Annotated in this window: 714 protein-coding genes, 6 tRNA genes, 3 rRNA genes, 1 other RNA gene, 17 pseudogenes, 1 CRISPR repeat array and 1 riboswitch (2 of these 743 cut by a window edge); of the genes and pseudogenes, 401 read left to right on the top strand and 340 right to left on the bottom strand. The window is 40.7% G+C overall.

What is annotated here, in order from left to right; translation table 11 throughout:
* The 4 genes from RS893_RS09775 to RS893_RS09760 form a co-directional block, all read left to right on the top strand.
* Nucleotides 1-248: the 3' portion of a DICT sensory domain-containing protein gene (locus tag RS893_RS09775; RefSeq protein WP_315791004.1), read on the top strand. The gene continues 1,768 nt to the left of window position 1, outside the view; the window shows 248 of its 2,016 coding nt (coding positions 1,769-2,016); its start codon lies off the left edge, out of view; it ends in the stop codon at nt 246-248.
* Between the two features lie 145 nt (nt 249-393).
* Entirely contained in the window at nt 394-825 is a 432-nt protein-coding gene (locus tag RS893_RS09770; protein WP_315791003.1) for a photosystem I reaction center subunit II, read from the top strand.
* A 387-nt stretch (nt 826-1,212) separates the two neighbouring features.
* Nucleotides 1,213-2,733 (top strand): anthranilate synthase component I, encoded by a 1,521-nt coding sequence (gene trpE / locus RS893_RS09765; RefSeq protein WP_315791002.1) that lies wholly within the window; start codon nt 1,213-1,215, stop codon nt 2,731-2,733.
* 514 nt (nt 2,734-3,247) lie between these two features.
* Nucleotides 3,248-4,237 carry a hypothetical protein gene (locus RS893_RS09760; RefSeq protein ID WP_315791001.1) on the top strand — a complete coding sequence of 330 codons (990 nt, stop codon included), beginning with the start codon at nt 3,248-3,250 and terminating at the stop codon, nt 4,235-4,237.
* A 283-nt stretch (nt 4,238-4,520) separates the two neighbouring features.
* On the opposite strand, the gene RS893_RS09755 is transcribed toward RS893_RS09760, so the two are convergent.
* A complete protein-coding gene (locus RS893_RS09755; protein WP_315791000.1) occupies nt 4,521-5,942 on the bottom strand; it encodes an NADP-dependent isocitrate dehydrogenase in 1,422 nt (473 codons plus the stop codon).
* A 549-nt stretch (nt 5,943-6,491) separates the two neighbouring features.
* Complete coding sequence (locus RS893_RS09750) at nt 6,492-7,703, bottom strand: RNA-guided endonuclease TnpB family protein (RefSeq protein WP_315790999.1); 1,212 nt, start codon at nt 7,701-7,703, stop codon at nt 6,492-6,494.
* Nucleotides 7,704-8,136: 433 nt separating this feature from the next.
* On the opposite strand from RS893_RS09750, the gene RS893_RS09745 reads away from it, so the two are divergent.
* The 3 genes from RS893_RS09745 (at nt 8,137) to RS893_RS09735 (ending at nt 10,730) form a co-directional block, all read left to right on the top strand.
* Complete coding sequence (locus RS893_RS09745) at nt 8,137-8,850, top strand: GUN4 domain-containing protein (protein WP_315790998.1); 714 nt, start codon at nt 8,137-8,139, stop codon at nt 8,848-8,850.
* Nucleotides 8,851-8,880: 30 nt separating this feature from the next.
* Complete coding sequence (locus RS893_RS09740) at nt 8,881-9,525, top strand: Uma2 family endonuclease (RefSeq protein ID WP_315790997.1); 645 nt, start codon at nt 8,881-8,883, stop codon at nt 9,523-9,525.
* A gap of 86 nt (nt 9,526-9,611) precedes the next feature.
* Nucleotides 9,612-10,730 carry an ABC transporter ATP-binding protein gene (locus RS893_RS09735; protein WP_315790996.1) on the top strand — a complete coding sequence of 373 codons (1,119 nt, stop codon included), beginning with the start codon at nt 9,612-9,614 and terminating at the stop codon, nt 10,728-10,730.
* A gap of 63 nt (nt 10,731-10,793) precedes the next feature.
* On the opposite strand, the gene RS893_RS09730 is transcribed toward RS893_RS09735, so the two are convergent.
* A complete protein-coding gene (locus RS893_RS09730) occupies nt 10,794-11,015 on the bottom strand; it encodes a hypothetical protein (protein ID WP_315790995.1) in 222 nt (73 codons plus the stop codon).
* 182 nt (nt 11,016-11,197) lie between these two features.
* Between RS893_RS09730 and RS893_RS09725 the strand changes: the two genes are divergently transcribed.
* Together RS893_RS09725 and RS893_RS09720 are read left to right on the top strand one after the other, a co-directional pair.
* On the top strand, nt 11,198-11,416 hold the full coding sequence (locus RS893_RS09725) for a helix-turn-helix domain-containing protein (RefSeq protein ID WP_016866965.1): 219 nt from the start codon (nt 11,198-11,200) through the stop codon (nt 11,414-11,416).
* Between the two features lie 375 nt (nt 11,417-11,791).
* Entirely contained in the window at nt 11,792-11,938 is a 147-nt protein-coding gene (locus RS893_RS09720; protein WP_315790994.1) for a hypothetical protein, read from the top strand.
* 113 nt (nt 11,939-12,051) lie between these two features.
* Here the strand turns inward: RS893_RS09720 and RS893_RS09715 are convergent, their stop codons facing one another.
* From RS893_RS09715 to RS893_RS09685, 7 genes are all read right to left on the bottom strand, one after another.
* Nucleotides 12,052-12,702, bottom strand: a complete 651-nt coding sequence (locus RS893_RS09715; RefSeq protein ID WP_315790993.1) for an energy-coupling factor transporter transmembrane component T — start codon at nt 12,700-12,702, stop codon at nt 12,052-12,054.
* Complete coding sequence (locus RS893_RS09710; RefSeq protein ID WP_315790992.1) at nt 12,695-13,618, bottom strand: energy-coupling factor ABC transporter permease; 924 nt, start codon at nt 13,616-13,618, stop codon at nt 12,695-12,697. The genes RS893_RS09715 and RS893_RS09710 overlap by 8 nt, the downstream gene beginning before the upstream one ends.
* 451 nt (nt 13,619-14,069) lie before the next feature.
* The gene (locus RS893_RS09705) at nt 14,070-14,903 is read right to left on the bottom strand and encodes an ABC transporter ATP-binding protein (protein WP_315790991.1); all 834 of its coding nucleotides are present in this window, start codon (nt 14,901-14,903) and stop codon (nt 14,070-14,072) included.
* On the bottom strand, nt 14,878-15,690 hold the full coding sequence (gene cbiQ, locus RS893_RS09700; RefSeq protein WP_315790990.1) for a cobalt ECF transporter T component CbiQ: 813 nt from the start codon (nt 15,688-15,690) through the stop codon (nt 14,878-14,880). Before cbiQ ends, RS893_RS09705 begins: the two co-directional genes overlap by 26 nt.
* Nucleotides 15,674-16,003, bottom strand: a complete 330-nt coding sequence (locus RS893_RS09695) for an energy-coupling factor ABC transporter substrate-binding protein (RefSeq protein ID WP_315790989.1) — start codon at nt 16,001-16,003, stop codon at nt 15,674-15,676. Before RS893_RS09695 ends, cbiQ begins: the two co-directional genes overlap by 17 nt.
* Nucleotides 16,004-16,146: 143 nt before the next feature.
* On the bottom strand, nt 16,147-17,055 hold the full coding sequence (locus RS893_RS09690; protein ID WP_315790988.1) for a cation diffusion facilitator family transporter: 909 nt from the start codon (nt 17,053-17,055) through the stop codon (nt 16,147-16,149).
* Between the two features lie 208 nt (nt 17,056-17,263).
* Nucleotides 17,264-18,040 carry an energy-coupling factor ABC transporter permease gene (locus tag RS893_RS09685; RefSeq protein ID WP_315790987.1) on the bottom strand — a complete coding sequence of 259 codons (777 nt, stop codon included), beginning with the start codon at nt 18,038-18,040 and terminating at the stop codon, nt 17,264-17,266.
* A 386-nt stretch (nt 18,041-18,426) separates the two neighbouring features.
* Between RS893_RS09685 and RS893_RS09680 the strand changes: the two genes are divergently transcribed.
* From RS893_RS09680 to RS893_RS09660, 5 genes are all read left to right on the top strand, one after another.
* Nucleotides 18,427-19,452 (top strand): multicopper oxidase domain-containing protein, encoded by a 1,026-nt coding sequence (locus RS893_RS09680; protein ID WP_315790986.1) that lies wholly within the window; start codon nt 18,427-18,429, stop codon nt 19,450-19,452.
* Between the two features lie 417 nt (nt 19,453-19,869).
* Nucleotides 19,870-20,913 carry a ComEA family DNA-binding protein gene (locus RS893_RS09675; RefSeq protein ID WP_315790985.1) on the top strand — a complete coding sequence of 348 codons (1,044 nt, stop codon included), beginning with the start codon at nt 19,870-19,872 and terminating at the stop codon, nt 20,911-20,913.
* A gap of 207 nt (nt 20,914-21,120) precedes the next feature.
* Nucleotides 21,121-21,555: a ferritin-like domain-containing protein gene (locus tag RS893_RS09670; RefSeq protein ID WP_315790984.1), complete on the top strand. Its 435-nt coding sequence runs from the start codon at nt 21,121-21,123 to the stop codon at nt 21,553-21,555.
* Nucleotides 21,556-21,649: 94 nt separating this feature from the next.
* Nucleotides 21,650-22,618, top strand: coding sequence for an FTR1 family protein (locus RS893_RS09665; protein ID WP_315790983.1), 969 nt, complete (start codon nt 21,650-21,652; stop codon nt 22,616-22,618).
* 118 nt (nt 22,619-22,736) lie between these two features.
* Nucleotides 22,737-23,543: an MOSC domain-containing protein gene (locus tag RS893_RS09660; protein WP_315790982.1), complete on the top strand. Its 807-nt coding sequence runs from the start codon at nt 22,737-22,739 to the stop codon at nt 23,541-23,543.
* On the opposite strand, the gene RS893_RS09655 is transcribed toward RS893_RS09660, so the two are convergent.
* From RS893_RS09655 to RS893_RS09620, 8 genes are all read right to left on the bottom strand, one after another.
* Nucleotides 23,544-24,005 carry a DUF1772 domain-containing protein gene (locus RS893_RS09655; protein ID WP_315790981.1) on the bottom strand — a complete coding sequence of 154 codons (462 nt, stop codon included), beginning with the start codon at nt 24,003-24,005 and terminating at the stop codon, nt 23,544-23,546. It lies immediately after the preceding gene.
* Between the two features lie 143 nt (nt 24,006-24,148).
* The gene (locus tag RS893_RS09650) at nt 24,149-24,508 is read right to left on the bottom strand and encodes a hypothetical protein (RefSeq protein ID WP_315790980.1); all 360 of its coding nucleotides are present in this window, start codon (nt 24,506-24,508) and stop codon (nt 24,149-24,151) included.
* Nucleotides 24,508-24,918, bottom strand: coding sequence for a hypothetical protein (locus RS893_RS09645; RefSeq protein WP_315790979.1), 411 nt, complete (start codon nt 24,916-24,918; stop codon nt 24,508-24,510). The genes RS893_RS09650 and RS893_RS09645 overlap by 1 nt, the downstream gene beginning before the upstream one ends.
* Nucleotides 24,905-26,050 (bottom strand): hypothetical protein, encoded by a 1,146-nt coding sequence (locus tag RS893_RS09640; protein WP_315790978.1) that lies wholly within the window; start codon nt 26,048-26,050, stop codon nt 24,905-24,907. Before RS893_RS09640 ends, RS893_RS09645 begins: the two co-directional genes overlap by 14 nt.
* Nucleotides 26,051-26,060: 10 nt before the next feature.
* Nucleotides 26,061-26,705, bottom strand: coding sequence for a hypothetical protein (locus RS893_RS09635; protein WP_315790977.1), 645 nt, complete (start codon nt 26,703-26,705; stop codon nt 26,061-26,063).
* 192 nt (nt 26,706-26,897) lie between these two features.
* Nucleotides 26,898-27,290 (bottom strand): hypothetical protein, encoded by a 393-nt coding sequence (locus RS893_RS09630; protein ID WP_315790976.1) that lies wholly within the window; start codon nt 27,288-27,290, stop codon nt 26,898-26,900.
* A gap of 381 nt (nt 27,291-27,671) precedes the next feature.
* On the bottom strand, nt 27,672-27,911 hold the full coding sequence (locus RS893_RS09625) for a hypothetical protein (protein ID WP_315790975.1): 240 nt from the start codon (nt 27,909-27,911) through the stop codon (nt 27,672-27,674).
* A 364-nt stretch (nt 27,912-28,275) separates the two neighbouring features.
* Nucleotides 28,276-28,542 carry a hypothetical protein gene (locus tag RS893_RS09620; protein WP_315790974.1) on the bottom strand — a complete coding sequence of 89 codons (267 nt, stop codon included), beginning with the start codon at nt 28,540-28,542 and terminating at the stop codon, nt 28,276-28,278.
* A gap of 620 nt (nt 28,543-29,162) precedes the next feature.
* Between RS893_RS09620 and RS893_RS09615 the strand changes: the two genes are divergently transcribed.
* The 7 genes from RS893_RS09615 (at nt 29,163) to RS893_RS09585 (ending at nt 38,196) form a co-directional block, all read left to right on the top strand.
* Nucleotides 29,163-30,212 carry a transporter substrate-binding domain-containing protein gene (locus RS893_RS09615; RefSeq protein WP_315790973.1) on the top strand — a complete coding sequence of 350 codons (1,050 nt, stop codon included), beginning with the start codon at nt 29,163-29,165 and terminating at the stop codon, nt 30,210-30,212.
* Between the two features lie 6 nt (nt 30,213-30,218).
* Nucleotides 30,219-30,917, top strand: a complete 699-nt coding sequence (locus RS893_RS09610; RefSeq protein WP_315790972.1) for an iron-containing redox enzyme family protein — start codon at nt 30,219-30,221, stop codon at nt 30,915-30,917.
* 33 nt (nt 30,918-30,950) lie between these two features.
* Entirely contained in the window at nt 30,951-31,823 is an 873-nt protein-coding gene (locus RS893_RS09605) for a substrate-binding periplasmic protein (protein WP_315790971.1), read from the top strand.
* Nucleotides 31,824-31,829: 6 nt separating this feature from the next.
* Nucleotides 31,830-32,504 (top strand): amino acid ABC transporter permease, encoded by a 675-nt coding sequence (locus tag RS893_RS09600; protein WP_315790970.1) that lies wholly within the window; start codon nt 31,830-31,832, stop codon nt 32,502-32,504.
* A gap of 15 nt (nt 32,505-32,519) precedes the next feature.
* Nucleotides 32,520-33,194 carry an ATP-binding cassette domain-containing protein gene (locus RS893_RS09595; RefSeq protein WP_315790969.1) on the top strand — a complete coding sequence of 225 codons (675 nt, stop codon included), beginning with the start codon at nt 32,520-32,522 and terminating at the stop codon, nt 33,192-33,194.
* A 908-nt stretch (nt 33,195-34,102) separates the two neighbouring features.
* Nucleotides 34,103-35,203 (top strand): hypothetical protein, encoded by a 1,101-nt coding sequence (locus tag RS893_RS09590; protein WP_315790968.1) that lies wholly within the window; start codon nt 34,103-34,105, stop codon nt 35,201-35,203.
* Between the two features lie 104 nt (nt 35,204-35,307).
* Complete coding sequence (locus tag RS893_RS09585) at nt 35,308-38,196, top strand: NACHT domain-containing protein (RefSeq protein WP_315790967.1); 2,889 nt, start codon at nt 35,308-35,310, stop codon at nt 38,194-38,196.
* A 50-nt stretch (nt 38,197-38,246) separates the two neighbouring features.
* On the opposite strand, the gene RS893_RS09580 is transcribed toward RS893_RS09585, so the two are convergent.
* The 4 genes from RS893_RS09580 to RS893_RS09565 form a co-directional block, all read right to left on the bottom strand.
* Complete coding sequence (locus RS893_RS09580; RefSeq protein ID WP_315790966.1) at nt 38,247-39,059, bottom strand: ABC transporter ATP-binding protein; 813 nt, start codon at nt 39,057-39,059, stop codon at nt 38,247-38,249.
* 163 nt (nt 39,060-39,222) lie between these two features.
* Nucleotides 39,223-39,914 (bottom strand): IS1 family transposase gene (locus RS893_RS09575; RefSeq protein ID WP_315784082.1). Its coding sequence is split into 2 segments (ribosomal slippage): nt 39,223-39,590 and nt 39,590-39,914, totalling 693 coding nucleotides; the frame shifts between segments, so codons are not numbered across the junction.
* 97 nt (nt 39,915-40,011) lie between these two features.
* Nucleotides 40,012-41,052, bottom strand: a complete 1,041-nt coding sequence (locus RS893_RS09570; protein ID WP_315790965.1) for an iron ABC transporter permease — start codon at nt 41,050-41,052, stop codon at nt 40,012-40,014.
* Entirely contained in the window at nt 41,049-42,080 is a 1,032-nt protein-coding gene (locus RS893_RS09565) for an iron ABC transporter permease (protein WP_315790964.1), read from the bottom strand. The genes RS893_RS09570 and RS893_RS09565 overlap by 4 nt, the downstream gene beginning before the upstream one ends.
* Nucleotides 42,081-42,545: 465 nt before the next feature.
* Here RS893_RS09565 and RS893_RS09560 point away from each other — a divergent pair, with 465 nt between their 5' ends.
* On the top strand, nt 42,546-44,651 hold the full coding sequence (locus tag RS893_RS09560) for an acylase (RefSeq protein ID WP_315790963.1): 2,106 nt from the start codon (nt 42,546-42,548) through the stop codon (nt 44,649-44,651).
* Between the two features lie 94 nt (nt 44,652-44,745).
* On the opposite strand, the gene acpP is transcribed toward RS893_RS09560, so the two are convergent.
* Nucleotides 44,746-45,294 (bottom strand): acyl carrier protein, encoded by a 549-nt coding sequence (gene acpP / locus RS893_RS09555; protein WP_315790962.1) that lies wholly within the window; start codon nt 45,292-45,294, stop codon nt 44,746-44,748.
* A 661-nt stretch (nt 45,295-45,955) separates the two neighbouring features.
* Between acpP and RS893_RS09550 the strand changes: the two genes are divergently transcribed.
* Nucleotides 45,956-48,655, top strand: a complete 2,700-nt coding sequence (locus RS893_RS09550) for a TonB-dependent siderophore receptor (RefSeq protein WP_315790961.1) — start codon at nt 45,956-45,958, stop codon at nt 48,653-48,655.
* Nucleotides 48,656-48,685: 30 nt separating this feature from the next.
* The gene (locus tag RS893_RS09545; protein WP_315790960.1) at nt 48,686-49,675 is read left to right on the top strand and encodes an iron-siderophore ABC transporter substrate-binding protein; all 990 of its coding nucleotides are present in this window, start codon (nt 48,686-48,688) and stop codon (nt 49,673-49,675) included.
* A 159-nt stretch (nt 49,676-49,834) separates the two neighbouring features.
* Here the strand turns inward: RS893_RS09545 and RS893_RS09540 are convergent, their stop codons facing one another.
* Entirely contained in the window at nt 49,835-51,640 is a 1,806-nt protein-coding gene (locus tag RS893_RS09540) for an ABC transporter ATP-binding protein (RefSeq protein ID WP_315790959.1), read from the bottom strand.
* A gap of 477 nt (nt 51,641-52,117) precedes the next feature.
* On the opposite strand from RS893_RS09540, the gene RS893_RS09535 reads away from it, so the two are divergent.
* A complete protein-coding gene (locus tag RS893_RS09535; protein WP_315790958.1) occupies nt 52,118-53,152 on the top strand; it encodes a sucrase ferredoxin in 1,035 nt (344 codons plus the stop codon).
* 194 nt (nt 53,153-53,346) lie between these two features.
* Here RS893_RS09535 and RS893_RS09530 read toward each other — a convergent pair whose 3' ends face one another.
* The 5 genes from RS893_RS09530 to RS893_RS09510 form a co-directional block, all read right to left on the bottom strand.
* Nucleotides 53,347-54,222 (bottom strand): oxidoreductase, encoded by an 876-nt coding sequence (locus RS893_RS09530; RefSeq protein WP_315790957.1) that lies wholly within the window; start codon nt 54,220-54,222, stop codon nt 53,347-53,349.
* Between the two features lie 45 nt (nt 54,223-54,267).
* Nucleotides 54,268-54,492: an MbtH family protein gene (locus RS893_RS09525; protein ID WP_315790956.1), complete on the bottom strand. Its 225-nt coding sequence runs from the start codon at nt 54,490-54,492 to the stop codon at nt 54,268-54,270.
* Nucleotides 54,493-54,655: 163 nt separating this feature from the next.
* Complete coding sequence (locus tag RS893_RS09520; protein WP_315790955.1) at nt 54,656-56,032, bottom strand: MATE family efflux transporter; 1,377 nt, start codon at nt 56,030-56,032, stop codon at nt 54,656-54,658.
* Nucleotides 56,033-56,041: 9 nt separating this feature from the next.
* Nucleotides 56,042-57,043, bottom strand: coding sequence for a sucrase ferredoxin (locus tag RS893_RS09515; protein ID WP_315790954.1), 1,002 nt, complete (start codon nt 57,041-57,043; stop codon nt 56,042-56,044).
* A gap of 196 nt (nt 57,044-57,239) precedes the next feature.
* Complete coding sequence (locus RS893_RS09510; protein WP_315790953.1) at nt 57,240-58,130, bottom strand: SDR family oxidoreductase; 891 nt, start codon at nt 58,128-58,130, stop codon at nt 57,240-57,242.
* 144 nt (nt 58,131-58,274) lie between these two features.
* Here RS893_RS09510 and RS893_RS09505 point away from each other — a divergent pair.
* Nucleotides 58,275-58,966 (top strand): IS1 family transposase gene (locus RS893_RS09505; protein WP_315784082.1). Its coding sequence is split into 2 segments (ribosomal slippage): nt 58,275-58,599 and nt 58,599-58,966, totalling 693 coding nucleotides; the frame shifts between segments, so codons are not numbered across the junction.
* 148 nt (nt 58,967-59,114) lie between these two features.
* On the opposite strand, the gene RS893_RS09500 is transcribed toward RS893_RS09505, so the two are convergent.
* The 21 genes and pseudogenes from RS893_RS09500 to RS893_RS09390 all read right to left on the bottom strand — a co-directional run bounded on the left by RS893_RS09500 (nt 59,115) and on the right by RS893_RS09390 (nt 118,742).
* Nucleotides 59,115-60,494, bottom strand: a complete 1,380-nt coding sequence (locus RS893_RS09500) for a cytochrome P450 (RefSeq protein ID WP_315790952.1) — start codon at nt 60,492-60,494, stop codon at nt 59,115-59,117.
* A 338-nt stretch (nt 60,495-60,832) separates the two neighbouring features.
* The gene (locus RS893_RS09495) at nt 60,833-64,942 is read right to left on the bottom strand and encodes an amino acid adenylation domain-containing protein (RefSeq protein ID WP_315790951.1); all 4,110 of its coding nucleotides are present in this window, start codon (nt 64,940-64,942) and stop codon (nt 60,833-60,835) included.
* Nucleotides 64,943-65,190: 248 nt separating this feature from the next.
* Entirely contained in the window at nt 65,191-65,958 is a 768-nt protein-coding gene (locus RS893_RS09490; RefSeq protein ID WP_315790950.1) for a class I SAM-dependent methyltransferase, read from the bottom strand.
* A gap of 138 nt (nt 65,959-66,096) precedes the next feature.
* A pseudogene (locus RS893_RS09485) lies at nt 66,097-70,695 on the bottom strand (beta-ketoacyl synthase N-terminal-like domain-containing protein).
* Nucleotides 70,688-75,350: pseudogene (locus RS893_RS09475) on the bottom strand (SDR family NAD(P)-dependent oxidoreductase). Before RS893_RS09475 ends, RS893_RS09485 begins: the two co-directional pseudogenes overlap by 8 nt.
* A 343-nt stretch (nt 75,351-75,693) precedes the next feature.
* Nucleotides 75,694-77,169 carry an SDR family NAD(P)-dependent oxidoreductase gene (locus RS893_RS30505; protein WP_315790947.1) on the bottom strand — a complete coding sequence of 492 codons (1,476 nt, stop codon included), beginning with the start codon at nt 77,167-77,169 and terminating at the stop codon, nt 75,694-75,696.
* A gap of 31 nt (nt 77,170-77,200) precedes the next feature.
* Entirely contained in the window at nt 77,201-77,578 is a 378-nt protein-coding gene (locus RS893_RS30500; protein ID WP_425475843.1) for a KR prefix domain-containing protein, read from the bottom strand.
* A complete protein-coding gene (locus tag RS893_RS30495) occupies nt 77,467-78,132 on the bottom strand; it encodes a hypothetical protein (protein ID WP_315790945.1) in 666 nt (221 codons plus the stop codon). The genes RS893_RS30500 and RS893_RS30495 overlap by 112 nt, the downstream gene beginning before the upstream one ends.
* Nucleotides 78,126-78,329 (bottom strand): hypothetical protein, encoded by a 204-nt coding sequence (locus tag RS893_RS30490; RefSeq protein WP_315790944.1) that lies wholly within the window; start codon nt 78,327-78,329, stop codon nt 78,126-78,128. The genes RS893_RS30495 and RS893_RS30490 overlap by 7 nt, the downstream gene beginning before the upstream one ends.
* Nucleotides 78,314-80,380, bottom strand: coding sequence for a type I polyketide synthase (locus RS893_RS30485; protein ID WP_315790943.1), 2,067 nt, complete (start codon nt 80,378-80,380; stop codon nt 78,314-78,316). The genes RS893_RS30490 and RS893_RS30485 overlap by 16 nt, the downstream gene beginning before the upstream one ends.
* A 193-nt stretch (nt 80,381-80,573) precedes the next feature.
* Nucleotides 80,574-82,268 (bottom strand): pyridoxal-dependent aspartate 1-decarboxylase PanP, encoded by a 1,695-nt coding sequence (gene panP, locus RS893_RS09445; protein WP_315790942.1) that lies wholly within the window; start codon nt 82,266-82,268, stop codon nt 80,574-80,576.
* A gap of 212 nt (nt 82,269-82,480) precedes the next feature.
* Nucleotides 82,481-85,840, bottom strand: a complete 3,360-nt coding sequence (locus RS893_RS09440) for an amino acid adenylation domain-containing protein (RefSeq protein WP_315790941.1) — start codon at nt 85,838-85,840, stop codon at nt 82,481-82,483.
* A 181-nt stretch (nt 85,841-86,021) separates the two neighbouring features.
* Nucleotides 86,022-87,077 carry an LLM class flavin-dependent oxidoreductase gene (locus tag RS893_RS09435; protein ID WP_315790940.1) on the bottom strand — a complete coding sequence of 352 codons (1,056 nt, stop codon included), beginning with the start codon at nt 87,075-87,077 and terminating at the stop codon, nt 86,022-86,024.
* A gap of 379 nt (nt 87,078-87,456) precedes the next feature.
* Entirely contained in the window at nt 87,457-92,160 is a 4,704-nt protein-coding gene (locus RS893_RS09430; protein WP_315790939.1) for a polyketide synthase, read from the bottom strand.
* A gap of 2 nt (nt 92,161-92,162) precedes the next feature.
* The gene (locus RS893_RS09425) at nt 92,163-98,780 is read right to left on the bottom strand and encodes an amino acid adenylation domain-containing protein (protein ID WP_425475842.1); all 6,618 of its coding nucleotides are present in this window, start codon (nt 98,778-98,780) and stop codon (nt 92,163-92,165) included.
* A pseudogene (locus RS893_RS30480) lies at nt 98,749-103,520 on the bottom strand (amino acid adenylation domain-containing protein). The gene RS893_RS09425 and the pseudogene RS893_RS30480 overlap by 32 nt, the downstream one beginning before the upstream one ends.
* A 6-nt stretch (nt 103,521-103,526) precedes the next feature.
* The gene (locus RS893_RS09410) at nt 103,527-104,612 is read right to left on the bottom strand and encodes an LLM class flavin-dependent oxidoreductase (protein ID WP_315790935.1); all 1,086 of its coding nucleotides are present in this window, start codon (nt 104,610-104,612) and stop codon (nt 103,527-103,529) included.
* Nucleotides 104,613-104,950: 338 nt separating this feature from the next.
* Complete coding sequence (locus RS893_RS09405; RefSeq protein WP_315790934.1) at nt 104,951-109,588, bottom strand: type I polyketide synthase; 4,638 nt, start codon at nt 109,586-109,588, stop codon at nt 104,951-104,953.
* A 146-nt stretch (nt 109,589-109,734) separates the two neighbouring features.
* Nucleotides 109,735-115,242, bottom strand: coding sequence for a non-ribosomal peptide synthetase (locus RS893_RS09400; protein ID WP_315790933.1), 5,508 nt, complete (start codon nt 115,240-115,242; stop codon nt 109,735-109,737).
* A 1,293-nt stretch (nt 115,243-116,535) separates the two neighbouring features.
* A complete protein-coding gene (locus RS893_RS09395; protein WP_315790932.1) occupies nt 116,536-118,116 on the bottom strand; it encodes a hypothetical protein in 1,581 nt (526 codons plus the stop codon).
* A gap of 215 nt (nt 118,117-118,331) precedes the next feature.
* Complete coding sequence (locus tag RS893_RS09390; RefSeq protein ID WP_315791920.1) at nt 118,332-118,742, bottom strand: hypothetical protein; 411 nt, start codon at nt 118,740-118,742, stop codon at nt 118,332-118,334.
* Between the two features lie 547 nt (nt 118,743-119,289).
* Here RS893_RS09390 and RS893_RS09385 point away from each other — a divergent pair.
* A complete protein-coding gene (locus tag RS893_RS09385) occupies nt 119,290-121,116 on the top strand; it encodes a DUF5942 domain-containing protein (RefSeq protein ID WP_315790931.1) in 1,827 nt (608 codons plus the stop codon).
* Between the two features lie 155 nt (nt 121,117-121,271).
* On the top strand, nt 121,272-121,499 hold the full coding sequence (locus RS893_RS09380; protein WP_315790930.1) for a hypothetical protein: 228 nt from the start codon (nt 121,272-121,274) through the stop codon (nt 121,497-121,499).
* Here RS893_RS09380 and RS893_RS09375 read toward each other — a convergent pair.
* The gene (locus RS893_RS09375; protein WP_062247742.1) at nt 121,474-121,803 is read right to left on the bottom strand and encodes a hypothetical protein; all 330 of its coding nucleotides are present in this window, start codon (nt 121,801-121,803) and stop codon (nt 121,474-121,476) included. The genes RS893_RS09380 and RS893_RS09375 overlap by 26 nt on opposite strands.
* A gap of 295 nt (nt 121,804-122,098) precedes the next feature.
* Entirely contained in the window at nt 122,099-123,061 is a 963-nt protein-coding gene (gene cysK, locus RS893_RS09370) for a cysteine synthase A (RefSeq protein ID WP_315790929.1), read from the bottom strand.
* 190 nt (nt 123,062-123,251) lie between these two features.
* Between cysK and RS893_RS09365 the strand changes: the two genes are divergently transcribed.
* Nucleotides 123,252-124,802: a metallophosphoesterase gene (locus RS893_RS09365; RefSeq protein WP_315790928.1), complete on the top strand. Its 1,551-nt coding sequence runs from the start codon at nt 123,252-123,254 to the stop codon at nt 124,800-124,802.
* Between the two features lie 91 nt (nt 124,803-124,893).
* Here RS893_RS09365 and RS893_RS09360 read toward each other — a convergent pair whose 3' ends face one another.
* From RS893_RS09360 to RS893_RS09350, 3 genes are all read right to left on the bottom strand, one after another.
* Entirely contained in the window at nt 124,894-125,307 is a 414-nt protein-coding gene (locus tag RS893_RS09360; protein ID WP_315790927.1) for a hypothetical protein, read from the bottom strand.
* Between the two features lie 769 nt (nt 125,308-126,076).
* Nucleotides 126,077-126,508, bottom strand: a complete 432-nt coding sequence (locus RS893_RS09355) for a CAAD domain-containing protein (RefSeq protein WP_315790926.1) — start codon at nt 126,506-126,508, stop codon at nt 126,077-126,079.
* Between the two features lie 231 nt (nt 126,509-126,739).
* Nucleotides 126,740-127,876 (bottom strand): cob(I)yrinic acid a,c-diamide adenosyltransferase, encoded by a 1,137-nt coding sequence (locus RS893_RS09350; protein WP_315790925.1) that lies wholly within the window; start codon nt 127,874-127,876, stop codon nt 126,740-126,742.
* Between the two features lie 453 nt (nt 127,877-128,329).
* On the opposite strand from RS893_RS09350, the gene fraC reads away from it, so the two are divergent.
* The 3 genes from fraC (at nt 128,330) to RS893_RS09335 (ending at nt 130,893) form a co-directional block, all read left to right on the top strand.
* Nucleotides 128,330-128,866, top strand: a complete 537-nt coding sequence (gene fraC, locus RS893_RS09345; RefSeq protein ID WP_315790924.1) for a filament integrity protein FraC — start codon at nt 128,330-128,332, stop codon at nt 128,864-128,866.
* An 84-nt stretch (nt 128,867-128,950) separates the two neighbouring features.
* Nucleotides 128,951-129,964: a septal junction protein FraD gene (gene fraD / locus RS893_RS09340; protein WP_315790923.1), complete on the top strand. Its 1,014-nt coding sequence runs from the start codon at nt 128,951-128,953 to the stop codon at nt 129,962-129,964.
* A gap of 149 nt (nt 129,965-130,113) precedes the next feature.
* Nucleotides 130,114-130,893 carry an ABC transporter permease gene (locus tag RS893_RS09335; protein ID WP_315790922.1) on the top strand — a complete coding sequence of 260 codons (780 nt, stop codon included), beginning with the start codon at nt 130,114-130,116 and terminating at the stop codon, nt 130,891-130,893.
* Between the two features lie 106 nt (nt 130,894-130,999).
* On the opposite strand, the gene RS893_RS09330 is transcribed toward RS893_RS09335, so the two are convergent.
* The 3 genes from RS893_RS09330 to ureG form a co-directional block, all read right to left on the bottom strand.
* On the bottom strand, nt 131,000-131,620 hold the full coding sequence (locus tag RS893_RS09330; protein WP_315790921.1) for a pentapeptide repeat-containing protein: 621 nt from the start codon (nt 131,618-131,620) through the stop codon (nt 131,000-131,002).
* A gap of 390 nt (nt 131,621-132,010) precedes the next feature.
* Nucleotides 132,011-132,244 carry a hypothetical protein gene (locus tag RS893_RS09325; protein WP_315790920.1) on the bottom strand — a complete coding sequence of 78 codons (234 nt, stop codon included), beginning with the start codon at nt 132,242-132,244 and terminating at the stop codon, nt 132,011-132,013.
* Between the two features lie 147 nt (nt 132,245-132,391).
* A complete protein-coding gene (gene ureG, locus RS893_RS09320) occupies nt 132,392-132,988 on the bottom strand; it encodes an urease accessory protein UreG (RefSeq protein ID WP_315790919.1) in 597 nt (198 codons plus the stop codon).
* Nucleotides 132,989-133,165: 177 nt separating this feature from the next.
* On the opposite strand from ureG, the gene RS893_RS09315 reads away from it, so the two are divergent.
* The 5 genes from RS893_RS09315 (at nt 133,166) to RS893_RS09295 (ending at nt 137,984) form a co-directional block, all read left to right on the top strand.
* On the top strand, nt 133,166-133,978 hold the full coding sequence (locus RS893_RS09315) for an inositol monophosphatase family protein (RefSeq protein ID WP_315790918.1): 813 nt from the start codon (nt 133,166-133,168) through the stop codon (nt 133,976-133,978).
* A 475-nt stretch (nt 133,979-134,453) separates the two neighbouring features.
* Nucleotides 134,454-135,410 (top strand): DnaJ domain-containing protein, encoded by a 957-nt coding sequence (locus RS893_RS09310; RefSeq protein WP_315790917.1) that lies wholly within the window; start codon nt 134,454-134,456, stop codon nt 135,408-135,410.
* Nucleotides 135,411-135,630: 220 nt separating this feature from the next.
* Nucleotides 135,631-136,842: an ATP phosphoribosyltransferase regulatory subunit gene (locus tag RS893_RS09305; protein WP_315790916.1), complete on the top strand. Its 1,212-nt coding sequence runs from the start codon at nt 135,631-135,633 to the stop codon at nt 136,840-136,842.
* A 131-nt stretch (nt 136,843-136,973) separates the two neighbouring features.
* Nucleotides 136,974-137,582, top strand: coding sequence for a hypothetical protein (locus RS893_RS09300; RefSeq protein ID WP_315790915.1), 609 nt, complete (start codon nt 136,974-136,976; stop codon nt 137,580-137,582).
* Nucleotides 137,583-137,588: 6 nt separating this feature from the next.
* On the top strand, nt 137,589-137,984 hold the full coding sequence (locus tag RS893_RS09295) for a hypothetical protein (RefSeq protein WP_315790914.1): 396 nt from the start codon (nt 137,589-137,591) through the stop codon (nt 137,982-137,984).
* A gap of 57 nt (nt 137,985-138,041) precedes the next feature.
* On the opposite strand, the gene RS893_RS09290 is transcribed toward RS893_RS09295, so the two are convergent.
* Together RS893_RS09290 and RS893_RS09285 are read right to left on the bottom strand one after the other, a co-directional pair.
* Entirely contained in the window at nt 138,042-139,256 is a 1,215-nt protein-coding gene (locus tag RS893_RS09290; protein WP_315790913.1) for a sulfite exporter TauE/SafE family protein, read from the bottom strand.
* Between the two features lie 359 nt (nt 139,257-139,615).
* Complete coding sequence (locus RS893_RS09285; RefSeq protein ID WP_315790912.1) at nt 139,616-140,158, bottom strand: COP23 domain-containing protein; 543 nt, start codon at nt 140,156-140,158, stop codon at nt 139,616-139,618.
* Nucleotides 140,159-140,582: 424 nt separating this feature from the next.
* On the opposite strand from RS893_RS09285, the gene RS893_RS09280 reads away from it, so the two are divergent.
* The 13 genes from RS893_RS09280 (at nt 140,583) to RS893_RS09220 (ending at nt 152,579) form a co-directional block, all read left to right on the top strand.
* On the top strand, nt 140,583-140,798 hold the full coding sequence (locus tag RS893_RS09280; RefSeq protein ID WP_315790911.1) for a DUF2945 domain-containing protein: 216 nt from the start codon (nt 140,583-140,585) through the stop codon (nt 140,796-140,798).
* Between the two features lie 10 nt (nt 140,799-140,808).
* A complete protein-coding gene (locus tag RS893_RS09275) occupies nt 140,809-141,117 on the top strand; it encodes a DUF3140 domain-containing protein (RefSeq protein ID WP_315790910.1) in 309 nt (102 codons plus the stop codon).
* 609 nt (nt 141,118-141,726) lie between these two features.
* Nucleotides 141,727-142,569 carry a YaaW family protein gene (locus RS893_RS09270; RefSeq protein WP_315790909.1) on the top strand — a complete coding sequence of 281 codons (843 nt, stop codon included), beginning with the start codon at nt 141,727-141,729 and terminating at the stop codon, nt 142,567-142,569.
* 99 nt (nt 142,570-142,668) lie between these two features.
* Nucleotides 142,669-144,048: an O-antigen ligase family protein gene (locus tag RS893_RS09265; RefSeq protein ID WP_315790908.1), complete on the top strand. Its 1,380-nt coding sequence runs from the start codon at nt 142,669-142,671 to the stop codon at nt 144,046-144,048.
* A 492-nt stretch (nt 144,049-144,540) separates the two neighbouring features.
* Nucleotides 144,541-146,238, top strand: a complete 1,698-nt coding sequence (locus tag RS893_RS09260; protein ID WP_315790907.1) for a TM0106 family RecB-like putative nuclease — start codon at nt 144,541-144,543, stop codon at nt 146,236-146,238.
* 44 nt (nt 146,239-146,282) lie between these two features.
* Nucleotides 146,283-147,470, top strand: coding sequence for an esterase-like activity of phytase family protein (locus RS893_RS09255; RefSeq protein WP_315790906.1), 1,188 nt, complete (start codon nt 146,283-146,285; stop codon nt 147,468-147,470).
* A 743-nt stretch (nt 147,471-148,213) separates the two neighbouring features.
* Nucleotides 148,214-148,549 carry a cation:proton antiporter subunit C gene (locus RS893_RS09250; RefSeq protein ID WP_315790905.1) on the top strand — a complete coding sequence of 112 codons (336 nt, stop codon included), beginning with the start codon at nt 148,214-148,216 and terminating at the stop codon, nt 148,547-148,549.
* On the top strand, nt 148,546-149,973 hold the full coding sequence (locus RS893_RS09245) for a cation:proton antiporter (protein ID WP_315790904.1): 1,428 nt from the start codon (nt 148,546-148,548) through the stop codon (nt 149,971-149,973). The genes RS893_RS09250 and RS893_RS09245 overlap by 4 nt, the downstream gene beginning before the upstream one ends.
* A gap of 361 nt (nt 149,974-150,334) precedes the next feature.
* On the top strand, nt 150,335-150,727 hold the full coding sequence (locus RS893_RS09240; protein ID WP_315790903.1) for a Na+/H+ antiporter subunit E: 393 nt from the start codon (nt 150,335-150,337) through the stop codon (nt 150,725-150,727).
* Nucleotides 150,724-150,993: a hypothetical protein gene (locus tag RS893_RS09235; protein WP_315790902.1), complete on the top strand. Its 270-nt coding sequence runs from the start codon at nt 150,724-150,726 to the stop codon at nt 150,991-150,993. Before RS893_RS09240 ends, RS893_RS09235 begins: the two co-directional genes overlap by 4 nt.
* A gap of 71 nt (nt 150,994-151,064) precedes the next feature.
* On the top strand, nt 151,065-151,343 hold the full coding sequence (locus RS893_RS09230) for a monovalent cation/H(+) antiporter subunit G (protein ID WP_315790901.1): 279 nt from the start codon (nt 151,065-151,067) through the stop codon (nt 151,341-151,343).
* On the top strand, nt 151,336-151,920 hold the full coding sequence (locus tag RS893_RS09225) for a DUF4040 domain-containing protein (protein WP_315790900.1): 585 nt from the start codon (nt 151,336-151,338) through the stop codon (nt 151,918-151,920). The genes RS893_RS09230 and RS893_RS09225 overlap by 8 nt, the downstream gene beginning before the upstream one ends.
* On the top strand, nt 151,920-152,579 hold the full coding sequence (locus tag RS893_RS09220; RefSeq protein WP_315790899.1) for a Na(+)/H(+) antiporter subunit B: 660 nt from the start codon (nt 151,920-151,922) through the stop codon (nt 152,577-152,579). The genes RS893_RS09225 and RS893_RS09220 overlap by 1 nt, the downstream gene beginning before the upstream one ends.
* 62 nt (nt 152,580-152,641) lie before the next feature.
* Here the strand turns inward: RS893_RS09220 and RS893_RS09215 are convergent, their stop codons facing one another.
* The 3 genes from RS893_RS09215 to RS893_RS09205 all read right to left on the bottom strand — a co-directional run bounded on the left by RS893_RS09215 (nt 152,642) and on the right by RS893_RS09205 (nt 155,876).
* Nucleotides 152,642-153,316, bottom strand: a complete 675-nt coding sequence (locus tag RS893_RS09215; protein ID WP_315790898.1) for a response regulator transcription factor — start codon at nt 153,314-153,316, stop codon at nt 152,642-152,644.
* A gap of 261 nt (nt 153,317-153,577) precedes the next feature.
* Nucleotides 153,578-154,996, bottom strand: coding sequence for a sensor histidine kinase (locus tag RS893_RS09210; RefSeq protein ID WP_315790897.1), 1,419 nt, complete (start codon nt 154,994-154,996; stop codon nt 153,578-153,580).
* A 352-nt stretch (nt 154,997-155,348) separates the two neighbouring features.
* Complete coding sequence (locus tag RS893_RS09205; RefSeq protein WP_315790896.1) at nt 155,349-155,876, bottom strand: DM13 domain-containing protein; 528 nt, start codon at nt 155,874-155,876, stop codon at nt 155,349-155,351.
* A gap of 790 nt (nt 155,877-156,666) precedes the next feature.
* On the opposite strand from RS893_RS09205, the gene RS893_RS09200 reads away from it, so the two are divergent.
* The 3 genes from RS893_RS09200 to RS893_RS09190 all read left to right on the top strand — a co-directional run bounded on the left by RS893_RS09200 (nt 156,667) and on the right by RS893_RS09190 (nt 160,907).
* Nucleotides 156,667-158,361: a serine/threonine-protein kinase gene (locus RS893_RS09200; protein ID WP_315790895.1), complete on the top strand. Its 1,695-nt coding sequence runs from the start codon at nt 156,667-156,669 to the stop codon at nt 158,359-158,361.
* A gap of 389 nt (nt 158,362-158,750) precedes the next feature.
* Nucleotides 158,751-159,299: a COP23 domain-containing protein gene (locus tag RS893_RS09195; RefSeq protein WP_315790894.1), complete on the top strand. Its 549-nt coding sequence runs from the start codon at nt 158,751-158,753 to the stop codon at nt 159,297-159,299.
* A gap of 3 nt (nt 159,300-159,302) precedes the next feature.
* A complete protein-coding gene (locus tag RS893_RS09190; RefSeq protein ID WP_315790893.1) occupies nt 159,303-160,907 on the top strand; it encodes a tetratricopeptide repeat-containing S1 family peptidase in 1,605 nt (534 codons plus the stop codon).
* A gap of 202 nt (nt 160,908-161,109) precedes the next feature.
* Here the strand turns inward: RS893_RS09190 and RS893_RS09185 are convergent, their stop codons facing one another.
* From RS893_RS09185 to RS893_RS09165, 5 genes are all read right to left on the bottom strand, one after another.
* Nucleotides 161,110-161,430: a type II toxin-antitoxin system RelE/ParE family toxin gene (locus RS893_RS09185; protein ID WP_315790892.1), complete on the bottom strand. Its 321-nt coding sequence runs from the start codon at nt 161,428-161,430 to the stop codon at nt 161,110-161,112.
* Nucleotides 161,430-161,684, bottom strand: a complete 255-nt coding sequence (locus tag RS893_RS09180; protein ID WP_315790891.1) for a ribbon-helix-helix domain-containing protein — start codon at nt 161,682-161,684, stop codon at nt 161,430-161,432. The genes RS893_RS09185 and RS893_RS09180 overlap by 1 nt, the downstream gene beginning before the upstream one ends.
* Before the next feature lie 253 nt (nt 161,685-161,937).
* Complete coding sequence (gene aac(6') / locus RS893_RS09175) at nt 161,938-162,390, bottom strand: aminoglycoside 6'-N-acetyltransferase (protein WP_315790890.1); 453 nt, start codon at nt 162,388-162,390, stop codon at nt 161,938-161,940.
* Nucleotides 162,391-162,946: 556 nt separating this feature from the next.
* Nucleotides 162,947-163,234, bottom strand: a complete 288-nt coding sequence (locus RS893_RS09170) for a hypothetical protein (RefSeq protein WP_315790889.1) — start codon at nt 163,232-163,234, stop codon at nt 162,947-162,949.
* A gap of 71 nt (nt 163,235-163,305) precedes the next feature.
* Entirely contained in the window at nt 163,306-165,114 is a 1,809-nt protein-coding gene (locus tag RS893_RS09165; RefSeq protein WP_315790888.1) for a S8 family peptidase, read from the bottom strand.
* 683 nt (nt 165,115-165,797) lie between these two features.
* Between RS893_RS09165 and RS893_RS09160 the strand changes: the two genes are divergently transcribed.
* Together RS893_RS09160 and RS893_RS09155 are read left to right on the top strand one after the other, a co-directional pair.
* The gene (locus RS893_RS09160; protein ID WP_315790887.1) at nt 165,798-166,706 is read left to right on the top strand and encodes a hypothetical protein; all 909 of its coding nucleotides are present in this window, start codon (nt 165,798-165,800) and stop codon (nt 166,704-166,706) included.
* A gap of 145 nt (nt 166,707-166,851) precedes the next feature.
* On the top strand, nt 166,852-168,774 hold the full coding sequence (locus RS893_RS09155; protein ID WP_315790886.1) for an Hsp70 family protein: 1,923 nt from the start codon (nt 166,852-166,854) through the stop codon (nt 168,772-168,774).
* A gap of 355 nt (nt 168,775-169,129) precedes the next feature.
* On the opposite strand, the gene lepA is transcribed toward RS893_RS09155, so the two are convergent.
* Nucleotides 169,130-170,941: a translation elongation factor 4 gene (gene lepA / locus RS893_RS09150; protein ID WP_315790885.1), complete on the bottom strand. Its 1,812-nt coding sequence runs from the start codon at nt 170,939-170,941 to the stop codon at nt 169,130-169,132.
* 481 nt (nt 170,942-171,422) lie between these two features.
* On the opposite strand from lepA, the gene RS893_RS09145 reads away from it, so the two are divergent.
* The 5 genes from RS893_RS09145 (at nt 171,423) to RS893_RS09125 (ending at nt 177,264) form a co-directional block, all read left to right on the top strand.
* Nucleotides 171,423-171,659 (top strand): hypothetical protein, encoded by a 237-nt coding sequence (locus RS893_RS09145; RefSeq protein WP_315790884.1) that lies wholly within the window; start codon nt 171,423-171,425, stop codon nt 171,657-171,659.
* Nucleotides 171,660-171,847: 188 nt separating this feature from the next.
* Nucleotides 171,848-173,596 carry an ATP-binding protein gene (locus RS893_RS09140; protein ID WP_315791919.1) on the top strand — a complete coding sequence of 583 codons (1,749 nt, stop codon included), beginning with the start codon at nt 171,848-171,850 and terminating at the stop codon, nt 173,594-173,596.
* A 102-nt stretch (nt 173,597-173,698) separates the two neighbouring features.
* Nucleotides 173,699-174,337, top strand: coding sequence for a DUF3386 domain-containing protein (locus tag RS893_RS09135; RefSeq protein WP_315790883.1), 639 nt, complete (start codon nt 173,699-173,701; stop codon nt 174,335-174,337).
* Between the two features lie 270 nt (nt 174,338-174,607).
* Complete coding sequence (locus tag RS893_RS09130) at nt 174,608-174,838, top strand: NifU family protein (protein WP_315790882.1); 231 nt, start codon at nt 174,608-174,610, stop codon at nt 174,836-174,838.
* Between the two features lie 194 nt (nt 174,839-175,032).
* On the top strand, nt 175,033-177,264 hold the full coding sequence (locus tag RS893_RS09125) for a glycoside hydrolase (RefSeq protein ID WP_315790881.1): 2,232 nt from the start codon (nt 175,033-175,035) through the stop codon (nt 177,262-177,264).
* Nucleotides 177,265-177,545: 281 nt separating this feature from the next.
* Here the strand turns inward: RS893_RS09125 and RS893_RS09120 are convergent, their stop codons facing one another.
* Nucleotides 177,546-178,997, bottom strand: coding sequence for a DUF5009 domain-containing protein (locus RS893_RS09120; protein ID WP_315790880.1), 1,452 nt, complete (start codon nt 178,995-178,997; stop codon nt 177,546-177,548).
* Nucleotides 178,998-179,024: 27 nt separating this feature from the next.
* Entirely contained in the window at nt 179,025-179,960 is a 936-nt protein-coding gene (locus RS893_RS09115; protein ID WP_315790879.1) for a polysaccharide deacetylase family protein, read from the bottom strand.
* A gap of 279 nt (nt 179,961-180,239) precedes the next feature.
* On the opposite strand from RS893_RS09115, the gene mrdA reads away from it, so the two are divergent.
* The 5 genes from mrdA to RS893_RS09090 all read left to right on the top strand — a co-directional run bounded on the left by mrdA (nt 180,240) and on the right by RS893_RS09090 (nt 184,720).
* Complete coding sequence (gene mrdA / locus RS893_RS09110; protein WP_315790878.1) at nt 180,240-182,060, top strand: penicillin-binding protein 2; 1,821 nt, start codon at nt 180,240-180,242, stop codon at nt 182,058-182,060.
* 280 nt (nt 182,061-182,340) lie between these two features.
* Nucleotides 182,341-182,892: a 1,2-dihydroxy-3-keto-5-methylthiopentene dioxygenase gene (locus RS893_RS09105; protein WP_315790877.1), complete on the top strand. Its 552-nt coding sequence runs from the start codon at nt 182,341-182,343 to the stop codon at nt 182,890-182,892.
* A gap of 3 nt (nt 182,893-182,895) precedes the next feature.
* Nucleotides 182,896-183,531, top strand: a complete 636-nt coding sequence (locus RS893_RS09100) for an HAD-IB family phosphatase (protein WP_315790876.1) — start codon at nt 182,896-182,898, stop codon at nt 183,529-183,531.
* Nucleotides 183,532-183,535: 4 nt separating this feature from the next.
* On the top strand, nt 183,536-184,168 hold the full coding sequence (gene mtnB / locus RS893_RS09095; RefSeq protein ID WP_315790875.1) for a methylthioribulose 1-phosphate dehydratase: 633 nt from the start codon (nt 183,536-183,538) through the stop codon (nt 184,166-184,168).
* Between the two features lie 255 nt (nt 184,169-184,423).
* The gene (locus RS893_RS09090; RefSeq protein ID WP_315790874.1) at nt 184,424-184,720 is read left to right on the top strand and encodes a putative quinol monooxygenase; all 297 of its coding nucleotides are present in this window, start codon (nt 184,424-184,426) and stop codon (nt 184,718-184,720) included.
* Between the two features lie 47 nt (nt 184,721-184,767).
* On the opposite strand, the gene RS893_RS09085 is transcribed toward RS893_RS09090, so the two are convergent.
* From RS893_RS09085 to RS893_RS09065, 5 genes are all read right to left on the bottom strand, one after another.
* Complete coding sequence (locus RS893_RS09085) at nt 184,768-186,114, bottom strand: TldD/PmbA family protein (protein ID WP_315790873.1); 1,347 nt, start codon at nt 186,112-186,114, stop codon at nt 184,768-184,770.
* 130 nt (nt 186,115-186,244) lie between these two features.
* Nucleotides 186,245-187,687, bottom strand: coding sequence for a TldD/PmbA family protein (locus RS893_RS09080; RefSeq protein WP_315790872.1), 1,443 nt, complete (start codon nt 187,685-187,687; stop codon nt 186,245-186,247).
* Nucleotides 187,688-187,985: 298 nt separating this feature from the next.
* Nucleotides 187,986-189,650, bottom strand: a complete 1,665-nt coding sequence (gene pgm, locus RS893_RS09075; RefSeq protein WP_315790871.1) for a phosphoglucomutase (alpha-D-glucose-1,6-bisphosphate-dependent) — start codon at nt 189,648-189,650, stop codon at nt 187,986-187,988.
* A 238-nt stretch (nt 189,651-189,888) separates the two neighbouring features.
* Complete coding sequence (locus RS893_RS09070; RefSeq protein ID WP_315790870.1) at nt 189,889-190,782, bottom strand: polyphosphate kinase 2 family protein; 894 nt, start codon at nt 190,780-190,782, stop codon at nt 189,889-189,891.
* A 169-nt stretch (nt 190,783-190,951) separates the two neighbouring features.
* Nucleotides 190,952-193,393: a phosphoketolase family protein gene (locus tag RS893_RS09065; protein ID WP_315790869.1), complete on the bottom strand. Its 2,442-nt coding sequence runs from the start codon at nt 193,391-193,393 to the stop codon at nt 190,952-190,954.
* 886 nt (nt 193,394-194,279) lie between these two features.
* Between RS893_RS09065 and menH the strand changes: the two genes are divergently transcribed.
* Nucleotides 194,280-195,095, top strand: coding sequence for a 2-succinyl-6-hydroxy-2,4-cyclohexadiene-1-carboxylate synthase (menH, locus tag RS893_RS09060; RefSeq protein ID WP_315790868.1), 816 nt, complete (start codon nt 194,280-194,282; stop codon nt 195,093-195,095).
* Nucleotides 195,096-195,120: 25 nt separating this feature from the next.
* Here the strand turns inward: menH and RS893_RS09055 are convergent, their stop codons facing one another.
* Together RS893_RS09055 and RS893_RS09050 are read right to left on the bottom strand one after the other, a co-directional pair.
* Nucleotides 195,121-195,816: a glycoside hydrolase family 24 protein gene (locus tag RS893_RS09055; protein ID WP_315790867.1), complete on the bottom strand. Its 696-nt coding sequence runs from the start codon at nt 195,814-195,816 to the stop codon at nt 195,121-195,123.
* Between the two features lie 65 nt (nt 195,817-195,881).
* The gene (locus RS893_RS09050; protein WP_315790866.1) at nt 195,882-196,541 is read right to left on the bottom strand and encodes an NAD(P)H-binding protein; all 660 of its coding nucleotides are present in this window, start codon (nt 196,539-196,541) and stop codon (nt 195,882-195,884) included.
* 177 nt (nt 196,542-196,718) lie between these two features.
* Between RS893_RS09050 and RS893_RS09045 the strand changes: the two genes are divergently transcribed.
* Nucleotides 196,719-197,426, top strand: coding sequence for a DUF1997 domain-containing protein (locus tag RS893_RS09045; RefSeq protein ID WP_315790865.1), 708 nt, complete (start codon nt 196,719-196,721; stop codon nt 197,424-197,426).
* Nucleotides 197,427-197,498: 72 nt separating this feature from the next.
* On the opposite strand, the gene RS893_RS09040 is transcribed toward RS893_RS09045, so the two are convergent.
* Nucleotides 197,499-197,969, bottom strand: coding sequence for a DUF4079 domain-containing protein (locus tag RS893_RS09040; RefSeq protein ID WP_315790864.1), 471 nt, complete (start codon nt 197,967-197,969; stop codon nt 197,499-197,501).
* 278 nt (nt 197,970-198,247) lie between these two features.
* Here RS893_RS09040 and RS893_RS09035 point away from each other — a divergent pair, with 278 nt between their 5' ends.
* Nucleotides 198,248-199,525, top strand: coding sequence for an ankyrin repeat domain-containing protein (locus tag RS893_RS09035; RefSeq protein ID WP_315790863.1), 1,278 nt, complete (start codon nt 198,248-198,250; stop codon nt 199,523-199,525).
* A 192-nt stretch (nt 199,526-199,717) separates the two neighbouring features.
* On the top strand, nt 199,718-200,155 hold the full coding sequence (locus RS893_RS09030) for a cobalamin biosynthesis protein (protein ID WP_315790862.1): 438 nt from the start codon (nt 199,718-199,720) through the stop codon (nt 200,153-200,155).
* A gap of 231 nt (nt 200,156-200,386) precedes the next feature.
* Here the strand turns inward: RS893_RS09030 and RS893_RS09025 are convergent, their stop codons facing one another.
* The 9 genes from RS893_RS09025 to RS893_RS08985 form a co-directional block, all read right to left on the bottom strand.
* Nucleotides 200,387-200,752 (bottom strand): phage holin family protein, encoded by a 366-nt coding sequence (locus tag RS893_RS09025; RefSeq protein WP_315790861.1) that lies wholly within the window; start codon nt 200,750-200,752, stop codon nt 200,387-200,389.
* Between the two features lie 388 nt (nt 200,753-201,140).
* On the bottom strand, nt 201,141-201,398 hold the full coding sequence (locus tag RS893_RS09020) for a hypothetical protein (protein WP_315790860.1): 258 nt from the start codon (nt 201,396-201,398) through the stop codon (nt 201,141-201,143).
* Nucleotides 201,399-201,535: 137 nt separating this feature from the next.
* Entirely contained in the window at nt 201,536-202,510 is a 975-nt protein-coding gene (locus RS893_RS09015; protein ID WP_315790859.1) for a peptidoglycan-binding protein, read from the bottom strand.
* 196 nt (nt 202,511-202,706) lie between these two features.
* The gene (locus tag RS893_RS09010) at nt 202,707-204,008 is read right to left on the bottom strand and encodes a pitrilysin family protein (RefSeq protein ID WP_315790858.1); all 1,302 of its coding nucleotides are present in this window, start codon (nt 204,006-204,008) and stop codon (nt 202,707-202,709) included.
* A gap of 86 nt (nt 204,009-204,094) precedes the next feature.
* The gene (locus RS893_RS09005) at nt 204,095-205,339 is read right to left on the bottom strand and encodes a pitrilysin family protein (RefSeq protein ID WP_315790857.1); all 1,245 of its coding nucleotides are present in this window, start codon (nt 205,337-205,339) and stop codon (nt 204,095-204,097) included.
* 550 nt (nt 205,340-205,889) lie between these two features.
* A non-coding RNA gene (ssrS, locus tag RS893_RS09000) (6S RNA) lies at nt 205,890-206,074 on the bottom strand.
* Between the two features lie 61 nt (nt 206,075-206,135).
* Nucleotides 206,136-207,347, bottom strand: a complete 1,212-nt coding sequence (locus tag RS893_RS08995; RefSeq protein ID WP_315790856.1) for a 5-(carboxyamino)imidazole ribonucleotide synthase — start codon at nt 207,345-207,347, stop codon at nt 206,136-206,138.
* Between the two features lie 151 nt (nt 207,348-207,498).
* A complete protein-coding gene (locus RS893_RS08990; RefSeq protein WP_315790855.1) occupies nt 207,499-208,665 on the bottom strand; it encodes a pyridoxal phosphate-dependent aminotransferase in 1,167 nt (388 codons plus the stop codon).
* A gap of 169 nt (nt 208,666-208,834) precedes the next feature.
* Nucleotides 208,835-209,917, bottom strand: a complete 1,083-nt coding sequence (locus tag RS893_RS08985; RefSeq protein WP_315790854.1) for a class I fructose-bisphosphate aldolase — start codon at nt 209,915-209,917, stop codon at nt 208,835-208,837.
* Between the two features lie 1,242 nt (nt 209,918-211,159).
* Here RS893_RS08985 and RS893_RS08980 point away from each other — a divergent pair.
* Nucleotides 211,160-214,117 (top strand): methyl-accepting chemotaxis protein, encoded by a 2,958-nt coding sequence (locus RS893_RS08980; protein ID WP_315790853.1) that lies wholly within the window; start codon nt 211,160-211,162, stop codon nt 214,115-214,117.
* A 300-nt stretch (nt 214,118-214,417) separates the two neighbouring features.
* On the opposite strand, the gene RS893_RS08975 is transcribed toward RS893_RS08980, so the two are convergent.
* Complete coding sequence (locus RS893_RS08975; RefSeq protein WP_315790852.1) at nt 214,418-215,740, bottom strand: dihydroorotase; 1,323 nt, start codon at nt 215,738-215,740, stop codon at nt 214,418-214,420.
* A 436-nt stretch (nt 215,741-216,176) separates the two neighbouring features.
* On the opposite strand from RS893_RS08975, the gene lepB reads away from it, so the two are divergent.
* The 3 genes and pseudogenes from lepB (at nt 216,177) to RS893_RS08960 (ending at nt 219,281) form a co-directional block, all read left to right on the top strand.
* Nucleotides 216,177-216,821 carry a signal peptidase I gene (gene lepB, locus RS893_RS08970; protein WP_315790851.1) on the top strand — a complete coding sequence of 215 codons (645 nt, stop codon included), beginning with the start codon at nt 216,177-216,179 and terminating at the stop codon, nt 216,819-216,821.
* Between the two features lie 219 nt (nt 216,822-217,040).
* Nucleotides 217,041-217,826 (top strand): MOSC domain-containing protein, encoded by a 786-nt coding sequence (locus tag RS893_RS08965; RefSeq protein ID WP_315790850.1) that lies wholly within the window; start codon nt 217,041-217,043, stop codon nt 217,824-217,826.
* 666 nt (nt 217,827-218,492) lie between these two features.
* Nucleotides 218,493-219,281, top strand: a pseudogene (locus RS893_RS08960) (response regulator).
* 9 nt (nt 219,282-219,290) lie between these two features.
* Here RS893_RS08960 and RS893_RS08955 read toward each other — a convergent pair.
* Nucleotides 219,291-219,982, bottom strand: a protein-coding gene (locus RS893_RS08955; RefSeq protein WP_315784082.1) for an IS1 family transposase whose coding sequence is annotated in 2 segments (ribosomal slippage) — nt 219,291-219,658 and nt 219,658-219,982 — 693 coding nt in all. Because the reading frame shifts where the segments join, the coding sequence is not laid out codon by codon here.
* Between the two features lie 165 nt (nt 219,983-220,147).
* On the opposite strand from RS893_RS08955, the gene RS893_RS08950 reads away from it, so the two are divergent.
* From RS893_RS08950 to RS893_RS08935, 4 genes are all read left to right on the top strand, one after another.
* Nucleotides 220,148-221,251, top strand: a complete 1,104-nt coding sequence (locus RS893_RS08950; protein WP_315790849.1) for a diguanylate cyclase domain-containing protein — start codon at nt 220,148-220,150, stop codon at nt 221,249-221,251.
* Between the two features lie 171 nt (nt 221,252-221,422).
* Nucleotides 221,423-222,742, top strand: coding sequence for a hybrid sensor histidine kinase/response regulator (locus RS893_RS08945; RefSeq protein ID WP_315791918.1), 1,320 nt, complete (start codon nt 221,423-221,425; stop codon nt 222,740-222,742).
* Between the two features lie 45 nt (nt 222,743-222,787).
* Nucleotides 222,788-223,939, top strand: a complete 1,152-nt coding sequence (ldpA, locus tag RS893_RS08940) for a circadian clock protein LdpA (protein ID WP_315790848.1) — start codon at nt 222,788-222,790, stop codon at nt 223,937-223,939.
* A gap of 70 nt (nt 223,940-224,009) precedes the next feature.
* A complete protein-coding gene (locus tag RS893_RS08935; protein WP_315790847.1) occupies nt 224,010-225,743 on the top strand; it encodes a R3H domain-containing nucleic acid-binding protein in 1,734 nt (577 codons plus the stop codon).
* A 137-nt stretch (nt 225,744-225,880) separates the two neighbouring features.
* Here the strand turns inward: RS893_RS08935 and RS893_RS08930 are convergent, their stop codons facing one another.
* The 16 genes from RS893_RS08930 to RS893_RS08855 form a co-directional block, all read right to left on the bottom strand.
* Nucleotides 225,881-226,369, bottom strand: coding sequence for a DUF1269 domain-containing protein (locus RS893_RS08930; RefSeq protein ID WP_315790846.1), 489 nt, complete (start codon nt 226,367-226,369; stop codon nt 225,881-225,883).
* Nucleotides 226,370-226,675: 306 nt separating this feature from the next.
* Nucleotides 226,676-228,103, bottom strand: a complete 1,428-nt coding sequence (gene pyk / locus RS893_RS08925) for a pyruvate kinase (protein WP_315790845.1) — start codon at nt 228,101-228,103, stop codon at nt 226,676-226,678.
* 85 nt (nt 228,104-228,188) lie between these two features.
* Nucleotides 228,189-228,560: a cyclic nucleotide-binding domain-containing protein gene (locus RS893_RS08920; RefSeq protein WP_315790844.1), complete on the bottom strand. Its 372-nt coding sequence runs from the start codon at nt 228,558-228,560 to the stop codon at nt 228,189-228,191.
* A 153-nt stretch (nt 228,561-228,713) separates the two neighbouring features.
* Nucleotides 228,714-231,245: a glycogen/starch/alpha-glucan phosphorylase gene (locus RS893_RS08915; protein WP_315790843.1), complete on the bottom strand. Its 2,532-nt coding sequence runs from the start codon at nt 231,243-231,245 to the stop codon at nt 228,714-228,716.
* Nucleotides 231,246-231,673: 428 nt separating this feature from the next.
* Nucleotides 231,674-233,158 carry a DHA2 family efflux MFS transporter permease subunit gene (locus RS893_RS08910; RefSeq protein WP_315790842.1) on the bottom strand — a complete coding sequence of 495 codons (1,485 nt, stop codon included), beginning with the start codon at nt 233,156-233,158 and terminating at the stop codon, nt 231,674-231,676.
* A gap of 151 nt (nt 233,159-233,309) precedes the next feature.
* Nucleotides 233,310-236,270 (bottom strand): methyl-accepting chemotaxis protein, encoded by a 2,961-nt coding sequence (locus RS893_RS08905; RefSeq protein ID WP_315790841.1) that lies wholly within the window; start codon nt 236,268-236,270, stop codon nt 233,310-233,312.
* 544 nt (nt 236,271-236,814) lie between these two features.
* Nucleotides 236,815-239,877 carry a hybrid sensor histidine kinase/response regulator gene (locus tag RS893_RS08900; RefSeq protein ID WP_315790840.1) on the bottom strand — a complete coding sequence of 1,021 codons (3,063 nt, stop codon included), beginning with the start codon at nt 239,875-239,877 and terminating at the stop codon, nt 236,815-236,817.
* 120 nt (nt 239,878-239,997) lie between these two features.
* Entirely contained in the window at nt 239,998-242,865 is a 2,868-nt protein-coding gene (locus tag RS893_RS08895) for a methyl-accepting chemotaxis protein (RefSeq protein WP_315790839.1), read from the bottom strand.
* Between the two features lie 62 nt (nt 242,866-242,927).
* Nucleotides 242,928-243,425 (bottom strand): chemotaxis protein CheW, encoded by a 498-nt coding sequence (locus tag RS893_RS08890; protein WP_315790838.1) that lies wholly within the window; start codon nt 243,423-243,425, stop codon nt 242,928-242,930.
* Between the two features lie 5 nt (nt 243,426-243,430).
* A complete protein-coding gene (locus RS893_RS08885; protein ID WP_315790837.1) occupies nt 243,431-243,808 on the bottom strand; it encodes a response regulator in 378 nt (125 codons plus the stop codon).
* A gap of 199 nt (nt 243,809-244,007) precedes the next feature.
* Nucleotides 244,008-245,084 (bottom strand): response regulator, encoded by a 1,077-nt coding sequence (locus RS893_RS08880; protein WP_315790836.1) that lies wholly within the window; start codon nt 245,082-245,084, stop codon nt 244,008-244,010.
* A 956-nt stretch (nt 245,085-246,040) separates the two neighbouring features.
* Complete coding sequence (locus RS893_RS08875) at nt 246,041-247,486, bottom strand: amino acid permease (RefSeq protein WP_315790835.1); 1,446 nt, start codon at nt 247,484-247,486, stop codon at nt 246,041-246,043.
* A 687-nt stretch (nt 247,487-248,173) separates the two neighbouring features.
* A complete protein-coding gene (locus RS893_RS08870; RefSeq protein WP_315790834.1) occupies nt 248,174-248,944 on the bottom strand; it encodes an HAD family hydrolase in 771 nt (256 codons plus the stop codon).
* Between the two features lie 30 nt (nt 248,945-248,974).
* Nucleotides 248,975-250,471: an ethanolamine permease gene (gene eat, locus RS893_RS08865; protein ID WP_315790833.1), complete on the bottom strand. Its 1,497-nt coding sequence runs from the start codon at nt 250,469-250,471 to the stop codon at nt 248,975-248,977.
* 57 nt (nt 250,472-250,528) lie between these two features.
* Nucleotides 250,529-251,947 (bottom strand): aspartate aminotransferase family protein, encoded by a 1,419-nt coding sequence (locus tag RS893_RS08860; protein ID WP_315790832.1) that lies wholly within the window; start codon nt 251,945-251,947, stop codon nt 250,529-250,531.
* Between the two features lie 773 nt (nt 251,948-252,720).
* Complete coding sequence (locus RS893_RS08855; RefSeq protein WP_315790831.1) at nt 252,721-253,059, bottom strand: metalloregulator ArsR/SmtB family transcription factor; 339 nt, start codon at nt 253,057-253,059, stop codon at nt 252,721-252,723.
* Between the two features lie 137 nt (nt 253,060-253,196).
* Between RS893_RS08855 and RS893_RS08850 the strand changes: the two genes are divergently transcribed.
* Nucleotides 253,197-253,370 (top strand): metallothionein, encoded by a 174-nt coding sequence (locus tag RS893_RS08850; protein WP_315790830.1) that lies wholly within the window; start codon nt 253,197-253,199, stop codon nt 253,368-253,370.
* Between the two features lie 711 nt (nt 253,371-254,081).
* Entirely contained in the window at nt 254,082-254,492 is a 411-nt protein-coding gene (locus RS893_RS08845; protein WP_315790829.1) for a MerC domain-containing protein, read from the top strand.
* 184 nt (nt 254,493-254,676) lie between these two features.
* Here RS893_RS08845 and RS893_RS08840 read toward each other — a convergent pair.
* Both RS893_RS08840 and alr read right to left on the bottom strand, forming a co-directional pair.
* Nucleotides 254,677-254,758, bottom strand: a tRNA-Leu gene (locus RS893_RS08840).
* Nucleotides 254,759-255,000: 242 nt separating this feature from the next.
* A CRISPR array of direct repeats spans nt 255,001-255,403; the repeat unit is 36 nt; unit sequence CTCCCCACTCGCTGGGGAAACTAATTGAATGGAAAC.
* A 9-nt stretch (nt 255,404-255,412) separates the two neighbouring features.
* Entirely contained in the window at nt 255,413-256,597 is a 1,185-nt protein-coding gene (gene alr, locus RS893_RS08835) for an alanine racemase (protein ID WP_315790828.1), read from the bottom strand.
* 345 nt (nt 256,598-256,942) lie between these two features.
* Between alr and RS893_RS08830 the strand changes: the two genes are divergently transcribed.
* The 9 genes from RS893_RS08830 to RS893_RS08790 all read left to right on the top strand — a co-directional run bounded on the left by RS893_RS08830 (nt 256,943) and on the right by RS893_RS08790 (nt 265,173).
* Nucleotides 256,943-257,440 carry an HNH endonuclease gene (locus RS893_RS08830; protein WP_102205311.1) on the top strand — a complete coding sequence of 166 codons (498 nt, stop codon included), beginning with the start codon at nt 256,943-256,945 and terminating at the stop codon, nt 257,438-257,440.
* Nucleotides 257,441-257,860: 420 nt separating this feature from the next.
* Entirely contained in the window at nt 257,861-259,159 is a 1,299-nt protein-coding gene (locus tag RS893_RS08825) for a bifunctional oligoribonuclease/PAP phosphatase NrnA (RefSeq protein WP_315790827.1), read from the top strand.
* A gap of 84 nt (nt 259,160-259,243) precedes the next feature.
* Nucleotides 259,244-259,738 carry a phosphohistidine phosphatase SixA gene (sixA, locus tag RS893_RS08820; RefSeq protein ID WP_315791917.1) on the top strand — a complete coding sequence of 165 codons (495 nt, stop codon included), beginning with the start codon at nt 259,244-259,246 and terminating at the stop codon, nt 259,736-259,738.
* Nucleotides 259,739-259,850: 112 nt separating this feature from the next.
* Nucleotides 259,851-260,987: a citrate synthase gene (locus tag RS893_RS08815; protein ID WP_315790826.1), complete on the top strand. Its 1,137-nt coding sequence runs from the start codon at nt 259,851-259,853 to the stop codon at nt 260,985-260,987.
* Nucleotides 260,988-261,341: 354 nt separating this feature from the next.
* Nucleotides 261,342-262,460: an NADH-quinone oxidoreductase subunit NuoH gene (gene nuoH / locus RS893_RS08810; RefSeq protein ID WP_315790825.1), complete on the top strand. Its 1,119-nt coding sequence runs from the start codon at nt 261,342-261,344 to the stop codon at nt 262,458-262,460.
* 99 nt (nt 262,461-262,559) lie between these two features.
* Nucleotides 262,560-263,141: an NAD(P)H-quinone oxidoreductase subunit I gene (gene ndhI, locus RS893_RS08805; protein ID WP_315790824.1), complete on the top strand. Its 582-nt coding sequence runs from the start codon at nt 262,560-262,562 to the stop codon at nt 263,139-263,141.
* A gap of 99 nt (nt 263,142-263,240) precedes the next feature.
* Nucleotides 263,241-263,849, top strand: coding sequence for an NADH-quinone oxidoreductase subunit J (locus RS893_RS08800; RefSeq protein WP_315790823.1), 609 nt, complete (start codon nt 263,241-263,243; stop codon nt 263,847-263,849).
* A gap of 90 nt (nt 263,850-263,939) precedes the next feature.
* The gene (gene nuoK, locus RS893_RS08795; protein ID WP_009457064.1) at nt 263,940-264,245 is read left to right on the top strand and encodes an NADH-quinone oxidoreductase subunit NuoK; all 306 of its coding nucleotides are present in this window, start codon (nt 263,940-263,942) and stop codon (nt 264,243-264,245) included.
* Nucleotides 264,246-264,249: 4 nt separating this feature from the next.
* Entirely contained in the window at nt 264,250-265,173 is a 924-nt protein-coding gene (locus RS893_RS08790; RefSeq protein ID WP_102148923.1) for an NAD(+) kinase, read from the top strand.
* A 141-nt stretch (nt 265,174-265,314) separates the two neighbouring features.
* Here the strand turns inward: RS893_RS08790 and RS893_RS08785 are convergent, their stop codons facing one another.
* Nucleotides 265,315-265,701, bottom strand: coding sequence for a RidA family protein (locus tag RS893_RS08785; RefSeq protein ID WP_315790822.1), 387 nt, complete (start codon nt 265,699-265,701; stop codon nt 265,315-265,317).
* A 161-nt stretch (nt 265,702-265,862) separates the two neighbouring features.
* Here RS893_RS08785 and RS893_RS08780 point away from each other — a divergent pair, with 161 nt between their 5' ends.
* The 3 genes from RS893_RS08780 (at nt 265,863) to RS893_RS08770 (ending at nt 270,598) form a co-directional block, all read left to right on the top strand.
* A complete protein-coding gene (locus RS893_RS08780; RefSeq protein ID WP_315790821.1) occupies nt 265,863-267,428 on the top strand; it encodes a glycosyltransferase family 39 protein in 1,566 nt (521 codons plus the stop codon).
* Between the two features lie 375 nt (nt 267,429-267,803).
* Nucleotides 267,804-268,250, top strand: coding sequence for a DM13 domain-containing protein (locus tag RS893_RS08775; protein ID WP_315790820.1), 447 nt, complete (start codon nt 267,804-267,806; stop codon nt 268,248-268,250).
* A 365-nt stretch (nt 268,251-268,615) separates the two neighbouring features.
* Entirely contained in the window at nt 268,616-270,598 is a 1,983-nt protein-coding gene (locus RS893_RS08770; protein ID WP_315791916.1) for an amylo-alpha-1,6-glucosidase, read from the top strand.
* Between the two features lie 127 nt (nt 270,599-270,725).
* Here RS893_RS08770 and RS893_RS08765 read toward each other — a convergent pair whose 3' ends face one another.
* The 6 genes from RS893_RS08765 to bchL form a co-directional block, all read right to left on the bottom strand.
* Nucleotides 270,726-270,926 (bottom strand): hypothetical protein, encoded by a 201-nt coding sequence (locus tag RS893_RS08765; RefSeq protein ID WP_315790819.1) that lies wholly within the window; start codon nt 270,924-270,926, stop codon nt 270,726-270,728.
* Between the two features lie 249 nt (nt 270,927-271,175).
* The gene (locus RS893_RS08760) at nt 271,176-272,555 is read right to left on the bottom strand and encodes an HlyD family efflux transporter periplasmic adaptor subunit (protein WP_315790818.1); all 1,380 of its coding nucleotides are present in this window, start codon (nt 272,553-272,555) and stop codon (nt 271,176-271,178) included.
* 24 nt (nt 272,556-272,579) lie between these two features.
* The gene (locus tag RS893_RS08755) at nt 272,580-274,730 is read right to left on the bottom strand and encodes a peptidase domain-containing ABC transporter (RefSeq protein WP_315790817.1); all 2,151 of its coding nucleotides are present in this window, start codon (nt 274,728-274,730) and stop codon (nt 272,580-272,582) included.
* Nucleotides 274,731-275,303: 573 nt separating this feature from the next.
* Nucleotides 275,304-276,704 carry a ferredoxin:protochlorophyllide reductase (ATP-dependent) subunit N gene (locus tag RS893_RS08750; protein ID WP_315790816.1) on the bottom strand — a complete coding sequence of 467 codons (1,401 nt, stop codon included), beginning with the start codon at nt 276,702-276,704 and terminating at the stop codon, nt 275,304-275,306.
* 118 nt (nt 276,705-276,822) lie between these two features.
* Nucleotides 276,823-277,629 carry a DUF5331 domain-containing protein gene (locus RS893_RS08745; RefSeq protein ID WP_315790815.1) on the bottom strand — a complete coding sequence of 269 codons (807 nt, stop codon included), beginning with the start codon at nt 277,627-277,629 and terminating at the stop codon, nt 276,823-276,825.
* A gap of 25 nt (nt 277,630-277,654) precedes the next feature.
* The gene (gene bchL / locus RS893_RS08740; protein ID WP_016867078.1) at nt 277,655-278,521 is read right to left on the bottom strand and encodes a ferredoxin:protochlorophyllide reductase (ATP-dependent) iron-sulfur ATP-binding protein; all 867 of its coding nucleotides are present in this window, start codon (nt 278,519-278,521) and stop codon (nt 277,655-277,657) included.
* Between the two features lie 560 nt (nt 278,522-279,081).
* Between bchL and RS893_RS08735 the strand changes: the two genes are divergently transcribed.
* A complete protein-coding gene (locus RS893_RS08735) occupies nt 279,082-279,222 on the top strand; it encodes a hypothetical protein (protein ID WP_315790814.1) in 141 nt (46 codons plus the stop codon).
* A 134-nt stretch (nt 279,223-279,356) separates the two neighbouring features.
* Nucleotides 279,357-279,770 (top strand): hypothetical protein, encoded by a 414-nt coding sequence (locus RS893_RS08730; RefSeq protein WP_315790813.1) that lies wholly within the window; start codon nt 279,357-279,359, stop codon nt 279,768-279,770.
* Here the strand turns inward: RS893_RS08730 and RS893_RS08725 are convergent.
* From RS893_RS08725 to RS893_RS08710, 4 genes are all read right to left on the bottom strand, one after another.
* Entirely contained in the window at nt 279,767-280,540 is a 774-nt protein-coding gene (locus tag RS893_RS08725) for a class II glutamine amidotransferase (RefSeq protein ID WP_315790812.1), read from the bottom strand. The two genes, RS893_RS08730 and RS893_RS08725, sit on opposite strands and share 4 nt — an antisense overlap.
* Nucleotides 280,541-280,823: 283 nt before the next feature.
* Nucleotides 280,824-282,230: an NAD(P)(+) transhydrogenase (Re/Si-specific) subunit beta gene (locus tag RS893_RS08720; protein ID WP_315790811.1), complete on the bottom strand. Its 1,407-nt coding sequence runs from the start codon at nt 282,228-282,230 to the stop codon at nt 280,824-280,826.
* Between the two features lie 96 nt (nt 282,231-282,326).
* Entirely contained in the window at nt 282,327-282,614 is a 288-nt protein-coding gene (locus tag RS893_RS08715) for an NAD(P) transhydrogenase subunit alpha (protein ID WP_315790810.1), read from the bottom strand.
* Between the two features lie 140 nt (nt 282,615-282,754).
* A complete protein-coding gene (locus tag RS893_RS08710) occupies nt 282,755-283,918 on the bottom strand; it encodes a Re/Si-specific NAD(P)(+) transhydrogenase subunit alpha (protein ID WP_315790809.1) in 1,164 nt (387 codons plus the stop codon).
* Nucleotides 283,919-284,682: 764 nt separating this feature from the next.
* Here RS893_RS08710 and RS893_RS08705 point away from each other — a divergent pair.
* From RS893_RS08705 to RS893_RS08690, 4 genes are all read left to right on the top strand, one after another.
* Complete coding sequence (locus tag RS893_RS08705; RefSeq protein ID WP_315790808.1) at nt 284,683-285,198, top strand: DUF2808 domain-containing protein; 516 nt, start codon at nt 284,683-284,685, stop codon at nt 285,196-285,198.
* A 180-nt stretch (nt 285,199-285,378) separates the two neighbouring features.
* The gene (gene rpmH, locus RS893_RS08700; RefSeq protein ID WP_071588852.1) at nt 285,379-285,513 is read left to right on the top strand and encodes a 50S ribosomal protein L34; all 135 of its coding nucleotides are present in this window, start codon (nt 285,379-285,381) and stop codon (nt 285,511-285,513) included.
* A gap of 24 nt (nt 285,514-285,537) precedes the next feature.
* Nucleotides 285,538-285,957 carry a ribonuclease P protein component gene (gene rnpA, locus RS893_RS08695; RefSeq protein ID WP_315790807.1) on the top strand — a complete coding sequence of 140 codons (420 nt, stop codon included), beginning with the start codon at nt 285,538-285,540 and terminating at the stop codon, nt 285,955-285,957.
* Nucleotides 285,944-286,336: a PH domain-containing protein gene (locus tag RS893_RS08690; RefSeq protein ID WP_016867950.1), complete on the top strand. Its 393-nt coding sequence runs from the start codon at nt 285,944-285,946 to the stop codon at nt 286,334-286,336. Before rnpA ends, RS893_RS08690 begins: the two co-directional genes overlap by 14 nt.
* On the opposite strand, the gene RS893_RS08685 is transcribed toward RS893_RS08690, so the two are convergent.
* Nucleotides 286,314-286,559, bottom strand: a complete 246-nt coding sequence (locus RS893_RS08685; RefSeq protein WP_315790806.1) for a hypothetical protein — start codon at nt 286,557-286,559, stop codon at nt 286,314-286,316. The genes RS893_RS08690 and RS893_RS08685 overlap by 23 nt on opposite strands.
* 64 nt (nt 286,560-286,623) lie before the next feature.
* Between RS893_RS08685 and yidC the strand changes: the two genes are divergently transcribed.
* The 6 genes from yidC to RS893_RS08655 all read left to right on the top strand — a co-directional run bounded on the left by yidC (nt 286,624) and on the right by RS893_RS08655 (nt 291,981).
* The gene (yidC, locus tag RS893_RS08680; protein WP_315790805.1) at nt 286,624-287,850 is read left to right on the top strand and encodes a membrane protein insertase YidC; all 1,227 of its coding nucleotides are present in this window, start codon (nt 286,624-286,626) and stop codon (nt 287,848-287,850) included.
* Nucleotides 287,850-288,368 carry a protein jag gene (locus tag RS893_RS08675; RefSeq protein ID WP_315790804.1) on the top strand — a complete coding sequence of 173 codons (519 nt, stop codon included), beginning with the start codon at nt 287,850-287,852 and terminating at the stop codon, nt 288,366-288,368. Before yidC ends, RS893_RS08675 begins: the two co-directional genes overlap by 1 nt.
* A gap of 167 nt (nt 288,369-288,535) precedes the next feature.
* Nucleotides 288,536-289,042 (top strand): YceD family protein, encoded by a 507-nt coding sequence (locus tag RS893_RS08670; protein ID WP_315790803.1) that lies wholly within the window; start codon nt 288,536-288,538, stop codon nt 289,040-289,042.
* 436 nt (nt 289,043-289,478) lie between these two features.
* Entirely contained in the window at nt 289,479-290,993 is a 1,515-nt protein-coding gene (locus RS893_RS08665) for an AAA family ATPase (RefSeq protein ID WP_315790801.1), read from the top strand.
* A gap of 112 nt (nt 290,994-291,105) precedes the next feature.
* Nucleotides 291,106-291,597 (top strand): SH3 domain-containing protein, encoded by a 492-nt coding sequence (locus tag RS893_RS08660; RefSeq protein ID WP_315790799.1) that lies wholly within the window; start codon nt 291,106-291,108, stop codon nt 291,595-291,597.
* A 207-nt stretch (nt 291,598-291,804) separates the two neighbouring features.
* The gene (locus RS893_RS08655; RefSeq protein ID WP_315790797.1) at nt 291,805-291,981 is read left to right on the top strand and encodes a hypothetical protein; all 177 of its coding nucleotides are present in this window, start codon (nt 291,805-291,807) and stop codon (nt 291,979-291,981) included.
* Nucleotides 291,982-292,108: 127 nt separating this feature from the next.
* Here the strand turns inward: RS893_RS08655 and RS893_RS08650 are convergent, their stop codons facing one another.
* Together RS893_RS08650 and petN are read right to left on the bottom strand one after the other, a co-directional pair.
* Nucleotides 292,109-292,270: a hypothetical protein gene (locus RS893_RS08650; RefSeq protein WP_016867943.1), complete on the bottom strand. Its 162-nt coding sequence runs from the start codon at nt 292,268-292,270 to the stop codon at nt 292,109-292,111.
* A gap of 7 nt (nt 292,271-292,277) precedes the next feature.
* Nucleotides 292,278-292,367: a cytochrome b6-f complex subunit PetN gene (gene petN / locus RS893_RS08645; RefSeq protein WP_012408302.1), complete on the bottom strand. Its 90-nt coding sequence runs from the start codon at nt 292,365-292,367 to the stop codon at nt 292,278-292,280.
* Nucleotides 292,368-292,569: 202 nt separating this feature from the next.
* On the opposite strand from petN, the gene RS893_RS08640 reads away from it, so the two are divergent.
* From RS893_RS08640 to RS893_RS08630, 3 genes are all read left to right on the top strand, one after another.
* A complete protein-coding gene (locus RS893_RS08640) occupies nt 292,570-293,046 on the top strand; it encodes a hypothetical protein (protein WP_315790794.1) in 477 nt (158 codons plus the stop codon).
* 255 nt (nt 293,047-293,301) lie between these two features.
* Nucleotides 293,302-293,841 carry a 3'-5' exonuclease gene (locus RS893_RS08635; RefSeq protein WP_315790792.1) on the top strand — a complete coding sequence of 180 codons (540 nt, stop codon included), beginning with the start codon at nt 293,302-293,304 and terminating at the stop codon, nt 293,839-293,841.
* Between the two features lie 167 nt (nt 293,842-294,008).
* Nucleotides 294,009-294,368, top strand: coding sequence for a phospholipid-binding protein (locus RS893_RS08630; RefSeq protein WP_315790791.1), 360 nt, complete (start codon nt 294,009-294,011; stop codon nt 294,366-294,368).
* 73 nt (nt 294,369-294,441) lie between these two features.
* Here the strand turns inward: RS893_RS08630 and RS893_RS08625 are convergent, their stop codons facing one another.
* The 10 genes and pseudogenes from RS893_RS08625 to RS893_RS08575 form a co-directional block, all read right to left on the bottom strand.
* The gene (locus tag RS893_RS08625; RefSeq protein WP_315790789.1) at nt 294,442-295,401 is read right to left on the bottom strand and encodes an alpha/beta fold hydrolase; all 960 of its coding nucleotides are present in this window, start codon (nt 295,399-295,401) and stop codon (nt 294,442-294,444) included.
* Between the two features lie 78 nt (nt 295,402-295,479).
* A complete protein-coding gene (locus RS893_RS08620; protein WP_315790788.1) occupies nt 295,480-296,358 on the bottom strand; it encodes a rhodanese-related sulfurtransferase in 879 nt (292 codons plus the stop codon).
* 316 nt (nt 296,359-296,674) lie between these two features.
* Nucleotides 296,675-297,316, bottom strand: a complete 642-nt coding sequence (locus tag RS893_RS08615) for a DUF938 domain-containing protein (protein ID WP_315790787.1) — start codon at nt 297,314-297,316, stop codon at nt 296,675-296,677.
* Between the two features lie 22 nt (nt 297,317-297,338).
* On the bottom strand, nt 297,339-299,030 hold the full coding sequence (locus RS893_RS08610) for a sensor histidine kinase (RefSeq protein ID WP_315790785.1): 1,692 nt from the start codon (nt 299,028-299,030) through the stop codon (nt 297,339-297,341).
* Between the two features lie 261 nt (nt 299,031-299,291).
* Entirely contained in the window at nt 299,292-300,791 is a 1,500-nt protein-coding gene (locus RS893_RS08605; RefSeq protein WP_315790784.1) for a sensor histidine kinase, read from the bottom strand.
* Nucleotides 300,792-300,907: 116 nt separating this feature from the next.
* Entirely contained in the window at nt 300,908-301,363 is a 456-nt protein-coding gene (locus tag RS893_RS08600) for a response regulator (RefSeq protein ID WP_315790783.1), read from the bottom strand.
* Nucleotides 301,364-301,616: 253 nt separating this feature from the next.
* Nucleotides 301,617-302,315: a Crp/Fnr family transcriptional regulator gene (locus tag RS893_RS08595; RefSeq protein WP_315790782.1), complete on the bottom strand. Its 699-nt coding sequence runs from the start codon at nt 302,313-302,315 to the stop codon at nt 301,617-301,619.
* A gap of 141 nt (nt 302,316-302,456) precedes the next feature.
* Complete coding sequence (locus tag RS893_RS08590) at nt 302,457-303,170, bottom strand: Crp/Fnr family transcriptional regulator (RefSeq protein ID WP_315790781.1); 714 nt, start codon at nt 303,168-303,170, stop codon at nt 302,457-302,459.
* 199 nt (nt 303,171-303,369) lie between these two features.
* Nucleotides 303,370-305,174 (bottom strand): annotated as a pseudogene (locus RS893_RS08580) (ATP-binding protein).
* A gap of 375 nt (nt 305,175-305,549) precedes the next feature.
* Complete coding sequence (locus tag RS893_RS08575; RefSeq protein WP_315790778.1) at nt 305,550-307,541, bottom strand: AarF/ABC1/UbiB kinase family protein; 1,992 nt, start codon at nt 307,539-307,541, stop codon at nt 305,550-305,552.
* 450 nt (nt 307,542-307,991) lie between these two features.
* Here RS893_RS08575 and recN point away from each other — a divergent pair, with 450 nt between their 5' ends.
* Nucleotides 307,992-309,737, top strand: a complete 1,746-nt coding sequence (gene recN / locus RS893_RS08570; protein WP_315790776.1) for a DNA repair protein RecN — start codon at nt 307,992-307,994, stop codon at nt 309,735-309,737.
* Nucleotides 309,738-310,705: 968 nt separating this feature from the next.
* Here recN and RS893_RS08565 read toward each other — a convergent pair.
* Nucleotides 310,706-311,986: a dicarboxylate/amino acid:cation symporter gene (locus tag RS893_RS08565; RefSeq protein WP_315790775.1), complete on the bottom strand. Its 1,281-nt coding sequence runs from the start codon at nt 311,984-311,986 to the stop codon at nt 310,706-310,708.
* A gap of 222 nt (nt 311,987-312,208) precedes the next feature.
* Here RS893_RS08565 and RS893_RS08560 point away from each other — a divergent pair, with 222 nt between their 5' ends.
* From RS893_RS08560 to RS893_RS08540, 5 genes are all read left to right on the top strand, one after another.
* A complete protein-coding gene (locus tag RS893_RS08560) occupies nt 312,209-314,842 on the top strand; it encodes a DNA polymerase III subunit alpha (RefSeq protein ID WP_315790774.1) in 2,634 nt (877 codons plus the stop codon).
* Between the two features lie 143 nt (nt 314,843-314,985).
* Nucleotides 314,986-315,723, top strand: a complete 738-nt coding sequence (locus RS893_RS08555; protein ID WP_315790773.1) for a phycocyanobilin:ferredoxin oxidoreductase — start codon at nt 314,986-314,988, stop codon at nt 315,721-315,723.
* Between the two features lie 796 nt (nt 315,724-316,519).
* Nucleotides 316,520-317,812, top strand: coding sequence for an HlyD family efflux transporter periplasmic adaptor subunit (locus RS893_RS08550; RefSeq protein WP_315790772.1), 1,293 nt, complete (start codon nt 316,520-316,522; stop codon nt 317,810-317,812).
* 94 nt (nt 317,813-317,906) lie between these two features.
* Nucleotides 317,907-319,064, top strand: a complete 1,158-nt coding sequence (gene devC / locus RS893_RS08545) for an ABC transporter permease DevC (protein ID WP_315790771.1) — start codon at nt 317,907-317,909, stop codon at nt 319,062-319,064.
* 138 nt (nt 319,065-319,202) lie between these two features.
* Nucleotides 319,203-319,919: a DevA family ABC transporter ATP-binding protein gene (locus RS893_RS08540; RefSeq protein ID WP_315790770.1), complete on the top strand. Its 717-nt coding sequence runs from the start codon at nt 319,203-319,205 to the stop codon at nt 319,917-319,919.
* A 70-nt stretch (nt 319,920-319,989) separates the two neighbouring features.
* Here RS893_RS08540 and RS893_RS08535 read toward each other — a convergent pair whose 3' ends face one another.
* Nucleotides 319,990-321,120: an ATP-binding protein gene (locus tag RS893_RS08535; RefSeq protein WP_315790768.1), complete on the bottom strand. Its 1,131-nt coding sequence runs from the start codon at nt 321,118-321,120 to the stop codon at nt 319,990-319,992.
* Between the two features lie 198 nt (nt 321,121-321,318).
* Here RS893_RS08535 and RS893_RS08530 point away from each other — a divergent pair, with 198 nt between their 5' ends.
* Genes RS893_RS08530 through RS893_RS08520 form a run of 3 tightly spaced genes read left to right on the top strand, consistent with a single transcriptional unit; the run spans nt 321,319 to nt 323,987 of the window.
* On the top strand, nt 321,319-321,825 hold the full coding sequence (locus RS893_RS08530; RefSeq protein WP_315785251.1) for a helix-turn-helix domain-containing protein: 507 nt from the start codon (nt 321,319-321,321) through the stop codon (nt 321,823-321,825).
* The gene (locus RS893_RS08525) at nt 321,816-322,391 is read left to right on the top strand and encodes an IS630 family transposase (protein WP_315785248.1); all 576 of its coding nucleotides are present in this window, start codon (nt 321,816-321,818) and stop codon (nt 322,389-322,391) included. Before RS893_RS08530 ends, RS893_RS08525 begins: the two co-directional genes overlap by 10 nt.
* A 15-nt stretch (nt 322,392-322,406) precedes the next feature.
* The gene (locus RS893_RS08520; RefSeq protein WP_315790767.1) at nt 322,407-323,987 is read left to right on the top strand and encodes a B12-binding domain-containing radical SAM protein; all 1,581 of its coding nucleotides are present in this window, start codon (nt 322,407-322,409) and stop codon (nt 323,985-323,987) included.
* A gap of 280 nt (nt 323,988-324,267) precedes the next feature.
* Here RS893_RS08520 and RS893_RS08515 read toward each other — a convergent pair.
* The 10 genes and pseudogenes from RS893_RS08515 to treS all read right to left on the bottom strand — a co-directional run.
* Nucleotides 324,268-324,354: pseudogene (locus tag RS893_RS08515) on the bottom strand (transposase); the annotation flags it as partial.
* A 201-nt stretch (nt 324,355-324,555) separates the two neighbouring features.
* Nucleotides 324,556-324,936 carry a nitrogen fixation protein NifX gene (gene nifX, locus RS893_RS08510; RefSeq protein WP_315790765.1) on the bottom strand — a complete coding sequence of 127 codons (381 nt, stop codon included), beginning with the start codon at nt 324,934-324,936 and terminating at the stop codon, nt 324,556-324,558.
* Between the two features lie 390 nt (nt 324,937-325,326).
* A complete protein-coding gene (locus RS893_RS08505) occupies nt 325,327-325,830 on the bottom strand; it encodes a phosphate-starvation-inducible PsiE family protein (RefSeq protein ID WP_315790763.1) in 504 nt (167 codons plus the stop codon).
* 326 nt (nt 325,831-326,156) lie between these two features.
* Nucleotides 326,157-328,976, bottom strand: coding sequence for a malto-oligosyltrehalose synthase (gene treY / locus RS893_RS08500; protein WP_315790761.1), 2,820 nt, complete (start codon nt 328,974-328,976; stop codon nt 326,157-326,159).
* 148 nt (nt 328,977-329,124) lie between these two features.
* Complete coding sequence (treZ, locus tag RS893_RS08495) at nt 329,125-330,954, bottom strand: malto-oligosyltrehalose trehalohydrolase (protein ID WP_315790760.1); 1,830 nt, start codon at nt 330,952-330,954, stop codon at nt 329,125-329,127.
* A 146-nt stretch (nt 330,955-331,100) separates the two neighbouring features.
* On the bottom strand, nt 331,101-333,251 hold the full coding sequence (glgX, locus tag RS893_RS08490) for a glycogen debranching protein GlgX (protein ID WP_315790759.1): 2,151 nt from the start codon (nt 333,249-333,251) through the stop codon (nt 331,101-331,103).
* A 382-nt stretch (nt 333,252-333,633) separates the two neighbouring features.
* On the bottom strand, nt 333,634-334,422 hold the full coding sequence (locus RS893_RS08485) for a hypothetical protein (RefSeq protein WP_315790758.1): 789 nt from the start codon (nt 334,420-334,422) through the stop codon (nt 333,634-333,636).
* Nucleotides 334,423-334,449: 27 nt separating this feature from the next.
* Nucleotides 334,450-335,367, bottom strand: coding sequence for a CHAT domain-containing protein (locus tag RS893_RS08480; protein WP_315790757.1), 918 nt, complete (start codon nt 335,365-335,367; stop codon nt 334,450-334,452).
* 724 nt (nt 335,368-336,091) lie between these two features.
* Nucleotides 336,092-336,379, bottom strand: a complete 288-nt coding sequence (locus RS893_RS08475) for a hypothetical protein (protein WP_315790756.1) — start codon at nt 336,377-336,379, stop codon at nt 336,092-336,094.
* 197 nt (nt 336,380-336,576) lie between these two features.
* Nucleotides 336,577-339,951: a maltose alpha-D-glucosyltransferase gene (gene treS, locus RS893_RS08470; RefSeq protein WP_315790755.1), complete on the bottom strand. Its 3,375-nt coding sequence runs from the start codon at nt 339,949-339,951 to the stop codon at nt 336,577-336,579.
* 111 nt (nt 339,952-340,062) lie between these two features.
* Between treS and malQ the strand changes: the two genes are divergently transcribed.
* The 3 genes from malQ to RS893_RS08455 all read left to right on the top strand — a co-directional run bounded on the left by malQ (nt 340,063) and on the right by RS893_RS08455 (nt 342,515).
* A complete protein-coding gene (gene malQ / locus RS893_RS08465; protein ID WP_315790754.1) occupies nt 340,063-341,583 on the top strand; it encodes a 4-alpha-glucanotransferase in 1,521 nt (506 codons plus the stop codon).
* Nucleotides 341,584-341,748: 165 nt separating this feature from the next.
* Nucleotides 341,749-342,174 (top strand): putative toxin-antitoxin system toxin component, PIN family, encoded by a 426-nt coding sequence (locus RS893_RS08460; RefSeq protein WP_315790752.1) that lies wholly within the window; start codon nt 341,749-341,751, stop codon nt 342,172-342,174.
* A gap of 11 nt (nt 342,175-342,185) precedes the next feature.
* The gene (locus tag RS893_RS08455) at nt 342,186-342,515 is read left to right on the top strand and encodes a toxin-antitoxin system HicB family antitoxin (protein WP_315790751.1); all 330 of its coding nucleotides are present in this window, start codon (nt 342,186-342,188) and stop codon (nt 342,513-342,515) included.
* Nucleotides 342,516-343,118: 603 nt separating this feature from the next.
* Here the strand turns inward: RS893_RS08455 and RS893_RS08450 are convergent.
* The 3 genes from RS893_RS08450 to tnpA all read right to left on the bottom strand — a co-directional run bounded on the left by RS893_RS08450 (nt 343,119) and on the right by tnpA (nt 345,550).
* Entirely contained in the window at nt 343,119-344,261 is a 1,143-nt protein-coding gene (locus RS893_RS08450; protein ID WP_315790749.1) for an SUMF1/EgtB/PvdO family nonheme iron enzyme, read from the bottom strand.
* 17 nt (nt 344,262-344,278) lie between these two features.
* The gene (locus RS893_RS08445) at nt 344,279-345,076 is read right to left on the bottom strand and encodes a caspase family protein (RefSeq protein WP_315790748.1); all 798 of its coding nucleotides are present in this window, start codon (nt 345,074-345,076) and stop codon (nt 344,279-344,281) included.
* A gap of 72 nt (nt 345,077-345,148) precedes the next feature.
* Nucleotides 345,149-345,550 (bottom strand): IS200/IS605 family transposase, encoded by a 402-nt coding sequence (gene tnpA / locus RS893_RS08440; protein ID WP_315787365.1) that lies wholly within the window; start codon nt 345,548-345,550, stop codon nt 345,149-345,151.
* 46 nt (nt 345,551-345,596) lie between these two features.
* Between tnpA and RS893_RS08435 the strand changes: the two genes are divergently transcribed.
* From RS893_RS08435 to RS893_RS08425, 3 genes are all read left to right on the top strand, one after another.
* Complete coding sequence (locus tag RS893_RS08435; RefSeq protein ID WP_315787367.1) at nt 345,597-346,721, top strand: transposase; 1,125 nt, start codon at nt 345,597-345,599, stop codon at nt 346,719-346,721.
* Between the two features lie 349 nt (nt 346,722-347,070).
* Nucleotides 347,071-347,406: a hypothetical protein gene (locus RS893_RS08430; RefSeq protein WP_315790746.1), complete on the top strand. Its 336-nt coding sequence runs from the start codon at nt 347,071-347,073 to the stop codon at nt 347,404-347,406.
* Between the two features lie 68 nt (nt 347,407-347,474).
* Nucleotides 347,475-347,654 carry an addiction module protein gene (locus RS893_RS08425; RefSeq protein ID WP_315790745.1) on the top strand — a complete coding sequence of 60 codons (180 nt, stop codon included), beginning with the start codon at nt 347,475-347,477 and terminating at the stop codon, nt 347,652-347,654.
* A gap of 396 nt (nt 347,655-348,050) precedes the next feature.
* Here RS893_RS08425 and RS893_RS08420 read toward each other — a convergent pair whose 3' ends face one another.
* Together RS893_RS08420 and RS893_RS08415 are read right to left on the bottom strand one after the other, a co-directional pair.
* Nucleotides 348,051-348,449, bottom strand: coding sequence for a DUF2141 domain-containing protein (locus RS893_RS08420; RefSeq protein ID WP_315790744.1), 399 nt, complete (start codon nt 348,447-348,449; stop codon nt 348,051-348,053).
* Between the two features lie 86 nt (nt 348,450-348,535).
* A pseudogene (locus RS893_RS08415) lies at nt 348,536-349,365 on the bottom strand (DUF6920 family protein).
* Between the two features lie 145 nt (nt 349,366-349,510).
* On the opposite strand from RS893_RS08415, the gene RS893_RS08410 reads away from it, so the two are divergent.
* The 13 genes and pseudogenes from RS893_RS08410 (at nt 349,511) to RS893_RS30240 (ending at nt 366,085) form a co-directional block, all read left to right on the top strand.
* Entirely contained in the window at nt 349,511-351,130 is a 1,620-nt protein-coding gene (locus RS893_RS08410; RefSeq protein ID WP_315790742.1) for a mechanosensitive ion channel family protein, read from the top strand.
* A gap of 197 nt (nt 351,131-351,327) precedes the next feature.
* Nucleotides 351,328-353,907 carry a CHAT domain-containing protein gene (locus RS893_RS08405; RefSeq protein WP_315790741.1) on the top strand — a complete coding sequence of 860 codons (2,580 nt, stop codon included), beginning with the start codon at nt 351,328-351,330 and terminating at the stop codon, nt 353,905-353,907.
* A gap of 406 nt (nt 353,908-354,313) precedes the next feature.
* On the top strand, nt 354,314-355,282 hold the full coding sequence (locus RS893_RS08400) for a DUF1822 family protein (protein ID WP_315790740.1): 969 nt from the start codon (nt 354,314-354,316) through the stop codon (nt 355,280-355,282).
* A gap of 133 nt (nt 355,283-355,415) precedes the next feature.
* Nucleotides 355,416-357,749 carry a CHASE2 domain-containing protein gene (locus tag RS893_RS08395; RefSeq protein WP_315790738.1) on the top strand — a complete coding sequence of 778 codons (2,334 nt, stop codon included), beginning with the start codon at nt 355,416-355,418 and terminating at the stop codon, nt 357,747-357,749.
* A gap of 202 nt (nt 357,750-357,951) precedes the next feature.
* Nucleotides 357,952-358,749 (top strand): DUF928 domain-containing protein, encoded by a 798-nt coding sequence (locus RS893_RS08390; protein WP_315790737.1) that lies wholly within the window; start codon nt 357,952-357,954, stop codon nt 358,747-358,749.
* Nucleotides 358,750-358,894: 145 nt separating this feature from the next.
* Nucleotides 358,895-359,632 (top strand): alpha/beta hydrolase, encoded by a 738-nt coding sequence (locus tag RS893_RS08385; protein ID WP_315790735.1) that lies wholly within the window; start codon nt 358,895-358,897, stop codon nt 359,630-359,632.
* Nucleotides 359,633-359,793: 161 nt separating this feature from the next.
* A pseudogene (locus tag RS893_RS08380) lies at nt 359,794-359,880 on the top strand (transposase); the annotation flags it as partial.
* 375 nt (nt 359,881-360,255) lie between these two features.
* Nucleotides 360,256-361,746, top strand: a 16S ribosomal RNA gene (locus RS893_RS08375).
* A gap of 165 nt (nt 361,747-361,911) precedes the next feature.
* Nucleotides 361,912-361,985: transfer RNA gene (locus tag RS893_RS08370), tRNA-Ile, on the top strand.
* Nucleotides 361,986-362,068: 83 nt separating this feature from the next.
* A tRNA-Ala gene (locus tag RS893_RS08365) sits at nt 362,069-362,141 on the top strand.
* A 219-nt stretch (nt 362,142-362,360) separates the two neighbouring features.
* A 23S ribosomal RNA gene (locus tag RS893_RS08360) occupies nt 362,361-365,184 on the top strand.
* A gap of 121 nt (nt 365,185-365,305) precedes the next feature.
* Nucleotides 365,306-365,423, top strand: a 5S ribosomal RNA gene (rrf, locus tag RS893_RS08355).
* The 16S, 23S and 5S rRNA genes sit together here with 2 tRNA genes alongside, the layout of an rRNA operon.
* Nucleotides 365,424-365,839: 416 nt before the next feature.
* Complete coding sequence (locus tag RS893_RS30240) at nt 365,840-366,085, top strand: N-6 DNA methylase (RefSeq protein WP_396336435.1); 246 nt, start codon at nt 365,840-365,842, stop codon at nt 366,083-366,085.
* 32 nt (nt 366,086-366,117) lie between these two features.
* On the opposite strand, the gene RS893_RS08350 is transcribed toward RS893_RS30240, so the two are convergent.
* The 4 genes from RS893_RS08350 to acnB all read right to left on the bottom strand — a co-directional run bounded on the left by RS893_RS08350 (nt 366,118) and on the right by acnB (nt 370,351).
* Nucleotides 366,118-366,327 (bottom strand): type II toxin-antitoxin system HicB family antitoxin, encoded by a 210-nt coding sequence (locus RS893_RS08350; protein ID WP_315790734.1) that lies wholly within the window; start codon nt 366,325-366,327, stop codon nt 366,118-366,120.
* Nucleotides 366,328-366,399: 72 nt separating this feature from the next.
* Nucleotides 366,400-366,975 (bottom strand): IS630 family transposase, encoded by a 576-nt coding sequence (locus RS893_RS08345; RefSeq protein WP_315785248.1) that lies wholly within the window; start codon nt 366,973-366,975, stop codon nt 366,400-366,402.
* Nucleotides 366,966-367,472, bottom strand: a complete 507-nt coding sequence (locus RS893_RS08340) for a helix-turn-helix domain-containing protein (RefSeq protein ID WP_315785251.1) — start codon at nt 367,470-367,472, stop codon at nt 366,966-366,968. The genes RS893_RS08345 and RS893_RS08340 overlap by 10 nt, the downstream gene beginning before the upstream one ends.
* A 209-nt stretch (nt 367,473-367,681) precedes the next feature.
* Complete coding sequence (gene acnB, locus RS893_RS08335; RefSeq protein ID WP_315790733.1) at nt 367,682-370,351, bottom strand: bifunctional aconitate hydratase 2/2-methylisocitrate dehydratase; 2,670 nt, start codon at nt 370,349-370,351, stop codon at nt 367,682-367,684.
* A gap of 295 nt (nt 370,352-370,646) precedes the next feature.
* Here acnB and RS893_RS08330 point away from each other — a divergent pair, with 295 nt between their 5' ends.
* From RS893_RS08330 to RS893_RS08295, 8 genes and pseudogenes are all read left to right on the top strand, one after another.
* Complete coding sequence (locus RS893_RS08330; protein WP_315790732.1) at nt 370,647-370,961, top strand: 2Fe-2S iron-sulfur cluster-binding protein; 315 nt, start codon at nt 370,647-370,649, stop codon at nt 370,959-370,961.
* 107 nt (nt 370,962-371,068) lie between these two features.
* The gene (locus RS893_RS08325) at nt 371,069-371,251 is read left to right on the top strand and encodes a hypothetical protein (RefSeq protein ID WP_315791915.1); all 183 of its coding nucleotides are present in this window, start codon (nt 371,069-371,071) and stop codon (nt 371,249-371,251) included.
* Nucleotides 371,252-371,309: 58 nt separating this feature from the next.
* Nucleotides 371,310-372,371 (top strand): DUF3326 domain-containing protein, encoded by a 1,062-nt coding sequence (locus tag RS893_RS08320; protein WP_315790731.1) that lies wholly within the window; start codon nt 371,310-371,312, stop codon nt 372,369-372,371.
* Between the two features lie 127 nt (nt 372,372-372,498).
* Nucleotides 372,499-373,080: a CPBP family intramembrane glutamic endopeptidase gene (locus RS893_RS08315; protein ID WP_315790729.1), complete on the top strand. Its 582-nt coding sequence runs from the start codon at nt 372,499-372,501 to the stop codon at nt 373,078-373,080.
* A 269-nt stretch (nt 373,081-373,349) separates the two neighbouring features.
* Nucleotides 373,350-373,554, top strand: a pseudogene (locus RS893_RS08310) (IS4 family transposase); the annotation flags it as partial.
* A 179-nt stretch (nt 373,555-373,733) separates the two neighbouring features.
* Nucleotides 373,734-374,297, top strand: coding sequence for an HdeD family acid-resistance protein (locus RS893_RS08305; protein WP_315790728.1), 564 nt, complete (start codon nt 373,734-373,736; stop codon nt 374,295-374,297).
* Nucleotides 374,298-374,546: 249 nt separating this feature from the next.
* Nucleotides 374,547-374,912 carry a VOC family protein gene (locus RS893_RS08300; protein ID WP_315790727.1) on the top strand — a complete coding sequence of 122 codons (366 nt, stop codon included), beginning with the start codon at nt 374,547-374,549 and terminating at the stop codon, nt 374,910-374,912.
* Between the two features lie 380 nt (nt 374,913-375,292).
* Nucleotides 375,293-375,439 (top strand): CHAT domain-containing protein, encoded by a 147-nt coding sequence (locus tag RS893_RS08295; protein WP_315790726.1) that lies wholly within the window; start codon nt 375,293-375,295, stop codon nt 375,437-375,439.
* Between the two features lie 94 nt (nt 375,440-375,533).
* Here RS893_RS08295 and purN read toward each other — a convergent pair whose 3' ends face one another.
* Nucleotides 375,534-376,196 carry a phosphoribosylglycinamide formyltransferase gene (gene purN / locus RS893_RS08290; RefSeq protein ID WP_315790725.1) on the bottom strand — a complete coding sequence of 221 codons (663 nt, stop codon included), beginning with the start codon at nt 376,194-376,196 and terminating at the stop codon, nt 375,534-375,536.
* Nucleotides 376,197-376,216: 20 nt separating this feature from the next.
* Here purN and RS893_RS08285 point away from each other — a divergent pair, with 20 nt between their 5' ends.
* Nucleotides 376,217-377,110, top strand: a complete 894-nt coding sequence (locus RS893_RS08285) for a sugar ABC transporter permease (protein WP_315790724.1) — start codon at nt 376,217-376,219, stop codon at nt 377,108-377,110.
* A gap of 50 nt (nt 377,111-377,160) precedes the next feature.
* Here RS893_RS08285 and RS893_RS30235 read toward each other — a convergent pair.
* Both RS893_RS30235 and RS893_RS08275 read right to left on the bottom strand, forming a co-directional pair.
* Nucleotides 377,161-377,390, bottom strand: a pseudogene (locus tag RS893_RS30235) (hypothetical protein); the annotation flags it as partial.
* Between the two features lie 341 nt (nt 377,391-377,731).
* Nucleotides 377,732-378,130 (bottom strand): DUF5684 domain-containing protein, encoded by a 399-nt coding sequence (locus RS893_RS08275; protein WP_315790721.1) that lies wholly within the window; start codon nt 378,128-378,130, stop codon nt 377,732-377,734.
* 281 nt (nt 378,131-378,411) lie between these two features.
* Between RS893_RS08275 and RS893_RS08270 the strand changes: the two genes are divergently transcribed.
* The 4 genes from RS893_RS08270 to RS893_RS08255 all read left to right on the top strand — a co-directional run bounded on the left by RS893_RS08270 (nt 378,412) and on the right by RS893_RS08255 (nt 383,818).
* Entirely contained in the window at nt 378,412-379,386 is a 975-nt protein-coding gene (locus tag RS893_RS08270) for an acetamidase/formamidase family protein (protein WP_315790720.1), read from the top strand.
* Between the two features lie 161 nt (nt 379,387-379,547).
* Nucleotides 379,548-379,919 carry a TSUP family transporter gene (locus RS893_RS08265; protein WP_315790719.1) on the top strand — a complete coding sequence of 124 codons (372 nt, stop codon included), beginning with the start codon at nt 379,548-379,550 and terminating at the stop codon, nt 379,917-379,919.
* A gap of 589 nt (nt 379,920-380,508) precedes the next feature.
* The gene (locus RS893_RS08260; RefSeq protein WP_315790718.1) at nt 380,509-381,651 is read left to right on the top strand and encodes a BMP family ABC transporter substrate-binding protein; all 1,143 of its coding nucleotides are present in this window, start codon (nt 380,509-380,511) and stop codon (nt 381,649-381,651) included.
* 46 nt (nt 381,652-381,697) lie between these two features.
* On the top strand, nt 381,698-383,818 hold the full coding sequence (locus RS893_RS08255) for a tetratricopeptide repeat protein (protein ID WP_315790717.1): 2,121 nt from the start codon (nt 381,698-381,700) through the stop codon (nt 383,816-383,818).
* Nucleotides 383,819-383,944: 126 nt separating this feature from the next.
* Here the strand turns inward: RS893_RS08255 and RS893_RS08250 are convergent, their stop codons facing one another.
* Both RS893_RS08250 and RS893_RS08245 read right to left on the bottom strand, forming a co-directional pair.
* Nucleotides 383,945-384,379, bottom strand: coding sequence for a DUF2752 domain-containing protein (locus tag RS893_RS08250; protein WP_315791914.1), 435 nt, complete (start codon nt 384,377-384,379; stop codon nt 383,945-383,947).
* A 62-nt stretch (nt 384,380-384,441) separates the two neighbouring features.
* Nucleotides 384,442-384,696, bottom strand: a complete 255-nt coding sequence (locus tag RS893_RS08245) for a CD225/dispanin family protein (RefSeq protein ID WP_315790716.1) — start codon at nt 384,694-384,696, stop codon at nt 384,442-384,444.
* 139 nt (nt 384,697-384,835) lie between these two features.
* Between RS893_RS08245 and RS893_RS08240 the strand changes: the two genes are divergently transcribed.
* The 8 genes from RS893_RS08240 (at nt 384,836) to RS893_RS08205 (ending at nt 393,855) form a co-directional block, all read left to right on the top strand.
* On the top strand, nt 384,836-385,795 hold the full coding sequence (locus RS893_RS08240) for an ATP-binding cassette domain-containing protein (protein WP_315790715.1): 960 nt from the start codon (nt 384,836-384,838) through the stop codon (nt 385,793-385,795).
* Nucleotides 385,752-386,477, top strand: coding sequence for an ATP-binding cassette domain-containing protein (locus RS893_RS08235; RefSeq protein WP_315790714.1), 726 nt, complete (start codon nt 385,752-385,754; stop codon nt 386,475-386,477). The genes RS893_RS08240 and RS893_RS08235 overlap by 44 nt, the downstream gene beginning before the upstream one ends.
* Complete coding sequence (locus tag RS893_RS08230; protein WP_315790713.1) at nt 386,470-387,531, top strand: ABC transporter permease; 1,062 nt, start codon at nt 386,470-386,472, stop codon at nt 387,529-387,531. The genes RS893_RS08235 and RS893_RS08230 overlap by 8 nt, the downstream gene beginning before the upstream one ends.
* A gap of 132 nt (nt 387,532-387,663) precedes the next feature.
* Complete coding sequence (locus RS893_RS08225; RefSeq protein WP_315790712.1) at nt 387,664-388,578, top strand: ABC transporter permease; 915 nt, start codon at nt 387,664-387,666, stop codon at nt 388,576-388,578.
* A gap of 136 nt (nt 388,579-388,714) precedes the next feature.
* The gene (locus tag RS893_RS08220) at nt 388,715-389,572 is read left to right on the top strand and encodes a polysaccharide deacetylase family protein (protein ID WP_315790711.1); all 858 of its coding nucleotides are present in this window, start codon (nt 388,715-388,717) and stop codon (nt 389,570-389,572) included.
* Nucleotides 389,573-389,638: 66 nt separating this feature from the next.
* Complete coding sequence (locus RS893_RS08215; RefSeq protein WP_315790709.1) at nt 389,639-390,211, top strand: ureidoglycolate lyase; 573 nt, start codon at nt 389,639-389,641, stop codon at nt 390,209-390,211.
* A gap of 117 nt (nt 390,212-390,328) precedes the next feature.
* Complete coding sequence (locus tag RS893_RS08210) at nt 390,329-391,144, top strand: FAD binding domain-containing protein (protein WP_315790708.1); 816 nt, start codon at nt 390,329-390,331, stop codon at nt 391,142-391,144.
* Between the two features lie 86 nt (nt 391,145-391,230).
* Nucleotides 391,231-393,855, top strand: coding sequence for a molybdopterin-dependent oxidoreductase (locus tag RS893_RS08205; RefSeq protein WP_315790707.1), 2,625 nt, complete (start codon nt 391,231-391,233; stop codon nt 393,853-393,855).
* On the opposite strand, the gene RS893_RS08200 is transcribed toward RS893_RS08205, so the two are convergent.
* The gene (locus tag RS893_RS08200; protein ID WP_315790706.1) at nt 393,852-394,280 is read right to left on the bottom strand and encodes a peptidylprolyl isomerase; all 429 of its coding nucleotides are present in this window, start codon (nt 394,278-394,280) and stop codon (nt 393,852-393,854) included. The genes RS893_RS08205 and RS893_RS08200 overlap by 4 nt on opposite strands.
* 183 nt (nt 394,281-394,463) lie before the next feature.
* A complete protein-coding gene (locus tag RS893_RS08195) occupies nt 394,464-395,774 on the bottom strand; it encodes a dihydrolipoamide acetyltransferase family protein (protein ID WP_315790705.1) in 1,311 nt (436 codons plus the stop codon).
* 240 nt (nt 395,775-396,014) lie between these two features.
* On the opposite strand from RS893_RS08195, the gene RS893_RS08190 reads away from it, so the two are divergent.
* Nucleotides 396,015-396,536, top strand: coding sequence for a hypothetical protein (locus RS893_RS08190; RefSeq protein ID WP_315790704.1), 522 nt, complete (start codon nt 396,015-396,017; stop codon nt 396,534-396,536).
* Between the two features lie 235 nt (nt 396,537-396,771).
* On the opposite strand, the gene RS893_RS08185 is transcribed toward RS893_RS08190, so the two are convergent.
* Nucleotides 396,772-397,221 (bottom strand): YlqD family protein, encoded by a 450-nt coding sequence (locus tag RS893_RS08185; RefSeq protein WP_016869321.1) that lies wholly within the window; start codon nt 397,219-397,221, stop codon nt 396,772-396,774.
* A 36-nt stretch (nt 397,222-397,257) separates the two neighbouring features.
* Nucleotides 397,258-399,237, bottom strand: coding sequence for a long-chain fatty acid--CoA ligase (locus tag RS893_RS08180; protein ID WP_315790703.1), 1,980 nt, complete (start codon nt 399,235-399,237; stop codon nt 397,258-397,260).
* Nucleotides 399,238-400,394: 1,157 nt separating this feature from the next.
* On the opposite strand from RS893_RS08180, the gene RS893_RS08175 reads away from it, so the two are divergent.
* On the top strand, nt 400,395-400,562 hold the full coding sequence (locus RS893_RS08175; protein WP_315790701.1) for a hypothetical protein: 168 nt from the start codon (nt 400,395-400,397) through the stop codon (nt 400,560-400,562).
* A 259-nt stretch (nt 400,563-400,821) separates the two neighbouring features.
* On the opposite strand, the gene recQ is transcribed toward RS893_RS08175, so the two are convergent.
* Entirely contained in the window at nt 400,822-402,981 is a 2,160-nt protein-coding gene (gene recQ / locus RS893_RS08170; protein ID WP_315790700.1) for a DNA helicase RecQ, read from the bottom strand.
* A 407-nt stretch (nt 402,982-403,388) separates the two neighbouring features.
* Between recQ and RS893_RS08165 the strand changes: the two genes are divergently transcribed.
* The 3 genes from RS893_RS08165 to RS893_RS08155 all read left to right on the top strand — a co-directional run bounded on the left by RS893_RS08165 (nt 403,389) and on the right by RS893_RS08155 (nt 408,601).
* Nucleotides 403,389-403,505 carry a photosystem II reaction center protein I gene (locus RS893_RS08165; RefSeq protein ID WP_009458972.1) on the top strand — a complete coding sequence of 39 codons (117 nt, stop codon included), beginning with the start codon at nt 403,389-403,391 and terminating at the stop codon, nt 403,503-403,505.
* A gap of 165 nt (nt 403,506-403,670) precedes the next feature.
* Nucleotides 403,671-406,148 (top strand): DUF3769 domain-containing protein, encoded by a 2,478-nt coding sequence (locus RS893_RS08160; protein ID WP_315790699.1) that lies wholly within the window; start codon nt 403,671-403,673, stop codon nt 406,146-406,148.
* Between the two features lie 560 nt (nt 406,149-406,708).
* On the top strand, nt 406,709-408,601 hold the full coding sequence (locus RS893_RS08155) for a protein kinase domain-containing protein (RefSeq protein WP_315790698.1): 1,893 nt from the start codon (nt 406,709-406,711) through the stop codon (nt 408,599-408,601).
* Between the two features lie 523 nt (nt 408,602-409,124).
* On the opposite strand, the gene RS893_RS08150 is transcribed toward RS893_RS08155, so the two are convergent.
* The 3 genes from RS893_RS08150 to RS893_RS08140 form a co-directional block, all read right to left on the bottom strand.
* Nucleotides 409,125-409,700: an IS630 family transposase gene (locus RS893_RS08150; RefSeq protein ID WP_315785248.1), complete on the bottom strand. Its 576-nt coding sequence runs from the start codon at nt 409,698-409,700 to the stop codon at nt 409,125-409,127.
* Nucleotides 409,691-410,197, bottom strand: a complete 507-nt coding sequence (locus RS893_RS08145) for a helix-turn-helix domain-containing protein (RefSeq protein ID WP_315785251.1) — start codon at nt 410,195-410,197, stop codon at nt 409,691-409,693. Before RS893_RS08145 ends, RS893_RS08150 begins: the two co-directional genes overlap by 10 nt.
* A 530-nt stretch (nt 410,198-410,727) precedes the next feature.
* A complete protein-coding gene (locus tag RS893_RS08140) occupies nt 410,728-410,928 on the bottom strand; it encodes a hypothetical protein (RefSeq protein WP_315790697.1) in 201 nt (66 codons plus the stop codon).
* Nucleotides 410,929-411,061: 133 nt separating this feature from the next.
* Here RS893_RS08140 and RS893_RS08135 point away from each other — a divergent pair, with 133 nt between their 5' ends.
* From RS893_RS08135 to RS893_RS08105, 7 genes are all read left to right on the top strand, one after another.
* Nucleotides 411,062-411,442, top strand: coding sequence for a hypothetical protein (locus RS893_RS08135; protein ID WP_315790696.1), 381 nt, complete (start codon nt 411,062-411,064; stop codon nt 411,440-411,442).
* 157 nt (nt 411,443-411,599) lie between these two features.
* Nucleotides 411,600-412,613 carry a tryptophan--tRNA ligase gene (gene trpS / locus RS893_RS08130; protein WP_315790694.1) on the top strand — a complete coding sequence of 338 codons (1,014 nt, stop codon included), beginning with the start codon at nt 411,600-411,602 and terminating at the stop codon, nt 412,611-412,613.
* A gap of 61 nt (nt 412,614-412,674) precedes the next feature.
* Entirely contained in the window at nt 412,675-413,604 is a 930-nt protein-coding gene (locus RS893_RS08125) for a methylenetetrahydrofolate reductase (RefSeq protein ID WP_315790693.1), read from the top strand.
* A 192-nt stretch (nt 413,605-413,796) separates the two neighbouring features.
* Nucleotides 413,797-414,519, top strand: coding sequence for a Uma2 family endonuclease (locus tag RS893_RS08120; protein ID WP_315790692.1), 723 nt, complete (start codon nt 413,797-413,799; stop codon nt 414,517-414,519).
* 91 nt (nt 414,520-414,610) lie between these two features.
* Nucleotides 414,611-414,865 carry a FitA-like ribbon-helix-helix domain-containing protein gene (locus RS893_RS08115; protein WP_315790691.1) on the top strand — a complete coding sequence of 85 codons (255 nt, stop codon included), beginning with the start codon at nt 414,611-414,613 and terminating at the stop codon, nt 414,863-414,865.
* Nucleotides 414,862-415,290, top strand: coding sequence for a type II toxin-antitoxin system VapC family toxin (locus RS893_RS08110; RefSeq protein ID WP_315790690.1), 429 nt, complete (start codon nt 414,862-414,864; stop codon nt 415,288-415,290). The genes RS893_RS08115 and RS893_RS08110 overlap by 4 nt, the downstream gene beginning before the upstream one ends.
* A gap of 430 nt (nt 415,291-415,720) precedes the next feature.
* Complete coding sequence (locus RS893_RS08105) at nt 415,721-416,425, top strand: hypothetical protein (protein ID WP_315790689.1); 705 nt, start codon at nt 415,721-415,723, stop codon at nt 416,423-416,425.
* A 158-nt stretch (nt 416,426-416,583) separates the two neighbouring features.
* Here the strand turns inward: RS893_RS08105 and RS893_RS08100 are convergent, their stop codons facing one another.
* The 3 genes from RS893_RS08100 to RS893_RS08090 all read right to left on the bottom strand — a co-directional run bounded on the left by RS893_RS08100 (nt 416,584) and on the right by RS893_RS08090 (nt 419,739).
* Entirely contained in the window at nt 416,584-417,789 is a 1,206-nt protein-coding gene (locus RS893_RS08100; RefSeq protein ID WP_315790688.1) for a DUF4336 domain-containing protein, read from the bottom strand.
* Nucleotides 417,790-417,850: 61 nt separating this feature from the next.
* Nucleotides 417,851-418,477: a hypothetical protein gene (locus RS893_RS08095; RefSeq protein WP_315791913.1), complete on the bottom strand. Its 627-nt coding sequence runs from the start codon at nt 418,475-418,477 to the stop codon at nt 417,851-417,853.
* Nucleotides 418,478-418,788: 311 nt separating this feature from the next.
* Nucleotides 418,789-419,739, bottom strand: a complete 951-nt coding sequence (locus RS893_RS08090; protein ID WP_315790687.1) for a class I SAM-dependent methyltransferase — start codon at nt 419,737-419,739, stop codon at nt 418,789-418,791.
* 104 nt (nt 419,740-419,843) lie between these two features.
* On the opposite strand from RS893_RS08090, the gene RS893_RS08085 reads away from it, so the two are divergent.
* Nucleotides 419,844-421,103, top strand: a complete 1,260-nt coding sequence (locus tag RS893_RS08085) for a hypothetical protein (protein ID WP_315790686.1) — start codon at nt 419,844-419,846, stop codon at nt 421,101-421,103.
* 126 nt (nt 421,104-421,229) lie between these two features.
* On the opposite strand, the gene RS893_RS08080 is transcribed toward RS893_RS08085, so the two are convergent.
* The 4 genes from RS893_RS08080 to RS893_RS08065 form a co-directional block, all read right to left on the bottom strand.
* Nucleotides 421,230-421,925: a DevA family ABC transporter ATP-binding protein gene (locus RS893_RS08080; protein ID WP_315790685.1), complete on the bottom strand. Its 696-nt coding sequence runs from the start codon at nt 421,923-421,925 to the stop codon at nt 421,230-421,232.
* Nucleotides 421,926-421,953: 28 nt separating this feature from the next.
* Nucleotides 421,954-423,126, bottom strand: a complete 1,173-nt coding sequence (devC, locus tag RS893_RS08075) for an ABC transporter permease DevC (protein ID WP_315790684.1) — start codon at nt 423,124-423,126, stop codon at nt 421,954-421,956.
* Between the two features lie 92 nt (nt 423,127-423,218).
* A complete protein-coding gene (locus RS893_RS08070) occupies nt 423,219-424,427 on the bottom strand; it encodes an ABC exporter membrane fusion protein (protein ID WP_315790683.1) in 1,209 nt (402 codons plus the stop codon).
* 326 nt (nt 424,428-424,753) lie between these two features.
* Nucleotides 424,754-425,068, bottom strand: coding sequence for a hypothetical protein (locus tag RS893_RS08065; RefSeq protein ID WP_009459346.1), 315 nt, complete (start codon nt 425,066-425,068; stop codon nt 424,754-424,756).
* 830 nt (nt 425,069-425,898) lie between these two features.
* Here RS893_RS08065 and RS893_RS08060 point away from each other — a divergent pair.
* The 21 genes from RS893_RS08060 (at nt 425,899) to RS893_RS07960 (ending at nt 461,748) form a co-directional block, all read left to right on the top strand.
* A complete protein-coding gene (locus tag RS893_RS08060) occupies nt 425,899-426,147 on the top strand; it encodes a hypothetical protein (RefSeq protein WP_315791912.1) in 249 nt (82 codons plus the stop codon).
* A 400-nt stretch (nt 426,148-426,547) separates the two neighbouring features.
* Entirely contained in the window at nt 426,548-433,720 is a 7,173-nt protein-coding gene (locus RS893_RS08055; RefSeq protein ID WP_315790680.1) for an SDR family NAD(P)-dependent oxidoreductase, read from the top strand.
* Nucleotides 433,721-433,820: 100 nt separating this feature from the next.
* Nucleotides 433,821-437,042 carry a type I polyketide synthase gene (locus RS893_RS08050; RefSeq protein ID WP_315790679.1) on the top strand — a complete coding sequence of 1,074 codons (3,222 nt, stop codon included), beginning with the start codon at nt 433,821-433,823 and terminating at the stop codon, nt 437,040-437,042.
* A gap of 193 nt (nt 437,043-437,235) precedes the next feature.
* Nucleotides 437,236-438,888 (top strand): PfaD family polyunsaturated fatty acid/polyketide biosynthesis protein, encoded by a 1,653-nt coding sequence (locus RS893_RS08045; protein ID WP_315790678.1) that lies wholly within the window; start codon nt 437,236-437,238, stop codon nt 438,886-438,888.
* 55 nt (nt 438,889-438,943) lie between these two features.
* Complete coding sequence (locus RS893_RS08040; protein WP_315790677.1) at nt 438,944-439,861, top strand: hypothetical protein; 918 nt, start codon at nt 438,944-438,946, stop codon at nt 439,859-439,861.
* Between the two features lie 74 nt (nt 439,862-439,935).
* Nucleotides 439,936-441,084, top strand: a complete 1,149-nt coding sequence (locus RS893_RS08035) for a beta-ketoacyl-ACP synthase III (RefSeq protein WP_315790676.1) — start codon at nt 439,936-439,938, stop codon at nt 441,082-441,084.
* A gap of 119 nt (nt 441,085-441,203) precedes the next feature.
* Nucleotides 441,204-443,018 (top strand): SBBP repeat-containing protein, encoded by a 1,815-nt coding sequence (locus RS893_RS08030; RefSeq protein WP_315790675.1) that lies wholly within the window; start codon nt 441,204-441,206, stop codon nt 443,016-443,018.
* 65 nt (nt 443,019-443,083) lie between these two features.
* Nucleotides 443,084-444,316 carry a hypothetical protein gene (locus RS893_RS08025; RefSeq protein ID WP_315790674.1) on the top strand — a complete coding sequence of 411 codons (1,233 nt, stop codon included), beginning with the start codon at nt 443,084-443,086 and terminating at the stop codon, nt 444,314-444,316.
* Nucleotides 444,317-444,571: 255 nt separating this feature from the next.
* On the top strand, nt 444,572-445,960 hold the full coding sequence (locus RS893_RS08020) for an NAD(P)/FAD-dependent oxidoreductase (protein WP_315790673.1): 1,389 nt from the start codon (nt 444,572-444,574) through the stop codon (nt 445,958-445,960).
* Between the two features lie 93 nt (nt 445,961-446,053).
* A complete protein-coding gene (locus RS893_RS08015; protein ID WP_315790672.1) occupies nt 446,054-446,359 on the top strand; it encodes an acyl carrier protein in 306 nt (101 codons plus the stop codon).
* A gap of 94 nt (nt 446,360-446,453) precedes the next feature.
* On the top strand, nt 446,454-448,325 hold the full coding sequence (locus tag RS893_RS08010; RefSeq protein ID WP_315790671.1) for a hypothetical protein: 1,872 nt from the start codon (nt 446,454-446,456) through the stop codon (nt 448,323-448,325).
* A gap of 47 nt (nt 448,326-448,372) precedes the next feature.
* Nucleotides 448,373-449,779: a phthiocerol/phthiodiolone dimycocerosyl transferase family protein gene (locus RS893_RS08005; protein ID WP_315790670.1), complete on the top strand. Its 1,407-nt coding sequence runs from the start codon at nt 448,373-448,375 to the stop codon at nt 449,777-449,779.
* Between the two features lie 90 nt (nt 449,780-449,869).
* Nucleotides 449,870-451,318 carry a phthiocerol/phthiodiolone dimycocerosyl transferase family protein gene (locus tag RS893_RS08000; protein WP_315790668.1) on the top strand — a complete coding sequence of 483 codons (1,449 nt, stop codon included), beginning with the start codon at nt 449,870-449,872 and terminating at the stop codon, nt 451,316-451,318.
* Between the two features lie 67 nt (nt 451,319-451,385).
* Entirely contained in the window at nt 451,386-452,390 is a 1,005-nt protein-coding gene (locus RS893_RS07995; RefSeq protein WP_315790667.1) for an NAD-dependent epimerase/dehydratase family protein, read from the top strand.
* Nucleotides 452,391-452,425: 35 nt separating this feature from the next.
* Nucleotides 452,426-452,899 (top strand): DUF2141 domain-containing protein, encoded by a 474-nt coding sequence (locus tag RS893_RS07990; protein ID WP_315790666.1) that lies wholly within the window; start codon nt 452,426-452,428, stop codon nt 452,897-452,899.
* Nucleotides 452,900-454,142: 1,243 nt separating this feature from the next.
* Nucleotides 454,143-454,991, top strand: a complete 849-nt coding sequence (locus tag RS893_RS07985) for an SDR family NAD(P)-dependent oxidoreductase (RefSeq protein WP_315790665.1) — start codon at nt 454,143-454,145, stop codon at nt 454,989-454,991.
* Between the two features lie 116 nt (nt 454,992-455,107).
* Nucleotides 455,108-455,884: a hypothetical protein gene (locus RS893_RS07980; RefSeq protein ID WP_315790663.1), complete on the top strand. Its 777-nt coding sequence runs from the start codon at nt 455,108-455,110 to the stop codon at nt 455,882-455,884.
* Complete coding sequence (locus RS893_RS07975; protein ID WP_315790662.1) at nt 455,881-457,140, top strand: glycosyltransferase family 2 protein; 1,260 nt, start codon at nt 455,881-455,883, stop codon at nt 457,138-457,140. Before RS893_RS07980 ends, RS893_RS07975 begins: the two co-directional genes overlap by 4 nt.
* A gap of 95 nt (nt 457,141-457,235) precedes the next feature.
* Nucleotides 457,236-458,888: a cyclic peptide export ABC transporter gene (locus tag RS893_RS07970; RefSeq protein WP_315790661.1), complete on the top strand. Its 1,653-nt coding sequence runs from the start codon at nt 457,236-457,238 to the stop codon at nt 458,886-458,888.
* 9 nt (nt 458,889-458,897) lie between these two features.
* A complete protein-coding gene (locus RS893_RS07965) occupies nt 458,898-460,268 on the top strand; it encodes a hypothetical protein (RefSeq protein WP_315790660.1) in 1,371 nt (456 codons plus the stop codon).
* Nucleotides 460,269-460,488: 220 nt separating this feature from the next.
* Nucleotides 460,489-461,748 (top strand): glycosyltransferase family 2 protein, encoded by a 1,260-nt coding sequence (locus RS893_RS07960; protein ID WP_315790659.1) that lies wholly within the window; start codon nt 460,489-460,491, stop codon nt 461,746-461,748.
* A 443-nt stretch (nt 461,749-462,191) separates the two neighbouring features.
* Here RS893_RS07960 and RS893_RS07955 read toward each other — a convergent pair whose 3' ends face one another.
* Nucleotides 462,192-462,788 (bottom strand): neutral zinc metallopeptidase, encoded by a 597-nt coding sequence (locus RS893_RS07955; RefSeq protein WP_315790658.1) that lies wholly within the window; start codon nt 462,786-462,788, stop codon nt 462,192-462,194.
* A 418-nt stretch (nt 462,789-463,206) separates the two neighbouring features.
* Here RS893_RS07955 and RS893_RS07950 point away from each other — a divergent pair, with 418 nt between their 5' ends.
* On the top strand, nt 463,207-463,605 hold the full coding sequence (locus RS893_RS07950; protein ID WP_315790657.1) for a hypothetical protein: 399 nt from the start codon (nt 463,207-463,209) through the stop codon (nt 463,603-463,605).
* 250 nt (nt 463,606-463,855) lie between these two features.
* On the opposite strand, the gene RS893_RS07945 is transcribed toward RS893_RS07950, so the two are convergent.
* Complete coding sequence (locus RS893_RS07945) at nt 463,856-464,323, bottom strand: hypothetical protein (RefSeq protein WP_315790655.1); 468 nt, start codon at nt 464,321-464,323, stop codon at nt 463,856-463,858.
* Nucleotides 464,324-464,511: 188 nt separating this feature from the next.
* Here RS893_RS07945 and recR point away from each other — a divergent pair, with 188 nt between their 5' ends.
* Nucleotides 464,512-465,069: a recombination mediator RecR gene (recR, locus tag RS893_RS07940; protein WP_016870206.1), complete on the top strand. Its 558-nt coding sequence runs from the start codon at nt 464,512-464,514 to the stop codon at nt 465,067-465,069.
* A 52-nt stretch (nt 465,070-465,121) separates the two neighbouring features.
* Here the strand turns inward: recR and RS893_RS07935 are convergent, their stop codons facing one another.
* From RS893_RS07935 to RS893_RS07915, 5 genes are all read right to left on the bottom strand, one after another.
* Nucleotides 465,122-466,270, bottom strand: coding sequence for a glycosyltransferase family 4 protein (locus RS893_RS07935; RefSeq protein ID WP_315790654.1), 1,149 nt, complete (start codon nt 466,268-466,270; stop codon nt 465,122-465,124).
* A 318-nt stretch (nt 466,271-466,588) separates the two neighbouring features.
* Entirely contained in the window at nt 466,589-468,184 is a 1,596-nt protein-coding gene (locus RS893_RS07930) for an MFS transporter (RefSeq protein ID WP_315791911.1), read from the bottom strand.
* Complete coding sequence (gene recO / locus RS893_RS07925) at nt 468,171-469,130, bottom strand: DNA repair protein RecO (protein WP_315790653.1); 960 nt, start codon at nt 469,128-469,130, stop codon at nt 468,171-468,173. Before recO ends, RS893_RS07930 begins: the two co-directional genes overlap by 14 nt.
* 114 nt (nt 469,131-469,244) lie before the next feature.
* On the bottom strand, nt 469,245-469,934 hold the full coding sequence (deoC, locus tag RS893_RS07920; RefSeq protein ID WP_315790652.1) for a deoxyribose-phosphate aldolase: 690 nt from the start codon (nt 469,932-469,934) through the stop codon (nt 469,245-469,247).
* 166 nt (nt 469,935-470,100) lie between these two features.
* On the bottom strand, nt 470,101-471,222 hold the full coding sequence (locus tag RS893_RS07915; protein WP_315791910.1) for a DNA cytosine methyltransferase: 1,122 nt from the start codon (nt 471,220-471,222) through the stop codon (nt 470,101-470,103).
* Nucleotides 471,223-471,285: 63 nt separating this feature from the next.
* Between RS893_RS07915 and RS893_RS07910 the strand changes: the two genes are divergently transcribed.
* The 4 genes from RS893_RS07910 to RS893_RS07895 all read left to right on the top strand — a co-directional run bounded on the left by RS893_RS07910 (nt 471,286) and on the right by RS893_RS07895 (nt 472,411).
* Nucleotides 471,286-471,420: a hypothetical protein gene (locus RS893_RS07910; RefSeq protein ID WP_315790651.1), complete on the top strand. Its 135-nt coding sequence runs from the start codon at nt 471,286-471,288 to the stop codon at nt 471,418-471,420.
* A gap of 3 nt (nt 471,421-471,423) precedes the next feature.
* Nucleotides 471,424-471,648 carry a DUF1016 N-terminal domain-containing protein gene (locus RS893_RS07905; protein ID WP_315791909.1) on the top strand — a complete coding sequence of 75 codons (225 nt, stop codon included), beginning with the start codon at nt 471,424-471,426 and terminating at the stop codon, nt 471,646-471,648.
* 137 nt (nt 471,649-471,785) lie between these two features.
* Nucleotides 471,786-471,998 (top strand): hypothetical protein, encoded by a 213-nt coding sequence (locus RS893_RS07900; protein ID WP_315790650.1) that lies wholly within the window; start codon nt 471,786-471,788, stop codon nt 471,996-471,998.
* A gap of 164 nt (nt 471,999-472,162) precedes the next feature.
* The gene (locus RS893_RS07895) at nt 472,163-472,411 is read left to right on the top strand and encodes a hypothetical protein (protein ID WP_315790649.1); all 249 of its coding nucleotides are present in this window, start codon (nt 472,163-472,165) and stop codon (nt 472,409-472,411) included.
* Nucleotides 472,412-472,436: 25 nt separating this feature from the next.
* On the opposite strand, the gene RS893_RS07890 is transcribed toward RS893_RS07895, so the two are convergent.
* Entirely contained in the window at nt 472,437-473,900 is a 1,464-nt protein-coding gene (locus tag RS893_RS07890) for a YcjF family protein (protein WP_315790648.1), read from the bottom strand.
* A 213-nt stretch (nt 473,901-474,113) separates the two neighbouring features.
* Nucleotides 474,114-475,463: a cytochrome P450 gene (locus tag RS893_RS07885; RefSeq protein WP_315790647.1), complete on the bottom strand. Its 1,350-nt coding sequence runs from the start codon at nt 475,461-475,463 to the stop codon at nt 474,114-474,116.
* Between the two features lie 231 nt (nt 475,464-475,694).
* Between RS893_RS07885 and RS893_RS07880 the strand changes: the two genes are divergently transcribed.
* The 3 genes from RS893_RS07880 to RS893_RS07870 all read left to right on the top strand — a co-directional run bounded on the left by RS893_RS07880 (nt 475,695) and on the right by RS893_RS07870 (nt 477,957).
* Complete coding sequence (locus RS893_RS07880) at nt 475,695-476,327, top strand: ParA family protein (RefSeq protein ID WP_315790646.1); 633 nt, start codon at nt 475,695-475,697, stop codon at nt 476,325-476,327.
* A gap of 5 nt (nt 476,328-476,332) precedes the next feature.
* Entirely contained in the window at nt 476,333-476,965 is a 633-nt protein-coding gene (locus RS893_RS07875) for a hypothetical protein (RefSeq protein ID WP_315790645.1), read from the top strand.
* A gap of 80 nt (nt 476,966-477,045) precedes the next feature.
* Entirely contained in the window at nt 477,046-477,957 is a 912-nt protein-coding gene (locus tag RS893_RS07870; RefSeq protein WP_315790644.1) for a branched-chain amino acid transaminase, read from the top strand.
* Nucleotides 477,958-478,143: 186 nt separating this feature from the next.
* Here the strand turns inward: RS893_RS07870 and RS893_RS07865 are convergent, their stop codons facing one another.
* The 7 genes from RS893_RS07865 to RS893_RS07835 form a co-directional block, all read right to left on the bottom strand.
* A complete protein-coding gene (locus tag RS893_RS07865) occupies nt 478,144-479,052 on the bottom strand; it encodes an alpha/beta hydrolase (RefSeq protein WP_315790643.1) in 909 nt (302 codons plus the stop codon).
* A 153-nt stretch (nt 479,053-479,205) separates the two neighbouring features.
* Entirely contained in the window at nt 479,206-480,912 is a 1,707-nt protein-coding gene (locus tag RS893_RS07860; protein WP_315790642.1) for a DUF3352 domain-containing protein, read from the bottom strand.
* Nucleotides 480,913-481,622: 710 nt separating this feature from the next.
* Complete coding sequence (locus tag RS893_RS07855; RefSeq protein WP_315790641.1) at nt 481,623-482,318, bottom strand: class I SAM-dependent methyltransferase; 696 nt, start codon at nt 482,316-482,318, stop codon at nt 481,623-481,625.
* Nucleotides 482,319-482,361: 43 nt separating this feature from the next.
* The gene (locus tag RS893_RS07850) at nt 482,362-483,015 is read right to left on the bottom strand and encodes a chorismate lyase (protein ID WP_315790640.1); all 654 of its coding nucleotides are present in this window, start codon (nt 483,013-483,015) and stop codon (nt 482,362-482,364) included.
* A 192-nt stretch (nt 483,016-483,207) separates the two neighbouring features.
* Nucleotides 483,208-484,068 (bottom strand): nuclease, encoded by an 861-nt coding sequence (locus RS893_RS07845; protein ID WP_315790638.1) that lies wholly within the window; start codon nt 484,066-484,068, stop codon nt 483,208-483,210.
* 220 nt (nt 484,069-484,288) lie between these two features.
* Nucleotides 484,289-484,361, bottom strand: a tRNA-Arg gene (locus RS893_RS07840).
* Between the two features lie 72 nt (nt 484,362-484,433).
* Complete coding sequence (locus tag RS893_RS07835; protein WP_315790637.1) at nt 484,434-484,739, bottom strand: small RNA NsiR4-regulated ssr1528 family protein; 306 nt, start codon at nt 484,737-484,739, stop codon at nt 484,434-484,436.
* 318 nt (nt 484,740-485,057) lie between these two features.
* On the opposite strand from RS893_RS07835, the gene RS893_RS07830 reads away from it, so the two are divergent.
* Entirely contained in the window at nt 485,058-485,438 is a 381-nt protein-coding gene (locus RS893_RS07830; protein WP_315791908.1) for a hypothetical protein, read from the top strand.
* A gap of 67 nt (nt 485,439-485,505) precedes the next feature.
* Here the strand turns inward: RS893_RS07830 and RS893_RS07825 are convergent, their stop codons facing one another.
* From RS893_RS07825 to RS893_RS07805, 5 genes are all read right to left on the bottom strand, one after another.
* A complete protein-coding gene (locus RS893_RS07825; protein ID WP_315790636.1) occupies nt 485,506-485,757 on the bottom strand; it encodes a hypothetical protein in 252 nt (83 codons plus the stop codon).
* A 192-nt stretch (nt 485,758-485,949) separates the two neighbouring features.
* Nucleotides 485,950-486,525 (bottom strand): IS630 family transposase, encoded by a 576-nt coding sequence (locus tag RS893_RS07820; protein WP_315785248.1) that lies wholly within the window; start codon nt 486,523-486,525, stop codon nt 485,950-485,952.
* Nucleotides 486,516-487,022, bottom strand: a complete 507-nt coding sequence (locus RS893_RS07815; protein WP_315785251.1) for a helix-turn-helix domain-containing protein — start codon at nt 487,020-487,022, stop codon at nt 486,516-486,518. Before RS893_RS07815 ends, RS893_RS07820 begins: the two co-directional genes overlap by 10 nt.
* Nucleotides 487,023-487,169: 147 nt before the next feature.
* Nucleotides 487,170-490,277, bottom strand: a complete 3,108-nt coding sequence (locus RS893_RS07810) for a phosphoenolpyruvate carboxylase (RefSeq protein WP_315790635.1) — start codon at nt 490,275-490,277, stop codon at nt 487,170-487,172.
* A gap of 109 nt (nt 490,278-490,386) precedes the next feature.
* The gene (locus RS893_RS07805; protein WP_315790634.1) at nt 490,387-490,617 is read right to left on the bottom strand and encodes a hypothetical protein; all 231 of its coding nucleotides are present in this window, start codon (nt 490,615-490,617) and stop codon (nt 490,387-490,389) included.
* A 301-nt stretch (nt 490,618-490,918) separates the two neighbouring features.
* Between RS893_RS07805 and RS893_RS07800 the strand changes: the two genes are divergently transcribed.
* The 17 genes from RS893_RS07800 (at nt 490,919) to RS893_RS07720 (ending at nt 512,946) form a co-directional block, all read left to right on the top strand.
* Entirely contained in the window at nt 490,919-493,885 is a 2,967-nt protein-coding gene (locus RS893_RS07800; RefSeq protein WP_315790633.1) for a DUF1574 family protein, read from the top strand.
* Between the two features lie 74 nt (nt 493,886-493,959).
* Nucleotides 493,960-495,459: an MBOAT family protein gene (locus RS893_RS07795; RefSeq protein WP_315790632.1), complete on the top strand. Its 1,500-nt coding sequence runs from the start codon at nt 493,960-493,962 to the stop codon at nt 495,457-495,459.
* A 304-nt stretch (nt 495,460-495,763) separates the two neighbouring features.
* Complete coding sequence (gene psbA / locus RS893_RS07790; RefSeq protein WP_315790631.1) at nt 495,764-496,846, top strand: photosystem II q(b) protein; 1,083 nt, start codon at nt 495,764-495,766, stop codon at nt 496,844-496,846.
* 1,677 nt (nt 496,847-498,523) lie between these two features.
* A complete protein-coding gene (gene psbA / locus RS893_RS07785) occupies nt 498,524-499,606 on the top strand; it encodes a photosystem II q(b) protein (protein ID WP_315790630.1) in 1,083 nt (360 codons plus the stop codon).
* A gap of 247 nt (nt 499,607-499,853) precedes the next feature.
* Entirely contained in the window at nt 499,854-500,453 is a 600-nt protein-coding gene (locus RS893_RS07780) for a COP23 domain-containing protein (RefSeq protein ID WP_315790629.1), read from the top strand.
* A 13-nt stretch (nt 500,454-500,466) separates the two neighbouring features.
* Nucleotides 500,467-501,252, top strand: a complete 786-nt coding sequence (locus RS893_RS07775) for a serine protease (protein ID WP_315790628.1) — start codon at nt 500,467-500,469, stop codon at nt 501,250-501,252.
* Entirely contained in the window at nt 501,249-502,571 is a 1,323-nt protein-coding gene (locus tag RS893_RS07770; protein ID WP_315790627.1) for a tetratricopeptide repeat-containing serine protease family protein, read from the top strand. The genes RS893_RS07775 and RS893_RS07770 overlap by 4 nt, the downstream gene beginning before the upstream one ends.
* 341 nt (nt 502,572-502,912) lie before the next feature.
* Nucleotides 502,913-505,084: a tetratricopeptide repeat protein gene (locus tag RS893_RS07765; RefSeq protein WP_315790626.1), complete on the top strand. Its 2,172-nt coding sequence runs from the start codon at nt 502,913-502,915 to the stop codon at nt 505,082-505,084.
* 87 nt (nt 505,085-505,171) lie between these two features.
* Nucleotides 505,172-506,098 (top strand): SPL family radical SAM protein, encoded by a 927-nt coding sequence (locus RS893_RS07760; protein WP_315790624.1) that lies wholly within the window; start codon nt 505,172-505,174, stop codon nt 506,096-506,098.
* The gene (locus tag RS893_RS07755; protein ID WP_315790623.1) at nt 506,091-507,410 is read left to right on the top strand and encodes a photosystem II assembly protein; all 1,320 of its coding nucleotides are present in this window, start codon (nt 506,091-506,093) and stop codon (nt 507,408-507,410) included. Before RS893_RS07760 ends, RS893_RS07755 begins: the two co-directional genes overlap by 8 nt.
* 15 nt (nt 507,411-507,425) lie before the next feature.
* The gene (locus tag RS893_RS07750; RefSeq protein ID WP_315790622.1) at nt 507,426-508,292 is read left to right on the top strand and encodes an urease accessory protein UreD; all 867 of its coding nucleotides are present in this window, start codon (nt 507,426-507,428) and stop codon (nt 508,290-508,292) included.
* A gap of 111 nt (nt 508,293-508,403) precedes the next feature.
* Entirely contained in the window at nt 508,404-508,706 is a 303-nt protein-coding gene (gene ureA / locus RS893_RS07745) for an urease subunit gamma (protein WP_315790621.1), read from the top strand.
* A gap of 34 nt (nt 508,707-508,740) precedes the next feature.
* Complete coding sequence (locus RS893_RS07740) at nt 508,741-509,046, top strand: urease subunit beta (RefSeq protein ID WP_315791907.1); 306 nt, start codon at nt 508,741-508,743, stop codon at nt 509,044-509,046.
* 183 nt (nt 509,047-509,229) lie between these two features.
* On the top strand, nt 509,230-510,972 hold the full coding sequence (gene ureC / locus RS893_RS07735) for an urease subunit alpha (protein WP_315790620.1): 1,743 nt from the start codon (nt 509,230-509,232) through the stop codon (nt 510,970-510,972).
* Nucleotides 510,973-511,386: 414 nt separating this feature from the next.
* Nucleotides 511,387-511,614 (top strand): hypothetical protein, encoded by a 228-nt coding sequence (locus RS893_RS07730; protein WP_315790619.1) that lies wholly within the window; start codon nt 511,387-511,389, stop codon nt 511,612-511,614.
* Nucleotides 511,615-511,621: 7 nt separating this feature from the next.
* Nucleotides 511,622-511,810: a hypothetical protein gene (locus RS893_RS07725; RefSeq protein ID WP_315790617.1), complete on the top strand. Its 189-nt coding sequence runs from the start codon at nt 511,622-511,624 to the stop codon at nt 511,808-511,810.
* 71 nt (nt 511,811-511,881) lie between these two features.
* Nucleotides 511,882-512,946, top strand: a complete 1,065-nt coding sequence (locus RS893_RS07720; RefSeq protein ID WP_315790616.1) for an HNH endonuclease signature motif containing protein — start codon at nt 511,882-511,884, stop codon at nt 512,944-512,946.
* Between the two features lie 30 nt (nt 512,947-512,976).
* On the opposite strand, the gene RS893_RS07715 is transcribed toward RS893_RS07720, so the two are convergent.
* The gene (locus tag RS893_RS07715; protein WP_315790615.1) at nt 512,977-514,119 is read right to left on the bottom strand and encodes a histidine decarboxylase; all 1,143 of its coding nucleotides are present in this window, start codon (nt 514,117-514,119) and stop codon (nt 512,977-512,979) included.
* A 759-nt stretch (nt 514,120-514,878) separates the two neighbouring features.
* On the opposite strand from RS893_RS07715, the gene RS893_RS07710 reads away from it, so the two are divergent.
* The 9 genes and pseudogenes from RS893_RS07710 (at nt 514,879) to RS893_RS07670 (ending at nt 524,811) form a co-directional block, all read left to right on the top strand.
* Complete coding sequence (locus tag RS893_RS07710; protein ID WP_315790614.1) at nt 514,879-515,799, top strand: alpha/beta fold hydrolase; 921 nt, start codon at nt 514,879-514,881, stop codon at nt 515,797-515,799.
* 394 nt (nt 515,800-516,193) lie between these two features.
* Nucleotides 516,194-517,634 (top strand): annotated as a pseudogene (locus tag RS893_RS30475) (AAA-like domain-containing protein); the annotation flags it as partial.
* Nucleotides 517,635-517,642: 8 nt separating this feature from the next.
* Nucleotides 517,643-518,299 (top strand): tetratricopeptide repeat protein, encoded by a 657-nt coding sequence (locus RS893_RS30470; RefSeq protein ID WP_425475841.1) that lies wholly within the window; start codon nt 517,643-517,645, stop codon nt 518,297-518,299.
* A 157-nt stretch (nt 518,300-518,456) separates the two neighbouring features.
* Nucleotides 518,457-519,014 (top strand): tetratricopeptide repeat protein, encoded by a 558-nt coding sequence (locus RS893_RS07695; protein ID WP_315790611.1) that lies wholly within the window; start codon nt 518,457-518,459, stop codon nt 519,012-519,014.
* A gap of 129 nt (nt 519,015-519,143) precedes the next feature.
* The gene (locus RS893_RS07690; protein ID WP_315790610.1) at nt 519,144-519,686 is read left to right on the top strand and encodes a DUF2267 domain-containing protein; all 543 of its coding nucleotides are present in this window, start codon (nt 519,144-519,146) and stop codon (nt 519,684-519,686) included.
* Nucleotides 519,687-519,906: 220 nt separating this feature from the next.
* On the top strand, nt 519,907-522,837 hold the full coding sequence (uvrA, locus tag RS893_RS07685; protein WP_315790609.1) for an excinuclease ABC subunit UvrA: 2,931 nt from the start codon (nt 519,907-519,909) through the stop codon (nt 522,835-522,837).
* 606 nt (nt 522,838-523,443) lie between these two features.
* Nucleotides 523,444-523,827, top strand: coding sequence for a hypothetical protein (locus RS893_RS07680; protein WP_315790608.1), 384 nt, complete (start codon nt 523,444-523,446; stop codon nt 523,825-523,827).
* A gap of 335 nt (nt 523,828-524,162) precedes the next feature.
* Complete coding sequence (locus tag RS893_RS07675; RefSeq protein WP_315791906.1) at nt 524,163-524,426, top strand: AbrB/MazE/SpoVT family DNA-binding domain-containing protein; 264 nt, start codon at nt 524,163-524,165, stop codon at nt 524,424-524,426.
* Nucleotides 524,413-524,811 (top strand): type II toxin-antitoxin system VapC family toxin, encoded by a 399-nt coding sequence (locus RS893_RS07670; RefSeq protein ID WP_315790607.1) that lies wholly within the window; start codon nt 524,413-524,415, stop codon nt 524,809-524,811. The genes RS893_RS07675 and RS893_RS07670 overlap by 14 nt, the downstream gene beginning before the upstream one ends.
* Before the next feature lie 236 nt (nt 524,812-525,047).
* Here the strand turns inward: RS893_RS07670 and RS893_RS07665 are convergent, their stop codons facing one another.
* Entirely contained in the window at nt 525,048-525,248 is a 201-nt protein-coding gene (locus RS893_RS07665) for a hypothetical protein (RefSeq protein WP_315790606.1), read from the bottom strand.
* A 365-nt stretch (nt 525,249-525,613) separates the two neighbouring features.
* On the opposite strand from RS893_RS07665, the gene RS893_RS07660 reads away from it, so the two are divergent.
* From RS893_RS07660 to RS893_RS07640, 5 genes are all read left to right on the top strand, one after another.
* Nucleotides 525,614-526,531, top strand: a complete 918-nt coding sequence (locus RS893_RS07660; RefSeq protein WP_315790605.1) for a histone deacetylase — start codon at nt 525,614-525,616, stop codon at nt 526,529-526,531.
* A gap of 162 nt (nt 526,532-526,693) precedes the next feature.
* Nucleotides 526,694-527,827, top strand: a complete 1,134-nt coding sequence (gshA, locus tag RS893_RS07655; protein WP_315790604.1) for a glutamate--cysteine ligase — start codon at nt 526,694-526,696, stop codon at nt 527,825-527,827.
* 578 nt (nt 527,828-528,405) lie between these two features.
* Complete coding sequence (locus RS893_RS07650) at nt 528,406-528,867, top strand: tRNA (cytidine(34)-2'-O)-methyltransferase (protein WP_315790603.1); 462 nt, start codon at nt 528,406-528,408, stop codon at nt 528,865-528,867.
* Nucleotides 528,868-529,618: 751 nt separating this feature from the next.
* Entirely contained in the window at nt 529,619-531,931 is a 2,313-nt protein-coding gene (locus tag RS893_RS07645; RefSeq protein ID WP_315790602.1) for a peptidoglycan DD-metalloendopeptidase family protein, read from the top strand.
* Nucleotides 531,932-532,183: 252 nt separating this feature from the next.
* Nucleotides 532,184-532,257 (top strand) — tRNA-Met (locus tag RS893_RS07640).
* Nucleotides 532,258-532,279: 22 nt separating this feature from the next.
* On the opposite strand, the gene RS893_RS07635 is transcribed toward RS893_RS07640, so the two are convergent.
* On the bottom strand, nt 532,280-534,409 hold the full coding sequence (locus tag RS893_RS07635; RefSeq protein ID WP_315790601.1) for an amylo-alpha-1,6-glucosidase: 2,130 nt from the start codon (nt 534,407-534,409) through the stop codon (nt 532,280-532,282).
* A gap of 261 nt (nt 534,410-534,670) precedes the next feature.
* Here RS893_RS07635 and RS893_RS07630 point away from each other — a divergent pair, with 261 nt between their 5' ends.
* The gene (locus RS893_RS07630; RefSeq protein ID WP_315790600.1) at nt 534,671-535,270 is read left to right on the top strand and encodes a peroxiredoxin; all 600 of its coding nucleotides are present in this window, start codon (nt 534,671-534,673) and stop codon (nt 535,268-535,270) included.
* 191 nt (nt 535,271-535,461) lie between these two features.
* On the opposite strand, the pseudogene RS893_RS07625 reads toward RS893_RS07630, so the two are convergent.
* From RS893_RS07625 to RS893_RS07615, 4 genes and pseudogenes are all read right to left on the bottom strand, one after another.
* Nucleotides 535,462-535,641: pseudogene (locus RS893_RS07625) on the bottom strand (IS701 family transposase); the annotation flags it as partial.
* Between the two features lie 25 nt (nt 535,642-535,666).
* Nucleotides 535,667-535,786: a hypothetical protein gene (locus RS893_RS30465; protein WP_425475837.1), complete on the bottom strand. Its 120-nt coding sequence runs from the start codon at nt 535,784-535,786 to the stop codon at nt 535,667-535,669.
* 565 nt (nt 535,787-536,351) lie between these two features.
* Nucleotides 536,352-537,833 (bottom strand): leucyl aminopeptidase, encoded by a 1,482-nt coding sequence (locus RS893_RS07620; RefSeq protein ID WP_315790599.1) that lies wholly within the window; start codon nt 537,831-537,833, stop codon nt 536,352-536,354.
* 592 nt (nt 537,834-538,425) lie between these two features.
* Entirely contained in the window at nt 538,426-539,628 is a 1,203-nt protein-coding gene (locus RS893_RS07615; RefSeq protein ID WP_315790598.1) for an EcsC family protein, read from the bottom strand.
* A gap of 294 nt (nt 539,629-539,922) precedes the next feature.
* A riboswitch (guanidine-I (ykkC/yxkD leader) is annotated at nt 539,923-540,033 on the top strand.
* Between the two features lie 80 nt (nt 540,034-540,113).
* On the opposite strand from RS893_RS07615, the gene speB reads away from it, so the two are divergent.
* From speB to trxA (RS893_RS07575), 8 genes are all read left to right on the top strand, one after another.
* Nucleotides 540,114-541,307, top strand: a complete 1,194-nt coding sequence (gene speB, locus RS893_RS07610) for an agmatinase (RefSeq protein ID WP_315790597.1) — start codon at nt 540,114-540,116, stop codon at nt 541,305-541,307.
* Nucleotides 541,308-541,522: 215 nt separating this feature from the next.
* The gene (gene hypA / locus RS893_RS07605) at nt 541,523-541,885 is read left to right on the top strand and encodes a hydrogenase maturation nickel metallochaperone HypA (RefSeq protein WP_315790596.1); all 363 of its coding nucleotides are present in this window, start codon (nt 541,523-541,525) and stop codon (nt 541,883-541,885) included.
* A complete protein-coding gene (gene hypB / locus RS893_RS07600; RefSeq protein ID WP_315790595.1) occupies nt 541,869-542,558 on the top strand; it encodes a hydrogenase nickel incorporation protein HypB in 690 nt (229 codons plus the stop codon). The genes hypA and hypB overlap by 17 nt, the downstream gene beginning before the upstream one ends.
* 482 nt (nt 542,559-543,040) lie before the next feature.
* Entirely contained in the window at nt 543,041-544,603 is a 1,563-nt protein-coding gene (locus tag RS893_RS07595) for a phosphate ABC transporter substrate-binding/OmpA family protein (protein ID WP_315790594.1), read from the top strand.
* Nucleotides 544,604-544,625: 22 nt separating this feature from the next.
* Nucleotides 544,626-545,666 carry an ABC transporter substrate-binding protein gene (locus RS893_RS07590; protein WP_315790593.1) on the top strand — a complete coding sequence of 347 codons (1,041 nt, stop codon included), beginning with the start codon at nt 544,626-544,628 and terminating at the stop codon, nt 545,664-545,666.
* Nucleotides 545,663-546,520 carry an ABC transporter permease gene (locus RS893_RS07585; RefSeq protein WP_315790592.1) on the top strand — a complete coding sequence of 286 codons (858 nt, stop codon included), beginning with the start codon at nt 545,663-545,665 and terminating at the stop codon, nt 546,518-546,520. The genes RS893_RS07590 and RS893_RS07585 overlap by 4 nt, the downstream gene beginning before the upstream one ends.
* A gap of 13 nt (nt 546,521-546,533) precedes the next feature.
* Entirely contained in the window at nt 546,534-547,343 is an 810-nt protein-coding gene (locus RS893_RS07580) for an ABC transporter ATP-binding protein (protein ID WP_315790591.1), read from the top strand.
* 273 nt (nt 547,344-547,616) lie between these two features.
* Nucleotides 547,617-547,934, top strand: coding sequence for a thioredoxin (gene trxA, locus RS893_RS07575; RefSeq protein WP_009459765.1), 318 nt, complete (start codon nt 547,617-547,619; stop codon nt 547,932-547,934).
* A 171-nt stretch (nt 547,935-548,105) separates the two neighbouring features.
* On the opposite strand, the gene murB is transcribed toward trxA (RS893_RS07575), so the two are convergent.
* Together murB and murC are read right to left on the bottom strand one after the other, a co-directional pair.
* Nucleotides 548,106-549,101 carry a UDP-N-acetylmuramate dehydrogenase gene (gene murB, locus RS893_RS07570; protein WP_315790590.1) on the bottom strand — a complete coding sequence of 332 codons (996 nt, stop codon included), beginning with the start codon at nt 549,099-549,101 and terminating at the stop codon, nt 548,106-548,108.
* A 124-nt stretch (nt 549,102-549,225) separates the two neighbouring features.
* Entirely contained in the window at nt 549,226-550,689 is a 1,464-nt protein-coding gene (gene murC, locus RS893_RS07565; protein ID WP_315790589.1) for a UDP-N-acetylmuramate--L-alanine ligase, read from the bottom strand.
* A 339-nt stretch (nt 550,690-551,028) separates the two neighbouring features.
* On the opposite strand from murC, the gene nadD reads away from it, so the two are divergent.
* Nucleotides 551,029-551,643: a nicotinate (nicotinamide) nucleotide adenylyltransferase gene (gene nadD / locus RS893_RS07560; RefSeq protein ID WP_315790588.1), complete on the top strand. Its 615-nt coding sequence runs from the start codon at nt 551,029-551,031 to the stop codon at nt 551,641-551,643.
* A 278-nt stretch (nt 551,644-551,921) separates the two neighbouring features.
* Nucleotides 551,922-552,935: a type I glyceraldehyde-3-phosphate dehydrogenase gene (locus RS893_RS07555; RefSeq protein ID WP_315790587.1), complete on the top strand. Its 1,014-nt coding sequence runs from the start codon at nt 551,922-551,924 to the stop codon at nt 552,933-552,935.
* A gap of 43 nt (nt 552,936-552,978) precedes the next feature.
* Here the strand turns inward: RS893_RS07555 and thiL are convergent, their stop codons facing one another.
* Nucleotides 552,979-554,034, bottom strand: a complete 1,056-nt coding sequence (thiL, locus tag RS893_RS07550) for a thiamine-phosphate kinase (RefSeq protein ID WP_315790586.1) — start codon at nt 554,032-554,034, stop codon at nt 552,979-552,981.
* A 197-nt stretch (nt 554,035-554,231) separates the two neighbouring features.
* Between thiL and RS893_RS07545 the strand changes: the two genes are divergently transcribed.
* The 3 genes from RS893_RS07545 to RS893_RS07535 all read left to right on the top strand — a co-directional run bounded on the left by RS893_RS07545 (nt 554,232) and on the right by RS893_RS07535 (nt 558,170).
* Nucleotides 554,232-554,639, top strand: coding sequence for a hypothetical protein (locus RS893_RS07545; RefSeq protein WP_315790585.1), 408 nt, complete (start codon nt 554,232-554,234; stop codon nt 554,637-554,639).
* 97 nt (nt 554,640-554,736) lie between these two features.
* A complete protein-coding gene (locus RS893_RS07540) occupies nt 554,737-556,998 on the top strand; it encodes a DEAD/DEAH box helicase (protein ID WP_315790584.1) in 2,262 nt (753 codons plus the stop codon).
* Nucleotides 556,999-557,612: 614 nt separating this feature from the next.
* Entirely contained in the window at nt 557,613-558,170 is a 558-nt protein-coding gene (locus tag RS893_RS07535) for a GNAT family protein (RefSeq protein ID WP_315790583.1), read from the top strand.
* 70 nt (nt 558,171-558,240) lie between these two features.
* Here the strand turns inward: RS893_RS07535 and RS893_RS07530 are convergent, their stop codons facing one another.
* Complete coding sequence (locus RS893_RS07530) at nt 558,241-558,696, bottom strand: orange carotenoid protein N-terminal domain-containing protein (RefSeq protein ID WP_315790582.1); 456 nt, start codon at nt 558,694-558,696, stop codon at nt 558,241-558,243.
* A 175-nt stretch (nt 558,697-558,871) separates the two neighbouring features.
* Between RS893_RS07530 and RS893_RS07525 the strand changes: the two genes are divergently transcribed.
* From RS893_RS07525 to RS893_RS07510, 4 genes and pseudogenes are all read left to right on the top strand, one after another.
* A complete protein-coding gene (locus RS893_RS07525; protein WP_315790581.1) occupies nt 558,872-559,024 on the top strand; it encodes a hypothetical protein in 153 nt (50 codons plus the stop codon).
* Nucleotides 559,025-559,038: 14 nt separating this feature from the next.
* Nucleotides 559,039-559,221: pseudogene (locus RS893_RS07520) on the top strand (GMC oxidoreductase); the annotation flags it as partial.
* Nucleotides 559,222-559,296: 75 nt separating this feature from the next.
* A complete protein-coding gene (locus RS893_RS07515; protein WP_315790580.1) occupies nt 559,297-560,169 on the top strand; it encodes a methyltransferase in 873 nt (290 codons plus the stop codon).
* A complete protein-coding gene (locus tag RS893_RS07510; RefSeq protein WP_315790579.1) occupies nt 560,114-560,341 on the top strand; it encodes a methyltransferase in 228 nt (75 codons plus the stop codon). Before RS893_RS07515 ends, RS893_RS07510 begins: the two co-directional genes overlap by 56 nt.
* Nucleotides 560,342-560,451: 110 nt before the next feature.
* On the opposite strand, the gene RS893_RS07505 is transcribed toward RS893_RS07510, so the two are convergent.
* Nucleotides 560,452-561,000, bottom strand: a complete 549-nt coding sequence (locus tag RS893_RS07505; protein ID WP_315790578.1) for a hypothetical protein — start codon at nt 560,998-561,000, stop codon at nt 560,452-560,454.
* A 180-nt stretch (nt 561,001-561,180) separates the two neighbouring features.
* Between RS893_RS07505 and gloA the strand changes: the two genes are divergently transcribed.
* From gloA to RS893_RS07400, 21 genes are all read left to right on the top strand, one after another.
* On the top strand, nt 561,181-561,612 hold the full coding sequence (gloA, locus tag RS893_RS07500) for a lactoylglutathione lyase (RefSeq protein ID WP_315790577.1): 432 nt from the start codon (nt 561,181-561,183) through the stop codon (nt 561,610-561,612).
* Nucleotides 561,613-561,640: 28 nt separating this feature from the next.
* Nucleotides 561,641-563,359, top strand: a complete 1,719-nt coding sequence (locus tag RS893_RS07495; protein ID WP_315790576.1) for an iron uptake porin — start codon at nt 561,641-561,643, stop codon at nt 563,357-563,359.
* A gap of 260 nt (nt 563,360-563,619) precedes the next feature.
* Nucleotides 563,620-566,292 (top strand): ATP-dependent chaperone ClpB, encoded by a 2,673-nt coding sequence (gene clpB / locus RS893_RS07490; protein ID WP_315790575.1) that lies wholly within the window; start codon nt 563,620-563,622, stop codon nt 566,290-566,292.
* Nucleotides 566,293-566,650: 358 nt separating this feature from the next.
* Complete coding sequence (locus RS893_RS07485) at nt 566,651-567,289, top strand: methyltransferase domain-containing protein (protein ID WP_315790574.1); 639 nt, start codon at nt 566,651-566,653, stop codon at nt 567,287-567,289.
* 393 nt (nt 567,290-567,682) lie between these two features.
* Nucleotides 567,683-569,671, top strand: a complete 1,989-nt coding sequence (htpG, locus tag RS893_RS07480) for a molecular chaperone HtpG (RefSeq protein WP_315790572.1) — start codon at nt 567,683-567,685, stop codon at nt 569,669-569,671.
* Between the two features lie 141 nt (nt 569,672-569,812).
* Nucleotides 569,813-570,049 carry a 50S ribosomal protein L28 gene (gene rpmB, locus RS893_RS07475; protein ID WP_009459782.1) on the top strand — a complete coding sequence of 79 codons (237 nt, stop codon included), beginning with the start codon at nt 569,813-569,815 and terminating at the stop codon, nt 570,047-570,049.
* Nucleotides 570,050-570,690: 641 nt separating this feature from the next.
* Nucleotides 570,691-575,763: a hormogonium polysaccharide biosynthesis protein HpsA gene (gene hpsA / locus RS893_RS07470; protein WP_315790571.1), complete on the top strand. Its 5,073-nt coding sequence runs from the start codon at nt 570,691-570,693 to the stop codon at nt 575,761-575,763.
* 202 nt (nt 575,764-575,965) lie between these two features.
* Nucleotides 575,966-576,694, top strand: coding sequence for a hormogonium polysaccharide secretion pseudopilin HpsB (hpsB, locus tag RS893_RS07465; RefSeq protein WP_315790570.1), 729 nt, complete (start codon nt 575,966-575,968; stop codon nt 576,692-576,694).
* A gap of 44 nt (nt 576,695-576,738) precedes the next feature.
* Nucleotides 576,739-577,716 carry a hormogonium polysaccharide secretion pseudopilin HpsC gene (hpsC, locus tag RS893_RS07460; RefSeq protein ID WP_315790569.1) on the top strand — a complete coding sequence of 326 codons (978 nt, stop codon included), beginning with the start codon at nt 576,739-576,741 and terminating at the stop codon, nt 577,714-577,716.
* Nucleotides 577,717-577,754: 38 nt separating this feature from the next.
* Nucleotides 577,755-578,456, top strand: a complete 702-nt coding sequence (locus tag RS893_RS07455; RefSeq protein ID WP_315790568.1) for a type II secretion system protein — start codon at nt 577,755-577,757, stop codon at nt 578,454-578,456.
* Between the two features lie 117 nt (nt 578,457-578,573).
* A complete protein-coding gene (gene hpsE / locus RS893_RS07450; protein WP_315790566.1) occupies nt 578,574-579,545 on the top strand; it encodes a hormogonium polysaccharide biosynthesis glycosyltransferase HpsE in 972 nt (323 codons plus the stop codon).
* Nucleotides 579,527-580,468 (top strand): hormogonium polysaccharide biosynthesis glycosyltransferase HpsE, encoded by a 942-nt coding sequence (hpsE, locus tag RS893_RS07445; protein WP_315790565.1) that lies wholly within the window; start codon nt 579,527-579,529, stop codon nt 580,466-580,468. The genes hpsE (RS893_RS07450) and hpsE (RS893_RS07445) overlap by 19 nt, the downstream gene beginning before the upstream one ends.
* Before the next feature lie 45 nt (nt 580,469-580,513).
* The gene (locus RS893_RS07440; RefSeq protein WP_315790564.1) at nt 580,514-581,458 is read left to right on the top strand and encodes a glycosyltransferase; all 945 of its coding nucleotides are present in this window, start codon (nt 580,514-580,516) and stop codon (nt 581,456-581,458) included.
* A gap of 85 nt (nt 581,459-581,543) precedes the next feature.
* Entirely contained in the window at nt 581,544-582,080 is a 537-nt protein-coding gene (locus tag RS893_RS07435) for a type II secretion system protein (RefSeq protein ID WP_315790563.1), read from the top strand.
* Between the two features lie 32 nt (nt 582,081-582,112).
* Entirely contained in the window at nt 582,113-582,748 is a 636-nt protein-coding gene (locus RS893_RS07430) for a TIGR04282 family arsenosugar biosynthesis glycosyltransferase (protein ID WP_315790562.1), read from the top strand.
* Nucleotides 582,749-583,187: 439 nt separating this feature from the next.
* Complete coding sequence (hpsJ-B, locus tag RS893_RS07425; protein ID WP_315790560.1) at nt 583,188-584,027, top strand: hormogonium polysaccharide biosynthesis protein HpsJ; 840 nt, start codon at nt 583,188-583,190, stop codon at nt 584,025-584,027.
* 256 nt (nt 584,028-584,283) lie between these two features.
* Complete coding sequence (locus RS893_RS07420) at nt 584,284-585,138, top strand: glycosyltransferase family 2 protein (RefSeq protein WP_315790559.1); 855 nt, start codon at nt 584,284-584,286, stop codon at nt 585,136-585,138.
* A 776-nt stretch (nt 585,139-585,914) separates the two neighbouring features.
* Nucleotides 585,915-586,688 (top strand): DUF502 domain-containing protein, encoded by a 774-nt coding sequence (locus tag RS893_RS07415; RefSeq protein WP_315790558.1) that lies wholly within the window; start codon nt 585,915-585,917, stop codon nt 586,686-586,688.
* Nucleotides 586,689-586,790: 102 nt separating this feature from the next.
* Complete coding sequence (gene nusB, locus RS893_RS07410; protein WP_315790557.1) at nt 586,791-587,423, top strand: transcription antitermination factor NusB; 633 nt, start codon at nt 586,791-586,793, stop codon at nt 587,421-587,423.
* A gap of 243 nt (nt 587,424-587,666) precedes the next feature.
* On the top strand, nt 587,667-589,265 hold the full coding sequence (gene ftsY / locus RS893_RS07405; RefSeq protein WP_315790556.1) for a signal recognition particle-docking protein FtsY: 1,599 nt from the start codon (nt 587,667-587,669) through the stop codon (nt 589,263-589,265).
* A gap of 970 nt (nt 589,266-590,235) precedes the next feature.
* Nucleotides 590,236-591,633, top strand: a complete 1,398-nt coding sequence (locus tag RS893_RS07400) for a PP2C family protein-serine/threonine phosphatase (RefSeq protein ID WP_315791905.1) — start codon at nt 590,236-590,238, stop codon at nt 591,631-591,633.
* 59 nt (nt 591,634-591,692) lie between these two features.
* Here the strand turns inward: RS893_RS07400 and RS893_RS07395 are convergent, their stop codons facing one another.
* Nucleotides 591,693-592,727 carry a DUF2278 family protein gene (locus tag RS893_RS07395; protein ID WP_315790555.1) on the bottom strand — a complete coding sequence of 345 codons (1,035 nt, stop codon included), beginning with the start codon at nt 592,725-592,727 and terminating at the stop codon, nt 591,693-591,695.
* 554 nt (nt 592,728-593,281) lie between these two features.
* Between RS893_RS07395 and glgP (RS893_RS07390) the strand changes: the two genes are divergently transcribed.
* Complete coding sequence (gene glgP / locus RS893_RS07390) at nt 593,282-595,939, top strand: alpha-glucan family phosphorylase (protein WP_315790554.1); 2,658 nt, start codon at nt 593,282-593,284, stop codon at nt 595,937-595,939.
* A gap of 138 nt (nt 595,940-596,077) precedes the next feature.
* On the opposite strand, the gene RS893_RS07385 is transcribed toward glgP (RS893_RS07390), so the two are convergent.
* Together RS893_RS07385 and RS893_RS07380 are read right to left on the bottom strand one after the other, a co-directional pair.
* On the bottom strand, nt 596,078-596,881 hold the full coding sequence (locus RS893_RS07385; RefSeq protein ID WP_315790553.1) for a DUF429 domain-containing protein: 804 nt from the start codon (nt 596,879-596,881) through the stop codon (nt 596,078-596,080).
* A 392-nt stretch (nt 596,882-597,273) separates the two neighbouring features.
* Nucleotides 597,274-597,453 carry a four helix bundle protein gene (locus RS893_RS07380; RefSeq protein ID WP_396336454.1) on the bottom strand — a complete coding sequence of 60 codons (180 nt, stop codon included), beginning with the start codon at nt 597,451-597,453 and terminating at the stop codon, nt 597,274-597,276.
* A gap of 112 nt (nt 597,454-597,565) precedes the next feature.
* On the opposite strand from RS893_RS07380, the gene RS893_RS07375 reads away from it, so the two are divergent.
* The 3 genes from RS893_RS07375 (at nt 597,566) to rpsN (ending at nt 599,985) form a co-directional block, all read left to right on the top strand.
* Complete coding sequence (locus RS893_RS07375) at nt 597,566-598,510, top strand: NAD(P)-dependent alcohol dehydrogenase (protein WP_315790552.1); 945 nt, start codon at nt 597,566-597,568, stop codon at nt 598,508-598,510.
* A 282-nt stretch (nt 598,511-598,792) separates the two neighbouring features.
* Complete coding sequence (gene thiD, locus RS893_RS07370) at nt 598,793-599,623, top strand: bifunctional hydroxymethylpyrimidine kinase/phosphomethylpyrimidine kinase (protein ID WP_315790551.1); 831 nt, start codon at nt 598,793-598,795, stop codon at nt 599,621-599,623.
* Nucleotides 599,624-599,682: 59 nt separating this feature from the next.
* Nucleotides 599,683-599,985: a 30S ribosomal protein S14 gene (gene rpsN, locus RS893_RS07365; protein WP_315790550.1), complete on the top strand. Its 303-nt coding sequence runs from the start codon at nt 599,683-599,685 to the stop codon at nt 599,983-599,985.
* Between the two features lie 84 nt (nt 599,986-600,069).
* Here the strand turns inward: rpsN and RS893_RS07360 are convergent, their stop codons facing one another.
* On the bottom strand, nt 600,070-600,399 hold the full coding sequence (locus tag RS893_RS07360; protein WP_315790549.1) for a hypothetical protein: 330 nt from the start codon (nt 600,397-600,399) through the stop codon (nt 600,070-600,072).
* Nucleotides 600,400-600,517: 118 nt separating this feature from the next.
* Here RS893_RS07360 and aat point away from each other — a divergent pair, with 118 nt between their 5' ends.
* Nucleotides 600,518-601,093 carry a leucyl/phenylalanyl-tRNA--protein transferase gene (gene aat, locus RS893_RS07355; RefSeq protein WP_315790548.1) on the top strand — a complete coding sequence of 192 codons (576 nt, stop codon included), beginning with the start codon at nt 600,518-600,520 and terminating at the stop codon, nt 601,091-601,093.
* A gap of 464 nt (nt 601,094-601,557) precedes the next feature.
* Nucleotides 601,558-602,493, top strand: a complete 936-nt coding sequence (locus RS893_RS07350; protein ID WP_315790547.1) for a hypothetical protein — start codon at nt 601,558-601,560, stop codon at nt 602,491-602,493.
* 1 nt (nt 602,494) lies between these two features.
* Here the strand turns inward: RS893_RS07350 and RS893_RS07345 are convergent, their stop codons facing one another.
* Together RS893_RS07345 and RS893_RS07340 are read right to left on the bottom strand one after the other, a co-directional pair.
* The gene (locus RS893_RS07345; RefSeq protein WP_315790546.1) at nt 602,495-603,307 is read right to left on the bottom strand and encodes a DUF3598 family protein; all 813 of its coding nucleotides are present in this window, start codon (nt 603,305-603,307) and stop codon (nt 602,495-602,497) included.
* Between the two features lie 228 nt (nt 603,308-603,535).
* Nucleotides 603,536-604,438 (bottom strand): ABC transporter permease, encoded by a 903-nt coding sequence (locus tag RS893_RS07340; RefSeq protein WP_315790545.1) that lies wholly within the window; start codon nt 604,436-604,438, stop codon nt 603,536-603,538.
* 225 nt (nt 604,439-604,663) lie between these two features.
* On the opposite strand from RS893_RS07340, the gene def reads away from it, so the two are divergent.
* The 7 genes from def (at nt 604,664) to RS893_RS07305 (ending at nt 611,770) form a co-directional block, all read left to right on the top strand.
* Nucleotides 604,664-605,227, top strand: coding sequence for a peptide deformylase (gene def / locus RS893_RS07335; RefSeq protein WP_315790544.1), 564 nt, complete (start codon nt 604,664-604,666; stop codon nt 605,225-605,227).
* Between the two features lie 21 nt (nt 605,228-605,248).
* A complete protein-coding gene (locus tag RS893_RS07330) occupies nt 605,249-605,449 on the top strand; it encodes a hypothetical protein (protein ID WP_315791904.1) in 201 nt (66 codons plus the stop codon).
* A 740-nt stretch (nt 605,450-606,189) separates the two neighbouring features.
* A complete protein-coding gene (locus RS893_RS07325) occupies nt 606,190-607,926 on the top strand; it encodes a S8 family peptidase (protein ID WP_315790542.1) in 1,737 nt (578 codons plus the stop codon).
* Between the two features lie 347 nt (nt 607,927-608,273).
* The gene (locus RS893_RS07320; protein WP_315790541.1) at nt 608,274-608,585 is read left to right on the top strand and encodes a hypothetical protein; all 312 of its coding nucleotides are present in this window, start codon (nt 608,274-608,276) and stop codon (nt 608,583-608,585) included.
* A gap of 165 nt (nt 608,586-608,750) precedes the next feature.
* On the top strand, nt 608,751-610,040 hold the full coding sequence (locus tag RS893_RS07315) for a glucose-1-phosphate adenylyltransferase (RefSeq protein ID WP_315790540.1): 1,290 nt from the start codon (nt 608,751-608,753) through the stop codon (nt 610,038-610,040).
* 91 nt (nt 610,041-610,131) lie between these two features.
* Nucleotides 610,132-610,644 (top strand): AAA family ATPase, encoded by a 513-nt coding sequence (locus tag RS893_RS07310; RefSeq protein ID WP_315790539.1) that lies wholly within the window; start codon nt 610,132-610,134, stop codon nt 610,642-610,644.
* Nucleotides 610,645-610,765: 121 nt separating this feature from the next.
* Nucleotides 610,766-611,770: a DnaJ C-terminal domain-containing protein gene (locus tag RS893_RS07305; protein WP_315790538.1), complete on the top strand. Its 1,005-nt coding sequence runs from the start codon at nt 610,766-610,768 to the stop codon at nt 611,768-611,770.
* Between the two features lie 77 nt (nt 611,771-611,847).
* Here the strand turns inward: RS893_RS07305 and RS893_RS07300 are convergent, their stop codons facing one another.
* Together RS893_RS07300 and RS893_RS07295 are read right to left on the bottom strand one after the other, a co-directional pair.
* Complete coding sequence (locus tag RS893_RS07300) at nt 611,848-612,528, bottom strand: glutathione S-transferase family protein (RefSeq protein ID WP_315790537.1); 681 nt, start codon at nt 612,526-612,528, stop codon at nt 611,848-611,850.
* A 120-nt stretch (nt 612,529-612,648) separates the two neighbouring features.
* The gene (locus RS893_RS07295) at nt 612,649-613,203 is read right to left on the bottom strand and encodes a peroxiredoxin family protein (RefSeq protein WP_315790536.1); all 555 of its coding nucleotides are present in this window, start codon (nt 613,201-613,203) and stop codon (nt 612,649-612,651) included.
* A 16-nt stretch (nt 613,204-613,219) separates the two neighbouring features.
* Between RS893_RS07295 and RS893_RS07290 the strand changes: the two are divergent.
* Nucleotides 613,220-613,918, top strand: a pseudogene (locus RS893_RS07290) (transposase); the annotation flags it as partial.
* Between the two features lie 74 nt (nt 613,919-613,992).
* On the opposite strand, the gene RS893_RS07285 reads toward RS893_RS07290, so the two are convergent.
* From RS893_RS07285 to RS893_RS07275, 3 genes are all read right to left on the bottom strand, one after another.
* Complete coding sequence (locus tag RS893_RS07285) at nt 613,993-615,066, bottom strand: LOG family protein (RefSeq protein WP_315790535.1); 1,074 nt, start codon at nt 615,064-615,066, stop codon at nt 613,993-613,995.
* A 612-nt stretch (nt 615,067-615,678) separates the two neighbouring features.
* Nucleotides 615,679-616,026 carry a thioredoxin gene (gene trxA, locus RS893_RS07280; RefSeq protein ID WP_256678112.1) on the bottom strand — a complete coding sequence of 116 codons (348 nt, stop codon included), beginning with the start codon at nt 616,024-616,026 and terminating at the stop codon, nt 615,679-615,681.
* A 429-nt stretch (nt 616,027-616,455) separates the two neighbouring features.
* A complete protein-coding gene (locus RS893_RS07275) occupies nt 616,456-617,619 on the bottom strand; it encodes a GuaB3 family IMP dehydrogenase-related protein (RefSeq protein ID WP_315790534.1) in 1,164 nt (387 codons plus the stop codon).
* A gap of 768 nt (nt 617,620-618,387) precedes the next feature.
* On the opposite strand from RS893_RS07275, the gene RS893_RS07270 reads away from it, so the two are divergent.
* The 3 genes and pseudogenes from RS893_RS07270 (at nt 618,388) to RS893_RS07260 (ending at nt 624,026) form a co-directional block, all read left to right on the top strand.
* A complete protein-coding gene (locus RS893_RS07270; protein ID WP_315790533.1) occupies nt 618,388-620,898 on the top strand; it encodes an endonuclease MutS2 in 2,511 nt (836 codons plus the stop codon).
* A gap of 866 nt (nt 620,899-621,764) precedes the next feature.
* Nucleotides 621,765-622,370, top strand: a complete 606-nt coding sequence (locus RS893_RS07265; RefSeq protein ID WP_009456761.1) for a DUF3038 domain-containing protein — start codon at nt 621,765-621,767, stop codon at nt 622,368-622,370.
* A 25-nt stretch (nt 622,371-622,395) separates the two neighbouring features.
* Nucleotides 622,396-624,026: pseudogene (locus RS893_RS07260) on the top strand (DUF4335 domain-containing protein).
* A 215-nt stretch (nt 624,027-624,241) separates the two neighbouring features.
* Here the strand turns inward: RS893_RS07260 and RS893_RS07255 are convergent.
* The 5 genes from RS893_RS07255 to RS893_RS07235 all read right to left on the bottom strand — a co-directional run bounded on the left by RS893_RS07255 (nt 624,242) and on the right by RS893_RS07235 (nt 627,368).
* Nucleotides 624,242-625,276, bottom strand: a complete 1,035-nt coding sequence (locus tag RS893_RS07255) for a glycosyltransferase family 2 protein (protein WP_315790531.1) — start codon at nt 625,274-625,276, stop codon at nt 624,242-624,244.
* Between the two features lie 542 nt (nt 625,277-625,818).
* Nucleotides 625,819-625,962 carry a hypothetical protein gene (locus tag RS893_RS07250; RefSeq protein ID WP_315790530.1) on the bottom strand — a complete coding sequence of 48 codons (144 nt, stop codon included), beginning with the start codon at nt 625,960-625,962 and terminating at the stop codon, nt 625,819-625,821.
* 304 nt (nt 625,963-626,266) lie between these two features.
* Nucleotides 626,267-626,728 (bottom strand): ferredoxin, encoded by a 462-nt coding sequence (locus tag RS893_RS07245; RefSeq protein WP_315790529.1) that lies wholly within the window; start codon nt 626,726-626,728, stop codon nt 626,267-626,269.
* Entirely contained in the window at nt 626,729-627,115 is a 387-nt protein-coding gene (locus RS893_RS07240; protein ID WP_315790528.1) for a DUF1257 domain-containing protein, read from the bottom strand.
* A 43-nt stretch (nt 627,116-627,158) separates the two neighbouring features.
* Complete coding sequence (locus tag RS893_RS07235; RefSeq protein ID WP_315790527.1) at nt 627,159-627,368, bottom strand: DUF2997 domain-containing protein; 210 nt, start codon at nt 627,366-627,368, stop codon at nt 627,159-627,161.
* Nucleotides 627,369-628,014: 646 nt separating this feature from the next.
* Between RS893_RS07235 and bioU the strand changes: the two genes are divergently transcribed.
* A complete protein-coding gene (gene bioU / locus RS893_RS07230; RefSeq protein WP_315790526.1) occupies nt 628,015-629,037 on the top strand; it encodes a (S)-8-amino-7-oxononanoate synthase BioU in 1,023 nt (340 codons plus the stop codon).
* A gap of 228 nt (nt 629,038-629,265) precedes the next feature.
* On the opposite strand, the gene RS893_RS07225 is transcribed toward bioU, so the two are convergent.
* A complete protein-coding gene (locus RS893_RS07225) occupies nt 629,266-629,694 on the bottom strand; it encodes an EH signature domain-containing protein (protein WP_315791903.1) in 429 nt (142 codons plus the stop codon).
* A gap of 310 nt (nt 629,695-630,004) precedes the next feature.
* On the opposite strand from RS893_RS07225, the gene RS893_RS07220 reads away from it, so the two are divergent.
* Nucleotides 630,005-630,193 (top strand): hypothetical protein, encoded by a 189-nt coding sequence (locus RS893_RS07220; RefSeq protein ID WP_315790525.1) that lies wholly within the window; start codon nt 630,005-630,007, stop codon nt 630,191-630,193.
* A 35-nt stretch (nt 630,194-630,228) separates the two neighbouring features.
* The gene (locus RS893_RS07215; protein ID WP_315791902.1) at nt 630,229-630,429 is read left to right on the top strand and encodes a type II toxin-antitoxin system RelE/ParE family toxin; all 201 of its coding nucleotides are present in this window, start codon (nt 630,229-630,231) and stop codon (nt 630,427-630,429) included.
* A 294-nt stretch (nt 630,430-630,723) separates the two neighbouring features.
* On the opposite strand, the gene RS893_RS07210 is transcribed toward RS893_RS07215, so the two are convergent.
* The 4 genes from RS893_RS07210 to RS893_RS07195 form a co-directional block, all read right to left on the bottom strand.
* Complete coding sequence (locus RS893_RS07210; RefSeq protein WP_315790524.1) at nt 630,724-631,272, bottom strand: hypothetical protein; 549 nt, start codon at nt 631,270-631,272, stop codon at nt 630,724-630,726.
* 94 nt (nt 631,273-631,366) lie between these two features.
* Nucleotides 631,367-632,587, bottom strand: coding sequence for a type II secretion system F family protein (locus RS893_RS07205; RefSeq protein ID WP_315790522.1), 1,221 nt, complete (start codon nt 632,585-632,587; stop codon nt 631,367-631,369).
* 117 nt (nt 632,588-632,704) lie between these two features.
* Nucleotides 632,705-633,832, bottom strand: coding sequence for a type IV pilus twitching motility protein PilT (locus RS893_RS07200; protein WP_315791901.1), 1,128 nt, complete (start codon nt 633,830-633,832; stop codon nt 632,705-632,707).
* Between the two features lie 112 nt (nt 633,833-633,944).
* Nucleotides 633,945-635,957 carry a GspE/PulE family protein gene (locus RS893_RS07195; RefSeq protein ID WP_315790520.1) on the bottom strand — a complete coding sequence of 671 codons (2,013 nt, stop codon included), beginning with the start codon at nt 635,955-635,957 and terminating at the stop codon, nt 633,945-633,947.
* 717 nt (nt 635,958-636,674) lie between these two features.
* Here RS893_RS07195 and grpE point away from each other — a divergent pair.
* From grpE to rsgA, 5 genes are all read left to right on the top strand, one after another.
* Nucleotides 636,675-637,415 carry a nucleotide exchange factor GrpE gene (grpE, locus tag RS893_RS07190; protein ID WP_315791900.1) on the top strand — a complete coding sequence of 247 codons (741 nt, stop codon included), beginning with the start codon at nt 636,675-636,677 and terminating at the stop codon, nt 637,413-637,415.
* A gap of 312 nt (nt 637,416-637,727) precedes the next feature.
* Complete coding sequence (gene dnaK / locus RS893_RS07185) at nt 637,728-639,689, top strand: molecular chaperone DnaK (RefSeq protein WP_315790519.1); 1,962 nt, start codon at nt 637,728-637,730, stop codon at nt 639,687-639,689.
* Between the two features lie 731 nt (nt 639,690-640,420).
* Nucleotides 640,421-641,551, top strand: a complete 1,131-nt coding sequence (gene dnaJ, locus RS893_RS07180) for a molecular chaperone DnaJ (protein WP_315790518.1) — start codon at nt 640,421-640,423, stop codon at nt 641,549-641,551.
* A complete protein-coding gene (locus tag RS893_RS07175; protein ID WP_315790517.1) occupies nt 641,548-641,805 on the top strand; it encodes a sulfurtransferase TusA family protein in 258 nt (85 codons plus the stop codon). The genes dnaJ and RS893_RS07175 overlap by 4 nt, the downstream gene beginning before the upstream one ends.
* Nucleotides 641,802-642,929: a small ribosomal subunit biogenesis GTPase RsgA gene (gene rsgA / locus RS893_RS07170; RefSeq protein WP_315790516.1), complete on the top strand. Its 1,128-nt coding sequence runs from the start codon at nt 641,802-641,804 to the stop codon at nt 642,927-642,929. The genes RS893_RS07175 and rsgA overlap by 4 nt, the downstream gene beginning before the upstream one ends.
* Nucleotides 642,930-643,132: 203 nt before the next feature.
* Here rsgA and RS893_RS07165 read toward each other — a convergent pair whose 3' ends face one another.
* Entirely contained in the window at nt 643,133-643,831 is a 699-nt protein-coding gene (locus tag RS893_RS07165; protein ID WP_315790515.1) for a hypothetical protein, read from the bottom strand.
* A gap of 183 nt (nt 643,832-644,014) precedes the next feature.
* Between RS893_RS07165 and RS893_RS07160 the strand changes: the two genes are divergently transcribed.
* A complete protein-coding gene (locus RS893_RS07160; protein WP_315790514.1) occupies nt 644,015-645,604 on the top strand; it encodes a glycoside hydrolase family 57 protein in 1,590 nt (529 codons plus the stop codon).
* Nucleotides 645,605-646,101: 497 nt separating this feature from the next.
* Entirely contained in the window at nt 646,102-646,611 is a 510-nt protein-coding gene (locus RS893_RS07155) for a pyridoxamine 5'-phosphate oxidase family protein (protein ID WP_315791899.1), read from the top strand.
* Between the two features lie 194 nt (nt 646,612-646,805).
* Here the strand turns inward: RS893_RS07155 and RS893_RS07150 are convergent, their stop codons facing one another.
* From RS893_RS07150 to RS893_RS07135, 4 genes are all read right to left on the bottom strand, one after another.
* On the bottom strand, nt 646,806-647,051 hold the full coding sequence (locus RS893_RS07150; protein WP_315790513.1) for a hypothetical protein: 246 nt from the start codon (nt 647,049-647,051) through the stop codon (nt 646,806-646,808).
* Nucleotides 647,052-647,056: 5 nt separating this feature from the next.
* Nucleotides 647,057-647,938, bottom strand: coding sequence for a hypothetical protein (locus RS893_RS07145; protein WP_315790512.1), 882 nt, complete (start codon nt 647,936-647,938; stop codon nt 647,057-647,059).
* 102 nt (nt 647,939-648,040) lie between these two features.
* Nucleotides 648,041-648,817: an RNA polymerase sigma factor SigF gene (locus tag RS893_RS07140; protein WP_315790511.1), complete on the bottom strand. Its 777-nt coding sequence runs from the start codon at nt 648,815-648,817 to the stop codon at nt 648,041-648,043.
* Between the two features lie 617 nt (nt 648,818-649,434).
* Nucleotides 649,435-650,268: a photosystem II manganese-stabilizing polypeptide gene (locus RS893_RS07135; protein WP_315790510.1), complete on the bottom strand. Its 834-nt coding sequence runs from the start codon at nt 650,266-650,268 to the stop codon at nt 649,435-649,437.
* Between the two features lie 697 nt (nt 650,269-650,965).
* Here RS893_RS07135 and RS893_RS07130 point away from each other — a divergent pair.
* Nucleotides 650,966-651,298, top strand: coding sequence for a hypothetical protein (locus tag RS893_RS07130; RefSeq protein WP_315790509.1), 333 nt, complete (start codon nt 650,966-650,968; stop codon nt 651,296-651,298).
* A 218-nt stretch (nt 651,299-651,516) separates the two neighbouring features.
* On the opposite strand, the gene RS893_RS07125 is transcribed toward RS893_RS07130, so the two are convergent.
* Together RS893_RS07125 and RS893_RS07120 are read right to left on the bottom strand one after the other, a co-directional pair.
* Nucleotides 651,517-656,562 (bottom strand): hypothetical protein, encoded by a 5,046-nt coding sequence (locus RS893_RS07125; protein ID WP_315790508.1) that lies wholly within the window; start codon nt 656,560-656,562, stop codon nt 651,517-651,519.
* Nucleotides 656,563-656,751: 189 nt separating this feature from the next.
* The gene (locus tag RS893_RS07120; RefSeq protein ID WP_315790507.1) at nt 656,752-658,098 is read right to left on the bottom strand and encodes an ATP-binding protein; all 1,347 of its coding nucleotides are present in this window, start codon (nt 658,096-658,098) and stop codon (nt 656,752-656,754) included.
* A 1,284-nt stretch (nt 658,099-659,382) separates the two neighbouring features.
* Between RS893_RS07120 and RS893_RS07115 the strand changes: the two genes are divergently transcribed.
* Together RS893_RS07115 and ftsZ are read left to right on the top strand one after the other, a co-directional pair.
* Complete coding sequence (locus RS893_RS07115) at nt 659,383-660,246, top strand: cell division protein FtsQ/DivIB (protein ID WP_315790506.1); 864 nt, start codon at nt 659,383-659,385, stop codon at nt 660,244-660,246.
* A 1,143-nt stretch (nt 660,247-661,389) separates the two neighbouring features.
* Nucleotides 661,390-662,682 (top strand): cell division protein FtsZ, encoded by a 1,293-nt coding sequence (ftsZ, locus tag RS893_RS07110; protein ID WP_315790505.1) that lies wholly within the window; start codon nt 661,390-661,392, stop codon nt 662,680-662,682.
* 570 nt (nt 662,683-663,252) lie between these two features.
* Here the strand turns inward: ftsZ and gshB are convergent.
* The 3 genes from gshB to hflX form a co-directional block, all read right to left on the bottom strand.
* Nucleotides 663,253-664,221 carry a glutathione synthase gene (gene gshB, locus RS893_RS07105; protein WP_315791898.1) on the bottom strand — a complete coding sequence of 323 codons (969 nt, stop codon included), beginning with the start codon at nt 664,219-664,221 and terminating at the stop codon, nt 663,253-663,255.
* Between the two features lie 114 nt (nt 664,222-664,335).
* Complete coding sequence (gene grxC, locus RS893_RS07100; RefSeq protein WP_315790504.1) at nt 664,336-664,608, bottom strand: glutaredoxin 3; 273 nt, start codon at nt 664,606-664,608, stop codon at nt 664,336-664,338.
* Between the two features lie 1,389 nt (nt 664,609-665,997).
* The gene (gene hflX / locus RS893_RS07095; protein ID WP_315791897.1) at nt 665,998-667,740 is read right to left on the bottom strand and encodes a GTPase HflX; all 1,743 of its coding nucleotides are present in this window, start codon (nt 667,738-667,740) and stop codon (nt 665,998-666,000) included.
* A 229-nt stretch (nt 667,741-667,969) separates the two neighbouring features.
* Here hflX and RS893_RS07090 point away from each other — a divergent pair, with 229 nt between their 5' ends.
* Both RS893_RS07090 and RS893_RS07085 read left to right on the top strand, forming a co-directional pair.
* The gene (locus tag RS893_RS07090; RefSeq protein ID WP_315790503.1) at nt 667,970-668,671 is read left to right on the top strand and encodes a Uma2 family endonuclease; all 702 of its coding nucleotides are present in this window, start codon (nt 667,970-667,972) and stop codon (nt 668,669-668,671) included.
* Between the two features lie 42 nt (nt 668,672-668,713).
* A pseudogene (locus RS893_RS07085) lies at nt 668,714-669,300 on the top strand (Uma2 family endonuclease).
* A 434-nt stretch (nt 669,301-669,734) separates the two neighbouring features.
* Here the strand turns inward: RS893_RS07085 and RS893_RS07080 are convergent.
* The 3 genes from RS893_RS07080 to purS all read right to left on the bottom strand — a co-directional run bounded on the left by RS893_RS07080 (nt 669,735) and on the right by purS (nt 671,122).
* On the bottom strand, nt 669,735-669,938 hold the full coding sequence (locus tag RS893_RS07080) for a hypothetical protein (protein ID WP_315791896.1): 204 nt from the start codon (nt 669,936-669,938) through the stop codon (nt 669,735-669,737).
* 96 nt (nt 669,939-670,034) lie between these two features.
* Complete coding sequence (gene purQ / locus RS893_RS07075) at nt 670,035-670,715, bottom strand: phosphoribosylformylglycinamidine synthase subunit PurQ (protein ID WP_315790502.1); 681 nt, start codon at nt 670,713-670,715, stop codon at nt 670,035-670,037.
* Between the two features lie 128 nt (nt 670,716-670,843).
* A complete protein-coding gene (purS, locus tag RS893_RS07070) occupies nt 670,844-671,122 on the bottom strand; it encodes a phosphoribosylformylglycinamidine synthase subunit PurS (RefSeq protein ID WP_315790501.1) in 279 nt (92 codons plus the stop codon).
* A gap of 143 nt (nt 671,123-671,265) precedes the next feature.
* Between purS and RS893_RS07065 the strand changes: the two genes are divergently transcribed.
* Nucleotides 671,266-671,664 carry a Fur family transcriptional regulator gene (locus tag RS893_RS07065; RefSeq protein WP_315790500.1) on the top strand — a complete coding sequence of 133 codons (399 nt, stop codon included), beginning with the start codon at nt 671,266-671,268 and terminating at the stop codon, nt 671,662-671,664.
* A 54-nt stretch (nt 671,665-671,718) separates the two neighbouring features.
* Here RS893_RS07065 and RS893_RS07060 read toward each other — a convergent pair whose 3' ends face one another.
* Nucleotides 671,719-672,726 carry an SPFH domain-containing protein gene (locus tag RS893_RS07060; RefSeq protein ID WP_315790499.1) on the bottom strand — a complete coding sequence of 336 codons (1,008 nt, stop codon included), beginning with the start codon at nt 672,724-672,726 and terminating at the stop codon, nt 671,719-671,721.
* 116 nt (nt 672,727-672,842) lie between these two features.
* On the bottom strand, nt 672,843-673,301 hold the full coding sequence (locus RS893_RS07055) for an NfeD family protein (protein ID WP_315790498.1): 459 nt from the start codon (nt 673,299-673,301) through the stop codon (nt 672,843-672,845).
* A gap of 196 nt (nt 673,302-673,497) precedes the next feature.
* Here RS893_RS07055 and RS893_RS07050 point away from each other — a divergent pair, with 196 nt between their 5' ends.
* Nucleotides 673,498-675,438 carry a protein phosphatase 2C domain-containing protein gene (locus RS893_RS07050; protein WP_315790497.1) on the top strand — a complete coding sequence of 647 codons (1,941 nt, stop codon included), beginning with the start codon at nt 673,498-673,500 and terminating at the stop codon, nt 675,436-675,438.
* 412 nt (nt 675,439-675,850) lie between these two features.
* Nucleotides 675,851-676,123 carry a ferredoxin-thioredoxin reductase variable chain gene (locus tag RS893_RS07045; protein ID WP_102181528.1) on the top strand — a complete coding sequence of 91 codons (273 nt, stop codon included), beginning with the start codon at nt 675,851-675,853 and terminating at the stop codon, nt 676,121-676,123.
* 6 nt (nt 676,124-676,129) lie between these two features.
* Here the strand turns inward: RS893_RS07045 and RS893_RS07040 are convergent, their stop codons facing one another.
* The 7 genes from RS893_RS07040 to RS893_RS07010 all read right to left on the bottom strand — a co-directional run bounded on the left by RS893_RS07040 (nt 676,130) and on the right by RS893_RS07010 (nt 683,009).
* The gene (locus RS893_RS07040; RefSeq protein ID WP_315790496.1) at nt 676,130-676,354 is read right to left on the bottom strand and encodes a hypothetical protein; all 225 of its coding nucleotides are present in this window, start codon (nt 676,352-676,354) and stop codon (nt 676,130-676,132) included.
* A gap of 191 nt (nt 676,355-676,545) precedes the next feature.
* The gene (locus RS893_RS07035) at nt 676,546-677,811 is read right to left on the bottom strand and encodes a S41 family peptidase (RefSeq protein ID WP_315790495.1); all 1,266 of its coding nucleotides are present in this window, start codon (nt 677,809-677,811) and stop codon (nt 676,546-676,548) included.
* Nucleotides 677,812-678,029: 218 nt separating this feature from the next.
* A complete protein-coding gene (locus RS893_RS07030) occupies nt 678,030-678,824 on the bottom strand; it encodes a YdcF family protein (RefSeq protein ID WP_315790494.1) in 795 nt (264 codons plus the stop codon).
* A gap of 94 nt (nt 678,825-678,918) precedes the next feature.
* Nucleotides 678,919-679,434 (bottom strand): hypothetical protein, encoded by a 516-nt coding sequence (locus RS893_RS07025; protein WP_315790493.1) that lies wholly within the window; start codon nt 679,432-679,434, stop codon nt 678,919-678,921.
* Nucleotides 679,435-679,590: 156 nt separating this feature from the next.
* Nucleotides 679,591-681,129: an AAA family ATPase gene (locus RS893_RS07020; protein ID WP_315790492.1), complete on the bottom strand. Its 1,539-nt coding sequence runs from the start codon at nt 681,127-681,129 to the stop codon at nt 679,591-679,593.
* Between the two features lie 93 nt (nt 681,130-681,222).
* Nucleotides 681,223-681,522, bottom strand: a complete 300-nt coding sequence (gene rplY, locus RS893_RS07015; protein WP_315790491.1) for a 50S ribosomal protein L25 — start codon at nt 681,520-681,522, stop codon at nt 681,223-681,225.
* 143 nt (nt 681,523-681,665) lie between these two features.
* Nucleotides 681,666-683,009 (bottom strand): adenylosuccinate synthase, encoded by a 1,344-nt coding sequence (locus RS893_RS07010; RefSeq protein ID WP_315790490.1) that lies wholly within the window; start codon nt 683,007-683,009, stop codon nt 681,666-681,668.
* Between the two features lie 258 nt (nt 683,010-683,267).
* Between RS893_RS07010 and RS893_RS07005 the strand changes: the two genes are divergently transcribed.
* Nucleotides 683,268-683,959, top strand: a protein-coding gene (locus RS893_RS07005) for an IS1 family transposase (protein WP_315784082.1) whose coding sequence is annotated in 2 segments (ribosomal slippage) — nt 683,268-683,592 and nt 683,592-683,959 — 693 coding nt in all. Because the reading frame shifts where the segments join, the coding sequence is not laid out codon by codon here.
* A 557-nt stretch (nt 683,960-684,516) separates the two neighbouring features.
* Nucleotides 684,517-685,560 (top strand): adenosine deaminase, encoded by a 1,044-nt coding sequence (locus tag RS893_RS07000; protein ID WP_315790489.1) that lies wholly within the window; start codon nt 684,517-684,519, stop codon nt 685,558-685,560.
* Nucleotides 685,561-685,664: 104 nt separating this feature from the next.
* Here RS893_RS07000 and RS893_RS06995 read toward each other — a convergent pair whose 3' ends face one another.
* Nucleotides 685,665-685,985 carry a rhodanese-like domain-containing protein gene (locus tag RS893_RS06995; RefSeq protein WP_315790488.1) on the bottom strand — a complete coding sequence of 107 codons (321 nt, stop codon included), beginning with the start codon at nt 685,983-685,985 and terminating at the stop codon, nt 685,665-685,667.
* A 231-nt stretch (nt 685,986-686,216) separates the two neighbouring features.
* Here RS893_RS06995 and mutL point away from each other — a divergent pair, with 231 nt between their 5' ends.
* Nucleotides 686,217-687,947: a DNA mismatch repair endonuclease MutL gene (gene mutL / locus RS893_RS06990; protein ID WP_315790487.1), complete on the top strand. Its 1,731-nt coding sequence runs from the start codon at nt 686,217-686,219 to the stop codon at nt 687,945-687,947.
* A gap of 725 nt (nt 687,948-688,672) precedes the next feature.
* Here the strand turns inward: mutL and RS893_RS06985 are convergent.
* Together RS893_RS06985 and RS893_RS06980 are read right to left on the bottom strand one after the other, a co-directional pair.
* Nucleotides 688,673-689,689, bottom strand: a complete 1,017-nt coding sequence (locus tag RS893_RS06985) for a glycosyltransferase family 2 protein (protein WP_315790486.1) — start codon at nt 689,687-689,689, stop codon at nt 688,673-688,675.
* On the bottom strand, nt 689,686-690,411 hold the full coding sequence (locus RS893_RS06980; RefSeq protein WP_315790485.1) for a C40 family peptidase: 726 nt from the start codon (nt 690,409-690,411) through the stop codon (nt 689,686-689,688). The genes RS893_RS06985 and RS893_RS06980 overlap by 4 nt, the downstream gene beginning before the upstream one ends.
* A 15-nt stretch (nt 690,412-690,426) precedes the next feature.
* Between RS893_RS06980 and RS893_RS06975 the strand changes: the two genes are divergently transcribed.
* The 3 genes from RS893_RS06975 to RS893_RS06965 all read left to right on the top strand — a co-directional run bounded on the left by RS893_RS06975 (nt 690,427) and on the right by RS893_RS06965 (nt 695,029).
* Complete coding sequence (locus tag RS893_RS06975) at nt 690,427-691,368, top strand: serine hydrolase (RefSeq protein ID WP_315790484.1); 942 nt, start codon at nt 690,427-690,429, stop codon at nt 691,366-691,368.
* 278 nt (nt 691,369-691,646) lie between these two features.
* The gene (locus RS893_RS06970) at nt 691,647-693,683 is read left to right on the top strand and encodes an ATP-binding protein (protein WP_315790483.1); all 2,037 of its coding nucleotides are present in this window, start codon (nt 691,647-691,649) and stop codon (nt 693,681-693,683) included.
* A 560-nt stretch (nt 693,684-694,243) separates the two neighbouring features.
* On the top strand, nt 694,244-695,029 hold the full coding sequence (locus tag RS893_RS06965) for a hypothetical protein (protein WP_315790482.1): 786 nt from the start codon (nt 694,244-694,246) through the stop codon (nt 695,027-695,029).
* Between the two features lie 131 nt (nt 695,030-695,160).
* On the opposite strand, the gene RS893_RS06960 is transcribed toward RS893_RS06965, so the two are convergent.
* The 5 genes from RS893_RS06960 to RS893_RS06940 form a co-directional block, all read right to left on the bottom strand.
* Nucleotides 695,161-696,489: an ABC transporter substrate-binding protein gene (locus RS893_RS06960; protein WP_315790481.1), complete on the bottom strand. Its 1,329-nt coding sequence runs from the start codon at nt 696,487-696,489 to the stop codon at nt 695,161-695,163.
* Between the two features lie 212 nt (nt 696,490-696,701).
* Nucleotides 696,702-696,793 (bottom strand) — tRNA-Ser (locus RS893_RS06955).
* Nucleotides 696,794-696,991: 198 nt separating this feature from the next.
* The gene (crtB, locus tag RS893_RS06950; protein WP_016864969.1) at nt 696,992-697,924 is read right to left on the bottom strand and encodes a 15-cis-phytoene synthase CrtB; all 933 of its coding nucleotides are present in this window, start codon (nt 697,922-697,924) and stop codon (nt 696,992-696,994) included.
* On the bottom strand, nt 697,908-699,347 hold the full coding sequence (gene pds, locus RS893_RS06945; protein WP_315790480.1) for a 15-cis-phytoene desaturase: 1,440 nt from the start codon (nt 699,345-699,347) through the stop codon (nt 697,908-697,910). Before pds ends, crtB begins: the two co-directional genes overlap by 17 nt.
* 188 nt (nt 699,348-699,535) lie before the next feature.
* The gene (locus RS893_RS06940) at nt 699,536-700,456 is read right to left on the bottom strand and encodes a PhzF family phenazine biosynthesis protein (protein WP_315791895.1); all 921 of its coding nucleotides are present in this window, start codon (nt 700,454-700,456) and stop codon (nt 699,536-699,538) included.
* Between the two features lie 333 nt (nt 700,457-700,789).
* Between RS893_RS06940 and RS893_RS06935 the strand changes: the two genes are divergently transcribed.
* The 4 genes from RS893_RS06935 (at nt 700,790) to RS893_RS06920 (ending at nt 705,368) form a co-directional block, all read left to right on the top strand.
* Entirely contained in the window at nt 700,790-702,028 is a 1,239-nt protein-coding gene (locus RS893_RS06935; RefSeq protein ID WP_315790479.1) for a septal ring lytic transglycosylase RlpA family protein, read from the top strand.
* A gap of 104 nt (nt 702,029-702,132) precedes the next feature.
* A complete protein-coding gene (gene nagZ, locus RS893_RS06930) occupies nt 702,133-703,221 on the top strand; it encodes a beta-N-acetylhexosaminidase (protein ID WP_315790478.1) in 1,089 nt (362 codons plus the stop codon).
* 797 nt (nt 703,222-704,018) lie between these two features.
* The gene (locus tag RS893_RS06925; protein ID WP_315790477.1) at nt 704,019-704,336 is read left to right on the top strand and encodes a multidrug efflux SMR transporter; all 318 of its coding nucleotides are present in this window, start codon (nt 704,019-704,021) and stop codon (nt 704,334-704,336) included.
* A 192-nt stretch (nt 704,337-704,528) separates the two neighbouring features.
* Entirely contained in the window at nt 704,529-705,368 is an 840-nt protein-coding gene (locus RS893_RS06920; protein WP_315790476.1) for a class I SAM-dependent methyltransferase, read from the top strand.
* A 20-nt stretch (nt 705,369-705,388) separates the two neighbouring features.
* Here RS893_RS06920 and RS893_RS06915 read toward each other — a convergent pair whose 3' ends face one another.
* Together RS893_RS06915 and rpe are read right to left on the bottom strand one after the other, a co-directional pair.
* Nucleotides 705,389-708,658 carry a PAS domain S-box protein gene (locus RS893_RS06915; RefSeq protein ID WP_315790475.1) on the bottom strand — a complete coding sequence of 1,090 codons (3,270 nt, stop codon included), beginning with the start codon at nt 708,656-708,658 and terminating at the stop codon, nt 705,389-705,391.
* A gap of 218 nt (nt 708,659-708,876) precedes the next feature.
* Nucleotides 708,877-709,584, bottom strand: a complete 708-nt coding sequence (rpe, locus tag RS893_RS06910; protein ID WP_315790474.1) for a ribulose-phosphate 3-epimerase — start codon at nt 709,582-709,584, stop codon at nt 708,877-708,879.
* A 175-nt stretch (nt 709,585-709,759) separates the two neighbouring features.
* Here rpe and RS893_RS06905 point away from each other — a divergent pair, with 175 nt between their 5' ends.
* Together RS893_RS06905 and RS893_RS06900 are read left to right on the top strand one after the other, a co-directional pair.
* Nucleotides 709,760-711,349: a S8 family serine peptidase gene (locus tag RS893_RS06905; protein ID WP_315790473.1), complete on the top strand. Its 1,590-nt coding sequence runs from the start codon at nt 709,760-709,762 to the stop codon at nt 711,347-711,349.
* A 684-nt stretch (nt 711,350-712,033) separates the two neighbouring features.
* Nucleotides 712,034-713,347, top strand: coding sequence for a serpin family protein (locus RS893_RS06900; RefSeq protein WP_315790472.1), 1,314 nt, complete (start codon nt 712,034-712,036; stop codon nt 713,345-713,347).
* 40 nt (nt 713,348-713,387) lie between these two features.
* Here the strand turns inward: RS893_RS06900 and RS893_RS06895 are convergent, their stop codons facing one another.
* Entirely contained in the window at nt 713,388-714,596 is a 1,209-nt protein-coding gene (locus RS893_RS06895; RefSeq protein ID WP_315791894.1) for an AI-2E family transporter, read from the bottom strand.
* A gap of 335 nt (nt 714,597-714,931) precedes the next feature.
* Between RS893_RS06895 and RS893_RS06890 the strand changes: the two genes are divergently transcribed.
* Both RS893_RS06890 and RS893_RS06885 read left to right on the top strand, forming a co-directional pair.
* Entirely contained in the window at nt 714,932-715,306 is a 375-nt protein-coding gene (locus tag RS893_RS06890) for a hypothetical protein (protein ID WP_315791893.1), read from the top strand.
* A 320-nt stretch (nt 715,307-715,626) separates the two neighbouring features.
* Nucleotides 715,627-717,045 carry an LCP family protein gene (locus tag RS893_RS06885; RefSeq protein ID WP_315790471.1) on the top strand — a complete coding sequence of 473 codons (1,419 nt, stop codon included), beginning with the start codon at nt 715,627-715,629 and terminating at the stop codon, nt 717,043-717,045.
* A gap of 156 nt (nt 717,046-717,201) precedes the next feature.
* Here RS893_RS06885 and RS893_RS06880 read toward each other — a convergent pair whose 3' ends face one another.
* A complete protein-coding gene (locus RS893_RS06880; protein WP_315790470.1) occupies nt 717,202-718,125 on the bottom strand; it encodes an alpha/beta fold hydrolase in 924 nt (307 codons plus the stop codon).
* A gap of 638 nt (nt 718,126-718,763) precedes the next feature.
* Here RS893_RS06880 and RS893_RS06875 point away from each other — a divergent pair.
* The 4 genes from RS893_RS06875 to RS893_RS06860 all read left to right on the top strand — a co-directional run bounded on the left by RS893_RS06875 (nt 718,764) and on the right by RS893_RS06860 (nt 722,577).
* The gene (locus RS893_RS06875; RefSeq protein ID WP_315790469.1) at nt 718,764-719,318 is read left to right on the top strand and encodes a thioredoxin family protein; all 555 of its coding nucleotides are present in this window, start codon (nt 718,764-718,766) and stop codon (nt 719,316-719,318) included.
* A gap of 168 nt (nt 719,319-719,486) precedes the next feature.
* Nucleotides 719,487-720,215: a UMP kinase gene (gene pyrH / locus RS893_RS06870; protein WP_009458387.1), complete on the top strand. Its 729-nt coding sequence runs from the start codon at nt 719,487-719,489 to the stop codon at nt 720,213-720,215.
* A complete protein-coding gene (gene frr / locus RS893_RS06865; protein ID WP_315790468.1) occupies nt 720,202-720,750 on the top strand; it encodes a ribosome recycling factor in 549 nt (182 codons plus the stop codon). Before pyrH ends, frr begins: the two co-directional genes overlap by 14 nt.
* Before the next feature lie 708 nt (nt 720,751-721,458).
* On the top strand, nt 721,459-722,577 hold the full coding sequence (locus RS893_RS06860; protein WP_315790467.1) for a geranylgeranyl reductase family protein: 1,119 nt from the start codon (nt 721,459-721,461) through the stop codon (nt 722,575-722,577).
* Nucleotides 722,578-722,735: 158 nt separating this feature from the next.
* Here RS893_RS06860 and RS893_RS06855 read toward each other — a convergent pair whose 3' ends face one another.
* Together RS893_RS06855 and RS893_RS06850 are read right to left on the bottom strand one after the other, a co-directional pair.
* Nucleotides 722,736-723,866, bottom strand: a complete 1,131-nt coding sequence (locus RS893_RS06855) for an aldo/keto reductase (RefSeq protein WP_315790466.1) — start codon at nt 723,864-723,866, stop codon at nt 722,736-722,738.
* A 123-nt stretch (nt 723,867-723,989) separates the two neighbouring features.
* Nucleotides 723,990-724,487 carry a bifunctional nuclease family protein gene (locus tag RS893_RS06850; protein WP_315790465.1) on the bottom strand — a complete coding sequence of 166 codons (498 nt, stop codon included), beginning with the start codon at nt 724,485-724,487 and terminating at the stop codon, nt 723,990-723,992.
* Between the two features lie 339 nt (nt 724,488-724,826).
* On the opposite strand from RS893_RS06850, the gene RS893_RS06845 reads away from it, so the two are divergent.
* Nucleotides 724,827-725,486 carry a riboflavin synthase gene (locus RS893_RS06845; RefSeq protein ID WP_315790464.1) on the top strand — a complete coding sequence of 220 codons (660 nt, stop codon included), beginning with the start codon at nt 724,827-724,829 and terminating at the stop codon, nt 725,484-725,486.
* A gap of 149 nt (nt 725,487-725,635) precedes the next feature.
* On the opposite strand, the gene RS893_RS06840 is transcribed toward RS893_RS06845, so the two are convergent.
* Together RS893_RS06840 and RS893_RS06835 are read right to left on the bottom strand one after the other, a co-directional pair.
* Complete coding sequence (locus RS893_RS06840; protein ID WP_315790463.1) at nt 725,636-727,225, bottom strand: peptidoglycan DD-metalloendopeptidase family protein; 1,590 nt, start codon at nt 727,223-727,225, stop codon at nt 725,636-725,638.
* Nucleotides 727,226-727,531: 306 nt separating this feature from the next.
* The gene (locus RS893_RS06835; RefSeq protein WP_315790462.1) at nt 727,532-728,347 is read right to left on the bottom strand and encodes a biotin--[acetyl-CoA-carboxylase] ligase; all 816 of its coding nucleotides are present in this window, start codon (nt 728,345-728,347) and stop codon (nt 727,532-727,534) included.
* 76 nt (nt 728,348-728,423) lie between these two features.
* Between RS893_RS06835 and pgeF the strand changes: the two genes are divergently transcribed.
* Nucleotides 728,424-729,257: a peptidoglycan editing factor PgeF gene (gene pgeF, locus RS893_RS06830; protein ID WP_315790461.1), complete on the top strand. Its 834-nt coding sequence runs from the start codon at nt 728,424-728,426 to the stop codon at nt 729,255-729,257.
* Between the two features lie 156 nt (nt 729,258-729,413).
* On the opposite strand, the gene RS893_RS06825 is transcribed toward pgeF, so the two are convergent.
* The 3 genes from RS893_RS06825 to RS893_RS06815 form a co-directional block, all read right to left on the bottom strand.
* Nucleotides 729,414-730,328, bottom strand: a complete 915-nt coding sequence (locus RS893_RS06825; RefSeq protein WP_315790460.1) for an AraC family transcriptional regulator — start codon at nt 730,326-730,328, stop codon at nt 729,414-729,416.
* Between the two features lie 187 nt (nt 730,329-730,515).
* A complete protein-coding gene (locus RS893_RS06820; protein WP_315790459.1) occupies nt 730,516-731,130 on the bottom strand; it encodes a Crp/Fnr family transcriptional regulator in 615 nt (204 codons plus the stop codon).
* A gap of 131 nt (nt 731,131-731,261) precedes the next feature.
* Entirely contained in the window at nt 731,262-731,690 is a 429-nt protein-coding gene (locus RS893_RS06815; RefSeq protein WP_315790458.1) for a MarR family transcriptional regulator, read from the bottom strand.
* Nucleotides 731,691-731,775: 85 nt separating this feature from the next.
* Here RS893_RS06815 and RS893_RS06810 point away from each other — a divergent pair, with 85 nt between their 5' ends.
* The 3 genes from RS893_RS06810 to RS893_RS06800 all read left to right on the top strand — a co-directional run bounded on the left by RS893_RS06810 (nt 731,776) and on the right by RS893_RS06800 (nt 734,057).
* Nucleotides 731,776-731,901, top strand: a complete 126-nt coding sequence (locus RS893_RS06810) for a hypothetical protein (RefSeq protein ID WP_315790457.1) — start codon at nt 731,776-731,778, stop codon at nt 731,899-731,901.
* 9 nt (nt 731,902-731,910) lie between these two features.
* Nucleotides 731,911-733,017 (top strand): alkene reductase, encoded by a 1,107-nt coding sequence (locus RS893_RS06805; protein WP_315790456.1) that lies wholly within the window; start codon nt 731,911-731,913, stop codon nt 733,015-733,017.
* 326 nt (nt 733,018-733,343) lie between these two features.
* On the top strand, nt 733,344-734,057 hold the full coding sequence (locus RS893_RS06800; protein WP_315790455.1) for a rubrerythrin family protein: 714 nt from the start codon (nt 733,344-733,346) through the stop codon (nt 734,055-734,057).
* 125 nt (nt 734,058-734,182) lie between these two features.
* Here RS893_RS06800 and RS893_RS06795 read toward each other — a convergent pair whose 3' ends face one another.
* A complete protein-coding gene (locus RS893_RS06795) occupies nt 734,183-735,625 on the bottom strand; it encodes a sensor histidine kinase (RefSeq protein WP_315790454.1) in 1,443 nt (480 codons plus the stop codon).
* A gap of 565 nt (nt 735,626-736,190) precedes the next feature.
* Between RS893_RS06795 and RS893_RS06790 the strand changes: the two genes are divergently transcribed.
* The 11 genes from RS893_RS06790 (at nt 736,191) to RS893_RS06740 (ending at nt 752,512) form a co-directional block, all read left to right on the top strand.
* Nucleotides 736,191-738,224 carry an ELWxxDGT repeat protein gene (locus RS893_RS06790; protein ID WP_315790453.1) on the top strand — a complete coding sequence of 678 codons (2,034 nt, stop codon included), beginning with the start codon at nt 736,191-736,193 and terminating at the stop codon, nt 738,222-738,224.
* Between the two features lie 207 nt (nt 738,225-738,431).
* Nucleotides 738,432-739,031: a hypothetical protein gene (locus tag RS893_RS06785; RefSeq protein WP_315790452.1), complete on the top strand. Its 600-nt coding sequence runs from the start codon at nt 738,432-738,434 to the stop codon at nt 739,029-739,031.
* A gap of 135 nt (nt 739,032-739,166) precedes the next feature.
* Nucleotides 739,167-739,733 (top strand): hypothetical protein, encoded by a 567-nt coding sequence (locus tag RS893_RS06780; RefSeq protein WP_315790451.1) that lies wholly within the window; start codon nt 739,167-739,169, stop codon nt 739,731-739,733.
* A 53-nt stretch (nt 739,734-739,786) separates the two neighbouring features.
* Nucleotides 739,787-740,707: a fimbrial biogenesis chaperone gene (locus RS893_RS06775; RefSeq protein WP_315790450.1), complete on the top strand. Its 921-nt coding sequence runs from the start codon at nt 739,787-739,789 to the stop codon at nt 740,705-740,707.
* A gap of 224 nt (nt 740,708-740,931) precedes the next feature.
* Nucleotides 740,932-744,006, top strand: a complete 3,075-nt coding sequence (locus RS893_RS06770) for a carboxypeptidase regulatory-like domain-containing protein (protein WP_315790449.1) — start codon at nt 740,932-740,934, stop codon at nt 744,004-744,006.
* Nucleotides 744,007-744,321: 315 nt separating this feature from the next.
* Nucleotides 744,322-746,154, top strand: a complete 1,833-nt coding sequence (locus RS893_RS06765; RefSeq protein WP_315790448.1) for a protein kinase domain-containing protein — start codon at nt 744,322-744,324, stop codon at nt 746,152-746,154.
* Between the two features lie 56 nt (nt 746,155-746,210).
* A complete protein-coding gene (locus RS893_RS06760) occupies nt 746,211-747,725 on the top strand; it encodes a serine hydrolase (RefSeq protein ID WP_315790447.1) in 1,515 nt (504 codons plus the stop codon).
* A 71-nt stretch (nt 747,726-747,796) separates the two neighbouring features.
* Entirely contained in the window at nt 747,797-747,958 is a 162-nt protein-coding gene (locus RS893_RS06755; protein ID WP_315790446.1) for a hypothetical protein, read from the top strand.
* Nucleotides 747,959-748,033: 75 nt separating this feature from the next.
* Nucleotides 748,034-748,357 carry a GNAT family protein gene (locus RS893_RS06750; RefSeq protein ID WP_315790445.1) on the top strand — a complete coding sequence of 108 codons (324 nt, stop codon included), beginning with the start codon at nt 748,034-748,036 and terminating at the stop codon, nt 748,355-748,357.
* A gap of 412 nt (nt 748,358-748,769) precedes the next feature.
* A complete protein-coding gene (locus tag RS893_RS06745; protein WP_315790444.1) occupies nt 748,770-750,413 on the top strand; it encodes a hypothetical protein in 1,644 nt (547 codons plus the stop codon).
* A gap of 323 nt (nt 750,414-750,736) precedes the next feature.
* Nucleotides 750,737-752,512 carry a protein kinase domain-containing protein gene (locus RS893_RS06740; protein ID WP_315790443.1) on the top strand — a complete coding sequence of 592 codons (1,776 nt, stop codon included), beginning with the start codon at nt 750,737-750,739 and terminating at the stop codon, nt 752,510-752,512.
* Nucleotides 752,513-752,804: 292 nt separating this feature from the next.
* Here the strand turns inward: RS893_RS06740 and psbC are convergent, their stop codons facing one another.
* Nucleotides 752,805-754,190 carry a photosystem II reaction center protein CP43 gene (gene psbC, locus RS893_RS06735; protein WP_315790442.1) on the bottom strand — a complete coding sequence of 462 codons (1,386 nt, stop codon included), beginning with the start codon at nt 754,188-754,190 and terminating at the stop codon, nt 752,805-752,807.
* On the bottom strand, nt 754,174-755,229 hold the full coding sequence (psbD, locus tag RS893_RS06730) for a photosystem II D2 protein (photosystem q(a) protein) (protein WP_009458955.1): 1,056 nt from the start codon (nt 755,227-755,229) through the stop codon (nt 754,174-754,176). The genes psbC and psbD overlap by 17 nt, the downstream gene beginning before the upstream one ends.
* Nucleotides 755,230-755,625: 396 nt before the next feature.
* Here psbD and RS893_RS06725 point away from each other — a divergent pair, with 396 nt between their 5' ends.
* From RS893_RS06725 to RS893_RS06690, 8 genes are all read left to right on the top strand, one after another.
* Nucleotides 755,626-756,195, top strand: coding sequence for a photosystem I assembly protein Ycf4 (locus RS893_RS06725; protein ID WP_315790441.1), 570 nt, complete (start codon nt 755,626-755,628; stop codon nt 756,193-756,195).
* A 195-nt stretch (nt 756,196-756,390) separates the two neighbouring features.
* On the top strand, nt 756,391-757,209 hold the full coding sequence (locus RS893_RS06720) for a peptidylprolyl isomerase (RefSeq protein ID WP_315790440.1): 819 nt from the start codon (nt 756,391-756,393) through the stop codon (nt 757,207-757,209).
* A gap of 72 nt (nt 757,210-757,281) precedes the next feature.
* On the top strand, nt 757,282-758,505 hold the full coding sequence (locus RS893_RS06715; protein WP_315790439.1) for a beta-ketoacyl-ACP synthase: 1,224 nt from the start codon (nt 757,282-757,284) through the stop codon (nt 758,503-758,505).
* Between the two features lie 192 nt (nt 758,506-758,697).
* Entirely contained in the window at nt 758,698-760,140 is a 1,443-nt protein-coding gene (locus tag RS893_RS06710; protein WP_315790438.1) for a folate/biopterin family MFS transporter, read from the top strand.
* A 167-nt stretch (nt 760,141-760,307) separates the two neighbouring features.
* A complete protein-coding gene (locus tag RS893_RS06705) occupies nt 760,308-761,813 on the top strand; it encodes a carotenoid oxygenase family protein (protein WP_315790437.1) in 1,506 nt (501 codons plus the stop codon).
* Nucleotides 761,814-762,125: 312 nt separating this feature from the next.
* Nucleotides 762,126-763,415: a Glu/Leu/Phe/Val dehydrogenase gene (locus tag RS893_RS06700; RefSeq protein ID WP_315790436.1), complete on the top strand. Its 1,290-nt coding sequence runs from the start codon at nt 762,126-762,128 to the stop codon at nt 763,413-763,415.
* Nucleotides 763,416-763,781: 366 nt separating this feature from the next.
* Nucleotides 763,782-764,444 (top strand): hypothetical protein, encoded by a 663-nt coding sequence (locus RS893_RS06695; RefSeq protein WP_315790435.1) that lies wholly within the window; start codon nt 763,782-763,784, stop codon nt 764,442-764,444.
* Between the two features lie 7 nt (nt 764,445-764,451).
* Nucleotides 764,452-765,798: a four-carbon acid sugar kinase family protein gene (locus RS893_RS06690; protein WP_315790434.1), complete on the top strand. Its 1,347-nt coding sequence runs from the start codon at nt 764,452-764,454 to the stop codon at nt 765,796-765,798.
* Between the two features lie 144 nt (nt 765,799-765,942).
* Here RS893_RS06690 and RS893_RS06685 read toward each other — a convergent pair whose 3' ends face one another.
* Nucleotides 765,943-767,271, bottom strand: a complete 1,329-nt coding sequence (locus RS893_RS06685; RefSeq protein ID WP_315790433.1) for a S8 family peptidase — start codon at nt 767,269-767,271, stop codon at nt 765,943-765,945.
* A 632-nt stretch (nt 767,272-767,903) separates the two neighbouring features.
* On the opposite strand from RS893_RS06685, the gene minC reads away from it, so the two are divergent.
* The 5 genes from minC to RS893_RS30230 all read left to right on the top strand — a co-directional run bounded on the left by minC (nt 767,904) and on the right by RS893_RS30230 (nt 770,729).
* The gene (gene minC / locus RS893_RS06680; protein ID WP_315790432.1) at nt 767,904-768,980 is read left to right on the top strand and encodes a septum site-determining protein MinC; all 1,077 of its coding nucleotides are present in this window, start codon (nt 767,904-767,906) and stop codon (nt 768,978-768,980) included.
* A gap of 49 nt (nt 768,981-769,029) precedes the next feature.
* Nucleotides 769,030-769,836: a septum site-determining protein MinD gene (minD, locus tag RS893_RS06675; protein WP_016869490.1), complete on the top strand. Its 807-nt coding sequence runs from the start codon at nt 769,030-769,032 to the stop codon at nt 769,834-769,836.
* 32 nt (nt 769,837-769,868) lie between these two features.
* Entirely contained in the window at nt 769,869-770,198 is a 330-nt protein-coding gene (gene minE / locus RS893_RS06670) for a cell division topological specificity factor MinE (protein WP_315791892.1), read from the top strand.
* A gap of 235 nt (nt 770,199-770,433) precedes the next feature.
* On the top strand, nt 770,434-770,610 hold the full coding sequence (locus tag RS893_RS06665) for a hypothetical protein (protein ID WP_315790431.1): 177 nt from the start codon (nt 770,434-770,436) through the stop codon (nt 770,608-770,610).
* Nucleotides 770,610-770,729, top strand: coding sequence for a type II toxin-antitoxin system RelE/ParE family toxin (locus RS893_RS30230; protein WP_396336434.1), 120 nt, complete (start codon nt 770,610-770,612; stop codon nt 770,727-770,729). Before RS893_RS06665 ends, RS893_RS30230 begins: the two co-directional genes overlap by 1 nt.
* Before the next feature lie 479 nt (nt 770,730-771,208).
* Here the strand turns inward: RS893_RS30230 and RS893_RS06660 are convergent, their stop codons facing one another.
* A complete protein-coding gene (locus RS893_RS06660; RefSeq protein WP_315790430.1) occupies nt 771,209-772,021 on the bottom strand; it encodes a hypothetical protein in 813 nt (270 codons plus the stop codon).
* 643 nt (nt 772,022-772,664) lie between these two features.
* Between RS893_RS06660 and ltrA the strand changes: the two genes are divergently transcribed.
* A complete protein-coding gene (gene ltrA / locus RS893_RS06655) occupies nt 772,665-773,999 on the top strand; it encodes a group II intron reverse transcriptase/maturase (RefSeq protein ID WP_315784868.1) in 1,335 nt (444 codons plus the stop codon).
* Between the two features lie 210 nt (nt 774,000-774,209).
* On the opposite strand, the gene RS893_RS06650 is transcribed toward ltrA, so the two are convergent.
* The gene (locus tag RS893_RS06650; RefSeq protein ID WP_315790429.1) at nt 774,210-774,713 is read right to left on the bottom strand and encodes a DUF1772 domain-containing protein; all 504 of its coding nucleotides are present in this window, start codon (nt 774,711-774,713) and stop codon (nt 774,210-774,212) included.
* Between the two features lie 55 nt (nt 774,714-774,768).
* A complete protein-coding gene (locus tag RS893_RS06645; protein WP_315790428.1) occupies nt 774,769-775,401 on the bottom strand; it encodes an SDR family oxidoreductase in 633 nt (210 codons plus the stop codon).
* 164 nt (nt 775,402-775,565) lie between these two features.
* Between RS893_RS06645 and RS893_RS06640 the strand changes: the two genes are divergently transcribed.
* The gene (locus RS893_RS06640; RefSeq protein ID WP_315790427.1) at nt 775,566-776,438 is read left to right on the top strand and encodes an AraC family transcriptional regulator; all 873 of its coding nucleotides are present in this window, start codon (nt 775,566-775,568) and stop codon (nt 776,436-776,438) included.
* A gap of 390 nt (nt 776,439-776,828) precedes the next feature.
* Here the strand turns inward: RS893_RS06640 and RS893_RS06635 are convergent, their stop codons facing one another.
* The 3 genes from RS893_RS06635 to RS893_RS06625 all read right to left on the bottom strand — a co-directional run bounded on the left by RS893_RS06635 (nt 776,829) and on the right by RS893_RS06625 (nt 779,808).
* A complete protein-coding gene (locus RS893_RS06635; protein ID WP_315790426.1) occupies nt 776,829-778,280 on the bottom strand; it encodes a protein adenylyltransferase SelO in 1,452 nt (483 codons plus the stop codon).
* A gap of 207 nt (nt 778,281-778,487) precedes the next feature.
* Nucleotides 778,488-779,057 (bottom strand): ribosomal protein S5-alanine N-acetyltransferase, encoded by a 570-nt coding sequence (gene rimJ, locus RS893_RS06630; RefSeq protein ID WP_315790425.1) that lies wholly within the window; start codon nt 779,055-779,057, stop codon nt 778,488-778,490.
* A 10-nt stretch (nt 779,058-779,067) separates the two neighbouring features.
* Nucleotides 779,068-779,808 (bottom strand): pentapeptide repeat-containing protein, encoded by a 741-nt coding sequence (locus RS893_RS06625; RefSeq protein ID WP_315790424.1) that lies wholly within the window; start codon nt 779,806-779,808, stop codon nt 779,068-779,070.
* Nucleotides 779,809-780,146: 338 nt separating this feature from the next.
* Here RS893_RS06625 and bioB point away from each other — a divergent pair, with 338 nt between their 5' ends.
* Nucleotides 780,147-781,139 (top strand): biotin synthase BioB, encoded by a 993-nt coding sequence (gene bioB / locus RS893_RS06620; protein ID WP_315790423.1) that lies wholly within the window; start codon nt 780,147-780,149, stop codon nt 781,137-781,139.
* A gap of 171 nt (nt 781,140-781,310) precedes the next feature.
* Here bioB and RS893_RS06615 read toward each other — a convergent pair whose 3' ends face one another.
* Nucleotides 781,311-781,406 carry a cytochrome b6-f complex subunit PetL gene (locus RS893_RS06615; protein WP_315791891.1) on the bottom strand — a complete coding sequence of 32 codons (96 nt, stop codon included), beginning with the start codon at nt 781,404-781,406 and terminating at the stop codon, nt 781,311-781,313.
* 438 nt (nt 781,407-781,844) lie between these two features.
* On the opposite strand from RS893_RS06615, the gene RS893_RS06610 reads away from it, so the two are divergent.
* Both RS893_RS06610 and aroB read left to right on the top strand, forming a co-directional pair.
* Nucleotides 781,845-782,378 carry a superoxide dismutase family protein gene (locus tag RS893_RS06610; RefSeq protein ID WP_315790422.1) on the top strand — a complete coding sequence of 178 codons (534 nt, stop codon included), beginning with the start codon at nt 781,845-781,847 and terminating at the stop codon, nt 782,376-782,378.
* 100 nt (nt 782,379-782,478) lie between these two features.
* On the top strand, nt 782,479-783,570 hold the full coding sequence (gene aroB / locus RS893_RS06605; protein ID WP_315790421.1) for a 3-dehydroquinate synthase: 1,092 nt from the start codon (nt 782,479-782,481) through the stop codon (nt 783,568-783,570).
* A gap of 640 nt (nt 783,571-784,210) precedes the next feature.
* Here aroB and RS893_RS06600 read toward each other — a convergent pair.
* A complete protein-coding gene (locus RS893_RS06600; RefSeq protein WP_315791890.1) occupies nt 784,211-784,816 on the bottom strand; it encodes an exopolysaccharide biosynthesis protein in 606 nt (201 codons plus the stop codon).
* Nucleotides 784,817-785,173: 357 nt separating this feature from the next.
* Nucleotides 785,174-786,046: a lipid kinase gene (locus tag RS893_RS06595; protein ID WP_315790420.1), complete on the bottom strand. Its 873-nt coding sequence runs from the start codon at nt 786,044-786,046 to the stop codon at nt 785,174-785,176.
* A 90-nt stretch (nt 786,047-786,136) separates the two neighbouring features.
* Here RS893_RS06595 and RS893_RS06590 point away from each other — a divergent pair, with 90 nt between their 5' ends.
* From RS893_RS06590 to RS893_RS06565, 6 genes are all read left to right on the top strand, one after another.
* Complete coding sequence (locus RS893_RS06590) at nt 786,137-786,841, top strand: TIGR02117 family protein (RefSeq protein ID WP_315790419.1); 705 nt, start codon at nt 786,137-786,139, stop codon at nt 786,839-786,841.
* A 521-nt stretch (nt 786,842-787,362) separates the two neighbouring features.
* Nucleotides 787,363-787,536 carry a hypothetical protein gene (locus RS893_RS06585; protein ID WP_315790418.1) on the top strand — a complete coding sequence of 58 codons (174 nt, stop codon included), beginning with the start codon at nt 787,363-787,365 and terminating at the stop codon, nt 787,534-787,536.
* 358 nt (nt 787,537-787,894) lie between these two features.
* Complete coding sequence (locus RS893_RS06580; protein WP_315790417.1) at nt 787,895-788,560, top strand: phosphoribosyltransferase; 666 nt, start codon at nt 787,895-787,897, stop codon at nt 788,558-788,560.
* Nucleotides 788,561-788,663: 103 nt separating this feature from the next.
* Nucleotides 788,664-790,010 carry an erythromycin esterase family protein gene (locus tag RS893_RS06575; RefSeq protein ID WP_315791889.1) on the top strand — a complete coding sequence of 449 codons (1,347 nt, stop codon included), beginning with the start codon at nt 788,664-788,666 and terminating at the stop codon, nt 790,008-790,010.
* A 15-nt stretch (nt 790,011-790,025) separates the two neighbouring features.
* Nucleotides 790,026-790,484 carry a YbhB/YbcL family Raf kinase inhibitor-like protein gene (locus tag RS893_RS06570; protein WP_315790416.1) on the top strand — a complete coding sequence of 153 codons (459 nt, stop codon included), beginning with the start codon at nt 790,026-790,028 and terminating at the stop codon, nt 790,482-790,484.
* A gap of 133 nt (nt 790,485-790,617) precedes the next feature.
* Nucleotides 790,618-792,519 carry a transketolase gene (locus tag RS893_RS06565; RefSeq protein ID WP_315790415.1) on the top strand — a complete coding sequence of 634 codons (1,902 nt, stop codon included), beginning with the start codon at nt 790,618-790,620 and terminating at the stop codon, nt 792,517-792,519.
* A gap of 108 nt (nt 792,520-792,627) precedes the next feature.
* On the opposite strand, the gene RS893_RS06560 is transcribed toward RS893_RS06565, so the two are convergent.
* Nucleotides 792,628-793,203, bottom strand: a complete 576-nt coding sequence (locus RS893_RS06560; protein ID WP_315785248.1) for an IS630 family transposase — start codon at nt 793,201-793,203, stop codon at nt 792,628-792,630.
* Nucleotides 793,194-793,700, bottom strand: coding sequence for a helix-turn-helix domain-containing protein (locus RS893_RS06555; RefSeq protein ID WP_315785251.1), 507 nt, complete (start codon nt 793,698-793,700; stop codon nt 793,194-793,196). Before RS893_RS06555 ends, RS893_RS06560 begins: the two co-directional genes overlap by 10 nt.
* Before the next feature lie 404 nt (nt 793,701-794,104).
* Between RS893_RS06555 and RS893_RS06550 the strand changes: the two genes are divergently transcribed.
* Nucleotides 794,105-794,656 (top strand): DUF421 domain-containing protein, encoded by a 552-nt coding sequence (locus RS893_RS06550; protein WP_315790414.1) that lies wholly within the window; start codon nt 794,105-794,107, stop codon nt 794,654-794,656.
* 89 nt (nt 794,657-794,745) lie between these two features.
* Here the strand turns inward: RS893_RS06550 and RS893_RS06545 are convergent, their stop codons facing one another.
* On the bottom strand, nt 794,746-795,585 hold the full coding sequence (locus RS893_RS06545; RefSeq protein WP_315790413.1) for a M56 family metallopeptidase: 840 nt from the start codon (nt 795,583-795,585) through the stop codon (nt 794,746-794,748).
* The gene (locus RS893_RS06540) at nt 795,585-796,004 is read right to left on the bottom strand and encodes a BlaI/MecI/CopY family transcriptional regulator (protein ID WP_315790412.1); all 420 of its coding nucleotides are present in this window, start codon (nt 796,002-796,004) and stop codon (nt 795,585-795,587) included. Before RS893_RS06540 ends, RS893_RS06545 begins: the two co-directional genes overlap by 1 nt.
* 367 nt (nt 796,005-796,371) lie before the next feature.
* Between RS893_RS06540 and RS893_RS06535 the strand changes: the two genes are divergently transcribed.
* Nucleotides 796,372-797,106, top strand: a complete 735-nt coding sequence (locus RS893_RS06535; protein ID WP_315791888.1) for a 2-phosphosulfolactate phosphatase family protein — start codon at nt 796,372-796,374, stop codon at nt 797,104-797,106.
* Nucleotides 797,107-797,314: 208 nt separating this feature from the next.
* Here RS893_RS06535 and RS893_RS06530 read toward each other — a convergent pair whose 3' ends face one another.
* From RS893_RS06530 to rd, 3 genes are all read right to left on the bottom strand, one after another.
* Nucleotides 797,315-797,740 carry a hypothetical protein gene (locus RS893_RS06530; RefSeq protein WP_315790411.1) on the bottom strand — a complete coding sequence of 142 codons (426 nt, stop codon included), beginning with the start codon at nt 797,738-797,740 and terminating at the stop codon, nt 797,315-797,317.
* 622 nt (nt 797,741-798,362) lie between these two features.
* Entirely contained in the window at nt 798,363-799,619 is a 1,257-nt protein-coding gene (locus RS893_RS06525; RefSeq protein ID WP_315790410.1) for an NAD(P)/FAD-dependent oxidoreductase, read from the bottom strand.
* Between the two features lie 231 nt (nt 799,620-799,850).
* The gene (gene rd / locus RS893_RS06520) at nt 799,851-800,012 is read right to left on the bottom strand and encodes a rubredoxin (protein ID WP_315790409.1); all 162 of its coding nucleotides are present in this window, start codon (nt 800,010-800,012) and stop codon (nt 799,851-799,853) included.
* A gap of 325 nt (nt 800,013-800,337) precedes the next feature.
* Between rd and RS893_RS06515 the strand changes: the two genes are divergently transcribed.
* Together RS893_RS06515 and RS893_RS06510 are read left to right on the top strand one after the other, a co-directional pair.
* Nucleotides 800,338-800,580 carry a helix-turn-helix transcriptional regulator gene (locus RS893_RS06515; protein ID WP_315790408.1) on the top strand — a complete coding sequence of 81 codons (243 nt, stop codon included), beginning with the start codon at nt 800,338-800,340 and terminating at the stop codon, nt 800,578-800,580.
* Nucleotides 800,581-800,598: 18 nt separating this feature from the next.
* Entirely contained in the window at nt 800,599-803,244 is a 2,646-nt protein-coding gene (locus RS893_RS06510; protein WP_315790407.1) for an EAL domain-containing protein, read from the top strand.
* A 98-nt stretch (nt 803,245-803,342) separates the two neighbouring features.
* On the opposite strand, the gene RS893_RS06505 is transcribed toward RS893_RS06510, so the two are convergent.
* The 7 genes from RS893_RS06505 to RS893_RS06475 all read right to left on the bottom strand — a co-directional run bounded on the left by RS893_RS06505 (nt 803,343) and on the right by RS893_RS06475 (nt 810,678).
* Nucleotides 803,343-805,127, bottom strand: coding sequence for a M61 family metallopeptidase (locus tag RS893_RS06505; protein ID WP_315790406.1), 1,785 nt, complete (start codon nt 805,125-805,127; stop codon nt 803,343-803,345).
* Nucleotides 805,128-805,237: 110 nt separating this feature from the next.
* Entirely contained in the window at nt 805,238-805,921 is a 684-nt protein-coding gene (locus RS893_RS06500; protein ID WP_315790405.1) for a Crp/Fnr family transcriptional regulator, read from the bottom strand.
* Between the two features lie 401 nt (nt 805,922-806,322).
* Nucleotides 806,323-807,516 (bottom strand): pilus assembly protein PilB, encoded by a 1,194-nt coding sequence (locus tag RS893_RS06495; RefSeq protein ID WP_315790404.1) that lies wholly within the window; start codon nt 807,514-807,516, stop codon nt 806,323-806,325.
* Between the two features lie 99 nt (nt 807,517-807,615).
* Complete coding sequence (locus tag RS893_RS06490) at nt 807,616-807,744, bottom strand: hypothetical protein (protein ID WP_315790403.1); 129 nt, start codon at nt 807,742-807,744, stop codon at nt 807,616-807,618.
* 55 nt (nt 807,745-807,799) lie between these two features.
* Complete coding sequence (locus RS893_RS06485; protein WP_315790402.1) at nt 807,800-808,984, bottom strand: HetZ-related protein 2; 1,185 nt, start codon at nt 808,982-808,984, stop codon at nt 807,800-807,802.
* 882 nt (nt 808,985-809,866) lie between these two features.
* Nucleotides 809,867-810,217, bottom strand: a complete 351-nt coding sequence (locus tag RS893_RS06480) for a carbon dioxide-concentrating mechanism protein CcmK (protein WP_062247423.1) — start codon at nt 810,215-810,217, stop codon at nt 809,867-809,869.
* Between the two features lie 143 nt (nt 810,218-810,360).
* A complete protein-coding gene (locus tag RS893_RS06475; RefSeq protein ID WP_315790401.1) occupies nt 810,361-810,678 on the bottom strand; it encodes a carbon dioxide-concentrating mechanism protein CcmK in 318 nt (105 codons plus the stop codon).
* Between the two features lie 466 nt (nt 810,679-811,144).
* On the opposite strand from RS893_RS06475, the gene ccsB reads away from it, so the two are divergent.
* The 3 genes from ccsB (at nt 811,145) to tilS (ending at nt 813,943) form a co-directional block, all read left to right on the top strand.
* On the top strand, nt 811,145-812,212 hold the full coding sequence (gene ccsB, locus RS893_RS06470; RefSeq protein WP_315790400.1) for a c-type cytochrome biogenesis protein CcsB: 1,068 nt from the start codon (nt 811,145-811,147) through the stop codon (nt 812,210-812,212).
* A 205-nt stretch (nt 812,213-812,417) separates the two neighbouring features.
* The gene (locus tag RS893_RS06465) at nt 812,418-812,756 is read left to right on the top strand and encodes a KGK domain-containing protein (RefSeq protein ID WP_315790399.1); all 339 of its coding nucleotides are present in this window, start codon (nt 812,418-812,420) and stop codon (nt 812,754-812,756) included.
* A 134-nt stretch (nt 812,757-812,890) separates the two neighbouring features.
* On the top strand, nt 812,891-813,943 hold the full coding sequence (gene tilS / locus RS893_RS06460; RefSeq protein WP_315790398.1) for a tRNA lysidine(34) synthetase TilS: 1,053 nt from the start codon (nt 812,891-812,893) through the stop codon (nt 813,941-813,943).
* Nucleotides 813,944-814,245: 302 nt separating this feature from the next.
* Here the strand turns inward: tilS and hmpF are convergent, their stop codons facing one another.
* Nucleotides 814,246-816,000: a pilus motility taxis protein HmpF gene (hmpF, locus tag RS893_RS06455; protein ID WP_315790397.1), complete on the bottom strand. Its 1,755-nt coding sequence runs from the start codon at nt 815,998-816,000 to the stop codon at nt 814,246-814,248.
* A 413-nt stretch (nt 816,001-816,413) separates the two neighbouring features.
* On the opposite strand from hmpF, the gene RS893_RS06450 reads away from it, so the two are divergent.
* From RS893_RS06450 to RS893_RS06430, 5 genes are all read left to right on the top strand, one after another.
* Nucleotides 816,414-817,628, top strand: coding sequence for a response regulator (locus tag RS893_RS06450; protein ID WP_315790396.1), 1,215 nt, complete (start codon nt 816,414-816,416; stop codon nt 817,626-817,628).
* A 165-nt stretch (nt 817,629-817,793) separates the two neighbouring features.
* Nucleotides 817,794-818,159: a response regulator transcription factor gene (locus RS893_RS06445; RefSeq protein WP_315790395.1), complete on the top strand. Its 366-nt coding sequence runs from the start codon at nt 817,794-817,796 to the stop codon at nt 818,157-818,159.
* Nucleotides 818,160-818,172: 13 nt separating this feature from the next.
* The gene (locus RS893_RS06440) at nt 818,173-818,703 is read left to right on the top strand and encodes a chemotaxis protein CheW (RefSeq protein ID WP_315790394.1); all 531 of its coding nucleotides are present in this window, start codon (nt 818,173-818,175) and stop codon (nt 818,701-818,703) included.
* Nucleotides 818,704-818,719: 16 nt separating this feature from the next.
* The gene (locus RS893_RS06435) at nt 818,720-821,626 is read left to right on the top strand and encodes a methyl-accepting chemotaxis protein (protein WP_315790393.1); all 2,907 of its coding nucleotides are present in this window, start codon (nt 818,720-818,722) and stop codon (nt 821,624-821,626) included.
* A gap of 108 nt (nt 821,627-821,734) precedes the next feature.
* Nucleotides 821,735-826,744 (top strand): hybrid sensor histidine kinase/response regulator, encoded by a 5,010-nt coding sequence (locus RS893_RS06430; protein WP_315790392.1) that lies wholly within the window; start codon nt 821,735-821,737, stop codon nt 826,742-826,744.
* Between the two features lie 186 nt (nt 826,745-826,930).
* On the opposite strand, the gene RS893_RS06425 is transcribed toward RS893_RS06430, so the two are convergent.
* From RS893_RS06425 to RS893_RS06405, 5 genes and pseudogenes are all read right to left on the bottom strand, one after another.
* The gene (locus tag RS893_RS06425; protein ID WP_315790391.1) at nt 826,931-827,515 is read right to left on the bottom strand and encodes a hypothetical protein; all 585 of its coding nucleotides are present in this window, start codon (nt 827,513-827,515) and stop codon (nt 826,931-826,933) included.
* Between the two features lie 108 nt (nt 827,516-827,623).
* Nucleotides 827,624-828,472 (bottom strand): AraC family transcriptional regulator, encoded by an 849-nt coding sequence (locus RS893_RS06420; protein WP_315790390.1) that lies wholly within the window; start codon nt 828,470-828,472, stop codon nt 827,624-827,626.
* Nucleotides 828,473-828,502: 30 nt separating this feature from the next.
* A pseudogene (locus RS893_RS06415) lies at nt 828,503-828,628 on the bottom strand (Uma2 family endonuclease); the annotation flags it as partial.
* A 179-nt stretch (nt 828,629-828,807) separates the two neighbouring features.
* Nucleotides 828,808-830,199, bottom strand: a complete 1,392-nt coding sequence (locus tag RS893_RS06410) for a UDP-glucose/GDP-mannose dehydrogenase family protein (protein ID WP_315790389.1) — start codon at nt 830,197-830,199, stop codon at nt 828,808-828,810.
* 105 nt (nt 830,200-830,304) lie between these two features.
* Complete coding sequence (locus RS893_RS06405; RefSeq protein WP_315791887.1) at nt 830,305-831,240, bottom strand: UDP-glucuronic acid decarboxylase family protein; 936 nt, start codon at nt 831,238-831,240, stop codon at nt 830,305-830,307.
* A gap of 589 nt (nt 831,241-831,829) precedes the next feature.
* Between RS893_RS06405 and RS893_RS06400 the strand changes: the two genes are divergently transcribed.
* The 3 genes from RS893_RS06400 to RS893_RS06390 all read left to right on the top strand — a co-directional run bounded on the left by RS893_RS06400 (nt 831,830) and on the right by RS893_RS06390 (nt 835,778).
* On the top strand, nt 831,830-834,502 hold the full coding sequence (locus tag RS893_RS06400; RefSeq protein WP_315790388.1) for a filamentous hemagglutinin N-terminal domain-containing protein: 2,673 nt from the start codon (nt 831,830-831,832) through the stop codon (nt 834,500-834,502).
* A gap of 203 nt (nt 834,503-834,705) precedes the next feature.
* On the top strand, nt 834,706-835,212 hold the full coding sequence (locus RS893_RS06395; protein WP_315785251.1) for a helix-turn-helix domain-containing protein: 507 nt from the start codon (nt 834,706-834,708) through the stop codon (nt 835,210-835,212).
* A complete protein-coding gene (locus RS893_RS06390; protein WP_315785248.1) occupies nt 835,203-835,778 on the top strand; it encodes an IS630 family transposase in 576 nt (191 codons plus the stop codon). The genes RS893_RS06395 and RS893_RS06390 overlap by 10 nt, the downstream gene beginning before the upstream one ends.
* Before the next feature lie 68 nt (nt 835,779-835,846).
* On the opposite strand, the gene RS893_RS06385 is transcribed toward RS893_RS06390, so the two are convergent.
* The 6 genes from RS893_RS06385 to RS893_RS06360 all read right to left on the bottom strand — a co-directional run bounded on the left by RS893_RS06385 (nt 835,847) and on the right by RS893_RS06360 (nt 842,441).
* Nucleotides 835,847-837,985 carry a cation:proton antiporter gene (locus RS893_RS06385; RefSeq protein ID WP_315790387.1) on the bottom strand — a complete coding sequence of 713 codons (2,139 nt, stop codon included), beginning with the start codon at nt 837,983-837,985 and terminating at the stop codon, nt 835,847-835,849.
* Nucleotides 837,986-838,175: 190 nt separating this feature from the next.
* Nucleotides 838,176-838,832 carry an HAS-barrel domain-containing protein gene (locus RS893_RS06380; protein WP_315791886.1) on the bottom strand — a complete coding sequence of 219 codons (657 nt, stop codon included), beginning with the start codon at nt 838,830-838,832 and terminating at the stop codon, nt 838,176-838,178.
* Between the two features lie 86 nt (nt 838,833-838,918).
* Nucleotides 838,919-839,116, bottom strand: a complete 198-nt coding sequence (locus tag RS893_RS06375) for an NAD(P)H dehydrogenase subunit NdhS (RefSeq protein WP_009458130.1) — start codon at nt 839,114-839,116, stop codon at nt 838,919-838,921.
* A 128-nt stretch (nt 839,117-839,244) separates the two neighbouring features.
* Nucleotides 839,245-840,558, bottom strand: a complete 1,314-nt coding sequence (gene rodA, locus RS893_RS06370) for a rod shape-determining protein RodA (RefSeq protein ID WP_315790386.1) — start codon at nt 840,556-840,558, stop codon at nt 839,245-839,247.
* Nucleotides 840,559-840,675: 117 nt separating this feature from the next.
* On the bottom strand, nt 840,676-841,746 hold the full coding sequence (locus tag RS893_RS06365) for an Mrp/NBP35 family ATP-binding protein (protein WP_315790385.1): 1,071 nt from the start codon (nt 841,744-841,746) through the stop codon (nt 840,676-840,678).
* A 170-nt stretch (nt 841,747-841,916) separates the two neighbouring features.
* Nucleotides 841,917-842,441, bottom strand: a complete 525-nt coding sequence (locus RS893_RS06360) for an SRPBCC family protein (protein WP_315790384.1) — start codon at nt 842,439-842,441, stop codon at nt 841,917-841,919.
* Nucleotides 842,442-843,296: 855 nt separating this feature from the next.
* Here RS893_RS06360 and hemF point away from each other — a divergent pair.
* Both hemF and RS893_RS06350 read left to right on the top strand, forming a co-directional pair.
* Nucleotides 843,297-844,343: an oxygen-dependent coproporphyrinogen oxidase gene (gene hemF, locus RS893_RS06355; RefSeq protein ID WP_315790383.1), complete on the top strand. Its 1,047-nt coding sequence runs from the start codon at nt 843,297-843,299 to the stop codon at nt 844,341-844,343.
* 209 nt (nt 844,344-844,552) lie between these two features.
* Nucleotides 844,553-844,921 carry an STAS domain-containing protein gene (locus RS893_RS06350; RefSeq protein WP_315790382.1) on the top strand — a complete coding sequence of 123 codons (369 nt, stop codon included), beginning with the start codon at nt 844,553-844,555 and terminating at the stop codon, nt 844,919-844,921.
* A gap of 59 nt (nt 844,922-844,980) precedes the next feature.
* On the opposite strand, the gene RS893_RS06345 is transcribed toward RS893_RS06350, so the two are convergent.
* Complete coding sequence (locus RS893_RS06345) at nt 844,981-845,577, bottom strand: chromophore lyase CpcT/CpeT (protein WP_315790381.1); 597 nt, start codon at nt 845,575-845,577, stop codon at nt 844,981-844,983.
* Between the two features lie 308 nt (nt 845,578-845,885).
* Here RS893_RS06345 and psb29 point away from each other — a divergent pair, with 308 nt between their 5' ends.
* Nucleotides 845,886-846,593 (top strand): photosystem II biogenesis protein Psp29, encoded by a 708-nt coding sequence (psb29, locus tag RS893_RS06340; protein WP_315790380.1) that lies wholly within the window; start codon nt 845,886-845,888, stop codon nt 846,591-846,593.
* Nucleotides 846,594-846,694: 101 nt separating this feature from the next.
* On the opposite strand, the gene RS893_RS06335 is transcribed toward psb29, so the two are convergent.
* The 3 genes from RS893_RS06335 to RS893_RS06325 form a co-directional block, all read right to left on the bottom strand.
* Nucleotides 846,695-847,066 carry a phage holin family protein gene (locus RS893_RS06335; RefSeq protein ID WP_315790379.1) on the bottom strand — a complete coding sequence of 124 codons (372 nt, stop codon included), beginning with the start codon at nt 847,064-847,066 and terminating at the stop codon, nt 846,695-846,697.
* A gap of 313 nt (nt 847,067-847,379) precedes the next feature.
* Nucleotides 847,380-848,042, bottom strand: coding sequence for an ExbD/TolR family protein (locus tag RS893_RS06330; RefSeq protein WP_315790378.1), 663 nt, complete (start codon nt 848,040-848,042; stop codon nt 847,380-847,382).
* 125 nt (nt 848,043-848,167) lie between these two features.
* Nucleotides 848,168-848,941 (bottom strand): MotA/TolQ/ExbB proton channel family protein, encoded by a 774-nt coding sequence (locus tag RS893_RS06325; protein ID WP_315790377.1) that lies wholly within the window; start codon nt 848,939-848,941, stop codon nt 848,168-848,170.
* Between the two features lie 219 nt (nt 848,942-849,160).
* Here RS893_RS06325 and RS893_RS06320 point away from each other — a divergent pair, with 219 nt between their 5' ends.
* The 5 genes from RS893_RS06320 (at nt 849,161) to RS893_RS06300 (ending at nt 854,134) form a co-directional block, all read left to right on the top strand.
* Entirely contained in the window at nt 849,161-850,543 is a 1,383-nt protein-coding gene (locus RS893_RS06320) for a serine/threonine-protein kinase (RefSeq protein WP_315790376.1), read from the top strand.
* A 167-nt stretch (nt 850,544-850,710) separates the two neighbouring features.
* Nucleotides 850,711-852,081 (top strand): DUF2330 domain-containing protein, encoded by a 1,371-nt coding sequence (locus tag RS893_RS06315; protein ID WP_315790375.1) that lies wholly within the window; start codon nt 850,711-850,713, stop codon nt 852,079-852,081.
* 19 nt (nt 852,082-852,100) lie between these two features.
* Complete coding sequence (locus tag RS893_RS06310; protein WP_315790374.1) at nt 852,101-852,373, top strand: hypothetical protein; 273 nt, start codon at nt 852,101-852,103, stop codon at nt 852,371-852,373.
* Nucleotides 852,340-852,975, top strand: a complete 636-nt coding sequence (locus RS893_RS06305; RefSeq protein WP_315790373.1) for a sigma-70 family RNA polymerase sigma factor — start codon at nt 852,340-852,342, stop codon at nt 852,973-852,975. Before RS893_RS06310 ends, RS893_RS06305 begins: the two co-directional genes overlap by 34 nt.
* A 343-nt stretch (nt 852,976-853,318) precedes the next feature.
* On the top strand, nt 853,319-854,134 hold the full coding sequence (locus tag RS893_RS06300) for an ion transporter (protein ID WP_315790372.1): 816 nt from the start codon (nt 853,319-853,321) through the stop codon (nt 854,132-854,134).
* Between the two features lie 293 nt (nt 854,135-854,427).
* On the opposite strand, the gene RS893_RS06295 is transcribed toward RS893_RS06300, so the two are convergent.
* The 3 genes from RS893_RS06295 to RS893_RS06285 form a co-directional block, all read right to left on the bottom strand.
* The gene (locus tag RS893_RS06295) at nt 854,428-857,592 is read right to left on the bottom strand and encodes a lamin tail domain-containing protein (protein WP_315790371.1); all 3,165 of its coding nucleotides are present in this window, start codon (nt 857,590-857,592) and stop codon (nt 854,428-854,430) included.
* 202 nt (nt 857,593-857,794) lie between these two features.
* Nucleotides 857,795-858,184, bottom strand: coding sequence for a 6-carboxytetrahydropterin synthase (locus RS893_RS06290; RefSeq protein WP_315790370.1), 390 nt, complete (start codon nt 858,182-858,184; stop codon nt 857,795-857,797).
* A 372-nt stretch (nt 858,185-858,556) separates the two neighbouring features.
* A complete protein-coding gene (locus tag RS893_RS06285; RefSeq protein WP_315790369.1) occupies nt 858,557-859,285 on the bottom strand; it encodes an AIM24 family protein in 729 nt (242 codons plus the stop codon).
* Between the two features lie 518 nt (nt 859,286-859,803).
* On the opposite strand from RS893_RS06285, the gene RS893_RS06280 reads away from it, so the two are divergent.
* The 3 genes from RS893_RS06280 to RS893_RS06270 all read left to right on the top strand — a co-directional run bounded on the left by RS893_RS06280 (nt 859,804) and on the right by RS893_RS06270 (nt 862,690).
* Nucleotides 859,804-860,325 carry a hypothetical protein gene (locus RS893_RS06280; RefSeq protein ID WP_315790368.1) on the top strand — a complete coding sequence of 174 codons (522 nt, stop codon included), beginning with the start codon at nt 859,804-859,806 and terminating at the stop codon, nt 860,323-860,325.
* Between the two features lie 118 nt (nt 860,326-860,443).
* Nucleotides 860,444-861,295 carry an FAD-binding domain-containing protein gene (locus tag RS893_RS06275; protein WP_315790367.1) on the top strand — a complete coding sequence of 284 codons (852 nt, stop codon included), beginning with the start codon at nt 860,444-860,446 and terminating at the stop codon, nt 861,293-861,295.
* Between the two features lie 489 nt (nt 861,296-861,784).
* The gene (locus tag RS893_RS06270) at nt 861,785-862,690 is read left to right on the top strand and encodes a phytanoyl-CoA dioxygenase family protein (RefSeq protein WP_315790366.1); all 906 of its coding nucleotides are present in this window, start codon (nt 861,785-861,787) and stop codon (nt 862,688-862,690) included.
* A 159-nt stretch (nt 862,691-862,849) separates the two neighbouring features.
* On the opposite strand, the gene RS893_RS06265 is transcribed toward RS893_RS06270, so the two are convergent.
* The 3 genes from RS893_RS06265 to selD all read right to left on the bottom strand — a co-directional run bounded on the left by RS893_RS06265 (nt 862,850) and on the right by selD (nt 868,237).
* On the bottom strand, nt 862,850-864,088 hold the full coding sequence (locus tag RS893_RS06265; RefSeq protein ID WP_315790365.1) for a DUF4912 domain-containing protein: 1,239 nt from the start codon (nt 864,086-864,088) through the stop codon (nt 862,850-862,852).
* Nucleotides 864,089-864,789: 701 nt separating this feature from the next.
* Nucleotides 864,790-865,722 (bottom strand): AEC family transporter, encoded by a 933-nt coding sequence (locus tag RS893_RS06260; protein ID WP_315790364.1) that lies wholly within the window; start codon nt 865,720-865,722, stop codon nt 864,790-864,792.
* A 115-nt stretch (nt 865,723-865,837) separates the two neighbouring features.
* Complete coding sequence (selD, locus tag RS893_RS06255; RefSeq protein WP_315790363.1) at nt 865,838-868,237, bottom strand: selenide, water dikinase SelD; 2,400 nt, start codon at nt 868,235-868,237, stop codon at nt 865,838-865,840.
* A gap of 436 nt (nt 868,238-868,673) precedes the next feature.
* Between selD and RS893_RS06250 the strand changes: the two genes are divergently transcribed.
* A complete protein-coding gene (locus RS893_RS06250; protein WP_315790362.1) occupies nt 868,674-870,107 on the top strand; it encodes a pentapeptide repeat-containing protein in 1,434 nt (477 codons plus the stop codon).
* Between the two features lie 727 nt (nt 870,108-870,834).
* The gene (locus RS893_RS06245; RefSeq protein WP_315790361.1) at nt 870,835-872,796 is read left to right on the top strand and encodes a right-handed parallel beta-helix repeat-containing protein; all 1,962 of its coding nucleotides are present in this window, start codon (nt 870,835-870,837) and stop codon (nt 872,794-872,796) included.
* A 360-nt stretch (nt 872,797-873,156) separates the two neighbouring features.
* Here RS893_RS06245 and RS893_RS06240 read toward each other — a convergent pair whose 3' ends face one another.
* The gene (locus tag RS893_RS06240) at nt 873,157-873,909 is read right to left on the bottom strand and encodes a thioesterase II family protein (RefSeq protein ID WP_315790360.1); all 753 of its coding nucleotides are present in this window, start codon (nt 873,907-873,909) and stop codon (nt 873,157-873,159) included.
* Between the two features lie 87 nt (nt 873,910-873,996).
* Nucleotides 873,997-874,143, bottom strand: a complete 147-nt coding sequence (locus RS893_RS06235) for a hypothetical protein (protein WP_315790359.1) — start codon at nt 874,141-874,143, stop codon at nt 873,997-873,999.
* A gap of 56 nt (nt 874,144-874,199) precedes the next feature.
* Here RS893_RS06235 and RS893_RS06230 point away from each other — a divergent pair, with 56 nt between their 5' ends.
* Nucleotides 874,200-877,715, top strand: coding sequence for an NB-ARC domain-containing protein (locus RS893_RS06230; protein ID WP_315790358.1), 3,516 nt, complete (start codon nt 874,200-874,202; stop codon nt 877,713-877,715).
* A gap of 88 nt (nt 877,716-877,803) precedes the next feature.
* Here RS893_RS06230 and RS893_RS06225 read toward each other — a convergent pair whose 3' ends face one another.
* Together RS893_RS06225 and RS893_RS06220 are read right to left on the bottom strand one after the other, a co-directional pair.
* Nucleotides 877,804-878,103 (bottom strand): hypothetical protein, encoded by a 300-nt coding sequence (locus RS893_RS06225; RefSeq protein ID WP_315790357.1) that lies wholly within the window; start codon nt 878,101-878,103, stop codon nt 877,804-877,806.
* An 82-nt stretch (nt 878,104-878,185) separates the two neighbouring features.
* The gene (locus RS893_RS06220) at nt 878,186-879,058 is read right to left on the bottom strand and encodes a hypothetical protein (protein ID WP_315790356.1); all 873 of its coding nucleotides are present in this window, start codon (nt 879,056-879,058) and stop codon (nt 878,186-878,188) included.
* Nucleotides 879,059-880,424: 1,366 nt separating this feature from the next.
* Here RS893_RS06220 and RS893_RS06215 point away from each other — a divergent pair.
* Nucleotides 880,425-880,610 carry a CopG family transcriptional regulator gene (locus RS893_RS06215; protein WP_315790355.1) on the top strand — a complete coding sequence of 62 codons (186 nt, stop codon included), beginning with the start codon at nt 880,425-880,427 and terminating at the stop codon, nt 880,608-880,610.
* A gap of 325 nt (nt 880,611-880,935) precedes the next feature.
* On the opposite strand, the gene RS893_RS06210 is transcribed toward RS893_RS06215, so the two are convergent.
* Both RS893_RS06210 and RS893_RS06205 read right to left on the bottom strand, forming a co-directional pair.
* Nucleotides 880,936-881,094, bottom strand: coding sequence for a CopG family transcriptional regulator (locus RS893_RS06210; protein ID WP_315790354.1), 159 nt, complete (start codon nt 881,092-881,094; stop codon nt 880,936-880,938).
* A 663-nt stretch (nt 881,095-881,757) separates the two neighbouring features.
* Complete coding sequence (locus RS893_RS06205; RefSeq protein ID WP_425475836.1) at nt 881,758-882,531, bottom strand: LuxR C-terminal-related transcriptional regulator; 774 nt, start codon at nt 882,529-882,531, stop codon at nt 881,758-881,760.
* 22 nt (nt 882,532-882,553) lie between these two features.
* Between RS893_RS06205 and RS893_RS06200 the strand changes: the two genes are divergently transcribed.
* Nucleotides 882,554-883,249: a DJ-1/PfpI family protein gene (locus RS893_RS06200; RefSeq protein ID WP_315790353.1), complete on the top strand. Its 696-nt coding sequence runs from the start codon at nt 882,554-882,556 to the stop codon at nt 883,247-883,249.
* Between the two features lie 122 nt (nt 883,250-883,371).
* Here RS893_RS06200 and RS893_RS06195 read toward each other — a convergent pair whose 3' ends face one another.
* Both RS893_RS06195 and RS893_RS06190 read right to left on the bottom strand, forming a co-directional pair.
* Complete coding sequence (locus RS893_RS06195) at nt 883,372-884,643, bottom strand: glycosyltransferase family 4 protein (protein ID WP_315790352.1); 1,272 nt, start codon at nt 884,641-884,643, stop codon at nt 883,372-883,374.
* Nucleotides 884,644-885,473: 830 nt separating this feature from the next.
* On the bottom strand, nt 885,474-886,499 hold the full coding sequence (locus tag RS893_RS06190; RefSeq protein WP_315790351.1) for an anti-sigma factor antagonist: 1,026 nt from the start codon (nt 886,497-886,499) through the stop codon (nt 885,474-885,476).
* Nucleotides 886,500-886,804: 305 nt separating this feature from the next.
* Here RS893_RS06190 and RS893_RS06185 point away from each other — a divergent pair, with 305 nt between their 5' ends.
* Together RS893_RS06185 and RS893_RS06180 are read left to right on the top strand one after the other, a co-directional pair.
* The gene (locus tag RS893_RS06185) at nt 886,805-887,602 is read left to right on the top strand and encodes a 7-carboxy-7-deazaguanine synthase QueE (protein ID WP_315790350.1); all 798 of its coding nucleotides are present in this window, start codon (nt 886,805-886,807) and stop codon (nt 887,600-887,602) included.
* A 189-nt stretch (nt 887,603-887,791) separates the two neighbouring features.
* Entirely contained in the window at nt 887,792-889,321 is a 1,530-nt protein-coding gene (locus RS893_RS06180; RefSeq protein WP_315790349.1) for an esterase-like activity of phytase family protein, read from the top strand.
* A gap of 115 nt (nt 889,322-889,436) precedes the next feature.
* Here RS893_RS06180 and RS893_RS06175 read toward each other — a convergent pair whose 3' ends face one another.
* From RS893_RS06175 to RS893_RS06165, 3 genes are all read right to left on the bottom strand, one after another.
* Nucleotides 889,437-890,084, bottom strand: a complete 648-nt coding sequence (locus tag RS893_RS06175) for a DUF3318 domain-containing protein (protein WP_009460181.1) — start codon at nt 890,082-890,084, stop codon at nt 889,437-889,439.
* Between the two features lie 76 nt (nt 890,085-890,160).
* A complete protein-coding gene (locus RS893_RS06170; RefSeq protein ID WP_315790348.1) occupies nt 890,161-890,718 on the bottom strand; it encodes a hypothetical protein in 558 nt (185 codons plus the stop codon).
* A 285-nt stretch (nt 890,719-891,003) separates the two neighbouring features.
* The gene (locus RS893_RS06165; RefSeq protein WP_315790347.1) at nt 891,004-892,179 is read right to left on the bottom strand and encodes a hypothetical protein; all 1,176 of its coding nucleotides are present in this window, start codon (nt 892,177-892,179) and stop codon (nt 891,004-891,006) included.
* Between the two features lie 157 nt (nt 892,180-892,336).
* On the opposite strand from RS893_RS06165, the gene fghA reads away from it, so the two are divergent.
* The 4 genes from fghA (at nt 892,337) to RS893_RS06145 (ending at nt 897,998) form a co-directional block, all read left to right on the top strand.
* Complete coding sequence (gene fghA / locus RS893_RS06160; protein WP_315790346.1) at nt 892,337-893,179, top strand: S-formylglutathione hydrolase; 843 nt, start codon at nt 892,337-892,339, stop codon at nt 893,177-893,179.
* 998 nt (nt 893,180-894,177) lie between these two features.
* On the top strand, nt 894,178-896,391 hold the full coding sequence (gene glgP, locus RS893_RS06155) for an alpha-glucan family phosphorylase (RefSeq protein WP_315790345.1): 2,214 nt from the start codon (nt 894,178-894,180) through the stop codon (nt 896,389-896,391).
* An 88-nt stretch (nt 896,392-896,479) separates the two neighbouring features.
* Nucleotides 896,480-897,274, top strand: a complete 795-nt coding sequence (locus RS893_RS06150) for a Tab2/Atab2 family RNA-binding protein (protein ID WP_315790344.1) — start codon at nt 896,480-896,482, stop codon at nt 897,272-897,274.
* Between the two features lie 307 nt (nt 897,275-897,581).
* Nucleotides 897,582-897,998 (top strand): hypothetical protein, encoded by a 417-nt coding sequence (locus tag RS893_RS06145; RefSeq protein ID WP_315790343.1) that lies wholly within the window; start codon nt 897,582-897,584, stop codon nt 897,996-897,998.
* A gap of 137 nt (nt 897,999-898,135) precedes the next feature.
* Here the strand turns inward: RS893_RS06145 and RS893_RS06140 are convergent, their stop codons facing one another.
* On the bottom strand, nt 898,136-898,618 hold the full coding sequence (locus RS893_RS06140; RefSeq protein WP_315790342.1) for an MgtC/SapB family protein: 483 nt from the start codon (nt 898,616-898,618) through the stop codon (nt 898,136-898,138).
* Nucleotides 898,619-899,262: 644 nt separating this feature from the next.
* On the opposite strand from RS893_RS06140, the gene RS893_RS06135 reads away from it, so the two are divergent.
* Nucleotides 899,263-901,779, top strand: a complete 2,517-nt coding sequence (locus RS893_RS06135) for a putative PEP-binding protein (protein ID WP_315790341.1) — start codon at nt 899,263-899,265, stop codon at nt 901,777-901,779.
* A gap of 138 nt (nt 901,780-901,917) precedes the next feature.
* Here the strand turns inward: RS893_RS06135 and RS893_RS06130 are convergent, their stop codons facing one another.
* The 11 genes from RS893_RS06130 to RS893_RS06080 all read right to left on the bottom strand — a co-directional run bounded on the left by RS893_RS06130 (nt 901,918) and on the right by RS893_RS06080 (nt 921,354).
* Entirely contained in the window at nt 901,918-902,742 is an 825-nt protein-coding gene (locus tag RS893_RS06130) for a hypothetical protein (RefSeq protein ID WP_315790340.1), read from the bottom strand.
* A 51-nt stretch (nt 902,743-902,793) separates the two neighbouring features.
* Complete coding sequence (locus tag RS893_RS06125) at nt 902,794-903,963, bottom strand: hypothetical protein (protein WP_315790339.1); 1,170 nt, start codon at nt 903,961-903,963, stop codon at nt 902,794-902,796.
* Nucleotides 903,964-904,174: 211 nt separating this feature from the next.
* Nucleotides 904,175-904,846, bottom strand: a complete 672-nt coding sequence (locus tag RS893_RS06120) for a DUF1361 domain-containing protein (protein ID WP_315790338.1) — start codon at nt 904,844-904,846, stop codon at nt 904,175-904,177.
* A 331-nt stretch (nt 904,847-905,177) separates the two neighbouring features.
* Nucleotides 905,178-906,302 (bottom strand): hypothetical protein, encoded by a 1,125-nt coding sequence (locus tag RS893_RS06115; protein ID WP_315790337.1) that lies wholly within the window; start codon nt 906,300-906,302, stop codon nt 905,178-905,180.
* A gap of 133 nt (nt 906,303-906,435) precedes the next feature.
* Nucleotides 906,436-908,313, bottom strand: a complete 1,878-nt coding sequence (locus RS893_RS06110; RefSeq protein ID WP_315790336.1) for an iron uptake porin — start codon at nt 908,311-908,313, stop codon at nt 906,436-906,438.
* Nucleotides 908,314-908,520: 207 nt separating this feature from the next.
* Nucleotides 908,521-910,836 carry an NACHT domain-containing NTPase gene (locus RS893_RS06105; protein WP_315790335.1) on the bottom strand — a complete coding sequence of 772 codons (2,316 nt, stop codon included), beginning with the start codon at nt 910,834-910,836 and terminating at the stop codon, nt 908,521-908,523.
* Nucleotides 910,837-911,341: 505 nt separating this feature from the next.
* Nucleotides 911,342-912,541 carry an EAL domain-containing response regulator gene (locus tag RS893_RS06100; protein WP_315790334.1) on the bottom strand — a complete coding sequence of 400 codons (1,200 nt, stop codon included), beginning with the start codon at nt 912,539-912,541 and terminating at the stop codon, nt 911,342-911,344.
* 73 nt (nt 912,542-912,614) lie between these two features.
* Complete coding sequence (locus RS893_RS06095) at nt 912,615-915,740, bottom strand: PAS domain S-box protein (RefSeq protein WP_315790333.1); 3,126 nt, start codon at nt 915,738-915,740, stop codon at nt 912,615-912,617.
* 440 nt (nt 915,741-916,180) lie between these two features.
* Nucleotides 916,181-918,886 (bottom strand): family 10 glycosylhydrolase, encoded by a 2,706-nt coding sequence (locus RS893_RS06090; protein WP_315790332.1) that lies wholly within the window; start codon nt 918,884-918,886, stop codon nt 916,181-916,183.
* An 84-nt stretch (nt 918,887-918,970) separates the two neighbouring features.
* Nucleotides 918,971-920,296 (bottom strand): TIGR03279 family radical SAM protein, encoded by a 1,326-nt coding sequence (locus RS893_RS06085; protein ID WP_315790331.1) that lies wholly within the window; start codon nt 920,294-920,296, stop codon nt 918,971-918,973.
* Nucleotides 920,297-920,394: 98 nt separating this feature from the next.
* A complete protein-coding gene (locus tag RS893_RS06080) occupies nt 920,395-921,354 on the bottom strand; it encodes an undecaprenyl-diphosphate phosphatase (protein ID WP_315790330.1) in 960 nt (319 codons plus the stop codon).
* Nucleotides 921,355-922,147: 793 nt separating this feature from the next.
* On the opposite strand from RS893_RS06080, the gene RS893_RS06075 reads away from it, so the two are divergent.
* Nucleotides 922,148-922,746, top strand: partial view of a DUF3120 domain-containing protein gene (locus tag RS893_RS06075; protein ID WP_315791884.1) — the 5' portion only. 49 nt of this gene lie beyond the right edge of the window; 599 of the gene's 648 nt are visible here — the first part of the coding sequence; its start codon is at nt 922,148-922,150; its stop codon lies beyond the right edge, outside the window.

Here is a 922,746-nt window from a genome sequence, read left to right as displayed (position 1 = left end):
CAGGGCGAGGTATAGAACCTAATCGTTTAGAAGTAGTTTTTGACCGTTTTTATCAAGAAGAGGGAGCTCTCAGACGCAGTACAGGTGGTACTGGTTTGGGCTTAGCCATATGTCGTCAAATCGTCAATGGCTGGGGTGGTGAAATTTGGGCAGAATCACAGGGTAAAAACCAGGGTAGTCAGTTTCATTTCACCATACCCATTATTGAGGGAAGTCAGGAAAAAAGACCATCAAGACTCAAGGGTTAGTAGTTTATTGTTGATTGCTCTTTACTACTATCCACTAACCACTAACCACTATCCACTAACCACCAACTGTTACAGTTCCTTACACAATCGCAATATGTCCCCATCAGCGGTGTTACGATGCCGTAAAAACGTTGAGAGACGCTTTATGGCAGAAACACTTTCTGGACAAACTCCGATCTTTGGCGGCAGCACTGGTGGCTTGCTCAAAAAAGCAGAAGTCGAAGAGAAATACGCTATCACTTGGACTAGCCCAAAACAGCAAGTTTTTGAAATGCCTACTGGTGGCTCTGCTATTATGCGGCAAGGACAAAACTTGCTATATTTAGCTCGTAAAGAGCAAGGTATCGCTCTAGGTGGTCAACTTCGGAAATTTAAAATCACAGATTACAAAATTTACCGGATTTATCCCAACGGCGAAACAGTTTACATTCATCCAGCTGATGGTGTCTTCCCTGAGAAGGTTAACCAAGGCCGCGAGAAAGTAAGGTACAACGATCGCAGAATCGGTCAAAATCCCAGTCCTTCTAAAGTCAAATTCAGCGGCACAGCTACCTACGACGCTCCTAATTCACAATAAATTAGGGAAATATCGCAATTTCGTTAGTTTTGCTGGTAATTGTTAATGGGTGATGGGTAATTGGTTTTTTCATTACCGATTACCGATTACCCATTACCAGCCTACATGACAATATTAAGTATTCAAACGGACACAATATTATTTGTTTTTGAGAATAATTAAGAATTAATAAATAAAGTAGTATAAGTTCTGAAGTATAAAATATAAAACCTATCGTCCCCTACAGTTAGCCGCTTGTAGGGTTAATGTTATTTTCTAGCTTAGCTTCAGTGTTAAATTCCCAAATTTAAGTACCATTACAAAATTAACTACACATAATCGCGATGAAAACAGGGCATAATCACACCCTGTTCCCCATTCCCTGTTCCCTTTATTTGATTATTTATTATGATTTTTCCTGATTTTTCTCAGTTCTCCGAACTAGCTAAAAATGGTAACTTTGTCCCGGTGTATCAAGAATGGGTTGCAGACCTAGATACACCAGTTTCTGCTTGGTATAAAGTGTGTGCTGGGCAACCTTATAGTTTTTTGCTGGAATCGGTAGAAGGTGGAGAAAAAATCGGGCGTTATAGTTTATTGGGTTGCGATCCGTTATGGATTTTAGAGGCAAGAGGCGATCAGACTACTCAAATGCACCGTGATGGTTCTCAGGTTCTATTTACAGGTGATCCATTTGCAGCTTTAGCCACATGTTTGGAACCTTTTTATCCAGTAAAATTACCCCAGCTACCACCAGGAATTGGTGGTCTATTTGGGTTTTGGGGTTATGAATTAATTAATTGGATCGAACCACGTGTACCAATTCATATACAAGATGACCGTAATCTTCCTGATGGGGTTTGGATGCAGGTAGATCATCTGTTAATTTTTGACCAAGTCAAGCGGAAAATTTGGGCTGTGGCTTACGCGGATTTGCGTACTCCAAATATGGATTTACAGACAGCTTATGAAAAGGCTTGTTGTCGTGTTACTCAAATGGTCAACAAGTTATCTCTGCCCTTATCAGCGCAAAATACTTTACTGGAATGGAAACCCCCTGCAAGTAAGAGAGTAGGAGAAGTAGGAGTAGAGGAGTATAAGAGTAATTTTACTCGTGAGGAATTTTGTAGCAGCGTTAAAAAGGCAAAAGAGTACATCAAAGCCGGCGATATCTTCCAAGTTGTAATTTCCCAGCGCTTATCGACACAATACACTGGTGATCCTTTTGCTTTGTATCGTTCCCTGCGTCAAATTAATCCTTCTCCTTACATGGCTTTTTTCAACTTCCAGGATTGGCAGATTATTGGTTCGAGTCCCGAAGTGATGGTAAAAGCCGAACGTGATCCACAAGGGGATTTACTAGCTACAGTGCGCCCCATTGCTGGTACTCGCCCACGGGGTAAAACAACCCAAGAAGATATAGTCCTAGCAGATGATTTACTCAAAGACCCCAAAGAAATAGCTGAACACGTCATGCTTGTTGACTTGGGGCGTAATGATTTAGGGCGCGTGTGCCAAAGCGGTACGGTGAAAGTTGACGAGTTAATGGTAATTGAACGCTACTCCCATGTTATGCACATTGTCAGCAATGTGGTGGGTAAATTAGCACCTGGTAAGACAGCGTGGGATTTACTCAAAGCTTGCTTTCCCGCCGGAACAGTTAGCGGCGCACCCAAAATTCGCGCAATGGAGATCATCAATGAATTAGAACCTAGTCGGCGCGGTGTATATTCAGGTGTTTATGGATACTATGATTTTGAAGGGCAATTAAATTCTGCGATCGCTATTCGGACAATGGTTGTACGTCATAATACAGTTTACGTTCAAGCAGGCGCGGGTTTGGTAGCTGATTCAGAGCCAGAAAAAGAGTACGAAGAGACTTTAAATAAAGCTAGAGGATTGTTAGAAGCAATACGATGTTTGCGCTAAACTGAACCATGCGGAAGAAGAACAAAAGGTTGTATAAATTTTCATAAATTTTACTTCCGCAGTGCGATCATTATCATATCCTTTATAAGGATGTTCGTTAAAATAACACTAAAGTAATAGCCTTTAACATCTACCATCTTTTATTTTTAATTTGTTTATACTCCACAATCAAAACCAAAAAATACTTTTAGACTGTGGATAACAAAGTTGATTGTAATTAATGATATTTGCTCAGTTAGACGATTTCGGTTTCATCAAGTCATTGATACCAATAGTAATTTAGTACATTAAGTACATTAAGTACTTAATTAGAAGAATTTTATGTCTAGTGATTTTTGAGAATTAGTATTAGATAATACCTGCAAAAAGAATGCAACACATGAATAATAAAGTTCATGAAAGTGCGTCCATAAGTTTTTATTGGATGCGCTAAATTTTAGCAAACACCGTAAAAACACTTTGTTCAAATTTCATATGACAAAAAATTTTGCAAACACCAAGATACTAATAAATTATGAAGTTAAAAATTAGACGCCGACAATTTGGCAAGTTGGTACTTGCAAGTGCTGCAACTACAGCAATTATCAACCTTGCAGATAAAAGTTTTGCTCAGAATTCAAATACAGTAGTATACGGAGCAAAATTGACCGATAAAGACAAAAATAAAGCAAAAGATCAAGAGTCCACAGATGTAGCTAATACTACTCCGGCAATAAATGTGACAGCATTAGATGTGGTCACTCTTCAACAAGTATCCTCTACAGAGGTTCCGTCTACAACTGTTGACAATCCAAATACAGCTACTGAGAGCGTTAAAAAGGCATTATATACTGAACCGACTGAGCGAATAACTGGTTTTACTAGCCTATCCGATGGCAGTTTTGTTTTTGTAGTTGTTGGCAGTTCGCAGAAGGGTAACTATACTAAATTGCTAATTACAGATAGCAAAAAGCTTGATAAGAAGCCTAAATCAAAAAAAATATCAGGATTCAAAAAGACCAACAACACAATAGAAGCTGTTGTGGGAACCAAAGATGACAAACTTATTTGCATAGTCAGTGAAACTGGGGGTACACCTCCTTTTAAATTCGCGCTTATTGATCCACAAAATGGCAAAGTATCTTATGAATCTGATTTAGCTTTACCAGAACTTTTCCCAAGTCGGCGATATAGTAATTTAGCTCAATCGCCGATTGATGGAAAATATTATCTTACGACTATGAATTCAGAAGGCATAACACAATTGGCACAGCTAGATGTGGATAATAAATCGATAATTACTGGTAAAGGTAAAATAATTGAATTGTCACCATTGACTTTTGACAATCAGACCCTAGCAAACGATTTATTCAGTCTCGCTTTCTCTTTGTTAGGCGATCTGTATGCAGTTGGTAAACTCAAATCTGAGCAAACTAGATATCTATTTAATGTGGATCTCAAAAATGCAAAGATGAAAAGGTTGACAGAATTTTCAGTTGAGAAAATTACCTTCCCTCGTTCCTAGCAAAAAAGTAACTTCACACTCAATACCTAATAATTAAATCCCCCATGTTGATAACTTGTCATTAACCACATTTTTCAATCGCCCGCTTGGTTACTATCCCGCCTTAGCAAGAACAGGGGTGCCGAAGGCGGGGTGAGGTAAAAGGGAATTGTAAGTAATCATGCGAACTTGATATTAGGCTATAAGTCCAGACGAGAGTGCAAACTTCGACTATTACAACAATGTGGGTAATGACAAGATGTCTATAATGGGGGAATGTCAAATAGCTTACTGAAGCAGAGATTTAGCTAAAGTACTTAATAATCGCTTCAGCAAACTCAGAACACTTCAAAGGTTCTACAGGTGGTTCCATTAACCGTGCTAAGTCGTAGGTAACTTGACGCTTAGCGATCGCATCTCCAATACCTTTTTTGATCAAGTCTGCGGCTTCTTGCCATCCTAAATACTCCAGCATCATCACACCAGACAAAATCACCGAACCAGGATTGATGCGATCTAAACCTGCGTGTTTGGGTGCAGTACCGTGGGTAGCTTCAAAAATCGCACATTCATCGCCAATATTTGCCCCTGGGCCCATTCCTAGTCCACCGACAATGGCTGCTGCTGCATCAGACAAATAATCGCCATTCAAATTCATTGTCGCCAGAATCGAATATTCGTCCGGTCGAGTTTGAATTTGTTGGAAAATACTGTCAGCGATGCGGTCATTAACCATCACCTTGTCTTGCCATTTACCATTGCCGTGAGTCTCCCAAATTGAGTTAAGAACTGTTTCCACTTCCTTGACAATTTGGGCTTGTTTCTCTGTGGTCAAGGCATCAAATCCAGGATCAACCATCCGGGCGTTTTCTTGGGCAGTGATGTTGGGATTTTTCTCTTTGTTGCTTAAAATCCAAGATTCTCGTTCTGTGATACACTGCTGTCGAAACTCGCTAGTAGCCAGTTCGTAACCCCAATCACGGAAAGCGCCTTCGGTGTATTTCATGATATTGCCCTTATGCACCAAAGTCACCATTTGTTTATGTTTGGGTAGTTGCAGGGCGTGTTTGATGGCGCGTCGTACCAAGCGCTGTGAACCAGTTTTACTGATTGGTTTAATGCCAATACCAGAGTCGAGGGGAATTTGTTTTTTACCGTGTTCTGGTGTGGCAGGGATGAGTTCTGTGTTGAGATACTTAATTAAGCGATCGCCTATTTCGCTACCTTGTCGCCACTCAATCCCCAAATAAATATCTTCGGTATTTTCCCGATAAACAATCACATCGAGTTTTTCTGGATTTTTGTGGGGAGAAGGCGTACCTGCGTAGTACCGACAAGGACGCACGCAAGCATACAAGTCAAAAATTTGCCGTAAAGCAACATTGAGTGAACGAATTCCACCGCCGACAGGAGTGGTCAATGGCCCTTTAATTGCCACACCATATTCTTGGATTGCTGTTAGAGTATCTTGGGGTAAATACTGATATGTGCCGTATAATTGACAAGCTTCATCACCAGCATATACCTTAAACCAGCTAATTTTCCGTATGCCTTTGTATGCTACATCTACAGCAGCATCAAAGACTTTTTGAGCAGCAGGCCAGATATCTATACCAGTACCATCGCCACGAATGAAGGGGATAATCGGATTGTCAGGAACAGTTGGTTCACCATTGTTGAAAGTAATTTTTTCTCCGGTTGAGGGGGGAGTAATTTTTTCGTACATTCACACACTCCTGATTGTGACGCAGCGACAACAGCTGCCATAGTTGGTTGGTGGTTGATAGTTGATCGTTGTTTGTTGCTAGATTATTATTCCAAAGAACAAACAACAAACAGCAATAGCGGATTTTGCTGTACTTTGTTATTGCTTAAGCTAGTAGGCAGAGTTTTCCCCTCTCCAGAAGAGTTTAACGGACTTGGGGGACTGGAGACTAAGAACTGGAGGGAAGACAAGAAATTTTAGATTTTGGATTTTGGATTTTAGATTGAAATCCAATCCGTCTTGAAAAGATTTTATTGCTGGAAGCCACTACTTGCACTAAGCCGATCAGCGTCAATGCGTCTACAAAACCTTTCGCAAAATCCAAAATTCTTTCCAATAGCCGATTCCCGATCTCTTATCCTCTCCTTTCGATGCTATCTTATCGCCTCGAAGCGCAATTGGTATACTCTGAGAATATACAGCAAAAAGCCAGCAATTGAAGAATAAAACAGAGATTACTAGCAGTTTGACTGAGTTAGAGTTTGTAATGGTGAACTACTCAGGGTTACGCTACGCTAAACCCTGAGCTTCCGTACTCACAGGCGAGTGCCGCAACTTGGACTTTCGCCCTAATTTTGGTCTTACCTCCCCTCCTACAGCAGAGACGGCTGAACCTTCCGCCTTTAGCATTCTGATACCCTCTGCTCTAATGTTTATCGCTGCGTTTCCATCCCTATCGTGATGAGTGCCACAGTGAGGACAAATCCACTCCCTTACGTCCAATGGCATTTCGCTGACCTGATAGAAACAATTAGAACAAAGTTTGGAACTAGGGAACCATCTATCAATCTCTACCAACTTTCCACCTTTGCGTTCTAGTTTATAGGCTAAAAAGTTGGTGAATGTTCCCCACCCAACATCAGATACTGCTTTCGCCAAATTATGGTTACGAACCATGGCCTTGACATTAAGATTTTCTACTATGACAGCTTGGCTATCGCTGACTAACTTATAACTAAGTTTATGCAAAAAATCTTGCCTAGAATTACTAACCCGTTCGTACACTTTGGCAACTAGTTTTCTATATTTATTCCTTGAATTACTCCCTTTTTGTTTACGCGCTAACTTCTGTTGTTTGCGTTTCAAATTCTTCTCATGTTTGGCAAGATGTTTAGGGTTGTCGTATTTAGAAACCTTCTCACCATCAGTGACGACAGCAAAGTGTTTCAACCCTAAGTCAACACCATAAATCTTTCCTTCTGTTTCAGTAGAGTGTTCCCCTTGTGTTTCAGTCAAAATAGATGCCAAGTATTTACCTGACGGAGTTTTGCTAATAGTAACAGTCTTTATCTTCCCCTCAATTGGTCTATGTATTTTGGCTTTTACTAATCCAATATTGCCCGGAAGTTTAATACTACCATCTACAATTTTGACGTTTTGAGGATATTGAATTGACTGTTTGCCATGCTTAGATTTGAATTTAGGAAACCCTGCACGTTTCTCAAAAAAGCTTTTATAGGCAGTAGTTAAGTTGAGTGTTGTAGCTTGCAAAACTTGGCTATAACAATCAGCTAACCATTCTGTATCTTTTTCTTTTTTGAGCTTTGGTAGAAGTGCGTTGAGAGCTACTTGTCCAAGTCCTTTTCCTGTTTCTTTGTAAGTCTCAATTGACTTATTGAGAGCATAATTCCACCACCAGCGAGAACACCCAAATGTCTGTGCTAATAGTATTTGTTGCTCTTTCGATGGATATAAACGAACTTGAACGACTTTGTGTAGCACTCAAATCGAACCTACTTGATTTGCTAATTTTACTACAAAATATATTTCTCAGTAAAGCATGAAGATAAAATATTTGGCAACTCCTCAACCACCCCACTCACAAATCAACCACAGGTTGATATAGTTTGGAGGTGGTTTCGTCGTTACCCTGCTTTCATCCCCAGGTGTAGTTTACGGAACCTGGGGACTTCTCGCAGAAAGAGTTAAAATTCCACGGTCAAGCTGTAGGCAGAACCAAAACGAAATATTTTGCACAGAGCTGATCAAATCGTTAGGTAATACAGCGACTAACATATCGAATGATAATACAGATATATAATGAGTAGGCTTTGGGAGCAATTTCCTGTAAACTACTCTACGCTACTAATGCTTTCCCATCCACAAAATTTTATAGCTAACACTTGTCCACCAATCGCATTTTCTGAGTAATGGCATGACAGACCCAATGATTGTATCAGGCACATCTTCTGACATTGAATCCTTACGGGGCCAGTTAATTGCTGGGTCTTTGCAAGTCCAACAACAAACGATCCCGCAGCTAGCTAACCTGGGTAACAACGGATTTGATGTCCTGATGGAATTTTTAATGGAACGTCGTGACACTCCCGCAACTTGGGTTGATGGTAAAGCTTATCAAGTGCTGTATAACTCTGATTCGCCTCAAATTAAAGAATTTCTCCAAACCCATTTTCCTCAGGGAATTGTACCTTTAAAATCAGACTGCGGCATTGATTACAGTTCCTTACAACATCTGTTGGCAACCCAAGATTTCCAGGCTGCTGACCGCATGACTCTGCAAAAATTGTGTGAAATTGCGGGTGCAGAGGCGATTAAACGGAAGTGGCTTTATTTTACCGAAGTAGAAAATTTTCCAGTTACAGATTTACAAACAATTAACAAGTTGTGGTTAGTCCACTCCGAAGGGAAATTTGGTTATTCGGTACAGCGAGAAATTTGGTTGGGTTTGGGGAAAAATTGGGATAATCTTTGGGTAAAAATTGGTTGGAAAAAAGGTAATAACTGGACACGTTATCCTCAAGAATTTACTTGGGATTTAAGCGCCCCTAAAGGTCATTTACCCCTTTCTAATCAACTGCGAGGAGTGCGAGTGATTGCATCTATATTTGCTCATCCGGCTTGGAGTTAGATTGACTCTCGCAATAGGAGGACACTTGTCATGGTAACAACAGCACCACTGGCAGAAACCAGAACTTTACTAGAAAATATCAGCTGGCAAACATTTAAAGCCATACTAGCCGACATGGGCGACGAACGAAATACCAGGCTAGCTTATGACAATAGAATATTAGAAATCATGACTCCATTGATGCCACACGAAAACTCAAACCGCCTCATAGAAAGATTTGTGATTGTGTTGTGTGAGGAATTAGGTTTAGAAGTAAAAAGTGTTGGTTCATTGACCTTGACACGGGATGATGTAGAACGAGGAGGAGAACCTGATAGCAGCTACTACATCCAACACGAGTTTTTAGTTAGAGACAAAGAAAACATAGACTTAGCAATTGATCCATCACCAGACTTAGTGCTAGAAGTTGAATACTCTAAACCAAAAGTAGACAAAACAAAAATTTACGCGGCTATTGGTGTACCCGAGTTTTGGCGGTTCAACGGCAGTGTGTTGCGAGTTTACATACTCAATGAGGGTCAGTACTCAGAAGTTCAATATAGCCCCACATTTGCTCCCATACCCGTCAAAGAAATTCCCCAGTTTCTGCAAAAAACTAGGAAAGACGGAGAAAATGCTACTACTAAGGCTTTCCGTACCTGGGTCAAACAGCTAATTGCTGATTCAAGACAATAGGCGATCGCAAAGTTTTTGGTTTTTCACGTTAAAATGCGATCGCACCTCGCCAGATTCATTTAAGAATTCAATTCCACAACCGAACAATGGCTAGCGTTAGTCTCGAAAGCATTAAGCGTAAATTTAATAATGTCACTGCCATAGAAGATATTACCTTTAATATCCCCGATGGGGAATTTTGGGTTTTGGTAGGACCTTCGGGTTGTGGTAAGTCTACGATTTTACGAACGATTGCTGGTTTGGAAACTGCCACGTCTGGCAAACTTTACATTGGGGATAAGCTGATGAACAATGTCCCTGCCAGACAACGAGATGTGGCGATGGTGTTCCAGAATTATGCCTTGTACCCGCACATGACGGTGGCAGAAAATATTGCCTTTGGGTTACGGATGCGCAAAGTTGATCCGAAGATTGTGCAAGAAAGAGTGATGACGGTGGCGCGATCGCTGGCGTTGGAACACTTGTTGGAACGTAAACCCAAACAACTTTCCGGGGGACAGCAGCAACGGGTAGCATTAGGAAGAGCGATCGCCCGTCAACCACAGGTATTTTTATTAGATGAACCTTTATCAAATTTAGATGCCCAATTACGAGATGATACGCGGGCGGAGTTAAAACAGTTACATCAAAATTTGGGTATTACTACGGTCTATGTGACTCACGATCAAGTTGAGGCGATGACTTTAGCTGATCAGATTGTGGTGCTGAATCGGGGCAGAATTCAGCAAATTGGTGAACCGCAAGAAATTTATGCCAAACCTGCTAATCGGATGGTGGCAACTTTTGTGGGTAGTCCACCGATGAATATTTTACCTACTAAGTATGTGGCTGGGGGTTTTGATGTAGATGGGCAGGTGTTACCTGTGAGTAGGGAAATGCAGGGGAAGTTGCATCTGCGGGAAGGACAGGGGTTTGATTTGGGTGTGAGACCGGAGAGTATTAGTATTAATGAACCGCGAAGACGCGAAGGACGCGAAGAAGAGTTGGCAGAGTTGGTAGTGGAGGTGAAGGTGGTGGAACCTCTGGGAAGGGAAACTTTGATTCGTGCTGTTTTACCTGGTTCGGGGGTGCTGGTGAATGTGCAGGCGGGTGCAGATGTGCATCCTCGTCCAGGCGATCGCTTGATGTTAGATATTGATTTGAGTAAGTTATTTGTGTTTGATACTGCTACGGGCGATCGCTTATATCCCCCTGTGGCTGATTGATTTGATATAAGTAAATCGGAAAGGGTGTACGTTTGTACGCCCTTTGAATAAATTTAATAGGAATCAGGTTTTTGTAGAATTTAGATAATTGTGCCAGGTTTGGGCTATTGCTTTGGCATCTTTACCAACAAAAGTTTCTTTGTCGCCGTTACTCCAAGTAATGAAACAGGCAGGTTGTTCGTTGGAGATGTTTTGATAAACTGGGCGAACATGAATTTGACGAGCGTATGCTAAATTTAACCAGCCTCTAGTTGATGTTTGGCAAAGGAGTAGGTTTTGTGGCATGATCTAAGTCTCCAGAATATTGTCATAAATATTGTGGGTAGAGAAGCGGTTTGACTTTCGAGTGTGGAACCGCTTTCTCTATGTTTATAATAAACAGCTTTCTAGCTAGCTGTCAACTATATTCTATATAATTATTGGTAGCTAGTTATAAAAATAATATGGTGTAGAGTAGAGTGAAAATTATGGATGTAAAATGTAAGTTACGAGATTATATGGATAATCAGGATTTAACTCAGCAAGAAGTTGCAGCACGAACTGGGTTGAGTCCAACAATTATCGGTAGGTTATACCATAATCGCTTCAGTCGCTTGGATAATCAAACGGTAATTAAGATTTGCAAGTTATTTAATGTGTCGCTAGGCGATATGTTTTATATCGACGAAGAGGATCATCAGGAGTAGCAAACCTTCATTCAGCTTGGATGCGATCGCCCACGGAATATGCTGTTGGGTGAAGTGGTGCGATCGCACTTTTGAATTTTTATCCTGATGGATTTGAGGCAATTAATCTAAACTAGAATAACCGTGTTAATTTGGCAAAGAGAATTATAGTGCCTAATCTTCCTGTTAGTGAGGCTCAACATCAGCTACAGCAACTCATCGAGCAAGTTGTCGAATCTCTATAAATATTGCAAGAAAACCCTTTTCAAAATCCTCCACCATATGAAAAGTTATACCAATTTGAAAAAAGAATATGACAAATAGACCATATTGTAGAGACGCGATTTATCGCGTCTTGAACTGACGCGATTTATCGCGTCTTGAACTAAGGATGTGTTGCAATCATTAATTGAATTGGTATTAGTTGGTGATTTATCGGGTGCTTACTCGCGACGGATAAATATTCAGCACAGCTTGGTGTATGAAGTTGTTGAATCTAAGAAAACAGTTAAAGTTATCCGGATGTGGACAGATTATGAGTAGGTTTGAGAATAACTAAAGATAAAACAGTCCAGTAGGGTGCGTTATGACGAAGCGCAACGCACCGAGATAAATGGGTGCGTTACTACTTAACTGTTCCCCGTTCCCTGTTCCCTTTACAAATAAGAAGCTACGGTTAAACTAATAGCGATCGCACAAGCAGCTAATACAATCATTCGCTCTTTTGTTGTTAATGTTGAATCTACAGGTAGTTCTCCTGTATAACCACGAACTACCATTGCTGCATAAACTCGTTCTGCTCTTTCTAAACTGCGGAGATACAAACTCCCAATCATCGCTGCACTAGCGTAACGTAACCATCCGCCAGGGCCATTAATACCCCGTAATTGAGCAGCACGCTGCATTCTGTGTACTTCTGCCAATAATATTTCTAGGTATTGTCCAGCCAATAGTAAACTTTGCTTCAAACCACCCGGAACAGGCAAAGCCTTAAGAGCAATACCAAAACTGTGTGGTGGTAAGGTTAACAAAAAACTATTCATGGTGAGTAAGCAAACAAGAGAACGAACCAACAGAAAACTGGCTCGTTCCCATCCCAAAGGTAAAGCCACCAAGGACAGAAATATTAATTCTGTACCTAACAAGCCTGTCAGCTGAGGCAGAGGTACGCGTAACAAGACAGTCCAAATCAAGGCAATTGCAGCATATGCAGCTAGCCAGTACCAAGCTTCATACTTTAAAAAAGCTGCCCCGATCACAACTACCAGAGATAGCTGTAAGCGTAAGGGTAATGATAGTTTAAGCATTCTTTGGTTTCACTACTTGTGCAATGCCAAAGGCAACAGCAAAGCAAACAATCGAACCAACAATTCCGGCGATACTTGTACCGATGGGGCCCAATCCTTCTATGCTATAGTCGGCTAAAGGTGTTGGTACTGCTACTCTGACCTGTTCAGCGAGGTTAATAAAGCCTAAGTTTTCCGCAACTCTTTCCAAACCATCTGGCCATGCAGAGGCTACTAAGGAAAGTAAACCAGAAATCAAAAGAATACTCACTACTGGTACTACCCACCCTTGTAACTGACGTTGTTCTCCGGGTAACAAATCTGGTCGAACTGTGGCTAGGTAAGCTAACACACCTCCAGTAATCAAACCCTCGCCAATGCCAATCAAAATATGTACACCAGTCATGGCTGGTAAAACTATTCCCAGAGGTGCTGTTCCCGAAATAGCTAACTCAATCGCACAGGTGATCGCAGCCACAACTACACTCACAGCAGCAGCGATTCCAGCGGCTAATGGTAAGCGACTTCTGTAACCTCCAAACAATCGCTGTAGGGTTTGGGTTAAACTCCAGCCTACCCAGACTCCTACTACTGCCATGTTAAAAATATTCGCTCCTAAGGCTGTGATTCCTCCATCAGCAAACAACACAGCTTGAATAATTAAAACCGTAGCGATGCATATCGTACCAGCCCAAGGATTACCCAGAATGATTGCTGCTAAAGTTCCCCCTAATAAGTGACCACTTGTACCGCCTGCAACTGGAAAATTAATCATTTGGGCAGCAAAAATAAAGGCGGTAGTTAAACCCAAAATAGGTGCATGTTTAATCCCAAAAGCATCTCGCGATCGCGTCAATGCAATACCTAGTGCAGCCACACTCACCACACCAGTAGCAGCAGCTACTGGTGGAGAAATAAAACCATCAGGAATATGCATTAGGTATCTCCCGTTTGTGTTTTTATTTGCACAGAGTAATTTTTATAACTACGACATGAAACTAATTCATAAAAAAACAAAATTTATTCCTCTTGTGCAATGCCCTCACGGGGGATTTCATATTCTGACTTCAGGGTTATTGACACCGAAGTTTGTATAAAATGATTTACTTAGACTTTTGATTGTTAAAACTTGTAAGTGAACAACATACAAAATAAATAAATTTTGTTGCGTTACGATTTGTTGTTTAACACATATCAATTTTTATATTTTAATAAGTATAATAAAGTTAAGAAATTTAAAAAAACAAAAAATTAAAATAAATAACTTTTCACTTTAAATATCAATAATAAAATACATAGCAATCCTAAACAAGTTGTGAAATTGAGAAAACAAAATCTTCCAGATCCTCGACTTCTTTAAGAAATCGAGGATCTTTTTTCAGATATTTCTAAAAATAAAGAAATTTATTTAATACTCGCTGTTGTAATTGCTCTAAAATAGTTTTATCTTTAGTAACTTCATCAACAGCACGTAACATTTCACAAATTAAGGGTACTCCTAGCTGTAATTCCTCAAGAATGTCACGTTGAGTAAATACATCCTTGGGTTTTCCTTCCAGCACCAACTGTCCCCTATCCATCACAAATATCCAATCTGCCCAACGATAAACTAAATCAAGGTCATGGGTTGCCATGACTATTGTTGTGCCAGACGTATGGATATTTTGTAAAGTCGTCATCAACTTACGAGTATGCAGTCTATCTAGATAAGCTGTTGGTTCATCTAATAATAACAATTTTGGTTTTAACACCATCACATCTGCGATAGACACTCGCTTTTTTTGACCCAAACTTAAATGATGTACAGGTCTTTGAGCAAGTTCTATTAAATCAAATTCAATTAATGCTTGCTCGACTCGCTGTTGAATTTCAATCTCTGGTAAACCTAAATTACACAATCCATAAGAAATATCTTCTTCCACCGTAGAAGCCACTAGTTGTTGTTCTGGATCTTGGAAAACCACGCCAACTTTTTGGCGCAATTGTACTAAAGATTTACGGTCATATTGTAGTGATTTACTTTGCCAGATAATTCTTCCTTGATCTGGTTTGTATAAACCATTCGCTAATAAAAACAGTGTAGTTTTTCCACAACCATTTTGACCAATTAATGCACACTTTTTTTGAGCAGGAATTTTTAAACTGAGATTATTAATAGCCGCTTGTTTAGCTCCTGAATAGGTGTAATGTAATTGTTCAAATTCTAGTAACCATTCCTGCATTTTGCCCCCATTCTAATGCTATTAATAAAGCACAGCCAAAAATAGCCTCTATTATATATCGCTTTGATTGATGATAGCGATGGGGATGCCAAACCCGCAATTCTCCATTAAAACCCCTTGATTCTAAACTCAAGGAAACTTGACGATAGTTGTCTATTGTACGTTTGAGTAGTTGTCCAATTAGTAGTGCTAGACTTTTCATCCCAGTAGCAAAAGTCCGGTATCCTCCCCTAGCTTGCTGAGCAACCCATAATTCAGAAGCTGTGTCTAACAGTACAAAAATAAAGCGATACATCAGTAATAAAATTTCAGTAATTATTACTGGACAGCCAATACGTCTTAAAGTTTGCAAGAGTGCAGTAAAAGGAATAGTCAGAATGATGAAATACAAACAACAAAGAGAAGCTAAAGCTCGTGTTAAAATTGTCAAACTCTGTACAGCACCGTGATGGCTAACGTATAAGTAATAATTTCCAAAAAGAAATCCTACAATTGAGTCATGTTCTACTAAATTTAAATGAGATACCTCAATACCATTGATAACTAAGGCTGGCAAACTAGTCAACCAAAAAAAAGTGGCGACGTAAATCAATTTCAAATATGTTTTACCAGGAATACCTGCATAAATTACTGTCCAAATACTCATCCAAAGAGCGATCATAATTTGTATAAACGGATGACCAAAGGCAGCAATGATTAGTAGGATACTAGCAAATAGCAGTTTTTGTTCTGGTGGCAACCAACACAAACGATTAGTATAAGCCAAGGTGTCAATCTGAATTTTCATTACGATGATTTTGCTGTTCTGAGCGTCCTTTATAAAGTCCAATTACATAACCAATTACGCCAGCACCCGCAGCCGCTTGTACTGCAAATAAGAGGCTTTGCACTTCAGAACTGGATATTTGAATTAGTGAATTAAACCAAGGTTCATATTTAGGTTGTATTTCTTTAATTGCTTCTTGAGCTTTGCCATCCGCTCCACCAAACTCTGCATCTTTAAGTACCATCAATGGTGTTGCTGATAATGCTACTACTGCTAATAGTAATAACCAATTATTCCATTTAGGTTTTTGGATTTTTGACTTTGGATTATTCATCAGTTAATAGTCAATACTTTACGTGTAAGTGTCTAGTAGTCCAGCAAATCAATTTTACTTAGTTTGTAGTAAGCAATTTAGTACTTAATAGAGTGATAAATCACTCACTACGAACTCATTATTAGCTTTACAAAGTACTAGTACTAATCACAACAATTCTTCTGAGCGCAGGGTAAGAGAAAATTACCAGTTTCAATCTGAATTGTAGTGTGTTCAATACCAAACTTGTCGTGTAAATCCATTGCGATTCGAGATAAAAAAGCATCACCAGGATTACCAGTAAGCATAACTAAGTGTGCTGTCAGTGCGGACTCGGTGGTACTCATAGCCCAAATATGTAAATCATGGACAGCAACCACGCCAGGAAGTTCTGCTAAGTAAGTACGCACTGCTAACAAATCTATTCCTTGAGGAACAGCATCAAGTACTAAATCTAGTGACTGAATCAACAACTTCCAAGTGCTAACTAAAATGACCACAACAATAATTAAGCTGATCACAGGATCGAACCATAGCCAGTTAGTTACTATAATGGCGACACCAGCTAAAACCACACCTAAAGATACTAAGGCATCAGCTACCATGTGCAGAAATGCTGCTTTAATGTTTAAATCTTGCTCTTTTCCAGAAATAAACATCCAAGCTGTAATGCCATTAATTACAATTCCGACAAGGGCTACAGTAATGATTGTGCTTCCAGTTACTGGCGTGGGGTTGCTCAAACGTTGAATTGCTTCTAAGGCGATCGCTCCCATAGCGACTAATAACAAACAAGCGTTGAGAAAAGCAGCCAATATCGAAGAACGACGTAATCCATAAGTGTAGCGCTTCGTTGGGCGACGACGAGCCAACCAACTAGCGCCCCAAGCAAGTACTAAACCTAGTACATCGCTGAGATTGTGACCAGCATCAGCAGTTAAAGCTAAGGAGTTGGTCAGAAAACCAAATACTGCTTCAACAATCACAAATCCCGTATTCAGGATAATGCCGATGACAAAGGCACGGTTGTAATTAGGTTGATGGTGATGACCGTGATGGTGATGGATGGACATAGCTAGCTATGGCGGTAAAAAACTTCTAGATTAGCTAAAAATATATGAACAGTTGTTCATGTATTTTGTTGGCATCCTAACCCATCGTTGTGGTGGATTACAAGTAGTTGAGTTACAACAAATTGGCACGCGGGAGTCTTGTTTCCAGATTTTGGAATAGCCAAGTAATCAATGGTTTTAATCCAAAATCTAAAATCCAAAATTGGTATTACTCATCTTGCTTAATTAGCTGCAACATTTCTAGTTCTTGACGACCATAGTTAGCCAGCCAGTTCCACACTAGTACTGTTAATAATCCTTCACTAATTGCTAAAGGAACTTGTGTAATGGCAAAGATGCTTGCAAATTTGATCAAGGAAGCCATGAACCCGCCTACGGGTGCGGGAAATGCCAAAGCTAATTGGATAGAGGTGACAATATAAGTCACTAAATCTGCGATCGCGGCGGCGAGAAAGATCGCTAACCTTTGTTTACCTGTTGGTATCACCAAGCGATAAATCCAGTAGGCAACAAACGGCCCTGTGATCGCCATTGAAAATGCATTCGCCCCCAATGTAGTTATACCACCGTGAGCCAAGAGCAATGCTTGAAACAGTAGTACTAGACTACCTAGCACAGACATCGCTAAAGGCCCGAATAATATTGCTCCTAATCCTGTACCTGTGGGATGAGAACAACTACCTGTCACTGATGGCATTTTTAAAGCTGATAACACAAATGTAAATGCTCCCGCCAATGCTAAAAGTAATTTTAATTGCGGGTTTGCTTGAGTAATGTGTGATATTCGCCGTACCCCCAACACAAAAAATGGCAAAGCTACTATCCACCAAAAAACAGCCCATTTTACAGGTAAAAAACCTTCCATGATGTGCATGGCATAGGCTGGTGCAGCTGCACTTACGACTATATAAAAGCTAAAAATCCCCAGCAAAATGGGTAATATACGTTTCAGTTTAAGAATTATTCTCAAAATCAGCCATTCCATAAATTATGTATAACGACTTAGTTTATATTGGCAGTTTTTAATCTTCAAGCTAATTATATAATGATTATCATTCTCTTAAATTAAAAAATAAAAAACAGATTGCGTTTTATACAATCTTACCTATGGCAGATGCATTTATAAATAAATAAAAACTTAAACATTTACTACAAACCTCACAAGAACAGCCCCTCTCCTTAGCAAGGAGAGGGGTGCCCGATAGGCGGGGTGAGGTAAAAGTGTATTGTATCCAGTTGAAAATCGCTATACTTGCGATTTGAAAGCCACTCAAAGATTATTGACAATAATTTTTATTTCCTATATTAATAGAAGGTAATTGCAAAAAATTTGCAGTTTATTTTTTGCTGCAAATGATTCGTGATAGTATCATGCCTAACTACTTTGCTCTCAATCAAGAGAAATTGTTGAATCGTCGCCAACTGTTGAAACTAGGATTAGCCAGTGCAGGCATCGCAGGAGCAGCTGTGGTATGGGATAAATTAGCAGCACAAAAGCAGTTGGTAAGAGTGCCACCGTTGGAGACAAAGGAAAACACTAACAGTACTGTCAACCCGATACAAGTATTGCGAAACTTTGATTATGGAACATTAAAACGAGAAAATGGACGGACAATTCGGGAATTTCGTCTAACTGCTGGGACTTCCGTGATTCAACTTAATAGTGCTGTATCTTACAACATTTGGGACTTAAATGGTGGCATTCCTGGGCCGACACTGAGAGCAAAACAAGGCGATCGCGTGCGGATATTGTTCTTGAATAAAGCTGGACATTCCCACTCTTTACATTTTCATGGTATCCACCCAGCAGAAATGGACGGCGTTCGCCCAGTCAGTAACGGTAGCGCCACAATTTACGAGTTTGACGCTGAACCTTTTGGTGTTCATCTCTATCACTGTCATATTGAACCTGTGACCCGACATATTGCCAAAGGTTTATATGGCATGTTTATCATCGATCCACCCCAGCCTCGCCCAGCTGCGGATGAGATTGTATTAGTAATGGCAGGGTATGACGTCAATGACGATAACCACAACGAATATTATGCCTTTAATGGTTTACCCCATTACTACATGGATAACCCTATCCGCATTTATCAAAATCAGTTGATTCGATTGTACGTCCTCAACATTATTGAGTTTGACCCCGCAGTAACGTTTCACTTGCACGCTAACTTTTTTGATGTTTATCCGACTGGAATGACTCTCACTCCTAGCCAAAAAAGCGATGTCATCACAATGGGTATAGCAGAAAGGCATATCTTAGAATTTGCTTTTCGCTACCCAGGTAAGTATATGTTTCACCCGCACCAAGATGCGATCGCAGAAAACGGGTGTATGGGATTATTTGAAGTCGTCGCTAACAAAGACTCGCAAAATCCAACGAAAAAAACTTAGATTTACAGTATTTACTCAGTAATCAACAAATATAAGCTGACATGCCTAGCAGCTAAATTAACAACATCTTTAGCTGTTAACTAATAGCTATTGATAATAAGTCCTAATTCTATAGCAGTTAAATTGAAACTAATTATTAAATTTCCATTGAGCTAATGATGAAGTAGTTGATAAATACTATCACTAGATGCAAGAATAACTTAGCAAAATCTAAGACAAGATGTCAAATATAACCGTGACAATTTGCTATTACCCACTGCTGATATAGCTTAAAACTCTTTGAGGTACTTGCTTTTAAATCAGTGAACATTACCAGCCCCAGTTATTAGGCATATGGTGGGGGACTTATACCCAGTAATAAAGCTGATAACTGATCACTGATGACTGATAACTGTATAAAAATCCCCAGGAGCAAAGATGAAAAAATTCCGTTATTTGTGTTTGGCTGTCGCTGCTTGTGCGATTGTGACTTTGAGTTCTTGTAATGATAGTGGCACTTCAACCACGGAAAATTCACCCGCAGCTAGTAGTCCCAACTCTGTTGCACAAACAACTGAGGCAGTAAGCCATAGCGGTCATGGTAGCAAAAAACAAATTAACATCAATACAGCTATTTTGTCTGAATTAGATAAATTTGAAGCGCAGCTAGGTGTACCAGCATTATCGAATAAAATTCAGGCAAATCGTCCCTATGCTAGTCCTGAGGAATTAGTCAGTAAGAAGGTAATTACCCAAGAACAGTTTGACAAAATCAAGGATCAAGTAACTGTTCAAGAAGTGGTTTTGACTGGGGAAGCCAAAGATGTCGATTATATGACCAAGTTAGGATTGATGAAAGGACATCTGATTGTAGCGCAAGAACTATTAGACCAGAATCAACCGAAACAGGCAGAACCTCATATTGGTCATCCAGTAGAAGAAATTTATGTTGATGTGGAAGACCAATTAAATGAGCGCAAAGTCAAAGAATTTAAGACAACTTTGGTAAGTTTGCAAGATTTGGTGAAATCTAACCCCAAAGACGGCAAAGTCAAGACTAACTTTACTACTTCTATGCAGTCGGTGGATGAAGCGATCGCAGCCTTACCAGAAAGCCAGCGTACCCAACCATCATTTGTCCTCCAGGTAATTAACGGCCTGTTGGATGCTGCTAACTCAGAATATGGTGCAGCTGTCGCCGACGGTAAAATCACCGCAGCCATTGAATACCAGGATTCCCGTGGCTTTGTACTCTACGCTGACGAGTTGTATCAAGGTATATCCAGCCAGATGGCTAAAAATTATCCGGAAGCAGACAAAGCAATTCGGGCGAGTATGGCGCAACTGAAAAAAACTTGGCCAACAGTGATTCCACCAGCCAAGCCAGTCAATACTCCTGAGGAAGTCACCAAACAAGTCAAAGCGATAGAATTAGAATCTCAAAAAGTGATTGACACTTCCAAAACTCAAGCCCAGCGATAATTTAAGCTTGTAGTCAGCGCTGTCTTCGCTCAACAAGGACTAAAGCCCTGACTATAAACACAATCATACATAGGGTTAGATTACCCTTGACTTTTTGTTCCAAAGTAGGAGTTTAAAATTTAGTGAGAAATGAATCAAAAGTTAGATACTTTCTAACTTATAGCTCATCACTGAAAACTTCTGGCTAATAGCAAAAACTAACAACTAATGCAAGAACTTGACCAAAAAAAGACAATTGACCTGCTCAACAGCATTATGGAGTTTGAATTGGCAGGAGTTGTGCGTTACACTCACTACTCTTTGATGGTAACTGGCCCTAATCGCATTCCGATTGTAACTTTTTTTAAGGCCCAGGCAAGCGAATCTTTACTTCACGCTCAACAAGTAGGAGAAATTCTTACAGGTTTAGATGGACATCCTAGCCTGAAAATTGCACCAATTGAAGAAAGTTACAAGCATTCTGTTAAACATATTTTGGAAGAAAGCTTGGCACACGAAAAAAAAGCACTAGATTTGTATAAAACTTTGCTTGGTGTTGTCAGCGATGCCAGTATTTATCTTGAAGAATTTGCCCGAACTATGATCGGTCAGGAAGAGATGCATAATCTTGAACTGAAGAAAATGTTACGCGATTTTAGTTAGTAGTCACAAGTCATTGGTCATTAGTCATTAGTCAATAGCTAATAACTAATGACTAATGACTAATGACAAATAACAAATTGACAAAGGACAACTGATGAACTTTAGTACTGCTTTACCTACTTTTGTAATTACACTCCGAGAAGGAGTAGAAGCAGCCTTAGTAGTTGGTATTGTCTTGGCTTTATTAAAAAAAGCTAAACAATCCCGGCTTAATCCTTGGGTATATGCTGGCGTCGGTGTTGGTATTGCCTTAAGTGCGCTGATTGGTGTGCTGTTTAGTTGGGTAATACAAGTACTGGGAGCAATTAATCCCCAGTACACATCTGTAGTTGAACCATTGATGGAAGCTGTATTTAGTGTACTGGCCATTTTCATGCTCAGCTGGATGCTGATCTGGATGACCAAACAAGCTAAATTTATGAAAGCTCAAGTAGAAGGAGCGGTGACAGATGCTTTAAAAGATAATACTAATGCTGGCTGGGGTGTTTTTAGTTTAATTTTGATTGCCGTTGTCCGCGAAGGGTTTGAAACAGTTCTCTTCATCGCAGCTAATTTTCAACAGGGATTAATTCCTGCCCTTGGGGCTATTGGCGGGATTGCAGTTGCAGCAGCAATTGGTGTGCTTTTATTTAAATGGGGAGTTAAAATCAATATCCGCCAATTTTTCCAGGTCATGGGTGTTTTATTGGTATTAATTGTTGGTGGATTAGTAATTTCTGCATTACATAATTTTGACGAAGCTGCCGCTAATTATGCCCTCAGTAATCGTGCTTCTGAAAGCCTTTGTTTTTACTACGAAAGGTTTACCAAAATTCATTCTTGTATACTAGGGCCTATGGTTTGGAATACAGCCAATATATTACCTGAAGAAAAATTCCCCGGTATTGTATTTAAGGCCTTATTTGGATACAGAGAACATCTTTATGTGGTGCAGGCAGTAGGGTATGTTGTATTTTTATTGACTGTTGGTGGTTTATATTTCCGTAGTATCATGGGCGGTTCTGCTCAAGATCGCAAAAATATTTCAGCAGGACAAAAACCGATTAGTTCTGCTAAGGAATAGGGATCGGGGATCGGGGATCGGGTATAAGAATAAAGACAAGGGAGAAGGGGAAGACAAGGGAGAAATTCTTCCTTGTCCTCCCTATCCCCAGTCCCTGATCCCTGATCCCCGATCTCCAATGACTAAAATATCCATTCAGCAATTATTGATTTATCCTGTCAAAGGATTAAGTAGTTACAAGTGCGATCGCGTCTGTCTCAAAGTTGGACATGGTATTCCAGGTGATCGCGCTTTTGCTTTGATGTATAAGCAAGACGCTATAGATAGAAACTCAACAATAGTACCTTGGATGAAGAAGCAAAACTTCATCATGCAAAATGACTGGCCAGGACTTGCAGCTTTGAATTGTTTCTATAATCCAGAAACTAGCATTTTCACAGTCAAGCGCAAAGGTGTAGAGTTATTAGTTGCTAATACTACAACTGGCAAAGGAAGGGATTTAATATCAGCTTTTTTTACTGGCTACCTAGCAGGAATTTACCCTAGTCAAGCAGCCAGACACCCTAAGCGCGCACCTCTACAGCTAGTTGGAGAATTTGACAAAACTCGCTATCCCGACCGGGAAGCGGTACATATTTCCCTTGTCAGTCAAGCAACCATTAACCATTTAAGTCAATTAGCCGGACAACCAATAGACGTACGGCGCTTCCGCCCGAATCTTGTTGTAGAAGGTGTCCCTGCTTGGGCAGAATTTGACTGGGTGGGGCAAGAAATACAACTGGGAACAGCCCGAATTGTTGTGACAGCCAGAATAAATCGCTGCTTAAATATAGATGTTCATCCTGAAACTGGAGAACGAGATATTAGATTACTGTCTCTTTTACAAGAGCAATTTCAGCATACCCAGACTGGTGTTTTAGCGCAGGTAATTAGTAGTGGTAGTGTGGCAATAGGCGAGGAGTTGATTTTTGATAGTCAGTCGTAATTAGCCCAACTCAGCTTGATGAAATTGAGAGTTCTCTCGAGAAGGCTTTGTCGGAGTTTCAAGAAGTACAGACAGTAGTAGCGCACTGAATCCGAGTAGTTGAAGAATGAAACGGGTTGCGTGTGAGTATTCCCATTGGTAGCGTAGCTGCATCCAATTAGCTGGGAAAGACTCAGGCGTTGAACTACGAAAAACAACATTTACAGGTTCGGTGAACACAAAGAAGACCACAGGAAAGGCTAACAGCCAAAAGATTGTTGCCGCTAGTGTTAACTGGAAGGCTGGTCGGCGCTTACGAACGAGGAACGACAGTACCATTAGTGCAAGGACTGCCCCTGGTTCGATAAATGCACCAGGCCCGGGGGGGCCAAACAGTCGATATAGAGAATTCTGGATCGTTACGTAGAGCGATCCATCGTAACTCATCTTAGCTGGCAACTCCAATGTGTGGCAGAATGCCATTCCCATGCTGAGTGCGGTGAGGATAAGGGTGATGAAGCGCCATGTTTTCATAACTTGCCCACCTGGAAAAACAGCAGGATAAAGTAGCTTTTTTCATTAGAGCAACATGAAGTTTTAAATTCTACTACCTCCGGTAGAAGTAATTAATCTTCTCTAGGTGAAGAAAACGGTAACATGGTAACGCCTTGGACAGTTTCGGCAGATTGGGAAATCATCTCTGGACGTACACCCAAAAATAAATTATCTAGAGTAGCCTGGGCGGAAATATCTCTACTTGCTTCGAGGATGGCGTAATTGTTTCTTGCCACCCATCGAACTTGTATTACTGAATAGGCAGAAATTACACCCAGAAGTGAACAAGCAGACCTAACCAAAGGTTGATTGTTGTATACACCTAGAATATAGATACCACAGCCTACAATTAATCCAGCTATGGCTGCTCTGGCGGAGTGGTGATAGTCATCCAGCCATTTTTGTTGTTGAGCAAGATAAATTTGAGACATTAGCGAACTCCTAAACCAATTCCAATAAAAATCAAAATCCAACGGTATACTAAAGACCAACGAATACTAGCTTGTGATGCTGTGTTGAGTACGTAGATACTGAGGAAAAACAAAATAATTAAGACAACACCTATGATGACGATGACACCTGGAAACTGAATTAATAGCTTACCTACTGAACCAATGAAGGTACTTGCAGCTAGCCACAAAATTAAATCGGCTAAAACATCGGGTACTCTAGCAGGAACACCAATTTGATTGAGGAGATGCCAGTGAAAATCAGCGTGTGGATGAGTTGTATGACCTTGAATATCTAATTGCTGAATTTTTCTGCCTCCAAATTCTGTTGGCAATTCCACATTTACTTGTGGTTTATTCGGATTTGGCAGTTGTTTATCATTGTTGTTCATCGCTATCTACCTCCCTAATGTTTCTAGAAAATGTCTGATTGCCGTTAGGTGTGTTTTCCTGGCTGGAGAATTCCTTGAAACTTTCCCATTTTTTGGGATGGCTATTGAGCCATTTGCGAAAACGCCTCTTAACAGTTACTTCCCAGCGTTCGTGTTCTAGTCGCGCGCGTTTTCTGAGGTCTTTGGCTATGCGTTGTTGTTCTTTTAAGTCTTGGGTAAGTGCTTTTAACAACACTTTGACAACTTCTGTTTGGCGTTGAGAATCAATTTTTCCTTGTTTGGCTTGTTGCCAGGTTAATTCTAACTGTCGAGTTCTGACGTTGGTGAGTTCTTGTTCAAGGCGAATTTCGTTCAAGGCTGTTCCCCAAGCCAAACCAATATTGATCATGGCTGCAATTCCTGTACCTAAAAACGCTGTCATCTGGATGAGTAATTGTTTTTGTAATTTGTGCGGTAGCATCTCGATAAATCCTGGTGCAGCAAATGCTACTTCCAACACCACGATCGCTAAACTCAGCCAGACTGCACTATCGCCTGAGGTTAGACGTGACCAAAAGGGAATGGGATTAGCGTGGTTGGGATCGTCGAAAAAATTGCGTTTTGGTTCATAGCTACGGGTAGCTTTTACCCAACGAATTACCATTAACTTTGCACCTGCGGTTAGGCAAATTGCCCCCAGCAAAGCCAAGTAAAATAAGGGCATTTTTTTAGAAGATAATTTACTCAAGTCCAGTTGGAGTAATATTTCTGCAATGCCTACAAACAGCATCAAAGACAAACCAATCGTGAGTAGCCATTCCCAATAATTAACTTGGAGTGTGCGATCGCGTTGGCTAAAATCTGCTTCTTCAGTATCCAAAACTTGGAGTTCCGCTAGTTTGGCTGCTAGTTGATTTCTCTGTAAACGTAAATTATCAAGAGTAATCTCTGCTTGACGTGCTTGTGCTGCTGCGGGAGCCACACTCGCAAACCACTGCGCCAACAGTTGCGGTTCTTTGGTTTCTAGAAATTTTGCTAAGGGGAGAGTATGACGATTTTCAAATAAACTCTCTACCTCCCACATTCCCCAACGCCAAGGAATTTGGGGAGTGTCGAAATACATCCAGTCAAACAAACAATTCCAAAATCCCATTTTTTAACTCCTAAAACTGCATCAGTTCTTCCCACTCTTGCTGGTTTGTACCTGCAAATTGCACATTTTTTCTGATGGGTGCAAAAGCTTTGGACATTGGTAGACGGTTTTCTTTTGCCAGTCCGATGATAAAAAGATGAGCTTTGTTAGAGTCTGTTTGAGTTAGTTTTTCGCAAATCTGACGAATAGCTGCTAAAGAAGCAGGATCAGCTGTTCCCTGGGTCACGATATACCCATAAATTGGTCGCGTTGGATTTTGCTCCACTTCATCTTTGAAGCGTTGCATAGCTTGAATCAAAGCTTGATCAGATGATGGTTGAGTATTTAAATACTCAATTAATTCTTGCAATTGACGACGACTAGCTGTTTGAGAATAAAGGTTTTCGACTTTATCTCCAGCGAAAATATCAATTGATGTTAATTGATTATTTGTTTGTCGCGCCGCCAAATCTAGAAAACTTTGAACAAGGTCTGTCATTTCCGGGGAATTCGTTTGCAAGGCAATGTAAATTTTGGGTTGGTAGCTGAGTGAATGCTGTTGATTAGCAAACACTGTGGTTTGATAGGAATTGCTGTTGAATTCGATGTGTTTACTAATAGTAAATATGATGGCGATCGCTAACAACATTATGGCGAATGGATTGTTATTTTTCATGACAATATCCTGATGGAATGTATTTAAACCAAAAAAGCCGGGAAGTATTTTTACACCTCTCCAGCTTGCTAAACTTCTCGTTTATCCAAAAGCCTTATATATTTATATTTATAGATATTCAATTGAGTAACCCTGCTTAAGTATCTTTCCTCTCAAATTGCAGAGTTATTTTCATATTTTAAATGCAACTATTTAGGAATTATGACGAGACCACCACCAAGCAATCCAAACTTCTCTGGATTGGTAGTAAATTTTTTGAAGATTTTCTATTTCTGTTTTTTTCAAGTAATAGCGCTGTCGGATATGTCCACTCGTCTCTACGATGATTTCATAGTTGCCTTTTTTGCAGCTAATTGTGAACTCCCCATGTTGGGTTTCACAAAGCATTTCGATTACACGTAAGTTGATATGGGAAAAAACTGGAGGTAAGTCATAGCAGTATTGTGTGAGAAAACTGTCTTGTCTGACTGGCTGTGGTCTTGCGAAAAAAGGCGAATCTTCAATAGCTATATTTTCAATACACAAATTTGTTCTGAGAATATTTGAACTATTGAAAAATTCATGAGAGTTTGAGGGAAATATCATATGGGTCTCCGACAGGCTTAATATTGCTACTGACTTGTAGCAGAGACATGATGTGATAGCTGACAAGTATCTCAACCTGTCACATCACTAAAACATAACTCCACAGTCACTCTCACAACCAAAGAATTTTCCTATATGTACATCATGCTACAACAATCTATGAAGACAGTCAAGTAATTATGTCTTAAGTATGTCCTATTTAGACTGGACATCCAAATTGCTTTAAGCTTGAAACTACTGCTAGACAAAGGGTGGGCTTAGCAATCACTTTGTGGAGTTGGCATTACTGAATCAAGGGTTTTATCAGTCTGCATAATACAGTTCCATTTTGCTGTTATCTAGGCAGACACACTGCATGGAGAACAAAATCTGCGTAGATAATTAACGAGCAGACTCATAGATAATAGCGATCGCAAACAAACAGAAGATAAAAACTGCAATGCGGAAAAAAAATTCCCACACACTTGGGTGTAAAAGCATCTGGACAATTGTGGAAACTCCAAAAACTTTAGATATGACATATGCGATCGCAAAACCAAGCAGAGTTAGCAGAAAAAACTTCAGACCCTTACAAGCCCACTTAAACAGGAAATTATGCTCATCAGTTAAATTGGTTTTCATGGTTTTGCCCTTTTTGAAGTATTGCAACAATTCGCAAAAATTCCGCACTTACAGAACATCCTGAATAACGGTTGCTCCTACAGTAGCTAGCTCGTACTAAAGAATCTCCACTAAAATTGCATCTGGTCAATTCCCAAAATCTTTTGTCAAGAATAAAAAATTTGAGTTTTCTACTGTATTTCATAGATATTTCTTCACAAAGTTTATGGGTTAAATGAAAAAGCACTGGCTGAAGCTATGGCTAACCACAGTTTCAGTCAGTGCGATTAATCAGCTATCTGACTTTGAATTGTGCTGTTTTGTTATTTTCTGGTACTCCGGTATCTTCCAACCGAGTAGTTGTGTCCAGATCTAAATCAGAAAATCAGGAACTTTTTTCTTCCCTATCGAATAAATTCTTCATCCGATGAATCAAATCATCGAATTCTGCCAAACTCAATGTATAACGTTTATCTAAACCACCCTTTAATATAAGGGCTAGTCGTTCACCATTCTTGTTTGGTCTTGCCAATTCAACACAAAGTTCGATGGTTCCATAACGACCATTGTGCCTAATGGTCGTTAATCGAGTAGCCAAATCTGAGATAAATATCTCAGGTTGGGGTGGTTCTGACGACGATGAGAATGGCATATGCGCTCCGTCAAGGATGAATAACTCTTCTCGTTGTTTCTTGTTCCGTTGTTATGAAAACTCCCAAACTCGAAAGAGTCAAAAGCTTTGAATGGAGTAAAGCCCTTTGTCCGCTCATATTTTGCACCATTCTCAATCAGCTCTAAAAAACCGAGTTTCTAAACGCAAAAATAAAGATTGCAAGTAAAGTTATTTGCAATTAACCCAGCTTTCAGCCCAGGTGCAAGATGCGAGGATGCAAAGATGACAAGTATCTCACTTATAGGAGAAGCAATTATCATCTGCTTATCCAAAACATCTTTCTACAATCAGGTTCTGGAACTAGCTACACAGCAGTATGGCAGAACATGTAAGCTTGTAGGAACGAAAAATTTACTTGTTGAGAGTTTCACAAATAGACAGAAATATTTTTATTTAATTTGTGTTTATTATTTCTTATTTTGTTTTATATGTCAACTATACTTTGTCAATATAAGACTGTCTTAAATGGTTTTAATTATACTGTCTTAAAACGACATTTGGTACTATAAGAATATGATCGTATATTGGTCATAAAGTGTAAAATTTTTAGGACATAATGTCGTTATTACTCGATGATATCAAGGGAGTGAATAAATTCTGTGGCACGTTCAAAACGCAGTCGCTCCGAGGACACTTCGTCTCAATCTATATTTGTAAAGGTTGTTGAAAAATATCTTGTTGAGGCGGGCTGGACAAAGCAGCAGTTGATGGCAGAAATAAAAGTTGGGGAAACTCAATTCTACCGATGGGCCCGAGGCGATAACGTTCCGAAAAAAGCGATCGTCAGCCGTATTGCTGTGATTTTAGCGCGTCGGCTTGATGAAATTCGCCAACAGCTACCCCACGACCCCTTTCCAGCTTCTGATGAAATTGATGGGATATTGAATGAGCTTTTGGAAGCTGCTGGCTACAGAGCTTTTGTTAGAGGCAAAGGAGCGGACTCTAGTTGGTACGAAATCGCAAAAAAGGAAGCCTGGACACTTGGATATACTAGTGTTCCCAAATGGTCGGAACCTCCAAACAAAGATGGAGCTAAACCTACTGGTTTAGTCATTGAATATGCAGAGCGTATTGGGCGGTTGTTGGGAATTCATACCAATTGGAAATATCTAGACTATGATCAAATGCCTCTTGCAATTCAAGAGCGCCAGGTTGACGGCATCGCACCATTTATACTGGTTCTTCCAGGGCGTTTTTTTAGTTTTCGTTTCTCCGAGCGGTGTAGCGAAGATAGTTTTAGGCTTGCTGCGCTCATTTCTCCTGATCATGCTGGGAGTGCAACTTGCCTTGAAGACTTGCCTTCTAAATCTATCCAACTCCTTTACCTCGAAGGAGAACTTGCTGAGTGGGGGGTTGCTGTCTTAGATTCCTATGAGAAAAAGTCATTTGAAGATGACAAACAAGCAATTAGCTATTTACTAGCAACTGCAAAGCAAGATAAGGATATAATTCCTGTATTTTTGGTTGACAGTGTCACTGGTCATTTTCTGGCTAGTGAAAACAAGCTCAAGATAATGAATGTTGAAACCATAGATTTGGAAACCTATTCAGCTTTCGCCTTTCACCCTGACGAAGAGAAGTTAATAACAGCAGTAAACTCTGCTATTAAGCTGACTCCTCGAATTATCAAAAGCGTAGCAGAGAAATGACGAAGAATGATTGAAACAACGAACAAATTAACTGAATTAGTCAAAGTAATTATCGCCGAAGAGGAAGCAATTCTTGATCAGCTAGATGTAGAGCTTCGGCTTTGTAAAGCAACAGCTAATGCTGAGGGATTGAAACAGTTTGCTGAAGTATTTTACTTCATCCGATATGACTTTCCTCGGCTTAACTTTGTTGTAGGTGAACGGTGTGGGACAAATGAGTTCTTATGGGCAGGACTAGCAAAAAATTTAATAGAGGAGTTGGGTGGAAAAAATGGTCCAAGTCATAATCAACTATATCGAGATTTCCTATCATCTGTAGGAACAAAAAGCGAAGAATTACTCAAAGAGCCTCTATTTGCACAACAGTTCAATGCTAACTGGGAAAATTTTTGTAGAACAGCATCTTTAGAAGAAGCTCTTTGTGCTATTGCAGTTTACGAGATTTTTGATCAACCCGACTATCAACTCTTCTTGCGGGTTATGCAAGAAGCTGGTGTACCAGAGTATGGTCTTCGTTTCTTTCGGGTTCACGCCGCCGCAGAACATTTTGAAATGTTTGAAGATGTTGTGGCTTGGTTGCAGGAGCAAGAGGGAGGTAAAGAAGCATTTGCTAAAGGAAAAGATTTTGTTGTCCAAACTCAAAGGAAAATGTGGAACGGACTAATGGAATGCTTGGAAAAGCAATGCCTAACTTGCCCTGTTTAGAAAAATTCTCTAGTATTTCTGTGAAGGAGTGAAATGGGCACTAAAAGAGGCAAGATTCAGTTACTTTTGCTCAGTACTATGCTGATGCTAGTACTCTTATTTAATCTGTCTTCGTGTACAAAAAACTCTGCATCACAAAATGTTGCAAACAATGCAGGAACACTAGGACAAATTATTGCTAACAGTAAACTCAAGGTCGGTTATCTTGTTTTTCCACCAGCAATCACAAAGAATCAATCAACTGGTGAGTTAGCTGGCCATCATGTTGACACAATTAATGAAATTGCCCGCCTCAATAATTGGAAGATCGAATTTGTGGAAACAGACTGGGCAAACTTTGCTGTAGGGCTGGACTCTCGTCGTTTTGATGTTTCGATAGTACCGACTTTTGTTACTGTTCCCAGAGCATTATCAGTTTACTTTACAAAGCCCCTTTTCTATGCAGGAAACAGTGCGATCGCCCGTATTAATGAAACTCGCTTCACAAGCCTGGAAAGCATCGACCAACCTGGGGTTACTGTTGCAGTTACTCAAGGTGAAGCTGGTGATGAGTATGCAAAGGCAAATTTTAAGAAAGCGAAAATTACCAGATTTTCTGGAGGGGATCAATCCCTTGCATTTCAAGCAGTGATTGCTGGACGTGCTGATATTGCTCTTGGTGATGCTTATGCAACATCCCAGTTTGCACAGGCAAATTCCAAGCAAGTCAAAGATTTATTCGCTGCATCTCCCTATAACCTAACTCCAGTTTCATGGGCTGTCCGTCGAGGAGAAGATCAGCTTTTAAACTTTTTAAACAGCAGTTTGGAAGCTTTTGACTATCAAGGTCGTCTTCGTGAATGGGAACAAAAAGCAGGTGCAAACTGGCTCCATCTCAAGAAGATTTGGGAATTTACCAAAGAGTAACACACAATGGATTGGAACCTCTCTATAGTCTGGAATAATTTATTACCCCTTTGCTTTGCATTACTAACAACAATTTGGCTTAGTATTGCCAGCATTGCATTGGGAACTTTAATAGGCATATTAGTAGGGGTTCTCTCCATTACATCTGTTCCTTTCATCGCATGGATAGCCAAAATATTTATTGAGCTTTTTCTTGCACTACCAGTTCTTGTGCTGCTTGTATGGCTGTATTACAGCCTACCATCAATAATTCCTGGCTTAGTCATAGAGGGACAAACTTGTGCTGTTATAGGATTGGGATTAAGCCTCTCAGCTTTCGTGGCGGAAATCATTCGGGGAGGGATAAATTCAGTTCCTGCTGGAGAGATTGAAGTAGCTTACTGTACAGGAATGACACGTTTTCAAGCAATTCGCTATATTCTGATTCCTCAAGTTCTCCGCAGGTCTTGGTTACCTCTGATGGGACAGTACATCACAACTTATAAATTCTCTACTTTGGCATCAGTTATTGCTGTTCCTGAAATCTTACACACTGCAAATTCAATTATTGCGCAAACTTATCGCCCTCTAGAAATTTATTCTGTAGTAGCAATGATGTTTATTGTTACTATTATTCCTTTAAATATTTTTTTGAGAAGAGTACAACGGATAAAAGAATTAGGTGGAATAGAAAAAATATAAATTCTAGTTAGTATAATGTTCAGCTTATTTTTGAGTATTGAGAATTTAGAAAAGAGATTTAATCACACTGTCATTTTAGATGAGGTCAACTTCTCCCTTGAAAGAGGAGAGAGTTTAATCATTCAGGGAAAGAGTGGCTGTGGAAAAACAACACTTTTACGTTGCATTGCTTTGCTTGAGGAAATTGACAGAGGACGAATCATTTTCGATGAAAAGGTTGTTTCTAAGCCTGGATATGTTGATCGTAGTACTAACCGATTGGAAATCAGCATGGTATTCCAGCAGTTATATCTCTGGTCTCACATGACTGTACTGGAAAATGTTTCATTGCCTCTGTGGCTTCGTAATGGTAAAAATAGAAGACTTGCAGATGAAGTTGCCAAAGACCAGTTAGCTCAACTTGGAATTGACAACAAAGCGTATGATTACCCAAACCAATTATCAGGAGGGCAAAGACAAAGAGTTGCACTTGCCCGTGCTTTAGTACATTCTCCTCAACTTCTTCTTTTAGATGAAATCACTGCCAATTTAGATCCTGAAACCGCTCATAAGGTAATAGGAATAATCGAAAATATTATCGCATCAGGCACATCAGTAATACTGGTTACACATTCTATTTTCACTTCAACAATTTGGTCATACGCTTTGCGCTTTGACGGTAATGCATGGAGACAAGAGAAGTTGCGTTAATGATTTCTTCAATTGGACTTTTACTGCCTGCAAAACAGCGTAGGAGTGCTTTTAGCAAAGAAACAAAAATGTACGTTAAGCAAAGTTTCTCAAAAACTATAGTTGGTTTTTTAGCTTTAGCGTACAAATCTGTTTAGGAGTATACAGAATGTAGATGAAATTGTATACCCCTTAAAATCACACTTTCTGCTATTGCAAGACGCTGCTCTCAAAGAAATATAAACAGCAAAGTTCTGTTTCTGCATTCTTATGCTATAACCAAAATTGGACATTTAAGATTTTATGTCTAAAAAATGTCCACTTTTGTTCGGACAAAGAAAATTAAAGTATTTTCACCTAAGTATTTATCTATGTTGATGAAATCTTAATACAATGTATTGTGTGTCCAACACTAATTGGATAATATTGGACAAGTAATTGAAAAGCCCGCATAAATATAAGCTTTCAATTACAATAAACTGTCTTTATCGCACGGAAAAATCAGATGAAAAAACGTATCAAAAGAAACACAAATGGACAGTATACAGGCTCACTTCTTGGCTAAACTGTGATTTAAATATCTGAGTATATTCCATCTGAGGAAAAATACTTAGTAATGAAAATCACGACCAGTCCAACGAGGTCTGCTTGCACTCACAAACCTTTTTTCTCTCTTGAGCAAGCAAGGGTTATTTCTCATCTCAAAATTTTGCACTCAGTTCAGAGTTAATATAATTCGCACTCACACAGGAAAGTTGAGATTATATGGCCGTGGTAATAAAAGCGCTAAGTGCAAGGTCTGGACTTTTGAAATAACTCTACTTATCAAGAGAGAAAACCAATAAAAGCTTTATTTTGCAGCCTAATTCCTGTGGTTGCTAGTTTTTGGTGATTATAATTAACTGTCTTACCAACTGGAGCGCTGCAATATGGAAGAGAAAATAGCGATTCGCCCACACAAGTATCTTCAGTTTGGTTCTACTCAAGAATGCAACTTTTACCTTGTAACTGAAGTTGATTTGGTTAATGCCTTTGCTATTGAACAGGAGAATTCTTATAAATCTTATCAAATTCTCACTTACGCTGGCGGTAGTTTAACAGAGGTCATTCAGCAAACGCAAGAACCTGCCCATATTTTAGTTATTTGTCCAGAACACTACATTTGTGCAGTAGAGTCAGAGCAACTTGGTTTGCGTAAACTGGCAATTATGGCAGTTAATTCTACCCCTACTTCTTGGGCAGCGATCGCACATTTTCTCAGTGTCATAGAAGCAACTGACTCAGAAGCTCAAGGGGCATTTGCCAACCATTTTTTTGATACTGTTGAGCAAGCAGAGTATTTGCATATTATCGATGAACGCTATCAAACTTCAGCTAAATTTTTCCACTTGGCTGATGAATACGAGTGGTTTGAGCAAGGTGGATTTTTAGATTGGGGTCAACAGCAAATAGTTCCATCCGGGGAACTGAGTGTTTTACCATTAACTCATGGCAAATTTAGTCCTGAATGCAGACTAGAAATTAATGGGGAGTTGGCATTTTGGGGTTATCCAATTCTGCATTCTGGTAAAGACTTTTCTAGGCGAACAGAACAAGCTTACATTTACGAACAGCTATCAACCCTGAAAGAACATGCTGTAATCGCCACAGTTGAGAATGGTGCGATCGCCAAATTACAGGCTACTCATCCATCAGTAGAAGCAGCCAAATCAGCACTAGAACATCTATTTACTATAGATCCTCACTATCAATTTATTTGGGAGGTGGGATTTGGGATTAACACCGCACTGAAATTGTGGCCAGGTAACAATGCAATGAACGAAGTGTACGGCGCTGAGTATGGAGTTATTCATTGGGGATTTGGGTTAACAACCTGTACAAGATATCACCTAGATATTATCTGTCCCAATTCCCAAGTTCTTAGTCATACTGGCGAATTCCTAATTGGAGGTAATTTCGGGGATACCACCAATCATAAACAAGAAATGGTCCGGAGCAGTGCGATCGCTTGTCCATGCATAAGTTACTAATAACATCCATTTGATTTTTTCTTATTAAAATAAAACAACCTTAAGGATAACTAACATAAAAGAAAGTTACCTAAAAGGAACTTGTATCTACCCAATTTTGAATTATGAAAGGTAGTGACATTCTTAAAATTCGCGAGCAACTGGGACTCACCCAACAGCAACTCGCCGATCAACTTGGTGTTGCAATGAAAACAGTAAGTCGATGGGAAAAAGGAGAAACAAAGAGAATTCCAGAGGTTGCTCAACAAAAGCTTTTGAATTTATCAGAAAGAGGAAAAGCATTAATTTACACAAAAGAGGCTAAGCTCTTTCTACAACTCCAAAGAATTAGTCGCGGAAGTATATCTCCTTGGTTATTATTGCCTCATATAGCCACCACATCCATATCAGCAAAAGACGCTTTTGTGGATCGGGGAGTAAAAATTTTGAGTGATACTAACTCATTAAGTATAGATAATGTCAAGCTAGCAGACTTACCACAGTTAGCCCAAAAAGGCCCTATCGTTTTATTAGGAGTTGCTGGTAGTGGCAAAACCTTTTTAATTAGATGGATTGTTGATGCTCAAGGATTTAATGCAGAACGTGACGAGACATATCAACTTGGCACAAAAATCCCAATTATATTTCCACTGATTCAATATAACGAACCACCAGCCAAAGAAACAGTTAAGCGCTTCGGACATCCAGTTTTAGCGGCCATAGCAGATTACCATAACTACTTTGGTACAGGCTTAAATGATGAACTGTTTCTAGAAGCTTGTAAAAGAGGTGAAGTACTTTTTTTGTTAGATGCATTAGATGAAATTCCTAATGAAGTACGTCGCGACCAAGCACTCAGAGATATAGAAACTCTCATACTCCAATACGAACAGTGCGCCTTTATCCTCACAAGTCGTCCAGACAAATATCGTAATCCCAAAGATTCATTACTCAAGCAAATTAAAAATAAAATAGTTTGTCAACTTAGTCCTCTTACTCGTGATGAACAAAAAGAGCTAGTTCAAAGATTATATCTTTCCCTAGCACAAGGAACAGAAGCAGACAAAAAAGGCACAGAAACAGAACAAAAATCTTTGGAAGCTAATATCAAGCAATGTATTCGATTTATTGAAAATTTTCATCATCAAGAATTAAAAAAGGGAGATTTTTTACGTAATCCCTTACATCTTGTACTTGCTGCCTTACTAATTCTAGAAGGATACATGCCGGGTACAACTGATGTCCACCTTGAGCATCAAAGCCTAGAACTCAACATAATTAGATGGCCCGAGGCTAGAAGTATCGGACAATCTTTACAAAATTCCGTTTATTTCCCAGGTACTGATATTTCTAAAAATCAAATTTGGTCAAAATTGAGTAAATGGGCTTTAGAAATAATTGAAAAAGAGCGACCAATCGACACAGCAGAAATTGAGGCATGGGTACTCAATATGCCTGTAGAACCCGAAGGTGAAACTTCTGAAATGCGTGCTAAACGTATTACGAGTTTAATGTTAGAACGCTTACCTTTTATTATGCGATTAGATGGCAAGGATAAGTTTACTATTAATGAACCCCATCTCACTCATTTATCTGCTCACAGATTAACAGAACTGCGTAACCGTTCTTCCTTAGCATACTGGCTTTTTAATGGTAGTAACTATAAAGTTTGGAAAAGAGTAGAAGTTTGGAAAAGAGCAATTCTGATTACTTCGATTATCCATCGTCAACCAGAATTAGTAAATCAAGACTTAAAAGATTTTGTCGAAGAATATTCACCAGATGAACTGGATAGAATGTTTGATACCGCCGAATCTATGAGTTTAATTATCAAAGATTTGCTTAGAAGACCGGGGGTTTTAGACTGGGAAACGCGTAAAGAATTTTATCGGTTTTTAATGGATATATTCATGAGAACCGATTACGATGAAACAGCCAAATTCTTTTTCCGAATTTTTCAATTTTTTCAGACACCATTTGAAGATGATGGTGGAGAAAGTGGAGAAGAAAAACTGAATCGAAAATTACTGAAAGATGTATGTAAGGAATTGACGGAATCTCCCCAAGGGGAATTTAGCCATGATAAAACCTGGCGAGCCTACGCATTGCAGTATGCCATTGGAGAGTGTTCCGGTGAAGAAACTGAACGTAAGCTGTTGCAATTACTAGAAACTTTAGAAAGAGAGAGTGCAAGCTTAAAAAATAAAAATGAAGAATGGAAACAATATGAGGTATATAAACGGAGAACAATTTTTGCATTTTTACTTCTGCAATTACATTCCTCTCAGAAATTGCCTAAGCATCATTTGAGTATGCAAACAATCTCGACACTAATCAATATTTTGGAAAATAAAGATAAGTATGAGGTAGGTGTCGTTGGTCGAGCCTGTGATGTTCTAGATAAAGTTAAAGAAGAAGAACATTTAGACGCAAAATTAATAAGTAAACTGAGAGACTTATTTAGCGATATCATAGATAGCTCAATTTCCTCATTAAAAAAAATCAGGGAATTGGAATTAGCATTGAATAAGAGAACTTTGACTCTCACACCTATCAAATTGGTAAATCAAGTCGCCCAAGAGTTGGCAGAACAAAAAGTAAAAGTCTACACAAGTGACACAGTCAAATACCTAAAAAATTTCTTTAAGGAAGTAAAGAATTATTATGAAGAAGAAAATGGTGGTAAAGATATAGAACTTTCCAAAATATTATTGAATAGTGCCATAGACCGGAAAATGCCAGCATTATTACGGGCTGTAGCATTTCTTTATCTGGCAGAATTACCGACAGATATTGAAGAGAAAATTCCGAATCTGCTTCCAGATTTAGAAAATGCTTTTAAAGAAAATCCTAGACCAGAAGAAGATAATTTATCTGTGGGAGCTGTGCAAATTTATGACTATAATCAAGCTTGTCTTAACAGGCATTATGCCCGTCGTAGCCAGGAAAGTGATAGCAGTGATATTTTAAATCTCAGGGAATTTGAGAGAATTAGCTATGCAAAGATAGATTAGCCTGTGAAATTTGTTTGATATTCCCCCACCAAGCTGTGGTGGGAGATTTTTCAAGAAGATTTTGATTGTAATTTCCTTGCTCCCTTACGTCCTATCGGCACACACATCGGTGTTCCCACCACTGGATCATTAACAACACGACACTCTAACCCAAAAACTTCTAATATCATCTCCTCAGTCATTACCAGTTTTGGTTCCCCAGCCGTAAAAATCCGACCATCTTTGACAGCAACCAAATAATCAGCATAACGACACGCATGATTTAAATCGTGCAGCACCATAACAATAGTCCGTCCTTGAGTTTGGTGCAACTCATATAACAAATCCAATACTTCTATTTGGTGCGCCAAATCTAGAAAAGTAGTCGGTTCATCTAAAAGTAAAATATCTGTATCTTGGGCTAATGCCATCGCAATCCAAGCTCGTTGTCTTTGTCCACCAGACAAAGTGTCCAGTTCGCGATCTGCCAAATCTAGTAAATTTGTAATCTCTAGCGCCTGTTGTACAATCTTTTCATCTTTTGCTGACCACTGCTGCAACCAACTTTGATAAGGATAACGCCCTTGTGCTACCAAATTTCTTACTGTTAACCCTTCTGGTGCAACTGGCCCTTGGGGTAAAATACCTAACTGCTGCGCTACTTCCTTTGTGGAAAGCTTAAAAACAGACTCTCCATCAAGATATACTGTGCCGCCACGGGGTTTGAGGAGTCTGGCTAAACCTCTTAACAAAGTTGATTTACCACAACCATTCGCACCAACTAAAGCAGTAATTTGTCCACTTGGAATTACCAAATTCAAATCACGGATAATCGGCACACCATCGTAAGCTAAAGACAGGCTTTTGGTTGATAGTCCTTTCATAAGTGAAACCATTATGAATTATGAATTGATTTGATCAGCGAACACAGATGCACACCGATAAACACAGATAAGTTATCCGTGTTCATCTGTGTTCATCGGTGTTCGATTTTAAAAACAGGATTGTTGCCATAGTTTTAATGGCGTTGCTGAATAAAGGTATGTTTTAGGCAGGTAAGGGAACAGAACGATATTTGAGGTAGTGCAATAACAATCGAACAGAGTATCTCAGCATTTCCTCGGTTTTGGAATAACATAAAGTTTTACGATGAAGACGAGCCAAATAATGTCTAAGCCTTGTGTTTTCATTTTCGACTCGTGTCATGTAGGTCTTACTCACAATTTGGTCACCATCAGGAACAAAACAAGGGTAAACAGGGTATCCATCTGTGACGTAAAAATAACTCTGCCAACACTGGACAATGTTCCATAACTGTTGGAAAGTAGTCGAACTACGATCACCTAAAACCCAAGCAAGAATACCTTGAGTAAAGTGATTTACCGCCGTCCACAACCAGATTTTATTTTTTTTGAACCAATAAATGTTTCTAATTCATCTAGTTCTCCCACCTGCGGAATTTCCTTTGAATTTGGTGTATCCGCCAATTGTGTACCCACTCGTTTAACCCAATGAATAATGGTAGTATGATGAACGTTTTTCACCCTTTCAATTCCACGAAATCCCATACCATTGACGTACATTTTTAGGCATTCTTGTTTGATTTCATCCGAGTAGCCCCTGGGTGGTTTATAGACATCAATGAATTGACGACCACAATCACAGCAAATGTGATTCTGTTTACCTCTTTTCTTTCCATTCTTACGGTTATGACAAGATCCACAGCGTGGACATTCCATGATTAATTGACCTCAATTCATACCGCTATTATGCAACGCCGTTTTAATTCACATCAGGCGTGAATTATGAATTATGAATTAATTTCTCCTTAGTCCCTTATTTTTTACGATTACGAATTAACAAATACAGAAAATAAGGAGCGCCAACCGCAGCAGTCACCACCCCACAAGGTATTTCGATGGGTGCAAACAGTGTTCGTCCCAGGAAGTCTGCTATCACAACAATCATTCCTCCTAACAGCGCTGAGGTAGGAATCAAACCTTGATGGTTTGCACCCACCAACTGTCTTCCTATATGGGGTGCGATTAAACCAACAAAACCAATATTTCCAGCGGTAGCAACTGCTGCACCTGCTAAGGCTGCACCTACTAGCACTAGTAAACCACGTTCCCATTCCACGCGAGTACCTAGACCTTTGGCGACCTCATCTCCCAAGTTCAAAGCGTTCAAATGCCTTGCTAGGATCAACGCCATTGGAAGGAAAACAATTAACCAAGGTAAGAAGGAAAATACTTGTTCCCAGGTACGTCCGTAGACACTGCCAGCTAACCATACCAAAGCATCACTGACGTTATGAATATCCCCAAAGGTAATCAACAAGCTAATAAAAGCATTTGCGATCGCAGACAAGCCAATACCCATCAAAATTAATAGAATCGGGGAACTGCCTTTGTTCCAAGCTAGCGAGTAAATTAAAACACTCATCAATAAAGCACCTATCAAGGCTGCCAATGGTAAAGTATAAATTGGCGCTACATCAAACAGTACAATTACTGTAACAGCCGCGAGACTCGCTCCGGCATTGACGCCAATAATAGCAGGATCTGCCAGAGGATTACGTGTTAAACCTTGGAAAATAGTGCCAGAGATGGCCAGTGCCACTCCCACCATCAAAGCCACAAGAGTACGGAATAGACGCAGGTTATAAATCACGAAGGCATAGTCTGGATTTCCCGTATCTATACCCAATAAAGTTTTGATGATATCCAAGGGTGAGATTGGATATTCACCCCTGCTCAAATTCATCACCGTCGCCACTGTAGTGATTAATCCCAGAAATAGCAGCACCAGTGGTACGCGTCGGTCGATACGGAAGGATATCGCCTGGGAACGGATAACTAGCCAATCAACCTTCATTTTTTCACCTTAGACTTAGCCAGATACACAAAAAAGGGAGCGCCAATCAGTGCTGTCATTACACCTACAGGTAACTCCTGGGGTTTGAGCAACAGGCGCGCAGCAATGTCTGCAACCAAGAGTAAAATCGCACCTAAAACGGCACAATAAGGTAAAATCCAACGATAATCGGCTTTAATGTAAAATTTCACTATGTGGGGAACAACTAAGCCAACAAAACCGATGGGCCCGGCAAGAGCAACGGAACTGCCTGCTAGTAAAACTACGCTAATGGCAGTAATCATTTTGACCCAAGCTGTCTTTTGACCTAAGCCTTTAGCTACATCTTCACCCAGACTCATAGTAGTAATTTGCCTACCAAGGGCAAAAGCAACTACTAATCCAACCATGACAAAAGGTAGTGCTTGCAAGAGTATATTGGTATCGCGTCCAGCCAGTGAACCAGCTAACCAAAATCTAATTTCTTGTAAAGTTCGTTGACTGACGATCAGAACCGAAGTAGTGAGAGAAGAAATTAGAGCCGTGAGTGCTGCACCTGCGACTGTGAGATTCAGTGGGGTAGCTCCTCCCCGTCCCAGAGAACCCAGAAAGTAGACTAACGTTGCTGTGACTCCTGCACCCAAAAAGGCCACAATCGTTAAAACACTCAAGCTGGAACTGCCAAAAACAAAAATTGTTGCCACTACAGCCAGTGCTGCTCCTGACTCTATACCTAAAATCCCTGGATCAGCTAAAGGGTTGCGTGTCAAACCTTGCATTAATCCTCCCGATACTGCCAAGGCTGAACCTACAAGGATAGCGATGATCACTCGCGGTAATCTCACTGTCTGGATGACTAAGTGTTCATAGGAACCATCAAAGGCGATAAAAGATGCCAAAATCTTGTCCAGAGGAATGTCTGCTGCACCTAGCGTGACACTGTAAGCCAAGCAAATTAGCAGGATACACAGTCCCAGAACCAGACCAAGTAAGGCTGGCATTTGTGGCTTTTTCAATCCTCTTGGTGACACTATGGTCGCTTTAGTCATTATCTTGCTGTTACTTGAAAACTTTACATTCTCTGGGCTATTTGTTTTGTAATTTTCACTCTCAATATTTAACAGTTTTTAAAGTACTAATTTGATAATCTTTCTTGATAAATTTATATATACATTACATTATTATGTAGATTATGTAGCCATTTCCTTTCTAATTTTCCAGGAACAAAGGATACTATTCCAGTTTCCTGCAAATCCTGATATAATTTCTCAACAAGTGGCGTTGTGTTAGCTCAACGAAAATCTGCTTGGTCATTGGTCAAATGACAGTCATAGAAATAATACACTTCTTGCAGAAGTCAGGGGAAAGGGTTAAAGGGATTGAAATATCCTTTCCCCTTTAACATGCACCCCAACTCTTGCAAAATTATCTTTTGCAGGAGGTCTAAAAGTTATACGCACAATTTACTTAGCAGTTTCAGTCACCAGGCGTTACACCTGCACATGGTGGTGGTAATGAGGATTGAGTTTTTATCCAGGGTTTACACAAGAGTATCAAGACGCGTTTTACCCTTGATACTCGGTTTGATACTTATTTTGTTTGTAGGCAGCCAGACTACTGCTGTACCAGTCAAATCTACAGAAATATTATGGGATACCTATGGTGTACCGCACATCTACGGTAAAGATGACCGGAGTGCTTTTTACGCCTTCGGTTGGGCACAAATGCAAAGTCATGGAGACCTGCTTTTACGTCTCTACGGTCAAGCACGGGGACGTGCAGCCGAATACTGGGGAGAGGAATATCTAGACTCAGACCGATGGGTGTTGACTACAGGAATACCAGAACGCGCTCGTAATTGGTACAGGGCACAGAATCCTACTTTTCGTAGTTATCTTGATGCTTTTGCTGCTGGGATCAATACCTATGCTTCCCAACACGGTAACTTGATTAATGATGAAGTTGAGGTGGTGCTACCAGTCAGACCAGAAGATGTCATGGCTCACCTGCATCGGGTACTCCATTTCACTTTTGTAGTCAATCCAGAACAAGTAATAGGCCTAAGCAAACAAAAATTACAAGCAGGGTCTAATGGTTGGGCGATCACAGCAAGTCATTCTGCTAGTGGGAACGCAATGCTCTTAGCCAACCCACACCTACCCTGGTCAGATTTATTCCTGTGGTATGAAGCTCAAATCACCGCACCTGGAATCGATGCTTACGGAGCAACACTTGTGGGTGTTCCTGTATTGGCGATCGCATTTAACGACAACTTAGGTTGGACTCACACCGTTAACACCCACGATGGCTGGGATGTTTATCAACTGACATTGGCAGGTAACGGTTATCGCTTTGATGGCAAAGTTCGCAACTTCCTTTCCAAAACCCTCTCCTTGAAGGTGAAGCAGAAAAATGGTTCTTTGCAAGAACAACCATTAGTAGTGAAAACTTCTGTCCACGGGCCCGTCGTCCTTGAGAAAGATAATAAAGCCTTTGCCCTGAGAGTTGTTGGTCTTGACCAACCAGGAGTCCTCCAGCAGTGGTGGGACATGGCACGTTCCCAAAACCTCAACGAGTTTGAAAAGGTACTCAAGCGATTGCAATTACCAATGTTTACGGTAATCTACGCCGATAGAAAAGGGCATATTATGCACCTATTCAACGGTCAAGTTCCAATGCGATCAAGTGGTGATTTTGACTACTGGGAAGGCATTATTCCAGGCAATACATCTAAAACCTTGTGGACAAAAATACATCCATATCAGGATTTACCGCGCATAGTTGACCCCAAGAGCGGTTGGTTACAAAATACCAATGACCCACCTTGGACAACCACATTTCCAACCGCCATCAAAGCAGATAATTACCCACCTTACATGGCGCCTCGTTTCATGGATTTTCGCTCCCAGCGTTCTGTAAGAATGTTGGATGAGGATGACAAAATCTCTTTTGATGAAATGATTGCATACAAGCATTCTACCCGCATGGAACTGGCTGATCGGCTTTTGGATGATTTAATCCCAGCTGCCCGCAAATATGGTCAGGACATAGGACGGCAAGCAGCTAGTGTTCTAGAAGCCTGGGATCGGCAAGCCAATACAGATAGTCGGGGAGCGGTATTATTTGCTCTTTGGGTAGAAAAGATGGACTGGGAGCAGGTATTTAGTAAACCTTGGAGTGAAAACTCCCCACGCACCACCCCTGATGGCTTAGCTAATCCGAAAAGTGCAGTTGCAACACTCGAAGCAGTAGCAGCACAGGTAGAAAAGACTTATGGGGCGCTGGATGTACCTTGGGGGGATGTTTTTCGGGTAAGGGTGGGTGATGTCGATTTACCTGCCAATGGTGGAGATGGTGATTTGGGAATTTTCCGTGTACTCAACTTTGCTCCTAGTGAAAACGGTCGGTTCCAAGCTGTTGCAGGTGATTCCTATGTTGCTGCTATTGAATTTTCTAATCCTGTACGAGCAATGGCACTCACTAGTTACGGCAATGCATCGCAACCAAGTTCATCTCATGTGGGTAAGCAATTACAGATGTTTGCTAAAAAACAATTGCATCCAGTTTGGCGTCAGCGTCGGGAAATATTAGCTCATTTGCAGGAGCGGCAGGTCTTCTAAACTACTCTTGTTGAGGTGTTAGTGTTGAAATGAGTTTTTCTTGGTGTCTTAGTGATGAAAATACTATCTTTTTCACCACCAAGACACTAAGAGTTTAAGAAGCTAAGTTTTGACAAATATAATTTACAAGTTTTTCTACAGTTGAAATTTCTTGAGCAACTTCATGATTAATTTGAATATTGAAAGCTTTTTCTAGAAAAATAAACATTTCTATCATATCTAGAGAATCTGCACCTAAATTATCAATAAATTTTGATGCTAGGCTGATTTGTTTAGGTTCTATGCCTAGCTGCTCTGCAATAATTATTTGTAAGTTTTCAAAAATTTTGCAATTGTTAAGTTGGCTGTGGTGAATTGCTGCTTCAATTGCTATCATTAGTTCGATTATTTCTTTTAATATCAGAACAAGACGCTGATATTGCTGAATTTCATTGTTAGAAAGAGAGCAACCGATACGTTCTTGAAGCCATTTTTGACAAATCTGATAACCTCCTAGATGAAAGTTCCAGATTTGAGGCGGTACGTCTTCAAAGTATTGTGTTTGGTTGATCCACACAAACCCTTTATTTGCGCTTTGCTCTGGGGATGTGTAGCGGACTGTTTGAACCAAATTTTCCCCAACAATAGGATAACTGATGAGCATTGGGACTAATAAACATTGAGGTATTTTTCGGAATGAGGGGGTAAGTTACAAAATCTTCTGTTCACCCAGTTTGTACGAGATTTGGGTGCGATCGCCCAACAGTTTTCTCATCAAAATTTTTGTTCACCCTGGTGTACACAGTTCACGGAGGATAATTATTGCAATTTAGTTTCAATATACTCTTACCACAATAATGCAAACTTTTATCTTTAAAATTATTTTTATTTTCATAAATGTTTCTCAAAAATCTTACGTTTATAAAGTCAGTATATTAGCTATATAAAATCAGCCTTAAGATAGATGCTAGTAGTGAAGGTAACTGAAGATTGCTTTTGCAGCCCAGTAATGGCAGTATAAAGTTTGTACAAATATATCTAAATGACCTTAAAGTTAATTAAATTAAGGCGCTTTACAACTAATTCCTCTTGTATGGTATTTAATTGTAATATTTAATACTCATTCTTCCTCCTTAGAGGCAAATAAGCTTTTAGTTGAGAAATAATGTATCTTCCATAACCAAAAATTGTTAATATATACGGTTTATTCTTAAATATCGCTAATGCTAATAAATGCTAATAAGTAAATTATTAGTATTTATTAGCATTTAGACCACAATTGCAAATTGAGTTTTTTCAGTGTTTTAGCTAGGTGTGAGGAATAAATGAAGCTACAGCTATTGATTCAAAGTCTATTAATTACAGGTTCCTCCTTTGCTTTATTGTTAATAACTCCTGTTTTCAGCAAGGAAGTACAAGTTCTAGATGTCAAGACAGAGGATACCCAATCTGACAAAAAAGCGAATCTTCAAGCATCCAATGCGCTAATCAAAAAGATACCCCACCTAAGTGAAATAGACTTTGTGCCTAAGACTATCCAAAGGCTAGTGCAGTCACCTGTAACAGAAGTCATCGAAGTGAGGGGAGTTCAAGTTAATACCACGGAAAAAGGTCTGGATGTAATTCTCCAGACTTCCAAAGGAGAGCAACTACAAGTATCGGGAAGGAATGAGGGCAACGCCTATATTGCTGACATACCAAACGCACAACTACGCTTACCTGATGGCAACACATTTCGTCAAGAAAAACCTCTTGCCGGAATTGCTGAGGTAACTGTGACTAATCAGGATGCGAATACTATTCGGGTTACAGTCAGGGGTGAAACGGGTGCGCCAACAATCGAGTTGTTTGATAGTGATAATGGTTTGATTTTTGAAGTTGCTGCGCCTGCGGTTACGCCTGCACCTTCCGCGCCACAACCACAGCAGCAACCGCAAACGCCACCAACTCCTCCACCAACACAGCCAGAAAGTCAAACACAACCAGAGCAACCATCAGCAGAAACTGATGAACCGATTGAACTGGTGGTGACGGGTGAGCAAGACGGATACAACGTTCCGAGTGCCACTACTGGGACTAGAACTGATACTCCGATCCGAGACACTCCCTTTTCAATTCAAGTTGTTCCTCAGGAAGTACTTGAAGATCAACAAGTGCAGCGACTCAATGAAGCTCTCAGGAATATTTCAGGTGTGACACAAGGTGTATCTACTCGCTCTCCCTTTGATTACTACACAATACGTGGTTTTGGTGGTTTTGGTACTAACAACATCATTATTGACGGTTTGCGTGACAGGTATAGCAGTGGTGGTACAAGCCTTGGTAACGTTGAGCAAGTAGAAGTCCTCAAAGGACCAGCAGGAGCTTTGTTTGGTCAGGGTACACCAGGAGGAACGATTAACGTTACTACGAAAAGACCTCTGAGTACTCCTGCCTATAATGTAGAGTTAGGCTTGGGAAATTTCAATACATACATTGGCAGTATTGATTTAACAGGCCCTCTTGATGAAAACAAAAATATTCTCTACCGCTTTAATGCCTACGGGTTTAGTTCGGAAACCTTTGTTGATTTCTTTGATATCACGCGCTATTCTTTTGCTCCTGCTTTGTCCTTTCGTTTGAGCGAGAATACTAACTTAACGGTAGAAGGAAGCTATTCCGTTGTTGAGCAGAAAAACGATCGCGGTTTACCAGCCAGAGGAACTGTCCTACCCAATCCCAACGGTGATATTCCAATTGAGCGCTTTCTTGGTGAGCCTTCTGTCGATTTTGTTGGGCAAAACATCGGGCGGATTGGTTATCAGTTTGAGCATAATTTTAATGATAACTGGCAACTTCGCAACTCATTTCGAGCCACGTTTTACCGTCAGCCTCAAAACACTTTTCTTCCTCTAGAACTGCAAGAGGATGGTCGCACTCTGGAACGTTTACAAAACCAGTTAGATGAACAAGACGGCACTAGTTACATTCTAGACACCAATGTCGTTGGTAATTTTAAGACAGGAAGTATTGCCCATAAGCTATTATTTGGTGTTGATCTATACCGAGATACCTATAACTCTTCTGGGGTAGATTTAGAAATTACACCAATCGACATCTTCAACCCTGTATACGGTCGTGATCAAGTGGGTGCGAGAATTCCTGACACGGCTTCTTCTTTTGAAGAAACCAATCAAGCTTTAGGCATCTATATTCAAGACCAAATTACTCTATTAGATAACCTGAAAATTTTGTTGGGTGGACGTTTCGATCTGATCAATCAAAGGAGCGAGTTTGTAGATAGTTTTGGTGATTCATTTCCTTCTTTCCAACAAGATGAAGCCTTTAGCCCTAGATTTGGGATCGTGTATCAACCCATTCCCGAAATTTCACTCTATGCAAGTTATACTCGCTCATTTCAACAAGTTGTGGGAACAACTTTTGATCGAAGATTATTTAAGCCAGAGCGTGGCACTCAGTGGGAAGTGGGTGTGAAAACGGATTTAACTGATAGGCTTTCTGCAACCCTAGCATACTACAATATCACTCGTTCTAATGTTCTAGCTGATGATCCAGATAATCCTGGTTTTTCCGTGCAAACAGGTGAACAAAACAGTCAAGGTGTGGAATTGGATATTGCTGGAGAAATACTTCCTGGATGGAAAATTATTGCCTCCGCAGCATATACTGATGCCAAGGTTACAGAAGATGCCGATTTTTCAGGTAATAAACTCAATAACGTCCCGGAATTTGGTGCTAGCTTGTGGACTACTTATGAAATTCAGAGGGGAGATTTGCAGGGATTGGGATTTGGTTTTGGGCTGTTTTATGTTGGAGAACGTGAGGGGGATATAGCTAACACATTTTCCTTGCCAAGCTATGTAAGGACGGATGCCGCTATTTTTTATCAGGAAGACAACTTCCGTGCTTCTATTAATATCAAGAACCTGTTTAACATTGAGTATTTTGAAAGTGCCCGCAATGACCTAGAAGTATTTCCAGGCGATCCATTAACTGTGGTTGGTTCTGTCTCCTGGAGATTTTAGCACTGTCTGTTGAATGCTGCTTTGGCCATAATGAAAAATCAACTGCATCTTTGTATTCAACCATTGTTCCTCATCGCTCTGTTCTTTCTCTGGGTTACAGCTTGCGACACTCAGATTATGCAAAAAACTGATATCTCCAAGGCACAGTTAGGTATTTCTGAGTGCCGAGTCATTCAGCATGAACTAGGAGAAACTTGCGTTCCTCTTCAACCCCAGCGTGTGATTGTTACAGATGAAGGAGCCTTAGATGCAGTGCTAGGACTAGGTTTGCAGCCAATAGCAGCAGCAGAATCAAATCTTGCAGGTAGTAGAGGACAGCAGTTTGCAGGGAAGAAGATAGAAGAGATAATTTCTATCGGCAAGTCAGCCCAGGTGAATATAGAAAGGATGGTACAGTTGCATCCAGATTTGATTCTGGGATTTTACTTGACTGCTGACAACTACAAGCTATTTTCCCAAATAGCTCCCACAGTGAAACTGGAAGCAAAATACCTCAAAGATGGTTGGAAAGATTCTTTGCGGGAAGTCGGCGAAATACTAGGCAAAACTGAACAGGCTGATGATGCGCTTGCACAGTACCAACAACGGGTGAGACAACTCCAAAAACTGATAAAAGAAAAACTGGGAACAATGGAGGTTTCGGCAAGCCGATTTTATGCAGGCTTGCATAATCCACAGTTTGATACTATATTCTCATTTTCCGGATGGATTTTAAAGGAGGTGGGGCTTTCTGCACCCAGGCATCAACTTCAGGCTACCACCAGTCCAGAAACATATTCTGTATTGATCAGCTTAGAACGTGTAGACTTATTGGATGCAGATGTTTTATTTGCAATGTTAGATCCTGGTGCTGAAGAAAACTTCAAAAAATATCAGAAAAGCCAGCTGTGGCAATTACTCAAAGTAGCCAAAAACAATCAGGTGTACACAGTTGATTCTGGTTATTGGTATGGAGGCAATATTCTAGCAGCGAATGCTATTCTTGATGACTTATACAGATATCTACTGGGAGGATCATGAAAAACCTCACCCCCTTCCCCCTCTCCTTAGTAAGGAGAGGGTAGCGTAGCCGGGGTGAGGTTACTTTCAAGACAGCTATTCATGAACGTTGTTACACAACCAAAGATGAAAATTATTACCCCATCTGCCCTCTGCCATCTGCCCTCTGCCTTTCTTCGCTCATCTTAACCCTGACTGCACGCGCCAGAGACTAGCATAAATACCGTTTTTCTCTAGCAATTGTTCATGGGTTCCTGATTCTACTAATTGTCCGTATTCCATGACATAGATGCAATCGGCATTGCGGATAGTGGAAAGACGATGAGCGATCGCGATCGTCGTTCGATTAATAGTAATATGGTCTAAGGAACGCTGAATTGCGGCTTCAGTTTCATTATCGACTGCTGATGTGGCTTCATCTAAAAGTAAAATCGGGGGATCTTTGACAATTGCCCTCGCGATCGCAATTCGCTGGCGTTGTCCCCCAGATAATTTTTGCCCTCGTTCCCCAACAATCGTCTCATAACCTTGGGGCAGTCGCATAATAAATTCATGGGCTTCAGCAACTTTAGCTGCCATAATTATTGATTCATCTGTGGCATCAAAAGTACCGTAGGCAATATTCTCTGCAACTGTGCCATGAAATAAAAATACATCCTGACTTACCAAGCCGATACTGCGGCGCAAATCGCGTAAATCCAACTTTTGGATATCAATGCCATCAACAGTAATTGTTCCGGCAGAAACTTCATAAAATCGCAGCAGTAGTTTTACTAAAGTGCTTTTACCAGAACCTGTAGAACCAACAATCGCAATAGTTTTTCCGGCTGGAATGTGTAAGGATAGATTTTGAATTACTGGATGTCTATCGTGATAAGCAAAAGTGACTTCCTTGTACTCAATTTCCCCACGTACTTTATGAATAGGTAACGGTATATTACCTGTAGAAATTTTGATGGGAGTATCCAACAAATCCATCACGCGATTTGTAGAAGCCATTGCCCTTTGATATTCGTCAAATATTCTTCCGATTGTTACTAATGGCCACAACAAGTGTTGAACTAAAACGAGTAAAATACTGTAATTACCTACAGAGATTTTTCCCGAAAATGCCGCCATTCCCCCCAACAGCAACAAGGAGGTGAACCCTACTAAAACGAGTATTCTAATCAAAGGAATAAATGCAGCAGAAAGTTGAATTGCTTTAGAGTTACTATGCCTGTAGGCTTCACTTTCTGCGGCTAAACGTTTACTTTCATAATCCTCAGCAGTAAAACTTTTAATTGTAGTAATACCACTGATATTATTCGCCAAGCGTGAGTTGAGAAATCCGACTTTTTCCCGCACATCAGCATAGCGAGATGTCAGCTGATTTTGATAGACAAATGAACCCCAAAGAATAAATGGCATGGGTAACATTGCCACTAATGCTATATTGGTAGGTAAGATAAAAAACGCACCACCAATCAAAACTATGAATGAGGTGATCAGTTGAATAATTTCATTTGCTACCTCATTTAAAAAATCTTCGAGTTGGTTGATATCATCGCTGAGAATCGACATCAAACCACCTGTGCTACGCTCTTCAAAATAAGCTAATTCTAATTCTTGTAAATGATTGTAAGCATCTATACGCAAATCATGCTGAATATTTTGCGCTAAATTTCGCCAACGCTTATCATAAGCATACTCAAAAACTGATTCAAATATCCAAACAATTACAGTGATCAATGAAAGCAGCAAAAATTGCCAAAAAATATCTTTGACACCCAATAATGAAATGATAGAATCTTGCTGCTTGACCACTACATCCACCGCAATACCAATTAAAACTGGTGGTGCTAAGTCTAACAATTTATTGATAATAGAAAATGCTGTTGCTTGCCAAATTTGTTGGCGATAATTATGCCCATAGTTTAGCAAGCGTTGCAGAGGATGGTTTGAATCTCTACGCCTGTTTGATACCTGACGAGATTTTGATGTCATTGCTACAGTTGTTTATGATTGCGTAAAACTGATAAGTAAGTATGGTGACTCGAAAAATCTTGGCTTTCCTTTGGTGTGATCTCTGCGATTTCTGTGGTTCAAAAGTAATTTATCTAACCGCACTAGGCACAGAGAACACAAAGTTAAAAGAGTAAAAAGGCATTTTTGACCAACATTTTTATACACCTTGAAACGGTTAATGATATGACTAAAATAATTGACATATGAGATAGTTTATTATACTCTGATTAATGCTAATAAATCTCAATAAATTCTTATCTTACTAAAAACAACTTATCAATTTATCGAAAAGAACTTTAACAGGGAATAGGCAGCGGAAAATCCCCTAAATTATCTCATTCTCCGTTCCCTGTTTCAAGCTTTAAACCCACAGCTAAAGTTTCTTTCTGTTCACAGTTCCCTATCCCGCAGGTGTTTGTATTATTAATTACTCAACTGCTTGTTGACAGGTAAATTATGACAATTGACCAAACCCTTAGCAATTGCCGTTTCTGCTCCGTGATTTCCCAGACTAACGGTGAAGATCCCATAGGTTCTGCGGGGACATTTGAACACTATCTAATTCTAGAGACAGCACAACCCTGGTCAGCAAAAATATGGCTACAACCTGAACCAATATCCCAAGAAGTTCTCGATGCTTTGCATATTGTTTGGGAACGTGGCCGACCGCTTACCATTGCTCCAGACCGTGAGTACTCTCATCCTAGTTACACGCGTGTACTGTACTATCGCCGACCAGCAAAGCTATTTGCAGAGTTTGAGAAGCACGAGTTTATCGTACCCCATTCTTTGTTTAGCTCATTAATATTGGCTTTACTGAAACACCCAGACAGACTGCCATCTTTTGAAGAGTATCGGCAACATACTAACCACATCCGGGAATTATTGATTTGTACCCATGCGAATATTGATGTTGCTTGTGCCAGATTTGGCTATCCCATTTATCAAAAGCTACGTTCCGAGTATGCCAACGCTTCTGGTGGAAAACTGCGTGTCTGGCGATGCAGCCATTTTGGAGGTCATCAGTTTGCTCCCACCCTCATAGACATGCCACAAGGAACCTACTGGGGTCATTTGCAGCTAGAAATATTGGATACCCTTGTGCAGCGCAATGGTTCCCTCACAAAACTATACCCTTTTTACCGGGGTTGGGGTGGCTTATCCCAGTTTGAGCAAATTGCAGAGCGGGAGATATGGATGCAAGAAGGTTGGGACTGGATTAATTACCATAAAATGGGGCAAGTATTGGCAATGGATGAAGTTAATCAGGAATGGGCTAAAGTTCGTATTGATTTCACAACCAATGATAGAACTACAAGCAGCGCCTATGAAGCAATGATAGAACTAAGCGGTCATGTTATGACCGCTTTTGATTCAGGAGATAACGAACCGTTAGAGAAAGTCAAGCAGTATCGTGTTAGTCGCTTAGTAAAAGTAGCAGCGATCAATGATTCTCCTGCCGAAACGCTACGTCAACGAGGATTAAATTAACAGCAAACTCACGATCCATCTGTGTGTATTGGTGTGCATCTGTGTTCGTTCCATAAAACATAATCTTTATGATCACGAAAATCCATCAGTCTACATCGGTGTTCATCCGTGTTCATCGGTGTTCGTTCCATAAAACATCATCTTCATGCTCACGAAAATCCATCAATGTGCAACCGTGTTCTTTCGATAGGATTTTACTTTACCGAGGATGTCAAAGCTTCTTCAAACGCAGTATTGACAGCAACTTCCCTCCAAGCATCTAGTTCTGCTTTGATAAACTCCAGTGCGCCATCAATAAGATCGACTGCATCTGCTCCCAATGCCAATCTTATTGGTGGATTATCGCTATCAACTACTTGAATCATTGCCAGTGCTGCTTTCTTCGGATCACCAAGTTTATCGCGATCGGCATTCTGCAACTGCTGACGTATATCACCAATTGATGCCTTATAGTCCTCAATGTGAGTGTCAGTTACGACAATAGAACGCGTGATAAAATCTGTACGGAATGCACCAGGTTCAACTATTGTGACTTTGATACCGAAGGGTGCAACTTCATTAGCTAATGCTCCAGAAATTCCTTCTAGTGCAAGTTTGCTACTAGAGTAAAATCCATTGGTAGCACTAGCTGCAAAACAAAGCATTGATGAAATATTGAGGATGTGTCCACTGCGTTGCTGTCGCATCTGAGGTAGTACAGCTCGGAGCGTTTCTAAAACACCAAAAAAGTTTGCTTCAAACAGATGGCGAACCGCCTCATCGCTAACTTCTTCTATTGTCCCCACAGTTGAAGATCCAGCATTGTTGACGAGTACATCAATGCGTCCAAAATTAGCAATTGCTTGTGTTACGGCTTCTCGCACCTGTTCGGGTTTCGTTACATCAAGTCGCACTGCTAATGCACAACCTGGATACTTTGCTGCTAAATCTTCTACCTGTTGTGGGTTCCGTGCTGTGAGTACCACTCTTTCACCTTGATCAAGCAATGTTTCTGCTAACGCTCGACCCAAACCCCTTGAGCTACCAGTGATAAACCATACCCGTGCCTGAGAAACAGACGAGGCTACCATGAGTAAATCTCCATTTCTAAGAAGCTTCTTGAAATTGACCAAGTACTAAATGTTACGTCCGTTTTCCGCCATCTTTTGCCGGAGACTGAGCGGTCTCATGTCAGTCCAGACTTCTTTGATGTAATCCAGACATTCTTGTTTGGAACCACTTTTACCAACATTTGTCCAACCAAGGGGATTGTCGCGATCACTTGGCCAAATGGAATACTGTTCTTCGTGATTGACAACAACTTTATAAATTGTCGTGTCTTCTTTGTCGTCTTGGTACATAATTTTTCTCCTGTTATCGCTAAAGTGCAATTACAAATCCTAAGACCTGTACAAGCTTTCACGCTTCTACTGGTTCCAAGTATCCCTTACCTTCTAAAGTCGCTAGGTCAATATCTGCAATGCATCGAACTTTGACGTAGTTCAAACTCTTGCCATTCAAAAGTTATAAACTTAATTTTTCGTTTGTTATTTGACTGAAACTTCTAAATTCTAAACATATCAATATCAAAGCAATTATTCCAACTAAAAACTCTGTCAAGAATATGCCATAGTATATACCAATTAAACCTAATATTTTTGACAGAATGAGTACAAATGGCAAAAATAAAAGTAGACTCCTTAATAAAATTACTGTGACGACAATCTTACCTTTACCTATAGATTGAAAGAGAGTGTTACCAAAAATTGCTAAAGGCCAAATTGGTATTAATAGGCTGAGAATTCTAAAATTGAATATATCATTTTTTGTAAAAATCACATCTGGCAAAAGTAACCCTAGAAATGTTTTTGGTGATAATTGTAAAGGCAGCCAAATTAATATTAATAAAATAACACCCATTGCAGCAAAAGTTAAGTATGCTTTCTTGAGGCGATGATAATTTTTAGCTCCATAATTTATACCAATTATCGGTTGCAAGGCTTGTGCAATTCCGTACAAGGGAATGAGGAAAAATGAAGTTAATCTGACTGTGGCTCCGAAAAAGGCAATATCGTTATTTGTTCCGTAATGAGAAATTGATTGATAAACCACAAAATTTTGAATAAACCCCATGATTGGAAAAAGTAGCGATGATATTCCTACGGAAAATATTGCAGGTAGTAAATCTATTGCTATAGCTAACTTTTTGAGATTAATCGGGGTAGAACTTTTACCAGAAAGAAAATAAGTGAAGTTGAAAATACTATAAAAAACCATCGCCATAACTGTAGCGATCGCGATTCCTTCAATACCCCAATGAAAGACAGTAATAAATATAGAATTTAAGCTGATGTTAATCAGGACAAAAATCAACTCAAATCCAGTCGCTAGTCTAATTTTGCCTTCTGCTTTAATAATCTCGCTAGAAGATAACGCTAGGATATAAAAGATTGAACCTAGTATATAAATTTTAAAATATTCTGTGCCAGCAGCAGCAACTTCACCACTTCCTCCCATGAATACAATAAATTCTTTACCAAAGCTATACCCAATAATTGTAATCAAAAAGGAGATAATAATACCCATTAGCGTCAAGTTGCCAAACAATTTGGATTGAGTTTTGATATCTCCAGCACCAATAGCTCGACTGAGAACAGAAGCAGACCCTACTCCAATTAAAAGAGCAAATCCATCTACTATACCTGTGAGCGGTAGTGCTAGTGAAATACCTGCCAGGGCATTTGTACCAATAAATTGACCTGCAAATAAAGCATCAAAAAAAGTGTTTAAGCTCAGCATCAATATTCCCAGAACACTAGGAATCGATAACTTGAACATCAGCTTAAATATATTGCCTTGGAGGATTTCGTTTGTGACTTGAGATTGTTTTTGTAGAGTCATTTTTGCTGTTTACTCAACCTTGACTAAACCGCTAACACGATATTGCTTCACTGCTTCTAACTGCATCTGTTTGGCTGAGTTGAATGCACTCATGACCTCACCACAAGCTTCTACTCTGGCTTCATAAGCACCTGATACACTACCATCAGGAGCAGCGTAATCAATACGTACTTCTGCCCAATCAGCATCTCCTGTCGCCAGCACTTTGCCAGCTTTCAAGTAATCCAGCCAAGTCCAACCTAACTGCATCCAAATTTCGCGTTCAGCTATTTGCCCAAGTTTGGTTAAACCTGTCCATCCTCGGTAATACTGACGTAAATTTGCAACTGAATCATTTCGCTTTACTAGTAAATCCAGGACTTCTGGTTCTAAATGTCCCCATACATGCCCTTGGGGTAAATCAACTAGGGTAGGGGCAAACTGATGACCACCAAAGTGATTCGTTTGCCATACCCTTAACTTTCCATTGGAAGCAGGTGCATATTCCTGGCGTAATCGACGATATATGGGAGTCCCAAATCTTCCGCAAGCAAGGTCTACTTGAGCATGGGTGCAAACCATAAGTTCGCGAATGTGACCAGTTTGTTGCTGATACTGGTGAAACTTTGATACATCGTTGGGTTGTTGTATTAACTGCTTGAGGATCGCCGTTACTAAATTAGTTGCTTCCTCTTGTGGGACAACAAACTCTTGCTTCTCAAACTGAGAAAACATTTCAGCAGGGCGGTAGTAGTACAACACGCGGGTGAAGCCAGGATGAGAGTACTCGCGTTCGCAAGCAATCAACATTGGTTTGACCTGAACCCCATGTTTGACTATTAACTCTTGGAACAAAACTACTAAGGGTTGTATTCTTGGGTCTTCCTGAAAAAGGTTTTGTGACCAAGGTTGGGGAAATTCCATAATTAGCCAATGGTCGCAAGTAGTTGCTGTACCAATTGGGTCTTCTCCATTAGCTTTAGAAATTTGTGAGCAAAAACGACAGTCTGTGGTGAGGAGTTGAGTTTGCATGTTTATTATGGTTGCACGAAGTAGGGATGAGGAATGAACCGCCATGACGCCAAGAAAGTTTTCTAGTAGGGAGAGTAATTGGAGAAGGTAGGAGGCAATAAATACAAAACGAAGTAACTCTGATTTACATTCTGCGTTCCTTTGCGTCAACCTCTGCGAACCTTTGCGTTTAAAAATAAACGCTCCCTAAATGCCGTTAATCCAATCCCAATGCTTTTCGCAGATTATCAAAATAAAAGGTATCGTAAAAATATTGATAAGGTAGTAATCTTTTATACGATGCTTTTAGTTTGAGTTGCCAAGGAGATTCTGCGACGAAATATTGTCTTTTCGGTTTGGGAGTTTCTAGGGCTTCTAAAATGACATCTGTCACTTTTTCAACTGATAAACCTGTGTTGCGATTTCCCTCTACTGCTCGTTGCATATATATTCTGTAATTTTTACCATATATAGCTTTAGCTTCGGGTGACATATTTGTTAATGTTTTCTGATAGCCTGCCTCTACTTTGTCAGCCTGTTCTGGGGTGACTATTGCCCCTGGTAAGATAGAAAGAACCTCAACGCCGCTAGAACGTAATTCCATTCGCAATGAATCTGTGATAGCTTCCAGTGCAAATTTGGAAGCAGATAAGAGTCCTCTATAGGGTAGAGCCAATCTGCCGCAAATCGCACTGATGTTGATGATTCGGCCTTTGGCTTTGCGGATCATGGGCAAGAATGCTTGTGTGACTGCGATTTGACCGATAACATTGACTTCAAATTGCCATCTTGCGTCATCTATTGCTACACATTCTAATGGCCCATCTACTGCTGCAACTGCGTTATTAATTAGTCCGATGAGTCCTTCGTCGCCAACCGCCAGTGAGACAAATTGTGAAGCGGATTTAATTTGATCTGCTTTTGTGATATCCATGATGATTGGTGTTAAATCACCAGATGCAGCTTGTTTTAGCGATTCAGCATCTTTTTCTGTACGAACTCCAGCGAAGACGCGGTAGCCTTGTTCACTAAGCTTGAGTGCGGTTGCTCGACCGAGACCTGTGGATGTTCCTGTAATTACTACAGCGCCTTTTTTACTTTGAACCATATTCGTTACCTTGATGATGAATGGATATTTAACTTGGAAAGGACAAATTTAGAAATATGACATTTGGGATATCGAATCCGTTGGCATCGGAATAATATATTTTTGGCGTTGCATAATAGCGGTATGAATTGAGGTCAATTAATCATGGAATGTCCACGCTGTGGATCTTGTCATAACCGTAAGAATGGAAAGAAAAGAGGTAAACAGAATCACATTTGCTGTGATTGTGGTCGTCAATTCATTGATGTCTATAAACCACCCAGGGGCTACTCGGATGAAATCAAACAAGAATGCCTAAAAATGTACGTCAATGGTATGGGATTTCGTGGAATTGAAAGGGTGAAAAACGTTCATCATACTACCATTATTCATTGGGTTAAACGAGTGGGTACACAATTGGCGGATACACCAAATTCAAAGGAAATTCCGCAGGTGGGAGAACTAGATGAATTAGAAACATTTATTGGTTCAAAAAAAATAAAATCTGGTTGTGGACGGCGGTAAATCACTTTACTCAAGGTATTCTTGCTTGGGTTTTAGGTGATCGTAGTTCGACTACTTTCCAACAGTTATGGAACATTGTCCAGTGTTGGCAGAGTTATTTTTACGTCACAGATGGATACCCTGTTTACCCTTGTTTTGTTCCTGATGGTGACCAAATTGTGAGTAAGACCTACATGACACGAGTCGAAAATGAAAACACAAGGCTTAGACATTATTTGGCTCGTCTTCATCGTAAAACTTTATGTTATTCCAAAACCGAGGAAATGCTGAGATACTCTGTTCGATTGTTATTGCACTACCTCAAATATCGTTCTGTTCCCTTACCTGCCTAAAACATACCTTTATTCAGCAACGCCATATTTTTTAACGCAGAGTAACGCAAAGGTAAGTGCGGAGGAGCGCAAAGTTTTTGGACTCAGATGTTGAGTAATTCCGACGTAAGCGAAAACTATGTCAACTGAATAAAAACCAACTCTAGAGCTACACTGAACCAACAACAAATGGTTTTGATTGTCCTTGGTGTTGACGCCGACCATGCACGACCATCTTGACTCCACTAGCAGGGTAACAAATCAAATTTCCATACTTGGGTCGTTCTGGTTGTTTACTCACCAGTGCTAATTGATAGCGTGAAAGAATCGTTGCCAAGACAAGTTTCATTTCAAATAGGGCAAAAGTTGCTCCGATACAAACACGGGAACCGCCGCCAAAGGGAAGAAATTCGTAGGGAGAGAATTGTTGGTTTAGAAAACGCTCTGGTTGAAATTGCTTAGGGCATGGGTATAATTTTTCTTGTTGATGGGTTAAATAAATATTGCCAATTAGCACTGTACCTGGACTCAACTCATAGCCCATCACCTCAACTGGTGACTCTACCAATCTTGGAAATGTAAATAATTGAGTCGGGTAAATTCTTAAAGCTTCGTAGCAGACAGCATTGAGGTAGGGTAGCTCAATAATGCTCATGGGATCTTTTGATTCACCAAGGCTATCGAGTTCCCGCAGTAGTTGATCGCAAACTTGGGGCAGTCGATGAATCCAGTATAATGACCAAGCGATCGCAGTAGCAGAAGCATCCTGAGCAGCAAATACGGGCGACAGTAGCAAGTCGCGTACTTCTTCATCGCTCATGGCTGCGCCTGTTTCATCACGGGCAAATATGAGATCACTGAGAATGCTTGTGCGTGAAGGATCTGCTTGCTGACGACGCTTTTTAACTTCTGCATCCAGTAAATCAAAAAGTTCTTGCCGCAGGTGCAGCATGTATCCCCTTGGACTCCACTGACCTAAATCCCGTCGCCCCAAGGGAAGTTTTGTGAAAAACTCATATAAAGGAGATTGGGGATATCTGACTATAGAAATAAATAAATTTTTTATCTTATTGTAAAGCTCTCCCTCCTCTAAACCTAAAACAACTTCTATGGCTACCCGCAGAGTAATATCTTCTATGGTACGGTAGGCAACAAACGGTTTCGCGATCGCCTGCTGATTCATGATTTTGTCTGTCAGTTCACAGATACGTCGCCCGTAGGCTTGCATCCTAGCACCGTGAAAAGCAGGCATTAAGAGTTTGCGCCGATGTTTGTGGCGCAAGCCATCCAATTGAAGTATTCCTTGCTGACCTGTCATTAAAGCAAAATCTTGATTCAACACACCCCTAGCTGCGATCTCTTTGGTGTTAGTGAAAATCTGCTTTATTCCTAAAGAATTACTGACATAGACTACTGGTGTAGAATCAGACATGATCGTGACAATATCACCATAGCGTCTGTAAATATCATCCATATAGCCAAAGGGGTTAGCCTCGAATTGCAGATTCAGCAGCCAACTGGGGGTTTTTGGTCCTGGGGGCAGTTTCATCGGTGTAGTTTGAAAATGGGTGTGGGGGTGGTTTGGGTGTAGGGGTGTAGGAGGAGTTAAATTTTCATGCTCTCGTTGTGGGCGAGCCTCCTTACGGAGGAGCTACGCTAACGCCCATAGACATATAGCTTGAAAAAAAATTGGAGATCAACCTAACAACAAACTCATAATCTATCAGTGTTCATCGCCTTGCACGGTGTTCGTTGAATTCATCTCCTCATTGTGGGCGCGATCGCCCGTAGGCATCTGTCTTGAAAATGGGTGTGAGGGTGTAGGGGTGTAGGAGGAGTCATATTTTCATATTTGGTTGTCTACAAACCTTCATGAACGTCTTATTGTTAATGAGTAATATTAGACAAAGCATGATCAATGCAAATTCTTAACTGTTTGGCTAATTCCTGAATATGAGGTTCAACGAACATCGAGAAATGATCCCCTGGAACTTCAATCACCTGTATAGGTTGGCGAGAATATTTACCCCAACCTAGCCAAGGATCATTAGTATTAAATTCTGCACTTTCAAAGTCATGCACAATTTCCTCGTTAGCTCGAAATAAAGTCAACGAGTGAGGATAAACCTGCGGAACATAATCTCGCATGGCTTGAACATGAGATTTGAAAAGCTTGTAATAGCCAAGGAAATCCTTAATCTCTGTGTCGCTAAAAATGAAGTTTGCTTTTTTATTTACTAAATGAAGTTGCTCATTCAGTGGTAAACCTCGAAGTTCCTCAAAAGCAACTGAAAAGTCTATATTATTGTTTGTTTTGATCGATTCAGCCATGCGGAGTAAGAATTTTGCATCGTCATCCTCCCCAGGTTTCACCGCAGTTTTTGGTAATATAGCGTCGATTACAACTAGCAAACCTACTGTTTGACCCTGCCTTTGCAATTGTTGTGCCATTTCAAAGGCAAGCACACCACCGTAACAAAAGCCTCCTAAAAGATAAGGGCCATGGGGTTGTACCTGACGAATTTCTCCGAGGTAGCGAGTTGCTGTCTCCTCTACTGAAATAATTTCAGGTTCGTCTTGGTCAGGGTTATCTTCCAAGGCATAAAATGGATAGTCCTCACCAAGTCTTCTGGACAAATTAAAGTAGTTACGAATACCTCCACCAGCGCCATGCATACAGAAGAAAGGAATCTTGTCACCAGAAGACTGGATTGCTACTAAGTGAGAACCGGAGTTCTCATAGAATGGCTGATTAACAATTACAGCTAGTTTTTCAATTGTGGGATTTTCAAAAAGAGTAGACAGGGGAAGATTGTGACCAAATTGATCATAAATTTGAGCCATTAGTCGCACAGCTAAAAATGAGTGACCACCCAAATCAAAGAAGTTATCTGTGGCTCCAATCGGACTAGTATTCAGGAGATTTTCCCAAATTTTCACCAAAGTCAATTCCGTAAAATTCCGAGGAGCAACAAAGGATGCGATCGCCTGAGGTCGGATAACATCGTCTGTAGGAAGGGCTAGCTTGTCTACTTTGCCATTCGGTGTTAACGGTATTGCATCCAAAATGACAAAGGCAGACGGAATCATATAATTGGGCAACTTTTCTTGTAAATAGTTGCTCAGTTGTGGTATGTCAATATCTTGCTTGGTAACTACATAAGCTATGAAACGCTGATCTTTTGGATTATGATCCTGGGCGATGACAACAGACTCCCGCACAGATGGATGTTTGGCGATCGCTGCTTCAATTTCTCCTAATTCAACCCGGAAACCTCGAATTTTTACCTGGCGATCGCGACGACCAAAATACTCAAGATTGCCATCGTTGAGATAACGTACCAAGTCCCCAGTTTTATAAAGTTTGGTTCCTGGGACAAAGGGGTTATCAATAAATCTTTCTTGAGTTAACTCCGGACAATGCAGATAGCCTTTTGCCAATCCATCACCACCAATATAGAGTTCACCCACAACTCCTACAGGAGTTGGTTGCAAACGGCTACTCAACACATAGACGAGAGTATTGTCAATGGGACGACCGATGGGAATCGTGGTTAGTTGATCTGGTAACAAACTCAGATCACAGTAAGTGACGTTGGCAGAAACTTCCGATGAGCCGTAAAGGTTGATCAGTTTTGCTTCAGGCAGCAATTCTCGGAAAGTTTCGGCTAAGTTAACAGACAACGCCTCTCCACTTGTGATCCAGAGTTTGAGATGCGATAAATTCTTAGTGAGATGGCTGTAAGTATCTAATAGTAAGCGTAGCAGTGAAGGGACAAGTACAATACGCGTAACTTTATGGTATGCCAGAGTTTCTATAAACAGTTGTGGGTCTTTGACAATTGCATCCGGGATAATTACAGTCGGAATTCCCCGGAGTAAGGGAGCAAAAATCTCCCACACTGAGTCTACAAAGCTTATAGCTGTTTTCTGACAACAAACCTCCTCTTGTGTAAAAGGATAGGTTTTCCATAACCAGTACAAGCCATTCACTGTACCGCGATGAGTTCCCAGCACACCTTTAGGAGTTCCAGTAGAGCCAGAAGTGTAGATAATATAGGCGAGATGATCACCTGAAGAAATGCTAACTGGGTTCTCCTGACTCTCTTGGTTAATAATTTCCCATTCATTGTCTAGGTAGATGAGCCTCACCTGTTCTTGGTCAAAAGTCATTTGTCTAAAGCCATTAGCCAATGACGAATGACTAATTACCAATGACGCTTGAGAATCAGAGAGCATAAAGCTCAAACGCTCGATAGGATAACTTGGATCAAGGGGAATGTATGCACCGCCAGCTTTGAGGATAGCTAAAATTCCCACAACCATTTCTAGGTCATCTAGACAAATGGCAACGAGCGTTTCTTTTGTGACACCTTGTTTGCGTAAATAATGAGCAAGCTGATTGACCTGCTGATTGAGTTGCTCATAGGTAAGCTGTTCTGACTGATTAATTATGGCTAAGGCATTAGGCGATCGCTCAACTTGCTGCTCAAACAATTCATGGAGAGACCTATCTCGGGGATAATCTGCACTAGTTTGATTCCACTCAAATAAAAGTTGCTCTCGCTCTTTGGCAGTCAGTAGTGATAATTGTGAAATGCGCTGCTGTTGGTCGGCAACAATACTTTCTAATAAAGCTTGAAAATGGTTGATGAATCGAGTTATCGTTGCTGAATCAAATAGGTCTGTATTGTACTCCAAAAATCCCGTCAATACCTCTTGAGATTCGGACATCGACAGAAAAATATCCAACTGTGCTGTACCGCTATCGAACTCCAAACTACGCAAGGTTAACCCAGAAACTTCCTGGATCGACATTGGCGTATTTTGCAGGACAAACATGACTTCATACAGTGGATTCCGGCTTAAATCTCGCTCCGGTTGCAATTCCTCTACCAACTTCTCGAAAGGTAAATCTTGATGTGTATAAGCATTGAGAGTCACCTCACGCACGCGATGGAGAAATTCGCGGAAGCTGGGATCGCCACTGAGATTATTACGCAACACCAACGTATTAACAAACAAACCCAACATCCCTTCTAGTTCCGCTCGGTTTCGGTTGGCAATGGGAGAACCAACTAAAATGTCCTCTTGGTCTGTGTAATGGTAGAGCAGTGTATTAAATGCTGCCAGCAGAGTCATGAATAAAGTCACATCTTCTTGCTGGCTCAATTGATTCAGTGCATCTGTCAGGGTTTTGGATAACGTAAAGTACTGCTTAGCACCAGTAAAAGTACTAACAGCAGGACGTGGACGATCTGTAGGTAACTGTAGTACGGGTAATTCACCACTCAGTTGTTGCTTCCAGTAATTGAGTTGAGTTTGAAGCAACTCACCTTGTAAGCGATCGCGTTGCCAAACAGCGAAGTCTGCATACTGGATGGGGAGTTCGCTTAAGGGTGAAGGCTGGCTTGTAGAGAAAGCTACATAAAGAGTTGCCAATTCTTGCATAAACACACCAACAGACCATCCATCCGTAATAATGTGATGCATAGTCAAAAGGAAAACGTGTTCTTCTTCACCCAAACGCAATAAAGTTGCTCTGACAAGAGGCCCCTTAGCTAAATTAAAAGGTTTTTTTGCTTCCTGTGCTGCAAATTTTTTAATCTCTCCTTCCCAATTTTCACCAGACAAATGCTCCAGGTTGATGATGGGTAACTCCCAAATTAATTCCGATGCAATTTGCTGAACAGGCTGTTCATTTACAAGCACAAAATTTGTACGCCAAACTTCATGACGCCTGAGAATTTCATTCAGACTTTGCTGGAGTGCCGTAATATTAAGTAGTCCTTTTAAATGAAATGCACTAGGAATATTATAGAAAGAACTTCCGTGATAAAGCTGGTCAATAAACCATAGCCTTTGTTGGCAGAAAGACAAAGGAATGTTATTAGAATTGTTACGTTTAGGGATAGTATCAGCCCGAAATTTGCCTCCCTTCCATTTTTCCAGAAGAGCTTTTTTGGCAGGTGATAAATTAGAAGATTTTTTATTCATGTTAATAGTTAGTATTTATTAATAGCTATTTTGAATTTATTCGATACATTACAAAATAGATAAAAAATGAACACCGATGCACACAGATGAACACAGATAGATATTCAAAGGGAACATTAGCGATATCAATTAATGACTATTAACCTCAACTAGTCCAAATAATCACTACCGAACTGACGCAAAATACCTCCCTAACTCTTATCCTCTGTGTCCTCTGTGCCTCTGCGGTTTTATTCTTTCATGACTCGTTATTGCGTCAAAGAATTTTTCTGACAAACAAAACAAGCCATTCCAGCTTCCTCACTACCCCCAAAATCTTTAATATTGTAGTGAGCTAACTCTGTAAATCCCACCTTTTCTAAAGCAGATTGAACTTCCGCTAAAAAGTAATCCTTCCTTAACCAAGTCGTATCAGAACGCTTCCAAATACCTTCTACCAACTCAAAACCTGTAACCTTTATTTCCCACATCCTTTCTGCCGGTTTATAATCAAATAATTCAATAAAAGCACATTCATCATTAACATAGACATGATTGAAACTTTTTTCTTGAGCAATCTCATGCAACCAATCTGTTATTGGTATCGTGAATACAAATAAACCATCATCTCGCAGCGCAGCATAGACATTTTGAAAAACAGTTGTCAATTCTTCAATACTTAAAATGAAGAGTAAAACATCTTTGGAAAAAACCGCATCGAAGGTTTGTGGTAACTTAAAATCACGTATATCACCAAGGATAAATTCACTCTCAGGAGCGTTTGTTCGAGCATAACGCAACAGCGCCTCAGAAGCATCAATTCCAGTCATTTCATATCCCCTGATCTGAAGCTGATGTACTAACTGAGCGCTACCACAACCAAGATCGAGAATACGCCCTCCCTCAGGAATATGTGGTAAAAGTATTTGCTCTAAAGCAGGAATAATAGCTTCTACGACAACTTCATCTGGACTCTTAAATTCATTTTGCAACCGGGCAATAGAATCATAATTTGGAGGATTTGTAACCAAAAGCATAAACTGAATCTCCTATTTCTCACTACAAAAATAAAAATTCATCAAAATACTCCGCGTTCCTCTGCGCTTACTCCGCGCCCCTCTGCGTTTAAAAAAAAATACATTTTACACAACCCTTTACCCCAATGATGCCAATTCTCAATCAACACCCCCGTGGTTCGCCAAAAGAATTTCTACCTCTTCCTCAGATAACTCTTCAATTTTTTCCATCAAAAGCTGCTCAATCATTTCTGCCTGCTTGATAGGTATCATTGCTTGTAGTAAAAGGTCACGCAATGGTAACTCTACTGGAAATTTTGCTCGCAATCGAGAAACCAATTGAGTAGCAATCAGAGAATCTCCTCCCAACTCGTAGAAATTGTCGTAAATCCCAACTTGTGTAATCCCGAGAACTTCTTGCCAAATTTCGGTAATTTGTTTTTCTAACTCGTTAGTTGGAGCAATATAAGAATTACTCAGATTAGGTCGCGAATAGCGCGAGAAAGGCACTCCTTGACTAGAAGATTTTGGTTCTAAGTCCAGTTTAAATGTATGTTCCCATCTGGCTTTTAAATCTATCGTAGAAACAACAACTTGAGTTCCTTCTCCTAAAGAAAATACCCGTTTAAATACTTCTACGCTTTCAGTCTCATTGATCGCTAATTCCACCCCAGATGCCTGTCCAAGTGTTTTTTGTTCTTGGATTGCATTCAGTTGTAACTTATCCCAATTAATGGAAATCCAAGGAAAAGAATTTGTTTGATTATGTCTTTGGGTAAAAGAATCAGTTAACTGATTAACTCCTGAATATAAACCTAACCCAAATCCTCCCAAAATGGAAGATAAAGAAGAAAGAATGATACAAAAATCTAAATTTTTATTTTGTAAAACTTGTTCTAAGACAACATACTTACGAAGTTGATAATCAAGCAACTGTTCTAATTCGGTTTTACCAATTTCTGGTATCGAGCAATTTACATTTTCGCGCGTTATTCCAGTTGAATAAATCACCCCTTGAATTTCACCAATATTCTCAGGTGAAAGGCTGTGGTACATTTGTTGAGAATTAGTTGTATCTGCACGTATCACTAAAACTTTTGCACCTAATTCCTCTAATGCTTGCAATTTCCTAATTTTGCCACTGACTTCATCTTCTTGAGTGTGAGTTTCTAGCCATTGTGAGTACTCATCCTTTTCTGGAAAAGTAGAATCCTCGATAAATATGAGTTTTGCTTGGAGAGTTTTTGCTAGATATTTTGCTATCACAACTCCAAGACTATCCAATCCACCAGGAAACAGGTAAACACCGTCTTTTTTCAGTGAGGTGTTTTCTTCAACTGCTGATAGGTGTACTGGTTCAAATACTTGTACCCAACGGTAGTTGTGGCGATAAGCAACAACTGTATCAGATGATAAAGCCGAGAATTCACTTGTGATTTGGTCTAATATGTTACTGTGAAAATCTCGACTGTCTGTTAAAACAAAATCTATATTCCGGCAGATAATATTAGGATACTCTTGAGGAATAACCTTACACAACCCTAACACCGTTGCTTTTTCTGGATCGAGAGTTTCATTACCATTAACCTCTTGAATTTGGTTGGATACAACCCAAATTTGCAAACGCTCAGTAATTTTTTGTTTATCAAGGGTTTGTATTAAAAAGAGCAAACTTTTGAATTCTAAAAACTCACCTAATTTAGGAGTATCCAAGCTACTGATGCTCCATAAATAGGCAATATTCTGTGGAGTTTCATTTAGGGCTATTAGTTCTGTCAGCAGAGTATCATAATCATGATATTTGTAGGGATTAATTTTATAAATACCTTCGCTTAGTTTGGTGAACTTTTCTCCCACCTTCACCGTAGTAACATTTTTTCCTTGATTTTTTAATCTGTTAGCTAACTCGCAGCCCAATCCACATTCATCAATAAATAAAAGCCATTTCTCATTTCCTGATTTCCTACAAGATTGAGGTAACAATGAACGTTTCCATGAAGGAATGTAAAACCAGTCGGCAATATCTTGTTTTGTCTCTAATGTTACAGAGTTGCCAGTTGAAGAAGGTAGTGGCGATTTAGCACCAATCCAGTATCTTTGGCGTTCAAAGGGGTAGGTGGGTAAAGGTAAGCGATGACGTTGCTGATGGCTATTAAATTCCGACCAATCGATTTCGACTCCAAACAACCACAACCGACCTAATGTCTGTAACAACCAAGCAACATCTGATTGTTGTTGTTGGGGATGATGTAGGGAAGTTAAAACCAAATGTTTTTGTTTTTGATTGCCGTTAAGATGTTGGGTTGTGAGTGTGCTGAGGGTTCGTCCTGGTCCTACTTCTAGGAAAATGCCGTCATGTTGCTGTAATAGGTGAGATACACCGGAAGAAAATCTCACTGTTTGTCGCAGATGCTGACCCCAATACTCAGGATTTGTCGCTTCATGAGGATAATCCAAGTGCCTGTGAGGTTGGAAATCAAAGGAATCTGGGGAGGCTGAAGTTGGACGTTTCTCAGCAACTGCACAAACTCCCCAACATTGGTTGCATCAAATGAGAATGAAATGCATGAGATGTGTGCAAAACCCGAGATTCGATGTTTTGAGAAGCTAGTTGTTTTTGTAGTTCGCTGATAGCATCCGTTGTTCCTGAAACTACACAAGAGCAGGGACTGTTAATTGCTGCTAATGATAGACCGTCGTCTAACAGAGGCTGCACTTGTTTTTCCCCAACCCCAATTGCTAGCATACTGCCAGTTGGTAGTTGTTGCATGCATGAGTTTACCCCTTGCTGCGACTACTGCCAAGGCATCTTCTGTTGAGAACACCCCAGCAATTGTTGCTGCTACATACTCCCCGATACTGTGACCAATCATTGCCGTAGGTAGCACACCCCAAGACATCCACAACTGGGCGAGGGCGTATTCTATGACAAATAATGCACTCTGTGTGATTGCTGTTTGTTGTAGTTGTTGTGATGCTTGTTCGCTGTTGAGCAGTTGGATAAAGTATATTGCGGATATCTACTCCCAGGTGGGGTTTGAGTATCTGACTGCAATCATCTACATGCTGGCGAAATGTTGGTTCTACTTCGTAAAGTTGGCGCCCCATATTTACATATTGGCTTCCTTGACCTGAGAACATGAACACGACTGGACATTGACCGGGTTTATGCTGGTGAGTGAAAACACGTTGCGGATCTTGGTCTGTTAGGACTTTGAGTGCGTCTTCAAGGGAGTGGCAAACTACTATGCGGCGATAATCGAAACTTCGCCGACCCACTTGCAGCGTGTAAGCCACATCAGCTAAATTCAACTGAGGGTGGTGCTGGAGATGAGAAGCCAAAGTAGCTGTAGCAGTTTGCAAAGCGGTTTCGGTTTTAGCTGAAAGCACCAACAATTGCCAAGGACGAGAGTGTAGAGACGTGCCATGGCACGTCTCTACAACTGGTGCTTCTTCCAAAATCACATGGGCATTAGTCCCTCCAATACCAAAAGAACTGACGCCAGCGCGGCGAGGAATCCCATCAGTTTTCCATTCTGATAACGTAGTATTGACGTAAAAGGGACTGTTAGCGAAGTCTATTTCAGGATTTGGTTGTTCAAAATGTAAACTGGGTGGAATCATCTTGTGTTTGAGTGCCATGACTGTTTTGATTAAACTAGTCACACCAGCAGCTATATTCAGATGTCCCACATTAGTCTTTACCGAACCAATGGCACAAAATCCCTTCTGACTGGTGCGGGCTGCAAACACCTTCTTGAGGGCACTAATTTCGATCGGATCTCCTAAGGCTGTACCGGTTCCGTGAGTTTCGATGTAAGTAATTGTCTCTGGATTAAACCCAGCGATCGCAACAGCATCAGCGATGGCTAAGGCTTGACCACCTACACTAGGAGCGGTGTAACCTACCTTAGCAGCACCATCGTTATTAATAGCTGAACCTTTGATGACTGCGTGAATGCGATCGCCATCTGCCAAAGCATCTTCTAGTCTTTTGAGTACAACAATGCCTACCCCGTCGGCGAAAACAGTCCCCTGTGCTTTAGCATCAAAGGCGCGACAGTGACCATCGGGAGAAGTCATTCCCCCTTCTTGATAGAAATAACCTTCTTGTTGTAGAGACTGGATTGAAACACCACCTGCCAAAGCCATATCGCACTCATAGTTCATCAATCCTTGGCAGGCTGAGTGAACAGCTACCAATGACGTAGAACAAGCGGTGCTAATGTTGATACTTGGCCCTCTCAGGTTTAATTTGTATGAAATTCGTGTAGCTGCAAAATCTTGAACATTACTAAAGAAAATCGAAGAACCGATTGATTTACTCAGTTCGGGATTGGCACTGAGTTTATTCAGCATATAGATACTCAGGTTAGTCCCCACGTAAACACCAGTTAAACCTGGGTCTGCACCAGGGTCATAACCAGCATTTTCCAACGCTTCCCAGGCACACTCCAGCAAAATCCGGTGTTGGGGATCCATAATTTCGGCTTCTCTGGGCGAGAAATCGAAGAAAGCAGCGTCAAACATTTCAATGTCTGACAGACGGGCATCAGCTTTGACATAATGAGGGTCACGCAGCAATGCTGAGTTTATGCCTGCAAGCTCTAATTCTTCATCACTCCAAAAAGAAATAGACTCTTTGCCATTGCATAGATTCTGCCAAAATTCATCAACACTTTTGGCTCCTGGAAAACGACCAACCATACCGATTACGGCTATGCCTTTGACGGAATTGTGGATTTGTTGATTATCCATCTGCCTTCCTCCTTTGTTTCATTAATTGCCTTTTTTCTTGCATAGCCTCTTCTTTTTTCTTGGCACGTTCATCAGCTTGCTGAAATGTTGGCTGTTCAACCTGTTTTTCGCCGAGATATTCTGCCAAAGCACTGATAGTCGAATATTCAAATAGATCAGCGATTGATAAATTTTTGTTTAGCGTTTTCAGAAGTTTGCTGCGAACCTGAATTATTAATAGCGAATCTCCACCTAATTCAAAGAAATTATCATAGAGACCTACATCTTTGATCCCCAGAACCTCTTGCCATATATTGGCAATTGTTTGTTCAATTTCATTTGTGAGAGGAACGTAGGGATTTTGTAAATCGGGTCTGGGATGAAGTGATAATAAATTTGTTTGTTGTGGGAAAGATTTCAGATCAATCCATTGGTCAATCCTAGCTTGCAGTTCTCCAGTAGAGACAACTACATGATTGAATTGACTATAGTTCAAAATTCTTTGCAAAGCTTCTAGACCTTCTTGGGCATTGAATGCGAATTCACTCACACTTGCGCCTAAAGATGTACTTTGTTGATTTTCTGTTTCAAGTTGCCAACTATCCCAGCTGACGCTAATCCATGAAACGGGATGGTTTTGATTATATTGGTGTACAAAAGTGTCCATGAAATTATTTGCTGCTGAGTAGGCAACAAATCCTAATCCTCCTAAAACAGATGATAAGGAAGACAGCAATAAACAAAAGTCAAGTTGTGTATGCTTTAATACTTTCTCTAAAACAATAAGTCCGTATACTTTTGCTTGGAATTGCTGTTCACAATCTGTTTTAGTTATCTTGTCAATGGCTGCAAAAGACTTGCCGCCAACGATTCCAGCAGCATGGAAAACCCCATTGAGTAGACCAAAAGTGGAATGTGCAGAAGCGATCGCCTGCTGCATTTGTTGTAAATCAGTCACATCAGCACCGAGAACCAAAATCTCCGCACCCAACTGTTGAAGTTGTTGGAGTTTACGAATCTTGCAGCTAATGACATCATTGAAGTCGTGACTCAGTAACCATTCAGACCACTCCTGTTGGTTAGGAAAAGCTCTTCGTCCAATCAGCACCAGTTTCGCTTTGTAATTTTGTGCCAAATACTCAGCCAAAACAAGTCCAATACCTCCAAGTCCACCTGTAATCAGATAGACTCCCCCTTGTTTCAATCGTGGCGTATTACTCTTAGCCTGCTCAAGGCGCACCTATAAGCTCAAAACATTGAACCCAGCGATTGCCACCTCGGTAAGCAATCACTTTCTCACAACTAGAAATACTCAATTCCCCAAGCAAACTTTCTACAAGTTTTTGTTCTTGCCAACTTCCATTTTCAGGAACAAAAACATCAATACTGCGACAGGTGATATTTGCATACTCTTGAGGAATAACTTTAATTGCCCCAAGTAAAGTTGCTTTCTCTGGAGAAACTAACTCAGTCGGTGTTACTGGCTGCAAGTGATTAGAAATAACAGTAATAGAAAAATCATCATTCGTTTGTTGTCTTGCGAAAGCTTTCGCCAGAAATAGTAAACTATAAAATCCCCTTGTTAGAGCTTGTTCAACTTTTTCAAATTCTAATTGTTGTTGACAACAAGGTGTGATACTCCACAAATGAACAATCTTATTTGGTAACTTTTGTTGTTTGAAAAGTTCTTGAATTAAAGCATCATAATCATCAGGTTGTTGAGGATTGAGGGTATATTCAAACTCGTTTAACTTTGTCAAGTTATGTCCAACTTTGACAGTAATCACATCTTGATTTTGTTGTTGGAGTTGTTTTTTGAGTTTGTTACCCAAGCCACAATCATCAACAAACAGCAAAACACAAGATTTTGGCGTTGTTTGTTGTTGGACTTCAATTTGTACTGGTAGTAAAGATGGTTTCCAGAAAGGTATGTAGAACCACTGCGAAATGTCTGATTTTTTGCCAAGTGCAGGGGTAGGATGGTAGTGATGCTGTTGTTGTTGTTTTTCTGGTTCAATCCAGTATCTTTGGCGTTCAAAGGGGTAGGTGGGTAAAGGTAAGCGATGACGTTGCTGATGGCTATTAAATTCCGACCAATCGATTTCGACTCCAAACAACCACAACCGACCTAATGTCTGTAACAACCAAGCAACATCTGATTGTTGTTGTTGGGGATGATGTAGGGAAGTTAAAACCAAATGTTTTTGTTTTTGATTACCGTTAAGATGTTGGGTTGTGAGTGTGCTGAGGGTTCGTCCTGGTCCTACTTCTAGGAAAATGCCGTCATGTTGCTGTAATAGGTGAGATACACCGGAAGAAAATCTCACTGTTTGTCGCAGATGCTGACCCCAATACTCAGGATTTGTCGCTTCATGAGGATTAATCCAAGTGCCTGTGAGGTTGGAAATCAAAGGAATCTGGGGAGGCTGAAGTTGGACGTTTCTCAGCAACTGCACAAACTCCCCCAACATTGGTTGCATCAAATGAGAATGAAATGCATGAGATGTGTGCAAAACCCGAGATTCGATGTTTTGAGAAGCTAGTTGTTTTTGTAGTTCGCTGATAGCATCCGTTGTTCCTGAAACTACACAAGAGCAGGGACTGTTAATTGCTGCTAATGATAGACCGTCGTCTAACAGAGGCTGCACTTGTTTTTCCCCAACCCCAATTGCTAGCATACTGCCAGTTGGTAGTTGCTGCATGAGTTTACCCCTTGCTGCGACTACTGCCAAGGCATCTTCTGTTGAGAACACCCCAGCAATTGTTGCTGCTACATACTCCCCGATACTGTGACCAATCATTGCCGTAGGTAGCACACCCCAAGACATCCACAACTGGGCGAGGGCGTATTCTATGACAAATAATGCACTCTGTGTGATTGCTGTTTGTTGTAGTTGTTGTGATGCTTGTTCGCTTTGTTGAGCAGTTGGATAAAGTATATTGCGGATATCTACTCCCAGGTGGGGTTTGAGTATCTGACTGCAATCATCTACATGCTGGCGAAATGTTGGTTCTACTTCGTAAAGTTGGCGCCCCATATTTACATATTGGCTTCCTTGACCTGAGAACATGAATATGATCGGTTGTTCTCTTTGTTCTTGGTATGCAGTTAAAACCCGTTTCTCCTCCAGTGTTTCCAAGGCGGTTACAGCATCTTCAACATTCTGGCAAACCAACATCCGGCGATAGTTAAAAGCCCTGCGACCAACCTGAAGAGTGTATGCTACATTGGCTAGATTTGTATCTGGATGCTGTTTTAAGTACGTAACCAGATTCGCAGTTGCACTTTCAAGTGCCGAACTAGTTTTGGCTGACAATAATAGCAATTGCCAAGGTCGAGATTCTTCACAATGTTTTATTTCCGGGGCTTCTTCAAGGATGATGTGAGCATTAGTTCCACCAAAGCCTAAGGAACTAACGCCAGCCCGGCGTGGAGTACGGTTAGTTTTCCAATCGGTAAGTTTAGTATTGACGTAAAAGGGGCTATTAGCAAAATCAATCTGAGGATTGGGAGTCTCAAAATTTAAACTAGGGGGTATTTGTTTGTGCTTTAATGCTAAGATGGTCTTGATAAGACTTGCTATACCAGCTGCTGTATCTAAATGTCCAATATTTGGTTTTACCGAAGCGATCGCACAGAAGCCATTTTTCTGTGTAAAGGTACGAAAAGCCTTGGTAAGCGCAGCGATTTCCACAGGATCGCCAGTAGGTGTTCCAGTTCCGTGAGTTTCTATGTATGAGATATCATCAGCTTCCACGCCAGCATTGGCTAAAGCTTCTACAATCACCTCTGCCTGACCATCTACACTTGGTGCTGTATAGCTGACTTTTAAAGAACCGTCGTTGTTGATAGCTGAACCTTTGATCACTGCATGAATACAGTCACCATCAGTAACAGCATCTTTAAATCTTTTTAAAACGACAATTCCGAGACCACTACCAAAAATTGTGCCTTGTGCTTTAGCATCAAAAGCGCGGCAGTGACCATCAGGAGATAAAATTCCGTCTTCTTGATAGAGATAGCCTGACTTTTGTGGCACACTGATGGCAACTCCACCTGCCAAAGCCATATCACACTCTTCATCCAGCAAACTTTTACAGGCTAAGTGTACAGCTACTAATGATGTTGAGCAGTAAGTTTGGACACCTACACTTGGGCCAGTAAGATTTAATTTATATGAGATATTCGTAGTGAGAAAATCCTTATTAAGAGCATATGTATTGGCAAGATCATTCAAATTAGAATTGTTATAAATATTATTAAAAAAGTAAGTATTAGTGCTTGTACCAGCATAAACCCCTATCAAACCTTCATACTTTTCAGGGTCATAACCAGCATTTTCAAGAGCCTCCCAAGCACATTCCATGAAGAAACGGTGTTGGGGATCAATCACTTCAGCTTCCCTGGGACTAAAGCCAAAGAATCTAGCATCAAAAAACTCTATATCTTCTAGTACAGGTGCTGCTTTCACATAATTTGGGTCGTTGAAAACAGTATCTTCAACATTTAAAGATACCAAATCTTGCTCTGAAAAAAAAGAAATAGATTCGATTCCATTCTGAAGATTATGCCAAAAATCATTGATATTCTTCGCACCTGGAAATCGACCAGCCATTCCTACTATGGCTATGTCTAAATCTGATGCTTGTTCCAGTATTTTATAAGTACTTATCATTTTCTCTTTCAAAGTAACTAGAAATCAATCATTGTTACAACCTGGGGGAGTATCCCAAATGTTTTTATTTTTAAACGCTGAGGAGCGCAGAGGTTAACGCAAAGGAACGCAGAGTGTTAATCAGAGCTACTTCGTTTTGTGTTTTGAAAACTTTGGGATTTTCCTAACCTGGATTTATCAGTGTAGAGCGTCAAATATCTCCTAAACCTCTTGACTTTGCGTTCTTTGCGTCCTTCGCGGTTCGTTTTTCATAATTTTCTGTAAGTCCTATTTAATATCAAAATAAAATTCCTTTTCATCCCAATCAAATTGGCTTAAATAAAACTTTGCAATTTACATAAGACTAACTCTCGTCTAGCATTTTTTGCATTTTCATCTGTCTTCTTCTTTGTCCTCGCAGCAATCGTTGTTCAAAATTCGTTTTTTCATCTTCTTCCGGAATCAAAATTTTTGCCATAGAACTGACAGTTGGGCATTCATAAAGCTTAGCAATAGGAACATTTAAATCAAACGCCTTATTTACTTGAGAAATAACTTGAATGCCTATGAGAGAATCACCACCCAGTTCAAAGAAATTATCATGAATTCCTATGCGCTCAATTCCGAGAATTTTTTGCCAAATGTCAGCAAGCTTTTGCTCAATGTCATTTCTAGGTGCAACAAAATCATTACTTAATTCGGGTCGTGGATGTGTTGCGTGTGATTTATTGATTGTCTCTAAAACTTCCGAGATGAGTATTTTTTGATCAGAATTGTGCTGCTGAAATAAATTCAGGAAATCAGAGGGAGATACCACAACTTGAGGTATTGTACTTTCTAAAATACGTGTCAAAGCATCTATACCTTCTTGGGGCAATATTCCTTGTTTGAGATTTTCTGCACGCAATTCTTGGAGTTGTTTGGACAATGCTGTGTCTACCGCCATCCCAACTTCTTGCCAAGTATCCCAGTTGATACTTGTAATGAATGTGTGAGATTTTGTGATATTGCAGTGAGCAAAAGCGTCAAGAAAAGCATTAGCCGCACAATAATCTACTTGTCCAAATCCCCCGAGAATTGAATTAATTGATGAGGTTAAGATAAAGAAATCTAGTTGAGTATCTTTGAGGACAGCATCAAGAACCAGTGTACCCTTTAGTTTAGGAGCTAATATACTTTCCGCTTCTTCCCGGGTTTTTCGCTGAATTACGCTGCCTCCTGGAACTCCAGCAGCATGGAAAACCCCATTGAGTAGACCAAAAGTGGAATGTGCAGAAGTGATCGCCTGCTGCATTTGTTGTAAATCAGTCACATCAGCACCGAGAACCAAAATCTCCGCACCCAACTGTTGAAGTTGTTGGAGTTTACGAATCTTGCAGCTAATGACATCATTGAAGTCGTGACTCAGTAACCATTCAGACCACTCCTGTTGGTTAGGAAAAGCTCTTCGTCCAATCAGCACCAGTTTCGCTTTGTAATTTTGTGCCAAATACTCAGCCAAAACAAGTCCAATACCTCCAAGTCCACCTGTAATCAGATAGACTCCCCCTTGTTTCAATCGTGGCGTATTACTCTTAGCCTGCTCAAGGCGCACCGGCTCAAAACATTGAACCCAGCGATTGCCACCTCGGTAAGCAATCACTTTCTCACAACTAGAAATACTCAATTCCCCAAGCAAACTTTCTACAAGTTTTTGTTCTTGCCAACTTCCATTTTCAGGAACAAAAACATCAATACTGCGACAGGTGATATTTGCATACTCTTGAGGAATAACTTTAATTGCCCCAAGTAAAGTTGCTTTCTCTGGAGAAACTAACTCAGTCGGTGTTACTGGCTGCAAGTGATTAGAAATAACAGTAATAGAAAAATCATCATTCGTTTGTTGTCTGTCTTGCGAAAGCTTTCGCCAGAAATAGTAAACTATAAAATCCCCTTGTTAGAGCTTGTTCAACTTTTTCAAATTCTAATTGTTGTTGACAACAAGGTGTGATACTCCACAAATGAACAATCTTATTTGGTAACTTTTGTTGTTTGAAAAGTTCTTGAATTAAAGCATCATAATCATCAGGTTGTTGAGGATTGAGGGTATATTCAAACTCGTTTAACTTTGTCAAGTTATGTCCAACTTTGACAGTAATCACATCTTGATTTTGTTGTTGGAGTTGTTTTTTGAGTTTGTTACCCAAGCCATAATCATCAACAAACAGCAAAACACAAGATTTTGGCGTTGTTTGTTGTTGGACTTCAATTTGTACTGGTAGTAAAGATGGTTTCCAGAAAGGTATGTAGAACCACTGCGAAATGTCTGATTTTTGCCAAGTGCAGGGGTAGGATGGTAGTGATGCTGTTGTTGTTGTTTTTCTGGTTCAATCCAGTATCTTTGGCGTTCAAAGGGGTAGGTGGGTAAAGGTAAGCGATGACGTTGCTGATGGCTATTAAATTCCGACCAATCGATTTCGACTCCAAACAACCACAACCGACCTAATGTCTGTAACAACCAAGCAACATCTGATTGTTGTTGTTGGGGATGATGTAGGGAAGTTAAAACCAAATGTTTTTGTTTTTGATTACCGTTAAGATGTTGGGTTGTGAGTGTGCTGAGGGTTCGTCCTGGTCCTACTTCTAGGAAAATGCCGTCATGTTGCTGTAATAGGTGAGATACACCGGAAGAAAATCTCACTGTTTGTCGCAGATGCTGACCCCAATACTCAGGATTTGTCGCTTCATGAGGATTAATCCAAGTGCCTGTGAGGTTGGAAATCAAAGGAATCTGGGGAGGCTGAAGTTGGACGTTTCTCAGCAACTGCACAAACTCCCCAACATTGGTTGCATCAAATGAGAATGAAATGCATGAGATGTGTGCAAAACCCGAGATTCGATGTTTTGAGAAGCTAGTTGTTTTTGTAGTTCGCTGATAGCATCCGTTGTTCCTGAAACTACACAAGAGCAGGGACTGTTAATTGCTGCTAATGATAGACCGTCGTCTAACAGAGGCTGCACTTGTTTTCCCCAACCCCAATTGCTAGCATACTGCCAGTTGGTAGTTGCTGCATGAGTTTACCCCTTGCTGCGACTACTGCCAAGGCATCTTCTGTTGAGAACACCCCAGCAATTGTTGCTGCTACATACTCCCCGATACTGTGACCAATCATTGCCGTAGGTAGCACACCCCAAGACATCCACAACTGGGCGAGGGCGTATTCTATGACAAATAATGCACTCTGTGTGATTGCTGTTTGTTGTAGTTGTTGTGATGCTTGTTCGCTTTGTTGAGCAGTTGGATAAAGTATATTGCGGATATCTACTCCCAGGTGGGGTTTGAGTATCTGACTGCAATCATCTACATGCTGGCGAAATGTTGGTTCTACTTCGTAAAGTTGGCGCCCCATATTTACATATTGGCTTCCTTGACCTGAGAACATGAACACGACTGGACATTGACCGGGTTTATGCTGGTGAGTGAAAACACGTTGCGGATCTTGGTCTGTTAGGACTTTGAGTGCGTCTTCAAGGGAGTGGCAAACTACTATGCGGCGATAATCGAAACTTCGCCGACCCACTTGCAGCGTGTAAGCCACATCAGCTAAATTCAACTGAGGGTGGTGCTGGAGATGAGAAGCCAAAGTAGCTGTAGCAGTTTGCAAAGCGGTTTCGGTTTTAGCTGAAAGCACCAGCAATTGCCAAGGGCGAGATTGTAGAGACGCGAGATCTCGCGTCTCTACAACTGGCGCTTCTTCCAGGACAACGTGGGCATTAGTTCCCCCTACTCCAAAAGAACTGACGCCAGCGCGGCGAGGTATACCGTTTGTTTTCCATTCGGTAAGTTTAGTATTGACGTAAAAGGGACTGTTGGCAAAATCTATCTGGGGGTTGGGCTGTTGAAAGTGTAAGCTAGGGGGTATTTGTTTATTTTTAAGGGCTTGAACAGTTTTAATTAAACCAGTTACACCGGCAGCTGTATTCAAATGTCCCACATTGGTTTTAACCGAACCAATAGCACAGAAGCCTTTTTTGTCACTACTGCGACGAAAAGCCTGTGTAAGAGCTGCAATTTCAATCGGATCTCCTAAAGGAGTTCCAGTTCCATGAGTTTCAATATAGCTGATGGTCTCGGGTTCCACTCCAGCTAAAGCAAGTGCTTCCAAAATTACTTCTCTTTGACCATCTACACTGGGGGCTGTGTAACCAACCTTTAAGGAACCGTCGTTATTGATAGCTGAACCTTTGATGACTGCATGAATATAGTCACCATCAGCAAGGGCATCTGCTAATCGCTTCAATACTACAATGCCCAAACCATCGCCAAAAACAGTTCCCTGAGCATTAGCATCAAAAGCTCGACAGTGTCCGTCAGGAGAATTAATTCCTCCTTCTTGATAGAGATAGCCAGCTTTTTGCGGTATTTGTATCGAAACACCGCCGGCTAAGGCGATATCACTTTCGCCATTCAGCAAACTCTGGCACGCTAAGTGGACTGCAACCAATGATGTGGAACAAGTAGTTTGAACATTAACGCTGGGCCCAGTGAGGTTTAACTTATAAGAAGTTTGGGTTGGTAAGTGGTCTTTATCATTACCAATAAAAGTTTGGAAATCATCTACTAACTGTGTTAAGTCTCGGTTGGGGTAGAGGTTCGTAAAAAAGTAACTACTGAAAGCAACACCAGCATAAAGACCGATGCGACCAGTGTAAGTTTCCGAGTTGTAGCCAGCATTTTCTAAAGCTTCCCAAGCAGATTCTAAAAACAGGCGGTGTTGTGGGTCTGTGATTTCGGCTTCTCTGGGAGTAAAGCCAAAGAATGAAGCGTCAAATAAGTCTATATCTTCCAGTACACTGCCTGCTTTGACATAATTGGGATCACGTAGCACAGCTAAGTCTATCCCCGCAGATACCAGTTCCTCATCTGTGAAACGAGTAGTTGATTCTACAGCATCTCGGAGATTTTGCCAAAATTTATCAATATTGTTCGCCCCAGGAAAACGACCTACCATGCCAATGATGACTATTTCATCACGATCGTCGAAGCTGTTTAATTCATTGAAATTATTCATAGCAAAAAATCCCCACCGATTCTGATTCACAGCAACTACGCTACGTTCTCAGCAGCTTCTAGAGAATTTGATATTGATTCATATCTTGCACCAACTTTTCGTCCCGCCAAGAAATAAATTTCTTGGCTGATAGCGAAAGTCAGATAAATCTGACTAGGAAAGTCTTTGAGTCCGTTTAAACGGACTTATGCTATTAGACTCGGAATTTATTCCGAGGCGGGATATAGGGTAGGTGCAAGATGTAAGTTGATAAATCTGAAGCAATCTGAATCTGATCATTTAAAACTGCGTCAATATCATCTTGAGTAGTAAGTGGATTGGCAAGCACTGCACGCAGTGCAGTAATAGAAATTTTTTCTCCAAAGCAGGTAATTGTTTTCGTTGTCCGTGAAATAAAAGTACGACCAGCTTGACGCTGAATTTTCTGAAGGCGTTGATTAAATTGATTAATTTGTTGATTGTCTGTTTCCGTCAATTGGTTTTTGGCAGCAAGTCCTCTGAATCGCTCCGGAATGTAGCGATAAACAAGGAGATTCATCTCTGGTTCTGCCAGTAACTCAAACTCAGGCATGGCACAGATATGCGCAGCCATATACTGTGTCTTGCGGATTCCTTCATCAATCAAAAATTCATATCCCTTCAGCCCAATCAGATTTAGTCCAGCATGTAAAAATAATGCCATACCAGGTCGAGAGCCTTCCAGAGCGCGTTTCCCTAAATCGAAGGAACCCTTACGCATAGTGTAACTAGCACTCTTTTCAATTGATGCAGCCAGCTGTGGTTCGCGCAGAAAAAGCATACCAATCCCCATTGGCAGATACAGTTGTTTGTGTCCATCAATGGTTACGGAATCAGACCGTTCAATACCAGCAAGTTTGTGTCGATGTTGTTCAGAAAAGATAAGTGGTCCACCCCAAGCTGCATCTACATGAAAATGAACATTGGCTGCTTGAGCAATATCCGCGATCGCTACAAGTGGATCAACATTACCAGAATCCGTAGTCCCAGCAACACCCACGATCGCAATAATATGCAAGTTCTGAGCGCGACAGTCTGCAACAGCTTGGCGCAACGCTTGTAAGTCAACCTCATTATTGCAATTAGTGGGGACTTTAATCAATCCATGTGTACCAATGCCTAATAAGTCTGCTGCTTTATCAAAAGAATAATGCATCAAATCAGAACCTATTACTACTGCTCCTTTGTAGCCGTAGTAATCTAAAGCCGCAGCTAAACCTTCCTTTTCTACACCAGCAAAACCATCTTTTGGACCCAAAGAAGCATTACGGGCACACCACAGCGCGATGATATTTGCTGCTGTACCTCCAGAAACCAAAATACCCAATGTACTCTGGCTATTTTGAATATGCTGAGTATAGAAATCATCAGAAAAATTATAAATTAGTCGATGCATCATCGCCAAAGCCTGACGTTCGTAAGGACTTAAGACTTTAGCGGTTTCCATTTTGACGACATTTTGGTTCATTGCTGTCATCAGCTTTGCCAATGGTCGCACAAAATAGGGAAGAGCAGAGGTCATATGACCAATAAATCGTGGCGAAGATGTGTGTATAGAATGAGCAACAACATTATTAGCTAAATATTCAACATAGCTATCAAAATTATAAGGTTCAACAGGTACCTTACTATCAGTAAACTTAGACACTAACGCATTCAAATCAACATCAGTATTAGTATTAATCTCACCTAAAAAATCATCAACTAAAGTATTAACTTGCAGATCCATCTCACTTTCTACAGATACCGAGTGACTGGATGGCGTAAATAACTGCGTAACTTTTTCGGCAATCGTATACTGCAATGTTTGTTCAGTCTCAGCTACGTAATTTTGTTTTGTCATTTCTTGTTGACGCTTACTTAATGTCATTTGATACTCCAGAATAATTGTTGAGTAACTCTATTAAGACTTACGCATCCTTCGCGTTCTTCGTGTCTACTCCTACGGGAAGCCGCTTCGCATCTAACGTGGTTCATTCTTTTCCCCATCAAAGTTGACTTACCCAATCACTAGCTTGTTAGCAATTCTTGCGTAAATCCTGTCTATCAATGCTCAATTTGTGTGCCTAATAGAGACTGAACTCATGTTGTTTTTCTATAATTTTGTCTGACTTCTCTACGACGCTTAATTGAAGCTGTTCTAACTTCATTACGGTAAGAATCTTTTATCAAAGCCGCTGCTTCATTTTGCTCCTGATTCAAATATTTAGCTAAAGAGCTAATCGTTGGATATTGAAACATTTCCACCAAAGATAAATCTCGCGGCAATATTTTTTGCAACTTACTATGAACCTGAACTAAGAGTAATGATTGACCACCCAATTCAAAGAAATTGTCATAAATACCCACTTCATTCACATGCAGTACTTCTTGCCAAATATTAGCAATAGTTTGCTCTAGATCATTTTGGGGTGGTTGATAAGTCGTTTCCAACTCCGGTCGTGTTTGGTCAGGTGCTGGTAGCGCCCTCCTATCTACCTTACCGTTAGGTGTCAACGGCAGTGCCTCTAGCGTCACAAAAGCTGTTGGAACCATATAGTTCGGCAACTTCGACTTCAAAAAATGGCGCAGTTCAGGAATTGTCTGTGTCTGGTTTGGCTGTAGGACTACATAGGCAACTAAACGTTGAGAATCGGGTTGATCCTCCCGGCTCAAAACTATACTGGTTTCAACCCCTGGATATTGGTTTAAGAACGCTTCAATTTCTCCCAGTTCAATGCGAAAACCACGAAGTTTGACTTGATTATCAATCCGCCCTAAAAACTCCATGCTGGAGTCCGATCGCAACCGAACTAAGTCGCCTGTCTTGTAAAGACGTCCTCCTGCCTCTTTGTGGAAGGGGTTGGGAATAAATTTCTCGGCTGTGAGTTCTGGTCGGTTGAGATAACCACGAGCTACCCCAGCACCGCCGATATATAATTCACCTGGAACACCTATGGGAACAAGACGTTGGTGTTGGTCGAGGACATAAAATTGCGTGTTGGCAATCGGGCGACCAGTAGAGACAATGCTATCTGTTTGTTCTGTCTTGTTTTCTACAATTTGCACAGCCGACCAAATAGTGGTTTCTGTGGGGCCGTATAAGTTCCACACTTGCTTGCTACGTTCAAGTAACTGACTGGCAAGAGAGCGATCAAGCGCTTCCCCTCCGCAGAGAATCTTCAATTGCTTACTACCTTGCCACCCAGCACCCAGCAGTAACCGCCAAGTGGCTGGTGTGGCTTGCATGACATTTGCTTGGTGCAAATCTAGTTGTTTTGACAATTGAACGCCATCGCTAGCAACTTCACGGCTAACTACAATCAAACGAGCGCCGACAATCAGTGGTAGATATAGTTCCAGTGCCGCAATGTCAAAAGATAGGGTAGTGACAGATAAGAGAATATCGTCTTGAGTCAATCCCGGAGTTTGGCGCATTGTACTTAAGAAATTAACCACAGCGCCGTGGGGAATTTGTACTCCTTTTGGTCGACCTGTAGAACCGGAAGTATAAATTACATAGGCTAAGTTTTCAGTGCTGGCTTTATTTATAGGATTATCAATACTCTGTTTGCTAATTTTCTCCCAGTCGGCATCTAGGCATACTACCTTGGCTTGATGTTCTGGCAATTGCCCTGCTAACTCAACAGAAGTCAGCAGTACTGATACTTGGGCATCTTCTAACATCAAAGCTAAGCGCTGTTGCGGATAAGCTGGGTCTATTGGCACATAAGCCCCACCCGCTTTTAGAATTGCCAATAATCCAACCAACATTTCTACGGAACGCGGCAAGCAAATTCCTACCAGTACCTCTGGTTTGACTCCCAGCTTTTGCAAATAGTGCGCTAGTTGATTGGCTCTTTGATTTAATTGAGTATAGGTTAATTGTTCGTCTTGAAAAACTACTGCTACAGCGTCAGGTGTACGTTCCACCTGGGCTGCAAATAACTGATGGATACACTGGTTTGGATACTCAGCCTCAGTATCATTCCACTCGACTAATAGCTGCTGTTGTTCAGCTTCGCTTAATAGTGGTAACGCCTCTAGTCGCTGTTCTGGATTGGCAACTATGCCAGAGAGTAAAGTTTGAAAGTGCTGTACCATCCTAGTGATGGTACTGTCATTGAATAAGTCAGTGCTGTATTCTACTAGTCCTATTATCCCTTGTTCTGTATCCGAGAGGTTAAAACGCAGTTCAAATTTTGCAGTCCCGTTATCAAATGCTAAAGGACTGACAGTCAGACCCGAAAGTTCTGGTGGTTCCACCTGTGCCAGCTGTAAATCAAACTTGACTTGAAACAGTGGCGTCATCTGGCTGAGAGTTCGCTCCGGATTCAACTGTTCCACCAGCTTTTCAAAGGGTAAATCTTGGTGGGCATATGCTCCCTGCATCACTTCACGTACCCGATGGAGTAATTCACGAAAGCTGGGGTTGCCGGACAAGCTAGTACGCAATACTAAAGTGTTGATCAAAAACCCAATTAATCCTTCGGTTTCAACCCGATTGCGATTAGCAATATCAGTACCAACGATGATGTCATCCTGATGAGTGTACTTGCAAAGCAAAATGTTGAAAGCTGTTAATAGTAACGTAAACAGCGTTACCCCTTCCTTTTTACTCAAATCCTTCAGAGCATCCGATAGAGGTTTAGATAATACTAACGACTGTTGCCAACCTTGATAAGTCGGAACAACTGGCCGGGGTTGATCGCTTGGCAATTTTAACACTGGCAAGTTACCTTGAAGCTGCTTTTGCCAATAAGTTAGCTGCTGTTCTAACACCTGTCCCTGTAACCACTGGCGTTGCCAAATTGCCCAGTCTGCGTACTGAATTGGCAGTTCGGGAAGGGGTGAAGGCTTGCCATTGACAAAAGCCTCATAAAGTGCTTTCATTTCCCGGACGAATATTCCCATTGACCAGCGATCGCAGATGATGTGATGTACTGTCAACAGCAATATATGTTCTGCTGCGCCTAATCTCAGAAGGGTCAACCGCAGCAATGATTTCGTTAAGTCAAAGGGTTGCTGTGCCTCCTTGACTACTAGCTGCTGCACCTCCTCCTCCGGCTTAGAGACTTCTGTCAGATCCATGATCGGCAAAGTTAAGGGCTGAGGCGGAGTAATAACCTGGATCGGTTCCCCAGAAGCATTGGTAGTAAAAGTTGTGCGTAAGGTTTCATGACGTCTGACAATTTCAGTGAAGGTTTGTTCTAGCACTGCTACGTTTAGTTGACCCTGAATACGTAAGGCACTAAAAACGTTATAAGCACTGTTGTCAGGATCCAATTGCTGGATAAACCATAGCCTTTGCTGAGCAAAAGATAAAGGCAAAGAATCAGAATCTTTTCTTTGAGAAATTCTGGAGATTTTTACAGAACTCAAGCCTTTTTGCTTCAGTCGCTTTTCAAATAATGCCCGCTGATCTGGAGATAGATCTGCTATTTGTTGATACAAATCTCTCATTAATTAATACCTGAGTTAATTTATATTTAAATATTTGTAGTTGGGTGATGTACAGGGGAAAAAACGAACACAGATGTAGACGCGCTCATAGGCTTCCCGCAGGGTACACAGATGAACACCGATAAAGCAGTGCTTTATCCAAGAGAGAAGGGCTATACGTTAATTTATTAGTTGAGTAAACTTACTTTTTCTTTTTTGAATTACAAATATCTTTTAACTCTTTGAGATAAGATAAACTCGTCATCACGGCATCAAAATCTGAGTAAAAATCAATGAGACATGCCACTTCATCAACACCAGCTTGCTTTAAGAGTTCTATCATTCGCATACAGGTAATTTTTGAACCAATTAAAGTCCTCCCTTTCAGCCAGCCTTCGTAAGCAAAGCGCAAAAGACTGTTTATATCCGCTTCGGTGAATGTTGCCAAATTCACGTTGACGCCGGAATTTTTCGCTAGATTCTCAAGCAAGTCAATGTGGGTTTTGAGGTAATTGTAAAAAGGTTCCCTAACTTGTTCTTTGACGATATCGAAGTCTTCTCCCACAAAAGTATGCAACATCATTGCTACTTTTTTAGCTAGAGGATCATGACCATGTTTTGCCAAAGATTCGCGATAGAGTGATATTTGAGTTGCCACCTCTTCTAGAGTCCCTCCCAAAAGAGAAGTTAGTATGTTAGCCCCGATCTTGCCTGCTTCAATAAATGTTGCTGGAGATTGACAAACAATCCAAAGTGAGAACTTGGGCTGCACTGGTTTGGGAAAAGTTCTCAGCTTGAAACTTCTTCCCGTAACATCTTGGAACTCTACTTGTTCACCTTGCCACAGCCTTTGTACAGTCTCGATTCCACGCCACATAGCTTCTCTGCGATTGGCATGACTTTCAGTAGACAGTACAAAATCATCTACCGTCCAACCAGAGGCAAAAGCGATCGCTACTCTACCTTGAGACAAATTATCAACCACAGACCAATCTTCAGCAATCCGTGCTGGATTATGAAGTGGCATCACAACACTTCCAGCCCGTAACTGAATCTGTTCAGTTACCATCGCTAGGGCTGTACTAGTTAAAGATGGATTGGGATAAAGCCCTCCAAACGGATGAAAATGTCGTTCCGGAGTCCAAACCGCAGAAAAACCATGTTTATCTGCAAATTTAGCAGATTCTATTAATAAATTATACTTGTTTGTTTGATTTGTTGAACCATCACCGGAAAAATAAAATAAACCGAATTCCATTCTCTAACTCCTGATGTTTTGATGTGAGGGATTATTAGGTTGAAAATGGGTGTGGGGGTGGTTTGGGTGTAGGGGTGTAGGAAGATGAATATTTTCATGCACTCTTTGTGGATTTTCTCGTGATTGACTACCTTGAAAATAGAAATTGGGGAGTAACTTAACAGCAAACCCATAATCCATCTGTGTCCATCTGTGTGCATCGGTGTTCGTTAATTTTTCATCACCTCCTTGAGGGCAATTGCCCACGGAAAATCTACCTTGAAAAAAGAATTTGAATACAGTAAAAGATAAAAAACGAACACAGATGAACACAGATGAACACAGATGCGCACCGATGAAGTCACATGTAATTGATGGTGCTAATTATTAATTTCTTTGATTAGCTAGACGAAAAATCTTTAACCATTTCTGCTTGAACTTCTTCCGCTGATAGATTCTTGACCTCTTGTAATAAAGCAACCATTTCTTCTAATTCTTCCTGTTGAGGTTGCTGTTGAGCAATAACAGCAGCAAGTCCAGCAACAGTGGATGCCTCAAGCAAAATACTGTTAAGCGGTAAATCTACTTGAAAAGTTTCTCGCAGACGAGAAGTAACCTGAACAGCTAGTAAAGAGTGTCCTCCTAATTCAAAAAAGTTGTCATTCACGCCTACTAGAGAAACTCCAAGAATCTCTTGCCAAATGTTGGCAATGGTTTGCTCAATCTTATTTGTGGGAGCTACATAAACAGTTTGTAAATTCGGTCTTGAGTGCTGTGAAAAAGAATCTGCCTGCTGTGAGTCTTGAGAATTGCTTGCAGTTTCTATAGGTTTTAGCTTCAGTGATTGATTAATTCTTGCTTGTAAATCCCCTGTGGAAACAACAACCTGATTTGCCGCACCCATAAACAAAATGCGTTGAAAAGCTTCCCAAACCTCCTGCGGTGTCATGAATAATTCTGTTGCAGTTGATCCCAACGCCACATATTCTTCTTTTTCTAAATCAGAGAGAAAAGCTTGGCGATTCACACTAAACCAAGGAACAGAGTTTTGCTGTTTTTTTTGATGAACAAATGCGTCCATAAATAGGTAAGCTGCTGCATAGGCAACTAGTCCTAATCCTCCCAATATTGATGATAGTGAAGATTGTAAAAGATAGAAATCAAGCTTTTTCCCTTGTAAAAATTTTTCTAATACAATAAGTCCATGTACTTTTGAGTGAAATTCCTGCTCACATTCAGTTTTACCTATTTCATGAATAGATAAAGTTGACTTTTCATTACCACTGATTTCTGGTACATAAAACACTCCATGAATTTGACCAAAACGCTCATAAGTTATGGTCATAGCCTCTTGCATTTGTTCTTTATTGGCAACATCAGCTTTGATGATCAGAACATCTCCGCTTAATTCTTCTAAAGCCTGGATTCTTCTAATTTGATCACTGATATGATTGTGTTGATCATGAGTTGCTAGCCATTGTCCCCACTCATTTCTTGTTGGCAACTCTGAATTTTCGATTAAGATGAGTTTGGCGTGTACTGTTTGAGCTAAATATTCTGCAAACACTAAACCCAAACCTTTGACCGGATCACCGACGATGAGGTAAATTCCCCCTTCTCTTAACCGTGTTTTTTCTGGAACTACTTCGTTCAATTGAATTGGTTCAAAGGTTTGCACCCAACGATGACCATTACGGTAAGCAACAACTAAATCAGATGGTTGTTGAGTTAGTTCAGCTATGAGTTGGTCTATAAGTTGCTTTTCCAGAAAAGTCTCCGATTCAGGGATGACGATATCAATACTGCGACAGGTGATATGTGGATATTCTTGGGCGATCGCTTTACATGGGCCTAGCACTGTCGCTTTTTCTGGCTGCAACTGTTCTTGACCTACCACCTCGTGCATGTTGTTGGTTACGGCTGTTATTTGCACCGGAGTAGTTAAATTGTGTTTGGTCAATTGCTGTGCTAGGAATAGCAGACTGTAGAAAACTAGATCCTGAGACTTGGAAAAGTCCTCGATTCCTAATTGTGTCTGTGCGTGTAAAGTTTTACCCAGTGATGTAGTATTTGCTGTGACACCCCAGAAATGAGCAATATTTTGTGGAGTTTTACCTAGTTCGCGAAGAGTTTGCAGTAAGGTAGTATAATCATCCCGTTGCTGAGGATTGATTGTGTAGATGCAATCACTAAGATTTGTGAACTCTTCTCCTATTGTGACTATAATTACATCCTGACCTGCTTGTTCCAGTCGTTTGGCGATTTGTGAACCCACTCCACATGGATCGACAAAGACCAACCAGCAGGACTTTTGCTGAGTTAACCCTTCTGTTTTCCAGGGTTCAAGCAACATTACTCGTTTCCAAGCAGGAATGTAGAACCAGTCAGCCATATTCGGTTTTCTGGTTAGTTTGATTTGAGGATGGTTAGAGTTGTCTACTTTTTGGGCTTCAATCCAGTAACGCTGGCGCTCAAAGGGATATGTTGGTAAGGGTATCCGTTGACGCGACTGCTGAGCATGAAATTTATACCAATCTACCTGCACACCCGCTAGCCAGAGTTGACCTACGGTGGTCAGCAAAAATGCTGAATCTGATTTTTGGTATTTTGGATGGCGGAGTGTTGCCAAAACCGTAGGTTCATCCGCCTTACTTTGTCTGGCAAAGGTACTTAATGTCATCCCCGGCCCAACTTCCAGCAGAATTCGTTCTGGCTGTGTCATTAACTCAGCCATTCCCTGGGCAAAGCGGACTGTTTGTCGTAGATGTTTAGCCCAGTAGGTTGGGTCAGTTGCCTCTTTTGCGGTAATCCAAGTACCAGTTAAGTTAGAAATAAAAGAAATTTGAGGAGGGTTTAGTTTAATTTTTTCTACCTGGTTTGTGAACGATTCCAAGATAGAATCCATCATTGGGGAATGAAATGCGTGGGAGGTATGCAGGCAACGACACTCCACACCTTGGTCAGTGAGACGACTTTGCAAATGAGCGATCGCTTCCTCAGAACCAGAAACAACACACAAATTAGGTGCGTTACTGGCAGCGAGAGAAACCTCTTTACCAAGCCAGGGTCGCAGATCGTCTTCTGGAAGATGAACAGAAAGCATTGCACCTGTTGGCAGTTGCTGCATCAGTTGTCCACGCACAGCAACCAATGTCAAAGCATCTTCTAAGGAAAACACACCTGCTAAACAAGCTGCGACATACTCGCCAATGCTATGACCAATCATGGCTTCCGAGTGGATGCCCCACGCCATCCATAACTGGCTGAGGGCATACTCAATCACAAATAAGGCTGGCTGGGTAATATGAGTCTGTTGTAGTTGGCCTGTAGCTGCCTCAATCTGTTCTTCACTGGGATAGAGGACATGGCGCAAATCTATACCTAAGTGAGGCTTGAGCAGTTCACAGCAGCGATTTACCTCTTCGCGAAATATAGATTCAGTTTGGTAAAGTTCCCGACCCATGTTGACATACTGCGCCCCTTGCCCAGGAAACATAAATACAACAGGTCGATTATGGAGTTCTTTTAAGTAAGTCGAACCTTGCTCTTGGTTGGCAAACTCCAATTTTTTGACTGCATCCTCAAGGTTCTGACATACTACCATGAAGCGATGCTCAAATGCTTGCCGACCTACTTGCAGAGTATAGGCAACATCAGCCAAGTTTAAATCACGATGTTGTTGAAGGTAGGCTGCTAAGTTTGCTGTTGCAGTTTCCAGTGCCGTTCTGGTTTTAGCAGAGAGTAATAACAGATGCCAAGGTCGAGAAGGACTAGAAGCTTTGACAACAGGCGCTTCTTCTAGAATTACATGGGCATTAGTTCCCCCAATCCCAAAAGAACTAACCCCTGCACGACGGGGTGTGCCGTTTGTCTGCCACTGGGAAAGCGTGGTATTTACATAGAAGGGACTGTTGTCAAAATCAATCTCGGGATTGGGCTGCTGAAAGTGTAAACTGGGTGGTATTTGTCTATGTTTGAGGGCGAGGACAGTTTTAATTAGTCCTGCAACACCAGCTGTGATATCTGAGTGTCCAATATTTGTCTTGACCGAACCGACAGCGCAGAAACCTTTCTTGTCAGTACTTGCACGAAACACTTGTGTGAGTGCAGAAATTTCAATCGGATCTCCAAGGGATGTTCCAGTGCCGTGGGCCTCGATGTAGGTAATTGTCTCGGGATCAACCTCAGCCATAACTTGGGCTGCCCTAATTACTTTTGCTTGTCCATCTATACGTGGTGCAGTGTAGCTAACTTTGAAAGCTCCATCATTATTAATAGCAGAGCCTTTGATCACAGCATAAATACAATCGCCGTCAGCGATCGCATCTTCTAATCGCTTTAAAACAACTATACCCACACCATTACTAAAAACAGTTCCCTGCGCTTTAGCATCAAAGGCACGACAGCGACCGTCGGGAGACACAATTCCCCCTTCTTGATAAAGATATCCTTCTTTTTGCGGCACATCGATCGCCACACCACCAGCCAAAGCCATATCACATTCACCACCCAACAGACCTCGGCAGGCTAAGTGTACTGCAACTAATGAAGTTGAGCAGGCAGTTTGAATACCTACAGCCGGCCCTTCAAGGTCTAATTTGTAAGATACCCGTGTAGCCAAAAAATCTTTGTCATTGCCAAAGAAAAGTTGGTTACGATCTATAGAATTTCTAATATTTTGATTGGAATAAATATTTAGTACATAGTTGTTTGAGCCTGCGCCAGCATAAACTCCGATCAAACCTGAGTAAATTTTTGAATTGTAGCCGGCATTTTCCATAGCCTCCCAGGCACACTCTAAAAACAGACGATGTTGCGGATCAATAATCTCTGCTTCTCTGGGATTAAACCCAAAGAATTCAGCATCAAATAATTCTATGTCCTCTAGTACAGCCCCAGCTTTCACATAATTGGGATCGTTGAGTAGGTCAGGGTCTATGCCGCCAGCGAGCAACTCTTCATTAGTGAAAGCAGTAATAGACTCTACGCCATTTCGCAGATTTTGCCAAAATTCTTCAATATTTTTAGCACCTGGAAAACGACCCGCCATGCCAATGATGGCTATTTCTAAACCATTCCGACTAAATTCTACTGTATAACTCATTTTTATTGATTTCTCTTACTAATTGTCAAAAATTGCTTAATTCGTGCTTTGCCTTTTTCTAACTGTTCCGAGGGATCGCCAGTTTCCGGCAAAGATACTTGTTCGTTTTGCTCCTGACTTAAATATTTAGCCAAAGAGCTAATAGTCGGATATCTAAACAGTTCTAAGATCGATAAACTTTGCTGAAATCTTTTTTGCAACTGGTTATGAATCTGTAACAAGAGTAATGAATGACCACCCAGTTCAAAGAAATTGTCATGAATACCCACTTCATTCACATGCAGTGCTTCTTGCCAAATATCAGCAATTATTTTTTCTACCTCAGTTTGGGGTGGTTGATAAGTCGCTGCCAACTCCGGACGTGTTTGGTCGGGTGCTGGCAACGAATGGCGGTCTACCTTACCATTCGGCAGCAGTGGTATAGCTTCCAGAATCACAAAAGCTGATGGCAACATATAGTCAGGCAGTTTCTCTTTCAGGAAATGATGCAGTTCACTGACCATAATCGTCTGCTCCTTTTGAGCAACTACATACGCCACCAGTTGCTTATGATTTGGTCTATCTTCCCTAGCTACAACTACAGCATCCTCCACTCCCGAATGTTGAACTAGCGCCGCTTCAATTTCTCCTACTTCAATCCGGAAACCACGAATTTTTACCTGATTATCTATCCGTCCAAGAAATTCTAGATTTCCATCAGCTAAATAACGAGCTAAATCCCCAGTTTTGTATAGCCGTGTTCCTACTTCAGGAAAACCCAAAGAAAATTCTTGGCTTTCTTGGCGTCTACCCTTCGGGAACCCGCTTCGCGTGTATGGCGGTTCATTCTCCATCCCCATTTTATGCGACGCCGAAAAAATATTTGGTATAAACCGCTCCACCGTCATCTCAGGTCGGTTGAAATAACCCCTTGCCAATCCGACTCCACCGATATAGACCTCACCCGGTACACCAATAGGCACAGGTTTGAGGTTTCTATCCAGCACATATACTTGGGTATTAGCTATGGGACGACCAATCACAATCCGCGCCGGAACTGCATCTTGTGGACTTATACTGTAGCAAGTAACGTCAGCAGATACTTCCGACGAACCGTAAAGGTTTAAAAGAGTACTTTCCGGCAGCGTCTGGCGAAACTTTTGTAATAAGTTATGAGAAAGTGCTTCCCCACTTGTTACCCAAAGCTGCAACTGAGGCAGCCGCTGCTGTAAGTGAGTGTGAGTATCCAAGAGTACACGTAGCAACGAGGGGACAACAACCAGTCGTGTAATCTTGTTGCTAGCCAGAGTTTCTATGAACTGTTGCGGAGCCTTAACAACACTATCTGGTATAATTACTATCCGCACTCCTTGGAGTAGGGGCCCAAAAATTTCCCAAATCGAATCCACAAAATTTAAGGATGTCTTTTGACAACACACCTCCCCCGATTTAAAAGGATAGTTCTGCCACATCCAAGCAAAACGGTTGACAGCGCCTTGATGCAGACCTAAAACTCCCTTGGGTTTACCTGTAGAGCCAGAAGTATAGATGACATAAGCCAGACTGTTGGCACTAGAACTATTGACGGGGTTGTCTTGGCTCTCCTGAGCAATACTACTGCGATCGCTGTCCAGACAAACCACCCGTGCCTGATGTGCTGGAAGTTTCTCCAGCAAATGTTGTTGAGTCAGTAGCAGTGACACTTGGGCATCTTCCAACATCAAAGCTAAGCGCTGTTGCGGATAAGCTGGGTCTATTGGTACATAAGCCCCACCCGCTTTTAGAATTGCCAATAATCCAACCAACATTTCTACGGAACGCGGCAAGCAAATTCCTACCAGTACCTCTGGTTTGACTCCCAGCTTTTGCAAATAGTGCGCTAGTTGATTGGCTCTTTGATTTAATTGAGTATAGGTTAATTGTTCGTCTTGAAAAACTACTGCTACAGCGTCAGGTGTACGTTCCACCTGGGCTGCAAATAACTGATGGATACACTGTTGAGGATACTCAGCCTCAGTATCATTCCACTCGACTAATAGCTGCTGTTGTTCAGCTTCGCTTAATAGTGGTAAATCCTCAAGCCGTTGTTCTGGATTGGCAACTATCCCAGAAAGTAATCTCTGGTAATACTCTGCCAGCCGTTGTATAGTTTGCGGCTCGAATAAGTCAGTGTTATACTCCACACTGCCAATCATGCCGGAGGCTGTTTCTGCCATGTACAGTGTCAAATCAAACTTGGCAGTGCCACTATCACTTTCTAGGGTACTCAAGGTCAAACCCGGTAATTCTATCTCTAAACTGTGGGCATTCTGAAGCACAAACATCACTTGAAATAGAGGTGTGTGACTTAAGTTGCGCTGGGGCTGCAATTTTTCTACTAATTTTTCAAAGGGCACATCTTGGTGGGCATAAGCTCCTAAAGCGACTTCCCGCAGCCGACGTAGCAACTCTCGAAAGCTAGGATTGCCAGAAAAATCGGTTCGCAGCACTAGGGTATTGACAAAAAAACCAATTAACCCTTCTATCTCCCTGTGGTTACGATTGGCAATGGGAGAACCAATCACAATATCATTGTTTCCGGTGTAGCGATACAGCAGCGTCTTGAAAGCTGCCAGCAAGGTCATGAATAATGTACTTCCTTCTTGCTGACTCAAATTTTTCAATGCAACAGTTTGCTCTGGAGATAGCCGGAAAGAATAGGTAGCACCTCGGAAAGACTGAACAGCAGGTCGTGGGTGATCAGTAGGTAACTCTAGAACAGCTGGCGCACCATCTAACTGCTGACGCCAGTAAGCAAGCTGGGATTCGAGTACTTCTCCTGTGAGCCACTGCTTCTGCCAAGCGGCAAAGTCTATGTACTGAATTGGTAATTCAGGTAACGGTGAAGGTTGCCCATTAGAAAAAGCTTTATAAAGTGTTGCTAATTCATGCACTAGTACGCTTGTTGACCAACCGTCAGAAACGATGTGGTGCATGGTCAACAGGATCACATATTCCTGTTCACCAAGCCGCAGTAATTTCACTCGCAACAGAGTATCAGTCTCCAGGTTAAAGGGCTGTTGCGCCTCTGCAAGTGCTAGTTGTTTGACTTTGGTTTCTCGTTGATTAGCAGGCAATTCCGCCAGATCAATGACTGTTAATAGCTGCGATGTTACCGATGAAATAAATGCTACAGGTTGCCCTTCGATGGTCTTAAAATTAGTTCGCAGGGTTTCGTGACGGCGTAGAATTTCATGAAAACTCTGCTCTAGGGCTGCTAGATTTAACTGCCCCTGTAAATGTACGGCGTCGATAATGTTGTAAAAAGGACTATCTGGCTCTAACTGAGCCAGGAACCAGAGTCGTTGTTGGGCAAAGGACAGGGGTAAATCTGCTGTCCGGGAAATAGGCTTAATAGGCGGTATTTCTAATCCTAAGTCTGCTTTGGTAGCTTTTTCGATTTCCTTGGCTAGCCCCGCGACTGTTGGCTGGTTAAACAAGCAACGCAAGGGTAGTTCCACTTTAAATACTTGCCGCAGTTGCGAAATAACACGAGTAGCCAGCAGGGAATGTCCCCCCAACTCAAAGAAGTTGTCGTGAATGCTTACTTTTTTAATGCCAAGCACTTCTGCCCAGATTCCAGCGAGCATTTCTTCAACTGGTGTGGAAGGAGCTACTATATTAGACTCAGATATTAGTTGTGTAGGGTCTGGTGTTGGTAGCGCCCGGCGGTCTATCTTGCCATTGGGCGTCAAAGGTAGCGCTTCTAGGATGACAAAAGCTGTTGGCAGCATGTAGTTTGGTAGTTTTGCCTCCAAAAAGCGGCGCAGTTCGGCAATTGTCAGTGTCTGGTCTGGGTGGAGAGTTATATATGCTACTAAAGTTTTATTTGCAGTGTCATCCTCCCGAACAGTAACCACACTCGCAGATATGGCTGGGTGTTGGCTGATGACTGCTTCAATTTCTCCCAGTTCAATGCGGAAACCCCGAATTTTTACCTGGTGATCAATGCGACCTATGTACTCTATATCTCCACTAGGCAAATAACGAGCTAAGTCTCCAGTCTTGTATAAACGCACTCCCGATTCGTTGCTGTAGGGATGGGGAATGAATTTTTCACAATTCAAATCAGGACGATGCAAATAACCTCTAGCTAGGCTAGCACCACCGATGTATAGTTCTCCAGGAACTCCAATCGGTACTGGCTGCAAGTTAGAGTCGAAAATATACAACTCGGTGTTAGCAAATGGGTGTCCTATTGATACTAATTGATCATTAACTAACTCCTGAGTTGTGGTTTCAAACCAGGAACTGTCAATTGTGGCTTCGGTCAAACCGAAAGAGTTAATTAAGCGGGTGTGGGAACCGCAAAAGTTCTGAAATTTTTGATATTCTTTTGTGTACCAAACATCAGAACCACAAATCAGCAACCGCATAAAGTCAAGTTGCTGTTGACTCTCCTCCAAGTACTGCATCAAGTTTCGCAAAACTGCTGGTACAAATTCGGCACAGTCAACTTTTTCTTCGATCATCAGGTTGTATAGGTCTTGGGGAGACAGTAGTAGGTCGCGGGGACATAAAACCAGTTTGCCACCCGAACAAACAGCACGAATTAAATCTCCAGAAAAAACATCAAAGGAGAAACTTGCCATTTGCAGGTGACAGGTTACATCTGTGCGTAGGTGGTAAGTTTCTTCCCAAGCAAAATAAGCATTGACGAGGCTGCTGTGCTGAATTGCCACACCTTTTGCTCGACCTGTAGAACCTGATGTATAAATTACGTAGGCTAGGTTTTCTGGTTTAGTCCCACTGATGGGATTGTTCTGAGTTTGTTGTGATTTAACAGGAATATTACTGAAATAATTAGTATCAATAAGTATAACTTTAGCTGTGTGTGGTGGGAGTTCGGCAACTAGCTGTGCCTGGGTCAGCAGTACCAAAGGCTGGGCATCTTCCAACATCAAAGCTAACCTTTGTGGTGGATAGGATGGATCTAGGGGGATATATGCCCCGCCTGCTTTGAGAATTGCCAGAATAGCAATTACCATTAAGAGCGATCGCTCAACACAAACCCCCACTAATACCTCTGGCCCCACTCCCAACTTTTGCAATTCATGGGCCAGTTGGTTGGCACGGCAGTTGAGTTCCCGATAAGTTAATTGCTGGTCTGCAAAAACTACGGCTACAGCATCAGGTGTACGTTCCACCTGGGCTTCAAACAACTGATGGATGCATAGGTCTTGGGGATAGTCACTCTTAGTGTTATTCAACTCCACCAGTAGCTGATGTTTTTCAGCTGCTGTTAAAAGTGATACTTCTTTCAGACGCTGTTGGGGATTGGCAATCATTGCATTGAGCAAAGTTGCCAGATGTCCTAGCATACGCTCGATAGTGGCAGCAGCAAAGCGCTCACCTTCATTGTAGGCAATGGTAAGCAACAGCTCTCTACCCGGGATCACACTTAGCGTTAGGGGATAGTTAGTCTGTTCAATGCTACGAAAATTCTTAATTGCTAGGTCTAAACCTGGTTCTGATAAGGAAATATCTACGGGGTAGTTCTCAAAAACGAGAATACTCTCAAACAGAGGCAGACCTCTGTTAATTTCACTCCAACCCTGAATTTCTACGAGTGGACTATATTCGTACTGCCGTGTCTCAACTTGTTGAACTTGAACCTGCTTTAGCCAAGGTAAGAGGAAAGCTTCGGGATCAACTTTGACTCGGAATGGCAGTGTGTTGATAAATAACCCCACCATTGATTCGGCTTTGGGCAGCGCCGCCGGACGACCTGAGACTGTTACCCCAAATAATACGTCTACTTCCCCACTATAGCGGTTCAGGAGTAAAGCCCAAGCTCCCTGCACAAGAGTGTTAAGTGTTAGCTGGTGTTGTTGTGCTAGTGATTGGAGGGCGGCTGTTGTTGATGCTGGTAGCCGCAGTTGTTGTTCTTTGTGGTTACCAGTAGATGTTTGCTGATTATTTTGGTTTTCCCATATCTTTGTAGGAGCAGTAAAACCTTTGAGGGTCTGTCGCCAAAATGTTTCAGCCTCGAAAAGATTTTGCTGCTGTAACCAGACGATGTAATCCCGGTAAGGACGTGGAGATGGGAGGGAGAGAGTTTGACCTTGACTGAAAGTTTTGTAAAAGGCCAGAACTTCTTGGAAAATTAAAGGAACAGACCAACCATCTAACAGCAGGTGATGGCTGCTCCAAATAAAATGATAAGAATGGTCGGTATGTTGAATCAGCACCAAACGCATCAGAGGTGCAATTGTCAGATTAAAGCCTTGGCAGCGATCGCTTGACAAAAAAGCCTCAATTTGTCCCTGCTGTGCAACTGAAGACACATGCCGCCAGTCGTGATGCACAAAAGGTAGTGTTACTTGACGATGCACGACTTGCACAGGTTCTTTTAAGCCTTCCCACAGGAAACAGGTGCGCAAAATTGGGTGTCGATTTACGACCTGCTGCCAAGCACGATTGAAGGCTGCAATCTTGAGATTGCCTTCTATGGTGCAGCTAAATTGGTCAAAATATACTCCTGATTTGGGATCTGCTAGACAGTGGAAGAGGATGCCCTGTTGCATGGGCGAGAGGGGATAAAAATCTGCAATATTTTTCATGCCCATATCACATTCCTCTAATGACTGCGGTAATTGCATCCAGATCGGCTTGATTCCATTGACTTTGCTGAAATTCAGCACAATCGGAAGGAGTAAAGCCACCTGCATCGGGAGATTGACAGTGAGTAATTAGCGATCGCAATGCATCTATATAACCAACAGCCAATTTTTCCACTGTTGCACTTTGATATATCTCTTGACTAAAACTCCATTCCAAGCGCAATTGACCTGCACTCACCAGTCCATTAATTTCTAAAAGGTATGGCAGGGTTTCCTGTGGACTGTAGACGCGACCACTTGATTCTGGTGCGAACTGAAATAGAGAGGATGAGGACAAACTCTGGTCAAACTGACCCAGATAGTTGAAAGCCACCTCAGCTTGAGGTAATGCTTGCAGTACTTGGGCGGCTTCATCACCTCTGAGGTAGTGCCATATCCCATAGCCCATGCCCTGATTGGGAATGCGCCGCAGTTGTTCTTTAACTGCTTTTAAAGCTTCCCCAGGATGACTATCTGGACTTACTTTCAACAGTACCGGAAAAACGGAAGTAAACCAACCCACAGTCCGGGATAAATCTATCGATTCTGAAAACGCTTCCCGGCCATGGGCTTCTAAATCTACCAACAAACAATCTATCCCCTGCCATCGGGCAAAGGTCTGTGCCAAAGCTGTCAGTAACACATCATTGATTTGAGTGTTGTAGGCTTGGGGAACCTCTTGTAAGAAAGCTTGAGTTTCTTCTTGACTCAAAGCTACAGAGACAATTTGAGCTTTAGCCATTGTATTCTCTCCCCCTGGAAAGTCCACGGTTAGGGAAGCAATGGGTTGTTGCAGTTCTTGTTGCCAGTAATTGAGTTCTTGCTTGAATGCGTCTGCTTGGGCATAGGCTTGTAGTTGTTCAGCCCACTGTCTAAAGGAAGTCGTTTTAGAAGCCAGCTGAATCCTTTGCCTACAACAGATTTGCTCATAACTCCTCTGCAAATCTTCCAATAGGATACGCCACGATACCCCATCAACCGCTAAGTGATGGATCACAATCAGTAGGCGCTGTTGATTGCAGCCGAGGTGAAATAAGGCGACCCGAAGCAATGGCCCCTGAGATAAATTGAGGCTGGCTTGGAATTCGTTGGCAGCGTCTGCAATTGCTTGTTTTTGTTGAGTTTCCGGCAGAGACGAAAAATCTCGCTGTACCAACGGAACTACGCCATCAACATCAGCATTCACCTGCTGCCAACCAGATTCCCCCTTGACAAAACGCAAGCGAAGTGCATCGTGGTGCTGGAGTAATGCTTGCACTGCTTTCTCTAAGCAAGTAATATCCAGTGGTTGCTTAGGTGCGAGCAGAACTGCTTGATTATAGTGGTGAGGAAAAAGGAGATTTTGGCCAAAGAACCAGTGCTGAATTGGCGTCAAAGGTACTGTTCCGGTGACAATTCCTTGTTCGGCGGCAATGATGGTCTCAGTTGTACTGACTACTGCTACTAATTCCGCGATCGTCTGGTATTGAAAAATCTGCTTTGGTGTTAATTGTAGTCCGGCTTCTCGAGCTTTAGAAACGACCTGAAGACTGAGGATGGAGTCTCCACCTAATTCAAAAAAGTTGTCGTTGATACCTACCTTTTCCCTACCTAGTACCTGCGCCCAAATCGCAGCTAACTGTTTTTCGACTGTGGTTTCAGGAGCAATGAAAGCTGAGTCTATTTCTGGAGTTTGCTGTTCTGGTGCTGGTAGTGCTTGCAGATTTACCTTACCGTTGGGGGTTAAAGGCATGACTTCCAGGAATACGAAGGCAGCAGGAATCATGTATTCTGGTAACTTTTCTTTCACAAAGTAACGCAGGTCATGGCTGAGTGCTGAGTGATGAATATTACTATTATCTAAATCTTGTGCTTCTTGCTTGGGAACTATATAAGCTACTAAGCGTTTATTTCCCGCTTTTTCTTCTCGTGCTAAAACCACCACTTCTCGCACGGCCGGATGTTGACTCAGCACCGACTCAATTTCTCCTAACTCGATGCGGAATCCCCGACTTTCACTTGATTGTCAATCCGCCCCAGGAATTCGATGTTACCGTCTTGCCGATAGCGTACCAAATCCCCAGTTTTGTACAATCGAGTTCCTGAACCATTGCTGAAGGGGTGGGGAATGAATTTATCGGCGGTCAAATCTGGACGGTTGAGGTATCCCCTAGCAATACCAACACCACTAATGTATAGTTCACCAACAACACCAACAGGAACTGGTTGCAAATATTTATCTAATACATAGGTTTGAGCATTGGGAATCGGGCGTCCAATCGGTATCTTGAGTGACGGGTTGTCTGTGGGTGCTAACGGTAATTTGTATGTCGTTGCGACAACAGTTGCCTCTGTGGGGCCGTATGTATTGATCAGTTCTTGGCGATCGCCTAGACAATTTCGCCAAATTTCTACTTGTTTTCCCTGCGCTTGCTCTCCGCCAATAATTACTAGCCGGAGTGAGTCAGGCAGCCGTAAATCTGCTGTGGCGATGTCAGACATGAGTTGTTGCCAGTAGGCAGTCGGCAAATCTAACACCGTCAGCTTTAAATCCTGGCACTTTTGCAGAAATGTCTGCCCATCACTGAGCATTTCATCAGTACGTAGAACCAAAGTTCCACCACACGTCAGGCAGGGATAAATTTCTTCTGCTGCTGCATCAAAACTAATCGAGGCAAACTGAAGCACACGATCGCACTCTGTCAGTCCATATTCAATAACAGCAGCTTCAGTAAAATTAACTAAAGATTTATGTGTAATTAATACACTTTTGGGTGTGCCTGTAGAACCAGAAGTGTAAATCACATAAGCTAAATTTTCGCATCCAGTATTACTAAAGGGATTGCTCTGGCTCTCCTGCGAGATGGCTTGCCAGTCTGTATCCAAACAGACAACACATGCTTGATGCTCAGGCAGTTCTTTGATTAATTTTTCCTGAGTTAGAAGTACAAGCGCTTGGGAATTCGCCAAGATGTAGGCTACACGTTCCTGGGGATAGTTTGGGTCTATGGGCACATAAGCGCCACCGGCTTTTAAGATGGCTAAGATTGCGATCGCCATCTCTAAGGAACGCTCAACACAAATCCCCACTGGCACTTCTGGTTGCACTCCCAACTTTTGCAAATAATGGGCCAGTTGGTTGGCTTTCTCGTTGAGTTCTCGGTAAGTCAACTGCTGATCTGCAAACACCACCGCCACTGCATTTGGTGTTCTTTCCACCTGGGCTTCAAACAGTTGATGAATGCACTGGTCTTTGGCATAGTCTGTTGTTGTTTGATTCCAATCTACAAGTAGCTGATTTTCCTCAAACTTAGTCAGTAAAGGTAATTTTGAGATATTCTCATCGGGGTGAGAAACAATCCCTGCCAGCAAAGTTTGCCAATGCCCAATCATGCGGTTAATGGTGTCTGCCCCAAACAAGTCGGTGTTGTACTCTAAGGCTCCCATTAGTCCCAGCTTTGTATCTTCTAAGAACAAAGTCAAGTCAAACTCAGCAAATCCACTGTCTACAATAGAGGGAGTCAATTTCAAACCAGGCAATTCTAGGGCTTGCAGTGGCGCATCCTGGAAAACGAACATCGTCTGGAACAGAGGGTTATGACTCAATGTCCGTTCTGGTTGCAGTTCCTTCACCAGTTGCTCAAACGGTAAGTCTTGATGGGCATAAGCTGCCAAGGTGGTTTCCCGTACCCGTGCTAATAGTTCTCGAAAACTAGGGTTGTTAGAAAGATTAGTTCGCAAAACCAAAGTGTTAATAAAACAACCTAGTAAATTTTCGGTTTCAATTTGGTTGCGATTGGCAATGGGAGTACCAACTACCAGGTCTGTTTGTCCTGTGTAGCGATAGAGCAAAGTCTTAAATGCCGCAAGTAACACCATGAACAAAGTCACGCCTTCCTTTTGACTTAAGGACTTCAGTGCCTCTGTCAGTGATTGAGGAAGGATGAGAGTTTGGCGCGCACCTCGCAAGCTTTGAACGGCGGGACGTGGATTGTCTGTTGGTAAGGCAAGAACTGGAGGTAAGTTTTCTAGTTTTTGCTGCCAATAAATTAATTGAGGCTTGTACGTTTGGTCATCCAAAGATTGCCGCTGCCAAAGAGCGAAATCTGCATACTGGATAGGCAATTCTGGCAAAGCTGGGGCAGTGCCATCACAAAAGGATTGGTAAAGTGTTCCTAATTCTCGATAAAAGACTCGCCACGACCAACCATCAGAGATGATATGGTGCATGGTTAGGAGCATTAAATGTTCTTGCTCTTTTAGCCGAATGAGCGTACCTCGTAATAAAGGGCCTTGACTAAGATCGAAGGGTTGAGTTGATTTTTCAGTGACTATTTGTTTGATTAATTCTGCTTGTTCAGTCTCTGAACGCTCTTGCAGGTCTATGATTGGTAGTGTGACTGTTAGTGCCGGGGCAATAACTTGAATTAGTTGAGCATCTACAGTTTGAAAAGTGGTGCGCAGTATTTCATGCCGTTTAATGATTTCGTTAAGACTTTGCTCTAAAACAATACTTTTAAGATTACCTGTAATCCGAAACAGATTAGATTCATTATATAAGGGAATATCTGGTTGTAATTGGTAAAGAAACCACAACCTTTCCTGAATTAAAGATAAGGATAAGACATCAGAAGCTTTTCTCTTAGGGATTGATGTCGATGTGATATTTTTTAAATTTAATTCTTTCTGTTTTAGACGCAGTTCAAACAGCGTTCTTTGTTCTGGAGAAAGTGCCGCAATTCTTTTTGCAAAATCATTCATAATGAATCACCCAAAAAAGCTGAGTGCTGAGTAATGTCCCACAGTCTTTTTCACTTGATACTCTTCTGTTATTTTTTGCAACTTATATAAGCTTGTCATCACAGAATCAAAATCCAAGCCAAAATCAATCAAACACGCAATTTCATCAACACCAATTGAATGCATATATTCAATAGTTTCACGACAGGTTGCGATCGTTCCTATCATGACTCGTCCTTGAAAATAGCGTTCAAAAGCAAATGATAAAAGGCTATTACGATCTTCTTCCGTAAAAGATTTTATATCTACCTGAAAATTAATTGTTTTGGCTAAGTTTTCAACTAGTCCAAAATGAGTTTTTAAATAATTGCAAAAAGGCTCCTTGACTTTCTGCTTTACTGATTGAGTATCTTCCCCAATAAAAGTATGCATCATCAGCGCTACTTTTCCACTCTTGGGATCATGACCGTGTTGCATCAAAGAATCACGGTAAAGAGATATTTGTTGTCCTAAATCCTCTGGAGTGGCATATAGCAAAGAAGTTAAAACATTAGCCCCAATTTTTCCAGCACCAATAAATGTATTATCTGCTTGACAAGTAATCCAAATCGGTAATTTTGATTGTATGGGACGCGGGAACGTTTTGATATTGACAACATTTCCAGTCCCTCCTTTAAATCCAATTGATTCACCTTGCCAAAGTTTTTGGACTGTCTCAATACCCCGCCACATTATTTCTTTACGAGCTGCATAATTTTCTGGAACTAATAAAAAATCATCAGCGTGCCAACCCGGTGCAAAAGAAAGACTGACTCTACCCTTAGAAAGATTATCAACTACACCCCACTCTTCAGCAACTCGGACGGGATGTTGTAACGGCATGACAATACTACCAGATCGTAGCTGAATTTTTTCAGTTACCATTGCCAACGCAGCACTAATTACCGATGGATTAGGATAGAGTCCTCCAAAGGGGTGAAAATGCCGCTCAGGAGTCCAGATTGCTGCAAAATTATGTTGATCAGCAAACTTGGCTGTTTCAAGTAAGAGATGATATTTATCTACTTGGGTTGTTGACCCATCACCAGAAAAATATAGTAAGCTGAATTCCATTTTGAGTTATTTACAATTGTCTTGAAAATAAGGCAGAAGGCAGAGAGCAGATGGCAGAAGGGGTAAGAATTTTTATAGCAAGGTTTGTGCCATAACCTAGTGTAATTAGCTGTTTTGACAATAGCGATCGCAGATCAAATTAGGAGCAAACCCATAAACCATCTGTGTTCATCTGTGTTCGTTATATTCTTCATCTCCTCGTTGTTGGCAATTGCCTGTGAGAGTCTAGTGATTTGTTGCATTAGTTCTGAGGGATTAAAATTAAACCGCCAAAGCACCAAGTACGCCAAGAGAAGAGAGAAATAGGGTAATTCATTAAACTATGTAACTTATCAAAATTAATGACACAAACCACTAGCTTGTGATTCTTGAGCAAGTTGTTGTTTAATTTCATCCAGTGAAAGATTTTCTACCTCTGCTAATAGCTGTTCTATCTCCTTCAATTCTTCTGCCTTTGGTTGTTTTTCTGCTATGACAATAGCTAGTTCAGCTACAGTGGGGGCTTCAAATAAAAGAGTACGCAGGGGTAGGTCTACTTGAAATGTTTCACGTAAGCGAGAAATTGTTTGTACAGCTAGTAAAGAGTGTCCGCCTAATTCAAAGAAGTTGTCATAAATTCCTACTTTGTCAATACCTATCAGTTCTTCCCAAATATTGGCAATACTTTCCTCAATTTCGTTACGGGGAGCAACATAAGTAGTTTCTTGGAGAGTTCGTGCATGTCTTGTGCCAGATAAGTGAGTATAATTCTCTGATTGAGAGTTAAGAAAACTTGATGCAAGAAATTGATTAAATTGGTCAATGACTAATTGTAATTCTTGTGTGGAAACTAAAATTTGAGGAAGTGGATTTGCCAAAATCCACTCAAATGCTTCTACTGCTTCTACTGGCAACAGTGCATTTTTGAGAGTTTCAGAGCGCCATTTCTTAAGTTCTTCAGGAACGACGGTATTGACTGCCATTCCCACTTCTTGCCATGCATCCCAGTTGATTGCTAATGTCAGTTTACCATTTTTGGATGTATTAAAATGAGCAAATTGATCTAAAAATGCATTGGCTGCACAATAATCTACCTGTCCAAATCCTCCATAAATTGAACTAAGAGAAGAACAAAGTACCAAGAAATCTAAATTGATGTCTTTGAGGACTTCATTTAACACTAATGTTCCCTGCAATTTGGGAGCAAAAACACTGTTTACAATCTCTGAAGTTTTCAGTTGAACTATACCACTGCCTGCAACTCCAGCTGCATGAATGACGCCATTAATTTCGCCAAATTTTTCTAGAGATTGAGAAACTGCACTTTGCATTTGTTCATAATTAGTGACATCGGCAGACAATATTAAAACTTCAGCCCCCAGTGTCTCTAATTCCTGCAATTTTTGAATTTTGTGGCTAGTAGGATCAGATGTATCATGAGTCGCTAGCCATTGTTGCCAATGCTCTTTTGCTGGTAATTGAGAACGTCCAACAAGGATAAGTTTAGCTTGTACTGTTTGGGCAAGATACTTGCCAAGTTCTATGCCTATACCCCCTGTACCACCAGTGATTAAATATACTCCTTTTTGCCGTAATCGTGTTTTGCTGCTGGTAGGTTTTTCTAAAGTTATCGGTTCAAATACTTGTACCCAACGATGATGATTGCGGTAGACGATAACAGTTTCGTTGGATTCTGCTGTAATTTCTGCGACCAATTCTTGTACAAGATGGTCAATGCTGGAAGTCAGTAATACTACATCAATTTGACGGCATTTTATACTTGGATACTCTTGGGGTATGACTTTACAAGGTCCCAAAATAGTAGCTTTTGCAGGCAATAATTCCTCATTACCAGTGACATCATATAAATGATTACTTACAACTAAAAGTTGAATTTTTGAGTTACTAATATTTTGCTGTCCTAAAGCTTGCGCTAGGTAAATTAAACTCCAGAAACTATGATTTTGAACTGTTTCTAGTGACTGATGGGTTAAATGAGTGAGACTCCACAAATGAATGATTGTTTCTGGTATTTTACCTTGTTGGTGAATAGCTTGGAGTAAAGTGTGATAGTCATCTTGTTGGGCAGGATTGATTGTGTAAGTGTTATGATTAACTTGGCTAAATTCCGCACCTGCTAGGACTGCGATCGCATCTTGTCCTGTTTGTTGCAAATGTTGAACAATTTGCGAACCTATGGTGCATTCATCAACAAAAACTAGATAACAAGTAGACTTTTTCTCTCCAGTTTTGACTAGAGGAATTTGTTTCCATGAAGGAATATAAAACCAGTCAGCTATATTGGATTTTTTACCAAGTTTATTTTCTGCTTGTGCAAATTTTTCTACTGTTAATTGGGGTTCAATCCAGTAACGTTGACGCTCAAAGGGGTAAGTTGGTAATGGTACGCGCTGACGTTGTTCGTGAGCATAAAAACCAGACCAATTGATCGATACTCCCGCCAACCAGAGTCTACCCAAGACGTTGAGTATAAAAGCCACATCCGATTGTTTGTCCTGGGGGTGGCGTAAGCTTGGTAAAACCACCTGTCCTGCTGCTTGGTGGGAATGCTGTTTGGTGAGTGTACACAAAGTACGTCCTGGTCCTACTTCTAGGAGAATCCGATTTGGTTGTTGCAGTAATTCAGATATTCCCGCACTAAAGCGAACAGGAGAGCGTAAATGTTTTGCCCAATAGTTGGGATCTGTGGCTGCTTCTGGGGTGATCCAAGTTCCTGTGACATTGGAGATGAAAGGTATCTGGGGAGGATTGAGTTTTACCTTTTTAACTTCAGCAATGAATGGTTCCAAGATCGGTTCCATCATCTGGGAATGGAAGGCGTGGGAAGTATGCAGGCGGCGACATTCTACGCCTTTGGCTTGCAATTGTGCTGCAAAAGTGTTGATGGCGTCATGACTTCCCGAAACTACACACAAATGGAGAGCGTTGCTAGCAGCTAAAGATAACTCTTGATTAAGTAGGGTTTTGACTTCCTCTTCTGGGAGTGCAACAGAGAGCATTGCACCTGTTGGTAGTTGCTGCATCAGTTGTCCCCGCATCGCCACCAGAGTTAAAGCTTCTTCCAAGGACATCACACCAGCAAGGCAAGCCGCGACATATTCGCCGATACTATGGCCAATCATGGCGCTGGGAGAAATCCCCCAGGACATCCACAACTGAGCCAGCGCATACTCAATTACAAACAATGCGCTTTGAGCGATACTGGTTTGTTTGAGTTTTTCTGCTGCTTGCACCTGATTTTCATCGGGATAGAATAGTGATCGCAAATCAACCCCTAAGAAAGGTTTGAGCATCAAGCAGCAATGATCCAGATGTTCACGGTATATCACCTCAGTCTGGTAAAGTTCTTTACCCATTTCCACATACTGAACGCCTTGTCCCGGGAACATGAAGGCGATGGGACGTTCTAGCGGTTCTTGGAAGTGGGTTAAAACTCTTTGTACATCGTGCCTATTTAATGTATTGACAGCATCTGCAATATCCTGGCATACCAACATGCGACGATAGTCAAATTCCCTGCGTCCCACTTGCAAGGTATAAGCCACATTTGCCAAGTTTTCTTCCGGATGTTCACTCAGATGGTGAGTGAGATTTTGAGTCGCATTTTCCAGGGCAGATTCTGTTTTGGCAGAAACTAGTAACAACTGCCAAGGACGAGAGTGTAGAGACGTGCCACCTCTCGTCTCTACAACTGGTGCTTCTTCCAGAATTACATGGGCATTAGTGCCACCAATTCCTAAGGAACTGACACCTGCACGGCGGGGAGTTTTTTCAGCTTGCCATTGTGTGGGTTTTGTATTGATATAAAAAGGACTATTGGCAAAATCAATCTCAGGATTGGGCTGCTGAAAGTTCAGGCTAGGTGGTATCAATTTATGCTGGAGAGCCAGGGCGGTTTTGATGACCCCTGCTACTCCGGCAGCAGCATCTAAATGACCGATATTCGTTTTGACAGAACCTATGGCACAGAAGCCTTTTTTGTCAGTATAGTCGCGAAAAACATTGCTCAGGGCATTGATTTCAATGGGATCACCCAAATTAGTGCCTGTGCCGTGTGCCTCAATATAGCTGATGCTTTCCGGTTCCACTCCCGCCAAAGCCAGCGCTTCTGCTATGACTTCTGCTTGACCGTTGACGCTGGGTGCGGTGTAACCAATTTTACCAGAGCCATCGTTGTTGATCGCAGCTGCTTTAATTACTGCATATATGTGATCCCCATCTGCGATCGCATCTGCAAGACGCTTTAAAACTACCACTCCTACACCATTGCCAATAATTGTTCCCTGTGCTTTGGCATCAAAGGCACGACAGTGCCCATCTGGCGATAAAATTCCTCCTTCTTGATATAAATAACCTGTTTTTTGTGGCACTCTAATTGAAACTCCACCTGCCAATGTCATATCGCATTGGTAGTTTAATAAGCTTTGGCAAGCCAGAGTTATTGCTACTAGGGAAGTAGAACAAGCTGTTTGAATTGTGACACTCGGACCAGATAAATTTAATTTATAAGAAACACGAGTAGTCAGAAAATCTTTATCGTTACCAATCAACTTTTGAAAACTATTCGCTGACCCGATTTGGTCACGATTTATATTAAATGATAAATAGTTATTTAAACTAGCACCTGCATAAACACCAATCCGACTTTCACACCTCATAGAATCATAGCCAGCGTTTTCTAGTGCTTCCCATGCACATTCTAAAAACAGACGGTGTTGTGGATCGGTGATTTCAGCTTCTTTAGGATTAAAACCAAAAAAAGCAGCATCAAATAAATCTATATCTTCTAAGATTGCACCTGCTTTCACATAATTAGAGTTATTTAATAATCCAGGTTCGATTCCAGCAGCGATTAACTCTTCATCTGTAAACAGAGAAATTGATTCTACTCCTGAGTGCAAATTTTGCCAAAATTTTTCAATATTTTTGGCTCCAGGGAAGCGTCCTGATATACCAATAATTACAATTCCTTCCATTGTCTTTCCTGCTTTGTTCAAATATGAACGAATTATCTGCTACCTTGAAATTGTTCTGCTAAGAAAAATCTTCAAACCAGGGAAAAAGCGAACACAGATGCACACGGATAAAGCTGTATTTCATCCAAATGAGAAGTGCTATATTTTCACTGATTACGAGTCTTTTTATTTTGTTTTATCCAGAGATTTTTTCGTTGATTTAGCACTTCCATTTGTTTTTGAGCGCGATCGTGCATTGACCTAAAAGCAGGTACATCCTCTGGCTGCTGGCTTAAATATTGGGCCAAGGAATTTATCGTTGGATGTTGAAACATGGCTACAACTGACAAATTCCGCTGAAAAATAGCTTGCAGTTTATTAGTAACCTGAACCATCAATAATGAATTACCGCCAAGGTCAAAGAAGTTATCGTTGACGCCTACCTTTTCTAGATGCAGTACTGTTTGCCAAACTTTAGCTATTTCTTGTTCTATCTGGGACTGGGGAGGTTGATATGTAGATGCTAACTCGGGACGCAAGCTATCAGGAGCAGGTAAGGCGTGGCGATCTACTTTGCCGTTAGGTGTGAGTGGTAATGCATCTAAGATCACAAAAGCAGAGGGAACCATATATTCAGGTAGCTTTTCTCGGAGGCGATCGCGTAATTGATCAATAGAAGGTGCATGATCTTGATTGGGAACCACATAGGCAACTAAACGGCGTTCACTGAGTCTATCCTCTGTGGCGATCACAACTACCTCCCGTACCTGTGGGTGTTGTCCCAGCACTGCTTCAATTTCTCCTAGTTCGATGCGGAAGCCGCGAATTTTCACTTGGTGGTCAATTCTTCCCAGAAATTCGATGTTCCCATCAGGACGGTAACGTGCTAAATCCCCTGTCTTGTAAAGGCGATTAAATTTTAGATTTTGAGATTTTGCGGAAAGTCTGAGCGGAGGTCTCCTTTGATCAGAACTTTCCAAGACGGATTTTGGATTACTAAATTGCGTGCGATCGCAATCTTCTGGATTTTTACTACAATCCCCCAGTTGAGAATCTAGAATCGGTAATTCAAAATGGGTCAAGGGGTTGGGAATGAACTTTTCTTCTGTCAATTCAGGTCTATTTAGATAGCCTCGTGCCAATCCCACACCACCAATATGCAACTCACCCGGAACTCCGATAGGGACAGGTTGAAGATTTCTATCTAATATATATATCTGGGTATTGGCAATCGGTCGACCGATAAGAACTATTTTTTCGTTGCTACCCCGTTGACAGTGCCAGGCTGTGACATCAATGGCGGCTTCGGTGGGTCCATAAAGATTGTATAATTCTGCATCTAAATACTCAAAGAAGCGTTCTTGTAGATCAAAAGCTAAAGCTTCTCCACTACAAATGACACGTTTGAGACTCTGACAGTTCTCTAATCCTGGTGCTTCTAAGAATACTTGCAGCATTGAGGGAACAAAATGCAGTGTGGTAATTTGTTCCTGAGCAATCAGTTCGACTAGATAGCTAGCATCTTTGTGACCTTCGGGTTTGGCTAAAACTAGGATTGCGCCTGTCAACAAAGGCCAGAAGAATTCCCAGACAGAGACATCAAAGCTAAAAGGTGTTTTCTGTAAAACTCTATCTGCTGGTGTTAATTGATAAGCATCTTGCATCCACAACAAACGATTGCATAAACCCAGATGAGTATTCATTACCCCTTTGGGTATGCCTGTAGAACCAGAGGTATAGATGACATAGGCGAGATTTTCTGGTTTAACTTCACCCACTAGATTCTCTTGGTTGTGAGCAGCAAAAGTTTCACTGTCTGTGTCTAGGCATATAACTTGCGCTTGGTGTGGCGGTAGTTTTTTAACTAAATGTTGTTGAGTGAGTAACACTTTTACACCAGCATCTGCCAACATCAATGCCAAACGCTCTTGAGGATAGGCGGGATCTAGAGGTAAATAAGCACCACCCGCTTTGAGGATGGCTAAGATACCAATCACCATTAAGAGCGATCGCTCCATGCAAATACCAACGACCACATCTGGTTTCACACCCAATTGTTGCAAGCTATGAGCAATTTGATTGGCTCTTTGATTTAATTCTCGGTAGGTGAATGTTTCTTTGTTAAAGACAACAGCGATCGCATCGGGTGTTCGTTCTACCTGCTCCTCAAACAAATGATGAACGCACAGATTTTGCGGATACTCTGTTTTGGTATCATTCCAGTCAACTAAAAGTTGTTGTTTTTCAGGTGCTGTGAGTAAAGGTAAATCTGCAATGCACTGATCGGGATTGTTGACAATCCCTGTGAGCAATGTCTGGAAATGCCCTAGCAGCCGATGAATGGTATCGGCATTAAACAAATCAGTGTTGTATTCAGCTGTTACCACCAATCCATGATCTGTGTCTGCCACAAATAGAGTCAGGTCGAACTTTGCTGTGCCGTTTTCGCCTTCCTGACAAGTTATGGATATATCTGATAACTTGGGACTCGGTATTGGCACATTCTGGAGAACAAACATGACTTGGAAGAGGGGATTGTAGCTGAGGTCTCTATCTAGGTGTAGTTCCTCGACTAACTTCTCAAAAGGCAAGTCTTGATGAATATAAGCTTCTAAGGCAGTTGATTTTACCCGGGAGAGCAATTCTCTAAAACTGGGTTGGTTGGCTAGGTCTGTACGTAGCACCAAAACATTGACAAAATATCCAATTAATGCTTTTACCTCTGTTTGGTTACGATTGGCGATCGGAGAACCTACCAAAATATCAGTCTGCCCTGTATAGCGATAAAGTAAGACTTTGAAAGCCGCAAGCATTGTCATAAACAAGGTCGCGCCTTCGCTATGACTTAGTTTTTTCAGTTCTGCTGTCAGGGTTGGGGACAGAACTAGTTTTGCTTGAGCGCCTTGGAAGGTTTGGATAGGCGATCGCGGACGGTCTGTAGGTAGATTCAAGACAGGCAGTTTACCACCCAGCTGCTGTTTCCAATAGGTCAACAGGGTTTGGATGCGATCGCTTTGCAACCATTGCCTCTGCCAATAGGCAAAATCTGTATACTGAATAGGCAGTTCCGGCAGTGGTGAGGGTTCTCCACGAGAGAATGCTGCATACAGTGCTGCCAATTCTTGAATGAGAATTCCGATTGACCAGCCATCGGCAATGATGTGGTGGAGGGTGAGGAGCAATGTGTACTCTTGTTGGTCTAAGCGCAGTAGTTTGGCACGCAAAAGTGGTTGACTGGATAAGTCGAATGGTTGCTGAGCAAATTCGCTGGCTAAACGTTGTACTTGTTCAGCGCGTTGGTTGGGTATAACTTGCTGTAAATCCTCTGTGAGCAAGGTTAATCTCCTAGCTGACTGAATCACTTGCAGAGGTTGCCCATCCACCACCACAAAGTTTGTTCGCAAAACTTCGTGACGTCTGATGATTTCATTTAAGCTTTGGGCGACTACCGCCTCGTTAACTTCACCTTGGCAGTTAATCAATATGGGAATGTTATATGCAGGCGAATCAGGTACAAACTGATGGATAAACCATAATCCCTGCTGAGAGAAAGATAAAGGGTGAACAGATGTAGTTTTCTGAACTTGAGTAACAGATATAGATGGGATGGAAGTTGTTGTTGCTAATTGAGTAAGTATCTTAGTGGAGAGCGATCGCGTACTCAACCCTTCAAAGAAGTCTGCTACGGATACAGTGACTTCTAGGTCAGCCTCAATCTGGTTTTTTAACTCAAATACTCTCAAAGAATCGAGTCCCAAGCTGCTTAATGGCTGTTGCGGGTGAATTTCCTTCAGTGCGGCACCAAGGGCGCGTGCTACTTGTTCTCTGAGATAAGATTCTAAAAGTGGCTGAGACTCTTCTGGAGTCAGCGCTAAGAGAGTTTGTCGTTGTAAGCGGTTTTCTTTACCTAAATAAGCAGTATTTTCACTGATACTACTGCCGACCACATCCAGTTCGCCTGCGAGAAAAGCTGCTTTGGTGGCACGACGTTGAATTTTGCCACTGGAAGTTTTAGGAATAGTACCTGGTTTAATCAAAACTACTGCATGAACTTGTACTTCATGTTCTTCGGTCACTGCTTGACGAATAGCAGTGGTGACTTCATTGATATCCGGTTTGGCGCGAAATTCCAATTCTTGCACGACGACCAGATGTTCTTCATCATCAACCTCAACTGAAAAAGCAGCTGTACTACTTGATCGCAATAATGGATGGCTGCGTTCTGCGGTTAACTCAATATCTTGGGGATAGAAGTTGCGACCTCGAATGATGATTAAATCTTTTGCTCTGCCAGTGATGAAGAGTTCTCCATTGTCCAAAAAGCCTAAATCCCCAGTCCGCAAAAACGGCCCTTCTCCTGTATCTGTGAGGTAGGCACGGAAGGTTTGCTCTGTTTCCTCTTGCCGACGCCAATAACCCTGACCAATACTTAGTCCTGATACCCAAATTTCTCCCACTTGATTTGGTGAAGAGCGTGTTAATGTTTCAGGATTGGCAATTACAATTTGTTGTTGAGGAATAGTTTGACCGCAACTGACAAAGGTTTGGATATCTTTATCTTGTATCTGAACGCTAACTTCAATGACCTGATTGTTTGCAAGTGCAGATTTCTGGACCGTTTTCACAATCGGTAAGGCTGTCTTGCTGCCACCAGAAACCATCAGGGTTGCTTCAGCCATGCCGTAACAAGGGTAGAAGGCTTCCCGACGAAATCCACACTCTGAGAAGGTGAGCGCAAATCGCTCTAGAGTATCCTGCCGCACAGGTTCAGCACCATTAAACGCTACACTCCAACTGCTGAGATCAAGACAAGAGCGTTGTTCTGGGGTAATCTTTTGAATACAATATTCGTAGGCAAAGTTAGGAGCGCCACTCGTTGTCCCTTGATATCTAGAAATAGCTTGCAACCAGCGCAAAGGTCGTTGCAAAAAAGATGCTGGCGACATCAAGATGCAACTAAAACCGCCATACAAAGGTTGCAAAATACCACCAATCAGTCCCATGTCATGGTATAGGGGTAGCCAGGAGACAAATTTACTGTTGGGTGAATGTCTCATGAATTGATAAGTGGCGGCGGCGTTGTGCAGCAGGTTGCCATGACTGAGCATAACTCCCTTGGGGATGCCTGTAGAACCTGAGGTGTATTGGAGAAAGGCTATGGTATCCGCATTGATATCAGGTTGTTGCCAAGAATCTTCCAGACCCTGTGCTAGGTTGTCGGTAACGAGCCAGCGTATATTTTCCAGGTGTGTTTGCTGTGCAAGTATGGATTGTAATGTAGGGAGCATCGCTGTTGTAGTGAGAGCGATGCTAGCCTGTGCATCTGTGCTGATAGCCTGGATTCTGGGTGCTTTGCGTTTATTCTGAGGCGGATAAGCTGGAACCGCTACAACCCCAGCGTAGAGACAACCAAAAAAAGCACTTAAGTAATCTAGTCCTGGCGGATAGAGTAGTAAGGCACGTTCCCCTTTTAAGTTCAAAGCTTGGAGTTGAGATGCGATCGCTCGACTGCGCTGATCCAATTCATGGTAAGTCAGCGTCGATTCTTGAGTTTCTCCGTCTTCAAGGAAAGTAAATGCTGTCTGGTGTGGTTGTGTGATACTGCGATCGCGCAGCAAATCAACAACTGTTGCACAGTGATGGGGAACTTGTAAGCCATTCAAAACTGGGATCATTTTCCGCCTTAGGCATTGAGATGCACACGAACAATAGCTGAATATGTTTTGCCTGCGGCACATTTAACTCTAGGTGAGTCAAAGTACTGGCTTCATACTTCTAAAGTTGTCGCTAAATAATGTCCAAAATCGATCAAGTGCTTGTACAGTCAAGTTTTTAACTATTCAAATTCAAAATGTTTGAAATGCTTGCTGTGACTGGCTTTTCTCGATAATGTTATTGATTTGTCGACAACTCTTTTTATTTAATTGCAATTGATACTCCTTAAAGTTTTGAGTGGGACAGAAAACTGTATGGATAAGTTCAAAACCATAACATACTCTGAAAGTTCCAAAAATAGGGTTTTTCGCCACAACTTCAGGAGAACTCTATTGGGAAAACTTTGAACAGACCTTAGTGTTGCCTCATGAAAGACTCCGCGTTATTGCTTGGCCAATAATACAACTTTTCTTCCACTAAGTTGAGATTTATTTTCAATAGTTCCTATTTACTCTATTAGGAATTTGTTGCATTTGGCAATATGCTAATTATAGGCAATACTTATAAAAATAGTTTTTTTATTTAGTTTATGAAATTAAACCTGATTTTATTACTTTGGGGAGATGTTAAATTCTATTGTGCAGAAAATCTTATCCCGCCCAGAAATAAATTTCCGGGCTAATAGCTTAAATCCACTTAAGTGGACTAAAATATGCAGTGTTAATCCGGTAGTGGAGTGTAATTTAGTTAACAGGAATAGCCCTTGCAAGGTGGATAAAAATTCTTAAAACTAAATTCCTCTATCATCTTTGACCTCTGTGTTCTCTGTGCCTCTGTGGTTAAATAAATTACTTCTAACCTGCTCCAAACGCAGAGTTAGCAGAGACATGACTTATGCAAGAATTAACAAAAAGCGCAGCAGCTTAAGGCAGGGTACCGCCAAGACGCCAAGAGCGCAAAGGAAGAGGAAAAGAAGAGAAATAGAAAGGTTGATTTAGCCAGCTTGCGTTGACTTGCCAAACTACTAGTAAGAGGGATCACACTAGTTATGGACGAATTTGTCTTTCTCAAGGTGCAGACGAAAATCTTTTAGTCCACTTCTGTTGACTTTGGCTATTAGCCCAGAAATTTATTTCTGGGCGGGTTATGCTAGGAACGAAATAGCTCTGTGAAGTTGTGAAGCTTTTTACCAAGTTTTTAAGGTCTTCAACCCACTTGGAGTGGATTTTGGTTTAACCCCAAATTTACTTGAGGACGGTATGTTGGGCTAATAATATCTATCAAACTCAAGTTAAATCAGATTACATAGTATTTTATAGTTGCTTGGCGATCGCTGCTAAAGGATTTGGCTGTTGATTTTGTGGTTTTGTGTGTGGTACTACTGTTAAGTAGGGATTCAAGTTGCTTTCATCTATCCAGCCAGAATAGTATTTTACACTAGTAGATTTTGGTGAAATTTCCAGTAATTCCAAATCACCACGAATAGCATTTGCACTTCTTTTATTACCAGTAGGATCAAAGTTAACGCCAATACCTGTCGGACCACCACCACTATAATTTAGAGCTACTTCATCAAAACCTCGGACAAAGCGTTCTCCATTCCAATGCCATTCAAAACCAGGCCAATATACAAGTGGTTTTTCTGGTGGTAAAAATCGCCCAAAGTCATATCGACTAGCACCTTGATCTAGCTTGACTGTAAAGCCTTGTGTTGTCCTGACTTCATAACGACCTTTGCGAGTTTGAAAATCTCTGGGACTCCACCAAAGTACTTCAATTGTTTCATTATCCTGATTAGGAGATAGAGTGAAAGCTGGCGTTTGACTCAATAATTCACTGTAAATTGGTAAACCAGATTTTGGCAATTGAGCCATTGCTGCAAATCGCCAACAAGACCAACTTTGAGGATTGTCAACTGCTTGTAAATTAATTTGACAAACACCGTTACCCGTACCAACCCAAAGCTGATTATTTTCCAATCTCAACTTGTCTGGGATTGCTCCTACCAAAGGACTATTATAAACATTGTAGGAAGTTAAAGAACCGGAATTGAGATTTTGAGGATTAGGACGATAAGCAACTAAACCTTTAGCAGCAAGATAAGGATTACCTTCACCACTAATTTTTGTACCCATCCAAAACGTTGGGTCGTCAGGATTTCCTGTGACAACTAAATCAGTAATTTGATGCGATCGCAATTCTTCGGGTTTAATAAAGGTAAACTTATTTGTTTGTGGTTCGTAACCCACAATTGTCGCAATGCCATCATTACCTTCACCTTGTTCAAAGGCAACTGACCACCAAATCCGGTTTCCATAAATCACAGCAGCAGTAATTCGTGGTAAACCTAGTTGTGTGCCTATACTTGTATTTGTCTGTTGTTGCAATTGTTTGAGAGTATATAAAGTTTGACGCTGGGGCTGTTTACTCTTAGGAGTAATTAATTCAAAAAAGACTCTATCTTTATTTGGATCTGGTACTGTTGGTGTTAATGGTTCTCTGAGAACTCGATATCGATAAGTTTCACCTTGAAATTGAATAGTTTGGAAATCTTGAGAATACTCTGAATAATTTTGTGGCTTTAGATTCTCAGGTAAAGTTCCTGACTGCACTGTCCAGCTATTATTACCTCGACAAAACACAAAATCTTGATTACGAGTTTGAAATTTCACAGTATCAGCATCAGCAATAACATTACGAATATGAAAATCAAATCGCTCATAAAAATCTGCCTGTTCTCCTGGTACACTTAAAGACAAAACCGCAGACTTAGGACAGTTTTTGACTTCACCTTTTACAGCCTGAGCATTATTATCAATTGGAGCAGTACAAGCACTAACTATAAATAAAATACCTGTAATTTTAAGAAAAGTTTTAATATCTAGAAAATTCATATTTTAATATTTATTTTTCCAAAAATATCAAGCAAATGCATCGACTAATTCGCAGTCTTACATAAATTCCATGACTCTATATCTATTCAATTAGTTCCGACTTGATTAGTTATTGCTCGCTTAAAGGTCAGATCCCCGACTTCTTCTGCGAAGTTGGAGATCTTTTGTTCACGAATGATTTATAAATGCTATATTCACTGTTAACTGTTGACTGTTTACTGATTTAATTGACTTTGCAAATATTTACCCCATTCTGCTGCTAAAGGAATTTCTGTAAAGGGAACTCGCACAGAATTAGCAGTAGGAAATACAAATTCCAACTCAATAGTCCGACCTTTTTCTGGAGGTATATTTTTATCTACAGCTTTTTCATCCACCAAAAGGTGTATTTCTTGAACATTATCTAAAGAAAATGTTTCTAACTTAATCGGGCCTTGAGGTGTTGGTTTACCCCAAGTAATAGAGTTACCTTTTTTTCCTAGTACCGCATAAATATCGTACTTTGCCTTATCAAATTGCTCTGCCCAAGTTCGATAGGCTTCAATTTTTTGATATTCTTGAGAACCTTGCCAAGCTAACCAGAAAAACGCTGCTAACAGAGGTAGCCATAAAAGACCATGTTCCATGATGAATTTTAACTCTAAAGTCAGGAAGAAAGAACTTTTGAAGAAAAAGGTTAAAGAAACAAGGTAAAGGAAAATAGCTTCCATTCCCCTTTAACCTTTACCCCTTACCCTATCTTAAATGGAGCATTCTTGACTCCCGGTACAACGAAGTTTACTGGGAGATGAATTGCGACCAACATAAAATTGACTGAGGCGAATCACTGCTTTAGCCTGCAAGTGATCACACGCTCGATCGTCACAGCGTCTAGAATTTTTTTACCTGGTTCTCTACTTTCAGCAAGGAACTTGAGGGCAGAAGGAATTAGAAAACTGTCAACAAATACTGTGGGACACTACAGAATTTCAAGCTTGTAGAGAGACTGTAAGACTCATTGGTACTCGTACCAAAAAGCAGGTCTCGGTAAAGCAAGAATCTCCCGCCGAGCGCGTAAGCTTGGCAGTGAGAGTGCAATTTTCTAATATGTAGCTATGATGCAAAATACAGCCACTGGGGGACTGTATAAGTTATGGTAATGAGCATACTGGCAAAAAGCGGTGATGACTTGATATGAGAAGGGTTTTATTTTTGTGCCTGTTTGTCATCGGGCTTAGTGCTGCGATATTTGGTTTCCTGAATTTGCAGGGACTAGCAGCAAAAGGCGAATTTGAGACGATTGTGCTGGATTTTCGGGAAAATATTTCCAAAGAAGAATTGCAAAGCGATTTGCAAGCGATCGCTCAACAGTACAATGTCACACCCCGATTAGATAATAAATTCTCCGCCAAGGATAATGTCTATATTATCGAAGGTGATAAAAAGCGACTTAAAGAACTGCGAAAGTCGAAAATAGCCTCAGCGACGGAATTTATTGAGCCTAACTATATTTATAGAATTCCCATATTGGATGAAGACAGAGTTCCAGATGAGCGCTTCACACCTAGTGCTAACGAACCTAACGACCCAATGTATAGCAAGCAATGGCATTTGCATAACATTGGTGTTGTCGGTGCATGGAAGGAAACTAAAGGTAGTGGCATCACAGTAGCAGTAATTGATACTGGTGTTACCCAGGTGCGTGACTTAGCAGAAACGAAGTTTGTCAAAGGCTACGACTTTGTTAACGACACAGAAGAAGCCAAAGACGACAACGGACACGGGACTCACGTTGCTGGTACGATCGCTCAAGCTACCAATAACAATTATGGCGTAGCGGGAGTTGCCTACGAGGCTAATATTATGCCTTTAAAAGTACTCAGCAGCTATGGTGGCGGTACTGTTGCTGACATTGCCGAAGCAATTAAGTTTGCTGCTGATAATGGTGCAAACGTCATAAATATGAGCTTGGGTGGTGGTGGTGAAAGCCATCTGATGAAAGATGCGATCGAATACGCCCATAAAAAAGGTGTAGTGATAGTGGCGGCGGCAGGGAACGAAAACGAAAATTCTGCCGCCTATCCAGCCCGTTATCCCCATGTCATTGGCGTTTCTGCCTTAGGCCCAGATGGCGAAAAAGCCCCCTATTCTAACTTTGGTGCTGGGGTAGATATTTCTGCTCCTGGCGGTAGTGATGCGGGTAAAGTTTTGCAACAAACTATTGACCCCGAAACTGGTGAAGGTGTGTTTCTTGGTTTGCAAGGCACAAGCATGGCTTCTCCCCACGTTGCAGGTGTAGCTGCACTTATTGAAGCGGCTGGTGTGCAAGAACCAGATGAAGTTTTGCAAGTCCTCAAGGAATCAGCCAGAGCCATAGAGGAAGATAGCTTAAACTACTATGGTGCGGGACAACTCAATGCTGAAGCCGCAGTCCAACGTGCCGTACGTGGACAAATCAGTTTTCAAGACTTTTTCCGTTGGTTGCGGGATAATGGCTATCTCAACCCTGGTTTTTGGATTGATGGCGGTGCAGTAGCATTATTACCCAAAATTTTGATGGTATTGGGTTCTTATTTGTTAGCTTGGTTTTTACGGGTTTATTTCCCGTTTACCTGGAGTTGGAGTTTATTGAGTGGTTTAGTGGCTGGTAGTTCTGGATTGTTTTTCCTCAAAACAATCTACATTTTTGACTTACCACAGTGGCCTTTCCGCCTATTGGGTAGTTCTATACCAGAACTCGGTAATACACTGCAAGGAACCAGCGCCTTAAACCCCATTTTTGCTAGCGTACTTATTCCCCTTGTGTTAGTAGTACTACTGCTAGGACATCTCCAATGGAAATGGTTTGCGATCGGTTCATCCTTGGGTGTCGCCGCCTGCTTAGGGGTAAGTGCAGTATTAGATCCCGCCGTTTGGGGTTTGGGAAGTGGTATGTTAGCCCGTAGCTTCCTAATAGTTAATGCCCTACTTTGTTTTGGTTTAGCTCGTTTAGCCGTGAAAAACGAGGAACAATCAGCCTAAAATTCAGAGGGACTAGGGAGATAAGGGAGACAAACTGGACAAGGAGGACAAGGAGGACAAGAAGGACGAGGAAGTAATTTTTCTCCCCATCACCCTATCACCCTACCTCCCGAGTTCCCGATCACTCTACTTTAAATTCAGGAGCTTTACTGAAAATGAGCATTACAGTCACAGGAACTGTCGAACGCCGTGATATAGGTACTGGCGCTTGGGCATTAGTAAGTAATGATGGTACTACTTACGAAATTCTCAGAGGTGCTGATAAAAGCTTACTCAAAGCCGGACAAAAAGCCAAAGTCACAGGCGAAGTGCGTGAAGATGTCATGACGATCGCGATGATTGGCCCTGTTTTAGAAGTCAAATCTTTTGATCTGCTGAAGTAGAACCTAAAACTGCTTGCAGACGACTTCTAAATTCACCTTTGGGATGACCACCTTTTACCTCGCCTACAATCTGAAATTCTCCTTCTGGAGAATCACAAATAATGTAGGTAGGCCATCCCATCTGCGACTTATCTGGATACTGCGTCAATAAAATCTGACGATATTTACGGTAAGTAGCCGTATCCTGCATTTTGACATCAATAAATTCTAAACCTAGTTCCTCTGCCACTTTCTTGTCATAAAACGACATTTTGTGGCAAATACCGCAGTCTTCACTAGAAAATTTAATTACAGCTAGAGGCATGTGGCTGTGTAATTACTTGACTCAGATTAAAAATTATCACATTGATATAATAATTTACAGAAAAAGTAATAAATTGTAGCCAAAATAGTGCAGCGATGACAAAGATCATGTTTTGAGAAATCGTAGACGCGCTCATAGGCTTAAGGCAGGGTACACCGATAAACACAAATGCACACCGATAGACACAGATAAATTATCCCTTGGCAGCCTAGTAGTGATTGGAAAAGAGGTGATTCCAATGCTACAACAGGGGGGAACCCGCGCAGCAATGCACTGGCTCCCCAATTAGTCAAGTTTACACTTTCTGCAACCATTCAGTTTCTTGTGGTTCTTGGAAAAGTGATGTACTCAAGTAGCGTTCACCAAAACTAGGTTGAATCATCACAATTAATTTGCCTTCGTTTTCTGGACGCTTTGCAACTTGAATCGCTGCATACAAAGCTGCACCAGCAGAAATTCCTGATAATAAGCCTTCTTCTCTGGCTAAACGACGACCATAGGAAATTGACTGCTCATCTGTAACTTGAATGACTTCATCCACTAAGTCTGAACGGTAGATGTCTGGAACAAAGCCAGCACCGATACCTTGAATTTTATGTGGTCCGGGTAGACCTCCTGCTAGTACAGGACTACTAGCTGGTTCCACAGCGATCGCTTGAAAAGTTGGTTTACGTTGTTTGATTACTTCTGCTACACCCGTAATTGTTCCACCAGTGCCAACTCCCGCCACCAAAATATCTACCTGTCCTTCTGTATCTTCCCATATTTCTTCGGCTGTGGTTTCGCGATGCACTTTGGGATTGGCTGGATTACGAAACTGCTGTAACATACAGGCATTAGGTGTTTGTGCTACTATTTGTTCAGCCCGAACGATCGCACCCCGCATTCCTTCTAATCCTGGTGTTAATACCAGTTTTGCGCCATAAGCTCTAAGCATCGCTTGTCTTTCTTTGCTCATGGTTTCCGGCATTGTCAAAATCAAATCATAGCCTTTGGCAGCTGCTACCATCGCTAAAGCAATGCCTGTATTTCCAGAAGTTGGCTCAACTAAAATATTTTGTCCAGGTTTGATCCAGCCAGCAGCTTCCGCAGCCTCTACCATACTCACCCCAATCCTATCTTTCACAGATGCGGCTGGATTCATACTTTCTAATTTCACCACAATCTGAGCTACTGCTCCCGCACTTTGAGGAATTCTGTTTAAGCGAACTAAAGGAGTTCTGCCTACCAATTCTGTTATATTGTCGGCAATCCGCATCTGTGTTTTCCTTGTTGGCTAAAAAATACATCTAAAAAAGTCTGTATTCAATATACTACTGTTTGTCGGTAGGCTTTTAGAATTTTGTAAATGAACCAAAATAAATAAGTCGATGTGGAGTGTTAGTGGTTAATAGTTTAGTAGATAGTTGTTTCAAGCAACTAATGCTAATGACTAATAACTCTTGACTATGAAATTTGTATCTGAACCAGCGATCGCTGATAAAATTCGTAAGATGAACCAACGGGTAAAGTGGCAAGACCCGTTAGTGGTGCAACGTCACATAGATCAAACTCGGCTAATGCTAGATGACGGTCGGGACGAAGAACCGGAATTTTCATTCTTAGTGATGGGTGACAGTGGTTCCGGGTCACACTATACACATAATCCTCAACGACAAGTTGCAGAATTAATGCTCCCCCATCGTCAGGACTGCCGTTTTGTGCTGCATACAGGCGATGTGATTTATTTAGTAGGGTCAAGCGAGTATTACCAAAAGAATTTCATTGAACCTTATCGTGAGTTTATCTGTGGAGGTGAACAACCCCAGCGTATTGCTTATGACCAAATGGTTTTTCAGTTGCCGATCCTACCTGTGCCGGGAAATCATGATTACTACGATTTGTCGCTTGTGTTTGGAGTGCTATCTCTAGCTACACTTCCTGTACGCAAATTTTTCATCTCCAAACTGGATTTTGATGTTGGTTGGCACGGTTCCAGACAAGGTGATGCCTATGCAAAAGCTTTCCTAGACTATTTAAAAGCTTTCATACTACCGCCAGACCTTGCTCGTCATTTAGATACACACTACACAGCCAAGACTGAAACTGGTCGATGTCTGCGTTATGAGCCAGGAAGCTTTACTCGTCTGCCCAATCGTTACTACACCTTCCGCTATGGTGGCATAGATTTCTTTGCTTTAGATTCTAATACATTCAACGATCCGCCTCCACTACCAGCAACAAAACAAGGAGAAGTTGACCGCCAGATTTTGCAAAAGCGCCGTGTCGAGATGGAAGAACAGAAGCAGGAAATTATGGAAACTTTGACCCAATTAGATACTAATGAACCTGCTGAAGCTGAACAATTGGATGATTTGCGGGTGAAATTGGCACAAATTGAAGAAATTGTTGTTGATATCGACAAGCAACTTGCTGCTGACCACAAAATGGTAGTAGATACTGAACAACTAGATTGGTTGAAGCAGCGCCTGATAGAATCCTGGCATACTAAAGAAGTACGTGGTAGAGTTATTTATTTTCACCATCCTCCTTACGTCACTGAAGCAACAAAATGGAATCAGGCACAAACTATGGCTGTGCGTGATCGCCTGCGTGATGTACTGGATGGAGTAGCAGCAGAGTTAGGTTCTCTGGCTGAGGATCGTCCCTTAGTAGATTTGGTTTTGAATGGTCACGCTCACTGTTTAGAATACCTACAAACAATGGATACAGGTCACGCTGATCGCAATATTAACTGGATTGTCTGCGGTGGTAGTGGTTACAGTTTGCGGCGTCAACGGACTGAAGGAACAGATTTATTAGAAGACCAAAAATTAGTAGCGCGATCGCATTTATTTGTAGGCCGCACAGGACAAGGTTCTCAAAAACGCCGACCGTATTCGTGTTTGCGTATTGATGTTAAAGACGGTTGTCCTCCCAAGTTTATTATTCGTCCTTTGGTAGTCGAACGTTACCAACGTCAATGGCGCGATCGCGAAGTTCAACCATTTACTATTTGAGTACAACAAAAAGCGATGAGTGAGAAAATTCTCACTCATCGCGACGTGCCTTCTGAAAAATTAAATCCCCAGCTTAGCAACACCAATAAAACTAGACCACACCAGGGCCTCTACCTCGTTCGTCGCCCTCCATTGTTAATTCGCCTTGCTTATCTTCGTTAATTTCTGTTAATTCTTCTACGCGATGTGCTGTATCTTCTTGTGCTTCTTGACGCGCATCGCCTGGTACTTCGTAGTACATTTCTGGTTCAACGGCGTAGTTGTTTAACAAACCTTCTTTGTCTACAGTGTAGCCATCTGTGGTACGTATGCTTTCACCAGGATGAGTTTGATCATCAGTGGTAGCACTGGCTTCTTTTTGTTCTGTAGGTTTTGTTTTAAATAAATCTCCTTCTCTTTCTTTACGTGCTGCGGTTTCAGCAGGGACAATATGTGGATCATATTTATTTTCGCGAACGCGATCAGATGTATCTGCTCCTTTGTTATAAGCTTCATTATTAGTCATAATTTATGTGCCCCTTACAATTAATGCATTTTAATCATTCAATCCAAGGACTATATTAGTTTTTTAATAAAGCCAGCCTAACTATCTAAAGAAGTGTTTAGAATATACAAATAAAGATTTTTATCTGTCTAAGGATATATATATTTAACAAATTCCGATTTTTAGGAATAGGTAATTGGTAATGTAAGATGTTACCTGCATAGTTACAATTATAGTGCAAATATAAAGTGGTTATTATAACTTGATTATGATAGACATCTTGTACAAATATTTTTAACCTCACTATAACCCTCCAATATTAAAAATCCTTATCTTCCCCTTCATAGGGGTATTGATACCAAGTGTGTTTAAAAACCTCACCCCCTGCCCCTTATCCCAAGAGGGGACCCCCCATTCCCTCTCAGTAATACCAATTCGCCAAAAGAATGCGACAGATAGGGCATCTTGTAGACGCGATGAATCGCGTCTTTATCCAAGGATGTGTTGCAATCATTAATTGAATTGGTATAAGGAGAGGGGTGGCGTAGCCGTGGTGAGGTAATATCTATGAATGCAACTTGGTACGAAGGGGATTAGAGAAGGGAATTAAATAACTAAAAACATAAGCCAGGGAATTTATATCCTGGCTTATCTTCACAAAATGGAACATATTTTTTTGGTAAGTATGCAGGCATAAATAAAACTTGTTTGTAAACAAAATGAAGAATTTATTTATAGCCTACTATTTGTAATGATGCAAATTTAAATTGATTTGCATCAAACTAGGTAATTAACCCAAAAATTGCTTTTTTACTGAATCAATTTCTGTTACTAATTCTTGTCGTGTGGAATCTTTAAGAAGATAGCGAAAGACGAACCAGATGGTGTAACTAATTCCCACTAACTCTAACACTGGTTGTGCTAGCGGAATATCGTTGATTGCATCTAGTACTGCCAGAATTACCTTAACTGACACAACTGCTGCCAACAGCCAAGCCAGGTTAATCAACAGTGGCTTGTATGCTTGAAAAAACTTGTTAAAGTTTTGGGAAATTTCCTGCCAAAAGCTTGTTAATTCTCTGGTAATGAGCTGCCATTGACTTTCAGATTCCTGAGCTGGAGGTAACTTTGCTAAGTTTTGAGAATCTGAACCTTCAATTGCTGCCACAGCTTCTGTTGAGGGAACATCATTGTATTGTTTTTGCTGCACTTCGGTTTCCATAGGATTAGTGTAATAGTTTCTCTGAGATGGATAATTATGAACGCAGTATTTCCTAAATCTAATTTGTGCAGTTTCATCTTAAGTTTTCATCGAACTTTTGACATAGTTGTTTTTTCTTCCATGAGAAGGAAGAATCATTAGCTATTAATCAAGAGTCCATTGTCAAATGTCAATTGTTCAGAGTTAATAGTTTTTTAACGATTGACTATTGACCATTGACCATTAACTACATTAAAAATCTACTCCCCGCTTAAGTTCCACGCCTTGATTCGCATAGTGTTTATGGCAGTAAACTTCAGAGTGAATGCTAGCTAGGTCGAAATAAGCTGGTTGGTTTTGGCAGCGACCAGTGATGATAATTTCAGTATGACGAGGTTTGCGGAGTAAAGCTTGCACAATTGGTTCTACAGGCAGCAATTCTAAGTCAACAGTGGGGTTAAGCTCATCAAGGATGATGGTTTTGTAAAGTCCAGAAGCGATCGCAGTTTTGGCAATTTCCCAACCTCGTTCTGCTTCCACATAGTCTAACTCCTGCCGAGAATTACGCCAAACGATCGCATCTCGACCACAGCGTTGATGATCTATCACATGTGGATACGACTGTTGTAAAGCTGCTAATGCTGCATCTTCAGTGTAGCCAGTACCACCTTTAAGCCACTGCATAATTAATACACGAGTAGATCCTGGATGATTAATACCTCGACCTATAGCTTGCAGTGCTTTACCCAAAGCACTAGTAGATTTACCTTTACCAGCACCTGTATAAATTTCAATACCTTCAATTAAGAGTGCAGTTGCAGTTGGGTGGTGATGAGGTTTCATTTCTGAGTGCAAATCGGCAATATCTAGCAACTTTTGTGGTGCAGCACGACCAGTTGCAATAATTTCTAACTCTTCTGGTTTAGATGTGAGTGTGTGTACCACTTCATCCACCGACAATAAACCTAAATCCAAGACAGGATTAATTTCATCTAAAACAACAACTGAATACAAACCAGAAGCGATCGCGCCTTTTGCTACATCCCAACCCCGTGCAGCTTCAGACCTATCAAAGGCAGTAATTTCATTTGGCCCAAAAAACTCTGCTCTACCAGTGCGAACTTGATCAATTAAATGAGGAAATCCTCGTTGCAAAGCTGCGATCGCGCCATCTTCATCATAGTCTCGTTCTGGCCCTTTTAAAAACCGCAGCAGCAAGACGCGGTTAGAATTACTCGGTGTATTGATCCCCAAGCCAATTGAGCGCAAAACGACTCCTAAAGCTGCTTGGGATTTGCCTTTGCCTGCACCATCATAAACGTGAATTTGCCCTGTCACCCTTTGTTGACGCACTTGTGCTGTGCGAATTCCAATGCCGTTCCTTGTCATCTCACTAAAAGCTGTAAGTGGCAGTTTTTTATCTTACCCAAGGTCTTGCGTAAGAAGGTAGGGGAAAATTTACTAGCTTAACTGTATTGAGAATTCCTATTTAATTTGCAAAAAAACTCCGTACACCCCTCACACTCCCCACACTTCCCACCTCTGACCTCCCAAAGTGTTACGCTAGACCGCAACTTAGTATCATCATTTGACTAGGTTGCGGCTATACTTTCTTAAGTCATTCAACAAAGGGTATAAGAGAATGAGCAAATAAAGGAATGAGGGAGAAAATAGGATGTCTAAAATTCTTCCTTTACCTTTAATAAAAGATAAAGATATGAACCGACTACTAGCGGTGATTGCCACTAGCAACAAAGAAATACAATTTTTCTCCTATACCCTTACACCCTTATACCCCCATATCTCTATAACCATAGTTAAATTTAGTAACGAACTAGACTTATGCTTGATTTTCCTTTAATTCCTAAAGTCCTGCCCCTTGGTGCAATTTTGTTTAGTTTTTTATTTTTACTGATATCTATTCCCTTGGAAGCCTATATTTTAAATTCAATTCTCAAATTTGATAAAAAAACTTCTAGTTTTTATGCCATTTGTATGAATTTATTTTCCAACGTTATCGGTTGGGTAATATTCTTTTTGATAGAACCATTTCTTTCTATTAGATTAAGATCTGGGTTAATAAATTTAATATTCTTTAATCAAATACTACCTAATCTCATAAATTTGATGATTTTGACTGCTTTTATTATTTTTTTTGGAACTTTTTTAGTGAAATCATTAATATTAAGAGTTGCATTAATTTCATTGACTGATTTTTGGAAACAAGAACCTGAGTCTACTCCTCAAAAATTCTATTCTCGTCGTGATTTTAAAAGAAAATTACAATCAAAAAATATTTTTACTAGTGTACTAATAGCTAATGCACTCAGTTACACTGCTGTTGTGTTAGTTTTATTTTTGATTTTCAGAATTGTATGAAGTTAGTGATGATTTTTTTGAGTTTTGTACTAAACTAATGACCAAAACTAATAAAAATATGACTAGGAATACCAAGGTTGCAATATGGAACTAATTAGAGATTTATTTGCTTTATTTGGGTTTATTGGAGAAATTTACGACAATATAAAAGATTTTTTTATTCCCAAAAGGGCTTTTGCTTGGCAAACATTAGTATATTTAAGTATTTTTTCTTGGTTGATGTCCTCCCTATCTACAGGTTTTGTCAAATCTGCGATCGCCTTTTGTGGCTGGGCATTATTGATAGCAGGGACTGCTTGGTATACAACTGAAAATCCTGTACTTATTCCTGGTACGAATATGCCTATTGGGGCGCTAGTAACTGGATTTTTAGTGAGTGCTTTTGCTTTTAGGGAACCAGGACAAGAAATTACAGCCAGAACAATTGTTTTCTGGCCAACAATTTCAGCACTCATCACAGCGATTCCAGAATTTTTTGAGGGAACAGGGACGGAGTTCAGTACTCAGGTTCCTAAGATAGAAGACCGCCAAAAAATTATTATTCTGGTTGGCAGTTGTATGGTAATTAGTTGTTGGCTACAACTTGGATTTGTAGTAAATAAATGGTTACAAGAATTCCCTAGTTTACAGACAGACAACTTTAGGCGGTCTTTTGTGGTGAGAACAGAACCACAAATTAGTAAAACTCCCAGAAATGGTGTTTTAATTTTGAATAAACTTGAGCCAATCGTGAAAGAGCAAATAGCTAACAGACCTTGGTCAGAAGTAGAACAGTGGTTAAAGACTGCAAATAACAGAGTCAATAGTTTAGGTAGGGAAGTAATAGACGCAAGCTTACGTGAATTTGATGAAAAGTCTTTATGGCGAACGGAAGCGCGTATATCTAGCCTTGATCAAAAAAATCCTGACATATATAAATTGGATTTACTGAGTATCTGGAGTGGGCCTAGTTCCACTGGAAATGAGTATTACTTGAGAAAGTCTTGTCGGGTAGAACCGATTAACGCTTCTAGAAGACCAGGGGAAGTCTTGAGAGTTGCAGATATTGAATGCGGTCGCAGTAGCAATAGGATTATGGGTTCACCACCTGCACTGTGAGGAGTGTGTAGACGCGTAGCGGCTTAAGGCAGGGTGGAGTGTAAGGAGTAGTGAACAAACAACTACCAACAACTAACCACTAACCATTGACCATTAATCAATAACTAACTACAAATGACTAATGACAAATAACTAATGACTAAAAAGCGATGAATTTTGGCAGACTTTACGTAATTGCAACAAATGTATTTCGAGAAGTGGTGCGCGATCGCATCTTATTTATGATTGGCTTTTATATCATCATCCTTGCCACTGCTATCTACTTTCTCCCTGAATTTGCTGCTGCTACAGAAGACAAAATGTTTCTAGATTTTTCTCTGGCGGCGATGAATCTTCTTGGTTTGATTGTAGCAGTATTTGTTGGTACAGGATTAATTAATAAGGAAATTGAGAAACGTACTGTTTTAGTGTTAATTGCTAAACCTATCAGTCGTGCTGAGTTGATCGTTGGTAAATATTTGGGCTTGTTGTCATTGCTAGCAGTTCTGATTACTGCTATGACAGTGATCATTCTTGTGTTTTTGCAATTAGGCAAAGTTCCTTATTCAATAGCTAGTATTCTAATTTCTGCATTTTTTCTATTTTTGCAGTTGTCTTTAATAACGGCTGTAGCTATTACTTTGGGTGTGTTTACTAGTTCACTGTTAGCAACTGTTTTGACCTTTGCTGTGTATTTAATGGGTAATATAACTCAAGACATACTACAACTTGGTCGTCTTGGTCGTAAACATGGAATTGAAACTTTGACTCAAGCTTTGTATCTTATATTGCCAGATTTATCTAGATTAGATGTGAAAAATGATGCTATTTATGGTCTGGCTGCATTACCTAATTTAAGTACACTCATTAGTAATGTTGGTTATGGCTTATTGTACAGCTTGATGTTGTTAGCGATCGCTATCCTCATTTTTTCACAACGGGAGTTTTAGGATCAGGGATTAGGGACGGAAATCAGGAATTGGGAAATAAATTAGGGAGAAATTCTCCCTTGTGTTCCTACTCCTCTACGTCCCCCTTGTCCCCGTTCCCTTTCCCTTATCTCCTAAGATCTACTCGAATTGTACCGTCAGGCATAATTGTTTCATAAAATTTTGCATTCTTAAAATTGGCATTTTCTAGATTAGCTTCGCTGAAGTTTGCAGCCATGAGATTAGCCCATTTTAGATCTGCACTTGTTAAGTTAGCTTGATTAAAATTAGCTTCTACTAAAACAGATCCACATAACTTTGCTTCAGTAAGATTTGCTCTGACTAAATTAGCTTCAACCAGCGACGCTTCAATTATTTGGGCTGCACTTAAGTCAGCTTCCCTTAAATCAGCATTACATAGAGAAGCAGCCCACAATTTACTACCATTTAGTTGTACTCGACACAAACAAGCTTTACACAAATTTGCTTGGGTTAAATCAGCTTGACTTAAATTAGCATCACAGAAATTTACTTGTTGTAAATTTGCTTCTCTAAGATTTGCACCAATAAGTATCGCCCCACTCAAATTTGCGCTACGTAAATCTGCTCCTCTAAAATTTATTCTACTTAAATCAATTCCTCTAAGATCAATGCCACTTAAGTCACATCCACTAAAGTCTCTACCTTCAACATTTCTCTCTATGATTTGACTTAAAACTTTCTCTTGCTTGTCAGCATGGTTTTGCATGTGATTTATTCCTTAATGTGCCTAGATGTAGTAGTAGGGGCAAAGCATTTACTGATAATTTTTTTAGAAAAAATTGTCATCTCAATACTTCGCTCGTAAATTGGCTCAGAGTTTTACTGGTAATTAATGATCAAAGTAACTCCGAATTCCGAACTATAAATTCCAAATTGAAGTGGCTTCATACTCCATTCGGAACGAGTGTTAAATTTTGCCCTGATGATATATGTATCTTGAGATTACACCCCAAAAGCTTATAAATTAGGTAGCAAATCTAGAAAAAATAGGAAAAAATTTTTTATCGGTTGTGAAAGCCATAATAGTACGTTCTCAATGTAAATTTTTTGTTAAATTACCCTGATAAAAATCAGGAAATTTTCATAAAAGAGAACTTTATACTGCCAGCGCGATCGCTATTCTGGCTATCCCCTTATGGCATTCGCATTGGTAATGGTTTCTAATTAGAATATTCTGCAAGATGATTCCAGTAGCAAGATAACCGACAAAAACAAAAATTAGAGCAGCAATTACTAGCAATATTGCACCAAATAACCGCCAGTTACGATTTGTTTTCAGATACAGCGTTGGTGCTGCACAAACTCCACCTAACCTCGTTAAAACTAACATTATTAAAAAAGGTGCGAGTAATGGCAACTTTACTTGAAGTTTATCTGGTACAGATTGAGGTAGGGAGGTGGGGAGTGTGGGGTGTATTTCAGTTATCAGTTATCAAATTCTATTACTCCCTGTTAACTGTTAACTGATTCCTAAGCACTAACAAATATTTTTAGTCACGAATTCAATTACATCTGCTAAACCTGTTTTTGTTTTTAAATTTGTAAAAATAAAGGGTTTATCACCGCGCATTTTTTTGGCATCCCTTTCCATTACACTTAAATCTGCACCAACATAGGGAGCTAAATCAGTTTTATTAATTACCAACAAATCAGATTTAGTAATGCCAGGACCACCTTTGCGAGGAATTTTATCACCAGCAGCAACATCGATAACGTAAATTGTTAAATCTACTAATTCGGGGCTAAAAGTAGCAGCTAAATTATCGCCGCCACTTTCTAAAAAAACTAAATCCAAATCAGAAAAACGCGCTTCTAACTGTTCAACTGCTGCTAAATTCATGGAAGCATCTTCCCGGATAGCAGTGTGAGGACAACCGCCAGTCTCTACACCGATAATGCGATCGCCACTTAAAGCTTGAGAACGTACCAAAAACTGTGCATCTTCCTGTGTATAAATATCATTAGTCACCACCGCAATGTGGTATTGATCACGCATCGCTTTACACAAAGCATCGACTAAAGCAGTTTTTCCCGATCCTACAGGCCCGGCAACTCCGACTCGAAAAGCATTCATAATTTTGTTAGTGGTTAGTGGGTACAGACGCGAGGAACATCGCCTCTGTACATTAGTTGTTAGTTGTTAGTAGTAGGAACACATAGCTGTGTACCCATACAGTAGTTAGTAGTTTTGACCCTTGACTGTTGACTATTGACCCTTGACTATTGACAATGGACCCTTGACTGTTGACCAATGACTAATCTACAAATTTTTCTAGATGTTGCCACAGAAGCGGCGCTAGCTGCTGGTGCAGTTTTGCAAGGTTACTTGGGAAAGGTAGAAGACGCAATTACCGAAAAAGGACGACCTGGCGACTTAGTTACTGTCGCGGATAAAGCTTCAGAAGAAGTCATTTTACAAGTTTTGGGTCGTCACTTTGCTGATCATGCCATTCTTACAGAAGAATCTGGGAAACTGGGAAATCAAGAAAATAAGTTTCTTTGGACGATTGATCCTTTAGATGGTACAACAAACTTCGCTCATCAATACCCGTTTTTTGCTGTTTCTATCGGGTTACTAATCAATGGTGTTCCGCAAGTAGGTGTTATTTATGACCCTTTTCATGACGAACTATTTCGTGCAGCCCAAAATTTGGGTGCAACTCGTAACCGCCGTCCAATCAAAGTTTCAGACACTTCTGAATTAGGTAAAAGTCTACTGGTGACGGGATTTGCTTATGATCGCCGTGAAACTTCTGATAACAATTACGCAGAATTTTGTCACTTCACTCACCTTACCCAAGGAGTACGACGTAGTGGATCTGCATCCCTTGATTTAGCTTATGTAGCCTGTGGACGTCTTGATGGTTACTGGGAACGGGGTCTTTCTCCTTGGGATATTGCAGCAGGGATTATTATAGTGCGTGAAGCTGGCGGAAAAGTCACTGCTTATGATCGCACTCCGATAAAAATTGAGTCAGGTAGAATTTTGGCGACAAATGGATATATTCACGAAATTCTTAGTCAGGAACTCCAGCAAGTTCCACCTTGGTCTGCTTGGAAGTAAATAGGCAATTGGGGTAATGGGGAACTCACCGGTCCCCTGGAGGGGATTAGGGGCAATGGGGAGGTGGGGAAGGCGGGGAGTGTGTAGACGCGCCCTGCGTGGCTTAAGGTAAGGGTGGAGTATGAGGAGTAATAAACTACTAACCACTAACTACTAATGTACAGAGGCGATGTTCCTCGCGTCTCTACCCACTAACCACTAACTACCAACCAATAACCAACATTAGTTCCTAGCCGAGATTTGGGAATTGCGCGATCGCTGACAATGACCCTGGTATCTTTGAACAGATTCAACAGCGCAGCTTCGATCCATTCTTTACAATCAAACCCGTGGGTAAAAGTACAGGTATGAGTATGTTCTTTGTGTCATTAGTCGAGATGTATATAAAGGAGTAAGGAAAAAAACTCTTGCAGGTAAGCTTAGTACTGAAGATAAACTAGTAAGAATCACATATCTTTTGGTATAAAACTGCTCTATGTCTTTTAAAATAGATCGTGGATTGTTTAGATATGATTTCATAGACTACCACGCAATTTTAGGTGTACCAATCAATACAGATACTAAAGATATCCGCAAACGTTATCTGAAAATAGCCCGCCGCCTGCACCCGGATAGTTCTGCTATGTCTAGTAAAATGGAAAAACAGCTAGCAAGCGAGTTGTTGTCAAAGTTAGTTAACCCTGCTTACGAGAAATTATCTCAAGAAAAAAATTATACAGAATACGTTATAGTTCTGTCGCAGATGGGCAAGCGTTTATTCCAAGAATCTGCTTCGGTGGAACTAACTACTGATGTTGCAAAACAATTAGTAAGTATATCTAATGTAGAACAAGCCTATAAAGTTGCGATCGCCAAAATTGCAGCAACTCAATATGATTCTTTGCAGCAATCAATTGAAGTCATTGCTCAAATCAGTGAATTGAATTTAGTTTACCTCATGCGGAGTGCTGGCAAAGCAGTCTCAACGCCACCGCCGCCTGCTAAATCCATCGTTAACTCCAGTACACTAAAGCCAAATACAGCAGCTGCACCTCCACCCCCACCAGCACCAGCCAAAGAAGATTCAGCAGCAGAACAGTATCTGCGTCGCGCTCAAACTTTAATTGACAAAAACCAATTTGCCCAAGCCAAGGTAGAGTTGCAAGATGCTCTGAAGCTAGAGCCTAAAAATAGTCGCTGTCATAGTCTGATTGCACTGGTATATGTGAAACAGAATCAGCTGAAAATGGCAAAAATTCACTTCGATAACGCCCTAAAATTAGACCCTAAAGATCAAGTAGCGTTGACATGGAAACCAAAAATAGAAAAGGCTTTAGGGCTACAACCTAGTAACTCTAAAGCGACCTCATCTCCTAACGCTGCAAGTAAGCAACCAGATAAGTCGGGAGGTGGCGGTTTGTTTGGAGGTTTGTTTGGTGGGAAGAAAAAATGACAGCGACTTGCGCGATTGTGCGATCGCATGATAAGGGCAGCTTACCCATAACCTTCGCTTTGAGACGATACACCAGCTGAGCCTGACACGCTACTCGGAAATTTTCCACCAGCAGCAAGGTGCTGGAGACGAATATTTCTAGCCGCGTTCAAATCAGATAATATTATCCGATATACGAGGAGATGTTGCAGCAAAACGGGACTAATATAACGGAGGGTTCATGGTGTATCAACCACCAGCGGGAGCTAGGGATCTATTGCCCCTTGATGTAGCTCAGAAATGCTGGATAGAAAACAGGCTACAGCAGGTATTTCACCGCTGGGGATACCACAGAATTATCACCTCAACGTTAGAGCGGATAGATACGCTGATGGCGGGGGGTGCTATTCAACGTTCAACTGTAATTCAATTGCAAAATGTTGAAGACGAAGAATTGGGGCTGCGTCCAGAACTGACAGCCTCAATCGCTCGTACGGCTGTCACTCGTATGGCAGGAGTTACCTATCCCCAGCGTCTATACTACAATACCAATGTTTTCCAACGCACTTCGGATTATCGGCGCAATCAACCGCAGGAATTTTATCAAGCTGGGGTAGAGTTATTAGGTGGTGGTGGCTTAGTGGCTGATATAGAGGTATTGCTGTTAGTAGCAGATTGTTTGCAAGCACTCTCGATTAACCACTGGCATTTAATTTTGGGCGAAGCAGGAGTTACCCAATCGCTGTTGCAGGCATTTCCTGCTAACTTACGCAACCAAGTCCGCAATGCGATCGCCCATCTTGACAGAGTTGCGATCGACAATTTACCCCTAACTGAAGAATTACGTTCCCGTGCCAGAATAATCATGGATTTGCGGGGCAACAGTGCTGATGTTTTACAAAAAGTAAGTAGCCTGGATTTAGATGTTCCCCAACAAGAGGCGGTGAATAACCTGAAATCCTTGGTTGAATTACTAGAAAATCAGGCAAATTTCCCATTAATTCTAGATTTGAGCCTGATTCAAACCTTCGACTACTATACTGGCATTTCTTTTGAAGTAGTTAGTAATACCGAAGCCGGAGCAAGAGTATTAGGGCGTGGTGGCCGTTATGACCAGCTTTTAGGACAGTATCACCCCCAAGGCGAGAATATTCCGGGTATTGGTTTTGCGTTATTTATTGAAGATTTATATCAGGCTCTTTCTTTTTCTCAGCAACTACCGCAAACTACACCGCCTACTCACTGTTTAGTTGTAGCAGAAAACCATCATGCCTATGGTGCTGCTTTTGCCTACGCCCAAAAACTCCGTAACTCTACTCATCTAGTGCGAGTAGAAATGGATTTGGGAGGACGAGACGCCGAAGCAATTCGCCAATATGCACGCGATCGCTCTATTGCTCAGATCGCTTGGGTGAAAGCTGATGGCTCAACAAAAATAGAGTCAAATAATTAGAACTCTTGCAAGAGTTTGAGTAAAGGGTAAAGGGAAAGTTTTTCCGAAACTTTGCCCTTCAGCAGTGAATCTATAATTACAACCAAATATTTAATGGTAATGCAAATTTAAGGGTTTAATTCAATAACACTATGACTGGCCAGAATCAATCGTCTGCTCGTTTTCGCTCCGCTACAGAGTTTCCTAAGACTATTGAAAGCCTTAGTCACTCACAGGCAGATCAATTGTACAAAGAAATGCGAGATTGTCTTATTTTCACAAATCGCAGTCGCTCACAACTACTCCGTAGAAATGAAGAACATAAACAATCTACCTTGCGCTTAAAAGCAGACGTAGAACGTCTACAAGTTATGATTAGCCAACTCAAACTAGAAAAAGAACAGCTTGCTTCTAATAATCGACAGATTGTGACAGACCTAGAGCGTGAAATCGCTTCGATGGCTGGACATTTAGACCAACTTTCAACAGCGTTTGATTCTGTCTCAGATGTTGATAATTCAGAAAAAGTTTACTGGAGTTATTTATCTGTTCCTAGTCGATTCTTCAAGTTCCTACAAGCAATCAAAGCAATTGTACTATGGTGGCGTGAGGATAAAGGTGAGGAAACAGAACCACTGAAAGTTACAAATGTCTCCCAATCCTATCTTCCTGGTAACGTTGATGCAGATGAGGAGTACAAAGAAAAACCACAAATGCATACAGATCCTGCTTCACAAGGACGCTCTCTTTTAGATAAGTAAAAACTTATGGGTAAAAAACGAATCACTCAATTACTAGAGGATCTAAAAGAAAATCAGCTTCATGAGCTGCACAATTCCGCAGCCATCTACACAGTTGCACAGGTTGCTGTTAATGAACTGCAACAGCAGAGCTTACAGATTGACGAACCGCCTCTTGCAGCTTTACCTTCTACACCAAAGATAATTGATAAAGCCCAGTTACTTAAACAGTATGGTTCTTACCGTGCTTGTCGTAAAGTAGCTAAAGAGCGAGGAATTAAATTTTCTCGCACTCCCAGTTGGGAACAGTTAGCAGCAGCATTGAGCTATGCAGAGGCTTTTCAACAAATCATCAAAACTTATGTTGAAACATATCCTAATTCAAAACTGGAAGGTACTACATTTGAGTTAAATTTTCAATAGTTGGGGTCTTTTGTTTACTTTCTCTAAAAAAATCAAGCGATCGCATCCATAATTTTGTCATTCAACACGGTTTGATTTACTAACAGATACATAAAACTTTTCTAAGGATAATATTGACCAAAAAAATTTGGTTCTTATTAGCAATACCCCCAGAGTAATTATTCCCAAGAGTATTGTCGTTAATTTATTTCCCAAATAATGGGAACCAATCATCACAGTATGCATAGCACTCAACAGTAAGGCTGGTATAGCCAGTAAATGAATCTGTCGCCAGCGCTTACCTAAAGACTTTTGCAACGAATCAAAACTCGTTACAGCAGCAGGAGTCATCAATACCAACGCCATAGCACCCGCAGTCATACCCAACTGAAAATCAGGTGGTAAGAACCAAAAAGCATCAAGATTCCATTGCAACGAGTGTTCCATCATGTGGACAGCGTGGACAACGGCAAGTACAAAAGCACCTACCCCTAAAGCACGACGATAACGTAAAGGTGCTGCCCACAAGTAACTTATCGGACGAGCAACAAGTGCTAGCATTAACAAGATCAGTGCCGCATGTCCGGTATAATCTGCCATAGTGTCCCCAGTCCGCAGCAGTGTCAGCACACCAATGGTGAGAGTTACCCAACCACCCAAACGAAACAATTGACTGCGTCTGTCTTTACTCAATACAGATGTAAACACACCTACACCCAACATCATCGGCAAAGTTCCCAAACCAAAAGCCAGCATTGTTGCTGCACCCATCCACAAATTACCAGTTTCCGCAGCTTTAATTTGGGCAACATACAAGAAACCACAGGGCATAAAACCCCAAGTCATGCCTAAAGCTGCTGGTGTCCACCAACTGTTTTGTGAGGAAAGTTTGACCATTGCGCTACTCAAGCGGTTGTGCAAACTTCCCTGTAATAAAGGATGTAACACTGGGATTCGCGGCAAGAAGTCGGGTTTGATGTGTCCTAACCCAAACCAAATCAACATAATACCAGTGATAATTGCTATCCACTGCCGTAATTGGCTACCAACTCCTGCGATTTGACCACTAGCAAGTAATACAGAACCCAGTACCCCAATCCCTGCACCAACTAGGGTATAACTCAGCATTCGTCCCAAATTTAGCAGAGTGTGAAATTTGATTTGCTGCCGCCAGTTACCAGCTTCTTGTTGATGAGACAAAGAAAAAGCCACAGCCAAAGGGCCACACATCCCTAAGCAATGTCCAAAACTTCCCAAGAACCCTAAGGTTACGAGCAGCCACAAATCTAACATGCTAAAGCTGATTTTGTTCCATAGGGAACTTTAAGCTAAATATTCACCTCCTGTCAAAAGACGAACTGTCAAACTCTGATGTGTGTTAATAAGTAGTCGTGCAAAATAAATTATCTATTTAGGCAAGGGAACTCTTAACAGGGAAAGAATATAGCGATTTTAGTCGGATACATAACCAAACATGAAAATTCTTATCCCTTATGCCCTCTGCCATCTGCCCTCTGCCTTATTTTCAAGCTAGTATCATAAATTCTAAGGCGCACTGTGAACCCAACATAAAAGGCTTTACCTCTGGGAAGCCCAGATAGCAAAGCCTTTATCACCACATTCATTACTGTAACCTAAGAACAGGTATAAACTTATGGTTCAGGCTTAACACTGTTGAGATACGTATCAAAATCAACATAAATTTGGGTATTATCACTATTTTGATTAAGTATTCTCCCCGCCGCTAAACCATTACGATCTAACAGCCTTTCCACAGCCTGTTTAGCATTAGTACCACGCTTGAGAGTAAATAATAGATTACTGTTATTGCAAATATCATATGTGGTGGCAGCAGCACATACAACAGGTTGTTTATTCAACGTACCAGAAATAATGGTTTTGAGAGTACCGTTATCATAGCTTCTTTGAAATCTATCCGATACTTCTCTACAGCGTTGTACAGGAGATAACTTAGAGGAGAAGTAATTGTTCGGAACCCAGCGAATCATTGGTATTTTCCTTCCATTGTTAGTCTTGGCAAATGTCGTCGGATAACCTTTGCTAACAGCACAAAAGAAGGTTGTACCACTGGCATAACTAGGCTGATAGGTAATTGCAGCTGTGGTAGATGCTGTCAGCAAAGCAATACCAGAAACTCTCGCAACTTTTGTCAATACGGAACTACTACTGCTCATAAAAAGTGCGTGAATAATTAAAAAGCGTAAATCCCACTGTTGTGGGGATATAAACAGCTACAACTTTTATTTGTAGCATTTCGGAATCATACTCAGATATATCAGTAAAAATAACATTATTTAAATGTGAAAATAGTTAAATATATTTATGCTGATTTTTATTTCATGAACAAGTAGCGAATTATACTTGTATTTTGTTGATTGCGATCGCGCCATCAACTTCATACCTTATAAACTGATGCCTTACAGTTGACAAATCCTCTGTAAATGCGATCGCTTACAGCAAACATACAAGACATTAGCCGAGAATATTTTATTGATTGCAATCTATATTGTTTCTTATTTTTCTATCAATAGACTGATTAATTGCTTTATATTTCTCAACATAATTAGTAAAAGTAAAAAATTAATAAGGGCATAATCTATGACTGAAGAATTTAAAAGAGGAGATAAAGTAAAGTGGAATACATCTCAAGGTGAAACTACTGGTGAAATTAAAAAGAAACTCACCTCATCCACAGAAATCAAAGGACATCACGTAGCAGCTTCTCAAGAGAATCCAGAATACTTAGTTGAAAGTGATAAAACAGGCAAACAAGCTGCTCATAAACCAGATGCCCTTGAGAAAATAAAGGAATAATGATAGTTTTATGACTAAAGATACAAAATCAATAATTGATGAGTTTCATAGCTCAGTAAATATGACAGTCAAAGAACTCCAATCTTGGCTGCAAACAGACGAATCTCAATCTGTTGGTCAAAAAGATGGAGACTCAGAGTCCATAGGACATAAATCAGGGAAAAAAATTGTTAAATTTTTAGAAAATAAAAAAGATAAATATAATGATGACGACATTTCGCATATGAAAAAAGTCATCAGTTACATCCATCGTCACTTAGCACAAAAACCCAATGGAGATGTGGAAAATACACATTGGCGTTACTCATTAATGAATTAGGGACATGATCCTTTAAAAGGTGAGAATAATTAGTGCCTGGTTACTCCTCATCACAACTAACAAACACCAGCCTCAAAACTATATTTATCCAAACCAGTGAGACGCTTCACAACCTAGTTGAACTGTTTCACATAAATGACGACTGATCCAATCAGATTTTTCTTGCATGATTGAATAAATACCTTGGTGAATCAAACTCTCTAAGTGTATTTGATATTCCAACAAACTACAAGGTAACTTGTAGTTTAGCCATTTAAGTAATATGGGTATGGGGTTGTAAGGGTATAGGAGGAGTTAAATTTTTATACCTTTGTTGTGGACAATTGCCCGTGGGGGTCTTGTACCAGATTACGAACCTCAAAAGCAGTCGCACTAGCAGTACACTACCCGCTACCCATGAATACAGACAAGTCAAATTCTCTTCCCTTATGCCCTCTGCCCTCTGCCTTATTTCTAAGTTAAGAGAGTAAGTCTAAATAGCCTCTAAATCAGCTTCTATGCATTGTGCAAGCTATTTTCGAGTACGATGTGCCTAATAATAAACAAATGACTGCCGAAAGCTAATAGTAGAATAAGGTACAGGATAAAGCTGCATGGGAGGCAGGGAAATTGGATGAACTGAGGGCGGCACTCGAACTTGCAACCGAAGATGAATTGCAAGACTTAACGGCAATTCTGTTTAGCCGTAAGTTCAATCCCCTAGATTATGTTCAGACACCTGAACCGATAGAAATACAAAGCCAAGGTCGTGAAGCTTGGCTAGACGCACTAGAGGAACGCTTTCGTTTTTTGGCAGCCGATGGTGTAACGGTATTGCGAGGACGTACAAACCAGGTAACATATCGGCAAGCGCTACTCCAGGTATGTAAGCATTTAAAAATTCCTTATTCTCATGATTTATCAACTATTGATTTAGAAGCAGAAGTGTTTTTACATCTGCTGGGGCGGGTGTGGAAAAAATTGCCGGAAAAAGAAAAACAAAAACTAACTGCACAAGTGCAGCGTCAGTTGGCAAAATCACAACTGAATGAACCGCTACCACTTTCGTTGCAGCGTGACCCCTTAGGGTTACTTTTAAAAGGAGGTAGCGCTTTAGCTGTCACCTCTGTGATCCAGCCATTGTTGCTGAAGCAAATTGCCCGTCAATTTGCGATACATTTTGCTACCTATCAAGTCACCAAACAAGCCGCACTTGAAGGTGGAGCTGCTGCTACAATGCAGTTTCAAAACTATGTCACTTTGCAGATGGCACGACGGGGTATGGCTGTAAGTGCAGCTCGTTATGGTGCTGTTAGGAGTGTATTTGCATTTTTAGGGCCGATGATGTGGGCTTGGTTTTTTGCGGATTTAGGATGGAGAACGATCGCTGTTAACTATGGTCGAATAATTCCAACTATCTTTGCTTTAGCTCAAATTCGGCTCACTCGTGCAGAATGTTGGGAAATAGCTTGACGAAATAGTCATTGGTCATTAGTTATTGGTCATTAGTTATTGATTATTGGAATATAAGAAACAACTGACAATAAACAATAGACAAATGACACATAACAGATGACTAATGACAAAGAACAAATGACCAAGTATAGATTACCTTTTTTACGTCATCCTGACCCTAAACTCCAATTTTTGTGGAATTCCGCCCAAGTAGGATTGCTAATCTTTCCATTAGTTCCATTGTGGGGAAGCGTGGTTTTGGGCATAGTATTGTTAGGAACATGGCTCATAAAATACCGCAGTATTATTCGTCAACCTCATAATTTAGGATTCACGCTTTTAAGTATATTACTCGTCATTAGTACTGTCTTTGCCTTTGATCAAAAGGAGGCAATTCTTGGTCTATCGAATTTCTTGCCATTCATTTTATTTTTTGCAGCTTTTAGTGTTTTAATTCAAACACCACAACAACTGCGACAGCTATCTTGGATTTTAGTGAGTACTTCTGTAGTGGTAGTCGTCATTGGCTTAGGACAATTGTTTTTTGGTTGGACTACACCACGATACTGGGAAAATATTTTTGGTTGGGCGATCGCATCAGGAGGAAACCCACCTGGTCGTATGGCTTCTACCTTCATGTACGCTAACACTTTGGCTGGTTACCTAGTAATAGTTTTTGTGCTGGGATTGGGTTTATGGTTAGAAGAGTATCAAAACTCAAAACTCAAAACTCAAAACACAAGATTCATTAATTATTCTCCCTTGCGTTTTTTTTCTCCCACTCTCTCACTACTTTTGCTTACCTTAATAGTAATTTTTGATTTTGTGGGATTAATTTTAACCAACTCACGCAATGCATGGGCGATCGCTATTTTTGCCTGTTTAATTTATGCACTTTATCAAGGTTGGCACTTTTTGGTAGCTGGTGTCACTGCCATAGCCACAACTATACTTTTAGCTGCTTTTGCTCCTCGACCGATCGCTGAATTATTTCGCAAATTAGTACCTGCTTACTTTTGGGCGCGGTTAAATGACCAAATGTATCCAGATAGACCAGTTGGTCTCCTCCGCAAAACTCAGTGGCAATTTGCCTGGACATTGACTCAGCAACGTCCTTGGACTGGTTGGGGTTTACGCAACTTTACCCAACTTTACCAAGCAAAAATGCATATTTGGTTGGGCCATCCCCACAACTTTTTTTTAATGCTATCTGCTGAAACTGGATTGCCCGCAACTTTTTTATTTTGCACTTTACTGGGCTGGATATTTATAGCAGGTATGCAACTGTTGCTAAATTCAAAAATTCTCAAAACCGAAGACAAATTAATATTTTTTAGTTATCAAGTAGTATTTGGAGTTTGGGTGTTATTTAATACAGCTGATGTTACTCTTTTTGATTTGCGACTAAATACGCTTTCGTGGTTAATAATCGCTGCTATTTCTGGCGTAGTTTATCGCTCTAGTCAGTACGATAAATTCATCGCCAAGCATATTTAGCGTAGTGAAAAACCTATTCTCGGCATTATCTACCTAAATCAATAGAAAGAAAACTTAAGTGAATACACAGGTGGCAATTAAATATTGAGTTAATAAAATTACTAATATCACGTCTGTGACTGTGAGTGTGGCTAATCACACATTAGTCACTGTTGCTGATTGTTGGGAAGGTGTAGGTACACCCTTTGCGGGTGTAATCCTGCAAGACGGGCATCTTTTGAAAGATGCCCTTTTCTATATTCAATAATTGATGAATAAAAATATTACATCTAATTGAGAATTTAAGAGAATGTCTAGAAATTTGTTGCTAATAGACTATTAGAACTGTAGTATTTTAGAATAAAATAAGGCTATACAAAAATTAACGCTATTTGGTAGTCTGCTAAAGTTAAATAATACAAAAGTGTAATACCAGGAGTAGAACAATCAAAACTGGTAGCTTCAGTCCCAAAACCCCAAGCTTCTCAGCCTTTGGGAGTTACAATATATTAAATGTTGATTAATGCTGAACTACTACTGCAATACCATCGCTGTAAGCGCCGACCTTATCTAGATATCCACGGTGACTTCAGGGAAACAGATGGTGCAAATGACTTGCTCCTAAAGTTGCAGCGAGACAAAATTGCATACCAAAAGACAATCCTCGCACAGTGGAACTCTTGCCAACCTAATTATCCCCAAGGAGACTGGTACAGAGGGAAAACTGCAACTGTGGAACTAATGCAGCAGGGCGTAGAGTGTATTTATCATGGTGTGCTGTTAACTCAGTACTCTGATATCCAGTTGCACTCATATGGGGTAACAAATACAGAAAATATTACAGAAGCAGAAAATTTATCAGCAACATCCCCTGTATCTTCATGTCTTCGTTTCCCTGCGTCTTCTTCCCTCGTTTCTGCTAATTTAGAAACATATACTCTCTTAAGTCGTCCAGATTTACTCATAAAAAAACCGGGACAATCTTGCTTTGGAGATTGGATGTATGTTCCGGTGAATATTGAACTAGGAAAACGTCCCAAGCTGGAGTATCAAACTGTAGCAGCATTTCATGCTCAAGTTTTGGCGGTGGTGCAGCAAGCAGAACCAGAAACGCCTTGGCTAATTTTACGTGGCAAAGAGACCAGATATCCAGTAGATTTGATGAAAGCGATGCCACAAATGCATCGGATGCTGTGGGAGTTAATTCAAACTCTGGAAAGACAACAAGCACCAGAAGTATTTATTAGTCGGCAAAAATGCAACCTTTGCCATTGGTATAGTAGTTGTTATGCGATCGCTCAATTTCAAAAACACCTCTCTTTACTACCAGGTATCACACCTGTTCGCTACACTCAGCTACAAGCACTAAATATCACCACATTAGAATCTTTAGCACAAACAAATCCTACATTCCTGGAAAATCTACCTGGTTTTGATAGCGAAGTCGCTTGTAAAATTGTCGTTCAAGCTCAAGCCGTATTAGAAAATCGTCCACTCATCCTACCTTGCCAAGACGAAATTTTCACATCAAGCGAAGATGATGTAACTACAAATGGAACTATGGTAGTCAGTGGTATTTACCCAAAACTGAATACACTGCTACTTTCTCCACAGCAAATAAATCATCTGAGTGTTAATAATTTGCCTCCAGACATATCATTTACAGCGCCGATTGAGTTTTATTTTGACATTGAAGCCCAACCAGATCTGAATTTGGATTACTTATTGGGGGTTTTGCTTGTTGACAGACAAACCAATACAGAACAGTTTTATTCTTTTTTAGCAGAAAAGCCAGAAGACGAAGAATTAATCTGGCAGCAATTTTTGAATTTAGTGTGGCAGTATCCTGATGCGCCAATTTATCATTTTTGCGTGTACGAATCTGATACGGTCAAACGACTGGCTAAACTTTACCGTACTCCCCACGCTGTTGTCCAGCCTATATTGAATCGGTTTGTAGATGTATATGAAAAATTAACTCAAAGTGTAGCATTGCCAGTAGAAAGTTACGCCTTAAAAGCGATCGCACGTTGGTTGGGGTTTGAGTGGCGCAATCCAGAAGCAAGTGGCGCTAAGTGTATATACTGGTATGATCAGTGGTTAAGAACAGGCGATCGCACCTTACTAGAAAAAATTCAATCTTACAACGAAGATGACTGCCGCGCTACACGCAGTGTCAAAGACTGGTTTGTCAACTTTTTGGTGAACTGAGCATGATATCGTGTTGTTGACTTTTATGTTAACAACGCTTACCCATGCACTTATTCAGAAAAATTCTGAAATTTACCCAAATTATTTTATTTTTTTTGCCAATTTTTGTTATCAGTTTATTCTTTAGTAATTTCAGCTCATCTGCTGTTGAAATTGCAGATATAAAATTTATTGGTTCTGCTACTTTACCCAAAGGTTTTTTATTTCAAAAAACAGAAGTAGGAGGATTATCTGGCATCACCTATAATGCCAAAAATGATCTGTATTATGCTATATCTGATGACCGTAGCAATAAAGCGCCTGCTCGTTTTTACACTTTCAAGATAGATCTGAGCAAAGGTTCACTTCAAGACAGTGGCGTTACTACTGTTGCTGTCACTCCACTAGTCAATGAAACTGGTAAAACATTTGCTGCTGGTAGTATTGATGCAGAAGGAATAGCCTTAACTAGCAAGTCAACAGTATTCATTTCTTCTGAAGGTGATGCGAATCAATTCATAAATCCTTTTATCAAAGAGTTCTCTTTGTCTTCCGGTCAAGCGTTAACAACACTATCCATACCAAAGAAATTTTTACCAGATAAAAATGGAAAACAAGGTATCCGTAACAACTTAGCTTTTGAAAGTCTCACCATTACACCCAACGAGAACAATTTATTTACAGTCACTGAGAATGCTCTCATTCAAGATGGTTCAGAAGCGAAGCCAAATACTAGTAGTCCATGTCGAATTTTGCAATATAATCTATTTACTAATCAACCAGAAAAAGAATTTCTTTATCTTACTGAACCGATAGCACCATTTTTTAATATATCTCGCAAATTTGCTAGCGGCATACCTGATTTAATTGCTATTGACAATCAAGGACATTTTCTGAGTTTAGAACGGTCTTTTACTGGCTTGGGATTTTATATTGCACTGTTTCAAGTTTCTTTGACAGGAGCTTCGGATATTCATAATGTTGAAAGTATTTTGACATTAGATACCAAAAATATCAAACCAGTCCAGAAAAAGCTACTTTTTGATTTAAGAAAGCTTGATGTATTTTTAGATAATATCGAAGGTTTAACTCTTGGCCCCAAATTACCAAATGGACAGCGCTCATTAATCCTTGTCAGCGACAATAATTTTAATTCTCTGCAACGTACCCAATTTTTAGCTTTTGAACTCAAGATAGAGTCACCACTAATTCGGTTATTACGTCGTCTGAGAAATCTTAATTTCCAACGCTAACATAACATAACTGATGCCTGTTTTATTTGTAAATGGCTATTTGCCACGTATTACATAGCTATTTTCGTTTGGATAGATGCAATACGCTTGAACCCCACCCCCAACCCCTAAGCGCAAGCGCTTAGGGGAACAAAAGCGCAGCTTTAGTGGGGTTTCGATTGTACTTCACACAACTGAGAACTGCTATAGTTCCAGAAACGAGTCATACCGTTTTGCTATAAATCGATCTGATGGGGCGACAAGGAAGAAGATTTCGATCAAGAATTTTATGAAATGGTATCAAGACTTGATTGGTAAGCTATTTTATATTTAACTGACTTAATATATAGATTTTTATCAATGCATTTCTATTGAAAATTTAGATGGAACTTTGCCAATAAGAGGTACAAAGTTAAGCGAAAATACTTATTAGAAGTGGCTTTTGCATCAGACTCAACAAGGAGTAGCGTCAATTGAAACACGCATTTGTATTAGCAATACCAAAATGCTTGGAGTCATGGTGTGGTCGGGTTGACGAAATTTCTAGTTGGCAAACCCAGGATCAAGTGTTCTGTCCATATCAAAAGAAGGTGTTGGGAGAAAGTCAACGAACAGACCACAGTTCCAAAAAACCTTATCTAGATAAAATCGTACAACTATAGCCAACAGACTTGTTAATTCTTAAGGAATTATCAAAGTCCTATAGAAATAGTTTATTTTTCCCCATAACATTACGGTCAACCCTTATCCAACAGGCAATTCCCGTGTTAGAAGCATGTATATTTGCAACAATATTGTGCGGATTTTTCGGCATCATCTTTAAAAAAAATCTTGTTATGAAGATCATCTCTATGGATGTCATGAGTACGGGGGTTATTGCCTATTACGTGCTGATAGCATCACGAGATGGCTTGTTCACACCTATTTTTTCAGACGTCAAAAATGTCGCTTACTCCGATCCGGTTCCCCAGGCGGTCATCTTAACGGCGATTGTGATCGGCTTTTCGATTCAAGCCTTAATGCTGGTCGGTGTCATGAAGTTGGCACGGGATAATCCCACATTAGAAAGCAACGAAATCGAGAAGAATAATACGCCATGAGTACCTTTACAATCGCCTGGATTGGACTGCCGTTTTTTATGGGGTTCATTATTTATCTACTCCCCACACTGGATCGCTACCTCGCACTGGGCATAGCCCTTGTTTCAGGCGGATATGCCTTGCAGCTATTTGCTGATCGCTCACCACTGACACTGCAATTACTGGATAATTTCGGCGTCACATTAGTGATCGATCAATTGAGTGGCTACTTCATATTGACAAATGCCTTGGTAACGGTGGCGGTCATTCTCTACTGTTGGCACAGCGATAAGACAGCTTTTTTTTATGCCCAGACAATCATTTTGCACGGCAGCATCAATGCCGCGTTTGTCTGTGCGGATTTTATGAGTTTATATGTGGCGTTAGAGGTGAGCGGGATTGCCGCGTTTCTCTTGATAGCCTATCCTCGCAGCGATCGCTCAATTTGGGTGGCTTTACGCTATCTGTTTATCAGCAACGTGGCAATGCTGTTTTATCTAGTTGGTGCCGTGCTGGCATATAAAGCAAATCATTCGTTTAGTTTTGCCAGTTTGCGCGGCGCACCTCCCGAAGCCCTTGCTCTAATTTTTTTGGGACTGTTGGTCAAGGGAGGAATCTTTGTCTCGGGATTGTGGCTACCCTTAACCCATTCCGAAGCGGAAACACCCGTGTCGGCCATGCTGTCGGGAATTGTGGTCAAAGCTGGTGTCTATCCGTTGGTGCGTTGTGCGCTGATGGTAGATGAGGTTGATCCGATAGTCAGGTTCTTTGGAGTTGGAACGGCGCTGCTGGGAGTGTTCTATGCCGTCTTTGAAAAAGATACCAAGCGGATGTTGGCGTTTCACACGGTTTCGCAGTTGGGCTTTATCCTTGCTGCACCGAAAGTCGGTGGCTTTTATGCGCTGACACACGGGCTGGTCAAATCGGCGCTTTTTCTGACCGCCGGAGCTTTACCTAGTCGCAACTTCAAGGAGTTGCAACAGAAGCCGATTCATACTGGGGTCTGGATTGCCTTAGTCATTGCCAGTTTCTCGATCTCAGGCTTTCCCATGTTGTCTGGCTTTGGGGCCAAGATTTTGACAACAAAGAATTTACTTCCTTGGCAAGCGATCGCTATGAACGTTGCGGCCCTGGGAACAGCAATATCATTTGCCAAATTCATCTTTCTACCGCGTGGCGGACAAGGGGAAGTACAACCCGGTTTCTGGCCAGCAGTTGTTCTATTGATTGGTGGTCTGTTTGTGGCCAATGTCGTGTATTTCGAGGCGTATACCGTCGCGAATATCATCAAACCTCTTGCGATTATCGGCGTTGGCTGGGTGGCATATTTTTTGATTTTTCAACGGTCAGTACTCAAGCTACCGCGTGTACTTGAGCAATTCGAGCATCTGATCGGGATGATGAGTTTGATGTTGATCCTGTTGTTCTGGATGGTGTTTGCTTGACACTCCCACAGGGCTAAAGCCGATGGGATTCTTTAACAGGCTAACCTCTAGGGCGGCATCAATTGCCCCTACTCCCTCCGGCAGTGCATAAACTTACCATTGGGTCTACTTTTGTATGCTTGTTGCTTCACTCACTCAATTGTTTTTACTTGTAGGGGCTGGAACTAGAGTGCATTGCACTGATTCAACCGTTTCAGTTAAAAACCTTTTAACTAGAACGTCCCGCTACGGGGAATTTCACCCACTTAATTAAGGTCATTGTGGCTACTTCTGTTATATCATTGACGGCACGCAACTGTGCCGAGTCGTGTTTTCTCCAATACCTGAAGGATATAGGTTTCAACACCACCCGTGAGATTTTATGATTGGGTATTTGAATCTGATATTGCGATTGATCATCTGGTTTCTGCTCACCGCTAATCTGAGTGTGGCAAATATCATTATTGGCGTCAGTATCGCACTCCTATTGCCGGGGGGTCCCAAAGCCCCAGGAAGATTGAAGGATTGGCTACGGGCATTGGGTGAGGTGATCGTGGCAATTCCACAGGCCTACATAGAGGCTTTTGAAATCATCCTTCGTCCCCATACCCAAGAAGATGTCACTCTAGAACGAGTAAAACTAGGACGGACGCCCGGGCTCATATTTTTGGATATATTTCTGATCACTTTTACGCCAAAGACTGTTGTCTTGAAATACCACGAAGATGGCTGGTATGAAGTACACCGAGTTCGACGGAGGAAGAAAAAAGCATGAATAATCTGAACTTGGTACTGATTGCAATGATTCTGGCTTTGCTCATCCCCTTCTATGAGGCATGGAAGGATGATAATGTCTGGCAGAAGATGTTGGCATTTTCCAGTATCGCGACTAAGACCTCAGTCATGATTTTGGTAGTATCTGTCTTGCGCGATGATTGGATGATCGGTGTTGTCGGGGTAATTATCTTGAGTGTGGGGAATGCCGCATTAATGCTGCTAGCACATGTAATTAAAAGAATGAATGATGTACCAAATGAGTGAGATAAGTACTTAAGCAGAATTAATTACACACATGATTTTCTTGTTCCCTGTTAAATTTTATCCAGCTACTTATGATCAACCTGTTTAGCTATATCTGCATCGGGGTCGGAATCGTCTTCTGGTTTTGGGGAACCTCTCACCTGCTCGGCAAGCGATCAGTATTATTCAAGCTGCATAGTCTTTCAGTGGCGGATACCCTGGGATCAATGAGCATTATCTTTGGGTTGCTTCTGAAGATACCCAGTGAATGGCCGTTACTTATTCTCGCCATTATCTCTTTGGCAATCTGGAATACGATGCTGGGGTATGTGTTGGCATACTGTTCTAGTAGCGGAGGTCGCAATGACTGATAGTTATATCTACATCATTATCGCCCTGCTGCCTTTGGCTGCATCTATGCTGGTACTTCAGGTCAATCCATACCATGCCTTAGTCATCCGTGGCATCCTGGGAGCAGTGGCGGCATTGGTATATGCAGTTTTGGGAGCGCCGGATGTTGCTTTGACTGAAGCATTGGTGGGTACTATGCTCGCGATTACTCTCTACGCGATAACGGTGCGTTCCTCATTGGTAATGCGTCTAGGCGTGATTAGAGACGAGTCAGCAGAGGCAGATGAAGATCACCATTTTGGGCAACTGATGGATGAGTTACGAAAAATTTTTGGCAAACGCCATATGCGCCTTGAATTAGTAACCTACACAAATACGCAGGCTTTGCACCGAGCGCTGCTGGAAAAAGAAGTCCATGCGACTTGTAGTCAAGCAGAATACAGCGATCAAAAAGGTGCAGTACCTGGGGATGAACAGAGATCATATCACACCGCAACCAGGGTTCAACGCATCTATGACATCATACAAAACGAAATTTCATTACCAGGGACAACCCTAACCTATGTAATTACACCAGAGTTAGAGGAGAAGCATTGATGAAATGGGTATATATTGTCGCGGGGATAGCACTGTACGTAAAAATGCTCGTCATTCCCAACCCAGCACCGGACTTGTCGATCTCTATTGTTGAGTCGGTTGTAAGAGATAGTGGAGTACCAAATGCAGTTTCAGGTATCATTTTTAGGAATCGTCTGTACGACACTATTTTTGAAGTAGTGGTATTTACAATTGCGATCTTGGGTGCCAGTTTTCTGTTGGCGAATGAAAGACCGTCCTGTACGATTTATCAGTTCACAGATCAACCATCAATTGTACTGGCACGCCTGGGAGCGACAATTGCCGCGTTGGTGGGTATCGAACTGGCAATTCGGGGACATTTGAGTCCTGGTGGTGGTTTTGCGGCCGGGGTAGCGGGGGGAACAGCGATCGGGTTAGTGGCGATTACTTCATCATCGCAGTGGATGCAGGCGATCTACAAGCGCTGGCACGCTGCTACATGGGAGAAGGTTTCGATTCTAATTTTCATTGTACTAGCGGTGATAACTTTGGCTGGATTAGAATTACCGCACGGAGAATTGGGCGCCCTTGTTAGTGGCGGGGCTATCCCCATACTTAATATTCTGGTGGCAGTAAAAGTCGCCTTGGGATCATGGGCGGTTATTTTGGTTTTTATTCGTTATCGAGGATTGTTGTGAAATTTGCCATCCGTGGGTACATGATGAACTCAACTGCGATCGCTCTTCAGCAATGTACGATTTTACTCCCGCAATGCATAACCCACACCGCGCACTGTATGAATTAAACGCTTCTCGTTATTTTCCTCCAACTTGAGCCGTAGATAACGAATATAAACCTCAATAATATTAGAATCACCCATAAAGTCGTAACCCCAAACTTTTTCTAAAATTTGATCTCTAGTAAAAACTTGACGGGGATATGAAAGGAGATATTCTAGTAAGTCAAATTCTTTTGCTGTTAATTCAATTGCTCGTTTACCTCGAAGTACTTCACGAGTGCGCCGATTTAAACTTAAGTCTGCAAACTGCAACAAGTCTTCATCTGTTTCTTGGCTGCGGCGGAGATGGGCGCGGATTCTGGCTAGCAGTTCTTCAATACTGAAAGGCTTAACTACATAATCATCGGCTCCTGCATCTAATCCTGCTACGCGATCGCTGACTTCATCTTTTGCTGTCAACAAAATTACTGGTATTGTAATGCCTGTTGCTCGCAGACGGCGACAAATTTCTAAACCAGACAGTCCTGGTAACATCCAATCTAGAACTGCTAAATCAGGCGATGACTCTCGTGCTAAAGTTAGCCCAGTGATGCCATCATGGGCTATACTCACTTTGTAGCCTTCGCTACTCAGTTCTAATTCAATAAATCGCGCTAGTTTGACTTCATCTTCAACCAAAAGGATATGTGCTGTCATCTGATTTTAGATTTTAGATTTTGGATTAACCCCACAGCTATCTCTGGAGGCTTGTACTCTGTCCAGAATTATTGGTCATCTGATTTTAGATTTTGGATTTTGTTGCTTGATCTCCACAAATAAATGTAATTTTGTCCAACCACTTATATCATGTCCGACTAATTACTTATGATATAAAGCTTGGGCATTGGACATTGTAAATTCATCAGTATCTTAATTACCAATTACCAATTACTTTGTATCCCTGTCTGCTGCGACTAACTATATAGGTAAAGTGATTGTAAAAGTACTTCCTTCTCCTAATTTTGATTGTACGCTCACACTACCCCCCATACCCTCTACAAGTGTTTTGACAATCGATAAACCCAAACCACAACCCCCACTTGCATGAGACCGAGATTCATCTACACGATAAAATCTCTCAAAAATACGGGCTTGGTGTTGTAAAGGAATGCCATAACCCTTGTCGTAAACTTGAATAATAGCTTTGTCCTGAATTTGATTCAACTTCAAAGTTATAGGTGTACCAGCTTCAGAATACTTCACAGCATTATCAATTAAATTCAGTAATACTTGTTTGAGACGACTGTAATCTGCTTTTACTTCAATTGGATATTTGATTGAGTCGATTGTAATTACGCGATCGCTATATTTGTCTGCCATCATCACGGCTTCTTCAACTAAGTCATTCAGAACATAAGATTTCATCTGAAACTGCAAATACCCACTATCTGCTCGTGCTAAATCAAGTAAATCCTGTAGCAGACGAATGGTACGTTCAGCTTCCGATGCAGCAGTTTCTAAAGCTTCTTGTTGAGTTGGAGTTAAGTTATTTTGTCTTCGCAAGACGCTTTGCAAATAACCATGTACAATCGTTAAAGGTGTACGTAACTCATGAGAAACATTACTTACAAATTCTCGCTCTTGCTCCCATGATTGGGAAAGGCGTGATAATAGCATAGTTAAAGTTTGAGCTAATTCTTTGACTTCGCTTGGTGCATTATCAAGATATAACTGTGCTTTGCCTAAATCTTCTGCGGAAATGACAGCAGTCATTTGACTTAGCTGACGCAGAGGTTGCAGGGAATGCTTAATATAAAGTGCGATCGCAATTATTAGTACAATAATTGCCAAAATACTAGTAATACTTAAACTTTGTACCATTACCACAAACATTGTTTGTTCGCGAGTAATATCCTTAACTACAAATAACTCACCTAGTAACTTACCCTGCACTTCTACAGACCCACCACATAAAACAAAGTAACTTTGATTAACTTTGTAAACTTGTGATTGAATTGACATATTAGTTAAAGACATCAACTCATCTACCATAAAATTAGGCAATAAATCTAATGTGGTAGATTTTACCAGTATTTTATTATCAGGGCTTTTTAACCATAAGAATGTATTAGTATCCGCCAGATTATTAATAGCCTTTTGCAAACCGATTTCAGGTTGCATCATTTCACTATAAATTTGCACATCTTGTGGGAAACGCTTAGCTATTTGTTCTATATTATTTTTATGACTATCAATTAAAATTTGCTGCATTTTCCAACTAGTCCATGTAGCGAGGCTACCTAATACCAAAGCTGAAAATGTAGTAATGCCAATCGTTAGGCGTAAATGTAATGAAAATGGGTCTATAATTGTCCAAATTTTTTTGATTTGCTTCACTGTTTTGATTAGATTTTAAGTGTCAAGTAAGACTTTAATAATCAACTAAGACTATTAAATATAACTTTACTGTTAACTGCTACATTTTTTAGTTATAGTTGATTTGAATTGTTATCACTTTTTATTAATGAATGAAAATGCCTAAATACAGTATTTTTTAGATTCATGAAATTAATAAAACTCTTAAACAAATGCTATCTGCAAGTTAAAAAAACCTAGATTCGTATCAATTTATTCCTAAACAATTACATTGATACTACATATTATTCGCATTCTCTAAGTGAGATTAGGAAGCCTCACACGTAGTTTTAGGAAGTGTGAGGTACTTCACTAAGTTGTTAGTTAATCTTGACTAATTTAAATTGGCAGTACCAAAAGTAGCATTAAACTTGCGGCACCAGATAGCGACAGATTTATAGTCTACTAAATTGATATTGCTAGGAATGGAATATATTTGAGTGCCACTATATTTTTGTAAGGGAGCAATGATAATGTAGTCTCCTTCTTTTAAAGGATAGGATGGTGATTTAGTTGAATTAAGTACGTTATCTAAACGATGTAAAATTACTACTAAATCTGGCCCTGATTCAGATGTCTTAAACGACTGATCAAGTTCTAGAAACAATTTACCGTCTTTGTTTGTAATACGGACTGTTCCTTGAGTAGTATGTTCTCCAGAAATAAAGGTACCTGACTTGGTAACAGTTGACTGTTGAGATTGTGCTAATTGAACTAGGGACTCCGCCTGAGTTGAAGACATAGGAACAGATGTATTTACAGCCATAAGACTTTTATTAGACTGATTGTTTTTTATTTCTCGAACACAGCTAACTATAGCAACAGAAGACAAACTCAATATTAATAAATGTTTTAATTTCATAAGTCAAATACCTCAATGCATTAATTAGATATACTGCTTTCAGTTTGAACTTTAAAATAATTATGACTTGAATAATTAGTCTAAAAATTATGGCTATATAAGAGTTAATAGCTATAAAACTGATATTTTGTTTAAAAACTTCTTATAAATTTCTCAGCAAAATTTAAATTTTCAGTCTCTGAGGAAGTTAGCTGTTATCTGTCTTGAAAGCCAGAAGACAGATGGCAGCTATGTGTAAAAGAAACTTTCCAAACTTTATTGTGAACTCTGCTATGGAATTGCACTAGCAGCCACACGTTAGGTGACACAGGTTACGTATAGGAGACTCACCAACCCCTAAAACTACTTATTTCTTGCCTTCTGCATTCCGCAGTCTACCCAAAGTTGGTAGAAGAGATGATAAAACTCTAGCTAAATTCCCGTGAGAACTCAAAATTTTCGCTCTTCCTGTTGTAGCAATCGGCGTAGAGTTTGAAAAGGGAAACACATAGACAAGCAACTACTAACCACTAAAAAATCAGTGTAACTACTTATTTAATTCCGAATATTCTTAACTAATCCTTCAGTTTCAGTGTAATTTCTCATACTTGTCAATTCATAAATATGTTAAACCAGTTTAACAGGCGTTTACATATTTTTACTGGGATGAATTTGTCAAACTTTTATAATCACTTGCATTGATTTTAATAGTAAATAAATAAGGTTTAAAAATGTTGATTCTTTTTGACCATAAAATTATATATTAAATTGGTTTTTCCAATATTAATAATACTAGAAAATAATTTATTTTATGTTGCAACAAAAAATTCATCATCAAGTTACACAAAAAACAGAATTAGATGCTTATATTGGTAAATTTCTCAATAATCGTTATCTGATTAGAGATTTAATTGGCAAAGGTGGAATGGGTAGAGTCTACCTAGCAGAAGATGTTGCAAAAGGAGGTATGGCAGTTGCAGTTAAGATTTTGTCAATGAATTTAGCTAATCAACAACTTTCTCAACGCTTTGCTAGAGAAATTTTTATTGGCGCTCAATTAGGACGCAAAAGTACACATATCGTTCGAGTATTGAGTTATGGTGTCACTGAGGACAAAATTCCTTATTATGTCATGGAGTATCTACAAGGAAAAAATCTTAAACAAATTCTGAAGAATGAGACTTTTAAAATACCAAATTTCTTAGAAATTTGTCATCAAATTTGTTTGGGTTTACAGTGCGCTCATCAGGGTGTTAGTATTAAAGGAGAAATTTTCCCAGTTATTCACCGAGATATTAAACCAGAAAATATCTTTCTTATCGAAGATGATAGTAAGGATAAAATTGTCAAAATTTTAGATTTTGGTATTGCCAAATTTTTAACTGAGCGTGCTGGAATTACACTAGCTGAGTCTTTTATTGGCAGTTTACCTTATTGTTCTCCAGAACATATGGAAGGACGTAAACTCTTAGATGTGCGTTCAGATATTTACAGTTTAGGAGTGTTGATGTTTGAAATGCTAACAGGCAAACATCCATTCCAAATTAAAAGCAATTCTTTTGGTGAGTGGTATCAAGCTCATCGCTTTGAAATGCCCCCTATATTTGAAGATATAGCACCTCAGATATCTATACCCAAAGAGCTAAAAAAATTAGTGATGAGTTGCTTAGCTAAAGAAGTAAGCGATCGCCCTCAAAATATTAGTCAGATATTAGTAGTATTAGAACAGTTAGAGCGTAAATATAATAATCTGATCATTGAGAACAATAAAAATGTTCAAAGTCAAGAACTAGTACATTTAATACCTATTACCTCATTATCAGAAAAATTTTGTTTACAGAAAACTTGGCCGAAAAACCAACCAATAGCTCCAATTTGTTTTTCACATTTATTGCCTACACAACAAGGAAGCGTACCTACTTTTTGGGCGATGTTATCTAAAAAAGAAATAAATAAATTTATGGATAAAAATAATTATACAGAATTTATTTTTCAAAAAAATATATATCCTATTGTTTTGTGGATAACGGTTTTATCAGATGCTCAAGTTCAACTGACACGCTGGTTATCTTGCTTTTTAGATTTAAAAGATACTAAAGGACAAAAACTAGTACAAAGTTTAGCAAATACTGGCTACTACCATTTACTCTTTTTCGCATTGGAAGAGCCGACAGCTTGTGTTAATGTCATCACCTTAACTCTGAGTGTATCTCAGCGTCAGCAACTATTATATTGGTTGAATTCTAGTCAAAAACTAAATACAATATCTTCTCTTAATGAAAGTAAAACAATCTTGAAAACAGAATACGAAAAAATTAAACCTGATATTTTGCAAAAGATTGTAAGCAAGCAAAAAAAAGTGAATTTTAGCATTAAATATTGGTTAGTTAATTTATTTGATAATATCTTAAGCTTATTTTTACAATATTCTTTTATGGAAGAAGGTAGAAGTACGAAAAAAGGCACAACTAAAAGACAATTAGCGAGAGATTCAAATTCTAACTAATCGTAAGCGATCGCCTTCCTGTAGGATGTAGCGCTTGTCCTAGAGTAGGGTAAACCAGGCTTATCTTAATTGATAACTTGCACCAGTATAAAATACTGCTAAGGATTAAAATCCAAAAGCTAATAGAACGAACTTATCTTTAGATGACTCAATAAAAAGATTAGTCTACTTTAGTAAACTTCAGCTATTAGCCCCAAATTTATTTGAGGGCGGGATGTTGTGCAGCCTTGATATTACTGTAAAATGTGAGCCTAAGGCTTTATTTTCATATAGACACACTAATTTTACTACTATATCTAAGGCATAATCTGAAATGCTGCCATTTGAGGTTGTAGCTTATTGTATTCCTGCAAAAGTGTGGTTTACCCTATTTTACTTAGTTTGCATTTATGAAACTGGAGATATCTGATCAACCTTTGACATGGAATGTAAGGGTTTTCGGTATAGCTGCACTGACTACATTTGCGACAACAGCTATCCTCAATCAACCAAGCTACGCTGGAGACACAACTTTTTACTGTGGTCAAAGCAATGGTGTACCGACAACATTTGTTCGTACCCAAAATGGCAAGAGGCTACCAGTGATTCGTTGGGTTTCCCAGTATTTTAGTAGTAAAGGTTTAACACCTCAGCAACGCTGTCAGCAGGTATCTGACAGATTTCAAAGAAGTTATGATAACGGTACGCTGAGATATATCAAAGCAGGTACTCTCAACAAACAGCCTGTTGTGTGTGCCGTTATTCAAAAAAATGCTGCTTGTACAGATACGACTTTATTATTCACTCTCAAACCAGGTAGTAATCCTGACGCTACTTTACGCCAAATAATGGATCGCCGTGCCTTGGCTGCTGGAAACACCACAAATCAAAGTGGGGGCGACACAAGCAACGATCCAGTGAATATTGATGTGGAAGCGTATCTGTATTTCGGAAAATAAATCATGAAATTTTATTACAAAATAGCACCAGCGCTAATTGGAGTCACAATTGCTCTTGTGCAAACGCAAGTGGCTGTAGCGCTATCATCAACTGAAGTTAATAAAATTGCCAAACAAATCACCGTATTAATTGAAAGTAAAAAGCCAAAGTACGGTTCTGGAGTAATTCTTAAAAAAGAGGGTAATACATATACCGTCCTCACAGCTGCTCATGTGGTAGATGTCAAAGATAATTATGAAATTACTACCCCTGATGGCAAAAGTTATGCAGTTAACTACAACAGTGTAAAGCTACTGCCAAATGATGTAGACCTAGCCATAGTCCAGTTTACTAGCCCTCAAAATTACACTGTGGCAAAAATTGGCAACTCTGATGCTAGCACAGAAGGGACAATTGCTTATGTCGCTGGATTTCCTGCACCGACTTATGCGATTAATCAGTCAATTTATACTTTCAGTGATGGGAAAATTACTGCTAATGCCTCAAAACCATTACGTGATGGGTATGCGTTAGTTTATAGCAATGATACGTTAGATGGGATGAGCGGTGGTGCAGTATTGAATGAAAAGGGTGAACTAATCGGAGTTCACGGTAGAGCAGATTTAGATACTAAAGCAATCAAAACAGGTTTTAATTTAGGCATTCCCATTAATACCTTTTTGCGACTGTCAGCAAAAGCTGGGATTGATGTGGGAGTCCCTGTTCCTAATGCTCCTGTTGCTACAGCACCCAAAGCTGATGATTTCTTGATTCAGGCTAGGGATAAGTATAACAAGGGAGATTATAAAGGGGCGATCGCTGATCTCAACCAAGCCATCAAAATTAATCCCAAATATGCCCAAGCCTACATTGGACGGGGTATAGCCCGCAACCTATTGAGAGACAATCAAGGAGCAATTGCTGATTTCAACACTGCCATCAAAATTAATCCTAACGATGCCTATGCCTATGGCAGTCGGGGTAATGCCCGTCGCCAATTGGGAGACTTGCAAGGGGCTATAGCTGATTTCAACACTGCCATCAAAATTAATCCCAACTTAGTTGATGTCTACGGCTTGCGGGGTTCCACCCGTAGTAAATTGGGAGATAAGCAAGGTGCGATCGCTGACTACAACTTAGCTCTCAAAATTAATCCTAACTATGCTTTAGCCTATTATAGTCGGGGTATAGCCCGCTTTGATTTAGGAGACAAGCAAGGTGCGATCGCTGACTACAACTTAGCCCTCAAAATTGATCCTAACTATGCTGATGCCTACAACAACCGGGGTATAGCCCGCAGTGATTTAGGAGACAAGCAAGGAGCAATTGCTGATTTTAACTCTGCTCTCAAAATTAATCCTAACGATGCCTATGCCTATTATAGTCGGGGTAATGCCCCTGTCCAATTGGGAGACAATCAAGGAGCGATCGCTGATTTTAACTCTGCTCTCAAAATTAATCCCAACTTAGCCATAGCCTATAGCACTCGGGGTATAGCCCGTGTTCAATTGGGAGACAAGCAAGGTGGAATTGCGGATTTACAGAAAGCGGCTGATCTTTTTCGACAACAAGGAAACACACAATGGTACCAAAAAACGCTGGAGGTGATTAGATACTATCAGCAGTAAACAGGTGAAAAATGAGGAAGTAGAGAGATTAGCTTTCACATAAAAAGTAGGTTCAAGTTTGCAACGAGAAACTCCAACTTCAGAACTTGAAACTCGACGAAAAACAAGATCCCCGACTTTTTGAAAAAGTCGAGGATCTGTTATTTTTGGGATGGAATTTGTAATCGCTATTCATATCCATAAAAAAGCGATCGCCTACACACTACAGTTCTTGTTCCAAAATTCTCTCAATATCTCTTCCAGCATAGAGAACTCGCAAAATTTGGATGTTTTCGTCTTGTTGAAAGTAAAAAATTAGATACTTTTTGAAATCCTTAACAGCCCACTTACGCAAGCCTTGTAAACGAGGGTTCTGCACTTTATACAATCTACCCATTCCAGGCATTCTTGCTAACTCTGCAAAAGTTTCTCTAACAGCATCAAAAAAATGGAGTGCAGCATCAGGGTTTTCTTGGGCAATGTAAGCAAAATGCTCATCTATATCTAAACTTGCTTTGGGTGTGATGATTATCCACTTTGTCATTATTGTCCCTGACGCAGCTTATTCATCAGGTGTGTACGTTTTTGTTCCCACCATTCATCAGTAACTTCTATTGCTTCTCCACTCTCAAGTCCTTCGATTAAAAGTTCCTCTGTATATTCTTGAGCCTTGCGTTGTTGATCTTGATTGATTAACTCTATAAGGTATTCACTGATTGAACCATAGCCACCTTTTGTAACTTGTTCCTCAACAAAGGTTTTCATTGAGTCAGACAAGAAAATATTTATATTGGTCATAAGCAAGCCAAAATTCAAAATAGTTCGGTGGGGACGCTCCCGTTTAATCTTGATTCATATTCTAATTCTTTCTATGAAGAGGATCGCAATAGAATAGACAGATCAGAAGATATGGCGATCGCTATTCACATACATAAAAAAGCGATCGCATCCTTGCAAATAAAATCTATACTGTTACCAGGTCAAAATATGAGTTGCACCTTTGGCTTTGATGGTAGCAACAAGGTAAAGATCATCATTTGCAATAGGAGTATCACTCAGAAGAAGGTATTTGCTTGATAAAGGTTACAATTCGTTCCACTTCTTGAAACCCTACTTTTGTATGAAACTCGTAACTTGCTTTATTTTCCAGTAAAGCATCTGAAGCAAGTTCCCCACATCCATGTTCCAGTGCCCACTTTTGGGCATACTGGATTAAGGATTTACCCACACCTTGTTTTCGATATTCATCTTTCACATAAATCCCTTCCACATATGCAACAGGACTCTGAGTAGCACCAGGAACATACTCATAGCGCAAAGAAAGATTCATAAATCCCATCGCTGTTCCATCATCAGTTCTGATGAGAAATCCATCTTCACGAGGAGATTGGAGAATATTTGTCAGACTTGCCTGCATTTGTTCGACTGATTCAGTTGACCATAATTGTAAAGCTAGATCTAGCCACTCATTAAAGTTATCCTGGGTAACTTTGACAATTTTCACGTCTGTTCCACAAAAACCTCAGTCCATCTTCAGTCTACCTTCGTTGGTGAATTTTTCTAAGGCTTTTAGGCCGCGATCGCCCCACCAAGTGCAAGAAAATTTAATCACAAGTTAAACTTTTAATGTTATTTTTTTAAACGAAAGCACGGTCCAAACCCAAGATATCCAAGGTAGCCCCTCAAAGCCATTTTGCAAAAGTTATTTTTTTAAACGAACACCGATGCACACGGATGTAGACGCCCGTAAGGGCGGCTTCCCACAGGGTACACAGATAAATTCTTTTTTTGACCAATACGAAAAGCGCCTGCGTACCTTCGCGTTCCTTTTGCGTCCCTGGTGCGTTTAAAACCTTACTTAGCAATCAGTTGCGATCGCAAATCACATTACAATTCCAAAATTTTAAAGTTAAAAGGATGAGCATATAGCCCACCCTTTTGTAAAAAAATGTAAAACTTTATATGAAAACAGATAAGGAACCATGAATTCACAATAGACGTCATAAAAACAGGTGCTTTCAGTTTGAATGCTCTTCTACACAAAACTAGCCGAACTGAAACTAGATTGTTGCATGTAAACGTCTGGGCATACCTAAAGATATAACGCGTGGGTCTGCTTCTAATCTATGTAAATCTGTTTCTGTGACTGTTGCCGTGAATAGCTTAGGTGATATTTGGGCGCGGAGGTTAACAAAATTTGGTATATAACCATCCTCAGCCACTTTTACTGTGACTGCGATTGGCTCGTCGGGACTTTCATTTTGTCGCACCCAGTCTACTGTATTCGGTTCTATTTTTTTAAGTTTGTTGCCTGAGCATTTAATCAAGCGTAAGTGCTTTTTATTCATTTCCTGAAAACCAAATCGTCCATTATAACATTACAGGAAAATTTAGTTAAAATATGCCTGGAATCATAATATCATAGCCGAGTAAACTTGTCTTGTACAGCTGACACAGCTGCATTCAGGTTGATCGCTCCATAGCCATAACGTTCCGGTTGGCTATGTATAAGAAAATTCTTTTGGGTACTTGCTGCCAAAAGCTCACAAATCTCCTCAATGGTGAGTGACTGGTTGTGAGCAAGGGCTTCAGCAAACATTAAGGCGATCGCCCCACTCACCACAGGAGCAGCCATACTAGTACCAGACATACGTATAACTTGAGTAGCTGTGCGTGAGGCAGCAGCCCAGACGTGATGACCAGGGGCAATCAAATCTGGTTTTTGCCGTCCATCGCGTGTGGGGCCGGAACTGGAAAAGAATGATAGGGGCTTATTGGTTTTAGTGTTATCGTAGGAACCAACCACGATACTTTTATATCCACAGGCGATGGTGTTGAGGGTGTGGGTATTATCGTGGGGAGGAACAAAACAAGTTTGACTTTGATCTTCACGCTCAATCCAAGCATGAAATTTCCCATTGATGACATGAACTCCGTGGAGGCGTAGCGTCCAAATCCCACCTGGTAAATCAGGTTCCATAAATACACAAATAACGTTATCTCTGTTATTGGGATCACAGTGGCGGTTAGTGAAGAAGATAATGGTGTTGTCTTCACTGTCTACTACTTCTCCATTTTCTCCCAAATCCACCCGACCCAGACTACTACCATCGGGAGCAATAATTTCTAGTTGAAAGCGATCACCTCCATCGTACCATATTTCTATTTCTTTTTGTCTAGGATTTCTGTGAGGGATTTGCCACTGGAGATCAAAGTGATGATTAGGCAACACAATTCCAGATGCATGAATGCCTGTATCGTAGCTATTACCAGCAGCAATTACTATAGCTCGGTTTGGCTTTTCGGAAACTAAAGCATCAATACCCTGTTCAACTAAAGTTGTCCCGTCATGAGGCCCACCATACAGCCCCAGACTAATGTTAATTACACAAGGGCGATCGCCAGCAATATTAAAGATATATGTCATTGCTTCCAACAGGGCCACCGTATCGCCAAAACACTTTTCTACGGCTTTTTCACCATTTTCAATCAGAGGAGTATATTCATTTTGAGATAGTTGAACAAACACGATATCTGCGGCGGGGGCTACACCCGAAAAACCACTCCCTTGTCCGTTACCAACGGCAATATCCATAACGTGAGTGCCGTGGGCCCTTTCTTCTAGTTCGTATTCTAAGACAGCATAAGGATCACTTGCGCCAAGTGCTTGATTGATCTCATCCCGCCTATATTCTTGACCATATCCATAGGGACTTTTAGGATTAGGATGACCATCTTGGTTCCAAAAAGCTAGTAATCTGGTAGAACCATCAGGATTACGAAAATTTTTGTGAGCAAAGTCACAACCGACATCAATAATACCAACTACAACACCACTTCCCTGTTCTTCTAGAGAATTTTGAGAATAAAGGTCTTGGATAGCGGCAGTTGCTGGAGAATTAATATTTATAGTTGATTTTAGTGCTTGTGCTGGTTTCAAGCTAACCACACACTTGGACTGCTTTATATGCTCAATTCGAGAAACTGGAATTCTACCTGTGACAATTCGCTCACCATTGGGCGTACTACCCAAGTTAGCACCCGGATAGACTTCGTTCATAGATAGCCATTCCTTGAAATTATTTACCTTAGCAATAACTGCAACCTCTTCCTTTTCAGTTGATGTAGTAGCAGCTATGGTTATTCCTCGGCTTTTGCGTTCAAGTAGTCTTTGTAGCCGAGGGTCGATGTCAGTAAATATATCTGTTGATTCAAATTGCAATTGCATGGAAGAAAATTTTTAGCTGAAAACAATAGTTTGGGTCTGTAATTACATTTACAGGCTCTTTCCAATGTATTTCAGAAAAAAATCAAATGGAATATACCTATTTTAGATTTTGGATTTTGGATTTTGGATTATTAGATATAATCGAACTGCTTTAAATTAGAGAAGGGAGTATTAACTAAAAAACAGGCGGAGGGAGAAAAATCTTCTTCCTGGCAGAGTTTTTTGGATGTGATTTTACGTTTAATTATATCTACTGGAAATGAAAGAAGGGGATGTGGTAAAGAGAATAGTTGGTAGGGTGTGTTACGGTACGAGATGAAAAAAAGATAGCGAAAAAAATTTTTTACTGTAACGCACTGTTCATTGTGGTGCGTTGCGCTGCGCTCTAACGTACCTTAAAAAGTAAAGATTTACTAATGTGGATTAGGGCTGTGGCAAAATTTATATTTTACAATATCGACCACCGATGAACACCGATGTAGACGCGCCCATCGGCTTCCCGTACTGCGAAGCAGAACCCGAAAGGTAGGGTACACGGATAGTTACAGATGGATTTTCCGTTGGTGGCAATAGTGGTATTTGGTGATTATTAGTCTTCTTACCTATTATTTATTATCAGCAAGAGTAGATTTAGATTAGACATTAATTTTTCAAGTTAGGCAATTATCACTTTTGTATTAGTAATGAAAAAACTATTTACACTTTTTAGTGAAGAACGTAACCAACTCCAGGAAGAGATTGACAAGGCAATCAGTGTTGAACAAGTAGTGAAGTTGGTGCAAAACAGAATTGATCATCTAGAAAGAATTTATATAAGTGAGCTAAATGTGGCTCAGGTACGTTTAGCTTCCTTTTTTTTAGATGCATTGCGCCAATCAATTGCTACTCTCGCTGCACCTCAGGTTTCTCAAATGAGTCTCTTAGAAGCAAAGCCAATCACTAACCAAATTACAAATTTGTCTGCGAACAGGTTAATTCTGAAACTGCTCAAGGCACTTCTTTATATAGGTATTTTAGGTTGGTTGTTCTATTTAACTGAAACTACCCCTGGTGCATGGATGGCTATCTTACTAGCTTCTGTGCTGATCGGACTAGAGGTGGTGTTGCAACTTGACAAAAATAAACAGGAAAATAATTCAAATTTTGCTGAGTTAAGAGAATTACCCCAAGCAACCCTAAAATTTGATAGCAAGATTCTTCTAGATAATCTTGGGGATGCTCTCAACACGATAGACTTAGCAGTCGCTAGAGTTGAAGAAGGGAATAAACCTTTTGATGATCGCGCTATAGAAGAACTGCCAGAACTATTAAATTTTCTGCAAAGACTAATAGGCGCGTCATTTCTTGATAAACCCCAAATGATGCTGGAGTTAGCAAAAATTTTGCCCCAGATTTTAATGGAACAAGGAATTCGTACGCAAATTTACCAACCAAGTAATCCCTCGAGCGATCGCGCTTTTTTTGATTTCGAGCCAAGTATTGATCCTGACACCAAAGATTACGTCACTATCACTCCTGCTTTATTGAAAGGCGATCGCTTGCTCAGACGGGGACGGGTAATTGAACCAGCGTATTCTCAGGCTAGAGAATAAAAGGGTCGGGAGATGGGGAACTCACCGGTCTCCACTTCCCTAAGGGAGTGGGAATTAGGGGCAATGGGGAGAGAGTTTGATGCTTTTCCTAATAATTATTAAGGATATAAATTGTAAGCGTAACAGCTGAAAAGATAGTAAGAATATGGAAATTTTAGAAACAATTGGTTTTGATTTGGGACATGGTGAAACAGCTGTAGCAAAAGCTGTAGTGGAGAGTATCGAACCTCCCCAGATGCTGGAAATTAATAATAAGAAAAACCAAATAACGGCTCTTGGTTGGCATCCTCAATTAGGTTATCTTGTCGGAGAACAAGCGTTAATTCAAGCCGGTGTAACTCAGCTGCAAATATCTTTTAAGCAAAAACCAAATCACGATCTAGATTATAGAAAAACAATTAGCACTTTTGTTGCAACCTACTATCGTCTTTTGCAAGAAAGCAAACAAATCGAAGGCGGAACAACAAGCTACTTTTACGTTGGTTGTCCCTCAGGATGGTCACTAGGCGAACGGGAAGAATATCAAAAGCTACTACAAACTGCTGGTATTCCCCAATTAAGTGTTGTACCTGAATCACGGGCTGCTTTTATGCAAGCCAAGGAAGCCGGAAAACTGGAGTATGAAAAGCTGAAATCATCAGTACTAATTGTTGATATTGGTTCTTCAACTACCGATTTTACTCTCGTTAAAAGCTTACATGAAATTCCAGTAGATTTTGGTAGCAATGCTTTAGGAGCATCTTTAATTGATCATGCTATTTTTGAACGTACTCTCGCTCAACATGATCAAAAAGCGTTACTCGAAAAAGTATTTAATGAATATCCCCATCATCAAGCTCGTTGTGAACTTGCCTGCCGCAAAGCTAAAGAAAATTATTTTTCTAACGAACAGTTATACAGTGATTCTCAATCTTTTGCCCGGGGTTTCGAGTCGATTAACGAACAGATTTATTTTATTCCCCAAGTTAACAAATTGGTGATGGAGGAAATCTTGAACCAACCCTTAACCGAACTAGGACAAAAAAGTTGGATGCAAGCATTTCGCGCCGCCGTCAGTGAGGCAAAACAAAAGCTGAATCAACAAAATATTGTGCCGAAACTTTTACTTATGACTGGCGGTGCATCGCGGATGAAGTTTACACATCAAATTTGCCAGGAAATTTTTCCCGAACCAGAAACACTCCTGCGTCCCGACCCGGAACCAGAACGGTGTATTGCGCTGGGTTTAGCGCGAGTCGGACGATGGGATTTACGGGCAAATGCCTTCAAACAAGAAGTCAATAAACTATTTGAATCACAAAAGCTCAAAGATTTAATTGCAAGACAGATCCCGGAATTAGTCGGATTATTGATCAAGCCACTGGCAGATAATTTGATTGAAAGCGCTGTGAGAACAGGTATCAAAGATTGGCAAAAGAATCAAACCCGGACTTTAGCTGATTTGGAAACATCTATGAAAGAGCGAGCACAACAGTGGCTGAAAAGCGATCGCGCTCAACAAATAATAAATAATCAATGCATCAGTTGGTTTAATAATCAAATTCAACCAGACTTAGCCGCAGAAACCGACCCGATTTGTCGTCAGTTTCACATACCCAGAAGTAGTTTAAGGTTTGAGGAAGGCATCGATCCAGCTTTTGTCAACCCAGAGTTACGCATTGGTGATGCTATCCTTGCTGACACAGTAGCATTTATCGTCAATGTGGTAATTGGTGGAGGTACTCTCGCCAGTATCATTACTCTCATCCTCACCGGACACTTTACCTGGCCAATTGCCTTAGTATATGGCGCTTCAGTGATGGCAGCAGGCATGGAACTAAACCGCCAGGGTGTCAAAGAAGCAATCAAGACAAATGTCGATGTCCCTAGTTGGCTACGTCCTAGTTTTTTAAATGACAAGAAAATCGACGATATATGCAAGCAAATTAAGCCTGAGGTAGAGAAAGTGCTGCAAGAACAACTAACAGCAAATCAAGAAGCTTTTGCTCAATTAATTGCCAAAGTGGAGCAAGGGTTGCAAAAAGCTCTTTCCACAAAGGTTCAAGAGGCAATCATTCTCATTCAATAAGGGAACGGGGAACGAGGAACAGTATAATTACCACTGTTGCCACCTACGAAAAATCCATCTGTGTCATCTGGAGGACACTGCGTTGCGGGGGTTCCCCCCGTTGTAGCACGTGTTCGTTGTTTATCGGTGTGCATCGGTGTTCGATTTCTCAAAAATAATGCTTTTTGTGCCTCGCGTCCTTAGTCAATTCACAATTAGATTGTGTATTTTTGATTTTTCAAGTTAGACTCTCATGGGCAATTGCCCACGACCAGGGGATGAAAAATAAAACGAACACAGATGAACACCGATGCACACAGATGGATTATGGGTTTGCTGTTTAAGTTAATCCCCCATCACTATTTCCAAGCCAGGATTACTGCTGATCCAAGCGCAGCACTGCCATAAAAGCTTCTTGCGGAACATCAACAGTACCTACAGCTTTCATCCGCTTTTTACCCTTGGCTTGCTTCTGCAACAGTTTTTTCTTGCGACTGATGTCACCACCGTAACACTTGGCAAGTACATCTTTTCGTAAGGCGGGAATGTGTTCGCTGGCGATAATCTTGCTACCAATAGCGGCTTGAATTGGCACTTTGAACTGATGGCGAGGAATGAGTTCTTTTAACTTCTCAGCCATTGAACGCCCAACACCATAGGCTTTATCGCGGTGGACAATCATTGCTAAAGAATCAACTGGTTCGCCGTTAATCATGATATCTAGCTTCACCAAAGGATTCTCGCGGTAGCCGATCAAGTGATATTCCATACTGGCATAACCACGCGATCGCGATTTCATTTGATCAAAAAAGTCAGTGACGACTTCTGCCAAGGGTAATTCGTAAGTCAGTGTAGTACGTCCTTGGGTGAGATATTTCATATCTTTGAACACACCACGTCGGTTTTGTGATAATTCCATCAGAGTACCGACATAAGTCTCTGGTGTAATCATTTCTACCTGGACGTAAGGTTCTTCTATTTTTTCCCGTTCGTTGGGAGGAGGTAAGTGACTGGGATTATCGATGTAGATTACTTCGCCTTTGTTAGTGGTAACACGGTAAACTACTGAAGGGGCAGTAATAATTAAATCTAGGTTGTATTCCCGTTCCAAGCGTTCTTGCACAATTTCCATGTGCAGCAATCCCAAGAAACCACAACGGAAACCAAAACCCATCGCGCTAGAAGTTTCTGGTTCATAATGCAGCGCTGCATCATTAAGTTTGAGCTTTTCCAACGCTTCCCGCAAGTCTTCAAATTGATCGGCATCAATCGGGAACATGCCACAGAACACCATTGGATTTGCTTCTTTGTAACCAGATAAAGGTTCAGCAGCCTTGGCATTAGTCAGGGTGATAGTGTCGCCGACGCGGGCATCAGCAACGGCTTTAATGGCTGCTGCTAAGTAACCTACTTCTCCAGCGTGTAAGTCTGTAACTTGCTTTTGGTTGGGAGAAAGTACACCCAATTCGTCAATTTCATATTCCTTGCCAGACGCCATTAGATAAATGCGATCGCCTTTCTTCAAAGTCCCATCCATGACGCGGAAATATACAATCACACCTCGGTAGCTATCATAGTAGCTATCAAAAATCAATGCTCTTAAAGGTTGATTGACTGTATTTCGTGGTGGTGGAACACGCTCTACAATCGCTTCTAAAATTTCATCAACACCAATTCCCTCTTTGGCAGAAGCGAGAATTGCACCACTGCAATCCAAGCCAATAATTTCTTCAATTTCTCCAATGACTCTATCTGGTTCTGCTCCCGGTAAGTCAATTTTGTTCAACACTGGAATAATTTCCAAGTTGTGTTCTAGTGCCAAATAAACATTGGCGAGAGTTTGTGCTTCTACACCTTGGGAAGCGTCTACTACCAACAATGCGCCTTCGCAAGCTGCCAGACTCCGAGATACTTCATAAGAGAAATCCACATGACCAGGAGTATCAATTAAATTAAGTACGTACTGCTGACTATCTTTTGCTGTGTAGTTCATCCGGGCTGCTTGCAGCTTGATTGTAATGCCGCGCTCCCGTTCCAGATCCATATTGTCAAGGAACTGTTCTTTCATGAGGCGATTGTCCACCGTGCCAGTAACTTGTAGCAAGCGGTCAGCAAGGGTAGATTTGCCGTGGTCAATGTGAGCAATAATACAAAAATTCCGAATACGAGCTGCGGGAACGTCAGTCATAATACTTTTTTGCTTTAGCAGCAATCAAGGTTAAACAGAAATATACTTAACGTATTTTAATGGTTTCTTAGCTCATACGGTGTAATTGGAGGGGAAAGGTTAGGGGGAGGTGGGGGGAAGTGTGAGGAGTGTGGGGAGTGTGGGGAGTGTGGAAGGGAGACAAGGAGGAAATGCTTAACAACCAACAATCAACTACTAACCAATGTACAGACGTGATTAATCGCGTCTCTACTAACTACTAACCACCAACCAACCACTAACTACTAACTACTACCCACTAACTCTTGACTCTTGACTCTTGACTCTTGACAAAATATAAAGGTCTATCTATGGCATCTAGTATTGATCGGTTGGGAGCGTACAATAAACATCTAGAACTGCAAAATGCAGACAAAAGAAGCTGATTGCAGGTGACAATTGCTTAGAGTCGAAAACAAGCTTATCACAAAGCCTTTGATAAACGAATTGAGAGTTAGCAACTATGAATATGAAAGATAAAATTACGGAAGCGGAAGAATCTCCAACTGATAAGGTAGAAATTGCAATTCGTCTAGACTCGGAGTTGGTTGAGCAAATTCGACATTTAACCAATGACCCCAGTAAAGTAATTGAAGTGGCAATTCGTCAGTGGTTGCGAGGTGAAGTTCCCAGAGATGATGAACTTACACGCACTCCTAGACGTATGCCAGTACCACCACGAGGCGAATGGAATGATTAGTAACTACATAAAGATAAAAAATTAAGTGTTAAGGGAGAGTGAAGAAGTGTAGATTTTCTGATGTTGTCTGTCCTTAGCCGAAAATTTACTTATCAAAAGTGCTAAAGCTGTAAAAATTTATGCCAAGCTATAAGCAGCTTCAGCCAAAAATATTTTTGGGTTGCCACTTGTCTTATCCAACTCGAGTCATGAGTATTGCTGCTAATTCCCAACAGCCAAACTTTGTGTCTGAACATCTGGAAACTATTGCCAGTAACACTAATGGCTCATCAGCCACTTTAGGAGCCGAGTTGGTGTATATGCAAGACGGGATAGGGCGCTTTCTTTCCTTTCATTGGCAACACTGCCAAAGGTTTGGTATTGATCCTCAGCAAGTTGTTGATGCTAATGTCGATGCGGTTTTTGCCCCAGTAGATAAGGTTGCTTACTTAGAAAGATTGCAACGAATACTTACAACTTTAGTGCCAGAGAAGTGTCAATACTGGTTTCGCTATCAAGAGCATTTGATAGAGTTGGAGTTAATTATTAGTCCAATTTTGCCGACATTGGGTAATCCTGCGATCGCTGTTTTAGTGATCGGACGCCTACTACAAGCCACTGTCAGCGAAACAGAACTGGAAGCGATCGCACAAAGCGCCACAGAATTGGAATTAGCGTTACGTTCACAGCAACATCAACAATTGGTAACACAAATTACCAGAAATATCCGGCGTACTCTAGACTTGGATGTAATTTGGCAACAAACAGTTGACAGTTTAGGAGAACTGCTACAGCTGAAGCGTTCGATTATCTGTCCATACCAACCATTAAATAACAAGCTCAAGGTCATAGCAGAGTATCGTCAACCAGCGTTAAGTTCTGTATTGGGATTAGAAGTGGATATTGCTTCTGAGCCAGCATTTGCTAGAGCTTTGACTACCTTAGAACCAATTTTAGAAGAAAACCCCAAACATCCGCTATTTGGGCAAGAAACAATGTTGGTAGTCGCAACCTGCTATCAAGATCAGCCCAACGGATTAATTGCTGTAACTCTATGCGATAAATGTTATGGTGTGACAGCCGCAGAACTGGAACTAGCAAAAGAAGTGGCAGATCAGCTAGGGACTGCGATCGCTCATGCGACTTTGTATAGAGAACTAGAAGCTGCACGCCAACAAGCAGAAGAAGCATCTCGCCTCAAAAGTGAGTTTCTCGCTAACGTTTCCCACGAAATTAGAACGCCGCTTAACGGGATGATCGGCTTTTTAAAATTAATTTTGGATGGAATGGCTGACGATCCAGAGGAACAAAAGCAGTTTATTTTGGAGGCCCATAAATCATCACTACATTTACTGGATGTCATTAGTGACATCTTAGACTTTGCCAAAATCGAAGCAGACAAAATGGAACTGGAACTTGTACCAGTCAGTATTGCAGAATTATTCAGCGATGTAGGCAACTTTATGCGCCTGCAAGCCGAACAAAAAAACCTGAGTTTTCAAATGCATTTGCCAGAGACATCGGATGATATTCTTGTTTACGGTGACTACCAACGTCTCAAGCAAGTAATGCTAAATTTAGTCGGCAACGCTATTAAATTTACTCATGAAGGTGGTGTGACTGTCAACGCCGATGTAGTTCGCAAAACAGTAATATTTCAAGACCGAGAATTTCCCGGTATGGTAAAAGTACGTGTAGCAGATACTGGTATTGGCGTTTCTCTAGATCAACAAGACAAACTGTTTCAGCTATTTTCACAAGTAGATGGTTCCCGCACTCGTCAATATGGTGGTACAGGTTTAGGACTAGTCATATCTCAAAAACTTGTAGAGGCGATGGGTGGAGAAGTACATTTTTATAGTTTGGGTGAAGGGCTTGGCTCTACAGTAACCTTCAATGTACCACTGTATCAGCAACCAGTAATGGTTTCACCAAGTGAAGGTAATACACAAGAATAGTCAATTGTCTATCGTCAATAGTTACCAGTTAAAACAATTGACAATTGACTCTGGACGTCACAAAGCGGATTAAACTGAGAAAAGTGAAGTCAATGTGGTGGTATGACAACTCCAGACACAGCCCGCGAGTTATTCCAAACTGCTTACGAAAGCCGTTACACTTGGGACAAAAACTTTCCTGGTTACAGTGCAGATGTACAAGTGGTGCAGGGTGCGGAGATTTACACAGGTCAGGTTCGCATTAACCACGACATGAATATAGAAGTTACAGGAGTCAGTGACCAGCAAGTTGCAGAAGGTATTTACACTCAATTACAAGATATGGTCACTCACCGTCAACATACTTCTTTTGAGGAGTCGCATGGCAATCATGAATTTATTCTCGGTGAAATAGACAACACTGATGCAGTGGAAATTTTGGTCAAGGGTGAATCAATGGATTCTAATTACAAAATCCGGGACAAGCAAGTTTGTCAGGTAAATCGAACAATGGGTCGTATGACTTTTGTAATTGATACTTATAAAAGCTTGGATACAGGGGAAGGCTATATTCCCATTTCCTATGAGGCTACTTTCCGCAACACCCAAACCAACAAAGTCAATAGTGTTCTCAAGTTTGAAGATACCTATGAGAAAATAGGCAACTACTACATCATGACCAAGCAAATTGTGCAAGAGTATGTAGATGAAAAAAATACTACTAATACTGAGTTCAATTACTCAAATATTGTTCTTGGTTAGTAGTTGATTGTTGGTTGTTAGTGGTTAGTAGAAACGCGAGGAACATCGCGTCTGTACATTAGTAGTTAGTAGTTAGTGGTTGATGGTTGGTGGTTGTTAGTAGTTAGATAATTAGTAGTTAGTGATTAATGATTTACTACTCCTCACACTCCCCACACCTCCTCATCCCCCCATCTTCCCCACACTCCCCACCTCCCCACCTTTCTTGTACTAGGATGTAGTTAACAAATATAGAAATAAATATTTCTGATCAAAAGAGGTCTGAGAAAAATGGAACTGACAACTGACAACGTAGAAACTGTTTTGGATGAAATGCGCCCTTATCTGATGTCTGATGGTGGTAACGTAGAACTTGTAGAACTTGATGGTCCCATTGTTAAACTGCGGTTACAAGGCGCTTGCGGTTCTTGCCCAAGTTCTACAATGACCTTGAGAATGGGTATTGAACGTCGTCTCAAGGAAATGATTCCCGAAATTGCAGAAGTTGAGCAAGTAATTTAGGAATGGGTAGTGGAGAAAGGGGATAGAGGATAGGGGACAAGGGAGACAAGGAGGACAAGGAGGACAAGAAATTTTGGATTTTGGATTTGCGATGCGTGGATTTCAATCTAAAATTCTTTCTGATTCCCGATACCTGATCCCTGATCCCCAATTCCCAATGCCCGATTCTCAACCCCCAATCCCCAAATAAGCCTATGTCTCATCCCCTTTACATCGCTTTTATCTGGCATCAACATCAGCCGCTGTATAAATCTCGCAGCGGCGTTTCGCTTTCTTTGTCCCAGCATTATCGCTTGCCTTGGGTACGTCTACACGGTACTAAGGATTACCTAGATTTAGTACTGCTTTTAGAGAAATATCCTAAGTTACACCAAGCCGTCAATTTAGTACCATCGCTGATCTTACAGTTAGAAGATTATATAGCTGGTACAGCTTTTGATCCTTATTTAGAAGTTAGTCTCACGCCCACAGAACAACTCACTCAGCAACAGCGAGAATTTATCATCCAACACTTTTTTGATGCCAATCATCATACGATGATTGACCCTCATCCCCGCTATAGTGAGTTATATAGCCAAAAGCAAGAAAGAGGACAAGCTTGGTGTTTAGAAAATTGGCAGGCACAAGATTATAGCGATTTATTGGCTTGGCACAATTTGGCTTGGATTGATCCTTTGTTTTGGGATGACCCAGAAATTGCTGCGTGGTTAAAACAAGGTCGAAATTTTACTTTAGGCGATCGCCAACGTATTTATTCCAAACAACGAGACATTATTAGCCGCATCATCCCCCAACACCGGAAAATGCAAGAAACAGGGCAGATTGAGGTACTAACTTCGCCCTACACTCACCCGATTTTGCCCTTACTTGCTGATACTGATTCCGGCAGAGTAGCTGTACCAAATATGGCTTTGCCCCAGTATCGATTTCAGTGGCCAGAAGATATTCCCCGACATCTGCAAAAAGCTTGGAATTTATATATAGATAGATTTGGGCAAGAACCCCGTGGTTTATGGCCCTCGGAACAGTCAGTGAGTCCAGCAATTTTGCCGTATATTCTCAAGCAAGGATTTAAGTGGATTTGCTCAGATGAAGCTGTCTTGGGATGGACGTTGCGGTACTTTTTCCACCGGGACGGGGCAGGAAATGTGCAACAACCAGAGTTATTGTATCGACCATACCGTTTAGAAACTCCTGCGGGTGATTTGGCAATTGTCTTTCGTGACCATAGATTATCAGATTTAATTGGCTTTACCTATGGTTCTATGCCACCGAAACAAGCAGCAGCCGACTTGGTGGGACACCTACAAGCGATCGCGAGAATGCAAAGACAACACCAAAGCGAACAACCTTGGTTAGTCACTATCGCTTTGGATGGCGAAAATTGCTGGGAATTTTATTCTCAAGATGGCAAACCCTTTTTAGAAGCTTTGTATGCAACCCTAGAACGAGAACCACATCTTAAACTCGTTACCGTCTCAGAATTCCTCGAACAGTATCCACCAACAGCAACTATTCCCGGAAAACAACTACATAGTGGTTCCTGGGTAGATGGTAGTTTTACCACTTGGATTGGCGATCCTGCCAAGAATCGTGCCTGGGACTACTTAACACAGGCACGTGCCACCTTAGCAAATCATCCAGAAGCAACCGAAGAAAACAACCCAGCAGTTTGGGAAGCATTGTACGCAGCAGAAGGTTCTGACTGGTTTTGGTGGTTTGGTGAAGGGCATTCTTCCAACCAAGATGCAATTTTCGATCAATTATTTCGCGAACATCTATGTGGTATTTATAAAGCTTTAAATGAACCCATACCTCCCTACCTACGTCAACCTGTAGAAGTTCATGCTGCACGCACAGATCATCGTCCAGAAAGCTTTATTCATCCCAGCATAGACGGTCAAGGAGATGAACAAGACTGGGATAAAGCTGGACGTATCGAAATAGGTGGCGCAAGGGGAACAATGCACAACAGCAGCGTCATCCAACGCCTGTGGTATGGGGTAGATCACTTGAATTTTTATCTCAGGGTGGACTTCAAAGCAGGTAGTCAGCCAGGACAGGGTTTGCCATTTGAGTTGAATTTGCTGTGGTTTTATCCTGACCAGACAATGCATAATAGCCCTGTTCCCTTAGCAGAAGTGCCAGATATCGCACCAGTCAATTACCTGTTTCATCATCATTTAGAAATCAATTTGCTAACGCAATCGGTTCAATTTCGGGAAGCAGGGGAACATTATCAGTGGCATCCCCGTACCAGTCGGGCGCAAGTTGCTTTAGACCGTTGTTTGGAAATTGCAGTACCGTGGGCTGATTTACAAGTTCCACCAGACTATACCCTGCACTTAATTCTAGCGTTTGCAGATGAAGGACGTTTTTGCAATTATCTGCCGGAGAATGGTTTGATTTCGATTGCAGTGCCTTAATATTTGTTCGTTATTGGTGGTTGGTGGTTGGTCGTTAATTGAAAAGGAGGTTTGCGCCCACAACGAGGGAATGAAAACTCGACCACCAATGCACACCGATAAAAAAGACAGCCAGCCCAGGCAAAAATCATCTGTGTTCATCTGTGTACCCTTCGGGAAGCCACTTGCGCGTCTACGATAATCATTATCTCTGCCACTTCGCCACAAGCTTTTTGAAAACTTAACCACCGATACACACAGATACACACAGATGGATCATGAGTTTGCTGCTAAGTTAATCTTTACGTCCGCCAAAATAATTTTAACTTAGTACACAAACTCACAAAAATAGCAATTATGAGAGTATAAACAACTCCTTTAAGAAATCCTGTTAAAGGAGTATGAGTATAAGGTAAAATTAACGCTTCAAGATGAGTTAATTTCAAAATAGGCCAAACAAGATTGCCAAAAGCCACATAACCCATCATAGGATTCTGACCGTTAGCAATCAGTAGCTGCAAACATTGACGTTGCTTCAAAATATCTATAATTACAGTAAAAATAATTAATAAAAAGAATGCGATCGCAGTAGTTACAAAAAAATAACTAAATGTAGCAGGGTCTTTTTTAATGCCATTTTCAAAGGGTTCAAATAGTAAACCAAGTATCAACAAATAAACTCCCCATTGGTAAAAATATTTAATTAATCTTTCTTGTTTACTAGTCAAATTAATAAATAAAAACCAGCCAATCAAACAAAGTACTACACACACTAAACTTGTTTGCCATAATAATCTAGCTTGCAAACCAATTAGTAAGGTTATACAAATAGCTAACATCAAAAAAGTAATACTGTAAAAACGTAAACTCCACCATTTTGATTGATTTACTACTTCTTGTTGATCTGATAAATAAATTCCTAATGAATCTACAATTAAATCACCAGCAATAGTTCCAGGAATCACAATCAATAAATACTTCAAATAATCAAACTGAAAAATCCAAGGAATAGGCGATGCTTGCCAAAACACTGCAATCCAACTTCCTTGAACAGTTGCAGATAGTCGTAAAGCAATTAAAAAACCTAACAACCCAAAACGTAACAGCCAATTATTCTTGGTAAATAACCAAGCTAATGAGCCAAAAATAGCCATATTTGTCAGAACAATCAGAATAATATCACTTCTCAAAACTGAAAAACCATTTCCCTCTGGATAGTTAATTACACAAACAAGAATACTAGCAGCTACCCAAGCAATAGGGGTAATCAAAATAGCATATTGTCTGATTTTTTGGTTTTTAGGCCACCTCACGAAAACTAAAAAAAGTATCAAAAAACCCAGTAAAGCTATCCACCAAGTTTGTGTAGTTGGAGTTTTATTAATTGTTAAAGGTCTAATATGTTGTAGGAAAATTGCAAATATTCCTAGTAATAATCCTCGCCTGAAAATATAAAAAATTATTTGTGTTTTTGTTAATCCTTTAGCTAAACGGTTTAATATAGATAAAGGAATAGCAGATCCCATAGAAAATAAGAAAATGGGAAATACAATATCTACCCAAGTTAATCCCGGCAGATTAGGATTAAAAATATGATTTGGTGGTGGCTCCTGAGCATGGTACATCCAAGCTGGTAAAATTTCATAACTAATAGTACCTGATAAAATCATTGCCAAAATTGCAAATCCACGTAGTGCATCCAATGCATAGTAACGTTTTAAACTAGTATTATTAATACTATTATTTGGCTGCATATCAATTAAATATAATATTAAACATATTTATTCTTCAGGTTTAATTTTTTCTTGACTAACTTTTTTATCTAAAAGTTTGAGTAATTTTTCATCGAATGTCGTATCAAATTTTTCTATTAAATTTTTGACTGATTCTTGCCGATTAACTGTTAAACGGGGTATTTCATACTGATTTTTTAAAAAAGTTCTATTCAAAAGCTTATTATTGTACAAATAACCTGACAAATAATATTTAGATACATATTTTTTAACTCGTTGATTATAAGCACCATAAGGATATGCAAAATGTGAAGCTACTTTTTGTTGCGGATCTAAATTATGTGTACATTTTCTTAATTGATTCTGGGATTCTAAGATTTCCTTAATCAAGTTTTTATTACTTAGCCTTGTTAAATTTTTATGATTTAAACCATGAGATTGAATATCAAAAAAACCTTGTTGTAAGCCTTCTCTTAATTCCTGACAGCTTAGATTAGGGGAATTAATACTACCTTTCTTAGATAAAGCACCTGGATTGATAAATAAAACTACTTTTACTTTCTTGTCATACTTTTTTTCTAATCTTTTTAATATAGGTAGTAAATTTGTGTATACTGTTTTATAGCCATCATCAAAAGAAATCATAATAGGCTTTTTTTTCACAAATAAATCTGAATTTCGATGATTTTGATTTGATAGAATCTCATATAAATCTTGTGAACTTAGAAACCAATAATCGTTGGTCAGTAAGTATTCTAAAAATTTTTCTAAATCTTTTTGGGGATAATCCATCCTACCTTGTTCAAGTTGAGTAACAAAATTTTTATTGTTAATTACACCATGAAACCCCAAAATCGGGATGACAGTAGCAGTATCCTGAAAAATTAAAAGAAACAAAACAATAACAAAACTGACAGCCAAACTCAGAGGTAAATTTTTACTTTTTGGAGGATTCACAACTGGATGAGTTTTGCTGTAAGTCATTTTAGAGTTTTCAGGAATTCGTAAAAAATACGGATAACACTAAAGTCTGGGAAACGAGGATTTTCTGCCAGATTTGTCAAAAGTGGCAAAAGAACCTTATTTTTTTGTTAAAAAACGAATTATTATAGTCTATTGACTTCAATACTGAATCATCATTTGGTTTATTCTATACCAGGAAAAAATACCAAATCTACCTACTCAATTTATTTTCTTTCAATACGGGTAGTAATAGAGCGTAATCGTATACAGATCAAGTGAGTCGTAATCAAAGTTAATAGTATGTCCTTATTACAATCTCCTCTAGCCAGTAATAATAAACAATCACGAACCGTTGGACGGGGTGTACAGTCTATATTTTTGATTGTGTTTACCCTGTTAATGACAAACGGTATTCTAGCGCGGTTGATATATTTGCAAATTGTTCAAGGCCCTACTCACCGAGAAAGGGCCGAGTCTAATCGAATTCGGCTTTTACATAAACAACCAGAAAGGGGTAATATTTTTGACCGTGATGGCAAACTTTTAGCTACTACTCGCTATCCTCATTCTGTATATTTATGGCCGATGGCTCACAAGAACAAGGATTCGTGGTCGAAAGTAGGGCCACGTTTATCCCAAATTCTTAATATTCCTTTAGACGAGATAGAAAAGAAACTCGAAGAAGCTAAGAAAGAACCTAACTATTCTGGATTAGTGCGGATCAAACGCGACTTAAGTTTAGATGAAATCACCGCTCTCAAAGAGTATGAAACCGAACTGGAAAATGTCGAAATACATACAGACGCAGTTCGTTATTATCCACATGGTAAAGAATTTGCTCATGTACTAGGATATACTCGGGAATTGACATCAGAACAGTTGCAGCAAAAAAGAAACGAAGGCTACCGTCTTAGAGATGTGATTGGTCAGATGGGAGTCGAGAAGGCTTATGAGGACTTACTTCGGGGTGAATGGGGTGGCCAGCAATTGGAAGTAGATGGTAGCGGACGTCCATTACGGATTTTGGGACAAAAACAAGCAAAAGCTGGTGCGGATCTGCGATTAACCCTAGATGCAGATTTGCAATTGGCAGCAGCAAAAGCTTTAGGCGATCGCAATGGAACTATCATCGCCATGAATCCCCACAACGGCGCCATCTTAGCAATGGTGTCTCACCCCACCTTTGACCCCAATGTTTTCTCCAAGCCAAAAGCTTCTCAAAAAGAATTGGAAGAAATTTTGTTGGGTGCCAACCATCCTTTACTCAATCGTGCTTTGAGAGCCTATCCCCCAGCAAGTACATTTAAAATTGTCACTACTACCGCCGGGTTAGAGTCGGGTGAATTTTCTCCTGATACAATACTGCCAACCTATGGTTCTCTAAATTTTGGCGGTACTCGCTTTAATGAGTGGAACCATGCTGGATTTGGACCAGTAGGATTTGCACGAGCGATCGCTATGAGTAGCGATACCTTTTTCTATCAAGTTGGTGCCAGAGTTGGTGGTCCTACTTTAATTGAATGGACGCGCAAGTATGGATTTGGTCAAAAAACCGGGTTTGAATTTACCTCAGAAGAATCAAAAGGTTTTGTTCCTGATGAAGCATGGAAACAGAAAACCTGGAAAATGCCTTGGACTGTAGGTGACTCTGTAAATATGTCCATTGGTCAAGGAGCGCTACTTGCCACTCCTTTGCAAGTTGGTGTAATGTTTGCTGTACCTGCTAATGGTGGTTACAGAGTTCAACCCCATTTACTCGAAGACAATAAGCAAGCCAAATCTTGGCGTGAGCCAGTCAATATGAAACCCTCCACAGTCCAAGTTCTGCGGGATGGACTGCGAAAGGTAGTAAGTGAAGGTACGGGTAAAGCGCTAAATGTGCCGACTCTTCCTCCTGTCGCTGGTAAAACAGGAACCGCCGAAGCTTGGCAACGTTACGGTGTCAAAGCCAATCATGCATGGTTTGGTGGTTATGCTCCCGCCGACAAACCAGAAATTTTGGTTGTAGCATTTGCAGAACATTCCGGTGGTGGCGGTGGTAGCGTTGCTGGGCCAATGGCGTTACAAGTGATGGAAAATTATTTTCACAAGAAATATCCAGGTAAATACAATAAACCTTAGGGTAATAACTGAGGAAATAATCGTCCTTAGTACAATATTTCATGGTTCGTAGCGAATTCTCTGTGTCTGTGGTGTATCACTACGCGCGGATTTAAAGTCGCTATGATTTCGCCCAAAGCTATGTTTTGAAAGGCGAACACCGATACACACAGATGCACACAGATAGATTGTCTGTTTGTGGCTAGATGGTGATTGCTAATAATGATTTAGTCATAATTAATAGCAATATCCTTGTAAATCGCTAGAATTACCGTATAATATCTCATGCAGGAGGTGGACTATGGCGATATTACAACTAGAAGACGGCAAAGTATATACTGACCTAACAGATATTTCCCGCGAACTAGCATCCCTCAACATTCAACTCAATTATTGGCCTGTAGGAGAAGGTTCCCAATTACACGAGTTACTGGCAAAAGATAGCCTCAACGAAGATGAAAAAGAACAAGTGTTAGTAGCTTTGGATCAGTATTTTGAGCAGTTGCAACAAACAGCAGGCTATCAATCGCGTGATTTAATTGTTCTTCATCCAGCAACTCCCAACTTGGACGGATTGCTGACAAAGTTTGACAAAATTCATACTCATGCAGATGATGAAGTACGCTACGTTGTTGCTGGAGAAGGCATTTTTGGCTTTGTGCGTCCTGATGGCACTCAGGTAGAATTAACAGTGCAACCACAAGAGTATATCAATGTGCCTGCTGGGACTGAACACTGGTTTTATCTCACACCAGAGCGACGAGTAAAAGCAGTACGTTATTTTACCAATACAGAAGGCTGGTTTCCTGAATATACGGGTACACCAATTCACAGGCGTCAGGCTGTTGCTTAAAAAATGAAACGGATCATTTTTTGCGACTTTGACGGTACTATTACGGTATCAGAAACCTTTGTGGCTGTGCTGAAGCGTTTCGCGCCTCAGCTTTCTGCCCAACTGATACCAGAAATGTATGCACAGCGACTGACATTACGCGCAGGAGTCAGGCAGATTTTGGAGTCAATTCCATCTGCTTGCTATCCGGAAATTTTAGAATTTACCCGTAAAGAGCCAATTCGTCCGGGGTTTACAGAACTATTGGATTTTTTAGAAGCAGAGAAAGTACCTTTGGTAGTAGTTTCTGGGGGACTGCGGGGAATGGTGGAAGTTGTGTTAGGCAAACTAGTGCCACGCATTCATGCTATTCACGCTGTTGATGTTGATACCAAAGGTGAGTATTTGCACCCTAATTCCGAGTTTGAAGGTGGGACAGAATTAGTTGCGAAAGTGCAAGTAATGGAAAAGTATCCAGCAGATGAGAAAATAGCTATTGGAGATTCGCTGACTGATTTAAATATGGCATTAGCTACACCGATAGTATTTGCTCGCGATCGCCTAGCGTATTATCTCGCAGAAAATCAAAAACCTTACATTCCCTGGCAAGATTTTTTAGAAGTGCGCGAATATCTAGCACAATTGTGGAATTCTGTCTAGTATAATGAACAGCCCAACCCTAACCGACGTCCGTCTTGAGTTAATCACTGCTGCCCGTCACTTTTACCAACAGGGTTGGATGGTAGGAACAGCAGGTAATCTCTCAGCACGTTTATCTGATGGTAGCTTCTGGATTACAGCTAGTGGGAAGTCGAAAGGAGAATTAGCAATTGATGACTTTGTGCGAATTTATCCTGATGGTAGGGTAGAACAACCCACAAAAGACTCCAAGCCTAGTGCTGAAACTGCCATTCACCAGGTTGTTTATCACCTTTTTCCAGAAGCTACAAGTTGCTATCATATCCACTCGGTGGAAGCAAATCTGGTTTCACGGTTTGTAAATGGGGATGCTTTACCCTTACCACCACTAGAAATGCTCAAAGGACTTGGGGTATGGCAAGAAAACCCTGATTGCGTGATGCCTATATTTGCTAATCATTTACAGGTTCAGCAGATTGCAACTGAGATCAAAGCCAGATTTAGCAACACTCCCTCACAATTGCCAGCCCTACTCATACGCGATCACGGTGTCACAGTTTGGGCCTCTTCCTGCACAGAAGCTCGTAACTACATTGAGCTAGTAGAATATATCTTCCGTTATATGGTTGCAGCACGGGGAGTTTTGGGGGGGGTGTGAGGAGGTAGGGAGATGGGGACCGGTGAGTCCCCCATAAGCGACTGCGTTCGCGTAGACGCGCTTTACTCGGCTTCTGTAAAGTAAGGGTTTCCCGGCATAAAGAAAGAGGCGTAAGAAAGAGGCGTCACCTGCCGTGCGCCCTGCGCGGCTTAAGGTAAGGGTGGGGTATGAGGGGTGTAGAAATAACCATTGACTACTAACTACTAACAACCAACAATCAACAACCAACAACCACTGACTATTGACTCTTGACCAATGACTAATACAATTCGTGTAATTGCCCGTGTAAATGCTTTGCCAGAAAAAATTGAAGATATCAAAGCAGTCTTATTAGAAATAATTGAACCTACTCGCCAGGAGAATGGTTGTATAAAGTATGAATTGCTGCAAAATCAGTCTGAACCCACAGAATTTACCTTTGTAGAAGAATGGACTTCTCATGACGCTTTAGACGCTCATCTTGCTTCAGCACATATTCAAACAGCAGCAGCTAAATTGCAAGACTTGGTTGCTAATGAAATAGATATCCGTCGCTACAGTCTGTTAGCCTGACTTTTTGAAGTTGAGCAACAGGAGGAATTTGTTTGATAAATGGTCTCTTACAATGTATAAGTAAAATCTTCCACCAACATGCCAGGAACCATACTACCTCCAAGTTGCCGACCTTCATAAGTCCCGACTTCAGGGATAAATTCTTGAAAATTGGTAAAATCGAGTAAATTTTCACCCCAAAAGCGATAAAGACTATCGTCAAACCGCAAATTATCTATTGGTGCGATAATCTCACCATTTTCTACCCAAAAACAAGCATAGCGGGTCATACCTGTAATTCTACCTGTAGGGCGATCGCTCCAATTTAAGTAATGCAAGTTTGATACATATAATCCTGTATCCAAACTGGGTAGAGTTCGGTCAAATTCTAAATTACCCGGACTGATTTCTGGCGCACGTAAAGATTCATAACTATTAGCACCGTTAGCAGTTTTTTGATATTCCTTAGCAGTACGAGAATTTATCAAAGTATTTACTAAAATTCCTTGAGTAATGATTTGTAATTCTAGCGCTGCCATTTCTCCCCATTCATTAAAACGGGGTACTGTTCCTCGTTGAAAGTTTTCTCTGAGATTAAACTTAGAAGAAAGTTGTTTTTCTCCACGCGAAAGAGCAGCTAAAGCACTATTTCCCTGTTGTAAATCAGCTTCGCTTGTACCACCCCAAGAAAGCATCATTAATAAATCAGCGACTGCGGCTGGTGCAAAATAAGTTCTATATTTCCCCCGTGGTAATTGCTTGATTGGACGAGCCAGTAATTCTAGTTGCTTTTTTGCTTCTTGGATTTTGTGGATATAAGCTTGTTGATGCCAATCACTACCTGCAAATATACCTTTAACAGCTTGTCCTTTAGAGTTAAATATAGAATAATCTAAGGTAAAAGAATCAGTAGCAAACCAGTGTTTTTGACCACAAGAATCGGCATAAGCATTAACAACAGTTCCCCCAGCATAAAAGCCAGTGAAATCTAATTCTGCCACTGATTCTAAAACTTCCGGAACTACTGCTTCTTCAACTAATAAATTACCAGTGTGAATTTCGCGACTAGTATTAGTTCCTGATGGCAATACTAAATAAGGATCTAAAGGTAGCAAGGGAAGTTCTTCACGTAGTTCTTGCAAAGCTTTATATGTTACTTGCCAATCTATTTCCCAATTGCCAGTAAAAGGAATTTGACGAAAACTACTGCGCTGGTCTTGCATTAAAGTGAGGTCAATCCAGCCATCAGCAACTATACCTGTTTGTCTGACTTTGGCATGATTGAAACGAGTAAATTGACTACGTTCACTATTTAATTTGACAGTGAATTCTTCAGTTGCTGCTTTTTTAAGCAAGAGAGTATTAATCAGTTGGTTAAAGCTGACTTCTAAAGTAGATAATTCCTCGTGTTTCATCTAAATTCCTAATTTAAAAAGGGGAGTGGGGGAGCTACTTTTGTGATGGGGTGGTGGGGAAGTGGGGTGGTGGGGAGAGTTTGATTCTACATTCTCCCCATCTCCGGTTCTCCCCATCTCCCCATCTTCTTCAAGCGCCACCACCGAATACTTCGACGTTAGCAAATTGACAAACGGGTGAACCATGTCCTACCCAAATAGCTTGATTTGGTTCTCCTTTACCACAGTACGGAGTACCGTACATTTCCCAAGTTGAGGAGTTTCCGACTTTAGTTAAGCTGTGCCAAAATTCCGGAGTTGTAGCTCGATAGTTAGGATTACGCAAGGTTTTAGTTAACTTACCGTTCTCAATTAATTTAGCGTACTCACAACCAAATTGAAATTTATAACGGCGATCGTCGATTGACCAAGATCGATTAGATTCCATGTAAACGCCGTGTTCTATGTCAGCAATAATTTCTTCAAAAGAAGCTTCACCTGGTTCTAAATTTAAGTTTGCCATCCGGTCAATGGCAGGTCGGTTCCAAGAACAAGCACGCGCACAGGCTACTCCCGGGACACCTGCTCTTTTTTGACTTTCCAAACTACCTAAACCCCGCAATAGCACACCTTCTTTGATTAAATACTCTCGTGTTGCTACAGCACCAGTGTCATCGTAACCATAACTAGCTGATTCACCGGAAACAGTGGGATCAAAGGTGATATTCATCAAGGGAGAACCATACACCAAAACCCCAAAATCACTTTTGTTCACAAAGCTACCGCCAGCGTAGTTGCGCTCATCTCCTAAAATTCTGTCTAGTTCGAGGGGATGTCCCACACTTTCATGAATTTGTAACATCATTTGGTCTGGGGCTAATACCAAATTAGTACGTGTGGTGGGACATTCTTCTGCTGTTAACAGTTCTACTGCTTCTTCCCCTATTCGCTGTACCCTTTGCCAGAGATTTTCTGGTTGGAGTAATTCCATACCACCTTGGAAATAGTTTGCTTCCCAACCATTGTTAGTGCGCTGCTGCACGATCGCTCCATCTTGGGCGATCGCTCCGTAATGGGTACTGAGAAACAAAAATTTTTGATATACTTCTGAGCCATTACTGCTGACAAACCATGTTTCTCTTTCGCCAGTGTTAGCGCCAGCCGTAGTTTTCACAATTTGCTCAGAAACTTTTAGTGATTGGCAGATCCGGACTAGTAAATCGTTGATTTCTCCAGCACTAAGACTATTTAATGGTTCAACAAAAGGTGAAACGTATTCACCAACCACTTTCGGACGTTCACTTGTGACTTGAAAAGGATGTACCCACCACTGCTTAGCTGTTAGTGCTTGTTGATACGCTTTTTTCGCAGTGTTTTGTAGACTCATCAGTTGGAGAGAATTAGTAGCTGCATAGCCGATACAGCCATCAACCATGACTTCTAGCATGGCGCCTGTGGTGACAGATTTACCGTTGCGTTGGGGTAAGCCATCACGGACAGCATGATGAGCAGAGGTGTCTTTAACTACTCGGATACCGAGCCAATCAGCAGGAAGATTGATGTTAGCGATCGCTTTTGTGAGTTCAGACCACATTGAGGAAATAAAGAGTCAAAAGTAAAAAGTAAAACCAATTCTCCAAAAGGAGGCTACATATGTAGATGCTAGGTTAGCACGCCTGTGCTAATTTCCAAACATTATTTGTGTGTAGTAGAATTTTTGCGAATTGGTATAAGACCTTTAAAAACTATGAAGCATTTTTATTTAATTATATAGTTGATTATGAAATATTTACAGCAGCGATCGCTACATCATAAAACCACAATAATTGCCGCCCTAATTTGATTCTAGAGCGGCAACTAGTTTTGATTGCAATCTTCTAAAGGTGCAACAACTAAACGACATTAGCAACAATTTGTGTTGCTTCTTGCAAAATCTCCTCTAGATGAGCTTCGCTCTTAAAGCTTTCAGCATAAACCTTGCATACATTCTCTGTACCAGAGGGACGAGCAGCAAACCAGCCATTTTCAGTCGTGACCTTCAATCCACCAATTGGCGCATTGTTACCAGGAGCGTTGGTTAATTTGGCAGTAATGGGATCGCCAGCAAGAGTAGATGCTTTCACATCTTCCGGTGCGAGTTTGCCTAGACGCGCTTTTTGTTCTGGTGAAGCGGGAGAATCGATCCGCTTGTAGAATGGTTTGCCCAGTTTCGCAGTTAAGTCTTGATAGTGCAAGCCAGGGTCTTTACCTGTACGCGCCGTAATTTCTGCTGCTAATAAGTCTAATATTATACCATCTTTATCGGTTGTCCAGACAGTTCCATCCTGACGCAAGAAAGAAGCACCAGCACTTTCTTCACCGCCAAAGCCAAAGGAACCATCAAGCAAACCGTCTACAAACCACTTAAAGCCGACAGGTACTTCACATACCCGCCGCCTGATGTCTGTACCAACTCGGTCAATCATGCTACTACTGACCAAAGTTTTGCCGATCGCACTTGTTGCCGACCAGCCACTACGATTAGTAAATAAATACCAAATTGCTACAGACAGGAAGTGGTTGGGGTTCATTAAGCCGACGCTGGGGGTGACGATTCCGTGGCGATCAGAGTCTGTGTCATTGCCAAAGGCGATATCGTAGTCATTCTTAATCTTGACTAAGCTGGCCATAGCGTACGGTGATGAACAGTCCATGCGGATCTTGCCGTCCCAATCTACGCTCATGAAGCGGAAAGTCGGATCAACAGTGTTGTTAACTACGGTGATATTTAAACCATAGCGTTCAGCGATCGGCTGCCAGTAGGCAATATTCGAGCCACCTAAGGGATCAACGCCAATACGGATACCAGAGGATTTGATGACCTCAATGTCGATAATGTTTTCTAAATCGTTGACATAGGGAGTAATAAAGTCAAAATAGTGAGTCGTGGCTGCCTTGATAGCAGATTCATAGGGAATGCGCTTCACATCCCGGTTTTGATTTGCCATTAACTCATTGGCGCGAGTTTGAATCCATTTAGTAATCTCTGGCTCCGCCGGGCCACCAGAAGGTGGGTTATATTTAAAACCACCATCACTGGGTGGGTTATGGGATGGGGTAATAATGATCCCATCTGCTAATCCACTAGTTCTACCTTTGTTATAGCAAAGAATGGCATGAGATACTGCTGGTGTAGGCGTGTATTGTGCGTAACCTTCGCCCGCAGCAATGTGAACTTCTATATTATTAGCTGCTAGCACTTCTAACGCAGACTTTTGGGCAGGAGCCGAGAGTGCATGTGTATCCATACCCATGTACAGCGGCCCATTAATACCCTGACTTTGGCGATACTCCACAACCGCCTGAGATACGGCTAAAATATGGTCTTCATTGAATGTACCATTGACAGAAGAACCACGATGACCTGATGTACCAAAACTAACGCGTTGTAGTGGATTATCAGGATCAGGATGAACCGTGTAGTACTGATCCAAAAGCTGTTCGACATTAATCAAAATATCGGCTGGAGCAGGTTTGCCAGCCAAGGGATTGATTTGTTCTGCTGCTGTTGTCTGCATTGGCGCTCGACCTATGCTGCTATGGTTTGGCTACGTCCAGAATACCGTGAAATGACTTCTTACAGAAGTTTGGACAATGGAAAAGGTTAAAAGGGAAAGGGTAGAGGAGAATAAAATCCCCTGATACCATTTCACAATATTGATTGATACAAATCCTCTTGTTTGTCTTCCTTGTCCTCCTCGTCTTTTAGTCGCCAAATCTATCGGACTTATAGTGAAATGGTATTCACCCTTCCCTTTAGCCTTCCTCTGTTTCGAGGATTTCCTTTGCTTTTAACAATTGTGCATAATGTTCTTCACTAACTTTGGGATATGCCAAGTTCAGGGATTTTAATTTTTGGTAGATAAAGTAGCCTACAGCAATGCGGGTAAACCATTTATGATCTGCTGGGATAATATGCCAAGGCGCCCATTCTGTACTGGTATGATTGAAGACATCTTCGTATGCCTGCATGTATTCATCCCAAAATTGCCGTTCTTTGACATCACTGCTGGAAAATTTCCAATTCTTTTCCGGCAGATCAATTCGCTTTAAAAAGCGCTTTTTTTGTTCCTCTTTTGAGAGGTTGAGAAAAAATTTCAGCACGATAATGCCGTTATTAACGAGATATTTTTCAAAGTTATTTATCTCTTCAAATCGTTGCTGCCAAATGTGTTTGTCTTTTGTTTGAGGAGGCAATTTTTGCTTAGCAAGGAGTTCGGGATGTACACGCACCACTAGCACTTCTTCGTAGTAAGAACGATTGAAGATCCCGATACGTCCTCTTTCTGGTAAAGCTTTGAATGAGCGCCACAAATAGTCGTGATCTAATTCCTCTGCGGAGGGAGCTTTAAAACTAAATACTTGGCAACCTTGAGGATTGATCCCCGACATGACATGTTTGATTGTGCCATCCTTACCAGCAGCATCTAAAGCCTGAAGAATGATCAGCAAAGCATAGGTATCTTGGGCATAAAGTATATCCTGATACTTCGCTAACTCCTTGACCCCGATTTGTAATAACTCTTGGGCTTCACTTTTTTGAAAATTGCCCGTATAGTCTGGATCAAAGTCTTTCATCTTGATCTTTGCTCCAGATGGAACAATCATAGCTTTAGGATTCAAGCGAGTCAGAAAGTCTGCGTAAGTCATAACTTTATACCAAGGAGTTGAGAAAAGGGGAAAGGGGGAAGGGAAAAAATATATTTACTCACTCTTCACCCTTCAGCCTACTCTAAGAGAAGCCTATGAGCGCACGGCAGATGCTTTATGCCGGGAAACCCGTCCACCGCACTGCCTCGTCTACACCCTTCATCCTTCACTAGTAAGGCCACTTCCAATTCACAATTTCGGGCTTATCAGTACCATGTTCGTAGGCGTAGTTACGGCAGGAAATTTGCTCATCCTTGAGCATTTCTTTAACGTGAGCGCCTGCTACTTGGAGTTTTGGAACCCGATCAATCACATCGATCGCTATACTGAAACGATCAATCTGATTTTGGATCGCCAGCTCTAATGGTGTGTTGATATTACCTTTTTCTTTGTAACCACGTACATGCATGTTGTTGTGGTTATGACGGCGGTAAGCTAGGCGATGAATCAACCAAGGATAGCCGTGGAAGTTGAAAATAACTGGCTTATCGAGGGTGAAGAGACTGTCAAAATCGCGATCGCTCAAACCGTGAGGATGTTCTGTATTCGGTTGTAACTTGAACAAGTCAATGACGTTCACAAACCGGATTTTCAACTCAGGGAAATTTTCTCTCAATAACACTGATGCAGCTAATGCCTCTAGAGTGGTAATGTCACCTGCACAGGCTAGCACTACATCTGGTTCTGCACCAGCATCTGTACTTGCCCATTCCCAGATATCAATGCCCTTAGTGCAATTGCGGACGGCAGCTTCCATGTCATGGTACTGCAAGTGCATTTGCTTGTCACATACAATCACATTAATATAGTCCTGACTCCGCAAACAGTGGTCAGCAACAGACAACAGTGAGTTGACATCGGGGGGAAGATACACACGCACCACGTCTGCACTCTTGTTGACAATCAAATCTAAAAAGCCTGGATCTTGATGAGTGAAGCCGTTATGATCTTGCCGCCACACCGTAGAGGTAATCAAGATGTTGAGTGAAGAAATTTCTTTGCGCCAACTAACGTGTTTGCTAATTTCCAGCCATTTGGCGTGTTGGTTCACCATCGAATCAATCACGTGGACAAAGGCTTCATAGGTAGAGAAGAAGCCGTGACGACCGGTGAGTAAGTAGCCTTCCAGCCAGCCTTCCAAGGTGTGTTCACTCAAAATTTCCATGACACGACCGTCGGGTGACAGTTCACCACCGTCAGCATCTTCTGGTAAATATCCGGCAATCCAAAACTTCTTACTGCCTTCGTAAACAGCATTCAGCTTATTGGAGGTAGTCTCGTCGGGGCCAAACACGCGGAAATTAGACATGTTGCACTTGATAACATCGCGCAAGAAAACGCCCAGAGGCTTATTATTTTCAACTTCAATTGTTCCAGGCTTTTCCAGTTCAACGCCATACTTGCGGAAGTCAGGTAGCTTCAGTCCCCGACGCAGCACACCACCATTCGCGTAGGGAGTCGAACCCAAACGTTTTGAGCCAGTAGGCGCTACTTCCTTAATTTCAGGGAATAACGTACCATTTTCATCAAACAATTCTTCAGGCTTGTAGCTGCGCATCCATTCTTCTAGCATTCTGACATGCTCTGGATTGGAATGCATTGCCCCCATTGGCACTTGATGAGCGCGCCAGAAACCTTCGACTTTGTGTCCATCGACTTCTTGAGGCCCTGTCCAACCCTTGGGAGTACGCATGACAATCATCGGCCAGCGAGGACGCTTAGGAATGCCACTACTACGAGCTTCTTGTTGAATTTTATGAATTTCTGAGATGCAATGATCTAAAGTTGCGGCCATGGCCTGATGCATACTTTCGGGATCAGAGCCTTCTACAAAGTAGGGAGTGTAGCCATAACCCTGAAACAAGTCTTCTAGCTCTTCATGGCTGATACGAGCCAAAATCGTAGGGTTGTTAATTTTGTAACCATTCAGGTGCAAAATAGGTAACACTGCACCGTCACGAATGGGATTGATGAATTTATTAGAATGCCAGGAGGTTGCCAAAGGCCCTGTTTCAGCTTCTCCGTCCCCAGCCAGTGCTACAACAATCAAGTTGGGGTTATCAAATGCTGCACCATAAGCATGGGATATGCTGTAACCTAGTTCACCTCCTTCATGAATCGAGCCAGGAGTTTCAGGGGTGCAGTGGCTACCAATCCCACCAGGGAAAGAGAACTGCTTGAAAAAGCGCTTCATTCCCTCTTCGTCTTCGCTACAGTCGGAAAAGTATTGGGAATAACTGCCTTCTAGATAACAAGGGCCAAGGAATCCAGGCGCACCATGACCAGGACCTACGATGTATAACATGTCCTGGTCAAATTTCTTGATCGCACGGTTGAGGTGAGTATAAAGAAAACTGATCCCCGGACTAGAACCCCAATGTCCTAATAAACGATGCTTGATATTCTCAGGTTTGAGAGGTTCTTTTAGCAGTGGGTTATCCCGCAGATAAATCATACCAATAGCCAAGTAGTTAGCAGCACGCCAGAAAGCGTGCATCTTGCGGAGTTCATCAGAGCTAAGGGGTGCGCCGTCAACTGTTGACCGTGCTTTGCCATAACAGCTAATAGAGCTAATTTCTTCTGCGGTTGGTTTTGAGGGTGTTGCTACCATTTTGCACCTTTGTAATTTAATTTGGAATAACTGCGGAAGTCGCTACTCTACAAAAAGCCACTTTGTGTCTATGTGTCTAGGAAATTTGAAATGCAGAATTAAATCTGTAGCATTGCAATTAAGAATGCTTTTGTAGTGATTGCACTCTTAGGAAGGATTTCTTAACTATCGCTGGGTAGAAATTAAAATAGAACAGACTATGTATGATATCTAATTAAATAGGTAGATAAACCTCAATCAAATGCTTTTGTTAATGACTTGTTAACTATTTTAGGTCAACAGTAGCAAATGAGCCGCTTAAGCAAATTTTTGTGGAAAATTCAAAATTTCAACTTTGAAAAAAAACTAAGTTATGTAGATTTTACCTAAAATCTTTTAGATTTAAACATAAATTTTCTCTTCCTGCTACAGGACTTGCTGGGGATTGTCTTAATTATTCTGTCTTCATTATTCTATAGTAGTCTGATTTGCTTTACGAACTTTTCTTAGAGGCAGGCAGTAGGCAAAGAGTGCAATAAGCAATAGAAAAAGAAGCGTAAGCAGGGAGGTAGATAAGTAGGTATTTTTTTCAAAATCAAATATGAGTCTTATAGTTAAATTAATTGTTTACTATCAAGATTCTTTATATAAAGTTTTCTTAACCAATTTTTCATGAAAATTTTATATTCTCAAGTAATTTGGAATTGACAAAAATTTAAAAAATATAATTTTTTCTTTAAATTTAACTAAGTAGATTGGTACAATTTAAGGCTAGCTCGTGAAGGTTGTTATTTGTCAAAAATCATTATTTATTGGGTAGGGGTATTGTTTACAATATCGTGTTTTGTTGTTGGTAATTGCCAAGGAAGACTGTTTTAAACGTATTACCGATTGCCCATACTTAATTATGACAATTGCAAATTATCAATTATTTTATGCTTTCGATGGCGATCGCAATCAACCTGTTATCCTTTTTTTACATGGATTTATGGGTAATAGCCATGAATTTGATGAAGCGATACAATTGCTAAAACATGATTTTTATTGCTTGAAAGTAGACTTACCAGGGCATGGAAATACAAAAGTTTTGGGAAGTGAAGATTGCTATACAATGGCATATACTGCCCAAGGTTTAATAGAGTTATTAGATAATTTAAAAATTAATCAATGCTTTTTAGTGGGTTATTCTATGGGAGGGAGATTAGCATTATATCTCACTTTATACTTTCCCCAAAGATTCCCAAAAGTTATTCTAGAATCTGCTTCTCCTGGCTTAGCAACAGGTGTAGAACGTCAAGAAAGAATTCAGCGAGATCAACAAATTGCCAGAAAACTAGAAAGAAGCATTGAAAAAAATGATTTTATTGCTTTTTTAATAAATTGGTATAATCAGCTGATTTTTGGCAATATCAAAAATCATCCACAGTTTCAGAATTTGATAGAAATTAGAACACAAAACAACCCTATAGAGTTAGCTAAATCTCTGCGATTCATGGGTACTGGCTGCCAACCTTCTCTGTGGGAAAAACTTAAAGATAATCAAAATGATTTACTTTTATTAGCTGGTGAAAATGACGAAAAATTTATAGATATAAATAAACAGATGGCTAAATTATGTCAATATTGCCAGCTAAAAATACTTAATTATGCTGGGCATAATATTCATTTTGAAAATCCAAATGTATTTGTAGAAAATATCAAGTTGTTTCTATTAGATGCTTAATATTTCACCTTTCATCCTTTCCCCTTCACCCTTTCCTCACCGTCTTTAACTCTTCTTGTAACATCTTTTGATAAATCTTGGGTAAAAGGGGACTTACAGAATTAGTTTCAATACCATATCCTAAACTTGTCCATGTGGGAGATAGTCGCCGCAAAACTTCATCTAATTTACCCTGACGTAGTAGTTGGGAAATATTGACTCCCCAAACTTGAGAATCACTCAACCAACTATGCACCACTGTGTCTTGATATTCTGGTTCAAAACTATAATTCACCCAAAACATAAGTCGCATGGGTTTTGGATGATATTTGGATGCAATTTTAAACCAAGTTGTGTTGATTATTTGGTATCTGCCGGCTGCTGTTGAACAGTTACCCTTATTGGGGCCAACGATAATTGTGACACACTTTTCTGGATGACGACTGAGGTCACTGACGTGTTCTCCACCATACAAAAGCGAGTAAGGACGATTACCGCTAGCCTCACTGGCTGAAATCGTTCGCATCAAGGCGCGGATATAGGGATCACCACCTTTCATCACTAAGGGCGGTTGTCTAGTATTGAATACTGGATCAGGACGCGATCGCAAATTATCGATAATATACCACTGGAATAAATACACAAATACTAACAAAGCAGCCAGTGGGCCGATGAATTTTTCAACGCCTTTAAGTTCCAAGCCTTTCAGAGTTCGACTCCTTAAAAATTGGTCATTGGTCATTGGTTATTGATCTTACAAATGACAAATAACAAATGACAAATGACAAATAACTATTAATTTTTGTGTCAGACAACACTTGCAAATAACTCGCTAAAGCTTTTCGCCGCAGCTTCTGGTTTGGCTACGATCTCTACAATTTTATTCCTAGCTGCGGGCTCAAACAGGGCTTCTACACAAACTTGAGCAACTTTTTGTCGTGGAATGCTACCTTCAAACAAGGTATCCGCATTTTGCATGACTATAGAATCAGTGTTATCTTCATTTTTCAGACCACCTGGTCTGACAATTGTATAAGTCAGACCACTTTTTTGCAGATATTCTTCAGCTTGTTTTTTCCAGACTAAAATTAGCCAAAATAAATTGAGGGGATGGAAAAATTGGGAAGTAGCTAAAGAAGAAACAATGACAAAATGCTCTATCCCCTTAGCTTTAGCAGCATCGACTAAATTTTTAGTCCCTTCATAATCTACTTTATAAGGACCTGTAGGATCAAAGCTGGGTTTTGCTCCTGTTGCACACAAAACGACTGTACTATCTCCCAAAGCAGCAGCTAGATTTTGTCGATCTAACACATCACCCTGTACTAATTCAACTTGATTAGGCAAAATACTCCTAGCTTTTTCGATATCACGCACCAAGGCGCGAACGGGAATATTTCGCACCGTCAGTTCTTGTACGATGCGACGACCTGTTTCTCCTGTTGCTCCTGCTACAAAAGCTTTCATTTTCTACGTTATCCTGGGAAACTAGTATGTCTTTTTTCTGTCTCTATTGTAGAGATTCGATGAAATTTTATAATTTATTTTTAAGTTTTCGGTCAAAATGTAGATCTAGTACGAAACCTTGCACTCAATCGGGGAAATATTAATTTAGACAATTAGAAAAAAATATACAAATATCTTATGTTTTCTAAAAATAAAGAATATCAGTCTATAGAAGCATTTGAGTCCTTGGAATCAACAGAGGTTGTTTTGTCTATAGCATCACCGATCACAGAAACTGAAGCAGTATCTCCAGAAAAATCTGTAGGGACTACCACGACATTTTATGGTCGTTATCAAGACAGTATGGAAATGTATGCCTCTGCTGACACGATTGCTGAATATTTAAATAATCATAGTAGTTGGTTTTCCCGGTGTGCTGAGCCGATGAAAGTAGAACCACTGGGGGAAAATGGTTATGCTTTGGTAATAGGTCGCTTTGGATCTTTTGGTTATGAAGTAGAACCAAAAGTTGGTTTAGAATTGCTTCCTCCTGAAGATCGTATTTACCGCATCCGTACCATCCCGGTTCCCAATTACCAAGCACCTGGTTATGAAGTAAACTATAATTCTTCGCTACAGCTAATCGAAATTCAACAATCCCAACTTCCTACTAATTCTATGAAAATTACAAGAGTAGAGTGGGAATTGGATTTAAAAGTCTACATTAACTTCCCCAGATTTATTCAGCGACTACCTAAAGCTTTAGTGCAATCTACAGGCGATCGCTTACTTAATCAAATTGTCCGCCAAGTTTCCCGTCGTTTAACCCGCAAAGTCCAAGAAGATTTTCATCAGTCTTTGGGCATAGAATTACCAGTAAATGTCAAGAAAAATAAACAATATTGATAGTTATTGGTCATTTGTCCTTTGTCATTTGTAATTTCTAATGACCAATGACTAATGACCAATGACTATTGACTAAGCATTAGTCAGAATTTTTTGCACAATTTGCATACCTGTGATAGCTTGCCAAGTGAACAGACCCAAAAGGGTAAAGTTCAGCAAAATATGAGTGACACGGGCCCAATTTGCGCCTTTTTGCATATAGGGAGATAAAGCAGCAGAAAAGGCAATAATACCAGTCATACCCAGCCCTGCTAACAGGTGTGGTCCTACGAACAACTTACCATTATTAATGTAGGTTACAGCCATCCCACTAATAGAGCCTGCCACCATAAATGCCAGTAAAATAGATCCAATTTGGTAATGTCTAACGTTATATCTGCCTTTAATCAGTTCTTTCTTTTGTTCACCTTGGGCATTTCTTGTGCGCTGCACTTGTAGCCCCAAGTAAGCAGCATATACTGATATCAGCAATAATGCCCACATCATGATCGGGTGAAAGAATTGCAACCAATATTTTACCGATGGTGATAGTTCCAGATTCATTGCCTTAGCCCCTATTCTTAAATCTTCATAAAAATTAGCATAACCTTAAATTGGGGAATGGGGAGATGGGGAGGTGGGGAGATGGGGAGATGGGGAGATGGGGAGATGGGGAGATGGGGAGGTGGGGGGAGTAGAGAAATAATTATTAACTACTAACCATTAACGATTGACAATCAACAATTAACAATCGACAACCAACAACCAACAATGGACAATTGACCATTGACTCTTGACACTTGACGATGGACTATTGACTAATGACCAATGACTAATAACTAATGACTAATGACGCTTCATTATTAAAGGCTGTTAAAACTGGTGATATTAAGCAAGTGCAAGCGCTACTGGCTGCGGGTGCAATTCCTGATGTCACAGATCGCGAAGGGACCACGGCGTTGATGTTTGCTGCTAATTTTGGCTATACGGAAATTGCGCGATCGCTTTTGAATGCTGGGGCGAATGTTAATTTACGCAGAAGACGCTACGGTTTAACAGCTTTGATGTTGGCTGCGAGTGCTAAGAGTATTGACATTGTGCGACTTTTGGTATCCAGAGGTGCAGATGTCAATGCCACTAATGAAGATGGTAGTACGGCCTTAATGGCAGCAGCACTTAAAGGCCATGCTGAGGTGGTACAAGTTTTACTGGCTGCTGGTGCAGACGTGAATGTCAAAGATAAAGATGATGATACTGCTTTGAAATTAGCACTCAAGCAAGGACACGTTGCTGTTGTGCAAGCAATTTTATCAGTCAGTGCAGATATTAATACCCAGGACGAAGAAGGCGAAACCCCGTTGATGCTGGCGGCAGACTTAGGACATTTACCAATTGTACAAGTATTATTGGCGGCGGGGGCAGATGTGAAACTGCAAAATCGCGATCGCGGTACAGCACTATCAGCAGCAGTGGCAGCTGGACATTGTGCGGTTACAGCCTGTTTACTGGATGCAGGCGCTGATATTAATTATCAAGATCAAGATGGTGAAACTGCCCTCCATCTTGCGGTTGTCGAAGCTTATACCGATGTAGTCGAATTATTACTTAGTCGTGGTGCGAATGTCCATATCAGAAACAACCTGGGTGACACACCTTTGCTTGTAGCAGCATTACAGGGACATAGCCAGATTGTAGAAATGCTACTGCGGCATGGGGCAGATGTGAATGTCAGAAACTTTGGTGAAGTGCCTTTGACACTGGCAGTTACCCAGGGACACACTCAAACAGTGCAGGTGTTGTTAGAGTTTGGTGCTAATGCCAATATCTTAGCAGATGATGGCAAAACACCGTTGATCAAAGCAGCAGAACGCGATCGCACCAGCGTCATCCAGCAGCTATTAGCCAAGGGTGCAAATGTGAATTTTCAAGACTCAGCCGGGGCAACAGCTTTAATGTGGGCAACTTCACGGGGCTATACAGAAGCTGTGCAACTATTACTACAAGCAGGTGCAGATGTGAATTTAAAAAATCAAGGCGGCTATACAGCTTTGATGCTAGCAGAGTTTAATGGTTATCAAGATGTAGCACAGTTGTTGCGGGCAGTTGGGGCGGTGGAGTAAATAGAAGACAGAAGGATTCTACGTTTAATTATGTCTAGTGAATTTGTGCCTTGGTGAGTCCACTTGCCGTCTAATACAATTTTGGATTTTGGATTGGGAAACTCTTTGTGCATAAGAGTTATGTCAGTCTATCTATCGCATTCTTTTTTCAAATTGGTATAAGAAGATATTCTCACGTTAGGACATCTAAAATTGCTGTTAGAAGAATTTTCTCTCTATTCAAAAAATTTGTGGGTGGGAGTTGGTTGTCAGAAAGAAACTTCACAAGAGTTGATAGAAGCAGCAATTATCCATGTATTTAGAGAACATCAACTTTCCCAAAATGCGATCGCAGGTATTGCTACTATTGATACTAAAGCTGATGAAGCTGGCTTAGTAGAACTTTGTCGGAAACAAAATTGGCTGTTAAAAACCTTCCCTGCTGAAGTTCTCCGCACAGTTTACGTTCCCAATCCTTCCCAATTGATTTATAAACATATAGCAACTCCTAGTGTTGCTGAAGCTGCTGCTTTATGTGCAGCTGAGTGTAAAAGTCTGTTAGTTTCCAAACAAATTTTTCGTTCTGTAATCCAAGATCAAAAGGGTACGGTAACGGTAGCTATAGCCCAAGTGGAAGAGAGGAAGGTGTGAGGGGTGTGGAGAGTGTAGGGAGATGGGGAACTCACCGGCCCTGGCCCTTGGAGGGATTAGGGGCAGTGGGGAGTGTGTACGCGCCCTGCGCGGCTTAAGGTAAGGGTGGGGTGTGAGGGGTAGATAATAATCAACCACTAACTAATGACCAATGACAAATGACAAATGACCAATAACTATCACTAACTAATGACCAATGACAAATGACAAATGATAAATGACCAATAACTATTATTCAACTACTCTCAAAAAATAATTGATTACACTAGAAACTATTGATAATACAACTGAACCTAACAAAGCTGCGATCGGTCCTTCAATCACAAAACCATAACTGGGAGTGAGAAAACTTGCTAACCATAAAGCAAATGCATTGATAACAAAGGCAAATAAACCAAAGGTCAGTAAGGTGATCGGAAAGGCTAATATTCTCAATATTGGACGAATAAAAGCATTGACAATCCCAATGAATATAGCAGCAATCAAGGCTGTAACAAAACTATCTACCTCAAAGCCAATATCAAAATATTGAAGAATATTAGCTGTTATTAGCAATGCAACTGCTGTACCAAGCCAAGTTAATAGAAAGTTTTTCATAACCTGTTTAATTGTGATTTGTCTCTTCCCTTGAGAATTTTCCTAAAATCATATGTAGTAAGCGGCTCTATAGCAATCCTACATGATTTGTGACAATTGCAAGCGTTAGACCCAGACTTCTCTAAGAAGTCTGAGATCTTGTCTTTTACGAATGTTTTAGTAATGCTCTAGTTGCTTTAAAATTAGATGATAAACGCTAAAGCATTGACTACGAATAATATTGCTATTTTTGAGCGACCAAAATTTAATTTTTATCTAAATACTGGTAACTAATTATGTCTATAACTTGACACAGTTCTCTAACTTCTTAGAGGGAATTAAATAACTAAAAAAAAGAGTCTATTTTCCACGATAGACTCTTTTTACCTAACTCAGAAGAGTGATGTTATTATCCTGCCGTACGACCAATAATTCCCATTTGGCGATCAACAACATTCTCATCTTGATTGTCGTTGAAAGGTTCAGGAATTGCGACATCAGCATTATCAGATTCGTGACTAGAATCATTTAAATCTGGTTGTTGCAAGTTAGGAGTTTCAATTTCATCTGCACGAGAAGTATCTGAGTCTGCATCTACTTGAATTTCTCCACTGCCATGAGTTGAAGATCCTGGTGTATTTGGGTCATAATATTGCTCAGGATTCATTTTGCCTCCAATTATAAGTACGAACAGCAAATCAACAATTGCTTTTACCTAGAAAAGATTTGCAGGTTTTTTACAATTGTCGAAATTTAATTGGGGCTTTTACATCAATCTTGAGTGATAAACTAGGGTTATAAAAATTAACGTCGCCGCAGCAAAACTTCCCAAGTGTCGCCACCCACGACACCATCAGGTTCAATATCATAGCGTCTTTGCAAAGCTTTAACTGCTGCTTCAGTTTCTTTGCCAAAATCGCCATCCACAGCACTTTCAAGATAGCCGAGTTTTCGCAGTCTTATTTGTAATCTTCTGACTTCAATATTACTCATGCCTGGGCGTAAGATGGGGTATCCTTTGGAAGTGTATTGCACACCAGCAATCTTCTCAAAACGTGGAGTTGACTGAGTGCGTTTAGTTGATTGGGAACGGCTATTTTGTTGAGTGGGTTTAGTTGATTGGGAACGGGTGTTTTGCTGGGAACGAGTAGATGATGATTGAGTCACAGTTTTCTTCTGGGAATTAGTAGATGTAGTTTGTTTAGGTGGTGTGGCAGGTTTTGGTTCGGGAGTGGTAGTAAGTACTGTAGAATTATTCGCACTCTGAGTTGTAGTTGTTGTGGAGTTGTTGAGAATTTGAGTTGGAACCGGAAAGTTACTGGCTGAGTTGGTGACAGAAGTGACAGAAGCGGTGGACGATGCGATCGCTTCACCAGGAAAAAGTCTTTGCCAAGTAACAGCATCAACAATACCATTGGGATTTAAGCCAGCAGCTTGTTGAAATTGAGAAACTGCTTTGGCTGTTGCTTGGTTATAATTTCCGTCTACTGTACCTGTGTAGTAGCCTAAAAGTTTCAGTGCGGCTTGTAGTTCCGATACAGGCTGTCCTTGACTACCTAGTTGCAAGTTAGGACGATTGATGCTGACTTGGGCGATTTGGGCAATTTCTAGTGGTGCTGCAACTGCTGGTACAACAGAGGAGGCAAACAGCACTGGTGCAGAGGAAAATAGCAGTAATCTGCTTCCTATTAACAATTTATGCCCCTGCTTCTGTTTAGGTAAGCAGCATTTTACAAACTGGTTTAGCGAACTTAAGTAGCCAAAGAATCTGGCTGTCATGGAACTCTGCCCTCGGTAAAGTTCATGGTAATACTCTATAAGGCAAAAGGTGATAAAATGCAAGAGCAAAAACTATGATATTTGCTACTAAATAACTGCATCTTTGCTAGTTATCAGTTATCAGTTTCGTCAATAGGTATAAGCCCCTAACGACTTAATTGCTGTAACACCACACCATTTGCCTGATAACTGTACCCTACGGGAAGCCGCTTGCGCGTCTACACTTTTTACTGTTCACTGATTTAATTGCTTCTTCTTGACCAACTAAAGATACGTAAGGTTTCTGTAAATACCGAGAAGCTACTGTCATCGCATCATCAGCGTTAACATTGGCTATCAGTTCCTGAAATTTTTGATCAAATTCAATTCCTAGTCCCAAAATTTCGTACCAGCCATATATTTGGGCTAGTTGTCCATTAGTTTGCTTACCTAAAGCGTATTGCCCTAAAATTTTATTTTTTGCTGCTTGTAATGCTACATCTGTAAGTGGACTGGTATACAGTAGATCTACTTCTGTTTGTAGTCCAGACAGGGCAATTTGAGTATTTTCGGGAGCCGTACCCATGTACACTACAAATGTGGCAGGAAAAAGTCGTGTGGGGTAGAAGGCAGATACTTCGTAAGCTAAGCCCCGCTTTTCTCGTAGTTCCACAAATAACCGACTGGAAAGTCCATTGCCCAAGTATGTAGATAATAACTTCAAAGCAGCGTAGTCAGGAGAATTGACGGCGGTAGCCATGTAACCCAACATGACGATTGATTGTTGGGTTTGTTGGGGTATAATTACGCATTCTGGCTGGACGGTGAGGTTTGGTAAATTTAATATGGGCAATGACGTAGCAGGTGGTTGCCAATCACCAAATACTTTTTCTACTACTGCAACAGCATCATCTAGGGTGATGCGACCGGCAATACTAATTACCAGATTATCTGGACGAAAATAAGTCTGGTGAAACTGTACTAAATCTGCACGAGTGATGCGACTCATGGTTGATTCATTCCCCAATGCTGACATAGCATAGGGATGATCTTGGTACATTACCTGTCGTAGTTGATCAAAAGCGACAGTGAAGGGATGTTCTTTTTGAGAACGAATATCTTGCAGGGCGATGCGTCGTTCTAATTCTACTTCTACTTCTGGAAAAGTAGGCGATCGCAGTATCTTTGCTGCTAGTGTCAAGATATCAACAAAATCTGCCGTGACTGTCTTCAAAGACAGCTGAAAATAATCAGCAGCAGTATCTGCACTTAAATTAGCCCCTATAGACTCCACTTGTTCAGCGATTTGCAAGCTGGAGAGTCCCTCACATCCTTTTGTTAATACCGCAGACAGCAAATGTGCCAATCCTGCTTTTTCCCGGTTTTCATAACAACTACCAGCACGAATAAAAATCCGCGCTGCAATTATATCTGCTGTGGGATTTTCTGTCAGGAGTAATACAATACCATTATCTAAGACTGTACGGTGAATGTGAGATTTTTTTAGGGAAGTGGTCATTTCTGGGTGGTTGGTGGTTGGTGGTTGGTGGTTGGTGGTTGGTTGTTAGTGGTTGTTCCAAACAACTAACAACTAACAACTAACACCTAACAAGGTTTTAATACAGTAACTGCGTAATGATTTGGTGAAAGATGCTCTTGTGCTAATTTTTGCAGTTGTTGGGCATCATAGGACTGGATTTTTTCTGGATATGTCATCGCTAATTCTACTTTGGTGATAGTGTTGTAATATCCATACAATCCTGCTAGTTGATTAGGCGTTTCTGTGGAGAATGCAAAATCATTGCATAACAGGCGTTGACAGCGAGTTAGTTCCTGGGGTGAAATACCATTGGTTATTAAATCTTCTAGGTGTAGGCGAATTAAGGACTCAACACGTTCCAGGTTTCCTGGTTCTAACCAAGCAGTAATCGTAAATAAACTTGCATCTTTTTGCAGGGAGAAATTACTGCATATACCCTGCACTAATTGTTGTTCTTCCCGTAAGTCCCGGACTAAGCGTGATGTCCGCCCTTCTGCTAGTAAAACTGAGAGTAAATCCAAACCGTAAGCGCTGCGGAGTTGTTCGACTCCTGGCCCAGTCCACGCCATCAACAATCGGGCTTGTTCTAAGCGGGGTAACTCTAACTGTTGACGGCGAATTCCGGCGATGATTGGTTTTGCTACTTCCTCTGTCGGTGGACACTCACAACAGCGATCGCCAAAGCTGTTAAACTCACGACTAACTAATTCTAGAGCTACTTCCTGGTTGATTCCCCCAACTATTACCACCGTGATATTTTCGGGTTGGTAATAAGTGCGGTGAAAGCAGCGCATGTCCTCTGGTGAGTGTTGCATCAGTTCTCGTTCTGTACCCAACACCGAACGTCCGTAGGGATGGTGCTGATAAATACTCTGAAGTAATGCTTGAAATCCTATCCAATCAGGATCATCTTGGCAAGAGCGAATCTCTTCTAACACTACATCTCGTTCGCGGCTAAATTCATCTTCAGGGATCGCCGCATTCTGTAATAGTTCTGCTAAGTAGGGAAGAGTCTCTTCAATGAAAGCAACAGCCGTGGTAATAGAGTAATGGGCATAATCATAACTAGTAACCGCGTTAGCTACCCCACCCCTGTTTTCTATTTTTTGATCAAATACTCCTGGTGGCAGGTTTGCAGTTCCTTTAAATATCATGTGTTCTAGAAAGTGAGCCATACCAAACCAAGGGCTTGGTTCAAGTCTAGTACCTGCACGCACCCAAACATCCGCCACAACTACAGGAGTGTCGGGAATTTCTTGATGGATAAAGGTTAAACCATTATCTAGTGTGAAGACCGAGGTTGGAAACACGGTATTTATGAGTTTTTGTAACAATATGAAGTTTTGAGAGATTTAATCACAATTTATCGCAATCTTGCAATCCTAACTCTTGTGTGAACACAATTTAGAATCAATTGATACATATTTTTGAAATGGCAAAAGGAACAAAATATATTTTTGACCTTTGCTACAGGGTGACAGTACCCTAAATTTATTTATGAAAAGGGTAAAAAATTTTTTACTCTCCCTTGAAGCTGCCCTGCGGATGTCTACGAGACTCCCAGAATGAAGAAAGCATCCTTGTTTGAAACCCCTAAAATTAATTTATGGAGTTTCCCTTCTGCCTTCTCATACATTTTCTATCTTCCCGTTTCCTCTTCCTGACCAGAATCCCTTGCCCTTAATTTTGCTTAACTACTTAAGATCGCAATCCTATCTGATTTGTGAAAGTTGTTCACAAATGATTTAGTAATGCTATATTGATTTCTATGATTTTGTAAAATTAAAATCCTTAGACTTTTTAGATTCTTAACTATATTAAAAGCTCCTTAGTCTAAATAGACTTAAGGAGCCTTGATTTTTATTCACCGCAACGCCGTTTTACCTAAGTTTTTGACCTGGAGAAAACCAGGTGGGTACCATGTTTCTCGTTTAAAGTTTCCGGGTACAAGCCCGGTCTACTGCCACGAAAAATGCTTGGTTCCCTTACTTTTACAAGTCATAGATCACAAAACTTGTTGGCAGTCACCAACGTCGCAGTGGTATGAGTTGATTATAGCTTTTAAAAATGATTTTGTGTATGCCCAATGAGATTTTTTTTGCCGATTTAATTGGCGTACCAAATATTTTCTATAGTGCGGGCGATCGCCATCGCTTCATTCGGATTTTGATCATTTAACAAAACGGTGACATGTCCTAATTTTCGCCCTGGACGAGATTCTGTTTTACCGTACCAATGGATGTAACTTTGGGGAATTTGTTTTATTTGTTGACGTTTAGTAATATAGTCGTTTGTTGATATTTCGTAGCCCAACAAATTTATCATAATAGCACATGGGCAAGTTAAATTAGGATTGCCCAAAGGCAAACCAGAAACAGCCCTTAAGTGCTGCTCAAACTGGGAAGTTTCACAGGCATCAACAGAGAAATGTCCAGAATTGTGAGTGCGCGGTGCTATCTCGTTTACTAGCACTTTGTCATCAGCACTAAGAAATAATTCAATCCCAAAAACTCCCACTGCTTTAAGGCTATTAAGAAGTGTATGGGAAATATTCTCAATCTCTTTTTGGAGATGAGATGAAATCTGCGCTGGTGCAATCACTCGCCGACATACTTGTTCTTCTTGTTGAGTTTCTACAATTGGGTAAATTACTACTTTCTCATCCACAGAACGTGCTGCAATTACTGCTAGTTCTCGTTCAAAAGGGATAAATTCTTCTAATAAAAAAGCTAGATTATTTGCAGATTCTAATTTTTGCTGGAGAGTTTGGATATCTTTGATAATAAAAGTACCCTGACCATCATAACCGTGACGACGAGCTTTTAAAACTATTGGAAACTTTAATTGACTTTGAAGTGAAAAATTATGAAGATTTTCGTTTTGTATTCCTAACTCTTGACTTTCAATAGCTAACTGTTTATTTTCTGTTAGCGCATCTTCTCTCCAGATTCCTTTAATATCAGAAAAATGAGGAACTGGTAAACCTAAATCTCGTAGATAACAGCGTTGATGATATTTGTCTAGAAGGGGAGCTAATGCTTCAAGGGGTGGACGAAAACAAATACCTTGCTCTGCTAAAATAGATAAAGCTTCGATATCAACAAACTCGTTTTCAAAAGTAATGATATCGCATTGAGTAGCTAAAATTTTTGTGGCTGCGGCATCTTTGACTGGGGCAAAAATAGTGTCATGAGCGATCGCAACAGCAGGATCATTAGGGTTGGGGGTTTGTACGATCAATTCCAAGCCTAATTTATTTGCTGCACCGCCCATCATCCAGGCGAGTTGTCCGCCACCAATTACACCAATACGCGCCATCTTACCCCAAACAATTACGAAGGTTGACACCCCTGTCTTAGCATCATAGCGCGATAATCAGTTATCAGTGATCAGTGATCAGTAAAGACAAGATCCCCGACTTCTGGTGAAAAGTCGGGGATCTTGGGCTATCTTGTTTTTCGTTTCTTGACTAAATTCGCGACTTGACAAACTTCTCTAACCTATCCATCCCCTTTTCAATTGTTGCCATATCTGTAGCATAGGAGAGGCGAATGTTGTCATCTGCACCAAAAGCAATCCCAGGAATAACTGCTACTTGTTCCTCTTCTAGTAAAGCATCACAAAATTGCAGAGATTTCAGTCCGGTTTTGCTGATATCAGGAAACAGATAAAATGCACCGTCTGGTTTGGGACAACTCAAGCCAGGGATGGCGTTGAGCCGTTCTAGCATTACCTGGCGGCGTTTAGCAAAAGCTTGGCGCATTTGTTCTACACAGTCTTGGGAACTTTCCAAAGCTGCGATCGCCCCATACTGGGCAAAGGTGCATATATTTGAAGTACTATGGCTTTGGATAGTACTTGTGGCTTTGATAACATCTATTGGCCCTGCCAAATAACCAATACGCCATCCCGTCATTGAGTATCCTTTGGCAAAACCATTGCTGACAATCGTACGAGCAAATATTTCTTCTCCTAAGGAACCAATACAGAGGTGGGTTGCACCATCATAGAGAATTTTTTCGTAAATCTCGTCGGAGACAACAAAGATATCTGCTTCAACTACCACTTGCCCTAAGGCTTTGATTTCCTCTGGCGTGTACACCATACCCGTAGGATTAGATGGCGAGTTGAGGATAAATAACTTGGTCTTGGGTGTGATAGATTTTCGTAATTGCTCTGGCGTAATTTTATATCCTGTAGTGGCATCTGTAGGAACAATTACGGAAACACCACCCGCTAAAGTTACCATTTCGGGGTAGCTTAACCAATAGGGAGCGGGGATAATCACCTCATCACCTGGTTCGATCGCTGCTAGCATCAAATTGAACAAAGAATGCTTACCGCCATTGGTGACGATGACATTTTCTGCTTTATAATCAAGACCATTATCATTTTGCAGCTTGCGGGCGATCGCTTCTCTTAATTTTGGTTCTCCAGCAGCAGGCCCATACTTAGTTTTACCTTCATCCAACGCTTTTTCGGCAGCAGCTTTAATATGTGCAGGGGTATCAAAATCCGGTTCCCCAGCGCTAAAACTACAAACATCTACACCTTCGCCCTTCATTGCTTTTGCTTTCGCTGCGATCGCTAAAGTTATAGAAGGCGTTACTTGACTTACTCTTCCTGCCAGCTTCATCGTCACTCAGCCAATTCTCACCTCTTCCAGAATATCCCAGAATAAAGGGATCGGGGAAAGGGGAAAGGCGACAAGGGGGACAAAGGTATAAAGAGTATTGTTACTCCTCACACTCCCAGACGCGATGAATCGCGTCTCTACATTACTCCCCACACTCCCCACCTCCCGATCAAGCAATTGTCACTGCTTCGGATAAATAAACATCTTGGATGGCGTGGAATAATTGCACACCCTCTTCAAAGGGACGTTGGAATGTTTTGCGTCCAGAAATTAAGCCTGTACCGCCAGCGCGTTTGTTAATGACTGCGGTGCGAATTGCTTCTGCAAAGTCGTTTTTACCTGATGCACCACCAGAATTAATTAAGCCTGCACGTCCACAATAACAATTCAAGACTTGGTAACGAGTTAAATCTATGGGGTGGTCTGTTGTCAAATCTGTATAAACCCTTTTGTCGGTTTTACCGTAACTTTTACCTGTTGCTTGGGCTACTGCTGCGTAACCATTATTATTTTCTGGGAGCTTTTGTTTTATGATGTCAGCTTCTATGGTGACGCCTAAATGATTCGCTTGTCCTGTCAAGTCAGCAGCTAGGTGATAGTCTTGATCTTGTTTAAAAGCACTATTACGTAGATAACACCAGAGAATTGTCACCATTCCCAATTCATGGGCGCGTTTAAAAGCAACGCTTACTTCCTGAATTTGTCTAGTAGAGTTTTCTGAACCAAAATAAATTGTCGCACCTACTGCCACAGCACCCAAATTCCAAGCTTGTTCGACAGAAGCGAACATAATCTGGTCAAATTGATTAGGATAAGTCAGGAGTTCGTTGTGGTTGAGTTTGACAATAAAAGGAATTTTGTGAGCATATTTGCGTGAAACTGCACCCAACACTCCTAAAGTTGTAGCTACAGCATTACAACCAGCTGCGATCGCTAGTCTGATAATATTTTCTGGATCAAAGTAAATCGGATTGGGTGCAAACGACGCACCTGCTGAGTGTTCAATTCCTTGGTCTACTGGCAAGATAGAAAGATACCCAGTATAAGCAAGTCTACCGGTAGAGTACAGTGTTTGCAGATTACGCAATACTTGAGGATTGCGATCGCTATTTACCCATACTCGATCTACAAAGTCAGGACCTGGTAAATGCAATAAATCCTTAGCAACTTTGGCTTTATAAGTCAATAGGTCTTCTGCTTCCTCACCTAGTAAAGACTCAATGGAATAGGGCGTTGCTAGTGTTGTAGTCATAGCCTTTCCTGCAATAATTTATAAACTGTTGCGAGTATTTAGCAACACTCAATACTATGATGATGCTAACAAAGCTTTGTCATATCCACTTTTAGATACAAAAACTTGAACCGAAGCGGTCTAAAGGTCGTTTACAAGCCTCATTGTTAAAAGTAGATAAACTGATAACTTGCACTATTTTCAAAACACATCAATAAGTAATGTCTGCATTGTGACATCTGTATTATCAGCGGAATCTTCTGGAAGGACATCAAGATAGAGTAAAAGCCGTTAGTTTTAGTCCCAATGTTAAAATCTCAAAAAAATTTGCTATCCCGGTATTATATATGGGAAAAATTATTTTTTGTTTATCAACTCTTTAAAGATAGATAAAATAAAACTTTAGATTTTCTCATCATTTTTTCTAATTGAAAATGGTTCAAATTACAGTATTTATACTTATTAAAATAAAATAATTTATAAGCATCTAATGTGTTGTTCAGACAAGCAGAATCAGTTAAATTGACTAGATTTTGTAGTGTTAAGTAATCAATCATTTAAATGGTTAATAGCTTGATATTAGTATATTTTTTAGTTTAAAAAATTTAGGATTATCAAAAGTTATAAACATAAAATTTTTCAATAGCGTAAATAAACATAATGTTGTCTTAGTAACTTGCGTAAAACAGCAATATAGCCTAAGATGATAGACTGAATATCAGGCTTAAATCTATCTGTAACTCAAGCAAAAATTTAGAAGCTATAACTGTTAAGAAATAACTCAATAGGGTGTAATCTTAGTAACTATTACTTGCTGCAAATTCACCAACTTTTTTAGGATTGGTTTAAATGTAAGTAATTAGATAGAATTAATTACACAGATTATTTTCCTATTTCACATCTTGCAAGAGTTGTAATAGTCAGGACAGAAAACCTTCAAACCTTTGTTACCAGTTTTCAACCAGGTAACAAGAACAAGAGCCTCTAGCTCTTTTTGAATGGTGTAAGAGATTAGCTATCCCCTATCTCTACGAACGAATTTAATTTTGTCTAACTACTTAGTAGACCAATTAAACATTGATAATTTGGGATTTTGTATCTTAAAAATTAACAGTTTTGAAGTTAATTTACAGAATTTTGCTTAAAAAATAAATTTACCTGGGTGCGCTCGTTCGTTTCTATCAATTATTAGTTTTTAACTAAAACTAATTCGATTTTTCATTGCTCATTAATGTAAACGAGTACTTGCATCTAGAATTAATCATGAATAGATTAAATAACAAGCATACTAAACATGGTAGATATGCTTCAAAAGAACTATCATTAACTAATACTAATAATGATGGCAAACTGCACATAAATCCCCAAGATAAAACCAACTTTACTACATCTAAAAAAGTAAAAAAAATTATGTGGCAATGGTTTTCTAATCTTTCCATCAGCCGCAAACAACTAATAGCTTTAATTGCTTCTGAACTGCTATCTATACTAGGAATAAGTTGTGTAGCAAGATACTTGATTAGCAAGAATTTACAGACTTTATTATTAGAACAAGCAAAATCAGAAGTAGCCGTGACAAACATGGCTTATAATGTCAAAGTCAATCAAATGGGCTTTGGCTTTCGTGGACAATCAGATAATCTGGCAATTATTCAAGCTGCTCTTGCTCATAATACAGGTCAAACACTCAGATCTGATTTAAAGTCAAAAGTCAAGCAAATTCTTGCCAATGAAATTAAAGCCAGAAAAATAGAGTATGCCACACTTGTTGGTAAAAATTTGCAGATTATAGTCAATGCGAATGCTGAGCGTCAAGGGGAAATATTTAATCCTGACAACTTGGTGAGTGAGGTTTTGGAGAATCCTCGGCAAATAAAAGCCAATAGAATTGTCAGTTGGTCAGAATTGAGTAAAGAATCTCCTCCTTTACCAAATGGTGTTAATCAAGAAGATGCTCTAATTCGTTATACGGTAACACCTGTGAAAGACCCAAACACAAAAGTAGTTATCGGTGCATTAGTTTCTGGTGATATTGTCAATGGTAAAGATGCAATTGTTAGGGCAACATTAGAAGCAACTGGGGGAGGCTACAGTGCTGTTTATCTACGCAAACAGACAGGAGAATTTACTATAGCAACAGCCTTAGAACAAGATAAATCTCAGAATAACAATCAAGGCATACCTAATGTAGCATTACCCGCAGAAGGTAAATCTTTACTGGAAGCAGCAACCCTAACTCCAGGAAAAACAGTAACCGGGCGTCTAAGGATAGATCATCAAACTTATACAATGGCAGCAAAAGCTGTACCTAATAAAATTATAGAAACAAATAATGTTACAGAATCTGTGTATGGCGAAAAATCAGTCGCAATTTTAGTGCGGGGAACTCCAGAAACTGCTCTCAATCAATTATTAGAACAGAGTTTTTGGGTAGAAATTGTTGTTGTAATTGTCGCGTTAGCAATTTCCTTAATTTGGACACTGATTATTAGAAAAACAATTATTACACCTATCAAAAAGTTAGAGCAAACAGTTCAAAAACTGGCTATGGGCGATCGCTCCGCCCGTGCGGAGATTTTTGCTCATGATGAAATAGGGAAATTAGCCGCTAATTTTAACATCATGGCGGACAAGTTTACAGGGCAAATTCTCGACAAAGAAGATGAAGCAAAGCTAGCAGAAACAATCAATCACATTACTTCTAGGGTTCGTGGTTCACTCAATACCGCAGAAATCCTGAATGCAGCAGTAACAACTATGCGAGAAGTGATCAAAGCAGACCGAGTCATAGTCTATCGCTTTGATGAAAACTGGGCGGGTAAAATTGTTGCTGAGTGCGTTGGTGAAGAATGGCCTAGTGCTTTAGATGCAGAAATTGCAGACCCCTGTTTTGCTCGCGGCTATGTTGATAAGTATCAAAAAGGCCGTGTGCAAGCGCTAGAAAATATTTACGAAGCAGATTTAACTCAATGCCACATTGCTCAATTAGAAGCCTTTGCAGTCAAGGCAAATTTAGTCGCACCGATTTTGCTCAACAACAACCTATATGGCTTACTAATCGCTCATCAGTGTTCTAACCCGCGTAAATGGCAAGAATCAGAGATCGATTTGTTTAAGCAGGTAGCAATCCCCGTTGGTTATGCCCTAGAGCAGGCATTTATGCTCAGTCAGGTAGAAAAAGCGCGTTCGAGTGCAGAAATGATGGCTATTGAGCAGAATCAACAAAAACAAGCATTACAACAGCAAATCATCCAACTGCTGCAAGACATCGAAGGCGCAGCAAAAGGTGATTTAACTGTACATGCGAAAATTCAAGAGGGGGAAATTGGTACTGTTGCTAACTTTTTCAACTCTATAGTTGAGAATCTCCAAGAAATTGTGACCAAAGTGAAAACATCTGCAACTGCTGTCAATGCAGCCTTAGGTGAAAACGAACATGCAATTAGCCAACTTAGCGACGAAGCAATCAAACAAGCTGTTGAAATTAATCTCATCCTCAAAAGTATCGAACGCATGACACTCTCTATTGCAGATGTGGCAAAGAACGCTCAAAAGGCTGCTGAAATTGCTCACACAGCCTCTCGTACTGCTACTGAAGGTGAAACAGCAGTAGATGTGACAGTAGAAAAAATCTTTAACTTACGCTCAACCATTGATGATACAGCCAAGAAAGTCAGGCGCTTAGGGGAATCTTCGCAACAAATTTCTCGAATCATTTCCTTGATAGACGAAATTGCTGTGCAAACCAACTTGTTAGCAGTCAATGCTGGGCTAGAAGCCGCCAAGGCTGGTGAAAGTAGCAGAGGTTTTGTAGTGGTTGCTAACGAAGTCGGTGAACTGGCAGCACGTTGTTCTGATGCTACTCAAGAAATCAAGCGGATTGTTGAGAATATTCAACGAGAAACCAACGAAGTTGTCAAAGCAATGGAACAAGGAACTGCCGAGGTAGTTGAAGGTTCTCGCATTGTGGAAAATGCTAAAACTTCTCTTAATCAAATTCTGAGTGTTACCTATCAAATAGATGAGTTAGTACAATCAATTTCCCAAGCAACAGTTTCTCAAGTAGAAACATCACAAGCAGTAACTAAATTAGTTACAGAAATTTCCCAAGTGTCAGATATTACTAGTAACTCCTCTCGCAAAATTTCTCAGTCACTGCAAGAAACTGTAGCAATTTCCCAAGAATTGCAAGCAGCAGTGGCGAAATTTAAAGTTAGTTAGTGTCAATTGTCAATGGTTAGTAGTTAGTACAGACGCGATGTTCCTCGCGTCTGTACATTAGTAGTTAGTGGTGAGTCAGCGACTCTTACGCAGGGGGTCTCCCCCATGAACGACTGACGAACCCAAAGGGTTAGTGGTTATTTCCCACTCCTCATACTCCTCATACTCTCCCCATCTCCCTACTGCCCCTAATCCCCACTACCTTGGGGCAGTGGGGGCCGGTGAGTTCCCCACCCCTCACACTCCTCACACCCTTACACCCCTATTCCTTGCCAATGGACTTTATGCCAGTTGCGTAAATCATGCAAATGTTAAGGCTTGTCCCCGTACTTGTGTATGTAGTTTGCCTTTTTCATAAACCAACTCACCACCGACAATAGTGTAAGCAGGCCATCCGGTGAGATCCCAACCTTCAAAAGGACTCCAACCACATTTACTTAAGATTTCTGCGCGTAAAACTGGGCGATAGTTTTGCAAATCTACAAGTACCAAATCGGCATCATAACCAGGTGCGATCGCTCCTTTGTTGGGAATACCATAAGCTTTGGCTACAGCAGTAGACATCCAATTGACAACTTGGGCAATACTGCATCGCCCTTGGGCTGTGGCTGTTAACATTAAAGGTAAAGAAGTTTCTACCCCTGGCATTCCAGAGGGACTATTTGGGTAAGGTTGCGCTTTTTCTTCTAAGGTGTGGGGTGCGTGATCGGTAGCAATAAAATCAATCACGCCATCGTGCAAAGCTTGCCAGAGAACTTCGTTATCGTGGGGCGATCGCAAAGGTGGATTCATCTGGGCTAATGTGCCAATTTTTTCATAGGCACTAGTATTCAACAATAAATGTTGTGGTGTGACTTCTGCTGTCACCCAACTTGGTTTGTGTTGACGTAGTAACTCTGCTTCCTCAGCCGTAGACATGTGTAAAATATGCAAACGACGCTGATATTTTTCTGACAGTTTTAATGCCAGCTGCGTTGCTAAAAGTGCCGCCTGATTATCTTGGATTTGAGAATGCACAGCGACGTCATGAATGCCAGCAAATTCTTGGCGTCTCTGGTTGATTCTGGCTTGATCTTCGGCGTGGACGGCAATTAAGCGTTTTCCTTTTGCAAATATCGCCTCCAAAACCTCTTGTTGATTGACAAGCAACTGACCATGCATCGACCCCATAAAAATTTTGATCCCTGGAGTAGGATTTGCCAACAGCAAGTCCGGCAGAATTTCTGCTGTTGCGCCAATAAAAAAGCCATAGTTAACTAGGCATTTATTCTGGGCGCGTTGCAATTTATCATCAAGTGTCTGCTGGGTAGTTGTCAGGGGACGTGTATTTGGCATTTCCAAAAAAGAGGTGACTCCGCCTTTAGCACATGCACAAGTTGCAGTAAACAAATCCTCTTTGTGTTCCAATCCTGGTTCACGAAAATGTACCTGTGGATCAATGACTCCTGGCAACAAAGTTAACCCTTCTGCGTCAATTTCTCTGATCGGTGTTTGGTCTGTGGATATTTCTGGTGCAACTTCGACAATGAAGCGATCGCGCGTCAGCACATCCCCAATCATGAATTCTCCATCAGGTAGAATTATCCGAGCGCGCCGAATTAGTAAACTAGTGGAAGATGACATGGATGTTCAACTGTTAAAGCAAGAGCAATTTTTAACTAAGCTTTCTTTAGGAGCTGGGTGTAGGTGAGTAAGGGTGTAAGGAAAAACCATAAAATCATGAACAAAAAAATTATACGGACTTTACCTATACCCTTACACTCCTATACTCTTATACCCCTAATGAGCAAGCACTTTCTCTTTAGGTTAAACTGAATGAGACTGTTAGCCGTTAATTTTTGTTACCGATCACACACAAGTTTATTTTTTAATCATGAATAAATAATTCATTTATGAACTACCTAAACTCCTGAGTTTCTACTCCCCTTTCTATTTCAAGGTTGTCAACAGGACAACGTAATTCAAAAGACTTACTTAGTACGGTTAAGATTAACAGATATAACATCCTTTCAGCGGACAAAATAGAAATTGTATTTTGGGCCATTAGTCAATTAATTTCATGCAAAATCAAGTGTCTGATAACAACAACTCGACTCAAAAGCCTGACAGTTCCTGGATAGCAGAACTAGGTAGAACAATAGTATTAAGTATCGTATTAGCATTAGGTATTCGTACCTTTGTGGCCGAAGCCCGTTGGATTCCATCCGGATCAATGGAACCAACCCTACATGGTTCGCCTAATCAATGGGAAGCAGATAAAATTATTGTTGATAAGTTAAGTTATAAATTTTCTAATCCCCAAAGAGGAGATATTGTAGTATTTTCACCTACAAAAGAGCTACAACAAGAACAATACCAAGATGCTTTTATCAAGCGTATTATTGGTTTGCCGGGAGAAACAGTAGCACTGAAAAACGGTAAGGTATATATTAACAACCAGCCTCTTCCAGAAAAAACGTATCTTTCTTCTTCGCAGCAGACAATAGTCAACGTTTGTACTTCTGGACCGCAACCGCCTTTTCTTGCTAAACCAGTCACTATACCTCCCGATTCTTATTTGGTATTAGGTGACAACCGTAACAGCAGTTATGATAGTCGCTGCTGGGGTGTCGTTCCTAGAGAAAATATTATTGGTCGTGCCGTAATTCGTTTTTGGCCCCTAAATCATATTGGTGGTATTGATAAATCGCCATTGTATCCGTAGATGGGGAGATGGGGAACTCACCAGCCCCCACTCCCTTGGGGAGTGAGGATTAGGGACAATGGGGAGAGTATGAGGAGTATGAGGAGTGGGAAATAACCACTAACATGAGGGAGACCCCCTGCGTAAGAGTCGCTGACTCACCACTAACTACTAATGTACAGACGCGATGTTCCTCGCGTCTCTAACCACTAACCACTAACCAATGACAATTGACAAATCATGCCATATGTTGCCAAGATTTTAATCTACCCGATTAAATCACTAGATGGCGTGGAAGTGAAAACGACAAAAGTCCTATCTAGTGGTGCTATACAGTATGACCGTGAGTTTGCTATTGTTGACAAACTTAACAAGTTTGTTAATGGTAAGCGTCATGCCAAAGTTCATCTGTTGCGATCGCAATACAACTTAGAAGATAGAACTGTCTTGTTAAAAATCTCAGAAACTAACTGCCAACAAGTTTTTCATCTCGATCATGAATGGCAAGCACTGGAAGATTGGTTAAGTAATTTTTTTGGATTTGCCGTTAAACTACAGCAAAATTCTGTGATGGGTTTTCCTGATGATACTGTCTCACCAGGGCCAACCATCATTAGTACAGCAACCTTAACAGAAGTAGCTTCCTGGTTTGCTGGTATTAGTGTAGATGAAATGCGTCGTCGTATACGTGCCAACATTGAGATTGACGGTGTACCAGCATTTTGGGAAGATAGACTATTTAGCGAACAAAGTGACATTGTTTCCTTTCGAGTCGGAGATGTACATCTGTTAGGGATAAATCCCTGTCAGCGTTGTGTAGTACTAACACGAGATTCTCTGAGTGGGGAAGCTTATAAAAATTTTCAGAAAGTATTTGTCGCAAAGCGACAACAAACATTACCAGCTTGGGTAGCTTCATCCTGGTTTAATCACTTTTACAGGTTAAGTGTAAATACGCGATTATCACCTTCTTCAGTAGAAAAGAATTTCAAAATTGGTGATGAAGTAGAAATATTGGAAAAATAAAAATAGCGTAATTGATAATTGGTAATGGGGAAAAATAGCAGTCGCTAATTACCAAATCTATCTATACGTGTATGCATCGGTGTTCGTTTACCTATATCTTGCACCAACTTTGCAGTTCACCAAGAAACAAATTTCTTAGCTAATATCAAGTTCGCATGATTACTTACAATTCCCTTTTACCTCACCCCGCCTTCGGCACCCCTGTTCTTAGCAAGGAGAGGGAATGGGGGTGGGATTTTTTATTCTAAGTGATTAACCGAACTTGATATAAGAACTAAAGTCAGACAAATCTGATTCAAACAATATTTGAGTCCGTTTCAACGGATTGATGCTATTAGCTAAAGAATTTATACTCAGACCGGAATATTGTGCTAATTGAGAATCATGCAAGATATATCTTTTTAAATATGAATATTAAAAAAAGTGAATGATTTTTACCTTTTCTCTACAAAATATGCCCAAACACTAATACGTATAATCTAAGTAAACTGAAGTTTTATAACTAAGCTTTATTGAGAGGTAAGATAAAAATCAACAATAATCAGTGCATTCGGGTGATTTCCAGCACTAACTCACTCATTACGAAAAGATATGCGAAGAATGTCTACGTATTTACAGTGTAGTTAAATCATAAAATAAAGGTTGCGATCACAGAGCAAGTGCAGGATGAATTACGAACGGTTACAATCCGGTAAAAAAGATATTTTCATCATAGATGACACGCCAGACAACTTGTGGATTTTATCTTGGCTCCTCACTAAAGAAGGATACAGTGTTCGTAAGGCTTTAAACTGGCAAATGGCACTTACTGCTTGCCAAACTTTATCACCGGATTTGATTTTACTTGACATCATGATGCCGGAAGTTGATGGTTATGAAATCTGTCGGCGTTTGAAAGCTTGTCAACAAATAGCAGATATTCCTGTAATTTTTATTAGTGCCTTAGATGATGTTTTCGATAAGATGAAAGCTTTTCAGGTAGGTGGAGTTGATTATATTACAAAACCTTTTGAATTTGAAGAAGTTTTAGTGCGTGTAGAAAACCAACTAGTATTGAGAACAGCGCGGTTAGAAATATAAAAACTCAACACCGAACTAAAAAACAGGGTACAAAAACGCACTTGGGAACTTAAAAAGACTCTGCATAAACTTCAGCAAGAAATGAATCAACGCCAGCATTTACTGAATAAATTGTTAGAAATAGTGCTTCACCATTCTCTGACTGGTCTACCGAACCGAGTTTTATTTCTCAAGAGTTATCTACATAATTTTCCTGTAAATTCTCTCAAAATTGATAAATCTTTTGTTCAAATTATACAGGAAAATCAACAAAATTTGGGGTTAGTCCCAGCAATGATTGGCATTGCTCATTCAATGGAAATGACAGTGATAGCTGAAGGTATTGAAACCCAATATCAATTAGCTCAACTAAAAAAATTAGGCGTTGCTGAATAAAGGTATGTTTTAGGCAGGTAAGGGAACAGAACGATATTTGAGGTAGTGCAATAACAATCGAACAGAGTATCTCAGCATTTCCTCGGTTTTGGAATAACATAAAGTTTTACGATGAAGACGAGCCAAATAATGTCTAAGCCTTGTGTTTTCATTTTCGACTCGTGTCATGTAGGTCTTACTCACAATTTGGTCACCATCAGGAACAAAACAAGGGTAAACAGGGTATCCATCTGTGACGTAAAAATAACTCTGCCAACACTGGACAATGTTCCATAACTGTTGGAAAGTAGTCGAACTACGATCACCTAAAACCCAAGCAAGAATACCTTGAGTAAAGTGATTTACCGCCGTCCACAACCAGATTTTATTTTTTTTGAACCAATAAATGTTTCTAATTCATCTAGTTCTCCCACCTGCGGAATTTCCTTTGAATTTGGTGTATCCGCCAATTGTGTACCCACTCGTTTAACCCAATGAATAATGGTAGTATGATGAACGTTTTTCACCCTTTCAATTCCACGAAATCCCATACCATTGACGTACATTTTTAGGCATTCTTGTTTGATTTCATCCGAGTAGCCCCTGGGTGGTTTATAGACATCAATGAATTGACGACCACAATCACAGCAAATGTGATTCTGTTTACCTCTTTTCTTTCCATTCTTACGGTTATGACAAGATCCACAGCGTGGACATTCCATGATTAATTGACCTCAATTCATACCGCTATTATGCAACGCCAAAAATTAAAATGTGATTTCGCTCAAGGGCATTTATTTTCTACTGCTATAGACTTAGAATCAGTTCTGAATTTAATTGCTGCTGCACCTCAATGGTAAATACCAAACCTCCTTGAAGAAATAATCATGAGTCAAGAGTCAGTATCTGCCACTAAAGGCAACATTCTCATCGTTGACGATCAGCTAGATAATCTGCGCGTGTTATCTACTATTCTTATGGAAGAGGGTTATCAGGTTCGTAAAGCTTTAAATGGACAAATGGCTTTAATTGCCTGTCAAACATTAGCACCTGATTTAATTTTACTAGATATTAACATGCCCGATATCAACGGTTACGAGGTTTGTCAACGCTTAAAAGCTAACTCGCAAACCTGTAGCATTCCTATAATTTTTATCAGTGTCTTAGATGATGTTACCGATAAAGTTAAAGGTATTAAAATGGGCGGCGCAGACTACATTACTAAACCATTCCAGATTGAAGAAGTAGTAGTGCGTGTACAAAATCAACTAACAATTCAGCGCTTACAACTGCAACTTCAAGAAATAAACCAAAAACTTTTAAAGCAAAATTCACTACTGCAATTAGAAATTGAAAAACGCACTCAGGCAGAAATCGCTTTGCAAGAAGTGAATGAAAAATTACAAGAGTTAGCTTTGCTTGACAGTTTAACAGAAGTTGCTAACCGTCGTTACCTAGATGATTACTTACAACGAGAATGGCAACGTTCAGCACGAGAGCAAATCCCTCTAGCATTGATGTTATGCGACATCGACTATTTTAAGGCATACAATGATACCTATGGACATATAGCTGGTGATGCTACCTTAAAACGAGTAGCTAAAGTAATTAAAAATGCTGCTAGGCGTCCAGCAGATTTAGTGGCAAGATATGGAGGAGAAGAATTTGCCGTAGTTTTGCCTAACACAAATTTTTTGGGATCGGTACAGGTAGCTGAAAATATTCAATTGCAGTTACAAGAATTGAAAATAGCCCATACTATGTCTGTTGTAAGTGAATATCTAACTTTAAGTATTGGTATGACTGTTTGTGTACCAAATCATCAATATTCACCTAGTAACCTAATTGCTACTACTGATAAAGCACTTTATCAGGCTAAACAACAGGGGCGTGATAATTACTATACTTATATTTTTTTTTCTTGTAGCTGTTTCTTGGCAGAAAATTCTGATGAGTCAAAAATTTTATGCACTGAATTGGGTAATAGGTAGTAAATAATTGGTAATCGATATAAATTAATTATTTTTGTTATCAAGATATATTTTTTTAAACTAAATTTATAAGTAGACCTCATAACTGCGTACACTAAAACGTAGGAAACATATTATCATATCTTGCACCTAGCCTTACTTTGTGCCTATTTAATTATTTACACTCCCACAATGCATTTGATTCCAGAAAGAGATTACAAAGCAAATATTTTGGTAGTTGATGATACTCCTGATAATTTGCGTCTTTTGTCAGCAATGCTGACTTCACAAGGCTATGAAGTGCGTAAAGCCTTGAGTGGCAAAATGGCACTTACTGCTTGTCAAATGGTTTTACCAGATGTGATTTTATTAGATATTAATATGCCAGAAATGGATGGCTATGAAGTTTGTAGACAATTAAAAGCTAATGACCAAACTCGCTCAATTCCAGTTATTTTCATTAGCGCTCTCGATGATGTTTTAGACAAAGTTCAAGCCTTTGATGTTGGTGGTGTAGATTATATTACTAAACCTTTTCATGGGGTAGAAGTTGTATTGCGAATAGAAAATCAACTTAATTTATGCTTATTACAAAATAAATTGCAAGAAAAAAATACCCTACTGCAAAAAGCTCTTGATGACTTGAAAGCTTCTCAAGTTCAAATGATTCAACGAGAAAAAATGGCAGCTTTAGGACAGTTAGTAGCAGGCATAGCTCATGAAGTTAATAACCCTATCAGTTTTATTTATGGTAATCTCGAATATGCTGGTCAATACGTATTAGACTTGGTAAATCTCATTGAAGCCTATCAGCAGGAATATCCAAATCCCACACCAAGAATTCAAGAAATAGTTAAGCAAATAGACTTGAATTTTTTGATCAATGATCAACAGAATCTCATGGGTGCAATGTTTAGAGGAGCAGAACGCATCCGTTCCATTGTTGAGGCGCTACAAAATTTCTCTCGACTTGATGAAGCGCAAATGAAGCGAGTAGATGTTCATGAAGGTATAGATAGTACTTTGGTGATGTTGCAACATCGACTCAAAGAAACCACAAATCGCCCCGCAATTGAAGTAGTAAAGGAGTATGGTAATTTACCTTTGGTGACTTGTTACGTCAGTGAACTCAATCAAGTGTTTATGCATCTATTAAATAATGCGATTGATGCTTTAGAAGAGCATTATGAGCAACAAAATAGCAATTACCGATTACCAATTACCAATTACCAATTACCTAGCATTCACATTCGCACGATGCTAACAACCCCAGATACTGTAAAGATTTGTATTGCTGACAATGGCCCTGGTGTGTGTGAATCCGTGCTTTCGCGAATATTTGATCCATTTTTCACTACAAAGCCACCAGGCAAAGGTAGTGGACTAGGATTGGCGATTAGTTACCAGATTATCGTGCAGAAACATCAAGGAAAACTCACTTGTGTCTCACCGCCCGGCACAGGAGCGGAATTTATCGTTGAAATTCCTCTCAAACAAACCGAATTAAATTAGGCAAATGCCTACAACATTTTTCTGTCACATAGCATAATAGATAATGTGACTGATCACCTCAACCCTTTACAATCTCTCAAAGAAGGTCACTGGTTCAAGCTCATTTGCGGAGCCAGCTTTCAACACCTGCCTGCGGTCAGAAGTTTAACATTGGCCTATACACTGGCCGGTGCTGACTGTATAGATGTGGCTGCCGATCTAGCTGTAATTGCCGCAGTTCGAGAGGCCATACAAGTTGCAGTTGAACTTGCCCAGGATGCACAAGCGCGAGGCTTTGGCAAAAAAGGTAAGTTGCCGTTTTTGATGGTTAGTCTCAACGATGGCGAAGATCCGCATTTTCGCAAAGCAAAATTTAATTCTACAGAGTGTCCTTCCAACTGCCACAGACCATGTGAAAAAATTTGTCCAGCACAGGCAATAAAGTTTAGCAATAAACCAGAGCTGTTTTCAGGAGTTATATCCCAAAAGTGCTACGGTTGTGGTCGTTGCATTCCTATATGCCCGTATGAAAAAATTTATACAAGTTCTTACGTGATTAAACCGGAGGCGATCGCACCGTTAATATTATCAACTGGGGTGGATGCCATAGAAATTCATACACAAATAGGACGTTTGACAGAATTTCAGCGATTGTGGCAAGCAATTTCACCCTGGGTTGAGCAATTGCAGTTAGTAGCGATTAGTTGTCCAGATGGAGAGGGTATGATTGATTACTTACATACCCTGTATGATGCGATCGCAACCCATAAAATAACCTTGATTTGGCAAACTGACGGAAGGCCGATGAGTGGTGATATTGGTGATGGCACCACCACAGCCGCAGTCAAATTAGGGCAAAAAGTCTTGGCAGCAAACCTACCGGGATACGTGCAGTTAGCAGGCGGCACTAACAGTCACACCGTTGCCAAGTTAAAGGCGATGGGATTGTTGAGGAATGGGGGACAAGGAGGACAAGGAGGACAAGGAAGAATTTCTCCCGTGTCTCCCATGTCTCCCCCCTCCCCACCTATTTCCGGAGTCGCCTATGGCAGCTACGCCCGTGTATTGCTGTCACCAATTCTAGAAGAGTTAGAAGCAAGGGAGGTGAATGACACCAGTGTCAAAACAACTGTCCGCCTAGAAGATGAACCAGAATTGCTCTGGCAAGCTGTTGGACTTGCCCATTCTCTTGTTTCCCAGCTCAAGTCACAGCAGTAGGGGTTACGGGGTAAAGTCTCGTGTCCATACAAGCACATTCGCTATCTCTAAAAACGTCACCATAATAAGCATGACGATTACAGACGATCTCCAAAAATTGTTAGATATTTTGCCCCAAGACCTGCGGCAAATATTAGAGAAGCATCCCCAACGAGATAGTTTAGTGGAAGTGGTTTTAGATCTGGGCCGTCGCCCAGAGGCCCGCTTTCCTCATCAAGCCGAGTATCTGAGTGAAATACCCGTCACTCAGAATGTCATTGATGATTGCATCCAGCGAGTGGGGAACTTTGGCGGAGATAATCGAGCAGGAATAGAGCAAACTTTGCACAGAATCAGTGCCATCCGGAATCGCAACGGTAAGATTATTGGCTTAACTTGCCGTGTCGGTCGAGCGGTGTTTGGAACCATCGGTATGATTCGCGATTTAGTGGAAACAGGTAAATCGATTCTGATGCTGGGACGCCCGGGTGTAGGTAAAACCACTGCCTTACGGGAAATTGCTCGTGTTTTGGCGGATGAGTTGAACAAACGCGTGGTGATTATTGATACTTCTAATGAAATAGCTGGTGATGGCGATGTTCCCCATCCAGCAATTGGTAAAGCCAGGCGGATGCAAGTTGCTCATCCGGAATTACAACATCAAGTGATGATTGAGGCTGTGGAAAACCATATGCCAGAAGTGATCGTCATTGATGAAATTGGCACTGCACTGGAAGCCTTAGCAGCTCGCACCATTGCCGAGCGGGGTGTACAGTTAGTAGGTACTGCCCACGGAAACCAAATTGAAAACTTAATCAAAAACCCCACCCTTTCGGATTTGGTTGGTGGTATCCAAGCTGTGACATTAGGAGATGATGAAGCCAGACGCAGAGGCAGTCAAAAAACTGTGTTGGAACGCAAAGCGCCTCCCACTTTCGAGATTGCCGTAGAAATGCTGGAAAGGCAACGTTGGGTAGTCCATGAAAGTGTGGCTGATACGGTAGATAGTCTGCTCAGAGGGCATCAGCCTAGTCCACAGGTGAGAACCGTTGATGAAAGTGGCAAAGTCAAGATTACACGCCAGTTAACACCTTTGAACGGTCGCTCCCAAACTCTCGCCAAAGAAGAGTCATTTGTACCAGCACGACAGTCAAATGGCTGGCGATCATCTGGGCAAATGCAAGCATTACCACCAGTTAGCACAGAACCAGCAAAGCTGAGTAGACACAATGAATTTGATCGGTTACTGGATGAATCTTTTAATTACTTTGGTGACTTTGATGAAGCTGATAGCAAACTGGCAGGGCCTAATGGTGAAGATTTGCCGCTACACATTTATCCCTATGGTGTGAGCCGTGGTCAATTAGAACAAGTAGTAGAGGTGTTGAGTTTACCAGTGGTCTTGACAAAAGACATCGATAGTGCTGATGCGATTTTGGCACTGCGATCGCACGTTAAAAACCACGCCAAATTACGGCAAATGGCTAAAGCCCGGCAAGTGCCAATTCATATGATTAAATCTAGTACCATACCGCAAATAACCCGTGGCTTACGGCGATTACTCAACATCGATGATCCGGAGGTGACTGATGATCGCGAACTGCAATTATTTCTCCACAGCGCCAGTGACGACGAAATTGACGCCCTAGAAGAAGCTAGATTAGCAGTCGAAAATATCGTCATTCCCAAAGGACAACCAGTGGAATTATTACCCCGTTCTCCTCAAGTGCGGAAAATGCAGCATGAGTTGGTAGAACACTACCGCTTAAAGTCCCATAGCTTTGGAGAAGAACCAAATCGGCGTCTGCGGATTTACCCTGCGTAAATTTTAAAGAGTTGCGAGGGGCCAGATCCCCGACTTTTTCAAAAAGTCGGGGATCTGGCAGCCTATCAAAAATTAATGTGACAAACCACTAGCCTTCCACCCTTCAAGGAGATGGGCTTCCTACCAACTTTCGGTGATTATGAATGAGCAAAGGCTTCTTTAAGTTTGTCTTCTCGCTCTTTGGGCAGGTTAGTAGCAATAATCTTGAAATCCTCGTTTTTGAGAGCTTCGGCAATTCGGTCAACTACCTCATTGGAAGTGAGTAAGAACAGTGCTGAAGTTCCTTCCGTAACTTCATCACGGACTTTCTTAATGAAGCTATCATCAATACCAACATCTGCAAAAGAGGCTGTCAAAGCACCAATTGCCGCACCAATTGCCATCCCGAGAATCGGGATAAAGAAAAGGATACCAAACAGCAGCCCCCAGAAAGCACCATCTAGCGCACCTAATCCAGACAAGTTATGTAGCTGGCGGGTTTTAGGCTTTTTTGCACCTTTTGGCCAAGAAACAATTGCCGCGTCTTGGATATCTAGCAAATGCTGTTGCTGTAGTTCAGACAGTTTACTTTCTAGTCTCTCTGCACCATCGGCTGTGGGGAATTCTAATACAGTAAGATGTGCCATTAGTAATCTCCTGAATTTAATGAAATTCAACTACTAACTAGGCATTGTGTCTAAGAAACGCTGAGCTGCGCGAATGGGATTGGCCCATCGCGACAACCGATATAGATAAGCATCAATAAAGTATGCTGATTCTGATTCATGTTTTTGTATTCCTGCTGATAGGGAGGTGGGGAACTCACCGATCCCTACTCCCCCAAGGGAGTGGGGATTAGGGGCAGTGGGGAGATGGGGGGAGTGGGGGACTAAAGAAGATATATAATGCCTTTTCTTCTCATACTTCTCACTCTCCTCATACTTCTCACACCCTTACACCTCGGTAATCGTGTGAATCTTCAAGAAATTCGTCCCCCGGGGACGCATAGTTGGAACACCTCCCAAAATCAAGATTTTGTCGCCTGGGGTAACCCAACTACGCTGTAGCAGAATTGTCTGGACTTGTGTAGTCAATTCCTCAAACGTTTCAACTTCATTTTCTAAGAGAACTGGTCGAATTCCCCAAACTAAGTTCAAGCGGTGGTAAGTTGTGGAATTGGGTGTGAGGGCAACAATGGGTACTTTTGGGCGTTCGCCAGCAGCTAGTTGGGCTGTATAGCCAGTGCTAGTGAACGTAGCAATGCAGCGTAGGGGCATGACATTGACAATGGTGTTGAGAGCCTCACTTAAAGCATGGGTTTCATCAGTTTTTGCTGGCGGATTGTTGAGGAACTCTAAATCTGGTTCGATATCGGTAGCAATACGCACAAGCATTTCTATGGCTTGCACAGGAAACTCACCAACGGCTGATTCTCCTGAGAGCATGACTGCATCAGTACCATCAATGATGGCGTTAGCCACATCACTGGCTTCGGCACGAGTTGGACGGGGGTTATGAGTCATACTTTCTAGCATTTGCGTGGCAGTAATTACCGGAATGCCTTTGCGGTTGCACAGTCGAATGATCCGTTTTTGGATGAGTGGGACTTTCTCTGGACTCATTTCTACACCCAAGTCACCACGAGCCACCATTACTGCATCGCACTCTTTTATAATTGCTTCTAAGTTATGGATAGCTTGGGGTTTTTCGAGCTTGGCAATAACAGGTTTATTAGCTGCTCCTTTTTGTGCCAGTAATTCTTTTAAGGTGTGCATATCTTCAGGGCGACGCACAAAACTTAAACAGATGTAATCAACTCCCTGAGATAGACCAAAATCTAAATCTTGTAAGTCTTTTTCTGTTAGAGAAGGCAACTGTAAATTGAGATGGGGAAAATTTACTCCTTTACGACTTTTGAGAACACCGCCCCGAGTAATTCGACATCGGACAGCATCTACCTTGATCTGTTCTACCTTTAGTTCTAATAGACCATCATCCAAAAGAACTTGATTGCCTGGTTGGGCATCTTCTGCAAGCAGAGGATAGTCAATCGGAATTGTATCAGGTTGATTTGAGAAGTTAGTTACTGGTACTAGGGTGATTAATTCTCCTTCTATTAAAGCTATCGCACCCTCGGGTAATTGACCAACTCGAATTTTTGGACCTTGCAAGTCTTGCAGCAGAGTTACCGGAATATCTAGTTCTTTTTCGAGCGATCGCAATAATTTTATTGTTTTAGCGTGGTCATCGTAGCTGCCGTGAGAAAAATTCAAGCGAGCCACATTCATTCCAGCTTGAATCATTTTTGTCAGCACTTCCCGTGAATTGCTGGCTGGGCCAATGGTAGCAACGACTTTTGTATGGCGAGTTAGTGGTTGCATAAGTTTCAGTTACCAGTTATCAGTTACCAGTTATCAGGTTTAGTTGTTCACTGATTGCTGATAACTGAATGGCTCGGAAAAAGTATCAAATAGAACGCTTGAGAGTACGCAAACGCTCTGAGTAACTTCGCATTACAAGTAGTGCAAACATGGGTGTTTCTTGCACGGCGAACAGGAAACCGCTCCGGTCTAGGATAGCTAATTCGGAGTCTGTTTTCGCAATTGCTGTCGATGCTCTGGTTTGTTCTGGCACAACTAATGCTCCCATACCAAATACATCTCCCGCATGAATAGTTTCCACCACTTTGCCCTCGACGTATAACTCTACTTCTCCAGTCAAAATGCCATACATGCAATCCCCAACTTCACCATCTGTAAAGATAGTTTGACCACTGGCAAATTTCTTGATTGTTGGTTGTTTTTGAAATATTTTTACAGTTTCTGCTGGTTCAAGCATGACAATGGATTTTAACTACATCACATTTCAAAGTACTACAGTAGATGGTATTTTTGTTGTCTTTGCTGGCGTAAAGTGTGAGAAAGCACTTTTGTTTGATTTTGTATAAATTTTTATTAAACCTTCTGCCTTCAGTATAGCTGCCTTTGTGCGTCAAACCTTTAAACCAGCTTTAGACTGAACATACTCTTCTAATTCAATGGTCAATGGTTGTGTTTGCCAAATGTCCTGGCAATACTCCTGAATGGAACGATCTGAGGAAAATTTGCCGATCCGTGCTACATTCAAAATTGACATCCGAGTCCAATTGTCTTGGTTGCAATAAGCTTGACTGACCTGCTCCTGACAATCGATGTAAGATTGGTAGTCAGCAAGTAGCATAAATGGATCTTGGTAGAGTAAAGAGTCGAGCAGGGGACGAAATAAACCCGTATCGCCACCAGAGAACATTCCTGAAGCTATTAAGTCTATTACTTCTTTGAGTTGGCGGTTGGAATTATAGTAATTCCAAGGATTGTAGCCTTGGGCTTTGAGCGCGTATACTTCTTCAGTTCGTAGTCCAAATAAGAAGAAATTTTCTTCTCCTACTTCTTCACGAATTTCGATATTGGCACCATCAAGAGTACCAATAGTTAAGGCCCCATTCATAGAAAACTTCATGTTACCAGTACCAGAAGCTTCTAAGCCAGCAGTAGAAATTTGCTCTGATAAATCAGCAGCCGGGTATACTCTTTGACCCAAAGTCACATTGTAGTCTGGTAAAAAGACAACTTTTATGCGATCGCGCACCCAAGGATCAGCGTTAACAGCCTCGGCTACGGAGTTAATCAATTTAATGATCAGCTTAGCCATGTAGTAGCCTGGTGCAGCTTTACCACCAAAAATGAATGTACGCGGTGTAACCTCAATATCAGGATTGTGCTTGATGCGGTTATACAATGTAATAATATGCAGCACATTCAAATGTTGACGCTTATACTCGTGGATGCGCTTGACTTGAATATCAAACAGTGACTCTGGATTAACAACAATACCAGTTTTCTTTTGAATATATTTTGCTAAATGCCGCTTGGTTTCTAACTTAATTTGCTGCCATTGTTGACGGAAATTACTATTTTCAACAAAGCTTTCTAACTGTCTGAGGTCTTCAAGGTGCTTGATCCAGTTGTCACCAATTTTACTAGAAATTAAACTAGTCAAGCCAGGATTGCTTAAAACTATCCAACGCCGTGGTGTAACTCCGTTGGTTTTATTGCTAAATTTCTCTGGCCACAATTGATAAAAATCTCGCAGCACAGTCTGCTTCAGCAATTCAGTATGTAACGCTGCTACACCATTGATCGCATGACTACCCACACACGCTAGGTTAGCCATCCGCACATATCTATCACCTGTTTCATCAATCAATGATAATCTAGCGATTTTACCCTGGTCATAGGAGTCTTGTAACCGCACCTGATCAAGAAAGCGGCGGTTGATTTCGTAGATAATCTCCAGATGACGAGGTAACAATTTACCAAACAGGTTAACAGACCACTTTTCCAAAGCTTCTGGTAGCAGAGTGTGATTAGTATAACCAAAGGTTTTTTGGGTAATATCCCAGGCTTGCTCCCAACCAAATTGATGTTCATCCAACAACAACCGCATCAGTTCCGCTACGCCAATGGCAGGATGAGTATCATTGAGTTGGACAGCAAAGTTTTCGTGGAAGGTTGCCAAACTCTTGCCATGACGATCTAGATGAATGCGAATCATATTCTGGAGAGAACAAGAAACAAAGAAATATTGCTGTTCTAAACGCAGTTGTTTGCCTTGAGCTTGTTCATCGTTGGGATAGAGAACTTTGGAAATGTTTTCAGAGATGACCTTTTTATTAACTGCACCGTAGTAATCACCGACATTGAATGACTGAAAGTCAAAAGATTCAGGTGCTTCTGCTTTCCACAAGCGGAGGATATTAGTAGTATTGACTTTATAGCCTAGTATGGGTGTGTCGTAGGCGATACCTTTGACTACTTGGTCAGGAATCCAGCGTACTCGGTAATTACCATGTTGATCAGTGTAAGGTTCTGTGTAACCACCCAACTTAACTTCATAGGCTACTTCTGGACGGGGAATTTCCCAAGGATTACCCCACTGTAGCCATTTATCTGTAATTTCTACTTGCCAACCATCACGGATTTCTTGGTCAAAAATGCCAAATTCGTAACGAATGCCATAACCAATTGCTGGAATTTCCAAAGAGGCGAGAGAATCCATATAGCAAGCAGCAAGCCGACCTAAACCACCATTACCCAAACCAGGTTCTTCTTCCTGTTCAATTAATTCTTCGATATTCAATCCTGATTCTGCAACTGCTTTACGTACTTGTTCGTAAATATTCAGGTTGATCAGGTTATTTTCCAGCTGCGGTCCCATGAGAAACTCTGCTGATAGATAGCAAACAACCTTGACATCATTTTTCACATATGACCTTGTTGTGCTAATCCAGCGTTTGAGTAAGCGATCGCGCACTGTATAAGCCAGCGCCATGTAAAAATCATTTTTTGTGGCAATCTCAGGATACTTACCCTGAATATAAAAGAGATTATCTGCCATCGCCCGCCGTAAGGTTTCAATGCTCAGACCAGTGCGATCGTCTTCTATTTGTAAAGTTGCTATTGTACTGGGTTCGAGTGTAGTCATAACCTACCATTAGTAAGTGATTGTACAGATATACCATTCACGTCTGTACATTGGTTAGTAGTTAGTGGATGCTTTTCGGAACTACCACAATCGACTCCAGTCAAGCAGTAAGCTGTTTGAGTGTGGCGTCAAAATATACTTTTAAGCCCATGTTTATAAAAGCTTTAAAAAGCAGCACCACACTAAGAGAACTAGCCCAAGTTTATGTGCATAAATTAAGGTTATATTCTGAATGTTAATGGACGGTAATGTTTTATGGAAAGCTTGGTTAACTACAAATGGTATGGCTTGGAGATACGTCTAATTTTTCAGTTTTTGCAGCTAGTTGCAATGGTAGATAGGCTAGTTAAGATAACCAGTTAAGCCAGTTAGCTAGGATTTTAAACGCAAAGGAACGCAGAGTAAGCGCGGAGGTACGCAGGGTTTTTCTAAGAAATTAATGCTTCAGGATTATTACTAGGTAAATTTGGTGTTTTTTGAAAAAATATATTGACAATAAGCATAATTCCCTGCAAGATTGCCAAAATCATAAAAGTCCTGTGCATGGCAAAGACTAATGCTGGAAGTGGCATAGATGCAAGTGGTGTGGTCAGAGGTAGGTTAATACTACTGAGAGCTAATGTAGTAAATAAAGCTGATCCGAAGGGAATTCCTAGAGTTTGACCCAGTAGAGATGATTCGTTTAACAAACCCGAAACAACACCGATTTTGTTTTGAGGAGTAATACGCATGGTTGCTACATTATTGGGCGATCGCCACATCGCTAGACCTGCACCCATGACTATATCTGTGAGTACATAACCCAAGGGTGTTAACTGGGTACTAAAGGTGCTAGCTAGCATACAGCCAAATGCTAACAACATTAGACCTATCAGAATTAAATGACTACTACCAAACCTATCAACTAAACGCCTTGATATGTGTGCAATTATGGCGTTACTGATCGGCAAGGTGATCATTAACATTCCCACCTGATCAGTTGGATAATGTAAAACTAGTTCTAGGAAAAATGGGTAGATCAGCAACCGAGATGCCATGACTATGTAAACGACAACCATAGTCAAGAGATTGATACTAAGGATGCGATGACGAAACAAAGACAAGTCAATTATCGGTTGTCTGACCCGAGATTCAACCAAAACAAAAACAATTAAACCAATGATGGTGGTAATCAGTAAAATGAGAGCGATCGCACTATTAAAGCCCTGTTTTTGCCCTTCACTCATCGCTAAGGCAAAGTTCACCATCACCAGCACCAGCAGAATTGTTCCTAATGTATCAAAGTTTGCTTGATGACTACGGCTTTTTGGAGAAGGCGGAACACACCAAGTGAATAACAAAATGGCTATCATCCCTATAGGAAGATTAATTAGGAAAATTGCTCGCCAATCACTAAGCGTAACCAGTGAACCACCAATCGCCGGGGCCAAAACAGAACCAACAGAAAGTGTCATTACTGCAAGACTGAGGGCTAAGCCATATTGTGGGCTATGAGCAAACAACTCAGTGATCATTACCATCCCTAATCCCACAATTAGCACAGCACCGCATCCTTGCAAAACTCGAAAGCCAATCAGCCAAATAATTCCTGGTGCTAATCCACATAGTAATGAACTGATAGTACACAGGATTAACCCAGCTTGGAATAACTTCCGCCTGCCAAGCATATCACCTAAACGCATGGTGCTGAAAATCAGAGTAGTAAAAACAACAAGATAACTGATAATCACCCATTGAGAAACAGCCAGGTCAGTATCAAAAGCTTTTGTGATCGTAGGTAGGGCAATATTGACTGTAGAACTATCCAGCGTAAACATTATCAAGCCCAATATTATACTCAATAAAGCTAGCCAGATTTGAGACGGCGATCGCTCAGAATCAGAAGAATTTTGGGGTACTGGTTCGCTGTTCAATGGTATTGCCACTAATAAGATTGAAAGTTCTCATCATTCCATTTTCTCTTGGATCATTGCTCTCAACATACTCCTGAGGGGGATGAAGAATGTAGACGCGCGCTTAGGGTTAATGAAAATCAAATCGTCCCTATTGCCTATTTTCAACAATTTAATTCACCTTCAAAGTACTTACTGTTTCCTGTAGTTGTTGGCAAATTCTCGTCGTTTTTTGTAGAGACTCAGAAACTTGCACAGATGATGCACTAGTTGATTTTGAAGTAGTAGCAACTTGTTTCATCAATTCGCTGACTGTTTGCGATGTTTGGACTCCGTAGACTGTGGCGGTGGAAATTGACTGCACTAAAGCATCTATTTGTCGTGAAACATCTAAGATTTGATTCAGACTATGTTTGGCATCTTCAACTATCTGCGTTCCCTTAGCAACGTGAGTCACTCCTTCTTGCATCGCTGCTACTACTTCGTTGGTTTCCTGTTGAATATTTTCAACAATTTCTGCTACTTCTTTGGTTGCTTGCGCTGAACGCGCAGCTAGTTCGCTAACTTCTTCGGCTACCACAAGAAAACCTTGACTTTCTTCACCCATGCGCGCTGCTTCAATACCTGCATTAATAGCTAATAAGTTGGTTTGCATGGAAATATCATTAATTAATGCTACAACACGCGAAATCTCTTGGGTAGATTGCCCCAAACGTTTGACTTTCTTGGCTGTTTTACCTACGATTTCCCGTAAATTCAAGATGTTTTCCACTGTTGTATCCATCGCTTCTCCTGTTTTGGTGGCGGTGTTAGCGGCGGTGTTAACAACTTGTGCAGCTTGCTGGGCGCTAGACGCTACTGCTTGCATCGCCACAGTCATTTGAGCAACTGCATCTAAAATGCGGTTAATTTCGGTAGTTTGTGTCAGTGCTTGTTGTGTAAGATGGCGAATTTTTGTTTCGTTGCTACCAATCACCTCATCTAATTGCATTATTGACGCTTTGACTTTGATGATAATATCCCGTAGACTTTCAACAATGGAGTTGAAAAAGTCGGCAACTGTCCCTATTTCACATTCATTCACATCAACACGTACCGTCAAGTCACCTCGAACTACACCTTCAACATCTTCAAGTAATTCTAATAGTTGCTTTTGTAGGGCTTGTTTGTGTTGCTGTACTTCCCAAGAAGCTATCTGTGTAGTTTGATGACTTTGTTCGATTTGTTGGATTAGTTCTGCTTGTTCTAGAGCATAACCAATTTGAATAGCAACTTGTTTAAATAAATTAATTTCCCTATCTTGCCAATGGCGTTCATGGGAACACTGATGAGCCACCAAAATACCATATAATTTTCTATTAATAAAAACAGGTGTAAGTAGATATGCTTTGACTGCTTGGGATTCTAGTTGTTGGAGATATGATTGACTCAAATTATATTCGTAGATATTATGGACTGTTTTCACAGAACCTATTTCTAACTCATCAGAATACTCTTCTCCAAAATAGGGAATAGAAATATTTTCTTTTAAAACTTTTGACCAAGAATCAGCAACTGATTCAGCAATGATATTACCTTGCCAATGTCCATTCAAACTATAAAAAAGTACGCGATCGCTTTGCAGAGCATCTCGTATATCTGATACTGCTGTGTTGAGGATTTTATCACCACTAAGTACCTCTCGAATATGGGTAGTGATTTGCTGGAGTTGCTGTGTGAATTTTGTATCGTTTTTTTGACTACGCAACTCTTGTGTGATGGTATCTGCCATTTGATTGAAACTGACAGCTAGTTGACCAATTTCATCATCAGCGAAAACTTGAGCGCGAATATGGCGATCGCCTGCGGTAAATTTTTGAGTTGTTTGCTGCAAATCGTAAACTGGTTTGGTAATGGAACGTCTTAAGATTAATGCCCAAATACCAATTAAAGCGAAAGTTACAACAACTAATACCGTTTGTAGTAACCAGCTTTGTGTTAATAAGTTATTGAGAGATGTCTCAGGAGTTCCCCGTACTAAAATAGCTAATGGCTGCGCTTCATTAACAACTTTAGTCCTATTACCTTCTCCCAAAATTGTATTAGGTAAAACCTTAGCCGCCATAATATAAGTTTTATTACCTAAAACCACATGTTTAGTTACTATTGTTCCTAGATTAACCGCAACTGCTTCAGATAATAAAGATCTACTTTCTAGAGGTAATTCTATTTGGGGTTTGATGTGATTTAAATTATTTGTTTCTTCTTGTAGTTGGGAACTTAAAAGGGTAAATTCTCCCTTGGATTGCTGTAGATAAAACCCATGATAACCTGCTGGAAATGCTTGTAGAGTTTCTTTAGCGATCGCATCTTGTTTGTTCACGATATCACCAATCACTAAAGCACCGATAATTGCTTTGGTTTTAGGGTCTTTTATCGGCGTGATTAAATAGCGAATCAAAGTATCTTTTTTACCATATTTATTTGATAGAAAGGGAGATTCTCGACTTAGTTCTGACCTACTAATCATTCTAGTAGCTTTGATGACTTGAGAATTTTTTAAAGCCTCTTTTACTAAGTTACTAGGATTAAATGTTTCTCCTCGACGATTAGCATTGGCATTAGCAATAATTTTTAAATCTTTACCAACTAAAGTCGCATACTCTAAATTGAGAGCCTGAGATTTGTTTTTTAAAATTTGTTTAATTACCATTTGCCATTTCTGCTCAAAGCTTTCACCAGAATTATACAGATTCAGTGCTGTAATTAAAGCTGCATTTTCTGATTGGCTTCGTAAGCCAAAACTCATTTGATGAAATTTATTATCATAATTAAACTCACTAATTGCTAACTCTGATTTAGTTTGTTCAATTAATTGAGTTCGCAAACTTTGATTAATAAATAATTTTGTACTTACAGCTATACCTAAAATCGAAATAAGCTCACAGCTAATTAAAGCAATTAAATGTTTACGATTAAGAGTAAGATTATAAAACCATTTCAACAAAGATTTATAATTTTGCAGAGAATTGGTAATATTTAACTTGCTTGATTTTGAAATTCTAGAACTATCAATCATTAGCTGAGATGGAGATAGAGGAAATGATGAATTGCGATTTTTACTTTTGTTAGTAGTATTAAATGGATAACGCATAAGTAATTTTTCTGGATCCATAACTCAAATCAATCATTAGTAGACACAGTTAAACATAAAACTTTTAGATGGACTCCCCTGTTTGCTTACAGCATGACTGTCTATTCTGCTTTCTACTGATCAACTTAAGAGAATAATCCAGACAAAAGCTTTGGGTGTTTAGATACTAGTAATGCTTAGCTTTGAGTATAAGTTATATCATTTTTTAGATTTTAGGCAATAGACAAAAACCCCATTAAATCCTCTGTTTACAGAAAATTTGTGATGTTACTACTGGTAGTAAAGCAGACACAATATTATAACAATATGTTGTAAATATTAATTAGAGCGGTATTATACAAAAGACCTCTTGCACAAATATTTTTACCCCACCTAACCCTCAAATATGAAAAGTTTTTCCTTGCCTTTCCCCCAAAATAAGGGGAATTGAGAGGGTTGTGAGAATTTATGCAAGAGGTCTAATGTAAAAATGTAGATTTTAAAGTTTTTTTCTAGCTATCAGTCAGTTCTAAGATGAAATTATATTAACTCGCACTAACTGAACTTAGTTTTTATTTGCTCCTGCCAAAGGAAAAATAATTTCTTCGAGTGTTCTCAATAATTCTTGCTCATTGTAAGGTTTAGAGAAGTAAGCTCTCGCACCTAATTGCATTGCTAATTGTCGATGCTTGTCGCTACTACGAGAGGTGAGCATAGCAACTGGTATATTTTTAAATTCATTGTTTGATTTGACCCGACCTAAAAATCCATATCCATCAATGCGTGGCATTTCAATATCACAAATTACAGCCTGAACTTTTAAGCCACTTTGCAATTTTTCTAAAGCATCTTGACCGTCTTTAGCTTGTTCTACTAAATATCCTCCTTTTTCCAAAGTTAAGGCCAAAAAGCGCCGGACATTAATAGAATCATCAACAATTAAGATTGTTCCTTTTTGGTCTTTTGATGAGTCTAGAGTTTTTTCCTCAGATGGTGCGAGGAACACAGTTTTTAACCTTGCTGATGATAGTTGATTAGTTCTAGGTGTACGGTCATTAGCAGCAATCCAATACAGTAACTCGTTGACATTGACTAATGCCACAACTCGACCATCACCAAGAATTGTACAGTTGCTAAAGCCAGAAGGTAGAGAAATATTTCCTTCGACACGGCGGATAGCGACTTCTTGTTCGCCCCAGCAACGGTCGATTTGGATAGCGATTGGTTGATTGTTACCTTCGATAATTAATACACTAGCAGCATTAATTGCTGGAGGTGTTTCCAGGTTGGGGTTGTCATAGCGATAGCAATTAAATTCTAAGTAGCGACTGAGGCGAATCAACGGTAGCATGGTTCCTTGCCAGTTGATAACTTCACTACCTGCCATTGGGAAAACATGCTCATTTTGCAGGAGGAATATTTCCGAGACTGCATCTGTGGGGAATGCCAATAGCATACGGTTGCTTTCCACTAGCAACACACGAGCTACAGAAAGAGTAAATGGCACTAATAAAGTAAAAGTAGTTCCCACTCCAGGTACAGTATCGACCTTAACATCGCCCCGTACATGTTTAAGATTACTGCGAACTACATCCATACCTACACCGCGACCAGATAAAGTTGTGACTTGCTCGCTAGTACTGAAACCTGGCTCAAATATCAGGGAAAGTAGTTCTTCATCGGTGGCTTGGGCTAATAGAGCTGCATCTAAACCCATAGCTAAGGCACGGGCGCGAATTTTGTCCAAGGAAATGCCGCGGCCATCATCTTTAATAGTTATTATGGTGCGATTACCTTGATGAGTGGCTTTAATTTCGATTGTGCCTTGTTCTGGTTTACCACAGGCGCGCCGTGTGGCAGCATCTTCGATGCCATGATCAAAAGCATTTCGCATCAGGTGCATTAATGGCTCATTTAAAGCCTCGAGGATACTGCGTTCAATTAGGGTGCTAGCGCCTTCTATTTTTAACTGAACATTTTTGCCAAACTCTACGGATAAGTCGCGCAAAGCTCGGGGAAAGCGATCAACAACATCGGATAGAGGGCGCATCCTGACTTGAGTGAGCTTTCTCTGTAACTGTTTTGAGGTTTTGTTGAGCTTCCTAGCGATTTGATCTGTGTCGTCCACACTGAGTTGGATGTCAGCAGTGACTTCTTGCACCTGCACGATTGTTTCCATGACTTCTTGTGACAGCAGGTTTAAGTCGTTGTAACGATCCATTTCTAAAGCGTCAAACTTGCTTTCTATGTCTTGTGTCTGGTAAGCATAGTCAAATGCAAGCTGCTCGCCACTTCCCCCTAGCAATGGCAAAGATGATATTTCTGCTGAGATCACAGCTTGAGTCGCAATTCGGTCATAGGCTGTCCGGAGTTCTTGATTTTCTCGTTCCAAACTTTGAACGCGTTGGCTAAGATTGCGAATGAGTTTACGTAGTCTTTCTAGCTGTAAGTTTAGCCCGTTGCGTTGGATAATTAATTCTCCGAATAAGTCGTTTATTTGCTCGAGCTGTTTACTAGGAACTCGGACAGTATTTTCTTGAATTTCGCGGTCTTTGTTGGCAGCGATCGCTTCCCGTTTGGGTTCAACAAATTTGTAATCTGTTACCGGAATTTCTTTGGCAGTTACCCCAGTAGGCTCACCTAGCTCATCACCAACAGAGTTGCCCTCGTCAGCAAAGGCTGCTTCTAAGGCTTCAAAGTCTGCGGCGATGATTTCTTCATCTAGCCAAGTTTCTGCGGTAATTTCTGCTTGCAGAATCTCATCATCTTCTGCTGTGCTTGCTGTTTGTTGAAACTCTGAAGTTAATTCTTGTGTTGTAGATGGCTGGGTTGATAGTTGGATGAAAGTTTGTTCTAGATCAAGTTCTGTTGGTAAGCTATCTAGTTGATTTGTCAATACTAAGGCTTGCGATCGCCGCCATGCTGTTAAGGAGGCACGAGCAATTTCTTCAATTTCGTCTGGTTGTGCAGTATCTAATTGGTGAGCTATTGATTCACACAACTGGGTAAAAGCTTCTAGCTGGAGCATTTCGCCCAAGCCACCTAACTCTGCTGCCATAATGGCAACTTCTTCTTTCAAACAAGGTTGTTGATGATCTGCCAAGACAGATTCTAAGCGTTGTAAGCATCCTTCTACCTCAGTTTCAAAGAGTAAGGGTATAATATTTTGCCCATCCTCTTCCGGGGAGAGGATGGTTGTAGCGTCCTCTGGAGTCGGTTCACCCAAAAGCTGATGCAGTTCGTCAAAAACTGGGTAACAAAAAGTACTTAACCACTGCTCGTCTACAGTATTTCCTTCTGAGTGCAATTCGACTATCTGCCGCAGCCAATCAACTCCAGATAATAATAAACTTTGTAGTTCTGTATCAATTTCTAAAGAATTTTTTCGTGTTTTTAATACTTTAAAAGAATCTTCTAAACGGTGCGCTAGATCGGAAAGCGAGCGAAATCCCATCATACCTGCACCACCTTTGATGGAATGGGCAGCGCGGAGGGCTGCATTGATTTTGTCTGGAGCTATGCGGTGATTTGTCTCAATTTCTAATAATATTCCCTCCACTGTATTCAGATAATCTGTTGCTTCCTCCAGAAACTGCATCTGAATTTCTAATTCTTTGTCCTGTGACATAGTTGTTGTCCTTGGTCAAGAGTCAAGAGTCATTTATCATTAGTCATTTGTCATTAGTCATTTGTCATTAGTCATTTGTCACAGGCAAACAACCAAGGACAAATGACTAATGACCAATAATTAATTGACCTTGAACGTACCCACAGTTTCTTGTAAGTTTTGAGAAATCTTCACAGTCTGTTGCAGAGATTCAGAGACTTGTAAGGAAGAGTCACTGGTGCGTTTGGAAATAATCGCGATTTGTTTCATCAATTCGCTGACTATTTGTGATGTTTCAACTCCAGAAGCTGTGGTAGTAGAAATTGACTGTACTAGACCGTCAATTTGGCGTGACACTTCCAAAATTTGACTGAGACTACCTTTTGCTTCTTCAACAATGCGCGTGCCTTCCACTACCTGAGCAGTTCCTATTTCCATCGCTTGCACTACTTCGCTAGTTTCTCGTTGGATGTTCTCAACGATTTGTTCAATTTCTTTGGTGGCGGCTGCTGATCGCGCTGCGAGTTCTCCTACTTCTTCAGCAACGACGGCAAATCCTTGTCCTTCTTCACCTGCTCTTGCTGCTTCAATACCAGCGTTGATTGCCAGTAAGTTGGTTTGCATGGAAATCTGATTAATCAATGCCACGACGCGGGAAATCTGTTGTGTAGATTCTCCTAAACGCTTGACTTTTTTGGCAGTTTCGCCTACGGTTTCCCGGAGGTGGAGAATATTTTGCACTGTCATATCCATTGCTTGACCACTTTTAGCAGCAGTGGTTGAAGCATTTTGAGCAACGATCGCAGCTTGCTGGGCGCTGTCTGCTACGGCTTGAATAGATGCTGTCATTTGATCAACTGCATTCAGGGTGTGGTCAATCTCAGCAGCCTGGGCCAAAGCTTCTTCTGCAAGTTGGTGAATGGCGCCGGAGTTAGTGCCAATTGCCTGGTTTACTTGGCTAGCAGCAACTTTGACTTGGGTGACGATATCCCGCAAGCTTTCAACGATGGAGTTGAAAAAGTCAGCAACAGTACCTATCTCACCAGCAGTCACATCAGCACGTACTGTTAAGTCGCCACTAGCTGCACCTTCGACATTGCTGAGTAGTTCCAACAGCTGCATTTGTAGAGCTTCTTTTTGTTGCCGTTCATCTATGGTAGATTTTTCGGCAATTACCTTGGCTGTTTCTAGTTCTTGTAGCAACTTGGCTTGCTCTAGTGCGTAACCGACTTGAGTTGCTATCTGTTTAAACAAATCAATTTCTGTTTGTTGCCAAATCCGTGGACTGTCGCAATGATGAGCAATCAATAAGGCCACTAGTTCTTCTTGATGAACGATTGGTGCGATCAAATTTGCTTGGACTGCAAATCTTTCCAGCATTTTGATGTAGCAATCAGCGTTAGTGAGATTGGGGTCTTGATAAATATTTGTAATTGCCCGTACTCGCCCATCTTTGTAAGCATTGACATGACGTTCCCGAAAACAAGGATCATCTATTTGCACTCCTAACATTTTCGGGAAACTGCTACTGACTGCCTCGGCGACGACATCGCCATCCCATGTATCGGTATGAAATTTATAAACTATTACCCTATCTGTTTTCAGTGCTTGCCGAACTTCTCTAACTGTTGTTTTGTAAATGTCGTCTTCTTGAAGGCTTCTGCGTAGTCGCAAGGTAATATCTGCAAGTAATTTCGCCCGTTCTGCATCTTGCTCTTGTTCTTTAAGTGAAGTTTCTAGTTGTGCTGCCATTTGGTTAATGTTGGCAACTAAAACTCCGAGTTCGTCTTCTCCTTGGAAATACAGACGGGTGTTGAGTTCGCCCCGTCCCAGTTTTTCTACTGTTGCTGTTGCTTCCAAAATTGGTTCTGTGGCTCGTTTGGCTATCCAAGCAGCGATCGCTGCGACCATAATTACTGTTAGTCCTGTACCAATGGTGAAAGTCAATAATAATTCTCTTTGAAATGCAAATGCATTTGATGTATTGGTTGCCAGCAGTATGTCCCATTTCAAATCTGGCAAACCTGCTAATGGTTTGAGACCTACGAAGCTTAACAACTGCCAGCGATCGCCATGAACTGGATCTAATCCAATTACAGTACTTTCTTTAGAGCTTTGTAGTTTTTGGTATACGGCAGGATAATCTGTTTTAATGTTGCTATTTAAGTGTTCCGGTTCTGTCGTTATGAAAATTTTTCCAGATTTATCGAGGAAAAGATATTCCTCAATCACTCTTGTTCTTCCCACAACTTTTGTATAATCTTTTGCCAAATCTTCTAGAAGTTTCACAGGTGTACGTGCTACAGCTATAGCAATCGTATTACCTGTGCCATTTTCTTTTACAGGTGCGGCAATATAAATACTAAACTTATTTGTAGCTGGTGATATTTCTGGTTGACTGATATAAGGGCGATCGCTTTGTTGTACCGTCTGAAAAAAAGTGCGATCTTTGACGTTAGCAGCAGATTGTCCTTGGGATTTGACAATCAAATTACCGTTTAAATCGTAGATGGCAATGTTTTCATAAATTTTGCTTCCATCTACAATTCTAGTCTCAATGATTTTATCTAGTATTGCTTGTTTTTCTGGAGAGGGAGTGTTGACCCTTGTTTGGGAATTTATCAGTATTGGCAGATTAGATATGAACTGAATATCGCCATACCGTTCAACCATGAAACGGTTAACTTTGTCTGCCAAATCTTCGGCTTGAGATTGTTGCAGTCGGGAAATTTGGTTTTGAACAGAGTTTTTGGTAATTTGATAGGCTAGTACTCCGATCCCCAATACTGGTAGTGTACCAATAGCGATCGCCAGTACTGTTGCTTTTGTACCCAAACTCAAGCGTTTAAAACTAGCAAAGATACGATTCAAGGGAGATATTTTCTCTGTTTGATCGTTATTGGGCAAATCAGGGAACTTTACTACACTATCCGTAAGTTTTTGAGGAGGAAGCATTGATTTTCGATTTTCAATATCACTATTACTAGCCGCGTCCGTTTTATTAAACATAAAATAGTATCCCAGAATAGGTGGAGAATAACCCTAAACAAAGTGTCTTGTAGTAATACACCCTAGTTACCATGCAAAATAGAAGATTGGACAATAGCCTGTGCATCTAATACCAGCAATACTTCCTTCTGTTGCACAACGCACCCACGCAGATACGGAACTAAACTAGAGGCGACTTGTCCAACAGGAGAGCGAATTTCATCGGGCAGAAATTTAGTTGTACCTTTGATCTCTTGTACAACTAAGCCGAGAAGCAGTGATTCCACCCGAATAATAATGATGTTGAACTGACGGAATCTATGGTCTAAAGATTCTAAATTGAACATCCTTGGCAGATCAACTACCCAAACTATGTGACTCCGCCAATTCATCAACCCAAGTATGCAGGAGGGCATGTTTGGCATAGAGGTGACGGTTTCCACAGGTACAACAATTGCCTCTTGTGTGTACCTCATTGGTAAAACTGCTGGGGCTTGTTTGTTGAGTTGAAACCTGAGATAGCCGTCTCCCTGGTTCTGATCAATTGATTTTGCAGCCAGTGTAATTTTTGAATTATTCATCTGATTCAAATCGCCACTGATTTAATTGCACGCAAAAGCTGTTCGCGGGTGTAAGGTTTGGTTAAATAAGCATCAGCACCTTGTCTCATTGCCCACAATCTATCTATTTCTTGATTTTTGGAACTGCAAATTACAATTGGCACTTTTTGAGTAGCAGGATTTTTTTTGAGAGAACGGCACAACTCAAATCCACTCATTCCTGGCATTACTACATCTGTGACGATGACATCTGGTTGTTGTGAAATAGCTTGTTCTAAAGCTTCTTTTGCACCAGCTGTCTTAATTACGTTGTAGCCACTTTCTCTGAGGTAGTGGCTCATTAGTTCCAATTCACTGGGAGAATCTTCAACTATTAAAATAGTCCCAAGCAAAGTTAGACTCACTCCTATATCTCCTAAACAGTCTTTCAATTTTAGATTTTAGATTTTGGATTTTGGAGCCACTGCGGTGGACGTGTTAAGAGGCGTAAAGCACCTGGCGTCACGTGGCTTGATTTTAGATTGGTTCCACAGATATGGAGACTTGTACCATTAGAGAACTATTCAGTCAAATTTTTACTACATTCTTTGCAATTACATACAGTTAATCGAGATGTTTAAACACCATTTTTAATAGATCTGATTGTGTAAATGGCTTAGTTAAATAGCCTGATGACCTTACCATTTTTGCCTTGGCTCGGTCTATAAATCCTGTTCTGCCAGTCACCATGATTATAGGTGTATTTTTAAAAGCTGAATGCCTACGCAACAAAGAACATAGTTCGTAACCGTCTAGATTTGGCATTTCTACATCTAGTAAAATTAGATCAGGTTTGCTGCGGAGAATTTGCATTAAAGCTTTCACCGGATCGTTAATCATTACAACTGAAAAGGTATTCTCATCCAAAAAATTCCTGATAGAATTTAAAACTGTTGGACTATCATCAATACAAGCTACTGTGTATAAGCTCCTGTTCGCTGGTTGTAAAGGAATCTGGCTATGCAGAATACTATCTGAAGTTTCAAAATTATGATTGTTTTTTGTTACTTGTTGCTCAGGTTGAGCTTGAGGTTGCACCCTCCTTTGAGATGGTGTTTTCAGCAAAGTTTGGGAATTTTCTTCAGTATTAACTGTTGAATATTGCTCTTGCTTATTTCGTAACTGCTTTTGACAGTGTTCTACTAATAATCGTAAATCTAATCGACAAAACTTTGGTAGTTCATCTAAAGGAGTTTCACGATAAAACTCATAGCTACCTTGTTTTAATGTCAAGAATGACTCCAGCACTTCTTTGGCTAATTCATCTATCAAAATAGCTGCTTGCGGAGGAGTAATATAGTCTTGATTTACTAGCCAGCAAATAGCTTGATAATCTGCGTATGGCATTGATTGATTGTCGTTCTTAGCGTCAAACATCAATCGCATTTGCACACGATTTGCACTCAATAGATTCGGAATTTGTTGGCTTAAACGCCGCAATTGATGATCCAACCGCTCAAACAATTTATCGGCAGAGGAAGCGTAGGTCAGTTTTCCTTCTTCTAAATAAATTGTCCAAGAATTTGTGTCAGTATATACTCGTAAGCAGCCCGTAGCACGTCTACTAGTTAATTGTGCTAATAGAGACAGGGGATGTAGTTTCTGAAAAAATCTGTAGCTACTTATAGGACTTGTACTCATTTTGATTCTACTTGTTGCTCAATTAGATGGGTCTAAGCTATATTTATCAGAGGCTTTGGACAATAAAATTGCATAAAACTTAATTTTTTGTATTAAAAAATACAAACTTAGTCGAGTCTGTTTGTAACTAAATTTAAAGTAAATAGGTTGATATTTTGGTAATAAAATCACCGTCAAGTTATAAGTAAGAGTTATTTTACTTACTTATACTGAGATTAACAAACATTCTCCGGCAAAAAGCAAAAAAAATGTGAAGACTAGATTAAACGATTTGCCCTTTAGTAAATATTATGTAATTGCAACTGTCACATTAGTGCTGAAATTACAAACCCAGACTTACTCTTTTCAGTGCTGCTACTCAAGCATCATCTCCTCAATGAATTTTATACCATTAGTTACATATACTTAATTAAATCTATTCCCAGTAATATTTTTTAGCTCCTGTTTTTTATGATTCTGGCCCCAGTTTAGTTAGTTTACGCTATATATTAGTGTTAATTTTTATGGGTTTTAAAGTATTATTTAATACATTTTTCCAAAAGCCTAATCTTTTAATAAGTAGTTAGACAAAACTAAAGTTCCAGGTAGAGGCAAGGGAACAAGGTACAGCATAGAGAATGTGTAATTAATTTTGTAATGGTACTGAAAAGGCGATCGCCTAAATTATTTTCAATTTCTCTAGGTAGGAATAAGAGAAATGATTCTGTGTATTCAATACAACTATATATTCAGTAATTCACTGATCTCCTAAGCTCGACTTTATGTCGATCAAAGAATATAAAGTTTTTTATTTGGCAAAAGTTTTACTCTGTGATTCCTGATGGTGACATCCAAACAGAAAAAGCCAATCATACCGATAAAGCTTTTAACTTTTGTATCGTGTTTTCGCCAAACAGACAAAGTCGAGCTAGGAATTTTTTAGCATGTTTACGCTCTGAAGCAATGGGCGCCAATTTTTACTTTTTTAAAGCTGCTGCTTCTTCTGGTGCCTGAGCCACTAATCGATTTCTACTAAAGAAAAAGTAAAGAGTTGCTAAAATTATGACAGTTATAACACCCCAAATACCAACCTGGTAAGTAGGTACAGATAAACAGGCTATTAAGGCAAAAATAGCCAGAGTAGTCCCAATAAGTGCTCCTGGAATACCCAATGGACTTTCGTATGGTCTTTTGAGTTCAGCGCGACTAAACTTGAGCTTGATGTAACTGAGCATGACCAGAATATAAGATATCAATGCTGCAAGAACAGACATATTCAAAATTACTGCGTCTACAGCATCGCTTCCTGCATCAACTAAAATTACACAAACAAATCCTATAACTGTACCTAAAATTAATGCTCGGTAAGGGGTATTATTTTTGGTGACAGAAATCCAGCGCGGTATGTAGCCCGTTCGGGAAAGAGCAAAGAGAATGCGCCCATAACTATAGATCAGGGTTAATAAGCTAACTCCCAAACCTAGAGACAGGGCGATCGCTGTAATTGTGTTATTGGTCGCACCCTTGCCAAAATAAGCCTCCAATCCTTCTGACAACGGTACACTTGATTGACCAATTGCAACAGCACCATCCCCAATCCCCGAGTTTAGCACTAGAGTCAAAATTGAAAGGACTACCAGCGTAAACATTGCTGTTATTAACCCTGTAGGCATATTCTTGGGTACGTCCTGGGTTTCTTCACTGGCTACAGGCAATACCTCGATTGCTAAGTAGAACCAGATAGCATAAGGAATTGCCGCAAAAACACCCAACCAGCCTTTAGGTAGCCATGTTGCTGATTGTCCTGGATCAGCAGGAACATTAAAGAGTAGTTCTGGCTTGAAAACACCTGCTGCTAGCATACTCACATAAAATATACCTAAGACCATGATTGCTACCAGAGTTAGCCAAAAACTTACATACAGACTCAGTTCCATACCCTGGATACAAATCCTTACAAAAATAGCGTAAAGAATTAGCCAAATCAAATAACTTGGTAGAGGGAAAAAGTGGTCAATCAAAGGCTTGAGGTAATTGCTCATACTGTAGATTATTGCAGCAGTCGCAAATACATACTCAATAGTGACAGCAACACCGCAAATATAACCCCAAAACGGGCCAAAGGCATTACGAGTAAAAGAGTAAAAACCACCTGCATGAGGTAGTGCTACTGATAATTCTGCCAGACTATAAACCATGCATATATACATAATCGCCATCAAAAAAGTGGCGATTGCCAAACCCCAAAAACCACCTGCAATTAGACCATAGTTCCAACCATAGAAGTCACCTGAAATAACAGCGCCTACACCTAAACCCCATAAAAATAAGGAACCAACACCAACTTTGAGTTGCCGTCGCCTAAGATAATTTTCGGAAACAATTTCGTAATTAACAATACTTTGAAGCTTTTTTCTAGACATATCCAAAATTCTCAACAGTACTGAGATTCAGTTGCAGTACGAGGTATCTTTAGTATTAGGTAATACAGTCGATAGACCTTTTGCATGAATCCTAAAAATCTCCTTAATCCCCCCGTGAACGAGGGTAAGATTTGGTTTCCTCCCCGTGAACGCTTATGGTTAGGGTGGGGTAAACAATATTTGTGCAACAGGTCTAATAAACTCCATAGTCTTTAATTCAGCATTTTTTTAAGTTTGTCTATAAATTGACAACTTAACTCAAAAACTTTTTCTTGAATGCCATACTAAACATGCTCTATCATCTCACTTAGAGACTAGAGAATGACTAAATATTTATACAAGAGCTTTTTGTTTTCTTTTTAGGGAGTAAACTAAAAAAAAGAGCGGATTTTGAATTATAATAATCCGTTCTTATGATTAATAGCTCTGGTAGAATTCTCCTGATTTGGGGGCAGTTGAATTTTTTGAGAAAAAATCCCCAAAAATGATGAAAAAATCGCTTTCATTCATGCATACGCTTTTTTGGGATGACTCCCTTGTTTATATGCATGTTTACATGATTATAAAATACTTTATTAACTCCTGTGACGATAGCTACAAGATTATTTTCGGACTGTAGCTGTAATACCGAAGCGAAAAGATTTACAGGAATCAATTGCTAAAAATAGTATGGATATTTGCTGTTTTTTATGAGATTTTTTGCTTGCTCAATATCAGTGTATGTTGCTGAGTTACAACTTCAATCTCATTCAAATGATTAATCAGGACATCCGCACCGATTAAATTCTCAAATTGCCGAATCCAACTGATCCCAATACAACCTGCTGCTTTGGCATTCAGCGCCATCTGCATATCGCCCATAGAATCTCCCACCATGAGGGTAGAACCTGGTTCTACTTCTAGAGACTGGCAAGCCTGTAAAAATAAGATTGGATCTGGTTTGCTAGGGCCTTCATCCACTCCTATTTGTACTTGAATATAATCACTCAACTGATGATGTTTGACAAAAGCATAGACTTCATCTGTTCTGGCGGCGGAGAGGATGCCTAGTTTTATCCCTGCTTTTGTAAGGTTCTTTAGTACTTCCAGGCTACCAACAAACATTGGAGAAGGTATATTGCCAACATGTTTCTCTGCTGACTTAAATGCTTGCCGTGCGATCGCTAAAGACTCAATCCACCGACATCCAGTTTGAGCAATATACGCTGCTGTGGCGATCGCTGTTTCGGCACTACTACCAACAGCTATTAATCCCGCAGGATCTAAACTATCTCCATTAATGCCAAAAGCCATTAACAGAGGTTGTTCAAGTCCTGAAAATTGCATGTCCACAATTTTTGCTACCCTTTGTCCCACCTGACGCAAATACTCTTTTGAATCTTCTAGAGTACCGTCTTTGTCAAAGATAATTGCCTGGATATTGGAAAAGATTAAATTTTGACATTTAATATCTACCATAAATCTAAAATATCTAAATAAAAAGAAAGTTTACGAGCGCTCTATTTCTCGCAGTGCTTTCACCAGTAGAGCGTCTTCCTCTTCTGGCGCTCTGGCAACTAGCTTTTTACGTGAGTAGAGCAAGAAATATAAAATCATGACACCCAGGAAAATTGTCACTCCCCATACTCCTGGCCTGTATCCTGGATCTGAGAAGCAAGCAAACAGAGCGACAATCGATAATACACCGCCTATGATCGCACCTCCAATTCCTAGAGGACTTTGATAGGGACGAGGTAAATCTGGGTGGGTGAGTTTCAATTTGATGTAGCTGCTCATAACCATGACATAGGAAATTACTGCGCCAAACACTGTCATGTTGAGTAGCATCGCTCCGATCATCTTGCCTGCAAACTGAATTGTTGCGGTACAGACAAGTCCGACAAAAGCTCCCAAAATTATCGCCAGTGCTGGGGTGTGAGTCTTACTGGTAATGGAAATCCAGCGCGGTATATATCCAGCTCGAGATAAAGAAAAAAGTACTCTTCCATAAGAATAAATAGCAGTATGAAAACTCGCTATTAAACCTGTGAGTGCTAGCAAGATTAATGTTGCAGCTACCTTACCTTCGCCGAAGATAGCTTTAATTCCATCTGCAAAAGGAGCAGCAGATAGACCGATTTTTGCTGCACCGCCTCTGACTCCGGTATTTAGCACCAAAACAAATAAAGAGAGAATCAGGAGGGTAGTCATGCTCCAAATTAAGGCCTTAGGAATATCTTGTGCGGTATCATGAGTTTCTTCGGCAGCCATTGGCAAGTGTTCGATCGCTAAATAAAACCACATAGCATAGGGCAAAGCCTGAAACACACCAATCCATCCTTTGGGAAGCAAACTTGAATTCCCTGGTTCTGGGGGAATATTTAACAGTAGTTCACGCTGAAATTGACCGGAAAATATGGCAGCGATGAAGAAAATGATCAGCACTGCTGCGGCGATCGCAGTGATCACTAATCCTGCTTTGAGCGTTAGTCCTGTACCCCGAATATTGATATACACAAAAATTGTGTAAAATAGTACCCACCAAATAGGAACAGGCACGTTAGGAAATAATGTATTCAGATAGGCACCAATAAAAAAGACAACAACAGCAGGAGCCAACACGTATTCAATCATGATTGTCACACCGCAAATAAAACCGCCCAATCGACCAAAGGCTTTGCGAGTGAACGAAAAAAACCCTCCTGCGTGAGGTAGTGCTGCGGATAATTCGGCAATGCTATAAACCATGCAGATATACATCACCGACATCAGGTATGTGGCAATCGCTAATCCTCCAAAACCACCTGCTTCTAAACCAAAATTCCAGCCAGAGAAATCACCAGAAATCACACCTCCAACTCCCAAAGCCCATAGCAACAACCAATTTGCACTGCGGCGTAGTTGTCGCTGTTGAAAATATTCATCATCTACATTTTCATCATTAAAAATGCCTTTAGACTTGGGAGAGTTAGACCTAATCAAATCTTTCTTCCTGTTATCTTTCATCACCCTGATCACCAAAGAAATTACTCAATTATCTCTGCCTATTTAGTCTCAATTGGTTCAAATCAGTGCGATTTCAGAATAGGAAACAGGAATAAGTAAACCTTCTTGACGTAGTTCTGTGACGCTATCTTTTACAGCTTGAATAATATAATTGATATCTTCTTCTGTATGAGCTGTAGATAAGTAGCTAGATGATCCTACAATGTGAATTCCCCTGTGTATCAAATGATAACGGAATAATTCCATGCTCATATTGGCTGTTACATCTACTGTCGAGGTAATATTATTTAAGTAATAAACAAAGAACGCTGAACCAAAACTATCTAGCCTAATAGGTACTTCATTTTTTTCTAAATAACTATTTAAGGCTTGGACAAATTGCGAGGTGCGTTGGTTTAAATGTGCCTGAAGGGTAGAACCTTGTGTTTTAAGATGTTTAAGGACAGCTCGCGCAGCAGCCATAGCTAATGGATGCTTGCAAAAAGTGCCAGCAACAAATGTAGTTTTTGCGCTTGGGTAGGAATCATCTCCATAATTCCACATACCACCATCAACCGCATCCATACAACAAGCTTTGCCAGCAATCACTCCGATCGGCATACCACCACCAATGATTTTTCCATAGGTGGCTATATCAGCTTCAACATCAAAATATGCCTGTGCGCCACCTGGATGAATGCGGAAGCCAGTAGTCATTTCATCAAAGATTAAGGGTATTCCCGATTCTTTTGTTAATAGCCTTAATTTTTGTAGAAAGGTTTTTAGTTGTAAGCCGAATCTCGCAGCGTGTACAGGTACAACTAGAACAGCTGCTAACTCTTGCTTATGAGCTTTGATTACTTCTAGTGATTGAGGATTCCCATAATCCAAAACCAAAACATCTTTCATAATGCTTTGCGGAATTCCAGGAGCAGTTGGCACTACACTTAAATTTCCATCTATCATTTGTGCTTTTACTAGCACTCCATCAAAATGACCATGATAGGAACTTGAAAATATTACAATTTTCTCGCGACCTGTGACTGTTCGTGCTAGGCGAATTGCTGTCATCACAGCTTCTGTACCTGTATTAATAAAGGTGACTCGCTCCATTCCAGTTAGTTCACAAATTAACTCAGCCACCTCACCAGCTAATTCTGATTGCAAACCAAGTTGGATACCTCTTTCTATTTGCTTGGTTAATGCTTCTTTGATGAAAGGCGGATTATGACCAAAAAGATTTATTCCTAACCCCATCCTGACATCTATATATTCATTGTTATCAATATCCCATAGCTTGGAACCCAAAGAGTGCTTGCCAACAATGGGATAATATATTTCCTTGAGTGGCAAATAAAATTTTTCAAATTTACCAGCAGATTGAGTATCAGCTAGAACTGAACGATAATTCTGTCTGAGCAATTTTGATGTTTTTGTCCGCTTGGTATAGCGTGCAATAAAATTTTCTAGATGCTTTTCAAGGACAGAATTAAACATAATTCAACACTCCTATTCATTTCACAGTAATTACAAGCTGTCAAGCTGTAGCTCAAGACAGACTTACAAGCAGCACTTTAGACCTTATCTCCTTTGAGCCAGAGAAAGTGCCTAACGAATATATAGATAATTAACTAAAAATGCAAATATGCTTTCTTGTGGTAACCACAAGGTTCTTAAATCTTAGTGAAATTTATTCAAAAGAAAATTAATAATATCAATAAAAAACTTTTAAGAACTATCTTAGTCAAGATAAAACCAGCTAATACAATAACTCAAGTCCTGCTAAGTACCTATTTTCGTAGCGGATATAGGTAGGTAAATATTTAAATGTAGAGCATAAATATTAGCAAAATTTCTGTTTAAAGGGAATAAACACATCACAAATTTACCCTAATTTCACTGCTGCAAAAATATTAAAATAATTATATTTTTTCTCAAAAGAGTAATTCTACTTAAAAATCATGTAAATTTTCTTTTGTATTTAAAGTATAGAATTAATACCAATTCCAAAATAGTTTGACGAAAGAAATAGTCTATAAAGCTTACATATTAAGCTTTTCAATAATTAAGAATATAAAATTTTAAGTGGTATAAAAACTGATTATCTTACTAAAAATAAAGCACTTCCGCTTTGATTGATAAGTAATATTTTTTACTAAATTAATAGCAATTATATTTAACTTATGAAAATCTCATATGGCTGTATTAATCACCCTAAAACTATAAAATCATTTATTTTCATAAGTTTTTCAAAAATCATAGATATGACTTTAATCGTAACTGTTGCATTTATTTACACCTAAAGCCACATCAGCCAGTAATTCATCTGCTAGATCAAGCAGCTTGGCTATGCGATCATCACTGAGTTGGTAGTATACAAAACGCCCTTGCTGTTGACGAATAACCAAATCACAACAGCGCAAGCATCCAAGGTGATTCGATACATTAGATTGGCTGAGTCCCGTAGCCTCAACAATTTCGTTAACAGTCAACGACCCAGAACGCAATGCATTCAGGATAGACATACGCGAGTGATCAGAAAACCCCCGAAATAGTTTGACTTTTAGATCACTTACTTGAGTTTTAGTAATTTTAGTTTTAGCAATCATTAAAATGTCCCAAAAAGCTTTATTATTAATACATATCAGTTATTACTGATATGTAATTGTGATTGAGCAAAGTATAGTGCGATCGCTAGCTTTGCCAATTACTTAATAATCTCATGAAAAAAGGAGAAGCTAAGGCTATGACAACCGTAAGCCAAGTAAAATGCGCCTGTGGTTCTTGCCTGTGTGTCGTTTCTATAGAGGATGCCATTATGAAAGATGGCAAACCTTATTGCTGTGAAGCTTGTGCAAACAGCCATCAAAGTGGTGAAGTTTGTACTCAATGTCAATCTGTGTGCGGCTGTGCATCATAAAATAGCCCTGTAGCCCACATAGTTGAAAAACCCCTCTTAGTCTCAGGAAATAAGGTAAAGGGTGTCTACAACGGAGGAAGACTAGATAAATTCATTCTCTCCCTTTACTAAAGGCAAGGATTAAGGTGGGGTTTTTGAGTATTTATGTTCAGAGATGCTGATGTGATTGAATCACATTACAAAAATTACGAAAGGGAAAAACTCGATAGTGGGGAGATAGAGAAAACAATAGTATTTTATTGTTAAACAGAATACACAAAAATCTTAACATTGATTTTACTCCGATAGAATGATATTATTCGTAACACTAGTTTTTATTTCAGTATGGCTGTAAATATTACAAAACAATATGTAAATACTACTGTTACTTTGGAGTAACAAAGATTGTATGAGTTTTTTAGCATCTCTTGTTCATATCAATTTAGTTACATTGAAGTCATAGTAGTTATTAGCAGGCTATACGGTTAACTATTTTCTTCAACATAGATTGTCCAAACCTTTATAGATGAGTTAAAACGAAGTATTAAAAACAACAATAATAAAATAGAGAAACTACAAAAAGAATTGACTTTGGCTGTCAAAAAACTTTTAAAATTAGTTGGTTTTATGAGAGTATTCTTATAAGAATATGCATATTGCTCGAAATGCTAAATTTTAGCTAATTTTGTCAATTGATTAATAGAAAATAATCAGCATAAAGGAGTACCACAGGTGCATAGCAGAAGAATGCAGATGGTCATGGACAGGGCTGCGATCGCACTTTCCACCGCGTGTGCCATTCATTGTCTACTTTTACCGATTTTGCTCGTCGCCCTTCCTGCACTAGCAACTACCTCTATTGGTCGCGAAAGTTTTCACCGTCTTCTGCTGTGGTTTGCCTTTCCTGTCAGTGTGTTGGCTCTGACACAAGGATGTCGTCGCCATAAAGACCGAATAGTACTCATAGCTGGTGTGTTGGGATTGGTGCTTATTACCACAACCACATTTATTGGTGAGAGTTTTCTAAATGAAAATAGTGAGCGTCTTGCTATGGTTGTAGGAGCAACAGCCTTATCTTTTGGGCATTTTCGTAACTATAGATTATGCAATAAAAATAATTGCAAAAATAATTGCAAATTCTAGTTTTGAGCTACATCTAGGTAATACTCTAGTGAGTGGTAATTAAAAACAAGCTAGGATTTTGCATTTCCTAGCTCTATGGTTTTTCATCAATTTCTTTGTGGGTGTTGTGGGTGTAATCTTTACCGTCTTCCCACAGATGAAACTACAAAAAAATATTGCACTTTATATTGATTATTTATTAAAGTGCGGATGAAAGGACTTGAACCTTCACGCCTCACGGCACTAGAACCTAAATCTAGCGCGTCTGCCAATTCCGCCACATCCGCATCAGTTTCTTATCATAGCATAAAAGTTGTCTATAGCAATATTTGTAACGAATAAAAGCAAGTACCGAAGTTCAGCCCAAATTCCGCAAATGCCTATTGTTGTGTTGTGAACTTCGGTTCTTTATGTGATAAGGGTTTTAGCCTTTTTGGTTGGAGGAATTGAGATGTTTTTGTCTATAAAATATCTGAACTTCGGAAATCGGCTCTGGAAATCTTACCGGGTAACAGTTTAAAATGGGACTCTCCCCACTCGCTGGGGAAACTAATTGAATGGAAACTTTCCAATTCGAGAGGTATTCGGAAATCACTGACGGCTCCCCACTCGCTGGGGAAACTAATTGAATGGAAACATCGACCTGCCGGCGCAGCAGAAGCAGCTGCTGATCTCCCCACTCGCTGGGGAAACTAATTGAATGGAAACCCAAATAAAATCTGTTTTGGGATTGGGAGGTATGTTCTCCCCACTCGCTGGGGAAACTAATTGAATGGAAACTGATTGGCTGCTTTTCATCTTCTTTTTTGATTTTGTCGCTCCCCACTCGCAGGGAAAACTAATTGAATGGAAACGTGAATGCTTTTTCGTTTTTCATGGTAGGGTTGATCTCCATACTCCCCACTCGCTGGGGAAACTAATTGAATGGAAACAATGGAAACCTAAATCACACCAACACGAGGCAATCGATGCTTAAATCCGCAGAGAATTTCCCAAGAAATAGTGTTTAATTGATTTGCCCAATCATCAGCAGAAATTTGTTGTTTGCCATCTTCACCTAGTAGCGTGACTACTTCACCTTCTTGTATATCTGGTAGGGCGCTAATATCTACCATCAGTTGATCCATTGTAATTGCACCGATCTGTTGTACTCGTTGACCACGAATTAATACCTGCATTTTGTTGGAAAGATTGCGTGGGACACCATCGGCATAACCAATGCCAACAATCGCAATTCGCATTTCTTGCTTAGCAATAAATTGATAACTGTAACTCACACCAGTCCCAGCAGCAATAGTTTTAACTTGGGTGACTCTGGCCCTGACTTGCAAAACAGGTTTCAGGTTAATTTGCGATCGCAAATGCATAGCTGGGTAAAGTCCATAAATGACTAAACCTGCACGCACCAGATCGTAGTGTAATGCTTTGTCGCTCAGGGTGGCGGCTGAGTTTGCCAAGTGCAAGCAAGGTGGTTTTATTCCTAATGTTTGAAGTTGAGCGATCGCTTCTTGAAAGCGTTGGTGTTGTAGTTGCATGACAGTCTGGTCAGGACTATCTGCGGTTGCTAGGTGCGAATAAATACTAGCTATTTTTAAGTGCGGTAAACTCTGCACTAGCTGAACAAACTTGCTGGCTTCTTGCCAGTTGGTTCCTAAGCGGGACATCCCTGTATCTAATTTGATATGCACAGGTATGGCACAAGTATAGTTATTCGCTTCTAAGATATTAGAGAATACTAGTGCTTGTTTGGGACTGCATAGTGTTGGCTGAAGTTGCCAATGAGTGATCGCATGAATTTGTTCTGGTGTGTGAGTCGCACCTAGTATCAAAATTGGAGCTTTTACCCCAGCTTCCCGTAATTGAATTCCTTCTGGAACAGTGGCAACACCAAGCCAACTTGCTCCCGATTCTAAGGCAGTTTGGGCAACTGTGACTGCTCCGTGTCCGTAAGCATCAGCTTTCACAACTGCCATTAGCTGGGTACGTGGTGATAAGAACTGACGTAGTTGTTGGACGTTGTGCGACAAAGCTGCTAAATCAATTTCCACCCAAGCACGCTGCGAAAACCAAGCATAAGTATCGCATAGCCCAGCTGCAACACTCTGAGATGGCTCATGACTTAACATTCTGTTCACTCCTATCACACCACTGTTTTGCTTTCAGCTTATATATTTATTCAAGTTGCTAAAAGCTATTCTAGAATAATCACAGAAGTTTACCGCTCATCCTGTCAATGGCACAAGAGCTAATAGTAGGATGTAGTTGAATTAAAGCTGGTAAGGTAGGCATCAATAAAATTAACAACTAGCCCACTATTGAATACTATTGGCGCGAGCGCAAAAATTAAGTCCTAAAAATCTAACTTTTCTCCCCATTTTGGCAATAAATTCAGTAGTATAATTTCTTTTCATCACCAAAGCAGAGTATATTTGTGTTAATATATGTAAAACTAATACCTTGAACAATCATCAATGGGGAAGGTTTTAGTACTCAATGCCTCTTATGAACCGCTCAACATCACGAGCTGGCGCCGTGCGGCGGTTTTGCTAATCAAGGGTAAGGCAGAGCGGGTAGAACACAATGGCAAGTTTCTTTACTCCGATTTTCCGCTTCCAACCGTGATTCGATTGCGCCACTATGTGCGGGTTCCCTATAAAGAGATTCCTCTCACACGCCGAAATATATTGCACCGGGATGGTCATACTTGCCAATACTGTGGTTACACAGGAGATGAGTTGACTTTAGACCATGTGATACCGCGATCACGTGGAGGAGGAGATTCTTGGGAAAACATTGTTACAGCTTGCGTCCGCTGCAATGTTAAAAAGGGTTGTCGCACCCCCCATGAAGCACATATGCTTCTACGCCACCCACCTCGAAGACCTTACAGCAGTTTGTACTTTGAGGTTACAAAACACCTAAAAACTGGAACACACAAGGAGTGGCAAAAGTATGTCATAGGGCTTTAACATTTACCTTTGTTGGATATGATTCGGTAAAAGTTTTTTTGTAGCTTTTGCTGTTTACCAAGTGTGGACTAGGTTGGTTTTGCGGCTTGTTGTTGACTACACCGCCCTTTACAGGCTGGTTCAGGGCTTTGTAAAGTTTTGTTGCCGTTTTTGACCAACCTTGCAATCATAACACATTTTGGTATGATTGCAAGTAGTAAAAATTTTTATTTCCTAAAAGTATAGTAAATACAACAAATTTATCAATTAAGCATCCTTCGGTTATCAGCCAAAAAAGTGTAGAAAAAATAGACCCATATATACATTCTCAAGTTCATTGATTTTTGCGAAGATCAATATGGTGTGGCTAAATCAGTAATTTTCTGATTGTAGTTTTTATCCTTGAACTTATCTCACGCCACACAAAGTAAACTATTTCCTATGCAGTTTCATTCTTCCCTTACTCAGTTTGAGAGATTGCCATTGACGACAGATCCGACTTCAGAACCGAATCCGGATGAGGCAGAAATAGACAAAGAGCCTTTAGATGTTCCTCAGCTCAGGCAGTCTAACGGAACAGTAGCATCAACTGAAGGAGTCAATTCTCTAGGTCAGCGCGTTAATTCTGTGACGCTACACAAATCAGAAGAATTGCGTCAAGTAATGCTTGCCCACCGTCATGAGCGTCAGTTGGTAATTTTACAAGACTTTCCAGATCCAGATGCTCTTTCTTCTGCTTGGGCTTACCAGTTGATTGCTGAACAATACGACATTAAATGTGAGATTGTCTATGCTGGCACTCTCAGCCATCAAGAAAATATTGCCTTAGTCAAGTTAACTGGTTTACCAGCCATCCGGTGTTCAGTACCAACCTTGAAAAGCAAGGATTTGTCTTCTTACCAAGGTTATACCTTAATTGATAACCAAGGTACTACTTCTGGATTAGTGCCAGTAGTGCAACAAGCAGGAATTCCCCTGATGGCAGTAATTGACCATCACAATTTGCAAGGAGATCTCAAGTCAGAATTTGTTGATATTCGTCCTGCTGTTAGAGCTACAGCAACAATTTTTACCCAGTACTTACAGGCAGGATTGCTGCCCTTAGATAACAGCATCAACCAGCATGTTAAATGTGCTACTGCTCTGATGCATGGATTGCGTTCAGATACAAATCTGCTCATGCAAGCCAAAGAAGAAGATTTTGTGGCAGCAGGTTATCTGAGCAAATTTTACGATGCCCAGTTACTTAGCGCTGTATTGCAAGCTAACCGTTCTAAACGGGTGATGGATGTGATTGAGCGATCGCTCAAAAACCGTATCGTCCAAAATAACTTTTCCATTGCCGGAGTCGGCTATTTGCGCTACGACGACAGAGACGCCATACCTCAAGCAGCAGATTTTCTCGTCACTGAAGAAAACGTCCACACTGCCGTAGTTTACGGTATTGTTCACGATGAAGACGAAGAATTAGAAGTAGTTGTAGGCTCCTTGAGAACCACTAAACTTACTCTAGACCCTGATGAGTTTATCAAAGAAGCCTTTGGACAAGATAGCAGTGGTCGATTTTTTGGCGGTGGACGCACCAGCGCAGGTGGTTTTGAAATTCCTATGGGTTTCTTATCAGGCAGTAACGAAAATTCCGCTTATGCGAAAATGAAATGGGAAGTTTTCGATACTCAAATTAAGCAAAAACTGCTGAGATTAGTTAACCCCAAAGATAACCCGATTCAACCAGAATAGTCATTGGTCATTGGTCATGAGTCATTGGTTTTTTGTACAAAACAAGTGACAAATGACAAATGACAAATGACAAAGGACAAAATTGTGGAACTGTATTTAATTCGTCATGGTATTGCAGAAGTAGCAACCGACGACATCAAAGACGAACAAAGACGCCTAACAAAAGAGGGGCGGCAAAAAACAGAAAAAGTTGCCCAGCGTTTGAAAAAGTTGGATTTGGACTTTGATTTTATAGCTACTAGTCCCTTAGTGAGAGCTAAACAAACAGCAGGTATCCTCACTGCTGCTGGACTGAGTTCGCAACTAGAAGAATGTACTCATCTAGCTCCCGATGGTAATATTTACGATTGGGTAGTAAACTGGTTAGAGCCAAAGAATCTTGCACCAGATACTAGACTGGCTTTGGTTGGACACGAACCCTGTTTGAGCCGTTGGGCAGAAATTATCGTCTGGGGAGAAGCGAAGGAACGTTTGGTGCTGAAAAAAGCGGGTATGATCGGGGTAAAGGTACCAGAAACAGGCTCTCCTTTGGGTCGCGGTCAGATGTTTTGGTTGACACCACCCAAATACTTGCTCTAACAGTTTTTCCATAGTTCCGTAAAGAATTTGTGCGATCGGGATTACTGTTATGGCGACAAGAATTTCTGGTAAGTTAGCCTGGACAAATCTTTAAAAATCAGATGGTGTTGCCATGATGGTGTGCGAATATAGGCCTGGTTTGGAAGGCATTCCTGCTGCCCAATCAAGTATTAGCTTTGTTGATGGGCAAAAGGGATTACTTGAATATCGTGGCATCCGGATTGAGGAACTAGCGGAAAAAAGCACATTTCTGGAAACTGCTTATCTTTTGATCTGGGGTGAGTTACCAACAGCAGAAGAACTAGCAGCGTTTGAGGATGAAGTTCGCCATCATCGGCGGATCAAATACCGTATTCGCGACATGATGAAATCCTTTCCAGAAAGCGGTCACCCTATGGATGCCCTACAAGCCTCTGCTGCTGCTTTAGGCTTGTTTTATGCACGTCGTGATTTGGATAATCCGGTTTACATCCGGGATGCAGTAGTTCGTTTGCTAGCAACTATTCCCACAATGATAGCAGCGTTTCAGTTGATGCGAAAAGGAAACGACCCAGTACGTCCTAATGATGATTTGGACTACGCTGCTAACTTTTTGTATATGCTCAACGAAAAAGCACCAGATCCACTAGCGGCGAGAATTTTTGATGTTTGCTTGATATTACATGCAGAGCATACAATGAATGCTTCTACCTTTAGTGCTAGGGTAACAGCTTCTACTCTGACAGATCCCTATGCAGTAGTGGCTAGTGCTGTGGGAACCTTAGGAGGACCGTTACATGGCGGTGCTAATGAAGAAGTAATTCAGATGCTAGAGGAAATTGGCTCTGTGGAGAATGTGCGTCCTTATATAGAGGACAGGCTGCAACAAAAAGCCAAAATAATGGGTTTTGGACACCGCGTCTACAAAGTTAAAGATCCACGCGCGACGATTTTGCAAAACTTAGCAGAACAGTTATTTGCTAAATTTGGTAACGATAAATTCTATGACATAGCCCAAGAAATGGAACGGGTGGTGGAGGAAAAATTAGGTCATAAAGGAATTTATCCTAATGTTGACTTTTATTCCGGGTTAGTGTATAGGAAGTTGGGTATTCCTACAGATTTGTTTACACCGATATTTGCGATCGCTCGCGTTGCAGGTTGGTTAGCACACTGGAAAGAACAACTCGCCGAAAACCGCATATTCCGCCCGACCCAGGTTTATGACGGTCGGCACGATATTCCTTACACAGCCATTGATGAGCGATAGAAATGAAGGATAGAGGAAGGAGAGACAAAGAGGACAAGGCAGACAAGGAGGACAAAGAGGAAAAGGGAAATTGGTGACTATTTTATTCTCCTCACTTCCCACCTCCCCATCTCCCCTAATCCCCACCTCCCTACTCCCCTTCCCCGATCTCCTCAATTCTTACCATAAGTAGAAACTCTAGATCCGGCTGATCAAGGTAAAACCCATCCAAGGATATACTAGGCATGGAGATTGCAAAAAATCTTAAATTTTTGCCTGGTTTAGGCAACGATTATTGATGGGTAAATTTACAGTTATTAACAAGAGTAGATAGTTGTAAACAACCATGAATTGGTGACTTGAAGAGCAACAAACATGAATTCAGGAATTGATCTGCAAGGAACTTTTATTCAATCCCTCACGGAATTGGGAGTCCCAGGAGACTTAGCCAAAGCAATTTGGATGCCACTGCCAATGATTTTAATGATTATTGGTGCGACAGTGGGCGTACTGACCTGCGTTTGGCTTGAGCGGAAGATTTCAGCAGCAGCACAGCAACGGATTGGCCCTGAATACATTGGCCCTTTGGGTCTGCTGGCCCCTGTAGCGGATGGTCTGAAGCTGGTCTTCAAAGAAGATATAGTGCCAGCTAAATCTGACAGAGTACTATTTACCCTTGGCCCCATCATTGTGATTTTGCCTGTATTCCTGTCCTATCTGATTGTGCCATTTGGACAGAATATACTTATTACTGATGTCGGGATGGGGGTCTTTTTGTGGATTGCTTTGTCCAGCGTTCAGCCGATTGGTTTGTTGATGGCTGGTTATGCATCCAATAACAAATACTCTCTTTTGGGTGGACTGCGCGCAGCAGCACAATCAATTAGCTACGAAATTCCTTTGGCGCTAGCAGTACTAGCGATCGCGATGATGTCCAACAGCCTCAGCACCATTGATATCGTTAACCAACAATCTGGCTACGGTATCTTAGGATGGAACATTTGGCGACAGCCAGTCGGCTTCATCATCTTTTGGATAGCAGCCCTCGCTGAATGCGAACGTCTGCCTTTTGACTTACCGGAGGCAGAAGAAGAACTAGTAGCAGGTTATCAGACAGAGTACTCTGGGATGAAATTTGCTTTGTTCTACCTGAGTTCTTACGTCAATCTCGTACTCTCAGCACTCCTAGTATCAGTTTTATACCTGGGTGGTTGGGATTTTCCCATTCCTATTAGTACATTAGCTAGTTGGTTTGGAGTTAGTGAAGCCAATCCGGTGTTGCAAGTTGTTACTGCCTCCTTGGGCATCACTATGACCCTACTTAAAGCCTACTTCCTAGTCTTTCTAGCCATCCTATTACGTTGGACTGTACCCCGTGTTCGCATTGACCAACTACTAGACTTAGGATGGAAGTTTTTATTACCAGTCGGTTTAGTAAATTTACTATTAACCGCCGCTCTGAAACTGGCTTTTCCCGTTGCCTTCGGAGGATAGTCGTTAGTCATTAGTCATTGATCATTAGTTAATTAACCAATGACCAATGACTTTTGACAAATGACAAACAACAAATGACTAAAGAGGTAGACACTAACAATGCTAAAGTTCCTCAAACAAGTTGGTGATTACGCCAAAGAAGCAGTACAAGCCGGGCGTTACATTGGTCAGGGACTTGCTGTTACCTTTGACCATATGCAGCGACGTCCAGTCACCGTACAGTATCCTTACGAAAAATTAGTTCCCAGCGAAAGGTTTCGCGGTAGGATTCACTTTGAGTTCGATAAGTGTATCTCCTGTGAGGTCTGTGTGCGGGTTTGTCCTATTAACTTACCTGTAGTAGATTGGGAGTTTGACAAAACCAGCAAAAAGAAAAAGCTCAAGCACTACAGTATTGACTTTGGTGTTTGTATCTTTTGTGGTAACTGTGTGGAATATTGTCCAACAAACTGTCTCTCTATGACAGAAGAGTACGAACTTTCCACCTATGATCGCCACGAGTTGAACTACGATAACGTAGCAATGGGTCGTCTTCCCTATAAGGTCACAAATGACCCAATGGTCACTCCACTACGTGAATTAGTTTACCTGCCTAAGGGAGTTATGGATCCCCACGATCTACCAGCTGATGCACCTCGTGCAGGTTCCCGCCCTGAAGAACTTGTACAGCAAGAAAAGTAAATATTTAGTCATTTGTCCTTAGTCCTTTGTAAATACCATTGACAAATGACAAATGACAAATGAAAAATGACCATTGACTATTGACAAAGGACAAAAAAAGTGAATCTAGCGGAAGGAGTACAGGTTGTTTCATTTGGCATACTAGCTGTCATGATGATTGGGGCAGCGCTGGGTGTAGTGCTGTTCTCTAACGTTGTCTATTCAGCATTTATGCTCGGTGGTGTGTTTGTCAGTATAGCTGGGTTGTACTTATTGCTAAATGCTGATTTTGTAGCAGCAGCGCAATTGTTAATTTATGTTGGCGCGGTGAACGTGCTGATTTTATTTGCCATTATGTTGGTGAATAAGCGGCAGAATTTTGTTCCCTTTCCTACAGCTTGGGTGCGTAAAGCTCTAACGGCTGTGGTGAGTCTGGGATTATTTGCGCTGTTAAGTACGATGGTGTTAGCAACGCCTTGGTCGTATTCTACTGCTACTCCTGTAGGCAACCCTATAGTTGTTATTGGTCAGCATTTCTTTAGTGACTTTTTACTACCGTTTGAAGTCGCTTCGATTCTGCTATTGATGGCAATGGTAGGCGCAATTATTTTGGCACGTCGCGAGTATCTACCAGAACAAGTCGTTTCCTCTGATTTGCCACAAACAGTTTTGACATTGCCAGAACGCCCTAGAGAATTGGTATCAGCTGGCAGCGATAAGGAACAGTAAACAGTTACCAGAAAAACAATGATTAATAACTGATAACTGATAACTGAACAACTAACAACTCAAAAACAGTAGTAGAAGTTACGAAGATTTATGCAACTCCAGTACTTTTTGTTACTAGCAGCAGCTTTGTTTTGTATTGGCATCTATGGTTTGATTACCAGTCGCAATGCTGTGCGAGTGTTAATGTCAATTGAATTGCTGCTGAATGCTGTGAATTTAAACTTGATGGCTTTTTCTAACTTCCTAGACTCAACAGCGATTAAGGGTCAGGTTTTTACTGTGTTTGTCATCACTGTAGCGGCAGCAGAAGCAGCAGTAGGTCTAGCGATCGTACTGGCAATCTATCGCAACCGTGATACTGTCGATATGGAGCAGTTTAATCTCCTCAAATGGTAAAGTTGTGGACCTTAAAAAGGTAATTATTGCTTATAAAGCAAGAGATGCCCAAAGTAAGCGTTGGGCAGAAATTTGTGCGAAGCAACTTGAAAATCATCAATGCCAGGTATTAGTGGGACCAAGCGGGCCTAAGGATAATCCTTACCCAGTATTTTTGGCTTCAGCTGGACAACCAATTGACCTGGCATTGATACTCGGTGGTGATGGTACTGTGTTAACCGGTGCTAGACACCTAGCCTCAGCTGGTGTACCCATTTTAGGAGTAAACGTGGGTGGTCACTTGGGGTTTTTAACTGAGTCTGTGGAAGAATTTCAAGATACGGAAAAAGTTTGGGAACGGCTGTTGGAGGATCGTTATGCTATCCAACGGCGTATGATGGTGCAAGCAGCAGTGTATGAAGGTCATGGTAGCAACTTGGAACCTGTGAGTGAACGCTACTTGGCTTTAAATGAAATGTGTGTCAAGCCTGCTTCTGCCGATCGCATGATTACCTCTATTCTGGAGATGGAAATTGACGGCGAAGTAGTCGATCAGTACGTTGGCGATGGATTAATAGTTGCCACGCCTACAGGGTCTACTGGGTATACTGTTTCAGCCACAGGTCCCATTGTCCATGATGGCATGGAAGCTATTACCATTACTCCTATTTGCCCAATGAGCCTTTCTAATCGCCCCATCGTTTTACCCCCTGGTTCTGTTGTCAGCATTTGGCCATTGGGTGATTACGATTTGAGTACAAAGCTATGGATGGATGGGGTATTAGCTACTTCGATTTGGCCCGGACATCGCGTTGATGTACGCATGGCTGAGTGTCGTGCCAAATTTATTATTCTCCGGGAAAACAACTCCTATTACCAAACACTGCGAGAAAAGTTATTGTGGGCAGGGACAAGAGTTCGCTACAGCAGTACTAATCACAGTAATTAGACTTCTCGCACAAGTTAAATCAAGGTAAAAAATGAAGGGTTAAAGGGGTAATTTTTTAGCTTCCCTTTAACCCTTAACTTTTAGAAAAGGGAACAGGGAACATGTAATAGGCAATAGGGATTGAACAACGGCTAAATATTTTTATTTATCTAGGCACATAGCATCCACTTCTATCTCTATTAATATTGCCGGATCAATGAGAGATTTGACTTCCACCATACTTGTAGCAGGTGGATTCTCACCAAAAACTTCTTGATGCGCCTGTCCAAATTCTGCCCAACGACTAATATCTGTGACGAACATTCGAGTTCTAACTACAGAATTGATGTCAGTACCTAAGTCTTGTAATGCTTTTTGAATAATTTCCAAACAACGCTTTGCTTGTGCATAACCATCCCCAGGGGCAAATACTTCACCCCCTTCAGCAATTGGTGCAGTCCCGGAAATATAGATATGGTTATTAACTCTAACGCCTCGACAGTAGCCTACCTGAGATTCCCAAGATGCACCAGAAAATGTGCGTTTCATGTTCATTGTTAGCTTAATTACATTGGACTTGCTAAATTTTCTTCAGGTTAGATAATTATGAAGTGATCATTCTCAAAAAACGAAAGATAATACAAAATTACTTCATCCTGATAGTTTAACTGACTAGATAATTTTGGACAAATTCTGAGAAAAACATAATTATGCGACGTCTCATACTTGCTCCCAGGTGGTTGCAGTTTTTTATTGTTGTACTTGTGATATTTGGTATATTTTTTCGCTTTGTTAATCTTGATGGAAAAGTTTATTCACCAGGGGAAACAGATACTTTACTACGTATTTCTGGTTATACAACTATCCAAGTTAGACAACAAATTTTTAATGGTACGATAATTAACAAACAAGCTTTTGCCAAGTTTCAATGTCTTAATCCTGAGAAAAATTTTGGAGATACAATTAAATCATTGGCAATAGATAATCCACAGCATCCACCATTTTATTATCTATTAGCAAGATTTTGGGTACAAATTTTTGGTGACTCGATAACAACAATTAGAAGCTTATCTGCTGTGATTAGTTTATCAGTATTTCCTTGTGCTTATTGGTTGTGTCGAGAATTATTTAAGGTACCTTTGTCATTACCTGGGATAGCGATCGCACTTCTGGCTATCTCTCCTATACAAATTATCTACGCTCAAGAAGCACAGGAATATATTCTTTGGGAAGTCACTATATTACTATCTAGTGCTGCTTTGCTCAGAGCTTTGCGGTTAGAATCAATACAGCTAAAAGAAGAAAATTATATCTTGAACTGGGGAATTTATACATTTACATTAGCTCTTAGTTTATATACATTTTTATTAAGTGGATTTGTAGCTATAGCTCATCTGTTTTATGTAACTGCAATTGCCAAATTTCGCTGGCATCAAACATTGCAAAGATTTTTAATATCATTATTGTTAGGATTTTTAATTTTTATACCTTGGATATTGGTCATACTTGCTAACCAATCTTCCGTTTTGTTTTCTACTGATGCTAAAATTAAAAATTTATCTTTTCCTAATTCAATACTATATTGGTTAATACAGACAAATAATATTTTCATTGATTTAAATTTTAATCTGCTAAAGCCTTTAAATTTAATATTTATAATGCCAATTTTTTTTACTTTAGTTGGATATGCAATTTATTGCCTTTGGCGTACAACTCACGAAAAAACTTGGCTATTTATTATAAGCTTAATTGCAATACCAACAATACCTCTATTAGTTTCGTTTTGCCAACTAGATCTAATACCTTATTACTTAGGTGGACAAATAGCAGTGGCTTATCTCCTAGCAATACAGCTATATAATGGTGGGATTTCACGACAAAAAACTTGGCAAACAATATTAGCATTGTTAATAGTAATTGGTTTTTTTTCCAATTCTTTATATTCTCAATCTTATAATTGGTGGAGTAAATTTAGTGGTAATAATTATCTAGAAATAGCCAATATTATTAATCAAACTCCTCGCCCGCTTTTAATTAGTAATGATGCAGGTAATAATTCTATAAATATACTTTCTCTTAGTTCTCTCGTTGAACCAAAAGTTAGATTTTTATTAGTAAAAGGTAATAACGTACCAAAAATTTCTAAAAATTCCGCTAATATATTTTTATTAAATTCTTCTTATATATTACGCAAAAGAATAGAAAAAAAATATCAAATGAAGATGAGTATTATTTATCAAGGTGAATATTCTTCTCTATGGAAATTATCAAAATGATGCGATCAGAACACAACTTATAGATTTCATCTAAGTGAGGTACAGAAGAACCCCAATCGCGCTACGCGCGCCCTAAGTGATCTCGCTTAGGGTTAGGATGGGTGTACTCCATCTATATGTAAAGCGCTGTAATTCATCCTAGCTACTGAAATCGTGATTTACATCTTGCAAGAGTTACAACAGGTAGGAGGTTGAGCCTCTAAACCCTTGTTACTAGGTTCAACCTGGTAACAAAAATTAGAGCCTCTGGCTCTTACCCTTGAATGGTGCAATTATCAGATGAGAAATAATTAAAACTCTCAGGTGAAATGAAAGTTTTCCGTAATGTCAGGTACTTGATTGGAATTATTAATAAATTTAGGGAATACCATAACTATGAAAGTTAAAATTTTAGCAATTATAAGTATTATTACTTTATTGACTGTAGGTTGTACAACAGATGTCAACTCCAAGCAACCAGTCAATGAAGCCCAACCGATAGCTAGAACTAACATTCAACCAGGAACCTTTGTTGCTGGGGAACATGCTACTCAAGGAACTACTAAAGTTGTAACGGAGAATGGCAAGCGTTATTTAGAATTCAATGAAAATTTCAAAACTAGCAAAGGCCCTGATTTATTCGTAATTCTGTACCGCAATGATACAGTTCCTACATCTGGTATTCAAGAAAAAGATTATCTCAAAATTGCTCGTTTACAAAAGACGAGTGGGAATCAACGTTACGCTATTCCTAATAATGTAAAGCTTGTAGATTATAAATCTGTAGCAATTTGGTGTCGTCAGTTCAATACAACTTTTGGCTATGCATCTTTAGGTAAGTAAATTACTATTTCATCAAGTTTGTTTTGCAAAACAAAGGAACGAACGACAAAGGGCGCAAAGAGCGCAAAGAAAGAGAAAAACAAGAGAATTAAAAATGGGTTTGTAGTAAGCGCTTTAGCCCTAAAGCGCTAATTACGAACTTGACAGAGTACTGTCAATCACAGAAAAATCCCACAATCAAGGATGAAAATACCGGTTACCCGTTCCCTGTTCCCCATTTCCTTAATAGTATTGGCTAAATTTTCTACACAATTCATCACCTTTTTACTCTGTTTTTTCTTAGCAACTCTTAATTAGGTTCTCAGTCTGATGTAAAAATGACGACGGATAATCAAAATAGCGATTCCATACAGGTATGCGGTGATATGTGCATTGAATTTGGCAGGGAAGTATGTGGCACTCTCGATTTAGCAGAATCACGGGAGTGGTTAGTAACTAATGGTATCGGTGGATACGCATCTGGTACAGTAGCAGGTTTGCTCAACCGTCGCTACCACGGGTTACTAGTAGCAACCTTAAAGCCACCTTTGGGTCGCACCCTGATGTTGGCAAAGCTGGATGAAACTGCTGTGTATGGCGATCGCACTTATCCTTTACATACAAATCGTTGGGCTGACGAAATTGTCAGTCCTAACGGCTACCTGCATACAGAACATTTTTCTTTGGAAGGCACTATTCCTGTGTGGCATTTTGCCTGTGCTGATGCACTATTAGAAAAGCGAATTTGGATGCAGCAGGGTGCTAACACTACCTATGTCCGATATGTCTTACGCCGTGCTTCTATGCCGTTACAGCTAACGCTGAAAGCATTAGTCAACTACCGCGATTATCATGGTAGTACCCAAAGCAACGGCTGGCAAATGAGTGTTGAACCAGTTCCTCAAGGAATTTGTGTGACAGCCTTTCCCACTGCTGTACCGCTTTATTTACTGTGCGACAATGCTAGCGCTGTTCCTGCACATAATTGGTATTATGGATTTCATTTAGCAGTAGAACGCTATCGAGGATTGAGCGACAAAGAAGACCATTTACACGCTGCTACTTTCCAAATAACTCTCAATGCTGGTGAATCTCTAACCTTTGTAGCTAGCACAGACAAGCAACCAGATCTACATGGCGAAACAACTCTCAGACTCCGCCATACGCAAGAACAAAAGTTAATAGGCCTTTGGAAAACTAACCGCCCTTCCCATGCCAAAGAAACCCCAGCTTGGGTGAATCATCTAGTTTTGGCTGCTGACCAATTTATTGTGGATCGTTCCTGGTCAGATGAAATTCATGGCAAAACGATTCTCGCAGGCTATCACTGGTTTAGTGATTGGGGACGGGATACGATGATTAGCTTACCAGGACTGACTCTTGCTACTGGTCGTCCAGAAATTGCCCGTTCTATTCTCCGCACTTTTGCTAAATATGTAAATCAGGGAATGCTGCCAAATCGCTTTCCAGATGCGGGGGAAATACTAGAATACAATACCGTTGATGCTACTTTTTGGTATTTTGAAGCTTTACAGGCTTACTACAACGTTACAGAAGATGATGACCTTTTAGAAGAACTATTTCCCATCCTGGCAGATATCATCGACTGGCACTGTCGTGGTACTCGCTACAATATCCATCTAGATGCAGCAGATGGGCTGCTTTACGGTGGGGAAGTGGGAGTGCAGCTGACTTGGATGGATGCCAAAATAGGGGACTGGGTAGTCACGCCTCGGACTGGCAAATCGATTGAAGTTAATGCCCTCTGGTACAATGCCTTACGGACAATGGCTAACTTTGCTCGCCATATTGGTAAACCTCACCGAGAGTATGAGGCGATCGCTGAACGGGCTTTGGTCAGATTCTCGCGCTTCTGGAATCAAGAAACAGGTTACTGTTACGATGTCCTCGATGGGCCTGATGGTGATGACCCGTCCTTACGCCCCAACCAAATTTTTGCTGTTTCTTTACCTGAAAGTCCTCTGAACTCAAGTCAACAAAAAGGTGTAGTTGACGCTTGCGCCCAGAATTTGCTAACTTCCCACGGATTGCGATCACTTGCAAGTGATCATTCGCAATATAGAGGGCATTATGGAGGTGATCAGTTGCAACGAGATAGTGCTTATCATCAAGGGACAGTATGGGGATGGTTAATTGGCCCCTTTGTACAGGCACATCTGCGAGTTTACAAAGACCCTGCTCAAGCGCGACAATTTTTGGAGCCAATGGCCAATCACCTGTACGCTCACGGTCTTGGTAGTCTCAGCGAAATCTTTGATGGTAATCCTCCCATGACGGCACGGGGTTGTATTGCTCAGGCTTGGACAGTGGCAGAAGTGCTACGGGCTTGGTTGGCAACTGAAGTGTAAATAATCTAATAAAAAAACGCCAGTAGAAGAAACTTCTCTGGCGAAAAACCAAGCAACAATTAAATATTAGTATGCTTAAATATTCAAAACATTTAAGCATGAGTGTTTTACTTATCTAGTAAGTATTTCAGATTTTCAATGTTAGAAATTCTGCTTTAAACTCAACTTTTGCAAATTTGAAATCAGCTTTATATTCGTCAAGTGATAATTCAGTAACACCTCCACATACTTTTTCTATCTCGCTATCTGTCAATTCTTCAAAAAGCTGGATACTTTCAGTAACTTTTTGTGTTGTTTGAGTATTTAAATTTTGCTTTACTTCTTGCATTTTTACCTCAAAGTAAAATTGTTTTCTAAATCAATAATTCTATAAAATTATTTTTTTGTAAATTTAAATGCTACTTTCATGCAATAACAAACTATAAAATTAGCAATATAATAACAATAATATAAATTAATGAAAAAATCGATATTAACAGTAATACCAATTTGAAAAATAATCCAACACATGAATAATTATGAAACCCCTCCCTAACCCAAGCTACGTATGTGTCCTCAGCTTTATGGTGAAAAATACTTATAAATCAGTAACTAACCTGGCTGTTCTCAACATAAATTGCAGGATAGTCTCTTCTCTAGAAATAATGTCAGCTTTCGCCTGCATCCCTGATTGAATATGACATCGGCGTTCACTATTTCCAAATTTCAGGCTTTGGGGGTGAATCGTCACTTCAAAATAGCTAGCAGAATTGTTGTTTGTAGGTGTAATTACGTCTGGAGAAACAGCGACAACAACACCTTTGAGAGTCCCATAATCAGGATAAGGACAAGCATCAATTCGTAATTGTACTTTTTGACCAACGGCGACATTTTTGATCTCTTGAGTGGGAATGGTTGCTTTAATGACAACAGGAGCATTATTCGGAGCGATTTCAGCGATCGCCTCGCTAGCTTGCAGCACTTGACCAGGGTTTCGCAAATTGAGCTTGAAGATAATACCATCACTAGTTGCACGCACTGTAGTATCTTGCAGTTGATTGGCAACTTGCTGGAGTTCTTGTTGAGATTGTGCGAGTTGTTTTTGGATTGCAATTCGACGCTGAATTAAGGCTTGTTTTTCTTTTTCTAAAGCAGCGATAGTTGCTTTACCTCTAGCAGTTTCTTGGATAATGCGCGCTTGAGCGATCGCTACTGTAGCAGTGGTAGGATTAACAGCAGCTTTAGCTGATTGCACTTGTGCTTGGGCGATCTCAACAGCTTTTTTTTCAGCTTCAAGCATGGCTTTAGTTTGCTTCACAACTAGCTTTTTCTGTTCAAATTCCCGGTTTCCAGTTGCACCAATTTCTGCTAATTGCTGATAGCGATCACGATCCATCTCTGCAAAAATTAAATCAGCTTGAGACTTTTGCAAGTCTGCTTTAGCTTTTTGTAAACTTGCTTGAGCTGCAAGCAATTCGCTGTTGGTGGTAATTTGCCGATGTTGATATTCCCATTGATTACGCTCCAAATCAGCTTTAGCAGAAGCTACTGTCTCCTGTGCAACTCTTGCTTCAGCAAGCATCTGTTCATCTAAAGCTTTAATCTGAGCATTAATTTGCATGATTTGTAACTTATCCTGTTGGATATTACTTTGCAGCTGGCTATTTTTGATTTGCAATTGTTGATTTTCCAGATTAGCGATCGCCTCTCCCTGTTTGACAAATTGATTTTCTTTAACCAAAATACTTTTAACAGTCCCTTCAATTTTCGATTGTACTAGCCTATTTTCTCCTGTAGGACGCACAAAGGCATTAGCTTTTACCGTTACATTGTATTTAATCCATGAACAGAGACTAATACTAGCGACAATACTCCCGATCAAAAAAATTCCTACTAAGGATGTCCAGCGACTAACAGGGGGAAGAAAATCTTCACTTTGAATTGATGGCAGAAGTTTTTGATTGTGGGTGTAGAGCATAATTCCCTGAATAAGTGTGAATAATTAAGGAATTAAAAATTTCAAATGCTCCCCAGATTGACAACGCAATTGTACTAGAGAACCTTGAGTTTTTAACTTGCCTTGATCTAGCAATACAATCCAGTCAGCACGATTAATTACCTGGGGACGGTGGCTAATCAAAATCGTGGTTTTACCATGACGATGCTTCAGTAACCGATCTAAAACTTGCGCTTCACTCACTGGATCGAGTCCACTAGTAGATTCATCTAAAATTAACACTGGTGGATCTGTAACAATGGCTCTTGCTATTGCTAAGCGTTGGCGTTGTCCACCAGAAATATTTGCTCCAAACTCACCTAAAATAGTTTGATACTTGTTAGGAAGTTTGCTAATAAACTCATCTGCTTCTGTAATTTGACAAGCTTTCACAATCTGCTCAAATGTAAGGTAAGGCATTCCTAAATGAAAATTTTCAATAATAGAGCGACTCCACAATTGAGCATCTTGGGGAACTAAAATTATCTGTTGACGAAGACAATCCAAACAGAGGTCTTCTAGATTATAAATTCCTAGGCGGATATTGCCAGATTGAATTGGATATAGACCCGCAATTATTTTAGCTAGGGTGCTTTTACCACAACCAGATTTACCAATAATAGCGATAACTTTTCCACCAGGAATTGTTAAGGAAAAATCTTCTAGCAGTTCCACCTGACCTGCGTAGTAAAAGCTGATATTACTACAAGTAATGTCAGCTTCTCCAGAAATTGTAGCGAACTGCTTTTTCCCGTCTTCTTGATTTTCTGGAGTAGTATCTATCACTTCTGCAAGGCGCTGTGTGGCGGTTTTTGCTCTAGTAAATTCATCTACGAAAGTGATTAAAGTAGCAATTAAACTGAGGAAATTACCATTCATCGAGTAAAATGCAAGTAGTTGCCCAATACTAAAATTTTCATCTGGATTAATCACTAAATTTCCACCAAACCAAAGCAGAACAACGCTACCAACTCCAGAAACTAAATTAGAGAATATATTATTATTAATACCAATTTGCAATGTGCTTAATTTTAGGGTAGCAATTCGCCTAAATCGATTTTGTAATTCATCCAAAAGTTGCGGTAATGCTGTAGTAGTTTTAAGAGTAATAGCACCTTTAAATGTTTCTACTAAAATACCTTGGGCTTCAGCTTCTGTAACTAAAAATTCACGAGTTTTTTGCTGCAAAGTGGGCTGAAATATCACTGTAGATATGACCATTAATATGGAAACAAAGAGAGCTAAAATCGTCAGTTTGTGGCTATAAAAAGCCATAAATTCCAAAGAAATTATGGCAACAAAAAACTTATTAGGTAGAATAACAACAATTTGAGATACTAACTGATTAATTTGGTGAATATCTTGTAGGCGACTGACGATTTCTCCACTTCGATGAGTTTCATAGTAAGAGAGTGGTAATTGCAAAATTTGACGCCCAAATTCTAGAACTAGCCCCAATTGCAGGCGTTGGGCAAAGTGAGCAATTAAGTTAGACTGTACCCAAGATAAACTACTAGAAATAACATTCATGACTACTACAGCGATCGCCATAGTAGTGAGGAGTTTTGTATCGCCCCTAACTAGCACATCATCAGTAAGAATTTGTAACAGAAAAGGAGAAGCTAAAGATAGCAATCCCAACAGAAAATTAAGAGGTAATGCTTGAGCTAGAATCGCCCGAAAATTCCAGATGCGCTTAAAGAAACCCCAAAAACTACCGATGCGATCATTCTCTTGGGCATAAAACCTGATTGGATCTGGCTCTAGCAACAGCATTAACCAATCTGCCCAACCCTCTGCTAAATCTTGTAGAGATAGATATCGCAGCCCTACAGCAGGATCGGCAACTACACATTTTTTACCTTTCTTACCATATAAAACTACCCAGTGATGACCTTTCCAATGAATGATTGCTGGTAGGGGTGCTTCATTAATTCGGTATAAAATTTCTGGTGAAGTTTTAACAGGACGGGCATTAAAACCAAGTCTTTCAGCACCTCGCTTTAGTCCTAATAAAGTTGTTCCAAATTGTCCAGTACCTACGACTTCACGAATGTGATTGAGAGTAAAGTTACGTCCATAATATTTTGTAATTGAAGCAAGACAAGCTGCGCCACAATCTTCTTTGCTATGTTGTAAGACGTGAGCATATTTCATAAATTTAAAATGCTCTTTAAATTTACTTTAAAAATAATACAAATTAATCATTACATACCGATTACTAACAAGTGGTTATTAGTTGAATTATGTAAAAATCAAAATTTTAATATACTAAATATAGTTTGTTATTCTTAAATATTTATATATCAAAACTTATGAATTGAGTTAGCTCCTACCTAATATTCGATTGGTTCTGTTTTGATTTTTCAATATATTGTTTACATCTACAAAATATCTGGAATCTATTATTTGTCAAGCCTACATGCAACCAGAGTACAGAGTAGCAATAATAGACCTCTTGCAAATGAATCCTGGTTTTACCCCACCCTAACCCTAAGCGCACGCGGTGAGAGAACTGAATCTCTTGTTTTCCCCCAATCTTCCGGGGAGATTAAGGGGGGTAAATCCAACTTATTGTTAATAGTTCCCTGGTTCCTGCGTTTTTCAGATTTACAGCACCATAAAAAGCGATCGCTTAATTGCGATCGCTCCATTTGCCTTCTACTTTATCTATCAGTGCAAAGAGTTATCAAGTTTTGAAATTGATAACCGATAACTGCTTCATCACTGTTAAACTTTGGCTTCTTCCTTCACCAATTTGTCCCAACCTAAATCTTTGAGGCTGTTATTACGACGGAGGGGACGAGTTACCAACTCAAGGATGTCACGGGCGTTGGTAAAACCGTGAATTTGAGCAAATGTAAACTCTACAGACCATTTGGTGTTAATCCCACGTGCTTCTAGGGGGTTAGCGTGAGCCATACCAGTAATTACCAACTCAGGCTGCAACTCGTAAATTCGTTGGACTTGATTGTAGTTGTCTGGTTTCTCAACAATCTTAGGCATAGGTACGCCCATTTCCTTACAAGTCTTCTCCAGCAAGGCTAATTCAGCAGCTTGGTAGCGCTTGTCCATGTAAGGAATGCCTATTTCATGCACCGTCATCCCGCAGCGTACTAAGAAGCGGGCAAGGGAGACTTCCAATAAATTGTCACCCATAAAGAATACAGACTTACCACGAATTATTTTGACGTATTCTTCTAAACCTTCCCAAATTTGGGCTTCTCGTTCGTCTAAACCTTGGGGGGTAATACCAAAAACCGAGCAAATTTTCTCAATCCAAGCACGAGTTCCATCTGGACCGATGGGGAAGGGTGCGCCGATGAGTTTGCATTTGCGCCGCCGCATGAGAGTTGTAGCGGTGCGGCTGAGGAAGGGGTTGACACCAGCAACATAATACCCTTCTTCTATTACAGGTAGTTCTGTAAAACGCTTGGCAGGTAGCCAGCCAGAAACTTTAATACCTTGCTTTTTCAGTTCTAGAGTCAGCTGAGTAACTACAGGATCGGGGAGTGAACCAAATAGTACTAGTGGTGGGTGATTTACGTACTCAGACTCTTCTTGGGCAACTTCTTCTTTCTTCTTACCAAAGGTGAGGAGTTTTTGAATAGCGTTGCGCTCGTTTTTCTCTGCTTCTACTACAGGGGCTTTATCTGGGCAACGTATAGCCATTGCAGCTAGGACTGTGTCTTCTCCTTGGGTGAAAGCGTAGTCTAAACCATTAGCACGGGCAACAACAATGGGGATACCGATTTCAGCTTCCAGCTTGGGAGCCAAACCTTCTAAATCCATTTTGATGATTTCGGTAGTGCAAGTGCCAATCCAGACAATCACGCTGGGGTTGCGATCGCGTTTTATCTGCAAGCACAAGCGCTTTAATTCGTCATAATCATTCAGTTGTGCGGAAATATCGCCTTCTTCTAACTCTGCCATTGCGTAACGGGGTTCTGCAAAAATCATTACCCCCATCGCATTTTGCAGGAAGTAGCCACAAGTTTTTGTACCAATTACCAAAAAGAAGCTATCTTCAATTTTTTGGTACAACCAAGCTACACAGCTAATAGGGCAAAAGGTATGGTAATTTCCAGTTTCACACTCGAAATTTAAAGCTTCTGGTTGAGCAAGAGTCATTTTGATGTATTCTCCCCTTAAATTTTTAAGTTAAGAGTTAAGGGTCATTTGTCATATGTCATTCGTGAATACAAATGACAAAGGACAATTGACAAATGACAAACTCCTAACTGTGTATTTACGTGTTGGGGAAGAGACGGGCAATTTCCGAGTCATCAAAACCGTTATTTGATAGTTCTTCCCCAAAAAAATCTGTATTTGATTCACTCTTGAGAGAACTTGTCTCAGTACTCCAAACATCCGACAACACATCAGCAAACTTGTTTTCTTCAGGCGCAGCTGTGGCGGAGATTGTGCTGTCTGCTTCCTTCATGGCATCAAAGGAAATATCGCCAAATTCATCTGCTGCATCTGATTGAGATGATTGCTGCGACTCGTTGTGAAAGTTGTGACCTTGGGATGATAAATTCTCATTGGAGCTATTGAGATGTTCCGTTGACATAGCTCTGAGTTCATCCCGCACCATGCTATCGGGAACCATGAGTGTTTCTTCATGGTCGTAACCCATTTCCACATCATGGGCGATCGCATTGTTCTCCAGATCATTTGTCTGTTGACTTGTCAAGGTTTGATCATGGGATATTTCTTCCATGACAATCGCTGATTCGTCTTCTTGTGGCGATTCCTCTGGTTTGGGAATAACACGGTTTCCAAGAGCAATATCAGGATCAAAATTTAAATCCAGCACCTCAACCAAGGTATCTGCATCAGGATTCAATTTAGAAAAAGGTAGCATCAACTGTGCTAGCTTCGGTTCGAGGGCGTTAGCCACTCCCAGGATGAGGTAAGATGGTGGTCGCTTGCCGCCATCAGGCGTATAGACTGATTCTACCTCCATGTGCAACTTAATCCAGTCGCGATTGACTTGAAAAAATTGCAACCATTTTTGCTTCAGTGAATCTGTAAAACTATAAAAGAAGGCCATATTCCTATCCTGAGATCTAAATGATTTATACAATCATCAAGTCTAATTCTTCTTCCGGATTAGGAACCTGTGGTTTATTCGGATTTAAGTAAAAATCGGATAATAAAGAGAATAATTCCCTATCTTGGGCATCTTTGGGAACAACACCTTCTGGTAGTGCCAAAAGTTGGTCAGCGATGTTTAAGTAATAATCGCAAACGTAGTTCAAAGAAGGGTCTACATCTGCCATTTCAAACAAAGTCTTGCCCTTGACACGGGAAACACGGATATCTTCAATCAAAGGCAGAACTTCTAAAACTGGCATCGGTACAGCTTCTACGTATTTATCGATCAAGTCACGTTTAGATGTGCGATTGCCAATCAACCCAGCTAGACGCAGTGGATGAGTACGAGCTTTTTCTCGTACGGAAGCAGCAATGCGGTTAGCAGCAAATAAGGCATCAAAGCCGTTATCGGTAACAATTATGCAATAGTCTGCGTAATTCAGAGGTGCGGCAAAACCTCCACAAACAACGTCACCGAGAACGTCAAATAAAATCACATCGTACTCATCAAAAGCGTTGAGTTCTTTCAGTAATTTTACTGTCTCACCAACTACGTAACCGCCACATCCAGCACCTGCGGGCGGACCACCTGCTTCCACGCAATCTACCCCACCATAGCCTTTGTAGATCACATCTTCCGGCCAAATATCTTCGTAGTGGTAATCCTTTTCTTGCAAAGTATCAATAATCGTCGGAATCAAAAAGCCGGTAAGGGTGAAGGTACTGTCGTGTTTGGGGTCGCAGCCAATTTGCAAAACTTTCTTGCCGCGTTTGGCCAAAGCGACGGAAATATTACAGCTAGTTGTAGATTTACCGATACCGCCTTTTCCGTAAACTGCTAATTTCACTGTTTTTGCCTCTAATGGTTTTTTTATAAAAATTTTGGCTCAAACACTTGCAGCACCGCGTGCAAAAGCGATGTGTGAAGTCTTCGAGTGTCATTATTGTCTAAAAAAAACTGAAAATAAAGGGGATAAAAAAATGATTTATGCCGCTAGTAAAAGAATTAAGCTTTATTTGAGTTTATTTTTCTTATTTTATCCATATATCTTTAAAATACTTGAATAAATATAAAATTTTTGTTTTTATGTTATTTTTTAATTAAAATAGTTACAATATACAAAAACATTTTTTCCTAATCTATATGGTTTTCATCAAAAAGAACTTGTGGTAGAAGAGTATTAATACTCTTTTATGCTTGAGAAATACTTAAGTAAATAAAATGGAAAATTTTATCCTTTTGTGAGAAGGCACAAGGAAAGGAAAAGGTATTTTCATGCGTGCTGGTGTACGCAGTTCATGGGGGCTATTGTGAAAATTTTAGTGAAGCTTATCTGTTCCCTTTGCTGATATAGAAATTTAATTCTCACAACATCATTGCTGATTTTGGTAGCCAAAAAATAGGTAGTTGCAAATTCACCAGCAAACTCAGCGATCGCTAATTTTGAGGCATGACTCAGAAAATATAAAAAATTATTACATTTCCATCTGGCTGTCTGTGGCGATCACTTTTGATTTTGTTGATTTACCTAATTTTGAGCGAACTTAACGATACAGTATATACATAATAGACTAAGTAAAAACACTATATATGAGGTATTTTCTTTTTGCGATTACTCTTTATCTACTCGCTTTTAGATTTACTTTAATAATAAATAGCCTCTTATTGTTTTAATTGTGTTTATGAAAACTGTGATCTGGGTACACGGAGACTGCCTGAGTCCACATAACCCCGCATTGCAAGAATATCCAGATGCACCTGCTATCTGGGTTTGGGATGATGCATTAATAGAGGAATGGCAACTTAGCCTCAAACGCATCGCTTTTATTTACGAATGCTTGCTAGAGTTACCTGTAATCATCAGGCGTGGCGATGTAGCACAAGAAATTTTAGCTTTTGCCAAAGAAAATAATGCCACCAAAGTAGCGACAGCAGAAAGTCCTAGTCCCCGCTTTGAAAATATTTGTGATCAAATAGAACCTTCTGTAGATTTGGAAGTTTTTGAGGTAGAACCATTTTTTGATTATGACGGTTATATAGACCTGAAGCGCTTTTCTCGTTACTGGAAAGTGGCAGAAAAATATGTGTTTGATTAAGCTAACTGCAAAGGCAATCCATCTTGAAATGCTAGTAATTCACCTGGTTTGATGATTGTCCAGACTTCGTTGTCTGTAAGGGGTGTAGTGGCAATAACGGCGACGCGATCGCTTGGTTTAGTTAACTCGCTAAAATCTACTGTCAAGTCTTGATCTATCAAGTGGGCAGCAGCAAAGGGTGCTTGTCTGATTATGTAGCAAAGTTTGGTGGAACAGTGACTAAAAAAGTATTCTCCATCTGACAACAAGTAATTAAAAATACCTATTTCCGAAATTTTATAAGTAATTTTTCTCAGGACAGGATATAATTTTTCCAGAGAAGGTCTTCCTTGAGGAAAAGTTTCACGTATTGTTTCTAAAATCAAACAAAAAGCTTTTTCACTGTCAGTATTTCCTACAGGCTGATAATATTGCATGCCCGTAGGATGAAATTCTGGTAGATCACCATTGTGGGCAAATACCCAATACCGCCCCCACAATTCCCGACGAAAGGGATGGCAGTTTTCTAGGGCAATTTCACCTTGTGTAGCTTTGCGGATATGGGCTATCACATGGGTAGAATGAATTGGATAGCATCGCACCAACTCTGCAATGGGAGAACTAATTGAGGGTTTAGCATCGATAAACATTCGACATCCTTTACCCTCAAAAAAAGCAATACCCCAACCATCACGGTGATCATCAGTTTTTCCCCCCCGTGCCGCAAAGCCTTCAAAAGAAAAGCAAATATCTGTGGGAGTATTGCAATTCATTCCTAGCAGTTGACACATGGCGTATTTCTGGACTAGAGGCTAATAGTTGTGGGTTTCACCTTGTTTATAGCATTGAGTGTCTGCCCAGAGAGTACTCAAAATTGCGATCGCAATAAAGTTATTAGTTGTTAGACCTCTTGCATGAATCCTCAAAACCCCGCCCCAATCGTCCCCTTACTAAGGGGCTACCGTGTACACACAAGTTGGATCTACCCCCCTTAATCCCCCCGAAGTTCTGCGGGAAACAACAAATCCAGTCGCCTCCCCTGATCAAAGCAAGGGTTAGGGGTGGGGTTAAACCTTACAGTTGCTTCACCTCAGAAACCAACTTCGCCACCATGTCTTTGGCACTACCAAAAAGCATCGTGGTTTTATCTTTGTAGAACAACTCATTATCTACGCCAGCAAAACCTGCACTCATCCCACGCTTAATTACAATCGTGTGCTTCGCCCGATCTACTTCCAAAATTGGCATTCCGTAAATTGGGCTGTTGCTGTCACTGCGTGCAGCTGGATTTACCACATCATTTGCCCCAATTACCAGTGCTACATCTGTTTGTTCAAACTGGGGATTGATATCATCCATATCATGTAGTTGTTCATAGGGAACGTTCGCTTCTGCTAGCAATACGTTCATGTGTCCTGGCATTCTGCCAGCTACGGGGTGAATGGCATACTTAACATCAACACCCATGCGTTCTAGTTGATCTGCCAATTCACGCACACTATGCTGTGCTTGGGCTACCGCCATTCCGTAACCGGGAACAATCACTACAGAACGAGCATAACCCAGCATCATTGCGCCTTCTTCTGGATCAATGCTGCGGACAGTTTGATCGGTTGTACCACCACTAGCTGCACCTGCACTTGTACCACCACTGCTGCCAAAAGCATCAAACAGTACGCTGATCAAAGAACGATTCATCGCTTTACACATAATTTCGGTGAGGATGATACCAGATGCTCCCACCAATGCACCAGCAATGATTAGCATGTTGTTCATCACCACAAAACCAGCCGCCGCCGCAGCTAAACCAGAAAATGAGTTCAATAGCGAAATGACTACTGGCATATCGCCACCGCCAATGGGGATGACAAACATCACGCCCAAGACTAAAGAAACTGCGACAATTCCCAAAAATACGGGTAGGTTATGTGGTTCCATAATTAAAAAACCACTGCCTACGACATAAGAACCCAATAACAAGGCGTTAAATGGTTGCTGCAAGGGAAATGTAATTGGGGAACCGCTAATAATTCCTTGTAATTTGGCAAATGCCAGCATACTACCTGTAAAGGTGACGCCACCAATTAACACATCCAACAACATGGAAATATTGGCATCTAAGGGTACTGTTTCAGCGTGTTGCAACAACCGCCAAAACTCAGCAACGGCAACCAAAGCAGAAGCAGCGCCACCCAAACCGTTGAGTAAACCTACCATTTGGGGCATTTCCGTCATCTGGACTTTATAGGCTGCGATCGCACCTAGTACCGATCCAATTGCCAATCCCAACAAAATCATCTCGTAGTTCAACACATGCTGATCTAGCAGCGTTGCGACAATTGCCAACAGCATTCCCACAGCCGCAATCACATTACCTTGTCGTGCTGTGGCGGGTGAACCCAGTTTTTTCAATCCCAGAATAAATAAAGATGCAGCGACTAAATACGCTAGCTGAATGCCAGTTGGAAGAAAATCAGTCATAGGATAAGCACGGTAATTGTGAATAGTTAGTAGTTAGCAGTTAGTAGTTAGCAGTTAGTAGTTGGTTGTTAACTATTAACCACTATCTACTAACCACTAACTTGCCTTCTTTTTAAACATCTGCAACATTCGATCTGTGACTAGGAAACCACCCACTACGTTGATGGTTGCTAGTACCACAGCAAGCAAACCGAGAATAACTGAGATATTCCACTCTCTAGCACCGGAAGCTACAATTGCCCCTAATACGGCAATACCAGAAATCGCGTTTGAGCCTGACATCAAGGGCGTATGCAAAGTAGGCGGTACTTTGTTGATCACTTCAAATCCGGTAAACGATGCCAAAACGAATACGAACAAAGCTGCAATTAATGCTTCTGTCATGTTGAAAAAATCCTTAGGTATTGGGGATCGGGGACTGAGGATTGGGGGATGATGGGAAGAGGTGGGGGAGTGTGTAGATGCGCAAGCGGTGAGACAGCGACTATTACGCAGGGGGTTCCTCCCCCAATCCCCGATCCCTTCTAACTCACTGCTGAAGTTATGGTTTGCAACGCCTCTTTAATTCGTGTGGAGCGAATTTCACCAGCGTGGGTAATGCAAGCTGCGTCTATAATGTCATCGGTAAAGTTAACTTCTACAGCTTTATCTTTAATCAGCAGTTGCATTAAAGATGTTAAGTTCTTGGCATACAACTGGCTAGCATGGACTGGGAGCGATGATGGTAGATTAATCGGGCCGATAATAGTAACGCCGTGGGCAACAATGTCTCTACCGGGATCAGTACAGGCGCAGTTCCCACCTTGTTCGGCGGCGATGTCTACAATTACTGAACCTGGTTTCATTTGCTTTACCATATCTTCTGTGACAAGAAGAGGTGCTTTTTTACCAGGAACTTGAGCTGTAGTAATAACGACATCGGCATTTTTGATGTGTTCTGTGACTACTTCTTGAGTGCGCTTTTTGCTGGCTTCAGAAATTTCTTTGGCGTAACCACCGACGGCGGTTGTTTCTTCATCCAATTTGATTTCTACAAATTTTGCTCCCAGGCTTTGCACTTCTTCTTTAACTGCGGGGCGAATATCAAAAGCTTCTACCACTGCTCCCAGGCGTCTAGCGGTGGCGATCGCTTGTAAACCTGCAACGCCAGCACCCATAACAAATATTTTGGCGGGGGCGATCGTACCAGCAGCAGTTGTCAGCATGGGGAAGTATTTTGGCAGTGCGGCAGCGGCGATAAGGACGGCTTTGTAACCTGCGATTGATGCTTGTGATGATAAAGCATCCATACTTTGCGCTCTTGTGGTACGGGGAATCATCTCTATACTCAGGGCTGTAACTTTGCGTGCTGCTAGTTTTTGGGCTATGACTGGATTCCCTAAAGGATTGAGGAAGCTAATCAATACAGATCCTTCTTTGAGTAAATCTACTTCAGAACGCCCGTCTTCTCGCTCTTGTGGTGGGCTGACTTTGAGGAGAATGTCTGCTTCTGACCATAATCTATTACTATCGGCAATTATTGTTGCTCCGGCGGCTTCGTAGGCAGCATCATTAAAGAACGCTCGTTCACCCGCACCAGCTTCTACCCAAATCTCTAAACCTTGTTTAACTAACCGCGCTACGATGTCGGGAACTAATGCCACACGACGTTCACACACTTCGATTTCTTTAGCAACTGCTATTCTCATGTAATCTCCTTGAGATTAAATACTTATTTCTGGTGCAAGCTGTGAAATTTTTCCAATGAGTATTTCGACGCACTCCTGGTCTACAGGTGGGGCTATCAGCTATTGGCTTTTCCTGTTATTGATTCCTACGCTTTCCCACTCTACCTACTTAGACAAAGCCTAACTGTGCCGCTCATGGATGTTGCAATACATATACTTGCATTTATAGGTTATTTATTGCACATCCTATGCTGATCCCCAGAATTTACATCTATGTCTTCAAATTCTTTTAGGGTTTGCAAAATTTTGTTGTGTCTTGTTTACATAGTGCAATATCGATTAATTTCTCACCAACTAATTCCCCTAGTTTTTAGAATTTTTGCTGCTGTGAGTAATGCTTACTGCCACCAATCTAGCTTAAGTTTGCTCGCGATCGCCTGTTCAAGTCGCTTAATTTTTATAACAAAAATCTTAATTTTAGATAAACTTGTACATATTTAGAAATACAACTCAATTTTCAGGGTGTTTTATCTCCAGTAAAACTATCAAAAAGTTAGTAATTATGAGAACTTTCTACCCCTACACTGTTCACTAACTCATAAGTGGACTTTATGTCAAAGAAAATACCAAGTTTTTCGTCAAAATTTACATAGTGGTAGACAGGATGGCACTTTTGTTGAGTTTTTGACGTCTAACATTAATAAAGTCAGTAGTAAAGTTTAGTTACGAACCTTTACTTCCAGTTACTGAAACAACACATTTATTTCTGCCACAGGAGCTTGACTATGCGACGTTTATTTTCTGCCTTAGCGCTGACTGGCTTTTTACTGACAAGCCTCCCAGCCGTAAGCTGGGCGCAGAGTTTGCCAGGGTTTACGCTGTTCAGTGGCGTTAAAAGTGAAAATCAACTGCCTTTCCGATTGGATTTTGGTGGACAAACTAATGCTTGGGATAGGTATCGTTTAAGAATCCCTGCCAAAAAAATGAAAGTCGCTGCTTCGGAATTTGTTGTCAGCTATCCCAACTATTACAAGGGAAAATTTGATCCTAACAAGATCGAGGTACGGGTAAAAGACAAAAAAGTACCACTGACAGAAGCAAAATGGGATAGAGAAAATGGTGTGATTATGATTTATCCCCAAGAACCTGTGCCAGCAGGTACCGGTGTAGAAATAGTGCTTTCTAATGTCAGGAATCCAGCTTTCGGAGGCATTTATTATTTCAACTGCTATACTGTTAGCCCTGGTGATGCAGCTGCGTTGCGTAGTTACATGGGAACTTGGATTCTTAGTGTTAGTTAGTCAGTGGTCATTGGTCATTGGTTACTGGTTACTGGTTAGTAGTTGGTAGAATTGCACAAAAGTGCATCTGTACATTAGTTAACGACAAATGACTAATGACTAATAACTTTTTTTGGCTAAAAAGTGATAAAATTATAGATTGTGGCTTTTTATAAAAAATTGCTGAAGAGGATATAAAGTATGCGGAGAACTTTAGAGGGAACAAACCGGAAGAGGAAGAGAACATCTGGTTTTCGTGCCAGGATGCAAACACCAGATGGTAGGAATGTAATTCGAGCCAGAAGAAAAAAAGGACGTTATCGCCTAAGCGTATAGGGTAAGGAAACTTAGACAACAGTTGTGGCTTTGCCCAAAGCAAATCGGCTAAAATCCCGAAAAGATTTTCAGGCAGTTTTCCGGGAAGGTACTCGTCGCCATGGTTCTTATATGACTTTGAGAGCCTTACGACCTTCATCCATGAAAAAACCTTCTCTTGATACTGCCCACGATAACGTAAAATCAACAAACTCGGTACTTTCCCCAATCAAAATTGGTATTTCGATTAGCACTAAAGTCAGTAAACGGTCAGTAGTTCGTAACCGCCTCAAGCGACAAGTATCGGCAGCTTTACATCAATTGTTGCCCCAATTGTCCCCAGGATGGCGGCTAGTGGTAGTTGTAAAACCAGCGGCGGCAGAATCTAAGTGCGTAACCCAACAATTTCTGCAAGAATTAGAGCAGTTGTTGGCACAAGCTGAGGTATTAAATGGGCATTCGTGAAGAAGTTTATTTTGAAGGCGGCCCCCACATTGGGGATTTAATAATAAACATACTAATTGGCTTAACGATTGTGGGTATACCACTAACGGTAGGAGCGATTGTTAGAGCATTATGGCTGCGTTTTCGGATTACTGATCGCCGAGTTTCTGTCACTGGGGGTTGGATGGGACGCGATCGCAGTGACGTTATCTACTCAGAAATTGTCAAAATCGTCAAAGTTCCCCGTGGAATTGGCTTATGGGGAGATATGGTATTGACACTTAGAGATGGTAGTCGCCTGGAACTGCGGGCTGTTCCTAAGTTCCGCGAAGTTTATGATTACATTACTGAACGCGTTACCGCCAAAAATCCCAATTTTAATGCTGCTGCGAAGAAGTGATGGGGTGATGGGGTAATGGGGTAAAAGTATCTCCCCAACTCCCCACCTCCCCATCTTCAATAAATGTGCGGCTATCCGTAGTTGAATTACAGTCGCAGACAGATCCTGATTTCGATAAATTATATTCAGTCAGCCGATTTTTAAATTCTGGTTGGTAGTTGCTGGTTGATTGTTGATGGTTGGTAGTTGCTGGTTGGTTGTCAATAATTCTTCCAAACAACAAACAACAAACAATCAAACCTAAAATCGCTAGTTAATTTACATTACCTCAGGTTGAATTCAGAATAATGGATTTTGGTATCGGGTTTTTTTCCAACAACGTCATGTTGCCAATCATAGACTTGTTCTATAGCATTGTGCCAAGTTATGGATTGGCGATCGTTGCTTTGACGTTGATTATTCGTTTTGCACTATACCCTCTAAGTGCTGGCTCAATTCGCAATATGCGAAGGATGCGAATCGTCCAACCTTTGATGCAAAAGCGGATGCAAGAAATCAAGGAACGTTATAAAGACGATCCGCAAAAGCAGCAAGAAGAAATGATGAATGTCCAAAAGGAATTTGGTAATCCTTTAGCTGGATGTTTACCATTACTGTTGCAAATGCCAGTGTTACTAGCGCTATTTGCAACTTTGCGGGGTTCGCCTTTTGCCAGTGTTAACTACACTGTTAACTTACAAATCTTTCCTGCCGAACAAATCGAAAGAATTCAACCCCAAGCTTTTCTCACTGCCCCCCAAAACATTTATGTTGCGGATGGGGAACATGTTAAGGTAACTGCGATTTTACCAGGAGGTAACAAATTAGCAGTAGGAGAACATACCAAGATTCAATATCAAACTGTTGACGGGAAGCCATTTCAGGAAGTATTGGCAGAACACCCAGATACTAAGTTAGTTCCCCAATGGAAAATTACAAAAGGGGAAGACAGAATCAAAATTGATGCTGAAGGCAATATTGAAGCCCTCCAGCCAGGAGACGTTACTATAACTGGAACAATTCCAGGATTAGCAGCAGACAAAGGATTTTTGTTTATTGATGCTTTGGGCAGAGTCGGGGCAATTGATCCTGATGGCACTATTCATTGGGATATTGTCACAATGGTAGTGTTGTTTGGCGTTACCCTTTACGTCAGCCAAGTTCTTTCCGGACAAAATTCTAGTGGTGGCAATCCACAACAGGATACAGTTAACAAAATCACTCCCGTAATCTTTTCTGGGATGTTTTTGTTCTTCCCCTTGCCGGCTGGGGTGTTGATGTATATGGTGATTGGTAATATTTTCCAAACTCTACAAACTTACATCCTTTCTCGTGAACCTCTACCAGAGGAATTACAAAAAATTGTAGACACTCAAGAAAAGCAGGCGGAAGCACAACAAAAAACATTGCCATTTGAGCCAAAAAGTTCTAAGAAAGTTGAACCCAAGAGTTCTAATGAACCAAAGAGTTCTAATGAACCAAAAAGTTCTAAGAAAGTTGAACCAAAGAGTTCCAAGAAAAAGGCTACAGGTTGATGATGACCGATTCTCGGATGGCAAGAGGACAGCAGTGGTTAAAAACACTGCTGCAACTTACTGGGATAAATACTGAAATTAAAGGTGATTTAGAAGTAGCTGCGATCGCTGAGGGTGATTCTCAAGAACCAGATAATTACTGGTTGACTATTGATCATACAAATTTGACACCAGAACAAATGCAGGTTTTGATTGGGCCTGATGGTGTAGTGCTAGATGCTATTCAGTATCTGGCAAATTCTACTCTCAACTTAAATCAACCTCATGAGGAACAAGCCTCATACACGGTGGAATTGAACGGCTATCGTGTCAACAGACAAGCAGAAATTCGAGCGATCGCTGAAGCTGCTGCCCAACAAGTCCGGGCCACAGCAACAGAAGTGGAAATTAAATCCCTCAGTTCGGCTGAACGTCGCCAAGTCCATACCTTTTTAAAAGAGTTTAGTGATTTAGAAACTTTCAGCCGGGGTAAGGAACCCCATCGTAATTTAGTTGTACGCCTGGCATTGCCTGAATAGTGAAATTGTTGATAGTTGATGGTTGATTGTTGATGGTTCCAAACAACTAACAACAAACAACTAACAACTAACAACTAACAACCCAAAAAAGTTAAAATAAAGAAATATTATCGGCAAAATAGCTGATATATATAGACCATTTGTCGTGAGAATGTCTCACAATTCCTATGGACGCAATTTATATTCCGCAGCTAACCAAAGCACCGGAGCGGACAGAGGAGATTCAGGTTAAAGAGTTCCTGTCTGGTTTGGATACCTTAACACCAGTTCGTGGCCGTGTTCGTGTGCAACATTGCGGCAATTATTTAGAGGTATCTGGTCAAGCAGAAACTATCATTACTTGTACCTGCAACCGCTGCTTGCAAAATTACAATCATCGCCTTATGGTTGATACCTCCGAAATAATTTGGTTAGACGAAACCGTAGAGCAAGAAGTTTCTTTGCCTTTAGAACGGGAAATAGCTGTGGAAGATTTAGTAGAAACTTTGTCACCCCACGGATATTTTGATCCTGGTGAATGGCTATATGAACAAGTCTGCTTGGAAATTCCTCAGCGCCAACTTTGTGACACGAATTGTCCAGGAATTCAACCAAGTCACGATCCAGCCTCTACTCACACTGTAGATCGTCGCTGGGCTTCTTTGGAGGCTTTGAAAAAGCAACTTCCATCTTAGTTATTTATCATTTGTCATTGGTCATTTGGCTATTTCTTCGTTCCCAGTCTCTGGCTGGGAATAGTTTTTGGAAGGCTCTATATCACCTGAAGGTGGAATAGAGCCACTTGTTGCAGAAGTCGAGAAAAGTTCAGTAAGGTGTGTTAGGCGCGTATTTTGATCTATTTTTTCACGAAAAACATTATATGAGCGCTTAACGCACCATGTGATCTAGTGGTGTGTGAGTCTGGAGTGGCAAAAATGTATTTTGTTCCTTCTGCCTCCTGCCTCCTGTCCTCTACCTTTCTTCCGTAAGTACTGAATTGCTGACTACGCTTTTGCTGTATTCGCTTTTCCAGAGAAAAAAGATAAAACAGTTGTGAAGAGCAGTACAAACCTGAAAAATGAAATAAAGAACTACGTAAAATAACAACTCGTTAATAAGATCATAAATATTATGAGCTTCCGTGAAGAGTTCAAACTGCTGCTGCGCGCCCGCTATCCCCTGATCTATATTCCTACTTATGAGGAAGAACGCTTAGAAGCCGCGATCCGGGAAGAAGCAACAAATCAGGGAAACCGCCCAGTGTATACTTGGGATTTTGTGGATGGCTATCAGGGAAACCCTAACGATGAAGGGTTTGGGAGACGTAATCCTTTGCAAGCTTTAGAATTTATCGAAAAAATTCCCACGACTGCACCAGGAGTATTTATACTGCGGGACTATCATCGCTTTTTAGATGATGTGGCAATTGCTCGTAAACTCCGCAATTTAGCTAAACTCCTCAAGTCTCAACCAAAAAATATTGTTCTGTTGTCGCCGAGAATTGCGATTCCTGATGATTTAACAGAAGTGTTGACTGTTGTGGAGTTTCCTTTACCTAACGCCACCGAAATTCGCTCAGAAGTAGAACGGTTATTAATTGCTACTGGTCATTCTCCCTCCAGCAGATTCTTAGATGATTTGGTGCGCTCTTGTCAAGGGCTATCAATGGAAAGAATACGTCGGGTGTTGGCAAGAGCGATCGCAACTCATGGTGAATTGCAACCAGAAGATGTGGATCTGGTGCTAGAAGAAAAACGCCAAACTATCCGCCAAACCCAGATTCTCGATTTTATCCCCGCTACTGAACAAATTTCTGACATCGGCGGATTGGATAACCTCAAAGATTGGTTACTCCGTCGGGGAGGCGCATTTACCGAACGGGCGAGACAGTACGGATTACCGCACCCACGCGGTTTACTGTTAGTGGGTATCCAGGGAACTGGTAAATCATTAACAGCGAAAGCGATCGCTCATCATTGGCACTTACCCCTACTGCGATTAGATGTAGGACGATTATTTGCGGGTTTAGTAGGCGAATCAGAATCCCGCACACGTCAAATGATTCAAGTAGCCGAAGCCCTCGCCCCCTGTGTATTGTGGATAGACGAGATAGATAAAGCCTTCTCAGGACTTGGTAGCAAAGGAGATGCGGGAACAACAAGTCGTGTTTTTGGTACATTTATTACCTGGTTAGCTGAGAAAACTTCACCCGTGTTTGTGGTTTCTACCGCTAACGACATCCAAGCTTTACCACCAGAGATGCTACGAAAAGGGCGCTTTGATGAAATTTTCTTTGTCGGTTTACCTACCCAGGAAGAAAGAAAAGCTATTTTCAATGTGCATTTATCAAGACTACGCGCCCATAACATTAAAAGTTATGACGTCGACAGGTTAGCGTATGAAACACCTGATTTTTCTGGTGCAGAAATTGAACAAACTTTAATCGAAGCTATGCACATCGGTTTTAGCCAAAATCGCGACTTCACTACCGATGACATTTTAGAAGCCGCCAGTCAAATCATACCCTTAGCCCGCACCGCCACCGAACAAATTCAACAACTCCAAGAATGGGCAGCAGCTGGAAGGGCGCGTTTAGCATCAAAACACAGTCCTTTAAGCGATCGCATCCAACGCCAGCTAAAATAGCGAATTATGGATTGGTTAGTAGTTAGTGGGTGGGTAGTTACACTAACCACTATCCACTAACTGCTAACACCCATCACGAAAAATAAATTTACTTATAGCGAAGTTTTAAATTATGGTGACTCAAATATTAAAGTATATATTCGGGTTTATATTAGCAATGGCAATTTTAATCGGTGGTGGATTTGCTATGGCGCTGTATTTTATGAACCGAGTTTCTGCACCCCCACCGAAACCAATTTACGCCAATGACAACCCTGTGGTAAAAGCACAAGCACCCAAATCTCAAACATCAAAAACCAATCAAGTATCTTTAGAAGAATCTTCACCAACTCCCCAAAAAAGCCCCAAGCCAGAGGAATCAGCACAATCACTACCACCAGGAGCGTATAAAGCACGTGTGACCTGGAAGCAAGGCTTACGCTTGCGAAAAGAACCAACAGCAGATTCCGAACGCACTGGAGGAGTTGCTTTTAATCAAAAAGTGATAGTTTTAGAAGAAAGTAGTGACAAAGATTGGCAAAAAATTCGTTTAGAAAATGGAGAGCAAGAAGGTTGGGTAAAATCAGGCAATGTCCAGAAAATTGACGAACAAGATGATACTTAAATAGCAGAAGAAACAGAATAACAATAGGGAGAAATAGCACTTTTTTAGAAGACAAAAATTCTTTTTTATGTTAATTTTATTTACTTTGTAAGCAAAAGTAAAGCTTAATTGCGATATTTACCAAAAGGTCAATCTTAAAAAAACTGAATGTTATTTTGAGGGAGATATAGTGCCTTGAATTCAAACTATTCACTCTCAAAGATCAATATGTATAATCGCAATTCCCAATCTGGTTTGGTTACTGCTGCTGTTACCGCTGCCTTAGGTGCTGGTGTAGTTACATCTTTTGCTGTTAGTCAAGGACAAAACCCTTTTCATGCTTTGGCAATTACTGGTTTAGCAGTGCTGATTGCATTAGTTTGGGATTACTATCAAAAGCAATAATTTTTTCCTGAAACACACAGAATTTGTAGAGACGCTCCATTTTAATCAGTCATAAGTTATCAGTAAACAAAGATAAATCTGATAACTGATAACTGATAACTGTTGAAGCGTCTCTATTTGTAGAATTTCATCGCCGCTTAGGATTGGTGCGTCGGAGTTCGCGTTTTTCTTGTTCTTGAAGACGGCGATCGCGCCAATCAGCCAGCGTCAGATAACCAACTCCTCCAGTGACTACTACCAGTAGCACCAGAGCAACCAAAGCCAAAATATTTAAGAGTGGACTTTCCACGACACCTCTACAATCCGTTACGACCCCAAACTACCATTGCAATTGACCAAGTGAAAACAACCAGCAGTGAAACCCATCCTAATGTCAAAATCTCCATAGTTGTACTTCTTAAGTTCATTTACAAAACTACTCCAATATTTATGATACTGGGAATTGGTTGGTGGTTGATTGTTGGTTGTTAGTGGTTGGTGGGTACAGACGCGATGTTCCTCGCGTCTGTACATTAGTAGTTAGTGGTTAATGGCTGGTTATTATTCTACTCCCCACACTCCCCACTGCCCCCCACACCTCGTCTGTGCATGAACAATACTTCAGATAATCTGATGGCAGAACGCCTAGAATCCTTAAAAGCGGGAACTCTAGCAGCTTTGTGTCTACTCTCAGCTTTCGGGATCACTTCGTTGATTGACAGCCTAGTTTTAGCAAAGTATTTTCCTGCACTTGGCAGCCTGGGAGTTGAACTCCTCAATTTACAGTTTTTGGTGAGTGCTGCAATCGCAACTTTTTCAGGTTTGCTGTTTGGCGTTACTTATCGATATATCATTCGTCAAGATCAAAACCTGCAACTCAAAAATGGAGGAGTGTTAGCTTTCGGTTTTGTTAGAGGATTAGCTCAGATAGATGTTGGATTTGCTTGTAGTGGTGATGTGCTACCCTTTGTTATTTTGACTTTGGAGGGTGTATTGTGGTTTAAAATTGCAGCGATCGCTCTTGATGTAGCTATGCAACGAGGTTGGATTCAACCTTTTTCATCTAACTTTAATACACATTTTTAGCCTATTGTCAAATATACTCATCAAAAAATTTTGCAAATTCTCTCATCTCAAAATAGTAATCACGATTATTATATATAGTTAATTTTTTCCAAAGTTGGAAAACTCTAAATACTGGGTTGTAGTCGCTTCTAAGGATCATGTCCAAAATGGAGTGATAGGTGGTTTTATACAAGCTTTCATGGTAAAGCGTCACCACTCAAACGCTTGCAGAGCAATGATTGGATAGTTTATTACTCACCTAAATGAACATAAAACATGATTAAATATTTTCTCATTGTTGATGTAGAGGCTACTTGCTCTCACGACAATAGTATTCCCAGACATGAAATGGAACTCATCGAAATTGGTGCAGTCATGTTGAATGATTCAACATGGCAACTTGAGTCGGAATATCAGAAGTTTATAAAACCTGTAAGAAATCCGCAACTCACGAAATTTTGTACAGAATTAACTACGATTCGCCAGCAAGATGTTGATGCTGCTCCTAAATTTCCAGAAGTAATTTATGAATTTAAAGAATGGATATATTCATTCCCCAATCATACTTTCTGTTCTTGGGGAGATTACGATAAAAACCAATTTATCAGGGATTGTAAATTCCATAATGTCCCCTACCCTTTTAGTTCTGAGCATAGAAATATCAAAAAAGAATTTTCCGAATATTGTGGTGTGTCCCAAAAATTTGGCATGGCACAGGCTCTGGAACATTTGGGGATAGAATTACAAGGCACACATCATCGTGGCATAGATGACGCGCATAACATTGCAGCTATATTTCGATATATGAATACATAGCAGTAGTTTAAAAATTTTCATTACTAAGGCACAAAGACATAAAGATAACAATTTTTCATCCAAAGGTAGAAATCTTTTTAACTCAATATCAGAACATAGATAGATGTAAATTATATGTTTTGGTTTTTATATTGCAGATAGTTAGTAACCCTATAGGAGACAAAGTTATGGGTTGGTTAAAAAGACTTTTTGGATTAGAAAAACCACAAAATGCTCAAGTGAATCCTGCTCCCCAAGCAGTACAACAACAGCCAGCTGCACCTGCTGCTACTCAGCAAATTGCTCCAGAACGGATAGGATTGAACGGAGAATACGATCAAAGTGGTTTAGCAAAGCGTGTAGCACTTGCATTTGATCAAGATAACCAATTAGATGACATCGATACCCTTTGGGTTGCTCAAACTGGCAGTACTGTTGTGTTAAAGGGTAAAGTTCCTAGCCAAGATATTCTCAACAAAATGGTTTCTGTGGCGCGAAGCGTCAATGGTGCGGCGGCTGTTGACACAAGTCAAGTTACGATTGGCTAGTTTATAGTCAGTGCTTTAGCGCTTTTAGGATGTTATGCTTGAGCGCTGAAGCGCTAACTACAAACTGAATACATCAACACTTTTGGGCTGAAGTTGTATCTATTAGAGAGTTATCTTTGGATTGGCGATCGCTAAGTGAATTAATCCAATCTAAAATAGCCTGGTTAATAATCTCTGGATTTTCATCGTGGGGACAATGACCGACATTTTCTATACTCAGCAATTGTAAGTTCTCATTATATTTGGTAAATTCACGGGCAAGTGCTGGGGGAACAAATTTATCTTTTTGTCCCCAGATTAACAGCATGGGAATTGTTAAGTTAGGCAGCATAGACTTGACACTCATGCCAAAATTGGCGCTGATTGTCGCTTTAAACAAAGCACTAAAAGCGCGGGCAGAACCTCTATCTTGGGGAGGCCCTGCTAATATTTCTACTAGTTCATCAGTAATAGCTTCTGGGTTAGCGTAGGCGATCGCAGCCCAGCGCCGTAGTATGTTTGGTCGGCGAACAAAATAAAATAGAGGTTTCATCAATAATGGCGAAGCCACCATATTTTTAATTGTGGCAACGACGGGATGTAGAAAAGCAGGAATCGCTTCTTGCTCCAAAGATGGATCTGGTAGACTCATCATCACTACACCCTGCACCATGTCTGGATAAGTAGCAGCCGTAGCTAAGGAAACCAGCGAACCGAGGGAATTACCCACTAAGATTACAGGCTGGCGGATAAATGTTTTCCAAAAGTCATACACCTGTTCAACCCAAAGTTGGATACTATAATTCACACAAGCTTTTTCGGAAGCACCAAAACCCAGCATGTCTAGAGCATAGACTGTATGCAGTTCTCCTAATACTTCTAAATTGTGTCGCCAATGTCCAATAGAAGCACCAAACCCATGCAATAAAATCAGAGGGGTTGTGTTGGGGTGGTTTTGGATAGGACGAATATAGGTATAGCGAGTTTGCCAGCCCCGCCATACCCAGTCTCTTTGATTACCTACTCGTTGTTGCCAGTGAACTACACTGTTCACATTTGTCTCCCTATTGATATTTATGTACTCCTCTAACTTCTAGCTTAATCGCTCAGAACATATGGCGAAATGGTATAACTATATCCCCCTTGACATATGTCGCCTTTTCTCCTCAAGACGTTCTCTTTTTTCTGGAGTGAGACTATCAAAACAATGGGGACAACTAATTCCTTCTTCATATTTGGGAGAAGTTTTATCAGCTTCCGAAATAGGATGTCCACAACCGACACACATCCTATAGGAACCGGGTTCCAAACCATGACTTACAGCTACCCGTTCATCAAAAACAAAACACTCTCCTTCCCAAAGACTTTCCTCAGCTGGAACTTCCTCTAAATACTTAAGAATCCCGCCTTTGAGGTGATAAACTTCTTGAAAACCTTGTGCAAGCATCAAAGAAGAAGCTTTTTCACAGCGAATTCCACCAGTACAAAATAGTGCTACTTTCTTGTGCTGAGTAGGATCAAGGTGATTACTTACATATTCTGGAAATTGCCGAAATGATTCTGTACTAGGATTTTGCGCTCCTTTAAAAGTGCCAATACTAAATTCATAATCATTGCGAGTATCAATTACTACTACCTCTGGATCGGAAATTACGTTGTTCCAATCTTTGGGACTAACATAAGTTCCTACTTTTTCATTAGGGTCAATATCAGCCAGCCCCATAGTAACAATTTCTTTTTTCAGGCGTACCTTCATACGTTGAAACGGTGGTTCCTCGGTAGTAGACTCTTTATGTTCCAAATCCGCCAAGCGGGAGTCAGAACGCAAAAAAGACAACAGTGAATCAATAGCCTCACGGGAACCTGCAACAGTACCATTTATACCTTCTTCCGCCAGTAAAATAGTTCCCTTGATACCTTGTGCTTGGCAATAAGACAGCAAAGGTTGTTGTATCTCAACGTAATCTGGAAGTTTAACAAACTTATAAAATGTAGCAACAAATAATGTCATGTCCGTTTGACGACTTATACTATCCGTTAGAGTGGGTAATGGGTAATTGGTAATTAAGATACTGATGATTTTCCCATGCACAATGCCCAAGCTTTATATCGTAAGTAATTAGCCAGACTTAATATAATTTCATATTCGCTTGAACAAAAACACATAACGGATAATCTATCTATAACCATCGGTGTTTATCTATGTGCATCGGTGTTCGTTTCTAAAACATGACTGTTTATCACTTTAGAAACTTCTGTCTAAGATTTAAATATTTAATTAGTGTTCGTTTCTAAAACATGACTATTTGTCAACCCATTAATCCACATCAACCGTAATTCACTTTAAATACTACTGAAAAATTATTTGCAGGCATTTGATAAACATTGACTAAACTAAGATTGTGTTTACTAGCTGCTATTACCACATCTTCGAGATTACGTATCCCCCATTCTGGATTTTGGACGCGTAGATATTCATCGAAAGCAGCGTTACTTGGTGCAGTATGTTTACCGTCCCGTTTGAACGACCCATACAAGTAGAGGATACCACCAGACGAAAGAATACGACCTGCACCTGCCATTAGTCCCAAACAAGCATCCCAAGGAGAAATGTGAATCATGTTGATATTGACTATGGCTGTAATTGGTGAAGGATTAAATGGTATTTCTTTCTCCACTATCCAGACTGGCTGACGTGTATCAATCTCTAAAGGTGGGTGAAGAGTTTCACACGATAAATGTTTTCTCCAAGCAGTGATGCTAGCACAATTTAGGGGATTAGGGTCGGAAGGTATCCATTGACGAGGAAACAGACGAGGAGCAAAATACACCGCATGTTCCCCAGTTCCGCTAGCAACTTCTAAAACACTACCAGTAGCAGGCAATACTTGCATGAGTACTTCCAGAATTGGTTCACGATTGCGCTGGGTGGCTGGGGCGTATTGACGCGTATCTTGTGGTGTGTTCATCAGGCGGTAATTTTCAGGTTTTCTATTCTATTTTGTAGATTGGCAGTTGGACTGTAAATGTTGCTCCTTTGCCGATTCCCTCACTAGCAGCATAAACATGACCGTGGTGCATTTCAACCAAATGCCGAACAATAGCAAGTCCTAATCCCAACCCTCCATATTTTCTAGTTGTAGTAGCGTCTGCTTGGCGGAAGCGATCAAACACATGGGGTAAAAAGTCGGAACTAATGCCTTGTCCAGTATCGGTGACTATAATTTGAGCGAAAGAGTCTACTTGCTGTAGCGAAATCTGCACTCGACCAGCAGCAGGAGTAAATTTGATGGCATTAGAGAGGAGATTGCATATAATCTGCTGCAACCGTTCCGCATCGCCCATAACCGGACTGATAAAGGGCCTAAGCATAGACTCTATTTGGATTGACTTGGCCTGAGCTTGTGGCTGTACATCTTCTATTGCAGCATGAACAATCGGAACTAAGTACAGAGGCTGTAACTCCAAACGGAGTTTATTCTGAATGATCATGGAAACATCAAGGATATCTTCAATCAATTTTTTTTGGTGTCTAGCATTACGCTCAATTGTTTCCAAAGCTTTAGTAGCGATCGCTTCATTTAATTGCCGATTTCTGAGTATGTGCGCCCAACCCAACATAGAGTTAAGTGGAGTACGAAGTTCGTGGGAAACAACTGCTAAAAATTCATCCTTGAGGCGGTTTGCTTTTTCAGCCTCTTCTCTAGCTGCTTGCTCTTGGGCTATTAGTTGTTTTCGTTCTTCTTCGACTTGTCGGCGTTCGGTTGTGTCCCGCCAAGTCACAACTACCCCATCCCCAAACTTCACAGCACGAATATCATAGGCTCTTTGGTTGGTTGTTGGTTGATTGTTGGTTGTTGGTGGTTGGTAGTTAGTTGTTAACCATCCCGCATGTCCTCCTTGTCTGGTTTGTCCCCCTTGTCTTTCCCTCTCCCCGTCTACCAACAACAACTCCTTTACCAATGGTTGACCTGTTTCTACAACCCGACAATATTCTGTAAACAGACCACTTGTCTGATGTACTGGCATGAGTTTACACAAATACTTACCTAATTGCTCTTCCTGTGTTAAATGATGATTTTCACAAGCAGCTGTATTCACATAATCAATGCGAAAGTCTATGATTTTACCTGATGGATCGCGGATGGCAGAGTAAATAGCAAAGCTATCTAGGATGGTTTCTACAGAGGTGCGGAATAGTTCCTCACTTTTGCGTAATTCTATTTCTGCTTGCCTAAGCAATTTTCGTTCTTCAGCTTCTCGCAAAGCTCGTTCCACTGCTGGAACTAGTCGCTCTAGGCGTTGTTTAAGTACATAGTCTGTAGCACCACTTTTGAGAGTTTCAATAGCTCGCTCCTCACCAAGTATCCCAGATATGATGATAAATGGTACTTCTGGACAGATAGCACGAGCAAGTTCTAAAGCAGAAAACCCATCAAAAGAGGGAAGAGCGTAATCTGCCAAAATCAAATCCAAGGTTTCGGTTTTAAGAGCTTTAATAAAGTCTGTACGAGTTTCTACCCGTACAAAATCACAATCATTTATACTCTTTTTTAAAGTAGTACCGATAAGCTCGGCATCTGCCCAAGAATCTTCCAGCAGCAGAATACGCATCATGATATTATCTTTTAAAATAGTGTCGCCACGCCACAAATTTCCTACTTCATAGGAACCTAGCAGCATTATTTTCAAGAAATTAAGTAAGTTTCCACATCTAGCTGTCGATGTAGATTAGAAATCTGTTAGTGGTTAGTGGTTGGTGGTTGGTGGTAATTCCTCCACTCCTCATACTCCACCCTACGGGAAGCCGAAGAAGGCGCGTCTACACACCCCTCATACTCCTCACACTCTCTTCCTAAATTTTGAATTGTTTTCTCCCCATTGCCCCTAATCCGCACTCCCTTGGGGGAGTGGGACCCCCGAGTTCCCCATCTCCCACTGTGATTAAGTACTTGCTTTTGGTAAGCTAAAGTAAAATTTTGCTCCTTGATTTGTATCTCCCTCTGCCCAGACTCTGCCACGATGTCTGAGAATGATTCGTTGGACATTAGCAAGTCCTATGCCTGTTCCTTCAAACTGTATTTGGTTATGAAGGCGTTGAAATATACCAAATAAGCGATTAACATATTGCATGTCAAATCCTACACCATTATCTTGAATAAAAAAAATAATTTCATGCTCATCCTCAATGCTGCCAATGGAAATGATTGGTTGCTGGCACAGTTGAGTAAACTTCACAGCATTTTCAATCAAATTTTGCCAAACAAGGCGCAATAAAGAGCGATCGCCCCACACATGAGGTAGTTGCTGAACATTCCAAATGATAGTCCTATGGGGGAAATCCATTTCTATCTGTTGCTTTGACTCCCAAACTAGACGGTTCATATCGACGATAGAATAGTGCATTTCTGCTCGTCCAGTACGGGAGTAAGTCAGCAAATCATCTACTAGTTTACCTGCCCGGTTAGTTAATTCTAAAATTGCTTGCAGGTAACGTAAACTTGTTTGATCACAGGTCGTATTTTCTAGGTGTTCTTTTAATAAATTAACAAATCCATCGATTTGGCGAATAGGCGATCGCAGATCGTGAGAAACTGAGTAAGCAAAAGCCTCTAGTTCACAGTTGATAGCTTCTAATTGGGCTGTACGCTCTTGGACTCGATGTTCTAAAGTTTGGTTCAACTGACGAATCTCCTCTTCTGATTGCTTGCGCTCTGTGATATCTTCCATCAAGCCATCTATAAAGGTTTCACCATGTAGCTGATTTTGGGTTTCACTGAACAGTAGCCAGATGTTTTTACCATCAGGGCGTTGGAATTGTATCTCCCGCTCCCACTCTTGCCCAGAAGGGCGTTCGTCAGTCATAAAGGAGTAGAGTTGTTCACTGATAAATGATTGAACTTCCTCCAAAGATGGCAAACCCAAAATATTTAGAAATGCCGTATTTACATCTAAAATTTTTGCCTCGGGTGTAGCGCGAAATACACCAATTCTTAGTTGATTCAATAATGACTGTAACCGTAGTTCTAACTGGGCTGCTTTACGGATAGTTTGGTATTGTTGCCACACCAAGCGTACAGCTTGACTTAAGCGAAGAAAATGTTTTGTGGATTTTATTACGTAGTCATCTAGTCCTGCTTTCATTGCCTCAACTGCAATTTCCTGGGAACCAGTGTTAGTAAACATAATCACAGGACAATTGCGATCGCGAGCTTTGACAGCACGCAAAACCTCTAAGCCTGTTGTCCAGTTAAGTTGATAATCAGTAATGACCAAATCAAAATCATGTACTGTTAATGCCAGATGCAATGCATTGGCATCAACTATTTCTATTACTTGGGCTTGAGAAAACTCTCGGCTTAATTCTCTTATCACCAGCAGGCGATCGTCTGGGTTATCATCTACCAGCAAAATGCGTTGAATTGAATTATTTTGAGTACTCATCGCTGGTTATTGCCCATTGACTGGAGATAGGGAGATGGGATGATAGGGAGATGGAAAATATTAAGAATATTCCTTCTGCCTTCTGCCTTCTGCCTTCTGCCTTCTGCCTTCTGAGATTAACTCAAATAAACAGAAGGATACTGATTAAATTGTAGCCAGTAGGAGTCGAGTGCCTGCATCATCTCCTGTAAAGCATTAAATGCAACAGGTTTAATCAGATAGGAGTTTACCCCCATATCATAAGCACGGTCAACATCAATATTTTCTCGCGAAGATGTGAGAACTACAACTGGGATTCGTTTGAGTAACGGCTGTTGCTTGAGCCATTCTAGAACTTCTAGACCAGAACGACGTGGTAGTTTTAAATCTAGTAATATTAACGCTGGTAATGGATAATTTTCTCTTTCTGTATAACAGCTTTGACCTTTAAGGTACATAACTGCCTCATCTCCATCTTTAACAACATGGATGGAGTGCTTCAAATTTGCCCGACGAAATGCCCTCTCTATCAAGAAAATATCATTGGGGTCGTCTTCTACCAGCAAGATGCTAAATTCACTATGACTCATCATTACAAGCTGGCTCCTTATTTTCTATTTCTGGAGACCACCAGTAGAGAAATAAATAGTAGAAAATTTGGTTGTGCTAAACAGAGTTTTCATATCAGTGTTTAGTAGTCAAATGTATTTACTATTCCAGAGGACGGTCATAGAAAGACTTTTATAGCATGACATAAATCTCATAATCGCTCTGTACGGAAGCGTACATAGTCCACAGATTTTTCTCAAAAAGACTCATTGATCTTGCTCAAAAAGGGGGGATAGCTTATTTTTGCTCTTCGTTTAGCAAGCGATCAAATTCCTTTCTAATAAAACCGTAACACTCACAAGCAGTTGCCTCTAAAGCCAGGCGATTGAGAATCGTAATCCGACCTCGGCTGTAGCGGATAATACCTGCTTGTTGCAATAAGCCAGCTGCCACAGTCACACCAGAGCGTCGCGTACCTAATAACTCAGCAATAAACTCTTGAGTGACTTGTATAGTATCAGAAGCTGTGTGGTCTTGGGCTGTGAGCAGCCAACGGGCAAGTCGTGCTTCTAAGGAATGATGACGGTTGCAGGCAGCCGTTTGACTAATTTGGGTAAGTAAGGCCTGGGTATATAGTAGTAATTGCCTTTGCAGAACTCCACCACGATAAAATTCCCGTTTGAGGATCTTGGCATCTATTTTCATGGCAGTACCAGCCACTTGCACGATTGTGCGAGTTGTTGTGAGGTCGCCTCCTAAAAATGCGGGATAGCCTACAACTCCATTGCTACCCACCATACCAACTTCTGTTGTCGAACCATCTTCAAGGACAGCTATTAAAGACACCATTGCTCGATTCGGGAAATAGACATGCTTAATATTTTCCCCTGCTTCATAAAGAACTTGACCAAGGGAAAGTGACACCTCTTCTAGATGGGGAGCAAGGCGTTGGAACTCCGACTCTGGTAAAGCCAGCAGTAGCTGATTAACTAGCACGGCATCGCTTCCATCAATTCTAAATCAAGCATCTTAAATTGACATGGCTGGAGTAACCCTGTCTGTACGGTTCCGTACATAAGTGACATTCAATCAGTGATAGATGATCACTGGTAACTGTTAACTGATAACTGATAACTGTTAAAGATTGAGCAGCCGAGCAAACTCGTCTGTTACTATGCCATAACACTCGCAAGCAGTTGCTTCTAGTGCAGTTCGGTTCAAAATTATGATTTTTCCACGACTGTAGCGGATCATGCCTTCTTCTTGCAAATTACCAGCTGCAACTGTGACTGTGGCACGACGGGTTCCCAATAGATCAGCTATATACTGCTGAGTTAAAAAAATCTCATCTCGACCAAGACAATCGTGAACGCAAAGCAGCCAACGGGCAAGTTGTTGTTCAGTGGAATGGTGAAATTTGCAAACTGCGTTCTGGCCAATCTGGGTTAAGAGTGCTTGGGTATACAGTAGCAGTTTTTTTTGCAACACTCCCCCCCGCTCAAATTCACGCTGTAGGATTTCAGCATCCATTTTGAAAGCGCCTTCTGCTACTTGTACCAGCGCTCGGCTATTAGTAAATTTACCGCCTAAAAAAGCCGGAATGCCAATCATGCCCTCATTGCCCACCATTGCAAATTCGGTGGTTGAGTTATCCTTGAGAACGGAAATTAAAGATATCATCGAGCGGGTGGGAAAGTAGACTTGTTGAATCACTTCCCCACGATCATGGAGAATTTGCCCCTGAGAGAGCCTTATGTATTCTAGATGGGGAGCCAGGTGCTGATACTCCTCATCCGGTAAAGATGCCAAGAGTTGATTAATCGACCTGGGATCGCTATCGGATGGAGACATGCTGTAGTCTGTTGGCAGAACAGTCAGGACGGCACGTAACTGCTAGAGAATAGGAAGCATCCTCTGAGAGCTAGTGACGACGTGAGAAATTGTCATAGGTTAATAAAAATTTGCAAACTACTTCTTCTTCCTAGTGGAAGATTAGTACGTTAGCGTACAGATTATAACTTTACAGTTATCAGTTATCAGTTATCAGTTATCAGTTTTTCTGAGTAATAACTGTTAACTGCTCGCTGTTTGCATCACCTTGTGGTAACTCAAACCAAAATCGGCTACCCTGCCCTAATTGCGATTCAACTCCTACCCTACCTCCCATACGCTCAATACCTCGCTTAATAATCGCTAAACCGATACCAGTTCCCGGATAAGATTCTATGCCATGCAAGCGCTCAAAGGTTCTGAATATTCGTTCTTGATGTTGGCTAGCAATGCCAATTCCATTGTCTTCTACCCAAAGACGCACCCATTTTTAGAGGTGGAGGTTTGTGAAGAGGTGGGAGATGGGGAACTCGGGGGTCCCACTCCCCCAAGGGAGGAGCCAGTGCGGTGGACGGGTCCCCCGGCATAAAGAAAGAGGCGTTGGGGATTAGGGGCAGTGGGGAGGTGGGGGTGTGAGAGGTGTGAGGTGTGGGGGTGTGAGAAGATAAAAAGTATTTTCTTTCCCTACTCCCCTAGTCCTCCTTGTCCTCCTAGTCCCCCTAGTCCTTCTAGTCTCCCTTCTCCCTCTACTCTCTCCTTTGCCCATATCCGCACTTGGGGTTGAATATCAGCAGCCACAAACTTAATGGCATTACTAATCAAATTAATCAATACCTGTACTAAGATAGTGCGATGTGCTTTCACAATCGGTAAAGGTGACTCGATGGTGATGTGTGCTTGGGCAGCTTGTATCTCTGAGTGTAATTCCTTGAGTGCCTCAGTGATCGCACTGTCCAAACTCAGCCGTTGTAACCAAATTTCGCTGCGTCCCAGACGACTATAAGCAAGCAAATCCAGAATCAAGGTGTCCATGCGTGCAGCTGCGGTGACAATACGCTGGGTGTATTCTTGTCCTGTTTTATCTAGATAAAAACTGTAATCTTCTTGTAAAGCTTGGGCTAGTCCTTGCATGGCACGGAGTGGAGCGCGTAAATCATGAGAAACTGTGTAGCTAAAGGCTTCCAATTCTTGATTGACTTCTTGCAGTTGTATGGTGCGTTCTCTGACTTTCTGTTCTAAGTTTTCGTTGAGTTGCTTAATTTCTATTTCAGCTCGCTTGCGATCGCTAATATCTATAACTAACCCACAATAGCCTCTCACCGAACCATTTTCGGCAATGTCGGGAACAAGAATTGCGTTGATATAGCGTGTACCTCCTTCGCGGTAGGGAAGTTCTGCTTCATATTCAACTAAATTACCTGCTAGGGCGCGCTCTACTTTGTCTTTAATGATTTGATAGGCTGCTTCTCCCACAACTTCTACTAAGTGCTGACCGTAGATTTCCTCTGGAGATAAGCCAAACCAATCTTTGTAGGTTTTGTTAATAAACTGATAGCGTTGCTGGCTATCAATATAAGAAATGCAGACTGGCAAGGAGTTAGCAATTAAATGCAACAATTCTTGATGCTGACGACTTTTGTCTTCACTTAGGAGCAATTGCTGGTTAATTACTTGGTTATTTCGCCGAGAAGTCTTAAAAGAGTTAATTAGTGCAACAAGAAATAGCCCTTCTACCAAAAATATAACTAGCTGGAGATTTGTCCAAGGATTACTGCTGAATAATGATTTAGCTGGAGTTAAGAAAAAATAACTACTTAATAAACTAGATAAAACAACTGCCAAGATACCAGGGCCGATTCCTCCATAGTGGCTAGTCGCCATAATGGCAGCAAAAAATAGTAAAAATGGAGTTTCTCTTAGTTGACCAGACAAATAATTCAGCAGCAGTTTACCCAGTAACGCGATCGCTACTGTTAAAACTGCAATACTGTAACGCCAAATAATCCGGCGTTTTCCTCTCAACATATTTTTTGCTCAGGCTTATCTGAATCATACCGCTTCACCATAAGTCTGATACATTTGTTGACAAGACAAGAGAGACAAGGGAGAGGATTTGTATTACTTATGAAATAATATGGGGCGTTGTATTCGTAGCACAATGCCTTTTTGTGAGAGCGATCATCCAAGGATTTGGTGATCTGTGCGATCGCATAAATTTTCAGTAGACTTCTTGTACAAATATTTTTTACCCCACCCTAACCCTAAGCGTTGACGGGGGGACTAGATCTTCCCCCGTTCACGCTTAGGGCTGTTTCATTCCACAAGAGCAAGAAGTTTATGAAAAAATGTTAAAAAACTGATCCGAAAAGAGATTGTGACTCCAGAAGGCAGCACATAATATTAACCAACCTCGAAACTGCGATCGCTTTCCTCCGATGCTAATAATTCCCGAATCAACCTGGCGGCCGCTTTTTGCAACAACTGACCTGCTATTTGCTGTCCCAAACGCTGTATACCTGGATTGAGCGCAATTTGCACAATTTGGGGTGCAAGCTGGGCTGGGTCAAAGCCACGGGTTTCCCGGAGAATATTTAATATCCGTTTAATATGCTCCAAAGTTTGTTGTTGTTCGTCGGTAGCGGCGGGAGTTTCGTTAATGGCTGTGACACCGACTCTTTCCCGAAGTAGGTAAGTAAAGTTATGCAGAACATTTTTACTCAAGGCTTCTGCACTTTTGATTAATTCATCTATGAGGCGATCGCGAATAAAACTACCACGTTCGGAAGAAAGAAAATCAACTCCCTGATTCAACACCAAGTTAAAATCATAGTCTTGGTTGTTACGGGCATTACGTAATAAGTTTTCCAAGCGGTTCCAACGAAAACGTCCTTCTTTAAATAATAAGTCTCGCAGAGATGCTCTTAATTCTGGTGAAGGATCTGTTAACAAGCGTTTGGCGACATAGGGATACGCTTCACTCAACACCTTAAAGTTGGGATCGATATGAATAGCAATCCCTTCCAGTGTCACCAAAGAACGAATGATTAAAGCGTAGTAGGGCGGAACACGGAAGGGATACTCATACATCAATTCTGATAGTTGATCGGTGATGCTTTTGATGTTTAATTCTGCAACGCTAGCACCTTGAGCATCAGCAAAGACTCTAGCAAATGCGGGAATAATTGGTGTTAAGTCTGTATCCGGTGAGAGAAAATCTAGCTTCACGTAGTCGTTAGCTAAACCTTCAAAGTCACGGTTAACGACGTGGACGATCGCTTCAATTAAGCCGTAACGCTGGGGTGGCTTAATTTCACTCATCATCCCAAAGTCGAGATACGCCAATTTCCCATCGCGGGTAGCAAGCAAATTACCAGGATGGGGATCAGCGTGGAAAAATCCGTGTTCCAACAACTGTCGTAATGAACACTGTACCCCTACCTCAATTAAATAGCGGGCGTCTATACCTTCGGCTTTGATTTCTTCTGTATTAGTTAATTTCGTACCTTCGATCCACTCCATCGTCAAAACCCGACGATTAGTGTATTCCCAGTAAATTTTTGGTACATAAACATCTTTTAGATGACCGTATAACTGATAAAAGCGCTCAGCGTTTTCTCCTTCGTGAATATAATCCATCTCTTCAAAGATGCGATCGCCCAATTCATCGAGGATACCCACCAAATCACTACGGATACGTTTAAAGTTTTTCTGTGCCCATCCTGCTAGTCGGCGCAGAATATATAAGTCAATAGTAATGCGTTCTCGGAGGTCGGGACGTTGGACTTTAACGGCAACTTCTTCGCCAGTACTTAGCTTACCTTTATAAACTTGTCCCAAGGAAGCAGCAGCGATTGGTTCTGGCGAAAGTTCGGTATAAATTTCTTGAGGAGGTGCGCCTAGTTCTTCTTGGATGAACTGGTAAGCTATTTCATTCGGAAAAGGCGGTAATTTGTCTTGTAACTGCGTCAGTTCCTCTAAATACGTTGGAGGAACCAAATCTGGTCGAGTAGATAGAGCTTGTCCAATTTTAATGTAGGCAGGCCCTAGCTTGGTCAGGATTTGTCGCAATTGAATTGCCCGGCGACGGTCATTTTTGACTACAATTCCCCGTTTATTATCCCACCATATACCCAAAGCAAATCTGATTGCTGGCGTTAAAACTGTAATGATGCGTCGTAAAACTTTCAGGGGGCGGCTACCGTAATAGGTCGCTATATTCTGAGGGTTGTATCTTAACGCCTCAAATTCACTTTCTGAAATTACCAGCACTGCATTGGGTTTTGGAATTTCTTCTGCTGCTGGTAAACTCACAATGGATGTTTGTGTACCATTTTCTGGAACTACTTCATGATCTATTTGCAGGGAAGTAGGGGAAACAGTCTTCGCATTCATGAGCTTACCACCGCATCGGAGTTAACTTGTTAAGTATTGTAACAATTTGTTGAAAAACTAGGAGAGCGAGGATTGCCCACCTGACGGTAGAAATTACCCACCCTAGATTTACTACTTACGATTATTATCATCATTAACAGGCAGCTGTTAAGAAAGTCTATTGCTTGGGCCAAGATACAAAAATCCAACTACACTAGTTTTGGTATCCCTAAAAAGGGTTTGCTTAATACATTTAGTTTGTCAGTATTGCAGGGTGTAAAAACACAATCTTTAGTATCTTTTAAGTAAAATTTATCAGGCTTCTACCCTGACGGAGAATTTAACCAATAACTTCTGGATGGGAAAAGCCAGCAAATTTATTTAGTAGAATCAATCCACAATCACGCCACATGCTAACTGGGAGAACCTTAAGGGCGCAGTGGCTCTAAAATCCAAAATTCGGATGACTCAATGTTATCTCTTTTGCGAATAGAAAATTTTGCCCTAATTGATCAATTAGAATTAGAGTTTGGCGCTGGACTAAATGTGTTGACAGGTGAAACCGGCGCTGGAAAGTCAATTATCTTGGATGCGATTGATGCGGTATTAGGCGGAAAAGTTTCTAGTCGCGTCATTCGCACTGGTACAAATCGGGCAATGGTAGAAGCAACTTTTACTTCTAATTCTGCTTTAGCAGCCTGGTTGACCGAACAAGAAATAGACTTGATTGAAGAAAACTCTATATTTATTAGTCGAGAAATTACAAGTAGTTCTGGGAAAGTACGGAGTCGGTCGCGAATCAATGGAGTGTTGGTAAATCAGCAATTCATGTCAGAACTACGCGATCGCCTAGTAGAAATTACTGCCCAAGGGCAAACAGTCTTAGTTGGGCAATCTGCCCAAATTCGCGACTGGTTGGATGCATACGGTGGTGAGTCTGTTTTACAACAACGCCAAGAAGTTGCTAATGCTTTTAGTGCCTACCAAGAGGCGCACCAAGCCTTAGAAAAGCGTCGGACATCAGAACGGGAACGCCTGCAACAACTAGACTTACTGACTTACCAAGTCAAGGAACTAGGAGAAGTCAACCTCAGTGAACCCGATGAACTAGAGCAACTCCAACAAGAACGACAACGGCTAAATCATGTGGTCGAACTCCAACAGATGAGTTACAAAGTATACCAAGCTTTGTACCAAAATGATGGCGAAGCGCCAACCGCCACAGATTTACTGGGAGACAGCGAAACAATCTTAACTGACATGGTAGAATACGACTCCCAAATGCAAACGCTGTTGGACTTGGTAAGGGATGCTCAAGCGACAGTAGTAGAGCTAGGAAGGCAAATTAATGCCTATGGGGAAAGCTTGGAGGCAGATCCCCAGCGTTTGGAAGAAGTAGAAGAAAGAATTCGGGAATTAAAGCAAATCTGTCGGAAGTATGGGCCGACACTTGCAGAAGCGATCGCCTACTATCAACGCATCCAAGCCGAGTTAGCCGAACTCAATGATACTGAGCAATCAATAGAAAGTTTAGAAGTCCAACAAGCTGAGTGTTTAGCCAAGCTAACACAAGCTTGTCAAAAGTTAACACAATTACGTCGTACCGCCGCAGCCAAATTAGAAGCCAAACTGATCAGGGAACTAAAACCTTTGGCGATGGAAAAGGTACAGTTTCAAGTGGAAATTGCCCTCGTCACCCCAACTATTGTTGGTGCAGACAAAATCACATTTATGTTTAGCCCCAACCCTGGAGAACCACTACAACCTCTATCAGAAATTGCCTCTGGTGGGGAAATGAGTAGATTTTTGCTGGCGCTGAAAGCTTGTTTTTCCCAAGCACAGACAACGGGAACAATGGTATTTGACGAAATTGATGTTGGTGTTTCTGGCAGAGTAGCACAGGCGATCGCCGAAAAATTACATCAATTAAGTCAATTTCACCAAGTATTATGTGTGACACACCAACCTTTAGTGGCGGCGATGGCAGATCGGCATTTCCGCGTAGATAAACAGGTGATCAATCAAATTAAAGGTAAGAAAGAACACAATGGTTCTAGTGAAGAACGTACCGTTGTGCGTATTACTACCTTGGATAACTTAAGCAAGCGTCGGGAAGAACTAGCTCAACTAGCAGGTGGTAAATCAGCCCAAGAAGCGATCGCTTTTGCAGAATCTTTGCTAACACAGGCTGCAAATCATCGTCAACAAAAACGCTAAATTCCTGCTTAGCCAACTATGCTAGTCTTCCAGTTGCATTCACAGCCAGAGTTACCTTATGTCAAATTCGGCTTGACGATATAAAGCTTGGACATTGGATCTTGGGCAGTGGAAGATCATATCAGTATCTTAATTTCCAATTACCCTTACGGGTTCGCCAGTCGCTCATGGGGGACTGGGGGCCCCTGGTGGGGATTGGGGGCTCGGGGTCCCCTTTGGGGTTGGGGGAGGAACCCCCTGCGTAAGAGTCGCTGGCTCACCAATTACCCATTACCCTAAGAAGCGATCGCCTTTATAAAATTTATATTGACACAAGCTCTTAATTGCCGTAGGAAAGGAGTAGAGGTACACAGGGTTTAGAGACAGGTTGGTAAACTAACCCCTGTCAAGAGCATCTGAACAATTCCGGATAGATTCTATGAAAGCTAGAAGAGACAGTAAGTTAACCGCTTGTTCTTATATATTTATGTTAATTCACGAATATAAATGGTTATTTAAGATACCTATAAAAAAATAACATACAAAATTGAGCAATTAGCTTCCTATTTTTTCCGCAATTGCCCTAAGGACAACTGAATATACATTGTGTACGGTTTAACTAGGCAATTAAGTACTCAGCACCTTTCAAGATGGGTGCTTTCTGCTGCTACGAAGTTTGATCTTATAGTATTGTCCTGCTCCTATGACTCCAAAACACACCAAGCTCAAATTCCCTCTGTTGCAATATCTCAATCAGCCTTTGTTTAGTTCTAATACCAAATTGGTATTGAATCCTCGACGCTTCGCTCATCTCTACAGAATAGAACTTCTCAAAAAATGCTGGCATAGGGAATGTGACGCTAAGGGGCCTTTTTCAAGTTAGGAGTAGGGGATCGGGAATTAGGAGGACAAGGAGGACAAGGAGGACAAGGAAGCAATCTTTCTCCCTTGTCTCCCCCCTCTCCCTGGTCTCCCGTGTCCCTCATCCCCTATCCTCTATCCCTCCTACCATCTAGCAAAGCACTGACAGTCATATCTCCCATTACATTAATAGCAGTACGGCAGCGATCTAAAAACCAGTCTACGGTTACAAGTACGGCAATATATTGTGTAGGCAAACCAACCGAAGTGAATACAACAGTCATAGTCACTAGTCCAGCATTAGGAATATTCGCCGCACCGACTGAAGCAAAAATCGAAGTAAGAACGATTAGAAGTTGCTGTCCAAGATTTAAATGTTGTCCCAGTACTTGGGAAATGAACAAAGCAGACATTGCTTCATAAAGGGCAGTACCATCATTATTAAAATTTGCCCCGACTAATGCCCCTAAAGCTGCGGAAGATTCCCGTAAGCCGATTTTTTCTTGCAAAACATCAAAGGTGACAGGCATTGTCGCGCCAGAAGAAGATGTAGAAAAAGCCATCACAAAAGCATCGGAACCACCACGCAAGAAATTCAGTGGTTTTACCCAAGAACCAAATTTGACTCTACTTAGGTAGTAACAAGCTTGCAAAGCCAGTGCTATTAGCACCGCCAAAATAAACGCCCCCAAAGATATAAACGGCTCAAATCCTTCTTTGGCAACTGTGTAAGCGACAATACCAAAAACAGCCAAGGGTACTAAAGCAATTACCCAGTTGAGGATACGGATGACGGCCTCAAACAAAATGGTAATTACGTCTTCAATAGGCTTAAATTCATTTTTGCCTTGAGCCACCATTTCTGATTTAATGGCACGCAGGACAATACCAAAAGATAAGGCAATCACAATTAGCTGAATCACATTGTTATTTACCAAAGGCTCAAGGATGGCTTTTGGTACAGCGTCTTGAATGAGTCCCCACGGATCAAATTTTTGCTGGGCTGAGCCTGTAGCGCCTGGATCTGACAAACGTCCCCATGTACCAGGACGCAGGACATTTGCCACCAAAAGTCCGATAAATATTGCTACTGTAGTGTTGGTGAACAGTAACACCGCTAAGCGTCGTCCGGCAGTACCAGGAATATTAGCCGTCATAAAAGTATGCAGCACTGCAACCAAAATTAACGGTGGAGCCAGGGCGCGCAATGCCTTAAGGATCAATTCTGCGGGAATAGCTAAATTTTTGATCAAAGCTTCATTAGTTGGGCTAGGGTTGCCTGCACCTAGCACAACTCCAACTGCGATCGCTAAAATCAAGGCGATGATGATTTGTAAGGTGAGCGGGATTTTCTGCCACCAACGATGGCTTTTGTTTTCTGGCTGTTCGATGCTGTCTATTTCATTCATTGCTTCAGGAATAGGCTGGTGATGTCACCATAAACACAACACTTTGCCAAGTAAATTTTCCAAAAAATACAAGTCTTAATATTGGCAAACTAAGCGTTATTCAATTATCAGTTATTAGTTATAAGTTTGATAACTTAGTTCACTAGAGAGCTTTGGTGGCGTTTATTTGTTCCACGTCGTACACTGATAACTGTTCACTGATAACTGTTCAATTTTTTCCTTATGTCCTTCGTTCCTTTGCACATTCATAGCGACTACAGCCTGTTAGATGGTGCTAGTCAACTACCAGATTTGGTGGATCGTGCCATCGACCTAGGTATTAAAGCGATCGCTTTAACGGATCATGGTGTCATGTATGGTGCGATCGAACTCATAAAAATCTGTCGCAATAAAAATATTAAGCCAATTATTGGCAATGAAATGTATATTATCAACGGCGATATTACCAAACAAGAACGCCGTCCTCGTTATCATCAAATTGTTTTAGCAAAAAATACTAAAGGTTATAAAAATTTAGTTAAATTAACATCAATTTCTCACCTCCAAGGTGTGCAAGGTAAAGGCATTTTTTCCCGTCCTTGTATTAGTAAAGATTTACTTAAAGAACATCACGAAGATTTAATAGTTACTAGTGCCTGCTTGGGTGGAGAAATCCCCCAAGCAATTCTGGCTGGAAAACTAGATGCAGCCCGCCGAGTTGCCCAATGGTATAAAGATGTATTTGGTGAAGATTATTATCTAGAAATTCAAGACCACGGTTCTCCAGAAGACCGAATTGTTAATGTCGAAATTGTCAAAATTGCGCGGGAATTAGGTATAAAACTTGTTGCTACCAATGATTCCCATTATATTTCCTGTTATGACGTCGAAGCACACGATGCCTTGCTGTGTATTCAAACAGGGAAATTAATTATTGAAGATAACCGAATGCGGTATAGCGGTACAGAGTATTTAAAATCCGCAGAAGAGATGAAACAGCTATTTCGCGATCATTTGCCGGATGAGGTTATTGAAGAAGCGATCGCTAATACTGTAGAAGTAGCAGATAAAATCGAACCATACAATATTTTGGGTGAGCCTCGGATTCCTAATTATCCGATTCCATCGGGACATACTGCTGATACTTATGTAGAAGAAATTGCTTGGCAAGGACTCTTACAAAAACTCAATCGCAAATCCCGTAACGAAATAGATCAAGTTTATAAAGAAAGGCTGGAATATGAATTAAAAATGATTCAGCAAATGGGTTTTTCCACCTACTTTTTAGTTGTGTGGGACTACATCAAATTTGCTCGAGATAATGATATTCCAGTTGGACCAGGTCGTGGATCTGCCGCAGGTTCTTTGGTAGCTTACACAATGGGAATTACCAATATAGATCCTGTACATCATGGCTTACTTTTTGAAAGATTTCTCAATCCAGAACGGAAATCTATGCCGGATATTGATACGGATTTCTGTATTTCTCAACGGGATAAAGTTATAGAATATGTCACAGAAAAATATGGCACAGAAAGAGTTGCCCAAATTATTACTTTTAACCGTCTGACTTCCAAAGCAGTTTTAAAAGATGTCGCCAGAGTATTAAATATTCCTTATGCAGAATCAGACAAAATGGCAAAATTAATTCCCGTTTCCCGGGGAAAACCAGCCAAGTTGAAGGTGATGATTTCTGATGATACTCCCGAACCAGAATTTAAAGCCAGATACGAAAATGATCCAAGAGTTCGTCACTGGGTAGATATGGCAATTCGGATTGAGGGAACTAACAAAACTTTTGGAGTTCATGCAGCAGGTGTAGTTATTTCTGCTGATCCATTGGATGAAATTGTTCCACTCCAAAAAAATAACGATGGTTCTGTCATTACCCAGTATTTCATGGAAGATTTAGAATCACTGGGCTTGTTAAAAATGGATTTTCTTGGCTTAAAGAATTTAAGCATGATTCAGAAAACCATCGAATTAATTGAAAATAATCATGGATTTAAGATTGACCCTTATGTAATTACTGCCCAGGAAAGAAAAGCCCAGAAAATATTAGCAAAAGGTGGAGAAGGTGCAAAACTTCCCCCAGATGTGAAGAAGACCTACGAATTATTAGAAGCAGGTGAACTAGAGGGTGTATTTCAGTTAGAATCTTCTGGAATGCGTCAGATAGTACGCGATTTGAAACCTTCCAATATAGAAGATATTTCTTCAATTTTGGCACTGTATCGACCAGGTCCATTAGATGCGGGGTTAATTCCGAAATTTATTAACCGCAAACATGGCCGCGAAAAAATAGATTATGAACACACAATTTTAGAACCGATTTTAGATGAAACCTATGGAATTATGGTTTATCAAGAGCAAATTATGAAAATTGCTCAAGATATGGCTGGATATTCCTTAGGACAAGCTGACTTGCTGCGCCGGGCGATGGGTAAAAAGAAAGTCTCAGAGATGCAGAAGCAGCGAGAAAAATTTATTGATGGCGCAGCAAAAAATGGTGTCAAACAACAAATTGCAGAGGACTTATTCGAGCAGATGTTAAAATTTGCCGAATATTGCTTGAGTTATGAAACTGAAATTTTGACTGTAGAATATGGATTTTTGCCGATTGGAGAAATTGTAGAAAAAAGAATTGAATGTAGTGTTTATACTGTTAATAATAATGGTTATGTCTGTACACAACCTATTGCTCAGTGGCATAATCGCGGCTATCAAGAAGTGTTTGAATATGGTTTAGAAGACGGTTCAGTAATTCGAGCAACAAAAGACCACAAATTTATGACTATTGATAGGCAAATGTTGCCGATTGATGAAATATTTACTCAAGGATTAGATTTGCTACAAGTGACAGGATTGCCAAAATAATCCATCTGTGTTCGTTCTTTCATACCATCGTTGTGGGCGCGATCGCACAAACTTTTCCCCTTCCTAAAATATGTTGCAACCTAGATTGGGTGGTGCATGATGGGCTGTACACTGGCCACTAGATAAGATTCCTGGGTTTAAAAATGTCAACTACTTCTATTTCCTCACTACGCGAACAACAACATCCTCTGATTCGTCAACTGGCTAATAGCATTGAAGCAGCTTGGCATAAACACCTAGACCTTTCGCCCTACAATTTGCCTGCGGAGTTGGGATATGTAGAAGGTAGACTAGAGGGCGAAAAATTGATTATTGAAAATCGCTGTTATCAAACGCCCCAGTTCCGCAAAATGCATCTAGAATTGGCAAAAGTGGGAAACATGCTTGATATTCTACACTGTGTAATGTTTCCTCGACCGGAATATGACTTGCCAATGTTTGGTTGTGACTTGGTTGGTGGTAGAGGTCAAATTAGTGCAGCGATCGCTGATCTTTCACCTGTTAATTCTGACCACTGTTTGAGTGAATCTTATACCTCTGCATTATTGGCGCTACCAGTACCGAATTTCTCTCAACCCCGTGAATTACCAGAGTGGGGAGATATTTTTTCTGAGTTTTGTATATTTGTACGTCCGAGTTCTACAGAAGAAGAAACAATGTTTCTCAGACGTGTAGAGGCATTTTTAGACATTCACTGTCAAAGTGCGATCGCTTCTAACCCCATTTCACCCGATAAGGTGACACAAATTATTGCTGGACAACATAACTACTGCACCAAACAACAACAAAATGATAAAACCCGTCGTGTACTTGAAAAAGCTTTTGGTTCAGAATGGGCAGATAATTATATGACTACTGTTTTATTTGACCTGCCAAATTAATCTTTTTTTTGTTGTTAGTTAGTGGTTAGCGGTTAGTAGTTAGTAGTTGGTTATTAACCACTATCTACTAACAGCCTTTACGAGAAATATATTTACTTATAGCGACTTATCCTATTACCTATCATCTGTTAGTTTTGTTACGTTTCACAAAAACTTATTAATGTAGAATTCATTTATAGAAACTAAAATTGGAGTAAAATAACTGTAATCACGCCTTGAAACTCTACTCCAACTCTTCAAATAACCAGGTGTATCTTGTAGTAACAATTTTAGATTTTGAATTTCGCTAATTCTTGATCTAACTATCTATTAAATAAGTGGTTTGTGATTGATAGTTAGTATCAGGTTATTAATACCTCTTCTAAAGAACAAAAAACAAACTATTACCTGAGTGAAAAATGTAAGGAGCATCATTTAATTTAACTCAAGAGAAATCACTACTATGCTTTGTCTCGAGAAGCGCCATTGTGAAAAACTTTGGTGTTTAGTAGGCCTCTTGCATAAATACTTTATTACCCCACCCTATCCCCTTCCATTTACGGGACTTTCATCTGGTAGGGTGCGTTACGCTCTGCTTTAACACACCCTACTAAATCTTTTCCCATAGGGGATAGGGGGTTTTTAGGATTGTCTTGATAGAGAAAAATTATATAAATAACAGCTTTAAATTTATATGATTTATTGTTGGTATTTTGCTATTTCTCAAAATCTATCTCTAATTTATAAAACTATGCTTTTTTCGCTACTTTTTACTTCCTTTAGTATTAGCAGAATACAAATAGAAGGGTAATATACTATGACGCGAATGACAGAGGAATCAGCATTTAGAGAACAACCTCAGCTTTGGTGGGCGATCGCGATCGCTCTACCAGTTACAGTTGCGGCTGGGTTGCTGACGATGGCCAAAATGGATCAGTTGAAGCAGACCGAACCAGTAGCCAGCGCACCAATTGTCACTACTGTTCATGCTGTGGGACGCATAGAACCGCGAGGAGATGTGGTAAAACTTTCTGCTCCCACAGGAATACAAGGAACTTCGCGAATTGAACAACTTTTTGTTAAAGAAGGGGAACGTGTTAGAAAAGGTCAAGTAATCGCGCTTTTGGATAGCTTTGGCAATAACAAAGCTGTATTAGAAGAAGCCAGAGCTAGAGTCCAAGAAGCCCGTGCTAATTTAGAACAAATTCGAGCAACTTTGCCAAAAGACATTGAAGCTCAAAGAGCCGTTATTGCTCGCTTAAACGCTCAGTTGCGTGGCGAAAGCATTGCTCAACGAGCCTTGATCAACCGTATAGAAGCAGAATTAAGGGGACAAACAGATGTTTTGGGAGCCAGTATAGCCCGCATTCAGGCTCAGCAACGTAATGCTCAAGTTGATGCTCAACGTTATGAGATGTTATACAGAGAAGGCGCAATTTCTCAGCAAGAACGTGACAACAGACGCTTGAGTGCAGTCACAGCTACTGAACAATTAGCTGAAACCCAAGCCACACGTAGACAATCCATTGCAACTTTGCAACAACAAATTGCAGAAGCTAAAGTCAATCGAGATAAAACTATAGCTATTTTGCAACAGCAAATTGATGAAGAAAGAGCTAGATTGCAAAGACTTCTAGATACTCGTCCTACTAATTTGCAAATAGTACAAGCTCAATATGGAAATGCGATCGCTAATCTCAGAAAAGCAGAAGCACAACTACGCTTAAGCTATGTTGAAGCACCGATAGCCGGAGAAGTCTTAAAAGTTCATACTCAGGCTGGGGAAACAATGGGCGTAGATGGTATTGCTGAGATCGGCAAAACTGATCAGATGGTAGTTGTTGCTGAAGTTTCTGAAGACACAATCGGTAGAGTGCGTCTTGGTCAAGAAGCAACTATAAAGAGTGAAAATGGAGCTTTTAGCGGGGAATTAAAGGGAACAGTTACTGAGATTGGTAGAAAAGTTGGTAAAAAAGATGTACTCAATACAGATCCCGCCGCAGATGTAGATGCAAGAGTTGTAGAAGTCAAAATAGCTTTATCTAGTGAAGATAGCGCTAAAGTAGCAGGTTTAACTTATGCCAAGGTAGTTGTAGGCATCAATCTTTAAAATTATGAATTATGAAATTAAAATCATAGCTTAGTTTATAAATTTGAAATTTGCTTGCAATTATTTTTATATAAAATGCTTGGAGATAAACATCATGTTTGGCAGCAAAATTCCTCTTGCTTGGCTACAATTAAAACGTGAAAAAACGCGACTTGCTGTAGCTTTGGCAGGAATTGCTTTTGCCGATATTTTGATGTTTATGCAACTCGGATTTCGGGATTCTCTGTACTATAGTAACGTGAGATTTCATAGTAGCTTACAGGGCGACATTGTTTTAATTAATCCCCAATCTAGTGCCTTACTATCGATGAAGCCCATTTCCCAGAGACGCTTATATAGAGCTTTAGATTTACAAGCGGTACAATCAGTACATCCTATATATTTAGACTATACTAGCTGGAAAAATCCCATAACAGGTATCCCTCGCAACTTACTTATCATTGGTTTTAATCCCCAATCTAACGTATTAAAACTTGAGGGTCTGGAAGAGAATTTAGATAAAATTAAAATACCCGATGTAGTTTTGTATGATAGGTCATCACGACAAGAGTATGGGCCAATAGCAGCGAAATTTGAACAAGGTAAATTAGTTACTGCAGAAGTGAGAAGAAGATTAGTTAAGGTAGGAGGATTATTTACCTTAGGAGCATCATTTGGTGCAGATGGTAATTTAATTACGAGCGATGTAAACTTTTTACGAATATTTTTTAATCGACAGCCAGGTTTAATTGATATTGGTTTAATTAAGCTCAAACCAGGTGCAAATGCAGATGTTGTAGCTAAAGAATTAAGGAATTATTTACCACCTGATGTAAGAGTTTTAACGAAGCAAGAATATATTGATCAAGAGAGAAACTTCTGGGCAAGTAGTACAGCGATCGGCTTTATTTTTACTTTGGGAACAATCATGGGTTTTATTGTTGGCACTGTGATTGTTTACCAAATCCTTTATACAGAAGTAGCAGATCATTTAGTTGAATATGCCACTCTCAAAGCGATTGGCTATGCACAAGAATACTTACTAATTGTGATTTTGCAAGAAGCTTTGATTTTAGCAATTTTAGGATATATACCAGGACTGGCTTTTTCTTTATTTCTTTATCAACAGGCTAGACAAGCAACTTTATTACCAGTTTATATGAGTGCTGCACGAGCAATACAAGTACTGATTTTAACAATTATTATGTGCTTTATCTCAGGTGCGATCGCTGTCAGAAAATTACGATATGCCGACCCAGCAGATATTTTTTAAAGGGTAATGGGTAATTGGTAATTGGTAATTGGTAATTGGTAATAACGAACTACTAACTACTATCTACCAATAAATGACCAATGACCAATGACAAACAACTAACCCTAACCACTAACCACTAACTACTAACTATTGACTATGAAACAAGAACCTGTAATTTCTATTCAACATATTAATCATTATTATGGTAAAGGCGCGCTGAGAAGACAAATTCTATTTGATATTAATCTAGAAATTTATCCAGGAGAAATCGTATTGATGACTGGCCCTTCGGGGTCAGGTAAAACAACATTACTAAGCTTAATTGGTGGTTTGCGGTCTGTGCAAGAAGGCAGCTTAAAATTTTTAGGTAAAGAATTATATCGAGCTAGCCAAACAAAATTGGTCAATATTCGGCGTAATATTGGTTATATTTTTCAAGCCCATAATTTATTAGAATTTTTAACCGCAAGACAAAACGTACAAATGGCGGTAGAATTGAACAAACATATATCTCAAAAAGAAGCTATTGCTAAAGCTGAAAGTATACTCAGAGCAGTTGGTTTAGGACAGAGAATTAACTACTATCCAGATAGTTTATCTGGAGGACAAAAACAAAGAATAGCGATCGCTCGTGCTTTGGTTAATAATCCAGCATTAGTCTTAGCAGACGAACCAACAGCAGCCTTAGACAAACAATCAGGACGCGATGTTGTGGAATTAATGCAGCGTCTTGCAAAAGAACAAGGAACATCGATTTTGTTGGTGACTCACGATAACCGGATTTTAGACATTGCTGATCGCATCGTCGAAATGGAAGATGGTATTTTAGTACGTCAATACCAAGGTGCAGTTGTCCAAGGTAAAGTTTATTAACTAATGTATAGATGCGCTATAGCGCGTCTCTACTTCTACAAACTTTTCGTAAAATCCCAAATTTCAGTTCCTAGCCTAAACGCTGACGTAACCATAAAGCTAGTAAAGGCAATGCCATTTTATACCGTTGTTCAGCCCCGTAAATCAAGCCTTTGTGTTGAAGTCCAGTGAGTGCGCCCTGAAGACTGCCACCACGAGAAAGTCCATGTTTTTGAATATACTCTCTACTTTGAGGTTTTTCCGTGGGATCTGTTGCTAGACATTCCAAAAGATGAACTTGATTACCTGGAAGTAACATTAGTAAGGACTCGAAGGTGATAGATAAATCCTTAAGTAGTTCTTCAATCGCCTGTTGTACTTCTTGTTCAGTAATTAACCCATCAGGGCGACGTAAAGCTTGCAGACGACGAATTATTGCCACTGCATCGCCGATGTGTCCTTGGACAGCATCTAAAAATAGTTGCATGGCTTTGGAACGGGAATCAAATGTTAGTCCCACTGTCTGTAGAATCTCCCTTGCCCATACTGCTACAACATCTCTCGCTAGCGGTGATAACTGTATAGTCTCCAGTGGGTAGTTAGTCTCTTCAGAGTAGTGAGTTGTCTCGGCAATAGTTGCTATGAGTACATAATTGACATGAGTTTGCTGATTAATTTCTCGTCTAAATGTAATTTCCCATAAACTGTGACGATCCCATGAGCGGATATGAGGGAAACTCTGCAATATGATCACAACTCGCTGATTCTGAGATGCAGCCAAAATTTGGGGTAATCCCAGCAAAAGCTCAAATGCTTGCCACAGCTGTTTTGGATTGAGAAAACGCATTGGTGTTAGTTTACCAGTAGGGATTGAGGAGTCCTCTTCCATTTGGAAGCGAAAAAATTCTTTGCCACTGCTAGCAACCCAATCTTGAATTTTGACTGCATCAAAATTTTGAGCGATCGCCTCCGCCATTAACTGCACAAATCTTTCTCCATCTGTGGCGCGGATGCAATCTATCTCTAGGATAATTGCCCCCACCGCTAAAGCAGCCCTCCGTACCAAAGTACGCCGTCCACTTCCTGGTACTCCTGCAATTAACAAGTCACCATCTGCTGCCAGAACTTCTACTATTCGCTGAAATTCTGCTGAACGTCCCATTAATTCTAGAGGGGTAGACAGTTCCAAGTTCACGCGTTTTTTGCCTTCAGAATTTAACATTTATCCAGTTACCAGATCCCAGCCAACAAATTTACTAATAACTGATCACTGATTTCAGCCTTACCTCTATGGCAAGCATACCTATTGCTTATACAAGACATCAAGTATTAAGAAAATAATCGTATCTATCTAATACCAATTTGAAAAAAGAATGCGACAGATGGTAAAAATAGACAGAAGTAGCATTCAGGGTATGTGATGGTAGGGGTAACACAGATCGAGATAGTTGATAGTGTCGAGGAACTAGAGAAGTTGCTCAGACATCAAAAACAGTCTCGGAGCAAAGAACGTATACAAGCCCTATATCTGATTAAAGGGCAAGAAATGAGTGTAAGTGAGATTGCTAAAATCTTGGGAAAACATCGAGCTACAGTACATCGATGGTTGGCAGATTATCGAGAAGGAGGAATTGAGGCGGTTGTTGAATTTGGAACGAGTTCAGGTCGAAAAAGAGCAATACCAGATTGGGCTGTATCGAGTTTGAAAAAACAACTCGAACAACCAGAAGGTGGGTTTCAACGGTACACACAAATACAACATTGGTTAGAAAAAACCTTGGGTGTGCAAGCTGAGTACGCAACTGTACATCATCTGGCACGTTACAGGCTCAAAGCCAAGCTGAAAGTCCCACGTCCGCGTAACCGAAAACAGGACGAAGAAAAACTAGAGTCTTTTAAAAAAAACTCGGTGATGACTTGCAATTAATTGCTCAATACAGTGCCATTATCTTGCCCCAGTACGAAAATATTCGTTATTTTGTACAAGATGAGAGTCGATTTGGACTCAAAACCATTGAAGGACGTAAAATTACTCTTCCCGGAGTTAAGCCTATTGGTGATTGGCAGTGGCAATTTAAAGCGTTCTGGCTATATGGAGCAGTTGAACCACTTACTGGGGAAAGTTTATTTTGGCAGTTTTCTCATGTTGATACCGAATGCTACCAACAATTTTTGAACGAGTTCGCTGCCTGTTATCCCAAATCACTTAACATTCTCCAAGTTGATAACGGCTTATTTCATAAAGCTAAACGTTTACAAATTCCAGAGAATATTGTTCTTTTGTTCCAGCCTGCTCATTCTCCTGAACTGAATCCCATAGAGCGCGTTTGGGAATATCTCAAGCAAGACTTGAAATGGGAGCTATTTGATCACCTGGAGCATCTGCAAACCAAGGTTGCTCAACTCCTAGCTCTCCTCACTCCTCAAATTGCTGCTTCTTTGACTGGTTATGACTTCATCCTCAATGCCTTATCTGTCGCAAACATTTTTTGAATTGGTATTACAACCATGAAAACACTGTTACTTTATCCCCGCTTTCCTAAAACTTTTTGGTCTTACGATGAATTTATGAAGATCGCAGGACTCAAGGCATCTATTCCACCCCTGGGTATTATTACTGTCGCTGCTATGCTACCGACAGAATGGGAAATTCGGTTTTATGATCGCAATGTTAGTCCAGAAACAGATGCTGATTGGCAATGGTGTGATATTGTGATTCTTTCTGCAATGATTGCCCAAAAAGAAGATTTTCTTGCCCAGATTCACAAAGCAGCACAGCTAGGGAAAAAAGTAGCAGTAGGTGGGCCTTATCCGACTTCAATACCAGAAGCTGCCCTCAATGCAGGAGCCAACTACCTGATTTTAGACGAAGGCGAGATTACAGTTCCGCAATTTTTAGAAGCGATCGCTCAAAATCAAGAGCAAGGTATCTTCCGCGCCAGTGAAAAACCAGATGTAACTCAAAGTCCAATGCCTCGGTTTGACTTACTCAAGCGAGATAAATACTTTATGATGGCGGTACAGTTTTCTCGGGGTTGCCCTTTTAACTGCGAATTCTGTGACATTATCAATCTCTATGGTCGCAAACCCCGTACCAAAGAACCAAGTCAAACTCTAGCAGAACTCCAAACCCTCTACGACTTAGGTTGGCGTGGGTCAATCTTTATGGTGGATGACAACTTTATTGGCAATCAGCGCAATGTTAAACGCCTGCTACGAGAGTTAATTCCTTGGATGAAGGAACGCAATTATCCCTTTACTTTTTGGACTGAAGCTTCTGTCAATCTCGCAGAAGATGCAGAGTTATTGGACTTAATGGCTCAAGCTGGATTCTACGCAGTTTTTCTTGGTATAGAAACCCCCGATCAAGACAGTCTGCAAGTGACTCGCAAGTATCAGAATACCCGCAATCCCTTAGTAGAAGCCTGTCAGAAAATCCATCAAGCTGGATTACTTATTTATGCAGGATTTATCATTGGCTTCGATGGCGAACGCAGTGGTGCAGGTGAGCGAATTCAAGCCTTTGTAGAACAAACTAGCATTGCTCAACCCATGCTAGGAATTTTACAAGCTGTCCCTAACACAGCGCTGTGGCAAAGACTAAAACAGGAACAGCGATTATTAGAAGGTTTTGGTGGTGAACAGGTGGGAGATCAAAATGCCTTAATGAACTTTGTCCCGACTCGCCCAATGGCTGAAGTTGCCAGAGAATATGTAAAGGCAATGTGGACAATGTACGAACCCAAAAACTATCTGCGACGTTGTTTTCAACAATGCCTCAGCATTACACCCAATCCTTACCTCCAGCAAACAGTGTATTTCCCTCCTGGAAAAGGAATCAGGCTAGTCATCCAGTTACTTTGGCGTCAAGGCTGGCAACGCCGGGAAACTCGTCTTCAGTTTTGGCAACAACTGTGGGCGATTCTTCGCACTAAGCCCAAATTCCTGAATATGTATTTGGGTTTATGTGCTGCTGGTGAACATTTTTGGCAATATCGGATTTTAGCTAGAGAGCGGATTACTGAGCAGTTAGGATTTGATCCAATGACTATGCCTAATACTGTGGAACAAGATTTAGTCACAGTTTAAAAAAACTTTGTCCACTATAGTATAGGAATCCAGTTTGATTATCGAAAAAATCTAAGTACACGTAGGGTGTGTTATCGTATAGCGTAACGTACCAAAAAAATAGAATGGTGCGTTACTAACACACCCTACATATCTTTTCAAAAACCAAATAGTAGTCCTATAGATATTAAATATGATATTCAGTGGGCAAAATTTTTCTGTTTTTTATTTATTTTTATGGTTGTTCAGTACTTGTTATGCAAAACTAAAAATTAAAATGCCAACTTAATAAACATCTCACTCAAAAGTTTTCAAAGTTTCTAAATCCATAAGCCAAGCGTTTAATTAACTTGAGCTTGTTATTGATACCCTCAACGACACCACTTGTATTTCCTTCACTACTTCTTGTCAGCGATCGCGTTCCAAAAAGTCGGTCTACGCACTTTCTAAATCAGCATTCATCATCAAGATCATTCCATCCATAGAGAACATCAAGACATTCGTGACCAACGTCTTGACGTTGTTTATGAACACGACAACATTCGCTACAAACTTGAAAGCAATCACAAATTGACAGATGTCATATCAACTAACTTTTTTGTATAGCTTTACGTAACCAAGGTGGAGGATTGCCTTTGAGAGTTTGCACTAATTTATTCAGAATACTGATAATTTCTTCTTCATCTGATTGTGGCTTTACTGGCATAATACCTCTTTTAATTAACTTTGCAGCAGGAATACCACCAATTGATGCCACATAGACAATCTTACAGTCAGCTAATGCCTCAATCTTGGATGCTGTTTTATCTTCACTTTCAGCATCTTTATCTTTATTAGAACTACCAGCAAACTTGAGAGTTTCTATAAATTTATAACCAGCATCTGAGATTTCATAAATATCTGCTTCTTGCGCCCATCCAAAGTGAGCATTAACATGGACTCTATCACTGGTTGCGAAGGCTATTTTCATTCTAATGATCCTCTCCTGAAGTTAGGAGTTGTGAATTATGAAGTGAGTCAAAATTTCAAAATTTACACTCAATATGACTATTGACTCTTAAAGCTTACTGCATAAATCAAGTGATATAACCTATTTTATTGAGTTATTTACAGCGTCTTCTTTGTCTACATAAAGGTGATATATCTTCGACACTATCTTTTTGTTTATAAGAAAGTACGCTTGTAACCCATATTTTTGATTTCCCCTAACGTCAGCATAGCATATCGCAAACTATTTGGCGATTTTAAATGTTAAAAAAACTTAATATAGCTATCTAATTTGAGGATCTTTTTTTAGAAGAAAATTAAAGCAAATAAATATAAAGTCAATTAAGGAAATATGCTGTATTCGCATTTACAATTAATTAGAGGAAAGAGAATCGTCAGTCAATAATTGAGTACTTATTTCTGTTGCTTCGGGTTGATTAATTTTAATGTGTTCAAAAAAGTGAGACATCCAAGGAATAGCAATGAGAATTACTCCTAAAACTACTAAAAATATAGATATTCCAATAATTTGGTCGCGAGGAATTTCCAGTACACCACGTAAAATCACTTCTCGTAAAGCAGAAACAATTGTAATTTCCACTGCCGCTACTACAGAGATTTGCTGTTGTTGTATGTAATCAATTAACAGGCGAAATAATTCTACCAGAATCAAAATAAACAGAATATCAGATGTGACTTGCCGTAAATCTAATGGATGCAAAAGAGAGAAAAACATATCTCCCAATCTGATCAGCATTACACAAAATAAACCAAGACAAAGCGAGATGACAATAAAGTCTTGAAAAACCTCTAAGTTAGCTACAATTTTATCTCGCTGGAACCAAGAATTTAACCCTGTGATCAGGCGTTTGGGCATGGCATCTCCGGACTATTTAGAGTCGTCCAGTTCCATGATAAGCAATTCAATTTTCTTCTCAACCGTAACTTTGCGATTGTTAGTTGTAACATTCAATTACTGTTTTTTATTTTCTAAGACAGCAGTCCTGCGATCGCAACTATTAGGCAATAAGTAGTGATTTTTGGTGCGTTAGAACTAATATCTAATAACGCACGCTACCAGATTTTTACCCCAATTACCAATTATCCATTACGATTACCTAAATAAAATTTCCACGCAGAGCATGGCAACAATAATACTCTGCGTGGAAACAAGATGATTTATTTGACTTCGCCTGCTATTTATTAGCTCTCTGTTTCTTGTGGTGCTTCTGCTTGATTAACCAACAATGCTACGGGAAACTGTTGCAAAATTTCCCGTAGCCAGAGGGTATCCTCACCTTGCACTTGCTGTCCGGTGATGGCGTCATACCAAACATCAGAGGAACCAGCCGGGGGAACAATGCGGGTTTCGTGCCAAACTTGTTCACCTAAGGGATACTCGCCTTCTTTAACCAGGGAGGTGAGAAAACGAGGAGCGATCGCAATTATTCTCTTATCTGGTAATTCTCTAGCAAATGTGACAATATGACTTTTTAAACTACCTGCAACTGACAATTTGACATAGGTTCCCTTTTGGAATACATCTAAGTGTTCTTGCCTTGCTTGCAAAAGTTTATAAGTCAGGAATAGCTTCACTCGTCCATCTTCCGGGGTTTGCAGCAGTTGTGTGATTAAGCCTGAGATATCTTGTGCTGCTTTAGTTTTAATGTCTTGCAAATATTTTTGCCGGATTTCAAAATCCACCGGACGACGGTTATCTGGATCTACCATACTCAAATCCCAAAGTTCCGATCCTTGATAAAAATCTGGCAAACCCGGGGCAGTAGCTTTCACTAATGTTTGAGAGAGAGAATTTAAAATGCCGTAGTGTTGGATTTTGCGCTGGAAGGGACGGAAAGCTTCAAGAAATGGGTTATTCTGGGGGTCTTTCAAGACGCGATCGGCAAAATTAGTGAAGGCATTTTCATAAGCTGTATCTGGTTTAAGCCAGGCTGTGTGGACTTTTGCCTCACGAATTGCCTTAATAATATATTGCTGCATCCGTTCTACAAAGCCAGGATACTCTTCGTCTTTATAAGGAAAAGCCCCGATTAACGATTGGTAGAAAAAGTACTCATCGTTGGGAGTTGGTACATCCTGTCCATTTACAGTTTCTTTGTGGGAAGCATTGATTTCCCGCCATTCTTTGAGATGATTTTCCCACTCTTGGGGAATTTCCGACAAAACATTAATACGCGCGCGCATGTCTTCACCACGTTTAGTATCGTGGGTAGAAGTAGCATTCATGGCATGGGGCCATTGAGAAGAACGCTGTTGATTAAAGATATGGAAATCTTCTAGAGAAATACCAAAATGTGTGGGATGAGAACCAACTTCATTTAAGGAGATCAGGCGATTGTAGACATACAAAACTGTATCTTCTACACCTTTCGCCATCAATGGACCGGTAAATTGTTGCAACCGCATCAAGAAATGCAACCATTGTTCCTGATCTTCTTGGGAGAGGTGTTCGTCAATGTCTAGGATGAGAAACTTTTCAATAAAGTTTAATTCATTAAGGAAGTTGGGAATATTCTTTTTAGCTTGCGTCATCACTTGCTGAATATACTCCCGGTCTGCTTTGCTAGCCCCGGCGCTATTAATATAGGTGCGATAAACAGGAAACAGCGCCAAAATTTCTACTAAAGCAGCTTTTAAGCCATACATAGTAAAGTCGCTAGCATAGCGATAGCGACCGGAAATTTGCTTGAGTAAGTGGGCTAAATTATCAATATCTCCTGCTAAGTGTTTACTAATAATCAACCTTTTGTTTTGGTCAATTAATTCTTCACAAGAAACTTTTCTGCCCAAAAAACGCTGATAAATAGTATCAAATTCAGCTGCTGTTGATTGTTGGCAGAAAATACCATTGACTTGATTGAGAAAGTCATAACCTGTTGTGCCTTGAATTGGCCAGTTAATTGGCAATTCTTCATGAGGTTCAAGAATTTTTTCCACAACTAGGTAAACTTCAGGGGCATGTTCACGTAGTCGATTGAGATATTGGGCTGGGTCATAAAGACCATCAATATGGTCGATTCTTAATCCGTTAATTGTTCCCTCTTGAACTAATTTCAAGATACAGGAATGTGTTGTTTCAAAAACTTGTTCGTCTTCGATTTTGAGCGAAATTAGATCATTAACAGTAAAAAAACGTCTGTAATTGAGTTCTTCATTGCCAACTTTCCAGTAAGCGAGGCGGAAAAATTGTTCAGCGAGTAAGTTCTCTAAGAGATTAAAACTTTCCGGTTTTCCAAATTCACCATTGAAGATACGAATATTTTCTTCTATAAATTCCTTGACTTCATGACTATCATTCCAGAGTTCCCATAACATGCGTTTGATAATCACTATTTGGTCGTAGCGTTCTCTGCCTTCCTCTCCTGATGGAATATATTTCAACATATAGAGAACACTCAGAAGTTTCATGAAATTGGGATGATCTCTACCTAATTTATCGCGTATACGTCCCAAATCATAAGTAAAAACTTGAGAGTAAGATTCGATGCGGATGGGGAATTTTAGTGAGTAGTAATTAATAGTTAAACCATTTTCTTCATATTGGAGTTGTAATTCACCACTTTCTAAGCAATCGCCACAAAATTTACCTAAAAAAGGTGCAAGTACTTTGCCTTGATTTTCGGGATAATGATGATGCCAATTAATATCAAAAAAGCCTCGATATTGAGAGTCAGAACCGTTTTCGAGAACATCTACCAGCATGTGGTTTTGACTATCAAATGCCATGTGGTTAGGGACAATATCTTGCACCCAGCCAATATGATGGTGGTTGAGTTCTGCAATTAATTCTGCAAATTTTTCTTTTCCACCCAATTCTGGATTAATTTCATTCGGGTTAACTGTATCGTAACCGTGGGTGCTGCCTTTTCTCGCTGTTAAAATTGGGGAGGCATATAAATTTGAAATTCCTAACTCTGATAGGTAAGAAGCGATCGCTTTGGCTTGTTCAAAACCAAAACTAGGAGTGAATTGTATCCGGTATGTTGCTATAGGTATTTGCATGATTAGTTATTAGTCAATGGTCAATTGTTAATCGTCAATTGTCAATCGTCAATCGTCATTGGTTAGTAGTTAGTGGATAGTGGTTAGTGGTTCAACCAACTACTAACTACTAACCACTAACTACTAACAATCAACAAACAACACATGACTATTGACAGTAAACAACTACACTCTCAGGATGAAGTGCAAATGTTGACTGGGATTCAGTGTTTAGTATTTCGGGTAATAGGGAATTATCACCACCCCAAGCGGGGTCAGCCGAGTCGAGTTGTTTTTTCCAGGTTCCAGTAAGTATATTTGCTTTAATTTTAACAACTTCTGGGCTAAAGTTCAGCCAGCATAACACTTGATTACCATCACACCACCGTCGCAGCTGTAAAACCTTTTCTGGTGCTATTACCGACGCTTCTAAGTTGTTGCGATCTAAGTTAGCAAGTGCAGGAATGGTTCTGCGTAGTTTGAGTAACTTTTGATAAAACAACCATAACATCCGGTTTTTGCCCTCATGACGCTTTTCCCAATTGAGGCGCGATCGCTCCATTGTCTCTACTGCTTGCGGATCTGGTGCTTCTTGACCATAAATCTCAAAAAAAGCAGCAAATTCTGCTTTTCTACCTTCCCTTACCCCCTTGATCAGGTCAGGGTCGCTATGACTCACAAAATAGAGAAAAGGAGCAGTCTCGCCATATTCTTCACCCATAAACAACAAGGGAACATAGGGGGATAGCAGAACAGCTGCCGCAGTTAATTTTAACCCCTCAAAGGAGATTAGGGAGGTAAGGCGATCGCCCATCATCCTGTTACCTACCTGATCGTGATTTTGAGAACAGACTACAAATTGTTGAGACAGACAATCACTGGCATCATTTCCGTGGTAGCGATGGCGATGGGGGGAGTAATCCCAGGCGTAGACAAAGCTGTGGCGGTAGGCTTTGGCAAGCTGTTCTAGTTGACCAAAATCTTTGTAATATCCTTGATTTTCTCCTGTCAGTACAGTATGTAAAGCATGGTGAAAATCATCACTCCACTGAGCGTCAATTCCGTAGCCACCTACCTGGAGAGGACGGATAATGCGGGGATCATTCAAATCACTTTCGGCAATCAGGTAGCGTTTATATCCTTGTTGCGAAAGTTGGGCGACTGCTGCGGCAATCTCTGCCAAAATATGCTTAGCACCAAAATCATAAATCGCGTGAACTGCATCAAGACGCAAAGCGTCGATATGGAAAGTTTCTAACCAGTAAAGGGCATTTTGGATAAAGTAATTGCGTACACCATCGCTGTAAGGACCGTCAAAATTAACCGCACTGCCCCAAAGAGTTTTGTAATGGTCTGTAAAATAAGTACCAAACCCCCAAAGATAGTTTCCTTCTGGGCCAAGATGGTTGTATACAACATCTAAAATTACAGCCATACCTTGCTGATGGCAGGCGTCAACCAATTTCTTTAAACCATCAACCCCACCATAGGAATTTTGCACCGCGTAGGGAAAAGTACCGTCGTAACCCCAGTTGCGATCGCCTGGAAATTGGGCAACAGGCATGATTTCAATGGCATTCACACCTAACTCTAGCAATTCGGGAACCCGAGGAATTATTGCTTCAAATGTCCCTTCTGAAGTAAAAGTGGCTACATGCAATTCGTAGATGACCATTTGCTCTAAGGGAATTCCTCGCCATTTGCTGTCATTCCAAGTAAAGCTACTGTGGTCAATCACTTGTGAAGCCCCGTGAACCCCTTCCGGTTGAAAACGAGAAGCGGGATCGGCTGTGTCTTTTTGCCTATCCAACTGGTAAAAATAGAGACAACCAGGCTCAACGTTATTGACGGTTCCGTGCCAATAACCTCGTTCATCCTTTTGGAGGGGGATAATTTTTTCTTCTGGGGCGACAAGGTGAACAGCAACCTCGCCAACTAAAGGCGCCCAGAGAGTAAAATTGCAAGTGCGATCGCCTAAATATTGAGAACCGATATGCATGTTAGTTAGTGGTTAGTGGTTAGGTATAAGGGAGTGGGGGGAGTGGGGGAAGTGTGAGAAGTGTGGGAAGTGTGGGGAGTGGAGATGTTCTCCCTTGTCCCCCGTGTCCTCCTTGTCCCCCGTATCTCCCTTGTCCCCGATCCCCTTTAATCCTCGTCATCACGAGAAACTTTGCCCATACGTTGCAACATAACAAGTGATCGCGCTTCTACTTGTACAGGTTTATCTTCGATGTAACGTTTACCGCGTTGCACAAAACGGGGTTTGGTAGTATCAATAATAGTCAGCCATTCCCAATCTTGTAGTCTATGGGGAATTTGAAATTCCACCATTTCGTAGTGGGCGTTGAAGAATAATAAAAAGCTTTCATCAATGATACGTTCACCCCTTGGCCCTGGTGTGGCTATTTCTTCGCCATTGAGGAAAATGCCGATCGCTTTGGTAAAACCATCATTCCATTGTTCCTCTGTCATTTCGCCGCCGTCGGGATTAAACCATAAGATATCATGTACACCAGAACCATGAATAGCACGCCCTTGGAACCATTTACGTCTGCGGAACACAGGATGTCTGCGACGTAAGTCAATTAATTGGCGGGTGAAATCTAACAGTGCTTCATTTTCTTCTTGTAGGTCCCAGTCGAGCCAGGAAATTTCGTTATCTTGACAGTAGGGGTTGTTGTTACCGCGTTGCGATCGTCCCATTTCGTCACCCATTACCAACATGGGTACACCTTGGGAAAGAAACAGTGTTGCCAAAAAGTTCCGCAGTTGTTTTCTCCGCAGACGCAAAACTTCTAGGTTATCTGTTTCACCTTCCACACCACAATTCCACGAACGGTTGTGACTTTCTCCGTCTCGGTTATCTTCACCATTAGCTTCGTTGTGCTTTTCGTTGTAACTCACTAAGTCGTAAAGAGTAAAACCATCGTGAGCGGTGATAAAGTTGATGCTGGCACTAGGATTGCGACCGTTAAACTGATACAAATCAGAACTGCCTGTAAACCGATAAGCAAACTCTGCCATGCGGCTGTCTACCCCACGCCAAAACTCCCGCACTGTATCGCGATACCTACCATTCCACTCTGACCACAACAGTGGAAATTCGCCTACTTGGTAGCCTCCTTCACCTACATCCCAAGGTTCAGCAATTAATTTCACATCTGCTATCACTGGATCTTGGTGAATGATATCAAAGAATGCTGCCAGACGATCAACTGCGTATAATTCCCTAGCTAACGCCGATGCTAAGTCAAAACGAAAACCATCAATATGGCATTCCAACACCCAATAACGTAGACTATCCATAATTAATTTCAGCACTTGGGGATGGCGGACGTTGAGAGAATTACCGCAACCAGTAAAATCCATGTAGTAACGATAATTGCCATCAACTAGGCGGTAGTAAGCAGCGTTGTCAATACCACGTAGTCCAAGAGTCGGCCCAAGATGATTACCTTCACCTGTGTGGTTGTAAACCACATCTAAGATCACCTCTATGCCAGCATTGTGTAATGCCTTCACCATCTGCTTAAACTCTCTCAACTGCTGCCCTAGAGAACCACTGGCACTATAACCAGAGTAGGGAGCCAGGTAGGAAAGAGAATCGTAGCCCCAGTAATTTTTTAAACCTTTGTCTACCAAATGTCCAGGATAGGCGAGAAAATGATGAATCGGCATTAATTCCACTGCCGTCACACCCAAAGATTGCAAATGAGAAATCGCTGCCGGATGGGCGAGTCCAGCGTAAGTTCCACGTAGCTTAGGGGGAATTTCTGGGTGTAGCTTCGTAAATCCCTTGACATGAGTTTCATAAATAATCGTCTCATGCCAAGGAGTTTGCAGTAACTCGTCTCCTTCCCAATCAAAAGACTGATCCACAACAACTGATTTGGGAACTAAATGAGCGTCATCAAGGTCAGAAAATCCCAAGTCTTGATTTGGATCACCCCAACGATAACCAAAAATTTCTTCACCAAAACGAACATCGCCATCAATTGCCTTGGCATAGGGATCAATTAGTAGTTTGTGGGGATTAAAGCGATGTCCTTCTTCAGGAGCAAAAGGGCCGTGTACTCTAAAACCGTACCTTTGACCAGGGCCAATACCAGGGACATAACCATGCCAAGTAAAGTTTGTGACTTCTTTAAGTTCTAGTCGAGTTTCTCGCCCTTTTTGATCGAACAGACACAATTCCACTCCTGTAGCATGTTCAGAAAAAAGAGCAAAGTTTGTACCCTTACCATCCCAGGTTGCTCCCAAAGGATATGGTCTACCAGGCCAGAGTGAGAAGTACATACGGTCAAGCTCCTGTTACAGATTTATCAGGCAGGATAATTGAGCTAACGCGTGTTACAAAAGATTGCTAAGCACAACACGCCCTAGCTTCTCACAATCTTTCAAATATTAAGCCAAATAAAAAGTTTTGTAACTCAATCTGTTGACAGAAATTTTACTCACTCACTCCAGAATGACAACCCCATAAATAGTTAATTTTGTCAAACTTTTTCTGCGATCGCGTAGACGATTTTGCTACATCCCTAAGCAGAGTCAAGCGATCGCTTAACACTCACAATTCAAATAATCATTCACCAATTTTTAAGATTTCTTGACAATATGCGTAAGTTTGTTAAGTAAAGTTCAAATTCTTAAAAGTTAGTACTACCAAATTACAGTTAGTTTAGCGGCTCCAAAAAGTGTCATCATTCCACTTTATGCAATTTGACTGAACGAGTTCACCTCTAAGTGTCCTGTCATCAGGATAATTCACCTGGATTTTTGGAGGATTCTCGGAAATTACCTCACCTTCTCCATTTGGGCGACGGGAAGCTTCAGATTGAAAGACAATTACTTTATTCCCGTCAATCTTGATATAAGTTCTGTTCTGATTCCACTCTCCTGCAAAACTTTTAGAACTTAATCCCCAGCCAAATTCCCACGGATAAGAAGCAGGACAACCAGCTATGGCAGTTTTATGAGATTGCCCGATTTGCCCGATGGAAAATCCTGCTAACCCAATTAGCATAATTGCACCACTTGCAAGTAGTTTTTTGTTAACGTTACTGATTTTTGTCAACCATGATTCAGGTTTTAATGCATATGGATTAGTGACAGTTGGTATTGGATGATTCTGTTGGGCTTGATTAAAATTACAATTGCAATTGAGTTTTTCTATAATCTTTTTTAAAATGGATATACGATGGCTATATACTGATTTATTTAAAATAGGAAACAATTTATTGCAACAAAGCTTACATAAATTTTCTTGATAGCCATAGCGATTTAAACAGTCAATTAGCTCTGTACAAAATGTATCATCGGAAGAATCTCTGATAAACGAGACTTCCTGGGGATTGATGCCAAGGTCTCTACATAGTTGTTTTCTTGACTCTTGGGTCTCGGTCATTAGTAACATTAGTTTTGTTAATTGTTTTATATCATCTTCATCCAAAAGGAATTGAGTTGTCATACTTGCTACTCCTAATATTACTTATAATTAAGTTTTGAGTTTTGATTTAATACTTTCCAAATCAGCTGCGTACTTCCCTCTTTTAAATACAACTTCAAGTTCCTTACAGATTTTCCAAAGAGCTTGTTGATCATCGGTAATATGCAAATAAGTAATTAGCTCTAAGGCAAAGTCAGCATCAGTTGATTGTCTGAGAAATGTAAGTTGATTGGGTTCAATTCCAATTTTTATACACAGTGCTTTTCGTGCCGAAGGTTCAGCACGTCCACTGCGTGTCAGGAGTTCTGTAAGTATTTCTCTATCAGAGTTGCTGAGTTCCTGAAAGTCCTCAGATGTATGTTCATTTACTTGCTTTTCAAGCAACCTGTTAACAACCGTCTCCTCAATATTTGATTTTTTCTTCAGAGTCGGGGTGAGTTGGTCTGGAATACCTGCCAAATTAATGGCAGCGCAACCAAATTTGTAGGCAAATTCCACAGTTTTCCCAGATCCTAAAGCATCATAAAAACCCACAGCAAATTCAATTGCTGCTTTATCTGCGATCGCTTTTTTCATGCCAATCACATAGTTAACGTGTTGAGCGATCGCCGAAGCTTGCACATCTGAGTAACAGCCGTTTAGAACAACACACTCAACTTCCTCTGCAAACAGTGCAAACAGTCCCGCTAACGCTTCTCCATCAACTAGCTTTGCTAAACCTGTTTCATCTTCAAATACCAAACCCTCATCCCCCGTCCCATGTCCAGAAAAATGAACAATAGAAGGATTGATCTCTAGCATTGCCCGTTGGATGTCCCTCGGTCGTACTGCTAACTTTGACTCTAGAATAAACTGATCGCGTTTTTTTGCTCGCTCTAATCCTTCTGCAATATCTCGTACCTCCTGATCTAAACGTAATCGTGAAGTGCCTTGAGGATTCGCTGTCAAAATTAAGATTGTTTGCATTATTTACTAAACTCCAGTGATATAATTCGACAAAGTTTCTTACTCAACTGGTTTTACCGATAGCCAGACCATTCAATTTAGAAAAATACCTATAGCTTATTTATCTCCCCATTTTGGGGAACATCGTTGCTTTCCAGCCATTGCTCAATTAGCTGGTAATTATGTAAATAATTCTTATCAAACCTACAAATATAAAAATGGCGATTCCGCAAAAAGTCTACTTGAAAAGTAGTTTGTCCTAGCAATGCGATCGCCGACAAAATATACGTGCCATGAAAAACATCATTACCACGATATTGTCTGGAAAAGATACAAACTAAGTTAGCACTTATACAATTTTGAATTTTGGATTGGCTTCATAGAAAAATCTAGGGACTTATAGCATCAAAGAAGTATCACTCAAGCAATTTTGGATTTTAAAAAACATCAATCGTGGGAAACTTGGCTTGAGCTTGCATACAATCCCATAAATAAATTGCTAAATCGAGATCACCAGTCCAGTGTCCATTCATACATGAAATAAGTAGCCAACATTGAACCTAGCATACCCCACATTAATACTCGTATGGGTTGCTCATTATTCTTCTGCACTGATTGTATAATTTCTGTGACTTTTTCCTCAGAGGGTGCAATCTGATTATTGCAGCAGCAAAATCGGTAGTTCACCAAACAAAAAAGATGAATTATTTGGATAGGGCAGCTTCTAATAATCTCTGCAATTTTGTTATAAATGTGTGTCTAAATACGAGCCGACATCCAAAGTTGAATCAATAGCCCCCACATTCTGTAAATAAGCGATCGCCCAAAGAACTCCAGCCGTTCCAAAGTATAGATCATTACCAAACCCATACTCATCCATTGGATGAACTGGAAAAGAGGCTGCTTTCTCCAAGTAAGATGTTGTCTCATTGACAATATCAACAACTGTTTGTTGGGCTTTGCTAGCATTCCAGCCTAATGGCAAAAGCGGGTAGTGTCTAGCTGGATTAAACAACAATGAGAATTGTCTCACAAATTATTCATCTCCTTTCAAACAAAAGTTTATATAAAAACTCTGCGTCCCTCCGCGCTTCCCTTTGCGTCCCTTTGCGTTTAAAAAACTTACATTATCTACCAGTTAATAGTTAGTAGTTGGTTATTGACCACTAACTACTAACCATTAATCACTAATAGCGAACACGAGAAATACGTTGATCTACACCAACCCAATTACTTCGAGTTTTGTAACAAATCCAAAATTCGCTGTAAAGGAATTTCGAGCCAATCCGGACGGTTTCTGAGTTCGTAGTCTAAATCCAGGATGACTTTTTCTAACAAGAAAGCATCAAGGAGGACTTGTAACTCTCTAGGATGCTTGGGTATGAAGGCTGCGTGATCTGAGGTGATCAGATAGGATTTTAAAAAGGCGACGCTAGACCAGCAGAAAAAGAACTGCTGCCAGTGTTCTGCCAGTGGTAACTCATCAGGACGCAGGATACCGCTTTCTTCTTCGTTACGCAAAGCAACACGGCTGGCATAGTAAAAAGATCCGATCATTGAGGCAACATCCCGTAGGGGCGATCGCTTCATCCGGCGTTCACTCAAAGGACGTTCTGAGTTACCCTCAAAATCAATGATGATAAAATCTTTACCTGTGTACAACACTTCCTCTAAGGAATAGTTGCCATGACACCGAATCCGCATGGCAGTGATTTTGTGGTTTAAGATTTCCTGAAAGCGCCCCAAAATCAACTCGCGTTGGTTGATTACCAATTTTGCTAAAGGTTGGACATTATTAGGCAATTGCTGCAAATGTTTATTCAATAGCAATATGGTCTGCCCTGCCTGATTCCGCATGTATTGGTAGATGGAGCGCTGGTAGAAGGAAGAAAATAGCTCTGGTGCAAAGTCTGCGTTTTCCAGGTCTGATGCCAGTGCTATGTGCAATTGGGCAGTTCGTTGTCCCAGCAATTCAGCAGCCAATAGGTAATTACCCATAAATTCTTGAGCCATTTCCGGGACTGGAATATATAGCGCTGCTTGCAACAAGGAGGGGGGTAGTTCAATATCAGTTATATCTGCGTATTTTGGCAGAACTAGTTCAAAAAAGTCACGCAAGCTGTCTAGGGTATAAGACCAAGCATCGCGAATCTCAGGGATATATTTTCGCAAGATCCCCAATGTCATTGGTGCAGAACCTTTACAGTGATATTCTAATGCACCGGCGACGGGGGCTAAGTGGTCTAATTGGGGTATGCCTTTTTTAGCTGAAGTTTCGGTGAGAAAGCGACCTATTTCGAGGTCGGGGTTAATACCAGCCTCAACTTTGCGGAAGATTTTACAGATCAGGCGATCGCCATAGATAATGCCTGTGTTAGTATGTTCACCTTTGAGTAAATGCGGTTCCAAAGAAACATTACTGCTGTGTTCGCTAACGGAAGTCAGAATTTCCGAAAAATGTTCTGTGGATGTTGCCAGCAATTTACCTTGCATACCTTCGTAGGTATGATGATGAGCGATCGCATCCAAGGGGATATTTAAAAAGTCTTTTTGTCCTAAAGCATCAAATAAGACTCCGGTTTCTTGTTTACCCTGGACATATATCTGGGCTACAATTTGTTCGATGTGAGTGCTAAAGCGATCGCTGCCAACGCCATCTGTCTCGTAAGCAAGGGTGAGAACATAAGTTTGGGGATCGCCTTCTGTGTAGTCTACCCGCAGTAAAATAATATATGCTTGGGTCTCATCGTGACTCACAGGAATTGCTTCCATAACATGGGTAGCTTGGATAATGCGTGTTTTGCCATCGAACCAAGCACAACTACACAGATAATCTGGCAGTATACTTTCAAGTGCCGTTCTCGCCTCACCTTTGGCAAAAACATTCTGCCATTTGCCACTGACTATGAGTTTAGGTATTTGGTTGGGATTGCGAATCGGACAGGTAAAGCTGGGTTGCAGTTGCAGGGTAAACCAATAGAATGCATGGGGTCCCAAGCTAAGGAAGTAAGGAGATTCACTAATTACCGGAAAAGCATTGCGACCAAAAATTTCTACCGGAACCATACCATTGAATGCAGATAGATCCAATTCCACAGTCTGCACAAACCGCGAGAGATTAGCGACAACGAGAATGTGTTCATCGTTGTAGTTGCGAGTAAAAGCTAGGACTTTGCGGTTTTCTGGATATAAAAATTCAAACGTACCCCGACCAAAAGCTTGATAACGTCCTCTGGTGGCAATTAGTCGTTTAGTCCACCACCACAGAGAATTTGGGTTTGCCCGTTGTGCTTCCACGTTGACCGCTTCGTAGTGGTACTCTGGGTCTACAATCAAAGGGGCATAAAGCCTTTGGGGATTGGCACTGCTAAAACCTCCGTTTCTGTCAGGACTCCACTGCATCGGCGTACGCACACCATTGCGATCGCCCAAATAAATATTGTCCCCCATACCAATCTCATCACCGTAATACAATACGGGTGTTCCTGGTAAAGACATTAACAAAGCATTCATCAACTCAATCCGGCGACGATTATTACCCATCAACGGCGCGAGACGGCGACGAATACCCAAATTAATCCGGGCTTGGGGATCTTGGGCGTAAACTTTGTACATGTAATCCCGGTCTTCATCACTGACCATTTCCAAAGTCAGTTCATCGTGGTTACGTAAAAATAGCGCCCACTGACAGTTATCGGGAATGGGTGGCGTCTGTTGCAAAATGTCAATGATTGGGAAGCTATCTTCCATATGCAACGCCATATACAAACGTGGCATTAGGGGAAAGTGAAAATCCATGTGGCACTCATCCCCTTGTCCGTAATACTCTACTGCATCTTCGGGCCACTGATTTGCTTCCGCCAGTAACATCCGGTTGGGGAACTTAGCATCTACATGTCGCCGCAATTTCTTCAAAAACTCGTGGGTTTCTGGTAAATTCTCACAGTTAGTTCCTTCACGTTCATAAAGATAAGGCACTGCATCTAAACGCAGACCATCAACGCCCATTTCTAACCAAAAATCAACAACATTAAACAGTGCTTGTTGTAACTCTGGATTTTCAAAGTTTAAATCTGGTTGGTGAGAATAAAAGCGATGCCAATAATAGGCTTTTGCTACCGGGTCCCATGTCCAGTTAGAAGTTTCAAAATCCTTGAAGATGATCCGCGTGTCCTGGTATTTTTCAGGAGTGTCACTCCAAACGTAAAAATTTCTTTCGGAACTGCCCGCAGGCGATCGCCTTGCCCGTTGAAACCAAGGGTGTTGGTCGGAGGTGTGATTGATAATTAACTCAATAATAATGCGAATCCCACGCTCATGGGCAGCTGTCAAAAAAGCTTTAAAGTCTTCTAGATTACCGTAGATGGGGTTGACACTAGTGTAATCTGAAATATCGTAGCCATCATCGCGCAGTGGCGAGGGGAAAAAGGGCAGCACCCAAACTGCTGTGACTCCCAAATCTTGCAGATAATCTAACTTCTGCGTTAACCCACAAAAATCGCCAATGCCGTCGCTATCACTGTCGGCAAAAGCACGTACAGGCACTTCATAGATTACAGCATCTTTAAACCAAAGCGGATCGTCCTTCAAAATCGGATTTTGCATAGTTTATACAACCTATTGGCAATAAGTTATTGTACAAGGGGGACTCGCAGCTTTGTTTGAATTTTTAGACCTTTTTGTATTACCTGATACCGAAAAACTGAGGATTTTGTGATGAGCTTTCAAAGAGCAAGCGGAATTTTGTTACATCCAACTTGTCTGCCCAGTCGATTTGGCATTGGTGATTTAGGTCATTCGGCTTACGAGTTTGTGGATTTCTTGCAGAGAAGTGGCCAAAGACTGTGGCAAATATTGCCTTTGGGGCCCACTGGCTATGAGCATTCACCCTATACAATGAATTTTAGTGCTTTTGCTGGAAATCCACTGCTGATCAGTCTAGAGCAGTTGGTACAAGAGAATTTACTATCCCAAGAGGAATTGACGCTGCCACCGGAAAGTGCAGATGACAACCCTAATAGAGTTAATTTCGATGTAGTCATTCCTCACAAAATAAGTATTCTCCGTCTTGCTTATGAACGCTTTCAACATTCCTTAAGCGAGAAATCGAACCCTGAATATGAACAATTTTGTCAGATGCAATCGGCTTGGCTCGACGATTACGTCTTGTTCATGGCACTACTAGAAGCAAACGATGGCAAACCTTGGAGCCAATGGAAAAGTGCGATCGCTCGCCGTGAACCTAGTGCCTTGCAAGCCGCAGCCCAAGAATTTCATGACAGTATACTATATCATAAATTTCTACAATTTAAATTTTTTCAGCAGTGGTCACACCTGCGAGCCTACGCCAACGGCAAAAACATCCAAATAGTCGGGGATATCTCAATTTACGTTTGTCACAACAGTTCTGATGTGTGGGCAAATCCTGAGATTTTTCAACTCGACTCCCAAACCTTAGAACCTGCTTATATTGCAGGTGTGCCACCAGATTACTTTAGTGCAACTGGACAATTGTGGGGTAATCCTGTATACGACTGGGAAAAATTGCAGCGAACCAACTTTGCCTGGTGGATCGAACGTTTCCGAGCCACATTACAATACGTAGATATTGTCAGGATTGATCATTTCCGGGGTTTTGAAGCTTACTGGCGCGTACCATCCGGGGAAGAAACAGCTATCAATGGCGAGTGGGTGAAAGCACCAGGAGTCGAATTTTTTGAAACTTTAGGAGCAACTTTAGGTAGTTTGCCCGTGATGGCAGAAGATTTAGGTATTATTACACCAGAAGTAGAAGAATTGCGCGATCGCTTTGATTTTCCAGGAATGCGAATCTTGCAATTTGCCTTTGGTGGTGGTTCTGACAATGCTTATCTACCCCATCATTATGTGAAAAATTGCGTTGTCTATCCAGGAACCCACGACAACGAAACTACACTAGGTTGGTGGCAAGATGGATCTAAACCCGAAGAAAAGCAAATGGTTGCGAAATATCTCGGTTACGATTCGCCAGAAGAAATATTAGAAATCAATTGGGAGTTTATTCGTACAGCATTAGCTTCTGTTGCTGATTTAGCAATTCTTCCCCTCCAAGATATTTTGGGTTTGGATAACAGCGCTAGGATGAACGATCCGAGTGTGAACGCGGGTAACTGGCGTTGGCGTTACACCAGTTCGGATTTACTCACATCAGAATTAAGTCAAAGATTGTTAGAGATGACACAACTCTACAGTCGGTAAACAGTTTCTTGTAGAAGTCGGGAGACTTCTAAATATCTAAACAACAAGGTCCCCGACTTTTACCCTCCGGGAAGCCACCGTAAGGGTGTCTACAAAAAATTGGGGATCTGAATTTTTCTAGTTACTAGCAAACAGTGACACTATAGGTAGTGCTATAGTGGTGTCATGTCTAGTGTATCGTTGTCTCGTGTCGTTATCGACACTAACGTAGTATTTGAGGGCTTAACCAAGCAGGGTGGTGCTGCTGGTCTAATTATTGATGCATGGCTAGCTGATTTATTAACAGTCTGTGTTTCTAATGCGTTGGCTTATGAATATGAAGATGTTTTGTCTCGTAAGCTTTCAGAAACTCGTTGGCAAAAACTTCAATCTGTTTTAGGAGAACTTCTCAACCATGCTCAAATGACAATAATCTACTACTCATGGCGACCAACTTCACCTGATCCTGGAGATGATCTTGTCATTGATTGTGCAATGAATGCAGGTGCAATGATAGTCACATCAAATATTCGTGATTTTCAAAGAGCAAGCAAATCACTAGGTCTAAAAGTTATTACACCTGTTGAGTTAGTAATCAAACTCGCTTCTTAAAGGAGTTAACAATGAGCCGATTAACACTTCGTTTACCTGAAACACTTCATCAGCAACTAATTCACTTGGCCGAAGGGGAAGGTATTTCTCTCAATCAATATATAATTTATGCTCTGACTCGACAAGTCACACTAGCTTATTCAATTCAGCCGATATCTGAAGAAGAAGTTACACAGCAACAGCAATCTTTCGCAGCACTTTTAGACAAGTTAGGACAGGCTTCTCCTAGTGAAATTGAATCAACTTTGGCTGAACGAGAAAAAGTTGAACCAGAAGCAGAGTTAAGTTCTGAAGTTATCAATCGTCTTCAACAGCGAATACATGAACGCTCAAAAACATAACATTCGTAAACGACAAGATCCCCGACTTTTTGTAGACACCCGTAGGGTGGCTTCCCGGAGGGTAAAAGTCGGGGATCTGACTCTCTCAATATTCACAACTCATTTAAGATTGCTATAACTTGATGCGATCGCAATGTAACTCGATTTAAACTTAATAGAACTTGATCCGATCTTCATGAAACTCGATTCGATCTTCATGAAACTCGATCTGATCTTAATGCAAGTCGATGCGATCGCAATGCGACCCGATACAATCGCAATGTAACTTGATGCGATCTTAATGCAAGTCGATGCGATCGCAATGTAACTTGATGCGATCTTAATGCAAGTCGATGCGATCGCAATGCGACCCGATACAATCGCAATGTCACTCGATGCGATCTTAATGTGACTCAATGCGAATCGCAATTTCACTTAATATCAAGCCTAATACATACACAATCTTCAAGTTCCCCGTTCCCTGTTTCTTCCCGTTCCCTTTAACTGTTCACTGATAACTGATAACTGATAACTGTAAAAATAAATCGAGATCGCTGCGATCGCAAAAGGCAAAGGGAAAAGAAAAAAGAGCAGAGGGCAAAAAGGCAAAAGTGTCAAGGGCCACTAAGTCCTCGGCGCAACACCGCACACAACACGAAAACCGTTGAGGTAACTGACGACGTTGTCGGGAAAATAGGAGAGGCGGCTGGCAGAACTACAGTTCCGAGGATGGCTGTGCCACGAACCACCGCGCAGCACTCGATCTTCATCATTCAAACCTTGCCATGCACTGCCATCAGCTGGCGCTCCTGCATAGTTATTATGCCAAGAATCTGCACACCATTCCCAAACATTGCCGTGCATATCGTATAAACCAAAGGCGTTAGGTGGAAAATATCCTACAGGCGTTGTTTCTTCTCGATACTTTCCTTTAGGCGCATCGCCAGAGATGCAGTTACCGTCATAGTTTGCCAAATCAGTAGTAATCGTTTCACCAAAATAAAACCGTGTTGTCGTCCCAGCACGACAAGCATATTCCCACTCAGCCTCACTTGCTAGTCGATATTCTCGTCCTGTTTTTCTGGAAAGTCTGGCACAAAATTCGACTGCATCATACCAAGATACAGATTCTACAGGTCGGTTATCGCCTTTAAATTTGGATGGATCAGGTTTTAAATCACGATTAATTTTCGGTAATGCGGCTACTGCTCGCCATTGGGCTTGAGTGATGAGGTATTTACCCATAAAAAAAGTAGAAATGATGACTCTATGTTGCGGTCTTTGTTCGTACATAGTAGGACTTTCTTCTATCGGTGCGCCCATTGTAAATCTACCACTAGGAATTTCCACCATCTCCAAACTTATACCTTGTCCCAAATCTTCGGCAAAGTATTTAGCAGTTCCTACATGACGATGTTCTTTACGGAAACCAAATAAACCTTTGTTTTCTATCCGCACCACTTCAAACTCAAAATCTCGTAAAGATGGTAAAGAATTTTGTGATTGTTGCGCTTGTTCTACTACATCTTCCCAGTGAGGAATTGCATTTACTGACTCTTGTTGTCCCAGTACCTGTTTTAACTCAGCCTCTACTTGCTGCATTTGCTCTACTAAATCCTTAGCCTGTTTTTGAAGCAGCAGACGGTTACGCTCATCATACACTTGACTCCATTGCCTATTAACTGCGAGATACTCTTCGCATAAATTTGCGAAGCGTTCCTTCAGCACTTGTGCTTGAATATCGCGTGTGTTAAACGTCTCTGCCATAAACTAGCTCAACTTAGTTACTTTAACTTCGCTTCAATTTCTTTCATTTGCTGCAAAATATCATCAGCTTGTTTATTCAGCAGCAAACGTTCTCTAGCATTTAACGCCTGTCTGAGTTGCTTATTGACAACCATGTACTCTTCACTCAGACTATCAAATTCTTGTTGTAATTGTTGCTTTTCCAGTTTATTTGCTTGACTCACATCAGAACCTCCTGATTTAGTTTGCTGCTTTGGATTATCCCGATAATCAGCCAAAATCATATCGCCCAATCCTTCCGTACGGGCTGTCGGCTCTTGCAAAACGTCATTTTTTACACCCCAACGCCGCAAACCATCCAACACATGATTTTTCAAATCATCAACGGTGACAAAATTCTTACCTGCACGATCAGCTTGACCACTTAGCCCTTCTAATAAATTATAGGTAAACACACCATGCTGTTTTTCTTGCCATTCAAAAGCCTTTTGTTGAGCTGTGCTGGCTGCAATTAGCGCAAAACCCTCAGCCTGTTCGTAAACATTATGAATAAACTCTGGATCAGCTAATAAATCTCTACCAATATCTAAACCAGTGTGACAAGCATCCAAAGTTAATAGCAAGCGTCGTGCTCTACTACCTTTCATATACTGCTCTACCTTAGCCACAGGAAGCGCTTGCTGTTCTAATAGGTTTCGCTGAGTATCACAAGTAATTAAAACAGGTTCTTTATGATTCCCTGCTGTCTTCACCACAATCCCATGACAAGCAAAATGCACCCAGAGTAAATCATCTGGTTGCACAGCATCACAAATTTGCTTGAGTCTCGCTTCCACATTATTACGAATCGTGATGCGTAAAGCCGCCTTTTTCTAAAGGGCGGATATAAGCGAACATGATGAATTTATTCATCCGTGAAGGGGGTCATTAATATACTCTAAAACCTTCTGAGTACTAATCTTTCCAGTCGTGTCAAACATATAAGAATGTGTCCATAAGCTAGGTAATCTCAATAATTCTGGAAATTCTTTTCTTAGTAGTCTTGATGACCTTCCTTTAAAAGCTTTAACTATTTGAGATATTGAGTGGTGCGGATCATATTCAACTAGTAGATGTATATGATCCGGCGCAACTTCTAATGCTTTGATAATCCACTTCTTGTCATTAGCAACAGACTGGAATACTTCAATGCATCGAAGTTTTAAGTTTTCGTTATTAGCGAATACACGAGCGCGTCTGCATGGTATCCAGATTAAATGGACAGTAGCTAATCCAACAGCATGATTGTAATGATTATAAACAGTTTTCATGTAGATGAGTATTGATTATCTACACCACTGATGATATCATAATCACATGAAAACCCTGAAGTTTAAACTGTATCAGCACAAAAGAAATAGATTCCTCAAGCGCATGATTAACGCGAGTGGGATAATCTACAATCATTGTATTGCCCTACACAAACGCTACTATCGAATGTGGGGCAAACACTTAAGCTGTGCAAAACTTCAATCTCATATTGCCAAACTGCGGAAATGTAATCCATTTTGGCAAACAGTAGGTTCTCAATCAGTACAAGATATTTGTCAACGCATTGAGAAAGCCTACCAATTATTTTTTAAACACAACAAAAAAGGAGTTAGACCGCCAGGATTTAAAAAAGTTAAGAAATACAAATCATTCACTCTTAAACAATCTGGATACAAGTTTTTAGGTGGAAATCGAGTCAAGATTGGGAACAAAGTTTATCAATTTTGGAAGTCGAGAGAGATAGAGGGAACAGTCAAAACCTTAACCATAAAACGCACTCCTTTAGGCGAGCTATTTATGATTATAGTTGTTGATGATTGTTCTAATTCAAAAATCAAGTTTGCGACTGGTAGAATAGCGGGATTTGATTTTGGATTAAAAACATTCCTCACTTGCTCGGACGGAACAAAAATTGAGTCTCCCCAATTTTTAAAACAATCATTAAATGCCATTAGGAAAGCTAGCCGACAGCATTCTAAAAAACTCAAAGGTTCATCAAACAGAGAGCGATTTAGAAAAAATCTAGTTCGCAAATATGAGGATATTTCTCATCGTAGACGTGATTGGTTTTGGAAACTCGCTCATAAATTAACAGATAATTTTGATGTGCTTTGTTTTGAAACCTTAAATCTTAAAGGAATGCAACGTCTTTGGGGTAGGAAAATATCAGACTTGGCGAGGCGTGAATTTCTGCAAATTCTAGAATGGATTGCTAAGAAGAAGCATAAACAAGTAGTGTTTGTAGATCAATGGTATCCATCCACAAAAACTTGTTCTAGCTGTGGACACATTTTAGAAAAATTGGATTTGTCGATTAGACGCTGGCGTTGTCCTTCATGTCAATCTGAAAATGATAGAGATGAAAACGCCAGTCTTAATATTAAAAGAGTCGGGAGTTCGACTCTAGGCGTAGGAGATGTTAGACAGTCTCAGACTGCAATCTCTGTTTGATGCCTGAATCCCCCGTTTTCAAAACGGGGGAGTGGCTCAAAAGCTCACGTCATCCTATTCACAGATGGGCAAATTTTATCGCTGGATATTCGCCTGAATTTGTATCTATATGTATCTAAGATCTTTATGGAATACATATTCCCACAGGTCAACTTACTCTATCTTTGCTGGAAAAAATAGGTTTCAAGAAAACACAAATCAAGCTCTTGAGAACTAGAGGAAGCCGTTGGATTTTATCGAAACGTGAAGGTGCAGGTACACCAATTGGAGACAATGGAAGAAGACCTGGAGTTCTCTGAGACTAGCAAGACTGAGATTACAGAATCTAATACTCTTTACAAAGTAGCTTTTGCTGCTATGCAACGAATATATTGAAGTTTATCTTAGTCTGAGCAAGCAGTCTGATGGCTTTGCAAATATTCAGAATCTTAATTTAATTTCTCGTGATAGTCGCTTAGTTGTTATCTATAGACTTTCATTGGGTTTAGATCCAGATACTTCAACTCCAGAGGAAATTAAACGTGAAGTTGAGCGTATGCTAGCGGTAACTCTGGATACGGAGTCAGCGATTACAGGGGGAGTTTATGAAAGAATACGTCTTTTTGCAAACTCTTTAGTGGATCATCTATTTGCAGAGACTGATGATCTAAGGCGCTCATATTGTAAATTGCAGCGTTCAATTTGATGGGCAAAACCCTGTCCGTTATATTTAATATGTTCATTTGCCTGTTATTTACATTTAGGTAAGTTATTGTGGACATCACAGCTACTTTAAACGAGATTACAGCCCTTAGCGTTGAAGATCGGATTCGTCTTGTGCAAGCGATTTGGGATAGTATTGCCGCAGAGCAAGCTTCTCCTGATCTGACGGAGGTGCAAAAACGGGAACTTGATCGCCGAATGACTATGAGGCTAATCCCGATGATGTCCTGACATGGGAAGATATTAAGGCTTCGATCAAGAGTCAACAATGAATTATGTATTGGTGTTTCGTCCAGAAGTTCGCGAAGAACTCAATGAGGCATATACTTGGTAAGACAACCAGCAGCCAGGACTTGGCGACGAGTTTTTAGACTGTGTGGATGAAATGCTAAATCGAATTTGCCAGATGCCAGAGTCGTACGCAGTTGTCTATCGTGATGTACGACGGGCTGTAGTACGACGCTTCCGTATGCTGTGTACTACCGTATTGTATCGAGTCGGGTGATTATAACAGCAATTTTTCACGCCCGGAGAGATCCAAAAGCATGGCAGACGCGAACCTAACACAAACAATGTTTATAGACTACGTAGTACCATTCTAAGTCTAGAGCAGCTTAACATTACCCCTCAATTACCCAACAGATACCGCATCTGAATCCGAATGTGAGTATTTGCACCTTCCACAACGATCGCAGCTTCTGCAAATTCAGGTGAACCTATGCGAATTTTGGGGTTACGGGAGAACCCGAAACCTTCAGTAGGAATGCCTAAAAAATTACAATTGAGTTTACCGTCACAATTAGCGTCATGAATCACAGCAACCGCGTACTTGCCTGCTGGTAAATTCTGAAACGTAACAGTAGGTGTAGTGTCTGTAATCTTCATAGACGCAGATTGCAAAGCGCGATCGCCACTAGTGGGAAAGCCCTCACTATTAGAGAATAAATTCAGGCAGATTTGACCTCGCTGATTTTTTAACCCATCGATACTAATCGTCAGGTTGCAGTTACCAGATTCTCTCATCATCTCACGAGCATTCCAGCATAAATGTTTATAACTGAAAACGGGCATTTAAATCAATGGATTAATCCCCATCTCTCCTCTTCTAACTTTCACTCAAACTCAGCCTTTGCAATCGTGGCGCGAAAGAATTCCAGATAACGTTCTGTACCAAACCACCAACCCGCGTTCATTTGGGATGGAATTGTGAAGCCACCAAACTTTTGTTCTGCTTGAAATTCTACGCCAAATGGGATATAATTCCAACTACTATCCTCTGTCTTATCTCCCCAACGTAGCAGAGAAAGCTTTAAAAGTTTGCCATTGCTGTCTACAACCAGCGTTAGTGTCACAGGTTCATCATCAATAACAAAATTTGCTTGCACAGTCCTCTCATCAATAGCCTGCCAAATAACACCTTGTTGAGGCAACAACGCAGAAGGTAGCCAGACAAACTCGCCTGCAAGTCTGCCAATACTGGAACGAGCAACATCGTGCGTGTGAGCATTTACTAAAGGAACAAGTCCCCACAGAGAAAACCGCATTCTACTCGTTCCATGAATGTAGTAATCAGCACCCATAAATTGAGACAAACCACGTCCAACTGTAGCTTGCCAAACAAATCCCTTTAGCAGTGAAATTCTCTGTTTGGCTGCATTGGAACCCAAGGTTTATCTTCTCCCAACCGAAAACTACCACTCATTTCCAAAGTTACCGAAGACGCCAAAGGGGTTCCTGGTGCGATCGCATGTAAGAAGTAGCGCTGCACTGAGTTGGGTAAACCAGCAACCATGTCTTCTGTAAAAACATTTTCTGTGGGTAAATCTGTAAGTTCTAGCCAGATTTTACTGAGTTTGTTGTCATTTTTAATTCTTACAACTACCAACATCAAAAATGCGATCGCCAGTAATACCGCAATATTAAATAAGATTTTTGTCAACATATAGATTTAACTCCAGTTGGAATCAATTTCCAACTTAGGAGCAAAAAATGAGAAACTTTTGAGGAAGTGAACTGTCAGGCTTTTTGAATGATGGAACCTAAATTCCATCAAACGCGATCGCACTCGTCAGCAACTCTCGGTAAAAATGAGAAAAAATCGTAAGTTCCGTCAGACTCGATACTCCCAACTGATTCAGACAACTCTGATTGTATTAGTATTGTTGATCAGTTTCCTGTTAACATCTGTACAAGCACAATCCGCAGTAAAATATGCACCAGTTGCTGTAGATGGTCGGCTGGTTTTTCGAGTCAGCAGTAACGAACAATCGAAAGCTCAAGAAAGGGCTAAATTCATTACTTCTCAATTGCAAGCAGTTGTAAAATCCCATGAAGCGCCTGATATCAGGATTGAACAACGTAATGATTCTCCAATTATTTTAGTTAATGGTCGGTACTTGTTAACTGTCACCCAGAACGATATAGATTCTGCTGATAGTCCACAAGAACAAGCTAGGGTTTGGGTTCAACAAATTGAAGATGCGATCCAAAAAGCCCAAGGCGAGAGAGGCGCAGAGTTTATTCGCAATACATCGATCCTCAGTGTTGTGATTGTGTTGATGGCCGTCGGCGTAAATCGGTTGTTAGGAATTTTATGGCAACTCACTCAGCACCGAGTCTCGCAAATGCTAGTTTCGGCTAACTCCTCAAGTGACAACCAAGTCCAAAATACATCACGTTTTCTTCTCAAAGCAATATTAATTTCAGCGCGGGTACTACTTTGGGTGGGAGTTTCCCTTTACATTACGAATCTATTTCCCCTCACCCGTGAGTGGAGTTATAACATCACCATCAGAATAATTAGCAGTCTCACCTCTCCCATTTTTTCCCTGGGACAAAAAGCCTATTCACTCACAGACATCTTTATCTTAATTGTCTTGCTTTTGGGGCTAATTATCTTTGCAGGCGCAACAACAAATTTATTACGCTCTCGCATTTTACATCGGACACGCATCAGTAGAGGAGCGCAAGAAGCGATCGCAGTTATTTGCAAATATGCCTTTATTAGTTTTGGTACGATTGTTTTGCTACAAATTTGGGGACTAGATCTTAGTTCTCTAACAATTGTAGCCAGCGCCTTGGGTGTAGGAATTGGTTTTGGTTTCCAAGACATTGCTAAAAACTTTGGTAGTGGAATAGTACTGTTATTTGAACGTCCCATCCAAGTCGGTGACTTCATCGAAGTAGGCGAATACATGGGAACAGTAGAATATATAGGAGCGCGTAGTGTAGTAATTCGCACCCTAGATCGTATTTCTATTATCGTCCCCAACTCCCGCTTCTTAGAAACAGAAGTCATTAACTGGAGTCATCGCAACCCTGTTTCTCGCATTCATTTACCAGTAGGTCTTGCCTACGGTTCAGATGTAAACTTGGTAAAAACAGCACTCATTGAAGCAGCTGTTGCTCATCCTGAAATTTTAAAACTACCCCAACCTCAAGTATTCTTCAAAGGTTTTGGTGAAAGCGCTATAGACTTTGAACTCTTAGTATGGATTGATAAACCCCACCTACAAACACCAATCAAAAGCGACATCTATTTTCTCATCGAAGCCTCCTTGCGAAAACACAATATTGAAGTTCCCTTCCCCCAAAGAGACTTGAATATGCGTACAGGCGATTTACCCATCAAACTTTCACCAGAAATAGAACAAGCATTATTGCGCTTAACTCAAGGAGTGAATGGAAATGGTAAATCGATGAAGTAGGGGATTGGGAAGTGTGGGAAGTATGAGGAGTGTGGGGAGTGTTAGGGGTAGTGAACAACCACTAACTACTAACCACTAACCACTAACCACCAACCACTAACTACTAACTACTAACTACTTTGAATCTTTGTGTCCTTCGCGTCTTCGCGGTTCGTGAAATAGCTATTCTGTGAGTGGGAAGAGACTGACTCAAACCTATGATATTAAAAAAGAAGACATTCCGCTTCTTAGCACTGGTTCTGATAGCTACTTTACTATGCATCAGAATTTCACCAGTATTAGCAAAAGTTCCTAATCCCAATCCTTCTACTTCCCCCACAATCTCTTCTGCTTTACAACAAGGGAAAACACTCTACGACAGTGGACAGTTTGCACAAGCAGTACAGGTGTTGCAGCAAGCAGCCCAAAATTATCGTCAGCAGAGTGATACAAAAAGACTTGCCGTGACATTGAGTAACCTTTCTCTTGCTTACCAACAACTTGGTGCATGGAATCAAGCCAAGCAAGCAATTACAGAAAGTCTCAATCTTCTCAAAAACATAGACGATCGCAAAATTTTAGCTCAAACTCTCGACATTCAAGGACGTCTGCAACTTGCAATGGGAGAATCAGAAAATGCCTTGCAGACTTGGCAGCGCTCAGCAGATATTTATAGCAAAGCAAATGATCAAAATAGTGTAGTGCGATCGCAAATCAATCAAGCCCAAGCATTAATCTCGAATGGATTTTATCGTCGGGCAGAAGCAACACTATTACAAGTAAACCAGACATTGGGATCGCAAAACGACTCCCTAGAAAAAGCAGTGATGTTGCGATCGCTAGGGGATGTCCTCCAATTAGTAGGCAAATTACAACAATCTCATATAGTCCTTGAAGAAAGTTTGGCAGTAGCCAAACGCTTGCAATCACCTAATTATATTGCCGCAAGTCTTTTCAGTTTAGGTAACAACGCTCGCGATCGCCAACAAACGCAACAAGCAATTAACTTTTATCAACAAACAGTTAAAGAACCTTCCTCGCCTCTGTTAAAGGTTCAAGCCCAGCTTAATCTTCTCAGTCTGCTTATTGAGGAGCAAAAACCAACAGCTGCTTTAAATTTAGTACCACAAATTCAATCCCAACTCGACCAACTCCCTCCCAGCCGCGCCAGCGTTTACGCCCAGATTAATTTTGCTCAAAGCCTTTTGATTTTATATTCGGTAGAGAACCAATCTAAAATCCAAAATCCAAAATCTAAAATTGCTAAAATTCTCGCCAAAGCCGTACAACAAGCACGCAATTTAAACGATCAACGCTCCTTAGCTTATGCTTTGGGAACTCTAGGTAGTCTGTATGAATATAACAAACAATGGCCTGAGGCACAAAAGCTGACCGAGCAAGCGTTATTTTTAGCGCAGAGTAGTAATGCACCTGATATAGCCTATAAATGGCAATGGCAGTTAGGCAGATTACTCAAAGTACAAGGGGATATTCCCAAAGCGATCGCAGCCTATGATTTAGCAATCCAAACCCTCGAATCGATTCGTAACGACTTGGTAGCAGTCAACCGAGAAGTACAATTTAGCTTTCGCGACAGCGTCGAACCAGTGTATCGAGAATCAGTACAATTACTGTTAGATACTCAACAAACACAACCAGAAGAAAAAACTTTAGAAAAAGCACGCCAAAGGATTGAAGCCCTGCAAATCGCCGAATTAGATAACTTCTTCCGTGAAGCATGTCTTCAAGGACAGCGTATACTATTAGACCAAGTCGTAGATAAAGAAAATCCGACGGCTACCATTCTATACCCAATTATTCTTCCTGACGAACTACAGGTAATAGTTAAAATTCCTAAACAACCCCTACGACACTACAGCACCCAGATTTCCCAAACAGAAGTAGAGCAAATAGTTAGCCAACTGCGGCAAAATCTTGTTAATCCGGCAGCAATCAAAGCCACGCGCACCCAGTCACAGCAAGTTTACAACTGGCTAATCAAACCAATTGCATCACAATTATCAGCTAGTGGGGTAAACACTTTAGTATTTGTACTAGATGGAGCATTGCGTAATTTACCAATGTCTTCTCTATATGATGGTCAACAATATTTAGTAGAAAAATACGCAACTGCCCTAAGTGTCGGTTTGCAACTCCTTGATCCCAAACCATTACAGCGACACCAGCTGCAAGCCTTAACTGCCGGATTAACTTATCCACCACAAGCATACTCCGACTTCGCACCCCTACCCGCGATCAGGACAGAAATTGAGTTAATTAGTGAAGCAGGCATATCAACAACCAACCTATTAGATCGACAATTTACAAGTAAAGAACTAAAGAAAAAAGTAAACACTACACCTTTTAACGTAGTGCATTTAGCAACTCACGGTCAGTTTAGTTCCCGTGCTGATCAAACATTTATCTTGGCTGCCGATGGTCCAATTAACGTGACTCAATTTGACAGTATCCTTCGTAATCGGGATGATATCAGACCCGAAGCATTACAACTACTAGTGTTAAGTGCATGTCAGACAGCAGTAGGAGACAAACGTGCAGCTCTTGGTTTAGCGGGAGCAGCTGTACGTGCAGGCGCACGCAGCACGATCGCTTCTCTGTGGCAGATTGATGACGAATCCACTGCTCAATTTGTTGGTGCTTTTTACCGAGAACTCAAAGAAGCCAACATTACCAAAGCCGAAGCTTTGCGTCGCGCCCAGCTACAATTGCTCAAACATCCCAACTATAATGCGCCTAGCTTTTGGTCAGCTTACGTACTGATTGGAAATTGGTTGTAAGTAGAAGGCAGAAGGCAGAGGGCAGATGGCAGAAGCACGAATCCGTATCTACGGTGTAGGTACACTCATGGCACATTGATAATCTATCTGTGTTCATCTGTGTTCATCTGTGTTCGTTAACCTGATACCTTGCACTGCGATGATGAACATTGCCAGGTCTAGGTGCAAGACCCCACAGGCAATTATGCCCACCACAAGAGCATGAAAATTTGACTTTTCCTACACCCTTACACCCCCACACCCATTTATGTTGCTTCTTCAATTCACATTAGACGTAAATTAGTTACTAGTTAATAACTACAAACTACTAATCACCAATTACTTAAAACTAAAATTATTTTTTTGCGTAATTTTTGTAATTAAGCGCGACTTATATACAGCAGCATTAAACCTTGGGGAATGATCTATGTCACACCAAACTTATAATCTTGATGATATTGCTTTAACACTGCCCATCACTCAAGCGACCCGCACTACTGCCCAGCAGTTTGCTCATCAACTGCCATATCCTCAAATTGCGGAACGAGTCCGTTTAAATACCCTGTGTATATTAGCAGTTAAGGATTATTTACAAATGATGGGTATTCCTACTGTTTTGGAAGCAAGCGACAGTTGGAATCCGATTATGCGTTTGTGTGCTGATGTAGCTGATTTGGAGTTGCCAGGAATTGGGCGTTTGGAATGTCGCCCTGTACTATTGGATCAACAAATTGGTTATGTTCCGCCTGAAACTTGGGAAGAACGAGTAGGTTACGTGTTTGTGCAAGTAGACGAATCTCTGCAAGAAGCAAAATTACTAGGATTTGTCCCTAATGTCGCCACCGAAGAGATACCTTTAACTCAACTGCAACCTCTAGAGGGTTTAATTGAACACCTAGCACCTGCTTTCACATTATCAGTTCCAGAGTTGGTAAATTTGAGCCAATGGTTTACAGGTATATTTGAGGCAGGATGGCAAACCATAGAATCCTTGTGGAATCAACCAGAAATAGCTCCAGCTTTTGCGTTCAGAAGTGGCAACTTGCTCGAAGATGAAACTAATAATCAGCAAGAAACAGTGGTGAGACGAGGAAAATTAATTGACTTAGGAATCCAGATTGCCAACCAATTCGTTATGTTGGTTGTAGAAATTAGCCCCCAAGCAGATCAACAAACCAGCGTTCTCGTACAACTGTACCCTGCTAACAATCAAAATTACCTCACCCCAGGAGTGCAACTCACTGTTTTAGACAAATCAGGAGCAGTATTTTTAGAAGCCCAAGCTAGAAGTGCAGATAATTATATTCAATTAAAGTTTAGAGGAGAACCCAAAGAAGAATTTACCGTTCAAGTAGCACTCTATGATGCCTGTGTAAAAGAACATTTTGTAATTTAGTCAAGGGTCAAGGATCAATGGTCAAGTGTCAACGGTCAAAAGTTCTTAATTGTTCTCCACTCCCTCATCTCCCCACCTCCCCTAATCCCCACTAGGGGTCGGTGAGTTCCCCACCTCTCCACCTTTTTCAACTATGGGTAAGTTAGTAGTTCTAAAATTTGCTGACGGTAGCTTTGAGCAAGGATTTGCCGTTACCCTACAAATTGGTGAAGAAGGTAAGTTACCTGATTCCGAAATTGCAGGTAGACTACCACCAGCAACGGAATTATTACACAAGTATAAAGAATGGCAGTCTAGCTATTCGAGATTAGACAATCGTTATCGCTTATCTGCTGACAAAGTACAAGTAACGAATGTATCAATAGTCAAAGAGTGTGATCAAACTGCGTATGTGTTGCGATCGCATCTTAATTCCTGGCTACTAGCTGCGGAGTTTCGTCCTGTCCGTGAGAAATGGCTAGAAAGATTGTTGCCTACGGATATAGTGCGAGTCATTTTACAAACAGAAAATCGCGAATTGCAGCGTTTGCCCTGGCATCTTTGGGACGTGTTGGAACGTTACCCCAAGGCGGAAATTGCTATTGCACCTCCAAGATACGAGCGCATTGCTGTCAAGAAAACCCATAATAAAAAAGTAAATATCTTAGCAATTATTGGTAATAGTCAAGGAATTAATACTCAGGCAGATAAAGCTTTACTCCAAGCTTTACCCACAGCGGAAGTCAGCTTTTTAGTTGAACCACAGCGTAAGGAATTAAATGATTGTCTCTGGCAAAAAACTTGGGATATCCTGTTTTTCGCTGGACACAGTTCTAGTCAGGGAAATAATGGTGTCGGCAAGATTTATTTAAATAAAACTGATAGTCTTACGATTGACGAATTAAAATACGCCTTAAAAAAAGCAGTGGAACGAGGCTTGCAGTTGGCAATTTTCAATTCCTGTGATGGTTTGGGATTGGCAGAAAAACTAGCCAATCTGCACATTCCTCAGATGATCGTGATGCGTGAACCCGTTCCTGATTTGGTCGCACAGGAATTTTTGAAGTATTTTCTCGGTGGGTTTGCTAATGGTGAACCTTTATACTTAGCAGTGCGAGAGGCACGAGAAAGATTGCAAGGACTGGAAGATAGATTTCCCTGTGCTACTTGGCTACCGGTAATTTGTCAGAATCTGGCAGAAATACCACCCACTTGGCAAGAGTTCACGGGTTGGATTCATCCAAACAAGTCTGGCAAACAAAGTTATAATTTTTCTAATCTAGTACGTATAATTATCTGTTTTCTAATTAATAGTGTATTTATTACTGCAATTCCTACTGGCTTGAAATTTTTAGAAGTCCTACAAAATTGGGATTTACAAGCCTTTGATCTGATGATGCGATCGCGTTCAGTTTTTATCAATGAAGATCCTGACCCACGTCTATTATTAGTAACCGTTGGAGATGCTGATATTGCAGCTCAGCGCCGCAGAGGCGAATTTTTGAAAGGAACATCTGTGTCTGATCAAACTCTTAACAAAGTTTTGGAGAAACTTCAGCAGCATCAGCCACAAGTCATCGGTCTAGATATTTACCGTGATTTCCCAACAGAAACAGCAAATTTACATAAAAGTTTCCAGCAAACTGACAATTTAATTGGAGTCTGCAAAGGTAGCGATACAACAATCAATACTAGTGGTATTGAACCACCACCAGAAATTCCCCAATCCCGCTTAGGTTTTAGTGACTTCGTTCATGATGCTGATGGAGTAGTACGTCGGCACTTGCTATTTATGAACCAAGAAGCAACCTCACCCTGTCCTGCTCCTTATTCTCTCAGCTTACAACTAGCACTGCGCTATTTAGAGGCTAAAGGAATCAAATCAAAGTTGACTCCCAGAGGCGATTTCCAAATTGGTGATGTTAATTTCCAACTCTTAAAACCACGAACAGGCGGTTATCAAGGCATTGATGCCAATGGTGGTCAAATTTTACTCAATTACCGTTCATCAAAACGAATTGCAGAACAAGTGTCATTGACACAACTTTTGTCAGCTCCAATTAACCCCAACGCGATCAAAAACAAAATAGTCTTGATTGGTGTAACTGCTAAAGGTGATTTTCCAGATTATTGGGCTACACCCTATAGTACTGAGTTAGACCAACAAATGCCAGGAGTATTGGTACAAGCTCACATGGTTAGCCAAATTCTCAGTGCTGTTCTAGACGGTCGTCCACTACTGCGGTCATGGAATCCCTTTGCTGAAGTGATGTGGATTTGGGTTTGGTCAATAGCAGGAGGATTACTAGCTTGGCAAATACGGTACTCTTTGATACGCTTGCTAATTTTTGTTGTAGTTGGCTGCGGTATTCTTTATATTTTCTGCTTTGGTTTCTTCCTTCAAGGGTATTGGGTTCCTTTTGTTCCATCAGCTTTGGCACTCATAGGAACAGCAGGTATGACAGCAATTAGTCAAGAGTCAAAATAATTTGTTGTTGGTTAGTGGTTAGTGGTTAGTAGTTAGTAGTTAGTGGGTAGAGACGCGATGTTCCTCGCGTCTGTACATTAGTGGTTAGTAGTTGGTTGTTAGGAATCAGTACCAGCCGCAGGGATGAATAGAATTTGATACCTGATAACTGATAACTGAATTACGTTTTCTTCTATAAAAAACACTAAATTACGGAGATTTTATGAACTTAAATTTAAGCCATCTAGTTTTGGTATTTGCTCTTAGTAGTACCAGCTTACTGAGTAGTTTTTCGTTGGTTGTAGCGCAGTCAACGCCAACTCAACCTTCACAACCAACCTCACCTCAGCCTCCTAAAAGCGGAACTATAAAGGTTAATTTACCCAATTTGCCACCTGGACCTGCTCCTGGAGGTCGTCGTTTTGGTGGAGCTAGAAGAGGCAGTTGTCCCGATGTTAAACTGCCCTTAACTGCTTTAGTACCTCTGACTGAACAGCCAGCCTCGGTAACAAATGTTTGGGGTTTAACCACACAAGCACACCCTCAGCTATGGTTTTATCTACCCTACACCAAAAGTTCTGGTTATCCAGCGGAGTTTGTCCTACTTGATGATCAAACAAAAGATTCTGTTTATAACAGTGCGATCGCTCTACCAGCAAAAGCAGGTATTATCAAAGTTCCCGTACCCGAAAACACTCCGTCATTGCAAGTAGGTAAACAGTACCGTTGGTTCTTGAATATTTACTGTGATCCCCAAAAGCAATCAACCCCAATTTATATAGAAGGAGTAATTGTCCGCCTAAACCCCAATCAAAGCTTAGTTAAGCAGTTACAAAAAGCACAGCCATTACAACAGGTTGCGATTTATGCTGAGAATGGCTTTTGGTACGATGCCCTCACTACACTAGGACAATTGCGCCAGACAAATCCTCAAAATCGTACATTGCAAACACAGTGGAGAGATTTATTAGCTGGGGTTGGCTTGGGTGAGTTGGCGGTTGAACCATTGGTTCAACCATGAATTTTCTTCTCAAGTTATATCTAATACCAAATAGGCACGCGGGAGTCTTTTTCAAGATTCTTGAATAGCCTATTGATCAATGGTTTTAATCCAAAATCCAAAATCCAAAATTGGTATAATTCACTACTACTACTCTTCAATTGATATGAGTCTTTTTTGTCTAGTTCATGGTGCCTTCCAAGGCGCTTGGTGTTGGGATTTGCTAATTCCCTACTTAAAAGCACAGGGTCACAAAACTGTAGCAATGGATTTACCAATTGAAAATGCATCTGCTACTTTGTCCCAATTTGCGGATGTAGTAATTCAAGCACTGCCAAAAACTGATGATGATATTGTGCTAGTAGGTCACTCTATGGCTGGTACGATAATTCCCCTAGTTGCAGAAGCAGTCAAAGTGCGTCAACTAGTGTTTGTGGCTGGGCTGATTCCGTACCCTGGAATCAGTACACTCGACCAATTTTCTCATCATCTTGATGCTGATACGCTCAAATCATTACATTACCAGCTAAAAGACCCTAGTAAACTCCAACAGTTCCACTCGGAACCTGGTATGTTTGAACCAGCGTCCGTAGGGAAAGATTTTTCAGACGAAGCAGTATTAATGGATTTGTTCTTTCATGATTGTCAACCGGATGTAGCACAGTGGGCAATCTCGAAAAGTTGTTCGCAACAATCTATGGCATATATATTTGAAACAAATTCTCTAAAAGCTTTGCCAAAGGTTGAGCGTCAATATATTGTTTGTACTAATGACCGAATTATATCTCCTACATGGTCATGCTACGCTGCACGCAAGCGCTTAGGAGTCGATGCCATTGAACTAGCTTCCGGACATTGTCCACATCTGTCTTGTCCTGACCTTCTTGCTAAAGTATTAACTTAATTAGTTGTTCATCGCACTAATAAGCATCAGAGCCCGACAGTTTCTCATTGCTTTTCCACTCTACCTGGAAATGTACGATCACTTCGGGAGTTCTTCACATTATGCTTGATGACGAAACGCGCGTTCACGGCATCGAGAATATAATTGCATTTACAAAATCGACCATTAACAACCAACTCAAGAATATTTCCCAAATTGAACATTCCAGACATCGTAGTCCTGTGAATTATTGCGTCAACGTTCTGTGCTGATTAATTGCTTATTGTCATCAACCCAAGAAACCCAGCCTTCAGCTGGAGTGGCTTTTACCTCTATCTGCTTAACCCGAACTCAGGTTAATCTAAGGTTCAACTGAATGATATGTGGGGTTTGTTGGCTGTTCAAAAAATTTTAAGTAAAAGTAGTTGACAAAGAAGTGGAGGGTAGCTACTATAAGAAAGTGCCAAATGAGCAAGGCGCTGCAAAGCGAAGCTCGAGGGCAACCGAACCATGAAAATTGTATAGTTTGAAAGCCATTATACATAAAAAAGCCTGCGTCAGTAAAGAAATAGACCAAGGCTAAGGTCAAAAAACAAAAGCCGGATAAGAGCTAAACAAACAGTGTTTGTTTTGTTTGTAGAAACAAAACGGAGAGTTTGATCCTGGCTCAGGATGAACGCTGGCGGTATGCTTAACACATGCAAGTCGAACGGGGCTTTTCGGAGCCTAGTGGCGGACGGGTGAGTAACGCGTGAGAATCTAGCTTCAGGTTCGGGACAACATTGGGAAACCGATGCTAATACCGGATGTGCCTGTGGGTGAAAGGTTTACTGCCTGAAGATGAGCTCGCGTCTGATTAGCTAGTTGGTAGTGTAAGGGACTACCAAGGCGACGATCAGTAGCTGGTCTGAGAGGATGATCAGCCACACTGGAACTGAGACACGGTCCAGACTCCTACGGGAGGCAGCAGTGGGGAATTTTCCGCAATGGGCGAAAGCCTGACGGAGCAATACCGCGTGAGGGAGGAAGGCTCTTGGGTTGTAAACCTCTTTTCTCAAGGAAGAAGTTCTGACGGTACTTGAGGAATCAGCATCGGCTAACTCCGTGCCAGCAGCCGCGGTAATACGGAGGATGCAAGCGTTATCCGGAATGATTGGGCGTAAAGCGTCCGCAGGTGGTTGTGTGTGTCTATTGTCAAAGGGTCATGCTTAACATGATAAAGGCAGTGGAAACTACACGACTAGAGTGCGTTCGGGGCAGAGGGAATTCCTGGTGTAGCGGTGAAATGCGTAGAGATCAGGAAGAACACCGGTGGCGAAAGCGCTCTGCTAGGCCGCAACTGACACTGAGGGACGAAAGCTAGGGGAGCGAATGGGATTAGATACCCCAGTAGTCCTAGCCGTAAACGATGGATACTAGGCGTTGAGAGTATCGACCCTCTCAGTGCCGTAGCTAACGCGTTAAGTATCCCGCCTGGGGAGTACGCACGCAAGTGTGAAACTCAAAGGAATTGACGGGGGCCCGCACAAGCGGTGGAGTATGTGGTTTAATTCGATGCAACGCGAAGAACCTTACCAGGGCTTGACATGTCTGGAACTTCTGTGAGAGCAGAAGGTGCCTTCGGGAGCCAGAACACAGGTGGTGCATGGCTGTCGTCAGCTCGTGTCGTGAGATGTTGGGTTAAGTCCCGCAACGAGCGCAACCCTCGTACTTAGTTGCCAGCACTTCGGGTGGGCACTCTAGGGAGACTGCCGGTGACAAACCGGAGGAAGGTGGGGATGACGTCAAGTCAGCATGCCCCTTACGTCCTGGGCTACACACGTACTACAATGCTCGAGACAAAGGGCAGCAAGTCGGCGACGACAAGCAAATCTCATAAACTCGGGCTCAGTTCAGATCGCAGGCTGCAACTCGCCTGCGTGAAGTCGGAATCGCTAGTAATTGCAGGTCAGCATACTGCGGTGAATTCGTTCCCGGGCCTTGTACACACCGCCCGTCACACCATGGAAGCTGGTCACGCCCGAAGTCGTTACCCTAACCGTTCGCGGAGGGGGACGCCGAAGGTAGGACTGGTGACTGGGGTGAAGTCGTAACAAGGTAGCCGTACCGGAAGGTGTGGCTGGATCACCTCCTTTTAAGGGAGACCCAACCGATTTTAGATTTAAGATTTTGGATTTGAGATTTGAAAGACAATCAATCCGAAATCGGCTGTTTTCAAAAATCTAAAATTGAGTCATCCCGAGGTCGGTCGCAGGATTGATAGATATATGGCTTTCAAACTATGAAAAGGTTCGGATGATGGGCTATTAGCTCAGGTGGTTAGAGCGCACCCCTGATAAGGGTGAGGTCCCTGGTTCGAGTCCAGGATGGCCCACCTAAGAAAATGTTGAATGATGAATAATGAATGATGAAGTCAAAAATATCAGAATTCAGAATTCAGAATTTTTCATTTTTCAAGGGGGTTTAGCTCAGTTGGTAGAGCGCCTGCTTTGCAAGCAGGATGTCAGGAGTTCGAGTCTCCTAACCTCCACCTGGACTCACAAACTGCACTCACAGATTTGGAGAGAAATCTAGCATCTGAACAAACAAATTCAGGCTGCTGGGTGTAAATCCAGCCAGAACCTTGAAAACTGCATAGAGAAGCGAAAGTAGGTAGTCAGTGAACAGTAATGTCAGTGAACACTAATCAGTAGAAAAACTGGTAAGGTGGGAACTGAAAACTGAAAACTGAACAAACACCAATGTAAGTGGTCAAGCAAATAAGGGCTTGCGGAGGATACCTAGGCACGCAGAGGCGAAGAAGGACGTGGTTACCAACGAAAAGCTCCGGGGAGTTGGAAGCAAGCATAGAGCCGGAGATGTCCGAATGGGGGAACCCTAAAAACTGCCTATTGAATATATAGATAGGTAAGAGCGAACCGGGCGAACTGAAACATCTAAGTAGCCCGAGGAAAAGAAATCAAACGAGATTCTCCAAGTAGTGGTGAGCGAACGGGGAAGAGCCTAAACCAACGAGTATAACTTGTTGGGGTAGTGGGACAGCGTGATGCGAATCGTAGAGTTAGACGAAGCATTGAAAAGATGCACCAGAGAAAGTGAAAGTCTTGTAGTCGAAAACTTGAAGATAGTAGCTGTATCCCGAGTAGCATGGGGCACGTGAAATCCCATGTGAATCAGCCGGGACCACCCGGTAAGGCTAAATACTCCTGTGTGACCGATAGCGAAACAGTACCGCGAGGGAAAGGTGAAAAGAACCCCGATAAGGGGAGTGAAAAAGAACATGAAACCGCAAGCCTACAAGCAGTGGGAGGACGATTGAACGTCTGACCGCGTGCCTGTTGAAGAATGAGCCGGCGAGTTATAAGCACTGGTAGGTTAAGTGAAAAACACCAAGCCAAAGCGAAAGCGAGTCTGAAAAGGGCGGATATATCAGTGTTTATAGACCCGAACCCTGGTGATCTAACCATGACCAGGATGAAGCTTGGGTAACACCAAGTGGAGGTCCGCACCGACCGATGTTGAAAAATCGGCGGATGAGTTGTGGTTAGGGGTGAAATGCCAATCGAACCAGGAGCTAGCTGGTTCTCCCCGAAATGTGTTGAGGCGCAGCGGTTGTGAACAACTCGGGGGGTAAAGCACTATTTCGGTGCGGGCTGCGAGAGCGGTACCAAATCGAGATAAACTCAGAATACCCGAAGAAGACACAGCCAGTGAGACGGTGGGGGATAAGCTTCATCGTCAAGAGGGAAACAGCCCAGACCACCAGCTAAGGTCCCGAAATCATCGCTAAGTGGCAAAGGAGGTGGGAGTGCATAGACAACCAGGAGGTTTGCCTAGAAGCAGCCACCCTTGAAAGAGTGCGTAATAGCTCACTGGTCAAGCGCTCCTGCGCCGAAAATGAATGGGACTAAGCGATGTACCGAAGCTGTGGGATTACATTGTAATCGGTAGGGGAGCGTTCTATACAGGAAGAAGCACTAGCGGCAAGCAGGTGTGGACAGTATAGAAGTGAGAATGTCGGCTTGAGTAGCGCAAACATTGGTGAGAATCCAATGCCCCGAAACCCCAAGGGTTCCAGAGCCAGGTTCGTCCACTCTGGGTTAGTCGGGACCTAAGGCGAGGCCGAACGGCGTAGTCGATGGACACAGGGTCAACAATCCCTGACTAAAGTATGGGAGCATTGCTAGGGACGCATGAGTGGAGGCTACACCCTAACTGGATTGGGAGGAGTTTACGAACTCCGAGTAGTCGAAATGAGTGTCAAGAAAAGCTAGTAATGTGTTGAGCATACTTTACCCGTACCCGAAACCGACACAGGTGGGGAGGTTGAGAATACCAAGGGGCGCGAGATAACTCTCTCTAAGGAACTCGGCAAAATGGCCCCGTAACTTCGGAAGAAGGGGTACCCGAGAAGTCGGGTCGCAGTGAAGAGATCCAGGCGACTGTTTACCAAAAACACAGGTCTCCGCAAACTCGTAAGAGCATGTATGGGGGCTGACGCCTGCCCAGTGCCGGAAGGTTAAGGAAGTTGGTCAGGGGGCAACCCTAAAGCTGACGACCGAAGCCCCGGTGAACGGCGGCCGTAACTATAACGGTCCTAAGGTAGCGAAATTCCTTGTCGGGTAAGTTCCGACCCGCACGAAAGGCGTAACGATCTGGATGGTGTCTCGGAGAGAGACTCGGCGAAATAGGATTGTCTGTGAAGATACGGACTACCTGCACCTGGACAGAAAGACCCTATGAAGCTTTACTGTAACCTGGAATGGTGTCCGGGCTGAGCTTGCGCAGGATAGGTGGGAGGCGTAGAGGCATTCCTTGTGGGGGATGTGGAGCCAACGGTGAGATACCACTCTAGTTCAGCTAGGATTCTAACCCGCGACCGTGAGCCGGTCGGGAGACAGTTTCAGGCGGGCAGTTTGACTGGGGCGGTCGCCTCCTAAAAGATAACGGAGGCGCGCAAAGGTTCCCTCAGCACGCTTGGAAACCGTGCGACGAGTGTAAAGGCATAAAGGGAGCTTGACTGCAACACCAACAAGTGGAGCAGGTAGGAAACTAGGCCTTAGTGATCCGACGGCGCAGCGTGGAATGGCCGTCGCTCAACGGATAAAAGTTACTCTAGGGATAACAGGCTGATCTCCCCCAAGAGTCCACATCGACGGGGAGGTTTGGCACCTCGATGTCGGCTCATCGCAACCTGGGGCGGAAGTACGTCCCAAGGGTTGGGCTGTTCGCCCATTAAAGCGGTACGTGAGCTGGGTTCAGAACGTCGTGAGACAGTTCGGTCCATATCCGGTGCAGGCGTAAGAGTATTGAGAGGAGCCTTCCTTAGTACGAGAGGACCGGGAAGGACGCACCGCTGGTGTACCAGTTATTGTGCCAACAGTAGACGCTGGGTAGCCATGTGCGGAGCGGATAACCGCTGAAAGCATCTAAGTGGGAAGCCCACCTCAAGATGAGTACTCTCATGGAGCAATCCAGTAAGGTCACAGGTAGAACACCTGTTTATAGGCTCTAAGTGGAAGTGCAGTAATGTATGAAGCTGAGGAGTACTAACAGACCGAGGGCTTGACCTCACCTTTAACATTGTTTCGCTTCAACATTCTATGCAGTCTTCAGGGTTTTGTTGATTGCTAATTGCTCATTGGTAATAGCTCCAACTAAATATTACCAATTACCAATTACCCATTAGCCTTTCCTGGTGTCTATGGCGCGGTGGAACCACTCTGAACCCTTCCCGAACTCAGTTGTGAAACGCTGCTGCGGCGACGATAGTTGGAGGGTTGCCTCCTGTCAAAATAGCTCGATGCCAGGACTTTTTTTCATACAAAAGCCTCCCCACACCACAAAGGGAGGCTTTTGTTATTTATTTGTTTTTTGTAGCTTAGATGAATTATGTGTATTAATGTGTATTACAGCGTAATCCTATGTGTGGGTGACATTTTAATTTTAGAGCTTCAGGTGATCGCGATCGCCTTTTACCAAAAGTTGTTGCTATGGTTGACATAGTTGCAAGAGTTGGTCGATGATACTTGTTGGGCAGATGTATAACCATACCAAAGCTAGTGGACAAGGATCAGGATTAGATGCAGTAGTTGAGGAAATGGGGCAAAGATTCGCACGAAAATCTCGCAAATCCAAGTCTCAAGCAGCAGCGTTGTAGAAAATAGCTCGATAATTGTCCTTTCCGAGGTGTAATGTTGAAGCTCAGAACTTGGATGTTGAAGTAAATTGCTTGATGTTTCGAGTTCTGATCTCGATTTTTGGAGTAAAAAGCTCGATGTTTCGAGTTTTGAAGCTGATGTTTCAAGTAAAACACTCGACGTTTCGAGTTCTGAAGACAATCACGGTGAATTTTTCACACCTCGAAACGTTCAAAAAATGACAGTGCGGATACTTAGGCCAAAAGTTACTGATAAAATTATTGACCTTTTCCCTCTCTATGAAACGTGCAGCCTGCTTTCTCTAAAATCTTGATCAACTCTTTAGGTTTTAGAAAGGGAATGTTTTTAGGCATAGACTTTCCTTAATTCATAAATTTCCGAATTTTGTTCTTCTATAGTTAAAAATTCATGTAATTCTTTTATAGAAATAGGTGCTTTATAAATATTGATCTCAGTTTCATACACATCTTCAAAAGAATCAATTGCTTCTTTTAACTTGCTAACTGCACCTTCTTGAGTATTCCCCTGCCCTACAATTCCATTTTCTAGACACAAAGCAACCCAATAGCCAGCACTTTGTCTTAATTGGTTTTGACATATTAATTCTTCATATTAAGTAATACCAATTCAAAAAATGTTTGCGACAGATAAGGCATTGAGGATGAAGTCATAACCAGTCAAAGAAGCAGCAATTTGAGGAGTGAGGAGAGCTAGGAGTTGAGCAACCTTGGTTTGCAGATGCTCCAGGTGATCAAATAGCTCCCATTTCAAGTCTTGCTTGAGATATTCCCAAACGCGCTCTATGGGATTCAGTTCAGGAGAATGAGCAGGCTGGAACAAAAGAACAATATTCTCTGGAATTTGTAAACGTTTAGCTTTATGAAATAAGCCGTTATCAACTTGGAGAATGTTAAGTGATTTGGGATAACAGGCAGCGAACTCGTTCAAAAATTGTTGGTAGCATTCGGTATCAACATGAGAAAACTGCCAAAATAAACTTTCCCCAGTAAGTGGTTCAACTGCTCCATATAGCCAGAACGCTTTAAATTGCCACTGCCAATCACCAATAGGCTTAACTCCGGGAAGAGTAATTTTACGTCCTTCAATGGTTTTGAGTCCAAATCGACTCTCATCTTGTACAAAATAACGAATATTTTCGTACTGGGGCAAGATAATGGCACTGTATTGAGCAATTAATTGCAAGTCATCACCGAGTTTTTTTTAAAAGACTCTAGTTTTTCTTCGTCCTGTTTTCGGTTACGCGGACGTGGGACTTTCAGCTTGGCTTTGAGCCTGTAACGTGCCAGATGATGTACAGTTGCGTACTCAGCTTGCACACCCAAGGTTTTTTCTAACCAATGTTGTATTTGTGTGTACCGTTGAAACCCACCTTCTGGTTGTTCGAGTTGTTTTTTCAAACTCGATACAGCCCAATCTGGTATTGCTCTTTTTCGACCTGAACTCGTTCCAAATTCAACAACCGCCTCAATTCCTCCTTCTCGATAATCTGCCAACCATCGATGTACTGTAGCTCGATGTTTTCCCAAGATTTTAGCAATCTCACTTACACTCATTTCTTGCCCTTTAATCAGATATAGGGCTTGTATACGTTCTTTGCTCCGAGACTGTTTTTGATGTCTGAGCAACTTCTCTAGTTCCTCGACACTATCAACTATCTCGATCTGTGTTACCCCTACCATCACATACCCTGAATGCTACTTCTGTCTATTTTTACCATCTGTCGCATTCTTTTTTCAAATTGGTATAAGTATCAATTACTCCGTTAAAGTGGAAATTCTATAAAGTTATCTTCTTTGTGTCTTAGTGTTTCAAAAATACACACTTTCATTCCCACTCACAAAATAGGGTGAGCATCGCCCACCCTAACTTTAATTATGGAGTACGCAAATTATGGAGTACGCAACGTACCAGCCGGAATACCCAAAATATCCTCAATTTTAGGCATATCTTCCAACGCAATCACCCTACCTTCATCCTCGAAACCAGCAATTTGATCAAAATTCAAATATCGGTACAATTCCCCAGCAAAAGGATGAATCTTAGTTGCCACAATGTCCATGTATTCCTGCACTGTGGGAACTCGTCCTAATAACGCACAAACTGCTGCTAATTCAGCTGAACCAAGATACACTCGCGCATCCTTACCCATACGGTTGTTGAAGTTGCGCGTAGAGGTGGAAAACACCGTTGCACCATCAGCAACCCGCGCTTGGTTCCCCATGCACAAGCTGCAACCAGGTAACTCCATCCGCGCACCCGCCGCACCAAAAACACCATACACACCTTCTTCTTTTAATTGGTGTTCATCCATACGAGTTGGTGGACAGATCCACAAACGGGTTTTGACTGCGCCTGCACCTTCCAAAACTTTAGCTGTAGCGCGATAATGACCAATATTCGTCATACAAGAACCAACGAACACTTCATCAACGCGATCGCCTGCAACTTCCGATAATAATTTCACATTATCAGGATCATTCGGTGCTGCCACAATTGGTTCTTTGATTTCGTTCAAATCAATTTCGATTATTTCCGCATACTCAGCATCAGGATCTGCTTCCATTAACACAGGGTTTGCTAACCATTCTTCCATTTTGGCAACGCGACGCAGGATAGTTTTAGCATCGCCATAACCACGCGCTACCATGTTTTTCAACAAAGCAACATTAGAACGCAGATATTCGGAAACTGTCTCAATACTCAGTTTAATCGTGCAACCAGCACAAGAACGTTCGGCTGTAGCATCGGTAAGTTCAAAAGCCTGCTCAACTTTCAAATCAGGCAAGCCTTCTATTTCCATTATCCGCCCAGCAAAGACATTTTTCTTGTTCTGTTTCTCTACTGTGAGCAAACCTTTTTGAATAGCTACGTAAGGAATAGCGTTAACAATATCCCGTAGAGTCACACCTGGTTGCAATTCCCCTTGGAAACGTACCAAAACAGATTCTGGCATATCTAGAGGCATCACACCCAACGCCCCTGCAAAGGCTACTAACCCGGAACCAGCAGGGAAGGAAATACCCAAGGGGAAGCGAGTGTGAGAGTCACCGCCAGTTCCCACGGTATCTGGTAACAGCATCCGGTTTAACCACGAGTGGATAATTCCGTCACCAGGACGCAAGGCGACGCCACCACGAGAGGCAAAAAAGTCTGGTAGTTCGTGTTGAGTTTTGATATCAACTGGTTTGGGATAGGCGGCGGTATGGCAAAAACTCTGCATTACTAAGTCTGCACTGAAACCTAGACAAGCGAGTTCTTTCAATTCATCCCGCGTCATTGGCCCGGTGGTATCTTGGGAACCAACAGTAGTCATCATCGGTTCGCAATAAGTACCAGGACGGACACCGGGTAAACCACAAGCTTTACCCACCATTTTTTGGGCAAGGGTGTAACCTTTACCAGTGTCGGCAGGTTGTTGCGGACGGGTGAAAATCGGACTGGGTTCTAAACTTAACGCAAGTCTAGTTTTATCGGTGAGAGTGCGTCCAATTAATAAAGGAATGCGTCCGCCAGCACGCACTTCATCCAAAATAGTATCAGGTTTAAGGGTAAAGGTGGAAATTACTTCCCCTGCTTCGTTAGTGATTTCACCTTTGTAAGGATGAATGGTAATCACCATACCAGTCTCCATCTTGGTGACATCGCACTGGATGGGGAAAGCACCAGCATCTTCAGCAGTATTGAAGAAGATAGGGGCGATCGTACCACCTAAAATATATCCACCTGATCGCTTATTGGGAACATAAGGAATATCATCGCCAATGTGCCACAATACCGAGTTAATGGCTGATTTACGAGAGGAACCAGTACCTACTACATCTCCCACGTAGGCAACCGGGTATCCTTTTTTCTTCAATTCGGCGATGGTATCCAACGCTCCAGGCATGCGCGATTCTAGCATTGCTAAGGCGTGTAAAGGAATATCAGGGCGGGTTGTGGCTTGGGTAGCGGGGGATAAGTCGTCAGTGTTGGTTTCACCGGGAACTTTGAAGATAGTAACAGTAATGGCTTCGGGTACTTCAGGACGACTAGTAAACCATTCTGCTTCTTTCCAAGAATCAATTACCTGTTTGGCAAAGGGGTTGACTTTGGATAATTCCAAAATATCGTGGAAAGCATCGTACACTAGCAGTGTTTTGCTCAAAGCGGCGGCGGCGTAAGCTGCAATCGGTTCTTTGCCTTCTCCCCCCATAACTAGCGGTGTTTCGGAAGAATTAGAGAAGGATACAGTGGCAGTTTGTAGTAGTTCGATTAAAGATTGAACATTATAACCACCTACCATTGTTCCTAGCAATTGTACTGCTGCGATTGGTGAAATTAGGGGACTGGTGATTTCCTTTTTGGCAATAGCAGTGAGAAATCCGGCTTTGACGTAAGCTGCTGGATCGACTCCGGGAGGTACGCGATCGCGCAATAAATTTAATAATGTTTCCTCTTCTCCCACAGGTGGCTTTTTCAGTAATTCACACAATTCAGATGTTTGCTTTGCATCTAAGGGTAGCGGGGGAATTCCTAAAGCAGCGCGTTCAGCAACATGTTGGCGGTATGATTCCAGCATTTTACTCTCCAAAGGTTCAGGCAAAAAATTCGCTTGTATTTGTGATCACTTCCTTACTCTTATAGATGGGAAGGTGGGGAGAATCATCACCTCATCCCCTACTAATTCCTCAAAGTTGAGGTGACAAACTCAAGTTTCTGTCTGTCAGGATTTATAATTATCCCCTACAGTTACTATTGCATATATAACTCTGACAAGAGAATATTTATTTAGTTTGCACTCGTAAGTTTGGGTATTCGCTATTTTTAAGATAAAATATTAGATTTGTTTGCTGCATTAGTCTTGGAATTTGTATATGTCCAATATTTATACGGTTGAAATTCACCATCAAGGCAAAACTCATACCTTACAAGTTTCCGAAGATCAAACAATTTTATCAGTTGCAGATGCGGCTGGTTTAGAATTACCTAGTTCTTGTCATGCAGGGGTTTGTACAACTTGTGCTGGTCAAATTATTTCCGGTACAGTAGATCAAACTGATGGCATGGGTGTCAGTCCAGAACTCCAAAAACAAGGTTACGTCTTACTTTGTGTAGCCTATCCTCGTTCTGATTTAAAAATTGCCACAGAAAAAGAAGATACGGTTTATCAATTACAATTTGGGAAATAATATAGATAGGTGTTTGTTGTTCGTTGTTTGTTGATTGGGAAAATCATCAACAATCAACCACCAACTACCAACAATCAACCATTAACCACCAACTACCAACAAATACTATGACAACTCATTTCATCACCACAGAAATTAATCTTCAAGAAACTCCTACAGAATTACAAAAAACAATTGAAGCAGAACTGAAAAAGCAAGGTGAACCGCTTCGTTGGGCAATCACTTCTGTGAATGTTCCACAACAAAAAGCAACCGTCGAAGCTGTCGTCACCAAGCAAGAAAATCAGTAAACAACGAATCAGGGATTATGAATTAAAAAATTTATAATTCATAATTAAATAATTTTTCATGCGCCCATATACTTCTATTCTAATTGTACCAACTGGCATTGGGGCTGCAATTGGTGGTTATGCAGGTGATGCATTACCAGTTGCGAAAACTCTTGCCCAGGTTTGCGATCGCCTGATCACCCACCCCAATGTCATGAATGGTGCGATTCTATATTGGAATCTCCCCAATGCTTTCTATGTCGAAGGTTATGGGCTTGACAAATTTGCCTCTGGATGCTGGGGATTACGCCCCATCCATCAAAATCGTATTGGTTTACTTTTAGACCAAGGAATAGAACCAGAATTGCGCCTGCGACACCTGCAAGCAGCCGATGCAGCTAGGACAACTCTAGGATTGTCTTTAACTGATTATGTAATAACTGATGCGCCTTTAGACGTACAATTACGTACCTCTGCCTCTGGTGTCAGTTGGGGAACTATAGGTAATCCAGATAGTTTACTGCGGACGGCGGAAATATTAATTAACAAAGCAGGAGCAGAAGCGATCGCAGTTGTGGCTCGTTTCCCCGATAATATTGATGAACAAGCAGACCAAAACTACCGTCATGGTAAAGGCGTAGATCCCATCGCCGGGGCTGAAGCTGTGATTAGCCATTTAGTAGTGCGACAGTTTCACATTCCTTGCGCCCATTCTCCAGCCTTTTTACCTCCATCCCTAGATCCAGATTTATCTCCCCGTTCAGCTGCCGAAGAATTAGGTTATACTTTTCTACCAAGCGTTCTTGTTGGTTTAAGCCGCGCACCCCAATTTATTGTAAGGGAGACTGAGCAAAAGGCTGAACCAACAGATATTTGGGCTAATCAAGTAGACGCCATAATTGTGCCAGCAAGCGCATGTGGCAGTAGCGCCTTACTGAGTCTCAGCCAAAGTAAATCTTTGATAGTTACAGTTCAGGAAAATCATACTCTTATCCAAGTTCTTCCCCAACCTTTGGGGATAAAATCAGTACAGGTAAACTCATATTTAGAAGCAGTGGGTGTATTAGTTGCCCATAAAGCTGGCATTAACCCATATGCCCTTAATCCTGAAATCTTGCCATTACGTTGTTTAAATAATTAGTTTAGTAGTTAGTGGTTAGTGGTTGTTCGTTGTTTTTTGGTGATTGTAGTCCCCACACTCCCCACACTCTCCTGTCTTCCTTGTCCTCCTTGTCCTCCTTGTCCTCCCAATCCCAGTCCCCAACTCCGTGACTCAACCAGAAAAACAAGAGCCAGAAATACCCTATCTAACACGCACCCAAGTACTGGTGGCGATGGCAGTAACTGCTGTAGTTTTATGGATGATTGCCAAATTATGGTTGTATTTTGGCAATTTTACCCTGATGCCTTTAACTTGGAATTCCAGGGATTTGCTTTTAGGTGTGGGTTTAGGCTTAAGTATTACTGGTTTGAGTGGTTTAGCTTATCAACTTTGTCCCCCCTACCGGAAAAGCGCCAATTATTACTTAGAAATAGTTCTCAAACCCCTTGCTTTACCTGATTTAATTTGGTTGGGGTTATTACCAGGATTGAGTGAAGAATTATTATTTCGTGGTGTAATGTTGCCAGCTTTTGGATTAGATGATGCTGCTGTAATCGTATCCAGTCTTTGCTTTGGTGTTTTGCATCTGAGTGGTTCGCAACAATGGCCATATGTGATTTGGGCAAGTATTGTTGGACTAATATTAGGATATAGCGCTCTCCTCAGTGGTAATTTGTTAGTGCCAATTATTGCTCATGTATTTACCAATATCGTTTCTAGTTATTTGTGGAAAGTAGGAAGGTATTAAGAAGGGTGAAGGGTGTAGACGAGGCAGTGCGGTGGACTCTTCTCCCGGCATAAAGCACGTGGCGTCATCTACCGTACGCTCATAGGCTTCAAGGTAGAGTAGGATGAAGGATGAATGGGGAAAGAAAATGACTATACAGAACACAAAGAAATTTGTTTATTGTTTATTCCTGGAGGGGAGACCAAACAGTCTAAAAAGCTTGGTGTGTAAGGTGGGTAGCGTTTTGTGAGCAAAAAAGTAAGTCTAATTTTGTTAATAATATCTTCTTAATGAGAATAGGAGCTATTGCATACCAAAAGCACTTAAAAAGTCAATTGAGTTTAACAGAATATCTGTTGCTAAAAACATTGAAAAATCTGTTACAGTCAATTCCCTGAAGTAACTTTAGAAAAGTTGGCAAATACGCTACCTTTGGCAATTAAATTTGAAAGCAGAAGAAAAAGAATACAAAGATTCTTATCATTGCCAAAGCTGATAGCAGCCCCCAGTGTTAAAAAGAAGCCTTGTAGTCTACTCCATAAAGTTACTCCATAAAGTAGAGTTAAAGATAGTACCAAAAGCAACCCGGACTCTATCTTAGGGTTATACCCTACTTGCTGAGAAATTTTCTAGCCTGATTGTTAGGTTTATTCTCAGCTAAGGAAAAAATTTATATGACAACCAACGTTCCTAATGAAATCAGCAAAAATAATAATCGATCGCTATGGATGGGTATTATCCTAATTGTTTTGGGAATAATTGCGATCGCACTACCTGTTGTCACAACTATTTTCGCTGAAACCTGGTTTGCAGTAATCCTAGCTTCTGCCGGGTTTGCCAAACTATTCTATGCATATAATACTCGCGATCAAGGCGGCTTTGTTTGGAAACTATTACTAAGCGGCCTTTACATCGCTACTGGTATCATGCTACTTATTTATCCTCGCACAGGTATTCTGACACTCACTCTGTTACTAGGTAGCTTCTTATTAACCGAAGCTGTATTTGAGTTGATCCTAGCATTCAAGTTACGTCCACAACAAAACTGGACTTGGGTACTCACTGATGGTATTATTACCCTCATTTTAGGTGGAATGATTTGGTTCCAGTGGCCTTTCAATGCACCTTGGCTGCTGGGAACACTGCTTGGTGCTAGTGTTCTATTCACTGGTGTTTCTCGTGTGATGCTGTCATTGAATGGACGTTCTGCTTTAAATCCTTCAGACCAAACTGCATAATTGTTAGTAGTTAGTGGTTAGTAGGTAGTGGGTACAGACGCGATGTTCCTCGCGTCTGTACATTAGTGGTTAGTGGTTAGGAATCAGTAAACAGTGTAGACGCGCTCATAGGCTTCCCGTAGGGTACAGTGAGTAATAGAATTTGATAACTGATAACTGAACTACACCCTACTCTTACCTTAAGCCACTTGCGTGTCTACACACTCCCCACACTCCTCATACTCCCCCACTCTTCCCTGGAGGTATGAAATGACAATTACTTTAAATCACACCATAGTACCTGCACGTGACAAAGAAGCAGCAGCACGGTTTTTTGCACAAATATTTGGTCTAAAAGTTGAGCCTTCTGTAGGTCACTTTGCTGCTGTACGTGTCAATGATACTCTCACCCTTGACTTTGACGATAGAGAGGAATTTGAGTCGCACCACTATGCATTCCATGTGAGTGATGAGGAATTTGATGCAATCTTCGCACGCATCAAAAAAGCAGGATTGGAATATAGTAGCGATCCCATGCACCGAAATAAAAACCAAATCAATCATAGAAATGGAGGACGTGGTTTCTATTTCTATGATCCCGACGGTCATAATTTGGAATTGTTAACCCGTCCGTAAATATTAAGTAGAGTAATTTTTGATATCAGCTGTAATGTTCTAAGACTCATTCACGAAGTTTTGACACTCGCTGATAAAGTTCTACTAATCGTTGACGAAGTTCTGAGACTCATTCACCAGGTTTTGATACTTGTTGATGAAGTTCTGAGACTCGTTGATGAAGTTCTAAGACTCGCTAACAAGTTCCTAACACTCGTTTATACAGTTCTGAGACTCACGTTTGAAATTCTAGCACTCGTTCACAAGGTTTTGATACTTGTTGACGAGTTTTTAATGCTTATAAGTGAGATGTAAAAACTCATTAAGGATGTTTTTATACTCATCAAATTTTTTCGACCGTATTTTTGCGAGGTTGCGAGTGTAGCCTGTAAGACTACCAAATGCAACGCACCCAAGCTAAAACCGCTATTGCTAGTTTGTGGTCTGTTAACGATGGTAGTACACAAAGCTTGATGAACGCTTTCTATAGCCTATTGCAAAAACCAAACATCACCAAAGCTGAAGTCCTTAGAGAAGCACAAATATGATTGCTTACTGGTAGTTACCAGACTTTGGGTAAACAGGGAACAACAAAACAACCATCTAATATTGACTTCAGCCACCCCTACTACTGGGCACCATTTATTTTGATGGGTAATGGGTTGTAAATTGTTGTGCCGCAAGTGCGATCGCTTGTGGTAATATCCTGTGTTCCTGCACCTGAATTCTGGCGTGGAGGGTTTCGGGTGTGTCCTCCGGTAGGACGGGAACCGCCGCCTGCATTAAAATCGGGCCACTGTCCATTTCCAAACAAACTAAATGCACTGTACAGCCGACGATTTTGACACCAGTAGCTAGGGCCTGTTCCACGGCACGGGAACCTTTAAAACTAGGTAATAAGCTGGGATGAATATTAATAATCTTATTTGTAAAAGCATCAATTAATACTTCTGTTACTAGTCGCATCCAACCAGCCATAATTACCCAATCCACATCATACTGCCGTAGAGTTTGGACAATTTGCTGATCAAATTCTTCACGGCTATTGTAGTCACGGTGGTTGAGAAGTACGGCAGGTACATCCCAATAACTAGCCCGGACTGCGGCATAAGCATCTGGGTTGTTGTAAATTAATACTTGAATTTGGGCGTTAAGTTTCCCGTCTTTGATAGCTTGGGCAATTGCTTCAAAGTTACTGCCATTTCCCGAAGCCATAATTCCCAATTTTAAAGGAGTGCTTTGAGCAAATGCATCTTGAATTTGAGGAGAAACCAGGCTAGCGGTAGAATCAGGGCGGAGTGTCATAACGACAGGTTAATTTATAGATGCCAAAAATATATAGTAAATCTAGTCAGTCGTGGTTGGATAACGATACCGTTGCTGCTTGGATTTTTCTCACTCCAGCACTAATTTTATTGAGTCTTTTTATCCTTTGGCCCATTGCCTACTTGTTTTATCTCAGTTTTACTAGTGGTATGTTCACTTCTGGTGGCATACATTGGATAGGCTTAAAAAATTACTGGCGCTTGCTATCTAACTCAGATTTTTGGCAAGTTATTTTTAATACTATTTATTTTACTCTTGCTACTGTTATTCCTAGTTTGGTTATCCCTTTGGGACTAGCGGTACTGTTAAACCAGGCTTTGCCTTTACGCGGACTGCTGAGAAGTGTATATTTTTTACCTTCAATTATCTCTTTAGTTGCTGCTGGATTGGGATTTCGCTGGTTATTTCAAAACGATGGTGCTATAAATTCGTTGTTAGATGTCATAGGTATTAAAGACATTTCCTGGTTGAGTAGTACTGTTTGGGCAATGCCAGTATTAATTATCTTAAGTATTTGGAAACAACTCGGCTTTAACATGGTAGTATTTTTAGCAGGGTTACAAACAATTCCCCCGAGTCTATACGAAGCTGCGGAACTCGATGGTGTTAATGCTTGGCAAAAGTTTTGGTACATTACCCTACCTGGATTGCAATCAACTTTAATATTTGTAATTGTTACCACCATGATTTTCACATTGCGGAGTTTTGAGCAAGTGTATGTAATTACTGGTGGTGGGCCTTTGAATTCTACTAATTTAATGGTTTACTACATTTACCAAGAGGCTTTTGCTCAATTTGATTTTGGTTATGCAGCAGCAGCAGCAACAGTACTATTTGCGGTAACACTGATACTAGTATATTTGCAGTTACAAACTTGGAAAGAAGAAAGTTAAGCAATGTTTCGCCAACAGTATCATCGGATTCCTGGATTTGGAATGACAGGGGCGATCGCAAATGATCCAGCGAAAGAACCTAATTTTGCCTGACCATTAATTGTGTATCCTCCTTCCTAGTAAGGTGCATTTTGCTCTATCACAACTACTTTTTGAGGACAATTTTTTCAGGTGCATTAACAGATTTAAAAACACCTAATTCTACCTGCGCTGCTTGGGCTGCAATAGTTGGGACAACAGTAATGATAGCAGTTAATAAATACAGTAATTTGCTATTCATTAATAGTTTATCTATCTAATTGAAGAAGGCAGGAGGCTCAGTTGGCAGAAGGTTCAATGTTCCTGGGGGATTCTGACCCCCAGTAATTGTAGACCACCAAATCTGCGATTTGGTGGGGGTCTTAAACCCAATTTGGTCAAGGCAAAAGGCATATCTTCAAACTTTTCTTCCCAACTGAGCCTCCTGCCCTGGTGCCTTCTGCCTTGCCCGAAGGGCAGATAAATTCGTTTCAGGCTATATTCATTAAGCTTTATTTTTCCGAATACAAGGTATAAACCTGATTGCTCAAAATACCAGGTTTATTGTTTTCCAATAAATTGCTACTCTGACTTCCGGTTAAGTTAACCAAAGGCAAATTGGTATAATATTACAAAGTTAACTATAGGAATTATCATCAACAAAATTAGCCAAGGATTCTTGCCTAATTTTTTCAAAATGTTAACAAAAGCAATAATTAAAAAGACAGCAGCAACAATATTTACAAAAGGGATGAAGAGTCCAATAATCCACCAAGGTGATTGGTCGCCAGCTTTATACATAATCCAGTTATTTAGAATAGGAACCCAGGCAAACCAAGCATTTGGTTCTCCTAACTTTTGATAGATTTTGTAGAAGCAATAAGAAGCAAAAAGATAAGCAGCAATCCCAATAATAAAGCCAACAAATCCTCCAGCACCACCAGAGCGATTAGCCTGGGCAATAAAGTAGATAAAACTCAAATTATAGATTTGGAAAAGCATTGTTATTCTCTAAATAAAATTAAAAATGAACAATTGCAGGTGTTTAGTTGTTTTAACTTGAAATACAGAGATAAAGGTAATATTTTCAACAAAAATTAGCTTTTATGTAAATAAAATGATACAATGCCATTGCTTAGTTATAAATACTTAAGACATAGCATTGTCTGATAGCCAAGGAATAGACAATTTACAACTAACAAATAACAAAAGACAAATGACGACCCCAACTAGTTAGCTTTATTTGTGGCGACTTACTTACAGAATTAAGTACCAAAAGATTAATGACTCATCACATTATTAAAGCAACTTCAAATACTGTGCATCTAGGTGGGTTTTCCCATGAAATAGAATCAGTATTGATGATTGAATCTGGTGATACAGTAGATGTAGAAACTTACACTGGTTATTATATTTACGACAAAGCACCACCAGAATTTCTCACGCCAGAATTTGTTGATATTTGCCAGAACCTACCGCCAGAACGCAAAATAGCAGGTGGGCCGCATTTGCTTACAGGGCCTATTTATGTGCGCGAAGCAGAACCAGGAGATATTTTAGAGGTCAAATTGGAAGCTATTAAACCAAGTTTACCTGTTGGTTTTAATGCTATTCGGACAGGATGGGGTGCTTTACCACACCAGTTTACTCAACCAGCTTTGAGATTTATTCCCTTAGATTTAGAAAATAACGTTGCGGAATTTCCTGTCAATAGTGGCATAAAAATTCCCCTCAGACCTTTTTTTGGTATTCTTGGCGTTGCTACACCCGAAACGCAACGTTCTTCGATTCCTCCTGGTTGTTATGGTGGTAATATCGATAACCGCGAACTACAAGCAGGTTCCAGAGTATTCTTGCCTATTTTTGTTCCTGGTGCTTTATTTTCGATTGGTGATGGACATGCAGCACAGGGAGATGGTGAAGTTAATGTGACTGCGATCGAAACATCTATGAATGGTAGGATTCAACTAACAATTCGCAAGGATTTGCAACTAACTGCACCGATCGCTGAAACTAGCACCGATATTATCACAATGGGATTTGGTGAGACGTTAGATGCAGCCTTAGAACAAGCTTTAAACAACATGATTGATTTTTTGGTAAAGTTGACAAAAATATCACCAGAAGATGCCTATGTATTATGTAGTTTAGCAGTGAATTTTCGCATTACTCAAGTTGTTAATATTCCCCATAAAGGTGTGCATGGAATGTTACCAAAATCTGTTTTCTCAGGAGAGATAAATTTATCACTAATATGAATTTAAACTACAACTAAAAGTATTTAGGTAAAATCGACCACTGATGCACACAGATAAACACAGATAATCTGTTATTGTGCAAATAATATTTATCCAGGTCGTTTTTACTATAAATTTATTGCTGTAGATCAAGTGCAGTTAATTAACTTACAGTAGATTTTATGTCTAACATACTCATTCAATTGTTGATAATTGGTCTTGTGGCTGGTGTAGCTGGCGGTATGTTTGGTATTGGTGGTGGTGCAATTATGGTTCCAGCTATGGTTTTACTCATGAGCATGGATCAAAAGTTTGCTACTGGTACTTCTATCGCTGCTCAAATATTGCCTATCGGTATTTTAGCTGCAATAGTTTACTACCGTAACGGTAATCTTAATATCAAATATGCATTCATTATTGCAGTTGGTTTAATCGTTGGCAATTTGTTTGGGGCTTTATTTGCCAATCAGCCATTTGTTAGTAGTGAATTGATGAAAAAGCTGTATGGCGTGTTTTTATTACTAATTGGTTTACGATATTTGCTATTTAGATAATTAGATACAACTTAAAATTGATTCACAAGTCAAGAATTAAGAAATAATGTATGAATTAATTCTGAAACTTGTAGTAGCGTGGCACAACTAAAATAGTAAATTAAGGGTAGGTTGGGTTGAGGAACGAAACCCAACTTATCCAGACAATTTTGGGTCTTGTAAACTCGACTCAACCTACAAAATCTGACACACCATTGCTATACACTCTAAATATTGGTCAACTGATGAGTCCAAAAACTCTGCGTTGCTCTACGTTAAAAAATATGTTAATTCAATGTATTACTGATTACTAATACCAATTCAAATAATGTTTGCAGCAGATAACCCCACCCGCCTAACGGTACCCTCCCCTTAGAAAGGGGAGGGTTGGGATGGGGTCTTATATTAATTATATGTTGTATTCTTTTTTTTAAGTGGGATAACTATTTATTAAAGTAATTAAAATAACTTGTGATTATTTAAAATTTAGGTATATTAATCGCAAAAACAAAAGCTACAATCTAGCAAATATGTAATTAAAAATTGCATCTACTACTTATTTACTACCACAAAGAGAAATATTTTTAACAGGTGCGGATCAGCAATAAATATGGATCGTCGTCAGTTTATCAAGTATGCCTCTCTTACAGGAGCTAGTTTTACCTTTGTTGCTTGTTCTAGAGACAAATTTAATAATCCCCAGGGCGAAGTATCCCTTGGAACATCACCTGTAGCAGCGAATGAGCCTTTGAAGGTAGGATTTGTGTATGTAGGGCCTGTGGGTGATTTTGGATGGACTTATGCCCATGACCTTGGTCGTAGAGAAATGGAAGCAAATCTGCAAGGTAAAGTTAGATCTACTTTTGTAGAAAATGTCAACGAAGGTGCTGACGCTGAAAGGGTAATTCGTCAACTGGCATTAGATGGCAATAAGTTGATTTTTACAACTTCTTTTGGTTACATGAATCCAACAATTAAAGTTGCCAAAGATTTTCCTAAAGTTTATTTTGAACACTGTACTGGGTATAAACGCGCTGCCAATGTTGGCACTTACTTAGGACGTTTTGAAGAACCACGCTACTTGACTGGCATGATTGCTGGTAAAATGACCAAGTCCAATATCATCGGTTTTATCGGAGCATACCCAATTCCAGAGGTAATTCGTGGTATAAATGCTTTTACCCAAGGACTACGGGCAGTAAACCCCAAGGCAAAAGTAAGAGTAGTGTGGGTACAAAGTTGGTACGACCCAGCCAAAGAAAGAGAAGCAGCACAAGCTTTAATCAATTTAGGTGCAGATGTGCTGACACAGCATACTGACTCTGCTGCTGTTGTGCAATTAGCAGAGGAAAAAGGAATTTTTGCGTTTGGTTATAACACTGATATGAGTCGGTTTGGTGCAAAGGCACATTTAACATCAGCCATTAATAAGTGGGGGAAATTTTACACAGATCAAGCTTTGTCTGTAATCAATGGTACATGGAAATCGGAAGATGTTTGGTTGGGAATTGGTCAAGGAATGGTGGATATCTCACCTATAAATCCTATAGTTCCTCAAGATGTACAGCAATTGGTAATGGCGAAGCGGGAGGAATTTATTAAAGGTACTGCCAATCCTTTTGCGGGTCCCGTAAAAGACCAAAAAGGTGTAGTACGGGTGCAGAAAGGTAAAGTTTTGCAGGACAAGGAACAATTAGCAATGAATTGGTACGTAGAGGGAATTGAGGGGTCAATTCCACAAGCGGAATCCTAATGTATGCCTTTGTAGATATTTGTGCTGGGGTTCTAGGGGAAAACTTATGCAAATCTGTCAAAATCCTAATTGCTCAAATCCTTTTAATCCTGATGGGAATAGATTTTGCACTAGTTGTGGTTCAAATAATTTTGGTGCTTTATTTAAAGGTCGCTACCGAATTAGCAGGTTATTGGGTGAGGGTGGTTTTGGCAGAACCTACGAAGCACAAGATATTGATAGATTAGATTCGCCCTGCGTGATTAAGCAATTTGTCCCCCAAGTACAGGGAACAGCAGCATTGAATAAAGCTGCATCTATGTTTAAAGAAGAAGCTAGGCGATTATATGAATTAGGAGAAAATCATGCTCAGATTCCGCGTTTAGTTGCTTATTTTGGGCAAGGTACAAATTTATATTTAGTACAAGAATTTATTGCTGGGGACACTTTATCAACAGAACTTTTAACACAAGAATTTAATGAAGCAAAAATTCGAGAACTATTAGCTGATTTGTTGCCTATTTTGCAATTTATTCATGATCGCAATGTTATCCACCGTGATATTAAACCAGAAAATATCATTCGGCGTCAAAGCGATCGCAAACTTGTGTTGATCGATTTTGGTGGTGCAAAACAGGTGACACAAACTACTTTTGCTCGCCAGGGAACAGGAATTTATACAATTGGTTATGCACCTTTAGAACAAATGCAAGGATATGCTTATCCTGCTAGTGATATCTATGCTTTAGGAGCGACTTGTGTAAGATTGTTGACAGGTTGTTTACCATTACAAGATAGTTTTGGTAATCTTGCCGATGCTTTGTATGATGTCAGAAATGCTTGCTGGTTGTGGCGAGAATATTTACAAGACAAAGGTGTCAGTGTTAGCAAAGATTTAGAGCAAATTCTCGAGAAGATGCTCAAACACTTCCTACCAGAAAGATATCAATCTGCACAAGAAGTTTTAGAGGATTTGCAGGGTAAGAAGGTTGCTGCTGTCCCGCCTACTATACCAGTTAACTGGGAAGCTTACAATTTTTGGGGACTAGATAAAGCTCAAAGACTAGATTACCAAGGTGCGATCGCTGATCTTAATCAAGCTTTGCAGATGAATCCTAACTATGTAGAAGCATGGAGAAATCGGGGTGATGTCTATTTGCAAATGGGAGATTACCAGGCAGCATTAGCAGATTACAATCAAGCTTTAAGAATCGATCCGAATTTTGCTGGTGCGATCGCTGGGCGTAATAAAATTAACGCCATGCAAAAACAGCAAACCCCTAGTTATCGTCCAGTTAGCCTTAGCAATATGACTTTTGCCTATGCTTTGAGTGGACACAACAATATTATCCGTTCTGTAGCATTTAGTCGGGATGGACAAACCCTGGTCAGTGGTAGTAACGATAAAACGATCAGAATCTGGAATCTGCAAAAGCGGCAATTACAAGGGGTGCTGTCAGAAAAGGGAGAGTGGGTAATTGTAGCTATTTCCCCCGATGGACAGACTCTCGCTAGTGGTAGCAGCGACAAAACAATCAAAATTTGGCATCTACAAACTGGTAAATTAATATCGGTACTGAGGGGACATTTTGACTTAATTAATACACTGGGTTTTAGTCGGGATGGACAAACTCTTGTCAGTGGTTCTCGGGATCGAACTATCAAAATTTGGCATGTAGGAACTGGCAAATTACAGCGCACTCTGCCCGAAAATCCAGGCTTAATTTATAGTATAGCTATTAGTTCTGATGGTAATTTACTCGTCAGTGGTAGTAGTGATAAATTAATTAAAATTTGGCAATTAGAAACAGGAGAATTGCTGCAAACAATTGCGGGATTTCCAGGGTTTGTGCGTGCTGTTGCTATTAGTTTAGCTTTACAAGTTGTTGTTGGTGCTGGCTTTGGTAAATCTATTTATATCTGGGACTTATATACTGGTCAACTTCAACTAGTTTTGGATGGACATAATGGTTCGATTCAAACATTAGCTATGAGTCCAGATGGACAGAATTTAATTAGCGGTAGTGATGATCGAACTATCAAAATTTGGAACTTAAAAACTAAGACACTGCTGCATACTCTCACTGGACATACTGGTAGTATCTTATCTGTAGATATTAGTCACAATGGACAACTCCTCGCTTCTAGCAGCGAAGATAAAACTATCAGAATTTGGCAAGCGATTTAACAGTTATCAGTTATCAGTTTTCAGTAAAATCCTTGGGTTTAAATCTCCCACCATATGCCTTAATCACTGATAACTGTACCCTACGGGAAGCCTATGAGCCGTCTACACTGTTCACTGTTTACTGATTTAAGGTGCTAACCAAGAAAAAGGAGCAAAGGGTAGATTTCTTAGTATCCAGTATGCCAAAATAACTTTTAAGATCATCCAAATCCAATTAGATTTAATGAAAATTTGGGGAATCTTTTGACCGAGAATTACAGGCGCACTATAAGCAATATAAGAATAGATTAAGTATGGTAATGATATTACCATCAGTGGGTTTAAATCAAAAGCTTTGAGTAGATTTCCATGCAAAAGATAATGTAAGCCTCGGAGTGTGCCACATCCAGGACAATATAAGCCAGTTAGCAACCTAAATGGACTAGGAGGGTAGATCTGAGAATTGCTAGGATTAAAAAAATATAAAACTATTGCAGCTAAAATAATAGTACTTGTTAGTGCTGCGACTTTGAAACTTTTTTTAGTAAGAAACGAATATTTGCGGGGATAAAGTGCATTCATTTTCATAGAATCAAAAACAATGATTAATATAGAGTTTGTTTCTAGGTTCAGTGTTCGTAAGCTTATCGTGAACCCAATGATGCAATGACAAATAATAGGATATAAAGTACAACAACAGCCAGTCCTGAACCAAAGGATGCCCAACACCATATTTTGGCATTTTTAGATGCTTGCATAGCACCTTCATAATCTCCGGCGGCTAATTTAGAATTTACTTGTGCTGCATAAACGATCGCCACAATTCCAAATGGCAGACAGCAAAAGAGGGTTGTTAAGATCGCTTGTGGCAAATAAGTCGGTACATTCCGAGATTGCATTAAAAAATCCTTAAATTTGAATAACTATTGGCAATCGCTGTATAAAAATTACGCACCTTTAAGATATCAGAGCGTCCTGAAATTATGTAAATCGACTTAATAAAAATCTATAATAAATCGAGAATGCAGCAGAGGCAAAATGCAAGGGTTAAATGAGCTGATTCCCCGTTTGCAAGTTAGAAATATTACCAAGTCTTACTCTGGTTTTTTCGCAAATAGGCAGGTGAATTTGACAATTCAACCGGGTGAGATTCATGCTTTGTTAGGAGAAAATGGGGCGGGTAAGAGTACCCTGATGAAAATTATCTATGGGGTAGTACGTCCTGATCGTGGTGAAATTTTTTGGCAAGGAAAACAAGTTGATATCACTAACCCAGCAAAAGCGCGATCGCTAGGGATTGGTATGGTGTTTCAGCACTTTTGTTTGTTTGAAACTTTAACAATAACAGAAAATATTGCCTTGGCACTTCCTCCTAACGAAAAATGGGATTTAGCGCGAGTTAACCGCAAAATTCGCCTTTTATCTCAAGAATACGGTTTAGATATCAACCCAGCTTTCCCAGTTTATACATTATCTGTAGGTGAAAAGCAGCGAGTAGAAATCATTCGTTGTCTGTGTGTTGCTACTAAATTACTGATTTTAGATGAACCCACGGCGGTGTTAACTCCCCAGGAAACAGAAAAGCTATTCCTGACGTTGCGGCAAATTGCTGCTGGTGGTTGCAGTATTTTATTTAGCAGCCACAAGTTAGAAGAAGTGCGATCGCTATGCACTCATGCAACAATATTGCGGAATGGCGAGGTAATAGCAGAATGTAACCCCCAAGCAGAGACAATCGACAGTTTGGCAAGGATGATGGTTGGCGGGGATGAGGAGACTGAGGGACAAGGAGGACAAGGGGGACAAGGGGGACAAGGAGGACAAGGAGGACAAGGAGGACAAGGAGGACAAGGAGGACAAGAGAATATTACACTCCCCCACCTCCCCACCTCCCCACTGTCCCTAATCCCCACCTCCCCATTTCCCTATCTGCTTGCAAGTCCGCGATTTGTGTTTGGAATCAAAGCATCATTTGGGAATATCCTTACAGCACATTAATTTGGATGTTCGCAGTGGGGAAATAATTGGGATTGCGGGAGTAGCAGGTAATGGACAGAGGGAACTTTTAGCAGCTTTGAGTGGTGAAGTCATCTGTCCCAAGGCAGACATGGTTCTGTTGGGAGAAATGCCTATTGGTGATTGTGATGTGCCTAAGCGGCGGCGTCTGGGTTTGGCATATGTCCCAGAAGAACGTTTGGGAGTGGGTGTTGTACCAAATATGAGTCTGTTGGAAAATGCTTTGTTGACAGGTTACTCTCAAGGGTTATTGCGAAACGGGATGATTCGGCAGCGCAAGTTAAAAGCTTGGACTAGTAGAATTTGCGACGCCTTTAATGTCAAACAAGCGGGGTTAAATTCTTTTGCTGCTAGTTTATCGGGTGGCAATCTGCAAAAGTTTATTATTGGACGAGAGATTCAGCAAAACCCGACTATCTTGATTGCAGCACATCCGAGTTGGGGTGTGGATATAAATGCAACTGCAACTATTTATCAAGCTTTTATGGAAATGCGAGATATAGGCGCAGGATTACTGGTGGTTTCCGAGGATTTAGATGAGTTGTTGACATTGTGCGATCGCATTGGCGTCATCTACAAAGGACAACTTTCTCCCTTTGTGCCAAATGCAGATATCAGTCGCGATCAAATTGGTCGTTGGATGGGAGGAGTTGGTTTTGTTTGACTTCAAATTAGAACCCCGTGAACAACCCGCAAAAATTTGGTTAGTTTTATCACCTCTACTAGCGTTACTAGGAACAGTAATTGTAGGATTTTTTCTGTTTCGTTTGTTGGGTAAATCTCCGATTACTGCATTCACTACTTTATTTATTTCGCCTTTAAGTAGTTTGTATGGAATCACAGAAATAGCAGTCAAAGCAGCACCAATTATCTTGATTGCTGTTGGTTTAGCTGTATGTTTTCAAGCCCAAGTTTGGAATATTGGTGCCGAGGGACAGTTTACTCTGGGGGCAATTTTTGCTAGTGCCGTAGCCTTAGTATTTGCCAATATCAATAACTACATTTTACTCTTACTTTGTTTACTAGCTGGAATAGTAGGTGGTGCAATCTGGGCTAGCATCCCGGCTATTTTAAAAGTGAAGTTTCATACTAATGAAATTCTCACTAGTTTAATGTTGAATTATGTGGCAGTTTCTCTTTTAAACTATTTAGTCCGAGGAATTTTACAAGACCCCCAAGGATATAATTTCCCTGAATCTGCACCCTTTAGTGAATTCGCCAGCTTACCATCATTGATTACCGGGACACGGTTACATTTGGGTGTAATTTTTGCCCTCATGGCGACATTGTTAATTTGGGGAATGCTGCAACAAACATTTTTTGGTTTTAGTGTGCGGGTAATTGGTGCAAGTCCTAGTGCAGCAAATTATGCTGGGATTAAAAGCGATCGCATTATTTGGCTAAGTTTACTTATCAGTGGAGGTTTAGCAGGTTTAGCTGGTGCGTGTGAAGTTCTCGGTCCCATTGGACAATTACGCCCTTTCATTTCTCCTGGTTATGGTTATGCTGCTATCCTAGCTGCATTTGTTGGTCGTTTACACCCTTTGGGAATTATTTTATCTAGTTTGCTGATGGCACTGTTTTATGTAGGCAGTGAATTATTACAGATAAAATTAGGACTGCCCTTAGCTTTAGCAGGAGTTTTTCAAGGCATTGTATTTTTCTTTCTTTTAGCAGGTGATTTATTGATTTATAAGCGGATAGTCAAAAGTCAATAGGCAAGGGTCAAGAGTCAATGGTCAATAGTCATTAACTACTAACTACTAACTACTAACCACTAACCACTAATGTACAGACGCGAGGAACATCGCGTCTCTACCCACTAACCACTAACTACTAACCAATAACAAATGATTTTTACTAACATTCTCAACGATACTTTACGTGCAGCTACACCTTTGATTTTAGCCGCATTGGGCGAATTAGTGGCAGAAAAATCGGGTGTTTTAAACCTTGGTGTAGAAGGAATGATGCTGGTTGGGGCTGCTAGCGGTTTTATTGTTGCTTCTGTTACAGATAATATCTATTTAGGGTTACTGATCGCCCTAGTTGCAGGCATAGCGATCGCTTTTATTCATGCTGTGCTAACAATTACTATAAGCACTAATCAAGTAGCAACAGGTTTAGCCCTTAGCATTTTTGGTTCTGGACTCAGTGCTTTTATTGGTGCAGATTATGTTGGGCAAATAATTACTGGTTTGCAACCTTTCAGCATTCCAATTTTAGAATCCATACCCGTGATTGGGAAAGCTTTTTTTCAGCAAGATATCTTAGTATATCTCTCAATTATTTTAGTATTTTTGGTCGCTTGGTTTTTGCAAAAAACGCGCTCAGGACTGATATTGCGGAGTGTAGGTGAATCAACCACAGCAGCCCATGCTTTGGGTTTACCTATAAATAGAGTACGTTATTTAGCAGTTCTGTTTGGTGGGGCGATGGCGGGGTTAGCAGGGGCCTATCTTTCCCTAGTGTATACACCTTTTTGGGCAGAGAACATGACTGCCGGGCGGGGATGGATTGCGATCGCTTTAGTTGTGTTTGCAACTTGGAAACCAATGAGAATTTTGTTGGGTGCTTATTTATTTGGTGGAGTCAGCGCTATTCAGTTAATTTTGCAAGGACTAGGAGTAGATATTTCCCCTTATCTTTTATCTTCCTTGCCCTACCTTGCAACTATCTTAGTGCTAACGATCATCTCACGGGATGCCACCCGTATCCAATTAGTAGCACCTGCATCACTGGGAAAACCATTGCAAAAATTATGAGTTATGAATTATAAATTATGAAATTCATGTTTGATGTGGATTTTTGTGGTGAAAAAATTATGTTTTATAAAGGCGAACACCGATGCACACAGATGAACATAGATGACCAGAGATTAATTTTTTCTTACTAATTTTTATGCAGCCCCCATCTTTTCAACCAATTACCCAACGTCCAGTTTTCACATTACCTAATCATGCCAGAGTAGCTGTATGGGTAGTAATGAATGTCGAACATTTCACCTTTGGTAAGCTAGGAACAGCAATTCAACCCCATTTAAATAGTTATCCAGAAATTGCTAACTATGGTTGGCGAGACTATGGCAATCGTGTCGGTATTTGGCGGTTATTTGATTTATTTGCTGAGTTAGAAATTCCTGTGACTGCGGCAGTTAACGGCGAAATTTGTACACTTTATCCTGAAATTATCGCAGCTATGCAGAAATATAGCTGGGAAATCATGGCGCATGGTATTAATAATTCCACTGGTCATAGTGGGATGGATAGAGATACAGAAATAGAGATAATTGATCTAACTTTAACCTTACTAGAACAAGCCACAGGTAAAAGTCCCAAAGGATGGTTAACACCAGGTTTTTCCATCACAGAATCAACTTTTGAATTATTGTATTCCGCTGGAATTATTTACACAGCCGACTGGGTAAATGATGACCAACCATATTGGTATCCATTACCCAACGGTCGCTTACTAGCAATTCCTTACACCATCGAAGCAAATGATATTACTTTATGTTTAAGTAACCGCTTTTCTGGGGTAGAATTTGCCCAAGCCATAGAAGATCAATTTGAAGAACTTTGGCAAGAAGGAGAAACACAAGGACGAGTCATGGCCATTGGCTTGCATCCATTTATCGTTGGTCAACCATTGCGATTAAAGTATTTGAAACAGTGCTTAACACATATAAAAAATACACCTAATACCTGGCTAACAACAGGCGAAGAAATTTATAACTTAATGAATCAAAATACAAATTAATCTGTGTTCATCTGTGTGCATCTGTGTTCGTCAAAAGATAAAATCTAACTATAGCTAACAATACTTATGACACCTTCGCAAACTCAAATCTTAAAAATCCCCGTCATCAACGCTAACTCTGAAAACATCAAACCCTACGGACATCTTTTAGGAGATGACGTCAGTAAACCAGGTTTAGGAATTCCTTTTTATCAAGGTAGAGTCATTGAAGGCGAAAATATTGACTTTACCTATCGCGGAACAGCAACTTTTAGAACCGCGAAAATAATGCCAGGTTATCCTTCAATTCTCTGGCTAGAACGCCATATGCACATGACCCAATTGTTTATTGGTTTAGGACAAGCACCATTTATTATGGTAATGGCACCACCTAACGATAATCAAGGTAAAAATTTACCGGATTTAACTCAAGTCAAAGCCCTAAAATTTCCTCCTGGACATGCACTTTTACTACACTTAGGTACTTGGCATGATTTCCCTATTGCTTGTGACAAACCCGTTGTCCTTCTCACCGCCAACTCTGATGAAGTTGTCACAGCATTGAGTCAAATGCAAGAACCAGGTGAAATGAATCAAGGCGATATTTATAAAATTTCTCTACCACAAAGATTAGGTTGTGAAATTCAATTAGATGTTTAAATTTTTTCAAATCGCAAAGGGACGCAAAGGTTTAACGCAGAGTAACGCAAAGAAATATTACTCTGTGTTCCTCCGTGCTTTCCTCTGCGATACTCTGTGTTTAAAAAATATTTAATAATGGATTTGCCAAATATTGAAACTTATTTACGTCCCAAAAATTTGCAAACTATCAATAATTGGGATAAAGATTGGGCTTGGTTAGCGGGTGGAACATGGCTATTTTCAGAACCACAACCGCAGTTGCGGGTGTTGGTAGATATGCAATTTTTGGATTGGTCAGAAATTAAAATTCAAGAAGAAAATTTACTCATTGGTGCAACTTGTCCACTCATAAAAATATTACAGTATTCTTGGCAATCAGAATGGACTGCCATTGCAGGATTAAAAAGTGCCATTTCTGTCCTAGCCGCATCATTAAAAGTTATTAATATGGCAACAGTAGGAGGTAACTTATGCTTAGCCTTATCTGTCGGAACCCTCGCACCAATCATGATAGCATTAGGTGCAAAATATGAAATTTGGAATTTACAAGGAGAGGCGCGTCTAGTAGCCGCAGAGGATTTTCAAATAGGTTCTCGTCAGACAATCTTGCAACCATCTGAAGTATTGAGACGAGTTTTGATTCCTATAGAAACTTTAAAATGGCGAGTGAATTACCAGCGTTTTGGTATTGCAGCAACAGATCCAGCTTTAGCAATTGTAGTCAGTGCCTATAACCCTGAAAATTTACAATTTAAGTGTGTAATTGGTGCAAGTGTACCTGCACCGAAATTATTGGATTGTCATCATATAAATATAAACTATTCGCCCTTTCTAAAGAATATAGAATTTATCAATAACCCTAAAGCCAGCGCAACTTATCGTCGTGAAATCACACAAACTTTAATCAAGCGATCGCTTCACCAATTACAACTAACAAATACACACGCATAACCCATCTGTATCCATCTGTGTGCATCTGTGTTCGACATTCAAAAATAATCTTTTTCACCAACCACAATTCCTATGAAACATAAAACATGCAACAATCATTCAACTTCCAAATTAACAACCAAAATCTAACAGTTACTTGCCATCCCGGAACTAGCCTTTTAACTCTATTACGACAACTTGGTTGCTTTAGTGTTCATCGAGTTTGCGATAGTGGTGATTGTGGTGCTTGTACAGTTTGGGTAAATGACATACCAATTCATAGTTGCATTTATCCAGCGATGCGCATAGCCAATCAATCAGTCACAACCATAGAAGGTTTGTCAAAAAATGGTGAACTTGCACCAATCCAACAAGCCTTTTTGCAAGAACAAGGGTTTCAATGCGGTTTCTGCACTCCGGGTATGATTATGAGTGCAGCGAAGTTACCTGTTGCATCACCAGAAGAATTGCGTTTGGCACTGAAAGGTAATCTTTGTCGCTGTACTGGGTATCAGGCGATTCTTGATAGTATTAATCAATTTCGACCACAGATGCACACAGATACACACAGATGTGATGTGGTTGCAGATTCATCGATTGCGATTGGAAAAAATATTCCTAAACAAGACGGTACAGCAATTGTCATCGGTAAAGCATCCTATACAGCTGATTTTGTACCACCCGGCTTACTCCATCTGAAAGTATTGCGATCGCCTCATCCTCACGCCCGCATCCGCAAGATTAATACCGCCGCAGCTAAAACACTCTCTGGCGTTGTTGCGGTTTTCACCCATACAGATGTTCCCAGGATACCCTATACCACTGCTGGACACGCCGAACCAGTCCCCGATCCTCTCGATCATTATTTATTAGACCATAAGGTACGATTTGTAGGCGATCGCATTGCTGTTGTGGTTGCGGAGTCGGTAGCTATAGCTGAACAAGCCTGTGATTTGATTGAAGTTGATTACGAAATTTTACCCCACGTCATCGACCCGGTTTCAGCCATGAATGGTGGTATTGTCATTCATGATGAACCAGAATCATCACAAATTCCTGATCGCGATCGCAATATTGCTGGACAAATATTTCTGGAATCTGGTGATGTTGAACAGGGTTTTGCAGAAGCAGATTTTATATTAGAAAATACATATAATTTGCCAGCAGTACAACATGTACATCTAGAACCCCATATCACAATTACTTGGTTAGAAGCAGACGGAACATTAGTTGTTCGTTCGAGTACTCAAGTTCCATTTCATTGCCAACGTTTGCTTTCCCAAATATTCAATTTTCCGCTAGATAAAATCCGCGTTTATAAAGCCCAAATCGGTGGTGGATTTGGTAACAAACAAGAGATTTTATCAGAAGATATTTGCGCTTTTGCTACTTTCCTCACAGGCAAACCTGTACAATGGGAATTTACCAGAAAAGAAGAATTTACTGCTACCAATAGTCGCCACGCAATGACAATTCGTATCAAAAGTGGAGTGAAAAAAGATGGCACATTTGTGGCACAGGAGATGGAAGTAATTGCTAACACTGGTGCTTATGGCAATCATGGACAAACGGTAGTATTTTTATCAGGTTATATTCCTTTAGGTTTGTATCGTTGCCCAAATAAAAGATTTCGAGGATTTGCTGTTTATACAAATACCATGCCAGCAGGTGCATTTCGCGGTTATGGGGTAACTCAAGGCACTTTTGCGATGGAAAGTCAAGTTGATGAAATAGCGGAAAAACTCAAGATTGATCCTGTAGAGTTACGGCAAAAAAATATTATTTGTCCAGGTGATGTGATTAATTTAGGCAGGTCATCAGCAGACCATTTTAATTTAATTGGTAGCTATGCTGTTGATGAATGTTTTGCCAAAGTTGTGCAGTCCCTTGGTTATATTCCTGGTACGCGGCCAATAGTAAATGGTTCTCGGCGGCGCGGGGTGGGATTTGCTGTTTCGATGCAAGGTAGTGGTTTATCAAAAATCCACGTTGCGAGTGTGAAGTTATCGTTGTTAGCTGATGGTAAGTATGAGTTAAGAACAGGTGCAGTGGATGTGGGGACTGGTTCTGATACGACGCTGCGACAAATTGCGGCCCAGGTGTTGGGTGTGGGTGTGAGTGAGATTAGTATTATTTCTGGGGATACAAAAGAAACGCCTTTTGATGCTGGTTCTTATGCGTCGGCGACGTTGTATATTTCTGGGCAAGCTGTGAAATTGGCGGCCGAGAGGTTGAGAAGTGGCCAACAAGAAAGGAGTGTACAGGTAAGTTATGCGGCGGATGAATCAACTTTAACTTTTGCTGTGCAGGGTGCGGAGGTGGAAGTTGATGTGGAGACGGGGAAGATTGAGGTTTTGAGGTGTGTGCAGGCGATTGATTTAGGTAAAGCTATTAATCCTAGAATTTGTGAGGGACAAGCAACGGGTGGGATTGCGATGGGAATTGGTTATGCATTGATGGAAGAGTTGCTGTTTGATCAAGAAGGTAGGATTGTGAATCCAACGCTACGGGATTATCGCATTCCCACTGCTGCTGATGTGCCACCTATGGAAATATTTTTAATCGAAAAAGCCGACCCCTACGGGCCTTTTGGTGCGAAGGGAGTGGGAGAAATTACTACTAACTGTACAGCAGCGGCGATCGCTAATGCGGTTGCTCATGCAACGGGTGTAAGGTTGCGTCAATTACCAATGCTACCCGAACGAGTTTGGCAAGCGATCGCTTCCCATTAGTCAATCTGGACTAGCTGGATATCAAATATCAGTTCTTGTCCTGCTAGGGGGTGGTTAGCATCAAGAGTGATCTGAGAGTCTGAAACCTCTGTAACAACTACGGGTATGGCTTGACCATTACTCTGAGAAATTTGTAACATTTGACCCACCTCTACAGATACATCTGTGGGGATGCGTTCTTTGTCAACTACCATAACCAATTCTGGGCGATAAGGGCCGTAGGCTTCATCTGCTGGAATATTTGTCCTTTTGGATTCTCCTGGAGTCATGCCAACTACAGCCTGTTCAAACCCGGGAATAACTAATCCTTCACCAATCGAAAACTGCAAGGGTTCTCGCTCAACAGAAGTGTCAAATACTGTGCCATCATCTAGCTTACCTGTATAGTGAACTTTCACAGTATCACCTAGTTTCGCTTGTCCCATTTTCGTCTCCTTCAAAATTTTAGTTCACTACACCTACCCACCCTAGTACTTCTACGAGCAAATGTATCCCGATTTTGTTATTTATTAAGATTTCAAGTTTGTGAGAGACAAGATCCCCAACTTCTTTGAGAAGTCGGGGATCTGAGCTTTGCGATTCTCACAAATTTTTCACTGCAATTTTCCTTACATAGTCAAAGATTGTGGATTAGTCTCAATCAGCTTCGCTAAATCTTGCAAGAACGCCGCAGCATGAGCGCCATAAATCATCCGGTGGTCGCTAGTCATGTTTACCTGCATTTGTTGCTTAACGCCAAACATACCATCGGTGGTAGCAACGACTTGGGGGCGGGATGCACCGATCGCTAATATTGAACCCTGTCCGGGTGGTAAAATTGCATCAAACCTATCGACACCAAACATCCCTAAGTTAGACAATGTAAATGTGCCAGTGCTGTATTCTTCTGGTTGTAGCTTTTTAACTCTTGCCCTTTCTACCAAAGACTTCCAAGCACGAGATAAAGAATAGATATCCATCTGATCAGCGTTCTGCAATACTGGTGTAATCAATCCACCATCATCCATCGCTACGGCAACGGCTACATTGATACTAGCAGGATAAACAACACCTTGATCTGAGTAATTGGCATTAATCAGTGGGTGTTTTTGCAGTGTCACCGCTACGGCTTTCGCTAGTAGGGCGGTCATTGTCACACCCTTAGATTTAATTTGTTTATATAATTTGTCCAAGGCATCAGTGGTGATTGTATAACCTACATGGATCACAGGCACTGATAAGCTAGCGACCATATTCCGGGCCACAGCACTTTGTAAGGTATTCAAAGGCACTACTTGACCGGGAACTGCGGCAACTGCTGGCGTGGGAGTTGGTGCTGGTTTTGTCGGTGCGGTTGCAACTGGAGTCACAACTGATGGTGGGGTGATAGGAACAGCGCTAGCAGGTGGCTGACTAGTTTTGCCGATCGCTGCTTCCACATCTTCAGCCACAATACGACCGTAAGGACCACTACCAGAAATGTTACTCAAATCAACTTTGAGTTCTTTAGCTAATTTACGGGCGCGGGGTGAAGCTACAACCCTTCCAGAGCGATGGTTAGAGCCGTTTTGAGTCGCCAAGGCAGGTGTGAAGGCAGCGGCTGTATCTGCGGTTTTTGCAGGAGCGGTGGTAGCAGTAGTTTCCTGTTTTGCAGTATCAGCGCCTTGAGCTTGAGATTTGGCTGTTTCAATTTCGGCTTCAGTTTCTGCCAACAGCGCGATCGCAGCTCCCACTGGTGCAGTTTCACCAGCTTGCACAATGATGTGAGCAAGGTATCCTTCATAAAAGGATTCCACATCCATATCTGCCTTATCCGACTCGACAACCACCACAGTTTCGCCTTTTTCCACTTTATCCCCGGGCGATTTTACCCAGGAGACAATTTTTCCTTCGGTCATAGTGGAACTAAGTGCAGGCATGAATACTTCGTAAATGCTCATAAGGGGGTTTGGCGAATCGATAAATTTATAGACTTTAACAAAATTAATGCCAGATCGAATTGTATCTTGACGACCGACGCGAGGAACTATTCTATTACCCAGTGGTCTATTAATTTGTATTTCTTATCATGGCTGCTTACATCAGAATAATTACTCAAAAGTAAGAGGAACTTGAGTAATCTCTCAATCTACAATGCAAAAGTGATAAATAAACAGTTTGAAAGTGCTTTTTGAGTTTTTATGTCGGCAAAGTTGAAAATTTTGGTAATTCTGGTACTAAGTATCTTTGCCACTGCTCTTGCTGGAGTATATTTAACTAATCGCCAGCAATATGCTCTGACTGCCAATAGCACCAGATCACAGCAGCACTCTTCTGCGGTAGCCTCGGCTCAAGAGATTGTTACCAATCCAGAACGGGCTAATTACAAAACAGTACCTTTAGACAGTATTAAGTCTGTTCTCCAAGGTACTGATCCTGCTGCTTTGGCTCTTGATGCTTTTGACTTTAACCAACTAGAGCAAGGAACACGTAAGGTAGAGGTATATTACCCACACCCCAATCAGGCGTTAGTCACCATCATCCAAACTAACCAAGGAAAGAAAACAGCTAACGCTGTCAAATACCGAGTTGAACTGACAAGCTTTGGGCGATCGCTACTGGCGAGTTCACCCCCTCTGTGGCAAATTGTTTGGGCTGGTTCCCAAGAGAAGTGTTTTTCCAACCAAGATCAGCAAAATTTGATTAAGGTCATTTGCCAGTAGATGTTTAGAAGGCAGAGGGCAGAATGGAAGAGGATTTGAGGGATTTGACTTGTTTATTCCATTCATAGCGCTTCGCGATCGCCACCAGTGGGGCTGCTCTCAACGAAGAGGAGTAAGGAGAGACTAAGTGTGGTGTGAGGAGTCTACATTGATTCAGCTATCAGTTATCAGTTACCAGTTGTCAGGTTTGTTTGCTTACTGTCACTGATCACTGTTAACTGACCTAGCATCGAGTTTATACATCGCCACGAATTTCTTCTACAACACCATCACGCAGCACAACTTCGACCTGCATTTTGCTAATTAAATTATCCCCTGGTTCGACGCGGAAAAAACCTTCCATCTGAAATTGATTGACTTCTTGGTCTAACTCTAAAAGCTGCACTTGCTGGAGGTTTTGCAGACTTTGATTTTTTTGCTCTAGCAGTTCACTTTTCTTTTGATTGACCTGGTATTGAATACTCTCAATTTGTTGGAGGGTTTGGGGACCAGGCGGTTGCAGATTTTGTTTTTGTACTTCTGCGATCGCCCGTTGTCCTTGGATGTCCAACTGTTGCAATTGCTGGTCAATTTGATTGATTTGCGCTTGCAGTTGCTGCTGCACTTCCTCTTTCCACAAGGGAGTGACAATGGCTTTAATGTTGACGACACGCTTTAAAAGCAGTTGAGGTTTGGAGACATCCATAAAAGAGTTCACGTTTGTTGATAGTTTGCAGTGGACTTATGAGGCAAACATGCCGTTAATAATATCGTGATAGTGTTGCATCACGACATGTCGCTTAATTTTCAGTGTTTGGGTCATCATGCCATTTTCAATCGAAAATGGCTCGAGAATTAGCTTGAACGGGCCAATGCGGTCATCTGGTCGATAGCCTGGACGATTTTGCACTTCCCGATTCAGTTCTTGCCGAAATAAATCCTGGATTATTTTACTCTCCAGGTTAATTTTTTGACTCGTAGCCGCAGTAACATTTTCATCCTCTATACATAGTTGGAGATTCCCAGAAGCTGCCCATTTTTCTAAGGCTTCTAAATTCGGAACAATTAAAGCACCCAGAGATTTACGGTCTTGCCCAACCAACATAATCTGATCTATGTAGGGCGATCGTAAACAAGCATCCTCTATCGGTTGTGGTTCGATATTTTCCCCATTCGTTAATACAATCGTATCTTTTGCCCGTCCGGTCAGAATTAAGTCATTTTGTGGTGTTACCCAACCCAAGTCACCGCTATCAAACCAACCTTCTGAATCAATTGCTTTAGCTGTGGCTTCGGGATTTTGGTAGTAACCTTGCATAATTTGCGGCCCCCGCAGCAACACTAACCCCCGTTCTCCTGTTGGTAGCTCTTTTTTAGTCTCTGGATCAACTATTTTAGTTTCTGTACCTGGGATTGGTTGCCCAGATGCACCGCGTAAGTTTCGCCAGTAACGCCGTGCGTGGGTAACGGGGGCAGTTTCTGTCAAGCCATAACCCACCAAAATTTCGACACCAAGAATTTCAAAAAAGTTATCTACATGCTTGGGAAGCGCACCACCGCCGCTAATCATCTGCTTGACTCTACCACCAGTTGCTTCCCTGACTTTGCTATAAACTAGTTTTTCCCCTAAAGCATACAAAGGTGATAAAGCGGCAACTTGTAGACTAGCTGTTAAGCGATCGCCCATACTCGGATTGAGATTTTCTAAATTCAAACCCGTCAAAGTCCGGCGCGCTTTAATATATTTCTCACCTATCTCAAAAAAGAAGTTAATCAAGCGTTGCCGAGAAGCTGGTTGTTCACGAAACTGTTTTTGCGCTCCTTCATAAATAGATTCTAAAAGGCGTGGTACAGCTACCATGTAATGAGGTTTATATTCTTTCAAATCTCGTTTGATCGAGCGGAGGTTGGTATAAACCTGAGTACAGCCTTGAGAAAGTAGAAAATATTCACAACTACGTTCATAGCTGTGCCAGGTAGGGAGAATACTCAAAACTGTATCTCCAGGACGGGGTTGCACGACAACCGGGATAGCTACGATTTGGTGCATCAAATTACGATGAGTCAGCATCACACCCTTCGGTTTTCCTGTAGTACCCGATGTATAAATTAGCGTAGCCAAATCATTAAGGTTGTGTTTGACTGGTTGCAACGAATGCTGAGCGCCAATTTCCATCAACTGGCTAAATGTATACAGCTTCAGAGTTTCAGCTTCTGGTAATGCTTCGTTACTGAGTACAATCACAAATTGAATGGGCAAATCATTCAAGCTATTACATAGTTTTTTGAGTGTTTTTAAATCTTCCACTACTAGCGCTGTGCTGCCACTGTTAGCCACAATGAAAAGTAATTCTTCTTTTTCAGCTTGGGAACTACGCACCGCATCCACCGCCCCCGCAGTCATAATTCCCTGATCGGCAATCAACCAACGCGGACTGTTATCGGCAATTAGGAAAATGCGATCGCCTGCTTGTACACCTAAAGCCTGTAAGCCAGCTGCAAATTGTTGAATTTGTTGACATAGCTCAGTATAAGTTAACACTACTTCAGGTTTAGCATGAGGATCGCGGAGGGCAACAATATTACCAAATTTTTGTGCCACTAAAGGCCAAATTTCTGGTAGCGACTCCACGCCAGAATAATCAGCCAAATCCTTAATTGCTTCACGTTCTTGGGCAGTGATATTAGCAAGAAAAGTATTTTCTACAAAAGTTTTTGACATAACACTATAGCCTAAGTAATCAATAGTTTATTTTTCCAGCTTATGCTGCAATCAGGATAAAATACTCAATTTGAATAGACACTATTTATTTTGTCTAAAAAGATTTTGAGGATTTAATGTACATATATATAAAAATCTATAGTATGATTAAAGTGTATAAACAAAAAGCAATACCAACTTTAGTTATTAGTTGGTTTAAATGATTTGTTTGATTAACTAAAAACAGTAGACACCTATTATCCAAGACCAATTAAAAGGGAAAAGGTGATTACCTATGGATCGCATGGATATTACATTGCTGACTTTAATTAGTACAATTGCTTGCCTGACATTTCCCAAGCTTTTAAGTATCATGACTGATCCAAAAATCAAACCCACTAAACTATTGCAGAAAGTTTCTACTCCAAGAAACACCCAACAAGAAATTACTAGCTTTCCTTTTTGTACGTCATATGCATTAACAGGTAGCCCATCATGTAAATTTAGTCCTCGTTTTTGTGCTAGGTGTTCCCCAAATTAATGTTGCAGTTGAGTATCAAAATAGATGCTTTTTAGTAAATATTTCAGGGGCATTCATTCTTACTATAGTCACCAAAATCATAAAGCTTGTTGGTTCTTTTTTTTAATGAATTATCTAAAATCTATACTAATTATTGAAATTCATCTATAAGTGAAGAGGTATTTATATTTGTTTACTTTAATACTTAACATTAACGAATTACGCATCTTTAAATTATTAAACCAGCCCTTTCAAGTGAACTCAAAAAATCTCTTTTTTCTCCCTGCAATCTCTGCGTCTGGAGTGGTTTAAAAGTAATTAAATTAACTGCAGAGGAACAGAGAATACAGAGGCAAGAAGTTAAAAAGAGATTTTGGGACTAAAATTTTTATCCATCTAGAAAAGGCTGGTATATTAAACTTTAATATTGCTTTTTCTTTAAGTTCGTGAAATACTAAAAGCAACGGCCACTTCGAATTTACACTATTTCATCGGCTTTTACAATCCCCCTAAATAGAGTTAATATCTAAACAAAACTTAAAATTAAAAAGAGCTTATACAAACTAGAAGAAATTCCAAACTATCTGCTCTATCAATTTTAGAAGTTTAGTTTCAAAATAGAGTACATAGATACAGATCAAAAAAAGGGGGATTATCTATGCGTTTAATGGATGGTTTATTTTTAACTTTGATTAGTACCGTGATTTGCCTTGCCTTCCCCAAGCTTTTATCTATGGTTTTAGCAGTAAAAAATAAACCAACTGCATCATTGCCAACAGTGACAAGAACACAGGAGATTAACACAGAAGTGGCGAGTTCTTTGTAATTAGCTCAAAATAAACACAGAGGCGCAGAGGAAAACGCACCAGTTCCCAGAGTCTTGGTATAGATACTAAACTACCCAATAATCCCAAGTCCTGCTAATTGATTACGAAATGAAGCTAAATCATTGAGAGAGAGGTTTTTCCCATTACCAATTACCGACCCCAACGAATAATATTAAGTGTTCAAGCTAACATCATATTATTCAATCTTGTGTTTAGTGTCTTCGTGCCTTAGTGGTTAATTATCTCTACTCTATAGAACTAGATTTTGTGACTCTTTTGACGCCACTGACTTCTAACTAAACGAATCTCTTCAAAGCTATAACTATCGCCAAGATATTCTTTAATTGGGGTAAGGGCAATATCTCCAAGAATTTCTAATACTTGCAATATTTTTTGCTGCTTTTCTGGTGGTACTAAGTGATTTATGTCTATAGGTTGGTTTTTCTCAATTAAATCGCAGAGGTGGCTAAAAATAGTTGTTGGACGTAGGTTACGTTTTTCGGCAATTTCGGAAACGCTTAAGCCTTGTTGATATAAGAGCAAAGTTTGCAATGCTGTAGCAGAAACTGAAGTGAGAGAAGATGTAGGATTGAGTTTTGGTTGTTGAGAATTATGTTCTTGACAATAAGCGCGGATTTCAGCGATAAATTTATCACCATATTGACTGAGTTTATGGCTACCTACCCCGGAAAGTTGGCTAAATGCGTCCCTGGTTTGGGGTTTAACTTGAGCCATTAATTTGAGAGTTGAATCGGCGAAGATTACATAAGGTGGAACAGATTGTTCATCTGCAAGTTGTTTGCGTAGCGATCGCAACTTCTGCAATAACATTTCTGCTTCTACAGTTTTAGCGTTATCCTCGTTCCAAGTAAGCTTTTGGGTGACGGTGACAGGAATAGAAACGGTGCGCTGTCGCCGCATGACTTCCCAACTTAAGGCATTGAGTTTTAAAACAGCGTAACCATCGGTGCTTTGTTCTAGTAAACCTTGATGTAACAAGGAACGTCCTAGCATCCGCCATTCTTCCACACTTTTATCTTTACCGATACCATAGGTGGATAGTTTCTCGTGTTCGTATTGAGCAATTTTTTGGGTTTTTGCTCCTCGTAGAATATCTATGATATGGCTCATGCCAAATTTTTCTTTGCAACGGGCGACACAAGATAAAAATTTCATTGCTTCCAGTGTCCAATCTTGCACTGGTTTAGGATAGCGACAGTTATCACAATTATCACAATTCCCTGGAAAACGTTCGCCAAAGTAACTAAGTTGAATTGTGCGGCGACAGTCTGTACCTTCGGCGTAATCTATCATTTGCCGTAGTTGTTGCTTGGCAATTAACTGTTCTTGTGATTCGCTTTTTTGATTGATGAGAAATTCGATGATTTTGACATCAGCGTAGCTGAAAAAAAGTGTACAACGCGAGGCTTCTCCATCTCTACCTGCCCGACCTGATTCTTGATAGTAACTTTCTAAATTACGGGGTATATCAAAGTGAATTACAAATCGCACATCTGGTTTATTGATACCCATACCAAAGGCAATTGTTGCTACCATAATTCGCACATCATCGCGAATAAAGCGAGTTTGATTTTGAGTCCGTTCTTCGTCTGTTAAACCAGCGTGGTAGGGGAGGGCAGATACTTTATCATGTTGGAGTTTAAAGGTGATTTCGTCAACTTTTTTGCGAGTTAAACAGTAAATAATTCCTGAACCTTCACAATCGCGGATCAGTTCTCGGAGTTCGGCGTAAGCATTCTTTTTTTTGGGACGAACTTCGTAGTAAAGATTTTGGCGGTTGAAGCTGGCGATGTGGATACTGGGGTCTTTTAATCCTAATTGTTGGATGATATCATTACGGACACGATCAGTAGCGGTGGCTGTAAATGCCCAAGTTGGAACGTCGGTGTAACGTTTTCGCAGTAAGATTAACTGGCGGTATTCTGGACGGAAGTCGTGTCCCCACTCAGAAACGCAGTGCGCTTCATCAATAGCAAAGGCGGAAATACCAACTTGATGATGGATTAGATCTAAAAATGGTAGAAATCTATCACTGATCAGGCGTTCTGGGGCAACGTAGAGTAATTTAACCTTACCTTGGAGAATGTATTGTTCACGCGATCGCGTCTGGTAAGAGTTCAGACTGCTATTGAGGAATGTAGCTGCTACACCGTTTTTTCGCAGTGCTTCTACTTGATCTTGCATCAAAGCAATTAATGGTGATACTACTACTGTCACACCTTTTTTAATAAGTGCTGGTAGTTGAAAGCACAGCGACTTACCGCCGCCTGTAGGCATAATAATCAGTAAATCCCGATTAGAAAGCGCATTTTCGATAATTTCTCTTTGTCCGGGACGAAAGTTATCATAACCGAAGTGATATTTTAGCGCTTTTTCTAATTGAGGATACTGAGACATAGCGATCGCTTTTTTAGGCTTTCTGCGTAGGTAGTGATGAAGATATCAGAATTTTAACAATCCCCTGGCTGGAAGTTGCAATCATCATGGGAAACAGTAGCCATAATATAGGTAGTTGAAGCAAAAACCGATGACTACAGACATACATTTCCACGCTAGGGTCAATAACGACATTAGTTGCGACTGGAAACATCTGCTGTACGTGAACGTCTGCTGACTAAGGCGCATCTATAGAAGTCAGTTCACTATGGAGATATTGGCTTACACTCAGTTATGTTGCAGAGTTTATCTCTGTAATTTATGCCAGCCTTCTCCAAAAAAGGGATAAGATTTGGGTAAGATAAAGGAGCTATCTAAATCTGTATGGCAGATACGGAGAGCTTTTCAAATCCAAGGGAGATATCTCAATGCTGACTTTAAAAATCGTTGTATATATTGTTGTTGCCTTCTTTATCACTCTGTTTGTGTTTGGATTTTTGTCAAACGATCCTGCTCGTAACCCTGGTCGTCGGGACTTCGAGTAAGATAAAGGTCTAATTATCCGTTACTGCCATAAGGCAAAAAACACTAGACGCTCTTAAGGCGGCTTGCTAAAAGTTAAACAGAAAGTGAAAGTCGGAAGGTAAAAAGTTAAGTTAGTCCTTCCGGCTCTTAATTTTGGCTATTTGTTTGCTAGATTGTGCTGAAACATGCTTCATTCCGTTCTGCCGCCCGAACCACCTGCCATAGTTGAACCATTATTAGCAGAAAATCTGCCAGTCATAGCTGCAAGCGATCGCCAATTGCATTCAAAAGGAGAACAGGCGAAAGCAGAAAATTTACAGCAACAACCAGTTAATCCGTCACCTCAGCCTGTACCGAATAAGTCATTTATAGCCAAAACACCCACAATCCCTGCACCGGAAAGTTTTCCAGCCGAATTTTCGCCTCTAAACATTACTGAAAACAGTGCGGATCTACTAGGGGAACCCTTATCTATTGGCTACTCACAGCAACAGCCACAGATTACTCAAGACACTAACAACAGCAGTCAAAAACAACAAACCCAACAGCAAATTGTTCAGACAATCAAAAATAGTAAGAACCTATCTCAAAAAAAATCCCAATCATTAGCTGAGCAACTAGTCCAGTCCAAACAGAATCATACCACTGCTAAAAATTCCCAGACTTCTAGCTCAGCACCGCAACCAATCAAAATCAAATTCCATACTGCCAACAAACAATCAACAAATAACAACCAACTATCAACCATAGAATTTAAAACTCGCAACCTCACTAGCCAAACTCCACAACCAGCACCTACACCGACAACGCCAGAAACAAGGAGAGTTGTAGAAGTAATAGCAGACACCCAAGAGTATGACGAACAAAGGCGGGTAGTTACAGCAGAAGGCAATGTGGTTGTGCGTTTTGATGGGGCGGTGGTGGATGCCGATCGCATTCAAGTTAGTTTAGACAATTTAATTGCTGTGGGTGAAGGCAATGTTGCCTTAACCAGAGGCGACCAAGTACTACGTGGGCAGCGATTCACTTATAATTTTGTTCAGGATACTGGAGAATTGTTAGCTGGTCGTGGTGAGATTTTTATACCAACAGCCCAGGAGGATTTTGCGTTTTTGCCCACCGATGTCACAGCAGGCGGAGTACCAGCACGTCCACCCAGCGATCGCATCAGAAGTAATCAACCCTTGACTGGGGTGAGTAGTCCAGGGGGAATTAATTTTGGTATTGGTGGTAGAACTAATGCCAGAAATATAGTCAATCCCGAACAAGGAGGACAGGTGCGGCGCGTCCGCTTTGAGGCTGCACGTATTGATTTTTATCCACGTGGCTGGCAAGCATCAGATGTCAGTATCACCAATGACCCCTTTTCACCCCCAGAATTAGAATTGCGGGCAGATAAAGTCACACTGACGCGAGAGTCCCCTTTGCAAGACCGTGTTCGCACACAGAATCAGCGTTTAGTTTTTGACCAGGGCTTGAGTATACCCATTCCCAAAAATCAGCAGGTGATTGACCGCAGAAAGCGAGATGCCACGCCTGGGTTAGTTTCCTTTGGATTTGATGGTGATCAGCGTGGAGGTGTATTTGTAGAGCGCAGATTTGAACCGATAAATAGAGAAAATGTGAGTTTTAGTATTACACCTCAGTTTCTCGCTCAAAAGGCTGTCCAGGAAGGTGTTGGCAATATTCCCTCACTGTTTGGTTTAAGAACATCCCTTGATGCCACTTTGAGTCCAAGAACAACGGTTGAAGGTTCTGGGACACTAACTAGTTTTGACTTGACCGATATTGAAAATAATTTGAGGGCAAGTTTGCGGTTGCGTCAACAAGTCGGTGATAATCGTAACCCCCACAATGTAACATTGGAATATAGTTATCGCGATCGCCTCTATAATGGTAGTCTTGGTTATCAAACTGTTCAAAGTAGCTTTGGCGGTGTCATTACTTCCCCCATCATCCCTCTGGGGAAAACAGGGTTAAACTTCAGCTACCAAGGAGGGGCTCAATATATCACCGCCAACACTGATCGCGAAGACTTGCTAGAACCAATCCGGGATAATAACCGTGTCTCCCTTGGTCGTCTACAAGCCAGTGCTGCCTTGAATGGAGGTTTTTTACTGTGGCAAGGTAAACCCCTACCACCCACTGCCACTGAAGGTTTACGATACACGCCTAACCCAGTAGTTCCCTACCTACGAGCATTTGGTGGCTTGACTGGCACTACTAGTTATTACACAAATGGCGACAACCAAAGCACATTGATTGGCACAATTGGTTTAGAAGGGCAAATCGGTCATTTTTCTAGGTCTTTTCTAGACTACACTGCTTTTAACATCAGTTACTCCCAAGGTCTTGATAGTGGCGAGTCTCCTTTCTTATTTGACCGTGCTGTTGATACCAGAACCTTGAGTGCCGGGATTACACAGCAAATTTATGGACCATTTACATTTGGTGTTCAAACATCAGTTAATTTAGATACAGGAGAATACACCAGCACCGACTTTATTTTGCAATACAGTCGTCGTACCTACGGAATTACCCTGCGTTACAATCCAGAGCTAGAATTAGGTGGCATTAGTTTCCGCCTTAGCGACTTTAACTGGACTGGTGGCACTAATCCATTTTCTGAAGTTAGGCCTGTTGTGGGTGGCGTGTCTGAGTAATATCAATTTTGGATTTTAGATTGTGGATTTTAGATTGGAAGTCTCTCTTATAAGGGTTGCCAGAGATTAGAACCCCAACTTTTTAAAAAAGTTGGGGTTCTCCCAGCCCATTAAAATCAATGTGGTCAATTACTAGTAGTCATCTTTTAATATTTGAAAACACTCAAAATCTATAGATAATTTGTATAAAAGAAAAAGTGCTACATAGATATATATTAATGCAATAGAAAATTTTTGATTGTAAAAATTGAAACTATAAATTTTCTGTTGCAGCTAACTACCCTCAATTTCTGAATGTCTTTGTAATTAAAACAAAAATACTAAATAAATAGCTATTTATGGAGGCTATAATTACGATATTAATCAAGTAAAAATACTGAAAAAAAAGCATTTTACCAATATATATTAGTAACAATAGGTTCAAATCTAGCTATTACGAACATGCAATAAAATTTTTTAAGATCCTCTCAAAGTTAGTTTCTTAAAAAAGCTTTTTTTTGTAAAAATTAATAGAGTTATCGCCCTATCATGGGTATGTCAATTGCGTTTAGGTAAAGCTGATGCTCTTCGGCAAAGTTCTCCGGAATCGCTACAAAATCCTTAAAAAGTTGGGAAGCGGCGGATTTGGTGATACCTTTCTTGCTGAAGATATGGATTTGCCTGGTAATCCCAAGTGTGTTGTGAAGCATCTTCAAACTCGCAACCCTAATCCAGAAATCTTGCAGATTGCCAAGAGGCTATTCAACCAAGAAGCAGAAGTTTTGTACCGTTTAGGCAAACATCATGAGCAAATTCCTGAACTTTTAGCCCATTTTGAAGAAAATGGGGAATTTTATTTGGTACAGGAATTTATTGATGGACACGATTTAACTACAGAAATCATTCCTGGTAAACAGCTTAGTGAAGCTCAAGTCCTAAAACTCCTACAGGAAATACTAGATGTTTTGGCGGTTGTCCATGAACATGGTGTGATCCACCGAGATATAAAATTGCAAAATATTATGCGTCGTCAAGACGGCAAAATCGTCTTGATTGACTTTGGTTCTGTTAAGGAAATTAAAAGCTTGGCAACCAACACAGAAGGAGAAGTCAACTCTACCATTGTCATTGGCACACCCGGCTACATCCCAAACGAACAAGCTAATGGTAAACCAAGACTGTCCAGCGACGTCTATGCAGTGGGAATGATAGGAATTCAAGCTTTAACAGGTGTACAACCACGTAAGCTACCCACTGATCCGGCGGATGGAGAAGTAGTTTGGCGTAACCTAGTCAATATCAGCAATGAGTTAGCGAATATTTTAACCAAAATGGTGCGCTGTAACTTTAAAGAGCGGTATCAAACGGCAGCCGACGCATTGCAAGCGCTTCAGGCACCATCGTCACCACCATCAACAATACAACAAGTACCCCCACCGCCAGCCAAAACACCATATCGTTCATCATCTCGTGCATCGCATACTCAAGGATTTCCAACCTTGGGGTTATTTAGTTTGATTGGGGTTGGATTTGGTCTAGTCATTTTTGGTAAAAGTTTTCTGCCATTCAACTTACAGGAAAATCAACCAACCAAAACCACCAATCCAGCAGCAGAAAATACCAAGAACCAGCCACAAGCTTCACCATCGGTACCAAAAAATAAACGTAGCAAAAACTTTTTTACCACTCCACCAACAATTTCACCGTCAATATTCACACCGCAGCGTGATTCTAATAAGCCTGCAACACCAGCGCCGTCTCCCTCTCCCAGCAAGAACGATACAAAACCATCTCAACCTGTTGTCAAGGAAGAAATTAAGCTATTTCCACCACCTCCAACAGAAAGGGAATTCCCACTACCTCCACCTGCAATAAAGGAGGAAATTCAACCATCTACACCGCCACCGCCACCGACAACCGAAAGTGAGTCCCAACCATCTCCATCTCCAATAGAGGAAATTCAACCATCTACACCGCCACCGCCACCGACAACCGAAAGTGAGTCCCAACCATCCCCACCTCCAATAGAGGAGGAAATTCAACCATCTACACCGCCGACAACAGAAAATGAAGTCCCAGCATCCCCATCTCCAACACAGAGCAATCCACAGCCTACTACACCGACCACTGAGGAATCAAATCAGCAAATGATGGTTGTACCGACTACGCCAGTGACAAAGGAACCAACTCAGCAAATGACGGTTACACCCACTACACCGACCACTGAGGAATCAAATCAGCAAATGATGGTTGTACCGACTACACCAGTGACAAAGGAACCAACTCAGCAAATGATGGTTACACCTACTACACCCGCCACTGAGGAAGCAACTCAGCAGAATACAGTTGTCCCTAGTACACAAGTGACCGAACAACCAACTAAGGAAAAAATAATTCTACCTACTACACAAGTGACCGAACAGCCAACTGAGGAAATGATGGTTGTACCTGCTACACCTACAGCAGGGGGATAGTAATACGTTTCACCATAACTCTGATATATCGGGCGACAATCAAGAATTTTGTGAAATGGTATAACATCAAAATTAATCACCATCGCGGTCCATAGAATGGACCTCTTGCATGAATCCTAAAAACCCCCTCAATTCCCTCGTGAATGGGCTACGGTGTACACGCAAGTCTGAAATAGCTTGTGAATTCTGGTTTTACCCCACCCTAACCCTCCCCTTGTAAAGGAGAGGGGACTGGATTTGTTGTTTACCCCGAATATCGGGGGGATCAACAGGGGTAAATCCAACTTGTATGTACACGGTAGCCGTGAATGGGGGGAAGATTGAATTCTCTGTCTGATTAAGGTACATGAGCAAAAATAATCTGCAAAGCGATCGCTTCGGCTATTTCTAGGCTACCCTTCTGGCAGTCCAACCGCAGATATAGTTTTAACCATAAGTTTATACTTTATTTAATTCGTAATATTTTTACTTAGCACGGATTAATAGTGTCTAATTTAAGTAAACACTAATTTTTTATACCAATTCAAAAAATGTTTGCGACAGATAAGGCATTGAGGATGAAGTCATAACCAGTCAAAGAAGCAGCAATTTGAGGAGTGAGGAGAGCTAGGAGTTGAGCAACCTTGGTTTGCAGATGCTCCAGGTGATCAAATAGCTCCCATTTCAAGTCTTGCTTGAGATATTCCCAAACGCGCTCTATGGGATTCAGTTCAGGAGAATGAGCAGGCTGGAACAAAAGAACAATATTCTCTGGAATTTGTAAACGTTTAGCTTTATGAAATAAGCCGTTATCAACTTGGAGAATGTTAAGTGATTTGGGATAACAGGCAGCGAACTCGTTCAAAAATTGTTGGTAGCATTCGGTATCAACATGAGAAAACTGCCAAAATAAACTTTCCCCAGTAAGTGGTTCAACTGCTCCATATAGCCAGAACGCTTTAAATTGCCACTGCCAATCACCAATAGGCTTAACTCCGGGAAGAGTAATTTTACGTCCTTCAATGGTTTTGAGTCCAAATCGACTCTCATCTTGTACAAAATAACGAATATTTTCGTACTGGGGCAAGATAATGGCACTGTATTGAGCAATTAATTGCAAGTCATCACCGAGTTTTTTTTAAAAGACTCTAGTTTTTCTTCGTCCTGTTTTCGGTTACGCGGACGTGGGACTTTCAGCTTGGCTTTGAGCCTGTAACGTGCCAGATGATGTACAGTTGCGTACTCAGCTTGCACACCCAAGGTTTTTTCTAACCAATGTTGTATTTGTGTGTACCGTTGAAACCCACCTTCTGGTTGTTCGAGTTGTTTTTTCAAACTCGATACAGCCCAATCTGGTATTGCTCTTTTTCGACCTGAACTCGTTCCAAATTCAACAACCGCCTCAATTCCTCCTTCTCGATAATCTGCCAACCATCGATGTACTGTAGCTCGATGTTTTCCCAAGATTTTAGCAATCTCACTTACACTCATTTCTTGCCCTTTAATCAGATATAGGGCTTGTATACGTTCTTTGCTCCGAGACTGTTTTTGATGTCTGAGCAACTTCTCTAGTTCCTCGACACTATCAACTATCTCGATCTGTGTTACCCCTACCATCACATACCCTGAATGCTACTTCTGTCTATTTTTACCATCTGTCGCATTCTTTTTTCAAATTGGTATAATTCTCTTATTCTGAAGCTTTGCTAAAAATCCTGATTTCTGCATCTCTATTGCAGAGATGCAGAAAAATCACATTCAGTCCTCTGTCTCCAGACAGATCTTAAGAGTAAAAAGCAAATTTACAGTCAGCAGATTATTGATAGTTTTACAATCCGCTAAATCAAAGTTTTTTGGTAAAACTAAAAGGAATTAGGCAATACGAGCCAGAGTAGTAAAGCTTTCATTAGCAAATACCCCGGATGAAAAAATAATCAATTACTTTTAAGGTTACTGCCAGTTTTTCTGAAGAGAGTTTAAAATTTGTCTATTTTTATAAAGTAATTATACTAACCTTTTGGTAGTGCAATCCTAAACAGTAAGTTTTCTTCGTGTCTTAGTGTCTTTGTAGTAAAAAAATAATTTTTATTTAACCACCAAGACACTAAGACACCAAGTTAGATCAGGAAAAAGTAGGAAGATGAAGGCTACTGATCTTCAGCTTGGTTGAGTTTATCTAATGCTTCCTGAAGTACTCGACGGCAAAATTCAGGATAATTCTCAATAGATTTTATTTTCTCAGCCATTGTTTTGGTGACTCTAATGGCAATTCTTTCGGTTAGAGGTTCATCTCTATCCGTTTTAAAACCATGTTTTTTGATTTCTGGATTGCCATGTGGATTAGGCATTTAGTTCTATTAATGATTTTTAGATAATTTGAGAATAGTGAGGCAACACATTGTATATTTAAGAATATGGTGGGTAGCTTCCGCCAAGAATACTTACCCACCAAGTCCATTTACGAAAAAACAGACATTTACTATGTTAAACCGCACTGAGCTGGAGGCAAAGACTCTGCCAGAGTTGATTCAACTGTGCCAAATTTACGGAATTAGACCAGAAGGGAATATTAGCGATCGCAACTCTTGCATTAGAGTATTATCCAGCTTTCCACAGCGAGCGATTTTGGAATTTCGCAAAGGTAAAGGCTTGCAATATCCAAAATTGAATGAAGTATACAATAGCTTGTTTGCTGTACTTCGACAGCTAGGACAACCAACAGATGCTCAACTGGCACTGATGAGGGCTACACTACAGGGACAAAGAATGGATAAATCAACCGAAGCATATTATCAAACTCAAATGTTTCGCCTCTGGTACATCCGCCAGTTGATTCAAGAGGTGCTGAGTTTGCTAAAGTAGCGATCGTGTAAGGAATCGGGGACTAGCGATCGGGGATTAGGAATTCATTATGTCGTCTCCCGTGTCCCCCTTGTCCCCCTTCCCTTCCATTCTCCAGTCCCCTTTTTGCTCATTTTTAAGTATCTTTAAAAAAAGTTAAAACTATTAATCCTACGTTATGTCTGTCAGGCAAAGAGTTCTTTCTGGTGTTCAACCTACTGGTAACTTACATTTAGGAAATTATTTAGGTGCAATTCGTAACTGGGTAGAAGGACAAAGCCAGTACGATAATTTCCTGTTTATAGCTGATTTGCACGCTGTTACTTTGCCACACAACCCAGTAGAACTAGCTAAAAATACTTATACCTTGGCTGCTTTATATCTGGCTTGTGGTCTTGATTTAACCCATTCCACTATTTTTGTACAATCTCACGTCCCTGCACACACTGAACTTACCTGGTTACTTAACTGCATTACACCCCTCAACTGGCTGACAGATATGATTCAGTTCAAAGAAAAGGCTGTCAAGCAGGGTGAAAACGTAGGTGTTGGTTTGTTAGACTATCCTGTGCTGATGGCTTCTGATATTTTGCTCTACGAACCAGATAAAGTGCCAGTAGGGGAAGACCAAAAGCAACACCTAGAACTAACGCGGGATATTGTCAATAGGTTTAATCACTTATTTGCCAAGCCAGATCAATCGGTATTAAAGTTACCAGAACCTTTGATCCGTAAAGAAGGAGCTAGGGTAATGAGTTTGACGGATGGGACAAAGAAAATGTCTAAGTCTGATCCTTCAGAATTAAGCCGGATCAATTTGCTAGATTCACCGGATGAGATTGTCAAAAAAATTAAGAAATGTAAAACTGATCCAACTCGCGGTTTAGAGTTTGATCATCCAGAACGACCAGAGAGCAATAATTTGTTAACTCTGTATATGTTGCTGTCTGGCAAAACCAAGGAAGAAGTCGCTGCTGAGTGTCAAGATATGGGCTGGGGACAATTTAAGCCTTTACTGACAGAAACAGTCATCAATGCCCTCAAACCCATCCAAGCGAAATATCAGTCGATAATGGATGACAGAGGCTATTTAGAGTCTGTTTTACGGCATGGAAAACATAAAGCAGAGGCTGTTGCGAACCAAACTTTAGCAAAAGTTAAAACCGCAATGGGATACTCCACACCATTATGAGGTTTTCTGTGTAGGGTGAGTTGTGTTATAGCTTTACCCAAAGACAGAAATGCTCATTTTTATGCTGGATACTCAAAATCCAACTTCTATAACTTCTTTTCGGACAGCAGCAAAAGCTGGTCAATTCCTGGTTACCGCCGAGGTAGCACCACCAAAAGGCGGTAATCCAGAACACATGCTCAAAATGGCAGCGACCCTTAAGGGGAGGGTTCATGCTGTCAATATTACCGATGGTAGCCGGGCAGTTTTACGGATGTGTCCGGTGGTAGCATCGGCAATTTTATTACAACATGGCATTGAACCAATTTGTCAGATTGCTTGTCGCGATCGCAACCGCATTGGTTTACAAGCTGATTTAATGGGCGCTCATGCGATCGGCATCAGAAATATCTTAGCCTTGACCGGTGATCCTGTGAAAGCAGGTGATCATACTGACTGCAAAGGCGTGTTTGACTTAGAATCTGTGCGGCTGCTGCAAGTCATACAAAAGCTGAATCATGGCGTTGATTACAACGATACACCCTTAAATGATGGGGCACTAGATTTATTTCCTGGTGCAGCAGTTGATCCGCAATGTCCAAGTTGGTCGGGTTTGCAAAAACGATTTGAACGCAAATTAGAAGCAGGAGCGCAGTTTTTTCAAAGTCAATTAATTACCGATTTTGAAATACTAGAAAAGTTCATGGATAAAATTGCTGTTGGTTGTGGCAAGCCAATTTTAGCTGGAATTTTCTTGTTTAAATCAGCAAAAAATGCCCAATTTATTAATAGGTGTGTTCCGGGTGTAAATATTCCCCAACACATCATTGATAGATTAGCACAAGCAAAATATCCCCTAGAAGAAGGGATGAAAATTGCTGCGGAACAGGTACAGATCGCACAGCAATTGTGTCAAGGTGTCCACATGATGGCAGTGAAGCGAGAAGATTTGATTCCGCAAATATTAGAGATGGCTGGTGTTGCGCCAGTTAATCAGATGGTATCAGTTTAAACAAATGCTCTCTCAGTTCAGATCCCCGACTTCTTTAAACAAAGTCGGGGATCTATAATCCCTCACAATTAATGTGGTAAACCACTAGGTGAGTGATCGCATTTCTTTGCTAATTGAAGAGAGTGCGATCGCTCTTTTGTTGCCTCTATTGCTAAACTAAAAAACAACCCCTACCCCTGCAAAGGTAATCTTATGACCTCTGCAACTAATCCACCTAACGCCCTCACCCCTTTTCCTGATCACACTCAACTTCCTGAGTCTGACGGTACATTTGTGAAAAACTTCCAGGAACATCCCCAAAGCATTCTATTAACCGACTCTATTAAACCGATATTGCAAAAACGTCATCCTGATGGGCAATACTGTATTGGTCAAGATTGTGGGATCTACTGGCGCATCACTGACCCCCCAGAAAAAGGCGCAGAAGCACCGGATTGGTTTTATGTAGGGAATGTACCGCCCTTGCTTAGTGGGCAAACGCGGAGGTCTTATGTACTATGGCGAGAGTATATCGCACCGTTGATTGTTTTAGAATTTGTCTCTGGGGATGGTAGTGAAGAACGAGACAAAACTCCTTGGAAAGGCAAATTTTGGATTTATGAACAGGTGATTCGCCCTCCCTTTTATGGCATTTATGAACTGAATAAAGCCAGTGTAGAAGTTTATGAATTCATTGGTGGACAATATGAGTTATTATCACCCAATGAACGGGGACATTATCCCATAAATCCATTAGGAGTCGAGTTAGGCATTTGGCAAGGAGAATACCAGAATATGGAATTACCTTGGCTGCGCTGGTGGGATTTGCAAGGTAATTTGTTGTTAACTGGTGAGGAAAGAGCCGAACAGGAACGTCGAAGGGCAGATCGTTTGGCTGAACAACTGCGATCGCTTGGGGTTGAACCAGAGGTTTAGTATTTTTGGACTATGGCTTAAAGGTGCGATCGCCCCAGCAAGCTATAATCTCAAAAAGCTATTCAATATAACAAACTACAAGAAGTCAACTATGGCTCAAGTCTTGGTTGAAGACCTAGACCCCATCATCCTAGAAAAGCTAGAAATCCTTGCTAAACAGCATGGTCACTCTTTGCAAGCAGAAATCAAACATATCTTGGAGATGGCAGTACAAAGCCAGGCAATTTTAAGCAAACCAGTCAATATGGCAAAGGCGAGAGAAGCTGCTTTCCAAATGCGGCTACAGTTAGTGGGTAGCATCCATACTGACAGTGCAGAACTCCTTAGAAAGGAGAGACAAAAGTGAATCGTTACGTTATTGATGCCACTGTCGCTGTCAAATGGTTCATCCCAGAGATTAACAGCGAAAAAGCCGCTCGTCTTTTGGACGGAACTTATGAATTAATAGCCCCAGATTTACTGCTACCTGAGTTTGGTAATATCTTGTGGAAAAAAGTTCAGCTAGGAGAAATTACTCAAGAAACCAGTCGCAGAATTATACATAACTTCAAAACAGTGATGTTGCAGACTTATCCTTCAACATTGTTGTTAGAAACTGCTGTAGAAATGGCTAACACTCTAGCACAAACTGTAGATGAATGTTTTTATCTAGCTCTTGCTTTTACAGAAGAATGCCAGCTTGTCACGGCTGATCGCAAATTTTACAATGCGCTCAAAATAAGTTTTTTTGCCGATAATCTTCTGTGGGTAGAAGATATTGCTAATTTGTAGGCGAACACCTCAATATTAATTATTCATGTGTTGCATTCTTTTTTTAAATTGGTAGTAGGATTGAGTCGTATCAGTTCTTTGACATAAAATTCTTTTTTTGCTATCAAGTATCAGCATAGTTGAGGCATTATACAGTAAGCATTTGCAGCTTTAGAACCATGCGATCGCTAATTTTTGACATTTTTAAATTTTTTGCCACAAAAGATAATATTTCCTAGCAATAGCTTTTCTTCCTTTGGTTAAAGTCTATCTCACTTCTTTAGATAGAAACCTGACTGTAAATACACAAGTTATTCTCAAAGTAATAGAAAACCTAACTTTAAATATCACAGGGCAAACGTAGCAAAGGCTATTCCAAAGTGATGAATCTTTGCTGATATTTACATATACCTTTTTGTCAGTTTATTCGGAGAAGATTACATCAAATACTATGACTAATCCAAATGATAACAAAAGCTATCGTGAAGTTCGACAAGATAGTTATATCGATAGCAACGGCGAAACTCATACTAACGTCACACGCACCAGTGAAACTGTTAACAACGATAGGGTAGATTCTCAATCTTACCGTAATGGTTATGTACAAGGTCGAGTATCGGAACGTAACTACCAAGAAGACCTCGCACAACGAGACACAAATAATGCATCGCAAGGATTGTTGTTAGGTTTCTTAATTGCTGGGTTAGCAGCATTAACAGCTGGTGCAATTTGGTACTTCAATCGACCAGAATCAGCCATAGATAACACAACTACACCTGTAGAGACTATTCCAGCAACTTCCAGCCCAACTCCTGCTGCGACTCTGACACCTGAACCCCAACAAACAACAATTATCGAAAGAACTAGGGAAGTTCCTCTTCCTATTCCCCTTCCCGAACAGAGGACATCACCAGTACCAACTCCGGCTGCACCCAATGTCAACATTACTGTACCGCCGCAACAGCCTTCTAATACACAAACTGCACCGACATCACCATCCACTTCTAACGGTAGTACTTCGACTACAACTCCTAACGCGCAGCCAACTACTTCACCAAACGAAACTAGTACAACCACTCCTTCCCTAAGTGGACAAGATCAAACAGATGTAACACCTAATAGCAATTCATCTGATACTAACAACAGTAGTCAATAGTTAATGGTTAGTAGTTAGTACAGACGCGATTAATCGCGTCTGTACATTAGTAGTTAGTAGTTAGTACTACTCACACCCCACCCTACGGGAAGCCGCGCAAAGCGCGTCTACACACTCCTCATACTCCCCATACTCCATACCTCCCCACCTCCCCACCTTCACACCCTTTCTTTGGGTGGTGGCGTGATACCCCACTTGCTTAATCCTTGTGAAAGTTCATTTAAAAATTTCAAGTCCTCTTTAGGTAAAGACTGGGGAGGATTTTCTGTTTTTTCCAGAAAGACAAAGGCTTGTCGGAATTGAGTTGGTGTCGCCTCAATCGGTGAGTCGAGGTGACAAGGAATTATCCGTTGAAAATCCCAACTCGCTACTTGATTAGCCCATTTGATAGTTTTCTCCGGATCTCGGTTAAGAATTAAAGTTTGCAGGATGGGTGCAACAAACAAGCGTCCTTCCCCGCGTAGGGCATGAAAAGACTGTAGCCAGTCATTCCACTTAAAAGGAAACAAACCAAAATAAGCTTTCCTAGAACGATCTGCCGCCCCCAAAGCATGGCGAAACACTTGCCTCGTACCAATTACTTCCAGCGTACTCGGTTGGAAGTAAAAAGCAAATAATACAATTCGCTGCCACCCCTTACGACGGTTAGCCTCAGTGTCAAAAACGGTGTGGAAGGCGTCGTCTTTGGCATGAAACAGTAGAGGATAGGGGTCAAGTTGAACTATTTCTGGTGGTTCTGCGGGGATAGACAGAACTATATCTGTTACTAGCAATGTACGCGATCGCTTGTGTAAAAACGCAACTTCGGCAAATCGTCCCGGCCCCAATTCAATAGGGCCAAGAATTGCATAGTCAAACTCATCAGCAAAGGGTGTATCACTGCTGTTGGATGGAAGTACATGAGTACGTCCCCCTGGTAAACCCAGCCAACTCAGGGGCAGGTTGAGAGGAAAACTCCACTGCTTCGGGGCTACAAAGACTTGTGCTTGGGGAAAACGTCTGGCAAAAGGGCCGACAAAGACTTTATGTTCTAAACCAGAAATGGTAGGCAGGATAATATATTTAACATCCCCGTGTTCTGTCACTAACTCTTCAACAAGGCGGATACATTCTGGGGTTGGTGCGATCGGTGCATAAACGAGGAGTCCACCTGCTTCTAACTTCACAACGGTCATACGAATTGGCACGACGACATAGAAAATCCCTTGTATCTGGTCAAAAGTCCAGATCGTATCTTTCACTACTTCTTGCCGGATTGTACGTCGTCTGCCAAATGGGTAGAGTGGTAAAACAGGCCAGAAAGGCCAAGACCAATCTTTTAAAAAGATGCCATCCTGTTGCGTCTGCATATTTTGTGTGTTCATCGTGGTTTTCTCCACGACTCGATCCTCCCGAATCCCCAAAGCTGAGAATATTTTATTTTATCTAAAGACTGCTTTCTTTTATCCAAATCGCCAGCCCCCCTCCACGTCCACGCGCCGCGATCAAATCTTCGGTCATGAGAAAGAAAGCAAAAAAGGGTTGTTTGGCGATCGCCTGATTGTAGAAATCTTCTGTTTGACTCTTACCGCCTCGAATCTGTTGTTTGTAGACAATACGACCAAACAAGCTGATTTGCATTTGGGTAAAATCAAAAGCCAACAAGTTTTTCTTTCCTAAATATCTGGCTGGGCCTGTAAATTTTAACAATAGGCCGCCAAGTTGTACTTGATTACTTATTTTCCCTTTACCAACAGCTATATCTGTAGCAGCAAAACAAATGTGTGCAGCCCCAAGCTTTGGTACATAAAAACCCCTACCTAATTCAATTCCTCCCCTATTTTTACGTTTGCGAGTTCCAGTGGTAAAACATAGTCGCCATTGACCAAGCAACGATGTAAAGGGATAGGTTAATTTTTGTTGCTTAGCAGCTTTTTCTGCTTCGAGTAAAGCATTTACCAGTGCTGCGGCGGGAGGGCGATCGCTTGCTTCTCCCCGATATGCACAAACAGCTTGCTCAAGTACAGTTATAAAATCTGGCGAAATTGGTGGTGTTAATTTAGGCGATCGCATTAATTCAATCCTCATTCAATCATGTTTATTTGTTATTCAGAAGGCAGAAGTATGAGGGCAGAAGGCAGAAGGGAAACCACGCTTAAAAATGTGGGACTTAGGCTGTAGAAGCTTTGTGTCTTGTCGCACTCTCAGTTCGACACAAATCTTTTCATCTTTATTAGTGGGCTTTTAGCGGGCTTTATACCCCCACTCAAAGTTTTTATTGATACATAGACCTTCTGCCCTCTGCCATCTACCCTCTGCCTTTTTTTGTAATTGGTGTCTAATGTTCGGTTTTCCAACCAACAACCAACCATCAACAATCAATACTACTGAGGCTTGCGGCTAATAATAGTGCGGTGGCGGGGGTCACTAGCAACTGTAACTGGTTTCTCAAAACCTACCTCTTCTAATGCTGCTTCTATATCAAAAGAGTAGTAATCGTCACTCCAAGGTTCAGTACTTTTCATTAAAGTAAATAAAACTGGTGGCAAATTTTGAATTACAGGAGATTTTGGATTGTTGTCCACCAATGCAATATAGCCACCAGGACGCAGCAGTCGCAGCGCCTCAGTAAAAATTGCTTTGCTGATGTAATGTGGCAATTCATGAGTCACAAATTGCAAAGTGACAAGATCAAAGGAGTTACTTTGCAGTTTTGTATCTTCCCCCTTAGCATGAAGCCACTGGGATATTTCACCATTGACATCTAAAGTTTTAGCTACAGCTAGCATATAAGGCGACAAATCTAGACCAATTGTACGAACAGGGTGATTTTGCTTTTTCTGGTAAAAGCGGTGTAAAGCTAAAGTAGAAATACCTACAGAACAGCCTATATCTAAAATATCTTTTACTTCTTGAGGGCCATAGGTTGCCAAAACTTGATGAAAGGTGTCTCGCAAGCGATCGTGGGCAGTTTCCCAAGTCAGCTTTTCTTTAGGCCATACTCGCAGCGCCATTGAGTAAGTAGCGCTGGGGGCTTCTAAGGCCGCTTGCCAGCAAAGATTTCCTTCGGAGTAGGCATGGAAGGGAACTTGATAGTAGTCGGGGTAGACAATATTAGAGTCTACTATTTCTGTTAGTTGCTGTTTTACTCCCGATGCTGCCAAAGTTTCGTAGTTTTTGCGCCAAGGAACACCATTTTTTTCAGCAGTTTTAATAATTACTTGCCTTGCCTGATGTTTCATCAGGTTGTAAATTGGTCTGGTCTGAATAAGTAGATTCACAAATTGTGAGAGCAGTCCTTCACCAGCCCAATCTGGCTTAATTTTGTCTTTCATCTGAAATTATATGTAATCGACACAAGATAACTGTTTACATTTTAGGTTTTAATGTTAAGTTACTGAGAAAACAAAAGTTTATTAAAAAATAAATTCTTCTAGCTATGAGTATTCTATTCAACCCAAAATTTCGCCTTCTCCTTTGTTCTGCTGCTTTATTATCTGTTGGTTTCGGTAGTGGCTACTTATATACTCAGTCGAACACTCAACAACAAATGTCTCTTGCCTCTGTTCCAACGAGTTCTAAAATTATCAAAAATTTACAAGACGAGAATCCAGATAAACAAAGTAATTCTACATCAAGCTTAGGATTGATATCAGCATCTACCCCCTATCAAGTTATTGATGAATTTAAAAAATATAAATATAGCATTAATGGTAATCAAATTCTCTCTTCTGCCAAACTACCAAAGAATAAGGTGAATTTCAATCAAAAAGATTTGTTATTTGTTCTTGCTAATACTAGAAAATATTACCAAGACTACGCAAATCAAGACCCAGATATTCTCCGAACAGGATTACTAGGAACTGCAGGAGTTAGTGTCCAAGATACATTGAAAACTCTAGATTTTATGATTGCTGTTTTAAAAGAGGATATTGCCAAAAATCGCATGACTCGTTTACAAGATCCCAATTTTATCAATAATAATTTTCGAGTAATAAAATGGTCTGCTTATAAACCACAAAATCCTCAGCAAAAACGCTTAAGAATTACTAAATATGCCGTTTTTACTCATACAGGCTCTAGGAAAAAAACTGCGAATTACAATATACCAATTTACAGTTTAAAAGATAATTTAAGTGGCGACAAATTTTATACTAGATATACGAAACAGGATGTTTTATCAGGTATTTATGAACCTGGGGGAAGAGAATACGGTAAAGTTGAACCTCTTGCTTATTTGACTCGTCAAGGCTTGGAAGAAGCTTTAATGCAAGGAACAATTTTGATTAATTTTACTGATGGTACTCGAGAATTTTTTAATGTAGATCGAAATAATGGAATGCCTTACATTCGAGGAGTAAAACCAACAGCACAAAAGCGGTATTGGTATTTTAGAAAAGTAAATGCTATTAAAGGCTATGGATATAAGATTGATGCAAAAATTTCCATTAAGCCAGGAGTAACTTTTGCTGGGGATGTATTAAATATTGGTTTAGGCCGAGTAATTGTAATTGAGTATGGTCAAGGTAAAAATAAACGCCTAAAAATGGGAGCGATCGCCGATACAGGCGGAGCATTTTTACCAAATCTTTATCAGCTTGATTTTTTAGCAGGGATTTTTAAGACTAATAGGGATTTTAGCAGGTACATCAGTCAGTTACCTGAATATGCCACAGCCTATATTTTAGTGAAAAAGTAAATATTTGACAGTGAATCTTAAAATCTCTTTTTCCTCTCTGCGTCTTCTGTGTCTATGTGGTTAATTCAATAATTTATAAACCATAGAGAACGTAGAGAACACACCAGAGTAGAAGTTACAGAGGAGTTAAAATAATTCTTCTTTGATTAACCGACCATCTTCTATATGAATTATTTTATCGGCTATATCTAAAACTCGGTTGTCATGAGTCACCATCAAAATAGCACATTGTTGTTCCTTCGCCAGTTGCTGCATTATTTCTACAACCTCTCTACCAGACTTACTGTCTAAGGCAGCAGTAGGTTCATCAGCTAAGACTAATTTGGGCTGACTTACCAAAGCACGGGCAATGGCTACCCGTTGCTTTTGTCCTCCCGAAAGTTCGGTAGGATAGTAATTAATGCGATGTCCTAATTTAACAGCATGGAGCATCGCCTCTGATTTCAGCCGAGCCTGTCGATAAGAAATATTTTTGTGTAGTTCAAGTGACATTTGTACATTCTGTCGGGCTGTTAAAAAATCCAGTAAGTTATGAGCTTGGAAAATATAGCCAATGTTGCGACGTACTTGCACCAATGTTTCATTACTTGTCCCATGTAACTCCCAGTTCAAAAATTTGAGGTTTCCTTCTTGAACAGACCGCAATCCACCAATTAAAGTTAGTAAAGTTGTCTTTCCGGAACCCGATGGACCTGACAAAATCACAATTTCTCCAGATTTTATCACCAAATTAATGTCAAATAAAATCTGACTTCGTAATGATTTTTGACCAAAGTAGTGATTGAGATTTCTAACGGAAACAACAACATCTTGTTGAAACATGGACTTTGTAGTTCATTTGATGATTAAACTAAAAAATTTCAGCTGGATCTACTACTCGTAATTTATTAGTTGATAAAAATGCAGAAGTTAAGCACATTAATAATGTCGCAAGTAATATTATTAATGCCTTGTCATAGCTCATAAGAACTGGTAGTTTAGTAGCATTTTTTGCCAAATCGTATAGAAATATAGATATAAATATGCCAGGAATATAACCTAATATTGCCAAAATGAAAGCTTGTTGAAAAACAATACCTAGCAAGTATTTATTTTTAAATCCCATTGCTTTTAAGGTTGCATATTCAGCTAAGTGGCTAGATATATTACTATAAAGTATTTGATAAACAACAACTACACCAACAATAAAGCCCATAATTACCATCAAATTAAAGATAAATCCAATTGGTGTTCTTACACTCCAATAGTTTTTTTCAAAATTCATAAAACCTTCACGTGTCAAAACTTTAACATCTTTAGGTAAGTGGGCTGACAGCATCGCTAAAACTTTTTGAGGATCAGCACCAGGTTTGAGAGTAAGTAAGCCTATATCTATATATTCGGGAGAACGATCTTTAAATACCCTAATGAAAGTTGAGTAACTAATCATTAAATTGCCATCAACTCCAAAGGAAGGCCCTAGTTTGAATAAGCCAGCAACTTTCACTCTATAACCAATTAATGAGTTATATCCAAATATTTCAATACTAACAGGTTCGTTTTGAACAACTTTTTCCGCAATTGGGCCAAATTCTGGTCGTGAACCACGATCAAATAAAACTACGTTAGGACGTTTAAGTAGATTTAGATTTTTATTAACTTCTGGCAATTTAAAAACTGATTTTGCTGGATCAAAGCCAAGTACATAAATTGGAAATTTACGACCATTAATTGGATTTTTGAGTTTAGCAAATTGAACGTATAAAGAGTTGACTGATTCTATAGAATCAAAACCTAATGCTTGATATAAACGAATGCGTGGAAAACTTTGATTTGAGGTTAAGGATTTATATTGGGAACTGATTACAAATAAATCTCCTTCTAAGTTTTTTTGCACTTGCGTCGCACTGGCATAGAGAGCATCTTGGAAGCCAATTTGCATAAACATCAAAACAGCTACAAATGCAATACCAGCCAAAGCTACTAGAAAGCGAAGTTTTTGTCGAGCTAATTGTAGCCAGGCTACAGGTATCTTCTTTCTCATCTTTTAAACCTCAAAACTGAGATTGGAAAAGCAATCTCTTGGCATCAAGTTATTAGAATGTTTCTTGATACTTCCTATGCTCAAAAAAGTATTTATTGGTGAGACTGCTTAGTATGAATGAGTACTTCTACTTGTAAGTTAGTCAGGGCTGCAACTCGTTGATTATCTGCTGGATTATTGATACGGATTTTGACCTCAACTACTTTATTATCTGTATCTGCTCCTGGATTGTTAGTAAAGATATTTTGTTGAGTAACTTGTAAACCTATCTCTGTTACTGTTCCTTGTATTTCTCCCAGAAAAGCATTGCTAGTAATAGTTGCAGGCTGACCTAAATGCACTTTTTGAATATCAGTTTCATAAACTTCGGCTACCACATACATCTGATCTGTGCGACCTATTTGAGCAATTCCTTGATTACCAATGATTTCTCCAGGCCAGGTATAAATTTTTATGACTTGGCCATCTATTGGCGATCGCACCATACTTAAATCCAAATCTGCTTGGGCCTGTGCTACTGCTGTTTTTGCCTTCTCAACTTCAGCTTGCGCTGCTTGTATATCAGTAGGACGGACTTCAGCAATACTTGCTAGCCTAGCTCTAGCTTCTATTAACTGTTTTTGAAGAGTGTCCACCGTACGGTTTTGGGTAGCTTTTGCTTCATTGAGTTGTTGTTGAACAGTATCCACCCTCAAGCGTTTAGCATCTGCATCGGATGCTGAAATGGCTCCCTGTTGGTATAACATCTGATATCGCCGATTTTCGCTTTCCGCATTCCGCAATTCTGCCTCTAGACGAGCTATAGTTGCTTGTTGTGCAGATATTTCTCCACGTAACTCAGCTTCTATACGAGCAATAGTCGCTTTTTGGGCAGCTAAATCTCCTGCTTTTGCTCCTATTTTTACCTGATTGAGACTAGCTTGGGCAACTAGAACCTGTTTTTTAGCGTTTTCTAAGGCTGCAAGACGAACATAGAAACTATCAAGAAGTGCAATTGCTTGTCCTTTCTGCACCTTCTCTCCTTCCTTTACCAGGAGTCGTGCAACTTGAACGCCACCTTGGGAATTGGGAGCAGACAAATTAATCACTTCTCCTTGAGGCTCTAAGCGTCCAAGAGCAGCAATAGCACTAATGGTAGGAGAATTAACTGGGTTAACTGAAGTGTTGTCTACGGATTTAGATCGAAATCTAGAAAAGCTATAGAGAGAAATTGCACCGATACCTAAAGTCATAGCAATTACCAGAATTATAGGCAAACGATTTGTAGGTATCGTAATTGGCTGCCTTTGTTTTTGCACCATGATCTACCTAGTAAAGGATTATCCTGTCTTCCGATGATTTCTGAAATTTGTAGACAGACAAATGGCAATAGCTCTGCTCTACAGTCATACGAATTTGGATTGCTGAGGTACGGGTGGTGTCAATAACGTCGCCACATTGAGTGCTATTCCAGTTTAGGAGTTATCGATTACATAGATAGTGGAAAGTAAACTGGATAAGTTTGACTGAGAATTTCAGATGTAATTTTTGCTATCAGAGGATGGATTATAGAAAAAGTATCCATCACTCTGTAGCATTAGGAGCCAATCAGGAATGTGTGTCTGCAATATTGTACTGATTTACGGGTTTAGCATACCTCTTTTTTCCTTTTCATAATGTCTAAGTATTCGCTACGTGTTCCATCGATGCGGTAGTGGTCACAGATTTGACAGAGTTTTAAAAGATCCAATCGACTAAATACTTTTTGATGCTCAATTCCATTGTCGTTTCTCCACCGCCAAAAAGTTGTTCGATCAATACGGCGATTGTTTTCAGGCCATCGTCGCCGTGATAAAAACTCTATAAGTTCTTGTTCATAAAAACAGTAGCCTTTTGGCAATCTGAGGAGTTCTTCTCTTAAATCAGATATTGGTATGAGTGGATCTAGCTCAGATAGTCTCATGCCAGCAACTCCATTTAGTTTCGTGAAATCTAAGCAAGTAAAAACTGAATTTGACAAGACGTAATCATATCTAATGGCAGATGATGTAATACAGTTATTAAGGTAATTGATGTTTGCAATGTTGTTGCCTCCTACTTTATAAAAGTATTGAACTTTGTCTTGACTCAATTTAATCACCAACCATAGTATTTAAGATACTCAAATGCAACTCATATGCAACGTCTTTAAAGAGAAAAAATAATTGAAACTAAAATATTAGCATTAATGTTTACAAGCACTTCATGAAAGGCAATATGATTAGTTAAATTGAATTAATAATGTATTTAAATCATCTATCATAAAGTAGAAGAGTTTGTATCATTTATATGTGATATTTATAACAGTATCTAATTATTAGAAATTATAGATTAATACAATAAAGTCTTTGAAATCTCTACTTTTTGGTAGATGCTCATGCTAACACACTTTCTACATTAGCTTGTATACAATTATCCCACCTTGTTCTTCTTATCAAAGAGAGTTATAGACATAGATTGCTATCTCAGAAATAGTATCACTAGCTTGCATAAAACTTAGAGATTTATCTTGTCATCATAGACAAAATAAAGTAAGTTCATAATCAAAGATAAAATTCTCTTCTTTCTTCTATTTTTTACCTAATTTTCAGGCTAACATTCCATCAACACGATTTCGCTCGTAAAAGACGTAAAATTTATATGCAATTTTAGAAGATAAACTCTTGGTAGATGAGATAGTGTTAGAAAAAGTTTGAAATAGGTGATGTGGCTAAAGTTGTTCGCATCCTAAAGAGAATGAAACTACAGCGATTCATGCTCTCATTAACAAGGTTTGATCACCAGCGGCTAATTTTTCATGCAGCCCGCCAGACAGCTCGTAAAGCTGAGATGGCACGTATCGCGGTGCATGAATGGCTTAATCAACACGATGCTGAACTGGAAGAATGGAAAACCAAAACAGCTTCTGAGCTGGGAATTAGTATTAGTGAACTTGAAAGGCGGCTATTATCTGCTGCTGAAGAACAGACAGAATCTAGAAAGAAAGGTAGTGATGCTAATTAACAATAAAATTTTGTAGGCAATTGTTAAATTAACGCAACTAATGCAGTTAAGTTAATTTATAATTGTCTACACAAAAGGCTGACTAATAATTTCAAATACTAGGAATGAGTTTGTTGCATTTAAGTTGCTACAAAAAAGCAACTAGTCTACAATAAGCAGCATGAGTAATGGATGTTATTACTCAGACGCACAGAGTTGGATTAATTTATTTAGTTGAGGTAATCCAAGCTCAAGCTACTTAATTGCTTATGTAGAAAGCTTGAAGATAGAAATTCTTACCTACTCTGTAAAACAATCAATGATTTGTTTTCTAACAAATAATTTCAATCGTGTTTTTTGTAGAGTACATAAATCTTGGTTATTTCCCTACATTTCCCAAGTAAATAATGAAGATTAAGTCATGGATACTTCTAGAATTGAAGTTGACTTTGAACAATTACAAAAAGAAGTGAGCAACTGTGAACAGGCTTTGGACAAACTTATAAAGGTTAAAAAGATGATGTCTGCAAATGCAACTGAAATTAATAAAATTAATAAAAAACTGCACCAGAATCCTATTGCTATTATTGGGATGGCTTCTATCTTTCCAGAATCTAAAAATTTACAGGAATACTGGGAAAAAATTATTCACAAAGTTGATTGTATTACTGATGTTCCTCCATCACGCTGGAACATTAACGAATACTACGATCCTAACCCTAAAACACCTGACAAAACTTACTGCAAACGTGGCGGATTCATCCCAGACATCGAATTTAACCCTATGGAATTTGGGCTTCCTCCCAATGTCTTGGAAGTGACTGATGTTTCACAGTTGCTAGCTTTGGTTGTTGCGAAAGCAGCAATGGAAGATGCTGGTTATGGTGAAAAAAGTCAGTTTAATCGAGAACGCACAGGGGTAATTTTGGGTGTAGCACTGGCAAGGCAGTTAGCAATGCCATTAGCTACTAGATTGGAGTATCCCATCTGGGAGAAAGTCTTAAAAAGTAGTGGCTTGTCTGATGAAGATACACAAAAAATTATCGAGAAAATCAAAAGTGCATATGTGCAATGGGAAGAAAATGCCTTTCCCGGTATGCTAGCGAATATAGTGGCTGGACGAATTGCCAACCGCCTAGATTTAGGAGGAATGAACTGTGTGGTGGATGCCGCCTGTGCCAGTTCATTGGGGGCGCTTGCGATGTCAATCAGTGAACTAATTGAGCATCGAGCCGACATGATGCTTACTGGTGGAGTAGACACTGACAACTCAGTTGTCGCCTATATGTGTTTCAGCAAAACACCTGCTGTTTCCCCAAGCCAGAATCCCAAACCTTTTGATGCCCAATCAGATGGGATGATGTTAGCTGAAGGAATAGGGATGTTGGTGTTGAAGCGCCTTGAAGACGCGATTCGGGATAATGACCGAATCTATGCAGTTATTAAAGGTATTGGTACCTCCAGTGATGGTCGTTACAAAAGCATCTATGCACCTCGTCCAGAAGGTCAAGTCAAAGCTTTGCATCGTGCTTATGAAGATGCAGGTTTTTCACCTACCAGTGTTGGTTTGATTGAAGCACACGGTACAGGAACTATGGTTGGAGATCCAGCCGAAGTCACAGCTCTCAAAGAAGTTTTTGGGGAAAACAATCTAAAAAAACAACATATTGCACTTGGAAGTGTCAAATCACAGATTGGACATGCAAAAGCTGCTGCGGGTGCAGCAAGTTTGATTAAAACAGCATTAGCTTTACACCACAAAGTATTGCCAGCAACCATCAATGTTACTAAGCCGCATCCGAAACTAGGTCTGGAAAACTCACCTTTGTATTTGAATACAGAAACAAGACCTTGGATTCGTTCTCAAGCAGAAGTACCAAGACGGGCAGGAGTAAGTTCTTTTGGTTTTGGTGGTACGAATTATCACGTTGTCTTAGAAGAATACTCTAGCGAACACGATCGCCCTTATCGTTTACATCATACCCCTCAATCGGTGCTTTTATTTGCATCCACACCTGAGCAGTTAGTATCACGCTGTCAAGAAATTCTACATCAGTTGCAATCCCCAGAAAGAGAACGGCATTATGCTGAACTGATTGCGGCTTGTGCATCATTAGAAATTCCTGCCACAAATGCCAGAATTGGATTTGTAGCCGAATCCTTGACTGAAGCTTATAAAGCATTGCAAATATGTATTGACCTACTCACCAAGAAGCCAGAAGCAGAATCGTGGGATCATCCCCAAGGAATTTACTACCGCAAAGCTGGAATAGCAACAGCAGGCAAGGTAGTTGCCCTGTTTTCTGGACAAGGTTCTCAATACCTGGAAATGGGTCAAGAACTGGTGATCAACTTTCCTTGCTTACGACAGGCCTATGGTGAGATAGATAAGCTTTTCTATAAAGATGGCTTGCAGCCTATTTCAGAAATAGTTTTCCCTCCCCCAGTTTTTGATACAGCGCAAAGACAGGCACAGGTTGAAGCATTACAACGTACAGAATATGCACAGCCAGCAATTGGGGCTTTCAGCGTTGGTCTTTACAAGATATTACAACAGGGAGGATTTAAGCCAGATTTTGTCTTGGGACATAGCTTTGGAGAATTGACGGCTTTATGGGCTGCGGGTGTTTTTAGGGAGGAAGATTACTTTTTTCTAGTGAAAGCCAGAGGACAAGCTATGGCTGCACTAAATGATCCCGAGTTTGACACGGGAGTGATGCTGGCAGTCAAAGGCGATATCACTCAAGTTGAAGAAGTGATCAAGAATTTCCCCCAAGTGACCATCGCTAACTTGAATTCCCCTCGTCAAGTTGTGTTGGCAGGGGCGAAAGCTGAAATAGCCCAACTACAGGAGCAACTAAAAGCGAAAGCTTATTCTACTGTCTTACTACCTGTTTCCGCAGCTTTTCATACACCCCTGGTAGCTTATGCTCAAAAACCTTTTGCTCAAGCAATTGAGAAAGTGAGTTTACAGGAGCCAACAATCCCTGTTTACACTAATGTCACAGGAGAGTGTTATCCAAATGAACCACAGGCCATTCAAAAAATCCTTAAACAACACCTGATTAATCAGGTACTTTTTAAGCAAGAGATTGAAAACATTTACGCTCAAGGTGGCTATTGTTTCATAGAGTTTGGCCCTAAAGGCATTCTCACCAACTTAGTCAAAGATATCCTTGGTGATCAACCTCATTTAGCGGTGGCTTTAAATGGCAGCTATCAAAAAGATAGCGATCGCTGCCTGCGAGAAGCTGTTATGGTATTACGTGTCGCTGGTTTACCTTTAAAAAACCCTGACCCTTACCAAATTGAGCAGAAAATACCAGAAGTTGCCAAAAACAAGCTGTTGACTGTGCAGCTAAATGGTAGTAACTACGTGTCAGAAAAAACTAAACAGGCTTTTGCAAAAGCTTTGCAAAATGGGCATCAAGTTAGTCTGCCATATACAAAAGATAATTCCTCACAGGCCAATACTTTGCCTCCTGTGGCTGCCCAACAAACAGACTCTTTACCTGTAAATCCAGACCATACAAACGGTAATCAGCCGAATTTTGTCCAATATGGCGATGAAGTAATGAACCACAAAGACGCGAAGCAAGGATTTTCTGATAGACAGATCAAAGAAAATCATCCTGCAAATATACACAGCCAACCAGAACAGCCAACAAGTCTAGAGGTTCCTCAAAATTACCAACTAGTTTTAGATAGTTTAGAGTTCACCCTCATAGAATTCAATCGTCATCAACGTGATATTTTGCGTGTTCATGAAAAATCTTTGCAGCATCAGACGGAATATACTAAAACTTTTTTCCAACTCATGCAGCAACAGAATTTCTTACTGGGAAATAGTAAATTTCCTCATCAACATGCAGACACAAAACAAATTATCATCTCCTATTCTGAGCGCAGCATCATGCGCTTTCACCAACATCATGGTGAAACATTGCGTGTCCATGAGCAATATCTCAACTATCAAACAGAACAAACCAAAAACTTTTTCCAATTACTCCAGCAACATTACGACCAGCTACTTGCTAGCATAAGTACTGAAGAGCCTACAAAATCGCTACTAGAGACAACATCCATTGTCAGCTATCAAGATAGTTCTGCTGTTTCATTCCAAGTCAATGGTGAAACTACCGCAGCAGTTGGCGCACCCACTAACGATTTTGTAACTAGCTTTGAGCCTGTTTTAATCAACGGCGCTAGTAATGGCATCCACCATAGTAAGAGTAATGGTGTCAGCAATGGTATTTATAAAAATGGCAATCATGACACAAAATCAGTTTCCGTAACTATCTCTGATACTCCTACCGCTCCATCGGCAGATGTGCCACCATTACCATTAACCATTGATGATGCTACCCTTAGCCAGACTCTACTCAACGTTGTCAGCGATAAGACAGGCTATCCGGTGGAGATGTTAGAACTCTCGATGGATATCGAAGCAGATTTAGGAATTGATTCCATCAAACGAGTTGAAATTCTAGGAGCGCTGCTGGAATTATACCCAGATTTACCCAAGCCTAATCCAGAAGAACTGGGACAATTACGCACTCTTGGTCAAATTGTGGAATACATGCGGACGCTTGTACCAGGAATTTCTCAGGTTGAGTCTGCACCGGTGCAGACAGCACAAGAAATTGCTGTGAATGAAGCCAAGACAAGCGAACAAAGCGATGTGGTAACGCAGAAAAAAGAAGGTGTAGAGAGTAAAGATATACACATGGCTTCTTCTCCTCCAGAAGAACCAACTTCTTCACTTCCGTCCCTTGATTTCACTGACCTGAGTCAAATTCTGCTTAACGTTGTCGGCGATAAGACAGGCTATCCAGTGGAGATGCTGGAATTGTCAATGGATATGGAGGCAGACTTAGGAATTGATTCCATCAAACGAGTTGAAATTCTGGGAGTGCTGTTAGAGTTATACCCAAATTTGCCCAAGCCAAATCCGGAGGAACTGGGACAATTACGCACTCTTAGTCAAATAGTTGACTATATGAAACAACAGGTTGACACTCTGGAAAAAAAAACATTTCCAGCTGAGTCCAACAGCCAGTTTCCTAAGCTAGATCACAATATTCTCCGCAGTCCAGTTAAACTCAAAGTTCTTTCTAAACCAGATGTTTTAGATTTTACTTTACCTGAGAAGCATATTGCCTTGATTACTGATGATGGAACTTCCACAACTTCAGAACTAGCTCTTGCTCTTGTGAAACGCAACTGGAAAGTAGTTGTTTTGAGTTTTCCCCAAACCTTGATTACCGAACAATTACCTTTACCAGAAGGAATTAATCGGGTTGTGCTGGCAAATTTGAGCGAAGAGCATTTGCAAAATCAACTAGAAGCGATCGCTTCTCAGTATGGTCAAATCGCCGCTTTCATCCACCTTAATCCCGCTAACTATGATGCAAGTAATTGTGTCCGCTATCTGGAAACAGAGAAAGCACTCCTGCGTCACGTCTTTCTCATCGCCAAACATCTCAAAGTACCACTGAATCAAGCAGCAAATCAAGGACGCAGTTGCTTCCTCACTGTTGCTCATCTGGATGGCGAGTTCGGATTAGGGTATAAAATCAATTTTGGTGCTATTAGTAGTGGACTGTTCGGACTAACCAAAACTCTGAATCAGGAATGGCAAGCTGTATTTTGTCGTGCCATTGACCTAAGTCCCAATTTAGATGCTCACACGTCGGTAAACTATATTCTCGCCGAACTCTACGACCCTAATCAGTTAATTGTTGAAGTTGGATACAGTTCAGATGGGCGAACAACTTTGATATGTGAAGAGGGGACAGGAGGACAAGGGGAAATAGGGGAATATGAGGGACATAGGGGACAAGGAAGTAATCTTTCTCCCTTGTCTTCCCCCTCTCCCTTATCTCCCCCCTCTCCCAATCCCCAATCTCAAGTCTTTCTTGTCAGTGGTGGCGCAAAAGGAATAACCGCTCAATGCGTGATTAAGCTAGCACAGCATTATCAATGCAAGTTTATTCTCCTGGGGCGTTCATCTGTAGATCCTGAACCAGTATGGGCTGAAGGTTGCTCAAATGAAGGGGAATTGAAGAAGCGAATTATGGATGATTTTATTGCTAAAGGAGAAAAGCCCACACCCGCAATGGTTCAGAAAAAGTACAAAGCGATAGCATCTAGACGAGAAATTGATACGACCCTGCAAGCAATTGAGCAAGCGGGTGGACAAGCAGAATATCTGAGTGTGGATGTCACTGATGCAACACAACTCCAAGAACAACTTCATGGCGCAGTAGAACGTTTGGGTGCAGTAACGGGAATTATTCACGGGGCTGGTAATTTGGCAGATAAGCGGATTGAAAATAAAACAGAACGGGATTTTGAAACTGTTTTCGCTGCCAAAGTCACAGGCTTGGAAAACTTGCTACGCTGTGTATCACCTAGTCAACTTAATTATTTAGTTCTGTTTTCCTCTGTTGTGGGTTTTTACGGGAATATTGGTCAGTCAGATTATGCGATCGCTAATGAGATTCTCAACAAGTCCGCTCATCTTGTGAAACGCAACTATCCTAATTGTCATGCAGTTGCAATTAATTGGGGACCTTGGGATAGTGGTATGGTGACACCGGAATTGCAGAAAGCTTTTGCTGAACGGAGTATAAAGACTATTCCTATAGAAGTTGGCACTCAAATGTTGGTTGATGAATTGGTACAAGTCAATCAACAAACAACACAAGTAGTAATAGGTAGCCCTCTATTGTATACACCTCAGTCGTTAAATTCTGAGTTGAAAAAATATCATATTCAGCGCCAATTAACTTTAGCAGAAAACTCATTTTTACAAGACCATGTTATTGCTGGTCGTCCAGTTTTACCAGCCACTTGTGCCTTAGCATGGATTGCGAATACCTGTGAACAACTCTATCCAGGCTACAAATTATTTAGTTGCCAAAACTTCAAAGTGTTGAAAGGAATTATTTTTGATGAATATCTTGCAAAAGAATACATTTTAGATTTGCAAGAAATTTCTAAAAATGATGTTGAGAACATAGAGTTTGATGCTAAGATATTTAGTAAGAATCAAGCAGGAAAAATTCGTTACCATTTCAGCAGCCATATCCAGCTAAAACGACAGTTTCAAGCTGCCCCAGATTATGATTGGCTTAACTTGAAACAAGAAGAAATAATTCTCGGCTTTACTACATCGCTTTATCAAGACGGGGCATCGAGTTTATTTCATGGACCTTCTTTTCAGGGTGTAAAAACTATCTTAAATATCAGTCCTGAGAAGATAACAATAGAATGCACTTTGCCAAAACTTGAGACAAGACAACAAGGGCAATTTCCTGTACAAACATTTAACCCCTATATTGCGGATGTTCAGATTCATGCATTATGGATTTGGACTCAGTATTTCTATCAAGAAGGTTGTTTGCCCTCAGAAATAAAAATCTTTGAACAGTTCGCAGCTATCCCATTTGATCAAACCTTTTACGTTTCTTGTGAAATTAAATCAAAGACAGATTCATCTGTAACTGCTGATGTCATTGCACATGATCGTCAAGGAAAAATATATACTCGCATGATTGCAGCCAAGGGAACTATTTTGCCTATAAAGTGATAAGGGATAGTTGATAGGGGACAGAGAACAAGCACTCAAGCAAAGACAAGGCACTGCCCCTACTTTTCTCTAAAAATATGCATTGAAGGAGATTTAAGTAATGGGCATAAATGAACAAATGAAAAATCCCAAAATTGCGATTGTTGGTATGGATTGCTTTTTGGGTAGCTGTCACGGATTAGATGCTTTTGAACGCAGCATTTATGATGGAACTCAACACTTTATTACCTTTCCTTCCCAAAGATGGGAAGAAGTAAAAAAGCAAGAGCAGTTGTTCAACAACAATGGCTTGGAAAATAATGTTGCACCTTTAGGAGCATACATCAAAAATTTTGAAATAAATTTTTCTGATTTCCAACTAGCATCTGAGGAAGCAGAAAAACTAAAACCTCAAGAATTGTTGATGCTTAAGGTTGCTGATAACGCCCTCCAAGATGCAAAATTAGATAAAAGAAGTAGGGTAGCAGTTGTCATTGTTGCCGCAACAGAACTTTCTCTGCGTCTAATTAATCAAGAAGCAAAAGAGGCTATTTCCACTCAGTGGAGTATTTCCAGTCTGTGGAATTTTCCTGGCCCTTTATTTACACTCATAGCCGAACAACATTCTGTGTGCAAAGCTTTTGAGGTTGCAAAAAAGCTACTTACAATTAGGGAAGTAGATGCTGTTGTTGTTGGTGCTGTGGAACTGGCTGAGAATAGCGCTAGTCTTTTAGCGCGAAATCAAATGGCAACAGTCAACACAGGCATTAATACTCTGAGTTATGACCAGAATGTTAATGGTTGGATGCTAGGCGAAGGTGCAGCCGCCGTAGTCTTGAAACTCCACGAAACAGCACAACAAGATGGCGATCGCATTTATGCAGTGATTGATGCCCTCAATATCTTAAAAGATAATTCTTCCTCTCAAACTATGCCTGACTTGAAAGCGGTAACGCAAGTATGTCAACTCGCTTTTGAGACGGCAGGTGTCCAACCCGCAGATATCGGCTATTTAGAAGTTTTCGCCAGTGGAGTTCCCCACCAAGATGAGTCAGAAATTTTAGGTTTGCTTCAGGCTTACCGGACTTGTGAACCTGAACTCAATTGTGCGATCGGTAGTGTCAAAGCCAACATCGGTCATACCTATGCTGTCTCAGGAATAGTCAGTGTCATTAAAACAGCACTTTGTTTGTATCACCGCTACATTCCTGGTGTTCCTTATTGGTCTACTCCTAAAATGCCCGAAGCTTGGCAGGGTAGCCCTTTTTATGTTGCTCCTGAATCAAGACCCTGGTTTTTAGCCACAGGAGCTACTAAAAGAATTGCTGCCATTAACAGTATGGAAATAGATGGCAGTTATGCACATTTAATTTTGTCGGAGGAAGCAACTCAGATAGAGCGTAGTAGCAGATATTTACAGCAAATGCCTTTTTATTTGTTTGCGATCGCTGCTGATGATTGCCCTACTTTATTGGAACAGCTGCGTGCCTTAGAACAAACAATCGCCAATACCTCTTCTCTATCTGCTGCTGCAAGTCTTACCTTTACGGCTTATCAACGGCGTCAAAATGCCACTTACACACTGGCAATTCTCGGACACACTCAAGAGGAACTGATACGAGAAATTCAGCGCGCTTTTAAAGGTGTTGCTGATGCTTTCAATACAGGTAAAGACTGGCAAACCCCCGTAGGTAGCTATTTTACCCCTAAACCACTGACCAAAAAAGGTAATGTTGCTTTCGTTTACCCCGGTGCTTACAGTTCTTATGTTGGCATTGCCCGGAATCTCTTCCGCTTGTTTCCTAAAATTTACGAAGATCCAGTTATTCAGAGCGTTTACAGTCGTGTCCTCAACATCGAAAAACTTCTCTACCCTAGAAGCCTGAGTAAATTATCCACAAGGCAATTAGAAGCACTGGAACAGCAATTGATCGATGATCCAGTTGCAATGCTCGAGTCAGAAGTTGGCGTTGCTGGACTGTTGAGTGCAATTCTCAAGAATTATTTCCAACTACAGCCCCATTGCGCCTTTGGCTATAGCCTCGGCGAAACTAGTATGATGCTTTCTCATGGTATCTGGGCTCACTTTCACGAAGGTAGTGAGGGTTTGAACTCATCTGCTCTATTTAAAACACAGTTGTCTGGGCCTAAAAACGCAGTTCGTAAATATTGGGGATTGACCCAGGAACAAGATAGTGAAAGCAAAGAATTTTGGAGTACATATATTCTCATGTGTCCAGTTTCCCGTGTCAGGGAGGCTCTCAAACATGAGGAGCGTGTTTATTTAACTTTGATTAATACTCCAGAAGAAGTAGCGATCGCAGGTGATACACAAGCCTGTAAAAGAGTAATTCAAACCCTAAATTGTGATGCTTTTAGTGCCCCTTTCAATCATGTAATTCATTGCGAGGCAATACGTTCTGAATACGATGCACTTGTTAAAATAAATACTTTACCTATCCAAAACGTACCAAAAACAGTTTTTTATTCCGCAGCAGAATACAAACCTATTACCCTCGACAGTTATTCTATTGGTAACAACATTGCCAAAGTACTTGTTCAACAGCTTGATTTTCCTCGGCTAGTTGAGCGCGTCTGGGAAGACGGTAGCAGAATATTTATCGAAGTAGGGGCTGGAAGTAATTGTTCCAGATGGATTAGTCGAACCCTCAAGCAAAAAGAACACATCACAGTTTCTCTTAACAAGAGAGGAATAGACGAGCATACTTATATTGTTAAAGCATTAGCCAAACTCCTTAGTCACAGAGTCAAAATGGACTTATCATCACTGTATTCTCAAATCCAAGAACATACTAGACCAAGTCAGCCTCAGGTTAGAACCATTACTTTAAACGGTAGCGAGTTTAACTTCACAGCATTAAACGAAAAAGACCAGAAAAATTTCCAATATCCAACTTCAGACACTCTGATCCAGAATCATGAAAAACAACCATATAAACCACTTGACTTAAGGGAATTTGAACGCTTAAATCCTTACTTTCAGCAAGCTCGTATAAAAAATTTGGAATTTTTAAAAGAATCACCAAAAACCCATTTTACCACAACAGCAAAACAACAAAAACAATATCAGTGTCCTCCTACCTTTCCCTTAAAAAATCATAGCTCTATTCCTAAATTACATGTACTAAATTTACGCAATCATTTATATCAAAAGCTGAGTGAAAACACCTCCCAATTCACCAAATATCATGCTGATTTTTTGCAAGCTCGACAAGAATCACTACTGCAAATCAGTGTAATAATTCAGCGTCAACTAGATTGCTTACAACATATTCTTGATAAAGATGACATAGATAACGAGCATTCAGCGAGAGAGCAATAATCTAGTGGTTTGTCTCATTAATTGTGATGGGTAAACTGATTTTACAATTAACCTTATTTTCCTCTTCTTCGCGCTCTTTACCTCTTTGTGGTTTTTTATTTAACTCTCATAATTAATACGATAAACCACTAGTAATCAACAACTCACTGATCGCTTTCACTCCAAATTCATTAAATATTAAAAGGCTAAAAACGTGACCAGCATAGACACTTTACCACATAAAATTTCTCAAAATCTCAAATTTTCCAACTTTTTGTCCAATCATAATCAAATTTGGCAAGGTTCATTAGACTCTGTATCTTTTGATGAAGAGAGCATAAAAGCTAAACTGCTGAATTTGGATAAACCTTGTTACATTATCAGGGTAGAAGGTCAAATCGGCGTCACCAACGAAGGTTATTTGTACAATTCCAATCATGGACAAACAGGAAAAGTGGAAATGCTCATAGCTATTCCGCCCCTCAGTATTCAACAATTAGGCGATCCAACTTTCTTGGAATTTCATGGTGTGAAATATGCCTACGCCACTGGTGCGATGGCTCATGGCATTGCTTCTGAAGAACTAGTAATTGCTCTTGGTAGAGAGAGAATTTTAAGTTCATTTGGTGCTGGAGGCTTAACTCCTTCCCGTCTTGAAGCAGCTATTAACCGTATTCAACAAGCCTTACCAAAAGGACCTTACGTTTTTAACTTGCTCCACAGTCCTAGCGAACCTGCTATTGAACGCAGTGCTATTGATTTGTATCTCCAATATCAGGTAAGAACAATAGAAGCTTCTGCCTTTCTAGATTTGACTGACAACATCGTCTACTATCGAACTGCTGGTCTGGGTTTAAGTGCAGCTAATGAAATCGAAATCAAAAATAAAGTCATTGCTAAAGTTTCTCGCACAGAAGTTGCAACCAAATTTCTTCAGCCTGCCCCGACAAACATTCTCAAGCGATTAGTTGAACAAGGCCTCATTAGTGAATTACAGGCAAAACTAGCCGAACAAGTCCCAATGGCAGATGATATCACTGTAGAAGCAGATTCTGGTGGTCATACAGATAATCGTCCTCTAGTTTGCCTCTTACCTTCAATTTTGGAATTGAGAGATGAAATTCAAAGAAAATACTGTTACGAACAACCTGTCCGAGTCGGAGTAGCAGGAGGAATAGCAACTCCCCAATCAGCATTAGCTGCTTTTATGATGGGTGCTGGCTATATTGTCACTGGCTCTATCAATCAGTCTTGCGTTGAAGCTGGAACTTCTCAATATACAAAACAATTACTAGCTCAAGCTGAGATGACTGACGTAATGATGGCTCCAGCAGCTGATATGTTTGAAATGGGAGTAAAACTTCAAGTTCTTAAAAGAGGAACTTTCTTTCCCCTCCGGGCGCAAAAACTGTTTGATTTATACAAAAACTATAACTCAATTGAAGACATTCCACCTGTAGAAAGAGAGAAACTAGAAAAACAAGTTTTTAGAAAGAGTCTGGAAGTAATTTGGAAGGAAACCACTGCCTATTTATCTCAAAGAAATCCCGATAAATTAATTAAAGCTGCCAACAATCCCAAAATGAAGATGGCTCTAATTTTTCGTTGGTATCTTGGATTGTCGTCTCGTTGGTCTAACTCTGGGGAAAAAGGTCGAGAAACAGATTATCAAATCTGGTGTGGGCCAGCAATGGGTAGTTTTAATGACTGGGTCAGGGGTTCTTATCTTGCTGAACCAAATAATCGGAAAGTGGTTGATGTTGCTAATCATATTATGAGAGGTGCTGCATATTTATTCCGCATCCAAACTTTAAAAATTCAAGGATTACAAATGCCAGCTAGCTACATGCAGTATAAACCGCAATAAGACTTAAGTATTCTCTCTTCTGTTATCTAATTCACCACTTTTCCTACCTACAGTCATGAAACGTGTACTGGTAGTTTATTACTCACAATCGGGAGATGTGACTCGCGCTGTTAAATCTTTTACTAAATTTCTCCAAATACCAGAAATTGAGCTTACCTGGGAGTGTATTAGACCAAAAGATAATTATCCTTTTCCTTGGAGCTTATATAAATTTTTTGATGTTTTTCCAGAATGTGTGAACGGGGAAACATCGGAAATTTATGCACCGAAATTTGGTAATGATGAAAAATTTGATCTCATTATTCTTGCTTATCAGGTTTGGTTTTTGGCTCCATCTTTACCAATTCAGAGTTTTTTAAAATCCAAGTATGCCAAAGTTTTGCAGAATACGAAAGTTATCACTTTAGTAGTCTGTCGAAATATGTGGCACTCTGCCTCAGAAATGATGAAGAAAATGATTGCTGAAGCCGGAGGAATTCATATTGACAATGTGGTTTTGACTCATCAAGGTCCACCTTTGGCTACTTTTATTACCACTCCCCGGCTACTTTTGACTGGGAAAAAAAATAGATTTTTGGGAGTATTACCTACTGCTGGTGTTAGAAATGAGGATATTTATGCATTATCAAGATTTGGGAAGCGAATAGCTAATAATCTCACAGTCTTAGGTGATTCTTCGCATCAATCAATGCTTAGAGGACTTGGAGCTGTTGAAGTTAATCAACGCTATGTCATTCCAGAAGCTATTGGGCGCTTGTTATATCGTCCGTGGGCTAAAATAGCTCGTTTTTTTGGTAAACAGGGGAGCTGGAGCAGAATACCAATAATCTGTATCTTTGCGGTGCAGCTCATATTTGCTATTCCAATTGTCCTTATAGTGTCCAATGTCGTTCAATTTCTTTTTGCTCCACTGATTCATAAAAAAATAGCGTCTTATGTAAAGCTTCTTAAATCTCCATCTGATGTGGATTAGAAGTTAACAACTAATTGCTTGAAGGGAAGCGCGTTTATAAATTTGAAGTTTTACTAAGTTCTTTGGAGAAGATTATGGCTTCAGCATACATTACAGGTCTAGGAGTTTTTCTACCTAATGAACCAATTAATAATGAGGAGATTGAAAATGTTCTTGGGTTAGTCAACGGAAAGCCTTCTCGCTCAAAAAATCGAATTCTTAATAACAATGGCATAAAAACTCGATATTATGCAATAGAACAGAAGACAGGTAAGCAAACTCATAACAATGCACAATTAACTGCTGAGGCAGTGCGTACTCTTTGCAGAGAATATAATTTTCCTTTAGATAAAATAGAGTGTTTAGTTTGTGGAACCTCAGGGCCGGATCAGCTGATTCCCAACCATGCTTTGATGGTACATGGGGAACTTGGATGTCCTCCTTGTGAAGTGGTAGCCACAAGTGGTGTCTGCTGTTCGGGAGTAACAGCACTTAAGTATGGGTTTATGAGTGTGTCTTCCGGTTTAACCAAAAATGCTATAACTACAGGGTCAGAAGTAGTATCGAATGCCCTAACTGCGGTGTATTTTCAACCAGAAATAGAAGCAAAAATTCAGGATTTGGAAGCCAAACCGATCATAGCTTTTGAGAAAGACTTTTTAAGGTGGATGCTTTCTGATGCCTCTGCTGCTGTTTTGATTAAAGATACGCCTTATCAAGATAGCATTTCACTCAGAATAGACTGGGTTGATTTAATTTCCTTTGCAAATCAGCTGGAAGCTTGCATGTATATGGGAGCTGTCAAAAGAGCAGATGGTTCTTTACAAGGCTGGCGGGATGTCGAAAATCCCAAAGAAGTAGAAAAAGAAGGTTATTTTACTTTAAAACAGGATGCTAAACTTCTGGGAGAAAATATTATTTCCTATGGTCAAAAAGGCTTAATTCAGATTCGAGATAAATACAACTTGAAGGCAAACGATATCACTTGGTTTTTACCTCATTACTCATCGGAGTTTTTCAGACAACAACTTCATGACAAGATGGCCGAAATTGGAGTCCATATTACCTACGATAAATGGTTTACTAATCTAACTTCTAAGGGTAATACAGGCTCTGCTTCTATCTTTGTGATGTTAGAGGAATTAATATCATCAGGGAAAATTCAACGAGGTGATAAAATATTTTGCTTGGTTCCCGAAAGTGCAAGATTTTCATACGCTTATATGCATTTAACAGCCGTTTGATTTATGCTCCGCAGCTATTTTAGTAAGTTATTTGTCATGTTTATTATGAGCTTGAGAAATGGTGTTGTTTGTGACAAATAACTCACTTAAAGATTTAAATACTGCTCAGGCTTGAACAGATGGACAACATACTGACTACATTACAACGTGATATCAACGCCATCTTTTTGAGAGTTTTAAATGTAGGCACACCTGGCAGTGATTTACTTTTCAAGAGCGAAAGTAGTGAATTCATGTGGGGTCGCTCTGGAAATGATGCTTTTGTTGGCTTAAATTCAAGTGGTGGTTCTGAGCAAAAGCAAATTGATATTATTCTGGGTGACGGGGACATCATGGCTCCACTAAACGGCAGTCAGTTTAACTGGAGCGACAGATTTGTTCTTGGTGATTGGAGACAGCCATATTATGTTGACGGCAAAGGGCACAACTTTGGTTTAAAGCAATTTGCGACAATTTTAGACTTTAACCCCTGGCAAGATATCATTCAGCTACACGGCACTCCTAAAGACTATCAGTTGGTCAAATCTCCTATGGGAACAGCGATATTTTGGAAGCAGGGAACTGTACCTGACCTCATTGCCGTTTTGCCTGGGATTCATCATTTGAGTCTTGAGGGAGACTACTTCCAATATGAGGGTTACACCCCACCACTTGGACCAGTACAAGGAAAAATTCAGCAATTGGGATCTATCGGTCTTGACTTACCTACAAGTTTAGCCACAGATTCTTTTGGTAATTTATATGTAGCGGGAGCGACTAGTGACTCTTTGGGAGGAGCCAAGGCTGGGTCTGATGATGCCTGGGTGTCCAAGTATGACAGTAATGGTAATCACCAGTGGATTCAACAGTTTGGTACTTCTAGTGCTGACTTTGCTACTAGCATTGCCGCCGACAATAAAGGTAACTTCTACCTGGCTGGAATGACAAAAGGCAATTTGGGAGGACTCAATCAAGGACAAGGAAATTATGATGTTTGGGTGGGTAAGTATGACAGCAATGGCAATCAGGAGTGGATTCAACAGTTTGGGACTGACTTGATTGATGCCTCCTTTAGCATGAAAGTTGATGATGATGGTAGTGTTTACCTCACAGGATTCACTATTGAGCAACAGCAGCAAGGACTTTTTTTCGAGCCTAATGTTTTTGCGGATGATGTCTGGGTAACTAAGTATGACAGCAATGGCAAACAGCAGTGGTTTCAAAAGTTTGGGAGTTCCGCTTTTGATGAAGCTTATGCTGTTAGCGTCAGTAATGATGGCAGTGTTTATTCTACAGGCTGGACTATGGGCGACTTGGGAGAAAAGAATGCTGGGCTATATGATGTCTGGTTTGCTAAGAATAGTAATAATGGTCAGTTGGAATGGATTCAACAGTTTGGCACTAAAAATTATGAATTCCCAAAGGGGATAGATACAGATAGTCAAGGCAATGTCTACATGACAGGATGGACTTTGGGTAACTTGGGAGGGAAAAATGCTGGATCTAATGATGCCTGGATTGCCAAGTATGACAGCAATGGTAATCGACAGTGGATAAAACAGTTTGGTACTGGCGGTGATGATGCATCCTCGAGCATGAAGGTCGATTCAAATGGCAATATTTTTCTAGTGGGATATACCAACAACAACTTGGGGGGAAAAAATGCTGGATCTAATGATGCCTGGATTGCCAAGTATGATAGTGAAGGCAACCAGTTGTGGATTCAACAGTTTGGAACTTCTAAGTCTGATGCTGCCACTAGCATTACGTTAGACAAGCTTGGTAATGTCTACGTGACAGGAACTAGTGAGGGTTCCTTTGGGGCTATCAATGCTGGGTCTGTGGATAGCTGGATAGCTAAGCTCAACTCCGAGTCAGGAACTTTGCAAGACTTTAGTGGTACTCCAAAGCTGGTTAGTGAGAATAACACCCTTGTTGATGATCTCCCGGCTTAGATGTTTTTTGAGAACTTGATAGTACATGAAATCTTTGATTTTACAGAACTCATAAACAGAGGCATATGATGGATAACACTGAAGAATCAAATACAAAACAACAACCTCAGACTACATCTGAGATACAGGTCAAGAAGCATTTAAAAGTGACCGAAATTAACTATCGGCGTAACAAGGAGTCCAACTATACCGAAAAAATAACAGAATTGGAGCAAAATTTTGATTACAACAGCTACAAAGATCATTATTGGAGTGATCCTGAGCTTTCAATCCTCTATGGAACCCCACTCTATGAAGTAGCTTCCCCCTCGCAAAAGATTGCTCTCAATCATCTTTTTTGGGTTGGAGGTTACAATCTTACTGCTGCTAGTGAAACTAATACAGTTCTTTACAATCAGATTACAGGCAGCGTTTTCTACAGCATAGGTGGTTACGAAACCCTCTGCCACGAACTGGATGTTGAAACTTCCCAGGAACGCTACCATATTCATGCCTTTCGCACAGTTGCTAATATGACGGAGCTAACCCTGCTAAGCGATGTCATAATTGGTAATCCTTTTACAGGGCATGAATCTAAGGCGATGCAAGGGGGTATGATTGGGCGTCTATCACCAGGGCCTATGCGACATTTATTCAGCTTTAACTGGGGAAGTACACCTTTCTTGGCATCACAGTACTATGCCTTACGCTTTATCGCCAATATGATTCTCAAGCTAACAGAACACAGTCGTTCTCAGTATTTCAAGGAGTTAGAGAAGAAAAACGAGTTTATCCCAGCCCCTAGTGCTATCTCCTATTACCATTTCTTGGATGAATCTTTCCACACTACAACTTCTCAGCTGATTGCTCAAGACCTGTACAAGGACTTTCCTAAGCCAACAAAATACGAAAAATTCATGGCTAATTTGTCAATTTACATGATGCAACTTACCGTTCTCAGTGGGCTGTCTGCTGGTGCAGTTGCAAGCTTTTATCCAGATAATCTTTTTGTCATACCCTTGGTCTACAAGATACTACGTTCCCCTTTATTTGCCATGTCTACCCAAGAGGCACTCTCTTGGATAGAGAGATGCTTCTGTCACGAACACGAAGGTTTACATTTGAATTTGAAGTATCATCAACGTCTCATTTCAGATCTATGCAGGTTCTTCGACAAACTAGACTACATATGGCCTATTAATCGTGAAATGCGTGTTATGGCTACAGGAGGCTCGATTAGCAAGGCTATCCAAAATAACACTAAATTCTTTCATAAGTTCTCCAAGTCTGTCACCTGTGAGAATGGTAATCCGATTTGATTTATGAATTTATAAGGTTGAGGTAGGCAATAGTAAAGAAGGCTCTTCGAGGTGTACTTGGTGGTTTATCGCATTAATTATAAAATAACAACCGCAAAGGACACAAAGAACGCAAAGAAAGAGGTTTTATTGATTTGTCCAAGTTATTTTACCCAGCTTGCGTTGTTGTGACAGAGTACTAGCTTTGCAGCAGTTAAATATAAATCCAAATAGATTCCATTAAATTTAAATATTGAATTTAAGTTGATCAATTTCATGAATCACAGTTACTATGACGTTGTTGTGATTGGAGGAGGCCCTGCTGGCTCCACCTTAGCTAGTTTACTGGTTCAGAAAAAATATCAGGTTTTGGTACTCGATCGCGAAAAATTTCCCCGTTTTCATGTAGGGGAGTCTTTGTTACCTGCAACTCAACTCATCTGGGAAAAATTGGGAATAGCCGAGCCACTCCAGCATCTTGGTAACACATTTAAATATGGTACGGAAATTCGGATTGGGTTGAATCCACAGCAGTCTGAATACGAGTACAGCAGACAAGAGTTTTATAAATTTCCCATCCAGAGGCTGCAACAGCGCCCTTATGCATATCAAGTAGAGCGAAGTGAGTTTGACCTGTTTCTGCTTAATCATGCTCGGGAAGAGGGAGCCACAATATTTGAGGAGGCAGTGGTTAAAGAAGTCCTTTGGGAAGGTAACACAGCAACTGGAATTCGTTGGAAAAGCAAAGACAATATTGAATACATCACCAAAGCCAAATTTATTGCTGATTGCTCAGGTCGACATGGCTTAATCACTAAAAGCCGCAAATTCTTAATTCCGAACAAAACGATCAAAACCTCAGCTGTGTTCGGTCACTTCAAACATGTTACCCGTGCTTCTGGTATCCAACAAGGCTACTTCAATGGCTATGTAATTGAAAATGGTTGGATCTGGTTCATTCCACTCGCATCAGATATTATGAGTGTGGGAGTGGTTATGAACGAGCCAGGAACAAGTTGGTGGAAGCAGAAAAGTCCTGAGAAAATTTTGCTGACTTATATTCAGCAGTATAAGTTTATTCGAGAGCGATTTGAGCAGGCTGAGCAATTTTCCAAAGTCCGGATGTTGCGCGATCTGTCCTATGCCTCAAAATGTTCTGTAGGGGATGGCTGGATTCTTGTTGGAGATGCTAATTTCTTTGTCGATCCTCTTTTCTCATCTGGTGTACACATTGCCTTTCGTTCGGCGGAAAAAGCAGCAGATGTCATTGATGGGTTTTTGAAGAATAATCGGGATGGGAAGTCTTTACAGCAGTACGAGAAGTGGAGTCAGAAGGAGCATTTTCATGTTTCTACAACTATGGCTCTGATGTATAAGATGCTGAAGTACCGGATTTCCATGCAGTTGTTGATTAAACTGACTGGCAAGTACAGTAATCACTGGGACAATTTATTCCTACGGCGCTTACTTGCCTGGGGTAGCGGGTACTATGAGGAGTTCCACTGGACGCTTTATTGCTCTTGGATATTGTGCTTTCTCTTGATTGGAATTGGTAAGGTATGTGAAAAGTTCTTAGGTGTATCAGGTTGGAGTACCCTGCCAGAGTTCTGCTTAGAGTCACCACTAACAATTCCAAAATCTGTGAAATCAAGTAATTTGATCTAGATTTGTGCGATCGCTAGCTAGTTGAACAACCCCACCTATGAATTAACGCAATTTTCAGTATTGTCCAAATTCCTTTACTTTGCAGGTATGAATATGAGTCAGTCTGTCATTAATTCAGGTGTAAAGCGGTCATATACGGCAGAAGAAATCCAAGCCTGGCTAGTATCTAACATTTCTGAGATGCTGGGAGTTGAACCCGATGAGATAGATATCCAAGAACCTTTGGACAGTTATGGCTTGGATTCAGCACAAGGGATGGTTCTTGCTAGTAAAGCAGAGAATTTGCTTGGATTTAAACTATCTTTGATTCTATTGTGGCATTACCCCACAATAGAAATGCTTAGCAAACGTTTAGCAGAAGAATTTGCAGATTCGGATTCAGAGATTTTTGAGATTTGAACATAATCCACTACAAAGAATTTTAGATTTTAGATTTTGGATTGAATGAATCTAAAATTCAAAATCCATAGTCCTATTGAGAGGTTCTTCAACGATGAACGCATATGAGCTTTTGGAAAATCTGATTCAAAAAGGTGTTCACTTGTGGATCGATAACGAAAAACTAAATCTTCGTTCTCCCAAGGGAATAATGACACCAGAAATGCAAGCAGAACTAACTGCTCATAAATCAGAAATACTAACCTTGCTACGTGATAGAGATGTCGCTACTAAAGCTGCTTCTGTCCCACTAAGTATGGGACTAAGTTTGCAAACTATTGGTCGTTTAATAGGAGGATTTGTTAAAAAATCAGCTGTGAAATATCAGTCACCAGTTATTGATCCCAGAGTGATGGCTCAAAAATTAACGGTGACATTTAGACCATTACCAAAGGATTATCAACGGCTAGAAATTATTAAATTTCGAGAAGAATTAGCAATTAAGCTCAGCGATTATGGAGTCAAAGTTTTATCTTGGGAAGAAGCAACAACTGAATTTTACTACAATTTTACTTTGCCATTAATTAACTTCAAGAAAAACCTAAAAATTAGGGGCGTAAAAGCAGAAATAGATGCAGTAATTGATGTAGAAAAATCTCCTGGTTTGATAAAAAAACTAGGTGTATATGTAGCAGAAACACTTTATCAACTCTATTCTCAATTTTTCTTGAATAATCAACAAATTTCTGTTTCTAGAATTGCTAAATTAAGTAGTTGGGCAGAAGATCATGTAGCTAAATATATTGAAGATCCGACCAATACTCAAGTAATTATCCTGACTGAAATAGATAAGGAGTTTGTCAATCCTGTCATTACTTATCAAGAAAAAATCAATATTGGCATAAATACTTTAGTTAGAACATTTTCCGAAATGGTAATTGGTGTTTCCAATGACAAAATTTCCATTTTAAATATGAATCTTTCAGATTCTGTTTTTCCTAAAAATGAGATGGAACACTTTGTTTTAAATTCATTAATTCCTAAAGTTTTTGTACCAATATATCCACTGTTACTGAATAGATTTACTTTAGAGCAGTATAATCCTCATGAATCTATCTATGCTGCAAAACTCGTGCAATTAGGTAATGAGCTATTATCAACAGGCCTATTTCCGCCAGGCTTTAAGCTTTGTGAAGTTATCAAAAGAAAATCCCATAGAGATATTGTAAATGTCATTGTCAATGGGAGGACAGGTGTTTCTTATGGTTTTGTTGCTTATGCTGAACCTCCGCAATATGTTGGTAAACCAGAAATAACTGAAGATGAGTGGCATAATTTATTATCTGTTGCAGGATTTAGTAGTGATGAATTTCGTCAGAATGAAAAAGGTAGGTATTACATAAAAACCAAGGTAAAGGGGGAATATAAATATAAGCAAATTCCAGATATTTGGCTTGTTAGTTCTCGTTCCGGCGCCAATAAAACAGATTTAAACCTGGAAAGCGATATTATTCGGATTGGTTTGAAAGAAAAGTTATTTCTGCAATTATCAAATGGTATTAATCCAGAGCTAGTCGATATCAAACCTTCTTATGATATCTATGTCATGCTTGCTATTAGTTTGTCTGCTGCTTTATATACACCAGAACTGATTAGAAATGGTGCGCCAATTGTTCACTTTCACGGCTACCCAGCATCTGACTGGTTTAAACAGAATGAATACTGTGTTGGAATCAACAATCCTTCAGTTCCTTGTGGTACTTATGAATCCGGAGTATTAAATTTTTTGGGTATTTCTAGTTTGGCAAATCAACAGCTAGAAAATCCAGCCCTAGTAAGTTTGATAGAACCAGATCATGGCACAAATTTTATCGCCCAGGATTTGGAGTATCTAGTACAAAGATTGCAGGCTGGATGTACACAAGGACAAATTGAACTCGGTGGCAAACATTTTGCTTCTCTGAAGGCAAAACTAAGCGATCGCTGAATTTAATTGGATTGAGTACAAATCATGAAATACAATATACAATACTTATGCTCTACGATAGAAAGCTTTCTCCTTTGGAGCAAGTTATAGAAATCGTCAATCGTCGTGCTGGTGCCTATAACATAGTTACGATTTGTCGAATTAACGGACTACTCAGCGAAGAAGTGATTAGACAATCTCTTGAGTTGCTTCAAGCACGTCATCCCCGGCTGAATTGCCGCATCGTCAATAAGTTAGATGGTTTGCGCTTTGAGAGTGGAGATATCGAGATCCCTTTACGGGTAGTGAAAAAACTTGACTCACAACAGTGGCAAGAAATTGTTTGGCAAGAACTCAATCAAAAAATTGAAAGTCACAAAAGTTTAATGCGAGTTGTGCTGGTTGCTCTCAAAAATGAACAAAATGTCAATTATTTGATCACAACAATACATCATGCGATCGCAGATGGTTTATCTTGCATCCAACTACATTCAGAACTTTTAAGATATTGCCAAAAAATTATATCTTTTGAACCAATAGAAGTTGTCAGCTTACCTGCACTTCCACCGCTCAAAAAACTGTTGCCAGACTCCATGCAAGGATGGAAAGGTGCAGTGAATATCTTCTTAACTATATGCAGACACGTCTTAAAGGAGATACAATATCGACCACAAACTTTGAAGTTTGAAAAATTCCTACCGATTGAATCACGGCGTACTGGTATAGTTCACAGAAAACTCAACGAAGCACAAACGACAAAGTTGCTCAATGCTTGTAGAAAGAATAAGACAACGGTACATGCTGCTTTATGTGCAGCAATGTTGTTTGCAGCAGGCAGAAAAATTACTCCTGCAAAGAAAACAAATGTCAATCTTAGCTGTTGGTCTCCTATTAATCTACGTAACCGACTCCAACCAAAAGTCAGTAATGAGCATCTAGGTGTATTGGTTTCTGGTGATATCTCATGTCATACCTTAAGAATAAATACACCTTTTTGGGATTTAGCTCGCGACAGAAGACAACAGATGGAAGCAAGTTTAGAAGGTAATCGGGTCTTCTGTTCAGCGTTGTTAATTGAGCTGTTAACCGATTTTCTTCTCACTTACCCTCGTCAAATGTTTGCGACAGTAGGTGTCACGAATATAGGTAGAGTCAACATCCCTTCAAATTATGGTGTATTTGAACTTGAAGAAATTAGCTTTGTTCCCGCATTGGGAGCATTTGGAGGTTTGTGTGTTGCTGTTCTAACTTTTGAAGAAAAAATGGTTTTGAATTTCATGTTTTCTGAACCTGCTATTAGTCAGGAAACTGCGGAAATTCTCGCTGATCATGTCCTTGCTTGTATTATAAAAGCCTGTAAAAATCCAAAATTCACTTTTGCTGATCAAATAGTTGCGATCCCCCAAACGCAGCTAACCTCAATTGCTTCCAGTGCTTTAAGTGTTGCTCGTCTAGGCTCCGGTCGCCAACAGTAAAAACATCTTAATTTAAGGGTATTCCCCATTAAAAAGCTTTCTGCCTCCTGCCTCCTGCCTTCCTCAACTAATTTCAAAACATAAATACTTATGCTCTATGATAGGAAACTCTCTTCTTACGAGCAGGCGCTGGAGATTTTGAATCGCCGTGCCACAACATATAACATAGTTACGATTTGTCGAATTAACGGACTACTCAGCGAAGAAGTGATTAGACAATCTCTTGAATTGCTTCAAGCACGTCATCCCCGGCTGAATTGCCGCATCGTCAATAAGTTAGATGGTTTGCGCTTTGAGAGTGGAGATATCGAGATCCCTTTACGGGTAGTGAAAAAACTTGACTCACAACAGTGGCAAGAAATTGTTTGGCAAGAACTCAATCAAAAAATTGAAAGTCACAAAAGTTTAATGCGAGTTGTGCTGGTTGCTCTCAAAAATGAACAAAATGTCAATTATTTGATCACAACAATACATCATGCGATCGCAGATGGTTTATCTTGCATCCAACTACATTCAGAACTTTTAAGATATTGCCAAAAAATTATATCTTTTGAACCAATAGAAGTTGTCAGCTTACCTGCACTTCCACCGCTCAAAAAACTGTTGCCAGACTCCATGCAAGGATGGAAAGGTGCAGTGAATATCTTCTTAACTATATGCAGACTTATATTAAAAGATATTTACTACCGACCACAAACTTTGAAGTGTGAAAAATTCCTACCGATTGAATCACGGCGTACTGGTATAGTTCACAGAAAACTCAACGAAGCACAAACGACAAAGTTGCTCAATGCTTGTAGAAAGAATAAGACAACGGTACACGCTGCTTTGTGTGCAGCAATGTTGTTTGCAGCAGGCAGAAAAATTACTCCTGCAAAGAAAACAAATGTCAATCTCAGCTGTTGGTCTCCTATTAATCTACGTAACCGACTCCAACCAAAAGTCAGTAATGAGCATCTAGGTGTATTGGTTTCTGGTGATATCTCATGTCATACCTTAAGAATAAATACACCTTTTTGGGATTTAGCTCGCGACAGAAGACAACAGATGAAAGCAACTTTGGAAAGTAATCGGATCTTCTGCTTACCTTTGTTAACCAAGCTGTTGATAAACTTTCTTCTCGCTTATCCTTATCAGGTATTTTCAACAGTAGGTGTCACGAATATAGGTAGAGTCAACATCCCTTCAAATTATGGTGTATTTGAACTTGAAGAAATTAGCTTTGTGACTGCAAATGCAGCATTTAGAGGTTTGTGTGTTGCTGTTCTAACTTTTGAAGAAAAAATGTTTTTGAATTTCATGTTTTCTGAACCTGCTATTAGTCAGGAAACTGCGGAAATTCTCGCTGATCATGTCCTTGCTTGTATTATAAAAGCCTGTAAAAATCCAAAATTCACTTTTACTGATCAAATAGTTGCGATCCCCCAAACGCAGCTAACTTCAATTGCTCCTCGTGCTTTGAGTAGTGTTGCTCGTCGAGCCCGTAGACGCGGTCGTTCGATTTTAGATTTTAGATTTTGGATTTTGCGAAAAGTTTGATCGGAGAAAAACTCCGTTCAAAGCTTTTCAAGACGGATTGGTTCCACAAATAGAGTGAGTAAGTTTTATGAACCTGTGTGAACAAACACTTTTAATTTCGGGAATTAGTGGATTTATTGGCTTACGAACTGCTGAGCTAGCCATAGCACGAGGGATGAAAGTTCGTGGTTTGGGACGTTCTGCCGAAAAAGTTAAACAAGCGCAAAAACTAGGTGCGGAGGTTATGATTGGCAGTGTCACAGATCCTACGACTGCCTATAAGGCTTGCCAGGGAGTAGACATCGTTTTGCATACAGCTGGTATTGTCCAAGAAAGTGGATCACTCAAGCATTTTCGTGAGGTCAATGTTGGTGGAACCGTCAACATGGCTAAGGCTGCTAAGAGTGCTGGCGTCAAAATCTTTACTCATCTCTCCAGCGCTATGGTTTATGGCTTCAACTATCCTGATGGCATCACGGAAGATGGACCACTGCGTGGCGAGAATAATCCTTTCTGCCAGACAAAAATAGAAGCAGAAGAAGCACTTTTACAACTCCATGCCCCGCCAGGTTTTGGGATCATCATTATCAGACCAGGAGATGTTTACGGGCCGGGGAGTATTCCTTGGATAGTCCGACCACTACTGATGATGCAGCAAAAATTATTTGCATTAATTAACGATGGACGAGGAGTCATTAATCATGTATATATCGATAACTTGATTGATGGCATCTTTCTTGCGATCGAAAAGGAAGCACATGGAGAAATCTTTAACATCACCGATGGGCAGAAAACTTCTTGGAGAGAATATTTTACTCGCTTAGCTGAAATGGCAAATTTACCTGTACCTTATTCTCTACCAAAAGATGAAGCCAAACTATTACTGCGTGTGCGCGAACAGGGACAAAAACTTTTTCGGAAAAAATCTCATCTTCTACCGGAAACTGTAGATTTTCTTTCTCGTCCCTACGCTTATTCTATTGCCAAAGCACAAAATATGTTGAATTTTCAACCAAAAATTGATCTAGCAGAAGGAATGCGGCGCACACAAGAATGGCTGCAAATAACAGATATTCAAAAATTGATGTCATAGCAAATTAGCCAAAACTACAAATTGCAAACATATTTATGATAAAAAGAATCACTCTGTTTTATCTATTTTTACTCTCTAATTTTGTCATTTTGGATTTAGCAAGAGCAAATCCAAATTATAATTCCAATATAAAACTAACTGTTGTAGTAGATGGAATCCGTAATCAAAAAGGGCAGATTTGCCTGAGAATCTATAATAATGAACAAGGGTTTCCTCTAACAGATACCAGTGAAGAACAAAGTAGTTGTGTTCGGATTCAAGGAACTTCTATAAAAAAGGAATTCTACGGATTGAAGCCTGGAACTTATGCTGTTGCTGTAGTTGATGATCAAAATGGAGATTATCAATTAAACAGAAATTTTTTAGGTATTCCACAAGAGGGTTTTGGTGTTTCTAATAATCCGACAATATCAATAAAAACTGGTATACCAAAGTTTCAAGACGCAAGTTTTTCACTCAAGACAAATAAAACGATTAAGATTGCCATAAAATACTCGCTAGATCCATAAAATATCATCGATAGCTGCGCTAGTGATCTATCGCATTCATTATAAGGGATAAAAACGAACCACGTAGACGCGCTCATAGGCTACTTACCCTTCGGGAACCCTTTCAGGGAACAGAAGCCACTTCATGTCTACCCGCAGGGTAGGAAGAAGGAAAAGAAGAGGAATGGAAAATAGGTTGACATAGCAAATTTAATGTGATGACCGTTAGTAGCTTTGGTATAAGCTACCAGCCTATGCTGTGATAGATGAAATGCTACAGCCAAATATGTATTAGATTTCGTAGCATTAGTCAGGAGACTGTATTCCCCACTTCCCCTAGATTCTACACCCTTACACCATTTCCAAGAGAACTCTATTGAATCATCACACCAAGGACAAACAATCATTATGTTGCATGGTTGTTGCATATACCTTTATAAAATTATGATTTTCTGTAATTCTTAAATTTAGCTCAGCGAACCTTGTGCTCTTGGATTCATTCTCGCCAGTGGTGTTCTTGGCACTGGCTTTTTTCTTTTGGTGACAAATCTAGTGATTGACAAGCGACATGTCTATGAACAATATCAAAGGAGAGTCGGACAAGTATAATATCTCTATTGCGCCTTAGTTTGCATAATTAAAATTCCTTGTTCATAAGGAGATGTAGCACCACATCATCTGTTTGTAGACTTAGTCTAACTACAAATGAATTATATTCACTCCAGATTTTATTTATACTTATAAATTTTTACTTTTATCTACTGCAATCAAAAGCCAGTGGTGTTTCTTCCACTGGCAAATAATAAAGCAAAAAGTGAAAGCTTATTATGCTTCTTTTTTTTAAATTAGGCATAATGAACTAAATTCGAGCATTACAGAAAATAATTAGTTTGTATATTGAAATGCAACTTTAGTGCAACATCATGCAACTTAGTTGTGATTTCTTAAGATGCGAGTATTTTTACACTAGTTTTTGATTGTCTTAAGGTATTGCAAATTTGTTGCATATGAGTTGCAATCTAGTATCTTATCAGAATAACATGCGTATCAATACAAATTAAAAGAACGAAACTTGAAACAATTAAAAAACCAGTCTTTTTAAGCTGGCATGAGCTATTCTCTTTTTTGATTTACTTGGCAGACTTTGAAGATTTTAGACAATAAAAATGGCTAATTGATTAATTTTAGCCTTTTAGTGTTTTCTTTAGTTATTAATGCTTAGCAGACATAGTAAACTTTATCTGACTTAGGTAGGTTGTTTATCATGACAATTATAGCGAATAAAACAGTAATTTTGACTGGAGCTTCACGTGGTCTAGGAGTATATATTGCTTATGCTCTAGCAAAAGAGCAAGCAACTGTCATTGGTATTTCTCGTTCTAAGTCTGGACTGAATAAAACACGTGATGAAGTCAAAGCTCTTGGTGGTAAGTTTATCGGTTTTACCTTTGATATCAGTAACTTAGAAAATATATCGGCTTTAATACAGCATATTCATAACACAATTGCTCCAGTTGATATTTTAATTAATAATACTGGAGTAGAAATTTATCAATCTTTCACAAATTATTCTCTTGAAGACCTCCAGTCAGTATTGACAACTAATCTATTAGCGGCGATGGAATTAACCCGTTTATTATTGCCAAGTATGTTGGAGCGTGGTAGTGGTCACATTGTTAATATTTCGTCTCTAGCTGGCAAAAAGGGAGTTCCTTACAATAGCATCTATTCAGCGAGTAAAGCTGGTTTAATTATGTGGACTGATTCTTTGCGACAGGAATTAGTCGGTAGTGGTATAAAGTTTTCAGCCATTTGTCCAGGATATATTTCTGAAACTGGGATGACTGTAAATAGTGGCTTGCCTACTCCTATGTTAGCGGGTATATCAACACCAGAAGAAGTAGCAAAAGCAGTAATTAAAGCTATTCAGAAAAACAAAGCAGAAGTAATTATTAATGAAAATGCGATCGCAGAATTTTTTACCAAGCTAATATTTGCAATTGGTCAAATTACTCCACAATTTGTAGATGCAGTTTATCGTTGGATTGCTATCACTAAACTCAACCAAATGCGTGCAGAAAATTTAGCTAATAATCAATACAGACGTGCCTAGTTCTACTTTCCAGTTGCTTTCTTGAAAACGGCTCATCTGCTAATAAAAAATCTCAAACTAACTTGAGATAGATTTCGATAATTTTTCTGATCATAACTTCTCAAAAAATTAAAGTCATGACAAAACTGCTTAGAAACTCCTCTATTCCTTACCTGATTGGGAATATACTCACAACCACAGCTTGGGGTTTCAAGTTCCTCAATGCTCAACTAAAGTTGTATCAACAAGCGTGGTTTACACCCACATTTCATGAGTTGCTACTAGAGATTGCCAACTTCCCACCAGGTAAAATGCCAACCCGCAAAATGCTTGCCGGATTGCTGGCAGGTTGGGGGAATAATCATTTTGCTGCCAACCTTGATTACCTAGAGGAAGTAGCGAAGCAGGCTGTAAAGACTCCTGGGCCTATTCTAGAGTGTGGTAGCGGACTCACAACTATTCTACTGGGGTTGCTTGCGGGTCGGCGTGGCGTTGAGATTTGGTCACTGGAGCATATTCCGCAATGGTATACACGTGTTAATACCGTGCTAGAACGCTATAAAATTCCGGGAGTCAATCTCTATCTATCGCCCTTACACAACTTTGGAGGCTTTTGTTGGTACAATCCTCCATTTTCTTGTCTACCAAATAATTTTCGCCTGGTTATTTGTGACGGTCCTCCTAGTAATCAAACTCCTGGTGGTCGATATGGACTTTTGCCTGTTCTTGGCCAGCACCTTTGTGACAATGCACTCATCTTGCTCGATGATGCAGATCGCGAGTGCGAAGCAGAAGTGTTACGCAGATGGACAACTGAATCAAGAGTGAGCGTCTTGCTGCACAAACAAGTTTGTGGATCATTCGCATTTGTGACTTATCCAGGCAAAGTTAATGAGTTTGAGGTAAATCAATGAATGTGTTAGCGATCGCTCTTTTTGGGATTTTGACAGCTTTTGTGGTTCTCCAGATATTTTATATACTGGCTTTTGTATCATCAATGAATTTGCCAAGCCCAAAGACTATACAAGACGAGTTGTTGCCTAAGGCAGCAGTCATTCTTTCTCTGCGAGGTGCTGATCCATTCTTAGCTGCTTGTGTGCGTGCCTTACTCTACCAGAACTATCCGCAATACAACTTGCACATTGTTGTCGATAGTCAAGAAGATCCAGCCTGGAATATCGTTAACAAAACGATTCAGCAAGCACAAGCAACACACGTTCAAGTCAACCCTTTAATTGCTCGGCACAACACATGTAGTCTTAAAGGCAGTGCATTAGTGCAAGCTATCAAAGCACTAGACGATTCTTATCAGGTAGTGGCTTTTATAGATGCCGATGTCATCGCCCATCCCACCTGGCTGCGTGAACTAGTTATACCCCTAATGGATGAGCGGATAGGAGCCACCACAGGAAACCGTTGGTACATAACGCAAAGCGGACAATGGGGTTCGCTAGTTCGATATCTATGGAACACAGTAGCCGTCGTCTTTATGTGTACCCAGCAAGCTCCTTGGGGAGGCTCAATAGCAATGAGGCTTTCTGTATTACGGCAATCAGGGCTATTGGAGAAATGGACACAAAGCATTTCCGTTGACGCCCCCATTCTTGGAGCATTACAAGCGATGGGCTTAAACGTGAAATTTGTACCTACAGTCATGATGCCCAATCGTGAGGAGTGCAATTTAGCTCGATGTTTGCGCTTCATTACACGCCAATTACTCTCCACACGGCTTTACAATCCTCAATGGCTGCTTATTGTCGCCCAAGTATTCACATCTACATTGGCTGTTGTACTGACAATAGTGCTGCTGCTAATTGCACTAAGTAAGGGAAACATAGGTACTGCACTAGGGATAGCTGGAGGATTTGCTAGCTACATCCTGGCAATAGCTGTGCAACTGGTATTTGTGGAACAAGTTGTGCGGCGAGTGATTCGGGCACGGGGTGAATCAACGACTCCATTTTCAGCCTTGATGATGGCAAAAACTCTGGTGGCAATTCCATTGACACAGTTAGTTTATGCAGTCACGGTCGTATCGGCGATATTGACACAAAAAGTGGAATGGCGCGGCATCAGTTATCAGATTAAAGGGCCTTGGAACATTCGATTAATCGAATACCAACCTTATGAACTTTCAAGGCAACCTATTGACACTAATATTTCACTTTAAAGAATTAGACAACTAAGTGCGATCGCATCATTAACTCGAATAGATGCATTTGTAGACTCTACAATTTGAACCTTTGGCTGTTGAAGAGGAATTTCATGAACCTTTTGCGCCTTCTGTTACGCACTTCCGCTCTTCTCCTCAGCCTTGCTATATTGGCTGGTATCCTTAGTGGTGGCTGTGCTGCTGGTTTGATTGCTCTAATCAACGCCACATTAAGTCAAAATCAACCATCGACCACTACCTTAGTTTCGAGCTTTGTTGCTTTGTGTCTGGTGCGGCTTATTGCTAATTTTGCTTCTCAAGTCTTGCTCATCCATCTTTCAGAAAAAGCTATTCTTGACCTACGGATGTTGTTAAGTCGCCGTATTCTTGCTTCTCCCTTACGTCTATTAGAACAAATTGGTGCTTATCGTCTTTTAGCTGTCCTTACTGAAGATATCCGAACAATTTCTAGTACAGTTCTGATTATTCCTTTTTTCTGTATCAATATTGCCATTGTTATTGCCTGCCTGATTTATCTTGGTTGGCTTTCTACCACTGTGTTCGTGATCGGTCTTTGCTTTCTGTTCCTGGGAATATTCAGCTATCTACTACCAATGATGAAAGCCATGTCCTTGCTGGAATTGGCTCGCGAACAGGAAGATAAGTTATTTAACCACTTCTGCGCCATCACTCAAGGCACAAAGGAACTTAAGCTGCACCATCAGCGACGACAATCATTTCTCAAAGAAGACCTTTGCACTACTGCCCTATCATACCGTCATCATAACGTTCTCGGTTTGAGCGTTTTTGCAGCTGCTGCCAGTTGGGGACAAATTCTCTTTTTTATTGCAATCGGTTTGCTTTTATTCACTCTACCTTCTTTAACAAAGATTCATTTTACAATTATCTCTGCTTATGCCCTAACTATCATCTACATGATGTCACCTTTAGAACACATCATGAGTATGCTGCCTACTGTAACTAGAGCCTTAGTAGCATTAAAAAAAGTTGAGTCTCTGGGACTTTCATTACCTAGTAGTTCCAACGAAACTTACTCTGAAAAAATACTTTCCTTAGGTCAATTTTGGCAGTATCTAGAACTTGTAAATGTAACTCATATATATTATCAGGAGCGAGAGGAAACTAACTTTATCCTTGGTCCTATTAACTTGAAATTCTATCCAGGAGAATTAATTTTTATAGTCGGAGGTAATGGTAGTGGTAAGTCTACCCTAGCTAAATTAATTTCTGGTCTTTATATCCCTGAAACTGGAGAAATTTATTTAGATGGTAAACTAATCGATAATCACAATAGAGAGTGGTATCGTCAGCAATTTTCAGTAGTATTTTCTGACTTCTACCTTTTTGAGCGTTTGTTGGGTTTGGATAATAGCAACCTAGACACTCAAACTCAAAATTACCTTGTGCAACTACAACTTGACCATAAAGTTAAAGTCAAAGATGGTGTGCTTTCTACAACAAACCTTTCTCAAGGACAGCGCAAACGCCTCGCTTTGCTCACTACCTACTTAGAAGATCGTCCTATTTATATGTTTGATGAGTGGGCTTCAGATCAAGATCCTGTCTTTAAGGAAATATTCTACACTCAACTTTTACCAGAACTAAAAAATAGAGGTAAAACTGTACTGGTTATTACCCATGATGACCGATATTTTTACATTGCAGACCGTATCATAAAGTTGGAATACGGCAAATTGAAATATGACAGAAGTCCTGCTTTTCTAAATATTTCAGTAAATGAATAGGGTCAAACAATGTTTTTGAAAATTTTCAAGCAATTTGTCACATCTGGATTGCCAGGAAAGATATTAAAAGAAAAATTTTCATTACGTAAACAACAAAACAAAAGATTACAAGAAGATGTCAAAAGTGTTTTGTCTTATCGAGAATGGATTCAATCTTTAACTAATAATACTTTTGATTGCACAAGAATAATAGGAGTTGTTGCTGCCGCAACAGGAGCCGAAAATTATTTACCATATACTATTCCCAAAATCATTGCACAAATCTCTGAAATAGGAATGATGGCTGATATTGTTATTGGTATGAATAATGGTTATGAGTCCCAGTCTGTTGTTGATCGTTTTAGTTTGCTGCCAAATGTTCAAGTAGTTTGTCTATATACTAGTGACAAATTAGCCAATAATATACCAGCGAAAATATATGACAATTTTAGATATGAAGGAAAACCCTATTACTTAAAAAATATTGATAGCCGGGATTGTAAGCACAGAATATTCATAGTTCATCAAAAAGAAGGAGAATATGCAGCAGGAAAAATCCGAGTTTTGGGAGATATTTATGAATCATTACTACTTAAAAGTATAGAGAATGGATGGATACCACCTAAAATTTTGATTGCTTTTGATGCTGAATCTCAGTTTTTAGTAGAGCAAAACTATGCATTTATAGAACCAGCATCTAACGGCTTAATGTTAATGGTAAGGGAACTTGAGAAGCATCCCAAAATAGATATTCTTGGTACAAGAAATAGATTCGCTATTTATCAAAAATATATAGTAGATGAAACTAAAGTCCTCCTACCTAACTTTAGTGAGGAAGTGCCACCTCTCCAATGGTTTTTAAATATAGTTCATGGTAAATATAAGGGTTTTAAGTGGATGCCAGGAGGAGGCACAGCAGGAAAAATAGATGCGATGATCAGCTTATTAGTTGTAATTTCTCAAAGGTATCCGGGTACAAGAAGTGAAGACACCCATCTCACTATCCTAGCCAAGTATGCAGGCTTTATAGGCGACATATTCTTAGATGTTGTTTCTACCAACAGAACTCCTAACTTTACCGATATGACAATAGACAAGTCACCAAAAAAAGCTTGGATTGAACAAATATTTAGATGGAATGCTGGTTGTCAAGGATTGATATTATGCTATGGAAAACATAATGTTCGATTAATAGCAGCTGACTGCTTTCCTTGGTCTATTTTTAGTTCACCAATTGAATTTTTGAAAAGGTTAAAAGGAACAGAGAAATTAACTTTATATACAATCAGCCAGAAACTTAGAATTTTAGCGATCGCTTTTTTCGTCTCTCGAAACATCAGAAATAGAAGTTTAGAGAACCCTGACATACTACAAGGTAGCAAGGTGAAAGCTTCGTGGTGAAACTCAAGACTCGAAAAAACCGGAATAAATGAGGTAATTAGTAGTAACGACACTGGAATCTAATGCTTGGATCAAGATTACCAAAGTTGTGATTATATTTTGATTCTGAAAATTTTCTCTCATTTCACCTTAGTTAGCAGCTATGAGCAATGCATCTATCCAATGGATTATTCACATGTATGGCTTATCCAAGCAAAGTTAATGAGTTTGAGGTCAATTAATGAATGAATTAGCGATCGCTCTTTTTGGGGTTTTAGCAGTCTTTGTAATTTTGCAGACACTTTATGTACTGGCTTTTGTCTCATCAATGAATTTGCCAAACTCAAAGATTATAGAAGACGAGTTGTTACCCAAAGCGGCAGTTATTCTTTCCTTGCGAGGTGCTGATCCATTCTTAACCAACTGTGTTCAAGCTCTGCTCCACCAGAATTATCCGCAATACAACTTGCACATCGTCGTTGATAGTCAGCAAGATCCAGCCTGGAATATCGTTAACAAAACGATTCAGCAAGCGAGAGCAATACACGTTCAAGTCAACCCTTTAATTGCTCGGCACAACACTTGTAGTCTTAAAGGCAGTGCATTAGTGCAAGCTATCGAGGCACTAGACGATTCTTATCAGGTAGTGGCTTTTATAGATGCTGACGTCATTGCCCATCCGAACTGGCTACGTGAACTAGTTACACCTCTAATGGATGAGGAGATAGGAGCCACTACAGGAAACCGTTGGTACATGCCACAAACTCGACAGTGGGGTTCGCTGGTTAGATATCTATGGAACACAGTAGCCGTGATCTTCATGTGTATCCACCAAGCGCCTTGGGGAGGCTCAATGGCAATGAGGCTTTCTGTATTACGGCAATCAGGGCTATTGGAGATATGGAAACAAAGCGTTTCCGTTGATGTCCCCATCTATAAAGCATTACAAGCGATGGGCTTAAACGTGAAGTTTGTACCTACAGTCATGATGCCCAATCGTGAGGAATGCAATTTAGCTCGATGCTTGCGCTTCATTACACGCCAATTACTAGTCACGCGGCTATACAATCCTCAGTGGCCACTCGTTGTCGCCCAAGTATTCGCATCCACATCAGCTGTTTTACTGACAATAGCCTTGCTGCTGATTGCATTAATTAGCGGCAACATGGGTACTGCAATTAGCATAACAGGTGGATTTGTCTGTTACATCCTGGCAATGGCAGTGCAACTAGTATTGGTGGAGCAAGTTGTGCAGCGAGTGATTCGGGCGCGGGGTGAATCGACGACGCGATTTTCTGCCTTAATGATGGTAAAAATCTTGGTGACAATTCCATTGACACAGTTAGTTTATGCAGTCACGGTCGTATCGGCGATATTAATACAAAAAGTGGAATGGCGTGGCATCAGTTATCAGATTAAAGGACCTTGGAACATTCGATTAATCGAATACCAACCTTATCAACTTTCAAGCCAGTCAGTTGGCAATAATGTTTCACTTTAACAAGATTCAGACAACTCTAACACTCACTTGATTAACCTAAATTTATTTGGTTGTACGCTCTAAAATTTAAATACAGTGAGATGCACTCGAATTCTTTTAGGATTCTCCCGACTCGTTCGATTTATGACGGCGACTTATTAATTAACGCGATCGCATTCTGTAGAGTTTGCCTCACTGATGTATTACTGTTAAAAATCTCCATAAATTTGAAGAAGACAGGAGGCAGGAGGCTCAGTTGGCAGAAGGTTCAATGTTCCTGGGGGATTCTGACCCCCAGTAATTGTAGACCACCAAATCTGCGATTTGGTGGGGGTCTTAAACCCAATTTGGTCAAGGCAAAAGGCATACCTTCAAACTTTTCTTCCCAACTGAGCCTCCTGCCCTGGTACCTTCTGCCTTGCCCGAAGGGCAGATAATGATGTTACTGGCGAATAAAGGGCTAACTACAATCGACAGGCAGTAACACCCTTACCATTAGTTGCACCTCTTAAGCCAATCACTACAGCTTGTACACGCTGTTTAGGAGTTCCATGATGATGTCTACTCCACCATGCGTAATCGCCAACGCGATAAGCAAAGGAAGCAATTTCCAAAATATCTTGATTGTCAAAAACAATATTGGGGATCAATCCGATATAAACTCCAGCTAAACAATCAGCTTGTAGTTCTGATATAGGTGTCACTCTAGGGTTAAATCCAAAAGCAATTTGCATAGCATGGGCATACTCATGCGCGATCAAGTAAGCTAGAGCGCTGTCTCCATGCTGATATGCCATATAAATATCTCGTCTAGTAATATATATAGTGTGGTTACGTGGGCAATATTGGCTACTATCAATATAACCACAGTCACCAGCTGCACCTGGAGAAATGTCCCAAATTAACCGAGGTGTTGCTTCATAGCCGTGAATATGTTGAATTCCTGTATAAACTTCATCTACAACTGCTTGAGGCGACAATTCTTGTGCTTTAGCTGGTGCAGAAGTTAGTACATACCCAATACTGAGGAGAGTGGTATAAAGCGCTTTCCATACTTTCATTGATACCCCATATATCACTTGTATACTGGATTGTTACTATTTCTATCTCCAGTCAGAAGCGCACATATTACCCAAAAGACACAAAAGTTAAAACTTTGGATGGTATGGTTGCGGAGATTGGCATAAAGTACGTATTCATTCAGAATTAGAATAGCTATCATTTTTCAGAATCAAGCTCTGACTTTCGTTAGAGGGATAATAATTTGTTTAAAGGTAGTCTTATATTTGTGTTCAAAAAACTCTCTTGGTTCAGAAATAGGTTGGTTTTTATCAAATTTTCTTACTAACCTATAACTCTTATTTAGAGGCTAATTGTACTTAGAAGCTAAGTTTGGTTTCTCAAGGTATTAGCCTATTTTGGAGTGAGCCAATGACAGCTATCTCAAAATTATGAAAAATTAACTCACGGAGTATACTCATGACCAATTTGATTTCTAATACGATCGCTCGTGTCAGTTCTTTGTTAAAGGGACTCCAAGTTAAGCGTTTTTTGGCTGTTGTGATGCTTGGTGTTCTCCTATTAACCACCAATACCTACGTTACTCCTGGTGATAACAAAGCTTTAGGTAAGGAAGTTCGCGATCGCGCTCACTTGAATGATACCCAAAGACCAAGAACAGTAGGCGAGTGGCAAAAAGAAGCTGAGGAAGTCAAAGGTAATCCTGGTGAAAGAATCAAAAGAATTGGGGAAGATTCAGCAGAAGCCTTGAGAGATTTCGGCTCTGGTTATGCAGAAGGTGCTAAGAAAACTGGGGAGCAAGCAAAAAATAGCGTAGTAGATGCAGGTAAAGACGCTACTACCCAAGTGCGACGCTAAGTATCTGTTGGTACTAGTGGTTGAAATGTGCGATTGCACATCAATTTTTTAGTGCTTGTGTGAATACTAAAATCTGCACTGTGTAAAATCAGTGCAGATTTTAGTCATGAATATGTGAACTAATATCATGTCCCACTAATTGATTAGGGTATAAACCTTGGAATCGGGGATGGTTAAAAAATAATCCATTACCAATTACTTATTACTGACCCCAACGGATAATACAAGTGTTCAAGCCGACATAATATAATTACCATCCATTATCGCCATCATCGTATAAGTTTTCACCTTCAGCAAGGCTATTATAACCGAGTTGTGGGTTATCAATGACACGCGATTGAATAACTTTTCCCTTCTTAATTTTTATATAAATCTCTCGCTCACATAGGCAACCAAAGCCCATGTGAACATGATGATGAAGTTTCCCTTGAGGAATTTTGATCACCCCACTGAACCAATTAGCACGAGTGGGAGCTTTATCAAGCATTTTGTAAAGACCAAATATATCTACAAGATATAATTGACCATTTTTGATTTCCCAAGTTCCGATAGGGAGCCACCAGTAAGCAGTTGAGAATACCAAGGGATGATCATTACCTATATTTATATCTTGATCATTTAATTTCATCACTGAATTTTGCTCAGGCAATGGAATACAAAATGATATTGGTATTATTTCGCCATTAAAGATAATTTTCTCACAAACCTGAGCAGTCATAGCAATCTCCTCTGTTATCAGTTATCTCTGTGTATTTGTTGTAAAGCTACACGCTCATCTAGGAGATTTCCTAATTCCAATTTAGATTTACTCAAAATTCTTTAAAAATGCCATTATAGTTATGGTACTAACATACTGGAGATAAAACCACGGTTTACGCACGTCCCTTAGCACGGCTAATTGAACAATTGCAACGCTTGCCAGGAGTGGGACCAAAAACTGCCCAAAGGCTAGCTTTGCACATTTTGAAGCGTCCAGAAGCAGAAGTAGAAGCTTTAGCACAAGCTTTAATTGAAGCCAAAAAGCAAATTGGTTTGTGCAAAGAGTGCTTTCATCTTTCGGCTGAACCTGTTTGTGAAATCTGCCGTAACCCCAGTCGTGACAACAGTACTATTTGTATAGTGGCAGACTCCCGCGATGTAATTGCCTTAGAAAAAACTAGAGAGTACAAAGGTAAGTATCATGTTTTAGGTGGAGTAATTTCCCCGATTGATGGTATTGGCCCAGAACAATTGACAGTCCAACCTTTGGTGCGGCGCGTTAGTCAACAAAAACCCAAAGAAGTAATATTGGCAATTAGTCCGAGTGTAGAAGGAGAGACAACAACACTGTACGTCGGTCAGTTACTCAAGCCATTTACTAAGGTGACGCGCATTGCCTTTGGTTTACCTGTGGGTGGCGATTTAGAGTATGCTGACGAAGTGACGCTAGCGCGAGCCTTGGAAGGACGACGAGAGTTGGATTAGAGTTATCAGTGATCAGTTATCAGTTTTATCTATTTACTGATAACTGATTTGCTCAGGCTCCTCGAGTTAGCTGTAGACTTTGTTGTTGCACCACTTCTTCATATAACAGTTCTAACTGAGCAATATTAGTGCTAAGGGTGTAGCGTTCTAAGACTCGCTTTCTAGCTTTTTGCCCTAGCAAAGTTGTTAACTCAGGGTGGTCTTGGAATAACGGTAGTAAGGTTCTCAGTTGGGGTCGTACTGATTTAGGATTAAGAATTACACCCGCTCCCTTTTCTAGCACTTCTCCATCGGCTCCAACATCAGTGGCTAAACAAGCTACTCCACAAGCCATTGCTTCTAATAATGACAAAGATAAACCTTCTACTAAGGAAGGTAAAATATATACATCTGCACACCGTAGAATTTCTATACGTCGATTTTCATCAGCGACAAAACCTAACCAGTGAATGCCATGCTCAGAGCTATAAAATGGTTCCAAAGAAGACTTGAGGGGGCCATCACCGACGATCAGTAACTTGCTTCCTGTAGCCATTTCTGCTTGCTTCCAAGCGCGCAGTAAAGCTTCCACGTTTTTTTCTGGAGCTAACCTTCCCTGATAGACAAACAAGCGATCAGCATCAAATTCTGCTTTAACTTGAGAAATACCAGGAGAATATTTATTAACATCCACGCCATTGGGAATAACAGCAATATTTTCTGATGGTACACCCATGCGTGCTAATAATTCGCGCTGAATTTGGGAAAATACAATCACGCGATTGTAATTGCCTAAAAAAGGCGCGTAGAGTTGATAAGCCAAAAGTTGAGTCCCTGATACCAGCTTGGCTCCTTTACCTGCAAACGGTGTGTGGAAAGTAGCAACTAGTGGTAAATTTAATTCCTCACAAATTTCTGGCAAAACAAAGTCTAGGGGAGATAAGGTGAGGGAAGCATGAACTATATCTGGTTTAATTCGCCTGAGCGATTGAGTCAGAACCTTAGTCGCTCTAAAGGTGGGAATTGTGTAAACCTGCGACTTATAAATGAAAGGTAAAGGCACCTCTTGACAATTTGGCCAATTGTCAAGTTTGGATTCTTCTTGAGCAAAATGCAGGAAACTAACTTGGTGTCCCTGCTCTAGTAAAGCATTTGTGATCTCTCGACTGTAGGTAACATTGCCACAAAAGGGCGATTTTTTTCCAATCCAAGCTATACGCATTCTTTAATTTATTATTTATTAGGAAAGCGGGTTTAATTTATCAGCTTTTTACCATTACTCTGATGTTTTTTGTGATTTTACTCTTTTTGGCTTGTTGATTAATCATAAATCACAGCCAGTACCCACTTAACATACAAAATTTTATGTTTTTTATTTAAATATGATTTTATTTATTTGTTTTATTTATAAGTCGCTTTCTTAGCATAAAATGACTACAGAATAACTAGACGCTAAAACTGCGTCTAGCTTTGCGTAGACTTGATCCCTAGTTACTGGCGTTCGAGATTTTATTATGCATTTAAGCTTAACACAAAAGTATTAATCTCTACTAGAAAAGGAAATATACCAGTTTAATAAACCACCGAAAAAAACGATCGCTGCCAATCCAAAGAATACAACTTGTAATCCAACGAAGGTTTCTGCTACACCTGCTAATGCCAAGGGTAAAGTTAGGGCAATATTAATGACATTATTCTGTAAACCAAAAACTTTTCCCCGCATTTCTATAGGTGTTTCTGTTTGAATAGCCGTTTGCATGGGTATGCCTACTAACGCCCCAAAAATACCTAAAGACATTACTAAAGGCAAAACAACCCATAATTGTTGTGTAAATACTGATAGACCAATGAGGGATGCAACCATACCAACACAACCAATTAGACTTAACTGAGTATAGGAGAAGCGTTGCCCAAACTGACCTAACATTACTGCTCCCAGCGCAATTCCAACACCACCAGATGCTAGTAAAAAGCCGAATTGTTGTGGTTTTAAGTTAGGAATTACTTCTGCCATGCGGACAGCTAAAACTGTTAAGGCTGCAAATACAGAAAATAAGATAATTAATTGAATCAGAGCGTTGCGGAGGCGATGATTTTTTCTCAAATAACGCAGACCATCCCGTAGGTCGGCAAAAATGTGTGGAGATTCTTTTGTGGTTGCGTGGGGTTTTTCGTTAGTTACTAGTAACAACAAAATTAAGCCAGCGATCGCATAACTACCACCGACAACTATTTCTTTACCAAGTCCGTCACTACCACCAAGGAGTAACCACAAGTGATCAGCTGCTGCTAAAAGTGGTTCACCGATGGCGAACCCAATAATCACCGATGCCATCATAGTGGTGGTGTAAAGAGAATTAGCTGAGAGTAAATCTTTCTCTTTTACCACTAGGGGAATTGCTGCTTGTTCGGCTGGTGCAAAAAACTGCGTCAGTGTCGAGACTAAAAAAGTTATGCCTAATATGATCACAAAACCCACAGGTAACATTGCGATCGGTTGCCAATCCTGAGTTAACCAAAGCAGTGAGGGAATGATCAAAACTAGGATACCGCGCCAAATATTTGTTCCTACCAGTACTAGCTTTTTCGACCAACGGTCTACAAACGCACCGGCTAGAGAACCAAACAACACAGCTGGTATAGTAAAAGTCATCATCAGTGCTGACACCCAAGCACTAATAGTTTGTGCGCCTGTCTGAAAATGAGTATTGATTAAGGCAATCATCAGCACCAAATATACTTTGTCTGCCAGTTGGCAGAAGACTTGACCACCCCAAAGAGCTAGAAAATTAGGGTTTTTCAATACTGGCCAAAATCCATATTCCTGGGCATCATTTGCAGTAGCTTCTGTGCCTACAGGTTTTTTTTCTGCATCTGACTTTTCCGATACAGAGGCATTTGGTTCATGGGAGTTAGTTTCCGTTGCCACATCGGTTGGGGGTGCTGCCGATGTACAATTTTGCTCGTCTTGAGAAAGGTCTTTTGCAGACATTTCTTGGCGATGAATTTGGCTGGGTGTGGTCTCCCGAACCGTACTCAGGTGATTTGGTAATTTTGGCGTTGATGTTCTATTGTGTTTATTGACATGGCTTGGTGATATTGGCAGGATTTTTGTATCCAAATCAGACGATTGCATCATGGTTAGCAGCAAAGTAAGAATCAATCAAGGCAGCAGAGCGAATAGGACGACCAAAATGATACTGAGCATACTGACGCAAAATTTGCTCAACAGATAACCAGCTATTTTTTTCGGCTGCATCTAGCATTATCTCTGATTGCGACAGCTGCTGGAGTATAGACAATTCTTCAGCATCTAAGCGCTTAGAAAGCGCTGGTATTTCTTGCTGATAGTTAATGGTTTCGTAGGCTTGGGGTGTAGGGGTGTGCAGACGCGTAGCGGCTTCCCGTGAGAGTGGGTGTATGGGTATAGGGGTATGAGGGGAAACACTATATCTCCCCCTCTCGCCTTCTGCCACTTTCTCAGTTTCACCTTTTTTCTTCAAGCGTTCCCAAGCTGCTAAACAAACAGTTCCACCAGCACTTACACTAAATCCAACTCGCAAGTGGGGATCTTGAAAATCTGGTTTCAACGTGCGTCCAGTTAAACAACAAATTTGTACTTGTGGCGTGAATCCAGCTAAAGCCAAAAGTTGAAATAGTCCATGTGTCAACTGAGCTATAACGCTAGATGCTGTGCTAGGTAAATTTTCGAGACGTTCTAGATGTTCATTTAATAATTCATACAATTCTGCTTGGGGTTGTTCGCTTAAAGCCTGACATAGTGCGATTTCGGCTAAATATTGGCTAGCAACTAGCTTTACCAAGTCCTGAGCCAGACCTGGGTAAGATTTTACAGTTTGAGCTTGTGTAATTTTATCTAGCGATCGCCCCTTGGCAATCAACAATTCATTGACAACAAACATTGCACTCCTACCACCCAAGCTGGAGTTATGTTTGCGAGATCCAGGAGCAATTACACGAATCAAACCAAATTCCTGTGTCAAAACCGTCACAAGGCGGTCAGATTCGCCAAAAGCCTGAGCTTTAAGATTAATACCAGTTGCCTTATAAGTTCTACTCATTTGTCCTTTGTCAATTGTCAATTGTCAATTGTCATATGTCATTTGTAACAACTAGTAATTATTAATCAATGACCATTGACTAATAACCAATGACCAATGACCAATGACTAATGACTAATGACTACTCTTTTCCAGCGTATCGCGCTGTCTTAGTAAATCGACACTATAAGATGTTCCTAATCTAGTAGCGCCTGCCAGAATTAAATCTAGGGCTTGATCAATAGTGCGAATTCCCCCCGAAGCTTTAATTCCAACTCTTTCCCGTGCAACCTCCTTAAGAAGTCGCACATCGGCTACTGTTGCACCTCCATTCCAACCTGTACAGGTTTTAATGAAAGCTGCCCCTGCATCCATACATATTTCCGTAGCAAGCCTTTTCTCGGCATCCGTCAGTAGGTTGGTTTCTATTATTACTTTGACTATTTGCCCAGTTTCTTCGCATATTTCAGCAATTTCTCGATGTACCTCATCAGTTTTACCAGCTTTCAACCAACCTAAATTGATGACTACGTCCAATTCATTAGCACCATTTTCCACTGCCTCTTGAGCTTCGTACAATTTCACTGCTGAAGTCGTCGCCCCAGTAGGAAAGCCTATTACCGTACAGATTTTCGGCATCTGATTGTGCAGTAATTCAGCAGTAAGGCGTACATAGCTGGGATTGACACAAACCCCTGCAAAGTGAAACCTTTGAGCTTCTTCACACCATTGCTCAATCAGATCCGGAGTAGCTGTTGGTATCAGCAGAGTGTGGTCTATATATGGCGCAATATCAATATCGTTATCTGGATATTCTGCTGCCATCGCTTGTTTACCAGTGATTGATTATAAAAATTTATAAAACTTTAAAACTATTTTAATAAATAAATCCACAATTCTTAGTACTTTGTCGGAAAACTAGTGCAGCATTGCAGTAAATATACAACAGATACAGCTAATCCTATCTCTACTGTTGACAATTATACTTGTCTTATGTGGTTGCAAAAAATTCTAGAATAGTTTGAGCTAAGGCTTTCGATGCTAAGTAAGGCACACCATTTCCAATAGTTTTAAACATGTTAGTTAATGACATATTTTCTGGAAGTATAAAACTAGCAGGTAAAGATTGTATTGCTAAAGCTTCAGCTACAGAAATTCGCCGTACTTTATAAGGATGTAAATGTACTTCATTATTGCCATAGCAAGCAGTAGGAGAATAACGCCATCTGTGTAGACGTTTATAAGATTTTTTGGAATTATCTCCTTCATCAATTGTAGCAATTTTTTTGATTCCTGCTCTTGGCTGAAAATAATGATTGGCATTGGGATGATAAAAAACATTATTTTTTTGAAACCAATATTCTACTGTTAATTCTTTGGGGATATTATTAGGGCAAGATGATATGGAATTTTCTCGGAATGGTTCAGATTTAATCCAAGGATAGGTAAAAACTTCTTCTTTAGTATATAGAGTATATTTCTTCCAAGGAAAAGTAATTTTGGAGATAGAGATTTCCATATCAATAATAAGCTTGTGATGGAAACCAATCAAAATTATTCTATCTCTATCTTGGGGTACACCGTACTCAACAGCATTAATCAAACGCTCTGTTAATATATATCCGTTTTGTTGTAATTTTCGCTTGAGTGATTCATAAAATAAACGATGTTTATTAGTCTTCAATAAACCCTTAACGTTTTCGAATAAAAAGAAATCTGGTTGCTGTTGACAAACTAATTCTACATAAGATGCTGAGAGCTTACCATGACCTCCTAAATTTCCCCTATTTTTACCACCAATCGAAAAATCAGGACAGGGAGGGCCGCCAATAAAACCAATAATATTAGTAGATTGACGACAATCTTTTACTAATTCTGACAAGCGTGCAGATTGTAAATCTGTAATTAACTTTGTTACGTCTGCTTCTTCTCCACAATGATAACCATATTCTGCTAATGGTAGATTTAGAGAAATTCGTGCATAGCAGTATGCCTCCATAAATGCAGGAGAAATTTCATTAACATAAACTATATTAAATCCGCTAGTTTCAAAACCTAAATCAAGAAAACCAGATCCAGCAAAAAAAGAGAAAACAGAAGGGCGATCGCTCATTTGGTAATCAGTATTTAAATTTATTATAAAGTAAATAATATTATCGCTATTTTTTGCTACTATATGTCTCAAAAAGATAAATCAGACACTTTAAAAACTCCTTCTTCAGATATCCTTGGTTCTGAAAACTTTCTAGGAGAACTAAAAACAAGAATTTCTCTAGCTCAACTGAGAGCAGCATTAGCAGTTAATAAATAATTAATATTACTTTACTGGCAAATAGGACGAGACATTCTTCAGCGACAGCAACAGCAAGGTTGGGGAGCAAAGGTAATCAACCGCCTTGCAACAGACTTGCAGCAGGCTTTCCCAGAAATGAAAGGGTTCTCACCTCGCAATCTTAAGTATATGCGAGCATTTGCTAAAGCTTACCCAGATGAGCAAATTGTGCAACAGGTTGTTGCACAATTTCTTTGCGGGATATAAATAAACCAATTAGTGTTTCGGTGTATCATTTAAGGAATAATTTACCAGACTCTCTCGAAGGAAAATTGCCAACAATTGAACAGTTGGAAAAAGAGTTAGAAAATGTAGAGATTGACATAGAAACGCTAAACTAAAGTATGTCATCATCCGAATGGAAAAATTTTTTAGCTGAAGGAAAACAAGCTATTGAAATAGTTCATAGGGGATTAAGGAATCGTGGCATCAATGCAAGGAAATCTGTGATCACCGAGTTTGGAGCTGATGAAGATATTCCAGTCTATAGCAGTGATAATCAACGTAAGTTATTTTGGTTATCAGTCAAGAGTATTTCGCAGAAGATTGAACATTGAAACTCAAGTGTAATAACAAAATATCCGAAATAACTAAAGTTAGAAAACTCCAAAATCTCTATTAGGAATTGAAACACTAGAATAGATACAAAGTTTACAGCTTGGGTTTTGTGGAAAATCAACGAATCACTATTAGGGATTGAAACTCAGAATATATAATATGCTTGAACCCTTCATTAATTAATTTAGAAGCAATTTTCAACCTTACTGTTAAAGAAACCGAAGAATTAGTCAAACTCGGTATTGACATCAGTGATCCTTCTGTTGTGACATCACTCAAATGGTATGCCAATAAATATCTAGAGATTGCAGAACGTTGCAACAATGCTCTAATGGAACTGATTGATAAACAAGCAGCGACTACTCCTAAATTGGTAGCCGCTTACTGTGACGTTGATATGGATAGTTTCTAATGTAAGCTGTTAACTTCTGGTGAAATTATCCCACCGCTTTCTCAGCACCAACAAGTTCACCCTCAGCAACTTCTGGTAACAAACGCTTCACGCCTTGCTTTACAAACCCCTGCAAAAATGCCACTTGCTGGTTCTGTTGAAATACTTTTTGCAAAGTTTGTCCCAGTTTCTCAACATTAAACCCAGTGGCAGAATTTACTGCTACTTCTTGCTGTTGGAAATATTCTACTAAGCTAAGTCCAGCCAACCGTGTCAAATAAGCTGCACTTACACCCTGCACTGCGCCACCAGCAACGTAGGTGATAGCGTGACTCTTGAGAACAGTACCAATAACTTTACTAGAAAGTTCAACTAAGCCTAGCTTTAACATCAAGCTACCCATCTCCCCGGCTACAGTTTTCGCCTGTTCGAGGGAGAATTTCTGCTGATAGATATTACCCAAATCTACGACCATTTGAGCATTTATTGCCGCAGTCGCCAAAATATCTAAGGCGGGAACTGGGTTAGCAAAAGCAGCCGCCGCAGCTATCCACTGATATTGTTCAATTACTGGGTGAGCGCGATCGCATCTTACCCCATTTAAGTAATTTTTCGCTTCAGCTTTGAGCAACAGTGCTTTTCTCATCGTAGTTGCCCATACCAATTGTTGCCCTTGCTGTGCTAAAGTTTCACCCAGCTGCTGTGTCAATTGCTGAATTTCTGGCGCTGGTTGTTCCATCCACTCTTGCACAGAACCATCATCGTTGTGCTTGCGGACTTTCACAAGCAAGGGAGAGGCTGAAGTTGCTACAACGTGAGACTGCATTCGCTGTTTTAAAGACAGCAATATGCTAGCGCGTTCATCTGCTAAATACTGATCCTGTTTATTGAAAACTAGTATCAGGCGGTGTTTTTCTGCTTGTAGTTGCTGGATAGTTTGAAATTCTGTATCTGTTAAATCACCGTTTGTTAGGAACAGAATAAAATCAGTCGCTTTCGCTTGTGTTAATGCAGCTGTATCTGATCTTTCACCAGCTTCTGCAAATAAAGGCGTTGTTTCTTGTAAGCAGACTGTTTTTTGTAGTTGTGAACACCAGTGAGATTTTAGTACTTGTATTAAGCTGGTTTTACCCACCGACTTACCACCAGTTACAGCTAAGTTAATTTCTTCCCTGTCTAACTCAGAGTACAACTGAGGAATTTTTTCTCTTAATGCTGCTAGGGCATGATGATTTTCAGCTTCACCTGCCAGATGATTTATTACAGCTTCAGTTTTCGCGATCGCACTTTCTACAGTTTCTCGATCCACAGGTAAACTATCAAGTACATGGGAATCTTGTTTAGTGCGATTTTGCTTTAACAACAACAAACCACCACCAACCAATAACAAACTTAGGACACTATATTCTCCTAGTTGGATAATCGAATCGTGCCAACTTTGTAAAATCCATAGGGAGAACGATAGTCCTAGTCCTCCTACTAATATTGGTCGCTGCAACTTCACAACCATGATTCACCGCGCTTTTTGGATTATTTCTACTCCAGAATAGATCAAAAGTTAGTAGTTAGTTGGTCAATAGTCAATGGTCAATTGTCATTTATTATTTGTCATTTGTCATTAGTCATTGATCATTGATCAAAAGTTAATATTTATTCTTCCCACACTTCCCACACTTCCCACACTCCTCACACTTCCCAATTCCCACTCCTCCAATCCCTGAACTTAACGAAACTTCGCAATCATCCGCATTCCCGCAGGTGTGGCTACAGTTAAACCACGACGCACTGGGCGCACTGGACGTTTATTAACTAAAGAAACTTGATACTCAGACACAATAGTTGCTAATACTAATTTCATTTCATACATGGCAAACGCCATACCCACACAGCGACGATTTCCACCACCGAAGGGTAAAAATTCATAAGGGGAAAATTGCCGTTCTAAAAAGCGTTCTGGTTTGAATTGCTTGGGCTGTGGGTAGACTTCTTCACGATGATGTGCCATGTAAATACTAGGAACTACTACCGTACCCACTGGTAACTTATAACCGATAATTTCAATTGGAGATTTAACAACCCGAAAGAAAGCAGTCATAACAATTGGATAAATACGCAGAGTTTCTTGACAGACTGCTGTGAGATAGGGTAATTTGGCGATCGCATTGGGTTCTGGATGATCTCCCAAGCTATCTAATTCTTCCAGCAATTTTGAGCATACTTCTGGTAAATAGTCAAGCCAGTAAAAAGCCCAAGTCAAAGCCGAAGCTGTAGTTTCATGGCCTGCTATTAATAATGTCATTAATTCGTCGTGTAACTCTTCATCTGACAACGCTTTTGAGTCTACATCACGCGCAGACATTAATAAACTGAGGATATCTTGACGATTTTGCTCAGATTCTGCACGACGTTGCCGAATTAAAGCATAAATAATTTCATCAATTCGTTGTTTCTGCCTTCGCATTCTTGCCCAAGGACTCCATGAGCCGTAATCTTTTTGGAGAAAAGGGAAAAAGAAACCAGCTGACATTAATGGAGAACTAACGAATTCTAAAAAAGCAGAAATTAATCGCTGGAGTTCTTCTAAACGCTGTCCTTCTTCTAAACCAAATACCACCCGTAAAATTACCCGCAAAGTAATTTCTTGCATAGAAGCGCGGATATCAAATGGTCTACCCACTTGCCATTTACTACTTGCTTGCTGGGCAATTTCACGGATAGTTTCACCATAGGCGCGCATTCTATCTCCATGAAAAGGAGGCGCTAAGAGTTGACGCTGGCGCTGGTGGCGATCACCATCTTGTAAAAGTACAGAATAATCGCCAAACATAAATCTTAAAACTCGGTTGCCTCTGCCTACTTCAAAATGGCTAGGGTTAGCAGTGAAAATTTGCTCTAATGCTTCGGGTTGACTAAAGTAGACAAGGGGATTACCGTCTTGGCGACCAACCGTAAAGCTATCTCCATAAACTTCGGCAAAATCTTCGACGTATTTGATAGGCTGAAAAAGCAGTTTTATTCGTCGCTGTAATTGGGGTATGTTGGGGCTAACGGGGAAATTTTGAGTTACTGTCATACAATTTTGGATTTTAGATTGATTACACAGATTTTCTAGGGGCTTGTACTATCAAAGAATTGTTAGTCATAGTTACTTTTTTCTAATTTTTATCCAGCACTTCTAATTTATTGTGACAACTTCTCTTCCTAATCCCCAATCCCTGATCCCCGATTTCTATTTTCAAATAGGTCTACTCTGGGTGTCACACAACGAGGTATATTCAGGTGAAGAGAGCATGTAAATTAATCTGTGCCTAGAATTATTGCTATCCTCAACGGTAAAGGGGGAGTTGGGAAAACAACTACCGCAGTTAACCTAGCTGCGACTTTTGCAGAAGCACAAAAAGTTCTTCTGGTAGATGCAGATGTACAAGGTTCTGCTAGTTGGTGGTATAGGCGTAGTCAAAACAGCATGGGATTTGATCTATCTCAACTGACAGATCCCAAATATTTAGGTGGTTTGCGTAAGATAGAAGGATACGATTTAGTGGTAGTCGATACGCCTCCAGCGTTACACTCTACAAGCTTGAAAGCGGTAGTAGCGATCGCAGACTATTTAGTTTTGCCCACACCGCCAGCACCGATGGACTTAGCTGTTCTAATTGATACAGTAAGTCAAGCAGTCACTCCTTTGGAAATTGCCCATCGAGTGCTTTTAACTAAAGTAGATACACGTAGTTTAGGGGAAGCATTAGAAGCACAAAATACACTTAAACAATTGGGTATTCCAGTTTGTAATGCTTTTATCCGTACTTACAAAGCTCACGAACGAGCAGCACTAGAGGGTGTGGCGATTACTCAATGGCGAGGCAACAATGCCAAAGAAGCAGAATCAGACTACCGCCGCGTAGCTGAAGAATTACAACGTGACTGGAGAAAATAGAAATCATGGCTACTAGAAAACGCGTTGCCGACGTATTACAAGAAGAAGCACACAAAATATCATCACCAGAAGTAGAATCTATAATTGATGTTGCTGCCGAGGAAGTAACAGAAGAAACTACCTCAACTACAGAAGAATCAGCTGCTAAAAATAAACGTACAAATCCAACTAAAGCTGATTTAGAAACTACTATCAATCAGCTGCAAACATCTTTAGAAGAGACACGTCAAAACGAAGCAAACCTCCGAGAGCAACTTAGTGATTTACAGTCATCTTTGTCTGAAAAAAATACACTAATAAAGCAGTTGCAGGCTTCTGTTACAGAAACACAGCAAAATCAAAAAAATCTCCAATCCCGAATTAGTGAGTTACAATCAGCCTTATCTGAAAAAGATAAATTAGTAGAACGCTTGGCAACAGAACTTGACGAAGCCAAGCAAGCTGCTGTACAACTTGCACAGGCAAATTCACAGCTTACAGAAGAGATTAATAAGTTGAATAATTCTAAAAAGGAAAAAGCAATTCCCAAAGCATTAACTTACAGAAAATCATACCGCACACCTACACCAGAAAAACTACCACCTCAAACACCCATCGAACCCGCAGATAATTCTAATCAAATGTGGTTGCTTGATTAAAAAATTAAGATTTGAGATAGCTAAATTATAGATCTCAAATCTAAAATCCATAGTTCAATAGATATTTTGACAGATCTCTCATGTACAATTTCTTACCTTTTGCTTATTTTCAAGATAAAATCGTACCTTTTAAAGAAGCAACAATTTCCATTGCTACTCACGCTTTACATTATGGAACTCTCGCTTTTGGTGGAATGCGAGGTATTCCCGATCCCCAAGATCCTACACAAGTTTTATTATTTAGATTAGACCGTCACTGCCAAAGATTAAGTCAAAGTGGGAAGTTCTTACACTACGATATATCAGCCGAAGAAATCAAAACAGCCATAATCGAATTTGTAAAAAAAAATCAACCTACTACTTCTTTCTATATCCGCCCCTTTGTCTTCACTTCTGATTTAGGTATTGCTCCTAGATTGCATAATATAGATAAAAGTTTTGCCATTTATGGATTAGAACTAGGAGATTATTTATCTCCAGAAGGAGTCAGTTGTCGAATTAGTTCGTGGTGCAGACAAGAGGATATTAGCTTTCCATTACGCGGAAAAATTAGCGCCGCCTATATTACTTCTTCTCTCGCTAAAACAGAAGCTGTTGAATCTGGATTTGATGAAGCAATTTTAATGAATTCCCAGGGGAAAGTGAGTGAAGCCTCTGGTATGAACATTTTTATTGTGAGAAATGGAAAAATAATTACCCCTGGATTTGAACAGGATATTCTAGAGGGAATTACACGAGATAGTGTGATCAAAATAGCTCAAGACTTTGGTATTCCAGTAGTGGAACGTCCTATAGATAAATCTGAGCTTTTGATTGCTGATGAAGTATTTCTATGCGGTACAGCAGCTAAAGTTGTACCAGTCAATCGAATTGAAAATTATTACTTACCAGAACATCGACCCATTGCTGAAAAACTGAGAGAAAAATTAACAGCAATTACAGAAAATAGAGACCTTAATTATCGTGATTGGGTATATCCAATTTCTATATAATCATTCAACTAGGTTTGACAATATCGCCCGTGACGAAACGTCCTGGCTAATAGAATAAAGATACTTTTATAGTAATCAGTTATGAGTTATTGTTAATTGATTACTATTTACTTTTTTATGTATAGCCACGATTAAAAATCGCCAGGGCTAGATGCTAGCTCAAATTAGTATTCCTCATTTTAAACATCAATCTTTTTTACTAAATTCTAAAATATACTGTGCCGTAACTTGCGGTTGCTCTAGATGAGGGATATGTCCACAATCTTGAATCCAAATTAACTGACTATTTGGAATCGCCCTGTTAAATCTCTTCGCATCTTTAGTACCTAAAATCCGATCAGAATCACCCCATAAAATTAGTGTTGGTTGCTGAATTTCTCCCAATTTTTTAAATCTAAAGGCTGTGTAACCACCACTTTTTGTAAAAGCAATTAAAGCTTGTTGCCAATTAGGACATTCTAAATGCAAAGCTGCACACAACTGGGCATCTATTGTCGCTAAGCTTTTATTCTTATATGCAGCACGACTAATACTTTGACGTACTCTAGGATGTCGCAAAAATTGAGCCGCTAAATAATCAAACGGCGGAAACATATATTTTGCTAATGGCGAACTAGCTATCAAACCAGCACTATCAATTAATACTAATTTTTTAACTATTTCTGGATAGGTAAGTGTAAAATCAATCGCCGTCGCACCCCCCATTGATGCACCTACCAAAATTATCGGTTGATCAATCAGGGTTTTCCAGAAATGATAAAAATGGGTTTTAATTTCTGCTGTACCAAATTTTATTCCTGTCGGGCGATTTGTAAATCCAAAACCTAACAAATCTACAGCCAAAGTTTGATGATTTTCTGCCAATAATGGCAGCAAACGTCGATATTCCAGCACGGAACTGTCGAAGCCATGAATTAATAGTAACGGCGTCCCAGTATTACCCTTGTGCACATAAGTTGTAAGAATTGGTTGAGAACTTAAGGGAGTAGCGATCGCAATTTGTTTTATACTTTGAGCCAGGGTCACGGAGGTAGATTCTGTAAGTTGCCTCATTGCAGCAATTTCAATCCCTGATTGGGTCTCAGACTGAATCATCTCCACCTCCAATTCAAAATTATAAGGGATCGGGAACTCAGGAATGGGAATCGGCACAGAATCTGCTTAAATTCCTAGTTGCTAGTCTTAGTTTTCATTACAATTTTTAAACATATCGTAAGAAAAATAGTTCATGACCATGTGGTTACCTCCCTATCTCCCTATCTCCTCATCTCCAACTTTTTTGAGTGTCAGAAAAATGTCATAGCGATTACTACGACTATCATTAACAGCAGATGTGATGCCGATTGAACGTGTGGCAGTTAAGAATGTTTGTTGATTGGGTAGTAAAGTCGGTAGAGGAAAGTTTTTAGTTGTGCGTTCTACATCTAAGAAAAACTGACCATTGGTAGGATTGGGTTCTGAAGGGACTGTTTGTTGAAATAGTGGAGTATTTGCTAGGGTATTGTTGAGTTTGGGAATTATCTTACCGCTAATAGGAGCGCCAAGTGCAAAGAAAGCTACATCTCCGTCTAACCAACCGTGGGTAGCGGTTAAAGTTCCCAAAGGTCCAAACCAATTGACAATGGGTTTACCTGCTACTGAGGTCTGTTGAATCTGGAATTGGTATTGAGTTTTCATCACTTCATCAAGTTTTTTGAGAGATGTTTCTGCCCGGGCGCGATCGCTTGCCTGTACCATGAATACTAAAGAGGCACGGAAATTATCTGATAAAGTGTCCTGAGGACTACTGGGAATGACTGAGACGGAAAATTCATTGCCCATCCAACTCAATAAATCTTGCTCGAAATCAAGATTAGTTAGAGATTTTATACTTGCTTTTAGCTGTTCTGGTGGAATCGGTGAGAGTGGATTTCCCTGGGATGTAGAAACGTAGTCTGACCACAATTGCTTTAAGTTACCACCAGAAAGCATCATCAAAGTTTCTGGTGGGACAAGGTTTGGCATCTTTCCGGCTTTGTTTTCTACCCTGAGTGTGCGTTGACTATTGGGATTAAGCCAGGAAATACCTTTAATACGTATTCCTTGTGACTCTAAGGAAATGCTTCCAGCTAAACCTTGGTTATTTTGTAATTGTGTTAGAACTTGAGTAGGCAAATGACGATTACCAGATTCAGCAGCAATTTTAGCAGAGGCAGGTATATTTACATAGAATTGAGCAAAAGCTTGAGAAGTAGCAATTTTAGGAAAATTATCCGTAAAACCCGCAGTTGTTGCTAGGGATGTTTTATTTTTATATGCTTGAATCGCACGTTCTGTAGTTTTAGGATTATCGGTAATTACTAAGAAATGCTGATCAATGACTGCTGCCGATAAATTTTCTCCTGATCCTGAGTTAGTTTCTTTGATGGCGATTCCTTCGTAGGTACGATCAATCCATTTACCTGCTTTTGGATTTTTAGGCTGTGCTAAAACTTTTTTCGCTTGCTCAGGATTTTTAATTGGTAGTACTACTACTGTAGACCTTTGATTGACAGTATTATCATCGGTTGCTACAGGTTTAGATGTAGGTTTAATTGCTTCTGGGGATAGAATTGCTATTGTTACTTGTTCGCCAACCCAAGGGCTAATATCTTTTTGAAAATCGTAACCGTTATTAGTGAGGAAGCGATCGCGCAATTGCACTAAATTTTTATCCAGTTCTATTTGAGTTTCTTTTGTACCAAACTTTCGTAATTTCTGCCATTGAGCGCGATCTGTACTCAGAGAAACTGCAAACAGTGCATCTTGAGGAATTATATTTGCACCTACTGGTAAATCTCGAGACAATAATTGCCCTTGGGTCAACAGCCAGTATGCCGTCATACCACCAGCAATTAATATTCCAGCAGACGAGAGTGTTAGTACCAGAGATGGTTTCTTTTTTTTCATCTTAACAGACACAACAGGCAGCGCCATTGAAATAAATACCTCATTATTAGGGAACTCTTTACTTGCTTTGTTGGCAAAGTAAACCAAAAGGTTTCCTCAGCATTAAATAGGTGAATTGCATTTATTTTTTGGCTTTAGAGTCTGAAATATACTTCGGTAATAAGTTACCATTTTTTTCCAAAATTGCCATTATTGCACAAACTATTATTTTGCAGAAAGTTCAGTTTGTGCATTGTATAGCAATCTTATCTAATTTGTGAGAATCGCAATATCTAGACCTCAGCTTCTTCAGTATTTACACAAAAATCGCCAAAAAGCTAATTTATCAATCGCCTTAGACGCGTCGCATAGCGTGTTGCTTTGCGACTCAGCGGCTTACCAAAGGGTAGACGCCAAAATGCCAAGGAGTCATAGAGTATCAGCCTTACTTTTTAATAAGTCGGGGATCTTGTCTCTAAAGAATAATTTATGAATTTTTTAATTTTATTGATTTTAAATTGAATTAATCATTCTATAAATGAGTAGCAAAATTGACATGCTGGTCAATAACTACCGCAACCGTAATTGCTTAAATATCAAAACTTTTTACTTAATAAAATATACTGTTTTTGATTATTGTATTTAAAAATAATCAGATAGTTACAAACGCAGTTGCATAAAAAATAGTTACTCTTGCAGATCAGTGTGATACTGAGAGTCAAAGAATATTTGATTTTTTATACAGTGTGACAATTTGACTAAACTGCGATCGCTGGATAAACCAAACCGTAAAGAAAGTAGTTTGCAGTGCGGTAAATGCTACCAGACCAACCCAAATTTTGCAAAGACATCTCTAATTTAGTTGGTTCATGAAATATCTTCACGACACGGTAGGTTCGCCCATCATTCAACTTTCTCTGTGAATATCCTTGTTGATGTAAAGCTGCGTGATTTAGTGCTGTTGATTCCTGATTCAGCAAGCTATCTACAAAAAAGACACGACCATCAGGCTTTAGCGCCTGCTTAACCATCTGCCAAAAAGCCACAAATTTCTCCATCGGCACATGTGATAGCCAAAACCCGAAGAATATAAAATCAAACTGTTGAAGAGAACACCATTCAAACAAGTCGGCAACAATGTACTCTACAGATGCACAACCAAGACGTTGCTGATTCAACGCGATCGCTTCTGGAGAAGCATCCACCGCAGCCAGGTGAGTGGCAAAGGGTAGCAAGTGTTGCGTCCATAATTCAGTGCCACAAGCTAGTTCTAGAATATCACCTGATGGTGCAGCACTCCGAAGGGCTGTTTCTACTTCAGTAACTTCAAAAAACCACTGCTGGCGATGCTCTTCACCGCGATCATAGCGTCCTTGACGAAAGAACCACTCGTCGTATTCTGAAGCACGTTGACGGTAGTACTCGACTTGCTCTCTCAGAATGTCAGGGTTCATTGAAATTGAAGACCTCTTGATTTTTACTTGTTGCTTGCGGTTCTCAACTATTAACTTCGCCTTCTACCTCCCGTTCTCCACCTTGTTGCAATAGCTGCATTGGCCCTAAGTATTTTGTTAAGTAAGGCGAGAAAACTTCATAAATTAGGGTTAAAGGTTGTCCGTGATGCCAAAACAAGTAATGACGCCCCCAAAAAGGCCCCTCCTCATCAAAGCCAGACTCTAGCGCATCTGAGTAACCGTAGTAAATTCCCTGCACATCTCGATATAACTCTGTGCGCAGACGAGCTAAACTTGCCCAAATGGGTAATGAACGATTTTGTAAATATTCATCTACGTGAGAGGCTTCCCACCATGAAGTGGCATATGCTAACCTTTGCCCTGAGGCAGTACGTAGCCATACCTGCCGTCGCAGTCTTGGCCCTGGTACAGCCTTAATTAAATCAGGAGCGCCATCTAAATCCATACCAACCAATGACATGTCAATAACATCTACTTCTGTTGGTTCACCTGTGAGCAATTGTAAGTGTCTAGTTGGGGAGCCGTCGCCTAAAAGCAGTAATTGCCAAGCCGGTGCTAGTTGGGCATGTGGCAAACCTTGTTGAATCACTTCCTCCCCACCTTGCCAGATCGGAGTCAGGCGATGCCACCCCGTCGGCAATGTTAAGTTGTTTGTCGGTGTAAAAGTAGCAGTCAATGTTCTTTACAAAACTTCACTTATTTCTATGTAAGCATAAAAAATCTCCCTACCCAAGACAAAGACAGGGAAATTAAGGATTATTTAGTGGTTAGTGATTATTTAATGGTTATTTAAGTAATCATGAACTGGAACAATTCTCAGTATGAAAAAAATCAGTTTGCTTATGCCTTCAGCATAGCAGCCTTCTACTTATTTTTCGATAAATACCAAATCTTCGGGCTGATAATTTAACTTGAGGTTTTGACCATCTACTTCAACCACAAAATCAAATCCTGTGACATGGCCTTCCGTAAGAATAATTAATCTGTCATCCATAGATTTGAGGTAATCTCCAAACCCTTCTAGAGAAACACTGCCATCGTTGATAGCCAGATAACTAAGTAATCTACGAAACAGCTTAGGTAGCATGACAACCTTGTCAGTAATCGTTTCTAGTGTCTCTAAAACAAAACCTGTATTTGTTTGATCTATCTGCCACAAACCTTTGTGATCTTGGCGAGATTTTTCTGTGGCGATAGTTAATTGTTGGCGGATATCTGGATATAACTTAGAGTAGAAAGTTGGGTAAACTAGCCCTTTCGATATCAGATGATAATTCGCACTTTTTTTCACTAAAGATTTATCGAAGAAAATATTACCGCCATCTTCAGCTTCTGATTCTCCTTTAAAGGCAAAAGCTACACTTCTGCCGTAAGCATCTGCAAAACGGGTGAGGATAAAACCAGGAACTTGTTCTGGTTCTGCTTTAGTAACCACTTCATTAGAATTACGGGTAATATTTTTAAATCCCAAAAATTTTAACAAATCACTAGCCGCAGCATGAGCATATTCTAGCGGTTGGTGTTGCGTACCGAAACTACCAACTCTGGTATGATAATGTGTTTCCAGGGCATCAATACTGTCCAGACGTAGCTGTGCGCCGCCAGAATGATTAGTGTGGACTCGTGTAGGTAATTTTTTCCAGTTTTCGGAGTTATTAGGATAAAACCGGATAGAATCACCATCAGGAGCAGCTTTTACAACTCTATAGTTGCCCTTAATTAGGGTCATTGGCATATTGTCAACTCCTGTTAGGTAGGAATTATCAAGTATGTCTGAATAGTTAATTTCGCTACACTAACTTGGAGTTGACTAGTTGGGAAATTATTTAATTATTTTTTATATCTTGTCGTAAATTTTCTTAACCCAGTAACCTCTAGGTAGTTTTTCTACTCCATAAACTTTACACCATTTTTTTACATATTACTTAGGGGTTCGTATTTCTTTAAAACGAGCGCGGCAGGACTCGAACCTGCGACCGATTGCTTAGAAGGCAATTGCTCTATCCACTGAGCTACGCGCCCATGTCAAAAAAGGCTTTAGTTAAAGCCAGTCCGTCTATTATATGTGTCTTGTGGGCATAATGCAAGCTAAATTTATTTATCGCCGTAGAAAAAGGCAATTTCTTTTTCTTTGAGAGGTGCAAAACCAGCATCGATAAGCTTTTGGTTCAGTTCATCTTGGGGAATATGTTTGGCACCAATCCGGACTATACGCGATCGCATAGTATTACTAACACCACTACGCTGTCTATTTGCCTCTAGTGCCATAACTTGATGATAAAGTTCCAGCTTGGCACTTGGAATGGGAGTACCGTCAAAATCAATTCTCTGGGCGATCGCTTCATCAACAGCATCAGCACCCTTTGTGGTTGACTGGATTTCGTTGGTTTCGGTAGTCATGGCAATATCACTTCATGCTTACATTGGAATTTTACCAAGTATAAGGGCACTCAGTAGTAAATACTTTTCCCATACTCTTGATTTCTGGCAAAGCCTTTTCTCAAGCTGATTTGACGCAGCAGAATAAACAACTACTAAATGAATATATCTAAAGAAATGCCGTATATTTTCGTATACGCTTGTATATATAAACTTTTTGGTTTAATCTCTAACCAACGGTATAGTCAATTTAATTTAAAATTGATTATTCGGAATTGCTGAAATTATTTGCAAATTCCGAATTCCGGAATCACAATTGTTTTGGTCATAGGTGGTGCAATGTCTGACCCTCATACTCCTCAAAGCAAAGACCGTACCCTGGAAAAAGCTCTGACCAACAAAATTATTGATGATTATTTTGAAAACTCAGAAAGCTGGCTAAGAGCTATTTTGCGGATGTGTATTTTCTCCTTGACTCACTTCGATGGACAACCTGTGTTTATGGTGGAATGTCCTAATCAAGCCGTAGCCAAGCGGTTGAGTCGGAAAACCTATCCTTTTCGAGGCATGGTATATTATTTAACAGATGACTTTAATGCTAGCGATCGTAGCTTGTTTTGCTACCAAGAAGACAAAGGGGGAAAGTGGCGCTGCTTTGACACCAGCATCAACGCTTGGACTGATTTACAGAAGGCAAAAAGCAGCAGACATAGTAGTTAGTAGTTAGTACTACTCACACCCCTCATACTCCCCATACTCCCCATCCCCCTCACACTTCCCCATCTTTTCACCTCTGGGGACGCGTCACCAAACCACCAAAAAACGCCCCTAAAATTGTGCCAGTCCATAATCCTGTTGTGCTACCTTGCCAGATTGCCCCTGGTGCTACCCACGCATGACACGCCTGCTTGAAACCCCAGGCTTGATTTTGACATCTTTGGCTATGAATACTTAAGCTGATTTGTCCACCAATGTAACCACTTACAAAGCCAGATAGTAAAGCAAAAAAGGTGCAAACTAGAATTCGGTTTTTAGCCATTCTTTATTTTTTAGTAGTAGTTTATTAGTAGTTGGTAGTTGGTAGAGGTATATAAGCTTTGCGCCCATACAGTAAATTAACGTAAGTTCGATAAATATTCATCAAAAGACTCTGCTACCTGGTGCGTTCACTTCGCGTTCCTTTGCGTTTAATGATCGCTACAATTTTACGCAAAGCTGTACTTATACCAATTCAAAAAATGTTTGCGACAGATAAGGCATTGAGGATGAAGTCATAACCAGTCAAAGAAGCAGCAATTTGAGGAGTGAGGAGAGCTAGGAGTTGAGCAACCTTGGTTTGCAGATGCTCCAGGTGATCAAATAGCTCCCATTTCAAGTCTTGCTTGAGATATTCCCAAACGCGCTCTATGGGATTCAGTTCAGGAGAATGAGCAGGCTGGAACAAAAGAACAATATTCTCTGGAATTTGTAAACGTTTAGCTTTATGAAATAAGCCGTTATCAACTTGGAGAATGTTAAGTGATTTGGGATAACAGGCAGCGAACTCGTTCAAAAATTGTTGGTAGCATTCGGTATCAACATGAGAAAACTGCCAAAATAAACTTTCCCCAGTAAGTGGTTCAACTGCTCCATATAGCCAGAACGCTTTAAATTGCCACTGCCAATCACCAATAGGCTTAACTCCGGGAAGAGTAATTTTACGTCCTTCAATGGTTTTGAGTCCAAATCGACTCTCATCTTGTACAAAATAACGAATATTTTCGTACTGGGGCAAGATAATGGCACTGTATTGAGCAATTAATTGCAAGTCATCACCGAGTTTTTTTTAAAAGACTCTAGTTTTTCTTCGTCCTGTTTTCGGTTACGCGGACGTGGGACTTTCAGCTTGGCTTTGAGCCTGTAACGTGCCAGATGATGTACAGTTGCGTACTCAGCTTGCACACCCAAGGTTTTTTCTAACCAATGTTGTATTTGTGTGTACCGTTGAAACCCACCTTCTGGTTGTTCGAGTTGTTTTTTCAAACTCGATACAGCCCAATCTGGTATTGCTCTTTTTCGACCTGAACTCGTTCCAAATTCAACAACCGCCTCAATTCCTCCTTCTCGATAATCTGCCAACCATCGATGTACTGTAGCTCGATGTTTTCCCAAGATTTTAGCAATCTCACTTACACTCATTTCTTGCCCTTTAATCAGATATAGGGCTTGTATACGTTCTTTGCTCCGAGACTGTTTTTGATGTCTGAGCAACTTCTCTAGTTCCTCGACACTATCAACTATCTCGATCTGTGTTACCCCTACCATCACATACCCTGAATGCTACTTCTGTCTATTTTTACCATCTGTCGCATTCTTTTTTCAAATTGGTATTAGTTAGCAAAGCTTTGGGCCTACGCAGCAATTAGTAGTTGGTTATTAACCACCAACTATCAACCACTAACCACTAACACATCAACCTGTATTTCTCATACCAGCAGCAATGCCATTAATTGTTAACAGTGCGCCGCGCAGCAGTTCGCCTTTACTATATCGTGAGTGAATCACTCCAGATGTGGCTATATTCTTAGACTGGCGTAGGCGCTTCAGGAGGGAAACCTGAATGAAGCCCAAGGGTACAATTGTACCATTGCGTAACTGTACTGATCGCTGCAAGACAGGATCGCCATCTAGAAGCCGTTGGTGTTCAGTGATTTTGAGTACTAATTCTCGTGTGAGATAGTATTCGCTGGCTATTTGTGCAAATAGTTTCTCAAAACGAGGTTTATCTTCTGGGTCAGATAACTCTTCAACATAACGCTGCGCCATTTGCAAGTCTACTTTTGCCAAAGTCATTTCTGCTTTGGAAATAACCATCTTGAAAAAGGGCCATTTCATATAGAAATAGCGCAGTAGTTGCAAATTTTCCTCTGGTTCTTCATTTAAAAACTCTTGCAAAGCTGTGCCCACACCGTACCAAGAAGGGAGTAAGAACCGTGTTTGTGTCCAGCTAAATACCCAAGGAATTGCCCGCAAACTGCTTAAATCTTTTTGACCAGAAGGACGACGGGCTGGACGAGAACTAATTTGTAAGAGGCTAATTTCTTCTATTGGAGTAACTTGGTGGAAGAAATCGATAAAGTCTGGTTGTTCGTAGATCAGCGAACGATAATGAGTACGCGATCGCACTGCTAATTCTTCCATGATTTCATTCCAAGGTTCAATATCATCAAACCCTGTTTTCAGTAAGCTGGCTTGAATGACAGCAGTAGTCATTGTTTCTAAATGGTACAGCGCTAAATCACGCAAGGAATATTTAGAGGCTAAGACTTCCCCTTGTTCAGTAATTTTGATGCGTCCATTAATACTGTGACCAGGTTGTGCCAAAATTGCCTCGTAAGCAGGGCCACCACCACGTCCAACAGAACCGCCACGCCCGTGGAAAATCCGCAAAGTTACGCCATGTTCTTCAGCTATTCGCTGTAAAATTTTTTGGGCTTTGTGAATCTCCCAGTTGCTGCTTAAAAAGCCAGAGTCCTTGTTACTGTCAGAATACCCCAGCATGACTTCTTGGAGGTTGGGAGTCAGAGCATGAGAAAAAGAGGTGGGGAGATGGGGAGATGGGGAGTTGGAGGGAGTTGGAGGTGGGGAGACATTCTCCCTATCCCCAATCTCCTCTTCCCTTTCCCTTTGAATTGCAGTGTAGCCTCCAGCTAACAAGGCGCGATATAAAGGCAGTTCAAACAGCTGTTGCATGACACTCTTAGAGCGTTGCAAGTCTTCTACTGTTTCAAATAGGGGAACTACTTGGATCGTACCTACTGCTGTACCAGGGTCGTAAAGTCCTGCTTCTTTAGCAAAAAGTAAGACTTCTAGTACGTCGCTGACTTGGCGACACATACTAATAATGTAAGTTTTGCAAACATTATTACCAAATTCTCGTTGTAGCGATCGCGCTACCCGCAGAGTTTCGATAATATCATTAGTTTTTGGTGAAAAAGGTAGTTCAGCAGGAATTAACGGACGGCGAGTTTGCAATTCTCCTACTAACCAAGCAACTTTTTCTGCTTCTGATAGTTCATTGTAAGAACACTTTAAAATTCCAAAGTATTCCAAAATCTCATTTAAAGCATCCGAGTGACGGGTTGATTCTTGTCGGATGTCTAAACAAGTCAGGTTAAAACCAAAAATTTCGACTTGGCAGATCAGATTTTCCAGTTCCTGGCAATTTAACCCTGTTTCTACTAGGTTACGTTCAATCAACCGTAGTTCAGCTAAAAATTCTTCCCCAGAACAATAAATAGGAACTTCAGTTTTTGGTGTTTCTCGATTGTACAAAGCTAAATTGCGATCGCGTGTATTTTCCAGTCGCCTCAGTACATAGGACATTTTGAGCCGATAGGGTTCTTGACGATAACGTAAAGCTAATTCGTCGTAAACCTCACTTAACTGGGACTGGTCTATTTCTAATGATTCTAGTAAATCTGGTAAGACATCACTCCAGTGCAGCGACACACTCAACAAATTAATTAGCCGCTTCACTGACTGAATATATCTTTCTAAAACTATTTTGCGCTGATAACAAGCAGTCTGCCAGGTGATATCTGGGGTGACTGATGGGTTTCCATCCCTGTCTGCACCTACCCAAGAACCAAACTTACAAAAGTTTTTACTTGGTGGTTCTAACCAGGGAAAAGTATTAGCTAAAGCATATTTGAAGCGTTTATAAAGTTGGGGAATAGCATCAAATAAAACTTCTTGGAAGTAGTGCAGAGCATAATCTACTTCATCAAGTACAGAAGGTTTGAACTGATGCAATTCATCGGTACGCCACCAGAGGCGAATTTCTTGAATTAATTGTTCTCGTAGTTCTGCTACTTCCCAGGCATAATCAGGATTACCTACACGTTTTTCTACAATATCAAGTTGTTGCAGCAGTTGTACCACTCGTCGCTGTTTATCGCGAATGGTATGACGAACAATTTCTGTAGGATGAGCAGTGAATACTAATTGCACATCCAATTGGGCAATAAGACGTTGAATATGCTGGGGTGGTACGTTTAGCTGGTATAACTGGGGAAATAGGGCTGCGAAAGTGTCTTGGCGTTTGTGATAGGGATTGGCTTGCCAACTCTTACTGAGTAATTCTGCTCCCAGTCCACTGTTAAGAGGATTCTCGGAAGCTTCAGAATTTGTTGAGGAAATTGGGTTGGGTATTTCCTGAGTTCCTGCTTCACCCGACGCCTCATAGCGAGTCATTTGCTGCCGTTGTTCGTAGTCCTGCTCTATGATGTTGATCAACTGGAAGTACAATGCAAAAGCCCGAGCCGCTCGGATAGCTTCGTTAATATTTAACTGCTCTATTAATTTAAATACAGAAGAAGCCTGGTCAAGAGTTGCTTGTCCTTCTGGTGAGCATAAATCACGTAACTGCTGCAAAAGATCGACCATTTTTTGACCGCATTCCTGCCGCAGCACGGACTCCCACAATTCTTCTACTATTTGTAGTCGATGGCGCAAAAATAAATCTGAGGCGGGGTAGATATTCACTTCCTGAGTGAAAAAGTATAAAAGAGAACTCATATTTTGTGTTCTAGTAAAGCCTATTACTTTTTATGATTTCAGGTTTTGCTCTTGACCGTCATGGAATTTGCCACAATAATTTTGATAAAAAACAGTATAATATTTGACGCTAATTTTCTGGATTCTGTTCTGGAAAGTCAAGGATGGGAAGGCGATCGCCACGAAATAATTCTTCACTGGCTTCCCCAAGAGCTTGTAATGTTTCTCCAGTGGCTTTCTCTGCTAACAGCAAGATCATCACTGATGCTGTACCCATTTGCAAAAGGAAAGACTGGGGAATGGTGAATAAACCCAAATGAAATCCTGAGTTGGCTGAAGATTTGGAATTAGCAGCTTGCATAAGTAATTCTCGTGAACTGGAGGAAATCATCAAAGACAGCAAAATTAAACAAAGCTCAGATTTGGTGAGCTTAAATAACTATTTTGGCTGATGAGTGTAAATTAACAAGTTAACAAAAGCGTTAAAAACTTTATGGTGGATAATTCTATGGTTCTAGTTTACAAGTGATTAGGAGTTAATGAGAGGGTAAAGGGGAAAGGGGAAAGGTTAAAGGAAACAGTCTCCCTTACCCCTTACCCTCTAACCCTTAACTAAACCGAAGATTTTATCCCCAGTCCCCGATCCACAATCTCACCTTTTCATGAAAATAGCATTACCAGTTAGTCAACAGTCCTTAATACAATGGGTAAGCCAAGCAACAGGAATCAGCTCTTTAGGTGTGAAAGTCCGATTGCGGGGAAATGAGCTACACATTCTTTGTGAAAGTCCAGAGTGTCCCCAACGTTGGCGTACTCTTATGGATTTGCTGCACGCGCTACAGCATACTGACTTGGATGCTCTAACTCAAAATGAACAACCTTCAATATACCAAGTTTTCGTCTACGGTAGGAAAAAGGGGGAAATTCGCCCGCAGTGGTGTCATCAGGTTTTCTTAAACCAGTTGCATCTGCATCTACAACAGGTAGAACAAGCCTTAATCGCAGATGCGGAAAAATCTAGTCGCACGGGTGGGGCGCTAATTCTTTCTAATGAAAGTTTGGCACGTAAAGGCGATCCAGATGCGATCGCTCGCTATTTGAGTGAAAGTCTGAGTACCTTTGGCATCGGGGTAGAAGTCAAAGCCAAAAAGCAAGAAGCCACTCTCGAAAATCCCAACCATCAAAATCGCTTGTTGATTTACTGTCAGTCTAGCTATACTCCCGATCCATCATTAATTGCAGAACCTGTAGCCCAGAAGTTACGTAGTCTCAAGCTTGCTGGTTATCAAGATGCAGTGATCGCCACACAAGTTGAGGGCGAAACAGATTTTGACTGGATGCTAAGAGTGGATCTGACACCTCCAGAAATCATGCTGAAAGAATGGGCGCGTTGGGGAGATTTACAAGCGATCGCCAGAATTTTAAATGAAAGGCTGTCTGATCTGGCAATCAAAGTCACAGCAACTCTCAAAGAATCAACGCTGCATATATTTTGCAGTCCTGCTAACCCTAAGGCAACTGAGCAAATTCCCGATAAAATCCAATGCTTACAGGCAATTATGCCTCAACTTCAAGCCCTTGCTCCCCAAGGAATTCTCGCCGCCACAGTTTACGGACACAAAACAACTAATCGCGAACCCGCTTGGATTGATTGGCAATCTTTACCTGCAACAGAACACCCAGATTTAGCAGTATCAGCGTTAGAATTATCATCAGCTGGAGATGAACCTGCTATCATTTTTTTACTTGAGCGCTTGCTCAATCCTGAGTTAGATATTCGCCTCAAAACAGGTGGTACTCGCGTCCTCTTGTTACGTAAAGGCGATTTACTACACATCATGTGCGAAGCACTTATGTGTCCGTCACGCAAACGGGTAGCAAATAAAGTTACTCAGTTTGTCAGGCAGTTAAAAATAGCAGGAATTGCAGGCGTACGAGTTTATGGCCGTCGTGCTGGTAACAAGGAACCTTTCTGGAACTATGGAGTCGATTTTATCAATCGTCAACGTTTAGTACCAGAACCGACTCCTGAATTTGCCGCCACTGCTGCTTATGTTGGTGAACTTTTAACACCTGAGACTAACGAGCCTGTGCTACGTCCCGATTTAACCAGCCAAGATGTACAGAGTATTTTTGTAGAAGTGGCTCAGGACTGGGGTGCAAGAATCAGAAGATGGCTTTTAGCAACGCAGCTGTTTGCTGAAAAGGAACAGTCACAAGAGCAACAGGTAGAAGAAAATGGCTGGCGGGTGGCTTTAGTTTGGGGCTTGTTGGGGTTTTTGCTGACTCTGCAATCAGACTGGGTTTTGGGTTATATAACTTCTCACTCCATCCCAGAAACACCAAAGATTGCTAGCACCCCACCTCAATTATCTTCTGCTGAAGAACAGAATCAAAAGTTGGAAAGAACTGTTTTTTTTACCAATACATCCCCTGCATCTAAAAATCAGGTGTTTAATGCTTCTGGATTCACCCAAAAAGAAGAATCCATCACTAGGGGAAAAGCAACTGCAACTGCTATTTTATTGGCAGCGCGATCGCCAATGCCAAGTTTCAATACTCGGCAATTAGATGAGCAACTAGCACTATACAAACAAAGTCTTGCTCAAAACGGTAAACCACCAGATGTATTAATTATTGGTTCCTCTCGCGCTTTGAGGGGAGTAGATCCTGCCAAACTTTCTCAAGCTTTGGCAACTCAGGGTTACTCAAATATTGATGTGTTTAATTTTGGTATTAATGGAGCAACAGCACAAGTTGTCGATTTTATCCTGCGTCGAGTGCTACAACCATCAGAATTGCCAAAATTGATCATTTGGGCTGATGGTGCGCGTGCTTTTAACAACGGTAGAGAGGATATCACCTTTAAAGCGATCGCAGCATCCCCTGGTTACCAACAAGTATTACAAAAAGCTCGAGCTAACGAAGATTCTCAGAATTCAACCACCACTTCAGCTCCGATTTTATCGGAGCAAAGCTTTAAAAGCACAACTTATACAGAGAATAATTCTCAAGCATTAAATGAATGGTTAAATCAAGCTCTCGCAACTATTTCTACTACCTATAACCAACGCGATCAACTTAAGAGTTTACTGAACAAAACACTGAAGTCTTTACCTTTAGTGAAAGGTAAATCAGCAGTTAATCAAAAAATTACAGCAGTAGATCCAGAACAGGATGCTTTTGAGCAAGCTGTTGATTTTGATGGATTTTTATCAGTACCTATCCGTTTTAATCCAGCTACATACTATCAAAAACACCCTAAGGTCAATGGTAGCTATGACAATGACTATAAATCTTTTCAATTAGGGGGTGAGCAAGACGCTGCTCTTCAAGCAGTATTGCAATTTTGTGCAACTAAAAAAATTACTATAGTGTTTGTGAATATGCCCTTGAGTGCAGAATATCTTGATTCAGTACGCAAAAATTATGAACAAGATTTTCAGCAATATATGTTACGCTTAGCTGAAAATTCCAATTTAATCTATCGGGATTTGAGCTTAATTTGGCCTCAAGCCAATGAAAACTTTTCTGATCCCAGCCATTTGAATCTTTATGGTGCAGAAAAAGTTTCCAGAAAACTGGCAATTGATCCAATGATTCCTTGGTCAACTTGGTCAACTAAGTAAGATTGTTGTTAGTTAGTTGTTATTTGTTGGTTGTTGATGGACTGAATAATTATTAATAACTTTTGAGTCTATAAATGAATTTCATATCAATTTTATACGGAATATTTTTGCTGAGTGTGCTTTTGATTTACTGGTTAATAGCGCAACAAAAACTACGAATGTGGACGCTGTTGATTGCTAGTATTGCCTTTTACGCATCTTTGCAAATTCAGTATATCCCACTTTTACTTGCACTAACTTATTGTAATTTCCGTATAGGAATAGCTCTAGGTAAACATAATTCATCAAATCAAAATTCTTTGGCTCTGCAATTTTTTGATGAAGAATCGCAGTTATCTCAAGCTGATTGGAATAGTCAGCGTTTAAAATTATTATGGTTGGGTATTAGTATCAATGTTTTGCTACTTTTAGGTTTTAAATATATATCACCTTTATATAACTTTATTTATCAAACTTCTACAAGTTCAGTAGTTGAATCTTTAAAATTAATTGCACCGCTAGGAATCTCATTTTTTACATTTGAGTGTATTTCCTATTTAGTTGATGTTTATCGTGGCGCGCCTGCTAGTAATCAATTTATTCAATTTGCATCATACAAATTATTCTTTGCTAAATTGATTTCTGGTCCCATTACTCGCTTCCACAATCTCACTAATCAATTTGCTTACTTACGGTTTCCTACTGCCAATCTTTTAGCGGAAGGTATTTGGTTAATTGCTCAAGGAAGTGTCAAAAAGGGTATTTTAGCTGATCACTTGGGAATTTATGTAGATTTGTGTTTTGGCAATTTGCAACGGGCAGGTAGTACTGATTTATGGTTGGCAATATTTGCTTATAGTTTTCAGTTGTATTTAGATTTTAGTGGTTATGTAGATATCGCCCGTGGCACTGCCTTACTTTTCGGTTTGGTTCTACCAGAAAATTTTGACTTTCCTTATTTCAGCACCAGTATTGCTGATTTTTGGCGACGCTGGCACATCACACTAGGCGATTGGTTGCGTAATTATATTTATTTTCCTTTAGGTGGTTCTCGTCAGAGTTTAAATCGCACCTGCTTAAATTTAATGATTGTGATGCTAATCGCCGGAATTTGGCATGGTGCAGCATTCGGTTTTGTAATTTGGGGTGCGTTTCACGGCTTAGCTTTAGTTATACACAGACTTACTGATGCTTTTAGCGATCGCTTTGAGGAGTTAGAACATTTTTGGCACAATCCCTTCGGTACACTGATAGCTTGGTTATTTACACAACTAATGGTTTTTACCTCTTGGATTTGGTTTCGTCTACCAAATCTCCAAGATTCTTCCTTAGTGTTTAAACACCTTTGGGGTTATCCTGCTGACGCTCAATTTGCTCAAAAAGTTTATGTGGAAGCCCTCAATATTAGTCAATATCAATTAGCAATACTGTTAGGCATAATTGCTACCTGCATGACTTTAGTTTATTTTTTCCATCGTCAACTAAAGTTACAGTTCAACTGGCCTGTCAAACTCTTGTTCGTACTTCCCTGCTTTTACGCTGTCTGGATACTAGCTCCAGAAGGAAGTTTACCATATATTTACTTTGATTTTTAGCAAAATATAGAAATAAAAAGCATAGAAGTAAAAAGAGCAGATATTATCTGTTTTTTGTCTGTTTTTTGATTTTTTGAGTTAATTATAAATTTTGAATAACAGTGATTTATGGGACTAAAGTGTTTACAAAATTTAATTAAGTTAAAACACAAAATATTAAGCAATATTAAGACATAAAAATTAACAAAAAATGAGTGGATAACCGCTTGTAATAAATAAATTTTTGTGTAAAGTTTATTAATACAGGCAACTTAAATGTTTGTCTGAATACATTCTCCAAAAATTCATCGCACTTATAAGAGCAATGACTACAACCTTACAAAGACGCGCAAGCGGCAGCGTATGGGAACGGTTCTGTGATTGGATCACAAGCACTGAAAACCGCCTATACATCGGTTGGTTCGGCGTATTGATGATTCCAACACTGTTGGCTGCAACCACCTGCTTCATCATCGCCTTCATCGCCGCACCCCCCGTAGACATCGATGGAATCCGTGAGCCAGTAGCAGGTTCCTTAATTTATGGCAACAACATTATCTCCGGTGCAGTAGTACCTTCTTCTAACGCCATCGGTTTACACTTCTACCCAATTTGGGAAGCAGCATCCTTAGATGAGTGGTTGTACAACGGTGGTCCTTACCAGTTGGTAATTTTCCACTTCCTGATTGGCTGCTTCTGCTACATGGGCCGTCAGTGGGAATTGTCTTACCGCTTAGGTATGCGTCCCTGGATCTGCGTAGCTTACTCTGCTCCTTTGGCATCTGCTACCGCAGTATTCTTGATCTACCCCTTGGGTCAAGGTTCCTTCTCTGACGGTATGCCCTTGGGTATCTCGGGAACCTTCAACTTCATGATCGTGTTCCAAGCCGAACATAACATCTTAATGCACCCCTTCCACCAGTTAGGTGTAGCAGGTGTATTCGGTGGCTCCTTGTTCTGTGCAATGCACGGTTCTTTGGTAACTTCTTCCTTAGTTCGTGAAACAACCGAAACCGAGTCTCAAAACTACGGTTACAAGTTTGGTCAAGAGGAAGAAACCTACAACATCGTAGCTGCTCACGGTTACTTCGGAAGGCTTATCTTCCAATACGCTTCCTTCAACAACTCTCGCAGCTTGCACTTCTTCTTGGCTGCTTGGCCTGTAGTCGGAATCTGGTTCACCGCGCTGGGTATCAGCACAATGGCGTTCAATCTGAATGGTTTCAACTTCAACCAGTCAGTGATTGACTCTCAAGGTCGCGTCATTAACACCTGGGCAGACATCATCAACCGCGCTAACCTGGGTATGGAAGTTATGCACGAGCGTAACGCTCACAACTTCCCCCTCGACTTGGCTGCTGCTGAAGCTGCTCCTGTCGCTCTAACCGCTCCTGCGATCAACGGTTAATCTTCAAAATCACAAAGAGGCGCTGTATATCGCGTCTCTAGAAAATAAGAAAAGCGCTTCCTATAGGAAGCGCTTTTTTTATGTATGTAAGTTTGTGAAAACTCTTCTACTCATTCTGTAATTCCCACATAGTCAAAAGCGTTGCGATCGCTTCAAACACAGGACTTACACAAAAGTTGTCAAAAAGCTTTATTTATCGTAGACGCGTCGCACAGCGTGTCGCTTTGCGACTCAGCAGCTTCCCGAAGGGTAGTCGCCAAGAACGCTAAGAATTCGTAGGTATCGTAAGTCATAAAACATTTCAAAACTAGTTGTATCAATTAAGGGTTGTAACCTAGACAACGAAAATAAAAGCGATTATTGATATTTAACACTTATCCCATGTTCCCCATGTTGGGTGAGATGTGGGTACTCTGTCGAGACTAGCTAAAAATATCTGTCTATGAAAATCTATTTTTATTTTTAATTAACAGTAAGAAAATAACTATAGACTTTTTTGAAAATCTATTTTCTTATGCTTATCTGCCGCTACCGCGATCATCACTTGCAAATTTCATAAGATGCCCTCGAATTTACCTATTAATTCCTTCTACAAAAAGCAGTAAGACTAACAGGAGTAGTTGAACATCATCTGGCATTTTGGCAGAAGTAAGTAGAAAGCAGAAGGGTAAAGCTTAGTATTGGTTGGACTTACGCACTAAGTTTGACCCTTGAGACTGGATGTAGGGTGGGTGAGTTTTTCCTCTACTTACACCTCTATGCGATCGCATTCAAACAACTAGCAGCAAAGCTAAAAATCTCAACTACAGCCTTTTTATCTGATGTAGATTAACACCCTTCCCTAATCCTTTTCGAGAGTTCGGGGAAAGGGTGTGCAACAACGACCATAGGGTATCTCTGTACTTTTCAATCATTAGGTAAAATTAGTCACACACATTATTTCTTTGTTGTTTGTTACTTTTAACAAATTCAAATGTATATTTAGTAAGCTTTAAATTATTTCTTGGCAGAGCCAAAAGCTGGTGCAAAATCTTAAATTTGCTACCTCAAATCAACTTAAAGGTTTATTTTAATAGAAACTAAAAGTGATAATTATTAAGCAAAACCGAGAACTCGATAAAATAGAAGAGAATGTCATAACAGGATTGATATATCTACAGGCGTTCGCTTGATTTTGGTTAGATTTAAATATTTTTAATCATATTTAGATAGCTTGATTATTTAGATGTTTTTTGATAAAAATAGAGTATCACTTGCATTTTTATTTAAGTTTTTTAAACTAAAAGACAAACAAATTGAGCGCTGCAAAAGAGTTATAAAAGTTAACAAAAATAGATTGATAAATACAAAAATTTAATGTACAACCAGATCGTAAGACCAGGAAAATTTTCTCCTTTGATCTGGCTATCTCCCTAAGTAGAGATTATTAAGAAACTGAGGGCAGTTTGGATTTGACTGCAATACAATTGTTTTGGTAATCACGTTCGCTGGTTGCTAAAACCTTGTGTTTCATGAAAATGTAAACTGCGACCAAAACAGATTTCAATCTTGAATTAGGGCATTCCAGTTATTTAGGGGAAAATTTTAGTAAATAACCGTAAAAATCGCAAATTTCTCAATTAAAAAAATGAGAAATTTGTCATCTGTACATTCATTGAATTTTGAAACAAAACAGCCATGACCACAACTTTAACAAGAGGCGAAAGTGGTAGCCTCTGGGATAGGTTCTGTGAGTGGATTACCAGCACTAATAACAGACTTTACGTTGGCTGGTTCGGCGTTTTGATGATTCCAACGCTGTTGACAGCAACTATCTGCTTTATTATTGCCTTCATTGCAGCACCACCTGTCGATATTGACGGTATTCGTGAACCTGTTTCTGGTTCTTTGTTATATGGCAACAACATAATTTCTGGCGCCATTGTACCTACATCTAATGCGATCGGTTTGCACTTTTACCCTATTTGGGAAGCATCTTCTCTTGATGAATGGCTCTATAATGGCGGTCCCTACGAGCTAATTGTTTTCCATTTCCTCATCGGTATTTTCTGCTGGATGGGACGGCAATGGGAACTCAGCTATCGCTTGGGTATGCGTCCTTGGATCTGCGTTGCTTATTCTGCTCCTGTAGCTGCTGCTACCTCTGTCTTTTTAATTTACCCAATTGGGCAAGGCAGTTTCTCTGACGGAATGCCTCTAGGCATCAGTGGTACATTTAATTTCATGCTTGTGTTCCAAGCGGAACATAACATTCTCATGCATCCCTTCCATCAACTTGGTGTGGCTGGGGTGTTTGGTGGTTCGCTCTTCTGTGCGATGCACGGTTCTTTGGTGACTTCCTCCTTGGTGAGGGAAACCACAGAGAATGAATCCGTCAACTATGGATACAAGTTTGGTCAAGAGCAGGAAACCTACAATATTGTGGCTGCTCATGGTTACTTTGGACGCTTAATTTGGCAGTATGCCAGCTTTAACAACTCTCGTTCTTTGCACTTCTTCTTAGCAGCTTGGCCCGTAGTTTGTATTTGGTTCACGGCTTTGGGCATCAGCACAATGGCGTTTAACTTGAATGGGTTCAACTTTAACCAATCAATTCTTGACTCCCACGGTCGTATAGTTAACACCTGGGCAGATATACTCAACCGTGCCAACCTGGGTATGGAAGTGATGCACGAGCGTAATGCTCACAACTTCCCATTAGACTTGGCAAGTGGTGAAGCTGTACCTGTAGCAATGAACGCTCCTGCAATTCATGGATAGTTAAGTTAGCTTCTTGTGAATGATAAAAAGCGCTCTCTCAATGGGAGCGCTTTTTTACAGTTATTAGTTATCAGTTATCAACAGCATATCAATTTGGGGAGAGCGATAAATCGCTCACTACGAAATTATATAGTTTTTATTAATATTTCATAATTATCGATAATTTTCAGGAGATATACTGAAGATTAATATATTACCGCCGTTTATTGAATCTAATTTTCATCCTTTCTAGGAAGTGAGAATAAAAATGAAACTTAGTGTATTTACTCAAATTTTGAGTATTGCTGCTCTTACACTCAGTTCTACAGCAACTATTACTCAGCCTAGCCATGCTCAGACTAGCAAGTTTTTTTGCGGTATGAGTAGGGGTGTACCGGCAACACTTGTTCGCACATCACGGGGAAATATTCCCATAATTCGTTGGGTTGACGAAGCTTTTCCACCGCCTTGGACTCCAGAAAAGCGCTGTGAAGAAATATCTAGCAGATTCCAAAGATTTTATGACAACGGAACTTTGAATTTTCTCAGAGCAGGCAAGCTGAGGAGTCAACCCGTTTTGTGTGTAGCTAGTGAGAAAAATGGGCCTTGTCTTGCAAATGGTGTCCTAGTTACTCTCAAGCCCGATCGCAATCCCCGCGAAACTTTACAAAGACTACTCGATTATCGGGGTGGAAGTGGTGGGGTCAGTATAGATCTTAGTGGTTTTAGCAGTAACAACAATCATAATGCTGTGGTTACTGCTGGAGATGATACAGCTTATGTAGATGTCCAAAAATGGATAAATGAGGCAGAAAGTTCCAAATCAGGTGAATTTTGCCCAGTAGGAAAACCAGCTTGGCAATGTTAAGCAATTAACCAAAATGGATTGGCGCAAAATCATATTAGCTACCTGTATTGGCAGTTTATCAATCTCGTCAGTATTAGTAGCACCGACTGTCAGTTCAGTTGAACAACCTTTAAGTCAGTGTTCAACACAGCAGTTGCAAAAACAGGCCAAGTTAATCACAGTCAAAGTCTTGTCAAAAGACTTTTTGGGATCAGGGATTCTGATTCATACAAAAGGTTCTGTGTATACAGTGTTAACTAATGCCCACGTACTGAGGTCTGGTAAAGCCCCCTACCAGATCCAAACCTATGATGACAAAGTATATGCAGCCACTTTGCAAAGAATGAGCGATCGCGGCAATGATTTAGCTCGATTGCAGTTTCGCAGCGATCGCACTAAATATACTGTTGCATCCCTGGATTTTCGCTCAAGTTTAACTAAAGGCAATAAAGTTTTTGCAGCTGGCTTTCCTTTTGATGAAGAAGGCGATCGGGATATCGGGTTTGTGTGCAAAACTGGTGAAGTGTCCCTTATCTTAGACAAAGCCTTAGAAGGCGGTTACAAAGTCGGCTATACCAATGATATTCAAAAGGGGATGAGTGGAGGCCCATTACTAAACCACGTCGGCAAGGTAGTAGCAATTAATGGAATGCACGCCGAACCGCTTTGGGGCGACCCCTATGTTTATCAAGATGGAACTGAACCAGAACCAGAACTGCGACAACAAATGCACCAATATAGCTGGGGCATTCCGATTAAGACATTTGTAGACCTAGTATCATCTTCTGATTGCAATTTTCAGGCAGAGGTTAAACCATGAATTTTGGTCGTTATCTTCCAGCTGTGCTGATGGGTGCAACTGTGGTGGTGGTACAACCTCAAGTTGCTTTGGGACTAACTGCTACGCAAGTTAGCAACTTAGCCAAAGAATTTACTGTGCTGATTGGTGGGGATGGTGTTGGTTCAGGGATAATTTTTGACCGCAAAGGAGATACTTACTACGTACTGACCAATCAGCATGTGGTGGCAAACGATGGCAGATACGAGATTCAAACACCTGATAACAGCCGCTATCCAGTTTACCGCAGTCAAGAATTGCCAGGTTTAGATTTAGCGATCGTACAGTTTAATAGTAATAAAAATTACCGTGTTGCTAATTTAGGTAACTCCGACCAAATTCAGGAAGGAATGACAGTGTATGTAGTAGGTTGGGCTGATGCTTTACCAGGCATTACTTCAGAACGTACCTATCAATTTACCGAAGGAAAAATTCGCACACGGCTGCAAAAATCAGAAGATGGCTATGGTTTAGTTTATAACAACGAGGCCATACCAGGCATGAGTGGCGGTCCGGTTTTAGATGAACAAGGCCGGGTCGTGGGGATTAATGGGCGTGCTGATACAGAAGTACGCAAAGATGGAACCTTGGTAGCAAGTTTGCGCTTAGGGATTCCCGTAAATACCTTTTTGGCAGCGAGAAAAAATTCACCCTCTGCAAATACGCCACAAAAACCAGCTACTGGCGTGGCAACTTCCATAACAACACCAGTTACATCACGAAAAATCACAGCAGAAGGTTTGATTAGTTTAGGAGGGGCAAAGGCTAAGCGGGGAGATTACCAAGGAGCGATTAGCGATTACAATCAAGCCCTCCAGCTTAGTCCCAACAATTCTGATGCTTTTTATCAAAGAGGTGTAGCTTATAGTAAACAAAAAAATTACCAAGCTGCTTTAGAGGACTTTAATCAGGTAATTCGCCTTAGTCCCAAAAATTCCTTTGCTTATGCTTTTCGAGGTCATCTGCGCTTACAACTTGGAGATTTTAAAGGTGCAAACGCTGATGGCAATCAAGCCATTCGCTTCGACCCCGACTCTGGTTATGGTTACATTATCAGGGGCGGAGGCCGCTTTTTCTTGAAATACCAACAAGGAGCATTAGCAGATTTTGATTGGTCAATTAAACTACTTCCTGATAATCCCAGAGCTTACATGGTACGAGCTATTGCCCGCAAAATTTCGGGAGATAAACAAGGAGCATTAGCAGATTTTCAAAAGGCTGCCACTTTATCTAAGCAACAGGGAGATGAAGATAGTTATCAAAAGTCAGTGAGTGAGATCAAACGACTGCAAGGGATTTAGTGATGGTAGAAGTAGGTTGACAAGATTGTGAGTGATCGCTGATTACAAAGTTGTGGCGATCGCAAAATCTTAAATGAAGAATAAAGTTGTGATTACAAACTTACCTTGGATGTGAATTAAAGCTGTGACAAAGTTTATGTTTTTATCGAACACAGATGCACACAGATGGACACAGATAGACTTTCCGTTTGTGGCTGAGTGGTGATTGCTAATTGTTAGTTACTATTAGCTATTAACAACTTAAGTAAATTTATTTTAGAAATCAGTTAGTTAATATTACTATTATTTAGTTAATAATACGTACTAATTTAGACAAAACTATATTTAGACAGAGGTTAAAAATGAAATTTACTCGTCATCTTTCAGCAACACTAGTAGGCGCAACTCTCACAATCATGCAGCCTCAAGTCAGTGTGGCGTTAACACCTGCTCAAGTCAGCGATTTAGCAAAAGATTTTACTGTTTTGATTAGTGGAGATGGTGTGGGTTCGGGAGTAATTTTTGATCGTAAGGGCGAAACTTACTACGTACTCACTAATCGTCATGTAGTGGTGAATGATGGCAGATATGAGATTCAAACCCCCGATGGTAGTAAATATCCTGTGTACCGCAGTCAAGAGTTACCTGGATTAGACTTAGCTGTCTTACAGTTTAATAGTAATAAAAATTACCGAATTGCTAATATTGGCAACTCCGACCAAGTCCGGGAAGGAATGACGGTGTACGTGGTGGGTTGGGCTGATGCTTTACCTGGTATCACCAAAGAACGTAGTTATCAATTTACAGATGGGAATGTCCGTAGTCGCCTCAAAGAGGGCAAAGATGGATATACTCTGGTTTACAACAACGAGGCGATTCCAGGTATGAGTGGTGGCCCGGTGTTAGATGAACAAGGGCGTGTGGTAGGTATTAATGGACGGGCTGATACAGAGGTACGTAAGGACGGGGCGCTGGTAGCAAGTTTGCGATTGGGAATTCCGATTAACACTTTTTTGGCAACTAGAAGAAATTCCCAGCCAATCGCGACGGGTTCCCAAACTGCCACAAGACAACGGAGTGCCGAAGACTATATTAGTTTGGGAGGAGCAAAAGCCCAAAGAAAAGATTACCAAGGCGCGATCGCAGACTACAATCAAGCCCTGAAAATTAGTCCTAATAACCCTGATGCTTACTTCCGCCGGAGTAATGCTTACTTTTTGATCGGAAATTTACAATCAGCGACTTCAGACTTGAACAAAGTAATACAACTCAATCCTAAAAATGGGTTTGCTTACGCCATGCGGTGTGCAATTCGTCTCACAGAGAAAGATATACCAGGGGCGGTGAGGGATGGTGAAGAAGCTGTGCGCCTGAATCCTAATTTAGGTTTTGCTTATCTTGCTAGGGGTAGCGCTCGTGCATTTTTACCAGATTACCAAGGAGCGATCGCTGATATCAACAAATTTATTGACCAAGAACCTGGTTTTGCCCACGCCTACGCTGTCCGGGGTTATTCCCGCGCTGGCTTAGGAGATCGAAAAGGGGCTAATGCTGATTTTGATCAAGCGCTGAAATTAGATCCCAACTTTTTTAGCACTTATCAATTGCGGGGGGTTGTACGTGGTTTTCTTTGGGGAGACAAACCAGGTGCATTGGCAGATTTGCAGAAAGCAAGTGATTTAATTCAAAAAGAAGGAAATTCATTTTTATACCAAGAAGTCCAAAACGCAATCAAATTTGTAGAAAACCCAGCATCCGCATCTCAGCAAGTGCTGATCGAACCATTTAACCAAGCGATCGCCCGTAACCCAAATGATGCTAATGCTTACTTCTACCGGGGTGGTGGTTATTATCTGCAAGGAAATAAACAGAGTGCATTGGCAGATATAACCAAAGCAACCCAAATTAATCCCAAATTTTCAGTAGCTTGGGTTGCCCAAGGAGATATATTTAGAGAGTTAGGAAAATATACAGAAGCCCGAAATTCTTATGATCGAGCAATTAAAGCTAATAGTCAATGGGGTAATGTCAGTCCTAGTGTAGCTTACGCTTATCGGGGTTTAACTAATTTGGTTTTAGGCAATACTCAAGCTGCGAATGCAGATATAAATCAAGCATTGCAGTTAGATCCTAAAAATGCTGTTGCCTATGGATTTAGGGGTTTGTCTTTTCACTACCAAAAAGACTATCGTAGGGCAATTGCAGCTTACGAAAAAGCACTTTCTCTGGACGCAAAATTATCACCAGCTATTAACAACCTGGGGTTAGTTAAATATGAATTGGGAGATGTTGAAGGAGCTATACGTCAGTTTCAAAGGGCAATAAATATTAACAATACCAGTCCAGAATCTCAGCTGGCTCTAGCAGTAGCTTTATACAATAAAGGACAGCAAGACCAGGGTTTAGCAATGGCCCAAGCAGCTTTGCGTTTAGATAATAGATGGGGTGATATTAAGTTTATTAAACAACAACTCTGGGGTAACAGACTAATAGCAGATACGCAAAAACTACTAGCAAATCCTAAAATTAGGTAATTGTCATCTCAAATAACCCTGGCTATAAAAGATGTAGAGATATGATAATTCATATCTCTATACAACTACTTATTATCAAATTTCAACATGGCAAAATCCCAATATCAAGGATATTGTGAGCTTACTCCCACAAAATTAGTCAAAGAAAAATTTGGAGATATCAATATCTATGCTCAAAATTCTAAATCTCTGCTGACAAAAGCCACTGGTTTTATTGCTGCTTATGACTTTACTTTAAATCCTTATAGAGGCTGTCAATATGGATGTAGTTATTGCTATGCTGCTGCATTTAGCCCTAATACAAAAATGCGTTTAGATTGGGGAAAATGGGTAATTTTTAAAGAAAATGCATCACTAATATTAGAGAAAGAATTAGAAAGTTGGTATCGAAAAAATCCTCAAAAATCTCCTAAGATTTATATGAGCAGTGTTACAGATCCTTATCAGCCTCTTGAATCGAAATATCAGTTGACTCGTAATTTACTAGGGGTAATGCTTGATTTTTATCCCACTCCTACTTTAGTAATTCAAACTCGCAGTCCAATTATTACTAGAGATATTGATTATTTACAACGATTTCAACGATTGCGAATCAATATGAGTATTCCCACTGGTAGTGAATTAGTGAGGAGAGATTTTGAACCGCGATCGCCCAGTATAAAAGCTAGGTTAAATGCACTCAAAAACATCAAGCTAAATATTGATCAATTCAAAGGTTTTATTCCTAAAATTTCTGTGACAATCACTCCTTTACTGCCAACTTTTCCAGATGAAGAAGATATTTTTATTGAGCAATTAAGATTTGTAGATAGAATTGTCATTCAGGATTTTCACCCCAGTCAGAATAATTCTTTAGTGGCATCAACTAGGCAAGAAGCTGAAGAAATTAAGCGTAAATACGCTTGGTGGTATGATAACGAGAAAGTAAGCTATATAACATTCAAGCAAAAGTTAGTTTCTCGACTTCCAGAACAAGAAATCAAGGAAGGTAAAGACGGATTTGGTTATGAGTAGAATTATCGCTAACTGGTGGCGCAGTCAGCAGTTCAAGTTGGCAATCCGTCGAGGTAACACTCGACAAGCTATGCAGCTATTGCAAGAAATTCAAAAATCAGGGGCAAGATTATCTTGGTTAGAAAAACTGTTTAGAGATAAGCTGCAATTAGAAATTTCTTCACAGCAATACAAGCAAGAGGTAAAAACTCTAAAAAATAATCTCAATGATACCTTACAAGAATTAGAAAATAGAAATTTAGATTTTCTTACTCAACCACAAAATAGGCAGGTATTAGTTCCAAAACAAGAATTTATTGAGTCTGTATATAAAAAATTTAATTTGAAATATCATGACCAAACAAAATTGCAATGTACTGGAATTGACCAAGACATATTTAATGATATAGAAGAAAATTTAATCGCCTATCTACAAGATGAATTGAGTAAAATTCCAGAAAAGCAGTTGAAGCTGAAGCTAGAAGATGCCTTAAAAGATATTAATAATCTAAAAATTGGGCAAGATCCTAGTTATGCTTTTAGTCTGACTCCCCACGTCTATTTCATGAAATATTTTTTAGAAAATGTATATTGTCTTTATTTAGCTTGGTTTCTTGTTTACGAAGCTGGTTTGCTTTCTAAAAATATTAATATTCTTGATATTGCAGCAGGGCCAGGAACTGTTGCCTATGGTCTAGCTTTATTTCTACAAAGTAGTATTGGTTTCTTGCAGATTCCACAGATGCACATATCTTACTATTCTCTAGAAAAACAAGATGCGTTTCAGTATCGAGGACTTCAGTTTTGGCGGCGATATATAGAGTCTCGAAAAAGTTTGATTAATGCTTACTTCAGATTTGTCACTGATGACATCTTTAACTTTAACTCTCAATCAAGTAATCTTCCAGAAAATTTTTTTGATTTTATTATTATTTCTCACTGTTTCTTTTTAGAGAGTAATAAAAAGCAACAAGCAAATTCTATATATAATAAAATTATTAATAGAAGTATTAAAATAAATGGTTATGTAATACTAATAATACAAGATAAAAAATTATTTAAATTTTACGATATGCCTCGCACAGAAGACATATCTCAAGAAAAGTATATAGTTAATCAGTTTGTTTCAGACCTAGATTTAGATTTAGTCTGGTATAGATATTTAACATCAAGAGATTCAAGAAGACCTTGTTCTGCAATTGAATTTGCAAAGTTTGCTGATGAGAAATTGCCTAAACAACTTTATATGACTTCTCTAATCCAAAAATATTTTGATCAAAGACACAATTCTAATTATAAATTAGATGATTATGTAATCCTAGCAAAAAAATAAAATTTCTTAGTATTTGTGAACCAGCATTGTAATTATCCAATCACAACACCAAGCAAGGATTTTTGGCATGGGAATTTACACTTAGTGTATGCTTATCGCCAAAATCAAACCCAGTTGATTTTCAATCAAAATCAAGCACCGCTAAAAGTACAACGCCCATTTTATCCAGAAGGACAAGAAGTTTGTCATAGTGTGATTTTACATACAGCTGGGGGTATTGTGGGAGGCGATCGCTTATTTTACAACTTCCACCTCCAACCCCATGCTCAAGCATTAATTACTACCGCGACTGCTGGCAAAATTTACCGTAGTAATGGTATGATTGCCAAACAAATTATTGAGATCAAAGTTGATAATAATGCTTGTTTAGAATGGTTGCCCCAAGAAACAATTGTTTTTGACCGTGCATTATACAGACAAGACATTATAGTCAAATTAGCTACAAATTCTCATTATTTAGGCTGGGAAATTACTAGATTTGGACGTAGTGCGAGGGGAGAGAAATTTTTACAAGGAGAGTGGCGATCGCACACCGAAATTTGGCAACAAGGTAAACCTTTATGGATAGATCGACAATGGCTACCAGGTAGTGAAGAAGTTTTTCACAGTCCCCACGGTTTAGCAGGGCAACCAATCGTAGGTAGTCTAGTCTACATTGGACAAGAAATATCACCAGAAATAGTCGAAAAAGCCCGAAATCTTTGGCAATTGCCAATTACCCATTCCCACTTTGGTGTCACTCGTTTAGAACATGGACTTTTGTGTAGATATCGTGGATCTTCAACTGCTGAGGTGAGAAACTGGTTTATCGGTGTTTGGCAGTTATTACGTATGTCTTTTTTGAGTCGTGGTAGCTGTGTGCCAAGAGTTTGGCAGATATGAACGAACCGCCTTAGACACGTAGACACAGAGTGGCTTCCGAAAGTAGTGGCTTCTCGTACGCTGTAAGGCGTTCCCGTGGGGTAGAGTAGACGCCAAGAAGGGAGGTAAAAAGTGCAACTGACGCCGCAGGAAAAAGACAAGTTACTGATTTTCACTGCTGCTTTATTAGCAGAAAGACGTAAGGACAGGGGTTTGAAGTTGAATCATCCAGAAGCTGTTGCCTATATTTCGGCCGCAATTTTGGAAGGTGCGAGAGATGGGAGGACAGTTGCTGAGTTGATGAGTTATGGTACTACCTTATTGACACGGGATGATGTCATGGAAGGAGTACCACAGATGATTCATGAAGTGCAGGTGGAAGCAACTTTTCCTGATGGGACAAAGTTAGTGACAGTGCATAATCCCATCAGGTAAAGAATTTTGAATTTTAGGTTTTAGGTTAAGCATGATGATTCCCGGAGAAATAATTACACCACAAGGCGAAATAGAACTCAACGCAGGGCGTCCGACAGTAAAATTACGAGTGTCAAATACAGGCGATCGCCCTATTCAAGTCGGTTCCCACTTCCACTTTTTTGAAGTCAATAGCGCCTTAAACTTTGATCGAAAACAAGCACGAGGAATGCGCCTCGATATTCCCGCCGGAACAGCAGTTAGATTTGAACCAGGGGATGAAAAAGAAATCACCCTAGTTCCCCTTGCTGGTACACGCCAAGTTTACGGATTTAATAGCAGAATTAACGGAAACCTCTGAGATAATTATGCGCATTCCTTATATTTATTCTTTAACGCAGAGGAACGCTGAGGTAAACGCGGAGGTACGCAGAGTTAGGATTTGTTTGCTACCCCCTCATCTATCCTCTGCGAACCTTTGCGCTTATCTTTGCGCCCCTTTGCGTTTAAACTCGATTCTAAACTCAGTTTGAAAGAATGTATTATGCCTTACAGAATGGATCGTCGCGCTTATGCGGAAACCTATGGCCCCACAGTAGGCGATCGCATCCGCCTAGCCGACACAGAATTGTTTATCGAAGTCGAACAAGACTTCACTACCTACGGCGATGAAGTAAAATTCGGCGGGGGTAAAGTTATCCGTGATGGTATGGGACAATCCCCAGTCTCCAACGCTGATGGTGCTGTTGATATGGTAATTACTAATGCATTAATTCTCGATTGGTGGGGTATTGTCAAAGCAGATATTGGCATTAAAGACGGCAAAATATTTAAAATTGGTAAAGCTGGAAATCCCTACATTCAAGACAGTATAGATATTATTATCGGTCCTGGTACAGAAGCTGTTGCTGGCGAAGGCATGATTCTCACCGCCGGCGGAATTGATGCCCATATTCATTTTATTTGTCCCCAACAAATTGAGGTTGCGATCGCTTCCGGAATTACTACAATGATTGGTGGCGGTACTGGACCAGCTACTGGTACAAATGCTACTACCTGCACACCCGGAGCTTGGAATATTTACCGCATGCTGCAAGCTGCTGATGCCTTCCCCGTAAACTTGGGATTTTTAGGTAAAGGTAACACCAGTCAACCCCAAGGACTTGTAGAACAAATTTTAGCTGGTGCAATAGGGCTAAAACTCCATGAAGACTGGGGAACAACCCCAGCAACGATTGATACTTGCCTCAGTGTTGCTGATGATTACGACGTGCAGGTAGCGATTCACACTGACACTCTCAATGAAGCAGGATTTGTAGAAGATACAATCGCCGCTTTTAAAAATCGTGTCATCCACACCTATCACACCGAAGGCGCAGGTGGTGGACACGCGCCGGATATCATCAAAGTCTGCGGTGAGACAAATGTTTTACCATCCTCCACTAACCCCACCCGTCCTTATACCGTTAACACTCTTGATGAACACTTGGATATGTTGATGGTTTGTCATCACCTCGATCCAGGAATTGCTGAAGACGTGGCATTTGCTGAGTCACGCATCCGTCGGGAAACCATCGCTGCTGAAGACATTTTGCACGACTTGGGCGCATTTAGCATGATTTCTTCTGACTCCCAAGCAATGGGCAGAGTTGGGGAAGTCATAATTCGTACTTGGCAGACAGCACATAAAATGAAAGTGCAACGCGGATTTTTATCCCCCCTTTCATCCCCCCCTTACCAAGGGGGGGAAACAGGGGGGGTTCAGAATGATAACTTCAGGGCAAAACGCTATGTGGCAAAATACACCATAAACCCAGCAATTACGCATGGAATTTCACTGTATGTAGGTTCAGTGGAAGAGGGTAAACTTGCAGATTTATGTTTGTGGCGTCCAGCATTTTTTGGTGTGAAACCAGAAATAGTAATTAAAGGTGGCATGATTGCATGGTCGCAGATGGGAGACGCTAACGCCAGTATTCCCACACCCCAGCCTGTACATATGCGTCCAATGTTTGGCAGTTTTGCAGGTGCGCGTCACGCGACATCATTAACTTTTATCTCCCAAGCAGCGTTAGAAAGCGATATTCCTAATCAGTTGAAGTTGCAAAAGCAAGCAGTTGCAGTTTCTGGGACGCGACAGTTAAGTAAGCAGGATATGAAGTTGAATGATGCACTACCACGTATGGAAGTAGATGCAGAAACTTACGAAGTTAGGGCAAATGGAGAGTTGTTAACTTGTGAACCAGCAACGGTTCTACCAATGGCACAGCGTTATTTTTTGTTTTGATCCGACATTAATCTTGACACTAATTTGTTGAGCAACTTCTAAGTAGTCGTTGCTTAACTAAAAAGTTACTGTCGTTGAAATTATTGATGCCTTACCTGCTGATATCAAGCAATTATTTAGTTATAATCATTCATATCAAGTTCGGCTAATTACTTACTAATTTCTGCATTACCTCACCCGCCTTCAGCACCCTCTCCTTAGCAAGGAGAGGGTTGGGGTGAGGTTCTTCGTTTTTTTACAAGTGTTCATCCGGACATGAGATCACTAGTGATTCTCTATTTTCTAATAGGTTGGATATTTCATTTATTCAAGAAAGTGAAAGAGTGAAATTATTATTGCTTTACTTAGAAGTGTCTTGTATTATTAAACACTAAATTTATATTTTAATTCCAAAAGTCCAGAAAAGTAGAGACCATGCCAAAAGACAGTCCACAAGTTAGCCTAGATGCACTGATACCAAGAGAAGCATTTGAAGTCCAAGGACAGCAAAGCCAAAACATAGGAAGAAATATTCCTATGATATCGGTTCGTGATTTAGAACCAAATTCTTTTTTCTATCCATTTTTACGCAAACCTGATTTTCAAAGAGAAACTAATGAATGGGATACTGAGAAAATTTGTGGTTTTATCGAAAGTTTTTAGATGGGATTTGATCCCAGCAGTTATTCTTTGGAGAAGTTCTAGTAGTTACTATTTCGTAATTGATGGCTCGCATCGGCTTAGTTCTTCAATAGCCTGGATAAATGATGACTATGGTGATGGCAAGATTTCTAAAGAATTCTATGATGGAGACATCACAGAAGAGCAGAAAATGCTGCTCAAGAAACAAGAAAATTAATTAAATCAAAAATTGGTTCTTATAAGGATTATCAATCATTAACCCAGAAGCAGGGACAGTTAGATATAAAAATGCTTGATAGAGCAAGAAATCTGGGTGCTTTGGGTATCCAACTTCAATGGCTTGAAGGTGATGCGGCTAAAGCAGAGGACTCTTTTTTCAAAATTAATCAAAAAGCTACACCTATCGGTGAAACTGAGATTCGCTTGCTAAAAGCCCGGAAAACGCCTAATGGTATTGCTGCTCGTGCAATTATGAGAAGTGGTAGCGGACATAAATACTGGTCAGATTTTTCCCAAGAAAAGCAGGATGAAGTCGAAAAACTAGCTCAAGAAATACATAAACTTATTTTTGAGCCTAAATTAAAAAATCCTATTAAAACTCTAGATGTTCCAATAGTAGGAAATTTACCACCTTCAGAAAAACTAGAACTTATTTTAGAGTTTGTCAATCTTGTCAATAATATACAAGAAGATAAAGGCTTAGGAGAAGATTTGATAGGAGAAAAAACGATACAATTGCTGAAAAATTGTGTCAAGTTAGCTCGAAGAATAAATTCCAATGATCCTTCATCTCTTGGTCTTCATCCAATAGTATATTTCTACACAAATTTGGGCAAACCTAAAATTGGCTCTTTTTATGGTGTAGTTAGCTTAATATTACATTTAGAAAGAAATAAATATTTTTCTAAATTTACAGAAGTCAGGAAAGATTTTGAATGGGTTATTTGGCAGGATGATATGATTCCTGAAATTGTCAGGAAGAGTAAGGCTCTAGAAGCACATGAAAAAGTTAAACAATTTTACTTAGAAATCATCAACAAATTATTGAATGGTGTAGATAAGAAAAATATTATCAAGGAAATAGTAGCTGAGAAAAAATTTGGCACATTAAAAACAAAAATTAAAGCTAATACAAGTGATTCTCAAGGTAAAAAGTTTTCAGGAGAGACAAAAACCGCAGCTTTTATCAGAGATGCTTTACCCAAAGTTCCCCGATGCAAAATATGTGGTGGTTATCTGCACAGTCACTCCATCTCTATAGATCACATTCAAAGAAGAGCAGATGGTGGTAATGCTACTGTAGACAATGCACAGTTAACTCACCCATACTGTAATACAACATTCAAAAATTAAAAATTAAGACTTTTATAAATCAAATGAGATTTACAAGCAAGAGGTTGAGAAAGAAGGCAGTTTATTCTTAACTAATAAATTGTCTATAAACTGGTCAATTTTTTGAGTAGAAATGTGCTGCATAACGACGACATGGGCAAGATTTCCCTCTGTGGCTAATTGCCACTTGCGGCACAACTCGCTTCCAGGTTTGTCAAAAACGACTGTAGTTGAAAAGTTATTAAGTAAAGGATGGTAATTGATTTCCAAGAGGCGATCGCGTAAATAGCGCGCATTTTGCAAGCAGGTAGCAACCTCCCTGTGGAAGTACTGACTTCTCGTCTGGATAGCATACCACAAAAGTAAAGCAGCGAGTCCGCTACGTGAACCCAAAATAGTCATGTCTTTACTGCCAATATATTCAACACTTGTCTCAATTTTTTTGACATAGGGTTGACGGGTAAGAACAATTCCGTAAGCGATCGGAGAACCGATAAACTTGTGGCCACTAACCGAAATACTTCCAATGGGATAGTCTCGAAAACTAATTTTTGGTGCTTCCTTAATAAAAGGAAGTAACATTCCTCCGAGTGCGCCATCACAGTGAATGTAAAAGCGAATTCCTAACTTTTGTGTGATCTCAATAATTCGCTCTATATTATCTACTGCTCCTTTCATAGTAGTGCCTAAATTTATATTGATGATGGCACTTTGTTGTTTTCGCTTTGATAGCTCATACTCTAGATGTTCATAATTGATTTCACCATTGAATTGTGAACTAATCACAACATGAGGTAATTTCAATAAACGTGCTGCCTTAGCAACCGAATAGTGAGTATCACCAGAAGAATAAAGAATCGCATCAGAGTAGAGTTCTCTACCCAAGAACATACCGTAGAGATTGCCTTCTGTACCACCACTGGTAAGATATCCCCAATATTCTTCTAATTCATAAAGTTGGGCAAACCAATGAAGAGATTGTCGCTCAAATTCTTTAGAATGAAGAGCAAAATTACCCTCAATAAATGGATCACCTACATTATTAAGATTGTATTGAAAGAATGGCAGCAGTAAAGTGTAATCGAAGTTAAGGTTAACAGGATAACCTATAGAAAGTTTTGCACATTCAGCTATATACTGCTGTAGTCGTTTAAGACTTACTGAAGTATTTGTATCAACTAATTGGGGAAACATAAGTTTATTTTTCTACATAACTTTGCTAATTTTTTTATGATTTCTCTGTCATAGACTCATGAATGGTTAGCAGAGAACAGAAAAACAAAAAACTTGGATTTAGGCTAAATTACTTACTGCACACTCTTTTTCGGCGTGCTTTTTTCACCTTAATCACACAATTTTTGAGATAAAAATGTGAAAGACAATAAATTTGTCAGTTATTTTCTGTCTAGATAGTGGCAAAGCATCTCTGTTTTGCAGCTATGTAATAAGTACCTAATTGAGTGGAGAGAGATTTGAATAGGATTAATATTCATATAGCAAGCTTGTCAGCTAAATTCATCTCTACACTAATCACATGATTTATTTATGTCTTTTTGCTTAATTAAGTTGCTATAGTCACTAACAATTTCATTCTAGCTCTTCGTCAAATACTGCTGTGTCATCGAGTCAAAAAGTAACCTGTGTTGTGTTGAGAGTTTTGTCCCAATTCACCCTTTTGAAAATACTAGACCTCCTGCATGAATCCTCAAAACCCCACCCCAACCCTTCCCTTAATAAGGGGAGGGAGTTAATATACATCAACGAAATGAGCAAAACTAGCCAATAGAGGAGAAAGAATTATACAAATATTTGCCACCCTCAAAACGGCGGGTTGAAATCTCGAAGCTACCCAATTAGAATCGATTGCTGCTATTCCACGATTCTCCTTAGTTTCTTTAACTTTATAAGTTTGAGAAAATTACTATATAAAGAGATGCTTTACGAATCTTAACAATGACTGTCATTAATCAGCAGCTACCAACAACAGCCACTTTTGAAAAACACGTTTGGACTTGGCAAGGTTACAAAATTCAGTACACTGTCCTGGGTACAGGTAAGCCCTTGGTTTTGGTTCACGGCTTTGGCGCTTGTATTGGTCACTGGCGAAAAAATATCCCTGTTTTAGCCGATGCTGGCTACCAAGTATTTGCCCTTGATTTATTGGGATTTGGTGGTTCAGAGAAAGCGCCTATTGATTACACAGTGGAAGTCTGGGTAGAATTACTCAAAGATTTTTGGATAGCCCATATTAATGAACCAGCCGTATTTATTGGTAACTCTATTGGCGCACTTTTAAGCTTGATGGTACTAGCCGAACATCCAGAAATTGCTGCGGGTGGGGTATTGATTAACTCTGCGGGGGGTTTGAGTCATCGTCCCCACGAATTGAACCCACCGCTACGAGTTGTGATGTCTGCTTTTAATAAATTAGTTGGTCATCCAATTACTGGGAATTTCGTATTTAATCGGATTCGGCAAAAGCACCAAATTCGCCGGACTCTCTACCAAGTTTATCGCGATCGCCAAGCTGTTACTGATGAATTGGTAGATATGCTTCATACACCTTCATGTGATCCAGGAGCGCAAAAAGTCTTTGCATCTATTCTTACCGCACCTCCTGGTCCGACTCCGGCGGAACTATTGCCGAAAGTCAACCATCCTATGTTGGTAATTTGGGGTGCTGACGATCCTTGGACACCCATTACTGGTGCAAAAATTTACGAGCAAGCGCAAGAAAATGGTAAAAATATCAAAATCGTTCCTATTCCTGGTGCTGGTCATTGTCCCCATGATGAAGTGCCGGATGTGGTGAATTCAGAGATTGTGGAGTGGTTAGAGCATTCTTTATTCAATCAACATAGCGCCCTCAACTAAAGTTGGGGCTAATAGTTTAAGTCAGCTCAAGGCTGACTATTAGACCTCTTGCACAAATATTGTTTACCCGACCCCAACCCTAAGCGTGAACGGAGAGTAAACTAAATCTTCCCCCGGTTCACGGGGGGATTGAGGGTGGTTTTTATGATTCATGCAAGAGGTCTATTGTAAACTTTTTAACCAGCTTAAGCGGGTTTCAGATTTGAGCCGGAACTTTAGTTCACGGCTAATTGACCCGATTTCTCCGAGAAATCGGGTTTTTTAATGGCGAATTTATTTAAGAAAGTATTAGTGATTTCCTGCCAGTAATGAACCGAATATATGTTGTAGTAATCTTCATCTCAACTCAAAGCTCTGCGTTCAAGATGAAATAGCGCTGTCTAGCAGTTAATCTATGAGTATTTCGCCTCGTCCCAACTATGAATATCAAGTCGGGGGAAGTCTCCCAACTGACGCCCCAACCTACGTCAGACGGCAAGCTGATCAAGATTTCTACGCAGGTTTGAAAGGTGGAGATTTTTGTTACGTCCTCAACTCCCGCCAGATGGGCAAATCCAGCTTGCGGGTGCAGACGATGCAACAATTGCAAGCAGAGGGATTTGCTTGTGCTGCTGTTGATATTACTGCGATCGGTACAGCAGATATAACCCCAGAGCAATGGTATGCTGGAGTGATTGATAGTTTGGTGGGAAGTTTTAATCTTTACACCGATTTTGATTTAGAAAGTTGGTGGTATGAGAACAGCTTACTTTCGCCTGTGCAGCATTTAAGTAAGTTTTTTGAAACGGTACTTTTAAAAAGAATTACTGAGAATATTGTTATTTTTATTGATGAAATTGACAGTATCTTGAGTCTGCAATTTAATCTGGATGACTTTTTTGCTGTGATTCGAGATTGCTACAATCGGCGGGCAGATTATCCGGCATATAAGCGGCTGAGTTTTGCGTTAATTGGCGTGTCTACGCCTTGGGATTTAATTCAAGATAGGCGACGCACGCCTTTTAATATTGGCCGGGCTGTTGATTTAACAGGTTTTCAACTCGAAGAGGCGCAACCACTGGGGGAAGGTTTGGCAACTGTGGGAAATCCCCAAGCGTTGCTGAAGGCGGTACTCGAATGGACAGGGGACAGCCGTTTCTGACGCAGAAGGTGTGTAAGTTGTTGGCTGGGGAAATGGGAAGAAGGGGGACAGGGAGACAAGGAAGACAAGGGGATAGGGGGAGGTGAAGAGAGGGAAGAGTTAGAGATTACAGTTTGGGTAGAAAATCTGATCCGCGAACGGATGATTAAAAATTGGGAAGCGCAGGACGAACCAGAACACTTAAGAACTATCCGTGACAGAATTATGCGGAGTGGTGAACAGCGTACCGGGCGATTGTTGGGATTGTGTCAGCAAATTTTGCAGCAGGGAGAAATAATTGCTGATGAAACTGCTGAACAAACCGAACTGCGGCTGACGGGATTGGTAGTGAAGCGGGATGGTAAGCTGCGAATATTTAACCGTATCTATGCAGAAATATTTAACCAAGAATGGTGTGAAAAAGAACTAGCAAAATTGCGTCCCTATGCAGTTACACTTAATTTTTGGGTTGCTTCCCAAAGACAGGACGAGTCACGCCTATTGCGGGGACAGGCTTTGCAGGATGCTCAAGCTTGGGCAGTTGGTAAGAGTTTAAGTGATTTGGATTATCAGTATTTAGCCGCTAGTCAGGATGTGGAGAAAAGAGATATCAAAGTAGCCTTGGAAATACAAAAGGAGGCAACAGAAAAAGCAAATCAAATATTGCATCAAGCTCAGAGTAAAGCAAAACAGACAATCCGTTTTGGTTTTGTCCTATCTAGTATGTTTGTCTTATTAGCTTTTATTTTTACAGTTTTGTTACCTTGGCTAGCTATCTTTTTCAACAATCGTGGATTTGCAAAATATGAAAACAATCAAATTCAAAGTGCTATACAGGACTATGAACTAGCACTAATACTAAAACCAGATTACGTCCCAGCCTTATATAATCAAGGATTAGCTTACGAAAAATTACAAGATTTTAATAATGCTAGTGCTAATTATGAATATGCTATTTTGAAAAATAAAAATTTTGCTCCAGCTTATAACAACTTAGCTCGATTGTATATTACTCAGAGAAAAGACTATCTCACAGCAGTTAAACTCCTTAATCAAGCTTTGCAAATACCTGTAAAAAATAACTTAGATGTAGAAGATTTATCTGCATACAAGAATGTGGAGTACGTTATATTCAAGAATTTAGGCTGGGCGTACTTTGAACTGAAACGTTATTCTGAGGCTAAAAAGGCTCTTAATCAAGCTATTAATTTAGATAATCAAAGAGGTTCAGCATATTGTCTATTGGCACAGGTTTTAGAAGCAAGCAATCAAAAAAATAAGTCAAAAGCAGAATGGGAAAAATGCTTACAGTTTGCAGATCCTAACCATCCAGATGACAAAGAATGGCTGAAGTTAGCAAAACAACGCTTAAAATATTGATAATTTTTTTTGCTTGAAATATAATAATATTTACAAAAAAGTACCCTCTAGGGTAATACCTTAGATAAATTTAAGTTTGTACAATAAAAAGCAAAGATTTATCAGGAAAATAAAGTTGTTCTGTCAAGAATAAAGACTACTTCTATATATAGGAGATATGTCGGTGCATCTTAAAAACTTCACTACAACTGGTTTAAGTTTAATATTGATATCTACCATAGTTGCAAATGATACTTACACAGTTCAAGCACAGTCAAGGTTTGGAAACTGTGTTCGTCCTTGTGGGTCTAGGTACAAGGGTAGTCATATTGGTAGTGGTCAGCGTGCGGTAATTGAAAAAATTGAGGGACTGATAAAATTAGGACAAGCTACAGTTGATGATTACCTTATCTTAGGTGATGCTTACAGACTAGAAAAAAATTACGATTTAGCTCAACAGCGTTTATCTCAGGGGCTGGAAATAGCAAAGCAAAATGGAGATAGACAGGGGCAAGCGATCGCTCTAAGTGGATTAGGGCAAGTATTCACCGAAACTGGTAGGCTAGAAGATGCATCTTCTAATCTCACAGCAGCCAAGAATATATATAGTACTTTAGGAAATCAGCAAGGTATTAATTTAGTTGATTGGCAACTAAGGAATGTTATCATCCAGCAAAGGCTAATTAACCCCTCACGGATACAAACAGCTCCATCTCAGTTACGTATTCAGCAGTAATGATCTAGAATAATCTCTAACTTTTGGCTACCCCGCTTCTCCAACTTTTGAACGGTGTTAAGCATTTTTAACTAGTGCAATTTAGTAAATGAGCATAATTGCTAAATACTAGAAAGCACAGGAAAAAATATGCCGGACGAAATTTTAAGAAAAGACCTACCGGAAGTCGATCCTACTGAAGTTGAAGATTCTAGAGTTGCGATCGCAGACGAACACAGATCGTTTTTGGAAAAAGTCATGGTCAGAGGTGGACTTGCTGATCCTTATGATGCTAGAGACATTACTGAAGTTGTGTTTCGTGTGATGCGCGACTTAATGACCACAGAAGCCGCCGATAATGTGGAAGCAGAATTGCATGAACCAGCGTACACTACAGAAGAAAAAGAACTCCAGAACCTAGAAGTAGCCGAACTCTGGCGAGATACGAATCCGATTGTGGGCTTTTTGAGCCGGGTACGTCCACCTTGGCAAGGCCCTGGTATCTTCAAAATTGATAGCGATCGCTTCCTTTTCCGAGTAGCCAACGAGGGAGGATTACCACGCACAGCTGATCGTGAGCAAGTCGTCAAAGCTGTATTTTCTGCTACTAAAGAAGAACTTTCCCAAGAGCGTATTCAAGAGATTGCTAGCTGGCTTCCTGGTCATGTACGTGAACTTTGGGAACAGGCATAGTTAGGGATCGGGGATCAGGGATAAGGGGGACAAGGGAGACAAGGGAGAGGGGGGAGATAAGAGGAATTAGTTACTATAATTATTCTCCTCACACCCCTGACACTCCCCGATCCCTCCATTCTCCATTGAGAAAGCAGTACGATTGTTCTATTATGTGCAAGTCAACGCTAGTATTATTAAGGACTGTTTCGTGCTGCCCCATATTCATTAGCCTGTTGATATGTCAGAAACTCAGTTTGCTGCATCCCTAAATGGACACCCTCCCCACCCCAACCCCAACAGCCTTAATAAGATTAGAATTCGCGGTGCTAGGCAGCATAACCTGAAAAATATTGATTTAGAATTACCACGCGATCGCCTGATTGTTTTCACGGGTGTTTCTGGTTCTGGTAAGTCTTCTTTAGCATTCGATACTATCTTTGCTGAAGGACAGCGCCGCTATGTGGAATCTCTTAGTGCATACGCCCGACAATTTTTAGGACAGATGGATAAACCGGATGTGGAGTCAATTGAAGGGTTGAGTCCGGCGATTTCCATCGATCAAAAGTCAACTTCCCATAACCCCCGTTCAACAGTGGGAACGGTGACAGAGATTTACGATTATCTGCGGTTATTATTTGGACGGGCTGGAGAACCCCATTGTCCGATTTGCGATCGCTGTATTGCGCCTCAAACTATCGATGAGATGGTGGATCGGATTATGGAGTTGAGCGATCGCACCCGCTTTCAAATTCTTGCGCCTGTGGTTCGGGGTAAAAAAGGCACTCATAAGAAACTGTTATCTAGTCTCGCTTCCCAAGGCTTTGTGCGTGTGCGTATCGATGGAGAAGTACGGGAACTTTCTGATGCCATTGAGTTAGATAAAAATTTTACACACACTATTGAAGTTGTTATCGACCGCTTGGTGAAAAAAGACGGTATTCAAGAGCGTTTATTCGATTCACTGAGTACTTGCTTGAAGTTATCCGAAGGTATAGCTGTAATTTTATTTACTCCAATTTCTGAGGAAACCCCCCCTAATCCCCCCTTGGCAAGGGGGGGTGCTGAAGGTGGGGGGTCTAACAATGAACAAGAATTAGTCTTTTCCGAAAACTTTGCTTGTCCAGAACACGGTGCGGTGATGGAGGAATTATCGCCGCGTTTGTTCTCGTTTAATTCACCTTATGGTGCTTGTCCTCATTGTCATGGTATCGGCAGTTTAAGAAGATTTTCGCCAGAGTTGGTAGTACCTGACCCGGAAGCACCTGTGTATGCTGCGATCGCTCCTTGGTCGGAAAAGGATAATTCTTATTATTTGGAGTTGCTGTATGGTTTGAGTCAAGCTTACGGATTCGAGTTGCAGACGCAGTGGCAAAAGTTGACGGAGGAACAACAGCAGATTATTTTACAGGGAGAAGAAACCGCAGAGGTGCAGAAGAAGCAGAGTTTTAGAGGGGTAATTCCGATATTACAGAGGCAATATGAGGGAGGTACGGAGTTAATTAAGCAAAAATTGGAACAATATTTAATTGATCAACCTTGTCCGGTGTGTGAGGGAAAGCGCTTGAAGCCGGAAGCTTTGGCGGTAAGATTGGGACAATACCGAGTGTTGGATTTGACGGGAGTATCGATTCGTGAGTGTCGCCAGAGAGTTGATCAATTAAAGTTAAGCGATCGCCAAATGCAAATTGCTGATTTGGTGTTGCGGGAAATTCGGGCGAGGTTGCAGTTTTTGTTGGATGTGGGGTTGGATTATTTGACTTTAGATCGTCCGGCGATGACGCTGTCGGGTGGAGAGGCGCAGCGTATTCGTTTGGCGACTCAGATTGGTTCTGGGTTAACTGGGGTGTTATATGTGTTAGATGAGCCAAGTATTGGTTTGCATCAACGGGATAACGGACGGTTATTGCGGACTTTAACGAAGTTGCGGGATTTGGGGAATACGTTAATTGTAGTGGAGCATGACGAAGAAACTATTCGCGCTGCTGATCATATTGTTGATATTGGACCGGGTGCAGGTATTCACGGCGGTAATATTATTGCTGAAGGTAATTTACAAGCGTTATTAGAGGCAGAAAATTCACTGACGGGTGCTTATTTGTCGGGAAGGCGAGTGATTCAAACTCCTGGAAATAGAAGAGATGGGAATGGGATCAGTTTAGTTATTAAAAATGCTCGTCGTAATAACCTGAGAAATATAGATGTGGAGATTCCACTGGGTAAACTTGTTGCTGTGACTGGTGTTTCTGGTTCTGGGAAATCAACTTTAATTAATGAATTACTTTACCCAGCATTGCAACATCATCTTTTGCGTAAAGTTCCTTTCCCGAAAGAAATCGATGGAATTAAGGGATTGAATGCGATTGATAAAGCGATCGTTATTGATCAATCACCCATCGGTAGGACACCTCGTTCTAATCCAGCCACATACACAGGTATTTTTGATGTGATTCGTGACACCTTTTCAGCCACCATTGAAGCGAAAGCCAGGGGTTACAAACCGGGACAATTTTCTTTTAATGTCAAAGGTGGACGTTGCGAAGCTTGCAGTGGACAGGGTGTGAATGTTATTGAAATGAATTTTTTGCCGGATGTGTATGTGCAGTGTGAAGTTTGCAAAGGTGCAAGATACAACCGCGAAACCTTGCAAGTTAAATACAAAGACAAATCTATTGCTGATGTTTTGAAGATGACGGTTGAGGAAGCTTTGGAATTTTTCAAAAATATTCCCAAAGCTGTGAATCGTTTGCAAACTTTAGTAGATGTTGGCTTAGGTTACATTCAACTCGGACAACCTGCAACGACTTTATCTGGTGGGGAAGCACAGCGAGTCAAGTTAGCAACAGAATTATCACGCCGCGCCACAGGTAAAACTCTTTATTTAATCGATGAACCAACCACAGGTTTATCTTTTTATGATGTGCATAAGTTATTGGATGTGTTGCAGAGGTTAGTGGATAAAGGTAATTCGATTTTGGTGATTGAACACAACTTAGATGTAATTCGTTGTGCCGATTGGGTGATAGATTTGGGGCCAGAAGGTGGCGATAAAGGCGGAGAAATTATTGCTAAGGGTACGCCAGAAGAAGTTGCAGAGAATCCCAACTCGTATACTGGGCAGTATTTGAAGCAGGTGTTGCAGCAGTATCCGCCAATGGTTTTGACGAATTAAATAGGTAGGGTGTGTTGTCGCGCAGCGCAACGCACCATCCCATTATCAGTTATCAGTACCTCATCAATTGGTAGTAAGTTTTGCAATACGGTTCGGTTAAGGATTTTTCATCATAATTTTGAGATTGTAGAGACACGATTTATCGCGTCTCTGGTGGATTTAAATGTCAATCGGTTTGTCTTATCCGAACCGTATTGGTAGGTTTTGGTGGTGTTCTCATACCAATACAATTAATGATTGCAATATGTCCTTGGTTCAAAAGCAAGACGCGATAAATCGCGTCTCTACAAATATGAACAAATGTGATCTGTCATATTCTTTTTTCAAATCGGTATCACCATACACCTTGATAACTGATAACTGTTTACTGTTCACTGATAATGATATATCTAGGTACGATTGCGAAAAGCTGCAAGTTTGATTTGTAGCTTTTTTATTGCCATATATGGTAATTTTTGACTGAGTGGAGTACAAAACCTCACCCCGTCAAGAGAGGACACCCCTCTGGTAACCCGCGCAGAGGGGCTACAAAACCTCACCCCGTCAAGAGAGGACACCCCTCTCCTTACTAAGGAGAGGGGCAGGGGTGAGGTATGTTCTAATCAAATGCAAAACGCTATATTTCCACAAATTTTAGCAACACACCTTTTATATAAAATTAAGTACTTCTATACACTGCCACCTGTATTCATAGGCGTATCAATGGTATTAGTGCAATCACAAGTTGCAGTCGCTTTATCTCAGCAAGAGGTGGAACAGATTGGTAGAGAAATTACGGTGTGGATTGTCAATACTCAAGATCCAACTGTTTCTGGTTCCGGTGTTTTGATTAAACATTCTGGGGACACTTACACTGTTTTGACTGCTTATCATGTGGTGAAGGATGGTGGAATTGCGGATTTACAGAAAGCTGCTGAACTGTTTCAACAACAAGGAAATACACAGTTCTATCAAAAAACTTTGGAGTTGATTAGAAAATATCAGCAGTAGATAGGTGAGGGGTGGTGCGTAGACACGCAGTGGCTTGTCGTCAGACATCGCATTTGAAACGCCTGCGATTAAAATCGCAGTCTCATAGCTAAAGTCTGCGGAAGCAGACTATTTGATTTGTTTGAGTGCGATCGCATTTTAAACGAAAAATTTCTAGTTTGAAACGAGAAACTTCTAGTTTGAAACAAGAAACTTCTAGTTTGAAACAAGAAACTTCTAGTTTGAAACAAGAAACTTCTAGTTTGAGACATGAAACTTCAAGTTTTGAACTCCAATCCCCTTGGACAAACGGCTATAATTCCTACGAAGTCTTTATTTTTCTGCTTTGTCACCTCATGGACATGACAAAAATATCTGATGAAGGACAAGTGATTATTCCTGAAGTATTACGAAAGGATTATGGTTGGGAAGTTGGTCAAGAACTAATCATAATTAAGATGGGTGATGGTATTCTTCTCAAGCCAAAGAAATCTTTTGCCGCAACTACTTTGGATGATGTTGCAGGATGTTTGAAATATCAAGGTACAGCAAAAACGATTGAAGATATGGATAATGCTATTCGCCAAGGTGTAGAGGAATCATGGCATGATCGCAGTTGATACTAATATTATTGTCAGGCTGTTGACCCAAGATGATGAATTACAGTATCAACAGAGTTTAGAAATTTTCCAGAATCATGATGTTTTTATCCCAGATACGGTGATTCTGGAAACTGAATGGGTACTAAGGTTTGCGTATAAGTTTAAAACAGAAGAAATATGTACAGCATTGCGTAAGCTTTTTGGTTTATCGAATGTTCATTTAACAAATGCCAGTTTAATTGCTCAAGTACTGCAATGGCATGAAACTGGCTTAGATTTTGCGGATGCTTTTCATTTAACCCAAAGTCAACACCATACTCAACTCTACACCTTTGATGAGAAATTCGTAAAAAGGTCTCAAGGGCTGACAAGATGTGAAGTTAAAAAGCCTGAAGGTAAATAATCCTAATCGCATTTGGATCAACTAACAAGCGATCGCGCTTTTTGATTTTCTAGGATTATGCGATGTCTGGTGACAAGCCGCTTTGCGTCTACGCATTTGAAACGCCTGCGATTTCAATCGCAGTCTCATAGCTAAAGTCTGCTGAAGCAGACTATTTGATTTGTTTTGGTGCGATCGCGCTTTTTGATTCTCTATAATTGTGCGATCGCACTTGAGTTTCCCCCGCAATGTTACTTTTATTTCATTTTTTCTAATGTTTGGAATATAACTTTAGCGTCTTTGCCAAAAAAACTTTCCTTTTCACCATTACTCCAAATGATGACGCAGGTAAATTGCCAAGCCATGTTATAGTGTATCTCCCGAAAGCAAACTTTGCGAGCGTAAGCTAAATTTACAAAGCCTCTAGTAGGTGTTTGGCAAAAAATTGGTTGTGTCATTGCTACAATTTTGAATATCAAAACGATGAACAATTGTTTTGGGATAGAGAGGCGCTTGAGGTTGTTAGTCTGGAGCGCCTTCTCTATGTGTTTATTATAAACTAAAAATTTTTAGTTTGCAAGCTATAAATTTTTAGTTTAAGAAAAATTAGCAGATTTCATCTTAGATGAGGTACAGAAAAACCCTACCCGTAACCACATCTTCCCCGATATTGGGTAGGGCTGGGGAACTCAAGTTCCCTTTGGGGATTAGGGGCAAAATACGAAATTTGAGACAAAGGAACTCGGTAGGTGATTTACAGCATTAGCGTTAAATTTTAACTGTTTGATACATATCGAGTTTGAGCAATAGCTGATAGCTAAAAATGGACTTACCGCTGGTTTATCATCCAGATTACGTTGCGCCACTACCTGAAGGACATCGTTTTCCGATGCCCAAATTTCAGCAACTATACGAACTACTGTTAGCTGATGGTGTGGCACATCCCTATCAATTTCATATCCCCAAACATCCTCCACAGGAATTAATAGAGTTGGTTCATACGCCCGAATATGTTCAAGCTTATTATGAAGGAACCTTGGACTCCAAAGCTCAACGGCGTATTGGTTTACCTTGGAGTCCAGCGCTAGTAAATCGTACCTGTATAGCGGTAGCTGGTACGATCTTGACTGCCAAGTTAGCACTGAGTCACGGTTTAGCTTGCAATACTGCTGGTGGTACTCATCATGCTTTTCCTAGTTATGGTTCTGGCTTTTGCATTTTCAATGATTTAGCGATCGCCTCTCGTGTCTTGCAAAAGCTAGGACTAGTTCAGAAAATTTTGATAGTAGATTTGGATGTTCATCAAGGAGATGGGACAGCATTTATTTTTCAAGGCGATCGCACTGTTTTTACCTTTTCGATGCATTGCGAAGTCAATTTTCCTGGTACTAAACAAAAGAGTGATTTAGATGTCCCACTTCCCATTGGTATGGAAGATGATCCCTATTTGCAAACTTTAGCCGGATATTTGCCAGATTTGTTATCTGAGTTAAAGCCAGACTTGATTTTCTATGATGCAGGTGTCGACCCTCATGTCGGCGATCGCTTGGGTAAATTAGCTTTAACTGACACTGGTATCTATCGTCGGGAAATGCAAGTTTTAAGTACCTGTGTTGCGACTGGATATCCTGTCGCCTGCGTCATTGGTGGTGGTTATGCTGATGATTTAAAGTCCCTTGTCTATCGTCATTCCCTTGTACATCGGGCTGCGAGTGAAGTTTATCGGCATTTTCATCTTTAGGATCAAGGAGGTGGGGAGTGTGGGGAGTATGGGGAGTGTGGGGAGTGTAGTTCACTTCTCAATGATCGATAACTGATAACTGATTCCCCCTACGGGTGCAATGCAGAAAATCGTCTCATTGGATACAATTTAAGAATAAGGAGAGCCGAGGAGAAACAGAAGGTGCTATTAAAGGGCTTTGAGATAGAGATGTACACCGGCACGCCTAATGGTGAAATCGTCGGTCTCTCTGACAAGATTACAGCGTCTTTGGATGGATATGTACGAGAGCCAGATAGCAGGAATGTAGAGTATATTACTGCGCCTAGTCGTAATTATGACCAATTATTGTGTGCCATCCTGCGTCCCCGCTTGAGGCTGCGGGAGTATCTTCAGCAATTGGGCAATTATACCCTTATTCCTGGTAGTACGTTGTCTTTGGGCGGTAGCGATCGCTTTTTTCGGTCTGATCCTACAAATCCTTATCACACTTATATCGAGCAAACCTATGGCACAAAAGTAGTAACGGCTAGTGTACATATTAATATTGGCATTGATGACCCGGAACTGCTGATGCGGGCTTGTCGCCTCATCCGGGTAGAAGCACCGTTGTTCCTTGCTTTGAGTGCTTCTTCTCCTTTCCTGGATGGCAAAGCCACAGGCTTTCACTCTAGCCGTTGGGGTGTATTTCCCCAAACGCCTGCTCATGTGCCATTATTTACCAGCCATGCTGATCATATTCAATGGGTAGAACAACAGCTAGCCGCAGGAACAATGCAAAATGTTCGTCATCTGTGGGTATCGGTAAGACCAAATGGCGATCGCCGTCCTTATGATTTAAATCGGCTGGAATTGCGAATTTGTGATTTAGTGACAGATCCTATATCGTTATTAGCAATTACTGCTTTGCTAGAAGCACGTCTGTTACAGCTCATCGAAAATCCCCATCTTGATCCTTTAACTCAAAGTACTTTTTCTCCCAAGGAACTCATCTCCTTAACTGCTAATAACGAAATAGCTGCGGCTACTTCTAGCCTTGATGCCCAACTTTTGCATTGGCAAGATGGCAGAAAAATCACTGCTAGAGACTGGATTGCTGAACTTTATCAGGAAGTTTTGGTGCTAGCTAAGCAACACGGTTTTAGTTGTTTCCTTTCACCTTTACAGAAAATTCTCCGTGAAGGTAATGAAGCCCAACAATGGTTACAGCTACATGCTGTTGGTTTTAGCACTCAAAGCACAATTATTCAGGCTATTGGTGCTATACGAGAACGTGAAGTAGAACTAGAAGATAAATTGTGTGTCTCAGTAGCTTGATCAACTAGGTTTTACAGGGAACTTTTAATCAACACGGGTGTAGGGGAGTCAATGCGTTGCGGAGGTTCCCTCCGTTGTAGCACAAGCGCGTGTGTAAGAGTGTGGGGGTGTAGGAGAGAAAAGAGTGTTTAATGTAGTTGGACAAAATTAAATTCATTCCTGGAGATAGGGAACTCTTAACAGGAAAAAAATTTGTGTCATCAACTCTGTCTAAGTACCTATTTCATTCGTAGCGGCTAGTGTGCCGTCAGTAGGGCTACTGTTCCCCATTTCCCCTTCCCTGTTCCCCTTTAATTCCACTGGGGGGTTTGACACCCCATTCTCTAGTTTTAAGAAGCTGATAAACTCTCCAAAGGAAACAGCATCTGTCTTTAGAAATAAAAATTTATCTTCTCAAAAACAACTCTATAGTTACTCTCAGAAAAATTTTTGGGAGTATTCTTTGTTTTGTTTTAAATTTCTAATCAATTGTGGTAGGTTGAAATTTATTAACAAAAGCTATAAGTCGCCTCTATCAACAGATAGATCTAAAACTTTTTGATACTTTACTTTTAAAGATACTGTAAAGCCAACAGAAAATGCCTCAGGTAGTTCTAGTTAATCCCCTCATACCGCCCAATACAGGTAATATTGCTCGTACTTGTGCTGCAACAGGTACAGAACTACACTTGGTTGGCCCCTTAGGATTTGAAATTAGCGATCGCTATCTCAAAAGAGCTGGTCTAGATTACTGGCCCTATGTCAAGCTGCATTATCACGAATCTCTAGAAGCATTTAAAACCTTACATGAGCAACGAGGAGGAAGACGGCTAGGATTCAGTGTACGCGGTAGTTATAACTATGTTAGCTTTCAGTATCGAGCTGATGATTGGCTGTTGTTTGGTAGTGAAACTACAGGTTTGCCACCAGAAGTCATTAGCAGTTGTGATGCCACTATCTATATTCCCATGAGTCAACCCAAAGTTCGCAGTTTGAATCTTTCTGTGAGTGTGGCAGTAGCTTTATTTGAAGCGCGTCGTCAGTTGGGTTACTTAGAATGAATCACAGAATACACGATGTATATAAGTTGACTTTTTAAGTAAAAATACCTTAAAGTTAATCAAAAATTAATGTTTTTCATAAGTTTAGAGATGAACACCTATAGTTGTCTTGATAAAAAAGTCAAATTCTATACTAATTTATTGAAATTTTGGCAAACTAGCAGTAATAATACTTAGAAATCGCTAGAATTATCTATAAGAAATTTGTATATAGCAAAAGAGAGATTTGCTGAATCGAACGATAGATTTTCGTGAATTTGATTTTTTTAATTTGAGGAACAAAAAAACCGAAGTGATGTCATATCAACCATTTGAGCGAATATATAACCGTTAAATGAGTTTAGGAGCGTAAACATGCGTTGAGAGTTAGTACGGTTGTGTTTTAGGGAATAATCAGCGTAAAGTCTCCTGTTGTGATGACGGATTGAGTGAAAAACCTTTGAAGATCAAAGTTATCTACGACGGTGGTTCACTCTTGCAAGTCAGTCCCGACAGTAAGCTTTGAGACAACTATAAAGAGCAAGACATTGTAGGTTATGAGCAGTGAACAGACAAGTTACAGAAAAATTAATTTTTTACTAAATTTTAGAAATGTGAACTTGTCTAAATTAAAGAAGCAAGTTAATCTTGCCTAAGTATCTCTGTTCAGTGTGATCTTGATCTGTTGTTTAATGTGATCTAAATCATTGACTACTACTCGACTTTAAATTATCGAGGTCAGTTAAGCGCTAGTGTTCATAGGAGGTCGTCTTTGAAACGAGCATTGAAAAAAAGAGAGAAGGCTGTGTTAGAAAACACCCAAAGCGAGGAAGTACCGGTGGAACAGCAAAATCCAGTTAACTCACATATCCACCGCCTGGTACCAACAAAAGCCGCCATGATTGGTTTGGCAATCTCAATGGGGGCGACTAGCCTTTTGGTGACTCGACAAAGCGATCAAGCCCTTGCTGCGGAACCAGTAGGCAATCAAAATACAGCCTCAACACTTCCTGCTACTGCTGATGCAAAATTAAAAATTGCTCGTACAAATCATTTAGAGTCCGAGACCAAATCATCAGTGAGTCAGCCTGAAAATCCTGTTTTAGTTGAACCAACAGCAATTTCACAGCTGCCTGGGCTTAGGGCAAAATGGCAGGTTGTCACAAATGGAATAACTGTGCCAACTCAGGCGCCAGTTGTAGTACCAACCAAAGCTCCAATAGCAAACGGGCTGAGTGTTCCTAGTGGTAACACCAATACACAAACACCTATACAAACACTATCTAATGGCTATGGAGTAACCAGCAATCAAACCACATCTTTTGCTGCTCAACCGCAAACAGTAGTAGAAGATAATACAGTTAACAGCGAAGTAAATGCCCAACTGAAAGCGCAGCAGGAATTTGCACTCTACCGCTTACAGGAAAAATCAGACCGTTTAAGAGCTAGTCTGGCACAACTGCGATCTCAGAGAACTACAGAATTACCCAAAGTTGTCACAAATCAAACTCAACCAACATCAGCAGTTGTTAATCAAACTTCACAGACAAACACAAGCAGCGCTTTTACAGTACAGTCACAACAGTCACAAACTAGTAGCGATGACAGCCAAGCTAGCCTGGTGTCTAGGTTGAAGCAAAAAAATGTAGTGAATGTACCCACAACAGCTGCAACACCAACAGTTACCACCCCAGTTATTACATCAACAGTAGCAACAGCAAAAGTCGTCACCTCATCAGCTAGCGCTACCTATGAAGTCAAACCAGGGGATACATTAGCTGCGATCGCACGCGCTTATGGTACATCAGTATCAGAACTAGCTAAGGCAAATCAACTTAATAATCCTAACCAACTCAAAATCAATCAAAAGCTGAATATCCCTACTAATGAGGTAGACAAAACAGCCACCTCAGCACCAGTAGCAATTAACCCCAGTGCTTTTGAATTGAGTCATAATTCTAAAGTTGCCAATACTAGCCCTAATTCAGTTGTTGCTAATCCAAGCACTTCTGGAATTGGGTCATCACCCTTAAACAACCAAATTCAAACCAATACAGTTAACACAGAATATAATTCCACTGATTCAACGACAAATACTAATAAAACAGCAACTGTTCCTGCCACAGAAAATGCCTATGGTATGGGTGGTGATACTCCCATCCCAACAGCGATTACCGAAATGCAGCTGGCTAGGAAACAAGATGCAACCAAATCAAAGAATGCTAAAAACACAAATCCACGTTTAAACAGCTTAAAAGCAGAAATTGAAAGATTACGAGCAAAATACCGGGCTCAACAGTCTGGCAATACAGCTGTGGTAGAGGAAGTTAGCAATAACACTGCTGTACAAATTCCTATTACCCAACCCAATAATGTCGCGATCCCAATTCCTGTTTCTAGACCTACTAGCAACGTAGTAGTATCAACCTCAGCTAGTAAAGCTAATCCCCTAGCAGTATCAATCCCTGTTCCCAGACCAAGGGTATCAACCTATACTACCACTAGACAGAATAAAGAACCGATCAATCCAGAATTTGCTGCTAATCAAAATCAGAAGGTAGCAACACCTGGTATGGGTGGCGATGTACCTCAGTCTTTTAATGCTAAGCGAGGAACTCAAGTTTCCCCAGAATTACCACCATTGGCAGCAGTTGATACATACCTGCCTAAGCCAATTGAAGAAATCACACCTACAGCTAAAGGCTATATTTGGCCAGCTAAAGGAGTCCTCACCTCTGGGTATGGTTGGCGCTGGGGACGGATGCACAAAGGAATTGACATCGCTAACGGAACTGGTACACCGATTTATGCTTCCTCTGGTGGCGTAGTAGAAAAAGCTGGTTGGAATAACGGCGGCTATGGTAACGTTGTCGATATCCGCCATGCTGATGGCAGTTTGACTCGTTACGGTCACAACAGCAAGGTTTTAGTACGTGTTGGTCAACGAGTAAACCAAGGTGAAATGATTGCTGCAATGGGTAGTACTGGCTTCAGCACCGGGCCCCACAGTCATTTTGAAATTCATCCAACTGGTAAAGGCGCAGTCAATCCTATGGCCTTCTTGCCACCACAACAACGCATATAGTTTTTGGTGCTAGTTGTTTATTGTTTGGTGATTGCTAACACTAAACGAGCAACACAATACTTTTCGATTAAAGGGGAAAGGGGAAAAAGGTAAATTCAAATCTTTTCCCTTACCCTTTTTCCAGACCACAAGTCAGATATCCGAGAAGTATTGACTACCAACAAGCAACAAAATTTGCAACATTTCTAGCTATGCTAAGACTAGCCATCACAAAACTAGTATGCTATATTTAAAAATCGGTGAGAAAAGTTTGGCTCAGTAGCTCAGTAGGTTAGAGCGGGGGACTCATAAGCCCTAGGTCGTGTGTTCGAATCACACCTGAGCCATTAAAGATCAAAATACCAATTTTCAATTCCCAAGCTGGCGGAGTACCTCAGCAACTGACCACGCTTGAGCGATCACACCTCTGGGTATGTGTGGCTCATCACCATCAAAAATTTCCGAAATTGAGCCAAGGCAGCCGTCAGCCAGAAAGTGTTCTAGCAGAGGTTGCCAGTCTAAGGGCAAAGGTTCTGTAGCATAAAAACGTTTCCAAGCTCGGATAAAAGGGCCAATGAGCCAACACCAAACAGTACCTTGATGATAAGAGCGATCGCGCTGTTGTGGATTACCCATATATTTGCCATAGTACTCTGGATCACCTGGGTCCAGAGTACGAAGACCATAGGGTGTGAGTAAGCGTTTAGTCGCTAACTGTAATATCTGACGCCCCTGTTGAATAGAAAAGGCGCAATGCGAGAGGGAAAGCGCGATCACGGCATTTGGACGAACCTGAGAGTTACGATGATCGTCTGGTTCTATAGTGTCGTATAAGTAGCCCAGCTGGGAATTCCAGAACTGTTGGAGTGAGTCTTTTACTTGTTGGGCTTGCTGGCTATAACGTCGGGCCTGTTTAGCGAAACGACTTGGTTCGGCGACAACTTCTTGCTCACTCAAGATTTCTGCCCACCGAGAAGCCCAGCATAAAGCTGAGTACCATAGAGCGTTAATTTCGACTGGCTTGCCACGACGGGGTGTTACAGGTTGTCCATCAACAACTGCATCCATCCAAGTTAGAGCAACACCACGAGCATCCCAACCAATTAAACCATCTGTAGAATCTACTTGAATGTTGTAGCGTGTACCACCAATGAAGGCTTTATAAATTTGCTGTATCACTGAGTATTGTTCTGCTAAAAACAACCAGTCTTGTGTCGCTTCTAGGTATAGTCCTAAAGTTTCAATCCACCACAGAGCCGTATCAATGCTATTGTAAATCGGTTCATTTTCTAGACTAGGAAATATATTGGGGATCAAACCGTGGCGACAGTAACGTCCAAGACTCTGTAAAACTTCTTTTGCTAAGTCAAACCGTTGAGTCCGCAACGCTAAACCTGGTAAAGCTATCAAAGTATCACGTCCCCTGTCATTAAACCAATGATAGCCAGCTATTACAGTCGGTTCAGCAGTACAGAAGCGGGAAACAACAAACTGATCGCTTGCCCTTAGTAATTGCTGCCAAATAGGGAAAGATGATGGGGTGCTTTTTTCTCCCCACCTTCCCATTGCCTCTAATCCCCACTCCCTTTGGGGAGTGGGGGCCCTGAGTTCCCAATCTCCCAATCTCTCCATTTCTTCCTGTTCCCATCCAAAAATTAAAGAGAGTCGTTCTTGTTCTGCCTCCACAACTTCTACAAAGGTATCGTCAGTGAGGGGGCTTTGTAAAAGATCGGGAAAACCCACCTTGGCTTCTAGAGTGACCACATCTCCTGGTAAAAGCGTAACTGTTAAATAACCAGGACTGTAAAGATCTTCGCGATCGCTCAATCCTCGCCGTGTCTCTTCTGGTAAATGGTAATTCCAATACCAAAATCCGTCTGGTTGATAATTACCTCGTGTCCAACGCAAGTGCCAAGGTGTGCCAAACACTCCTGAATTTATCCCTTGCAAACAGACTTGTTCCTGACCTAATAATTGTGAGAACTGTAACTGTGGAGTGGCTTTTTGCTGGTCGTGAAAATCGCGCTCAGCGATCAACAGTCGCAATCTCAAAATGCCCTCATCCTTACCTTCATAACGATATTGAATTAAAAGGCGATTACAAGATGGGGTAAAGTTTTTCTCCCCATCGCCCCATCTCCCCACCTCCCTATCTTCTCCCCAACCGTGGGGCATCACCAACTGTCTTGTTAATTGCCAGTCATCTTCACCCCACACCCATTTGGGAACTGGATTAATATCAAAATGACGTAGCAGTTCGTAACCTGTTGGATCAATCTGACCACTACCCCAAAAATTTGTCCCCAATGCTATAACTTGCTTTGGTAGTTCCAGGCTAGCTTCGAGATGCGAAAACAGTAGGGTGCGTCTATAAGGCGAGTTAGTCACAGCAAATAACCAACCATGATAAGTACGAGTGCGGACATCAGAAACCGTACCACTGGCAAAACTTCCCAAGCCATTTGTGAGCAACCATTCTCTTGTATCTAAATCGGCCATTTGCTACTCAAAATCGTTATGAGTATGATATAGTTGTAACAGTTCGTAATTAAGCTGTCAGGACGTAGACAGGTAAGTATTACCTGTACACCTAAAATGAGCGGGCAGCTAGTACTTAGCCAACCCAAAATTTAGGGTATTGGTCGGGTAAAGGCTAAAGGTTAGAGGGTAAAAATCCTCATTACCAATGTTCTTTTCCCATCCGCCAAAAAAACTTTGGCGGACTACTAGACGAAAATAATTTCCAAGGAGAATTAGTATATGTCTACAGAAGGATGCCTCCGTGTTGGTCAATCAGCTCCTGACTTTACAGCAACTGCTGTGGTGGATCAAGAATTTAAAACAATAAAACTTTCCGACTATCGCGGTAAGTATGTAGTTTTGTTTTTCTATCCCCTAGACTTTACCTTTGTTTGTCCAACAGAAATCATAGCTTTTAGCGATCGCTACGAAGAATTTAAAAAGATTAACACAGAAATCCTCGGTGTGTCCGTTGATAGCGAATTTTCACACCTAGCATGGATTCAGACCGATCGCAAGTCTGGAGGTGTTGGTGATCTTAACTATCCCCTTGTGTCCGACATTAAGAAAGAGATTAGCACTGCTTACAACGTCCTAGATCCAGCAGCTGGCATAGCTTTGCGTGGTCTGTTCATTATTGACAAAGATGGTGTTATTCAACACGCGACCATCAACAACCTCGCCTTCGGTCGTAACGTAGATGAAACTCTGCGGACACTACAAGCTATTCAGTACGTACAATCTCACCCGGATGAAGTTTGTCCTGCTGGTTGGCAGCCTGGGGATCAGACAATGATTCCCGACCCTGTCAAGTCCAAAGTTTACTTTGCTGCTGTCTAGATAACGGGATTTCCCAGATCAACAATTTACAGCATTTTGCAATTAAATAGAGTACATCTCTCCCTAACCCTCCCCACAAGCGGGGAGGGTGCGCGATAGCGCGGGTAGGGTATTGTGTACTCACAAACTTGAAATCTGCTGTAACTCTTTTTTGTCTCTTTCCGAATTAAACAAGTAGGAAATCAATGAAATTATCCAGAAGCATAAAAAGGTTTCAATTGATTCATTGCACAAATTAAGTGATTGAATCTCAGCAATAAATCAGAATTGGGAAAAATATCTAACTAGGGATAAATCAACCAAATTAGAAAGAGTGGTTGGACAATGAAACGAAGATTCTTTAGAGTATTTTTCCATCCACCCTCATGATTCTATTTGACAGTTTCTGCTTCTAGGTTAAGTTCTACTTACGTACCCTGCCTTCATCCAAGCTGAGGCTTGGGGCAAGCCTGTGATGCGATTTCCCCACCAGCGACGTTCTTTTCTGCCTGAGTTGGGTAGGGTGTTATTAATCAATTGTTCAATTTCTGTGAAAGAAAGGGTGATTTCAGAGCAATCACTTCTTTAAGGATATTCTAAAAGTGGCTGATACTTACTTCCTCCCACAACGCTTACTCCAGTTCCCGATTGGTATGACAAAAAAAGGCAGAAGGCAGAAGGTATAAATTATATCTTTTTTTAGAAGGCAAAAGTACGTAGACGCGGAGCGGCTTCCGTAGGTAGGCAGCTATGCAGAAGGAATCTCTATAAATAAATTTAAGGGATTTAGCAAGGACGTAGTATTTCTTGCGCTTTGCGTCTCGAAATACATATTTTCTTATTTTTTCATAAATGAATTTAGGGGCTTGTGACCCTTGTGGCATCAGGCACACCCTTGAATCTCTTACATAGCTGCCTTCTGCCCTCTGCCCTCTGCCTTTCTTCGGTCAAGCCTTTTAGCGATCGCCACAGGGGTCTAAAACCCCACCGTCTCAACGGTGTCTACGATTGGTTGGGGTTCCAATCCCCAGCTAATCGACCCTTCAGCCTTCTGCAATCAGATGCTTAGGTATAATACCATTCTCTAAAAAGGATGGTTGATTTACGAATAACTTAACACCCAATTTACAAGGGTGCGAACACCAAAGCCAGTCGCGCCAGGCCCGTTATAGCCGTTTTCTTTATCTGTCCAAACAGGCCCAGCGACATCTAAGTGTGCCCAAGCCGCAGTATCTTTGACGAATTGTTTTAAGAACAAAGCAGCAGTGATCGAACCACCAGGACGAGGGCCTGTGTTTTTCATGTCCGCAATTCCAGACTTCATTCCCTCAAAATACTTTTCTTCCATTGGCAGTCGCCAAATTTTTTCGCCTGCACTCTGGGCTGCTGTTTCTAACTCTTTAGCCAAACTATCATCAGGAGTAAATAAACCAGCAATATCATCACCTAAAGCAATCACACAAGCACCAGTGAGAGTTGCTAAATCAACGATCGCATCAACTCCGAGTTTATCAGCAAACACCAAAGCATCGGCTAGAGTTAAACGTCCTTCTGCATCGGTGTTATTAACTTCTATGGTTTTACCGTTAGAGGCTTTGAGAATATCGCCAGGGTGCATGGCATGACCGCTAATCATGTTCTCGGTGACGGCGGAGATAAAGTGAACTTCTATATCTGGCTTGAGTTGACCAATAGCCTTGGCTGCACCAAAAGTCGCTGCTGCACCGCCCATATCTATTTTCATATTTTCGATGCCGCTACCTGCACCTTTGATGTTGAGTCCGCCAGAATCAAAGGTTAAGCCTTTACCAATAATTGCTAGCTTGCGTTTGGGTGTACCTTCTGGTTTGTAGGTGAGGTGAATAAATTTTGGTGGCAAATCAGATGCTTTGGCGACTCCCAAAAACGCACCCATACCCAACTTCTCACAGTCTTCCTGTTCCAGAATTTCTATATGCATTCCGGCTTCGGAAGCGATCGCCATTGCGGTTTCTGCCATTGTAATTGGTGTGACTTCGTTTGCAGGGGCCGCTACCAGTTGCCTTGCCAAAATTACCCCAGAACTAATTTGCTTAGCGCGAGCGATCGCTGTTTCTTGTCCACTCAGTCCTAGTAATTCTACTGTTTCTACTTGTGGCCCTTTATCCTCAGGTTCTGATTTAAAGCGATTATCTTGGTATAATGCCAATTGTACGCCTTCAGCTAAGGCTTGGGCAGTTTGGGCAGGGTCGTTATTCCAAACAGGTAAACTAATCCCCAGAGTTTTACATTTTTGCTTTTTGGCTTGGCGAGCGATCGCAGCTGCTGCACGGCGCAGACTATCCAATTTCAATGCATCTGGTTTTCCTAAACCTACCAAAATAATTTTACGAACTGGGCTACCATTGGCTAATCTTGTGACAGCAGTGCTACCGACTTTTCCCTGAAATTCCTCTTCGGCAATTAGTTCTTTTATATACCCTGCAAATTTCTCATCTAAACTCGCCAGTTCGCCAGTTAGCTCTGTGTTATCTTCAAATAATCCTACAGCCAGACCATCTCCAGTCCACTCTAAAATCGGGATATTACTAGGTATAATTTCCATTTTTCTTATTGTGTGCAAAAGTTCTTGTACCAGTATTGCGTAAAATTCGTATTTTATGGGTTGTTGGTAAGGGCGGGTTTTTATAGATATTTTAAGAGTATTGCCGACCTGAATTGTAGCTAAACCCTCCCCTACAGTAGGTTGGTGTTAAGTTTCACCACCAAGCATGAACAAACCTCACCCCCTATCCCTCTGGTGAACCCGCAACAGAGGGGTGTCCGCTAGGACGGGATGAGGTTATACCAATATGAAAAAAGAATGCAACACAACACATAGATCAGACCCCTCCCCAACCCTCCCCAAATCGGGGCTAACGTGTACACACAAGTTAGATTTACCCCCTTAATTTCCCAGAGTATCAGGGGGAAAAAGAGATATAGTTCAATACAGTTCAGATTAGAGAATTTATCTCACGAAAAAACTCGCACAGAGATTGCATTGCAACGTCTCTACATATCAAAAAAGCACACCAATAATCTTAACTGAACTGTATTACACTTCTTGCAGAAGTCAGGAAAAGGTTAAGGGAAAAAGGTTAAAGGAATAAAAAAATCCTTTACCCAAAACCACTAAACACTCACTAAATTTTTGACTATTGACCATTGACTATTGACTCTGGACTAATATTAAATTTAGTGGCGATCGCATCAATAACTTTTTGTTCTGCTGGTTTAATCTCACCATCTAGTTTGGCAATTTTGTAACCTTGAACTAACAGTGGTATCGCAAAATCACGGTTAAGTTGATTGAGAAGTTGTTCTAAAGGCTGGGGTGATTTAATATTTTTGCTTATTGCTTCCAAAGAAGCAGGACTGAGATTTGCAGCTTCTAACTCTGGTAGAATTTCTTCCCAAGTCTTGTCTGGATGTCTGGCTAGGATCATGTGAACTAAGATTTGATCCATAACTGCTTGTTGAGCGATCGCAGTTTCTAAATAGTGATCGCTTTGTTGCTTCAGTTCTGCTAAGGTTTCTTCAGAAGTTAGAGACTTGGATTCATCTAGCTTGGCTTCATAAAATCGACAAGCCGCGTACCCCAAAGAATAAATCATTGTTGCATTTGAGCTAGCACCAATGACTGCACCTGCAAAAGGTACATTTCGCAACAAGCCTAAACCTGCTGTTCTCAACAGACGACCACCACCTAAAGCTAATCCAAAAATTGCCAACACCTCACCTCTACGGCTGGGATCTTTTAAATCTAACCCATAGGCGGCGGCAATCTCATAAATCATTTCTGATTGCAACTGGGTTGTAGCTGCTAAATCAATTGCTAGTAGTGCTGCGGCAAAACCCGGTAAAATACTTGTTGCTAAACCAATTCCACCAGCTTTCGTTGCCTTATCCACCATGATCCGGTGGGCTAATTGGCTAGGCGATTCATTTGGATGCTCTTGCTGAAGCTTTTTGACTAATGCTGCGGATTTGTCTAAATCAACATTGTCACTAGCACCAACTAGCCAATTAAGATTTAATGCACCAGCTACTCTGCGGATCAGCCAGTTCTCACCCAGTCTTTCTGTTACTTGTCCTGCTGTATGAGTTGCTTGCTCAAATAGTTGGTGTGCTTGCTTGGCTGCTGCTTCCCCTACCCCAGCTGCTGTTTCTGCAACTGCTTTACCAGCTTCAATCGCTGTACTACCAGCTGCTGTTCCGACCCCGACTGCGGTTCCAGCTACACAGCCTAATGTTTCGGCAACTGATTCTAACAAAGATGGCTTATCTTCTTTTATATCGGAAGTGGGTGTATTATTGGTTTTTTTATCTTCTCTATCTTTTTGGGATTTATCTGCCATTGCTTGGCACCTTCAGTAACATTGCTTATATTTCGGTTTTAGCGGAGGTGCGATCGCCTTGACCTCTTTCTGGGAGGATAAATCAGATTCCCCATAAGGTGAAATAACAATTATAACTAGTTAAATCACTTAATAAATTGTTATCAAAAATAACAATATCTCAATTCCTTTGATAGAAGTATTTTAAAAAATTTTGTATCTAATAATACATTTTTGTGAGAAAATAATTGCTATCTATAAACTTTGGGTATAAAAAGCCTGTCCTCAAAAATAACTATTAGCAATTGGGTAAAAACATATAGCTTCTAGGGTTCCGGTTTAATTATTAGAAGTTAAACGACTGGTCCAAGAGAAGCACCCAGTTTCGCAAAAACTGGCACACGGCGGGAAAAAAGCCCGGGAGGTACATAGCAGAAATTGAACTGTTATGACTTACCCGGGCTATAGTTTTTCCTTATAATCATTTAGATGTCATTTTTTGAAACATGACAGATCAATCTTTTAATGATGCCAATTCTCATTTCCAACGACCGGAAACACAAGCGAATCGGGCGCTGGAAAAAGAAGCGAATTTACCCCTGACAGGGTGGCAGCAGGAAGTTTCTCGAGGATTAGAATTTGGTTTAGAAGCGGCAGAAAGTATCAGCGATCGCTCCATTCCTACCTTTTCTCGCGGTGAACTTCCCCACTTTGCTGGAATTAATACTTTTTTGAAAGCACCTTATTTAGAAGATGTGCGGAAAGTCGGTGAATATGATGTTGCGATCGTGGGTGTACCACACGATTCTGGAACTACCTATCGACCTGGAACTCGCTTTGGTCCCCAAGGAATCCGCCGTATTTCCGCACTATACACTCCTTATAACTTTGAATTAGGTGTTGATTTGCGTGAGCAAATTACCTTGTGTGATGTGGGTGATATTTTTACCATTCCCGCTAATAACGAAAAGTCTTTTGACCAGATTTCTAAAGGTATTGCCCATATCTTTAGTTCTGGTGCGTTTCCCATCATTATGGGAGGCGATCACTCTATTGGATTTCCGACAGTGCGAGGTGTTTGTCGTCACTTAGGTGACAAAAAAGTCGGAATTATTCACTTTGATCGCCATGTTGATACCCAGGAAACAGACCTTGATGAAAGAATGCATACCTGTCCCTGGTTCCATGCAACAAATATCAAAAATGCTCCTGCAAAGAACCTTGTGCAATTAGGGATTGGTGGTTGGCAAGTACCGCGTCAAGGTGTAAAAGTTTGCCGAGAAAGAGCCACTAATATCCTCACAGTTACGGATATTACAGAGATGGGTCTAGATGCAGCAGTCAACTTTGCCTTAGAACGAGCTTTGGATGGTACTGACTGCGTTTACATCAGCTTTGATATTGATTGCATTGATGCTGGTTTTGTGCCTGGAACAGGCTGGCCTGAACCGGGTGGATTATTACCACGTGAAGCACTTTCCATGTTAGGTAAAATTGTCCAAAAAGCACCTATTTGTGGTTTGGAAGTTGTAGAAGTTTCGCCTCCTTACGATATCAGTGACATTACATCATTAATGGCAACACGGGTGATTTGCGACACAATGGCCCATTTAGTCATATCTGGTCAATTACCACGCAAGGAAAAACCCGGGTATATTCACTCCGAAGCCCAATCAGAGTTAGTGGAAGATTGGAGGTAAGTTTATCATTGGCATTTGTGTGTGGTGTGGGGATTGCATAAAAAAGTGGCGATCTTAAACGCAGAGGAACGCAACTTCACCCCCTCCCCCTCTGTTGCGGGTTCACCAGAGGGGTGGCGCAGCCGGGGTGAGGTATAGATGCAGTAAGTGATTAATCGGATTTGATATTAGTCGGTGTTGTCTTGGGTTTGAGCCTGGGAGGAAGGAGGGGAAGTTTGCACGAAACTGATATGACCAAAGCGCTCATTTTCACTGTCAAAGATTGGTGGGAATCCCAGCCTGAGCGCCCTCAGATCTCTCAAATTCACCTCATTGTTGGTAAGTTTACTTGTGTTGAACCAGCCAGCTTACAATTTGCTTTTGAGGTGCAAACGCACGATACCTTTTTAGAAGGGGTAAAACTGGTAATTAAAGAAACACCATTAATTGCCTTTTGTCATCGTTGTCAACGAGAATATTTACCGCAAATTGGCTGGCAATATGCATGTCCTGAGTGTAATTCTCCAATGGAGGATATTCGTTCAGGTAGAGAGTTAAAAATTGACAAAATTGAGTATGCTTATGCATCAAACATTTGACGCAGCATTAGGAATTAACTTGCTTCATGCTAATCAGCAAGGGGCTGATCACAATCGATCGCATTTTGATGAATGGGAAATTATTTGTTTCAACATTATGAGTAGTCCGGGCGCAGGGAAAACAGCACTACTGGAGCGTACGCTTGCTACTTTGAGCAATGAGTTAAAAATTGCCGTGATTGAAGGGGATATGACCACCGATTTAGATGCAGAACGTCTGCGAAAATACGGTGTGCCAGTGATAGCAATTAATACAGGTCGTTCTTGTCATTTAGATTCCAAAATGGTGGCAGGTGGAATTCATCGACTCCAACATGAATACAATCCGGATGATTTTGATTTGGTGCTGGTGGAAAATGTTGGTAATTTAGTCTGTCCTGCTGAATTTGAAGTTGGAGAACATGCCAAAGTTGCTTTGTTGAGTGTGACTGAAGGTGAAGATAAACCTCTGAAATATCCAATTATGTTTCAAGAAGCAGATTGTCTGCTGATTACCAAAATAGATTTGGCTCCTTATTTGGATATCGATATTAGCTGCATTGCAGCTAATGTCCGTCAGATGAATCCCGATGTCACAATTATTCCTGTGTCTGCAAAAACAGGTGAAGGCTTGGAAGTTTGGTTTGATTGGGTACGTCAGTTCAAATCCCTAAACTACCCTTTAAGCTCATAGTGAAAGTAGGTAGAAGAGCCACTACTTTGTATTATGCGGATATTTACGCAAAGTCATAATCAACAGACCTAATAGGAACTTTACCATGTCCTGAAGGTCATTAATTGACTAACCCTGACACTGGCAGGTTGTAGAAATGTGCAATTTTATGCATCTACAGTACAGATTTATTTTGCACTATTTGTAAGGTGCAATTACAAAACTAACGAAAAATGATTAAGGATAAAGGACTAATATCAAGTTCGGCTAATTACTTACTAATTTCTGCATTACCTCACCCGCCTTCAGCACCCTCTCCTTAGCAAGGAGAGGGTTGGGGTGAGGTTCTTCGTTTTTTTACAAGTGTTCATCCGGACATGATATAATTTGTCACAAAAATTAAAGCCTTACTTATTAGATAAACTCAGGGAGCAATTGCACGCGTAAATCTACTGCAAAGACCAAATAAATTGTCTAATTCGATACTAAAATCGACGGGTCTTATGAGTAAGCGTAACATTCCCATTTTTCTTTTTTTGGCTCTTGGACTAGGGGTTTCTTGTTTGACTTTTGGTACGATTTGGCTGATCGACCAATTATCATCTCCTACTTTTTCAAGTGTCAAAAATCCATCCGCACCTGAATTGACGGATGAAAAATTAACACTTTTGGGAGACACTTTTAGTGGTTACAGCACTTTTCGCAATCAGACTTTTTTGGAAGCGCTAAAACAAGCTGGTTTAAACCTGCGCTATGAAGATGAATTTGACCAAACTCAACGCACTGAACGTTTTAACCAGGGACAATCTGACTTGTTGGTAACGACACTGGATCAGTTTCTTAAACAAAAGCCTCAAGGAAAAATTGTGGGGCTAATTGATACTACAGTAGGAGCAGACGCAGTTATCCTCAACACTAAGAAGTATCCTAATCTCAAATCAATGCTAGCTTTGAGGCAGTTGGTAGAGGAAGCACGCAACAAGGGAAAACAGTTCACAATTGTTTTTGCTGGCGATACCCCTAGCGAGTATTTGGTACAGGTGTTGACTACGAAATTTGAGGAGTTTAAGCTGTCGGATTTCCAAATCAAAAAAGTGGCAGATGCTTCCGAAGCTTGGAAACTATTGCAAGACTCCAATCAAAATGTAGCTGTTGCTGTGCTTTGGGAACCTTACGTTAGCCAAGCTAGACACAAGGGTTACACAGTGGTGTTATCGAGTAAGGATTTACCAGGAACAATTGTAGATGTAATTGTTGCTTCTAACCGCCTAATTGAGTCGCAACCAGAGAAGATATCACAATTACTTACTGTTTATTACCGCTTCATTGATACTAATGTCCGCAATGCTGAACAGTTGCAGGCACAAATTGCTCTTGATGGCAAGTTATCTAGCACTGATGCTAGTGCAGTTTTGCAAGGCATTGACTTTTTTACCTCCGTTGAAGCTGACAACTGGATGAAGGATGGCACTTTAGAGAAACGCATCAACTCTACTGCTGCGGTGCTGGCGCTAGTAGGCAAAATGAATCAGGTTCCCCAGAATTCCAAGGAAATGTTTACCTCCCAGTTCATGGCAAAGGCGGCACAAAACACTCAAAATTTGATTCAACAGGTGCGTATTGATAACCCAGAATTAGCAGACAGATTTGCTGGTAAAGGAAAAGCGATCGCTGCTATCCCTAATTTCAATCCCAATCAGATCGCCACTGCCCCTAATATTGGCAATTTGCAACAGCAAGGGGAGGTGAAATTCACAACTGACTCTGCCCTGCTTACCGATAAAGGTAAGGCAACGCTAGATAAGCTGAGTCGGGAGATTGCAGAATTCAACGAACAAACAATAGCCGTACGAGTGATTGGCCATACTTCTAAGTTTGGTGAGGCCGATTTTAACCAAACTCTAAGTCAAAAACGGGCGCAGACAGTAGCGAATTATCTGCGCGATCGCGGTCTCAAGCACAAGATTGTAGCTGTGGGTAAAGGTTCTAGCCAGCCACTGCCTGGAGTTAACCCTGAGGATAAACGTAATCAACGCACGGAAATTCGTCTAGTTCGTATTAATTAATGTTAGTTGTGAGAGGAGTTTCATGAAGTTACGCATTTTGCCATCTTTATTAGCTTTATTTTTCATCAGTTTAATTGTTGCAGTCAGTTGCACTCCTTCTCCACAAACTTCTACATCGGGAAATTCTGCTGCAACTCCTACAAATACTAAACCAATTCAATTTGGTTTTAGTGCTTGGCCTGGTTGGTTTCCTTGGCAAATTGCTCAAGAACAAAAGTTATTTGCAGCAAATCAAGTTAATGTCGATTTGAAGTGGTTTGATGGCTATTTAGATTCCATTAATGCTTTGAGGGCAGGTCAATTAGATGCCAATACTCAAACTTTAAATGACACGATTAGTTCAGTAGCGGCTGGTTCGGACCAGGTGATTGTTTTGGTCAATGACAATTCCACTGGTAACGATAAAATTATTGTCAGAGAAGGAATTAATACTATTGCTGACCTCAAAGGCAAAAAAGTTGCGGCTGAAGAAGGAACTGTTGACCATTTTTTATTATTACTAGGTTTAAAAAAAGCAGGTTTAACACAAGCTGATATTCAGTTCCAACCACTAGAAACAGGTGCAGCCGCCGCAGCTTTTGTTGCTGGTCAAGTTGATGCAGTGGGAGTGTTTGCACCCTTCACCACAAAGGCTTTATCACGTCCTGGCAGTAAAGAATTATTTAGTTCTCAAGACTTTCCAGGAGCAATTCCTGACCATTTAGTTGTCAGTCGCCAACTCATTAATCAGCGTCCCCAGGATGTCCAGGCATTAGTAAATACTTGGTTTGCAACCTTAGATTTTATCAAAGCAAATCAAGCAAAAGCTTACGAAATTATGGCAAAACGTGCAGGGGTTTCTGTTGCCGAATATCAGGCATACGACGCAGGAACTAAAATTTTTACTCTAGAAGACAATTTGCAAGCATTTAATGCTGGTAACAACATGACATCTATTAGATACGCTGCTGAAGAAATTAGTAAATTTCTGGTTGAAAGCGGTTTGATTAAACAAGCGCCGAATCTTAACCAAATCTTTGATGATCGCTTTATCAAAGCCTATGCATCTAAGCAAAAATCATGAACCATAACGCTGAAGATTTGCAAGCAATCAATTTTGCTCGTCCTCAGAAAATGTTACCAAAATCATACTTTTGGTGCATTGCTGAGGATATTCCTCATAACTTGGCTTGGGCTTTAATGTTCTTGTCAATTACCGTACCTATACTTCTGTGGTGGATTATTTCTAATACAGGCTTAATTCCACCTTTATTTCTTCCTTCTCCTGGTCAAGTTTGGGATGCATTTCAAAGGCTTTTGGTAAGTGGAGATTTACAAAAAGATATTGCTTTTAGTTTATTGCGAGTCCTGAGTGGATTTTCGCTAGCAGCAATTGTTTCTATTCCATTAGGCACATTGATGGGGACTTTTGCCAGCATTCGAGCCTTACTAGAACCACTGATTGGCATCGTCCGCTATATGCCAGCCCCTGCATTTATTCCCTTACTAATTTTATATTTTGGCTTGGGAGAAACGCCAAAAATCATGCTGATTTTTATCGGCACACTGTTTTTTAATACCTTGATGGTGATGGATGCAGTGAAGTTTGTTCCCAAGGAATTATTAGAAACTACTTATACTTTAGGTGGTCAAAGAAAACAAGTTTTACTACAAGTCATTTTCCCATTTATTCTGCCTAATATCATCGATGCTTGCCGTGTGAATATGGCAGCATCTTGGAATTTAGTAATTGTCTCGGAATTAGTAGCAGCAACAGAAGGTTTAGGACGACGAATTAGTGTTGCCCAAAGATATTTGAAAACAGATGAAATTTTTGCTGGGTTAATTGTAATTGGTTTAATTGGTTTAGGAATTGACCTTTTGTTTCGATTATTATTGCGCGCTTCTTGTAAGTGGGCAATGACGAATGACAAATAACAAATAACAAATTATGCATTTAGAAATTAATCAACTCCACAAACAATTCAAAACTAAGCGCGGTTTGCTGACTGCGCTGCAAGATATTAGTTTGCACATTGAAGAGGGAGAATTTGTCTGTGCAGTAGGTGCTAGTGGTTCTGGTAAGTCAACTCTGCTACGCCTAATTGCAGGGTTGGATACTCCGACAGCAGGGGAAATACTGGTTGATGAGGTGTGCGTTACAGGGCCAGGATCTGATCGTGGTATGGTTTTTCAAAGCTATACTCTTTATCCGTGGATGAGTGTTGCCGAAAATGTAGAATTTGGTTTGAAGCTACAGGGCGTACCGAAAGCCCAGCGACGACAACAGGCGGCTTATTATCTTGAGGTAGTAGGTTTATCTACGTTTGCGAAGGCGCTACCGAAAGAACTTTCTGGTGGGATGAAACAACGAGTAGCGATCGCCCGTGCTTTAGCATCGAAACCAAAAATTTTACTTATGGATGAACCCTTTGGTGCTTTAGATGCACAAACAAAAGAAGCAATGCAGCAATTTTTACTGGAGATTTGGCGTAGTACCAGCACGACAATTTTTATGATCACTCATGATGTGGAGGAAGCAATTTTTTTATCACAGCGCATCTACGTATTAAGTGCGCGACCAGGTACAATTAGGCAGGAATTGCAAATCCAACTACCTAGCAAATCGAATCCTCAAATCAAGCGCCATACTACATTTCAGAAATACAAAGATGATGTCATGAAACTCCTGTATGAGGATGGGATGGAAACAAATAGCAATCCCAAAGCAATTACCCATAGTAATATAGCCTATAAGTAATTTTTATAATACTTTTTAAATGTTCTGTGATACGATTTCCGACTAATTGCTTACTATATAAAGCTTGGGCATTGGGTATCGGATCTGGAAAAATCATCAGTATCTTTAATTACCAATTACCCTTCGGGTTCGCTACTTTGCCATCTCGGCATAAGCCAAGACGGCAAGTAGTCTCACCAATTACCAATACAGCACTGCAAATATGCTTTACAATCATCCAAGCTGTAAAGAACTACTATTAAAATCAAACAATAAAAAACTGGTGCGTATCACATGGCTACAAAAAAGCAATTCAATAGCTTTGAAGAAATGCTATCTGGTTCTGATGTACCCGTATTGGTAGATTTTTATGCTGACTGGTGCGGGCCTTGTCAGATGATGACTCCGATTTTAGAGCAGGTTAATGCCCAACTCCAAGGTCAAATTAGAATTGTCAAAATAGACACTGAAAAATACCAACAATTGGCTACTCAGTATAGGATAGAGGCTCTACCAACTCTATTACTGTTTAAGCAAGGTCAGCCAGTGGATAGAATTGAGGGTGTGTTGCAAGCACCACAATTAGTCCAGCGTCTCAGAAGTTTGATTTAATAGAGCTTAATCGGGGAGTGGTTGAGCAAATTGGGATTCCACTTCCCGCCTCAGTAATTCTGGTTTGTAGAGATTGGGCGATCGCTCGAAAATTTGGTGTTCAAAAAATTAGTAGTAAGCACAAAGCGTGCTTACTACATAATTTAAACTGCATAATTTCAATCGCAACTATCAACAAGCTGCGGGGAATTCTCCCAACATCTTGACTTCTGGTTCTAATAAAATTGACCACCGATCCTGTACTTGATATTGCACATGGCGGATGAGATTAAAAATATCCCACGCACTTGCACCACCACAATTAACGATAAAGTTAGCATGACGTTGTGCTACTTGTGCGTTACCAATCTGAAAGCCTTTTAAACCAGTTTGTTCAATTAACCAACCTGCGGCGTAGGGTTTGGGGTTACGGAAGACGCTACCGCAACTAGGTTTGTCGTAAGGTTGTGTTGTCAGTCGGTGCTGTTTGTGTTGCTTGGTAGTTGCAATCACAAGGGCGGGGTCAGCGCCTGGTTGCATTTGGAAGGTGGCTTGGGTAACAATGCGATCGCTTCCTTGTAAGATAGAAGTACGATAGCTATAACCCAATTGTTCACTAGTCAGGGTTTCGATAGTACCGTCGGGTGAAAGTACTTGAGCGCTGACTAAGATATCTGCAATACAGCTATTATGCGCTCCTGCATTCATCACTACAGCCCCACCAACGGTTCCAGGGATACCTACAGACCATTCTAAGCCCTGCCATCCCTGCTCTGCCGCAGCCATTGCCAAACTGGGTATTGGTTCCCCAGCTGCTACTGTTAATAGACCGGTTTCTGGATCAAAGTGAGTTTGGCGCAAATGGCGGGTAGCGATAACTAAGCCTGGAATACCGCGATCGCTTACTAGCAAGTTAGAACCTGCTCCCAGTACTGTTACTGGTAAACCTTCCTCTTTTGCATACACTAAACTCGCGTGCATTGCTTCGATGTTGCGAGGTGCAACATACCATTCTGCTGGCCCTCCGACTCTGTAGGAAGTATATGCTGACAGAGGAACTTGTGATTTAATCGCGCAGTCAGTACCAAGTAAGGGAATTTCCTTAGTTTTGGAATTAGTTGTTTGTCGTTTATTTACATTCACACCAGAATTTGTGCAGACACTTACACCTGCCTGGGAAATTGCCATATTTACCAGAATCTGTTTTAATTTGATGTTTATCCACCGTACAAATACGGTAATTATTTGATGCAATAAATGAAATTTGCAAGACTGACATTCAGCTAGAGCAAGAAACTAGCCCATAAGACTTTTAAGATGTCGCTGTAGCTGGTTGATGGAGTGTAGCAATTACCTCCGGAATTACCTGATTTAAATTCCCAGCTCCTAGAAACAGTGCTAAGTCTCCAGAACGTAGTGTTTGCTGTAAGAAATCACACATTAAGGCTAAGTTTGCTTGATACTTGACTTGTGGATGATGTTTGGCAACTTCCTGTACTAATTGTTCACCGCTTACTTGCCCTATGTTGACTTCCCCAGCGCTGTAAATGTCAGTGAGTATAACTACATCAGCATGGGTAAAAGATTCGGCAAATTCTTCTAAAAATGCCAGTGTACGGCTGTAGCGATGAGGTTGAAATATGGCAACTACTCTTTGTCCTGGTCTTGCTTGCAGACGTGCTGCTGCTAGAGTGGCACGAATTTCGCTAGGATGGTGGGCATAGTCGTCAATGAATGTGATTCCGTGAGCTTCGCCCCGGAATTCAAAGCGACGTCTTGCGCCTTCAAAAGTGGCAAGTCCCTTGGCAATCTCGCCAAATTCTAATCCCAAGACGCGACCAACAGCTACTGCTGCTAGAGCATTGCTAAGGTTATGGCGACTGAGCAAACGCAAATTTAACACACCCAAGGCTTTCCCCCGCTCCCAAACTAAAGCGGTAGTGCCATCTGCACGATAGTCTATATTTGTAACGGTATAATCTGCGCCTGTTTCTGGATTTAAACTGTAGCTGATTGTTGGTTGAAAGCGATCACGCACCGTTGCACAATCAATACTAGCTACCAAAGTTTTACAACTTTTAGCGAAGGTATGGAATATTTCCACTACTTCTTCTAAATTGTCGTAGTGGTCGGGATGGTCTAGTTCAATATTCGTGATTACACCGATTTCTGGGGCATGTTTAACTAATGAACCATCTGATTCATCTGCTTCTGCTACTAAATACCGACTTTGACCTAATCTAGCGTTACCTTCCCAGGCATTAACTTCACCACCAATCAAAATTGTTGGATCTAGATCAGCTTGCAGTAGCAGATATCCTATCATACTACTGGTGGTAGTTTTGCCGTGAGTTCCAGCAACTGCGATGCTGTCATATTCAGAAATTAAAGTTGCCAATACATCTGAACGATGGAAAATTGGGCAGCCTAATTCTAATGCTGCTTTATATTCCAGATTATTAGTATTTATTGCTGTGGAACAAATTACTTGCGGTAGTTGTGCCACTTTGTTAGTTGACACATGATTTTGAGTATTTAAAATTACTCGATTTTCATTCTCTTTTGGGCGAAAGAATTCTAAATTGCTTGCTTCTTGTTTAGCAAAAATATGAGCCCCGATAGATTCCAATTTGGAAGTAATGTGATTTGGACGAAGATCCGAACCCGAAACAGGCAATTGACGTTTTGCTAGCACATATGCCAAAGCAGACATACCTATGCCACCAATACCAATAAAATGAAATGGTCTACCGCTAAAGTCTACAGATTTTTTCATCAATTACTCCTCTATTACCACACCACATAAACATCACAAATGACACGCGTATCATAACAGGATTTTGTTTTTTATTGATACTACCTCTGTATAAATCTCATACTCCTGATAGGTAGATTTTCATGCTCAGATTACATTACTTCAGAATGATTTTAACCTTGTAAGTGGTTTTTCTCTTTCTGAACTAATATTATGTTTATTCTGCAAATTTCTGCACCTTCGGGAAATATACAACTGTATTTTCAAACACATAATATCGGTCTATTTGCTGGAATTGGCTACAATGGTAGACTGAGTGTTAACTACTTTGAAATCGAATCAAGCTAAAAAAAAGAGTGGATGCAACAAATTGCAATTTTTGGTGGCACATTTGATCCTGTTCATTGGGGACATCTCATCGTAGCCGAAACAGCTCTCAATCAAGTACCCCTAGAAAAGATTCTTTGGGTGCCATCAGCTCATCCTCCTCATAAAAAAGCAGCTTCGTTTCAACATCGTTTAGCGATGCTACAAGCGGCGATAACAGACAACTTAGGATTTACTGTTTCACCGATTGAGCAATCGCAATCTGGTACTTCTTATGCCATTAATACCCTGATTGATTTATCCAATTTTTATCCCAATACTCATTGGTGTTGGATTGTTGGTCTGGATTCCTTTCAAACGCTACCTCAGTGGTATCGCGGACAGGAGCTAGCACAATTGTGCGATTGGTTAATCGCACCCCGATATCTTGGTAGTGAATGTATAACTCAAACTGATTTAATCTGCAAGCAAGTGGAGCAAAAATTTGCAAGTCAGTCCAGCACCATACACTGGCAATTATTGCATACCCCTTTAGTGGGAGTTTCGTCAAGTATCATTCGTAACTTATGTCGTGATCGCCAATCGATTCGTTACCTAGTTCCAGAATCAGTACGAAGTTACATAGCTGCTCACAGCCTCTATGTTTAAAACAGGGAATCGGGGACAAAACAATTAAAAATTAAAAATTAAAAATTCAGAAGAAGGTGAGGAGTGCGGGGAGTGTGGGAGACAAGGGAGACAAGGGGGATGTTTAACAACCAACCACTAACAAATGACAAATGACCAATGACAAATGCCCTAATAAAAAAAATTAAAATTTTTTTTGGGTTCTAACACTTTATAGTTATAAATACTCCCCCCTTTGCGATATGATCGGGGTCAACCATAAGATTTAATTAGGCATATATAACAGAGGGCAAGACGCTGTGATTAGAGTTGCTATCAACGGTTTCGGGCGCATCGGTCGTAACTTTATGCGCTGTTGGTTGGGTAGAGAGAATAGCAATATCGACCTAGTTGCTATCAACGACACCTCAGATCCCAGAACCAACGCTCACCTGCTCAAATATGATTCGATGCTAGGGAAGTTAAAAGGTGTTGAAATTACTGCCGATGATAACTCAATCATCGCAAACGGTAAGACCGTAAAATGCGTATCTGATCGCAACCCAGAAAACTTGCCCTGGAAAGAGTGGGAAATTGACCTAATTATTGAAGCGACAGGGGTCTTTACTGCCAAAGAAGGGGCGATGAAGCATATAAATGCTGGCGCCAAAAAGGTTTTGATCACCGCTCCTGGCAAAAATGAAGATGGTACTTTCGTGATTGGCGTGAACCATCACGATTACGATCACGATAAACACCACATCATCAGCAACGCCAGCTGTACTACCAACTGCTTGGCTCCTGTTGCCAAAGTCTTACACGAAAAATTTGGCATCATCAAAGGTACAATGACCACCACCCACAGCTACACAGGAGATCAGCGCCTGCTGGACGCTTCTCACCGAGATGTACGCCGTGCGCGTGCTGCGGCAATTAACATTGTTCCTACTTCCACCGGTGCAGCAAAAGCTGTAGCGTTAGTATTACCAGCACTCAAAGGCAAACTCAATGGTGTAGCATTGCGTGTACCCACCCCCAACGTTTCGATGGTGGATTTCGTGATCCAAGTTGAGAAGCCAACAATTGCGGAAGAAGTTAACGCCGCTCTCAAGAGTGCTTCTGAAAATGAGCTAAAAGGCATTTTAGATTACAGTGAACTACAATTGGTATCCTCTGACTATCAAGGTACTGATGCCTCTTCCATTGTTGATGCCAGCTTGACAATGGTCATGGGTGGCGACATGGTGAAAGTTATGGCATGGTACGACAACGAATGGGGTTACAGCCAACGTGTTCTCGACTTGGCAGAATTAGTAGCCGAGAAGTGGAAGTAATAAATTTGTTAGTAGTTGGTAGTTAGTAGTTGGTTTTTAACCACTAACCAAAATGCTGAAATCCCTGACTAAGAGTCAAAACTTGGTCAGGGAATTCTTGTTTTTGGTCATGTAATACTACGGTTGAGCCATTTGTGATTTCTCCAATCGCAGCTGCACCTTGACCAAGCATTTGTACTAATTTGTAGGCTGGCTCTTTTGGTAAGCACAACACCAATTCAAAATCTTCACCACCGTAGAGGCTATACTGTAAGGCTTGTTCTTGGGTTAGCCAGTGCGCAAAAGCTGGTGGCGAAGGAATTTGTGTACGTTCTACTACAGCGCCAACATTACTAGCACGGCAAATTTGTACTAGCGCATCTGCTAAACCGTCGCTGCTGTCCATCCCAGATACCGGCAAGTGGGAAATAGGGGTGTAAGGGTGTGGGGGTTTAAGGGTGTAGGAAGAACCAAGAATTTGCCAGAGGATGGGTAAGACATCTAATCGGGGCTGTGGGCGCTGGTGAGTGCGGATTAAAGCCTTTGTTTCTTCTGGGCTAAGGTTTTCTCCCTTTTCGGGATGCAAGAGCAATTCTAAGCCCGCCCGGGACGCACCATGAACACCAGTAACGATGATTCTATCTCCCACTTGAGCTTGGTGACGGCGGATAATCTGCTGGGGGTAAGCTTGACCAAAAGCAGTAATGGCAATAGTAATTACTGGCGATCGCACTACATCCCCACCCACAATTGGAGTGTTGTATTGTTGTAGGCATTGTGTCATACCTACATACATTTGTTCTACCCAACTTACAGAAACATCACCAGGTAGTCCCAGCCCGACAGTAATTCCTAAGGGGGAAGCACCCATTGCCGCCAAGTCTGATAAATTAGCAGCAGCAGCGCGCCAACCAACATCGACTGCTGAGGTAGTAAGTTCACTAAAATGAATTTTGTCAACTAAAACATCAGTAGTTACTACCAGAGATTGCCCTAGTTCAGTAGTAATTACTGCTGCATCGTCCCCAATAATTTCCTTAGGACAGAAGCGTTGCAAAATTTGTAATAGCCCTTGTTCGCCAATATCTTTAACTAGCAAATAAGATGATTGATTATTCATAATAAGAATTTAATTTTTTTTAGGATATTGTTTAAAGATAATCAAACCAGATTGAGGTAAATTGCTTCTTCCAAATAGGGTAAATTCAATACCCTTGTAACATCATGTTATTTCGTTTTTGAATTGCAGAATTTCATATCTATCAAAAATACCTAAACGAATAATTTAGGTAATCAAAAAGTGATGAAATACTAAAAATGAAAAAAGCAATTACTGTCTTAGTAGCTTTTCCTTTCTTGACCTTGATAGCTTGTCAGCCAACTTCTACTCAGAATGCAACTGCTGAATTTTGTGGAAATTTAGCTAAATTGGAACAGGCTGTTAACCAAATGTCAAATTTAACTCCCGCTTCCACAGTTGGAGATCTCAGAGCCGCGGATAGAGCAGTTGATCAGGCGATCGCAAATGTTAGGGAATCAGCACAAAGGGTGAAAGAAGCTAGAATAGATGATCTCAACCAAGCCTACAATAACCTTGACAAGACGGTTGATAGTCTTTCTAACAGACAAACTCTTGCTTCTGCTGCAACTTCTATTAAGCAAGCATCTGCAAAAGTCAAAGCTGCAAAAGCACAGCTAGATTCCAGTATTAATTGTCCTCAATAAGTATCTGAAGCTAAATAAGCTTTATTAATGAGTAGGGCGGGTGTTTCGTCCGCCCATTATTATTGATAGAAATTTTGAGTCTAAAAAATTTTTATCAATGTCAAAGCAGATACACGTAGATGAGCAAAATTTACGCATATTTTCCCGGCTTGCACCTTTTATTCAAGAATATATTTACCATCACAACTGGACGGAATTACGTCCGGTTCAAATCGCAGCATGTCAAGCGATTTTTGATACAGATGCTCATTTATTAATTGCGGCTGCTACGGCTGCTGGAAAAACAGAAGCAGCGTTTTTACCAGTTTTGACTTTATTACATAAAAATCCCTCAAGTACGATTGGTGCATTGTATATTGGCCCAATTAAAGCTTTAATTAATGATCAATTTGCACGTTTGCATGGTTTACTCAAAGAAGTAGATATCCCTGTTTGGCATTGGCATGGTGATGTTTCTCAAAGTCATAAAAGTAAGCTGCTTAAAAATCCTCGAGGTATTCTGCAAATCACACCGGAGTCTTTAGAAAGTTTATTAATTAATCAATATCATGACATCAAGCGTTTGTTTGGTGATTTACGATTTGTTGTCATTGATGAAATTCATGCTTTTATGGGTACGGAAAGGGGTTGTCAGATTCTTTGTCAGTTGGCTAGGTTGGAAAATTTGACGCAAAAGCAACCCCGTAGAATTGGTTTATCGGCTACTCTTGGTGATTACGCATTGGCTGAGGAGTGGTTATGTTCTGGGAGTAAAAAGTCGGTGATTACACCCAAGATTGAGGGGGGAAATAGGCAAGTTAGGTTGGCTGTGGAGCATTTTTTTGTTGACGTTGATGATGGGGTTATTGATGAAACAAACCACAAAGAAAACAAAGTTCACCAAGAAAGAAAAGCAGGTGAATTACTAGGAGGAAAAAGTAGTTATGAAAGATATATTTTTAATTTGAGTAAGAATCGTAAGTGTTTGATTTTTGCTAATAACAAGTCGCAGACTGAAGCGGTGATTGCTTCTTTACGAAAAGTGGCAATGCAGGAAGGGGAAGCAGATATATATCATGTACATCATGGCAGTATTTCTGCTAGCTTGCGACAAGGTGCAGAAAGGGCGATGCGGGAACCGAATCGACCTGCTGTGACTGCTGCAACTTTAACTTTAGAATTAGGTATAGATATTGGTTATCTTGAACGGGTGATTCAGTTAGAAGCGCCACTTTCTGTAGCAAGTTTTTTACAACGTTTGGGACGTACAGGTAGAAGGGGTGAAGCTGCTGATATGCGCTTTGTTTGTGCCGAAAATGAAGTATTACAAGAAGCATCTCTACCGGAACAAATTCCTTGGCAACTGTTGCAGTGTATTGCAATTATTCAACTTTATTTGGAGGAAAAGTGGATTGAGCCAATTAAGCCTGTGCGATATCCGTTTAGTTTGTTGTATCACCAAACTATGAGCATTTTAGTAGCAGTTGGTGAAATTTCACCAGTTACTCTTGCTCAAAAAGTCTTGAGTTTACCTGTGTTTGCTGCTGTATCCAAAGATGATTTGAAATTATTACTACGCTATTTAATTGATATTAATCATCTACAATTGACTGAAGAAGGTAAACTCATTTTGGGTTTGGCTGGTGAAAGGGTAGTGGGTAAGTTCCAATTTTACGCTGTCTTCCCAGATAATGAGGAGTTCGTGGTTAAGCAAGGAGCTACAGAAATTGGTAGTATATCTATGCCGCCGCCTGTAGGTAATCAATTTGCTTTGGCAGGGAGAACTTGGGAAGTTGTAGAAGTTGATTTTAAAAAGAAGATTATTTTAGTAAAGCAAGTTGAAGGGCAAGCAAGTATTTTTTGGCGTGGTGGTAGCGGTACAATTCATACACGTGTCCTCCAAAGAATGCGACAAGTTTTAGTTGAAGATATAGAATACCCTTATTTGCAAAATAACGCGATTCAGCGTTTACGTATAGTTCGCGAACTCACACGCAATTGTGGATTAGAGCAAAAAAATATTTTACTTTTGGCTAAAGATAAGTGTTGCATTTTTCCTTGGATGGGTACAGTGGCTTATCGGACTTTGGAAAGGTTACTGAACATGTTTTGTCGTGAATCTTTAGCAATTAAAAGTATTGGCGGTGTAAATCCGTATTATTTAATAATTAAATTAGATAAAACAAAAGTTAGCTCTCTTTATCCAGAAATTCTTTCTTTGTGTGAGCAAAGAATTACAGCTGAGAATTTATTGAGTGATGCAGAAGCACCAGAAATTCAGAAGTATGACAAGTTTATTCCCCATGCACTTTTACGGAAAGCTTTTGCGAGTGATCATTTAGATATGGAAGAACTAAGACAACAAGTAGGTTTGTGGTGAATCACACTTGGTTAGGGAATGCGAAGTAGTCGTCAAAAATTTTGTACGTAATAAGGGATGACAATTCTTTATGTCTTGAAGTCTTCCTGGTTAGTAATTTTTTTTCACCACTAAGGCACAAAGACACTAAGTATTTTGAAGTCAGGTATATAGCCTTTGCAGTAAGGTGCAGTACAAGAATAGGACTTACGCACGTCTACGAACCTTTGGCTTTTTTGGCGTCTTGGCGGTTCAATAGTCCTGAGAGAAAAAACGAACACAGATGTACACCGTTAAAGTTGTACTTCATCCAAATGAGAAGCGTTAGAATTAGCTGTCGTTAGCTTGTCTTAATTAATTCGTGAACAACAAGATTCCTGTCTGACTTGAAAAGCCAGGGCTCTGGCCATCTTAATTTTCACAACTCAACTAGGATTGCTATACTATAAAAAGATAATTTCTTTAATACTTATTTAGGTATCGCCTTTGTTGCCTGTCATTGAGTAAAAACTTAATTCTCTGCTGATACTTGCTGGTGGTAAGTACAGTTCAGTTGGACTCTGCACTGCGCTTCTAGTGCAAAGACTTTGCTGTGAATTTATGAACTCAAAGACATACCAACAAAGGATCTTTCAATGGAATTCAAACCACTTTTTACAGGTAAGTTGGTTCGCCTTGCTGCACCTAGATTGGAAGACAGCGAATATTTTGCCAAATGGTCTGAAAACGACGAGTATTTACGCATCATGGATAATGATCCGGCCCGTCCAATCACTCCAGAAACCTGGACAGAATTTCAAAGCAGTATGACTGCTTCGCCTAACGGGTTCCATTTTCATCTGCGTACTTTAGCAGATGATACTTTGATTGGCTGCGCTGGCTTGTTCAATATTCAGTGGATGCATCAGATTGCTTCATTGGGTATTGCAATTGGTGATCCGGCATATTGGGGTAAAGGTTATGGTACAGATGGACTAAGACTGCTGTTGGGATACGCCTTCCGGGAATTAAACCTCTACCGAGTAGGATCATCAACTATTAGTTATAATATCCGGTCAATTAAAGCCCATGAAAAAGTAGGATTCCGTCAAGAAGGAACTCAACGCAGCTTTATTCAACGGGAGGGTAAGCGTTTTGATTTGATTGTGTATGGTATTTTGCGTCCAGAGTGGGAGGCGCTTCAGATAGAATAAAATAGGAAAAAAGATAAAGGGAAAGGGAAAAATAAAACCCTTTCACCTTGATCTTTTACCTTTAACTTTCTTATTTTGCTCCCATTTCCGTCACAATACTACGTGTGAAGTCTACACGCTGTTCAAATTCCAAGCCTTTGACAGTATTGACAAAATCATTGGTATTCTCAGGCAATTTATAGTCTGAGGGAACTTGAATCACAGCACCTTCTTCCATTCCTTGCGCTAAACGCAACCATACGTCTATCTTGGCACTGGAACTTAAAGCAGTGTAGGCGCGGCTAATGTCACTATTAGCACGGCTAGCTATGTCACGTTGTGCTTGTAGCTGCTGTTCCTTTGGCAATGCTTTGATTTGATCGTATAATGCCGCAGCTGTATCTTGGGCAGAAGTTTGATTTGCTGGTATCAATTTATCTTTAATGTCTAGATAACCGAACCAGAGTAAGGCTAGCTGAGTATCAACTTCAAATTTGCGAAACTGTTCTACAGCTTTTTTGGTTCTTTCGTCAGTTGCAAATGTCATAAAAAGTCTCCGATTACTTTACCAAAACAGGGTAACTAAAATTACTGAGGTTAATTTGCTATCCCTCACTCACAAAATCTTATAAATCAGGTATTTTAGATTAACCCTACTTCAGGTAGAAATAGCTTCCGTAGCTTTTGACAGATGTAATTAATACATTTATGGCTAGATAAAATTGGAATTTGATGAAATTACAAATATGATCGCTACCAGATTAATGCAAGCTGGTGTGCAAACAGGCGATCGCATTTTTACCAGAATTACCCAAAGGACTAATCGGCAAAATCCATCGTCAGACACTGCGAAATTGGACAATTGCCTAAATTAACTTCTCAGCCTACAGTTGGGACTTGCAAAATGGGTAATGATTCTATGGCGGTAGTTAACTCCCAACTCCAAGTGCATGGAGTCCAAGGACTGCGAGTGGTAGATGCATCAATTATGCCTTCTATTATTGGTGGTAACACTAATGCTCCCACAATCATGATTGCTGAAAAAGCTGCCGATATGATTAAAAATTACTAAGTTTTTCAGATTTCATGCACAGGCTTTTTGAATCAAAAGGTTAGTATCCAAATACCCTATTAACTAAGAGACATCATGTCCACCCTAGAAAATCTCAACCAAAGTAACCAAAGCCCCTTAGCGCAGACGCTGCTGCAAATGATTACGGCTCCTTGGGTGACTCAATCGATCTACGTAGCTGCTAAATTAGGTGTTGCCGATTTACTTCAAGATGGTGCTAAAAGCAGTGAAGAACTAGCAAAATCTACTGCTGTTGATGCAGAATCTTTGTATCGGGTATTGCGGGCTCTCGCAAGTATTGGCATTTTTAGTGAAGACGAGAACCGTCATTTTCAACTTACACCAATGGCAGAATTACTCAGAAGTGGTGTTTCTGGTTCATTGCGTGATGTTGCCGTTATGTGTGGTGGTGAAGATTGGCGCTGGCAACCCTTAGGAAAAATTCTTTATAGTGTCAAAACTGGCAAACCAGCATCTGATTATGTAAATGGAATGCCTATCTTCGAGTATTTGGGTCAAAACCCAGAAGCAGCTGCTATTTTTCATGCAGCAATGACTAGTTTTTCGGCAGTTGAAATCACTGGTGTTGTGGCTGCATACGACTTCTCATCTATCCAAACTCTAGTTGATGTTGGTGGTGGACATGGTAGTTTGCTGACTAGTATCCTTCAAGCTAATCCGACATTGAAGGGAATTGTTTATGATTTACCAAGTGTAGTTGCAGGTGCAACTCAGCATATAGAAGCAATTGGACTAAAAGAACGTTGTCAAGCGATCGGTGGAGACTTTTTTGCATCCGTACCCAGTGGTGGTGATGCTTACATCATGAAACATATTATTCATGATTGGGATGATCTAAAGATGCATTCAAATTCTCAAAAACTGTCATCAAGTGATTCCAGAAAACGGCAAAGTTCTGATTATAGAAGCTGTGATTTCAGGAGTTAACGAACCCTCTCCTGGTAAATTTATTGACATTGAAATGTTAATCATGACTACTGGTGGACGCGAACGCACCGCTAGCGAATATAAAGAACTGTTTGCTGCTGCTGGGTTTCAACTTACCAATATCATCCCAACTCCATCTCCTGTCAGTGTGATTGAAGGGGTAAAAGTATAGTTATAGTTAGTTGTTGGTTGTCAATGATTTTTTCTTCCTTGTCCCGTTCCCAAGGTTGTTGTAAAAAACCTACATTTGTCAGGATAGAGGGGCTAGATTTTTTATAGGCATTACAGTTCAACATCCATCTTGCCAGCTTTCTGTAGTTGCTGAATCCCCAATTCTCCCAGCCACCAACCAACTGCCCCTGCTACTCCTGCAAGTATAGTCAACAGTAACAATAGCCAATGCTGGGTAACTATTTTGACAAATGGGTCTGCCCTAGAAGTTTTGATCAAAAAAGCAGCAAGTAGTAAACCGCCTAAATTAGCACTACTAAAAAAGAGGACGTTCCCGAGTAAACGGTTGATTTTGCGTCGATAGTTCCCCACGAAAAACATCACCAATTCTGTCACTAAGACAGTGGCAGCTAAGTAAAGTGAGATAATTGGCGATATTAACCCTAGTAGTAGTGCTAGAGGCAGAATCATTAACGCCACACTACCACGACGTTGCAAACGTGCCATTCCTAAAGTCAGGAAAATACCTCCTAGTGGAGCCCAAGCTAATAGCTGAAAGCCAGGTGGTGCAAAGGGTCCGACAATAATCACAGCAATCACCATGCCTATCGTCATGAAGGCAGCAAATACATAATCTCTTAAACGCCAAGAAGTTCTCATGGAGAATGCTGTCAATCTAAAGAGAACAGAAAGCGATCGCACTGACTACTATATTTGGATTGTAGTAGATCATGAACTTGTAGTACAGCACACCGATAAATGCCTCCTGTCTCCTGCCTTCTGCCTTCGTTTACAATATTTAGGGGCAATCACAACCAATTACCACAACCGGAGATAGTTATGCGACTCCTACACACAATGTTGCGTGTTGGCAATTTGGAAGAATCGCTGAAGTTCTACTGTGATCTTTTGGGAATGAAGTTGCTGCGGCAAAAAGATTATCCAGGGGGAGAGTTTACTCTGGCTTTTATTGGTTATGGTGAGGAAAGTGACCACACAGTTATTGAACTAACTTATAACTGGGGTGTGGATAAGTATGATTTGGGCAATGCTTACGGTCATATTGCCATCGGAGTTGATGATATTTATGCTACCTGTGAAGAAATTAAAAAACGTGGTGGGAAAGTAGTGCGAGAACCAGGGCCAATGAAACATGGTTCTACGGTAATTGCTTTTGTGGAAGACCCAGATGGGTATAAAGTAGAACTTATTCAACTGGGTACTCAAGGTTCTGCTCTTAAACAGGAAGAACAAAAACTTGTAACTCAGTAATTCTGAGGCACAATTGCAGGAGATAGAATTGAGCGTCAAGCAATGCCGACAACGGAGGATTCGTTCGCCCAAATTCTTAGCGGGGGGTTTAGTCGGTTGGGGCGTCCTTAGCCAGATGTGCTTATCCGCAAAGGCGGATTCTCTGCTACTTCAACCGTCGCCAGAAACTCAAAGCTCTGACTCTAGCTTACAAGCAGTCATTCCAGAGGACAATATCGCCACAAATAATGTGGAAGTCTTACCTCCAGAAACTGATGTTAGTGCTGGGCAAACAGAGTTTTCAAACATAGCAAACTCTGAGTCATTAGTAAAAAATGAAGTGTTTGGTAATCTTGACGTTGATTCTGATTTGCGAACACAGCAAACTTCAGTTTCAGAATTATCTGATGTTCAGCCAACAGACTGGGCTTACCAGGCATTAAAATCACTCATGGAAAAATATGGTGTCATTTCTGGTTACACAGATGGCACCTTTCATGGTAATCGTCCCATGAGCCGTTATGAGTTTGCTGTTGCTCTTGCAGCTACTTTATCTAAGGTTGAAGATATTATTGCTGATAGAATGAGCGATCGCTTTATCCAAGAAGACGTAATTGTCTTACGGCGATTGCAAAAAGAATTTCGTTCGGCTTTAGATGATTTAGAGCAAAGAGTTGATAATTTAGAAGCACGCAACAGCGAATTACAAGCACACCAATTTTCTACAACTACGAAACTACATGGTGAAGCAATTATTGCTTTGACTGATGGTACTGATGCTAGCAAAACTGTGGTTTCCCGTTCCCGTTTAACCCTCTCCACTAGCTTCAATCAACAAGATGTACTTGTGACTCAATTAGAAGCTGGTAACAATGGTGGAGATGCAATTGGTTTGGCACAGCAAGACGAGAATAATTTGCTGGGAAGTACTGGTTTAATTGCCAATGGCGGTGGACTTGATTATGTGGAAGTAGACTCTGATCTCAAGTTGAGACGCTTACACTATACTTTTCGTCCTTCCGAAGATGTGGCGGTGACAGTGGGTGCAAAAATGTCACCACGAGATTTTATTGACCATAATAAATATGCCAACAACGAGGCGGTTGATTTTAGTTCTAGCTTTTTTCTCAATAATCCTTTGATTGTTCAAAATCAAATTGACCGCAATGGCGGTGCAGGTGCTGCTGTGCAGTGGAACCCTGGCAATGGTCAATTCACGATGCGATCGCTCTACATTGCTGCCGATGCTGACCAACCAAATTTTACCAGCACAGAAGGGGGTTTATTTGGCGATCGCTATCAAGCTAGTGTGGAAGTTGAATACTCACCTAGTAACAAGCTAGCTTTGAGGCTGCAATACACAAATGCCCTGATTAATAACACAGACATTAACGCCTTTGGTGTCAATGCCGAGTATAGCCTCAATAGGAATGCAGGCATTTTTGGACGCTTTGGATTTGGTAATTACAATGGATATAATACCGCCATCGACGAGGATTTAGATTTACATCCGGTGACATGGGCTGTAGGTGTGGGATTTCGTAACCTTTTGCTTCCCGGTACTGTTGCGGGTGTAGCGATCGGTCAGCCTTTTATCAGTGAAGATTTAGGAAATGCCACTCAGACAAACTTTGAAGCATTCTATAATCTCCAACTCAGTGACAATCTGAGTATCACCCCCACATTTTCATTAGTCACAAACGCCGATAACGATAGTTCTAACAACACTATTTGGCAAACCACCCTCAGAAGTGTATTTTCGTTTTAAATTGAGAAATGAAGATAGTTAGTAGTTGACCACTAACTACTAACCACTATCAATTTGCAACCATAGATACAAGCGGCTGTAAGCAATTCATGCTGGGATAATAGTCTAAGACAAATACGTCCGTAGTTTAAAATCCGTCTTAAAAAGCTTTGAGGTTCCCTCCGGGACGCTGCGCGAACGCCGGAAGTCCTAGCACCCTTACGGGAAGCTACTTCGTGTCTACAAACTTTTCGCAAAATCTAAAATCCAAAATTGTAAAAATGCAGCCTACAGATCCAGATAAATTTACAGATAAAGCTTGGGAAGGGATTGTCAAATCTCAGGATATAGTACGTGCTTATCAACAACAGCAATTAGATGTAGAACATTTAATTATTGCTCTATTACAACAAGAAAATGGGTTAGCAGCACGAATTTTTAACCGTGCTGGTGTAGATGCTAACCGTTTGCTACAGCAACTAGAAGATTTTATCCGTCGTCAGCCGAAAGTTGGTAGAAGTGATCAGCTTTACTTAGGGCGTTCTTTAGATAATCTATTGGACTTAGCCGAAGAAGCAAGAGTACGGATGAAGGATTCTTACATATCCGTAGAACATATGCTGCTGGCTTTTGTCGAAGATGAACGTGTCGGACGACGGATAGTCAAAGGTTTTAATTTAGATAGTGCGAAGTTAGAAGCTACGATTAAAGCAGTTCGTGGTAGCCAAAAAGTCACAGACCAAAATCCCGAATCTCGCTATGAAGCTTTACAAAAATTCGGTAGAGACTTGACAGAACAGGCAAAGTCTGGCAAGCTCGACCCGGTAATTGGGCGGGATGACGAAATTCGGCGGGTAATTCAGGTATTGTCTCGGCGTAGCAAAAATAACCCTGTTTTGATTGGTGAACCAGGAGTTGGCAAAACTGCGATCGCTGAAGCTTTAGCACAACGCATTATCAATGGTGATGTCCCCGAATCTTTGAAAAATCGCCAACTTATTGCCCTAGATATAGGTAGTTTAATTGCTGGCGCTAAATACCGAGGTGAATTTGAAGACCGCCTGAAATCAGTTCTCCGGGAAGTTACGGAATCAAACGGTCAAATTGTCTTATTTATCGATGAGCTACACACCGTTGTTGGTGCGGGTTCCGGGCAACAAGGCTCAATGGACGCAGGCAATTTACTCAAACCAATGTTGGCACGAGGAGAACTGCGGTGTATTGGTGCTACCACCTTGGATGAGTACCGTAAATATATTGAAAAAGACGCAGCCTTAGAACGGCGTTTTCAACAGGTATTTGTAGATCAGCCCAGCGTGGAAAATACAATTTCTATCCTGCGAGGACTGAAAGAACGTTATGAAGTCCATCACAACGTTAAAATATCAGACTCAGCGTTAGTAGCAGCTGCTACCCTCTCAGCCAGATACATTAATGACCGCTTTTTACCAGATAAAGCAATTGATTTGGTAGATGAAGCCGCCGCCCAATTGAAAATGGAGATTACCTCCAAACCGGCTGAGTTGGAAGCGATTGATCGTCGCCTGATGCAGCTAGAGATGGAAAAACTGTCCTTGGCGGGAGAAGAAAAGGCTGTACCCCAAACGAAAGAGCGTTTAGCGCGAATTGAGCTAGAAATTAGCAATTTAACCGCCAAACAGCAGGATTTGAATGGACAATGGCAAGGTGAAAAGCAGCTATTAGAAGCCATTAGTGCTTTAAAGCAAGAAGAAGAAAAGCTGCGAGTACAAATAGAACAAGCAGAACGGGCTTACGATTTAAATAAAGCTGCTCAGTTGAAGTATGGCAAGTTGGAAGGAGTGCAACGCGATCGCGAAGCAAAAGAAACCGAACTCCTGAAAATTCAAAGTCAAGGTAAAACCTTATTGCGGGAACAAGTCACTGAAGCCGATATTGCTGAAATCGTCGCCAAATGGACAGGAATTCCCGTTAATAGTTTGTTGGAGTCGGAACGGCAGAAATTACTCAAACTCGAAAGCCATCTACACGAACGAGTAATTGGACAACAGGAAGCTGTCTGTGCTGTTGCCGCTGCCATTCGTCGCGCCCGTGCTGGAATGAAAGATCCAGGCCGTCCCATCGGTTCATTTTTATTCATGGGACCGACGGGAGTTGGCAAAACGGAACTCGCCCGTGCTTTAGCCCAGTTTTTATTTGATTCTGATGACGCCTTAGTGCGTTTGGATATGTCTGAGTATATGGAGAAACATTCAGTTTCTCGGTTAGTGGGTGCGCCTCCAGGATACGTCGGCTACGAAGAAGGCGGTCAACTATCAGAAGCAATTCGCCGCCGTCCTTATTCGGTGGTGCTGTTAGATGAAGTTGAGAAAGCCCATCCAGATGTGTTTAATATTCTGCTACAAGTACTTGATGACGGTAGAATTACGGATAGTCAGGGGCGAACCGTTGATTTTCGCAATACTGTCATTGTCATGACTAGTAATATTGGTAGCGAACACATCTTGGATGTTTCCAGCGATGACTCCCAGTATGAAAAAATGCGGAATCGGGTAATGGATGCTTTGCGATCGCACTTCCGTCCGGAATTTCTCAATCGGGTTGACGATTTAATTATCTTCCATGCCCTCAATCGTAGTGAGATGCGGCAAATCGTGCGGATTCAACTCAAACGGGTGGAATATTTACTTAGAGAGCAAAAAATCTCTTTGGAAATATCTCCTGCTGCCTGTGATTACTTAGTGGAGGTGGGGTACGATCCAGTTTATGGCGCTCGTCCAATTAAACGGGCAATTCAAAGAGAAGTAGAGAATGCGATCGCGACCAAAATCTTGGAGAATACCTTTATTGCAGGGGACACGATTGTCATTGATAAGGCAGATCACGAATTAACCTTTAGTAAAAAAAAGGTAGTGCAAATACCCATGCCAGATAGTACAACTTCCTACATACTGGAAGCATCGCGGGAAGCATAGATCTTGGAGAGATGCAGCCCTTTAGTGGTGAATCCAAAAAACAATTTTTCTTAGTGTCTTGGTGGTGAATCAAATTTCTTTTTGAAACACAAAGACACTAAGACAAAAAGGGATTTTCATCAGCCAATGGTATTAGCGTTGTGAAACCGCTAGAGGTGCAGAGTATACAGAGGTAAGATGTTTCAATCCTAAGATTTAAATTTTTATTGCTACTAGTATTTTAGAGAAAATACGCAAGAAGTGAACCAATAGTGAGTTATGTAGTGGTCATTAAATGTTACTTTGACAGGTTTTTAGGGAAAAATGTGATTGTATACACAAGTACTTTTTCATACAAAAAACAAGGTAACAGTATTTTATGCAACTCATTACTTCCTTGGATATTAGAAACTCCGAGTATTTTTCTAAAGATAGGTTTATTAGTTACCATCATCAGATGCGTCTCGTTGCTTCTCTGGGTAGTCAAGTAAGCAACATTCTGGAAATTGGAATTTTTAATTCCTTTCTCAAAGACCTCCTGAAGTTAAATGGCTACAAAGTTACTACTGCTGATGTTGACCCTAACCTCAAGCCAGACATTATTTTGGATCTAACAGCAGACTTTTCGTTGCCCAAAGATAAATTTGATGTCGTGGTACTGTTTCAAGTGCTAGAACATCTGCCTTATGAACAGTCCGAACAAGCTTTAAAGAAACTTGCAGAAGCAACAAAAAGATTTCTGGTAATTTCGATTCCCTACAATACTCAGTATTTAACACTCCAACTGAGATTTTCTTTCTTGCCTAGACCAAGACATTTATTACTCAAAATTCCTAGATTCTGGAGTCAAAAGCCAATGTGTGACCAACACTACTGGGAAATAGGATTAAAAGGATATCCAAAAGCGCGCATTTTCAACTCAATAGCCAAAATAGGGTTAAATGTTAAGCAAGAATTTCTTGACCCTACCAATCCATACCATTACTTTTTGGTACTAGAAAAAACTCCAAATACCTAGTATTTTCTATTAAGAGATTAACAAGTTCGTAATCAGAAATTTAAGTAAGTCAGTGGAAATAAGTATAACACGAGTTACGAAAAGTATACATACACCAAACCCTTACCAAGGATGAATGACAAAGGACAAATGACGGCCCTAACTAGTTAACTTTATTTGTGCCGACTTACTTGGTGTTTAATTAAATGAAGACAATAGCATGTAGGGAAATCCGAATCACTATTTGACGGCAAACAATGCTAAATAAAAGAATTAAAACCTAAGCGCAGCTATTAAGATCCTAAATGGTTATTGTGCCTTATTGCTTTCTTTGGGCTTTTCCTTGATGGCAAAGGGCTGGGGTATGTTTACCACATTCAATATTTAAACATTTGCACCTTAAGATCACTAATCATGCTAGAACAAGGAACCATCAGTATTCATACTGAAAATATATTCCCGATTATCAAGAAGTCTCTTTACTCAGATCACCAAATCTTCTTACGGGAATTAATATCTAACGCCGTCGATGCCATCCAGAAGTTGAACATGGTATCCCGTGCCGGAGAATACTCTGGCGATATCGGTGAACCAGAAATTCAAATTGCTATAGACAAAAACAATAAAACCCTCTCTATCACCGATAACGGTATCGGGATGACAGCAGATGAGGTGAAAAAGTATATTAACCAGGTTGCTTTCTCTAGCGCCGAAGAATTTATTCAGAAGTATAAAAGCACATCTGACCAGTCAATTATTGGTCACTTTGGTCTAGGCTTTTACTCTTCCTTTATGGTGGCGCAAAAAGTCGAGATTGATACCCTATCTTACAAAGAAGGAGCGCAGGCTGTTCACTGGAGTTGCAATGGTTCGCCAGAGTTCACTCTAGAAGAATCACCTCGTACGACTCGTGGTACAACAATTACTCTTCATTTGATGGAGGAAGAACTAGAATACTTAGAAGCAGCACGAATTAAAAATCTTGTCAAGACTTACTGCGATTTCATGCCAGTGCCAATTAAACTGGATGGCGAGGTGTTAAATCGACAAAAAGCACCGTGGCGTGAATCTCCCAGTAATTTAAGTAAGGAAGACTATATAGAATTTTATCGCTACCTCTATCCTTTCCAAGAAGACCCCTTACTATGGGTGCATTTGAATACAGATTATCCTTTTATCATCAATGGGATTCTGTATTTTCCGAAGCTAAGACCGGATGTTGATGTCACCAAAGGGCAAATAAAGTTATTCTGCAATCAAGTTTTTGTCAGTGATCACTGCGAAGAAATTATTCCCCAATTTCTTTTACCGATGCGGGGTGTAATTGATAGCAGTGATATTCCTCTAAACGTATCACGCAGTGCTTTACAGACCGATCGCACTGTCAAGAAAATCGGTGATTACATTGCCAAAAAAGTAGGCGATCGCCTCAAAGAACTCTACCGTGACAACCGCGATCAATATATTAGTGCTTGGAAAGACCTCGGTACTTTTGTTAAGTTCGGGGTGATGAACGATGAAAAGTTCAAAAAGCAAGTCGAAGACATTCTAATTTTCCGCAGTACTGCTGAGCTATCAAACCAAACCGCTTCCGAAACCCCAGCTGTACAAGTACAATCTGAAGGGGAAGACGCTTGGCAAGATGTCACTCCCCCTTCCTCACCAGCAGAGGGAACTGAAGGGGGATCATACACAACCCTCAAAGAATATTTAGAACGCAACAAAGAACGCCACCAAAACCGCGTTTTCTATTGTACCGATGAAGCAGCACAAGCCACCTACGTTGAACTTCACAAAAAACAAGGGTTAGAAGTCCTGTTTATGGACTCCTTCATAGACACCCACTTTATCAATTTCCTCGAACGCGAATTCCAAGATGTCAAATTTACGCGTGTAGACTCTGATTTAGATCAGACTCTCCTAGATAAAGATCAAGCTACAGAGATAGTTGATCCCAAAACAAATAAAACCCGTGGCGAGGTGATTAAAGAGTTATTTGAGAAAGCCCTCAACAAACCTAAATTAAACATCCGTACCGAAGCCTTAAAATCAGATAATCCCCAAAGCACACCTCCCGCAATGGTGTTGTTACCAGAGATTTTGCGTCGCCTCCGGGAAATGAATGCACTCATGCAGCAGCAAATGGTAGAGTTTCCTGAAGAGCATATTTTGCTGGTAAATACTAGCCACCCCCTGATTCAGAACTTAGCGACCCTTAATCAAGGTAGTATTATTCAGGGTGGAGGTGAATCACCTACAGGTCAGTTAGTCAACATGATTTGCCAACATATTTATGATTTGGCACTCATGTCTCAAAAAGGGTTTGATGCTGAAGGAATGAAAGGCTTTGTTGAACGTTCTAATGAAGTTTTAACAAAGTTGACAGAACAAGCAACAAAGTAATCCCCATATTTAAAGATGGGGAAAGGTGAAAGGGGAAAGGTGAAAGGGAAAAATACTCACAAATACCTTTACCTCATCTCCACTACCCGCAAGCAGCTATACAATAGAAGATTGTGTTCAAAATAAATTGGAGATTCTCCTATGTCTCGTCGCTGTGATTTAACTGGCAAAAAGGCCAATAACGCCTTTGCAATTTCCCACTCCCACCGCCGCACTAAGCGTATTCAGAATGCCAACTTGCAAAGTAAGCGCGTTTGGTGGCCCGAAGGTAATCGTTGGGTGAGACTCAAATTGTCTACCAAAGCTATCAAAACCTTAGAAAAAAAAGGTTTAGCAGCTATGGCTAAAGAAGCAGGGATTAATCTCAATCATTACTAACAGTGAGTTTTATTTCCTAGTCTGTGGCTGGGAATTTCATAAGTGAGGCATAACCTCACTTTATCTATCTCTATACTCAAAAACAAGCTAATAGTGTTTCACAAAAATCCCAGCCCCTCTCCTTAGTAAGGAGAGGGGTGCCAAAGGCGGGGTGAGGTTGTTTATTATAAGTAATTAATCGAACTCAATATAACAACAAAAAACCAGTATATTTTCTTATAATCTCTCTGTTTTAGAGAGAGTTTTAAGCATTTAATATTATTTTTTCTTGGCTGATAAGTTTTTCAGAAAAAGTGGGTAGTATAAGCTTACTTTACTTACAACATCTTTTATGAACTGATTTAAATATGCAAAATATTCCTGCAAATCAAATGTAAAGTTGTGGCTTTATTATTTTTTGTAGGCTATAAATTATTGATTTAAACAGTCACTTGTTATGTGTAGAAAAACTGCATATATTTTCATTGACATTAATTTAATACATTTTTATTGCTACTAATCGAATCATCATCAGCCTAAGATTTTCAGAAGTAGCTGCATAAAAAAACTTGCTTTTGCTAACACCATTTATAGCAAGGCATAATTTGCAATTTTATGAACTTTTCAAAATCAAAAATATAATTCTTGACAGGGAGTGAGCCATGTCTCCAAATCGCGATTTAGTCAAGGCAATAAAAATTTTCTACCAAAAAATTTCTCAAGGTTCTTCTTCTCTAATTAAAGAGCAAATTTTATGGCTACTACGAGCTTCTTTAATTAGCAGGAGACAATCAGACTGGTTAAATGCTGGCTTTGTTTTACCAACTGTGGCAATGGTATCACTAGTAGTTGTTTTATTAACAACTGCGATTTTATTTCGGTCTTTTGAACGCTCGAAAAATGCTAGTAATGTTCGTGTAAATGAGGCTGTTCTTAACGCCGCAACACCAGCAATTGATCGTGCGAGAGCGAAATTAGATGCTTTATTTGAAGATCCAACATTACCACGAGGAACTCCATCCGATAGCGCTTTATATGATGTTCTGAAAAAAGATAAGTATAGGTTAGGCGATGAAACTCGATTGAAGCTAGCTTATAACTTTAACAGTACTACTGGAATTCAAACTAGTGATACTATCGAAGATGATGAAACGCTAAAAACTGCTTGGAAATTTGCCGTTGATACAGACAATAACGGCAAAAAAGATAGCTATGTTTTATATGGAATCTATTTCCGCTCACCTGGGAGAAACTCTAGTGGACAATTCACACGTGAAAGAAGCCCTTTAGATGCCAGAACTCCACCGATGGATGATGCTTCGACTAACCAGCAGTGCAGCACCGCAGCTGGTTTTTCAAGCTTAGTTGGTAACTCTAGTTGGTATAAACTCCAATCAGGGAATTTAGGCAAAAGCTTTTTTATTTATACAGTAAATGTGCCAATTACTCAGTCAGAATTTAATAGTCTAACTGATCAAACTGGATATGAACCATATAAGGGTAACAAAGGATTTGTCGCATTAGAATTTCAACAAGATCGCAGTCGTATTCCCCTTCCTTACAATGCTGTTTGGTATGAAAATGATTTAGAAATAGTAACTGGTGCCACAGATGTTAAATTAAATGGAAGAATCCATACAAATGGCAACTTGCTAGTAGGAGTAAACGTCACTACAGGTAGTGCAGGTAGTATAAAGTTTCGACAAGTTAGTAGTAAATCATCCTGTTTCTATAACCAAGAAAATGGTTTAATTTCGGTTGGAGGTAATGTTGGTAATGGAAGTCTTTCTCAAGTTGGTAATCAAGATAGTAACGTAAGCGTTGACCTTTACAGAGGTTTTGGGCAAGCTATCCCGAATAATAGTACCTACAGACCTTATATTAATAGCACCAACAAATCTACAGATAGTAGTGGTGGTTCACAAATTGGATTTAACGATGCAGCATACGAGCAACGCATTGCTCAGATGAAAAGTGATGGTATAGCTTTATGTGCCGATTGTCAAAGTGCAACTACTATCACTGTCTTCAAAAGTGCCGTCGAAGACAGTTCCTATCCAGAAGAAGTTAAAAACAATGTCGATGATCAGGTAACTAGCAGTGATGATATAGCTACTGCTAAAGAAGTGCTAGCAAAAGAAATAGAAATTTATCTACGCAACCGGACACGACGAGTTCCTTTTGCGGAAGTACCAGGTATAGGTGCTACTGCTGTTGGAGCATTAGATGGATATACAACCATTAATAGCTTAGATCCTCCAGTAGCTTGGAGAGAACCACTAGATTCCGATAACAAATTAAGAGGTACAAGTATTAACCTCAACACATCTCAGCTAGAAGCGACAAATCCTGATGAGCAAAAGCAAACAGGTGTACAAGAAAAATTAGGCGATCGCGTATTAGTTGGTAATAACCTACCTGCTAAATGGCTACAGGGAACTGAATATGTTGGTTCAGAAGTAAACCAGCTAATTTCCAGCAGTAGTGGCTCTGTTAACTGGACTCTACCAACAAGTGGTTCAAATGCTAATAAGCAAAGATGGCGTAACACTCAAGTAGAAGCGATTGCAGACTTGGGTATCTCAGACCGCAATGGTTTTTGGGAAGAAAAAGCCGCAGAGAATCCCGTCAACCCTCTAGACGCGGTGGGTGGAGTCAGGATTGTTACTGGTGCAGGTATATATGTGGATGGGTCTGGGACTTCCGATACAACTAATGGCCCATTTTACGGTCGTCAAGATTATTCATTTCTGCCAGATCCACCAGATCCTACTTCTGCTGATAATACTGATATTCCTGTCTGGTCAGACACTATGCCCATGACTAGTGCTAACTCAACAGAAACTCGCAAAGGCGACTTACTGATGCGAGCAACAGCAGTTTATCACTACAAAATAGATTCTGGCACTGATCAAGAGCCAGTTGCTTGTGTAAGCAGCTACTATGATCCTACAAATACAACTACAGCCCAAAATCAAAACGCTCTACCTTGGAATGCTAATGCTAACGGTAAATCTAATAACGGTATAGTTTACGATTTTCCTGGTAGAAGCACATTTACTACTTATAAAGCTCGTCTGCAACGACAAGCAAAGTTGAAATTTCCTAGTGGACGTTGGGTTAATGAACCTTTAAAAAATGCTTTGGATAAAATTGGTACTGCAACCACAGTACCTAGTACGGGTCTACAGCTAGAAGATTACTCAGCAATTGATACAGCTCTTTGTTCCATTTCAATTTTGGCTGGTGCTACTCCTTCTACTTCTCTTACCAACAAACCTCCTCATGGCGCAATTAAAGAAGCATCTTTCCTAGATGGTAGAGAAGCCAAGCAAATTAGTACCTCAAGCTCAACAAGTGTTGCAGACTTATCTACTAGCTACGACCTGGACTTAGAACAGCGTCAACCTTTAGAAATTCGGGTGACAGATATAGATTTAGGTATGTTAGCTGATACAACAATTACTCAGAGTGGTAGCACAGCTGAGTATTTCTTGCCTTATAGTGGCATTATTTATGCCTCTAGAGAAGATGCACTTGTTGATCAAAGTAATTCAGCTTCAAAATCGCTCAGTAGCACTGATTTTAAGCTCGATCCTACTCGACGTCCCAACGGTGTCCGCCTCATCAATGGCGTAACTCTGGCAAGGAAACCAAGCACTAATAACAATGCTTACAATGCCAAAGAAAAAGGTCTGATTTTAGTAAGCAATGTACCAACATATATCAAAGATAAATTTAACTTACATCGCAGTGCTGTCGTAGATGATGCAACCACTGTAGGAGTAGATGAAAGTACCACAGAAATTGAGGAATTTACAGAAACAGAGTTGGGAGGTACAGACTTCTACAACCGCAGTACTCCTAATACTAAATTTGCCTGTCGGATCGGTAGAACTGGTTGTTCTAGTACTACAGGTAACGGTGACTACTGGCGACCTGCTACAATCATTGCCGATTCTATGACCTTATTGTCTGGTGGTTTTAAAGACGGTTTCCGTAGTGATAGTGATTATGATCTAAATAACAACATAGGCACTTTAGTTACCTCCCAAAAAGCTGACTCAACATATAACGATACCTATTTTGCTACCTTAGATCCAGTTTCGAGAAATATTGTCAGAAATCGTCTCAAAAATGGCTTTTGGGAAAATAGCTTTGCTACGAGTGCAGATTGGTGGACACCCGCTACTGGTACAATTTTTCCGAAAACAACTATGGGGTCTTACGTAAAAAATGGTATCACACCCATTCAACGACGGGTGAATGCTAACCCCATGTATGTTATGGAAATCTGCCGTAAGGATTTGGTGTCAGAATGTCAACCTGGTGATTGGTATATTGGGTTTGATATTGATGGCGATGGTGCTTTAAGTAATACACCACAAAATTACACTATACCAGGAACTACTTCGGGTACCACAACAACAGTAACGCTTACTGAGAGTCAAATCAAGAGTTATCAGTTAGGGCAAGCAATAATTGCTTCCTACAATCTTAGTAGTCCTTCTAGTAGTCCTGATACTAACAGTAACAACATACTAACTAATAGTGAATTAGGCTGGACTACTGCATTCACTACTTCTAGTAATAGTAAGAATATTAGACAACGCCTTGGTGCTGGTGACACAGGTAGTTTGGCACTAGTTGAAACAGATCGACGTTATCCCCGTCGGGTTGCCTTTGCACGGAACGATAGTAATCAATTAGTGACTGTATCTGCTACTGCTACTACTTATAAACCAATGGGAGTTGGTTGTCCTGTATACATTTCTACGTATATCAGCGCTAGTGATACTAACTACAGAAATAATGGATGTACTTATGCTAGTAGTCCAGTTGAATATACTAACTACGGCATGAAAGGAGATAATTCCCTCTGGTTTAGAGGAACATCTAATACTAGCAACCCACCAAACCCAACCTTAAGTCCAAATTACGAAACCGACCGTCAGTTGTTCTATTATCCTCCCATAGATGGGGATGACGCTGATACAAATCCTGATTTAGATGGTCAACCACGTCTAGTACCAGTATTACAAATTCATGATGCTAACAGTACCCCTACTGATGGTGCAGGTAACGCCAGAGGTGATACGACATCCCAAGACAACTTTCGATTGCAATGGCTACAAGTAGCTGATGCCAGTACTACATTTAATGCAACCTTTGTAGTTGGCAACAGTCCTAGTAGACCAGAAGAAATTTCCGCAGGTTTGCAGAACTTAGTACGGTTTTTGGAAAGCTGGTACTTCCAAACCAGTAATCCTAAACTGAGGACAGTCAGAATCAGTGGTAGCTTTATTCAGTTGCAACGGAGTACCTACGCTACAGCACCACTTGCACCAGTTTTAGAAACAACAGGCTCCGCCAATACAACTACTAATAATTACAGCTTGTTTAAATACGCATACAAAACCTATCCAACACCAAACCTAAATGGTTTGTCTCCTTTTTATAATCCACCAGATAGAAACTGGGGTTTTGATGTTGGGCTTTTGTCAGAACAACCAGACTTGTTTGCCCAAAGATTTACTATGCCGCCTACTGGTCGTCCAAATGAGTTCTTTAGGGAAGTAGGTCGGGATGATGCTTGGGTGCAAACTTTACTTTGTGCTGGTCAAGCTAGCAACCAAACAGGAATTCCAGAATCAGGAACAACAGTAACTTACAGTCGCGCAGTTCCTACGGAGTACCGACCCTCTAGCTGTCCTTCTATTCCAAATGATTCATAATGACTGATGCGGAAGTAACATCAAGCCCTCCTTCATCAGTTAGGAGGAGTTCTTAAGCCTTTCCCCGTAGCGGGGAGAGGTTTGGAGAGGGGTCAAATCTCATCCAATAGAATTTTGAAGACCTCTCCCTCCCGACCTCCCTCTCATAAAAGGCGAGGGAGGAGAAACGTAAAAAGTCTACTTCTTTTGATTTAAATTAGCCATGATACGAGGGAAACAAGCTACTAAAAAAAGCCTATGCTCTTTACTAAGAGCAGGTAGTAAAATTACGCAATTCAGTCAAAGGGGATTCACTATAGTTGAATCTTTAGTGGCGTTAATTGTAGTTAGTATTTTGCTAGCAGCCATTGCCCCAGTTATTACCTTATCTGTTGCAACTCGTCTGCAATCTCGACGGGTAGAATTAGCAAGTCAAGCTGCTAGGGCGTATATAGATGGGGTCAGAACGAAGAAAATAGATGCCCCAAACTCCACAGGAAGCGATGACTTAAGTACATACGCTGCTCCTACAGCCACAGGAACCTTAACTTGTTCTAATAACTCTTACTGTACTGCTCCAACTGGCACATCTGTGTACTGTGTCAATTTTGATAGTACTGATGGTTGTCAAAGTACTAGCCCTACAGATATGGTCGTGCAAGGTTTCCGCTACAATCCAACTTCTGGTAGTACAGCTGACAATGGATATGCTCTAGGAATAAGGGTTTACAGAGCAGATGCTTTTAAACTCAGCACTACTTTACTTAAGAACACTTCGACAACAAAGACCACACAAAATACTTTTACCGGAGGCGCTGGTCAACGCACTTCACCATTGGTGGAAATGACTACAGAAATTAGCGATACAGTGCCTAAATACAGTGACTTATGCGATCGCATCAAAGGTCCAGATCCAGATACTAACCCAAAAGATGAGGGTTGCCAAAATTGAACCTTGATTTTTAAGTATTTATCATTAAACAAAGAAAACATAATATGAAACATTTACTAATTTTTATCCTGAGCAGGCTATTAAAAAGCTCTGCAATAAATAAAAAAATTGGCGGCTTCACCCTCATAGAATTGCTAGTAGCTATGGTACTAGCAGTACTAGTAATCACGCCTTTAATGGCGTTTATGATTAACACTTTAGATAGCGATCGTAAGGAACAAGCTAAAGCAACAACCGAGCAAGAAATCCAAGCAGCACTGGATTATATTTCTCGTGATATGCAACAAGCTATCTATATTTATGATGCTGATGGTGTTACTAGAAATAACAGTACTACAATTAGTTCTTCGGGTATTAAAGATCAAATTCCACCAACAAAAAATGCTCCTAACTGTACTAGTACAACCACTTGCACACCTGTGCTTGTGTTTTGGAAACGAGAGTTTTTAGCCGATAGTGTGGGAGTTACTTCTACCACAGACACTAACAGAGATGATGGATTTGCTTATTCATTAGTTGCGTACTATTTAATCACCAACCCTAGTTCTACTTCTCCTTGGTCTCCTTCAGCCCGTATTGCCAGATTTCAAATCCGGGGTAAAGTGGGTGCAGAAAATGCTAACTCAACAGGAACAGCTTCTGATACTGGGTATAATGCACCACCACTAGGTGCAAATGGTGCAACGCTTAAAGAAAAAATGAACCAATGGAAAACTTCATTAGTTGCATCAAATGCATCACCACCAGGAGCAACTAGTTACACTCAACGTGTGGAAACTTTAGTTGATTACATTAGTACTACGGGACCCACACCCACTTGCTCCAGTGGACAAGGTATTGGAACTAGTGGCTTTTATGCTTGTGTTGATGCCAATGAGGTATTAGCGCAGGTATATGTACGGGGTAACGCTTATGTCCGCCTCAAAAATAATAACAATACCTCGTATAATGATGCTGCTTCTGCTTATTTTCCCAGTATCAATAAAAGGTTAGAAGGGCGTGGATATATATATACTAAATAACCTCTAAAAGTTCCCTATTTTCTTAACAAAAGGTTAATATGCTTTGCACCAATTTATTTATTTTAAAAGCAATTTATAAAAATCAAACAATAGAAAAACTAAATCACCAATCATTAAACTACGCAAAAAATAATACTGGCTATACTCTTATAGAAGTATTAGTTGCAGTGTTAATAGTGGGAATTTTGTCAGCTATTGCTGCTCCTAGCTGGCTTGCTTTTGTGAATATACAGCGAGTAAATAAAGCCAATGATGCTATTTTAGCAGCACTCCAGGAAGCCCAGCGAGAAGCAAAAAAAAATAAACGTAACTATAGTGTTAGTTTTACAACTGATAGTACTACTCAAGTCGCAAAAATAGCTGTTTATCCTACCAGTGCAACAGGAGCACCTAATAATTACTGGCGTGTTTTAGGCGAAGATTTAGGATTAAAACAAAAAGAAGTAGTACTAGGTACAAATATCACTAATCAAAATACAGCTGGAACCTCCGTAACTTATGCATCTGCATTCAATGCTTCTACTCCACAAACAATTACTTTTGACTACATGGGTACTCTACCAAGTGCCAGCTTTGGCACAATACCATCAGGTGCAACAGAACCCCCTGGTTTCAGGATTGTAGTAGCTGTACCCCAGCCAGGAAGCTCAACACAACCCAGCAATACGAAACGATGTGTGATTGTGCAAACTCTTATCGGAGGAATGCGAACCAACAAAGATACTAATTGCAATATTTAATGTTATCAAATTAAAGACTAAAATTCCATAATTATACGGAACCAAAAACTGCTTCCTGATCAGACACTTGAAACAACAGATGCAGTTTTTTGTTTTGATGATTAATTAATTCACGTGATGACTGATTGCGTTGACTTTACTGTAGCTATTCCCACATTCAATGGTGAGAGTCGATTACCCCAATTACTAGAACAACTGCAAAAGCAAATCGACACCGAGCATTTTTATTGGGAAATTATTGTTGTAGATAATAACAGCACTGATAATACAGCAGCAGTTGTTAAAAACTATCAAACTTTTTGGAAATGTCCTTATCCATTAAAATACTGCTTTGAGTCAAAACAGGGAGCAGCATATGCTAGACAAAAAGCTGTTGAGGAAGCTAAAGGTACATTTGTCGGTTTTCTAGATGATGACAATTACCCAGCATTAAATTGGGTTGCAGCAGCTTACAAATTTGGACAAGCGCATCCAAATGCTGGGGCTTATGGTAGCCAAGTCCACAGCGATTTTGAAGTTGAAACACCAGAAAATTTTCATAAAATAGCTTGTTTTCTTGCTATCACAGAACGTGGTTCTCAACCTCATTTATATGAGCCACGAATGAAAATTTTACCTCCATCAGCAGGATTAGTAGTTCGTAGAAAAGTGTGGTGTGAAAATGTTCCAAAACAACCTTTTTTGAGTGGTCGTACCACAAAATCAATGCTGACAAGTGAGGATATGGAAATGGGGATACATATTCAAAATTCTGGCTGGGAAATCTGGTATAATCCCGATATGCATATTGATCATAAAATTCCAAAACATCGTTTAGAAAAAGAGTATTTAGTTTCTTTAGTAAGAGGAATTGGATTAGCTAGACATCATATTAGAATGCTACGTTTAAAGCCTTGGCAAAGGCCTTTTATTTTACCTTTTGGCATATTGAACGATTTGCATAAGGCGAGCTTGTATTTTTTGAAAAATTATCGAATTCTCAAATCTGATTTAGTTGCTGCTTGTGAAATGGAATTTTTACTAAGTAGTTTTATCAGTCCTTTTTATCTTTGGAAAAAATCATTAACATCATGGTTGAATTTACCTTAGCGATTCCTACATATAATAGAGCAAAATACTTACCAATAATTTTAGAAAGATTGCGATCGCAAGTAGATTTAGAAAATCTTTCCTGGGAAATTATTATTATCGATAATAATAGTACCGATGATACAGCTGATGTGATTCACAGTTATCAAGCTAAATGGGATCTTAACTGTTCTCTCAACTACTTTCTAGAACCAGAACAAGGAGTTACGTTTGCACGATTGCGAGCAGTGCGAGAAGCTAAAGGTCAATTAATCGCATTTTTAGATGATGACAATTTGCCTGCACCTAATTGGGTTAAAGAAGCTGTTAACTTTGCTCAAGAACATCCTCAAGCTGGTGCATTTGGTGGACAAATTCATGGTGCTTTTGAAGTCAAACCACCAGAAAATATTGAGCGAATACAAGGTTTATTGGCGATTAGAGAACGTGGAGATAAAGCAAATTTGTATGACCCAATTAACTTAAGTCTTCCTCCTGGTGCAGCACTCGTATTCCGCAAACAAGCATGGGATGAAAGTATTCCCAATAAACTAATTTTTAAGGGAAGATTAGGTAAGTTAAAAGTGGCAGGTGATGATTTTGAATTACTGCTACATCTGCACAAAGCTGGTTGGGAAATTTGGTATAACCCTAATATGCACACTTATCATCAAATTCCACATTGGCGATTAGAAAAAGATTACCTGATTACTCTAGCTCGTGGTTGTGGATTATCTATTTATCAGTTACGCTTGATAAATGCCAGTAATTGGCAAGAACCAATTATTTTTATTAAGATTTTTTTGAATAATTTCCGGCGTGTATTAAAACATATCATTAAATACAGGAATAAATTAAATAATGACATAGTTGCACGTGCTGAAATGGAATTTTATTTAAGTAGTATGCTCAGTCCTTTTTATTCGTTGATATTAGCTATGTAAAAATAAAAAATTAATTATATTGATTTATTTAGCTCATTAATTAAAATGCCATTATTTTCTATAGTTATACCAACTTATAACAGTGAAAAAACAATTAGGCAAACGATAGAATCTGTTTTAAAACAAACTTTTTCTGATTTTGAATTAATTATTATTAACGATGGTTCTACTGACTCAACATTAGAAGTTATTTCAGAATTTCAAGACTCTAGAATAAAAATATTTTCTTTTGAGAATGCTGGTGGAAACGTTAGCCGTAATCGTGGGCTTGAGCGAGCAACTGGAGAATTTGTAAGTTTTTTAGATGCAGATGATCTTTGGACATTTGATAAGCTGGAAAGTCAGTTGAATGCTTTGAAAGCAAATCCTCAAGCCGCAGTGGCTTATAGTTGGACAGATTATATAGATGAACAAGGTAAATTTTTACTTTCAGGTACACATATTACTGCTAATGGAAATGTTTATGAACAGCTACTAATAAGTAATTTTTTGGAGAATGGCTCTAATCCGTTAATTCGTAGGAAAGCATTATTAGAATTAGGAGGATTTGATGAACATTTAACTGCTGCTCAGGATTGGGATATGTGGCTCAGATTAGCCCAAAACTTTAATTTTATAGCTGTGCCACGTGTACAAATCTTATACAGAATTAGTGCTAATTCATTATCTACAAACCTTGCAAGACAAGAAAAAGCTAGTTTACAAGTACTTGATAAAGCTTGCAGTACAAATACACAAGACCTAAATCATCTAAGAAGGAAGAGTTTAACAAACCTTTATAAATATCTTACGTGTAAAGCCCTGCAACAACCTTTCAATAGAAAAAAAGGGTTAGTAGCAGCTAGATTTTTATGGAAATATATCTTTAATGACTCTTCAAGATTCAATCATACTCATTTAATATTAAAACTTTTACTTAAAATAGCTTTAATTATTATTTTTCCTAGTTTATCCACAGCATTGTTAAATCAGACCAAGACAAAACTATAGAAGCAAAAAATGTGTATTCCGGACAGTCTAAAAAATACCAGAAAATAAAAATATATAATTTTAGTGTTTTTCTCTGTCTAATTTAATGCACAATAGTTTTTTTAAAAATCATTCAAGTAGTGGCTTCACACTATTGGAAAATTTAATTATTGTTATTGCAATTGGTATATTGGGTGCGATCGCATTACCCAGCTATCTAGGTTTTGTAGATATTCAACGCTTAAATGCGGCTCAAGCAGAAGTTTACAACGCTATGCGCCAAGCCCAACGGGAAGCGAAAAGAGAAAAATTAACTTGGCAAGTTAGCTTTCAAGAGCAAAATAGCATTGTTAAGTGGGCAATTCACCGTGCTAGTGTCAACGCGGCGAATGCAACATGGAATAATCTTAATGGCAATATTCGCTTAGATAATGAGACCACACTACAACAAGCAAATGGTGTTCGGCAAATTCAATTTGATTATGAAGGAAATGTCAATAAGCCGCCACTAGGACGAATAACATTATCTAGTAAATATGGCGGTAAAGCAAAGCGTTGCGTTATTGTTTCGACAATTTTAGGAGCTATACGAATAGCAAAAGAACATGTTCAAGTAGACGAAAACGGCAAATATTGCTATTAAGATATTCTTGGTTGAATTCAAATATATATTGCGTGCTGAAATCACCAAATATTGCCAAGCAGCACTTAATAATTTTTACTCGTTATCCAGAACCAGGTTTGACAAAAACCCGGCTGATACCTGCTTTGGGAACTGAAGGTGCTGCAAATCTTCAGCGCCAGATGACTGAGTATACCTTATCTAAGGTTCGAGAATTGCAAAAAGCGATCGCCATCTCTGTGGAAGTACGCTTTAGTGGTGGCAATTTGGAATTAATGCAAAATTGGTTAGGGACTAATTTGATTTACCAGCCTCAAGGAGAGGGAGACTTAGGTAAACGGATGGGGCGATCGCTTTTAAATGCTTTTAATGAAGGTGCGCGACAAGTAGTTATAATCGGCACTGATTGCCCTGGAGTCAATTCCCAAATTCTTACTCAAGCTTTTTTAGAACTCCAGCAGTGTGAGATAGTACTGGGACCAGCAGTCGATGGTGGTTATTATTTAATCGGTTTACAGTGTCCTTTTTTAGAATTATTCGTTGATATAAATTGGGGAACTTCCCAAGTCTTGCAACAAACTGTGGCTATTTGTCATCAACTTAATTTATCAGTGGCTTTTTTACCAAGTTTAGCTGATGTTGACCGTCCAGAGGATCTGTCTATTTGGGAACAAATTTTTGTTGGTTAGTAGTTAATGGGTAGAGACGCGATGTTCCTCGCGTCTGTACATTAGTAGTTATTAGTTAGTGGTTAATTATTTACTACTCCTCATACTCCCCACACTCCACTTTGCCTTAAGCCGAAGAAGGCACGTCTACACACTCCCCACTGCCCCTAATCCCTACCCTTTGGGGGAGTGGGGGCCCCGAGTTCCCCATCTCCCTATCCCCCTTCCCCAATTTCCTAGTTATTACTTAAGTTTTAAGTATTATTTATTACTATAGTTTACCTGAGGACACGCTAAATCGTAGGTGTTACCTTGGTGTATTGACAAAGACATGAAAAAATAGCTACTAACCTAAAAAATACTCCAGATTTTCAATAGTCGCTCAGCTATAGGGGAACAATAATTAGGTAACTTGACATAAAATAGTCACTCATTCTTACTTATCAATCCGAGATGAATTATGAATAATCATTTTGCTGCTGTCACTGCTGCTCGTACACTTAAGGTGGTTGGAATAATTTTAATTTTGTCTTTTTTGCTGGATTTTGTAATTCTGTTGTTTCCCTTCCAACCCACAAATCGTATATGGCAAATTGATTTAGCAACAGCGTTGGTTGACCGAGGGATTGTACCCTTAGTGGGATTAGCTATGCTATTTGCTGGATATTGGGCTGATATTACTGAAGATGGTCGCCCGTCTGGTATAGACTTGAGATTCCCTGCATTGGTACTATCTAGTATCTTAGGCTTAGTTTTCTTACTAATTTTTCCCTTGCACCTCAATAATGTCCGTCAAGCTAGCGTGCAACAGGTAGACCAAATCAACAAACAAGCAGATCAGGCAGAAAATCAACTGCAAAATCAATTATCACAGGTGCAAGCTCAGTTAAGCAATGACCAAATCAAAACTGAGTTAGAAAAGCAGAAAGTCCAAGTTAAAGCTCAATTAACCGAAATACTCAAAGATGAGCAGAAGTACAAACAGGCACTTGAGAACCCCAATGTTCCGCCACCCGTGAAAGAGGTACTTAAAAAAGCTAAACAAAATCCTCAAGAACTTGATAAGTTTATCGCTCAGCAAAGCGATCCACAACAAGTTGCAAATCAACGCCTTAACCAAATTCGTCAGAGTAAGGAAGAAGCTGAAAAACAAGCTAAAGAAAGAGCTTGGAAATCTGGAATGCGAATTGGTATGAGTAGCTTATTGCTGTCTATCGGATACATTATTATCGGCTGGACAGGTTTAAGAGGTATGGGTGCTGCCCAAGGTGGTTCAGTACGTAAAGCTACAGTACGCTAGTGACTTAGAGAGTGGGGAGATGGGGAGATGGGGTGGTGGGGAGATGGGGAGATGGGGAGAAAACAATTCAAAATTCACGCATTTAGAAGAGAGTGTAGGGAGTGTGTAGATGCGCAAGCGACTTCCCGCAGGGTGGAGTGTGAGGAGTGTGTAGACGCGCTCATAGGCTTCCCGTAGGGTGGAGTGGGGGGAGTGTGAGGAGAATAACATAATGATAAATGACAAATGACCAATGACTATTGACTAACAGTTTCAAATGTTCTCAATCTATATATTGACTTATAACGAAGAACTAGATATTGCGGCTTGTATTGAGTCAGCAATGCTATCAGATGACATTATTGTTGTAGATTCATGCAGTAGCGATCGCACTGTGGAAATTGCCAGTAGTTATCCTGTTCGTGTTGTTCAACATGCCTTTGAAAGCCACGGGCGTCAACGTACTTGGATGCTAGAAAATATACAACCTAAACATGAATGGGTGTATATTCTAGAAGCTGATGAACGCATGACACCACAACTATTCGCTGAATGCAACCAAGCACTGCAAAATCCAAGTTACATTGGTTACTATGTTGCTGAACGCGTGATGTTTATGAATACCTGGATTCGCCGCAGTACTCAGTATCCTCGTTACCAACTGCGGCTTTTCCATTACGGTAAGGTTTGGTTTACAGATTATGGTCATACAGAAAGAGAAGTTTGTGACGGGGCAATAAGCTTTCTACAGGAAACCTATCCCCACTACACTTGTAGCAAAGGCTTGAGTCGTTGGATTGAAAAGCACAATCGTTACTCCACTGATGAAGCTAAAGAAACCCTGTATCAACTAGAAAATGGAAAAATTTACTGGCGGGATTTATTCTTTGGTCAGTCAGAAGTTGAACGCCGTCGCGCCCTCAAAGATTTGTCTTTGCGTCTACCCGCTCGACCCTTACTACGTTTTATATATATGTATTTTCTCTTAGGTGGGTGTTTGGATGGACGTGCTGGATTGGCATGGTGTTCTTTGCAAACTTTCTATGAGTATCTTATCTTACTCAAAATTTGGGAAATGAAGCATATGCCCATAGCACAATACGGTTCAGATAAAACCAAAACCCTAATCTGAATCATATTGGTGCATAACTTCAAACTCTTATGAGAGTTTACTGTCGCTGATTCTCGAATCTATCATACTATTGATTGCCATGCGCGAGATTCCTGATAATGAGATGGGAAAGACTATAGCCCGGCAGATCGTACTGCCGCAAGATGCTGAACCCAGCCTTCCGGAATGCTCGTTGTCCTGCTTGATGTAATGTAGTTGTTGTAATCGGCAAATACTCAAGAAACTTGGCTAAATCATCTAGACGAGCAATCCCTTTTGCTTTGTTTCTTCGTAATATAAATTAATATTCTGGAAACAAATTTTTTAGAATCATCCACAATGATATTGTCAGACTAGCTTGCTCAAGAGGTTGATTATAAGGCTATCTAATAAATACTTATAGAATAATAAGCAGCTTGAGATTGCACGCGGTAGTATTAGAAATACCCCAAAAACTTGCAACAATCGTTTACAAGTTTTAAAAATTAAATTAATGCTCTCTTGAGGTTATCTAACTTTTATCACGGTTGGTACAAGTCTACATGCTTTGTATTGCTGTGAGGAACTACAAACTCAATCAACCAATGAAAATTGGGTTCAGAGGTGAGGAGACAGTAAAGCAATATTTGAGCTTCTGGCTTCTGTTGCTGAATATTTTCATCAAGCTAGAAAAATAGTTGTTCTTTAGCTACAAGCATGTTTTTAGTGGCAAAAGCTTAACAATTTGCTGTGAAATACAGCAAATGACGACTTTTCAATGTCGAGGTCTGTCTTAGCTATTTATTTAAACTGCTGTTATGAATATTGATAACAGAAATTCCCCAAGCTTAAAAAAGGAGAATCAGGGTTTGGTAATTGATCGCTGGAAGCAGGACTTAAAAAATGACCTGATTGCTGGTTTGTTGGTAGTGATTCCTCTAGCAACTACCATTTGGCTGACGATTACCATTGCTAGTTGGGTCATCAACTTTCTTACCCGCATTCCCAAGCAATTAAATCCCTTTCATGGAATGCACCCCATCTTAGTAAATCTACTAGATTTATTAGTGGGGCTAATGGTGCCACTACTAAGTATTCTCCTAATTGGCTTGATGGCTAGGAACATTGTCGGGCGATGGTTACTAGATTTTGGTGAGCGATTTTTACAGGCAATTCCCCTGGCTGGGCAGGTATACAAAACCCTAAAGCAACTTTTGGAGACAATACTCAAAGATACAAATGGTAAATTTCGCCGTGTAATATTGGTAGAGTATCCTCGTCAAGGAATTTGGGCGATCGCTTTCGTGACTGGTGTTGTCAGCAACGATATCCAGGTGAATATGTCTCGTCCTATGCTCAGTATTTTTATTCCCACAACACCCAATCCCACAACTGGTTGGTATGCGGTAGTTCCTGAAGATGAGGTAGTCAACTTATCAATGTCGATAGAAGACGCCTTTAAAATTATTGTTTCTGGCGGTATTGTCGCCCCTAATACTCCCCTACCTCCTGTCATTATCACCAAAGACCGTAAAGTAGAAGTATCACCTTTAGAAGCAAAACGGCAGATTTTTCCTATCGAAGATACTTAAAATTGATCAATGTAAATTAACAAGTAAACACTACTGATATACTGTTAACTCCGTCGATATTTACCTGAGCCATACTCCTCATACATTCTTAGTTAAATTAATATGCAACCCAGAAAACCCCGTCAAATTGCCCGCGAATTGGCACTTCTGAGCCTTTCTCAATTACCAGCCAATCCCAAAAAATTAACTGAAGACCAACTACCCAAATTGGTGTTAGCAGTAGTACGCACCTTGCGCTCAGAAGTGCAAGATACTTTAGATAATGCTGTCGCTGAACTACAACGCAGTAATGATCGCCTCCTCAGTAGCGAAACTCGCGCTAGTGACCTTAATGTTGCTAGAACAATGGTGAAAGAGGCAATAACTTCTACCCAAACAGCAATTAACCAGTTAAGTGCAGCTATTGAGTTTCCAGAATTAATTCAGTTAGCAAACCAAGACAAAGAAGTTAGCAGATACGCCATTGAAATAGTCAGAATAATCGACGAAGAACGCAAAAATATAGACCAGCAAATCAGTGTAGCGCTAGTAGATTGGCAAGTGACTCGTTTGGCTCAAATTGACCGTGATATTTTACGAATTGCTGTAGCAGAAATGTTATATCTGGGAGTTCCCAACAGTGTAGCAATTGATGAAGCTGTGGAACTAGCCAAACGCTACAGTGGAGATGAAGGTCATCGGTTTATTAACGGAGTTCTCCGCCGAGTCACACAGCAGCAAAAACAGCCCGTTTAGGAAGAGTGGAGATCGGGAGGTGGGGTGATGGGGAGATTGGAAGATGGGGAGGTGGGGGAGTGTGTAGACGCGTAGCGGCTTAAGGTAAGGGTGGAGTGTGAGGAGTGGGGGGAGTCAAAGAATTACCATTAATTACTAACTAATAACTACTAACCATCAAGCACTAACTACTAACTGCTAACTACTAATGTACAGACGCGATGTTCCTCGCGTCTCTACTAACCACCAACCACTAACTAAAATATGGCTTTTAATTGGTTCCGTCGTCAACATACTGATTCTTCTGATACTTCATCCCCAGAAAAACAGGTAGAAACTCCTGCCGTAACACCATCTCCTACAGAATCAACCACAGCGCCAACAGCGGAAACAGAACAAGCTGTGGCAACAGATTTACTTGCCTTCGCTAAAGCTGCTTACAAAAATATCCAACAAAAGCAACAATCTCAATCAGTAGAAACTCCACTTAGCGAGGAAACAACTGAAGCTGTACCTGAGACGACATCTGAAACTACACCAGAAACAGTATCCACAGAAAATGTTGAAACCGTAGCTGAAGTCACTGAAGTCACACCACCAGAACCACTAACACAAACGACTCCCCAGACACCAGTTGTCACCTCAGAAGAAAACTCACAGAAGACATCAATTGAAGCAGTAACACCACCACAAGAACCTGCTGGTGCATCCTTGTTAGCAAAGGCAGCAGCAGAAAGGCAGGCAAAACAAGAACGTTTAATCGCGACTGCGATCGAAGTCACAGAACCGGAAGAAGTAAAACCAGTTGCAGATGCAACTGAGGTTCCAGAAACAGCCGAAGCTACACCCGAACTAGACTTTGATGAAGGATTTTTATGGTCAGCAGAAGTACTAGCAGCACAGGGTAGACGGGCGGAAGACGTTTCGATTGAAGAAATTACCTGGCTCAAAAGGCTACGGCAGGGTTTAGATAAAACCCGTCGTAATATTGTTAACCAACTCAAGGCAATTGTTGGACAAGGACCCCTAAATCAAGCTGGGGTAGCAGAAATTGAGGCATTGTTATTGCAGGCAGATGTCGGTGTAGAAGCGACAGATTACATTATTACCGCCTTACAGAACAAACTGCGCGAGGAAGCTTTGCCACCAGAACAGGCGATCGCTTACCTCAAACAAATCCTCCGGGATATGCTGGATCGACCGCTTGAGAAATCCCAAAAACTCTTTTTCGCACCAGAAAAAGATGCTTTTAATATTTGGTTAATCACAGGGGTGAATGGAGCTGGTAAAACTACCACTATTGGTAAAATTTCTCACTTGGCACAAAAATCTGGCTATAAATGCTTAATTGGGGCAGCTGATACTTTTCGTGCTGCTGCTGTACAACAGGTGAAAGTTTGGGGCGATCGCAGTGGTGTAGAAGTAATTGCTAACCCTGGCAAAAATACTGATCCAGCAGCTGTTGTGTTTGATGCGATCGATGCAGCAATAGCAAGACAAACCGAATTACTTCTGGTAGACACCGCAGGCAGACTGCAAAATAAGAAAAACTTAATGGAAGAACTCAGCAAAATCCGTCGGATTATTAATAAAAAAGCACCTAATGCCAAAATAGAGTCATTGCTGGTATTAGATGCAACTTTAGGTCAGAATGGATTGCGTCAAGCTGAAGTCTTCTCTCAAGCGGCAGAACTTACAGGTGTAGTGCTAACAAAATTGGATAGCACTGCTAAAGGAGGTGTGGCTTTAGCTGTAGTGCAGCAGCTGGGTTTACCAATTCGCTTTATCGGTGCTGGTGAAGGTATTGAAGACCTGCGTCCTTTTTCTAGCTATGAGTTTGTAGAAGCGCTTTTAAGTGGCTAGTAGATCGGGGATTGAGGATTGGCGATCAGTGATTGGGGATCTAACATTGGAAACAACCAACAACTAACCACTAATGTACAGACGCGATATTCCTCGCATCTCTACCCACTAACCACTAACAAGTTTTTGATAACGGCTGAAAACCTCTGCTAGAATTGCAACTTAATACTTTCTTTGAACAACTCCCAAAAGGGTTGTAAAATGTTGCTGCAAAGTGGTTAATTTATCTTAGCCGATGGAAAAGGCAGTTAATCACGCTTTCATCATCGCTAGTTGTTGACTTGCCAAATAATATTCTCTCAAGGTAGTTTAAAGAATGTCAATGTAATAACTGCGTAAAAACATCATTTTTCATCTAGAGGTGAAAAATCTTGAGTTATGATTTTTCCGTAAGTCTTCTTTAAAACTTCTATTTTTCTATAGAAGAACTTAGAGAACATATTGACCAGAAGACTGAAGTATGAAGTATGAAATTACCCTACCTTTACACAAATGAGGCATGAATCAGGAAAAACTTAATTTTTTTCGTTCACGAGGCACGAGGTTTGTACTAATTATTACTTCATCCTTTATCCTTCATCCTTTCTTCTGGCAATATGGGTAAGACCCCCTATTTATTTCACCCTCAGTACTAATTGTGATATCTAAAAATTTACATCTACTTCTCAATTTGTTTTTATCTCTTAGGGTATATGACTTATTCATAAAGTTATGAAAGAATTTATTACCTTCTAAATACTTAGTAAAAATGGTTGCTATCAATAGATCGGTTTTAAACTAAGAAACATCCTTTAAAATACTTAGAATTGATAAAGAAATCAAATAGAAAATGAAATACTTATAAAATTTACACTTACGTCTTTCTACTCTTGCTAAACTGACAAATCTTATCTAAATATGGTTTAGCGAATCTGAAGCTAGTTCATTTATTAGTAATCTCAAATCTGCTTACTGAAGTTAAATAATGCCTGTGCCTGTGCCTAAACTGCCTTCTGAACCCACCGACAGTAATAGTAGTGCCACAACAGATGTTACTCCAATTGTGGCGCTGAAAGAACTCGTGGCAAGGCTGCACCGGGAGCAAAACAAAATCCAAGATTTGCTAAGTTCTTTAGGATTTGCCCTGAGAAGCTTCAATAACTTAAACCAGTTTTTGGAGTTAATCCCGCTAATGGCAACAAGAGTAACAGACGCAGATGGTAGCGCCCTGTTTCTCTACAAACCAAATGGTCAAGTTAGGCTAGAACAGCTACACTGGCAGGACAGTCGCCAAAGAAAAAATATCCGTAAAGCATTAGAGACAGTAAGTAGTCAAATTACACATCAGCAAAATGTATCTGGACTAGCAACTACCACCAGTATTTTAGATGCCCAGATGCATTACCATCTCGGACCGGATGTACAAATCTTTGGTACGGCAATTCTAGTCAAGCATTTAGAAAGGGGATGGCTTTATGTTTTAAGCCGCGATCCTGATTATGGATGGACAGAAACCAGACAAAAGTTAGTTAGATTAGTAGCAGATCAAACAGCAGTTGCAATTGAAAACGATGAATTGGCTGTAGAACTAAGGAAAAAAGAACGCTTAGATCAAGAATTAGAAATTGGTGCCGAAATTCAACGGCGATTATTACCACGTCAATGCCCTAGTATTCCAGGAGTAGTTCTGGCTGCACGCTGTAAACCCGCTAATCGTGTCGGTGGGGATTACTACGACTTTGTCCCTACCAATCACAACTTAATTTTGCCGCCCAATGCTAAAGAAACTGCGGAATCTAGTCGTTGGGCTTTAGTGATTGGTGATGTGATGGGAAAAGGAGTCCCCGCAGGTCTAATTATGACTATGATGCGGGGAATGCTGCGGGGCGAGGTGTTGCACAGTAATACTCCAGCCCAGATTTTGCAAAACTTAAATCGAGTCATGTATGCGGATTTAGAAAATTCTAACCGCTTCGTCACGTTGTTTTATTCAGAATATGACCCAAAAACCAAGTTACTAACCTACAGTAACGCAGCACATAACCCTCCGATGTGGTGGCACGCCAGTACGAAAACAGTGACGCGTTTGGATACTCTGGGGATGTTAATTGGTTTGGATGCTAATAGCCAATACGAAGATGGTCAAGCACGATTAGAGCCAGGAGATACAATTATTTACTATACAGATGGCTTGACTGATGCCGCAGCCGCCAGTGGCGATCGCTTCGATGAAGAAAACCTCATTCGTGAATTTAGCCTTGCTTGTAGATATTGTAATGGTCCAGAGGAAATACTCGATTACTTGTTTGAGCGAGTGCAACAATTCATCGGTGTTGAAAAACAGAACACCGATGATATGACGCTGGTGGTATTGCAAGTTAGTAATTAGTAATTAGTTAGTAGTTGGTATTTAGTTGTTAACTATTAACTACCTACTAACCACTAATATTAAAATACTGTCGTCCACCCTTCCTCTTGAGTATCTTTCTTGGTGTAGGAAATACCATCCACTTTAATACCTTCTGGATTGAGAAGAGATATAGTTCCACCTTTGTTGGAAAACTGAATATCTTTTCCACTCAAAAGTACTTGCACAACTCCACCAGGTTCAATTTTGAATCCATCTAAACTGGCTTTTTGTTTGAGTTGGTTGACGATCACCCAACCTGTTAAATCTACTTTTTGCGGTGAAGGGTTAATTAAAGTGATTGATTCTTTGCCGAAATCTTCTCCACTAGGATTAAGTAGGGCAGCAATAATTCTTACCTGTGGCTTCACTACTGGAGTGTCTGGTATTTCTGGTTCAGTTCCCACATTCTGATCGATGGGATTACCAGTTTTGTCATCTGTATGGAAAGACTGAGATTGGAATGCAAAAAACGCAGCAACCCAATATTCTTGAGGACTAGATTTATAGTGAATTAATAACCCTCCATCTTGATAAACCCCATTATCCTTGGTAAATCTACCACTGCTGCCTTGGTTCATGTGTATGTCATGAATGCCTCTACCTGGTTTGAAACCAAATATTTTATCAGACTTATCTTCTGGTCCCCAGGGTTCACCAAAAACGTAGACATCAGCTTTCGTTTCAATTGCCCTTTGAATGTATGAGTCAATAAACTCATTAAGGTCGTTGTTTTCTCCAGGAACACTGTAGGGCAAAGCTTTCATCTCAGTGACTTTAAACAAATTACCCCGGATGTAATCCAGGGCAATTCCTCCAGCTTGTCTTTGAGAAACTTCAATTTTGTTAAACCCAAAGTCTAATTTTTTTAGCTTTTCGGTAATGTAGTGTTCAAAATTACTATCGATTAAGTATAACAAATCATAGGGTTGCTGAACTGAACGAACGTTGATTGCCAAGCGATAGTTAAACTTACCATCGTTGGCATGTACTTGATAGTGTGGAGAATCATTGTCTAGTTCCATTTTTCCAGCGATCGCATGACACTTTAATACACCGTAATCTTTCAAACCCATAATTACTGACCTTGTGATGAAAGTGACTAATTTTTTTGTGTTACTTAAGTTTCGTGCTTACTAATCAACGCTAATATCTAGTTTTGGAATAGCAAAAAGCGATAGCTATTCCAATAACGGTTTCAGATTTTACTTTGTTTTTTTATTAATCACTTGAGTGTTTAAATTAATTACTCGTATTATTAATTACAGATTATTTACTTATTTTTACATCATTATCCCAAATCATAACTTGCTATGATCAAACACAGCAGTACCCCGAACGGGTAATATTTATCGAGCAAAAAACGCTATGCCTCCAAACCCTTATTAACCTCACAAGAACAGCCCTCTCCGCGAGTTTATCAGAGGAGTGGCATAGCCGGGGTGAGGCTACTTTCAAGTCAAATTAAAGCAACTAGCTTATAACTTCAGTTATGGAAGTATCAGTTGCTTAATATTTTCAAAACTTAACAATTTTAGGGGTGATTTACGAACACAGTATAAAAAATTGGCAACATTAACAAAAGACAGACAACAATAGCGATAGCTAGACCTGGAGTTCTGCTAAGCCTATGCAGCCAATTCGTACATTTAATGTCTCACCTTCTTTGCCTGCGCGACTCGAACCACTACGCCAGCTGGCATACAACTTACATTGGGATTGGAACGTTGAAACTAAAGATTTATTTCGCCGTTTAGATCCTGATTTATGGGAATCTAGCCGTCATAACCCTGTTTTGATGCTAGGAACCATCAGCCAAGCGCGGCTGTTAGAAGTAGTGGAAGATGAAGGCTTTTTGGCACAAATGGATCGTGCTGCTTTGCAGATAGAGGATTATCTCAAAGAACGCACTTGGTATGAGAAACAAAGGAAAAATCTCAGCACTCACTCATCAAGTGATCAAATCCAAAATCACACCACGTGGTACAACGCGGAGAACCCGCGCAACGCAATGGCTCCAAAATCCAAAATCCAAAATACAGAATGCTATGCTTATTTTTCTGCTGAGTTTGGGCTTGTGGACTGTTTGCCCATTTATTCAGGGGGCTTGGGTGTACTGGCTGGAGATCATCTGAAATCTGCCAGTGATTTGGGGCTTCCTCTGGTCGGTGTAGGTTTGCTATACCAGCAAGGCTATTTTGCCCAGTATTTAAATGCTGATGGCTGGCAACAAGAGCGTTACCCAATTAACGACTTTTATAATATGCCTTTGCACCTAGAACGCAACCCCGATGGTTCGGAACTGCGAATTACAGTAGATTATCCAGAGCGCACAGTCTATGCTAGGGTTTGGCGTGTACAAGTGGGAAGAGTGCCATTGTACATGCTGGACACCAATATTGAACCCAACAATCCTTACGAGCACGACATTACAGATCAACTGTATGGTGGTGATATTGATATGCGTATCCACCAGGAAATAATGTTGGGTATTGGTGGTGTTAGGATGTTAAAAGCGTTGGGGTATAACGTCACTGCCTATCACATGAATGAAGGACATGCGGCGTTTTCAGCCCTAGAACGTATCCGGATTTTAATTCAAGAACAAGGACTGAGTTACATTGAAGCTAGGCAAGTCGTAGCTTCCACAAATATATTTACCACCCATACACCAGTGCCAGCCGGAATCGACTTGTTCCCACCAGATAAAGTTTTGTACTATTTGGGACACTATGCAGAAATTTTTGGTTTAAGTAAGGACGAATTTTTAGCGTTAGGACGAGAGAGTACAGGTGATTTATCTTCACCTTTTAGTATGGCAGTGCTAGCGCTGAAGATGGCAACATTTTCTAATGGTGTGGCGCAGTTGCACGGTACGGTATCACGACAGATGTTTAAGGGTTTGTGGATTGATGTACCAACCCAAGAAGTGCCAATTACTGCTATTACTAACGGCGTTCATGCCCGTAGTTGTGTGGCTAAATCAACTCAAGAGTTATACGATCGCTATTTAGGCCCGAATTGGTCATCAGCACCAGTGGACCATCCCCTGTGGGATCGGATGAATGCGATTCCCGATGAAGAGTTGTGGCGAAACCACGAACGCTGCCGCTTGGATATGATTTTGTATGTGCGGGAGCGTTTAGTCAAACATTTACGTGATCGCGGCGCATCTCCTAGTGAAATTGCCCAAGCCCAAGAAGTCCTTGATCCTTATGTTTTAACGATTGGCTTTGCCCGTCGCTTTGCCACCTACAAACGTGCTACTCTATGGATGCGTGATCTAGAGCGCATCAAACGGATTTTATTCGGCAATAAAGACCGTAAGGTACAATTTGTAATTGCTGGTAAGGCACACCCTAAAGATATTCCTGGTAAAGAACTTATCCGCGAAATTAATCATTTCATCCACGAAAATAATTTGGAAAAACAGGTTGTGTTTGTTCCAAATTACGATATACATATTGCCCGGTTAATGGTGGCGGGTTGTGATGTCTGGTTAAATACACCTCGTCGTCCCCGAGAAGCCTCTGGTACTAGCGGTATGAAAGCTGCAATGAATGGATTACCAAATTTAAGTGTACTTGATGGTTGGTGGGATGAAGCTGATTATATCCGTACTGGTTGGGCAATTGGACACGGGGAAATTTACGACGATCCCACTTATCAGGATGAAGTAGAAGCAAACGCTCTGTATGACATCTTAGAAAAAGAAGTCGTACCATTGTTTTATAATCGCGATGTGGATGGTTTGCCCAGACGCTGGGTAGCCAAAATGAAAGATGCCATCCGATTAAATTGTCCTTTTTTTAACACTGCACGGATGGTAGGAGAATATGCACAAAGAGCATATTTCCCGGCTAGCGACCGCTATAGTGTCCTAACTAGTGATAATTATGCCCCTGCCAAAGAACTGGCAGCTTGGAAATTAAATCTCGGTGAACATTGGTACAATATCACCATCAAGGATATTGATGTCTCTGTCGGCCCTGATATTGAGGTAAACCAAACTGTTGCTGTTAAAGTCAAAGTTGATTTAGCAACTCTCACAAATGATGACGTACAGGTAGAACTGTATCAAGGTGCAGTAGATGCCAATGGTGAGATTGTCAACGGTGTACCACTAGTAATGGAATACCAAGGAGAGGATGACCAAGGTTTAAGTATTTACACAGCTGATATTCTGTATACTACTTCTGGTTTACAAGGATTATCTTTGCGTGTACTGCCGAAACATAAGTACCTTTCCAGTCCTTATGAGCCAAGGTTAATCTTGTGGGCGCAGTGATTAATTAGGAATCGGGGATCAGGGATCGGGCATTAGCTATTCCGCGTGTCTCCCCATCTCCCCATTGCCCCTAATCCCCAACGCCTCTTTCTTTAATGCCGGGGGACCCTTACTTTACAGAAGCCGAGTAAAGCGCGTCTACGGCAATCGCTTATGGGGGACCCCGAGTTCCGCATCTCCCTTGTCCTCTTTCCCCTCTCCCCAATCCCCTATCCTTCGGGGAACAACTATGTAACCTGTAGTGTGATCGCCTAGTACGAAGTTACGTTGTTCTCCCCAATACCACCAATATGCTGCGACGTAAGCGCAGATTAAGCTATCTAGTTTGTCTTCGGCTGCTTTGAGTGCTGTGCCTGTGGTGGGGATTTCGGGGAGAAGTGAACCGCGAAGGCGCAAAGTACACGAAGAAGGTTCTAAGATAGGTAGGGTTTGTGTAACGTAATTGTAGAGTTTGATCAGTTCTTGGCGGCGATCGCTCAGGCGTCCTTTTTTGTATTTGAGGATACGTTCTAAGCTAAAGAGATGGACTATGGCGGGGTGGGGAAAGACTTCGATTTGATATCTACCAGGTTTTTGCGACTCGATAGTGGGGGCGTGGGCGAAGCCACGAGATTCTAGTTCTAAACCAAAGTTGACGGTGCGTTCAGCGAAGGGAAGATTGAGATTGGCGGGGTAGCAACCGGCATGGTATTTACCGAAGTGTTTGTGGGTGAGTTTGTCGGGGAGGCGGCTACCCGTGGTGTTGGGGATAAGAGTTGGGGCGTCTACAGCGATGACGGCACTTTCACCTGGTGGAACGCAAGTATCGACCCAGTTGAGGATATCTGCAATTGCTTCTTTGCGATCTAAATCGAGGATTTGTAGTTGGTGATCTGCCCATTCTAAGCAGCATAATCCGCTTGGTTGCGATTTCCAGCCTAAGTCAATGCCTAAAAATTTCATCGATTTCATTACCAAGTTAAGTTAACCATTGACCAGAAAAAAGAAAACAGGAGTTTTTATCGAAACGAGTATTTGTTGAACACTGAATTCGTTCTGTAAAAATATTTCGAGTTGTTCAAGAAAGATTTCGCTTAAATCCTAAAAAGTATGAACAAGTAATTTTAACAATTTGTAGAGTAGTAAGATTACAAATTGGGGCATTTGTATTACCAGCAGAAATATACGCGCTCGCCTGATTGAAAAATGAATGCACATCATCACGTTTTTTGTCGGATTATTAACAACAAATATCTCAAACCCCTATTCTATTGTAGAAACTAGCTGGATTGCTAAACTGGCGATCGCACCCTATAAGCTAGTCACACAGATACTTGGGCAGATTTCGGAGATGTTTAATACTTAGTTTCTCTAGATTGTTTGAGTGCAATTTCAAGCTTGTTGAGAAAATCAGCTCTACTTTGTGCCGATTCAGATTCTTCAACATTCGCTCCAATCGATGTAATAGAGCGCAATAGTTGTTTATAAAGTACTTTTCCTACTCCAGGATTTTCATCAAGACCCTCAACGGGGATAGAAAAAGGATGAAATCTTTGTATTACATAAGTACCCTTTCTTAAGGAAGTTGTTTTGCTGAAAAATAATTAACTAGACTGAAGGCAAAATTAGCATACCGGAAGGGAGACTATGAAAGCAGCTGTCATTCATCGGTATGGTTCTGCTGAGGTGTTGCAATACGAAGATGTCGCACCACCAAAAATAAAACCTGATGAATTACTTGTAAAAGTTCATGCTAGTTGTATTAACCCTGTTGATTGGAAAATCCGCAAGGGTATGTTGAGAATTGTCACAGGCAATAAATTTCCCATGATTCTTGGGCTTGACTTAGCGGGTGAAGTCGTAGAAGTTGGTGCTAATGTTACACGCTTCACCATTGGTGATTCCATTTATGGTACTCTTAGACCACCCAACGGAGGAGCTTATGCAGAATTTGCAGCAGTTCCAGAAAGTTGTGCTGCTATTAAACCTACAAACATGAGCTACACAGAAGCTGCTTCTGTACCCATCGCCGGATTGACTGCTTTACAAGGACTGCGAGACAAAGGCAACATTAAGTCAGGACAAACTGTATTAATTAATGGTGCTTCTGGTGGTGTTGGTATTTTCGCAGTACAAATTGCCAAGATACTAGGTGCAGAAGTAACTGGTGTTTGCAGCACTAAAAATGTAGAATTTGTGAAATCTTTAGGAGCAGACCGCGTAATTGATTACACGCAACAAGATTTTACTCAAGAAACAGTACAGTACGATATCATTTTTGATGTAGTTGGTAAGCGGTCTTTTTCTGAGTGCAAAAAAGTACTAAAACCTAATGGTATTTACGTTACTACACTACCTACCCCAGAAAACATTCTGCCGGGAATTGTGACAACTATTATTCCTGGTAAAAAAGCCAAATTAGTACTGGAATCGGCAAATGCTGGAGATTTGGTTTATCTGAAAGAATTAATTGAAGCAGGTAAACTTAGGACTGTGATTGATCGTACATATTCCCTACAAGAACTAGCCACTGCTCATACTTATAGCGAAAGCGAACGTGCTGTAGGGAAAATAGCGATCGCTGTGATTTAACAGTGATTCAGTTATCAGCGACAATTGGCATGTCCCCCGGTTATAAACACCGGAGATTTAATCGCGTTGTTCCTCCCCTCTCCAAGGCTACTGTGTACAAAGAAGTTGGATTTACCCCCCTTAATCCCCCCGATATTCGGGGGGAAACAAGAGATCCAGTTCCCTAAGCGCACGCGCTTAGGGTTAGGGTGGGGTAAAACCAGGATTCATAAGCTTGTGTGTACACGGTAGGAGGGGTTGGGGGAGAGGTAAAAACAGGACTCATGGGATTCACATCATTTTATGAACGCCGAAACAACATCTCGCATACCTGTTGCTTTAACGATCGCTGGTTCAGATAGTGGTGGTGGTGCAGGAATTCAAGCGGATCTACGTACCTTTGCTTTTCACTGTGTCCACGGTACGAGTGCAATCACTTGTGTAACAGCTCAAAATACTTTAGGTGTTACCAGAGTTGATGCAATGTCACCAGAGGCTGTGATTGCCCAAATGCAAGCTGTATGTCAGGATATCGGTGTGCAAGCAGCAAAGACAGGAATGTTGCTGAACAAAGAAATTATCACAGCTGTTGCCCACGAAGTAGAAGCTTTACAAATTCAAAATTTAGTTGTTGATCCTGTAATGGTGTCAAGGACGGGGGCGCAATTAATTGACGATGAGGCTGTGAATACACTTTGCCATACACTTATACCCCTAGCTCTGATCGCTACACCCAATCGCTACGAAGCCCAGATTTTGAGCGGTTTAGAAATTAACACTGTGGATGATATGCGCCAGTGCGCTCAAATTATTCATGAGAAATTCAAAGCCAAAGTAGTGCTAGTCAAAGGTGGTGGGATGTCGGGAAGTGGACGGGGAGTCGATGTTTGGTTTGATGGGCAAAAACTCGAGACTCTCAGTGTCAAACAGGTAGATACAAAAAATACTCACGGTACTGGTTGCACTTTATCAGCAGCGATCGCAGCTAATTTAGCGCGTGGTGATGATTTATTCACCGCAGTGCAACAGGCAAAAGAGTATGTTACTAATGCTCTATCCTACGCCCTAAATATCGGTAAAGGGCAAGGCCCTGTGGGACATTTTTATCCACTGTTGCTAACAACTAACCATTAACTAATTCCATCAGATAGAATGGAAAATGCTGTCTTTAATTCAAATTAGTAACAGACTCAATGGCAAAAAAGAGCATGATTGAGCGCGAGAAAAAACGCGCCAAGTTAGTGGCAAAGTATGCTGCCAAGCGGGAAGCTTTGTTAGAAGAGTTCAGAACTACAGAAGATCCAATGGATAAGCTGGAAATTCACAGACAAATTCAACAGCTACCCCGCAACAGCGCACCCAGCCGCCGTCGTAATCGTTGCTGGGCCACTGGCCGTTCCAGAGGTGTTTACCGCGACTTTGGACTATCTCGGAATGTTTTGCGGGAATGGGCGCACGAAGGTCTTTTGCCTGGCGTAGTTAAGTCTAGTTGGTAGTTAGTTGGTTGTTGTTAGTTGCTAGTTGTTGGGAAACCAGTAAACAAACCAAACAACAACAAACCACCAACAATCAACAAAATATTATTGGCCACAACACTTATCAATTCCCAGACTTTCTAAGAGTAGATCGCTAACGGCGTTGGCGATCGCAAACTCTCCATAAAAACTTTTGGAAAAATCAAATGCCTGCATCTCTGTGACAATAGCAATTACCAGAGAACCAAGGTCATTTTCTCCTTCCATCCGTTGCCGAACAAAGATTTGTGCTGCACGTTCGGCAATGTTTTGGTTAACTGCTTCTGGGATAAATTCTGCATCTAGCCACCCATGCAAGCGTCGCTTTAACCATTCGCCTTCAAGTTCCGGATTTTGGGATGGTGGCAGGGTAATAGGTGGAATAGGTTCAGTCATCTTCTTTATTTTAAAACGCAGAGTGACACTAAGGGAATCAAAGAGGAACACAGAGGATGATTAGGTAGCATTTATAAGAAAGAGTGTTCCTCTCGTGTTTGTTATTTTGGTGTTATTTATGCAATATGATATCGCCAGTATTATTCAAGGCTATGCCCAAGGTTATTTTCTCATGGCTGATGAGGATAACTCCTTGGGTTGGTATGGAAGTCGCGATCGGACTCTCATTCCTTTAGATGATCGATTTCGCTACCCCAAGTCGCTACGGCGTGTCCTGAATCAACAGCAGTTTACTGTTGCGGTTAACCGTGATTTTGCAGGTGTCGTCGAAGGTTGCGCTAACCGAGAAGTAACTTGGATTTCTTCAGAATTAAAGGATATATACTGGCAGCTATACAAAACAGGTTGGGCGTACAGTTTTGAAACTTGGCAAGGTGATGAACTGGCTGGAGGAATTTTAGGGATTGTTGTTTGTGGTGCTTTCATTGGGGAATCAATGTTTTATCGTATTCCCGATGGTTCTAAAGTGGCACTGGTGAAGTTAGTAGAAAGGTTACGAGAAAGGCAATTTGTGTTATTTGATGCCCAAATGATGAACCCCCATTTAGAAAGATTTGGAGCTTATAGAGTGGGTGAGCAAGAGTATCAAGATTTACTTTATAAGGCTTTGTATTATAAGTGTTCTTTTGTGTAAAGTTTTTATTTTGTCATATTTTGGTCATAATTATAGTCAATAATATGACTGCTTAGATATATGCTAAATCTTTCTATTTAACACTAGAAATTAATAGACCTCTTGCACGAATATTTTAAATACCCCTCTTGTTAAGGGGGAAAAATATATTAACTTCCTTCCCTTAGTAAGGGTAGGACTGGGGTGGGATTTTGAGGATTTATGCATAGAAATATAATGTCTATGATTTCTGACAAATTAAATGAGTTTACTTCTTTGGATAGATGAATAACATGTCTTTAGTATGGATACTTTTGTCAAAATACTTGCTATGAGTACTCTCCAGTAAACGCAAGTATATATTTGCTCAGTTACCAATGAATGAAGAGTGGAAATTTGCTGTCATGAATTATTTGGTGAACTATTAACTTGGCCTTGTCTTCGTCCCTTCAACAACATTATTTAGAGTTCAGAGTTTATTGCCTATGCTTGCAAATATTTGTACTTTATTTGAAGGTGATTATCATTACGGCGTAGGGGTATTAGTTAATTCTCTTTACAATCACGGCTTTCGCGGTGTAGTCTGGGTAGGATATCGTGGGAGTTTACCTCCTTGGGTAAATTTTCTTCAAGAAGGTGAAGGTTATCAGGAGTTTTATGTCGCAGAAGATTGCGTAATTCGATTTATCAAACTAACCACTTCAATATTTTTTGCTAATTACAAACCTGATTTCATGCTGCAACTGTGGGAAAATTATTGTCCAGAAGTTGAAGCATTATTTTATTTTGACCCTGATGTTGTCAATAAACGTTGCTGGGATTTCTACATTGATTGGGTTGATCGTGGCATTGCCTTATGTGAAGATGCTTATGATTATATGCCAGCCAATCATCCCTATCGAGTCGCTTGGAAAGAACTTGCTGAACACTACGGTTTTTCTTGTCAACGTGAACTAGATCGCTACTATAATTCTGGCTTTATTGGTGTAAAACAGAGTCAAAAATCTATACTTTTGTTATGGCAAAAATTATTATATATTTTTGAGGAAGCAGGTTATATAAATCTCAAAGAGTTTTGTCTTGCTTTGAATCGTTATCCCTATTTCCAAACCGATCAATGTGTCTTGAACCTGGCATTAATGTTAAGTTCTGAACCACTTAGCACTGTTAGTCGGATGGGAATGGATTTTGGTGGCGTTAGCGTAGATATCATGTCACATGCGTCAGGAAGCCAGATCAAACCTTGGCGAAAACAACTAATTTTTAAAGCTTTGGGAGGATCACCACCAACATTGACAGATAAAGCTTACTGGCAAAACACACAAATACCGATGCAACTTTATTCCCCTTGGGAATACCGACAGAAAAAAATTGCTCTCCGGTGCGCTGCTGGTATTGGGCGCTTTATTCGTCGCTCTTAATTTATACTGGATTCATTCGATTTTCTGTCACTAAAGTTAGACTCACCCATTCTCCTTTATCGTTGTAACTACGAACCATGCGTTGGCGAAGATTTGGTGTAATTAACCAACCCACTTCTAAAAAAAAGGGTTGGCGAAATTGTATTTTTAGCGGTGAAGTAGCCGAAGCGCCATCGGGTAATAGCAAAACTTGTACCTGATGCTGCAAGTCTTTACCAAATGTCAGAATAGAACCGTTGATTGTAGCGGTGGAAGTAATTGTGCGATCGCCAAATAAAAGACTTTGGACTAAAACTCCAGAACTATCTAGTTGCAATTGCATTTTGGTAGAGTAACGATCAGGCGATCGCCAATCTGGATATATCGTCACTGCTTCCCCTTGCCATTCTCCTAACAATGCTTCTACTGTGAAAGCGGGGCTTTGGGTGACTGGGGTTCCCGCTAAATGTTCACGGATGAGAGTAAATTGTTCTAATTGACCGTTTTTATCAAATAAATGTACAAGGCGTAAACGGCGATTTTCATGAATTAATCCTAATTCTGCTCCAAATTCCGAAAATGGACCTAGCTGAATCGTACCTTGAGAGAAAGCACCATTCTCAAAAAATAATACACCCCGTCCTAGAGAACTATATTCTAGGACTTTTTCATCTCCACCTAAGCGAATAATTTGCCGAATTGTTTGATTATTATTTAACTTTTCTAAAGATACAATACTAGGTGTATCTGCAAGAATTTCGCCTTGGGGAGATACACGAGTGAATGAACCTTGCCATTCACCAAGATTTTTGAGTAAAAATTCCCATTGAGTCATTTGTTTGGTGGTTAGTGGTTAGTGGTTAGTGGGTAGAGACGCGATGTTCCTCACGTCTGTACATTAGTGGTTAGTGGTGAGTCAGCGACGGGAACGCAGGGGGAGTGGGGACCGGTAGAGTCCCCCATGAGCGACTGACGAACCCGTAGACGCACAAGCGTCTTCTCACAAGAGTAGGGTTAGTGGTTAATAACAAATGACAATTGACAATTGACTGTTGACTATTGACTAACTTTTCGCAAATTTTTGCACAGCAAATAAACTGCCGATTAATCCTACAGTTGCACCAAAGTTCAGAAGAATCAAGGGCAATAATAAAGTTTGTAACGGAGTCAGTTGTAAACCGTTGGTGAGAAATTTGATAAACTCTGGTTGATTAGCCAGTAAATGTCCCAGAAACTGTTGAATAATGCTAATGAAACTCCAAGCGATCGCACCTCCAACCAAACCAAAAGCAATTCCCTGCAATATAAATGGTAGGTAAATCCAAGCGGAAGTTGCTCCTACTAGTTGCATAATTTCAATTTCCTGGCGTCGCGCCATAACTATTAATCTAATAGTGGTGGTAGTAACAGCGATCGCTGTTAAAGTCAAAATTATAGTAATTATCAGTGTCACCCAGCTTAAACCTCGATGCAACTGAGAAATCCTTCTGACTGCTTCATCTACATACTGAACTGCATCTACTCCATGTAACTTTGCTAGTTGTGTTGCTAAGGTTGGTACTACCTCAGAGTTACGTGCTTTCACCTTCAATTCATCTACAAGCGGATTGTCACCTAGCTGCTGCGTAGCACCTTCGATATCAGAAATTCCCAGTTCTTTAACTAACTTATGCCAAGCCTGTTCCTTAGTAATAACTTTTATATCTGCAACCTCTGGCATTATTGACACCAAAGGTTCAACACTTTCAGCCCGCGCACCCGGATCAAGATACACAGATACTTCCAACTGACTACCGAATTGATAAAGTAATTTTTCTACTTGCCAAGAAGTTTGTAAACTCAAACCGAATAAAAATAGTAACACAGTAACAGTACTGATAGCAGCCCAATTCATCCAGCCACCACGCTGTAAACCAATCAAGGTTTCTTTCAACAAATAGTCAACTTTCGTCAGTATTTTCAACATTATATAACCTATAGTTTATACAAAATCATCAAACTCTATTATTAGTCATTTGTCATTTGTCAATGGTCAATGGTTTAGTGGTTATTGGTTAGTAGTTAGTGGTTGTTACTGACTTCTCACACCCCTCACACCCTTCACACTCCCCATCTCCCCACTTCCCCACAGATTGCTAAGATTGAATAAAGCGGAATCATTTCCAATCCATAATAGGTGAGATAAAAAAGAATGCCTTCGGAAGTCGCTGTTGAGAAGAAAAAGTTACAAAATCCGCCCTTGGAACTGCATTACCTTGGCGATCGCGTTTTGCGCCAAGGGGCCAAGCGTGTTACTAAAGTAGACGAAGAAATCCGCAAACTAGCACGGGAAATGCTACAAACGATGTACAGCCAAGATGGCATTGGTTTGGCTGCACCCCAAGTCGGAATTCATAAACAAGTTATAGTCATCGATCTTGAACCAGATAACGCGGCTAACTCCCCACTGGTGTTGATTAACCCTACTATCAAACAGGTGAGTCGGGACATCTGCGTAGCCCAAGAAGGATGTTTGAGCATTCCGGGAGTTTACATGGATGTGAAGCGTCCCGAAGTTGTAGAAATCTCCTACAAAGATGAGTATGGACGTCCTAAAACACTGAAGGCTTCAGATTTACTAGGACGCTGTATTCAGCACGAGATCGACCACCTCAACGGTGTAGTATTTGTAGACCGTGTAGAAAACTCTTTGGCTTTAGCACAGGAGTTATCCAAATACGGCTTCTCCTATCAAGCTGTCAAATCAGTTGTGTAGGATGGTGTGCTTGTGAACGTAATGACTCCCAAGAGTGGTTTATTTTTAGCCTGTTCTTGTATTACTGCGATCGCAGCAGTAGGTTCTATTTTTGAACTTACCTCAGGACAGCCTGATTTAGGTACTCAAACCACCGCCATTATTTTAGGGTTAAGCATTCCCCTAACAGCACTATTTTTCTTTGCCGCAGTCAAAGATGCTAAAGCAAATTTAAATAAGTAAACATTAAAAAGTATATTCATAAGGAAAAGGAAAAGGAAAAATTTATCCTTTTACCTTTTACCTTTTATTTGTCAAGCTTCTTTTTACTTTTTGTCGCTTCACCTATCTGTATTTTCTCAAAACAAGATAAATATTTAAATATCCAAGAGTAATTTAACTATCCCTATTAATAAATTTTACCGAAGAAAGGCAGAGGGCAGAAGGCAGCTATGTTGAAAATATAATTTTTGCCCTCTGCCAAAAGGGTTTAAAGGCACCATTATTTATTTATGAAAAAAAGAAAAAATATGTATTTCGCTCTGGCACAGCGCAAGAAATACTGCGTCCCTATTGAATCCCCTAAATTGATTTATGGGGTTACATAGCTGCCAACTGCCTCCTGCATAGCTGCCTTCTCAATTCATGTCTTAGTGTCTTGGTGGTAAAAAAGATTATCTTTGAACCACAAAGACACTAAGGCACAAAGAATTTAATAGTTTTTCGCTTGATTTGAGTTTATTTTTCACGAATTTAAGATTTTATTTATTTTCTTCGAGCAGAATTTTTGCGAAATCAATCAGACAGTTATTGTATTCATGAATTGCGAAGGAACTAAATAATTGTATTTTTTTACATTTAGCAGCAGATAACTATATTCGCTTGCAACGATTGTAGCTAAAAAAATTACTTGTGAAAAATTGGTGCTGAAGTGACTTATCCTGCTAAAATCTTGCAGCAATTGCACTGAAATTGAGGTAAAAATGAGACACGAAAAACTTTCTCCCGGATTGCTATTAGCTTATGAGGATTATCAAAGAGAAGGACAAGAAGCTTTAACCACGCACAAGCGATCGCTTGGAATAATTGCCCCAAAAAATAGCATTAAGCCTACCCGTAGTGTCGTTTTTATCTACTGTGACGAAAACGCAGATCTGAGCCATTTGTCACAATACGGTATTGAAATTAACCAAAATACAGGTGCTGTCAGGACAGCATACTTACCCCTAGATCGTTTAGATGCTTTATCTGAAGAATCTGCTGTTGAAAGGATCAAACCATCCCGTAAATTAAAATTGCGGATGGATGTAGCACCAGAGAAAGTAAAACTGCCGGAGTTTAAGAATAATACTGGATTGACTGGTAAGGGAGTAGTTATTGGTGTCATAGACAGTGGTATTGATCCAAAACACCCCGCTTTTGCAGAACGTATCTTAAGAATTTGGGATCAAACTCTACCAGGATCAGGAGTAACAGAAGGCGGTTATGGAGCCGAATTAACAGGAACCCAGTTGACTATTTCCCAAGACACAGATGGTCATGGTACTCACGTTGCAGGTATTGCCTCTGGCTTGGACAATACCTATGGTGGTGTAGCACCAGAAGCAGAATTAGTAATTGTTAAAACTGATTTGCAAGATGCTCATATTGCTGATGGTGTTCGCTATATTTTCCGAGTCGCAAGTGAAATGGGATGTCCAGCAGTCGTGAATCTTAGCTTAGGTGGACACGCCGACGCCCACGATGGTAGTGACTCTTTATCAAAAATTATTGATGCTGAATCTGGGGCAGGAAGGATTGTTTGCTGTGCTGCGGGTAATGAAGGTAATGACAATATTCACGGTCAGACAACTGTTAGCAGCAAAACCTTGGGAACTATGCGCTTTAGTGTTCCCTACAATCAAGTAGGTATTATCTGGTTAAACGGTTGGTATTCCCGTGATGGTCAGTTGGAAATATCTCTACGCAGTCCTAACGGATTTGTTACTCCTTTCCAACCAATCATTGCTGATGGCAATCCCTCAAAACAATACAACTTACCAGATGCACGGGTGGAGATTGTCACTCCAGGGCCAGATCCAGTCAACGGGGACTATAACTTCTTTGTACAAATTCGGGGTGGAGGTTTTAGATTTAACCAACCTGTTCCAGGTGGAGTTTGGCAGTTACGAGTACGCAACACCTCCGGAGATAACGTACGTCTAGACGTATGGACATTAGATGACGCAGCGTCGGTATTTTTTACAGGTAAAAGCATATCCGACACAATGAAAATTGGTTCACCAGGCGCTGCCAGCACTGCAATTACAGTAGCTTCTTATACTAGCAAAGTTAAATACACTGATATTGATGGTATTGAGCGACAAGTCGGTTTAGAGTTGGATGATATTTCTGACTTTAGTAGCGAAGGTCCACTGCGGAATGGTTCGCAAAAGCCTGATGTTGCAGCACCAGGAGCGATGATTGTTTCTGCTCTTTCGTCTACTGCCAACTTTGATCGCTCAATGATGGTGAACTCTAAATTTGCAGCCTTAGCTGGTACGAGTATGGCAACTCCATTTGTTACTGGCTTGGTGGCACTGTTGCTGCAACGCGATCCTAATCTTACTCCAGAAGCTATGAAAGATTTGCTACGTCAAAATAGTTCTATTCCTGGAGAAAATACAGCAACCTTTGATAACAAATGGGGTTATGGACTAATTAATGTAGAAAATCTGTAGTTTCAAAGAATTAAATCATACATCTACAAAAAGGTAGACGGACTGCCAGAGCCCCGACTTTTTAAAAAAGTCGGGGCTCTTTTCCCCACAACAGTCTAAATCTCTAATTAGTTAGACAAAATTATATTATCGAGTCTACACAAGGGTAGGCGCGTCAAATTTATAAATCTGATAGGTTGTTTTTAGGATGGGTTAGTTTAAACCTGCTCTTTGTCTAATAAATAAGCTTATTGTAAAACAATCAATACACTACAAAAGGGAAAAAGGTGAAAGGGTAAAGGGAAACAATAGCAATTCCTCTAACCCTTCTTGTTTTCCTCAATATGGTGTTAACAGGGGATTTTCAGATGAATTATAAAAAGCTAGACGCTGCCCTTGCTATGGCGCTAAATCAAGTCCAAGATCCAGATCAGCGTAGTTTAGTGGTTTTCATCCACACCCAACCAGTAGCAGATAACTCTAATGCAACTGCGATCTTGGAAAATCTTGGTATCAGTGGAATCACTGCAAAGAAAGACGTGTTTTCGGCTACTTTATCTATCAATGAAATTGCTAAACTTTCAGAACAGCCTTGGGTGCAGTATCTGAAACTATCGCAAAAGTTGCGTTTAGTGGATGAGCAATGGAAGTCGAAGAGTATCAGTGTTAACAAATCTTAATATCAATTGATACATCTAGTTTGATTTTGTAACACATGTCGTACCATTTATCTCCGGCAGCAGTTTGTAAACTTGACTAAACTTACTTTTCGATACCCCCTTACCAGCTGCCGCAGACAGTCCTAAACTGTAGTTGAGAGTTGAAAGGCAGTCGGGAGCAAACTTGTGAAAAAAGTTTTAGCAATCATTCTCGGTGGCGGTGCAGGAACCCGCCTTTATCCGCTCACCAAACTACGCGCAAAACCAGCGGTGCCCTTGGCAGGTAAGTATCGTTTGATAGATATCCCTGTCAGTAATTGTATAAATTCCGAAATTTTCAAAATATACGTCCTGACACAATTCAACTCGGCTTCTCTGAATCGCCATATTGCTCGTACCTACAGCTTTGCTGGCTTTACAGAGGGGTTTGTGGAAGTCCTCGCGGCACAGCAAACCCCAGAAAACCTTAGCTGGTTCCAAGGTACGGCTGATGCGGTTCGTCAATACCTATGGCTGTTTGAAGAATGGGATGTAGATGAATATTTGATACTATCAGGCGATCACTTGTATCGCATGGACTATCGCCAATTTATCCAACGTCATCGGGAAACTGGAGCTGATATTACTCTTTCAGTTATACCCATTGATGAACGCCGCGCCTCAGACTTTGGTTTGATGAAAATCAATGAGTCTGGCAGGGTTGTTGACTTTAGTGAAAAACCCAAAGGCGAAGCTTTAAAGAAAATGCAGGTTGATACTACTGTTTTAGGCTTAAACCAAGAACAAGCCGAACAGCAGCCATACATCGCCTCAATGGGAATCTATGTCTTTAAAAGAGATGTTTTGATCAAGTTGTTGAAAGAAGCTTCCGAAAGGACTGATTTTGGCAAAGAAATTATTCCTGACGCTGCCAGTGATTACAACATTCAAGCTTACCTATTCAATGACTATTGGGAAGACATTGGAACAATTGAAGCGTTTTATAATGCCAATCTGACTTTAACTCAACAACCTCGTCCGCCTTTTAGTTTCTACGATGAGCAAGCGCCGATTTACACTCGCGCTCGTTATTTACCTCCCAGCAAACTGCTAGATTGTCATGTCACCCAATCAATTATTGGCGAAGGTTGTATTCTCAAAAATTGCCGCATTGAAAACTCGGTGTTAGGAGTGCGATCGCGCATTGAATCTGGCTGCATCATTCAAGATTCCATGATTATGGGTGCAGACATGTATCAGCCATTTGCCGAACGCCAGTCCGACTGTGACCACCGTAGTATACCTTTAGGTATTGGTTCTAACACAATCATTCGTCGTGCCATCATTGACAAAAACACTCACATCGGTTGTGATGTGCAAATCGTAAACAAAGATAATGTCCAAGAAGCCGAGCGCGAAAGTCAAGGTTTCTATATCCGTAGTGGCATTGTCGTTGTCCTGAAAAACGCCGTTATTCCTGATGGAACGATCATTTAGTTAGTGGTTAGTGGTTAGTAGTTAGTAGTTAGTGGTAAATAACCAACTACTAACTACTATCTACAATCTACTAACTATTAACTACCAACTGATGACAAAACTCTTCTTACTAATTGGTCTTCCTGGTAGCGGTAAGTCAACCTTGGCAAAGCAATTAGTGACACAATGCCCTCAGAGACGGCTGGTTTCTACCGATGCTATCCGGGGGCAGTTATTTGGTAATGAAGCAATCCAGGGGCCTTGGCTGCTGATTTGGCGAGAAACCGAGCGGCAATTTCAAAGGGCGATCGCTACCGATAGTACAGTCATTTATGATGCCACTAACGCTCAGCGACGCCATCGCCGTGAAGTCATTACCTTAGCCCGCGACATTGGTTTTACTCATATTACCGGGATTTGGGTAAAAACTCCTGTTTGGCTATGTTTAGCACGCAATCAAAGACGAGAACGTCAAGTACCAGAAGATGTGATTTTTCGGATGTATCGTCAATTGCACGACGCTCCTCCGAGTTTAGAAGAAGGGCTAGATTGCTTAATGTGCTATTCGGGAACCTCACAAAGTACGGAAATTGCCCTCACCTTTTCAGCAACAACCGAACTCTAACTTATTTAAGGTTTGTTAATTTAAAATCAGAGTTAATCTGCCTAGAATTCTACCTAGTGTAGAATACCAAACCCTATATTTTACAAAAAAATATAAAGTAAATACTAGAGGAGTATTGTAGATGGCTACAACCGATTTTAAAGATTATTATGCTGTTCTAGGAGTTAAGAAAACTGCTAGTGCAGATGAAATTAAACAAGCTTTTCGGAAATTAGCTCGTAAATATCACCCCGACGTAAACCCTGGTAATAAACAGGCAGAAGCACGTTTCAAAGAAGTGAACGAAGCTTACGAGGTTTTATCAGATCCAGATAAACGCCAAAAATACGATCAATTTGGTCAATACTGGAAACAAGTAGGTCAAGGCAACCCCTATGGTGGTGGTGTTGATGTTGATATGGGTAGCTTTGACTTTAGTCAATACGGTAGTTTTGATGATTTTATTAATGAATTATTAGGACGCTTCAGTGGTGGTAGTACTCGCAGCAGTACAAGGCAATCTTATAGTTACCGCACTTCCACTGGGGCTGGACCTGGTGGTTTTGGCGGTTTTAATGATTTTGGTTTTCAGGATGCTGGTGCAGGTACTGCCCAAGATACTGAAGCTATAATTTCTTTGAGTTTTTCCGAAGCGTTTCATGGTGTACAAAAGCGCTTTAATCTTGGTAATGAAATTATTGATGTCCGCATTCCTGCTGGCGCTAAACCTGGTACTCGTCTACGGGTGCGTGGCAAAGGTCAAATTAGTCCTCTAACGCAACAACGAGGCGATTTGTACCTGAAAGTTGAGCTTCAGTCTCACCCCTTCTTCCAATTTGAGGGTGATAACTTGGTGTGCGAAGTACCAATAACACCCGATGAAGCAGTTCTGGGAGCTTCTATAGAAGTACCCACTCCTGATGGTAGCGTGAATGTCAAACTACCATCAGGAGTGCGTTCTGGTCAATCCCTGCGTCTACGTGGTAAAGGCTGGCCCCAACCCAAGAGTGGACGTAGTGACCAGTTAGTGAAAATTGCGATCGCCACTCCCAGAGACATTAGTCAACAAGAACGGGAGTATTATGAAAAAATTCGCGCTATTCGTACCTATAACCCCCGCAGTCATTTGCAAAATATTAGGCTGTAACAATTTTGGATTTGGGATTTTAGATTTTAGATTGGGAATAGGTTAGTAGTTATTTGGTTACTACTAACCACTAACTACTAACCACTAACTCTTTCAGATTCATACTGTGCCATTAAAGCTTGCATACGAGATTTAAATGCTTCAATTGCTGCTGGGGTGGGATTGGTAGTTTGCCAAGCCGGACGCTGCATTAAGCTTTCTGTCCATGCACTTAATTTTGAGTTGTCAGTGAGAGAAAAACTCAATATCGGCAAAATAGGCACTGCACTGCCAGCAACAATGTCTGCTAGAGTCAATTGTTCACCACCAAAATAAGGATGATGACCTAACAAGTTTTCAAAAAATTTCAATACTGTAGCTATTTTCTGGTTTGCCGCTTCTATTTTTTGTGAGTCATCACCACCAGCAAAACCCATCATCCGATTGATTAAAGGTGTCATTGCAGGCATTAGTTCATTAACTGTTACCATTTCCACCATGCGTACCTTAGCCAAAGCTTTGGGGTTTTTGGGTAGCATTGCTGGGGTGGGGTATTTTGCTTCTAAATAATCTAAAATTGCCAATGATTTCACCACTGTAAAATCATCATCTAGCAAAACCGGAATGTGGTGGAATGGATTTAGTGCTAAAAATTCCGGTTGTAAATGATCACCATCTAATCTTAATTCTACTAATTCAAATTCAAGTTGTTTCTCTAATAGTGCTATCCAGACGCGACGAGAATTTGCCGAAAGTGTTTGGTGATAGAGTTTAAGCATAGAAAAAATTTTTTTTATCTGAAGTATGAAATTAACCCACTCATAAAGGAAATAGGCATAAATCAGGAAAAATTTGATTTTTTTCGCCCACGAAGGGCGAGGCTTCTACTAATTCTTACTTCATCCTTCATCTTTTCTTTTGTCAAATTGCTCTAGCAATTTTTCTACACTAGCATTGTGGTCTAAGAAAGAAAACAAGTGCTTATAACGTAGTCTACCTTCTTGATCTAAAACGAATTGTGCCGGTAAAGGCGCTCCCAAAGCTTGCCCGACATTATAGGTGCGAAATACTCGGCAGGTGGGGTCACTTAGTAACGGCATCTTTAAGCCTAAATCTCTTACAACTATTTGACTTTGTCGTTCATCAGTACTAGTAATCATCAAAACTTCTACGCCCCGATTTTGAAATTGTTCATAGTTCTCGTTTAAGGATTTGATGTGTGGATAGCAAAGGGGACAATATTGTTTCTCTGTAAAAATTCGTGTAAAAGCAAGTAATACTGGTTGTTTCTTTCTGTAATCTGATAATTTGATTAAGGTGTTATTAGTTATATCTGGTAGTTGAAAATCTGGTGTGAGAAATCCTATTGGTATTTGATTTGCAGCAGGAATAGGCAAAAAATTACTGAAAAATCGCTCATTAAATAAACCGCTAAAATCACTTGAAATTAACATGATATTATCCCCCATAAAAATATCAAAAGTAGTAATTATAAACTCAACGAGCCTCATTACATCATTTTATAGCCAATTCAGACTGGTCAATAAATGAGTTGAAGATCTGAAGTTTAAAGAAAATAAAAAGAGCATTAAATAGTCAGGCGATTACCGTAGTAATAAATGAAACCGGAGATAGAAAAAAGGTAAAAAGACAGATTATGTAGCCAGACACTATCTAGGGAATATAGGAAAAATAGAAAATGGAATAGTGTCAGTCAATGCTTATGGAGTTTATGACAATGTAACATTTCCCTTAAGTGTAAAAGTATTTAAATTGAAGGGAACGCTAAAAGAAGGAGATAAATATAAAACCAAAATAGAGTTAGCGGCAGAAATTATTACAGAGTTAGTTGAATCAGACTTTAATATTCAATTGGTACTCATGGGTAGTTTGTATGGTGAAAGTAGCCCATTCATTTAGAAATGAATGAATACCAGCTCGCTTATGTAGTAGCAATTTCGTTGTAATCACGGAGCCTGGCTGAGCGCTAATCAAAGCGTTAGGGCTAATAAGTGGTTAAAGAGTGAAAGAACATTTGCTAACCAAAAATTAGAATCCAGATACATTCGAGAAATAGTTTATGGTAAAAGAAGAGCCGTAACTTATTGGGAAATAACTACTGACTCAGAGACAATCCCAGAAAATTCTACTTCGTTTATTATGACGAATCACACTCTCCACCTCCCCATCTCCCCACCTCCCTTATCCTTCATCAGATGTATCAGACTTATAGTGAAACGGTATCACTTCAATTCCGGGTGCGCTCTATCTTCTGGTGAAGGCGCACCCATACTGTTGATGACTGCAATCATTTGATACAGACGCCCCAAATCTCGTTGATTGAAGTAAAGAACTAAGCGCGGTAGTTCTAAAGTTTCATCTTGCCTTTCTTGAGGTAAAGCTTGACTTTTTTCAATCCGTCCTGTGACTAAAATGTCACTAAAATTAGCGTTTAATTCCTCTACTTCCGCATCTGATATATCTGTTCTCAGGCGAATTACTAAGCGATCGCCTACGTAACGACTAGAATGATAAACCTGGTAAAAACGGGTAATAGCATTACAAGCCACTACCAAATCATCTGTCACTGTGTACAAATTCGGGTCTTCAGGACTTACTAGACCATTTTTCACTAATTGTTTATCAATATATTCGCTCCAAGAGCGCCAGTAATCTCCACCAGGACGATCAATTAAGACTACGGGTACTGGGCCAAATTTACCTGTTTGGCTTAAAGTCATACACTCAAAAGCTTCATCTTGAGTGCCAAAACCACCAGGGAATAAAGCAACAGCATCACTTTCTTTTAAAAGAAATAACTTGCGAGTAAAGAAATATTTAAAATGAATCAGCTTCGGATCACCCTCAATAATTGGGTTTGCTTGCTGTTCAAAGGGTAATTGAATATTGAGACCAAAAGAATTTTCTCGTCCAGCACCTTCGTGACCAGCTTGCATAATTCCACCACCGCCACCAGTCATGACCATGAATCCCAATTGAGTGACAAAGCGAGCGAAGTCAACAGCCATGTGATATTCTGGGCTTTCTGGTGATAGGCGAGCTGAGCCAAATATGGTTACTTTTCGGACATGTCGGTAATCATGAAACAGCTGGAAACCACGCTCCATGTCTATTAAAGCAGCCGACATAATTTTCCAATCCAAGCGATCGACCTCACTCTCAGCTAGACGCACTATGGTAGCTAGCGCCTGCTGGATATATTGTCGATGCTTCAACGTTGGTAAACGCTCAAGTAATTCGGTGATATCGGTTTGGAGAGACTCTAATGTGTCAAACGACGACGCAGATGAGGTCATGAGAACTGTAGCCAAAGCGGCACTATATTTTACCTGAATTTGATTTCAATGTGTAATTTATCAACCTCTACAGATTTTCAACTATCAGCCATTGCCAATTTATCTTGAGTTCGATAAATATTGTCAGACAAAACAATCACTCGCCCGCAAGTAAATCAGTGAACAATAACTGATAACTGATAACTGAAATGATGAATTGTCCCAAACAAAAAAGCACCTCCAGTTGTAAAAACCAAGGCGCTACTACTTTTTTTGCCAACTAAAAGTTACTTTGAAACAACACAATCTAGTGCAGTTTGCCAAAAATGGCTACAACAGGAAAAATACGCTAAAAGCTGATGACAAAAGCTTTACAGCCTTGTATTTTTACCTTTTGCATGAGTTTTTCCACTAAGAGTTGGCAAACAAAGAGTGAAAAATGAATCACAGATGACTTTTTTAGAGTAGACTTTATTGCTATTGTGTGTTCGGCAGTAAAACACAGCGCAAACTACGATATTTGGAAAAATATTAGAGTTAGGAGACTAGTTGTAGTATCCTTTTTTTAGCTAGCAAATACCGGAAAAATTTGGAGTGAAAAACACTCCAAAAGTATTTGCAGTAGCTTAAACTTTAAAGATATTTTTCCAGAGTATTAGCTAATGTTGATTTCGGCACAGCTCCTACTACCATATCAACTTTTTGCCCACCCTTAAAAATCATCAATGTAGGAATGCTGCGGATTCCATACTGGCTAGCAACATTAGGATTCTCATCGGTGTTAACTTTAACTACCTTGAGTTGACCTTCATACTGAGCTGCTATTTCATCTACAACTGGGGCTACCATCCGGCAAGGACCGCACCAGGGTGCCCAAAAGTCAACCAAAACAGGAACTTCGCTGTCTAATACTTCCTGCTTAAAAGTAGAGTCGGTAACTTGTGCGGCTGCTGACATGGCTACAAACCTTTGCCTATATATTTTTGATCGTGCTGAAATTCTACCATAGCAAAAAGCACTGCTTGGAGTCAGACATATACATTTGTGTTTGACATGCCCACAGTTTGAAGCCGATGGGATTCTTTAGATTTGAACCTTTAGGGTAGCCTCAATAGTCCCTACTCTGTGTGGCATTAACTTGTCCTTTTACATAAGGAACCGCCCGAACAGTAGTTCGGGCGGAGTGTGGTGTGAGGAGTGAACGGAAACATGCGTCTCCGCTATTCCTATTGTAGGCGACATATGTGATTTTTCCAGTAAATGTTTTAGAGTCTGGAAAAATTTTTTTGTAGTTGTTGGTTGTTGGTAGTTAGTGGTTAGTGGTTAGTAGTTGGTGGATAGTGTTTAGTTGTTATTCACCCCTCACACCCCTCACACTCCCCCTACTAACAACTATCAACTAAACATGTCTTACTTGCCCATACCTAATTGTTGAGCTTTTTGGTATACTTTACCTTCAGTTAATAGGGAAGGAGCAATCACAACTTCGACTTGCTGCATTTCTTTGAGGTTTTTTGCTCCTAGTGTACCCATACTAGTTTTTAAGGCTCCTAAGAGATTATGAGTACCATCATCTAACTGTGCAGGGCCAACGAGAATTTGTTCTAAAGTACCAGTCGTACCTACGCGAATGCGCGTCCCCCGGGGTAATACAGGACTAGGAGTTGCCATACCCCAGTGATAACCACGTCCTGGTGCTTCGCTAGCCTTGGCAAAAGGAGAACCAATCATGACTCCATCTGCACCACAAGCAATACACTTACAGATGTCACCACCAGTAATTAAACCACCATCAGCAATTACTGGAATGTATTTACCTGTTTGTTGATAATACTCATCACGGGCAGCTGCACAATCTGCGATCGCTGTTGCCTGTGGGACACCTACTCCCAACACACCACGGGAAGTACAAGCAGCACCAGGGCCAATACCAACAAGAACCGCAGCAGCTCCTGCTTTCATCAAGTCTAGGGTAACTTCATAAGTGACGCAATTACCCAAAACTACAGGTATAGGCATTTCTTGACAAAATTGAGCCAAATCAAGGGGAACTATAGATTCTGGCGACAGGTGTGCTGTAGAAACAACTGTTGCTTGCACAAAAAATAAATCTGCCCCTGCTTTTGCAACTACTGCACCATATTTACTTGCTCCTGCGGGAGTTGCACTGACTGCGGCAATACCACCTTGTTGTTTAATTTCTTTAATTCTTTGTTCAATTAATTCTGGTTTAATAGATTCGGCATAAAGTTCTTGCATCAAGGGGACAAATTCTTCTTTGCCCACCGAGGCTATTTTGTCTAAAATTGGCTCTGGATCAGCATAACGAGTTTGAATTCCTTCTAAATTCAATACACCCAATGCTCCTAAGTTTGATAGAAGCACAGCCATCCGAACATCTACTACACCATCCATCGCGCTGGCAATAATGGGGATTTCTCGCTCAATATTACCAATACGCCATTTTGTGTCTGCCAAACTCGGATCTAGCGTCCTGTTGCCAGGTGCTAAAGCTATTTCATCTATGCCGTAAGCCCTACGAGCTGTTTTTCCCCGCCCAATTTGAGTTTCCACGCTGTTAATGTTCCCAAATCTGTTTAAGCTAGGGTATCAAATTGTGGAGATATTTGCAGCGTTTTTTTTGAAAACACACTACCCAAGTTACAGAAAAAGCCAATAAGAATCAAGATAAACAACAAGGCTGAATGAATCAGTTTTGCATCTTTATTTACTTGAGGTTGGTATTAGCCAGGTTCTAATTTGTTGATGATTGAGGTGTCGATTATTACTTAATTATTTTTAGCCTTGTCTGATTGTTTTGGCATCTTTAAATTTACTCAAGTTATGCTAATTCTTAGCATCCTTGTATCAATTCCAAACACCCCTGCTTTTAAGTATGAGGATTCCCTGTTAAGAGTTTCCTGTTCCCTTTTCCCTATATCTTGATCTATACGGGAATTTCACCCTGTCAGAGTGAGCCGTGGAGGGTTTTGTATTGCTACGATAAATTTCAGATTAAGATCAGTCGCTCATGAACTTTGGTACACAACTAAACATGAAAATTCCGCTTCTCCCTATTCGCTGTTAAGAGTTAACAGTTCCCTATTTTCAGGCTAGAACCTCACTGGCAATTGCCCACAACGATAAGATGAAAATTCAACATAGACGCGCTCATAGGCTTCCGTAAGGTACACCTTGCAAGGCGATTAATACCGATGGAACATGGGTTTGCTGCTAGGTTAATCCCCCTTTGCACAGAGTCTTCGCAGGAGAATCTCTGTTAAGAGTTCCCTATTTTAAGACAGATATTAATCAATTATTAAAACAGTACATATTAAAGCCTTGATTCAATCTGAAACTCTAGAACTACTCGAATGGCATCGCCTCTGCCAGCATTTATCGACCTTTGCGGCTACTAAACTTGGGGCGATCGCAGCGTGTGATTTGACGCCACCTAGCTCTCAAGCTGAGAGTGAGTATTTATTGACGCAAACCAAAGAAGTGTATGAACTCGAAAGTCGTCTCACTACAGGACTTTCGTTTGAAGGAATTCAAGATATTGGTGATTCTCTAGAAAGGGCAGAACTACAAGGAGTTCTAGCAGGTGAGGAACTGTTAGCTATTGCTACCACTCTTGCGGGAAGCAGAAATTTACGCCGGATGATCGATAATCAGCCAGATTTGCCCATTCTCACAGAATTAATTGCTGATTTAAGAACTTATCCAGAACTAGAACAGGAAATTCATCGTTGTATTGATGAACGAGGACAAGTAAGCGATCGCGCTAGCCAAAAACTTGTTGATATTCGTACAGAACTGCGTAAACTACGTAATCAAATCACACAAAAATTACATAATATTATACAAGTAAAATCTAATGCTGTTCAGGAACAAATTATTACCCAACGAGGCGATCGCTATGTAATTCCTGTGAAAGCACCACAAAAAGATGCGATTCCTGGTATAGTTCATGATACTTCTGCTAGTGGCGCCACACTATACATAGAACCAAATTCCATTGTTCCCTTGGGTAATCAGCTGCGGCAGTTAGTTAGAAGAGAACAGGCAGAAGAAGAGGCTATTCGTCGCGCTTTAACTGAACAAGTCGCACAAGTAAAATCTGATTTGGAAAAATTACTTGCCATTACGACTACTTTAGATTTAGCAACTGCCAAAGCACGCTATAGTTTCTGGCTAAAAGCCAACCCACCCCGTTTTATCAATCGCCAAGCCAATGAGTACATTACCCTGCGGCAATTACGGCATCCGTTGTTAGTGTGGCAGCAACAACACGAACAAGGACAAGCAGTAGTTCCTGTAGATTTACTGGTTCAACCAGAGATTAAAGTAGTAACTATTACTGGACCAAACACAGGTGGTAAAACAGTAACTTTAAAAACCTTAGGTTTAGCGGCTTTAATGGCAAAAGTCGGTTTATTTGTTCCTGCCCGTGAACCAGTAGAATTGCCTTGGTTTGACCAGGTATTGGCAGATATAGGCGACGAACAATCACTACAGCAAAATTTGTCTACATTTTCTGGGCATATTCGCCGCATTAGTCGAATTTTGGAGGCGATAGGCGAACAACTTGATGGGGAAATGGGGAGATTGGGAACTCGGGGCCCCCACTCCCCCAAGGGAGTGGGGATTAGGGGCAATGGGGAGAAAGATTGCACCCCACCACCCCACCACCCCACCACCCCATCCCCTCACCTAAATTCTGCCCTGGTACTCCTTGATGAAGTCGGCGCAGGTACAGATCCTGCTGAAGGTAGCGCCTTAGCGATCGCTTTATTACGCTATCTGGCAGATCATACCCAGCTAACTATGGCAACTACTCACTTTGGTGAACTCAAAGCGTTGAAATACCAAGATGAACGATTTGAAAACGCTTCGGTAGAATTTGATGAAGCCACACTTTCACCTACTTACCGTCTACTATGGGGGATTCCTGGACGTTCTAACGCTTTGGCAATTGCCCAACGCTTGGGGTTAAAAGCAGAAGTTATCGAACAGGCGAAAACTAATCTGGGAGGATCAACAGACGAAGTTAACCAGGTAATTGCTGGGTTAGAAGCGCAACGCCGCCGCCAAGAAACCAAAGCAGCACAAGCACAAGATTTATTGCAGCAAGCTGAACGTTTATACAAAGAAGTCTCCGCAAAAGCCGCAAATTTACAGGAAAGAGAACAAACTTTGCGTGCTTCCCAAGAAGTAGCGGTACAGCAAGCGATCGCCCAAGCCAGAAGCGAAATTGCTCAAGTAATTCGCCGTTTGCAGCAAGGTACACCCACTGCCCAAGATGCCCAACAAGCTACAAATGCTTTGCATCAAATCGCCGAGAAATTTATACCCCAACCACCACCAAAACCGAAACAAGGATACATTCCCAAAGAAGGCGATCGCATCCGGATTCCCAAATTAGGGCAAACAGCAGAAGTTTTGACTGCACCCGATGATGATGGTGAATTGACTGTCCGGTTTGGGATTATGAAAATGACAGTCAAACTGGAAGATGTGGAATCTCTAGATGGGAAAAAAGCTGAACCAGTAGCGAAAGCAAAACTATCCCCAGCAGCAACACCAGTTACACCAACCCAACCAGCCCCAGCAATTCGCACATCCAAAAATACGATAGATATACGTGGACGTAGGGTTGCAGATGCCGAACTTGTTCTAGATAAAGCAATTTCCGAAGCAACAGGGCCAATCTGGATTATTCACGGACATGGCACTGGTAAACTGCGGCAAGGTGTTCATGCCTTTTTGCAACAACACCCCAGAGTCAGTCGCTATGAAGCAGCAGAACAATCTGACGGTGGCACTGGTGTGACTGTGGCATATGTGGATTGAAGCAGTGACCGAAGAAAGGCAAAAGGCACCAGGGCAGTCACAATGAAACTAGTTTCATGAGCTTTGCTATGAAAAACATCACCCCGTCAAGAGAGGATACCCCTCTGGTGAACCCGCAACAGAGGGAAAGGAGTGAGGTTGCTTTCAAGTTAGATGGCAGAAGGCTGGAAAAAATTTATACCAATTAACTAGTCCTCTGCATTCTGCCAATTGGATTCAAGAAAGCGAATTTACAAATCTCTTCTTCTACCTCTGTGTCTCTCTTGCCTCTGCGGTTTATTAATGCACTATGTTTAACTTAGTCACGCTACTACATACACAGTTTTAAATATTAGCTGCTTAAGAAATATTGATGAAAAATTAATCAACAAGTAGCAAAAACAAAATTATATTGATATTTTCATCTATTAATTTACAACAACTGCCAAAAAGTCTTATTCCAATGTCAACATCACAAAAAAAATTTTTAGTTCCTGCTTGTTGAAATATACCTGATTAGGTATTCTTTGGTTGGAAGTAAAGTAAATCACAAACAACTAACCAGTCAACAGAAGTAAATATCTATCTAAAGGAAGATTTATTTATTTTGTTAAAGCATCAGTTTAAGCAGAAAATAGTTAAACACAAGGTTGGTGCAATTAGCAGACAAGATGTAACTAAAAGCGCTTGTACTTTATCCCAAATCGCTTTTCATCATAGAGTAAGACAATGACCACTGCTGTTTATCCAACCATCTCAATTTTCAAAAACGCCCAACAGCTTGCTGTAGGCACTTTCTATTCATAGCTTTAGGAAACTAATATTCACTCGTAAAAGTCTGGTTTCAAAATGGGTAACAGCAACAGCCCCTACTAGCCCGATCACCTATGCTAAAAGTTATGCACTCTGCCGCTAATTCACCCACTCCTACTCCTCAGTGGGAGGATTTAATAAAGCTTCCAGCCCCGAACACAACTCAATGGGAAAACATTAAAACCCAATTAGATTTGGTGCTGTTGGCATTAGAAACATTGACTGGCATTGGCTCCGAGGCAATGCTTTCAGCGGCAATTAATCTAAATTTAGAGTCCAGAGTGCCAGACCGTGTAGCGTTGTGGCGGCTACGCCAATCTAATCCGCTACGCAAAGGTCAAGGAGGGCGAAAAAAGCTCGATGTTGAAGAAGCACGAGCGCTTGTTCTCATTATTTGTTATCTTGCCAAGCAGCATCAAGAATTGATTCGTCGTGCTGTTGGCTTGTTAGAACAGATGGCGGAAAATAACCGCGAACCTCATCAGGCTGCTTTATTAGGAGATTATATCGATGCTTTCTGCAACACTTACCAAGAGCGGATGGAGGAAGACTCGACGATCTCTACGGATGAACTTACCCACCTGGCTTTAAAACTGCTGATAGATCTTCTTTTTTATAGTGGTCCTGGTGGACATCGCCGCCTCTGGCTAGCACTTATAGACCGTTCAACGAAATTTTGAAAATGTCCTGCTTGCAGTTCCTGCCATGCCTGTAACAAATTCTGTCATCCGTCGTTACACACCACCCACTTGCACGCTAGAAGTCTTGGCACAAAGCTCATCTCTATCTCGTTGGGTGGGAAAGGGAAGATCGGTTCTGAAGGATCTACGCTTTGAGTTAAGTTTTGACGATCCACGACTTAGCGAAGAACAGAAGATCGTTATTCGGGGCGATCGCGATCAACTAGAAGCTTTGTGTGCAGCAGTCACAAACTACGTGCAGGAATTCCTTCAAATGTCCCCTGAAAGTTTTTGGGCAAACTTTTCAGAATTAGAGGACTCAACCAATGCACCAGATGAACCAGAATCACAAGAACCATTACAAAATTCTGCTTCTACCGAAACATTAAATTCTTTTAATAATCAAGTACCAGAAACAAAAATACACATCGAACCAAATAGCCATTTAACTCATAATTTGTTTCTTGGTTCTTTGGGATACCAAGCATCCAAGTCTGTTGTTCAACTGAGTTTGCTACAGTTATTTGATTTGGCAACAGCTTTAGATCAATACTCTGACGATATACTTGCCCTACCTAATCTCTATCAAGGGCGATCGCGTTTTGCAATTCCTGGTTGGGTTCCTGCGGTAGCAGTACTAGTATTAGCTGTTGGTTTAGTACCATTTACCTACCAATATGCAATTCAGAGTAAGCAAAAACCTACAGCTACTGAAGATAAACTAGCCTTAGAACCATCACCTTTAGATTCGCCAACACCTGCAATCACCTCCACAGATCAACTACCTCCCCTACCCTTTGGTTCTAATAGTTTGTCAATACCTGGTTCCACCTTAGCTTCACCTACCCCAATTTCTCCCCAAGCCCAAGGATTTCCCACAGCGCCCATATTACCTAACGCACCTTCTCAAACAGGTTCCCCTTCTGCCTCTACATCCGCATTCCCCCACCCTCCCAATCATCTTCCGGGAACAAGGTATTCCCCAGCGTCCCACCAACAGCAAAACTTCCCACTACAAAAGCTCCACTGACATTAACAGATCCTGGGCAACAAATTCGTATTCAACCTAAAACCCCACAGCAGGATACCACCGCTTCTACTTCTAACAGTGGAGTTATTGCCCAAAATGGGAATATTTCATTAAATTCACCAAATTCATCCACTACAGAATCTAGCCTACCTTCTACTTTGCCTGCGATTCCACCGACTATTGCTACCGCACCCAATAGCCGTACTAGTACTCCTAACCAACAAAATCAATCACCAAAAAATAACTCAGTTGATGCAGAAGATACTTCCCAATTAATTGAGAAATTGCGACAAGATCGTAATTCCAACCAAGTCGCAACTAGAAATAGTAATGCTTTGTTTGACGCAACAGCTCAAGTATCCGAAGCTAGAGAATTTCTAACAAAGCGCTGGCAGCCACCTTCTGGCTTAAACCAAACACTAGAATATAGTTTGGTTGTGGGTGTCGATGGCACTATTGAACGTATTCTTCCTTTAGGAAAAGCTTCGAGAATATATATAGATCGCACAGGAATGCCTTTAATTGGCGAACGTTTTGTTTCTCCCAATCGTAATGGGCAAACTGTGATCATTAGAGCCGTTTACAGTCCTGATGGCAAAGTAAAAACTTTTGCTGAGAAGGATTAAATCAGTGAACACTAAACAGTTATCAGTTAACGCCAATGATACTAGGGAAACGTTACCTGAATGATGAATCCCTTATTACTGGTAACTGATAACTGATAACTAATAACTTGCGTACCTCTGCGCTAACTTTGCGTTCCTTTGCGTTTAAAATATTAGTTTAGGTGTGGTGATATGGCTAAAAATCTACTTAACCTATACCTTCACACCTAAAAAACTTATCCTACTGCTTTGACTACTGACATAGTTTTCAGTTTGCTTAACCAGTCTTTAACAACACCTTTTAACTTAAGTTCTGTGTGGTGTTGCCACTCAAACAAAGGAGCAAAGCCTAAAGACAGTGCTATAATTCGCAGCCGTAACAGAGGCGAATCACCCAGTTGCTTTAATAAAGCGACAAGTTCTGCTCGTTCTTCTTGATTAAAAATAGGCAGAAAAGAATAAGCTGAATGTACGATTGCCATCTTACGTCTCTGTTTATCTAGCACTTTTATATCCCAGCCGCGCCTTTGAAAAGCTGGTAAGAAACTCTCTTCAAAAATCCGAATATATCCTCTTAACTGCAAGTGTTTACGCTTGGAGCGAGTTTTCTTCACATCAGTCCAAACTCGATATTTTGCTAGCACTTCATCTGCGTAGACATTCCCGTAGCCAGCATCTGCGATTCTTACAGATAAATCATAATCTTCAACATATTCAGGGCGATTTTCGTAATATCTTAATTCTTGGAGTGCCTTAGTTCTGAACATGATAATGTTCGCTGCCACTCTATAGCCAGAAACTGCTGCCATTAGAGCTTCATCAGAGTTTTGAAACTCTTTTTTTCTGACAACTCGTGCTACTGAATGATTATTTCCATGCTGATCAATTTCCCGGATAGCGGTATGAGCATAACCAGCTTCTGGATATTTTTCTAGCAGTGAGACTAGTTTCTCTACATAATTTGGCATTAAAGCATCATCTGAGTCCAGACGTACAATAAAGTCAGTTGTTGGCTGACTCATTAACCAAGTATTGTTGCCAGCAATACCTAAGTTCTTGGGTTGCCGATAGTAACGCACTTGGGGAAACTGCTGACACAACTGTTCCATCACCTGGGGTGTTTCGTCAGTACTACCATCGTCTGAAACCCAGACTTCCACATTTGGATAAGTTTGACAACAGGCACTACTTACAGATTCAATTAAGTATTGGGCTTGATTATAAGTAGGAATACATACAGCAACTGAGGGAACTTTTAACATTGAATTCATATCAAATCTAGTCCTACAACTGAAAATAGTTTTTTGTTGTGTTTCGCTGAACAGCAGCAACAGAATTAAGCAATAATCAATTAGGTTTAAGTAATGATTGCAGAGATAAAGTTTGTCTTACTACATTTGTGCTAGTACAAAGTTGGATGAATTGATATTTGTGATGTCAACTAGACTGTTGTCTCAAGCTTCCTTCTGGCAAACAAGCGCTATCTAACTAGGAGACTTTCAATATTTTTCCAGTCACCTTTACTGGGTAATTTTTTTAAAGTATGGTTAAAATTAAGACTTTATCCCAAATTTCTAATCAGTCCTCGACTGTACTATTCAGTTGTTGTATGGATAAAGTGTTTATACCCCACGGAGCTAAATTAACCATTAACGAAAACTTTGATGGTTAATCTTAGTAGATTTGCGTCAGAGGAAGGTAAGTATAGAATAGATGTCTCTAATGTTGTATAGAATCCCTCTCTAGCAATATTGAAGAGAATAGTATCATTGCTAGTTTTTACGGCTACAGAGAGAGGCATTTAATCCCTAACTCAGGGTGGAGTTAAACCACCAGGAATTCTCACAGCAGGGACACTTTGAACTACAAGATCATATCCAATGAAAAGATAACCCCCTAGCAGTGCTTGCTGGATGTGAGCCAGGAAGATAGATTTAGTTGAACCTAGCTTAAACATAAGGGTACCCTCTGAGATTTTCTTTCAGAGTTGCGCTACCATTGGCACATACTCACAGTTTCACAAATAATATTTTTTCGTGAAGCATTAATTAAAAATCTTAAAGCAAGAAAATCAAAATCACACTAGATCTAAGGTGATTTAACAAGAATTTCATGATGTTTATACTCAATCTTTACAAAGATATGATAAAGCAGTCCATCCAAAAAACCAAATTTTTAACTAAATTGATCTAAAAAACAAAAAGGCTGGTAAAGCCAGCCCTATCTCTTATGATTTATTATTGTTGTGGAACCAGTTGTATTTAATAACGGGATTTTTTTTGTTTTAATTTTAGCTTTTTGCGTCTTCGCTCAGCAGCTGCAACTGCACCTTCCACAGGATAACCCACCACAGGTATGACCTGATATTTACGTTCCTCTTCTAACCGTTTTAGTTCGGTATAATCAGTCCAGTGGATACAATCAACGGGGCAAGTGTCTATTGCCTCTTGTATTACTTCCTCTGGATCGCCATCTTGACGTATTGCACGCGATCGCCCATAATCGGGTTCTATATAAAAAGTATTACGGGCAACAAAGGCACAGTGTTTACAGCCAATACAGGTGATTTCATCAACATAGACACCTTTTTGGCGCAACATACCCCCTAATTCCGGTTCTAAACCGGAACGATCTGGGGTATTCCGCAAAAAGCCGCCTAATTCTGGTTCTAGACCGGATCGGTTATCTTCCTTCTGTTCCAGCGACGGCAAAAAATCAGACATTTACGCACTCCAGCGTTGTACTACCAGGCGAATTGAACCATCTTCATTTTTTTGTTGTTCAGCAACTTGAAAGCCTGCACGCGCTGTCTCTTTTACTACTGTATGATAGGCATAGCGCTGTGTTACCTGGCGTAAGAATCCTTCTACAGACAAGTCTTGTTGCCAATATTGCAAATCAGCTACCAACTCGTATTCTTTACCATTCCATTTGAAACCAACATCGTAACCATTTTCTTGCTCGATAGTAATCTCGGCATTGTAAGTTTGACCACGATAGCCACGCACTTCGCGCGGACCTTGTTTCCAGTCTATACCCAAGTCAGAGAGAGCTTCTTGCAAAGATTCAAGATTACGAATTTGAGTTTTAATTTGGCTAAAGTGTGACATGGCGGTTATGAATCGACTCAACTAAGTGTTTGTGTTTGCTAATTTACCAATCGCTATAAGCGGTTTGGGTGTTCACCACTCCAGATTGCTGCACCTTGGCGGCGAAGAATTCTGAGGTTGGCTCTTGATTAAGCACTAGTCCCAACTGTGCTTCTATAGCCGCTGTCACTTCGGCACAGGAATTACCCACAATACCAGTGACTTTTTCCTGTACCCGACCATCTGGATAAATGATGAATTCTAATGTCTCCATGCTTTTGGCCAACCACAAATAGTACGCTTGGATTGTACTGCTCTAGCAAATGGCTAAAAATGTAGCTCTAGGGAACAGCATTTTTCCTTAGCTACAAAATTAGCTATTTGTTAACTAATGTTCCATCTCTCAAAATATATATCTCAGAAACTTTACAAAAATTATTAGTCTTATTAGTCAACACATCTATTACATGTAAGTTTCTCTTAACCTGATCGAGAAGTCAAGCTCAAAATTTAACTATCAACAAAATTGTATAAAGCTTAGAAATCCAGTGCTAGTCCTAGTAGAGCCAATAAAATCAGTTATAAAAGCATGATTTTTATTGAAAATATTTATCATTATAATTAATTTTGCCCAAATTAACTAACAGCGCGATCGCCTTAACTCATTTTTGTCTTGAAAATAGGTGTGGGGTGTAAGGGTGTAGAGAAGATGTAGCAGAGAGGTCAAAACTGTACTACACCCAACCGAGAACCTTCATAGTCTATTGCGTAGTTACACAACAGAATAACCTAGCATCAAAAATCAAGATAAAATTTATCGCTATTAGCTATAAACAAAGTCATAATCAGCAATCAAGAGTAGGAAAATTGCTATAGAGGCTGAATGTGAAAGCTAATTATTTAACTCAGCTAATTAACTTATGAATACAAACCAAGTAATGGGTTCTACCAATTTTTCTAAAGCAATACGTATCGGAGTACTGGGTTTTGGCGGACTAGGGCAAGCTGCTGCTAAAGTCCTTGCCCCCAAACGAGAAATGATTTTAGTAGCCGCAGCAGACAATAAAGGTTATGCTTACGCTACCGAGGGTTTAAATGCCCAAGAGTGCATTGCCACATATCAGTCCCAGGGTTCAGTAGGTTATTTAGAATCATTTGGCACATTAACCAATCGTAGTATTCAGGAATTAATAGAAAGCAATCAGCCTGTAAATGGTTATTTCTTAGCTTTACCAAACTTACCCAATGATTTTATTCCAACTGTCGTCAAGCAATTTATTAATTCTGGTTGGCGTGGGGTATTAGTAGATGCTATTAAACGTACAAGTGCAGTAGAACAACTAATAGCCCTGAAAGAAGAACTACAAGCCGCAAGTATTACCTACATGACAGGATGCGGGGCGACACCAGGACTATTAACAGCAGCAGCAGCGATCGCCGCCCAAAGCTACGCTGAAATTCATCGAGTAGAAATTACCTTTGGAGTAGGGATTGCTAATTGGGAAGCTTACCGCGCGACTATCCGCGAAGATATTGCCCACATGCCTGGTTACAACGTAGAAACAGCCAGGGCGATGACAGATGCAGAAGTAGAAGCCCTTTTGGATAAAACTAATGGCGTGTTGACATTGGAAAATATGGAACACGCCGACGACGTGATGTTAGAGTTAGCAGGAATTTGTTCACGCGATCGCGTTACTGTTGGCGGTGTCGTTGATACCAGAAATCCCAAAAAACCTCTTAGTACAAACGTCAAGGTAACAGGCCGTACTTTTGAAGGTAAGATTTCTACTCACACTTTTACATTAGGCGATGAAACCAGCATGGCCGCAAACGTTTGTGGCCCAGCCTTTGGCTATCTAAAAGCAGGCATAACCTTACATCAACGTGGCATACACGGAATATTCACTGCTGCTGAAATTATGCCGCAGTTTGTCAGATAAGTTTGTAGTAAGCACTTTAGTGCTTAAAAATGTGAGGGCTAAAGCCCTCACTACATACCTTCAAAATTCTAGAGTTCTTTAGTTACAGTAGTGCCTTGCTTCCTCCTCTAGCCTTTTAATTTCGCTTTCCCAGTACTGAAGTGTTATCCGTCGCTGTCTTAATTTATCTTCTGTAGGGGTTTGGGAAGGTTGTGTACCTGGGTTAGGATAAATTCTCCTACTTGCTAGCTATTGACAACAATAGTATTGCCAAAGATAAGCATGATCGTGTGTATCACCACCAAGAGAACGAATTTGCTTAACAGATAGCTGATTTTGACCGAAAAGTATCTGTTGATTTTTTGAGTTCTTGGGAAATAAACGAGTTTCACTACATCTTCCACGAAAGAACTCTACTACAAACCACTCACCAAAATCGAAAATACAAATTTCTGTTGGGTCGCTACCGTCATCTTTCAAGATATCAACATCTTGTTTGATATAGCTTCCCATAGTATTGAATATTTTTTGGGGAAGTAAAATGCGAATACGCTCAAAGCGATCGCTGTAAAATTTCCAAAATTCACTACGGCGTAATAGTTGATTTACCTCAAAGTCCTCTAATTGAAGTCTTTGCAAAATCAAATTTAATAACTTTTTAAAATCAGCATAATTAATTGCTCCTATCCAACAACCTATTGAAGGCTATTTGCTTCTTGACCTGCTGCTGTTTATTGAGTAGTTATCTCATCTAATTTGTCTTTAAAAAAATTCCGCTTGCGATTTAAATCGTAGTCTCATAACTGATATATATCTTGAAAATAGATGTGGGGGTGTAAGAGTATTATCCTATGTTAGAAAACCACTAGTTTGAAATCAAAAAACAATGTATTGAGTGGGGTAAGTGCCTGGTAGACCCTGAAAGAGATGGTGATAGCCAAACTAAGATATATTTAATTCTCAATTCTTAATTAATCTAGGAGCATTTATGAAAACCGAACACGAAAGAGAAGAATTAGTTAAAGCTATTAACTTACTGTTAAATCAAGCTTCCGACAGCACTTTAGACGAAATTTATGCACTCTTAAAAAGAATCGATGATGAAGAAGATGAAGAATATTTAAAAGCTTATGATGCTGCTAAAGAAGATATACGTATCAATGGCACTGTTTTATGAGAGCAAGCTAAAAATGAACTGAAAAAGGATGTTGCATAAGTTATAAAATTGAGATATCCAAACGAGCTTTAAAACAACTCAATAAGCTATCATCAGAATTTCAAGAATGTATACAAGCTAAAATTGACGATTTAGCCTCAGAACCCCGTCCAAATGGGGTAAAGAAGTTAAAAAATAGAGAAAATGGTTATCGAATTAGAGTAGGTGATTATTGCATCTTGTATGATAATTTATGACGATATTTTATTGATAACGATTGTAGAAATAGGTCATAGAGTTAAAGTTTTTAAAGATGAAAGTTGACAAGTAAAATTTTAAATTGCACTCTTATAGCTTATAGCTAAAGTCTGCTTAAGCAGACTGTTTGATTTATTTGAGATCATCTTCGCTTGAATACTTATACTGTCGCATAGGTTGGTAATTGGTAATGGGTAATTGTCAATTGTCATTGGTGATTAGTTTTTCTCCTCTGCTTCCTTGTCTCCCTTGTCTTCCCAATTTTGAATTTTGAATTTTGAATTGTTTTGTCCCTAATCCCCGATCCCCAATCCCTCTTCTTCCTCATCCAACATTAATTCTGGAGTTTGCACCACAAACGGTAAATCTGCGCCTAATATACCCCGCTTGATCCGCTCAAGTGTCTCTGGAAAAACCACAAACAGAGGATATATAGTATTTGTCCCCTCGCTTAAAATATGTTGGTAGCGGGGGGACATCAACCATTCATAGTCTTGATCCAAACAAACTTGTGTTTGTCGCCAGCGTCCCAAAAAATCTGAAAAGTCTTCATGGGGACGATGAATAAAAACAATAATTTCGCTGCCTGTTTTAATTTTCCATTCAGGATCACACATTAAAATTGCTACATCACAGGGTAGAGAAATAGTTTTACCTGTAGTTGTTGCTTCCCCATGCAAACGCACAATTGGCAAAGGAATGGTAATGATGCTTTCGTCTGGACGACGCAGACTGGGAATCATTTCCAAGTATGGACGATGTTGCTTAAGGAGTGCGATCGCACCAATATTATTACTATACTCAGCTAAACTAGTTTCATAATGTGATTTTTTGAAGAGCATAATCAAAATTATGAATTATAAATTATTATTTTCAATTTGGAATTAAGGATGAAAAAATAATGTTAATCTTTCATCCTTTATCCTTAATTTTCTTTTAGCCTAACTTTTCAAATACCTTAAATAAAGGCAAATACATTGACATCAAAATAGTACCAACCATTCCACCCAAAATTACAATCATTACTGGTTCCAAAACACTAGTAAGGGCTTTCACTGCTTGCTCTACTTCATCTTCATAAAAATCAGCTATTTTCATCAACATGCCATCTAATTCACCAGTTTCTTCACCAATACTGATCATTTGAATTGCCATAGGCGGAAAAACTTGCTCTTTTTGTAAGGCAATGCTAATCATACCTCCTTGTTGAATTTCTACACGTGCTGCATCAATAGCATTAGAAACTACTTGATTACCAGAAGTATCTCGCACAATTTCTAAAGAAGTGAGAATTGGCACACCTGAACGAGTTAAAGCCCCAAAAGTACGGCTAAAACGAGCAACAGATGACTTTTGGATTAAGTCACCAAATAACGGCATTTTGAGGGAAAGACGATCAATAGTTTCCTTACCAACACGAGTTTTATAGTACTGTTTGTAAGCAAATGCTAATGCCATCAAAGATCCAACAAACACAAAAATCCGCCAACTTCGCAGAACTTCACTACAAAACATCATGAATTGAGTCAAGGGTGGTAGTTCTGTTCCTAATTCCTCAAAAATTTTGGCAAAAATGGGAATCAGAAAAACCGTCATACCCACAAAAATAGCGATCGCGATAATACTAACAGCAACTGGATAAGCAAGTGCTGATTTAATTTGGTTTTGTAGACGTGCAATATCTTCTAGTAACTTAGCTAAGCGATTTAGTACTTCATCTAGAACACCACCAACCTCGCCAGCCTGAATCATACTGACATATAAACCATCAAAACAATCAGGATGCTTACGCATTGCTTCCGAAAGGTTTACCCCATTTTGAACTTCACTACTAATATCCAAAAGGGATTGTTTGAGTTTCGGATTAGTACATTGCTCAGATAGTACTCCCAAACTTCTCACTATAGCGACTCCTGCATTCACCAAAGCAGCAAATTGACGAGAAAAAACTGCTTTATCTTTGACAGAAACTTTGACTAATGATGTCTGAATTTTTTTTAGATCAAAATCTCCAAAACCTTGAGATTTTTTCAAGTCTTGAACAACAAATCCTTGCTGTCTGAGAGTAGTACGTGCTTCTGCTAAGTTTTCTGCAACAATCTTTTCTGTTTTAGATTTGCCTTGGGCATCCCGAATACGAGCAACGAATGTAGGCATGAATTTCCTCTATCCGTATGAAAGTGAATAAATTAGTTGTTGGTTATTAGTTGTTAGTTGTTTGGAAAATACTGAAAAATTCAAGCAACAACGAACTATTAACTAATAACGAAATTTTTAATGTGTTTTTATAGCCCCAGTTGCACCGACTTTTCCGGCAGCAGGTGGTGCAGCAGGACCAATAAGACGTTGCACTTCATCTGGCTTAGAAGTTTTAGACATTGCTGCTTCAAAAGAAATAGTTCCTACTTTATATAAATCAGCTAAAACCTTCTCCAGAGTTTGCATACCTAATTTACCACCTGTCTGAATAGATGAGTAAATTTGTGCTGTTTTGCCTTCACGAATCAAGTTAGAAATAGCTGGAGTAACTATCATTATTTCCTGTGCCATTACTCGACCAAATTCACCTGCTTTGGGATTCTTTTTTGGAACTAAAGTTTGGCTAAATACTGCTACTAGCGAGTTAGATAACTGTACTCGTACTTGAGTTTGTTTTTCATGGGGAAAAACGTCAATAATTCGGTCAACAGTTTGTGCTGCCGAACTAGTATGTAAAGTACCAAATACTAAGTGACCAGTTTCAGCAGCAGAAATAGCTAAAGAAATAGTTTCTAAGTCCCGCATTTCTCCTACCAGAATAATATCTGGATCTTCTCTAAGAGCGGCTTTCAAAGCATTAGCAAAACTCTTTGTATCTTCACCCAATTGCCTTTGATGAATTAGACTTTTGATTGGTTCATAAACAAACTCTATCGGATCTTCTACTGTCAATATATGTTCTGCGCGTGTGCGGTTAATTAAATCAATCATTGCCGCTAGAGTAGTTGTTTTTCCAGAACCAGTAGGGCCTGTAACTAGAATTAATCCCCTGGGCTTTTCCGACATTTCTCGTACTACATCGGGCAAACCTAATTTATCAAAGTTAGGTATTTTAGAACTTAATGCCCGCAAACAAGCTGCATAAGAACCGCGTTCTTTATAAACATTAACGCGGAAACGTGCTAATCCCTTAACACCATAAGAACAATCTAACTCCCAGTTTTGCTCTAATGTTTTTCGTTGGGAGTTATTGAGCATACTGAAAATTAACCTTTGGCACTGATCCCCAGATAAAGGCTCTTCGCCAATGGGTGTTAATTTACCACTAATGCGAAAATAGGGGGGCAAACCAGCAGATAAATGCATATCCGAACCACCCATTTCAATCATTTGCTCCATTAAATCTTCAATCATCATTTCCATAGTTTTTTCCTGTTTTATTTGTTGATTGTTAGTGGGTAGAGACGCAAGGAACATCGCGTCTGCACATTAGTTGTTAGTTGTTTTCAAATAACCAACGACAAATGACTATTGACTAATCTTGAAAACGAGGCGTCATGCAATACGGACAATCCAACCATTCTGGCCGCAACCCCGCATTACAAGTCCGGCAAGTCAGACTAGTCTTGCGTTTGGCTTTCAGTTCTGCTTCTAAGCCTGTGTCAGTAAAGGTGACTCGTTCTACCTCTTCTAGGGTGGTTGAACCTTGACGTACTAAGTCCAAGCTGTAGGCCAGCAAGGTTTTCATACCCTCTTCTACTGCTACTTCTTTGATGCGTTCTGTCGGTGCTTCTTCGTTAATGAGGGTTTGCAGACTTTCACTGATTCGCATTACCTCATAGACACCACAACGTCCTTTGTAGCCTACGCCATTACAGGTGGGACAAATATGACCTTGAGTTTTGGCTGCTTGAATTTCCTCTGTGGTCAGAGTATTAGCTTTATAAAAGGTTACTTCTACTTCTTGGGAAGCCGACAAACCATAACGGGCGAGTTCTTCTACTGTGGGTGTGTAGGGAATGCGACAGTCAGGACACACACGCCGTACCAAACGCTGGGCCAAGACACCAATCAATGAACTAGAAACCATGAAAGGTTCAATACCCATTTCTCCTAAACGAGCGATCGCACCAGGAGCATCATTAGTATGTAAAGTAGTTAATACTAAGTGACCAGTTAATGCTGCTTCAATCGCCGTTTTTGCTGTTTCTTTATCCCGTGTTTCACCTACGAGTAGCACATCTGGATCTTGTCGCAAAAATGCCCTTAATGCCGTTGCAAAATCTAACCCTTTTTCCCGAATTACCTGTACTTGAGTAATTCCCGGCAAACTGTACTCAATTGGATCTTCTACAGTACTGATATTAATTCCCGGCTCGTTTCTTTCTGCTAGCGCTGAATACAGCGAAGTTGTCTTACCAGAACCTGTCGGTCCTGTTACTAAAATTAAGCCAAAGGGACGGCTAACCATTTCTTGAACAATATGCAACGTCTCTGGATCGGTAATTAGCTTATCTAAACCGAGTTGCGTGGCAGAGTTATCCAAAATCCGTAGTACTACTTTTTCCCCGTAGCGACTGGGTAAAGTATTTACACGGAAGTCAACTTTACGCCCCTCGAACAAGCGTCTAATCCGTCCGTCTTGAGGTAAGCGTCGTTCAGCAATATCTAAATTGGCAATGATTTTAAACCGCGCTGTCACAGCAGGAATGATTTTTTTTGGCAAAGGGTCGAAAGCCTCCCGCAAAACCCCATCTTTACGAAAGCGAATGCGGAGGTTTTCTTCTTGTGGTTCTATATGAATATCAGATACTTTCTCATGCAGTGCTTTAGCCAAGATTCTGTTCACCAGATTGATCACAGGTGCATCTTCAGCACCCTTCATCGCCGCCCCTAAGTCAGCTTCGGATTCTTCTGGAGCGTCATTTAGGTTAAGATTTTCTAGATTTTCTAAATCTTGATTGATGTCTGTATATTTTTCTTGTTCTAAATGCTTTTGCCGAACAGCTAAATCATTCAGATATACGTTGATTAAAAGTTGATAATCTTCTTGAGTAATTACCATGCGCTGCAAGGTCAAGCCTTGGGGGCGCAGAATCCGGTTTAAGTCATCTGAAGCTTCTAGATTATCTGGATCAACCATCGCCACTAGCACAGAGGGCGGGTTTTGATCCTCGTTTTTCGACAGTGGTACTAAGCGGTGACGACGACAAACATCTACTGGAATGAGGGTATCAATCAGGTGGGCTACTGTGGTGCTACCTACCGAACTAATTTCCGGATCGAGGGATTCTACGCCGTAAAGTATTTTAAGTTCAAATAACTGCTGTTTTTTGTACTGCCTGAGTAACTCTGGTGATAATTGTCGCCCCGATACTGATTCGAGTACTTCTATTAAAGGGATACCAGACTTGCGGCTTTCAATTAGCGCCTGTCTCATTTGTTCGCTGTTGACAAAGCCAGATTGTACAAGTTTGTTACCAAAGGGTGAAAATTCTGCTCTGGTAGATAGAGCTGTACTACGCCGTTGTGGTGACGAGTTAGTCATATATCAACTATAAATATCGGGAACCTCTCAATAGAGTATTCCCAAGCTGTGAACAAGAATTTACATACCCAACGAACAAAGGCAGAGGAGGCGCTTCTTGTTCGCCTGCAGGCGAACAAGAAGCGCCGTGGCAGAAGGTAAAATGTTAAAAAAATTTATACTAAGTAACTTAGTTTTCTGTATTCTGCTACTTTGTTGTACAAGTAATTATTTATACTTATACGTTAATTAGGTTTTGGCTCTTGCTCCATAAGGCTTTGATGCTGATTTGCGGATATATTTATTAAATATTTAAAATAAATTTGTGAAATATACCTAGAAAATCTTATATTTCCAAGAGACCAGCAAAAAGTGGCAATCGCCAAAATTCAAGAGCACCAGAGTTATTGGCTTTTCTCTAGCATTAGCGTCTGCACTAAGATGTCCAGCATTTGTCAAAATAGATGACGGTAACATCACTTCCAGGAGAATGTCGGCAACAAAACACACCTATTGTTGCCAGCTAGCCATAGACTTCTTGCACTCTTGTAGAGCAAGGGTAAAGAGTAAGGGGTAAAGGGTAAAGGAATTTTATTGAGCAATTCTTTGTTCCAGTTTCTTTTACCTTTTCCTTACAACAAACTTTACTCTTTTCTCAATTTCTACAAAAAGTCTAATGTATAGCTGCAAATATGGCGATAAATTGTCGTATCAAGTATCTGGGATGAGTACATAATGATGGACGAAGATAAACAAATAAACAACACGAGTCAGCAATTGGGTGAACCAACAGAGGTCAAACAAGCAATGAACAGTGACTCCCCAGTTCCAATGGATGCCAATGAACCTGGCAGCGAGGTGACAGAGCAAGTGGCAGACGCTACTAGCGTACCTGAAAACACAGTTATACCCAGTCAAGAAAACGGGGTTGCTGCTACTCAGACAGTTGATACAGCTGCTTTAGCACAGATGAGTCAACAAATCGAGTCTCTCAAGGCTCAGTTAGAAGAACGTAGCAGCCAATATATGCGAATTGCGGCAGATTTTGAGAATTACCGCAAACGCACTATTAAAGAAAAAGAGGATCTAGAGGCGCAGGCAAAGCGGAATGCTATTACTGAATTGCTACCGGTAGTTGATAATTTCGAGCGGGCGCGATCGCAAATCAAACCCCAAACCGATGGGGAAATGGCAATTCATAAAAGTTATCAAGGAGTTTACAAATTACTAGTAGATTGCCTGAAGCGCTTAGGTGTATCACCAATGCGTCCCGAAGGTCAACCATTCGATCCCAACCTACACGAAGCAGTAATGCGGGAACCTACGGATGAATATCCTGAAGGAACAGTGTTAGAAGAGTTAGTACGCGGATATTACTTGGGCGAGCGCGTGCTACGCCATGCAATGGTTAAAGTGGCTGCTCCTAAAGAAGATACGCCATCTTCAGAGGAAAACCAGTCTCCTCCAGCAAATAGTTAAATAGTCGTCATTTGTCATTTGTTCTTTGTCCTTTGTCATTTGTAATAAGTAGTAACTATTAATCAATGACCAATGACTAATGACCACTGACCAATGACTAATGACCACTGACTAACTAGGCGAGCATCGCATATAAAAACGTACAAAAGGTAGTCCGCGAAATATAACGCCCGAAGTTTTGTCGCTTTCCCCAGTGGGAACGCCAACGGAGGGACGGTTGCCAGTGGAATAAACACCACTGGAAAAACTGTCCTCCGAAAGCTGCTACCTATACTTCGAGGAGTAAAGTACTCAGTAAAAATACCGATACACATGGGAAAAGTTATTGGGATCGACTTAGGCACTACCAACAGTTGCGTCGCAGTTTTGGAAGGTGGTCAACCAATTGTTATTGCCAATTCAGAAGGTGGACGAACCACTCCTAGTATCGTGGGTTTCGGCAAGGGTGGTGAGCGCTTAGTTGGTCCACTGGCAAAGCGCCAAGCCGTCACGAATGCCGAAAACACAATCTACAGTATCAAACGATTTATCGGTCGTCGCTGGGATGACACAGATGCAGAACGCGATCGCGTACCTTATAACTGTGTTAAAGGTCGAGATGATACTGTTGATGTTCAAATTCGTGGACGAAACTACACACCACAAGAAATATCCGCAATGATCCTACAAAAGCTCAAACAGGATGCGGAAAACTTTTTGGGTGAACCGGTAACAAAAGCAGTCATTACCGTACCTGCTTATTTTACAGATGCTCAAAGACAAGCAACCAAAGACTCTGGAACCATTGCTGGACTTGAAGTCTTGCGGATCATTAACGAACCAACCGCAGCCGCTTTAGCTTTTGGTTTAGATAAGCAAGACCAAGAACAGCTAATTCTAGTGTTTGACTTGGGAGGTGGTACTTTCGATGTATCCATCCTGCAATTAGGGGATGGTGTGTTTGAAGTTAAAGCAACTAGTGGTAACAACCACTTGGGTGGAGACGATTTTGACAACTGTATTGTCCGTTGGATGATAGATATATTTTTACAGCAAGTTAAAATTGACCTTTCCCAAGACAAAATGGCTCTGCAACGCTTGCGGGAAGCAGCAGAAAAGGCAAAAATTGAACTTTCAACTATGGTAAGTACTTCGATTAACTTGCCATTTATTACTGCCAATGAAACAGGACCAAAACATCTAGAAATGGAACTCACCCGTGCCAAATTTGAAGAATTGACGGGTCATTTAATAGAAGCCACTATAGAACCGATGGTTCAGGCACTCAAAGACGCAGACCTGAAACCACAAGCCATTGATCGGATTATTTTGGTAGGCGGTTCTACTCGTATCCCTGCTGTACAAAATGCCTTAATTAAATTTTTTAACGGCAAAACACCTGATCGTTCTATTAACCCAGATGAAGCAGTAGCACTCGGAGCTGCTATCCAAGCTGGGGTACTAGGTGGCGAAGTTGACAATCTCCTGTTATTAGATGTTACACCTCTGTCACTGGGAATTGAAACTCTAGGAGAAGTATTCACCAAAATCATCGAACGTAACACTACAATTCCTACAAGTAAATCCCAAGTTTTTTCCACAGCTGTTGATGGACAAACCTCAGTGGAAATTCATGTCCTCCAAGGTGAACGGGCGATGGCAAAAGATAATAAAAGCTTGGGTAAATTTTTACTCACAGGAATTCCCCCAGCGCCTCGTGGTGTACCACAAATTGAAGTAAGTTTTGAGATTGATGTCAACGGAATCATGAAAGTCTCTGCTCAAGACAAAGGTACAGGCAGAGAACAGAGTATTCGCATAACTAACACAGGTGGCTTAAGCAGCAACGAAGTTGAACGAATGCGGCAAGAAGCTGAAATGTTTGCCGAAGAAGACAGAAGACGTATAGAACTAGCAGCATTGAAAAACCAAGCGGACAATTTGTTCTACAGTTACGAATCGACAATTAAAGATAATGGCAACTTGATCGGCGAACAGATGAAAGGTTTGGCAGATGAAAAACTTGCCTATCTGAAAGCAGCTATTTCTGAATCCAGCATTTCGGTTGCAGAATTCAAACAGCGCTTAGAAGACTTCCAGCAAACTCTATTTAACATAGGTGCTGAAGTTTACAACCGTGTTAACGATGGTCAAGAAGATGATGTTCCTTCCTATGCACATAGTTCCCCTACACCGGAACAATCTGAGTCATTGCATGGCACACTGACACCACAATTTAACTTTGATTTTGAAGAGGAAAATACTCTACATGCTGATTATGAGACTATAGATTAAAAATGTTAGTAGTTAGTGGGTAGAGACGCGAGGAACATCGCGTCTGTACATTAGTAGTTAGTAGGTAATGGATGATAGGTCATTGGTCGTTGTTATTAGCCATCAACCACTAATCAATAACCACTAACCACTATCCACTATCTACTATCCAATAACCACTAATCACTATCCACGATTCAAAAATATATAATTTCAGACTCATGGGGGGTTTTCCACACCTATAAGTGCGGCTAGCCCCTCTAACTAATGGGCAGAGTTTTTCTCTTATACGTAGCACAATTGTAAAAGAGACAGCTTCAGGCCAAAGCTTTGTCGTCTTTGACGGCAGTCGCGACAACGGAGCAGGTGCAACAATGCTGTTAATTCCTATGGGCGCACAGCCTTAGAAACCTCCTAGTTAGCACTGGTTCCGCAATGCGCTGCTTCACGAAGAAAGCACCTGTTGCTATAAACTTGCTGGTGATTTATATAAAAGGTAAAAGGTAAAATCAATATATTAATAAAATTTAATCGTTGCCTTCTGCCTTCTGTGGGGCCTACACAAATTCGCGATTTTGATCGCAAATTGGTGGAGAACCCCTTCTGTCTGCCCGAACTTCTTGGGGGCGTAAGCCGTCCCACGAGCTTTAAGGCAAGTTGCAACTCAATCGAGTTGACGCTTTGAGTCTTGTGCGTCTACGAAGTTATCCCTGCATAGCTGCTTTCTACCTTTTAACTTTCACCTTTGCTATATGGCCCGCGACTATTACGAAATTCTGGGTGTCTCTCGTGACGCCGATAAAGAAGAAATCAAACATGCCTATCGCCGCTTAGCCCGGAAGTATCACCCAGATGTGAACAAGGAACCGGGAGCCGAAGAGCGCTTTAAGGAAATTAACCGCGCCTATGAGATACTCTCAGAACCCGAAACTCGCGCTCGTTATGACCGCTTCGGTGAAGCTGGAGTTTCTGCTGGAGCCGGCGTAGGCTACCAAGATGTTGATATGGGTGGTTTTGCCGATATCTTTGAAAGCATCTTCAGTGGCTTTGCCGGTGGTATGGGCACTCAAGCACAAAGACGACGCAGTGGTCCAGTTAGGGGTGATGACCTACGGCTAGACCTGAAGTTAGACTTTCGAGAAGCAGTATTTGGTGGTGAAAAGGAAATTCGCATTTCGCATTTAGAGACTTGCGAAGTTTGTAGCGGTTCTGGTGCAAAGCCTGGTACTCGTCCTCGCACTTGTTCAACTTGCAGCGGTTCAGGTCAAGTACGCCGTGTAACGAGAACACCATTTGGTAGTTTTACTCAAGTCTCGACTTGTCCCACCTGTAATGGTACAGGTACGGTCATAGAAGACAAATGCGACGCTTGTGACGGTAAGGGGGCAAATCAAGTTACAAAGAAACTCAAAATTACCATTCCTGCTGGGGTAGATAACGGAACACGCTTGCGGATATCTCAAGAAGGAGACGCAGGTCAACGTGGAGGCCCGCCTGGAGATTTGTACGTCTACTTGTTTGTCAATGAAGACCAAGAATTCCAACGGGATGGCATTAATATTATTTCAGAAATAAAAATTAGCTATCTCCAAGCTATTTTGGGTTCTCGCTTAGAAGTGAATACAGTAGATGGGCCTGTAGAACTGACTATTCCACCAGGAACCCAGCCAAATACGGTAATGAAGTTAGAAAATCGTGGTGTGCCACGTCTGGGGAACCCAGTGAGTCGAGGCGACCACATGATTACAGTATTGATAGATATTCCCACCAAGATAACTCCAGAGGAACGAGAATTGTTAGAAAAGCTAGCTAAAATTAGAGGAGACCGCACTGGTAAAGGTGGTATAGAAGGTTTTCTGGGTAATATATTTCATCCACGATGAGTCTATCTTCTGTTTCAACTCCTGATGCTCAACTTGACTTGCGTGGCACTCCTTGCCCGATTAATTTTGTGCGTACAAAGCTCCGTTTAGAACAAATGCAACCCGGAGCTTTATTAGAAGTCTGGCTAGACCCTGGTGAGCCAATTGAGCAAGTCCCTGATAGTCTGACAATGGCTGGTTATCAGGTAGAGCAAATTACAGACTGCGCTGGCTATTTTTCTTTGTTAGTACGCCGTCCCGTTAGCACCTCATGACAGAGGAAGCGTTACGAGATTCTTTTAGGTTGTTGGGTACGGTATTAGCCGTGCAGGCTAATTATTATCGAGTACAACTGGATTTAGGAGGCGAGGACAGGGACAAGGAGGAAAAGGAAGACAAGGAAGATAAAAAGCTATTTTCTCCCTTTTCTCCGCCTTCTCCACTCCTATTATGTACTCGTAGAACGCGCTTAAAAAAAATTGGTCAGCAGGTAATGGTAGGCGATCGCGTCGTAGTAGAAGAACCAGATTGGACTGGTCAAAGAGGCGCGATCGCTGATGTTTTACCCCGAAAAAATCAATTGGATCGTCCAGCGATCGCCAATGTCAATCAAATTCTTTTGGTGTTTGCTGTTGCTGATCCACCTCTAGAACCCTATCAACTCAGCCGCTTTCTAGTAAAAGCTGAGTCTACAGGTTTAGATGTAGTTTTATGTCTAAATAAAAGTGACTTAATTACAACCCAACAGCAGGCGGAAATACATCAACGTCTAAGCAATTGGGGTTATCAGCCAATATTTATCAGTGTATATAAAAGTATAAATATTGACGAGCTAGCAAACCTACTCAAAGACAATATCACTGTTCTTGCTGGCCCTTCAGGTGTGGGAAAGTCCAGTTTAATCAATACTTTGATTCCTACCATTAACCTACGAGTAGGTGAAATTTCTGGTAAACTTGCTCGTGGTCGTCACACTACTCGCCATGTAGAGTTGTTTGATTTGCCGAGTGGGGGTTTGTTAGCAGATACGCCTGGTTTTAATCAACCTGACTTGGATTGTACACCAGAAGAATTAGCTACTTATTTTCCAGAAGCTAGGCAGCGATTAGCTGTTGCTAAATGTCGATTTAGTAATTGTCTGCATCGAGACGAACCTGATTGTGCAGTACAAGGAGATTGGGAGCGTTATCAGCATTATTTAGAGTTTTTAGAAGAAGTGATCGCCCGTCAATCTCAACTTAATCAGCAAGCCGATCCAGAATCTACAGTGAAGGTAAAAACAAAAGGTAAAGGTAAGCACAAGTACGAACCGAAGTTAGAAAGTAAAAAATATCGCCAGAAATCTCGACGAACACAGTTACAAGAGTTGCAAGAGTTGTATCGAGAGAGTGAACAATAGGAATCGGGGACTTATCAATTAAAATTAAAAATTAAAAATTAAAAATTGGTAAGAGGAACAAGGAGGGCAAGAAATTTTAGATTTTGGATTTTAGATTGAAATTCAATCCAAAATCGCAAGTCCAAAATCCAAAATTCTTTCCAATGCCCAATACTTAATGATAAGTGACAAATGACGACCCAACGAATTTTATTTGTGCGGATTTATTTTGGTACATTTGTTGTAGAAGATGATTGCAAAAACCTTCTATCAAGCTTGGTAGCCACATCCTTCACAGATATAGAAGGTTGTTTTTCTTTTAAGTGCATTACTGCTGTAAATGATCCAAAATTACTACGACGGAAACCGATGACATCAAAATTTACTAGTAGTTCTTGGATCTTTGCACCTAAACTAAAACCTGTAGAGGTGTTAGCGAGTTTATTAGCTTCAGGAAGGGCTTTGTAATCTAGTAATTGAACTTGCTGATCTGATGGTAGTACTGGCTGCAATTTTTTGATTTCTTTCTCAAACTCTGGTTGCTGCACTTGCTGTAAAGCAGCATCAAATTGAGCTTGTTGGGTTTGATTTGCTAGCATTCCCGTAAAGCCCATAACTACCTCCATTTTTTGGGGTTCGATAAAGGCAAAAAAGTTATTTAGTGGCAGATTTTCTTTAGCAATTAGCCGTTTAAAAGGTTCCAACTGAACTGCGATCGCTTCTTTGAGTTGGGGTGGAACTTCCTTATAACCAGATGGCAAATCTTGAAGTGTGAGTGTAGTGGGTTGTGTTGGTGCTTTTTTTTCTAAATTTGGGGAATTTGTTTGTTTGGGTAGATCAACAGAAGGAACGGCTTGAACTGGAATTGCTGCAAAAACAGTACTAGTGAAGATAGATAAAATTAAAGTGATTTGCTTTTTCACTTGTAATATTTTCCTTTTGCTTAGAAGGAACAATCAACTCGAGCATAGCTGCCTATTTCGAGTGTGGAGTATCAGCCATCATAAAGAATTGGCTAAAGCCTGTTACGATCCCCAGAAAGTCTTAAAATATTGTTAACTTCTGCCAAATCCCCAACCTTCAATCAATATATACCTGAAATCATTATGGCTATCGGCTACGTTGCGCTAGTACTCCATGCTCATCTGCCCTTTGTCCGGCATCCAGAAAGTGACTATGTACTGGAGGAAGAATGGCTTTATGAAGCCATTACAGAAACTTATATTCCCTTACTACGAGTTTTTGAAGGGTTAAAGCGAGACGGTATAGACTTCAAAATCACTATGAGTATGACACCACCTCTGGTGTCAATGCTACGTGATCCGTTACTACAAGAACGCTACGACGAACACTTAGCAAAGTTGGAAGAACTTGTAGAACTGGAAATTGAGCATAACACTCATAACGGTCATATTAAATATTTAGCCGAACATTATGCCAGTGAATTTAATGCCACGAGAAAAATCTGGGAGCAATATAAAGGTGACTTAGTAACAGCTTTTAAGCAGTACCAAGATACAAACAATCTCGAAATCATCACATGCGGTGCTACCCACGGTTATCTACCACTGATGAAAATGTATCCCCAAGCTGTGTGGGCGCAGTTAAAGGTAGCCTCTGAACACTATGAAGAAAATTTTGGATGTCCGCCTAGAGGAATTTGGCTGCCTGAATGTGCCTACTATGAAGGCTTAGAGCGGATGTTGGCAGATGTTGGTTTGCGCTATTTTCTAATTGATGGACATGGTATCCTTTACGCCCGTCCCCGCCCTCGCTTTGGTACCTATGCCCCTATTTTTACAGAAACTGGTGTGGCTGCCTTTGGACGTGACCATGAATCTTCTCAACAGGTGTGGTCTTCTGAAGTAGGCTATCCTGGTGCGCCAGAATACCGAGAATTCTACAAAGATTTGGGTTGGGAAGCTGAATACGAATACATCAAGCCCTACATTATGCCCAATGGTCAACGAAAAAATACGGGCATTAAATATCATAAAATAACTGGTCGTGGTTTAGGTTTAGCAGACAAAGCCCTCTACGATCCCTATTGGGCAAGGGAGAAAGCTGCCGAACACGCAGGTAATTTTATGTATAACCGTGAGCAGCAAGTAGGACATCTCTACGGTATTATGCAGCGTCCGCCAATTGTAGTTTCCCCCTATGATGCGGAATTATTTGGACATTGGTGGTATGAAGGGCCTTGGTTTATTGATTATTTGTTCCGCAAGTCATGGTACGACCAACAAACGTATCAAATGACTCACTTAGCAGATTATTTGCGCGCCCAACCGCATCAGCAAGTTTGCCGTCCATCTCAATCAAGCTGGGGTTTTAAGGGTTTCCATGAGTATTGGTTGAATGAAACCAATGCGTGGATTTACCCTCATTTACATAAAGCTGCTGAACGTATGATTGAACTCTCTAAAAGAGAAGCAGCAGACGAACTGGAATGGAAAGCACTTAACCAAGCCGCAAGAGAGTTACTTTTAGCACAATCTTCTGACTGGGCATTTATTATGCGGACAGGCACGATGGTTCCTTATGCTGTAAGAAGGACGCGATCGCACCTCATGCGGTTTAACAAACTCTACGAAGATATCAATATCGGCAAAATTGATAGTGGTTGGTTAGAAAAAGTTGAGTTAATGGATAATATATTCCCTAGTATCAACTATCGCGTCTATCGTCCGTTGTAATAAATAAATATAACCAAAGATGCACACAGATGAATACAGATGATATTATCTGTGTGTTTTTTATATTTGTTATTTATTAAAACTCTTGCAAAAGTAATACCAATTCAAAAAATATTTAAGGGCAAATAACCCCACTCCCCTAAAGACACTCTCCCAGTTTACGGGGAAGGTTGGGGACAGGTTTCATAATTATTCATGTATTGCATTCTTTTTTTCAATTGGTATTATGCAAGAGTTTAACTTGCATCTTTTAGAGCAAAAGGTTTTTAAATTCCTTTAACTCTTCACATGCATCCCGACTAATGCCACAAATTCTACCGACTACTTAATAAAAAACCTAACTATTGGCTTAGGTTATTAATTGAGTAGAAAGCTATTCTGAGAAAAGAAATCATTACATTTGCTTGGAGGTGCGAAATACAATAAATTCTTGCACCTGTTTTGAGTTGTTTGCATATTTTTTACTGAGTAGCAAAATAAAAAGGAAATAAGAAATGATGACTCAGTCTCATGAAACAAGTAGTGAAAATTTAAAAAAACTCCGAGATTTGATTAAAGATATCGAATACGCTATGTTAACAACTTTAAACGAAGAAGGTGAATTACATAGCCGTCCGATGGCTACAAATCGAGAAGTTGAGTTTGATGGTGATGTCTGGTTTTTCACTTATGCCAGTTCTTATAAAGTATTTGAAATTCATCGCAATCATCAAGTTAATGTCAGTTATGCTGCACCAGACAAACAACGTTATGTCTCTTTATCTGGTACAGCTGAATTGGTACGCGATCGCCAAAAACTAGAGGAATTATGGAAACCACAACTTCAGGCTTGGTTTCCCAAAGGAATAGACGAACCTGATATCGCCTTAATCAAAGTTAGTGTCAAAAAAGCTGAATATTGGGATTCTCCATCAAGTCTAGTAGCAAACACCATTAGCTTGGTGAAGGGTGCTGTTACTGGTAAACCAGCTGATGTTTCTGAGCATGAAAAGCTGGAATTGAAGTAACATTTGTTGTTAATTAAGTTCATTTAATTCCTGGACTTAGCCCAAGTGAGTCAGTGAATTTTAATGCGTCACCGTATTGTTTTTGGTTGACGCAATCCTTTGATAATGTAAATTACCAAACACATATAAATGAAAATTTGGGTAGAGAAATCTTACCCAAAATATTTTTTGGAAACTTTATTTAACTCAAATTATCAAACAGTATAACGACTGCGATAATAAGCCAAAATTTGTTCCACTCTTTTTTGACTCATAGAATCAGAGTCAGGAGAAACTGAAATCCACAAGCCAGCAATTTGGCTTTGATTGTAATCGAACTGTGGAGAAGATTGGGGAATTAATTCTACTGCCACTCCTTCTACTTGCCGTAGATGCGCCGCTACCTCGCGATAAACTGCCAGAGGTAAACCAGTAAATTCTACTTTTTCCTTTGTCTCCATCTTGTTTACGAAGATCCAATATTAACCGGGTTTGGGTCTGGCGATACTGCTGAAACAGGATTGCCAGTAGTAGCTGTTGTCGCTGTTGGCGGACTGCTAGCAGCTGCTTCACCAACCATTCTGGTAACTTCCATACCATATTGTTCCAGAATTATGATCGGTTCTGAACCTTCGTTCATTTCAATTCGTTTGATTAACACTCCGTTTGCTAGTCGTTGTCCTGCCTGTACGTAACGGCTAGTTGGCTCATTTGGTACTTTAATGATAGCTTGAGGTTGATTACTAACCATAACCACACCACTAACAAAAACCGCCTTGGCTAAATCTGGTTGTGGTGGTGGTGGTAATACAGATGCCAAACGTTGTTCGGGAACAACTTGGGGCATAACTGTAGGTAAAACAGGAGTTAAGTTCGGAAGATTTTTGTTGGAAACTCCTTTGGTGATATTGTTTTTTGATTTACTTAATTTGGCACTTAACACTACACTGCTTTTTTGCGGTGTTCTTGTCGTTATTAATGTACCTCTAGTGCTGGTAATTGGCAAAGGTAGTAACCTGGGAACAGGTCGCATTCCTACAGTGGTATTTGATAATCCTAGCGGCGATTGTCCAATAATTTGAGCAAAAGGATCATTACGTCCTTTTGACACAATATCTATCCGTTCTTTGGCATTGGTGGGTTGAATCAAGCTAGCAGTTGCAGAAGTGACTAAAGTTGATTTAGCAGGCACTACAGGATTATTAAATGTTTGTGCTGGCGCTTTTTGCGTTGGCGCTGGCGTACTAGGTGGTGTCGGATTACTCGATTGTTGTTCACCTTCAGAGGCACAGGCAGCGATCGCTAAAACTGAAATGGCTGCAATTAATATTTTTAAATTTCTACCCATCAGCCCCTCTCTATACCTTATTTTTTTATGTATCAAAATCAACATGCTTTTATATTAAAGCTAGTGTGAAATCTGATACCGTTATAACCTAATTTTTCACATTTAATCTTCTGCTAAACTCATTGACTGTTTCAACAAATCCAGCCCTTTTTTAACTCTGCGAGAAACAGTGACAACACTGATACCTAGCTGTTCTGCTACTTGTTTTTGTGTTAAATCGTGTAAAAACACAAATTCTAAGACTTCGCGGGTACGTTTCTCAAGCTGGAACAGCGCTTGTTGCAAACGAATTTGATCTTCTTGTGCCAGTTGAAAACTACGATAGCGATGATCAACAACCAATTCTCCTAAGCAAGTAGCCCCTTCTTCTCCATCTTGGACTGGTACATCTAAGCTTAAAGGAGCGCGATTCATCCATGCCAATTTAATTTCCTGCCATTCTTGGATGGAAATTTCCAATGCTGCGGCTAATTCTGCATCGGTTGGTTGACGATTGTATTTTTCCCGCAAAGAACGCGAAACTCCTATAGCCTGCTGTTGCAGTGCTAAGTAGCGTCGGGGAATTCGTACGGTCACACCTTTATCTCTAAGATAATGTTGAATTTCGCCCCGAATGTAGGGAATAGCAAAAGAACTGAAGGCATGACCTTTGGAAATTTCAAATCTTTCTATTGCTCGAATTAAACCCAGACAGCCCACCTGGAGTAAGTCTTCATAACTTTCATGGCACTGGTTGATCCAATAGTGAGCTTCTTTTCTCACCAGCCCAAAATTGAGTTTCACCAATTGATTGCGAACATTTGCTGAGCGAGATTGCTGATATTCTCGTAGCAGCTGTAAAATTTCATGCTTCAGTTCATGGGTGAGTGTAGTTGGCATAGCACCGTTTTGTTTCTTTTGGCAAACAAACAGTCAACTATTCGCAGTTAAACCAAGCTCCAATGTACATATCTTGTATTATTTAAGTCTCAAAATATGGACATGGAAAATAACTCCTATAGGAGACACAAAGCGTCGTAATGGAAGTGTCTGCTATCAGGAGTGATTTAAATCAGCGAAAAGAGTAATCAATTAGTAAACTTTGGTATGAGTTACAGTTTTTGAAAACACATACAAAACATATAAAATTTTTTACTTTATTTAAAACCGAGATTGTACTTAATTTAAGTAAATTAAGAGAATTTCAGCGTATAGATAAAAACCGAAACTCAAGAGATAGCAATGAGATAAAGAAAATTTGTGTCAGAAATAATACTTAAAGCTGTTCTTGTATGAATTGAATATAGGGTTGGGGCGTACAGCCGTGCGCCCTCATAACTAAATGTGTATTCAAATACTTTTCGTTGAAAGGGTAAGGGATAGAAGGAACATCAAAAAGAATCACCCTTGTGACGAGTGTCTACAAGGGTGATCGGAGGATTAGCTATTGTGATCGCCACAGAAGACGATAACAATAGCTATCTTGAGTCGCAGTCAAGTTTTGTACTCACAATCGTTTAACCACGAGCTTTTTCTAACCGAGCGTAGAAGATACCACGAACTTTGACTTCTTTAGGCTCACCAGCACCTAAATCAGTGTCAGAGGGTTGTTCGCTCTCAAATGTACCCGCAATTTCACCAGTAGCACTATCTACTTTGGCTACGGAGAGCGAAATTTTACCATTCATCACATCAGCACGCTTGACGTTAGCGCGCAGAAGTTCTTCATCATCAGATTGAGCAGGGAGAGCCACAGCAGCATCATAACCACTGGCAACACCGCGACCTTTGGGATCTAAGAAGGTAGCACCACGATAAGAAGGAACTCTAAAAGTACCTTCAAAATCTGTTGAGGTATTGATGCTAGTCATACCAGGTTGTGACTGAGCAACCAAACCTTTGATGGTAAATAAGAAAGGCACTCGTTCACCTCCAGGCAATTGCACGGTGGTAGCTTGGAAATCAAAGCCATCTTTTTCCACAAAGGTAAGGCTACCATCTGAATTGATTTTTAGGTCGCCCTCGATTTGATCTAGTGAATATGTCTTACGAGTGACTAATTTGCCAGCAACAAATTCTGCTTTTTGGCGCTTATTAGCAGGTTCTTCTCTTACAAAGAAATTAGTTGGTTCTAAGCAAAGTTCTTTTATGACGTAGGATTGGCTAGCATCAATGGGAATAGAACCACGACTTGTTTCTGTGAGTTGGGGACATTTGTTAGCTAGACCAGTACCTTTAATTTGATCGTAGGTGAGTAAGTCTGTACTACCAGCAGTAGGACCCTCACTACAAGCAGTTAGTAACCCCAAGCACAAAGCCAAGAGTGCAACAATTACAGCGCGAAACCTCATGGTCAACCTCAATGTCAAAAATTGATATCTTAAGTTGTAAAACTGCAACTTACTCAAAGTTCTGCTTTTAGAGCCTGAAGTTGAAACACCAGACTCGCCAAGAGGCATTCAACGAGGAAAGCATCTTAAAGGCAAGTAAAAGCCAGCAGTTTTATTGTTGGCGGCATTTATTAAAGCTAGGGCGTGTTTATGGATGAGTACGCCTCGATACACATTAACTTGAGCAGATTACTCGAAAGAAGATACTGTATCCAACCTCCGGACGGTTTTCTCAAGTTGAGAGCTACTGTAAATATTGTTGCTACAACTTTTAGGGTCATCACCCAGTGTCCGTGAGTGTGCCAGTATTTTTACTTTCGTAGTGTCGCTTTTGTCGTTTTGTGATATATTTGCCGCCACTACATACAGCCCATATTTTTATGGGGAGATCAGCCAGATCATACGATTTTTTTTAACTCAAAATCAAAGCGATCTCACATTTACTATGCAATACTTTTTAGTTAAAAGCGAAAGAAAAAAGCGCAAGGGATGGAAGCAACATCCTTTACCCTTTCACCTTTTCCTTTTCCCAGGCACAAATGAAGATGAAGTATCTAAAGGTTAATTTCCTTTGTTTTCCGTAAACAAGTCTTTTAGCGAACAATGAAAGTGGGAAATCTTCGGTAAATTTGAGTTGGTCTCATTGACAGAAGTTGGCATGAATCAAGGCAAAATTTTTGAGTCAGAGAAATTATCTTACAAGCTCCAAGACATTGTCAGGGTGGTACATGATGCAGTAGCCTTTTGTCAAGGAGATACGCTCGCGCTTTTGGCTTTATTAAGACAGTTAGAACAATTACACCGAGAAATTCGAGATGGAGCTTTTCAGGAGAATTTGCCTAATAACCGTCAAGCTCTTTACTCACTACTTAAAGATATTGAGTCAGAGGGTGGCTGGCCTTACATAGAACGGATGAGACTACAAGAATTTTTAGCAAATTTGCCGCAAGAGACTGATCCTCAAGAGAAGTGGGGAAGTGGAGGGGTGTGAGGTGATAGGGAGGTGGGGAACTGACCGGTCCCCACTCCCCCAAGGGAGTGGGGATTAGGGGCAATAGGGTGATGGGGAGTGGAAAACAACTAACCACTAACCACTAACAACCAACAACCAATAACCAACAACTAACTACTAACTACTAATGTACAGACGCGATGTTCCTCGCGTCTCTACCCACTAACTACTAACTATTAACTACTAACTACTAACTACTAACTTTTGACACCATAACAGAGGGAGCGATCGCGCTGATCTACATTACGATTGTATCGAAGATAATTATTTACCCAGTTACAACCACGTGATAGTAGGTTATTCATGTCCAAATTCCACAAAATTATGGTGTTGTCATCACCAGCAGATGCCAATGTTTGACTATCGGGACTAAAACTAACACTTAATACCGGAGCATGATGTCCATTGAGAGTTTTAATCAATTTGCCATCATGACTCCAAAGTTTCACTGTGCTGTCCCAACCAGCAGCAGCAAGAATTTCACCATTTGGACTAAAAGTTACAGAGTTAACACTATCGCTATAGCCCTTTAACAATGTTTTTAATAATCTGCCGTCAGAACGCCATAGCCTGACAGTGTTATCCCAGCTAGCAGAAGCCAGCAAATGATCAGTAGGACTAAAACTTACACCTAAAACCCAGCTGTCATGAGGTGAGAAGGTTTTCAACAAAGTACCATCTTTTGCCCAAAGCTTCACTGTTTGATCATCACTAGCTGAAGCGAGAATCTGGCTATCAGGACTAAAATTGACGCTATTGACCCAACCGTGATGTCCTACTAGGGTTTTAACCAAGCGACCATCACGGTTCCAAAGCTTCACTGTCTGGTCTTTACTACCCGATGCTAACAACTCCCCGTCTGGACTAAAGCTAACACTCATGACACTATCGCTATGTCCATATAGGGTTTTGAGTAGATGACCATCTAGACCCCAAAGTTTCACGGTTTTATCATAACTCCCGGAAGCTAGCATTTGATTTTTTGGGTCAAAACTGACACTAGGAACTCTGTCAGTATGTGCAGCCAGAGTTTTATATAAGCGAGTTGTACCGCTATTACGGTCACGTCGCCAGAGATTTACAGTGTAATCTTTGCTACCAGAGGCTAACAGTTTGCCATTGCGACTCCAAGCCACACTCAAAACTCGGTCTGTATGACCTTGAAGGACTGGCAATGTAGGTGCGTTTAAACTCCACAATCTCACTGTTTTGTCATAACTTGCAGATGCTAGGAGCTGATGATCCGGGCTGAAAGCCACACTCACAACAGCATCACTGTGTCCTTTAAAGGTTTTGTAAGGTTGATTCTCAAATTCACCTTTTTCGTTGATTTTCCAAAGGTATACAGTGTTGTCATCACCAGCAGAGGCTAGCTGTTGACTATCAGAGCTAAAACTGAGATTCCAAACGATAGTATTGTGTTGTTGCAAAGTTTTGTAAAGATGAAAACCATAGCCATATTTACCACTTTTGTCCAAACGCCAAAGTTTTACTGTTTTGTCTCGACCTGCTGTCGCTAGTAATTGAGCGTTAGGACTGAAAGCTAGGGCAGTTACTCCTTCTTCATTTGCTAACAAAGTTTTCACTAATTTACCGTCTCGTCGCCAGATTTTGATTGTTTTGTCGTCACTAGCTGAGGCAAGAAACTGACCATCAGGACTGAAGCTTACCCAGTTAACCCAACCTTGATGTCCTCGCAGCGTTTTGATTAATTTTCCATCCCGACGCCATAGCTTAACAGTTCTATCCTTACTGCTTGTAGCTAATAATTTTCCATCTGGGCTAAAAGCAACGCTGAAAACCCAATCTGTATGTCCTTGGAGGATTTTTTCTGGTTGTGGAGCAAATTTTCCTGTTGTTGGGTTAAGATGCCAAAGATTGACTGTTTTGTCGCGACTGGTTGAGGCTAAAGTTTTACCATCAGAACTGAAACTTAGACCAGTAATCGCATCGCTATTAGCTTCTAATGTTTGGAGTAATACGCCGTCAGGTCGCCACAATTTCACAGTGCGATCGCGGCTACCTGATGCCAGCAATTTGCCATCAGGGCTGAATGCAATCCCCCAAACAATATCATTATGTCCCTCTAGCCGATTGACCTCGGTGACTCCATAGACTGCCTGCTGTAAAGCTGTTACTACCCGCATCCGGGTATCTGGTTCTACACCATTTGCTTGCTTGAGTCTGCGCCATGCCCGTAAACTTTCCAAAAGAGCATCAAATTCTTTATTAGAAGCAAATAAAGCTTCTGAGGAGGCAGTGATCGCACTAATTTTCAAATTAGTCTCACTACGTTCTGCCCGCCTAGTTTCGCGAATTGCTGCTCTTTTTTGTAAGTCAGCTTGCCACCATAACCCGGCAATTGTTGTTGCCATCATTGCTAAGGCCACACCTGCTATACGTGCCTCTCGCAGTCGTTTTTGTAAAACTAAATTCAGTTGTTCTTGACTGAGTTTTTGGGCTACTTCTGCTCTGGTTTTTTCAAATCTGACTTTGGCAAGTTCTGCGACCATTCCATATTTATTTTTTTGACGAATTGGCTCTACTAAATAATCGTGAACCAACTGATAGCGATCGCCCGATTCTTCTTTTACTTGCAATACTAATCCATTACCAACCAATATATCTAAAATCATTTCTATATTGGGTACGGGGTGGTGGAAATTTCGAACTGGGCTAATGGGCTGATAGGGAGAAGTTCTCTGCCCACCTCTTTCTTTACTCAATGCAGCTACTAACTCAACTTTGGTTTTAATCGGCCGTGTACCTTTTTCATCAGTCAACTCAAACAATAATTGCCAACTTAATTGTTCGTTCTCCCGGCCACAATCTTTGATGACTTCTTCTAGCCAACGTTGTACTAGTTTCTTAGAGCCACCACAACGCTTGTATTCTTCAGTTGTATTGATATTTTCTGTTTGGAGTTGGGCGCAGACTATTTGTAATTCAATCGGATGTACTTCTTCAAATTCTCCTGCTAAATCATAGACTATTTGGTTGATTAGCTCATGATCTAATCCATAATAAGAACGTTGATTTAAACTTTTAATAACGCTGATCGCATCTTTTTTAGAAAAATTTCCTAAGTAGTAGCGAATATCTTTATCAAGAATGTTTTTGTTGATTACACCCAAATTACAACCCAACTCATTATTCTGATTGCACAGGCGTTCTAATTCTAATAAATAATGTAAATAATCTTCTCTTAATGATAAGATTATCTTGACAAATGCAATATTTAAACATTCAGTAAAAAACTGATAAAACTCTATTCTTGTTAATGTATTTTTATTAACAAAAAAGAATTCTTCAAATTGATCTAAAATTAGAATAATAGTATAACTATGATCAGTTAAAAACCGTAATTTTTCAAGAATAATATTATTTGAAAATTCACTACTACTAGTAATTTTGGTTTGGGCAAGCGCCTGGTTTAAACTATGTCCTAGAGTTGTTTGCCAATCTGTATAAACAGATAATACAATCGGTAAAGGATTGCGTTCTCCGATGATTGTTTGTTTTAAAGCTGGTACTAAGCCAGCTTTAAGAATTGAACTTTTACCAACGCCACTAGGCCCATGAATAACTGTGAGTTTACAGTCTGCACGAGTGATTCTTTCAATCAGACGATTGATATCTTGCTGCCTTCCAGAAGCAGCAATTTCCAGGGCAATTTCCTCTGGAAAGGTTGTGCTTGTTTGTGATTGTAAAGCTGAATTAATTCTGTAACGTTGTGGCTGTAGTTGGCTAGCGCCAATAAAGGCACGAAAGCCGTACTGATGCTCAATTTGAATTTTTTCTTGTTTGAGATTAAATGCTTCTAAATAGTCATGGCGTTCAAAAAAATATAGCGATCGCAACTCATCTACAATCTCCAAGTACAGTGATGGCTCATACTGGGGTTCACAAACAACCTTCGCCCACTCTAGGTTATTGACTGCTTCTTCCCACTCACCCATTTGTCGCTGTGTGCGTCCCAATAACAACAAGTAAGAACTTTCCTGTTGTCGTGAAACTTCTGGCGCTTCCTCGGCAATAGAAAGCGCAGAATTGGCTAATTCATGGGCAGCTGTCCAATTCGATTCAGAAGCAGCCACAGCAGCTAAAAAGCCATAGTCTTGAGCGACTTGGGCTTCATCACCATAAACTCGATGCAATTCTAAAGACCTGAGAGCCAATTGTTTCAAATCTTTCCAAGCTTGTAAACGTTGCAAAATTTCGCAAGCTGGCAAAATGAATTTGGCTACTAAATCTTGTCTTTCTGCTTTTTCCAAGACTTCCAGACATTGCCTAAACCAAAAGAGTGCGTCTTGCCAATACCTTCTGTTGAGTGCAGGACGTAATTCCGCCATTCGGCGATAGCACAGTCCTTGGTGGAAGAGGACTACAGCCTGTCGAAGAAGATGAGGTGGTAAGGAGATACCCCCACCTCCGGTTCTTCCCATCTCCTTATCTAAAGAAAGCTCCCACAGATCTAAACTATGTTGAAAATAATCTAAGGCTTCTTCAATTTCATCATTGGCATAGCGATCGCGCCCCAAAACAAATTCGAGACTTGCTTCTAATTCTGCTTCTAATTTGACACCATAACGCGTTTGCAGGTCATGACGTGCTGACTCTATTTCGTGGCGTTGCTGAGATTTAGGATCTAAATCGAGGGCGGCATTAGATAAAAACTGTTCTGCTCCTGCTGCTAATATATTGGCAAATAAAGATTCTGTTTGCTGCTTAATCAGAGCAATCAAATCTTCTTTTGCCATTTCAAATTTGATCGTAGTTGCTGCCCAACTCCTAAAATCAGGTGCTAATTTCGACAGCAATGTTGCTACTTCGTCTTTGAGCCACAAAATTAAAGGAAAGGGAAAACTATCAGCATAGATATCTCGTGCTTGGTTGATACCAATTAAAAGGTCTTCCAAAGCGCCGACTGTCTCTAGACCGAAAACCATCACAGCAGATGGCAAACAATCTGTAATCACAGCAGGATTATCTAAAAAGAGTTCTGAAACAATAGTGGTGTGCAGAACAGTAACTGAGGTCGAAAGAAAAATTTCTCGTAAGTAAATATCTTTAGTTAAAGAACGAAGGTTCTCTAGCATTTGTTCGCATAGTTGCCTGTAATTACATCGCACTAAAATAAGAGCAAATTGACCCTTAGAGAGTGCGATCGCTCGGATCAACCTTTGCAAAGAACGCTGATTTTCGCTGGCGTTCTCAGCAGCTGTGAATTTCCACTGTGTCATCCTATTTTCAATTTTGGATTTTGGATTTTGGATTAACGAGGTACGGGTGGCGAAGACTATCGCCACATTGAGTACCGTCCCACGGATAAATTCGCTTTCTTGCAACTTTGCCGACAGAATGCGGACTAAAATGTTTGGGATAAATTTCTCCTTAAACCTTCTGCCCTCTGCCTTTCTTCGATAATATAGTTATGAGTTGTGAATCAACTTGCTTTGCTGCCAAGCGAGAATTTTTTCTGTTTCTGCTAACGCTGGACTAATACCAAACCAACGTCCTGTAGTATCACGGTATTCAAAGACAAACATACTCCGTAGTAATATCTGGTAATCAGACTCGCCTTTGACACTCTGTTGACTAACTACTTCTAATAGCAATTCCCAGACATGTTCATCAATTGCTAATAGCAGGTCATCACGATAGTCTTTGATTACTGCTTCTAAACAACTGTGAGAAAAGGGTGGATCTTGCCGTTGCAGACAACTGTACAACAGCCCCAATAAGTTACGAATATGTCCACCACTAATCCGACATAGACGATCTAAAGTTTGGGGGTGATCAAATAACTCTGTGATTAAACTTAGCCTTGTATTCCAGGGAACTTCAGGAAAAGCTCTTATCAGTACTAGTTGCCGTAACAGAGATATTCCTCCTTCGTAGTCACTACCATCTCTTTGGCGCACAAGTACCATTGGTAACACTTTCGGAGCAATACCGCCTCCAAGACGGTTTTTGAGTGTTTCATACTCATTAGAAAAAATTAATGCCAGGGGGATAGTATATACTACGTGGCACTTAAGGCGGCGTAACTGTTCGCCTCGATCAATGAAAAGATATTCTGGTAGCGATCGCCCCGAAGCTAAAGGACGCATATCGACTCGATCCAAGTTATCGACAATCACCACCAACCCTTTTTGACCACGCTGCTTTAACTGTTGAACAGCTTTGTCTAGCAATTCTTCGTTGATGGCTTGCAAAATACTATTAGTGCGTGGTTCTAAGTACTGCCGCAACTGATTACGTAATTGCGGGCTGTCTTTAGTTTTGGCGCTAATTTTCGCGATACCTAAAGACAATTCTGCTTCTGCTGATAACTCTATCGGAGTCTGTAAAAAATCTCCAATTTCTCTAAACAGATTGCTAAAGTAACCTGATTTCTCTTTGATATTAATCGCTTCTAAACTAGTGCTGACTTGACGGGCTATACTCAGCAAAATATCGCTGACATCAATATCCGCCATGTCTAAATCTTGACTAGACTCAAAATAAACGACATGAAATCCAGCCAGCTCTAGTTCTGTCTTTAAGCGTTGTAATTCCGTTGATTTACCACAGCCAATATGACCTGTAAATAACTGACAAGTCGGGTCCTCTGGAGAAATACGGACAATTGTGCGTTGCAGTTCTTCTACAATTTTGCAACCACGCACATCAGAAAAGTCTATGTAGTATTGCCGATCCGTTGCATCACCCATTACCAGGGTTTTACTAGGATTACAGGCTTGATAAAAACGTTGTAAATTTAGTGCTGTTTTCATGTAGATGCAGATTTATTTGTATATTAAGATACAAATAATCCCTACCTTCCTATAAAGGTATGCACTAGACTTCTTTGTTGTATGTTTTGCCACAACTAAGTCCGTAGCATGGTAGGGATTTTATTATCCCTGATGGTTGATTGTATTCTGTCTTTTTTACACCTGTTGTTGAGATTTTGACAATCTCTAATTTTGCTCACGGATGAACTAATGTAAGTTTATGCCACAGTTTTAGCGTGAAATATGCGAGACAGTGAATTTGCACTTAGTTGTAGCAGCGACAACAGGTATTTAAAAATAGTCACAGAGATATATTAATCAGTTATTTCATAATCTGGTTATTATTTTGACTATATCTTGACAACCAAGATACAGTATATATGTCTATTTTTATTTTTCGCAATAATTAAAATAAACATTCGTATATTAGTGATATATTATACTAGCAAATATTTTATTAGCCAATACTTTTTGCTTAAAGGGGAAAACTTGATAGTCAGGAAATGGGAGAATACAGAATTAGGATCTTCCTACCACCGTACTAGTAAGTATTCCTAAACTTTTTACAAAGAAAGGCTAAGGATCGTAGACGTAGAGCGGCTTCCGTAGGTGGACAGATGGTAGAAGGCTAAGAGTATCAATTAAAACTTTATTTATGGGTTTAAAGAATTTTTGAATCCAGAAATAATATTGAGATTGTTTCCGGCAAGGCAGAAAACGTCATTTTAACAATCCCACTCTTTGAAGGGTGGGTTGTGGGTTCTCTTCTGACTTGTAAGTAGGGAACAGGAAACTCTTAACGGGGAACAGGTAAGAACTACTTACATGCTTGGCGGTGAAACTTGTTTCATTGGGACTGCCCTCCGCTTCCTGAACTTTCCTTAATACCAATATGAAGATAAAGCGTGTTTATCCAAGAAGAATTGTTTTAATAGCAGTCTTGATGGTAGATAATTCTCTGACAGATGCAAAATCAGAGTATAATTTCGGTTTCGCACTTGGTTCTGAATTTTGCCTTAATCCATATAAATAGCAAAATGTCAACAAGCATTTGTAGTCTTCTTGCTGAAATGATGAGTATCATCTGTAAAATAAGGCTACATAAGTTCAATGTCCAGATTTGCAGATAATTTCAAATTGCAAATTTTATGAATGTACAATAGCTAACTACTAAAATCTTAATTTTGTTGCTATACAGTGTTGTAAAGTCAGGTTTGACTAAAATTATTGAATGTTACAGATATGCAATCACGACTTGGATTATAGAGTATGGCAGAGGTTTGAATGGCTGGTATAGTATCGATTTCCCGCACAATCCTTGCAGGACGCCGTAAGAAGTTACGTAAAAAGCGCCAGATCAAATTTATTCAAGCAATTTGGCGAACTATTGCTGTGACTAGTTTGGCTGGTGGTTTGTTGTGGATAGCAATTCAACCTATTTGGGTTCTCAAAACTCCTAAAGATGTGGTGATATCAGGAAATCAATTACTTTCAGATGAGGAGGTTCAGTCTCTACTAGTGCTGTCTTATCCGCAATCTTTGTGGCGGATTGAACCTTATAAAATTGCTCGTTCTTTACAGCAGCAGCCAAGTATTGCCCAAGCAACCGTCAGTCGTCGTCTGTTTCCTCCTGGATTAGTAGTCCAACTTCAAGAAAGAACACCAGTAGCGATCGCTCAAGTACGCCGAGAACAAGCTAACAGGAAAAATGGCAATACAAAAGTAATTATGGGTTTACTAGATGCCAATGGCGTATGGATACCTTTAGAGAATTTTAACTCCCTCGACTCTAAAGTTAAACTACCAACTTTAAAAGTGATCGGATCACCAGAACAATACAGACCCTACTGGATTTCTTTGTATGAAGCGATGAGTCAAACTTCCTTGAAAGTAACGGAGATAGATTGGCAAGATCCAACAAATTTAATTCTAAAAACAGAACTAGGTTTAGTACATCTCGGTACACCAAGTCCCCAGCTACCAGAACAAATTAAGGTGCTTGCCCAACTTCGTCATCTACCCTCACAACTCAATCCCAATGAAATAGAGTACATTGATTTGAAAAATCCAGAACACTTACTAGTACAAATGAACCAAAAAAACAGCAAACCAATTCCCAAACAGGCTAAAAAAAATCTGCGTGTTTGATATTAAAGTCATCCTAGTCAATAAAGAAGTTTTGTGTTGAAAAAATATATTTATTATTTAAGTTGGGTTTTCCGACCTATCTATGTAAAAATCGGCATTAAATTCTAATTAAATTGGAGGATTATTTGCAAAACCTCTCTTTAGACAGTCAGAAGTTTTATGTTATTTGCCTAACATCTAATCATGGGTAGAAGGTGTTACCTTCTTTACCGATAGCATCTGGTTCAAAAGTAATCTTTACCTGTCTGTCCTTCAGTTTAGCACAATACTTGCTATAGTAAAGTTCTTTTTATTACCTGCTAACTTATATGGATAAAGTATTACTTTTAACCACTTTTAGACAATTGCCCGTCGTGTGGATGCTTTAATGAAGGTAAGTAAAACAGTAAATTAATTAGATGTTTCAAAATTTGAGTCAATTACAACAAACATTATTTTCTGTTGTCTCTATTTTGAACATTGATAAATAAAATATTAAGACAAATTTTATGTCTTAGGTTGCAATTATCCCCAATGGTGAATCCTATTAAACATATCACTAACCGAGAACAAACGTGTTATGACCAGTGTTGGCAAGTAATACAACTTGCTCAGTATTTTCCGTGCAGGAATTATCTTACCGAATACAAATGTATAATTAAGTACCGCAAACTTATGCGATTTGTTGACTTATATCCATCCCTTTCTGGCTTTCAGCATAATTTTTCTTTATTGATATTGAATAATTTATACCAAAAAAAATAGTGATTTCCGCAACTAAAGATAAAATTTACGTTTACAGCTGTAAAATTGATGACCAATATAAAGCAACAGCAGCAAAAGGGAAAGGTTATTGGGGTTACCAAAGATATACCGAGCCAAATCGGTAAAAAAGCAGGGAATATATTAATGTCTAGTAGAACTGATACAGGTCAGTTTCAGGTAAATAGTTCGGTATACTTCTCTAGAATTAATTAACTGTGCAAACAGGTGCCTTGATGATTTATCCCATAACAAAGTTTCCTATCTCTCATCCTGAAAGGGTTGGAAGTATGGAGAACAAGAAAGAACAATGTCATATTGTTGATGGCAGCGTCACACTATAGTTGACTCTTAGGTGAATAAAACCTTAAAAAGTCGTTTATCTACCCCTTTGTGAATCCAATGACTCTTGATAATAACCAAGGACTTACCTATAAAAACTCTCAATCTCCAGGACAGTCGACTTTCTCACTGGCTGTTAATTCCACCAATCCGTTTAATCATTCAGGACTGAGCTTTGGGCAAAATAATGACAACAAGAAAATAGAGCGGGAAGAAACCCGAATAGGTGACATTGTTCCTGGTCGAGTTGCCAATATTAAAGTGATTGGTGTTGGTGGCGGTGGTAGTAATGCTGTTAACCGCATGATTGCATCAGATGTAAGTGGGGTAGAGTTTTGGTCTATCAACACTGATGCTCAAGCTTTAACTTTGGCAGCAGCTCCCAGCCGACTACAAATAGGACAGAAACTGACAAGGGGTTTGGGAGCAGGTGGTAATCCTGCTATTGGAACTAAAGCTGCCGAGGAATCACGGGACGAGATTGCGACAGCTTTAGATGGTGCTGATTTAGTATTTATTACCGCAGGAATGGGTGGTGGAACTGGTACTGGTGCGGCTCCGATTGTAGCAGAAGTAGCTAAAGAAATGGGCGCTCTTACTGTTGGCGTCGTTACACGTCCCTTTATCTTTGAGGGACGCCGCCGGATTAGCCAAGCAGAACAAGGGATCGAAGGGCTGAAAAGTAGGGTAGATACACTAATTATCATTCCTAACAACAAGTTACTAGAAGTTATCCCGGAACAAACACCGATGCAAGAAGCTTTTCGCTATGCAGATGATGTGTTGCGGCAAGGGGTACAAGGCATTTCCGATATTATTACCATTCCTGGTTTGATCAACGTTGACTTTGCAGATGTGCGAGCAGTTATGGCCGATGCAGGATCAGCACTCATGGGGATCGGTATTGGTTCTGGAAAATCTAGAGCCAGAGAAGCAGCGATCGCAGCGATTTCTTCACCATTACTTGAATGTTCAATTGAGGGCGCTAGGGGTGTTGTCTTTAACATCACTGGTGGTAGCGATCTCACCCTGCATGAAGTGAATGCTGCTGCTGAAACAATCTATGAAGTGGTTGATCCCAACGCCAATATTATTTTTGGAGCGGTGATCGATGACAGACTCCAAGGTGAAGTGAGACTTACCGTAATTGCAACTGGATTTACTGGTGAAGCCCCAGCTGCACAACAACCCAACGTTACCCAAGGACGGGTAGTACAACCCCCTCCACAAAGAAGGCCAATGCAACAACCAGCTGCGCCTAATCCACCAACACAAACTCCAGAACCAAAAGAAAAAGGTTCGGTGTTGGATATTCCTGATTTTCTGCGAAAGCGGACACCACCACGTAATTAAGATGATCAGCTATTGGCTTTCTAGCTGCTTATACCAATTTTGGATTTTAGATTTTGGATTTTGGATTGAGAGTCTTTGCCAAAAGGCTATGCTAATAATCTCAAATCACACTACTTATTCCTATTTGGTATTATTCCTAATTCTCTTAGTTAATACTAGGAATTGGAATCAGCAATTCAGTTACCATTTTTGGTACAGCCAATAATTAGTTACTAAATTCATCTACCTATCCCATAGACTGAAATTAGCTTAGGCTGGAGTCAGCTTATTTAAAATCCCCAGTGTGTTTGGTAAAAAAACGAAAATGATCGCGCTTGTTTTGGTTGTCGCTCAATGTCTGTTAATATCGTCTTGAGTTGGGATAATTATTTTTGATGGTAGACTTTTTAACTTTTGTAGTCTTTCAGCACACAATTATTTTTAACTGGCGGTCTAAATTTTAGTACCAGATGCTACTGTAACTCCCTATATTATTTATAATTATTATTTCGGTTTACCAGGGTGCAGGGGAAATTACAGAGGAATGATGAATTATGAACGTTAAAAAATTTCATAATTCATATTAATAATTTATAAATTTTTTGTCTGTTCGATCCATCGAATAACCAAATGACCAAGACGAGTGCCATTTAATCGGTCTATTTCGCGTATCCCAGTAGGGCTAGTGACGTTGACTTCGGTCAGATAACCACCAATTACATCGATTCCGACAAAAACTAAGCCATCTTTACGTAAGATTTCGGCAACTTCGGAGCAGATTTCGTATTCTTTTGAAGTAATTTCGGTTTTGGCAACTGTGCCACCAGTTGCCATGTTATTGCGAAATTCATCACCAGCAGAAAGGCGATTAACTGCTCCAATTGGTTTGCCATCTAGTAGAATAATCCGTTTGTCTCCTTCTTTGGCCTCTGGGATGAAATTTTGTACCATGACGGGTACTCGACCTTGAAAGGTACTGAGTTCGATGATGGAATTGAGGTTGCGATCGCTCGGTTGCAAAATTAAAATTCCCTCACCAGCTTTATTACCTAGTGGTTTGAGAACTGCTGTGCCTTTTGCTTCCACAAAGTCTCGGATAGTCTGTTTATCAGCAGTGACAATGGTTTCTGGTATTACTTTAGTAAATTGGAGGGCATACATTTTTTCGTTTGCCCCTCGGATACCACTGGGACTATTGATTACCAAAGTTTTGTTTTGGTCAATGTAGTCCAAAATATAGGTGGCATAAAGGTAGGAAACTGTAACGGGTGGATCTGTCCGCATAAATACGGCATCCATTGTTTCTAAAGACATACAGATGCGTTCGCCTAGTTTGTACCAAGGATTTGCTGCTACCCAGCGTCCCTCCACTAGTTCAATAGGCATGAGTTCCATGCGTTCTAAAATGGCCCAAGCTTGTCCTGCTACCACACTTAGTAAATTCGCTTGGGTGATCCAGACTTCATGTCCCATGACATGGGCTGCTTCCATTAATGCGACGCTTGTGTCGTGACAAGGGTCAAGAGTCTGGATAGGATCAATGATAAAAGCCAGTTTCACACTTTCTGCCTCAATTGCCAGCAAATTCCACAGTCATTTAATTTAGACTATCTCCTGATGTTTAAACAAGTTTTGCGATCGCCCCCCAAGCAAAACACCATCGAACTCTTCCATCTATACGCTATTGCTAGAAGCTAATAAATTGTCTAGCTGACCTCGGGCTTCTAAAGCGTAGATGTCATCACAACCACCAACATGAACATTATCGATGAAAATTTGTGGCACAGAGCGTCTTCCATTTGCTCTTTGAGCCATTTTATTTCGTGCTGCCTCATCTCCATCAATACTGTACTCAATGAATTCTACCCCCTTTTTTTTCAGTAAGCTTTTAGCACGGATGCAAAATGGGCAAGTACTCCAAGTGTAAATTTCTACTTTCGCAGCCATAACGCCCTCAACTTTATTTAATATTTCTTAAATTTTAGAATGTTATTGCAAGCTGTGGGTGATTCATCCCATTTTTGTCAATTCAAAGCAGATACAGGGTTAGTATTTTGAATTTTAGACTTTATGAGTTGTAGAAACTTAATGCATGAAATAAATTAACGTTTTACTTGGGTATTTTATTTATCAATTTAGTGAAAGTTAGTCAATAAATACATACAGATATTGTTAAGTCGAAAAACTATTTAAAGGAAAAGCTATAAGTATTTACTTTTACTTACAGTTTCTAATTCAATACGGTTAAGTTAAGGCTGCGAGCCACCCTATTACCCTTGGGAAAGGGAGGATATATGAATTAAGTCTCTCTTAAAAATGGTGATTTAGCGGGACTGAAATAATTAAGTTCTGCTAACTGAATCGTATTGGTTTATAATTTGTATAAGGGCATTTGCTGGTGAGTATGTTACTAAAAAATAATAACAAACTCATCCAAACACTTAGCCCATAAAACTTATATTGAATTGCATCTAGTAGCGTAACAAATTGATAATATTCGAGTTGCAGTACAGTTCACCTCAGCAATTGCACCGATAAAAATTTATGAGCTATAAAAAATATTTTCAGTATTTACCGTTAGATATATCTAGAGAAAATAAGTTAAGCTAGCCTTTAGCATCTTAAATTTTTGCCTCGTAGCAAATCTAGTTTGGAAACATTCTTTTTCTGTAATCCAGATTATCAGCTTTAGGAAAGTAAAAGGATTATAAAATGTAATATTTGTACAAATTAAGAATAGGTAAATAAAATTGAGTAAGGAAAGATTACTATCTGGTAGATGTAATCATAAAAATAAAATTGGCTTAAAAATCTAATGCATATCTAAGCCTATATTTAAAATGAGTTCAATAAATATTATCAGACTAAGTACAGCTTTGCGTAAAATCGTAGCGACCTTAAACGCAGAGGGGCGCGAAGGAAAGCGCAAAGGAGCGCAGAGTTTTACTAAAGAAATTCGCTATGAATTTATGCGCTAACTCACGTTATTTAAAAACACCAAAATTAAACAGTTTTGGGCTAATCTGTAAATCTAACCCACTATAAGAGCCAGCCTTGATACTGTTTTCAGCAACATTATAACTTTTTACATCATAAGGTGAAGATGAGGACACCTGAAAAAAAGTCCACCTAAGCGGATTTTATTAAAGTATATATTTAAACTAGATATAGTCTCATGCTGGTTTACAAAATGCTTGATACAAATAAGTTTTGTAGAGACGCAAATAATACCGTCTCTACATCTAGATTATTTACATGAGCAGCGTGAAATAATATGACTCCTGAGCTTTGCTTTTAAAGCAGCTGGAATTTTGAACATGGGATAAAGCTACGTATTTACTGAGAGGAAGTAGCGTATTGCACTAGTTGACCAAGACGCTGACGTAAAGTTTCTAATCCCAAGCGCTTGCTTGCAGAAATAAATACTGCTAAAGGAAATTCTTCCCTTGCTTGAGCTAAGGCTTCACTACTTACTTGGTCAATTTTGTTAAAAATAACTAGTGCTGGACCAGGAGTGACTGGCATTTGAGCCAGGATTTCCCTCACTGAACGAATGTGACTTAACCAAGCTGGATGCGATAAATCTACTAAATGTATTAAGGCATCAGCTTCTGTGACTTCTTCTAAAGTGGCGCGAAAGGCATCCATTAACGATGCAGGTAATTCATGGATGAAACCTACTGTGTCTGTAATAAGAATTTCTTGGGGTTCACTAGTTGCTGCATGAGGAACTACTAAGCGGCGTGTGGTAGGATCAAGGGTAGCAAATAATTGGTCGGCGGTATAAACTTCGGCATTTGTTAAGGCATTCAACAAGGTAGACTTACCTGCGTTTGTATAACCAACCAAAGCTACTGAAGGAATTTCTCGATTTTGTCGCCGTTGTCGCAACCGTTCTCGATGGGCCTGTAGCTGATTTACTTCTTGTTGTAGACGAGAAATACGCCGACTAATAGCACGGCGTTCGGTTTCCAATTTAGTTTCACCAGGACCACGAGTACCTATACCACCACCGAGTCGAGACATGGCTTGTCCTCTCCCACTTAGCCGTGGCAGCATATATTCCAACTGCGCTAGTTCTACTTGTAATTTACCAGCACGGGATTGGGCGCGTTGAGCAAAGATATCCAAGATTACTTCTGTGCGGTCAATGACTCGGACACCAATTTGAGTCTCTAGGTTGCGGACTTGGGAAGGTGAAAGGTCGCGATCAAAGACTACAAGATTAGCTCCCAGTGTTTGGGCTGTGAGGGCTATTTCTTGTACTTTACCTTCACCAACTACTGTTTGTGGATGAATGCGCGATCGCTTTTGCCATAATGTTTGTAATACTTCTCCGCCAGCAGTATCCACTAACCGTCCTAATTCTGCCACGATGTCATGGAATTGTTGGGATGACAGGTCGTCGGTCATCACTCCAACGATTACCACGCGGTCATGGTCAGTATCTACCTCTTGGGCGACAAATTCTCGTCGGAACTCCTCTTCCAGTCCTTCTACTAAATCAATTAAGTCCTGTTTTGCCAGTGCATCCAGACTCATTGGTGGTGATACGTTCCAACTTGGGGATAAAACATTGCCATTTTCCACCTTCAAAGAGGGACTAGTAATTAAGGCGCGGGACTCTTGTGATGTCAGGTGCGCTAAATATGCTTCTTTGACATATCCTGTAGCCCCACCACCCCGTTTTTGAAATCCTGTTCCTGTAATATTTATGACAGCTAATGCATCAAGCCGTTGTAATGCCATTGATGTCAGTGCCGCTTCATTAGGCGGTTCTGATTTGAGATGCGTGGCGATACAACGGATACCGCTAAGTCGTTCCGCACCGTAACGGGGCAATTCCAACGGTGGAATTTGCGTTTGACGCGGAGTACCTACACCGACACGGATCACTTGTCCACGCCGATTGAGATAGGTACATACAGGTTGATTGATTTCTGTACTAATAGCTGCCAAACGCTGGGCAAACTCTGGCGTAGTGATGCGATCGCCTGGAATGCGTTGGTGGTACAGCCGCTGTAGTTGCTTTAGCTGGCTGGATTTTAAACCCTGAAGATTACCGAAAATAGTCTCGATAAGCGTATTTGACCAGTGAACTGGTCCTCCGAATCCTACTTTTTCTATTTTACAATACTGTTTTTATGTCAAAACTCTTACAAAAAAAGGCTGAGGGCAGAAGGCAGAAGGTCATACTATATCAATGAAAACTTTAGTTATGGGTGGCTTTCTAACCTACCAGAGCAGCAAATGCGATCACTCCACTGACAACGATAAAATAAACCCATAAATACCTGATGCCCGAACCATGTCCCTTGCCAAAGAATTAGACTCTCCCCAAGGCATCCCACAAGATGTTATCCTTCCCCCAAGTGATTTATACAGCGATGAGCCTCCTTTGGAAACTGAACTGCATCTAGAGCAAATCATGCTCTTACTTAAATGTCTAAAATGGTTGTGGCGAGACAGAACTGATTTCTATGCTGCTGGCAATCTGACTATTTACTACAGCCTCAGTAAAAGTAAATCACAAGATTTCCGAGGACCAGATTTTTTTGTTGTGCTAGACACGGAATGCAAAACTCGTAAAAGTTGGGTAGTGTGGGAAGAAGATGGCAAATATCCGAATGTAATTCTGGAAATTCTCTCTGAATCCACAGCTAATATTGATAAAGAATTTAAGAAAAAACTTTACCAAAATACCTTCCGCACACCCGATTATTTTTGGTTCGATCCATACACATTAGAATTCGCTGGTTTTCATTTAGTAGACGGCAAGTATCTACCCTTAGAAGCAAATAATCAAGGGCATTTATGGAGTCAGCAGCTAGGTTTATATTTAGGTATTCATCAGGGTTTATTGCGTTTTTTTACACCTGAAGAACAGTTAGTTCCAACACCTGAAGAAGAAGCTGAGTCTGAACGTCAGCAGAAAGAATTAGCATTAAGTAGATCCGAAAGATTAGCTGCTAAATTGCGAGAGTTAAATATTGATCCAGATACAATTTAGAGCATTTCCAATTAATCTTTCTTAACTGCATCTTATCAAGCAATGGTAACTACACGCACTCCCTCACCACAAAGGGTTGTCTTGAGAAATATTAGCTGGCAGACTTTTGAAACCATACTAGCTGAGATGGGAGAGGATAGAACCTCTAGACTATATTACGACCAAGGAATATTGGAAATTGAACGTCTGATTTTTGTACTTGGGGAAGAGTTGAATTTAGAAATTTTTTCTGCTGGTTTCACTACTCTTAAACGTAAAGATTTGCTGCAAGGTGCAGAACCCGATAGTAGCTACTATATCCAGAACAAAGCATGGGTAAGGAACAAATCAGAAATTGACTTGAATTGCGATCCACCTCCTGATTTAGTAGTGGAAAATAATTTAACTAGTTCGTCTTTGGATAAATTGCAAATTTATGCTTCTTTGGGTGTCCCGGAACTTTGGGTTATGAAAAAGGTGTGCTGAGAATTTATCAATTACAACAGGAGCAATATATTAAGTGTAGTAATTCGCCAACTTTCCTCCAGTTACCTTTAATTGAAATTGCGCGATTCTTGGAGGAAAGTCAAAGAGTTGGAGTGATGGGGATGACACAAAAATTTCGGAATTGGGTAAAGAAACAAATTTAATTTGTCTGTTTATAATTGAGGACTTACCTCTTGTTGTCCATTAGATACAGGGTCTTACGGTTATATTAAAGATTTGAAAATAAGTTAGCAAGAAAAATAGAAGCATTACTAACTTGAGGAATTCCACGGTTCATCGTAATGTATTTACTGTTTGTTGCCAGGCAAGCAAAAAATTATCATAAGTGGAAACATATCTCACAGAGACTGATATGATGTCATAATTAAATCATTTTTAAATATAAAATTAAATATTTAGCACAATAAAGGACATAGCAATACTGTGTCCTTACCAATACGGTTCGGTTAGAATTTTTCGTAAGAATTCAGGGTTGTAGAGACGCGAAATTTCGCGTCTCTACAGGGTTTAATGTAGATCGATTTGTCTTATCCGAACCGTATTGGTGTCCCTATGTTTACTCTCAATTAGCCAAACCCTACTCTTGCTCATCCGTTTCTTGCGGACGCTCAATAGCAGCAGGATTTACCGTCGCTTCATCCGTTCTACTTGAAGAGTCAGTACGATTCCCTACAACTTCTTGCGGATTTTCCGTAGCATCGTCAGCAGCATTTGTGAGTCCACTAGCGTTGACATTGGGTTTAGCAGAAGTGCCTTTATGGCTAGCATGTCCACCGGACATAATAATTTCCTCGATTTGCATCACTGAATACACCTCAGCTTAGATTCGCAAATACGAGGAATACCCTATCTATAGGCTTAAATTTGTACTAATGTACTAAACTCCTGCTGCCACAACTGCTTTTTCTAACAACCCAGCAAATAACTTCAACCCATCTGTACCACCAAGAGCGGGATCTGCGGCTCTCTCTGGGTGTGGCATCATCCCTAAGATATTACCTGTAGTATTGCAAATACCGGCGATGTTTTTGAGCGAACCGTTGGGATTTTCACCTTGGTAGCGGAATACTATTTGACCATTATCTTCAAGTTCTGCTAATGTCGGTCTATCTGCATAAAATCGTCCTTCTCCGTGGGCAATCGGTAAAGTGATAATTTCACCACTAAAGTAAGCTTGTGTCCAAGCTAAATCACTGCGTTCGACTTTCAAGGAAGAACGATCGCAAATAAAATGCAAATCCCGATTTCTTGTCAATGTTCCTGGCAATAATCCTGCTTCTGTTAATACCTGAAAACCATTACAAATACCGAGGACAAATTTACCTTTTTGTGCATGTTCAATAACTTGTTGCATCACGGGTGAAAAACGAGCGATCGCACCACAGCGCAGATAATCACCATAGCTAAATCCACCAGGGAGAATAATCACATCCAAATCAGCAATATCTGTATCTTGATGCCAAACCATGCGAGTTGGTTGCCCTAAGATGTCCCTGGTAACATAAGCAACATCGCGATCGCAATTAGAACCTGGAAAAACAACAACACCAAATTTCATTTTTAGTCAAGAGTCAATTGTCAATGGTCATTAGTCATTTGTCATTAGTAAGAGGGAACTCTTAACAGGAAATAGGTAATTTCTCCCTTGTCCTCCTTGTCCCCCTTGTCCCCACACTCCCCATCTTTTTAAATCACTCCCGTCTGTGATTCCACTTCAATCAACTCAAAGCGGTAATTTTCAATCACTGGATTTGCTAACATTTGATCACATATCTGATCCAGATTTCGACGCGCAGAATTCTCATCTGGTGAAATTAGGGTGACTTCTATATACTTACCAATCCGCACTTGTTCCACGTTATTGTATCCTAACTGCTTCAGCCCAGATTGCACTGCTACACCAGCAGGATCTAAAACTGAAGGACGGAGTGTGACAAAAATTTTGGCTCGATATTTCCTTTGCACTGACTTTCGTTGAATGCTGCTACGCTCATACTATATCTTTATGTTGCAGTTCAGCGACAATAAAGATTACAAGTTATCGGCGTTAAGCTATAAGTTAGCCAAGACATAGCTTTACCCTTGCTACCATTTTCAAGATAGTGTCTATGAAAGTTATACGTACCCGTAGCCAAGAGCGGATTCTGAATCTTCTCAAAACCATCAAACAAGGCATTTCTGCCCAGGATATTTACGTGGAACTGCGTAACCGCGATCAAAGTATGGGTTTAGCAACAGTTTACCGCTCTCTAGAAGCCTTAAAACTGGAAGGTATGGTGCAAGTGCGGACATTGGCTAACGGTGAAGCCCTTTATAGCTTGGCGCAGCAAGATAAGCATCATCTCACCTGTTTACAATGTGGTACTTCGATTCCAATTAATCAGTGTCCAGTCCATGAACTGGAAACGCAATTGCAAGTCACCCATAATTTTAAAATTTTTTACCATACCCTAGAGTTTTTTGGTTTGTGTAAACAATGCCATATGGCTCAAGCTGCGATGGAATAGCCGTCTGATTTTGGATTGGGGAATCTGGGGACTTGTACCCTGTTCGGAATTATCTCAGCCAAGACCATTTGTATTTATATTTGATGTCTGGTTGTCCAAAATCTGGGCAGAATCTGCTGGAGAATCTGAAACAATGGAGCGTATGCCCTCTAAGGTAGCAGGAATTGTACGCGGATCTATAAACATAACTTTGCTGCTATCACTCTTGCCAATAGTTGCGCCCATATCCAGATAACCTAAGGCAAACAGAACTTCTAAGGCTTTGGGAGTTGTAGGGTTGGTTTTAATTTTTTGGGCAATTAATTCCGCAGACTCAGCAATAGCTTGGGCTTTAAGAACTTGTTGCTGGCGTTCGGCTTGGGCTTTGAGAATTAGGGCTTTTTGTTGCGCTTCTGCTTCTAAAATCACTGCTTTTTGACGGGCTTCAGCCTCTAAAACTTGTGCTTCTGCTTTACCTCTAGCACTGTTAATAGCTGATTCTCGTTCACCTTCAGAAGTTAAAATTGCTGCTCTTTTACGTCTTTCCGCCGACATTTGCAATTCCATCGACTGCTGCACTTCTTGAGATGGAAGAATGTCTCTTAGTTCTACCCGCGTTACCTTTACTCCCCAAGGATCGGTAGCAATATCTAAATCTCGCAATAAAAGTTCATTTACTTCTGAACGGGCGGTAAAGGTTTCATCTAGTTCTAGTTTGCCCATTTCCGCACGAATTTGTGTCATCACCAAATTCACCATCGCGGCTTGAAGATTTTCCACTTTGTAATAAGCTTTTTCCATATCAACAATGCGCCAATAAACTACTGCGTCAACGGTAATTTTGACGTTATCGCGAGTAATACATTGTTGTGGGGGAATGTCTAAAACTTTTTCTCGGATAGTTTCACGGAAGACAATTCTATCCATGAAAGGAACAACAAAGTTCAGTCCTGGTTCTAATTTTTTATTGTAGCTACCTAAGCGTTCAACCAAAGCTTCATTGCCTTGGTTAACTACTTTCACAGAACTTGCTACCACCGAACCACCTAAAACTAAACTTATAAGAAAAAACAAAGGTTCCATTATTTATCTCCTTATTTTAAGTAGGTGAATAAATCAGTTATCAGTTATCAAATTTATTACTCACTGTTAACTCTTCACTGATTTATAACCACTAACCACTAACCATTAACCACAAACTATTGAAGTGAAGAATATTCTGGCATGACAATTAGAGTTGTGCCTTCACGCCTGACTACATAAACTCTTTGATTTGGTGCGATCGCTAAATGGTCATCATAACACCGCGCCCGCCAAGAATTGCCTTCGTATAATACTCTTCCTGCTTTTCCAGGTGATATTTCTGTTAAAGTTTCAGCAGTGGTTGCATCCTGAAGTTTTGACTTACCTCGTACTGGTGTTACTAAACGACGACAAAGCACAATTAGCACTACAGAAAGCAGTAGCCAAACCACTAATTGCAGCCATAATTTTCCTAAAATCACTGGAGATAGTAGCGCCACCACAAAGGCGCTAATTCCCATCATCAAAGCAACAAAAGCTGTTGGCAAAAACAGTTCTATTGAGCACAAACCTGCCCCTACCAGCAGCCAGATGAGGGTAGAACTCGACAACCACATTGCGGTAGAAATTGGCATAGCGCCATCCTAAACATTATATTTATTTAATTATTTCTACTGTGATGTACTAAAATTTTTACGTAAAAATTTTCAACTTTTAATTAACTAGTGTTAAAAGTAAACCAGTAAATCCAGTCTAGTCTAAAATTTTAATTTTTGGCAGCTAAATTTAATCGAACTTCACCTATCAATTTACCTAGATATTTACACTTGCATGATTTCGACTCAACAAATAATTAATTGTCCTAATCCTATCTGTACTCGCCCCATCAACCCTGTTGATAACCGTGTTTGTACAAATTGTCAAACTCCCCTGATTCACTGCTATCTTTGGGTAATTGGGTCATCAGCAGGTACAATTCCTCAAGGAGAAAAAGTAGCTGATAGATATGAAGTTATTGCACCTCGGATTTGGCTGGATACTCAACCAGGAAAGTTACCAGACATACCTGGGGCAATACCAAAAGAAATTATTCCTTACCTGCGGTTATATCAACAACGGTTACACCTACCTCAAGTTTATGGATTTGTTAGTTCTCAAACAGAAGCAGCAGATGATATTCTCTTGCTGGAAAATGTGCCTATAGATGAAGCAGGAAATCTTTACCCAGCATTAACAAAAGCATGGCAGCAAGCAACGGCAGTTAGACAAGTTTACTGGCTATGGCAAATTCTGCAATTGTGGCAGCCTTTGTCAGAACTAGGAGTAGCAACTAGTTTGCTAATACCAAATAATTTAAGAGTGCAAGGTTGGTGTGTGCGACTGTTACAACTTCAGCAGTCAGGACAGTCAAGCTTAAAGCATTTGGGAGAGTGTTGGCAACCTTTGGTAGTTACTGCCAAAACCCAAGTGGCAAGAGACTTGCAAAAAATAGTCCAACAAATGTGTAGTGGTGAGGCACAGTTAAAAGATATTGCTACTCAACTGAATGCTTTATTATTGACGTCTGCGGCGGAATTACCTTTAAGCATCAAAGTAGCTGGTGCAACCGATAAAGGAGCAGAAGCACTGATACAAAATGAAGATACTTGCTATCCTCATGACAACAACGCGATCGCTGATTCATTACTACCACGCTTAGCGATCGTTTGCGATGGTATTGGTGGGCATGAAGGCGGTGAAGTTGCTAGTCAATTAGCAGTGCAGTCTGTGAAACTGCAAATTCGCGCTTTATTACAAGAAGTTACCGAACAAGCCGAGATTGTACCGCCAGATTTATTGCAACAACAATTAGAAGCTAGTTTGCGGGTAATCAACAACATTATTTGCAATTGTAATGACGAACAAAAACGTACAGGCACCCAACGTATGGCTACAACCATCGTCATGGCTACCCAAATCCCACAACGCATTCAAACTGCTGCTGGGTGGCAATCAGAAAATGCCCACGAACTTTATTTAGTTAATGTGGGTGATAGTCGTGCTTACTGGATTACCCGTAACTACTGCCAGCTACTTACAGTTGATGATGATGTGGCAACACGGGAAGTACGCTATGCCCGCAGTCTTTATCGCCAAGGGTTGCAACGCCCAGATGCTACTGCCCTCACCCAAGCTTTAGGAACAAAAGATGGTGAATTGCTTCGTCCTCTAGTTCGGCGCTTTATTTTGGAAGAAGACGGCATATTATTGTTGTGTTCCGATGGCTTGAGTGACAATAATTTAGTAGAACAAGCTTGGCGAGATTATGCTGTACCAGTCTTCACAGGGGAACTGACTTTAGAAGAGGCTGTTCACGCTTGGATTAAACTGGCAAATCAGAAAAATGGTCATGACAATGTATCTGTAGTGCTTGCCCATTATCGCCTTTCTCCAGATTATTTGGTTCCAGTTACTCAAAAGAAATTACAAATAGAAGTTGTCGAAGAGAAACAAGTAGAAATTGTCGCAGAAGAACCACAATCAGAAGAATCTGAGTTAGCAGCAAGTTCACAAGTATTGCTGGAGTTAGACATTTCCCCGATCAGCGAAACCTCTAATACAACTCAACACCAGCAAAAACCTTTGGTTTTACTGCTAGGATTACTGGCTTTGTTGCTAGGAGGTGCAACAGTAGGATTATTTGCTTGGCAACAATTACAGCCACAAACATTCCAGCAGATGTGTAGACAACTTTCCCAAAAAGTGCAACAGCTGTGTCTACCCCAAAAGTAAGGGAAGGGAGGTGGTAAGAGGAGTATGAGGAGTATGAGGAGTGGAGGAGACAAGGGAGATGGGGTGATGGCGAGACAACCAACAACTCACCACTAACCACTAACCACTAACTATTAACCAACAACCACAACTGACTAACTTGACTGCTGTATCACCCTAGAGTGAAGATAAAATGGTTAGGCCCCTTGCCAAAGCACAGGTGATTTTAGATATCGCCTGGTTCTCTTATTCTCCCGTAGATTGGAAAACAAGGGTTTTAGACTAAGAGAACGAACAATATTCAAGCCTGCATAGGCAGGCTTTGTTTGTCTAGGCAGTATTAAGGCGTAAAATCACGTCTTAATACTGCTTAGAAGCCAAAAGCAACTTTTGCAAGCAGTCTATGTTTTATCAGCAGCAAGTTCAGTGAGGGATGGCAGTGGAGACACTTGTGGAAAAGCAGAAGCTAGGTGTAAATTCTATTATGAAGAAAGGCGATCGCGTTCGTGTTAAAGAATCCGTGGTAGTATACCATCATCCCGAGCATCGTGGTAATGCATTTGACCTAAAAGGTACAGAGGGAGAGGTGGTAGATATTGTTACCCAGTGGCACGATAGACCAGTTAGTGCTAACTTGCCTGTTTTAGTGCAGTTTAGTAAAAAATTTAAAGCTCACTTCCGTGAAAAGGAGTTAGAAATTATTTAACGTCCCTCATTGGCGGCGAACAAAAAACTGCATTATATTCAATTCGCCGCGCATTTTTTTTAGGTCTTGACGATGCTGTTCTGCTATTGCGTAATACCACTCACAGTATTCTTGATAATCTGCTCTCGTTTTAACTTCGTGATAAAACTGGTGAGTTGTTTGGTAGACAGCAAAACTTTCTTCAATTTGAGGTTGAGGGCAAGGAATAATATATGGTAAGTCTCTAGACATAATTTGAATTAATTAAAAGCAAAAATTAAGAGTGAAAGTTCATAGTTACTTGTTCAACTCCTCATTCATTATTACTTACTTAATAACTTCTCAGGCATACTCAAGGTAAGATGCACAATATACAATAACCCCTATTTAATTACTTGATATAAAATGCGATCGCGTTCCTTGGCTTGCCACTTTATTTAGCATCAATTTTTCTTTATCAATTGAGTGAGTTTTTCCACAGCTTTAGAGTACTGAGGGTCTGCCATTGTCCCAAATGAACGCTTTTGAAGCATTGCTTGCTGTTGAGCTTGCGTTAAATTTACAAGCACATTAGGTATAATTCCTGACTTATTGATGTCTCTTCCTTTGGGTGTACGCCACTTGGCAACAGTTACAGCTAAACCTGAACCATCCTCAAGCCAGCGCACTGATTGAATTGTGTTATAACCAAGAGTCTTGACACCTACTAAAATGGCTCGCTGGTTCTCCTGCAATGCGCCTGCGAGAATTTCTGTACCACTGGCTGTCCCTTCATTGACAATGGCTACTAAAGGTTTATTAGTTAAAGCTTTTCCATTTGCCTGTTCACGTTCTATTTCACCATTACGGTCAACCATTGAAACAATCGTACCCTTATTTATCCACATCCGGGCAATATCCACGCTAGAGAACAGCAAGCCACCTGGGTTGGAGCGCAAATCTAGAATGTACCCATCCACCTGTTTGTTTTCCAAATCTTTTATTGCCTGTTGCATTTCCGTAACAGCATTTGCACTGAACTCGGTTAGGCGAATATAGCCAATCTTGCTGCTTGGAGTTTCCTGAAGTTGATAGCGAACTGGTTGTAATTTTAATCTTTGTCTGGTTATCTTAAACTCTAGTTGTTTGTTAGCTCGGCCTACTGTCAAGACTACAGCTGTTCCTGGCTCACCTTTGAGAAGTCTAACAGCTTCAGTAGTACTCATCCCTTTGGTGCTGCGACCATCAATTTTTAACAACACATCTTTTGGCAAAATTCCAGCATTTATGGCAGGAGTATCTTCAATAGCACTGATAACTTCTATTTCCTTTGTTTTTTCATTTATATCTAATTGCAATCCCACTCCCACATCGTCTTCTGCTGAAGAAACCTGGATTGCCTTAAATTCTTCAGGCTCCATAAATCGAGTAAAGCGATCATCTAGCTTTTGGAGCATTTCCCGAATTGCTCTATATGCATCTTGGGAAGAACTATAAGAACGATTTAAATACTGTTGGCGCACAGCCTGCCAGTCTTGCCCATTGAAAGTGCTATCAACATATTCCCGATTGACAATTTGCCAGACTTCATCAATAAGTTGTGTCGGTGATTGCTTCAAAGGGCTTTGGGGCTGTTGAGCAATGCTTTTGGAAAAAGGAGATGAAGTTGCTGTAATTACTACCGTTGTCAGTGTAACTGCTGCTGTTGTTACCAGTAAGTTTTGTTTCATCGCTTACTTAGTGTATTTCTGTAGCTTTTTCCCACAAACAGTTATGCTCTGGAAAATACCAGTTTTATCTATTTATCAGGCGATCGCTCAAATTTTATTAATCTAACGATGTTTGTTAATATAATCTCACTCTTTGAGGTCAAAGTACAACCTCTAGACCTATTATTTGAATCAGGGAAAGAGCAAACAGAAAGATGCGTCGGGTTTGGTTTAAATTTTTACAGCCAGCCTCTTAAGCGATAGACAAACATACCAACATACTCTTTAGCTGCCGTAGTAAACTTGTGTAAATTAGAACTATCTGGTAACAAACTCAAAATAGCAGCTTTAGGAGTATGACCTAGTGCTTTGATTTCAGTGTTAGTTATCAGAAAATCAGTAGGTGCAGGAATAGCCTCAATACCCTGGTGCTTAAAGATTAAAAATGACCGCGGCATATGCATAGCAGAAGTCACTAGCAAAATCCGATGAATTCTGCGACTATCGAGTATTTTTTTGACATTTACTGCATTTTGATAAGTATTGAGAGATTCAGATTCTTGAACAAGAACTTCTGGTGGTATGCCAATAGAGGTGAGGACTTGGGCCATATCCTCAGATTCTGCTGAACCTTTGTTGTCCTCCCAATCAATGCGCCCACCACTGAGAATAATTACAGGGGCTTTGTTTTGGCGATAGAGTTGAGCAGCATAAATCACGCGATCGCCAGCTTCATTTAAATCTACACCTGGTCGTGGTGGCAAAGCTGGTTTGGTAGCACCGCCTAACACAACAATTGCTTCTGTATTTGGTAGTTGTGCAGGTGGTAGATGTTGCCATTCTAGTGATCGCACCAGTAAATCAGCAATCCAGGCATTACTACTTAATAACAATATCACTAGCGCCAAGGTAATAGCGATCGCTGCTGTGCGAGGACGTTTCCACAACATGAACAGTGCTACCAGCAAACAAACGCTAGCAAGCCCCAAAGGATAAAAAAATAGTGGTAGCAACTTTGAGAGATACAAGAACATGGGAGGGACTGGGGATTAGGGACAAAGGAGACAAGGAGGACAGGGGAGAAAACAAATCACTAACTACTAACCACTAACCACTAACAAAACTTTATTACCTGCGCCAAAATTGTGGCCAGTTGGAACCTCCAGAAGAACGACGGTAACGACGTGTAGGTTTTCTAACTCGTCGCTTGACAGTTGGGGTAGGAGGTAATTCTAGTTGTGTTTCATCTATTAATTCCTCGGGGATTTGAGTTCTAGTCTCTTCCTTGCTTTTCCACCAAGCAATAATCCAGCCTCCACCAATACCAGCTAATGAACCCAGTAAGATACTTACGGATGGTTGATATCCCAAAAACACAAAGCCGAGTAAGAAAAATAACCAGTATTTTAATCCTGCATCAATACCCTCAGAAGAGGCTATTGAATCACCTTGGGGAGTACCTTTGCTAGCAGTAGTTAGCCAGCCTACGGCTAAACCACCTAATATGCCTAAGAAAAGACTCACAGGTAGTGGATAACGTACCACCAAAAAAATGAGTGTTAAAAAGATCCCAAATAGAATTTGATTTAAAAAATTGGGTGAAATCGAGAGAAATTGGTTGAAATTGTTCTTTTGTGGTGCCATAAGGTCAACCGATTTTGGATTTTGGATTTCGGATTTTGGATTTTGGATTTTGGATTAATGAGCATCAAGCCGATTACTAACAATTACTTTCCTAATCACTAATAACTGCCGATCTAAAATCCAAATTCCAAAATCTCAAATTCACTGTTAAGGCTATTAGTTAAATATTTCCTTTAATTGTGCCTGTATTGGTTGAGTTGTGTCCAAAATTTTCACAAATGGTTTTTCTTTTTCAGTCCAAGTCTCAGCAGCATCAAGTTGTGACGCCAACAAATCAGCATTTGCATCAGCAATATCACCAGTACGCTGTTGTAGACGTTGTTGCAATACATTATGTGGTGCTGTGCAATACAAAATATCTAAAGGTATTTGCTTAGCTTGGGCTTGAGCGATCGCTTCTTGTCGTAACTGCTGGCGATCATACTTGGCATCTAAAATTACATTAAAACCTTGACTAGCCAGCATTATTCCCAATTCCAGCAAGCGTGTATAGGTTTTCTGAGTCATCTCGGGGGTATACAAATCATCTCCACCGCGTTGCAGTAGAGAAATACCCGCCAAATGTTTCCGCACTGCATCAGAACGAATATGAATTGCTCCTATCTGTGGAGCTAAATACCGAGCCGTCGTACTCTTTCCGGAACCAGATACCCCTGACATTAAAATTAGCTGTCCTTGACGTGGCTGAGTATACTCCCACGCCTGTTTGTAATAAGCAGCAGCAGTTTTCGTCGCCTCCTGCTTAGCTTCTGTTGGTACACCCGGATCATCCAGTAAAAACGAAGTTACTTTCGCCCTGACATATGCCTGGCGACTTAAATACAAAGGTAATACCTGTAAACCTTCCCAATCCCCAGTTTGCTCAATATAAGTATTCAAAAACACATTAGCCAAATCTTGAGACTGCCGCGCTTCCAAATCCATGACCGTAAACGCCACATCGTACATCACATCAACAAAGCGAAACGGCTCATTAAACTCAATGCAGTCAAATAGCAAAATTCTATCTTGCCATAGCGCAATATTTCTTAAGTGCAAATCACCATGACATTCCCTAATATAGTCGTTGGCAATACGACTTTTAAACAGTTCCCCACGCTCTGCAAAAAATTGATCTGTATATTTCTTCGTTTCCTCAAACTGTACCTGTGTCTGTGGCCCACTAATATACTTTTCCGTTTGCTGGTAATTTTCGTCAAACGCAGCCTGGACTTGTGATACTTCCCCAAAAGAACGAATGTAATCATTAGTAACAGTTTTCCCATGAAATTCCGCTACTACCCGTCCCAATTCCGCTATGTGCCTCTCCTCTAACTTCCCCTGCTCAAACATCTCACTCAACAACGCCTCTTGGGGAAACTGACGCATCTTTAACGCATACTCTACCGCTTGGGTTCCCCCTAATTGATATTGCTCACCTACCAAAGCAATAGGCAATACTTCCAAATAAAGTTCCGGCGCACCCCGTTGATTTAACCTTAACTCCTCCTCACAAAAATGCTGGCGCTTTTCCAAAGTCGAATAATCCAAAAAGCCAAAATTTACTGGCTTCTTCAACTTATAAACAAAATCCCCAGTTAACAACACATAAGAAACATGCGTCTGAATTAACTTCACTGGTTCCTGCACCGGATGAGGATAAAACCCAGGCTGCAACATCTGCTGAATTAAAGGTGGAACTAAAACCTCTGTCATCTCCTTCCTTCGCGTCCTTCGCGTCTTCACGGTTCAATCAATAAAAAACCAGGGTGAAAACCCTGGTTCCATCAGCAATTATGACAAACTGTATCAACCTTTGCTGGAAGCAAAAAAACTCAAATGATAAGGTGTCCCCTTAGCCGGATGAGTTTGAACTTCCCGGATCACGGTTGTACCGCGCCAATCCAAATCTGTTACATTAAGTTCAAACTCAGTTTTGTTGACACGAGCCTTTTTGAGCAACTGCTCAACAGTCTTAGCATCAACAACTAAAGAAACAGACTCGCTACCTTTGTGACCGTACAAATTAGCAGGTATTAACCCAGAACGACGCAAAGCATTAGGCTTGCTACCTTCTGGCCGCTTTTTACAATCAATCGTAAGTTCCATAGAAATTGTTAGTTGTGAATCGACAAACAAGGGAATTGGGGATCGGGGATTGGGAAAAGACACAGTGACGCAGAGAGTATTTCATCTCTCCCTTGTCCTCCTTGTCCTCCTTGCCCCTAATTCTCCGCTCCCCTACCCCTAGACTAGGCACTCAGCAAGGAAGCTGGAGAGCCATCAGCATGTAGCAAAGCCCGTTTAGGGCCATGTATAGGGTCTTCGACAATGATAGTTTGATCGCGGCTGGCTCCTAAAGAAACAATCGCGATCGGCACTTCCATTAATTCTGCCAAAAATTTGAGATAATCCAATGCTTGTCGTGGCAGATCATCCAAAGAACGGCAGTTACTTGTAGACTGTTGCCACCCAGGCAAGGTTTTGTAAATAGGACGACACTGAGCAAACTTTCGGGCGCTGGTGGGAAAATGTTCACAGCGTTCGCCGTCTATCTCATAGGCAGTACAAACTTTGATTTCCTCTAGTTCATCGAGGACATCTAGTTTTGTGATTGCCAGACAGTCTAAGCCATTGATACGCACAGCATAGCGACCAATGACTGCATCAAACCAGCCACACCGGCGTTTGCGTCCAGTGGTTGTACCAAATTCTGCACCACGATCGCACAACAATTCTCCTAATTCCCCATCTAATTCTGTAGGGAAGGGCCCTTCACCAACCCGAGTGGTGTAGGCTTTTGCTACCCCAATCACCCGGTCAATCATTGTCGGGCCTAGTCCTGTACCAACGCAAGCCCCTCCCGCTACCGGGTTAGAAGATGTGACGTAGGGATAAGTTCCGTGATCTAAATCTAGAAGTGTACCTTGTGCGCCCTCAAATAAAATATTACGCCGTCGCTGAACCGCATCGTAAATTTTCAGCGAGGTATCGACCACATAGGGCCGCAACCTTTCCGCAAACCTTAGATATTCGTCTATTACCTTTTGAGGTTCTAGCGGTGGTAAGTTGTAAAGCTTTTCTAAAATTACGTTTTTGTAATTGATTGTCCACTCTAGCTGGTCACGTAGCCCTTGGGGGTCCATCAAGTCTAACATCCTGATGCCTGTTCGCTCCGATTTGTCGGCATAGGTTGGGCCAATACCTCGACCAGTCGTCCCTATTTTATGATTTCCTCTGCGCTCTTCTGATGCCTGATCAATCAAACGATGATAAGGCATCGTCACATGTGCTGTTTCAGCAATTAATAAATTTTTGGTAGAAATACCAAGTTTTTCTATTTGATCGAGTTCTGCTATTAAAACCTGTGGATCAATGACTGTTCCACAACCAATAATGCACTCTGTATCCGGGTACAAAATACCAGAGGGAATCAAATGCAATTTAAAGGTTTGACCCTTGACTACAATTGTGTGTCCAGCATTGACACCCCCTTGGTAACGTACTACGACATCTGCGGAGCGGCTGAGTAAGTCAGTGATTTTTCCTTTTCCTTCATCGCCCCACTGGGCACCTATAACAATGACGTTAGCCAAGAGTTTATTTTAAAAGCTAAAGTTTCCACAAACGTTAATTATCGACAAGTTTTGTAGCAGATGTCAAGCTTTGAAAGCAAAAGTTTAGTAGAGACAAACGTAGGCACGTCTGTGATCTGAAGAGATAACATTTGTAAACGTGTCTTTGCAATTAAATTGAAATCTTTGCTTACAAATACTATCCTAAACCAAATCTCTGCGGTGTACATCCTGAAATTGGCGTTGCATAATAGCGGTATGAATTGAGGTCAATTAATCATGGAATGTCCACGCTGTGGATCTTGTCATAACCGTAAGAATGGAAAGAAAAGAGGTAAACAGAATCACATTTGCTGTGATTGTGGTCGTCAATTCATTGATGTCTATAAACCACCCAGGGGCTACTCGGATGAAATCAAACAAGAATGCCTAAAAATGTACGTCAATGGTATGGGATTTCGTGGAATTGAAAGGGTGAAAAACGTTCATCATACTACCATTATTCATTGGGTTAAACGAGTGGGTACACAATTGGCGGATACACCAAATTCAAAGGAAATTCCGCAGGTGGGAGAACTAGATGAATTAGAAACATTTATTGGTTCAAAAAAAATAAAATCTGGTTGTGGACGGCGGTAAATCACTTTACTCAAGGTATTCTTGCTTGGGTTTTAGGTGATCGTAGTTCGACTACTTTCCAACAGTTATGGAACATTGTCCAGTGTTGGCAGAGTTATTTTTACGTCACAGATGGATACCCTGTTTACCCTTGTTTTGTTCCTGATGGTGACCAAATTGTGAGTAAGACCTACATGACACGAGTCGAAAATGAAAACACAAGGCTTAGACATTATTTGGCTCGTCTTCATCGTAAAACTTTATGTTATTCCAAAACCGAGGAAATGCTGAGATACTCTGTTCGATTGTTATTGCACTACCTCAAATATCGTTCTGTTCCCTTACCTGCCTAAAACATACCTTTATTCAGCAACGCCCTGAAATTAATTAGTTGTTGAGAGGAGCGATCGCCTGCAATCTTCAGTCAGATAATATTATTCTCAGTGAGCGAAAGTTACCAAAGTCCAAGATATGGGAGTCACAGCATTTTTGTCTAAACTTGGTGGCGTTAGCAAATCAAATTGAGATGTACTTGATGCAAAAGCGCTACATCAAAAAGAATGGCTTTGCTATTTAGGTAATTTTAACTGTATCGCTTGTACGCAAATTTAGTGGAGATCCTAAATATTTTATTTCCGAGCGTCGTGATCCGCACCCTACAAAGAATTAATCCTAATGTCAAAATGATTACTAATAATGAAAAGTCCTCACAACAAAATATAGTCGAATTACAAGGGTTAGGAGTAAAAGCATTTCTATCAAAACCTTGTACGGCGAAATAATTATTACTGACAATTGCCGCAGTCAACAAAAGTAATTAAAGATACTTACAAAAAAATTATCCAAAAGCAGGTTGTTTTTTTATTTGTTACTGTTAATAATAATTAAAAATTTTTCTAAATACACTACTATGGCTTTATATGCAGAGTTACACAGACACCTTGGTGGTTCGGTTGTACCAAGAGTTTTATGGCGATACTTTGAACGTCATTGTTCTGAGTTAATTTCTCGGTTTGCTAACTATGGAGATTTTGAAGAGTTTTACACACGTCCGCGTAATACTTTGGATGAGTATTTAGAGTTACACACTCTTGTTGAAAGTGTACAAACTGTAGAAACCTTACCCTATTTTATTTATCGTCTGCTGCGGGGTGCTTATATATTTGAAAATTTGGCTTATTTAGAATTACGTTACACACCTTATCTGCGGACACCAGAACATCTGAGTCAATCAGAAAGAATTGACAAAATGGCGGAAATTGTTGAAGTGGTGGGTAAGGCAAGCAAACTACCTGAGTATCCGATTGTCACTAGTCAAATTCTTTGTATGCATTCGCGCCTACCCTATGAGGTGAACAAAGCGATTGTAGATTTAGCCGCACAAAATAAGCAGTATGTTTGTGCAGTAGACGTGGCAGGCGGGGATAACTATTATGGCGATCGCTTAGAAGAATGGGTAGAGTTATACGAATATGCCCTGTCTCTAGGAATTGGCACAACAGGACATCTTTACGAAACGACTGCTGGTTGTTACTCAGAACTATTACCTTATCTAATGCGAATTGGTCACGGTATCCAAATTCCTTTGTTATACCCCGAATTACTTCCAGATTTAGCGAAACGCAATCAATGCTTAGAAGTTTGTCCGACAACTTACCTGAAAACAGGTACTTTAGAGGATATCCGGCAACTTAAGGTTGTTTTTGACCGTTGTTTTACTGCTGGCGTAGATATTGCCATTTGTACAGACAACGCCGGACTACATAACGTCCGTTTACCGTTTGAATACGAAAATCTTCTCACCTACGACATCATTAACTTTCAACAACTGCAAGCTTGTCAGGATGCTGCTTTCCGTCATGCTTTTGCTTGGCCTTATGGTCAACGTCCAGCATCCTTGTTAAATGGGTTGCTAAATGATGAAGATAGTAAACTTGTAGCGATGCAAAATTAGATCGGGGACAGGGAATTGGGGATCGGGGATTGGGAAGAGACTTGTTAAATAATTCTCCCTTCCCTTGTCTGGCTTGTCCTCCTTGTACCCGTTTCCCTTTCTCCTTATACTCCTACTGTTGCACCTCCAACTGCTTTCCAGGCAGACAAGCCACCTTTGATTTCACAAACATAAGCAAACCCTGCCTCTTTTAGCATCTGTGTCGCTTGGGCTGCTTGATCATCGTTTTCACCATAAACAAAAATCTCACGCTTGCTATGGAAAGCTGTTTTGGCACGGCTTGCCAAATCAGTTAAGGGAATGGGTACTGCTCCTGTAATATGACCTGTATTGTAGATGTTGCGATCGCGCACATCCACTATTGTAAAACCAGGTTGACCCAATTCCAGACGAGATTTCAAGTCGTGTGCAACAGAATCAAGCATAATAGCCACCTAATTAATTGTTTTTGCCTAAAAGTTAGTTGATTTTCACCATAAACAGCAATCTATCAAAAAATTTATTTTTCTCGAGCTTTTTTTAAAAAGAATAAATATTTTTCTTAAAATTGATAAATTTGAATTAAATTAACTTAAAAAATATAAATTTTTATATAGAAATATAAGAAAAATTATTTAGATGCTAAACTAATTAACTCCTCGCCTAAACTAGACTTTATGGTATCCACAATCCAAGTTTTACCAAAAGAAGTCGTACATTTAATTACAGCTGGAGAGGTAATAGACTCTTTAGCAGCTGTTGTGCGGGAACTAGTAGAAAATTCGCTTGATGCAGGCGCAACGCGGATCGTGGTTTCTCTGTGGCCCGAACAATGGCGAGTGCGAGTTGCTGATAATGGCTGCGGCATGAACTTGGAAGACTTACAGCGAGCAGCATCAGCTCATAGTACTAGTAAAATTCGTAGCTGTGCAGATTTATGGAAAATCACTAGTTTGGGATTTCGTGGTGAAGCATTGCACAGTTTGACGACTTTGGCAGAATTAGAAATCTTGAGTTGTCCATCTGCACTTATATCCCCCGCGTTGACAAAAACCCCCCCTGTATCCCCGGCGTTGATGGGAGGGATGGAAAGGGGGGTCGGTTGGCGAGTAGTGTACGGCTATGGAGGGCAAATACTAGAACAACAAGTCGCTGCGATCGCACCTGGTACAGTTGTCACAGTCTCCAATCTCTTTGGTAGTTGTATAGCCAGGCGTCAGGGATTACCAGCACTAGCACAGCAAATGAAAGCAGTGCAAGCAGCAATCTACCAAATTGCCCTTTGTCACCCCCAAGTTGCTTGGCAAGTTTGGCAAAATGACCGGGAATGGTTCACCATCTCTCCTGCCCCCACAATGGGAAAACTTATACCGCAACTTCTGCAGCAAGTGCGTCCAGGTGACTTACAAGAATTGCAACTAGAATTGTCCAATTCTCAACAAAATTTCTTAAATATAGTTGTGGGATTGCCTGATCGTTGCCATCGCCATCGTCCAGATTGGCTGCGAATAGCGATAAACGGCAGAATGGTAAAAGCACCAGAATTAGAACAAACTATCTTAGGAGCATTTCACAGAACATTGCCACGCGATCGCTACCCGGTTTGTTGTCTACATTTATTGATTTGCCCAGATCAAATCAACTGGAACCGCAACCCAGCTAAAACAGAAATTTACCTCAATGACTTGAGTTATTGGCAACAGCAAGTCAGCCAAGCGATTGAACAAGCACTGCGCATCAACTCTGATACGATTCAAGAGGTAGTTCACACTAGTAGAGTGAGAAAATTAATCAAAGTTGCGGAAGAAACTGGTGCTTATAACACTAATCCTTCCAATCCTCATACTCCCCAGAATCCCTCTACTTCCCACACCCTCAAAGCCGTAGGGCAAGTTAACAATACTTATATAGTTGCCGAACATCCTGGAGGTTTGTGGTTAGTGGAACAGCATATAGCCCATGAACGCATATTGTATGAGCAATTGTGCGATCGCTGGCAAATAGTTCCCATCGAACCACCGATTATTCTCTATCAATTATCATCAGTGCAAGTATCTCAGCTACAACGTATTAGTTTAGATATTGAACCCTTTGGTGAACAACTTTGGGCAATCCGCAGCGTACCCGCAATGTTACAGCAGCGAGATGACTGTGCAGATGCAATTTTAGAACTGAGTCGGGGAGGTGACTTACAAACTGCACAAGTAGCTGTTGCTTGTCGCAGTGCCATTCGCAATGGTACACCTCTTTCCTTGCCAGAAATGCAGCAAATTTTAGATGATTGGCAACGCACTCGCAACCCCCGCACTTGTCCCCACGGACGCCCGATTTTTTTATCGCTGGAAGAGTCTTCTTTAGCAAGGTTTTTCCGGCGTCATTGGGTGATTGGGAAGAGTCATGGAATTTAGAAGCAGGTGGAAAGCGAAACAAAGGGGAAAAAGTTGTGTTGGGTATAGTGTTGGATATAAAAGTTGAGTGCAGAAGACTGCTTTTCTAGAAATTGCCAGGATGTTTCGAGTCTTTGAAAGTCAACATTGAGTCTTTAAGAGTCGACATCTTAATGTAAATTATTCAAATCCGAGAATTATATCAAGTTCGGTTAATCACTTAGAATAAAAAACCTCACAAGAACAGCCCCTTCACCCCTAATCCCCACTCCCTTAAGGGAGTGGGGGCCCCGAGTTCCCCAGAGGGGACCCCCCATCCCCTCTCCTTAGTAAGAACAGGGGTGCCGAAGGCGGGGTGAGGTAAAAGGGAATTGTAAGTAATCATGCGACTTGATATTAGAACTTCGTCAACGAGGATTAGAACTTCGTAAATGAGTATCAAAATATTGTTAGTCAGTATTAGAATCTTGTGAACAAGTCTCACAACTATGTAGACGAGTATCAAAACTTTGCCAATTAGTATTGGAATATCACAGACAAATCTCAAATTTTCGATTGGCTGAGCTTCAATCGTAACGTATTTGCTGCTTTTAAAGCCAGTTTCGGCTTTTTTTGGGCTTAATTTTTGTCTAAGTCCTGTTAGTTGTTGCCAGTTGTTGGTTAGGAATCAGTGTAGAGGCGTAGCGGCTTGCCGCAGGCTACAGTTAACAGTTAACAGTATTGATAACTGATAACTGATAACTGAATTACTCAACTTCCTTGGCTGTCACAACCTCCCGTACTCGATATATAGGACGTCCTTGGGATTCATGGTAGGTACGCATCAGTAACTCTGCCAGCAAACCAAAGCAGAATAACTGCACCCCTGTTACTAACAGAAGAACAGCCAAAATTAACAAAGGGCGATCGCCAATATCTTGACCCAAAGCTAATTTTACCCAAGTCAAATAAACACCGATCGCACCTCCTGAAAGCATAGAAATCAAGCCCCATAGCCCAAAAACGTGCATTGGGCGAGTCAAGAACTTTTTCATAAAGGCGATCGTTAATAAATCCATTACCACCCGAAAAGTGCGCGACAAACCGTACTTACTCCGCCCAAAGCGGCGCGCATGGTGACGTACGGGCATTTCAGTAATTCTTGCCCCTTCGATATACGCTAAGGCTGGTAAAAAGCGGTGCAGTTCACCGTAGAGGTTCATATCTGCTACCAATTCTGCACGGTAGGCCTTTAATGAACAACCATAATCGTGTATGTTTACGCTAGTGATCCGTCGAATTAACCAGTTGGCAATTTTAGAGGGTAACAACCTTGTCAAAGCTGCATCTTGTCGATTGAGTCGCCAACCACTGACCAAATCATAGCCTTCTTCCAACTTTGCCAACAACATTGGTATATCTGCTGGGTCGTTTTGGAGATCGGCATCTAAAGTTACAATTGCTTTGCCATGCGCATAATAAAATCCAGCCGCCATTGCGGCAGTTTGACCATAGTTACGCCGCAAAATCACTGCTTTTAAATCATTCCGGATTTGTGCTTGTTCTTTGAGCAACTGCGCAGAACCATCCGTAGAACCATCATCCACACAGATAATTTCGTAACTAAGACCACTAGCGTTTAAGGTAGAAGCGATCGCCTCTAGTAAATGAGGCAAGCTTTCCACTTCATCACGTACAGGAACCACCACTGAAACACTGGGAACTGGTGAGGAAATCGCCTCATATTGTCCAGCTAACCCATTAGAAACTAATCCACTCCTCATATTTTTTCTTTCAATCCTCTATGACTGTGCGGTTCATAACTCTTCACCACTCTGCCAGCACCGCGTAGTTGCTGATAGTATGACTGACTCACCTCATCACCTTGTTCCGAGAGAATGTCAATCCCAATACCATTACGCCCTTGATCTTTACCAGAACTATGGATATAAAAACCATCTCCTAAATAGAGTCCCACATGAGTAGCTTTTTGGGGAGTCCCAAAAAAGACTAAATCACCTGGTTGCAGCAGTGCTAGGGCAATTGGTTGGGTAAAGCCTTCCTGTTGATAGGCATCTCTAGGTAAGTAAATATCCACTGAACGAAATGCCGCCTGCATCAAGCCCGAACAGTCATAATTTGGCCCAACTGTGCCACCCCAAAGATAATAATTAGGTTGTTGCATCGCTTTGTGAGTAAAAGCAATCACTTCTGGTAGTAATTTTTTGATTTCTGATTCAGAAAATGATTTAGCCTGATAAGGTACAGTAGCTGTCTGTAAAAAAACCAAATCTGCAACCGACAACCAGCCTGGATAGTCATCCTCACATAAACACACTTCTAATGCCACATCCTGATAATTTGATGTTAACCACAAATGTCGCCCAGCCTGGGCTTGGGTAGCCAAGCGCCTACATTCTGGAGAATCATATATGTTCAGGTCAGTTAGACACTCATACTCACCTGATTCTAAGTTTTCGATTTGGAATTTGAGATTTAGGGACATTCTGCAAACACAACAATGACTTTTTTCAATCAAGAAGAACAACTGGAAAAACTAGGTAATGGCATTTTAGAAGCAACTTGGGTAGAATTTCCGACCTTAGCCCGCAACCAAATTGCTTTGACTTGGATTGTCTACGATCCACCTGTGTTGGTTAATACTGGTGGTGCTTTGACTCCAGATGCTTTTTGGAACCATGCAGTCCGTGGTTTTACTTATCGAGGTTTAGAGCGAATTTACCCAGCCAGTGTGGTAAAGCTATTTTACTTGGTAGCAGCCCAGGAATGGCTAGAAAAAGGTATGGTTCAGACCTCTGGTGAGTTAGAAAGAGCCATGCGTGATATGATTATCGATTCTAGTAATGATGCTACTAGCTTGATAGTAGATATACTGACAGGAACTACATCCGGTCCAGAATTACCACCAGGGCCATTTGAGACATGGAAGCAACAGCGTCATATTGTTAACCGCTACTATCAATCCTTGGATTGGTCAGAAATGGAAAGTATTAACATCTGCCAAAAGACTTGGTGTGATGGGCCCTACGGACGGGAACGGGCATTTTATGGACAATTACTAGAAAATCGCAACATGCTGACAACTAATGCTACTGCCAGGCTATTACATAGTATTGTTGGTGGTGTAGCAGTATCTAGTGTACGATCGCAAGCGATGATGAATATACTCAAACGTAGTCTCAAGGCTGATGATTTGCCCCAAGATGTAGAGGAAGACCAAATTACAGGCTTCTTAGGTGCAGGTCTTCCCCAAACAGCACAAATTTGGTCAAAGGCGGGTTGGACTAGCCAAGTCCGACATGATGCTGCGTATATAGAAATACCCAATCTTCGCCCTTATCTTTTAGTAGTATTTACTGAAGGTAAAGCACACACCAAAAATCGTAATCTGTTGCCTTTTGTTTCTCAGCGTATCGCCGAAGCTGTTGCCAGTTTAAATTAGAAGATGGAGGCGGAGAAAGACAGACGCGGAGCATATTCCCTACATCGAAGCACCTACTCTGGGCTAGACATGACCTGTCCCCGCGTCGCCCATCTCTTCCTCTATATGTCTTAAAAAAATTAAGTAGTGTCTAATGATATAACCAAGAATATACTTAAAAGAAGGTGTTATTTTATATGAAAGAATTTCGATATATGATTTACTGTAATTTTTATTACCTAGCATTAATCCTTATCTCTAACTTCTTAGTAGTAAGTATTCGCAAATTTTAAAGATATATGGATCTAGTTGATTGTCAGGAATGCCAATTAAGAAAGTTAACTCAGCAGCTACAAAAGGAAACAAGCAAGCGCAAATTACTTGAGCAAAAGCTACGAACTTCTGAAGTTCAAATGCGTGCTGTATTTGAGGCTATGACCGATGTAGTGCTGATCATCAATCTTCATAACAACCAACTTGGAAGCATAAAAATTCTACCAACAAAACCCAATCAAACACATACAGATGAGCCTGATGTGATTAGTCAGACAGTAGAACAATTTTTCCATGAACACACCACTCAGGTATGGTTAGAAAAAGTTCTACAGGCTTTAGATTTACAGCAGACACTTTATTTTGATTACAATTTGTTTCGGCAGGGGCGAGAGGTTTGGTTTAGCGCTAGCATTTCCCCCATCTCAGACCAATCAGTACTTTGGGTAGCACGAGATATCAGCGATCGCAAACAAGCTGAAATAGAATTGCAATATGCCAAAGAAGCAGCCGAAGCAGCCAATAAGGCGAAAAGCCAATTTTTGGCAGCAATGAGTCATGAACTTCGTACCCCCCTCAACAGTATTTTAGGTTTTTCTCAAATTATGTATGACGATACTTCCTGCACCAGTGAAAATCGGGAGTATCTCGACATCATTAACAGAAGTGGTCAACACTTGCTGCAATTAATTAACGATGTATTAGAAATGTCCAAAATTGAAGCAGGTAAAATTAAGCTCAATGAAAAACAATTAGATTTATATAGTCTGTTAGATAGCTTAGAAGATATGCTGCGTCTCAAAGCCGCAGCCAAAAAACTCACTCTTGTGTTTGAGCGATCGCTATCACTACCACAATACATAATTGCTGACGAAAGTAAACTGCGGCAAGTTCTATTGAACTTGTTAAGTAACGCTCTCAAATTTACTCAAGCAGGAAGCGTAACTCTACGTGTGAGAATGGGACAAGGGGAACAAGGAAGTAATCTTTCTCCCTTGTCTCCCTTATCTTTTTCCAATCCCCAATCCCTAATTTTCGAGGTTGAAGATACCGGTTCTGGTATCGCTTCAGAAGAAATTAACCAGTTATTTGAAGCTTTTGTCCAAACTGAAACAGGTAGGCGATCGCAACAAGGAACAGGTTTAGGACTAGCAATTAGTCGTAAGTTTGTGCAGTTAATGGGTGGAGATATTACTGTTAAAAGCGTAGTCGGAAAAGGAAGTATATTTGCATTCGACATTCAGGTTAGTTTAGCAGAGATGACACAGCTACCACAGTCAAGTCAACGGGTTAAGTGTCTAGCACCAGATCAACCAATCTATCGTCTGCTAATTGTGGACGATAATCAAGACCATCGCCAATGTCTCATCAAACTCTTAAAACCTTTAGGTTTTGAAATACAGCAGGCAGAAAACGGTCAACAAGGTATAGCTACATGGGAAAGTTGGTGTCCCGACATCATATTTATGGATATGCAGATGCCAATTATAGATGGTTACAAAGCTAGCAGGGAAATTAAAAGGAGGGAGCAATTTCAATGGGGAGAACCATCACCCTATCTCCCCAACACCCCATCTCATACCAAAATTATTGCCTTCACGGCTTATGCTTTTGAGGAACAGCGCCAAGCAATGATATCTGCTGGTTGTGATGACTTTATCAGCAAACCATTTTCTGAATCAGAAATTTTTGCTCAACTTACAAAACACTTAGGTGTGCGCTACATTTACTTTGAACCAGGTATAGTTAACCAAAATGAGGATGTGCAATCTAGAAACTTAACTCCTGAAGACCTAGCACAGATGCCAGATGCATGGATACAAAATCTACATACAGCAGCTAAAGAGTGCAATGATGAAAGTATTTTTCAACTATTGACTCAAATTCCCACACAATTTTCAACTTTAATTCAAGTGCTAACGCAACTCACTTATAATTTTCGCTTTGACGAGATTATAAAAATAACTGACTTATTAGTCAGGCAAAAAGTTGAACAACCATCGCATTTACTACAGAAATTACAAGATATAGAGTACCATCAGGTAGAACGGCTTTTTTCTTAGCAGTACTAGTATTAATTTATATAAAATATTTATGTTTTATTAACAAGAGTTAGGAGTTATGTATCAGCCATTAGTCAATGATTATTAGACCTTTTGCATGAAATCTTAAAACTCCCTTCAATCCCCCCTTAACTTCCCTTTCACGGGTGTGTATACACAAATTGCATTGACTCCCCTTAGTCACCTTGAATATCAAGGGAAAACAAGATATCCGCTTCCCTCCCCTTGTCAAGGGGAGGGTTAGGGTAGGGTAAAAATATTTGTACAAAATGTCTTTCTTCAATAAAGAATCAAGAACAAATTACTAGTAATAAATGATTAATGGCAAAAAATAACTCTGATGATTGGTAGAAAGTTATTTTTATTTATTGAATAATTTTTGTCATCCGTTGAATTGAGGATCTATCCCTATATATAGTGACTATTCAAAAATTTGTATTACCTTGAAAATAGGGATGTAGAAATAGATTTTTTGATGTTAAATGTAGATATTGTCAAACATTGGCTGGATATGGGCAAAGCCCATTCTCTATAAAGGTAATATTGTTTGAGGAGTGAATGTGAATACGATTGTTTTTAATCAAAAAATTCTCGGTTTAGTTAGTATAGCAACTGCTGCTGTTTTAGCTGGTGGTCTACCTGCTGTTGCTCAGACTGCTGACTCTACCAGCATTGAAGCAGAAGCCATGACTGCATCACCCGTTCCAGTAGAAAATTCAGTAGAAGTATCTAATTCTACCTCTACTCAGGAAAAGTTCCATAGCGTCGCTACACCAGAGACAGACAGTCCTACGTTCACACCTATTCCTGGTACAGTAACAACATCATCTACAGGACTTACTACTGCTCAAGACCAACAGTCAACTTCTCAACCATCTGCTGCTACTCAGGAAGTTGCACAATCAGATATTCTTCCAGGTCGTGCCACACGTGGAGGCTCTAGCTATATTGGTATAGCAGCAAATATTGGTTTGGCTGGTGGTGACTCCTCTTTAGGTGATGCTAATTTTATGGTGATCAGCAAGGTGGGTCTATCAAGAAGCTTATCTGTTAGACCTTCATTAGTGGTGGGCGACAACACTACAATTCTCATTCCCGTCACCTACGATTTTTCCTTCCAGCAGCTAGGAGATCCTTTTAGTGACACTGTTGCGATCGCTCCTTATGTGGGTGCTGGTGCAGCTATTAACACGGGTGATAACTCTCAGGTTTCTTTTCTCTTATCTGGTGGTGTAGATTTCCCACTCAACAGTCAATTTACTGCTACAGCCGCTGTGAATGCAGCATTTTTTGATGAAACTGATATCGGTTTGACACTCGGAGTTGGTTATAACTTTGGTCTGTGAAAATGATGAATTATGAATGCTGAAATCTTCATAATTCATTCTGCTTAAAGCTCGAAAATGATGAATTATGAATGCTGAAATTTTCATAATTCATCATTCATAATTCATAATTCATAATTCATACCTAGTTCTTACTTCGGGCTAACTTGCTCAATGGTCTTGATTTTGCCATCATCACCTACTGTCCAAACATCGTAGACACCAACCACATCGCCATTTTCGTCAATATCTACGTTACCGCTAGCTCCTTGATAGTTAATATCTTTACCTTCTTTAAGCAATTTCAAACCTTCGCAAACATCGCTAACTTCTACACCAGGAGCATTGGCAACTTCACGAATTTTATTGGCGATGCCAACACCTGTGTTTTCCTTTGCTGCTTGGGCAGATAAAACTAATAAGGCAGCTGCATCCCAACCATGAGGAGTATATGGTGCGGGTGGGGATTTTCTTTTTTCTTGCCAAAGCTTGGTGAAAGCTTCTAATCCTTTACCGTTAGAACCGGGAACTGTACCGATAGCTCCAGCAACGATGTATTTACCATCAGGAGATTTACCTACTCTGTCTGGGAATGTATCTGACTTCACACCATCAGTCAGCATTATCTGCACCCCTTGAGTCCCACCTTGCTGGTATGCGGATTTCAGAAACAGGGCTCCGGTTTCTTCGTAAAACACACCTAGTACTGCATCTGGCTTACCTGCAAAAGCTGCTTGTGCTTCGGTATCAAATGTGGTGGCTTTGGGGTCGTAGCGAACAGGGTTGCTTTTATTTACTACCGTTCCCCCTAATTTTTCAAATGCTTGTACAAAGGCTTTTTCAAATCCCACACCATAGTCATTGTTAATAACGACAGTGGAAACTCTCTTAAAACCTTTTTGATTAGCAAGTTGAGCTAAAGCTTGAGCTTGGTAGGTATCTGGAGGTGCAGTACGCGCCCAAAAGTTTTTGTATTCACCTTTTGCTGCTTTTTCGGTAAATACAGGGCTAGTGCTGCCAGGAGAAATGAGCATGACTTTATTAGGCACAGCTATGGAAACAGCTGCACTGGAGACACTACTAGCAAAAGAACCAACTACACCCGCAACTTTATCTAAGGTTGCCAGTTTAGTCATACCAGCAGCACCTGCTTTAGGGTCAGTTTGATCATCGACTTGCACTAGGGTTACAGGTTGTCCATTCACACCGCCACAAGCATTGACGGTAGTTACTAATAAGGGAACGGATTGCACCATCTGCTGTCCAATCGCAGCTAAGTCACCTGTGGTTGGTAGCAGTGAACCTATTTTTAACCCTTGAGTGCTACTGGAAGCTGTAGTTGTTGAACCTGCTGGAGTACTGGCAGCTCCATCAGTACCTGTGTTTGAGGTTGTGGTGGTGTTGCCATCACAAGCCGCTACTAAAAAGCCTGTTGTGAAGGTAGCTATAGCTAGAGCAAAAGCACTAATAGTTTTTTTCATATATTTAAATTCCACTCCTTATTTTGCTCAATAGCTGATCATTAACAGATACAAACTTACTTTCTAATTGCAAGATAAGTTTAATCTGTAATCGCTCCAAAGGATAAATGATAGCATCTGCCAAAAGGAGTATTTCTATAGATATCTACAGAGGGAATTTATCGCGTCCTTAACAAATAGAGACGCGAGTAATCGCGTCTCTAGTAAAAAAACGGAGAAGGAGGGATTCGAACCCTCGGTACGGCCTTTCGATCCGTACAACAGATTAGCAATCTGCCGCTTTCGACCACTCAGCCACCTCTCCACTATGTCGAATATAGATGTTAACAGATTATTTTGGTAGAGTCAAGAGTCCTTCGATTTTAGATTTTAGATTTTGGATTTTGGATTGACTGCACAGATTTTTCTAGGGGCTTGTACCATCAAAGAAGTATCGGTCATTTGTCATTGGTCATTAGTAGTTATTACAAAGGACAAATAACAAATGACAAATGACCAAATTTTATAGTACTTGCGATCGCAACCACGCCAGTGGAATACTACGTATCTTTTGCCACTGCGGTACGTAAACACGTTGACTGAATACGTTGTAGTCGTTACGCTCAATCTTTTCCAGGATTTTACTATATTGCATTAGAGCTGCCCATACAGGCAACCGTGCATCTGGAGAGAGGTAACTAATACCCTTTTCTGCCTTTTTATAAAATTGGCGGGTGCGAGCAATTAAAAAACGCATTAAAGAACGCCAGCGCTCATCTACCACGCCTTTGAACAAATCCTGCTCAGTGTAGTTGAATCGTGCTAAATCCTCTAGGGGAATGTAAATTCTTCCCCGTCGTGCATCCTCATGCACATCCCGTAGGATGTTAGTGAGTTGACTGGCAATTCCGAGTGCGATCGCTTCTTCAGTGGGCAGATAAGGTAGTTGATTGCGGTTCCAAGGAGCAGTGTTTTGCTTAGTATCTACTCCCATAACCGCCGTTGACATTAGCCCTACAGTACCGGCGACACGGTAACAGTACAGGTATAACTCGTCGAAGTTTTCGTAACGACTGCGCTGTAAGTCCATACGCTGACCAGCAATCATATCCCGAAAGGGCTGAATATCCATCGGAAAGCGCTGGAGGGTATCAACTAAAGCAACATCATAATTATCTACTGGATGTCCCGCAAAAATGGATTCCAGCTGCTGCTCCCATTTATCTAAGGTTTCTGGTGTGGTAATAGCAGCCGCCGGACCGTCCACCAGTTCATCGGTACGGCGACACCAGGCATAAATTGCCCAAATAGCTGGACGTTTTGCCTTGCTCATCAGCAAAGTGCCAAGGTAAAAAGTTTTGGCATACTTTGCTGTGATTTGACGGCAAAGTTGATAGGACTCATCCACAGAGACCGGCGGTTTCATGCGCGGGGGGGAATCAGACAGTTGCAGCATTCGTTGCGGGCTGGGGGGTTTGCATTTGCAGGTTTGATGAATTTGCCACCAAGCGTCCTTCAGCAATTGCCTGCGCTGTCAGCTTACCAGAAAGCACAGCACCTTCCATACTACCGAGATAGGGTTGCATAGTGTAACTCCCACTCAGAAAGAAGTTGCTAATCGGTGTTTGCTGAGAAGGACGGTACTGTTGGCGACCAGGAGTTGCTTTGTATACTGAACGCGGCGTTTTGACTACATGATATTTCAGCAATTTTGCTGGATTGTCTCCGTTAAAGTGTGAGGGAAAGAGTTTTTGCAACTCCGCAAGAGTTACCTGCAAAATCTCTTCATCGGATTTGGCAATCCAATCTTTTGCCGGAGCCAAAACCAATTCCAGCATTGAGCGCTCAGGATTGGCGTACCCACGGCAGGTATTGCTCATATCAGCATAAACGCTGAGTAGAGGCGAGCGCGAAAATAGCAACTGGTCTATATCAGTAAGTTTGCGGTCGAACCACAACTGCAAGTTTATCACAGGCACGCCCTCTAACCCTTCTAGCTTTTGGAAGAAGTCATTTTTCTTCCAAGGATTTGGTAGCATCACCTTCATAACGTCCACTGGCATTGCCGAAACGTAAATATCAGCAGTTTCTATGTAATCCGCTGCTCCATTGAGTCCCCGCATCAAGAATCCTTTCACTGTACCGTCTTCATTCAGCAAAATTTCTTTTAATGGAGCATTTAACCGTACTTCTCCCCCACGTTCTGTAATATAATCTACCAACGGCTGACACAGACGTTCTGTGGGTGAGCCATCCAAAAATGCCATTTTGGAGCCATCTTTTTGTTGGAGGAAGCGACTTAGGGCAGTTAATAATACTACTGCTGAAATTTCATCAGGATTGATAAAATTAAGCGATTTTGAAGCCGCAATAAAAATATCTTGTTGGACATCCTCGCTCACTCCTTGCTGTTTCAGCCATTCGGAAAAAGTATATTGGTCTGTGGAATCAACATACTTTTGTCCCCGGAGCATTGCGGGAACCAATCCCTTGGCTAATTCGATTTTTTCTCCCCAGGTAAGCATATCGTTATTCCGCAAAATTGCCACGATGCCATTTAAAGGTGCTGGCAATTCTGGAAAATCAAACCTGCTATAGGTTCCCGGCTTTTCAGGCTGGTTGAAGATCATAGTGTGTTTTTTCCACTGCAAACGGTCTTCAACTCCCAGTTCTTTCAGTAGCTGCAACATATTGGGGTAAGCCCCAAAAAAGACATGCAAACCAGTTTCGTACCAGTCACCGTCTGCATCTTGCCAAGCTGCTACTAACCCTCCCAATACATCCCGGCTTTCCAAGACAATGGGGGTATAACCTAAATCCGTCAAATATTTAGCACAGGAAAGTCCTGCTAAACCTGCTCCGGCGATCGCTACTCGCATTTAACTTTACTGCTCTTCAATATTTCTTAAGGGTTTTGCCGTACTCATTATACTTTGCAAACCGTTACATTTGCAGAAGATGGTTGATTGTTGGTTGTTGTTTGTTGGTAGTTAGTGGTTAGTAGTTAGTGGTTAGTAGTTAATCACTATTTCTCTACTACCTCCACCCCTCATACCCCTCACACCCCTCACCTCCCCATCTCCCCATCTCCCCATCTCCCTATCTCATACAAACCCCTCGCAACCATCACTACTCGTCCTCCCACGTTCACATCAATGGTTGTATCTTTTTGCTCTGCTTGTAGCAAAATCAAAGAAGGTCTATTAATTTCATATCCCTGCTCGACTCGTAAATTAATTTCTGATTTGTTGAAATAAGAATGTTGAACTAAATAACCAGCCAAACATCCATTGGCGCTGCCAGTGGCAGGGTCTTCTGGTATACCGAGATAATCGCAGAATACTCGCACATTCAGATCATTCTCTTGTTTGTATGTTTCTGGGCAAAATACAAGGATACATTTCGCATCTATGCTGTTAATCAGTTCAAAATATTTGTCTCTATTAACTTGAATTCGCTTCACAGATTCCAGAGTATTTAGAGGAACAATAATAAAGGGAACTCCTGTAGAAACTGCTTGAATTGGAAAACGAGAATCTATCTCATCTAACTCTATTCTCAAAACTTCAGCTATTTTGTGTCTATCCAAGATTTGATGAAAAGTTGGCGCTTGTTGCTGCATCCACAGATATTCTCCAGAACTATTGTGTTCAGTAATTTTTACTGGTATTTGCCCAACTTTTAAATTTAATAAAATTTTTTTAACAGAGTTTTTAATAATCTCTTTTTGGAGGATATAGGCTGTGCCCAAAGTAGGATGACCTGCGAAAGGTAGTTCTTGTTTTGGTGTAAATATTTTTACATTATATCCCTCGGATACTGGCTGAGTTGAACTCACAAACGTAGTCTCAGAATAGTTAATCTCTTTTGCTATTTGCTGCATCTGCTCTGTAGAAAGATTAGCCGCGTTAGTAAAAACTGCTAGTTGATTACCAGTATATTTTGCTTCAGCAAATACATCTACAATGTAAAAAATCATACTCTTTATTTTTTATTCTACGTGTTTAGACTGGACTGAATGAACAGATTTTTGCATATTTTGTGGATTTTATTTGCGTGTCTTATAAAAAATTTAAATTGAAAAACCAGTATAAATTGCTTTTCACATCTGAAAGTTTTATAAAACATTGATTTGCTTATTTAGCATTAACAGTATAAGATGATCCCTGCTGGGAATCGCTCATTTGGTGTGTGTCTAACTAGATGCATATTCTTTTTCAAAGAAAGAATATATGTACAAATAGTTGTTGAGAAACTTGGGAAAACATCAATAAAGTTGTACCTGTAGAAAGGCGCACTGTTCTGAACATTGACAATAACCATGATATTGTTTGGACTACTTTGGGCTACATCCTGGATTGGTTCATTTTTGTCGCTGAATCAAAGCTTGCCACCAAGCATTGCATCAACAGTTGATTCGACAAAAGTTTCTGCCAATTTAGGTAAACTGGTTAGTAAGTCTCATACATTTTTTATGCAGCCAAAGCAACCAGTAAAATTTTGGACGACGACGCTACTACCTACACGTTTTTTAAAGATAGATTGGGGAGATAAAGCAGCAAAACCTACCATAAATAAATCGTCAAATGCTTTGAAAGTAAAAGCTAAAAGCAGCAAAAATCAATTTTGTTCTTCCCTCCAGGTAACTGAAATTCGACAGCCTTCTGTCAAAAGTGTCAGTAATTTATCAGCCGCTACATTTATAGAAGCAACTTCAACTCAACCAGCTTTTCTAGCAGATAAAATCTTGCGATCGCTGCATAACTTCTTCCACTTTTCCACTTCTTTCGAGTCTTTGTTTAGTTCTTCATCAGGTTTGCCAGTGAGTGTGGTGCATCGTGATGAAAGTAATTACGAAGTTTGGGTGAATAACCGCTTGATTGCAAATTTACCTAATAGATTGCAAGCAATTTTGATGCAACAACGATTGAGACGATTGTTGCAGTCATCTAATCTCAATGCATTGCAACTGCAACCAGCATTAGTAGATGGCGTACCAGCATTAATGGCAGGAAATCGCTATCTATTTGGCATTAACAAACAAATTACTCAAAAAGCCAACCGTAGTGGTGAATTATTAGCAATTGAATGGACTAATAACCTACGTACGGCGATAAGCGCACCGACATTATCACTTGTGGAAGGGCAATTAGAGATGTATGGTTTAAAACCCTCCCAGAAAAAAATCTATGGCTTGGCTTCTTGGTATGGCCCATTTTTTCATGGTCGCTTAACAGCAAATGGTGAAATATTCAATCAAAATGAATTGACAGTTGCTCATAAATCTTTGCCTTTTAACACCTTTTTAAAAGTGACTAACTTGCAAACTGGCAAAGCAGTAATTGTGCGGGTAAACGATCGCGGCCCTTATATTCCTCCTCGCAGTCTAGATTTGTCACCAGTAGCGGCTCGTTGTATCAATAGTGAAGTAGCCGGAGTTGTACCCTATGAAGCAGTGATTCTACAATCAAATAAAGCGAAAATGACTCTCAAAAATCTGAACCTAAATCAAAAAAACCAGAAACCTACTAAAAAGCTGGCAATTATCACCGATTTGTGAGCAATTTATCAACAAGCCGTGAACTAGAGTTCCGGCTAATAGCTCAAACCCACTCAAGCGGGTTAGAATTTGTATCCCAGTAGGTTTAGCATAAGGAACCCATCATGGCAGCAGCGCAAGATATGCATCGCTTTGGACGTCACCTCATTGTTGGTATTTCTGGTACTAAATTAAGCGATGAGGATAAACGCATACTGAGTGAGTTAAAGCCAGTGGGGATTATCTTTTACGCTAAGAACTTTCGTTACGGTATTCACTACGAAGAATGGTTGCAAATCTATCAGGATCTAGTTAATCAAATTCGGCAATATGCTGAACATGACTCGATGTTGATCACCATCGATCATGAAGGTGGTACTGTCCATCGTCCATATTTACCAATCACTCGATTTCCCCATGCTTTCTTGTTGCAGTCTCGGGCGCGTGAAGTCGCAAAAGCAGCAGGATTAGAACTCAAGTCATTGGGAATTAATATATCCTGGTCGCCTGTAGCAGATATTTTCTCTAATCCTAATAACCCAATTATCGGATCTCGCGCTTTTGGAACCACGCCGGAAACTGCTGCTGCTGGCGCGCGTGATTATTTCCTGGGACTGCGGGAAGTTGGGATTATTGGTTGTGCTAAACACTTTCCTGGACATGGAGATACCAGCATAGATTCCCATTTAGAGTTACCAATTCTGAATTTAACCATAGAAGAACTACGAAATCGCGAACTTATCCCCTTTAAAGCACTAATTGCCGAACAAGTGCCGATGATCATGACTGCTCATATTTTATTTCCACAGATAGATGCAGGTGTACCTGCAACACTCTCACAAACTATCTTAACGAGCATACTTAGGGAAGAACTTGGGTTTGCAGGAGTGATTATATCTGACGACTTGGATATGAAAGCAGTCTCAAATATGTATGCTAAAAGTGGCACCGTGGCACAGACATTTAATGCTGGCTGTGATTTGTTCATTATCTCGGGCAATCTACCTTCATCATCTATGGAACGCACCTTTGCGATCGCTCAAGATTTTGTAGACTCTGTGAGTAACGGTAGCCTGGATGAGCGCATCGTTGAAGCAGCAAGAATGCGAATTGATAGTTTAATCGCCATGACGCCGCAATACTCAGTTTCTGCCCTTGACCAAGATACACTCAAGCAACATGCAGAATTAGCGATCGCTTGTACTTTTAAATAGGTCTGTAACTCGATAAAGCGATCGCATTCCTAGTACTTTGGTAAAAAAGTAAAGTTTAGTTGCAGAATAATTTATTCTCATTATGGTAGTGATAACTTATTAATTGAAGCTAGAAAGCTTCCCTGGCAGATTTAACAGCCAATGTTCATTTTAGTTAAGAGGTAAAGAAGCTGTTTTATTGCAATCTGTCTCGTCAACTAACACCAACACCCAACTCGAATGCTAATATTTCCTCATAGTAGTAAAGTGAGGGCAATGTAACTGTTTTGAAGCAAATTTCAAGCAGTACAACCCTAAGTTAAATTATGTAGAGAGAGGAAATTTCTAAGCGATTAGATGCTTGGGTGTTGTTGTTTTAAGAGGGAATTATTTCAAATTTAGTAGATTTTTCTTTGGTAACGATGCGCCGATGGTGCGTGATTTTGATATGCCTTAGAGAAATTAGTTTAAGTTTTTCTTGAGTTTATTTTTAAACGCTGAGGGTCGCGGAGGTTAACGCACCAGGTAGCAGAGTGTTAATAGAGCTACTTCGTTTTGTGTTTTAAAAAATTTGGGATGGACCTTCTTGTACCATTTTATAAAATTACTGATACAATTCCTCCACGCCAGGTGCTTTATGCCGGGAAAGGAGTCCACTGCACTGGCTCCCCTTGTCCTCCTTGTCCCTGACCACTTAATGTCTTAGACTTATGGCACCTAGCCCTGGCGATGGCAAACTAATAGAATTTGAGTAATTAGTTTTAAAAGCAGTCACACATCACGTTAAATTATTAGTTATGAACTTAGAGAATAATTTCATGGCTTGGGTTTTTCTGTTTCTAGCAATTGCTTGTGAAATTTTTGCAACTACTTCTCTAAAATTTGCAGATGGCTTCTCAAAACCGATTTACTTAATGGGGTCAATAATTGGTTATCCTCTTGCATTTAGCTTTTTTGCATTCTCTCTGAAAACAATTGAAATTAGTGTTGGATATGCTATCTGGTCTGGAATAGGAATTATTGGAACATCAATATTGGGTGCAATGATTTTTCAGGAAAGTATTAGCCTAGCTAAAGTCTTATGTATTGGCTTAATTTTTGTGGGAGTAATTGGTTTAAATTTAATTAAATATTAGTAAATTTATAATCAATGAACTAAGAGTTAATAAGATGTAGAAAAGCGATAACATTGGACATTAAAATCATGAATTTTTGAGAAATTCTCAAGATTCTGTTATGAGAAACTGATAATTTTTGTGCAAAGAGTGTGATGATAATCGGTTGCAAATATCTGCAATAGTACACTATAAATTGTTAGGAGAATGCCTGTGATTTCTGCTACTGAACTAGAAATTAAGTTGTATGAAGCCTATGATGCCAGCTACCAAGTCTTTCTGCAAAACTGGCAAGTAAATCGCCAAGTAGCTCTTGATTTAATGCAAAAACACCTGAAGCCATACTCCCCACAAATAGCTGTATTAAGTGTTGGGGCTGGGCCAGGTGATTTTGATGTACAGGTGATATTTACTCTCAAGCAACAAATATCAAAAGAATTAAAACTTCGATATGTCGCTGTTGAACCAAACCATTTACATCGACAGCGTTATGAGCAAAAAATTACTGCCCCAGAATTTGCTGATGTTGATTGGAAAGTTCATCCAGAAAAAATTGAAGAATTTTGGACAGATGAAAAGTTCGATATTATTCACTACACCCACTCAATGTATCATATGCCCGGTTACGAGAAGCAGCTTGTACAAAGGGCAATGGAGATGCTTAAAGATCATGGCTTTTTAATCCTGACTCTTGATACTACAGACGCAGTTATTTATGACACTATCTTTAAATATGCTGCCCTCACGGGAGAAGGCTTTACAGAAATGCTACAGATGGAAAAAATGCAGACTATGGTTGACGAGCTGGGATTGTCTTATGAAGTGGTAAATTATCCAGAATACATGGATGTCACGCTTTGCTTTCAAGACAATTCTTTAGCAGGGAAAGCACTTATGGATTTCTTTTGTCAGGCAGACTCGAGCCAGCTTTCTGATGAACAACGGCAAGAAATGTTACATGTTTTAGCGTCTCACATTAGTGAGCAAGAGGGCAGGAAAATTGTTCCACTACCTGCTGCAACAATGATTATTCCCAAGCAAATAAAGTCATGACTTACAGAAACGTTAGTTGCTTAATGTTCAGTATATAGGCTGGCGATCGCTCTTACCAATTCCTCTGGATCTACAGGTTTAGATAGGTGCTTTTGAAATCCCGCAGCGATCGCTTGTTGTTGATTCACCTCACCTGCATAGGCTGTCAGAGCAATTGCTGGAATTTCTCCGCCTTGCTCTTTTGAGCGGGCTCTCACTTGTCGAATCAACATATAACCGTCCATTTCTGGCATCCCAATGTCACAGATCAAAATATTGGGTGGTGAGTTTGTTAATATCTCTAGCGCCTCCCGTGCTGATGCAACTTTGGTGACATTTGCTCCAGCTTGTTCTAATACAAAGCTAATCACCTCACGGGTATCTGATTCATCGTCTACAACTAGGATGGCTAATCCATGCAAATTAGGTGAGTCTTCTAATTTAGTACTTTTTTGGTTTGCCTGTACAGTTGTACCTGCCAAAGGTAACTTGACGGTAAATTTTGCCCCTTGTCCTTCTCCCTCGCTCTCTACAGAGACACAACCGCCATGCATTTCGACAATATGACGCACAATCGCTAATCCCAATCCTAATCCACCAAACTTACGAGTAATTGTGCTATCGGCTTGTCGGAACGTATCAAATACATAGGGCAGAAACTCAGGGTTAATTCCCTTGCCTGTATCTTTAACTGTAATTTGGGCATGAGTATCAATATACTCCAGCTTGATATGAATCTGTCCACCAATGGGAGTAAATTTCACTGCATTGGATAGCAGATTCCACATGACTTGTTGTAAGCGATTTGGATCACCACTCACTTGTTTGTTCGTCGGCTCAAGTTTCGTATCAATTTGAATTGATTTAGCTTCTGCTGCCAAACGTACCGTTTCTTTTGCTGCTTCAATTGTCACAGCTAAATCAACAGGACACACATTGAGGGTAAGTTTACCTTGTAGGATTCGCGAAACATCTAGCAAATCTTCAATCAGTTGAGTTTGTAGTTTGGCATTGCGCTCAATGGTTTCTAAGGCAAATTCTGTCTTCACCTCATCCAATTTTTTAGTCCGCAACAATTTTGTCCAACCAAGAATAGGATTGAGCGGAGTGCGTAGTTCGTGGGAAAGCACAGCTAAAAATTCATCTTTGATGCGATTAGCGGTTTCGGCGGCTTCCCGTGCAACTTGTTCCCGCTCCAGCAGTTGTTCTCGTTCAGCTTCAGCAATTTTGCGTTCAGTAATGTCTAAAAACGCACCCACAGCTCCTCTAACCTGACCTTGCTCATCAAATAGGGGAGCTGCATAGCCGTACAAATTAAACAACGTACCATCATGCCGTAGAATATCGACCTCTGCCCCTTCCACTGTCACACCATGAATCGCTGCAAAACGCAGAGGAGTTTCTTCTGGACGCAGTTGTTTGCCATTGCTAAAAATTTTATAGGGAGGGTTAAAATTAGCTTCTAATGGAGTATATGAGGCATTGTCCTCCTGGGAAATTCCCAAAATTTCGGCAAAGCCAAGGTTGGCTCGCACATGTTTAAACTCTGGATCTTCACTTATGAGAATGCCGATCGGAATGACTTCAAATAGGGTTTCGAGTTCGTCAACTCGCTTTTGTAAGTCTCGGTTGAGAATAGCAATTTGTGCTTCGGCTCGCTTGCGATCGCTAATATTTAGAAAATAGAGCGTCAGTCCCGCAGCAGAAGGGTAAGCACGGGCAGAAAACCAGGCATCAAAGGGGGGATAATAGTCTTCTAGTTCCAGTGGCACTCCCTCAGCTACTGCCCTTTTGTACAACTGACCGAAACTGGTTTGTGCGAGTTCGGGAAATTCTTCCCACAGATTCTTGCCCAGCAATTCCTCGGGAGAACGCCCTAAGGTACGCGTGCCTTCATGATTGAGGTAGGTAAAGCGCCACTCATGGTCAAACGCCAAAAAGCCGTCGGTGATACTCTCCAAAATTTGGGTGATTTGTTCTCTAGCAGTTTCTGCTTCCACCCGCGCTGCTTGTTCGCGAATTAGGAGTTGTTCGCGCTCCTGTTCTGCTTTATATTGAGTAGTTATGTCAGTCATGGTAACGAGCGCCAAAATCACTTCACCTGTCTTATTACGCACAGGTGTTCCTCCATACTGAGCCACCCAACGCTTACCCGTATCTGTTCGGTGCAGTTGCAGCCGTCTTTCTGAGAAGGTTTCGCCAGCCAAAGCATGGGAGATGGGCCAGTCTGCCACCGCTAGGGGTTGACCATCAAGTTCGCATACGTCGAATAGGCTACTAAAAGACTGTACGTGTTGACGTACCTCTTCGACAGATTGGAAACCATGCATCGCCAATGCTGCTGGATTAAACATCAGGACATTGCCTTGGGGATCGGCAATCACTAGTCCTTCAGTTATGCTATTAATTACAGCTTCTAATTGTGCCAAGTGGGTTTCCAGTGCTTCCTCGGCCTGCTTGCGATCGCTAATATCAATATTAACGCCTAGAAACCGTTCAACCTGCCCTTGGGCATTGCGGATGACTTGTCCTTGCGATGCCAGCCAGCGCACAGAACCATCTCCTCGAATAATGCGGAACTCGTCATAATAGTTTTCCCCGTAGGCAAATACCGTTTCTACATTAAGCATCGCTTGTTCGCGATCATTGGGGTGAATCAAATCAATCCCAGGTTGAACACTCGGTTCTTCACTATTTTGTTCTAGTCCTAATAATCTCCAGACGCCTTCTGACCAGGATACTTCACCAGTTTGCACATTCCATTCCCAAGTGCCAATTCTTGCTGCCCTTTGTGCCAATCGCAACCGTTGTTCGCTTTCTCGCAATGCTACATCTGTCTGTTGAAGTTGCGATGCCAACTGATGGACATTTTTCTGGACTTGTTGGCATTCGGATAGCGCTGCTTGCTGATCAGTAATTTCTTTGATCGCATTTACGGAACCGATGAGATTTCCTTGTTCATCATGCAACTGGGAAGATTTTACCTGCACTCGCTGAATTTTTCCCTGGGGAGTTTGGAAAAGGCATTCACGGCAAAATTCCCCAACTGCAAATACTGCTTCCACCCACACTGCCATGATAGATTCCCGTTCATCAGGGTGAAGAAACTGCACCCAACTTGCTTCTAAAATTTCCTCAGCCTTGAAGCCACACACAGATTCAGCACGAGGGTTGATATATGTACAGCAACCTTGGGTATCTGTCGTAAAAATACCTACCGGACAACAAGCACTTAAAGCACGAAAAAATTCCCCACTATGGGGTAATGAGTTCCCTGAGTGGTTAGATTCATTGTTGCCCTGTCTTTGCATAGGTTGCAATGGGGGTGAGGAGTATAAGCCAATAATTACATTTATATATTGATGGAAAACATCAGCTAACCAGTCGAATGAAATATTTTGAATAGAATAGACTTCTTACAACAGGTCAAATAAAAAAGGCGATCGCTTTTACGTCGCCCTTTTTTAATTAGTTTGCAGTTAGCACCAAGTGTGCTTTTCTTTTAAGAATGAAAGTTAAACCATATAACTTAGACTTGTGCTAGTTCTGGTGTAGGACGCTTGCTGTTACGAACAGCTGTGATCGCCTCGCCATAATCTTTAGCATTAAATACAGCCGAACCAGCTACAATTGCATTAGCTCCGGCTTCCAAAACTTGCCAAGTATTATTGGCCTTCAGTCCGCCATCTACTTCAATCCAAGGGTCAAGACCACGTTCGTCACACATCTGACGCAGCTTGCGGATTTTGGGAACTACTGCTGGAATAAAGCTTTGACCGCCAAAACCAGGGTTGACACTCATAATCAATACTAAATCGCAAACTTCCAGCACATACTCTATTAAATCCAAAGGTGTAGATGGGTTAAGCACAACACCAGCTTGCTTGCCAAGTTCTTTAATTTGGCAGAGGGTACGGTGCAAATGTGGCGACGCATTATGTTCACAATGTACAGAGATAATGTCTGCCCCTGCTTTGGCAAAATCTGCAACATATTTTTCTGGTTCCACAATCATCAAGTGGACATCCAGTGGTTTTTTTGTAACTGGACGAATCGCCTCCACTACCAGAGGACCTATCGTAATATTAGGTACAAAGCGACCATCCATTACATCAACATGAATCCAATCTGCCCCCGCCTCATCTACGGCGCGTACTTCCTCTCCCAGGCGACTAAAATCGGCTGATAGGATAGATGGAGCAATTACAATCGGCTTGTTAGATAGCGTTTTGGTCATGGCTAGTGGATATTTAAGCGTCCTTTTCTGTAAACATTGTAACAAAACTTGAGCAAAGGCTCACTAGTTTGCTATGGGCTTTCTTGGGAATTAGGGTATGGGGTATAGGGGATCAGGTTAAGATTCAACAAACAACAACCAACAACCAACCACCAACAATTAACGACAAATGAGTATGGTAAAAAAAATTAGCTGGATAATTTGGGGCTTAAGTGTTTCCTGTTTGAGTGTGCCGGTGTTAGCTTTGGAAAACACCATTAGTACTAACGGCATTGATGCTCTTAAGTTACATAAGCTTCCGTATAATCTCATAGGTCGCAAGATTGCTATTGGTCAGGTGGAAATTGGACGTCCTGGTAAGTTTGGTGTGGACAAAGCGGTTTCTAAAAATCGCTCTGTAAATATAGCAGGTGTCTTTTTACGCAATAGCCCTGCTAAATCAAATACAGGTGTAGATCCTCACGCTTATAATGTTGCTGGTGTGATGATTAGTACAGATAAAGCCTTTCCAGGAGTAGCTCCAGGAGCGCGGCTGTATTCATCTGCTGTGGGTTCCACTAAAATGGGTCAGCCAGAAGAATGCTTGTCTGCACAGCACATCGCCTTACAGAACGGTGGTGATGTTCGCGCCATTAACTTTAGCTTTGGCGAACCTCTAAACCGCGATCCGCGACCGGATGCTGTTTTGGATGGTAACGCCTTACTAACCCAATGTATTGACTGGTCGACTCGCGCTCACAACGTTTTGTATGTAATCGCTGGCAATCAGGGTAAAGGAGGAATTCCTATCCCTACCGATAATTTTAATGGAGTTAACGTGGCTTTTTCCTCTCGTCGGGGAGGAATTTTTAATAAAGTAGATGTTTCTAATTTAGTAGCTACATCTGAGGCAATGACTCTGCGTCTATCTGGCAAGGAAATTAATCTTGGTCCACGTGGAACAATTAGTATAGTTGCTCCTGGTAGTAATATTCCTTCGCTTAATCCTGATGGCAAAATCAACAAAGTCACAGGCACAAGTTTTGCAGCACCTCACGTTACAGCTACAGTTGCTTTATTACAAGAATTTGGTGATAGACAATTACGCACAAAACAATCCAATTGGAGTGTTGCTTCTCGCCAACATGAAGTTATGAAAGCTGTCTTATTAAACTCAGCCGAAAAAATTCAAGACATCGGCGATGGTTTGCGGCTAGGAATGACCAGAACACTCATTAATAAACAAAATCAAGACTGGCTAGCTTCTGAGGCTTATAAAAATCCCAAACAACCTTTAGATCCTCAAATGGGAACAGGTCATTTAAATGCCTATCGAGCTTACGAACAATTTAGTGCGGGTCAATGGCAACCATCACAATCTGTACCTGCAATTGGTTGGAACTATAATACTATCAATGCTGGTTCGTCTGTGGAATATGTTTTAGCTAAACCATTACAGCAGAATAGTTTTATCTCCATAACCTTGGCTTGGGACAGGTTGGTAGAACTCAACGATAAAAATAATAATAATCAATTTGATACGGGGGAAGATTTTCGCGATCGCGGTTTAAATAACCTTGATATCTATCTAGTCAAAGCCGATGAAAAAAGTCCAAATACAGAGACTGTTTGCGCCTCCATTAGCGAAGTCGATAGTGTAGAACATATTTTTTGTCCTGTCCCTTCTACTGGTAAGTATAAAATTCGTGTCCAGTTTCAGAACCAACTCAATGAACCCACTCAACCTTATGCTTTAGCTTGGTGGACTCTGGGAAAAAGGGACTAGGGAACAGTAAGCAGTAACCCACGCTTGAAAACGTGGGAATGAAATAAGGACGATAAAATGTCAGAAGAAGTCGCTGTATTAATTTGGATTGGTAACTTTAGTTTCTAGGAAGAACTTAACCAATACTTTGCAGAAATTTACAGAAAAGACCCAGAAAATGATTTTGAGCCTATTTCTCAGTTTGCAACAGATACAGGAGAAAATTGGTACGATCTCGATTAGCTAGGAGGACATCATAGCAATGATGGGGAAATACCCATAAGTGAGTTGATTGCATCTCCTGCATAGTCTGAGTCCTTCTACAAACCTGCTTTGTGTGCAGCCTCTGCTTTGGGACTAGATTATGCCAATACTATAGTCTGTTATTACGTACGATAAACATAATACGGTAGACAATTATTATCCTCCACATGCTGCTGATGAGACTAATTTTGCTACTAGATGGAAGCATATGACTGGTCCACTAAAATTTATTGGAGTCTTTCGTTGTATGATCCCAGACATAGAGCTAGATTTTTAATGAGACCTTTTTTGCACTATTTTGCAGCAGAAGCTACAGTCCTGCCTCTATTCCCCTGCTCTACACTTCCTAATAAAATGGTTGCCAAAACTGTAACCACCAAATGGCTATGCAACCTGAAATGTCATAGTCAATAGATAGACTCTGCCTTTTGGTGTGATAACATGAAGCAGAAATTTGGTAGTTCTTGGGAAAAATTCCTACAAAGACGTTATGCCGTGCGTTTGGGAAGGCGCTACGCTCTGGCAGCTGCTAGTGTGGTTTTAATGGGTGTGATTGGATGTACCCAAGTTGATGGTAATACAAAAGTTTATGCCCAATCCGGTGTACCTCGCTCAGAATCTCTTGCTCAAAAATCTGTCTTGCCTGATACTAAACTTATTCTAGCTAACACCAAATTTGGCTTCAAACTTTTTGAAGAAATTCTTAAACAAGAGAGCAACAAAAATGTATTTATTTCACCTGCCAGTGTAGCGATCGCTTTAGATATGACCTACAACGGTGCTAACGGCAGTACTCAACAAGCAATGGTCAAAACACTGGAATTACAGGGATTAAGTTTACAGGAAATTAATTCCTCTAACGCAGCGTTAAAACAGATTTTAGAAAATCCAGATCCACAAATTCAATTGAGTATTGCTAACTCTCTTTGGGCTAATCAAGAATTTAAATTTAAACCTGATTTTATTAAGAAAAGTCAGGAATTCTACCAAGCAAATGTAACGAATTTAAACTTTCAAGATCCAAACTCCGTGAGCACGATTAATAACTGGGTAAACGAAAATACTCGTGGCAGAATTGACAAGATTATTGAATCAATAGAACCAGACCAAATATTATTCCTGCTGAATGCCATTTATTTTAAAGGCAAATGGACAAACGAATTTGATAAACAACAAACTGTCCAACAACCTTTTTATCTGACATCTGGTACTCAGAAACAACATCCAATGATGTCACAAAAAGGTAAATATAAATACTATGAAAACGAACAATTTCAAGCAGTGAGTTTACCCTATGGTAAAGATGCTAAGCTCAGTTTTTATGTCTTTTTGCCAAAACAGAATTCTCATCTGAAAACTTTTTATCAAAATCTCAATGCTGATAACTGGGAAAAATGGATGTCCCAGTTTAGTCAGCAAGAAGGTTTTATTCGCCTACCCCGCTTCAAAATGGATTATGACGTAACACTTAACACTGCTTTAAAAGCATTAGGTATGGGTGAGGCTTTTACTAACCAAGCTGATTTTTCTAACATGGGGTTAAACCTTGCAATTAGCGAAGTTAAGCATAAAACCTTTGTGGAAGTAAACGAAGAGGGAACAGAAGCTGCTGCAACTACTTCTGTAGGCGTTACCCAAGTATCTTTGCCTGTTAATAAACCATTCCAAATGATTGTTGATCGTCCGTTTTTCTGTGCAATTCGCGACAACCAAACTGGAAGCATTTTATTTATGGGTTCAATTTTAGACCCGTAATTTTACAACTAACAACCAACAACTAACAACTAGCCTTTGACTAAGCAGTCGGAGGAGATGCTTCTGGTGTCACAGGTGTGCCTACTTCTAGCGATCGCACATTTGCTGTTTCACCTATTTGTTTACGACATACTTCTTCCCCTTGATCAGAACTGGGAGTGGTGACATCCCCTGTCTCGCTGTAATTAGATGCAACATCAGGACGTAAAGCACTCAAAGCTGTCTTAATGACAACGGCAGTAGGCACTGCCAAAATGACGCCCAACAAACCACCTATTCTTGCCCCTGTTAAAACCGAAATTAACGCCCAAACTGGATTTAACCCAGTGAAGCTGCCTAGTATTCTTGGGCCGATCAAGTTTTCTAAAATTTGTTGTACTATAACTGCCGCAATCAACACTCTTGCTCCCATCCAAACATCTTGTAGCGATACCAACAAAGTAGTCAAGGCAATACCCACAGATCCACCATAGGGAACAAGAGCCATAATCCCAATACTTAAGCCAAATAGCAAACCAAATGGTACTTTCAGCCATAAAAAAGTTGGAATTAGGGCTGAAGCCATACAGGTAGATAAAATTAGCTGAGTAATAAAGAAATTTTGAAAGCTCAGACGTACAGTTTGAGAAAAAGCCTCACGAAATTTGCTGGGTAGCCAACTAACTAGACTTTGCCAAAGTTCATCCCCATGCTGCAACAGATAAAAAGTCAAAACCATTGTCAGCAAAAAGTCCAATAGACTGGTGAAGGTAACAACCGCTAGATTTAAAACTTGTCCAGCGATCGCCTGCAATTGTCCCTTGACACGATCATTGATTTGTACTAAGAGAGCATCAAGGTTGATGGGTAAGCCCATGCTTTCAGCTTTTTCATTCAAAATCATCAATTGGGAGCGTCCAGAGTCAATTAACTCCGGTAAACGTGCCACTAATTGCTGGGCTTGGGTTAGAGCTAGTGGGACGAGAGTCAAACCTAGTGCTAATAAAATCGACAAAGCCAGTAAAAACACTAAAATGGCTACTTGCTCTCGCCTAGCACCATGACGTTCCATCCAACTTACAGGATAATTGAGCAGAAACGCTAGTACGGAGGCTCCCACCAAGATAACAATCAGCGAGTGAAAGTAATGGAAAATGACTGAAAGTGCCCAGCCATTCAGCACCAAAAGCGGAGCAAATAAAGCGATCGCACCAAATCGTGCCAATGGTGTGAGTGCTTGCCACCAGTTTAAGAGCTTGCGTGTCTGCATCTGCCGATTGCGGGATAACACAAAATTATGATCCTTATTTAAAGCTTATTATCTCTAACTACATCAATATCATTCATCCCTCTAATTTAGGATTACAATCAACCAAAATGGATAATTTTGAATCAAAGTACACGGACGTGGGGGCAAAGGTACAAGGGGACAAGGGGGACAAGGGGGACAAGGGGGACGAAATAATCAATTCAAAATTCAAAATACCTGCGGAAGCCGCTACGCGTCTACAAAATTCAAAATTGGGAAGCCAGACAAGGGAGACACGGGGGACAAGGGAGAATGATTTAACAAGTCTCTTCCCAATTCCCAATTCCCAATGTCCAATACCCGATCTCCCTGCGTCTTCTTCCTCTGCATCTTCTTGTGCATACCTAGCTTGGTATCTTCTTCCCATTATCGGTTTTTTCCCATCCTTGTGGACTCTTTATCGCCGTCAAGGTAGCACAGAGCAACTTGCTACCAGCCGTATATCGATTACTTTGGCTATTTCCTGGTTGTTAGGTTATCTTTTTTTAGCAACTGGGGCGGCAAATTTAGATTTTTTGTCAGTGCGCCTACTTATCCTTAATAGTTTTCTCACCTCTGGTTACTTTTTGATCAGTTTTTGGTTAATAATTGTCACCATCCGAGGCAAATCGCAACGCATACCAGGTTTTAGCCGTATTGCTCAAGAAATCTTTGATAAGTACTTGTCATGAAACGAGGCGAAAAGGTGGTTTTCACTGATAACTAATAACTGATAACTGTTAAATATTTGTGCTTACTTTCTAAAAATTTATAATTTCTGCTCAAGCCATCTAGTCAAATGCCGCCTAATATTGCCATACTTCATAAATAAAACATCTAAACCATTTCAAATGAACCAAAAAATTCAGAAAAAGACAGTGGGAAGTGTTACGTGAGACACTTAATCTACAAGTTTGGCACTAATAATTAAGAGTTAGCTATTATAGTCTGATTGATCTGTTTTTCCCAAAGTGGATTCACCAAGTATTATTCAGTAAGTGTGAGGAAGTCTGTGACCATTCAAAGAGGTTCGGCGTCAGAAAACCATTCTAAGCCCCGCCCTAAATCCAGCCGCAGAAAGGTTAATCGTCCAAAATCGGGACGTTGGCTATGGTTTTTGATGGGTATGGGCGGTATCGCGATGGTATCAGCCACAGCTGGAGCATTTTTGGCAGTTTCTTTAAACAGTACACCTCTCATGCAAGCCAATCTGAGTGCGGATGAGGCAGCTGTTTTTGATGGTGATCGCATTTCTGGAGGTGGGCTGCGATTCTCAGAATTAACACGCCCCGTTAATATCCTAGTTATGGGGATGAGTGTACTACCACCAGATGTCCAAAATGCACCAGAAGAAACCAAAAATTTGGGATATCTACCCCAAATTAATTCCTTTGATGGTCTTTCTGATGTCATGCTCTTGATCAGGTTTGATCCAGAAAAGAAAAAATTGATCATGCTTTCCATTCCTAGAGATACTCGTGTAGAAATTGAAGGGCATGGCATTAAAAAAATTAATGCTGCGAATGTTCAAGGAGGGCCTGCTCTCACTGCTAAAACCGTTAGTAACCTTTTGGATGGAGTAGGAATTGATCGCTATGTTCGTATCAATATCTTGGGAGTTGCCAAGCTAATTGATGCTTTGGGAGGTGTAACTGTTTATGTCCCCCGAGATATGAAGTATCAAGATGATTCACAGCATCTGTACATCAATTTAAAGAAAGGAAAGCAGCATCTCAATGGCGATCAAACGCTGCAACTTTTGCGTTTTCGTCATGATGAAAATGGGGATATTGGCAGAATTCAGCGGCAACAAATGGTAATGCGAGCATTGATAGATCAAGCTCTCAACCCTGCAACAATGGCACAACTACCCAATATTCTCAACGTAGTTAAAGAACACATTGATACTAACTTGACAGTTGAAGAATTAGTAGCATTAGTGGGATTTGGAGCGAGAACAAATCGTTCTAACATGTTGCAGTTGATGCTACCTGGTCGTTTTAGCGAAAAAGGAGAGTATAGCGCTAGCTACTGGATACCAGATAGCGATCGCATTGCCACCACAATGGCACAGCATTTTGATATACAATCGTCTGATCAACAGCAAGCAGTAGATCCAACATATTTGCGAGTAGCTATTCAAGACAGTACTGGCAGCGATAATACTAATCTCAGACCACTAATTAGAAGCCTGCAAAAAGCTGGTTATCGCAATGTCTACATAGCTAAAAGCTGGGGTGAACCATTAGAAGTCACTCACATTGTTGCTCAACAAGGAGATGGTAACAGTGCCGAATCAATTCGTAACACTCTAGGATTTGGAGAAGTGCGAGTAGAAAGTACTGGTAATCTCTATTCTGATATCAGTATTCAAGTCGGTAAAGATTGGTTAGAACAAAAAGATTTGTTTGAACAGCCAGTTCAACCCTAATATCAATTTTGGATTTTGGATTTAAAGCTTTGTCCAAAAGGTGATTCCAAAAATCTCAAATCATACTAACTATCCCAAATTTGATACAAGAAGGCTGGAGGAATCAGGAAGAACAAGTATTTTATTTAAAAATTAAATTATCCGATTATCCATTACTTATTTTCCAAAGTCTGAATCCTGAATTCTTGTTCTTTCCCATATCCAGTCCTGTAAAATCGGATTTACCAACTCCGGGGCTTCATCCTGGGGACAATGTCCTACGCCTTCCAAAGGTATAAACTTTTGCACTTGTGGAAAGTTGGCTAATTCTCTACCTAACTCAATTGGTTCCCAACGGTCAGCTGTTCCCCACAAAATAATTGCTGGACAAGGCAGTTGAGGTAAAAGGTCTTCTGGTAGAGGCCCTTGGGAATAAGAAGTAAAAGCAAGAAACACCGCAGCTGCACCTGGATCACTTGCAGGAGAGATAAGAATATCCACCAGTTCTTCTGTCACCATTGCAGAATTTGCATAGGCTTGCAGTAGAACTTTACGTACAGTTTTTGGTTTAGCAATTTGATTGAAAAAAAATTCGCCAATTGGCTTAAAAGATAGGAGATGTTGCACAAGAGGCGCTCCTAAACGGCGATGCCAAGGTAAAGTCCCGCGTTTACGATCATGCAACAGCCGCAAGGAACAGTTTAATAATGCTACTCCTAAAGCAATTTCAGGGTTGCTGACAGCTGTTTGCATAACTACAATACAACCGATGGAATTTCCAACTAAAAAAGCAGGCTCTCCTACCACTTCACGGCAAAAATCAGCTACTTGTTGTCCCCAAGTTTCAAAGGTATAAGTAATATTCTCCCCTGGTTTGGGTTTAGCGGAAGCACCAAAGCCGATCAGATCAATTGCATAAACACGACAATTTTGTGCCAGTATCGGCATGTTTTTCCGCCAATGCCACCACGAAGCTCCAAAGCCATGCACAAAGACTACCGCCGGGCCAGTGCTTCCTTGAGATTGATAGCAAATAGAAAAGCCTTGCCAAATCCAGGTTTTTGTTGGAGTAAGTGCGATCGCTGAAGTGGAGGAAGTCATGAGTATTTTATTAATACAACTATGAAAATAAAAAAATTAGAAAAACGCAGATATATTTATGTTCATTTTTACAAAAATTTACGTAATTTTACAACTAAACTTTCCTCTGGTAATTTTGTTATTCTAGGTGATATTTCGCAATCAATGTGATTTATAATACTATTGTCTCTTTATTTAGAACTTTGTACATCTGTCTTGAAGATAGGGAAAGGTGAGTTCCCCAATTCCTGTTCCCTGTTTCCTATTTTTAAGACATTGTACAAGTTAATTAACTGTAATTTCAGTAGTTTCACAATTCACGTCAGTAAAATTGATTTATAAAATAGTCTAGATACAAAGCATTCCCCAGAAAGGTGTTGAAAGTAGAAAAATCAAGCTAAATCTGGCTATATTTTATTTTGAAAAATTTAGGATTGCAGAACTAAAATATCTAGTTGCAAAATTTTAAAAATTAGTTTTAGGCAGGGGCGATTGCCACTAGTAACAGATGAAAGAAACACAAGTTTTATCCTACACCCTTACACCCATATACCCCCACACCTCCTGTGTTGCTTGAAAGGATATTTATCCCTCTGCCTTCTGACTTCTGCTTTCAGCATAGCTGTCCTTGTGTTTTTAGTTCCTGCGAGTCAGAAAATATGAATAAATTAGAAACAATCAATACTCCTGTGGGAAGTTATGCACCAGATTTTGAACTACCAGGAATTGATGAGCAAGTACATCACCTAAGCCGTTATTTAAAGAAATTTCATGCAGTTGGTGTCATTTCGATGTCTAACTATTGTCCCTATGTAAAATTGTATATAGATAGGCTCAAAAAAATTCAGCTAGAGTTTTACAAACAAGGTTTCACACTCATTGGTTTGAATGGTAATGATACCATTCAACTGCCAACAGAAGGTTTTGAAAATATGAAGGTTTTCGCGAAACTCAATGAGTTGAACTTCCCTTATTTATGGGACTCTACCCAAGATGTAACTCGTAGCTTTGGTATTAACAAAACACCAATGGCTTTCTTAATAGACACAGAAGGTATAGTGCGCTACAAAGGAATGATTGATGATCATCCCCATAACCCATCAGCAGTGAAGGGAAATTATCTAACCAAGGCGATCGCCTCACTCATGAAAGGTCAAGAAATTTATCCCCAAGAAACTGAATCCACAGGTACTTATTTGGTATGGCGTAATTGAAGAAGGAAAGGTAAGGGGAAAAGGGAAAAGGATAAATTTTTTCTCTTTAACCTTTAGCTGAGGAACATACTTTAATTTTAGGATGGTGAATTACTAGAGACAGATAGTCACACTACTGTTATCTTAAATTGGAGGTAATTAGCATATTTTTTGATAAAGCGTAACTTCATGGGAACAAATTACCGACGGGTTTTACTTAAACTAAGCGGTGAAGCCTTAATGGGCAACATGGGCTACGGAATTGACCCAGAAGTGGTCAAAGAGATAGCCCAAGAGGTAGCAGAGGTAGTAGCCACTGGTGTTCAAATCGCCATCGTCGTTGGCGGGGGTAATATATTTCGTGGTGTCAAAGCGGCATCGGCGGGGATGGACAGGGCAACCGCTGACTACATAGGTATGATTGCCACGGTAATGAATGCCATGACGCTGCAAGACTCGCTGGAACGAATAGGGGTACAGACGCGAGTACAAACCGCGATCGCTATGCAGGAACTTGCTGAACCATATATCCGTCGTCGGGCCATCCGTCACCTAGAAAAAGGGCGGGTGGTCATTTTTGGTGCAGGTTCTGGCAATCCCTTTTTTACAACTGATACCACCGCAGCTTTAAGAGCTGCCGAAATAGAAGCCGAAGTCATCTTTAAAGCCACTAAGGTAGACGGAGTGTACGACGCCGATCCGCATATTTATCCTGATGCCAAACGTTACAAAAGTCTTACATTTGGACACGTTTTGGCAAAAGATTTGCGGGTAATGGACAGTACCGCGATAGCCTTATGTAAAGAAAATAATATCCCAATTCTTGTTTTTGACTTAGGCGTACGGGGTAACATCCACCGCGCAATCATGGGAGAATCTATCGGCACCCTTGTGGGAGGTTCTTGTGAAATTAGCTGAAGCTGAGAGTACGATGCAAAAAACTGTTGAGGCGACTCAACGAGCTTTTAACACGATTCGCACTGGTCGCGCCAATGCCAGTTTGTTAGACAAAGTGAGTGTGGATTATTACGGTGCATCTACACCTTTGAAGTCACTTGCTAACATCAGCACACCAGATGCTACGACGATCTTGATTCAGCCTTACGATCGCAGTTCCCTAAATTTGATCGAAAAGGCTATTTCGATGTCAGATGTGGGTTTAACCCCCAATAATGACGGTTCTGTCATTCGACTGAATATTCCACCACTGACAAGCGATCGCCGTAAAGAATTGGTAAAAATCGCTGCTAAATATGCCGAAGAAGGGCGTGTTGGCATTCGTAACATCCGCCGGGATGCCCTAGAGACCATTCGCAAAATGGAAAAAAACTCTGAGATATCCGAAGATGAAGCACGCGATCAGCAAGACAAATTACAAAAACTGACGGATAAATACACTGCCAGAATCAATGAACTATTGGCAGAAAAAGAAAAAGACATCACAACTGTCTAATCAAAGTACAAGGTAAAAGGGAAAAGGTAAGAATTCAGGACAGTAAATTTTTACTTTTTCCTTTTTACCTTACTTATAAAAAAGGCAGAGGGCAGAGGGCAGAGGGCAGAAGGTCATATTTATTAGTAACAAAGTATATTTTTATCAAAAAGTTTCACTAAAACTTTATAATTTATCTTAAATATTTGGCAGAAAATTCGTAATCAGTGAAACTAATGAATTGTAACTTTGTAAAGGAAACCTAATTTTGGTTTGTTTCTCATGATTCAAAATCAATAGTCATGAAGCTAATATTATTAGCTTTATCTAATGTTAAATCCTGACCATTATATCTATCATAGTGAACATAGCTGTTGCATAAAGTTACTCTTCCTCAAATTGATGGAAGCTTGAGTCAAGCTACTACATCTATAAGCCTAAAATATTGTTAATCCCAGAAAACAGGGAAATGTAATCATAAAGTAGTCCTAGAAAATGCCATAAAATCTTTATATAAAAATAAAGGAAGATTTAATTTTGAACAATAACTCAATTATTGAATTAAAAGTATGAATATTTATCAATGAGTATAGCTAGGAAAACATAAATTTTCAGGTGTAAAAAGCCCAAAGAAGCTCTAAATTTTTGCCAATAAATCCAAAATTTGGTTAATTTTGGTTACATCGTCTTCAACAATCAACTAAATTCAAAAGCAAAAATATAGATATTATGTACGACTGCATTATTGTCGGCGCTGGCCCAGCTGGTGGAACAGCTGCATATCACTTAGCAAAGCAGGGTCGGTCTGTGTTAATCCTGGAAAAAGAATCTCTGCCAAGATACAAACCTTGTGGTGGGGGTGTATCACCTGCGATCGCTGAGTGGTTTGACTTTGATTTTAGTCCAGCAATTTCCATCAAAGCAGATACCATCCGCTGTACTTGGAAAACAGGCGATCCAGTAGAAGCGAAGCTAGAAACTCCCGAACCAGTATGGATGGTACGACGTGATGTTTTCGACCATTTTCTAGTGCAACAAGCCCAAAAGCAGGGGGCCGAACTCAAAGACAATACAGAAGTTACTGGCATTGAGTTTAAAAGTGACCATTGGCAAGTCAATACAGCTAATGGTCAGGTGATGGCTAGATATTTAATTGCTGCTGACGGTGCAAAAGGATCGATGGCAAAATGGCTAGGTTTTAAAGAACGCAAACGCCGCCTAGCAGCAGCCTTAGAAGCAGAAGCACCAGCCAAAGTAGAAAATGGTAATATTGCCCATTTTGAATTTGGCATGGTGAAAAATGGCTATCTCTGGAATTTTCCCAAAGCAGACGGTTACTCTATTGGTGTTGGTACGTTTATCGGTGGCGAACCGCAGGACTTCAAGAAAATTTTGGATGAGTATGGTAACTCGTTTGGTTTGGACATAAAAACCTGCCAGCAATATGGTCATGCTATTTGCCTGTGGAATGGCGAACAAAAACTGCATACTGAAAATGCAGTTTTGGCAGGAGAAGCAGCTTGTGTGGTAGATCCTTTTACCGCCGAAGGTATTCGTCCCTCAATATTGAGTGGTTTAAAAGCATCAGAGGCTATCAACAAAGCCCTCTCTGGTGACATCAATGCCTTGGAACAATACTCCGATATCATTAATGCTGAATGGGGCAGCGATATGGCTTGGGCGCAAAAATTAGCCGGGCTATTTTATCGTTTTCCTGGTGTTGGCTACAAAGTTGGCGTCAAGCGCCCCTCTGCACCCCAAATTATGGGTAAAATCCTCTGTGGAGAACTGCGTTACGGTGATGTCGCAGGTCGGGCAATTAGGCGCTTAACTCCGTTTGGGGGCTAGGAGGGAGATGGGGTGATGGGGGAGTTTGAGGAGTGTGTAGACACGCTCATAGGCTTAAGGTAAGGGTGGAGTAGTAAACTACAACTAATTACTAACTACTAATGTACAGACGCCATGTTCCTCGCGTCTCTACTAATCACTAACCACTAACCTAATAACTATTCCCATAATCGCCTACCACTTTTCCCTTTTAACCTTTGATGAGTATCTTTCAATAAAGCGGGGATGTCTAAGTTTTGTGGACACTTGGGCAAGCACTCACCGCATTCTGTACAGCGATTTGCTTTCATCCCAGCAAACCAGTGACCGGCGTTTTCAAACATGCCGTAACGATATTGTCCATAATCGGTCATGTCATAGGCTACTGCTAAATTTCTTAGCCGCAGCACTTCTGGAATGTTGATATTTTCTGGGCAGGGTAAGCACTTATAACACTGACTGCATTCATCAGTACCTAAAACCAAATTTTTGTGTTTTTCTAAACTTTCAAAAACTGTAATTTCTTCTGAGGTTAATTGTCCATCACAGTCAGCTACCCCCAATAGATGAGTTAATTCTTTAGGTGTTGCTGGTCCCACACTCAAGGTAGTAATACGGGGGTCACTCAGTAGAAATCGATAGTTCAACTCTAAAGCTGAGAAGGGATAACACAAATTAACTAAGGTTGGGGGTGGAGTGTACAAACGTCCACCCTTATCGGCAGGAGAAATAATAAATATGCCCATGTCCTTGGTTGCAGCTAGTTCAATAGCTGGGGCATGACGCTGGAAAAAATAGTAGTAGTGCAGATTGACAAATTCAAAAAAATCTGTATTAATTGCTGCCAAAATCACATCTAAGGAACCGTGGGTAGAAAATCCAACGTGTCGAACCCGGCCATCAGTAACAGCTTCTTGAACAGCTTGCATACAGCCACCTTTAGCCTTGACCCAATCAAGTTGTTCCCAAGTGTTTAAACCGTGAATCCCTAAGCAATCTAGATAGTCTAGCTGCAATATTTCTAGAGATTCATTGATGCACCGACGCATTGTGTCTGCATCTACTGTGGGAGGGATTTTAGTTGTAATGTAAAGCTGCGAACGGGGTATCGGCAACCCCAAGGCGATCGCCTGACCAAGATACTCCTCACTTTTGCCGTAACCTCTTGCAGTTTCTATATGATTAATTCCCAACGCTATAGCTGTCTGAATTGTTTGCCATACATTGTCCGGTGAAGCTAAATAGCGCATTGTTCCCAAGGAAAAGACCGAAAGGCGCAGTTCGGTTTTTCCAAAGCGTCGGTATCGCATCTAGTAAATTTTGGATTTTAGATTTTAGATTTTAGATTGAAGGCTAAGAACTAGTCGATAGTTTTTGTACTTAGGTGTATATACAAGCTTAATCCAAAATCAAAAATCGAAAATCGAAAATTGTTATGATTCACCATTGCCAAAACGCTTAATTAAATCTTCAGGACGGAGATTGGAAATAAATTCACGGAAGGCCTGCTGTTCAGCTTCATCGGCATCCCGATCTACGGGTATAGATGCATCAGCTATGACTTCTTCCATCACCCAAATAGGCGTATTTGTACGGAGAGCAATGGCGATCGCATCGCTAGGACGTGTGTCAATTTCTTTTTTGACTTCGCCTTGTTTAATAATTAAAGCTGCATAAAATGTATCCTTTTGTAAGGAATGAATAATAACGCGCTCTAGAGTCATATTCCACACCTCTAGAATATTTACTATTAGGTCGTGGGTTAAAGGTCTAGGAGGCTTTTGATTCTCTAGTGCGCCCATAATCGCCCTAGCCTGTTCCTGACCGATGTAAATAGGTAAAGCACGCCGATCGGAAGCATCTTTCAACAGTACAATCGGGCTGCGGGTTATGGCATCTAATGCTATGCCAGCGACTTTCATTTCAATCATTGGCTAAGCCTCTACAATCCTTTGAGCTTTAGAGGAATTTGTAACAAATCATACCCTCGATTGGGCAAGATTGGGACTATCAAAAACATAGGTCTTTATTCTATATAATTGCTTCTATTAAACTCCCAAATGGTTGTGAATACCAGAGTAAGTCGAATTAGTTTTTTCTCGTCATAATGTAATTATCTAAATATGCCTTATCTTTACTATAAATGTATTGAAATATTGATACAAACAATGGTCAAAAATTATACTTTGAGTTTTTAAATTATTGTGAGAATTACCAATTACTTTTAATCAAAATAAAGCGTTAAATTGAGTTCAATTGAGAAAACAGTCGTGTTTACAGGAATAATCCAAGCATTAGGAACCATAAGACCCTTAGAGGGAGATTCTTGGCAAATTAGTTGTGTTAGCCACCCATGTGAAGTCATTATGGGGGACTTAGGTTATGGTGACAGTGTAGCAGTAGATGGTATTTGCCTTACCGTAGAAGAAATTTTAAAAGACGGTTTTATAGCAACAGCATCACCGGAGACTCTGCGCCGTACAACTCTAGGGAAAGAACACACAGAACCAAGATATGTAAATTTAGAAACTTCCCTGCGATTAGGTGGTAAAGTCGGCGGTCATTTTGTGATGGGACATGTAGATGGTATCGGTTGCATGGTTTCGGCACAACAGTCAGCAACCGCTTGGGAAATGACTTTTACAGCTCCTGATGCGATCGCGCGTTATATTGTTCCCAAAGGCAGTATAGCTGTGAACGGTATTAGTCTTACAGTAGCTGATTATAATCCAGAAATTTCCCAGTTTACAGTAGCCGTGATTCCCCTCACTTATGCCGAGACGAACCTCCGCTATCTAGTAAATGGTAGTTGGGTGAATCTCGAAGGCGATATTCTCGGCAAATACGTAGAAAATTTTCTCAAATTTCCCACAAACGCCAGTCGCGAAGAAATCACACCCGCATTCCTTGCTGAACACGGGTATTTGTGATTGGGGAAATGGGGAGGTGGGGTGATGGGGAGTGTGAGGAGTGTGAGAAGTGGGGATTGGGGCAATATTATGGATAAATACCTCCTTGTCCTCCTTGTCTCCCATGTCTCCCATGTCTCCCGTGTCCCCTTGTCTCCCATGTCCTCTTTCTAATTCCTAGTCCCTACTTCCTGATTTACCTGGGCTGTCTGTGTGCTTTGTTCTAATTGACCAAGGGCAGATTGTATTTGTGCGCCTGGGTCGACAGCAACCCATCCTTGAGGTGTAAGTTGGCGGACTTCAAAGTGGAGGTGAGGGCCTGTAGAGTTACCTGTACTGCCTACTAAACCGATCACAGTTCCCCTTTCTACCCGTTGGCCAGGTTGAACAAGGATTTGGGACATGTGACCATATAGGGTTTGTAGGGCGTTGTTGTGGTTGAGGATCACAGCTTGACCATAACCACCAACCCAATCAGCAACTTCTACTTGACCAGAATATGCTGCTAAAATAGGTGTTCCTGTTGCCGCCCCAATGTCCATACCAGCGTGGAAACGGCGATCGCCTGTAATTGGATGGATGCGCCAACCAAACAATGAGGTAATCGGCGAGGGAATCGCAAGGGGGTACATCAATCCTGTACCACCAATCACGACTCTATTACCATAAATGGCTCTATAGGCGATTTGTGGTAATGTTGTGGCTAGGGGAATATCGTAAGCTACCACGCTAGGACGGGGCGCGAGATTGTCAGCTGTCATCGGTGCTGTTAAAGTTCCAGCACTGGGTGCGAGTGGCACATCACTAACTCTGGTTGTGGGAGAAAAGTTGTTAGGAGTAGGAATGAAGCGATTAGGGTGATAATTGCTTTTGGTAGTACCCAGATTAGCAACTTGCTTAGAACGCAAACCAGTACTAGAGATTACCTGAGAAACAATTCCGGGTGGACGCCAACCAGGATTTTTTTCCTTTTTGGTGGCTAGCCGTTTTGTGACTGGAATTGCAGCTATCTGGACATTTTGACTTTTCTTTAGCCAACTAGGTGTTCCAGTTTTGGCATTTACGCCAGAGTGATTACTACCACAACTGTTGCTAGCAACTCCTTGTCGTAATACAGCTTTACAACCACTGGAACGCTCTGTAGCTATGACGCTACTAGGAGCTTCATATTTAGCTGTGGGATTATAATCTGTGGGGTCAATATAAGCGTTATTGTAGTCTTTGGATTTTCCTGGTGTGGCACTAGTAGCGCTAGGAGAATTATTAACAGGTTGGGCAACTTTAGGAAGTTTTTGTTGTGTCGGACGAGGTTGAATTGGGGCGGTAAATTCTACTTGTGGTTTTTCCTGTGTGATGACGACAGGGGAATTATTCGGTTGAGAAATTCTCACTCTCTGTTGTGATTGAGAAGTTGACACTTCTGGTTTGGACTTCCTAACTCTGACTGTTGCTGGGGTTTGGGAAGCCTGTTGCTGTCGCAATCTTTGTCTGAGTTTACTCCGACGCTGGGAAAATTCTGGTTGGGAGTCAGGTTTTTCTGGAATAATGACAATTTGGCTACGCTCAACAGTATGTTGTTTAACAGTTGGAGAGTTTTCAGTTGTGGGAACAATACTATCTATAGCCGATTCTGTTTGGGCAAGCACCATGCCACTGCTGAGAAGGCTGAAGCTACCAAGCAAACAGAGACTCTGTGCTGGCAGCGATCGCCGCCATAAGTGATGCAAACGTTTGGGGGCAGAGTTATTGTGGTGCGTCATTTGTTTTGGTATTAAGTGTAAGTACGTAGTTTGCCTAAACAAATTGTTTAACCAGTTATCAGTTAGAGACGCGATTAATCACGTCTGTACAGTTATCAGTTATCAGTTTATCGAAATAAAGTTATGGGCTTGCTTATCATTTTTTAACACAGAGAACTCAGGAGGCAGAATTCTCCAATTGAATTCTGTGCGACTGGCGAACTCGTCTTGGATTTGAATCCCCATTCAAAGGATTCTGGCTTCTGAATTCTTTTTCAACTTGATACCCTACGGGAAGCCTATGAGCGCGTCTACACTGTTCACTGTTCACTGATTCGGTGATGTACAATAGCCCAAACTGATTATACCGGGCTGAAGGTAAATTTCTGGTTTTGTTGCTTGTGAAGATTCAGATGTATCCATGATTACATGCAGTTCCCCAGTAGGTGTGACACCAACTATAGTGCCTGCAAGGTTGTTGACGTAGACGCGATCGCCTACATTTGCAAGCAACTGTTGATAGCGAGTCAATAATATATTTACTCCTTCTTGCAAAAGACTCTGTATACCGGATTCTATTCCTAGTAAGATTTTCGCTGCCAGTACCTCTAAACAGGGAATTAGTTTAAGTTCCTTTGCAGCTTGCCACGTTTCCAAATTTATCCCAGTTTCCGGAACTGGGTTCATCCAGTTAATACCAACCCCAATTACTGCTTGGGTAATTCTGCCTTGATGGACTTTTGTTTCAGTCAAAATACCGCCCAACTTACGCCTATTGATCACTAAGTCATTAGGCCACTTGATCCCAACATCAACACCACTTTTTCGCAATTGATTGGCAATTCCCCAAGCGGTTGCTAAAGTTAGCTGGTAGCTGTGGCTAGCCGCAATGTTAGGAGTAATCAAAACTGAAAGATATAATCCTCCTGTGGGAGAAATCCAATTTCGTCCCCATTGTCCCCGTCCTGCTGTTTGCTGAGTTGCAATTACTACAGATCCTTGTTCGGCTCCTTGCTTTAGCAGTTCCCATAGGATCTGATTAGTTGAAGCAACAGATTCAAATATATGCAGATGAAAAGGTAAATAAATATACTGACGTTCGCCTTTTAAGGCTACTTCCAACCGTTGCTGATCCAATCCCACAGAGTTTCCCCAAATTTGCTTGGTCGAGTTAGCATTAATTGACTAATTTTGATGTTGTTTTTAGGCTTGGTTGAAGATGCACACTTGGCATTGGCAGACTTGGGAAGAGATGTCTTACCTGACTTGTAGTCTTCTGAAAGCTTGGCCACATGGCTTTTTTACCCAACATTTTTGGCCTCGTTCTCCAGAAGAATTAACGATGGTACTGCATCCAGATGCTTCAGGATATCGCTTAAAACAGGTGCATGGCAACACTGTTCTCACACCCTCAGAAATAGCGACTCAGTTACTCTCAACTGATGATCGGGTAGATCAAGAAGATAATTGTGTCCTCGCATCAGCAGATGGTTTAGTCAGCGAACAGCCACTACAAGCCCTCTGGGTCGCTTCTGCTGATTGTACACCCGTACTGATTGCCGATGAAAATACTCTTCAGGTGGCAGCAGTACACGCCGGATGGCGCGGTACGGCAGCGAAGATAGTACCGCAAGCTATTGCCCGCCTGCAAGCCCAAGGCAGTAAAATCGAAGATTTGCGGATTGCTATGGGACCAGCGATCGCTGGGGAAGTCTACCAAGTATCCACTCAAGTTGCAGCACAACTCGGGATAACTATTATACCACATCCAGACGAAAACACAATCGTTGAGGCGTTATACGAATTACCGAATTCACCGTTATTTCCAGACCCTAACCCTGGTAAAGTCCGCTTGGATGTCAGACGGATAAATTTTTTACAGATGGAAAAATTAGGTATTAGTCCCGAACAGATTGCGATCGCTCCTTATTGTACCTATCAAACCCCAGAGCATTTCTTTTCCTACCGCCGAGACAAACAGAAGAAAGTCCAGTGGTCAGGGATTGTAAGTAGACAGGGGATCGGGGATCGGGGATTAGGGATTGGGGACTAGTGACTAGGGGGACAAGGAAGACAAGAAGGACAAGGAGAATGGGGAGTGTGAGTAACAACTAACAACTAACAACTAACCACTAATGTACAGACGCGAGGAACATCGCGTCTCTACTAACCACTAACCACTAACAAATGACAAATGACAATTAACTACCTAAAGCTGTTGATATACCTTGGGTGTCACCCCTGTAATTTGGCGAAAGTGTTTGGTGAAGTGACTTTGGTTAGCAAAACCACACTGCAAAGCTATGTCAGTGATTGTCACTTTTCCTTGCTTTAACAACTGCTTTGCCTTTTCCACCCGTTGTTGAATTACATATTGATAAGGAGCAATACCCATTGATTGCTTAAATAGACGAACAAAATAATATTGGCTCATTCCTACAGATCCAGCTAAATCAGCCAATTTAATATCTTGATTGAGATGGGCATGAATATACTCTAATGTTTTTCGCAGCTTTTGCTTAGACAATCCATCACCATTAGCTATAATTACAGGTTGCCTAACACAGTATTTCTTTAACAAATGAATAACTAATGTTGTTGTTAACTGCTCAACATACAAATTATTTGCCTGAATATTCGAGTTTAATTCTTCTTGAAGAGATAACAAAATACCTTGGATGAGCGGATCTCTTTTAGTTGCAAACTGCGGAATTAACTCTATGTCTTCAGGCGCATCTACTTCTGCACCCAAACTAAATAGAAGTTTAGGTTCAATTGCCACAAACATAAACTGAACATTTTCTTCCCACAGACAACGATGGAGAGTCCCAGCAGGAATAATAGCTATTGTGCCTACGGTTTGGTACTCAGTTTGTCTGTATCCATCTAACCATCGTTCCGAAGGGGTAGAACAGAGGGTGGTACTAATAGCGTGCATCGTCAAGCGATGCTCTGGAGTATCATAACTAGGCTGATAATGATGCTCGAAGTAAATATTGCTCCACCCAGAATTGTAACTGGTCAGAAGTGGTGGATAATTAAAGACTTGGCGAGAAGCACCCTCTTGTTGAAAATCAACAATTAAAGGTTTTTGCTCAGTGAATTCTTCGCAGTAATTAAGCATATTACGCCCTCTAAGAGGATTGTATGCAGGAGATTCCTTACACAAGCACAGCCTAAAGATTTGAGGCTAGAGCTTAGATTAGGCAACATCTACCGTTTATTTCTGAAATAAAATTGGAATTTTTGCTAACTCTACGTAAACTTATACTAAGATTATGACAATTATCTTGCTGTTTCCTTGATTGCAATCAAGCGGCAGATAAATTTTGTAGTTTAATTTGTAGCCTTGTACGTGTAATTATGCCTTCTCTTTCTAAACGAGTTAAAGCACGAGAAAGAGTTTCAGGTGTCAAGCCTAAATCGACAGCAATATCTTTGAGCGGGCGATCAAAATTAATAGTTGTCTGTTCGTCTAATTGTGCCATATATTGCAAGTATCGCAACACTCGTTCATGCGCCGCACGGATATCACGCAACTCTAAGCGAACCTTCAAATCATGAATTTTCTGTACTAACATTGCCATAAAATCCTCGGCTAGCTCAGAATTGTTACGCAGCGCGGATAAAATAGGCTGCTTCGGGTAAATAATTACTCGCGAAGTTACTTCTGCTACAACAGCATAAGGATAAGTATCTGAAAACAACGCAATCTCAGCGATCATCTCTTTGGATCTAGCAATTGGAAATGTTACTTCTTTACCATCACTGGTATATCGCACTAGTTTCAGTCGTCCTGTTTCCACAATATAAAAGGCTTTTGCCTCATCCCCCTGTTGAAAAAGGCTCTCTTTTGGTTCAAGCTCACGATATGTAATCACATGCCGTAGTTCTGGTGGTAAACTCTCTGGTGATTGCAAATTCATACTACTTACTGCTTTTGCTGAGTGGAAAAAGAGGGCATAAAAAAGTCAATTCACATGATTATGTGTTTATATATGCAGTTCTAAGATGATTTTTAGCCGGCTAAATAAAATTTCAAAAAACACACAAAAACTCAAGTTAAATTACTGCGGATCTGCATCAGCAATCGTCGAAGCAAGAGTCGTTCTTCAAGAGTCAAATTAGCCACTATCCGTTTTTCAATTTCGTGCCAAAGTTGAGTGACTGGTTGTTGCAATGCTTGTCCTGCCTCGGTTAAATAAACTTCATAAGAACGACCATCCTCGGGACATTGGCAACGCTTGAGTAAACCGCATCTTTCCATGCGGTTCAGCATTTTTGTTAAGGTCGGCGGTTCTACTTCCATACGTTCTACTAACTCAGATTGAGTTAATCCGTCTTCCTCCCAGAGATACATCAACAAAATTTCTTGTCCAAGGTAAAGTCCTAGTTCAGCAAGAGCTGTACTTACTAGATGACGATGTGCCCTAGAAACCAAAACCATCTGATAGCCAATGGTTTCTTGCATCGGTTTAGAAGACATGAATATTTATTTAGCCAACTAACTAAAATATAGTATACAATTTTCTGCTTTTCTAGCAACAGATATTTGCAAAATTAGAATATTTTTGGCAAAAAGAGGAAAGACAACTGTTGCTGTTGTTCTGTATATACAACGAGTAGGTGCTTCTTGTGGAATTGGACTGGCGATCGCTCAAAGTTTAGCTCATAACTCGCTTGATTTTTGTTGTTGAAGGTAAATTATGCAAACCGTGGATTTATTAACTAGTTTGTTTTCGCCTGTCAAGCTAGGCCCCTATACCCTGCCAAATCGCATCGTCATGGCTCCAATGACACGTCTACGTGCAGTTAGTTCAATTCCCACTGAGCTAATGGCAACTTATTATGCTCAGCGTGCAGCAGCAGGATTAATCATTACTGAATGCACAATGGTTTCTCCCCTAAGTAACGGATACATGAATTGCCCGGGAATTTACTCACAAGAGCAAACAGAAGCATGGAAGCAGATTACAGAGGCAGTTCATGCTTACGGTGGCAAGATTTTTTTGCAACTATGGCATAGTGGACGTGTAGGACATCCTTCCTTACTAAATGGAGAGTTACCTGTTGCACCAAGTGCGATCGCAGCAGAAGGAACACTACACACACCTATGGGTAAAGTCAATATTGAAACACCCCGCGCCGTAGAGATACACGAAATTCCCCAAATTCTTGAACAGTTTCGTCAAGGGGCAAAAAATGCTGTAGTTGCAGGCTTTGATGGTGTAGAGTTACATGGAGCGTTTGGTTATTTAATTGATCAATTTCTTCAGGATGGTTCAAATCAGCGTCAGGATAAATACGGTGGTTCTATTGCAAACCGCACTCGCTTTTTACTAGAAGTGGTAGAAGCTGTCAGCAGTGTTTGGGGAGGGAATTGTGTTGGCATTAAGCTTTCACCCAGTAACACGTTCTACGGCATGAAAGACTCGAATTCTCAAGAGACTTTCAGCTATGCGATCGCCGCCCTCAATGACTTTAACCTGGCTTATATTCATCTTATGGAACCGAATGAAACGGATTTAGCTACTCGTGAAGTTCTCAATCCTGTTCTGCCGATTTTCCGTCCCCTTTATGAAGGTACTATCATTACTAATGGTGGCTACGACAAGCAAAAAGGTAATCAAGTTTTATCTTCTGGTGATGCCGATTTGGTTTCCTATGGCAAGTTATTCATTGCAAATCCAGATTTACCCCAGCGCTTTCAAGTAGATGCTGAATTAAATACACCAGATCCGAAAACTTTTTACGGTCAAGGCGATCAGAGTTTAGATAAAGGTTATACAGACTATCCTTTTTTGGAGGTATAACTAAGTACCGCTTTGTGTAAAATTATAGCGACTTTCAAAGCAAAGGAACGCAAAGTGAGCGCACCAGGTAGCAGAGTCTTTTTTAAAGAGAATTTGCTGTGAATTAATTAGCGTGCTTAGAACTTCTGCGATCGCAACTCGACACTAAAGGTAGTTCCTTAAATTAATCTATGGTTTGTCAGACTCGTAATGAGTACATGTTATATAATATTTTCATACTCATAATGAGTACGCTTAAGACAATTTAAAACTCGCAATTGCTACCTCAAAGTGCCGATTCCGAATTTCAAGTTGTCTTGTTCAGTGGATTCACAAGAGGGAACACAATGGATTTATCGAACTCCAACACTGCTAACAACCTAAGTGAAGCGTTTGCAGGGGAATCTATGGCCAATCGCAAGTATCTGTTTTTCGCGGAGGTGACTCGTCAATTAGGGATGAGTGAACTGTCAAAGCTGTTTCGGGAAACAGCAAATCAAGAGACTGAACATGCATTTGCTCACTTTCGGTTAATGCATCCAGAGTTGGTAGTGGGTGATGTGGGATCGTTAACAGAGGAGCAAAAAAAAGCGATCGCAGCTCGCTGTTTAGAATTAGCCATAGAAGGAGAGACTTACGAGTATACAATTATGTACCCAGGCTTTGCTGAACAAGCGCGTACAGATCGAGATGGAAAAGCCGTCGTCGAGTTTGAAGCACAACAAGCCGAGTCTCGGGAACACGCTGCCATATTCCGCAAAGCTGCTCATAATTTTGGCTTACTAACATATATTGAAAATCACCATGCCCAGCAATATACAGAAGCACTACAAGCGTTAGAAGGAGTAAAAGCCTCTCCCAAAGCAGCTAGTAGTGATCCTGCCACTCAAAAATGGATCTGTCGCCAATGTTCAATGATCTACGATCCACAAGAAGGTGATCCTGATTCTGGTATTGCACCAGGTACACCCTTTGCAGCCATCCCCGAAGATTGGCATTGTCCGATTTGTGGCGCTAGCAAGAAAACCTTTGTTCCCTATGAGGAAGCTGTTGCAGCTTAAATAATTTCAGTAGGTTATCCTCTCTATTTCCCCTCTCCGCGAGTTCGGAGAGGGGACAGGGGTGAGGTTTTTATTATGAGTGATTAACTTTGTGTCTCTGTGTCTTGGTGATTTAATCATAATTTTTATTTTTCCAGAGTTATTGGTAAGGTAACAGTGACATTAGTACCTTTACCAAGGGTACTTTCAACTTGAATTTGACCTTGATGATTTTCTACAATCGCTAAAGCGATCGCTAACCCTAAGCCTGAACCAGTGGAATTTTCTGTCTTGGTATTCCCATTGGGATGGCTACGCGCTGGATCTATCCGATAAAAGCGGTCAAATAACCGGGGTAATGCTTCTGTAGGAATACCTATACCAGTATCACTGACTTTAATTTGTAACTGGGGGAAGTTAGAACGTAGTCCTGAACTACGGTTTGTTGCTTCGACTCGTGCTAATTCTACGTTTACTCGTCCAGAAGGTGGAGTGTAGCGCAAAGCGTTACTGATTAAGTTTGTGAACAATCGCACTAATTGATTCCAGTTACCTGAGAGTGTAAACCAATTTTCTAATATTTCGGGGTTAGTTTCTGTGGCTGGAGGATCAATTAAGTTGAAGGTGAGGGTAATATTTTTTTCAGCAGCTAACAGTTGTTGTTCTTCTACTACTTCCATCAGCAAAGCATCAACAGGACAAGCAGAAAAGTTTTCTTGGCTAATACCGCTATCTTGGCGTGCTAGGAAAAGTAAATCATTAACTAATTTACCTAAGCGTTGGGTGAGTCGTTCTACCACTTGTAACTGTTGGCGATAGTGGGAAAGAGTCGCATCTTTCACCTCAGCAGCATCTAAATCTGCAAGAGCAACTTGCACATTAGTTTGAATTAAAGCGATCGGACTTCTCAGTTCATGAGAAGCGTCAGCAGTAAACTGTTTGAGGCGTTGATATGACTCGTATACTGGTTCCATAGCTTTACCCGAAAGAAACCAACCGCTTGCAGCCACAGAAAGCACCATCATCCAGATGCCTATTGCCAAATCAAGAATTAACTGTCGGCTGGGTTTTGTGACTTCAAACCAAGGATGACTGACACGCAGATATCCCACTACTTGTTTTCCTACTTCCACTCGTTGAGTTACCTGGCGTAGAAGCAGTGAAGAATTCTCTCTATCCCCCCATTCTCCTATCCCTCCATCTTTCTGTCTCGTCACATGCACAGTTTCACCTGTGCGGTTGACATGAATGGGAATATCCAGTGGTTCTGAGAGAGTAGACCAGAGTAGTTGTCCAGTCGGACTAAACCATTCTAAGTCTATGTGGTCGTCTTCTACAGTTTCTACTGTATCAGTGTTATCGCGAAAACTAGCCTCTACATTAATACGGTATTGATTAGTGTTAGAGTTAATTGGTTCAATAACTAGCGATCGCTCGACTACTTCCACTACATGATTTAAAGTATCGTCAATCCGCTCCACCAAAGTATTACGAACATACAGATACACACCAGTAGCAAATAACAGCAGTAGTAAAGCAGTTACAGCAGTGTACCACAGGGCTAAACGACGACGAGTTGCTTGGAACATAGATGTAGCAAGTCATAGCAAATCTATCTGATATTCATATCTTGTCCATATTTTGTACTAAGTTTGAGTACGCCTTGCTCTCTAAAAACTCTTATCAGTGGGATTTTTTGTGCCAATACACTAAAATTATGTGATGAAAACCGTATTTACACTTAACTACATATAATTATTATATTTACAAATTACACAATATTACTGAAGTAAGCATTAAGACATAAGAGCTATATTCTGGTTGTTGTAATTTGGAATTAAATTCTAAGATAAGCAAGATAAACAATAGATATTTTCTTGATTTCAGAAAGTAATGTCACTTATTCACTAGTAATTTATATATACATATAAGCTTACTAGATAGATTGTAAAATCAAAAAACTTAGTAAATTAAGTTACAAAGTTTTCTAAACAGGCAATCTTGGCATCTACTACTCAATTTGAGCTAAGACATTTATTGACTGAATAGCTCAAACTCATACAAAGTTTGACTCAGGTTTAATCACCCCATCAGGGACTGCTGCCATCAAAACAAAGATAAAAAATATTTTTTGGAAGGAGTCAGTAGACTTTCATGGCAACATTTTCAGGATTTCCAGACCCAGGGAGTACTAGAAGTAAAGCTTTAGATACAACATCATACATTAACGGTTCCCTTAGTAGTAATCCTAATATTTTTCAAGACTCGGTTAGTAGTTCTGATATTAGTGATTATTACAAAATCAGCATTGGTGGCAGCAGTGCCAGTCTCTTAAGCATGACTTTGGATGGTTTAAGTGACAATGCCAGTTTGAATCTGTATACTGAAACCGGTACACTTCTACAAACAGCTAACTCTACTGGTACAGCGTCGGAGTTACTCGCTCGTACCTTAGATCCCGGTATTTACTACGTCCGTGTCGGTTTAGTTAATGGTGCTGTAGGCACTAATTACAACCTCAGTCTTGCTGCTTATTCAATTCAAGAAAGTGGTATTTCTGATAATACACGAGCTACAGCCCAAAACATTGGCACGCTTAGTAGTAGCTCCCCTACCACTTACATTGATTTTGTAGGTAGTAAAGGTGTCCTTACTGACAGTAATGATTACTACAAATTTGACGTTGCTACTGACGGTAAACTCAACTTGAGCTTACAAGATTTAGTGGGCAATGCCAATGTTGAACTGTACAACAATTCTGGCACTAGAATAGCATTTTCTAACAATTCATACACCATTTCAGAGTCAATTATTAAAGACTTAACTAGTGGTACATACTACATTCGAGTGTATGATACTACAGGTGCAACTAACTATACCTTAAATCTTTCCTTTGAAAGTAAAAAGGGTAAGCGGCTGGATATTTGGTCTGGTGCTAACAGTTCTAATCCAGATTCTCTCACAGCATTAGAAAGCACGCTCTACTTTACGGCTAATGATGGCAGCAGTGGTGTACAACTGTGGAAGAGTGACGGTTCTGTTGCTGGTACAAGCCGCATCACTAATCTTAATCCCAGTGGTTTTAATCCAGCTAATCTGACAGCTTTTGGTACTACGAAGCTTTTCTTCACTGCTGATGATGGTAGCACTGGTAGAGAACTATGGGTTTACGATAGCTCCACAAACACAACTACAAGGCTGAGTGACATCAATCCTTCGGCTGGCAATGCTAATCCGCAAAACCTCACAGTTGTGGGTAACAAGCTGTTTTTCACTGCTGATAATGGCAGCAATGGTAGAGAACTTTGGGTGTCCGATGGCAATACAGTTAGTCTAGTTAAAGATATCTATACTGGTGCTACTAGTTCTAATCCATCAAGCCTCCTTGCTTTTGGTGGCAAGCTTTATTTTGCTGCGAATAATGGAGTTAATGGTACTGAACTATGGTCAAGTGATGGCACAGCAGCAGGTACAACTCTCGTCAAAGACATTGCCATAGGTGGAGCAAGTTCTGTCCCTACAAATCTTACGGTTGTTGGTAACACTCTCTACTTTACTGCCAACGATGGCAGCACAGGTATAGAGTTATGGAAGAGTGATGGTACAGCAGTAGGAACTTCTGTTATAGACCTTACTCCAGGGACAGGTGGATTTGGACCGACTCTACTTACAGCTGTAGGCAGCACCTTATATTTTGTACTCGATAGCAACAACGACTTTAAACAAGAACTGTGGAAGAGTGATGGTACAAACACAGCGCGTGTCAAGAGTGATTTGAATGCAGCGCCGAATCTCAGTTTTGGTCCGATTAATTTAACTGCTGTTGACAGTACGCTTTACTTCACTACCTACGATCCAAATAAGGGATTTGAGTTGTGGAGGAGTGATGGCAGTGATGCAGGTACATATTTAGTTAAAGATATTTGGTCTGGTTCTGATAGCAGTCTCCCTGGAAGCCTCGTAAATTTTGGTGGCACTCTCTACTTTGCCGCCTCCACTTTCAATGCTTCTCAGGAACAGACTAGTCGTGAAGTATGGAGCAGTAACGGCACGGAAGCGGGGACGCAACAGGTTACATACATAAACTCTGTAGATTATGCCAACCCTGACAAGCTGACTGTCGTTGGTGACAAGCTGTTCTTCATTGCTGACGACGGAATCAACGGAACAGAATTGTGGGTGCTTTAGTAAAGGAGGTGGTGTGGAGAGATAAAAATAAAAGTGATCAAACGAAATGGAATTAATTGCAGATTTACTGTTCAAGCAATTCGCTCACTGCTAATAAATTTCTACGAAATAGTGAACGTCTAAATAACCTTTGTCTGCCCAAGAGGGCAATTAGAGAGATTTGCAATTTACGTAATTTGACACAAACACGAGGAGCAATTTTTAATCATGAAAAACAAAATTCTCGCTATTGCTGCGACTGCTGGTACCGCGATTTTGGGCAGTTCTCTGTTATCTGCACCTGCTCAAGCTTTAACTCAGAGTCAAAATGTAACTGTTAACTATACAGTACCAGAAATTTTGTACCTGCGGACTTTCCAAACAGTTAATATGACTCTTGACACGACCTTATTGGGTGCAACATTAACAGCACAAGGCAATGGCTTTGTTGGCAAAGATTACGACCCTACTAACCCCACAGTTACTATAGATCCTGCCACAGGTACTGCTGATTTCCCTCTTGATCAAACTAGTCCTTTTGGAAATTTGGCAGCCATACAACAAACAATTCCAGAGTTATACGCGGTTTGGTCAAACTCTGATCAAAACGTTAGTGTAGACTTATTGACAGGCTCAAGCACAACTTTAAATGAACCAGGTGGTAAAACTATAGCTATAAACGACATTACCACTTCCACTCCTAGTTTTGCTGCTCCTGGTTTAGATACTCCTCAGGTGGGAGATGCGACTCTAGACTTGGATTTAACCAATGCTACAGTGAAGGGCATCTATACTGGCACAATTGTTGTCACTGTGTCAACTCCATAACTAGAACTCAGCGCTTGTTCTGCAAGCATCTTGCCTACTCTCTCCATCAGGTGGGCAAGATAACCACCGCAAAAAGCTATAGATGGGGCATCTACCCATCATTTATTTCTTGATTTTTTTCAAAAACATAGCCACATGGTCAGCGATCACCAAGTAAACTGCAAATTCTATATTCAACGCTGTCTTGGGGTCGTAGCAGCTTTCTTAATTTTGCCGCATTTCCAAACTACAGCACAATCTCTAGATGTGTCGGAGCCAACGCAAATATATCAGTTAGCGACTCCCCAAAAACTGACCATTCCTCCTCAAGAATTAGGGGAGGTTTTACCTAATTCCTTTAGTGAGAAGGTAAAAGATGAACAAGACTTGCTAGCTCCACCTCTATTTAATCCGATAGTCGTTCGTGAGTTACCAGGTCTATGGCAGATGCGGGTTCCCATCGATCAGGTCGGTTCTCTCTATACTACCTATGATCTCAAGGGAGTGAACGGTCAGGTGGATGGGTTTAGTAACAATCAACGTGGTGATCAGGCAATGCAAGTTTCTGTAGAACCATTGCCAATTATTGAAATATCGCGTGATGAAGCTACCAATACAGCTTTGGTGCAGGGAGGTGTGCGCTTGCGATTCAACCTTTCAACTGCCCGTACAGCAGGTAGCTATGGGGGCGTGCTATCGGTAACGGTGAATCGGCGTGAGTAGAGGATAACGCTTTACCTAAAAAAGGTGTGTGAAGGAGTGAAAATTTCATAGAAATGTTTGCAAAAGCAACAAAAATAGCCTTAACTCTAATTGGGACATTTGCCTTGGGGATACCAAGTGCGATCGCAGCAATTAATATTGGTGTCAATCCACCTCGAATGGAACTGGAAATTGGTAGCAAAACACGTACGCAAACGATTCGTGTCATCAACGTTTCCTCTAAGCCTGTGGAACTCAAGGCTTATGTTCGCTCATGGCGGATGAGTGAAAATAATAGACTGGAAGAAATTCCATCTGGCGAAGAATCATTGGCACGATGGATTGTTTTTACGCCCTCGCAATTTACTATCCCACCTCGTAGTTCTCAAACCATACGCTTCAATGTCCGTCCCAGAACCAAACCAAAATCAGGGGAACACCGGGCGATTATGTACTTAGAAGAACTTCCTTCAGCAGAAGAGAAAGCGAGTGGCATTAAAACTGTTGCCCGGTTAGGCGTGGTAATTTATGGTTACGTAGGAGATATTAAAAGGGTTGGCGTCCTCAACTCAATTACTGTAAATACGAAGACACAGACTCAGCCAACAGCAGTATTTGATGTTTCTAGCCAAGGTAACGGTTACGTACGCCTTACAGGGCAATATTCAATCTGGCCTGCGGCAAAATATCCAGGCGCTAAGACAACAAAACCCATAGATAGTTTAGGAAGACCAGGAAAAAAAATCCCAGAGAGTATTCTTGATGCGGGAATGTTACCCAACTCCCCTATTTTGCCTGCGTCACGTCGACGTCTGTTACTGCCTATCATCAAAAAATTACCTCCTGGTAACTACGTTTTAGACCTCAACGGTGAGTTGAATGGCATAAAAATTGACCAAGGTATACCCTTTACTGTTTCAGCACCTACTACCCAAAAGTCTCAAACTCAGCCTAATACTTCTCGTAATTTAAAAAATCCTCTTGGCACCAGATAGGGATTGCTGCTTTAAAGCAGAAATTATTTGGATAAATCTGCATCTATAAATCTTTTATTACTCTTGCTGATTTTCCTAGCAAATAAAGTTCCTAGCTACACGAACCAAGTCCATCCAGATGGACTTTAGAAAAATCTAAATTCATTTACTGCCTAGAAATTCTCTAGGTGGTGATTCTTTGCTTGCCTAAATTCCTTATTCTAATACAATTTTTGTGCTTGAGTATGCTCTATCCAGCTTTACCACCTGCACCGCCAGTCCTATCAATTACATTACAGCCAGAGCAGGTTATTGAACGAAAAATTACAGAAAAACAGCTTTTTTCTGAGCAACAAAAAATTATTGCAGAAGCTACTTTAGAGAATAGCAATAATGATATTGCTTCAAAAGCACAAAAATCAGAATTATCATTAGAGCAGGAAGAACTAGAGTTTCTTGATAATCAGCTTGAGTTAGCAGATCAACACTATAAATTGTTAGCAGCTATATTTAAAGCCCAAAGTGTTATACCGGAGTTTTCTAATAGGCAAGCTACTTCAACAACAGTTTTATCAACTCCAACAGCGTCTATGAATACGCCTGTTTTGGTAAATCAATCTTCCGAAGTTCAGGTAATTGCCGGTCTGCCATCGGATCTAAAAAATAATAATCAACAATCTTCTAATAATTATGCTACTACAGAAAAACTGAAATTAATATCTCCAGGCAGTATAGAAGTATCTACAAATAATATTAAATCAGTGGAAGATGCTAAGAATGATTATGCATCTGTGAATAGAGATTCTAGCAATCTTGCTCAAAATATAAAATCTGTAGAAGGCACTTTTTTAGTTGGAGTAATTATTAATCGGCGGGAGGTTGGTGGTCTAGAAATTCGTCTTGATGGAAATACTATCTTAGTACCTTTAGAATCATTTGCAGAAATTGCTAATCTTATAGTTACTAATATTAATGGTAAAATCAAAATAAAAACTCCTTTAGGAGTAGTTGATTTAGCTGAAAATAGTCTGAAGAAAATCGATGGAGTTACATACATTAGCGATATTTTACTAAAAGAAAAATTAGCTACACCAATTGAATTTAAAGCTTCTGATTTAGCTTTAATTGTTAACTTACCCTGGCAACAAGATAATAGAGAGTTTGGACAACCCACTCCTGAATTAGAACCAGAAGTCAAACCTCCTAGCAGTACCCTATCAAGTCTAAGGCAAGAATTATATCTTTATAGGAATTCTGAAGATACAAATTTACGCAGTTCTACTCTTTTGGGAGGAAGGCTGGCAGGAGGAACATGGCGTGTTCGTCTAAATAATAACTTTGAGAATGTACCAGATGTTTCTGAGTACTTTTTCTATAAACGTGAAAATCGGTTTCGCTATCAAATTGGTCGGCAACAAATAGGTTTACATCCTCTACTCAATAGTATGGATTTGACAGGAGCGCAAATTGGTTTTACTAATTTGCCTACTGATAGCTTGTATCAAAGTTACAGTGCTTCCGAACTTTTACCCAGACGTTCTCGACCTTTGCAAACATTTCGGGGAGAAGCACCACCTGCAAGTTTTGTGCAGTTAAGAGTAAGTGGAATTGTAGTTGCCCAGCAACAGGTCGGATTGAATGGAGTATATGAATTTGTTGATGTCAGATTGCCTGTTAGCAATAGCAATGAAATAGAACTATTAATTTATGATCGCAACAATCTTAGCGTACCAACAGAAATTCGCTCTTTAAGACTGAATACTTCTGACTTACTACTGCCAGCTGGTGGCAATGTGCAGTTAGCTGGATTGGGATTAAGTGGTAATTTAGCCCAAAATGCTTTATTTTACGGTTTCAATGGTGATGCTGGAGAGCCAGTTGGATTTTACCAATTTCGTCAAGGACTTTCTAATAACTTAACTTTTGAAGGAGCAATTCAGGCTATCCCTGATACCTTGCAAGCACAAGCAGGCTTTGTTTGGCGACCAGCAAGTCCTGTGATTCTTGCTACAAGTCTTGGTACATCACGTGGTGAATTAGGTTACACGGCAGATTTAGATGCAGATTTTGGTAAGTTGGAAATCCTGGGTAATTCTCAGTTGTTTCCATCTGGATATTACTCCAACAACGGATCAGGCGATCGCTACAATCATAGCCTAGAAGTTAATTACCGTTTTAGCAATACTTTTAACTTAGGATTTCTTGCTCGTAGCCGTCAAAGTGATGGTGATGATGCAACTAATTATATTTTGCCTACGTTTGCAGTAAATCCTTTTTCGGGCTTATCTTTAAGGGGCAGACCAGATATTGAAGGACAATATATATTCAACGCTTTTTATCAAATATCTCCAGTAAGCAGACTGTCTTTTAATACTTTTAATGATATTTATACTTCTGATTTTAGCTACAACCTGAACAGAGAATATCAATTTTCTTTAGGTGGTGAATTTGGAGGTGATTTGTCTCCTCGTTATACTGTTGCCGTCAATCGTAGTTCTCAGAGTTTGGGTGGTTTGAATTGGAGATTAGGACTTGCATACAGTGATGGAGATGTAGGGCCAGTTGTTGGGGCAAGTATGCAAGTACTTCCGGGCTTACTTGCTAGAGTGGATTACCAAGGTATTCCTTCTAGAAGTAAAAACATAGTTGGGGGATTTGGAGATGATCGTCTGACAATTTCTTTAGTATCAGATTTGTCTTTTGCTGCTGGTAAACCTACTCCTGCAAAATCTTATGGTTTGGGACGCGAAAGAGGTGGAATTGCCGGACGAATTGTTGTCGAAGGAGAAAATAAAGATTTTAATCTAGCAGGAGCTGCCATCCGTGTAGTTGATAGTCGTAATAAAATAGTTGGTGGATCTCAAACCGACTCTTTTGGTAACTTCTTTGTTAGTAATTTACCAGAAGGTGTGTATGTGGTTGAACTTGATCCAAACAAATTACCAGTAGAACTTTCTACGGTCAAAACTAGTATAGTAGCGGAAGTAGCGTCATCTGCTGTAACTCGTCTAGATTTCCCTGTGAGAGAAGAATATGGTATGGCTGGAAAGATCACTGATGCAGCTGGTCAACCTGTAGCAGAAGCTAAGGTGGAATTAATAGGTGCTGACGATAAACCAGTGACATCTAGCGTAACAGATGAATTTGGTTTTTATCGCTTTGATAGTGTTCCTGTTGGTAAGTACACAATCCAAGTTCCTTCACAGGATGCTACTGCACCAAGCGATAATCTTCCCAAGCGAGTAGTGCAAATTAAAAATGAGTTTGTTTTTGATCAAAATCTGCAATTGCCAATCTCGGCGGCGGCTAAGAAAAAATAAGCCAGAAGTTTAAGGTGTTAAATTCCCTTCTTCCTGATTACGGGAAGAGGGGAATATTTTCTGGATCTAAATCTAGCTACAAAAAGTAAAGTTACGTCTAATGTGAATTCAAAAATCGAACACCGATGCACACCGATGTACACGGATAGACACAGATAGATTTTCTGTTGGTGGTTAATTGTTAATTGCTGTTAGCTGTTAATTTTGGTGACAGAAGCAAATTTACAGTTTTACGTGAGTTGATCACTGATTTTTCTGGAATTTTCTGATAAATAACTGTATCTATGTTGAAATAGATACCATCTAGGAAAAAGTATGAACACACCGACGCTGTTAAACAATCGCTACAAACTTTTGGGTGTGCTTGGCAGTGGTGGATTTGGAGAAACTTTTTTAGCAGAAGATACTCAGATGCCTTCTGGTCGTCGTTGTGTGATTAAACAACTCAAACCTGTGGTTGATAATCCCCAGGTTTACCAATTGGTGCAAGATCGGTTTCAAAGAGAAGCGGCAATTTTAGAAGAATTGGGTGATAGTAGTAATCAAATTCCTAAGCTGTATGCCTACTTTACTGAAAATGGACAGTTTTATTTAGTTCAAGAATATATAGAGGGTTACACCTTAACCCAGATAGTGCAACAACAAGGGTTAATGAGTGAAACTTCGGTAAAAGATATTTTGATCAATATTTTGCCGATTCTTAACTATGTCCACAGTAAGCATATGGTACACCGGGATATCAAACCGGACAATATTCTGATTCGTAGTTTTGATGGCAAACCAGTTTTGATCGACTTTGGCGCAGTCAAAGAAACAATGGGTACGGTGGTAACTCCTTCTGGGAACTCTAGTCGATCAATTGTGATTGGGACACCAGGATATATGCCAATGGAACAAACTGCTGGACGACCTGTGTTTGCTAGCGATATTTATAGTTTGGGGTTAACAGCAATTTATTTGCTCACAGGTAAGATTCCCCAACAGTTGGCAACTGATCCTGCTACAGGTGAAATTTTGTGGCGGCCTTATGCTTTGAATGTTAGCCCTAGTTTGGCAATGGTGTTGGACAAAGCTATTCAACAATCACCACGCGATCGCTATCTTAATGCTAGAGATATGCTGGCAGCTTTGCAAAGTGGATCAACACCAGCAGCACCTACAGTACCAGTTTTCCAGAATCCAGTACATACTGTACCACCACAAGGGCAATATGTACAGCAACCGCCAACAATCAACAATCAACAACCACAAGTAGTCCAATCTCCACCACCTTCCTATCCACAAGGGCAGTATATACAGCAACAACCACAGGTTGCTCAATCTCCACCACCTCCACAGATTCCTCACCAACAGCAAGTGTCTTACCCCCAACCGACTACATCCCAAAACCAAAACGGTTTAGGTACTTGGCAGCAAGCTGTGATCTTAGGCAGTGTCATCGGCGTATTTATCGTCGGTGGTTGGTGGATGATGGAGATTTTTAGAAATAATTCTTCAGAACAAAATCAGTCTGTGACAAGAATTAGTCCTTCACCAATTGCATCTACCTCACCTTCTGTCACCCCTTTGATAAATTCCCAACCAATATCAATTTCTACTCCAGGACGTAATGTTATTCCTGCTTCACCCACACCGATCATAACTTCATCTCCTGAAACTACTCCGATTGTTTTACCACCGACAAATGCCTCGATTTCCCAAACAGCAGCTGTAGAGGTATTGAAGAATTGGATCACAGCTAAACGGGAAATATTTGCTTCTCCCTACAGAACAGATATAGGAGAACAACTACTCACAGGTAAAGCCCATAGAGACAATATTAAAAAAACAGATGATCCTGATCTCTGTCTGGCAAATGGTGGTAATGAAGAAGAATGTCTCAGTTCTGTTGATTGGTTGCAGAGAAATAATGCTCACTACAACTATGGAGTACAAAGTCTTGATGCAGTCAAAAATTTCAAAGCGAGTGGCGATCAAGCAACTATAGAAGTGGAAATTACAGAAGAACGCACGCTGATCAAAGATGGCAAAGTAGATCCAACCAATACTTCCTTTGATACCCTATTGGTACGCTACTCTTTACAATCCGAAAACGGTCAAGTCAAAATCGCAGATTATAAAACTATTAGAACAGTGCGTAAGAGTTAATTTTTTCTAGTTTTTACCTTATAATTTCTGCCTTATAGTGATTTAAGGTGTAGCTTGTGGATCAGCAATCCAAACGACAACCAGATAGTCGCGATCGCAAAATCGCTGAACTTGAAGCCAAGTTACAACGTGCTTACCAAGTTATTGAAAATTTACAACAAACAAATATTGAATTACAAAGGCAGATTGCAGAATTTAATAGTGCAGGAAATCAAAAATCTGTTTTGCCTACAACTCTTATAGCTGCTTCACTTCCACAAAAGGTACATGCGCAAAACAAGCAAACTATAGGTAAGCGCCGAACAACTCCACCTCAGAGCAAACATACTGCAATTATGAATAAATCTCGTTTCAGGAAATTACCACACTTACAATTTTACGGACTCATTGCTTTAGTTGTATTAACAATAGTTAGTTTGTTCGGTTTTAGCTCATTCTTTGCACAAAGAGCGAAGAATAAAAATTCCGAAACACTTAATAATTCAGCTATACAACCACAACTTACTTTCCCGACTCAGCAACCAATAATTAATCCTCCAAATCCTGTTATTAATCAACCTGATTTATCTAATCCACCAGTTAACTTACCATTAGAATCCTCTTCTCAATTAGCCAAAATAAATTTAGATTTAATATATAATATCAAAACACCTCCTAATTTAAAAAAAAGTGATGGATTAAGTAGTACATTAAAAAATATATTAGATTATGTCAAAGATAAAAAACTACCAACAGAGAGCTTATCCATTACATTAATAAATTTAAATACAAATACAATTGCAGGTTATCAACAAGACATGCCTAGATATCCTGCCAGTGTAGTTAAACTATTTTGGATGGCTATTCTAGAAGCCAAAATCAAACAAGGTTTAGTTCCACTTCACCACACTCTAAATTCTGATTTAAATGCAATGATATTGAAATCAGATAACGATGCTGCTAGTCGTATAGTTGATGTTATTAGTGGAACTTATTCTTATGAAAAAAAATTAACAGATGAACAATTTCAAGTATGGAAAAAACAGCGACAATCATTAAATTATTTCTTTCAAGAAGCTGGATATAAAGATATTAATGTTAGTCAAAAAACCTATCCTATTGCTTATCTAAAAGTTACAGAACCCAAAGGCGCTGATTTACAGTTACGTGGTGATAATCCTAATCAGCCAAAGCGCAACAAAATTACAACCTACCAAACTGCCAGACTGATGTACGAAATTTTTACAGGTCAAGCTGTTGGACCTGAATATAGCGAACAAATGGCTGGTTTGTTAACTAGAGATTTACGTCCAGAAGCATGGAAACTACAGCCACCGAATCCAGATGAATTTAATCCTGTAGAGAATTTTTTGGGTGAATCTTTAGCTAATGATGCAGATCAAATCGTTTTTGCTTCTAAAGCAGGTTGGACTACTGCATCTCGTCAAGAAGTCGCCTATGTGGCAACTAAAGACCGCAAGACTCGTTATATTATTGCTATTTTTGGAGAAGATCCAGCCTACGCAGCTAGTCAAAATGCTTTTCCAGATATTTCTCGGCTTGTGTTTGATCAGATGAGGAATCGTAAATAGACCTGATGTATTTGTAGTACATAACTACATTAACCATAAAAGTCTAAATAAAACTGCATGGATAACACTGTTTGTCAGATTCAGCAACCGACTCTGCAAACCCAAGACTAACTTTGCGACCATTTTGCCTTGCAGATGCAGGTGATGTTCAACATTTGGCTGGTGTGCGGGAAATTGCTGCAATGACTCTTACCATTCCCCATCCTTATGAAGATGGCATGGCCCCAGAGTGAATTAAGACTCATCCAACAGCATTCAGCGAAGGTAAAGATGTCAACTTTGCGATCGCCTTAAATCATACAGGTAAATTGTGTGGTGCGATCGGTTTGGGAATTAACCAAGAACATAACCACGCAGAATTAGGTTATTGGATTGGCAAACCCTTTTGGGGGCAAGGTTACTGTACACAAGCAGCCCAAGCAGTATTGCGATATGGCTTTGAAAAACTAGGACTGCACCGCATCTGTGCATCTCATTTTTCATCTAACCCCGCATCGGGACGAGTTATGCAAAAAATTGGTATGACTTATGAAGGATGCCGCCGTCAGCACATATTAAAATGGGGTCAATACGAAGACATTATTGATTACGGAATCCTCAAAAGTGAGTGGCAGAATTTAGAGAGTTCATAAAACTAAATCTTCCCCTCGTAAACGAGGGGATTGAGGGAATTTTGAGAATTCATCCAATAAGTCTACAGCACTGCGTAAAATCCTAAACTAACTCAGATAAATAAACAAAATAAATCTCTGATGGGAAACATAGTTGTTTGCATCAGTCTACTTATTTTTTAGAAAAAACACTTACAGATAACATACACCCATATGAATAATCTATCTGTGTGCATCTGTGTGCATCGGTGTTCGTATCTAAAACATAATTATCTGTCACAGCTTGAAACCATATCAACGTAATATATAAAACCTTCTACAACTTATTTTTTCCACGTAGTCGTTAATAGATCAACATTGGCAAATTTTTTCGTAAATCCTACTAACAAAAATCTCATTTATTAAGGTATTCAATTAACTCAGAGGAGAAAAAATGTACCGCATCCTATTTATATTGACTCTGATCATCACTTTTAGCTTATCAGGGTGTCCTTCTGTACATTTACAGAATTCTGCTACCACCCCCCTGTTTAAGAATCTAGGCAACTATCATCATCCAATTTCCACAAAATCGCAACTTGCCCAGCGCTACTTTGACCAAGGTCTAATTCTGACATATGGTTTTAATCATGCTGAGGCTGAACGTTCTTTTCGACAAGCAGCTAAACTCGACCCAAACTGTGCTATTTGTAACTGGGGAATAGCCTTTGTCCTTGGTGCAAATATTAATGCTGTTATGACTGATGAGGCTGTGTCTCCTACTTGGGAAGCCCTAAAAAAAGCACTACAACTTAGTGATAAAGCAAGTGAGAAAGAGAAAGCTTATATCCAAGCATTGGCAAAACGCTACTCAGCAAAAGTAGTGGAAAAGCGTAAATCTCTAAATCTCGCTTATGCAAACGCGATGCGAGAAGTAGCGAAACGTTACCCAGACGATTTAGACGCAGCGACTCTGTTTGCTGATGCGGTGATGAATACTATGCCTTGGGATTACTGGCAAGAAAATGGCGAACCTAAGCCGGAAACTCAAGAAATTTTGCAGACATTGGAAGCAGTATTAAAACGTAATCCTAATCATCCCGGGGCTAATCACTTATATATCCATGCTGTGGAAGCTGTAAAACCTGAATTGGGTATTGCAGCAGCCGATCACTTGGGTAATTTGGTTCCTGGTTCAGGACACCTCGTACATATGCCTTCACATATCTATATCCGTGTCGGGCGATATCACGATGCTGTTGTAGCAAATCAAAAAGCTACTGCTGCCGATAAAGAATACATTACCCAATGCCACAAGCAAGGTATGTATCCTCTAGCCTATGTACCACATAACCATCATTTCCTCTGGGCTGCTGCCACAATGGAGGGCAACGAAAAACTCTCTATGCAAGCTGCTTATGATACCGCAGCTATGGCAGATGAACAGAAAATGCGGGAACCGGGGTATGGAACATTACAACATTACTATTCCATACCGCTTTATACCATGACTCGGTTTGGTAAGTGGGATGAGATTTTAGCAGAAACAGTACCAGCCAAAGATTTGCAGTATGCAAATGGAGTTTGGCACTATGCGCGAGGAACTGCCTTTAACGCCAAAGGTCAATTTCAAGAAGCTACCCAGGAATTGGAAAAGCTAAAAGTGATCGCCACTGACCCAGCATTGACAAAAGTGACAATTTGGGATACCAACACTACAGCCGCTCTATTGAAAATTGCTGTTGAGGTTTTAACAGGTAAACTCGCTGCGAAACAAGGTGATTATAATCAAGCGATCGCTCACCTTAAAACAGCTGTCAGTCTGGAAGACAAACTCAATTATGACGAACCCCCACCTTGGCATTACCCCGTCCGCCAATCTCTGGGAGCAGTTTTACTCCAAGCCAATCAACCAGCAGAAGCTGAGATTGTCTACCAACAAGACTTGCAGCGCTTTCCAGAAAATGGCTGGTCGTTGGCAGGACTTGCCCAGAGTCTAGAAGCACAAGGGAAAACCGAAGCAGCGCAGGCAGTACAAAAGCGTTTTCAAGCTGCTTGGAAGAATGCCGATTTACCGATGACGGTAGCGCAACTTTAATAGTTATGTCTGATGTGAATTAAAGCTGTGGCAAAATTATATTGTAAAAAATCGTAGACGCGCTCATAGGCTTCGGTGCAGGGTACACAGATGCACACAGATGCACACAGATAGATTATGCGTTGGTAGCATGTTTGTAAGAGAATGACTAGAAGGTGGTATTGCTGTTAAAAACACAACTCTCTCCGGATATTAGGGGAAGGTTTTTATGAGTACTGAATAATTTGGTAGACTTGACATCAGCCAAGTTTTATACTTGGAAGCATAATGGGAAATAGCGCTTTGCGTTGTTTTTAATTTGACAGCAAAAGGATGTCAAGCACATGCTGCTCAATAACCGCTATCAAGTTCTTAAGAGTTTGGGAAGCGGTGGATTTGGTGAGACTTTCTTAGCGGAAGATACTCAAATGCCCTCCCACCGTTGTTGTGTAATTAAACAACTCAAACCCATTCAGAACAATCCCCAGATTTACCAACTTGTACAAGAGCGGTTTCAACGGGAAGCAGCTATTTTGGAAGACTTGGGTGGTTCTAGTGACCAGATTCCCACACTGTATGCTTATTTTCAGTTAGATAGTCAATTTTACTTAGTCCAAGAGTGGATTGAAGGTGATACGTTAACTTCTAAGCTCAAAGAGCAGGGCTTATTTAGTGAAGGTGCTGTCCGGGATATATTAGTACATTTGTTGCCAGTTTTAGAGTACGTACATTCCCGACAGATTGTTCACCGCGATATCAAACCGGACAATATTATTTTGCGTCATCGCGATCGCAAACCTGTGCTAATAGATTTTGGTGCAGTACGGGAATCGATGGGAACGGTGTTGAATTCTCACGGTAGTCCTACTAGTTCGATTGTGATTGGTACACCAGGATATATGCCCAGTGAACAAGCAGCAGGTAGACCTGTTTATTCTAGTGATTTATACAGTTTAGGCGTAACGGCTATTTACTTGCTCACAGGCAGACAACCCCAAGAACTAGAAACAGACCCACGCACCGGAGAAATTATTTGGCACAATCACGCTGTAAATATTGGCCCCACACTAAAGTCAGTAATTGATCAAGCAATACAGTATCATCCCCGTGATCGCTTTGCTAGTGCCAAAGAAATGCTAGATGCTTTACAGGGTGTAGTAAGTCCAATTCCGCCTACAGTACCTGTGCTGACTCAACCACCAACGCCATCTCCACCACCTCCAACTATCAATTTAGATACACCACCCAAGCATAAAGGTAATAGCCGCAATAGTATCTTGATGGCCAGTGCGATCGCAGGCGGTTTCATCGGTGCATCTGTGATTATTGGTTGGGCATTCACAAAGTCTTTTCAACCGTCTTTAGAAAAGCCACTAGTAACTTCACAGACTCCGCAAATCTCTAAATCTCAAGTTGCAGAAGAAAATAAGGCTTCCTTATCACCTTCTAGTTCATCTATAAATAAAACTCCTCAACCTCAAAAAGAGTCAAATCCTACCACTGCTCCCAGTTCTTTTTATTTCCTAGCAGATTCTGCTTACCCAAATTCACAAACAGCTGCTAAGCAAGTGCAAGCTTTACACTCAGCAGGTTATTCCCAAGCGGGAATGTTTTGGATACCAGAATACCCAAATTTGTCAGGACAAGAATTATTTGAAGTTTATGTAGGCAAGTTTAGCGATCGCAACAGTTGCATTAACCTGCTGAAAACTTACGGACAAGACAATACCCAAGCCTATTGTGCTTTCGCCAGTCAAGATGCAAATACATCACCAGACAGGTTGTATTTCAAGGAAATTTCTACTCCATCAACACCATCAGTTGCTACTACCATTGTCAAAGATTATTCCTGGCTTTCTGAAAGACTCGTAACAGACTCAGATTTAGATGCAAAAGATGGATTTGAGTTGGATATTATGCGAAATTCTATTTTTGCGCGTCACGGTCGTCGTTTTGACACTCCCGGCTTGCAAAAATATTTTGATAGTCAGCCGTGGTATCGTCCCACGTATTCACCACAGGAATTTCCTGCTAACTTATTATCAGAAATAGAGCGACAGAATGTTGAATATATTGCAAAATATCAAGACCGTTACAAGCGTAGATATTTTAAGAAATAAGTAATATTATATCCGCTTGAAAACTCGTATTGTTTGTTGAGTCGTTAATTGGTAATGGGTAATCGGTAATTGATGATAGTTGGTTTTTTTCTAGTATTTCATGCTTAATGTGAGTGATGGATTTGACTAAAATAATGTTTTAGAAATTGAACACAGATGGACACCGATGCACACAGATGGACACAGATTTATGGGTGTGTATTTTAGTATTTATTAGTGTAAATAATGAAAAAGCTCCTGCTTTGACACAGGAGCCTTTAGCTATTGATTGTCAGTGATGAAACTTTAAAACCTAGTCGAGGTCTTTCATGAACAATACTGGTTCAGTTTCACGGTCAATACCTTTCTCGAAACCACCAGCAGCAGCACGAGCGCGACCAGCGTGCCACAAGTGACCTACTAGGAAGAAGAAAGCTAATACGAAGTGAGAAGTTGCCAACCAAGCGCGGGGGTTGACATAGTTGAAAGAGTTAGGCTCAGTAATAACTCCACCCACAGAGTTAAGAGAACCGTTGGGAGCGTGGGTCATGTACTCAGACGCACGACGAATTTGCCAAGGCTGTACGTCGTTCTTGATCTTGTCGAGATCCAAACCATTAGGTCCACGCAGAGGCTCTAACCAAGGGCCACGGAAATCCCAGAAGCGCATGGTTTCACCACCAAAGATGATTTCACCAGAAGGAGAGCGCATCAAGTATTTACCAAGACCGGTAGGACCTTGAGCGGATGCAACGTTAGCACCAAGTTTTTGGTCACGAACCAAGAAGATGAAAGATTGAGCTTGAGAAGCTTCAGCGTTGGTTGGGCCGTAGAACTCGCTAGGATAAGCGGTGTTGTTGAACCAAACAAAGCAAGAAGCAATAAAGCCCATTAAGGACAAAGCCCCCAAGCTGTAGGAAAGATAAGCTTCACCAGACCAGATGAAAGCACGACGTGCCCAACCAAAAGGCTTGGTGAGAATGTGGAAAATACCACCAAAAATACAGATTAAACCAACCCAGATGTGACCACCGATGATGTCTTCCATGTTGTCGACACCAACAATCCAGCCGTCGCCACCAAAGGGAGACTTAAGCAGATAACCAAAGATCACAGCTGGGTTCAATGTGGGGTTGGTAATCACACGTACATCACCACCACCAGGCGCCCAAGTGTCGTAGACACCGCCGAAGAACATTGCCTTTAGTACCAACAAAAAGGCGCCAATTCCCAAAATGATCAGGTGGAAGCCGATGATGTTGGTCATCTTGTTCTTGTCTTTCCAGTCGTAGCCAAAGAAAGAGGAGTACTCTTCTAAGACTTCTGGACCACGGATGGCGTGGTAAATTCCACCAAAACCCAGGACGGCAGAGGAGATCAGGTGTAGTACACCGATGACAAAGTAGGGATAGGTGTCTACAACTTCACCACCAGCACCAACTCCCCATCCTAAAGTTGCCAAGTGGGGTAGCAGGATTAAGCCCTGTTCGTATAAGGGCTTTTCGGGAACAAAGTGAGCGACCTCAAATAAGGTCATTGCACCAGCCCAGAAGACGATCAAACCGGCGTGGGCGACGTGTGCGCCCAGTAGTTTACCGGAGAGGTTAATGAGACGGGCGTTACCAGCCCACCAGGCAAATCCGGTGGAATCTTGGTCACGTCCGGCTCCCAAAACGCCAGGTCTAGAGAGCGTTACCACGAGGTAATACCTCCTCAGGGAATACAAATTTCTCGTGTGGCTGATCTTGAGGAGCCATCCAAGCACGGATACCCTCGTTCAGCAAAATGTTTTTGGTATAGAAGGTTTCAAATTCGGGGTCTTCAGCAGCCCGTAGTTCTTGAGAAACGAAGTCGTAAGCCCGCAGGTTCAACGCCAAGCCAACGATGCCGATCGCACTCATCCATAAACCAGTCACTGGCACAAACAACATGAAGAAGTGTAACCAGCGCTTGTTGGAGAAAGCAATCCCGAAAATCTGAGACCAGAAACGGTTTGCTGTCACCATTGAGTAGGTTTCTTCTGCTTGGGTGGGGTTGAAAGCACGGAAGGTGTTTGCCCCTTCACCATCTTCAAACAGCGTGTTTTCTACTGTTGCACCGTGAATTGCACACAACAGCGCACCACCCAATACACCCGCTACTCCCATCATGTGGAACGGGTTGAGTGTCCAGTTGTGGAATCCTTGTAAGAACAGTAAGAAACGGAAGATTGCTGCGACTCCAAAGCTGGGTGCAAAGAACCAACTCGACTGTCCCAATGGGTACATCAAGAATACAGATACGAATACCGCGATGGGAGCAGAAAAGGCTATGGCGTTGTAAGGACGAATTCCCACTAACCGAGCAATTTCAAATTGACGCAGCATAAAGCCTATCAATCCAAATGCTCCGTGCAGCGCTACGAATGTCCACAATCCACCCAATTGACACCAACGCGTGAAGTCTCCTTGCGCTTCTGGACCCCACAACAGCAGCAATGAGTGTCCCATTGCGTCTGCTGGTGTTGATACTGCTACTGTTAAGAAGTTACAGCCTTCTAAGTAAGAAGATGCTAAGCCGTGGGTGTACCAACTGGTGACGAAGGTTGTACCGGTCAGCCATCCCCCCAGTGCTAGGTACGCACAAGGGAATAGCAATAAACCAGACCATCCTACGAATACGAAGCGATCGCGCTTCAACCAGTCGTCGAGAACGTCAAACCACCCTCTGGTAGTACTACGTCCGATTGCGATGGTCATCGAACTAAAATCCTCTTTTTTACTAAAATTGCAACGTTATTGAGGAATTAACGTTTTTTTGACACTAACACGAGATGCTGTTATGCATCTGAATTTTATGAGAAACTACTGCTGAATCAGTCAGGTTTTCTCAGGGTTGTGTCATTAAACTACAATGCCAGCTGTAAATTTAGCTAGCAATTGCTTAATGCTTCTTAACTTACCATATTTATCTTGGTTTGTGCCTGATTTACATACGCAAATCAGGTATTTAGCACAGACCTATTAAATATTATCAATATCAGAAATTTTACAATCTGACATAACTTTTCTCAGAAATCTTAAAAGAAACTTGCAATAGATCCATAGACAGTGGCAGACTTTTAGAGGGAATTTATCAATCGCCAAGGTAGTTCCATGACGACATCAACAACCATCAACAAAGACGAACGCGTCTTACATCAAAAGGTTCTCGGTTCACGTCGGTTGAGTAACTACTGGTGGGCAAGTGTTGTGACTTTAGGCGCCACAGGCTTTTTCTTAGCGGCGCTATCTAGTTACCTGCGTGTTAATTTACTCATAGTTACCGACCCCACTCAACTGATTTTTGTCCCACAAGGATTAGTAATGGGATTTTACGGTGTAGCTGGTCTACTCCTGGCCTTGTATCTGTGGTCAGTAATTTTATTGGATGTAGGTGGCGGATACAACGAGTTTGACCGGGAAACTGGCAAAGCTAAAATCTTCCGTTGGGGTTTTCCTGGCAAAAACCGTCGTATTGAAATTGACCTGAACACCAAAGATATACAATCTGTAAAACTACAGATTAAAGAAGGTCTCAATCCTCGCCGTACTCTCTATTTACGTGTTAAAGGTCGTCGAGATATTCCCTTAACAAGGGTTGGTCAACCGATGCCTTTAAAAGACATAGAAATTCAGGGAGCAGAGTTAGCTAAATTTCTGGGAGTTCCTTTAGAAGGTTTGTAAGAGATAGGGTATAGGGGTGTAAGAAAATAATATCTTTTATACATATACAGGCTATGATCGCCAACAGATGATTTTTACTTCTGCCCTAGTGCCTTCTGCCTTCTGCCTTCTGCCTTCTTCCTTCTGCCTTCAAAACATTACCCATCCTCGCAATCAGAAGCTAAGATACACTGGTTGAGTCTATAGAACTGGCTAATGCGGTTAAAATTTTCCGAGTTTTTAGTTGTATTTGTGATTGTCAGTGTCTTGCTGGTGGGTGGGTGTTCTACACAACAAGTATCTTCTGAAACTTCATCTCCTTCACCAACGGCCACGGAAGCAAGCACTAACGCAACTCAAGAAACAACTACAGAGGCAAAATCTGTATTTGAAGCTACACAAGAGGCGATCCCTGGAATGAAAGATTTACCAAGACTTGAAGGCAAAGCTACCGTAGTAATGACTGTCAAAGGTTCACCAATTACTATTGAAGTAGACGGTACTAATGCCCCCATTACTGCTGGTAACTTTGTAGACTTAGTACAACGGGGCGTATATGATGGTTTAGTTTTCCATCGAGTCATAGGACCTCAGAGTAATCCACCACAAGCTCCTTTTGTCGCTCAAGGTGGTGACCCCCAAAGCAAAGACCCAAAAGTTTCAATCAATAGGTTAGGAACAGGCGGTTTTATTGATCCGAAAACAGGTAGTGAACGCTATATTCCCCTAGAAATTAAGCCGCAAGGAGCAGAAGCCCCCATCTATGGCAAAACATTGGAAACAGCTCGCATAAATCAACCACCCGTGTTGACACATAAACTTGGTGCAGTCGCAATGGCGCGATCGCAAATGCCCGATTCTGCTTCCTCACAGTTTTACTTTGCTTTAGCTGATTTAGGTTTTCTAGATGGTAACTACGCTGTGTTTGGCTACGTTACAGAGGGCATGGATGTAGTGAACAAAATTCAACAAGGCGATCGCATCGACTCGGCTAAAGTTACCCAAGGCGCAGAAAATTTGAAAAACAAGAATTAGTTGTTAGTTGGTTGATAAATACTCGAACCACCAACCACCAACCACCAACCACCAACCAACAGTTATTCAAACTTGGTAGAAGTCGTTGTTACTGGTATTAGTCTAGTTTCTGCCCTGGGCAAAAGCCTAGCAGATAGCTGGCAGCAATTACTTGCTGGTAAATCCGGTATTCACATCTATCAACCGTTTCTAGAATTAGAACCTCATCCTCTTGGGTTAATTGACAAGCAACCAGCACAGGTAAGAGTACTGACTCAACAGCTGGTTGCTTCTGTATTACAAGATGCTGGATTAGTTTCTCCTGTACCAAATTGTGGCGTTGTCATTGGTTCGAGTCGCAGCCATCAAGCAGCCTGGGAAGAAATGGCGAAGTGGATGTATCTGGAGGTAGAAAGTGGGGGGAGTGTGAGAAGTAGGGGAAGTATGAGGAGTAGGGGGAGTGAGATAAATATTTTCCCCCCATACCCCTCATACTCCTCACACCCCGCCTACTCTTGTTGGCTCGACACTCTACCACATATGAATGCGATCGCTGCTGCAAGACAAATTGGTGCGACTGGGATTGTTTTAGCACCGATGGCAGCCTGTGCTACTAGTATTTGGGCGATCGCTCAAGCTACATTCCTCATTCAATCTGGACAATGTCAGCAAGTGATGACAGGAGGAACAGAAGCAGCAATCACGCCTCTGACTTTGACTGGCTTTCAAAATATGGGTGCTTTGGCAAAAACTGGGTCATATCCCTTTGATTTGCACCGTGAAGGCTTAGTTTTAGGAGAAGGGGGAGCAATGTTCATCCTGGAATCGGCAGAGTCAGCCAAGCAGCGCCAAGCAAAGGTGTATGGAAAGATACTCGGTTTTGGCTTAACAACGGATGCATATCATCCCAATACCCCAGAACCAGAAGGCAAGAGTGCGATCGCAGCCATTAAACAATGTTTGGAACGTAGTCACCTCACACCAAAGGATATTGATTATATCCATGCTCATGGTACAGCTACACAAATCAACGATCAAATTGAGAGTAAATTAATACAAAACTTATTTCCTCAAAGCGTACCAGTGAGTTCAACCAAAGGAGCTACAGGACATACTATCGGAGCGTCGGGAGCCTTGGGTGTGGCTTTTTGTCTCATGGCGTTACAGCAACAAATACTACCGCCATGTACAGGGTTAAAACAGCCAGAATTTGATTTAAATCTCGTAAAAGAGGCACGTAAAACCAAAGTTCAACGGGTGTTGTGTTTCAGCTTTGGATTTGGAGGTCAAAATGCTGTATTAGCACTAGAAAAATAAAAATTCAATATTCAAATGATCTTATTTAAAAAATAAATAGCTTAGAAATTTTAATTACTAAATTTTACACATTCATCTGTAATTTCTCTGTGATTTCAACAAATTTTGACTGCTAAATGCTCCTCCTAGACGGTATTTAAAGAAAATAGATAAGATAATAAAAGTCGATAAAACTTAAAAAATATTTATCTAATGCTGGTTTCCTCCTCTGGCTTGTCCAAGGTCAAAGAATCTATAAAAGAAAAGATTTTTTTTGGCAACGAACCAACTGCTGAGTTAATTGCCATTCTTACGGTTTACTTTGTCCAAGGAATTTTAGGGTTGGCACGTTTAGCCGTCAGCTTTTTTCTCAAAGATGAACTAGGCTTAACGCCAGCCCAGGTATCAGCCTTGATGGGTATAGTTGCTCTACCCTGGATAGTCAAACCACTATTTGGTTTTATTTCTGATGGCTTTCCCATCTTTGGCTATCGACGACGCCCATACTTGGTGTTATCAGGCATAATGGGAGCGGCTTCTTGGGTGAGCTTAGCAACAATTGTTCACACACCCGTAGTTGCAACAGCAGCGATCGCTCTTGGTTCTTTATCTGTTGCTGTCAGTGACGTCATCGTTGACTCATTAGTTGTTGAACGAGCAAGAGTAGAATCTCAAGCAGAAGCAGGTTCCTTACAATCTTTATGCTGGGGTGCTTCTGCCTTTGGTGGTTTGATTACTGCTTACTTTAGTGGTGTACTGTTAGAGCATTTTAGTAATCGCACCGTATTTTGGATTACTGCCTCTTTTCCCCTCATAGTTTCAGCAGTAGCTTGGTGTATAGCCGAATCTCCTGTAAGTCAGGATGAGAGTGAAAATGATCACACCAACTTGCGATCAATCCAGCATCAGCTGGGACAACTGCGCCAAGCAATTACTCAAAAAGCTATTTGGCTACCGACGGCATTTCTCTTCATCTGGCAAGCTACGCCAACTGCGGAATCGGCCTTTTTCTTCTTCACTACAAATGAATTGCATTTTCAACCAGAGTTTTTAGGGCGAGTCCGCTTAGTAACTAGCGTTGCTTCCTTAGTAGGTATCTGGATCTTCCAACGTTTTCTCAAAACCGTCCCCTTTCGCGTCATTTTTGGTTGGAGTACTGTGCTTTCAGCCACTTTAGGAATGACGATGTTGCTGTTGGTAACTCACACAAACCGCGCCTTAGGCATCGATGATCACTGGTTTAGTTTAGGTGACAGCCTGATTCTTACAGTCATGGGACAAATTGCCTACATGCCAGTGTTGGTACTAGCAGCCAGACTTTGTCCATCAGGAGTCGAAGCAACATTATTTGCCCTGTTAATGTCAGTGACTAACTTAGCAGGACTGCTTTCCTACGAGTTCGGTGCAATATTAATGCATTGGTTCGGAATTACAGAAACAAATTTTGAAAACCTCTGGCTTTTAGTAATTCTGACTAACATCAGTACCTTATTACCGCTACCATTTCTCAACTGGTTGCCTGCTGCTGATTCTCAAACCAAGACACCTAAGAATTTACCACCAGCCTCAGTACCAGATCATGAAGAATCTTTTGTAGCCAACATGATGCCAGAGTTAATGCTACGAGAACTAGAGTCGGAAGTAGCTAGGGACTGAATCAGTGAACAGTGTAGACGCGTTCATAGGCTTCCCTAGGGTACAGTGATCAGTTTAATTTGAGAACTGATAACTGATAACTGATTATTTGTCCCCCTTTTCTCCCGTGTCTCCCTTGTCCCCAATCTCCTATCACCTATCCCCTATCCCCAATTCCATTTCAAGACATGCAAACTTTAGGAACTCAAGAACAAAATTCTCATACCTCAACAAAATCCTATAGCCGTAATGATTGGCAAGGTGGATATAAATCTTTAAAACAAGAATTTGATTATTGGATAGATGATATAGAAGGGCAAATTCCACCAGAACTTAACGGCACGTTGTTCAGAAATGGCCCTGGTTTACTAGATATAAATGGGCAACCAATTCATCATCCCTTTGATGGAGATGGGATGATTAGCCGCATTACATTTGCAAATGGTCGCGCTCACTTCCGCAATCGCTTTGTCCGTACTGCTGGATATTTGGAAGAACAAAAAGCCGGCAAACTTCTCTATCGAGGTGTTTTTGGCACACAAAAACCAGGGGGTTGGCTTGCCAATGCCTTCGACTTTAAACTCAAAAATATTGCTAATACTAATGTCATCTACTGGGGTAATAAGCTACTGGCTCTTTGGGAAGCAGCAGAACCCCATCGCCTCGATCCCCATACACTAGAAACTTTGGGCAAGGAATACTTTAACGGTGTGCTGTCAGAAGGTGAAGCTTTTAGCGCCCATCCCCGTTTTGATCCTAGTTGTGAGTTTGATGATGGTAAACCTTGTTTAGTAAACTTTTCTATCAAGCCGGGTCTATCTACAACTTTTACTATTTTTGAGTTAGACACAAAAGGCAAGATTATTAGAAAGCACGCCCATAGTGTACCAGGTTTCGCTTTTATCCACGATTTTGCTATTACTCCGAATTACTGCATATTCTTTTATAATCCTGTAACTTTTAATCCCATACCTTTTGCATTGGGAATGCGTGGTGCAGGCGAATGTATTAAGTTTCAACCCAATCAACCGACGCGAGTGATTATTATTCCTCGCCGAACCCTTAATAAGGACGGACTAAGGGGAGTGCAAATTCTCGAAACTCATTCTGGGTTTGTGTTTCACCATGCCAATGCTTTTGAACAAGGTAACGAGATTATCATCGACTCTATTTGTTACGAATCTCTACCAGAAGTTGAACCAGAAAGTGATTTTCGACAGACTAATTTTGATGCTCTCAAGCCTGGACAACTCTGGCGTTTTCACCTCAATCTCCAAGAACAGACTGTACGGAGAAACTTGTTAGAAAGCCGTTGTTGTGAATTTCCGACTTTGCATCCTCAAAAAGTTGGGCGATCGCATCGCTATTTGTATATTGGTGCTGCTCATGCTCCTAGTGGTAATGCTCCCTTGCAAGCGTTTTTGAAGATGGATCTGGAGTCAGGAGAACGGCAATTATGGAGTGCTGCACCCAGAGGCTTTGCTAGCGAACCAGTATTTGTACCCCGTCCCTATTCTCAAAGGGAAGACGATGGTTGGGTGTTAGCTTTGGTTTATGATGCTAGTTGCGATCGCTCAGATGTTGTAATTTTAGATGGCCGTAATTTCAACCAGGGGGCAGTAGCAAAATTACATCTAAAACACCATATCCCTTATGGTTTACACGGTAACTTTACTCCTGAAGTGTTTGTTTAAATTCTTTGTGTCTTAGTATCTTTGTAGTGAATAATTACCAAAGCCAAGGGGCAAACTTAACTATTTTTTCACTTCAAAGACAAAATCAAATAGGAAATGAACACAGATAACAAGTATGTTTTTTATCTGTGTTCATCTATGTGTATCTCTGGTTACACTATCTTACTACCTTTGGACTAGCCAAAAAAGCTACATCTAGAGAAAAATGTAACATAAACTACAAAATTTCTATTTTTTTCTAAAAAAAAGGCTAGTCTAGACATACAGATCCGGTTCGATAAGGATTTTGTAGAACCGTGATTGGGAGAATCTATGATTTCAACATCTCTACAACCACTGGAAGCTCCTTCTCCAGCGTATATTTGCCCACTAGACCAGGCTTGTAGCTACCTGGAAGCAGCAGGACGAGAATTAAAGCTAGATCAAGGTCTGTTGGAAGTACTTAGTCATCCACGTAAAGTAGTTACAGTGTCGATTCCCGTAAAACGGGATAGTGGCGAAATACAGATTTTGGCAGGACATCGGGTGCAGCACTGCGATGTTTTAGGTCCCTATAAGGGTGGGACTCGTTACCATCCGGCGGTGACGCTACGAGAGGTATCAGCTTTGGCAATGTTAATGACCTGGAAATGTGCGCTACTTGGTATTCCCTACGGTGGTGCTAAAGGAGGCATTGCTCTAGATCCAAAACGTTACAGTGTTGGTGAACTAGAACGAATCACACGACGTTACACCAGCGAATTAATCAAAGATATTGGACCTAGTATAGACATCCCTGCACCGGATATGGGTACTTCTGCCCGGGAAATGGCTTGGATGATGGATACTTACTCTGTGAATGTTGGTCATGCTGTGCCAGGAGTTGTAACTGGTAAACCCCTGTCTATCGGTGGTTCACGGGGACGGGAAATGGCAACGGGACGCGGCGTAATGATTATTGTTAGGGAAACGCTAGTTGATCGAGGTAAATCCTTAGCGGATGTGCGAGTAGTGATCCAGGGTTTCGGGAATGTAGGCGGGGCAGCGGCTTTATTATTCCACGAAGCCGGAGCGAAGGTGATAGCTGTTGCGACTGGATCTGGAGGAGTTTATTCCAAAGAAGGTCTTGATATCCCTGCTTTGAAAGCTTATGCGACTGAGAACCGTAGAAGTGTTGTTGGTTTCCCAGATGCAGTACCAATTAGCAATGCTGAGTTACTAACTTTACCCTGTGATGTGTTGATTCCCGCAGCTTTGGAAAACCAGATTACAGAAGAAAATGTAAATCAGGTGCAAGCCAAGATAGTTGCAGAGGCGGCTAATGGCCCAGTAACTCTAATGGCAAGCCAAGCACTAGAAGCACGGGGTGTAACTGTATTACCGGACATCTTAGCAAACGCTGGCGGCGTAGTGGTGAGTTATCTAGAGTGGGTGCAAGGTCTTTCTTACGTATTTTGGGATGAGGAACGCGTTAACCGTGAAATGGAACACTTAATGGTGCAAGCATATCGCCAAGTGATCAAACACTCAAAGACAAGGCAAATTTCTCTAAGGTTGGCAGCTTATACTTTGGGAGTTGGTCGGGTTGCCCAAGCGCTTACTGATAGAGGCTTGTATCCTTGAATTTAGCAGATAAGATCAAGCATATCGACCACCGATACACACAGATACACACAGATAGATTATCGGTGTTTATCTGTGTGCATCTGCGAAAAGTTTGTAGACACGGAGTGGCTTAAGGCTAGGGTGCGGAGGTTTCCTCCGTACTCTTACGAGAAGTCGCTTACGCGCCTACGCGCAGCGTCCCGGAGGGAACCTCAAAGCTTTTCAAGAGAGTGTTCGTTTCTCCCAAAAACGCTGGGCGATCGCTTAAACTCTTCCTAAGTACTTTTTTATTCCTGTAGCAGCCACAAAAGCAAATTTAATTTGTTTTTTAAAATTAAAATACGAGAAACACGCAACTTGCACTATGAAGGGAGTATCTAGGCCGTGCAGCCTGACTTACTAGGCTTGGAAATAACTAAGGGAGAACTAAAACGTTTAACTGGTGTCAAACCAGAAATTTTTCTCCTACCTTCTATGATGGCAAATCGTGGACAGCGATTTGCATTTTTGATGAAGGAAGTGCGGGAAACACTGTTGCTAGTTTTATTGATTGGCGGCTTGCTTTATGCGTTAATTACTCTAACGATTGGTTCCAATATTGGCATAGGAATCGTTTTACTAATCGCTGTTGCAATTGCAGTTATCGTTGGGCGTTGGTTGTGGCGACGTTTTCGTTATCCTAAGACATTGATAATTCTTTTAAATGAAGTTGATAAATATCATGCAGTTGTGCAAGCGGTAGATAATCTCGATCAGCTAGCAGTTTCTGAAAATTCAGAAAATAATATCAATGAAAGACAAACTGTTATTACTGCACTGGAATTGGTCAGAGAAGATTTAGTTCGTGCTTTGAAAATCGAGCGAATATTAAGAGATAATAAAAAACTGCTTCCTGAGCAACAAGAACTGTTCGTTAATAATTTAGCTAATCTCCAAGCCTTACAAATTACCAGTTCCAGAGAATATGCTCAAATTCTCAATCAGTCATTGCAGATTGACTTGGATGTACAAAGCCAGATAAGAAAATTCCAACAGTCACTCCCTTAATATAAAAATGACCATAAAACCAAAAATAATCGTCCTTGATGATGATCCCACCGGTTCGCAAACAGTCCACAGTTGTTTGCTGCTAATGCGTTGGGATGTGGACACTTTACACCTGGGATTGCAAGACGATGCACCAATTTTCTTTGTATTAACAAATACAAGAGCATTACCGCCTGAATCAGCTGCTTCTGTCACCAAGGAAGTTTGTCAGAATTTGCAAGCAGCTTTAGCAACTACCCCCCCACTCCCGCAAGCAGAGGATAGAGAGGGATTTCTCATCGTCAGTCGTTCTGACTCGACTTTGCGGGGACATTACCCGATAGAAACTGATGTTATAGCCCAAGAACTCGGCCCTTTTGATGCTCACTTTCTTGTGCCAGCATTTTTTGAAGGTGGACGTATCACCCGCAACAGCATACATTATCTCATTGTTGATGGTGTTCCTAAACCTGTTCATGAAACAGAATTCGCTCGTGATTCTGTGTTTGGCTACCATCACAGTTACTTACCTCAATATGTGGAAGAAAAAACACAAGGGCGGATCAAGGCAGATTCCGTAAAAAGATTTTTACTTGCAGATATCCGTAATGGCAGCTTAGAAGCCTTGATGAATCTGAGTGACAATCAGTGCTGTGTTGTAGATGGAGAAACTCAAGCAGATTTAGATCGTTTTGCCCAAGATGTGTTATTGGCAGTAAGTCAAGGAAAACGCTTTTTATTTCGCAGTGCTGCCAGTATCTTAACTGCTTTGGCTGCTTTACCCCCGCAAGCGATCGCTCCAGAAAATATGGCTGAGTATGTACGCAATGGCAAACCAGGAGCAGTAATTGTGGGTTCTCATGTCAAAAAGACTACTCAGCAGCTAGAAACACTACTAAAAGCAGAAGGTACATTCGGGGTTGGAGTTGATGTGGCGCGTTTGTTAGATAATGTGGATCAATCTGCCACATTGTTAACCGAAGTTCTCGCAAGCGTTCATACTGCCTATGCAGCAGGCAAAACACCAGTAGTTTACACCAGTCGCCAAGAACTTACTTTTAAAGATGTAAATACACGCTTACAATTTGGGGCTAAGGTTTCCCATTTATTGATGGATGTTGTACGGGGTTTGCCGACAGATTTAGGGTTTTTAATCAGTAAAGGTGGTATCACTTCTAACGATGTTTTGAGTACAGGGTTAGCCTTGACTTCTGCTCGGTTACTTGGTCAAATCTTACCAGGTTGTTCAATGGTGCGGACTCCTGCTGACCATCCCCAATTTCCTAATTTACCAGTGGTACTATTTCCAGGTAACGTGGGTGATACTAATGGCTTAGCAATTGTATATCAACGGCTGAGTCAAAAAACTAAATAAGGGAGACAACTAATCAGTTATCAGTTATCAAACTAAACTGGTTACTGTACCCTACGGGAAGCCTATGAGCGCGTCTACACTGTTAACTGATTCATGCCTCATTCCCGATCTTTGATCCCCTATCCCCGATCCCAATCCCTATTTTCAAAGACGGATACGTGATTTTTGAATACCATTTCTAGGATCAGTTATAGGAATGCCTGTGTTTTGAAAATTTGCAAGAGTGTCTGCAACAGTAGCTGATGGGTTCTTCTGTTTAAAAATAGCCCAAGCTCCTGTTACATGGGGAGCCGCCATTGAAGTTCCATAGTAATTAGCATAATTACCACCCGGAACCGAGGAGTAGATTGCCTCTCCTGGAGCCAGAAGAGATAGAAATGAAGCACTGTTAGAATAACTCGATACTTCATCAACAGCACCGACAGAACTACCGTCTTTGGTAGAACCAACACTAATCGCTGATGAGATGCAAGCAGGGAAACTCAGACCGTTGATGCTACCATCATTTCCGGCAGCAATGATAGTAGCTATACCAACAGAACGCAGGTTATCGATGATTGCTTTGAGGTTTCCATAGCCAGCATCACAGTTAGTCGTATAGCTACCCCCTCCCAAACTCATGTTAGCTGCTGCAATTGTGAAACTGGAACGGAGGTTATAAACCTGTTCTAGAGCTCGTATTTGATCACTGGCATAACTCAAGATGCAGGGTGCTGGAAGCGGATCGCACGCTTTAGCAGAATTAAACCGAGAGAAGATTTGAATTGCAATGATTTTAGCGTCCTTAGCAACCCCAGAAAAGTTAGGCCCTTTACCCGCAGCAATCCCAGCCACATGAGTGCCATGATTGCAATCAACAATTATAGTGGTGCAATTAACTGCGGAACCAGTACCCACCTGTTGAGTCGATCCATTTGGGCATAAGCTTGTACTGTCGTAAGCTGAATCATTTGTTGAGTAACAGGCTTCTGAAATTACCTTACCTGCTAAAAAAGGATGGCTGGAATCTACACCTGTATCTAGGATAGCAACTGTTTGCCCTGCACCCGTGAACCCGCTTTCCCAAGCGCTGTTAGCTTTAATTACGGAAATACTTTCTGTCAGCGTCGCTGGTACAGCTATGTCCTCTTGGATACTGATGAGATTTGGATCAGACTCAAGAGCCGTCAAAGCTCGAGCATTGAGCTTGGCAGCAAAGTAGGGAATCGTCTTAAACTTGGTGATTGCAGTAGGTTTGTAAGTTAAAAGCTTGCTCAAGATGAGATTTTGTGTTTGGGCGATCGCTGTTCTTTGACTCTGAGCCAAAGGAGTTGCTAGTCTACCTTCAGGTATAAAATTTGTTCTTAAACCAATGATGACTCTGACTGTGCCGTATTTATTTGCTTTAGAAATTAGGTTATCAAAGTCTAGATTTTTGGTTTGTCCAAAGCCATTAGTGGGAGGTCTGATCTGAGCATGAGCAGGAGCTATCAACGTTTTAAAGCTGACAAGGGCTATAGATAAATATGAAAAACAGGAAAAGTATAATAAACATGAATGGATCGTTAAACCTAATTTCATTACTGATGATCCTTGTTAGACAAAAAATCCTTCTAAACGAGGAACTTAATATTATTGGAATTTGGATAAAAAGAGAACTGCTAGTGCAACCCATAAAATAAAAAATACCATCACAATTTGTCTCAGTTCGTATTTCAACGGTTAAACAAGAAGCTATTGTTCAATAAATTTACATAACATCAAAAATCAAAGTATAAATTTATACTTTGATTTTAAATTAAGTGATTTCGTTAGCTTAATTGGAAACGGACTGAAGAAAAGCAGTAATACTGAAGGTTTTATAAAAAATTTATACTAAAAATTTTTAGTCATTTGCGTTTATTCGAAAATGTTTGTTGTTAATATAGCTCCCAACATTTGGGAATAATTTGTGCTAAATTCTTATACCAAGCCAGGGTAAACATCCATTATTAACGTGATTTCAACAAAAGAATTCGTTCTGCCTCAGGTCAGTTTCATAATTTGCAACTTTCGAGAAGGCAGTACCAAAGACAAATAATTTAATATTGGTAATTGCTCAGTTTCTCTCTTTAGGCTAATGCTGCATGAGTTCTGATTCTGCTATCCCCAATCTCAAGTCAAATTCTGCTGTTGATGATACAGAATCAATCTCCAGCCTTTGTGATGTAGAGGTAAAGTTTAATGTTGCTGATACAGAGACAAAATCTGTTGTAGCTGCTGATACGGAGTCAACTTCTATACTTCCAGAAGCGGAGATCAATTCTGTTCTACTGTATTTAAAGTCCAATTCTGTTCTGACTGAATCAGAATCAAATTCTGCTGTTGCTAATGTAGAGTCTGATTCAGTTGTGGATGCACAATTGCCTGTTGACCTTGTGGATAAAGAACCCCCTAAATCACCTCCACCGGAAAATGGGGTCAATAAAAATATCCAAGTTCAAATGAAAACAGAGGAGGGAAGATTTTTATTAATTTTACCCACAGAATCGCAACTGTCTGCTTCGGAACGCAATTGGAATGAAATTTGGCAACAATTAAAGCTAAGACTCAATGCTAGCGATCGCTTTACTGCACCTAATACTCCTGTGCATTTGGTAGCAGGCGATCGCCTTTTAGATGCAAGACAACTGCAACAACTTGCTGAAACTTTGAGCGAAGTGCAAATGCAACTGAAATCGGTTGCTACCAGTCGTCGCCAAACAGCGATCGCAGCAGCTACTGCTGGTTACTCTGTTGAACAAATACAACGAGAAAATATCCTGGCTTCTGAATCCAAAGTTAGCAAAAAACCCGCGAAAGAAGCGCTATATCTAGAAATGACGGTGCGTTCTGGTGTAGAAATTCGCCATCCTGGTAGCGTAATTATTTTAGGAGATGTAAATCCAGGTGGTATCGTAGTTGCAGATGGTGATATTCTCGTTTGGGGTCGTCTCCGAGGAGTTGCTCATGCTGGTGCTGGAGGTAATCGTGAGTGTCTGATTATGGCTTTGCAAATGGAACCAACCCAGTTGCGGATCGCAGATGCTGTTGCTAGAGCGCCAGAAAAATTACCGATGCAATTTTATCCTGAGGTGGCTTATGTCACACCACAGGGAATTCGCATCGGTAGGGCTAGTGATTTTTCTAAGACCCAATTTAATAGGATGAACCAAGAGCTATAAAGCTCTAGTGTTATATATTTACAGAAACATCATCGAGCGCGTTTTTGTCATGACTCGCATTATTGTGATTAGCTCCGGTAAAGGAGGCGTGGGTAAAACCACTTGTACAGCCAATTTAGGCATGGCTTTAGCAAAAATCGGGCGTCAAGTAGCATTAGTTGATGCGGATTTTGGCTTGAGAAATTTAGATTTGCTGCTAGGACTAGAAAATCGCATTGTTTACACGGCAGTAGAAGTTTTAGCTAGGGAGTGTCGCCTAGAACAAGCATTGGTCAAGGACAAGCGCCAACCAAACTTGGTCTTGTTACCAGCAGCACAAAACCGTACTAAAGATGCAGTCACCCCTGATCAGATGAAATTATTGGTGAATGCACTGGCACAGAAGTATCAATATGTAATTATTGATAGCCCTGCAGGTATTGAAATGGGGTTTAAAAATGCGATCGCCCCAGCCAAAGAGGCATTAATTGTTACTACACCAGAAATTGCTTCTGTCCGAGATGCTGATCGTGTCGTCGGGTTATTAGAAGCACAAGGTGTCAAACGCATTCATTTAATAATTAACCGGATCAAACCCGCAATGGTACGGGCAAATGATATGATGTCTGTGCAGGATGTTCAGGAACTTCTGGCAATTCCTCTGATTGGGGTCATTCCGGATGATGAGCGCGTTATAGTCTCCACCAATCGCGGCGAACCTTTAGTACTAGCAGAAACTCCCTCTTTAGCGGCTACAGCCTTTGATAACATTGCTCGCAGATTGGAAGGTGAAACGGTCGATTTTCTTGAACTCGACTCACCCAGCGACAGCATCTTCTCTCGTCTTAGAAGATTGTTGTGGACAAAAATCATTTGATATTTTTCCCCATCTGTCCATACCTAGCAGCAATGATCATTGAACTTCTAGAACGATTATTTACTCGTAACTCTGACGTTAACAGTCGCAATCAAGTTAAACGTCGCCTGCAATTAGTAATTGCTCACGATCGCGCTGACTTAAGCCCCCAGATGATCGAAAAAATGCGGCAAGAAATCTTAGAAATTGTTTGCCGTTATGTAGAAATTGAAACCGAGGGTTTAGAGTTTTCTTTAGAAAGCAATCAGCGAACAAGTGCTTTAATTGCTAATGTCCCTATACGTCGGGTTAAAGAATCTGAAGCTATAGAAAATAATGAAAATAAAGAAAAGAATGAATTGGAAAGTAGTGAAATTACGTAGTTATTTGCATTTTTATTAAGTAGTCAATCAAAATATATTAGTTAAATTTAAGGTGTGCTTATAGCATTCCTAAATTTTTTGTGAGCAACAAGATCCCTGACTTTTCCAAAAAGTCGGGATCTTAACTATTAGCCTACAACGATTGCTCTGACTGGTGTCATAATAGAAGAACTCATCATCATTATTTCGATGATATATGCAAGTCAAAGATTTAACAGTTGAAGAACTTAAGCTTGTGCTCCAAGAAACTGTGGCGGAAACACTTCATACTCTGTTAACTGACCCTGACGAAGGGAAGGAACTAAAACCAGAACTAAAGCAACAACTACTCAACTCTCTCAAGAGAACGCAGGCTGGAGAGCGGGGAGTTTCGGCTGAGGAAGTGGCGAGAAAGCTTGGACTGTCTTGGTAATGGGCTATAATGTTGGATTTACACCAACAGCCATTAATGACTTAGAACGACTTTCACCAACTATTCAAGAACGTGTCCTGCGTAAAATTCTTGGTTGTCTGAAAACTTTGACAATATAACTCTTCAAGCTTTAAATGCCGATTTGAGTGCTCTTTTCCAACTCAGAATTGGCGATTACAGAATTGTTTATTCCTTTGATGTCGAAACGCAACTTATAACAATTCATAAAGCTGGACATCGTAGAGATGTTTACGATTAAAGAAATTTGCCCATCGTAGCATCTACTCTTCATTACCCTTTTTTTCCAACAGATTCAAGAAAACTTACTGTAAAGCCAAAATAACCAAATATAAATAGGGCTTGCTGAATAAAAGTGTAAAGAAGTCTAGATAAGGAGTTCAAGCCTTTTTCTACCAAGCAAGTGCTTCGTTATAACATCTAGAGTAACCTGGTAACTTTCATCTTCTTACTTCTCCCACCTTTTTTCTAATTCACATTAGGCGTAAATTAGTATTGCAAACCAACGGTTGAACTCAGCGGCGACAAATAAAGCGTAACTCAGCCTCAGCGCGTTTAGATCGTCCACTGCGGTACCTAGTTAGGTGTGACGCAGCTTGGTGAAGCGGCGGATTAGATATGCTGCGAGGAAAAAGAACGGTGCCCAACCAACGAGGAAGAAAAAAAACGCTGGCGAAAACGGACCAGGCTGGTTGCCCAGATATGCGCTGGTAGATGGATCGTCGCCCTTGAGCGCGATGGTGATCGCTGGCCCAAACCCTTGAAGCACGCCCCACCAACTGAATGCTGCCAAGCAGCTCATGCCAAAGCGATGTCGCGCCACATCCCTCGCATGGTTATTATCCAAGGATGAGGTTGTTCGCGCCATGACAATAACAATGAGGATGAAAGTCCAGATCATCCACAGCGCACCAGTCCACGGATTGAGTTGCAAAGAGATGATAAGCGTGAGTACTAGTCCAGTCACAACAAGCAGGCTGGGCACCACTGTGACAGCCGTCTTCCTGGACTGCCGACGGAATACGCGCGGTGGTGTGACCTCTCGTAAAATGTAAAGAATGCACAGACCCACAAACAGGAAGCCCAGGCGTGCCGGATAGGTGCTAGGCATGGTGTAACCCGCATATTTCGTATGGTTTTCTTTTACGAAAAAGCAGAGTCGAACCACGTCGAGTATGATACCAGTGAGCGCCACGATGACCATCGACCAAGCGAAAAAGCGTCCGGAGCGCACGTGCAATTTGCTGCCCTTTCGCGCCGTGAAGGCCACAATAGCCGAGAGCGGTGCGATCGCCCCAGCGATGATGTGGAATAAAAGCATCATCAAGAAGAGGGAGTTTGCAAAGGAGCTTCCGTAACTAACTGGCTTGTGAAGCAAGAATGTTGATTCCACTGCTTACTCCTACTCTGACTGCACGCAGTTTACAAGTGAGGCATTATTCAGCAATTTTACCAGCCTAACGGCTAAGATGAGCGGCAGCGAACAATCTCTGTATCACCACCAAGATCTCTATACCGTCCGCTGCATTTGAATTGTGTACGCCCGGCATGGGCGTGAACTAATGGGGTGAAAGTCCCCTGGAGGAGAACCAGCGTCCAAATGCTCGAAAGTCTTGGAGCCGAGTGACGACAACTCCTAGCTTAAGGCAAGGGCACTTCTGTGAGGAAGGGTCTGAAGGAAGCCAGCGGCAAATCTGCAAGCCGACGAACAGAAACGTCATAGAAGGCTGAGACAGTCCTGGGGCGAGTTGGCACAACACAACGAAGCCCTCTGGTTCAGGGAACACAGTAAATGACGCGGTTGTGCAGAGACAGTTCACACTCTTATCCGGGGAGGTCTGTCGGGTTGCGGTTCTCACTGCGATGGGAGTCTGATTGAGGTCTAGCTGGAAACGGCTAGGGAGCCACAGAACCCTAAGGCAGCAAGAACAGCACATTTGGGGGAAACCCCGATGTTAAGCCCGCCAGAAGTCAGCAGAAGCCATAGTAGTCCCACTGGGATGAAGGGCTGAACATGAACGAACTAAGGAGGAGTGATGAACAACTCAAGCCCATTGATGAACCCGGACGGGGGAGATCGGGTTTGGCGTGATGACAGAGAACCAGCCTTAGATAACCTGATGGCGCGAATCTTAGAGCGCGACAATGTCAAGCGGGCATGGGCAAGGGTGAAGTCCAACCAGGGTGCCCCCGGCAGTGACGGGATGAGCCTAGAGGATTTTCCAGCTTATGCCAGAGAACATTGGAGTGAGATTCGCCAATCCCTACTCGATGGCAGTTACCAACCTCGCCCTGTCAGGCGGGTGGTCATTCCCAAGCCCCAGGGCAAGGGAGAAAGAAAGCTAGGTGTCCCTTGTGTCGTAGACCGGGTAATCCAGCAAGCCATCCTCCAAGTACTATCGCCCATCTTTGAGCCAGAGTTTTCTGACTCAAGCTATGGGTGCCGCCCGAATCGTTCGGCTCACGGAGCAATCCGACAGGTGAAAACGATCCTCAAATCGGGATACCGCATCGCGGTGGATCTGGATCTGGAAAAATTCTTTGATACTGTCAACCACGATGTCTTGATGTCCCGGATCGCCCGTAAAGTAGCTGATAAAGTGCTATTGCGGTTAATCGGTCGTTACCTGCGAGCCGGAGTTTTGGTCGGAAGCACCGTTGAACCGACCGAATGGGGGACGCCGCAAGGCTCTCCACTTTCACCTTTGTTTTCCAATGTCTTATTGGACGACTTGGACAAGGAACTCGAAGCAAGAGGGCATCGCTTTGTTCGCTATGTAGATGACCTAGTCATTCTGGTCAAAAGTAGACGGGCAGGGAAACGGGTGATGGTGAAAATCAGCCGTTACCTCACACAAGTCCTCAAGTTGAAGGTTAATCGGGAAAAGAGCCGAGTGGTCAAGATCGAGGATCTGAATTACCTGGGATTTACGTTCCGAGGGATTCGCATCTTCGCCTCTGACATTGCCATGCAAGCGTTCAAACATCGATTGCGCGGCTTAACGTCACGCAGTTGGGGCGTTTCTATGGCAGAGCGATTCGAGCGATTGAACCGATACTTGCGCGGGTGGATGAACTACTTTGGCATTTCCCAGCACTACACCCCGATTGAAGAGCTAGATGGTTGGTTAAGGCGAAGGATTCGCATGTGCTATTGGAAGCAGTGGCGCAGACCGAGAACCCGCATTGCTAACTTGCTCAAACTGGGGACAAGTAAGCGTCATGCAATTTTGACCGGCATTAGCCGCAAAGGTTATTGGCGGTTGTCGAAAACGTTAGCGACGCAAACGGGAATGACCAATGAATGGTTGGAACAACAGGGATTGTTATCAATTCGGAATCTTTGGATGAAAGTTCAAGGATACGCTTAACTATCAGTGTTGTTTGCGCGTCTTCATGAACCGCCCATTGCGGACCCGCACGATGGGTGGTGTGGGAGGGGGGAGTTAAATGCTCTCCTCGACCCGATTATACTGCGTTTAGGCGACACTTCTATTCTGCTTTCATCTTGCTGTTTCTGCAAATCTATAAAGATGGCGTCCAAGTCATAATTGAACGACTTGCCATATTCTTCACGAATTCTACAATTGCGCCGCTCGACCACAAAGCGAGAGCGTAAATAGTGCCGCTGCCAAAAGTGCTGCTACTGTCCGAACGTGATTCCAAAATGTCCAATCGGTCAGGAACTTTGCCCATAGCGTTGCACCTTCAGCACTGTTTGGCTTAACGATCGCCAGTGCATCATTCAGTGGCACATTAAAGGCGGTCGTCACCCCTACTGCACCAACGAGGTAGAGCAGACTACCGACCAGCAGATAGGCAGCACCGGGTTGATGCCACTTGAACAGCGAGGAAGCAGTCAGAAAGATGCAAGCCGCGGCTGTTCCCAGGAAAGCCCCCATAAACCATGGATTGTAAACCGTGATATTGATGGACTGGAAGGCGGCAATGCCCTGTGCTGGCTGAAGTCGGGCAAGGGCGCTCATCACGAAGGTTGAGAAAGCGAAGAAAACTCCAGCAATTAGTCCGCTGCCGAGCGCCGCGAAAAGCATCAAAGGAAAGCGCAATTTGTGAATAGTTGCCATAAAGCCTCCTACGAATTAACGTCAGTTTGACGGACTAGAAAAAGCAAAAAAGCGTTCAATACGACAGACTCGGCGTTTTGTGAAGATACGAATCATCTGCCAATTGCTTCAAGAGGAAGTCAGCGACATCAGCCCGCGAGATTTTGAGCTTTGAGGTCTTGTCGGTGCCTGGAAAGCCGTGCCGATAATTGCCAGTGCGATTCCCATCCACAAAGGCTCCGGGGCGGACGATTGTCCAGTCTAGGCGGCTTTGCTTGACATAGCTCTCTTGCCTTTGATGATCTGCAAACACGTCGCGCAAAAGGGTTCCAAACATGATGTACTTCCAGAAAAAGTTTAGATTCCCCCAGCTATCTCCTGCCCCAAGTGTTGTTTGGCAGATAAAACGTTGGATGCCTGTTTTCTCCATCGCGCGGATAATCTGTCGCGTCCCCTCTGACCGGATTGTTCCCTTCCTCTTCCCACTCGATCCAAGTACGCACAGCACTGCATCTTGACCTTGTACCGCCTTCTCTACGGAGGCGAAATCCATGACATCGCCCTGAACAACCTTTAAATTTGCGTGCTTGATGTCGAGCTTCGCAGGATCGCGTGCAAACGCCGTGACCGCGTGTCCCTGCTCAAGCGCCTGCTCGACAAGCTGGCGACCGATACTACCCGTCGATCCAAAAATAAGCAGCTTCATCATCTCTATCCTTGCTCCTGATTAATCACCCCTTCAGCTTAGGGAAACGATTCCTCTCCAACTATCTGATTCCTGTGAAACTAGCAAAATCTTGCGCTCGGTTTTCAGGCTGCTTGGTAGAATCCGAAAATGAGTACAATCGGAACTAGACCTATTGGGTTTGCCTCATGAAGATGACTGCCAACCATCAGCTCGAATGTACCAGCTTGCCCGTTTTGTCTAGTCGGAATCAGGGTTGGGAGAATATTCTGGTCGAACAATTCCAACACCCTGCGGGAGAGGGAAGAACTTATTACAGCGATGAGCACGCGATTTGTCTGTCGCTTGCCCCGCGTCCGGTAGGCTTGTTACAAATTCAAGGAGGTAAGATCCATCAGGGATTATATGCGAAGGGCGACTTTGGCATCATCCCTGCCAAGATGCCGTTTTTCGCCCGTTGGGATAGTGACGATCGCTTCTTGCAGATTCGCCTCGCGTCTCGGTTTATCCAAAGTGTTGCCAGAGAAACTCTTGACACCAATCCCGATCGCCTGGAATTACTGCCCGTATTTCGGATTCGCGATCCTCAAATTGAGGCGATCAGCATGATGTTACTCACTGAACTTCAACAGGAACATCCAGGTAGCAGACTTTATATTGATTCACTAACTAACGTCTTGGCAGTGAATTTACTCAGGCAGTACGTGGCTATCAAACCTAAGTTGCCAATTTACGAGGGTGGTTTACCCCAGCGTCAACTGCTGCAAGTTTTGGATTACATTGATACCCATTTGGATCGAGACATCAAACTTGCAGATTTAGCTCGATTGCTAGACATGAGCCAATTTCATTTCAGCCATCTATTTAAACAATCAATCGGCACGTCTCCCTATCAATACCTGATCCAACAACGGGTAGAACGGGCAAAACAGTTGTTGAAACAAACAGACCAATCAATTATGGACATTGCCTTAGAGTCTGGGTTCAACAGCCACAGCCATTTAAGCAAACAGTTTCGACAAATTACAGGTATGACACCAAAAGCCTACAGAGCAAATTAAACAACCATATTTTTTTACAGTGAGCAGTATAACTATTTATTAAGCGGAAACTTTCCATATAATCTTTTTCTTGATCGCAATATATTAAGTGTTATAGCTAACTTTTGTCTGAATATATGGAAAACTTCTTTTTTACATCTCTATTCGGATATTATACTGAATTTTTCCGTATAACTACCTTTCACAGGAAGACTTATATAGAATTTTTCCGTATAACATTTTTATTTAGAGTATTAAACGGAATTTTTCTGTATAACATCAATGGAACAACGCCCAAAGAAACTGCTTGAACAAGTGCTTTCTGGTTATCCGACTTAAGCACTATTCTTACCAAATAGAGAAGACTTATATTTACTGAATTAGACGTTATATCCTTAGAATAAATTAAGTTTAAGATTGAATTTGATTGAGTAATTCATAAAAAGGCTGCCAATTGTCTTCTTGAGTAATTGGTTCCCAAATTGATTCAATCACAGGTCTTAAAATCACAGTTTGAGGATTATAACTAACTAGGGTTTGAGATACTTTTTCTATTTCATCTGGTTTCAAATTGGTTAAAATTCTATGGTATATCCCCGACCAATTTAAAAATAATTCAGACCTGCCTAAAGATTGCCCAATTTCTGAATTGTTGAGAATAACACTTGCATCATCTCTCCATTTGCTAGAAAAGCAAGTAGCCATATCTGCAAAAAAGTGATGATAACTAACTGGATAGTGCTTTAAAAATTCAATAGTTGCTTTTAAAAGTTCTTCGGCTTCTGGATTAGCAAGTGTTTCAAAACCTAACTTTTTCAACATAAAACAACGATATTCAGCTAAATAATAATCCTCAAATTGTGCTAATCCAGCTTCCATATCAGTTTGCGGAATCATAGCTTTTAATGCTTCCTGGAGTGCCTCCAGATTCCACTTACAAATCTCTGGTTGATTAATGTAACAATAGCGTTTGTAATAGTCAAAATATGCCGCAGTGAAAAAAGGATCGTAATTAGGAATAAAAGCATAGGGACCGTAATCAAAACTCTCCCCTGTAATTGACATGTTGTCAGTATTTAGAACTGCATGACAGAAACCAACTGCCATCCACTGTGCTACTAATTCTGCTGTCCGTTGAACTAATTCTGCATAAAATAAAGCATACTTATCTTGTTGATTGTCTAAATGTTGATAGTATTCTTTAATTACATGATCTAATAGTTTTTTGCTTAAATCTGGACGGCGGAAATAGTGCAGCCGTTCAAAAGTACCAAAACGAATATGTGATTTGCTCATCCGTACCATTACGGAAGAACGAGTAGGAGAAGGTTCATCGCCCCGCCACAACGATAAACCTGTTTCAATCATGCTGAGACAGCGAGAAGTACGTACACCCATTCTATGTAACATTTCCGCAGCTAAAACTTCACGGACCCCTCCCTTTAATGTCAGCATACCGTCGCCACCACGGGAATAGGGTGTTCTACCAGAACCTTTTGTACCAAAATCGTAAAGTTCACCATCAATACCACGCACTTGTCCGTAGAGAAAACCTCTACCATCACCTAGTTGGGGATTGTATTCACCAAATTGATAACCGTGGTATCGCAATGCTAATAAAGGCTTGCGTCCTGCAAATTTGCCAAAAGCAGTGATAAAGTCTTCGTCTGTGACTGCTTGTGGATTTAATCCCAGCTTTGGTAACAATGTGTCATTGCGCCACCGTAGAATGTGTTGAGGAAATTCCGCCGCTGCAACTTCATCGTAATAGTCATCGCCTAAAGATTCTAAGGCGGGTTCGTAGTTAAGACCAAAAAAAGGATTTTTAGAATTAGTGTTATTGGGAGTTTCAGCCAGAGTCATTATGAGTACAACTTAGTTTATTTTTTGATCATAGTCGAGATGCGGAGAGTGTGGGACAAAGGGACAGGGGGATAAGGCAGACAAGGAGGACAAAGGGTAGAGTTAGGAATACCACTACCCACTACCCACTAACCACTAATGTACAGACGCGAGGAACATCGCGTCTCTACCCACTAACAACTAAGAACTGACGATTGACAATTAACCCTATTTTGCTTGCCAATCAGGATTAATCAAACTTGTCAAAATATGATCTTGCCATTGTCCGTTAATTAATAAGTAATTACGGGCGTATCCTTCTACGACAAATCCTAATCTTTTTAATAAGTTGCCACTGCGCTGATTATGAGGCATATAATTTGCCATAATGCGGTGCATGTTTAGTTCTTTAAATATATATGCGATCGCAGCTTGCAAAGCTTCTGTCATATAACCTTTACCTTGTTTCGCTTCTGCCAGACCGTATCCAACATTGCAGTATTGCGCTACTCCTCGGACAAAGTTACTAAAATTAATAGTTCCAATGATTTTCCTAGGGTTCTCTTTTAAAAATAGAAAGAATCTTAAAGACAAATCATTCCTAAACTCATGGAAATTTAATTCTAGCTGCAACTGCCAATACTCTTCTGTGAAAAAACTGTCAGCCCAACAAGGATAAAAGGGAGTAAAATAGGTTTTATTTTCAGTAAAATACTGGATAATCTCAGGTATATCCTCTTGGGTAGCCATGCGTAACAAGAGGCGTTCAGTTATAATTAAAGGTAGTTCAATTTCCATAATTTTATCATCAACGCGATCTCGTTGAAAAACATTCTCTGCTATTTAATACTTCTTTCATCCCAACTGGAATTGGTGCAAAACCTTGATTAAATAAGGTCAAATTGTTGTAACAGGCGTGTTTCAAAATAGCATTTTCTAAATTAGCTCCTCTTAAATCAGTACCACGTAAATCTGCACCAGTTAAATCAGCACTTTGGAAATTGGCATATCTTAAATCTAAATCTTGGAGTTTAGCATCTGTAATAGATGCTCCAAAAAGTAATGGTAATTGATTTTTTGATGAGGTTTTAAGTAAATTGACATCATATAAAAACATGACAACATAACGTCTGCGTTCTGGGTCTAATTCTTGTAATGTTGCCTGAGTCATCGCTCTAATCATTGCTGATTTTTCTGGCTTTGCTTGTGAATTCTCTGTTAAAACTATGTTCCCGATTATTTTGATGTAATCAGATAAAATAACGTGCTGTTGATAATCAACTGTCGATTCAGTATTTGTATAAAACTGTTTAATTAAAGATGTTTGTTGATTTAAATTATTGCTGAGATTCCCAATAATTAACAAAAGTCCTAATACTAATAGAATTAATGTCGTCAGGATTGCCTCTGATAGATCTTTTGAAATCTTAATGGTACTAATGCTAAATTTTAATTTTTTGACAGTTCTATCAATATAAGTACTTAAGTTAGAAGATGTGGTGGCAGAAACTTCATGTACTTTAACAATTTTATTAGCTTCTTTACTCATTGACTTAATTAGTAAAAATAAAATGTGATGTAGTGTACAAAGTTTGAGGTAGGAATTGCTCTTCTTGTTAATTTAGCAGTAAAAATGAAAAAAGCAACTTCAAATTTCAACTTTGATTATTGCTTTAGAAACAAAGATTTAATGCCATGATGAATGAAATTATTCACTATTTGATATCAACACCAAATTTATTGTTAAAATTCTCGTGCGGTGTAGCTAAATTCTTGATAACCTGATTCCTGAGCCAAAATTACAGATGCGATCGCTTAACGCCAAAAATACCGTGTGTGACGTAACCTAAATAAATCAGCAAATTGATCAAGAAGGTAGGCAAAGCCATGGGAATACGCTACGATTGGCAAAAACAAGAAATCAGGGCAATATATGATACACCCTTTTTAGAGCTGATTTACCAAGCAGCTAATGTGCATCGTCAATATCACAACCCCAAACAAATCCAAGTTTGTAAGCTCATCTCTATTAAAACAGGAGCTTGTCCTGAAGATTGTAGCTACTGCGCCCAATCTTCTCGTTACAAAACAGAAGTTAAACCACAAGCACTTTTAGATAAACAAACAGTAGTTAATATCGCCCAGCAAGCAAAAAATAGTGGTGTCAGTCGCGTTTGTATGGGTGCAGCTTGGCGAGAAGTGCGGGATAATTCCCAATTTGACCAAGTATTAGACATGGTCAAAGAAGTAACAGCATTAGGATTAGAAGTATGCTGCACTCTGGGAATGCTCACACACAACCAAGCCAAGCGATTAGAAGCAGCTGGCCTTTACGCCTACAACCATAACCTAGATACATCGCCGGAATACTATAGCACTATTATCACTACTAGAACTTATAGCGATCGCCTCAATACAATTAACAATGTCCGCCAAACCAACGTCACCGTTTGCTCTGGTGGTATTCTTGGCTTGGGCGAAAATGTGGAAGACCGCGTTTCCATGCTGCACACTCTGGCGAACTTGCATCCTCATCCAGAGTCTGTACCGATTAACATTCTCTCCAAAGTTCAAGGCACACCCCTAGAAAATCAACCAGATGTTCCCATTTGGGATGTTGTGCGGATGATAGCCACCGCACGTTTGATTATGCCAGCTTCTGATGTGCGCTTGAGTGCAGGTAGAGCAAAACTTTCTCAAGTTGAACAGGCTTTATGCTTCCTAGCAGGGGCAAATTCTATCTTTTCCAGCGATGACGGACACATGTTGACCGTTACCACTCCTTGTCCTGGCTATAACGCAGACGAAGAAATGCTAAATTTGCTTGGTTTAGAAATGCGTCCGCCGTTTGTTAGTCAGGAGAAGGTTGTGGCTTTGTAAGGAGATGGGGAGATGGGGTGATGGGGTGATGGGGTGATGGGGTGATGGGGAGTATGAGGAGTAGGGGGAGTATGAGGAGTAGGGGAAGAATACAAGTGTTTTCCACTCCTCACACTTCTCACACTTCTCACACTTCTCACACTTCTCACACTTCTCACACCCCCCTATTATTTAAAGAATCTTCGCGGCACGCAGACCAAAAAGTAAACCGACAGCAATGCCAAAAAAGATAGCCAAAAAGACGACATAATATACTACAGCTAACATTACGTTTCTCCACAATTGTTTACTCTTAAAGTCTATTGAATCACTTGTGAGTGGTTAGTGGTTGAAAATAGGGCAAGGGAATAGTTAACAGTTAACAGTTATCAGTTATTAGCTATCTATCACTGATAACTGAATAATTGATCACTGATCACTGTAAAAGTGGGATATTTACCGAAATCTCGAACTCAGGTAGTGTAGAGATAAATAACTGTAACCGTGTGATTGCGTAGGTGCAGACTTGCCATAGAATACAGAACAAACAGGAGTATAAACTCCTTAAAAGTCTACGCTTATCTTAGAAAACCGCGATGCATCTACGCCACCTTGGCAATAACACTAAAGATATCTGTTCAGATAATAAGTTATTTATCGCTACCACCGGAGGTTATGGTGAGGAAGTTTTCACTATTAAAATCTTTGTTTTTTTTCGGATTTTCCATGTGCTTGGCGCTATTATGCGGAATAGGACTGGCACGACCAAGTTTTCCGCCTAATCTCTTGCAAGCACAAGTGAATATTGCGGGTACGAACATTAATGGGACACTTATCCTGACACAGCTAAATAATCAAGCGGTACGGATTCGGGGTAAGATTCAAGGCAACCCGGCCAATCTGACTCCTGGTCTGCATGGACTCCACATTCATTCTGTAGGCGTGTGTGACCCTGATGCTGATCCTCCCTTTAGTACTAGTGGTGGACATTTTGATCCTGGGCCTTTTGGTTCGGAAACTCCTGTAGAGGCGAACCATCCGTATCATTTAGGTGATTTACCAAACTTAGAAGTGAATGAACAGGGAGAAGCAATATACAATGCAGTGACTAGTCGAGTTACCCTTAGTGAAGGCCCCGTCAGCGTGTTTGATGGTAATGGTAGCGCTATCATCATTCACCTGTTACCAGATCAACAAAAAGCTAACGGTGAGGCGGCAGATGCAGGCGGAGGACGAATAGCCTGTGGTGTTATATCTTAATAAGTAATCATTTCGATTTTAGTTACGATCGCCATTCAACAGTCAACCTAGCACAACATTGCGGTAGAATATCCGACACGCGCTTGCAAAGGGGTTGGTGATGGCTTCCGTAATTAAAGTAAATCTACCGCAGCAGTTTTATAAGATTGCGATCGCACCAGGTAGCCTAGATCAATTAGGCAAATACATGACTAGTTTGCACTTAGGTAAGAAAGTCCTGCTAGTTTCTAACCCGACAATTTTTCAATTGTATGGAGAAAGAGCGATCGCATCACTAAAAATTGCGAATTTTGAAGTAGCAAGCCACATCCTGCCTGATGGCGAATACTATAAAACTTTAGCTTCAATAGAAAATTTATACAATACAGCACTGCAAAATCGCTTAGAACGCTCTGCGACGATGGTAGCTTTAGGAGGCGGCGTTATTGGGGATATGACAGGTTTTGCGGCAGCGACTTGGCTACGAGGTATTAATTATATACAAGTACCTACAACTCTTTTGGCAATGGTAGATGCAGCCATAGGTGGTAAAACAGGTGTCAATCATCCCCAGGGTAAAAACTTGATAGGGGCATTCCATCAACCACGATTAGTTTTAATTGACCCCAATGTCTTGAAAACCCTACCTATACGTGAGTTTCGTGCAGGTATGGCAGAAGTGATCAAGTATGGTGTAATTTGGGATACCCAATTGTTTGCCGAGTTAGAAGCAACTCAGCGTTTGGATGAGATGGAATATATTCAGTCAGAATTAATAGACTCTATATTAACTCGCTCCTGTCAAGCCAAAGCCGATGTCGTTAGTAAAGATGAAAAAGAAGCTGGACTACGGACGATACTCAACTACGGACACACCATCGGTCATGCAGTAGAAAGCTTAACCGGTTATACACAAGTACTGCATGGTGAAGCAGTTGCCATTGGCATGGTAGCAGCAGGGCAGATTGCTGTAGAGTTAGGAATGTGGACGCAACAAGAAACACAACGACAAGATGCCTTAATAGAAAAAGCAGGTTTACCAACAAAATTACCAAAAGAGTTGGATATTGAAGCAATTATTGAGGCGTTGCAGATAGATAAAAAAGTGAAATCAGGTAAAGTCCGGTTTGTACTACCAACCGAAATTGGTGCAGTGACACTAACAGATCAAGTACCAGCAGATATTATCCGACAAGTGTTAGCACGCATGTAGGGAGTATCCCGAGAAGGGAATAAGGAGGACAAGGAGGACTATCAAAGGCTCTAATAATTATGCAGCAAATAACTTCAATTTAACCGTCTGAAAAATAGATATCAAAGTAGCATCGCCACTCCCATTTCTAAACTTCAATTCAGCAACAATAGCAAATATTCTGATTTTATTTAGTAATCCACACAGCTAGCTGTAGTTCAGCGCATCAGCCACTTATAGGGAAATCATAAGCGATCGCTACTGCTGTGCTAACAAATAAAATATCATTGCCAAAATATTCCTCTTCCCAGCTATCTAAAATAGGGGATAAAACAATCCCAAAATCAAAGTTGGGGATCGCTATCTATAAATTCTTCCGGATGCATTCATTAATAAGACGGATAAAGAAATGGTAGATGCACCCGAGTTTGTAGCCTTCAGCCTCTGGCTGGGGGCTTTATTATAGCATGTTTAAATATATCAAAACTTCAGCCTTGGTACGGATTGAAAATTTTGGAACTTTGTTTATTTTTACCGGATGCTGTTGTTAGCATCATGGATATAGAAGAGGTAGATGCAACCGAATTGTTGCCCTCAGTCTTGCACTGAGGGTTTTTTGTAAAATTCCTAGTTTCCAATTAAAAAATCAATTACCTATTTTTTAGCTTAGAAACTGCGGCAGTAGACTTGGAGCTATAAAAAAGACATAACCAATAAAGGCAAACAATAAAGTAGTTAAAATAGTAAATACATATCCAATACACATCAGTAAACCATCAGATTCTATTGTTGCTACTGCTAATAGTAAAATACCTATAGTTGGGATAGGATTAGTAAGAGGAACTGGTGATATTAATAACACTGATAACCAAGAAATACAAAGTCCATTCAACCGCCAAGTATAAGGATTGTCAGCTATTTTGGACAAGCGAGGACGAGCAATTTTTTCTAGAATCCTAGTAACGCGTCGCAAATTTTGCAATATTACATTGGCAAAAGAACGAGGAAATTTATACGTAGCTATTTTTCGAGGTAACCAAGGCGATCGCCTTCCCAAAACCATCTGCATTGATAAAATCAAGCAAGCACCACCAAAAGGTCCTGTTAAACCTGGTGGCATAGGAAATAAAAAGGGTAAAACTAACAGTGCAATCACCAAATTAAAACCTCGTTCAGAAGTTTCTGTCAGAATATCTCCAAGCGACAACGGCTTTTCAGCTAACCGTTGTAACAGTAACTTGATATCTTGAGAAAATTTCAGGTGCATTTGGTGTGAGGCAATGTGAGTTTTCACAATACCGACTCTTACTAAATAAAATAAATGTCATTAGTTGCTAATACAAATATTCTGACATTATTTCCGAAAATCGTAGATTGACGGGTTAGTTGATGGTTGTTTGTGGTTAGTGGGTAGAGACGCGAGGAACATCGCGTCTGTACATTAGTGGTTAGTGGTTAATTGTTGATTGCTTACTACTTACTCCCCACACCCCTTATACCTCCATTGCCCCTAATCCCCAACGCCTCTTTCTTTATGCCGGGGGACCCTTACTTTACAGAAGCCGAGTAAAGCGCGTCTACGGCAATCGCTCATGGGAGACCGGTGAGTTCCCCATCCCCCCATCTAGCGTGGAACAAAAACAGCTACAGCTTTGGGAATCACACGGAAATAAGCAGGGGTATAGGTGGTGATTTCACCATCTGTATTAATGGGACGAGGTTTACGAGTATGTATTTCAATTTCCTGAACTTGTAAAGCGCGGACATTCCGCGCATTTATGTGTCGTCCTTGTCGCATTCTCGGCAATAAGGGAATAATCTCCCACCAGTGCCTAATCTCTAGACTGTACAAGTCTAATCTTTGATCATCGATCATGGCATCAGGTGCTACTGCCATACCACCACCATAGTACCGACCATTACCGATCGCAATTTGCACGGTTTTAACTTTAATTGATTGATCAGGTAAACGAATCTCTGCACTAAAGGGGCGAGATTCCCATATAACTTTCAGCGCGGTAAAAGCATAAGCAAATATTCCCCAACGCCGCTTGACTTCTTTAGTTAATCGCTGAGTAATTTTCACACTCAGTCCTAAACTGGCAACATTAAAAAAATATTTGCCATTAACTTCGCCTAAGTCAATGCGTTGTACTTTCCCAGTAGCAATCACTTTGCTAGCTTCGGACAAAGAATTAGGAATTTTTAAAGTCCTTGCCAGGTCATTAGCAGTTCCTAAAGGTAAAATTCCCAAAGGTAAATTAGTTTCCACCAAAGTATCTACCGCAGCGTTAAGAGTACCATCACCACCACCAACAATTACCAAATCCACTTGATGTTGGTATCTCCTGATTACGTCTGAAAAGTGCTGAGGATTTTCTGCGGATGCTGCAATCAATTCAAATCCTTGTTCTACAAGACAACTCATCACTTCTGACAAACGCTTTTGTCCTTGACGAGATTGACGATTTACTAACAGCAGTGCGCGCCGATTCATGAGTAGTACTTTTTATAGCTTATACGTAAAAATATTCATATACTGCCTACACCTTGTTGAAATTTGCTCTCAGACTGTGCAGGTATTTTTATGAAAAATGCTAATAATTCAGTTTTTATACGCCTATTATATAAGTTTCTTGATTATTTTTTCGGATTAGTTTTGTTTAGCTTAATGTTACTAATTATCAGTGCATTTTTACCTAGAAAATGGGGTAATTACTCACAAAATACTTGTGATATACAAATTTGTGTTTCTAATACAGGTATTCACACTAATATTATATTGCCAACAAAAAATAATATTTTTGATTGGCACAAATTTCTATCTATCGGCGAAATTGGTGTAGATACTGCACAAAATTACAATTATATAAGTTTTGGTTGGGGAGACAGAGATTTTTATATGTTAACTCCTGCTTTATCTGATTTAAAATTTTCTACTACTTTGAAAGCACTATTTCTTCCTACTCCCTCTGTAATGTATATTAAAGGGTATCAATCAATACCAAGGAATTTAGATGTTAAATGTATCCAAGTTAGCAAAAATAACTATTTACAATTAGTGGAGTATATTCAAGATAGTTTTCAGCTAAATGCAAATGGTGAAAAAGTTCGCTTAGGAAACGGTCACACTATTAATGCAGGCTTTTATGCAGCAGTTGGCAATTACTCAATCTTGCAAAATTGTAATTCTTGGACAGCAGCAGCTTTGAGAAAAGCTGACATTAATACTCCCCTTTGGGATGGACTTTCATCTGCTATTGTGTTGCACCTTAGAGATAGTTGTAATTAAGAAGGCAGACGGCAGAAGTCAGAGGGAAAATTCTGGTAGGGTACGTTATTGACACAGCATCCTAACGCATCAAAAATTACCTCATTATGCGTTAGCCTACGGCATAAAACATCCTACAAAACTAGACCAAATGAGTATGTAAATTAAAGGCGCTACTGCTTATGTTCAGCTACTTAAGACAATAAATTAAGTTGATTTATATCTTTCGATACAATAAACCTAAAGATGGAAAAAGTATTTTTTGAAATGTATTTATATTTTCATATTACAATTGCTGAGATTATATAAGTAAAATTCAACAAAATTCTGTTTAATTTAATAAAAAGGCAAAAGAAAGAAGTAATTCATGAATTTTACTTACTTACCTTTCACCTTAAAGTTGAGGTTAACCCTGATTGTGTTGGCAAAGTGGTGGAAAAACCACTTACTGAGAATTGTAATCACAAGTGCAAAAGATGTTGCATCACTTTTTATCTATGCAAATGATTATATTTAACGAAAATTTAGAAAACTTGTAGAAATTGAAGCTAGTAGTAGCAAAAAATCAAGACTGGGTAATTTTAAGAACTAGTTTAATTACAACAGCTTCTCTCAACATACTTGATCAAGCGATCGCCCAACTAGAGCGAACGGTAAGTGTAACGCAGAGATTAACAGCGATCGCATATTCACAAAAGAGCGATTCCAATACTTAAGCGTGAATACACATCCCTTTTCTTTTCCTTCTGCTCTCTGCCTGATTCAGAATCGGTATCACAACTAAATTTAATACGAATTCATCCATCAGTTATACGGGTTAATCAGTAAAGTACCTCCATTAGTTAGAGGAGTAAGAAATTTGAAACGAATAGTCTGGAGTTGGGAACATCTAAAATAAAGGAGGGACAAATTGTCAATCACAACCAATCGTCACCAGATTCACTAGAACTTGTTCTAATTGATGTCCTTTCATTAAAAGAAAGATATCGCAGACTTAAATAATGAAGTGAATCCTTAAGCCTGCGGCAGCGGCAAAGCCGTACATTCTTTTTCGCTCAGGAGAGAGTGAAAACTATGGTATTCAAAGACCGAACTGCGGCAGGGCAACTGTTAGCCCTACAACTAACAGCTTATGCTAACCGAAAAGATGTAATCGTATTGGCACTACCACGAGGTGGTGTACCTGTTGCTTTTGAAATTGCCCGCAAAATCAATGCTCCACTGGACGTTTTTCTTGTTCGTAAACTGGGTGTGCCTGGACACGAAGAGTTGGCAATGGGAGCAATTGCTTCTGGCGGGGTGCAAGTACTTAATGAAGGAGTAGTGCAAATGTTAAGTCTACCCCAAAAAGTAATTGAACGGGTTGCAGCCATAGAGCAACAAGAACTCAACAGGCGTGAGCATCTTTATCGAGATGACCGACCTTTCCCGGTTTTACATAAACACACAGTGATTTTAGTGGATGATGGTCTAGCCACAGGTACAACAATGCGGGCTGCGGTAGTAGCATTACAGCAACAGCAACCTGCTCGGCTTGTGGTTGCCGTGCCAGTCTCATCACCAGAAGCTTGTCAGGAGATGCAAAAGTTAGTAGACGAAATCGTGTGTCTAGAAACGCCCGAACCCTTTTATAGTGTTGGTCTTTGGTATCAAGACTTTCCCCAAGTCAGTGATGAAGAAGTTCGCAATTTGCTCAAACGAGCTACTAATAATAATCAACACTCAATAGTAGGTAAATAAAGCAAACAACATCGTATATTCAAAACTCAAAACTTAACCGCAGACAGAAGAAAAACAGTTGATAGCTTCTACTTGTCAACTGATTGAGGAGAAAGCAACAGCCATGCCAGACGTAACCACGAAAAACATAGCTGGGGCAGTGCGTGAGTTTGCCCATCCATTAATTGGTGCAACTGAGGACTACAATCCATTGATGGATCTGATTGGCAACGCCCGCTTTGTACTTATTGGTGAAGCCTCTCACGGGACTCACGAGTTCTATGAACAACGAGCTTTGATTACCGAACGGCTGATTCAAGAAAAAGGCTTTACGGCGGTGGCGGTGGAAGCAGATTGGCCTGATGCCTACCGAGTCAACCGCTATGTGCGGGGAGTAGATGACGATCCAACGCCAGCAGAAGCGCTTTCAAGTTTTCAACGCTTCCCAATGTGGATGTGGCGCAATACAGATGTGTTGAATTTTGTGGCTTGGTTACGTCAATACAATGATTCCCTAGCTGAGAATGCAACTAAAGTAGGCTTTTATGGGCTTGACCTCTACAGTTTGTATGCCTCAATCACAGCAGTTTTGAATTACCTGCGTAAGACTGATCCGGAGGCAGCCCAGCGTGCCTACCACCGTTACTCTTGCTTTGAAAATTTTGCAGAAGATACTCAGGTTTACGGGTATGCTACTGGTGTTGGACTAAGTAAGTCCTGTGAGGAAGAGGTGGTCAGCCAACTTTTGGAATTGCAACGTCGCAATGCTGAGTATGCCAAGCAAGATGGTCGGGTAGCCGAAGATGAGTTTTTCTACGCCCAACAGAATGCCCGACTTGTAAAAAACGCTGAGGAATATTACCGCTCAATGTTTCGTGGACGAGTATCGTCATCGAATTTGCGCGATCGCCACATGAGTGAAACTTTAGATCAACTTGTGGCTCACCTAGACCGCCAGGGACATCAAACCAAAGTTGTAGTCTGGGAACACAATTCCCATTTAGGGGATGCGCGGGCAACGGATATGGCACAAGCGGGTGAAGTGAATGTTGGTCAACTAGTGCGGGAACGATATGGTGATAAGGTTGTACTAATTGGTTTTACTACCTACACAGGTACAGTTACTGCCGCTACAAATTGGCATGAACCTGCTCAACTCAAGCAAATCCGTCCTGCCTTATCAGGAAGTTACGAAGATATATTTCATCAAACAGGCTTGTCTAAGTTTTTACTAAACTTCAAGGATAACAATCCGGTCATTCCTGTTTTGCAAGAGTCTCGATTGGAACGAGCTATTGGCGTAATTTATCGACCCCAAACTGAACGTACCAGTCATTACTTCTATGCTCGGCTTCCGGATCAATTTGATGCCGTCATCCATATTGATGATACCAGAGGAGTAGAGCCGCTAGATCGGATGGCTAAACAAGAAACGGGGGAAGTATCAGAAACTTTTCCTTCTGGTTTTTAGTGGAAAATTAAACTTATGCATCTTCACAGTCCTGCGTTTTTTACAGGGAACAGCATTCCATTTCAATATACCTGCGATGGTGATAATCTCTCTCCTCCTCTAAGTTGGGATAGTCCACCCAATGGTACTGTCAGTTTTGCTCTCATTGTGGAAGATCCTGATGCACCCAAGCAAACATTTACTCACTGGGTTGTGTATAATTTACCAGATCATCTTGAGTATTTACCAGAAGGTGTTGTCAATCATCCCACATTGCCCGATGGTGGTGTGCAGGGGAAAAATGATTTTGGTCAATTGGGATTTGGTGGCCCTTGCCCACCTAGTGGTACTCATCGCTACTTCTTTAAACTCTATGCGCTGGATCAAATGCTAGATTTGCTACCGGGAGCCAGCAAGGCAGACCTGATCGCAGCGATGGAAGGTCATGTCTTGGAAGCTGCCGAGTTAATGGGACGCTACACTCGGCAGAGTTAGTGGTCTATCACATTAATTTGTGATGGGCTACAAGATCCCCGACTTTTTAAAAAAGTTCGGGATCTGATCCCTCGCAACTCTTCAGAACTTATGTGGTCGTTACCTTTAGTCCTATTTTCGTAGGAGTGTAATAATGGCTACCATTGAACAATTGCAAGCATGGCATGAGTTGGCACAACAATTGCGGGTTGATAGTATTCGTGCCACTACAGCAGCTGGCTCGGGTCATCCCACCTCCTCGATGTCTGCCGCAGACCTGATGGCAGTGCTGCTTGCCAAGTATCTCCGTTATGACTTTAGCAATCCGCATAACCCCAACAACGATCACCTCGTTTTCTCCAAAGGACATGCATCACCGCTATTGTATGCGATGTATCGCGCAGCAGGGGTAATTGACGATCGCGAGTTGATCTCCCTTCGTAAGTTTGGCAGTCGGCTAGAAGGACATCCAACCCCAGTGCTGCCTTGGGTGGAAGTAGCAACGGGTTCACTGGGGCAAGGTCTACCAATCGCCGTTGGTATTGCTTTGGCTGGCGAATATTTAGACCAGTTGCCTTACCACACTTGGGTCTTGTTAGGAGATAGTGAAATGGCAGAAGGTTCCATATGGGAAGCCTTTGAACACGCAAATCACTACAAACTGGCAAATTTGATTGCGATTATTGATGTCAACCGCTTGGGGCAGCGAGGCCAAACCATGTTAGGTTGGAACACTCAAGTGTACTGCGATCGCGCCAGGGCTTTTGGCTGGAAGGCTATTGAAATCGACGGTCACAATTTAGAAGAGATTGATCAAGCATACTCAGCAGCTATAAATAACCTCGACTATCCTACAGTCATTGTAGCTCGGACAAAGAAGGGCAAAGGTGTTGCACATTTAGAAGATCTTGGCGGTTGGCATGGTCAGGCGTTGAAACCCGATGATGCTAAGGCAGCGATCGCCCAACTAGGTGGTGAACGTCACATCACTATTGTGGTCGAAAAGCCTGAGGAGCAACCTCAAACAGCTACAACTGGACAGCAGACTCAAACTCTCCAACTTCCCGTCTACCAAGAAGGTGATTTAGTGGCAACTCGTAAAGCTTACGGAGATGCCTTAAAAGCTTTAGGAGCATCTCGACCGGATGTGGTTGCCCTTGATGCTGAGGTGAGTAACTCCACTTATGCTGAAGATTTTGCCAAAGCTTACCCTGATCACTACTTTGAGATGTATATTGCTGAGCAGCAAATGGTTGCGGCGGCAGTTGGTTTGCAAGTGCGGCAGTATAAACCCTTTGCTTCTACTTTTGCAGCGTTCTTAAGTCGGGCTTACGATTTTATCCGTATGGCTGCTATCTCTCGCGCCCATGTCAAACTTGTTGGTTCTCATGCAGGAGTCTCTATTGGTCAAGATGGCCCTTCCCAAATGGCACTGGAAGATTTGGCTGCTTTGCGGGCAGTGTGGAATAGTACTGTACTCTACCCCTGCGATGCTAATCAAACTGCTAAACTTGTCGCTGAAATGGTAGATCGTGATGGCATTGTCTATCTGCGGACAACCCGGGAAAAGACACCTGTTATCTATGAAGCTGATGAAGATTTTTCTATTGGTGGCAGCAAGATCATCCGTAGTTCTGATGGCGATCAAGCAGTAGTAATTGCAGCAGGTATTACGGTACATGAAGCACTCAAAGCTTATGATCACCTCAAACAAGAAGGAATTACAGTGCGTGTCATTGATGCTTACTCAGTCAAGCCAATTGATGCTACAACCTTGCATCAGGCTGCCCGTGATACTGCTGGCAAACTTGTCGTAGTAGAAGACCACTGGAGTGAAGGTGGACTAGGTGCTGCTGTCCTTGATGCTTTTGTCGGTATAGGTACTGCTCCAGCTTATGGTGAATTGGGGCTGAATCTAGTGAAACTGGCAGTACGGGATATGCCAGGGTCAGGCACTCCAGAAGAACTACTTCATGCAGCACAAATTGACGCAGATGCTATTGCCCTGGCAGTGCGATCGCTTGTCAAACAAGCAGCTTGGATGCCAACAGAGTAATAACAAAGTTGCCCAAAAAGCTCTTTCCTTGTCATAAGGTACTTCTACTCACAAGTGCTAGAAGTACCTACGCCAGAAAGACAATTGTCGGAAGTAAGTTATACCAATTCAAAAAATGTTTGCGACAGATAAGGCATTGAGGATGAAGTCATAACCAGTCAAAGAAGCAGCAATTTGAGGAGTGAGGAGAGCTAGGAGTTGAGCAACCTTGGTTTGCAGATGCTCCAGGTGATCAAATAGCTCCCATTTCAAGTCTTGCTTGAGATATTCCCAAACGCGCTCTATGGGATTCAGTTCAGGAGAATGAGCAGGCTGGAACAAAAGAACAATATTCTCTGGAATTTGTAAACGTTTAGCTTTATGAAATAAGCCGTTATCAACTTGGAGAATGTTAAGTGATTTGGGATAACAGGCAGCGAACTCGTTCAAAAATTGTTGGTAGCATTCGGTATCAACATGAGAAAACTGCCAAAATAAACTTTCCCCAGTAAGTGGTTCAACTGCTCCATATAGCCAGAACGCTTTAAATTGCCACTGCCAATCACCAATAGGCTTAACTCCGGGAAGAGTAATTTTACGTCCTTCAATGGTTTTGAGTCCAAATCGACTCTCATCTTGTACAAAATAACGAATATTTTCGTACTGGGGCAAGATAATGGCACTGTATTGAGCAATTAATTGCAAGTCATCACCGAGTTTTTTTTAAAAGACTCTAGTTTTTCTTCGTCCTGTTTTCGGTTACGCGGACGTGGGACTTTCAGCTTGGCTTTGAGCCTGTAACGTGCCAGATGATGTACAGTTGCGTACTCAGCTTGCACACCCAAGGTTTTTTCTAACCAATGTTGTATTTGTGTGTACCGTTGAAACCCACCTTCTGGTTGTTCGAGTTGTTTTTTCAAACTCGATACAGCCCAATCTGGTATTGCTCTTTTTCGACCTGAACTCGTTCCAAATTCAACAACCGCCTCAATTCCTCCTTCTCGATAATCTGCCAACCATCGATGTACTGTAGCTCGATGTTTTCCCAAGATTTTAGCAATCTCACTTACACTCATTTCTTGCCCTTTAATCAGATATAGGGCTTGTATACGTTCTTTGCTCCGAGACTGTTTTTGATGTCTGAGCAACTTCTCTAGTTCCTCGACACTATCAACTATCTCGATCTGTGTTACCCCTACCATCACATACCCTGAATGCTACTTCTGTCTATTTTTACCATCTGTCGCATTCTTTTTTCAAATTGGTATTAGTTAATACAGAGCAATTTTGATGCGATCGTTCAAAGTTTGAAACCAGGATAACCTGGTTTTATTTTTAGTAATTGATTCGCCCGCAATTAAAGCAGTTAATAGCTTAAGTCTACTAGAAGTAGACTTATCGAATAAGTTTTTTAACCCCGCCCCTTTCACATGCATCTCGACTCATACAATAAGACTATCGTGGTAAAACGAAATGCTCTGTCAAAATCATGTTTTTACTACTTTAGTTAGTAGGTATATCATTCCTGGGGGTTTTGCAATAATTTTAATTTTTGCTTTCACTAATGAAAGGAAATATCAAATATTAGTGATCAATAAAAACTCTAATGGATATATGGTTTCATATTAATTGGCAAGAAATGTTTATTCCTAGCATTTCCATTGCTGAACTCATTATACGTGCTTCGATTGTCTACTTGGCATTGTTTTCTGTTTTACGCTTGCTTCCTAGCCGACAACTAGGAACACTAGGTATTGCTGATCTACTTGTGGTTGTACTGTTTGCGGAAGCGGCTCAAAATGCGATGGCAAGCAACTATACATCAATTACAGAAGGTGCTATTTTAGTCGGAACAGTTATATTTTGGAGTTATTTTTTAAACTGGTTGGGATACAAAGTTCCCTATTTCCAGCGCTTTCTAAATCCACCACCACTGCTACTAGTAAAAAATGGTCGTATAATTGATCGTCACATGAAAAGGGAACTAATTACTGAACAGGAATTGATGAGCCAGTTGCGTCAGCAAGGTGTGGAATCTCTTAAAGATGTTAAAAGGGTGTTTATGGAGGCGGATGGTAGTATTAGCGTCATCCGCCAGAAATCACAAACAAATTCTATGCCTAAGCAAGATGAGCAAAAAGTTAGCGGAAATTTTTAACAGTTATTAGTTACCAGTGAAAGCTACGAATTTATAACTGATCTGCGACCACTGATTTCAGCTTGAGGCACTAAAGTGCCTACTGCGAACTATGAATGAAATATAACTGTGATCAAGGGCAGTAACGCTAATAAGAAACTGTGCCAGGATAACAAGTAAGATTCTGATGTGGGTTCGCTTTTTTCTAGCAAAGCTTCTATTCTCTGTTCTAAACGAACTACACTACTAGAACCTAACGCTGCACAGCAGATTTCTGAGGTTACAGGTGGAGTACTGATTACTAATACTAGTGATTCCGCTAGTAGCAAGGGATCTACTTGTGATGCGGCGTGAGCATCAGCACGTAGTTCGCGCAATACTAATAGTTCTTGCCATAAAGCATCTGTATTTGGCAACCAAACAGTACAAGAACGCACCCAACCCAGCCAGAAAAACCAGAAGGTATCTCGGTAATGATAATGGCCTTGCTCGTGTGCTAGAACTGTCTCTAAGTGAGCGGGTGAAAGAGTTTCTAGTAATCCTTCACTGACAACGAGTTCGGGTTGCCAAAAACCAATTTGCCCTGCAAATAATGCCCCTGTATTCAGTAGTCGGACTTGTCTACCCGCTAGTTTTACAATCGGACACTCACGTGCAGATTTTACTGATCGCCATCCTTGCCATGCTAGTTTCATGCATAGTGCTGCAAAAAAAGCAAGCGAAATTAATGCTAATACATAGCCAAACCAGCCTGCTTGCAAACCACCCATTTTACCTTGGGGTCCCATATACAGCAAAGCGATCGCTGTCATGATGATCAATAAGGGGGGAAACAGAAAGAAAAACAAAGTTGTTTGCCACCTTTGCTTCCACGTACCTTGGGAATCACTCCAAGAGTGTCTAAGCCACCAAGAAATTGCCAAAGCTATCAAAATCATCAGTAGATGCATCACTTTTCCTCCCTCGCTTGCCGTGCAGCTTGAATGCGTTTGGCGATCGCTTGTATTTTCTCACTAGCTGCTTCATCAAGACTATCTGCAAAAGCAGCAACAACATCAGGGTTGCCTATCGCTAAAAATCGCTGTAATTGTTCATGGGCTTTGATAACTTCAGCTTGTTGTTTTGTGAGCAATGGTCGCCAGTAAAATGCCCGTCCTTTTTTGTCGCAGACAAGCCAACCTTTTTCAGTTAGACGACGTAACACAGTAGTTACAGAAGTATAAGCTAGTTCTCGGTTGGGATCAGCCAGAATGCGATCGTGTACATCTTTGACTGTAGCTGAACCAAGTTCCCAAATGATGTGCAAGATTTCTGTTTCCAGTGGGCCAAGAGATAGCTGTTTCGGGTGGTAGTCAGGTAGAGGTGCCATATTGATTTGGTTAGTAGTTAGGGTAGAGACGCGAGGAACATCGCGTCTGTACGTTAGTGGTTGGTAGGGGTACAAAACCTTATGCTCTACTAATTGAGTGGTTCAAACAACAAACTACTTAATTAACAAATTACTTATCACTCCTATAACTTTATTTAATATGAAGAACAAATACCAAGTAAGTGTATTTGTTCTTTTTTGAGATTACCGTTGATTTCACAACTAAATTGGCTGCCATTCTAACAACAAGATTGTTTATGTGATCGCATTTGTTAAAACCAGTGGTAAGAAACTACTACTATGGTCGGTGACATCCAACTGGGTAGAATGTGATATCGGCAGTCTCAAATCAGGTGTAACCCAGCGCGTGAAGCTATTCATTTACCATACTCCAGAATTAACTCCAGTGGATAAAGTGCCAGAATGCGCGATCGCAGTTGATGTACTGCGAGCCACTTCTACAATGGCAACAGTTTTAGCTGCTGGTGGTGAAGCAGTCCAAGTCTTCAGCGATTTAGATCAACTTATACAAGTTAGTGAATCTTGGCCAGCCGAAAAACGGCTACGAGCTGGAGAACGCGGCGGGGCCAAAGTTCCTGGCTTTGATTTGGGTAATTCTCCTCTCGACTGTACCCCAGACAGAGTAGAAGGAAGGCGCTTGTTTATTAGTACTACTAATGGCACTAGGACTTTACAACGAGTCCAAGATGCTCAAACTGTAATCGCAGCAGCACTTATTAACCGTGGTGCAGTGGTGAAATATCTTTTGGAGATGCAACCACAAACAGTATGGATTATAGGTTCTGGCTGGGAAGGTAGTTTTTCTCTAGAAGATACCGCCTGTGCAGGTGCGATCGCCCATGCTGTTGTAGAGCAAACTGGCTTACCAACTGACGAAATTGCAGGTAACGATGAAGTCATCAATGCGATCGCTCTTTATTCTCAATGGCAAGATAATTTATTAGGACTATTTCACTATGCCAGTCACGGCAAACGTTTGTTACGTCTGGAATGTTATGAAGACCTGAAATATTGTTCTCAAGCTGATATTTTAGATGTTTTGCCTGTGCAGAAAGAAGCAGGTATTTTAAAAAGATATTAAACAGAAGGATGAAGGATGAAGTGTGAAAGATGAAGTATCAACTTTAATCCTTCTGCCTTCTGAGTTGAAAGTCAGGAACAGGGAACAGGAAAAATTTCACTTTCATGCTTGGCGGTGAGACTTGTTTCATTGGGACTGTCCTGGTGCCTTCTGCCCTGGTGCCTTCTGCCTTCTGCTTCTGCCTTCTGCCTTCTGCTTCTGCCTTGGATTAAGATTTTGGTTTCAACAGTGGATACACACCAACAGCAAGGCTAATAAATCCAATCACAATCCACCATGTATCACTTTGCTCGACCTGCAAATCTTGTTGTTTGCTATTTCTGACAAAGTTATTAATTTGGGATGTGATCGCTCGCTGCTGATTCTCATCGCTATAACTTGTGAAGGAAGAAAATGGTACTTCACTGTTACTAGTTTTAATTACGATTTTCGAGGATTCGTCATCCTTAGGGCTATAATATTCGGCCCCCCGTAATTTGTTAATTGGCAATTCTTTTTCTTCAGACCAGAGGAAACCCGAACGTGCTAGTTTACAAGACGCTTGCTGCCCAGTTCGACTACAAGTAAGCTTATTTGATTGTGCAAACGAAATTAAAATAATCCCCAGTATGATAAAGCCGAGTCTCAGTTTCAATTTGACCTCCCAACATTTAAGTCAGTGATACCTCTATGCACAGGGAACACCGTCGTTTACGAGTGGTAAACTAAAATTCCATAGCAAATTTTTAGAGAAAAATCAGTAATTTTTCTCCAGGCAAATATTGTTCAGTGGTTAGTAATAACCACCGATAAAAAGTTTGATGAGATAGCTTATGAGCTATATTTTATGTTTTCAAATCTTTGTTGTCAGCCCGAAATTATACAATTTTGATTATGAAGTGTAAGCTATTACTTATATTATTTAAAAACAAAATAATACAAGGGGCAGAACCTATAAATTAGAAGCTGGAAATAAAATAAAGTTTTACCCTCTCTTATCAGTCTTTAAAATAAATACTTATTTTTTGTCTAAATAGTCAGTATTTTTCCTGATTTATAAAGAAAATTATGTCAAGTTGTTAATTATTATTCATTTTTATTCATCTTCTTACAATTTAAAAAAAAGAATTTGTTTTTTAAAAAATTTTTTCACTTAACAAAAAGGCTTGTAACTCAGTTAAGAATAGAATCACTAATTAGACTCGACTCATAAAAATTCTCATAAAATCTTACTTGTTAAATTGCTAAATAGTATGTATTTCTTTTTTCTCTCTAATCTAGCTCCTATCTGACACCATTGCTAAACCAGCTAGATAGCCTGTTGTCCAAGCACTTTGAAAATTAAAACCACCAGTTACACCATCGATATCTAAAATTTCTCCTGCAAAGTAAAGACCTGGAACCAACTTACTCTCCATTGTCTTAAAGTTGATTTCTTTGAGGTTGACACCTCCACAGGTTACAAACTCTTCTTTAAATGTTCCTTTACCATTAATCGAATATTGAGCTTGTATAAGTTCTTGCACTAATTGATTTAAAGTTTTGTTTGATAATTCTGCCCAACGATTTTCAGAAGAAATTCCTACATAAAAAACAATGTATTGCCAGAGGCGGTGCGGTAAGTCAACAGCGCGATGAGATGCAATGAGACGCTTAGGTGAATTGTTCTTAACTGTCAACAATTGTTGACGTACTTGTTCTTGTTTGAGATACGGTAGCCAATTAATAACTAAAGTGGCTTGATAATTACTTGAGTGTAGCATTCTTGCACCCCAAGCAGACAATTTCAACACGGCTGGCCCACTCAAACCCCAATGGGTAATCAGTAATGGGCCTATTTGTTCTAGATGGGGAGATTCTGGTACAACTAGCCGTAATTTCACAGGATTAACACTTACCCCAGCCAACTCTGTTAGCTTTTCATTTTTAATATTGAAGGTAAATAAAGATGGCACTGGTGGTTCTATGGTATGTCCCAGCTGTTGAGCGATTTTATAGCCTATGGGATTGCTACCCGTAGCTAATAGGAGGCGATCGCATTGTAATTTCTCGCCCGACTTTAGAGTAATCTCAAAGTGAGAGAGTGGGGAATTTACCCTTCCTAGTTTTACTCCCACCACCGCAGTTCCTGTGCGTAGTTCCACTCCAGCTGCTTTAGCTGCACTCATGAGACAGTTGATGATGGTTTCGGAACTATCTGTAGTGGGAAACATTCTGCCATCAGCCTCAGTTTTTAACTTGACACCATGAGCCTGAAACCAGTTGATAGTATCTTGGGATTGAAAGCGGGTAAAAGCGCTTAATAAGGCTTTGCCACCTCTGGGGTAATTTTTTACCAACTCTTGAGGTTCAAAGCAAGCATGAGTAACATTGCAGCGTCCACCACCGGAAATGCGAACCTTCGCCAATGGTTGATGACTGGCTTCTAGTAAAATCACATGAGCATGAGGATTAGCTTTGGCAGCAGCGATCGCGCTGAAAAAGCCAGCCGCCCCACCACCTATAACTACTATTTGCAATTTGTCATTTGTCATTGGTCATTTGTTAGTGATTAGTGGTTAGTAGTTAGTGGTTAGTAATTAATGGCTTACTACTCCTCAAACTCCACCCTTACCTTAAGCCACTTGCGCACGGCAGGTGACGCCAGGTGACGCCTCTTTCTTTATGCCGGGAAAGGAGTCCACCGTACTGCCTCGTCTAGACACTCCTCACACTCCTCATACCACCCACCTTCCCATCACCCCATCACCCCACCTCCTTTACCCTCACTCCTCAGGTTCAAACTCGTCTTTTTCTGCCCCACATACCGGGCATACCCAGTCTTCGGGTAAATCTGTAAAAGCTGTGCCTGCTGGTATGCCAGCATCTAAATCACCTTCTGCTGGGTTATATACGTAACCACAGGCTGTACATACATAGTTTTCCATTTTTCTGTTTTCTCAATCACATTTTTTTATTGTTTTTATATTAATTCTATTTACTCGGATTTGCGGTTTTTTACTTTTCACAAGATTCACACAAGAAGTTATTAAGTAATGGAAACATTTGAAAAATTACAAAATATTATTGATGAAGCAGTGATTACCGAGGAGGCTTTTCTGAAATTTTGTAAGTCTGTTTGTGTTGATAATCATGGTTTTGATTTACTCATCGTATTCTAAATTTGATTCAAAAATTACGCAAATATACCATTTGTTATACCAAGTGTTTAATCTTATTCTGAATATTTAAGAGAGAAAAGAGTAAACAATAGTGACCGTAAGGCCAAAGTTTCCGAATCTCATTCGTGAGTTGAGAAAAAGGCTAGGAATCTCACAGGAGCAACTAGCTCGTCAGTTAGGGGTTTCGTTTCAGACGGTCAACCGTTGGGAAAACGGTCGTGCTAATCCCTCACAAATGGGGGTAAAGCTAGTTGAACAAATGCTGATGGAAATGCCTACTCAAGATCAAGAATTATGGGAGCAGTATTTTTCAGACCAAGACCCGAACAGGTGAGAGTTTGAGGAAGGAGTCATGCCAGGAAATGAGTGGGAAAAAATACGCCACCTGTTAGTTCTCCAAGACTTACAAGGAAAGCGAACTATTCCCTTGAAAGAGGCTACATATTCTCTGGGACGGGATGTCAGAAATGCGATCGTTCTTCGTTCTCGATCTGTCTCCAGACAGCACGCCATTTTATTACGGGTAACTCTACCAGAGACAGAACAGTATGCCTTTCGGATTATTGATGGCAGTTTTAAGGGCAAAAGGAGTACAAACGGGCTATTCGTGAATGGTATGAAATGCTTCTCTCATGATCTCAAGCATGGAGATCTAATTGAATTTGGCAATAATCAAGTTAAAGCCAAATACTATGCGATCTCAAATTTATCAGAGCAAGCTTTTTCGGAATCTTGTGTTGCTGACGATATATCTGGCTTTCTATCGGAACAAGCCAATCCTGTTAATCCTTTTGAAACCCTAATTGTCCCTACAGATGGTGTCGAAGGTGCTAGCGAAGTTGCTCTCGCTCGGTTGGCTTCTTTCCCGGAATTGATTCCCAATCCGATTATTGAAGTAGATTTAGAAGGAACGGTAACTTATCTGAATCCTGCTGCGGCTTTGAAATTTCCCGACATTAGAAAATTAGGTGTACAGCACACTATTTTGGCAGGACTTGCTAACGCTGTTCAAAATCGCCAAGGGAATTCTTTTATTCGAGAAGTAGAAGTTGGGGAAGAAGTATTTGAACAATCGGTTCACTATCTTCCAGAAAGCGATTTAATCAGAACTTTTATTGTTAGGGATATCACAGAGCAAAAGCAGGCTGAGATTGAATTACGCCAGCGCGATCGCCTACTCCAAGCAGTAGCAGAAGCTACTAATTATTTACTTACAGAAATGAACTATGAAAAAGCCATTGATAAGGTACTAGCAGTTCTGGGTGAAGCTGCTCAAGTAGATCGGGTTTATTTGTTTGAGAACCATCCCCACCTTGTCACCGCAGAAATCGTGATGACGCTCCGATTTGAATGGAGAAGCGATTCTGTTCTGTCCGAAGGTAGTAGGCAAAATCAATCTTATCAAGTCTCCGAATTAGGTAACTGGTATACTACCCTCTCACAAGGAAAATCTATTCAGAGTTTGACTCAAGAATTAAGTGCTATTGACCAAGAAATTCTCCACCGTGAGGGCATTTTATCCCTATTACTTGTGCCATTGCGTCTAGATGAAAATTTCTGGGGTGTCCTTGGTTTAGCAGATTGTTGTAAGCAGCGCCAGTGGTCGAGGCACGAAGAATCCACTCTCTTAACAATGGCTGCTAGTATCAGTGGCGCTCGACGGCGACAACAGGTGGAAGAAATGATCCGTTACCAGGCTCTCCACGATTTGCTAACGGGATTACCTAACCGCTTGTTATTTAAAGAGCAACTGACCAGAACTTTACCGAATACGGCTCGTAGGGAAGAGAGTTTAGCTGTCATGTTTTTGGATTTAGATCGATTCAAAACAATTAATGATACTCTGGGACATACACTTGGTGATCAATTGCTACAAAATGTCGCCCAAAGATTACGGCAATCCCTTAGAGCTGGTGACGTTGTTGCTCGTTGGGGAGGCGATGAATTCATCATCCTTTTGCCCCAAGTAAATTATGTGGAAGAGGTAGCCCAGGTAGCCCAAAGAATCCTGCAAGAACTAGAAACAGCTTTTCAAATAGAGGGACACGAACTTTATATTAGTGCCAGCCTTGGCATTGCTCTGTTTGACGAGCATAGTCCTGATGTTGAAACTTTGATCCAACACGCGGATGCGGCTTTGTATCATGCCAAAGACGAGGGTAGGAATAATTTTCAATTTTATACAACTTCTATCAGTTCCAAAACTCCTGAAATATTGACTCTAGAAAAGAGCTTGCGCCATGCCCTAGAACGAGAAGAATTTGTAGTTCACTACCAGCCTCGGGTCAATATCGATACAGGAAAAATTACTGGTATGGAAGCGCTGCTGCGTTGGGAACATCCAGATATGGGATTAGTAGCTCCCAGTAAATTTATTCCCTTGGCTGAGGAAAGCGGATTAATTATCCCAATTGGAGAATGGGTGTTGCGGACAGCTTGTAGGCAAAATAAAGTTTGGCAAGATGAAGGATTACCTGCTTTGACTATGGCTGTTAATCTTTCTCTTAAACAGTTCCGCCAACCAGGACTAGTGGAGACAGTAGCTAAGATTTTGGATGAGACTGGTTTAAAAGCGCATTTCTTAGAATTGGAAATTACAGAAACAACTGCTATTGAGGATTTGGAATTTACTAGAACTGTGTTGCAACAGTTAGAGGAGATGGGAGTTCACCTTTCTATTGATGATTTTGGTACGGGTCATTCTTCTCTGTCACGTTTACAGCTATTACCACTCCACAATTTAAAAATTGACGGTTCTTTCATTCGAGATTTGACGAAGGATGTGAAAGTGGCTCACATTGTTAAGGCGATTGTTGGCTTGGGAAGAAGTTTAGGGTTGAGGCTGACTGCTGAAGGAGTAGAAAAGCAAGAGGAACTGGAGTTTTTAAAATCTATCAACTGCGAGGACGTCCAAGGTTTCCTCTTTTATCGTCCGCTTTCTGCTCAAAAAGCAACAGAAATTCTTTGGGACGAAGGAGTGAAGGAGGCGGTACGGTAGTGATACCGTTTCACCATAAGCCTGATATATTTGACAGGGAGACATAATCAGAACAGGGGAGGCAGTGGGCAAATGCCCACCCTACTAAGACTAAAAGCCTACCGCAGATTTGCCAGCGATGCATCTAACCACTTGTCAAAGTTCTGTTTCTGTGTAGCAGAGGGATTGGCTACAGGTTGCACCTGGTATTTGCTTGCAGGTGGAGAAGCTAAGGTGACAGGGTAGATGCGCAGTTCATCTTGGTGGAAAACCGCAACTTGAATAATGTCTTGGGGTTGGTAATCTTTCAGGCGATCGCTTAATTGATTCGCACTCACCTTGATCCCATCGAATGCTAGCAGTTCATCACCAGGATCAATCCCAGCCAATTGGGCAGGAGAATCGGCTTCGACAAATTTAATTATATCCCGTCCATTTTCGTTACCTACTCTTACACCTAAGTAAGGTTCTGTTTCTGTCTGTGCTACCAATTGCAAGCCAAATGGTTCTAAGTACTCATTGAAAGGCAATTCTTCAGTGCCATCTATATAGCGTTTAAAGAAATCAGATAAATCAATTCCTGCTACAGATGCTATTACTTCCTGCAACTGTTCTGAAGTATAACCAATTTCCTTTTTGCCAAATTTGTGCCACATTTGCAGCATGACATCATCAAGCGATCGCTTGTTGTTATACCGACAACGAATCAGCAAATCTAGCAATAACGATACCATTTCTCCTTTCAAATAATAGGAGATCTGAGAATTACCACTATTGGCATCCTGACGGTACAGTTTAATCCAAGCATCAAAACTAGATTCAGACAGAGGTTGTACTTTTCGCCCTGGAGTTGTCAGATATCTGGTAATTTCTTTACTCCAATTATTCAAAAATGATTTGACATCGTAAATGCCAGCCCGTAAAGGAATTAGCAAATCGTAGTAACTAGTGGTTCCCTCACAGAACCACAAACAAGAGGTATAGTTTTCTTGGTCGTAGTCAAAAACTTCCAGTTCCTTAGGACGAATGCGCTTCACATTCCACAAATGGAAAAATTCGTGGGCTACCAATTGCATAAAGCGATCATATTTTTCGCGATCGCGAAATCCAAATCGCTGATAAATCAACGAGCAACTGTTTTTATGCTCTAAACCCCCATAAGCTTGGGCAAATAAATGCACCAGAAACACATATCTTTCATAAGGCAAGCCACCAAACATTTGTGCTTCGACTTCAATAATTTTGCTGATATCAGCAATCATCTGCTGCACTTGGAAATTACCACGTCCCCAGATAGCTAATTCGTGGGGTTTATCTAGTACCTGAAAATGATAGAGTTGATGAGAACCAATCTCAAAAGGACTATCTACAAGGGTGTCGAAATCTAAAGCACAAAATGTGTTGGCTTGTCCCGGAACGGGTGGTAGTGCTGTAGTTATCTGCCATTCTGACCGGGGTGTCACAATAGTCACAAAAATTGGTTGCTTGTCAAATTTTGGTAGTCTAAAAAACAGCGCCGCACCATTAAAATAACCGTGGGTAGAATCTAAATGATTTGTCCGTACTGTGAGTTCATTAGCAAAAATACGGTATCTTATAGTAACTTCTGATACTTTTTCTGTTTCTACCTGCCAATGATTTTTACTAATTTTTCGCCAATTTAAGGGTTTATTGTTGGTAAAAGCAGTAAATCCCTGTAGATGCTTAGCATACTCTCGTACTAAGTAGGAACCAGGAGTCCAAACTGGTAACTTTAAATCAAGAATGGAAAACGGGTAGCCCACAAGGTGTAAAGTCACCTCAAACAGATGATTTTCTGGTTGAGGCATTGCCACCTGGTAATGAATAGTTGGTAATTTTTTTTGAACGCGCGTATCGGTACAAGGTGCTATTGTTTCATTCATCTGAACTTAAGAGTAAACATTGCAGAATAACGAGTCAAAAGATTAATTTAACTCATAATTCCTAACTCATAACTCTTGTGTGAACAAACAGCCAGAATGATGTGAAAGTATTAAACTTTGCCAGCCAAGTTCATCAATTGGCGAAAGTTGACGAGGCGAACCACTTGATTAGTAGTGTCAATTTTTATCCAACCTTTTTCGTCTAATTTTTCCATGATTTTAGTGGTTTCTTCAACCCCAATTTCTGTAACATCTGCTAAATCTTTAAAAGAAATGTTAAAAATTTCTCTACCTTTATGTGATTCTTCACTATAGCTTTCGCCTAAGCTGACAAGAGTGTGAGCAAGTTTGACTGCTGGTGGAGCAGAGCGCATTTGCAAGCGTACGTTTGCATATCGCAGTCGCCGTACCATTAATTGCAGCATTCGATGGTGTAGCTGCGGATCTTTAAATAATATATGAATAAATCTTTCTCTTGAGATACTCAGTAATTTCACTGTTGAAAGAGCAATCACATCGGTTGAACGAGGAGATTCATCCAAAATTGCCATTTCTCCAAAAAAATCGCCTCTACCTAAAATTGCTAAAGCAACAGAATCTTCCCCTATAGTGCGGCGAACTTTTACCCAACCAGAAACTACAAAGTAAACTGCATTACCCCAGGCATCTTCCATCAAAACAGCTCGTCCGGCTGGGTATTCGTGTTCAATAGCAATCGAAAGCAACCATTCCAGAGTTTGTGGATTGGCTGTACTCATTAAAGGGAAAAGTTCACTAAAAACCTCTGTATGCATGAAATGCAGGAATAATTGTTCGTTGGTGTAAGGCAGGAGGCAGGAGGCAGAAGGCAGAAGGCAGAAGGCAGAAGTATTAAAATTAATACTTTATCTTTCACACTTCATCCTTCATTAGGCTTTTCAACCGTAATTTTACTGTGTATAAAATTGCAAAATTACTATATATCTAACCGCAACCATGTGGTTAATCGGTCTAGAGTTTTATTACAGCATAAAAATTATGCGATCGAAATCAGGGGTTTTACCGAAAAGCAGAGGTGGGGAGACTTATCAACTCAAAAGAAAAAATTAAAAATTAAAAATTGGTAACAGAAGGGGACAAGGAAGATGGTTAACAACCACCAACCAACAAACAACTATCAACAAACAACCAATGACAAATGACAATTGACCAAAATTTATTTTGTCGGTGGTTCAGAGGTTTCAATTGTAAGTCTTTTTATATGCTGGTCTAAATTTTGTAACAAGTTGTTGAGAGCATTGAAAGTTTCTAGCTGACTAGAGTTAACGTTGCGGTTAACTAAAAGTCTCTCTTGTAATTCATGCAATTTATAGCTGAGTTGCTGAGAAATACCCAAGGCATCACGACTAAGGCGGGTTAACTGTTGTTGTTGATAAAACTTTAACGCTGCTCCTCGCAGTACTTGAAGGGTTGCTTCTTCGCCGTACATGCCTGGCATAACTCGCAAGCGCAATAATAAACGGTCTTGTTGATATAAACATTCTCTTTCGACTTGTTTGGGTTCTGCAAGTGTAATTACAGGCAGAGAACCAAATCGTTTTAACTCATTCATGACTCCCTGAAACACCGATAGAGGTACTTTCTCCAATACAGATTGCAAAACTCCATTTTCACTCCATAGAATTCTGCCTGTGTAGGGTAGTCTTTCTAAGTACAGCCGACCGATTCCCCCTGCTAAAACCCTAGCTAATAATTCTTCTAGTAGTTTTTTTGGTGGTAAGGTTAACAAGATCTCAACAGGAGAGAATTCTTCTGCTACTGGAACTGATAAAACATGTAAATTTCCTGTGGTTGCTAGGCTAATATTAGAATTCCCTTGTTCTGTTTGTTTTGCTTCTGTGGTGTTGGGGTTGGTAACAATCACGCGATGAGACTGAGGAGTATTGTGACTTACAGTTTCTAGCTGTGGCTTAGCAGAAGCATCCAATTGCAGGACAGTGTTTTCAGTTTGATTTGGGTTTGGGTTGGTTGGTTGCTGATTAGAGTCTTGTGGAATCGCTGAGGGGGATGTATTTTTGTAGTTTAGATAGGCTGAGAGTATTTTACGGTGGATATCGCCTGTAATCGGTTCACATACTAATGTACATTTTATGTAAGACAATATACGACGAACGTAATCTAACGCTGAACTATCTTCTTGATTGACCATACCCAATAACAAGCTGTTGTCTTCCATTTTGAGTGGCACAACTTGATGATAAAGGCAGGCTTCAAAGGACAGAAAACTTTCAATCAGCTGGAATACTTGCTCGCGTTCTATTCCTTGCTCCCATAATATGTGTGTGTCGGATGGTACTTCTTGCTGATCGCTAGCTTCGGTATCAATTGATTTGCCCTTTGAAGACAACATAGGCTTAGATTGCTTGAAATTTCTATATATCCTATTCTGCCCAGATTTTTTTTGGCAGTAAACAAATCATGACGTTTAGATAAATAAAAGTTAAATTAACTACAAAATAAGCAATTGCTTGATTTTGAATTTAATATCGCGAACCTTTAACAATAAATATCCAGCAGTTGGTAGTTGTTTGTTGCTTGTGTGGGGAGCAACTAACTCTCCTGATTTGTAGTTGCTCATAGAAAATCTTGTTGTGGTACAAGTAACAACCAAAAATGTTGCATACCCTACTCCCCTACTCTTCACTTCTCAAAGTTTGGGCGCTTAGGTAGACTTTAGTCCATTCACCCATTGCTTGATGGGTTTTAAGTTTTAATTTTTGGGCTACTTCTTCTATACTGTTGCCTGCTCGTCGTAGTTCTAGAACTTGTCTTTGAGTTGGGGTCAATTTTTCATGCAATTGCTGAAGTTGAGTTGGTGTTAGTCCCAGATTATGCTCTTTCAATGATGTTTGTAGCCAGGATTCGACCAGTTCTGGTTTGTCTTTGAGAGCAAAAACACGCACCGCGTGATAGCTAACTTTTTCCCGCAGTCGATAAATGACATTGATCGGCTTGCCTAATTTTTTAGCGATCGCATCTTGGGATTGTCCTTGTAAGTATAGCCGTAACCAATCTACTGCTTCTTGTCCGAGATTTTCTAGTAAGTAATTTTCAAATTCATCCTTGACTGATTGTCGCAGCGTCTGTTGTTCTTCTTGCTCTTGTGCTTCTTGATATTCTGCGACCGCTTGGGTATCTACTAAGTTGACTCGATTATCACTATCGTCAGTAAGGATCTCTTCTGAGACTAGCCTTACCATGTCGCTACCTGGTACTTGAGTTAAGCCACCACGTTGGGTACGACGTAAATAATTGACAAATCTGTAAACTAGTAGGGGTTGATTGCGTACTGGTCGCAGGCAATATTCTTCTATACTGGCAAACAGCAGAGCATTCCGTAAACGCGGATCAGTAGTAAATTCCGAAATCAGAGCCATTTGTTGCTGCATATAGTTGTCGCTTTGCAACAGTTCTTGAATGACTTCTTGTAAGACATCCAAAACTGAACGTTGGCGATCGCGACTGAGGGCAACCCATGTCTGAATTTTATTTCGTAATGTTACTAAACTACCTAAACGAGTCAGTAAATTTTTGTAAGCAGCTTCTCTTGATTTGCCTAAGTAACGTTGATTTAAAATCTTCCAGCGATATTCCATCGCTTGTTTAGCAATATCTAATTGCTTTGGATCTTCAAATCGCTCTTGATTGCTGCCTAGCAGCCAGCGAACAATGCTTTGTTTATTCGCTGTGGTTTGTCCTAGACACTCATTTTCTAGCCGCTTATGCCAGAATTGTGCCACTTTATCCGCCTCAGAAGCCATAGTGAGATTGCGCTCCTCGAAACCCTGTTTTAAAGTTTGCTGCATCACAACCTCCATTTTTCACCTCACTCAAGTTTTCGACTGGCAGTTGCTCCCAATTGCATGATGTTCTGATAGAACATCTACGTGATTCTACTTTTATTACGTTTTGACTCACGGGTTTTATGCAGTTACTTCTGCTTTCTCATCATATTTTCATGTTCATCTTCCCGAAAATCATGTTTTTTGAGCAATTTTCCCAATTAAATCAAATATTTAATTTTGTAAACTAAATTAGTTCTTCCACTTAGACAGATAACAAAGTTATCAAAGGCTGAATATCAGCCTTTTTTACCATTTTCAGACGATTGTTGCCCTCAATTTCTAGACGTCGTTTAAACTTTTTTAGTTTCACTCCTGTGAAGTATGCCCTAGTGTTTCTGAGTATTAGAAATTTTACTTTACCAAAAACTCGTAAATAGATGTATTTTTAGCAACAACTATCAAGTAACATTACGTAAAAAAATCAAAGCAACTCTATATAATCACTCAAAATCTTTTGAGAGAAAATACCATACAAGATTATTCTGAAAAAGTGACAGAAAGTTTTACAGTACCCTCTAGGGTACTTTTAATTGAGGGAGCAAAACTTAAAATCACTGAATGTCTTTATAAAAATTTTGAACTTTTGTAGCGGTGATGAGTATATTCATAAACTATACGATTAGTCAACAGCAAAGCCAAAATTTATATAATCTTGAATTGTAGAGCCTTGACTCTAAATGTTGAACTTTTGGACTACTTCAGTTTTAGTAAAAATCATCAAAATGTCAAAAATTTGATTAACCAGTAAACACCCTCAGAGCGGAGAACCGCTTTCTGAGGATAAAGTAAGAAGTACGAAGGACTATTTATCTTTGTGCTTACCTGCACCAAGAGGCTTTGCATCTACTACACTGATTAACGATTATTAGGTCTAGATACAATTGGATTTTCCACTGCTTGCCTATACTGTTCGACTTCTTCTGTATAGCCAATTGGCAGAACAGCTTCTACGTTTTCGTGAGGACGAGGAATAATGACCCAAGTTTCTAGAACACCGCCGTAAACATTCTCTACAGCTTCTACACCGGCTGCGACAGCCGTTTTTACCTCTTGTATATCACCTCGGACGTTCACAGTAAAGCGAGCGCTACCAGCTCTTATATAACCTACGAGGGTGACTCGACCTGCTTTCACCATCGCGTCTGCCGCAGCTAGTACGGCAGGAAAGCCCTTAGTTTCAATTGATCCAACTGCCTGTAGTGGCATTGGTTGTCTCCTATATCAGTAAAAGTTATGTGGCGCTACCAATTAATTGTACGAAGGTTGCTACATATTTTATAGAGTTAAATCTATCATCTTTATTATTCCGGGAAGCAAGTACAGTACATAAGATGATTTGAGAACCAAATTCAGAAAATGCGAAATGGCTCTGATTTTTTAGTGAAATGTATAGGTAGGACAGATTCTACATTCTCTGGTGGATTGGGAACAATATAGTGGGTGATTAGTTGACCACCATCACCTTGAGCTTGGTTGCAGGCTTCTATACCTGCCGCAATGGCTCTTTTGACCTCGGCAACCTGTCCTCGCACGGCGACTAAAAAACGAGCGCTTTCTGCTAAACCGTAGTATACAAGGGTAACTTCAGCAGTTTTGACCATTGCGTCTGCTGCTGCTAATACAGGGGGAAAACCTAAAGTTTCTATAACTCCAACTGCCAGTGGCATGGCTTAACTCTCCAAAAAGCTTAAGCAATTGTGATATTTATTCTACGATGCGCGGGGAGAGGTGGGGAGGTGAGTCCCCCATGAGCGATTGCCGTAGACGCGCTTTACTCGGCTTCTGTAAAGTAAGGGTCCCTCGGCATAAAGAAAGAGGCGTTGGGGATTAGGGGCAATGGGGAGTGTGAGGGGTGTGTAGACGCGTAGCAGCTTAAGGTAAGGGTGGGGTGTGTAGACGCGCTCATAGGCTTAAGGTAAGGGTGGAATGTGAGGAGTAAGTATTAAACAACCAATAACTACTAATGTACAGACGCGATGTTCCTCGCGTCTCTACCCACTAACCACTAACCACTAACTACTAACCATCAACAATCAACGATCAACAACCAACTAATTACTAACTACCCCGAAACAGATAGGATCAATACTGTGAGAATCCAAACCTCTAAAAATTCACAGGGGAAAACGCTTTATGAATTTGCTGCAACTCCAAAATTGGCTAGACAATACTTCCTTTGCCGTCCTTTTTACCACAATGCTGATTTATTGGAGTGGGGCGGCTTTTCCCAACTTGCCCTACTTACCAGCATTGGGAACCGCAGGAATGGCGATCGCGAATTTGTGTATTGCCACAATGTTAGGGGCACGATGGCTAGAGGCTGGTTATTTCCCTCTCAGCAATTTGTATGAATCTCTGTTTTTCCTGGCTTGGGGGATCACTACCATCCATCTGATAGCAGAAAACAACAGCCACAGTCGTTTGGTGGGAGTTGTTACTGCCCCTGTTGCTATGAGTATTACTGCTTTTGCTACCCTCACACTACCATCTCAAATGCAAGTAGCAGAACCTTTAGTACCTGCATTGAAATCAAACTGGTTAATGATGCACGTTAGCGTCATGATGTTAAGTTACGCCGCTTTAATGGTAGGTTCATTGTTGGCGATCGCTTTTTTAGTCGTTACTCGTGGGCAGGAGATTCAACTCCAAGGTAGTTCTGTCGGTACTGGTGGCTATCGCAGCAATGGCTACCGCTTGCAAAAAGCAGGTGAATTAATTTCTCAATCATCAGCAATGATTGCAGACAATAATGGTAATGGTGTTGTCCGTTATGAATCCGTCAACAATGGTAAAACCGCCGTTTTGGATACTGTCTTAGCACCTACAATCCAAAATCCAAAATCCGACACTCAAGATTCTCAACCTCTTTCTCCCCAACGTCTTAGCCTGGCTGAAACCTTAGATAACATCAGCTATCGCATCATTGGACTCGGATTTCCTCTGCTCACAATAGGTATTATTGCTGGTGCGGTTTGGGCTAACGAAGCTTGGGGTTCTTACTGGAGTTGGGACCCTAAAGAAACTTGGGCGCTAATTACCTGGTTAGTATTTGCTGCATACCTCCACGCCCGTATTACTCGTGGTTGGCAAGGGCGTCGCCCAGCTATTTTAGCTGCTAGTGGTTTTGTCGTAGTCTGGGTTTGCTATTTGGGTGTAAATTTGTTGGGTAAGGGTTTACACTCTTACGGCTGGTTCTTTTAGAAATCTTGCCCTTCACTACCTCTTTATTTAGCAAAGGAGTAACTATACCAATTCTATTAAGGTTGACATTAAATTTTTTCAATAACTACAAAAGACACACAGGTAGAAAATTAAAGAGTTCATAAATCATCCTTGATCAGGATGGATAATTTGAAATTAACTGCAATCTCCTGGGAACTATAAATTTAGTTCTAGGAGATTGATTATGAATGATAAGTGGGAAGCGTTAAATCCTGAGGATGATGTTGTGTATTTTCGTCAACCTCTGTTTGAAGATTCAAATCATACCCAATTATTATTTGAAATAATAAATAAAATTAAGGCTGCTTCTTGTGAAGGTGTTTCATTAAGAGTATTTTTTGAAGAGGGATTAGATTGTCACGTTTTAGTCCCTAGTAAAAAGTGGCGAGAAGGTAAAATTAGATTATGTGTCGAATTTTGCTCTAATGAACCGGAAGAATCAGATAATAGTCAGCAAGAATCGGAAATAGAGTACTATCGCCAATTTAAAGACTTTAGTAATTACAAAGAGTTTAATAACTAATGTTTTATATTTTTGATTAAACGCACCAGGGCTACAGAGTCAGCAAGAGACACAGAGGTTTTTAAAGATAATTAGTACTGCAAAATTCAAAATCTGATAATTTTTTGTATAGTAAAAGCCCTCAAATAAATCTTGTGGAACCAATCCCAAATCCAAAACCTCAAATCCAAAATCGGTTAATATGGACTCCCCTACACGCAAAAATCCATCGCACTATCCGATCGCGTCACCTGTTTGAACGTAATCAGTACTTACTAGTTGCAGTTTCTGGTGGACAAGATTCTCTTTGTTTAATCAAATTATTATTAGATTTACAACCAAAATGGGGATGGAAGTTAGGTATTGCTCACTGTGATCATCGCTGGCGGACTGACTCGCAGGCTAATGCCCAACACATAGAAAATTTGGCTAAAAATTGGGGTATATCTTTTTACTTGCAGACTGTAGAAGCGCAAGAACAACAGTTAGTACAAACTGAGGCTGCTGCACGGGAATGGCGTTATCAAGTTTTGAGTGCGATCGCCCAGGAGCATAATTATAAATGTGTAGTTACAGGTCACACAGCCAGCGATCGGGCAGAAACACTACTTTATAACTTAATTCGCGGTACTGGTGCTGATGGTCTGCAAGCTTTGAGTTGGCAACGTTTACTTGTTGATGGCATTATGCTGGTGCGTCCACTTTTAGAAATTACCCGCATAGAAACCGGGCAATTTTGCCAAGATTTGCAATTGCCGATCTGGGAAGATTCTACAAATCAAGATTTAAAGTACGCCCGCAACCGCATTCGCCTAGAACTCATACCATATTTGTCAGAAAATTTCAACCCAAAAGTAGAATCAGCTTTAGCTCAAACAGCAGAACTACTGCAAGCGGAAGTGGAGTATTTAGAAAAAGCTGCTCAGGCTTTGCGAGAAGAGGCCATGAGGGGAGGAACGATTATCCAATCAGATACTCTCGACCACCCTCTCAGACTCAATCGTCGCGTGTTACAGAAAGCCCGACTTGCTCTGCAAAGACGTGTAATGCGGCAAGTGTTACAACAAATACTTCCTGTAGCTCCCACATTTGAGCAAATCGAAAAACTCACAGCTTTAATTACAGCACCAAATAAGTCCCAAACTGATCCATTTCCCGGTGGTGCGACAGCGATAGTAGAAAGTGATTGGATCTGGATTAAATCTTAAATCAATTGTAAATTTATAAAAGTCGGTAATGCATAACGGCCCGAGTGTTTAGTTATCAATTGCAAACAGCTAACTGTTAACTGTAAACTGATTACCAATCACCGCCGCTAACGGATAATTTATCTATGTTTATCTGTGTACCCTACGGGAAGCCGCCCTTAGGGGCGTCTACATCTGTGTGCATCGGCGGAAAGTTTGAGCGCCGGCTTCCGGCGATCTAAAGCTTTCCAAGAGAGTGGTCGATTTCCAAAAAATGATTTTGGTCAGAGCTTTAACTCACATCAGCCATAATTCATAATTTTTTATGTTGCTGCTAATTCTGGTTGAGAAATTAAACTCAGCATAACTTGACGCATCTGGGTAATAGCCTGGAGCTGAGAATCACCAATTTGTTGAACTTCAGCTAAAGATTCAGAAACGCCTTGGAGTTTCTGTCGCAACCCATCTAAGGAATCTTGAATTGGTTGTAAAGCTTGTTGATATAAATTTAGCTGGCCTTGGGATTGGGCAGTTGTTGTTCGCAAAGACAGCAAATTTTGCTCCATTGTTTGCAGTTCCTCGCGTTTCATGACCTGTTGTTGAGTTTGCTGCTCAATATCTTCTTGCATCTGATTAATACTAGCTTGTACCTGCTCAATCTCTGTTTCCAGATTTTGTAGAGTTTCTGACAGTTGTTGTCGTTGTTTTTGGATTTGTTCGAGTACTGGACTTAAATCTAATTTTTCATCTTCATTCACGGGGGTTTGTCCTTGTCGCCGCAGTAGTACTATTTTGTGTTGCTTGAGCAGTGCTTGACACTCAAGTAAATGGCGACGTTGTCCTACCAAAGTTTCATTTAACATTTGGTAGTGGTCTTTTTCATCAGCTAGTTCAGTTTCTAATTGACTCCGTTCACTTGCTGATGCTTGATTAATTTTTTGTTGGATTTCTTCTATAGCTTCTTGTTTATATTTCAGTTCTTGTTCTTGATCGTTGACGAAGCTTGAGTCTATGTTAAGTTTGTCCTGCAAATTTTGCACTATCTTTTGCAGTTCTTCTAGAGGCATTTTTTCCAAAGTTTCAATATCAATCTCTGGAGAGGGAACAACATCACTAGAATTTGCAGCTAAAGAGTAAATTTGTTGGTATAACTGTTCCTGGTATTGCAGCTGCTCTTTGAGTATCCGAACATACTCTTGTTTACTATGGAGAGTAGTTGTGTTCGCCTGCAACTGGACTGTTTGTTGTTCTAGAGAATTTTGAGTTTGCTGCCATTCATTTTGGCATTCTGAGACAAGTTGCGACAAACGTTCAACTTCAGCCTGTTGTTCTTCAGTTAATATTCTTTGTCGTTCTAGTTGTTGCCAGTGGGGATTGAGCAAAGCTTGCTGTTTTTCCACCATTTCAAATGCTAGATGCAGATTTTCCCGCACTATTTCTGTGGGAGCAACACTACTAGAAAGCTGATGCAGCAACTCTTGTAATACCCGACTTTGCTCTTCATCCATCACAGTCGATGGCTGCAACTGTGCTTGGTGTTCTTCTAGGCGGCGCTGCTCACCCCGCAAATGCTCCCAAGCTCCTTCCAGTTCTTGGCGGTTACGCTCAATTTCTTGTTGCAACCTTTCGATATCAGCACGGGAAGTTTCAACTTCCTGTTTTTCTGCATCTAGGCGTTGAAACTCATCCTCCATTTGTTGCAGTTGTTCTAAGCGCGTTTCCATTTCGATTTCGCGGCGGTTAAGTTCCTGCGCTTGAAATGTCAGCGACTCTTTCCACTGGTCAATTTCTTCTTCCTTCAGTTTAAATTTTTCTAATTGGCGAGAAAAATTCTGCAAAATGTTGACTAGTGGTCGTCCCGCTTCTTGAATTCGCTGTACTTGACGCTGAGGATTTAATTCTACGAGTACGAGAGCACCATCATTTAATTTACTGGCTTCTTCAACTGCAATGACTTCTTCTGACCCAGTACTCCAACTCTGGTCTGTCCGTTGACAAACCAGAAGTTTCAGTTCCGTTTTGCCACCACCACCAAGTAAACCGCCTTTTTGTTTTTGTACTTCTGCTAAATACAGCACACCTTTAATCCTTTTGATGCACTTAATAAATTTGTTTTTGGTTATACATTAGATAATTACGTTAACCTGCCTTGTTTAACCCTAATCAGCATTAAGACAAGACAGGCAAAATTTATGTATAGACAGGAAATATCACATCTGGATATTTATACAACCAAATTGTTGTTTCTTCAATATTTTGTACTGTTGTGAGTTATGATGACTACCGTGTTATCACTCACTTAATCTAGGTATATTAAAAAATATTAAATTTTGTTGGTTGGTGGTTGATTGTTGATGGTTAGTAGGTCCCCCTTCGCCCCCTAATCCCCTCCAGGGGACCCCGAGTTCCCTCTTGTCCTCCCACCTCCCCACCTCCCCATCCCCCATCTCCCCAATCCCCGTTCCTCAAAAAAGGAGTGCCTTTTCACTAAATGCAGGGAAATTTATATGAAATAGATATCCGCAGTATCCTGCAATTGATAGAGTTGGGGCAGCGTACTGGACAACTATTTGTAGAGGCTCATAGCTTTCACAAGATTCCCCAACTAGGGAGAAATCAGAATGGCAAGAATTTATCTTGGTTCATATTTTTTTTGAACGGTGAGATTATTTATGCAACCAATAGTGAGAATAGTTTATTGCGCTTGAGTGATTATTTGCGTCATTATCAAGTCAAGTTGCAGCTAGATGAGGAACAACGAGCCTGCTTAGAACCCTTGAATCCTCCAGAATATGCTTATTTATGGACACTATTAGAGCAGAACATTATTAATCCAATCCAGGCTCGCAGTATTATTCATAACTTAGTACAGGAAACTCTGTTTGACCTGCTGAATGTCCAGCAGGGTAGCTTCGTTTTTGAAGTGGGTTCTGCACTGACACCACAATTAACGACTTTAGAGATTACACCTTTACTGAGCAAAATCATGAAGCAGGTGCAACAGTGGAAACAACTGTACCCTTACATTCAGTCTCCCGAACAATTTCCCATACTCACTGACATTGTTAATCTACGCTCTTCACTACCAGCAGTGACAGTTAATAAACTACAGCATTGGGCAGGTGGTCAAACATCCCTACGCCAATTAGCTCGTTATCTCAACCGCAATATTGTAACTGTCGCTAAGGCCATATACCCGTATGTTCAACAGGGCTGGGTACATTTAGTAGACTCAGACACAACTGAATTATTAACAAACCAACAAGACAAAACACTTACCTTACAAGAAAATCACAAGCAACGCATATTATGTATTGATGATACACTCAGCATTTGTACGCATATAGAGACGATTTTGCAAAATCAAGGTTATGAAGCGATCGCTATAACTAATCCCCTAGAAGCACTTAGTCTAGTTTTTCAATTCCAACCAGATTTAATTTTTTGTGATGTTGCCATGCCACAGTTGAATGGATACGAGATTTGTGCAATGCTGCGATACTCCCAAACGTTTCGGAATATACCTATTATTATACTTACTGCTAAGGAAGGATTTTTTGATCGAGTCAAAGCCACAATGCTAGGAGCTACCGATTATTTAACCAAGCCATTTGGGCATACTGAATTAGTAGTCCTCGTGGAGAAATATTTAAACTACAGTGAAAACAAAGTAACAAAAGAAACACAACACTTGTTGATCCGGTAAAAGATAGAGTAAAAAATAATATCTACAGAACCAGCCAGCCTAAGAAAAACCTCATTACCTAGTAAAAGTGAAAAATAGATTTATTTTATACAGTAAATGCTTACGGGGAAATCAGGGCATGTTCCCAGTAGGAACGTCTACATCAGGAGGTAGATAGGGGCATTTATGAGTACAGTTCTGATCGTGGAAGACAGTATCGCCCAAAGGGAGATGATTACAGACCTCCTGAAAGCGAGTGGCTTAACAGTAACCCATGCCAGTGATGGAGTAGAAGCGTTGGAAGCAATTCAAACAGATCCTCCTGATTTAGTGGTATTAGATATTGTCATGCCCCGAATGAATGGCTACGAAGTTTGCCGCCGATTAAAGTCTGACCCCAAAACCCAAAATGTCCCTGTAGTTATGTGTTCTTCCAAAGGAGAAGAATTTGATCGTTATTGGGGAATGAAACAAGGTGCAGACGCCTACATAGCCAAACCATTCCAACCGACTGAGTTGGTGGGAACAGTCAAACAACTACTGCGAGGATAAGGATGAGCAGAACATGGTCAACAAACCGGACTTTTTAAGAGGCAGTGGACAAGATCACTTTCGTCCTGAATTACAAGTAGAAAGTCCTGAAGGTGAGTTACATTTGCGGTTTTTTATTCCTTCGCGTCAGGAGTTTGCACTACCAGCAACTGGTATTCGCGAAGTCATCGAACTGAGTCCTGATCGAATCACCCCAATCCCTAATGCTTCTCCTTTACTTTTGGGTACTCTAAATTTACGAGGTCGAGTAATCTGGGTGGCTGATTTAGGTCAATTTCTGGGAGAAGCAACAGCATTAAACACAGATCGCGCCGAAATTTCGGTGATCGCTATAGAAGAACAAGACACAATTGTAGGCTTAGCAGTAGAAGAAATTGGCGGTATGCATTGGCTAGACGCACAGCATCTTATGGCACCAACAAATGTAGCGGATACTATGGCTCCTTTTTTGCGGGGAGAGTGGTTATTAGATGCTCAAAACAAGCAGTATCTGCGACTACTAGATCAAACAGCAATTTTACGTAGTGCGCGTTGGGCAGGATGAAATAGGGAGGCAATACATGGCAGCGAGTATAGAAGATTACGTGCAGACATACCAACAGGCTCTAACAGCCTACGCGCAACAAGACTACCAAGGAGCAGCCACCCTGATTGACGAGGTGGTGCAAAATCTACCAAATGACCCTAATACCCATTTGTTGCGGGGTCACGTCTACTATGTTTTACAGCAGTATGATGTAGCAAAAGTAGAATATCAAAAAGTATTGGAATTAACTCAAGACCCAGAAATTACTGTTTTTGCTCAAAGTGGTCTGGATAATATCAATCAATATCAACAGGAATTAAATGCTTTGACGGATGAGGATGATAACTCTCAGCAATCTTCACAAGATTCTTTTATCTTTGCGGCAGCAAAACCAGCAGAACAAGAATTAGAAAAATTAGAAACTTTAGAAGACTTAGATAGTAATAGCTTTGACTTTAATGGAATCGCGAGTCACGAAGAATCACCAGAAGATATAGATAACCCATTTGGAATATCTACAGATAGTAGTGGTTTTGAGCCAGGTGTAGACTCCTGTGAAACTTTCAACGACAATCCTTTTGCCTCATCTCAAGCAGATGCACAGCCAACTTCACAAGCTAATATCTGGGAAGGAGCAGAGTTAGAATTACCTGCTTTTTTACAGGATGACAAATCATCCTCTACAGAAAAAACAGAAATTAATGACAATTTAGCAAAAAGTGATACAAGTACTGCTCACCAGAATTTAGAGAAAAATCAGCCCAATATTCGTGAGCCAGATTTGGCCAAAATTACTTTAACACCTAATCATAGCTTCAATAGTCAGGAAAATGATTCTGCTGAGCAAATCTCACATAAATATAGTGATGATAGTTTGCAGAACATCCATACAAGGAATTTTGACCAAGAAACTTTACTGGTAGAAGAAACAGGAACAGATATTGAAATCACAGAAATTAATAGTGTGGAATACAGCAGTAAAGAAAATTTTTCCTCAACAGCCTCTTTCAACAGCACTTTTACCATAGACGACAAACAACTAAACTCCAATTTCTCAATTAAGCAAAACCAGAACTTTGATGATGACAGTTTTGATCTAGAGGCATTTGAATCAGCTTTTGGTTCCCAGTCATTCTCCCAAAACGAACATGAAGGTATTAACAGTAAATTAAATGGCCAGATTCCTCAAGGTAGCAACATTGAGTTTTTAGATGACTTTGAGGAATTTGACGATTTGGGAAATATTCAGGCAGAGTTTGATTTTGTGACTAATTCTAGTTTCGGTAACTCGCAACTAAATTCTGGCTCACTCACATCAAACAGTGGGAGTTACAGTCAAGCCTTTGAAAATTCTGGGATTGCTGAAAAAAGGAAGGAAACTGGAGATAACTCCACACAAAGCGATCGCGATGATGAATTGTTTAGTATCACTGGTTCCCAAGAAGCAGTCCCAGTTTTTACCCAAACAGACGTTACTAACATTGAACCTCAAGTTAGCGTAGAACAAGGCATTCTCGCACCTCTAGAAAATGCCCCACTAGCCAAAAAGCAATGGATAGTTGCTGGGTGTGTGGGTGTAGTTTCCGCAGTGGTTGTAGCTGTAGTTAGTTTCACTGCGACAACAGTTTCTCCACCCCAGCAACGGGAGTCTGTACGCAATACTGGTTGGGCAATGGCATTAGCAGCAGGGCTTGTCAGTTTTGCGACTACGGGGATTATGGGCAATCTTACTCTCAAGCAAGTCCGTCGCACGACTAAAGATTTGCAAAATCAATTTGATGCCATGCGTAAAGGTAATCTTAGCGTCCAAGCTACTGTCTACTCAGAAGATGAGTTAGGACAGTTAGCTGCTGGCTTCAATGAAATGACACGAGTAATTTTTACAACCACTAGTGAAGCCACACGTAAAGCTCAAGAACAGGAAGAAGCCAAAGAGAACTTACAACGGCAAGTGATTCGCCTATTAGACGACGTGGAAGGAGCCGCTAGAGGAGATTTGACTGTCCAAGCTGAGGTGACAGCCGACGTCTTAGGAGCGGTTGCTGATGCTTTTAACTTAACAATTCAAAACCTGCGAGATATTGTCCAACAGGTGAAAGTGGCAGCACGGGAAGTTACCAAAGGTGCAACTAACTCCGAAACATTCGCCAGAGCCTTATCTAGCGATGCTTTACGCCAAGCCGAAGAGTTAGCAGTTACCCTCAACTCCGTACAAGTAATGACCGATTCTATCCAACGGGTAGCAGAAGCAGCACGGGAAGCAGAAACAGTGGCCCGGGAAGCCAGTGCGATCGCTCTCAAAGGCGGGGAAGCGGTAGAAAATACCGTGGCGGGGATTTTAGAAATTCGGGAAACAGTCGCTGAAACCACCCGCAAAGTGAAACGACTAGCAGAATCATCTCAAGAAATTTCTAAAATTGTAGCGTTGATTTCGCAAATTGCTTCTAGAACCAACTTGCTGGCTCTTAACGCCAGTATTGAAGCAGCCAGAGCCGGAGAAGCGGGGCGGGGTTTTGCGATCGTTGCGGATGAGGTACGCCAGTTAGCTGATAAATCAGCCAAGTCTCTCAAAGAAATTGAACAAATAGTCATGCAAATCCAGAGCGAAACAGGCTCAGTAATGACAGCGATGGAAGAAGGCACCCAGCAGGTAATTCAAGGTACAAAACTGGCAGAAGAAGCCAAGCGATCGCTAGAAAATATTATTCAAGTAGCAAATCGCATTGATATTCTCGTACGCTCCATCACTTCTGATACAGTCGAACAAACAGAAACTTCTCGCGCTGTCGCTCAGGTGATGCAATCTGTAGAACTCACAGCCCAAGAAACATCCCAGGAAGCACAACGGGTTTCCGGCGCACTGCAAAACTTGGTAGGCGTTTCCCGTGATTTAATCGCCTCCGTGGAAAGATTCCGAGTAGAAACAACTGAAACTAGATAAAAAGTATGAAGTATGAAGTATGAAGTATGAAGTGTTAATCATCCTTCATCATCCATCCTTAATATTCTATGTTTTTCATCCTTTATCCTTTATCCTTCATCCTTGACTATGCTGCCAGAACAACAACAGCGCATTCTCGGTTACTTTATTGAAGAAGCAAAAGAACATCTGACCACAATCGAGCAGGGGTTGCTGAATCTGCAAAGTACGATTAAAGACCCAGAAATGCTCAATGAAGTTTTCCGGGCGGCTCACTCCATCAAAGGAGGAGCCGCAATGCTTGGTCTGAGTAGCATTCAGCGTACTGCCCACCGCTTAGAAGACTGTTTTAAAGTCTTAAAAGAGTATCCGGTGCAGGTTGATCAAAAGCTGGAGTCTTTGTTTCTGGGTGTATCTGATACCCTGAAAGCGCTGTTAGAGAATTTAACCGGGCCATTTGGTCTGACAGAGGAGACTGCCAGTCAAATCATGTCAGAAGCAGAACCCGTGTTTGGGTGGCTAAACGAACATCTAGATTTGCTGGTTAAACAAGGAACTATAGGAGTAGCAGCCGCAGACACTGATCGCTGGCAACAACGTCAAAACCTGGTATTGCAGAAACTCCGGGAAATGTTGCAGCTATTTAAGCAACCAGCAACACCCGAAACGCGGCAGAGTTTACAAGCGTGCTGTAGGCAATTAGTCGAACTTGGTGAACAATTAGATTGTGCGTCTTGGTGTAATTTGTGTCAAGCCGCAGGTCAAGCGATCGCTAATCAAGAAAATAGCTATTTGACATTAGCAAAAATCGTTATTACAGATATCAAGCAAGCTCTAGAATTAGTCCTTACAGGTAGAGAAGCTGAAATCATTATCAGTCAGCAACTAGGAGCATTAATTCCACCTCAAATAGAATTATTAGACATTACAACTGATGTAGTGAAGGAAGAGGCTGACATAAAAGCAGAGGAAACTGTGTTTGCCACACCTGTTGAAAATGCTAATACTGAGGACAGTGCCACATCAACTACAGATAATTTTGCTGAATTAAAAACTCCATCAAACTTAATAGAAGTTAAACAAGAAGATAGTATCAAAAGCCTATCAGAAGTTTCGGAACAGTTGGGTATTAATATAGATAATTTAGTTGAATTTACATCACAATCAGAATCATTAGAATTTGCTCAAGATAGTATCAATGCTCTATCAGATTTATCTGAGCAAATACAGGAACACACAGATGATTTAGATGAATTTATCATCCAATCTCCAGCACAAGATTTAGAATTAGAAAATACGATTACTAGTTTATCGGAACTATCGAATCCTTTTGAAATAGAGGATGAAGGAAACGAAGCTTTAGATATTGAAAGTTTAGAAATTAATGGGCCAGAAGTGGGAATAGCAGAGTTGAATACTCTTGCCCAATTATTTGAAAGTGAAACTCCTGACTTTAATGAAACTTGGGAGATTGAAGAAGAAATTATCGAACCAGATGCCACAAATTATGAAATTGCAGATCAAAGCAATGATAGTAAAACTAAAGATACTAGCAACGACTTTGCAGAATTATTATCTTTAGAAGGAAACACAAATAATTATGATAGCCAAACAATTAACGCCAAAGAAGAATTAACTTTAGTACAACTGTTTGGCGATAACTTTTTAGAAGCAGAAAATTTAGAATCAAATCTAGATGATTCAGTAACGCCTCTCAATGAAAATCATAATCAACTACTACAATCTGGAAATCAAGTAAATGAGATAGAATTATCTCAGCCTATAGACAATAAGTCTGAGGATTTATTTACAGAATCTGAACATCAAGATTTAGTTGAAGAAGTTAGTTTAGAAAGTAACCAACCAATAGAAGAAAACTGGAGTTTAGATAGTCTATTTACTGAGGCACAAGAAGATCGTAGTCCGACTATTAGCATCGATGCACCAGGATTAGATGATTTATTTGATCATCTTAGCACCACAAAAGCAGAGTTTTCTCCTGCTACAGATGATGTAGGTTTATGGACAGAGACAGAAGAAGCAGGGCTAGATTTAGAATTTTCAGGTGAACAAGACGCAGCCAAAGCTTTAGAAGAAATTTTGTTTGCTGCCGCAGCTGCTGATGATATTTTTAGCGATCGCCAACAGCGAATACCAGAGTCTGTGACAGATTTTGCACTGCAAGATTTAGATTTAGATTTCTCACAGGAATTAATTTTCTCAACCGATACTAGTGATGATGATTTCTTTGCGGAATTAATAGCAAATGAATCTCACAATTCATATCCTGTCGATGAAGAATTGTCACCTCAGGAAATTCGTGATCTTTCGCAATTATCAGAAGCTCTAGAATTCACTCCAGAATTTACTAATTTTCCTACAGAAATACAAGCTTTCGATTTACATCAACTAAGTACTGAGCAAGAAATTAACTGGTTAGACGCAATCAAACTAGAAGAGGATAGCAACGACAATCTAGAAGTTTTATTTAATGATTTGTCAACACCAGATACTCATAAGTTGCAAGTTGATAGTATAGATAATCCTTTTGCCTTCCCACAGCAAAATATAGCGGATGATGTATCCTCTACAACAGATTCAGCAGATACAAGTGTTGCAGATGTTAGTACATCTCCTGCATTCCAGGAAGATACAAAAGTGAATTTGCTGGGTAAAAATCAAGAGACTATAGCAGAATCTAGTGAATCAATATTAACTTTCCACCCCGAAGAAATCAACCAGGAAGATGAACAAAACCATTCGCAATTGGGAATTACAGATTCTGAATTACAGGTGCAAGATTCTAGCTTCGCTCATGAGGAAATAATTGCGGATTCTGGAGACACAGAACAACCTCAAGAGGCGTTTTTTGCTGCGAATTCAATTGAAGAAACAGAATTAGACATTGATGCTTTTGCAGAAAATACGTTTGCTGATTTGGATGATTTACTTAAACAAGAAATATCATCAGACACTCATACTTCCAAAATTCCAGATATTGAATTTGCTGCCTTAGAAGAAATGCTAGCTTGGGAGCAAGATGAAGATGCGGTCGTAGCTGAACAATCAACTCCACTTTATTCTACAAAAGATAGTAGCAACCAAATTTTCTCCCCAGAGATTGAGAATGAATTTAAAGAATTAGAAGGGATGGTAGGGGGAGCAGTCACACCCACTACAGTCAATTTCTCGGGTGGACGCAACTCTGGTTGGAATGCTTCCAGATTTGAGCAGTTAATGAAAGTACCTGTCAAACATCTGGATGATCTAAGTAATTTAGTTGGGGAGTTGGTCGTCAATCGCAATACCCTAGAGCAAGATCAGGAACGTTTGCGCCAGTCATTAGATAATCTACTGCATCAGGTACAACAACTCTCGGATGTGGGAGCAAGAATGCAGGAATTGTATGAGCGATCGCTACTAGAAGCATCTTTGTTAGCTAGCCGCAAAAACAGCAATTTTGGTCATTCAGATACAGACAGGGGTTTTAGCGAACTAGAAATGGATCGCTTCACACCTTTCCACACCCTGTCCCAAGAAATGATTGAACTGATCGTTCGGGTGCGGGAGTCTGCAAGTGATATTGATTTTGTCACCGAAGAAACCGAACGTGTTGCACGACAATTTCGACAGGTAACAGGACAACTGCAAGAGGGACTGACAAGAGCGCGAATGGAGCCTTTTTCCCAGGCTACTGATTTATTACCGCGAGGTGTGCGCGACAACTCAATCAAGTATGGTAAGCAAGTAAAGTTAGTCGTTCAAGGTCGAGACACCCTGATTGACAAGATGATTTTAGAACACCTCAAAACACCCCTAACGCATTTGCTTAATAATGCGATCGCTCACGGGATCGAAACATCAGAGGAACGCCAAGCTAAAGGTAAATCCCCTGTGGGAACCATTACCGTTTGTGCTTTTCATCAAGGGAATCAAACCGTAATTTCCGTTAGTGATGACGGTGCTGGGATTAATTCAAATGGGGTGAAAGCAAAGGCAATCAGGGTCGGTTTAATCACTCCCACCGAAGCTCAAACAATTTCCCACGCTGAGGTTTATGACCTACTGTTCCAACCAGGTTTTAGTACCAAAGATCAAGCTGATGACTTAGCTGGTCGTGGTATTGGTTTAGACGTAGTTCGCACAAAAATCAGTGAAATCCGGGGGGTGATTTCTGTTGACTCTGCGATTGACAAAGGTACTACCTTTACTATTCGTTTACCATTAACCCTCAGTATTTGCAAAGCTCTGTGCTGTGTTTCTGATAAAGCCAGGATTGCCTTCCCAATGGATGGCGTGGAAGATACCCTAGATATACCTATAAAAAATATTCAAGAGGGTGATGCAGGTGAAAAACTCATTCCTTGGCGTGATCGGATGCTGTCATTCAAACCTTTAAAAGAACTTTTAACTTTCAATCGTCAACTCAGCCGGGGTAACGTTTATGGCGGTAATCGAGACGATGATATGATTTCCGTGGTTGTAGTGCGATCAGCAAATACGCTAGTCGCCTTACAGGTTGACCAAGTGTTGAGCGAACAAGAAATTGTCATTAAACAGTTTGAAGGCCCCGCCCCCAAACCAATTGGCGTAGCTGGTGCTACTGTCTTGGGTGATGGTCGAATTATGCCAATTGCTGATGTCCTAGAAATTATCGATATCTTCCAAGGAAGAACTTCTAAACAAAATACACTCAGTATCTTAACTCAAAAAGCAGCTCCAACTCAGCCAGATACAACAGCAACTACGATTGATCCAACAGTCCTAATTGTTGATGACTCAATTACAGTTAGAGAGTTGCTTTCTTTAACCTTTAATAAAGCGGGTTATCGGGTAGAACAGGCACGTGATGGCCAAGAAGCTTGGGATAAACTACGTTCTGGTTTGCCTTGTGACCTTGTATTCTGTGACATTGAAATGCCGCGTTGCGATGGTCTAGAATTACTTTCTCGTATTCAAAAAGACCCAAATCTCAATCATTTACCTATTGCTATGCTCACCTCACGAGGTGCAGACAAGCATCGACAAATGGCTATCAGCTTGGGAGCAAGTGGTTACTTCACTAAACCCTATCTGGAAGAAGCACTACTAGAAGCAGCATCGCGGATGCTTAAAGGTGAGAAACTAGTGGCTAGTTAACAAATTTTGCTCAATTATAAGCTTTTCACCTTTGTGTCTTTGTGACTTAGTAGTTAATATGATGATTTTTTTACCACCAAGACACTAAGAAGAATACATCATTATTAACTTACACCACCTAAGGGCAACTTAAGTAGACTTAAGCTATTAGCCCTAAGGCTCATGAAAATTATCAATTCATTCACTTTAACTTGCTAATTTCCGTTGCCTTCTTGGAGTAATTACACGCAGTACCATTGCTAAAACCAGCAAAATTACTAGTGGCAAATATATGAGTACAGAATGGGAAATTCTCATACTAAATTCAACAGTAAAAGCTAGCCAGAAATAATACATACCCACAGTGTGCAAAACCTTCCAAGCACGTTGACCTAACAAAGCAGCAGGACGCTGGAAAGATGTTACAGTCATGGCAGCGATGAAAAGATAACCTAAAATTCCTAAAGGATCAAATTTGGGGTAAGCACCAGAAGTAACAAACCATAAACCAGTCCAAGCGATCGCATGATAAGTATGGGAAACCGCAAAAGATAATCCTAAATAGCGACGATTTTGTAAAAGCCAGGTACTGAATGAATTAGACCAAACTCTGCGAAGTGCAGAAGCAACAAAAGCACATAGAAATAAAATACATGATGTCCGAGCAGTTGCGCGGATTGCCATCCGCATCCCTTGCTCATCTATGCCATGCACAAACCAGATGACAGCAATCATCGTGCCAATTACCAACGCAGAAAAACCAACAATCCGCCATCCTTGTATATTTTTCATGCTTTGCTACTGCTTAAACAACATTGCTGATAGGTACAAAGTTTAGCGATCGCTCTTAAGGTGCGTCTTACCTAAACTTGTGAAAAATGTTCTGATTTTCCGACAATCTTAGAGTTTATCTCTGTATACCTTTGGTGTAGTTTTAGTTAGTTGTCGAAACACTCTTGTAAAATGACTCTGATTTTGAAAACCTACTTGCTGAGAAATTTCCACAATTGTCAATTCTCGCTTCAATAACAATTGCTTTGCTCTTTCAATCCGACACTTCATCACATACTGATGCGGTGAAAGTCCTGTAGATTGCTTAAATAAACTAGCAAAATAATGGGGACTGATATGAACTACGTTACTCAATTCTGTTAAAGTTAAATTCTCATCTAAATGGTCATGAATATAGCTGACTACTTCCCTTAGCTTATGCTTAGGCAATCCACCCGTATAACTTTTTATATCCTCTTGGCGAGATGAGTATCGCCTCAGTAAATGTGCGGAAAGGGCTGTTGTCATTGACTCTACATAAAGCCGACTGTCTGCACCCCCTGTTTCCAGTTCCGCTTTTAGCACCAAGCCTAAATGCTGAATTAACGGATCACGTAAATGCCACTGCGGCAAAAGCTCAAACTGTTCTACACCAATTGATTCATCTACTACACGCGCTAGCTTTGCAGGTTCCAAAAACAATTCTAGTAATGGTACTTCGCGATCAACCTTTGCTTGAGGAAAGAGTTGGGTAGCCGGGATAATAGCAATTTCACCTTGAGTGTAATCAATATGCTGCCAACGCCCATTCAGCATATAACTAGCACGAAAATCATCTAGAGCAATAATAATAAAATGCTGACCCAAGTAAACTTCAGGCATGGGATCGTTAGCGGGTTCTATTTCATAGAGAAGGTGTAAACCATCCCATCCTGCTTCAAACAAATGTAAATGCTGGGGAGGTTCGTTGTTGGACACAGTTTTCAATTACCCTACAGCCTGCAATTCTTAGCTTAAAATACCCTTTAGCTCCAACACAAATCCAGGTAACACATCCTCTGGTGACAAGCAGGAAGGAGATTCTAAAACTTCCACATTTTGCTCTATTCGGTAAATTTCTACTTGCTGATTTTGGTGCGCTCAAGGCGGGATGAGGTAATATCTATGAATGCAACTCGGTATCAAGAAGGCTATTCGAGGTGTACCTAGCTTTGCAAAAACTAAAACTCCCACCTCGTTGAAAGAGATGGGAGTGTTGGAAAGAATGTTTATTTTTCCCAAAGACACACAACAAAAAGTCTTGGAAACATTATTTATCGACCAACACCAATATATTGGAAGCCAGCCCTCAGCATCATTTCTGGGTCGAGGAAGTTACGACCGTCGATCATGACGGGGTGGCTCATTAATTTTGCCATCTGAGCGTAGTCAAGAGTTTTGAACTGCTGCCATTCGGTTACAATTACTAAAGCATCACAACCATCAGCTAGTCTTTGTGGATCGGTTTCTACTAACACACCAGAAAGACCATCACGCAAACCAGATTGGGAAACAATCGGGTCGTATGCTTTGACTTTTGCTCCTAGTCTATTGAGCTGCTCAATTAAATTAAGTGCAGGGGCGTCGCGCATGTCATCAGTATCAGGTTTAAAGGTAAGACCAAGTAGTCCCACAGTTTTACCTTTAAGAATTTTCAGCGCTTGTTGGAGTTTTTCCACAGCAATTAAGCGCTGGCGTTGGTTGACGCTGACAGCAGCTTTGAGTAGCTGGGCTTCATAGCCGTAGTCATCGGCGGTGTGAATGAGGGCTGCGACATCTTTCGGGAAGCAAGAACCACCCCAGCCAATACCAGCATTCAAGAATTTATTCCCAATCCGAGAGTCTAAGCCGATACCTTTCGCTACCTGGGTAACATCAGCACCAACGCGATCGCAAATGTTAGCAACTTCGTTAATAAAACTTATCTTGGTTGCTAAGAAGGCATTAGCAGCATATTTAATCATTTCTGCTGAACTCAAATCTGTTACCAACACTGGTACTGGGGGTAAAGACTGATCCTCAGCATATTTACGCTCCACAATCGGAGCATATAATTGTTCCATCATCGCGATCGCTTTGGAGCTATTGCCACCTAAAACAATGCGATCTGGGTTGAAGGTATCATAAACAGCTGAACCTTCCCGTAAAAATTCTGGGTTACTGACTACATCAAACTGGGCTGTAATTTCGGGTAATTGTTCATCATCACGCATCCCGCCAGCAGGTACGAGTGTTTTTTGCCGTTCAGCAATACCATCCAGAACAATCATCCGTACCCAGTCCCCAGAACCAATCGGTACAGTAGATTTATTGACAATTACTTTATAGCCACCATCAAGGTGAGTGCCAATACCACGAGCCACAGCTTCTACATAACGAGTATCACTTTCACCAGTCGGTAGAGGTGGTGTGCCTACAGCAATAAATAGAATTTCTCCGTGCTTGACCCCTGCACCAAGATCGGTTGTAAACTGGATTTTACCAGCACTGATAGCATTTTGCATGATTTCTGACAGCCCAGGCTCAAAAATAGGCGATTGCCCAGACTTCATTAACTTAACTTTCTCTTCGTTGTTATCTACGCAAATTACATCATGACCAATGTGGGCCAAGCAAGCACCTGTAACCAAACCAACGTAACCAGTACCAATTACACAAACACGCATTTTATTTAATTCCTCACTTTGTATGGGGTTAGATGTTCAAAAAAGAAGTTTCCCGCTAATTTGTCCTTTGTTCAAAGCAAATGATCATTGACCAATGACCAATGACTATTGACCATTTTTTATACGTTCGCGGAAATCTTCTACAGTCAGTTTTAACCCCTCTTGCAGTGGAACGGTAGGTTCCCAATTTAACCAAGTCTTCGCTCGAGTAATATCAGGGCGACGGCGGCGTGGGTCATCTGCTGGTAGTGGCTCAAATTTAATTTGTGCATCGGGATTAACGAGATTTTGCACAGCCTGAGCTAATTCTAGGATTGTGTATTCGTCAGGATTTCCTAAATTAACTGGCCCAATAAACTCATTATTCATGAGCCGCGTCAGTCCTTCTACTAGATCTAATACGTAACAAAAACTACGTGTTTGTGAACCATCTCCGTATACAGTTAAAGGAATACCCCGCAAAGCTTGAACGACAAAATTACTTACTACCCGACCATCATTTTCTAACATTCGAGGTCCGTAGGTATTAAAGATGCGAGCAACTCTAACATCAACTTTGTTTTGTCTGTAATAGTCAAATGCTAGGGTTTCAGCGATACGCTTGCCTTCGTCGTAGCATGAACGTAGCCCAATGGGATTAACACTACCCCTGTACTCTTCGTTTTGGGGATGAACTTCTGGATCGCCGTAAACTTCACTGGTGGAAGCCAACAAAAAGCGTGCTTTCACCCGCTTTGCTAACCCCAACATATTCAACGTACCCATAACGTTGGTTTTCACAGTTTTGACGGGGTTGTATTGGTAATGCACTGGGGAGGCTGGACAAGCTAAATGGTAGATTTGATCTACCTCTAACCGAATTGGTTCAGTGATATCATGACGGATCAATTCAAAATACGGATGATCCATCCACTTAAGGATGTTGCGCTTATGACCTGTATAAAAGTTATCTAAACAAATGACTTCGTGTCCTTCTGTTATTAATCGGTCGATTAAATGTGAGCCAATAAACCCAGCACCGCCCGTCACCAAAATTCTCATAGTCTTCCAGGTAGTTACGATATTATTAGTCGCGATCGCGCTTGTGCTTAGAGTACCCATAATGGGAATAAAAATACAGCACAAGCTGGAGTACTCACAGAAATATTTTTGGTCAAAAATTTTTGTAAGTGAGTATTTATTTTATTCAATTGCTAAACAATTCTTTATGCAAAGTTATCAAACATCTTCCAAAAATACCGAAGCCACCGATAATATTTCATGAAATCTTCAAGAAGATAAAGATTTTTAAAGTGAGGTAGCCAGTACCTTGCGAAAGTTATCACGTGATTATTGGAACAAATAAGTAGTTAAACGGAGTAAATTTACACCTTTAAGGCAATATTAATCTTGAGATAGTCAAATTATTTACGTATTATCAATTACAACAAACAATAATACTGTTTCTCTTAAAAATAGCTAAAAATTGACCTTAATATCTAGGGGAATTCCCCAATTTTGTAGGGAAAATAGGATGATTTTTCGATATTTTTTACTCATTATTAAGAGTATTAAATTTCAGATTCACAGAGCTGTTTAATAAACAACAGAGGAATCCAGGATATGACTGTAAAGATGTAGAGTAATTAATATGCGATCGCTCCTTGTCATCTTACCCCTAGTTACTTTAGGCTGTCTTGCATCGATCAATACCGTCAGAGCGCAAGTGTCAAGCGATGGAACTTTATCCACTACCGTTACTAGCCCCGATGGCTCAAATTTTACTATTGAGAATGGCGATCGAGCTGGAGGAAACCTTTTTCACAGCTTTAGCCAATTTTCTGTTCCAAATGGTGGTTCGGCGGTATTCCAAAATCCTGTTGATGTGCAAAATATCATCAGTCGAGTGACTGGTGGTGCGATATCTAATATTGATGGTTTGATTAGAACCCAAGGTAGCGCGAGTTTATTTTTACTTAACCCAGCAGGGATAGTTTTTGGGCCGAATGCCAGTCTCAATATCTGTGGTTCATTTTTTGCGACAACGGCTAATAGTTTGTTGTTTGGTGATGGGGCGGAGTTTAGCACTACGAATTTGACAACATCCCCAGTGTTAAGTGTGAATATTCCGATTGGGTTGAGATTTCGGGATAATCCTGAGAGTATTACCAATCAATCTATAGCTGTTGATAACAGTGGTAATCCTGTTGGGCTTCAGGTGCAAAAAGGAAATAGTCTGGCACTTGTGGGCGGTGACGTTAATTTATTAGATGGTGGGAGATTAACAGCAGCAGGAGGAAGAATCGAGTTAGGAGGGTTAGCACAAGCGGGAATAGTTGGGTTAGAGACAAATAGTAATACATTTAGGCTTAACTTCCCCTCTAATATTTTGTTGTCGAATGTAAGTTTGGCTAATGATGCACGAGTAGCTGTGCGGGGAAACGGGGGAGGAGATATAGCAGTCAATACAAATATATTTACAGCAACCAATGGTGGACGATTAGTTGGTGGTATTGAAGGTACAGCAACAAACAAAGGAGGCGATATTACAGTCAAATCTAATGAGTTTAATATCTCCGGTGTTGGGCAAAGTGGATTGGGTGCTGGAATATATCAGCAATTAGTAGCAAATGCCTCTGGCGATACAGGTAATATCAATATCAATACTAACTCCTTTAATGCTTCATTAGATGCCCGAGTGGAAAACAACATACTTTCTGGAGGAAGGGGCAATGCAGGTGATATTAATATCACAGCTAAATCACTCTCCTTGACCAATGACGCTCAAGTGAGGGGCATTGTGGAGGCTGGAGGTAATGGTAAGGCATCTAACATTAACATCCAAGTGGGATCGCTGTTGGTAACAAATGGCTCTCAAATTAGTACTTCGCTTTTCCGACCATTTGGAGATCGCCCTGGCGCACAAGGAAGTGCAGGAAACATTCAAGTCAATGCTTCTGATTCTGTCACACTTTCTGGATACGGTTCTACAGGATTTTCTAGTGGATTGTTGGCGCTTGCTGAAAGAGAGACATTCGGTTCAGCAGGAAATATCACTGTTACTACTAGTAATTTTCGCATCACCGATGGTGCTTTTATAATTGTCAGTACCTTCAACTCGACGAGTGATGCGGGTGACATTACAATTAATGCTAAAAACTTTGAAGCGCTCAATGGTGGACAGTTGCTCAGTACCACCCGCACTAGTGGCAAAGCTGGGAACATCAAGCTTAATGTTACAGACAAAATTACGCTATCCGGGAGCGATTCTAATTTTGCAAATCGAGTCACCCAAGTTGAACAACGGCTAAAATCAACTCCTGGAAACACTGATGTATTGAGTGATGTTGTTAAAAATCAAGGAGCCGTCAGCGGGGTATTTGCGATTACAGAACTTAACTCCACAGGTAACGGTGGCAGTATCATCATTAGTAATCCCATTGAGTTAGCTATCACTGACGGCAATCGCATTGCGGTAGATAGTCGAGGAGGAGGAAACGCAGGAGACTTGCAAATTCAAGCAGACAAAATTACCCTTGATCGTGGAGCATTACTTTTAGCAACGACAGCTAGCGCTAAAGGTGGCAATATTGCACTGCGAGCGCAAGATTTCTTGTTATTGCGTAATAACAGTCAAATTTCCACTACCGCAGGCACTACTGGTACTGGTGGAAATGGCGGTAATATTACGATCGACACTCCATTCATCGTCGCTTTCCCTTTGGAAAATAGTGACATCACTGCCAATGCTTTCAGAGGTAGCGGTGGGAAAATCGTGATTAGAACTCAAGGTCTGTTTGGCATAAATCCCCTTAGTCGGCAAGAGCTTGAAAGGTTACGTCCTCAAGATTTAGACCCCAGTAAATTACAAACAAATGATATTACTGCTATTTCACAGCAAAATCCCACCTTGAGTGGCACTGTAGAAATTAACACCCCAGATGTTAACCCCAGCCAGGGATTAGTTGAACTACCAGAAAATCTGACAGACCCCACCGATCAAATCGCTCAAAATCCCTGTCAAAAAGGTGCTGGTAGCTCATTTACCATCATCGGACGAGGCGGTTTGCCATCCAGCCCAAATGAAAGCTTCAACAGCGACAATGTTCATATTGATTTAGTCAAGCCATCTACCAATAGTAACAATAGCCAAAGTTCAACTATCAACCAACCGACAATCCAACCCACTGCTAAGCAAATTACCCCCGCCCAAGGCTGGGTATTAAATGATAAGGGTGAGGTAGTGCTAACAGCCTATGACCCCAACACTACAAATCCCCAACGCACTCCTGGATCAACTGCGGCTTGTCCTGCACTCTTTTAATCAGTGGTCAGTTATCAGTTATTAGTTATCAGTTATTAGTTATCTCGACAAGTTCTGATTTGATCTCTCCCCAGTTTCCTTTTAGGAATTACGGACAGTCTATGAACCCTTGGCCTCTTGGCGATTCAACTAAAGTAATACCAATTTGAAAAAAGAATGCGACAGATGGTAAAAATAGACAGAAGTAGCATTCAGGGTATGTGATGGTAGGGGTAACACAGATCGAGATAGTTGATAGTGTCGAGGAACTAGAGAAGTTGCTCAGACATCAAAAACAGTCTCGGAGCAAAGAACGTATACAAGCCCTATATCTGATTAAAGGGCAAGAAATGAGTGTAAGTGAGATTGCTAAAATCTTGGGAAAACATCGAGCTACAGTACATCGATGGTTGGCAGATTATCGAGAAGGAGGAATTGAGGCGGTTGTTGAATTTGGAACGAGTTCAGGTCGAAAAAGAGCAATACCAGATTGGGCTGTATCGAGTTTGAAAAAACAACTCGAACAACCAGAAGGTGGGTTTCAACGGTACACACAAATACAACATTGGTTAGAAAAAACCTTGGGTGTGCAAGCTGAGTACGCAACTGTACATCATCTGGCACGTTACAGGCTCAAAGCCAAGCTGAAAGTCCCACGTCCGCGTAACCGAAAACAGGACGAAGAAAAACTAGAGTCTTTTAAAAAAAACTCGGTGATGACTTGCAATTAATTGCTCAATACAGTGCCATTATCTTGCCCCAGTACGAAAATATTCGTTATTTTGTACAAGATGAGAGTCGATTTGGACTCAAAACCATTGAAGGACGTAAAATTACTCTTCCCGGAGTTAAGCCTATTGGTGATTGGCAGTGGCAATTTAAAGCGTTCTGGCTATATGGAGCAGTTGAACCACTTACTGGGGAAAGTTTATTTTGGCAGTTTTCTCATGTTGATACCGAATGCTACCAACAATTTTTGAACGAGTTCGCTGCCTGTTATCCCAAATCACTTAACATTCTCCAAGTTGATAACGGCTTATTTCATAAAGCTAAACGTTTACAAATTCCAGAGAATATTGTTCTTTTGTTCCAGCCTGCTCATTCTCCTGAACTGAATCCCATAGAGCGCGTTTGGGAATATCTCAAGCAAGACTTGAAATGGGAGCTATTTGATCACCTGGAGCATCTGCAAACCAAGGTTGCTCAACTCCTAGCTCTCCTCACTCCTCAAATTGCTGCTTCTTTGACTGGTTATGACTTCATCCTCAATGCCTTATCTGTCGCAAACATTTTTTGAATTGGTATAAGCTTTTAGTTCATTCCTGTGTAAGTCCTACCTTTGAAGTAGAGAAGGGTGAAAATCTTTTAAGTTACAGGGATAGGGCTAGGAACACCGACTGGTACAGTTACTGATTTTTCAGTACGCTGTGGTTCTCCCAGCATGACAATAGAACAGGTTAGTTGTCTAGCTAAATAAGTTGTAACATCACTAATTGACAACCCACCCGGACTAGTACGATTACGTACAAAAGGTAGGACAACTAAATCATATAATCGTGCTGCCTGTAAAATTGCTTGAGCAACATTTTCATGGGCGATAATTTGAATTTCTGGTGGATGAGCTGAAGATACATTTGATACTATTTGAGAAAGTTGCGATCGCCTGGATGCAATTTTACTGGAACTAGTACGGCGTTCACAGACACTCAACACAGTTACTTGTGCTTGATTTGCTTCTGCAAGAATTTGTGCAAATTGTATAGATTGCAGGGTTGGTGCTATGAAATTTTCTACTGGAACCAAAATCCGCTGAATCTTTTTCGGTGATTCTAGCAAACGAGTTACTGCTACTGGACAATGGGAAGCCCATAGAACACTATCAATTACATTCCCAAACAAACGCGCCCTCAATCCAGTTCGCTTACCCCAACCCATCAAAATTAAATCAGCTTTTTGTTCACGTGCTGCCCTGCTAATTCCTTGGGCAAAAGCATCATCGATTCGCAGTAGTGGTTGTGCTTCCACACCCAAGACTCTACTTAAGGCTGTTGCTTTTAGCAGTAAACGTTCGCTGCGTTCCATAGAAGTTTCTAACTGGGGAGCATCCATATGGGCCGCAGCAGTGGCAATAGCCAATGGTATAATCCTGCCATTTGCCTGACGTGCCAATAAAGCCGCCATTTCAATCAAATATTGTTGTGTTTGAGGATTATAAACTGGCACGACTATAGTGGAAGGGCTGCTGTCTGTTTTTCCAGCATCGATGTGAGTTGGGGTAGTAGATGGTTGTTCTTTGACGACTGAAGCAGTTAAACCAACAGCAAACCGACTAGTCATTAATGAGCCTACAGTCGAACTCACCAACATCAAAACAATGACGCTGTTTAATAATATTGGTGATAGTAAGCCATTTTCATACCCTACTAAAGCTGCGGCTAATGTCACACCCACTTGCGGTAATGACAGCGACCACATAGTTAACGTTTCCTGCCAGTTGTAGTGGTAAAGTAATTTTGCCGCGAAAGCAGCAATAAATTTACTAGCAAATAAACCCACCACCAATAAAATTGTGAACTGAAGTGTAATCAAACTACTAAAAAAACTAGGCAGATCAATGCGTAAGCCCAGGTGAACAAAGAAAATAGGGATAAACAGTATACTACCAACAAAAACAACCTTTTCTTTGACTGGTCCTTCGCCAACAGCTTCATTTACTGCCAAACCAGCTAAAAAAGCTGCGACAATTTTTTCTATCTCAAGTAATTGAGCTACAAATGCAATAAGAAAAACAGACAATAAGACAAACAAAAACTGATTTCCTTCGTCATCTCCTGAACGACGAAAAAATTCTTTACCCACCCAATTGCAGCCAATCAAAACAATAATAGTGTAGACAATCAGTGAGTTAAAAAAAGGAAGAACTTGCCAAAAGTCCAAATTCTCGCTGTTTGCAGCTAAACATAAAGCTAATACCAGTAATGCACTAAAGTTAGTGATCACTGTAGCCCCAATTGTTGTTCTGACTGCTGTGTTGCTTGTGACTCCCAAGCGATTAATCAGAGGATATGCTAAAAGGGTGTGGGATGCCACAATCGAGCCAATCAATATAGCAGCATTCCATTCATACCCAAATCTCCGACTGAGGAACACTCCAACTAACAGAGGTAAACCGAAGGTTAAGCTGCCAAAGCCGAAAGCAGGAATCTTTTTGCGGCGAAACTCTTCTAAGTCGATTTCTAAACCCGCTACAAACATTAAGTAAACTAACCCAATGTCTGAAAGCAAACTCATGGTTGATGTTTCAGTGGGAAATACATTCCAGCCATGACGACCGAGTACTACCCCTGATAACACCAAACCAACTAAACCAGGTAGTCGTAGTCGCTCAAAGATGATTGGGATAACTAAGATGACTACTAGCAGAATGGCAAAAGGAATAATGGGTTCTTTTGCGAGAACTTGGGCAGTAGGTTCAACAGCAAGAACTTGTAACATTAGTTCCATAGGTAGGACTAGCAGGGGTGATGGTGAGACAGGGAACAGTGATCAGTTGTCATTTAACTTTTGTTACTTGTTATTTGTAATTGATAAGGGTTTCTATATTGTTTACGTTTCTTTATTGGCGTTCTATTTATTTCCACCTACTTACTTATTTTCTTTACTGATAACTGATCACTGATAACTGAGTAATTACCTATGGGTTGATTTGACTCAAAATAAACCGTAGGCGATCATAGTCATCTTTCAGCAGCACGCTAAGAGTACGTCCAGCTTGAACTAACCATTGTCGGTCAGCTTTGCGTAACCAATACACTTCGCGAATAGCTGCTGCGGTTAAAGAATCTACTGGCGCACCATTGACAGACAGTAGAGTCCGCAAAAATTCTAGTTGTTCTGTAAATTTAATGATTGCTTCTGGTTCGCATTTATAAACTGGTTGATGAATTTGTGGTGGACGCGGTGGTAAGTATTGATACAAATTACTATTAGAATTCCGTTCCTCTGATGTGACTGCAAAACCTACGATCGCAGCACGAAATTCTGTTTTGAGCATGGCAAATATTTGCGGTTGTTCCTCCCGCAATTCTTGCAACGACAATCCCAAAGCCACTGGTCTATGTACGGAATCGATTGGCATAGTTGTGGCGTAATATACCACAGCATACACCTGGTTGCCCGATTCTTCATCCACAGAACAAACCCAGCTACCAAAGGGAGGCATAGGTGGAAAACTTAAGTCTTCCGGTTCCAAACATTGGGCTAAAAACTCGCATGTACTGGTTGCGATCACCTCTGCAAAATGGTTAGGATGGCGATCGCCTCGATTAAATTGTGGCAGGGGAAGGCGCATAGTGGTCATTGGTCATTGGTCATTGGTCATTTGTCATTTGTCATGGTTATTTACAAAGGACAAATGACTAATGACAAAGGACTAGCTTATTTTGCTTTTTTACGTCCGGCTGTTGTTTCTACAGCTTCTAATTCAGAGAGACGAAAGGTAACTAATTTATCCCAGTTACCGCCTTCAAACAGTACAGCAACCTTGCCATCACTGACTCTTTGTACAAGTCCTTCATATCGATAGTAGGTGTCTGCTGGATTCTTGACACGAACAGTTGCTCCAGGCAAGATCATGGTTTTTATCCTCGCTTATTTCCTGTTATTAGCTTAATACTTGTGATTGGTCAATTACCCAAAGTTAAAAGTCAAGATCAAGAGTTTCTTTCACTCATAACAATTGACAATTAATAATTGACAATTGACTAATACTTCTGCCTTTGGCGAAAATTCGCCACTGACTCGACTATTCCTAAAGCGATAAAGTTTTTCAACATTGCTGAACGCCCGTAACTCATCCAAGGTAGGGGAATTCCTGCCACTGGTGCTAAACCAACGTTCATGCCAATATTGACTATCATCTGAAACACGATCATAGACAAAACGCCAATAGCCAATAAAGAGCCAAAGTTGTCTTTAGCAGTTTGGGCGATGTGTAACAAGCGCAGACAAATTAAGCAGAAGACTGCCAACACTACCAAACAGCCAATGAAACCAAATTCTTCACCTACGGCAGAGAAAATAAAGTCTGTATGCTGTTCGGGGACAAAATTCAGTTGAGTCATAGGCCCCTTAAACAGACCCCATCCCCACCATTCTCCTGCACCGATGGCAATGCGGGATTGGATTTGATGATAAGCAGCGCCAAGAGGGTCAGCTTTGGGATTTATAAATGAAGTGAGTCGATCTTTTTGATATTCCTTCAATACGTGGTTCCAGGCGAATAGTCCTAATTCACCACCAAACATATTCAAACCCCATGCCCCGATCGCACTCAAATGATATCGCTGCCAAGGGAGGGTACGCCAGCCCACAACACCCATTATTACTGACCAAATTAATCCCAATAGTCCAAATTTGACATCTTCAGAAAAAGCGATCGCCAAGGGCCAAGATATGCTAAACAAAATTGCGGCAACAATGGGAGAAATCATTAATATCAGCCAGCCTGGGTTAGCGTTTGCCCAGTACAACATCCCTAAAACGATCGCACCAAACACAAGTGATGTTGCTAAATCTGGCTGTATAAATACTAATCCCCAAGGAATAGCAGTAATTGCCAAAGCGCGGAAAACATTATCCAAGTTAGCAGCAGTACGTTTATGTAATAACGCCGCGAGGGTAATAATCACCCCGATTTTGGCAAATTCTGATGGTTGGACATTGAAACCAAAGATATTTACCCATCGCTGGGCCCCTTTGGCACTGTGACCGACTATCATCACAGCAGTGAGGCTGATATTGGTGAGTGTATAAGTAATCCAGTGCCATTGCAGCAGATTTTCATAGCGTAGACGGGCTAGCAACAGGGCGATTACACAACCAATTGCACCGATTAACCAGTGCCACCACCAATCAGTGAGTCCTTGATTCAATTCGGTACTACGGATCATAATGCCGCCGAATATTGTTAAACCGACTGGCAAACACAACAACAACCAGTCCATTTGCTGCCAAGGCTTAAACCAATATTTCCAGCGAATTTGTAAAAGTGAAGAACGTGACCTTTTTAACAACATTGGGCGACTATAGACTTTAGTTTTTAGATTTTAAAATTACTGAGTACTAAAAATCTGTATTCCGACCCGTAGTTTCCTACCCAGACAAAAATTACATTTTCTTATGTTTTCCATTTTTTAGGTTAGAGCAGCAATTGATACTTTGGCTGCTATTGTCTGAGCGATCGCTTTGAATGCTTGGGCACTCGCTGAATCTGGATCGGCTACTAGTATTGGCACACCGCTATCACCACCAATTCTAGTAGAAATTTCTAGAGGTATACATCCTAACAAAGGTACTCCCAATTCTGCTGCTGTTTTAGAGCCACCACCAGAACCAAATATGTCATACTGCTTCTCTGGCATATCTGGAGGAATGAAGTAACTCATGTTTTCTACAATACCCAAAACAGGTACATTCAATTGCTGAAACATCCGCAAACCTTTGCGAGAATCTAACAAAGCAACGGTTTGGGGTGTTGTCACAATTACTGCCCCTGCCATTGGCACTGCTTGTGTCAATGTTAACTGAGCATCTCCTGTTCCTGGTGGCATATCTACGAGCAAATAATCTAGTTCTCCCCATTGCACTTGATAGAGAAACTGACGAATTACACCATTGAGCATTGGCCCGCGCCAAATTACGGGCTGATCGCGGTCAATCAAAAAGCCCATTGATACTAGTTTGACGCCATGATTGAAAGCTGGCTCCAGTATTTCTCCTTTTTCAGAGGCACGTACTACAATCTGAGCATCAGCCAGACCAAGCATAGTTGGGTCATTGGGACCATAAATATCGGCATCCAGTAAACCTACCTTTGCCCCTGCCTGTGCTAAAGCAACTGCTACATTCACAGCCACTGTACTTTTACCGACGCCACCTTTACCACTAGATATAGCGATAATATTCTTGACCCCAGTAACACCAGTGCGATCAGGCAAACTTTTTTGCTGAGGAGTTTCCGCCGTGACTTCTACAAATACATCTGTAACTCCTGGCAGCTTTTTGACTGCTTTTTGACAGTCTTCTACGATGAATTCACGTAAAGGACAGGCGGGTGTAGTTAGTACCAATGTAAAACTAACTTTGCCTGCATCTATTTTGACGTTACGAATCATATTCATTTCTACCAGGCTTTTGCGAAGTTCTGGATCTTGAACTGGTCGCAACACTTCTAAAACTGACTGAGAATCTAGAACATCGTTCATAAATTTATTTCACGCTTACTGCCGCAATCATTTTTAACAAACTGCAATGATTATCTACTTGCATCTTAATTTGAAAGTGTTGGTAGTTGGTAGTTAGTAGGTAATGGGTAATAAGTAATGGGTAACTGGTAATTGTTATTAGTCATCAACCACTAACCACCAACCAACTCCTAAAAATCAAAACAACTATCGTTAAGAGGTTTTCTCTTGCCTGGAACTGTTGGCAGTGTGCCTTTTTCTACTGCCTCAATTAAAGCTTTAGCAACGCGATTAGCGTAAGGGCGAGAGAATAACCAAATCAATGGTGATAACCAACCACGTAATGTTACAGAATATGACAAATAAGTACCACAAACTGTGGACTCTATTTTGTAACTGACCCGTTCTTCAACACCAGGAATTGCTAGTACTCTGATGCTTAATAATTCTCTAGGATTGACACGTTCTACAAACATACGTATGGGAATGGGTGACAAGCGTGTTACCGCTTGGTAAATGAGCCCAGGTTTGGGTACTAATCCATAAGGGACATTGGTACTCTTGAGCAATGGATGCCAGGAGACATCTGCCAAGTCAACTAGCTTTTGCCATAGTTCATCAACAGAAGCAGAACTTATCTCGCGATATGTTCGCACCAAAGATGCACAAAACCGACGACGTTTGTGCTGGATGAATTTGGACAACCAAGCTCGCATTTTCTTTATCTCCTCGCTACACGCTTTTTGATAAATTCGGGATCGGGGGTCAGGGATCGGGGATTGAGGATTAGTTGTTTCTCCCTTGTCTCCCTTGTCTCCCTTGTCCTCCTATCTCCGCGTCTCCCTTCCCTTCTAACCCCAAGTAAAATCTGCAAGAGAAACCATTTTTTCTATTTTTTTATAAATATAATTAATCAGTGTCTAATGTCTTCCTACTTACTGCGGAAGTTCACAGAAAAGTGGTATGCAATTATACATATTTGTTTTTAAATTTGTTGGCTGAGAGTTGTACAACCCAACTAGAAATTATTACAAAAATTAGGTAGAAGCAAAGCCAAAGTGCCGTTGAAAGTTTACTTTGGTGTAACGACTAGTGTCAAAGGTTAAAGGACTGGTATTTTTCTTTTACCTGTAATCTTTTAACGTTTCTTAATAATAAGAAATCATAAATTTTTGTAAGAGATTCTATGAGTTTTTGCTCACATTCAAGCATGAAAACATGTTTTTTGCTTTATACTTACCCCCTAATGCTAGGTGATACAAAGCTTTTGACCGACAAGTTAGTCAAGGCTTCTGTTTGTGCCATGTTCAACAGAGGTTTATTAATTTGCTCTGGCTAAGTACACGTACCAAAATATTTTCACATAGAAAAGAATTTGAAAAAAAATCAATCAATATACAACGCCATACGCATTTGAGGGACAATAACTCTAGTCATACCGACCCACTGCCAAAATGCTTGATTCTTAGGAAAAAAGCAATGTGGGCATTTTTAGGCGGATTTTTAGCTACCGTGCATTTTTAGTTAAAAATTGTGCTTTTTGCAAACTGTTAATTTAGGTCGTTGAACTTATGGTGACAAACTCCCAAAGCCCAACTTTGCCAATAGAATCATCTACTTGTTTACCCCCGACTGATGCTAAAGCTAGGGTCAGTCAGTTTATGAAACAACTACAAGACGAAATTACACAAACTTTAGAAAAATTAGATGGTGTGGCTAAGTTTCAAGAAGATTCTTGGGAAAGACCCGAAGGAGGTGGCGGGCGATCGCGCGTGATGCGTGATGGCGCGATCTTTGAACAAGGTGGTGTAAATTTTTCTGAAGTTTGGGGTTCCCATTTGCCACCATCAATTCTGACCCAACGTCCAGAAGCGGCAGGACATGGTTTTTATGCCACTGGCACTTCTATGGTGTTGCATCCCCGTAATCCTTATGTACCTACCGTTCATCTTAATTACCGCTACTTTGAAGCTGGCCCAGTTTGGTGGTTTGGTGGTGGTGCTGACCTCACCCCCTATTACCCGTTTGCTGAGGATGCTATTCATTTCCATAAAACTTTCAAGGAAGCTTGTGATGCCCATCACTCCGAGTATTATCCAGTATTCAAACGCTGGTGTGATGAATATTTTTATTTAAAGCACCGGGGTGAGACCCGGGGAGTTGGTGGTCTGTTTTTTGATTATCAAGATGGTCAAGGTGCTTTGTATCGCGGTCCCCATGCAGATGGTGAAGCGGCTCAGTATAGCAATCAAGTAGGAACAATTGCATCCCGGAATTGGGAAGATTTATTTGCTTTTGTGCAAAGTTGTGGTATGGCTTTTTTACCAGCCTACTTACCTATTGTCCAACGCCGACACATGATGGAATATAGCGATCGCCAACGCAATTTTCAACTGTATCGTCGAGGACGATATGTTGAATTTAACTTGGTTTATGACCGAGGTACAATCTTTGGACTACAAACCAATGGACGTACGGAATCAATTTTGATGTCCCTACCACCCTTGGTACGGTGGGAATACGGCTACAAACCTGAACCAAACACGCCCGAAGCTGAGTTGTACGAAACCTTCCTCAAACCTCAAGATTGGATAAACTGGACACCAAGTCACACGTAAAAAGTGTGAGTTAAACTACTAGAGGTGAGTAGTTAGTGGATAGTGGATAGTAGACAGTGGTGAATAGTCTGTAAAATAATTAACCAATAGTTTCAAGGTAGATTACGCCCCTACTAACTACTAACTACTAATGTACAGACGCAATTAATTGTGTCTCTACCCACTAACTACATAATTAGTAGATTTTGCAAATGCCAAGGGGAGGCAAAGTGATAGACATTGAGCAAAAAACCTATACAACCCAAGACGGCAATACTGTTATCGTCTTAACACCCACAGGTCGCCTAGATATCACTACAGCATGGCAATTTCGCTTGAAATTGCAGGAGTGTATTTCTAAACTTAGTCGTCATGTAGTTGTAAATCTTGGTCAAGTTAATTTTATCGACAGTTCTGGTTTAACTTCTTTGGTGGCAGGAATGCGCGATGCCGACAAGGTTAAGGGTAGTTTCCGTATTTGTAATGTTCACCCAGAAGCCAAACTAGTTTTTGAAGTGACGATGATGGATACAGTATTTGAAATATTTGAAACCGAGCAGGAAGCTTTAGAAGGTGTACCTCGTAGCATAGCTAGCTGATTCCACGTCAAACACGAACAGTGAAGAGTCTGAAATAGAGACACTTCATAATTTAACATTTAGTACTGTTCTCGCTTGGTGTAGCGATAAGGCCCCATAATCGCTCCCCAAGTTGCACTGCCAGTAGCGGAGTCAATTCCTTTGTCGTAAGTTTTCAATTCTTGTTGAGAAACCTCAAACCCGAGAGAAACTTGTACGGTATTGCCTGCATAACTAAAGCAACAACGATTATTGGGAGGTGGGGTAGCAGTAAACTCATAGTTATTGGGAGCTAGTATTTTCTGAGTGACGTTAAGAACACAATCAGGTAGTAAATCTAGTTGGTCAGGTGTCAAAGTTTGAAGTAATGAAGGGTTAAGACCAGCACCACGTAAAGCTGTTGGGTTTTTAGGCATATAGTATTGTACTTTCAGAGGTGCGTCTTGGTTGTGTCCTGACGTGAGCCGCATTATTCTTTGACGATAGGGTTGGTCTAATTTAACAATATTGGCTTGTTCGGCAAATAGGGTCAGACTGTCTTCTAAAAATAGAGGTACAGGTATTTGCCATAAACGTAAGTGGACGTACCAAGCAGGTTCTGCCAAAGCTTGTTCTCTATTGTCAAATTCACCCGCTAAGTATTGAGCTAGGGTGATTAACTCTGGTGCAAGGGTCATAAAATTTTGGATTTTGGATTTTGGATTTTGCGAAAACTTTGGAGATGCAAAGTGGCATCTCGGAGAGTGCGGAGGTTTCACACCAGGTGACGCCAGATGACGCCTCTTTACTTTATGCCGGGAAAGGAGTCCGCCGCACTGGTTCCTAAGCAGCTCCGAAAGAGCTTAAAGCTTTTCAAGACGGATTTTAGCTTAACTGAACTATTATTTGATCCCCGATCCCCGATCCCTTCAAGAACGAAACTTGGCAAACTGACCTGGAAGCGAGAAAATAAACATACGTCGCCCTAAAATCTTAAATTTTTTTTGTGAATAACGTTCGTACTGTATCAGACACAAAGCGCACTTTTCACTCTCTCCACACCCGACCGATTCACACTATTTATCGGCGAGTGGTAGAGGAATTAATGGTAGAAATGCACCTACTCGCAGTAAATGTTGATTTCAGCTATAACCCAATTTTTGCCTTGGGCGTCGTTACCTCATTCGACCGATTCATGCAAGGCTATCAGCCAGAATCGGATAAGGAATCGATATTCAACGCCCTGCTGCGGGCAATAGAAGCAGATCCGCAAATCTATCGACAGGATGCTCAACGTTTGCAAGAACTAGCAAAAAGTCTGCCACCTCAAGATTTAATTGCTGCTTTAAGCCTACAAACTCAGTTAAATCGAGATGCTGACTTCCAATCCCATCTGCAAGCGATCGCTAGTAATCCTAAATTTAAATACAGTCGTTTGTTTGCGATCGGTTTATTCTCTTTATTAGAACTGTCAGATCCAGAACTAGTTAAAGACGAAAAACGACGCACTGAGGCACTCAAATCCATTGCCACTGGCTTGCATATTTCTGATGACAAACTCAATAAAGATTTGGAACTTTATCGTTCCAATCTAGATAAAATGACCCAAGCACTGGTGGTAATGGCAGATATGCTCTCAGCAGATCGCAAAAAACGTGAACAACGTAGTCAACAATCTAGTACTACTGTTACTCCCCCAACTGCCAGCGAATAAATATGGTTATTAGTTGTTAGTTGTTAGTTGTTAGTTACCAATTTAGACTGATAACTGATAACTGATAACTGATAACTGAATAACTGATAACTGAGTAACTGCTAACTATTTAACGGTAATATAGTGTAAATTATCTTCATCACTATCGACAGCGTTAGCGCCCCTAAAATAGCGCTCCAAATCCCAAAACGTAAGCGAAATCCCTGTACTAAATAGGCTGCGATTCCAAAGCAGATGACAGTAATCAAAAATGAGAAAAATCCATCAAGCCATCCAAATGTCAAAATATTTGGTAGCTTAAATGCGAACTCTAATATTGGTCTAACTAATGCTGTCACAATTCCAAATACGGCAGCAGAAACCAAAGTCTTTTGTGGAGTATCAATTTCTACTCCAATAAATGGCAATTTACTAATAAAATAAAAGCTAGCAGCCACTACTAACCAAGCAACAAAAAGCGACACAATATTCATTGCTACAATCCCTAACACTTAAATGGCGATTGGTGAAAAAACGCAATAAAATTCACTCGGTTGACGTAGAGAAACAAACCGAATACGAAGCTTTAATTTGTAAGTTAGCAGAAAATTCTGCGCTAGCGAAAATTTATTTTAGATATTTTTAGGTTTAGAAATGTAGAGACGTGCCATAGCACGTCTGTTGACCGATAATTTAAAGCAGGGTATAATTCCAGATTCCTTAATGAGAACGGCACTTAATATCGCCATGCTCTTTCGCTATCCGTATCTCACCAATCCAAAATCTCAAATCTCAAATCGGATGATCTCATCTTGGTGAAGCAGGATTAGTATTGCTTGGTGCTGTGGGTTGCTGGGGAGAAGTACCAGTGTTAGACTGACCAGGTACAGCAGGAAAGAGAACTGAATTAGGAATTGAAGGGGAATTGAGGTTAAAATTGCCCTGGGGATTGAATGGAGCCACTGGTGCAGTATTGGGTACAGGTGCTGCACCAGGGTTAACTGGAAAAGAGGGAGGGGTAATAGGTAGAGAATTGGCTGGTTTGTCTGAAGAACCAGGTATAATTCCCAAAGATACGCGATCGCCTCCCACTTGTCGCAGCAAATCTAATAATTCTATAACATCGTTATAAGTTGCTGAGCGAGAGGCATTTAGTACCAAAGTACCATTAGGATTTTGCTGCAAATAATTTCTTAAAATCCCTGCTAGTTGTTCACGTCTTATTGGTTGTTTTTCTACATAGATCTGACCAACAGCATCAATAGTTACAGGTAAAATATTTTTTCCTTGCAGCGCATTGACACTTCCTGTTGCTGAACTGGCTTTAGGCAAGTCAACATTAATTGCTTGTTGTCGAGTAAATTGTAGAGACGCCAAGATAAAAAACGTCAAAATACAAAAAATAACATCAATTAAGGGAATGATTTGAACTTGAGCATCTTCAATGGGAGTATGTAAATTAACTTTCATAAGCTAGTGTGTTGAGATTACATTTTTTAGTGAACTGATGATTAGTTGATGGTTGGTAGTTGAGAGTTGATAGTTGATGGTTGATTGTTCTAAAAACAAACAACAAACAACTAACAACACATAACTTAATTTTCAGAATCGGATTTATCTGAATCTGAAATTTCTGGAGGTTCAGAAAACTTATTTTGATTTCGCTTGCGGGGGGAAAGGAATTTCCCTCCGGTAGAATCTCGAACAATAACTTCCGGCTGGGAGAGGTTAGATTGACTATTACTCAAATCAGGCGGTGACTGCAAATAAAGAATTTCCAAATCATTCCCCGCTTTACGGAATATTTTGACTTGATTGACCAGTAAAGCTTGAAAGAATCGGTAAAAAATCAAGCTGATGATCGCAATTCCCATTCCTATTGCTGTACTATATAAAGCTTCTCCAATACCAGTAGTCACTCCTGCTGTTGCTTCTGTTCCCAAGTCGCCAATCTTAATTGATTCCAAAGACCTAATCAAACCCCAGACTGTACCAAACAATCCCAGCAACGGAGAAACAGCAATGACAAGTTCTAAAACTTTTTCACCGCGTCGCATCTGGGCTAACTCGGTTTCTGCTGTTGACTCTAGTGCTAGGCGAAACAGTTCCGCATTACTTATCGGTTGGCTTAAAGGAGCATACAAAAACCTACCAATTGGCTGATCTGTTGCTTGTCTAGCAATATCCCTAGCGATTTCCCAATCGTTACGAGCAGCTTCTAAAATGCGATTAACTGTTTCCTTTTCTTGATTCAAAATTCGGAACCAGAACCATAGACGTTCTAAAATCACACTTAACGCCAACACCGAAAATAGAAGTAACGGCCAGATCACTGGCCCAACTTTACGAAATATATCTATAATTTCCACTGCTGAGATTTCCTCCGTCCATTCCTATAGCAACTATCCCACAGCATTTTAATACTAGAGTGGTAAAGGTGGCTTTGTTGAATTTGAATTAGAAATTATATAGCTAGCTCGTGAATTAAATAACGTAGTTAGATTTTTTGTTCCAGCAAGAGTCAGACTTGCTGAAATCAGTAACATCTAGCTATTGAGATTGAGTAGTTAATAAAAATAGCGCTTGATATGACTGGTGAAGTGTTAGGTAGGCGTTACGAAGTACAGCAGCAGTTGGGGAAAAAAGCTGGAAGGCGTACATTGTTAGCTCGTGACTTGGAAACGCAAGAATTAGTTGTGATCAAGTTACTATCCTTTAGCAATGACTTTGAATGGGATGATCTGAAATTATTTGAGCGGGAAGCCGAAACTCTCAAGTCTTTATCACATCCTGCTATTCCACGCTATTTAGACTATTTTGAGGTGAATTCATCACAGTTAAAAGGGTTTGCGTTGGTGCAAACTTATATTCCAGCCAAAAATTTAGAAGAATATATCAAAGCAGGACGCACTTTTACAGAAACAGAACTTAAAGATATAGCTAAGTCACTGTTAGGAATTTTAGTTTACTTACATAATCAAAATCCATCTGTTATTCATCGTGATATTAAACCAAGCAATATTTTATTAGGAGATAGATCAGGTAATAGTGCTGGACAAGTTTATCTAGTTGACTTTGGTTCAGTGCAGAATGTTGCTGCTACTGAAGGTGGAACCATTACTATTGTGGGAACGTACGGCTATATGCCACCAGAACAATTTAGTGGGCGCACAGTTCCTGCTTCTGACCTCTATAGCTTGGGAGCGACTTTAATTTATCTCCTAACTGGTGTTCATCCTGCTAATCTGCCTCAAAAAGATTTGCGGATACAATTTGAACATTTAACTAATTTAAGTATTGCCTTTACCTATTGGTTGAGGTTGATGATTCAGCCTAGTTTGGAACGACGTTTAACTTCTGCCCAAGAAGCAATTATAGTCTTGCAAAGAGATTTTGCGCCTGTCGCTATTCAAAAACCAACTATTAGCAAAATTAGACTGACAAAAGATGGGAATTGTTTGAAAATTTTTATCCCACCAGTTGGTTTTCATCCTTTATTTGGCATCGGAAGTCTATTTGCGATCGCTTGGAATTCATTTATTCTTTTGTGGACTGTTGGTGTCATGCTGACACCTTTCCCTGGCAACATACCCTTAGCCTTAATTTCACTTCCCTTTTGGGGTGCTAGCTTTCTTATGGGAAATACAGTTCTGTTTGCTTTATTTCTAAGCATTCATTTACGAGTGGATCAAAAGCAAATAACCCTCACCTGGGAAATATTAGGCTGGAAATTTCCCCGTAGTCGTCCTGCACCGAGACAAGAAATTACCAAGCTGGTGTATATTGCCAAACATTGTACTTCCGATTTTTTGGGTGCTAAAACAGAGGTTCCACCTCAGTTAATTATTTGGGCTGGAAACCAGAAATATCAACTGTGTGGTATCGGTGGGGGCATTAACTCAGAAGCAGAAGTACAGTGGTTAGCCCATGAATTGAGTGAGTGGTTGGGTATATCAATTACACAGGACTAGAAGGGAAGGGAGACAAGGGGGACACAGGAGAAACATAAAACAAATAAATAGTTGGACAAAATTAAATTCATTCGTGGAGACTCTTAACAGGGAACGGGGAATAGAAAAAAATCTGTGTAATTAATTGTGTCTGAGTACTTAACTAACTACTAATCATTACTCGAATTATGAAACACTTAAGATACCTGATTTCATTACTGCTGATATGTGCAGTTGTATTTTGCTTTGCACCTACGGCTTGGGCATTTTGCGGTTTTTATGTTGCGAAAGCAGATACAAAACTATATAACAAAGCTTCGCAGGTGGCGATCGCACATAGTGGCGATCGCACTGTGTTGACGATGGCTAATGACTACCAAGGTGATGTGAAAGATTTTGCGATCGTTGTACCTGTTCCTACTGTTATCCAAAAAGAACAAGTACGTGTCGGCAACCCTAAGATCATCGAACGTTTGGATGCTTTTAGCGCACCACGATTAGTAGAGTATTATGACTCTGACCCCTGCACTGTTGTCTATGATGAGAGAGTCTTGGAAGCTGCGCCAGCACCAACAGTAGCAGAAAGTCAAGGGCAAAGAAGAAACAGCAACCAGAGTTTGGGCGTCACAGTGGAAGCGCGTTTCAATGTTGGTGAATACGATATTTTGATTTTAAGTGCCAAAGAATCTAACGGACTGGAAACTTGGCTAATTCGTAACGGTTACAAAATTCCCAGAGGGGCGCAGCAGTTACTTAAGCCTTACATCCGGCAAAAGATGAAATTTTTTGTAGCTAAAGTCAACCTAGATAAATTTGAAGAAAGTGGCTATCAAAACCTGCGTCCATTGCAAATTTCTTACCAGTCGCCCAAATTCATGTTGCCAATTCGTTTGGGTATGATCAATGCGGCAACAGATCAAGATTTAATTGTTTATATCCTTTCGCCTAAAGGACAGGCAGAACTTACTAACTACCGCACTGTCAAAGTTCCTTCTGATGCTAATATTCCTCTGTTTGTCAAAAATGAATTTGGCGAATTTTATAAATCCATGTTCCAAACTGCCTACACCAAAGAAGACCGGAAAGTGGGATTTTTGGAATACGCTTGGGATATGGGTAGTTGTGATCCCTGTTCTGCTGAACCGCTTAACTCAGAAGAACTTAAAGAAGCAGGCGTCTTTTGGTTAAATAATTTCCCTCCAGATATTTATCACTCAGCACCTTTTCGTCGTTCGACTGTTCCCAACGACGTTTTTATCACTCGCCTCCACGTCCGCTACACTCGTGACAAATTTCCAGAAGATTTAATCTTCCAAGAAACATCTAACCGGGAAAACTTCCAAGGACGTTATATTTTGCAACATCCGTTTACAGGTGAAGCTAAGTGTCAAGCGGGTAGAGAATACAAACGGTCTTTAAGAAAACGCTTTGAACAAGAAGCACAAACGCTTGCGAAACTAACCAATTGGAATATTCAAGATATCCGTAAAAAAATGAACCTCAACGGTCAGGTGAGTGTTTCTTGGTGGCGAGTGCTTCTTTCTTGGATAGGGTTGTAGTTTGGTCGGAGATCGGGGATTGGAGACAAGACAACACGGGAGACAAGGGGACACAGGAGACAAAGAAGACATGGGGGACAAGGAAGACAAGGGAGACATCACACTCCTCACACCCCTCACACTCCACCCTTACGGGAAGCCGCTACGCGTCTACACACTTCTCACACCCTTCACCTCCCCATCTCCCCATTCCCTGATCGCAAATGCCAATTCTACGCAATACTTAGAAAAGGCTTGCTGTGTTCGCGAAAACTATATATGCAAACATTGGAGGAAAATTTACGGTATTTAGTAAATGAAGCTTGTGGATATCCTACTGGAAGTCCACAGCGTCAGAAGCGACTTACACAAATTATTCGCTTGGCTGCTGGCAAACTTTGGAAAGAGAGTACGCCTTACTATCAAGATGCGCTGCAACAGACGTGGTTGTACTTCTGTGCTAATGTTTGTGGCGCTTACGATCCAGCACGGGGTTCTGTGATTACCTGGTTGAATGCTTACCTAAGATGGAGACTGCAAGATTTTTACACTCAACAACGGGAGGAAAATGCTAAAAAAGCCCTTCCCAGTGTAAATCAGTCTGCTTCTGGCGATCGCCTTGAAACTATATATCCTGAAGATAAACTGCCCGCTTTCCCCGATGTGCCTCCTATTTTGGAAACGGTAAAGTTATGGGCAGAAGAAGATATCGATGGAGAACTACGCAACACCTACATTAAAGGACACCCGCATGTAAATTGTCAGGTGTTAATTTTGAAACGCTTACCACCAGAGGTAGGCTGGAAGGAGTTATCAGTAGAATATAATTTACCAGTCTCTACTTTGAGCAGTTTTTATCAACGTCAGTGTCTACCAAGATTACGTAATTTTGCTGAGGAAGAAGGGTATTTATAATTATAATTATAACTCATTAATGGCGCACGGATGTACGCTACTATGTAGGCAACATATAAGGATATACCAAGCTTATAACGTGAAGACATTCATCACAAACATGAAAGCGATCGCGACAAACTTGATCTGGCGGTGCGTTAGGATTAATGTTTATAACGCACTCCACTACTGGTTCAATTAACAAATATACCCCTAGCTAGAGACATAACTATTTAGCAATAGGGGATGGTTAGCAAGAGGGTGATATGCAGTCAATAATAGTACAAATACTATAGAACTAAGTGGAAAAGCTTTTGAGATAGTTAAATCTCAGCTTGCTTGAGCCTCCTGCTAGCAAATAGCTATGAGTAACCTTGACCCATTTAACAAACAAACTCTAGAACAAGAGCGCAGTCAAGTCCTTCAGCAGTTGGAAGAATGGCTGGAAATTCCCATGCTAGTGCTTGCCTTTGGGTGGCTGGTACTATTTGTTATCGAACTGATTTGGGGATTAAATTCACTACTGGAAGTAGTTAGCAACACAATTTGGATAATTTTCATCCTTGATTTTTTGCTAGAACTGGCATTAGCTCCGCGTAAGCTTTCTTATCTCAAACGCAACTGGCTAACCGTTTTTTCTCTGATGTTACCAGGTCTACGCATCTTCCGCATTTTCAAATTAGTACGGGCGCTACGTACAGTACGGTCTGTGCGAGGATTGCAATTACTACGAGTGATGACTCGTACCAATCGAGGTATGCAGGCATTAAGCGCTAGTTTTAATCGTCGTGGGTTTGGCTATGTCATCATTCTGACAACAATTGTCACGCTGGTAGGATCTGCTGGCATGTATGCATTTGAAAATCAGCTTCCCGATGGCTCTGGGTTGAAGAATTATGGTACTGCATTGTGGTGGACAGCGATGCTGATGACAACGATGGGGTCAGAGTACTGGCCACAAACACCTGAAGGTCGGGTACTTTGTTTGATTTTAGCATTATATGCCTTTGCCGTTTTTGGCTACGTCACAGCAACTCTTGCCACTTTTTTTATTGGTAGGGATGCAGACGATGACCAAGCTGAGTTAGCAGGAGCAAAATCAATAACAGCACTACATGAGGAAATTACTGCCTTACGGAGTGAGATTCAACAGTTGTTAGAGCGCGATTCTAAACAATAACTGGACTTACGCATAACTATAACAAAACAATAAACCGCAGAGGACGCAGAGTACACAGAGGAATATTGAGTTTGAGAGTTTTTTGCGTAAGTCCTAAATAAGTATAGTTACCAATTAGGACTTAGGCACGCTCTACAAACCCTTGGCATCTTGGCGGTTAAAATTAAGTTACTTGGCCAAAATTGCGTAATATTAAGTTCGGATAATCACTTCATATTTTCACTGCGATCGCGAATGTGAAACACCCACCATTCATTAGCCGGATGGTGGGCTATTTTATCGAACACAGATGATTAAACTATAGTAAACACAGAACTCGTAACTGTGTTAACTTGTACTCCAATTAAAGAAGCCAACAGATCACCAGTACTCGTCACACTGATCAGCGTATTATTTGCATCTGCACCAGTACCTTGGGTAATTGTGATGTCTGCAAAGCTTAAGCCACTTAAGTTGATACGGTCTTGTCTGAATGTGAAGTTTTCAATTTGATCAAATCCTTCACCAGCAGCCAGCACAAAGGTATCACGACCACTGCCACTAAATACTGTATCAAAGCCTGAACCAGAATCAATTTTGTTATTGCCGGCTTCAGCGTAGATTACGTCATCACCATCGCCACCATAAACTTGATCGTTGCCTTGACCAGCATAAATCTTGTCATTGCCAGCTTCGCCATAAATCTTGTCGTTGCCAGCATCACCATAAATTGTATCGTTACCATCACCACCGTAAATGGTATCGTTACCTGCATCGCCTTCCAGAATATCGTTACCACCCAAGCCATTAAGGGTGTCATTTTTTTCTAAACCTTGAATGCGATCGCTTGCGGCTGTTCCTACAAGATTATCATTACCTGGTGTGCCAACTATTTCGTTGTAAACTTGAGCTAGGTTAAAGCTTGCCATCACGGGGTCATGGTCGCTGACTTGAGCGACAAACTCAGCATTAATATGCACAACATCGAATTCAGACTTATTGACCAGATTATTAGTTACTAATATATGGTCAAGAACTTGGGAGTTACCCTCAAAGACATAAGTGTACTGTTCATTTATTGGCAGCGTATCAACTAGGTTAGTGAGAACGCCACCTTTTAAGGTTGCAATGGGGTTGGAAAACTGGAAGTCGTTAAGATCACCCATGACCACAACATTAGCGTTGGGGTCTGCTGCCAAAACGCTGTCTATAAAATTATTGACAATTTGGGCTTGTTGTGTTCTTTGTGCTTCCGAAGTCAGTGTTGGTGGTTGGAAGCGTCCGAATAAGGGTTGGTCGCCACCTTTAGAATTAAAGTGGTTGGCGACTACAAATACTGTATTGCCATTGAAGACAAACTCACCCACCAGAGGCTTACGGCTATTAGCAAAAGCATCACCATCTGAGAGATCGGTGTCAATCAGACGACCAGGGCTGGCAGAAAGTTCACCATTAACTATTGTTGTATTGGTGGTGGATGTGCCACCGGGACGGTCTACAAAATCAACCCGGTTGGGATTAAATAGGAAACCAACGCGAATATTGCCGCCTGGTTCACCGCCATCTTGGTCATCCACCGGATTAATTTGACGATATTCGTAAGTCGGGCCACCAGCAGCTGCGATCGCATCAATTAAAGTTTGATAGGTCAGACTCGCATCAACAACAGAGTCATTCGTAGCACCGTTGTTGTCTTGCACTTCTTCTAAACTGATGATGTCTGGTGACTTGAGATTGTTAACAATTGCATTTGCCAAGCTATTAAACTTGTCACTACCATCACCTGGATCGAGGTTTTCCACATTAAAGGTGGCAACAGTCAGTTTATCCTCACTCGCTGCGATCGCTGTTGTCTCACGAGTCAGACCACCAGAAGTCACACCTGGCAAAGACGTAGTATTTAAGAGCTTAAAGTTGCCAAAGCTGTAGTCAATTACACCTGTTACTGAGCCATTAAAGCGATCGCCTACATTCACCTGGGCCGGATTAGGAATAATCGCATCATCAATAATAATCCGCTCTGGATTAAAATCGCCAGGCTGGATCACAATTCCACCACGACTTGTACGGATGCTAGCATTAACGCCATTGTCAGCCAAAACAGGGATTTCACCAAAATCATTGGTAGGGCCGACTGCCACTGGATTATTTACCTGCACTAGCATTCCTTCTACACTTTCGTAGAAGTCAATGCCATCTTGGGATGGGTCAAAAGTGCCACTGGTTTCCACATTCCCAGTAGCATCGTCTTCTATTACCGTTGTGGGGATTGTGCGTCCGCCATTGCCCAGAATTGTCGCTGTTGGTAAGGAATTGCCATTTGATAGTACAGTGATGCTGGGATTACTACCAATTTGGGTAATTGAGAGATTGTTTGTCCCACTAGATCCGCCAGGACGAAACTCACTGACTGTACCACTAACTAAAATCGAGTCACCAACACTGACTGTGGGTGCAGAGGAAGTAAAGATAAAAATCCCCTCGGAAGTGGCATCATTGCTGTCAGGATTGGGATCTTGCAAATAAAAGCCATTAGAACGTAGTACGGTAACAATACCAGGAACATTAGTAACTGTTTGACCAACCAGGGGTGACACATGAGTTGCACCTTGAATGTCACGAATGCGAGTATTACCTGGCGTAACTTCATTATCTGTTACCGTGACAGTAGTTGTGCCGTTGGTAAAGCCGGATGCAGTCGCGGTGAAGGTGACAGTCTGGGAACCATCAGCGATCGCATCATCAACAGCAGCAATATCAAAAGTGGTTGAGGTTTGTCCCGCCGGAATTTCTACTGTTGTAGGCACAGTTGCCTCAGTTGTATCGTTACTAGCTAAAGTAACTGTCAGGGCGTTGGTTGTACTTCCTGTACGAGTTACTGTACCAATAGCAGCATTACTTCCTGCTGCTTCTGAAAAGCTAGTAGGAGAAACACTTAAACTCAGGGATGGTGTTTCACCACCATTTGTTGTGTAGATTCCTAAATCGTCGAAGCTATCTGTAGCGAAACCATCCCATTCCACAGTAGGGTCAAAAACATCAGAGGGGTTGGTATCACCATTGATGAAACCACTTTTGCGACGCAAAGTATTGTCTGCTGTACTAGTCAGTCCACTTCCCCATTCAGTACCAGGGTCAAAGCCAATTTGACCAATCGAATCAACTATTGTGCCATTGACGCCACCTTTACGCAGCACAATCGCATCATCACCATTGAACCATCCCGCACCATTGGTTTGATCTGCTTGAGCGAGAATAACTGCACTAGCACTGCTTTGGGCTAGCACGAAAACATCGTCATTTGCTACTGTACCAGTTAAATTGATTGTTAAGCCAGCAGAAGTGCTACCGTTGAAATACATCTGTACGATGTAGCCTTCCAAACTTAAGTCAATGGCAGCACCAGTACCGTTATAAATTTCTAATGCTTTGTTGTTGCTGCTTCCCTCAATGTATTCCGAGAAGAACAAATCAGCCATCAATTCCTCCAGGATCAATAGAAGTCAAATTGAGATTCTTTCCTGACTTCATAAATCTCACTAGAAGTTTAAGAAGGAATTATTTTTTGCTTAATTTTGCACTGAAAGCTCTATTTTTCAGCAATTTTTCTTTGTGTCTTAGTGTCTTGGTGGTAAAGAAAGTTTATGATTGAACCACTAAGGCACAAAGACACCAAGATACCTAATCATCTTCATACTCTGCCCAACTATTAGGAGTTTCCGACACTGCTACTTTCAGTTGCACATCGGCTGGGACTCGTTTTTTAGTTTCGTCATAAATATATTTAGCAATCATCTCAGCAGTTGTTTCGTACTCTGGTGGTAAGACTTCGTTAAGGATACAATGGTCAAGTCCGCCTTTGGATATGTCTTGTTTGGCCCAGCGCAAGGTTCTAAAATCAGCCACCATGACTGGGTGTGGACAATATTGGGAAGAATGTAGTTTGGATGAAGTTGCTTCAATTCGCACTGTATAATTATGCCCATGCATTCGCCCGCAGGGGCCATCATAATCTTTAATGTAATGGGCGCTGTTAAAGGAGAATTCAGTCACTAGTTTCCATTTGGGCATTTAATATTGCCTCGCAGCCAATTCTGACATAAAAAATAGAAGTAAATCTTTTTTGATCGTAACTGTGTTTTTAGGGTTATTTGGAGAAAGTTGATAGTTATGGATGACTCTAAATCGTTCGCAAATTAAAGCCATCTGTCACCTCGCGATCGCCAATACGAAATGTTTGGTAGAATTTGGGAATTGGCAAGGAACATAAATATTTTTGCCAAGCCTGTGTTCAGAAATTCAGTAATGGTTTGCATTCATTCGTATTATTTTTAAACGCAAAGGATCGCAGAGGATAACCCCAAAGGGACGCAAAGTTTGACTACAGGAATCTTGCTATTTTCATTAGTGCATCTAGAAATTATTTAGATCTATAAATTTGAATTAATCTAGTCCTATACCGTCATTTTCAGTCACCAGTAATTTCCCTTCACCGCTATACATCCAGACAAAACCCTCTCCACCACCTTTGCCAAAATGACCTAATTTGCGATAATCTTCTTCGATACCGTTTGTGTATCCTTTCACTATGTCATAGTCAGCAATCAAAATTTCTCCTTTGCTGAGTTCAATCACTCTCGCAGGTGTTGTAGTACCTGCCACGACACGAGAAATTTGTCCGGGTAAAGCTTTGATCGCCAGCCTCCATTTTCCATCATTAGAGCCTGCGATTTGTCGGAACTTCAATCTTTTTGCTCCGATAACTACATTATTAGAACAAAACTGAAAGACCCCATCATCAAATTCCCATTGCTCCCGCTCTGATAGATCGATACAGGTGTAATGTAAAAAATAACCTTTTTGTCTAGGCTCAAGATAAACCGTACCAGTACCTTGATACACAGGTGCGTTGTAGTCAATCTCCGTTCGCAAGGCTACCCACATATCTTTCAAACGGTTATCAGTTTTGTAAATACCATAATTTAATTTACCGATGCATCTGTGTAATGACCCTTTTTGAATGATAACTCCAGAGTTTTCTAGTTTGATTTCTACTTGCTGAGCAAATGGAATATCTTTTGTGGGATGGTAATATTTGTTAGTTTCTTTATTAATGTTGTTCTGTAAATACCATAAATCTGTTGGTTCTAGAATCTTAATTTGATATTGCATAATTAATATTTCTAAGCATCATTAAACTAGGTGTATTAAGTTTTGCAGTATTTGTCAATACTTTTAATATTTTATTAATTAGTAATAAGTAATTTGTGATGGGTAATTGCTAAAAAAAGACTTTCCCTGGCAGAAACACCTGGCATTTGACTTAAGAAAACCCAACTTGTCCTGATAATGTTGGATTTTGTAAACTCGACCCTATCTGCAAAATATCACCCACCATTTTAGTCGTGTCAGTCCACTATTAAATTACACAATCCATTAGATATAGAGTAAATATATGACATCCCCCAATTAGTAGATACATCCAACTCTGTCGATAGAAAGGGAAGCAGTATTACCTGGGTGAGAAGAGCTTATTAGTGAGAATTAATAATATGAATTTGACATAACTCAAAAAATTGATATTTTTCAAAATTATTTTTCTAAAAATATAAATATTTGCTTAGCTAAAAGCTATTTATTCTTAAGTTCTGAAAAAATCACACATTACATTAAGGAAAAAGTTTTGAATTATGGCTGACCGTGACGATAAGCACAATCAAAGAAATCCTAGCCAAGACGTATTTAAAGGTCTTTGGGAAGCAAAAGTAGTAATTGCCATAGCATTTATAGCTGTATTAGTAAGACTTTCCTACACAAATGAACAACCTGCTACAGTTCCTACAGCCCAACTTGTCACCACATCGGAAGTTGTCAACTACCCTGATGAATTGCTTGGCAAAACTGTAACAGTCAGAAGCAGACCACTGCAAAGAGTTGGTTTAAGTTCATTTACAGTCAGTGATCGCAGATTTTTTGGTGGTGAACCTATTTTAGTTGTGAATGCTTCTGGTCAGCCTTTCGATTTACCTAGCGATCGCGAAAACATTATTCAAGTCACAGGTGAAGTTCGTAACTTCGCAATTCCCCAAATCGAGAAGCAATACAATCTGAGTCTACAAGACGAATATTATAGAGATTACATCAACAAACCTGTAATTATTGCCCAAGATATCAGACTAGCACCAGATTCGACAGCAATTACCTTGAGATAAGCACAATCTTGCTACTCTGTGTCCCTTTGCGTTCTCCTGTGCTATTCTCTGCCTTTGTGTAAAAACTCTACCAAAGCGATCGCTTTTATAATGATTGTCTAACTTCTGTTGTTGTGCCATGACTCAAGACATGCAACGCGAATTTGCCAACCGTGATGAGTTAGTAGCTTACCTACGCGAACAATTTCCTCAAGCCGCAGGACGTGATGATCATATCAGTCAAACAATTGGTGGACGCAAAACAGCTCAGAATATACTGCAAAAAGTAGACCCAGCTAAATACGCAAAAACACGTAATTTCTTTACGGGTGCAGTCACTCGGCTTTCTCCCTACATTCGGTATGGCGTTCTCAGTTTACGCGAAATTCGAGATTACGTGCTTGACCGTGTACAAAACCAAGATGAAGTCACTAAACTAATTAACGAATTAGGTTGGCGTGACTATTGGCAACGGTTGTATGTCAAGCTGGGCAATAACATCTGGCAAGACCAAGAAGAATATAAAACAGGCTATCGCCAGAGTGAATACGCGCCGAAATTACCAGAAGATATCAGACAAGCTACAACAGGCAGAGTATGTATCGATAGTTTCAGCAAAGAACTACGAGCAACAGGCTATCTTCACAATCATGCCCGCATGTGGATGGCAGCTTATATTATTCATTGGCGGCGTATCCAATGGCAAGCTGGAGCTAAATGGTTTCTTGAACATCTTTTAGATGGCGACCCGGCTAGTAATAATATGTCATGGCAATGGGTAGCCAGCACCTTCAGCCATAAACCGTATTACTTCAATCGCGAAAACTTGGAACGCTATACAGAAGGTGTTTATTGTCGCCAATGTCCTCTTTACGGTCATTGTGATTTTGAAGGTAGCTATGAAGAGTTAGAACAAAGGCTATTTCCCAAAGGAGAATTTAGCAAAAAACCCAGTAGTCAAAGTTGGCAGAAAGGGAAGAAGCGACGGTAAGAAAACTTAGAACTTATTTACTGGATTGTTGTGCTGCTTGTTCGACTACTTCCACAGACAAGTCTAGTACTTGAGCGATCACTTCTCAAATATATTTTGGGTGAACCCAAGGACTAGTGAGTGGTCTTACGGCTGGATTCGTCATAAGATTATGTTTCGTAACTAATATTAATACTTAAGTAAGAGTGTTTATATTCCCAAAGATAGAAATGCACAGGCATAATTACAAAGTATAAAAATAACAACTATGCACTTGTATTAGTGTGGCAATCTTAAATTGAAGCAAGAAAATTTTCTTGAAGAATGGATATCTTGTCCTTGCTGTGGGGCAAGATACCTACATAACAAGAGCTTTATTTTATGCATTATTTTAAGTATGCCATGCCAGTATGAATAGATAACGGAAAAAAGTATATATTACTAAATTTTTCCTAAGCGTTTTTTGGCAAGAGGGTGTATGCTACTAGACCTTTTTAGGAGAAATTTTAAATGCAGACTCGACTATGCCAATCATACTATGAAGAAAATGGTTATGTTATTTTTCGTAATTTAATACCTTTCGAGTTAATTAATAATTTACTTGATTTGTATGCTCAACAAATTTTGATATCAAAATATCCATTTTTTAGGCAGAATACTGGTAAATATGAACTTACTCATTTGAATGAGTTTGGTTATGCTACACAGTCTTTTTTAGATATTCATGATTATGAGAAATATCCGAAATTTAGTGATGCTGCAAAAGAAATATTTTGTAGTGAAAAAATTCAAGATGCATTAAGACAGACAACGGGATATGAGTCCTTTAATTTAATGCAAACGATGTTGTTTGACGCAAACACAGAAACACAACCACATCAAGATTGCTGGTATTTAGACACTGTACCCAATGGATATTTAATAGGTATTTGGATAGCCTTAGAAGATATCAACGAAAACGCTGGTCGTTTCTATATACTACCAAAAACAAATAAAAACCTTGATTTTCGTAGTGACAAACCAAATATATCTGTAAGCGAGTGGCTAAAACGAATTAATGAATATGTAAGTATGCATCAACAAGATATTGTAGCTCCTGACTTAAAGAAGGGAGATGTTCTATTTTTTAATTCTAAAACTATTCATGGTTCTTTACCGACTATTAGTTCTCGCTTTTCAAGAAAGTCTTTAACAGCACACTATATTCCCTCTAACTATCAATTTGGTAATCTTTTTATAACAAAAGATTACATTACGTATAAAACTTATAAAGGCGTGCAATTCTATCGAAGTAAACCAGATTTTTCATTAATGAATGATTTAATACTTAGGACGAAAAGTGTTTTTTACAATTCACCTATATTACTTAAAATATTGCGTCAATTATACAGCAAGTTTGGTAGAATTAGAAATTAAACAGAAATAATTACCGAGTTGTTTGAGTCTTCAAACTGTAACAGAACTTTAGTAGGACTTTATAATTGCCTTCGCCTCACATCATCCAACATCAAAAAACCTGTCACAGCTATGCTGTAACAGGAGTAAAGCTAATATTTGATTGTGGCTAACCTTAAATTAACCGAGCCATTCTAAAACCGCTTCTTCCTTAGTGTTGGTATTGCGTGATGGGGTTTCACGATTAAACTTCATATGAATTGAGCGGGTTTGCTCACCATCAGCTGCAACAGCCATGATTGGGTAGTCAATCAAGCCATCTTGGAAGGACATTTGGAAGCGGAATGTACCATCTGGATTTAGCTTGATTGGACGACCGCCAATGGTAACAGTTGCATCAGGTTCAGTAGCACCGTAGACAATTAACTCAGCATCCGCAATTAACCAGAACTTGCGTGGACGCATAGGTACGGCGGAAGCAGAGAAGCCGACACCTGACATACCCACACCAGACATTGTTAAACCAGATACAGTTGGAACTGCCCACATACCTACACCAGAGGGGAAAACGTAGGAACTGATCGCCTGTTCTGGAGTTACTGAACCAGGAACGTGTTGCATGGAACCGAATAGAGAACCAGCAACTCGTTGTGCTTCGACAGATTCTGCCATGCCAAAAATTTGGTCGTAAATAGGATTGCCATTTGCGGCAGCAGCAGCTTTTTTGGCAGGAGGAACCAACTCGTAGAAAGTCTTGCTACGCAAATCTTCTTCAAAGTTGACTGTGATGAAGACATCTTCAATCCAGTCTGATGGATAGACAGGAGGAACGTGGACAGGAGCAGAACGAGCCAAGACTAACCAGCGACCATCTGGACAACGGTAGCCGATATCGATAACATAATCGCGATCGCTCACTGGAACTGGCAAATACCATTCCCGTGCCAGTTCATCGCAGGGATACTCCTGAATGCTGTGGGGACTTTGGTACTCCAAGCTGATGTCGGTAACATCATAAATACGCAGCGCCAGTTGTTGTCCGCCTTGGCGTCGCAATTCTTCTTTATGCTCGTTAGGAACATCCCAATAAGCGTAAGCCCACTGGGGATCTCGAGGCATCAGAACAATGCGGCTTTCACCATAACCATCTGGTAAGTCGCCAATTTCTTCGTCTACATCAACTAGAGTGCCACCAGTGCGATCTTCTTGACCCAATTCAAATTTTGCTGCTTCCACGGTTTCCTGTGCCTCCAATGAGAAAGATTGGCTGGGGGATACTTTGCTGCGCTCGATTTCTTGTATCGCTGCCAACAGCTGCGATTTACGCATTCGGCTATATCGAGAGACACCATAAACGCTTGCTACTTTGCGTAGCTGCCGCAATGTCATCTCTTCTAGCGGTGGTCTTTCTTTTGCCATGAATTTTGGCCTCCAGTCGTTTGAAAGGTTAATAATGTACCCTTATTTATGAATGGATGATTCAAGCCCATCCACCCCAAATTAACTTTTGCTTCTCGACTCCTGTTTTGCCTAAATCAGTTAGGTTTTTAGTGTTTTTTTATATTGCGGGTCACTCCCTTTCAATTTCCTGTTATGCCAAAATCAGCATTTTTTATTTTGGGAGTTGAGGAGTCTTTATGTTAAAAAATACTAACTGTTTACCTCCCCCTGGGATCAAGAGGTTGTCATGCTTGTTTTTAATGTTTCCACGAATTTTTTAGGTATTTGGGGATCTTTATGTCATTATTTTATGACATGTTCACCAAAAGAAAAAGAATTAAGTCAAGCTTTCATGACAAACAGGTGATAAGTTCATCCTATGTCAGCAAAAACATTAGCTTATTGTTATGAAATATTGATAATTAGCTTTTCTAGTTAATTTTTTGTTGAGTTTATTAAAGATGAGCCACTTCCCTACCTCTAGCTTGAAAATAAGGCAGATGGCACAAGGGGTAAGAGTTTTCATATTTGATTGTGCCAAAACTTGGTGTGATTAGCTGACTTGAAAGTAACCTCACCCCCAATCCCCTCTGGTGAACCCGCAAAGAGGGGTGTCCGATAGGACGAGGTGAGGTTTTTTCATGCTTGATGGTGAGACTTTTTCATTGGGACTGCCTTGTTTACCCGAATACCAACATCCATAAAGGCAACATTAAAAGTAGCAACACTGTGGAGATGATAATACTACTGGCGATTAAATCGCGATCAAGATTATATTCCTCTGCCAAAATTAGACCAGCAAAAGCCGAGGGCATACCAGACATCAAGACCATTGCTAAACGGCGATCGCCTGATAATCCCAGTAGCCATGTGGTTACAACGCCAACAAGTAGGGGGATAATGCATACTTTGATAATAGCGGGAACAAAAGCAGGTTTTATACTTTTCCATCCCTGTAATTGTGCTAAACGAATACCAGTAAGCAAGAAGGCACAGGCAATGACAATACTGATAGACCCTTGCAATCCTAATTCAATAATTTTTGGAAACTGGACTTTTTGAGTGAGACTACCAACCATAAAAGCCCACAAACAAGGTACTGTCAGCACCTCACGCAGTTGCATCCACCAGGAATTAGCAACTTTTGATTGACTAAAGTAACTAGCAACCACAACTCCAAAACCGTAGGGACCAATGACATTGTGAGTAATACTGTAAAGTACAGCCCAGCCCAAAACCTCAGAATTAATTAAAAATGGGGCGATCGCTAAACCGACAAAACCAGTATTTCCCAAGACAGCAGCAAGTATAAAACTCGCATAAGTATGAGAATACTCTTTAAATTTCCATAAAATCGGCAACACCACCATTAAGCCCAAAAGTAATGTTCCGACTGTAATGATTGGTACTATTAAGGGCAAGCCTATCTCATGATTAAAATTACCTAATTGGCTTTGACGAGCCAAGGCAAACAGTTCTAGTGGCACACCAATCCAGTAAAGACCCCGACCTAAAATTCGAGGCAGCCATTGTGGTAAAAATCTACATATAAATAGCCCCAGACTTGTCCATAAAATCAGGGGCGTATAAGCATGAAACAGAGTTTCTGTCATAAATATTACTTACAATCCATCAAAAACAAGAGACAGACTCTACCTTTATTAATTTACTCTCATTAACAATAACGAAGAAACAAGCAAGAAGGAAACCGAAAAAATTCGTGTTTGATTAGCTATGTAGACTTACTGGCTGTTTACCCTCCACTTGCTCTGTGACTCCACCGATGATACTACTTTGTTGATAACCTAAACCTTTGAGTGCAGCTAAGCATCTGTCAGCTTTTTCTATGGAGATCGAAGCTAAAAGACCACCAGATGTTTGTGGGTCGAACAACAAAGGATAATTACGGTGATTTTCCCCAAGGTTCAAGTTAAGAATATAACGTGCATTACTTAAATTCTCTGGATGTAGAGAGCTAAAAATTCCTGTTTGTACAGTTTCCCCTGCACCGGTCAAAACTGGGATAGCCTCTAGTTCTAACTCTACCGCCACTTTAGAAGCTTGCACCATCTCCATCAAATGTCCCAGCAAGCCAAAGCCTGTTACATCTGTACAAGCCGTAGCCCCATGCTGTAATAAACATTTAGCCGCAGCTTGATTGGACAACAACATCGACTTTACCGCATCCTCAATCCAGCGGCCTTTAGCTTGGTAACGCATATCAGCAGCGAATAAAGTTCCAGTTCCCACAGCTTTAGTTAAAATCAATACTTGTCCTGGTTGCATTCCACCTTTACGCAGTAACTTATCTGATTCAGCTAAACCATTACAACTTAAGCCAAATCCTAGTTCTGTCCCTTCAGTTGTGTGTCCACCAATCAAAGGTGCTTGTGCTTGATTTAGCACTTTTAGCGCACCAGATAAAAGCTGATACAGAGTTTCTTCGACTTTGGCTGGCGCAGCATAAGGAATAGTAGCTAACGCCAAGGCACTTTGCGGAGTTGCCCCCATTGCAAAAATATCACTCAAGCAATGATTGGCGCTGATTTGGCCAAAAATATAGGGATCATTAATCAAACTAGGAAAAAAATCTATCGTCTGCACCAATAATCGATTAGCTGGCACTTGCATCACAGCCGCGTCATCGGGTGCGTCCAAACCAATGATGATATCTTTTCTATCTTCCCCAAGAGGTTGTTCTAATTTAATACGATGGAGGACTTTATCCAAAATAGTACCACCCACTTTAGAACCACAGCCAGCACAGCGCATCACAGGATTTTGGATTTTGGATTTTGGATTTTGGATTTTGGATTTGATAATTCCTATCCTCTCGCCATCACCCCATCGTCCCTTATCCCCATTGCCCCTTATCCTCACTTCCTTGGGGGAGTGGGGGCCCCGAGTTCCCCATCGTCGCTCCAATCTCTTACTAAACCTTTCCATAAAGCGGCGATCAATCCAGTCTTTCCACTGCCACAGTAAGCGATGAGGAGGTAAAGTCAAGGGGCCACGGGTAGCGATCGCTCTACCATCCCCTGTACCGATTAAACTTAGATATTGTTTCTGTGGGATATAAGGTTTGAGAGGTTTTCCTAGTAGAAATCGCCGCAAGTTCTCAAACAAAGGTTTGCCTTGCCGCACTGCAAACACTCCTGCTTTCGGACGTGGGTGATTGACCATCGTGGCAATATCTCCCGCAGCAAATACGTAAGCATGAGACAAAGATTGCAACGTATCATTTACCAAAATAAAGCCTTGCTCATCAGTTACTAACCCAGCAGCCTTTAACCATTGCGGTGCAGAGGCTTGTGTCACCCAAAAAATGCGATCGCACTCCACCGTCAACCCAGATTCACATCTAACTTTACCTGGTTCGACTTTACATACATTTTCACCTAAATGCAGATGTATACCCCGTTTGATCAAAAGCTGCTTGACTGTACGCTGTACAGACCAATGAGAATTAGGCATTAGTTCTGCATCCCGGTGAAATAAATGAATTTTCAAAACTTCCTGTTTTAGGGTATTATGGTCGATAACTTCTCTTTTCGAGAAAAATGTGAGGGGATATAATTTCGACACCTGATACAAATGAGCTTGCATTGATAACGCTAATTCCACGCCACCAGCCCCTCCTCCTACAATCCCAATACTCAACGGCTTTTGCGGATTGTCAGCTATATCTTCTAGTAGCTGATACCAGTGTTTTAGAAGATTAGACACTGGTTTTGCCCCAATAGCATATTCTGCTGCACCTGGTACAGAAATTGTGGCTGGTGTGCTACCGATATCTATTGACAATAGATCAAATCCTACTTCTGGACGGTCGGCACAAATCACTTTTTTATTTTCTAGGTCAAGACCAACTACTTGGTCAATATACAATTGCGCTTTGGCAAAATTTGTGAGTAGTCGCAAATCAATATGACATTGCTCATGGCTGTAAAATCCGGCAATATGTCCTGGTAACATCCCAGAATAAGGTGTATCAACTCTATCAGTTATTAAAGTTAATCGGATTCCATTAAAAGGTTTCATTCCTAACATGAAGAGAGCTATTGCATGGCTATGACCACCACCAATTAATACTAAATCTTTAGTAACAGGCTGTATATTTTGCTTCATACATAAAGTTGTTGACAGGCGATATTTGGTAATTAATGGTTATATTTTGGTCAATTATTGTAGTCAGAAAATTTTTCTTTCACCACGTAATTATCAAAGTTGGGTAACGTGAAAACCTCATTTTTAAAAGTGATGGATAAAACGGCACATCACCTGATAATGGGAAATTGGTAATCAGTACAATCTTTTCACTTTGTGATTACAAGACTAAAACTTCTACCTATTGAAGTCCTCCCGGTAGCAGGAATGGAGCAAGATGTATAGCTAGATTGTGACACATTGATATAACAATTAATAATCAATAATCAATCACAAACGAATGATTAACCTTGAGATTGCATCTTATGATAGATATTGAAATTTCTTGACAAATGATATACTCTTTTTTTTCAATAATTGTCCGTAATAATTCTGTGTAGTGAGGATTACTATCCATATGTCTGGCAGGAAGACAGACGCATTCAAAAGTTGGCTGATAGCGATCACAATCTTATTTAGCCTATCACCATATGTGATATTCTTTGCAGCTTCACAAGTTGAGGGATTATCAAATGAACAAAAAATAGTTAGCAGAAATCAAGCACTAAACACAACAGCGACTTTATTTGTAGGGTTAGCAGTGATAATTAATGCTTATTATGCAGCCAAGCGTACCAAAGCATTACAAAAAAGTGCGATCGCAGCTGAAAAAAGTAATGAAATAGGCATTCAAAATCTACAACTAGCCCAAGAACGATTAATTACAGAGCGCTTGACAGCAGCAATTACCCAGTTGGGGCATGAACACGTAGCAACGCGGATAGGGGCAATTTATGCCCTAGAAAAAATTGCCCAGGAATCACCAAAACAGTACTGGACAATTATGGAAATCCTAAGTGCATTTGTGCGAGAAAACAGTGGTATTAAGCCAGAACAAGAAAATTCAGTGGAAGAACTAGGCAAAATTACCAAAGTGTCCACAGATTTACAAACAGCCCTCACTGTAATTGGTAGACGCAACTGGGAACAAGACCAGGAAAATCAGCAACTCGACTTAAGGAATACTGATATTAGACGAGTAGACCTATCGAATGCCAACTTGCAACGCCTAGATTTGCGAGGAGCAAACCTGACAAAAGCCAACCTCCAGAAAGCTAACTTATTTGCAGCAAATCTCGAAGGTGCAAAGCTTTGTAGTACGACTTTGTATGAAGCCAATTTGCAATCATGCAATCTCCAAGAAGCTAATCTCTATGGGGCAAACTTAAATCGAGCCAACTTGAGTGGAGCTAACTTGCGATCTGCAAACTTGTCTGGAGCAAGCCTGCGTGCAGCTAACTTCTGCGAAGCTAATCTGTATAAAGCTAATTTGCAATCTTGCAACCTCAAAGTTGCAAACCTCTCTAAAGCCAAGTTATTTCTTGCTAACTTACAGGGTGCAAAGCTCGGTAAAGCTAACTTGCAGGAAACAGGATTAATTGGCGCTAATCTCAAACAGGCTAATCTCAATGGAGCAAATTTGCAACAAGCAAATTTGAATGCAGCCAAACTAGAACACACAGAGATGTTTTTTGCCAACTTGGCTGAAGCTAGTCTGAGAGAAGCCAACCTCTATGGAGCTAATATGATGGGAACCAACCTGCAAAAAGCTATGTTCCATGAAGCTAATCTCTGCGGTGCGAATCTGATGGGAGTAGACTTATTTGGCACAAATTTGTGTGATGTGAAATTGTCGGGAGCAATTCTGACAGGAGTTAAAAACTTACAATCACATCAAATAAGGTTTGCATTGGGCGATCGCACAACTGTTTTACCAGATTATTTAGATATTCCTACACATTGGATGCGCTCAGAACACTCACAAAAATCTGTAGCAGAAGCTGAAACTTGACTTGAACACAATAGTAATTGTGGTGTAGAACTGAAGCATTGTTAATATAAAAAACTCGATTGTTCGAGTACTTAAATTTTCTCAGGGTGCTTTCCAAAATATAAACTGGAATTAATAATACAAGATAGAGATAATATCATATCTGTTTGAGAACTTATACCAATTTTAGATTTTGGATTAAAACCATTGATTAATAGGCTATTCCAGAATCTTGAAGCAAGACTCCCTGTGCCTATTTGGTATGATCATAATCTGTGAAAATTGATAATTGGTAATGGGAAAGAATAATTATCAATTACCAAAAACGTCTATCTACATAACCTTAGACCCAGTTTCAGTGGTCAAAAATTATCTTTTTCACCACAAATGTTAGATTTTGTACTTGACAAAAAGAGATACAAGGGTGTGAAAATGCTATTTTTCATGTGTTCTGGTGTATTCAGATTTTAATTACTAGTTAAACGAGGAAATCCTGTTTACCAAAAATACACGTGAAAAAGAAAACTAGTAGATTACGTCGGAAATCAACACAAAAACTAAAAAATAAGTCAAAGATATAGAATACTTAAGATTTTTGACTTTTGACTTCCACGTAACAGTAATAGGGTGCTGTCTGTGATTCCCATCGTCTCAAACGATGACGCGATCGCTTTCTGAATCACGAATGAGGTGATTCTGTTCAAAACTGTCGGTCTCAAAACACTACATTTCTAAGGGAATTCAAAGCATGGCAATCATTAAAGTTACCAACACCGCAGACAGTGGAAAAGGTTCTTTACGAGCAGCGCTCGACTCTGTCCAAGCAGGAGACACAATCCAGTTTGATTCTAGCCTTGCCAACAAGACTATCACTCTTACTAGTGGAGAACTTGCCATTACCAAAGACATCACTATCGATGGTGCAGGGGCAGAAAATTTAACGATTAGCGGCAATAATGCTACACGAGTATTTTCTGTAAGCAGTTATGTCAATGCTACAGTTAAGAATCTGACGCTCACCAACGGTATGGTGACTGGAAAAGATGGAAGAGGTGGTGCGATCGCAGCTTGGGACTACAGCAACCTTCAGGTAGAAAATTGTAACTTTAACAACAATAGTGCTTGGCAAAACGGAGCCATCTATGTTGGTTACGGTAGTAAAGCAACGGTACTAGGCAGCAATTTTGACAGCAACGATGGCACTCTAGGAGATTCTGGATTTAGCGGTGGAGCGATCGGTACTTATGGTTCCGGTGTGCTTGTTGTTAAAGACTGCGAATTCACCAACAACAAAGGTGTTAATGGTGGAGCAATCTACAACCTGTTAGGTGAAGCAACCGTAGAAAACTCAGTTTTTCTTAACAATAGTGCAATAGGTGACGTTGGTGGTGGTGGATTCTTCTGCGATGGAGGAAACTCAACAGGTCCCGGTTCTACTGTCGGAGGCACAATAGCAATCCGTGGTTGTCAGTTTGAAAACAATTACACCAAAGGAGAGGGTGCTGGAATTTTTTCCTGGGGTTACGGTCCAGACAAAATGATTATCGAAAACAGCAGCATTGTTGGTAACACAGCAGATTTTAATGATAACGGCATAGGTCGTGGAGGTGGACTGCGAATTCACGGCGACCTCACAATGAATAACGTCACCGTTGCCAACAATAAAGCTGCAAAGCAGGGTGGAGGTTTATGGCTAGATGGTTCTATGCCAGCCAACATTACCAACTCTACCTTTTCTGGAAATAAAGCAACAGAAGATGCAGGCGGAGCAATGTTCCTTGGCACTGACGAATCCGTCCCCATTAACATCGTAAATTCCACCATCGTCAATAACGAAGCCGGACGGGCAAATGGGGCATTTTGGTTTTACAGTCCGAAACAGCCAGTCACCCTCACCAACTCGATTGTTGCCTACAACACCGCTAGCGACTTTTCACAAAAACAGGTTGGATATCAACTAAAAGATGGCGGCGGCAATATAGAATATCCAGGGCCAGAGATGGGTAATAAAGTTGTTGCAGGTAGCCAAGTTGTTGATCCTCTTCTTGGACCCCTAGAAAATATTGGAGGGTTTCTCATACACCCCCTTTTACCAGGCAGTCCTGCCATTAACACAGGTGTCACAGTTAGTGGTGTACCCACCACTGACCAACTAGGGAGCGAACGAGATAGTAAACCTGATATTGGGGCATTTGAAGTGGTTGTTACTCCATCTCCCCAGTCCACTCCAGAAGATACTTTAGTGATGGGTGTCACATACTCGGCGCCGGATCAGCAAAATAGCAATACCCAAAACAACACCACCAACAATGTTGAAAGTAGCGATGTATTAAACGGAAGCAATAACAATCATCAGTTAGTTGGTTATAAAGCTAAGGATGTCTTGACTGGTAATTACAGTCACAATCAACCAACACCTGTAACAGACAGCAATGAATTGCTCAACCAATTCATGCCAGCAAAGGGAAATACAACTCAAAATTTTGATTCCCCAAAAAACGGGGTAGACCTCAGAACAATTTTGAGTCAATCCAAACTTTCAGGTTCTAATCTTTTCCAGGAATACATAAAGTCAGAGCCAAAAGGATCAGGAACATCTTTGAGCGTTAACCCGGAAGGTTACTTCAACCTTAATCAGTTTCAGGATCTTTTCACGCTTGACGATGTTACAGTTAGTAGTCAAACCGACAAAAATTCCCTTGGTAAATAAATAACTGATAATTTGACATAGTTTGCGTCAACAAATAGAGGTATAGGCGAACCCCATAGCTTCATTTTAGTCATTTTGGGGCTACTCCTATACTCCTACACCCGTCCCACTGTGGAGCGCAGTCTACTTGTAGGTAAGTCTATTAATTAGTACAAAATTGCATAAATTCATAGCGAAATTCCTGTAGCTAAACTCTGCGTTCCTTTGCGTTCTCCTTTGCGATCCTTTGCGTTTAAAAACACTACAAATTAATACAAACCAACTACTTATTTTTATAACATTTATTTGTTATTTCACACAGCTAAGCTTAGTTAATTTTTCATTCTTGTTTTATAAAACACGAAAGTTATGATCAGGAATTTAAACAATTATTTGCTGAGATATAATCTCTAGCATAGATGAATAAAATAAATGTAAAAAAAAGTGATCCCCAGGGAGCATATGTAACGCAAAAGAAGCGCTTGTTTGCTCCTGCCATGCTTGAATTTCATCATAGCTAACTTCTTGATCTTCCAAACCACCAAAAGCAGTAATAGGACAATATAATGGTGCTTGTTGAGTGTAAATATAAGTTTCTAGTACTGCAAAATCTGCACGTAAGATCGGAAGGAATAATTGCATTAGTTCTTCATTTTCAAGTAAAGCTTGCGGAGTACCATTCAGACGCCGCAATTCTGCCATAAACTCTGCTTCTGGTAAGTTATGAATCGGTGGTTTTGGATTCACAAGTTGGGGTGCGCGGTGAGCTGATACAAACAAATGACTGGGGTTTAGACCATATTGTTTGCGGAGTAGAAGAGCAAGTTCAAAACTCACAAGTCCACCCATACTGTGACCAAAAAAGACAAATGGTTTGTCTAACTTTGGTTTAAGAACATTAGCTAATTCTGTAACTAGAGGATCTAATTTAGTGAATGGAGGTAATTTTATTTGCATTCCTCTACCAGGAAGCTCAATCGCCCAGACTTCTATGATGGCAGGCAGATAATTTGACCAGCGACGAAATATATTAGCACTACCACCAGCGTAGGGAAAACAAAATAACCGGACTTGGGCATCTGGATTAGATTTAGGGCAAATTAACCAAGAATCTAAACTTGAAGTATTTAGCATCTTACTATCATTTTTACTCGTGCTGATACATCTAGCTTACAAAAAATTCGTTTTTAAGTCTTTTTGGTTGAATTTTGACCCATCCTACTATTTGACAACGATTTCTGCATTAGTTAAACCATAGTAGACATAGGGTAAAAGATGATGGCGATCACTTTTGGTATAGTAAACAAAGCAATAACTTTCTAAAAAAAATAAAGCTAATTTATGAACATTCAAGAACGCAGTTTTCATTCAGCTAGAAAGTTAATTGAATTCAAGTTAAGTTAGTACCACTGCATTTTTATTACATGGCTTTACAGAATTGGAGACGCAAGCGCGGAGTTGCACTGACTACTAGAGGTTTACAAAAACTTCAGCAGGCAAAACGTACATCAGAAGCACAGGAAAATTTTGGAAACAGTTATACACTCGAAGAACTGAGTACACGTACTGGGTTATATCCTAGTACAATCTCCAAAGTACTCAATCGCGAAGGAGGAGTTGATAAAAAAACTCTCGAAAAGCTGTTTTTAGTTTTTAACATAAAATTAGATAAAAGTGACTATTTAAGCTCAAATACTCGCCTAGATTGGGGTGATGCAACCCATACATCTGTTTTTTATGGACGTAGACAAGAGATTGCCACTTTAGAGCAATGGATACTCGATGAGCGGTGTCGATTAGTGGCAATATTAGGAATGGGTGGTATTGGTAAAACGACTCTGGCTGTCAAGCTAGCTCAACAGATTCAGGAAGAATTTGAATATGTGATTTGGCGATCGCTCAGAGAAGCTCCACCCATAAAATCCGTCCTCGCAAATCTCATCCAATTTCTCTCTGATGAGCAGGAAACAGAAAGCAATTTACCAGAAAATTTAAGCGAGAGAATATCGCGTCTACTCTATTATTTGCAAAATAATCGCTGTCTGGTTGTACTTGACAATATAGAGCCTATCTTACGTAGCGGTAGTCGAGCTGGACAATACCGAGAAGGATATGAAAGTTACGGTGAGCTTTTGAGATTGTTAGGAGAAGCAACTCACCAAAGTTGTTTGGTCTTAACCAGTCGGGAAAATCCTAAAGAGGTAGCATTACTCAAAGGACAAGAATTACCCGTTCGCTCCTTACAATTAAGGGGTTTGAAAGTTGACGATGCACAGGAAATCTTGAAAGTTAAGGGCCTATCTGCAACAGAGTCAGAATGGCAAGTAATGATTGAACGCTATGCAGGCAATCCATTAGCTTTGAAGATAGTTGCTACGACTATAGAAGATGTCTTTGATGGTAATGTCACAGAATTTTTGCGAGAAAATACTGCTGTTTTTGGAGATATTCGTAGTGTTTTAGACCAGCAATTTGAGCGCTTATCGCATGTAGAAAAAGACATAATGTATTGGCTAGCAATAAATCGTGAACCAATCGCGCTCTGGGAATTGCGAGAAGATATGGTATCGCCAGTACCATCGCAAAAATTATTGGAAGCTCTTGAGTCTTTGCTGAGGCGATCGCTAGTTGAGCAAAGTGCAGCAACTTTTACTCTCCAACCTGTAGTCATGGAATATGTGACTCAGGTATTGATAGAGCAGGTCTGTGAAGAGATTGCTACTGAGAAAATCGAACTTTTTAGATGTCATGCTCTAATGAAGGCAACCGCAAAGGACTATGTGAGGGAGGCTCAAATTCGCCTCATCCTCCAACCAGTCATAGATGGGCTACTGAGTGTCTTTAGAAGCAAAAAGGGCATTGAAAAACAATTAACTAAAATCCTAGCAAGGCTGCGGGAGGAATCTCCGCAAGAACCAGGATATACAGCTGGAAATATTGTTAATCTACTCAAATCTTTGGGAATCGATTTCACTGGCTATGATTTTTCTTACCTAAGTGTTTGGCAAGCAGATCTACGCAAGGTAAATTTACATCATGTAAACTTCCAAAACGCTGATCTAGCAAAATCTGCTTTTTCCGAAACTTTTGGTGGAATTATGTCTGTTGCCTTTAGCCCTGATGGCAAACTCCTAGCCGCAGGCGATAGCAATGGTGAGATTCACCTATGGCGAGTTGCTGATGGTCAACAACTTCTCATCCTCCGAGGACATGCCAACTGGGTTGTTTCCCTTGCCTTCAGCCCTGACAGTAGGACTCTTGCCAGTGGGAGTAGTGACTGTACTGTCAAGCTATGGGATGTCGGTACTGGTCAATGCTTTCACAGTTTGCGGGAGCATGGTAATGAGGTTTGGTCAGTTGCCTTTAGCCCAGAGGGTGGCAAGTTAGTCACCGGCTGTGATGACCAAATCATAAGACTATGGTCTGTTAGGACTGGTGAATGCCTGAAAATTTTTCAGGGACATACAAATTGGGTACTCTCAGTTGCCTTTAGTCTGGATGCTCAGACACTGGTGAGTGGCAGTGACGATAACACAATCAGGTTATGGGATGTTAACAGCGGTGAGTGCCTAAAAATTTTCCAGGGACATAGTGATGGGATACGGTCAATCAGTCTCAGTCCTGACGGTCAAATGCTAGCTAGTAGTAGTGATGACCAGACAATCAGGTTATGGAACCTCAGTACTGGTGAATGCCAAAGAACTTTCTGGGGACATTCCAATCAAATATTTTCAGTTGCCTTCAGTCCCCAAGGTGATTTTCTGGCTAGTGGCAGTCATGACCAGACAGTGAGATTGTGGGATGTCAGTAGTGGTGAATGCCAAAGAATTTTTCAAGGACACTCCAATATAGTATTTTCAGTTGCCTTTAGCCTAGAGGGTGATGTTTTAGCTAGTGGTAGTCGCGATCAGACTGTGAAGTTGTGGCATATTCCCACTAGTCAATGTTTCAAAACTTTCCAAGGACATAGCAATCAAATACTCTCAGTCACCTTCAATCCAGATGGTAAGACGCTGGCAAGTAGTGGTCACGATCAAAAGGTGAGATTGTGGGATACCCACACTGGTCAAACCTTAAAGACTTTCTACGGACACACCAATTGGGTATACTCAGTTGCTTTCAACTCACAAGGCAACATCTTGGGCAGTGGTAGTGGAGATAAAACGGTGAAGTTGTGGGATGTTAGCACTGGTCAATGCCTAAGAACTTGCCAGGGACATAGTGCTGCGGTTTGGTCAGTTTCTTTTAGCCCTGACGGTCAGACACTGGTGAGTGGCAGTGAAGATCAAACAGTTAAGTTATGGAATGTCAGCACAGGTGAAGCTTTGAGGACTCTCCAAGGGCATAATGCTGCGGTTTGGTCAGTTGCGTTCAGTCCTCAAGGGACTGTACTAGCCAGTGGCTCTTTGGATCAGACAGTCAGATTGTGGGATGCTAAAACTGGTAAATGCCTCAGAACCTTGGAGGGACATACGAGTTGGGCTTGGGCAGTTGCTTTTAGTCCAGATGGTGAACTTTTGGCGAGTACCAGTACAGATCGAACCTTAAGATTATGGAGTGCCTGTACAGGTGAATGCTTTAAAGTTTTGCAGGTGGATACGGGTTGGCTACTATCAGTTGCCTTTAGTTCGGACAAACGAATGCTAGCAACTAGCAGTCAAGATCACACAATCAAGTTGTGGAATATTAACACTGGTGAATGTTTTAAAACTTTGGCTGGACACTCGGCTTGGGTTTGGTCAGTCGCCTTTTGTCCGGACAATCAAACCTTAGTTAGTGGTAGTGAAGATGAGACTATTAGACTTTGGAATGTTAGAACTGGCGAATGTTTAAAGATTTTGAAAGCCGAAAAACCCTATGAGCGTTTAAATCTCACAGGGGTTACTGGTATAACAGAAGCAACCAGAGCAACATTGAAAGCTTTGGGGGCAGTTGATTAAACCTCTGTCCCACTCTAGCTCTGTGTAGCTGTTATAGTCACTATTACCTGATCTTTAAGAGCAGTTTAAAACGCGTAACTAGAACCTATTAGAAACCCTCACTGCCAGCTAAGATGAGAAATCCTTGCTCGGATTTCTCGCTAGAGATACTTTCCCACTCTTTATCGAGATTGATTTCCTCTAAGACTGCACTGTTGCTTTCATTAAGGCTGCTAATGGAATCCTGGCTCAAAGACTGTTGCTCACCTGCTGGAGCCAAATTCTGTTTATTTGACTCCTTCTCAATTACTGCTGTTGTCGTAGATGTGATGATTGCACACAGACTCAGGACAGTTAGGAAACTGAAAGACTGCTTTTGCTTGGCTTTGTTTGTGTTCTTAGATTCCATGAGATCCTCGTTAAATTTTTGCGTAAAATTGGTTTAACACATTTACGAGAAAGGTATAGATTTTCCTTGCTCTATATCCAGATCACCTAACTAGCAAACTCTCAAATTCCTCCTGGGGTTGCGGATGCAAAGCCAACAGTTTCAAAACTTGCTGTAGTTCTTCATCCGTTGGATAGCCTTCTTGAGAAGAGCTGAAGCGCAACAGCGCCGTTTCGTAACAAGCAACAGCGACGCGAGTCCGCTCCTCTGGAGTCAGTCCAGCTACCATCTCAATGGTCTCCTGCACATGCTCCACATCGCTGCCAACACCACTATGTACACGGAGACAACGGGTGGCGTGAATGCCAGGTGGCAATAACGCTTCTACTGCTTGAATGTGTTCTTCACCAGTAGTGAGCGCGAGGCGTTCCATTGTGTAGGAATAGCCAACGCAACCGATTGGATCTGGGGTTTGCACGCTGCGGGTGAAGTAATCCACTAAAACCTGTGCCGATGGTGGAACAAGAGCTTCCACCACTGCCTGGGCATCGTATCCCAGTGACTGGATATCGAGCAGGGCAAGTCGGTCATGTCCACGTTCTTCAACTGCTTTCTCGGCTGCCCACTGTGCTAAAGTCTCGCGACCAGCAGCAGCAAAACGTTGGGCGGCTTCCTGCATCAGTCGTGGCGTAGAATGGGTAAGATGATATTGACCTGCCAAACGCCAAATCCAAAGCATGAGGCTAAAGGCAGGAGGACGGCTTGATGAAACCGCACGCTTGGCAAGTATAATGGAAGTATCAAGAAGCTTTTGGGTTGTGGCTATACTGCCTTCACCCGTCATTGGCTGAGCGAATAAATCGCTACTATTTCCAGAACTAGGTTGGTATAACCAAACACGATCTGCTGTTGCTACTACCACTTTGTCAGGTGCAACACGTGCCCATTCAATATGACCAGAAATGTCATTAAACATGCTTCGTTTGCTAACTTACGGTTGCTACACAATCACAAAGTCTCTGTTGGAAAAATTCCTTACTAGAACTTATTTGAGTGATGTGGGAATACTTCAGTGTGCTACGAAGCGATTCGGTTCTCTATGATTGAACTGTGTCGCAGTTATGTTAGAGCTATGCGATCGCACCTTCCGAAACACCAAATGCATGTTGCACTCCCATATCTTCCAACATCTTGACCACAACCACTACTGCCAACAATATGTGCAGATAGCTTATGATGAGATCACTTTTCGGGTGAATTCAACTATTTATTCGGTATTATCCTCCGATCAACTTCAGTGTTATCTCCCTAGTGGGTAAAGTAGATTTACAGATTGAATCAATACAATCTTTTTCTACTCTGAGAGGATTTTATCATAGTAACAACATCATTTAAAACGCCTATCATCTACTCTCTCTTGCGAGACTAGATATCCTTAAATAAAAAATTTTCTTAATAAGAACAAGGACTAAAAGTTTGGAGATAAGGGTTCAAACTAGCCTTGATACAAAAAATACGTAAAAAAATACTTGCATGCGTACAATTTTAGTTATTGACAAAAATATCAATAAGCTTAAAATTAATTATTAACATTTGATGAAGTAGTTAAGTTTGTTTTAGAATTCATTACATTTTTTAAGATTCAGACAGCCTAAAATCAGGAAGTTAAGGAAGAATTTAAAAAATACTGTAAAGTTTGCTTAAGAAATTAATAATCCAGTACTTATGTTCCTATAATCCAAATAATTTTAGATGGGTGGTTACTTCATCCATGAAGCTTTGCTTTCATTTATCAAATATCTTTAGTAGGGTGCAAATAGAGTATGGATAGGGATTCAAATAGCAAACATAGGAGTAAAAATGTACTATATATTGCACATAAGCCGTTAATCAAAAGTACCTTATTCTCGATAGCAACCAGGGCAATATCGATTTGACTGATTGATTGAAGAAAAGCAGCTATACCCAAAATCCACTACGCGTTTCCTCCCTTGTAGTACGTAGCGTAGCTGAAGGTGAAAAAGTTTATACTAAATAATTTAGTCCTCTACGTTCGGTGATAGGATTTCCAGCCTCTAAATTTATTTATGGATAAAATAAAAGATGTGGCGGATACACGTAAATACGAGCTTCATCGTCTGCATAAGTACATTATTAAAACTACAGACTAAAACTGCTACCAGTACTTCAGAGATCTAGCGTATATTAGCGTTTATGCTTTATGGCTCTTGAAAAAAGAATAATTAAAAAGCTTAAGTTAAATATCAAAATCTAGATTTTCACTGGTAAAGATGGTTCTGGATTGGCAATATTGTTGAACTTAGATAGTAAATATAAGAACAATGAATGAAACCGCCGCACATATGTTTCCAGCTTTTGCAACTTTCAGTGAAAATTTATCAGTCCAACAACTTATTCTAGAATTGGCGCCAGATGAAGCCAAAAAGCTGGAAAAATATTGTGAGTTAACAGGAAAAGCAGCTACAGATGTAATCCGGGAACTGATCCAAGGTTTACCCATAACTTAACTTTTTTATGCAGACAGTGAGACATTATTCATTGTAAAAATTGTAGCTCAGTTATTTTATCTAGAAAAAGTAATTAAAAACTTGATATTTTGGTATTGAGGAATAAGTAATGTCAGCAGAATAGCGAAATTATGTTCTTAAATGTTAACTGGAAGACACACAGCTAATTCAGTGTAGAGTAAAAATAAAAATATCCTTAGTCAAAAAACTTGGCTAAGGAATCTCATGTGTATTCATCACTGAGGAATATGCTCAAAATAGTTTAGGAATTTTATTTAGTTTGAAAACTAATTTGCCAAAACCATCTTGAAGTTCCAAAAAAATGCTAATGCTGATCAGGCCTAGTCATTGGTAGCGCTCGAATAAGTTCCCTAATCACATCCGTCGCTGCTCTACCTGTCTGATCACAATATTTTTCCAGCTTATTGGCTTCGTTTGATGCCAAATTTACTGTGATTCGCTTAACTGCCCATTTTTTGTTCATAGTTAAAATCTGGTTGTGTAGCACAAACTTGTGTAAAAGACACAAAAACTTGTATTCATTAAATCTGGTTACGAAGCAACTTCAAGTATTTGGGCAAGGAGGTTGACTTGAGCCTGAAAATATCTCTTTGTTGCTTCTTGAATTTGTCCCTTATAGATGGCGTTCATAAGTTCATGATTCTTTCAACGTTGGTTATATACTTTTGAAAAAGTCAAATACCATCCTTAAATTGACTAATCTGTATAATGAACAGGTGATTTTGCTTACTAATGAAATGACATTTATTTCAGTACCTGCGTTATTTCCTCAAGCTAACTATAGCTATCAGTGCAGTTCTTTCCTAAATTGCTGTTTGAATGAGGAAACAATGACTACTGCATCTACGCGCTCTAAGTTTAGTACAATCTGGATGCTCTGAAATCGGTTTGTGAACATTCATTGCTTAGTAGAATCTGTTAAATCCGACAAAGTTTCTTCCCTGATGGGTTAGTCAACCTGAGCCTGGAATTTCCCCAAAAGCAGGTTTATCCAGAAAGATTCACACTTGGAAACATTTCGGCTCAATATCATTTTGAAGTTTATTGGCTAGTCAGGTCAAGACTTAGATAATGTTTTTTTGGCTTTTAAACGACAAACCATCTCTAGTACTTTTCTTTTTACTCCTTAAACTTGAGGCATTTGGCATTGTGCTACCATCTCTGCTCGTGTGGATACATTCAGCTTACGAAATATTCGCTTTAAAGTTTGCTTGACTGTATTTTGACTAATCCAAAGTTCGGTAGCAATTTCTGCATTAGTTAAACCTTTGGCAACCAAAGAAGCAATTTGTAATTCTCGATGAGTTAAACAAGCTATTTGATTTAGCTGTTGTTTTGCTCGCAAGAAAGCTAGTTTTGCAGAAATATGAGCGCAAAGCGCACTTAAACACATTAAATCTTGAGAATTAAAGGCAGATGTCCCATTGGTGCGGGCAAAGTGAACTGTACCAATTAGTTTTCCTTGCCCAACAATAGGTCCAGTCATAATGTGTTCGTGGTTGTACATCCTACCACAACCACTTTGATACAGTTGACTCTGCTTCCAAGCTGTTTCTGTAAAAATGACTTGCTCATGGGCGGGAACATGATGTTCGATAACATAATCCATGACTGGATCAATGGCCATACCAACAGCTTCGTAGTAATCGATAAAGCTGTCTGGTAGTCCTTTGATATCAACCGTGGCACATTTTTCCAGACTGTCATGCAAATAAATACCCCAGTGTTGGCAAGCAAACAATTCCCCTACTGCATCCATATAATCTAGGCGCAGTTGCAATTCATCAGGAGCGATCGCTATTTTTTGAATCAGTGCCTGAAAGCTACCAGACATAGCAAGAATGTACTCAACTGGGTAATTGGCAACCAATATATTTAACTCTAGGATAGCTGTATTCATTGCACACTTTTAAATTTGCAGTATGAATAATCAGTTTCAAAACACTATTGGTTTAGTCATTTACCCAGACATGTTTCAGCTAGATATCACTGGACCACACCAAGTTTTTTCTTTAATGCCCAACACTTCGGTTTTACTATTGTGGAAGTCACTCGAACCTGTGGTGAGCAATGGTGGGTTAACAATTTTACCCAACACTACCTTTGATGAGTGTCCTCAACTTGATGTGTTGTGTGTACCAGGAGGATCTTTTGGTACAGTGCAAATGATGGAAGACACCGAAATGTTGGCTTTTTTGCAGAAACATGACAAAACGGCCAAGTATATAACTGCTGTTTGTACAGGTTCGCTCATCCTTGCAGCAGCTAAATTGCTGCACGGATATAGAGCTGCTTCTCACTGGGCATTTCGAGAACAACTGGAACTGATGGGAGCGCAAGTCAGTACAGAAAGGGTAGTTGTGGATCGTAACCGAATTACAGGTGGAGGCGTGACAGCAGGGATTGATTTTGCTTTAACCATTGCAGGAATGCTTTGTGGTGAAGATACTGCCAAGTTGATTGAATTGATGTTGGAGTACAACCCCTCACCTCCGTTTGGAGTGGGTTCACCAGAAAAAGCAGGTGCAGAATTGGTACAAGCCGTCAAAAATTTGGGAACATCGTTAATAGCTGCATCATATAATGCTAGTAACAAAGCAACTTCTAGAATAAATTAATTTGCTGATTTAACAATGCCCTAACTTTTAACTAGTAAATCATTTATTTACCTGGATATAAATCCCTAGCATAACGTCAACACTCATCACTGATAACTGGTAACTGATCACTGTTAACTGATTTACACTTCTTGCTTAGACACAACAGTTGACCCAATGGCTGGACTATCGGAAATCATTGTATAAAACAAAGACTCATAGTTATTTAAAGCTTGGTCAAAGGAATATTGCTCAACAGCAAATTGGCGACTGTTATAGCCAAGAGCCTTAACTTTTTCAGGGTGCTGGTACAAATCTAAAATTGCTTTGGCTAAGGCATCAGAATCTTCTGGAGGGACGACAACACCACCACCGCTTTGTTTAATTGCTCTTGCAGCAGTGCCATTATCAGGTACAGATGCAATTAATGCTCTACCACTGGCAAGTAAAACTTGAATTTTGGATGGCATGTTAAAGGATATTACATTTTTCTTTTGTACTACCAAACCAACATCAGCGGCTGCTAACATCTCTGGTAATTTTTCACGGGGTTGAAAAGGTAGCAACAAAACGTTATCTGCACCGCAATTTTGGCATTCTTGTTGCAATCTTTGTAGACCTTGTGCTTCTCCTACGATCACAAAGCTAATATCTGGAATATGTCGCAATTTTGAGGCAGCTTTTACTACTGTTTCCAAGCCTTGAGTGAGGGCAATGTTACCAGAATATAGAACTACAAATTTATCATTAAGTTTATGGGCTGTGCGGAAAAAATTATTTTCTTTTGGTAAAGGACGAATAAAATTAACGTCAACCCAGTTAGGTATCTGCACAATTTTATTAGCTTTTACATCTTTGTTGAGCAAGTTTTCTACAAATCCATCAGCAATAACGCTAATTTTAGTAGCAGTGCGGTAAGCAAATTTTTCTAATGCTGTAAAGGCTTTAACAAGTAATTGATTTTTGATTAAACCAACATGAATAGCTGCTTCTGGCAATATATCTTGAAGGTTTAATACTACAGGACAATTTTGTAACCATCCTAAGACGGTAGTTGGTACACATACGGGTAAAGATGGTGAAGTGGCAAGAATTACATCTGGACGCCAACCCATTACAGCTGGTACAAAACTTGTGACAACAAAGCTTGCATCTAGTAACACTCGGTCGAATAGGTTCGGTTGAGGACGAATCCAGACATAACTGCGTTGAATTTGAACACCATTTTTATACTCAGTTAAATACAACTTTTTTTTATACGCATCGTAAATCCGGCGTTCTGGGTAGTTTGGCATAGCAGTTACTACACGCACTTGATGTCCTCGTTTAACAAGTCCCTCTGCTAATTCAGTCATTAGGGGGGCTATGCCTATGGGTTCTGGATAGTAGTTGTAGGAGTAAATTAAAATCCGCATGTCAAATTATCAAAAAAACCCTGGTTTTCGTTTAATTCAGTGAATTTCTCCTGAAAATCATTTCAGGCAGAGATTGCGCTTCTATCTGAATTTTCTCCTTGGATTGTTTTGATGTCAGTGGTTTGCAGATAAATTTTGAGTAAAATTTAACACTGTAAATTCAATTGTACTAATAGCTTTTTTTACTTTATATAAGTAAAAAATAAAGCATTTTTTAAGTATTATTGCTGAAATAAAACTCTAATAGTATATTTAAAAGTTAAAGAAATTAAACTCATCCTCCGATTAAAGCTTGAGGAATTTTACGGTAATTGACTCCTTCCAGATTCCCCATAAGTCCTTTGAAACTGATAACTTACACTAGTCGCAGTCATCGAAAGACGAAGTCTCCAAAACCTAGTTACGAGAATGAGAGCCTCTAATATTAAATTCGGATAATTAGTTATATTTCCCATAGTCATTGCACCCCACCCCTTAATCCCCTAAGCGCAAGCGAGGTGGCGAAGCCAAGGTGGGGTTCCTTTGGCTGTACCACATTCAAGCGGGAAACACTATATGATTTTATGATTAGGTCAAAAATAGGTCAGTTCAAGTTTTAAGGGCTAAAGCCCTTACTAAGAGCTTTTATTTAATGTGAGTCTTTCTACTTATAAATTTTAAAAATATAAAAAAGTGCGTTACGTGCAGATAATAATAATAAAGTGCAAGGAGTGAATCGTTTACATTTTTACTTTTATAGAGGTGGGGCAATCAAAACCTTAATTTGTCACTTGATATTTTTGAGTAACAATGCCCCTAAGCCTCTAGAAGGATAGCTTTGTACAATAAAGCTAGACAGCGCCACTGTTTTTGTGAAACAAAATAGCTACTGTTTTCAAAATTAGCTTTAAATCGTATAGTAAGCTCCAGTTTTTTTGGTATTGCAAATCCAGACGAATTACATCCTCGAATTTACGTACAGTTGATCGTCCATTGACTTGCCATTCTCCAGTCATACCCGGTTTTACATCTAAACGTTGCCATTCTGGTACTTCATAACGTTCGACTTCGTCGGGTGTGGGTGGTCTTGTACCAACTAGACTCATTTCTCCTTTTAGAACATTCCAAAACTGTGGTAGTTCGTCTAAACTTGTACGCCGCAAAAAGCGTCCGATTTTTGTAATTCTGGGGTCGTTATCAATTTTGAAAAAAGCCCCTTGTACTTGGTTATGTTTTGCCAATTCGGCTTTTCTGGCTTCAGCATCAACATACATGGAACGGAATTTCCAAATCCGAAAGCGTTTACCCATCCAACCACAGCGAACTTGACTGAAGAAAATTGGACCAGGATCGTCTATTGTGATCGCAATAGTAATAGGAATAAACAAAATTGCTACAATAACTAAACCTACTAATGCCCCAACAATATCTATTAACCGTTTCATCCAAGAACGAACAGAAGGATGTGTGGTCGGTAGCTGTTCTTCGAGTTGGTTCTTAGAAGGTACTGGTAGCGAGTCACTTGACTCAATGAAAAAAACCTTTTCTAGCCCTGTAAGATTAAGTACAGCCATAACTTGGGGTGTCACATTCCGCAGTATAAATTCTATCCCTCGATCTTGAGCAATTTTAAAATTACTTACCAAAGCGCCTAAACCGCTACTATCCATAAAAGTAGTTTGCTGAAAGTCAATGATGATTTTCTGGGGAATTGGGTTCGCTTGGGTGATATTTTGGCAAGTTTGCTTAAAGGCTACCGCCTCTAGCACGCTTAATCGCTCTGATACTTGTACTATCGCCGTGTCATGTAAGAACATCACTGGAAAATCTACCTCTTGGGGTTGGCTAATCATGAAACCCTGCACTTTCATTGCCATGTCAGTCAATGTAATATGCCAAACATTACTTAGTTTTAGTGAATCACTTAAGCTGAGATGCGATTAGTTCAAATCATAACTAATCGCCAGTAGTCCGCTACCCAGATTATGAACGGATCGAATTGAGAAAAGATCAAAGGATAGTAACCCCTTTACTTTTGCTCCATGCGTGAAAGTTTCTTTTCCGGACAGCTAGTTACTGGAGTTGAAATTGGAGACTGCCAGTAAGGTTCACAATAGAACAAGAAGTTCAGAAACATCCTTGCTTTTGTGCGGAAAGGGCACATACGCCTTTTTATCATCAAATGACTACTAAAATTGGTATTACACCCGTAGCACGCCTGGTAGAGGTCTTTTCCGCTATTCAAGGGGAAGGACTGAATGTCGGGACACGTCAGATTTTTATTCGCTTTGCTTTTTGTGATTTGCGCTGTCATTTCTGTGATAGCGCTCATACTTGGAATGCACCCACTTCCTGTAGGATAGAGCGATCGCCGGGACGACGCGATTTTGAAATTCACTCAAATCCTGTCTCTTTACCTATATTACTCGAATGGATCGAGCGGCAAAATATACCTTCTTTACACGATAGCATTAGCTTGACTGGTGGCGAACCTCTGCTTCATGCTGGATTTCTAGTGGAATTTTTACCGCAAATACGTAATATTACTGGTTTACCTATATATTTAGAGACAGGTGGTCATCGTCCAGACCAGTTGGCAATGATTTTGCCCTATTTAGACTCTGTGGGTATGGATTTGAAACTACCTAGCACTAGTGGCGAAAATCGTTGGCAAGAACACGCTAAATTTCTCCAACTCTGTTATGAATCACAAGTAGAAGTTTTTGTCAAAATCATTATTTCTGAACAAACAGATCCTGCTGAGTTGGAACGTTCTGCTTCATTAGTCGCACAGGTAAGTCCATCGATTCCAGTGTTTTTACAACCTGTCACACCTTTACCCGCTTCTAAACAATTGACCGAAAATCCAGTGCTTGCCCCTTCTCCAGAACAGGTATTGATGTGGCAAGCTTTGATTAAGCGTTTTGTTAAACAAGTGCGGGTTATACCTCAGACGCATAAGATGCTGAATCAGCTTTAGAATTTAGTAGATAGTGGTTCGTTACTAACCACTATCTACTAACTATCAGCGTTATTTTATAAAGACAAAAGCAAGAATAAGTAAAGATTGTAAAATTTTGATGTAAAAAAGTGTACTTAGTTTGTCAGTTAACCTAGTCTTAATACGGAAGTCTAATGCTGAAAAACAGTAATATTTTGAATATTAGCAATGATTCGATTCAGACATTGGCTTTCTATAGTTACCTATTCACTTGCGGTGAGTGTTACAGGATATGCAACATCTGCTTACGGTATCTCACTTAGCGATACCTTAACTATTCCGGGTAGAAGTACTGATTTATACCCCTTTTCTGGTAACAGTGCAAATAAAAACCGCTTGGGATTTTTCTCAGATTTGTACTATGATCGCGTCAATAATGTTTATTACGCTTTGAGCGATCGCGGCCCTGGCGGCGGTGTCATCCCCTACGAGACACGCGTACAAAAATTTACCCTTGATGTTAACCCAATTACAGGGAAAATCAGAAAATTTAAAATCCTACAGACAATTGTCTTCAAAAAAGATGGTCAAACCTTCAATGGTTTAAACCCAGAATTACTCAACGGCGATAAAGCTGTTCTTGGGCAGAGTTTTGATCCAGAGGGTTTTGCTGTTGCTCCCAATGGCAATTTTTACGTTTCCGATGAATACGGGCCTTCTGTATATGAATTTACTCCCAATGGTTCCTTTGTACGAGCATTTGTGATTCCAGATAATATAATTCCCAAAGCTGGAAGCACTCTTAACTACGTTGATGGTCGTCCAACCATTACGAGTGGACGCCAAGATAACCGAGGTTTTGAAGGATTAACTATCAGCCCAGATGGCAAGAAGTTATTTGCCATGCTGCAAGACCCACTGGTGAATGAAGGCGTAGATAATAACGGCAAGAACGACGGACGCTACAGTCGCAATTTACGTTTGGTAGAATTTGATATAGCTAGTGGCGAAAGTACAGCTCAGTACATCTATCAACTAGAAAGCTTAACAGATATCAATGATCGCATTCCTGGTACTGACGATGATTTTGGACAAAGTGCCCAAGGTCGGAATATCGGGATCAGTACCATTACCGCTCTTAATGATCAAGAATTCTTGGTATTGGAAAGAGACAATCGTGGCTTTGGGGTAGACGTGCTGAATGATTTGGCTGATGATCCTACTGACATCCCCAATCCTGTTGCTAGCAAGCGCATTTACAAAATTAGCCTGGTCGGTGCAACTGATGTTAGTGGCATTAGTCTAACAGGTACTAACACACTGCCAGAGAGTGTCAACCCAGTTAGTAAAACTCTCTTTTTCGACATCGCACAAGTTTTGAGTCCTGAGAATCCTGGTGATTGGAAAAAAATACCAGAAAAGATAGAGGGACTAACAATTGGCCCCAAACTCAGGAACGGTTCCTATGCACTGCTAGTTGGTACTGATAATGACTATAGCGTTACACAGAATGACGACGACGTACAATTTGATGTTTGCAGCAATCAAGACGGTACTAGCGTGAGTAAAGTACCCATTGACAGTTATTGTCCGAGAGGTCAAAGGCTAGTTCCCGGCTTCCTCTACTCATTTAGGGTGAATGCTACTGAACTAGGTAATTTCAAGAAAGCTGAGACCACACCAACATCAATACCAACTGCTGGGTTAGTGGCGTTGGGGTTAGCTGGTTTCTGGCTGAAGCGGCGACACGTGGAATAAGGTTTGCACAACTACAACTGATTAACTCGTTAAGGTGAATAGGCAGATGGGGAGACAGGGGAAGATAGAATATTCTCATACCTTCTGCCTTCTGCCTTCTGCCTTCTGCCTTCTGCTAATATATCCCTTCATCCACAGTAGTCTTGGACTTTGCTTTGACTTTATTAGCACTGCGTTTGAGGGCAGAGAGTCGTGCTTCGTACTTAGACCGTTGACGCTTGCTAGGAGTCATATCAATTAGGGTTTTTAAAGCGCTACCTAAACTTTTATAAGCGTTGGGAAGACTATAACCAAAACGAGTTGCTAAAGCGATCGCTTTTTCATCAGCTTCAATAAATTCTTTAAGTTGCTTTTCCCCATTGTTTTTTTGATAAAGCCGCCAACCAGAAACTCCACACAGCGCCAAAGCTAATATCAGCAATAAAGCATCCTGTACCCACAACTCGCCAACAGCGCCACCTAAACCAATTGCTAAGGCTGCCATTTCCCAACCATCTTTGGGAATGGTGTCATTTTGGATGCGGGCCACTTCGTGCCAGAATAGTAAATTGCGCTGATCCATTGCCAGCGTATCCCATTTCACCAAGTCAATTTGAATTTCTACTTGGTCTTTGCCAATTTCTTCGCAACGGATCAGGGGTGGATTTACCTCTGTTGTACCTTCAACAGTTACCCAACTTTGTAATTCTGGTGGTAGCAAACCCTTCAGACGCCGGAGTTCACTCATTTCTGCTTTAGCAGAGGAGGTTGCATAAGAAGTCATAATATCCAACCCTAGAAAACTTTCAGTATATTGAGCGTATCACTTTGGAGTATAGCTATTTCATTACTAATTCGACTCATTCGTTCGGAAAACTTCCCCGCTTTTTACGGGCTTCCATTGCTTTCTCTAACAGGTCTAGCAATCCTGGGGCTTCTTCTTGAATACTTAATAAAATTCTTTCTCCTAGTTCTACGTTACCTGGATCTTGACCTGTTTCCATCACTGCTTGCAGTCGGGGTATGGCAACATTATCAACAAGCTGAATTAAACCACTCAAACAACGGTTAAACTGTTTTTCTGTAAGAATCGAATCTTCTAAGGGAAACTCTATGATGGCACGAATTTCACCATCGGATGGGTCATACTCCCATTGCAGCATTTTAGTTTCCCAAGAGATCGCTAGCATTGTTTGGAGAATGGCTACTTTGTGGGGATGCTCTTGCACTCCTGCCAGAACCTGTGGTGCAAATAATCGAAAAAACCTTCCATCCTCATCTAATTGAACAACAATTAAAAAGTCTTCAACATTATCACTTTCTACACCTGTGATAATACGCTCTTCTTCTTCATCTACACGATAATCCCAACCAAGGTTATCTAAATAATTGGCAATCTGTACCAGATCAGCAGCCATAAAAGCCTCATTGTGAACGGTAAAACCGCTGTTGTCAGGCCTAGTTTAACCTGCTAGCACATGGGTATAGCGTGGAAACGCTACGTTTTATATTATGTTTAACTGTTAATTAAATTACAGTTAATCTCTGTAAATATAATATATCATTTGGAATTTACATCTTACCAGAGAGTAATTCAAATTCTGGCTACACCAAAAAAACCTTGATTTTTCGTAGACTAGGATGTTAAAGACGCCAATAAAAGAAAGAGACAATTTACAAATTACTTAGAAATCCTATAGCTTTTAAGCAAGATTATGAATTTTTTGAACTATCCCACTTTCTACTTGATTAATTGCTGACATGATCCCATTTTCTGGATTATTTAGCAAAGATAATTTTACTTGCTGTAAATAATCATAAATGGCATCTCGCAAGATTGGTTTTTCCACAGCTACCGTATGGTTATAATCCCATAAATCCCAGATAATAATCCCAACACCTACAATTGGATCTAGTAATTCTGCGCCTAATTTTGCAGCTACTGCACTACCAGTCTTGGCAGCCATTTTTGCACCAGCTTTGCCAGCAAAGGATGTCACTACTTTACTGCCTACTTTTGTCACGGTGGGGATCATTGCTTTCGTAAGTAAATAAGCACTACCTCCAGTTAAAATCTTTAAAGATAAATTAGATATATTGCCCTCTGTATCATTAATAGTAATGGCAATATCGCCTAGATAACGCTCCCAATCTGCTTGAGGAATCTTGTAACTACTTTGGATATCAGCAATATTTTGGCTCAACTGAGCGACATACAAATCTATAGTATCCTTGGTGATATTTTCTAATTCCAGTTGAGCAACTTTAGGTCTAAGAACGCGTTTAGCAAATTCTGTTTGAAAGTTCTCAGTCAGTTTTTCTGCAACTGCTTGTGCAGGAGAGGGATTATTGGCATTTGTCCAGTGGGATACGGCTGAAGTTAACCACACAAATGGAGTACTAAATTCCAGCTTTTTTTGATTGAAGTAATTAAAATACCAATCCAAAAAACTATCATCAACGCGAGTCATTAACTCCTTAACCCATGCATCTAATTTTGCAGCAGCAAAACTCTGAGATTGAGAATGAGCGTTTGTAATGGCAGTTGCGATCGCACCTTCCATTCCTGTAGGCGGAGATTTTTTCTCAACAAGAACGATATTGTCTTTTGGAGGTTGAAAAATTACATGTTCTTGTGCTGATGAACCTGCAATTAAAAATTTACCTAGCAATGGAATCAACACAATCATGATCACAGCTACCCAAACATAAGGAGTCACAGATTTAATAAATTCACTCCAAGCGCGAATGCGATCAGTTTTATGGATGTAGGCAACTTTTTCCTTTGTTTCCTGGGGCTTTTGTTCGGTATTTTTTTCTGCTATTGATGAGTCTGGAACAGATTTGGAATCGAAAATATGCTGTTGTTCTTGGTTCATAGTATGTTTTTAACTGAATCTAAACAGCGCAGCGTGGCAAAGATAAATATGCACTTGAAAAAGCATAAAAGCGAAATAGGTTTTCTTTCCTTCTGCCTCCTGCTGCCTTCTTATAGCTTCCTCCACCCGTAAGTTTAGCTAATTTAACTAATAAACTATGTCTGTTCAGCTTATTTCAGAATCAAAATGTTTTAATGGCAAACTCGGCTTTTATCGCCATCACTCCTTTAGCTGCAATGGTGAAATGCGTTTTGCTGTTTACCAACCACCACAGGCAAGTTATGAACCAGTACCTGTTCTCTATTTTCTCTCTGGTTTGACTTGCACAGAAGAAAACTTTATGGCGAAGGCAGGGGCGCAGCGCTTTGCAGCAAAGTACGGCTTAATGTTAGTAGTACCAGATACTAGTCCCCGCAACACTGGAATTCCAGGTGAGGATGACGACTGGGATTTTGGCACGGGTGCAGGCTTCTACGTTGATGCTACAGTTGAACCTTGGGCTTCCCATTACTGCATGTATAGTTATATCGTTGATGAATTACCTGTTGTCATTGCCGAAAACTTTCTTGTTCTCACAGAAAGAAAAAGCATTTTTGGTCATTCTATGGGCGGACATGGGGCGTTGATTTGTGCCATGCGAAATCCTCAACAATATAGATCTGTGTCCGCTTTTGCACCGATCGCTGCACCGATGCTTTGTCCTTGGGGACAAAAAGCTTTCAGTGGCTATTTAGGTGAGGATCAAAAAACTTGGTGTGAGTATGATGCTAGTGAGTTAGTTAAGCAAGTTGGATACCACAGTCAGATTCTCATCGATCAAGGCACTGCTGATAAATTTTTAGCTGAACAATTACTTATAGATGCATTTGAACAAGCTTGTGTAGAAGTAGATCAACCTTTGAATTTGCGTTATCAAGAAGGCTACGACCACAGTTATTACTTTATTGCCTCTTTTATTGAAGATCACATTCGTCATCATGCGATCGCGCTATTACAATAAATCAGCAGGCAAAAGGCTTATCAGTTAAGCTTTTTGTCGATAATTTATGTTAGTGTTACCAGCTTTTGAAATCTAAAAGTTCAGACATTGATGAGTCCATCAGAAAAACTTTTGATGTGAATACTTTAAATTATTGCTTAGTCAACTGTAATTTTATCTATTTAGTAATGTGCTTGTAAACTATATTTAATATTGGTGAGTGTAAAATTACATTCACTAATTTTTATGTCATTAGTTGACCTAAATGTAAATTTGAGTAGCTGTTTTATGGTAGAAGCTATGGTAATTTAACAAAAAGTAATCTTTGTCTATAATTTGTTAACTAAAATTTTATCTTAATTTATAAATATAAAGATAAAAAATCACTGAATCTAAATTTTTTTATAGTTACCATAGGACTAAATTTTCAGAAATCACTCTGCCTGAAATTTGAATTAATAAATCAAAATAAATTTATTTTTATTTAATACAGCAGATTTCATCTGAGGTGAGTTACAGAAGCCCACCCGCACTACATGCATCCTAAGCGTTAGGGAGGAGTGTACTACATCTATATGCAAAACGCTGTAATTACACCTAAATTTTTTAGGTTTTAATTTTATGAGAGTTTTTATGCCTAAATGTTTGGAAAACTTGACTTTAGACTTCTCGAAAATAGAGGATGTTTAAATAAAAATTAAAATTATCAAAAATAATTTAAAACAATGTCAATAAAATTGAAGTATCACACCGTCCAAATCGACAAAAAAAGCAGGATGATTTAATTTAAGTTAAAAAGTAAAAACCAAAGACTTGTATAAGGGTTTTTGTCGATAAACCACTGTATCGCAAGAGAGCAACCAGCAAAAAAGGTGACGGAAAAAAGGTTCCACAGTTATCAGTTAACAGTGATCAATGCTCAGGATTTCCTGTTAAATGATTCCGGATGACTCATTGAAATAGTCGCCTTAGTTTTCGTAATTGACTAGTAAACTGACAAAACTAAACAAACAACAATTATGATTAAAAGCATTGCAATGACCGCAGCGCTTCGCTTGAGTGAAAAATTGCCTTTGCCGCTACGACGCTTAGCAGATTTGGCTTATAACTATTGGTGGTCGTGGACTAGCGATCGCATCGCTTTATTTCAAACCATCGATCCCCAAGAATGGGAACGTTGCGGACACAACCCGGTCGCAATATTAGAATCAGCAACCTACGAACGCCTCACCCAGCTTGCAGAAGACCCGTTTTACCTCAAACAAATTTCCGCACTTGCAAAAGAATTCGACGAATACATGACCCAAAGAGATACTTGGGTAAGCCGAGTCGCGCCACAAGTTTCCATCGAACATCCCATTGCTTACTTTTGCGCTGAATTTGGCATTCATGAATCTTTACCGATTTACTCTGGCGGTTTGGGTATTCTTGCAGGCGATCATCTCAAATCTTCATCAGACTTAGGCGTACCAATGGTCGCTGTTGGCTTGCTGTATCGTCAAGGTTACTTCCGTCAACGCTTGAACCGTAGTGGTTGGCAGGAAGATTATTACGTGGACAATCCCTTCCACCGTATGCCCATAGAATTAATTAAAAACGAACAAGGGCAACCACTCACCATTGAATTAGAAATTCGCCAGCGCCGGGTAAAAGTACAAATTTGGCAAGTGCAAGTCGGGCGAGTCACCCTTTATCTTTTAGATAGCGATCGCGACGACAACGATCCCATCGACCGTTGGTTAACTGGACACCTCTATGGTGGTAATCAAGAAACTCGGATTGCCCAAGAAGTAGTTTTAGGAATTGGTGGCGTCCGTGCCTTAACTGCTTTAGGAATCCAACCATCCGTTTACCATCTCAACGAAGGTCACGCCGCCTTCTGCACCCTAGAAATTTCTCGCCAAGAAATTCAACGCATCAACAAATCCTTCTACGATATTGAAGCAGACATACGCAAACGGTGTGTTTTCACCACCCATACACCCGTTCCCGCCGGACATGATGTTTTCTCCCCAGATTTAATAGACTCCTTCTTTGCCCACTACTGGCCCCAACTACGTCTTTCCCGCGAACAATTCTTAGCATTGGGCGCACGCCGACTAGGTGATCCCTGGGAACCCTTTGGTATGACAGTTTTAGCATTGCGGATGTGTCGCACCTCCAACGGCGTCAGTGAGTTACACGGACGAATTTCTCGCCAGATGTGGACAGTTATGTATCCCAATCGCTCTGAAGATAACGTCCCCATCGGTTACATTACCAACGGAGTCCATGCACCAACTTGGACTGCTCCCTTAATAGCAGAATTGTACAGTCAGTACTTAGGAACTGATTGGAAAACTCGTGCAGTTGACCCCAAAATGTGGGAGAAAGTAGACGACATCCCCAACGAAGAACTGTGGTGGCGACACCAAATCCTCAAAGAAAGACTTGTTGCTCACACCCGTCATAAAGTCAAGAAAGCTAGAGAAGGACGAGGCGAAGACTATGAAAGAATCCAAGCCACCGACATCCTCCTAGATCCCCAAGCACTCACCATCGGCTTTGCTAGACGTTTTTCCCCATATAAACGCGGTCATTTACTCCTACGTGACACCGAACGTGCCTTAAGAATTTTTGGTAACATAGACCGCCCCGTACAAATTATCTTTGCTGGCAAAGCACACCCCGCCGATGAAGAAGGTAAGCGAATTATTCAACGCTTAATGGAGTGGTGCAAACATCCAGCCCTTAGCAACCGCGTCGCCTTCATTGAAGACTATGACATCTACACCGCCCAAAAACTCGTCCAAGGCGTCGATGTCTGGTTAAATAACCCCCGTCGTCCTCTAGAAGCATCTGGTACAAGCGGGCAAAAAGTCTGCTTCAACGGTGGTATAAATTGTAGCGTCCTTGATGGCTGGTGGTGCGAAGGCTATCAAGCCGACGCTAACGGTAAAGGCATCAACGGTTGGGCGATCGGTGAAGATGCTCACACCAGCGATCAAGAACTACAAGACCGCATTGATTCCGAATCACTGTATCAATTGTTAGAAGAGGAAATCACTCCCCTCTACTACAACCAAGATGCTAACGGCATTCCCCATGGTTGGATACAAATGATGAAAGCTTCCATTAAAACCAACGCACCACTATTTAACACTGATCGCATGATTGCTGACTACGTTTCCCAAGTGTACGTCCCAGAAATTGCTGTCACAGTACCGCCAATTCTAGCCAAAGTATTGGTATAAGAATTAATGAACCACCAAGACTCTAAGGCACTAAGAAATCTTGGTGTCTTCGTGTCTTGGTAGTTCACTTCTTTAATATTGGTAAATTATGGTGATTTGGCAAGCTGATTTTTATCATCATCGACAACAACAGGCAGCAAAAGAAGTTTTATGGGAGTTGTTGATTTGCGATCGCGATCGTAGTTTTCAATATGAAGCAAGCTGTCCCCAGTCGGAGGTAAATTCTCATTGGGTGGCTGTTCAGTTGCAACTGGCTGCTGGTGGAAATTTACCAGATGTCATTCAGGTGTTTCGCCCTCAATGTTTGGGTTTAATTGAGCAAGCAGGACGTAGTTTGGGTATCAATGTTGAGCCTACACGGCGCACTTTTGCTCTTAAGCAGTGGTTGCAGGAAAAGCAATATCCGACAGTGGTAGATAAACCCCCTCCTGCGCCACTACCAGAGAATTTCTGGGGGGAGGAGTGGCGGTTTGCAACTTTGTCCGCTGGTAAGGTGGTGGAGGCGTTTGCAGAACAGCCTATTCCGATTTTGGTGATACCGGAGTTTCTTCAACCTATCAATTTGGGTTTGGCATCAACGGTGTCGGTTCCCGGTGTGATAATTTATGGGGGACGACAATCAATGCGTCTGGCACGGTGGTTACAACAAGCACGTCCTGTGGCGTTAAATTATGTTGTGGGTGCGCCGGATGGGTTAGTTTTGGAAGCCGATTTGGTAGATAGATGGATTTTGGTGACGTTTACAGATTCAGAAGTAGCAGCCGCAGGTAGAGTTTACGAACAGCGCAAGCAAGAAAGTCGTGGATTACACTTTTTATTAGTACAGCCTGATGATTCAGGGATGACTTTCAGTGGCTTTTGGTTATTGCGTGCTGAAGATTAAAGAAGTTTACTTCCCTTTTCTCCAACAATGCCATGAAGTTTATTATGTAATTTCCCGGTTGTACTATTGAAAATTATATCTTAAAAAGTAATATAGCACTTTAAAATTTTTACCTAGCAGAAAGTTTTTAAAATAAAAAATTGAGTTATCAGTAGTTAGAAGTTGCTTACAAGCAAACGTAGAAAATTGTTTATATCTTGTCTTTTTCAATACTTATTTTCTGCGTCGATATCGGTAAGGGGTAATGCATAATCAGTAATGGATTTAAAACAATCTTCCCTACCAATTACCTAGGAATAATTTTAAGATGTCAAAGTATAGTATTGTATTAGACAAAAATGAAATTACACACTTAGGTGCTTCATTGCGAGAAATTCAGCCTAATCTTCTCAAACAAGATCCCCAAAGAGGTAGAACAAGAATTTGGTTCCAAGGAGAAGAACCTTATTTTGATGTCTTTTTTGAACTCCAAGATCATCAAATAACATGGTTTCAATTCACTTTAAGGGGAAAATCACTATCTTGGGACAGTAAAATTCCTGGATGGCAAACAGGTACTACTAATGAGTTAAAAGTCAGTGATGTCAGCTTTTATGCTGCTAGTAAAACTATTGAAAATGATATAGAAATTGATTGGGAATTTATGAATTTAGTTAAGTCTATTATTCAAACTAGAGATAAGGAAGAGATTTTTGAAAAGGTTTTATTACTTTTCAATTATTAATTTTTATCATTATATTGTCTTGTCATTGTCTATATTTACTAGCAATAAGCAAAAATTAATAGATGGTTTGGAATAAATATATCTAAATTAAAAATTGCTCGTACAATTACCAATTACCAATTACCAATTACCAATTACTATATACGTCTTTCATATTCTTTAATTACATAAAGAATGAAAAAAGACACAAGAATACTTAGTAATCCTAGTTGCCACAAACCACATCCGGCTGTAATTCCTAAGCCTGCGGAAGTCCAAATAGCAGCTGCTGAAGTGAGTCCACGAATTTCTATTCTTGAAGATTCTTTGTCTGAGCTTTCTCGCAAGATTTCTCCAGCACCTAGAAATCCTACGCCCGCAGCCACCCCCTGAATGACGCGACTGAGTCCATTGTAATCTCCTGATTCTATGTCTGTTTGTAGAATAACGATGACAAAAATTGCAGAAGCAACACTCACTAACATATGAGTTCTCAAGCCAGCAGGTTTACGTCTGCGCTCACGTTCTAAGCCGATTATCCCCCCAAAAAATACTGCTAGGCACAGTCTAAAGGCAATATTAGGCCAATCATCAGGTGCCAAGAAGAATGTATTTGGTAATACTAATAATTGTAGTGCCATGTGCTACATACGTTATCATAATCTAAAAAGGCGATCGCCCCAGTACTCTGCCACAGTTGCGTGCTGTCTTCTAGTACTGTTCCTTCTCTTGTGATTATGGTGTTGTGATAGAATTTTTGGTATGGATTATTGTTTATAGAATGCCCAGCAATCAAACAGTACCAAAAAGTCAACCTCAAAGATAAGCTATCTACTTGCCTGTTGTTCAGTTTACATATATGTTAACTAGGAACATGTAAAGGCTGGGGCAAATTTAGGAGATAATAACGCAAGTTATATAAATTTAATCTTTAGCATTTTTAAGTATAAACTCAACCGCAACACCGCAAGCTAGAAACCCTATTAACAAGCTGTACATTTACTCAGCTTAGATAGATTTCTAGAAAGATTAGCGCTAGTCTTAGTGGTACGTAGACGCTGAAATTTAGTTTAATAGGAATTTTGTTCTTTGTTGATTGTTGGTAGTTCCAACGAAAACCGCTAGTAAGCCTATGAAACTAACCACTGTACAGACGAAGCATTTGTACAATGATCTATAGTTTTTCATTCAAGATACCCATGCAAATGCTACTCTGCCTTGAAGCCTATGAGCGCGTCTACGCCCCTACCAACCAACAACCAATAACTGACAACTGACTAATTGAGTGGATAAACTCTACTGGCTTGAGCAAATTAAACTGCTAGATCGCGCCGAAGTTGGTGATAAAGCTTTCTATTTAAGCAGAATCATGCAGCGTGGTTATCCGGTGCTGTCTGGTTTTGTCATACCAGCATCAGTTTTGCGAGAATTTCTCGAAAATCTCAACAGTTCAGAAGCATTAATTGCTGACTTACCGAATTCTTCACTGCACTTGGATGTTAGGAATTGGCGTCAGCTTCAGCAGGTAGCTGAACGATTGCGCCAAGAAATTATTAGCGCGACTGTACCATCTCAGCTATTAAGTACTATCTCAAGCGCAACTCAAAAATGGGAAACTCAATGTCTGATTTTTCGCCCAAGTTTAACACTTCCGGCAGGTAAGCAGGGAATTGCGAATATCTCTGGTTTGTTAGAATCACAAGTCTGTCACTGTGAACCAGAAGCGATCGCTTTAGCACTCAAGCGGACTTGGAGTCAATTGTTTCGCGCTAGAAGTCTTTTTTATTGGCAACAGACAGGAATTGATCTTCAACAAGTTAATTTAGCAGTTTTGGTGCAACCAATCCGCAATGCAATAGCCAGTGGCTTAGTGAGTACCACCTCTTCCCATTGGGAAATTCAAGCCTCTTGGGGATTAGGAATTGCGATCGCTCACGGTGAAGTTCTGCCAGATGTCTACTACATCCAAGCAGAAACTGGGGTTGTTCAAGAACAGCAGTTGGGGTACAAACCACTAGCTTATTGTCTTAACAATGGAAGTTGTGAGGTTGATTTACAATCCACATCAATACCACTGCCAAAACTAGATGATTCTAGTTTGCAAGTATATCTGCTTAATGAAACCCAACAACAAGCATATGCTTTGTCAGAAGAATACTTACAACAGTTGATCAAACTGACAAATCGACTTGTGAGAGAACTAGGTGCAAACACTACCTTAGAGTGGACAATTTCTCAACAAACTCCAGCGGGAGTACTTTACATAACCCAAATTAATATACCCCAATTTGGAGTTTCCAATACTCATTTAATTAAAGGACTAGGCGCAGCAACAGGACGTGTAACAGCACCTGCTCATGTCATTCATTCTCTACAACGACCAGAACAACTACCCAAAGGAGTAATTTTAGTTGCACCAGCCATTACACCTCATTGGCTACCAATATTGCAACAAGTAGTAGGTATTATTACAGAGCAAGGAGGTTTAACCTGCCATGCAGCGATTCTGGCTAGAGAATTAGGTATTCCAGCAGTAGTAAATGCGGCAAATGCTACGACTGTGATTCCTAATGGTGAGCGATTACTAATAGATGGTGATCAAGGAGAAATTTACTGCCTCGGTACAGAGGTACAAGAAGAGGACATTGGCACGAGACAATCAGATAAATTATTGTCTTTTCTCTCCTTTCCCCATCACACACCACTTTTAAACCAGTCTACGCCTTTACAGGAAGCAGCTAAGCATTTACAGAAGAGAAATTACTTACATACAGGAGTTTCGCCGCTTTTACAAAATGGTACTGAATCCTCCGCAGCTTTAAGCAGTAGTTTTCACCATACCCCAACAGGAAAACAAAACTCTATCTCATCCACAACTAACTCCTCAACACATGAATCCATGATTGCTACTCGGCTGCTAGTAAACTTAAGCCAGCCTAGCTTGATTGAGCAAGTGCTTTCTTTGCCCGTTGATGGAGTAGGATTATTGCGTTCAGAACTGATGGTACTCAATATACTGGAGGGACAACATCCCCTGCATTGGTTAGACAATGGGCATCAAAATGTATTGCTAGAGCGATGGTACGAACAAATTATGCAATTTGCCCAGGCATTTGCACCAAGACCTATTTTTTATCGCTCATTGGACTGGCGATCGCGTGAATTACAATCTTTTAGCCATAATTTCCCATCTTCACTCCACTCCATGCTGGGAGAACGTGGTACATTCAGCTATTTAGTCAATCCTACCGTTTTTGAGCTAGAGTTAACTGCTCTGGCAAGTGTACAGCAAGCCGGTTATACTAATGTCCATTTACTCTTGCCTTTTGTGCGTACAGTAGAAGAATTTTACTTTTGCCGTCAAAAAGTAGAACAAGCAAAGTTAACTCAGATACCACATTTTCAACTATGGATTATGGCAGAAGTGCCAAGTGTGTTATTTTTGCTACCACAGTACGTCAAAGCTGGTGTCCAAGGAATTTCAATCGGAACCAATGACCTAACTCAATTAATATTAGGAGTAGATAGAGAGCAGGGACAGTTCGCAAAAGCATTTGACGAACGTCACCCAGCAGTTATGAAGGCTGTTGCTCAACTGATCCGCACAGCCAGAGAAGCAGGAATACCTTGCTCTATTTGTGGTCAAGCACCAGCGTTGTATCCAGAAATTATAGAGCATTTGATTGAATGGGGTATTACCTCTATCTCCGTAGAATCGGAAGCAGTATCAAGGACATACGAAGCGATCGCTCGTGCTGAGCAACGCCTAATTTTAGAAGCCGCACGACGACAAATGCAATAGTTAGTAGTTGGTGGGTAGAGACGCGAGGAACATCGCGTTTGTGCATTAGTAGTTAGTAGTTAGTAGTTAGTAGTTAGTAGTTAGTTTATTTTTTATGAATAGCTACTATTCACTAACCACTATCCAATAAACACTAACTTATTTTATATAGCCAGTTTCCCGCAAAAACTTACGTAAATCAGCAAAGTACTTATTGCGATCGCTACCTTTATAAGCTTGTTTAACTTTTTGCCACCCATCTTCTCCTTGACCAAGCATATACTTATCTGCTAAGTACGCTGATAAAAATCCCTTGCCGTTATCTACTTCATTGCGTGCTGACAAAAAGGTCTGCCATAATTTAAAGGCATGAGCGTAAATTAATTTCGGATAGCGGCGGGTAACATCTATCATCTTCCCTTGACGATATTGCCAAATTTGCAACGGATAACCAGAAGCAGCATAGGCTGTAAATGCATAGGCAAAGCGATCATCTCGACTTTCAAACTCTGGTAAACCGTCTTGATCTAAATCTTTGAGTCGATAACCACCATTACCCCATTCATGGCGAATTTTTTTATACTGGTTAGCCTTACTGTCATAGCGATAAATCAATGAGTAAGTACAACAGTGCGCTCCACCAGTAAAGAAATCAGCTACTACCTCTGGTTCTTTGTCCCCGTCTAAATCCAACACTGGTAACTTATTTTGGTCATTTTTATCCAAAAGAGCGCCTATCGGTCTATCATACTCGCTGTCTTGCGGCAAATTTTGCTCTAAAACAATTTTACCTGCTCGGACAATTTTTATTTGCACGTTTTTATACTGATATTCCTGTGGTTGTTCGTAGGAAATTTCTGCTCGTATATTGCCTAATTGCCCAGTAATTACTTCTGCTTCCACAGAGGTAGCGAATCCCGCCATACCACTCAAAATAGCCAAACCTATTAAAGACTGGTGGATAAAAGAACGAATGCTCTTCATAAAAGGTGTTGTATGTAACATGTTTATCTTTATACAACACCCTGTGAATCATTAATATCGGAAAATCGCTGCTGCTGGTACGCCATTTGGTAATTCTCCTGGGTCGACAGTGTAAACTGCCCCACCATTTAGTAGCGTATGAATAGCAGCAAAATCCAACATATCTTGGTCATCTGGTTGTGGTTCTGAGTGCAAATCTACAGCCATTGTTTCAGGATCAAAGTCACCCCATACCTGGTGATCTACAGGTACTAACAAATAATCCACTCTTTGGTAATAAGCAGCAGGAATAATTTCTTTGAGGTCGCTAGAGGCTCTACCAGTTCCCTCTCCAGCAATTTGCTGATAAAGTTCCATAATAGCCTTGTGCGATTGAGTATATATGGGTTCGACAATTTGCCAGGCCTGTTCGTGTAATTCTTCCGGCTTGATGATGTCTACATTGGCATGAATACCTTCCTCCTGTAGATGTTTGTAAGAATTAGCTTCTCTGTAAATCGCAAAGAGATACTCTACTCCAGCCAGCAGTAAAGGTGCTTTTTCATCCCGTAGTTTTTCGTGTAATGCGTCATCAATAGCGTGAAAGAATTGCAGAATGTCTTTTTGGTGTTCGTCTCTGTCGGGACTCCCCTGTCCGTGAAATTCACCTGGCTGGGAAAAAGGATTAGCAGTTCCCCCTCTGGATGTCCCAATTCGTCGCTGCCCCTCTTTTGCAGTCTCGTCATAGAGCAGAGCTTCATCCAGGCTCTTAGGCATATTTTCTACTTCTACCTCTTGGATGCTGTAGTGTGTTCCCTCAAAGAACCTAACATTATCTTGACTGAGAGCTAGGACGAAAAACCGTCCATCATTATTGACGAGATGCACTAATGGCTTAAGGTGGAATTGATTGCTAACAACTACTAATTCTTGAAAATCCATCGGGAGCTGGTAGTAGCGAAACACATTTGGCGAGATGAAGATTGCCAAACCAACGTCTTGGTGTTGCCAAAACTCATTCGTATCAAGTTCTTTGGCTGGCTGGAGAAACTCTACTGCTTCAGTGTTGTCTATCCCCATTTCAGTCAAGCGTTCCTCTGCTTCTCGAATTAGATTTTTGAAGCGAATTGGGTTTTGGCGAGTTTCCGGCCCTGCTTTTTGTGTGGGCATGTACAGAGAAACACAAGGACTTTGAGCATTTTCTACTAAAGTTTTTATTTCTTCAATGGATAATGGTTGCATATATTCAATTCCTATCTATCAATTGAAAATGAACTATCTAAATTAATTGAAATTAATTTATATTATTACTACATCTTTCTTTTGATAAAAAAATACCTACCTTATACCCTCTCTTAAGATGGAGAAAAAGGCAGGTACAGAAATAAGTTTTGTTATTTGTTGTTTGTTGTTTTTGATTTGGAATAACTATCTGAATCCAAAATTGAGTTAGTTAACTAGCATTATGGCTATTAGTATTCATGCTTGTCGGCTGAATAACTATACTTTTACTTTTTTGACTCACAAAACCTAAAGTTACTCGTTTCATTAGCCAGTGTAAGCTAACAAGTATAGCAAAAGTAATTGCAATGATTACTAAGGGCTGCTTACCCAAAATTTCTTCTACTCCCCTAGTCAATAAGGCATCGGGTTGAGTTACAAAATCCCAACTATTAAAACGCAAGAATCGACCCCAGTAAATACCAACAGCACACAAGGCATGAGTAATCATTTCCATCCAAATAATCCATTGACTCTTGCCAATGCGGTGCAGATAATATCCCACATTTATTAAAGATATGACATAGGCTTCAAAACCAGCCATGATTACTAGGAAATATACGGGAATTAGCACCAAGGTAATCATCCACACAGATTGAATTGTGCGGATATCATCAATGAGGTGAATGATATCAGTTAATAAATAGGGTGCATTTGGTAAAAAAGCATAGAAGACCAAAAATCCTAGCCACCAAACCCAAGAACGCCCACGTTTGATGCGAAACAGCCAAACACTCAAAGCTAAAGGTATAAATGCCAAAAATAAATTCCAAGTCATCCAACGCATGTTTATTTGTAAGACCTGTACAACTCTAGCCATCAATTCAATCAGTTCCGCTTTCATCGTTGCTTCCTTAGAAGTGTGTGTGAGTGATTACGTATTTTCTAGATGTGAACTCAGTTGTTTGATTCGTCAAACAAAGAAAATCTGACTGTGATTGTTGCTTGACGCTAGCAAATCGGTTTCATAGAACTTTAGAAAATAAGTTTATGTGCATAGAAACTGACTCTGCGTTGGTATTGCTGGGAAGACAGGTGTATTAATCTTCTAGTATAGCCAGAACAAAAAAATAGGCTACTACCCCAGAACAGAATTTGCAGAATGGGATTTTGTTCCATTTCTGACTATAGTTATAGATTTCACTTCGGATGGGTTGTTTTCCAGAAAGGAATTATTAACGTAGCAGTACTCGGCTGCGGGGACCGATCGCTTTTTTGGGTGTCAATTTTACTTTTGTCCGGCAGTTTTTAGAATCTTGCACACACATGGACGCGGAGTTGAAAACTGGTGAATTGACTGCAATGAAATTACCGCTACTAAATTCTATGTCAGATGTGGGAGTGGGGGAGATGAGGAGGTGGAGGAGGTGGGAAGATGGGGAGATGGGGAGATGGGGAGATGGGGAGAGTGGGGGAAGTGGGGGAAGTGGGGGGAGTTGGGGAGGTGGAGGAAGTGGGGAGATGGGGTGATGGGGAGGTGGGGAGAGTGGGAGGAGTTGGGGTAGGGTTAGGGGAGTTGGAGGTGTGCTACTACCAGCGCCTGTAGTGGGTGGGGTGACTAGTTTTGCATCCGCGGGTACATTGATCGTCAATCTTACCAACGGGCTGTTGGTCATTTTGTATGATGTTACGGTTGGTTTTCCTGGAAGATCTGATTTGAAATCAAAGACTGTAGGACTTTTGCCACCGTTGCGATCGCTATATCTTGGCCCTTGTCCACTGACTTGAAAAGTACCTTCATATTGCTGTCCAGTTGTTGGATCGGTAACAATACCTGTGTAAAAAGCTTTTGTGAGTCCAAATTCGTCTTGAACTACGCCCTGATATTTAGTTCCTGGTAATTTTCCTTGATAAGTATAGGGCGTCAGTTCACCATCAGATAACACTGGGGAATTGAGGATACCGTCGAATGAAACAACTGGAATTCCTTTAAAGTCTACAAAATAATGTAAACTTCCATCAGCACGTGTTTCTACCTTGACATAATCTGACTTGTAAACAAGAACGTAATTGGGATTAGTGTTTGAACCTATATTTCGGTTATAAGTTCCCGTAGAGTCAGTATCTACACGAGTCACACTGTTATTGAAATTGGGATTAAAGCTAGGAAGTTCGATAGTACCTGAAATAGTCCCAGTACTTTGAATTTGAAAGGGCGTAATTTCAGCAGAGGCACTGACTGTTCCTAAACCAATTAAAACTGCGGCTAAGCCAGTGCTGCTAAAAATTCCACAACCCAATTTACAGTAATTTTTGATTGGTTTTTGTTGTGTTTCAAAGCCTGATACTTTTACTTGCATTTGAGATTGCCTTTAATTAAAAAGTCAAAAAAAATACTGTGATTTTACTATGGCTATTACCAAAAAGCTTGATTTATCTAGCTATGTTACGTAGGTAGCTAGACTTTATAGTTATATTTACACCAGTAGAGAATTAAAACCGGAAAGTGGCTCTCAAAGACCCTACTATTAAGGGGTCATTTGCAGTGTTGTGATCAGGATTGAAAATGAAGAATACACCTGGAGTTAGGGCTACATTATTATTCAACTGGGCACGATAAAACATTTCTGCGTGTACAGATGTATGGTCACGTCCACCAGCTGTTCCTCCATCAGAAAAGTTAGGAAAGTTATAGCCTTCTGGTAAAGTACTAGAAGTGATTTTAGGGGGTTGTCCAAATAGAATTCCTCCCAAATTGCCAGGACGCCCCAAGTTAGGAAAAGCTGCAAACACAGCCCAATTTGTGGTTTCCACACTTCCAGAAAGTTTCACTGGATCTGAGTGAGTCCAACCACCCCAAGCCCCGAATTGCAAATTGGGATTGATCCGCCATGTAACAGTAGCACCAACAGCATGAGTATTAAAGGCTGTAGGCGGTGCGAAAGGGGAAATGAGTTGAGCATCACCAATACCATTTCCTAGTAAGCCATCGGGACTGTGAGAGAAAAGATAATGTACACCGACATCAATATTATCGGTAGGTACTAATGTCAATTGCGCGCCTGTGGTATATCTGCCCCCAAATATGCCCCCCAAGTTTGTATCATTAGGAAAACTAGGAATTTCTGCACTATAGATACCTTGTAAACTGATGCGATCACTAATCTGCCAATCAAACCCCACACCACCAGTACTATTGCCAGTTGCCAAAATTGGGTTACGCTGACCAAATAAAGAAATTGCTCCTTCGCCAGCACCTTCTAGGGGGTTAATACCGCGAAAGGTGTTCACAGGATTCACCCCTGCTGTCCCTACAACAATTCCGACTTGATCAGAGATGGGAAATCGATAAGATAACTCATTGATGACTAAATCATTATTGTTTGTGTCGGATTCAAAACCCAACCGTCCCATATTGGTATACACATACGGCGCAGAAGAATTCAAATTGCCAGAAGCTAAGCTAGTTAACAGTAAATCATTTCCTAAAAAAGAAGTAGCTAGTGTTATTTGGGCGCTATTGGCGAAGTTTAAATTTGTTTCGGCTTGGCGTTCCGGTTTTCCATCTCTAGGAAACAAATCTACATCCGTCTCATTAGTTCCCTGTAAACTAAAAATTGCTTGACCAACTAGTTTAGTTGTTGGCGAAAATTGATTTGTTTGTAATTCCTCAGTTTGGGCTTCTAAATTTGCTACACGTCCCTGTAGTTCCTGTAATTGTACCTGAAATTCTGTTTGCAACCTTTGCAATATGATTAAATCTTCTTCCGTAACAGTATTATTTTTATTGTTAGCAATTAATTCGTTGATTTTTTCTAGACAAACTGCTACACCAGCCGCAAATTCGTAACGATTAATGGCACGGTTCCCTAAAAAATTACTATCGGGGTATCCGGCAATACAGTCATACCGTTCCACTAGAGATTGTAAAGCACTAGAAGCCCAGTCTTGTGGTTGCACATCATCAAGTTGTGACACTGATGTCACTTTAGACATTTGATTATTTAAGTCTGAGGAAGTATTTTCTTCTCCTATTTTGACAACTTGTTGATTTATAGATTTTTGTTGCTTCTCTTCCTCTGGCTGTAATGCAATCATAGAGGAGTTGTAAGATTTGATTTTAGATTGATTTAAAAGTTTTTCTTTATACTTGCATTTTATAGATTCACTAGGAACATTTTTAATATTTTGCTCCTGCAAAATTAATTCCGGAGGTGTAATTTCTGCTACAAGAACACATGAGTTAGTCTGATCTGAATTTACCTCTAGCAATAAATTATCTGGCTTTTCCTGCAAATCTTGCGGCAATGTTGCTGGAGATGACTGTCCTGTTGCTAGCACTCCTATTACCAGCAAACCAATGTTACTCATTGTATTACTCTTTACTAGTACCAATATTACTTTTGACAAGCAAAATTGCTTTGGTACAGGAAATTTTTTAAAATTAAGTTATAAAAGTTACTAATACTAGTAGATATACTGAGAAGATTTATTGTTCACTACTAAGGCTATCCTCGAACGAAGCCCCAGGCGACTAGAAATCGCTAGGGTTAGGTGCAAGATTTGAAAACAAACGCCTCAGAATGAATGATGTCTATCAATTAAAAACAAATTTTTTTCTATTGATTTGACTGTTGTCAAACTAACATTACCAGCATGATTTAGACAATCTATTAAAACTTTGTTAGCATTCCAATACTGCTGTAATATTTGTAATTCATTTTCATTAAACTGCCAATCATGTCCTATTTGGCGATCGCTAATAATTAGATTTCGTAATTTACTAGTCCATGTTTCTCCCTTTTCCTGCCACCAACTTTTTAAAGCATGTCTACTTTGTTGGGTTGTCGGCAGTTCATCGTGTAGATTTTGTAGTGATTGTTGGAGAAGAGGACGCTTCTGTAGTAGGTGTTGTAAGTTAAGAGCAAGTGCGATCGCAGATAAGCGTTGACAGAAAATATTAGTAGTTATCCTCAAACTCACAGCTAGGGCATGGATTAATGCCAGATCTAAAGCTAAATCAATAGCTAAATTTCCTGCTAATCTACTATCTAAAGACAAAGCCAAATTTTGATTGTAAGCAAGAGGATAATCTGGGGGAAGAGCAAGAGTAAAATAAAAAGCGCGCATACTAGCTGGATAATAAGATGCATTGATTATGGAAGTTTTTTCATCTAACCATTTCAGAAATTTCTGCAATTTTTGATTTGAAGTCACTAAATTATCAATTTGTTGTTTCATTAATAACAATAATTCATCTCCAGGCTGCATCATTCCCGCAGCTAGCAAAAAAACTTCTCGCCAACGTTTTTCTCCAATATGAGTAACAAAATTTTGCAGAGTTTGGGAATTTCCAGCAGCAACAATTTCTCTAGCAGTTAGATATTCTTGAAATGTTAAATGCGAAAAAGAATAAATACCTCGTCCTTGTTCTAGCAACAAACCGTGTTGTGCCTCAATAGCTTTTAATGCAGCACTGCTATCAAGTTGCAACGCCTCTGAATCTGTAGATGCATGGGGAAGCTGACGCAGATATTCGGTTATGAGTGATTGGATTTTAGTTGCTGGAAAAAAGTAATCTCCTTGAGTAAATGTAGTGGCTGCTAAACGACAAAGTAATTTAATTTTATGTAGCAACGATAAATTGCGAAAAAATTCATCTCTTTTGATTCTTCTGGCTTCATCCCAATGCACTAACAACAATTCTAATGCTTGCTTATAAAGTTCTGAGCGTAAAGCTGGGAAGTCACCTAAAAATTGAAATACTAAGCAAGTAAGATTTAGTAAAAGTGGTGTTGTTGCTAACTCTAAAATTTGCTGATTTTCTGGCAATTCTAATTTTTTTATAAACTCAGCAGCCTTTGCTTTTCCCTCCCAAAGAGAGTTTTTTGCCACAGCTACAAACCATTTATCTGCAAATGTTACAATTTGCGATTTACAAAAATCAGCTATTTCAATTTCAGTAAAACCATTAAACTGATATTGCTGAGCAGCAAGGCGACAAGTAATAATTACTATATTTTTATAAAATTTTTCAGAAAGATTATGAATTTCTCTAATAATTATATTGCTTTCTTCTTCATTTAATTCATCTAGGCTGTCTAGTAATATTAATGCTTTTCCGTGAGCAAATATGGTGGAAATTTCTGAGATGGAAATACCCTGATCATTAAATTCCTGATAAATATATTGTAATAAACTAATTTGTTTATTATCGCTAATATTTTCAGCTAAGCTTTTGAGGCTAACAAAAATGGGTAGACAATCTGATTTAAACTTTCCCTGATTACAAAGAACTGCAAGCGATTGTAAAAATGTGGTTTTACCAGAGCCTGTTTTGCCAAATACCATTAATTTAGAGTATTTGGCAACTGCTTCTAAACCAGGAATTCGTTGCTGATTAAACTTATCTAAATTAAAACGATCAAAATTATTAGAATCTAGCCTTTGTAAGTCAGTAATTTCCAACCATCTTTTACTGGTGATTTCCTCAAATATATTGACTTCTACATAAAGATTATCTAAAACAATAGGTCGAGCAATATCCAAAAGATGTAGAGTTCCACACTGGGCTTGAATTTTTTCGTAATTGGCAAAGCGTGCTTTTTGTACTAAAGCATCAATATCTGAAGTATTTTCTGAGATTGTTTCCCAAGAAATTGATTCATCAGGGGGCTGTTGAGCAATTTCTTCTGGATTTAATCCCAAGACTAAGCAAATTTCATGAAAAACTTGACGATCAATAGCTTTACCAGTAAAGAATTTCCAAATCGGCTGACGAGTTTCTAAACCTACTTCACCAGCTAGATATTCCTGAGTCCAACCTTTACGTCGAAAAGCTTGTTTGGCTTTTCTCATCCCCTCAGCTGATGCTTGCAGCGATCGCTTTGCCATTGTTTTACTATATAAACTTACTATTCATGATATTTATGTATTTATTAATGCAAATACGTAAGTGATTGTACTAAACAAGAAATAGTGTTGAAAATATCTATAATTCATTTATATATTGATTTTATGGAAATAGCTATCAAATAACTTGATTTTTATTGTGTATCAAATAAATTTTGCAAATAATTACATTTTTGCATAAAATTTATGCAATATATACATAAGTTAAACTCAAAAATCAACATGATTTCAAACGTTGATTGTTCATAATGAAATTAAGTCAGCCAAATGAACATACCCATGAAGCTTATAGCATTGTCAAATCAATCAAACTGATTAGCAATGCTGTAAGCTTTTACTTATGAGTAAGGGCAAATAGGTGTAAAAGCAATACTTTTTAAGTCATGAGTTATTGGTTATTAGTCATTAGTCATTGATGAATAATTACTAGTTGTTACAAAAGACAAATGACAAAGGACAAGTCACAACCCTAACTAGTTTGCTTTATTTAAGCTGACCTACTTAAAAACTTTTGAAATTCAGATGCTGCAACAGGACGACTAAACAAAAAACCTTGCATAGCATCACAGTTATGATGCCGTAAAAACTCTAAGTCTAATTCAGTTTCTACTCCTTCAGCAATCACCTGAAGATTGAGATTATGACCCATTTGAATCAATGCTGTTGTAATAGCTGCTTTTTGTGGGTCGTTGACAACATTATGAATAAAGTAACGATCAATTTTTAACTTATTGATAGGTAATTTTTTGAGATACATTAAAGAAGAGTAGCCTGTACCAAAATCATCAACAGCTATTTTTACACCCAAGGAACGCAATTCATTCATTGTAGCGATCGCGGTATTAATATCTTGCATAATTAAGCTTTCTGTAAGTTCTAATTCTAAGTAATGTGGTTCCAAATTATTAGCGGTTAAAAATTGAATAATTTTTTTAATCAAATCAGGTTGAGTAAATTGACGTGCTGAAAAATTAACAGCTATACACAAGGGAGAATAACCAGTATTTTGCCAAGTTTGATTTTGTTGGCAAACACTTTCTAAAACCCATTCACCAATAGGAATTATTAACCCTGTAGACTCTGCTAAAGGAATCAATTCAGAAGCAGCGACTCTTCCTAATTCTGGACTTTGCCATCTAAGTAAAGCTTCTGCGGCAATGATTTTTCCAGAATGAATATCTACTTGTGGTTGATACTCAACAAAAAATTGTCGAAAGTGTCCTTGATTGATCGCACCGTGTAAAATATTTTTGACAACCAACATTTCTGAATTAAAAGCTTTGAGTTGTGGACTAGTAGAAAAATATTGTTTTAAAGTAGCTTGTTTTTGTAAACGCCCATCAATTGCACTCAATAATTCAGCACGAGTAAATGGTTTTGTGAGATAGTCATCCGCACCCAATTCCATGCCTTGACGAAAGTCAGCTTTAGTTGCTTTTGCAGTCAGAAAAATAAACGGAATCGTTGCAGTTAGCGGTTCTTGCCGTAAAGTGGTTAATACACCGTAACCATCAAGTTCTGGCATCATCAAATCGCACAAAATCAGATCAGGAACTTCAGTTAGAGCTAAATTTATCCCTAATTTACCGTTAGCAGCATCAATAGTTTCAAAATCTTCTGCTTCCAGTAATTCAACAAGATTTTCACGAACTGCATTTTCATCTTCAATTACTAAAATTTTAGTCATATTTTCCTATTTATTGATGGTTAGTAGTTAGTAGTTAGTATTTTTATTTCCGATCACGACTATCAATAAACAACTAAAGATTTTTTAATGGCAAGATGACAGTAAATGTTGTTCCTACTCCCACTTCACTGTTCACAAATATTTCACCGTGCTGTAAATCTATACATTTTTTGACAATTGTTAGTCCTAAACCAGTACCAGGGATATTGCCAACATTTGCAGCACGATGGAAAGATTCAAACAAACGCGGTAAATCTTCTTGGGGAATACCAATTCCTTTGTCTTTTATTTCAAATACAACAACTTGACCTGCTTGATAGGTGAGAGTAAATGTGATGATACTGTTGTTGGAGGAATATTTAATTGCATTCGTGAGTAAATTTCTGAGAATGTGTCCCAACAATTTTTGATCCATGTGGCAGGATATAGATTCGTATTCACAGTCAAAGGCGATCGCATGTTCTGTATTAACATCCTGTTGCAATTCTTGGAGTAAGTCACGGCAGTACTCAACCAAATCTAGTAATGTCGGTTTAAAATCTATTCTTCCCACTTCTGCCTTACCAATTACCAACACATCATTTAACATGTCAGTCATATGTTTAACGCTGTTTTGAATGCGATGTATATGGGAGAGTAATTTTTCTTCTGTCCATTTGTGATGATAGTGTTCTACTAACTCTGAAGAAGAAAGGATGGTACTCAACGGTGTACGAAATTCATGAGAGATGACAGTGACAAAACGAGATTTTAGTTCGTTAAGTTCTTTTTCTTTTTCCAATGCTGTTCTTAGTTCCTCTTCTAATTGCTTGCGTTTGTTAATATCTGTCCAATAACCGACAATTTCTAGGGGTTTACCAGTATCATCCCGTACAAGCTTGGATTGATCGTATACCCAAATGTAATTACCATTGTTGTGTAAAAAACGGTACTCACAAATATATTCTCCCTGCTGGAATAGGTTTATCATTTCCGTAAAAACATGGGATTTGTCTTCTGGATGGATGCGATCGCTCCAAAACTTAGAATTTTCTGTAAATTCTTCCGCTTTATAAGCCAGCATGGCGGTAACATTCTCACTCATGAAGGTAATGTCATAATCTCCATAAGGTTTACAGGTATAAATAATGGCTGGAGTTGCGGACAGTAAATATTGCTGGCGCTGTTGAGATACCATTAATGCTATTTCTGACTGCTTGCGCTCGGTAATATCGTTTTGAATGCCAACATAATGAGTGCAATTGCCATCAGTATCAAACACCGGAGAAATACTTAATTCATTCCAAAATAAACTACCATCTTGACGATAATTACGTAAAACAACGGTGCAATTTTTTGCTTGCTGGATAGCGTTTCTTAATTCTTGTATTTCTGGTTGATTGGTATCGTTTCCTTGCAGAAAACGACAACTGCGACCGATGACTTCCTCTGGAGAGTAACCAGTAATGTACTTAAAGGCAGGATTAGCATAGATTATTGGTAAGTTTGGCAGCCTCGCATCACAAATTACAATGCCGTTACTACTAGCAGCGATCGCGCGATCGCGCAAACGCAGGTTTGCTTCTGTTCGTTTGCGATCAGTAATATCTGTGGAAATGCCACAAATGGCACGGGGAAAACCATTGGCATCTTTTAAAGGAAACTTGACACAAAGATAGGTATGTAACCCATCATCTTGGGGAACAATTTCTTCTGCTTCTGTTGGCTTACCAGTAATAAGAACATTGCGATTATTCCTCGCAAACTCATCAGCTATGTGGTGCGGGAAAAATTTGTATATACTTTTGCCTTTAACCTGGTGTTTGGAAAATTTAAACACCTTTTCATACTCGCTATTAATAAGTAAAAATCTGTTTTGAGTGTCGACAACATAAATAATCGCTGGAGAATTATCTAAAATAGCCTGTAGCTGTGCTTGAGTCTGCCGCAATGCAGCCTCTGCCACTTTGAGGTCATGAATATCTGTATTTGTGCCGAACCAATTTACTATTTTCCCATCCTGATCACGTTGTGGTACAGCACGTACTAAGTGCCAGCGATATGTTCTGTCAGTTACTCTATACCAGCGAAATTCTAATTCTAATGGTTCACCTGTAACTATAGATTTTTGCCAAGCATCCAAACATTTAGATAAATCTTCAGGATGCACCCAATTTTGCCACTTCCAGCCCAAAATTTCTTCTTGTGTACAGCACAAGTAATTTTGTATGCGTTGATTGATGTACTCTACATTGCCATCTGGCTGAGCAATCCATACTTGTTGGGGAATAGATTCCGCTAAGAAGCGAAAGCGTTCTTCACTTTTTTGTAAAGCTTTTGTTCGTTCCTCTACTCTTGTTTCTAGTTCTATATTTTCTTGCTTTTGTTCAGTTATATCCCTTTGTACAGAAACAAAGTGAGTAATTTTGCCCTGTGCATCTGCTATGGGAACAATGTTAATTTCAACCCAATATGTAGAGCCATTTTTGTGGTAATTAATTATTTCTGCTCTAACTGGTAAGCCATTTTGTAGGGCAATGCGAATATGATTTAATTGGGTGCGATCGCTTAATTCCCCTTGTAAAATTCGTGGTGTTTTACCTATAACTTCAGCACTTGACCAACCGCTTATCCGGGTAAAGGCTTCATTTACATACACTATTCGTGGCCCAAGAGGTTCATCAAGTGCATCAGCTGTGGTGATGATAATGGCATCGTTAGCATTTACAACGGCTGACTCGAATAAACGTAATTGTTCGATGGTGTCTATTAGCTGACAGGGAGAACTGGGGGGAATTTGTAGTGCCTGATAAATAGTTTTGAATGTAACTATTCCAACTAGTTGGTTTTCTTTATCAACTATTGGTAGTAAAGGCAATTGATACTGCTGTAACAATGTCAATAAAACAGTAATATTATTTACTTCTATCTGACTATACCTAAGTGAGATTGCGGTAATAGTCATTACTTGCGAAATTGTGGTAGCTTGGAAGTCAAATTTATCACAGAGTAATCTCATTACATCTTGATCTGTAAACGATCCCAACACCCGCATTTTACCTGTGAACAAATTCTCTACCACTAAGACATAACTCGCTTGCTGCTGATGCATTAGTGCCACAGCCTCTAGTAAAGATGTGTCTGGTGTTACAGTTAGAGGCGAAAAATCAATTACGGTATCTATTGACGGCAGAGACACCAACTGAGTTAAGGCGTGCATAATTGCAATGGCCTTGAGCAATAAAAATTGAATAGCAGTAGCATATTTAACAGTTAATAGTTATCAGTTATCAGTTTCATTACTGGGTATAAATCTCCACTATGCCCTTAATAACTGTAGCCTTCTGCGGCAAATCAATTGCGCGTCTATGCTGTTCAGTAATTTAACTAGTTTCTAGTATTTTTTGGGCTAAATTCGTAACATTTCCTTGCAAAAAATCTACATTCTAAATTTAGAACTATTTTATTTATTGTTAATAAAATGACTAATAGCAACAGTAAAATCACTAAAAACAAAAACTTTGCACCAGTTGCAACAAAGCAGAGTAACCTCACCCTTTTCCCCTCTCCTTAGCAAGGAGAGGGGTGTCCTCTGTTGACGGGGTGAGGTTGCAAGGCTCGTGAAACTTGTTTCATCGGGACTGCGTTTAACCTCAAATCTTAAATTCCCGCAGTTCTTTCTCCGTAACGTAACAGTCTTTCGATCGCAACCAAACGATTTTCCCAAGCTTTGACTTGATAGGGATTAGCCACAGATTGCGATCGCATCCATACCCGAAATTGGAACTGAAAGCGAACCAGACTGGCTTTCGCAGCCACCAATTTACTAGCATTTGGCTCAGCAGCCAGCTGATTTAAAGCATTTTGTAAAACTTCTGCTTGAGTATTAAAGTCCGCAACTGCGATCGCTGATAATTTTAGTTCATCGTTTTGGGAAACAAACTTCCACTCGCGTAGCAAAGCATGATAACGACTAGCAGCAGCAGCAAAAGGCTGACGTGAAGGAATAGGTTCTTTTTGCCTACCTTGTTCTCTGCCTTGGGTGCGACTGAAAACAGTGTGCAATTCGTTGTTATAATTTTCCGCCGCAAACAGAGCATATCCACTAATTGGCAAATCCCTGACTAATTGGATTTGGTCAAACGCTCCAATAGTTGGTAGAGAAAGCAAACGAATTCCTGGTATTAGTAAGGTAGAGCCTAATTTTGCAGAAGCAATCCAAGGTTGTGCCAATCGCTCAAACCGGAGAGTATCTTGAGCATAGGTCATGGGAATAACTACATCAATATCACCCTGCCTGGCCCAAACTTCCCAATGCTGTTGAATTTTCTGAATACGTTCTTGTTCTGGTAAGGGAAATACCGCTACCGAGAAAAGCAAGTTAGGTCGTTTCGCTCGTAGATGTTCAGATACTTGGGCAACGAAGCTATTGATTTGCTGGGTACGAAATTGTGTCCACTTCTGCCATAATTCCCTTTGATTCGGGGAAATATTGACCGGATCTACACCAGTTAGCTGCTGAAACTTAGCTCTTGCGGCTTTGCCATAGCCGTAAGTCCTTCCTGCACTTGGATCTTGGAAGGGATAGCGAATATAGTCCAGCTGGAGACCATCTACTTGATAGCGGGTAACTATTTCCTCATACAGTCGCAGTAAGTATTGCCGTACCTCGGGATTAGCTGGGTCAAAGAAAGGTTTGCCTTGACCTGGGGGAATCATTTGACCACGGTTATCATAGCCTGCCCAATCTGGATGAGCAGCAAGCACTGGCCCCGGATAATTGGAATCAAGTTTGAGTATTTGATTGTGACGTTGATTACCAGCCGCAAAAGTCCAGACCCAAGCGTGTAATTCTATATCGCGTTGGTGGGCTAATTTCACGGCACTTGCTAGAGGGTCCCAACCACGAGTAAGAGGATTTTGCTGGGGTGCAACTTGACTGGGGTAAATTGTATAACTAGAGTTAACTGTTTCAAAAAATACTGTGTTGAATCCTGCTTGAGCCAAGCGATCAAAAATTGCAGCTAATCCCTTTTCGCTGCCAGCGCGGACAATTGTACCCCGATCCAGCCAAATTGCGCGGATTTCTGGTTGAGCCAATTTCTGATTAACAGGAAACTGCTGCCATAAGGAATTCTTGGCCATTACCCAATTTGATCGCGCTTGAGCATACTGTTTTTGGGCGATGAGCCGAGGCAAATTTTTAGCCACTTCCCTTGCTTGTGTCAGCACTTGCTCAATATTCTGGACTGGTGCGCCAGATTTAATTGAGGCGAATTGCGCTTGCTGTGCTTTGGCAACTTGGGAATTACGATTGTGTACCGTAGCTGCTAAGTGGGCGCTTTCAACTCGTCCAATGAGACTTTCTAACTGTTGCTGGAGAGCGATCGCTTCACTACGACTAATAGGTGTATTGGATTTAGGTTCTACATCTAAACGCACCCTCTGTTCCAGTTGATCGATAGCTTCATCTGAACGTGGAAACGTAATATTAGGTAGAGGTCGCGGTTGGGGAGCAGTGGCTGTAATTTGAGGAGGAGGAGTGGGGGGAGCGGGGGGAGTTTGAGGAGTGGGGGGAGTGGTGGCGACGACGGAGGTAGAGCAGATTTGTGAACCGCCTGGCACTCTATTATTATAAATAGAAAACTTTCGCAGATGCCGCTTAAGTGCAGCTTTTAACCAAGCTGCATCTGTTTTTACACCAGAAGCAGCATCTACTCCCCAACGCCAACCTAACAAAGTGGAGCGTTCTGTAGTTAATACTGCGGGCGGTGTATCTTTGGCATCCCAGACAGCAGCTGTTTGCGATGCTATAGTATTGGGAATCATCACACCACCACGAACTGTACCCAGCAGTTCATCTGGACTGTTCAAATTCCGTGTTATTTCTGATGAAGGTTGTAGTTTTTGCGGAGAATCTAAGCTGAATCCCCAATATCCACCTAAGAGGGATTGCAGCAGTTGACGGACTCCTGGTGCTGATGAACTCCCCACTGGGCCGCTAGCAATCAAGCGTCCACCATTTCTCATCCATTCTTCCAAAGCGATCGCTTGTGTTGGTGATACACTCTCTACATTCGGCAAAAATAACACCGGGCGATCGCCCCAATCTGCTGTACTCTTGACGTTATCTAAAGAAATTACACAGTACTTTATACCTATTGCTTGTAAGCGATTTTCTATTCCTGCCCACTGACTAGCATTTTCTTGAGTATAGACAACACTGATTATAGGTTCTTCAGCAGTCGTAGCGATTGCTGGTGTAATAGCGAGTAGATTGTAAAGTGTAAATTTTATTTTAAAAATAAATAATCCAGTTTTTTTGATATTCTTAAATTTATCTTTTGCTAGTTTTTTCTTTAGCACTTCACTATCCACTCCTCACTTAAATTAGTCATTGGTCAATGGTCATTTGTGATTCACTAATAACCACTAACTACTAACAACCAACTATTTAATACAAGTTTCTATTAGTTCTTCTATCCCCGCCACTGGGAAGATGTTGGTATCCAATTGCCGGGCTAAATCATTTACATTTATATCATCTAAAAATACCAACTCGCCATGTTTTAGCATGACAGTTGGCAGCAAAATTCCATCTCCTAAATCTTGCCCTTGTAAATTTAACAGTAAATCATGACCGGTTAGCAACCCTGTCACGGATATATTTTGTCCCCAATAATCGCTCTTGAGAGCCTGCATATTTACTTGTAAACCTTCTACCGAATTCAACTGTTCGAGAATTGGTTGAAATGCTTGTTCTACAGCGTTACCCACTACCCAGGTAAATCTTTTTTGTCCTGGTATTTTTGCTGGTAGTAATTCATCTGCAACTTGCATAAACTGCTTGATAAATAAGCGAATCGAGCCAACACCATTATCGATTTGGGGATAGTCTTCGTATTCAGATTCGCATGGTAATTCCTCTTTGGCAATTAAAAACCACTCATCAGCTAACCAAGCAAATGTATAATCAAACTTTTGCCGAAATTGCTGCTGAAGCGATCGCACTTGTTGAATTACCTCTTGGGCTTTTTCTCTAGTAACTGGTGTGAGTTCGTCTGCTTGGGGACGAAACTTGGTTAATCCCACTGGTACTACTGCTACAGAAGCAACAGTTGGCACTTCACCTGTATGAAATGACGCTAAGTCTCTCAGGGTTTGTTCCAAATGCTGACCATCATTTATACCAGGACATACGACTACCTGAGCATGGATTTGCAGCCGTCTTTGTTGAAACCACTTGAGTTGCTGCAAAATTTGTCCAGCCCGAGGATTTTTTAAGAGTCTAATTCTGACTTCGGGTTCTGTGGCGTGAACTGATACATATAACGGAGACAACCGCATTGCTTCGATGCGTTGCCATTCCCGTTCCCTCAAATTAGTTAAGGTTAGGTAAGAACCATACAAAAAGCTTAAGCGATAATCGTCATCTTTGAGATATAAACTTGAGCGTTTACCTGGTGGCTGTTGGTCGATAAAACAAAACGGACAACGATTATTGCATTGGATTAAATTATCAAATAAAGCAGTTTCAAATTCTAGCCCTAAATCCTCGTCGTAGTCTTTTTCAATTTCAATATGATGAGTTTTGCCAGTAGCGTCTAAGACTTCTAGTTCTAAAATCTCATCAGCGCACAAAAACCGATAATCAATTAAATCACGGGGAGGTGTGCCGTTAATACTGACGATCGCATCCCCAACTTCAAAACCAATTTCTGCTGCAATCGAATCGGGTAATACTTTGGTAACTCTAGCCGGACGAATAGTAGTCATTTTAAATATAAAGGCTGAAGTATGAAGGCTCAAGTGTGGAGGATAAAGAATGAAGTATTATTTTTTCATCCTTCATCCTTGACACTTCATCCTTTGTTTTAACTATTTATCAACAATCCCATCCTAATAGCCGCCAGTATTAATATGCCAAATATCAGCCTATACCAAATAAATACCCAATTACTGTGGGTTTTGAGGAAGCGCAGCAACCCTGCAATTGCTAAATAGGAAAATATTGTTGCTGAAATAACACCAACAATTAAAGAAGCTATTCCCACATCTGCAACACCTTGCCCTAAAACATCTTTTAATTCGACTAACCCAGCCAAAGTAATGGCTGGAATTCCCAACAGAAACGAAAAACGTGCTGCTGTTTCTCGTTGCAATCCGATAAATAATCCAGATGTGAGAGTAGAACCGGAACGAGATACGCCCGGAATTAATGCTAAAGACTGGGCTAAACCCATCAATAACCCATCTTTCATGGTCAAATGTTCAAAGTCGCGTTGACGCTTGCCTAGTATCTCTGCTAATCCCAGTAATAGTGACATGATTATAGAAGCGATCGCGATCGCAGCTAAACTGCGTATCGGTGAATTATCAAAATCTGGAATAAATTTTTTGATCAACAATCCAAAAAAGACGATGGGTAAGGTTCCCAACACAATTCCTAAACAAAGACGCAAGTCGTAGTCAGCGTAATCTTTACGGGCAATAGCACTCCATCCTCCCTTAAGCAATCGTGTCAGATCTGACCGGAAATACCACAATACAGCTGCAATACTTCCTAACTGAATAATGGCTGTAAAAGCGACCCCTGGATCTCCCCAACCCAGAACTACTGGTACAACTTTTAAATGTGCTGTGCTACTGATAGGCAAAAATTCTGTTACTCCTTGCACAAACCCCAAAATAATCGCTTGCAAGATATTCATTTGTTGCACTCCATTGCCCGGAATTGGCTGGGTGCTAAGAACTTTTAGCGGTTGGGCTGCAACTGAAATAAAAGTCGATGCAGCAGTTAAAAGCACGAATAGTTGACGTTTTGATAGAACCATTTGTTTTTTATGCGATCATTGTCATTACAATCGAGTGAAACTTCCAGGTGTTTGGCATACCTTCTGGCAGATGTAATAGAAGAAGGGCTATTGGTAAAGGTTGTGGGAGACGGCTTTGGAATAGATACATTTAATCCCCTCCAAGAGTTCCCGAGTACCCATTAGCCTTCTTCTGTGAAGAATTTACCACTCATAATAAATCTTCGTAATTTTACAAAATTTTCATAACTATGCTTGTGTTCTTTGATTACAGCACCTCAACTTTTGGTGTGATTTTTCCAAGTGTTTAGGCTATGGCTTGACACCCTTGAAAAGATTTGTCTACCACTTGATTGTCAAATGGTTAATTTACTTAGTGCTTGTTAAATGCGAATCACCTAACAGTAACGCCTCAGTTCAAGCAATTAACAGATAGCCAAACTTGAAAACTAGTAGTTTATGTCATTAGTTCTGCAAAGAACCAGATCCCCGACTTGTTAAAAAAGTCGGGGATCTCACAGATTATCAAAAGTAATTTGGTGGAGTGCTGTCTTGAAAATAGGAATTGGGGATGGGGAATCGGGAATTAACTTAGCAGCAAACCCTGTGTTACCATCAGTACAATATAAATATGCCCGGGGGGGGCATATTTGATTGTGATATCTTAAATAAGATAAAGTTAAGTAAAGAATATTAATAAACTTTGGTTAACAATACATTGTCCTCATACACTGTTTCCACCGACATCAAATCAAAGACTGAGACATTCTCTGCCTCTGTACATTCTCAGGTGAATGCCTCAACTCCGCTTGGCATGTTTGCCTCGGCTCGGCAAACTTGGTTAATATTCGCAGCAGCTATATTTTTGGTATCTGTACCAGTATTTATCGAAGCCCCTCTAGTGCGATCGCTACCCTGGTTGAGTATTGGTCTCACATTTTTATGGGTGTGGCTGAGTTTATTATTAATGTCACGTTCTGTAACATACCATTGGGGAGATTTATTATTTGGGTTTAGCTGGAGTTGGTTAGCTGGTTCAATTTACTGGGGTTGGTTGCGTTGGGAACCTTTATGGCATTTACCAGTAGAGTCTATAGGTCTACCGTTTGCAATCTGGTGTCTGCGTCGAAACTGGGGAAAAATCGGTAACTGGTTTTATTTAGGTTCCTTAATTGGTACTGTCTTAACTGACGTGTATTTCTACTTGGTAAATTTAATGCCGCACTGGCGACAAATTATGCGAGTAGAACCAGAATTCGTGCCACTAATTTTACAGAGTGCAGTCGCACGAGTACAAACGCCTTGGGGAGTAGCCTGGGCATTAATTCTGGCTATGGTTCTCACGATGGTAGGAATTTTACCTTTAGGTAGAAGACAGTGTCACTGGTATGCTTTTGGCGGAGCCGTGTTAAG

It is taken from the genome of Fischerella sp. JS2, from assembly GCF_032393985.1.
In the GTDB taxonomy this organism is placed as follows: domain Bacteria; phylum Cyanobacteriota; class Cyanobacteriia; order Cyanobacteriales; family Nostocaceae; genus Fischerella.
The sequence above is the reverse complement of the archived record's forward strand: the minus strand, read 5'-3'. Positions and strand labels throughout refer to the sequence as shown.

Excerpts from the sequence above, each read along its gene's own strand:
- grpE (WP_315791900.1), top strand. The coding sequence starts at position 636,675 with ATGGACGAAGATAAACAAATAAACAACACGAGTCAGCAATTGGGTGAA.
- RS893_RS06115 (WP_315790337.1), bottom strand. The coding sequence starts at position 906,302 with ATGCAAGTAAAAGTATCAGGCTTTGAAACACAACAAAAACCAATCAAA.
- RS893_RS07415 (WP_315790558.1), top strand. The coding sequence starts at position 585,915 with ATGAATATTGATAACAGAAATTCCCCAAGCTTAAAAAAGGAGAATCAG.
- RS893_RS06570 (WP_315790416.1), top strand. The coding sequence starts at position 790,026 with ATGCATCTTCACAGTCCTGCGTTTTTTACAGGGAACAGCATTCCATTT.
- RS893_RS07435 (WP_315790563.1), top strand. The coding sequence starts at position 581,544 with ATGCACAATAGTTTTTTTAAAAATCATTCAAGTAGTGGCTTCACACTA.
- deoC (WP_315790652.1), bottom strand. The coding sequence starts at position 469,934 with ATGGCAGCAGAATATCCAGATAACGATATTGATATTGCGCCATATATA.
- RS893_RS08530 (WP_315785251.1), top strand. The coding sequence starts at position 321,319 with ATGGTAGGGGTAACACAGATCGAGATAGTTGATAGTGTCGAGGAACTA.
- RS893_RS08240 (WP_315790715.1), top strand. The coding sequence starts at position 384,836 with ATGCAAGGGTTAAATGAGCTGATTCCCCGTTTGCAAGTTAGAAATATT.
- RS893_RS06780 (WP_315790451.1), top strand. The coding sequence starts at position 739,167 with ATGGTCAGCGATCACCAAGTAAACTGCAAATTCTATATTCAACGCTGT.
- RS893_RS07120 (WP_315790507.1), bottom strand. The coding sequence starts at position 658,098 with ATGAAAACAGCACTAAATTTACAACGTTTTTATCAAGCCTGTAATCCT.
- psbA (WP_315790631.1), top strand. The coding sequence starts at position 495,764 with ATGACTACAACCTTACAAAGACGCGCAAGCGGCAGCGTATGGGAACGG.
- RS893_RS09400 (WP_315790933.1), bottom strand. The coding sequence starts at position 115,242 with ATGATCCCAGTTTTGAATGGCTTACAAGTTCCCCATCACTGTGCAACA.
- murB (WP_315790590.1), bottom strand. The coding sequence starts at position 549,101 with ATGGCAATTTCCCAGGCAGGTGTAAGTGTCTGCACAAATTCTGGTGTG.
- RS893_RS06210 (WP_315790354.1), bottom strand. The coding sequence starts at position 881,094 with ATGAACAAAAAATGGGCAGTTAAGCGAATCACAGTAAATTTGGCATCA.
- purQ (WP_315790502.1), bottom strand. The coding sequence starts at position 670,715 with ATGAAATTTGGTGTTGTTGTTTTTCCAGGTTCTAATTGCGATCGCGAT.
- RS893_RS06490 (WP_315790403.1), bottom strand. The coding sequence starts at position 807,744 with ATGAGCAACTACAAATCAGGAGAGTTAGTTGCTCCCCACACAAGCAAC.
- RS893_RS08250 (WP_315791914.1), bottom strand. The coding sequence starts at position 384,379 with ATGAATGCACTTTATCCCCGCAAATATTCGTTTCTTACTAAAAAAAGT.
- nadD (WP_315790588.1), top strand. The coding sequence starts at position 551,029 with ATGCAACAAATTGCAATTTTTGGTGGCACATTTGATCCTGTTCATTGG.
- RS893_RS07130 (WP_315790509.1), top strand. The coding sequence starts at position 650,966 with ATGAATCAAGGCAAAATTTTTGAGTCAGAGAAATTATCTTACAAGCTC.
- RS893_RS06105 (WP_315790335.1), bottom strand. The coding sequence starts at position 910,836 with ATGGCAAAGCGATCGCTGCAAGCATCAGCTGAGGGGATGAGAAAAGCC.
- RS893_RS08620 (WP_315790788.1), bottom strand. The coding sequence starts at position 296,358 with ATGACATTATTTGTTGCTACATTTTATAAGTTTGTTAAACTTCCAGAT.
- RS893_RS08930 (WP_315790846.1), bottom strand. The coding sequence starts at position 226,369 with ATGGCACATCTTACTGTATTAGAATTCCCCACAGCCGATGGTGCAGAG.
- RS893_RS09275 (WP_315790910.1), top strand. The coding sequence starts at position 140,809 with ATGACTAAAGATACAAAATCAATAATTGATGAGTTTCATAGCTCAGTA.
- RS893_RS08125 (WP_315790693.1), top strand. The coding sequence starts at position 412,675 with ATGCTGGATACTCAAAATCCAACTTCTATAACTTCTTTTCGGACAGCA.
- RS893_RS06285 (WP_315790369.1), bottom strand. The coding sequence starts at position 859,285 with ATGCAATATCAAATTAAGATTCTAGAACCAACAGATTTATGGTATTTA.
- RS893_RS07650 (WP_315790603.1), top strand. The coding sequence starts at position 528,406 with ATGCCTCAGGTAGTTCTAGTTAATCCCCTCATACCGCCCAATACAGGT.
- RS893_RS06880 (WP_315790470.1), bottom strand. The coding sequence starts at position 718,125 with ATGACTTCCTCCACTTCAGCGATCGCACTTACTCCAACAAAAACCTGG.
- RS893_RS06365 (WP_315790385.1), bottom strand. The coding sequence starts at position 841,746 with ATGAACGATGTTCTAGATTCTCAGTCAGTTTTAGAAGTGTTGCGACCA.
- RS893_RS08190 (WP_315790704.1), top strand. The coding sequence starts at position 396,015 with ATGTCGGCAAAGTTGAAAATTTTGGTAATTCTGGTACTAAGTATCTTT.
- RS893_RS09380 (WP_315790930.1), top strand. The coding sequence starts at position 121,272 with ATGAGCATTACAGTCACAGGAACTGTCGAACGCCGTGATATAGGTACT.
- rpe (WP_315790474.1), bottom strand. The coding sequence starts at position 709,584 with ATGACCAAAACGCTATCTAACAAGCCGATTGTAATTGCTCCATCTATC.
- RS893_RS09660 (WP_315790982.1), top strand. The coding sequence starts at position 22,737 with ATGACTAAAATATCCATTCAGCAATTATTGATTTATCCTGTCAAAGGA.
- alr (WP_315790828.1), bottom strand. The coding sequence starts at position 256,597 with ATGTTAAGTCATGAGCCATCTCAGAGTGTTGCAGCTGGGCTATGCGAT.
- RS893_RS06245 (WP_315790361.1), top strand. The coding sequence starts at position 870,835 with ATGGCAATCATTAAAGTTACCAACACCGCAGACAGTGGAAAAGGTTCT.
- RS893_RS06450 (WP_315790396.1), top strand. The coding sequence starts at position 816,414 with ATGCAGGGAAATTTATATGAAATAGATATCCGCAGTATCCTGCAATTG.
- RS893_RS07950 (WP_315790657.1), top strand. The coding sequence starts at position 463,207 with ATGACCAATTTGATTTCTAATACGATCGCTCGTGTCAGTTCTTTGTTA.
- RS893_RS09295 (WP_315790914.1), top strand. The coding sequence starts at position 137,589 with ATGGGTAAAAAACGAATCACTCAATTACTAGAGGATCTAAAAGAAAAT.
- RS893_RS06475 (WP_315790401.1), bottom strand. The coding sequence starts at position 810,678 with ATGCCACTGGCAGTTGGAGTTATAGAAACTTTAGGTTTTCCCCCTGTA.
- RS893_RS09080 (WP_315790872.1), bottom strand. The coding sequence starts at position 187,687 with ATGTGGTCTGAACTCACAAAAGCGATCGCTAACATCAATCTTCCTGCT.
- RS893_RS07885 (WP_315790647.1), bottom strand. The coding sequence starts at position 475,463 with ATGACAGTAACTCAAAATTTCCCCGTTAGCCCCAACATACCCCAATTA.
- RS893_RS07220 (WP_315790525.1), top strand. The coding sequence starts at position 630,005 with ATGAAAACCGAACACGAAAGAGAAGAATTAGTTAAAGCTATTAACTTA.
- RS893_RS08210 (WP_315790708.1), top strand. The coding sequence starts at position 390,329 with ATGGATTTGCCAAATATTGAAACTTATTTACGTCCCAAAAATTTGCAA.
- ureC (WP_315790620.1), top strand. The coding sequence starts at position 509,230 with ATGCCTTACAGAATGGATCGTCGCGCTTATGCGGAAACCTATGGCCCC.
- nuoH (WP_315790825.1), top strand. The coding sequence starts at position 261,342 with ATGAATTCAGGAATTGATCTGCAAGGAACTTTTATTCAATCCCTCACG.
- RS893_RS07990 (WP_315790666.1), top strand. The coding sequence starts at position 452,426 with ATGATAAAAAGAATCACTCTGTTTTATCTATTTTTACTCTCTAATTTT.
- RS893_RS08040 (WP_315790677.1), top strand. The coding sequence starts at position 438,944 with ATGAAACGTGTACTGGTAGTTTATTACTCACAATCGGGAGATGTGACT.
- RS893_RS07340 (WP_315790545.1), bottom strand. The coding sequence starts at position 604,438 with ATGTTGAAAATACTGACGAAAGTTGACTATTTGTTGAAAGAAACCTTG.
- RS893_RS09365 (WP_315790928.1), top strand. The coding sequence starts at position 123,252 with ATGAAATTTGTATCTGAACCAGCGATCGCTGATAAAATTCGTAAGATG.
- RS893_RS07865 (WP_315790643.1), bottom strand. The coding sequence starts at position 479,052 with ATGATTCAGTCTGAGACCCAATCAGGGATTGAAATTGCTGCAATGAGG.
- RS893_RS09525 (WP_315790956.1), bottom strand. The coding sequence starts at position 54,492 with ATGTACCAAGACGACAAAGAAGACACGACAATTTATAAAGTTGTTGTC.
- RS893_RS06775 (WP_315790450.1), top strand. The coding sequence starts at position 739,787 with ATGTTTGCAAAAGCAACAAAAATAGCCTTAACTCTAATTGGGACATTT.
- RS893_RS06400 (WP_315790388.1), top strand. The coding sequence starts at position 831,830 with ATGCGATCGCTCCTTGTCATCTTACCCCTAGTTACTTTAGGCTGTCTT.
- RS893_RS09670 (WP_315790984.1), top strand. The coding sequence starts at position 21,121 with ATGCAAGAACTTGACCAAAAAAAGACAATTGACCTGCTCAACAGCATT.
- RS893_RS07740 (WP_315791907.1), top strand. The coding sequence starts at position 508,741 with ATGATTCCCGGAGAAATAATTACACCACAAGGCGAAATAGAACTCAAC.
- trpS (WP_315790694.1), top strand. The coding sequence starts at position 411,600 with ATGTCTGTCAGGCAAAGAGTTCTTTCTGGTGTTCAACCTACTGGTAAC.
- RS893_RS09550 (WP_315790961.1), top strand. The coding sequence starts at position 45,956 with ATGAAGCTACAGCTATTGATTCAAAGTCTATTAATTACAGGTTCCTCC.
- RS893_RS06145 (WP_315790343.1), top strand. The coding sequence starts at position 897,582 with ATGTCAAAGTATAGTATTGTATTAGACAAAAATGAAATTACACACTTA.
- RS893_RS06110 (WP_315790336.1), bottom strand. The coding sequence starts at position 908,313 with ATGAGTAACATTGGTTTGCTGGTAATAGGAGTGCTAGCAACAGGACAG.
- RS893_RS07860 (WP_315790642.1), bottom strand. The coding sequence starts at position 480,912 with ATGGCGCTGCCTGTTGTGTCTGTTAAGATGAAAAAAAAGAAACCATCT.
- RS893_RS06290 (WP_315790370.1), bottom strand. The coding sequence starts at position 858,184 with ATGCCCAAATGGAAACTAGTGACTGAATTCTCCTTTAACAGCGCCCAT.
- RS893_RS07715 (WP_315790615.1), bottom strand. The coding sequence starts at position 514,119 with ATGTTTCCCCAATTAGTTGATACAAATACTTCAGTAAGTCTTAAACGA.
- RS893_RS06465 (WP_315790399.1), top strand. The coding sequence starts at position 812,418 with ATGAATGATAAGTGGGAAGCGTTAAATCCTGAGGATGATGTTGTGTAT.
- RS893_RS08220 (WP_315790711.1), top strand. The coding sequence starts at position 388,715 with ATGCAGCCCCCATCTTTTCAACCAATTACCCAACGTCCAGTTTTCACA.
- RS893_RS08905 (WP_315790841.1), bottom strand. The coding sequence starts at position 236,270 with ATGCGTTATCCATTTAATACTACTAACAAAAGTAAAAATCGCAATTCA.
- RS893_RS07875 (WP_315790645.1), top strand. The coding sequence starts at position 476,333 with ATGGCTACTAGAAAACGCGTTGCCGACGTATTACAAGAAGAAGCACAC.
- RS893_RS06315 (WP_315790375.1), top strand. The coding sequence starts at position 850,711 with ATGAAACACTTAAGATACCTGATTTCATTACTGCTGATATGTGCAGTT.
- RS893_RS09140 (WP_315791919.1), top strand. The coding sequence starts at position 171,848 with ATGAGTATTGCTGCTAATTCCCAACAGCCAAACTTTGTGTCTGAACAT.
- RS893_RS08055 (WP_315790680.1), top strand. The coding sequence starts at position 426,548 with ATGGATACTTCTAGAATTGAAGTTGACTTTGAACAATTACAAAAAGAA.
- RS893_RS08985 (WP_315790854.1), bottom strand. The coding sequence starts at position 209,917 with ATGACTACAACACTAGCAACGCCCTATTCCATTGAGTCTTTACTAGGT.
- RS893_RS07980 (WP_315790663.1), top strand. The coding sequence starts at position 455,108 with ATGACAAAACTGCTTAGAAACTCCTCTATTCCTTACCTGATTGGGAAT.
- RS893_RS08285 (WP_315790724.1), top strand. The coding sequence starts at position 376,217 with ATGCCAAAAATATATAGTAAATCTAGTCAGTCGTGGTTGGATAACGAT.
- RS893_RS07805 (WP_315790634.1), bottom strand. The coding sequence starts at position 490,617 with ATGCAAGCTGCTAATTCCAAATCTTCAGCCAACTCAGGATTTCATTTG.
- RS893_RS06640 (WP_315790427.1), top strand. The coding sequence starts at position 775,566 with ATGAAGATGACTGCCAACCATCAGCTCGAATGTACCAGCTTGCCCGTT.
- RS893_RS09035 (WP_315790863.1), top strand. The coding sequence starts at position 198,248 with ATGACTAATGACGCTTCATTATTAAAGGCTGTTAAAACTGGTGATATT.
- RS893_RS09530 (WP_315790957.1), bottom strand. The coding sequence starts at position 54,222 with ATGGTAGCCTCGTCTGTTTCTCAGGCACGGGTATGGTTTATCACTGGT.
- RS893_RS07210 (WP_315790524.1), bottom strand. The coding sequence starts at position 631,272 with ATGCTCTTCAAAAAATCACATTATGAAACTAGTTTAGCTGAGTATAGT.
- petN (WP_012408302.1), bottom strand. The coding sequence starts at position 292,367 with ATGGAGATTTTGACATTAGGATGGGTTTCACTGCTGGTTGTTTTCACT.
- RS893_RS06575 (WP_315791889.1), top strand. The coding sequence starts at position 788,664 with ATGCCAGACGTAACCACGAAAAACATAGCTGGGGCAGTGCGTGAGTTT.
- mtnB (WP_315790875.1), top strand. The coding sequence starts at position 183,536 with ATGAACAGCCCAACCCTAACCGACGTCCGTCTTGAGTTAATCACTGCT.
- RS893_RS06800 (WP_315790455.1), top strand. The coding sequence starts at position 733,344 with ATGGATTTATCGAACTCCAACACTGCTAACAACCTAAGTGAAGCGTTT.
- RS893_RS06935 (WP_315790479.1), top strand. The coding sequence starts at position 700,790 with ATGATATTGTTTGGACTACTTTGGGCTACATCCTGGATTGGTTCATTT.
- treY (WP_315790761.1), bottom strand. The coding sequence starts at position 328,976 with ATGCAAATACCTATAGCAACATACCGGATACAATTCACTCCTAGTTTT.
- RS893_RS09010 (WP_315790858.1), bottom strand. The coding sequence starts at position 204,008 with ATGACCACTTCCCTAAAAAAATCTCACATTCACCGTACAGTCTTAGAT.
- RS893_RS08715 (WP_315790810.1), bottom strand. The coding sequence starts at position 282,614 with ATGACAGAAGCATTAATTGCAGCTTTGTTCGTATTCGTTTTGGCATCG.
- RS893_RS08005 (WP_315790670.1), top strand. The coding sequence starts at position 448,373 with ATGCTCTACGATAGAAAGCTTTCTCCTTTGGAGCAAGTTATAGAAATC.
- devC (WP_315790771.1), top strand. The coding sequence starts at position 317,907 with ATGTTTGGCAGCAAAATTCCTCTTGCTTGGCTACAATTAAAACGTGAA.
- RS893_RS06720 (WP_315790440.1), top strand. The coding sequence starts at position 756,391 with ATGCGGTTAAAATTTTCCGAGTTTTTAGTTGTATTTGTGATTGTCAGT.
- RS893_RS08720 (WP_315790811.1), bottom strand. The coding sequence starts at position 282,230 with ATGACTGATTTTCTTCCAACTGGCATTCAGCTAGCGTATTTAGTCGCT.
- RS893_RS06510 (WP_315790407.1), top strand. The coding sequence starts at position 800,599 with ATGCCAGGAAATGAGTGGGAAAAAATACGCCACCTGTTAGTTCTCCAA.
- RS893_RS09220 (WP_315790899.1), top strand. The coding sequence starts at position 151,920 with ATGAAATGGGTATATATTGTCGCGGGGATAGCACTGTACGTAAAAATG.
- RS893_RS06650 (WP_315790429.1), bottom strand. The coding sequence starts at position 774,713 with ATGGCAACTATTCACAAATTGCGCTTTCCTTTGATGCTTTTCGCGGCG.
- RS893_RS07825 (WP_315790636.1), bottom strand. The coding sequence starts at position 485,757 with ATGGCTAAAAACCGAATTCTAGTTTGCACCTTTTTTGCTTTACTATCT.
- RS893_RS08050 (WP_315790679.1), top strand. The coding sequence starts at position 433,821 with ATGGGCATAAATGAACAAATGAAAAATCCCAAAATTGCGATTGTTGGT.
- RS893_RS09710 (WP_315790992.1), bottom strand. The coding sequence starts at position 13,618 with ATGCATATTCCTGATGGTTTTATTTCTCCACCAGTAGCTGCTGCTACT.
- RS893_RS08765 (WP_315790819.1), bottom strand. The coding sequence starts at position 270,926 with ATGCAAGAAGTAAAGCAAAATTTAAATACTCAAACAACACAAAAAGTT.
- RS893_RS08540 (WP_315790770.1), top strand. The coding sequence starts at position 319,203 with ATGAAACAAGAACCTGTAATTTCTATTCAACATATTAATCATTATTAT.
- RS893_RS07660 (WP_315790605.1), top strand. The coding sequence starts at position 525,614 with ATGGACTTACCGCTGGTTTATCATCCAGATTACGTTGCGCCACTACCT.
- RS893_RS08785 (WP_315790822.1), bottom strand. The coding sequence starts at position 265,701 with ATGAAACGCACATTTTCTGGTGCATCTTGGGAATCTCAGGTAGGCTAC.
- RS893_RS08010 (WP_315790671.1), top strand. The coding sequence starts at position 446,454 with ATGAACGCATATGAGCTTTTGGAAAATCTGATTCAAAAAGGTGTTCAC.
- RS893_RS07670 (WP_315790607.1), top strand. The coding sequence starts at position 524,413 with ATGATCGCAGTTGATACTAATATTATTGTCAGGCTGTTGACCCAAGAT.
- murC (WP_315790589.1), bottom strand. The coding sequence starts at position 550,689 with ATGAAAAAATCTGTAGACTTTAGCGGTAGACCATTTCATTTTATTGGT.
- RS893_RS08385 (WP_315790735.1), top strand. The coding sequence starts at position 358,895 with ATGAGTCTTTTTTGTCTAGTTCATGGTGCCTTCCAAGGCGCTTGGTGT.
- RS893_RS08140 (WP_315790697.1), bottom strand. The coding sequence starts at position 410,928 with ATGCCTAATCCACATGGCAATCCAGAAATCAAAAAACATGGTTTTAAA.
- fghA (WP_315790346.1), top strand. The coding sequence starts at position 892,337 with ATGTCTGTTCAGCTTATTTCAGAATCAAAATGTTTTAATGGCAAACTC.
- RS893_RS07680 (WP_315790608.1), top strand. The coding sequence starts at position 523,444 with ATGCAAAACGCTATATTTCCACAAATTTTAGCAACACACCTTTTATAT.
- RS893_RS09535 (WP_315790958.1), top strand. The coding sequence starts at position 52,118 with ATGACAATTGACCAAACCCTTAGCAATTGCCGTTTCTGCTCCGTGATT.
- RS893_RS09040 (WP_315790864.1), bottom strand. The coding sequence starts at position 197,969 with ATGAATCTGGAACTATCACCATCGGTAAAATATTGGTTGCAATTCTTT.
- RS893_RS09435 (WP_315790940.1), bottom strand. The coding sequence starts at position 87,077 with ATGGAATTCGGTTTATTTTATTTTTCCGGTGATGGTTCAACAAATCAA.
- RS893_RS08730 (WP_315790813.1), top strand. The coding sequence starts at position 279,357 with ATGAAAACTGTGATCTGGGTACACGGAGACTGCCTGAGTCCACATAAC.
- RS893_RS09325 (WP_315790920.1), bottom strand. The coding sequence starts at position 132,244 with ATGTTAGTTTTAACGAGGTTAGGTGGAGTTTGTGCAGCACCAACGCTG.
- RS893_RS06280 (WP_315790368.1), top strand. The coding sequence starts at position 859,804 with ATGGCTGACCGTGACGATAAGCACAATCAAAGAAATCCTAGCCAAGAC.
- RS893_RS09310 (WP_315790917.1), top strand. The coding sequence starts at position 134,454 with ATGTCTTTTAAAATAGATCGTGGATTGTTTAGATATGATTTCATAGAC.
- RS893_RS06745 (WP_315790444.1), top strand. The coding sequence starts at position 748,770 with ATGTACCGCATCCTATTTATATTGACTCTGATCATCACTTTTAGCTTA.
- RS893_RS07300 (WP_315790537.1), bottom strand. The coding sequence starts at position 612,528 with ATGCTTAAACTCTATCACCAAACACTTTCGGCAAATTCTCGTCGCGTC.
- RS893_RS07320 (WP_315790541.1), top strand. The coding sequence starts at position 608,274 with ATGAATTATAAAAAGCTAGACGCTGCCCTTGCTATGGCGCTAAATCAA.
- RS893_RS07935 (WP_315790654.1), bottom strand. The coding sequence starts at position 466,270 with ATGCGTATAGCTTGGATTGGAAAAAAATCGCCCTTTTGTGGCAATGTT.
- RS893_RS06815 (WP_315790458.1), bottom strand. The coding sequence starts at position 731,690 with ATGTCTTCTAAACCGATGCAAGAAACCATTGGCTATCAGATGGTTTTG.
- RS893_RS09510 (WP_315790953.1), bottom strand. The coding sequence starts at position 58,130 with ATGGTTCAAAGTAAAAAAGGCGCTGTAGTAATTACAGGAACATCCACA.
- RS893_RS09305 (WP_315790916.1), top strand. The coding sequence starts at position 135,631 with ATGGTGTATCAACCACCAGCGGGAGCTAGGGATCTATTGCCCCTTGAT.
- RS893_RS09545 (WP_315790960.1), top strand. The coding sequence starts at position 48,686 with ATGAAAAATCAACTGCATCTTTGTATTCAACCATTGTTCCTCATCGCT.
- RS893_RS08665 (WP_315790801.1), top strand. The coding sequence starts at position 289,479 with ATGAGCTTCCGTGAAGAGTTCAAACTGCTGCTGCGCGCCCGCTATCCC.
- RS893_RS09135 (WP_315790883.1), top strand. The coding sequence starts at position 173,699 with ATGACAACTCCAGACACAGCCCGCGAGTTATTCCAAACTGCTTACGAA.
- RS893_RS08535 (WP_315790768.1), bottom strand. The coding sequence starts at position 321,120 with ATGTTAAATTCTGAAGGCAAAAAACGCGTGAACTTGGAACTGTCTACC.
- RS893_RS09070 (WP_315790870.1), bottom strand. The coding sequence starts at position 190,782 with ATGACTTACGCAGACTTTCTGACTCGCTTGAATCCTAAAGCTATGATT.
- dnaK (WP_315790519.1), top strand. The coding sequence starts at position 637,728 with ATGGGAAAAGTTATTGGGATCGACTTAGGCACTACCAACAGTTGCGTC.
- RS893_RS08410 (WP_315790742.1), top strand. The coding sequence starts at position 349,511 with ATGAGAAAAAATCGTAAGTTCCGTCAGACTCGATACTCCCAACTGATT.
- RS893_RS07115 (WP_315790506.1), top strand. The coding sequence starts at position 659,383 with ATGGCTGGTATAGTATCGATTTCCCGCACAATCCTTGCAGGACGCCGT.
- RS893_RS09655 (WP_315790981.1), bottom strand. The coding sequence starts at position 24,005 with ATGGCATTCTGCCACACATTGGAGTTGCCAGCTAAGATGAGTTACGAT.
- RS893_RS07800 (WP_315790633.1), top strand. The coding sequence starts at position 490,919 with ATGAAAATAGCATTACCAGTTAGTCAACAGTCCTTAATACAATGGGTA.
- trxA (WP_009459765.1), top strand. The coding sequence starts at position 547,617 with ATGGCTACAAAAAAGCAATTCAATAGCTTTGAAGAAATGCTATCTGGT.
- ftsZ (WP_315790505.1), top strand. The coding sequence starts at position 661,390 with ATGACTCTTGATAATAACCAAGGACTTACCTATAAAAACTCTCAATCT.
- RS893_RS08755 (WP_315790817.1), bottom strand. The coding sequence starts at position 274,730 with ATGAAATATGCTCACGTCTTACAACATAGCAAAGAAGATTGTGGCGCA.
- RS893_RS09685 (WP_315790987.1), bottom strand. The coding sequence starts at position 18,040 with ATGGAATGGCTGATTTTGAGAATAATTCTTAAACTGAAACGTATATTA.
- RS893_RS06360 (WP_315790384.1), bottom strand. The coding sequence starts at position 842,441 with ATGCGAGCTTGGTTGTCCAAATTCATCCAGCACAAACGTCGTCGGTTT.
- RS893_RS06265 (WP_315790365.1), bottom strand. The coding sequence starts at position 864,088 with ATGGCAAAAGAAAGACCACCGCTAGAAGAGATGACATTGCGGCAGCTA.
- cysK (WP_315790929.1), bottom strand. The coding sequence starts at position 123,061 with ATGCGGATTGCCGACAATATAACAGAATTGGTAGGCAGAACTCCTTTA.
- RS893_RS06335 (WP_315790379.1), bottom strand. The coding sequence starts at position 847,066 with ATGAATATTGTGTCGCTTTTTGTTGCTTGGTTAGTAGTGGCTGCTAGC.
- RS893_RS08165 (WP_009458972.1), top strand. The coding sequence starts at position 403,389 with ATGCTGACTTTAAAAATCGTTGTATATATTGTTGTTGCCTTCTTTATC.
- trpE (WP_315791002.1), top strand. The coding sequence starts at position 1,213 with ATGATTTTTCCTGATTTTTCTCAGTTCTCCGAACTAGCTAAAAATGGT.
- RS893_RS08780 (WP_315790821.1), top strand. The coding sequence starts at position 265,863 with ATGCGACGTCTCATACTTGCTCCCAGGTGGTTGCAGTTTTTTATTGTT.
- thiD (WP_315790551.1), top strand. The coding sequence starts at position 598,793 with ATGAACGCCGAAACAACATCTCGCATACCTGTTGCTTTAACGATCGCT.
- RS893_RS08980 (WP_315790853.1), top strand. The coding sequence starts at position 211,160 with ATGAATAGATTAAATAACAAGCATACTAAACATGGTAGATATGCTTCA.
- RS893_RS09130 (WP_315790882.1), top strand. The coding sequence starts at position 174,608 with ATGGAACTGACAACTGACAACGTAGAAACTGTTTTGGATGAAATGCGC.
- RS893_RS09375 (WP_062247742.1), bottom strand. The coding sequence starts at position 121,803 with ATGCCTCTAGCTGTAATTAAATTTTCTAGTGAAGACTGCGGTATTTGC.
- RS893_RS08705 (WP_315790808.1), top strand. The coding sequence starts at position 284,683 with ATGCGACGTTTATTTTCTGCCTTAGCGCTGACTGGCTTTTTACTGACA.
- RS893_RS06625 (WP_315790424.1), bottom strand. The coding sequence starts at position 779,808 with ATGAGTAAAGAAGCTAATAAAATTGTTAAAGTACATGAAGTTTCTGCC.
- RS893_RS09755 (WP_315791000.1), bottom strand. The coding sequence starts at position 5,942 with ATGTACGAAAAAATTACTCCCCCCTCAACCGGAGAAAAAATTACTTTC.
- RS893_RS08340 (WP_315785251.1), bottom strand. The coding sequence starts at position 367,472 with ATGGTAGGGGTAACACAGATCGAGATAGTTGATAGTGTCGAGGAACTA.
- RS893_RS07765 (WP_315790626.1), top strand. The coding sequence starts at position 502,913 with ATGAAATTTACTCGTCATCTTTCAGCAACACTAGTAGGCGCAACTCTC.
- RS893_RS08610 (WP_315790785.1), bottom strand. The coding sequence starts at position 299,030 with ATGCTGCTAGGTTCCTATGAAGTAGGAAATTTGTGGCGTGGCGACACT.
- RS893_RS07795 (WP_315790632.1), top strand. The coding sequence starts at position 493,960 with ATGAATTTCATATCAATTTTATACGGAATATTTTTGCTGAGTGTGCTT.
- RS893_RS07440 (WP_315790564.1), top strand. The coding sequence starts at position 580,514 with ATGCCATTATTTTCTATAGTTATACCAACTTATAACAGTGAAAAAACA.
- RS893_RS09590 (WP_315790968.1), top strand. The coding sequence starts at position 34,103 with ATGGAAGAGAAAATAGCGATTCGCCCACACAAGTATCTTCAGTTTGGT.
- RS893_RS06795 (WP_315790454.1), bottom strand. The coding sequence starts at position 735,625 with ATGTTCCAAGCAACTCGTCGTCGTTTAGCCCTGTGGTACACTGCTGTA.
- RS893_RS06595 (WP_315790420.1), bottom strand. The coding sequence starts at position 786,046 with ATGAATCGGCGCGCACTGCTGTTAGTAAATCGTCAATCTCGTCAAGGA.
- RS893_RS06600 (WP_315791890.1), bottom strand. The coding sequence starts at position 784,816 with ATGCACCTGAAATTTTCTCAAGATATCAAGTTACTGTTACAACGGTTA.
- RS893_RS06095 (WP_315790333.1), bottom strand. The coding sequence starts at position 915,740 with ATGCACGCCTTAACTCAGTTGGTGTCTCTGCCGTCAATAGATACCGTA.
- RS893_RS09050 (WP_315790866.1), bottom strand. The coding sequence starts at position 196,541 with ATGAAAGCTTTTGTAGCAGGAGCAACAGGAGAAACAGGTCGTCGCATC.
- RS893_RS07970 (WP_315790661.1), top strand. The coding sequence starts at position 457,236 with ATGAACCTTTTGCGCCTTCTGTTACGCACTTCCGCTCTTCTCCTCAGC.
- RS893_RS08460 (WP_315790752.1), top strand. The coding sequence starts at position 341,749 with ATGTCTAGTGTATCGTTGTCTCGTGTCGTTATCGACACTAACGTAGTA.
- RS893_RS09240 (WP_315790903.1), top strand. The coding sequence starts at position 150,335 with ATGATTGGGTATTTGAATCTGATATTGCGATTGATCATCTGGTTTCTG.
- RS893_RS07265 (WP_009456761.1), top strand. The coding sequence starts at position 621,765 with ATGCTAAAAGTTATGCACTCTGCCGCTAATTCACCCACTCCTACTCCT.
- RS893_RS06995 (WP_315790488.1), bottom strand. The coding sequence starts at position 685,985 with ATGCTTGATTCTGTTGCACACGACTTGAAATCTCGTCTGGAATTGGGT.
- hemF (WP_315790383.1), top strand. The coding sequence starts at position 843,297 with ATGGTGACAAACTCCCAAAGCCCAACTTTGCCAATAGAATCATCTACT.
- RS893_RS06765 (WP_315790448.1), top strand. The coding sequence starts at position 744,322 with ATGAACACACCGACGCTGTTAAACAATCGCTACAAACTTTTGGGTGTG.
- RS893_RS09335 (WP_315790922.1), top strand. The coding sequence starts at position 130,114 with ATGAATTTTGGCAGACTTTACGTAATTGCAACAAATGTATTTCGAGAA.
- psbA (WP_315790630.1), top strand. The coding sequence starts at position 498,524 with ATGACCACAACTTTAACAAGAGGCGAAAGTGGTAGCCTCTGGGATAGG.
- aroB (WP_315790421.1), top strand. The coding sequence starts at position 782,479 with ATGGCTTCCGTAATTAAAGTAAATCTACCGCAGCAGTTTTATAAGATT.
- RS893_RS09665 (WP_315790983.1), top strand. The coding sequence starts at position 21,650 with ATGAACTTTAGTACTGCTTTACCTACTTTTGTAATTACACTCCGAGAA.
- RS893_RS06405 (WP_315791887.1), bottom strand. The coding sequence starts at position 831,240 with ATGAGAATTTTGGTGACGGGCGGTGCTGGGTTTATTGGCTCACATTTA.
- RS893_RS09200 (WP_315790895.1), top strand. The coding sequence starts at position 156,667 with ATGTTGCAACAAAAAATTCATCATCAAGTTACACAAAAAACAGAATTA.
- htpG (WP_315790572.1), top strand. The coding sequence starts at position 567,683 with ATGCTAGAACAAGGAACCATCAGTATTCATACTGAAAATATATTCCCG.
- RS893_RS08155 (WP_315790698.1), top strand. The coding sequence starts at position 406,709 with ATGCTCTTCGGCAAAGTTCTCCGGAATCGCTACAAAATCCTTAAAAAG.
- RS893_RS08295 (WP_315790726.1), top strand. The coding sequence starts at position 375,293 with ATGCAACGCACCCAAGCTAAAACCGCTATTGCTAGTTTGTGGTCTGTT.
- RS893_RS09740 (WP_315790997.1), top strand. The coding sequence starts at position 8,881 with ATGGTAACAACAGCACCACTGGCAGAAACCAGAACTTTACTAGAAAAT.
- RS893_RS06150 (WP_315790344.1), top strand. The coding sequence starts at position 896,480 with ATGGTGATTTGGCAAGCTGATTTTTATCATCATCGACAACAACAGGCA.
- RS893_RS09045 (WP_315790865.1), top strand. The coding sequence starts at position 196,719 with ATGTTTTCTAAAAATAAAGAATATCAGTCTATAGAAGCATTTGAGTCC.
- RS893_RS08180 (WP_315790703.1), bottom strand. The coding sequence starts at position 399,237 with ATGTCAAAAACTTTTGTAGAAAATACTTTTCTTGCTAATATCACTGCC.
- panP (WP_315790942.1), bottom strand. The coding sequence starts at position 82,268 with ATGACATTAAGTAAGCGTCAACAAGAAATGACAAAACAAAATTACGTA.
- glgP (WP_315790554.1), top strand. The coding sequence starts at position 593,282 with ATGCAGCCAATTCGTACATTTAATGTCTCACCTTCTTTGCCTGCGCGA.
- RS893_RS08555 (WP_315790773.1), top strand. The coding sequence starts at position 314,986 with ATGTCAACTACTTCTATTTCCTCACTACGCGAACAACAACATCCTCTG.
- RS893_RS07915 (WP_315791910.1), bottom strand. The coding sequence starts at position 471,222 with ATGAGCGATCGCCCTTCTGTTTTCTCTTTTTTTGCTGGATCTGGTTTT.
- RS893_RS08660 (WP_315790799.1), top strand. The coding sequence starts at position 291,106 with ATGGTGACTCAAATATTAAAGTATATATTCGGGTTTATATTAGCAATG.
- RS893_RS08115 (WP_315790691.1), top strand. The coding sequence starts at position 414,611 with ATGGCTCAAGTCTTGGTTGAAGACCTAGACCCCATCATCCTAGAAAAG.
- RS893_RS07310 (WP_315790539.1), top strand. The coding sequence starts at position 610,132 with ATGACAAAACTCTTCTTACTAATTGGTCTTCCTGGTAGCGGTAAGTCA.
- RS893_RS07890 (WP_315790648.1), bottom strand. The coding sequence starts at position 473,900 with ATGGTTGTGAAGTTGCAGCGACCAATATTAGTAGGAGGACTAGGACTA.
- RS893_RS09215 (WP_315790898.1), bottom strand. The coding sequence starts at position 153,316 with ATGACAGCACATATCCTTTTGGTTGAAGATGAAGTCAAACTAGCGCGA.
- RS893_RS09280 (WP_315790911.1), top strand. The coding sequence starts at position 140,583 with ATGACTGAAGAATTTAAAAGAGGAGATAAAGTAAAGTGGAATACATCT.
- RS893_RS07730 (WP_315790619.1), top strand. The coding sequence starts at position 511,387 with ATGCCAAAAGACAGTCCACAAGTTAGCCTAGATGCACTGATACCAAGA.
- RS893_RS07160 (WP_315790514.1), top strand. The coding sequence starts at position 644,015 with ATGGCTATCGGCTACGTTGCGCTAGTACTCCATGCTCATCTGCCCTTT.
- RS893_RS06615 (WP_315791891.1), bottom strand. The coding sequence starts at position 781,406 with ATGTTAGCTGTAGTATATTATGTCGTCTTTTTGGCTATCTTTTTTGGC.
- RS893_RS06975 (WP_315790484.1), top strand. The coding sequence starts at position 690,427 with ATGACTTTTTTCAATCAAGAAGAACAACTGGAAAAACTAGGTAATGGC.
- RS893_RS30230 (WP_396336434.1), top strand. The coding sequence starts at position 770,610 with ATGGGCTATAATGTTGGATTTACACCAACAGCCATTAATGACTTAGAA.
- ftsY (WP_315790556.1), top strand. The coding sequence starts at position 587,667 with ATGGCTTTTAATTGGTTCCGTCGTCAACATACTGATTCTTCTGATACT.
- RS893_RS06915 (WP_315790475.1), bottom strand. The coding sequence starts at position 708,658 with ATGCAAAGACAGGGCAACAATGAATCTAACCACTCAGGGAACTCATTA.
- lepB (WP_315790851.1), top strand. The coding sequence starts at position 216,177 with ATGCAAAATCAAGTGTCTGATAACAACAACTCGACTCAAAAGCCTGAC.
- RS893_RS09715 (WP_315790993.1), bottom strand. The coding sequence starts at position 12,702 with ATGCTTAAACTATCATTACCCTTACGCTTACAGCTATCTCTGGTAGTT.
- RS893_RS09285 (WP_315790912.1), bottom strand. The coding sequence starts at position 140,158 with ATGAGCAGTAGTAGTTCCGTATTGACAAAAGTTGCGAGAGTTTCTGGT.
- RS893_RS08550 (WP_315790772.1), top strand. The coding sequence starts at position 316,520 with ATGACGCGAATGACAGAGGAATCAGCATTTAGAGAACAACCTCAGCTT.
- RS893_RS06705 (WP_315790437.1), top strand. The coding sequence starts at position 760,308 with ATGCAAACTTTAGGAACTCAAGAACAAAATTCTCATACCTCAACAAAA.
- mrdA (WP_315790878.1), top strand. The coding sequence starts at position 180,240 with ATGTCCTTATTACAATCTCCTCTAGCCAGTAATAATAAACAATCACGA.
- RS893_RS07530 (WP_315790582.1), bottom strand. The coding sequence starts at position 558,696 with ATGACATTTGCAACTGACGAAAGAACCAAAAAAGCTGTAGAACAGTTT.
- RS893_RS07945 (WP_315790655.1), bottom strand. The coding sequence starts at position 464,323 with ATGACTGCTCAGGTTTGTGAGAAAATTATCTTTAATGGCGAAATAATA.
- RS893_RS06185 (WP_315790350.1), top strand. The coding sequence starts at position 886,805 with ATGACTACTAAAATTGGTATTACACCCGTAGCACGCCTGGTAGAGGTC.
- RS893_RS08405 (WP_315790741.1), top strand. The coding sequence starts at position 351,328 with ATGATATTAAAAAAGAAGACATTCCGCTTCTTAGCACTGGTTCTGATA.
- RS893_RS09645 (WP_315790979.1), bottom strand. The coding sequence starts at position 24,918 with ATGAACAACAATGATAAACAACTGCCAAATCCGAATAAACCACAAGTA.
- RS893_RS07930 (WP_315791911.1), bottom strand. The coding sequence starts at position 468,184 with ATGCAATCGTCTGATTTGGATACAAAAATCCTGCCAATATCACCAAGC.
- RS893_RS06435 (WP_315790393.1), top strand. The coding sequence starts at position 818,720 with ATGGCAGCGAGTATAGAAGATTACGTGCAGACATACCAACAGGCTCTA.
- RS893_RS09690 (WP_315790988.1), bottom strand. The coding sequence starts at position 17,055 with ATGTCCATCCATCACCATCACGGTCATCACCATCAACCTAATTACAAC.
- rpmH (WP_071588852.1), top strand. The coding sequence starts at position 285,379 with ATGCGGAGAACTTTAGAGGGAACAAACCGGAAGAGGAAGAGAACATCT.
- RS893_RS09245 (WP_315790904.1), top strand. The coding sequence starts at position 148,546 with ATGAGTACCTTTACAATCGCCTGGATTGGACTGCCGTTTTTTATGGGG.
- RS893_RS08160 (WP_315790699.1), top strand. The coding sequence starts at position 403,671 with ATGCTTCATTCCGTTCTGCCGCCCGAACCACCTGCCATAGTTGAACCA.
- RS893_RS08945 (WP_315791918.1), top strand. The coding sequence starts at position 221,423 with ATGCATTTGATTCCAGAAAGAGATTACAAAGCAAATATTTTGGTAGTT.
- RS893_RS06190 (WP_315790351.1), bottom strand. The coding sequence starts at position 886,499 with ATGGCAATGAAAGTGCAGGGTTTCATGATTAGCCAACCCCAAGAGGTA.
- RS893_RS08560 (WP_315790774.1), top strand. The coding sequence starts at position 312,209 with ATGTCCTTCGTTCCTTTGCACATTCATAGCGACTACAGCCTGTTAGAT.
- speB (WP_315790597.1), top strand. The coding sequence starts at position 540,114 with ATGACAGATCAATCTTTTAATGATGCCAATTCTCATTTCCAACGACCG.
- RS893_RS06225 (WP_315790357.1), bottom strand. The coding sequence starts at position 878,103 with ATGGAATCTAAGAACACAAACAAAGCCAAGCAAAAGCAGTCTTTCAGT.
- RS893_RS08450 (WP_315790749.1), bottom strand. The coding sequence starts at position 344,261 with ATGGCAGAGACGTTTAACACACGCGATATTCAAGCACAAGTGCTGAAG.
- RS893_RS08185 (WP_016869321.1), bottom strand. The coding sequence starts at position 397,221 with ATGGATGTCTCCAAACCTCAACTGCTTTTAAAGCGTGTCGTCAACATT.
- RS893_RS08825 (WP_315790827.1), top strand. The coding sequence starts at position 257,861 with ATGCAGTTTCATTCTTCCCTTACTCAGTTTGAGAGATTGCCATTGACG.
- yidC (WP_315790805.1), top strand. The coding sequence starts at position 286,624 with ATGGATTTTGGTATCGGGTTTTTTTCCAACAACGTCATGTTGCCAATC.
- RS893_RS09225 (WP_315790900.1), top strand. The coding sequence starts at position 151,336 with ATGACTGATAGTTATATCTACATCATTATCGCCCTGCTGCCTTTGGCT.
- RS893_RS08300 (WP_315790727.1), top strand. The coding sequence starts at position 374,547 with ATGACAATTACTTTAAATCACACCATAGTACCTGCACGTGACAAAGAA.
- RS893_RS07250 (WP_315790530.1), bottom strand. The coding sequence starts at position 625,962 with ATGTTTAAGCTAGGTTCAACTAAATCTATCTTCCTGGCTCACATCCAG.
- RS893_RS07810 (WP_315790635.1), bottom strand. The coding sequence starts at position 490,277 with ATGAGTTCTCTTTTATACTTTTTCACTCAGGAAGTGAATATCTACCCC.
- RS893_RS07505 (WP_315790578.1), bottom strand. The coding sequence starts at position 561,000 with ATGAGAACTTCTTGGCGTTTAAGAGATTATGTATTTGCTGCCTTCATG.
- fraC (WP_315790924.1), top strand. The coding sequence starts at position 128,330 with ATGCTTGATTTTCCTTTAATTCCTAAAGTCCTGCCCCTTGGTGCAATT.
- RS893_RS06275 (WP_315790367.1), top strand. The coding sequence starts at position 860,444 with ATGACTCAAGACATGCAACGCGAATTTGCCAACCGTGATGAGTTAGTA.
- RS893_RS08060 (WP_315791912.1), top strand. The coding sequence starts at position 425,899 with ATGCTCTCATTAACAAGGTTTGATCACCAGCGGCTAATTTTTCATGCA.
- RS893_RS07080 (WP_315791896.1), bottom strand. The coding sequence starts at position 669,938 with ATGTCCGGTGGACATGCTAGCCATAAAGGCACTTCTGCTAAACCCAAT.
- RS893_RS08975 (WP_315790852.1), bottom strand. The coding sequence starts at position 215,740 with ATGTCATCTTCCACTAGTTTACTAATTCGGCGCGCTCGGATAATTCTA.
- RS893_RS07420 (WP_315790559.1), top strand. The coding sequence starts at position 584,284 with ATGTTCTCAATCTATATATTGACTTATAACGAAGAACTAGATATTGCG.
- RS893_RS09675 (WP_315790985.1), top strand. The coding sequence starts at position 19,870 with ATGAAAAAATTCCGTTATTTGTGTTTGGCTGTCGCTGCTTGTGCGATT.
- nusB (WP_315790557.1), top strand. The coding sequence starts at position 586,791 with ATGCAACCCAGAAAACCCCGTCAAATTGCCCGCGAATTGGCACTTCTG.
- RS893_RS06170 (WP_315790348.1), bottom strand. The coding sequence starts at position 890,718 with ATGGCTGCTGATCTGGTACAGATTGCCAATTATTTAGATAACCTTGGT.
- cbiQ (WP_315790990.1), bottom strand. The coding sequence starts at position 15,690 with ATGAAAATTCAGATTGACACCTTGGCTTATACTAATCGTTTGTGTTGG.
- glgX (WP_315790759.1), bottom strand. The coding sequence starts at position 333,251 with ATGTACTTCTCACTCTGGCCTGGTAGACCATATCCTTTGGGAGCAACC.
- RS893_RS07030 (WP_315790494.1), bottom strand. The coding sequence starts at position 678,824 with ATGTTCTTGTATCTCTCAAAGTTGCTACCACTATTTTTTTATCCTTTG.
- RS893_RS09625 (WP_315790975.1), bottom strand. The coding sequence starts at position 27,911 with ATGAAAACCAATTTAACTGATGAGCATAATTTCCTGTTTAAGTGGGCT.
- RS893_RS06120 (WP_315790338.1), bottom strand. The coding sequence starts at position 904,846 with ATGAAAGCGGAACTGATTGAATTGATGGCTAGAGTTGTACAGGTCTTA.
- RS893_RS09425 (WP_425475842.1), bottom strand. The coding sequence starts at position 98,780 with ATGCAATTACCGCAGTCATTAGAGGAATGTGATATGGGCATGAAAAAT.
- RS893_RS09085 (WP_315790873.1), bottom strand. The coding sequence starts at position 186,114 with ATGAAACACGAGGAATTATCTACTTTAGAAGTCAGCTTTAACCAACTG.
- RS893_RS07975 (WP_315790662.1), top strand. The coding sequence starts at position 455,881 with ATGAATGTGTTAGCGATCGCTCTTTTTGGGATTTTGACAGCTTTTGTG.
- RS893_RS07690 (WP_315790610.1), top strand. The coding sequence starts at position 519,144 with ATGCCGGACGAAATTTTAAGAAAAGACCTACCGGAAGTCGATCCTACT.
- RS893_RS07375 (WP_315790552.1), top strand. The coding sequence starts at position 597,566 with ATGAAAGCAGCTGTCATTCATCGGTATGGTTCTGCTGAGGTGTTGCAA.
- RS893_RS09630 (WP_315790976.1), bottom strand. The coding sequence starts at position 27,290 with ATGATATTTCCCTCAAACTCTCATGAATTTTTCAATAGTTCAAATATT.
- RS893_RS09355 (WP_315790926.1), bottom strand. The coding sequence starts at position 126,508 with ATGGAAACCGAAGTGCAGCAAAAACAATACAATGATGTTCCCTCAACA.
- RS893_RS06130 (WP_315790340.1), bottom strand. The coding sequence starts at position 902,742 with ATGAAGAGCATTCGTTCTTTTATCCACCAGTCTTTAATAGGTTTGGCT.
- RS893_RS08195 (WP_315790705.1), bottom strand. The coding sequence starts at position 395,774 with ATGAGCATTTACGAAGTATTCATGCCTGCACTTAGTTCCACTATGACC.
- pds (WP_315790480.1), bottom strand. The coding sequence starts at position 699,347 with ATGCGAGTAGCGATCGCCGGAGCAGGTTTAGCAGGACTTTCCTGTGCT.
- RS893_RS30470 (WP_425475841.1), top strand. The coding sequence starts at position 517,643 with ATGTTTGTCTTATTAGCTTTTATTTTTACAGTTTTGTTACCTTGGCTA.
- RS893_RS06725 (WP_315790441.1), top strand. The coding sequence starts at position 755,626 with ATGACGACATCAACAACCATCAACAAAGACGAACGCGTCTTACATCAA.
- RS893_RS09185 (WP_315790892.1), bottom strand. The coding sequence starts at position 161,430 with ATGACAAAGTGGATAATCATCACACCCAAAGCAAGTTTAGATATAGAT.
- RS893_RS09190 (WP_315790893.1), top strand. The coding sequence starts at position 159,303 with ATGAAATTTTATTACAAAATAGCACCAGCGCTAATTGGAGTCACAATT.
- RS893_RS07245 (WP_315790529.1), bottom strand. The coding sequence starts at position 626,728 with ATGTCTGATTTTTTGCCGTCGCTGGAACAGAAGGAAGATAACCGATCC.
- RS893_RS08900 (WP_315790840.1), bottom strand. The coding sequence starts at position 239,877 with ATGTCACAGGACAAAGAATTAGAAATTCAGATGCAGTTTCTGGAGGAA.
- RS893_RS09385 (WP_315790931.1), top strand. The coding sequence starts at position 119,290 with ATGAGAAGGGTTTTATTTTTGTGCCTGTTTGTCATCGGGCTTAGTGCT.
- RS893_RS07090 (WP_315790503.1), top strand. The coding sequence starts at position 667,970 with ATGTCCCTTGCCAAAGAATTAGACTCTCCCCAAGGCATCCCACAAGAT.
- rplY (WP_315790491.1), bottom strand. The coding sequence starts at position 681,522 with ATGGAACTTACGATTGATTGTAAAAAGCGGCCAGAAGGTAGCAAGCCT.
- RS893_RS09155 (WP_315790886.1), top strand. The coding sequence starts at position 166,852 with ATGGAAATTTTAGAAACAATTGGTTTTGATTTGGGACATGGTGAAACA.
- RS893_RS06300 (WP_315790372.1), top strand. The coding sequence starts at position 853,319 with ATGAGTAACCTTGACCCATTTAACAAACAAACTCTAGAACAAGAGCGC.
- RS893_RS08025 (WP_315790674.1), top strand. The coding sequence starts at position 443,084 with ATGATGGATAACACTGAAGAATCAAATACAAAACAACAACCTCAGACT.
- RS893_RS07590 (WP_315790593.1), top strand. The coding sequence starts at position 544,626 with ATGAAGTTACGCATTTTGCCATCTTTATTAGCTTTATTTTTCATCAGT.
- aat (WP_315790548.1), top strand. The coding sequence starts at position 600,518 with ATGCAATATGATATCGCCAGTATTATTCAAGGCTATGCCCAAGGTTAT.
- RS893_RS06195 (WP_315790352.1), bottom strand. The coding sequence starts at position 884,643 with ATGCGGATTTTAATTTACTCCTACAACTACTATCCAGAACCCATAGGC.
- eat (WP_315790833.1), bottom strand. The coding sequence starts at position 250,471 with ATGAAAGATAACAGGAAGAAAGATTTGATTAGGTCTAACTCTCCCAAG.
- RS893_RS08850 (WP_315790830.1), top strand. The coding sequence starts at position 253,197 with ATGACAACCGTAAGCCAAGTAAAATGCGCCTGTGGTTCTTGCCTGTGT.
- RS893_RS08505 (WP_315790763.1), bottom strand. The coding sequence starts at position 325,830 with ATGCCCAAACGCCTGATCACAGGGTTAAATTCTTGGTTCCAGCGAGAT.
- RS893_RS08015 (WP_315790672.1), top strand. The coding sequence starts at position 446,054 with ATGAGTCAGTCTGTCATTAATTCAGGTGTAAAGCGGTCATATACGGCA.
- RS893_RS08090 (WP_315790687.1), bottom strand. The coding sequence starts at position 419,739 with ATGAAAGACAAAATTAAGCCAGATTGGGCTGGTGAAGGACTGCTCTCA.
- RS893_RS08065 (WP_009459346.1), bottom strand. The coding sequence starts at position 425,068 with ATGAGACTATCTGAGCTAGATCCACTCATACCAATATCTGATTTAAGA.
- RS893_RS06905 (WP_315790473.1), top strand. The coding sequence starts at position 709,760 with ATGGTAAAAAAAATTAGCTGGATAATTTGGGGCTTAAGTGTTTCCTGT.
- RS893_RS08935 (WP_315790847.1), top strand. The coding sequence starts at position 224,010 with ATGACGATTACAGACGATCTCCAAAAATTGTTAGATATTTTGCCCCAA.
- RS893_RS08215 (WP_315790709.1), top strand. The coding sequence starts at position 389,639 with ATGACACCTTCGCAAACTCAAATCTTAAAAATCCCCGTCATCAACGCT.
- ccsB (WP_315790400.1), top strand. The coding sequence starts at position 811,145 with ATGAATTTGCTGCAACTCCAAAATTGGCTAGACAATACTTCCTTTGCC.
- RS893_RS09705 (WP_315790991.1), bottom strand. The coding sequence starts at position 14,903 with ATGCAGGAATGGTTACTAGAATTTGAACAATTACATTACACCTATTCA.
- RS893_RS06220 (WP_315790356.1), bottom strand. The coding sequence starts at position 879,058 with ATGTTTAATGACATTTCTGGTCATATTGAATGGGCACGTGTTGCACCT.
- devC (WP_315790684.1), bottom strand. The coding sequence starts at position 423,126 with ATGAGAAAGAAGATACCTGTAGCCTGGCTACAATTAGCTCGACAAAAA.
- RS893_RS06770 (WP_315790449.1), top strand. The coding sequence starts at position 740,932 with ATGCTCTATCCAGCTTTACCACCTGCACCGCCAGTCCTATCAATTACA.
- RS893_RS06900 (WP_315790472.1), top strand. The coding sequence starts at position 712,034 with ATGAAGCAGAAATTTGGTAGTTCTTGGGAAAAATTCCTACAAAGACGT.
- RS893_RS08860 (WP_315790832.1), bottom strand. The coding sequence starts at position 251,947 with ATGTTTAATTCTGTCCTTGAAAAGCATCTAGAAAATTTTATTGCACGC.
- nagZ (WP_315790478.1), top strand. The coding sequence starts at position 702,133 with ATGGCAGCAGCGCAAGATATGCATCGCTTTGGACGTCACCTCATTGTT.
- RS893_RS09105 (WP_315790877.1), top strand. The coding sequence starts at position 182,341 with ATGGCGATATTACAACTAGAAGACGGCAAAGTATATACTGACCTAACA.
- pyk (WP_315790845.1), bottom strand. The coding sequence starts at position 228,103 with ATGCAACCACTAACTCGCCATACAAAAGTCGTTGCTACCATTGGCCCA.
- RS893_RS08950 (WP_315790849.1), top strand. The coding sequence starts at position 220,148 with ATGAGTCAAGAGTCAGTATCTGCCACTAAAGGCAACATTCTCATCGTT.
- RS893_RS07815 (WP_315785251.1), bottom strand. The coding sequence starts at position 487,022 with ATGGTAGGGGTAACACAGATCGAGATAGTTGATAGTGTCGAGGAACTA.
- RS893_RS09315 (WP_315790918.1), top strand. The coding sequence starts at position 133,166 with ATGACTAATCTACAAATTTTTCTAGATGTTGCCACAGAAGCGGCGCTA.
- RS893_RS08330 (WP_315790732.1), top strand. The coding sequence starts at position 370,647 with ATGTCCAATATTTATACGGTTGAAATTCACCATCAAGGCAAAACTCAT.
- thiL (WP_315790586.1), bottom strand. The coding sequence starts at position 554,034 with ATGAATAATCAATCATCTTATTTGCTAGTTAAAGATATTGGCGAACAA.
- RS893_RS08640 (WP_315790794.1), top strand. The coding sequence starts at position 292,570 with ATGAACAATACTTCAGATAATCTGATGGCAGAACGCCTAGAATCCTTA.
- RS893_RS08245 (WP_315790716.1), bottom strand. The coding sequence starts at position 384,696 with ATGCAATCTCGGAATGTACCGACTTATTTGCCACAAGCGATCTTAACA.
- RS893_RS09090 (WP_315790874.1), top strand. The coding sequence starts at position 184,424 with ATGACTAATACAATTCGTGTAATTGCCCGTGTAAATGCTTTGCCAGAA.
- RS893_RS06610 (WP_315790422.1), top strand. The coding sequence starts at position 781,845 with ATGTGCTTGGCGCTATTATGCGGAATAGGACTGGCACGACCAAGTTTT.
- RS893_RS08395 (WP_315790738.1), top strand. The coding sequence starts at position 355,416 with ATGGGTAAGTTAGTAGTTCTAAAATTTGCTGACGGTAGCTTTGAGCAA.
- RS893_RS08855 (WP_315790831.1), bottom strand. The coding sequence starts at position 253,059 with ATGATTGCTAAAACTAAAATTACTAAAACTCAAGTAAGTGATCTAAAA.
- RS893_RS07770 (WP_315790627.1), top strand. The coding sequence starts at position 501,249 with ATGAATTTTGGTCGTTATCTTCCAGCTGTGCTGATGGGTGCAACTGTG.
- RS893_RS09255 (WP_315790906.1), top strand. The coding sequence starts at position 146,283 with ATGCACTTATTCAGAAAAATTCTGAAATTTACCCAAATTATTTTATTT.
- RS893_RS08275 (WP_315790721.1), bottom strand. The coding sequence starts at position 378,130 with ATGCTTTTCCAAATCTATAATTTGAGTTTTATCTACTTTATTGCCCAG.
- RS893_RS09540 (WP_315790959.1), bottom strand. The coding sequence starts at position 51,640 with ATGACATCAAAATCTCGTCAGGTATCAAACAGGCGTAGAGATTCAAAC.
- RS893_RS07485 (WP_315790574.1), top strand. The coding sequence starts at position 566,651 with ATGCAACTCATTACTTCCTTGGATATTAGAAACTCCGAGTATTTTTCT.
- RS893_RS08710 (WP_315790809.1), bottom strand. The coding sequence starts at position 283,918 with ATGAGAATAGCAGTTGCTAAAGAAATCGAAGTGTGTGAACGTCGTGTG.
- RS893_RS09350 (WP_315790925.1), bottom strand. The coding sequence starts at position 127,876 with ATGACAAGGAACGGCATTGGAATTCGCACAGCACAAGTGCGTCAACAA.
- purN (WP_315790725.1), bottom strand. The coding sequence starts at position 376,196 with ATGACACTCCGCCCTGATTCTACCGCTAGCCTGGTTTCTCCTCAAATT.
- ndhI (WP_315790824.1), top strand. The coding sequence starts at position 262,560 with ATGCTAAAGTTCCTCAAACAAGTTGGTGATTACGCCAAAGAAGCAGTA.
- RS893_RS06790 (WP_315790453.1), top strand. The coding sequence starts at position 736,191 with ATGGCAACATTTTCAGGATTTCCAGACCCAGGGAGTACTAGAAGTAAA.
- RS893_RS06440 (WP_315790394.1), top strand. The coding sequence starts at position 818,173 with ATGGTCAACAAACCGGACTTTTTAAGAGGCAGTGGACAAGATCACTTT.
- RS893_RS07055 (WP_315790498.1), bottom strand. The coding sequence starts at position 673,301 with ATGCCAATTTCTACCGCAATGTGGTTGTCGAGTTCTACCCTCATCTGG.
- RS893_RS09490 (WP_315790950.1), bottom strand. The coding sequence starts at position 65,958 with ATGCTTTTGGTTACAAATCCTCCAAATTATGATTCTATTGCCCGGTTG.
- hpsC (WP_315790569.1), top strand. The coding sequence starts at position 576,739 with ATGAAACATTTACTAATTTTTATCCTGAGCAGGCTATTAAAAAGCTCT.
- RS893_RS07060 (WP_315790499.1), bottom strand. The coding sequence starts at position 672,726 with ATGGAACCTTTGTTTTTTCTTATAAGTTTAGTTTTAGGTGGTTCGGTG.
- RS893_RS09410 (WP_315790935.1), bottom strand. The coding sequence starts at position 104,612 with ATGGAATTCAGCTTACTATATTTTTCTGGTGATGGGTCAACAACCCAA.
- RS893_RS07835 (WP_315790637.1), bottom strand. The coding sequence starts at position 484,739 with ATGACTACCGAAACCAACGAAATCCAGTCAACCACAAAGGGTGCTGAT.
- RS893_RS07710 (WP_315790614.1), top strand. The coding sequence starts at position 514,879 with ATGACTGTCATTAATCAGCAGCTACCAACAACAGCCACTTTTGAAAAA.
- RS893_RS07870 (WP_315790644.1), top strand. The coding sequence starts at position 477,046 with ATGTACAATTTCTTACCTTTTGCTTATTTTCAAGATAAAATCGTACCT.
- RS893_RS09145 (WP_315790884.1), top strand. The coding sequence starts at position 171,423 with ATGAATATGAAAGATAAAATTACGGAAGCGGAAGAATCTCCAACTGAT.
- RS893_RS08420 (WP_315790744.1), bottom strand. The coding sequence starts at position 348,449 with ATGATGAGAGAATCTGGTAACTGCAACCTGACGATTAGTATCGATGGG.
- crtB (WP_016864969.1), bottom strand. The coding sequence starts at position 697,924 with ATGCTGCAACTGTCTGATTCCCCCCCGCGCATGAAACCGCCGGTCTCT.
- RS893_RS08670 (WP_315790803.1), top strand. The coding sequence starts at position 288,536 with ATGGACGCAATTTATATTCCGCAGCTAACCAAAGCACCGGAGCGGACA.
- RS893_RS08095 (WP_315791913.1), bottom strand. The coding sequence starts at position 418,477 with ATGCGATCGCCTAAATTAACACCACCAATTTCGCCAGATTTTATAACT.
- RS893_RS07295 (WP_315790536.1), bottom strand. The coding sequence starts at position 613,203 with ATGTTAATTTCAAGTGATTTTAGCGGTTTATTTAATGAGCGATTTTTC.
- RS893_RS09595 (WP_315790969.1), top strand. The coding sequence starts at position 32,520 with ATGTTCAGCTTATTTTTGAGTATTGAGAATTTAGAAAAGAGATTTAAT.
- RS893_RS06540 (WP_315790412.1), bottom strand. The coding sequence starts at position 796,004 with ATGGCACCTCTACCTGACTACCACCCGAAACAGCTATCTCTTGGCCCA.
- RS893_RS08435 (WP_315787367.1), top strand. The coding sequence starts at position 345,597 with ATGAAAACCCTGAAGTTTAAACTGTATCAGCACAAAAGAAATAGATTC.
- RS893_RS07630 (WP_315790600.1), top strand. The coding sequence starts at position 534,671 with ATGTCTACAGAAGGATGCCTCCGTGTTGGTCAATCAGCTCCTGACTTT.
- malQ (WP_315790754.1), top strand. The coding sequence starts at position 340,063 with ATGAGCTTTCAAAGAGCAAGCGGAATTTTGTTACATCCAACTTGTCTG.
- RS893_RS07665 (WP_315790606.1), bottom strand. The coding sequence starts at position 525,248 with ATGACACAACCAATTTTTTGCCAAACACCTACTAGAGGCTTTGTAAAT.
- RS893_RS07960 (WP_315790659.1), top strand. The coding sequence starts at position 460,489 with ATGAATGAATTAGCGATCGCTCTTTTTGGGGTTTTAGCAGTCTTTGTA.
- RS893_RS06385 (WP_315790387.1), bottom strand. The coding sequence starts at position 837,985 with ATGGAACTAATGTTACAAGTTCTTGCTGTTGAACCTACTGCCCAAGTT.
- RS893_RS07135 (WP_315790510.1), bottom strand. The coding sequence starts at position 650,268 with ATGAGGTTTCGCGCTGTAATTGTTGCACTCTTGGCTTTGTGCTTGGGG.
- RS893_RS07965 (WP_315790660.1), top strand. The coding sequence starts at position 458,898 with ATGTTTTTGAAAATTTTCAAGCAATTTGTCACATCTGGATTGCCAGGA.
- RS893_RS06375 (WP_009458130.1), bottom strand. The coding sequence starts at position 839,116 with ATGATCTTGCCTGGAGCAACTGTTCGTGTCAAGAATCCAGCAGACACC.
- pgeF (WP_315790461.1), top strand. The coding sequence starts at position 728,424 with ATGCACACTTGGCATTGGCAGACTTGGGAAGAGATGTCTTACCTGACT.
- RS893_RS08920 (WP_315790844.1), bottom strand. The coding sequence starts at position 228,560 with ATGCTTGAACCAGCAGAAACTGTAAAAATATTTCAAAAACAACCAACA.
- RS893_RS09395 (WP_315790932.1), bottom strand. The coding sequence starts at position 118,116 with ATGAATTTTCTAGATATTAAAACTTTTCTTAAAATTACAGGTATTTTA.
- RS893_RS09120 (WP_315790880.1), bottom strand. The coding sequence starts at position 178,997 with ATGCAGCCAAATAATAGTATTAATAATACTAGTTTAAAACGTTACTAT.
- RS893_RS08320 (WP_315790731.1), top strand. The coding sequence starts at position 371,310 with ATGCGCCCATATACTTCTATTCTAATTGTACCAACTGGCATTGGGGCT.
- RS893_RS08830 (WP_102205311.1), top strand. The coding sequence starts at position 256,943 with ATGGGGAAGGTTTTAGTACTCAATGCCTCTTATGAACCGCTCAACATC.
- RS893_RS09125 (WP_315790881.1), top strand. The coding sequence starts at position 175,033 with ATGTCTCATCCCCTTTACATCGCTTTTATCTGGCATCAACATCAGCCG.
- RS893_RS07065 (WP_315790500.1), top strand. The coding sequence starts at position 671,266 with ATGAAAGTTATACGTACCCGTAGCCAAGAGCGGATTCTGAATCTTCTC.
- RS893_RS07255 (WP_315790531.1), bottom strand. The coding sequence starts at position 625,276 with ATGAATTCAATGTTAAAAGTTCCCTCAGTTGCTGTATGTATTCCTACT.
- RS893_RS06980 (WP_315790485.1), bottom strand. The coding sequence starts at position 690,411 with ATGTCCCTAAATCTCAAATTCCAAATCGAAAACTTAGAATCAGGTGAG.
- RS893_RS08080 (WP_315790685.1), bottom strand. The coding sequence starts at position 421,925 with ATGTTTCAACAAGATGTTGTTGTTTCCGTTAGAAATCTCAATCACTAC.
- RS893_RS07615 (WP_315790598.1), bottom strand. The coding sequence starts at position 539,628 with ATGGCAGATAAATCCCAAAAAGATAGAGAAGATAAAAAAACCAATAAT.
- RS893_RS06250 (WP_315790362.1), top strand. The coding sequence starts at position 868,674 with ATGTCTGGCAGGAAGACAGACGCATTCAAAAGTTGGCTGATAGCGATC.
- RS893_RS07305 (WP_315790538.1), top strand. The coding sequence starts at position 610,766 with ATGGCTACAACCGATTTTAAAGATTATTATGCTGTTCTAGGAGTTAAG.
- RS893_RS07345 (WP_315790546.1), bottom strand. The coding sequence starts at position 603,307 with ATGACTCAATGGGAATTTTTACTCAAAAATCTTGGTGAATGGCAAGGT.
- lepA (WP_315790885.1), bottom strand. The coding sequence starts at position 170,941 with ATGACTGACGTTCCCGCAGCTCGTATTCGGAATTTTTGTATTATTGCT.
- RS893_RS07675 (WP_315791906.1), top strand. The coding sequence starts at position 524,163 with ATGGACATGACAAAAATATCTGATGAAGGACAAGTGATTATTCCTGAA.
- tnpA (WP_315787365.1), bottom strand. The coding sequence starts at position 345,550 with ATGAAAACTGTTTATAATCATTACAATCATGCTGTTGGATTAGCTACT.
- RS893_RS06180 (WP_315790349.1), top strand. The coding sequence starts at position 887,792 with ATGATTCGATTCAGACATTGGCTTTCTATAGTTACCTATTCACTTGCG.
- RS893_RS08520 (WP_315790767.1), top strand. The coding sequence starts at position 322,407 with ATGAAAACACTGTTACTTTATCCCCGCTTTCCTAAAACTTTTTGGTCT.
- RS893_RS07150 (WP_315790513.1), bottom strand. The coding sequence starts at position 647,051 with ATGGAGACAAAGGAAAAAGTAGAATTTACTGGTTTACCTCTGGCAGTT.
- RS893_RS06850 (WP_315790465.1), bottom strand. The coding sequence starts at position 724,487 with ATGATTGAAATGAAAGTCGCTGGCATAGCATTAGATGCCATAACCCGC.
- RS893_RS09265 (WP_315790908.1), top strand. The coding sequence starts at position 142,669 with ATGACTAATGACAAAGAACAAATGACCAAGTATAGATTACCTTTTTTA.
- RS893_RS08915 (WP_315790843.1), bottom strand. The coding sequence starts at position 231,245 with ATGACTACACTCGAACCCAGTACAATAGCAACTTTACAAATAGAAGAC.
- RS893_RS06985 (WP_315790486.1), bottom strand. The coding sequence starts at position 689,689 with ATGAGGAGTGGATTAGTTTCTAATGGGTTAGCTGGACAATATGAGGCG.
- RS893_RS08455 (WP_315790751.1), top strand. The coding sequence starts at position 342,186 with ATGAGCCGATTAACACTTCGTTTACCTGAAACACTTCATCAGCAACTA.
- RS893_RS08990 (WP_315790855.1), bottom strand. The coding sequence starts at position 208,665 with ATGAAGCTGGCAGGAAGAGTAAGTCAAGTAACGCCTTCTATAACTTTA.
- RS893_RS07720 (WP_315790616.1), top strand. The coding sequence starts at position 511,882 with ATGCTTGATAGAGCAAGAAATCTGGGTGCTTTGGGTATCCAACTTCAA.
- RS893_RS08265 (WP_315790719.1), top strand. The coding sequence starts at position 379,548 with ATGTCTAACATACTCATTCAATTGTTGATAATTGGTCTTGTGGCTGGT.
- RS893_RS07760 (WP_315790624.1), top strand. The coding sequence starts at position 505,172 with ATGGCAAAATCCCAATATCAAGGATATTGTGAGCTTACTCCCACAAAA.
- RS893_RS08480 (WP_315790757.1), bottom strand. The coding sequence starts at position 335,367 with ATGCAAACAATCTTAATTTTGACAGCGAATCCTCAAGGCACTTCACGA.
- RS893_RS09515 (WP_315790954.1), bottom strand. The coding sequence starts at position 57,043 with ATGCAAACTCAACTCCTCACCACAGACTGTCGTTTTTGCTCACAAATT.
- RS893_RS08880 (WP_315790836.1), bottom strand. The coding sequence starts at position 245,084 with ATGAGTACAAGTCCTATAAGTAGCTACAGATTTTTTCAGAAACTACAT.
- RS893_RS09770 (WP_315791003.1), top strand. The coding sequence starts at position 394 with ATGGCAGAAACACTTTCTGGACAAACTCCGATCTTTGGCGGCAGCACT.
- rd (WP_315790409.1), bottom strand. The coding sequence starts at position 800,012 with ATGGAAAACTATGTATGTACAGCCTGTGGTTACGTATATAACCCAGCA.
- RS893_RS06555 (WP_315785251.1), bottom strand. The coding sequence starts at position 793,700 with ATGGTAGGGGTAACACAGATCGAGATAGTTGATAGTGTCGAGGAACTA.
- RS893_RS06580 (WP_315790417.1), top strand. The coding sequence starts at position 787,895 with ATGGTATTCAAAGACCGAACTGCGGCAGGGCAACTGTTAGCCCTACAA.
- selD (WP_315790363.1), bottom strand. The coding sequence starts at position 868,237 with ATGAAGCAAAATATACAGCCTGTTACTAAAGATTTAGTATTAATTGGT.
- RS893_RS06425 (WP_315790391.1), bottom strand. The coding sequence starts at position 827,515 with ATGAAAAATATACAAGGATGGCGGATTGTTGGTTTTTCTGCGTTGGTA.
- RS893_RS07845 (WP_315790638.1), bottom strand. The coding sequence starts at position 484,068 with ATGACCCTAATTAAGGGCAACTATAGAGTTGTAAAAGCTGCTCCTGAT.
- RS893_RS06690 (WP_315790434.1), top strand. The coding sequence starts at position 764,452 with ATGACCATAAAACCAAAAATAATCGTCCTTGATGATGATCCCACCGGT.
- RS893_RS09300 (WP_315790915.1), top strand. The coding sequence starts at position 136,974 with ATGACTGGCCAGAATCAATCGTCTGCTCGTTTTCGCTCCGCTACAGAG.
- RS893_RS08035 (WP_315790676.1), top strand. The coding sequence starts at position 439,936 with ATGGCTTCAGCATACATTACAGGTCTAGGAGTTTTTCTACCTAATGAA.
- RS893_RS08085 (WP_315790686.1), top strand. The coding sequence starts at position 419,844 with ATGAGTATTCTATTCAACCCAAAATTTCGCCTTCTCCTTTGTTCTGCT.
- RS893_RS06710 (WP_315790438.1), top strand. The coding sequence starts at position 758,698 with ATGCTGGTTTCCTCCTCTGGCTTGTCCAAGGTCAAAGAATCTATAAAA.
- RS893_RS09230 (WP_315790901.1), top strand. The coding sequence starts at position 151,065 with ATGATCAACCTGTTTAGCTATATCTGCATCGGGGTCGGAATCGTCTTC.
- RS893_RS06380 (WP_315791886.1), bottom strand. The coding sequence starts at position 838,832 with ATGCGCCTTCCCCTGCCACAATTTAATCGAGGCGATCGCCATCCTAAC.
- def (WP_315790544.1), top strand. The coding sequence starts at position 604,664 with ATGCCTTCGGAAGTCGCTGTTGAGAAGAAAAAGTTACAAAATCCGCCC.
- hpsA (WP_315790571.1), top strand. The coding sequence starts at position 570,691 with ATGTCTCCAAATCGCGATTTAGTCAAGGCAATAAAAATTTTCTACCAA.
- acnB (WP_315790733.1), bottom strand. The coding sequence starts at position 370,351 with ATGCTGGAATCATACCGCCAACATGTTGCTGAACGCGCTGCTTTAGGA.
- RS893_RS07545 (WP_315790585.1), top strand. The coding sequence starts at position 554,232 with ATGAAAAAAGCAATTACTGTCTTAGTAGCTTTTCCTTTCTTGACCTTG.
- RS893_RS09585 (WP_315790967.1), top strand. The coding sequence starts at position 35,308 with ATGAAAGGTAGTGACATTCTTAAAATTCGCGAGCAACTGGGACTCACC.
- RS893_RS09570 (WP_315790965.1), bottom strand. The coding sequence starts at position 41,052 with ATGAAGGTTGATTGGCTAGTTATCCGTTCCCAGGCGATATCCTTCCGT.
- RS893_RS07855 (WP_315790641.1), bottom strand. The coding sequence starts at position 482,318 with ATGAACCCTGACATTCTGAGAGAGCAAGTCGAGTACTACCGTCAACGT.
- hpsE (WP_315790565.1), top strand. The coding sequence starts at position 579,527 with ATGGTTGAATTTACCTTAGCGATTCCTACATATAATAGAGCAAAATAC.
- RS893_RS09500 (WP_315790952.1), bottom strand. The coding sequence starts at position 60,494 with ATGAAACTGCCCCCAGGACCAAAAACCCCCAGTTGGCTGCTGAATCTG.
- RS893_RS06855 (WP_315790466.1), bottom strand. The coding sequence starts at position 723,866 with ATGCGATACCGACGCTTTGGAAAAACCGAACTGCGCCTTTCGGTCTTT.
- RS893_RS08485 (WP_315790758.1), bottom strand. The coding sequence starts at position 334,422 with ATGACAACTCAATTCCTTTTGGATGAAGATGATATAAAACAATTAACA.
- RS893_RS08605 (WP_315790784.1), bottom strand. The coding sequence starts at position 300,791 with ATGAGTACTCAAAATAATTCAATTCAACGCATTTTGCTGGTAGATGAT.
- minE (WP_315791892.1), top strand. The coding sequence starts at position 769,869 with ATGATCATTGAACTTCTAGAACGATTATTTACTCGTAACTCTGACGTT.
- pgm (WP_315790871.1), bottom strand. The coding sequence starts at position 189,650 with ATGCAGACAACAGCAGCAGAACAAATCAATCCCTTGGCTGGCAAACCT.
- rimJ (WP_315790425.1), bottom strand. The coding sequence starts at position 779,057 with ATGGAAATTGAACTACCTTTAATTATAACTGAACGCCTCTTGTTACGC.
- RS893_RS09235 (WP_315790902.1), top strand. The coding sequence starts at position 150,724 with ATGAATAATCTGAACTTGGTACTGATTGCAATGATTCTGGCTTTGCTC.
- RS893_RS07020 (WP_315790492.1), bottom strand. The coding sequence starts at position 681,129 with ATGACAGAGGTTTTAGTTCCACCTTTAATTCAGCAGATGTTGCAGCCT.
- RS893_RS06430 (WP_315790392.1), top strand. The coding sequence starts at position 821,735 with ATGCTGCCAGAACAACAACAGCGCATTCTCGGTTACTTTATTGAAGAA.
- RS893_RS08895 (WP_315790839.1), bottom strand. The coding sequence starts at position 242,865 with ATGTTTAATAAAACGGACGCGGCTAGTAATAGTGATATTGAAAATCGA.
- RS893_RS07155 (WP_315791899.1), top strand. The coding sequence starts at position 646,102 with ATGACTCAGTCTCATGAAACAAGTAGTGAAAATTTAAAAAAACTCCGA.
- RS893_RS06085 (WP_315790331.1), bottom strand. The coding sequence starts at position 920,296 with ATGACTACTATTCGTCCGGCTAGAGTTACCAAAGTATTACCCGATTCG.
- RS893_RS07535 (WP_315790583.1), top strand. The coding sequence starts at position 557,613 with ATGGAATTCAAACCACTTTTTACAGGTAAGTTGGTTCGCCTTGCTGCA.
- RS893_RS08690 (WP_016867950.1), top strand. The coding sequence starts at position 285,944 with ATGGGCATTCGTGAAGAAGTTTATTTTGAAGGCGGCCCCCACATTGGG.
- RS893_RS08260 (WP_315790718.1), top strand. The coding sequence starts at position 380,509 with ATGGATCGTCGTCAGTTTATCAAGTATGCCTCTCTTACAGGAGCTAGT.
- RS893_RS08270 (WP_315790720.1), top strand. The coding sequence starts at position 378,412 with ATGACTCATCACATTATTAAAGCAACTTCAAATACTGTGCATCTAGGT.
- bioU (WP_315790526.1), top strand. The coding sequence starts at position 628,015 with ATGAATACAAACCAAGTAATGGGTTCTACCAATTTTTCTAAAGCAATA.
- RS893_RS07285 (WP_315790535.1), bottom strand. The coding sequence starts at position 615,066 with ATGACCTCATCTGCGTCGTCGTTTGACACATTAGAGTCTCTCCAAACC.
- bioB (WP_315790423.1), top strand. The coding sequence starts at position 780,147 with ATGGGAATACGCTACGATTGGCAAAAACAAGAAATCAGGGCAATATAT.
- RS893_RS09015 (WP_315790859.1), bottom strand. The coding sequence starts at position 202,510 with ATGACAGCCAGATTCTTTGGCTACTTAAGTTCGCTAAACCAGTTTGTA.
- rpmB (WP_009459782.1), top strand. The coding sequence starts at position 569,813 with ATGTCTCGTCGCTGTGATTTAACTGGCAAAAAGGCCAATAACGCCTTT.
- RS893_RS06925 (WP_315790477.1), top strand. The coding sequence starts at position 704,019 with ATGGCTTGGGTTTTTCTGTTTCTAGCAATTGCTTGTGAAATTTTTGCA.
- RS893_RS07195 (WP_315790520.1), bottom strand. The coding sequence starts at position 635,957 with ATGACTAACTCGTCACCACAACGGCGTAGTACAGCTCTATCTACCAGA.
- RS893_RS08815 (WP_315790826.1), top strand. The coding sequence starts at position 259,851 with ATGATGGTGTGCGAATATAGGCCTGGTTTGGAAGGCATTCCTGCTGCC.
- RS893_RS06960 (WP_315790481.1), bottom strand. The coding sequence starts at position 696,489 with ATGAAAAAAACTATTAGTGCTTTTGCTCTAGCTATAGCTACCTTCACA.
- minD (WP_016869490.1), top strand. The coding sequence starts at position 769,030 with ATGACTCGCATTATTGTGATTAGCTCCGGTAAAGGAGGCGTGGGTAAA.
- pyrH (WP_009458387.1), top strand. The coding sequence starts at position 719,487 with ATGGGAACAAATTACCGACGGGTTTTACTTAAACTAAGCGGTGAAGCC.
- treS (WP_315790755.1), bottom strand. The coding sequence starts at position 339,951 with ATGCAAAATCCGATTTTGAAGGACGATCCGCTTTGGTTTAAAGATGCT.
- RS893_RS07125 (WP_315790508.1), bottom strand. The coding sequence starts at position 656,562 with ATGACACAGTGGAAATTCACAGCTGCTGAGAACGCCAGCGAAAATCAG.
- acpP (WP_315790962.1), bottom strand. The coding sequence starts at position 45,294 with ATGCTCATCAGTTATCCTATTGTTGGGGAAAATTTGGTTCAAACAGTC.
- RS893_RS09745 (WP_315790998.1), top strand. The coding sequence starts at position 8,137 with ATGACAGACCCAATGATTGTATCAGGCACATCTTCTGACATTGAATCC.
- RS893_RS07620 (WP_315790599.1), bottom strand. The coding sequence starts at position 537,833 with ATGGAAATTATACCTAGTAATATCCCGATTTTAGAGTGGACTGGAGAT.
- RS893_RS09170 (WP_315790889.1), bottom strand. The coding sequence starts at position 163,234 with ATGAATAAAAAGCACTTACGCTTGATTAAATGCTCAGGCAACAAACTT.
- RS893_RS09440 (WP_315790941.1), bottom strand. The coding sequence starts at position 85,840 with ATGAGAGATTTGTATCAACAAATAGCAGATCTATCTCCAGATCAGCGG.
- RS893_RS06230 (WP_315790358.1), top strand. The coding sequence starts at position 874,200 with ATGGCTTTACAGAATTGGAGACGCAAGCGCGGAGTTGCACTGACTACT.
- menH (WP_315790868.1), top strand. The coding sequence starts at position 194,280 with ATGACAATTGCAAATTATCAATTATTTTATGCTTTCGATGGCGATCGC.
- RS893_RS09165 (WP_315790888.1), bottom strand. The coding sequence starts at position 165,114 with ATGCAATTGCAATTTGAATCAACAGATATATTTACTGACATCGACCCT.
- RS893_RS08590 (WP_315790781.1), bottom strand. The coding sequence starts at position 303,170 with ATGTCTCCATCCGATAGCGATCCCAGGTCGATTAATCAACTCTTGGCA.
- RS893_RS07350 (WP_315790547.1), top strand. The coding sequence starts at position 601,558 with ATGCTTGCAAATATTTGTACTTTATTTGAAGGTGATTATCATTACGGC.
- RS893_RS08000 (WP_315790668.1), top strand. The coding sequence starts at position 449,870 with ATGCTCTATGATAGGAAACTCTCTTCTTACGAGCAGGCGCTGGAGATT.
- RS893_RS07585 (WP_315790592.1), top strand. The coding sequence starts at position 545,663 with ATGAACCATAACGCTGAAGATTTGCAAGCAATCAATTTTGCTCGTCCT.
- RS893_RS07025 (WP_315790493.1), bottom strand. The coding sequence starts at position 679,434 with ATGGCACCACAAAAGAACAATTTCAACCAATTTCTCTCGATTTCACCC.
- RS893_RS06140 (WP_315790342.1), bottom strand. The coding sequence starts at position 898,618 with ATGGCACTACAATTATTAGTATTACCAAATACATTCTTCTTGGCACCT.
- RS893_RS08615 (WP_315790787.1), bottom strand. The coding sequence starts at position 297,316 with ATGAACACACCACAAGATACGCGTCAATACGCCCCAGCCACCCAGCGC.
- RS893_RS09290 (WP_315790913.1), bottom strand. The coding sequence starts at position 139,256 with ATGTTAGATTTGTGGCTGCTCGTAACCTTAGGGTTCTTGGGAAGTTTT.
- RS893_RS06700 (WP_315790436.1), top strand. The coding sequence starts at position 762,126 with ATGATTTCAACATCTCTACAACCACTGGAAGCTCCTTCTCCAGCGTAT.
- RS893_RS09580 (WP_315790966.1), bottom strand. The coding sequence starts at position 39,059 with ATGAAAGGACTATCAACCAAAAGCCTGTCTTTAGCTTACGATGGTGTG.
- hpsB (WP_315790570.1), top strand. The coding sequence starts at position 575,966 with ATGATACGAGGGAAACAAGCTACTAAAAAAAGCCTATGCTCTTTACTA.
- RS893_RS08965 (WP_315790850.1), top strand. The coding sequence starts at position 217,041 with ATGCCATATGTTGCCAAGATTTTAATCTACCCGATTAAATCACTAGAT.
- RS893_RS06875 (WP_315790469.1), top strand. The coding sequence starts at position 718,764 with ATGAATAAATTAGAAACAATCAATACTCCTGTGGGAAGTTATGCACCA.
- mutL (WP_315790487.1), top strand. The coding sequence starts at position 686,217 with ATGGTATCCACAATCCAAGTTTTACCAAAAGAAGTCGTACATTTAATT.
- RS893_RS06805 (WP_315790456.1), top strand. The coding sequence starts at position 731,911 with ATGCAAACCGTGGATTTATTAACTAGTTTGTTTTCGCCTGTCAAGCTA.
- RS893_RS08575 (WP_315790778.1), bottom strand. The coding sequence starts at position 307,541 with ATGAATGCGAAGACTGTTTCCCCTACTTCCCTGCAAATAGATCATGAA.
- RS893_RS06495 (WP_315790404.1), bottom strand. The coding sequence starts at position 807,516 with ATGTTGTCTTCAAAGGGCAAATCAATTGATACCGAAGCTAGCGATCAG.
- RS893_RS06525 (WP_315790410.1), bottom strand. The coding sequence starts at position 799,619 with ATGACAAATGACAAATTGCAAATAGTAGTTATAGGTGGTGGGGCGGCT.
- RS893_RS08100 (WP_315790688.1), bottom strand. The coding sequence starts at position 417,789 with ATGAACACACAAAATATGCAGACGCAACAGGATGGCATCTTTTTAAAA.
- RS893_RS09520 (WP_315790955.1), bottom strand. The coding sequence starts at position 56,032 with ATGACTCTACAAAAACAATCTCAAGTCACAAACGAAATCCTCCAAGGC.
- RS893_RS08770 (WP_315791916.1), top strand. The coding sequence starts at position 268,616 with ATGTGCATTGAATTTGGCAGGGAAGTATGTGGCACTCTCGATTTAGCA.
- RS893_RS06485 (WP_315790402.1), bottom strand. The coding sequence starts at position 808,984 with ATGGAGGTTGTGATGCAGCAAACTTTAAAACAGGGTTTCGAGGAGCGC.
- RS893_RS07145 (WP_315790512.1), bottom strand. The coding sequence starts at position 647,938 with ATGGGTAGAAATTTAAAAATATTAATTGCAGCCATTTCAGTTTTAGCG.
- RS893_RS09430 (WP_315790939.1), bottom strand. The coding sequence starts at position 92,160 with ATGAGTTATACAGTAGAATTTAGTCGGAATGGTTTAGAAATAGCCATC.
- glgP (WP_315790345.1), top strand. The coding sequence starts at position 894,178 with ATGATTAAAAGCATTGCAATGACCGCAGCGCTTCGCTTGAGTGAAAAA.
- RS893_RS07035 (WP_315790495.1), bottom strand. The coding sequence starts at position 677,811 with ATGAAACAAAACTTACTGGTAACAACAGCAGCAGTTACACTGACAACG.
- RS893_RS09680 (WP_315790986.1), top strand. The coding sequence starts at position 18,427 with ATGCCTAACTACTTTGCTCTCAATCAAGAGAAATTGTTGAATCGTCGC.
- RS893_RS08120 (WP_315790692.1), top strand. The coding sequence starts at position 413,797 with ATGACCTCTGCAACTAATCCACCTAACGCCCTCACCCCTTTTCCTGAT.
- RS893_RS08175 (WP_315790701.1), top strand. The coding sequence starts at position 400,395 with ATGCGTTTAATGGATGGTTTATTTTTAACTTTGATTAGTACCGTGATT.
- RS893_RS08070 (WP_315790683.1), bottom strand. The coding sequence starts at position 424,427 with ATGGTGCAAAAACAAAGGCAGCCAATTACGATACCTACAAATCGTTTG.
- RS893_RS06410 (WP_315790389.1), bottom strand. The coding sequence starts at position 830,199 with ATGCGTGTTTGTGTAATTGGTACTGGTTACGTTGGTTTGGTTACAGGT.
- RS893_RS09735 (WP_315790996.1), top strand. The coding sequence starts at position 9,612 with ATGGCTAGCGTTAGTCTCGAAAGCATTAAGCGTAAATTTAATAATGTC.
- RS893_RS06270 (WP_315790366.1), top strand. The coding sequence starts at position 861,785 with ATGCAGACTCGACTATGCCAATCATACTATGAAGAAAATGGTTATGTT.
- RS893_RS09205 (WP_315790896.1), bottom strand. The coding sequence starts at position 155,876 with ATGAAATTAAAACATTTATTAATATTGAGTTTGTCTTCTGTTGCTATA.
- RS893_RS06500 (WP_315790405.1), bottom strand. The coding sequence starts at position 805,921 with ATGCATACAGAGGTTTTTAGTGAACTTTTCCCTTTAATGAGTACAGCC.
- RS893_RS08145 (WP_315785251.1), bottom strand. The coding sequence starts at position 410,197 with ATGGTAGGGGTAACACAGATCGAGATAGTTGATAGTGTCGAGGAACTA.
- RS893_RS06550 (WP_315790414.1), top strand. The coding sequence starts at position 794,105 with ATGGATATATGGTTTCATATTAATTGGCAAGAAATGTTTATTCCTAGC.
- RS893_RS09640 (WP_315790978.1), bottom strand. The coding sequence starts at position 26,050 with ATGGGATTTTGGAATTGTTTGTTTGACTGGATGTATTTCGACACTCCC.
- dnaJ (WP_315790518.1), top strand. The coding sequence starts at position 640,421 with ATGGCCCGCGACTATTACGAAATTCTGGGTGTCTCTCGTGACGCCGAT.
- hpsJ-B (WP_315790560.1), top strand. The coding sequence starts at position 583,188 with ATGAATAATCATTTTGCTGCTGTCACTGCTGCTCGTACACTTAAGGTG.
- RS893_RS06395 (WP_315785251.1), top strand. The coding sequence starts at position 834,706 with ATGGTAGGGGTAACACAGATCGAGATAGTTGATAGTGTCGAGGAACTA.
- RS893_RS07140 (WP_315790511.1), bottom strand. The coding sequence starts at position 648,817 with ATGCCAACTACACTCACCCATGAACTGAAGCATGAAATTTTACAGCTG.
- psbD (WP_009458955.1), bottom strand. The coding sequence starts at position 755,229 with ATGACCATCGCAATCGGACGTAGTACTACCAGAGGGTGGTTTGACGTT.
- RS893_RS07985 (WP_315790665.1), top strand. The coding sequence starts at position 454,143 with ATGACAATTATAGCGAATAAAACAGTAATTTTGACTGGAGCTTCACGT.
- RS893_RS07205 (WP_315790522.1), bottom strand. The coding sequence starts at position 632,587 with ATGCCTACATTCGTTGCTCGTATTCGGGATGCCCAAGGCAAATCTAAA.
- RS893_RS07200 (WP_315791901.1), bottom strand. The coding sequence starts at position 633,832 with ATGGAAATGATGATTGAAGATTTAATGGAGCAAATGATTGAAATGGGT.
- RS893_RS06970 (WP_315790483.1), top strand. The coding sequence starts at position 691,647 with ATGGATCTAGTTGATTGTCAGGAATGCCAATTAAGAAAGTTAACTCAG.
- RS893_RS08325 (WP_315791915.1), top strand. The coding sequence starts at position 371,069 with ATGACAACTCATTTCATCACCACAGAAATTAATCTTCAAGAAACTCCT.
- RS893_RS06295 (WP_315790371.1), bottom strand. The coding sequence starts at position 857,592 with ATGGCTGATTTGTTCTTCTCGGAATACATTGAGGGAAGCAGCAACAAC.
- RS893_RS07235 (WP_315790527.1), bottom strand. The coding sequence starts at position 627,368 with ATGGAGACATTAGAATTCATCATTTATCCAGATGGTCGGGTACAGGAA.
- ltrA (WP_315784868.1), top strand. The coding sequence starts at position 772,665 with ATGAACAACTCAAGCCCATTGATGAACCCGGACGGGGGAGATCGGGTT.
- RS893_RS08020 (WP_315790673.1), top strand. The coding sequence starts at position 444,572 with ATGAATCACAGTTACTATGACGTTGTTGTGATTGGAGGAGGCCCTGCT.
- RS893_RS07050 (WP_315790497.1), top strand. The coding sequence starts at position 673,498 with ATGATTTCGACTCAACAAATAATTAATTGTCCTAATCCTATCTGTACT.
- hpsE (WP_315790566.1), top strand. The coding sequence starts at position 578,574 with ATGACTGATTGCGTTGACTTTACTGTAGCTATTCCCACATTCAATGGT.
- nifX (WP_315790765.1), bottom strand. The coding sequence starts at position 324,936 with ATGAAAATAGCCTTCGCAACCAGTGATAGAGTCCATGTTAATGCTCAC.
- RS893_RS08565 (WP_315790775.1), bottom strand. The coding sequence starts at position 311,986 with ATGAATGAAATAGACAGCATCGAACAGCCAGAAAACAAAAGCCATCGT.
- RS893_RS06635 (WP_315790426.1), bottom strand. The coding sequence starts at position 778,280 with ATGACTCTGGCTGAAACTCCCAATAACACTAATTCTAAAAATCCTTTT.
- RS893_RS09100 (WP_315790876.1), top strand. The coding sequence starts at position 182,896 with ATGAAACGGATCATTTTTTGCGACTTTGACGGTACTATTACGGTATCA.
- RS893_RS08030 (WP_315790675.1), top strand. The coding sequence starts at position 441,204 with ATGGACAACATACTGACTACATTACAACGTGATATCAACGCCATCTTT.
- RS893_RS08870 (WP_315790834.1), bottom strand. The coding sequence starts at position 248,944 with ATGGTAGATATTAAATGTCAAAATTTAATCTTTTCCAATATCCAGGCA.
- RS893_RS06200 (WP_315790353.1), top strand. The coding sequence starts at position 882,554 with ATGAATAATCAGTTTCAAAACACTATTGGTTTAGTCATTTACCCAGAC.
- RS893_RS09725 (WP_016866965.1), top strand. The coding sequence starts at position 11,198 with ATGGATGTAAAATGTAAGTTACGAGATTATATGGATAATCAGGATTTA.
- RS893_RS06820 (WP_315790459.1), bottom strand. The coding sequence starts at position 731,130 with ATGAATTTGCAATCACCAGAGAGTTTACCACCAGAACTACGGCATGTG.
- RS893_RS09560 (WP_315790963.1), top strand. The coding sequence starts at position 42,546 with ATGAGGATTGAGTTTTTATCCAGGGTTTACACAAGAGTATCAAGACGC.
- RS893_RS07830 (WP_315791908.1), top strand. The coding sequence starts at position 485,058 with ATGTCTGACCCTCATACTCCTCAAAGCAAAGACCGTACCCTGGAAAAA.
- RS893_RS09650 (WP_315790980.1), bottom strand. The coding sequence starts at position 24,508 with ATGTCTCAAATTTATCTTGCTCAACAACAAAAATGGCTGGATGACTAT.
- RS893_RS07755 (WP_315790623.1), top strand. The coding sequence starts at position 506,091 with ATGAGTAGAATTATCGCTAACTGGTGGCGCAGTCAGCAGTTCAAGTTG.
- RS893_RS30485 (WP_315790943.1), bottom strand. The coding sequence starts at position 80,380 with ATGAATAATTTCAATGAATTAAACAGCTTCGACGATCGTGATGAAATA.
- RS893_RS07360 (WP_315790549.1), bottom strand. The coding sequence starts at position 600,399 with ATGACTGAACCTATTCCACCTATTACCCTGCCACCATCCCAAAATCCG.
- recQ (WP_315790700.1), bottom strand. The coding sequence starts at position 402,981 with ATGTCTCAGTATCCTCAATTAGAAAAAGCGCTAAAATATCACTTCGGT.
- RS893_RS08135 (WP_315790696.1), top strand. The coding sequence starts at position 411,062 with ATGTTAAACCGCACTGAGCTGGAGGCAAAGACTCTGCCAGAGTTGATT.
- RS893_RS06345 (WP_315790381.1), bottom strand. The coding sequence starts at position 845,577 with ATGACCCTTGCACCAGAGTTAATCACCCTAGCTCAATACTTAGCGGGT.
- ureG (WP_315790919.1), bottom strand. The coding sequence starts at position 132,988 with ATGAATGCTTTTCGAGTCGGAGTTGCCGGGCCTGTAGGATCGGGAAAA.
- RS893_RS07775 (WP_315790628.1), top strand. The coding sequence starts at position 500,467 with ATGGATTGGCGCAAAATCATATTAGCTACCTGTATTGGCAGTTTATCA.
- RS893_RS08875 (WP_315790835.1), bottom strand. The coding sequence starts at position 247,486 with ATGTCTAGAAAAAAGCTTCAAAGTATTGTTAATTACGAAATTGTTTCC.
- RS893_RS08890 (WP_315790838.1), bottom strand. The coding sequence starts at position 243,425 with ATGAATAATTCAAAAATTACACTGGCTGCAAAATCAATTGATCAGAAC.
- RS893_RS06260 (WP_315790364.1), bottom strand. The coding sequence starts at position 865,722 with ATGACAGAAACTCTGTTTCATGCTTATACGCCCCTGATTTTATGGACA.
- RS893_RS06895 (WP_315791894.1), bottom strand. The coding sequence starts at position 714,596 with ATGCAGACACGCAAGCTCTTAAACTGGTGGCAAGCACTCACACCATTG.
- RS893_RS08255 (WP_315790717.1), top strand. The coding sequence starts at position 381,698 with ATGCAAATCTGTCAAAATCCTAATTGCTCAAATCCTTTTAATCCTGAT.
- RS893_RS06125 (WP_315790339.1), bottom strand. The coding sequence starts at position 903,963 with ATGCAACCATTATCCATTGAAGAAATAAAAACTTTAGTAGAAAATGCT.
- RS893_RS08305 (WP_315790728.1), top strand. The coding sequence starts at position 373,734 with ATGACAACCAACGTTCCTAATGAAATCAGCAAAAATAATAATCGATCG.
- RS893_RS07455 (WP_315790568.1), top strand. The coding sequence starts at position 577,755 with ATGCTTTGCACCAATTTATTTATTTTAAAAGCAATTTATAAAAATCAA.
- minC (WP_315790432.1), top strand. The coding sequence starts at position 767,904 with ATGAGTTCTGATTCTGCTATCCCCAATCTCAAGTCAAATTCTGCTGTT.
- RS893_RS06840 (WP_315790463.1), bottom strand. The coding sequence starts at position 727,225 with ATGACGCACCACAATAACTCTGCCCCCAAACGTTTGCATCACTTATGG.
- RS893_RS06545 (WP_315790413.1), bottom strand. The coding sequence starts at position 795,585 with ATGCATCTACTGATGATTTTGATAGCTTTGGCAATTTCTTGGTGGCTT.
- RS893_RS08200 (WP_315790706.1), bottom strand. The coding sequence starts at position 394,280 with ATGGGACAAGCGAAACTAGGTGATACTGTGAAAGTTCACTATACAGGT.
- RS893_RS08745 (WP_315790815.1), bottom strand. The coding sequence starts at position 277,629 with ATGGCCTTCTTTTATAGTTTTACAGATTCACTGAAGCAAAAATGGTTG.
- RS893_RS09260 (WP_315790907.1), top strand. The coding sequence starts at position 144,541 with ATGTTGATTAATGCTGAACTACTACTGCAATACCATCGCTGTAAGCGC.
- RS893_RS06445 (WP_315790395.1), top strand. The coding sequence starts at position 817,794 with ATGAGTACAGTTCTGATCGTGGAAGACAGTATCGCCCAAAGGGAGATG.
- RS893_RS07395 (WP_315790555.1), bottom strand. The coding sequence starts at position 592,727 with ATGGGTTTGAAAGATTACGGTGTATTAAAGTGTCATGCGATCGCTGGA.
- RS893_RS09195 (WP_315790894.1), top strand. The coding sequence starts at position 158,751 with ATGAAACTGGAGATATCTGATCAACCTTTGACATGGAATGTAAGGGTT.
- RS893_RS06785 (WP_315790452.1), top strand. The coding sequence starts at position 738,432 with ATGAAAAACAAAATTCTCGCTATTGCTGCGACTGCTGGTACCGCGATT.
- RS893_RS07695 (WP_315790611.1), top strand. The coding sequence starts at position 518,457 with ATGTCGGTGCATCTTAAAAACTTCACTACAACTGGTTTAAGTTTAATA.
- RS893_RS09025 (WP_315790861.1), bottom strand. The coding sequence starts at position 200,752 with ATGAAAAACTTTCTATTAACTTGGCTTGGTACAGCAGTTGCATTGCTA.
- RS893_RS06320 (WP_315790376.1), top strand. The coding sequence starts at position 849,161 with ATGACTGGTGAAGTGTTAGGTAGGCGTTACGAAGTACAGCAGCAGTTG.
- RS893_RS07385 (WP_315790553.1), bottom strand. The coding sequence starts at position 596,881 with ATGAAATTTTTAGGCATTGACTTAGGCTGGAAATCGCAACCAAGCGGA.
- RS893_RS09405 (WP_315790934.1), bottom strand. The coding sequence starts at position 109,588 with ATGGAAGGAATTGTAATTATTGGTATATCAGGACGCTTCCCTGGAGCC.
- RS893_RS07540 (WP_315790584.1), top strand. The coding sequence starts at position 554,737 with ATGTCAAAGCAGATACACGTAGATGAGCAAAATTTACGCATATTTTCC.
- rodA (WP_315790386.1), bottom strand. The coding sequence starts at position 840,558 with ATGTTGTTAAAAAGGTCACGTTCTTCACTTTTACAAATTCGCTGGAAA.
- RS893_RS06205 (WP_425475836.1), bottom strand. The coding sequence starts at position 882,531 with ATGAATACAGCTATCCTAGAGTTAAATATATTGGTTGCCAATTACCCA.
- RS893_RS07000 (WP_315790489.1), top strand. The coding sequence starts at position 684,517 with ATGGCTTTATATGCAGAGTTACACAGACACCTTGGTGGTTCGGTTGTA.
- RS893_RS07040 (WP_315790496.1), bottom strand. The coding sequence starts at position 676,354 with ATGTCTAGAGACTTACCATATATTATTCCTTGCCCTCAACCTCAAATT.
- grxC (WP_315790504.1), bottom strand. The coding sequence starts at position 664,608 with ATGGCTGCGAAAGTAGAAATTTACACTTGGAGTACTTGCCCATTTTGC.
- RS893_RS06305 (WP_315790373.1), top strand. The coding sequence starts at position 852,340 with ATGCAAACATTGGAGGAAAATTTACGGTATTTAGTAAATGAAGCTTGT.
- RS893_RS09600 (WP_315790970.1), top strand. The coding sequence starts at position 31,830 with ATGGATTGGAACCTCTCTATAGTCTGGAATAATTTATTACCCCTTTGC.
- recO (WP_315790653.1), bottom strand. The coding sequence starts at position 469,130 with ATGAGTAGAACTTATAAGGCAACTGGTATTAATCTTAAAGCTCAGGCT.
- recN (WP_315790776.1), top strand. The coding sequence starts at position 307,992 with ATGTTATCTCTTTTGCGAATAGAAAATTTTGCCCTAATTGATCAATTA.
- RS893_RS06645 (WP_315790428.1), bottom strand. The coding sequence starts at position 775,401 with ATGATGAAGCTGCTTATTTTTGGATCGACGGGTAGTATCGGTCGCCAG.
- RS893_RS08775 (WP_315790820.1), top strand. The coding sequence starts at position 267,804 with ATGAAAGTTAAAATTTTAGCAATTATAAGTATTATTACTTTATTGACT.
- RS893_RS07175 (WP_315790517.1), top strand. The coding sequence starts at position 641,548 with ATGAGTCTATCTTCTGTTTCAACTCCTGATGCTCAACTTGACTTGCGT.
- RS893_RS08760 (WP_315790818.1), bottom strand. The coding sequence starts at position 272,555 with ATGCTCTACACCCACAATCAAAAACTTCTGCCATCAATTCAAAGTGAA.
- fraD (WP_315790923.1), top strand. The coding sequence starts at position 128,951 with ATGGAACTAATTAGAGATTTATTTGCTTTATTTGGGTTTATTGGAGAA.
- RS893_RS08635 (WP_315790792.1), top strand. The coding sequence starts at position 293,302 with ATGATTAAATATTTTCTCATTGTTGATGTAGAGGCTACTTGCTCTCAC.
- RS893_RS07780 (WP_315790629.1), top strand. The coding sequence starts at position 499,854 with ATGAAACTTAGTGTATTTACTCAAATTTTGAGTATTGCTGCTCTTACA.
- RS893_RS06740 (WP_315790443.1), top strand. The coding sequence starts at position 750,737 with ATGCTGCTCAATAACCGCTATCAAGTTCTTAAGAGTTTGGGAAGCGGT.
- RS893_RS06590 (WP_315790419.1), top strand. The coding sequence starts at position 786,137 with ATGAAAAATGCTAATAATTCAGTTTTTATACGCCTATTATATAAGTTT.
- RS893_RS06175 (WP_009460181.1), bottom strand. The coding sequence starts at position 890,084 with ATGACTTCTTATGCAACCTCCTCTGCTAAAGCAGAAATGAGTGAACTC.
- RS893_RS06100 (WP_315790334.1), bottom strand. The coding sequence starts at position 912,541 with ATGACTAAAATTTTAGTAATTGAAGATGAAAATGCAGTTCGTGAAAAT.
- RS893_RS07910 (WP_315790651.1), top strand. The coding sequence starts at position 471,286 with ATGTCTCAAAAAGATAAATCAGACACTTTAAAAACTCCTTCTTCAGAT.
- RS893_RS07635 (WP_315790601.1), bottom strand. The coding sequence starts at position 534,409 with ATGGCCGATTTAGATACAAGAGAATGGTTGCTCACAAATGGCTTGGGA.
- RS893_RS07580 (WP_315790591.1), top strand. The coding sequence starts at position 546,534 with ATGCATTTAGAAATTAATCAACTCCACAAACAATTCAAAACTAAGCGC.
- RS893_RS08400 (WP_315790740.1), top strand. The coding sequence starts at position 354,314 with ATGTCACACCAAACTTATAATCTTGATGATATTGCTTTAACACTGCCC.
- RS893_RS06080 (WP_315790330.1), bottom strand. The coding sequence starts at position 921,354 with ATGGTTCTATCAAAACGTCAACTATTCGTGCTTTTAACTGCTGCATCG.
- RS893_RS09565 (WP_315790964.1), bottom strand. The coding sequence starts at position 42,080 with ATGACTAAAGCGACCATAGTGTCACCAAGAGGATTGAAAAAGCCACAA.
- gloA (WP_315790577.1), top strand. The coding sequence starts at position 561,181 with ATGCGACTCCTACACACAATGTTGCGTGTTGGCAATTTGGAAGAATCG.
- RS893_RS09360 (WP_315790927.1), bottom strand. The coding sequence starts at position 125,307 with ATGACTAATAATGAAGCTTATAACAAAGGAGCAGATACATCTGATCGC.
- RS893_RS09695 (WP_315790989.1), bottom strand. The coding sequence starts at position 16,003 with ATGAATAATCCAAAGTCAAAAATCCAAAAACCTAAATGGAATAATTGG.
- RS893_RS09495 (WP_315790951.1), bottom strand. The coding sequence starts at position 64,942 with ATGAATAAAAAATCTTCTAATTTATCACCTGCCAAAAAAGCTCTTCTG.
- RS893_RS09610 (WP_315790972.1), top strand. The coding sequence starts at position 30,219 with ATGATTGAAACAACGAACAAATTAACTGAATTAGTCAAAGTAATTATC.
- RS893_RS08225 (WP_315790712.1), top strand. The coding sequence starts at position 387,664 with ATGATTTTTACTAACATTCTCAACGATACTTTACGTGCAGCTACACCT.
- RS893_RS08655 (WP_315790797.1), top strand. The coding sequence starts at position 291,805 with ATGTATAATCGCAATTCCCAATCTGGTTTGGTTACTGCTGCTGTTACC.
- RS893_RS06480 (WP_062247423.1), bottom strand. The coding sequence starts at position 810,217 with ATGCCACTACAGGCAGTTGGATCAATTGAAACTAAGGGCTTTCCTGCC.
- RS893_RS09160 (WP_315790887.1), top strand. The coding sequence starts at position 165,798 with ATGAAAAAACTATTTACACTTTTTAGTGAAGAACGTAACCAACTCCAG.
- RS893_RS08675 (WP_315790804.1), top strand. The coding sequence starts at position 287,850 with ATGATGACCGATTCTCGGATGGCAAGAGGACAGCAGTGGTTAAAAACA.
- RS893_RS06860 (WP_315790467.1), top strand. The coding sequence starts at position 721,459 with ATGTACGACTGCATTATTGTCGGCGCTGGCCCAGCTGGTGGAACAGCT.
- RS893_RS06505 (WP_315790406.1), bottom strand. The coding sequence starts at position 805,127 with ATGAATGAAACAATAGCACCTTGTACCGATACGCGCGTTCAAAAAAAA.
- RS893_RS08630 (WP_315790791.1), top strand. The coding sequence starts at position 294,009 with ATGGGTTGGTTAAAAAGACTTTTTGGATTAGAAAAACCACAAAATGCT.
- RS893_RS07515 (WP_315790580.1), top strand. The coding sequence starts at position 559,297 with ATGTCCACCCTAGAAAATCTCAACCAAAGTAACCAAAGCCCCTTAGCG.
- RS893_RS08995 (WP_315790856.1), bottom strand. The coding sequence starts at position 207,347 with ATGGCGCGTATTGGTGTAATTGGTGGCGGACAACTCGCCTGGATGATG.
- RS893_RS08725 (WP_315790812.1), bottom strand. The coding sequence starts at position 280,540 with ATGTGTCAACTGCTAGGAATGAATTGCAATACTCCCACAGATATTTGC.
- RS893_RS06565 (WP_315790415.1), top strand. The coding sequence starts at position 790,618 with ATGGCTACCATTGAACAATTGCAAGCATGGCATGAGTTGGCACAACAA.
- RS893_RS09065 (WP_315790869.1), bottom strand. The coding sequence starts at position 193,393 with ATGGTAGCAACACCCTCAAAACCAACCGCAGAAGAAATTAGCTCTATT.
- RS893_RS08600 (WP_315790783.1), bottom strand. The coding sequence starts at position 301,363 with ATGATGAGTCATAGTGAATTTAGCATCTTGCTGGTAGAAGACGACCCC.
- clpB (WP_315790575.1), top strand. The coding sequence starts at position 563,620 with ATGCAGCCTACAGATCCAGATAAATTTACAGATAAAGCTTGGGAAGGG.
- RS893_RS06165 (WP_315790347.1), bottom strand. The coding sequence starts at position 892,179 with ATGAACCAAGAACAACAGCATATTTTCGATTCCAAATCTGTTCCAGAC.
- RS893_RS07955 (WP_315790658.1), bottom strand. The coding sequence starts at position 462,788 with ATGAAAGTATGGAAAGCGCTTTATACCACTCTCCTCAGTATTGGGTAT.
- RS893_RS09605 (WP_315790971.1), top strand. The coding sequence starts at position 30,951 with ATGGGCACTAAAAGAGGCAAGATTCAGTTACTTTTGCTCAGTACTATG.
- RS893_RS09390 (WP_315791920.1), bottom strand. The coding sequence starts at position 118,742 with ATGGAACATGGTCTTTTATGGCTACCTCTGTTAGCAGCGTTTTTCTGG.
- RS893_RS07595 (WP_315790594.1), top strand. The coding sequence starts at position 543,041 with ATGAGTAAGCGTAACATTCCCATTTTTCTTTTTTTGGCTCTTGGACTA.
- uvrA (WP_315790609.1), top strand. The coding sequence starts at position 519,907 with ATGTCAGAAACTCAGTTTGCTGCATCCCTAAATGGACACCCTCCCCAC.
- RS893_RS09180 (WP_315790891.1), bottom strand. The coding sequence starts at position 161,684 with ATGACCAATATAAATATTTTCTTGTCTGACTCAATGAAAACCTTTGTT.
- RS893_RS09055 (WP_315790867.1), bottom strand. The coding sequence starts at position 195,816 with ATGACCAATGACCAATTTTTAAGGAGTCGAACTCTGAAAGGCTTGGAA.
- treZ (WP_315790760.1), bottom strand. The coding sequence starts at position 330,954 with ATGCATATCGGTTCTCAATATTTAGGCGATCGCACTTGCAATTTTACT.
- RS893_RS09635 (WP_315790977.1), bottom strand. The coding sequence starts at position 26,705 with ATGAAAAATAACAATCCATTCGCCATAATGTTGTTAGCGATCGCCATC.
- RS893_RS07240 (WP_315790528.1), bottom strand. The coding sequence starts at position 627,115 with ATGTCACACTTTAGCCAAATTAAAACTCAAATTCGTAATCTTGAATCT.
- RS893_RS08205 (WP_315790707.1), top strand. The coding sequence starts at position 391,231 with ATGCAACAATCATTCAACTTCCAAATTAACAACCAAAATCTAACAGTT.
- RS893_RS06215 (WP_315790355.1), top strand. The coding sequence starts at position 880,425 with ATGAATGAAACCGCCGCACATATGTTTCCAGCTTTTGCAACTTTCAGT.
- RS893_RS07900 (WP_315790650.1), top strand. The coding sequence starts at position 471,786 with ATGTCATCATCCGAATGGAAAAATTTTTTAGCTGAAGGAAAACAAGCT.
- RS893_RS08750 (WP_315790816.1), bottom strand. The coding sequence starts at position 276,704 with ATGACTCTTGCTCAACCAGAAGCTTTAAATTTCGAGTGTGAAACTGGA.
- RS893_RS06240 (WP_315790360.1), bottom strand. The coding sequence starts at position 873,909 with ATGCTAAATACTTCAAGTTTAGATTCTTGGTTAATTTGCCCTAAATCT.
- rpsN (WP_315790550.1), top strand. The coding sequence starts at position 599,683 with ATGGCAAAAAAGAGCATGATTGAGCGCGAGAAAAAACGCGCCAAGTTA.
- hypB (WP_315790595.1), top strand. The coding sequence starts at position 541,869 with ATGCATCAAACATTTGACGCAGCATTAGGAATTAACTTGCTTCATGCT.
- RS893_RS07045 (WP_102181528.1), top strand. The coding sequence starts at position 675,851 with ATGGCAGTGGAGACACTTGTGGAAAAGCAGAAGCTAGGTGTAAATTCT.
- RS893_RS06235 (WP_315790359.1), bottom strand. The coding sequence starts at position 874,143 with ATGAAAACTGCGTTCTTGAATGTTCATAAATTAGCTTTATTTTTTTTA.
- RS893_RS07330 (WP_315791904.1), top strand. The coding sequence starts at position 605,249 with ATGACTCCCAAGAGTGGTTTATTTTTAGCCTGTTCTTGTATTACTGCG.
- RS893_RS06825 (WP_315790460.1), bottom strand. The coding sequence starts at position 730,328 with ATGCTTAATTACTGCGAAGAATTCACTGAGCAAAAACCTTTAATTGTT.
- RS893_RS09330 (WP_315790921.1), bottom strand. The coding sequence starts at position 131,620 with ATGCAAAACCATGCTGACAAGCAAGAGAAAGTTTTAAGTCAAATCATA.
- RS893_RS07325 (WP_315790542.1), top strand. The coding sequence starts at position 606,190 with ATGAGACACGAAAAACTTTCTCCCGGATTGCTATTAGCTTATGAGGAT.
- RS893_RS07995 (WP_315790667.1), top strand. The coding sequence starts at position 451,386 with ATGAACCTGTGTGAACAAACACTTTTAATTTCGGGAATTAGTGGATTT.
- RS893_RS09620 (WP_315790974.1), bottom strand. The coding sequence starts at position 28,542 with ATGCCATTCTCATCGTCGTCAGAACCACCCCAACCTGAGATATTTATC.
- RS893_RS08390 (WP_315790737.1), top strand. The coding sequence starts at position 357,952 with ATGAACTTAAATTTAAGCCATCTAGTTTTGGTATTTGCTCTTAGTAGT.
- RS893_RS09115 (WP_315790879.1), bottom strand. The coding sequence starts at position 179,960 with ATGACTTACAGCAAAACTCATCCAGTTGTGAATCCTCCAAAAAGTAAA.
- RS893_RS08105 (WP_315790689.1), top strand. The coding sequence starts at position 415,721 with ATGACTAATCCAAATGATAACAAAAGCTATCGTGAAGTTCGACAAGAT.
- RS893_RS09020 (WP_315790860.1), bottom strand. The coding sequence starts at position 201,398 with ATGAATCCTGAGCAATATTATGACCCAAATACACCAGGATCTTCAACT.
- nuoK (WP_009457064.1), top strand. The coding sequence starts at position 263,940 with ATGCAACTCCAGTACTTTTTGTTACTAGCAGCAGCTTTGTTTTGTATT.
- RS893_RS09760 (WP_315791001.1), top strand. The coding sequence starts at position 3,248 with ATGAAGTTAAAAATTAGACGCCGACAATTTGGCAAGTTGGTACTTGCA.
- RS893_RS06330 (WP_315790378.1), bottom strand. The coding sequence starts at position 848,042 with ATGAAAGTTAATTTACATACTCCCATTGAAGATGCTCAAGTTCAAATC.
- rsgA (WP_315790516.1), top strand. The coding sequence starts at position 641,802 with ATGACAGAGGAAGCGTTACGAGATTCTTTTAGGTTGTTGGGTACGGTA.
- RS893_RS09730 (WP_315790995.1), bottom strand. The coding sequence starts at position 11,015 with ATGCCACAAAACCTACTCCTTTGCCAAACATCAACTAGAGGCTGGTTA.